The 914995-nt window shown below is 61.6% G+C and carries 860 protein-coding genes, 3 tRNA genes, 3 rRNA genes, 18 pseudogenes, 1 CRISPR repeat array and 1 riboswitch (2 of these 886 cut by a window edge); of the genes and pseudogenes, 472 read left to right on the top strand and 412 right to left on the bottom strand.

Annotated features, from left to right (window positions below; all coding sequences use genetic code 11):
* Positions 1–37: pseudogene (locus P9292_RS15500) on the top strand (type II toxin-antitoxin system ChpB family toxin); it begins 309 nt to the left of the window's first position.
* Positions 38–49: 12 nt separating this feature from the next.
* Here P9292_RS15500 and P9292_RS15495 read toward each other — a convergent pair.
* The 3 genes from P9292_RS15495 to fdnG are packed head-to-tail and all read right to left on the bottom strand — an operon-like array spanning position 50 to position 4707.
* Complete coding sequence (locus P9292_RS15495; RefSeq protein WP_244828692.1) at positions 50–700, bottom strand: formate dehydrogenase subunit gamma; 651 nt, start codon at positions 698–700, stop codon at positions 50–52.
* Entirely contained in the window at positions 687–1619 is a 933-nt protein-coding gene (gene fdxH / locus P9292_RS15490; RefSeq protein ID WP_244828693.1) for a formate dehydrogenase subunit beta, read from the bottom strand. Before fdxH ends, P9292_RS15495 begins: the two co-directional genes overlap by 14 nt.
* Positions 1620–1629: 10 nt before the next feature.
* Positions 1630–4707, bottom strand: coding sequence for a formate dehydrogenase-N subunit alpha (gene fdnG / locus P9292_RS15485; protein ID WP_309959891.1), 3078 nt, complete (start codon positions 4705–4707; stop codon positions 1630–1632).
* 237 nt (positions 4708–4944) lie between these two features.
* On the opposite strand from fdnG, the gene P9292_RS15480 reads away from it, so the two are divergent.
* The 3 genes from P9292_RS15480 to P9292_RS15470 all read left to right on the top strand — a co-directional run bounded on the left by P9292_RS15480 (position 4945) and on the right by P9292_RS15470 (position 9011).
* Entirely contained in the window at positions 4945–6312 is a 1368-nt protein-coding gene (locus P9292_RS15480) for a YihY/virulence factor BrkB family protein (protein WP_309959889.1), read from the top strand.
* Positions 6313–6656: 344 nt separating this feature from the next.
* Positions 6657–7826, top strand: coding sequence for a porin (locus P9292_RS15475; RefSeq protein WP_244828696.1), 1170 nt, complete (start codon positions 6657–6659; stop codon positions 7824–7826).
* A 219-nt stretch (positions 7827–8045) separates the two neighbouring features.
* Positions 8046–9011 (top strand): glycerophosphodiester phosphodiesterase family protein, encoded by a 966-nt coding sequence (locus P9292_RS15470; RefSeq protein WP_309959887.1) that lies wholly within the window; start codon positions 8046–8048, stop codon positions 9009–9011.
* A gap of 15 nt (positions 9012–9026) precedes the next feature.
* Here the strand turns inward: P9292_RS15470 and P9292_RS15465 are convergent, their stop codons facing one another.
* Complete coding sequence (locus P9292_RS15465; RefSeq protein ID WP_244828698.1) at positions 9027–9896, bottom strand: proteasome-type protease; 870 nt, start codon at positions 9894–9896, stop codon at positions 9027–9029.
* 180 nt (positions 9897–10076) lie between these two features.
* Between P9292_RS15465 and P9292_RS15460 the strand changes: the two genes are divergently transcribed.
* Positions 10077–11657: an exonuclease domain-containing protein gene (locus P9292_RS15460; RefSeq protein WP_309959885.1), complete on the top strand. Its 1581-nt coding sequence runs from the start codon at positions 10077–10079 to the stop codon at positions 11655–11657.
* 45 nt (positions 11658–11702) lie between these two features.
* Here P9292_RS15460 and P9292_RS15455 read toward each other — a convergent pair whose 3' ends face one another.
* A complete protein-coding gene (locus tag P9292_RS15455) occupies positions 11703–12446 on the bottom strand; it encodes an SDR family oxidoreductase (protein WP_309959883.1) in 744 nt (247 codons plus the stop codon).
* Between the two features lie 129 nt (positions 12447–12575).
* On the opposite strand from P9292_RS15455, the gene P9292_RS15450 reads away from it, so the two are divergent.
* Positions 12576–13469 carry a LysR family transcriptional regulator gene (locus tag P9292_RS15450; protein ID WP_309959882.1) on the top strand — a complete coding sequence of 298 codons (894 nt, stop codon included), beginning with the start codon at positions 12576–12578 and terminating at the stop codon, positions 13467–13469.
* Positions 13470–13567: 98 nt separating this feature from the next.
* Here the strand turns inward: P9292_RS15450 and P9292_RS15445 are convergent, their stop codons facing one another.
* From P9292_RS15445 to P9292_RS15435, 3 genes are all read right to left on the bottom strand, one after another.
* Positions 13568–14056 carry an HU family DNA-binding protein gene (locus P9292_RS15445; protein WP_244828702.1) on the bottom strand — a complete coding sequence of 163 codons (489 nt, stop codon included), beginning with the start codon at positions 14054–14056 and terminating at the stop codon, positions 13568–13570.
* A 231-nt stretch (positions 14057–14287) separates the two neighbouring features.
* Positions 14288–15040: an endonuclease/exonuclease/phosphatase family protein gene (locus tag P9292_RS15440; protein WP_309959880.1), complete on the bottom strand. Its 753-nt coding sequence runs from the start codon at positions 15038–15040 to the stop codon at positions 14288–14290.
* Positions 15037–17346 (bottom strand): VTT domain-containing protein, encoded by a 2310-nt coding sequence (locus P9292_RS15435; RefSeq protein ID WP_309959878.1) that lies wholly within the window; start codon positions 17344–17346, stop codon positions 15037–15039. The genes P9292_RS15440 and P9292_RS15435 overlap by 4 nt, the downstream gene beginning before the upstream one ends.
* A 192-nt stretch (positions 17347–17538) precedes the next feature.
* On the opposite strand from P9292_RS15435, the gene clcA reads away from it, so the two are divergent.
* The 5 genes from clcA to P9292_RS15410 all read left to right on the top strand — a co-directional run bounded on the left by clcA (position 17539) and on the right by P9292_RS15410 (position 21645).
* Positions 17539–18882, top strand: a complete 1344-nt coding sequence (gene clcA, locus P9292_RS15430) for a H(+)/Cl(-) exchange transporter ClcA (RefSeq protein WP_309959877.1) — start codon at positions 17539–17541, stop codon at positions 18880–18882.
* A gap of 121 nt (positions 18883–19003) precedes the next feature.
* Positions 19004–20032, top strand: coding sequence for an aldo/keto reductase (locus P9292_RS15425; RefSeq protein WP_309959875.1), 1029 nt, complete (start codon positions 19004–19006; stop codon positions 20030–20032).
* A gap of 118 nt (positions 20033–20150) precedes the next feature.
* Complete coding sequence (locus tag P9292_RS15420) at positions 20151–20765, top strand: LysE family translocator (protein WP_250466581.1); 615 nt, start codon at positions 20151–20153, stop codon at positions 20763–20765.
* A 316-nt stretch (positions 20766–21081) separates the two neighbouring features.
* Positions 21082–21252 (top strand): hypothetical protein, encoded by a 171-nt coding sequence (locus tag P9292_RS15415; protein WP_244828708.1) that lies wholly within the window; start codon positions 21082–21084, stop codon positions 21250–21252.
* A gap of 231 nt (positions 21253–21483) precedes the next feature.
* Complete coding sequence (locus tag P9292_RS15410; protein ID WP_035967564.1) at positions 21484–21645, top strand: DUF1328 domain-containing protein; 162 nt, start codon at positions 21484–21486, stop codon at positions 21643–21645.
* Between the two features lie 78 nt (positions 21646–21723).
* Here P9292_RS15410 and P9292_RS15405 read toward each other — a convergent pair whose 3' ends face one another.
* The 8 genes from P9292_RS15405 to P9292_RS15370 form a co-directional block, all read right to left on the bottom strand.
* A complete protein-coding gene (locus P9292_RS15405; protein ID WP_284503312.1) occupies positions 21724–22842 on the bottom strand; it encodes a diguanylate cyclase in 1119 nt (372 codons plus the stop codon).
* Positions 22839–23870: a chemotaxis response regulator protein-glutamate methylesterase gene (locus P9292_RS15400; protein WP_309959873.1), complete on the bottom strand. Its 1032-nt coding sequence runs from the start codon at positions 23868–23870 to the stop codon at positions 22839–22841. The genes P9292_RS15405 and P9292_RS15400 overlap by 4 nt, the downstream gene beginning before the upstream one ends.
* A gap of 16 nt (positions 23871–23886) precedes the next feature.
* The gene (locus P9292_RS15395) at positions 23887–26325 is read right to left on the bottom strand and encodes a hybrid sensor histidine kinase/response regulator (RefSeq protein WP_309959871.1); all 2439 of its coding nucleotides are present in this window, start codon (positions 26323–26325) and stop codon (positions 23887–23889) included.
* Positions 26322–27038: a chemotaxis protein CheW gene (locus P9292_RS15390; protein ID WP_309959869.1), complete on the bottom strand. Its 717-nt coding sequence runs from the start codon at positions 27036–27038 to the stop codon at positions 26322–26324. Before P9292_RS15390 ends, P9292_RS15395 begins: the two co-directional genes overlap by 4 nt.
* The gene (locus P9292_RS15385; protein WP_309959867.1) at positions 27035–28351 is read right to left on the bottom strand and encodes a CheR family methyltransferase; all 1317 of its coding nucleotides are present in this window, start codon (positions 28349–28351) and stop codon (positions 27035–27037) included. Before P9292_RS15385 ends, P9292_RS15390 begins: the two co-directional genes overlap by 4 nt.
* Positions 28348–28815: a chemotaxis protein CheW gene (locus P9292_RS15380; protein ID WP_244828713.1), complete on the bottom strand. Its 468-nt coding sequence runs from the start codon at positions 28813–28815 to the stop codon at positions 28348–28350. Before P9292_RS15380 ends, P9292_RS15385 begins: the two co-directional genes overlap by 4 nt.
* Positions 28816–28828: 13 nt before the next feature.
* A complete protein-coding gene (locus tag P9292_RS15375; protein WP_250466572.1) occupies positions 28829–30469 on the bottom strand; it encodes a methyl-accepting chemotaxis protein in 1641 nt (546 codons plus the stop codon).
* A 138-nt stretch (positions 30470–30607) separates the two neighbouring features.
* The gene (locus P9292_RS15370; protein WP_409015382.1) at positions 30608–31717 is read right to left on the bottom strand and encodes an MBL fold metallo-hydrolase; all 1110 of its coding nucleotides are present in this window, start codon (positions 31715–31717) and stop codon (positions 30608–30610) included.
* Positions 31718–32146: 429 nt separating this feature from the next.
* On the opposite strand from P9292_RS15370, the gene P9292_RS15365 reads away from it, so the two are divergent.
* Positions 32147–32482, top strand: coding sequence for a hypothetical protein (locus P9292_RS15365; RefSeq protein WP_244828716.1), 336 nt, complete (start codon positions 32147–32149; stop codon positions 32480–32482).
* A gap of 58 nt (positions 32483–32540) precedes the next feature.
* Here the strand turns inward: P9292_RS15365 and P9292_RS15360 are convergent, their stop codons facing one another.
* The 11 genes from P9292_RS15360 to P9292_RS15310 all read right to left on the bottom strand — a co-directional run bounded on the left by P9292_RS15360 (position 32541) and on the right by P9292_RS15310 (position 45683).
* The gene (locus tag P9292_RS15360; protein ID WP_309959862.1) at positions 32541–33308 is read right to left on the bottom strand and encodes an SDR family oxidoreductase; all 768 of its coding nucleotides are present in this window, start codon (positions 33306–33308) and stop codon (positions 32541–32543) included.
* Positions 33309–33321: 13 nt separating this feature from the next.
* Positions 33322–35106 carry an IlvD/Edd family dehydratase gene (locus P9292_RS15355; RefSeq protein ID WP_250466567.1) on the bottom strand — a complete coding sequence of 595 codons (1785 nt, stop codon included), beginning with the start codon at positions 35104–35106 and terminating at the stop codon, positions 33322–33324.
* Between the two features lie 90 nt (positions 35107–35196).
* A complete protein-coding gene (locus tag P9292_RS15350; protein WP_309959860.1) occupies positions 35197–36195 on the bottom strand; it encodes a LacI family DNA-binding transcriptional regulator in 999 nt (332 codons plus the stop codon).
* A gap of 53 nt (positions 36196–36248) precedes the next feature.
* Positions 36249–36893 carry a hypothetical protein gene (locus tag P9292_RS15345; protein ID WP_250466566.1) on the bottom strand — a complete coding sequence of 215 codons (645 nt, stop codon included), beginning with the start codon at positions 36891–36893 and terminating at the stop codon, positions 36249–36251.
* 201 nt (positions 36894–37094) lie between these two features.
* Positions 37095–37208: ribosomal RNA gene (rrf, locus tag P9292_RS15340) — 5S ribosomal RNA — on the bottom strand.
* 117 nt (positions 37209–37325) lie between these two features.
* A 23S ribosomal RNA gene (locus tag P9292_RS15335) occupies positions 37326–40206 on the bottom strand.
* 305 nt (positions 40207–40511) lie between these two features.
* Positions 40512–40587, bottom strand: a tRNA-Ala gene (locus P9292_RS15330).
* Between the two features lie 56 nt (positions 40588–40643).
* Positions 40644–40720: transfer RNA gene (locus P9292_RS15325), tRNA-Ile, on the bottom strand.
* A 64-nt stretch (positions 40721–40784) separates the two neighbouring features.
* Positions 40785–42317 (bottom strand): 16S ribosomal RNA (locus P9292_RS15320).
* Together the 16S, 23S and 5S rRNA genes with 2 tRNA genes alongside form the textbook arrangement of a ribosomal RNA operon.
* Before the next feature lie 406 nt (positions 42318–42723).
* Complete coding sequence (locus P9292_RS15315; protein WP_309959858.1) at positions 42724–43104, bottom strand: DUF4148 domain-containing protein; 381 nt, start codon at positions 43102–43104, stop codon at positions 42724–42726.
* 164 nt (positions 43105–43268) lie between these two features.
* Positions 43269–45683 carry a penicillin acylase family protein gene (locus P9292_RS15310; RefSeq protein WP_309959856.1) on the bottom strand — a complete coding sequence of 805 codons (2415 nt, stop codon included), beginning with the start codon at positions 45681–45683 and terminating at the stop codon, positions 43269–43271.
* A 184-nt stretch (positions 45684–45867) separates the two neighbouring features.
* Between P9292_RS15310 and P9292_RS15305 the strand changes: the two genes are divergently transcribed.
* On the top strand, positions 45868–46248 hold the full coding sequence (locus P9292_RS15305) for a nuclear transport factor 2 family protein (RefSeq protein ID WP_309959854.1): 381 nt from the start codon (positions 45868–45870) through the stop codon (positions 46246–46248).
* Between the two features lie 8 nt (positions 46249–46256).
* Here P9292_RS15305 and P9292_RS15300 read toward each other — a convergent pair whose 3' ends face one another.
* From P9292_RS15300 to P9292_RS15265, 8 genes are all read right to left on the bottom strand, one after another.
* A complete protein-coding gene (locus P9292_RS15300) occupies positions 46257–46832 on the bottom strand; it encodes a PqiC family protein (RefSeq protein ID WP_309959852.1) in 576 nt (191 codons plus the stop codon).
* Positions 46829–48481 carry an MlaD family protein gene (locus P9292_RS15295; RefSeq protein ID WP_309959850.1) on the bottom strand — a complete coding sequence of 551 codons (1653 nt, stop codon included), beginning with the start codon at positions 48479–48481 and terminating at the stop codon, positions 46829–46831. Before P9292_RS15295 ends, P9292_RS15300 begins: the two co-directional genes overlap by 4 nt.
* Entirely contained in the window at positions 48474–49739 is a 1266-nt protein-coding gene (locus P9292_RS15290) for a paraquat-inducible protein A (RefSeq protein ID WP_250526980.1), read from the bottom strand. The genes P9292_RS15295 and P9292_RS15290 overlap by 8 nt, the downstream gene beginning before the upstream one ends.
* Positions 49736–51208, bottom strand: a complete 1473-nt coding sequence (locus tag P9292_RS15285; RefSeq protein WP_309964048.1) for an efflux transporter outer membrane subunit — start codon at positions 51206–51208, stop codon at positions 49736–49738. The genes P9292_RS15290 and P9292_RS15285 overlap by 4 nt, the downstream gene beginning before the upstream one ends.
* Positions 51209–51227: 19 nt before the next feature.
* Complete coding sequence (locus P9292_RS15280; RefSeq protein WP_309959846.1) at positions 51228–54431, bottom strand: multidrug efflux RND transporter permease subunit; 3204 nt, start codon at positions 54429–54431, stop codon at positions 51228–51230.
* 12 nt (positions 54432–54443) lie between these two features.
* On the bottom strand, positions 54444–55613 hold the full coding sequence (locus P9292_RS15275) for an efflux RND transporter periplasmic adaptor subunit (RefSeq protein WP_409015380.1): 1170 nt from the start codon (positions 55611–55613) through the stop codon (positions 54444–54446).
* 105 nt (positions 55614–55718) lie between these two features.
* A complete protein-coding gene (locus P9292_RS15270) occupies positions 55719–56225 on the bottom strand; it encodes a glycine zipper domain-containing protein (protein ID WP_250493692.1) in 507 nt (168 codons plus the stop codon).
* A 103-nt stretch (positions 56226–56328) separates the two neighbouring features.
* Complete coding sequence (locus P9292_RS15265; RefSeq protein WP_309964044.1) at positions 56329–56721, bottom strand: response regulator; 393 nt, start codon at positions 56719–56721, stop codon at positions 56329–56331.
* 273 nt (positions 56722–56994) lie between these two features.
* Here P9292_RS15265 and P9292_RS15260 point away from each other — a divergent pair, with 273 nt between their 5' ends.
* Entirely contained in the window at positions 56995–57780 is a 786-nt protein-coding gene (locus tag P9292_RS15260; RefSeq protein WP_309959844.1) for a DUF3658 domain-containing protein, read from the top strand.
* An 18-nt stretch (positions 57781–57798) separates the two neighbouring features.
* Here the strand turns inward: P9292_RS15260 and P9292_RS15255 are convergent, their stop codons facing one another.
* From P9292_RS15255 to P9292_RS15215, 9 genes are read right to left on the bottom strand one after another with little or no spacing between them, the layout of a single operon-like run.
* A complete protein-coding gene (locus P9292_RS15255; protein WP_250467483.1) occupies positions 57799–58701 on the bottom strand; it encodes an SMP-30/gluconolactonase/LRE family protein in 903 nt (300 codons plus the stop codon).
* 28 nt (positions 58702–58729) lie between these two features.
* Positions 58730–59671, bottom strand: a complete 942-nt coding sequence (locus P9292_RS15250) for a 3-hydroxyacyl-CoA dehydrogenase (RefSeq protein ID WP_250510363.1) — start codon at positions 59669–59671, stop codon at positions 58730–58732.
* 35 nt (positions 59672–59706) lie between these two features.
* The gene (locus P9292_RS15245) at positions 59707–61806 is read right to left on the bottom strand and encodes an ABC transporter permease (protein WP_250467485.1); all 2100 of its coding nucleotides are present in this window, start codon (positions 61804–61806) and stop codon (positions 59707–59709) included.
* A gap of 10 nt (positions 61807–61816) precedes the next feature.
* Positions 61817–63331, bottom strand: coding sequence for a sugar ABC transporter ATP-binding protein (locus P9292_RS15240; RefSeq protein ID WP_250467486.1), 1515 nt, complete (start codon positions 63329–63331; stop codon positions 61817–61819).
* Positions 63332–63361: 30 nt separating this feature from the next.
* The gene (locus P9292_RS15235; protein WP_244828735.1) at positions 63362–64495 is read right to left on the bottom strand and encodes a sugar ABC transporter substrate-binding protein; all 1134 of its coding nucleotides are present in this window, start codon (positions 64493–64495) and stop codon (positions 63362–63364) included.
* A gap of 52 nt (positions 64496–64547) precedes the next feature.
* The gene (locus tag P9292_RS15230) at positions 64548–65294 is read right to left on the bottom strand and encodes an N-acyl homoserine lactonase family protein (RefSeq protein ID WP_284503887.1); all 747 of its coding nucleotides are present in this window, start codon (positions 65292–65294) and stop codon (positions 64548–64550) included.
* Between the two features lie 46 nt (positions 65295–65340).
* Positions 65341–66273 carry a 3-keto-5-aminohexanoate cleavage protein gene (locus P9292_RS15225; RefSeq protein WP_250467488.1) on the bottom strand — a complete coding sequence of 311 codons (933 nt, stop codon included), beginning with the start codon at positions 66271–66273 and terminating at the stop codon, positions 65341–65343.
* A gap of 14 nt (positions 66274–66287) precedes the next feature.
* The gene (locus P9292_RS15220; protein ID WP_309964042.1) at positions 66288–67094 is read right to left on the bottom strand and encodes an SDR family oxidoreductase; all 807 of its coding nucleotides are present in this window, start codon (positions 67092–67094) and stop codon (positions 66288–66290) included.
* A 34-nt stretch (positions 67095–67128) separates the two neighbouring features.
* The gene (locus P9292_RS15215; protein ID WP_284503398.1) at positions 67129–67797 is read right to left on the bottom strand and encodes a GntR family transcriptional regulator; all 669 of its coding nucleotides are present in this window, start codon (positions 67795–67797) and stop codon (positions 67129–67131) included.
* Positions 67798–68097: 300 nt separating this feature from the next.
* On the opposite strand from P9292_RS15215, the gene P9292_RS15210 reads away from it, so the two are divergent.
* Entirely contained in the window at positions 68098–68805 is a 708-nt protein-coding gene (locus tag P9292_RS15210; RefSeq protein WP_309959841.1) for a hypothetical protein, read from the top strand.
* Positions 68759–69490, top strand: a complete 732-nt coding sequence (locus tag P9292_RS15205) for a Fic family protein (RefSeq protein ID WP_309959838.1) — start codon at positions 68759–68761, stop codon at positions 69488–69490. Before P9292_RS15210 ends, P9292_RS15205 begins: the two co-directional genes overlap by 47 nt.
* 11 nt (positions 69491–69501) lie before the next feature.
* On the opposite strand, the gene P9292_RS15200 is transcribed toward P9292_RS15205, so the two are convergent.
* The 7 genes from P9292_RS15200 to P9292_RS15170 form a co-directional block, all read right to left on the bottom strand.
* Complete coding sequence (locus P9292_RS15200; RefSeq protein WP_309959836.1) at positions 69502–71415, bottom strand: response regulator; 1914 nt, start codon at positions 71413–71415, stop codon at positions 69502–69504.
* Positions 71412–73166, bottom strand: a complete 1755-nt coding sequence (locus tag P9292_RS15195; RefSeq protein ID WP_309959834.1) for an ATP-binding protein — start codon at positions 73164–73166, stop codon at positions 71412–71414. The genes P9292_RS15200 and P9292_RS15195 overlap by 4 nt, the downstream gene beginning before the upstream one ends.
* On the bottom strand, positions 73163–74206 hold the full coding sequence (locus P9292_RS15190) for an ATP-binding SpoIIE family protein phosphatase (protein WP_250467494.1): 1044 nt from the start codon (positions 74204–74206) through the stop codon (positions 73163–73165). Before P9292_RS15190 ends, P9292_RS15195 begins: the two co-directional genes overlap by 4 nt.
* The gene (locus tag P9292_RS15185) at positions 74191–74631 is read right to left on the bottom strand and encodes an anti-sigma regulatory factor (protein ID WP_309959832.1); all 441 of its coding nucleotides are present in this window, start codon (positions 74629–74631) and stop codon (positions 74191–74193) included. The genes P9292_RS15190 and P9292_RS15185 overlap by 16 nt, the downstream gene beginning before the upstream one ends.
* A gap of 21 nt (positions 74632–74652) precedes the next feature.
* Complete coding sequence (locus P9292_RS15180; RefSeq protein ID WP_244828743.1) at positions 74653–75009, bottom strand: STAS domain-containing protein; 357 nt, start codon at positions 75007–75009, stop codon at positions 74653–74655.
* A gap of 59 nt (positions 75010–75068) precedes the next feature.
* Complete coding sequence (locus P9292_RS15175) at positions 75069–76001, bottom strand: STAS domain-containing protein (protein ID WP_244828744.1); 933 nt, start codon at positions 75999–76001, stop codon at positions 75069–75071.
* A gap of 312 nt (positions 76002–76313) precedes the next feature.
* On the bottom strand, positions 76314–76661 hold the full coding sequence (locus P9292_RS15170; RefSeq protein WP_244828745.1) for a response regulator: 348 nt from the start codon (positions 76659–76661) through the stop codon (positions 76314–76316).
* A 274-nt stretch (positions 76662–76935) separates the two neighbouring features.
* On the opposite strand from P9292_RS15170, the gene P9292_RS15165 reads away from it, so the two are divergent.
* Positions 76936–78294, top strand: coding sequence for a nucleobase:cation symporter-2 family protein (locus P9292_RS15165; protein WP_244828746.1), 1359 nt, complete (start codon positions 76936–76938; stop codon positions 78292–78294).
* Positions 78295–78315: 21 nt separating this feature from the next.
* On the opposite strand, the gene P9292_RS15160 is transcribed toward P9292_RS15165, so the two are convergent.
* From P9292_RS15160 to P9292_RS15120, 9 genes are all read right to left on the bottom strand, one after another.
* Complete coding sequence (locus P9292_RS15160; protein WP_309959827.1) at positions 78316–78912, bottom strand: LysE family transporter; 597 nt, start codon at positions 78910–78912, stop codon at positions 78316–78318.
* Between the two features lie 30 nt (positions 78913–78942).
* Positions 78943–80217, bottom strand: a complete 1275-nt coding sequence (locus P9292_RS15155; protein WP_309959825.1) for an NAD(P)/FAD-dependent oxidoreductase — start codon at positions 80215–80217, stop codon at positions 78943–78945.
* A gap of 62 nt (positions 80218–80279) precedes the next feature.
* Positions 80280–80738: an excinuclease ABC subunit A gene (locus P9292_RS15150; protein ID WP_309964040.1), complete on the bottom strand. Its 459-nt coding sequence runs from the start codon at positions 80736–80738 to the stop codon at positions 80280–80282.
* A gap of 57 nt (positions 80739–80795) precedes the next feature.
* On the bottom strand, positions 80796–82019 hold the full coding sequence (locus tag P9292_RS15145) for a beta-ketoacyl synthase N-terminal-like domain-containing protein (RefSeq protein WP_309959823.1): 1224 nt from the start codon (positions 82017–82019) through the stop codon (positions 80796–80798).
* Positions 82016–83242 carry a beta-ketoacyl-ACP synthase gene (locus tag P9292_RS15140; RefSeq protein ID WP_309959820.1) on the bottom strand — a complete coding sequence of 409 codons (1227 nt, stop codon included), beginning with the start codon at positions 83240–83242 and terminating at the stop codon, positions 82016–82018. The genes P9292_RS15145 and P9292_RS15140 overlap by 4 nt, the downstream gene beginning before the upstream one ends.
* On the bottom strand, positions 83242–83967 hold the full coding sequence (locus P9292_RS15135; protein ID WP_309959818.1) for a 3-ketoacyl-ACP reductase FabG2: 726 nt from the start codon (positions 83965–83967) through the stop codon (positions 83242–83244). Before P9292_RS15135 ends, P9292_RS15140 begins: the two co-directional genes overlap by 1 nt.
* A complete protein-coding gene (locus tag P9292_RS15130; RefSeq protein ID WP_309959815.1) occupies positions 83964–84437 on the bottom strand; it encodes a hotdog family protein in 474 nt (157 codons plus the stop codon). The genes P9292_RS15135 and P9292_RS15130 overlap by 4 nt, the downstream gene beginning before the upstream one ends.
* 25 nt (positions 84438–84462) lie before the next feature.
* Entirely contained in the window at positions 84463–85653 is a 1191-nt protein-coding gene (locus P9292_RS15125) for a beta-ketoacyl-[acyl-carrier-protein] synthase family protein (RefSeq protein ID WP_309959813.1), read from the bottom strand.
* Positions 85650–87374, bottom strand: a complete 1725-nt coding sequence (locus P9292_RS15120; protein ID WP_309959811.1) for an MMPL family transporter — start codon at positions 87372–87374, stop codon at positions 85650–85652. Before P9292_RS15120 ends, P9292_RS15125 begins: the two co-directional genes overlap by 4 nt.
* Positions 87375–87459: 85 nt before the next feature.
* Between P9292_RS15120 and P9292_RS15115 the strand changes: the two genes are divergently transcribed.
* Positions 87460–87663 carry a hypothetical protein gene (locus tag P9292_RS15115; protein WP_309959809.1) on the top strand — a complete coding sequence of 68 codons (204 nt, stop codon included), beginning with the start codon at positions 87460–87462 and terminating at the stop codon, positions 87661–87663.
* Positions 87664–88028: 365 nt separating this feature from the next.
* Here P9292_RS15115 and P9292_RS15110 read toward each other — a convergent pair whose 3' ends face one another.
* From P9292_RS15110 to P9292_RS15070, 9 genes and pseudogenes are all read right to left on the bottom strand, one after another.
* Positions 88029–88688: an outer membrane lipoprotein carrier protein LolA gene (locus P9292_RS15110; RefSeq protein ID WP_309959807.1), complete on the bottom strand. Its 660-nt coding sequence runs from the start codon at positions 88686–88688 to the stop codon at positions 88029–88031.
* Entirely contained in the window at positions 88670–89104 is a 435-nt protein-coding gene (locus tag P9292_RS15105; protein ID WP_309959805.1) for a thioesterase family protein, read from the bottom strand. The genes P9292_RS15110 and P9292_RS15105 overlap by 19 nt, the downstream gene beginning before the upstream one ends.
* Positions 89097–90832 (bottom strand): annotated as a pseudogene (locus P9292_RS15100) (glycosyltransferase family 2 protein). Before P9292_RS15100 ends, P9292_RS15105 begins: the two are co-directional and overlap by 8 nt.
* Entirely contained in the window at positions 90829–92559 is a 1731-nt protein-coding gene (locus tag P9292_RS15095; RefSeq protein WP_309959803.1) for an AMP-binding protein, read from the bottom strand. The pseudogene P9292_RS15100 and the gene P9292_RS15095 overlap by 4 nt, the downstream one beginning before the upstream one ends.
* Positions 92511–93149: a hypothetical protein gene (locus P9292_RS15090; protein ID WP_309959801.1), complete on the bottom strand. Its 639-nt coding sequence runs from the start codon at positions 93147–93149 to the stop codon at positions 92511–92513. Before P9292_RS15090 ends, P9292_RS15095 begins: the two co-directional genes overlap by 49 nt.
* 10 nt (positions 93150–93159) lie before the next feature.
* Entirely contained in the window at positions 93160–93405 is a 246-nt protein-coding gene (locus tag P9292_RS15085) for an acyl carrier protein (protein ID WP_309959799.1), read from the bottom strand.
* Positions 93402–93713 (bottom strand): phosphopantetheine-binding protein, encoded by a 312-nt coding sequence (locus tag P9292_RS15080; RefSeq protein ID WP_309959798.1) that lies wholly within the window; start codon positions 93711–93713, stop codon positions 93402–93404. The genes P9292_RS15085 and P9292_RS15080 overlap by 4 nt, the downstream gene beginning before the upstream one ends.
* On the bottom strand, positions 93688–94500 hold the full coding sequence (locus tag P9292_RS15075) for a 1-acyl-sn-glycerol-3-phosphate acyltransferase (protein ID WP_309964038.1): 813 nt from the start codon (positions 94498–94500) through the stop codon (positions 93688–93690). The genes P9292_RS15080 and P9292_RS15075 overlap by 26 nt, the downstream gene beginning before the upstream one ends.
* 13 nt (positions 94501–94513) lie before the next feature.
* Entirely contained in the window at positions 94514–95242 is a 729-nt protein-coding gene (locus tag P9292_RS15070) for a beta-ketoacyl synthase chain length factor (protein WP_309959796.1), read from the bottom strand.
* A 466-nt stretch (positions 95243–95708) separates the two neighbouring features.
* On the opposite strand from P9292_RS15070, the gene P9292_RS15065 reads away from it, so the two are divergent.
* Positions 95709–96257, top strand: a complete 549-nt coding sequence (locus P9292_RS15065; RefSeq protein WP_250467495.1) for a phasin family protein — start codon at positions 95709–95711, stop codon at positions 96255–96257.
* Between the two features lie 6 nt (positions 96258–96263).
* Here the strand turns inward: P9292_RS15065 and P9292_RS15060 are convergent, their stop codons facing one another.
* Complete coding sequence (locus P9292_RS15060; RefSeq protein ID WP_309959794.1) at positions 96264–97079, bottom strand: exodeoxyribonuclease III; 816 nt, start codon at positions 97077–97079, stop codon at positions 96264–96266.
* Positions 97080–97234: 155 nt separating this feature from the next.
* Between P9292_RS15060 and P9292_RS15055 the strand changes: the two genes are divergently transcribed.
* Together P9292_RS15055 and P9292_RS15050 are read left to right on the top strand one after the other, a co-directional pair.
* Positions 97235–98488 carry an MFS transporter gene (locus P9292_RS15055; RefSeq protein ID WP_250467497.1) on the top strand — a complete coding sequence of 418 codons (1254 nt, stop codon included), beginning with the start codon at positions 97235–97237 and terminating at the stop codon, positions 98486–98488.
* Positions 98489–98546: 58 nt separating this feature from the next.
* Entirely contained in the window at positions 98547–99185 is a 639-nt protein-coding gene (locus tag P9292_RS15050; protein ID WP_309959792.1) for a histidine phosphatase family protein, read from the top strand.
* Between the two features lie 9 nt (positions 99186–99194).
* On the opposite strand, the gene P9292_RS15045 is transcribed toward P9292_RS15050, so the two are convergent.
* Positions 99195–100076, bottom strand: coding sequence for an NmrA family NAD(P)-binding protein (locus P9292_RS15045; RefSeq protein ID WP_309959790.1), 882 nt, complete (start codon positions 100074–100076; stop codon positions 99195–99197).
* A 122-nt stretch (positions 100077–100198) separates the two neighbouring features.
* On the opposite strand from P9292_RS15045, the gene P9292_RS15040 reads away from it, so the two are divergent.
* Together P9292_RS15040 and P9292_RS15035 are read left to right on the top strand one after the other, a co-directional pair.
* Complete coding sequence (locus P9292_RS15040) at positions 100199–101056, top strand: LysR family transcriptional regulator (RefSeq protein ID WP_309959787.1); 858 nt, start codon at positions 100199–100201, stop codon at positions 101054–101056.
* A 225-nt stretch (positions 101057–101281) separates the two neighbouring features.
* A complete protein-coding gene (locus P9292_RS15035) occupies positions 101282–101734 on the top strand; it encodes a DUF3597 domain-containing protein (protein WP_309959785.1) in 453 nt (150 codons plus the stop codon).
* 81 nt (positions 101735–101815) lie between these two features.
* Here P9292_RS15035 and P9292_RS15030 read toward each other — a convergent pair whose 3' ends face one another.
* On the bottom strand, positions 101816–102283 hold the full coding sequence (locus tag P9292_RS15030) for a hypothetical protein (RefSeq protein WP_309959783.1): 468 nt from the start codon (positions 102281–102283) through the stop codon (positions 101816–101818).
* A 440-nt stretch (positions 102284–102723) separates the two neighbouring features.
* Between P9292_RS15030 and P9292_RS15025 the strand changes: the two genes are divergently transcribed.
* A complete protein-coding gene (locus tag P9292_RS15025) occupies positions 102724–103608 on the top strand; it encodes a manganese catalase family protein (RefSeq protein WP_309959781.1) in 885 nt (294 codons plus the stop codon).
* Positions 103609–103722: 114 nt separating this feature from the next.
* A complete protein-coding gene (locus tag P9292_RS15020) occupies positions 103723–103977 on the top strand; it encodes a DUF378 domain-containing protein (protein ID WP_250467503.1) in 255 nt (84 codons plus the stop codon).
* A gap of 60 nt (positions 103978–104037) precedes the next feature.
* On the opposite strand, the gene P9292_RS15015 is transcribed toward P9292_RS15020, so the two are convergent.
* The 7 genes from P9292_RS15015 to P9292_RS14985 form a co-directional block, all read right to left on the bottom strand.
* Positions 104038–104922 carry an ABC transporter permease gene (locus tag P9292_RS15015; protein WP_309959779.1) on the bottom strand — a complete coding sequence of 295 codons (885 nt, stop codon included), beginning with the start codon at positions 104920–104922 and terminating at the stop codon, positions 104038–104040.
* Positions 104919–105743 carry an ABC transporter ATP-binding protein gene (locus tag P9292_RS15010; protein WP_250493710.1) on the bottom strand — a complete coding sequence of 275 codons (825 nt, stop codon included), beginning with the start codon at positions 105741–105743 and terminating at the stop codon, positions 104919–104921. Before P9292_RS15010 ends, P9292_RS15015 begins: the two co-directional genes overlap by 4 nt.
* Before the next feature lie 103 nt (positions 105744–105846).
* On the bottom strand, positions 105847–106866 hold the full coding sequence (locus P9292_RS15005) for an ABC transporter substrate-binding protein (RefSeq protein ID WP_309959777.1): 1020 nt from the start codon (positions 106864–106866) through the stop codon (positions 105847–105849).
* Between the two features lie 26 nt (positions 106867–106892).
* Positions 106893–107750: a TauD/TfdA family dioxygenase gene (locus tag P9292_RS15000; protein ID WP_309964036.1), complete on the bottom strand. Its 858-nt coding sequence runs from the start codon at positions 107748–107750 to the stop codon at positions 106893–106895.
* A 154-nt stretch (positions 107751–107904) separates the two neighbouring features.
* Positions 107905–109071, bottom strand: a complete 1167-nt coding sequence (gene dinB / locus P9292_RS14995) for a DNA polymerase IV (RefSeq protein WP_309959774.1) — start codon at positions 109069–109071, stop codon at positions 107905–107907.
* A gap of 174 nt (positions 109072–109245) precedes the next feature.
* Positions 109246–110421: an ATP-binding protein gene (locus P9292_RS14990; RefSeq protein WP_309959772.1), complete on the bottom strand. Its 1176-nt coding sequence runs from the start codon at positions 110419–110421 to the stop codon at positions 109246–109248.
* Positions 110422–110562: 141 nt separating this feature from the next.
* On the bottom strand, positions 110563–110928 hold the full coding sequence (locus tag P9292_RS14985; RefSeq protein ID WP_250467509.1) for a hypothetical protein: 366 nt from the start codon (positions 110926–110928) through the stop codon (positions 110563–110565).
* A 283-nt stretch (positions 110929–111211) separates the two neighbouring features.
* Here P9292_RS14985 and P9292_RS14980 point away from each other — a divergent pair, with 283 nt between their 5' ends.
* Positions 111212–111397, top strand: coding sequence for a transcriptional regulator (locus tag P9292_RS14980; RefSeq protein ID WP_244828762.1), 186 nt, complete (start codon positions 111212–111214; stop codon positions 111395–111397).
* Positions 111398–111404: 7 nt separating this feature from the next.
* Here P9292_RS14980 and P9292_RS14975 read toward each other — a convergent pair whose 3' ends face one another.
* Together P9292_RS14975 and P9292_RS14970 are read right to left on the bottom strand one after the other, a co-directional pair.
* Positions 111405–112088: a response regulator transcription factor gene (locus P9292_RS14975; RefSeq protein WP_244828763.1), complete on the bottom strand. Its 684-nt coding sequence runs from the start codon at positions 112086–112088 to the stop codon at positions 111405–111407.
* 105 nt (positions 112089–112193) lie between these two features.
* A complete protein-coding gene (locus P9292_RS14970; protein ID WP_244828764.1) occupies positions 112194–113549 on the bottom strand; it encodes a HAMP domain-containing sensor histidine kinase in 1356 nt (451 codons plus the stop codon).
* 446 nt (positions 113550–113995) lie between these two features.
* On the opposite strand from P9292_RS14970, the gene P9292_RS14965 reads away from it, so the two are divergent.
* On the top strand, positions 113996–115480 hold the full coding sequence (locus tag P9292_RS14965) for an MDR family MFS transporter (RefSeq protein ID WP_250467511.1): 1485 nt from the start codon (positions 113996–113998) through the stop codon (positions 115478–115480).
* On the opposite strand, the gene P9292_RS14960 is transcribed toward P9292_RS14965, so the two are convergent.
* On the bottom strand, positions 115461–115667 hold the full coding sequence (locus P9292_RS14960; RefSeq protein ID WP_250467512.1) for a hypothetical protein: 207 nt from the start codon (positions 115665–115667) through the stop codon (positions 115461–115463). The genes P9292_RS14965 and P9292_RS14960 overlap by 20 nt on opposite strands.
* A 315-nt stretch (positions 115668–115982) precedes the next feature.
* Between P9292_RS14960 and P9292_RS14955 the strand changes: the two genes are divergently transcribed.
* On the top strand, positions 115983–117917 hold the full coding sequence (locus tag P9292_RS14955) for a PAS domain S-box protein (RefSeq protein ID WP_250467513.1): 1935 nt from the start codon (positions 115983–115985) through the stop codon (positions 117915–117917).
* 104 nt (positions 117918–118021) lie between these two features.
* Here P9292_RS14955 and P9292_RS14950 read toward each other — a convergent pair whose 3' ends face one another.
* Positions 118022–119116, bottom strand: coding sequence for an FUSC family protein (locus P9292_RS14950; RefSeq protein WP_309959768.1), 1095 nt, complete (start codon positions 119114–119116; stop codon positions 118022–118024).
* An 82-nt stretch (positions 119117–119198) separates the two neighbouring features.
* The gene (locus P9292_RS14945) at positions 119199–120122 is read right to left on the bottom strand and encodes a LysR family transcriptional regulator (protein WP_309959766.1); all 924 of its coding nucleotides are present in this window, start codon (positions 120120–120122) and stop codon (positions 119199–119201) included.
* Positions 120123–120238: 116 nt separating this feature from the next.
* Here P9292_RS14945 and P9292_RS14940 point away from each other — a divergent pair, with 116 nt between their 5' ends.
* A complete protein-coding gene (locus P9292_RS14940) occupies positions 120239–120673 on the top strand; it encodes a VOC family protein (RefSeq protein WP_309848406.1) in 435 nt (144 codons plus the stop codon).
* Positions 120674–120860: 187 nt separating this feature from the next.
* Here the strand turns inward: P9292_RS14940 and P9292_RS14935 are convergent, their stop codons facing one another.
* The 9 genes from P9292_RS14935 to phnG form a co-directional block, all read right to left on the bottom strand.
* On the bottom strand, positions 120861–121130 hold the full coding sequence (locus P9292_RS14935) for a hypothetical protein (protein ID WP_244828771.1): 270 nt from the start codon (positions 121128–121130) through the stop codon (positions 120861–120863).
* A gap of 269 nt (positions 121131–121399) precedes the next feature.
* Entirely contained in the window at positions 121400–122764 is a 1365-nt protein-coding gene (locus P9292_RS14930; RefSeq protein ID WP_244828773.1) for an MFS transporter, read from the bottom strand.
* A 168-nt stretch (positions 122765–122932) separates the two neighbouring features.
* Positions 122933–124066: an alpha-D-ribose 1-methylphosphonate 5-triphosphate diphosphatase gene (locus tag P9292_RS14925; RefSeq protein ID WP_309959764.1), complete on the bottom strand. Its 1134-nt coding sequence runs from the start codon at positions 124064–124066 to the stop codon at positions 122933–122935.
* Complete coding sequence (phnL, locus tag P9292_RS14920; protein WP_309959761.1) at positions 124060–124833, bottom strand: phosphonate C-P lyase system protein PhnL; 774 nt, start codon at positions 124831–124833, stop codon at positions 124060–124062. Before phnL ends, P9292_RS14925 begins: the two co-directional genes overlap by 7 nt.
* Before the next feature lie 10 nt (positions 124834–124843).
* Entirely contained in the window at positions 124844–125614 is a 771-nt protein-coding gene (gene phnK / locus P9292_RS14915) for a phosphonate C-P lyase system protein PhnK (RefSeq protein ID WP_244828775.1), read from the bottom strand.
* Complete coding sequence (locus P9292_RS14910) at positions 125611–126477, bottom strand: alpha-D-ribose 1-methylphosphonate 5-phosphate C-P-lyase PhnJ (RefSeq protein ID WP_244828776.1); 867 nt, start codon at positions 126475–126477, stop codon at positions 125611–125613. The genes phnK and P9292_RS14910 overlap by 4 nt, the downstream gene beginning before the upstream one ends.
* The gene (locus tag P9292_RS14905; RefSeq protein WP_309959758.1) at positions 126474–127565 is read right to left on the bottom strand and encodes a carbon-phosphorus lyase complex subunit PhnI; all 1092 of its coding nucleotides are present in this window, start codon (positions 127563–127565) and stop codon (positions 126474–126476) included. The genes P9292_RS14910 and P9292_RS14905 overlap by 4 nt, the downstream gene beginning before the upstream one ends.
* Positions 127565–128188 carry a phosphonate C-P lyase system protein PhnH gene (gene phnH, locus P9292_RS14900; RefSeq protein WP_309959756.1) on the bottom strand — a complete coding sequence of 208 codons (624 nt, stop codon included), beginning with the start codon at positions 128186–128188 and terminating at the stop codon, positions 127565–127567. The genes P9292_RS14905 and phnH overlap by 1 nt, the downstream gene beginning before the upstream one ends.
* Positions 128185–128664, bottom strand: coding sequence for a phosphonate C-P lyase system protein PhnG (phnG, locus tag P9292_RS14895; protein WP_250510389.1), 480 nt, complete (start codon positions 128662–128664; stop codon positions 128185–128187). The genes phnH and phnG overlap by 4 nt, the downstream gene beginning before the upstream one ends.
* Before the next feature lie 158 nt (positions 128665–128822).
* On the opposite strand from phnG, the gene phnF reads away from it, so the two are divergent.
* From phnF to P9292_RS14875, 4 genes are read left to right on the top strand one after another with little or no spacing between them, the layout of a single operon-like run.
* On the top strand, positions 128823–129581 hold the full coding sequence (phnF, locus tag P9292_RS14890) for a phosphonate metabolism transcriptional regulator PhnF (protein ID WP_250467518.1): 759 nt from the start codon (positions 128823–128825) through the stop codon (positions 129579–129581).
* The gene (locus P9292_RS14885; RefSeq protein ID WP_309959753.1) at positions 129578–130276 is read left to right on the top strand and encodes a DUF1045 domain-containing protein; all 699 of its coding nucleotides are present in this window, start codon (positions 129578–129580) and stop codon (positions 130274–130276) included. The genes phnF and P9292_RS14885 overlap by 4 nt, the downstream gene beginning before the upstream one ends.
* Positions 130273–130839 (top strand): phosphonate metabolism protein/1,5-bisphosphokinase (PRPP-forming) PhnN, encoded by a 567-nt coding sequence (gene phnN, locus P9292_RS14880; protein WP_250527010.1) that lies wholly within the window; start codon positions 130273–130275, stop codon positions 130837–130839. The genes P9292_RS14885 and phnN overlap by 4 nt, the downstream gene beginning before the upstream one ends.
* Before the next feature lie 55 nt (positions 130840–130894).
* A complete protein-coding gene (locus P9292_RS14875; RefSeq protein ID WP_309959750.1) occupies positions 130895–131722 on the top strand; it encodes a CHAD domain-containing protein in 828 nt (275 codons plus the stop codon).
* A gap of 6 nt (positions 131723–131728) precedes the next feature.
* On the opposite strand, the gene phnE is transcribed toward P9292_RS14875, so the two are convergent.
* The 4 genes from phnE to P9292_RS14855 form a co-directional block, all read right to left on the bottom strand.
* The gene (gene phnE, locus P9292_RS14870) at positions 131729–132463 is read right to left on the bottom strand and encodes a phosphonate ABC transporter, permease protein PhnE (RefSeq protein ID WP_409015379.1); all 735 of its coding nucleotides are present in this window, start codon (positions 132461–132463) and stop codon (positions 131729–131731) included.
* A gap of 95 nt (positions 132464–132558) precedes the next feature.
* Positions 132559–133530, bottom strand: a complete 972-nt coding sequence (gene phnD / locus P9292_RS14865) for a phosphonate ABC transporter substrate-binding protein (protein WP_309959746.1) — start codon at positions 133528–133530, stop codon at positions 132559–132561.
* A gap of 29 nt (positions 133531–133559) precedes the next feature.
* Positions 133560–134387, bottom strand: a complete 828-nt coding sequence (phnC, locus tag P9292_RS14860; protein WP_309959744.1) for a phosphonate ABC transporter ATP-binding protein — start codon at positions 134385–134387, stop codon at positions 133560–133562.
* 117 nt (positions 134388–134504) lie between these two features.
* Positions 134505–135398, bottom strand: a complete 894-nt coding sequence (locus P9292_RS14855) for a LysR family transcriptional regulator (protein WP_309959743.1) — start codon at positions 135396–135398, stop codon at positions 134505–134507.
* 143 nt (positions 135399–135541) lie between these two features.
* Between P9292_RS14855 and P9292_RS14850 the strand changes: the two genes are divergently transcribed.
* From P9292_RS14850 to P9292_RS14840, 3 genes and pseudogenes are all read left to right on the top strand, one after another.
* On the top strand, positions 135542–136921 hold the full coding sequence (locus P9292_RS14850) for an SAF domain-containing protein (RefSeq protein WP_309848390.1): 1380 nt from the start codon (positions 135542–135544) through the stop codon (positions 136919–136921).
* Between the two features lie 100 nt (positions 136922–137021).
* Positions 137022–138327 (top strand): annotated as a pseudogene (locus P9292_RS14845) (MFS transporter).
* A gap of 103 nt (positions 138328–138430) precedes the next feature.
* Positions 138431–139183, top strand: a complete 753-nt coding sequence (locus tag P9292_RS14840) for a Pr6Pr family membrane protein (RefSeq protein WP_250467525.1) — start codon at positions 138431–138433, stop codon at positions 139181–139183.
* Here the strand turns inward: P9292_RS14840 and P9292_RS14835 are convergent.
* The 11 genes from P9292_RS14835 to P9292_RS14785 all read right to left on the bottom strand — a co-directional run bounded on the left by P9292_RS14835 (position 139180) and on the right by P9292_RS14785 (position 149423).
* A complete protein-coding gene (locus tag P9292_RS14835; RefSeq protein WP_309959741.1) occupies positions 139180–140385 on the bottom strand; it encodes a YbfB/YjiJ family MFS transporter in 1206 nt (401 codons plus the stop codon). The two genes, P9292_RS14840 and P9292_RS14835, sit on opposite strands and share 4 nt — an antisense overlap.
* Before the next feature lie 37 nt (positions 140386–140422).
* On the bottom strand, positions 140423–141037 hold the full coding sequence (locus P9292_RS14830) for a TetR/AcrR family transcriptional regulator (RefSeq protein WP_250510399.1): 615 nt from the start codon (positions 141035–141037) through the stop codon (positions 140423–140425).
* Positions 141038–141194: 157 nt separating this feature from the next.
* Positions 141195–141503 carry an EthD family reductase gene (locus tag P9292_RS14825; protein WP_244828793.1) on the bottom strand — a complete coding sequence of 103 codons (309 nt, stop codon included), beginning with the start codon at positions 141501–141503 and terminating at the stop codon, positions 141195–141197.
* Positions 141504–141542: 39 nt separating this feature from the next.
* Positions 141543–142460: an MBL fold metallo-hydrolase gene (locus P9292_RS14820; RefSeq protein WP_244828794.1), complete on the bottom strand. Its 918-nt coding sequence runs from the start codon at positions 142458–142460 to the stop codon at positions 141543–141545.
* A gap of 11 nt (positions 142461–142471) precedes the next feature.
* Entirely contained in the window at positions 142472–143335 is an 864-nt protein-coding gene (locus P9292_RS14815) for a quinoprotein dehydrogenase-associated SoxYZ-like carrier (protein ID WP_309959739.1), read from the bottom strand.
* A 34-nt stretch (positions 143336–143369) separates the two neighbouring features.
* Entirely contained in the window at positions 143370–144296 is a 927-nt protein-coding gene (locus P9292_RS14810) for a quinoprotein relay system zinc metallohydrolase 2 (RefSeq protein WP_309959737.1), read from the bottom strand.
* Positions 144293–145267 (bottom strand): LysR family transcriptional regulator, encoded by a 975-nt coding sequence (locus P9292_RS14805; protein ID WP_309959735.1) that lies wholly within the window; start codon positions 145265–145267, stop codon positions 144293–144295. The genes P9292_RS14810 and P9292_RS14805 overlap by 4 nt, the downstream gene beginning before the upstream one ends.
* Before the next feature lie 66 nt (positions 145268–145333).
* Positions 145334–146086: a hypothetical protein gene (locus tag P9292_RS14800; protein WP_409015165.1), complete on the bottom strand. Its 753-nt coding sequence runs from the start codon at positions 146084–146086 to the stop codon at positions 145334–145336.
* Entirely contained in the window at positions 146083–147012 is a 930-nt protein-coding gene (locus P9292_RS14795) for a substrate-binding domain-containing protein (protein WP_250467531.1), read from the bottom strand. Before P9292_RS14795 ends, P9292_RS14800 begins: the two co-directional genes overlap by 4 nt.
* A gap of 57 nt (positions 147013–147069) precedes the next feature.
* On the bottom strand, positions 147070–147483 hold the full coding sequence (locus P9292_RS14790; RefSeq protein ID WP_244828799.1) for a c-type cytochrome: 414 nt from the start codon (positions 147481–147483) through the stop codon (positions 147070–147072).
* Positions 147484–147605: 122 nt separating this feature from the next.
* Positions 147606–149423 (bottom strand): methanol/ethanol family PQQ-dependent dehydrogenase, encoded by a 1818-nt coding sequence (locus P9292_RS14785; RefSeq protein WP_250510404.1) that lies wholly within the window; start codon positions 149421–149423, stop codon positions 147606–147608.
* A gap of 347 nt (positions 149424–149770) precedes the next feature.
* Here P9292_RS14785 and P9292_RS14780 point away from each other — a divergent pair, with 347 nt between their 5' ends.
* The 9 genes from P9292_RS14780 to P9292_RS14740 all read left to right on the top strand — a co-directional run bounded on the left by P9292_RS14780 (position 149771) and on the right by P9292_RS14740 (position 157360).
* Positions 149771–150145: a 4a-hydroxytetrahydrobiopterin dehydratase gene (locus tag P9292_RS14780; RefSeq protein WP_309959733.1), complete on the top strand. Its 375-nt coding sequence runs from the start codon at positions 149771–149773 to the stop codon at positions 150143–150145.
* A gap of 83 nt (positions 150146–150228) precedes the next feature.
* A complete protein-coding gene (locus P9292_RS14775) occupies positions 150229–151278 on the top strand; it encodes a beta-ribofuranosylaminobenzene 5'-phosphate synthase family protein (protein ID WP_309959731.1) in 1050 nt (349 codons plus the stop codon).
* Positions 151279–151320: 42 nt separating this feature from the next.
* Entirely contained in the window at positions 151321–152250 is a 930-nt protein-coding gene (locus P9292_RS14770) for an NAD(P)-dependent methylenetetrahydromethanopterin dehydrogenase (protein ID WP_250493742.1), read from the top strand.
* On the top strand, positions 152247–153419 hold the full coding sequence (locus P9292_RS14765) for an ATP-grasp domain-containing protein (RefSeq protein ID WP_309959728.1): 1173 nt from the start codon (positions 152247–152249) through the stop codon (positions 153417–153419). The genes P9292_RS14770 and P9292_RS14765 overlap by 4 nt, the downstream gene beginning before the upstream one ends.
* A complete protein-coding gene (gene mch / locus P9292_RS14760) occupies positions 153416–154414 on the top strand; it encodes a methenyltetrahydromethanopterin cyclohydrolase (protein ID WP_309959726.1) in 999 nt (332 codons plus the stop codon). The genes P9292_RS14765 and mch overlap by 4 nt, the downstream gene beginning before the upstream one ends.
* Positions 154415–154416: 2 nt before the next feature.
* Positions 154417–155364 (top strand): RimK family alpha-L-glutamate ligase, encoded by a 948-nt coding sequence (locus P9292_RS14755; protein WP_309964033.1) that lies wholly within the window; start codon positions 154417–154419, stop codon positions 155362–155364.
* Complete coding sequence (locus P9292_RS14750; protein ID WP_250510408.1) at positions 155357–156193, top strand: triphosphoribosyl-dephospho-CoA synthase; 837 nt, start codon at positions 155357–155359, stop codon at positions 156191–156193. Before P9292_RS14755 ends, P9292_RS14750 begins: the two co-directional genes overlap by 8 nt.
* A gap of 167 nt (positions 156194–156360) precedes the next feature.
* The gene (gene fae, locus P9292_RS14745; protein WP_244828807.1) at positions 156361–156870 is read left to right on the top strand and encodes a formaldehyde-activating enzyme; all 510 of its coding nucleotides are present in this window, start codon (positions 156361–156363) and stop codon (positions 156868–156870) included.
* Between the two features lie 88 nt (positions 156871–156958).
* Positions 156959–157360 (top strand): hypothetical protein, encoded by a 402-nt coding sequence (locus P9292_RS14740; RefSeq protein ID WP_244828808.1) that lies wholly within the window; start codon positions 156959–156961, stop codon positions 157358–157360.
* 66 nt (positions 157361–157426) lie between these two features.
* Here P9292_RS14740 and P9292_RS14735 read toward each other — a convergent pair whose 3' ends face one another.
* Positions 157427–157912 carry a dihydroneopterin aldolase gene (locus P9292_RS14735; RefSeq protein ID WP_309959723.1) on the bottom strand — a complete coding sequence of 162 codons (486 nt, stop codon included), beginning with the start codon at positions 157910–157912 and terminating at the stop codon, positions 157427–157429.
* A 323-nt stretch (positions 157913–158235) separates the two neighbouring features.
* Between P9292_RS14735 and P9292_RS14730 the strand changes: the two genes are divergently transcribed.
* The 3 genes from P9292_RS14730 to P9292_RS14720 are packed head-to-tail and all read left to right on the top strand — an operon-like array spanning position 158236 to position 162325.
* Positions 158236–160338, top strand: a complete 2103-nt coding sequence (locus P9292_RS14730; RefSeq protein ID WP_309959721.1) for a sigma-54-dependent Fis family transcriptional regulator — start codon at positions 158236–158238, stop codon at positions 160336–160338.
* The gene (locus P9292_RS14725) at positions 160335–160946 is read left to right on the top strand and encodes a flavoprotein (RefSeq protein WP_250493747.1); all 612 of its coding nucleotides are present in this window, start codon (positions 160335–160337) and stop codon (positions 160944–160946) included. Before P9292_RS14730 ends, P9292_RS14725 begins: the two co-directional genes overlap by 4 nt.
* Entirely contained in the window at positions 160925–162325 is a 1401-nt protein-coding gene (locus P9292_RS14720) for a DUF6513 domain-containing protein (protein ID WP_309959719.1), read from the top strand. The genes P9292_RS14725 and P9292_RS14720 overlap by 22 nt, the downstream gene beginning before the upstream one ends.
* A 1-nt stretch (position 162326) precedes the next feature.
* On the opposite strand, the gene P9292_RS14715 is transcribed toward P9292_RS14720, so the two are convergent.
* Entirely contained in the window at positions 162327–162878 is a 552-nt protein-coding gene (locus tag P9292_RS14715) for a thioredoxin family protein (protein ID WP_309959717.1), read from the bottom strand.
* 167 nt (positions 162879–163045) lie between these two features.
* Between P9292_RS14715 and P9292_RS14710 the strand changes: the two genes are divergently transcribed.
* Both P9292_RS14710 and P9292_RS14705 read left to right on the top strand, forming a co-directional pair.
* Positions 163046–163339, top strand: a complete 294-nt coding sequence (locus tag P9292_RS14710; protein ID WP_244828814.1) for a type II toxin-antitoxin system Phd/YefM family antitoxin — start codon at positions 163046–163048, stop codon at positions 163337–163339.
* Complete coding sequence (locus P9292_RS14705) at positions 163339–163716, top strand: type II toxin-antitoxin system VapC family toxin (RefSeq protein ID WP_244828815.1); 378 nt, start codon at positions 163339–163341, stop codon at positions 163714–163716. Before P9292_RS14710 ends, P9292_RS14705 begins: the two co-directional genes overlap by 1 nt.
* 37 nt (positions 163717–163753) lie before the next feature.
* On the opposite strand, the gene fba is transcribed toward P9292_RS14705, so the two are convergent.
* The 7 genes from fba to P9292_RS14670 all read right to left on the bottom strand — a co-directional run bounded on the left by fba (position 163754) and on the right by P9292_RS14670 (position 171874).
* Positions 163754–164791, bottom strand: a complete 1038-nt coding sequence (gene fba / locus P9292_RS14700) for a class II fructose-bisphosphate aldolase (RefSeq protein WP_244828816.1) — start codon at positions 164789–164791, stop codon at positions 163754–163756.
* Positions 164792–164820: 29 nt separating this feature from the next.
* Positions 164821–166872 (bottom strand): transketolase, encoded by a 2052-nt coding sequence (gene tkt, locus P9292_RS14695; protein ID WP_309959713.1) that lies wholly within the window; start codon positions 166870–166872, stop codon positions 164821–164823.
* A 34-nt stretch (positions 166873–166906) separates the two neighbouring features.
* Entirely contained in the window at positions 166907–167779 is an 873-nt protein-coding gene (locus P9292_RS14690; RefSeq protein ID WP_244828818.1) for a phosphoribulokinase, read from the bottom strand.
* 99 nt (positions 167780–167878) lie between these two features.
* Positions 167879–168973: a class 1 fructose-bisphosphatase gene (locus P9292_RS14685; protein WP_244828819.1), complete on the bottom strand. Its 1095-nt coding sequence runs from the start codon at positions 168971–168973 to the stop codon at positions 167879–167881.
* A 12-nt stretch (positions 168974–168985) separates the two neighbouring features.
* Entirely contained in the window at positions 168986–169921 is a 936-nt protein-coding gene (cbbX, locus tag P9292_RS14680) for a CbbX protein (protein WP_250493753.1), read from the bottom strand.
* A gap of 17 nt (positions 169922–169938) precedes the next feature.
* Complete coding sequence (locus P9292_RS14675; RefSeq protein WP_244828821.1) at positions 169939–170355, bottom strand: ribulose bisphosphate carboxylase small subunit; 417 nt, start codon at positions 170353–170355, stop codon at positions 169939–169941.
* Positions 170356–170383: 28 nt separating this feature from the next.
* Complete coding sequence (locus tag P9292_RS14670) at positions 170384–171874, bottom strand: form I ribulose bisphosphate carboxylase large subunit (protein ID WP_309959711.1); 1491 nt, start codon at positions 171872–171874, stop codon at positions 170384–170386.
* A gap of 381 nt (positions 171875–172255) precedes the next feature.
* Between P9292_RS14670 and pqqA the strand changes: the two genes are divergently transcribed.
* The 3 genes from pqqA to P9292_RS14655 all read left to right on the top strand — a co-directional run bounded on the left by pqqA (position 172256) and on the right by P9292_RS14655 (position 173746).
* Positions 172256–172330 (top strand): pyrroloquinoline quinone precursor peptide PqqA, encoded by a 75-nt coding sequence (gene pqqA / locus P9292_RS14665; protein ID WP_008354335.1) that lies wholly within the window; start codon positions 172256–172258, stop codon positions 172328–172330.
* Between the two features lie 96 nt (positions 172331–172426).
* Positions 172427–173011, top strand: coding sequence for a DUF447 domain-containing protein (locus P9292_RS14660; RefSeq protein ID WP_244829730.1), 585 nt, complete (start codon positions 172427–172429; stop codon positions 173009–173011).
* Positions 173012–173044: 33 nt separating this feature from the next.
* Complete coding sequence (locus tag P9292_RS14655) at positions 173045–173746, top strand: (5-formylfuran-3-yl)methyl phosphate synthase (RefSeq protein WP_309959709.1); 702 nt, start codon at positions 173045–173047, stop codon at positions 173744–173746.
* A gap of 48 nt (positions 173747–173794) precedes the next feature.
* Here the strand turns inward: P9292_RS14655 and P9292_RS14650 are convergent, their stop codons facing one another.
* The 3 genes from P9292_RS14650 to P9292_RS14640 all read right to left on the bottom strand — a co-directional run bounded on the left by P9292_RS14650 (position 173795) and on the right by P9292_RS14640 (position 176604).
* Complete coding sequence (locus P9292_RS14650) at positions 173795–174382, bottom strand: aspartate kinase (protein ID WP_244828824.1); 588 nt, start codon at positions 174380–174382, stop codon at positions 173795–173797.
* Positions 174383–174472: 90 nt separating this feature from the next.
* Complete coding sequence (locus tag P9292_RS14645; RefSeq protein WP_309848356.1) at positions 174473–175573, bottom strand: hydantoinase/oxoprolinase family protein; 1101 nt, start codon at positions 175571–175573, stop codon at positions 174473–174475.
* Positions 175573–176604: an ATP-grasp domain-containing protein gene (locus P9292_RS14640; RefSeq protein WP_309959707.1), complete on the bottom strand. Its 1032-nt coding sequence runs from the start codon at positions 176602–176604 to the stop codon at positions 175573–175575. Before P9292_RS14640 ends, P9292_RS14645 begins: the two co-directional genes overlap by 1 nt.
* Before the next feature lie 13 nt (positions 176605–176617).
* On the opposite strand from P9292_RS14640, the gene P9292_RS14635 reads away from it, so the two are divergent.
* The 11 genes and pseudogenes from P9292_RS14635 (at position 176618) to P9292_RS14585 (ending at position 186937) form a co-directional block, all read left to right on the top strand.
* On the top strand, positions 176618–177346 hold the full coding sequence (locus tag P9292_RS14635; RefSeq protein WP_309848354.1) for a HisA/HisF-related TIM barrel protein: 729 nt from the start codon (positions 176618–176620) through the stop codon (positions 177344–177346).
* Between the two features lie 235 nt (positions 177347–177581).
* A complete protein-coding gene (locus tag P9292_RS14630; protein ID WP_309964031.1) occupies positions 177582–178883 on the top strand; it encodes a formylmethanofuran dehydrogenase in 1302 nt (433 codons plus the stop codon).
* Positions 178880–180583 carry a formylmethanofuran dehydrogenase subunit A gene (locus P9292_RS14625; protein WP_309959706.1) on the top strand — a complete coding sequence of 568 codons (1704 nt, stop codon included), beginning with the start codon at positions 178880–178882 and terminating at the stop codon, positions 180581–180583. Before P9292_RS14630 ends, P9292_RS14625 begins: the two co-directional genes overlap by 4 nt.
* A complete protein-coding gene (gene fhcD, locus P9292_RS14620) occupies positions 180584–181534 on the top strand; it encodes a formylmethanofuran--tetrahydromethanopterin N-formyltransferase (protein ID WP_250510420.1) in 951 nt (316 codons plus the stop codon).
* Positions 181531–182350, top strand: a pseudogene (locus P9292_RS14615) (formylmethanofuran dehydrogenase subunit C). The gene fhcD and the pseudogene P9292_RS14615 overlap by 4 nt, the downstream one beginning before the upstream one ends.
* Before the next feature lie 69 nt (positions 182351–182419).
* The gene (locus P9292_RS14610; protein ID WP_250527034.1) at positions 182420–182989 is read left to right on the top strand and encodes a cytochrome b; all 570 of its coding nucleotides are present in this window, start codon (positions 182420–182422) and stop codon (positions 182987–182989) included.
* A 25-nt stretch (positions 182990–183014) separates the two neighbouring features.
* Positions 183015–183944, top strand: coding sequence for a pyrroloquinoline quinone biosynthesis protein PqqB (gene pqqB / locus P9292_RS14605; RefSeq protein ID WP_250467552.1), 930 nt, complete (start codon positions 183015–183017; stop codon positions 183942–183944).
* A 40-nt stretch (positions 183945–183984) separates the two neighbouring features.
* Entirely contained in the window at positions 183985–184719 is a 735-nt protein-coding gene (gene pqqC / locus P9292_RS14600) for a pyrroloquinoline-quinone synthase PqqC (protein ID WP_309964029.1), read from the top strand.
* Positions 184716–185024, top strand: coding sequence for a pyrroloquinoline quinone biosynthesis peptide chaperone PqqD (pqqD, locus tag P9292_RS14595; RefSeq protein ID WP_250467553.1), 309 nt, complete (start codon positions 184716–184718; stop codon positions 185022–185024). The genes pqqC and pqqD overlap by 4 nt, the downstream gene beginning before the upstream one ends.
* A 15-nt stretch (positions 185025–185039) precedes the next feature.
* Entirely contained in the window at positions 185040–186239 is a 1200-nt protein-coding gene (gene pqqE / locus P9292_RS14590; RefSeq protein WP_309959702.1) for a pyrroloquinoline quinone biosynthesis protein PqqE, read from the top strand.
* Positions 186236–186937: a response regulator transcription factor gene (locus tag P9292_RS14585; RefSeq protein WP_250467555.1), complete on the top strand. Its 702-nt coding sequence runs from the start codon at positions 186236–186238 to the stop codon at positions 186935–186937. Before pqqE ends, P9292_RS14585 begins: the two co-directional genes overlap by 4 nt.
* Here P9292_RS14585 and P9292_RS14580 read toward each other — a convergent pair.
* Positions 186865–187902, bottom strand: a complete 1038-nt coding sequence (locus P9292_RS14580; RefSeq protein ID WP_409015378.1) for a sensor histidine kinase — start codon at positions 187900–187902, stop codon at positions 186865–186867. The genes P9292_RS14585 and P9292_RS14580 overlap by 73 nt on opposite strands.
* Before the next feature lie 164 nt (positions 187903–188066).
* Between P9292_RS14580 and P9292_RS14575 the strand changes: the two are divergent.
* Positions 188067–190420 (top strand): annotated as a pseudogene (locus P9292_RS14575) (TonB-dependent receptor).
* Positions 190421–190429: 9 nt separating this feature from the next.
* Here P9292_RS14575 and P9292_RS14570 read toward each other — a convergent pair.
* The 4 genes from P9292_RS14570 to P9292_RS14555 all read right to left on the bottom strand — a co-directional run bounded on the left by P9292_RS14570 (position 190430) and on the right by P9292_RS14555 (position 193837).
* Entirely contained in the window at positions 190430–191413 is a 984-nt protein-coding gene (locus tag P9292_RS14570; protein ID WP_244828838.1) for a glycosyltransferase, read from the bottom strand.
* 104 nt (positions 191414–191517) lie between these two features.
* A complete protein-coding gene (locus P9292_RS14565; RefSeq protein ID WP_244828839.1) occupies positions 191518–191925 on the bottom strand; it encodes a hypothetical protein in 408 nt (135 codons plus the stop codon).
* Positions 191926–192058: 133 nt separating this feature from the next.
* Positions 192059–193123, bottom strand: a complete 1065-nt coding sequence (locus P9292_RS14560) for a beta-propeller fold lactonase family protein (RefSeq protein ID WP_309959699.1) — start codon at positions 193121–193123, stop codon at positions 192059–192061.
* Between the two features lie 168 nt (positions 193124–193291).
* Positions 193292–193837 carry a DUF3280 domain-containing protein gene (locus P9292_RS14555; RefSeq protein WP_244828841.1) on the bottom strand — a complete coding sequence of 182 codons (546 nt, stop codon included), beginning with the start codon at positions 193835–193837 and terminating at the stop codon, positions 193292–193294.
* A gap of 158 nt (positions 193838–193995) precedes the next feature.
* On the opposite strand from P9292_RS14555, the gene P9292_RS14550 reads away from it, so the two are divergent.
* From P9292_RS14550 to P9292_RS14540, 3 genes are all read left to right on the top strand, one after another.
* A complete protein-coding gene (locus P9292_RS14550; protein WP_309959697.1) occupies positions 193996–194310 on the top strand; it encodes a hypothetical protein in 315 nt (104 codons plus the stop codon).
* Position 194311: 1 nt separating this feature from the next.
* Positions 194312–194686, top strand: coding sequence for a VOC family protein (locus tag P9292_RS14545; RefSeq protein WP_309959695.1), 375 nt, complete (start codon positions 194312–194314; stop codon positions 194684–194686).
* A 329-nt stretch (positions 194687–195015) separates the two neighbouring features.
* On the top strand, positions 195016–195264 hold the full coding sequence (locus P9292_RS14540; RefSeq protein WP_250467561.1) for a hypothetical protein: 249 nt from the start codon (positions 195016–195018) through the stop codon (positions 195262–195264).
* Positions 195265–195276: 12 nt separating this feature from the next.
* On the opposite strand, the gene P9292_RS14535 is transcribed toward P9292_RS14540, so the two are convergent.
* Positions 195277–195822 (bottom strand): DnaJ domain-containing protein, encoded by a 546-nt coding sequence (locus tag P9292_RS14535; RefSeq protein ID WP_309959693.1) that lies wholly within the window; start codon positions 195820–195822, stop codon positions 195277–195279.
* Positions 195823–195956: 134 nt separating this feature from the next.
* Between P9292_RS14535 and P9292_RS14530 the strand changes: the two genes are divergently transcribed.
* The 3 genes from P9292_RS14530 (at position 195957) to P9292_RS14520 (ending at position 198712) form a co-directional block, all read left to right on the top strand.
* A complete protein-coding gene (locus tag P9292_RS14530; protein ID WP_309964027.1) occupies positions 195957–196508 on the top strand; it encodes a phosphonate degradation HD-domain oxygenase in 552 nt (183 codons plus the stop codon).
* A gap of 83 nt (positions 196509–196591) precedes the next feature.
* Complete coding sequence (locus P9292_RS14525; protein WP_409015164.1) at positions 196592–198028, top strand: MFS transporter; 1437 nt, start codon at positions 196592–196594, stop codon at positions 198026–198028.
* Positions 198029–198145: 117 nt separating this feature from the next.
* Complete coding sequence (locus P9292_RS14520) at positions 198146–198712, top strand: lytic transglycosylase domain-containing protein (RefSeq protein WP_250492939.1); 567 nt, start codon at positions 198146–198148, stop codon at positions 198710–198712.
* A gap of 112 nt (positions 198713–198824) precedes the next feature.
* Here the strand turns inward: P9292_RS14520 and P9292_RS14515 are convergent, their stop codons facing one another.
* The 3 genes from P9292_RS14515 to rarD all read right to left on the bottom strand — a co-directional run bounded on the left by P9292_RS14515 (position 198825) and on the right by rarD (position 201208).
* Complete coding sequence (locus P9292_RS14515) at positions 198825–199214, bottom strand: hypothetical protein (protein WP_309959690.1); 390 nt, start codon at positions 199212–199214, stop codon at positions 198825–198827.
* 125 nt (positions 199215–199339) lie between these two features.
* On the bottom strand, positions 199340–199666 hold the full coding sequence (locus P9292_RS14510; RefSeq protein ID WP_309959687.1) for a hypothetical protein: 327 nt from the start codon (positions 199664–199666) through the stop codon (positions 199340–199342).
* Positions 199667–200221: 555 nt separating this feature from the next.
* On the bottom strand, positions 200222–201208 hold the full coding sequence (gene rarD / locus P9292_RS14505) for an EamA family transporter RarD (RefSeq protein ID WP_309959684.1): 987 nt from the start codon (positions 201206–201208) through the stop codon (positions 200222–200224).
* A 325-nt stretch (positions 201209–201533) separates the two neighbouring features.
* Here rarD and egtD point away from each other — a divergent pair, with 325 nt between their 5' ends.
* Positions 201534–202502, top strand: a complete 969-nt coding sequence (gene egtD / locus P9292_RS14500; RefSeq protein ID WP_250467568.1) for an L-histidine N(alpha)-methyltransferase — start codon at positions 201534–201536, stop codon at positions 202500–202502.
* Between the two features lies 1 nt (position 202503).
* Here the strand turns inward: egtD and P9292_RS14495 are convergent, their stop codons facing one another.
* From P9292_RS14495 to P9292_RS14475, 5 genes are all read right to left on the bottom strand, one after another.
* Entirely contained in the window at positions 202504–202800 is a 297-nt protein-coding gene (locus P9292_RS14495; protein ID WP_244828851.1) for an acylphosphatase, read from the bottom strand.
* A gap of 82 nt (positions 202801–202882) precedes the next feature.
* On the bottom strand, positions 202883–204022 hold the full coding sequence (locus tag P9292_RS14490) for a hybrid sensor histidine kinase/response regulator (RefSeq protein WP_250467569.1): 1140 nt from the start codon (positions 204020–204022) through the stop codon (positions 202883–202885).
* The gene (locus tag P9292_RS14485) at positions 204023–204715 is read right to left on the bottom strand and encodes a chemotaxis protein CheB (protein WP_309959680.1); all 693 of its coding nucleotides are present in this window, start codon (positions 204713–204715) and stop codon (positions 204023–204025) included.
* A 2-nt stretch (positions 204716–204717) separates the two neighbouring features.
* The gene (locus tag P9292_RS14480; RefSeq protein ID WP_244828854.1) at positions 204718–205554 is read right to left on the bottom strand and encodes a protein-glutamate O-methyltransferase CheR; all 837 of its coding nucleotides are present in this window, start codon (positions 205552–205554) and stop codon (positions 204718–204720) included.
* 30 nt (positions 205555–205584) lie between these two features.
* Positions 205585–208743, bottom strand: coding sequence for a response regulator (locus P9292_RS14475; RefSeq protein WP_309959678.1), 3159 nt, complete (start codon positions 208741–208743; stop codon positions 205585–205587).
* Between the two features lie 173 nt (positions 208744–208916).
* On the opposite strand from P9292_RS14475, the gene hpnA reads away from it, so the two are divergent.
* The 3 genes and pseudogenes from hpnA (at position 208917) to P9292_RS14460 (ending at position 213112) form a co-directional block, all read left to right on the top strand.
* Positions 208917–209927: a hopanoid-associated sugar epimerase gene (gene hpnA / locus P9292_RS14470; protein WP_309848339.1), complete on the top strand. Its 1011-nt coding sequence runs from the start codon at positions 208917–208919 to the stop codon at positions 209925–209927.
* Between the two features lie 222 nt (positions 209928–210149).
* A pseudogene (locus P9292_RS14465) lies at positions 210150–212401 on the top strand (NADP-dependent isocitrate dehydrogenase).
* Positions 212402–212596: 195 nt separating this feature from the next.
* On the top strand, positions 212597–213112 hold the full coding sequence (locus P9292_RS14460) for a hypothetical protein (protein ID WP_250467573.1): 516 nt from the start codon (positions 212597–212599) through the stop codon (positions 213110–213112).
* Between the two features lie 16 nt (positions 213113–213128).
* Here the strand turns inward: P9292_RS14460 and P9292_RS14455 are convergent, their stop codons facing one another.
* Entirely contained in the window at positions 213129–214331 is a 1203-nt protein-coding gene (locus P9292_RS14455; RefSeq protein WP_250467574.1) for a glycosyltransferase, read from the bottom strand.
* 463 nt (positions 214332–214794) lie between these two features.
* Between P9292_RS14455 and ispH the strand changes: the two genes are divergently transcribed.
* Positions 214795–215766: a 4-hydroxy-3-methylbut-2-enyl diphosphate reductase gene (gene ispH / locus P9292_RS14450; protein WP_250510437.1), complete on the top strand. Its 972-nt coding sequence runs from the start codon at positions 214795–214797 to the stop codon at positions 215764–215766.
* 13 nt (positions 215767–215779) lie between these two features.
* The gene (hpnH, locus tag P9292_RS14445; protein WP_244828861.1) at positions 215780–216934 is read left to right on the top strand and encodes an adenosyl-hopene transferase HpnH; all 1155 of its coding nucleotides are present in this window, start codon (positions 215780–215782) and stop codon (positions 216932–216934) included.
* A 62-nt stretch (positions 216935–216996) separates the two neighbouring features.
* On the opposite strand, the gene P9292_RS14440 is transcribed toward hpnH, so the two are convergent.
* The 3 genes from P9292_RS14440 to P9292_RS14430 form a co-directional block, all read right to left on the bottom strand.
* Positions 216997–217392: a type II toxin-antitoxin system VapC family toxin gene (locus P9292_RS14440; RefSeq protein ID WP_309848335.1), complete on the bottom strand. Its 396-nt coding sequence runs from the start codon at positions 217390–217392 to the stop codon at positions 216997–216999.
* Positions 217389–217628 carry a type II toxin-antitoxin system Phd/YefM family antitoxin gene (locus P9292_RS14435; protein WP_409015377.1) on the bottom strand — a complete coding sequence of 80 codons (240 nt, stop codon included), beginning with the start codon at positions 217626–217628 and terminating at the stop codon, positions 217389–217391. Before P9292_RS14435 ends, P9292_RS14440 begins: the two co-directional genes overlap by 4 nt.
* 170 nt (positions 217629–217798) lie before the next feature.
* The gene (locus P9292_RS14430) at positions 217799–218413 is read right to left on the bottom strand and encodes a phospholipid-binding protein MlaC (protein WP_244828862.1); all 615 of its coding nucleotides are present in this window, start codon (positions 218411–218413) and stop codon (positions 217799–217801) included.
* A 254-nt stretch (positions 218414–218667) separates the two neighbouring features.
* Between P9292_RS14430 and P9292_RS14425 the strand changes: the two genes are divergently transcribed.
* Both P9292_RS14425 and P9292_RS14420 read left to right on the top strand, forming a co-directional pair.
* Entirely contained in the window at positions 218668–221328 is a 2661-nt protein-coding gene (locus P9292_RS14425; protein ID WP_250467578.1) for an MMPL family transporter, read from the top strand.
* On the top strand, positions 221325–222275 hold the full coding sequence (locus P9292_RS14420; RefSeq protein WP_244828864.1) for a VacJ family lipoprotein: 951 nt from the start codon (positions 221325–221327) through the stop codon (positions 222273–222275). The genes P9292_RS14425 and P9292_RS14420 overlap by 4 nt, the downstream gene beginning before the upstream one ends.
* A gap of 70 nt (positions 222276–222345) precedes the next feature.
* Here P9292_RS14420 and P9292_RS14415 read toward each other — a convergent pair whose 3' ends face one another.
* The 5 genes and pseudogenes from P9292_RS14415 to hpnD all read right to left on the bottom strand — a co-directional run bounded on the left by P9292_RS14415 (position 222346) and on the right by hpnD (position 227774).
* Positions 222346–222816 carry a hotdog domain-containing protein gene (locus P9292_RS14415; protein WP_309959674.1) on the bottom strand — a complete coding sequence of 157 codons (471 nt, stop codon included), beginning with the start codon at positions 222814–222816 and terminating at the stop codon, positions 222346–222348.
* 121 nt (positions 222817–222937) lie between these two features.
* The gene (locus P9292_RS14410; RefSeq protein ID WP_309964021.1) at positions 222938–223594 is read right to left on the bottom strand and encodes a phosphorylase; all 657 of its coding nucleotides are present in this window, start codon (positions 223592–223594) and stop codon (positions 222938–222940) included.
* A 74-nt stretch (positions 223595–223668) separates the two neighbouring features.
* Positions 223669–225648, bottom strand: a complete 1980-nt coding sequence (gene shc, locus P9292_RS14405; protein ID WP_309959671.1) for a squalene--hopene cyclase — start codon at positions 225646–225648, stop codon at positions 223669–223671.
* Positions 225648–226926 (bottom strand): annotated as a pseudogene (gene hpnE, locus P9292_RS14400) (hydroxysqualene dehydroxylase HpnE). Before hpnE ends, shc begins: the two are co-directional and overlap by 1 nt.
* Entirely contained in the window at positions 226926–227774 is an 849-nt protein-coding gene (gene hpnD / locus P9292_RS14395) for a presqualene diphosphate synthase HpnD (RefSeq protein WP_309959669.1), read from the bottom strand. The pseudogene hpnE and the gene hpnD overlap by 1 nt, the downstream one beginning before the upstream one ends.
* A gap of 482 nt (positions 227775–228256) precedes the next feature.
* Between hpnD and P9292_RS14390 the strand changes: the two genes are divergently transcribed.
* Complete coding sequence (locus P9292_RS14390; RefSeq protein ID WP_309959667.1) at positions 228257–230500, top strand: response regulator; 2244 nt, start codon at positions 228257–228259, stop codon at positions 230498–230500.
* A gap of 169 nt (positions 230501–230669) precedes the next feature.
* Positions 230670–232067 carry a hypothetical protein gene (locus P9292_RS14385; protein WP_309959665.1) on the top strand — a complete coding sequence of 466 codons (1398 nt, stop codon included), beginning with the start codon at positions 230670–230672 and terminating at the stop codon, positions 232065–232067.
* Positions 232068–232137: 70 nt separating this feature from the next.
* On the opposite strand, the gene P9292_RS14380 is transcribed toward P9292_RS14385, so the two are convergent.
* On the bottom strand, positions 232138–232689 hold the full coding sequence (locus P9292_RS14380) for an NADPH-dependent FMN reductase (RefSeq protein ID WP_244828871.1): 552 nt from the start codon (positions 232687–232689) through the stop codon (positions 232138–232140).
* 717 nt (positions 232690–233406) lie between these two features.
* Between P9292_RS14380 and P9292_RS14375 the strand changes: the two genes are divergently transcribed.
* The gene (locus P9292_RS14375; protein WP_309959663.1) at positions 233407–233646 is read left to right on the top strand and encodes a DUF4148 domain-containing protein; all 240 of its coding nucleotides are present in this window, start codon (positions 233407–233409) and stop codon (positions 233644–233646) included.
* A 125-nt stretch (positions 233647–233771) separates the two neighbouring features.
* Here P9292_RS14375 and P9292_RS14370 read toward each other — a convergent pair whose 3' ends face one another.
* The gene (locus P9292_RS14370) at positions 233772–234752 is read right to left on the bottom strand and encodes an AEC family transporter (protein WP_309959661.1); all 981 of its coding nucleotides are present in this window, start codon (positions 234750–234752) and stop codon (positions 233772–233774) included.
* 501 nt (positions 234753–235253) lie between these two features.
* On the opposite strand from P9292_RS14370, the gene P9292_RS14365 reads away from it, so the two are divergent.
* Positions 235254–235823, top strand: a complete 570-nt coding sequence (locus P9292_RS14365; RefSeq protein ID WP_309959659.1) for a lipocalin family protein — start codon at positions 235254–235256, stop codon at positions 235821–235823.
* 6 nt (positions 235824–235829) lie between these two features.
* Here the strand turns inward: P9292_RS14365 and P9292_RS14360 are convergent, their stop codons facing one another.
* The 3 genes from P9292_RS14360 to P9292_RS14350 form a co-directional block, all read right to left on the bottom strand.
* Positions 235830–237053 (bottom strand): serine hydrolase domain-containing protein, encoded by a 1224-nt coding sequence (locus P9292_RS14360; protein ID WP_309959657.1) that lies wholly within the window; start codon positions 237051–237053, stop codon positions 235830–235832.
* A gap of 78 nt (positions 237054–237131) precedes the next feature.
* A complete protein-coding gene (locus P9292_RS14355) occupies positions 237132–237386 on the bottom strand; it encodes a hypothetical protein (RefSeq protein ID WP_244828876.1) in 255 nt (84 codons plus the stop codon).
* Between the two features lie 134 nt (positions 237387–237520).
* Positions 237521–238951, bottom strand: coding sequence for a sigma 54-interacting transcriptional regulator (locus tag P9292_RS14350; protein ID WP_309959655.1), 1431 nt, complete (start codon positions 238949–238951; stop codon positions 237521–237523).
* A 296-nt stretch (positions 238952–239247) separates the two neighbouring features.
* Between P9292_RS14350 and P9292_RS14345 the strand changes: the two genes are divergently transcribed.
* Entirely contained in the window at positions 239248–240648 is a 1401-nt protein-coding gene (locus P9292_RS14345; protein ID WP_250467590.1) for a GntP family permease, read from the top strand.
* A 28-nt stretch (positions 240649–240676) separates the two neighbouring features.
* Here P9292_RS14345 and P9292_RS14340 read toward each other — a convergent pair whose 3' ends face one another.
* Positions 240677–241579, bottom strand: a complete 903-nt coding sequence (locus P9292_RS14340; protein WP_309959653.1) for a LysR family transcriptional regulator — start codon at positions 241577–241579, stop codon at positions 240677–240679.
* A gap of 93 nt (positions 241580–241672) precedes the next feature.
* Here P9292_RS14340 and P9292_RS14335 point away from each other — a divergent pair, with 93 nt between their 5' ends.
* Complete coding sequence (locus P9292_RS14335) at positions 241673–242431, top strand: SDR family NAD(P)-dependent oxidoreductase (RefSeq protein WP_250510449.1); 759 nt, start codon at positions 241673–241675, stop codon at positions 242429–242431.
* Between the two features lie 70 nt (positions 242432–242501).
* Here the strand turns inward: P9292_RS14335 and P9292_RS14330 are convergent, their stop codons facing one another.
* Both P9292_RS14330 and P9292_RS14325 read right to left on the bottom strand, forming a co-directional pair.
* A complete protein-coding gene (locus tag P9292_RS14330; RefSeq protein WP_309959651.1) occupies positions 242502–243062 on the bottom strand; it encodes an H-NS histone family protein in 561 nt (186 codons plus the stop codon).
* Positions 243004–243662: pseudogene (locus tag P9292_RS14325) on the bottom strand (NAD(P)-dependent oxidoreductase). Before P9292_RS14325 ends, P9292_RS14330 begins: the two are co-directional and overlap by 59 nt.
* 101 nt (positions 243663–243763) lie before the next feature.
* On the opposite strand from P9292_RS14325, the gene P9292_RS14320 reads away from it, so the two are divergent.
* From P9292_RS14320 to P9292_RS14300, 5 genes are all read left to right on the top strand, one after another.
* Positions 243764–244711: a LysR family transcriptional regulator gene (locus tag P9292_RS14320; RefSeq protein WP_309959649.1), complete on the top strand. Its 948-nt coding sequence runs from the start codon at positions 243764–243766 to the stop codon at positions 244709–244711.
* A gap of 124 nt (positions 244712–244835) precedes the next feature.
* The gene (locus P9292_RS14315; protein ID WP_250467595.1) at positions 244836–245651 is read left to right on the top strand and encodes an IclR family transcriptional regulator; all 816 of its coding nucleotides are present in this window, start codon (positions 244836–244838) and stop codon (positions 245649–245651) included.
* A 99-nt stretch (positions 245652–245750) separates the two neighbouring features.
* Entirely contained in the window at positions 245751–247115 is a 1365-nt protein-coding gene (locus P9292_RS14310; RefSeq protein WP_244828885.1) for an MFS transporter, read from the top strand.
* Between the two features lie 54 nt (positions 247116–247169).
* Positions 247170–247835: a DUF4286 family protein gene (locus P9292_RS14305; RefSeq protein ID WP_250492971.1), complete on the top strand. Its 666-nt coding sequence runs from the start codon at positions 247170–247172 to the stop codon at positions 247833–247835.
* Between the two features lie 61 nt (positions 247836–247896).
* On the top strand, positions 247897–248325 hold the full coding sequence (locus P9292_RS14300; protein WP_309959645.1) for a PaaI family thioesterase: 429 nt from the start codon (positions 247897–247899) through the stop codon (positions 248323–248325).
* A gap of 72 nt (positions 248326–248397) precedes the next feature.
* On the opposite strand, the gene P9292_RS14295 is transcribed toward P9292_RS14300, so the two are convergent.
* Positions 248398–248682: a hypothetical protein gene (locus P9292_RS14295; RefSeq protein ID WP_244828888.1), complete on the bottom strand. Its 285-nt coding sequence runs from the start codon at positions 248680–248682 to the stop codon at positions 248398–248400.
* A gap of 295 nt (positions 248683–248977) precedes the next feature.
* Between P9292_RS14295 and P9292_RS14290 the strand changes: the two genes are divergently transcribed.
* Complete coding sequence (locus P9292_RS14290; RefSeq protein WP_250467598.1) at positions 248978–249199, top strand: hypothetical protein; 222 nt, start codon at positions 248978–248980, stop codon at positions 249197–249199.
* Positions 249200–249214: 15 nt separating this feature from the next.
* On the opposite strand, the gene catC is transcribed toward P9292_RS14290, so the two are convergent.
* The 3 genes from catC to P9292_RS14275 all read right to left on the bottom strand — a co-directional run bounded on the left by catC (position 249215) and on the right by P9292_RS14275 (position 251720).
* Positions 249215–249493, bottom strand: a complete 279-nt coding sequence (catC, locus tag P9292_RS14285) for a muconolactone Delta-isomerase (RefSeq protein WP_250467599.1) — start codon at positions 249491–249493, stop codon at positions 249215–249217.
* Between the two features lie 71 nt (positions 249494–249564).
* Positions 249565–250692 (bottom strand): muconate/chloromuconate family cycloisomerase, encoded by a 1128-nt coding sequence (locus tag P9292_RS14280; RefSeq protein ID WP_309959643.1) that lies wholly within the window; start codon positions 250690–250692, stop codon positions 249565–249567.
* Between the two features lie 104 nt (positions 250693–250796).
* Positions 250797–251720 (bottom strand): LysR family transcriptional regulator, encoded by a 924-nt coding sequence (locus P9292_RS14275; RefSeq protein WP_244828892.1) that lies wholly within the window; start codon positions 251718–251720, stop codon positions 250797–250799.
* A 175-nt stretch (positions 251721–251895) separates the two neighbouring features.
* On the opposite strand from P9292_RS14275, the gene catA reads away from it, so the two are divergent.
* From catA to benD, 5 genes are all read left to right on the top strand, one after another.
* Complete coding sequence (catA, locus tag P9292_RS14270) at positions 251896–252831, top strand: catechol 1,2-dioxygenase (RefSeq protein WP_309959641.1); 936 nt, start codon at positions 251896–251898, stop codon at positions 252829–252831.
* A 100-nt stretch (positions 252832–252931) separates the two neighbouring features.
* Positions 252932–254290 carry a Rieske 2Fe-2S domain-containing protein gene (locus P9292_RS14265; protein WP_250510457.1) on the top strand — a complete coding sequence of 453 codons (1359 nt, stop codon included), beginning with the start codon at positions 252932–252934 and terminating at the stop codon, positions 254288–254290.
* On the top strand, positions 254287–254775 hold the full coding sequence (benB, locus tag P9292_RS14260) for a benzoate 1,2-dioxygenase small subunit (protein ID WP_244828895.1): 489 nt from the start codon (positions 254287–254289) through the stop codon (positions 254773–254775). Before P9292_RS14265 ends, benB begins: the two co-directional genes overlap by 4 nt.
* A gap of 38 nt (positions 254776–254813) precedes the next feature.
* Entirely contained in the window at positions 254814–255836 is a 1023-nt protein-coding gene (gene benC, locus P9292_RS14255; protein ID WP_250510458.1) for a benzoate 1,2-dioxygenase electron transfer component BenC, read from the top strand.
* Entirely contained in the window at positions 255833–256609 is a 777-nt protein-coding gene (gene benD / locus P9292_RS14250) for a benzoate diol dehydrogenase BenD (RefSeq protein ID WP_250467604.1), read from the top strand. The genes benC and benD overlap by 4 nt, the downstream gene beginning before the upstream one ends.
* 211 nt (positions 256610–256820) lie before the next feature.
* Here benD and P9292_RS14245 read toward each other — a convergent pair.
* From P9292_RS14245 to P9292_RS14210, 8 genes and pseudogenes are all read right to left on the bottom strand, one after another.
* Positions 256821–257663: pseudogene (locus P9292_RS14245) on the bottom strand (endo alpha-1,4 polygalactosaminidase); the annotation flags it as partial.
* Between the two features lie 13 nt (positions 257664–257676).
* Positions 257677–259050 (bottom strand): exopolysaccharide Pel transporter PelG, encoded by a 1374-nt coding sequence (pelG, locus tag P9292_RS14240; protein ID WP_309959638.1) that lies wholly within the window; start codon positions 259048–259050, stop codon positions 257677–257679.
* Complete coding sequence (pelF, locus tag P9292_RS14235) at positions 259050–260687, bottom strand: GT4 family glycosyltransferase PelF (RefSeq protein WP_250467606.1); 1638 nt, start codon at positions 260685–260687, stop codon at positions 259050–259052. The genes pelG and pelF overlap by 1 nt, the downstream gene beginning before the upstream one ends.
* Positions 260684–261694, bottom strand: a complete 1011-nt coding sequence (locus P9292_RS14230; protein ID WP_309959635.1) for a hypothetical protein — start codon at positions 261692–261694, stop codon at positions 260684–260686. Before P9292_RS14230 ends, pelF begins: the two co-directional genes overlap by 4 nt.
* Positions 261687–263075 carry a PelD GGDEF domain-containing protein gene (locus P9292_RS14225; RefSeq protein WP_250492983.1) on the bottom strand — a complete coding sequence of 463 codons (1389 nt, stop codon included), beginning with the start codon at positions 263073–263075 and terminating at the stop codon, positions 261687–261689. Before P9292_RS14225 ends, P9292_RS14230 begins: the two co-directional genes overlap by 8 nt.
* Positions 263076–263162: 87 nt before the next feature.
* Positions 263163–263714 (bottom strand): penicillin-binding protein activator LpoB, encoded by a 552-nt coding sequence (locus tag P9292_RS14220; protein ID WP_309959632.1) that lies wholly within the window; start codon positions 263712–263714, stop codon positions 263163–263165.
* A 32-nt stretch (positions 263715–263746) separates the two neighbouring features.
* Positions 263747–267625: a tetratricopeptide repeat protein gene (locus tag P9292_RS14215; RefSeq protein WP_309959630.1), complete on the bottom strand. Its 3879-nt coding sequence runs from the start codon at positions 267623–267625 to the stop codon at positions 263747–263749.
* On the bottom strand, positions 267615–270362 hold the full coding sequence (locus tag P9292_RS14210; RefSeq protein WP_309959628.1) for a sugar ABC transporter: 2748 nt from the start codon (positions 270360–270362) through the stop codon (positions 267615–267617). Before P9292_RS14210 ends, P9292_RS14215 begins: the two co-directional genes overlap by 11 nt.
* A gap of 382 nt (positions 270363–270744) precedes the next feature.
* Positions 270745–270825: riboswitch (cyclic di-GMP riboswitch) on the top strand.
* Positions 270826–270925: 100 nt separating this feature from the next.
* Here P9292_RS14210 and P9292_RS14205 point away from each other — a divergent pair.
* Positions 270926–271711 carry a spherulation-specific family 4 protein gene (locus P9292_RS14205; RefSeq protein ID WP_309959626.1) on the top strand — a complete coding sequence of 262 codons (786 nt, stop codon included), beginning with the start codon at positions 270926–270928 and terminating at the stop codon, positions 271709–271711.
* A 43-nt stretch (positions 271712–271754) separates the two neighbouring features.
* On the opposite strand, the gene P9292_RS14200 is transcribed toward P9292_RS14205, so the two are convergent.
* From P9292_RS14200 to P9292_RS14190, 3 genes are read right to left on the bottom strand one after another with little or no spacing between them, the layout of a single operon-like run.
* On the bottom strand, positions 271755–272462 hold the full coding sequence (locus tag P9292_RS14200; protein ID WP_309848310.1) for an SDR family oxidoreductase: 708 nt from the start codon (positions 272460–272462) through the stop codon (positions 271755–271757).
* 50 nt (positions 272463–272512) lie between these two features.
* Complete coding sequence (locus P9292_RS14195) at positions 272513–273346, bottom strand: helix-turn-helix transcriptional regulator (RefSeq protein WP_309959624.1); 834 nt, start codon at positions 273344–273346, stop codon at positions 272513–272515.
* 9 nt (positions 273347–273355) lie between these two features.
* A complete protein-coding gene (locus P9292_RS14190) occupies positions 273356–273913 on the bottom strand; it encodes a carboxymuconolactone decarboxylase family protein (protein WP_309959622.1) in 558 nt (185 codons plus the stop codon).
* Between the two features lie 351 nt (positions 273914–274264).
* Here P9292_RS14190 and P9292_RS14185 point away from each other — a divergent pair, with 351 nt between their 5' ends.
* Positions 274265–274546 carry a hypothetical protein gene (locus tag P9292_RS14185; protein ID WP_309959621.1) on the top strand — a complete coding sequence of 94 codons (282 nt, stop codon included), beginning with the start codon at positions 274265–274267 and terminating at the stop codon, positions 274544–274546.
* Between the two features lie 116 nt (positions 274547–274662).
* Here P9292_RS14185 and P9292_RS14180 read toward each other — a convergent pair whose 3' ends face one another.
* The 48 genes from P9292_RS14180 to P9292_RS43165 form a co-directional block, all read right to left on the bottom strand.
* Entirely contained in the window at positions 274663–275283 is a 621-nt protein-coding gene (locus P9292_RS14180) for a glycoside hydrolase family protein (RefSeq protein WP_309959619.1), read from the bottom strand.
* Complete coding sequence (locus tag P9292_RS14175) at positions 275280–275561, bottom strand: hypothetical protein (RefSeq protein ID WP_309959617.1); 282 nt, start codon at positions 275559–275561, stop codon at positions 275280–275282. The genes P9292_RS14180 and P9292_RS14175 overlap by 4 nt, the downstream gene beginning before the upstream one ends.
* Positions 275562–275621: 60 nt before the next feature.
* Positions 275622–276197: a hypothetical protein gene (locus tag P9292_RS14170; protein ID WP_309848304.1), complete on the bottom strand. Its 576-nt coding sequence runs from the start codon at positions 276195–276197 to the stop codon at positions 275622–275624.
* A complete protein-coding gene (locus tag P9292_RS14165; RefSeq protein WP_309848303.1) occupies positions 276194–276601 on the bottom strand; it encodes a hypothetical protein in 408 nt (135 codons plus the stop codon). The genes P9292_RS14170 and P9292_RS14165 overlap by 4 nt, the downstream gene beginning before the upstream one ends.
* A gap of 44 nt (positions 276602–276645) precedes the next feature.
* Positions 276646–276864, bottom strand: coding sequence for a hypothetical protein (locus P9292_RS14160; protein ID WP_309848302.1), 219 nt, complete (start codon positions 276862–276864; stop codon positions 276646–276648).
* Positions 276865–276941: 77 nt separating this feature from the next.
* Complete coding sequence (locus P9292_RS14155) at positions 276942–277250, bottom strand: hypothetical protein (RefSeq protein ID WP_309959615.1); 309 nt, start codon at positions 277248–277250, stop codon at positions 276942–276944.
* Positions 277251–277260: 10 nt separating this feature from the next.
* Complete coding sequence (locus tag P9292_RS14150; RefSeq protein WP_309959613.1) at positions 277261–277962, bottom strand: hypothetical protein; 702 nt, start codon at positions 277960–277962, stop codon at positions 277261–277263.
* A 286-nt stretch (positions 277963–278248) separates the two neighbouring features.
* Positions 278249–281686: a phage tail protein gene (locus P9292_RS14145; RefSeq protein ID WP_309959611.1), complete on the bottom strand. Its 3438-nt coding sequence runs from the start codon at positions 281684–281686 to the stop codon at positions 278249–278251.
* Positions 281667–282263 (bottom strand): tail assembly protein, encoded by a 597-nt coding sequence (locus tag P9292_RS14140; RefSeq protein ID WP_309959609.1) that lies wholly within the window; start codon positions 282261–282263, stop codon positions 281667–281669. The genes P9292_RS14145 and P9292_RS14140 overlap by 20 nt, the downstream gene beginning before the upstream one ends.
* Complete coding sequence (locus P9292_RS14135) at positions 282260–283012, bottom strand: C40 family peptidase (RefSeq protein ID WP_309959606.1); 753 nt, start codon at positions 283010–283012, stop codon at positions 282260–282262. The genes P9292_RS14140 and P9292_RS14135 overlap by 4 nt, the downstream gene beginning before the upstream one ends.
* The gene (locus tag P9292_RS14130; protein WP_309959605.1) at positions 283012–283692 is read right to left on the bottom strand and encodes a phage minor tail protein L; all 681 of its coding nucleotides are present in this window, start codon (positions 283690–283692) and stop codon (positions 283012–283014) included. Before P9292_RS14130 ends, P9292_RS14135 begins: the two co-directional genes overlap by 1 nt.
* Positions 283689–284774 carry a tail fiber domain-containing protein gene (locus P9292_RS14125; protein ID WP_309959604.1) on the bottom strand — a complete coding sequence of 362 codons (1086 nt, stop codon included), beginning with the start codon at positions 284772–284774 and terminating at the stop codon, positions 283689–283691. Before P9292_RS14125 ends, P9292_RS14130 begins: the two co-directional genes overlap by 4 nt.
* Before the next feature lie 6 nt (positions 284775–284780).
* A complete protein-coding gene (locus P9292_RS14120) occupies positions 284781–285122 on the bottom strand; it encodes a phage tail protein (protein WP_309959602.1) in 342 nt (113 codons plus the stop codon).
* On the bottom strand, positions 285122–287974 hold the full coding sequence (locus tag P9292_RS14115; protein WP_309959599.1) for a phage tail tape measure protein: 2853 nt from the start codon (positions 287972–287974) through the stop codon (positions 285122–285124). The genes P9292_RS14120 and P9292_RS14115 overlap by 1 nt, the downstream gene beginning before the upstream one ends.
* A gap of 79 nt (positions 287975–288053) precedes the next feature.
* A complete protein-coding gene (locus tag P9292_RS14110) occupies positions 288054–288455 on the bottom strand; it encodes an HK97-gp10 family putative phage morphogenesis protein (protein WP_309959596.1) in 402 nt (133 codons plus the stop codon).
* Positions 288448–288753 (bottom strand): hypothetical protein, encoded by a 306-nt coding sequence (locus P9292_RS14105; RefSeq protein WP_309959594.1) that lies wholly within the window; start codon positions 288751–288753, stop codon positions 288448–288450. The genes P9292_RS14110 and P9292_RS14105 overlap by 8 nt, the downstream gene beginning before the upstream one ends.
* A gap of 2 nt (positions 288754–288755) precedes the next feature.
* Positions 288756–289142 (bottom strand): hypothetical protein, encoded by a 387-nt coding sequence (locus tag P9292_RS14100; protein ID WP_309959592.1) that lies wholly within the window; start codon positions 289140–289142, stop codon positions 288756–288758.
* 5 nt (positions 289143–289147) lie between these two features.
* Positions 289148–289582 carry a phage tail tube protein gene (locus P9292_RS14095; protein WP_309959589.1) on the bottom strand — a complete coding sequence of 145 codons (435 nt, stop codon included), beginning with the start codon at positions 289580–289582 and terminating at the stop codon, positions 289148–289150.
* A gap of 7 nt (positions 289583–289589) precedes the next feature.
* Entirely contained in the window at positions 289590–289943 is a 354-nt protein-coding gene (locus P9292_RS14090) for a DUF3168 domain-containing protein (protein ID WP_309959588.1), read from the bottom strand.
* Positions 289936–290172 carry a hypothetical protein gene (locus P9292_RS14085; protein ID WP_309848287.1) on the bottom strand — a complete coding sequence of 79 codons (237 nt, stop codon included), beginning with the start codon at positions 290170–290172 and terminating at the stop codon, positions 289936–289938. Before P9292_RS14085 ends, P9292_RS14090 begins: the two co-directional genes overlap by 8 nt.
* Entirely contained in the window at positions 290165–290497 is a 333-nt protein-coding gene (locus P9292_RS14080) for a phage head closure protein (protein WP_309848286.1), read from the bottom strand. Before P9292_RS14080 ends, P9292_RS14085 begins: the two co-directional genes overlap by 8 nt.
* Positions 290494–290850 (bottom strand): head-tail connector protein, encoded by a 357-nt coding sequence (locus P9292_RS14075; RefSeq protein WP_309848285.1) that lies wholly within the window; start codon positions 290848–290850, stop codon positions 290494–290496. The genes P9292_RS14080 and P9292_RS14075 overlap by 4 nt, the downstream gene beginning before the upstream one ends.
* The gene (locus P9292_RS14070; protein ID WP_309848284.1) at positions 290840–291028 is read right to left on the bottom strand and encodes a hypothetical protein; all 189 of its coding nucleotides are present in this window, start codon (positions 291026–291028) and stop codon (positions 290840–290842) included. The genes P9292_RS14075 and P9292_RS14070 overlap by 11 nt, the downstream gene beginning before the upstream one ends.
* A 62-nt stretch (positions 291029–291090) precedes the next feature.
* Positions 291091–292305, bottom strand: a complete 1215-nt coding sequence (locus tag P9292_RS14065; RefSeq protein ID WP_309848283.1) for a phage major capsid protein — start codon at positions 292303–292305, stop codon at positions 291091–291093.
* Positions 292306–292332: 27 nt separating this feature from the next.
* Positions 292333–293190, bottom strand: a complete 858-nt coding sequence (locus tag P9292_RS14060) for a head maturation protease, ClpP-related (protein WP_309959587.1) — start codon at positions 293188–293190, stop codon at positions 292333–292335.
* Between the two features lie 3 nt (positions 293191–293193).
* Entirely contained in the window at positions 293194–294462 is a 1269-nt protein-coding gene (locus P9292_RS14055; protein ID WP_309959585.1) for a phage portal protein, read from the bottom strand.
* Complete coding sequence (locus P9292_RS14050; RefSeq protein ID WP_309959583.1) at positions 294462–296180, bottom strand: terminase large subunit; 1719 nt, start codon at positions 296178–296180, stop codon at positions 294462–294464. The genes P9292_RS14055 and P9292_RS14050 overlap by 1 nt, the downstream gene beginning before the upstream one ends.
* A 7-nt stretch (positions 296181–296187) precedes the next feature.
* Positions 296188–296667 carry a phage terminase small subunit P27 family gene (locus P9292_RS14045; RefSeq protein WP_309959581.1) on the bottom strand — a complete coding sequence of 160 codons (480 nt, stop codon included), beginning with the start codon at positions 296665–296667 and terminating at the stop codon, positions 296188–296190.
* Between the two features lie 152 nt (positions 296668–296819).
* Positions 296820–297026 (bottom strand): HNH endonuclease, encoded by a 207-nt coding sequence (locus tag P9292_RS43170; RefSeq protein WP_409015376.1) that lies wholly within the window; start codon positions 297024–297026, stop codon positions 296820–296822.
* Between the two features lie 277 nt (positions 297027–297303).
* Entirely contained in the window at positions 297304–297774 is a 471-nt protein-coding gene (locus tag P9292_RS14035) for a hypothetical protein (RefSeq protein ID WP_309959577.1), read from the bottom strand.
* Complete coding sequence (locus P9292_RS14030; RefSeq protein ID WP_309959575.1) at positions 297771–298178, bottom strand: hypothetical protein; 408 nt, start codon at positions 298176–298178, stop codon at positions 297771–297773. Before P9292_RS14030 ends, P9292_RS14035 begins: the two co-directional genes overlap by 4 nt.
* A 179-nt stretch (positions 298179–298357) precedes the next feature.
* Positions 298358–298708 (bottom strand): phage protein NinX family protein, encoded by a 351-nt coding sequence (locus P9292_RS14025; protein ID WP_309964019.1) that lies wholly within the window; start codon positions 298706–298708, stop codon positions 298358–298360.
* Positions 298705–299019 carry a hypothetical protein gene (locus P9292_RS14020; protein WP_309959573.1) on the bottom strand — a complete coding sequence of 105 codons (315 nt, stop codon included), beginning with the start codon at positions 299017–299019 and terminating at the stop codon, positions 298705–298707. The genes P9292_RS14025 and P9292_RS14020 overlap by 4 nt, the downstream gene beginning before the upstream one ends.
* Positions 299016–299381: a hypothetical protein gene (locus P9292_RS14015; protein ID WP_309959571.1), complete on the bottom strand. Its 366-nt coding sequence runs from the start codon at positions 299379–299381 to the stop codon at positions 299016–299018. The genes P9292_RS14020 and P9292_RS14015 overlap by 4 nt, the downstream gene beginning before the upstream one ends.
* Positions 299378–299791 (bottom strand): hypothetical protein, encoded by a 414-nt coding sequence (locus P9292_RS14010; protein ID WP_409015163.1) that lies wholly within the window; start codon positions 299789–299791, stop codon positions 299378–299380. Before P9292_RS14010 ends, P9292_RS14015 begins: the two co-directional genes overlap by 4 nt.
* Positions 299788–299991, bottom strand: a complete 204-nt coding sequence (locus P9292_RS14005; protein ID WP_309959569.1) for a hypothetical protein — start codon at positions 299989–299991, stop codon at positions 299788–299790. Before P9292_RS14005 ends, P9292_RS14010 begins: the two co-directional genes overlap by 4 nt.
* Entirely contained in the window at positions 299988–300329 is a 342-nt protein-coding gene (locus P9292_RS14000) for a DUF3310 domain-containing protein (RefSeq protein WP_309959567.1), read from the bottom strand. The genes P9292_RS14005 and P9292_RS14000 overlap by 4 nt, the downstream gene beginning before the upstream one ends.
* Positions 300326–300988, bottom strand: a complete 663-nt coding sequence (locus P9292_RS13995; protein ID WP_309959566.1) for a hypothetical protein — start codon at positions 300986–300988, stop codon at positions 300326–300328. The genes P9292_RS14000 and P9292_RS13995 overlap by 4 nt, the downstream gene beginning before the upstream one ends.
* Positions 300988–301368 (bottom strand): hypothetical protein, encoded by a 381-nt coding sequence (locus tag P9292_RS13990; RefSeq protein ID WP_309959563.1) that lies wholly within the window; start codon positions 301366–301368, stop codon positions 300988–300990. Before P9292_RS13990 ends, P9292_RS13995 begins: the two co-directional genes overlap by 1 nt.
* 89 nt (positions 301369–301457) lie before the next feature.
* Positions 301458–302054, bottom strand: a complete 597-nt coding sequence (locus P9292_RS13985; RefSeq protein ID WP_309959561.1) for a DUF1064 domain-containing protein — start codon at positions 302052–302054, stop codon at positions 301458–301460.
* Entirely contained in the window at positions 302051–302566 is a 516-nt protein-coding gene (locus P9292_RS13980) for a hypothetical protein (protein ID WP_309850483.1), read from the bottom strand. Before P9292_RS13980 ends, P9292_RS13985 begins: the two co-directional genes overlap by 4 nt.
* The gene (locus P9292_RS13975) at positions 302559–303341 is read right to left on the bottom strand and encodes a helix-turn-helix domain-containing protein (RefSeq protein WP_309850480.1); all 783 of its coding nucleotides are present in this window, start codon (positions 303339–303341) and stop codon (positions 302559–302561) included. Before P9292_RS13975 ends, P9292_RS13980 begins: the two co-directional genes overlap by 8 nt.
* 24 nt (positions 303342–303365) lie before the next feature.
* Positions 303366–304238, bottom strand: a complete 873-nt coding sequence (locus tag P9292_RS13970; protein WP_309959559.1) for a hypothetical protein — start codon at positions 304236–304238, stop codon at positions 303366–303368.
* Positions 304235–304888 carry a hypothetical protein gene (locus P9292_RS13965; protein WP_309959556.1) on the bottom strand — a complete coding sequence of 218 codons (654 nt, stop codon included), beginning with the start codon at positions 304886–304888 and terminating at the stop codon, positions 304235–304237. Before P9292_RS13965 ends, P9292_RS13970 begins: the two co-directional genes overlap by 4 nt.
* Positions 304889–304896: 8 nt before the next feature.
* Positions 304897–305088, bottom strand: a complete 192-nt coding sequence (locus P9292_RS13960) for a hypothetical protein (protein WP_309959554.1) — start codon at positions 305086–305088, stop codon at positions 304897–304899.
* Positions 305088–305585: a YmfL family putative regulatory protein gene (locus tag P9292_RS13955; RefSeq protein WP_309959553.1), complete on the bottom strand. Its 498-nt coding sequence runs from the start codon at positions 305583–305585 to the stop codon at positions 305088–305090. Before P9292_RS13955 ends, P9292_RS13960 begins: the two co-directional genes overlap by 1 nt.
* Before the next feature lie 188 nt (positions 305586–305773).
* Positions 305774–305947, bottom strand: coding sequence for a hypothetical protein (locus tag P9292_RS13950; protein WP_309959550.1), 174 nt, complete (start codon positions 305945–305947; stop codon positions 305774–305776).
* Positions 305944–306159, bottom strand: coding sequence for a helix-turn-helix transcriptional regulator (locus P9292_RS43165; RefSeq protein WP_409015162.1), 216 nt, complete (start codon positions 306157–306159; stop codon positions 305944–305946). Before P9292_RS43165 ends, P9292_RS13950 begins: the two co-directional genes overlap by 4 nt.
* A gap of 82 nt (positions 306160–306241) precedes the next feature.
* Between P9292_RS43165 and P9292_RS13945 the strand changes: the two genes are divergently transcribed.
* The 28 genes from P9292_RS13945 (at position 306242) to P9292_RS13810 (ending at position 318850) form a co-directional block, all read left to right on the top strand.
* Positions 306242–307099: a helix-turn-helix domain-containing protein gene (locus tag P9292_RS13945; RefSeq protein ID WP_309959548.1), complete on the top strand. Its 858-nt coding sequence runs from the start codon at positions 306242–306244 to the stop codon at positions 307097–307099.
* A 16-nt stretch (positions 307100–307115) separates the two neighbouring features.
* A complete protein-coding gene (locus P9292_RS13940; RefSeq protein ID WP_309959546.1) occupies positions 307116–307292 on the top strand; it encodes a hypothetical protein in 177 nt (58 codons plus the stop codon).
* Positions 307293–307385: 93 nt separating this feature from the next.
* Positions 307386–308135 carry a hypothetical protein gene (locus P9292_RS13935; RefSeq protein WP_309959544.1) on the top strand — a complete coding sequence of 250 codons (750 nt, stop codon included), beginning with the start codon at positions 307386–307388 and terminating at the stop codon, positions 308133–308135.
* A gap of 289 nt (positions 308136–308424) precedes the next feature.
* Positions 308425–308586, top strand: coding sequence for a hypothetical protein (locus P9292_RS13930; protein ID WP_309850445.1), 162 nt, complete (start codon positions 308425–308427; stop codon positions 308584–308586).
* A complete protein-coding gene (locus P9292_RS13925) occupies positions 308583–308705 on the top strand; it encodes a hypothetical protein (RefSeq protein WP_284509394.1) in 123 nt (40 codons plus the stop codon). The genes P9292_RS13930 and P9292_RS13925 overlap by 4 nt, the downstream gene beginning before the upstream one ends.
* Before the next feature lie 27 nt (positions 308706–308732).
* On the top strand, positions 308733–308876 hold the full coding sequence (locus tag P9292_RS13920; protein WP_309850440.1) for a hypothetical protein: 144 nt from the start codon (positions 308733–308735) through the stop codon (positions 308874–308876).
* Positions 308877–308929: 53 nt separating this feature from the next.
* Positions 308930–309139: a hypothetical protein gene (locus P9292_RS13915; RefSeq protein WP_309850437.1), complete on the top strand. Its 210-nt coding sequence runs from the start codon at positions 308930–308932 to the stop codon at positions 309137–309139.
* Positions 309140–309184: 45 nt separating this feature from the next.
* Entirely contained in the window at positions 309185–309670 is a 486-nt protein-coding gene (locus P9292_RS13910) for a hypothetical protein (protein ID WP_309850435.1), read from the top strand.
* Positions 309671–309734: 64 nt separating this feature from the next.
* Positions 309735–310298, top strand: coding sequence for a hypothetical protein (locus tag P9292_RS13905; protein ID WP_309959542.1), 564 nt, complete (start codon positions 309735–309737; stop codon positions 310296–310298).
* A 12-nt stretch (positions 310299–310310) separates the two neighbouring features.
* Positions 310311–310634: a hypothetical protein gene (locus P9292_RS13900; protein ID WP_309850430.1), complete on the top strand. Its 324-nt coding sequence runs from the start codon at positions 310311–310313 to the stop codon at positions 310632–310634.
* Positions 310631–310993 (top strand): hypothetical protein, encoded by a 363-nt coding sequence (locus tag P9292_RS13895; RefSeq protein ID WP_309959540.1) that lies wholly within the window; start codon positions 310631–310633, stop codon positions 310991–310993. The genes P9292_RS13900 and P9292_RS13895 overlap by 4 nt, the downstream gene beginning before the upstream one ends.
* On the top strand, positions 310990–311475 hold the full coding sequence (locus tag P9292_RS13890) for a hypothetical protein (protein WP_309959538.1): 486 nt from the start codon (positions 310990–310992) through the stop codon (positions 311473–311475). The genes P9292_RS13895 and P9292_RS13890 overlap by 4 nt, the downstream gene beginning before the upstream one ends.
* A gap of 37 nt (positions 311476–311512) precedes the next feature.
* On the top strand, positions 311513–312301 hold the full coding sequence (locus P9292_RS13885) for a DNA cytosine methyltransferase (RefSeq protein WP_309959536.1): 789 nt from the start codon (positions 311513–311515) through the stop codon (positions 312299–312301).
* Positions 312302–312312: 11 nt separating this feature from the next.
* A complete protein-coding gene (locus tag P9292_RS13880) occupies positions 312313–312621 on the top strand; it encodes a hypothetical protein (protein ID WP_309959534.1) in 309 nt (102 codons plus the stop codon).
* Positions 312622–312760: 139 nt separating this feature from the next.
* Positions 312761–313228, top strand: a complete 468-nt coding sequence (locus P9292_RS13875; RefSeq protein ID WP_309850418.1) for a hypothetical protein — start codon at positions 312761–312763, stop codon at positions 313226–313228.
* The gene (locus P9292_RS13870; protein WP_309959532.1) at positions 313225–313425 is read left to right on the top strand and encodes a hypothetical protein; all 201 of its coding nucleotides are present in this window, start codon (positions 313225–313227) and stop codon (positions 313423–313425) included. Before P9292_RS13875 ends, P9292_RS13870 begins: the two co-directional genes overlap by 4 nt.
* Complete coding sequence (locus P9292_RS13865; RefSeq protein ID WP_309959529.1) at positions 313425–313649, top strand: helix-turn-helix transcriptional regulator; 225 nt, start codon at positions 313425–313427, stop codon at positions 313647–313649. The genes P9292_RS13870 and P9292_RS13865 overlap by 1 nt, the downstream gene beginning before the upstream one ends.
* Entirely contained in the window at positions 313646–314299 is a 654-nt protein-coding gene (locus P9292_RS13860) for a hypothetical protein (protein WP_309959527.1), read from the top strand. Before P9292_RS13865 ends, P9292_RS13860 begins: the two co-directional genes overlap by 4 nt.
* A complete protein-coding gene (locus tag P9292_RS13855; protein WP_309959525.1) occupies positions 314296–314520 on the top strand; it encodes a hypothetical protein in 225 nt (74 codons plus the stop codon). Before P9292_RS13860 ends, P9292_RS13855 begins: the two co-directional genes overlap by 4 nt.
* Positions 314517–315164, top strand: coding sequence for a hypothetical protein (locus tag P9292_RS13850; protein WP_309959523.1), 648 nt, complete (start codon positions 314517–314519; stop codon positions 315162–315164). Before P9292_RS13855 ends, P9292_RS13850 begins: the two co-directional genes overlap by 4 nt.
* Before the next feature lie 40 nt (positions 315165–315204).
* The gene (locus tag P9292_RS13845; RefSeq protein ID WP_309959520.1) at positions 315205–315558 is read left to right on the top strand and encodes a hypothetical protein; all 354 of its coding nucleotides are present in this window, start codon (positions 315205–315207) and stop codon (positions 315556–315558) included.
* Positions 315555–315902 (top strand): hypothetical protein, encoded by a 348-nt coding sequence (locus P9292_RS13840; RefSeq protein WP_309959519.1) that lies wholly within the window; start codon positions 315555–315557, stop codon positions 315900–315902. Before P9292_RS13845 ends, P9292_RS13840 begins: the two co-directional genes overlap by 4 nt.
* A complete protein-coding gene (locus P9292_RS13835; protein WP_309959518.1) occupies positions 315899–316351 on the top strand; it encodes a hypothetical protein in 453 nt (150 codons plus the stop codon). Before P9292_RS13840 ends, P9292_RS13835 begins: the two co-directional genes overlap by 4 nt.
* Before the next feature lie 203 nt (positions 316352–316554).
* Entirely contained in the window at positions 316555–316887 is a 333-nt protein-coding gene (locus tag P9292_RS13830; protein WP_309959517.1) for a hypothetical protein, read from the top strand.
* Positions 316880–317113, top strand: coding sequence for a hypothetical protein (locus P9292_RS13825; RefSeq protein ID WP_309959515.1), 234 nt, complete (start codon positions 316880–316882; stop codon positions 317111–317113). Before P9292_RS13830 ends, P9292_RS13825 begins: the two co-directional genes overlap by 8 nt.
* A 40-nt stretch (positions 317114–317153) precedes the next feature.
* Positions 317154–317471 carry a hypothetical protein gene (locus tag P9292_RS13820; RefSeq protein ID WP_309959513.1) on the top strand — a complete coding sequence of 106 codons (318 nt, stop codon included), beginning with the start codon at positions 317154–317156 and terminating at the stop codon, positions 317469–317471.
* A gap of 55 nt (positions 317472–317526) precedes the next feature.
* Positions 317527–317742, top strand: coding sequence for an excisionase (locus P9292_RS13815; protein ID WP_244828932.1), 216 nt, complete (start codon positions 317527–317529; stop codon positions 317740–317742).
* Positions 317723–318850 (top strand): tyrosine-type recombinase/integrase, encoded by a 1128-nt coding sequence (locus tag P9292_RS13810; protein WP_309959511.1) that lies wholly within the window; start codon positions 317723–317725, stop codon positions 318848–318850. Before P9292_RS13815 ends, P9292_RS13810 begins: the two co-directional genes overlap by 20 nt.
* An 89-nt stretch (positions 318851–318939) precedes the next feature.
* Here P9292_RS13810 and P9292_RS13805 read toward each other — a convergent pair whose 3' ends face one another.
* Positions 318940–319317, bottom strand: a complete 378-nt coding sequence (locus P9292_RS13805; protein ID WP_309959509.1) for an ester cyclase — start codon at positions 319315–319317, stop codon at positions 318940–318942.
* A gap of 154 nt (positions 319318–319471) precedes the next feature.
* On the opposite strand from P9292_RS13805, the gene P9292_RS13800 reads away from it, so the two are divergent.
* The 3 genes and pseudogenes from P9292_RS13800 to P9292_RS13790 all read left to right on the top strand — a co-directional run bounded on the left by P9292_RS13800 (position 319472) and on the right by P9292_RS13790 (position 320881).
* Positions 319472–320263 (top strand): 3-hydroxybutyrate dehydrogenase, encoded by a 792-nt coding sequence (locus P9292_RS13800; protein ID WP_309959508.1) that lies wholly within the window; start codon positions 319472–319474, stop codon positions 320261–320263.
* A gap of 43 nt (positions 320264–320306) precedes the next feature.
* A pseudogene (locus tag P9292_RS13795) lies at positions 320307–320579 on the top strand (chemotaxis protein); the annotation flags it as partial.
* 68 nt (positions 320580–320647) lie between these two features.
* On the top strand, positions 320648–320881 hold the full coding sequence (locus P9292_RS13790; RefSeq protein WP_244828936.1) for a hypothetical protein: 234 nt from the start codon (positions 320648–320650) through the stop codon (positions 320879–320881).
* A 14-nt stretch (positions 320882–320895) separates the two neighbouring features.
* Here P9292_RS13790 and P9292_RS13785 read toward each other — a convergent pair whose 3' ends face one another.
* On the bottom strand, positions 320896–322911 hold the full coding sequence (locus tag P9292_RS13785) for an AI-2E family transporter (RefSeq protein ID WP_244828937.1): 2016 nt from the start codon (positions 322909–322911) through the stop codon (positions 320896–320898).
* Positions 322912–323149: 238 nt separating this feature from the next.
* Between P9292_RS13785 and P9292_RS13780 the strand changes: the two genes are divergently transcribed.
* From P9292_RS13780 to zwf, 7 genes are all read left to right on the top strand, one after another.
* Complete coding sequence (locus tag P9292_RS13780) at positions 323150–323332, top strand: DUF1289 domain-containing protein (RefSeq protein WP_244828938.1); 183 nt, start codon at positions 323150–323152, stop codon at positions 323330–323332.
* A gap of 120 nt (positions 323333–323452) precedes the next feature.
* Positions 323453–323755 (top strand): hypothetical protein, encoded by a 303-nt coding sequence (locus tag P9292_RS13775; protein WP_250467680.1) that lies wholly within the window; start codon positions 323453–323455, stop codon positions 323753–323755.
* 211 nt (positions 323756–323966) lie between these two features.
* Positions 323967–324332: a response regulator gene (locus P9292_RS13770; protein WP_244828939.1), complete on the top strand. Its 366-nt coding sequence runs from the start codon at positions 323967–323969 to the stop codon at positions 324330–324332.
* Positions 324333–324856: 524 nt separating this feature from the next.
* Positions 324857–325477 (top strand): glutathione S-transferase, encoded by a 621-nt coding sequence (locus P9292_RS13765; protein ID WP_309959504.1) that lies wholly within the window; start codon positions 324857–324859, stop codon positions 325475–325477.
* Between the two features lie 7 nt (positions 325478–325484).
* Entirely contained in the window at positions 325485–327551 is a 2067-nt protein-coding gene (locus tag P9292_RS13760; protein ID WP_309959503.1) for a pyridoxamine 5'-phosphate oxidase family protein, read from the top strand.
* Positions 327552–327620: 69 nt separating this feature from the next.
* Complete coding sequence (locus tag P9292_RS13755; protein WP_309964015.1) at positions 327621–328526, top strand: LysR family transcriptional regulator; 906 nt, start codon at positions 327621–327623, stop codon at positions 328524–328526.
* Positions 328527–328704: 178 nt separating this feature from the next.
* Positions 328705–330180, top strand: coding sequence for a glucose-6-phosphate dehydrogenase (zwf, locus tag P9292_RS13750; protein ID WP_244828944.1), 1476 nt, complete (start codon positions 328705–328707; stop codon positions 330178–330180).
* Between the two features lie 35 nt (positions 330181–330215).
* Here the strand turns inward: zwf and P9292_RS13745 are convergent, their stop codons facing one another.
* The 3 genes from P9292_RS13745 to P9292_RS13735 all read right to left on the bottom strand — a co-directional run bounded on the left by P9292_RS13745 (position 330216) and on the right by P9292_RS13735 (position 333256).
* Positions 330216–331508, bottom strand: a complete 1293-nt coding sequence (locus tag P9292_RS13745; protein ID WP_250526453.1) for an FUSC family protein — start codon at positions 331506–331508, stop codon at positions 330216–330218.
* 87 nt (positions 331509–331595) lie between these two features.
* Positions 331596–332237, bottom strand: a complete 642-nt coding sequence (locus P9292_RS13740; protein ID WP_309959501.1) for a LysE family translocator — start codon at positions 332235–332237, stop codon at positions 331596–331598.
* 125 nt (positions 332238–332362) lie between these two features.
* A complete protein-coding gene (locus P9292_RS13735; RefSeq protein WP_309959499.1) occupies positions 332363–333256 on the bottom strand; it encodes a LysR family transcriptional regulator in 894 nt (297 codons plus the stop codon).
* A gap of 93 nt (positions 333257–333349) precedes the next feature.
* Here P9292_RS13735 and P9292_RS13730 point away from each other — a divergent pair, with 93 nt between their 5' ends.
* The 3 genes from P9292_RS13730 to P9292_RS13720 all read left to right on the top strand — a co-directional run bounded on the left by P9292_RS13730 (position 333350) and on the right by P9292_RS13720 (position 336146).
* Positions 333350–334324 (top strand): NAD-dependent epimerase/dehydratase family protein, encoded by a 975-nt coding sequence (locus tag P9292_RS13730; RefSeq protein ID WP_309959497.1) that lies wholly within the window; start codon positions 333350–333352, stop codon positions 334322–334324.
* Positions 334325–334597: 273 nt separating this feature from the next.
* Positions 334598–335137 carry a nucleoside deaminase gene (locus P9292_RS13725; RefSeq protein ID WP_309959494.1) on the top strand — a complete coding sequence of 180 codons (540 nt, stop codon included), beginning with the start codon at positions 334598–334600 and terminating at the stop codon, positions 335135–335137.
* Positions 335138–335303: 166 nt separating this feature from the next.
* Positions 335304–336146: a class II aldolase/adducin family protein gene (locus tag P9292_RS13720; protein WP_244828950.1), complete on the top strand. Its 843-nt coding sequence runs from the start codon at positions 335304–335306 to the stop codon at positions 336144–336146.
* Here the strand turns inward: P9292_RS13720 and P9292_RS13715 are convergent, their stop codons facing one another.
* Positions 336147–336920: an IclR family transcriptional regulator C-terminal domain-containing protein gene (locus tag P9292_RS13715; RefSeq protein WP_244828951.1), complete on the bottom strand. Its 774-nt coding sequence runs from the start codon at positions 336918–336920 to the stop codon at positions 336147–336149. It abuts the gene before it with no gap.
* Positions 336921–337202: 282 nt separating this feature from the next.
* Between P9292_RS13715 and P9292_RS13710 the strand changes: the two genes are divergently transcribed.
* The gene (locus P9292_RS13710; RefSeq protein WP_250467689.1) at positions 337203–338609 is read left to right on the top strand and encodes an MFS transporter; all 1407 of its coding nucleotides are present in this window, start codon (positions 337203–337205) and stop codon (positions 338607–338609) included.
* A gap of 73 nt (positions 338610–338682) precedes the next feature.
* Here the strand turns inward: P9292_RS13710 and P9292_RS13705 are convergent, their stop codons facing one another.
* Positions 338683–339456, bottom strand: coding sequence for an SDR family NAD(P)-dependent oxidoreductase (locus P9292_RS13705; protein WP_309959492.1), 774 nt, complete (start codon positions 339454–339456; stop codon positions 338683–338685).
* 100 nt (positions 339457–339556) lie between these two features.
* Between P9292_RS13705 and P9292_RS13700 the strand changes: the two genes are divergently transcribed.
* Entirely contained in the window at positions 339557–340471 is a 915-nt protein-coding gene (locus tag P9292_RS13700) for a LysR family transcriptional regulator (protein ID WP_250492997.1), read from the top strand.
* Between the two features lie 13 nt (positions 340472–340484).
* Here the strand turns inward: P9292_RS13700 and P9292_RS13695 are convergent, their stop codons facing one another.
* Positions 340485–341534 carry a Gfo/Idh/MocA family protein gene (locus P9292_RS13695; protein WP_244828955.1) on the bottom strand — a complete coding sequence of 350 codons (1050 nt, stop codon included), beginning with the start codon at positions 341532–341534 and terminating at the stop codon, positions 340485–340487.
* A gap of 382 nt (positions 341535–341916) precedes the next feature.
* Here P9292_RS13695 and P9292_RS13690 point away from each other — a divergent pair, with 382 nt between their 5' ends.
* Complete coding sequence (locus P9292_RS13690; protein WP_250467693.1) at positions 341917–342270, top strand: Rieske 2Fe-2S domain-containing protein; 354 nt, start codon at positions 341917–341919, stop codon at positions 342268–342270.
* A 10-nt stretch (positions 342271–342280) separates the two neighbouring features.
* Here the strand turns inward: P9292_RS13690 and P9292_RS13685 are convergent, their stop codons facing one another.
* Positions 342281–343537 (bottom strand): MFS transporter, encoded by a 1257-nt coding sequence (locus tag P9292_RS13685; protein ID WP_309959490.1) that lies wholly within the window; start codon positions 343535–343537, stop codon positions 342281–342283.
* 206 nt (positions 343538–343743) lie between these two features.
* On the opposite strand from P9292_RS13685, the gene P9292_RS13680 reads away from it, so the two are divergent.
* From P9292_RS13680 to P9292_RS13655, 6 genes are all read left to right on the top strand, one after another.
* The gene (locus P9292_RS13680) at positions 343744–343920 is read left to right on the top strand and encodes a hypothetical protein (RefSeq protein WP_250510480.1); all 177 of its coding nucleotides are present in this window, start codon (positions 343744–343746) and stop codon (positions 343918–343920) included.
* Between the two features lie 69 nt (positions 343921–343989).
* The gene (locus P9292_RS13675; protein WP_244828959.1) at positions 343990–344289 is read left to right on the top strand and encodes a DUF6723 family protein; all 300 of its coding nucleotides are present in this window, start codon (positions 343990–343992) and stop codon (positions 344287–344289) included.
* Between the two features lie 84 nt (positions 344290–344373).
* The gene (locus P9292_RS13670; RefSeq protein ID WP_250493001.1) at positions 344374–346170 is read left to right on the top strand and encodes a thiamine pyrophosphate-requiring protein; all 1797 of its coding nucleotides are present in this window, start codon (positions 344374–344376) and stop codon (positions 346168–346170) included.
* A 115-nt stretch (positions 346171–346285) separates the two neighbouring features.
* A complete protein-coding gene (locus P9292_RS13665; RefSeq protein WP_244828961.1) occupies positions 346286–346543 on the top strand; it encodes a hypothetical protein in 258 nt (85 codons plus the stop codon).
* 24 nt (positions 346544–346567) lie between these two features.
* The gene (locus P9292_RS13660; RefSeq protein ID WP_250526461.1) at positions 346568–346897 is read left to right on the top strand and encodes a hypothetical protein; all 330 of its coding nucleotides are present in this window, start codon (positions 346568–346570) and stop codon (positions 346895–346897) included.
* A 491-nt stretch (positions 346898–347388) separates the two neighbouring features.
* Positions 347389–349467, top strand: coding sequence for a hypothetical protein (locus tag P9292_RS13655; protein WP_309959487.1), 2079 nt, complete (start codon positions 347389–347391; stop codon positions 349465–349467).
* A 326-nt stretch (positions 349468–349793) separates the two neighbouring features.
* On the opposite strand, the gene P9292_RS13650 is transcribed toward P9292_RS13655, so the two are convergent.
* The 3 genes from P9292_RS13650 to P9292_RS13640 form a co-directional block, all read right to left on the bottom strand.
* Complete coding sequence (locus P9292_RS13650; protein ID WP_309959485.1) at positions 349794–350081, bottom strand: hypothetical protein; 288 nt, start codon at positions 350079–350081, stop codon at positions 349794–349796.
* Between the two features lie 72 nt (positions 350082–350153).
* A complete protein-coding gene (locus P9292_RS13645; protein WP_250509735.1) occupies positions 350154–351497 on the bottom strand; it encodes an MFS transporter in 1344 nt (447 codons plus the stop codon).
* Positions 351498–351529: 32 nt separating this feature from the next.
* On the bottom strand, positions 351530–352804 hold the full coding sequence (locus P9292_RS13640) for a glucarate dehydratase family protein (protein ID WP_244828967.1): 1275 nt from the start codon (positions 352802–352804) through the stop codon (positions 351530–351532).
* A gap of 156 nt (positions 352805–352960) precedes the next feature.
* Here P9292_RS13640 and P9292_RS13635 point away from each other — a divergent pair, with 156 nt between their 5' ends.
* Positions 352961–353671, top strand: a complete 711-nt coding sequence (locus P9292_RS13635; protein WP_250466325.1) for a GntR family transcriptional regulator — start codon at positions 352961–352963, stop codon at positions 353669–353671.
* Positions 353672–353676: 5 nt separating this feature from the next.
* Here P9292_RS13635 and P9292_RS13630 read toward each other — a convergent pair whose 3' ends face one another.
* The gene (locus P9292_RS13630) at positions 353677–354813 is read right to left on the bottom strand and encodes a GGDEF domain-containing protein (RefSeq protein WP_309959483.1); all 1137 of its coding nucleotides are present in this window, start codon (positions 354811–354813) and stop codon (positions 353677–353679) included.
* A 155-nt stretch (positions 354814–354968) separates the two neighbouring features.
* Between P9292_RS13630 and P9292_RS13625 the strand changes: the two genes are divergently transcribed.
* The 6 genes from P9292_RS13625 to P9292_RS13600 all read left to right on the top strand — a co-directional run bounded on the left by P9292_RS13625 (position 354969) and on the right by P9292_RS13600 (position 362121).
* Complete coding sequence (locus tag P9292_RS13625) at positions 354969–355556, top strand: glutathione binding-like protein (protein WP_244828970.1); 588 nt, start codon at positions 354969–354971, stop codon at positions 355554–355556.
* A gap of 291 nt (positions 355557–355847) precedes the next feature.
* Positions 355848–356585 (top strand): SDR family oxidoreductase, encoded by a 738-nt coding sequence (locus P9292_RS13620; protein WP_309959481.1) that lies wholly within the window; start codon positions 355848–355850, stop codon positions 356583–356585.
* Positions 356586–356652: 67 nt separating this feature from the next.
* Entirely contained in the window at positions 356653–358314 is a 1662-nt protein-coding gene (locus P9292_RS13615) for a rhodanese-like domain-containing protein (protein WP_309959479.1), read from the top strand.
* On the top strand, positions 358311–359522 hold the full coding sequence (locus P9292_RS13610; protein WP_309959476.1) for an LLM class flavin-dependent oxidoreductase: 1212 nt from the start codon (positions 358311–358313) through the stop codon (positions 359520–359522). The genes P9292_RS13615 and P9292_RS13610 overlap by 4 nt, the downstream gene beginning before the upstream one ends.
* Complete coding sequence (locus P9292_RS13605) at positions 359519–360850, top strand: LLM class flavin-dependent oxidoreductase (protein ID WP_309959474.1); 1332 nt, start codon at positions 359519–359521, stop codon at positions 360848–360850. The genes P9292_RS13610 and P9292_RS13605 overlap by 4 nt, the downstream gene beginning before the upstream one ends.
* 32 nt (positions 360851–360882) lie before the next feature.
* Positions 360883–362121: an SfnB family sulfur acquisition oxidoreductase gene (locus tag P9292_RS13600; RefSeq protein ID WP_309959472.1), complete on the top strand. Its 1239-nt coding sequence runs from the start codon at positions 360883–360885 to the stop codon at positions 362119–362121.
* Positions 362122–362158: 37 nt separating this feature from the next.
* Here the strand turns inward: P9292_RS13600 and P9292_RS13595 are convergent, their stop codons facing one another.
* The 6 genes from P9292_RS13595 to P9292_RS13570 form a co-directional block, all read right to left on the bottom strand.
* Positions 362159–363157, bottom strand: coding sequence for an ABC transporter substrate-binding protein (locus P9292_RS13595; RefSeq protein ID WP_250509741.1), 999 nt, complete (start codon positions 363155–363157; stop codon positions 362159–362161).
* A gap of 29 nt (positions 363158–363186) precedes the next feature.
* Positions 363187–363966 carry an ABC transporter ATP-binding protein gene (locus tag P9292_RS13590; protein WP_309959470.1) on the bottom strand — a complete coding sequence of 260 codons (780 nt, stop codon included), beginning with the start codon at positions 363964–363966 and terminating at the stop codon, positions 363187–363189.
* Positions 363953–364861, bottom strand: coding sequence for an ABC transporter permease (locus P9292_RS13585; protein ID WP_250466342.1), 909 nt, complete (start codon positions 364859–364861; stop codon positions 363953–363955). The genes P9292_RS13590 and P9292_RS13585 overlap by 14 nt, the downstream gene beginning before the upstream one ends.
* 126 nt (positions 364862–364987) lie before the next feature.
* Positions 364988–366358: an LLM class flavin-dependent oxidoreductase gene (locus P9292_RS13580; RefSeq protein WP_309959468.1), complete on the bottom strand. Its 1371-nt coding sequence runs from the start codon at positions 366356–366358 to the stop codon at positions 364988–364990.
* Between the two features lie 11 nt (positions 366359–366369).
* A complete protein-coding gene (locus P9292_RS13575; protein WP_250493015.1) occupies positions 366370–367317 on the bottom strand; it encodes a TauD/TfdA family dioxygenase in 948 nt (315 codons plus the stop codon).
* A gap of 45 nt (positions 367318–367362) precedes the next feature.
* Positions 367363–368349 (bottom strand): ABC transporter substrate-binding protein, encoded by a 987-nt coding sequence (locus tag P9292_RS13570; protein ID WP_309959466.1) that lies wholly within the window; start codon positions 368347–368349, stop codon positions 367363–367365.
* On the opposite strand from P9292_RS13570, the gene P9292_RS13565 reads away from it, so the two are divergent.
* Together P9292_RS13565 and P9292_RS13560 are read left to right on the top strand one after the other, a co-directional pair.
* Complete coding sequence (locus P9292_RS13565) at positions 368348–368521, top strand: hypothetical protein (protein WP_309959464.1); 174 nt, start codon at positions 368348–368350, stop codon at positions 368519–368521. The two genes, P9292_RS13570 and P9292_RS13565, sit on opposite strands and share 2 nt — an antisense overlap.
* Positions 368522–368639: 118 nt before the next feature.
* On the top strand, positions 368640–369278 hold the full coding sequence (locus P9292_RS13560; protein WP_250493016.1) for an NADPH-dependent FMN reductase: 639 nt from the start codon (positions 368640–368642) through the stop codon (positions 369276–369278).
* An 86-nt stretch (positions 369279–369364) separates the two neighbouring features.
* Here P9292_RS13560 and P9292_RS13555 read toward each other — a convergent pair whose 3' ends face one another.
* Together P9292_RS13555 and P9292_RS13550 are read right to left on the bottom strand one after the other, a co-directional pair.
* Positions 369365–369958 (bottom strand): nitroreductase family protein, encoded by a 594-nt coding sequence (locus P9292_RS13555; RefSeq protein WP_250466351.1) that lies wholly within the window; start codon positions 369956–369958, stop codon positions 369365–369367.
* A gap of 101 nt (positions 369959–370059) precedes the next feature.
* Positions 370060–371289 (bottom strand): multidrug effflux MFS transporter, encoded by a 1230-nt coding sequence (locus P9292_RS13550; protein WP_250466352.1) that lies wholly within the window; start codon positions 371287–371289, stop codon positions 370060–370062.
* Between the two features lie 157 nt (positions 371290–371446).
* Between P9292_RS13550 and P9292_RS13545 the strand changes: the two genes are divergently transcribed.
* Complete coding sequence (locus P9292_RS13545; RefSeq protein WP_244829738.1) at positions 371447–371683, top strand: DUF1272 domain-containing protein; 237 nt, start codon at positions 371447–371449, stop codon at positions 371681–371683.
* A gap of 35 nt (positions 371684–371718) precedes the next feature.
* On the opposite strand, the gene P9292_RS13540 is transcribed toward P9292_RS13545, so the two are convergent.
* Positions 371719–372237: a hypothetical protein gene (locus P9292_RS13540; protein ID WP_309959461.1), complete on the bottom strand. Its 519-nt coding sequence runs from the start codon at positions 372235–372237 to the stop codon at positions 371719–371721.
* 149 nt (positions 372238–372386) lie between these two features.
* Between P9292_RS13540 and P9292_RS13535 the strand changes: the two genes are divergently transcribed.
* Entirely contained in the window at positions 372387–373019 is a 633-nt protein-coding gene (locus P9292_RS13535) for a YceI family protein (protein WP_309959460.1), read from the top strand.
* Positions 373020–373030: 11 nt separating this feature from the next.
* Here P9292_RS13535 and tdh read toward each other — a convergent pair whose 3' ends face one another.
* Positions 373031–374062, bottom strand: a complete 1032-nt coding sequence (gene tdh / locus P9292_RS13530) for an L-threonine 3-dehydrogenase (RefSeq protein ID WP_309964012.1) — start codon at positions 374060–374062, stop codon at positions 373031–373033.
* 115 nt (positions 374063–374177) lie between these two features.
* The gene (locus P9292_RS13525; protein WP_250466358.1) at positions 374178–375380 is read right to left on the bottom strand and encodes a glycine C-acetyltransferase; all 1203 of its coding nucleotides are present in this window, start codon (positions 375378–375380) and stop codon (positions 374178–374180) included.
* Positions 375381–375538: 158 nt separating this feature from the next.
* Between P9292_RS13525 and P9292_RS13520 the strand changes: the two genes are divergently transcribed.
* Both P9292_RS13520 and P9292_RS13515 read left to right on the top strand, forming a co-directional pair.
* On the top strand, positions 375539–376141 hold the full coding sequence (locus tag P9292_RS13520; protein WP_309959457.1) for an XRE family transcriptional regulator: 603 nt from the start codon (positions 375539–375541) through the stop codon (positions 376139–376141).
* Between the two features lie 301 nt (positions 376142–376442).
* On the top strand, positions 376443–376799 hold the full coding sequence (locus P9292_RS13515) for a DUF2471 family protein (RefSeq protein WP_309959454.1): 357 nt from the start codon (positions 376443–376445) through the stop codon (positions 376797–376799).
* 34 nt (positions 376800–376833) lie between these two features.
* Here the strand turns inward: P9292_RS13515 and P9292_RS13510 are convergent, their stop codons facing one another.
* Positions 376834–378276, bottom strand: a complete 1443-nt coding sequence (locus P9292_RS13510) for a DUF2252 domain-containing protein (RefSeq protein ID WP_309959452.1) — start codon at positions 378274–378276, stop codon at positions 376834–376836.
* A gap of 178 nt (positions 378277–378454) precedes the next feature.
* On the opposite strand from P9292_RS13510, the gene P9292_RS13505 reads away from it, so the two are divergent.
* Positions 378455–379483: a tyrosine-type recombinase/integrase gene (locus P9292_RS13505; protein WP_250466365.1), complete on the top strand. Its 1029-nt coding sequence runs from the start codon at positions 378455–378457 to the stop codon at positions 379481–379483.
* A gap of 21 nt (positions 379484–379504) precedes the next feature.
* Here the strand turns inward: P9292_RS13505 and P9292_RS13500 are convergent, their stop codons facing one another.
* Complete coding sequence (locus P9292_RS13500; RefSeq protein ID WP_309959450.1) at positions 379505–380704, bottom strand: DNA-binding protein; 1200 nt, start codon at positions 380702–380704, stop codon at positions 379505–379507.
* Between the two features lie 1712 nt (positions 380705–382416).
* On the opposite strand from P9292_RS13500, the gene P9292_RS13495 reads away from it, so the two are divergent.
* Positions 382417–383781 (top strand): replication initiation protein, encoded by a 1365-nt coding sequence (locus P9292_RS13495; RefSeq protein WP_244828994.1) that lies wholly within the window; start codon positions 382417–382419, stop codon positions 383779–383781.
* A 26-nt stretch (positions 383782–383807) separates the two neighbouring features.
* Here the strand turns inward: P9292_RS13495 and P9292_RS13490 are convergent, their stop codons facing one another.
* Positions 383808–384869 (bottom strand): ParB/RepB/Spo0J family partition protein, encoded by a 1062-nt coding sequence (locus tag P9292_RS13490; RefSeq protein WP_250493024.1) that lies wholly within the window; start codon positions 384867–384869, stop codon positions 383808–383810.
* Positions 384870–384893: 24 nt separating this feature from the next.
* The gene (gene parA / locus P9292_RS13485) at positions 384894–385556 is read right to left on the bottom strand and encodes a ParA family partition ATPase (RefSeq protein ID WP_250466370.1); all 663 of its coding nucleotides are present in this window, start codon (positions 385554–385556) and stop codon (positions 384894–384896) included.
* A gap of 735 nt (positions 385557–386291) precedes the next feature.
* Here parA and P9292_RS13480 point away from each other — a divergent pair.
* Entirely contained in the window at positions 386292–388688 is a 2397-nt protein-coding gene (locus tag P9292_RS13480; RefSeq protein ID WP_309959448.1) for a GNAT family N-acetyltransferase, read from the top strand.
* Between the two features lie 15 nt (positions 388689–388703).
* Here the strand turns inward: P9292_RS13480 and P9292_RS13475 are convergent, their stop codons facing one another.
* Both P9292_RS13475 and P9292_RS13470 read right to left on the bottom strand, forming a co-directional pair.
* Positions 388704–389249: a hypothetical protein gene (locus P9292_RS13475; protein ID WP_250466373.1), complete on the bottom strand. Its 546-nt coding sequence runs from the start codon at positions 389247–389249 to the stop codon at positions 388704–388706.
* A gap of 88 nt (positions 389250–389337) precedes the next feature.
* On the bottom strand, positions 389338–390126 hold the full coding sequence (locus P9292_RS13470) for an IclR family transcriptional regulator (protein WP_310393861.1): 789 nt from the start codon (positions 390124–390126) through the stop codon (positions 389338–389340).
* Between the two features lie 203 nt (positions 390127–390329).
* Here P9292_RS13470 and P9292_RS13465 point away from each other — a divergent pair, with 203 nt between their 5' ends.
* From P9292_RS13465 to P9292_RS13425, 9 genes are all read left to right on the top strand, one after another.
* A complete protein-coding gene (locus tag P9292_RS13465) occupies positions 390330–391361 on the top strand; it encodes a sugar ABC transporter substrate-binding protein (protein WP_244829000.1) in 1032 nt (343 codons plus the stop codon).
* Complete coding sequence (locus P9292_RS13460; RefSeq protein WP_309959443.1) at positions 391358–392863, top strand: sugar ABC transporter ATP-binding protein; 1506 nt, start codon at positions 391358–391360, stop codon at positions 392861–392863. The genes P9292_RS13465 and P9292_RS13460 overlap by 4 nt, the downstream gene beginning before the upstream one ends.
* On the top strand, positions 392853–393875 hold the full coding sequence (locus P9292_RS13455; RefSeq protein WP_309959441.1) for an ABC transporter permease: 1023 nt from the start codon (positions 392853–392855) through the stop codon (positions 393873–393875). The genes P9292_RS13460 and P9292_RS13455 overlap by 11 nt, the downstream gene beginning before the upstream one ends.
* A gap of 143 nt (positions 393876–394018) precedes the next feature.
* A complete protein-coding gene (locus P9292_RS13450; protein WP_309959439.1) occupies positions 394019–394348 on the top strand; it encodes a UxaA family hydrolase in 330 nt (109 codons plus the stop codon).
* A 5-nt stretch (positions 394349–394353) separates the two neighbouring features.
* On the top strand, positions 394354–395646 hold the full coding sequence (locus P9292_RS13445) for a UxaA family hydrolase (RefSeq protein ID WP_309850272.1): 1293 nt from the start codon (positions 394354–394356) through the stop codon (positions 395644–395646).
* Positions 395647–395668: 22 nt separating this feature from the next.
* The gene (locus tag P9292_RS13440) at positions 395669–396718 is read left to right on the top strand and encodes an aldo/keto reductase (RefSeq protein WP_309850270.1); all 1050 of its coding nucleotides are present in this window, start codon (positions 395669–395671) and stop codon (positions 396716–396718) included.
* Positions 396715–397548, top strand: a complete 834-nt coding sequence (locus P9292_RS13435; RefSeq protein WP_309959436.1) for an amidohydrolase family protein — start codon at positions 396715–396717, stop codon at positions 397546–397548. The genes P9292_RS13440 and P9292_RS13435 overlap by 4 nt, the downstream gene beginning before the upstream one ends.
* Before the next feature lie 52 nt (positions 397549–397600).
* The gene (locus P9292_RS13430; RefSeq protein WP_244829007.1) at positions 397601–398344 is read left to right on the top strand and encodes an SDR family oxidoreductase; all 744 of its coding nucleotides are present in this window, start codon (positions 397601–397603) and stop codon (positions 398342–398344) included.
* A 54-nt stretch (positions 398345–398398) separates the two neighbouring features.
* A complete protein-coding gene (locus tag P9292_RS13425) occupies positions 398399–399244 on the top strand; it encodes an ureidoglycolate lyase (RefSeq protein ID WP_309959434.1) in 846 nt (281 codons plus the stop codon).
* A 73-nt stretch (positions 399245–399317) separates the two neighbouring features.
* On the opposite strand, the gene P9292_RS13420 is transcribed toward P9292_RS13425, so the two are convergent.
* Positions 399318–399755: a PaaI family thioesterase gene (locus tag P9292_RS13420; protein ID WP_244829009.1), complete on the bottom strand. Its 438-nt coding sequence runs from the start codon at positions 399753–399755 to the stop codon at positions 399318–399320.
* A 252-nt stretch (positions 399756–400007) separates the two neighbouring features.
* Between P9292_RS13420 and P9292_RS13415 the strand changes: the two genes are divergently transcribed.
* Entirely contained in the window at positions 400008–401549 is a 1542-nt protein-coding gene (locus P9292_RS13415) for a methyl-accepting chemotaxis protein (protein ID WP_309850265.1), read from the top strand.
* A gap of 131 nt (positions 401550–401680) precedes the next feature.
* On the opposite strand, the gene P9292_RS13410 is transcribed toward P9292_RS13415, so the two are convergent.
* A complete protein-coding gene (locus P9292_RS13410) occupies positions 401681–402760 on the bottom strand; it encodes an AGE family epimerase/isomerase (RefSeq protein ID WP_309959432.1) in 1080 nt (359 codons plus the stop codon).
* 122 nt (positions 402761–402882) lie between these two features.
* On the opposite strand from P9292_RS13410, the gene P9292_RS13405 reads away from it, so the two are divergent.
* From P9292_RS13405 to P9292_RS13375, 7 genes are all read left to right on the top strand, one after another.
* Positions 402883–403566 (top strand): MgtC/SapB family protein, encoded by a 684-nt coding sequence (locus P9292_RS13405; protein ID WP_244829012.1) that lies wholly within the window; start codon positions 402883–402885, stop codon positions 403564–403566.
* 146 nt (positions 403567–403712) lie between these two features.
* A complete protein-coding gene (locus P9292_RS13400) occupies positions 403713–404639 on the top strand; it encodes a hypothetical protein (protein WP_309959430.1) in 927 nt (308 codons plus the stop codon).
* Between the two features lie 262 nt (positions 404640–404901).
* Positions 404902–405054 (top strand): hypothetical protein, encoded by a 153-nt coding sequence (locus tag P9292_RS13395; RefSeq protein ID WP_250466395.1) that lies wholly within the window; start codon positions 404902–404904, stop codon positions 405052–405054.
* A 424-nt stretch (positions 405055–405478) separates the two neighbouring features.
* Positions 405479–406657, top strand: coding sequence for a glycine betaine/L-proline ABC transporter ATP-binding protein (locus tag P9292_RS13390; RefSeq protein WP_250466396.1), 1179 nt, complete (start codon positions 405479–405481; stop codon positions 406655–406657).
* Complete coding sequence (gene choW, locus P9292_RS13385) at positions 406650–407552, top strand: choline ABC transporter permease subunit (RefSeq protein ID WP_244829016.1); 903 nt, start codon at positions 406650–406652, stop codon at positions 407550–407552. Before P9292_RS13390 ends, choW begins: the two co-directional genes overlap by 8 nt.
* Before the next feature lie 7 nt (positions 407553–407559).
* Positions 407560–408552: a GlxA family transcriptional regulator gene (locus tag P9292_RS13380; protein ID WP_250509764.1), complete on the top strand. Its 993-nt coding sequence runs from the start codon at positions 407560–407562 to the stop codon at positions 408550–408552.
* 91 nt (positions 408553–408643) lie between these two features.
* On the top strand, positions 408644–409579 hold the full coding sequence (locus P9292_RS13375; protein WP_250509765.1) for a choline ABC transporter substrate-binding protein: 936 nt from the start codon (positions 408644–408646) through the stop codon (positions 409577–409579).
* Positions 409580–409582: 3 nt separating this feature from the next.
* Here the strand turns inward: P9292_RS13375 and P9292_RS13370 are convergent, their stop codons facing one another.
* The 3 genes from P9292_RS13370 to P9292_RS13360 all read right to left on the bottom strand — a co-directional run bounded on the left by P9292_RS13370 (position 409583) and on the right by P9292_RS13360 (position 411912).
* The gene (locus P9292_RS13370; RefSeq protein WP_250466401.1) at positions 409583–410347 is read right to left on the bottom strand and encodes a class II aldolase/adducin family protein; all 765 of its coding nucleotides are present in this window, start codon (positions 410345–410347) and stop codon (positions 409583–409585) included.
* A gap of 48 nt (positions 410348–410395) precedes the next feature.
* Positions 410396–411484: a GlxA family transcriptional regulator gene (locus tag P9292_RS13365; RefSeq protein ID WP_244829020.1), complete on the bottom strand. Its 1089-nt coding sequence runs from the start codon at positions 411482–411484 to the stop codon at positions 410396–410398.
* 113 nt (positions 411485–411597) lie between these two features.
* Positions 411598–411912 carry a hypothetical protein gene (locus P9292_RS13360; protein ID WP_250466403.1) on the bottom strand — a complete coding sequence of 105 codons (315 nt, stop codon included), beginning with the start codon at positions 411910–411912 and terminating at the stop codon, positions 411598–411600.
* Positions 411913–412307: 395 nt separating this feature from the next.
* Between P9292_RS13360 and P9292_RS13355 the strand changes: the two genes are divergently transcribed.
* From P9292_RS13355 to P9292_RS13315, 9 genes are all read left to right on the top strand, one after another.
* Positions 412308–413702: an L-serine ammonia-lyase gene (locus P9292_RS13355; protein ID WP_250493037.1), complete on the top strand. Its 1395-nt coding sequence runs from the start codon at positions 412308–412310 to the stop codon at positions 413700–413702.
* A 31-nt stretch (positions 413703–413733) separates the two neighbouring features.
* Entirely contained in the window at positions 413734–414978 is a 1245-nt protein-coding gene (locus P9292_RS13350; protein ID WP_244829023.1) for a sarcosine oxidase subunit beta family protein, read from the top strand.
* A gap of 23 nt (positions 414979–415001) precedes the next feature.
* Positions 415002–415304, top strand: a complete 303-nt coding sequence (locus tag P9292_RS13345) for a sarcosine oxidase subunit delta (RefSeq protein WP_244829024.1) — start codon at positions 415002–415004, stop codon at positions 415302–415304.
* Positions 415301–418303 carry a sarcosine oxidase subunit alpha family protein gene (locus P9292_RS13340; RefSeq protein ID WP_309959425.1) on the top strand — a complete coding sequence of 1001 codons (3003 nt, stop codon included), beginning with the start codon at positions 415301–415303 and terminating at the stop codon, positions 418301–418303. Before P9292_RS13345 ends, P9292_RS13340 begins: the two co-directional genes overlap by 4 nt.
* Positions 418293–418946: a sarcosine oxidase subunit gamma gene (locus P9292_RS13335; protein ID WP_250466411.1), complete on the top strand. Its 654-nt coding sequence runs from the start codon at positions 418293–418295 to the stop codon at positions 418944–418946. The genes P9292_RS13340 and P9292_RS13335 overlap by 11 nt, the downstream gene beginning before the upstream one ends.
* Entirely contained in the window at positions 418943–419377 is a 435-nt protein-coding gene (locus P9292_RS13330) for a dihydroneopterin aldolase (RefSeq protein ID WP_250466413.1), read from the top strand. Before P9292_RS13335 ends, P9292_RS13330 begins: the two co-directional genes overlap by 4 nt.
* An 11-nt stretch (positions 419378–419388) precedes the next feature.
* Entirely contained in the window at positions 419389–419652 is a 264-nt protein-coding gene (locus P9292_RS13325) for a hypothetical protein (protein WP_244829028.1), read from the top strand.
* Between the two features lie 126 nt (positions 419653–419778).
* Complete coding sequence (locus P9292_RS13320; RefSeq protein WP_244829029.1) at positions 419779–421197, top strand: MFS transporter; 1419 nt, start codon at positions 419779–419781, stop codon at positions 421195–421197.
* 197 nt (positions 421198–421394) lie between these two features.
* Complete coding sequence (locus tag P9292_RS13315; RefSeq protein WP_309959424.1) at positions 421395–422984, top strand: glycerol-3-phosphate dehydrogenase/oxidase; 1590 nt, start codon at positions 421395–421397, stop codon at positions 422982–422984.
* A 16-nt stretch (positions 422985–423000) separates the two neighbouring features.
* Here the strand turns inward: P9292_RS13315 and P9292_RS13310 are convergent, their stop codons facing one another.
* The 5 genes from P9292_RS13310 to betI all read right to left on the bottom strand — a co-directional run bounded on the left by P9292_RS13310 (position 423001) and on the right by betI (position 428466).
* Positions 423001–424188, bottom strand: coding sequence for a porin (locus tag P9292_RS13310; protein WP_309959423.1), 1188 nt, complete (start codon positions 424186–424188; stop codon positions 423001–423003).
* A gap of 33 nt (positions 424189–424221) precedes the next feature.
* A complete protein-coding gene (locus P9292_RS13305) occupies positions 424222–424359 on the bottom strand; it encodes a hypothetical protein (RefSeq protein ID WP_244829032.1) in 138 nt (45 codons plus the stop codon).
* A 278-nt stretch (positions 424360–424637) separates the two neighbouring features.
* Positions 424638–426380, bottom strand: coding sequence for a choline dehydrogenase (gene betA, locus P9292_RS13300; RefSeq protein WP_309959422.1), 1743 nt, complete (start codon positions 426378–426380; stop codon positions 424638–424640).
* Between the two features lie 10 nt (positions 426381–426390).
* Positions 426391–427851 (bottom strand): betaine-aldehyde dehydrogenase, encoded by a 1461-nt coding sequence (betB, locus tag P9292_RS13295; protein ID WP_309959421.1) that lies wholly within the window; start codon positions 427849–427851, stop codon positions 426391–426393.
* Between the two features lie 27 nt (positions 427852–427878).
* Entirely contained in the window at positions 427879–428466 is a 588-nt protein-coding gene (gene betI, locus P9292_RS13290) for a transcriptional regulator BetI (protein WP_309850228.1), read from the bottom strand.
* Positions 428467–428683: 217 nt separating this feature from the next.
* On the opposite strand from betI, the pseudogene fdhA reads away from it, so the two are divergent.
* Positions 428684–429879 (top strand): annotated as a pseudogene (gene fdhA / locus P9292_RS13285) (formaldehyde dehydrogenase, glutathione-independent).
* Between the two features lie 65 nt (positions 429880–429944).
* On the opposite strand, the gene P9292_RS13280 reads toward fdhA, so the two are convergent.
* Entirely contained in the window at positions 429945–430946 is a 1002-nt protein-coding gene (locus P9292_RS13280) for a GlxA family transcriptional regulator (protein WP_309959419.1), read from the bottom strand.
* 447 nt (positions 430947–431393) lie between these two features.
* Between P9292_RS13280 and P9292_RS13275 the strand changes: the two genes are divergently transcribed.
* From P9292_RS13275 to P9292_RS13230, 10 genes are all read left to right on the top strand, one after another.
* Positions 431394–432668: a serine hydroxymethyltransferase gene (locus P9292_RS13275; protein ID WP_244829038.1), complete on the top strand. Its 1275-nt coding sequence runs from the start codon at positions 431394–431396 to the stop codon at positions 432666–432668.
* Positions 432669–432687: 19 nt separating this feature from the next.
* The gene (locus tag P9292_RS13270) at positions 432688–433659 is read left to right on the top strand and encodes a dipeptidase (protein WP_244829039.1); all 972 of its coding nucleotides are present in this window, start codon (positions 432688–432690) and stop codon (positions 433657–433659) included.
* A 25-nt stretch (positions 433660–433684) separates the two neighbouring features.
* Positions 433685–434224: a DUF5943 domain-containing protein gene (locus P9292_RS13265; RefSeq protein WP_250509779.1), complete on the top strand. Its 540-nt coding sequence runs from the start codon at positions 433685–433687 to the stop codon at positions 434222–434224.
* Positions 434225–434260: 36 nt separating this feature from the next.
* The gene (locus tag P9292_RS13260) at positions 434261–436324 is read left to right on the top strand and encodes an NADH:flavin oxidoreductase (RefSeq protein WP_309959409.1); all 2064 of its coding nucleotides are present in this window, start codon (positions 434261–434263) and stop codon (positions 436322–436324) included.
* Between the two features lie 15 nt (positions 436325–436339).
* Positions 436340–438253 (top strand): (Fe-S)-binding protein, encoded by a 1914-nt coding sequence (locus P9292_RS13255; protein ID WP_309959407.1) that lies wholly within the window; start codon positions 436340–436342, stop codon positions 438251–438253.
* A 4-nt stretch (positions 438254–438257) separates the two neighbouring features.
* Entirely contained in the window at positions 438258–439418 is a 1161-nt protein-coding gene (locus tag P9292_RS13250; protein WP_309959405.1) for an electron transfer flavoprotein subunit alpha/FixB family protein, read from the top strand.
* A complete protein-coding gene (locus tag P9292_RS13245) occupies positions 439415–440173 on the top strand; it encodes an electron transfer flavoprotein subunit beta/FixA family protein (RefSeq protein ID WP_309959402.1) in 759 nt (252 codons plus the stop codon). Before P9292_RS13250 ends, P9292_RS13245 begins: the two co-directional genes overlap by 4 nt.
* A gap of 73 nt (positions 440174–440246) precedes the next feature.
* Positions 440247–441542, top strand: coding sequence for an aromatic ring-hydroxylating dioxygenase subunit alpha (locus P9292_RS13240; RefSeq protein WP_309959400.1), 1296 nt, complete (start codon positions 440247–440249; stop codon positions 441540–441542).
* 23 nt (positions 441543–441565) lie between these two features.
* Positions 441566–442765 (top strand): hybrid-cluster NAD(P)-dependent oxidoreductase, encoded by a 1200-nt coding sequence (locus P9292_RS13235; protein WP_244829739.1) that lies wholly within the window; start codon positions 441566–441568, stop codon positions 442763–442765.
* A 107-nt stretch (positions 442766–442872) separates the two neighbouring features.
* Complete coding sequence (locus P9292_RS13230) at positions 442873–443727, top strand: glycine betaine ABC transporter substrate-binding protein (RefSeq protein ID WP_244829046.1); 855 nt, start codon at positions 442873–442875, stop codon at positions 443725–443727.
* A gap of 59 nt (positions 443728–443786) precedes the next feature.
* Here P9292_RS13230 and purU read toward each other — a convergent pair whose 3' ends face one another.
* Positions 443787–444662, bottom strand: coding sequence for a formyltetrahydrofolate deformylase (gene purU, locus P9292_RS13225; RefSeq protein WP_309959398.1), 876 nt, complete (start codon positions 444660–444662; stop codon positions 443787–443789).
* 120 nt (positions 444663–444782) lie between these two features.
* On the bottom strand, positions 444783–445691 hold the full coding sequence (locus tag P9292_RS13220) for a choline sulfate utilization transcriptional regulator (RefSeq protein ID WP_309959396.1): 909 nt from the start codon (positions 445689–445691) through the stop codon (positions 444783–444785).
* Positions 445692–445820: 129 nt separating this feature from the next.
* Between P9292_RS13220 and betC the strand changes: the two genes are divergently transcribed.
* Positions 445821–447356, top strand: a complete 1536-nt coding sequence (gene betC / locus P9292_RS13215) for a choline-sulfatase (RefSeq protein ID WP_309959394.1) — start codon at positions 445821–445823, stop codon at positions 447354–447356.
* Positions 447357–447398: 42 nt separating this feature from the next.
* Entirely contained in the window at positions 447399–448346 is a 948-nt protein-coding gene (locus P9292_RS13210; RefSeq protein WP_309959392.1) for a choline ABC transporter substrate-binding protein, read from the top strand.
* 10 nt (positions 448347–448356) lie between these two features.
* On the opposite strand, the gene P9292_RS13205 is transcribed toward P9292_RS13210, so the two are convergent.
* Positions 448357–449673: a hypothetical protein gene (locus P9292_RS13205; protein WP_250493052.1), complete on the bottom strand. Its 1317-nt coding sequence runs from the start codon at positions 449671–449673 to the stop codon at positions 448357–448359.
* 322 nt (positions 449674–449995) lie between these two features.
* Between P9292_RS13205 and P9292_RS13200 the strand changes: the two genes are divergently transcribed.
* Positions 449996–451180 carry a porin gene (locus P9292_RS13200; protein ID WP_309959390.1) on the top strand — a complete coding sequence of 395 codons (1185 nt, stop codon included), beginning with the start codon at positions 449996–449998 and terminating at the stop codon, positions 451178–451180.
* Positions 451181–451191: 11 nt separating this feature from the next.
* Here the strand turns inward: P9292_RS13200 and P9292_RS13195 are convergent, their stop codons facing one another.
* Positions 451192–452157, bottom strand: coding sequence for a GlxA family transcriptional regulator (locus tag P9292_RS13195; RefSeq protein ID WP_244829053.1), 966 nt, complete (start codon positions 452155–452157; stop codon positions 451192–451194).
* Positions 452158–452379: 222 nt separating this feature from the next.
* Here P9292_RS13195 and P9292_RS13190 point away from each other — a divergent pair, with 222 nt between their 5' ends.
* From P9292_RS13190 to P9292_RS13175, 4 genes are read left to right on the top strand one after another with little or no spacing between them, the layout of a single operon-like run.
* On the top strand, positions 452380–453339 hold the full coding sequence (locus P9292_RS13190; RefSeq protein ID WP_309959388.1) for a choline ABC transporter substrate-binding protein: 960 nt from the start codon (positions 452380–452382) through the stop codon (positions 453337–453339).
* Between the two features lie 23 nt (positions 453340–453362).
* A complete protein-coding gene (locus P9292_RS13185) occupies positions 453363–454292 on the top strand; it encodes a 3-keto-5-aminohexanoate cleavage protein (RefSeq protein ID WP_309850195.1) in 930 nt (309 codons plus the stop codon).
* A gap of 30 nt (positions 454293–454322) precedes the next feature.
* Entirely contained in the window at positions 454323–455270 is a 948-nt protein-coding gene (locus P9292_RS13180) for an L-carnitine dehydrogenase (RefSeq protein WP_250493057.1), read from the top strand.
* A 13-nt stretch (positions 455271–455283) separates the two neighbouring features.
* Positions 455284–455772: a thioesterase family protein gene (locus P9292_RS13175; RefSeq protein ID WP_250509791.1), complete on the top strand. Its 489-nt coding sequence runs from the start codon at positions 455284–455286 to the stop codon at positions 455770–455772.
* On the opposite strand, the gene P9292_RS13170 is transcribed toward P9292_RS13175, so the two are convergent.
* Together P9292_RS13170 and P9292_RS13165 are read right to left on the bottom strand one after the other, a co-directional pair.
* A complete protein-coding gene (locus tag P9292_RS13170; protein ID WP_409015375.1) occupies positions 455712–457886 on the bottom strand; it encodes a heavy metal translocating P-type ATPase in 2175 nt (724 codons plus the stop codon). The two genes, P9292_RS13175 and P9292_RS13170, sit on opposite strands and share 61 nt — an antisense overlap.
* 163 nt (positions 457887–458049) lie before the next feature.
* A complete protein-coding gene (locus tag P9292_RS13165; protein ID WP_309959383.1) occupies positions 458050–458697 on the bottom strand; it encodes an FMN-binding negative transcriptional regulator in 648 nt (215 codons plus the stop codon).
* A gap of 249 nt (positions 458698–458946) precedes the next feature.
* Between P9292_RS13165 and P9292_RS13160 the strand changes: the two genes are divergently transcribed.
* From P9292_RS13160 to P9292_RS13150, 3 genes are all read left to right on the top strand, one after another.
* Complete coding sequence (locus P9292_RS13160) at positions 458947–460410, top strand: DUF1254 domain-containing protein (protein ID WP_250526512.1); 1464 nt, start codon at positions 458947–458949, stop codon at positions 460408–460410.
* A gap of 97 nt (positions 460411–460507) precedes the next feature.
* Positions 460508–464212: a DUF748 domain-containing protein gene (locus tag P9292_RS13155; RefSeq protein ID WP_309959380.1), complete on the top strand. Its 3705-nt coding sequence runs from the start codon at positions 460508–460510 to the stop codon at positions 464210–464212.
* Between the two features lie 116 nt (positions 464213–464328).
* A complete protein-coding gene (locus P9292_RS13150) occupies positions 464329–465252 on the top strand; it encodes a restriction endonuclease (RefSeq protein WP_250493062.1) in 924 nt (307 codons plus the stop codon).
* 40 nt (positions 465253–465292) lie between these two features.
* Here the strand turns inward: P9292_RS13150 and P9292_RS13145 are convergent, their stop codons facing one another.
* From P9292_RS13145 to P9292_RS13135, 3 genes are all read right to left on the bottom strand, one after another.
* A complete protein-coding gene (locus P9292_RS13145) occupies positions 465293–466876 on the bottom strand; it encodes a DHA2 family efflux MFS transporter permease subunit (RefSeq protein WP_244829063.1) in 1584 nt (527 codons plus the stop codon).
* Positions 466877–466982: 106 nt separating this feature from the next.
* Positions 466983–467765, bottom strand: coding sequence for an ABC transporter substrate-binding protein (locus tag P9292_RS13140; protein ID WP_244829064.1), 783 nt, complete (start codon positions 467763–467765; stop codon positions 466983–466985).
* Between the two features lie 21 nt (positions 467766–467786).
* Positions 467787–468941 carry a methionine aminotransferase gene (locus P9292_RS13135; RefSeq protein WP_309959378.1) on the bottom strand — a complete coding sequence of 385 codons (1155 nt, stop codon included), beginning with the start codon at positions 468939–468941 and terminating at the stop codon, positions 467787–467789.
* Positions 468942–469067: 126 nt separating this feature from the next.
* Between P9292_RS13135 and P9292_RS13130 the strand changes: the two genes are divergently transcribed.
* Positions 469068–469997 carry a LysR substrate-binding domain-containing protein gene (locus P9292_RS13130; RefSeq protein ID WP_309959376.1) on the top strand — a complete coding sequence of 310 codons (930 nt, stop codon included), beginning with the start codon at positions 469068–469070 and terminating at the stop codon, positions 469995–469997.
* A 13-nt stretch (positions 469998–470010) separates the two neighbouring features.
* Here the strand turns inward: P9292_RS13130 and P9292_RS13125 are convergent, their stop codons facing one another.
* Positions 470011–471156: a branched-chain amino acid ABC transporter substrate-binding protein gene (locus P9292_RS13125; RefSeq protein WP_244829067.1), complete on the bottom strand. Its 1146-nt coding sequence runs from the start codon at positions 471154–471156 to the stop codon at positions 470011–470013.
* A 350-nt stretch (positions 471157–471506) separates the two neighbouring features.
* Here P9292_RS13125 and P9292_RS13120 point away from each other — a divergent pair, with 350 nt between their 5' ends.
* Positions 471507–471941 carry a MarR family winged helix-turn-helix transcriptional regulator gene (locus P9292_RS13120; protein ID WP_250509799.1) on the top strand — a complete coding sequence of 145 codons (435 nt, stop codon included), beginning with the start codon at positions 471507–471509 and terminating at the stop codon, positions 471939–471941.
* 29 nt (positions 471942–471970) lie between these two features.
* On the opposite strand, the gene P9292_RS13115 is transcribed toward P9292_RS13120, so the two are convergent.
* On the bottom strand, positions 471971–472387 hold the full coding sequence (locus P9292_RS13115; protein ID WP_309959375.1) for a YciI family protein: 417 nt from the start codon (positions 472385–472387) through the stop codon (positions 471971–471973).
* A 186-nt stretch (positions 472388–472573) separates the two neighbouring features.
* Between P9292_RS13115 and P9292_RS13110 the strand changes: the two genes are divergently transcribed.
* The 8 genes from P9292_RS13110 (at position 472574) to P9292_RS13075 (ending at position 481143) form a co-directional block, all read left to right on the top strand.
* Positions 472574–473596 carry a LacI family DNA-binding transcriptional regulator gene (locus P9292_RS13110; RefSeq protein ID WP_244829070.1) on the top strand — a complete coding sequence of 341 codons (1023 nt, stop codon included), beginning with the start codon at positions 472574–472576 and terminating at the stop codon, positions 473594–473596.
* A gap of 2 nt (positions 473597–473598) precedes the next feature.
* Complete coding sequence (locus P9292_RS13105) at positions 473599–475086, top strand: sugar ABC transporter ATP-binding protein (protein WP_309959371.1); 1488 nt, start codon at positions 473599–473601, stop codon at positions 475084–475086.
* Positions 475067–476083, top strand: coding sequence for an ABC transporter permease (locus P9292_RS13100; protein ID WP_244829072.1), 1017 nt, complete (start codon positions 475067–475069; stop codon positions 476081–476083). Before P9292_RS13105 ends, P9292_RS13100 begins: the two co-directional genes overlap by 20 nt.
* Before the next feature lie 28 nt (positions 476084–476111).
* Positions 476112–477074, top strand: a complete 963-nt coding sequence (locus P9292_RS13095; RefSeq protein WP_309959369.1) for a substrate-binding domain-containing protein — start codon at positions 476112–476114, stop codon at positions 477072–477074.
* Positions 477075–477128: 54 nt separating this feature from the next.
* The gene (locus P9292_RS13090) at positions 477129–478190 is read left to right on the top strand and encodes a sugar phosphate isomerase/epimerase (protein WP_309959367.1); all 1062 of its coding nucleotides are present in this window, start codon (positions 477129–477131) and stop codon (positions 478188–478190) included.
* Positions 478187–479311 (top strand): Gfo/Idh/MocA family oxidoreductase, encoded by a 1125-nt coding sequence (locus P9292_RS13085; protein WP_309959365.1) that lies wholly within the window; start codon positions 478187–478189, stop codon positions 479309–479311. The genes P9292_RS13090 and P9292_RS13085 overlap by 4 nt, the downstream gene beginning before the upstream one ends.
* Before the next feature lie 162 nt (positions 479312–479473).
* Positions 479474–480640: an XRE family transcriptional regulator gene (locus P9292_RS13080; RefSeq protein ID WP_309959362.1), complete on the top strand. Its 1167-nt coding sequence runs from the start codon at positions 479474–479476 to the stop codon at positions 480638–480640.
* A 2-nt stretch (positions 480641–480642) separates the two neighbouring features.
* A complete protein-coding gene (locus P9292_RS13075) occupies positions 480643–481143 on the top strand; it encodes a DUF4411 family protein (RefSeq protein WP_309959360.1) in 501 nt (166 codons plus the stop codon).
* A gap of 59 nt (positions 481144–481202) precedes the next feature.
* On the opposite strand, the gene gndA is transcribed toward P9292_RS13075, so the two are convergent.
* Complete coding sequence (gene gndA, locus P9292_RS13070) at positions 481203–482609, bottom strand: NADP-dependent phosphogluconate dehydrogenase (protein WP_244829078.1); 1407 nt, start codon at positions 482607–482609, stop codon at positions 481203–481205.
* Between the two features lie 331 nt (positions 482610–482940).
* On the opposite strand from gndA, the gene P9292_RS13065 reads away from it, so the two are divergent.
* From P9292_RS13065 to P9292_RS13005, 13 genes are all read left to right on the top strand, one after another.
* Positions 482941–483282: a hypothetical protein gene (locus P9292_RS13065; RefSeq protein WP_309959358.1), complete on the top strand. Its 342-nt coding sequence runs from the start codon at positions 482941–482943 to the stop codon at positions 483280–483282.
* 45 nt (positions 483283–483327) lie between these two features.
* On the top strand, positions 483328–484260 hold the full coding sequence (panE, locus tag P9292_RS13060) for a 2-dehydropantoate 2-reductase (protein ID WP_309959356.1): 933 nt from the start codon (positions 483328–483330) through the stop codon (positions 484258–484260).
* Between the two features lie 160 nt (positions 484261–484420).
* The gene (locus P9292_RS13055) at positions 484421–484987 is read left to right on the top strand and encodes a chromate transporter (RefSeq protein ID WP_309959354.1); all 567 of its coding nucleotides are present in this window, start codon (positions 484421–484423) and stop codon (positions 484985–484987) included.
* Positions 484984–485511 carry a chromate transporter gene (locus P9292_RS13050; protein ID WP_309959353.1) on the top strand — a complete coding sequence of 176 codons (528 nt, stop codon included), beginning with the start codon at positions 484984–484986 and terminating at the stop codon, positions 485509–485511. The genes P9292_RS13055 and P9292_RS13050 overlap by 4 nt, the downstream gene beginning before the upstream one ends.
* A 95-nt stretch (positions 485512–485606) precedes the next feature.
* Entirely contained in the window at positions 485607–485945 is a 339-nt protein-coding gene (locus P9292_RS13045) for a thioredoxin family protein (RefSeq protein ID WP_250466457.1), read from the top strand.
* A gap of 91 nt (positions 485946–486036) precedes the next feature.
* Positions 486037–486741 (top strand): FadR/GntR family transcriptional regulator, encoded by a 705-nt coding sequence (locus P9292_RS13040; protein ID WP_309964009.1) that lies wholly within the window; start codon positions 486037–486039, stop codon positions 486739–486741.
* A 28-nt stretch (positions 486742–486769) separates the two neighbouring features.
* Entirely contained in the window at positions 486770–487663 is an 894-nt protein-coding gene (gene ltnD / locus P9292_RS13035) for an L-threonate dehydrogenase (RefSeq protein WP_309959352.1), read from the top strand.
* Complete coding sequence (otnK, locus tag P9292_RS13030; protein WP_250466459.1) at positions 487663–488949, top strand: 3-oxo-tetronate kinase; 1287 nt, start codon at positions 487663–487665, stop codon at positions 488947–488949. The genes ltnD and otnK overlap by 1 nt, the downstream gene beginning before the upstream one ends.
* Positions 488949–489590 (top strand): aldolase, encoded by a 642-nt coding sequence (locus P9292_RS13025; RefSeq protein ID WP_244829741.1) that lies wholly within the window; start codon positions 488949–488951, stop codon positions 489588–489590. The genes otnK and P9292_RS13025 overlap by 1 nt, the downstream gene beginning before the upstream one ends.
* Before the next feature lie 138 nt (positions 489591–489728).
* On the top strand, positions 489729–490517 hold the full coding sequence (gene otnI / locus P9292_RS13020; protein WP_309959351.1) for a 2-oxo-tetronate isomerase: 789 nt from the start codon (positions 489729–489731) through the stop codon (positions 490515–490517).
* Between the two features lie 13 nt (positions 490518–490530).
* The gene (denD, locus tag P9292_RS13015; RefSeq protein WP_309959350.1) at positions 490531–491496 is read left to right on the top strand and encodes a D-erythronate dehydrogenase; all 966 of its coding nucleotides are present in this window, start codon (positions 490531–490533) and stop codon (positions 491494–491496) included.
* A gap of 272 nt (positions 491497–491768) precedes the next feature.
* Entirely contained in the window at positions 491769–492893 is a 1125-nt protein-coding gene (locus P9292_RS13010; protein ID WP_404989448.1) for a DedA family protein/thiosulfate sulfurtransferase GlpE, read from the top strand.
* On the top strand, positions 492890–494692 hold the full coding sequence (locus P9292_RS13005; protein ID WP_309959349.1) for an FAD-dependent oxidoreductase: 1803 nt from the start codon (positions 492890–492892) through the stop codon (positions 494690–494692). The genes P9292_RS13010 and P9292_RS13005 overlap by 4 nt, the downstream gene beginning before the upstream one ends.
* A 54-nt stretch (positions 494693–494746) precedes the next feature.
* On the opposite strand, the pseudogene P9292_RS13000 reads toward P9292_RS13005, so the two are convergent.
* Positions 494747–495040: pseudogene (locus tag P9292_RS13000) on the bottom strand (porin); the annotation flags it as partial.
* Positions 495041–495120: 80 nt separating this feature from the next.
* On the opposite strand from P9292_RS13000, the gene P9292_RS12995 reads away from it, so the two are divergent.
* From P9292_RS12995 to tnpC, 3 genes are read left to right on the top strand one after another with little or no spacing between them, the layout of a single operon-like run.
* A complete protein-coding gene (locus P9292_RS12995; RefSeq protein WP_309957892.1) occupies positions 495121–495516 on the top strand; it encodes a transposase in 396 nt (131 codons plus the stop codon).
* Entirely contained in the window at positions 495513–495848 is a 336-nt protein-coding gene (gene tnpB / locus P9292_RS12990; protein WP_309851376.1) for an IS66 family insertion sequence element accessory protein TnpB, read from the top strand. Before P9292_RS12995 ends, tnpB begins: the two co-directional genes overlap by 4 nt.
* Positions 495849–495905: 57 nt before the next feature.
* Positions 495906–497438, top strand: a complete 1533-nt coding sequence (tnpC, locus tag P9292_RS12985) for an IS66 family transposase (RefSeq protein WP_309851373.1) — start codon at positions 495906–495908, stop codon at positions 497436–497438.
* A gap of 33 nt (positions 497439–497471) precedes the next feature.
* On the opposite strand, the pseudogene P9292_RS12980 reads toward tnpC, so the two are convergent.
* The 3 genes and pseudogenes from P9292_RS12980 to P9292_RS12970 form a co-directional block, all read right to left on the bottom strand.
* Positions 497472–498353 (bottom strand): annotated as a pseudogene (locus tag P9292_RS12980) (porin); the annotation flags it as partial.
* Between the two features lie 222 nt (positions 498354–498575).
* Positions 498576–500015 (bottom strand): heavy metal sensor histidine kinase, encoded by a 1440-nt coding sequence (locus tag P9292_RS12975; protein WP_309959347.1) that lies wholly within the window; start codon positions 500013–500015, stop codon positions 498576–498578.
* Positions 500012–500683 (bottom strand): heavy metal response regulator transcription factor, encoded by a 672-nt coding sequence (locus P9292_RS12970; protein WP_250526525.1) that lies wholly within the window; start codon positions 500681–500683, stop codon positions 500012–500014. The genes P9292_RS12975 and P9292_RS12970 overlap by 4 nt, the downstream gene beginning before the upstream one ends.
* On the opposite strand from P9292_RS12970, the gene P9292_RS12965 reads away from it, so the two are divergent.
* From P9292_RS12965 to P9292_RS12950, 4 genes are all read left to right on the top strand, one after another.
* On the top strand, positions 500682–500822 hold the full coding sequence (locus P9292_RS12965; RefSeq protein WP_244829093.1) for a hypothetical protein: 141 nt from the start codon (positions 500682–500684) through the stop codon (positions 500820–500822). The two genes, P9292_RS12970 and P9292_RS12965, sit on opposite strands and share 2 nt — an antisense overlap.
* Before the next feature lie 88 nt (positions 500823–500910).
* Positions 500911–501432 carry a cytochrome b/b6 domain-containing protein gene (locus P9292_RS12960; RefSeq protein ID WP_309964007.1) on the top strand — a complete coding sequence of 174 codons (522 nt, stop codon included), beginning with the start codon at positions 500911–500913 and terminating at the stop codon, positions 501430–501432.
* A gap of 3 nt (positions 501433–501435) precedes the next feature.
* Positions 501436–502209 carry a molybdopterin-dependent oxidoreductase gene (locus tag P9292_RS12955; RefSeq protein ID WP_309959345.1) on the top strand — a complete coding sequence of 258 codons (774 nt, stop codon included), beginning with the start codon at positions 501436–501438 and terminating at the stop codon, positions 502207–502209.
* Positions 502210–502253: 44 nt separating this feature from the next.
* The gene (locus P9292_RS12950) at positions 502254–502865 is read left to right on the top strand and encodes a hypothetical protein (RefSeq protein WP_244829095.1); all 612 of its coding nucleotides are present in this window, start codon (positions 502254–502256) and stop codon (positions 502863–502865) included.
* Between the two features lie 46 nt (positions 502866–502911).
* Here the strand turns inward: P9292_RS12950 and P9292_RS12945 are convergent, their stop codons facing one another.
* Positions 502912–503328 (bottom strand): MarR family winged helix-turn-helix transcriptional regulator, encoded by a 417-nt coding sequence (locus P9292_RS12945; RefSeq protein WP_244829096.1) that lies wholly within the window; start codon positions 503326–503328, stop codon positions 502912–502914.
* 130 nt (positions 503329–503458) lie between these two features.
* Here P9292_RS12945 and P9292_RS12940 point away from each other — a divergent pair, with 130 nt between their 5' ends.
* Positions 503459–504910, top strand: a complete 1452-nt coding sequence (locus P9292_RS12940; RefSeq protein WP_309959343.1) for an NAD-dependent succinate-semialdehyde dehydrogenase — start codon at positions 503459–503461, stop codon at positions 504908–504910.
* Positions 504911–504961: 51 nt separating this feature from the next.
* Positions 504962–505768, top strand: a complete 807-nt coding sequence (locus P9292_RS12935; protein ID WP_309959341.1) for a DUF1932 domain-containing protein — start codon at positions 504962–504964, stop codon at positions 505766–505768.
* On the opposite strand, the gene P9292_RS12930 is transcribed toward P9292_RS12935, so the two are convergent.
* Positions 505765–507183, bottom strand: a complete 1419-nt coding sequence (locus P9292_RS12930) for a PLP-dependent aminotransferase family protein (protein WP_250493084.1) — start codon at positions 507181–507183, stop codon at positions 505765–505767. The genes P9292_RS12935 and P9292_RS12930 overlap by 4 nt on opposite strands.
* Positions 507184–507501: 318 nt before the next feature.
* On the opposite strand from P9292_RS12930, the gene P9292_RS12925 reads away from it, so the two are divergent.
* Complete coding sequence (locus P9292_RS12925; RefSeq protein WP_250493085.1) at positions 507502–507828, top strand: DUF2917 domain-containing protein; 327 nt, start codon at positions 507502–507504, stop codon at positions 507826–507828.
* Between the two features lie 84 nt (positions 507829–507912).
* Here the strand turns inward: P9292_RS12925 and acnA are convergent, their stop codons facing one another.
* The 6 genes from acnA to P9292_RS12895 all read right to left on the bottom strand — a co-directional run bounded on the left by acnA (position 507913) and on the right by P9292_RS12895 (position 516261).
* Entirely contained in the window at positions 507913–510630 is a 2718-nt protein-coding gene (gene acnA / locus P9292_RS12920) for an aconitate hydratase AcnA (RefSeq protein ID WP_309959339.1), read from the bottom strand.
* A 105-nt stretch (positions 510631–510735) separates the two neighbouring features.
* The gene (locus P9292_RS12915) at positions 510736–512187 is read right to left on the bottom strand and encodes a bifunctional 2-methylcitrate dehydratase/aconitate hydratase (protein WP_309959334.1); all 1452 of its coding nucleotides are present in this window, start codon (positions 512185–512187) and stop codon (positions 510736–510738) included.
* Positions 512188–512216: 29 nt separating this feature from the next.
* A complete protein-coding gene (locus P9292_RS12910; protein WP_244829743.1) occupies positions 512217–512726 on the bottom strand; it encodes a hypothetical protein in 510 nt (169 codons plus the stop codon).
* An 85-nt stretch (positions 512727–512811) separates the two neighbouring features.
* Positions 512812–513987: a 2-methylcitrate synthase gene (gene prpC, locus P9292_RS12905; protein WP_309959332.1), complete on the bottom strand. Its 1176-nt coding sequence runs from the start codon at positions 513985–513987 to the stop codon at positions 512812–512814.
* 94 nt (positions 513988–514081) lie between these two features.
* The gene (locus P9292_RS12900; protein WP_309959330.1) at positions 514082–515092 is read right to left on the bottom strand and encodes an aldolase/citrate lyase family protein; all 1011 of its coding nucleotides are present in this window, start codon (positions 515090–515092) and stop codon (positions 514082–514084) included.
* Between the two features lie 182 nt (positions 515093–515274).
* Complete coding sequence (locus tag P9292_RS12895) at positions 515275–516261, bottom strand: malate dehydrogenase (RefSeq protein WP_250493087.1); 987 nt, start codon at positions 516259–516261, stop codon at positions 515275–515277.
* 613 nt (positions 516262–516874) lie between these two features.
* Here P9292_RS12895 and P9292_RS12890 point away from each other — a divergent pair.
* From P9292_RS12890 to purF, 23 genes and pseudogenes are all read left to right on the top strand, one after another.
* A complete protein-coding gene (locus tag P9292_RS12890) occupies positions 516875–517666 on the top strand; it encodes a GntR family transcriptional regulator (RefSeq protein ID WP_309959328.1) in 792 nt (263 codons plus the stop codon).
* Between the two features lie 179 nt (positions 517667–517845).
* Positions 517846–518256 (top strand): succinate dehydrogenase, cytochrome b556 subunit, encoded by a 411-nt coding sequence (gene sdhC / locus P9292_RS12885; RefSeq protein WP_309959325.1) that lies wholly within the window; start codon positions 517846–517848, stop codon positions 518254–518256.
* 4 nt (positions 518257–518260) lie between these two features.
* A pseudogene (gene sdhD, locus P9292_RS12880) lies at positions 518261–518630 on the top strand (succinate dehydrogenase, hydrophobic membrane anchor protein).
* A gap of 5 nt (positions 518631–518635) precedes the next feature.
* A complete protein-coding gene (gene sdhA / locus P9292_RS12875; RefSeq protein ID WP_244829109.1) occupies positions 518636–520411 on the top strand; it encodes a succinate dehydrogenase flavoprotein subunit in 1776 nt (591 codons plus the stop codon).
* A 19-nt stretch (positions 520412–520430) separates the two neighbouring features.
* Positions 520431–521135 (top strand): succinate dehydrogenase iron-sulfur subunit, encoded by a 705-nt coding sequence (locus P9292_RS12870; RefSeq protein WP_244829110.1) that lies wholly within the window; start codon positions 520431–520433, stop codon positions 521133–521135.
* Positions 521136–521148: 13 nt separating this feature from the next.
* Positions 521149–521445, top strand: coding sequence for a succinate dehydrogenase assembly factor 2 (locus P9292_RS12865; RefSeq protein WP_309850115.1), 297 nt, complete (start codon positions 521149–521151; stop codon positions 521443–521445).
* A gap of 147 nt (positions 521446–521592) precedes the next feature.
* Positions 521593–522894, top strand: coding sequence for a citrate synthase (gltA, locus tag P9292_RS12860; RefSeq protein WP_244829112.1), 1302 nt, complete (start codon positions 521593–521595; stop codon positions 522892–522894).
* 247 nt (positions 522895–523141) lie between these two features.
* The gene (gene leuC / locus P9292_RS12855) at positions 523142–524551 is read left to right on the top strand and encodes a 3-isopropylmalate dehydratase large subunit (RefSeq protein WP_244829113.1); all 1410 of its coding nucleotides are present in this window, start codon (positions 523142–523144) and stop codon (positions 524549–524551) included.
* Between the two features lie 9 nt (positions 524552–524560).
* On the top strand, positions 524561–524698 hold the full coding sequence (locus P9292_RS12850; RefSeq protein WP_309959321.1) for an entericidin A/B family lipoprotein: 138 nt from the start codon (positions 524561–524563) through the stop codon (positions 524696–524698).
* Positions 524699–524769: 71 nt separating this feature from the next.
* Positions 524770–525420 (top strand): 3-isopropylmalate dehydratase small subunit, encoded by a 651-nt coding sequence (leuD, locus tag P9292_RS12845; RefSeq protein WP_244829115.1) that lies wholly within the window; start codon positions 524770–524772, stop codon positions 525418–525420.
* Between the two features lie 141 nt (positions 525421–525561).
* Entirely contained in the window at positions 525562–526629 is a 1068-nt protein-coding gene (leuB, locus tag P9292_RS12840; RefSeq protein WP_309959320.1) for a 3-isopropylmalate dehydrogenase, read from the top strand.
* A gap of 376 nt (positions 526630–527005) precedes the next feature.
* The gene (gene asd, locus P9292_RS12835; RefSeq protein WP_244829118.1) at positions 527006–528127 is read left to right on the top strand and encodes an aspartate-semialdehyde dehydrogenase; all 1122 of its coding nucleotides are present in this window, start codon (positions 527006–527008) and stop codon (positions 528125–528127) included.
* A 183-nt stretch (positions 528128–528310) separates the two neighbouring features.
* The gene (locus tag P9292_RS12830; RefSeq protein WP_309959316.1) at positions 528311–530374 is read left to right on the top strand and encodes a FimV/HubP family polar landmark protein; all 2064 of its coding nucleotides are present in this window, start codon (positions 528311–528313) and stop codon (positions 530372–530374) included.
* 1 nt (position 530375) lies between these two features.
* A complete protein-coding gene (gene truA / locus P9292_RS12825) occupies positions 530376–531179 on the top strand; it encodes a tRNA pseudouridine(38-40) synthase TruA (protein ID WP_250526535.1) in 804 nt (267 codons plus the stop codon).
* Entirely contained in the window at positions 531176–531844 is a 669-nt protein-coding gene (locus tag P9292_RS12820) for a phosphoribosylanthranilate isomerase (RefSeq protein WP_309959311.1), read from the top strand. The genes truA and P9292_RS12820 overlap by 4 nt, the downstream gene beginning before the upstream one ends.
* 51 nt (positions 531845–531895) lie before the next feature.
* Positions 531896–533089 carry a tryptophan synthase subunit beta gene (gene trpB / locus P9292_RS12815; protein WP_250509820.1) on the top strand — a complete coding sequence of 398 codons (1194 nt, stop codon included), beginning with the start codon at positions 531896–531898 and terminating at the stop codon, positions 533087–533089.
* 8 nt (positions 533090–533097) lie between these two features.
* The gene (locus tag P9292_RS12810; RefSeq protein WP_250466483.1) at positions 533098–533952 is read left to right on the top strand and encodes a site-specific DNA-methyltransferase; all 855 of its coding nucleotides are present in this window, start codon (positions 533098–533100) and stop codon (positions 533950–533952) included.
* An 80-nt stretch (positions 533953–534032) separates the two neighbouring features.
* Complete coding sequence (gene trpA / locus P9292_RS12805; RefSeq protein WP_250493108.1) at positions 534033–534836, top strand: tryptophan synthase subunit alpha; 804 nt, start codon at positions 534033–534035, stop codon at positions 534834–534836.
* A gap of 71 nt (positions 534837–534907) precedes the next feature.
* Entirely contained in the window at positions 534908–535780 is an 873-nt protein-coding gene (accD, locus tag P9292_RS12800; protein WP_244829127.1) for an acetyl-CoA carboxylase, carboxyltransferase subunit beta, read from the top strand.
* 76 nt (positions 535781–535856) lie between these two features.
* Positions 535857–537167 (top strand): bifunctional tetrahydrofolate synthase/dihydrofolate synthase, encoded by a 1311-nt coding sequence (gene folC / locus P9292_RS12795; RefSeq protein WP_244829128.1) that lies wholly within the window; start codon positions 535857–535859, stop codon positions 537165–537167.
* Between the two features lie 61 nt (positions 537168–537228).
* Entirely contained in the window at positions 537229–538047 is an 819-nt protein-coding gene (locus tag P9292_RS12790; RefSeq protein ID WP_309959308.1) for an SPOR domain-containing protein, read from the top strand.
* Positions 538048–538064: 17 nt separating this feature from the next.
* Positions 538065–538604 carry a CvpA family protein gene (locus P9292_RS12785; RefSeq protein WP_309959305.1) on the top strand — a complete coding sequence of 180 codons (540 nt, stop codon included), beginning with the start codon at positions 538065–538067 and terminating at the stop codon, positions 538602–538604.
* 117 nt (positions 538605–538721) lie between these two features.
* Positions 538722–540269 carry an amidophosphoribosyltransferase gene (gene purF / locus P9292_RS12780; RefSeq protein WP_244829131.1) on the top strand — a complete coding sequence of 516 codons (1548 nt, stop codon included), beginning with the start codon at positions 538722–538724 and terminating at the stop codon, positions 540267–540269.
* A gap of 66 nt (positions 540270–540335) precedes the next feature.
* Here the strand turns inward: purF and P9292_RS12775 are convergent, their stop codons facing one another.
* From P9292_RS12775 to P9292_RS12730, 10 genes are all read right to left on the bottom strand, one after another.
* Positions 540336–541106 carry an AraC family transcriptional regulator gene (locus P9292_RS12775; protein WP_250509825.1) on the bottom strand — a complete coding sequence of 257 codons (771 nt, stop codon included), beginning with the start codon at positions 541104–541106 and terminating at the stop codon, positions 540336–540338.
* A gap of 11 nt (positions 541107–541117) precedes the next feature.
* A complete protein-coding gene (locus tag P9292_RS12770) occupies positions 541118–541459 on the bottom strand; it encodes an FKBP-type peptidyl-prolyl cis-trans isomerase (RefSeq protein ID WP_244829133.1) in 342 nt (113 codons plus the stop codon).
* A 133-nt stretch (positions 541460–541592) separates the two neighbouring features.
* Positions 541593–543023, bottom strand: coding sequence for a hypothetical protein (locus P9292_RS12765; protein WP_244829134.1), 1431 nt, complete (start codon positions 543021–543023; stop codon positions 541593–541595).
* 76 nt (positions 543024–543099) lie between these two features.
* Positions 543100–545460 (bottom strand): polysaccharide biosynthesis tyrosine autokinase, encoded by a 2361-nt coding sequence (locus tag P9292_RS12760; protein WP_250466488.1) that lies wholly within the window; start codon positions 545458–545460, stop codon positions 543100–543102.
* A gap of 368 nt (positions 545461–545828) precedes the next feature.
* Positions 545829–546941 (bottom strand): glycosyl hydrolase, encoded by a 1113-nt coding sequence (locus tag P9292_RS12755; RefSeq protein ID WP_309959302.1) that lies wholly within the window; start codon positions 546939–546941, stop codon positions 545829–545831.
* 24 nt (positions 546942–546965) lie between these two features.
* Entirely contained in the window at positions 546966–548159 is a 1194-nt protein-coding gene (locus tag P9292_RS12750) for a glycosyltransferase (protein ID WP_309959300.1), read from the bottom strand.
* 22 nt (positions 548160–548181) lie between these two features.
* Positions 548182–549267, bottom strand: coding sequence for a glycosyltransferase family 1 protein (locus P9292_RS12745; protein ID WP_244829138.1), 1086 nt, complete (start codon positions 549265–549267; stop codon positions 548182–548184).
* 12 nt (positions 549268–549279) lie between these two features.
* The gene (locus P9292_RS12740) at positions 549280–550434 is read right to left on the bottom strand and encodes a glycosyltransferase (RefSeq protein WP_244829139.1); all 1155 of its coding nucleotides are present in this window, start codon (positions 550432–550434) and stop codon (positions 549280–549282) included.
* 422 nt (positions 550435–550856) lie between these two features.
* The gene (locus P9292_RS12735) at positions 550857–551033 is read right to left on the bottom strand and encodes a hypothetical protein (protein WP_244829140.1); all 177 of its coding nucleotides are present in this window, start codon (positions 551031–551033) and stop codon (positions 550857–550859) included.
* Positions 551034–551279: 246 nt separating this feature from the next.
* A complete protein-coding gene (locus P9292_RS12730; RefSeq protein ID WP_244829141.1) occupies positions 551280–552545 on the bottom strand; it encodes a flippase in 1266 nt (421 codons plus the stop codon).
* Between the two features lie 204 nt (positions 552546–552749).
* On the opposite strand from P9292_RS12730, the gene P9292_RS12725 reads away from it, so the two are divergent.
* Positions 552750–552893, top strand: a complete 144-nt coding sequence (locus P9292_RS12725; RefSeq protein WP_309959297.1) for a hypothetical protein — start codon at positions 552750–552752, stop codon at positions 552891–552893.
* On the opposite strand, the gene P9292_RS12720 is transcribed toward P9292_RS12725, so the two are convergent.
* Positions 552883–554373 carry a N,N-dimethylformamidase beta subunit family domain-containing protein gene (locus P9292_RS12720; RefSeq protein WP_309959296.1) on the bottom strand — a complete coding sequence of 497 codons (1491 nt, stop codon included), beginning with the start codon at positions 554371–554373 and terminating at the stop codon, positions 552883–552885. The genes P9292_RS12725 and P9292_RS12720 overlap by 11 nt on opposite strands.
* Positions 554374–554395: 22 nt before the next feature.
* A complete protein-coding gene (locus P9292_RS12715; protein WP_244829143.1) occupies positions 554396–555451 on the bottom strand; it encodes a glycosyltransferase family 2 protein in 1056 nt (351 codons plus the stop codon).
* A gap of 620 nt (positions 555452–556071) precedes the next feature.
* On the opposite strand from P9292_RS12715, the gene P9292_RS12710 reads away from it, so the two are divergent.
* Together P9292_RS12710 and P9292_RS12705 are read left to right on the top strand one after the other, a co-directional pair.
* A complete protein-coding gene (locus tag P9292_RS12710; protein WP_309959294.1) occupies positions 556072–557193 on the top strand; it encodes a HAMP domain-containing sensor histidine kinase in 1122 nt (373 codons plus the stop codon).
* Positions 557194–557266: 73 nt separating this feature from the next.
* Positions 557267–558628, top strand: coding sequence for a hemolysin family protein (locus P9292_RS12705; protein WP_250466494.1), 1362 nt, complete (start codon positions 557267–557269; stop codon positions 558626–558628).
* A 70-nt stretch (positions 558629–558698) separates the two neighbouring features.
* Here P9292_RS12705 and treY read toward each other — a convergent pair whose 3' ends face one another.
* The 9 genes and pseudogenes from treY to P9292_RS12660 all read right to left on the bottom strand — a co-directional run bounded on the left by treY (position 558699) and on the right by P9292_RS12660 (position 580329).
* Positions 558699–561611 carry a malto-oligosyltrehalose synthase gene (gene treY, locus P9292_RS12700; RefSeq protein WP_250526543.1) on the bottom strand — a complete coding sequence of 971 codons (2913 nt, stop codon included), beginning with the start codon at positions 561609–561611 and terminating at the stop codon, positions 558699–558701.
* Positions 561608–563788 carry a 4-alpha-glucanotransferase gene (malQ, locus tag P9292_RS12695; RefSeq protein WP_309964005.1) on the bottom strand — a complete coding sequence of 727 codons (2181 nt, stop codon included), beginning with the start codon at positions 563786–563788 and terminating at the stop codon, positions 561608–561610. Before malQ ends, treY begins: the two co-directional genes overlap by 4 nt.
* A gap of 26 nt (positions 563789–563814) precedes the next feature.
* Complete coding sequence (gene treZ, locus P9292_RS12690; protein ID WP_309959292.1) at positions 563815–565683, bottom strand: malto-oligosyltrehalose trehalohydrolase; 1869 nt, start codon at positions 565681–565683, stop codon at positions 563815–563817.
* A gap of 69 nt (positions 565684–565752) precedes the next feature.
* A complete protein-coding gene (gene glgX / locus P9292_RS12685; RefSeq protein WP_244829148.1) occupies positions 565753–567978 on the bottom strand; it encodes a glycogen debranching protein GlgX in 2226 nt (741 codons plus the stop codon).
* A 278-nt stretch (positions 567979–568256) separates the two neighbouring features.
* A pseudogene (gene glgB / locus P9292_RS12680) lies at positions 568257–570495 on the bottom strand (1,4-alpha-glucan branching protein GlgB).
* Positions 570488–573889 carry a maltose alpha-D-glucosyltransferase gene (treS, locus tag P9292_RS12675; protein WP_309959288.1) on the bottom strand — a complete coding sequence of 1134 codons (3402 nt, stop codon included), beginning with the start codon at positions 573887–573889 and terminating at the stop codon, positions 570488–570490. The pseudogene glgB and the gene treS overlap by 8 nt, the downstream one beginning before the upstream one ends.
* Positions 573890–573961: 72 nt before the next feature.
* Positions 573962–577354 (bottom strand): maltotransferase domain-containing protein, encoded by a 3393-nt coding sequence (locus P9292_RS12670; protein WP_309959286.1) that lies wholly within the window; start codon positions 577352–577354, stop codon positions 573962–573964.
* Between the two features lie 363 nt (positions 577355–577717).
* Positions 577718–579349 carry a glycogen synthase GlgA gene (gene glgA / locus P9292_RS12665; protein ID WP_309959283.1) on the bottom strand — a complete coding sequence of 544 codons (1632 nt, stop codon included), beginning with the start codon at positions 579347–579349 and terminating at the stop codon, positions 577718–577720.
* A 326-nt stretch (positions 579350–579675) separates the two neighbouring features.
* The gene (locus tag P9292_RS12660; RefSeq protein WP_244829153.1) at positions 579676–580329 is read right to left on the bottom strand and encodes a DUF1345 domain-containing protein; all 654 of its coding nucleotides are present in this window, start codon (positions 580327–580329) and stop codon (positions 579676–579678) included.
* Positions 580330–580504: 175 nt separating this feature from the next.
* Here P9292_RS12660 and P9292_RS12655 point away from each other — a divergent pair, with 175 nt between their 5' ends.
* Together P9292_RS12655 and P9292_RS12650 are read left to right on the top strand one after the other, a co-directional pair.
* Complete coding sequence (locus tag P9292_RS12655; RefSeq protein ID WP_309959280.1) at positions 580505–581242, top strand: metallophosphoesterase; 738 nt, start codon at positions 580505–580507, stop codon at positions 581240–581242.
* A gap of 72 nt (positions 581243–581314) precedes the next feature.
* Complete coding sequence (locus tag P9292_RS12650; protein WP_309959277.1) at positions 581315–582643, top strand: DNA topoisomerase IB; 1329 nt, start codon at positions 581315–581317, stop codon at positions 582641–582643.
* Between the two features lie 4 nt (positions 582644–582647).
* On the opposite strand, the gene P9292_RS12645 is transcribed toward P9292_RS12650, so the two are convergent.
* From P9292_RS12645 to P9292_RS12635, 3 genes are all read right to left on the bottom strand, one after another.
* Complete coding sequence (locus P9292_RS12645) at positions 582648–583379, bottom strand: RES family NAD+ phosphorylase (RefSeq protein WP_370652224.1); 732 nt, start codon at positions 583377–583379, stop codon at positions 582648–582650.
* Positions 583379–583816 carry an MbcA/ParS/Xre antitoxin family protein gene (locus P9292_RS12640; protein WP_309959275.1) on the bottom strand — a complete coding sequence of 146 codons (438 nt, stop codon included), beginning with the start codon at positions 583814–583816 and terminating at the stop codon, positions 583379–583381. Before P9292_RS12640 ends, P9292_RS12645 begins: the two co-directional genes overlap by 1 nt.
* A 67-nt stretch (positions 583817–583883) precedes the next feature.
* Positions 583884–584153, bottom strand: a complete 270-nt coding sequence (locus P9292_RS12635) for a DUF2866 domain-containing protein (protein WP_309850047.1) — start codon at positions 584151–584153, stop codon at positions 583884–583886.
* Positions 584154–584427: 274 nt separating this feature from the next.
* Here P9292_RS12635 and P9292_RS12630 point away from each other — a divergent pair, with 274 nt between their 5' ends.
* Both P9292_RS12630 and P9292_RS12625 read left to right on the top strand, forming a co-directional pair.
* Positions 584428–584652: a hypothetical protein gene (locus P9292_RS12630; RefSeq protein WP_309959273.1), complete on the top strand. Its 225-nt coding sequence runs from the start codon at positions 584428–584430 to the stop codon at positions 584650–584652.
* Positions 584653–584669: 17 nt separating this feature from the next.
* Complete coding sequence (locus tag P9292_RS12625) at positions 584670–585005, top strand: hypothetical protein (protein WP_250466505.1); 336 nt, start codon at positions 584670–584672, stop codon at positions 585003–585005.
* Between the two features lie 125 nt (positions 585006–585130).
* On the opposite strand, the gene P9292_RS12620 is transcribed toward P9292_RS12625, so the two are convergent.
* Complete coding sequence (locus tag P9292_RS12620; protein ID WP_244829161.1) at positions 585131–585289, bottom strand: DUF3309 family protein; 159 nt, start codon at positions 585287–585289, stop codon at positions 585131–585133.
* Positions 585290–585614: 325 nt separating this feature from the next.
* The gene (locus tag P9292_RS12615) at positions 585615–587201 is read right to left on the bottom strand and encodes an inorganic phosphate transporter (protein WP_309959270.1); all 1587 of its coding nucleotides are present in this window, start codon (positions 587199–587201) and stop codon (positions 585615–585617) included.
* Between the two features lie 194 nt (positions 587202–587395).
* Here P9292_RS12615 and P9292_RS12610 point away from each other — a divergent pair, with 194 nt between their 5' ends.
* Complete coding sequence (locus P9292_RS12610; protein ID WP_309850041.1) at positions 587396–588220, top strand: TOBE domain-containing protein; 825 nt, start codon at positions 587396–587398, stop codon at positions 588218–588220.
* 22 nt (positions 588221–588242) lie between these two features.
* On the opposite strand, the gene P9292_RS12605 is transcribed toward P9292_RS12610, so the two are convergent.
* Complete coding sequence (locus P9292_RS12605) at positions 588243–588944, bottom strand: phosphatase PAP2 family protein (RefSeq protein WP_309959269.1); 702 nt, start codon at positions 588942–588944, stop codon at positions 588243–588245.
* 335 nt (positions 588945–589279) lie between these two features.
* Here P9292_RS12605 and P9292_RS12600 point away from each other — a divergent pair, with 335 nt between their 5' ends.
* A complete protein-coding gene (locus P9292_RS12600; protein WP_309959267.1) occupies positions 589280–590449 on the top strand; it encodes a PHB depolymerase family esterase in 1170 nt (389 codons plus the stop codon).
* A gap of 140 nt (positions 590450–590589) precedes the next feature.
* Positions 590590–590763: a DUF3563 family protein gene (locus tag P9292_RS12595; RefSeq protein ID WP_244829166.1), complete on the top strand. Its 174-nt coding sequence runs from the start codon at positions 590590–590592 to the stop codon at positions 590761–590763.
* A gap of 121 nt (positions 590764–590884) precedes the next feature.
* On the opposite strand, the gene P9292_RS12590 is transcribed toward P9292_RS12595, so the two are convergent.
* The 5 genes from P9292_RS12590 to P9292_RS12570 all read right to left on the bottom strand — a co-directional run bounded on the left by P9292_RS12590 (position 590885) and on the right by P9292_RS12570 (position 594306).
* The gene (locus tag P9292_RS12590; protein ID WP_250466510.1) at positions 590885–591304 is read right to left on the bottom strand and encodes an organic hydroperoxide resistance protein; all 420 of its coding nucleotides are present in this window, start codon (positions 591302–591304) and stop codon (positions 590885–590887) included.
* Positions 591305–591457: 153 nt separating this feature from the next.
* The gene (locus P9292_RS12585) at positions 591458–591910 is read right to left on the bottom strand and encodes a MarR family transcriptional regulator (RefSeq protein WP_309959264.1); all 453 of its coding nucleotides are present in this window, start codon (positions 591908–591910) and stop codon (positions 591458–591460) included.
* Positions 591911–591988: 78 nt separating this feature from the next.
* Positions 591989–592810, bottom strand: coding sequence for a BPSS1780 family membrane protein (locus tag P9292_RS12580; RefSeq protein WP_244829169.1), 822 nt, complete (start codon positions 592808–592810; stop codon positions 591989–591991).
* Positions 592811–592825: 15 nt separating this feature from the next.
* A complete protein-coding gene (locus P9292_RS12575; RefSeq protein WP_250466512.1) occupies positions 592826–593794 on the bottom strand; it encodes a homoserine kinase in 969 nt (322 codons plus the stop codon).
* A 113-nt stretch (positions 593795–593907) separates the two neighbouring features.
* Positions 593908–594306, bottom strand: coding sequence for a hypothetical protein (locus P9292_RS12570; RefSeq protein ID WP_250466513.1), 399 nt, complete (start codon positions 594304–594306; stop codon positions 593908–593910).
* A 219-nt stretch (positions 594307–594525) separates the two neighbouring features.
* Here P9292_RS12570 and P9292_RS12565 point away from each other — a divergent pair, with 219 nt between their 5' ends.
* Positions 594526–596052: an AMP nucleosidase gene (locus P9292_RS12565; protein WP_309959261.1), complete on the top strand. Its 1527-nt coding sequence runs from the start codon at positions 594526–594528 to the stop codon at positions 596050–596052.
* Positions 596053–596301: 249 nt separating this feature from the next.
* Here P9292_RS12565 and P9292_RS12560 read toward each other — a convergent pair whose 3' ends face one another.
* The gene (locus tag P9292_RS12560) at positions 596302–597051 is read right to left on the bottom strand and encodes a TIGR00730 family Rossman fold protein (protein WP_244829174.1); all 750 of its coding nucleotides are present in this window, start codon (positions 597049–597051) and stop codon (positions 596302–596304) included.
* 1 nt (position 597052) lies between these two features.
* Here P9292_RS12560 and polA point away from each other — a divergent pair, with 1 nt between their 5' ends.
* On the top strand, positions 597053–599791 hold the full coding sequence (polA, locus tag P9292_RS12555) for a DNA polymerase I (RefSeq protein ID WP_309964003.1): 2739 nt from the start codon (positions 597053–597055) through the stop codon (positions 599789–599791).
* 180 nt (positions 599792–599971) lie between these two features.
* Positions 599972–601345, top strand: a complete 1374-nt coding sequence (locus tag P9292_RS12550; RefSeq protein ID WP_309959258.1) for an NAD(P)/FAD-dependent oxidoreductase — start codon at positions 599972–599974, stop codon at positions 601343–601345.
* On the opposite strand, the gene P9292_RS12545 is transcribed toward P9292_RS12550, so the two are convergent.
* Positions 601332–601532: a hypothetical protein gene (locus tag P9292_RS12545; RefSeq protein WP_309959256.1), complete on the bottom strand. Its 201-nt coding sequence runs from the start codon at positions 601530–601532 to the stop codon at positions 601332–601334. The two genes, P9292_RS12550 and P9292_RS12545, sit on opposite strands and share 14 nt — an antisense overlap.
* On the opposite strand from P9292_RS12545, the gene P9292_RS12540 reads away from it, so the two are divergent.
* Positions 601531–602406, top strand: coding sequence for a dienelactone hydrolase family protein (locus P9292_RS12540; protein WP_244829177.1), 876 nt, complete (start codon positions 601531–601533; stop codon positions 602404–602406). The two genes, P9292_RS12545 and P9292_RS12540, sit on opposite strands and share 2 nt — an antisense overlap.
* Positions 602407–602422: 16 nt before the next feature.
* On the opposite strand, the gene P9292_RS12535 is transcribed toward P9292_RS12540, so the two are convergent.
* Both P9292_RS12535 and P9292_RS12530 read right to left on the bottom strand, forming a co-directional pair.
* The gene (locus tag P9292_RS12535) at positions 602423–603292 is read right to left on the bottom strand and encodes a sulfurtransferase (protein ID WP_309959253.1); all 870 of its coding nucleotides are present in this window, start codon (positions 603290–603292) and stop codon (positions 602423–602425) included.
* Between the two features lie 179 nt (positions 603293–603471).
* A pseudogene (locus P9292_RS12530) lies at positions 603472–604577 on the bottom strand (aromatic ring-hydroxylating oxygenase subunit alpha).
* A 309-nt stretch (positions 604578–604886) separates the two neighbouring features.
* Here P9292_RS12530 and P9292_RS12525 point away from each other — a divergent pair.
* The 4 genes from P9292_RS12525 to folE2 all read left to right on the top strand — a co-directional run bounded on the left by P9292_RS12525 (position 604887) and on the right by folE2 (position 609053).
* Positions 604887–605222, top strand: a complete 336-nt coding sequence (locus tag P9292_RS12525) for an exodeoxyribonuclease VII small subunit (protein WP_250526557.1) — start codon at positions 604887–604889, stop codon at positions 605220–605222.
* The gene (locus tag P9292_RS12520; protein ID WP_244829181.1) at positions 605219–606106 is read left to right on the top strand and encodes a polyprenyl synthetase family protein; all 888 of its coding nucleotides are present in this window, start codon (positions 605219–605221) and stop codon (positions 606104–606106) included. Before P9292_RS12525 ends, P9292_RS12520 begins: the two co-directional genes overlap by 4 nt.
* A gap of 79 nt (positions 606107–606185) precedes the next feature.
* Positions 606186–608102 (top strand): 1-deoxy-D-xylulose-5-phosphate synthase, encoded by a 1917-nt coding sequence (dxs, locus tag P9292_RS12515; protein ID WP_244829182.1) that lies wholly within the window; start codon positions 606186–606188, stop codon positions 608100–608102.
* A gap of 147 nt (positions 608103–608249) precedes the next feature.
* Positions 608250–609053, top strand: a complete 804-nt coding sequence (gene folE2, locus P9292_RS12510) for a GTP cyclohydrolase FolE2 (RefSeq protein WP_309959250.1) — start codon at positions 608250–608252, stop codon at positions 609051–609053.
* 8 nt (positions 609054–609061) lie between these two features.
* Here the strand turns inward: folE2 and P9292_RS12505 are convergent, their stop codons facing one another.
* Positions 609062–609979: a LysR substrate-binding domain-containing protein gene (locus P9292_RS12505; protein WP_309959247.1), complete on the bottom strand. Its 918-nt coding sequence runs from the start codon at positions 609977–609979 to the stop codon at positions 609062–609064.
* A 106-nt stretch (positions 609980–610085) separates the two neighbouring features.
* Here P9292_RS12505 and P9292_RS12500 point away from each other — a divergent pair, with 106 nt between their 5' ends.
* Both P9292_RS12500 and P9292_RS12495 read left to right on the top strand, forming a co-directional pair.
* Positions 610086–611330, top strand: coding sequence for an MFS transporter (locus tag P9292_RS12500; protein ID WP_309959244.1), 1245 nt, complete (start codon positions 610086–610088; stop codon positions 611328–611330).
* 31 nt (positions 611331–611361) lie between these two features.
* Complete coding sequence (locus P9292_RS12495) at positions 611362–611988, top strand: glutathione S-transferase family protein (protein ID WP_309959242.1); 627 nt, start codon at positions 611362–611364, stop codon at positions 611986–611988.
* A gap of 209 nt (positions 611989–612197) precedes the next feature.
* Here the strand turns inward: P9292_RS12495 and tsaD are convergent, their stop codons facing one another.
* On the bottom strand, positions 612198–613226 hold the full coding sequence (gene tsaD / locus P9292_RS12490) for a tRNA (adenosine(37)-N6)-threonylcarbamoyltransferase complex transferase subunit TsaD (RefSeq protein WP_309959239.1): 1029 nt from the start codon (positions 613224–613226) through the stop codon (positions 612198–612200).
* A gap of 69 nt (positions 613227–613295) precedes the next feature.
* Here tsaD and P9292_RS12485 point away from each other — a divergent pair, with 69 nt between their 5' ends.
* The 16 genes from P9292_RS12485 (at position 613296) to cas6f (ending at position 632670) form a co-directional block, all read left to right on the top strand.
* Complete coding sequence (locus tag P9292_RS12485) at positions 613296–614507, top strand: NAD(P)/FAD-dependent oxidoreductase (RefSeq protein ID WP_309959236.1); 1212 nt, start codon at positions 613296–613298, stop codon at positions 614505–614507.
* A gap of 317 nt (positions 614508–614824) precedes the next feature.
* The gene (locus tag P9292_RS12480) at positions 614825–615271 is read left to right on the top strand and encodes a GatB/YqeY domain-containing protein (RefSeq protein ID WP_244829189.1); all 447 of its coding nucleotides are present in this window, start codon (positions 614825–614827) and stop codon (positions 615269–615271) included.
* Positions 615272–615290: 19 nt separating this feature from the next.
* Entirely contained in the window at positions 615291–617171 is a 1881-nt protein-coding gene (dnaG, locus tag P9292_RS12475; protein WP_309959235.1) for a DNA primase, read from the top strand.
* 425 nt (positions 617172–617596) lie between these two features.
* Positions 617597–619657: an RNA polymerase sigma factor RpoD gene (rpoD, locus tag P9292_RS12470; RefSeq protein WP_244829191.1), complete on the top strand. Its 2061-nt coding sequence runs from the start codon at positions 617597–617599 to the stop codon at positions 619655–619657.
* Between the two features lie 125 nt (positions 619658–619782).
* Positions 619783–619859, top strand: a tRNA-Ile gene (locus P9292_RS12465).
* A gap of 1386 nt (positions 619860–621245) precedes the next feature.
* On the top strand, positions 621246–623615 hold the full coding sequence (gene vgrG / locus P9292_RS12460; protein ID WP_309959233.1) for a type VI secretion system tip protein VgrG: 2370 nt from the start codon (positions 621246–621248) through the stop codon (positions 623613–623615).
* Positions 623616–623690: 75 nt separating this feature from the next.
* The gene (locus P9292_RS12455) at positions 623691–625964 is read left to right on the top strand and encodes a peptidase M23 (RefSeq protein ID WP_309959231.1); all 2274 of its coding nucleotides are present in this window, start codon (positions 623691–623693) and stop codon (positions 625962–625964) included.
* Positions 625965–625980: 16 nt separating this feature from the next.
* Positions 625981–626232, top strand: a complete 252-nt coding sequence (locus tag P9292_RS12450; RefSeq protein ID WP_309959229.1) for a hypothetical protein — start codon at positions 625981–625983, stop codon at positions 626230–626232.
* A gap of 26 nt (positions 626233–626258) precedes the next feature.
* Positions 626259–626645: a hypothetical protein gene (locus P9292_RS12445; RefSeq protein ID WP_309959226.1), complete on the top strand. Its 387-nt coding sequence runs from the start codon at positions 626259–626261 to the stop codon at positions 626643–626645.
* A 346-nt stretch (positions 626646–626991) separates the two neighbouring features.
* Complete coding sequence (locus P9292_RS12440; protein WP_309959221.1) at positions 626992–627681, top strand: hypothetical protein; 690 nt, start codon at positions 626992–626994, stop codon at positions 627679–627681.
* A 54-nt stretch (positions 627682–627735) separates the two neighbouring features.
* Positions 627736–628071, top strand: coding sequence for a hypothetical protein (locus P9292_RS12435; RefSeq protein WP_309959219.1), 336 nt, complete (start codon positions 627736–627738; stop codon positions 628069–628071).
* A complete protein-coding gene (locus tag P9292_RS12430) occupies positions 628025–628501 on the top strand; it encodes a hypothetical protein (protein WP_309959217.1) in 477 nt (158 codons plus the stop codon). The genes P9292_RS12435 and P9292_RS12430 overlap by 47 nt, the downstream gene beginning before the upstream one ends.
* A gap of 9 nt (positions 628502–628510) precedes the next feature.
* Entirely contained in the window at positions 628511–628771 is a 261-nt protein-coding gene (locus tag P9292_RS12425) for a PAAR domain-containing protein (RefSeq protein WP_309959215.1), read from the top strand.
* Between the two features lie 116 nt (positions 628772–628887).
* A complete protein-coding gene (gene csy2 / locus P9292_RS12420; protein ID WP_309959213.1) occupies positions 628888–631014 on the top strand; it encodes a type I-F CRISPR-associated protein Csy2 in 2127 nt (708 codons plus the stop codon).
* Between the two features lie 67 nt (positions 631015–631081).
* Entirely contained in the window at positions 631082–632098 is a 1017-nt protein-coding gene (csy3, locus tag P9292_RS12415) for a type I-F CRISPR-associated protein Csy3 (protein WP_250470189.1), read from the top strand.
* A 5-nt stretch (positions 632099–632103) separates the two neighbouring features.
* Positions 632104–632670 carry a type I-F CRISPR-associated endoribonuclease Cas6/Csy4 gene (gene cas6f, locus P9292_RS12410; RefSeq protein ID WP_309959210.1) on the top strand — a complete coding sequence of 189 codons (567 nt, stop codon included), beginning with the start codon at positions 632104–632106 and terminating at the stop codon, positions 632668–632670.
* A 131-nt stretch (positions 632671–632801) separates the two neighbouring features.
* Positions 632802–637107: direct repeats of the CRISPR family, unit length 28 nt; unit sequence GTTTGCTGCCGCGTAGGCAGCTGAGAAA.
* Positions 637108–637783: 676 nt separating this feature from the next.
* On the opposite strand, the gene P9292_RS12405 is transcribed toward cas6f, so the two are convergent.
* The 3 genes from P9292_RS12405 to P9292_RS12395 all read right to left on the bottom strand — a co-directional run bounded on the left by P9292_RS12405 (position 637784) and on the right by P9292_RS12395 (position 641009).
* Entirely contained in the window at positions 637784–638116 is a 333-nt protein-coding gene (locus tag P9292_RS12405) for a hypothetical protein (RefSeq protein WP_250526905.1), read from the bottom strand.
* A 55-nt stretch (positions 638117–638171) separates the two neighbouring features.
* Positions 638172–638870 carry a M35 family metallo-endopeptidase gene (locus P9292_RS12400; RefSeq protein WP_309959207.1) on the bottom strand — a complete coding sequence of 233 codons (699 nt, stop codon included), beginning with the start codon at positions 638868–638870 and terminating at the stop codon, positions 638172–638174.
* Between the two features lie 867 nt (positions 638871–639737).
* A complete protein-coding gene (locus P9292_RS12395) occupies positions 639738–641009 on the bottom strand; it encodes an IS256 family transposase (protein WP_409015145.1) in 1272 nt (423 codons plus the stop codon).
* A 782-nt stretch (positions 641010–641791) separates the two neighbouring features.
* Between P9292_RS12395 and P9292_RS12390 the strand changes: the two genes are divergently transcribed.
* Complete coding sequence (locus P9292_RS12390) at positions 641792–643243, top strand: aldehyde dehydrogenase family protein (protein WP_244829239.1); 1452 nt, start codon at positions 641792–641794, stop codon at positions 643241–643243.
* A 199-nt stretch (positions 643244–643442) separates the two neighbouring features.
* Here the strand turns inward: P9292_RS12390 and P9292_RS12385 are convergent, their stop codons facing one another.
* The gene (locus P9292_RS12385; protein ID WP_250493641.1) at positions 643443–643787 is read right to left on the bottom strand and encodes a hypothetical protein; all 345 of its coding nucleotides are present in this window, start codon (positions 643785–643787) and stop codon (positions 643443–643445) included.
* Positions 643788–643884: 97 nt separating this feature from the next.
* The gene (locus tag P9292_RS12380) at positions 643885–644829 is read right to left on the bottom strand and encodes a LysR family transcriptional regulator (protein WP_250493684.1); all 945 of its coding nucleotides are present in this window, start codon (positions 644827–644829) and stop codon (positions 643885–643887) included.
* Between the two features lie 438 nt (positions 644830–645267).
* Here P9292_RS12380 and oxlT point away from each other — a divergent pair, with 438 nt between their 5' ends.
* The 5 genes from oxlT (at position 645268) to P9292_RS12355 (ending at position 649930) form a co-directional block, all read left to right on the top strand.
* Complete coding sequence (gene oxlT, locus P9292_RS12375) at positions 645268–646620, top strand: oxalate/formate MFS antiporter (protein ID WP_244829241.1); 1353 nt, start codon at positions 645268–645270, stop codon at positions 646618–646620.
* A gap of 9 nt (positions 646621–646629) precedes the next feature.
* Positions 646630–647571: a LysR substrate-binding domain-containing protein gene (locus P9292_RS12370; RefSeq protein ID WP_309959204.1), complete on the top strand. Its 942-nt coding sequence runs from the start codon at positions 646630–646632 to the stop codon at positions 647569–647571.
* Positions 647572–647862: 291 nt separating this feature from the next.
* On the top strand, positions 647863–648876 hold the full coding sequence (locus tag P9292_RS12365; protein ID WP_309959202.1) for a 2-dehydropantoate 2-reductase: 1014 nt from the start codon (positions 647863–647865) through the stop codon (positions 648874–648876).
* 111 nt (positions 648877–648987) lie between these two features.
* Positions 648988–649209 carry a hypothetical protein gene (locus P9292_RS12360; RefSeq protein WP_244829244.1) on the top strand — a complete coding sequence of 74 codons (222 nt, stop codon included), beginning with the start codon at positions 648988–648990 and terminating at the stop codon, positions 649207–649209.
* Entirely contained in the window at positions 649199–649930 is a 732-nt protein-coding gene (locus P9292_RS12355; protein WP_309959200.1) for a GntR family transcriptional regulator, read from the top strand. The genes P9292_RS12360 and P9292_RS12355 overlap by 11 nt, the downstream gene beginning before the upstream one ends.
* 203 nt (positions 649931–650133) lie before the next feature.
* On the opposite strand, the gene sucD is transcribed toward P9292_RS12355, so the two are convergent.
* Entirely contained in the window at positions 650134–651006 is an 873-nt protein-coding gene (sucD, locus tag P9292_RS12350) for a succinate--CoA ligase subunit alpha (RefSeq protein WP_250467436.1), read from the bottom strand.
* A gap of 14 nt (positions 651007–651020) precedes the next feature.
* On the bottom strand, positions 651021–652220 hold the full coding sequence (gene sucC, locus P9292_RS12345) for an ADP-forming succinate--CoA ligase subunit beta (protein ID WP_309959197.1): 1200 nt from the start codon (positions 652218–652220) through the stop codon (positions 651021–651023).
* A gap of 310 nt (positions 652221–652530) precedes the next feature.
* Between sucC and P9292_RS12340 the strand changes: the two genes are divergently transcribed.
* The 4 genes from P9292_RS12340 to P9292_RS12325 all read left to right on the top strand — a co-directional run bounded on the left by P9292_RS12340 (position 652531) and on the right by P9292_RS12325 (position 658720).
* On the top strand, positions 652531–654297 hold the full coding sequence (locus P9292_RS12340) for a thiamine pyrophosphate-binding protein (RefSeq protein WP_250526900.1): 1767 nt from the start codon (positions 652531–652533) through the stop codon (positions 654295–654297).
* A gap of 38 nt (positions 654298–654335) precedes the next feature.
* Positions 654336–655592: a formyl-CoA transferase gene (gene frc / locus P9292_RS12335; protein WP_244829248.1), complete on the top strand. Its 1257-nt coding sequence runs from the start codon at positions 654336–654338 to the stop codon at positions 655590–655592.
* An 81-nt stretch (positions 655593–655673) separates the two neighbouring features.
* On the top strand, positions 655674–657872 hold the full coding sequence (locus P9292_RS12330; RefSeq protein ID WP_309959193.1) for an acetate--CoA ligase family protein: 2199 nt from the start codon (positions 655674–655676) through the stop codon (positions 657870–657872).
* Positions 657873–657931: 59 nt separating this feature from the next.
* On the top strand, positions 657932–658720 hold the full coding sequence (locus tag P9292_RS12325; RefSeq protein ID WP_309959191.1) for a fumarylacetoacetate hydrolase family protein: 789 nt from the start codon (positions 657932–657934) through the stop codon (positions 658718–658720).
* 112 nt (positions 658721–658832) lie between these two features.
* On the opposite strand, the gene P9292_RS12320 is transcribed toward P9292_RS12325, so the two are convergent.
* The 3 genes from P9292_RS12320 to P9292_RS12310 form a co-directional block, all read right to left on the bottom strand.
* Entirely contained in the window at positions 658833–659087 is a 255-nt protein-coding gene (locus P9292_RS12320) for a CsbD family protein (protein WP_244829251.1), read from the bottom strand.
* 109 nt (positions 659088–659196) lie between these two features.
* Positions 659197–659553 (bottom strand): response regulator, encoded by a 357-nt coding sequence (locus tag P9292_RS12315; RefSeq protein ID WP_244829252.1) that lies wholly within the window; start codon positions 659551–659553, stop codon positions 659197–659199.
* A complete protein-coding gene (locus P9292_RS12310) occupies positions 659550–661061 on the bottom strand; it encodes an ATPase domain-containing protein (protein WP_250510260.1) in 1512 nt (503 codons plus the stop codon). Before P9292_RS12310 ends, P9292_RS12315 begins: the two co-directional genes overlap by 4 nt.
* A gap of 1055 nt (positions 661062–662116) precedes the next feature.
* Here P9292_RS12310 and P9292_RS12305 point away from each other — a divergent pair.
* On the top strand, positions 662117–662848 hold the full coding sequence (locus tag P9292_RS12305; protein WP_309959187.1) for an OmpA family protein: 732 nt from the start codon (positions 662117–662119) through the stop codon (positions 662846–662848).
* A 75-nt stretch (positions 662849–662923) separates the two neighbouring features.
* Here P9292_RS12305 and P9292_RS12300 read toward each other — a convergent pair whose 3' ends face one another.
* Genes P9292_RS12300 through P9292_RS12290 form a run of 3 tightly spaced genes read right to left on the bottom strand, consistent with a single transcriptional unit; the run spans position 662924 to position 664471 of the window.
* Positions 662924–663436, bottom strand: a complete 513-nt coding sequence (locus P9292_RS12300) for a methylated-DNA--[protein]-cysteine S-methyltransferase (RefSeq protein ID WP_309959184.1) — start codon at positions 663434–663436, stop codon at positions 662924–662926.
* 23 nt (positions 663437–663459) lie between these two features.
* On the bottom strand, positions 663460–663720 hold the full coding sequence (locus tag P9292_RS12295; protein WP_309959182.1) for a hypothetical protein: 261 nt from the start codon (positions 663718–663720) through the stop codon (positions 663460–663462).
* Positions 663713–664471 carry a DNA/RNA non-specific endonuclease gene (locus P9292_RS12290; protein ID WP_250493629.1) on the bottom strand — a complete coding sequence of 253 codons (759 nt, stop codon included), beginning with the start codon at positions 664469–664471 and terminating at the stop codon, positions 663713–663715. Before P9292_RS12290 ends, P9292_RS12295 begins: the two co-directional genes overlap by 8 nt.
* Positions 664472–664672: 201 nt before the next feature.
* Between P9292_RS12290 and P9292_RS12285 the strand changes: the two genes are divergently transcribed.
* Entirely contained in the window at positions 664673–665740 is a 1068-nt protein-coding gene (locus P9292_RS12285) for an alpha/beta fold hydrolase (protein WP_409015161.1), read from the top strand.
* Positions 665741–665760: 20 nt separating this feature from the next.
* Here P9292_RS12285 and P9292_RS12280 read toward each other — a convergent pair whose 3' ends face one another.
* Complete coding sequence (locus P9292_RS12280) at positions 665761–667140, bottom strand: MATE family efflux transporter (protein ID WP_309959180.1); 1380 nt, start codon at positions 667138–667140, stop codon at positions 665761–665763.
* A 72-nt stretch (positions 667141–667212) separates the two neighbouring features.
* Here P9292_RS12280 and P9292_RS12275 point away from each other — a divergent pair, with 72 nt between their 5' ends.
* Positions 667213–667533 (top strand): YnfA family protein, encoded by a 321-nt coding sequence (locus P9292_RS12275; RefSeq protein WP_244829259.1) that lies wholly within the window; start codon positions 667213–667215, stop codon positions 667531–667533.
* A gap of 21 nt (positions 667534–667554) precedes the next feature.
* Here the strand turns inward: P9292_RS12275 and P9292_RS12270 are convergent, their stop codons facing one another.
* Both P9292_RS12270 and P9292_RS12265 read right to left on the bottom strand, forming a co-directional pair.
* Positions 667555–668571, bottom strand: coding sequence for a DUF2891 domain-containing protein (locus P9292_RS12270; protein ID WP_309963996.1), 1017 nt, complete (start codon positions 668569–668571; stop codon positions 667555–667557).
* A 2-nt stretch (positions 668572–668573) separates the two neighbouring features.
* Positions 668574–668903, bottom strand: a complete 330-nt coding sequence (locus tag P9292_RS12265; protein WP_250493626.1) for a hypothetical protein — start codon at positions 668901–668903, stop codon at positions 668574–668576.
* Here P9292_RS12265 and P9292_RS12260 point away from each other — a divergent pair.
* Both P9292_RS12260 and P9292_RS12255 read left to right on the top strand, forming a co-directional pair.
* The gene (locus P9292_RS12260) at positions 668902–670197 is read left to right on the top strand and encodes an MFS family transporter (RefSeq protein WP_244829262.1); all 1296 of its coding nucleotides are present in this window, start codon (positions 668902–668904) and stop codon (positions 670195–670197) included. The genes P9292_RS12265 and P9292_RS12260 overlap by 2 nt on opposite strands.
* A 269-nt stretch (positions 670198–670466) precedes the next feature.
* Entirely contained in the window at positions 670467–671144 is a 678-nt protein-coding gene (locus tag P9292_RS12255; RefSeq protein ID WP_250467421.1) for a hypothetical protein, read from the top strand.
* A gap of 3 nt (positions 671145–671147) precedes the next feature.
* On the opposite strand, the gene P9292_RS12250 is transcribed toward P9292_RS12255, so the two are convergent.
* Positions 671148–671297, bottom strand: a complete 150-nt coding sequence (locus P9292_RS12250; RefSeq protein WP_244829264.1) for a hypothetical protein — start codon at positions 671295–671297, stop codon at positions 671148–671150.
* On the bottom strand, positions 671294–672433 hold the full coding sequence (locus tag P9292_RS12245) for an AraC family transcriptional regulator (protein ID WP_409015160.1): 1140 nt from the start codon (positions 672431–672433) through the stop codon (positions 671294–671296). Before P9292_RS12245 ends, P9292_RS12250 begins: the two co-directional genes overlap by 4 nt.
* 157 nt (positions 672434–672590) lie before the next feature.
* On the opposite strand from P9292_RS12245, the gene P9292_RS12240 reads away from it, so the two are divergent.
* The 3 genes from P9292_RS12240 (at position 672591) to P9292_RS12230 (ending at position 676304) form a co-directional block, all read left to right on the top strand.
* Positions 672591–673724 (top strand): acyl-CoA dehydrogenase family protein, encoded by a 1134-nt coding sequence (locus P9292_RS12240; protein WP_305038183.1) that lies wholly within the window; start codon positions 672591–672593, stop codon positions 673722–673724.
* A 55-nt stretch (positions 673725–673779) separates the two neighbouring features.
* Entirely contained in the window at positions 673780–675477 is a 1698-nt protein-coding gene (locus P9292_RS12235; protein WP_250493624.1) for an AMP-binding protein, read from the top strand.
* Positions 675478–675584: 107 nt separating this feature from the next.
* Positions 675585–676304, top strand: coding sequence for a hypothetical protein (locus P9292_RS12230; RefSeq protein WP_370652187.1), 720 nt, complete (start codon positions 675585–675587; stop codon positions 676302–676304).
* 152 nt (positions 676305–676456) lie between these two features.
* Here P9292_RS12230 and P9292_RS12225 read toward each other — a convergent pair whose 3' ends face one another.
* From P9292_RS12225 to P9292_RS12215, 3 genes are all read right to left on the bottom strand, one after another.
* A complete protein-coding gene (locus tag P9292_RS12225; protein ID WP_309848564.1) occupies positions 676457–677086 on the bottom strand; it encodes a DUF6572 domain-containing protein in 630 nt (209 codons plus the stop codon).
* 188 nt (positions 677087–677274) lie between these two features.
* Complete coding sequence (gene ydiK / locus P9292_RS12220; protein ID WP_244829269.1) at positions 677275–678432, bottom strand: AI-2E family transporter YdiK; 1158 nt, start codon at positions 678430–678432, stop codon at positions 677275–677277.
* A 314-nt stretch (positions 678433–678746) separates the two neighbouring features.
* Positions 678747–679664 carry a LysR substrate-binding domain-containing protein gene (locus P9292_RS12215; protein WP_250467415.1) on the bottom strand — a complete coding sequence of 306 codons (918 nt, stop codon included), beginning with the start codon at positions 679662–679664 and terminating at the stop codon, positions 678747–678749.
* A gap of 105 nt (positions 679665–679769) precedes the next feature.
* Between P9292_RS12215 and P9292_RS12210 the strand changes: the two genes are divergently transcribed.
* Positions 679770–680759 carry a glutathione S-transferase family protein gene (locus P9292_RS12210; protein WP_309959174.1) on the top strand — a complete coding sequence of 330 codons (990 nt, stop codon included), beginning with the start codon at positions 679770–679772 and terminating at the stop codon, positions 680757–680759.
* A gap of 8 nt (positions 680760–680767) precedes the next feature.
* On the opposite strand, the gene P9292_RS12205 is transcribed toward P9292_RS12210, so the two are convergent.
* Complete coding sequence (locus P9292_RS12205) at positions 680768–681619, bottom strand: 3-hydroxybutyryl-CoA dehydrogenase (RefSeq protein ID WP_244829272.1); 852 nt, start codon at positions 681617–681619, stop codon at positions 680768–680770.
* A gap of 51 nt (positions 681620–681670) precedes the next feature.
* The gene (locus tag P9292_RS12200; RefSeq protein ID WP_250510247.1) at positions 681671–682150 is read right to left on the bottom strand and encodes a 2,4'-dihydroxyacetophenone dioxygenase family protein; all 480 of its coding nucleotides are present in this window, start codon (positions 682148–682150) and stop codon (positions 681671–681673) included.
* A gap of 127 nt (positions 682151–682277) precedes the next feature.
* On the opposite strand from P9292_RS12200, the gene P9292_RS12195 reads away from it, so the two are divergent.
* The 4 genes from P9292_RS12195 (at position 682278) to P9292_RS12180 (ending at position 685307) form a co-directional block, all read left to right on the top strand.
* Positions 682278–683198: an ABC transporter ATP-binding protein gene (locus tag P9292_RS12195; RefSeq protein ID WP_244829274.1), complete on the top strand. Its 921-nt coding sequence runs from the start codon at positions 682278–682280 to the stop codon at positions 683196–683198.
* Positions 683199–683243: 45 nt separating this feature from the next.
* Positions 683244–684005, top strand: coding sequence for an ABC transporter permease (locus P9292_RS12190; RefSeq protein ID WP_309959172.1), 762 nt, complete (start codon positions 683244–683246; stop codon positions 684003–684005).
* Between the two features lie 46 nt (positions 684006–684051).
* Positions 684052–684552 carry a peptide-methionine (R)-S-oxide reductase MsrB gene (msrB, locus tag P9292_RS12185; protein ID WP_250467410.1) on the top strand — a complete coding sequence of 167 codons (501 nt, stop codon included), beginning with the start codon at positions 684052–684054 and terminating at the stop codon, positions 684550–684552.
* Between the two features lie 230 nt (positions 684553–684782).
* The gene (locus P9292_RS12180; RefSeq protein WP_309959168.1) at positions 684783–685307 is read left to right on the top strand and encodes a hypothetical protein; all 525 of its coding nucleotides are present in this window, start codon (positions 684783–684785) and stop codon (positions 685305–685307) included.
* A 22-nt stretch (positions 685308–685329) separates the two neighbouring features.
* Here P9292_RS12180 and P9292_RS12175 read toward each other — a convergent pair whose 3' ends face one another.
* A complete protein-coding gene (locus tag P9292_RS12175; protein WP_309959164.1) occupies positions 685330–686493 on the bottom strand; it encodes a metallophosphoesterase in 1164 nt (387 codons plus the stop codon).
* A 214-nt stretch (positions 686494–686707) separates the two neighbouring features.
* Here P9292_RS12175 and P9292_RS12170 point away from each other — a divergent pair, with 214 nt between their 5' ends.
* Entirely contained in the window at positions 686708–687316 is a 609-nt protein-coding gene (locus P9292_RS12170) for a hypothetical protein (protein WP_309959162.1), read from the top strand.
* A 55-nt stretch (positions 687317–687371) separates the two neighbouring features.
* Here P9292_RS12170 and P9292_RS12165 read toward each other — a convergent pair whose 3' ends face one another.
* Both P9292_RS12165 and P9292_RS12160 read right to left on the bottom strand, forming a co-directional pair.
* Entirely contained in the window at positions 687372–688832 is a 1461-nt protein-coding gene (locus P9292_RS12165) for an NAD-dependent succinate-semialdehyde dehydrogenase (RefSeq protein WP_309959160.1), read from the bottom strand.
* Positions 688833–688893: 61 nt separating this feature from the next.
* Positions 688894–690219, bottom strand: a complete 1326-nt coding sequence (locus P9292_RS12160) for a 4-aminobutyrate--2-oxoglutarate transaminase (RefSeq protein WP_309959157.1) — start codon at positions 690217–690219, stop codon at positions 688894–688896.
* Positions 690220–690472: 253 nt separating this feature from the next.
* Between P9292_RS12160 and P9292_RS12155 the strand changes: the two genes are divergently transcribed.
* Positions 690473–691657, top strand: coding sequence for a M20 aminoacylase family protein (locus P9292_RS12155; protein WP_309959154.1), 1185 nt, complete (start codon positions 690473–690475; stop codon positions 691655–691657).
* Positions 691658–691881: 224 nt separating this feature from the next.
* Here the strand turns inward: P9292_RS12155 and P9292_RS12150 are convergent, their stop codons facing one another.
* From P9292_RS12150 to P9292_RS12125, 6 genes are all read right to left on the bottom strand, one after another.
* Positions 691882–693423 (bottom strand): methyl-accepting chemotaxis protein, encoded by a 1542-nt coding sequence (locus P9292_RS12150; protein ID WP_250467404.1) that lies wholly within the window; start codon positions 693421–693423, stop codon positions 691882–691884.
* A gap of 125 nt (positions 693424–693548) precedes the next feature.
* A complete protein-coding gene (locus P9292_RS12145; protein ID WP_244829287.1) occupies positions 693549–693710 on the bottom strand; it encodes a hypothetical protein in 162 nt (53 codons plus the stop codon).
* 18 nt (positions 693711–693728) lie between these two features.
* Positions 693729–694304 carry a glycosyltransferase family 9 protein gene (locus P9292_RS12140; protein ID WP_244829288.1) on the bottom strand — a complete coding sequence of 192 codons (576 nt, stop codon included), beginning with the start codon at positions 694302–694304 and terminating at the stop codon, positions 693729–693731.
* Positions 694305–694398: 94 nt separating this feature from the next.
* Complete coding sequence (locus P9292_RS12135) at positions 694399–696687, bottom strand: FdhF/YdeP family oxidoreductase (protein WP_309959149.1); 2289 nt, start codon at positions 696685–696687, stop codon at positions 694399–694401.
* A 162-nt stretch (positions 696688–696849) separates the two neighbouring features.
* Positions 696850–697344, bottom strand: a complete 495-nt coding sequence (locus tag P9292_RS12130) for a hypothetical protein (protein WP_309959146.1) — start codon at positions 697342–697344, stop codon at positions 696850–696852.
* A gap of 164 nt (positions 697345–697508) precedes the next feature.
* Positions 697509–699008 (bottom strand): UdgX family uracil-DNA binding protein, encoded by a 1500-nt coding sequence (locus tag P9292_RS12125; protein ID WP_250467401.1) that lies wholly within the window; start codon positions 699006–699008, stop codon positions 697509–697511.
* A 214-nt stretch (positions 699009–699222) separates the two neighbouring features.
* Here P9292_RS12125 and P9292_RS12120 point away from each other — a divergent pair, with 214 nt between their 5' ends.
* The gene (locus P9292_RS12120) at positions 699223–699945 is read left to right on the top strand and encodes a glycosyltransferase (RefSeq protein WP_309848596.1); all 723 of its coding nucleotides are present in this window, start codon (positions 699223–699225) and stop codon (positions 699943–699945) included.
* 157 nt (positions 699946–700102) lie between these two features.
* Here the strand turns inward: P9292_RS12120 and P9292_RS12115 are convergent, their stop codons facing one another.
* From P9292_RS12115 to P9292_RS12100, 4 genes are all read right to left on the bottom strand, one after another.
* On the bottom strand, positions 700103–700690 hold the full coding sequence (locus tag P9292_RS12115) for an NTP transferase domain-containing protein (protein WP_244829295.1): 588 nt from the start codon (positions 700688–700690) through the stop codon (positions 700103–700105).
* A gap of 129 nt (positions 700691–700819) precedes the next feature.
* The gene (locus tag P9292_RS12110; protein WP_309959143.1) at positions 700820–703042 is read right to left on the bottom strand and encodes a xanthine dehydrogenase family protein molybdopterin-binding subunit; all 2223 of its coding nucleotides are present in this window, start codon (positions 703040–703042) and stop codon (positions 700820–700822) included.
* The gene (locus tag P9292_RS12105) at positions 703039–704028 is read right to left on the bottom strand and encodes a xanthine dehydrogenase family protein subunit M (protein WP_250510234.1); all 990 of its coding nucleotides are present in this window, start codon (positions 704026–704028) and stop codon (positions 703039–703041) included. Before P9292_RS12105 ends, P9292_RS12110 begins: the two co-directional genes overlap by 4 nt.
* A 10-nt stretch (positions 704029–704038) precedes the next feature.
* Entirely contained in the window at positions 704039–704755 is a 717-nt protein-coding gene (locus P9292_RS12100) for a 2Fe-2S iron-sulfur cluster-binding protein (protein ID WP_309959140.1), read from the bottom strand.
* 434 nt (positions 704756–705189) lie between these two features.
* Between P9292_RS12100 and P9292_RS12095 the strand changes: the two genes are divergently transcribed.
* The gene (locus P9292_RS12095; protein WP_309959137.1) at positions 705190–707214 is read left to right on the top strand and encodes a tetratricopeptide repeat protein; all 2025 of its coding nucleotides are present in this window, start codon (positions 705190–705192) and stop codon (positions 707212–707214) included.
* Here P9292_RS12095 and P9292_RS12090 read toward each other — a convergent pair.
* From P9292_RS12090 to P9292_RS12080, 3 genes are all read right to left on the bottom strand, one after another.
* Entirely contained in the window at positions 707199–707471 is a 273-nt protein-coding gene (locus P9292_RS12090) for a DUF4148 domain-containing protein (protein WP_309959135.1), read from the bottom strand. The genes P9292_RS12095 and P9292_RS12090 overlap by 16 nt on opposite strands.
* A gap of 209 nt (positions 707472–707680) precedes the next feature.
* Positions 707681–708466 carry a transporter substrate-binding domain-containing protein gene (locus P9292_RS12085; protein ID WP_244829302.1) on the bottom strand — a complete coding sequence of 262 codons (786 nt, stop codon included), beginning with the start codon at positions 708464–708466 and terminating at the stop codon, positions 707681–707683.
* A 120-nt stretch (positions 708467–708586) separates the two neighbouring features.
* On the bottom strand, positions 708587–709861 hold the full coding sequence (locus tag P9292_RS12080; RefSeq protein WP_244829303.1) for an inositol monophosphatase: 1275 nt from the start codon (positions 709859–709861) through the stop codon (positions 708587–708589).
* A gap of 189 nt (positions 709862–710050) precedes the next feature.
* Here P9292_RS12080 and P9292_RS12075 point away from each other — a divergent pair, with 189 nt between their 5' ends.
* From P9292_RS12075 to P9292_RS12045, 7 genes are all read left to right on the top strand, one after another.
* Positions 710051–710473: a GFA family protein gene (locus P9292_RS12075; RefSeq protein WP_250467394.1), complete on the top strand. Its 423-nt coding sequence runs from the start codon at positions 710051–710053 to the stop codon at positions 710471–710473.
* Positions 710474–710767: 294 nt separating this feature from the next.
* Positions 710768–712351, top strand: a complete 1584-nt coding sequence (locus tag P9292_RS12070; protein ID WP_309959131.1) for a S53 family peptidase — start codon at positions 710768–710770, stop codon at positions 712349–712351.
* A 53-nt stretch (positions 712352–712404) separates the two neighbouring features.
* On the top strand, positions 712405–714096 hold the full coding sequence (locus tag P9292_RS12065) for a S10 family peptidase (RefSeq protein WP_250493606.1): 1692 nt from the start codon (positions 712405–712407) through the stop codon (positions 714094–714096).
* A 123-nt stretch (positions 714097–714219) separates the two neighbouring features.
* Positions 714220–716376: a catalase HPII gene (gene katE, locus P9292_RS12060; RefSeq protein WP_309963993.1), complete on the top strand. Its 2157-nt coding sequence runs from the start codon at positions 714220–714222 to the stop codon at positions 716374–716376.
* 196 nt (positions 716377–716572) lie between these two features.
* Positions 716573–719791 (top strand): ATP-binding protein, encoded by a 3219-nt coding sequence (locus P9292_RS12055; protein WP_309959127.1) that lies wholly within the window; start codon positions 716573–716575, stop codon positions 719789–719791.
* 104 nt (positions 719792–719895) lie between these two features.
* Complete coding sequence (locus P9292_RS12050) at positions 719896–720468, top strand: hypothetical protein (RefSeq protein WP_309959124.1); 573 nt, start codon at positions 719896–719898, stop codon at positions 720466–720468.
* Positions 720469–720851: 383 nt separating this feature from the next.
* A complete protein-coding gene (locus P9292_RS12045) occupies positions 720852–721850 on the top strand; it encodes a L,D-transpeptidase (protein ID WP_409015159.1) in 999 nt (332 codons plus the stop codon).
* A 3-nt stretch (positions 721851–721853) separates the two neighbouring features.
* Here P9292_RS12045 and P9292_RS12040 read toward each other — a convergent pair whose 3' ends face one another.
* Complete coding sequence (locus P9292_RS12040; protein WP_309959118.1) at positions 721854–722729, bottom strand: DMT family transporter; 876 nt, start codon at positions 722727–722729, stop codon at positions 721854–721856.
* A 173-nt stretch (positions 722730–722902) separates the two neighbouring features.
* On the opposite strand from P9292_RS12040, the gene phnS reads away from it, so the two are divergent.
* From phnS to P9292_RS12015, 5 genes are all read left to right on the top strand, one after another.
* Complete coding sequence (phnS, locus tag P9292_RS12035; protein WP_309959116.1) at positions 722903–723973, top strand: 2-aminoethylphosphonate ABC transporter substrate-binding protein; 1071 nt, start codon at positions 722903–722905, stop codon at positions 723971–723973.
* Between the two features lie 16 nt (positions 723974–723989).
* Positions 723990–725054: a 2-aminoethylphosphonate ABC transport system ATP-binding subunit PhnT gene (gene phnT, locus P9292_RS12030; RefSeq protein ID WP_250510300.1), complete on the top strand. Its 1065-nt coding sequence runs from the start codon at positions 723990–723992 to the stop codon at positions 725052–725054.
* Positions 725032–725916: a 2-aminoethylphosphonate ABC transporter permease subunit gene (gene phnU, locus P9292_RS12025; protein WP_250526870.1), complete on the top strand. Its 885-nt coding sequence runs from the start codon at positions 725032–725034 to the stop codon at positions 725914–725916. The genes phnT and phnU overlap by 23 nt, the downstream gene beginning before the upstream one ends.
* 46 nt (positions 725917–725962) lie before the next feature.
* Entirely contained in the window at positions 725963–726742 is a 780-nt protein-coding gene (gene phnV / locus P9292_RS12020; protein WP_309850583.1) for a 2-aminoethylphosphonate ABC transport system, membrane component PhnV, read from the top strand.
* Between the two features lie 599 nt (positions 726743–727341).
* Entirely contained in the window at positions 727342–729795 is a 2454-nt protein-coding gene (locus tag P9292_RS12015; RefSeq protein ID WP_244829319.1) for a glycogen/starch/alpha-glucan phosphorylase, read from the top strand.
* 66 nt (positions 729796–729861) lie between these two features.
* On the opposite strand, the gene P9292_RS12010 is transcribed toward P9292_RS12015, so the two are convergent.
* On the bottom strand, positions 729862–730266 hold the full coding sequence (locus P9292_RS12010) for a DUF6232 family protein (protein WP_309959114.1): 405 nt from the start codon (positions 730264–730266) through the stop codon (positions 729862–729864).
* Between the two features lie 181 nt (positions 730267–730447).
* On the opposite strand from P9292_RS12010, the gene P9292_RS12005 reads away from it, so the two are divergent.
* The 4 genes from P9292_RS12005 to P9292_RS11990 all read left to right on the top strand — a co-directional run bounded on the left by P9292_RS12005 (position 730448) and on the right by P9292_RS11990 (position 735704).
* Positions 730448–730741 carry a helix-turn-helix transcriptional regulator gene (locus P9292_RS12005; protein ID WP_244829321.1) on the top strand — a complete coding sequence of 98 codons (294 nt, stop codon included), beginning with the start codon at positions 730448–730450 and terminating at the stop codon, positions 730739–730741.
* A 59-nt stretch (positions 730742–730800) separates the two neighbouring features.
* Positions 730801–731862 (top strand): alkene reductase, encoded by a 1062-nt coding sequence (locus P9292_RS12000; protein WP_244829322.1) that lies wholly within the window; start codon positions 730801–730803, stop codon positions 731860–731862.
* Between the two features lie 446 nt (positions 731863–732308).
* The gene (aspT, locus tag P9292_RS11995; protein WP_309959112.1) at positions 732309–734000 is read left to right on the top strand and encodes an aspartate-alanine antiporter; all 1692 of its coding nucleotides are present in this window, start codon (positions 732309–732311) and stop codon (positions 733998–734000) included.
* A 63-nt stretch (positions 734001–734063) separates the two neighbouring features.
* Positions 734064–735704 carry a bifunctional aspartate transaminase/aspartate 4-decarboxylase gene (locus P9292_RS11990; RefSeq protein ID WP_244829324.1) on the top strand — a complete coding sequence of 547 codons (1641 nt, stop codon included), beginning with the start codon at positions 734064–734066 and terminating at the stop codon, positions 735702–735704.
* Between the two features lie 81 nt (positions 735705–735785).
* Here the strand turns inward: P9292_RS11990 and P9292_RS11985 are convergent, their stop codons facing one another.
* A complete protein-coding gene (locus P9292_RS11985; protein WP_250526868.1) occupies positions 735786–736964 on the bottom strand; it encodes a porin in 1179 nt (392 codons plus the stop codon).
* 266 nt (positions 736965–737230) lie between these two features.
* Here P9292_RS11985 and P9292_RS11980 point away from each other — a divergent pair, with 266 nt between their 5' ends.
* A complete protein-coding gene (locus P9292_RS11980; protein WP_309959108.1) occupies positions 737231–737599 on the top strand; it encodes a nuclear transport factor 2 family protein in 369 nt (122 codons plus the stop codon).
* A 10-nt stretch (positions 737600–737609) separates the two neighbouring features.
* Here P9292_RS11980 and P9292_RS11975 read toward each other — a convergent pair whose 3' ends face one another.
* The 3 genes from P9292_RS11975 to P9292_RS11965 form a co-directional block, all read right to left on the bottom strand.
* Positions 737610–738725 carry a succinylglutamate desuccinylase/aspartoacylase family protein gene (locus P9292_RS11975; RefSeq protein WP_250467383.1) on the bottom strand — a complete coding sequence of 372 codons (1116 nt, stop codon included), beginning with the start codon at positions 738723–738725 and terminating at the stop codon, positions 737610–737612.
* A 420-nt stretch (positions 738726–739145) separates the two neighbouring features.
* Positions 739146–739937 (bottom strand): ABC transporter substrate-binding protein, encoded by a 792-nt coding sequence (locus tag P9292_RS11970; RefSeq protein ID WP_250467382.1) that lies wholly within the window; start codon positions 739935–739937, stop codon positions 739146–739148.
* Between the two features lie 251 nt (positions 739938–740188).
* Positions 740189–741697, bottom strand: coding sequence for an MDR family MFS transporter (locus P9292_RS11965; protein WP_309848634.1), 1509 nt, complete (start codon positions 741695–741697; stop codon positions 740189–740191).
* A gap of 173 nt (positions 741698–741870) precedes the next feature.
* On the opposite strand from P9292_RS11965, the gene P9292_RS11960 reads away from it, so the two are divergent.
* The 3 genes from P9292_RS11960 to P9292_RS11950 all read left to right on the top strand — a co-directional run bounded on the left by P9292_RS11960 (position 741871) and on the right by P9292_RS11950 (position 745075).
* Positions 741871–742533: a TetR/AcrR family transcriptional regulator gene (locus P9292_RS11960; protein WP_250526865.1), complete on the top strand. Its 663-nt coding sequence runs from the start codon at positions 741871–741873 to the stop codon at positions 742531–742533.
* A gap of 110 nt (positions 742534–742643) precedes the next feature.
* Positions 742644–744095 carry an MFS transporter gene (locus tag P9292_RS11955; protein WP_244829331.1) on the top strand — a complete coding sequence of 484 codons (1452 nt, stop codon included), beginning with the start codon at positions 742644–742646 and terminating at the stop codon, positions 744093–744095.
* A gap of 86 nt (positions 744096–744181) precedes the next feature.
* Positions 744182–745075, top strand: a complete 894-nt coding sequence (locus tag P9292_RS11950) for a ferritin-like domain-containing protein (protein WP_309959104.1) — start codon at positions 744182–744184, stop codon at positions 745073–745075.
* On the opposite strand, the gene P9292_RS11945 is transcribed toward P9292_RS11950, so the two are convergent.
* Complete coding sequence (locus tag P9292_RS11945; RefSeq protein WP_250467377.1) at positions 745068–745802, bottom strand: TetR/AcrR family transcriptional regulator; 735 nt, start codon at positions 745800–745802, stop codon at positions 745068–745070. The genes P9292_RS11950 and P9292_RS11945 overlap by 8 nt on opposite strands.
* Positions 745803–745966: 164 nt before the next feature.
* On the opposite strand from P9292_RS11945, the gene P9292_RS11940 reads away from it, so the two are divergent.
* The 3 genes from P9292_RS11940 (at position 745967) to P9292_RS11930 (ending at position 750822) form a co-directional block, all read left to right on the top strand.
* Positions 745967–747148 (top strand): isovaleryl-CoA dehydrogenase, encoded by a 1182-nt coding sequence (locus tag P9292_RS11940; RefSeq protein ID WP_244829334.1) that lies wholly within the window; start codon positions 745967–745969, stop codon positions 747146–747148.
* Positions 747149–747156: 8 nt separating this feature from the next.
* Entirely contained in the window at positions 747157–748764 is a 1608-nt protein-coding gene (locus P9292_RS11935) for a carboxyl transferase domain-containing protein (RefSeq protein WP_309959101.1), read from the top strand.
* Positions 748765–748833: 69 nt separating this feature from the next.
* Complete coding sequence (locus P9292_RS11930) at positions 748834–750822, top strand: acetyl/propionyl/methylcrotonyl-CoA carboxylase subunit alpha (protein WP_309959098.1); 1989 nt, start codon at positions 748834–748836, stop codon at positions 750820–750822.
* Between the two features lie 17 nt (positions 750823–750839).
* Here the strand turns inward: P9292_RS11930 and P9292_RS11925 are convergent, their stop codons facing one another.
* Positions 750840–751370: an OmpA family protein gene (locus P9292_RS11925; RefSeq protein ID WP_250493590.1), complete on the bottom strand. Its 531-nt coding sequence runs from the start codon at positions 751368–751370 to the stop codon at positions 750840–750842.
* Between the two features lie 247 nt (positions 751371–751617).
* On the opposite strand from P9292_RS11925, the gene P9292_RS11920 reads away from it, so the two are divergent.
* The gene (locus P9292_RS11920) at positions 751618–752721 is read left to right on the top strand and encodes an AI-2E family transporter (protein ID WP_309959094.1); all 1104 of its coding nucleotides are present in this window, start codon (positions 751618–751620) and stop codon (positions 752719–752721) included.
* 35 nt (positions 752722–752756) lie between these two features.
* Here the strand turns inward: P9292_RS11920 and P9292_RS11915 are convergent, their stop codons facing one another.
* From P9292_RS11915 to pcaH, 3 genes are all read right to left on the bottom strand, one after another.
* Entirely contained in the window at positions 752757–753077 is a 321-nt protein-coding gene (locus P9292_RS11915; protein ID WP_244829339.1) for a DUF2288 domain-containing protein, read from the bottom strand.
* An 80-nt stretch (positions 753078–753157) separates the two neighbouring features.
* Entirely contained in the window at positions 753158–753766 is a 609-nt protein-coding gene (gene pcaG, locus P9292_RS11910) for a protocatechuate 3,4-dioxygenase subunit alpha (protein WP_309959091.1), read from the bottom strand.
* Between the two features lie 5 nt (positions 753767–753771).
* Positions 753772–754473: a protocatechuate 3,4-dioxygenase subunit beta gene (gene pcaH / locus P9292_RS11905; protein WP_244829341.1), complete on the bottom strand. Its 702-nt coding sequence runs from the start codon at positions 754471–754473 to the stop codon at positions 753772–753774.
* A 125-nt stretch (positions 754474–754598) separates the two neighbouring features.
* On the opposite strand from pcaH, the gene pcaQ reads away from it, so the two are divergent.
* Positions 754599–755537 (top strand): pca operon transcription factor PcaQ, encoded by a 939-nt coding sequence (gene pcaQ / locus P9292_RS11900; protein ID WP_309959089.1) that lies wholly within the window; start codon positions 754599–754601, stop codon positions 755535–755537.
* Positions 755538–755745: 208 nt separating this feature from the next.
* Positions 755746–756114 carry a response regulator gene (locus P9292_RS11895; RefSeq protein ID WP_244829343.1) on the top strand — a complete coding sequence of 123 codons (369 nt, stop codon included), beginning with the start codon at positions 755746–755748 and terminating at the stop codon, positions 756112–756114.
* A gap of 94 nt (positions 756115–756208) precedes the next feature.
* Here the strand turns inward: P9292_RS11895 and P9292_RS11890 are convergent, their stop codons facing one another.
* Positions 756209–756922 carry a lysophospholipid acyltransferase family protein gene (locus P9292_RS11890; RefSeq protein ID WP_309959087.1) on the bottom strand — a complete coding sequence of 238 codons (714 nt, stop codon included), beginning with the start codon at positions 756920–756922 and terminating at the stop codon, positions 756209–756211.
* 163 nt (positions 756923–757085) lie between these two features.
* Between P9292_RS11890 and P9292_RS11885 the strand changes: the two genes are divergently transcribed.
* Complete coding sequence (locus P9292_RS11885) at positions 757086–758129, top strand: alpha/beta fold hydrolase (RefSeq protein WP_309959084.1); 1044 nt, start codon at positions 757086–757088, stop codon at positions 758127–758129.
* Between the two features lie 3 nt (positions 758130–758132).
* Here P9292_RS11885 and P9292_RS11880 read toward each other — a convergent pair whose 3' ends face one another.
* Positions 758133–759365: an EAL domain-containing protein gene (locus tag P9292_RS11880; RefSeq protein WP_244829346.1), complete on the bottom strand. Its 1233-nt coding sequence runs from the start codon at positions 759363–759365 to the stop codon at positions 758133–758135.
* Between the two features lie 273 nt (positions 759366–759638).
* Here P9292_RS11880 and P9292_RS11875 point away from each other — a divergent pair, with 273 nt between their 5' ends.
* From P9292_RS11875 to P9292_RS11865, 3 genes are all read left to right on the top strand, one after another.
* Positions 759639–760061: a hypothetical protein gene (locus P9292_RS11875; RefSeq protein ID WP_250493585.1), complete on the top strand. Its 423-nt coding sequence runs from the start codon at positions 759639–759641 to the stop codon at positions 760059–760061.
* Positions 760062–760684: 623 nt separating this feature from the next.
* Entirely contained in the window at positions 760685–761359 is a 675-nt protein-coding gene (locus tag P9292_RS11870; RefSeq protein WP_244829348.1) for a hypothetical protein, read from the top strand.
* A gap of 146 nt (positions 761360–761505) precedes the next feature.
* Positions 761506–764475: an EAL domain-containing protein gene (locus tag P9292_RS11865; protein WP_409015158.1), complete on the top strand. Its 2970-nt coding sequence runs from the start codon at positions 761506–761508 to the stop codon at positions 764473–764475.
* A 19-nt stretch (positions 764476–764494) separates the two neighbouring features.
* Here the strand turns inward: P9292_RS11865 and P9292_RS11860 are convergent, their stop codons facing one another.
* A complete protein-coding gene (locus P9292_RS11860; protein WP_244829350.1) occupies positions 764495–764704 on the bottom strand; it encodes a hypothetical protein in 210 nt (69 codons plus the stop codon).
* A gap of 234 nt (positions 764705–764938) precedes the next feature.
* On the opposite strand from P9292_RS11860, the gene P9292_RS11855 reads away from it, so the two are divergent.
* The 3 genes from P9292_RS11855 to hutI all read left to right on the top strand — a co-directional run bounded on the left by P9292_RS11855 (position 764939) and on the right by hutI (position 769239).
* On the top strand, positions 764939–766153 hold the full coding sequence (locus P9292_RS11855) for an ROK family transcriptional regulator (RefSeq protein WP_309959079.1): 1215 nt from the start codon (positions 764939–764941) through the stop codon (positions 766151–766153).
* Positions 766154–766318: 165 nt separating this feature from the next.
* The gene (gene hutU / locus P9292_RS11850) at positions 766319–768007 is read left to right on the top strand and encodes a urocanate hydratase (RefSeq protein ID WP_309959076.1); all 1689 of its coding nucleotides are present in this window, start codon (positions 766319–766321) and stop codon (positions 768005–768007) included.
* Entirely contained in the window at positions 768004–769239 is a 1236-nt protein-coding gene (gene hutI / locus P9292_RS11845) for an imidazolonepropionase (RefSeq protein WP_309959073.1), read from the top strand. Before hutU ends, hutI begins: the two co-directional genes overlap by 4 nt.
* Positions 769240–769292: 53 nt before the next feature.
* Here hutI and P9292_RS11840 read toward each other — a convergent pair whose 3' ends face one another.
* Positions 769293–769547, bottom strand: coding sequence for a GlsB/YeaQ/YmgE family stress response membrane protein (locus P9292_RS11840; protein ID WP_244829354.1), 255 nt, complete (start codon positions 769545–769547; stop codon positions 769293–769295).
* Positions 769548–769763: 216 nt separating this feature from the next.
* Between P9292_RS11840 and P9292_RS11835 the strand changes: the two genes are divergently transcribed.
* Entirely contained in the window at positions 769764–770252 is a 489-nt protein-coding gene (locus tag P9292_RS11835) for a hypothetical protein (protein WP_244829355.1), read from the top strand.
* Positions 770253–770341: 89 nt separating this feature from the next.
* Here P9292_RS11835 and P9292_RS11830 read toward each other — a convergent pair whose 3' ends face one another.
* On the bottom strand, positions 770342–772216 hold the full coding sequence (locus P9292_RS11830; RefSeq protein WP_309959071.1) for an OmpA family protein: 1875 nt from the start codon (positions 772214–772216) through the stop codon (positions 770342–770344).
* Between the two features lie 149 nt (positions 772217–772365).
* Positions 772366–772602, bottom strand: a complete 237-nt coding sequence (locus P9292_RS11825; RefSeq protein ID WP_309959068.1) for a hypothetical protein — start codon at positions 772600–772602, stop codon at positions 772366–772368.
* A gap of 146 nt (positions 772603–772748) precedes the next feature.
* Here P9292_RS11825 and P9292_RS11820 point away from each other — a divergent pair, with 146 nt between their 5' ends.
* Entirely contained in the window at positions 772749–773045 is a 297-nt protein-coding gene (locus P9292_RS11820; RefSeq protein WP_250467363.1) for a YciI-like protein, read from the top strand.
* On the opposite strand, the gene P9292_RS11815 is transcribed toward P9292_RS11820, so the two are convergent.
* Entirely contained in the window at positions 773042–774034 is a 993-nt protein-coding gene (locus tag P9292_RS11815; RefSeq protein ID WP_309848678.1) for a LysR substrate-binding domain-containing protein, read from the bottom strand. The genes P9292_RS11820 and P9292_RS11815 overlap by 4 nt on opposite strands.
* Before the next feature lie 194 nt (positions 774035–774228).
* The gene (locus P9292_RS11810) at positions 774229–775494 is read right to left on the bottom strand and encodes a mechanosensitive ion channel family protein (RefSeq protein WP_244829360.1); all 1266 of its coding nucleotides are present in this window, start codon (positions 775492–775494) and stop codon (positions 774229–774231) included.
* Between the two features lie 192 nt (positions 775495–775686).
* Here P9292_RS11810 and P9292_RS11805 point away from each other — a divergent pair, with 192 nt between their 5' ends.
* The 18 genes from P9292_RS11805 (at position 775687) to P9292_RS11720 (ending at position 792545) form a co-directional block, all read left to right on the top strand.
* Entirely contained in the window at positions 775687–776658 is a 972-nt protein-coding gene (locus P9292_RS11805) for a MurR/RpiR family transcriptional regulator (RefSeq protein ID WP_250526854.1), read from the top strand.
* A complete protein-coding gene (locus P9292_RS11800; RefSeq protein WP_309959066.1) occupies positions 776655–777623 on the top strand; it encodes an isoaspartyl peptidase/L-asparaginase in 969 nt (322 codons plus the stop codon). Before P9292_RS11805 ends, P9292_RS11800 begins: the two co-directional genes overlap by 4 nt.
* Positions 777620–779512, top strand: coding sequence for a dipeptide ABC transporter ATP-binding protein (locus P9292_RS11795; protein ID WP_309959064.1), 1893 nt, complete (start codon positions 777620–777622; stop codon positions 779510–779512). The genes P9292_RS11800 and P9292_RS11795 overlap by 4 nt, the downstream gene beginning before the upstream one ends.
* Positions 779513–779574: 62 nt before the next feature.
* The gene (gene gsiB / locus P9292_RS11790; RefSeq protein ID WP_370652206.1) at positions 779575–781104 is read left to right on the top strand and encodes a glutathione ABC transporter substrate-binding protein GsiB; all 1530 of its coding nucleotides are present in this window, start codon (positions 779575–779577) and stop codon (positions 781102–781104) included.
* Positions 781105–781116: 12 nt separating this feature from the next.
* Positions 781117–782037, top strand: a complete 921-nt coding sequence (gene gsiC / locus P9292_RS11785; protein WP_244829365.1) for a glutathione ABC transporter permease GsiC — start codon at positions 781117–781119, stop codon at positions 782035–782037.
* Positions 782038–782044: 7 nt separating this feature from the next.
* Positions 782045–782944, top strand: a complete 900-nt coding sequence (gene gsiD / locus P9292_RS11780) for a glutathione ABC transporter permease GsiD (protein ID WP_250467359.1) — start codon at positions 782045–782047, stop codon at positions 782942–782944.
* Complete coding sequence (locus P9292_RS11775; protein ID WP_309959061.1) at positions 782941–783951, top strand: P1 family peptidase; 1011 nt, start codon at positions 782941–782943, stop codon at positions 783949–783951. Before gsiD ends, P9292_RS11775 begins: the two co-directional genes overlap by 4 nt.
* A complete protein-coding gene (locus P9292_RS11770) occupies positions 783948–784772 on the top strand; it encodes a M55 family metallopeptidase (RefSeq protein ID WP_244829368.1) in 825 nt (274 codons plus the stop codon). Before P9292_RS11775 ends, P9292_RS11770 begins: the two co-directional genes overlap by 4 nt.
* A gap of 86 nt (positions 784773–784858) precedes the next feature.
* Positions 784859–785077, top strand: coding sequence for a hypothetical protein (locus P9292_RS11765; RefSeq protein WP_309959058.1), 219 nt, complete (start codon positions 784859–784861; stop codon positions 785075–785077).
* 46 nt (positions 785078–785123) lie between these two features.
* Positions 785124–785501, top strand: coding sequence for a fluoride efflux transporter CrcB (gene crcB / locus P9292_RS11760; RefSeq protein ID WP_244829370.1), 378 nt, complete (start codon positions 785124–785126; stop codon positions 785499–785501).
* 129 nt (positions 785502–785630) lie between these two features.
* A complete protein-coding gene (locus P9292_RS11755) occupies positions 785631–786122 on the top strand; it encodes a GNAT family N-acetyltransferase (RefSeq protein ID WP_250493572.1) in 492 nt (163 codons plus the stop codon).
* Positions 786123–786241: 119 nt separating this feature from the next.
* Positions 786242–787783, top strand: a complete 1542-nt coding sequence (gene hutH / locus P9292_RS11750) for a histidine ammonia-lyase (protein ID WP_309959056.1) — start codon at positions 786242–786244, stop codon at positions 787781–787783.
* On the top strand, positions 787780–788475 hold the full coding sequence (hutC, locus tag P9292_RS11745; RefSeq protein WP_244829373.1) for a histidine utilization repressor: 696 nt from the start codon (positions 787780–787782) through the stop codon (positions 788473–788475). Before hutH ends, hutC begins: the two co-directional genes overlap by 4 nt.
* Before the next feature lie 2 nt (positions 788476–788477).
* A complete protein-coding gene (locus P9292_RS11740; RefSeq protein WP_309959052.1) occupies positions 788478–789053 on the top strand; it encodes a HutD family protein in 576 nt (191 codons plus the stop codon).
* Between the two features lie 18 nt (positions 789054–789071).
* Entirely contained in the window at positions 789072–789227 is a 156-nt protein-coding gene (locus P9292_RS11735; protein WP_309959050.1) for a hypothetical protein, read from the top strand.
* A 112-nt stretch (positions 789228–789339) separates the two neighbouring features.
* Positions 789340–790143: an N-formylglutamate deformylase gene (gene hutG / locus P9292_RS11730; protein WP_250493569.1), complete on the top strand. Its 804-nt coding sequence runs from the start codon at positions 789340–789342 to the stop codon at positions 790141–790143.
* 313 nt (positions 790144–790456) lie between these two features.
* Positions 790457–790765 (top strand): DUF4148 domain-containing protein, encoded by a 309-nt coding sequence (locus P9292_RS11725; RefSeq protein ID WP_309963991.1) that lies wholly within the window; start codon positions 790457–790459, stop codon positions 790763–790765.
* Positions 790766–791219: 454 nt separating this feature from the next.
* The gene (locus tag P9292_RS11720; protein WP_250493568.1) at positions 791220–792545 is read left to right on the top strand and encodes a DUF1996 domain-containing protein; all 1326 of its coding nucleotides are present in this window, start codon (positions 791220–791222) and stop codon (positions 792543–792545) included.
* Between the two features lie 21 nt (positions 792546–792566).
* On the opposite strand, the gene P9292_RS11715 is transcribed toward P9292_RS11720, so the two are convergent.
* On the bottom strand, positions 792567–793262 hold the full coding sequence (locus tag P9292_RS11715) for a TetR/AcrR family transcriptional regulator (protein ID WP_250467350.1): 696 nt from the start codon (positions 793260–793262) through the stop codon (positions 792567–792569).
* Positions 793263–793614: 352 nt separating this feature from the next.
* Between P9292_RS11715 and P9292_RS11710 the strand changes: the two genes are divergently transcribed.
* The 8 genes and pseudogenes from P9292_RS11710 to P9292_RS11675 all read left to right on the top strand — a co-directional run bounded on the left by P9292_RS11710 (position 793615) and on the right by P9292_RS11675 (position 802151).
* Positions 793615–794895, top strand: a complete 1281-nt coding sequence (locus tag P9292_RS11710) for a Zn-dependent hydrolase (protein WP_309959047.1) — start codon at positions 793615–793617, stop codon at positions 794893–794895.
* A gap of 93 nt (positions 794896–794988) precedes the next feature.
* Positions 794989–796311, top strand: coding sequence for an NAD(P)-dependent oxidoreductase (locus tag P9292_RS11705; RefSeq protein ID WP_309959045.1), 1323 nt, complete (start codon positions 794989–794991; stop codon positions 796309–796311).
* A gap of 38 nt (positions 796312–796349) precedes the next feature.
* Positions 796350–797636 (top strand): NAD-dependent dihydropyrimidine dehydrogenase subunit PreA, encoded by a 1287-nt coding sequence (gene preA / locus P9292_RS11700; protein WP_309959043.1) that lies wholly within the window; start codon positions 796350–796352, stop codon positions 797634–797636.
* A 32-nt stretch (positions 797637–797668) separates the two neighbouring features.
* Positions 797669–799180 (top strand): NCS1 family nucleobase:cation symporter-1, encoded by a 1512-nt coding sequence (locus P9292_RS11695; RefSeq protein ID WP_309959041.1) that lies wholly within the window; start codon positions 797669–797671, stop codon positions 799178–799180.
* Positions 799181–799226: 46 nt separating this feature from the next.
* Positions 799227–800705, top strand: a complete 1479-nt coding sequence (gene hydA / locus P9292_RS11690) for a dihydropyrimidinase (protein WP_250493564.1) — start codon at positions 799227–799229, stop codon at positions 800703–800705.
* A gap of 127 nt (positions 800706–800832) precedes the next feature.
* Entirely contained in the window at positions 800833–801603 is a 771-nt protein-coding gene (locus P9292_RS11685) for a CDP-diacylglycerol diphosphatase (protein WP_309959039.1), read from the top strand.
* A gap of 13 nt (positions 801604–801616) precedes the next feature.
* Positions 801617–801946 (top strand): annotated as a pseudogene (locus P9292_RS11680) (BrnT family toxin); the annotation flags it as partial.
* Positions 801947–801968: 22 nt separating this feature from the next.
* On the top strand, positions 801969–802151 hold the full coding sequence (locus tag P9292_RS11675; RefSeq protein WP_244829747.1) for a hypothetical protein: 183 nt from the start codon (positions 801969–801971) through the stop codon (positions 802149–802151).
* A 48-nt stretch (positions 802152–802199) separates the two neighbouring features.
* Here P9292_RS11675 and P9292_RS11670 read toward each other — a convergent pair whose 3' ends face one another.
* The 3 genes from P9292_RS11670 to P9292_RS11660 all read right to left on the bottom strand — a co-directional run bounded on the left by P9292_RS11670 (position 802200) and on the right by P9292_RS11660 (position 804341).
* The gene (locus tag P9292_RS11670; protein ID WP_244829384.1) at positions 802200–802514 is read right to left on the bottom strand and encodes a hypothetical protein; all 315 of its coding nucleotides are present in this window, start codon (positions 802512–802514) and stop codon (positions 802200–802202) included.
* Positions 802515–802607: 93 nt separating this feature from the next.
* Positions 802608–803849 carry an aspartate carbamoyltransferase gene (locus P9292_RS11665; RefSeq protein ID WP_244829687.1) on the bottom strand — a complete coding sequence of 414 codons (1242 nt, stop codon included), beginning with the start codon at positions 803847–803849 and terminating at the stop codon, positions 802608–802610.
* A 72-nt stretch (positions 803850–803921) separates the two neighbouring features.
* On the bottom strand, positions 803922–804341 hold the full coding sequence (locus P9292_RS11660) for a secondary thiamine-phosphate synthase enzyme YjbQ (RefSeq protein WP_309959034.1): 420 nt from the start codon (positions 804339–804341) through the stop codon (positions 803922–803924).
* Between the two features lie 88 nt (positions 804342–804429).
* Between P9292_RS11660 and P9292_RS11655 the strand changes: the two genes are divergently transcribed.
* From P9292_RS11655 to P9292_RS11645, 3 genes and pseudogenes are all read left to right on the top strand, one after another.
* Entirely contained in the window at positions 804430–804918 is a 489-nt protein-coding gene (locus tag P9292_RS11655) for a BON domain-containing protein (protein WP_309959033.1), read from the top strand.
* A 108-nt stretch (positions 804919–805026) separates the two neighbouring features.
* A pseudogene (locus tag P9292_RS11650) lies at positions 805027–805512 on the top strand (NfeD family protein); the annotation flags it as partial.
* Between the two features lie 13 nt (positions 805513–805525).
* Positions 805526–806299, top strand: a complete 774-nt coding sequence (locus tag P9292_RS11645) for a slipin family protein (protein WP_244829387.1) — start codon at positions 805526–805528, stop codon at positions 806297–806299.
* Here P9292_RS11645 and P9292_RS11640 read toward each other — a convergent pair.
* Positions 806296–806832 (bottom strand): carboxymuconolactone decarboxylase family protein, encoded by a 537-nt coding sequence (locus tag P9292_RS11640; protein WP_309959030.1) that lies wholly within the window; start codon positions 806830–806832, stop codon positions 806296–806298. The two genes, P9292_RS11645 and P9292_RS11640, sit on opposite strands and share 4 nt — an antisense overlap.
* Positions 806833–806959: 127 nt before the next feature.
* A complete protein-coding gene (locus P9292_RS11635) occupies positions 806960–807544 on the bottom strand; it encodes a DNA-3-methyladenine glycosylase (RefSeq protein ID WP_309959028.1) in 585 nt (194 codons plus the stop codon).
* 47 nt (positions 807545–807591) lie between these two features.
* Between P9292_RS11635 and P9292_RS11630 the strand changes: the two genes are divergently transcribed.
* The 15 genes from P9292_RS11630 (at position 807592) to P9292_RS11560 (ending at position 821246) form a co-directional block, all read left to right on the top strand.
* On the top strand, positions 807592–808029 hold the full coding sequence (locus P9292_RS11630; protein WP_244829390.1) for a low affinity iron permease family protein: 438 nt from the start codon (positions 807592–807594) through the stop codon (positions 808027–808029).
* 497 nt (positions 808030–808526) lie between these two features.
* Complete coding sequence (locus P9292_RS11625; RefSeq protein WP_244829391.1) at positions 808527–808703, top strand: Flp family type IVb pilin; 177 nt, start codon at positions 808527–808529, stop codon at positions 808701–808703.
* Positions 808704–808767: 64 nt separating this feature from the next.
* The gene (locus P9292_RS11620) at positions 808768–809277 is read left to right on the top strand and encodes a prepilin peptidase (RefSeq protein ID WP_250467343.1); all 510 of its coding nucleotides are present in this window, start codon (positions 808768–808770) and stop codon (positions 809275–809277) included.
* 12 nt (positions 809278–809289) lie between these two features.
* Positions 809290–810267: a Flp pilus assembly protein CpaB gene (gene cpaB / locus P9292_RS11615; RefSeq protein ID WP_309959026.1), complete on the top strand. Its 978-nt coding sequence runs from the start codon at positions 809290–809292 to the stop codon at positions 810265–810267.
* A 44-nt stretch (positions 810268–810311) separates the two neighbouring features.
* The gene (locus P9292_RS11610) at positions 810312–811811 is read left to right on the top strand and encodes a type II and III secretion system protein family protein (RefSeq protein ID WP_244829394.1); all 1500 of its coding nucleotides are present in this window, start codon (positions 810312–810314) and stop codon (positions 811809–811811) included.
* Positions 811812–811821: 10 nt separating this feature from the next.
* Complete coding sequence (locus tag P9292_RS11605) at positions 811822–812202, top strand: CpaD family pilus assembly lipoprotein (protein ID WP_244829395.1); 381 nt, start codon at positions 811822–811824, stop codon at positions 812200–812202.
* Positions 812203–812226: 24 nt separating this feature from the next.
* Entirely contained in the window at positions 812227–813447 is a 1221-nt protein-coding gene (locus tag P9292_RS11600) for an AAA family ATPase (protein ID WP_309959018.1), read from the top strand.
* Positions 813447–814856, top strand: a complete 1410-nt coding sequence (locus P9292_RS11595; protein ID WP_250510185.1) for a CpaF family protein — start codon at positions 813447–813449, stop codon at positions 814854–814856. Before P9292_RS11600 ends, P9292_RS11595 begins: the two co-directional genes overlap by 1 nt.
* On the top strand, positions 814853–815827 hold the full coding sequence (locus P9292_RS11590; protein ID WP_244829398.1) for a type II secretion system F family protein: 975 nt from the start codon (positions 814853–814855) through the stop codon (positions 815825–815827). The genes P9292_RS11595 and P9292_RS11590 overlap by 4 nt, the downstream gene beginning before the upstream one ends.
* A complete protein-coding gene (locus tag P9292_RS11585; protein ID WP_309959015.1) occupies positions 815824–816783 on the top strand; it encodes a type II secretion system F family protein in 960 nt (319 codons plus the stop codon). The genes P9292_RS11590 and P9292_RS11585 overlap by 4 nt, the downstream gene beginning before the upstream one ends.
* Positions 816780–817667: a lipopolysaccharide assembly protein LapB gene (locus P9292_RS11580; RefSeq protein WP_250493555.1), complete on the top strand. Its 888-nt coding sequence runs from the start codon at positions 816780–816782 to the stop codon at positions 817665–817667. The genes P9292_RS11585 and P9292_RS11580 overlap by 4 nt, the downstream gene beginning before the upstream one ends.
* Complete coding sequence (locus P9292_RS11575) at positions 817664–818155, top strand: TadE/TadG family type IV pilus assembly protein (protein ID WP_250510183.1); 492 nt, start codon at positions 817664–817666, stop codon at positions 818153–818155. Before P9292_RS11580 ends, P9292_RS11575 begins: the two co-directional genes overlap by 4 nt.
* Complete coding sequence (locus P9292_RS11570) at positions 818152–818829, top strand: TadE/TadG family type IV pilus assembly protein (protein WP_250493554.1); 678 nt, start codon at positions 818152–818154, stop codon at positions 818827–818829. The genes P9292_RS11575 and P9292_RS11570 overlap by 4 nt, the downstream gene beginning before the upstream one ends.
* Positions 818829–820670, top strand: a complete 1842-nt coding sequence (locus P9292_RS11565) for a VWA domain-containing protein (protein ID WP_250467338.1) — start codon at positions 818829–818831, stop codon at positions 820668–820670. Before P9292_RS11570 ends, P9292_RS11565 begins: the two co-directional genes overlap by 1 nt.
* A gap of 72 nt (positions 820671–820742) precedes the next feature.
* The gene (locus P9292_RS11560) at positions 820743–821246 is read left to right on the top strand and encodes a DUF6496 domain-containing protein (RefSeq protein WP_309959010.1); all 504 of its coding nucleotides are present in this window, start codon (positions 820743–820745) and stop codon (positions 821244–821246) included.
* Here the strand turns inward: P9292_RS11560 and P9292_RS11555 are convergent.
* A complete protein-coding gene (locus P9292_RS11555) occupies positions 821231–822148 on the bottom strand; it encodes a LysR substrate-binding domain-containing protein (RefSeq protein ID WP_309959008.1) in 918 nt (305 codons plus the stop codon). The genes P9292_RS11560 and P9292_RS11555 overlap by 16 nt on opposite strands.
* Before the next feature lie 118 nt (positions 822149–822266).
* Between P9292_RS11555 and P9292_RS11550 the strand changes: the two genes are divergently transcribed.
* Both P9292_RS11550 and P9292_RS11545 read left to right on the top strand, forming a co-directional pair.
* The gene (locus P9292_RS11550; protein ID WP_250467336.1) at positions 822267–823031 is read left to right on the top strand and encodes a transporter substrate-binding domain-containing protein; all 765 of its coding nucleotides are present in this window, start codon (positions 822267–822269) and stop codon (positions 823029–823031) included.
* A gap of 27 nt (positions 823032–823058) precedes the next feature.
* The gene (locus tag P9292_RS11545; RefSeq protein WP_309959007.1) at positions 823059–824183 is read left to right on the top strand and encodes a M14 family metallopeptidase; all 1125 of its coding nucleotides are present in this window, start codon (positions 823059–823061) and stop codon (positions 824181–824183) included.
* Between the two features lie 6 nt (positions 824184–824189).
* Here the strand turns inward: P9292_RS11545 and P9292_RS11540 are convergent, their stop codons facing one another.
* The 3 genes from P9292_RS11540 to P9292_RS11530 form a co-directional block, all read right to left on the bottom strand.
* Positions 824190–824507 carry a methyltransferase domain-containing protein gene (locus tag P9292_RS11540; protein ID WP_409015157.1) on the bottom strand — a complete coding sequence of 106 codons (318 nt, stop codon included), beginning with the start codon at positions 824505–824507 and terminating at the stop codon, positions 824190–824192.
* Between the two features lie 97 nt (positions 824508–824604).
* Positions 824605–824964, bottom strand: a complete 360-nt coding sequence (locus P9292_RS11535; RefSeq protein ID WP_309959004.1) for a hypothetical protein — start codon at positions 824962–824964, stop codon at positions 824605–824607.
* Between the two features lie 113 nt (positions 824965–825077).
* Positions 825078–827063, bottom strand: a complete 1986-nt coding sequence (locus P9292_RS11530) for a glycoside hydrolase family 28 protein (protein ID WP_309959002.1) — start codon at positions 827061–827063, stop codon at positions 825078–825080.
* Between the two features lie 478 nt (positions 827064–827541).
* Between P9292_RS11530 and uvrA the strand changes: the two genes are divergently transcribed.
* The 3 genes from uvrA to P9292_RS11515 all read left to right on the top strand — a co-directional run bounded on the left by uvrA (position 827542) and on the right by P9292_RS11515 (position 835150).
* Positions 827542–833364, top strand: a complete 5823-nt coding sequence (gene uvrA, locus P9292_RS11525) for an excinuclease ABC subunit UvrA (RefSeq protein WP_309963986.1) — start codon at positions 827542–827544, stop codon at positions 833362–833364.
* Positions 833365–833425: 61 nt separating this feature from the next.
* Positions 833426–833863, top strand: a complete 438-nt coding sequence (locus tag P9292_RS11520) for an ACT domain-containing protein (protein WP_250467332.1) — start codon at positions 833426–833428, stop codon at positions 833861–833863.
* 6 nt (positions 833864–833869) lie between these two features.
* On the top strand, positions 833870–835150 hold the full coding sequence (locus tag P9292_RS11515) for a DUF445 domain-containing protein (protein WP_250467331.1): 1281 nt from the start codon (positions 833870–833872) through the stop codon (positions 835148–835150).
* Between the two features lie 4 nt (positions 835151–835154).
* On the opposite strand, the gene P9292_RS11510 is transcribed toward P9292_RS11515, so the two are convergent.
* Positions 835155–836534, bottom strand: coding sequence for a hypothetical protein (locus P9292_RS11510; protein WP_309958999.1), 1380 nt, complete (start codon positions 836532–836534; stop codon positions 835155–835157).
* Between the two features lie 409 nt (positions 836535–836943).
* On the opposite strand from P9292_RS11510, the gene P9292_RS11505 reads away from it, so the two are divergent.
* Genes P9292_RS11505 through P9292_RS11495 form a run of 3 tightly spaced genes read left to right on the top strand, consistent with a single transcriptional unit; the run spans position 836944 to position 842138 of the window.
* Complete coding sequence (locus P9292_RS11505; RefSeq protein ID WP_309958997.1) at positions 836944–837420, top strand: nuclear transport factor 2 family protein; 477 nt, start codon at positions 836944–836946, stop codon at positions 837418–837420.
* A complete protein-coding gene (locus tag P9292_RS11500) occupies positions 837417–839351 on the top strand; it encodes an amylo-alpha-1,6-glucosidase (protein WP_309958995.1) in 1935 nt (644 codons plus the stop codon). Before P9292_RS11505 ends, P9292_RS11500 begins: the two co-directional genes overlap by 4 nt.
* A gap of 51 nt (positions 839352–839402) precedes the next feature.
* Positions 839403–842138, top strand: a complete 2736-nt coding sequence (locus tag P9292_RS11495; RefSeq protein WP_309958991.1) for an MGH1-like glycoside hydrolase domain-containing protein — start codon at positions 839403–839405, stop codon at positions 842136–842138.
* Between the two features lie 455 nt (positions 842139–842593).
* On the opposite strand, the gene P9292_RS11490 is transcribed toward P9292_RS11495, so the two are convergent.
* The gene (locus tag P9292_RS11490) at positions 842594–844915 is read right to left on the bottom strand and encodes an FdhF/YdeP family oxidoreductase (RefSeq protein WP_309958989.1); all 2322 of its coding nucleotides are present in this window, start codon (positions 844913–844915) and stop codon (positions 842594–842596) included.
* 142 nt (positions 844916–845057) lie between these two features.
* On the opposite strand from P9292_RS11490, the gene P9292_RS11485 reads away from it, so the two are divergent.
* The 3 genes from P9292_RS11485 to P9292_RS11475 all read left to right on the top strand — a co-directional run bounded on the left by P9292_RS11485 (position 845058) and on the right by P9292_RS11475 (position 848308).
* Positions 845058–846515 carry a PLP-dependent aminotransferase family protein gene (locus tag P9292_RS11485; protein ID WP_309958986.1) on the top strand — a complete coding sequence of 486 codons (1458 nt, stop codon included), beginning with the start codon at positions 845058–845060 and terminating at the stop codon, positions 846513–846515.
* Entirely contained in the window at positions 846516–846779 is a 264-nt protein-coding gene (locus P9292_RS11480) for a helix-turn-helix domain-containing protein (protein WP_244829417.1), read from the top strand.
* Positions 846780–846856: 77 nt separating this feature from the next.
* Positions 846857–848308: a PLP-dependent aminotransferase family protein gene (locus P9292_RS11475; RefSeq protein ID WP_309958983.1), complete on the top strand. Its 1452-nt coding sequence runs from the start codon at positions 846857–846859 to the stop codon at positions 848306–848308.
* 62 nt (positions 848309–848370) lie between these two features.
* Here the strand turns inward: P9292_RS11475 and P9292_RS11470 are convergent, their stop codons facing one another.
* The 3 genes from P9292_RS11470 to P9292_RS11460 all read right to left on the bottom strand — a co-directional run bounded on the left by P9292_RS11470 (position 848371) and on the right by P9292_RS11460 (position 854495).
* Positions 848371–849513 (bottom strand): TAXI family TRAP transporter solute-binding subunit, encoded by a 1143-nt coding sequence (locus P9292_RS11470; RefSeq protein WP_250467323.1) that lies wholly within the window; start codon positions 849511–849513, stop codon positions 848371–848373.
* Positions 849514–850046: 533 nt separating this feature from the next.
* A complete protein-coding gene (locus P9292_RS11465; protein ID WP_309958981.1) occupies positions 850047–852185 on the bottom strand; it encodes a zinc ribbon domain-containing protein in 2139 nt (712 codons plus the stop codon).
* Positions 852186–852911: 726 nt separating this feature from the next.
* Positions 852912–854495 carry an aldehyde dehydrogenase (NADP(+)) gene (locus tag P9292_RS11460; RefSeq protein WP_309958977.1) on the bottom strand — a complete coding sequence of 528 codons (1584 nt, stop codon included), beginning with the start codon at positions 854493–854495 and terminating at the stop codon, positions 852912–852914.
* A gap of 165 nt (positions 854496–854660) precedes the next feature.
* On the opposite strand from P9292_RS11460, the gene P9292_RS11455 reads away from it, so the two are divergent.
* Positions 854661–855596 carry a LysR family transcriptional regulator gene (locus P9292_RS11455; RefSeq protein WP_244829422.1) on the top strand — a complete coding sequence of 312 codons (936 nt, stop codon included), beginning with the start codon at positions 854661–854663 and terminating at the stop codon, positions 855594–855596.
* A gap of 239 nt (positions 855597–855835) precedes the next feature.
* Complete coding sequence (locus tag P9292_RS11450; RefSeq protein WP_250467321.1) at positions 855836–857065, top strand: sensor histidine kinase; 1230 nt, start codon at positions 855836–855838, stop codon at positions 857063–857065.
* A 216-nt stretch (positions 857066–857281) separates the two neighbouring features.
* Here the strand turns inward: P9292_RS11450 and ahpF are convergent, their stop codons facing one another.
* The gene (gene ahpF, locus P9292_RS11445) at positions 857282–858856 is read right to left on the bottom strand and encodes an alkyl hydroperoxide reductase subunit F (protein WP_250510166.1); all 1575 of its coding nucleotides are present in this window, start codon (positions 858854–858856) and stop codon (positions 857282–857284) included.
* Between the two features lie 164 nt (positions 858857–859020).
* Positions 859021–859584, bottom strand: coding sequence for an alkyl hydroperoxide reductase subunit C (gene ahpC, locus P9292_RS11440; RefSeq protein WP_244829425.1), 564 nt, complete (start codon positions 859582–859584; stop codon positions 859021–859023).
* Positions 859585–859762: 178 nt separating this feature from the next.
* Between ahpC and P9292_RS11435 the strand changes: the two genes are divergently transcribed.
* From P9292_RS11435 to P9292_RS11425, 3 genes are all read left to right on the top strand, one after another.
* Positions 859763–860458: an NAD(P)-binding domain-containing protein gene (locus P9292_RS11435; protein WP_309958972.1), complete on the top strand. Its 696-nt coding sequence runs from the start codon at positions 859763–859765 to the stop codon at positions 860456–860458.
* 125 nt (positions 860459–860583) lie between these two features.
* Complete coding sequence (gene ribA, locus P9292_RS11430; protein ID WP_244829427.1) at positions 860584–861252, top strand: GTP cyclohydrolase II; 669 nt, start codon at positions 860584–860586, stop codon at positions 861250–861252.
* Between the two features lie 220 nt (positions 861253–861472).
* Positions 861473–862735 (top strand): integrase family protein, encoded by a 1263-nt coding sequence (locus P9292_RS11425; protein ID WP_309963984.1) that lies wholly within the window; start codon positions 861473–861475, stop codon positions 862733–862735.
* Here the strand turns inward: P9292_RS11425 and P9292_RS11420 are convergent.
* A complete protein-coding gene (locus tag P9292_RS11420) occupies positions 862719–862952 on the bottom strand; it encodes an AlpA family phage regulatory protein (RefSeq protein WP_309958967.1) in 234 nt (77 codons plus the stop codon). The genes P9292_RS11425 and P9292_RS11420 overlap by 17 nt on opposite strands.
* A 64-nt stretch (positions 862953–863016) precedes the next feature.
* Positions 863017–863334 carry a hypothetical protein gene (locus tag P9292_RS11415; protein ID WP_309958964.1) on the bottom strand — a complete coding sequence of 106 codons (318 nt, stop codon included), beginning with the start codon at positions 863332–863334 and terminating at the stop codon, positions 863017–863019.
* A gap of 63 nt (positions 863335–863397) precedes the next feature.
* Here P9292_RS11415 and P9292_RS11410 point away from each other — a divergent pair, with 63 nt between their 5' ends.
* Positions 863398–863586, top strand: coding sequence for a hypothetical protein (locus P9292_RS11410; RefSeq protein WP_309958961.1), 189 nt, complete (start codon positions 863398–863400; stop codon positions 863584–863586).
* Positions 863587–863652: 66 nt separating this feature from the next.
* Here P9292_RS11410 and P9292_RS11405 read toward each other — a convergent pair whose 3' ends face one another.
* A complete protein-coding gene (locus tag P9292_RS11405; protein ID WP_309958957.1) occupies positions 863653–863898 on the bottom strand; it encodes a hypothetical protein in 246 nt (81 codons plus the stop codon).
* Positions 863879–864145: a hypothetical protein gene (locus tag P9292_RS11400; protein ID WP_309958954.1), complete on the bottom strand. Its 267-nt coding sequence runs from the start codon at positions 864143–864145 to the stop codon at positions 863879–863881. The genes P9292_RS11405 and P9292_RS11400 overlap by 20 nt, the downstream gene beginning before the upstream one ends.
* A gap of 159 nt (positions 864146–864304) precedes the next feature.
* On the opposite strand from P9292_RS11400, the gene P9292_RS11395 reads away from it, so the two are divergent.
* The gene (locus tag P9292_RS11395; protein WP_309958951.1) at positions 864305–864553 is read left to right on the top strand and encodes a hypothetical protein; all 249 of its coding nucleotides are present in this window, start codon (positions 864305–864307) and stop codon (positions 864551–864553) included.
* 63 nt (positions 864554–864616) lie between these two features.
* Here P9292_RS11395 and P9292_RS11390 read toward each other — a convergent pair whose 3' ends face one another.
* The 6 genes from P9292_RS11390 to P9292_RS11365 form a co-directional block, all read right to left on the bottom strand.
* The gene (locus P9292_RS11390; protein ID WP_309958949.1) at positions 864617–865006 is read right to left on the bottom strand and encodes a hypothetical protein; all 390 of its coding nucleotides are present in this window, start codon (positions 865004–865006) and stop codon (positions 864617–864619) included.
* Positions 865003–866202, bottom strand: a complete 1200-nt coding sequence (locus P9292_RS11385; protein WP_309958944.1) for a site-specific DNA-methyltransferase — start codon at positions 866200–866202, stop codon at positions 865003–865005. The genes P9292_RS11390 and P9292_RS11385 overlap by 4 nt, the downstream gene beginning before the upstream one ends.
* Positions 866199–866921: a hypothetical protein gene (locus P9292_RS11380; RefSeq protein ID WP_309958942.1), complete on the bottom strand. Its 723-nt coding sequence runs from the start codon at positions 866919–866921 to the stop codon at positions 866199–866201. The genes P9292_RS11385 and P9292_RS11380 overlap by 4 nt, the downstream gene beginning before the upstream one ends.
* Before the next feature lie 430 nt (positions 866922–867351).
* A complete protein-coding gene (locus tag P9292_RS11375; RefSeq protein ID WP_309958940.1) occupies positions 867352–868797 on the bottom strand; it encodes a hypothetical protein in 1446 nt (481 codons plus the stop codon).
* 47 nt (positions 868798–868844) lie between these two features.
* Positions 868845–869699 carry a hypothetical protein gene (locus P9292_RS11370; protein ID WP_309958937.1) on the bottom strand — a complete coding sequence of 285 codons (855 nt, stop codon included), beginning with the start codon at positions 869697–869699 and terminating at the stop codon, positions 868845–868847.
* A 335-nt stretch (positions 869700–870034) separates the two neighbouring features.
* Positions 870035–870796 carry a S24 family peptidase gene (locus tag P9292_RS11365; protein WP_309958935.1) on the bottom strand — a complete coding sequence of 254 codons (762 nt, stop codon included), beginning with the start codon at positions 870794–870796 and terminating at the stop codon, positions 870035–870037.
* Positions 870797–871489: 693 nt separating this feature from the next.
* Here P9292_RS11365 and P9292_RS11355 point away from each other — a divergent pair.
* From P9292_RS11355 to P9292_RS11335, 5 genes are all read left to right on the top strand, one after another.
* Complete coding sequence (locus P9292_RS11355; RefSeq protein ID WP_309958931.1) at positions 871490–871687, top strand: hypothetical protein; 198 nt, start codon at positions 871490–871492, stop codon at positions 871685–871687.
* A gap of 207 nt (positions 871688–871894) precedes the next feature.
* The gene (locus P9292_RS11350; RefSeq protein WP_309958929.1) at positions 871895–872695 is read left to right on the top strand and encodes a ParB N-terminal domain-containing protein; all 801 of its coding nucleotides are present in this window, start codon (positions 871895–871897) and stop codon (positions 872693–872695) included.
* On the top strand, positions 872692–872850 hold the full coding sequence (locus P9292_RS11345) for a hypothetical protein (RefSeq protein ID WP_309958927.1): 159 nt from the start codon (positions 872692–872694) through the stop codon (positions 872848–872850). Before P9292_RS11350 ends, P9292_RS11345 begins: the two co-directional genes overlap by 4 nt.
* A gap of 8 nt (positions 872851–872858) precedes the next feature.
* A complete protein-coding gene (locus P9292_RS11340) occupies positions 872859–873161 on the top strand; it encodes a hypothetical protein (protein WP_309958924.1) in 303 nt (100 codons plus the stop codon).
* Between the two features lie 2 nt (positions 873162–873163).
* Entirely contained in the window at positions 873164–873919 is a 756-nt protein-coding gene (locus P9292_RS11335; protein WP_309963982.1) for a KilA-N domain-containing protein, read from the top strand.
* Here the strand turns inward: P9292_RS11335 and P9292_RS11330 are convergent.
* Entirely contained in the window at positions 873916–874275 is a 360-nt protein-coding gene (locus tag P9292_RS11330) for a toxin-antitoxin system HicB family antitoxin (protein WP_309851305.1), read from the bottom strand. The two genes, P9292_RS11335 and P9292_RS11330, sit on opposite strands and share 4 nt — an antisense overlap.
* Before the next feature lie 3 nt (positions 874276–874278).
* Positions 874279–874506 carry a hypothetical protein gene (locus tag P9292_RS11325; RefSeq protein ID WP_309851303.1) on the bottom strand — a complete coding sequence of 76 codons (228 nt, stop codon included), beginning with the start codon at positions 874504–874506 and terminating at the stop codon, positions 874279–874281.
* A gap of 321 nt (positions 874507–874827) precedes the next feature.
* Between P9292_RS11325 and P9292_RS11320 the strand changes: the two genes are divergently transcribed.
* The 9 genes from P9292_RS11320 to P9292_RS11280 all read left to right on the top strand — a co-directional run bounded on the left by P9292_RS11320 (position 874828) and on the right by P9292_RS11280 (position 880004).
* A complete protein-coding gene (locus P9292_RS11320; RefSeq protein WP_309958922.1) occupies positions 874828–875442 on the top strand; it encodes a Bro-N domain-containing protein in 615 nt (204 codons plus the stop codon).
* Positions 875439–876542, top strand: a complete 1104-nt coding sequence (locus P9292_RS11315) for a helix-turn-helix domain-containing protein (RefSeq protein ID WP_309958920.1) — start codon at positions 875439–875441, stop codon at positions 876540–876542. The genes P9292_RS11320 and P9292_RS11315 overlap by 4 nt, the downstream gene beginning before the upstream one ends.
* Positions 876539–876769, top strand: a complete 231-nt coding sequence (locus P9292_RS11310) for a hypothetical protein (RefSeq protein WP_309958918.1) — start codon at positions 876539–876541, stop codon at positions 876767–876769. The genes P9292_RS11315 and P9292_RS11310 overlap by 4 nt, the downstream gene beginning before the upstream one ends.
* Positions 876766–877095, top strand: a complete 330-nt coding sequence (locus P9292_RS11305; protein ID WP_309854193.1) for a hypothetical protein — start codon at positions 876766–876768, stop codon at positions 877093–877095. Before P9292_RS11310 ends, P9292_RS11305 begins: the two co-directional genes overlap by 4 nt.
* Positions 877096–877100: 5 nt before the next feature.
* Positions 877101–877466 (top strand): hypothetical protein, encoded by a 366-nt coding sequence (locus P9292_RS11300; RefSeq protein ID WP_309958916.1) that lies wholly within the window; start codon positions 877101–877103, stop codon positions 877464–877466.
* Positions 877463–877951 carry a hypothetical protein gene (locus tag P9292_RS11295; RefSeq protein ID WP_309854187.1) on the top strand — a complete coding sequence of 163 codons (489 nt, stop codon included), beginning with the start codon at positions 877463–877465 and terminating at the stop codon, positions 877949–877951. The genes P9292_RS11300 and P9292_RS11295 overlap by 4 nt, the downstream gene beginning before the upstream one ends.
* Positions 877952–878135: 184 nt before the next feature.
* Complete coding sequence (locus tag P9292_RS11290) at positions 878136–879302, top strand: site-specific integrase (protein WP_309958913.1); 1167 nt, start codon at positions 878136–878138, stop codon at positions 879300–879302.
* Positions 879299–879529 (top strand): hypothetical protein, encoded by a 231-nt coding sequence (locus P9292_RS11285; protein ID WP_309958844.1) that lies wholly within the window; start codon positions 879299–879301, stop codon positions 879527–879529. The genes P9292_RS11290 and P9292_RS11285 overlap by 4 nt, the downstream gene beginning before the upstream one ends.
* Positions 879530–879548: 19 nt before the next feature.
* The gene (locus P9292_RS11280) at positions 879549–880004 is read left to right on the top strand and encodes a hypothetical protein (protein WP_309958911.1); all 456 of its coding nucleotides are present in this window, start codon (positions 879549–879551) and stop codon (positions 880002–880004) included.
* Between the two features lie 88 nt (positions 880005–880092).
* On the opposite strand, the gene P9292_RS11275 is transcribed toward P9292_RS11280, so the two are convergent.
* A complete protein-coding gene (locus P9292_RS11275) occupies positions 880093–880326 on the bottom strand; it encodes a hypothetical protein (RefSeq protein ID WP_309958909.1) in 234 nt (77 codons plus the stop codon).
* A gap of 148 nt (positions 880327–880474) precedes the next feature.
* Here P9292_RS11275 and P9292_RS11270 point away from each other — a divergent pair, with 148 nt between their 5' ends.
* From P9292_RS11270 to P9292_RS43160, 26 genes are all read left to right on the top strand, one after another.
* Positions 880475–880681, top strand: coding sequence for an HNH endonuclease signature motif containing protein (locus P9292_RS11270; protein WP_309963979.1), 207 nt, complete (start codon positions 880475–880477; stop codon positions 880679–880681).
* 240 nt (positions 880682–880921) lie between these two features.
* Positions 880922–881401, top strand: a complete 480-nt coding sequence (locus P9292_RS11265) for a terminase small subunit (RefSeq protein WP_309958907.1) — start codon at positions 880922–880924, stop codon at positions 881399–881401.
* Entirely contained in the window at positions 881398–883140 is a 1743-nt protein-coding gene (locus P9292_RS11260; protein ID WP_309958905.1) for a terminase large subunit, read from the top strand. Before P9292_RS11265 ends, P9292_RS11260 begins: the two co-directional genes overlap by 4 nt.
* Positions 883141–883148: 8 nt before the next feature.
* Positions 883149–884480 (top strand): phage portal protein, encoded by a 1332-nt coding sequence (locus P9292_RS11255; RefSeq protein ID WP_309958903.1) that lies wholly within the window; start codon positions 883149–883151, stop codon positions 884478–884480.
* A complete protein-coding gene (locus tag P9292_RS11250; RefSeq protein WP_309958901.1) occupies positions 884458–885309 on the top strand; it encodes a head maturation protease, ClpP-related in 852 nt (283 codons plus the stop codon). The genes P9292_RS11255 and P9292_RS11250 overlap by 23 nt, the downstream gene beginning before the upstream one ends.
* Position 885310: 1 nt before the next feature.
* Positions 885311–886606, top strand: a complete 1296-nt coding sequence (locus P9292_RS11245; protein ID WP_309963977.1) for a phage major capsid protein — start codon at positions 885311–885313, stop codon at positions 886604–886606.
* Positions 886607–886633: 27 nt separating this feature from the next.
* Complete coding sequence (locus tag P9292_RS11240) at positions 886634–886954, top strand: head-tail connector protein (RefSeq protein WP_309958899.1); 321 nt, start codon at positions 886634–886636, stop codon at positions 886952–886954.
* On the top strand, positions 886954–887268 hold the full coding sequence (locus tag P9292_RS11235; RefSeq protein WP_309958828.1) for a phage head closure protein: 315 nt from the start codon (positions 886954–886956) through the stop codon (positions 887266–887268). Before P9292_RS11240 ends, P9292_RS11235 begins: the two co-directional genes overlap by 1 nt.
* Positions 887258–887611, top strand: coding sequence for a DUF3168 domain-containing protein (locus P9292_RS11230; RefSeq protein ID WP_309958897.1), 354 nt, complete (start codon positions 887258–887260; stop codon positions 887609–887611). Before P9292_RS11235 ends, P9292_RS11230 begins: the two co-directional genes overlap by 11 nt.
* Before the next feature lie 62 nt (positions 887612–887673).
* Positions 887674–888168, top strand: coding sequence for a phage tail tube protein (locus P9292_RS11225; RefSeq protein WP_309958895.1), 495 nt, complete (start codon positions 887674–887676; stop codon positions 888166–888168).
* 70 nt (positions 888169–888238) lie between these two features.
* Positions 888239–888574, top strand: a complete 336-nt coding sequence (locus P9292_RS11220) for a hypothetical protein (RefSeq protein ID WP_309851605.1) — start codon at positions 888239–888241, stop codon at positions 888572–888574.
* Between the two features lie 20 nt (positions 888575–888594).
* Positions 888595–888963 carry a hypothetical protein gene (locus P9292_RS11215; RefSeq protein ID WP_309958894.1) on the top strand — a complete coding sequence of 123 codons (369 nt, stop codon included), beginning with the start codon at positions 888595–888597 and terminating at the stop codon, positions 888961–888963.
* The gene (locus tag P9292_RS11210) at positions 888956–889459 is read left to right on the top strand and encodes an HK97-gp10 family putative phage morphogenesis protein (RefSeq protein ID WP_309958893.1); all 504 of its coding nucleotides are present in this window, start codon (positions 888956–888958) and stop codon (positions 889457–889459) included. Before P9292_RS11215 ends, P9292_RS11210 begins: the two co-directional genes overlap by 8 nt.
* Positions 889449–892208 (top strand): phage tail length tape measure family protein, encoded by a 2760-nt coding sequence (locus P9292_RS11205; protein WP_309958891.1) that lies wholly within the window; start codon positions 889449–889451, stop codon positions 892206–892208. Before P9292_RS11210 ends, P9292_RS11205 begins: the two co-directional genes overlap by 11 nt.
* Positions 892205–892564 (top strand): phage tail protein, encoded by a 360-nt coding sequence (locus tag P9292_RS11200; RefSeq protein ID WP_309851381.1) that lies wholly within the window; start codon positions 892205–892207, stop codon positions 892562–892564. The genes P9292_RS11205 and P9292_RS11200 overlap by 4 nt, the downstream gene beginning before the upstream one ends.
* Complete coding sequence (locus P9292_RS11195; protein ID WP_309958889.1) at positions 892561–893259, top strand: phage minor tail protein L; 699 nt, start codon at positions 892561–892563, stop codon at positions 893257–893259. Before P9292_RS11200 ends, P9292_RS11195 begins: the two co-directional genes overlap by 4 nt.
* A gap of 3 nt (positions 893260–893262) precedes the next feature.
* The gene (locus P9292_RS11190; RefSeq protein ID WP_309963975.1) at positions 893263–894027 is read left to right on the top strand and encodes a Mov34/MPN/PAD-1 family protein; all 765 of its coding nucleotides are present in this window, start codon (positions 893263–893265) and stop codon (positions 894025–894027) included.
* Positions 894015–897134, top strand: a complete 3120-nt coding sequence (locus P9292_RS11185) for a phage tail protein (protein WP_309958887.1) — start codon at positions 894015–894017, stop codon at positions 897132–897134. The genes P9292_RS11190 and P9292_RS11185 overlap by 13 nt, the downstream gene beginning before the upstream one ends.
* Positions 897135–897139: 5 nt before the next feature.
* Positions 897140–898120 (top strand): pentapeptide repeat-containing protein, encoded by a 981-nt coding sequence (locus P9292_RS11180; RefSeq protein WP_309958886.1) that lies wholly within the window; start codon positions 897140–897142, stop codon positions 898118–898120.
* Between the two features lie 37 nt (positions 898121–898157).
* Positions 898158–898358: a hypothetical protein gene (locus P9292_RS11175; RefSeq protein ID WP_309958884.1), complete on the top strand. Its 201-nt coding sequence runs from the start codon at positions 898158–898160 to the stop codon at positions 898356–898358.
* Between the two features lie 71 nt (positions 898359–898429).
* Positions 898430–898927 carry a lysozyme gene (locus tag P9292_RS11170; protein WP_309958881.1) on the top strand — a complete coding sequence of 166 codons (498 nt, stop codon included), beginning with the start codon at positions 898430–898432 and terminating at the stop codon, positions 898925–898927.
* The gene (locus tag P9292_RS11165; protein ID WP_309958879.1) at positions 898924–899538 is read left to right on the top strand and encodes a lysis system i-spanin subunit Rz; all 615 of its coding nucleotides are present in this window, start codon (positions 898924–898926) and stop codon (positions 899536–899538) included. The genes P9292_RS11170 and P9292_RS11165 overlap by 4 nt, the downstream gene beginning before the upstream one ends.
* Positions 899539–899797: 259 nt before the next feature.
* Positions 899798–900574 (top strand): phytanoyl-CoA dioxygenase family protein, encoded by a 777-nt coding sequence (locus tag P9292_RS11160; protein ID WP_309958877.1) that lies wholly within the window; start codon positions 899798–899800, stop codon positions 900572–900574.
* A gap of 22 nt (positions 900575–900596) precedes the next feature.
* On the top strand, positions 900597–901007 hold the full coding sequence (locus tag P9292_RS11155; protein WP_309958875.1) for an NUDIX domain-containing protein: 411 nt from the start codon (positions 900597–900599) through the stop codon (positions 901005–901007).
* Positions 901008–901057: 50 nt separating this feature from the next.
* Positions 901058–901930, top strand: coding sequence for a hypothetical protein (locus P9292_RS11150; RefSeq protein WP_309958874.1), 873 nt, complete (start codon positions 901058–901060; stop codon positions 901928–901930).
* 695 nt (positions 901931–902625) lie between these two features.
* Positions 902626–903099 carry a lysis system i-spanin subunit Rz gene (locus P9292_RS43160; RefSeq protein ID WP_409015372.1) on the top strand — a complete coding sequence of 158 codons (474 nt, stop codon included), beginning with the start codon at positions 902626–902628 and terminating at the stop codon, positions 903097–903099.
* 46 nt (positions 903100–903145) lie between these two features.
* Here P9292_RS43160 and P9292_RS11140 read toward each other — a convergent pair whose 3' ends face one another.
* From P9292_RS11140 to P9292_RS11130, 3 genes are all read right to left on the bottom strand, one after another.
* Positions 903146–903868, bottom strand: a complete 723-nt coding sequence (locus P9292_RS11140; protein WP_309958872.1) for a 2OG-Fe(II) oxygenase — start codon at positions 903866–903868, stop codon at positions 903146–903148.
* Between the two features lie 82 nt (positions 903869–903950).
* Positions 903951–904448, bottom strand: coding sequence for a hemerythrin domain-containing protein (locus P9292_RS11135; RefSeq protein WP_250493533.1), 498 nt, complete (start codon positions 904446–904448; stop codon positions 903951–903953).
* A 248-nt stretch (positions 904449–904696) separates the two neighbouring features.
* On the bottom strand, positions 904697–907105 hold the full coding sequence (locus tag P9292_RS11130; protein WP_309958871.1) for an ATP-dependent DNA helicase: 2409 nt from the start codon (positions 907103–907105) through the stop codon (positions 904697–904699).
* A gap of 131 nt (positions 907106–907236) precedes the next feature.
* Between P9292_RS11130 and P9292_RS11125 the strand changes: the two genes are divergently transcribed.
* The gene (locus P9292_RS11125) at positions 907237–907602 is read left to right on the top strand and encodes a DOPA 4,5-dioxygenase family protein (RefSeq protein WP_309963973.1); all 366 of its coding nucleotides are present in this window, start codon (positions 907237–907239) and stop codon (positions 907600–907602) included.
* Positions 907603–907650: 48 nt separating this feature from the next.
* On the opposite strand, the gene phaP is transcribed toward P9292_RS11125, so the two are convergent.
* The gene (gene phaP, locus P9292_RS11120) at positions 907651–908220 is read right to left on the bottom strand and encodes a TIGR01841 family phasin (RefSeq protein WP_250510160.1); all 570 of its coding nucleotides are present in this window, start codon (positions 908218–908220) and stop codon (positions 907651–907653) included.
* A 495-nt stretch (positions 908221–908715) separates the two neighbouring features.
* On the opposite strand from phaP, the gene P9292_RS11115 reads away from it, so the two are divergent.
* Positions 908716–909009, top strand: a complete 294-nt coding sequence (locus P9292_RS11115) for a helix-turn-helix domain-containing protein (protein ID WP_309958870.1) — start codon at positions 908716–908718, stop codon at positions 909007–909009.
* A gap of 4 nt (positions 909010–909013) precedes the next feature.
* Here the strand turns inward: P9292_RS11115 and P9292_RS11110 are convergent, their stop codons facing one another.
* Positions 909014–909952: a DMT family transporter gene (locus P9292_RS11110; RefSeq protein ID WP_309958869.1), complete on the bottom strand. Its 939-nt coding sequence runs from the start codon at positions 909950–909952 to the stop codon at positions 909014–909016.
* Positions 909953–910532: 580 nt separating this feature from the next.
* Here P9292_RS11110 and P9292_RS11105 point away from each other — a divergent pair.
* From P9292_RS11105 to P9292_RS11095, 3 genes are all read left to right on the top strand, one after another.
* On the top strand, positions 910533–911099 hold the full coding sequence (locus tag P9292_RS11105; protein WP_250493527.1) for a fimbrial protein: 567 nt from the start codon (positions 910533–910535) through the stop codon (positions 911097–911099).
* Positions 911100–911219: 120 nt separating this feature from the next.
* Positions 911220–911933 (top strand): molecular chaperone, encoded by a 714-nt coding sequence (locus tag P9292_RS11100; RefSeq protein WP_244829436.1) that lies wholly within the window; start codon positions 911220–911222, stop codon positions 911931–911933.
* A 207-nt stretch (positions 911934–912140) separates the two neighbouring features.
* The gene (locus tag P9292_RS11095; RefSeq protein WP_309958868.1) at positions 912141–913811 is read left to right on the top strand and encodes a fimbria/pilus outer membrane usher protein; all 1671 of its coding nucleotides are present in this window, start codon (positions 912141–912143) and stop codon (positions 913809–913811) included.
* Position 913812: 1 nt separating this feature from the next.
* Here P9292_RS11095 and P9292_RS11090 read toward each other — a convergent pair whose 3' ends face one another.
* Together P9292_RS11090 and P9292_RS11085 are read right to left on the bottom strand one after the other, a co-directional pair.
* Positions 913813–914925: a tyrosine-type recombinase/integrase gene (locus P9292_RS11090; protein ID WP_309958867.1), complete on the bottom strand. Its 1113-nt coding sequence runs from the start codon at positions 914923–914925 to the stop codon at positions 913813–913815.
* Positions 914926–914927: 2 nt separating this feature from the next.
* A protein-coding gene (locus P9292_RS11085; RefSeq protein WP_309958866.1) for a hypothetical protein crosses the window boundary here: on the bottom strand, positions 914928–914995 show its 3' end. 475 nt of this gene lie beyond the right edge of the window; only the last 68 of its 543 coding nucleotides appear in the window; its start codon lies off the right edge, out of view; the stop codon is at positions 914928–914930.

The following is a 914995-nucleotide window of genomic DNA, read 5'->3' as shown; positions in this document are numbered from 1 at the left end:
CGACGCGCTAGCGCGCCGTCACGCCATTCTCGACTGACGCGCATTCGGCCTACTTGCCGATGATCTCCTTGAACCACCGCGGATGGTGCTTCCTGGCCCATCCATAAGTGACCGTGCCGCGTGTCATCGCGCCGACAGAACCCTTGATCCAGATCGCCGCGTAGATATGCACGATGATCCCGACGATCAGCACGAACGCCGCCGCCGCATGCACGACCGCCGCCACGCGAATGATCTCGATGGGAAAGTAGAACGAGAAGTAGCGCCGCCAAATCACGATGCCGCTCAACAGCAGAAGCGGCAGGCAAGCGGCCATCGTGAAGAACAGCAGCTTTTGCCCGGCGTTGTACTTGCCGATCTCCGGCAGCCGGTCTTCGCGATTGGCCAGCACGTCGTCGATCTGCTTCATCCACTGCACGTCGGCCTTGTCCAGATAGTTGTGATGCCAGAAACGCAGCGCAAGAATCATGAACGAGACGAACATGACGCAGCCGACGAACGGATGCAGAATGCGCGTCCACTGGCCGCCGCCGAAGATTGCGTAGAGCCAGGCCATCGACGGATGAAACATCGCGAGACCGGAGAGCGCCAGCAAGACGAACGTGATCGCGGTGATCCAGTGATTGCTGCGCTCGTTCGGCGTGTAACGGACGATCAGGCGGTTGCCCTTCACGTCGCGCAGTTCGCTATCGTGTTTCATTCGAACGCTCCCTTTGCTGAAACGCCTCTTCCGCTTCGTGCTGTGCTTCGGCTTCTTCTTCCGCGCTCACCTCGTTCGGACCGACACGCGTGTAGTGGAAGAACCCGGCGATCGCGGCCAGCGCGATACCCGCCATTGCAAGCGGCTTGGTCACGCCTTTCCAGATCGACACCAGCGGACTGATGTGCGGGTCTTTCGCGAGCCCGTGATAAAGCTGCGGCTGATCCGCGTGATGCAGCACGTACATCACATGCGTGCCGCCCACGCCCGCCGGGTTGTAAAGACCCGCGTTTTCGAAACCGCGCTCCTTCAGGTCTTCGATGCGATCCTCCGCTTGCGTGATCATGTCCACCTTGGTGCCGAACATGATCGCGCCCGTCGGACACGTCTTCACGCACGCCGGCTCCTGCCCGACCGCGACGCGGTCCGAACAGAGCGTGCACTTGTACGCGCGATGATCTTCCTTGGAAATACGCGGAATGTTGAACGGGCAGCCCGTGACGCAGTATCCGCAGCCGATGCAGTTTTCCTCGTGAAAATCCACGATGCCATTGGTGTACTGCACGATCGCGCCCGGCGACGGACACGCCTTGAGACACCCCGGATCCTCGCAATGCATGCAGCCGTCCTTGCGGATCAGCCACTCGAGGTCGCCCTTCGGGTTCTCGTACTCCGTGAAGCGCATCACCGTCCACGAATGTTCGGTGAGATCACGCGGATTGTCGTAGACGCCGGTCGTATGACCGACGTCGTCGCGCAGGTCGTTCCACTCCATGCACGCCGTCTGACATGCCTTGCAGCCGATGCACTTCGATACGTCGATGAGCTTCGCGACCGTCCCCGTCACCGGCTCGCGGACTTGCGGCGGCGGCGTGGTGGTGGCCGAGAGGCGCTTGATGTCGAGCGATTGCAGAGCCATCTCGTCTCCTTTACGCCTTCTCGGCTTTTTCGACCTTCACGAGGAACGACTTGAACTCCGGTGTCTGCGAGTTCCCGTCGCCCACGGAAGGCGTCAGTGTGTTGACGAGATAGCCCGGCTGCGTGAGGCCCTTGAAGCCCCAATGCAGCGGCAGGCCGACGGTATGCACCTTCTTGCCCTCCACGTTCAATGGCTTGATGCGCTTGGTGACGAGCGCCACCGCGACGATATGCCCGCGATTGCTCGATACCTTCACGCGCTCGCCCGCCACGACGCCCACTTCCTTTGCGTGTTCCTCGCCGATTTCCACGAACTGCTGCGGCTGCACGATGGCGTTGAGCCGCGCGTGCTTGGTCCAGTAGTGGAAGTGCTCGGTCAGGCGATAGGTCGTCGCCGTGTCCGGGAACTTGTCGGCGGTGCCGAGCGCCGCGCGGTCATCCGGGAAGATGCGCGCGGCTGGATTGCTCACCACGGCCTTGTTGTCCGGGAAGAACGGGTTATAGCCGAGCGGCGTCTCGAACGGTTCGTAATGCACCGGGAACGGTCCTTCGTTCATGCCGTCGCGCGCGAAGAAACGCGCCACGCCCTCCGGATTCATGATGAACGGATTCATGCCGTTCTCCGGGGGCTCGTCGGCCTTGAAGTCGGGAATGTCCGGTCCGGTCCACGCCTTGCCGTTCCATGCGATCAGCTTGCGCGTCGGGTCGAAAGGCTTGCCGCTCACATCGCATGACGCGCGGTTGTAGAGCACACGGCGATTCGCCGGCCACGCCCACGCCCAGCCGAGCGTCTGACCGATGCCCGTCGGGTCCGAGTTGTCGCGCCGGCCCATCTGATTGCCCGCTTGCGTCCACGATCCGCAGAAGATCCAGCAACCGCTCGCCGTCGAGCCATCGTCACGCAAAAGCGCGAAGCTCGACAACTGCTCGCCCTTCTTCGCCAGCACCTTCGTCTTGTCGGTGGGATCGGCGACATCCGCGAGCGCGCGGCCGTTGAACTCCATCGCGATCTCTTCGGGCGTCGGACTTTCCGGGTCCGCGTAAGGCCAGGTCATGTTGAGGATAGGGTCGGGATACTTGCCGCCCTTCTCCTTATAGGCCTGCCGAATGCGCAGCCACAGCCCCGACATGATCTCCAGGTCGCTCTTCGCTTCGCCCGGAGCGACCGCGCCCTGCCAGTGCCATTGCAGCACGCGGCTCGAACTCACGAGCGAGCCGCGCTCTTCCGCGAAACACGTGGTCGGCAGACGGAAGACTTCAGTCTGAATCTTCGAGGCGTCGACATCGTTGAACTCGCCGTGGTTCTTCCAGAACTCGGAAGTCTCGGTGGCGAGCGGGTCCATGATGACGAGCCACTTCAGCTTCGACAGTCCGAGCCCGATCTTCGCCTTGTTCGGCGCGGCCGCGAGCGGATTGAAACCCTGCGCGATATAGCCGTTCATCTTGCCCTGCGCCATCAGCTCGAACACCTGGAGCATGTCGTAAGACTTGTCGAGCTTCGGCAGATAGTCGAAGCCGAAGTTGTTCTCGGCGGTCGCGTTGTCGCCCCACCATGACTTCATGAAGCTCACATGGAACGCGCGATAGTTCTTCCAGTAGCTCAACTGATTCGGCCGCAAGGGCTGCGTCGCGCGCTTCTTGATGAACTCGTCGAAGTCCTGCTCGCCTTCCATCGGCAAGGTCATATAGCCGGGCAGCAGATTCGACATCAGGCCGAGATCGGTCAGGCCTTGAATGTTCGAGTGCCCGCGCAGCGCGTTCATGCCGCCGCCCGCCATGCCGATGTTGCCAAGCAGAAGTTGCACCATCGCGCCGGTGCGGATCATCTGCGCGCCAACCGAGTGATGCGTCCAGCCGAGCGCATACAGAATGGTTCCCGCGCGATTCGGCGCGGCGGTCGTGGCAAGCATCTCGCAGACCTTGAGGAACTTGTCGGTCGGCGTGCCGCAGACCTTCGTCACCATCTCGGGCGTATAGGTCGAGAAATGCTGCTTGAGCAAGTTGTAGACACAGCGCGGATGCTGCAAGGTCGGATCGACCTTGACGAAGCCATCGTCGCCGCGTTCGTAGTCCCAGCTCGACTTGTCGTAATTGCGCTTCTCGGCGTTATAGCCCGAGAACTCGCCGTCCTTGAATGCGAAGTCCTCGCGCACGATAAAGGACATGTCCGTGTAGTTGCGGACGTACTCGTGCTGAATCTTGTCGTTGGTGAGCAGGTAATTGATGATGCCGCCCAGGAACGCGATGTCGCTTCCCGTGCGAATCGGCGCATAGAAATCCGCCACCGATGCGGTGCGCGTAAAGCGCGGATCGACCACGATGAGACGCGTCTTGCGATGCGCCTTCGCCTCGGTCACCCACTTGAAACCGCACGGATGCGCCTCGGCTGCGTTGCCGCCCATTACCAGAATCACGTCCGCGTTCTTGATGTCGACCCAATGGTTCGTCATCGCTCCACGGCCAAACGTCGGGGCAAGACCTGCCACCGTCGGGCCATGTCAGACACGCGCCTGATTGGCGAATGCGAGCATGCCCAGGCTGCGGGCAGTTTTATGCGTCAGATAGCCGACTTCGTTGCTGCCTGCCGACGCCGCGAGCATGCCCGTGGTCAGCCAGCGATTCACCTTCTTGCCGTCCGCCGTGGTCTCGACGAAATTCGCGTCGCGATCTTCCTTCATCAGTTTGGCGATACGGTCGAGCGCGTCTTCCCACGAGATGCGCTTCCATTCGTCCGATCCCGGCGCGCGATACTCGGGATGCATGAGGCGGCTGGGGCTATGAATGAAGTCGATGAGCGATGCACCCTTCGGGCACAGCGTGCCGCGATTGACGGGATGGTCGGGGTCGCCTTCGATATGGATGATGCTGGCCTTCGCATTCTTGGCGTTGTCGCCGAGGCCGTACATGAGGATGCCGCATCCGACTGAGCAGTACGGGCAGGTATTACGCGTTTCCGTGGTACGCGACAGCTTGTACTGACGAACCTCGGCGAGCGCAGGTGCCGGAGAGAAGCCTAGCGCCGCCAGGCTCGATCCGGCGAGCGTGCTCGCTGAGACCTTCAGGAACTGTCGCCGTGACATTTGCAGCATTTTAGTGCCTCGGCGTTTTGTAATGTGGGTGGCGAAATTATAGGGCGCGCTGTCCTATTTCGCTGGCGAACACGGCACTTTCGACTCGATGCGAAGCCTCGTTGTGGCGTTGCGCCGACGCGTGCTCAAGAGCCAAACGTTGCACCCAGTCACGTCGACTTACGGTTGGACTGGAATAGTTCCTGCTCTCGTTCGTTCGCGTTTGGTCAGTCCGTTCATCGTATCCAGAGGTCCACCATGAGTTCCGTATCCACACAGAAGATCGAAGCCGTCGTCAAAAAGGACGCCTCCTGGGTGCTCGGCGCGCTCAAGAAATTTTCAGAGGATCGCTGCGCCGCGATGGCCGCGAGTATCGCCTTCTATTCTGCGTTTTCGCTTGCGCCGACGCTCGTCATGGTGATCGCCGTGGCCGGTTGGGTGTTTGGCGCCGAAGCCGCGCGCGGTCAGCTCTTTCATCAGGTCAACGGGCTGCTCGGCGATCAGGGCGCGGCGGGCGTGCAGAGTATTGTCGAGAATGCGCATCGCAGCGGCGGGACGGGCATCGCGGCGGTCATCTCGTTCGCGCTGCTCGCGATCGGGGCGTCGGCGACGTTTTCATCCCTCAATACGGCGCTCAATCTTGTATGGCCGCTCACGGGCGATCAGCGCTCGAGCGTCTTTGCGATGGTGCGCGTGCGGCTCATCTCGTTTGGACTCGTGCTCGGCGTGGCGTTTCTCCTGATCGTCTCGCTGGTGTTGGACACCGCGATCCAGGCGGTCGGCATGTGGCTCTGGGGCGACTCGCCGTTCGTGATCATCGGCGATATCGTTCAGTTGGTCGCCGGTCTCGCCATTCTGACCGTCGCGTTCGGCGCGCTGCTCAAATTTCTCCCCGATGCCCCCGTGCAGTGGCGCGACGCGCTCGTCGGCGGGCTCGTCGCGGCGCTGCTGTTCTCGGCGGGCAAGAAACTGTTCGCGCTCTATTTGACGCACGCAGGCACGGCCAGCGCGTTCGGCGCGGCCGGATCGCTCGCGGTTCTGCTCATGTGGCTGTATTTTTCGGCGGCCGTGTTGTTGCTCGGCGCGGAGTTCTCGGCGGCGCGCGCGCGTCTGCACGATCCGCGCGGCGCGTGGGGCCAGCAAAACATGGGACGCGTGCCGCCGGGCAGCCGCGCCAAGATCGGTTCGATGCTCGCGGCTTCCACGCGCACGGGCATGCCCGCGGCGGCATCCGCATCGGCGGCGGCGACGGAGGCATCGAGCACAGCGCCAGTCGTATCGCCCGCCAGCGCTCGGATCGATGCGCCCGTGCCCGCGAGCGCTCGGCGTGCCATCGGCGCGCGCGCTCAACACGCGCAGTTGTTGACGGGACAGGCGCGCAAGAAGGTATCGGCGGTGGCGAAGGCGCTAGAGATATCGCGCAAGATCGCGCGCGTCGAGAGCACCGCGACGCGCGCCACGGCGATGGCCATGCTGGGCGCGGGTCGCAAGGCATCGACCGCCAATGCCGCAGTGAAGCGGCACCCGTGGCGCTCGGTGTTTTTCGCGGCAAGCGCGGGAATGGCAGTCGCGTTGCTCACACGCCGCAGCTCCGAGCATCGGGAAAGCGACGACCTGCAAAGCTGATCCGCATTTCCCTTTTCGCCTTCCACGAACGCCGCGCCTCTAGGGCGCGGCGTTTTTTGTTGCCTCGGTGAAAGGAAAATACCCGCTCGCGGCTGCTGTTTGTTAATCGGATTGATGGTAATCGCGCGCCATTGGAATATCCTAGAATTGAGCGCGGAACTAATTTCAAGATAGCCTGTCACCCGCAACCCGTTCAAAACAAACAGAAATCCCCCTTTTTGAGACCACGTTAGAAACTGTGTCTTTTACGAGACAGTAAATTTTTTTCGTTTCTTAAGATTCGAAACGTTGCGTTATTCTCTGCGCCGGCAACAACGATATTTAACAATCGCGTGGAGAATTCGATGAAACGATTCGCACTGACGTCCCTCTCGCTGGCGCTGCTCGGCGCAGCTGGCGCGGCACAGGCACAAACGAGCGTGACGCTGTATGGCGTGATCGACGCTGGTCTCGGTTATGTGAGCAACGCCAACGCAAATGGCGACCACCTGTACGGCATGATCAACGGCAATCTGTCCGGCGATCGCTGGGGCCTGAAGGGTCAAGAAGATCTGGGCGGCGGTCTGAAGGCGATTTTCCAGTTGGAAAGCGGCTTTGACATCGGCACCGGCCGTCTCGGCCAAGGTGGCCGCGAGTTCGGTCGTCAAGCATTCGTCGGTTTGTCGGGCAATCAGTGGGGTACGGTCACCCTGGGTCGCCAATACGATCCGCTGGTTGACATGGTCCAAGGCATCACGGCCGACAACTACTGGGGCGCAATCTTCGCAACGCCGGGCGACGTCGACAACTACGACAACTCGCTGCGCGTGAGCAACGCCGTTAAGTACGTTTCGCCGAACTACGCGGGCTTCCAGGTCGAAGGCCTGTACGGCTTCTCGGGTCTGGCAGGCGCAACGGGCCAAGGTCAAACCTGGTCGGGCGCTGCAACGTATAACAACGGTCCCCTGGCAGTCGCCGGCGGCTATTTCTACGCTAACAACCCGAACGCCGGCCGCATTCCGCCGACGGGCGCAAGCACGTGGAACAGCACGACGTCGGACGCACTGTTCGACGGCCCGATCAACAACGCATACGCATCGGCGCACGCAATCGGTATCGCTCGCGGCGCTGTTCAGTACACGATCGGCGCGTTCACGGTCGGCGGTTCGTACAGCAATGCACAGTTCAAGGCAGACGGTGGTTCGCGCTTCGGCTCGGAACACTTCAACGTCGGCAACGGTTTCGTGAACTTCCAGGCAACCCCGGCGCTGCTGCTCGGCGTGGGCTACACCTACACGAAGTCGGGCGGCGACACGTCGGCCAAGTACCACCAGGCCAGCCTGGGTGCGGACTACTCGCTGTCGAAGCGCACGGACTTCTACGCGGTTGCGGCTTACCAGCACGCAAGCGGCGATCAGCGCGACGGCACGACGGGCGGCATCAACTCGGCGCAAGCCTCGATCGGTTCCTACGGCTACGACAGCGGCAGCAGCCATCAGGAAATCGTCATCATCGGCGTGCGTCACAAGTTCTAAGAACAAGCGGATGGCCCGGTACGCGAGTACCGCGCCACACGATAGAGCAGCACACCTCGACAGCCACCGGTTTTCCGGTGGCTGTTTTTTCTTGTGCGAAGCCTTTGCCCCACACTCCGAGCCAGCGTGAACCGCAACAAATTGTGCCGACGGGCTTCATCGACGCGCGCGCATAAAGCACAATCGTTCGGATAACCAAGCATCCGGGGAGATTCGTTCATGCTGTCGCGCCAATTCGCCGCTGTCTCGTGTTTCGCTTGGCTTGTCTTGCTCGGCGCCTGCCGTTTCGCGCCTGTGCCAGCCGCATCCCGTAACGCTTTGCCAATGATCGTCGCGCATCGCGGCGGCGCGGCGGACGCGCCTGAAAACACCCTGCTCGCCATTGAGACCGCGCTCGCGAATCACGCGGATGCGATCTGGCTCACCGTGCAACTCACGCGCGATGGCGTCCCGGTGCTCTATCGTCCGGCCGATCTCTCCGCAAACACAAATGGCACGGGCACTGTCGCCAGCCACGAATTCGCCGCGTTGCGAAGCCTGAACGCGGGCTGGAACTTCACGCAGACGGATGCGAACGGCGAGAAGCAGTATCCGTATCGCGCGCGGCCGTTGCCTATTCCCTCGCTCGCCGAGGCATTGCGGGCCATTCCATCGTCCACGACGGTCATACTCGACATGAAAGCGCTGCCCGCCGAAACGCAGGCAAGCGCTGTCGCCCGCGTGCTGAGCGAGGAAAGCGCGTGGCCGCGCGTGCTGATCTATTCGACGGATGCCGCCTACCAGGCGGCGTTTGCGCCTTATCGCGAAGCGCGTCTTTTTGAATCGCGCGATGCGACGCGTGAGCGCCTGGCGCAAGTCGCGCTGGAGCACGAGTGCCGAAAGCCGCCGCCCGAAGGCACATGGACGGCGTTCGAATACAGGAGAAAGATGGATTTGGTCGAGACGTTCACGCTTGGCGAAGCGCGCTCCGCCGTGGATGCGCGACTCTGGACGCCGCAGGCGGTCAGTTGCTTCAAGATGAACGGCAAGGTCCGGATTCTGGCGATCGGGGTCGACCAGGCGGAGGATTATCGCGCCGCCGCGTGTCTTGGAATGGACGCCGTGCTGGCCGATTCGCCGCGCCGGGCATACGCGAGCAAGACAAGCCTCGCCGAGCCGCTGCAGTGCCCTGCAAACGCGCCCTGAAGGATTCTTGAAGGTCTACTGCTGCGGCGCGTTGCCGTTTGAATCCACGTCCTCGGCGAGCGTCTGCGCCGGCGCTTCACCAGAACTTGGCAGATCGCCGATGACGAGCCGCGGCACGATCGTGCGCGACTCGCGCGGACGCAGCGGCACGTTGGCCAGATCGGTCCACGAAGGGTTCGGAATCTCGCCGAAAATCTGCCGCAGGCGCTCGCCCCACGTGCGGTGGATCATCTGGTAATACGCGCTGTCGTTGTCGAGCGAGGCGAAACGCGTCACGCGCAACGCGTCTTTCTCGTAGACCAGCAAGTCGAGCGGCAAGCCCACCGAGAGATTCGAACGCAGCGTCGAATCCATGGAGATAAGCGCGCATTTCGCGACTTCGTCGAGATCCGTGGACGGCGTAATAACGCGGTCGATGATCGGCTTGCCGTATTTCGACTCGCCAATCTGAAAATAAGGCGAAACGCGCGTCGATTCTATGAAGTTACCCGCTGCATAAACCATGAAAAGGCGCGGCGGCTGGCCGTGTATCTGACCGCCGAGAATGAAGCTGCAGTTGAAATCGACGCTGAATTCCGCGAGCGAAAGCGCGTCGCGCCGATGCACTTCGCGCACCGCGTCGCCGACGATGCGCGCGGCTTCCGCCATGGTGGCGACGCTATAAAGCGTGGGCGCGTCCGGGTCCGCGGGTTCGGCGAGCATATGCGTCACCGCTTGCGTGAGCGCGAGGTTACCGGCCGCAAGCAGCACGATCACCCGGTCTCCCGGCTGTTCGAAAACAGTCATTTTGCGGGCGGCGCTTACGTGGTCCACACCGGCATTCGTGCGCGTATCGGAAAGGAACACGAGGCCCTCGTCCACACACATACCCACGCAATAAGTCATGTCGATCAATCCTGAAGCCAAACAAAACGCTATTGTACTGACGCTGCCCGCGCATCGCATTCGCGCTGCGTTTTTTCGCTGAATCGCATAAATGCGGCAGTAAAGGCATTAAACTGATTAACGGCACTTATCCGCGCTGCTTGAGAGCGTCACCAGCGCGCACTTCCAGCACCTATATTCATGCACGATCTCACGGACGACCTCGATGAATTCGCAGCGGACACGCTGCTCGCAGACCTCGCGCGGCCCATCGTGTTCGTCGACCTGGAAACCACCGGCAGCAATCCGACGGTGGATCGCATCACCGAAATCGGCGTCATAGAAGTGAGCAAGGCGGGCATCGAACGCTATAGCGTGCTCGTCGATCCGGGCATGCCGGTGCCCCCGTTCATCTCGCGTCTGACGGGCATCGAGGACAGCATGGTGCGCGGTCAGCCCACTTTCGAATCGCTCGCGCAGGCGCTTGCCGAGCGTCTCCAGGGCAAGCTTTTCGTCGCGCATAACGCGCGCTTCGACTACGGCTTCCTCAAGAACGAGTTCCGTCGCGCGGGCATTGCGTTTCGCGCGGATACGCTGTGCACGGTGCGCTTGTCGCGCTCGCTCTTTCCATCGGTCGAACGTCATGGGCTCGATGCGCTCATCGCGCGCTTCAATCTCGCGCCTGAAGGACGCCACCGCGCGCTCGCCGATGCCGACCTCCTCTGGCAGTTCTGGCAAAAGATTCACGCGCTCTATTCGCAAGAACTCGTCGATGCCGCCGTGAAAGCGCTCGTCAGGCGCGCGAGTCTGCCCGCCGCGTTGCCCGAGGGCGCGCTCGACGCGTTGCCTGCCACGCCCGGCGTCTATCTCTTCCACGGCGCGGACGACATTACGCTCTACGTCGGCAAGAGCGTGAATCTGAAGCAGCGTGTGAGCGCGCATTTCGCGGGGGATCATCGGTTGGCGAAGGATTTGTCGATATCGCAGGCCATCCGCAAAATCGAATACCGCGAGACCGTGGGCGAACTCGGCGCGCTGTTGCTCGAAGCGAAGCTCGTGAAGGACTTGCAGCCGCTGCATAACCGGCTGCTCAAGCGCGCGTCGGCGGCGTGCGCGTGGCAATGGCTGCCGGGCGCGCCTGCGCCCGTGCTGCTGCGCGCGAGCAAGCGCGATCTGTCGCGCGAGGCGCATCTCTTCGGCGTGTTCGAATCGCGCGCGAAGGCGCATGCGTATCTGCGCCATCTCGCCGATGAACATCGACTCTGCCACGCCACGCTCGGCCTGGAAAAAGCGGGACCGGCGCGCGGTTGCTTCGGCTATCAGGTGAAGCGCTGTCTCGGTTCATGCGCGGGCGCGGAGCCGTTCGCGGACCATGCGGCGCGTGCGCTCGAAGCGCTCGGCAATGCGCGCCTCGTGCGCTGGCCGCATGAAGGCGCCATCGCGATCAGCGAGCGCGATGCATCGACGAATCGCGAGGCGTGGCATGTCATCGATCGATGGTGCTATCTCGGCACATGCGCCGCGCGCGAGGAAATTGCATCGTTGCTTGCCAGCGCGCCGGAGATACGTCCGTTCGACCCGGATGTGTACGCGCTGATCGCGAAACGCCTGTCGTCCGGTCAGTTCGAATGGATCGCGTGCGATGCGCGACCTGCGTTCAGTCTCGTCGCGCAGATCGCGCAAATCGTGGCGGCGCCGATGAAGACGCCGGCGCCGACCCAAACGAAGACGAAGCGCATGAAGACGCGTTACGTCGAAGATCAATTCGCATTGAGTTTCTGACGCGAAGACGGCGCCCTAACGACACGGCGCGATCGAGCGCCCAACTCAAGCCAACCCGCCGTTCGCCCGCAATACTTGCGCGTTGACCCATCCCGCGTCCTTGCCGACGAGAAACGCAACCACCGACGCGATATCTTCCGGCTGGCCGAGCCGCTCAAGCGGCGGCATCTTCGAAAAGTTCGCGATCTGTTCGTCGGTCTTGCCATCGAGAAAGAGCGAAGTCGCAACCGGCCCCGGCGCCACCGCATTCACGGTAATGCTTCGTCCGCGCAACTCCTTCGCGAAGACATGCGTGAACGCTTCGACGGCCGCTTTCGTGGCGTTGTAAATGGCGTATCCCGGCATGTTGAGCGCGAGCGTCGTGCTCGAAAAATTGACGATACGCCCGCCTTCGTTCAAACGCTTCGCCGCCTCGCGCAGCGTGTTGAACGTGCCGCGCACATTGATGTTGAAAGTCTGGTCGTAGAGCGCGTCGCTCGTGTCGGCGAGCGGCGTGGCCTTGAGCACGCCTGCGTTGTTGATGAGCGCATCGACGGGGCCGAGTTGCGCTTCGACCGCATCGAACATGCGTCGCACGTCGTCGGCGCTGGCCACGTCCGCCTTTACCGCGAGCGCGCGGCTTCCCGCGGCTTCCAGTTCCGCGACGAGCGCGTCCGCTTCCTTCGCGCTCGATGCATAGTTCACCGCCACCGCAAAGCCTTCCTTCGCGAGACGTCTCGCAATCTGCGCGCCAATTCCGCGCGATGCGCCCGTGACGATGGCAACCTTGTTCGTGTGCGATTGATTCATGGTTTGCTCCTCATGTTCGTTAATCGATGAGCGCCATGATGGATCATTTCGTTTTCGCGATCATCGCTTGCGGATTAGTATCATCGTTCCAGTTGCCTCAACAATCTCAGACCTCGAACTTCAGCCGACATGGACCGCTTTCAGGAAATGCAGGTGTTCGTGCGCATTGCCGAGCGCCACAGCTTCACGCAAGCCGCCGACGACTTGCAGATGCCGCGCGCAACCGTCACCAATCTGATGAAGCGCCTGGAAGAACGGCTCGGTGCGCGCCTGCTCGAACGCACGACACGCACCGTGCGCCTCACGCCCGATGGCGACGCGCATTATCGCCGTTGCGTGCGGCTCATCGCGGACATGGAGGAAGCGGAAGGCTCGTTCAGGCATGCGGAGCCGAAGGGCTTGCTGCGCGTCAACCTGCAAGGAACGCTTGCACGCCATTTCATCGTGCCCGGGTTGCCGGTGTTTCTCGAACGCTATCCGCAGATCGAACTGCATGTAGGCGAAGACGACCGCTTCGTCGATCTCGTGCGTGAAGGCGTGGATTGCGTGTTGCGCGCGGGCACCCTGCAGGACTCGTCGATGATCGCAAAACGCGTCGCCACGCTCGAACAAGTGACGGTGGCGAGTCCCACTTATCTCGCGCGAATGGGCACGCCGGAAAATATCGATTCGCTTGCGGCGCATCGCGCGGTTAATTATGTATCGAGTGCAAGCGGGCGCAATGTTGCCCTTGAATTCGAAATGGCCGACGGCGTGCAAAGCATAGAGCTGCCGGGCGCGATTTCCGTTACCGGCGTCGAGCTATATACGCAAGCTGCGCTCGCGGGACTCGGTATTGTGCAAGTGCCGCGTTATCGCATAGAAAGCGAACTCGCCGATGGCAGGCTGCAATGCGTGTTACCTGATTTGATCGTTCCGCCCATGCCGGTATCGCTGCTTTATCCGCATGCGCGGCAGCTTTCAGCGCGCGTACGGGTTTTCGTGGACTGGTTGAGCGATATCTTTGCGAAAGCCGACGTTTGAAATCAAAGCACGAGAGGCCAACGTCCTCGATTAAAAGGAACGCTGGCCTCTCGATTCCCGATCACCGAAAATCAGGCAATCAGTTCAGGCTTTAAACCTTACGCTGCGGCATCCTTCAGCTTCTTCAACGCGCGCGCCTTGATGCGAACGCTTGCGGGCTTGGCCGGGAACCAGCGCTCCGTGCCCGTGAACGGGTCCTTGCCGAAGCGCTTCTTCTTCGCGGCAACGGTTTGCGCCGTGATCTTCAGAAGACCGGAGAGCGTGAACTCGCCTGCGCCCTTCTTATGGATGGACCCAAGGATGGTGTCTTCCAGCGCGACCAGCACGGCCTTGACCGCCTTCACATCCACGGCTGCACGCTCGGACAGATGCGTTGCAAGCGATGCCTTGGTGAAGGTGTCCTTGATCGGAGCCAGCGCGCCAGTGGTCTTCTTGGCGGCGACTGCCTTCTTGGCAACGACGGCCTTCTTGGCGGGTACTTTCTTCGCGGCAACCTTCGATGCTGCTTTCTTAGCCGGTGCGGCGGTCTTTACCGTGGCCTTTTTGGCCGTGGCTTTCTTGGCAGCGGTTTTTGCGGAAGTCGGCATGTTTCTCCTACCTGTGTTTTTGGTCAGTGATATCGGAATACGTTCGCGGTAATGCGTTCGTATCAGGCCGGATTCTACATACGCCAAGCGAGTTCGTGCGAGTCTTTTGCGTTTTTATATCGCTTTTCTAGGGCTTTTTCGTGGCGTCGCGCTGACATGCGAGTCGACGATCGAGTGATGAGCATCGAATCGATGCTTATGCGTCGAGTTGAAAGGCTCATGAAGAGCCAGTCATGAACGATGCGCGATATGCGCAATGAGCGGATAGTGATCCGATGCAACCCGCGACAAGCGCGTGCGATGCACGTTCACGCTCATCAGACGTTCACCGGGATGCACCCAGATGCGATCGAGCGCGAAGAGCGGATAGCGCGTCGGAAACGTGCGCAGCGCACTCGCGCGATGAAAGTGTGTAACGAGCCGGCGCAAGGTGCGGCCATGAACGAACCATTCGTTCAGGTCGCCGAGAAGGATCACGGGCAAGGCAGGTGTATCGAATTTTTGCAGCACTTGTTCGACCTGCATGCGACGTTCGCTCGATGCAAGCCCGAGATGCGTCGCGACCACGCGCCACACTTCACCGCCACAGTCGATGTCGGCATCGAGCGCGCCACGCGGTTCGCGGCTTCTGAACGAAAGATCGAGCGTGCGCACGGCCTGCACCGGATAGCGCGTGAGGACCGCGTTGCCATAACGGCGCGCGGGTGTATCAAGCGTCGGGCCCGCGACCGCGTGCAGACCCGTCATGCGCTGCAGCACTTCGAGTACATCGGGCGATGCACTGCCGCCGAGCGGCACTTCCTGCAGCGCGAAGATATCGGCATCGATTTCGTTGAGCACTTCACCGATACGCTCCGGCGCGAAACGTCCGTCGATGCCAACCGCACCATGCAGGTTGTAAGTCGCGATGCGCAACTCTCTCGCACGCGCCACGTGCTTCGATTGATCGCCGATATCCATTCCCGCTTCGTGCATCATCGTCATGGGTTGACCTCGTCATGGCGTGTGGGCGCGCCCTTGTTCGCGCCGTTGCTTGCGGCATGGCCGGTTTCGCGCGGCATCGCACCGCTTTCGCGCAGACGGCTCGCGCGTTGCGCCTCGTCGCTGGCGCGCGGTTTGTCGGCATCGCTCGGTGCGCCTTCGTGGACTTTTTCTTCTTCGCCACTTCCGAGGAAGCGTTGCAATAGCAGCGACACGCCGAGTAACGCCGCGCCAATGCCGATCAGCACCGCGAACGAGCCGACCGTCGGATGCCGGAACGACGCCACCAGTTGATGCGCGAACGCCACTGTCAGAACGATGCCCGGTCCCATGCCGAGCGCCGTGCCGATCATGAAGTCGCGCATGCGGATATGCGAGGCGCCCGCCACGAGATTGACGATGGCAAACGGCGCCACCGGCAGCAACCGCAACACGACGACCGCTACGATGCCGCGCTTCGCCACGCGTTCGGATAGCCGGTTCACGCGCGCGCCCGCGACCTTGCGCACGGCATCGCGCCCAAGCCAGTTGCCGAGTGAATAAGTGATCGCCGCCGCTGCCAGCGTGCCGGCAAACGCATAGACGCCGCCCCATAGACCGCCGAACACGATGCCCGTCGTCGCGATCAATAGCGTCACCGGCACCGAGAGCACGGCGGCGGCCACGTAGCACAAAATGATCAACAGCGGCGCGAACGGCAGTGCTTCGATGTGGCGTGTGGCGTTGGTCAACGACTTCAGATTGGCGTAGTCGCCAAGCGGCGTCCAGTGCCAAAGCGCGGCCACGCCGACCACCATCAGCACGAGCACGCCGAGAAGCGCGAAGCGGCCGATCAGCGGACGCGTCCTTTCCTTGGGCAGGAATTGTTCGACGAGCTGATCGGCGGCGATAGGCGTTTCAGGGTCGATCAGCGCATCGGGCGGAATGAGCTGATCCAGTTCCGCCGATACTTCCGGGTCGAGCGCAATCAACGTGCGATGTTCATCGCGATTGCGTTGCAACGCTTCGATCGCGGCATTGAGGCCGCCACGTGCATCGCGCTCGCGCACGACATCCGCGACTTCGCAACCGAGATGTTCCGCGAGCAGCGTATCGCGCATCTTCGCAATCGCGCGGCGAATGCGCTGATCGGCGCCGGCGTCGATGGATACGTTGCATTCGCTGTCGAGCACCATCGAGCGATTGTTCAGATTCGCGGAGCCGACGATCAACAATTCGTCATCGACGATCATCAGTTTGCTGTGAACGTTGACGATCTGCTCGCCGAGATTGGGCACATCCGGGCTCAGCAGACGATATCGCCCATGCCGGTCCGCGCTTTTCAAGAGCGTGTTGAGCCGCGCGCGCAACACACCCATCGTCACCTCCTGCAGCCAGCCGCTCTGATTGCGCGGCACCACGATAGCCACGTCCGGCCCGTCCTCGCGCGCGAGCGTCTCCGAGAGCGCCGCGCCTATGGAACCCGACGTGAAGTACTGGTTCTCGATATAGATCGAGCGGCGCGCCCTCGCGATGGCATCGAGATATTGCGTGCGAATCTGCTGCACGGGCTGACGTCCGCCGTAAGCAGGCTCGGTGAGCGAGATGGCGATCCGCACATCGTCGACATCGACCGCGCGCGCGGGTGGCCACGGATCGCTGTCGGCGGCCGCGCGATGTGCGCGTATCGCAAGCCGTCTGCCGCACGCGCGCGCCCAGCGTTCGCGCGCCAGGATACCCATTTCGCGCGCGGCATCGCCATCGAACATGGTGTGGACATCGTGGAAAGGCTGATACGGCGCACCGTTCGCATCGCGGCGCAGCGCATCGTCGGGTGCATGCGCGGTCGTGTCCCAGCGCGAACGCGTGAGATCGAGACCGCCGACGAACGCGAGCTTATCGTCGATCACGACGACCTTCTGATGTTGCGATCCGCCCATCGGATGCTTGCCGTCCATCTGAAACGCGATACGCCGATGCGTGCGCCAGCCCATCTTGTAGACCGGCAGCCATTCGCGTTCGAACGCATACAGCATGGCGAAATCCCACGCGAGAATGTAGATGCGCAAACGGCGCTTGTTCGCCGCGATCTCATGCAGGAAGTCGCCGAGCGCAGCTGGGAAACCATCGTCCGCACCTTCCGGCGTGAGCTGCATGCGGCTGTCGATATCCCAACCGAGGATGAACACGGTGCGCTCCGCGCGCGTGATCGCTTCGCGCAGCACGCGAAAATAATCCGCACCGTCTATCAGCAGGCTGAAGCGATCCGCATGGCGCACGTTCGCGCAATTGCGGTCCGGCTCGAAGAAAGGGGCATCGACGTGCGTCATGCGTTATGCAGCTTCGTCAGACGTCGTGCGTTCGTGGGTGCGACTCATGCCGGTTTCTCCGTGATGGTTTCGCTCGCCGCGCCAGATTCAAGCGCAGCATTGACATCGAGTCTAAGTTTGCAAGTGCCGTGCCCGCGATGCCGCCGCGTTCGGTGCTACGCTTGGCGCGCATCCTTCAAACGAACGAGCGCCATGACCGACTACAAGCCCGAAGCCGAAGTCGAAGCAGACTCGCCACGCGGACTCATTCCGCTCGCCGTAGCCGCGGTCATCGTCGGGGCGGCGAGTGGCGCACTCGGTGCGTTATTCCGCTTTTCGCTCGAACGCGCCGATGCGCTGCGCTACGCGCTCGTTGCATGGGCGCATTCGGGGCATGGCGCGGCAAGCATTGTCGTGGTACTTGCGGCGGCTTTCGCCGCTGCGTTGGCGGCATGGCTCGTCGCGCGCTTCTCGCCCGAGGCAAGCGGCAGCGGCATTCCCCATGTCGAGGCAGTCTTGCATGGCAAGGCGCCGCCCGCTTCGCTCATCCTCATCCCGGTCAAGTTCGTGGGCGGCGTGCTCGCCATCGGTGCAGGACTCGCGCTCGGACGCGAAGGACCGACGGTGCAAATGGGCGCGAGCATCGCGCATCGCATCGGCACCTTGCTTGGACGCAGCGCAACCGATCGCGGCGTCTTGCTCGCGGCCGGCGCGGGCGCGGGGCTCGCCACCGCCTTCAATGCGCCCATCGCGGGCGCGGTGTTCGTGCTCGAAGAACTGATGCGCCGCTTCGATACGCGCACCGCCGTGGCCGCGCTCGGCGCATCGGCAAGTGCGATTGCCATGGCGCGTCTCATGCACGGCGATCTGCCCGACTTCCATCTGCCCGCCCAGCCGTTTCCAGGCTTCGGCATGACGGCCGCGCATCTCGTGCTCGGCGTGGCGCTCGGCCTGTTGGGCACCGCTTATTCACGCACGATTCTCTGGACACTCGACGCATCCGACTGGCTCACGCGTCATCCGTTGATTGCATCGCCGACGCGCAGAGCCTTCGCGCGCGCGGCTGTCACTGGCGCGGCGGTCGGTTTGCTCGCGTGGTTCGCGCCGGATCTCGCGGGCGGCGGCGATGTCCTCACGCAACGAGCGCTGGTGGGCGCGGGCAGCATCGCGGGTGTCACGGCCATTCTTGCGCTGCGCTTCGTGCTCGGCTCGGTATCGTATGCGGCCGGCACGCCGGGCGGTCTCTTCGCGCCCATGCTCGTGCTCGGCGCGCAGACGGGTTTCGTGTTCGGCCGCATCTGCTTCGACTGGTTCCCCGGCATGTCCGCATCCACCGGCGATATCGGCACCTTCGCGGCGGTCGGCATGGCCGCGTTCTTCGCGGCAGTCGTGCGTTCGCCGATGACGGGTATCGTGCTCGTCACCGAAATGACCGCGAGCTTCACGCTGCTCCTGCCGATGCTTACCGCGTGCTTCACCGCCATGCTCGTGCCCATGCTGCTGCGCTGTCCGCCCATATACGATTCGCTCGGCGAGCGCGCGGCAAAACGGCGTTAGCCTCGCGAATGAGCACGGCGGCAGTCTCAGCGCATACGTGCGCATTGCGGTAGTCTCGACGATCCCCCTTCCGCGATGCATGCGGCAGGACAGACCGACAACCGAATGAGGACACGCAAAAATGGAATATCGACATCTAGGCGCTTCGGGCTTCAAGGTACCCGTGCTGAGTTTCGGCACGGGCACGTTCGGCGGCAAGGGCGAGTTCTTTCAGGCCTGGGGCGAAACCGACGTCAGCGAAGCGCAGCGGCTCGTCGACATTTGCCTCGACGCGGGCGTGACCATGTTCGACACCGCCGACATCTATTCGGGCGGCTCGTCGGAAGCCATCCTCGGCGAAGCGCTCAAGGGCCGGCGCGACAAAGTCATCATCTCGACCAAGGCGACCTTTCGCTTCGATAAAGACGAGCCGAACAACGTGGGCTCGTCGCGCTTCCATCTCATCCAAGCCGTGAACGATGCGTTGAAGCGCTTGCAGACGGACTACATCGACATCTTCCAGTTACATGGTTTCGATGCGAAAACGCCCGTCGAGGAAACGCTCTCCACGCTCGACGATCTCGTGCGCGCGGGCAAGATCCGCTATACCGGCGTGTCGAATTTCTCGGGCTGGCATCTGCAGAAGTCGCTGGATGTCGCGGACCGTTACGGCTATCCGCGCTATGTCGCCAATCAGACTTACTACTCGCTGATCGGGCGCGACTACGAATGGGAACTGATGCCGCTTGGTATCGATCAAGGCGTGGGCGCGGTGGTGTGGAGTCCGCTCGGCTGGGGGCGTCTCACGGGCAAGATCAGGCGCGGTCAGCCGCTGCCCGCGTCGAGCCGTCTGCATAAGACCGCCGACATGGGGCCGCCGGTGCCGGAAGAACATCTGTACCGCGTGATCGACGCGCTCGACGCCATCGCCGAGGAAACCGGCAAGACCATTCCTCAAATCGCGCTGAACTGGCTGCTGCAAAGACCGACGGTGGCGACCGTACTGGTCGGCGCGCGCAATGAAGAACAGTTGCGGCAGAACCTCGGTGCGGTCGGCTGGAACCTCACGGCGGAGCAGGTGAAGAAGCTCGACGTAGCGAGCACGGTGAAGCCGCCGTATCCGTACTGGCATCAGCAAGGATTTGCGGAGCGCAATCCGTTTCCTGTCTGATAGCTCTCTTTGAAGGCGCTCGTACCGTACCGGAAAGCCTCTGACGTTTTGTACCGGTACTGTACTGCCGTCTTTCCCTACACTTGGTGCAATAGATTTTTTGTTTGCGGACTGCACCATGCCAATCGACTTCCTGAACGCCTTGCCCGCCGCTGCCCTCTTCGTGATGGTGACGAGCATCACGCCCGGTCCCAACAACACCATGCTGCTCGCGTCGGGCGTCAACTTCGGCCTGAAGCGCACGGTTCCGCATGTACTCGGCATCAGCGCGGGCGTCGCGCTCCTGATGCTTGCAGTGGGGCTCGGGCTTGCGCAAGCCTTCGAGCGGCTGCCGTGGCTCTATACGGTGCTCGAAACCGCAAGCGTGGTCTATCTGCTGTATCTGGCGTGGAAGATCGGAACGTCGTCGTCCGTGCAGATGCGCGACGGCGAGCGCCGCCCCATGCGCTTTTACGAAGCCGTCGCGTTTCAATGGGTCAATCCCAAAGCGTGGATGATGGTCCTCACCGCCGCGACGACCATCCATCTGCATTCGAGTCTCTCGCTCAATGCCGGGCTGATGGCGCTCCTGTTCGTCGTGATCGGCATGCCGTGCATCGTGGCGTGGGCGGCTTTCGGCATGTCGCTGCGGCGCTTTCTTTCAAGACCGCGCTGGTTGCGCGCGTTCAACATCACCATGGCCGTGCTGCTCGTGTGTTCGTTGTATCCCATCGTCGCGCATTTCTTCGCCTGAGATTTGCTTTTCCAGCGCGGCGCTAAACATCCGATGATCTTTTAATTGCCTCTTTGCCGCGCCGCCGGACCGGTGCATACTGGTCCGACGCGCCGGCCGCGCAATTCTTGCCGTCCCCCTTGCAAGTTTGGGACTGCGTCTTTTACCGGTGGTCGACATCGGTCGACATCGACCCATTGCCGTTTCGAGCGATCGCGCATTCACCCTTAAGCGATTCGTTAAGGCGGCTCTTGCCGGCGTGCACGTGCCTCGACTGGCACCGTTCACTCGCGCCACTTCCCGGCGCGGCTTCGAAATCCGTTCAAGGAGTCATGCCATGTCTGGAGCCAACCGCCCATCCGGTCCCGCCACGCGTAAATCTCTCGACCTGGCCGATCAGATCGAGCGCGACGAAATGGAGAACAACCTGCCGGATGCGCTAAACGAAGTCGACGACGAAGACGATCTCCAAGACGAAGCCGATTCCAATCGCGCGCCAGGCAGCTAGAGCGCATCGACATTTCACATATGGAAGCGCGTTACTCGACGCCGCGAGCAGTGCTCGCGGCGTTGTTGCATTTAAATGCAGACATGGTCTTAGGCACATTGGTTGCTCAGGTCCTCGTGCCGCGTCGAACATTGAACAAAAGCGCGGCATGAACCGATGAGCGATGGCGGCGACGATGTCAGTCCGCATGCGAATCAAAAACCAACCAATCGTGTCCCCGTGGGAGGCTTCATGCTCCGTTACGCTGTCATTTTTTTCATCATTGCGCTCATCGCGGCCTTCTTCGGCTTCGGCGGGATCGCAACGGGCGCGGCGGAAATCGCCAAGATCCTGTTCTTCATCTTTATCGTGATCTTCCTCGCTACGCTCTTGCTCGGCGTGTTCAGGCGATGACGAAAGCGTGAGCCCAAACGAAAACGCGCGGATCTTCGGACCGCGCGTTTTTGTTTCCGGCTTTGCTTTTTGCACCAGTCAACCGATGATCACGCGATTGCGTCCATCGCGCTTTGCACGATAGAGCGCGAGATCGGCCGATTCGACCAGTTGTTTCGAAGCGTTTTCGTCGATCACGTCCTGCGTCGCGCCGCCGACACTCACGGTCACGAAGTCCGTGGCCGATCCCGCATGCGGCACTTGCAACGCCTCGACCGCGATGCGAATCTTCTCGCCGAGCAGCCGCAAACCGGGCGCCGATGTCGATGGCAACACCACCGCGAATTCCTCGCCACCGAAGCGCGCGGCCAGATCGGCCGGACGATTCAGACTGGTTTCGATGGCATGCGCGATAAGCTTCAACACATCGTCGCCGGCGACGTGTCCGTAGGTATCGTTATAAGACTTGAAGTTGTCGACATCGATCATGAGAAAGCCGACCGATGCGCGATCGCGCGCCGCACGACGCCATTCGGCATCGAGATAATCGTCGAGTCTTCGACGATTCGAGAGTCCCGTGAGACCGTCCGAATGCGTGAGGCGCTGCAATTCCAGATTCGTTTCCAGGAGCTTTTGCTGCGACTGTCGCAACGCGCGGTACGCTTCGTCGCGTTGCAGCAAGTTCTGATATGAACGTGAGTGATATCGCACGCGCGCCACCAGTTCGATGGTATCGGGCAGCTTCACGAGATAGTCGTTCGCGCCCGCCGCGAACGCCGCGCTCTTGATACGCGGCTCTTCCTTCGTCGAAAGCACGATGATGGGAATGTCGCGCGTAGCCGGATGTTCGCGGTACTGGCGCACGAGCGTGAGTCCATCGACGCCGGGCATCACGAGATCCTGCAGGATCACCGTCGGCCGCGTTTCGCGCGCGACGGCAAGCGCGCTCGCGGGATCGGCGCAATAGTGCAGATCGACATTCGGTTCGTCGGCGAGCGCGCGGCGCAGTGCCTCGGCGATGATCGCCTGATCGTCCACGAGCAGCACCATCACCGGCAAATCGGCGGCAGGCGGCGCATTGAGCGCCACCGCGAGCAGTTCGGATACGGCGCGTTCATGGGCCAGCGAGCGAGCGCTCGCCTGCTCGATGCTCTGAGCCGCGGCGGCCGTTGCGCGCTTCACGCGTTCGGCGAGCGGATCGGGATGAGGGAGCTTCATAAACGTGTCCTCGGAAATGTCGTTATACGCGCTTCTTTTTCTTTGTCGAAAGCATGCGCGAGTGCGCCCGCAATACGCGGCAGCGGCAGGATCGCGACGGCGGCATCGAGCGCGGCGGCCGCTTTCGGCATGCCGTAGACGGCGGACGTTGCTTCGTCCTGCGCGATCGTGTGATAACCCTTGGCGCGCATCGCCTTGAGACCGATGGCGCCGTCGCGTCCCATGCCTGTCAAGAGTACGCCGACCGCGCGTCCGGTCCAGCGTTCGACTACGCTCTGAAAGAACACATCGACGGATGGCCGGTACGGCAACGCTTCGGGATGCGCGGTGTAGCCGAGATGCGTGGCATCCGTGAAATGCAGATGATCGTTGGTCGCCGCGAGCAGCACGACGCCGGGCGCGGGCACGTCGCCTTCGCGCGCAATACGCACCGGCAGCGCGGATTGACCGCTTAACCAGTCCGCCATGCCTTCGGCGAAGGCGCGGTCCACATGCTGCACGATAACGGTCGCGGCGGAGAAATCTTCAGGCAATGCGCCGAGCAATGTCGCGAGCGCCGCCGGGCCGCCCGCCGATGCGCCGATTGCAAGCAGCCGCGATTGGCTCTTGGGCGTGGCCGTCATGGTCATCGAAGGTGCGATCCGTGCGCCGATCTGATCGATCTTCGCGATGAGCGCCGCTGCACCGCGCCGCGCATCGGCACCGGCGAGCGCGGGGGTATCGACGGCATCGAGCGCGCCCGCGCCCATCGCCTCATACACGCGCCACGTGTTCGCGCCGATATCCACCGTGACGACGAGAATGGCGCACGGCGACTTCGCCATGATGTGACGCGTGGCCGCCACGCCATCCATGTTCGGCATGACGAGATCCATGAGCACGACATCCGGCGTCCGCGAGGCGCACAGGTCCACAGCCTGCCGGCCATCGCTTGCAACCCACAGAATCTCGAAGTCGGGGCGAATGGCAAGCGCGCGCCGCAACGCTTCGACCGCGAGCTGCATGTCGTTGACGATACCGATCTTCATCGCGCGCGCTCCGTGGTCATGGCTTCGCCTCGCCGATGAGATCGCGCACCGCGTCGAGCAGCGCCTGATCGTGAAAACTGCCCTTGGCGAGATAGTAATCCGCGCCCGCATCGAGACCGCGCTGGCGATCTTCCGCCCGGTCCTTGTACGACACGATCATCACGGGCGTGCGCGCAAGTTGCGCGTCGCGTTTGATGAGCGTCACGAGCTCGATGCCGTCGAGACGCGGCATGTCGATATCCGTGATGACGAGATCGAAGTGCTCGCCGCGCACCGCGTTCCAGCCGTCCATGCCATCCACCGCGATGGCGACTTCGTAGCCGCGTGATGCAAGCAGCTTGCGTTCGAGCTCACGCACGGTGAGTGAATCGTCGACCACGAGCACACGTTTCGCGCTTGCTGCCGTCGTGTGTAACGCGCTTCTATCGACACGGCCGAGTTCGCCGCCCGCCACGAGCTTTTCGACGGAGCGCAGCCAGTCGTCGAGATCGGCGATGAGCAGCGGGTCGCCGTTTTCCATCAACGCGCCCGCCGCGATGTTGCGCACCTTGCCGAGCCGTTTGTCGAGCGGTTGCACGACGAGCATGCGTTCGCCGAGAAAGCGGTCCACGACGATGCCGTAACTCGACGCGCCCTGCCCGATCACGACGACATCGAGCGCGTCGTTCGCGGCTTCGAAGCTCGGCGTCTGCAAGATTTGATGTGCCGTCACGAGACCCAGCCGCTTGCCGTCGAAGGCGAAATGCTGCTGACCTTCGAGCGTATCGATAGCGTTCACCGGCAGCACGAGCGTGCGCACGACATGCGCAAGCGGCAAGCCATAGGGCTCGCCCGCGACTTCGACGATCAGGCTGCGAATGACCGACAGCGTGATCGGCAACTGCAGCACGAAGCGTGTGCCGGCGTGGGCGTCCTGCGTCACGCGCAGACTGCCGCGCACTTGCCTTACGACGTCTTGCACGGCGTCGAGCCCGACGCCGCGGCCGGATACATCGGTGACGGCGTCGCGCATGGTGAAGCCTGGCAGAAAGAGGAATTCGAGCAGTTCCGCCTCGGAAAGACGCGCGGCCGTGTCTTCGCTTGCAAGGCGTTTGTGCACGACGGTGCGGCGCAATGCATCGAGGTCGATACCGCCGCCATCGTCGGATACGCTGATGAAAAGCGCGCCCGCGCTATGCCGTGCCTCGAGCGTGATGGTGCCGATTTCCGGCTTGCCGAGCGCGCGTCTCAGCGATGGCGCTTCGATGCCGTGATCGACCGCATTGCGCAGCAAATGGCCGAGCGGCGCGTCGAGCAAATCAAGGATATCGCGGTCCACTTGCGTGGTTTCGCCGGCGATCACGAGGCGTACTTCCTTGCCGAGCGAGCGTGCCACGTCGCGGACCATGCGCGCAAAGCCGCCGGTTGCATCGACGAAAGGACGCATGCGGCAAGCGAGCGCTTCGTCGTAGATCTGTTGCGCGAGATGCGTCGAGCGGCGGTCGTAGTTTTCGAGTTCGGCGAGCCGCTCGCTCAGTTGCCGATGCGCTTCGTTCGTCAGGCGCCGGGCTTCGTCGAGCGCGGCCTGTGCGCGCGCGTCGAGTGGCGCGCTGTCGGCGAAGGTGTCATGCAGGCGTTCGAGCGCGCGGCTCGCGTCGTGCTGAATGCGCTTCACGCGCAGCATCGATTGCGAGAAAGGCTTGAGCCAGCGCGATTCGACGAGCGTCTCGCCGGAGTGACTCAACAGGCGGTCGAGAGTTTCGGCGCGCACGCGAAGCATGCGGGCTTCGGTTGGGCGGGATGCTTCTTGCGACGCTCGTGAACGATGCGTTTCGGCGCTTGCGCGCAGCGTGTAGGCTTCGTCAGAACGCGATGTGAGATTCGATTCATCGCTTGCGTGAAGCGCGTGAGCTTCGTTCGAACGCATTGCGGGATGCGTATGATGCGGTGTGTGCGAACGAGGCTCATCGTTTGCACGATGGCGCGACGAAACATCATAAGTTGCGCCTAGGCGAAGCGTGTCCGTCTCATCCGCCGTGGACGTGGCCAACGCCAACTCGTGTGACCCATCCGAATCACCCACCAAACGCGCATTCAACCCCTCGACAAACGCATTCACCTCGCTTTCCAGCGTCGTCTGCGCGTCGATTTCTTCCGCCTGACCGATCCGCACGATCATATCCACGCCGCACAAGAGCATGTCGATATAGACCGCATCGAGCGTCACGCGCGCTGCCTGCGCCGCGACGAAGCAGTCCTCCATCACATGCGCGAGCGTCACGCCGACCGGCACACCGACGATGCGCGCCGCGCCCTTAAGCGAATGCGCCGCGCGCATGCACGCTTCGAGCGTGACCGGATCGTTCGGCGCGCGTTCCAGCGCGATGAGGCCATCGGAAAGAATCTGCGCCTGCGCACGCGCTTCCTCCTGAAACAGGTCGAGCAGCGAGCGGCGTCCGGGATCGGCACTCGTCATCCGAGACTCCCGTCGAGACTGTCGATGAGACGTTCGGCATCGAGCAAGCCGACGGTCGTATCCTTGAACGGCGCAAGCGCCTGCGTATGCGACGCATGACGTTGCGCGAGCGTCGCGGGCACCGGCTGCAAACGCGCGGCCGAAAAGCGATGCACGCCATCGACGGCATCGACGGGAAAAGCGAGCGGTCCTTCGTCATCCGCGTGCGCGTCATCCCGATGCCGTTGAACGACGAGCAGACGGCCGAGTTCGCGTGCATCGACAACTTGCGATTTCGAAACCGCTTTCGCCACGCTTTCCTCAATGCCGAAGAGACGCGCCAGCGACACGCATACCAGCAAACGTCCACGCACGTTCACGACGCCGAGCACCGCGCGGTTACGCCGATGCGGCAACGTATGCACCGGCCGAAGTTGCGCGACCTGCGCACAACACGCGGTCGGCAAGCCGAGCCATTCGCCGCCGATGCGAAACACGAGATACGAAATGGCATCGGCTGCGTCGCGCGTTCGTTTTGCGTCGCCCTTGAAGCGCTCGACGACCGAAACCGCATCGACACGATCGAGCACGCGCGCCGCCGCCGACTCATGGACAGGGCAATTACGGCAATGCACGTACCGTTCGAGCTTCGGACACGAGCCGTCGCCGCGCACGCCGATGCGGTTCCAGCAGTCGTCGATGACATCGGGAATGAGCGGCGTGCGGGCGTTCATCGCGCGCTCTCGGCGCTGCGTTCGGCGCGAGCCAGCATGATGCGCGCGCGGTCCGTGTCGCCATCGAGTTGAAGCAGCGCGGCAAGATGCGTGAGCGCTTCGCGATGCGTCGGATCGAGATAAAGCGCGCGGCGATAATGCGCGCGCGATTCGTCGTGCGCGTTGCGGGCATCGGCGATCACGCCGAGCAGATAGTACGCATCCGCGCTTGCCGGGTGCTTGTGCAACCACCCGCGCGCGATGGATTCGGCTTCGATCAGCGAACCGGCATCGGCGAGAGCGTGGGCTTGCGCGAGCGTTGACGTTGGCGTTGGCGTCGAGGCCGGCGCCAACGCCGGATTGACGCTCACCGGTGTCGAGGTTCGATGCAACGCCATTGCAGGCGCTGCAAACGCCATCGGCTTCGACACGGATACCTTCGACGAGTCCACACGCGTAGCGCCTCGCGCCCATGCAGGCATGACGAATTCGCCGGATGCCGCGGGCTTTATCGGAGGAGCGGCATTCACGATCTCGCGCTCGGGCCTTCTGAACGCGAAAGCCAGCGGAATGTTCGCGGGACTCATGCCTTCGCGCATCAGGAGACCCGTTTCAGCAGGTCCGATAAAGAGCATGCCGCCGTCGGCCAGCAAGCTGTCGAGCACGCGCAACGCGGCGCTCTGCGTCTCGCGATCGAAGTAGATCAGCACGTTGCGGCACAGAATGAAGTCGAAGCGTTCGAACATGCGCGCATCGAGTTGAAACAGATTGGCTTGCGTGAAGCGCACACAGCGCGCCATGCGCTCGTCGAGCTGCCAGCCGTCTTCGGTCGCGCGAAAATGCCGGTCACGAAAACCCAGCGCGCGGCCACGAAACGCATTGCGTCCATAGTGCGCGCGGCGCGCATGCGACAACGCGCGTTCGCTTACGTCGATAGCCTCGATGACGAAGCGGTCCGCCGCGATGCCTGCATCGCTCAAGGCCATCGCCACCGAATAGGCTTCCTCGCCCGTCGAGCAGGGCAGGCTCAGCACGCGCACGGGGTTCGAAGGGCGCTCCGACAAACGAATGCGCGCAAGCCGCGCGAGCGCCGTATAGACCTCGGGATCGCGAAAGAACCACGTTTCCGGCACGACGACCGCTTCGATCAGTTCCTGCAACAGCGCAGGATCGTTCGATACGGCGTGGTAGTAGTCGTCGAGCGTCACCGCGCGCGATGCATCGAAGCGCTCGCGCACCGCGCGCATCACCGCGTTCGTGCCGATAGACTCGGCGTCGAGCCCGATCGTCCGATGCAGCAGCTCGGTAAAGCGGCGCGTGTTGTCTTCGTTCATGATGTGCTCTCGGCAAAGAGCAACGCCTGCACGTCGAGCGGCAACAAATGTTCCATGCGCACCCATTGCAGCAGGCCTGCTTCATCGCGCGCGACGGGACCGAGATAGCGTGCGTGCGGCGTGTCGATGCCCGCATCGGCAAACGCGGCGGTATCGAGCTTGACGGTTCGGGTTGCCTGTTCGAGCACGAGACCCAGTCGATGCGTCGTCGAATCGTGCGCGCCGTCGCGCTTGTATGCGACGAGCGCGAGCCGCGTCGACAAGCGTTCGCGCGACGCGCGCCCGAGCGCCAGCGCCGCGACATCGATCACGGGCACGGGCGCGTCTTCGTAATCGAACAGGCCCGCAACCCACTCCGGCGCGCCAGGCAGCGCCTTCAACGGCGCGAGCGGCAACATGCGCTCGATCTGCGCGCTGTCGAGCAGATAGCGATCGGAGCCGAGCGTGAACTGGACGAAGAGCATGGCGCGCGCCGCTTTACGCGGCCACCTTGAAGCGCGATACGCCGGTGCGCAGACCGTTGGCGACATGCGTCAGGTCGTCGATGGCCTGAGTCGATTGACGCAACGACTCCGCCGTCTGCTGCGCGGCTTCCGACAATTGCGAGAGCGCCTGCGAAATCTGGTCCGCGCCGGCTGCCTGCGTCTGCATGCCTTCGTTGACCATCGACACGCGCGGCGCAAGCGTCTGCACTTGATGGATGATCTGCGACAGTTGCCCGCCCACTTGCTGCACGTCGAGCATGCCCCGCCGCACTTCCTCCGAGAACTTGTCCATGCCCATCACGCCCGCCGCGACGGAAGACTGAATCTCCTTGACCATTTGTTCGATATCGAAGGTCGCGACCGCGGTTTGATCCGCAAGACGCCGAATCTCGGTGGCCACCACCGCGAAGCCGCGTCCGTACTCGCCGGCTTTTTCCGCTTCTATGGCCGCGTTCAGCGAAAGCAGGTTCGTCTGGTCCGCCACCTTCGTGATGGTCGCGACGACCTGATTGATGTTGCCCGCCTTCTCGTTGAGGATCGCGAGCTTGCCGTTCACCGAACCGGCCGCTTCCATCACGTGCCGCATGGTTTCCTCCATGCGCGTGAGTCCGGCGTGACCCGTGCCCGCGAGCGTCGCCGACTGCTCCGCGACGCCCGACACTTCGTTCATCGTGCGTACGAGATCGCGCGCCGTCGCGAAGATCTCGCGTGACGTCGCGCCGATTTCCGTCGTGGTTGCCGCAGTCTCGCTCGCGGTCGCTTGCTGCTCGCGTGCGGTGGCGGCGATTTCGGAGACCGATGTCGTCACTTGCAGCGCAGACTTCTGCGCCTGCCCGACGAGCCCCGTGAGTTCGTCGGTCATGCGGTTGAAACCCGCTTCGAGCGTGCCGAACTCATCGGCGCGCGCGAGGTCGAGCCGCTGCGTGAAATCGCCCGTACGCATCTTGTCGACGACATCGACGAGACGCAGCATCGGCACGGTCAGCGCGCGCATTAGCAGAAAGCCGAGCACGGCGGCCGTGGCCAACGCCACCAGCATGATGACGACGAGCGTCGTCTCCGACTTGCCCACCGAATGACGGATGCTCTTGACCGAACTCGTGTTGCTCGCCTCGTTGTAGTCGACGAGCGCGCGCGCCGCGTTTTGCCCCGCTTCCCAGACTGGCGTCAGGCGCGTGTTGAACACCGTGGCGCCGGCTTGTTTCGAATCGATGAGACCGCGCAGCGCTTCGTCCTGCAGCGGCGCGTAGAGCGCGCGCTGATGCCTGAATTCGTCGAAGATGCGGCGCTCGTCTTCTTCGTGGACGGTCGGCGCGTAGTTCTCGATGAGCTTGTCGAGCGTCGCGCGCGTTTGCGTCAGACGGTCGCTATCGCGGCGAATGAGTGCCTCGTCGCTATCGGCGAAGACCAGGCGTTGCGTCACGGCGTAGCTTTCGAGCCAGGCCGCGCGCAGATCGTTGGACAGCGAAAGACCGACCATCGAATCTTCTTCGAGGCTTTTCGCCTCGCGGTCGATACCGCCGAGCAGCGTATAGGACAGCGCGGCCATGACCAGCATCAGGAAGAGAATGACGCCGAAACTCGCCAGTATGCGATGCCGGATGGACAGATGCTTCACGCGATGAACCCTCATGTGTAATCGATCGGCGCGGACCGTATGAAACCGCGTCGGAAGGCGTCACGAGCATTGAATCGTTTGCGGCGCGCGCGTTCTGACTGCGCGCGGCGTCCCACGCACCATGCACGGTATATGCCAGTGCAGTTGACTGGGTTAACGGCTGATAGCGGCGGCGCTTGAGGGGGAGGAATCGAGACGGATCATTTCGCCGTGTTTGAGCACGGTGAAGGAATCGGCGGGCAGGCCCGCGCGGCGCACGGCATCGGCGAGCCGGCGCGGCGGCTCGTCGAGCGGCTCGTCGGTGAGTTCGAACGTGCCCCAGTGGATGCCGATCGCCTTCTTCGCCTGCACGTCCTGGAAGATCCGCACGGCTTCTTCGGGGTCGACGTGCTGGCCGTGCATGAACCAGCGCGGGTCGTACGCGCCGATGGGAATGAGCGCAAGGTCGAAGCCGCCGAAGCGCGCGCCGATATCGCGAAAGTCCGGCGAATAGCCCGTGTCGCCCGCGAAGTAAAACGAAAACGGATGCGCCGCGCCCGCCGGCGTTTTCACCACCCAGCCGCCCCACAGCGTTTCCGCGCGATCGAAGGGCGTGCGCGCCGACCAGTGCTGGCTCGGCACGAACCAGATATCGAGGCCGGCAACATGGGTTTCGTCGCTCCAGTCGAGTTCTTCCGCGTTCTGGATGCCGTCGTCGTTCATCCACTTCTTCACGCCGAGCGGCACCAGAAAGCGCGGCGGGCCGCCCGCCTGCCGGTTGAGCGCTTCGACGCTCGCCTTATCCAGATGATCGTAGTGATTATGCGAAATCAGCACGATATCGATGTGCGGCAACTCGTCGAGTGTGAGACCGGGCGGCGTTTTGCGCTTCGGACCCGCGAACGAGAACGGCGACGCGCGTTCGGAGAACACCGGATCGGCGAGGATGTTCACGCCGTTGATTTGCAGCAGCGCGCTCGCGTGGCCGATCCACGTGAGCGTGTTCTCCGTGCGATTGGCCTTGAGCCAGGCGATGTCGGGATGCGCCATCGGAAACCGATATCCGTTCGCGGGCGGCTTGGGCAGACCCTGCCGCAAGCGCTCCCAGCGCCACTTCAGAAGCGACTCGTGCGGCAACTGGCCGTAGTCGTTCTCGAAACCGGACGCGGTGTGCTTTGCGTGATGCAACGGCTGCGGCTGGGTTTGCACATCGGTCTTCGCGGTGCTCGCGCTCGCTGCCTCCTCGCTCTGCGCGACCGTGTTGCCGGAGCAGCCGGCCAGCATGGCGAAGGCACATACGACGGCGCGCGGGCCGTGCTGTCCTGCATTGAACAGACTCGCGAGGATACGGCGCATGAGTTGACCGGTTGAGCGCATCGGGCTTTAAGCCAGGCCATGCGCGGTTGGCGGCTTCTTAGGCTTCGCTATGAATTAAGCACGCCGGGCAATTGATTCTACGGAATGTAGAAAAACTTGTCTTTTCGCTCGGGCAGGTGCTGTGTAGATGAAGCCGCATGTATTCGTCTGCCTTATCCCACAAGGCGGGACAACGAAATCGACAAAGTAGGCCCGCTTCTTGCAATAAACCGCTCCGAACGTCGGCACAGGCGTCACGAACAATCCAAATAGACCATCGGTGGCGCGCGCTCGTTTCTCATTTAGCAGTTCAGGACCGAGCGCGCCGTACACCGCACTTTCGAAACCGGGGGCCCGATGATGGGCAGTAAACAACGCAGTCACGCTGCACGCACGTTCAATCCGCAACTTTTCTCGATGCACGCCATGCTCGTGTCGCGCAGCGCCTCTCACGTGGCGAGCGCACTGCAGGAGCCCGGGCGCGATGCCGCGCTGGCCGAAGGCGTCGCGGATTTCATCGCCCATTGCGGCCATACGGGCCTCGGGCTCTTCCTCGCGGCAGTCTGGCATTGGCTCGATGAACGCGGCTACTACGACGCGGCCGAACGCGTGCAGCATTACATCGAAACCAGCAGCGTGCCGAAGGTGAAGGCGACGCCGCGTGCAATGCGTGGGCGCGACGCGCGGGTGTGAGGTGCCGTGTACGTTACGTTACGGGCAGACGACACATGGAACGTCCTGGCCGTAACGCTCAGGTTCCAAACCATCCCGCATCGACAAAATAATCGCGCCCCGTGCAGCGCGCCGCATCGTCGGATGCCAAAAAGAGCACCATCCGCGCGACGTGTTCCGGATCGATTCGCTCGTGCAGACACTGCTGCGCAAGAAGCGCGGCCTCGCTGTCGGGCGACTGCCACAGCTTCATTTGACGCGGCGTTCGCACGGCGCCCGGAATCACGGTATTCACGCGAATGCCGTGCGCGCCGAGATCGCGCGCCAATCCGCGCGTGAGGCCTTCGATAGCCGCCTTCGCCGTCATGTAGAGCGTGAGTTCCGGCAGCGCGAGATGCCACGAAATCGAACCCATGTTGATGATCGAGCCGCGCCGGTTCGCGCGCATGCTCTTGGCCGCCGCCTGCGCGCAAAAGAACAGATGCCGCAGATTCACGGCCATGCGCTCGTCCCAATACGCGGCGCTCACGTCGTCCCATCGATGGCGGTCGTCGTTGGCGGCGTTGTTGACGAGCGCATCGAGCGGTCCCGCCGCCGCGATCATGTCGTCGAATATGGCTTCGATGGCGGCCGTATCGCGCAGATCGCAACGGTAAAACTTCGGCGCGTGCTTTTCGTTGGCGAGCGCCTGTTCGAGTTCGCGCGCGTCGGTTTCGGCGACATCGATGAACGACACGCGCGCCCCTTGCTTCGCGAACGCCTCGACGATGGATGCGCCAATTCCGCTGCCGCCGCCCGTCACGACGACATGTCGGTCTACGAGGCTCGGATAGATTGCATAGGCCATGAGCGTATCCTCTTCAGTGCGAATGACGCGGATTGCCGCGCGTCTCGATCACCTTCAAATACAAGGTCGCGGGTTCGAGACACCCGCCCGTCGACAACTGCCCCACCGTCTGCCGATACAACTCCTGCCACGGCGTTTGCGCGGGCGGCGTGGCGAACGCGGCATGCGTGCGGCGGCTTTCGAGTTCGCCTTCCTCGATCAGCACGTTCACCGAACGCGCATTCAGGTCCACGCGAATCCGGTCGCCCGTGCGCAAGAGCGCGAGACCGCCGCCGACGGCCGCTTCCGGCGACATGTTGAGAATGGACGGACTCGCCGACGTGCCGCTTTGCCTGCCGTCGCCGAGACAAGGCAGGGAATCGACGCCGCGCTTGATCATTTCTGCAGGCGGCGCCATGTTGACCACTTCCGCGCTGCCCGGATAACCCACCGTGCCGCAGCCGCGAATCACGAGAATGCAATGCTCGTCGATGTTCAACGCGGGATCGTTGATGCGCCGATGGTAATCCTCCGGTCCATCGAAAACGATGGCGCGCGCTTCGAACACGTTCTCTTCGCCCGGCTTGCTGAGATAGGTCTTCGTGAAGGCCTCGCCGACCACGGACATCTTCATGATCGCGCTGTCGAAGAAATTGCCCGACAGGACCATGAAGCCCGCGCCGTGCTTGAGCGGATCGTCGGCCGTGCGGATGACTTCGCGGTCGGCAGCGGGCGCGTCGTCCGCGATTTCGCCGATGCTGCGGCCCGATACCGTCCGACACGCGCGCTCGATGAGACCGGCCGCATCGAGTTGCCTGAGCACGGCCGGCACCCCGCCCGAGCGATGAAAACTCTCGCCGAGATACTCTCCAGCAGGCATGCAGTTCACGATCAGCGGCACGTCTTCGCCATAACGCTGCCAATCCTCCAGACTCAATTCGATACCGATATGACGCGCAATCGCGATCAGATGCGGCGGGCAATTGGTCGATGCACCCAGCGCCGACGCCACGACGATCGCGTTCTCGAAAGCCTCACGCGTCATGATCTGCGATGGCCGCAAGTCCTCGCGCACCATGTCGACGATGCGCTTGCCCGTCGCATACGCCATCTGACCGCGCTCGCGATACGCGGCGGGAATGCTCGCGCAAGTCGGCAGCGACATGCCGAGCGCTTCGGCGAGGCTGTTCATGGAGAGCGCGGTGCCCATGGTGTTGCAATGGCCGATGGACGGCGACGATGCGGTCGTGAGTTGCATGAAGCCTTCGTAATCGATCTCGCCTGCCGCAAGCAGATTGCGTGCATGCCAGATGACCGTGCCCGAGCCGACGCGCTTGCCTTCGTACCAGCCGTCGAGCATCGGCCCGCCTGACAGCACGATGGCCGGCAGATCGACGGTCGCCGCTGCCATCAGACATGCGGGCGTGGTCTTGTCACAGCCGGTCGTGAGAACGACGCCATCGAGCGGGAAGCCGTGCAACACTTCGACGAGACCGAGATAGGCCAGGTTGCGATCGAGCGCGGCAGTCGGACGGCGGCTTTGCTCCGCGAGCGGATGCACGGGGAACTCCATGGGAATGCCGCCCGCATCGCGAATACCGGCTTTCGTGCGCTCGGCAAGCTCGATATGGTGGCGATTGCATGGCGCAAGATCGCTACCCGTCTGAGCGATACCGATGATCGGCCTGCCCGATTGCAGTTCCTCGCGCGTGAGGCCGTAGTTCATGAAGCGCTCGACATAGAGCGCGGTCATGTCGGCGTGCGAGGGATCGTCGAACCATTCCTGGCTACGTAGACGGCGAGTTGGATGCTGGGGCATGGGGTTGTCTCCGTGGTTTTCGATTGCGTTATGTTACCGGTAACACGGGCGGGTTGTTTATCGCAGCGTTCGAGTTACTTCGATATGCGCCTAGGCACTCTCGCGCGCCAATACCGAATAACCGACGCGTACCTTCTTGCCCATGCCCTCGATCACTCCGCGATCGCGCGCTTCGATCGCTTCGAGCAGCGTCGCGCCCGTGCGCGAACCGATGCCGTAAGCATCGACGGAAACGGTTGTGATCGACGGCGTGCAGCACATGGCGACCTCGAAGTTGCCGAAGCCCGCAATGGCGATGTCCTGCGGCACGCGAAGCCCGCGCCTGTGGCATTCCATTATCGCGCCGAACGCGGACATGTCGCTCACGCACATCACGGCTTGCGTATCCGGCCATGCTTCGAGCAGCGCGGCCATCGCAGGGCCGCCGTGGCTCATCGTGATCGGCGAGTCGCCTAGCCGGATGACGCGGGTATCGTCGAGACCGAACGCCTTCATCTGCGAACGAAAGCCCTTGAGCCGGTCGAGGCCGCGCCTGTCCAACTCACTCGCGCCACCGAGAAATCCGATGCGTTGATGGCCGCGTTCCGCGAGATGACGCACCATCGCGCGCGCGGCGCTGACGTTGGAGAAACCGACGGCGGAATCAATTGGCTCGGCGGGCGCATCCCACATTTCCACGACGGGCACGCCTGAGCGGCGCAACAAAACGCGGGCAGCGTCCGTGTGACGCGAGCCGGTCAGAGCGATGGCGCGTGGTTGATGACGCAGCATCGAACGCACGATGCGTTCTTCGCGCTGCAAGTCGTAGTCGGTATCGCCGATCAGCAGTTGCAAGCCATGCGGTTCGAGCGACGCGGACAGACCGCGCACCGTATCGGAGAAGTTGGAGCTTGCGAGCGACGGCACGAGCACGGCAACGAATTCCGACCGCCCGGATGAAAGCGCACCGGCGGCGGCATCCGCTACATAACCGAGTTCTTCGATGGCTTTCTGCACGCGCTCACGAGTCGCCAGGGCGACGCTGTGTCCCGCGAGCACGCGCGATACCGTCATTTTCGACACGCCCGCGAGCGCCGCTACATCGGACATGCGTGGCGGACCCGAGGGCGCGTCGTCGCTCGGCCTGGCTTGCGCGAAGTTCCTCAATCCACGCGCACCCAGCCATCGGTACGCTGTTCGAGCGTGACGTGCAGCTTGGTCTCGCCCGCTTCGCGATCGGCGGCGGTCAGGTCGGGGAAAGCGCGCTTGATGTCGCGGTCGTCGACCCACGACGCGGGATTATCGAGCTTATAGGTGTAGGTGACGTCCGAACGATGCGCGGTGGGATCAGGCTCTGTCCAACTGACGACCTTGTCGAGCTTGACGTGCGCGTAGCACAGCATCCAGACACGGGAATCGCTGGTGGCGTTCGGGTCGCCAGCCGGACGCGTGGTTTCAACCGCGTACTTTTGCCCTTCGCCCGTCAGGCTATATGCAATGCCATTTTGCTTGGCATTGGCATTGGCGGGCGTCGCCGCGGAGCGCGCGATAAGGCCGCTTTTTTCGAGCGCCGCGAGTTGCTCACGCAGCGCGGCGCCGGAATATTCGTTGAGATCGCGACTCGTATAGGCCGATGGAAATGTGTACGGGCCACGTCCACTGCGATTCAGACACAGAAGCCCGCGATCTGTTTTCATATCGGCGGAAATGGCGTCGCCCAGACTGGACTCGCTCGCATCGTTCTTCTTGCCGCAGGCTGCGAATAGCAGCGAGACGCTCACGGCGGCGATCAACAGACTCGTTCTCATATGCGCTCCAGAGGTCAGCCTAATCGTTCGGCATGGACAACCTTGCGTTGCCATTCTACCGACAGAATCACAGCCTTCGAAGCTTATAACGTGCCTGACTCTAATGGATGCGTTGACGTCGTGTTTTCTCGCGCCCAAACGCCGCAAAAACGCAAAAACCCCACCTGGTTTGGGGGTGGGGTTTTTGTTGCTGCATGAGGAGCCTGACGATTACCTACTTTCACACGGGAGATCCGCACTATCATCGGCGTGGAGTCGTTTCACGGTCCTGTTCGGGATGGGAAGGGGTGGTACCAACTCGCTGTGGTCATCAGGCATGACTTGTTGTCGTGCGCCGGGTGGGCACACAACCAATCCGGGAAGAAGCAGTAAATGTTGGGTGGCGATTGTCGCACACGCATAACTCGCCAGTGGTTCAAACACACTGGTTATAGGATCAAGCCTTACGGGCAATTAGTATCAGTTAGCTCAATGCATTACTGCACTTACACACCTGACCTATCAACGTCCTGGTCTAGAACGACCCTTCAAGGGGCTCGAAGCCCCGGGGATATCTCATCTTAAGGCGAGTTTCCCGCTTAGATGCTTTCAGCGGTTATCTCTTCCGAACATAGCTACCCGGCGATGCCACTGGCGTGACAACCGGTACACCAGAGGTTCGTCCACTCCGGTCCTCTCGTACTAGGAGCAGCCCCCTTCAAATATCCAACGCCCACGGCAGATAGGGACCAAACTGTCTCACGACGTTTTAAACCCAGCTCACGTACCTCTTTAAATGGCGAACAGCCATACCCTTGGGACCGGCTACAGCCCCAGGATGAGATGAGCCGACATCGAGGTGCCAAACACCGCCGTCGATATGAACTCTTGGGCGGTATCAGCCTGTTATCCCCAGAGTACCTTTTATCCGTTGAGCGATGGCCCTTCCATACAGAACCACCGGATCACTATGACCTGCTTTCGCACCTGCTCGACTTGTCGGTCTCGCAGTTAAGCACGCTTATGCCATTGCACTATCAGCACGATTTCCGACCGTACCTAGCGTACCTTCGTACTCCTCCGTTACACTTTGGGAGGAGACCGCCCCAGTCAAACTGCCTACCATGCACTGTCCCCGATCCAGATCATGGACCAAGGTTAGAACCTCAAACAAACCAGGGTGGTATTTCAAGGACGGCTCCACCGAAACTAGCGTTCCGGTTTCATAGCCTCCCACCTATCCTACACAGATCGGTTCAAAGTCCAATGCAAAGCTACAGTAAAGGTTCATGGGGTCTTTCCGTCTAGCCGCGGGGAGATTGCATCATCACAAACACTTCAACTTCGCTGAGTCTCGGGAGGAGACAGTGTGGCCATCGTTACGCCATTCGTGCAGGTCGGAACTTACCCGACAAGGAATTTCGCTACCTTAGGACCGTTATAGTTACGGCCGCCGTTTACCGGGACTTCAATCAAGAGCTTGCACCCCATCATTTAATCTTCCGGCACCGGGCAGGCGTCACACCCTATACGTCCACTTTCGTGTTTGCAGAGTGCTGTGTTTTTATTAAACAGTCGCAGCCACCAGTTTATTGCAACCTCTTCACCCTTCCAGCGCAGGCTGGTTAAGCTACAGAGGCGTACCTTATCCCGAAGTTACGGTACCAATTTGCCGAGTTCCTTCTCCCGAGTTCTCTCAAGCGCCTTAGAATACTCATCTCGCCCACCTGTGTCGGTTTGCGGTACGGTCACTATTAGACTGAAGCTTAGAGGCTTTTCTTGGAACCACTTCCAATTGCTTCGCTTCCGAGGAAGCTCGCGCCACACCCTTGAATCCTGTGCCCGGATTTGCCTGAGCACCTTCTCCAATGCAGCGACCGGGACGTCCAACACCCGGACAACCTTCCGCGATCCGTCCCCCCATCGCATCTAACAATGGTGCAGGAATATTGACCTGCTTCCCATCAGCTACGCATTTCTGCCTCGCCTTAGGGGCCGACTCACCCTACGCCGATGAACGTTGCGTAGGAAACCTTGGGCTTACGGCGAGGGGGCTTTTCACCCCCTTTATCGCTACTCATGTCAGCATTCGCACTTCCGATACCTCCAGCACGCTTTTCAACGCACCTTCGCAGGCTTACGGAACGCTCTCCTACCATGCATATAAATATGCATCCGCAGCTTCGGTGACTGGCTTGAGCCCCGTTACATCTTCCGCGCAGGACGACTCGATCAGTGAGCTATTACGCTTTCTTTAAAGGGTGGCTGCTTCTAAGCCAACCTCCTGACTGTTTTTGCCTTCCCACTTCGTTTCCCACTTAGCCAATCTTTGGGACCTTAGCTGGCGGTCTGGGTTGTTTCCCTCTTGACACCGGACGTTAGCACCCGATGTCTGTCTCCCGTGATTGCACTCTTCGGTATTCGGAGTTTGCTATGGCGTAGTAATCCGCAATGGACCCCACAACCATGACAGTGCTCTACCCCCGAAGGTGATACACGAGGCACTACCTAAATAGTTTTCGGAGAGAACCAGCTATTTCCAAGTTTGTTTAGCCTTTCACCCCTATCCACAGCTCATCCCCTAACTTTTCAACGTTAGTGGGTTCGGTCCTCCAGTACGTGTTACCGCACCTTCAACCTGGCCATGGATAGATCACTTGGTTTCGGGTCTACGCCCAGCAACTGATCGCCCTATTCGGACTCGCTTTCGCTACGCCTGCCTTAATCAGTTAAGCTCGCTACTGAACGTAAGTCGCTGACCCATTATACAAAAGGTACGCCGTCACCCCTTGCGAGGCTCCGACTGTTTGTATGCATGCGGTTTCAGGATCTATTTCACTCCCCTCCCGGGGTTCTTTTCGCCTTTCCCTCACGGTACTGGTTCACTATCGGTCGATCACGAGTATTTAGCCTTGGAGGATGGTCCCCCCATCTTCAGACAGGATTTCACGTGTCCCGCCCTACTTGTCGTACCCCTAGTTCTTCCACGCTGTTTTCGCTTACAGGGCTATCACCTGCTATGGCCGCACTTTCCAGAGCGTTCAGCTAACAACACAGATAAAGAGTACAGGCTGATCCCATTTCGCTCGCCACTACTCTGGGAATCTCGGTTGATTTCTTTTCCTGCGGTTACTTAGATGTTTCAGTTCACCGCGTTCGCTTCACTAAGCCTATGGATTCAGCTTAGGATGACCCATTCGGGCCGGGTTTCCCCATTCGGATATCGGTGGATCAAAGCTCGTTTGCCAGCTCCCCACCGCTTTTCGCAGGCTACCGCGTCCTTCATCGCCTGTGATCGCCAAGGCATCCACCACATGCACTTGTTCGCTTGACCCTATAACGAGTGTGTCTGCCAGCATTGCTGCCTTTAAGCCCACCGTCATAGGTTGAGTATTCGCGTTGTGCCGTATTCCAAAGCAATCTTTCGATCACCTTTTCATACTTGATACAATCACAACCCTGATTACCCTACTCACACCCATCTCTAAGTGCTTTCGAATAATCTCTTTACTACTTCTTCCAGATTGTTAAAGAACGACAGCCGATAGCGTGATCAAATTCAATCACCTACCCGTGCTGACTGGCTCAATCGCCAATGCGCAACGTTGAACCCCGCGTTCAGCGCTGTGCATTGAGGATTGGTGGAGGATGACGGGATCGAACCGACGACCCCCTGCTTGCAAAGCAGGTGCTCTCCCAGCTGAGCTAATCCCCCCGTGTGTGCCTGACTCAGTCTGCTCGCTTGGTCGTTTTAAGCACCGCTTGCCCGGGTGGTGGGTCTGGTTGGATTCGAACCAACGACCCCCGCCTTATCAAGACGGTGCTCTAACCGACTGAGCTACAGACCCTTAGCCTGTCTTTCTGACAGCCGATAAGCGTGAACACTTGAGTGGGCGAGCGTTTAAGCTCGAGAAAGGAGGTGATCCAGCCGCACCTTCCGATACGGCTACCTTGTTACGACTTCACCCCAGTCATGAATCCTACCGTGGTGACCGTCCTCCTTGCGGTTAGACTAGCCACTTCTGGTAAAACCCACTCCCATGGTGTGACGGGCGGTGTGTACAAGACCCGGGAACGTATTCACCGCGGCATGCTGATCCGCGATTACTAGCGATTCCAGCTTCACGCAGTCGAGTTGCAGACTGCGATCCGGACTACGATCGGTTTTCTGGGATTGGCTCCACCTCGCGGCTTGGCAACCCTCTGTTCCGACCATTGTATGACGTGTGAAGCCCTACCCATAAGGGCCATGAGGACTTGACGTCATCCCCACCTTCCTCCGGTTTGTCACCGGCAGTCTCCCTAGAGTGCTCTTGCGTAGCAACTAAGGACAAGGGTTGCGCTCGTTGCGGGACTTAACCCAACATCTCACGACACGAGCTGACGACAGCCATGCAGCACCTGTGCGACGATTCTCTTTCGAGCACCCCAAGCTCTCACCCGGGTTTCGTCCATGTCAAGGGTAGGTAAGGTTTTTCGCGTTGCATCGAATTAATCCACATCATCCACCGCTTGTGCGGGTCCCCGTCAATTCCTTTGAGTTTTAATCTTGCGACCGTACTCCCCAGGCGGTCAACTTCACGCGTTAGCTACGTTACTAAGGAAATGAATCCCCAACAACTAGTTGACATCGTTTAGGGCGTGGACTACCAGGGTATCTAATCCTGTTTGCTCCCCACGCTTTCGTGCATGAGCGTCAGTATTGGCCCAGGGGGCTGCCTTCGCCATCGGTATTCCTCCACATCTCTACGCATTTCACTGCTACACGTGGAATTCTACCCCCCTCTGCCATACTCTAGCCTGCCAGTCACCAATGCAGTTCCCAGGTTAAGCCCGGGGATTTCACATCGGTCTTAACAGACCGCCTGCGCACGCTTTACGCCCAGTAATTCCGATTAACGCTCGCACCCTACGTATTACCGCGGCTGCTGGCACGTAGTTAGCCGGTGCTTATTCTTCCGGTACCGTCATCCCCACCCGGTATTAACAGGCAGGTTTTCTTTCCGGACAAAAGTGCTTTACAACCCGAAGGCCTTCTTCACACACGCGGCATTGCTGGATCAGGGTTGCCCCCATTGTCCAAAATTCCCCACTGCTGCCTCCCGTAGGAGTCTGGGCCGTGTCTCAGTCCCAGTGTGGCTGGTCGTCCTCTCAGACCAGCTACAGATCGTCGCCTTGGTAGGCCTTTACCCCACCAACTAGCTAATCTGCCATCGGCCGCCCCTATAGCGCGAGGTCCCGAAGGATCCCCCGCTTTCTTCCGTAGATCGTATGCGGTATTAATCCGGCTTTCGCCGGGCTATCCCCCACTACAGGACACGTTCCGATGTATTACTCACCCGTTCGCCACTCGCCACCAGGGTTGCCCCCGTGCTGCCGTTCGACTTGCATGTGTAAGGCATGCCGCCAGCGTTCAATCTGAGCCAGGATCAAACTCTTCAGTTCAATGCCTGTTACTGTTTTCGGTTGTTTTACCAACCGGTCGCTCACTCAACGTACTGACGATGATCAATCCGTCTTTCGACAGATAAACCTTCCTCTAATACTGTGTGAGACTTGATAACTTTCGCTAAACGTCCCAACCCCGAAAGGTCAGAACCGCTCGCGCCATCAAGTGCCCACACTTATCGGCTGTTAGTTTTTAAAGAGCATTGCGCTTTGATCGCTTCGCTTGTCTGCTTGCTTTCTTGCGCGCCGTCATTCAACGGGAGGCGAATTATGACTGGCGAAAGACAGCATGGCAACCCCCTTTTCGAAAATAATTTTCGGGCAGCCACTAAGCGATGTTTGCAGCCTTTAGCAAGTTATTCGAAAGACAAAAGCAAAGTGCATGGCTAGTCGGCTTCGAAAGCTAACTTCCAAAGAACGGAACGCAAAAGTCCGCAGGGCCGACACAAGCATTCGACGATGACGATGACGACGGCGACGACGACCCAGCCCAACGATGCACAGTCCCTGACGCCGCGCCGCTCTCATGCATGCCGCCGTATGCCTCATTCGTTTCATTGGTGTTCTGCTGCGCGGCGACCTTTGCTTCCGCAGCCTGAATGTCGGCCGGATAGTTCGTACTGTCGCCCGATCCAACTGAATAACCCGCTTGCTCGATCTGCACGAGCTCGGCTTTCACCTGCGAGCGCGTGAGCGGTTCGCTCGACCCTTGAGCAAAGGAAAGCGCAGGCGCAGCGACAACGACAACGACGAGCGACACGACAACCTTGGCGATGATGTTCATGATGCAAGACTCCGGCAAGAATGGGTTTGGCTGGATCGATGACGACCCAGGAACCTCATCGAACACGCTCGACTCTCTTGAATCTTCGAGCGCTGAGGCTTCAATTCGTAAACCCGCCCATGCCGGAATCTATTCCCATCGTCCTGCTAAAAACTCAAGCGCGATCAACGCGTCTCTGGAACAAGGTGCACGCGCTTCTCGGTCGCGGCCTCGACGGCCTTACGCGAATAGAGCAGCGGGAAGTAGTCGCCATCGAGCCACATCTGCGCGAGATCGCGGTAATGCGGGCTATCCGGATCGCCCGATTCGCCCGGCAGATTCACCGCGCGCGATGCATCCCAATTGCCGACATCGACGATCACGCGAAACGATGGTCCATTGGTCTCGCGGAAATCGCTTGCGCGATACGTCGATTGATTCGGCGTATAAGCACTGCCGCCCTTGCCCATGGGCCCGACGTTGAGCTTTGCGCGCGTGTCGGCATCGACGGCATCGGCCAGTGGATGCGCGTTGAGATTGGTTTGAAGCCCGCCCCACTGCCAGCGCGTGGCGTCGTTGCCTTGCAAGCGCGACATCTCCGCATAAGCGTCGCGCAGGCTCGACAGCAACACGGCATCGCGTTTCGCCTCAGCGTTGTCACCGAAACGCGCGGCCGGATGTTCGAGCGAGTCGAGCATCACGGCCGTGTCCGGCGCACCGAATGAAGCCGCCGCGTCCTTCGGCAAGACAGCTTGCTTGAATGCGCGGCCGAGATGTCGCGAGAGCCAGACCTCTTCGAGCGCGGCCTGTGCCGAATCGGCGCGCATATGCGCATCCCAGCCCTTGAGCATGCCGAGTGCCGCGCGCGTGTCGGCATCGTCGCCGGAAAGAGGCTGCAACAACGCGACGAGACGACGTGCGGGTATCGACACATCATCGTTTTGCAAGCGCTCGGAATCTTCGATCGATACCTTGTCTAGCGACTTCAACACTTCGTCGATACGCTGATGCCGCGAGCCGTTGGTCCATTCGAATCCGAGCTTGCGTTCGGCATAGGGATAGCCCGCCGGCAGATTCATTTCATTCGATGTAGTGAAGTAACCTTGCGACGGGTTATAGACCGAAGGCATTGCGTCGCGCGGCCAAAACCCGGACCATTCATAGCGGCCATCGCCGGGAACGGGCATGAGGCCATCCCAGTTCGGACGAACAGGCGCAAGGCCGCTTGGCACCCAAGCAATGTTGCCTTGCGTGTCCGCATAGACCTGATTCACCGTGGGCGCGCCCCAGGTCGCAAGCGACGACTTGAACTGCGCATAGTTCTTCGCGCGCATGTAGCGCATGGAATCGAAGTAAGGCGACATACCCGGCGAGAGCCATGCGGTACGCACGGCGAATGCGCGATGCTTGCTGTCTTCCGTGTAGATGACGGGACCATGACGCGTGAACAGTAGGTCCGCTTTGACGGGCGCCGCGCCGCGTACGTTGATCGTCTCGTGCACGACATGCATCGGCTCCCATTCACCTTTGTAGCGGTACTGCCGCGCATCGGCGGGGTTCAACTCGTAGACGTAGAGATCTTCCTGATCGATGTTGAAGATCGTGAGACCGTACGCAATGGACCCGTTATGACCAATGGATATGCCCGGCGAGGAAGGCTCGCCGCCACCGATGATATCGAGCGTCGGCGTGCTGATCTGCTGGATATAGCGCAGGCTCGGCGCGGCATAAGCGCGATGCGGATCGTTCGCCATGATCGCGCGGCCCGTCGCCGATTTGCCCGGCGCGACCACCCAGTTGTTGCTGCCCTCGGTGATTTCCTCGGGATTGTCGGCAGCGGCCATCATCGAAGTCGATGCATCCGCGCTCTTGAGCGATTCCTTCGTCACGCGCACGCCTTGCGTCGCCAGCGTGAAGACCTTGAGAACATCGTCGGGCAGGCATGGATCGAGACCCGCGGGCATCTGCGGCTTCCACTGTGGCTGCAAACCGAAGCGCACCGCATCGGCATCGAGCGAACTCTTGCATGCGACGCGCGCACGCGCCACTTCGCTCGTCAAATTACGCGTCAGGCCATGACTGCGGATACGCACGACATCGTCCGCGCCCCACTTCGCGGGCCAGTAACCGACTTTGCGAAACTCATAAGGCATGCGGTCCGGATGTGCGGCAAGCCAGTCGATATACGCGTTGACGCCTGCTGCAAAGCGCGTCGCGGCCGGCTTGGCATCGGGTCCATAGCGCTTCCATTCGGTCTCCATGTCGCCGCGATAGAGAAAGAGCCGCGTGGCCTTGTCCTGCTCGACATACGCGGGCCCGAAGACTTCGGCGAGTTCGCCAAGCCCGCGACGACGCCATAGATCGATCTGGAACAGACGATCGCGCGCGGCGTTGAAGCCTTGCACGAAGAACGCGTCGCTGTCGTTGGCCGCGTAGATATGCGGCACGCCCCAGCGATCCACCAGGAGGTCCGAAGGCTCGGAAAGTCCTGCCACGGTGATCGTTTCGGTGGGGGTATCGTCCGCGAGGGCGGATTGAATGGGAAATGAGGCGAGCAATGCAGCGCTGAGCAGCGCGGAAATAAGGCGTCTTGCTGGCATGTAACCGTCTCCTGTCGACAAGAGCCGGCAATACACGCCTCCGACTCAAGTCTCATGCGAAGCTATTGTTGGATTTTGCGCACGACGCGTGACCATGCGTCGATTCCGCGACCGCTCGAACGTCGTATGAGACGTGACGATGAATCGCGCACGCAACCCGAAGCCTATCGCAAAGGAGAAACTCATGCCCGACGAAACTCTCGACCCGGTTGAAGTCGCGCGACGTCTTTATAAAGCGTATGTGAGGAAGGATCGTGCCGCTATCGAAGCGCTCATCGCGAAAGACTTCCATTTCACGAGTCCTCGCGATAACCGTCTCGACCGCGCGACTTACTTCGCGCGTTGCTGGCCGAACGCGAACGCAATCGTCACCTTCGACCTCGTTCATATGAAACAGGACGGCGAACATGTGTTCGTCACGTACGATGCGCGCATGCTCGACGGCAAGGCCTTTCGCAACTCGGAGATTCTCTCGATACGAGCCGGCAAGCTGCACGACGCGCAGGTATTCTTCGGCTGGACGCTGCCGCACGAAGCGCCCGAAGGCGATTCGATTACGGCATGATTCCTCGTTCATTGCCGCATCTCGCCGAGCGCGGCCGCGATCTGCCGGCTCATCTGCGCGAGCGCGCGGCTATGCGCCGCGGCGATGGCGGCGAAACCATCGCCTTTCGTGTTTTCGTGCACGAGCGTGTGCCCGTCGAAATGCGACACACCATCGGGGGCGCGAAGGCTCCAGAGGGCATCGAGCGTGACGGAATCGTCGATGACGGATTCGAAATGCATCACATCGACGCGTAGCTGATAGGTCTTGATATCCGCACTCGGCGGATAAATCGACACATTATCCACGCCAAGCACGCGCGACAAATCCGCCGCCAACGTACGCGCGATATTCTCTTTCAACGGCTCGCCCCAGCGCGCGTACTCGTTCACAGTCACTTCGTTCGGCATGGTTCGCGTGATCATTTGCGGCTTGTCGACAAGGTCGGGAACCGTCACGGACCCCACGGTCACGCGAACGGGCCTGACATTCGCGGCGGGTTGCAGTGTGGCTTCGGGACTTAACGTATAGAACGCGGCCTTGGGCGACGCACCACACGCACCGACCATGACGATGAGCGCTGGAACGAAGAAACGGTATATCACCTTTTATCCTCCGGCTTGCCGCGCAGAATCGCTTCCGGATGCTGTTCGAGATACTCCGCGAGATTGCGGAATGCAGCGGCCGTGCGCGACAACTCACGCATGGTTTCGGCGGTGCTGGTCTGCAACGGCGAGTCGCTCTGCAACGCGCGGCTCGTCGCGCCGAGCGCATCGCGTGCAGCCGCGAGCGTTGCCTTCGCTTGTGGCGCGACGTCGGTGTCGAGCGTTTTGATAAGCACCTGCGCCTGTTTGAGCGTATCGCGCAGGTCATTGCTGATCCCTTCGATCGGAATCTTGTTGAACTTCGCCACGAGTGCCTGCACGGAGTCCTGCAATGACTGCAAGCCGCCCGGCACGGTCGGAATTTCCGGCGGATCGCCGCTTGTGTCCATCTTTTCTTTCGGCGTGTTCGGGAAGAAATCGACCGCGATATAGCGCTGCCCCGTCAGGATGCTACCGGTACGCAATTGCCCGCGAAAGCCGTGCTCGACCATGTATTCCAAGAGCTGATGCCGGTCGGGCACGAGACGTCCCGTCTTGTCGCCTGCCCGTATGCGCATGGTGAAGCGTTCCGGATAGAAGTTCACGCGTACCGGGATGCTGAATTCCCGCCGCACCGGATCGTATTGCGTATTGATCGCCGTCACTTCGCCGAGCACGATACCGCGAAAATCCACTTCCGCGCCGACCGACAGACCGCGCACCGATTCCTTGAAATTGAACACGTAGGTATCGACGATACGATCATGCCGCTTCATTGCTTCGGGGCGTGTTCCGAAGAGCTGGAACACGCTGCTCGCAGGCGCTTCCGCCAGATCCTGATGATTCGAGCTATCGGCGAGCTCTTTCAAGGGCGCCGGCGTTTCGAATGCGAGCCCGCCCACGAGTATCGCGACGAGCGATTCCGTGTCCATCTTCACACCGGTCGAATCGAGCTTGACGTCCACGCCGCTCGCCTGCCAGAAGCGCGTATCGAGCTTGACGTACTTGTCGTAAGGGGCGTTGACGAAAATGTGGATGGTCACGCCCATGCCGTCCGCATCGAGCTCATAGGCGGTCACCTGTCCCACCTGGAGACGCCTGAAGTAGATCGGTGCACCGGCATCGAGCGAACCCATGGTCGGGCTCTTCAACACGAACTCGCGCCCCGGCACGTCCGCCGTGATGACAGGCGGCGATTCGAGCCCGGTATAGTCGTGACGCTTCGCGCTCTTCACGCCCACATCCACGCCGATGAACGCGCCTCCGATCAACGTGCCGAGGCCCGACACCGTGCCGCCTGAAATGCGCGGGCGCACGACCCAGAAGCGTGTGTCGTCGACGAGCATGTGTTCCGCATCCTTCGCCATTTCCGCCGATGCGATCACGCGCTTGTGATCCGGCGCGAGCACCACGCTCTTGACCGTGCCGATATCCACGTTCTTGTACTTGAGCTTGGTCTTGCCCGCTTCGAGCCCCTCGCCCGTGTTGAAAGTAATGGTGATCGTCGGACCTTTCTCGAGGATGGCCTGCACCGCGAGCCATCCGCCGATCAGCACCGCGATGAACGGCACGAGCCAGATCAGCGAAATGCCGAAGCGCGGGCGGCGGGCGGGCAAGGCTTCGGGAAATTCATCCGGAGGCGCTCGCTTGATATCGGGAGGTTCAGCCATGTCCTTGGTCCGCGGCGTCCCAGATGAGACGCGGGTCGAATGCCATTGCCGCGAACATCGTCAGCACGACGACTCCACCGAAAGCAATGGCGGCGGCGCCCGCGCGTATCGTCGCCAGCGCATTGAACTGCACGAGCGCGACGAGCACGGTGATCACGTAAATATCGAGCATCGACCAGCGACCGACGAACTCGACGATGCGATAGATCTTCGTACGCCGCGCGGGCAGCCAGCGCGAGCGCATCTGCGTGCTGACGACGAGCATGAGCAGCGCGAGTATCTTGAGCATGGGCACGGCAATGCTCGCGATGAACACCAGCACCGCGAGTGGCCATGAACCCGAAGTCCACAGATACGCGACACCGCTCATGATGGTGTCCTTCTGCGCGCCGAAGAGCGAACTCGTATCCATCACGGGCAGCACGTTGGCGGGAACGTAGAGCACCATCGCGGCGATCAGCAGCGCCCACGTTCGCTCGATGCTGTCGGGCTTGCGAAAGTGCAGCCGTGCATGACAACGCGGACAGTTTCCGTCGTGTGCATGCGGCGGCGCCTTGGAAACGAGCGCGCAATCGTGACAGACGAAGAAGCCCGCTTGTTTCGCGGTGCGCGCGTGGCCGCGATAAGCAGGGGCATCGGCGAGGCTGCTTTTGTAGATCAATGCCCATGCCTCGCGCGGATCGAACGATGCCGAAGCGCCCGAGATCAGCAGCATGACGCCGCCGAATGCAAAGAGCGCAAGGCCAGGCACGACACTCGCGATATGCGCAAGTTTCACGAGCGCCACGAGAAAGCCGAGGATCAGCACCTCGGTCATGCCCCACGGCCGCACCGTATGCAACGCGCGAAAGGCGGCACGTCCGGCACGCGGCGCGTAGCCCCTGCTCAGTGGAACGAGCAGCCACGCCATGGCGCACATCTCGGCAAGCGGCATGATGAACGTGGTCGCGAGCACGAGCCCCGCGATGGGCCACATGCCATCGGCGTAAAGCACACGCACCGCGCCGAGCAGGGTGGTTTGAACCACCGTGCCGCTCACTTCGAGTCCCACGATAGGAAACGCATTGGCGATGCAGAACATCGTGAGGGCGGCGAGCGTGCAGGCAAGCGCGCGATTCAGTCCATCGGGACGATTGCGATACAGCGGCGCGCCGCAACGTGCACAGCGCGCGACGCCGCCTCTTTGCAGCACGGTTTCATGTTGCAGGAGATCGCATTCGTGACAGGCGATCAAACGCATGTTGGCGCGCGCGTTCATGGCGATGGCTCGTCCTTCGCATCGCGTTTGACCACCGCGCCGCGCGTGTCGTAGACCACTGCCGTGCGTTGCTCGGCTTCCGCGACCCAGCCGCCGCCCATCGCCTTGTAGAGCGAAACCATGGCATTGAGCGCGGCGGCCTGCGTCTGCGTATAGCTCAACTGCGACTGGAAGAGGCTGCGTTCCGCATCAAGCACTTCGATATAGCTCGTGTAGCCACCCTCGTAACGCAGCCGCGCGAGATTGGCATAGGTACGCAAGGCATCGACCTGACGGCCCTGCACATCGCGTGCTTCGCGGCTCTTGGTTAGCGTGATGAGACTGTCGTCGACATCCTGAAACGCCACTTGAATCGCTTTTTCATAGGAGAAAAGCGCTTGTTGCTGCTGCGCCTCCGCCGCCTTTACTTGTCCGCTGATCGCTCCGCCCGTGAAGATGGGCTGCGTCACGGCACCCGCGAACGACCACACGCGCGCCGCTCCCGTGAAGAGTTGCGAGAATTGCGTGCTTGCAGTGCCGAAGAGGCCCGTGAGCGATATCGACGGAAAATACAGCGCCCGCGCCGCGCCAATCTGCGCATTCGCCGCGATCAGGTTCTGCTCCGCCTGACGCAGATCCGGCCGCTGCGTGAGCAACTCCGAGGGCAGACCTTCTGGGACTTGCGGCGTGGCCAGATCGTCGAGTTCGCGGTCGCGTGCGATGCCTTGCGGATTACGGCCCAGCAGAATGGACAACGCGTTTTCTTGCGTGGCGATCTGCTGTTCGAGTTGCGGAATCGTCGCGAGCGCGGCCTGATACTCCGACTGCGACTGCGCCAGTTCCATCTGCGAGACTTCGCCGTATTGAAAGCGCAGGCCGAACACGATCACGGACTCCTGCCGGCTCTTGACCGTGGCTCGCGCAATATCGAGTTGCCGGTCGAGCGAAACGAGCGTGATGTAGGTCGATGCCACCGAAGCCACCAACGACAAAATAGTCGCTCGGCGGCCTTCCTCACTTGCAAGCAGACTAGCGCGTGCGCTTTCCGTCTGACGCCGCAAGCGCCCGAACACGTCTATTTCCCACGAAGCATTCAACGCGAGCTGATACTGATTGATGACCGTGCCTACGCCCGGCGGCAATTGCGCGGACCCGATGGGTAAGCGCTCGCGCTCGGCATTCGCGCCCAATCCCACTTGCGGAAACAGCTGCGAACGCGTGACTTGAAATTGCCCGAGGAATTCATGGACGCGCGCCGCCGCGATCTTCACATCCTTGTTCTCCTGCAACGCAATGGCGATCAACTGATTCAACGCGGGGTCCTGAAATTGCTCCCACCATGCCGTGTTGGCGATCTCGTTCGATTGCTGTGCGGCGAAGCGAAAGCTATCGGGCGTTTCGATGGCGGGACGCTCGTAATTCGGCCCGAGCAGACAACCGCCGAGCATCGACGACACGATCAGCACGATCACACGCGATGACGGTTTCATGGCTATGTTTGAGCGCATGTCATTCGCCTCCATGCGTCGCGGGCCCGTCATGGTCCGCCGCGGGCGATGAACCCGCTTCGCCCTTGCTTTCGCCTTTCTTCTTCGACCCGAACCTGGCGCTCATGGTCTCGATGACGTAATAGAACATCGGGATGAAGAATACGGCGATGAGCGTGGCGCCCAGCATCCCGCCGATCACACCCGTGCCGATGGAATGCCTGCTATTCGCCGATGCCCCCGTCGCAATCGCGAGCGGCACGCAGCCGAGAATGAACGCGAGCGATGTCATCACGATCGGGCGCAGGCGCTCGGATGCGGCGGTCATCGCGGACTCGTAGATGGACTTGCCCGCTTCGCGGTTGAGCACCGCGAACTCGAAGATCAGAATGGCGTTCTTCGCCGCGAGCGCAACGAGCATGGTGAGGCCGATCTGAAAGTACACGTTGTTGTCGAGCCCGCGCAGCAGAATGGCGAGCAGTGCGCCGAACAAGGCGAAGGGCACGGCGAGCAAGACGCCCATCGGCAACGACCACTTCTCGTATTGCGCGGCGAGAATCAGGAACACCATGACGAGGCCGAAGACGAACACCATCGCCGATGAGCTGCCCGAGCTCTGTTCCTCGTATGCCTGACCGCTCCACGCAATACCGTAGTCCTGCGGCAACGTGCTCGTCGCAATGTCCTGCAGCGCGGCCATGGCCTGCCCCGTGCTGTAACCGGGCGCGGCGTTGGCCGTGATCTTCACCGCGGGAAAATTGTTGAAGCGCGTGATCAGATCGGGACCGGTCACGTACTTGTACGTGACCACGGATTTCAACGGCACCATTTCGCCTGAACTGCCGCGCACGAAGATGCGATTCAAGTCCTCGGGCGTGCGACGCTCCGACGATTCCGCCTGCAGGATCACCTGCCACAGACGGCTGTCCTTGTTGAACTGCGAGACGTAGAGCGAACCGAACATGGTCTGCATCGCGCTGTAGACATCCTGCACCGGAACGCCGAGCGTTTCGGATTTGGCACGATCCACTTCGACCTGAAGCTGTTGCGCGTTGGCGTTGAACGTGGATGTCACGCCCTGCAATTCGGGCCGTTGCTTCGCTTTCGCCAGATAATCCTGCACCCTGGCCGATATCTGCGCGCTGCCCGCATCGCCCTTGCTTTGTATCCACATCTCCAAACCGCCCGTCGTGCCAAGGCCCGGAATGGAAGGCGGATTGACGGGCAGCACGATACCCTGACTCACCGTGGACAAATTCTTGTACGCGCCGAGCAGCACGGCGCGCGCATTTTGCGTGCGAATGTTCGCGGACGAGTAGCGCTCATCGAAACTCTTGAAGCCGACGAAGAACGTACCCGCGTTGTTCTTCGTCTGACTGTCGAGCAGGCTGAAGCCATCCACCGTGGTGATACTGTCCACGCCTGGCTGCTTCATGAAGTAATCGGTTACGCGTTCCGAGACTTCTCCGGTGCGGTCGAGGCTCGCGGCATCGGGCATGATCACCGCGCCGAGCAGATACCCCTGGTCCTCGGGCGGCAAGAAGCTCGTGGGTATCGACTTCACCATCCAGATCGAAAGGCCGATCATGCCCGCGAAGATCAGCAACATGAGGACCGAGCGCTTGATGACGAACGCCACCGAGCGCGAATAACCGCGCGTCATCTTCGCGAAGCCGTTGTCGAACCACACGAAAAAGCGCGCCTTTTTGCCATGCTCGGGCTTGAGCAACAGCGCCGCGAGCGCGGGCGACAAGGTCAACGCAACGATCCCGGAGAACACCACGGATATGGCGATCGTGATGGCGAACTGCTTGTACAACTGCCCGGTGATGCCACCGAGAAACGCCACGGGCACGAACACCGCGCACAGCACGAGCACGATAGCGACGACCGGTCCAGAGACTTCGTCCATTGCGCGCTTCGCGGCTTCTTTCGGCGGCAGCTTGAAGACCGTCATGTTGCGCTCGACGTTCTCGATCACGACGATGGCATCGTCCACCACGATCCCTATCGCCAGCACCATCCCGAACAACGTGAGCATGTTGATGGAAAAGCCGAGCAGCGACATGCCCACGAACGTGCCGACGATCGACACCGGCACCGCCAGCACCGGAATGAGCGTCGCGCGTATGCTCTGCAGGAACAGATACACGACGATCACCACGAGCACGAGTGCTTCGAAGAAGGTGTGGATCACATCGGCGATCGAAGCGCGCGTGAACTCGGTGGTATCCATCGAAACGCGATAGTCGATCCCTTCCGGAAATGACTTCTTCATCTGTTCGAGCGTGGCGCGCACTTGCTTCGATACATCGAGCGCGTTCGCGCCCGGCTGCTGATACACGGCGATCACCGTTGCGGGCTTGCCCTGAAAGCGGCTGCGGATCGAGTAATCTTTCTGTCCGAGTTCGACGCGCGCCACGTCTTTCAAGCGCACGATAGCGGCGCCTCCGTTCTGCGCGCGAATGATGATGTTCTCGAACTCGGCAGGCGTGGCGAGCCGTCCCGTGGTGGTGACGGCGAACGACTGCTGCACGGGCGTGCCCGTCGGCGATTGTCCGATACTGCCCACCGCAAACTGCTGGTTCTGATTGGACACCGCGCTCTGCACTTGAGAAGGCGTCACGCCGAGCTGTGCCATGCGTTCGGGCTTGAGCCAGATGCGCATGGCGTAATCCGGAAAGCCGAAGATGCTCGCCTGATTCGCGCCGGGAATGCGCTTCAGTGCATCGAGCACGTAGATGTTCGCGTAGTTGGCGATATATGTCGCGTCGTAGCGGTTGCTCGGCGAATAGATGGCGATCACCATCATGAACGCCGACGACTTCTTCTGTACCTGCACCCCTTGCGCCTGCACCGATTGCGGCAACTGCGGCAGTGCAAGGTTCACGCGATTCTGCACGTCCACTTGCGCGAGTTGCGGGTTGGTGCCGATATCGAAGAACACGTTGAGCGTCATTTGTCCCGTCGATGAGCTCGACGAGTTCATGTAGATCATGTTGTCCGCGCCGTTCACCTGCTGCTCGATCGGCGCGGCCACGTTGTTGGTGACGACATCCGCGCTTGCGCCGGGATACTGAGCCGTCACCGTGACCTGCGCGGGCGTGATGTCCGGATACTGCGCGATCGGCAACGCGAGCATGGCGATGACGCCCGCAAGCGTGATGACGATCGACACGACCATCGCGAAGATAGGCCGGTCGATGAAGAAGTGAGAGAATTTCATGGCGGCCTTCGCTCACTTCGCCTGTTGGGCTGGCTCGACCTTGATGGTCGCTTCGCCTGGCGGCGCAACGGGCGCGGCATCGCCCTTCACGTTGACGGGCGCGCCCGCGGACACGCGTATCGCGCCATCGACGATCACGCGGTCGCCCGCGCGCAGACCATCCGATATGAACCAGTTGTCGCCGAGCCAGTCGCCCACCTCCACCACTTGCTCGCGCGGCGTCTTGCCGTCCTTGTCGAGCAACCATACGTAGTGGCTTTTCGCGCCCTGCAACACGGCGCGTTGCGGCACGAGAATGGCGTTCGGCCGCGTGAGGCCATGCACCAGCGCGCGCACGAACTGGCCGGGGCGCAACTGCCCGGCCTCGTTCGGCAGCACCGCGCGCACGAGGAACGTGCCCGTGTCCGTGTTATACGAAGGCGCGAAGAAATCGACCGGGCCGGTATCCGGATAGCGCGAGCCATCGGCGAGAATGACTTCGACGATATAACGCTTGTCAGCGGGCGCGGTCAGGCGTCCTTTCGCGATCTGATCGCGATAGCTCAAGACCTCGTTTTCCGAAAGGCTGAAGTTGATCCACATGGGATCGAGTTGCGCGACGGAAGTCAGCAGGCTCGAATTGCCTGCCGAAAGATAGCTGCCTTCCTGCATGCGCGCATAGCTCGACAAGCCAGTGAGCGGACTCTTGATGGTGGTGTAGCCCAGATTGAGTTCGGCGTTCTGTACTTCGCCTTGCGCGGCGATCACCGAAGCCTGTGCGGATTTCTCGTTGCCGATGGCGTCGTCGAGATCCTTCTTGCTGACGGCGTTCAGCGCTTCGAGCGGACGCACCCGCGCGAGATTCGCCTTGGTCACGGTGAGCCGCGCCTGCTGTTGCGCGAGCTGGCCGCGCGCGGTTTGCAGCGAAGCCTCGAACGGCTTGCGATCCATCTGGAACATCACCTGCCCTGCTTTCACGAGCGCGCCTTCGGTGTAGAGGCGCTTTTCGAGGAAGCCTTCCACGCGTGCGCGGATCTCCACTTCGCGCGAGCTCTGCGTCTGCGCGACGAATTCGAACGTGACGGGCGTGTCGTGGCCTTCGACGGTCATCACGGTGACTTCGGGCGCGGCGGGCTTGGGCGCGCTCGCTTGCTTCTCGCATGCCGCGATGGCGAACATCAACGAGACGCCGACGAAGCGCATGCCCGCGCGCCGCCAGCGCACGAACGCCGACGAAGCCGGAGCGGGGGCTTTGAAGATCCGCAAAGGTGAAGTCGGCATAAGTGTCTCCGCTCGCGTGGCTCGCGTCTATTGCACGGTGTAGCCGCGTCCCGTCATGCAGGCGGACACGGCCCGGTTGAAGGTCGTCATCTCCTGCGAGACCTGTTGCTGATTGGCCTGCTGCTGCGACGCGGCCGCACGCCGCTGCTGCCGTTGATGCACCCCGCCCATTACTGCACCGCCCGCCGCACCCGCTGCCGCGCCCTTGCCCGCGTCACCGGCTATCGCACCCATCGCGGCGCCCGCTGCCGCCCCGCCCGCCGCGCCACGCACGCGTCCGCCCTGTTGCTGCGTTGGCGGTGGCTGGTTAGCCTGCTGCGCGAGTGCCATCGGATCGATACCGGTGTTCTGCTTCGCCCATTGCTGGCATTGCGATACGTCATTGCCCTGCTGGCTCTGGCTTTGACCGCGCGCCGGGTAATAGATCGCCTGCTGCGCGGCTGCTTCGAGCGTTACCGCGGTCGCAAGCATGAGCGCCAAGCTCGATGACAGGCGCACGCGCCGGCTCCGCGCGGTTTGAAACGTGCTGTTCATTTCGGTACTCCCTCTCAGTGTTTTCGTCGATGCCTGACCGTCTGCGTCACGCAACCGGCCCTCGTTCCATGTGTCGTCGTTTTATGCGGTGCCGGGAAGGACGTCATGGCGCCTCGCGCACGCGTGCAATGGCCGCGCGCACCGCGCCGATGAACACTTCGTCGTCGAATGGTTTATGCAGATAGGCCGCGGCTCCCGCGGCGAGCGCCGTATCGCGCACGGCGGGATCGTCGTGAGCCGTGACGAAGACGATCGGCATGTCGGTGCCCGCCAGACGCCGTTGCACTTCCAGCCCGTTGATGCCTGGCATCTGCACGTCGAGCACGATGCAGTCGGGCCGCCATGCGGCGTCGTTTTCGTCGAGTGCGGCGAGCAACGCGTCGCCCCTGCCGAAGCTCGCCGACGCCATGCCGGCCGCACGCAGCAGCCGCTTGAGTGCCCGGCAGACCGATTCGTCGTCATCGACCACGGCCACGGTTGGCGTCGCATCGCTCATTGGATCAGGCGTGAAGTTCGGCAGCACCACGAGGCGCTGTGTCCACGCCCCGGCTCTTGATTTCTCGCTGGAGAATAGGCGCGCAGCTCTTGAACCGGTATTGGACTTTAGTCCCATGAGCGCGGTGAGGAATAAAGCGGGGACCCGGTCCGGGAAGAAAACCGGGACCGACCGCTAAATTCGAGATACGAATTCCGCTATAGTCTGCGGCTTCACGCGCCGGAGGGGTCGGCGATGTGTCGTTGAAGGTATGTCGTTGAAGAGGAGAATCCGATGAAAACCATCCATCACCTATGTCAGGGCGGCTCGGCCGCGGCCATGTTGCGCACGGCGTTGCGCAATCCCGTCATCGATATCCTCGACGATGGCTCGATCGGCCCGCTCGTCGATGTCGACACCGGCTCGCCCGATGCGCGCGTCGGCTTCATGAAGGCGCTCTACGCGTGCGGCGGCTTCGATCCGCAAGACGAAGCGTCGATGGACTGGTATGGCGAGTTACGCGACATGAACCGGCGCCTCGCCGACCTGACGACTCAGGCGTCCGAGGTAGTGATCTGGGCCGAGGCAGGCGATGTGGAACAAGCGCTGCGTCGACGCGCGCACTGGTGGCTGCGCGACGCGGACGTGCCCGTGAGCGAAATCGATGCGAGCCTGCGCGCCGTGGCTCGCGCGATTCCCAAGGGACAAGCGCTGGCGCTGGATGTCGGCGCGGCCGCCGCGCTCGTCGCGGCACGCAAGCCCGCAAGCGCCGGCCTGCGCGCGCAATTCGCAAACGAATGGGCCGCGCTCAAGGAAGATGGCGAGGCCGTGCGGGTGTGGGAAGACGGCAAGCTCGCTTCGCATCCTATCGATCATTACGACGCGGACTTCATCGCGCTCGCGTCGGGCGCCCCGGCCAAGCTCGCAAGCAGCGAGATGCTTGGCGCGGCTATGCATCGTTCGGGACGCAGCGATCTCTTTTGCAAGTGGCGCTTTGCCCGCCTCATCGAGGCAGGCAAGTTGACGGTAACGGAAGGCGACGCCCACGATCTCGACTCGGTGTGGATCGTAAAGAGTTAAGCGTCGGGCGTTCGAATCTCACCCCGCAAAACGCGGCTCTGGAAGGCCTGTCACGCCGAGTCCCGTCACCGCGAAAAGACCACCCTTGTCGCGCTCTTTCTGCGGAATGCCCCACATCGGGCGGCCCATCGTCGTGACGTAAAGAATGTCGAGATTCGGGCCGCCGAACATCACGCTCGTCAGATTGCGAACCGGAAACGGCACGACACGGTCGAGCGAGCCATCGGGCGCGAAGCGCAGGATGCGCCCGCCGAACACCAGCGCGGACCATACGTAGCCTTCGGAATCGACCGTCGCGCCATCGAATGTGCCGGCCATGTCGCGCGCGGAAGCAAACAGCCGCTTGTTCGATATGGCGCCCGTTTCGATGTCGTAGTCGTACGCGTACATCTCCTTGCTATACGTGTCGGTGAAGTAGAAAGTGCGGTTGTCCGGGCTCCAGCATGGACCGTTCGAACAACTGATGCCGCTGTCCAGATGCGCGATCTTGCCGTCCGTATCGAGCCGATAAAGTCCGCCGCTTTTGGTGGAACGCTGGCCGCGATCCGCAAAGTAGCGATCGAAGTCGTAAGACATGGTGCCCGCAATGAACCGCCCTTGCCGATCCACCTTGCCGTCGTTGAAGCGCGTTTCGGGATCGTCGCTTTCCGGGTCGCCTATGAACTGCACCGTCTGCGAGTCGAAATCGTAGAAATGCAGCCCGTTCGCGAGCGCGACCACCGCGCCGCCTTGTTCGCGCAGCGCCATGGAACCGATATGACGCGGCACGAAGTAGCGTTCGACCTCGCTGCCATCGGCGCGGCAGCTATAGATTTCGGCGGCGGTACTGTCGATCCAGTAGAGCTTCTCCTCCTTCACGTCCCAAAGCGGTCCTTCACCCAGATGATTGTTGGCATCGACCAGCAAGCGGGTTTCGGGCATCGTCGTCTCCTTCCTGGTTGTGGCGTGGCTACGCCTTGTCCTTGTCCGCGAGGCGGTGAGCGATCAACGCCATCAGCCTGCGATCGCGCCAGCTACTGCGGTTTTCGATCTGATCGCGCGGCAGAACGGCGCGGCGTTCGGCGTCGAGCTTAGTCAATATCTCTTCGGGCCAGTCGAAAGGCACGCGCGTCGCCGTGATGTTGCGATACGTGCCGCCATAGCGCGCCGCGTAATCCGCGACGCCGCCTGGCGCGTTCAGATCGATCGTTTCGAACGGACCCATGAACGACCAGCGCATGGCGAGACCATCGCGCATGACCGTATCGAGGTCGGCCGCCGTGGCGTAACCCTGCGCATAGAGACTGAGCGCTTCGTCGAGCACCGCGCCTTGCAGGCGGTTGAGCAGGAAGCCCGAAATTTCACGATTCACGGTCACGGGCTTCTGTCCCGCCGCTTCGTAGATGGCGCGCGCTCGTTCGATCGCTTCGGGCGCGGTCCACGGCGCGCCGCATAGCTCGACGAGCGGCACGAGCGAAGGCGGATTCACCGGATGCGCGACGAGGCAGCGCGCGCCGCCCTTCAAGCCTTGCGTAAAGGTCGATGCAGGCAGGCCCGAGGTCGAACTGGCAAGCAGCGCATCGGGATGAGTCAGGCGGTCGAGTTGCGCGAATAGTTCGCGCTTGGGTTCGACCATCTCCGCGATGTTCTCCTGCACGAGAGCCGCGTCGGACACGGCTTCTTCGAGCGACTCGCAAGTCTTGATGCGCGCGACGATGGCATCGGTCGACTCGTCGGTCAGCTTGAACGACGCGAGGTCGTCCACGCTTTCCCGTATCGAAGCGATCGCGCCGTTCAGCATGTCCTTCGACGCATCATGCAGATTCACGCTGAAGCCCGCGCGCGCAAACACGATGGCCCACGCCCTGCCGATGCGTCCGGTACCGATGATCGCTATTTGCCTTGGGTTCATTTCTTGTGTCTCCTCCGGTTTTTATGAGCGGCTCGTCAACCTCGCTTGTCGCGCAACGTAATCACCGCGGCGAGAACGACGAGGCCATTGATGATGTCGCGGACCGCTGGCGGCACGGTCGTGCCCGCGAGCAAAGTGCCGAGCGCGGTAAGCAGAAGCGCTCCGCCGAACACGCCGAGATAGTGACCGCGTCCGCCCGTGATGAGCGCGCCGCCGACCACGACCACGGCAATGGAAGGCAAGAGATAAGGATCGCCCATGCCGAGAAACGCCTGCGAACTGAAGCCCGCGAGCAGCAAGCCGACGAGCGCGGAACACAGACCCGAAAGACAATACACCGCGATCAACGTGGAGCCGACGCGCACGCCGGAAAGACGCGCGGCAATCGGCGAATTGCCGACCGCATAGACGCGCCTGCCGAACGGCGTCCGATGCAACAACAACAAGGCAATCGCGAGAAACAGGGGCACGCTCCAGGCGGCTAGCGACAGCGGACCGAGACGAGCATTGACGAACTCGCTGATCACGGACGGCGTCCAGCCTTGCGGTGAGCCATTGCAATAGATGAGCGTGAGACCTTGCAGCAGGCCGTTCGCCGCCAGCGTCACGACAATCGGCGGCAAGCCGAGCATGACGACGCCCACGCCGTTGAAGATGCCCACGAGCAGGCCCACGCCGAGCACGACCGGCACCGCCCAGACCGCGGCGCCGTTCAAGCCATGCGTGAGTCCCGTCAACAGTACGCCCGATAGCGTGATGAGCCACGGCATCGACAGATCGAGACCGCCGGTGAGAATGACCGCGCCTTGACCGAGACCGAGGACCGCGAGAAACAAGGTCAGCGTGAGCAGGCTGCTATAGAAGTTCGCGCTGATCAGCACGCCCGGACCATAGACGAAGCCCGTGATGACGACCACGCCGAAGAACAGCAGGTACGCGGGAATCACGTACTTGACCCATTCGCGATTGCGCTCGATCCAGTCCGGGATCGCGCGGCCCTTCAACTCCTTGTTCTCGATGGGACGATAATCGCCGACTTCGAACGCCACGTGCCGCGCATGGCCGTCATCGCGTGCACGCGTGCCCGTTCGCACGGCCTTGAGCCATTGCGAAGCCTGCCGCGCGCACTCGTGCGCCGCCGACTGCTTGCCGATGGAAGAACCGAGCACCGCGAGAATCAGGATCACGGCTTCGGCAATCGTCGTGAAGAACGCCGATACGTTCAAGACGAGCAGAATGTTCACCGTGATCATCAGCGTCATTGCGGCGAACACGCTTCCAACGCAACCGCCACGACCGCCACCAAGCAACGTGCCGCCGAGCACGACCGCCGTGAACATGGAAAGCAGGAGCGGGCGGCCGACGAGCGGATCGGCCGAGCCCGTCTGCGCCGACACGTATAGGCCCGCTGCCGCGTAGAACATGCCTGCGAGCGCATAGGTCGCGATGCGATAACGCGTGACCGGCATGCCGTTGGCATACGCGCCATCGGGGTCGCTGCCAAGCGCATAGAGACCGACGCCAAAGCGCGTGCGCTTGATGAACGACCACACGAGCAAAGCCACGACGAGCAGGACAGCCGACATCGGTATCTTGTCGGGAATCAGGTCGGCCGTGAGAAAGCCGCCGAATTGTTCGCCGATGCTGCCGCCCGGCTTGTTCTGGATGAGCAGCGTGACGCCTTGCACCATGAACATCGTCGCGAGCGTAACGACAATGGATTGCAAGCGGAACCACGCGATCAGCGCGCCGTTGACGAGGCCGATGCCGCCGCCTATGGCGATGATGAGCGCGACGCCCGCCCACTGCTCGACGGGCGAGCCTTGCACGAAGCGCACCGCGAGCACGTTGGCCAGCGACACGACCGCCGACGCCGACAAATCGAACCCGCCCGACAGCACGACGATGGTCTGCCCGATGGCCGCGAGCGCGAGCGTCGTGCTGCTCGATATGACCGAACCGATGTCGTACATGCCGACCGGCGTGGCGGATAGCGCGACCCACGCAATGAGCATGGCGAGCAACGCACCGATCGCGATGATGAGCCCGCGATGATGGTCGATGCGTGCGCCGATTCCCACGCGCGCGCCGGGCCTCACGATCTCGCTTTCTGGCGACGCTATGGCTATTTTCATATGCAACTCCTCAACTGGATAGCATCTTGCGCATCACGTTCTCTTCGGTAAGCGCCTCGCCTTCGAGCTCGCCCGCATTGCGGCCGCGATACATCACCGACACGCAGTCGCACACGTTGACGAGTTCGGGCACGTCCGTCGAATAGAACAGCACGGAGCCGCCCGCCGCCGCGAACGCACGCATCAAAACGAATATCTGATGCTTGGTGCCTACGTCGATACCGCGCGTCGGGTCGAACATGAGCCACACGCGGCTTTGCGTGAGCAGCCATTTGGCCATCGCGATCTTTTGCTGATTGCCGCCCGAGAAAGAAAGACACGGCTTGTAGAGCGCACGCGGATTCACTTCCATCTGCGCAAGCGAGCGGCGTATGGCCGCCTGTTCGCGTTTGCGGTCGATCAAGCCGAAACGCGAGTAGCGTCCGATCACCGGCAGCGATACGTTCTCGCCGCCCGGCAAGCGCAGGAACAAGCCTTCGGTCTTGCGGTCTTCAGGCAGGAAGCTCGTCGCGACGCCGGCCTTGAGCGAATCCGCCGTGGACGTCAACGTAACCGGCTTGCCGTCGATACGAATCTCGCCATCGTCGATGAAGCTCGCGCCGAAGAGCGCCTCGAACATCTCGCGCTGGCCCATGCCCTGCAACGCCGCGATGCCATGCACTTCGCCCACTTTCAGCTTGAGATCGAAGTCGCTCACGACGCCATCGACACGTATGCCGCGTGCTTCAATTGCAGGCGCGCCGTGGTTCTCCGTCAGCACAGGCGGCGTGACCTTCGGCGGATACTTCGCTTCCATCGAGCGGCCGATCACGAGACGAATGACTTCGTCATCGGAGATATCGGCGGTATCGAAAGCACCGACGTCCTTGCCATTCCGATACACCGTGAGGCTGTCGCAGAACTCGCGCACTTCCTGCATCCGGTGCGAGATGAACACGAAGGTCACGCCCTGCGTCTTCATCTCGTCGATACGGCGCGAAAGCCACGCCACGTCGCGGCCCGATAACGCGGAGGTCGGTTCATCGAGCAGCAACACTTGCGGCGCGCGCACGATGGCCTTGGCGATCTCGATCTTCTGCCGCACCGGCAACGACAGGTCGCGTATATAAGCGCCAGGACGCACGTCTGACAGTTCCAGCTTGTCGAGCCATTCGGCCGCCTGGCGTTGCGCCTCGCGCTTCCTGATGCGCCCGAGAAAGCCGGTCGGCTCGTACGACATCAACAGATTCTGCGCGACGGTGAGATCGCGCACGAGTGTCATCTCCTGAAACGCGGTCTGCACGCCCGCCCGATGCGCGTCCTTCGGGCCTTTCATCGCCACGTCCCGACCCATCACGCGAATGCTGCCGGCGTCGGGCTGCATGAGACCCGACAGCAGCTTCACCGTGGTGGACTTGCCCGCGCCGTTCTCGCCGAGCAGCGCATGCACCGCGCCGCGTTTGACGGAGAACGACGCCCCGTCGAGCGCGACAGTGGCGCCGAAGCGCTTCGTCACGTTCGACAGGTCGATCGCAAGGGATGTCATCGCTTGCCTCCCTTAACCTTTAGATGTCGCTCAGTCCTGATTGCCGGTGAGCGCCGCGTTGAAGCCCACTTCCTTCGTGTCTTCCGAATAGATGTCGGCGAACCAGCCCGGCGGCACCTTGTCCGGCATGAAGGCCGTGCAGCCCGCCTTCAGTTCCTCGATACTGCCCGTCTTGCACAGCTTCGAATCCTGCGTGAGCACGAGCGGGAGCTTGAGTGTCACGCGCGGCGGAAAGTCCTTGCCGTCGAGCTTCTGCACGGCCATCTTGAGCGCCATGGCGCCCGAGTACGGCGGCGCGCCATACGAGATCGAGCGATACCCGATCGAGCGATACGTGCCCTCGCCCTTGACCGTTCCCGGCGGCAGCATCTGCACACGATGCCCGTTCGACGATTCGCCCGCGCACGGCTTGATCTTGTCATCGGCGATACCGGCTTCGAGCTGCATCGACGCCGCCGTGAAGCAGCCGACCTGCATCCACAGGCCGTCGATCTTGTCCCAGCTATTCGTCGCGAGAATCTTCGAGAGTTCCGTGCGCGCCGTCGCCTGGCTCCACATGCCGGTGCCTTCGGCGACTATCTTGATGCCGGGGAACTTCGCGAACACGGCCTTTGCCGCTTCGGTGCGCGCGCGGTCCACCGACGTGCCCGGCACGCCGTTGACGACCACGATATTGCCTTTGCCGTTGATGGTCTTCGCGAGCCATTCCGCGGTGACGGTGCCTGCCTGATGCTGATCGATGGTCACGTTATGCGCGCACGGCTCGGTCACTTCGCCGTCGTAGGCCGCGACCACCACGCCCTTGGAACACGCGTTCTTGATCGCGCGATTGAGCGCCGTCGGCGAGATCGGATAGATCACGATGGCTTTCGCGCCTGCCTGCACCATCGAGTTGATCTGCTGAATCTGCTTCTGTGCGTCGGTGCCCGCGACCTGCACTTCGAGATCGACTTTGTCCTTGAGCGCGGGCGTGTTGGCCATTGCCTTCACCATGTTCGCGGCTTCGGTCTGCCAGTCGTTGCCGACATAGCTCATCGACAGAAACACCTTGTACTTGTCCGCCGCTGCGGCCTGCCCTGTCATCGCGATACCGAGCGTCGTCGCGAGCGCCAAACCGAACGCCGTGCGTTTCGCACGACGAATTGTCTGCGTCAATGCTTTCATGTCTTCCTCCGGGTCTTCGTATGGTTTTTACCGCTTCTGCTATTGCGCGCTTTTACTTCGGAACATGCGGCAAGCGAGCACTCGCCGGCAGTGCAATACCCGCGCTGCCGGGCACGACGTTGGGATCGTGTCCGGGTATGACGAAATCCGCGATCTGGCGAATCCGCGAAAGCGAGCTGAACTCCGCCAGCGTTTCATGCACGATGCCAACGGGCACCAGATCCACGATGTTCTCCATGCAGTTCGCACAGTCGCCCGCGATCAGCACGACGCCGTCTTCGGTGTCCACCGCGACGGACTGATGCCCCGGCGTATGTCCCGGCGTCGGCACCACGCGCACGCCCGGCACGATGTCGGCCACGCCATGCACGAACTGCCACCGAAAATACGCCAGCGGCTCGCGGCCGATCAGAAACTCCTGGTAATACGTGGCCTGCGTCGGCAATGGATGCCCCGCGTATTCCCATTCGCTTGCCTGCACGATGAAGCGTGCGTTGCGAAAGAGCGTGTTGCCGCCCGAGTGGTCGTAATGCAGATGCGTGTTGATGACGATATCGACGTCATCCGCGCTCCATCCCACGTACTCCTTGAGCGCGCGTTCGAGCTTCTCTTCGGGCGCCTGCTCGCACGGACACACGAAGTTCGAAACCCAGCCCGGATCATGAATGCCGGTATCGACGACGATCTTCTTGCCGGCCCCGACGATTGCCGTGGACCACACCGGCACCTTGATCTGCTGGCCGAAATAGCGGCCATACACTTGCGACGAGCGATCGACGGTCAGCCAGCCCGTCGGCATGGCGACTACTTTCAGCTTTGCCCTGTCGTTCACGATGTCCTCTGGCTCAGAAGTTGGTTTCGCTTGCGCCCTTCAGCTTCAGCATCTCACGCGCTTCGTCAGGCGTGGCGATGTCGAGCGACAGTCCTTCGATAACCTGGCGAATCTTGCGCACTTGCGCCGCGCTCGATTCGGCGAGCTTGCCCGGTTCTATCCACAGCGAGTCTTCCAGGCCCACGCGCACGTTCGAGCCTTGCGAGAGACCAATGGAGCCGAGTGTGATCTGGTTACGGCCCGCGCCGAGAATCGACCAGACATAGTCCTTGCCGAAGAGACGGTCGGCGGTACGGCGCATGTGCGCGAGGTCTTCCGGATGCGGCCCGATACCGCCGAGCAGACCGAACACGCTTTGCACGAAGAAAGGCGGCTTGGCGAGCCCGCGATCGACGAAATGCGCGAGGTTATAGAGATGCGAGATGTCGTAGCATTCGTATTCGAAGCGCGTGCCGTTCGCACCGCACGACGTGAGGATGTATTCGATATCCGCGAACGTGTTCTTGAACACGAGATCGCGGCTGTTCTCCAGATGCTTGCGCTCCCACTCGTGCTTCAGATCCTTGAAGCGGTCCAGCATCGGGTAGAGACCGAAGTTCATCGAACCCATGTTGAGCGACGCCACTTCGGGCTTGAAGTGATGCGCGGGCTTCAGACGCTCGGCCACCGTCATGTGCGGACTGCCGCCCGTCGTCAGATTGATGACGGCGTTCGTTTCGGCCTTGATGCGCGGCAGAAATTCCTGGAACACGGCGGGGTCTTGCGTGGGATGACCATCGTTCGGATCGCGTGCGTGCAGATGCAGAATCGCGGCGCCTTCCTTGGCGGCGGCGAGCGCCGCATCGCCGATCTCTTGCGGCGTGACCGGAAGATACGGCGACATCGACGGCGTATGAATTGCGCCCGTGGGCGCGCACGTGATGATGACCTTGCGTCTCGTTGCCATGTCGTCTCCTTGGTTTAGAGCACTTCGACGTTGCCGCACACCGAAATGGCCTGCCCCGAGATGCCGCTGCCGCCCGGCGAACACAGGAACAAGGCGGTGGCTGCGACTTCCTCGGGCGTCGTCATGCGGCGCAGCGAAATCTTCGCGAGATATTGCTTCTCCATCTCTTCGTAAGGCAGATTCAGTTGCTTCGCACGCGCCGCGATCACGCGCTCGATACGCGGCCCTTTCACGATGCCCGGCTGAATTGCATTGACGCGAATGTTCGACGGTCCGAGCTCGATGGCAAGACTCTTGGTCATGCCGACCACCGCCCACTTGGTTGCGGCATACGGCGTGCGAAAGGCGTAGCCGAGCCTGCCCGCAACCGACGACAGCGCGATGATCGCGCCGCCATCGCGCGCCTGCTTCAGAAGCGGCACCGCGCGACGCGCGAAATAGAACTGCGCGTTGAGGTTGACATCGACCGTGTCTTCCCAATCCTTCTCGTCGAGCTCGTCGATACCGCCTGTCGGTCCCGCGATTCCCGCGTTATTCAGAAGCACGTCGAGACCGCCGAGCTCGCGTTCGACATCGGCGAAGACGCGCTCCACGGCCGCTTTATCCGACACATCCGCGAGCGTCGAAGTGATCGCGTTGAGTTCCGTGCTGGCTTCGGCTTCGGCGAGTGCGTCGATGGCTTCCTGACTCGCATCGCACACGTGCACGCGCGCGCCGGCATCGACGAAGGCCCGCGCAATCACGAGCCCGATGCCCGATGCGCCGCCTGTCACGAGCACGCGCAAACCCGCGTGCGGTTTCAGCATCTGAAGAACCGTCATCATGTCTCCGTCATTGTTATCGTTCAATACAAACTCAGGCGCTTGCCTTTTGCTCGCCGTTGCCGCTTTCCGAATGAGCGGCCGGAAGCCGTTCCTGTAGATCGGCCGCCGCATCGCCGATATCTTCCTCGATGCCCGCGCGCGCGCCTTCGCCATCCCCGCGCCAAAGCGCATCGACGATATGCCGATGCGCGGCCATCGACTTGCGCATGTGCGGAATGTCCGGCGCGACGAGGTTCAGGAACGGGCCGATGCGCATCCACAAGTTTTGAATGGTCGCGAGCGTGAGATCGCTTGCGCCGTGCGTGTAGATCGCGATATGGAATTCGAAGTTGCTGCGCAGATAAGCGGATGCATCGCCGGCTTCGACGTAGGCATCCATCTCGTCGAACACTTCCTGCAATTGCGTGAGATGCGCGCGGCTCATGCGCGATGCCGCGCGTTTCGCGACCGCGCCTTCCAGCGCGATGCGCACGTCGCGCAATTCCTCGAGCAATTCGAGCGTCATGGGCGGGACCATCAGCGCGCGTCCGGCGCCGTCGATCAGCGCGCCTTCCGCTTGCAGGCGCGTGAGCGCGGCGCGTACCGGCATGGTGGATGACCCGACCGCTTCCGCGACGCTGCGCAGACTCAGCAACTGGCCAGGCGCGAAGCGGCCGGTCATGATTGCCTCGCGCAACTGCGCATAGACGCGCCCGGCCATGGTTTCGCGCGCCACGACTTCGAGCGCGGGAAGGTCTGTCGTCGTGCGAGTCGCCAACACAGCCTCCGGTTTGGTTTCGTATGGTTTGTGTGACCTGTGATCACACTTGCTTGGAGTGAAGTGTGGGACGTGATGGGCGTGGAGTCAACGAGGGATTGATAGGTGAAAACGCGCATCACACGTTAAAGCATCGTGCATATGTTGCTGGTAATCAGGCAATTCATGCGCGTCTAACTTCATGTATCTAAATCGTTTTTATCGTTTTATAATGACTACCTTGTCGACGAACCGAGGTGCTTCATGAACCTGGATAGCAAGCTGTCGATCTCATTGAAGAAACGCGCAGGCAATGTCGTGCTTCGCCGTGACTTGAGTGGTCTTGCGAGTGCCTCCCACCTCAGTACGGCAATACAGCATCAAATCGACGATGGCCGGCTGGTTAGACTAGGATCCGGAATTTTTGCAAAGGCGGTTCCAGATTCGGCGGGCAAAGCGCAACTCGCCGTGCGGCTGGAAATATTGCTTCTCGAAGTGTTCGACAAACTAGGCGTGCATGTCATCGGCTTGACCATTCGACGCGAACGCGATCGCGCTGTTTGCTTGGTCGATATTGGAACCAACCGGACTCAGCGCAAGCTCGGGTGGGACGGCATTCAGGTGCAATACGTGGTCCGTCCGCGCGCCGAGACAGACGTTACCAAAACGCCCGGGCTGCCCGCTAATATCGATGAGCTGCCCACTCAAGGCGTTGCGAGTTTCGTAGAGCGCCTTGCGAAGTCGCATGGCATCGAATACCGGCGCTCCGGGCTCGATGACTTCGCGGAAGCTGTGACACGCGCCGCTGGAGACGACGTCGACTTCGACTTGACAGGGAAGTTGCTCGTGTTGCTGAAGAAGAACGACATTGTCAACGCGCGTCAGTTCGCACGCTTGATGACCAATCATTTGAAAGAGGTGAGGCGTGTTCGACCCGTTCGGGGACTACGAGACGGCAGGCTATCTGCGTAACATTGAACGCATCAAGGATCTCGACGAGCTGAAGTATCAGGAGCACGGCTTCTTCGAAGCAAACCTCGAAAAGGCACTGACATTTTTGCGCTCGGTGCGAGGCGACATTGCTTATGAGCATTTCCTCGAGGTCCACGGAATTCTGTTCGACGAGTTCTATCCCTGGGCGGGAAAAGATCGTTACTCGCTAGGCGTGGCAAGACTCGTCGGCAAGGGGCAACGCATTCAGTTCGAAGCGTCGGAACAATGTCAACGCGCGGTTGAATGGGGTCTTGCCATCGGCAACCATCCGCTGAAGATGCGAGAAGCGCCTGGAACCGTGATGGGCGCATTCGCCTGGGCGCATCCGTTTCTCGACGGAAACGGCCGCACCATGCTGATCGTTCATGCCGAGCTTTGTTACCGGGCCAATTTCGCGATCAACTGGAGCGCATCGCGTAAAGAAGCCTATCTGGAAGCGCTCACAAAGGAAATCGAGAGCCCGGCGGACAAGCATCTCGATAGCTATTTCGCGCCGTTGATTGTCGATGCCGTCTCTCACACCGGTCTGCTTGCGCATCTCACCGCGTTACCCGGTCTCGATGGCCAAATGGAAAGCAGCGGCGAAGACGTTGCATACATGGCGAACGATCCAGTGGCGAATCGGTTATACCTCGAGATGAAACGCGCACGCCGCGAACGCTAGCCGGCAGGCGTTCAAGCCCCAAACCGCCCCGCCACCGCCTTCTGAATTTCCTCGAACGCCACCGGCTTCACGAGATGATGATCGAACCCGGCTTCCTTCGACCGTTGCCGGTCATGCGCCTGTCCATAACCCGTCACCGCGATCAAGAGCGCATCCGCGGTCGCCGGACGCTTGCGCATCTCGCAGGCGAGGCGGAATCCATCCATCCCCGGTAAGCCGATATCCAGCAGCACGATCTGCGGCGCGAATGTCTCGCTGATCTCGAGCGCAGCCGTCGCATCGTGGACGACGCGCACATCGTAGCCATCGGCTTCGAGCAGAAGACCCATGGCGGTTGCCGCGTCCACGCTGTCATCCACGAGCAGCACGCGTCTGCCGCCGCTCGATCCCGGCGCGATCTCGACACGCGGAACCGGCACCGCCTGCGGTCCACACGCAAGCGGCAACCACACGACGAACTCGCTGCCCTGTTGCAGTCCCGCCGAATACGCTTCGATACGTCCGCCCTGCAACTCGACGAGCGTCCTCGCAAGCGGCAAGCCGATGCCGAGCCCGCCTTCCGAACGCTCCAGCGATGTCTCCGACTGCACGAACAAATCGAAGATATGCGGCAGCACGTCGGCGGCAATTCCGATGCCCTTGTCGCGCACGCTGATGCGCGCCTGGTCGCCGACCCGCGCCGTCTCGATCTCGATCTCGCCTTCCTCGACGCTGTACTTCGATGCATTCGACAACAGGTTGCCGAACACCTGCGCAATCCGCACGCTATCGCCCACGATAAATAACGGCAAATCGCCGAGCTTGGTCGTGAGCGTATGGCGTTTTCTCTGCAGCGCGGGCTGCGCGGTTTCGATGGCCGCTTCGATTGCCATTGCCACATCCACCGCTTCCTGACGCAGCGTGATCTTGCCTTGCGTGATGCGCGCGACATCGAGCAGATCGTCGACAAGACGGCTCAAATGCCGCACCTGACGGTCGATGATCGTACGCACCGTTTCAAAGTGCTGCGGCGAAGGCTTGCGCTTCGGATCGAGCAAATCGACGGCGTTTTGTATTGGCGCGAGCGGATTGCGCAACTCGTGCGCGAGCATCGCAAGGAATTCGTCCTTACGGCGATCGGCGTCGCGCAGCAGCATTTCCGCGGCCTTGCGCTCGGAAATATCGTTGACGACGCCCGCAATGCGATCCGGCCGTCCGCCCACGCCGCGTATCGGGAACGCGCGCTCGGCCATCCAGCGCGGACCGCCCTCGGCACCCGTGACGCGAAACTCTTCCTGATAAGGCGTGCCGTGCGCCGCCAGTTCCCGGTACGCCGCGCCCACATGCTCGCGGTCGAGCGGATGCACTTCGTTGGACCAGTGATCCACGCCCGGCGTGGGCAGCGGCGCGCCCTGGCGCGTATCCCACAGGCGCGCGTAAGCGGGGCTCACGTAGAGCAACTGATTGGTCGCGGGATCGAGCATCCAGAAAATGTCGTCGATATTCTCGGCAAGCTGACGAAACCGCTCCTCGCTTTCCCGCAACGCGCTTTCCGCAAGCCGCACGCGCAACAACGCACGCACATGCGCGATCAATTCGGCGGGCTCGACGGGTTCGGTGAGGTAACTGTCCGCGCCGCCTTCCAGACCGCGAATGCGATCGAGGCTATGCACGGCCGCCGCCGATGTCTGCAGCACGAGCGTGCCCGCCGTCTCCGGCGAAGCCTTGATGAGCCTGCACACTTCGAGCCCGTTGATATCGGGCAGTTTCACGTCGAGCAAAACGAGGTCGGGCGATTCGGCGCGCACGCGTTCGAGCGCCGTCGTGCCGGTAGCGGCTTCGATGACATTGAACCCCGCGCGCGACAGAATGCGCGTTTTCGCATAGCGCGCGCCGTCGTTGTCGTCGACGTTGAGGATCAGCACCTCGCTCCAGTCGCTCGTCATGACTCTGTTCCGTAAGCGCGGTGGGCGTCCGTCACCGCCGCGAGCACACTCGCGAGTTCACTGCCCGCCACCGGTTTGCCGATGAACGCCGCCGCGCCCAACGCTTCCGCCTCGCCACGGTCCTCGGCCTCGCCGAGCACGACGATCGGCAGGTTGCGCATGGCCGCCTGCGCGCGCAACGCGGCGAGCCACGTCCACGCTTCGACCGGCGCGGGCCGCACGGTCAACAAAAGCGCGGCGGGCGGTGTGCGAGTAAGCGCGCGGGTCGCTTCGTCGAGCGTCGCGGCCGTCATCGCGCGATACGGCGACTGCCGCAAGGCCGCTTCGCAATCGAGTCGCTCGATCGGATTGCTCGCGACGACGAGCACCATCGGACGAGGGTCGTCGGCGGCGGAATGTTCGGTATGCGCGATGTCGTGTTCGTCGCCGTAATAAGCGGGCATGGTCGCGCTGAAGGTCGAGCCGCGCCCCGGTTCGCTCGTGAGCGACACATCGCCGCCAAGCAGCTTGCAGAGCTTGCGGCACAGCGGCAAACCGAGCCCCGTGCCTTTGACGTATTGCTGCAGCCGGTTCTCGACCTGGCCGAATTCCTCGAATACCACGTGCTGATGTTCGGCCGCGATGCCGATGCCCGTGTCCGCGACCGCGAACGTAATCAGCCGCCGCGCTTCGTCGTAACTCGCGCTTACGCGCACTTCGCCGCGCTCCGTGAACTTGAGCGCGTTCGACACGAAGTTTCGCAGCACTTGCGCGACCTTCGCTTCGTCGGTGCGAATGGGCGGCAGGCCCACGCACGAATCGAAAATCAAGTCGACCGCGCCGCCCGGTGAAAGCGGCCGCAGCATGCCGCGCAGCGCGGAAAAAAGCGTATCGACTTCGAATTCGACGGGACGCACGTCGATCTTGCCCGCTTCGATCTTGGCGAGGTCGAGCAGATCATCGACCGTTTCGGACAAGTCTTCCGCCGCCCGGCGAATGAAGCGCACCTGCTTTTCCTGCTCCTCGGTCAGCTCGCCGTCGATACGTTCGAGCAAGAGCTTGGACAACGCACGGATCGACGAAAGCGGCGTGCGGAACTCGTGACTCATGTTCGACAAAAAGCGCGATTTGGACTCGTCCGCGCGACGCAGATGATCGGCGCGTGCATCCAGTTCGGCATAAAGCGCCACCACGCCGCGATTCGTATCTTCGAGTTCGCGCGTGAGATGCGTGAGTTCTTCCTGACGCTCGCGCAAGTCGGCCAGCGCGCCGATCAATTCGCGGTTCTGACGCTGCAATTCAGCGGTGGAATCGACGTCCGTGGAAGCGGAGAGCGTGTCGGCGACCGAGCGGGCCGACGTTGCATCGAAGGGCGCGTTGTCCGGCAGCGCCTTCGCGAGCGAGATAGACGTGCCGCCGTCGGCTTCCTCGGCGATGGCGCATTCGTCCATCAATCGCTGTGCCGCGAGCAGGCCGAGCGCGGCTTGCGAATCGTCGGTTCTGACCGCGCGCAGACGCTCGCCCGCACCGGCGCTTGCAAAAAAGCGCACGACGAAGCGGGCCGGCCGCGCGTCCGTATCGACGAGAAAATCGGCGCGTGCGGACGTGCCCGCGAGCAGCACCGTGCGCGCCGCTTCCAGCACCGAAGTCGCGATGCGCGTCTGATCCTGCGACGAGAAACCGAGTCCCGCGCTCGCATCGCGCGACTTGCGCCGCGCCGCGACGATATCGTGCTCGCTTTCGAGCCGCATCGAATAGAAGCGCGTCGTCATGGCGCACGCACGCCCATGCGCGCGACAAAAACCGTGACGTCGTCGCGGCCGCGCGTGAAATCGCGATACAAAAGCGCCGCAACTAGCGAAGGATGGCGCAGATTCAAACCCGGATAACGCGCGAGATCCCAGCGCGACGTAAGCCCGTCCGAATGCAGCACGATGAGCGCGTGCGCGGGATAAGGCGTCGCGAATTGCTGCGCACGCCGGGCCGCGTGCCCGACAATGCCGCTGTGCGAGACCAGATGCTTGTGCGTGTCGAGCGACCACACACTCGCCGAAATATTGCCGATGCCCGCAAACGCGACCGCCGCCGAGTCACTGGCAAACGGCACGCGCGCGATGCCCACTGCCGCGCCGCGAGTGGTGCGCAGCGCGCCGTTTGCCAGTTCCATGATGCGTTCGAGCGATGCGTCGCCGTCCGTGCCCAGAATTTTCGCCGCTTCGATTGCCGCGAGATTGGCAAGCGGACCGTGCCCCAGGCCATCGGCGACGAGCACGGTGAAGTCGTTCTCGCCCATGTGGCAGGACCAGGCATCGCCGGAAACGGTTTCGGTTTCGAGCGGCAGATTGACCACGCCATACGTCACGCGCGCCGGTGCCGCATGGTTGGCTTCGCCGCTCCAGAACACCGTGCGCAGCACCGTGCCTTGTCCCGGCTGGCTCCAGATGTCGAGTTCGTCGGACAGACGTTTGATTGCGCCCATGCCGTTGCCCGGGCTGCCGGCGGTCGTGTAACCGTCCTCGAAGCACCGGTAAAGATCCGCGATTCCCGGTCCGCTGTCGATGCACAGTACTTCGATGCCGTAACGCCCGCTATCTTCGAGCGGCCGCACCAGCAACTCGCCGCGCTCGGCATGCTTCAGCAGATTGGTGCTGCATTCGGTCACGACGATCGCCAGTTTTCCCGCGACCGTCTCGTTGAAACCGAGGCCGCGCGCGAGTTCGCCGATAGCGCGCCGGGCAAAGGCGATCTGACTCGCCTCCGCGATTTCGAAGCGCTGCTGCGCGGCCATCGATTCCTTCAAAACGGTTTCCATTTGGTGATCGAAACGTAAGTGCCCTCGCCCGGCGCCGAGCGAATCTCGAACTCGTCGCACAGGCGCTTTGCGCCGCCCAGACCAAGCCCGAGACCATGACCCGAGCTGAAGCCGTCGGACAACGCGCGGGCAATATCCGGAATACCGGGCCCCTGATCGACGAATTCGAGTTTGAGGCCACGGCGCCCATTGCGCTCGACGAGTAAGCAATGCACGTCGCCGCCGCCACCGTAGATGAGCGTGTTGCGTGCCAGCTCGCTTGCGGCCGTCACGAACTTGGTCTGATCGATGAGCGACAAGCCCTGCGCGACGGCTTTTTCGCGCACGAGCTGACGCAAGCGCACGATCTGCTCGTCGGAGCGGATCGGCAGCGTGATGGGCGACGTCGAGGCGGCTTGCGCGGCTGATGAAGTGAAGGTCGTCATGGAAGGCGTCACATGCGGCCGTCAGTAGATGCTCTGATTGAGCAACGCCATGCCCTTCTCGACGTTCAGCGCGGTGCGCACGCCCGGCAGCGCGAGCCCGAGTTCCACGAGCGTGATCGCAACCGATGGCTGCATGCCGACGACCACCGTCTGCGCATCGAGCACGCGCGCCATGGCCGCCGTGTTGCCGATCATGCGGCCGATGAACGAATCGACCACGTCGAGTGAAGAAATGTCGATCAGCACGCCGCGCGCGCCATCTTTCACGATACGGCTCGTCAGATCGTCCTGCAGCGTGAGCGCAAGACGGTCGTGCATGTCCACTTGAATGGTGACGAGCAGCAGCTTGCCCATCGTGAGAATCGGAATGCGTTCCATCGCTGGCCCCGTTCGGTCTTTCTAATCGCGTTGTGCGTGGCGGTTGTCGACGCGCGCCGTCATTCGGCTTGCAGCGCGTCGTACGAACCCGCCGGGCCTGCTGTGCCGGATGCGCCGCTCTTGCCCCCGCGCTGCGTGTTTTCGACGGAGAGCGACTTGCCGGTGCGCTGCAGCGCGACGACGAACGCCGCCGCGAGCGTTGCCTTCGTCGTGACGTTGGATAGGTTTACGCCCAAATGCACGATGGTCTGCGCAATCTGCGGCCGAATCCCGCTGATGATGCAGTCCGCGCCCATCAAACGCGCCGCCGCCACGGTCTTCAGCAGATGCTGCGCGACGAGCGTATCGACGGTCGGCACGCCCGTGATGTCGATGATCGAGATGGCGGCGCCCGTCTCGACGATCTTCTGCAGCAGGTTTTCCATGACCACCTGCGTGCGCGCCGAATCCAGCGTGCCGATGAGCGGCAACGCGAGGATGCCGTCCCACAGTTGCACGACAGGCGTGGACAGTTCGAGCAACTCTTGTTGCTGACGTACGATCACTTGCTCACGGCTCGCCTGGAACACTTCGGTGGTGTAGAGGCCGAGCGCGTCGAAGAGTGTGCTGATGGTCCAGGTGAGATCGGCAAGCGTCGCGGGCTCGCCTTCGAGCGATGCGCGCAGGCGCGCGAACAGCGGCTGCTTCAGCGAGAACACGAACATCGCGGTCTCGACCGGCGAGAAACCCTGACGCGCGCGTTGGCCGGACATATCGGCGAGAAATGCGCGCACTTCCTGCCACGCGCTCGATTCGAAGTCGACCGTGTCGCTTGCGCCGAGCGCGGCCACCATGAGTTCGACGAACTGCCCGAACTGATTGCGCAACTCCGCTTCGCCGACCAGTCCGCGCCGCGATGCGATTGCATGCTGCTGCGTGATCCACTCGGCGAGCAGTCCCGCCTGGTTGCTGTTGAACAATTGGGCTAGCCGAGTTCCGCCGACCATATCCATGCCGAGATTCCTGTGCGAATGTTTTTATGCGCGCGTCCGTAGGATGACTGGCGAGCCGCGCCGGGCGAAAGCGCTTTTGCGCTGCAACGATCGGCCACGCAGAACTGCGAATGACCGAAAGCAACGCAAAGGCGCTCGGAATGTAGCACGTCGTCTCAAAAATCGACAGTCCGCGAAGCCTTTTGGCGCGTGCCTTCCGCGCATTTTCGATAGCTCGATAAAGCGATTCGCAAGCGATCGGCAATTGCTTCCGGTCGTTCGATCCGGGATGGACAGAAGCCGGTCAAAACTATCCCATGCAATCAGACCAAGTCAGCGTGTCAGCAGGAATAGTTCCAGCGCCTGGAGGCTGATGGGCTTGAGGAGATAACCGTCGAATTCCGTTTCGCCGCTTCCATCGACGAAATCGGAGTGACCCGTCATTGCGATGATGCGGGCGTCGCGCGAAAGACCGGCGGCGCGAATCCGGCTGCAGATGTCGCGGCCGTCGGCGTCGGGCAGGGAAATGTCGAGAAAGATGCGGTCGAAACGTGTGTGACTCGTGAGCGCCAGACAACCGGCGCCGTCGTACGCAATGGCAGCGGTGTGCCCGAGACTCGTCGCGATATCGGCGAGAGTCTCGATGCAGGCTTCATTATCGTCGACGAGCAACAGGTTCATCGTGACTGGCTCCGGTACGACCGAAACGATGCGCCAGCGGTACGCAAAAAAATCCAAGCAACCTATGACGCCGCGCGCGAGAAAGAGTGTAGTCCATCCACTCTGGCGCCAGCACATTCGTACCGAAAGCGGCGAAGGTTTGGCCGTTCGCCGCTTGAGTCGGCGCGTCGATGCGCCATTGCATGCCATCTATAGCGGCGCGAATATTTTTCCAGGAGCGTGCCGGTGCAATACTCGCCCGGAGCAGGACAACCATGAAACTTGCGGAGCACACATGGCCCACACGATCCATCCCGTCGATGAAGTGCTGCCCTTGCCCGCCATGCTTGCAGTGGGCATACAGCACGTGCTCGTGATGTATGCGGGCGCGATTGCGGTGCCGCTCATCATTGGCGCGGCGCTCAAGCTGCCGAAGGATCAGGTCGCGTTTCTCATCAGCTCGGACCTCTTCGCGTGCGGGATCGTGACGTTGGTGCAGTGCATCGGCGTATGGAAATTCGGCATTCGCTTGCCGGTCATCATGGGCGTGAGTTTCGCGCCGGTCGGGCCGATGGTCGCCATGGCTTCGTCGGGCGCGGGGCTCACCGCCATCTTCGGCGCGACCATCGCGGCGGGCGTGTTCGCCATACTCATCGCGCCATTTTTCGGGCGGCTGATGCGCTTCTTTCCGCCTATCGTCACGGGCACGATCATCCTGACCATAGGCATGACGCTCTTTCCGGTGGCGATCAACTGGGCGGGCGGCGGGCGCGGCGCGCCTAATTTCGGCGATCCGAAGAACTTGATGATCGCGGGCATCGTGCTGCTGGCGATTCTCGTCATCAACAAGTATCTGCGCGGCTTTCTCGCGAATATCTCCGTGCTGCTCGGCATGGCGATTGGCTTCGCGGTCGCGTTGGCGCTCGGACTCGTCGATGTCTCGGGCACCGCTCAAGCGGCATGGTTTTCTCCGGTGCGGCCGTTCGCTTTCGGCTGGCCGACTTTCGATATCGCGGCGATTGCGTCGCTGTGTCTCGTGATGGTCGTCATCATGGTGGAATCGCTCGGCATGTTTCTCGCGCTGGGCGATCTCGCGGGGCGGCCGGTATCGCGCGGCGACGCAACGCGTGGCTTACGCACCGATGGCCTTGGCACGGTGATCGGCGGCATCTTCAATACGTTTCCGCATAGCTCGTTTTCGCAAAACATCGGACTCGTCGGGATTACGGGCGTGAAGAGCCGCTGGGTAGTCGCGGTATCGGGCGTGATCCTGATATTGCTCGGGCTCTTGCCGAAGCTGTCGAATTTGATCGCATCGATTCCCGTGGTCGTGTTGGGCGGCGCGGGAATCGCGATGTTCGGCATGGTCGCGGCCACGGGCGTGAAGATACTCGGCAAGGTCGATTACGAGAGCAAGAACAACTTGCTGATCATCGCGATCAGTCTGGGCGTGGGCGTGATTCCGCTCGTCGCGCCGACGTTCTTTGCGCACATGCCGGCGTGGGCCGGGCCGTTGACGCACAGCGGCATCACGCTTGCTGCCGTGTTTGCGATCCTGCTCAATGCGTTCTTCAATCGCGGCAGAGCGGCGGCGGATGTCGAGCGCGAGATTGCGGGGGAAATGCCGTTGAGTTTGAGGCAGGGGGAGGAGTGAGCTCCAACTGGCCCCGCGTGGTTAGCGAAACAGGTGGCTAGACAGCACCACGGCGAAGAGACCGAGCATGACCGCGGCGCCACGCTGCACGCGCCTAGCATTGAGCCATGTTGGGCCGCCCGCCCCGAGCGCCGCGCCGAAAGCTATCCATAATAGGCCAATGGGAACGAGCACGACCGTGAAGAGCGACATAGCCTTGGCGTACGAGGCGAGCCCCTCGAACGCCCCGGCGGGAAAGAGTGTAGTCGCGAACAGCATGGCTTTGGGGTTGAGCACGGTTGCGGCGAAGAGCGGCTTCATCGCCACGCGCGCTTGCGGCGAATCAGGCGATGCGCCGGCCGTCCGCCACATCTGTATCGCCAGCACCGCCACATAGACGATGCTCGCGGCGCGCAAGACGAAGGGCAATCCGTTGAGCCAGCCGGCGGCGTGGGCGAAGATACAACCCCACGCCGTGATCGATACTCCATAGCCCGCCGCTTCCGCCAGCACAAGCGGCGCTGCGCGCCGCAAGCCTGAGCACAGCCCCGCAGCGGCGAGCAACGTATTGGTCGGCCCCGGCGTGATCAGAACCAGAATCACGCCCACGAGAAACAGCAGGGAAGATAAATGCGGCATCGGAATAGTACGGCTGCGGTGCCTTTGATCTTAAGAAAGAGATGGATACGAGGCATCCACCGAAGAGGCGCCCGCGCATAGCTCCCACAGCGTGTCGAGACGGCGCGCCGGATTGGCGACGAACGGATTGGTTTCATCCCAAGCGTAGCCGGCCAGGACGGCCGCGATCATGCGACGGATCGAGTCGCTCTGATGCGGATGGAAAATGATGTCCTGCAGGCGCCCCGAGTACCAGCGCTCGACGAACGCGCGAAAGGTATCGATGCCACGGCGCAACGGCTCGTCGAACTCGCTCGCCCAGTCGACCGACGCACCGCCCAGTTGCCGATGCAACGTATGCGCTGCGAGATGCGCCGAGCGTAGTGCAATCGTGACACCCGACGAGAACACGGGATCGAGAAACTCGCCCGCGTTGCCGAGCAGCGCATAGCCCGAGCCGTGCAGACGCTCGACGTTCGCGGAATATCCGCCGATATGACGCGGCGGCATGCAAAACTGCGCATCGCCGATCAGGGCGCCGATGGTCGGCTCGCTCTTCATCATTTTGCGCAGCACGTCAGCGCGCCGCGCTTCGGGCACGTCGAGGAACGCGCTCTCAGCCACGCAGCCCACCGAGGTCCGACCCTTCGCAAGCGGAATCATCCAGAACCACACGTCGCGATGTTCGGGATGCACGGCCACCACGATCTTGTCGCGATCCGTGCTGCCCGCCGGAATGCAGTCGAAAACATGCGTGAAAAGCGCGCTGCGCACCGGAAAACGCGTTGGCGCTTCGAGGCCGAGAAGTCGCGGCAGCACGCGGCCAAAGCCGCTGGCATCGAGCACGAATCGCGCTTCTACGCGATATGGCCGACCTTCGGCGTCCGCTACGTCGAGCATCGGCGCGTCGCCGGTAGTCATCGCACGGACTTCGTGGCCGAAGCGCACGTCGGCGCCCGCGCGCGCGGCGCAATCAATCAGGATCTGGTCGAAGGCCGCGCGTTCCACCTGATACGTCGTTCCCCATCCTGACGAGAATTTATCGCGGAAATCGTATTCCGACGAACGGTCGCCATGCACGAAACGCGCACCGTTCTTGTGCTGGAATCCCGCCTCCACAACCGCCTGAAGCATGCCCGCCTCTTCCAGATAAGCCATGCTTTGCGGCAACAGACTCTCGCCTATCGAAAAACGCGGGAAGGTCTGACGTTCCAGCACCAGCACCGTATGGCCTTGCTGCCGCAGAAGCGCCGCCGCGACCGCGCCCGAAGGCCCCGCGCCAATGATTGCGACGTCGACCGTCGCTTCGTTCAGTACTTTGTTCAACACAGTCATCCTTGGATTCGGCCCGCAGTGCGCTCGACGTCACTGCAGGCACAGCGCCGCAGTTACTTCTTCAGCTTGACGAGTTCGCCCTTCAGCGCGACGCCAGCCAACGCCAGCCCCGCGCCACAGGTGTATTCGGTCGCGCTCGAGCGCACCTCATTCTTGTAGTTGCTGCGAATGTTGACGACAGCGTCTGCGCCGTGTTGCTTTGCCGCTTGCTGCAACTGGATGATTGCGGACAGAAACACATGCTTGCAGTTAGGCTCATCACCGGCCTCCTTAGCCAAGGTCTTCTTATTCGTCGAGACCTCGCCTGACGATGTCGCGACTTCCGGATGCGCCTGATTTCCGAAGTAAAGCGCGATTTCCGGATTGAGCGCCACGGGGTTTTCCGCGTTATCTGCGCTCTTCAGCGCTTCTTCGATCGAATAGAAGTGAACGGTATTGCGCGCCAATGCCTGCGCGCTCACCGCCGCAAGAATCACTGCAAGCAGAGCGGACATCAAAGAATGCTTCTTCATCATTTGCTTCTTTAAGTGGTTGAAAGACTGATTCGATTCGTTCGCCAGACGAGCGCTTCAAACGCTATCCGCCGCCCGAAAGGCAATACATGCCGCCACGCCGCCGAAGCCGAAAGAAACCGACAGCGCCTCGCGAATACGCGCATCGCGCACTTGCTCGACGAGCGGCAGGTTGTGAGCTAACGGAACGCGCGTGGCGAGATTTGGCGTGCCGGCCATGAAGCCACCGCGCATCATCGACAGTGTGGCGATCGCGTCGAGCGCGCCGCTTGCGCCAAGCGCATGGCCGCACAGTCCCTTGATCGACGAAAACGGCGGTGGCGCTCCACCGAATACATCGACGAGTGCGTGCAATTCCTCGATATCGCCAAGTGGTGTCGAAGGCGCGTGCGTATTGACGTAGTCGGGTGCGCCCCCGTTGCCCAGCGCATCGCGAATCGCGGCCGCGATGCTGCCGCGCCCCGGCCCGATCATCTCGCCTCCCTCCGTCACGTGTCCGAAGCCAGTGACTTCCGCATGGATGCGTGCGCCGCGCGCAAGCGCATGGCTTCGCTCCTCCAGGACCAGCACGCCCGCACCCGACGCCATCACGAAGCCATCGCGAGCTTCGTCATAAGGCCTCGATGCGGCGAGCGAGTTTTCGTTCGATGCCGTGGCAAGCACGCCCATCGCGCCGAACATCAGCGCCGTGCCGGTGTGCAATTCCTCGCTGCCGCCCGCGAGCACGATGGTCTGCGCGCCGCTCTGGATTAATTGCATGGCCTGGCCGATTGCAATCGCCGAAGTACAGCACGCGGCCGACGGCGAATAAACGATTCCCTGCATGCCGTGCGCATAAGCGAGCGCCGCCGAACAGGTACTGCTCATCACGCGCGGCACGACATAAGGCCCGACCTTCTCGATACCGCGCGCCGCGACGAGCGCCATGGCTTCGTCATAAGCGCTTACCGCGCCGACGCCCGATCCGACCACGGCGCCGACATCGCGCGCGCGAAGACGAGCGGCGTCGAGACCCGCATCGTCGATCGCTGCTCGCGCCGCATGACAAGCGAAGCGGCCCGTATCGCCGACGAAGCGCAGTAGCTTGCGATCGAGCGAAGGGCTCAGTGCAACACTCGCACGGCCGGCCACCTGGCTCGGCAGCCCGAGCGAGCGCCACGCCTCGATGCGCGAAAGCCCGCTTCGCGACTCGCGCAACGCGGTGGCGAAGCTGACGAGCGTATTGCCCAGGCACGACACCACGCCCATGCCCGTCACGACGACGCGCCTTGCCTCCCTCATGCAGCACGCCTCAAGATCAGCGACGTATTGATACCGCCAAACGCAAAGTTGTTGCTCATCACGTACTCGGTGTCGATGCGCCGCGCGTCGCCAACGATGTAATCGAGCGTCGCGCAAGCCGGATCGACCGTCTCGAGATTGAGCGTGGGCGCGAAGCTCTGGCGCTTCATCATCTCGATCGTCCACCACGCTTCGATCGCCCCACACGCGCCAAGCGTGTGCCCGATGTAGCTTTTCAGCGAACTGATCGGCATGCGCGCGCCAAACACACTCGCCGTCGCATGGCTTTCGGCAATATCGCCGCGCTCTGTCGCCGTGCCGTGCGCGTTGACGTAACCGATTGCACTGGCGGAGAGCCGCGCGTTGTCGAGCGCGGTGCTCATGGCACGGGCCATTGTCACGGCATTGGGCTGCGTCATATGTGCGCCGTCGGCATTGGTCGCGAAGCCGGAAATCTCCGCGTGAATGTTCGCGCCTCGCGCCTTTGCGTGCTCATACTCTTCGAGCACGAAAGTGGCCGCACCCTCGCCCACGACAAGCCCGTCGCGTGCCGCATCGAAGGGGCGTGGTGTGGCGTGCGGCACGTCGTTGCGAGTACTCGTGGCGTAAAGCGTGTCGAACACCGCGACCGCCGGTCCCGACAGTTCCTCCGCGCCGCCTGCGAGCATCATCGTCTGATAGCCGTGGGGGATCGCCTCGAACGCATAGCCGATCGCCTGACTGCCGGAGGTGCAGGCGCTCGACGTCGGAATCACTCGGCCCTTTAGATCCCAGAACAAGCCGACATTGACGGCGGTCGTGTGCGGCATCATCTGCACGTAGGAGTTGGACGTCACGGCGCTCATCGAGCCGCTGCCGAGCATCGAACCGAACGCACGAATCGGCTCGACCGATCCCGACGACGAACCGTATGCCACGCCCATGCGGCCATCGGCAATGGAGGTATCGGCGGCGAGGCCCGCATCCGCGAGCGCCAACTCGCTTGCGCGCACGGCGTAAAGCGAGACCGTGCCCATGGAGCGCGTCTTCTTGCGCGGATAATGCGTGGGCATGTCGAACGCGGGCAACGGGCACGCGAGCCGCGTATGCAGCGCTTCGAAAAAGTCCCATTGCGGCATGCGCCGCACCGCGTTTCGTCCGACGGCAAGATTGCCTGCGATCGTCGCCCAGTCATCTCCGAGCGAGGTCACGCCACCCATTCCGGTCACGACCACTCGTTTCATCACACCATCCCTCCATTGACGCCGATCACTTGTCGCGTGACGTACGACGCGCCATCCGACATGAGGAACGACACCACGGCGGCCACTTCGTCGGGCAGGCCGACGCGATTCATCGGCACGGATTTGAGGATGTGCTCGACAGGCAGGCCGTCCAGCATGTCCGTATCGATGAGCCCCGGCGCGACGCAGTTCACGGTGATGTAGCGGCTCGCGAACTCCACCGCGAGCGCCTTGCTCGCGCCGATCACGCCGGCCTTCGCCGCGCTGTAGTTCACCTGCCCACGATTGCCGGTCACGCCCGACACCGAAGCGATCGTGACGATGCGGCCGCCTGCTTTCGCGCGCACCATCGGCATGGAAAGCGGCTGGACCACATTGAAGAATCCGTCGAGGGCCGTGTCGATCACGGTGTTCCAGTCGTCGTCGGTCAATGCCGGAAACGCGGCGTCGCGCGTGATGCCGGCGCAACATACGGCGCCGTAATAAGGACCGTGCGCCGCGAGGTCCGCATCGAGCGCCGCGCGTGCGGCCGCGCGATCGCATACGTCGAATTGCAGCAGATGCGCAGCGCCGCCCGACGCGATGATCGAATCGACGACCGCTTCCCCTTCCGTGCGGCCCGAACGGCAATGCACGCCAATGGCGAAGCCGTCGCGAGCGAGCCGAGTTGCAATGGCGCGGCCGATGCCGCGGCTTGCGCCGGTGACGAGAACACGCCGTGTCATGACTTCAAACTCCCTTCCATGAATGTCTGGAAATCGCCTGGCTGATAAACCTTGATGACGGCGTGAGCCAGGCGGAGCCCGTCGTCATTTGAAATCGCGCATTCGTATGCGCCCTGACCATCGTCGCTTTGCAGGACGAGTTGCGCGTCGATGAGAAGACACGCATCCACGTCGAACGAGCTCACGTTCGCGTGGTAACGCTGCGTGCCGAGCAGCACGCCCGGGCGGGCAGCGCCGCCTTTCCGCCGGGCGTGCAGACCCACGTGCGCGCCGATCGCCTGTGCCATCAGCTCGATACCGATCCACGCGGGCATCGCGCCATGCGCGTCGGCATACCAGGCGTCGCGGTCCACGCGGGCCAGCACTCGGATGGTCTCTGGTCCGCAATCGAGCACGGAATCGAGCAGCCTCATGGTGCCGCGATGCGGCAGCAGCTCACCAATGGACAGGAATTGTTGTCTTCGATTCATGGTCGACTCAATGGATTGCGGTGCTTCAGCCATGAAGGATCAAGCTCGCGTTGCTGCCGCCGAAGGCGAACGAATTGCTCATGACGTAGGCGTTGCCAGCGAGCGTGCGCGTGTCCTCGATGAGATCGAGCCGGTGCAAGGCCGGATCGGCATCGCCGTCCCACAAGTGCCGAGGCAGCGCAATGCGCGAGCGGCCACGAGACTCGTCGAGTGCAAGCCACGCGAGCCCGAGTTCGGTCGCCGCCGCCGCGCCGAGCGTATGGCCGGTGAACGGCTTCGTGCCGCTCGCGGCCACACCTCGCGGAAATACGCGCTGCATGAGACCCGCTTCCATTTCGTCGTTCTTGCGCGTAGCCGTCGCATGAAGATTGACGTAGCTCACCTGCGTGGCTTCAATGCCCGCGCTCGCGAGCGCCTGCCGCAACGCGATCTCGGCGCCCGTGCCGCTTGGATCGGGTGCGGAGATGTGATAGGCGTCGCTGGATTCACCGACGCCCGCCAGCGAGACCTGCGCTTCCTCGCGGCTCAGCAGGAATACGGCTGCGCCCTCTCCCACATTGATGCCTTGACGATTGCGGCTCATCGGATTCATACGCACGTTGCTGGTCGAATCGAGCGATGCGAAGCCTTGAAGCGTGAGGCTGCATAGCGTGTCGACGCCGCCGGCGATCACGGCATCGCATAGATTGGTCTGCAACAGACGTTGTGCGCTGATGATTGCCTTGGCACTCGATGTGCAAGCAGTCGAGACCGTGTATGCCGGTCCGGTCAGGCGGAGTGCGCTCGCCGCGAAACCTGCGACCGTACCGATCTCCATTTGCCGGTAATCGAAGTGCTCCGGCAGCACGCCATGCACGGCGCGATGACGCAAGGCCGCCTCGCCCGCCGCGATGCCCGACGTGCTAGTGCCAAGCACGATACCGATCCGGTGTGCGCCGAAGCGTTCACGCGCGGCCTGCGTGGCGTCTTCGATCTGCGCAAGCGCGGCCAGGAGCAGGCGGTTATTTCGGCAATCACAAGCATCAAGATGCGCGGGCAAGGTCGTGTCGAGCGGCGCGAGCACGCGGCCGAGATAGCCGCTCAACACGTGATCCGATGCCACAGGTCCAAGGCCTGGCGATTCGACCGCCGAAAGCGACGCCGCGATTTCGTCGAGATCGCTACCAAGCGCGTTGAGCATGCCCACCGCGTGAAGAAAAATGCGGTTCGCGTTCACTGCGCGTCTCCGTCCGTTGCGCGGCGACTTACCGCAAAAAGGTTCAGCGCCATCGGCGACAGACAAGCCGAGCATGCGATGCCGGCCGAAAGCGTTGCTCCGAAGCTTCGCAATGCAGGCATCGACGTGAAAGCGAGCGTGCCGAACGACAGCAGCGCAGTCGCCGCCGATAGCAGCACGCCAGTCCATACCGCGCCGGCTTGCTCGGCGGCAGACGCACGCATCACTCCTTCACGCAGGAATACCGCGTAATTCGAGCCCACGCATAAGACAAGCATGAGCGCAAGCAGATTGAAGAGACTAAGCGGCGAGCCTACATACCCGAACATCGCGAGCGCGGCGCCCACGGCGAGTGCCACGGGCGCAGCCAACACGCAAGCGCCGCGTATGCCGTAACGCCATGCGAACGACACCAAAAGCGCCGCGAAAGCCGCCGCGAGCCACCATGCCGCTTGTGTGCGATAAAGGCCGAATGCGCCCGACACGCTTGCCGCCTTGTCGACGAAGCTCGTGCCGGGCAACGATGACGCGAGCCTCTTTAATGGCGCGAGCGCGTCGGCGCGCGCGCCCATCGGCAAGACGATCGCCGCGAACTGGCCCGTCGACATTTGACCCAGCCACAGATGCCGATAAGGCGCGCTCAATGGCACCGCGAGCCACGCAGCCACGCCAAGCGGGGCCGACGCGGCGTCATGCGCCGCTTCATACCCGCGCGCCACATCGTCGCGTAACCCTGCGGTTCGGAGCACTTCTGGCGACCATGCGTGGTTGTCGAAGAGACGCAGATTCTCCCGTTGCGTGCGCGCCGACGGAACGAACTGCGTCACCGACTGCACGGAACGCACACGGCCATCGTCGATGAACGTATCGAGCCGCGTCGTCAGAAGCTCTGCACGCTGCAGCACGGTTTCCTCGTCGATGCCCTGTATCAAAAAGAATTGAGAGCCGCCTTCGAAACCGGCGAGCGCACGAATCTTTTGTTCCTGCGCGGCAAGCGACGCGTCGCGCCGGACGAGCAGATGAATGTCGTCGTCGCTGGACAAACGAAGCCAGCCCGGCACACAAGCGATGACGATCAGGAGTGCTGCCACGACAGCGCGTCGACCGTGCAAAGCCGCGCGCCAGCACGCGAGAAGGCGGCCCGTGCGTGCAAAGAGCCGATCCGGCGTACGCTTTGCCGCCTGAGGCAACAAGGCCGGCAGCAGCCAGAGCACGGACGCATAGGCGACGCCGATGCCCACGATCGCGAAGCAGCCGACTTGCGCCAGCGCCGGAAACGGCACTGCCGCGAGAATCGCGTAACCAAGAATGCTCGTCCCGAGTGCCATCGTCAGACCCGCGCGCACGCTTCTTACGCCTTTGTACGGGTCCCAGTCGCGGCCCATCGACAGATGCGCGACGAAGTATTGAATCGAGTAGTCGACCGCCTCTCCGATCAGACTCGCGCCGAACACGAGCGTCAGCAAGTGCAGCTTGCCAAAAAGCGCGAGCGTCACGGCGAGCGCGCAAACCACACCGATGGCCGTCGAGAGGAAGCCGAAGGCAACCAGTCGCGCGCTGCGAAAGACCCAGCACATGATGAGCGCGATGCTCAACGCGGATACCGCGCCGATCAGATGCATCTCGCGCTCCGCCTGACGGCGCGCCGCATCCGCGTAAAACACGGCGCCCGCACGCGACAGTTGCACGCTCGGATAGTCGCGCGCTCGCGCGCTCGACACATTCGCGCACCGCGCGTTGGCTCCGGACCTCGTAGGCCGAAGCGGGCAAGCTCGCGGTAATGAGCACGCTTGTGGCCGATCCACGGTGCGCGATCAGGAGATTGTCTTCGACCGTGACGTTGGCGTTGGAGAGGGGAAGCGCCGCGAGGAAGCGTTGCAGCACGCCGAAGGGATCGTCGGCAAGCGCGGTGGAAATTCCCATGTGCATCGGCGTGTTCAGCCGGCGCGCCAGCATGTCGTGCGCGGCGAACTTGTCTTTGGCAAGCAGCGCGCGATCCTCGTCGCCTAATAAACCGAATCGAAACGGAAGATAGAACCGCGCGATTTGGGACAGATCGAAGCTGGGCAACTCCGCGACCACATGGCGCAGCTCGCCGTCTTCGGCAAGCGAGCGTCCGAATGCGCGGGCGGCGGACTTGGCCGCTTTGTCATCGGCGCTTTCCAGCACGAAGAAAACGCGATCGCCCATGGATGCGGCGAGACGGTTCACCGCCTGTTCCGCAACCGGATCGGCTTCCGTTCGCGGCAAAAGCGCCAGCAAGTCCGTCTGCATCGGCGACGAGCCAGCAAAGCGGATTGCGCAATAAACGCACGCCGTGACGGTCACCGCGAGCCAGAGCAGCAGTATCGCGCCACGCGATCGCGAAGCGTGCTTCATCGAACTGCCTCGAACAGCGCGCGCTCGGCTTCGGAAAACCGTGTGAGCGGCGTTACAGCGCCGAACTCGAAGCACGTGGTGTCGCCATTGGGCGATGTAATCAGCACATTGCTGAGAAATGCGCCACCTTCAACTCGCACGTTCGCGATCATCTGCAGCAATTGCGGCTGATTCGGCGTGAGCGACATGGTCCATCGGTCGGGTGTGCCGCTCGCCTGTATGTCGAACTGCGAGTAGAGCGATGAGAGATCGCCCGCGAGAATCGCGCGAACCATCGCGGAGGCCTGCGACGCGCCCGCCGACGCCCGCATGCCGTTCTTGCGTCGTCCCGCGCGCGCACCATTTGCATCGAGTTCGGTGACACCCGTTTCGTCCAGGACGAACGTGGTCTGATAGGGTTCGCGGATGCGCCAGACAATCCCGCTTTCGCGCATCATGAGCAGATCGCCTCGGCTGACGAGCGGCGCTTTCATGGCGGCGAGCGTTCGCGTCTGCGTGAAGCGCGCGCGCAGAGCATCCGTTTTTGCAAGTCGCGTCGCAATCTCGCGCACCAGCGCGTCGCTGCCAGTCGCGGCAAGGGCTTGCACCGACTGCATCGTGAAGACGAGCAACGCCGAGAAGATTGCGCGCCGCCGGCTCAGGCTGAACGTGACCATACGCGCTCCAGATTGTCGAACACAATGGCCGGCGAAACGAACTGCAGCGCGCCGGTGGCCTCCTCAATCGCGACCTGGACCGTGTGGCCCTTGGTGAGCACGACGCCTGTGCTCGCGTCCGTTATCTCGTAGGCGATCTTCAGCCGGTTCTCGTGCTCGATCAACGTTGCAAGAATCTTGAGCGTCTGGCCATAGACAGCGGGACGAACGAACTTGAGCTGGCACTCGACGATAGGCCACGCATAACCCGATACGCGCATCGCCGGATAGTCGTAATCGAACGCGCGCAATAATGCCGCACGGCCAGCCTCGAAATACTTGAGGTAGTTGCCGTGCCAGCAGACCTGCATGGCATCGACATCGTGGAACGGCACTTCGATAAACGCGTCTGCCTGCAACGAACGAAGCTCAGTCATGCATACGTCCTTCTTGCTTGGAGACTTGGCCGGAGACGGGACGCGTCGGGCGCTGCCAGAAATCGAAGAAATTGAACCATTGGTAAGGCGCCTTGCGGCAATAATGCTCCAGCCGTTCGGCATAGCGCTGTGCATGTTGCGCGATGCAAGCTTCGCGTTTTTGGCGAGGCAGCACGATGCGCTCAGCGAACCGTTCGAGATAAAGACGATGCCTTCCACCTTCGCGCACACAGACGAACACATACACGGGGCATCCAAGCAGATGCGCCAGAACGTATGGCCCTTGCGCAAAGAGCGCCGACTCGCCGAGGAACGAGGCTTCGACGGTCCGGCCGTGCTCGCCCACCGGCACCCGATCACCGACGATCACGAGAATCTCTCCCGCATCGATGCGTGACTTGAGCGCGATGGCGGTATCCGGTCCAACGCTGCCGATTTCCAGCATGCGCTCGCGGAACTCGCTGCTCGCATGCGCCAGCATGGCGTTGAAGCGCTGCGCGTGTTCGGTATGGACCACCGCCGTTACCCGCGACCGAGCATCGCGCGCAGCAAGCGCCCGCGTCATTTCGAGGTTGCCCAGGTGCGACCCAAGCACGAGCGCTCCCTTGCCGCTAGTGACGATTTCATCGTAGACCTCGCGGTCCTCGATCTCGATGGCGTTCAACGGCATCTGACCCGACCATCCCGCGAGTTTGTCGAGCCCCGAGCGGGCGAACGACAACACATGACGATAGGCGCTTGCCCATCCGGGATGGGGTGTATCGGCGGACGGCGATGCGTCGGCAAGATGCGTGAAATATCGCGCGGATGCGCGCCGCGCCGCGCTGCTCGTCAGCACGAAATACGCGACAACCGGATGCAGCAGCAACCCGGCGAAGCGCACACCGAGCACGCGGCAGCACCATGCCAACACCGCAATGCCGAGCGCGCTGCCGCGTTCGGGCGCGCTCCACCATGACATTGACTTCGATCTCGTTTTGTCGCTTCGTCCGCGCAGCTTTCTTGCGATGAGGACGGGCGCGCGCGGAATCATCTCCATGACCAGACGCGCGTGCATTGCGCTGATCCGCGCGTTGTCACGCCACACGTGGAAGTGCGAGACGCCATCTCCGGAATAGATGACGCGCGTGGGAATGGTCCTGACGCGGAGTCCTCGCCAGTGCAAACGCACCAGCACTTCGATGTCGAAGTCCATGCGCGGGCCGATTCTCACCGCGTCGATGAGCGCGCATACCGGCGCGAGCGGATACAGACGGAATCCGCACATCGAATCGCGGATGTCGAGCGATAACGTCTCGATCCACACCCAGACATGCGTCACGTAACGGCCGTAGAGCCGAGCTTTCGGCACGGAATCGTCGTAGACCGGACGGCCGAGGATGAGCGTATCGGGCGTGTCATGCATGGCCGCGAGAAAGCGCGGGATATCGCTCGCGTCGTGCTGGCCGTCTGCATCGATCTGCAAGGCATGCGTGTAGCCCAGGGCTTGCGCCGCACGCAGACCCGCCATCACCGCCGCACCTTTGCCGCTGTTTTTTTCGAGCGCAACAGACTTACGCGTGGACCGTATTGCAGGCAGAGCTTGTCCAGTCTTCGCCGCGTGTCTGCTCCACTGCCATCGTCCACGAGAATGATAGGCAAACCGTGCGTCAGCAAAGGCCCGAGCGTCGTGGCCAACGGCTCGCCGTGATCGAAAATGGGAATGACGATGCAAGCCTTCGTGCTCATGCGTCGTCGCTCCGATAGACGATCACCCCAGAAGCGCAACTACGGTCGTTCATCCGATAGTCGAAGCGCACGCGCGAGCGCGCAGCGTCGTGTTCGAGGCGCAAACACAGTAGCGCTCGTGGCCGCACGGGCGCCAGAAACTTGAGCCGTTCGATGGACGCGACTTCGCGCGCATGCCGCACGCGACGCGTGGCAAACCCGATGGCCCAATCGACCTGGACGACACCCGGCAAAATGGGCATACCCGGGAAATGGCCTGAAAAATGAACGAGGTTCGCCGGTATCTGCAGGTCGTATTCGACCGTATCGCCATTGACGATTTCAGCGAACACGTCGGGCGAATATGCGTCGGCAAGGAACTCGCGCGCGAGCACTGCGGCGGGCAGCTTGCCGCGTTCGTCGAAAGGCAGCGATGCGCGAAAGCGCCAGCGACGCGGCACCTCGGCAACATGCTCCGCGAGATGACGACTCAGGAGCAACGACATCGCATGACGGCCCATGCCTTGCCAGGCCCGCGCTCCGGACTTCGACAACTCGACAACGACGCCGAGCCGTTCGCGCGCTCGCATGTCTGTCGCGGCGAGCTTCACAGCGGCCGCTTGCCGGACGAACGGATGCTGCCCGAGGCATGTCTCGATCTCGCTTAGCGACAGACGCTTGCCGTCCAGCTTGACGATTCGGTCGAGCCGTCCGACCAGATGGAAGCGGCCGTCGGCGTCGAAGCGAACGGCGTCGTTGGTGCCGTAATGTCCGTTGGTGTCACAGGCAAATCGCGTTGCGGCGACGAGAAGTTGGCCATCTTCGCCCTGCGACGCCTGAACGTCGGGCAGCGCGTCCCATGCTTCGCTTTCATCCTGGCGACGCCAAGCGAGCGCGCCGGTTTCGGTACTGCCATAAATTTCGATGGGCGACATTCCGCTTGACTGCGCGTAGCGCGCCGCCGCTGACGAAGCGAGCGCGCTTCCCCCGCAGAACACGCACGTGAACGAAAGTGCATCGAAGCTGGCGAGTTCCGGCCATCGTGCGAATTGCGCGGGACTCGCCACGATTGCACAAGCGCCGTGCACATCAATACGGGCCTTCAGTCCGGAAGGTTCGGTGCAGGTCGTGCGATCGAACGGGCGGCCGGCAGCGAGCGGCCACAAGACGCGAAAGACGAGCCCATATAAGTGATGATGCGGCACCGTTCCCAGCACCAACGACTGATCGAGCCGCTCGCCCCATTTCGCTTCAAGCACACGTACTTCGGCATCGACTTCGCCAAGCGACTTGTGCACGGCTTTCGGCGTGCCGCTCGTGCCGGACGTGTACATGACGAAGGAAGCATCGCGCGGCATCGTGAACGTGGCATCGGCGGGACTTTCGGTCGTGCCGGCTTCGAGATGATCGATGACGATATCGAATGTATCGGCGAGAGACAGGCCCGCAAGATGACCGGCACTCGCATTCGCGGGAATAACCGGCAGCTTGCCCGAGACAAGCAGCGCAAACAACGCACACGTGAAGTCGTACGGGTCCGCAAGACAGAGCGCGTAACGCGATTCCTGCATCGTCGAATAATGCGCCGCGAGCGTTGCTACGCGCTGACGAAACTGCCGCATGCGGATCAGGAGTGGACCGTCGGCGCATACCGGCCGGTCCGCCGCTGCATTAAGTAGCGCGTTGAGAGACATCAGGATCATTGCGTTGAGGCTTGTCGAACCGGCTTGATGATCCAATGACGCCATGCGAATTCGCCTACGATCAGCCCACCGATCAGCACATACACCACGAGACCGTTGTAGCGCGCCCATGCATCATGCGAAAAACAGCAGGCCGTATAGGCTGAAAACGCAGCATTCGCGATAAAGAACCCGCACCACATTTTCGTTACACCGCGCGTGTACCTGACGGCAGCCGCCGACAGATTCGGCTCGCGCAGGCGGGCATAACGTTCGATCATCGAAGGCGACCGCACGAGCGTCGCCGCGAACGCGGCAAAGAGCCCTAGATTGACGACCGCGGGATACATGCGCAGCGCAATCACGCTGCCCGATATGGCGATCGACGCCGACACGGCACTCAAGATCAGCATCACGCACCAGTCGAGCGACGACAGTTCTTTGAGCATGGAAGACAGCGCGCCCGCGCCGAGCCATCGCTGTAGCCAGAGGACGGCGAGGAGCGCGAGACCCGCGAAGCGTGGCTCGCCAAGACGCCATGCGCAAAGGATCACGGCCGGATAGCCGAGCTTGAGCAAGAAAGCAATTGCCCGCCTCCAAGGTGCGGGAGCGTCGACTGCCGTCCCTGTCGGTGCAATACGTGCACGGGTTTCCATGTCAGCCGCGCTAGGCCTTCAACAGTGACTCCACCGCCGCGATGACATCCGCGACGGTGCGCACGTTTCTGAACTCTTCAGGCTTGATACGGCGGCCCGTCATCTCCTGAAGCTTGATTGCGAGATCGACCGCATCGATGCTGTCGAGATCGAGTTCTTCGAAGAGATGCGCTTGCGGCGTAACGCGCGACGGTTCGATACCGAAGGTGTCGTGAAAAATCTCGCGCATGCGATTAAGGATTTCGTCATGCGTCATGCCGCGGCTCCCGTAAATGCTGTCTGTGTTTTCGAACTCTCAGCGGCTTCCTTGCGCTGACTTTCCACGAAAGCTGCCAGAGATTCGATGCAGCGAAAGTGCTCGCGCGACTGCGGATCATTGGCTGCCAGCTTGAGCCCGTAGTGCTTTTGCAAAATGATGCCGACCTCGAGCGCATCGATTGAATCAAGTCCAACGCCGTCGGTTGAAAAAAGCGGGGCTTTGTCGTCGATGTCGTCAGGTGTCATGCCTTCGAGATCGAGAGCCTCGATCATCAAGGTCTTAATTTCCAGCTTGAGGGAATTCATGCTTGAGTAGATGTTGAGAGATATGGTTCTGAATACCGCTTGCGAGGACGCGTGCGGCAACGGCAGGAGCCGCATCGGGTGCGGACCACTGGCGCGCATCCAGCGCGCCAGTCAACGAGACGCGAAAGCAGAATGGGCGACGCGGCACGTGATACCAGCGTCGTTCCTTGGTGAACACGGGCGGGTCGCAAGTGAGCACGACAGGAACGATGGATGTCGATGGTGCGTCAGCATGCGCGTGCATGGCGAGCATCATATGTGCAAAGCCACGCGAGAAGGGATGCAAGCCGCCATTCGCGGGGCTGCGCGTGCCCTCGGGAAAGACGATCATGGAGTAGCCTTCGCAAAGGCGTTGCACGCTCTCCTCGATCAGCGTTGCGTGGTCACGATTGCTCACATAACGGGTCGCGCGCACGATTCCAAAAAAGCACGGGTTGCGCCAATGGGCATGCTTGACCACGCAACATGCCGAAGGAATCAACGCGAGCAGAATCATCACGTCGAGGTAAGTGGGATGGTTCGCCACGATGATCGCGCCACGCTTGATATTGCGCACGTTTGCATCGACTTCGAGACGCATCACACCAATCGCTTGCAAGAGCGCCGTCAACGCACGGAAATAAAGATGCACGATTCTGGTCGACACAAACTGCGCCGACGTACGATGCGGCCACGCAAGCGTGAGCGGAAACAGCAAGAGAGAGAACGCCGCGCCGCACATTCCGAACGACAAAAATATGAGGCCCGTCGCGATCCAGCGCCACGCGAAGCTCACACGAGCGCGCAACGGACATGCGCCTTCACTGCGAGCCATCGAGCCACCGCCAGTGCCAGACGTGAGTGATCGATGCGTCGGCCGTGTCGCGGGTATCGACTGCGGACCAGGATGCGGGCTCGCGCGTGGTGAGCGTATGCCGCACTGCAAGCGCGTGGCTGGCAAATCGCTTTCCCTCGGTACGCGTACCCGGCGCGTTCATCGTACATTCGAGGTATGAGCTGGCGTTGGCCTGGATCACGAGCGCGATTGCCTCATGTGCATCTGCGCCTGTTTCGTTGAGGCCGTACATCGGCGGAACGCGTTCGTCGCCATACACGAGCACGACGGGCGAGCCCGGATCAAGGCGATATTGCGTATACGCTTCCAGCAGCGCATAGCCGAGCGACTGCGCGCCAGAGGAGATTGCCGTCGCCGCAGAACGGTCGTTTCGCGCGATACCCGAAACGCCCGTCATTGCGTTTAGCACCGAAAGACTGAACGCTGTCGGCGACACCGGCTCTTGCGTCGCGATCGCTTCGAGAATCTGCGTGGTGCGGCCAAGTTCACCGTGCTGCGACGAGAAAACCAGCCGCGCCGCGCCGCACGCTTGCATGCATCGCTCTGCAACGGCAAGCGTTGCTTTGGAGAGCGAGCTCAGACGCCGGCGTGTCATCGGATCGATTTCCGCGAGCTCGACCGCACTCACCGAACCATATGGCGCGGTGGCCCAGTCTGCGACTGGTAGCTTCCATTGAACGGCAAACTTGCTCATCGAAATACGTGAACGCGCTTGACGCACGTGTTGCAAAGGTCGTTAGTGATCGTGCCTTGGCCTCAAGCTCATCGGTCCTTGGTGACCGATTCATACCTGCTTGCCATACGGGCTGAACTAGGGCGCAAATGTACAAGCGGCCTTTTGCGAAAGCGAACGGAAATGTTGTTGAAATGCGACCGATCATTCAAATTTGAAAGCTTTTTACAATTGCGCGATGAGCTGGCGAGCAAAAAGGCCGCGCCGGTTCCGTCTTGAGAGAAACCGAACGAGCGCGCTTGTCTTTTTTCTGGCGAAGCGGGAACCGGCATTGCCTAGCTTCGTCAGACTGATTCTGACGGCGCGTAACTTGTGTCACGCGGCCTGTGTAGATCGCAAGGCTGTACCGTGATCACACGCGCATGCCGCTGTCGCTGCCAGCGGCGCCACAGTGTCAAGCGATTTCAACTTTCACAAGGAGCGCCAAATGTTCCAATACCCCGGTCAATTCGCCTACCAGATGCCATCGCTTGCTCGCGCCAATCTACAGGCGTTTCTCACTATCAGCGGCCGATTCGCGAGCACCATGCAGGCGCTCGCCGAACTCAACGTGCAGACCGTCAATAAAATGGTCGAGGAAAGCAACGCGCTTCTGAAAGCGGGCGATGAAGCCAGCGCCGGCGATGTCTTCGGCTGGCAGTCGATCATGCTCGCGCAGTTCCCGCAGAAAGCGGCATCGTACGGACAGCATGTGTTGTCGATCATCACGTCGACGGAAGCTGACGTCGTCGGCGAAGTGCGCAGTCAGTATGAGCAAAATGGCATCAAACTGAAGGGTCTCTTCGATACCGCCACGACCGACGCCACCGAAGCCGCGCAGTCCACGGGCGCCGTCATCACCGATCTCGCCGACACCGCGACTACAACCGCGGAGCAAACCAGCGGCGTCATTCTCGATGCGAGCGGCGAGATCACACAGAGCGCGCAGACCGCTGTCACGAAGGCAACACGCGCGGCATCGAAAAGATCGAGCTGACGCGCCTCAAGCGTCCGCCGCCTTCTTCTTCGGGCGCGCGCCTCCGCGCCCTTCCTTCAGCACGATCCACGTTGGCGCATGATCGCTTGCATGCGGCTCGCCACGCACCCACGTGTCGACGCCCGCATCTTTCAGCTTCGGCGCGAGGTCCTTGCTCAGCAAGAGATGATCGATGCGCAAACCCGAGTTCGTCTGCCAATGCTGCCGAAAATAATCCCAGAACGTATAGATACGCTCATTCGGATAATGCTTGCGCAATGCATCGGTCCAACCTTGCGCCAGCAGCTTCTCGTAAGCCGCGCGGCTCTCGGGCTGCAACAGCGCATCCTTTTTCCATGAGCGCGTGTTGTAGATATCCTCGTCGGTGGGAATGACGTTGTAATCGCCCGCGAGCACGACAGGATGGCCACTCTTGAGCAAAGCGGCCGCGTGCGCGTTGAGGCGCTCGAACCAAGCGAGCTTGTAGTCGAACTTCGGGCCGGGCTGCGGGTTGCCGTTCGGAAGATAAAGACATCCGATCAGCAAACCATTGACTGCGGCCTCGATGTAGCGGCTATGTGTGTCGTCTTCGCCACCTGGCAATCCGCGCCGGCTAAGGATCGGTTCCGCGCCCTTGGCAAGAATGGCGACGCCGTTCCACGATGCCTGACCGTGCCACAGCGCGCCGTAGCCCGCTTTCTCGATATCGGCGGCGGGAAACTGCGCATCGGTTGCTTTCAGCTCCTGCAGACAGACGATATCCGGCTCCTCGCGTTCGAGCCACCCGAGCAGGGCGGACAGGCGCGGGCGGATGCCGTTGATGTTGAAACTCGCGATCTTCACTCGGCGTTCTCCATCGGTCGTGGACTCGTGGCGCGTTCATCGTAACGCGCCCAGGGCCGTTGCACGATGCATGCCGCGTCGTCGTGGCCAAGCGCATCGCCATGAAATCTGCGACATTCACGGGAACTCGACTTCACTCTCCTGTCCGCATCCACATGTCCGCTACTGTTCCGCCGCACGCCGATGGCTCGCTGCACTGGCAACGCAATCTCTACGTCTGCGTGTTCGGTTCGTTCACCACCATCATGGCGATGACGCTCCTCCTGCCCTTTTTGCCGCTTTACGTGCAGCAGTTAGGCGCGGCCTCCGTGGAGAGCGCGGTGCAATGGTCGGGCGTCGCGTTCGGCGCGACCTTTCTGGCGGCGGGTCTCGTCGCGCCTTTGTGGGGGCGTCTTGCCGACCGATATGGCCGCAAGCCGATTTTGATCCGCGCGAGTCTCGGCATGGCGATCACCATGTCGCTGCTCGGTGTCGTGCAGACGGTCTGGCAACTGGTGGCGATCCGCTTTCTCGCGGGACTCGTCGGCGGCTATGCGAGCGGCGCCATCGTGATGATCGCGACGCAGACGCCACGGCACCGCACCGCGTGGGCGCTCGGCACGCACGCGTCGGGAATGATGGCGGGCAATCTCGTCGGCCCGCTCGTGGGCGGGCTGCTGCCTGGGCTGATAGGCATCCGTTCGACCTTCTTTCTTGCAGGCGGCCTTATTTTCTGCTCGTTCATCATGACGACGCTCTTCGTGAAGGAAGAGCGCCGTGTGCCCGACGGCGCGAAGGGTTCGCCGGGCCGCGCGCGCAGCAGCGGCTGGCGCGACGTGCCGAAGCTTACGCCCGTCATCGCGATGCTCGCGAGCGCCATGCTGCTGATGTTCGCCAACATGTCGATCGAACCGATCATCACCGTGTACGTGTCGCAACTGGTGCAGGACCAGAAGAACGTGACGCTGGTCGCGGGCCTCGTGATGTCCGCCGCCGCGCTGGGTAGCGTGCTCGCCGCGCCTCGCGTCGGGCGGCTGGCGGACCGTATCGGCGCGACGAAGGTGATCGTCGCGTGTCTCGGGTTATGCGGCGTGCTGCTGATTCCGCAGATCTTCGTCACGACCGGCACGCAGCTCGTCGTGCTGCGCTTTCTAATGGGGCTTGCGCTCGGCGGTCTTTTGCCCGCCATCACTAGCGTGGTGCGTCATAGCGTGCCGGACAGCGCGGCGGGCTATATCCTCGGCTATGCGACTTCGGCGCAATACATCGGACAGGTGACGGGGCCGCTCGCGGGCGGCTTCATCGCGGCGCACGTGGGCATGCATTCGGTGTTCGCGATGACGAGCGTGTTGATGTTCATGGGGGCGGGGTTTAATGCGTGGGTGTTTTTGCGCAGGAACGGCAGCACGAGCTCGGATGCCGCGCCGTGATAGTCATGCGGCACCTTCTTTCGCACCGCCTCTGACAAACGCTCCCATAACCCTTACCATGCAAGCCACGCCGCGCGTGTGCGCGAACCACTCTATCCACATCATGGCCGATTCCAAACCCCACGACAGCATGCATATCTGGCTGATCCGGCATGGCGAAACCGAATGGAGCAAGTCGGGCCAGCACACCGGCTCGACCGATATCCCCTTGACCGACGAAGGCCGCAAGCAGGCATCGGCGCTCGCACCCGTGCTCGCCGCCCAGTCGTTCGATCTCGTGCTCACGAGTCCGATGAGCCGCGCGCGGGAGACCTGCAAGCTCGCGGGTCTCGGCGATCAAGCCGAGGTCGAGCCGTCGCTGCACGAATGGGACTACGGCATCTACGAAGGCAGGAAGACCGTCGATATCCGCCAGGAGATTCCCGACTGGTCGGTCTGGACTTCCCCCATGCCCCAAGGCGAGATTGCCGCCGATATCGGACGCCGCGCGCAATCCGTGATCGACCGGCTGACTGGCTCCGGCAAGACGCATATCGCCATCTTTTCGCACGCGCACTTTCTGCGCGTGCTCGCGGCGCAGTGGGTCACCGGCACGGCCACGTTCGGCGCGCATCTCGTGCTCGATACCGCGTCGATGAGCGTGCTCGGCTTCGAGCGCGACACCCGCGCGATCATCAAGTGGAATCTGCGCGCCTGAACCGTCCGCTCAAGCGTCGAGCCAGCCGCTCGCCGTCTCCCGCGCAAAGTCGCGATACGACCGCGGCGGCCTCTGCAACAGCGCGCTCAGGCGCTCGATCTGCGCGGCCGTTGCCACCGCGCCTTCCCGCTGATAGCGACGCATCATAAGTCGCATGTCGTATGCGAGCCATTCGGGTGCCGCCTTGAGGCTTGCCTGCAAAGGAGCGAGGTCGTCGCCCGCGTAACGGATGGGGCGCTGCAAGGCTTCGGTCCAGATAGCCGCGACGCTCGTCCCAGTGATCGCCTCCGGTCCGACGAGGTCGTACGTTTCGGCGGGCAGCGCGTCGGTTGCGTGTTCGCGTCGGAGCAATTCGCGCGCGGCCGCCTCACCGATATCGCGCACATCGACCATCGAAATCCCTTTATCGCCGATAGGCATGCCGAAGATTCCCGCGTTCAGCAGCGGCTCTTTCTGGCGCACGTCGTTCTGCATGAAATACGCCGGACGCAGCACGGTGACGGGCAGCGCCTCACGCTCGATCATGCGCTCCACGGTGTGCTTGCTCGTGAAGTGCGGCACATCCGCATATTCGTCGCCCTTGAATACCGACAAATAGACGATGCCCTTCACGCCCGCCTCGCGCGCAAGGCTCAAAGCCTGCAGGGCCTGCGTGAGTTCGTCGGCAGCGTTCGGCGCGAGCAGGAACAGCGTGTCGATATCGGCGAGCGCCGCTGCAAACGAAGAGAGGCCGCTCAGATCGCCCTGCACTGGCTTGACGTGCGCCGGAAACTTCGCGTCCGCGGGCTTGCGCGTCAGCGCCCTCACCTCGACGCCGCCATCCAGCCGCGCGAGTTGTTCGATGACCTGCGTGCCGATCACGCCCGTGCTTCCTGTAACGAGAATAGCCATGTTGATTCTCCAGTTTTCGAGTTGATCGGGCCGTCAAGAGGCCCGGTGTTGATACGATAGGCGTTCCGCTTTCGAGTCGGAAGCCCTTAAAACAAGACGCCCCGTCTCACGGATGGAACGCCATGAACCTGATCGCTCTCGCCGATTTCAACGCCGTCGCCCAATATGGCGGTTTCGCGGCCGCCGCGCGCAAGCTCGACCGGCCGAAAGCCACGCTTTCGCGACGCGTCGCCGAACTCGAACGGGAGCTCGGCGTGCGGCTGATCGAGCGCGGCTCGGGCACGTTGCGGCTCACGGAGGACGGTCAGGCGCTGCATCAGGGAACGCACGGACTGCTCGCGGATATCGCCGATCTCGGCGAATCGATCGCCTCACGTGCGCCCGTGCCACGCGGCAAGCTGCGCGTAAGCGGGCCCGTCGTGTTCACACATGCGGTGCTTGCGCGTGTGGCTGCCCGGTTCGCGCTTGCTTATCCCGAAGTCGAACTGGAGCTCGTCGCCGAGGACCGTCTGGTCGATCCCGTGCAAGACGCTTATGACCTCGTGATACGCGTGAATCCGGCGGCCGACGTGCTACTCATGGGCCGTCAGATTGCGACCGACCGGCGCGTGCTGGTTGCTGCGCCTTCGCTATTCGGCAGCGATGAACTTCCCACGTCGCTGCCTGCGATTACGCTTTCCACCGCAAACGACACGCCTTGGCAAATTCGTACCGCCAATGGCACGTCACGCACCATCGAAGCACGGACGGTGCTGCGTATGTCGTCGCTCTTATTGATACGCGAAGCCGTGCTGGATGGTGCGGGCGCCGCGCTTCTGCCTGGGTTGCTCGTTGCGCCGGATGTGGCTGCGGGCAGGCTGGTCGCGTTGGGGGAGGATGCGGGTCCGGCCGTCGCGATCTGGGCGCTATATAGCTCACGTCGTTTGTTGAGTGCGAAGGTGCGGGCTTTTCTGGATGTGCTCGGAAAGCCGGAGTGCTGAACGTAGGCTGTTTGAGCGTCATGTCCGTCGCGTCGACGGCTGCGAGTGGGCGGGCGATCGAGATTAGCATCGACTACTACCCTTCGAGCCTATCTGTCCGATGGTTCGCTCACCATGACGTACGAGTCTGTCGGAAGCAGGCTTGCTTTATGCGTCCTCGTCCGACGGCCGGTGAAGAAATGACAGGCTTCATCGCAAAACACCAATGAAACCAACGGAGGAACCATGAGCATTTTTTCAAGCATCCTGAACAAGATTTTCCCGCACGATCATCCGGCCGGGAGCGCATCCGGCGCCGCTACTCCGCCCGCTTCACCGGGCGCAGCGCCGGCGACACCGACGGCATCGGGCACGCCGACGAGCACGCCCGCAGGCACGGCAAGCGCCGAACCCGCGCGCCCGCCGGTCACGCCGATGCCCGAAGTGGATGTCGAAGCGATCCTCACGCAGAAGCAGCAGCAAAGCGGTGCGACCCTGAACTGGCGCACTTCGATTGTCGACTTGCTTAAGTTGCTCGATCTCGACAGCAGCCTGGATGCGCGCAAGTCGCTAGCCGCCGAGTTGCATTACACCGGCAGCACCGACGATTCCGCGTCCATGAACATCTGGCTTCATAAGCAAGTCATGAAGAAGCTGGCGGAAAACGGAGGCAAGGTGCCGGCGGATTTGCAAGACTGACCATGCTGTAAATCGTCGCGGCGTTGCCTTGGCGTCGCGACGCATTTGGTATGACGCATCACGAACCGCACCTCACATCCTTTAGCGCGATCGCCCCATGCGCGCCAACGCCACCATGGCAAACCCCGCACCCAGTGCCACGTAAGTCGATGCCAAGGCGCGCTTGCTCAAACGCGCTTCGTATCCCGGCGTGAAGCGTTTAGGGACGACATGGTAATCCACGACATAAGCAGTGACTGACGTTGCAATCGCGGCAGCAACGACATCACGCGGACGCGCACGCGAAGTGCACAGCGTTTCGAATAGCACGCCCCAAAAAACCGCGCTGCCCAGATGGATGCCAGAACCGACGGCGGTAAATCGAACGCTGGACGCCTCCTCCTTTGGCGCCTGTTCGGGCCAGATGCAATGCGCGACAGCGTTCATCGCCGAATAAGGACGATGCCCGGATTTCGACGCGCCCGCCGCTGCGACAAGCGCCGACGCCACACCCGCGCTTGCGCCGGAGAACATCGCGCGCGACAAGGTTTCGATTAATCTGGAATGCATACTTTCCTTTGAGCTTTGAGAGTCGTTAGCCAAGAGCAAAGGCTATTCCGCGTGCCGTGAGTTCTGATCACGACGGGGTCGCGGCACACCGATTGCGAACGTCCAGATACTTCTCGAGCGATCGGTGCTTCTCGCTGAACGCTGAAGGAAAAAGCTGCATGACGGATTCAATGGCACGGCGGTTGCTGTAGTACTCACAAGCCGACGCCATGCCAGTCCACGCGGCTGCATGAACTCGGTTCCCCATTCAACGACTCAACTCGGCCCTGTCCCCGGCCGTTCAGCCAGCGCGAACCATGCGCTGAGGCTCGCAGCAAGATGACCGCAAGTGACGCAACAACGTCCTCTCGGTCGCCGCGAGATCGACAACTCATCTAAAACCGAATGCGTGCGCTCGTCCGCTGCAGGACGGCGCTCGCTGTTACAAAGGAGTGGCTGATATGTTCGTTCACAATAAGCGTCTGCAATATACCGTCCGCGTAGCTGCGCCGAATCCTGGTCTTGCCAATCTTTTGCTAGAGCAGTTTGGCGGGCCGCAAGGCGAACTGGCGGCGGCATGCCGTTACTTCACGCAAGCTGTATCGGAAGACGATCCGGGCCGCAAGGACCTGCTGTTCGATATCGCCACCGAAGAACTGAGCCATCTGGAAATCATCGGCTCGATCGTGGCCATGCTCAACAAGGGCGCAAAGGGCCAACTCGCCGAAGCCGTGCAGACCGAAGCCGAGCTGTATCGCTCGATGACCGGTCACGGTAACGACTCGCACACGACCGCTCTGCTCTATGGCGGCGGACCGGCGCTTACGAACTCGGCCGGTGTGCCTTGGACCGCAGCTTATATCGATACGATCGGCGAACCGACTGCCGACCTGCGCTCGAATATCGCGGCGGAAGCACGTGCGAAGATCGTCTATGAACGCCTTATCAACGTGACCGACGATCCGGGCATCAAGGAAGCGCTCGGCTTTTTGATGACGCGTGAAATCGCGCATCAGAAGTCCTTCGAAAAGGCGCTGCATTCCATTCAGCCGAATTTCCCGCAAGGCAAGCTGCCCGGTCAGCCGGAATTCACGAGCGTGTACTTCAATATGTCGAAGGGCGATGACGCGCGCGGTTCGTGGAATGAAGGCGGCGACTGGAAGTTCGTCGAAGATCCGCAACCCGCAGTCGATGGCGGCGATGGCACGGCCACCGTCGGCGTATCGAAGGAAGAAGTGGATGCGTTGCAGGCAATGGCTACGCGTACCGCATCGGACCCGTCGAGCGACCCGACCACCGGCGCCGATCTCGGCTCCGGCATGGCAACGGCCGCAACCCCGAACTAAGCTGCATTAAGTAGTAACCGCCGGTTCTGCGGCTAATGCGGTGCGGAACCGGAACGAAAAGAGCCGCTCGATTGCGGCTCTTTTTTCCCTCGTAATTCATTAGGATCACCAAAAATGTCTACTGTTTCATCGAAAGGAACCGTTCGCGTTCACCGTAGCCCGATCGATTGGGTCGCTGGCGCGCTTGTCATCATCGGTGCGTTGAATTGGGGGCTGGTTGGACTGCTGCAGCTCGATCTCGTGGCGGCGATCTTCGGCGTGGCCTCGCCGCTATCGCGGATCGTCTATGTGCTGGTTGGCATCGCCGGAATTTACATGCTGGTGCGCGCCTTTATGCCGGCACGCGAGCATGGATTGGCCAAGCTTTAAAGACAAATCGGCCCCGCTGGCTGCGCCATGCGGGGCCGACATTCAAATGCACGAATCCGATTAATTCTGCACGCCCCAGCGGCGCACGGTGACACGCTCGACTGTATCGAACACGAGATGCTCGACAGCAAGACCGATCACGATCACCGCTGCAAGTCCCGCGAACACGCGATCCGTGTAAAGCTCGTTGCGGTTCTGAAAGATGTACCATCCAAGGCCGCCCTTTCCTGAACTCGCGCCGAAGACAAGCTCCGCTGCAATCAAGGTCCGCCACGCGAATGCCCAGCCCACTCGCAAGCCGGCAAGAATCGACGGCAACGCGGCAGGCACGAGAATCAGGACCACATGACGCAAGCCCGTCAGCCCGTAATTGCGGCCTGTCATGCGCAAAGTCGAAGGCACCGCCTGAAAACCCGAATAGGTGTTGAGCGCGAGCGGCCACAAGACCGAATGCACCAGCACGAACAACAAGCTGCCCGTGCCAAGGCCGAACCACAACAACGCCAGCGGTAACAGCGCGATGGACGGCAACGGATTGAACATTGCCGTGAGCATCGACAAGATATCCCGGCCAATGCGCGTCGAGACCGCAAGCGACGTCAAGACGAACGCGAGCGCCGCGCCGAGCAAATAACCGCGCAACAGCACCGACATTGAAATGGCAACCTTGTCGATGAGCTCGCCCGAGATGATCCCCTGCACGAACGCAACGGCCGTTGCGCTGAACGTCGGCAGTAAAAGATCGTTATCGACGAAGCGCGCGGCGATTTCCCAAATGCCGATGAGGACCAGCGCAATCAGCGTCTTGCGCAGCCACGACGTGTCCGCTATCCGCCGCGCGAGCGGCAGTTTGACTTCGCTTTGATACTGAATGTCCGCGGGCGCGGCAGGCCCCACTTCATATTCCGGGCGTACCGGCGGTGCGGCGAGATGCGGCGTGCTCATTGCGCGGCCTCCTCTTCGAACAGCAAGCGATGAATGCGCGCGACGCTCTGCTGAAACTCCCCGCGACCCAGACTCTCCTGCGTATATTGATGGCTATTCAGTTCGGCGCGCACGCGTCCCGGATGCGGCGTCAGTAACAAGATGCGATTGCCGACGATCAACGCCTCTTCGATCGAATGCGTGACGAACATGAGTGTGAAGCGCTCATCGCTCCACAGACGCAGCAACTCTTCCTGCATGCGGCGGCGCGTGAGTGCATCGAGTGCGGCGAAGGGCTCGTCCATCAGCAGAATGCGCGGCTGCATGGCAAGCGCGCGTGCAATCGCCACACGTTGCTTCATGCCGCCCGAGAGCGTATGGGGATAGGCATCCGCGAAACGCGCCAAACCTACCTTGTCGAGATAATGGAGCGCGCGTTCGCGTGCCTCGGCGCGACTGAGCTTGCGCGCGACGCGCAGCGGAAACGCGACGTTTTGCAGCACCGTCTTCCACGGCGGCAACTGATCGAATTCCTGGAACACGACGATACGATCCGCGCCCGGCCCCTTCACGCGCTCACCGGCAATTTCGATACTGCCCGACACCGGTTCGATAAAGCCCGCGACGGCCTTCAGCAAGGTGGATTTGCCGCAGCCCGAAGGGCCGAGCAGCACGAAGCGGTCGGCGCCGTAGACGTCGAAGCTGACATCGTGCGTGGCCCGCACGAGCCTTTCGGGCGTGCGGTATTCGAGAGAAACGTTTCTGGCCGACAGCAGCTTGTCGCTCGTCCCGGCTTCGGGCTGGGGTTCGCGCGGATAAATGGCTTGGGGATTCGCCGCCATGATCTTATGCCTGAATGCAATCCTCAAGCATAGTCAGGGCGGCACGTTCGCCTAACCAATCTTTGCGAATATGGAAAGCAGTCAGCGCGATATCAACTCGATATCAACTGCCGCCGCGCGTCACGGGATCGTCGAAAAAGTAGTCTTTCCACGATTTGGGATCGTTCTTGATCGCGCCCACGCGATGCATGAACTGCGCAAGCGGAAAGGTGTTCTGCGGCTGGACCTTGAACTGCACCGCAGGGTCCTTGATGACCTTGAGGAGCAGATCACGGTCGAGCTTCGCGTTGTTCACGCGCAAATAGATGTCGGCCGCCTTCTCGGGATTGGCGGTGACGAAGCGCGCCGCATCGTTGAGGCCATCGACGAAAGCGCGATACGTCTTCGGGTTCTCATTGCGGAACTTCTCCGTTGCATAGAGCACGGTGGCCGAACTCGGCCCACCCAGCACGTCATACGAGTTGAGCACGATATGCGCTTTCGGATTGCCCGCGAGTTCCTGCTGCTGGAACGGCGGATTGCCAAAGTGCGCGTTGATTTCCGTGCCGCCCGCGATGATGGCCGCCGCCGCGTCCGGATGCGGCACCGCTTGCGTGAGCTTGTCGAGGCGATCGTACTGCTTGTCGCCCCATTGCTTGGCCGACGCGAATTGCAGAATGCGCGACTGCACCGAGACGCCCACGGCCGGCACCGCTATTCGATCTTTATCGCTGAAATCGGCGATGGTCTTCACGCGCGGATCGTTCGATACGAGGTAATACGGCAGATTGCCAAGCGACGCCACGCCCTTCACGTTCTGCTTGCCGTGCGTGCGATCCCAGATCGTGAGCAACGGACCGACGCCTGCCGCCGCGATATCCACGGAGCCGGACAACAACGCGTCGTTGATGCTCGCGCCACCCGAGAGCTTGGCCCAATCGACCTTGATATCGACGCCTTGCTTCTTGCCTTCCTGCTCGATGAACTTCTGATCGCGCGCCACGTTGAGCAGCAGATAAACCACGCCGAATTGCTCGGCCACGCGCAACGTGCCTTCCGCCTGCGCGGTCGCCGAACAGCCCAACGAGACGACGAGCGCGGCGGCGAGCGCGCGCAACGAACGCTTCCCGAAACGAGAATGCATGTGAGAAAACCCCGTGAAATAAGCGCTCAGAACGGCGCGTCGCCTTCAATGGTCGTGCGATACAGCTTGCGGCGTTCGTCGTCGGGCGTGCCGGCGGCCAAGTGCATGACCGAGCGGTTGTCCCAGAACACCATGTCGTGATTGCGCCACTCGTGGCGGTAAAGAAACTCCGGCTTCACGCTATGCGCGAAGATTTCGTCGAGGAGCGCGCGGCTCTCGTCTTCCGGCATGTCGATGATGCGCGTGGTGAAGTGCTCGCTCACGAAAAGCGCGCGACGCCCGTTCTCCGGATGCGTCCGCACAATGGGATGCACCACCGGTTTGACCTGCGCGATTTGCTCGGGCGTCAGGTTCGGGCGCCACGGACTGCGTTTCTGCAACTCGGCGTATTTGGCAAGATAGGTATGCTCCGCGCGGCGTCCTTCGACTGCGCGACGCAGATGCTCGGGCAACGTATCCCACGCGAGATGCTGATTCGAAAACAGCGTATCGCCGCCAACTTTCGGCAACTCCTGCGCATGCAGCAGTGAGCCGAGACTCGGCGTTTCCTTGTACGAGAGGTCCGAGTGCCAGAAGTGCCCGGCATCGCCGAGACCGATCGGCTTGCCGTTTTCGAGCACGTTGGAAACGATCAGCACTTCCGGATGCCCGGCGAGCGCGAACTGCTTGAGCACGTGAATTTGCAGCGGCCCGAAGCGCTTGCTGAACGTGACCTGCTGTTCCGGCGTGATGCGCTGGTCGCGAAACACGAGCACGTGATGATCGAGATGCGCGCGGTGAATGCGCGCGAAATCGGGTTGCGATAGCGGCTTGCTCAGATCGAGCCCGATGACCTCGGCGCCGAGCGGCGCGTCGAAGGCGCGAATTTGAATGGATTCGTCGATGGATCGATCGGCGGCTTGGGGCGAACTTTCGAGGGTCGGTGCGAGGGTCGTCACGATGTTCTTGAACGGCGCAAAGACAGCCAATCTACTTCGTCGCAGCCGTGCCGCCAACGAACGATCCGCGATTTGCTTATTCCCTTTGGCGCTTAACGCCTCAGTCGAACGGCAGTTCCACTTGAATCGGTTCGATGAAGCCGCCGTCCTCTCCGCGCACGCTCAACGCGCTCACGCGCACGCCGAGTAACCGCAGCCGTCGATCCAGCGTAATGCGCTTTACGCATTCGGTAGCGGCGCGGCGAATCTCGACGGGGTCGTCGGTGGAAACGGGAATGGTCAGATCGCGCGTGAGCGTGCGGAAGTCGTCGAAACGCAGCTTGATGCCGACCGTCCGGCCTACGTAACCTTTGCGCTGCAGGTCGTCGGCGACTTTCTTGCACAGCCCCGTGAACGCCTCGGAGAGCTTCGCGCGGTCGTTCTTCGGATGCAGATCGCGCTCGAACGTGGTCTCACGGCTCATCGACTTCGGCTGCGAACTCACGACCACGGGCCGATCGTCCTGTCCCTGCGCGATACGCGCGAGCCATGCGGCGTAAGTGCCGCCAAAATGCGTCTGCAGAAATCCCAGGTCGGCGGCGGCAATGTCACCGACCGTTACGATACCGAGCGCCGCCAGCCTTTCGCTCGCCTTGGGCCCGATGCCATTCACCTTGCGCGCCGCGAGCGGCCAGATGCGTGTGGGGAGATCGTCCATCGTCAGGATGGTCAGGCCGTCGGGCTTGTCGAGCTCCGAGCCGATCTTCGCCAGCAGCTTGTTCGGCGCGATGCAGATCGAGCACTCAAGCCCGGTGGCTTCGTGCACCGCGTCCTTCATGCGCCGGCCGATGCTCGCGGAATCGCCCGGCATGTCGGTCACGTCGATATAAATCTCGTCGATGCCGCGATTCTCTATCTGCGACGTGAACGCCGCGACGGCTGTCTTGAAGAGTCGCGAGTAATGGCGATACGACTCGAAATCCGTGGGCAGAAGAATGGCGTCGGGCGCGAGTTGCGCGGCCTTCATCATGCCCATGGCCGAGAACACGCCGAACTTGCGCGCTTCGTAAGTGGAGGTGGTGACGACACCGCGCCCCGCGTAATCACGCAGTTTTCTGAAACGGCGCGTGCCGTCGGCCAGCGTCTCGGGAATGGCATTGCGTCCGCCGCCGACCACCACCGGCTGACCGCGCAGTTCGGGATAGCGCAGCAATTCGACGGAGGCGAAGAACGCATCCATGTCCAGATGCGCGATACGGCGAGGCGTGGGCGTGGCGGGCGTGTCCATTGCCTAGAACGGACGCGTGCCGACAAGGCCGGAAGACGACGACGTGCGAAGGACGTGGCTAAACATGCGCGGGCGCGAAGAACGCGGAAAATGCGCATACTGTACATTCATACAGTGATTCGCGCTAGTCTGCCTTATGTCCCTAGCGGCGCTCGGCGCAAATCCGCAGCCCGGTCAGCCAAGAATGCTTAAATTGCGAATCAGGTAGTCATTGAACATCGGCACGGTGAACGCGATATCACCATGGGACGGACTGTAGATCATGCCTTTGTTGATGATCTGCGCGCGGCGAGGACCGAGACTCTGCGGGGTTTCGCCGAGCGCGTCCGCAACGTCGGACGAACGATAAGGGCCACTGCCTAATTTCGCCATGGCAATGACGTATTCGCGTTCCTTGGGCGTTAGGCGATCGAAGCGAACTTTGAAGAACCCTTCGTCCAGACGCTTGAGCGTTGTCGACTCGGCGCGCCTTGCGTCGCTTACGGTAATCGTGTCGCCGACGGCGAGATTCCAGGACTGATGGCCCCACTCCTGCAGAAAGTAGGGATAGCCTCTCGTCTTGAGGAAAATCTCTTTCAGAGCAGCATCGTCGATACCGGCGCCTTCGTCGTTCACTGGTTGACGGATCGCTGCCTTGGCATCGTCCTCAGGCAGAGCACCGACCTCCGGGTAGTGAAACAGCCGCTCCGCATACGATTTGGCTTGTCCCGACAGGGCCGCGACCTGTGGCAAGCCGGCGCCAAAAAACAGCACGGGCAAGCGCGCCTGGTTGATCTTGTGCAATGACACGATGAGAGCGGCTAGGTCTTTTTCGCTTAGGTACTGGACTTCATCGATCAGGAGCGTCCAGGCTTTACCGGCAGCTTTAGCGGCCTCGCCGATACGCACGAACAGTTCTGGAAGATCATTCTCGAGGTCGCCGCTGTCCGCGACTCCTACTTCGGGATCCACCGCGATCGAGACATCGCCATATTCCAACTTGAATGCGGAGGCAAACGACCTCAACGCTCGCAGCGCGTCGTAAGTCTTCGCCTTGGCATTGGCGGCGACGGACAGTTTTCGAAGCACTTGATGCATGCGTGGCAGCAGTTGCTCACCCAACGATTTGTTCTCGGGCGCCTCGATCATGGAAGTGACGTGGCCACGCTGAATAGCGAGCGCCTCGACTGCGTTGAGCAGCACGGTCTTGCCTACGCCGCGTAAGCCCAGGAACATTTGCGAACGGCTGGGCTTACAGAGCACCGCGCGTTCAATGGCGATACGTGCGTCCTCGATGATTGCTTCGCGCCCAGCGAGTTCGGGCGGCTGGCTACCGGCGCCGGGCGCAAATGGGTTCCGAACCGGATCCATGACTATGACTCTATAACAATATATAGCGAAGTATATCTCAACTACCTTATACTTTCCTATATTTCGCTAGATAGAGCACGTGGCGCTAGTGGCCTGCGGTTGGCGGCGCGACTGCCCTCACGACTCGCCTACGTAAATCGTCTACTCCGGAACCCGCTTCTCCGCCAACGCCCGGCGGCAATCCTCCAAAATGGGCCGCACCACGCCCGAATTGAAGTTGAGGTCTTCGCTGTCCAAAATCTCTTCGACCGCTTCGCGCGCCCAGTCGGATTCGAGGATGGCGCAATGTCGCGCGGCAAGATCGCGTGCAATGGCAGAGAGTTTGGCGATAGCAAGCCAGTCGGCTTCGCGCTGATGCCGGTCGAGCCACTTGCGCGCGGCTTCGACATGGAATGACGGCGCGGGCCAGTCGCCGTTGAGATAGTACGCACCGAGGCTGCCGCACGTCAGCCAGCAAAGCAGTTCGACACGGTCGCGGGCACTGAGAGTACGAGGCACTTCGTTCATGGCGGCGTTCACGAGAGACGTTCGACTGAAAGGGCAAACGCGCTGCTGTACATCCATCCTTGTGTGAAACCTGTGTGAAAGAAGATACCACGCGATGGTGCGACGCGGCAGCCCATTCGCGTGCGCTGGCGTACATGTTTCGCAGGCTCAACTCTGTGCTGGCGACTGCATGTGCGAGCCATCATTCAACGCTAATTCGCGCGCCTTATTCTGGTTTCCATCGACGAGCCATACTGTATTCCGAGCGCAGGCCGTCGCCAACCGTCCGCCTAAGGAGCGCATCATGTTCGAACGTCTTTCCAGATTCTTTTCCGCCACCGACGACCATTCGCACGACGACTACTTTGCCTCGTCGGGCGATCACGCCGAACTCGAGCGCCGCATGCGTCAGGTCGAGGAAAGCGACCACGCGTACAGCATGACCTTCTGCGGATCGATCCCGCGTCGCCCCGACGACCCTTACGCGTGACACGCCCTCACTTCGCTTCGTCGCGTCCCGCCTGTCCCAGCATCACGGTCCAGCCGAGGCCGCGCACGTTGCGGATCACCGCTGCGCCGAACTTTTTGCGCACCGAATGGATGATCACGTCGACAGCGTTGCTTTCGACTTCCTTGCCCCAGCCGTAAAGCCGGTCTTCGAGTTGATCGCGCGAAAAGATGGTGCCGGGCCGCTCCATGAGTGCGTGCATCAGCGCGAATTCCTTCGCCGACAGCACGCCGGATGTCTCGCCGCACGTAAGCGTGCGCTGGTCGAGGTTGAGATTGATCGATTCGTCGCCGAGACGCGAGGTGGCATAACCCGCCTTTCTGCGCAGCACCGCGCGGATGCGGGCCAGCAGTTCGGGCGTGTCGAAGGGCTTGAGGAGGTAGTCGTCCGCGCCGAGGTCGAGCCCTTGCACGCGCGTGTCGAGGTCGTCGCGAGCCGTGAGGATCAGCACCGGCGTCGCGTTGCCCGCCGTGCGCGCACCACGCAACACTTCGAGGCCGGACATGCCGGGCAAGCCGAGATCGAGCAGTACTACCGTGTATTCAGCGGCGTCCATGGCCTCGCGGCCCGCCTGGCCGTCGCGCACCCAGTCCACGGCGTAATCGACGTCCTTGAGGGCGCGCATCAGGCTGGTGCCGATCTGTACGTCGTCTTCGATCAGTAGGATTCGCATGTTGGGTCCGCACACCGCATTGACGCGACCAAGCTGACGCGGTCATCACCCACGCGCAGCACGCGATCCCATTGTAATAGGCACAAAACAGCGCGGCCATTCCTTTTAAGCGGTGGCTGTCGCGGCGTTTGCCTCGGTAGCCACGCCGCTTTCCTCGACCGGAAAGCCAATCGAAGCGACGATGCCCGACCGCCCGTCATCGCGATTCCGAAGTGACACATCGCCACCGTAGCGCTGCGCGATCGCCTTCACGATAGACAAGCCGAGCCCGCTACCCTCGATATCAGGGTTAGCCCTGAAGAAGCGGTCGAATACGCGCGGCAACAGCGTTTCCGCGATGCCCGGCCCCGTATCGACGACATCGACCCATACCATGTCGCGCTCGCGCCGCATGCGCAAGTCGATGGTGCCGCCATCCGGCGTATAGCGCACCGCGTTCGAAACGAGATTCTTCACCGCCATGCCGATATCCGTTTCCACCGCGCGCACGTGGGCCTCGACCATCTCTTCGGCGCCGATATCGAGGCCACGTTGCAGCGCAATCGGCAGGACATCGGCCACGGCGCTCGTTACGACCGTGGCGATATTCACCCGCGTGAGCGGCGTCGCGCCCATCGGGGCATCGGCGCGCGCCATGCGCAGAAGCTGCGTGATGAGGCTGCCCGCGCGTCCAATGCCGCGTCGCAACTCGCGAAAACGCTCCTGATTGCCCGGCGCGATGTGCGGCGCGAGATTATCGGCCTGCAATTGCAGGGCCGTGAGCGGCGTGCGCAGTTCATGCGCGGCATCGGCGATGAACTTGCGTTCCGACTCGATGGATTGCGCGAGGCGCTCGATCATCGTGTTGATCGAATGGATGAAGGGCGCGATTTCGGCGGGCACGCCGGAGGTGGGCAACGGTTCGAGATTGGCGGTATCGATGCCTTGTACTTTCGCGCCAAGGCGTTTGAGCCTGCGCAGCGAGCGGCTCACGACGAGCGCGACCGCGATCCACACGAGCGGCAACAGTACGACGATGGGCCAGAGCGTCTGCGTCGCGGCCTCCCGCGTGAGTTCGCGGCGCACGGCGTTGCGCTGCGCCACTTGAATGGTCATGGTCGGATCCTGACGCGTGAAGACGCGCCACGATTCGTCGTTGACTTGATAGCTGCCGAAGCCCGCGGTTGCATCGCGCGGAAAGCGCAGAGAAGGATCGGTCGTGCGAAACGGCGTGGCTTCGTCCGGCTTCCACACGACGACCACGACATCGCGATCGTCCTGCGTGCCGCGCGCGGGATTCTGCGGAATGCCTTCGGCGAAACCGTCGCGCATGCGGGTCGCCACTTGTTCGAGGCGCATGTCGAGCAGTGCGTCCATGCCGGTCCGGCAAAGATGATACGAGCTGATGCCCTGCAGCAAGCCCACCGCGCTGACGAGCAGCCCGAGCGCGACGACCAGTTGATTTCTCAGCGATTTGATCATGTGAAGACGCATCGAGATGAAAAGACGCGGACCGGCTGGCGTCTCGATTCTACTAGCGGCCTTCGGTGGCTTCGGACTTTTCGATCTTTCGGCGCGGGGTTCTGGCATCGACGTGCTAAAAAAGAAGCGCCGGTCCGGGTCGGAGCCGACGCTCGAAGCTGAGGAGAACGAGGATGTGAACCAACCTTCTGTCCACGAACCCAGCGTATACCCCGATAGTTAGAGAAAAATGAGGACGAAGAGTCGGGCGAAGCGAGCAGGCTTTTTCAGCAGGCGCTACCATTGCAGTCGACCGCTTCATCATCGAGTTCATAGGCGATGCCTCCCCGCCGCACAACGGCTGATGCAGCTTCGCCTTGGCCGTATCGCCTTCTTCGTGTAAGCCCGCCTGTTGCCGCGCGCCGTATCCGCCTCGCGTGGCGGCGCCATTCCTTTCATGGAAACGCATGCCACAAGCCAGACAAACCGTTCGTCCGCTCGTCATTGCCGCCGTGATGGCGTCGATGGCAATGGTCGCGATCGAGGCCACCATCGTCTCCACCGCGATGCCGCAAATCGCCACGCAACTCGGCGGTCTCGATCTCTACAGCTGGGTTTTCTCGTCGTTTCTGCTCACGCAGACTGCGCTTACCGTGGTGTTCGGCAAGCTCGCCGACCTTTATGGACGCAAGCCCGCGGTGCTCGTGGGCATCGCCATCTTCTTGATCGGCTCAGTGCTCGCGGGCTTTGCCTGGTCGATGCCCGCAATGATCGTGTTCCGCTTGCTGCAAGGCGTGGGCGCGGGCGCCATTTTGCCGGTGGTGCTGACTATCGTCGGCGACCTTTACCCGGCGCATGAACGCGGCAAGGTGCAGGGCTATTTGGCAAGCGTGTGGGCGGTATCGGCCGTGCTCGGACCCATGGTCGGTGGTCTGCTCATCCGGCAGTTCTCGTGGGCGTGGATCTTCTGGATCAACGTGCCGATCGGCTTTCTCGCCGCGCTGCTGTTCGTCATGTTCCTGCACGAAGAGAAACGCCACGGCCGCCCGTCAATCGACTTCGCTGGCGCGTTCTTTTTCACCGCCGCCGTCGCCGCGCTGATGATGGCTCTGACCGATGCCGGCCACGCCAGCAACACGCGTGTGGCCGTGGAAGTGGTGGTGCTGATTGCGAGCGCGTGCCTCTTCGTTTGGCAGGAACGCCGCGCCGCCGACCCGATGATCAACTTCGGCCTCTGGGCACATCGCCCGATTGCAGCGGGCAACGCGGCGACCCTGCTCGCCGGCATGGCGATGATGGGCCTCACCACTTTCCTGCCGATGTACGTGCAGGGCGTGATGCATCGCTCACCGGTCGAAGCCGGCTTCACGCTCACCATGATGATGGTCGGCTGGCCAAGCGGCGCCACGTTCACCTCGCGGACGTTCGCGCGCATCGGCCTGAGGCGGCTTTTGATCGGCGGCGCGTTCTTCATTCCGCTTGGCTCGCTGCCGTTCGTGTTCCTCAACCCGGACATGAGCCCGGTGTGGGCGGGAATCGGCTCGGCGGTCGTCGGCTTCGGCATGGGCGTGACGAGCGTCTCGTGCCTCATCCTGATTCAGGAGATCGTGAAGCCGCACGAACGCGGCAGCGCGACGGCATCCAATCTCTTTGCGCGCAATCTCGGCAACACGCTCGGCGCGGCGGTGTTCGGCGCGGTGCAGAACTACGGTCTAACGCATGTGACCGGCATGCCCGCTGTCCACGCGGATCAGTTGAAGCGTTTGTTGACGAGCGTGCCGGGCGACTTTGCAAGCAATAACGAGATCCGCCTTGCACTGCACCATGCGCTGCATCTGACTTTCACCGCGATGTTCTTCGTCGCGCTCGGCGCGGTCGTCTCCATGCTCTTCATGCCCGCCGTGAAGATCAGCCCACGGCGCGAGACCGTGCTCAGTCCTGTGCACGAGTGAGCGGACTGTCCTCCTTGTCCTTGGGCGATGTACCCGCGTTATTGCTGTTGTCCGCGGGTGCGTCGTCCGATGCGATCATCTGCACGGTAACGCATTGCCGCGAAGCCGTGCCAAATCCCCTGGCGAGCGCATAAGAAGCGGCAAGCGTCGCCGCGATGAGAAAGATGATACCGAGTTTGCGAGGCATGTGAGTGCTCCATGAAGGGTTATCGAAATCACTTCACGGGCCTTCTCTCACTGCCTGACGGTCGCGCGGCCTCCTGAAATGTGCCTGCAGTCTAAGCGCGCACGCCCGTGCTGAAATCCCCTCTAAAGCGCGGATAATATTGGGTGGACGAAATCCCGACAAGAAGCGGAAGCAGCACACGAAGGGTTAAACTGCTGGCGCGCACGCGGCGTTTTCATGTGTCGAAAACACCGCTGCATGACGAACGCGGATTTTCGAACACATCGCGGTCGTTGCGTTTGCAACTTCTCAACCTGAGCGCCGCCCATCAGAACCATGACTACCTTGCGCACTGCCAGGCCAGCGGAACCGGCGTCCGACAAGCCGAATGACTCGACTATCGAAGACGAGCGCTATCACACGCTTGTCGATGCCATCGAAGATTGCGCGATCTTCATGCTCGACCTCAATGGCTGCATTACCACCTGGAACACGGGCGCGCGCAAGATCAAGGGCTACGAGGCGCACGAGATCATCGGTCAGCATCTGTCGCGTTTCTATACGGCGGATTCCGTGGCGCGGGGCTGGCCCGAATACGAGCTGAAGGAGGCGTATGCCACTGGCCGTTTCGAGGACGAAGGCTGGCGTGTTCGCAAGGACGGCACGCGTTTCTGGGCCAATGTCGTCATCACGGCGGCGCGCGACACGCGTGGCGAGATCATCGGCTATGCAAAGTACACGCGCGATCTCACCGCGAAGCGCGCCGAGGAAACCAAGCTGCGGCTTTCCGAAGAACGCTTCCGCCTGCTCGTCGAAAGCGTGAGCGACTACGCCATTTGCATGCTGAGCCCGGAAGGCGAGATCGAAAGCTGGAACATGGGCGCGGTGCGTATCAAGGGATATCTGCCGGCGGAGATTCTCGGCAAGCACTTCTCCCTCTTCTATTCGCCCGAGGACATCGCCGCGAACGTGCCCGCATTGCAATTGCAGACCACCATTCGCATGGGGCGCATCGAGACCGAGGGCTGGCGCGTGCGCAAGGACGGGTCGCTGTTTTGGGCGAACGTGGTGATCACGGCGGTGTATGACGAGCACCGGACGCTGCGTGGCTTCTCCCAGGTCACGCGCGACATGAGCGAAAGAAAGCGACTGGAGCAACTCGAAGTATCGTCGCGACGCATCAGCGAGTTTCTCGCCACGCTCGCGCACGAATTGCGCAATCCGCTCGCGCCCGTGCGCAATGCCGTCGGCGTCATGCAGATGGAAGCGGATATCTCGCCGAGACTCGCTTCGTGCCGCGACATCATCGACAGACAGACTTCGCATCTCGGCCGACTGGTCGACGATCTGCTGGACATGGGCCGTATCACCACCGGCAAGATCGAACTGCGCATGGCGCGCGTGGGCGTGACCGAGATCGTCGAACGCAGCATGGAACTCGTGCGCCCTTTCACCGACGACCGCGCGCAGAGCATCACCACCGAATTGCCGCACGAGCCTATCGTCGTCTTGGGCGATGGCACGCGGCTCGTTCAGGTCGTGCAGAATCTGCTCAACAACGCATCGAAGTTTTCGCCGCACGGCAGCAGCATCCACATCTGCGTGGAACGCGAGCGCAACGCCTTGCTGCTGAAAGTGTCCGACCGCGGCCGTGGCATTTCGCAGAAGGGTTTGACGGCTATCTTCGATCTCTTCGTACAGGAAGATCATTACCTGAACCCAGGCGAAGCCGGGCTCGGCATTGGTCTCACGTTGTGCCGTTCCATCGTCGAAATGCACGGCGGCACCATCTCCGCCGCGAGCGATGGCACCGGTCGCGGCAGCACGTTCACCGTGCGATTGCCCTACGCGCCCGCCGACGATGTGCCCATTGCCGGTTTGCTGGCAGCGCCGGCCGCATCGGGGACATTGCGTATCGTCGTGATCGATGACAACGTCGATTCCGCCGACAGTCTCGCCATGCTGCTGCAGATGAAGGGGCACGAGGTGCGCATTGCATATCACGGCACGGAAGGTATCGACGTCATCCGGCATTTTCCGCCCGCGCTGATCCTGCTCGATCTGGCGTTGCCGGATATCGACGGCTTCGCGGTGCTGCGCTCGCTACGCTCGCAACGGCTCGTCGGCCGCGCGATGATCGTCGCGATGACGGGATTCGGTCAGGAAGGCGATAAGGAACGTTCGGCGCAGGCGGGCTTCGACGGGCATCTGGTGAAGCCCGTGGACCTGCAATTGCTCGACGAGGTGGTGGCGAAGGCGAGTAAGCGCTGACGGGTTCATGCTTTGCCTTGCTTGCCGTTTTGCGGTGCTTTACCGCTTTGCGTGCGAGGCCCGTGCCATGCCGCTTCGTCGCTGCGTTCTGCCACAGCGCGTGGTTAGCCGACCTCGCGCAACGGGAAGATCAACTTCGCCGCAATGAGCCCGAGAGCGCCGCCCAGCAACGTCTCCCACGCGCGCGCGGCGAGCAGCGGTATCGAGTGAATGCCGCTCGCGGCCATCGTCACGATGAGCGTAAAGGCGAAAGCGCCGCACGCAATGTCATAGCGCTCGGGCAGCGCCATGGCGTAGACGATCATCGCGAAGGCAGCCATCGCCCAGATGAAGAGCGGCGCGTGTTCCGCAAGCGGCAGGCAAATGAGGCCGACAGGCACGCCCACGAGCGTGCCGTAGATGCGCCGCCGCACGCGCTGTGCCGTGCCGACAGCCGAAGTCGCGACCACGTAGACGCAGGCCGTGATCGCCCACGCCGATTCCGCCATGCCGAACGCCGCGTTCAACAACGCCACGACGAGCGCGCCGCTCGCCGCCTGCAGACCCATGGCAAGCGCGGGAGAAACCTGCTGCCGCCAGTAAGCCGGCTCGGACGCGAGCGCGGGCAACACCACCGGATGCTCCGCCGGCCCGCTCAGCACACGCGGCACGATTGCCGCGATCATGCCAATGACGAGCGCGAGCGTAATAGCCCATGAATCGCCCGGTGTCAGGTTCATCGAGTAAGCGACCAGTTGACCGATGTAGAACTGTGAGCCGACGCCCGCGCCGAGTAGGCCGAAACGCTTGAGATAGCCCGCGAGGAACGCGCCCGTGACGAGCACGAACTCCGCGCCGCCGCGCCCCATTTCGTGCAGCCGCGGCCCGAAGAGCGCGAAGCTGAGTGCGCCAAGTGCGGCCGCGATGCACAACACGGCGAGATCGCGGCTCGAATCGGTCCGTGCGCTGCGCGCTTCTGACACGCTTGCCCAAAGCGCGAAGGCGGCGGCCAGCATGCCGACGGAGACGCTGGCAGGCACGTCGCGCGTCACGTCGTGCAAGCCGCCGAGCGCGGCCGCGAGCCCATACGCGGTTACGAGCCGCAATCCCTTGATTCGCCGATGCGTGCCCGGGTCCACGCGATCCAGCCAGGCAAGCCCCGCGCGCAAGAGGCCGAGGGGTGCGGCGTCAGTGGTGTCAGTGTGTTGCTCGTCGCTCATGGACATCCGCCACGAAAGGACAAAGGAAAAGCGTGCGCGGACAACGAAGGAGACGACTCGAGGGCCGCGCCTGCAACGCATTCTAGGCGCTGTTTTTTACACGCGCGCGCTTGCGCGCCGGAAGCGGCGTTTCCGGCTTGCGACTGGCCGCATCGGCGATGCAATCCGCGAGTTGTGCCGCCGCGTCTTGCCGTCCCTTGCGCGAACGCTCGACCAGCCCGATCTCGCGATGGAACGTGTCGTCGCCCAGACCGAGCGCGACGACGCCGGCAGGCCACGGGCCGATGCCATCGGATACGGGCAAGAGCGCAACGCCCAAGCCGCGCGCGACCATTTGCGCGATGCCTTGCAACTCGTCCACTTCGATGGCGTCGCGCACCGCGATGCGTTGCTTGCGCAAGAACGTTTCCACTTGCCGTCCGCCGAACGAACGCCGGTCGTAGCGGATGAACGGCGCCGTCTCGATTACTTCGCGCCAGGCGGCGCGCTTCATGGCGGCGGGCGCAAGCAACACGAACGGTTCGGCGACGAGCGTGCGCCAGCGCAATTCGGAAGGTATCGCGAACGGCGGACGAATGATGACGGCCATGTCCGTTTCGCCGGCATCGACCTGTGCGAGCAGCGACAGCGACACGCCCGGCACGAGCCGGATGCGCCACGCGGGCAGCACGCGTCTGAACGCGCCGATGGCATCGGGCAACAGCGCCGCATGCGCCGATGCGATCGCGCCGACCGACAACGCGCCGCCACGCCCGTCGACGCCCTCGGGTTCGGCGAGGCGCGTATAGAGCGCCATGAGTTCATCCGCGAGTTCCAGCGTGCGGCGGCCCGCCTTGTTGAGTGTGGCGGAGCGTCCGGTGCGGTCGAACAAGGCGAAGCCCAAATGCGCTTCGAGACGCTGCATCTGCGCGCTCACCGCCGACTGCGTGAGCCCGATGTGCGTGCCCGCGCCGGCAAAGGTGCCGTGGCGCGCGACCGCAATGAAAGTAGTGAGTTCGCGCAGCATATTCATTCATCGATAAATTTGGGGCTGACTCCCGCAATATATCGTTTTTCAGCACTTTTATTTGTGAATAGAATCTGGGTCAAACGCTGTCGAACCCCACAAAAAGGAGTTGCACCATGAGCACGACTCAGGCCGCCATGCCGCCTTTCCATCTTGCTTTCCCCGTTCACAGCCTTGCGTCCGCGCGCGAGTTTTATGGTGATCTACTCGGTTGCCCCGAAGGCCGCAGTTCACCGGACTGGGTCGATTTCGACTTTTACGGACATCAGATCGTCGCGCATTTGGCGCCCGAGGAAGTGGGGCATCGCACGACGAGCGCTGTAGATGGCGATGCCGTGCCGGTGCGTCACTTCGGCGTCGTGCTGTCGATCCCGCAGTGGGAAGCGTTGGCCGAGAAGCTGCGTACGGCGAACACGCGTTTTATCATCGAACCGCATGTCCGTTTCAAGGGCGAAGTGGGCGAGCAGGCGACCATGTTTTTCCTCGACCCGTCGGGCAATGCGGTCGAGATCAAGGCGTTTGCCAATATGGCGTCGTTGTTTGCAAAGTAAGGTACGGCTTTGATTTGCGTGAGCTGAAGCGCGCAACATGATGGCCAGTTTTGCATTGTCATAGCGCGTTCATACGCGCGCTTCTCGATGGCGGATTCTTTTTCGAATTGAATCGCCATGTAAAACGGGACGCCCTTGAGCGTCCCGTTCATGTTTCCAGCGGCTGTTCCGCCGATTATTTCAGACCTCAGTTACCCGAGCCGCTCGCGCTGACCGGTGCGCCTGCGGTGCCGGGCGTGGCCGTGCCGCCAGGCGTGGTCGACGGACCGGGCTTCATCGACGACTGGCTGCTGTGCGTGGCCTTCGAATGAGTCTTGTGCGCGTGCGTCGTGGTCGTTTGGGCGTTGTCGCCTGCTTGCAGGCCCGTATTCGAGCTGGGAGGATTGTCCTGTGCGAATGCGGATGCGCAAACCAGGGCGAGTGCGCCAGCGGCGCATGAAATGGCGATACGCTTCATATCGAAAAACTCCTTTTTGCGGTTGCAAGATGCGATGTCGTGCGGCTTGTGGTGCCTCCTTGCTGCTGCGGTGTTGACACGCAGCGGCAGGTCGCATGTTCTTCATCAGCACACGACATGCCACGGTCTGACGATTGGCAAACAGGAGTGCGATGAGTGAAAGACTGGTGGCCATGGCCTCTTTGCAAAGCCCCACATCCAAAACAATTCGCCCCGCGCGACCAACGTCCACGCAGGGCGATTCGATATCATCCAGGCACAACCCGTCCTCAATGCCCGACCGGCTCCGTAGCCTTCAAATCGCTCGGCAACGCGGCCTGCGGATGCGCGGCCTGCTTGATCAGCAACGCCACCGCCGAGATCAATCCCGCGACGCCGATCACCGCGAAGATGCCGCCGAAGCTGAAGTGCAATCGCGTCAGTTCAGCCACGAGAAACGACCCCGCGATACCGCCGAAGCGCCCGATGCCCAGCATCCACGCCACGCCGGTGCCGCGTCCCTGAGTCGGATAAAACGATGCCGCGAGCGCGGGCATCGACGATTGCGCCGTGTTCATCAACACGCCAGCAAGAAACACGATCAGCACGAGCAGTCCCACGTTGCCCACCGCCTGCCCGATGAAGTACACGCTCACCGCGGTCAACGCATAGCACGCGGCAATGATGCGGTTCGGGTTAAAGCGGTCCATCAACACGCCGCACAAGACAGCGCCCACACCGCCGAGCGGGAACAAAGCGGAGATCAGCGTCGCGCGTTGCGGACTCAGGCCAGATTCCTTGAGGAGAATCGGCATCCAGTTGATCGATGCATAGAAGATCACGAGGCCCATGAAGTATGCGAGCCACAACATGATCGAACCGACGATATACGAGCGCGACAACACCACGCTCACGCCGCCCTGCCCCTGCACCGCGGGCGCCGTCTCCGTCATGAAGAACGATCCTGCGTTGGCCGCCGCCGATGAAATGCGTGCAAGCGTCGCACGAATCTTCTCGGCCGGCTTGTTCTTCGCGACCATGTAGCGCACCGATTCCGGCAGGCTGATGAAGAGCAGCACGACGAGCACGAGCGGCGCCACGCCACCGAGCAGCAGCACGCTGCGCCAGCCGAAATGCGGAATCATCCATGCCGCGAGAAAGCCGCCGAATGCCGCGCCCAGCGGAAAGCCGCAGAACATCAGGTTGATGAGCGTCGCGCGGCGCTTGTCCGGGCAGAACTCGCTCATCATGGTGACGGCATTGGGCATGGCGGCGCCGAGGCCGAGGCCCGTAACGAAGCGCAACGCCGTGAGTTGCGTGAGGCTTGCCGAATACGCCGATGCAAAGCACGCCACGCCGAACAGCAGTACCGAGGACAACAGCATCAGCCGTCGTCCGAGCCGGTCCGACAACGGCCCGGAAAGCAGCGCGCCCGCCGCGAGCCCGAACAACGCAGCGCTCAGAACAGGCGCGAGCGCGGGCCGGCTGATCTGCCATTCGGATACGAGCGATGGCGCGATGAATCCGATGGCCGCCGTATCGAAACCATCCAGCAGCACGATGACGAAGCACATCACGAAGATCAGCCACTGGAAGGGCGAAAACGGGTGCTCGTTGATGAACGTCTGCACGTTCACAGCAGGACTTCGGCTCACTTCATTCCCTCGTCGATGATTGGCAATCGTCGTTCAACTAATGTTCGTCAGGCGAACAGCGATTCACATAGCGAACTAATTCATGCGCGAGAGTACTGAAGTCTGCATGCCTTCGCAACGCGGGCTTACCCGTGTATGTCGGTTGCCTTGCGCGGGGCTGTCGGCGTTTTAAGAAACGCGCTGCCCGTTGCGATAAGTCTCGCGCGGCACAGGCAGACCGTCCGCCAGCGCGACGCGCACGAAGTCGGCGCGCAAGCCCGTCACGATGGCCCCACGGTCGGCGAGTCCGGCCGCGTGCGCGGGTGCCCAAGAAACCGTGGCCACCGCGCGCGGCAAGGTCCATCCCGCCTTCTCGACGAGATCGAACACTGCGATGAGCAGGCTCGAAGGCACGTAATCGGACGAGAGGATGTCGAGCAACCCTTCGCGAGCGAGTTCGAGTGCCGACACGTTGCCCGAGTGCGAGCCGCCACGCACGACGTTCGGTGCGCCCATGATCGTGGCGATGCCATGTTCGCGCGCGGCACGGGCTGCATCGAGCGTGGTCGGGAATTCCGCGAGCGCAATGCCGTCGCGCGCGGCTTCTTTCACATGCTCGATGAGCGTGTCGTCGTGGCTTGCAAGCGAGATGCCCAAGCGCTGACAACGCGCGACGATGTCCGCACGATGCGCCGCCGCGTAACGCGCCTGATGCTCGGCCAGTTGCGCGAGCACGTCATTCGCGTGTTCGTCGCTCCACTTGCCGTGACGTTCCTGATACTTGCGCCACTTTTCATGGTCCTGCCACTGGCGCTGACCCGGCGTATGGTCCATCACCGATGCGAGCCTGAAGAGCGGATGCGCGCTCAGTGAATCGAATACCTCGACCACGTCCGTCGTGCCGACTTCGCAACGCAAGTGCAGGAAGTGATCGGCGCGCAAGAGTCCGCGTTCGACGAACTTGCCGATGGAATGCGCGCAACGCACTTGAAGTTCGCGGCCACGCACGCCGTCTTCGGGACGGGAGCCCACACCGAGCGCATCGAACACGGTCGTAATGCCGGCCGAAGCCACTTGCGCGTCATGCACGATGATCGCCGCTTCGTGATTCCACAGCACGCCGGGACGCGGCGCGAGATGCTTTTCGATGTTGTCCGTATGCAGTTCGACGAAGCCCGGCAGCAGATAGTCGCCGTCCCAGTTCAACGCGTCGCGCGTCGCCGTATTTCCCGGCGATACATCCGCGATACAGCCCTCCTCGATGCGCACCGTGCCCGTGAATTCCTCGTTGCGCGTGACGATGCGCGCATTCGTAATCAGCATGTCTGCAATGCTCCGTCTTCGGATGAGTTGACCACTACCGGTGTTGCAAGGCGCACGATGCGGGTTGCCACGCGCTCACGCGTATCTTCGTCGTGAAAGATACCGACGATGGCCGCGCCCCGCTCGCGCGCCTCGACGATGAGATCGGCCACGACGTCGCGGTTCTGTGCATCGAGCGACGCCGTGGGCTCATCGAGCAATAAGACAGGATGCGCCGCGATCAGCCCGCGCGCAATGTTCACACGCTGTTGCTCGCCGCCGGAAAACGTCGCGGGCGCGAGCGACCATAAGCGTCGCGGTACGTTCAGCCTTGCGAGCAGGACGCACGCGCGCTCACGTGCTTCGTCTGCATCGACGCCGCGCGAGACCAGCGGTTCCGCGACGAGATCGAGCGAAGAGACACGCGGGATGGCGCGGAGAAACTGGCTCACGTAACCGAGCGTGCTTTTGCGCAAGCGGATGATGTCGTGCGGCTCGGCTTCGGTCAGCACGAGATGTCGCGAAGCGCGGCTTTCGTCGCGAATGGCGATACTGCCGCGCGTCGCGAGATAATTGCCGTACATGCAACGCAGAAACGTGCTTTTGCCGGCGCCTGAAGCGCCCGCGAGCACCACGCATTCGCCGCGTTCCACATCGAGCGATACACCCGCGAGCGCTACGATGCGCACACCGCCCTGCTGATGCAGCGTGAAGGTCTTTTCTATGTCGCGTGCGCGCAGCATTAGCTCCGTGCGCGCGGCGAACGCTTCTTCGTCTGTCGTAGTCATCTGTTGCACCTCAAACCGGCAGCACGGACGCCACCAGCGTCTGCGTATAAGGATGTTGCGGATCATCCAATACCTGATCCGTGAGACCGCTCTCCACCACGCGCCCGTCCTTCATCACCATCAACCGATGCGCGAGCAAGCGTGCCACGCCGATATCGTGCGTGACGATTACAGCGGCGAGATGCAGCTGGTTCGTCAAGGTACGCAGCAAGTCGAGCAGACGCGCCTGCACGGATACGTCGAGACCGGCGGTAGGTTCGTCCATGAAGACGAGTCGCGGCCCGGTCACGAGATTGCGCGCGATCTGCAAGCGCTGCTGCATCCCGCCCGAAAAAGCCGAAGGCAATTCGTCGATGCGCGTCGCATCGAGCTCGACACGGCCCATCCAGTCCGAAGCCGTCTCGCGCAAACGGCCATAGTGGCGCGCGCCGATGGCCATCAACGGCTCGCCGATGTTCGCGCCCGCCGACACGTTGCGCCGTAATCCATCGCGTGCATTCTGATGCACGAAGCCCCATTCCGTGCGTGACAAAAGTCGCTTGCGTGGCTCGCTGAGCGTGAGCAGATCCAGCGTTTCGCCTTCACGCGTGGTGTAGTCGAGCGCACCTTCGTCGATGCTGCTTCTGAGCGCAAGCGCGTTCAATAGAGTCGACTTGCCCGAACCCGACTCGCCCACGATGCACAGCACCTCGCCCGGATAGACCGCAAGGTCCACATCGACGCAACCGCCGCGTCCGTCGTAGCGTTTGGTGAGTCCGCGCGCATTCAAGAGCGTCTTCATTGCGCCGCCTCCTTTGCCTCTTGCTCGTCGCGGCGGCTGTGACAATAGTCGCTATCGGAGCATACGAACATGCGCGCACCTTCGTCGTCGACGATCATTTCATCGAGAAAGCTCTCACGCGACCCGCACAGCGCGCACGCATGGTCCCACTTCTGCACGCTGAATGGATGATCTTCGAAATCCAAACTCTTCACCTTCGTATAAGGCGGAATGGCGTAGATGCGCCGCTCGCGTCCCGCGCCGAAGAGTTGCAGCGCCGCGTTCATGTGCATCTTCGGATTGTCGAACTTCGGAATAGGCGAAGGCGCCGCGAGGTAGCGATCGTTCACCAGCACTGGATAATCGTAGGTCGTCGCAATGCTGCCGTGCTGCACGATATCCTCGTAATATTTCACGTTGATGAGACCGTAGTCCGCGAGCGCATGCAGTTTCCTGCACTCCGTCACGCGCGGCTCCAGCCTGTAGAGCGGTTCGGGCATCGGCACCTGGTACACGAGAATCTGCGCTTCCGTGAGCGGCGTTTCAGGAATGCGGTGACGTGTTTGCACGATGGTGGCGTCCGCGGTGCGCGTGGTCGTTGCCACGCCCGCCGTGCGCGCGAAGAAGCGGCGAATGTTGACCGCGTTGGTGGTTTCGTCGGAGCCCTGATCGATCACCTTGAGCGTATCGTCCGCGCCGATGATCGCCGACGTCACCTGCAAACCGCCCGTGCCCCAACCATACGGCAGCGGCATTTCACGCGAGGCGAACGGCACCTGATGCCCCGGCACCGCAACGGCCTTGAGCAAGGCGCGACGAATCATGCGCTTGGTCTGCTCGTCCAGATAAGCGAAGTTATAGCCTTCGGTCAGCGCGTTATTCATGCCGTCTTCTCCTTGCCGTGCGATGCACGAAGTCGCCGCAGCAATTCCAACTCCGACTGAAAGTCGACGTAATGCGGCAGTTTCAAGTGCTGCACGAAGCCCGATGCCTCGACGTTGTCGCTATGCGAGAGCACGAACTCGACATCCTGCGTGGGTGAGCCGATGCTCTCGCCCAACTCTTCCGCTCGCAAGGCACGATCGACGAGCGCCATGGCCATGGCCTTGCGCTCCGAATGCCCAAACGCGAGACCATAGCCTTGCGTGAACTTCGGTGGCACTTCGCCGCTGCCCGAGAACTGGTTGATCATCTGGCATTCGGAGATGTCGATATCGCCGATCTCCACCGCAAAACCGAGCTCATCGATATGCATTTCCACGGCCACTTCACCGTGACGAATCTCGCCTGCGAATGGATGGCTGTGTGCGTAGCCGCGTTGCGTGGCGTATCCCATTGCCAGCAGAAAGCCTTCGTCGCCGCGTGCAAGGTTTTGCAGACGCGTTGCACGATCAGCGGGAAACGCAAGCGGTTCGCGCGAGAGGTCGCCCGGCTCCGGTGAATCTTCCTGCGCGCGTTCCTGCTCGATCAGCCCTTCGTTGTTGAGCATCGACAACACACGCGGCATATCGTTCGTGGCTTCGGCGTGGTCGCTGGAAGTCGTTGCATCGCTAACCACTTCCCCTTCGGCCAGCAAGCTGAAGTCGATCAAACGCTGGGTGTAATCGTAGGTGCCGCCCAGCATCTGCCCGCCCGGAATATCCTTGAACGCAGCGGAGATGCGCCGTTCCACGCACATCGCTGCCGTGTCCACGGGCAAGGTGTAGCCAAAGCGCGGCAACGTCGTGCGATACGCACGCAGCAGAAAAATCGCCTCGACCAGATCGCCTGCCGCCTGCTTGATGGCGAGCGCCGCGAGTTCTTCATCGTAGACCGAGCCTTCGGTCATCACGCGCGCCACCGCGAGACGCAACTGCTCGCGAATCTGCGCGACGCTCAGCTCGGGCACCTGCAAGTCACCGCGCCGATGCTTGGCGAGCACATCCCATGAACGTTCGATGGCTCTTTCGCCACCCTTCACCGCGACGTACATTAGTTCACCTCCACTTGCGTCGTGCGCGGCAAGCCGACGAGCGCGCCGCCCGCCACGAAATAACAATCCATGCCGCATGGAAACTGCGCGGTCAGCGCCGCGCGCTGTTGCCAGAACTCGCGCGTGAGTCCCGCAATGGCGACACTGCGCTTGTCTTCGATCCCCGGACCGCGCCACACGAGCGGCTCGCCTTCGGTCAACGAAGGCACGCGAATGAAAAGCGTCGCCGCATCTTCCGGCGTTTCCGGTTCGCCCGACGAGAAGGCATCGAGCGCGGGCAACGCGGCTGCATCGCCGAGATAGGCGAACGCGGCTTCGCTGTGATTCGGCGTGAGCGGCGCGCTTGCATGAAAGCGCAAGGCATCGCCGAATGCGGCGTTCCCGCCTTCGATGAATACAGGCGTCGAATAATCGGCGAGCGCGAGCAGCGACGCGAAAGCTGCAAGCGGCACGCGGTGTGCAAGCGCATCGCGCATGGCGTGATTGTTCGGCAACGCGGCATCGATCGCGACGATGCTGCCCGGACGCGACAACGCTTCCAGCAAAGCGCGAAAGACGCGTTGGGCATCGTGCACCGGGTCGTTGAAGCCGGGCACAAGAGCGGCCATGTCGATCTGCATCATTCCCCTCTCACCATCGTAAAGAATTCGACCTTGGTCGTAGCCGCTTCCGCTTCCTTGCGGCGCCGTTCGTCGGCGAGACGCGCGGCCAACGGTGCGATCACTTCCGTCTGCAAGCGCTGCGCATGCGCGGGCGTCTGCAGCAGCGCGTCGATCAACGCTGCAAGCTTCGCGCGCTCCTTGTCGCGGCCCATATGCACCGCGACACCGACCGGCGCGCTGCCGTCGTCCATATGCAAACGCAGCGTGGCGCGCGTGACGGTAGTCTCGCCGAGATTGAAGGCATCTCCCGAGCCGCCGATGCGCGCCCGCACCATTGCCAGGCCGATATCCGGCGCGCGCAACCAGTCGAAGCGCGGCACACTCATGCCTTCGAGCGCGGCCTGCAAACTCTCGCGCGGCGTGCGCGCCAGCACCGCCATCCATTCGCGGCGGTCGAACGAACGAGCCTCGTCGCGCGGCTCCTCTCTCTGACTCATGGCTTTCCCTGATGATTTGTACGTTGCGGGCATCTTAAGCTACGCGGCTTTCGTCTGGTCGTCTAGACGTCTGGATAAGTGGGCTTTCATATTTCCATCACCATTTGCGCACTACAATGCCCAACAGCGATATTCAAACCGACGGGAATGACACCTACATGACATCGAACGAAAACGCGGCGCCGGGACACGCCGTCGAACGCGGCGCGGGGGTCGCGGTCTGGCGGCAGATCGAGCAAATACTCTCGGCGGAGATCGCCTCGAAGAGCTTCGGCGAGGAAGGCCGTCTGCCGAGCGAAGCGGAACTGGCGCGGCGCTTCGACGTGAATCGTCATACCGTGCGCCGCGCCATGCTGCGTCTTGCCGCAACGGGTCTCGTAAGCGTCGAACAGGGACGCGGCACCTTCGTGCAGCCTGGAGCGATCGACTATCAAATCGGCAGGCGCACGCGCTTCACGGAAAACATTCGCCGTCAGAAGCAGACGTCCACGGGCGTCGTGCTCTCTTCCGAACGCGTGAAGGCCGACCCTACCGTCGCGAAGGCGCTCGCTCTGCGTGCGGGCACGCTCGTCTATCAGCTCGAAACGCGTCATGACTCCGACGCCGTGCCGCTGACCTACGCACGCAACTGGTATCCCGCCGCGCGTTTTCCCGAGCTTCCCACGGTGATCGAAGCGACAGGCGGCATCACTGCGGCGCTCGCGGAGTTCGGCGTCAAGGACTATATGCGCAAGTGGAGCCGTATCGGCAGCGTGTTGCCTTCGTCGGATGTCGCGCGGCGCTTGCAGATCAACCGGCAGCAGCCGGTGCTGTGGGTCGAGAATGTGGATGTCGATGAACGCGGCGTGCCCGTCAAGTACGGCGTGACTCACTTCGCGGCAGATCGCGTGCAGTTGATGGTCGAGCACGATCTATGAGCGCTGCATGGAGTGACGAAGCGCGCATCGCACTGTATTACGCGCCGCCCGCCGCATCCGCATGGTGGCGTGCTGGTTGCGAATGGCTCGGGCGCGACGCGGAAAGCGGACTCTCGATGGAAACGGCAGCGCACGACATCACACGCGCGCCGCGCCGCTATGGTTGGCATGCGACCATCGTGCCGCCGTTCCATTGCGCGAGCGGCGTGCAACCCGCCGATGTGCTCGCGGCCGCGCGTGCCTGGGCGTCGTCGGTCACGCGCTTTGAGATGCCGGTGCGCGTAGCGGAAATGGGCCGCTTCGTGGCGTTGCGCGCATCGGAGGAAAACGACGACGAACGCTTGCGCGAAATGGCCGCAAGCGCGCTGCAAGCGCTCGCAGCAGTTCGCGCGATGCCATCGGCAGGGGACATCGAGCGGCGCATTGTCGACGGCATGAGCGAGCGGCAAATCGCGCTCGTACGTGAATGGGGCTATCCCTATGTCTTCGATGAATACCGCTTCCACATGACCCTCTGCGATTCGCTCGATGACACCCACGCGCGCGGTTCGGTCGTATCGGCATGGACGCGCAAGATCGACACGCTCGGCGCGCTGCCTGTGCATGGCGCGGCGCTTTTCGTGGAAAGCGCACCGGGCGCGCCGTTCACCTGGTGGCAGCGGCTGCCGTTCAACAACGTACGGGAAGGGGCATGAGCCAGAACGACACACTCGATAGCGCACGACTCATCTATGTCATGGGCCCGTCGGGCGCGGGCAAGGACTCGCTGCTCGGCTTTGCGCGCGAACGCGTCGGCGCACGCGTGATGTTCGCGCATCGGTACATCACGCGTGCGGTCGGCGACGGCGAGAACCACATTGCGTTGACGCATGAAGAATTCAAGGCGCGTCTTTCGTATGGACTTTTCTCGATGCATTGGGAAAGTCACGGCCTGTGCTATGGCATTGGCATCGAAGTGGATGCATGGCTCGAACGCGGCAGACCGGTGGTCGTGAACGGTTCGCGTCAACACGCGGATGCCGCCCTCGCCCGCTATCCGCATGCATGCTTCGTTTATATCGATGCCGCGCCCGCAGTGCTGGCCGCGCGGTTAGCAAGGCGCGGACGTGAAGACGCGCGGCAGATCGAAGCGCGTCTTGCGCGCCGTCCTTCCCTCGAACTGCCCAGGCATGCGCGCGTGGTGAACATCGACAACTCCGGGCTTCTGGCCGACGCGGGCACGCAATTTCTCCGCGCTATAGAAGAGACCGGCTCATAATCGCCGGAACGTTTCTTGCGAACGCCCACGACATTCCTTCGATAAAAGATTACCTATGAAATCCGGACGATCGAAAGACACGTTGTCAGGCGTCACCGCCGAATCGCAGTTTCGCACCTATGCCTCACCGCTCGTTGAAGAAGCGCTGCAGCACGCGCATGAACTGGAACAGAGCGATGATGCCGAAACACTGCACAAGCTCAGGATAGCGCTACGGCGTCTGCGCAGTCTCTTTTGGGCGTATCGGCCGATCCTCGACGATGCCTTCGACGACAAGCAGCGCGCCCTCTTGCGTTATCTCGCGCAGGCAGCCGGCAGCACGCGCGATTGGGACATCCTGATCGAATTGATGAGTGAGCATGAAGACACGGATCTCGCGCAGGCATTGCGCGGCCATCGCGATGCAGCATTGAGGACCAGTAAAGAGACACTCAATAACGCGGATATCAAGGGCGTCTTGCGCGAAGCCGTGGCGGAAGCCAACCGCGAACTCAACACTGCAAAAAAGCGCGTGGCTATCGAGCAATTCGCTTCTGACAGAGTTCGAAACGCGCGAAGGCAGTTGAAGAAACGCATCAAGCGCGCGCGGCAAGTGAAGCGCCCGGAATATGCCGCGCTGCACGAAGTGCGCAAAGCGGGTAAGAAAGTGCGCTATCTGATCGAGTTCTTCATGCCCCTGCTTGCCGAGAAGGAACGCGGTGGATTAAAACAGCTGAAGCGTCTGCAAAAGCATCTGGGCGCATTGAACGATGTCGTTGCAAGCCGCGATCTCCTCGACAAGAGCGACGCCTTGCCCAATGCCGCCGCCGCGAAGCCAGCCTTGCGTACTTTGAAGAAGCAACAAAAGCGCCGCATGAAGCAGGCGCTCAAGTCGCTTCGATAACGCCTTCTAGATCACGCGCTCGCGCACCCATCCCGACGCCAGATCGATCAGCGATACGATCACCACGACGATCAACATGACCGCTGCGGTCTGCGCGTAGTTGAACGAGCGGATGGCCTCGTAAAGCACTACGCCGATACCACCCGCGCCAACCATGCCGACGACCATCGCCGAGCGCACGTTCGACTCGAATCGATACAGCGCGAACGAAATCCACAGCGGCAGCACTTGAGGCAACACGCCATACACGATCTCGTCGAGACTGCTCGCCCCCGTGGCGCGCACGCCCTCGGCGGGACGCGCATCCACCGCTTCGACCGCTTCGGCGAAGAGCTTCGCCAGCACGCCCGTGGTATGCACCCACAGCGCGAGCACGCCTGCAAACGGCCCCAGCCCGACCGCGACGATGAACAGCATCGCGAAGACCATCTCGTTGATCGCGCGGCACGCGTCCATGAGCCGCCGCACTGGTTGCGCGATCCACACCGGCGCGATGTTCTGCGCCGACAGCAAGCCGCAAGGCACCGCGCAAATGAGCGCGAGCGCCGTGCCCCAGACAGCGACGGCAAGCGTCACGATCATCTCGTGCGCGTACATGCGCCATTCCGTGAAGTCGGGCGGAAAGAAGTCGCGCGCGAACTGACTCATGTTGCCGGATGCGCCGAGCAGATCGAGCGGACGCATGTCCGCACTTTGCCACGACGCGCCGAGTACCGCGATAAGCACGATCCAGCCGAGCATCGACACCCAGCTACGCTTGCCGCGCGGCGCTTGCACAGGCGCTTCCTCGGGCTTGCTCACGCCCGCGGCAAAGGTCGAGATATCGAGCGGCTTCATCACTTCGCCGCCGAGCCATCGAGAGCGGACAACTGCTGATCGAGCGATGCGATTTGCGCTTTCTTGTCGGCGTCATCCAGATGAGCGTTGTTCTGCACCTGTTCCTTCTTCTGAAAGAGCGCCATCTGACGAATGGGCACGAGCTGCGCATTGGACGATGCCGCGAAGCCCGAATAGCCGGAGATAGCCGTCATCACGGACTGTTCGCGCGGGTCCTTTTCGCCGTAGTGAACGAAGAAGTTCAGCAGCTTGTCCTTCGTTATCTGCGGCAGATCGCGACGCCACACAAGCGGGTCCGACGCGATGAGCGGCGACTTCCACAGCACACGCACCTTCGGATATAGCTCGGGATGCTGCGTCTTGATGGTGTCGAGCATGTCGGTGTTGTTGGTCGCGACATCGATCTTGTCGTTGACGACCGCGAGCATGTTGGCTTCATGGCTCGAAGGCAACACGCTCTTGAACGAGGTCTTCGCCGAAAGCCCGTTCTTCGCGAAGAGATAATATGAAGGCACCAGCGTGCCGGAAGTGGAGTTCGGATCGCCGAAGCCCAAATTGATATCGTGGCTGTTCTTCAGCACCTGATCGACGCTCTTCCACTTGCTGTTGGCGTTCGTGATGAGCACGGAATAGTAGCCCGCCTCGCCGCTCTTGTACTTGACCTTCGCAAAGACTTCGCCGTTGGAGCGGTCCACCGCTTCGATGGCGGACGCATTGCCGAAGAAGCCGATCTGCACCTTGTTGAAGCGCATTGCTTCGATAATGCCCGCATAGTCCGTGGCGAAATACGCCTTCACATCGAGACCGGTCTGTTTGTTCAGATCGTCGATGAGCGGTTGCCAGCGTTGCTTGAGCGCCGACGAAGAATCCGTCGAGATGATGCCGAAGCTGAGCGTATCGGCAAAGGCCACTGAGCTCATGAAGCATGACGCGAGTGCCGCGCCGGCCAGGAAGGTACGGGCTGATTTCATGGAGATGCGGTCCGTAGTTTGATTGCGATTCAGGATGTGGCGACAGAGGCAAAAGTCGCGGGGGGATGTTCACGCTCGTCGTGATCGGCCAGCAATTCGGCGGCGGCCGCGCCGTACAGTTCGCGCAACAGCATGGGCGTGAGCTTCGCGGATGCGCCGTCGTAGACCACGCGGCCATCGCGCAAGGCAACCGTGCGCGTGCAGTACTTCATCGCTATGTCGATCTGATGCAGCGACACGATCACCGTGAGTCTGTGATCGCGATTTAGCGACTGCATGAGCTCCATCACGCGCCGCGCAGATTCAGGATCTAGCGAGGCAATTGGTTCATCCGCGAGCACGATGCGCGCACGCTGCACGAGTGCACGCGCGAGCGCCGCACGTTGCTGCTGTCCGCCCGACAGGTTGCTCGCGCGTTCGAGCGCATGTTCGCCAATACCCATCGCGGTAAGCGAGTCCATCGCCAGCGCGCGTTCGTCGCGCGGAAAACGCCCTGAGAGACGCCGCCATAGCGACACACGCGTAAGCGCGCCGATGAGTACGTTGGTGATTACCGAAAGACGTCCCACCAGATTGAACTGTTGAAACACGAAGGCCACATCGCGACGAATGGCGCGCACTTCACGCACGATCTTGCCGTTCTGCTGAATCGGCCTGCCGAGCAGCGTCACATGCGAGGGCGCCGCATCCGATGCGATAAAACCCGCGATATGGCGCAAGAGCGTCGATTTGCCCGAGCCCGACGCACCGATGAGCGCGACCATTTCGCCCTCTTCCACGCGCAGATCGACGGCATCAAGCGCCTTGCGGCCATTGCGAAACGTCTTGGTGAGACGCTCGATACGAATTGCGTCCATGGCTTTCCTCGTCTGCCGCTGTAACGTTGGGCAAATTCTAGAAAGGCAACATGACGAGAAAGTGACGCTGATGAGACGTCTAGATGAATACATCACCTGGCACGTGCGGCCGGGCGTTTATTCTTCGAGAAACCACGTGCCTTGGCACTCGGTGCGAATGAAATCCGCAAGCAGTTTGACGCGTGCGACATCGCGCGTTTCGGCAAGCGTCACGAGCCAGTAAGAGCGACTCAGCGCAATTTGATCCGCAAAAAGCCGCACCAGATTCGGTTCCCTGCGCGCCATGAAACACGGCAGCACGCCGAGACCCACGCCGCCCGCGACGGCGGCCGTCTGACTGATCACGTTGGAGATGCGAATGGTCGGCGTGAGCGTGCTCGATACCTGCGGCAGATAGTTCAGTTCAGCGGACCACATCTGGTCCTCGACATAGCCGACCCACGGATGCGTGAGCAGATCGCGACGCGTGACGATTGCCGCATGTGTCGCGAGATATTCGCGCGCGGCATAGACGCCCAACGCATAGTCCGTGAGCTTGTGCGCATAGACGCGCCCTTGCGCCGGCCGCGTCATGCTGACAGCGAGATCGGCTTCGCGCTTCGAAAGACTGAACATGCGCGGATTCGCGATCAATTCGATCTCGAGTTGCGGATGCATGGCCGAGAGCTTGGAAATACGCGGCGCGAGAAAGTAAGTACCGAAGCCTTCCGGCGTGCCGATGCGCACGCTTCCCGTCAGACCAATGGACGCATCTTCGAGACGATGCCGCATGTGCAATGCAAGACTTTCCATGCCTTCCGCATCGCTCAGTACGCGTTCGCCTTCGGGGGTCAGCACAAACCCTAAGGAACTGCGGTTGAACAGTCGCACACCGAGTGCAGTTTCAAGCGCGGCCACACGCCGGCTCAGGGTCGAATGATCCACGCCCATTTGCTGCGCGGCCACGGTGAGTCTGCCCGCGCGCGAAATGGCGAGAAATGCCTGAATGTCGTCCCAGTCGAAACCACGCATGAGGATTTCTGCACAGAGCGATTGCCGATTTGCCCATTCTATTGCAAGAAACACGCTGCTATCTTTTCTTCAACTCTGCGAATGCGGAGCAGACGATGCGGCTCGATCGTCACGACACGAAAGCCTGAATGGAGACAAACAGCATGTCGCTCATTGCGAAACTCAAGGCGCGCGCGCAGGAAGGCAAGCCGGTCAAGGTCGGCCTGATCGGTGCGGGCAAATTCGGTTCGATGTATCTCTCGCAAGCGCCGCGCACGCCCGGCATTCATCTCACCGGCGTGGCCGATCTCTCGCCCGAGCGCGCGCGTGCCGCGCTCAAACGTGTGGGCTGGGAAGAGGCGCGTTATTCGGCGGCATCGTGGAACGAAGCCATCGGCAACGGCTCGACCTATATCACCGACGACGCCGATGCCATGATCGCAAGCGATCATGTCGATATCGTGATCGATGCAACGGGCAGCCCTGCCGCGGGCATTCATCACGCGCTGCTGTGCTGCAAGCATCGCAAGCACATCGTCATGGTGAACGTGGAAGCCGATGTGCTCGCAGGCCCGCTGCTCGCACGCCGCGCACGAGAGGCGGGCATCATCTATTCGATGGCTTCGGGCGATCAGCCCGCGCTCATCGCGGAACTCGTGGACTGGGCACGCACCATCGGCTTCGATGTGATCTGCGCGGGCAAGGGCACGAAGTATCTGCCGATCTACCATCAGTCGACGCCCGATACCGTGTGGGGCCATTACGGGTTCACCGAGGAACAGGTCGGCTCCGGCGACTTCAACGCGCAGATGTTCAACTCGTTTCTCGACGGCACCAAGTCCGCGCTCGAGATGGCCGCTGTTTCCAACGGATGCGATCTGCGTCCGCCCGCCGACGGCCTCGCGTTCCCCGCATGCGGCGTGGACGATCTGCCAAGCGTGCTGCGTCCCGCATCGGAAGGCGGGATCCTGCCGCATCGCGGTAGCGTGGAAGTAGTGTCGTCGCTGGAACGCGATGGGCGCCCCGTGTTCCGCGATCTGCGCTGGGGCGTCTACGTCGTCATCGAAGCCCCCACGGACTACGTGCGCGACTGCTTCTCGCAGTACGGTCTCAAGACCGACAGCACGGGTCGCTTCGCCGCCATGTACAAGCCGTATCACCTGATCGGCCTGGAACTGGGCCAGTCGATCGCGAGCATCGCCGTGCGTGGCGAAGCAACCGGCGCGACAACTGGCTTTCATGGCGATGTCGCCGCCACCGCGAAGCGCGATCTGCGCGCGGGCGAGCGGCTCGACGGCGAAGGCGGCCACACCGTGTACGGCAAACTGATGCCCGCTGCGGACTCGTTGCTGCTGGGTGCGTTGCCTATCGGCCTTGCGCACAACATGGTGCTGCAACGCGCCGTGCCTGCGGGACAACCCGTGCGCTGGAGCGATGTGGCATTCGACGCAAGCAAGGAAGCCGTGCGGGTACGACGCGAGATGGAAGAATTCTTTCGCGCCGAGATGAAGCTTGAACTACCGGCGCAAAAGCTCGCGAGCTAGTTCATCGATGAAGACATTTTGATCCGCGGCACGCCCGGTCCATCTCATGGTCCGGGCGTTCGCCATCTCTAAACGCCCGGCAAAGGGCGACGGAGGAGACATGAGCCAAATCAGCGAAACTCTCGGCGTTACGCAAGCAGGCAGTGCGGACGTCTACCGCAAGATCACGTGGCGCATCATGCCGTTCATCGTGCTCTGCTATCTCTGCAACTATCTGGACCGCGTCAACGTGGGCTTCGCGAAGCTGCAGATGCTTTCCGATCTCGGCTTTTCCGATGCGGTGTATGGCCTCGGTGCCGGTATCTTCTTTATCGGCTACTTCATCTTCGAGGTACCCAGCAATCTCATCCTGCATCGCGTGGGCGCGCGGCGCTGGATTGCGCGCATCATGATCACGTGGGCGATCGTTTCGGCGCTCACGCTCGTGGTCAAGACGCCGTTTCAGTTCTATCTCGTGCGCTTCGTCCTCGGCATCGCGGAAGCGGGTTTCTCACCGGGCATCATGCTGTATCTGACGTACTGGTTCCCGGCGAGAAAACGCGGCTTCGCCTATGGTGTGTACTACATCGCCATTCCGCTTGCCGGCATCGTGGGGGGTCCGTTGTCGGGCTGGATACTGACCGCGTTCAAGCATTCGGCCGTGATGTCGGCGTGGCAATGGCTCTTCCTCATCGAAGCAATTCCAGCGTTTATCGTGGGTTTCGCCGTGCTCTTCATGATGGTCGACAAGCCAAGCAAGGCACGCTGGCTCACCGACGACGAGAAGCGTCTCGTGACGCAAGCAGTCGAGCGCGAGGAAGGCGACAAGACCGCGCACCACGACGCCCGCGCGTTCCTTTCCGACCGCAACATCTGGAAGCTTGCCGGCGTTTTACTTCTGCCAGATCATCGGCCTCTATGGCATCAGCTTCTGGCTGCCGTCGATCATCAAGGACACAGGGCTCAAGAACGTCGAAGTGATCGGCTGGCTCTCGGCGATTCCGTATATCGTCGCGATTCCCGCGATCATTCTCACGGGCATCAGCGCCGACAAGTTCCGCTCCCGGCGCATGCACTTCTCCATTGCGCTCGTGATCGGTGCAATAGGCTTTGCGGCAAGCGGATACGTGGGACAGCAACCCGTGCTTGCGGTCATTGCGTTGAGTGTGGCGGCCGCTGGAATCTTGTCCGCGCTGTCGCTGTTCTGGGGCATTCCGGCTGCGTTTCTTGCGGGAACCTCGGCGGCGGCGGGCATCGCGGGAATCAATTGCGTAGGCAATCTCGCGGGTTTCGTTTCGCCGTATATGGTCGGGTGGCTCAATGTCACGACGCATAACAACAGCATCGGTCTTTATGCGGTTGCGGTGTTCATGGTGATCGGCGCATTCGCGGTGCGTTCGATTTCCGGCAAGCTAGCGGATCATTGAAATCAAGCGACGAACGAGCCGCCTGCCGTTTTCAACGAACACGGCAGGCGGCCGTGCTTTTTGCAACGCTGCAAGGGCCGGCGCGCGTCGATAAAATGGGTGCATGACCGACTCGTCTTCACAATCCTCGAGCACGCCGTCGCGCGCACCCGAACACGACTTGCCGCTGCACACGCCCAGCACCGCATCGCTCGGCGTGGCGGCCGCCATCGCCATGATTGCGTGGCTCGCGCTCGCGGCGCAGACGGATATCACCATCGCGCGCATGGTCGGACGCGGCTTTACCGTGATCGACGGCATTGCGCGTACCACCAGTTATCTCACCAACCTCACGGTGTTCTTGACGGCGTTATGCTTCACCTGCGTGGCCATACGCGCGAACGCGCCCATTGCGCGCTTCTTTCGTCAACCGACGGTGGTAACGGCGGTGGTCGTGTATATCGTGTTCGTGGGCATTGCCTATAACGCGTTGTTGCGATGGCTATGGACGCCCTCGGGTTATCGTGCGCTCGTCAATGAATCGCTGCATACGGTCGTGCCCGCGCTCGCCGCGCTTTACTGGGTGCTCTTCGTGCCGCGCTTTCATCTGTCATTGCGGCGCTGCGCCTTATGGCTCGTCTATCCGCTCTGCTATCTCTTCATTACGTTATGGCGCGGCAGTGCATCCGACTTCTATCCCTACTGGTTCATCAACGTGGCGGAACTCGGTTACGAGCGCGTGTTCTTCAACTCGGCCATGCTAGTCGCCAGCTTTCTGATTCTGATGAGCGTATTCATCGTCATCAATCACAGACGCCAGGACTTGCGCATATCCGACCCCGACATGGAATCGGACGACACGGGCCCATCGCGTTAGTCACGATTCACGAACAGATCGGCGACGAATGCGGCAGTCAACGCCAACGCGCCGCATGCGAAGATCAGCGCGTAGTTGTTATGCGTATGCGAGAAAAGAAACGAGTAGCCATAGCCGCCGACCGCCTGAAAGAGCGCGAATGCCGAAGTCGCGCGACTCCATGAGGCGCGCTGCTCCGCGTGATCGTGCGGCAGCAATTCATGCACGCGACCCAGTGCAAGCGGCACGATACCGGGCGTGAAGAGCCCGAGAATCACGGTCGCAAGGCCGATCACATAGGCATGGCCCGACATCGCGAGCAGCGCGGCTGCAGCCGCCTGCACGATCAACGCATAGCGGTACGCGCGGCCAAAGCCGATTCGGTCGCCCAGATTTCCGCAGATGAGCGGCCCGAAGATAGCCGCCACGCCATACAGCACCCAATAGCTCGCACCGACGCCGGCGCCGCGTCCGATCCCTCGCGCGATATAGTCGACGAGCAGAATCATCGCGGGCACGAGACCCAGTGCGTTCGCCGCGTATTGCGCGTAAAGCAGGCGCAGACGCGTGCCGTCATGACGCGCGCCATGCGCCTCCCTGGTCACGGCAGGCACGGGAGGATTCGTCGATGGCCAGCCGAACCAAGCGACAACCGTCAACACAAGCGGGAACACGCCGAGTCCGATCCACGTCGCCTGCAAGCCGTAATGCAGCAGCCGCGGAATGAGCGTGCCCGATGCCGCGATGCCGAAGCCCAGCCCGAAGAAGATCATGCCGCTTGCAAAGCCGCGCCGTGCGGGCGCGATATGCGGAAGGATCGTGGTTGCGACGAGCACCATGATAGCGCCGCCCGAAAGTCCCGAAAGAAAGCGCCAGCCGAAGAACCAGGCAATCGACAACGGAAACGCGCATGCGAAAAACGCGGCCGTGGCAATGGCCATCAAGAGGCGCAACGCGAGCCGGTTGCCGAGCGTCGATGCCATGGACCTGCCGAACAACGCGCCCGCGAGATAGCCCGCGAAATTGGCTGCGCCCAACGTCACCGCTTGCGACGACGTGAACCAATGCGCTTCGATAAGCGGTGGAATGAGCGGCGTATAAGCGAAGCGCGCGAGACCTATTGCGACGAGACTCGCGCAGAAGCCCGCGAGCATGGCGTAGATGGAACGCATGTCGAGTGAATCCGATTGACCGGCGCGTAAGGCCGACGCTTGATCCTGCATGATGTTGACTCCCGGAGCGAATGGCGTGACGTGTGTTCTAACGCGTGGCGAACTTCGCACGCATTGGCGGAAGTTTCAGCAGCATGAGCGTGGGAGCGACAGCCGCCACGAGCAGCTTCGGCTGAGGATCGATACGCGCCAGCACGCGCACGCCGAGAAGCACGGCGAGCAGACTCGTGGCGGCATCGGTTGCGGACATCATGCGTTCGATCTCGCCGCTTTTGAACGCGGCGGAAAGACAGCGCTCGAAGAAGCCGCGTAACAACTCGACTTCCTTCGCGATGAGTTCGTGAAACGCCTCGTCCTCGAGCGGCGCCGCGAGCGCGGCATTGACCAGCATGCAGCCGCGCCGGTGTTCATCCGATACCGAGCGCTCGACGATCTCGCGAAAGAAGCCCGCAACGGCGTGCGCAGGCGTGCAAGTGGCTTCGAGACGCTCGATACGCTCGCGCAACGTATGTTCGAGATAGTGATCGAGCGCGCGCAAAAAGAGCGCGCGCTTGTCGCCGAACGCGTTGTAAAGGCTCGGTTGCGTGAGACCCGTCAGTTGTACGAGGTCACGTGTGGACGTGCCCTCATAGCCGTGCGTCCAGAATGCTTCGGCTATGGTGTTCAGCACATCGTCTTCGTCGAAATTGCGCGGTCGCGCCATGATGCAGGCTCCATTCCATGGTTGCGTCACGTTTTATATCGGACGCCACAGAACGAATTATATATCGATGGATACAAAACCTGCTTGAACCGTCGTCCAACAAAAAAAAAGCCGGCGAAGCGCCGGCTTTTTCGTATGCGGAAAAACAACCGTGCTGTCAGGCGTCTTTCGTGTCGAACATCAGCAGCTCGACGCCCGCCTGCGCGAAATTCGCCAAGTCGCCGGCGGTCTTCTGGCCTTCAGGCGACCCGAGCGCGGACTCGATCGCTTCGAGCGATTCGAATTCAAGCAGCGCAACCAGGTAATACGGCGACTCGCCTTGCGCGGTAGCAACCGGCCCCGTGCTGATCTGGTAACTCTTTAGGCCCGGCAACGTCTTCGCCAGCGGCGCGTGCGTGGAGGCGTAGTAGTCGTCGAATGCCTTCGTATCGGACGGATTCTTGTAAAGCGCAACGAGCTGGGCCATCGTCTTGTCTCCTGAGTGTTTGTCATGAACAACAATGCGTTACTGCTTCTCCAACTGTAGATAGATACGTTGCACGTTCTGCGGCTGCGCTATGCCATAGAGCTTGTAGCCGCGAAAGGCGGGCAAGTCGACGGTATGCATGGCCTCGGTCAGTCCCATGCCGCTCCGATATGCGCGTCTGACCGCGCTGTCGAGTTCGCGCAGATAAAGGCCTGTCTGCATGATGTCGTCGTTGCTCAACGGCGGTCCGAACGCCGGAACGATAGTCTTCGATTCGAGTCCGCGCAGATTCTCCAGCGCCGCGAGCCAGCCATGAATGTCCTCGTTGCGCAGTTCGGGGATGCGCCCGTTCGAGATCAGACTACCCGCGAACAACACGCCGCTTTGCGTATCGAGCACGGCCAGATCGCCTGGCGTGCTTGCCGGTCCGAAGTGCAGCAATTGCAGCTTGCGATCGCCATTCACGACTTCCGTGGTGCCTTCCACCGTTCGGTCGGGAACCGTGACGCGCGAGCCTGCCATCTCGTCTTCACCGAGGGTCTTTCGCAGGTTCGCGAGACAGATTGGGCAACGTTCCCGGATCAACTGAGCCGTGCGGTAATGCGCGAGAATCGGCACGCCCTGATCGCGGAACGCCGCCGCGCCAAAAACGAACTCCGGTCCTTGATGCGTGATGATCACGAGCGTGACGGGTAGCGGCGTGACTTTTCGAATGGCTTCGATCATCGCGCGTCCGTAGCGGTACGAAGCTCCCGTATCGATTACCGTCACGCCGCTCGGTCCCACGATAAAGCCGTTGTTCGCGACCATGCCGTGATTCGCGGGCGCGACAGCATCGCCGTCACCGATAAACGCATACACGCCCGGCGCTACTGCGACGGGCGCGGGCATGCCGCTCATCGCCGCATGAACGACGGCGCAAAATGCGAGGAACAACGCACCGATGAGCGCACGCAAGCCGCGCCCCATCATTTCATGGCCGAGGTTTGCGTGCCCGATTGCGTCGTGATCGCAACCTCGCCGTCGAACCGCTTGTTCTTCGTGTCTTCAATAGCGACCTTCAATTCTCCGTTTTCCCTCGGCAGAAAATAGAAGCGGAAGTTGGGGTTCTCGCTGATCGAGAAATTCACATTCGCGGTCATCACGGGCTTGCCGCCATAAGTCACGGCAACCTTGCGCACGAAGTACGCGGTCGCATAGTTACGCGTGACCTGATCCATCGCCATGCCGGTGCGATTAGGATGGCGCACCATCAATTGCGCGAGTTCGGGCTTGCCCGCAATAGGGGCGCCTTCCGCCTGCAAACGTACCTGACCCGCCGCGCGTTCGGCCGCGTCTTCGTCCTTGCCCGCAGGCGCGGAGCAACCACCCGATGCCTTGATGAAACGCACCGCGCTATACAGATGTCCGTCGTTCGTTTCGGCGATGGCACGCATGAACGTGTAATCCTCTACCCGCACCCGTGTCTCGATGCTGGCAAGTCCGGAGTCTGGCGTGAACTCGAAAGAACCGGCGTAGGGCTCGGGATTTTCGTCGATGAAGAGATAAATCTTCTTGATGTAATGCGTGCTCGTCTGCGGAAACTGCGCGCTGATCGCAATGGGTACGACGGCGGCATCGGCGGCGCGTTTGGGTGCATCGAACTTGATGACGGCATCGCCTTTCGTGTCGATCGGCCGCCCTTTGAACGCGCCTTCCTTGAAGTCGAGCCAGCGCGCCACCTTGTCTGGATCGTCGTCGGGTTGCGCCGCATGCGAAGCGTAAGGCGCAAACATGGTGAGCGCCGCGACAAACCCTAAGCCTGCGCGTGCGCCAAGCCTGATCGTCTTCATGGTGTCCTCCTTTGCTGCAACGCGGCGTGCGCCGCTACTGCTCCCACTCCAGTTCAGCATAGACAGCGGTGACGTTGCGCGCGTGATAGGCATCGTAGAGCCGCCACTTGTCGCGCTCGCCGAGACCGATGGTATCCACGGCCTGCTGAATCGTTTCGCCGCGCTTGATGGCCGCACGCACATCGCGCGCCAAATTCGCGAGGTACTGTTGCTCGTCGTCGAGCGAGCGCGGATACGGCGCGTCCAGGTCGCCATGACCGGGTACGACATGCCGCGGATTCATCTGCTTAATGCGGGCGATATTGTCAAGCCAACCAGTCACGCTGCCATCCACCACGGGAATGCAATGCACGAAAAGCAGGTCGCCTAGCCACAGCGTGCCGCTCTTCTCATCGTATACCGTCATGTCGTTGTTGGTGTGCGCTGTTTTCCAAGTTTGCAGCGTGAGCGTGCGCCCGCCGAGATCGAGCGTGGACGTGCCGTCTATCGTCATCGTCGGTGCAATGATTTCGCTGCCGGTCGCTTCATCGCCCAGTTCGCGTTTCAGCGCACGCAGGTAGTTCTCCGCGCGCAATGCCTCCGCCTGCGCAAGCTTGGCGCTGCCCACGTATTGCGGATGGTCGTCCTTGAAGGCCGCATTCCCGAAGATATGATCCGGGTGCATGTGCGTATTGATCACGTAGCAGACGGGCAAGGGCGTCACCCTGCGCACCGCCGCGCGCAATGCGCGCCCTTCTGCGAGCGTGCCGCCGGTATCGACCACAGCCACACAACGCTCGCCGACGATGAAGCCGACGTTCGCAATATCGCCGCCGTTCGCAGGCGTGGCAAGCTCGTCAAGTCCGCGATGCACGTAGTTCCCCGGCGCGAGTTCCTTCACCGTAAACGAGGCCTCTGCAAACGCATGTGCCGATGCCGCGCACAGCACCAGGAACGCGGCGAAGCGTAAAGCAGCGCTCATCGGACCTTGTCCGCATCGGCGAGACGTTTTGTTCGGCGCAGGCCGAACTGTTCGTACTCGCGCTCGAGGAAAGGCTCGGCGTGTTCGAGAAGAAAGCGCCGAAACGCAAGGCACGTCGGCGAGAGTTGCTTCGAACGCGAATGCACGAGTTGCCACGTACGTTCGACGGGCGTGCCGTTCACGTCGAGCACGGCGATCTCACCCGTGCGCAATTCGAGCCCCAAGGTATGCAACGAAATGAGGCTCACACCCATGCCCGCCATCACGGCCTGCTTGATGGTCTCGTTGCTGCCGAGCGTGACTTTGCGCGATGGCGTGAAGAGGTTCTGCCTAAACACATGCTCGGCGACGGCACGTGTGCCGGAACCAGGTTCGCGCAGGAGGAAAGTATCGTTGGCAAGCTCCTGCAGATCGAAGCGTCGCGCAGTTCTCAGCGGATGCGAAAGCGGCGCGATGATCACATGCGGATGGTAAGCAAGCGGCTCTGCAGTCGTGCCGAGTTCGGGCGGCGGGCGGCCCATGATGGCAAGGTCGGTCGCGTTGTCCTGCAGGAGCCTTAACAAGGTCTCGCGATTACCGACCGAAAAACGCACATCGACCTTGGGAAACTGCTGCGAATACAGCGCGAGCAACTTGGGCGCGAAGTAAGTCGCGGAACTCACGATACTCACCGCAATCGATCCGCTGTCGGCTTGCGTGAGTGACATCATCGCGTCTTCGGCGTCCTTGATCTCACCGAGAATTCTGCTTGCATGATGCGAGAGGCGTTCGCCCGCTTCCGTCAGCGAGAGACGCCGCGCCACGCGTTCGAAAAGCGGCAAGCCGGCCGCCTCTTCCAGTTGCCTGATCTGCATGGATACCGCGGGCTGCGTCAGATGCAGTTCCTCCGCCGCACGTGCGAAGCTCGGACAGCGCGTCGCTATCACGAATATCTGCAACTGACGCAAGGTGAGGGAGCGGATAAAGTTCACAGCGGCGTATCCGTGAGGCGTTCCTGAACGATTTAGCGGCTTGCCTCGGCGCTCGTGCAATCCACCTCAACGACTGGCCCGTGGCGCGTTGCCGACCTTTCCTCCCGGCGTGGCCATGTTCTTGAGCGCGCCCGAATAAGCGACCGTTTCCTTCTGCAGCGGATGCGCGAAGTCGTTCCCCGCGCCCGGCACTTCGGTGCGAATCAAGACGACATGTCCGGGAACATCATCGGCAACGACGAAGGTGTAGCGCTTGTTCGTGTATTGCTGCAGACGTTCTGCATTGGGATCGTTGAGGAAGGGCTGAATGACGATCTGCTTCGCTTTCACGTTCCTGGCCAGCCCGAGCGCCTCGCCGGAAACAGGCGTAATTGCCGGGTTTGCCGCAAGCGCCAGTCTCACGCGCTGCTGAAAGTAGCGACGCTGCCCGCCCGTCAACTCCTGCATCTCCGTGATGTCATGCTCCAGAAAATAGATGATCACCGGATTGCACGGCAGCCCCCCTGGCACGTCCACATTGCCCGTGCGATCGGACACGCGCGCATCGTTCTTCGTGTTGCCCTTGCTCACCACGAGCACGCGGACCGTGTCCTTGACCTTCGCCGGCGGCCCGGAAAAATCCACCGCATAGTCGAGCTCGGTTTGCTGATCCACGCCATCCAGATGCGGCTCCATGAACAGCAAGCGTTCGGCTGGCGCAATCTCGGTGGCAGGCGCGGAAGCAGGCGGTGTATCCGCCGCGAACGAGGCCGGCGGCATCAGCGAGACGAAGCCGCCAAGCGCGCAGGCGAGGGCAATACCTCGAATGTCGAACCTCATTGCGTGGAGGCCGGCTGCAGCGGCTGCAGCGGCAGCAACGGAACCTGATAGCTCGTCAGTATCTGATCGATCTTCGGCTGGTTCGACGCAATCCAGTTATCCACCTTGTCGCGCCATGCTTTTTCGCCGTAACGCACGCCCATTGAAATTTCATAATCGAAGCGAATGCCGGGTTGCGGTGCGAACGGCACGAGGCGCGCCTTGTTATCCGAGAGCTTCACGAAATAGCCTGCAATCGGGCCCCAGACGAAGGCGGCATCGACATTGCCTTGCGACAGATCATGCTCGATCATCTCGCCGGGAAAGGCGTCGGGATCGCCGCTTTGCCCCTGATACGACACCGCCTGTTCGATCAGATTGTGTTGCAACAGCCAGTCAGTCGCGGGACTCTTCACGAAGATGCCGAGCTTCATCTTCTTCAACTGATCCGGCGGCAGATTCATGAGATCGGCCGGCGACTTGATGCTGGCGTACTCCGGCCGGTTCGGGAACACCATGGCATAGGTCGAGTGCAGATAAGGGCGCGTGGTCGCGGTGAGTTCATAACCTTTGGGCACGCCGATAATCAGATCGCACTTGAACTGATCCGTGCTCGGTGCCTTGTCGCGCAGCGTATTGCGCACGAATCCCATGCGTTGCGGATAAAACGTGTATTCGAGCTTGTAGCCGAAGTCGCTTGCCATCTGGCTTGCGATCTTGTTCTCGAAGCCTTCGCCCTTCTGATTCGACAAAGGCATGTTGTTCGGATCCGCGCACACGCGCAGCACGCCGTCCGCGCCGTCGTTGTTAGGCAAGTTCGGCGGCGGTGTACCCGCGCCCTGCGCGAAGACCGTTTGCGCCGTGAACGCGAGCAACGCCGCGCATACCGTGTTCGATACGGCCGGGAATCGGAACGAAGCGGCGCGGCTTCCATTACGATCTGACATCGATACCTCCGGGTTCAAATGCAACTTCATGCAACATCGGACAAGCAACGAACGCAATCACTTCGCATCGAGCGCTTGTAAATCGCCCGGATTGATCTTGCCGTCTGAGCGTCCCTTCAGATACGCAAAGAGATTCTCCCAGTTTTTCTGCATCATCTGGCTCGCGCTGAAATCGGGCATACCCTTATCCACGCGTCCGCCAAACACGGTGCGATGAAACTCGTTCTTGTCCAACGTCTTGAAAGCATCGACGAGCGACGGGCCGACGAGACCCTCCTGCTTCGCCCCGTGACAACGTTCGCACGCGAGCGCGCGCCAGGTACGCCATCCTTGCAGCGTATCGGCATCGACCTTGTTGCCATCGACGACCTTGTACGCCACGGGCTTCATTTGTCCCGGGCTCGTCTGGGCAAACGAAGCGCTGGACGCCGCGAGCGCAATCGACAGCAGCAAGAGTGATCGGCCTTTCATTCGCTTGTCTCCTTGAATATCTCGTATGTGGGTTGTTCACGCGCGGCGGACTCCCTGACCGCCGCGCGTCATTACGCTTCGAATCGAACTAGTTGCAGGCTAACGAAACGGCTGATACGTAATCAGCCCGCGTTGCCCGGAATGGCAAACACGAAGAGCGTGCCGCCGAGTGCGGTGTACTTTGCAAGCTCGCGATAGCCGCCAACCGCACCCAGGCCTTCCGCCGACTTTTCGAGTCCCGCTGCCATGCCGATGCCGGCCCAGCCGCCGATGCCCGAATACACGCCGATGAACTGCTTGCCTTGGTATTGATAGGTGAACACGTTGCCGATGATCCCGGACGGCGTCTTGAACTTCCACAGCTCCTTGCCGTCCTTGATACGCACGGCCTTGATGTAGCCTTCGAGCGTGCCGTAGAACGCCACGCCGCCTGCGGTTGCGAGCGCGCCGGACCACACCGAGAACTTCTCCGTCTTGGACCATGCGATCTTGCCCTTCGACGCATCCCACGCGATGAAGTTACCCATCGCGCCGTTCTCGTTCGGACCAGGGAACATCGAGAGCGTGGCGCCGACGAACGGCTGACCCGACACGTAGTCGACCTGGAACGGCTCGTAGTCCATGCAGACGTGGTTCGTCGGCACGAGGAACAGGCTCGAATTCGGATCGAATGCGGCGGGTTGCTGGTCTTTCGAGCCCAACGCCGCCGGGCAGATGCCCTTGACGTTGTGATCGGGACCGGCTGCCTGCGTGGAGTAGCTGGCGTTACGAATCGGCAGGCCGCTCTTCAGATCGACGCTATTGGCCCAGTTCACCGCCGGGTCGTACTTCTGCGCCACGAGCAGTTCGCCGCTTTCTCGATTGAGCGTATAGCCGAAACCGTTACGGTCGAAGTGAACGATCGCCGGCGTCTTCTTGCCGTTGATGTTCAGGTCCGACAGGATCATTTCGTTGACGCCGTCATAGTCCCACTCGTCGTGAGGCGTCATTTGATAGACCCACTTCGCCTTGCCGGTATTCAGGTCGCGCGCGAAGATCGACATCGACCATTTGTTGTCGCCGGGTCGTTGCGTCGGGTTCCACGTGCCGGGGTTGCCTGTACCGTAGTAGACAAGGTTGAGCTTCGGGTCCCATGCATACCAGCCCCATGTGGTCCCGCCGCCATACTTCCACTGATCGCCCTGCCAGCTCTTGAGCGACGAGTCCGCACCGATGGGCGCCATCTTGCCGTCGGTCCAGGTCATCGTTTGCTGCGGGTCCATCAGCATCTCATTGTCGGGCCCGGTGCTGTAGGCCTTCCAGACTTCCTTGCCGTCCTTGATGTTGTAGGCAATGAGCCGGCCGCGAACACCGAACTCGCCGCCGGAGATGCCCGTCAACACCTTGTCGCCGAAGACGTGCGGCGCGTTGGTGTTGGTTTCGCCTTTCTTCGCATCGCCGTTTTGCGCGGTCCATACGACGTCGCCGGTCTTGGCGTCGAGCGCGACGAGCTTCGTGTCGGCTTGCTGCAGGAAGATCTTGCCGTCGCCATATGCGAGACCACGGTTGACCGTATCGCAGCACATCACCGAGATGACCTGATTGTCCTGCTTCGGCTGGTATTGCCAGATGAACGTCTGGTCCTTCAGACTGATGGCGATAACCTTGTTGGGAAACGGCGAATGGATATACATCGTGTCGCCGATGACGAGCGGCGAGCCTTCATGGCCTCGCAGCACACCGGTGGACATGGTCCAGGCAACCTGTAGCTTGCCGACGTTGTTCTCGTTGATTTGCTTGAGCGTGCTATAGCGGTGATTGGAATAATCGCCCGCTTGCGCCGCCCAGTTCGAAGGATTCTTGATTGCGGTGTCGAGTTGCGAATCAGCCTGCGCCACGTACGAATTGAGGCCTGCCGTTGCGACCACCGCCAGTCCAAGAACCAGGGTGCGTAAGTTCATGTCTCCTCCAGAATGATGATGCCTCCGACCCGGGAATGACCACGCTACCGTTTGCATCGTGCGCGCCTTCTGAATGCAGGTAACGAGATTCGCTTGTGCCCCGGTACATTGCCGGGATCTTGCGTGACCGGGCATTTGCATATTCCATGCCGGTTTGCGAACGCTTGTTTTGTGGCGTGCGAATGGCGGCGTGCGACACATACTGTGTCAAATACGCGAAAGGCTTCATGTGATGGAACAGCAACGCTTGCTCAGGTGTCACATGACGCGTCGCAGCATTGCGCAGCGCCGCTTCACGATCAACGCACGCGGCGCATACTCGGTGTTTTCCATAAGGAGGCAACGTCATGGCTCAAGCAGAGAAGGTCTACTCGGATGAAGAGGTGCGGGAACGGCTTACGGGTCCGCTCGCGCATTGGTATCTCGAGGACGGATGGCTCAGGCGCAAGTTCAAGACCGAGAGCTGGAAGGGCACGCTCATGGTCGTCAATACGGTCGGGCATCTTGCCGAAGCGGCCTGGCATCATCCCGACCTGACCGTCTCTTATGCGTTCGTCGTGGTCAAGCTCAAGACGCATTCGGCCAAGGGCATTACCGACAAGGACTTCGCGCTCGCCACGCGTATCGAAGACGTGGTGCAGTGGCAGCCAGGCAAGGAAAACGGTCCGCTCGACGGCACGCCATCCGACGATCAACGCTTCCGCTATATCAAGTACGACTAGCCCGGCCACGCGGCGCGTGCAGCCTTGGTATAACTTTTGCCTAACAGGGAAGCCCAAAACCCCCTGAAGGAACACGAGCCGCGATGCCAACCTCACCCCGACGCTTATCGCCTTTACCGGCGATCACGGTCGAAGCACCCGCGCGCCTGCATCTCGGCTTCCTCGATCCGAACGGCTCCTCAGGCCGCGCCTTCGGCAGTCTCGGGCTCGCGATAGAAGGACACGGCACGCGTCTCACCGCGCGCATCGCTCATGGCACGCGGCAGCAGACGGCGCAGATAGAAGGCCATGTCACGGAAGCGCAGAAAGAGCGTATCGCTCATTACCTTCAGCAATTGCAGGCGGCGTTCAATGAACCGCGTGCCGTCGATATAGACGTACACGAAGCACCGCGCGCGCATACGGGCCTCGGCTCTGGCACGCAGCTCGCCCTGACGCTCGGCACCGCCTTCGCACGAGCAACCGGTCACAACGGAACAAACACCACGGACATCGCGCGCATACTCAAACGGGGCGCGCGCTCCGGCATCGGCATTCATGGCTTCGATCACGGCGGCCTCATTCTCGACGGCGGCCGCGACATGCGCCACGCATCCGCGAATACGTTGCCGCCGCTGATCTCGCGCCAGGCCTTCCCCGATGACTGGCGCGTGCTTCTTATCGACGACACCTCGCGCGAAGGTCTGCACGGCGACGAAGAAAGGCGCGGACTCGCCGCACTCGATCCCTTCCCTGAAACACTCGCCGCGCATCTCAGTCATCTCGCGCTGATGCGTATCCTGCCCGCCGCCGCCGAAAGCGACTTCGATACCTTCGCCGACGCCATCAGCGACTTGCAGCAGACCATCGGCGAATACTTCGCGCCCGTGCAAGGCGGCGTGTTCGCAAGCCCCGCCGTGGCGCGCGCGCTCGAAGCCGTCGCCGCCGAGCAGAAGGCCGGCATCGGGCAGACGTCATGGGGACCGGTCGGCTTCGCGTTCGTCGCAAGCGCGCAGGACGCCGAACGCGCACTCGCGACCGCGCAACGCGTGACGCCTCGCGCACCCCTCACCTTTTCCATCGCTACCGGCCGCAATCGCGGCGCGACATGGCGTGCCGCCAACCGCCGCGAGCAAGGCGCGGATGCTGCCTGAACCTGCGTTCATCAATTCCAAATCGACCACGAGTCCATCGACATGTCCGAAGCTTTCGAAAGACCTTATGTGCTCCACATGTTCACGAGCACGCCGCAGATGAGTCCGTTCGATGTCAACATGGCGGCCGATGCCGGCTATCAGATCGTCGTGCCTTACTGCAATGTCGATGAAGATATCGTCGTGCAACTCACGCAGGATGCGATCTTTTCACGCGGACCGAAGGGGGTATCGCGCACGGGCATCTTCATAGGCGGACGCGATGTCATGCTCGCCGCCGACATGCTCGAAAAGGCGCGTCAGGCGATGGTCCCGCCCTTCGAGGTCTCTGTCTTTACCGACCCATCGGGCGCCTACACCACGGCCGCCGCGCTCGTCGCGCTCGCGGAAAAACATCTGAAGGCCGTGCATGGCGTCGATCTCGGCGGCAAGCGCGTCTTGATACTCGGCGGCACGGGCGCGGTGGGACGCGTCGCGGCCGCGATGGCCGCATCGCTCGGTGCGGATGTCGTCGTCGCGAGCCATTCGAGCCAGTCCCGCGCGACCCAGGTGAGCGACGAGATCAACCGGCGCTTCGACATTGCCACGTCCGGCGTTGCGACCGGCACGCCCGAGCAATTGCATCGCGAACTGGCGCGTGCGGAAGTCGTCTTCGCCACCGCAGTTGCAGGCGTGCAGGTGATGAGTGCCGCCGATCTCGCGCATGCCAAGAACCTGCTGATCGCGGCGGACGTCAACGCGGTGCCGCCCGAAGGCATCGCGGGCGTCAACGTGATGGACAACGGCAAGCCGCTCGCGGGCGCGGCGCGCGCGGACGCCATCGGCATCGGCGCGCTCGCCATTGGCAATGTGAAGTATCAGGCGGAGCATCGGCTCTTCTTGCGCATGCGTACCGGCGGCAAGCCCGTGTATCTCGGCTATCCTGAAGCATTCGACGAAGCGCGCGCGGTCGTCGCGGGGCTCGGCTCATGATCCATTCCGTCGCAGCGCGTGCGCCACGCGTCGCCGTGGCGGGGCTTTCAGCCCGGCTGCTCGCGCAATCCGCCGCGCGTGCCGGGCTCAACGTCGTGGCGCTCGATATCTTCGGCGACCGCGACACGCGCGAGAACTCGGGCATGTGGTTCGATATCGGAGGGGATGGCTTGTCGATAGACCGCGCCCGTCTTTTCGATGCGCTCGAATGCGCCGCGCGTCTGCCGCGCATGCTGGGGCTCATCGTGACGAGCGGGCTCGAACCGCTCGCGAGTGAACTGAGCCGCATGCCGCATATGCCGCGCTTCATCGGCAATGGCGTGGAAGCCGCCGCGGTGCGCGACCCGCGCCGCTTCTTCGCGCTGCTCGACGACGCGCAGATCGCGCATCCGGCAGTGCGCTTCGAGAGGCCCGCCGATGCGCGCGGCTGGCTCATGAAGCGTTCGGACGGCTGCGGCGGCACGCATATCGAATGGGCGGAACACGCTGACAACGCTCCCGCCGATGCCTATTTTCAGCGTCTCGCGCAAGGCCGTTCGATGTCCGCGCTCTTCGTCGCGGCGCGTCGCGAAGCGGCGATCATTGGCTTCGCGGAACAGTTGAGTATCGAAACAGGGCGTCTGCCTTTCGTGCACGCGGGTTCGCTCGGGCCGATCGCATTGCCGCCAGGGATAACCGAGCGCATCGTTGCCGCCATCGAAACCATCGTGTGGAAGACCGGCTTGACGGGACTCAACAGCATCGACTTTCTGCTCGATGACGACACGTTTCAAGTCCTCGAAGTGAACACACGCCCCTCCTCGACGATGGCGCTCTACGAAGCCGCATGGCCCGATGAATGGCCGCGCGGATTGATCGGCGCGCATCTCGACGCATGCCTGCACGGCGCGTTGCCGCATTCGGCGCTTGCATCGTCGCGAACGCCGGCGTCGATAGCGGGCCAGCGCGTGGTCTTTGCGCCCGCGTCGTTCACCGTGTCGCGCCTCTTCAGCGATGCGTGTTTCGAAGACCCCGCGTGTCACGACGTGCCGCTCACCGGCGCGCGCATCGAAGCGGGCATGCCGGTCTGCACGGTCACCGCGGCCGGGCCCACGCTCGACGCCTTGCGCAATGCACTGACAAATGAAAGCGCTCGGCTTCTGCAACGCATCGACTCATACTGCCCATGACTTCATCGAATCAACTCAGCGTCAACGCATCGAGCGCGAGGCTCGTGGATCGCCTGATCGACGACGCCGCGCGCTTGCGGGTGGAAGTCACGCGCACGCCGGCTGGCACCGTTATCGTCGATGCTGGCGTGAACGCCGCAGGCAGCGCCGAAGCGGGCCTCTTGATCGCGCGTATCTGCATGGGCGGGCTCGGGCGTGTCGAGTTGCGCAGCGCTTTCGATGCCGCGCCTTCCTGGCCGAGCTATATCGAAGTGCAGACCTCGAACCCCGTGCTCGCCTGTCTCGGCAGTCAGTACGCGGGCTGGAGTCTTTCGGCGACGAAGGAACAAACCGGCGGCAAGAAGTTCTTCTCGCTTGGCTCGGGGCCAGCGCGCGCGCTTGCAGGCAAGGAGCCGCTCTTCGACGAACTCGCGTATCGCGACCATCACGAACGCGGCGCGCTCGTCATGGAAGTGGACCGCTTGCCACCGCAGATCGTCATCGACAAAGTACTCGCGGATTGCGGGCTCGCGGCGGACAAGCTCGTCATCGCGGTCACGCCGACGCAGTCTGTGGCGGGCACGGTGCAAGTCGTTGCACGCGTGGTGGAAGTGGCGCTCCATAAGACGCATGTGCTGGGCGTGGACCTGAGCGAGATCGTGGAAGGCAGCGGCACCGCGCCCTTGCCGCCGCCCTCGCCCGACGCCATTCAGGCGATGGGCCGCACCAACGACGCCATTCTCTACGGAGGCCGCGTGCATCTCACCGTCAAGAGCGATGCCGTGGCGAAGCGCCTTGCCGCCGAGTTGCCTTCGTCGAATGCGCGCGATTACGGGCGTCCCTTCGCGGAAATCTTCACGTCGTTCAACTACGACTTTTATCAGATCGATGGCGCGCTCTTCGCGCCCGCCGAAGCGTGGGTATCGAGCCTAGAAAGCGGCGCGACCTATCGCGGCGGCAAGCTCGATCAGGCGCTGCTCGATGCGCAATGGCGCGGCAAGAAGGACGCGGCATGACGATGGTATCGCGCGTCGCCATCATGACCGACGAAACCGGCTGGCACACGGGCCGGCTGAAGAAGGCGTTCCGCGCGCGCGGCGTGGAGGCGCGTTCCGTCGATCTCGCGGATTGCCGTATCGACACCACCTGGCCACCGTTCGGCCTCGCGATTCCCGGCTTCGGCCACGCCCTGCCCGATGCGGTATTCGTGCGCGGCATCGCGGGCGGAACCTTCGAGCAGGTCACGTTGCGGCTCGGCATTCTGCATGCGCTGCGCGAATGCGGCGTGCCGGTCTATAACGACGCCCGCGCGATCGAGCGCAGCGTGGATAAGTCGATGACGAGCTTTCTGCTCAACCGCTACGGCGTGCCGACCCCGGCCACATGGGCCGGCGAATCCACGGCGCATGCGCAACGCGTGTTGATGCGCGAGGCGGCTGCGGGGCGGCAGGTCGTCATAAAGCCGTTGTTCGGATCGCAAGGCAAGGGCTTGAAGCGGCTCGGCGCGCGCTCGCGCGGGCAGGCGTGCGCGCCGTTGCCATCGCTCAAGCCTTTTAGTCAGGTCGCATATCTTCAGCGTTATGTCGATACCGGCGAGCCCGGTTTCGACTGGCGCGTGCTCGTGATCGGCACGCAGGCCGTGGCCGCGATGAAGCGCGTGGGCGGCGAGGACTGGATTCATAACTTCGCGCGCGGTGCACGCTGCGAGCCCGCCGAACTCACGCCCGCGCTCGCGGAAACGGCGGTACGCGCAACCGCTGCGCTCGGCCTGGATTACGCGGGCGTCGATCTCATCGCGCCGGAAGGCGGCCGGCCGCTCGTCCTCGAAGTGAACGGCGTGGCGGCGTGGCGCGGGCTGCAATCGGTGACATCGCTCGATATCGCCGCGCTGCTCGTCGACGATCTGCTCGACCGCAAGCTCGCGGCATCGAAAGGAAACCTCGCGCGGGCGAGCGGCGATGCCTGAGCTTCATCACATCAAAGCGGCTTTTCTGCGCGCATGCCGGCTCGATGTGGAAACGCGCAAACCGGGCAACGTGAGCACGGCGAGCGCCGGACACGGAATGATCGCGAGCCAGTTCGTCGAAAGCGCTCAAGCGGCTGCAATCGGCTTGTTCGAGCCGAATGCAAGCGTCGGCACGCGCATTCTCGAAGCGGTGCGCCGCAGTTTCGACGTTGCAGGCTGCAATACGAACCTCGGCATCGTGCTCTTGTGCGCGCCGCTGTGCGTGGCTTTCGAAGAAGCCGCTCCACGCGATATCGCCGCTTGGCGCACTGCAACGCAAAGCGCGCTGCATGCGCTCGACATGGAAGACGCGCGCCTCGCTTACCGCGCGATTGCGCTGGCCAATCCGGGCGGCCTCGGCGACGCGCCGGAACAAACCGTCCACGCCGCGCCAACTATCGACCTGCGCGCGGCGATGACGCTTGCCGCCGACCGCGACAGCATCGCGCGGCAATACGCCAACGGCTTCGCCGATATCTTCGATACCGTCCGACTGATCGATGCATCGACGGCACAGGAAGCCATGCTCGACGCGTTCCTCATCTTCCTGCGTTCATGGCCCGATTCGCACATAGTGCGCAAGCTCGGCGCGGCGATGGCGCAAAGTGTCACGCGCGATGCAGCTTTACATCACGACCGATGGCGCGCCGAAGGAAGTTTTCACGACTGCCCCGAATTCGACTCGTGGGACGCCGAACTGAAGGCGCGCGGCATCAACCCCGGCACGAGCGCGGACCTCGCGGTTGCAACCTTGTTCGTGGCGCTCGCGATGGGCGCGTTTGCCGAATGATTTGCACGAAGCGCGCCGGCGCGGACAAAAATTGGCACGGAACATGTTAGGAACTTCGCGTTTATGCAGTCCGCTTTGCGCGGTGCGAACGCCTTGAGACGAGTTTGAGGATCGTGCTTCGGGAGCGAGTCAGACGTCCCTAGAAACAAATCCATTGGAGGAAGAGCATGGCCAAGATCAACCGCGTTCTGGTAGGAGAGTCGCTCGTCGGCGATGGCAACGAAGTCGCTCACATCGACTTGATCATCGGACCGCGAGGTTCCGCTGCCGAGACCGCGTTCTGCAACGCGCTGACCAACAACAAGGACGGCTTCACATCGCTACTCGCCGTGGTCGCACCGAATCTGCTGACCAAGCCGAACACCATTCTCTTCAACAAGGTCACGATCAAGGGCGCGAAGCAAGCCGTGCAGATGTTCGGCCCGGCGCAGCATGCGGTGGCGCTCGCGGTCGCCGACAGCGTGGAGGACGGCACCATTCCCGCCGACGAAGCCGACGACCTTTTCATCTGCGTCGGGGTTTTCATCCACTGGGAAGCGGATGACGACAAGAAGATTCAGGAGTACAACTACAAGGCAACCAAGGAAGCTCTCCAGCGTGCGGTGGCGGGCGAGCCCAAGGCTTCGGAAGTCGTTTCGAAGAAGGGATCGGCGGCGCATCCGTTCGCGGCGAACTGATCGTCTGTCGTGGCCGGTGCGGGGCTTACATCCGCGCCGGCTGCTTTCGAATCAAACATGAATCACGGATGAATACGAGGCTTATCGCATGACCCCACGTTGCTGCGCGTTGACGGTGCTCACTTGCCTCTCGCTCGCTTCGCCGCTTTCGTTCGGCGCGACGGCCGCGGCCAAGGACGGCGCTTCCGCTTCGCGACATGATTATCCGACCGAGGGACGCGTCGAATACGTGCTCGGCTGCATGGACGACAACGGCCACGACTTCGCCAACGTCTACAAGTGCTCCTGCGCCATCGACAAGATCTCCCAGAGCCTTACCTACGACGATTTCGTCGAGCAGATGACGTTCTCCAAGTACGCCTCGCTCGGTGGCGAAGGCGGCGGCGAGTTTCGCGTGGATCGCGCCAAGGCACAGACGAAGAAGTACCGCGAGCTTCAGAAGGACGCATTCAAGGCTTGCGGAATCGTGCAGAAGGCGGCGGCTCGATAAGCCGGTTCAGCCGTTTCATGTAGATGCTGCCGGTGTCGTCAGTGACGCACCGGCAAGACTCGACGCTCATTCCGGCATATAGCCGCGTCCGATCCACGCGAGACTCACGCCGCCACGCGGCGATGCCGTCGCCGTGCTCCGCCGCCTTTCGATGACGACGCCCACCGCTTCGACATCCTCGAACTTGGCCGGCTTTTCGAGCGATACCTTCACCCAATGCGCGCCGAAGTCCGCGATCACGCGCTGCGCGATCTGTTCGGCGAGCGCTTCGAGCAACTGCACATGGTGCGCTGCCAGGAGCCCGAGAATCGCCTCTCGCACCGCAGCATAATTGACGGTATCTTCGATACGATCCGTGACGCACGCGCGCAGCGAGGGCACGCCGATCGCGAGATTCATGCGCACCGGCTGCGGGTCGTGCAGTTCGCTCTTGTCGATGCCGATCACCGTCTGGCCCGTGAGTCCCTCGATATAGACGATATCCATGTGAGCCCCACGGGATGCATCGGCGTCCGCCTGAATGGCGTCGCGAATCGGTTCGAATTTGCCCATATCGTCGTCTCCGGAACGGCATCGAAAAATCCGTAAGCTCCAAGCAAGAAGCGGGCAAGAACGCTTAAACCAATGCGACTACTTATTGAACCAATGCGTCAGAGCATGTAAAGTTTTTGAGAACCGTGCTGGCCGACTGAGGGTGATCGGGCACTACGGCCACGAGGCGCGCGCATGCGGTTATCGGCAAATACAAGTACCAATAGAGTAGCGAGACCCGCAGCGCCAGCGGAAAACACAACAGATTCGACTTTCGACGGCTGTGCCGTACGCGTAAACACGTACGAGCGCAGCCGGAACGGACGTCACGGAGACACGGCCCCATGTCGTTGCTAGCAGACGTAGATACGCATGTCAGGGAAGTGCTGAATATCGTGAACAATCCGCTGGCGTCACGCCGCACCAGCGCTTCGGTCGCGCAATCGTGGACGCGCTGCCTGACGGAGTTCAGGCTCCACCCCGGCCATTTCGTCATGCCACCCGTGCTCACGCAGCGCGAACTCACCGAGCGCCGCGAGGCCGCGAGCGATCTCATCGCGTGCTCGAAGCTGGAGATGACGACGCTTTATCAGCAACTGGCCGATCCCGAACTCGCTGTCGTACTCGTCGATGCGGACGGCGTGATCGTTCATCAGGTGTCCTCGGTGCCGTTCGGCGAGGCCGTCGCCGCCGATGGCCTGCGCGTGGGCGCCGTGTGGAGCGAGCGCGAAGCGGGCACCAACGGCATGGGTACGTGCCTGATCGAACGCGACTGCATTGCCGTGTGCCAGCACGAGCATTTCTATCCGCGCTATACGTCGCTCACGTGTTCGGCCGCGCCGATCTTCGACGATCGCGGCACGGTGGTCGGCGTGCTCGATGTCACGAGCCGCTCGAAGCTCCTGCAACAGCATTCGCTGGTGCTCGTCGGCATGTCGCGGCAGATGATCGAAAATCGTTTGATCGATGCGCGCTACCGTCACGCGAACATGATTCATTTTCATAGCCGGCCGGAATTCGTCGGCACGCTGCACGCGGGCAAGCTCGCTGTCAGCGACGACGGCGTGGTGCTCGCCGCGAGCCGCAGCGCGCTCTTTCAGCTCGACCTGCGTTCGCCTGCGGAGTTGTACGGCAAGCGCATCGAGGAAGCGTTCAACGCATCGCTCGAAGACATGATCGCGCGCAGCATTCGCGGCTCGTTTCATCCGGTGACCGTGTACAGCGCGAAGGCCAACACGCGCTTTTTCCTGACCGCGCAGACGCCGCGCGAAGGCATGCGCGACACGAGCCGCATTCTCCTGAACGATCCCGTCACGCGCGATTCTTCCGCGCCGGGATCGCGCGTAAGAGCGCCCAAACGCGATGCCCAGGACGTCCGCGACGTTCGTGATGGCGCGAGCACCGGCGCGGGCCGCCTCGACAAACTCTCGCATTTGGAATTCGGCGATCCGCGCATGGCTTCGCAGATTCAGCTTGCGGCGCGCGTGATCCAGCGCAAGATTCCGATCATCTTGCGCGGCCAGACCGGCACCGGCAAGGAAGTGTTCGCCAATGCGCTGCACAGCATCAGCCCGAACGGGTCGGGTGCGTTCGTCGCAGTGAACTGTGCATCGTTGCCGGAGAATCTCATCGAGAGCGAGTTGTTCGGGTATCGCGCGGGCGCTTTCACCGGCGCGCAGCGCGAAGGCCGGCGCGGCAAGATCGTGCAGGCCAATGGCGGCACGCTGTTTCTGGATGAAATCGGCGACATGCCGCTCGCTCTGCAAGCGCGTCTCTTGCGTGTGCTGGAAGAGCACGAGGTGACGCCGCTCGGTGCTGAAACCACCGTGAAGGTGGACTTTCAGCTCATCAGCGCGAGCCATAGAAACTTGATCGAACTCGTGCAGACCGGCCTCTTTCGCGAAGACTTGTACTATCGGCTGAACGGGATCGAGATCAATCTGCCGCCGTTGCGCGAACGGGCCGATGCGCTCGCGCTCATCTGCCATATCCTCGAAACGGAAACGTCCGAGCCGCCTTCATTGAGCGTCGAAGCGCGGCAGGCGCTGCTGAGTTATGCGTGGCCCGGCAACATCCGGCAGTTGCGGCATGTGCTGCAAATGGCGATTGCGTTGTGCGACGGTCCCGAGATTCGCTGCGCGCATCTGCCGCCGGAAATCGTCAACGGCGTGTCGGCGCAGACCGCGACGCAAAGCGCGCCGCGCACGCCGAATGTCGCCGCTACGTTCGCGCATCTCACCGAAGACGCCGATACGTCCACGCTCAACGCCATTCAGTTGCGTGAGCGCGAGACCGTGCTGCAATTGCTCGACGAACATCGCTGGAACGTGAGCAACGTGGCGAAGGTGCTCGGCATCAGCCGCAACACGTTGTACCGGAAGATGCATCGTCTGCATATCAGGTTGTCGCACGACTCGCCCAACGCAGCGGATCAAGCCGACGCATGACGGAACGGTCCAGCGAACCCACGCCCGCGCGCCGGCTCGACGAATTCAAAGCCGACGCGCGCTTTGCGTGGTGCGTCACGGGCTCCGGCCATATGCTCGAGGAATCCATCGAGCTTGCGCTGCGCTTGCCGGGCGTCGACATGTTCTTGTCGTCCGCGGGCGAGGAAGTGCTGCCCCTCTACGGCTGGACCCTCGCGAAACTGCGCGAACGCTTTCGCGTGTTTCGCGATAACAGCGCGAGCAGCGTGCCCGTCGGCATGCTATATCAGGGCGACTATCACACCGTCGTGATCGCGCCCGCAACGAGCAACACCGTCGCCAAGTGCGCGTTCGGCATCTCCGATACGCTCCCGACCAATCTCTTCGCGCAGGCCGGTAAGCAGTGTGTGCCGGGCATCGTGTATGCATGCGATACGGAACCGAGCGTCATCACGCATGCGCCGCGTCAATGGGTCGAACTGCGGCCGCGCGCCATCGAATTCGACAACGTCGAACGGCTTGCGCGCTTCGAACTCACGACGGTCGCGCGCACGCTCGACGACTTGCGCCACGCTCTCGATCAACGGCTATCCGAACTGAAGCTCGCATGGAACACATCGTCTTCCTGACCGGACGGCTCGCCGAGCGCAGTCTTCATCAGGTGCTGGAAGGCATCGCACCGACTTCGAATCAGGACTCGCCATTTTCGTGGGAAGTGCGCGAAATCGGCTTGCAGGTCGCGGGGCTGATGACGGCCGACATGATCCGCCGGCGCGTGGTGCCACCGCTCACCGAAGGCACGCACCGCGTGATCGTGCCCGGCCGATGCCGTGGCGACCTCGACATGCTCTCCGCGCATTTCGGCGTGAAGGTCGAGCGCGGTCCCGAGGAAGTCAAGGACTTGCCGCAGTTCTTCGGCCGCGAGGCGCGAAAGGTGGATCTCTCGCGTTACGAGACGGAAATTTTCGCGGAGATCGTCGATGCGCCGCGTCTCGATCTCGATGGCATCGCGGCACGCGCGCTTGACTATCAGGCTCAGGGCGCGAATGTAATCGATATCGGTTGCCTGCCCGCTACGCCGTTTCCGCATCTGGAAGATGCGGTGACGATGCTCAAGGAACGCGGTTTTCGCGTAAGTGTCGATTCCATGCTTACCGATGAACTCGTGCGCGGCGGACACGCGGGCGCCGATTACGTGATGAGCCTGAATGTGGATACGTTGTGGGTCGCCGACGAAGTGGCATCGACGCCGATACTCGTGCCGCGCGAACCGCTCGACGTGACATCGCTCGATGCGGCCATCGACATCATGCAGCAACGCGGTCGTCCGTTTCTCGCCGATCCGATTCTCGATCCGATCCCGTTCGGGCTCGCGGCATCCATTGCGCGCTATGTAGGCCTGCGAGAACGCTACGCCGATGTGCCGATCATGATGGGCGTCGGCAACGTGACCGAGTTGACCGAGGCGGACACGAGCGGCATCAACGCCGTGCTGTTCGGCATGGCGGCGGAGTTGCGCGTCGCGGCCGTGCTGACCACTTCCGTGAGTCTGCATGCCCGCCGCGCCGTGCGTGAAGCCGATGTCGCGCGGCGCGTGATGCATGCGGCGCGTGAGACACAGACCTTGCCGAAGGGCATATCGAGCGACTTGTCGGCGCTGCATTCGAAGCGGCCGTTTCCTTATAACGCCGAGGAGATCGGCGCGCTCGCGGCGGCGGTGCGCGACCCCAACTTTCGCGTGCAGGTTTCCGCCGATGGCATTCACGTCTACAACCGCGACGGGCATCGCCTTGCAATCGATCCGTTCGCGCTTTATCCCGATCTCAAGCTCGAAGCCGACGGCGGACACGCGTTCTACATGGGCGTGCAACTCGCGCGGGCCGAGATCGCGTGGCAACTCGGCAAGCGCTTCGATCAGGATCAGCCGCTCGATTGGGGATGCGAGGTGGATCGGCCCGAAGAGGACTTGAGCGCGTGGCATGCGCCCGGGCCCACCAGAAAACGCTGAGTCACGACGCTTTCCATTTGATCGAGCAGCCGAGCGCGGGGAGTTGCAGAGCCTGTGTGGTGCCATGGACCGCGATGTCGCGCATGGCTTCGTAGAGATCGCGGCGCGCATCGGGCAACGGTTCCTTGCGCGATGCATCGATTCTGCCGCGATAGCGCAGCTTCAGCTCATGGTCGAAACCGAAGCATTCCGGCGTGCAGACGGCGCCATAAGCCTGCGCGACTTGCTGCGTTTCATCGAAGAGATACGGGAACGGCAGGCGTTGATCTTCGGCGAGGCGCACCATGGCGTCGAAATCGTCGTCGGTGTAGACGCTTGCATCGTTCGAGTTGATGCCGACGACGTTCACGCCTGTTTCACGTAGCTGGATGGCGTCGCGGATGAGGCCTGGCAACGCAGATTTCACATACGGGCAGTGATTGCACATGAACACGATGACGAGGCCGCGCTCGCCCTTGAGACTGTCGAGCGTGCGGGTCGTGCCGTCGGTAGCGATGAGCGCGAAAGTCGCGGCATCCGCGCCCGGTTCGCCCGGCGGAGATTCGGTCGGCATGAGGTTGCTCCCAATTGGCTGTTCGGCATATCGACGAGGCGTTTCAAACCGTCTAGCATGTTGAAACGCTAACTTAGTTATCCGGAGCACAACATGATGCATACTGTCAGCATTGAATATGCTAAAGCTAACTTTTCGCAACTTATTGACTAGTCATCGGAGCATTCATGCAAGTCTATAGCGTTGCGGAAGCGCAAATTAATCTGCCTAAAATACTGCAGGCCGTGGCAGACGGCGAAGGCGTTGTCATCGAAGGCACGCACTCCGCCCTTCTGTTGCCGGTCAAGTCCATCAAACGTACTTCGGAACCGCGCCCGCTTTCGAGCATCATTGTCGGAACACCCGAAGAGGGAGAGCCCCAGCCGTACGATGCCCTTTTCGCTCCGCTTCCCGACGACGTCCTCGCCGAGTTTTCCAAACCGCTTCCTGATCACATTCTCGACACGTCAGAGGGCGGCTAATGCGCGTATTGCTCGATACCCATATCTACATCTGGACCGTTCTCAACGACCGGCGACTTCCAGAAAAATTCCGCAGGATGATCGCCGATGCAACGGAAGTCTTTGTGAGCACCGCAAGCATCTGGGAAATGTCGATCAAGGCGGCGCTAGGGAAACTAGGGCCGCGCGAGGAAGCCACCATCGACGCACTTGAGGAGCAACGCATCATCCCGCTTCCTGTTCTGCTTGCTCACGCTCGCGCGGTGAGAGACATGCCACATTTGCATGGCGATCCGTTCGATCGCGTAATCGTCGCGCAAGCTCGCTGCGAACTACTCGAACTGCTTACAGTGGACGCGGAGCTTGCCGCATACTCGGCGAACGCGTTTGAAATCTGAGCGAGATGTTGCTGGTCCGCGTGCGGACCAGCAACGCTCAGTGATACCGCCTCGCCATAGCCTCCAACGCCATCGGCTTGATCCTCGCCGCTTGCCCCGCGCACCCGAACGCCTCGAACCGTTCGATACATAAGTCCCTCGCCGCCGCCGTCGCCGCCTTCAAAGCGTGACGCGGATCGAACTCCGAGCGCGCCGATGCCATCGCGCGACGCATCGCGCCCGTCATCGCAAGGCGAATGTCCGTGTCGATATTGACCTTGCGCACGCCATTCGCAATCCCGCGCCGTATCTCCTCGACCGGCACGCCGAACGTCGAACCAATCTCGCCGCCGTGCTCGCGTATCACCGTCAGCCACTCCTGCGGCACCGAAGACGAGCCATGCATCACGAGATGCGTATCCGGAATGCGCGCGTGTATCTCGGCGATGCGGTCTATCGCGAGAATATCGCCCGTCGGCTGACGGCTGAACTTGTAAGCGCCGTGCGACGTGCCAATGGCAATCGCCAGCGCATCGATGCCCGTCGCTTCGACGAAGGCGCGCGCTTCATCGGGATCGGTGAGCAAGCGGTCGTGACTGAGCGCGCCCTTTGCGCCCACGCCGTCCTCTTCGCCCGCAAGGCCGGTTTCGAGCGAACCCAGGCAGCCCAGTTCCCCTTCCACCGATACGCCGACCGAATGCGCCGCATCCACCACGCGCCGGCTGACCTCGACGTTGTAGTCGTAGTCCGCAGGCGTCTTCTGGTCCGGCATGAGCGAGCCGTCCATCATCACGGACGTGAAGCCGGAACGGATCGCCTGCTGACACACCGAAGGGCTCGCGCCGTGATCCTGGTGCAGCACCACCGGAAGCTCCGGATGCGCCTCGATGGCCGCCAGCACCAGATGCCGCAGATACGTCTCGCCCGCATACTTGCGCGCGCCCGCCGACGCCTGCAGGATCACCGGGCTTTGCGTCGCCTCGGCGGCCTGCATGATCGCGTGCACCTGCTCCATGTTGTTGACGTTGAACGCAGGCACGCCGTAATCGTGCTCGGCCGCGTGGTCGAGCAATTGTCTCAATGCGATAAAAGCCATCGTCATGTCTCCGTTGGCGGGAATAGAAATCAGGCAGCGACGCGCTTCGCTTCATCGACTAGCGCTTCCGTCGTCACACCGAAATGCGCGAACAGTTCGCTCGCAGGTGCGGACTCGCCGAACCGGTCGATGCCGATCACACCGCCCTGCAAACCGACGTACTGCCGCCAGAATCCGGTCACGCCCGCTTCTATTGCCACGCGCGGCACGCCCTCGGGCAGCACGCGCTCGCGCCACACCTGACACTGCCGGTCGAACACGGTGGTGGACGGCATCGACACCACACGCGCCAAGATGCCTTGCGCCTTCAGCGGCTCGACCGCCGCGAGCGCCAGCGACACCTCCGAACCGGTCGCCATCAACACGACGCGGCGCGCATCGCGTTCGCTCGTCGGTGGCCAGTCAACGAGCACATAACCGCCGCGCTCTATACCATCGATCTGCGCTTCATCGCGCGGCACGAAAGGCAGGTTCTGCCGCGACAGCAAGAGACACGAAGGCCGGTCGCGCTCGACCGCGCTGATCCACGCTTGCGCCGTCTCGACCGTATCGCACGGGCGCCAGACATCGAGACCGGGAATCATGCGCAACGTGGCGGCGTGCTCGATAGGCTGATGCGTCGGGCCGTCCTCGCCAAGGCCGATCGAATCGTGCGTAAAGACGAACACCGCGCGCGTCTTCATCAACGCGGCCATGCGCAAGGCGTTACGCGAGTAGTCGGAGAACGTGAGGAACGTGCCGCCGAACGGCAGATAGCCTTTATGCAGCGCCACGCCGTTCAGCACCGCGCTCATGCCGAATTCGCGCACCCCGAAATGGATATAGTTGCCCGCAATGCCATCTTCACCGTTCGATACGACGTCTTTCGCGTCCTTCCATCGCGTGAGATTGGAGCCCGTCAGATCCGCCGATCCGCCGAGCAGTTCAGGCAGCGCGCGCGCGAGTCCTTCGATGGCTATCTGCGATGCCTTGCGCGTCGCGACCGTCTGACCGGCGCGGTCGGCATCGCGTACGAGTGCATGCGCCGAATCGCGCCAATTCGCGGGCAACGCGCCGCGCGCACGGCGTTCAAACTCCGCCGCTTCATCCGGATACACGCGGCGATAAGCCTGCAGACGCGCGTTCCAATTCTCTTGCGCCGCCGCGCCCGCTTCGCGCGCATTCCAGCGTTCGCGTATCGAAGCGGGAATTTCGAATGGCGCATGCGGCCAGTCGAGCGCGCGCCGCGTCGCTTCGACTTCATGCGTGCCGAGCGGCGCGCCGTGGACATCGTGCGTGCCGGACATCGCCGGGGAGCCCTTGCCGATCACGGTCTTGCAACAGATGAGCGTCGGCTTCGTCGATACGCGCGCCTGCTGCAGCGCATGCGAGACCGCATCGGCGTCGTGGCCATCGACTGCGCGCAGCACGTTCCATCCGTAAGCGGCGAAGCGTTGCGGGGTGTCGTCGGTGAACCAGCCCTGCACATGACCGTCGATGGAGATGCCGTTGTCGTCGTACAGCACGACGAGCTTGTTCAGACCCAATGTGCCCGCAAGCGATGCCGCTTCGTGCGAAATGCCTTCCATGAGACAGCCATCGCCCGCGAAAACATACGTGCGATGATTGACGATCTCATGCCCCGGCCGATTGAACTCGCGCGCAAGCAAAGCCTCGGCGAGCGCCATGCCGACCGCATTCGCGAGTCCTTGCCCGAGTGGTCCCGTCGTGGTTTCGACACCGGGCGTCACGCCCACCTCCGGATGTCCCGGCGTCTTGCTGCCCATCTGCCGGAAGCGTTTCAGTTCTTCTATCGGCAAGTCGTAGCCGGTGAGATGCAGGAGCGCATAGAGCAGCATGGAACCATGACCGTTCGATAAAACGAAGCGGTCGCGATCCGGCCAGTCGGGGTCCGCGGGATTGTGCTTCAGATGACGGCCCCACAGCGCGACGGCAATCTCCGCCATGCCCATCGGCATGCCGGGATGTCCCGAGTTCGCTTGCTGGACCGCATCGACCGCGAGCATGCGCAGCGCGTTGGCCATCTGTCGAATGTCGGGTGTGTGACGCGCTTTGGGCAAAGCTTCAGCGACGGCGCTCATGAGCGGCCTCCTTCGATGCAATGGTGGGAAATCTTTAAGCGCGCGCGCGTCGGTCGCGCAGCTGCAAAATCATCGGCGTGAAGATGAGCTGCATGGCGAGTCCCATCTTGCCCCCCGGCACGACGATCACGTTGGGCCGCGACATGAAAGAGTCGTGCAGCATGGTCAGCAGATAAGGGAAGTCGATGCCCTTGGGCCGCGCGAAGCGAATCACGACGAAGCTTTCGTCGGCCTGCGGAATCTCGCGTGCCGTGAACGGATTCGATGTATCCACGGTCGGCACGCGCTGGAAGTTCACGTGCGTATGCGAAAACTGCGGACAAATGTAGTTCACGTAATCGGGCATGCGGCGCAGGATCGTGTCGACCACGGCTTCGTGCGAATAGCCACGCAGGTTCTGATCGCGATGCAGCTTTTGAATCCATTCGAGATTGATGATGGGCACGACGCCCACCAGAAGATCGGCGTGACGCGCGACATCCACCTTGTCGGTCACCACGCCGCCATGCAGCCCTTCGTAGAACATCAGATCGGTATCCGCCGTGACGTCTTCCCAGGGCGTGAAGGTGCCCGCGTCCTGTTTGAAGCGCGCGGCTTCGGCGTCGTCGTGGATGTAGCGGCGAAACTTGCCGCCGCCCGTTTCACCATAGGTCGCGAACAACTGCTGCAGTTCTTCGAGCAGGTTGGCTTCGGGTCCGAAATGACTGAAGTTCTGCAGACCGTCGCGCTCGCTTTGCTTCAAGGCTTCGCGCATGCCGAGGCGATCGTAACGATGAAACGCATCGCCCTCGACGATCTGCGCGTTGATGCGCTCGCGTCTGAAGATATGCGTGAAGCTCTTCATGACGGTGGTCGTGCCGGCGCCGCTCGAACCGGTCACGGCGACGATCGGATGTTTGGTTGACATGCGCTTGCCTCCCTGTTGACCGAAGCGCACATCGAAGCGCCTGCTCCGGTCTTATGTATAGCCGAGCCATCCATGTGTTCTGTGCGCTTGCAACCGTTTTTAAGCGGGCGTCTCCGGCAGGAACAGCGAGCGCTCGTTGAAAAGTGGTGACGAAAACGGCTTGTCTTCGCCCCGGTCGTGCTCGCCGTGGTAGCGATGAATGCGCGCGACTTCATTGCGCGATCCCAGAATGACCGGCACGCGTTGATGCAGCGCGCGCGGCGTGAGATCGAGAATGCGCTCGCGACCCGTGGTCGATAGTCCACCCGCCTGTTCGATCAGAAAACTCATCGGGTTCGCTTCATAGAGCAGACGCAACCGGCCTTCCATTGCAGGCGTCTTGAAGTCGCGCGGATACATGAACACGCCGCCGCGCATGAGAATGCGATGCACCTCCGCGACCATCGACGCAATCCAGCGCATGTTGAAGTCCTGGCCGCGACAGCCCGTTCTGCCGTCCTTGCATTCCTGCACGTAACGGCGCACCGGCGGCTCCCAGAAGCGTTCGTTCGATGCGTTGATCGCGAACTCGCATGAATCCTCGGGAATGCGGATCTCGGAATGCGTGAGCACGAAGTTGCCGACGTCGCGCTCGAGCGTAAAGCCGTGCGTGCCATTGCCGACGGAGATCACGAGCATGGTCGCCGGACCGTAGATCGCGTAGCCTGCCGCAACTTGCTCGCGGCCGGGTTGCAGGAACGCGGCTTCATCGGTGATGACGTTGTCGGCGCTGTTCTTTCTCAACACGGAGAAGATGGAACCGACCACGCCATTGATATCGATGTTCGACGAGCCATCGAGCGGATCGAAGGCCAGCAGATATTCGCCGCGCGGATACGTTTCGGGAATTGCATAGACACCGTCCATTTCCTCCGACACCATACCCGCGAGCAGACCGTCCCATTCGCAATGCTGCAGGAAGATGTCGTTGGTCACGAGGTCGAGCTTCTTCTGCTCTTCGCCATGCAGGTTGATGCTCGACGCCGATCCGTGCTGCCCGCCGAGCGCCCCGCGCGTGAGCGCTGCCGCGATCGTCTTGATGGATGCAGCGACGTCGATCAGCAAGGCCGAGAGCCCGCTTGCGGCATCGGGGCCAGGCTTGCGGTCGAGCGTGTCGATCAGAAACTTCGATAAGGTCGTGCGTCCGTCCTGCATCGCGCTCTCCTTCTAGGGTTGGGATTCGGCAAACACGCGGCTCGCGCGGATATCGCTCGCGTCGAGCTGCATCAATGCGTGAGCGTCGGCGGGACCGCTGCCACGTTCGGCCGCGGCAAACAAGCGATTCGCCTGACGCAGACGCGCGCGGTCGAGCGCATTGCGTACCGAACGCGCGTTGGCGAAATTCGGCAGCGCGATCCGGCGCGAAAGATAGTCTTCGAAGGCGCGGCGCGCGTCGCCGTCGAAGCGGTAATGCATCGACGAAAGCATGTGCTCGGCGATCTGCAACAGCTCGTCGGGCGCATAGTCGGGAAACGCAATGTGATGCGCAATGCGCGAACGAAAGCCGGGATTGCTTTGAAAGAACGTCTCCATGCGCCCTTCGTAACCCGCGAGAATCACGACGAGATCGTCACGCTGGTTCTCCATGGTCTGCAGCAGAATCTCGATCGCTTCCTGCCCGTAATCGCGCTCGTTCTCCGGGCGATAAAGGTAATACGCTTCATCGATGAACAGCACGCCACCCATCGCGCGCTTGAGCACTTCACGCGTCTTCGGCGCGGTATGTCCTATGTATTGACCGACCAGATCGTCGCGCGTCACCGAAACCAGGTGATTGCGGCGGATATAACCGAGTCTGTGCAAGACCTGCGCCATGCGCATGGCAACGGTCGTCTTCCCCGTGCCGGGATTACCCGAGAAGCACATATGCAGCGTGGGCGCACCGGACGCGATGCCTAACGTTTCGCGCGCACGCTCCACCAGCAGATGCGCCGCGATCTCGCGGATGCGCGTCTTCACGGGCGCGAGGCCAATGAGGTCGCGATCCAGCTCCGCCAGCACTTCGCCGATGCGCGATTCGCGATACAGCGCCATGAGGTCGGCGCCGGGCTGCGGCTGCGCTTCGAGGTTCAACGGTTCTTCGAGCGTGGCTTCTGCGCTCATGGTGACTGCCTCCCCGCTCAATAGCGATCGCCCGCGGGTCTGTCGGTGGCATACGTGCGGATCGAATAGCGCTGCACGCGGCCATGCACGTCCTGACGTTCGAGCCGGAAGCCCTTCTCGTCGGATGGCCGGTTGACGATGAACGAAAGCCGCATGGTCTCGAAGCCGCGCACCGAATCGAACGCATTGACCTTGATGTACTGCTGCGGATACGTCTTCCTGCAGGCGTTGACTTCCATCATCACGCCTGCTGCATCGTGCAGGTCGAACATGGGCAAGCCCCACATCTCCCAGTACGTATTGCGCGGATGCGGGTCGTCGGTGTACTCCACCGAACAGGCCCAGCCCTGATCGAGCGCGTAGTTGATCTGCGAGGAGATTTCTTCGTCGGTCAGCGGAGGAAGAAACGAGAACGTTCCCTGAGTCAGTTTCATGGTCTGATTCCCTTGAAGATGAGATGCGTCAAGCAGGCGTCGCCGACACCGCGTAGTCGGGCGTATCGGTGGATGCATAGTTGAAGGTCACGTCGCGCCACGTATCGAGCGCGGCCTTGAGCGGCGTGCACCAGCGCGCGGCGGCTTCGAGAATGTCCATGCCCTCGTTGACGATGTCGCGCCCTTCATTGCGCGCCTTGACCATCGCTTCGAGCGCCACGCGATTCGCCACGGCGCCCGCCTGTATGCCTTGCGGATGCCCGATGGTTCCGCCGCCGAACTGCAGAATGGCGTCGTCGCCGAAGAGGTCGAGCAGCTGATGCATCTGTCCCGCATGAATGCCGCCCGACGCCACCGGCATGACCTTGCGCAAACCCGTCCACGGTTGATCGAAGAAGATGCCGCGCGACAAGTCCACTTCGTTGCGCGACTCGCGCAGCACGTTGTAATAGCCCTGCACGGAGAGCGGATCGCCTTCGAGCTTGCCGACCGCCGTGCCCGCATGCGCATGATCGACGCCCGCCATGCGCAACCATTTCGCGATCACGCGAAACGAGATGCCGTGATTGCGTTGCCGCGTATAAGTGCCATGCCCCGCGCGATGCAGATGCAGAATCATGTCGTTTCTGCGCGCCCATTTCGACATCGACTGAATGGCGGTCCAGCCGATCACGAGATCGATCATCACGATGCACGAGCCGAGTTCCTTGGCGAACTCCGCGCGTTCGTACATGTCTTCCATCGTGCCAGCAGTGACGTTGAGATAGTGGCCCTTCACTTCGCCGGTCTCGGCTTGTGCGCGCGCCACGGCTTCCATTGCGAAGAGGTAGCGGTCGCGCCAGTGCATGAAGGCTTGCGAGTTGATGTTCTCGTCGTCTTTCAGAAAGTCCAGGCCGCCCTTTAGACCTTCATAGACCACGCGTCCATAGTTCTTGCCCGAGAGGCCGAGCTTGGGCTTGACGGTCGCGCCGAGCAACGGGCGTCCGTATTTGTCGAGCCGTTCACGCTCGACGACGATGCCCGTCGGCGGCCCTTGAAACGTCTTTAGATACGCAACCGGAATGCGCATGTCTTCGAGCCGCAGCGCCTTTAAAGGCTTGAAGCCGAAGACGTTGCCGATGATCGATGCCGTGAGATTCGCCACGGACCCCTCCTCGAACAGATCGAGGTCGTAAGCGATATACGCGAAGTATTGCGGATCGTCGGCGCGTGCATTGGGCACGGGCTCCACGCGATACGCCTTTGCGCGGTACATGTCGCAAGCGGTGAGACGGTCGGTCCAGACCACCGTCCACGTCGCCGTCGACGATTCGCCCGCAACGGCTGCCGCGGCTTCTTCAGGATCGACACCCGCTTGCGGTGTGATGCGAAAGAGCGCGATGACATCCGTATCCTTCGGCACGTAATCGGGCTGCCAGTAACCCATCTCGCGATACTTCATGACGCCGGCCGCATAACGCGAGCGCGGATCGGACGGATTGCGCGCTGCCTCGACAGCAGCCTTGTTGAAGTCGTTCATTCCGTTTCCTCGACAGTGGAGATGAGAGGACGTTCGCTCGATGGCGCCCGCCGCGCTGTTGTGTTCGCCTGCTGTGAATGCAGAGTAGGCTCGCGGCTTTCAGAAAGGAATTCACGATTAACTTGCACGAGGCTAAGCAATCCCTTATCTACTGTCCCGTTCGCGAAGCCTCGCCACGCCGATGGAACACTTTGCTGCGTTTTTGTCACAGTGCCGGCTTGCAATGCCTTTTGCCGCCCGGCCGTGCTATTTGCCGGCGTCACGGCACGCATGGCATGACGCTTGCGTGAACCATTCGCGCCGGCGTCTCCCGGCTGTGTGACGAATGCATCCGTCAGACGTGCAAGCGAGGCAACCACCGTCATTACTGGAGGATCGACTATGCAATGGACCACGCCCAGCTTCACCGATATGCGTTTCGGTTTTGAAATCACGATGTATATCGCCACCCGCTAAAGGCGGATGAACCCGCACGGCGCTGCATCGCTCGAAGTTCGAAGAACGATGCGGCTCGCCCGTGCGGCTACGAACAACCGAACGACGCGCGCCGCCATGATCTACGAGACCATCGTCACGACAGCGAATAGCGATGGCCGGCCGCACATCGCGCCCATGGGCGTGCGTTTCGAAGACGGCCTCGCGATCCTTGCGCCTTTCAGGCCGTCCACCACACTCGACAATGTCATCGCCACACGCAGCGCCGTCATCAACTTCACGACGGACGTGCGCGTGTTTGCTGGCTGTGTCACCGGCATCGCGCGCGACTGGCCCACGGTTCCGGCCAATGCGGTGCCGAGCGTGCGGCTTGCCGACACGCTTGCGCATACCGAACTGCGACTCGCCGATATGAGCGAGGACGAGACGCGTCCCGTGCTGCGCATGGAATGCGTCTATCGCGAAACGCATGCGCCGTTCGCGGGTTTCAATCGCGCTCAAGCGGCAGTCGTCGAAGGCGCGGTGCTCGTGAGCCGGCTTTTCATGTTGCCGCCGGAGAAGGTGGATAGCGAGATCGCTTATCTGCGCATTGCCATCGACAAGACCGCGGGCGATGCGGAACGCACGGCATGGAACTGGCTCTTGCAGGCTATCGATGAATATCGCGCCAGGGCGCTCAGCACGTCGGCCCTTGGTTCCTGATTACTCTCTGAAGCACCCCCTTGGAGTCTGACCATGACCGCATTGCTCGCGAGCGTCCGCTCGGCCGATGAAGCATTCGATGCCGCGCAGGCAGGCGCGGAACTGATCGATTTGAAGGAACCGGGCGCGGGCGCGCTGGGCGGTGTGAATGTCGATGAAATCGCGCGCATCGTTGGCGCGTTGCGCGCGCGTTACGCGGTGCGGCCGATTAGCGCCACTATCGGCGACTCGCCCAACGACGCACTCGATGAGATCACCACGCGTGTGCTCGACGTCGCCGCGGCGGGCGTCGATTACGTGAAGGTCGGCGTGAACGCCGGGCCCGGTGCGGTCGAATGTTTGCGTCATCTGGCGGGCTTGCCAGCGGCCGTGGTGCCCGTGCTGCTCTCCGACGAAGGCGTGGACCGTTCGCTTGCGGCGCTTGCCGTGCAACTCGGCTTCGTGGGTATCGTCTTCGATACCGCTCACAAGGACGGACGCACGCTGTTCGATTGTGTCGATGTCACCGTGCTCGCGGAGTGCATGGCCATCATGCGCAGACGCGGCGGCATGACCGCGCTCGCGGGTTCGCTCGGATGGAACGATCTCGAACGCATCCGTTCGTTGAGGCCCGATATCGCGGGCTTTCGCGGCGCGTTATGCGATGAGAACGCCGGCCGCGCGGGACGACTCGATCCGCTGCGCGTGACGCGATGGGTCAATGCGCTGCACGGCGAACGCGCGCTCACGCTTTGACGCATGCATTCCCGGCGCCTGGAATAAAAGCGCCGGGCATTCGAGGCATCAGACAGCGAGATTCAAGAGCCTGTCGCGCATGACGTTCACATCGCCCTTGCTGAAAATCTCCACGACGTAGTTGGCATCGCGCACATAGGCCGGAAAGCGCTTGTCCACGATGCCCTCGTTTGCGAGCGTCTCCAAGGGCGCGTTCGCTTCGACATCGCATGACTTCACGATCATCAACCGCTCCGCATTGAGTCTCGCGGAAAGCCATGCGGCGAGACTGTCGGAAGTCGTGTCCCAGTTGGTCATCGAGTCGGGCGTGGAGCGCATGAGATCGGTTGGCACCCACACCGCCACGCGGCCATCGCGCAATGCGCGCCGGATGCGTTCCTCGTTCGACGCCAGCACGAGTTCGGGCGCCACGCCTTGCATGAGAATGGCGTACTGCGCCATGGCGAGCAGACACATGTTGTGCGCCGCCAGGTCATCGAAATGCCATTCGCTTTGATACTGCCGCACGGCATCGGCAAAATCGCCGCCGCCCGGAACGATCACGACCCGCCCGCCACCCACTTCCCATAGCTGCGTCAGCCACTCGCGCAGCGCAGGGTCGTGACTCAGGCTACCCCCGATCTTCACCACCCACATGGCCGTTATCCTCGTTCGAGATTGACCGCTTTCATGCTGCCGCCGGGCCACGCACCCGGTTCGTCGCCGCTCTTCTTTGTCGCCTGTCCATCACGTCGATGCCATGACGCTGCCCGCCGTCGCACGCTCCGTCGCCGATGCCGCGAGCAAGCCCACGGCCACGCTCGGCGCGCACGTCGAAACCCATTCGGCACGCTCGGTGTCGTTGTCATCCACACCAGCCAGCCGCGCAAAATCGATATAACCGCGCGCCTCCTGACGCGCCAGTGCCGTGGCGAGAAAGCGCCCGCAGCCCGCACCGACGATCGGTGCACGAGCCAGCGCCTCATGCTGCGCACTTACGCGCGCAAGGTTCGTTTCGAGCGTGCGCAACTGTTCGTGGCGCCACGCGTGCGCGAAGCGGCGCCATTCGGCATCGCTCGCGTCGGCTGCATCGCGGCCGATCATCCGCGCAATGCGCGTGCGGCTCGCGGCCTCGGTCTTCGGACCGTTGTCGGCGCTTGCATGCTGATCGTGTTGCGGCCACAGTTCGCCGGTCAGGCGATACACATCGGCGGAAGTCGCGAACCATTCGTTCATCACGCCGGTGGTCTCGCCACGAAATGCGATACGTTGCGCAACGCCGCACAAGGGCGTGCGCACGACACCCTGATAAACGAGCTCGCCGCTCACGAGCCGCTCGGCGTCGTTCGAGCCGCGCGCAACCACGCGTCCCGCCACGATGGGAATGATGTCCGTGGTCGTGCTGCCGATATCGACGAGCACCGCATTCGGCACGCACGACGCGACCCATTGCGCGGTCGCAAGCCAGTTCGCCGATGCCACCTTGCGCCAGCCATCCGCGCAGGCAGAGCGCGCGAGCCAGCCTGCTTCGCCCGCGTAGAACAGCGTGCGCGGGCCGAGCCGCTGCGCAAGGGTGCGCGTGAGCGTGCGCACGCCCTCGGCGCGGTCGCTGAAGAGATCGACCATTTCGCCTGTCATCGTGACCGCGTGACGCGCCGAAGCATGCGCGGCATCGGGCCAGCGTTCGAACACGTGATCGATGGCGCGTTCGAGATGCGTCATGCCCTGCCACAACGGACACGCCCATTGCGCGACATCGGCGAGTCCGTTCTCGCGGGTCGCCATCGACACCTTGACGTGCGCGCCACCCACGTCCCAGCCGAAAACCGGCGCTTGCCGATGCGTCATCAGGACGCTCCCTGACAGACGCGCAACGGACCCGAATCGCGTTCATCCGCAAAGCCCGCGACGTGATGCGCCGCGAGTAGTTCCGCCGCGAGATTGCGCGAGAACGCGTGGCTCAAGCCTGCATAAGCAACCGTCAAACGCGGGTTCACTTCGATGACCACGGGCCCGCGCGCCGGATTCCAGACAACGTCGATGCCCGCGAAGCCACGCAGCCCCGGAAACGCTTCCGCCACACGCAGCGCGAGCCGTTCGAGCGCGCGCCCTTGCGGCCCATGCCGATCGATACGGTCTACATCGACGCCATCGAACTGGACGATGTGTTTGCCAGCCGCATGCGAAAGCCCGATGTTCTGGCGGTTGATCGAGACCACGCGCGCGCCTTCGTCGTCGCAAATCAGCGAGACGCTGAGCGGTTCACCGTCGACCCACGCCTGAAGCACGGGATTGCGGCCTGCTTCCGCGCGCGCTTGGTATTCGGCGCGGGCGGCGTCGAGTTCGCCGTAGACGTAGGTATCGAGGCCGCCTGCGCCGTCATCTGGCTTGACGACCCAGCGGCATGCGTCGTCAGGCGATGCATCGTCGGGATCGAGTGCGGGCGTGACCGCGATGCCGCGCGCCGCGAGACAAGCGGCCGTCGCGCTCTTGCTTGATGCCGCGCGAATCGTTTCCTTCGCGCAGCCAAGCCAGCGCGCGGCGCCCACGGCATCGAAAAGACGCAGCAGCAAACCATCGCATTCCGGCGCGATGATGCACGCGTAGTCGTTGGCGCGCGCCATGCGGGCGACGAAGCGCGTGACGGATTCGCCCGGCTCGGCCTTGCAGTGCGCGTAGGCGGCATCGACATGCTCGAAGCGCGAACTCGCGATGGTCACGTCGATGCCCGGCAACGCGCGCAGATCGGCTGCGATGGCGTCACGCATCACGCGGCCCTCGACGATCAGCGCGCTCAGGTCCGCAAGACTGCCCGCGCCCGCGACATCGGGATCGATGCCGCCGCCAGTGAGATACTCGAACACAAAGATCTTGGTCAAAGGAAAGCCATCCATGCAGGTGATACCCGTTCTCGATCTGCTCGACGGCCACGCGGTGCGCGCGGTGCGCGGCGAACGCTCAGGCTATCGGCCCATCCGGTCCTCGTTGTGCACGACGAGCGCACCCGTCGATGTCGCCACCGCGCTGATCCACGCGACCGGCTCACGCACGCTCTACATCGCGGACCTCGGCGCGATCCTCGAGCGCGGCGATCACGCGCCTGTGCTAGCCGCCATTTGCGATGCTTTGGGCGACGGCGTTTCCATCTGGCTCGATGCAGGCTATACCGGCTTCATGCCGATGCAGGCCTTGTTCGAGCGCATCGCTTCATTCAGGCGCTCGTCCTCCCGTTCTCGTGTCGTCCCTGTGTTCGGCACCGAAAGCCTGCTCGATCCGAACGCCCTCGAAGAAGCCCTTGCCGCAAACCATGACCCGATCCTCTCGCTCGACTATCACGCAGGCCGCGCGCTCGGGTCGACGCCTTCGGGCAGCGACTGGTGGCCGTCGCGCGTCATCGTCATGACGCTCGATCAGGTCGGCGCGCTCGCGGGACCGGACTTGACCACGTTCGCCGCAGTAAAGGCGCTCGCGGGTTCGCGCGAACTCATTGGCGCGGGCGGCATTCGTCATCGTGATGATCTCGTGGTTGCCGAGCACAGCGGCGCTGCGGGCTGGCTCGTTGCTTCGGCGCTTCATGATGCGGCCTTGCTAGCCGGCCAGCACCGTTCGTCGGAAGGTTGACTCAATATCCATGCCAAGCGCGGCACGCGCCGTTATGTCTCATCAAACACGACGCCAGAGCTTTGTAAGCGTGCGGGATGCCACTGTTGCAACCGGGCGCGCATGGGTGACAGTGTGTTTCATTGCGGAACAATGCCGTTGCAGATGTGGGTAATGCAGTATCGGCAGCGCGACCTGTCGACCACGCATGGAGCACCGCGTGAAATCGGCATGGACCTTGCTCTTTTGCAGCCCCATGCACGCATCTCCCACAACATCGAACGCGGCTTCGCAGTCGTCGCCCGAGGACAGAGGGCAACGGAACTGGACCTGCCCGTTCTGCCCATTGCTATGCGACGACATCTCGCTGAAGCTCACCGGCGATCAACAACTCGCGGCGACAAACACCGATTGCCCTCGGCTTGCCTCGTCCCTTGCAGCGCTCGACGCGCCCGGCGTGCCCTGCCCGCCGACGGTAGACGGGCAAGCCACCGATCTCGCGTCGGCGCTCCAGCGTGCCGCGCAAATCCTGTCCGTGGCGAAACGGCCGCTCTTTGGCGGACTGGCAACCGACGTAGCCGGCGCACGCGCGCTCTATGAACTCGCCGCCCAGAGCGGCGCGATACTCGATCACCTGCACGGCGATACCCTCGCCGCCGCGAACCTCGCGTTGCAGGACCGTGGCGCGTTCTTCACGACGCTCTCGGAAGTGCGGTCGCGTGCCGACCTCATCGTGGTTGTCGCGTGCGAACCGGCGCGGCGCTATCCGCGTTTCTACGAGCGCATTGCGGCCAAAGATCGCGGCGTGGATATCGTGTTCGTCGGGTGCGGCGTCGATCCCGCAGCGGGCGCGCGTGTAGAAGCGCTACTGGAAAACGCCGAACCGTTCGACATGCTCGCCATATGGTCCGCGCTGGTGGAAGGCCGAAAGCCCGCGGCGCTGAACGACGACACGGGCGCCGCCAGCGAACTCGCCGCGCTTACCGAACGCATTCTGGCCGCGAAATATACGGCCATCATCCATGAGCCGGCGGCGCTGCCGGGCCCGCACGCGGCGTTGGCCATCGAAGCGTTGAGCCGTATTGTCAAGGCGCTCAACAAGACGACGCGTGCCGGCGCGCTTGCCCTTGGCGGCGACGATGGCGCGCTCACGGTGAATCAGGCCGTCACATGGCTCTCGGGTTTTCCGCTGCGCACGCGCGTGGCCTACGGCTTGCCGCTCGATCACGATTCATGGCGCTATCGCACCGAGACGCTTGCGAGCCGCGGCGAGATCGATGCGCTGTTATGGGTGTCGAGCTTCGTGCCCGAAGCGCTGCCTGCATCGCTTGACGATGATGTGCCTGCCATCGTCCTCGGCCATCGTGCGACGGTTGTCGGCACGCGTCGCGCGCCTACCGTGTTCATCCCCGTGGCCACGCCGGGCATCGACAGTGGCGGGCACTTGTTTCGCGTGGACGGTTCCGTGATCGCGCCGCTTGTTGCCGCGCGCGATGCCGCTTATCCCACCGTTGCGGCAATCGTACGCGAACTGACGCAAGCCGGGAGGCCGTCATGAGCCTCACGCGTCTGCGCGGCGGCGTGGTCTTCGACCCCGTCAACAAAGTCGATGGGCACAAGCGCGACATCTATATCCGCGATGGCCGCATCGTCGCGGATGCAGCGGGCGAATCCATCGCGCCCGAACGCGACTTCGACGCGGGCGGCATGGTGGTGATGGCGGGCGGCATCGATCTGCATTCGCATATCGGCGGCGGCAAGACGAATCTGTCGCGGCTGCTGTTGCCCGAGGATCATCGCAACGATCCGCTCGCAACGCGACGCAACGACGACGAAGGCCGTTATCTGCGCCTGCCTTCATGCGGCACATGCACGCCCGGCACGCTCGCCACCGGCTACCGTTATGCGGAAATGGGCTACACGGCCGCGTTCGAACCCGCGATGATCGCCTCCAACGCGCGCCACGCGCATCTGGAAATGGGCGATACACCGATCATCGATCACGGCGCCTACGTGATGATGGGCAACGACGAACTGTTCCTGCAGATGCTCGCCGCGCGGGAAGAGTTCGAACGTCTGCGAGATTACGTGGGCTGGACCGTCAACGCGAGCAAGGCGCTCGGCGTGAAGGTGGTGAATCCGGGCGGCATCTCGGCATTCAAGTTCAATCAGCGCTCGCTCGATGTCGATGAAAAGCACGTGCATTACGGCATCACGCCACGCGAAGTGCTGCGTACGCTCACGCGCGCGCTAACCGAGTTGCGGGTGCCGCATCCCTTGCATGTGCATGCGAGCAACCTCGGCGTGCCAGGCAATCTCGAATCGACCATCAAGACGATGGAAGCCGCCGAAGGCCTGCCAATCCATCTCACGCATATCCAGTTTCATAGCTACGGCACGGAAGGTCCGCGCAAGTTTTCATCGGGCGCTCGCGCGATTGCCGAAGCGGTCAACGCACGGTCCAACGTGACCATCGACGTCGGGCAGATCATGTTCGGCCAGACCGTCACCGCTTCCGGCGACACGATGATGCAGTTCAAGAACGCGCCGCTCGCGCATCCGCGCAAGTGGGTGCTGGGCGATATCGAATGCGATGCGGGCTGCGGCGTCGTGCCGTTTCGTTATCGCGAAGAGAGCTTCGTGAATGCGCTGCAATGGATCATCGGCCTCGAAATCTTCTTGCTCGTCGACGATCCGTGGCAAGTGTCGATGACCACCGATCATCCGAATGGCGCGCCTTTTACGAGCTATCCGCATCTGATTCGCTTGTTGATGGACAAGTCATTTCGCGACGAACAACTTGCCAAGCTTCACGCCGATGCCAAAACCGCCACCGCGCTTGGAGACATCGAGCGCGAGTTCTCGCTCTACGATATCGCGATCATCACGCGCGCCGGCCCCGCGCGTCTGCTCGGGCTCACGGACCGCGGACATCTCGGCGAAGGCGCGGCGGCGGATATCGCGGTGTATCGCGAAGACGCGGACCGCGAACGCATGTTCACGTCACCCGCCTTCGTGTTCAAGGACGGCGAACTGATCGCGCGCGACGGCACATTGCTCGCCACGCCCACGGGCGGCATTCATTACGTGCAGCCCGAATACGACCGCGCCATCGAAAAGCGCGTGCGCGAATTCGCCGAAGCGAATCTCGCGAGCAAGTTCGAGAAGCTAGCCATCGGCGACGACGAAATCTGCGCGTGCTGCAATGGCGGACGGCTCTTGCCGGTCGCGTGCTTCGACGCAAGCGGGGGTCGATGAATGACCGCGCTTCGCATCAACGACACACAGATAGACGACACCTTCGCCGAAGCCTTTCCGATGAAGGCAACGCGTCTTGTCATCACCGCGCACACGCCGACGTGGGCGCGCCACGCGGCGAATTCGTTGACCGGCTTTGCGACCTCCGTGATCGATTGCGGCTGCGAGGCGGGCATCGAACGCGACATGAACGGCGATGAAACGCCCGACGGCAGGCCCGGCGTCGCGGTGTTGATGTTCGCGATATCGTCGAAGGAACTCGCCAAGCAGATTGCACGGCGCGTCGGTCAGTGCGTGCTCACCTGTCCTACGACGGCGGTTTATGGCGGCATCGATCCCGCGACGAGCCGCGCGCCGCTCTCCGACAACGCGCCACTCGGCGCAGGCTTGCGCTTTTTCGGCGACGGCTATCAGATCTCGAAGATGCTCGACGGCACGCGTTACTGGCGCGTGCCCGTCATGGATGGCGAATTCGTTTGCGAGGAATTCACGGCGACGGTGAAGGCTGTCGGCGGCGGCAATCTGCTGTTGCTCGCGCGCGACCTGAATAGCGCGCTTGCCGCGGCCGAGGCAGCGGTCGCGGCGATGCATCGCTTGCCCAACATCATCACGCCGTTTCCGGGCGGCGTGGTGCGCTCGGGTTCGAAGATCGGCTCGAAGTACGCGGGCGCGTCGGCATCGACCAACGATGCGTTTTGCCCGACGCTCGTCGGCTTGTCGAAGAAGAGCGAGTTGACGAGCGACGTGGCTTGCGTGCTGGAGATAGTCATCGACGGATTGACCGATGCGGACGTGGGCGCCGCGATGACGGCGGGCATGGCAGCCGCAACATCGATCGGCCGCGCGGGCGGCGTGCTGCGCATTTCAGCAGGCAACTATGGCGGCAAGCTCGGACCGTATCACTTCAAGCTGCATGAATTGGCGGCGGGCATCGACGGGAGCCGCGCATGAACGCCATTACATTGCGCGTGAAAGGTGCACCCGGCTTTCGCGTGGATGCATCGACATTACTACCGTCGGCGCTTGCTTCCTTATCCACCGATGAATTGACGCATCTGGAATTGCAGGGCGCGGGTGAACGTTGCGCGCTTGGCGAACTGTTCGACATCGCTAGAGCCGATGCAAACACGCCGTCCCTACTCGTCGAAGGCGATGCGCGCTGGCTCGATCGCATCGGCGCGAAGCTCGCCGAAGGCACGATCGAAGTGCATGGCGATGCCGGCGATCACGCGGGCATGGGCATGACAGGCGGTGCGTTGCACGTTCATGGCAACGCGGGCGCATTCACTGCATGCGAGATGCAAGGCGGTCGCCTCGAAGTGCGCGGCAATACAGGCGATTTCGCGGCAGGCGCTTTCAGCCGGCGACATGGACGGCATGAGCGGCGGCACGCTCGTGATTCACGGCAACGCGGGCGCGCGTCTTGCAGACCGTATGCGACGAGGCACCGTGCTCGTCGCCGGCAATGCAGGCGACTTCGCGGCGTCGCGCATGGTAGCGGGCAGCGTATGCATTGCAGGCAAGACCGGCGCGCATGCAGCCTACGGCATGCGGCGCGGCACGCTCGTGCTATTTCACGAGCCGCGCATAGCGCCGACGTTCACCGAAGGCGGTCACGGCTTCGATGTCTTCTGGGCGCTCTTCACGCGCATGCTGGCCCGCGAGATTGCGCCTTTTGCGACACTCGACTCGCGCGCGTTGCCTCGACGCTACGCGGGCGATCTCGCTGTCGACGGACGCGGGGAATTGCTGATCGCCAAGCGTTGAGCAGACGATAAGAATGGACCCGGTGGACCCGTTACCAAGAGACCGAACCCCTTCCAACGGAGAGACGACATGAGCGCAGCGAAAACGCCCGCTGCCATACGCCCCGGCGTGGAGGCGTCGGACGAGCATTTCGCCCGTCCGCTGATCGCGCTGCACTGGCTGATCGCCATCGCCATCATCGCGATGCTGTGCATCGGCTTCTATATGGTCGGCCTGCCGCGCGGGCTGGCCTTCAAGTCGTCGCTCATCAACTTCCACAAGTCGCTGGGCCTGACCGTTTTCCTGCTGGTGCTGCTTCGAATCGTAGTGCGACTGGTCTACGGCCGGCCGCCTCTACCGCCGATGCAGACGTGGCAACGCGCCGCCGCGAGCATCACGCAGGCTCTTTTATACGTTGGCATGGTGGCAATGCCGCTCACCGGATACCTCGGTTCGTCGTTCAACAAGTTCGGCACGCGCTTCTGGGGGGTGCTTCTGCCACAATGGGGCTGGGACGACAAGGCGTTGCGCGGCCTGTTCTTCGGCATCCACGGCTATCTGGCGTGGATCATGGCCGCGCTGGTCGTCTTGCATTTTCTTGGTGCGTTGAAGCATCAGTTGATCGACCGCGATGGTCTCTTGAGAAGGATGTGGCCATGACGGCACTGGTTTTGAGCGAGGCGTTATGAAGATCCGCGTGCTGGGTTCATCGGCGGGTGGCGGATTTCCGCAATGGAACTGTAATTGCCGCAATTGCGACGGCGTGCGGCGCGGGACCATTGCTGCCCGAGCACGCACGCAGTCGTCGATTGCGGTCAGCGACAACGGCGAAGACTGGTTGCTCGTGAACGCATCGCCGGATATTCTTGCGCAGATCGCGGCGAATCCTGAACTGCAGCCCGCGCGGCGCGTGCGTGACACCGGAATCGCCGCGGTCATCACCATGGACGCGCAGATCGATCACGTCACCGGACTCTTGATGTTGCGCGAGCGCGGCGCACCGCTGCCGCTCTATACGACCGACGCAGTGTGGCAAGACCTTTCGACAGGCTTTCCCATTACGTCGATTCTTTCGCATTACTGCGGCGTGGAGCAGCGGCGTATCGCGCTCGATGGCACTTCGCTCACGGTGCCCGAGTTGCCGCGTATTGCCGTCGATGCGCTGCCGCTATCGAGCAAGGCGCCGCCTTATTCGCCACATCGCGAGGCGCCCGAGCGCGGCGACAACATCGGCCTCATGTTCACGAATACGGCCACGGGCAAGCGTGCTTTCTATGCGCCGGGTTTAGGGACACTCGAACCGCATGTGCTCGATGCCATGCGCGAAGCCGACCTGTTGCTCGTCGATGGCACCGTCTGGACCGACGACGAGATGATCCGCCTCGGCCTCACGAAGAAAACCGGCGCCGACATGGGCCACCTCGCGCAAAGCGGCGCGGGCGGCATGATCGAGGTGCTGGATTCGATCGACCGCGAAAACACGCGCAAGGTGCGCAAAGTGCTCATTCACATCAACAACACCAATCCGATCCTCATCGAGGATGGACCCGAGCGGCGCATACTGTCCGAGCACGGCATAGAAGTCGCGCATGACGGCATGACGTTCGAGCTTTGAATTCCGGAGAAACTGGATGTCCGATTTTCCCGCCACGCCGATGCTCAATCCCACGATCGGCCCGATCTTCACCGCGTTGAAGGAAGCCGGCCCCGCTTGGACGCGCGAACAGTTCGAAGAGCAACTGCGCGCGAAAGGCACGGCGTATCACATCCACCATCCCTTCAACGTGAAGATGAATAGCGGCGGCTGTTCGCCGGAACAGATTCGCGGCTGGGTGGCGAACCGCTTCTACTATCAGATCAACATCCCGCTGAAAGATGCGGCCGTCATGGCGAATTGTCCCGATCGCGAGACGCGCCGCCGCTGGGTGCTGCGCATTCTGGATCACGACGGTTACGAAGATCAGCCTGGCGGCATCGAGGCGTGGGCGCGTCTGGGCGATGCCGTCGGCCTCTCGCGCGACGATCTCTGGGCGCTCAAGTTCGTGACGCCGGGTGTGCGCTTCGCCGTCGATGCCTACGTGAATTTCGCGCGTCGTGCGCCGTGGCAAGAGTCGGTGTGTTCGTCGCTCACGGAGATGTTCGCGCCGCAGATTCACAAGGACCGGCTTGCGACGTGGCCCGAGCACTACAAGTGGATCGAGCCGGACGGGCTTGCGTATTTTCGTTCACGCGTGTCGCTTGCGCAGCGCGATGTCGAACACGGGCTCGAAGTCACGCTCGCGCAATTCAACACGCGCGAGCAGCAACAACGCGCGCTCGACATCCTGCAGTTCAAGCTCGACATCCTCTGGACCATGCTGGATTCGATCGAAAAGGCCTTCCCGCAATGAGCGACGCCAATCCTCCTCAACGAATCACGGAAGCGGTCGAAGCGCCGGACGACGCGTTGCGCCCGCAACTCAAGCGCCTGTTTCGTCTGCAATGGGAACCGGCGCAGGACGCGCATGTGCTGCTTTATCCGGAGGGCATGGTGAAGCTCAATCAGAGCGCGGCGCAGATTCTTTTGCGCTGCGACGGCACGCGCGATATCCCGAAGCTCGTCGCCGATCTCGAAGAAGCGTTCGGCGCGAGCAATCTCGGTGACGACGTGCGGGCTTTCATTGCCGGAGCGCGTGCGCGCGGCTGGCTTGCGTAAGTGCTGGAGTGAAGCATGACTGACTTGTCCGAACCGATTGCCAAGCCGGACCCCGAAGCAGCGGTCATTCCGCCGCCGTTGTGGTTGCTTGCGGAACTGACGTATCGATGCCCGTTGCATTGCGTCTTCTGCTACAACCCGGTGAACTACGCGGATCACACGCGCGAACTCAACACCGATCAATGGCTCGACGTGTTGCGTCAGGCGCGTGCGTTGGGCGCGGCGCAACTGGGCTTTTCCGGCGGCGAGCCGCTCTTACGCGACGACCTCGAAACACTGGTCGGCGAAGCGCGCAAGCTCGGCTTTTATACGAACCTCATCACGTCGGGCATCGGTCTCACCGACAAGCGTCTTACCGCGCTCAAGGACGCGGGGCTCGATCACATTCAACTCTCGTTTCAGGACTCGTCGCAGGAACTCAACGACTTCCTTTCCAGCACGAAGACGTTCGATCTCAAGAAGCGCGTGGCCGGCATGATCAAGGCGCATGACTTTCCGATGGTGCTCAATTGCGTGCTGCATCGCTATAACCTGCCGCATATCGGACGCATTATCGACATGGCGCTCGACATGGGCGCGGAGTATCTCGAACTCGCGAACACGCAGTATTACGGCTGGGCGCACGCGAACCGCGCGCAGCTCATGCCGACGGCCGAGCAACTGCAGGAAGCCGAAGCGGTGGTCGAGCGTTATCGCAAAGAGATTGGCGACCGGTGCAAGATCTACTTCGTCGTGCCCGATTACTACGAGCGTCGTCCGAAGCGCTGCATGAACGGCTGGGGCTCGGTGTTTCTCGGCATTGCGCCCGATGGCGCCGCCTTGCCTTGTCATACGGCGCGCTCGTTGCCTGGCCTTACGTTCCCCAACGTCACGGAGACGCCGCTCAAGGACATCTGGTACGAGAGCGATGCGTTCAATAGATTTCGCGGCTTCGGCTGGATGAAAGAACCCTGCCGCAGTTGCGACGAGAAAGCGATCGATCTCGGCGGCTGCCGCTGCCAGGCGTATTTGCTGACGCAAGATCCCGCGAACGCGGACCCGGTCTGCGACAAGTCCCCGCATCACGAGCGCGTGATCGAAGTGGTGCGGGCCGCCACGATGCGTCAGGAGCCGGAAGAAAAACCGATCATGTTTCGCAACGATGCGAATTCGCGGCGCATTGCCGCCGTATCGCGCGAGAACAATTCGAACAAGAACGGAGAGAGACAACCATGACTGCCGACATCGCCGTGCTGCTGGTGGACGATCATGCCGTAGTGCGCGAAGGCTACAAGCGCTTGCTCGAATTGAGTCCCGACGTGAGCGTCGCGGGCGAGGCGGGCAACGCGGCGGAGGCGTATCAGAAGTTCTGCGCCTTGCAGCCGGATGTCGTGGTGATGGACCTTGCGCTGCCCGGCGCGAGTGGAATAGAAGCCATGCGCCGCATGCTCGCGCGCGAGCCACATGCGCATGTCCTGATCTTCAGCGTGCACGAGGAAGCCATCTTCGTGCGCCGCGCGCTCGATGCGGGCGCGCGTGGCTACGTCACGAAAGCGAGCGCACCCGATGTCCTGGTCGAAGCGGTACGCTCCGTCGCGCGGCGCGTGTGTTACCTAAGCCCTGACATATCACAGGCGCTGGCGTTGCGCGCAACCATTCAGGAAGGACCGCCCGGACGTCAGCTTTCGGCACGCGAATTCGAGGTGCTGCGGCTCTTGGTCCAAGGCTATACATTGCCGAGTATCGCGGAAAAACTCGGCTTGAGTCAGAAGACAGTGGCGAACCATCAATCCGTGATCCGGCAAAAATTTGGCGCTGATAACGGCGTGCAACTCGCGCAAATAGCAAACCGGCTAGGCCTTCATTTCGCCGATTTCACCGACGCGCCGTTCGCTCCTTCGTTCAGTTCGCTAGGCAACGGCAGTCCCGCCTGAGCCGGAACGCGCGCGCAAAACAGGAAGCCCGCACCGGGTTGACTGGCGATATGAAATTCGCCGCCGAGCGCTTCCACGCGTTCGCGCATGCCGATGAGACCCAACCCCATGCGCGGCTTCGCGAGATCGACGCCCGGTCCATCGTCGGTCATCGTCACCACGATCTCGCCTGCCGGCGCACGCGCCAGATAAATTTCGACGCGTGAATCGCGCGCGAATTTCGACACGTTGGTCAGGCCTTCCTGCACGAGACGGTAGAGCGTGATGTTGAGCGCATCGTTGAGATTGTTGAAGTCGCCATCGACGGCTAGCGTAAACACCGCATCGGGCAAGCGCTCGCGCCAGCCGTCCACGCAATGTTCGAGTGCGGTCGGCAAGCCGAATTCATCGAGACCGATCGGACGCAGCTTGCGGATCATTCCGCCGATTTCGCGGTACACATGCGTCGCGCTTTGCATGAGCGCAAGCGAAAGACGATGCACTTCAGGCTCGCGTTCGAGCGATAAATCGCGGATGCGCCCTGCATCGAGCGAAATGGCATTGAGGTACTGACCCAGTTCGTCATGCAGTTCGCGCGCGAGATGCCGGCGCTCGGTTTCCTGCGCGGCAATGGCCTGACTCGCGAGCCTGCGGTTTTCCGCGAGCAGATGCTCCGCCTCTTCCTCCAGCGCCCGGCGCCGCCGAACTTCACGCTGCGCCTGACGGTAGCGCCGCCACGCGAACCACGCGAAGCCGATTGCGAGCACGACGAGCGTGGCGGGCAATTCATCGAGCTGGAAACGCTCGGCGCTGCGCGTCCATCGGTAGGTGAACTCGTTGAAGTCGAACGCCGCGAAAAGCATGCCCGCCAGCACCGTGATAAGAACGACGCAGGCGAGATCGCTCCATACGGTCGAGCGCATGGACCGCGCGGGCGGGCGTTCGGAGAGCGAGGGAAGAGATTCGTTTGGTATCACGGAATGCATTCTACGCACGGCTTCATCCTCGGGCGCGACACCGTTTGTGCGATTGGGAACGCTTCCCTGCTGAATCGGGAAAAGCTCCCGGTGCGCGCGCGGGTTCTTATGCGACGCTTTCAATGAAAGGAACTTACCTCAAGCCGACATTGCAATAACAAGAGGAGACGACGATGAGAAGCATGCCGCGCGAGCGCAAGTCAGCGCATCGGTTCAAACCCCGAGCCGGATTGCGGCTCGTGTTCGGCGGTGCGTTTGCCAGCATCACTGTCGGCGCATGGGCGCAGGCGGCAAGCGCTCCAGAGGTGCCTCCCGCCGTTGTGGCACCGGTCGTCGAAGCGAGTCCGCCGCCGAATACCGACTTGCCCACGGTAGTCGTGGTGGGCACGACACCGCTCATCGGCGTCGGCACGCCGCTCGAAAAGGTGCCCGCGAACGTGCAGACCATCAAGGGCAGCCAGATCGACGCGCAGCATTCCCAGAACATCACCGATTATTTGCAGAAGAACGTCGGCAGCGTCGATATCAACGACGCGCAAGGCAACCCATCGCAGACGGACATTCTCTATCGCGGCTTCACGGCTTCGCCGCTGCTCGGCACGCCACAGGGCCTTTCGGTGTTTCTGGATGGCGTACGCATCAACGAGCCGTTCGGCGATGTCGTGAACTGGGACCTGATTCCGCAGGCCGCCATCAGCACGATGCAGATCATTCCCGGCTCGAACCCGACGTTCGGCTTGAACACGCTGGGTGGCGCAATCGCGGTGACGACGAAGAACGGCCGGGACAACCCTGGCGGCGCGGTGGATGTGAGCTTCGGTTCGTTCGGCCGCAAGGTGGCGCAGTTCGAACAAGGCGGGTTGATCGGCGATCATCTCGACTACTACTTCACGGCCAACATCACGAACGATAACGGCTGGGCGGCGCAGAATTCGAGCCGCTTGCGCCAGGCCTTCGGCAAGCTGCGCTACACCGACGCCGATACGACCATCTCCCTTTCGATGGGCGGTGCGGACAACACGCTAAACGGCTCGCAGACGATCCCGCGCTCGTTCCTCAACAACTTCAAGCAAGCCTATACGTTCCCAGATACCAACGAGAATCAGGTCGGCTATATCACGCTGTCGGCGGATCGTTACATCACGCCGAACATCCAGTTGAGCGGCAATCTGTACTACGTCACTATCGCAACAAGAACGTGAGCAGCAACGTTAACGACGACTTCGGCACCGTAGAAGGCGACGATGACGACGATATCGATCTCACGCAGGCCACCAACGACCAGTCGGTGATCGTCACGGACAGCTACGGCGCAAGCCTGCAACTCACCTTGCTCAACAAGCTCTTCGGCAAGGACAACCAGTTGGTGATCGGTGCGGCGGGCGACTTCGCCAACTCGCATTTTTCGCAATCGTCGCAGGATGCCGAGTTCACGGATAGCCGCGCGACCATCGGCATGGGTCCGTTCGTTCCGCAGACGGACGCCAAGACGCGCAATCAGAACTGGGGCATCTACTTCGAGAACACCTTCTCTTTCACGCAGCAATGGTCCATGACGCTCGCCGGGCGCTATAACTGGTCGAAGGCGGTGATCGGCGACGAGAGCGGCGTGCAGCCATTACTCGATGGCAATCACACGTTCTCGCGCTTCAATCCGGCTATCGGTTTCAACTGGAATCCGACGCGCTCCTTCACCGCCTACGCCACGTATAACGAAGGCATGCGTTCGCCTACGGCTATCGAACTCGCTTGCGCCGACCCGGCCGCACCGTGCTCGCTGCCGAACGATTTCATCGCCGACCCCGACCTCAAGCCGGTGATTTCGCGCACCTTCGAAGTGGGCGCGCGTGGACGCCTTGGCAACGCGACGACATGGAGCGCGGCGGCCTACAGCACGACCCTTTCCGACGATATCCAGTTCGTCAGCAGCCAGGGCGCGGCAAGCACGCTCGGCTACTTTCAGAACGTGGGCAAGACGCGCAGGCAAGGCTTCGAACTCGCGGGCCGCACGCAATGGGGACCGGTCGGCATGGCCGCGAGCTATAGCTACGTGAACGCGACTTATCGTTCGACATGGACCGAGAGCAGCGCCAGCAATTCGAGCGCGGATGACGGCGGCAATATCACCGTTCACTCCGGCGATCGCATTCCGGGCATTCCGGCGAATACGGTCAAGGTGCGACTCGACTACAACGCGCTGCCGCAATGGAATATCGGCAGCAACCTCACGTATCGCAGCAGCATCTTCGCGCGCGGCGACGAGAACAATCAGGACATGAATGGCAGCATTGCCGGCTACTTTCTGATCGATCTCGATACGACCTACAACGTGACCAAGCAGTTGCAGGTCTATGCGACCGTAAAGAATCTGTTGAATAAGCGCTACGCGAACTTCGCCATTCTTGGCGAGAACTTCTTCAACGGACCGAATCACACGTTCAACGGCGCGGATACCACCAACGAGCAATTTCTGGGTGTTGGCGCGCCGCGTGGCGTGTGGGTGGGGATGCGCTATGCGTGGAAGTGAGTATGCCGCTCAAGCATGCTTGAGTTGACTCATTGCTTCCGCAATCGCGCGGTGACAGCGGAACTTGTCCTCTTCGCTACGAGGATAGGTCTGTGCTGACGCCCGCCATTTGCGATCGAGCATATCGACCATTCGATACTCGAGTTCGAGTGCGCTTACACCATAGCGCGTGTCGATCTGCGAAAGGGCGACGCCGCCCGCGCGATACGCGTCGATCAATGTATCGAGTTCGGCTTCCGGCTTGAGTGGCCAATCGTGCAACGTACACAGGCGTTGCACGTCATGTCCGGTGAGACGCGGAAAGAACGTGGGAAAGATACGCATGAAAAGGCGCTTCTTGGCTTCGTAGAGCTTTACGACATCGAGATTCAACGACGTCATCTCTCGATGAATCCGGTATGCCGTCAAAGGCTCTGCAAGGTTGGCGAAGCGCGCGCCATGCAGCATGCAGTCGAACCAGAAGCCGAGATCATCCACAATGTGCAGATTCGGATCGTAGCGAATCTCGAAGCGCTGGATGAACGCGCGCCGGAACATCACGCTCGGATTGGCGAGGTAAGCCGCGCCGATCATGAAACGCGCCTTTATCTCGCCGTCTTCGAGCGGAAAATTGCTGACGGTGGAATCTTCACCGAAGTGGCGGATTTGCGTGCCGAGCACGGTGACATGCGGATGCGCATCGAGATATTCCGCTTGCTTGCGAAGTCTGCCCGGCTCGGCAATGTCATCGTGATCGATGCGCGCAATGTATTCGCCACGGCATAGATTAAAGCCACGGTTTGCGTTGCTCGCGCGCCCCTGATTATGCTCGAGGGAAAAGATGCGAATGCGCGCGTCGTTCAGGCTGCGCACGCGTGCAAGCGTGTCGTCATGGCTCGCGTCATCGAGAATCAGGACTTCGAAATCGGCGTCCTGATTCAGCAACGATTGCAGCGTTTCGACGATGAAGCGCTCTGCGTTGTAAGTCGGGATGACGACGGATATCTTTGGCATGTTGAGCGCAGCGGCTTTTCCGCGGTCGGGTTCGGCTCGACATTATCCGCGCCTTCTTGCTTCGAATTGTCAAAGATGGTTTTATCAGCCATCCGCATTATTTTTCAACGCGGCTTGAAGGGATAAACCTTAGCTGGCCTGCGCTGCTGCAATTCCGCCAGATAGTTTTCGACAAAGCGGCCAAGCGCGTTGGCCTTGAGTTGTTCGAGCATGCGCATGGCGTCGCTTGGCGATTCGGGACCCATGACGAGTGCGCCGACGCCAAGCTCACCCAGATGCACGACGAGCGCGCATGAAGAAAGCGAACCAGCGGAGAAGAGGCGGATTGCTTCGGCGGCATCGTCGTCTATTTCGATGTTAGCAGCGCGCGGGTCGCAACGAAACTCGCCATGCTTGCCGACGTATGCGGGTAGCCAATGACAATTGGCAGTGCCGCCTTGAGCTGCGATCAACAGACGCTTACGTGAGGGCGAATCCAGGAGCTCCTGGAAAGCCTCGGCCAATGTGAACATGGTGCACCTCGCCGTCGAGCCTGTCCCGATACTACCAGCGCTCTCTTGAGCGGCGCGGATTCCTTTACGAAACGATGCAAGGCACAAACCGAAATGGCCGCGCATGGCAACCATCACGTTTCATGCATCAAGCTCAACGCCCTTCGATCGATCCCGCGCTCGGCGGATACGTCACGATGCCCCATGCGAGCGGTAGATCACCGATCTGCTTGACCGTCTGATAGTTCGATGCATCGAGCACATACACGGCGTTGGACCGTCCACATGCAAAGAGAATCTTCGAGCCATCGGGCGTGAAGCTGAAGTGCCAGCAACGTTGACCAATCGGTACATCGCTTAAGTGCTCGAAGCTTTTGCCATCGAAGACTTGCAAGGTCTTGTCGCGCGAAGCGGCAACGAGAAGACGCTTGCCCGAAGGATCGAACGATACGCCATACGGGCCCGTCTTCGTGTCGACGGTCTTGACGATCTTGAGATCGGCCGCATCGAGCACGGTGAACTTGTTCGTGTTCTCGAGCGTCACGACATACTGCTTGCCATCCGGCGATACCTTGATGCCGCGTGGGCGCGAACCTTTCGGCAACGTGACCGTGCGCACGAACTTGCCGCTGCCCACGCGATACACCGACACCGTGTCGTCACCTTCATTGGTCACGAGAATGGACTTGCCATCGGCCGAGAATTCCACGCCTTCCGTTTCGTGCCCGCTCTTGACTGAGCGCAGAACCTTAAGCGTCTTGAGATCGACGATGGCGATCTCGGCGGGCGGCGCATTGGGATCGTCATCGTCCTTTTCGGGTTGACCGGGCTTCGGAGGACCGCCGGATTCGCCCGGCTCGTAGGTCACGTAAGCGAAGCCGCCACGCACGCGCACGAACTCCGGATTCTTGCCGATCTTCACGCGCCGCACGACCTTACCCGTCGATGTATCGATCTCCGAAAGGTCCGCTGTCTCCTTGTTCGCGACGTAAAGGCGTGTTCCTTCCTTGTTGAGACTCAGGCCGCGCGGACCGTCTTTGCCCACATCGAAAGTTTGCTTGAACGAGAGATCGCCCAGATCGATGACGCCGACACCGGCGGACTCGGTCGTCACGTAGGCGGTGGGCGTGGCCGCGTGCGTGGAGCTTGCGGCAAGCGCGAGCGTCGGCGCGAGTACCGACGCGCAGGCAAAGCGCGCCGCCCTGTATCTGGCTTGCATGGTCGTCTCCGGCTTTGATTCGTGTTCGAATCGAATTTGTTTTGACAGGCACCGCGACCGCGTCGAACGGGCGTGCCCGAATGGAACTTAGCCCAACATGCGCCGCTCTGGCAACGCCGGAAGGCGGGAGAAACTCCCGAATTCGTTTCCGTGGGTTCAATCGCCGCGTCAGGGCTTCATCGAAGGATCGTCGGCGAGCAGGACGACGAGCGCCTTGGCGCCACGCTGCCACGAGAGATCCGTGTTGCCGCGTATATCGACGGAACGCTGAAAGAGCGTGGCGCCGCTCTTGGCATCTTCCACACGAAGGTTCATGTTGAGGATTAGATTACTGATCTTCTGCACCCAGCAAATGCCCACGCGCTCCACGCCAAGTTGGCGCGCTACGCGCAGTTCGCAGCCGTTGCAGGCGCTCATGTCTTGCGCCCCTTGAAGCGACGCGATGAGATCCTTGGCGGGCGCGTTATCGGCAATGCGGAACAGGCCACGCTCACGCATGTCGTCGCGCAGCGCGGTGCCGATCATCGCGAGGCGCTGGCTCTGGATGCGGTTGATGTCGGCATCGTTATACGCGGCGTTATCGTCGATAAGCGTGCAGTCGATGAGTGCAAGCGACGGCTTCTCGTTCTGCGCACCGGCGTTGCCTGTAGCAAAGCCTAAGCTTGCGATAACCACGAGAAACAGCGCACGCACTACGCGACGGATGACGGTCATGGTTGAAGTCTCGTCGGGCGAAAGGCCCGTGGCTCAACATAACGTCCAACGCGCTGCGGAGCAAGCGTATCGTTCGTTTCAACGCGCTTAAACATGGATTCATCGCGCCAACAGGAGTAACGTTGAATAGCCCGCGCGAAGATGGAAAGGAGGCGATCATGCCCGACGACCCCACGCCGAAGTGGCACGTTTTCGAATACGAAGGCTTCGAGATTCATGCACTGCCGCAAATCAAGGCAGCGCCTGAATCCGCGTCTAACAGCTACGTTTATATTGCCTATGTATGCAGACCCGGCACGCATGCGCAAAGACCTGGCGACGCCGTGCATTTCCATTCCGATGGCGACGACGCGTTCAAGACTCCCGACGACGCAGCCGACGACGCGCGGCATGTCGGCCGAAGTATCGTCGATGGTACGCATCCGGATTTGAACGTGCTGCCGCTCGTGTCGCATCATCATCACACTGGATGACATGACCGATTCGAATCAAGACGAACCGCGCATTGAAAGTCTCAGCGCCGTTACGCTCGCCACGCACGATATGCCTCGTGCCGTCGCCTTTTACGAAGCGCTCGGTTTTCGTATCGTGCATGGCGGCGCGAACGAGGCATTCACTTCTTTTGCGCTAGGTGCGTCCTTTCTCAACATCACGACCGAAACACATGGTCCCGTTCAATGGTGGGGCCGCTTCATCATTCATGTCTCCGACGTGGATGCTTTTTATCGCCGTGCGCTTGCCTGCGGAACGAAACCGCACTTCGCGCCGCGCGATGCGCCCTGGAACGAGCGCTACTTCCATCTGACCGATCCCGACGGCCACGAACTGAGTTTCGCACGGCCGCTCTAAAAAAATGCCGCGCCGCGGCACGGAACTGGCTCTTACACAAATGACGGATAGCGCACGCATCGGATCATTGATATGACCGTTCGCGTACATACCCGTCCATCGCGTTGAATGACCATTCAATCGACTCGAAGCCGTACTCCGCCAGTTCAAAGTGAGCGTGTTGCTATTTCGCAAACTTGGAGCAGGCGCCTGGTTTTCAGGCGTAGAGTTAAAGTGCTTTGTCAGGTACGTGATGCATTGCGGCATAGTTATTTCAGTGGCGGGGCGTAAAGCCTTGAGCGCATCTGGCCGTTAGCCCGAACATGAATGCCGCGTGTTGGAGACTCGGAATGAAATGCACGAAAGAGCAATCCCTTCGCTATCAGGTCGAAAAATGGCTGGCGCCCGGAAGCACGCCGGTCCATGTCAGGCAATTCAGTCGCACGCGCGCAGACCGGCGCCGCTTCGTTTGTGTGGAAACGCTGCAGGGCGCTGCATCGCGCGCGCTGTTTTTCTTCCGTCACGACGACGGCCACTGGTGTGTGTATCCGCCCGCGCCGCGTCACCGTAACATGCGTGGCGAAAGACTGGCCGCGTAGCACGGCATCGATTTAAAGCTTCAGGTTGTTGAGAAACTGGAACCACATGGAACCAAGCGGATTGATCGTGGGACCCGCCGGTTTCTTTTCAACGACGAGTTCTTCGGCTGGCTCATCGCCAGCCGTCTGTCGCGAATCATGCAGCGCTATCGCGCTATCCGCGATTTGCCGCGCTTGCACTTCATCGCATTGCTGTCCAAGCAGCGCGCCAAAGACGACATCGCGGTTATGCCCTTGCGATGCGAACCGCATGGCGAGCGATACATATTCCGCATAGAGCGCCTCGCGTACTTCACGCTCCTTCGCTTCGCGCTCTGTTTGCGCCTTATGTAGACGCGCGACTTCCTCCGCGAAAATGCGATCGTAGACTTCGCGTTGCGCGGGATCGGAAAGTATGGCGTAGGCTTCCTTGATCTCTTGAAACGTCGCGCGCGCGGCGTCTTCGTTGCCCGCGTTGCGATCCGGATGCGAGCGCATCGCGGCCTTGCGATAAGCGCGCTTGATCTCTTCCTCGGTGGCGTGCTCGCCTACTCCAAGCGTTTTGTATAACGTTGCCATCTGCATTGAATGATTGACGGATCGAAGGGCATCGTAACACGCTAAAAACAGCGGTTTTTCGATAGCGCGCGATGCCATCGGCACGTCATGAAGACTCGCGACAATCACCGTTTCTCCTCGCACTGCACTGGAAGATGGCGCTCTCCTTCAACGACATCCGGCATCTCTTCGACACCTACGGGGCGCTTGCCTATAGCGGCGAGCCCGTCACGCAACTCGAACACGCGCTGCAGACAGCGTATCTCGCGGAGCTGGCGGGCGCGAACCGCGAGTTGATCGTCGCGGCATTGCTGCACGACCTCGGACATCTATTGAACTTGCAGGGAGATACGCCGACTACACGCGGTATCGACGATCTCCACCAGTATTACGCGCTGCCGTTCTTACGCCCGCTGTTCGCGGATGCCGTGCTCGAACCGATCCGCCTTCACGTGGATGCCAAGCGCTGCCTCTGCGCGATCGATGCCTCATATCACGCGCTTCTTTCGCCCGATTCGGTGCGCAGTTTGCAGCTGCAAGGCGGCGTATTCGATGCCGACGAAGCGCGCGATTTTCTGGCGCGCCCGTTCGCCGAAGATGCCATGGCGTTGCGCCGCTGGGATGACGAAGCGAAGGACGCCGCACGCGGCACGCCGCCGCTTGCTCACTATCTGGAATACGCCGAAGACATCGCACTGCGGAATTGAGGGGCGACCCGCGCGCCTCCGCGGGCTTCGCGTAGACTGGCGGGCATGCACTCGTCATCCACTCGAAAAGCCTTGCAGCGCCCATGCAGCGCGCGAGCACGCACTGCATCGTGAACGACGGCAACTTTCGCATCACCGCTGCCGTCGTGGCCTCGGCGCTCTTCATGCAGAACATGGGCGGCACCATCGTCGCGACCGCCATTCCCACGATGGCGCGCGACCTGCATATCGATCCCGTCCATCTGAGCAGCGCCATTACCGCTTATCTAGTTGCGCTCACGGTCTTCATTCCGGCGAGCGGCTTGGTGGCCGACCGCTTCGGCGCGCGGCGCGTTTTCATGTGGGCAATCGCCACGTTCACGCTCGCGTCGATCGCTTGCGCGGCGGCGGCGAATCTTCCGCAACTCATTGGCGCACGCATCGTGCAAGGTCTGGGTGGCGCGATGATGGTGCCCGTCGGCCGCCTGATCCTCTTTCGCGGCGTGAAGCGCGAAGAGCTGCTGCAAGCGACCACGTGGCTCACCATGCCCGCGCTTGTCGGTCCCTTGCTTGGGCCGCCGCTCGGCGGCTTTCTCACCGATGCGCTCTCCTGGCGCAGCATCTTCTGGGTCAACGTGCCAGTGGGCGCGATCGGTCTCGTCCTCACGTGGAAGCTCTTGCCGCCCTCGCCGCCTGAAAGCCGCACACCGCCGGATTTGCGCGGCATGCTGCTTTCAGGGACATCGCTGAGTCTGTTCATGATCGGAATCGAAAGCGCGGGACGCGGCGTGATGCCCGAAGGGCTGCCCTGGGCATGCGTCGCGGTCGGCCTCCTACTGTTCTGGGCAACCGTCGTTCACTGCCGGCGCGTGGAGAATCCTGCCATCGACTTCTCGCTGCTTGCCATTCCGACATTTCACGCGGCCACGGTCGCGGGCAGCCTCTTCCGCGCGGGCGCCGGTGCGCTGCCTTTTCTCGTGCCGCTCACCTTGCAGACCGGCTTCGGTTACAGCGCGTCCGCTAGCGGACTGGTGACTTTTGCAAGCGCGCTCGGCTCTTTTTGTATGCGTCCGATGACCGCGCTCGCACTCCGGCGATTCTCCGTGCGCGCGGTTCTGTGCGCAGGCAGCGTGATCTTTGCGCTGGTTCTGGTCGTGTGCTCGACGATGTCGCAGGCTTGGCCCGCAGCCGCCATCTTCGTGCTGCTCCTCGTCGGCGGATTAGGCCGCTCGCTCAGTTTCGCGACGATGGGCGCGCTCGCTTTCGCCGATGTTCCGAAGCCGCGCCTCGCCGCCGCGACTTCGTTTCAGGGCACCGCGCAGCAGTTGATGAAGGCGCTTGGTGTAACCGTCGCGGCCGGGACGATTCAAGCCACGATGCTGATTTCCGGCAGCGTTCAGACCGAACGCTGGCAACTAGCGAGCGCCTTTTTGGCGACGGCGGCAGTCGTCCTGATGTCTCTTCCAATGTTCGCACGTCTCTCCGATGAAGCCGGCGCCGGCATCTCGGCGCCCACGGCGAAGCGCGCAGAGCGCACCTGATTTACCGGGTAAGCAATACCGAATTGCAAAAATATTCATCATATTTAAGACAAGCCCATGATCCGCAAGACTTTTTTATGAAGCTATAATGCGCTTTCCTCAAGATTACCCAGTCCGATGCGTCGAAATATTCTCTCAATCCTTCTACTGATCAGCCTCGCACAAGCTGCAAGCGCGCAAGAAGCCGTGCAGCCCGGCGGCCAAAACGACACGCAGGCGCCCTCGGGCAACGACGTAAAAACCGAGCAAGTCAGTCACAAGATTTCGGAATTGATCGTTCGCAAGTTCGGCGTCGCACGCGAAAAGGCGCAGACCATCGCATCGGCGGTAATGGCGTCTTCATCGAAATACTCGCTTCCGCCGGCATTGTTGCTTGCGATCATTTCCATAGAATCGCGCTTCAAGGAAACGGCCCACGGCCCGAACGACGCAACCGGTCTCATGCAGGTCGTACCTTCCGCTCACAAGAAGTTGGTTCGCGATGTGGACTTGACAGAGCCGGAAACCAATATCGAAGTGGGTTCAGCTATCCTGCACGGCTATCTGAAGTCCGCACAGGGCGATATCGACGCCGCGCTGAAGAGCTACGGCGGTTCACGCGCTTATGCCGAGAAGGTCAGTTTGCGCGTCAAGACATTCGAGCCGGCAGCGGCGGCAAGTGCAGCGTCCGCGACCGAGCAGTAAAACGTTATTCCCGATTCAATCTTTCGTTCTTCGCGCGCCGCTGCATAGCGGATGCCGCAACCTGCTCCGGCGATCGCACCTGCATGCGCGCTAGCGTACACGTACCACGACATCAGTAGCTCTTTTGTGCACCGTTAGCGTTGCCGGTACTGTCCGGCGTGCTGCGCTGCATGGTTCCCGGGTTCATGTTGTTGTTGACCCCGTTGTTCATGCCACTCTTCGCGCCTGTGCCGGTTCCGCTCGTGCCATCCGACGAGCCGCCGACACCCGTGCCTGTCGCGCCGCTCATGCCAACGCCACCACCTTTGCCAGACGCGCCCATGCCAGCGCCCGCGGCGCCATTGCCGCCCGCACCTGCCGACCCCATCCCCGCGCCGCCGCCACCGCCTGCGCCGCCGCCCGCACCACCACCTGCGCCGCCTCCGCCTCCGGCTTGCGCGTAGACACCGCCCGAAAGACCCAACACCAGTGCCGAGATCACCAGCTTCTTAGTCGCGTTCATAGCAAGTCTCCAAAAGTTTGCGTTTCACGTGTCCATCCATCGTCCGTCCAGGCAGCAGAGACGCTGCAACGCACGTGGACTTATTAGCGCAAACGTCGTGCCGCGTGGCGGCGATGGTCGGGCAATCAATATCCGTAGCCAGCGGGCGCGCACGGCACGTAGGCGCGGCGATAGCCGTCGTAGCAATAGCCAGGAGGAACCGCAGGTTGTGCATACACGGGCTGCGCATAAGCCGGTTGCGCATAAGCCGGCTGTGCGTAGACAGGCTGCGCATTCGCCACCGAGCTCACGATGGCACCCAACAAAGCGCCGCCGATCAACGCGCCGACAATCGCGCCGCCATTGCCGCCACCACCGTGGCCGCCGTAGCCGCCGCCGCGTCCGTGGGCCGACGCCTGTCCTGCCACCGACAGACTTCCGATCATCAACAAGACAAGTGCTGCGCGTTTCATGAGACTCTCCAATTCCCGTGAGCCGGGTTCGTAGAGTCATCTTAAGCAGGCGATGAAGAAATAACTGATGCAGTTGGTAACCGTACATTTCAACGCTTACAAGTTGGTCCTGCGGCAGGCATTCGTTCGGATGTCGAAGTATTTCCACGGCGCTGCTATAAATGCCGACATATGTGTTTGGCCGTAACACTTGGCATGTTGAATCGGTAAAGACTTTCCACGACGCTCGGCGTTTTGACGCGCCGTTTCATTTGCTCGCGACTCGTTACCCTTTGTCACCAGACGGACGTCAACGCGCTACTGAAGCGCGGCGTTTTCATCGGCATCGCGACGAAAAAAACAGCGCATCAAGGTTTAACGGGGCGCAGCGAAGGTGCCGGTGGGGAGCCAAAACGAAGGCCGACAAGTAACAAGTCGCGAAATCCAGCGACGCAAAAAACGGCCGCCGATGCAAACAGTAGACGCAGCAGGCAGTCAGGGAGGCTGCGCGTAGGCGCATCGCGCATCGGTTGCATCGATGCGTTCAGGCAAGGCGAGCTCACGGGCTCGCCTTTTTTATTGCATCGGCTCCACGCGCTCGCTGTGTTCCGCGCCAATCTCATGCTCGATACTCGCGTGATGTTCGCTGACCGGCAAACTCGCCGCCGACATGCGTTCACGCCGTAGCACCCGCGCGCTGTGCACGGCGGTCAGCGCCACGGCAATCCAGATGGGCACATAGGTTCCGAGTTGCGTCGCTGAGAACGGCTCGCCGAGTACGAGCACTGCCACGCCGACCAGCAAGACTGGTTCGACATAGCCCAAAATGCCGAAGAGCGCGAGCGGCAAATAACGGCTCGCGCGCAGGTAAGACGCGAGCGCAACCGTGCTCAACGCGCCGAGTCCGGGAAGCAACAGCATCCACAAGCGCGCGTCGCTTGCAGCCATAGAAAACGAATTCCGTGCGAACAACATGACGATTGCGACCGGCGCGAGCAACATCATCTCTATCGCGAAGGAAACGAGCGGGTCCGCGTTCAGGCGTCGCCGCAAGATGAAATACGGTGGATAGCCGAGCACGACGACGAGCGTCGGCCAAGCGAACGCATGCGACACGACAAGCTCATGCGCCACGCCAAGCGCCGCCGCAATGACGCCCGCCCATTGCAGACGATCGAGCGCTTCGTGATAGTAAAAGCGACCCAGCAGGACCATCCCGAGGGGCAACAAAAAGTAGCCAAGCGACACTTCGAGCGCGCGTCCATGCAACGGCGCCCAAAGAAAAATCCATAATTGCAGGCCAAGCAAGGCGGCGACCGTGGCGAACGCCAAAAGCAGACTCGGGGTTCGAGCAAGCTTTCCAATGAGCGCGCACAATTGCGGCCAGCGATTACGCAAGGCGACGAGCAGCAGCGCGCCGGGCATGGTCCACACGATGCGCCAGGCGAAGATGTCGAGGCCATCGAGCGGCGCGAGCCATTTGGTGTAGCCCGACATGAGCGCGAAGAGCGCCGATGCGACAACGGAAAGCGCGATGCCGCGCCCGAGAACGTGCTGATTCATCAATGAGTGAAAGCTCGAGCGAAGCGGGAACTGCGCATTCTAAACGCTGTGCATCGACGCTATTCAGAGCGTGCTTCAAACTTCGCCTTGAGTCGTGCGCGTTTTTTGCTTCGCTAGTTCGCTTTTCGCGCCGGATGAACTTCACCGAGCACGACGTTGTCTTCAACCCGTCATGCCGATGGGCGACTCTTCATACCTAACCCAACGGCTTCACCTGCCTGATTCGAGCGAAGCCGCTCACGTCATTGCATCAGCAGCATCCAAGCGCCGCGCCGTTGCAACGAAGGACGGCACACGAATAAAACGCCGCATAGATGGAGACGTCATGATTCAACCCGCCCTATCCACCCGCGTCGACAGCGCCTTTGCCGAGGCCGTCCGCGCCGGGTTGTCGAAAGAGCCGCAAAAAGAATTGCCATCCATGTATCTGTATGACGAAGTGGGCTCGGCCCTCTTCGAAGTCATCACTGCGCTGCCCGAATACGGCGTGACGCGCGCCGAAGAGCGCGTGCTCACGGAACATGCCGCCGATATCGTCGCGGCAATGCCGGGCAACGTGAAGGTCGCCGAACTCGGCAGCGGCAGCGGCCGCAAGACGCGCCGCATATTGGAGGCGCTTTGTAAAAAGCAGCCCACCGCCTATTACCCGATTGAAATATCGCGCACCGCTTTGCAGTTGTGCCGCCGGGAACTGGGCGATATCGAGCGCATTTCGATCGTCGGTTATGAGCGCGATTATCTGGCCGGCTTGTCGGAAGTCAGCGCCAAACGGAAGGAAGGCGAAAGGCTGCTCGTGCTGTTTCTCGGCAGCACCATCGGGAATTTTTCGCGGCTCGCGGCGACCAAGTTTCTACAGTCGATACGCAGCATGCTCGCTCCCGGCGATGCCCTTTTACTCGGCACCGACCTTCTCAAACCGCTGCCGACGTTGATCGCCGCGTACGACGATCCCATCGGCGTGACGGCTGCATTCAACCTGAACTTGCTGGCGCGCATCAACCGCGAACTGGGTGGCGATTTTCCGCTCGATGCCTTCGAGCACGTCGCGCGCTTCAATTCCGAAGCACGCAGTATCGAAATGCATCTGCGCGCCAGGCGTGCGCTGACGGCGCATGTGCCAAGTGCGGATCTGCGTGTCGAGTTCCGCGAAGGCGAGACGATCTGGACGGAAAGCAGCCACAAGTACGCCGCCGATGAAGTCGCGCCAATGGCCGCCGACGCGGGCTTCGAATGCTCGCATCAGTGGCGCGACGAGGAATGGCAGTTCGCGGAGAGTTTGTTGGTGGCGCGTTGATTCAGTGCTGCTCGAAGCGCTCGTAGCGCTTTTCTACGTAGCGTTCTTCGCTGAAGAACTCGGTGACGCGGGCATGCGGCGGCCCGCGTCGCAGCCATTCGAGCATCAAGTCGACTTGATTGGCCGCGCCTTGTACGATCGCCTCCACCGAGCCGTCTTCGAGATTCGCGACCCAGCCGCGCACGCCGAGCGCATGCGCGCGCCTCACGGTGTGATGTCGAAAGCCCACGCCCTGCACGACGCCCTTCACGTGCACGTAATAGGTTTCGATTCTCGTATCCAGATCCGGGCCAGGCATCGCACATTCCCCTCGTAAGCGTTGATAGGCCGCATTGTAGACGGCGTATCGAAACGCTTCAGGATCAGCTCGATTTCGCGCTTCAGCTGAGACGGAACGGCTGCGCGGAATCCGTGCGTTCGCCAGGACGCGGACGCGGCGTGCGCGGCAGATGCACTTCGAACACCGTGCCCGCCTGCGCGGACGATTGCACCGTCACGTCGCCGCCATGCATTTCGGTGATTTCGCGCGTGATGTAGAGGCCGAGCCCGAGGCCGCTGGACTCGCTCTGACGCCGCCCCGAGCGATACGGCGCAAAGATGGTCGGCACCACTTCAGGCGGAATCTCGCCCGCGTTCTGCACGACGATGGTCACGTCGTCCTTGCCGCCTTCGAGACGCACTTGAATGGCCGAGCCTTCGAGCCCGTGCTGCAACGCGTTGCCGATGAGATTCGAAAACACTTGCGAAAGCAGATCGCCGTCGCCTTGCAAAAGCGTATCGCCGTGGCGCAGCACGAAGATGCGCCCCTTGCCGACGCGCGCCTCGTATTCCTCGACGATATTCTTCGCGAGCGTCGCGAGTTCCACGGAACGCGGCTGCAAGGTCACGCGGCCGCCGCGCAGACGCGCAAGGTTCAGCAACTGATCGACCATGCGAACCATGCGCATGCCGCTCGACTTGATGCGGTTGCCGATATTCGCGACATTCTCGTCCGGCACGAAGCGCGCGAGATATTCCGCCGAAGCGATCACGGCCGACAGCGGCGTGCGCAGGTCGTGACCGAGCACGGCCATGAGCATCTCGTTTGCATCGAGCAGTTGCTGCACGGTTGCGAGCTGCGTCGCGAGTTGCTGCTTTTGACGCTCCATCTGAATGAAGACATCTACCTTCGAATTGAGGATGCGCGAATCGAACGGCTTATAGAGAAAGTCCACCGCGCCCGCTTCGTAGCCGCGAAACGTGCGGTTGCCGTCCTGCGCGGTCGCGGTCAGAAAGATGATCGGCACATGCGCCGTACGCGGACTGCCGCGCATGAGTTCGGCAAGTTCGAAGCCGTCCATGCCGGGCATGTTGACATCGAGAATGGCGAGCGCGACGTCGTGCTTGAGCAGCAGTTCGAGCGCGGCCGGTCCCGATTCCGCCTTCAGCACCGAGAGATCCGGCCGGGCCAGCGACGCCTCGAGTGCGGTGATGTTGTTGCGGATGTCATCGACGATCAGCACATAAATGGGTTGCGTCATTTAGCGGCTCCCCTTGCCTGCATTGCCTGTTTTGCTTCCTGCGTCGCTTCCAGCTTCATTGCCTGCCTCATTGCCTAACTTATTCTCTGATAAGTACCCGATGCGCGTGGAAAGACGCGTCACCATTTGCTCCAGCGTCAGGACCTCTCGGACCGCGCCGTTTTCGATAGCCGCAAACGGCATCGCGGACGACGAAGCCGTGCGCGGGTCCTGCGCCCAACACGCGCCGCCCGCATCGCGAATCGCCAGCGCGCCGCGCGCGCCATCGTCGTTGGCGCCCGACAGCACGATGCCGAGCAGCCGCTCGCGATACGCGTGCGCCGCCGATTCGAACAACACATCCACCGATGGCCGCGAAAAGCGCACGGGCGGATCGACCGACAGCGCGATGGAAGGCGCCGCGCCATCTTCTGCCTCGACCAGCATGTGATACCCCGGTGGCGCGAAATACACCGTGCCGGGCGCGATCTCGTCCTTGTCGAAGGGTTCGCGCACAGCGATTGCACAGCGTTGCGCGAACAGGTCGGGCAACAGGCTCGGCTGACCCTGCCGCACATGCACCACGACGAGAACCGACGGCGCGAACGCTTTCGGCAGCGCCGGCAACAGCAGATTCAGCGCCTCGACGCCGCCCGCCGACGCGCCGATCACGACGGCATCGAAGACGAGCGGGCGCTGCATCTGTGTGCTCATCGCTATACCTTCTGATAAAGCCGCTCGCGCGGATTGAAGTCGGCGAACTGGTCCGCATGTTTCGAAAAACGCAGGCTCTCCTTGCTGCCGAGTCCGAGAAAGCCGCGCCGCACGAGCGACTCGCTGAAAAGGCCGAGCGCGCGGTCCTGCAACGCGCGGTCGAAATAGATCAGCACGTTGCGGCACGAGACCAGATGCGCTTCTAGAAACACGCTGTCCGTGGCGAGGCTGTGATCCGCGAACACCACACGCGACTTGAGCGTCTGCGAGAATTTCGCCGCGCCATAGGCCGCGTGATAGTAGTCGGAGAGCGAACGCTTGCCACCCGCCGCGAGGTAGTTCTGGCTGAACCCCGCCATGCGATCCAGCGAATAGATGCCGTTTTCCGCTATACGCAAGGCTTCCGCGTTGATGTCGGTCGCGTAGAACACGGTGCGCTCGGCGAGCCGTTCCTCGGCGAACAGCACCGCTAGCGACCACAGTTCCTCGCCGCTGCTGCATCCCGCGACCCATACCTTGATCGAAGGATAAGTCTGCAGAATCGGCACGATCGTCTCGCGAATCGCACGAAAATACTGCGGGTCCCGGAACATCTCGCTCACCTGCACGGTGAGGTACTGGAATAGCCTGCCGAAGAGCGACGGGTCGCGCAGAATGCGCTCCTGCAATTGCGAGAGCGTCGCGCATTCGAGATCGCGCACTGCCTGGCCGAGCCTGCGCCGCAGCGAACTCACCGAATAGTGCCGGAAGTCGTGCTGATACTTGAGGTAGATGGCCTCCAGAATCAGCTTCAGTTCGATATCGAACGTGGCTTCTTCGTCGTGCATGCTTTCGTTCATCAAGTGGGCCGTCTGATCTGACATCTCACGTCAACGCTGCCGCAACCAGACGCGGCACAGCGATACGAGCTTATCGACATCGATGGGTTTGGATATGTAGTCGTCCGCACCCGCCTCGAGACATTTCTGGCGATCGCTCTGCATGGCCTTCGCCGTCAGCGCGATGATCGGCAGGCGCGCGTGCTCATGCTGCTTGCGAATCTCGGTCATGGCGGTGAGGCCGTCCATCTCGGGCATCATCACGTCCATCAGAACGAGGTCGATCTCGTTGGGACGCGCGAGCGCTTCGAGCGCCTCGCGGCCGTTGCGCGCGATCTCCAGCGTGGCGCCGAGCGGCTCGATCACGCGCGACAGCGCGAAGATGTTGCGCACGTCGTCTTCGGCGAGCAGGATCGTGCGGCCTTCGAACACGTCGTCGCGCTGACGCGCCGCGCGCAGCATGCGTTGCTGCTCGGGCGGCAACGCGCTTTCCACGCTATGCAAAAAGAGCGTCACTTCATCGAGCAGACGCTCCGGCGACTTCGCACCCTTGATGATGATCGATTTCGAATAACGGCGCAGGCGCTGCTCTTCCTCTTGCGAGAGCATGCGGCCCGTGTAGACGATCACTGGCGGCGAGCCGTGTCCGCTGCTCGTCGAAACGCGTTCGAGCAGTTCATAGCCGGAACCGTCGGGCAGCGCCAGGTCCATCACGACGCAATCGAACGCGGCGCTTTTCATCTCGTCGAGTGCTTCGGCGATGGAGCCCGCTTCCACGATTCCCACGGTTTCGCTCGCGAGCAACGCATGAATGCTCTGACGTAAAGCCGGATCGTCCTCGACCACGAGCACGCGCCGCATGCCTTGCGACGAGCGCGCTTCGAGCTTGAGGATGGCCTGCGCGAGATCGTCGCGTGCGCTCGGTTTGAGCGTGTAACCGATTGCGCCGAGATGCAGCGCGACATCGGCGTGATCCGTCGCGGAGACGATGTGGATCGGGATATGACGCGTGAGCGGATCGTGTTTCAGCCATTCGAGCACGGTGAGGCCCGACTGGTCCGGCAAGCCGATGTCGAGCAGGATGCCGTTGGGTTGCAGCGAACGCGCCAGTTCCACGCCTTGCGTGGCGCTTGCCGCATGCACGCAATCGAAATCGAGTTCGTGCGCGAGATCGTAGAGGATATGCGCGAAAGGCTGATCGTCCTCGATGACGAGAATCACGCGCCCCGGCCGCTTGCGGTCCGCGCGGTCGTCGGCGATACCTTTTGGCTCGGGCATCGACGCCTGCGGAGGTTGCGGCGCCGGGCGTTCTTGCGGAGCCGGCGAAGGCGCGACCGGCACCAAGGAAGGATCGCGCACGGCGGCGGGCTCGGGCTCGCGCATATGTCCGATGGTGTCGAGCTTCGCGGTGACGGTGCCTTCGCGCGTGGCGATCGGCAGCGTCACCGAGAACACGCTGCCTTTGCCGACTTCGCTCGATACACCGACCGAGCCGCCGAGCAAACGCGAGAATTCGCGCGAGATCGAAAGGCCGAGTCCGCTGCCGCCGTATCGACGGCTCGTGGTGCCGTCCGCCTGCTGGAACGCCTGGAAGATCAGGTCTTGCTTGTCGCGCGCAATGCCGATGCCCGTGTCGCGAACCTCGAACCGCAGCGCCTGTTCGTTCGCGCGTTCCACCGCGATCGTCACGCTGCCGCGCTCGGTGAACTTGAACGCGTTGGACAGCAGATTGCGCAGCACCTGTAAGAGCCGCTGGTTGTCGGTGACGAAATACTCCGGCACGTTCTCGCCATGCACGGTGAAGAACTCGAGCCCCTTGCTGGCCGCGACCGGCGCGAAGGATTGCTTGAGCGCTTGCAGAATCGAATCGACGGAAGCGGGCGCGAACTGCACATCCATCTGGCCCGCCTCGACCTTCGAGAGATCGAGAATGTCGTTGATGAGCGAAAGCAGATCACTGTTCGACGAGTGGATGGTCGCCGCGTAGCGCACCTGCTCGTCGGAGAGATTGCCTTGCTTGTTGTCCTGCAGGAGCTTGGCGAGGATCAGCGAACTATTGAGCGGCGTGCGCAATTCATGCGACATGTTCGCCAGGAACTCCGACTTGTACTGGCTCGCGCGCTCCATCTGCAACGCGTTCGCGGTCAGTTCCTGCTGCGCCTGAAGCAGTTCGGCCTTCTGCCGTTCTAGGTTTTGCGAATGCTCTTCGAGCTGCACATTGGTCTGTTCGAGTTCGGCCTGCTGCTGTTCTAGCCGCGCCTGCGAGTCCTGCAAGGCGCGGCCGCGTTCTTCGAGTTCTTCGTTCGAGACGCGCAGTTCTTCCTGCTGCACCTGCAATTCCTCGCTCTGGCGCTGTGTCTCTTCGAGCAGTTCGACGAGCCTCACGCGATACCGCGCCGAGCGCAACGCCATGCCCATCGCTTCCGATGCCATTTCGAGCAGCTCGCGGCTGTCGTTGAAGCGTCCTTCGTCGCCGACAAAGCCGAGCTCGACCACGCCCATCACTTCGCCATCGGCCATGACGGGCGCGACCACTACGCTCGACGCCGCAACCGTGCCCAGCGCGGAGCCGGCTTTCAGATAGTGCGCGGACGCATCGCGCATTTGCAGGATGCGCTTGTCCTCGACCGCCTGACCCGCAAGCCCGACGCCGCGCGCAATGCGGCGCGGCGCGCTGTCTTCGTCGGGAAGCGCCCAGCCGGCGATGCGCGTGAGCGTATCGGCTTCGAACGTATAAACCACGCCGACTTTTGCGTTGACATACGGAACGAGCGAACGAAGCATGCTGACGCCGATCGAAGCCGGAGACTGTTCGCCGCGCAATTGCAGGCTCATCTGCATGATGCCCTGCTGCAGCCACGTGGTCCGTTGTACCGCGAGCCGCGATTTGATATACAGGTGCGCCACCGCCGACACCACGAGCAACACGAAAATGCCCATCGCGCGATTGAGTTGCAGGACTTCGTGGTTCGCGGTGGGTTCAGCGTTGGAGAAGACGTAGCCGCCGATCATCAGCACCGAAGACGCACCCGCGACGATAATCGGCGCAGGCGGCTTGTCGAGCCACATGCACAGCACGACCGGAAGCACGTAAAACACCCAGATCGCGAGACGCGTGGGCGTGAGCAAGTCGATGGCGAACACGACGGCAAGCGCGATCGCAATGGCAAGGTAAATCCACGAGGCGTGGCTTCGAGTGTCTTGGGGCATCGTTGACCAGGATGTTCATGTTTTGCAAAAGCGCCTACAAAGCAGGCAGGTCCGGACCATAGCACGACCCGCAAGCCCTTGTCATATCTGGCTTTGCGGGTTCTTGACGCATCCATTGTCGCGCGGCACTTGTTACGAAAAAACGGCCGCGCAAATGTAAGGGCGAGGTAAGAATGACTGAATTTTCCGGCTCACGCGTGCTTGTCACGGGAGCCTCGGGTTTCGTGGGTTCGGCGGTTGCGCGGCTCGCGATCGAGCGCGGTTTCAAGGTGCGCGTGCTGGTCCGCGCCACGAGTCCGCGCAAGAACGTCGAAGCGCTCGATGCCGAGATCGTCGTCGGAGACATGCGCGACGAAGCCTCGATGCGCGCCGCGCTGAAGGGCGTGCGCTATCTGTTCCATGTGGCCGCCGACTACCGGATCTGGGCGCCGGACCCGGGCGAAATCGAGCGCGCGAACCTGCAGGGCACCGAGGCGACAATGCGCGCGGCGCTGGCCGAAGGCGTGGAGCGCATCGTCTACACGAGCAGCGTGGCGACGCTCAAGGTCACGAGTTCGGGCGCAATTTCGGATGAGACGAAGCCGTCGGACACGGCGAGCACCATTGGCGCGTACAAGCGCAGCAAGGTGATGGCGGAGCGCGCCGTCGAGCGCATGGTCGCGAACGACGCGTTACCGGCGGTGATCGTGAATCCTTCGACGCCCATCGGTCCGCGCGACGTGCGGCCGACGCCTACCGGGCGCATCATCGTCGAAGCGGCGACAGGGAAGATTCCCGCTTTCGTCGACACGGGCCTGAATCTCGTCCATGTCGATGATGTCGCCAACGGCCACTTTCTTGCGCTCGAACGCGGCAAGATCGGTGAACGTTATATTTTGGGGGGCGAGAATCTGCCATTGCAGCAAATGCTCGCGGACATCGCCGGATTCGTCGGGAGGAAGCCACCGACCATCAAGCTGCCGCGCGGGCCGCTTTATCCGCTCGCCGTCGGCGCGGAGATGTTCGCCAAGTTCAGCGGCAAGGAGCCGTTCGTGACGGTGGACGCGCTGCGCATGTCGAAGAACAAGATGTATTTCACGTCGGCAAAGGCGGAGCGGGAACTAGGCTACAGCGCGCGGCCGTATCGCGAAGGGCTCAAAGACGCGCTCGACTGGTTCCGTGCGAACGGCTATCTGGGCAGTTGAGGGCGCAACGTTCCGCATTGCGAGACTGGCTCAACTCTTCTATAAGACCTAAAAATTTCCAAGTTATTGATTTGAAATAAAAATGCTTTGTTTTACGCCCGCGCGGCGACCAGCTTTCACACGCGCGCCCCTCAAAATCATGCAAAATAGCGGATTCACGGCCGGAAGGGTGAATGCAGCCGGCGCTTTTTTCCAACCTGTTCTGCGAAGTCGAGACAAGCGATGAGTAATCAGCAACCCACTATCATCTACACCCTGACCGACGAAGCTCCGCTGCTCGCAACCAGCGCCTTTCTGCCGATCGTCCGCACTTTCATCGCGCCGGCGGCGTCAATGTCGAAACGAGCGACATCTCGGTCGCCGCGCGTATCCTCGGCGAGTTTCCCGAGTTTCTGAGCGAAGAACAGCGCGTGCCGGACAATCTCGCCGAACTCGGCAAGCTCACGCAGTTCGAAGACACCAACATCATCAAGCTGCCTAACATCAGCGCGTCGCTGCATCAGCTGATCAGCGCGATCAAGGAATTGCAGTCGAAGGGCTACAAACTGCCGGACTATCCCGAAGAGCCGAAGAACGACGAAGAGAAGGCCATTCGTCAGCGCTACTCCAAGTGCCTCGGCTCGGCCGTGAACCCGGTGCTGCGCGAAGGCAACTCGGACCGCCGCGCGCCGCTCGCGGTCAAGAACTTTGCGAAGAAGCATCCGCACAGCATGGGCGAATGGAGCATGGCGTCGCGTACGCACGTCGCGCGCATGAAGCATGGCGACTTCTATCACGGCGAAAAGTCCATCACCAACGACCAGGCTCGTGAAGTGCGCATGGAACTCGTCACGAAGCGCGGCGAAACCATCGTGTTGAAGCCGAAGGTCAAGCTGCAGGAAGGCGAGATCGTCGACAGCATGTTCATGAGCAAGAACGCGCTCGTGGCGTTCTACGAAGACCAGATGGAAGACGCGCACAAGACGGGCGTCATGCTTTCGCTGCACGTGAAGGCGACCATGATGAAGGTTTCGCACCCCATCGTGTTCGGTCATGCGGTCAAGGTGTTCTATAAAGACGCGTTCGCCAAGCACGCGAAGCTCTTCGAGGAACTCGGCGTCAACGTGAACAACGGCTTGGTCGATCTCTACTCGAAAATCGACACGCTGCCGGAATCGCAGCGCGATGAAGTCATCCGCGACCTGCACGCCTGTCATGAACATCGCCCGGCGCTCGCCATGGTCGATTCCGCTAAAGGCATCTCGAACCTGCACGCACCGAACGACGTGATCGTCGACGCGTCCATGCCCGCCATGATCCGCGCGGGCGGCAAGATGTGGGGCGCCGACGGCCGTCCGCAAGACACCAAGTGTCTGATCCCGGAAAGCACGTTCGCGCGCATCTATCAGGAAATCATCAACTTCTGCAAGACCAATGGCGCGTTCGATCCGCGCACCATGGGCACGGTGCCGAACGTCGGCCTGATGGCGCAGAAGGCCGAAGAATACGGCTCGCACGACAAGACTTTCGAGATCAGCGAAGCCGGCACGGCGCGTATCGTCGATAACGCGACCAACGAAGTGCTCGATTCGCTCACGCAGGAAGTCGAGCAAGGCGACATCTGGCGCATGTGTCTCGTGAAAGACGCGCCCATCCGCGACTGGGTCAAGCTCGCCGTCACGCGCGTGAAGAACTCGGGCACACCGGCCGTGTTCTGGCTCGACCCGTACCGTCCGCACGAAAACGAGCTCATCAAGAAGGTCGAGACGTATCTCAAGGACCATGACACCACGGGCCTCGACATCCAGATCATGTCGCAGGTGCGCGCCATGCGTTACACGCTCGAACGCGTGATCCGCGGCATGGACACGATCTCGGTGACGGGCAACATCCTGCGCGACTACCTGACCGACCTGTTCCCGATCATGGAACTCGGCACCAGCGCGAAGATGCTCTCCATCGTTCCGCTGATGGCGGGCGGCGGCCTGTACGAAACCGGCGCGGGCGGCTCGGCGCCGAAGCATGTCAAGCAACTGGTCGAAGAAAACCATTTGCGCTGGGATTCGCTCGGCGAGTTTCTGGCGCTGGCGGTATCGCTGGAAGAACTCGGCATCAAGAACGACAACGCGCGCGCGAAACTCGTCGCGAAGGCGCTGGATGCCGCCACCGGCAAGCTGCTCGACAACAACAAGAGCCCGTCGCCGAAGACCGGTCAGCTTGACAATCGCGGCAGCCAGTTCTATCTGGCCATGTACTGGGCGCAGGAACTCGCGAACCAGTCGGAAGACCGCGCACTCGCCGAACTGTTCGCGCCGCTCGCGAAGCAACTAGGCGACAACGAGCAGAAGATCATCGACGAACTCAACGCCGTGCAGGGCAATGCGGCGGATATCGGCGGGTACTATCAGCCGGACCCGGCCAAGCTCGAAACGGTGATGCGTCCGAGCAAGACGCTCAACGCAGCACTGACCGAAGCACAGGCACGCGCGAAGTAAAGTAGTCGGCGCCGTCTCGAAAGGCGTCTTCCGGAGCAATCCGGAAGACGCCTTTTTCTTGCGGCGGGCAACGGCGAAGCGCTTCATCGGCAGCCGTTTCCAAGCATTTCGTTACAACGTGTGCCCGGTGGCTCCTGACGGAGAAGGTAAAGTCACGGTCTCGCTGCCAGCATCGAAAGACACAGATACCTTCGCATGAATCTACATGACCAGCTCGGCGCGCTGGAGTCGAGCCTCGACACGCTCCTCCAGTCCGCTACTTCTCCAGACGACCAACCCGCTCCGCTGCCCATGCGCGTGACGAGCGCCGAGCCCGTCGCGCCCGCTGCGGAACCTGCGCCGCTCGGCGCCGAAGCCGAGCGCGAACAAGCCGCAAGACCTGCGGAAAAGCCTACGCTGACCGTCTCGCGCCCCGACCGCGATGCAATCGAAATGACGATCGCCGGCCAATCGGTGCTGCTGAGTCCCGAAGGCGTGTCGGAGCTGATCGAGGAATTGGCGAACGTGCGTGCATCGATGACGCCGGATCAGCCTGGCGGCATCGCGCCCGGCTGGCGTTTCGCGGCAACGAAAAACCCGCTGATGGCCGTGCAGAAGCACGCAAACGGGGATCGACTGCTCATCATGCGTCACGGCGGACACGGCTGGGTGCCGTTCACGTTTTCGCCGCACGCCGTCGTCGAGATGTATGCCCTTCTGACGAAGAAGTAACGCGCGTTCAAGTCGGTCAGGAGCCTTCCTGCGTCGGCGCCTGCACGCGCGCCTTCCACTGACCGCCCTTGCCGCTCCAGTAACGCACGGCCGAGCCGATCGTCGCGCTCACGTAGAACAGCGCCACCAGCGGCAGGAACGGCGCCCACAGCAGCGAACGCCGGTAGTAGCGCAGCATCGGCCCATACGCAATGCACATGAGCGCCCACGCCGCGCAGGCGGGCCAGGCACGCGCGCCCATCGTGAGCGCCAACAACGGCGGCGCGAGATAGATCACCACCATGCCCAGCACCGTACCCGCGAGCAGAAGCGGCGAGTAGCGCAACTGCGTGAACGCGGTGCGCGCGATCATGTTCCAGATTTCGCGCCAGTGATCGTACGGACGCAGCGACTCGCTCGATTCGGCCAGATCGAGCCGAATGGGCCGCGCGCCGTTGCGCCCCGCGCGATGCTTGATGCGCGCGGCAAGACTGCAATCGTCGATGAGTTCCTGCCGGATCGACTCGATACCGCCCGCCTCCACCAGCGCCGAACGGCGCACCAGCATGCAGCCGCCGGCCGCACCCGAGGTCGTTTTCCGCACGTCGTTGACCCACGCGAACGGATACAGCTTCGCGAAGAAGAACACGAACGCTGGAATCAGCGCCTTCTCCCACGGCGAGTCGCAGCGCAGCCGCACCATCAGCGAGACGAGATCGCGGTCTTCTAAAATCGTGCGCGCGACGAGTTGCGTGGCGGCATCGGCCGGATGGTAGATGTCGGCATCGGTAAGCAGAAGGAATTCGGCGGGCAGGCCGAGCGAATCGATAGCACCGATGCCCTGCGACTGCGCCCATACCTTGCCCGACCAGCCAGGCGGCAACGGTTGCGCGGTGAGCACGGTCAGACGGTCATCGAGCCCGAGATCGCGGGCGGCGGCGAGTGCGGCGGCGGCGGTGCCGTCGGTGCTGTGATCGTCCACGACGATCACGTGGAACGCGCCCGCGTAGTCTTGCCTGAGTAGCGAGCCGACCGCGCGGCCGATCACGTCGGCCTCGTTACGCGCGGGCACCACGGCCACCAGCGCCGGCCACGCGCCGCGCCGGGCGATTTCGGCTTTGCCGACCGCGTGCACGGTCGTCGCGGAAAGCGCGGGTGCGGGCTGGGCGCGCCAGAAGCCGCCACGGGCGAACAGCAACACGATCCAGATCAGAAATGACAGCCAGGCGATCAGTAGCATGAGATGAAAGTCGAGGGCGGCAGCTCGGACGACCGAGTGCGCTTGCGTTGAATCAGGTCGGATCAGGGATTGCAGCGGGCCGGGGCGTTGCGCCAAAAATACACGAAGGAATAACGCGCGAGGCACGCAAACAAGGCGCAAACGACGCAATCGCACCGTGGCGAGCGAGCGCCCCGCCCGGAGCACCCGACAGTTTAATGGGATATGCCGGTCGCCGTATTGCCGCGTGCCGCAAGGCTCAGCCGGAACGTATGCGACAAGCACCCATAAAGGGAACGAGTTAGAATACGCGGTCATCTTCGGCATGCAGACCGAACCCGGCACGTCGTTTTTTCCGGTCTGCATTCCGGGCTTGTCAAGCCGCCCGTTTGCGGCATGGCCGGCACGATAATGTGGTCCCATGGAACGCGCGAGCATCGCGCCGCCTGATCCGAAACCCGCGCCAGTCGGAGTTCGTTCGAATATGCGTATCATCCTTGCTCAACCCCGCGGCTTTTGTGCGGGCGTGGTTCGCGCGATCGAAATCGTCGATCGGGCGCTGGAACGGCATGGCGCACCGGTGTATGTGCGTCACGAGATCGTTCACAACCGTCATGTCGTAGACAATCTGCGCGGCAAGGGCGCACGTTTCGTCGAGGAGCTCGACGAGGTGCCACACGGCGCGGTCGCCATTTTCAGCGCGCACGGCGTCGCGAAGAAGGTGGAGAAAGACGCGCTGTCACGCGGGCTCGACGTGCTGGACGCCACTTGCCCGCTCGTCACCAAAGTCCACGTGCAGGGCCGGCAGTATGTCTCGCAAGGCCGTACACTCATTCTGATCGGCCACGCGGGGCATCCGGAAGTGGAAGGCACCATCGGGCAGATTCCGGGCAAGGTCGTGCTGGTGCAAAGCGAGGCGGAAGTGGAAACGCTAGCTTTGCCTGTCAATGCCCCGGTCGCCTATGTCACGCAGACCACGCTTTCGGTGGACGACACGCGCGGCATCATCGACGCCTTGCAGCGCCGTTTCACCGATATCGTGGGTCCGGACACGCGCGACATTTGTTATGCCACGCAGAATCGCCAGGCCGCCGTGCGCGAGTTGAGCACTCAGGTCGATGTCTTGCTCGTAGTAGGTGCCACGAACAGTTCCAATTCGAACCGGCTGCGCGAGATCGGCGCGGAAACCGGCGTGCCGAGTTATCTCGTCGCCGATGGTTCGGAAGTCAAGGCCGAATGGTTTGCAAAGGCGCAGACTGTCGGCATCACCGCGGGTGCTTCGGCGCCCGAGGAAATGGTCAAACATGTGATCGATGCCCTGCGCGCGTTCGGCCACGTCGAAGTCACGACGATGGAAGGCCGCGAGGAAAAGGTCGAATTCAAACTCCCCGCGAAGCTGTTGCAACCGCTCGCCGCCCTGGCGACCACGGCAGCGACGGCCACCCGCGAAGAATAAGGAGAGCAAGCAATTGTCTATTCCGCTGCTTCAGAAAGTCCGCGTTGGCGCCTATATCTTTCGCCAGCATTTTTCGCGCAACAAGCGCTACCCGCTTGCACTGATGCTCGAACCGCTGTTCCGCTGCAATCTGGCGTGTAACGGCTGCGGCAAGATCGACTATCCGGATCCCATTCTCAACCAGCGTCTGTCGCTGGAAGAGTGCCTGGGCGCGGTCGACGAGTGCAACGCGCCGGTCGTTTCCATCGCGGGCGGCGAGCCGCTCTTGCACAAGGAGATGCCGCAGGTCGTGAAGGGCATCATCGCGCGCAAGAAGTTCGTGTATCTCTGCACGAACGCGCTGTTGATGGAAAAGAAGATGGACGATTACGAGCCGAGCCCGTACTTCGTCTGGTCCGTTCACCTCGATGGCGACCAGCAGGCGCACGATCACTCGGTATCGCAAGACGGCGTCTACGACAAGGCCGTGAAGGCGATCAAGGAAGCGAAGCGGCGCGGTTTCCGCGTGAACATCAATTGCACGCTGTTCAACGACGCCAATCCCGATCGCGTCGCCAAGTTCTTCGATACGCTCGGTCCGATGGGCGTGGACGGCATCACGGTGTCGCCCGGCTATGCTTATGAACGCGCGCCGGATCAGCAGCACTTCCTGAACCGCGACAAGACCAAGACGTTGTTCCGCGAGATTTTCAAGCGCGGCAACAACGGCAAGAATTGGTCGTTCAGCCAGTCGGCCATGTTCCTGGACTTCCTCGCGGGCAACCAGACGTATCAGTGCACGCCGTGGGGCAACCCGGCGCGCACGGTGTTTGGCTGGCAGCGTCCGTGCTATCTGCTCGGTGAAGGTTACGCGAAGACCTTCAAGGAACTGATGGAAACCACCGAGTGGGAAAAGTACGGCACGGGCAACTACGAGAAGTGCGCGGACTGCATGGTGCATAGCGGCTTCGAAGCCACCGCCGTGATGGATACCGTGGCGCATCCGCTTAAGGCGCTCGGTGTGTCGATGCGCGGCCCGCGTACGGAAGGCGCGTACGCGAAGGATCTGCCAATCGACAAGCAGCGTCCGGCCGAGTACGTGTTCTCGAAGCACGTCGAGATCAAGCTGGAAGAGATCGGGCGGATGTCGAAGGGCAAGGGATCGAAGGCAGCCGCTGCGGCGCATTAATGGCCGAGGGTGGTTGATGGAAGGGCGGATGACTTTGGTTGTCCGCCCTTCTTGTTTTCGGGTTACCAAATGGTCTTGACGTGTTGATAGTCGCGAATTCTCCGGTCCTTCGTGACCAGAGGTGCAGAAAGCGAACGCGCCGTCGCCACGATCATGCGGTCTGCCGGATCTTTGTGGAACTCGCCCGGCAAATCGGCGGATTTGACTGCGATGTTTCGGTCCACGGGGACGAAGCGCACGCCTTCTATTCGACTCACTTTGTCGAGCCAGTCGCCAACGTCCGCGGAGAGGACAACCCGGCCTCGCTTCACCAACATCGCGATTTCCCATGCGGTCATGGTCGAGATCACAATCTCCCCGCCTTCCTCCAATTCTTGCTCGATCGCTGCCCGAGCTTGCTTGCCGAGCGCCGCTCCGCTCACCCACCAAAGCAACGTGTGCGTGTCCAGCACGATCATTCCAGCGTCTCCCAGTCGTCCTCGCCAACGGGCTCCATGGGGTCGTCATAGCGCAACACGCTTCCGCGCAATTCCTCCAGCGGCGTGAGGGATGAGTTGTCGTAGCGCCGCACTTCGAGCACGGGCTTGCCATGGTCTGTCACGATCATATGTTCTCCTGTCGATTCCACGAGACGAAAGTACTCCAACGCTTTCGCCTTGAACTCGGATTTCGAAACTCGCTTGACAGTCATGATAATGCCCCTGGTCACGTAACGATAGTCATTTTAGACTCGGCCAAATGGTATAGGAAAACGGGACAAGCGCGTCATAAACAAAAAAACGCGACGGCTCATCACCGTCGCGTTTCTTATTACATGAGTCTGGCTGGTGCAGGTGGCGTCGCAGGCGCTATTGCGCCTCCATGTCACCCCGCCGAGCGCGAATTGTGCTCCGACAGATACTTGATCAGCCCATCGACACCGTCTTTCTGCAGTTGCCCCGCGAATTGTTGCTGATAGACCTGGATGAGCCACGCGCCCATCATGTCGATGTCGTAGATTTTCCAGCCTTGCGCCGTCTTACCCAATCTGTAACGCACCGGATTGTCGCCGCCAGTCGAAACGACGTGCGATTCGACCACGACGTCGCGCGCGTTCGCATCGGCCTTGGGCGACTCGAAGCTAAACTTGACGTCCTGATCGCGTAATTGCGACAACGAAGCCGCGTAGGTCCGCACAAGCAACGTCTGGAACTGGTCGTAAAGCTGTTTCTGCTGCTCGGGCGTGGCGCTGGCCCATGCCTTGCCCACCGCTATGCGCGTCGTGCGCTGGAAGTCGGTGGCGGGCAAAAAGCGCGTTTGCACGAGTTGTGTGATCTTCGCCATGTCGCCGCCGCGCGCTTGCGGGTCGGCCTTCATCGCGTCGACGGTGCCTTCGACAGCGGCCTTGACGACGGCGTCGGGGCTAGTTTGCGCGAAAGCCTCGCCGGACAGGCCGAGGGCAAGGAGAAATGCGAAGCAAATGGACAGATAGCGTTTCATGGCACCCGTTCTCTGAATGAGTTCTGAGGTTGGAATTGGTATGGGGACGGCGCAATACCCGGTAACGCCGATGCAGCCGGCACGCGTCGAGCCAGTATATCGACACGCGGCGGCATCGACAGTTCAAGACGCATGGCGCGTTCGTGCCCGGCATCGACCGGTATACTGCGCGGCATCGCCGGACGCCGGCGCGCATCATCTCGCCGGCAGCACGCGGCCCGCAAAAATAACAGGACACACCAGGTAGCGTCTTCATGCTGACGTCCAACATTACTCGCTTCGTCACCATCGCCATACGCCGTCCGGCGTGGATTATCGCCATTTCGCTGCTGCTCGGCGTGCTGAGCACGATTTATGTCGTCCATCACTTCAAGATCAGCACCGATGTCAGCCAACTCATCGAGAACGAGCCGGAGTGGGCCGCGCGCAGCAAGGCAATCGACGCCGCGTTTCCGCAGCGCGGCGCCACGCTACTGATCGTCGTCGAAGCCGCGGCCCCCGAATTTGCCGATGCCGCCGCGAACGCACTCGCCGCCGCGCTCAAGCAGGAGCCGGCGCGCTTCAAGTCGGTGTCGCAACCTTCAGGCGGCGATTTCTTCGAGCACAACGGCCTTTTGTACTTACCCACCGCCAAGGTCGACGAAGTCACGAAGCAGCTCGTGCAGGCGCGTCCGCTCATCAACACGCTCGCGCACGACCCGACACTCACCGGCCTCGCGCAGACGCTGAACACCACGCTCAATGTGCCGCTGCTGACAGGCCAGATCAATCTCGGCCAGATGGCCAGCTTGCTCGGCAAGAGCGCGACCGTGCTCGACGGCGTGCTGGCCAATCAGCCGGTTGCCTTCTCTTGGCGCGACGTGGCGGATTCCGCAAAGAGCACCGGACCGGCGCGCGCCTTCGTCACCGTGTTGCCGGAACTCGATTTCAACGCGCTCAAGGCGGCGGCGGGCTCATCGGACGAAATTCGCGCCGTGGCGGCCAGGCTGAACCTCGACAAGAAGTACGGCGCGACGCTGCATCTGACCGGCGCGCAACCCCTCGCCGACGAAGAATTCGCCTCTGTGGCCGATGGCGCCGAGCTCAACGGCATCCTCACGTTCCTGGTCGTACTGGTCATTCTGTGGGTTGCGTTGCGCTCCAAGCGCATGATTCTCGCGGTGTTCATCACGCTCTTCGTCGGGCTCGCGATCACGGCCGCGCTCGGCCTCATGATGGTCCACGCGCTCAACATGATCTCGGTCGCGTTCATGGTGCTGTTCGTGGGTCTGGGCGTGGACTTCGGCATTCAGTTCGGCGTGAAATACCGCGAGGAACGGCACAAGCACAAGCGGCTCGACGTGGCGCTCGCCGAAACCGCGCGGCATGTGGCCGTGCCGCTGACGCTCGCCGCCACCGCGACTGCCGCGAGCTTCTTCTCCTTTCTGCCGACCGCGTATCGCGGCGTGTCGGAACTCGGGTTGATCGCGGGCGTCGGCATGTTCGTCGCGTATATCACCAACATGACCTTGCTGCCCGCGCTCATCAAGGTGTTTGCGCCGCCGGGCGAAGCAAGCGCGCCGGGCTTTCCGGTGCTCGCCCCCGTCGATGAATTCCTCGACCGGCATCGCAAGCCAGTGCTGATCGGCACGCTCGTCGTCGTGATCGGCGCGTTGCCGCTCCTGTTCCATCTGCACTTCGACTTCAACCCGCTGCATCTGAAAGATCCGCATACGGAGTCGATGGCGACGCTCGCCTCGCTCAAGGATTCACCCGAGGGCGCGGTCAACGATGTCGCGGTGCTCGCGCCTTCGCTAGCGGAAGCGGATCGCATCGCGGCGAAGCTCCAGAAGCTGCCGGAAGTGGATCGCGCGACCACGTTGTCGTCGCTGATTCCGGCCGATCAGCCGGCAAAGCTCGCGCTCATCAAGGCTGCCGCCGATCAGTTGCTGCCGGCGCTGAACCAGCCGGTGGCATCGCCCGTGACGGATGAAGTGCGCGTCGCCACGCTCAAGCGTGTCGCGGGTGCGCTGTCGCTCGCGGCCGACGATCACCCCGGCGCGGGCGCGGCCGAAGCGCAGCATCTCTCCGCCACGCTCAAGAAGCTCGCCGCCGCCGATGCCGCCACGCGCGATCGCGCCGACCACGCGATGGCCGAGCCATTGCGCCTCGCGCTCGGACAGTTGCGCGCGCTGTTGCAGCCGGTCGAGATCACGCGCGCCACCTTGCCGCCGCAAATGGTCGAGACGTGGGTTACGCCGAGTGGTCAGGCGCTCGTCGATGTCTCGCCGAAAGTGCCGCCGGGCGCCGATCCGAACGACGACACCCTGCTCGCCCGTTTCGCCGATGCCGTGCGCCACGCCGAGCCGAACGCCATAGGCGGTCCGATCTCCGTGCGCCATTCGGCCGAGACGATCATCAAGGCGTTCCAGCAGGCGGCGATCTACTCGCTGATCGCTATCACCGTGTTGTTGTGGATCGCCTTGCGCCGTTTGGGCGATGTTTTACGAACTTTGGTACCGTTGCTCGTCTCCGCGATCGTCACGCTGGAACTGTGCGTCGTCTTCAGGATGCCGCTCAACTTTGCGAACATCATCGCGTTGCCGCTCATGCTGGGCGTCGGCGTGGCGTTCAAGATCTATTTCGTGATGGCGTGGCGCTCCGGCCAGACGCGCTTGCTGCAATCGAGTCTCACGCATGCCGTGATGTTCAGCGCGGCAACGACCGCAACCGCGTTCGGCAGTCTGTGGTTTTCGCATCACCCCGGCACATCCAGCATGGGGCGGCTGCTCGCGCTGTCGCTTTTGTGCACGCTGATCGGCGCCGTGGTATTTCAGCCGGTATTGATGGGCAAGCCCCGCCGTGTACGCGCAGCCGATCGGGCGAAGCTGCGCGCGAGCCAGCGGCACGACAACCTAAGAGGAATCGAAGAATGAGAACGGCTTTAGCCGCTGGTGCGCATCGCAAGCTGGCCACGAGTGTGGTGATTGCGAGCGCGCTTTTGGTCGCGGGATGCGCGACCGGACCGGACCGCAATCCGCGCGATCCGCTCGAACCGATGAACCGCACGATCTTCAAATTCAACGACACGCTCGATACCTACGTCGCGAAGCCGGTCGCGCAGTTCTACGTGGACTACACGCCGAGCCCGTTCCGCACGGCTGTCAGCAACTTCTTTTCAAATATCGGCGACTTCAGCAACTTCGCCAACAACCTGCTGCAACTGAAGATCACGGACGCCACGCAGGATTTGATGCGGATCGCCATCAACTCGGTGTTCGGTCTTGGCGGTTTGATCGACATTGCATCGCCGGCCGGTTTGCCCAAGCATCATCAGGACTTCGGTTTGACACTCGGACACTACGGCGTGCCGTCCGGTCCGTATCTCGTGATTCCGCTGCTCGGCCCGAGCTCGTTCCGGGACTCGACGACGTGGCTCGTCGACTGGCGCGTGAACCCGATCAGCTACGCGGATAACGAAATCCGCTGGCCGCTGTACGGCATCAATTTCGTGAGCGCGCGGGCCGATCTGATCGGCGCGACGGATCTTCTCTCGCAGGCCGCGCTCGACAAATACGCCTTCGTGCGCGATGCCTACACGCAGCGCCGGCAGTACTTGTTGACGGGCGGCGGGACGGCGACGTTGCCCGATTATGGCGATGAAGGCGCATCCGCTCCCGATGCCGCGAGCGCGCCGGGCGTTCCTGGCGCGACGGGCGGCGGCAGCGCGGCGCAAGGTCTGCCGAATTACGCCGATCCGGGCGCGGCCGCCGCGCCAGCGGGCGGAATGGGCGGCAAGTCGCCAGCGCCGGCGGAAACCACGCCGTCGAGTTCGAGCAAGGATCAAGACGTGCCGCAGTACGAAGATCCGGGCGCGAAGTAAGCCTGTGTTGCCAAGGCTTTTCTCAGCTTCAAAATGAAACGGGCGCTTTGCAGCGCCCGTTTCAATTGCCTCAGTGTGTTTCCGCGGCTTCCTGCATGCCGTAGTCATCGCTCGATGCCTTCGGCGCTTCCACCACGCGCTGGTCGCGTCGATAGGCTTCGAACAACTCGTCCGCATAGCGAATCGCCGTGCGGCCATGCGGCGCCGGGTCGCCTTGCGCGTCGAGGTTCACGAACACCATTTTCTCGACCGTGAGAATGCTCTTGCGCGTGATCTTGTTGCGCACTTCGGCGCGCAGCGTGATCGAGGTGCGGCCGAAATGCGTCGCGGTGATTCCCAGTTCGATGATGTCGCCCTGCCGCGCCGACGTCAGAAAATTAATCTCCGACATGAACTTGGTCACGACGCGCTGATTGCCCAGTTGCGAGATGGCATAGATCGCGGCTTCCTCGTCGATCCAGCGCAGCAGGCTGCCGCCGAACAAGGTGCCGTTCGGATTCAGGTCTTCGGGCTTGACCCATTTGCGAGTGTGAAAATTCATTTGCGCTTCCTTTTCTGCTGACCCCGCGCGCGTGACTGACCGCACGCAGTTTTGTTAGGGTTTTCCCGGATTATACGCAGATGCGGGTTAACCCGCAGAAAGCAAGCGGCACGTTACGCGGTCAATCGAACGTTAGTGCATGCGCGGTTTCAAGCGCGTGACGCGCTTGTACGAGCGATGTTCGCGCGGCGCGGGCATCGGCGGCGAGACGCAGCATGGCGCCAAGTTGCGCGGGCTGACGCGCGAGTTCTCGCAGTATCGGACCGATGGCCGTGGTGCCGTCATCGCGCAAACCAGCCGTGGCCGCGGGCGGCAGCGTGCGCCATGCCGGATCGACAATCGCGCGGCACACGGCGAACGGCAGACCGCGCGCGAGGGCAATCGCCCCGGCGATATGCGATTCCATATCCACCGCGAGCGCGCCCGTCGACGAATGCAACGAGCGTTTCTCCGCTTCGCTCTTGACCGGCGCGGCGACGCCGGCCATGACGCCGCGCCGCGTGAGGCGCTGTAGCGGAGTGCCCGCGAAGGCATCGACGATACGCGCGGACCAGGCGTCGTCGGTACGCAGTTCGCCGAAGGGTCCGCACACGCTGCTGGCCACGATGAGCGCGCCCGGCTCCAGATCGGGCGCGAGTCCGCCCGCTGTTCCGAAGCTGATGACACCCGTGCAGCCGCGCGAAATAGCGTCCGACAACGCGCGCTCCAGCCAGTCCGAGCGCGCCGCGAACACGACTTCCACGCCGCGTCCTCGCACGATCTTCGCCTCGAACGCCATGCCGGTCACGGCAATGACCGGCAAGCCGCCCGCCGCGTGGCGCAATGCGTGGAGCGAGCGCGCGTCGGGCGCGTTCACACGGCCGCCGTCACGCGCGTCAGGCCTTCACGCGTCATGTTGCGATATCGCGCGAGCGCCCACAGCGGAAAAAACTTGCGATAGCCGTGGTAGCGCAGATAAAACACGCGCGGAAAACCCGTCGCGGTGAAGCGCGTCTCGTCCCACAAACCGTGGCTTTGCTGCGTGCGAACGAGATAGTCGATACCGCGCGCCACCGCCGGGTGCTCGATCTGGCCCGCGGCCATCAGCCCGAGCACGGCCCACGCCGTTTGCGATGCCGTACTCGGCGCCTGTTCGTATCCGCGATAGTCGAGCTTGTAGCTTTCGCCGCCCTCGCCCCAGCCGCCGTCCGCGTTCTGAATGCGAATGAGCCATTCCGCGCCGCGCTTAACGCGCGAGTCGGTAGGCGCCGCGCCGGCCGCGTTCAGCGCGCACAACGCCGACCAGGTGCCGTAGATGTAGTTCATGCCCCAGCGGCCATACCAGCTTCCGTCGCGCTCCTGGTCCCTCACGATGTAGTCGTACGCGCGCCGCGCCGGTTCGCTGTTGGCGGGCGTTTCGCCGAGTTGCGCGAGCATGGAAAGGCAGCGCGCGGAGACATCGACGGTAGGTGGATCGAGCAGCGCGCCGTGGTCCGAAAACGGGATGTTGTTCAGATAGAACTGCGTGTTTTCCGGTTCGAACGCGCCCCAGCCGCCGTCGCTGCTTTGCATGCCGACGACCCATTCGCGTCCGCGCGAGATCGCTTCGGCGTAGATGGCCGAGCCGTTTTCGCGGTCCGCGCGTTCCATGGCCATGGCGACGACGGCGGTGTCGTCGACATCGGGGTAATGCGGGTTGGCGAACTGGAACGCCCAGCCGCCGGGCCGCACGTTCGGCCGGCGTGAAACCCAGTCGCCGCGCGTGTCGAGAATCTGCAGCGGCAAGAGCCATTCGAGACCGCGCCCGACCGCCGCGCGCGCCTTTGGCATGCCGGTTTCGAGCAGCGCATGCGCCACGAGCGACGTATCCCAGACGGGCGATAAACACGGTTGGCAGTACGCCTCGCCGTCCTCGGCTTCTTCGATGACGAGCAACTTGTCGAGCGACTTGCGTGCGATCGCGCGATGCGGATGCTCCGGCGGATACCCGAGCACGTCGTACATCATCACGGAATTGGCCATCGCCGGGAAAATGGCGCCCAGGCCGTCTTCGCCGTTCAGGCGTTCATCGACGAAACGCACGGCTTCCTCGATCGCGCGCTGACGGCCCGCTTTCGGGAACGCGTTGTCGGTTGCGCGCAAAACGGTGTCGACCACGCGGAAAAAGCCGAACCAGCCGCGGCTCTGATGCGGTGCGCGGCTCGGCATGCCGGTATTGACCGGCGCATCCAAGAACAGCTCGTCGATACGCACGCCACGCGGATTCTTCGCCACCGGCCGCTTCGCATTCAACACGAGCAGCGGCACGATGACCGTGCGCGCCCAATACGAGACCTTCGACAGATGGAACGGGAACCACATCGGCAGACGCGTGATTTCGACGGGCATCATCGGCACCGCGCGCCACGACACGACGCCGAAAAGCGCCAGCAAAATGCGCGTGAACACGTTGACCTTTTCCGCGCCGCCAGCGGCGAGAATCGCGCTCCGGGCGCGCTGCATATGCTCCGCGTCGGGCGAATCGCCGATCATCTTCAGCGCGAAATACGCCTTGACGGTGGCGCTGACGTCCATCGCGCCGTCGGTGAAGAGCGGCCAGCCGCCGTCCGCGCGCTGGATACGGCGCAGATAGCGGCCGATCTTCGCTTCGAGCGTCGGATTCGCTTCCTCGCCGAGATAGTGGACGAGCAGCACGTATTCAGCCGGGATGGTTGCGTCGGCTTCGAGTTCGTACAGCCAGTAGCCTTCGGGATGTTGCGCCGCGAGTAGCGCATCGGTGGCTTCGGTGACGGCATGGTCCAGCGCGGCTTTCGATACCGGCGCGCCCACGGCCGACAGGGATAAATCGTTCATCAGCGTTCCATCGATGGGTTCATCAGCACGTCCGCCGCCTTCTGGCCGGAGCGAATCGCGCCCTCGATCGTCGCGGGCAGACCGGTCGCCGTCCAGTCGCCCGCGAGCGTGAAGTTGTTCCAGCGCGTGCGCGTCGCGGCCCGCAAACCTTCCTGCGACGGCACGGCGGCAAATGTTGCGTGCGGGTCGGCCACGACCTGCCAGGGCGGCATGGGCACGGCGGACATCCGCACCGCACGCGCCACTTCCTGCCAGACCGTGTGCGCGAGTTCGTCGTGCGGCGTCGCGAGCAAGTGATCCGCAGCAGCGATTGTCGCGCTCAGTCTGCCGTCGTTGGCGAATAGCCAATTAGCCGTGCCGTTGACGAGACAGGTGATCGGCCCGAGATCGGCCGGCGCATCGACCGCGAAATGCACGGTGACGATGGCGCGAAACTCGTCCGGCGCGACGAGATCCGGCACGAGGCGACGCGCGGTTTCGGACGGCGTGGCAAGCACGAGACCATCGCCCGGTGCGAGCACGACCGGCTCGGCGCGATCTTCGAAAGCGATGGAGCTTACCCGTTCCTGCGAATCCGTGCCCGAAAAGGCGATACCCGCCACGCGCGCGCCCAGCCGGATGTCCGCGCCGCCGTACTGCAAAAGCCGCAGCGCGGGTTCGACGAAAGCATGCGCAAGCCCGTTACGCGCGATGAGCGGCAGGGCATGCCTGTCCGCCCGCCGCGACCGTCTCGCGCAACAGATTGGCGGCAAGCGCCGCGCTGGCTTCGGCGGGCTCGGTGTTGAGCATGGCGTGCAAGAGCGGGCGCACGAGCGCGTCCCACACGGGGCCCTTGGCGCGCATCGATTCCCCGACGGTGCGGCCCGGCTTCGCAAAGAAAAGCGGCAACAGCGCGAAGTAGTCGGCGGGCTGAGTGTCTGGCGTGCGGGCGTTGGCGTCGAAAATCCAGCGCGGCAGGCGTCCCGGCGACATGCGAATGGTCCACGCCGCGCCATTGGCAAAATCGAAGAAAGGGTAGTCGGGCTGGCTCGGGCCGATGAGCGTATCGGCGGAACCGATCGCACGCAAAAAGCCCAACGCCGCATGGTTGCCGGACAGCAGCAGATGATTGCCGTTGTCGATGGTCGCGCCGAGTCTCACGTCGAAATAGGAACGGCAGCGGCCGCCCGCATGCGCCGCCGCCTCGTGAAGCACGACGCGCGCGCCGCGCCGTTGCGCCTGAACTGCTGCGGCAAGGCCCGCCAGGCCGGCGCCGACGACGTGTACCAGCCGTGACATCAGAGAAGATTGCGCGCGACGATCCACAGCAGCCGCGCACGCGGCGTGCGCACGCGCGTGCGCGGCAGGTCGAAGCCGCGTTTCAGATTGGCGTCGAGCACGGCGTGATACGCCGCCGACATGATGCGCGGCGCGCGCACTTCGTGGCGCGGCGAAGCGGCCATGATCGTGTCCGACTGCGCGTAATGCCCTTTGGCGCGTTCGGCGATGACGGCGCACACGCGCGGCAGGCGCGCATCGGCGACGATACTCGCCGCGTCGCTCGTCGAGATGCCTTCGCGCGCGAGCAGTTCGCGCGGCAGGTAGACGCGGCCGATGCCCGCGTCTTCGTCGATATCGCGCAGGATGTTCGTCAGCTGCAGCGCGCGGCCAAGATGGTGTGCAAGCCGTCGCCCGGCGTCCTCATGCATCCCGAAGATTCTCACCGATAGCCGGCCCACCGCGCTTGCCACGCGGTCGCAATAGAGGTCGAGCGTGGCTTCGTCGGGCGCGACGATGTCGCATGCGGCGTCCATGGCCATGCCGTCGATGACAGCGTGGAAGTCGTCGCGGGAGAGCTGGAAAGCCTGGATGTGACGCGTGAGCGGTTCGAGCGTTTTTCGCGGCGCACCGGCATAGCACGCGTCGATGTCTTCGCGCCAGCGGTCGAGCGCGATTGCGCGTTCGCGGCGCGGCAAGTTGCCTTCGTCGGCGATATCGTCGACCGCGCGGCAAAAAGCGTAGATCTGATACATCGCGTCCCGCTGGTCGGCGGGCAGGATGCGCATCGCGAGATAAAACGAGCTGCCGGATGACGCCTTCGCGGCATCGGGAGCAGATTCGTCAGCGATGGTGTGGGAAACGGCCAAGACGGACTCCGCGAGTTCTTTCGCTATCGCGCCCCGAGGGCGAATTGTTGGATGACGCCAGCCTCGACGATTCCGGGTGCGCGCGGAACGGCTTGGCGCTGAGTGGATCGAGTCGATGAATGCCGGCGGGCCGGTGGCAAGTACGCCGGAAGCGGCAAAGAGTATAACAATTCTTTGGCGATCGAGCCTGCGCCTTGACCGACGTGGCTTTCAGCGGCGTGGCTTTCAGCGGCGTTACTTGCACGCGTGACTCGAGCGCTTGCATGCGGCGGCATCGTATTTACCTGCATACCCTCCACTCTGGTAATGTCGCTAGTCCTGCGCGCACGCACGTTCTCAACCCAAATCGGCATTCTTCGTGCTTGCCCGAACCGGTTACTCCACAGCCCAATCCGTTCAAGTGCTTTGGAACACTGTGAACGAAGCGTTCAACGCTTCGAACGACACGCGCGCGCGTAAAGTTTTCCACTTCGCTGCCAAATATGACGCTGCAACGTGAGGAGTCCGACGCCGATCCTGCCGCCGAACAGAGGCAGGATGAACCGCCATTCCCGGTGGTTCCCGAGCGCAACTTCGCCGCGCAGCGCCTGACGCTTTATGCGTTGCTCGTCGCCGCCATTCTGCTGCCCTGCATTTACGTGGCAGTCACCGCATACACCGACTATCACGACCGCGAGGCGCTCGCCGCCGAAACCGTCGCCCGCAATGCACGCGTCGCCGAAGAGCACGCGCTCAAGGTCTTCGATCTCAACGTCACGCTGAACGAACGTATCGTCGATCTGCTCGATGGACTCGACGACGAACCGATCCGCCGCGACAGTCGTCTCATCCACGACCGTCTCAAGATGATGAGCAACAACTATCAGCAAGTCGCTGCCGTTTCGGTGTTTGGCGCCGACGGCAAGCTGCTCGTGACGAGCTGCACCTGGCCGACGCCCGATGTGTCCGTCGCGACGCGCGAGGACTTCGGTGGCATGCGCGACGACCGCAGCATCGAACAGATTTCGCGCGTGATGCTCGGGCGCGTGGCGGGCGAACAGGTCTTCAACACGGCGGTCGTGCGACGCACCGACAAGGGCAAGTTCAACGGCATCGTGTCGATTGCGCTGCGTCCTGCTTATTTCAACGCGTTCTATCGCGAACTCCTCGGCGACAGTCCGACCGTTTCGCTCGGCCTTGCACGCAGCGATGGCGAAGTGCTCGCGTGGTATCCGCAACGGCCGCCCGACCGCATGGCGCTCGCGGCCAGTTCGCCCTTGCGCGAGGCATATCGCGCGGGACGGCGCAGCGGCGTCGTGGAGATGATGTCCGGGCTCGACAACGAGCTGAAGATCGTCGCGTTCCGCAGGGTGGGCGGCTATCCGGTCTATGTGTCGAGCGGCTATCCGATCTCCACGTTATGGGCCGAGTGGTATCGGCATTTGAGCGTGCTCGCGTTGTCGATTTTCGCGCCTTGCATCGTGCTGTGGGGCGTCATCGGGCAATCGCTGCGGCGTCTCGCCATCGAGGAAGAAGCGTGGGAACGCTGGCAAGCCGAAGCGTCGATGCGGCGCTCGATCGAATCTGCCTACCGGCAGGCGCGCAAGATGGAAGCGCTCGGCAATCTCGTTGGCAGCGTGGCGCACGACTTCAACAATCTGCTGATGATCGTCTCGACCAACGTGCAGATCGCGCGACGGCGCGGCGCGCCCGGTCTTGAACGTGAACTCTCCGCGATGGAACGCGCGCTCAAGAGCGGACAGTCGCTCACGCGGCAATTGCTCGGCGTGGCGCGCAAGCAGCCATTGCGCAGCGAAACCATTGCCATCGGCAAATGGGTGCCGGCGGGGCGCGAACTGCTGCGCGCGTCGCTTGGCGCGAAGGTCGCGCTCCACGTCGAAGTGACCGCGGATGTCTGGCCCGTGCGCGTCGACCCCGCCGAGCTGGAGCTTGCGCTCATCAACGTCGCGGTCAACGCGCGCGACGCGATGCCAAGCGGCGGCACGTTCACCGTGCGCGCCGACAACGTGCGCTTCCGTCACGAAGACGGCTTTCCGATCACCGGCGATTTCGTTCAGGTCACGCTGGAAGACACGGGCTTCGGCATGAGTTCCGAAGTTTTGGGCCGCGCATTCGAGCCGCTTTTCACGACCAAGCCGAAAGGCATGGGCACCGGTCTCGGCTTGCCGCAGGTGTTTGCGTTTTGCGAGCGCGCGGGCGGACTCGCGACTATCGACAGCGCAATCGGCGCGGGAACGGCGGTGCGTCTTTATCTGCCGCGCGCGGCCGCTGAGGCCGAGGCCAACGCGGCGGTAAAAGACGAACCCGCCGTGGTCAAGGAGACCGAAGGCTTGCGCGTGTTGCTCGTCGAGGACAACGAGGAAGTGGCCGCCGGCACCGAGGCGCTGCTCGCCATGATGGGTCATCACGTGAGCTACGTATTCAACGCCGATACCGCCGTCACCGTGCTCGAAGGCGCGCGCGAAGCGTCCGAATTTCCCTTCGATGTCGTGCTCTCCGACATCCACATGCCGGGCAAGATGAGCGGCATCGACCTCGCGGAAATGCTGCAACGCTTCGAGCCGCGCATCCCCGTGATTCTCGTCACGGGTTACGCGGAAGAACTGGACCGCGCCCGTCACGTCGATGCGCGCGTGCTGTCTAAACCATTCGATATCGCGCTGCTCGACGCCTTGCTGCACGAGATTCGCGAACGTCTCAACGAAGCTCGGGCAATCGGCCGCTGATCTGCTTTTTGTACCAGTTTTGTAAAAGCGCCTTGCGTGATCCATCGCTGCGAGCCTTGCCAGACGCGCCACGGCGCATCCGGCACGCTCGTTGCGTGACGGGCAAACATGCACGGCAACCTCGCAACGTTGCCGATTTCGAAGTTCCGCCCATCCGCAGGAGGCGTATATGCGACACACCGTCATCGGAGTTTTCGACACCTACGCGCAGGCCGAGGACGCACGCTCGGCCCTCGTTACAGCGGGCTTCCCGCGCGCTGATATCGAGTTGCAAGCGAATCCAAAACGCGACGATGCCGCCGAGCCGTCCGTCATGCCCGATGCCCAAACGCACGCCGAACCAGGCGTGCTGGCGAACATCGAGCGCTTCTTCAGCATGCTTTTCGGCGGGCGCGATCACCCGCCAGAAGTCGCGCATTATTCGGAAGCCGTGCGTCGTGGCGCAGTGCTCGTAGCCGTCGATACCCCGAGCGAAGAGCAAGCCGATGTCGCCCGCGCGACGCTTGCGGATCAAGGCGCGATCGATATCGATGAGCGCGCCGCAAGCTGGTCCACGCTCGAACACGGCACCGCGATGCCGCAAGCCGGCGTGGATGACCGCGATCATTCGATACTCGACGAACTGGGACTCGGACGCGGCAGTGCAGTGCCGGGCCGCGAGCCGGTGAACGATGCGCGCATGGACGCAACGCGCGCCCGCGCTTATCCGCGCACCGACGCAGCAAACCCGGCGACGGGCGCCGCCGCCGATCCGCTGCTCGACCCGCTTGCCGATCCGCTCGGCGACCCGTTGACGCGCCGCGATGCCGCCGCACTGGGTGCACGCGACTTCGTGAGCGACCCGGCAGACGATTCGCTGATGCCGCATGCCGGTACGACGCGTCACGAGACGACGCAGTACACGCAAGTCGAGACGCGCACCGCCGCCGATCCGCTGTCGGGCCGCGATCCCGTCACTGGCCGCGATCCGCTCGCCACCACTGGCATGGACCCGCTCGCTGCCCGCGACCCGCTGACCGGCACGCCGGCCGACCCGCTTGCCGCCCGTGACGAACTCTCGGGCGAATCGCTTTCGGAGCGCGACGCTCTTGCCGGTCGCGATCCGCTGCGTTCGGGCAACATGGGCGATCCGCTGCCCGGCGTACGCACCGATAACGCCGCCGACTGGCGTCCGGTCGAACCGCTGAGCCCGCTCGATGAACCCGCGCAGATTCGAAGCGGCACGCTGAGTCAAAGCCAGTCGCAATCGATGGGCGCGATGGGTTCACCGGCTGGAACGGCTGCTGTGCCGAACGAGTACATGGAATATGAGGAAGACTTCCGCGCCGACTACGACACCCGCTACGCTGCAACCGGCGAGCCGTACGAGGATTATCAAGGCGCGTATCGGTACGGCGCCACGCTCGGCAACGACGACCGCTTCCGCAGCCGCGCATGGGACGATCAGATGGAATATGAGATGCGCCGTGAGTGGGAGACGCGCCATCCGGAAGACGGAACCTGGGAGCGCTTCAAGGCTGCCGTGCGTCATGGTTGGGATCGCGTGACGGGACATCATCACGTCTAAGTGCAAAACGCTTCACGCAATAACGAATCGGCTCGCACGCGCGGGCCGATTCGTTTTGGAACACGCCTTCTTATCCGGCGATTTTCTTGACCCACGCGACGTATTTATCAACGAAGGTTTGCAGATACTTGCGCGTGTCGTCGCTGACGATTGCGCCGTTCGCATCGATACGCGAGTCATCGTGCTTGATGTACATCTCGGGCTGACCGAGCATCGCAATGTCGAGATACGCGCACACGCCACGCAGATGCGACTGCGCGATAGCCGTACCGATCGCGCCCACCGAGGTGCCGATCACCGCGCCCGGCTTGCCGCCCCAGGCGCTTTGGCCCCACGGCCGCGAACCCCAATCGATCGCATTCTTGAGCACGCCCGGAATCGAGCGGTTGTATTCCGGCGTGACGAAAAGGAGCGCGTCTGCTTCCGAGATCTTCTGCTTGAATTTCACCGCGACTTCGGGATAGTCGCTGTCGTAGTCCTGGCTGTACAACGGCAGGCTGGCAATATCGAGATGCTCGAACGAGAAATCTTCCGGTGCGAGCGATTCGACTGCGTGCGCAAGCCGCCGGTTGAACGACTCCCGTCGCAGACTTCCGACGACCACCGCAATCTTGTAGGCCATGAGGTTTTGCTCCATGAAGGATGCCAACAAATCCGCGTGCGAAAACACGACGCGGCTTCGAGTCAACATCATAGGCGAGCCGTCTGACCGCCGTCACGAACCAAACAGACTGCCTATTTTTGCGATGATTTGAGCAACCCAGTTCCCCCCGCATTGTTGCGAGGTTTGTGGCCGATTATCCCCACTGTTATCCACAGAAACTGTGGATAACTCGGTGTTTGCCGGAAAGATGGTTCGAAAATGTTACTTTGACGAAACATTCCCGCGATAAGAGCATGATTTCAGTGCGTTCGACCCGCTGCGCCTCGGCAGATCAGTGGCCGAAAAACACGCTGCATTGCGATGCGGGACCTTGGCACGATGTCGGATTCGAATCGGCGGCTTGCGCTGCACCGACTGCCGAAAAAAGGGCCAGCGACGCGAGGACTGCAGAAAGAAGGCGCTTCATTTGACATGAGTGTTTAGCCGACCGTGTTCGATCGATGCCGTGACTCTATCTATGAAGCATCCGCATAAAAAGCCCACAAAGCTCAATTTATTCTTACCAGCATGGTAAGAATCACGCTTGGTAACGCTCGCCAACCTGCGATTCGTGCGCCAGCATTCAACCATTCCCGACAACAATGTGTTGGCTCAATAGGTATTTTTGTCCAATAGGAAAACTCCTAGACTTTTCTCAAGCGTCAACCGGACGCAAGCGAATCCAGGAGTTCTTCCATGAAAAACACACTTATCGGCGGCCTGCTCATCTCGGCGCTTTTTGCAACGGCTCCGGCCTTCGCTCAATCAACTTACGGTGCAAAGTCGCGTGCGGAAGTGAAAGCGGAACTGGCGAGCGCCCGTCGCGCCGGCGATCTCGAAGCGGTCAACGCATTGAGCTATCCGCAACTGCGGCCGTATCAGGAACGTCATGCGCAAGTGCGAGCCAACACTCGCAACGATGGCAGCGCACAGTAATTAAGGACAGGCAGAACAAACCGGCCCTCCTCCACCATCGAACAGAAGGTGGCTTTGCCCGACGCCCGCGCGCCGGGCATTTTTTATCGCGGGCGAGCGACGGGTCGAATGCGGGCGAAGCCGGTTCAAAGCAGCACGGTCAGACAAAACTGCACGGTGACGAGCGAGAGCACCGTGGAAAACAGAATGGCGCTCGAAGTGACGCCGCCATCGCGTCGATAAAACTCCGCGAGCATGAACGGACCGGTGCCGGTTGGCAGCGCGCTCAAAATCACGGCGGTCTTCGACCATAGCGGCGGCATGCTGAAGACATGAAACGCCAGCCAGTAAGTCAGCAAGGGCTGCGCGATCAATTTGAGCGTGACGAGTGCGCCCGTCGTTCGAAGACTGCGCGCCTCGCCTTTCGCGCCGAGAAAGAGTCCGAGCGCAACCAGCGCACAAGGACTCGCCGCGCCGCCCAGCAGCTTTAGAAATGCTTCGGCGCCATCCGGCACGTGCGCGCCCGAACCGCTCAGCAACGTGCCCGCAAGCGGCGCGATCAAAACAGGGTTCTTGCCAAGCGACTTCGCCACGCGCCATAGCGTCCAGAAGATGTGCTTTTCGCTTTGCAAGCCGAGTTCGATCAGCACGATCGCCACCGCGAACAGCACGCACACAGTGATGATCGTTGCGATGACGGCGGGCGCGAGACTTTCCTTGCCGAACGCCAGCAAACAAAGCGGCAAGCCGACGAAACCGGTATTCGCATAAGCAGCGTTGAGTCCGTCGATGCTGGCATCGGCGAGCGGACGCGCACGCACGAGCCGCGCGATAAGCGTTAGCACGAACACCACGGCTGACCCGATGCCGAACACCGCGATGAACGCCGGTTGATCGAGCATGCTCCACGGCGTCCTGGACATCGTGTCGAAGAGCAACGCGGGCAACGCGAGATAGACGACGAAGCGGTTCAGTTCCGATGCGGCGGCGGGACCGAGCTTGTTGAGCTTGCGGCACGCGTAGCCCGCGAAGATGAGTCCGAAGACCGGCAGGATGATGGTGAAAAGCGGCGTGAGAAGCGAAGACAGCGAAGAGAAAGCGAAATGCAGATGATCCGGCGATGGCATGACAAGGCTTCAACAGAAAAGAGCCGAGAGAATACCCGCTGTCAAAAAGGTGAGGCATTTCGGGAGCGGTGTGATGGTGAGCCGCGAGATCCGCCCAAGCTCACGCTTCAAAGTTTATCCGTACCGCGAAACGTTTTAATGTGCTCTAAGTTCTGTCGACAAGCCGTTGTTCTGTAACGTTTTCATCTTGACGTCGAAAAGTGCCAACCAGCACGCCAATTCGACCCTGGAAGACCGCTGATGCGCTCCGTCCGTACAGCCGTTTGCCTGAGGTGAGCGAATACAGGAGCGCGTCAAAACGACTAGTCGAATCGACCTCGGTTTAGATTTCGACGAACGAAAAACGATATGGGACAAGGAGTTGCATTCTATGCTGCAACCTCGGAAGACATGCAAAAGCCTCTTCCGACGCTCGACAGGTGAGGCTTTCCGGGAGTGCAAAAACATCGGAATGAAGTTTGCTCAATGCTAGGTCTTCGCAATCAAAAGCAGACGCGCAACATGAAAATCAGAAGTCCATGGATCTACGGCGCCGCTGCGCTCATCACGCTTGGCGGCGTTGCGGCGCTTGCGGCATGCGCCTCGAACGGCGCACGCAAGAGCGGCAACGAGAATGTGCCCGAGCCTTCGAAGGCTGTCGATCTCGATCGATACCTCGGCCACTGGCATGAGTTCGCCCGCTACGAAAACCGCTTCGAACGCGGCTGCGAGGGCGTGACCGCGAACTATGCGCGTCGCGAAGACGGGCTCGTCTCGGTCATCAACGCATGCCACGAAGGCGGCTTGAGCGGGCCATATAAAACATCGGAAGGACGCGCGAAGATCGTTGCGGGATCGAACGGAACGAAGCTGAAGGTGTCGTTTTTCGGGCCGTTCTATGTCGGCGACTATTGGATTCTCGATCACGCCGACGACTACAGCTGGTCCATCGTCGGCGAACCGACCGGCCGCTATCTGTGGATTCTGACGCGCGACGCGCGGCCATCGCCCGATATGCGGCGCTCGCTGATTGAGCGCACGCGCGCACTCGGCTACGACGTGACGATGCTGCGGGAGACGCAGCAAAGCTGACAACGGTCAGTCGTCGAGAGCCGCATACACGAGCCGCTCGTACTCGCGCGCGAGCGGGAACGGTTCGAGCGCACGCCGCTGAATGAGCATGATGCCGATCATGTCCTCGACGGGATCGGCAAACCAGCTTGTTCCAAGCGCGCCCGGCCAACTGAACGAACCCGTCGAACGATATCCCGCAGGCAATTGAAACGCCGGATTGTCGACAACCGACAGCCCGAGGCCGAAACCCTGCGCGCGCCACAATGGATAGCCGAACGCCGGGATCTCGCGCTGCGCAGGCGTGAGAAAGTTAGAGCGCATCAAGTCGACGGACTTGTGCGACAGAAGCCGCGGACCTGCTGCGCGCTCTTTAGCATCGCCTTGCAGACGGCCGCGTCCAAGCAACACGCGCGCGAAACGCAGATAGTCGTCGGCGGTGGACACGAGCCCGCCGCCACCGCTTTGATAACGCGCGGCGTCGATCCAACGGCTCGACGAAGGATGATCCTCCACCACTGGTTGCGCGCCCGGGGAATCGACGACATAGGACGTCGCAAGCCGCGTCGCCTGTTCGGGCGTCACGGCAAAAGCCGTGTCGTGCATGCCAAGCGGCTCGAAGATGCGCGTGCGGAAGAACTCGCCGAGCGGCATGCCTGACACGCGCTGCACCAGCGCGCCGAGTACATCCGTGGACACGCCGTACTGCCAGCGCTCGCCGGGATGAAACATCAACGGAATTCTGGCGACGTGTTCCAGCCAACTCGCGGGATCGACCATCGCATCGAAGCCGTTGAATACGCTCTCGTACGCGGCGGCGAGTTCGCCCGTCGCGGTGAAGTGATATGCGAAGCCCGCGCGATGAGTGAGCAAGTCGAGCAGCGTGATTTGCGTGCGCGCCGGTTCGGTCTGCGAGAGCGGGCCTTCGGGGTCGAGCATCACCTGCGCGTTCGCCAGTTCGGGCAACCACTTCGCCACCGGCGCTTCGAGCGCAAGACGGCCTTCCTCGACCAGCATGAGCGCGGCGACGCTCGTCACCGGCTTGGTCATCGACGCAATGCGAAACAGCGTGTCGCGCGTCATCGGGGTGCGCGTGCCGGTGTCGCGCCAGCCGAGCGCATCCACTTGTGCAATCTCGCCGCGCCGCCAGGTGAGCGTGACGATGCCCGCGACCTCACCGGAATCGACGAAGCGTTGCATGGCGGCGCGCATTTCGGCAAGGCGCGCGGAATCGAAACCGGCGTTGGACATCGGTGCTCCTTCGAAGAACAGAGAAAGACGCCGCATGCGGCATCACGCTTCGATGAGGAAGCGCGCGACGGGTTCCAGCTAGTTTGCCTTGCAGGCGATCAACAAGCCGTTCTGGTTGTCGGCGCTGGATTGTTCGAGCACGTCGTAGCCGCCCGGGCAGGCGACCTTCGCGTTGTCGGTGCAAAGACGCCAGCCACCGTAGGCCGGGCATTGCACGAGCTGAGTGGGACGGCCATCGGCTGAGAAAAGAGGCGGCGCGCTGCTGCATCCGGCGAGTGCCCATGCACTCGCGGCGAGCATCACGGAAAAGCCGATCGCAGTGCCGAGTTTCATCCCTTACCCCTTGTTTTCAGTCGTTATTTTCGATGTCGATGCCTTCGCGAGTATGCCACGCCGGCCTTTCGCGACGATTGCCGCAAATGTGCGCGCGCTCACGTTTGACACAATCTCACATGCCTTTACATGTCCTATACGTCGATGCCCAACGCGGCGATCTTCTTGTAAAGCGTCGCCCGCCCGATGCCGATGCGTTCCGCCGTTTCCGCCACGCGGCCATTGTTCGCGCGCAGGGCGTCGGACAGGAAGCGACGTTCGAAGTCGGTCATCGCGGCGGCATAGGGCATGGACGCGCTTTCGATTGGCGGCGCGGGCGCGGCCGGTGTCGAATCGATGAAGCCTGCGAGCGCGCGGGCATCGATATGTTCGCTATCGGAAAGCATGAGTGCGCGTTCGAGCGTGTTGCGAAGCTCGCGCACGTTGCCCGGCCAGGCGTAACCGGCTAGCAGCCGCAGCGCGTTTTCATGCAGCACGAACTGGCGGATGCGGCCCGTGCGCGCCTCGCCCGACAGGTCTTCGAGAATGGCATAGGCGAGCGCTTCGATATCGCCCGGACGCTCGCGCAAGGGCGGCGCGTGAATGGTCAGCACGTTCAGGCGATAAAACAGGTCCGCGCGAAAGCGCCCCGCCGCGACGAGCGCGGGCAGATCGGCGGAAGTCGCGGCGATGATGCGAACATCCGCCCGCACGATGCGGTTCGACCCGAGCGGCTCGAACTCCTTGTCCTGCAGCACGCGCAAGAGTTTGCCCTGCAACGGCAGCGGCATGTCGCCGATTTCATCGAGGAACAGCGTGCCGCCATCGGCGAGTTCGAATTTGCCGACGCGTCCCTTGCGCTCCACGCCGGTGTACGCGCCAGGTGCCGCGCCGAAGAACTCGACTTCGAGCAAGGTATCGGGAATCGCGGCCACGTTGACGGTGACGAGCGGCTTCGCGGCGCGTGTCGAGGCACCGTGGATCGCGTGTGCAAGCAGCTCCTTGCCGGTGCCGGTTTCGCCGAGCAGCAAGACCGGCGAGTCGACGAGCGCCGCGCGCCGCGCTTGCCGCTTCACTTCGAGACTCACCGCACTCGTGCCGACGAAGCTCGCGAAGGTGTACTTGGCGCGCCGCGCCTGCGCGAGCGACTGGCGCGTCGCGATGAGTTCCTGCTGCACGCGCGAGTAATGCGCGAAAAGCGGCGTGAGCGCTTTCATCTCGTCGAAGAGCGCGAAGCCGATGGCGCCAACGGTCGCGCCCTGCTCGTCCTTCAGCGGCAAACGCGTGACGACGAGCGGTTCGCGGTCGGTCTCCAGCACGTCGAGCAGAATCGGCTTGCCGGTCGCGACGACTTCGCGCATCAGGCTATTGGGAATGACCGCTTCGCAATCGAGGCCGATCACGTCGGTGGGATCGGGGAAACCGAAGCGCGCCGCGTAGCGCTTGTTGATCCAGACGACGCGGGCGTCCGCATCGACGATGAAGGTGCCTTCGCTCAAATTTTCGAAGGTCTTGAAAAGCGATTCCATCGCGCGGCGCATGACGTCGCTATAGTCCAGGGGAACGTTGATCCAGTCATTGAGCATGCTGCGTTTGTCTCCGATATCTCTTTATCGAGACAGGATATCTCAAACGGGAGACTGCCTGCATTGGGGCAATCTGCTAGGCTTCGAGGCGCTCGACCGACCGTGACGCGCGAGAGTTTGTCTCGGCACAGAGACATTCCGAATGCATTTGCGGCCTTCATGCATGGTCAAACGAGCGCAAAGCCCTGTGACTACGCGGATGGCACGGAAGCTGCATTTGCCCGCGCGGCGCGCGATCAATCGCGTCGAGGGTCTTCAAGAGAGACCCGTGATAACAAAACATCAATGGAGACTCCATGTCGTTCATCATCGTGCTCGCCGCCCTGGCGTTCCTGATGCTGGCCGCTTATCGCGGTTACAGCGTCATTCTTTTCGCGCCGATCGCCGCTCTCGCGGCTGTTCTGCTGACCGATCCGGCAGCCGTCGCGCCCGTGTTTTCGGGCATCTTCATGGAGAAGATGGTTGGCTTCGTCAAGCTGTACTTCCCGGTGTTCCTGCTTGGCGCGGTGTTCGGCAAGGTCATCGAACTGTCGGGATTCTCGGAGTCGATCGTTGCCGCCGCGATTCGCTATATCGGCAAGTCGCGCGTCAATGCGGTGATCGTCGCGGTGTGCGCGCTGCTCACGTACGGCGGCGTGTCACTGTTCGTGGTCGTGTTCGCCGTGTATCCGTTCGCGGCGGAGATGTACAGGCAGAGCAATATTCCCAAGCGCCTGATGCCGGGCGCGATTGCACTCGGCGCGTTCTCGTTCACGATGGATTCGCTGCCGGGCACGCCGCAGATTCAAAACATCATCCCGACGACGTTCTTCAAGACGACTGGCTGGGCCGCGCCGTGGCTCGGCGTGATCGGCTCGGTGTTCATCATCGTGGTGGGACTGACGTTTCTCGAATGGCGCCGCCGCCGCGCGATGGCCACGGGCGAAGGCTACGGCACCTCGCTCGTGAACGAGCCCGAGCGCGTCGAGTCGACCAATCTGCCGAATCCGGCGCTGGCGATTGCGCCGCTGATTCTCGTGGGCGTCGCCAACTTCGCGCTCACGAAGTGGATTCCGACGTGGTACGGCGCGAGCTATACCATCGCGCCGGAAGTGCTGCCCGGCGTGCATGCGCCCGTGACCACGGCCGTCAAGACGGTCGTCGCGATCTGGGCAGTCGAAGGCGCGCTGCTGCTCGGCATCGTGCTCGTGTTGCTGACGGCTTTCTCGCGCGTGAAAGATCGCTTCGCCACGGGCACGCGCGTAGCCGTCGCGGGCGCTTTGCTCGCGGCGATGAACACGGCGTCGGAATATGGCTTCGGTGGCGTGATCGCCGCGTTGCCGGGTTTTCTCGTCGTCTCCGATGCGCTGAAGAGCATTCCGAATCCGCTCGTCAATGCGGCGGTATCGGTGAGTTCGCTCGCGGGCATCACGGGGTCGGCGTCGGGTGGCATGAGTATCGCGCTGGCCGCCATGTCCGATACCTTCATCAAGGGCGCCGAAGCCGCACATATTCCGCTGGAAGTTCTGCACCGCGTCGTGGCCATGGCAAGCGGCGGCATGGACACCTTGCCGCACAACGGCGCCGTCATCACGCTGCTCGCGGTGACGGGTCTGACGCATCGGGAGTCGTATCGCGACATCTTTGCGGTGACGGTCATCAAGACGCTCGCGGTGTTCTTCGTGATCGCGGTGTATTACATGACGGGGCTGGTTTGAGCGTTGGAAGTGCTGTTCGCGTCGCGCTTCAGAACGACGCCGAGCGGATGAAATCCAGAAACGCACGCAGCGGCGTCGGCACGTAGCGGTGACCGGAATAGTACAGAAACGGCCCCGGAAACTGCTGCCACCAAGGTTCGAGCACAGGTTCGAGCGAGCCGTTCTCGAAGAACGGCTTCATCCAGTCGTCGAAGAGTTGCACGATGCCGCAACCCGCCAGCGCGGCATCTATTCCAAGATCGGTTGCGGCGCCCGCTCGAACGATGAGCGGGCCGCTCGGCTCGACGCGAATGTGCTCGCCGTCGCGCTCGAATTCCCATGTGGTCATCGCGCCGCTCGCGAAGCGATAGCGCACACACGCATGCTGCAAGAGTTCGCTCGGATGCTGAGGACGACCGCGACGCTCCAGATAAGCGGGTGACGCACCGAGCGCCATTCGTTGCTCGCGCGGACCGATAGGAACGGCGATCATGTCCTGCTCCAGACGTTCGCCGTAGCGGATGCCTGCGTCGCATCCTTCCGCCATCAGGTCGATGAAGCCATCGTCGGCAATCACCTCCAGTTCGATATCCGGGTAAGCCGCGAGAAACGCCGGCACCAGGCGCGGCAGGATGAGTTTGGCCGCGACCACCGGCACATTCAGCTTCAACTTGCCAACTGGCTTGTCCCGAAAGCCGTTCACCACGTCGAGCGCTGCGTCGAGGCCATCGAGCGCGGGCTTGAGTCGAGCCAAGAGCCGCGCGCCCGCTTCGGTCGTCGTGACGCTGCGTGTCGTGCGATGAAGCAAACGCACGCCGGTGCGGGCTTCGAGACGGCGCACCGCTTCGCTTACGCCGGAAGGGCTGCTGCCGATGGCGCGCGCGGCATCGCGAAAACCGCCCGCTTCGACGACGGCCACGAATGCTTCCAGTTCCTTGAGGTTGGGTCCCATTGTTCGCTCTTTCAGTACACCCCGTGCAGACTCGAGCACGTTATCTTTCGAGGCTTGGTTGGCTATTCTGTTTCCTGTCACAGGAGAGCAAACATGTCCGCGGAAAAGATTGCGATTGTCACCGGCGGCAGCCGGGGCTTAGGCCGAAACACAGTGCTGAATCTCGCCAAGCGAGGCGTCGATATTATCTTTACTTATCACCGGAATCGCGAGGAAGCTGAAAACGTCATCCGATCCGTGTCCGATCTCGGTCGAAAAGCAGTGGCGCTTCAGCTAGACACCGGAAACGTCGGCGCCTTCGATAGCTTTATCGGCAAGGTCCGCGAAACTCTGGCCGAATGGAAAGCAGAACGCTTCGATTTCCTCATCAACAACGCGGGTACATCACATCACAACAGCATCGAGAAAACGACCGAGGAAGAATTGGATGGCCTATATAACGTGCACTTCAAAGGCGTGTTCTTTTTGACGCAGAAACTGCTGCCGCTTATTCGCGACGGCGGGAAGATCGTCAACTTGTCTTCCGGGCTGACGCGAATCATCGTACCGGAAAGCGGCGCTTACGGCTCGCTGAAGGGCGCGGTCGAAGTATTGACGAAATACATGGCGAAGGAACTCGCGCCGCGCCGGATCGCAGTAAACGTGGTCGCGCCCGGTGCGATTCAGACCGATTTCAGCGGCGGAATAGTGCGGGATAATGCCGAGCTGAATAAGCGCATTGCCGACATGACGGCGCTGGGCCGTGCCGGATTGCCCGACGACATTGGCCCGATGATCGCGTCGCTGCTCTCCGAAGATAATCGGTGGATCAACGCTCAGCGTATTGAAGTGTCGGGCGGCATGGCGATTTAACGCCTACGCACAGGAGAATAGATCGCTGCGCCCGTAGTTCGAAGCGGGCGCGGGCGAGCTTTCTTTCGACTTAATGCTTTTCGGGGAATAGCGCGGCTTGAACCATCGCGCGGACATTTTCGCCCTTGTCGACGAGAAACTCGTCGCGGTCTTTCCCGGCAATCCATTGCGGCGCGCGGCCGCGGCCGCTCCAGGTCGCGCCGCTTACCGGGTCGCGATATTTCGCCGGGGCGTCGGCGCGCTGGGCGCCCGACTTCGGGCCAAACAATTCGTTAAGCGAAATACCGTACTGACGCATCTTCTGAACGATTTCCTTCAGTACGAGCTGCGTCTCTTGTTCTTTAGCTTCGTTCAACTGCCGCTCCAGCGCTTGCTGCTGCGCGACGAGGCGGGTAATTTCAGGGTTTTGATAAGCCATGTGCGTAGTATTTGTTCGATGAGCCGTATCGCCATCGACGCGTGGAGTAGAAGCATTATAAGACTTCTCGCGCAAGCCATGGACTCGAAACGAGTCTGCTCGTCCGTTTTGCGTCTTACGTCCACGCATGGAATCTCGCAGCGGCTTCGAATGCTCAAAGTTCGCGCGCAACCGTGAATCTGGTTCTGACGTGTTTTGGATTCTCCAGTTCATCGACCACTGCGACCGCTAAATCGGCGACGGAGATGCCGGCGGCTTGTCGCCATCCATTAAAAGGTTCTCCGAGCCAAGTCGATAAGAACCCGTGCGCTCACCTTCTTCGAGAAAAGCGGGCGGGCTTACGAAAGTCCAATCCAGGACCGTGTTGCCGCGAATTGCATTGAGCGCGTCGCGGGCGGCGGTTGCGCCCGGAATGATGTTCGCCGGCACATGCGAACTGAACTCGTCGGTATCGATGAGTTGCACGCCAGGCGCGACGAACAGGCTCGCGGCGCCGCCAATGACCACATAGCGCCGAACGCCGCTTGCCTCGACGCCGCGAACGATTGCCGAATTGCCGCGAGTGAAGTTCTCGAACAGTTCGGGGTCGTTCCATCCGGGGTTGAACGCGGACACCACGGCATCGTGACCGCGCACGGCGTTCGCCACCGACTCCCACGAATACGCGTCGCCGACAACGACTTTGAGACGCTCGGACGACGCCGCGCTTGCGGCGTTGCGAAGCAATACCGTGACCTCGTGGCCTCGTTGAAGAAGTTCTTTCTTGAGATGCGTTCCAACAAAACCGGTCGAACCAATGAGAGCGACTTTCACGTGACATCCTCTAAAAAAATAGCGATACGAGGATGCTAGCTTCTCAAGCAGCGATTTATAATCCGCCGAAAACGACAATCAAATTTAAGTCACACTTCAAAATGAATGATCTTCGGCCGTTCGTGATCTTTGCGGAGACCGTCTCCCACGGTTCCATGAGCGCTGCCGCTGCGCGTCTAGGGATGAGTGCATCGGCGGTGAGTCAGGCAATCAAGGCGCTTGAACGGGAATCCGGTGTGACCTTGCTTCATCGGTCGACGCGCAAACTGACGCTGACCGAGGACGGCGAGCGCTGTTACGCCCATTGCCTGAGGTTGATCGAGGCGTGGAAAGCAGCGTCCGAATCGCTCGCTCAGGCACGGGACGCGCCAACCGGCGAATTGCGCGTCGCCGCGCCGATTGGCTTCGGGTCGTATATCGCGCCCGCGCTGGCTCCGGTCCTTTCCACGTGGCCAAAGTTGCGACTGCGCCTTTTGGTCAGCGACGAGATGGTCGATCTCATCGATGCGCGCGTCGATATCGCCATTCGCGTTGGCAAGCTCGCGGATTCCGGTTGGGTCGGCCGTCCACTCTGCGAACTCGAAACGATTCTCTGCGCCTCGCCGGCGTACTTGCAGCGTCACGGCACGCCGCAAAGTCCGCAAGAACTGTCGACGCATCATTGGATATCGCTGGAACGCGAACTGGACGAATCCGGCCAGAACGCCAGCACGCCCGACGATGACGCACCTTCGCTCGTCCTCGGTTTGCAAGGAGACAAGCGCGTGAAAGAGACGGTGCGCGCGCCAGTGCGCATTGCAAGCACTACACAACCCACGGTTCAACAGATCTGCGAACAAGGTTTAGGCATTGCGCGCTTGGCATATATCGACGCGCAAAGCTCGATCAAGCGTCGGACGCTCGTTCATGTGCTTCCAGACTGGCGGCTTCCTATGCTACCGGTGACGTTGGTATCGCCGAAGAAGAGCACCGAGCCTGCGAAGGTTCGCGCAGCGGTCGAAGCGTTGAAGGCTTACTTCACCCGTCTTCCGTCGACTCGGGATAGTTGAACACCCCGCGCCCCAAAAACGTCTAAAACATAAAAGTGAAAAGAGTTTGCAATTTGCAAAGACTTTTCACTAAAATGGCACGCATACCCGATCCGACGAACAACAACCGTCCGATGCCCCGACCATGAGCGCCGTCGCTGAACGCATTCTTCGTGTGCTGGAAGAGCTTGCCAACTCGCCGGAGGGCAAGACGCTCTCCGAGTTGTCGACGAGTCTCGACCTGCCCATTACGGCGACGCACCGCTTGCTCGCCGACCTCATGGAGCAGGACTACGTCCGCAAAGACGAACGGCGCGGCGAATTCACGCTGACCATGAAGATGCCGTCGCTTGGACTGCGCTTCTTGAGCGCGGGCGGCGTCGTCGATATTGCGCAGCCCATTCTGGAGCGTCTCGCATCGACATCGGGAGAATTGGTGCGGCTTGCAATCGTCGATGGCGAACAACTGATCTATGTCGCGAAGGCGCAAGGCGCGCGGCAAGGCATTCGCTACGACCCGGAGATGGGACGCCCCGTTACGTTGTCCTGCAGCGCGGCGGGAATGATTTGGCTCGCGGGCAAGAGCGACGAAGAAGTCATGCGGCTCGTATCGAAACAGGGATTCGGCGTGCCGTCGGATTTCGGCCCGAACGCGCCCACGACGTTCAAGGCGCTGATTCCGCATATCGATGCCGCCCGCACCAACGGCTATGCAACCACGCACGACATGTTCTTGCCTGCGATGAGCTCGATGGCGACAACCGTGCATGCCGAGAACGGCGAGGTTCGCGCAATTCTCATCATCGCGGGACCCATGTCGCGATTGACCGACGCAAAGATGAAAGAGCTCGTGCCGTCATTGATGTCGACGTCGAAAGAGCTGTCTGAAGCAAGCGGAGTGTCGCCCATGCTTCGTCAGGCGATGAAAGGCCCTAACTTCGCGGTCAGCATCGCTAGTTGATGCGCGGCGAAACAAAGCGTTGGAAACGCGTCCTCATTAAATCGTATAACTAAATATATAACCCGAAGATCGGTTCTGACACATCAGGAGGAGACACAAATGGGAATGGAAAACGCGGACGGCTCGCAACGCTCCATGGCGAATCGCGCGGTAAGCGCCGCCACGCTCGGAACGGCGCTCGAATGGTTCGACTTCACGCTTTACGGTTCGGTCGCGGCCACGGTGCTTCCCAAACTCTTCTTCCCGAGCATGGAGCCAAACTCCGCGCTGCTGGCGTCGCTCGCGACCTTCAGCGTGGGTCTCGCGGCACGGCCGCTTGGCGCCATCATTTGCGGCCATTTCGGCGACAAGATCGGACGGCGCAACCTCATGCTCGGCACAGTCTCGGTGATGGGCATTACCTCCGTGTTGATGGGCTTGCTTCCGACTTATCTGCAGATCGGCATGCTCGCGCCCATTCTGCTCGTCGTCTTGCGCATCATCCAGGGATTCGCGCTCGGTGGCGAATCCACCGGCGGACAACTGATGGCGCTCGAACACGCGCCCGCGGACCGGCGCGGAAAATACTCCGGCTTGATCGGCATGTGTGCGCCGCTGAGTCAGATCCTCGCGAATGCCGTTCTGTTGATTCTATCCGCGACAATGAGCGCCGATGCCTTCACGAGTTACGGCTGGCGCATTCCCTTCGTCATGAGTTTCCTGCTCGTGATCGTCGGCATCTACATTCGTCTGCGCGTGTCGGAAACGCCCGCGTTCGTGCAGATGAAGCAGTCTGCGGTAGCCAACGTAAGCAGCCCGCTCAAGGACGCGTTTCGTCTTCACTACAAGACCATCATTCGCATGATGCTCTTCTTCTGCGGCCCCACGGCACTGTTCTATCTTGCGGTCGTGTTCACGCTCGGTTATCTGACGAACTCGCTCGGCGTGCCGAAGCAGACTGGGTTCACGCTGCTAATGATCGGCAACGCATGCGCAATCGCCGGTTCCATTCTCGGCGGATTGTTGAGCGACCGCATCGGCCGAAAGCGCGCGTTGCTCATCGCATCCGCAGCGACGTTCGTCATCATGATGTTCTACTTCCCGCTGCTCGCCACGAAGAACTTTGCGACGATGGCCATCGCCATGGGCCTCTTCATGGGCTTCGTTCAGGTTCAGACGGGCATTCAGCCGGTCGCGTTTGCGGAAGCCTTTCCGACGAACGTCCGATACTCGGCATCGGCACTCGCGTTCACCGGCGCAAGCCTCTTCGCAGGCGGCCCGATTCCGGTTGTCGCCACGTGGCTTTTGAATCTCAGTCACGGCTCGCCGTGGACATTGGTCGCACTTGTGGCGTCGTTGAATGCACTGTCCTTTTGCATGATCGCGATCGGACCGGAGACGAAAGGCATCGACATGAATCGGCTCGATTCCACCGACGACGTCATCGGCAAACAGAATTCGAGCGCGCATCAGGCTACTTACTGAGACGCGTGGAATCACGCTTCCATCCACCATTCAATCGATACCGCGAGAAAGCACATGACCGATCGACACACAGGTTTGCTCGCCATTTGGAGCACGATCGAAGCACACAACGAAACCGATTACTTGCACTGGCTCACGCGTGAACATGTCTTCGAGCGGGTAGGCGTGCCGGGATTTCGTTCGGGCCGCGTATTCAAGCGTCGCGCAAGCAAGCCTTCGGAATACCTCATGCTCTACGAGCTCGACACTGCGAACGTGATGTCGAGTACCGGCTATCTTTCGCGTCTCAACGACCCGAGCGAATGGACGCAACGAATCATGCCGAACCTGATGCGCTTCCGGCGTGGCGGGGGTTCAGTGGTGCTGAAGGGGGGTCATGTCGGCGGATATGGAAGTCATATCGCCATCGCACGCTTTGAAGACATCATGCCGGACGAGTTGACCGGTTCGACAGGGCAAGAACTGATCGACGCTTTGGCGCGGCTCGATTGGGTCGTCACCGTTCAAGCGATGACGGTACAAACCGACGGAACGTCCATTGCCACACGCGAAAAGTCGATGCGGCGTAGTCAGGAAGGCGCTTTTTGCGGGCTGCTCGTGATACAAGCGCTCGATCATGCATCGCTCGATAACGCCATTACTCACGCAACTCGCGTGCTTCCGACGACCGAAGGAAAATTCGAGTTGTTCGACGCCATCTTCAGTTGCCATAAGCCTTGAGGCGCACGAGCCTAAGTGCCGTTAGACTAAAGGCATCCCCGGCCTATCCATAACGCGCGACATGAACGATATCGAATCGAGAATTTCATCGAGCTTCTCTGCTCAAGGCTTGATGAAAACGCTTGGCGCCACATTGATGTCGGTATCCGAAGGCGAAGTCCGAATCAGTCTGCCCTTTTCAGCGGCTTTATCGCAGCAGCAAGGCTTCGCTCATGCCGGTGTGATTACGAGCATCGTGGACAATGCTTGTGGCTATGCCGCTTTAACCAAGGCACCGGAAGGGCATGACGTGGTGACGGCGGAATTCAAGGTGAATTTTCTGCGGCCCGCAATAGGAACGTCGTTTCTAGCCGTGGGCAAGGTCGTCAACGCGGGCAGGCTTCTGACCGTTTGTACCGGCGAGGTGTTCGCTATTGGCGATGCTCAATCGGCGCCGAAATTAATAGCGGTGATGCAGGCGACCATTGCAACGGTTTCCTCGAAGGCATGAAGCACCGTTGAAAGCCGGCGGCCCTGGTGAGATCAGGAACCACTGGCAATGTGTCATCGTTCAATTAAAGCTTCAAACGTAGGCTTCGCGCTGCCACGGTCCCCACTCACCGCCCATCGCCTTGGTGCGCGTGTACGTTGCGCTTTGGCCTGTCGGCGTGTCCGAGGCATCGTCGGCCTGCACTGCATCCGTGGTGTGAAGCGCAAAGGCCTGGCGGTCATGCGTATCGACAGTCACGCGTCCAATCGGACCCTTGACGGGTTCCGCATCGCCCTCTTGCGATGATTCAAGCAACGCGAGGTAAGGTGTCAGGCGTCCCCAAAAGTCGGTGAGCTCTTCCTGTACGTAACGCGTCATAAAGTGTCTCCCAAAGCCCTCTAGCTTACCGCACATCGCGCAAACGTCCTTCTTTGTCGGAAGATGAGTCGAGACATTGCGTCGGAGCGTGCGACTTCAAACGCCCGTCGCCATTCCCGTAAGTAGCCTTTCGACGGCCGCGCCGATGTGTGGTGTAGCGAATAGAAACCGCAGGCCTGTGGCGTTACTTTGGTACACGAGAAGCATGGCCCAGGCGTCCGAGGATGCACGCGGAGCCGTGACGTCCCGACAACGTAATGCCATTGAAGCAACAGTTAGAAAAGCAGCCAGAGCCATGCCTACGACCAACAAATACCTCTCTGAGAACTCGCAAGTGCGAATTGGCCTCGTCACGCAAGGCCACATTTCGACTATCGAGTGCATGCTGGAAGGCGGAGCGGCGTGGCCCGACATCGGCCGCGCAATCAACTGGGACCCGGCGGCCGCGGCTCAGGATTATGCAATCTACGCGTTCACGCAGCTTAGGCGCTTGCGTCAGGGGGCTAAAGATCACTAATCGCGTGAGTCGCGGCTAGCGAATAGAAGAAGGATGATGCGCCAGCGCAGTCACCTGCATCGTCATGAACGGAAACAAAGGCAACGCGGACAAGATCGTATGAAGCTCGTCATGCGAGTCCACGTCGAAGACGCTGAAATTCGCGTACTCACCAACCACGCGATGCAACTGCTGCCACTTCCCTTCACGCTGCAATTGCTGCGAATACGCCTTCTCGCGAGCCTTGATGTCTTCAGCTTGCGCTTGCGGCATGTCGTGCGGCAGATGCACGTCCATTCTTACGAGATACAGCATATTTCCTCCTAAGCGGCGACGCTGATTCCGCATGCGGACACAAGCGTCATGTCTCATCCGGCAATGAACCTTCAGGCCTTCGTGTCGCGACGATAAAACACCAGCTTTTCCTCGTCGATTTGCAGCCCCAGCCCCGGACCTGCCGGCATATGTAGATCGAAGTCGCGATACTGCGGACGAGCGGTCACTATGTCGTCCTTGAGCAATAACGGCCCAAAGAGCTCCGTACCCCAAGCGAGTTGCGGAAGCGCGCTAAAGCCATGTGCGGAAGCAACGGAACCGATACTCCCTTCTAGCATCGTCCCGCCGTAAAGCAGCACGCCCGCTGCATCGGCAATCGCAGCCGTGCGCATCATGCCGAAGATGCCGCCGGACTTCGCGATCTTCAGCGCGAATACATCGGCGCATGCGTCGCGCACGAGTTCGAGGGCATCTTCGGGACCGGTCACGCTTTCATCGGCCATGATGGGCACGTTGAATCGCGCGGCGAGCCGGGCAAGCGCGCCGCGATGCTCACGCGGCGTCGGTTGCTCGACGAGATCGACGCCCGCCGCTTCCAGCGCTGCAATGCCGAGCGTGGCATCGACTTCGCTCCATGCCTGATTGACGTCTACCGTTACCTTGGCCCGGTCACCCAAAGCCGACTTTATCTTCGAGACATGGGCCACGTCATCGCGCACGCCGCGGCGGCCGATCTTCAGCTTGAACACATTGTGGCGGCGTTCGGCGAGCAGCATCTCGGCTTCTTCGATATCGCGATTCGTGTCGCCGCTGGCAAGCGTCCACAGCACCGGCAGCGTCTTGCGAACCGCGCCACCGAGCAACGTGGACACCGGCACGCCAAGGCGTTTGCCTTGCGCATCCAGCAGCGCCGTCTCGATCCCGGACTTGGCGAAGCGATTGCCACGCGCGACCTTGTTCAGCTTGAGCATGACCGCGTTGATATTGTTCGCGTCCTGTCCGACGAGCGCCGGAGCCAGGTAAATATCGATGGTCAGCTTGATACCCTCGGGACTTTCCTCGCCGTAAGACAAGCCACCGATAGTCGTGGCTTCGCCGATGCCCTCGATGCCATCGCTCGAACGCAGGCGGATGATGACCATGGTTTGTTGCTGCATCGTCGCCATGGAAAGCTGATGCGCGCGAATGGTCGGTAAATCGACCAGAATCGCCTCGACGGATTCGATGTGAGGGTTCATACCTGGATTGGCGAAGTGGATGGGTTGAACGAAGTATCGAACGGCGAATAACACCTTGTCCAAGACCTTCGACGTCTAATGCCATACTCGCCAGGTATCGAAACTTAGCGCCCCCGGTCGGTGCGGGGCGCGTAAGGCACGTGTTCCTCATCGTAGAGCCGATAAATCAATTCGAGCATCTCGCGAATGTCGCGCGATTCGTCGAGCGCTCGCATGCTCATGATGATGGGCGATACCAGCGTGGGGTCGTCCAGGTCCTTGTAACTCACATCATCACGCTTAAGGCCATACACACTGCTCGGCACGATCGAGATGCCTTCACCCGCCGCCACGAGACCAAGCGCTATCTGCAGCTCGCGCACTTCGTAAATTCGCCGGGGTTCGAGCGCCCGGTCCTTGAAAGCGGCAAGCACCTGGTCCGCGTAACTCGGGCGAGGCGCCTTCGGATAGACGATCAACGTCTCGTTGAGCAAGTCACGCAGCGCGAGCACCGGCTTGAGAACCGAGAGCGCATGCCCCTGCGGAAGCGCCACGATCATCTTTTCTTCCCGCAGAATGACCCGGCGAATATTCGCGTCTTCATTGCGGATTCGACCGAACCCCACGTCGATATGACCGTCCTTGAGCGCGCGAAGCTGGTCCATCGTCGACATCTCATGCAGGCTCAACTCGACGGTAGGATTTTCGTCGCGAAAGCGGCGGATGATCTTGGGCAGCATGCCGTATAGCGTCGAGCCTACGAAACCAACGGACAAGCTGCGTTCGATATTGCCAACGCGCCTTGTCATCGATTCGAGTTCGGACGTCTGCGCAATCAGCTGCGCGGCATGCGAATAAAAGAACTTGCCCGTCTCTGTCAGCTTGAGCGGCCGCGAGTTGCGCTCGAGCAGTTGAACGCCCAGCGTCTCTTCGAGCTGCTGAATCTGACGGCTCAGTGGCGGCTGCGCGATGTTGAGCCGCTGCGCGGCGCGCGTGAAGTTCCGCTCTTCCGCCACGGCCACGAAATAGCGCAGGTGTCGCAATTCGATTTCTATACCTCCTTGGTATAGCCCGATACCAAATCAGTGTTGGACGGCGGTCTGGCGGCTCATTATTCTGCAATCACACTCTGTTTTCGCCGCCGATCATACCTTCCAAACATTATACGGACTGCGGAAAAGCGAGGGTTAACCCCCACCGAAAAAGAGATTCAGGAGCAGACAAATGAGCGTCAAAGTGTTCGATTCGAAGGAAGCGCAGGACCTCTTGAAGGCCGCTGCGAATCTCGGAAGCAAGGACGGTAACGCACGCGCCAAGCAGATCACTCATCGCTTGCTGGGTGACCTCTTCAAGGCCATCGACGACCTCGACATGACACCCGACGAGATCTGGGCCGGCGTGACCTACTTCAACAAGCTCGGACAAGATGGCGAGGCTGCACTCTTGGCCGCTGGTCTCGGTATCGAGAAGTATCTCGACATCCGCATGGATGCGGAAGACCGTGAAGCAGATATCCACGGCGGCACGCCGCGCACCATTGAAGGTCCGTTGTACGTTGCCGGCGCTCCGGTGCGGGATGGTGTCTCCAGAATCGATATCAACGCGGACGAAGACGCGGGTCCGCTCATCATCCGCGGCACGGTGACGAGCCCGGATGGCAAGCCCGTACCGAATGCGGTCGTGGAATGCTGGCACGCAAACTCGAAGGGCTTCTATTCGCACTTCGACCCGACGGGCGCGCAAGACGCCTTCAATCTTCGTGGCGCGGTAAAGACGGGTGCCGATGGCAAATACGAATTCCGCACGCTCATGCCCGTGGGTTACGGCTGCCCGCCGCACGGCGCGACTCAGCAACTGCTCGACCTCATCGCGCGCCACGGCAATCGTCCGGCGCACGTGCATTTCTTCGTGACTAGCGACAAGACTCGCAAGCTCACGACGCAAATCAACATCGAAGGCGACCCGCTCATCTGGGATGATTTTGCCTATGCGACTCGCGAAGAACTCGTGCCGCGCGTGAGCGGGAAGACGGGCGGTGCTGCGCTGGGACTCAAGTCCGACACGTACAAGGAAATCGAGTTCAACATCGAGTTGACTCCGCTGGTTCAAGGTAAGGACAACCAGCTGGTCAATCGCCCTCGCGTATCTGTCACGGCTTGACCGCCCACGCGGCCGCCGCTGTTACGCGGCCAAACCTCTTTCGCAAATTCTTTGAACCGATGCAAGCGCTTCGCACGGAGCCTGCATAGGGAGACGAGTCATGCCCGCAACCATCGATAAAGCACGACAACTGCACGACTTGCTGAACAACGCCGTTCAGGATGACAAGGAAAGCGGTGTGTTCCGCTGCCGCCGCGATATTTTCACGAACGCCGATTTGTATGAACTCGAAATGAAGCACATCTTCGAGAGTAATTGGGTGTATCTCGCGCACGAGAGCCAGATTCCAGACAACAACGATTACTACACCACGTGGATCGGCCGTCAGCCGATCGTCATCACGCGTGACAAGGTCGGCGAATTGCACGCCGTCATCAACGCCTGCGCACACAAGGGTGCGATGCTCTGCCGTCGCAAGCACGGCAACAAGGGCAGCTTCACGTGCCCGTTCCACGGCTGGACGTTTTCCAACGCAGGCAAGCTATTGAAGGTCAAGGACGAGAAGACGACCGAGTACCCGGTGCAGTTCAATAAGCAAGGCTCGCACGACTTGAAGAAGGTTGCGCGCTTTCAGAACTACCGTGGCTTCCTTTTCGGCAGCCTGAGCGAAGACGTCATGCCGCTCGAAGACTATCTCGGCGAGACCAAGGTCATCATCGATCAGATCGTCTCGCAGGCGCCTGAAGGTCTCGAAGTGTTGCGCGGCAATTCCTCGTACATCTACGACGGCAACTGGAAGATGCAGATGGAAAACGGCTGCGACGGCTATCACGTCAGCACCGTGCACTGGAACTACGCCGCAACCATGGGCCGTCGCAAGGTCGAAGGCACGAAGGCCGTCGATGCCAACGGCTGGAGCAAGTCCGTTGCTGGCGTATATGGCTTCGAGCATGGACATATCCTGCTTTGGACCAACACGATGAATCCGGAAGTGCGTCCGGTGTATCAACATCGCGATGAGATCGCAGCACGCGTGGGCGACGAAAAGGCGAAGTACATCGTCAATCAGACGCGCAATCTTTGTGTGTATCCGAACGTGTTCTTGATGGACCAGTTCAGCACGCAGATTCGCGTGATCCGCCCGATCAGCGTCGACAAGACCGAAGTGAACATCTTCTGCTTCGCACCCAAAGGCGAGAGCGCAGAAAGCCGTGCCATCCGCATTCGTCAATACGAAGACTTTTTCAACGTCTCGGGCATGGGCACGAGCGACGACCTCGAAGAATTTCGCGCGTGTCAGGCGGGCTATGCGAGCACGACATCGATGTGGAACGACATGTCGCGCGGCGCGCCGCTATGGGTGCACGGACCCGATGCGAACGCAAAAGGCATGGGACTGAAGCCGCTTATCTCGGGCGAGCGCAGCGAAGACGAAGGGCTCTTCGTGGTGCAACACGAGTACTGGATGCACGTCATGCGCGAAGCTCTACGCAAGGAACAGACGGAGGCGACGGTATGAGCATCGACTATCAAAAGGTCTGTGCCGCGCTCTATCAAGAGGCGCGCTTTCTGGATGACCGTCAGTGGGACGAGTGGCTCGCTTGCTACACCGAAGACGTCGAGTACTGGATGCCCGCCTGGGACGACGATGACAAGCTCACCGACGACCCGCACAGTCAAATCTCCTTGATGTACTACGCCGACCGTGGCGGCCTGGAAGATCGAGTGTTCCGCATCAAGACCGAGCGCAGCGGTGCGTCGATGCCGGAACCGCGCACCAGCCACAACGTGACGAACGTCGAGCTGCTGGCCGAACGCGCGAATGAAGTGGACGTGCGCTACAACTTCACTACGCAGAGCCATCGCTACAAGATGACCGACTATTTCTTCGGCACCATTTTCGTTACATTCCGCAAGGTGGATGACCGTCTCTTGATTGCCAGCAAGAAGATTGCGTTGAAGAACGACTATATCCGCCAGGTACTCGACGTCTATCACGTCTGAAGCGCTTGATGGGAACGAGACACGAAGCAGGAGACAACATGTCTAGCTACAACATCGCATTGAACTTCGAAGACGGCGTGACTCGCTTTGTCGAATGCAAGGCGGGCGAGAAGGTCCTCGATGCCGCATTTCGAGCCCGGATCAACTTGCCGATGGATTGCTCCGACGGCGTATGCGGCACCTGCAAATGCCGCGCGGAAAGCGGCGCGTACGACCTCGGCGACGACTATATCGAAGACGCGCTAAGCGACGACGAAAAGGAAACCGGCCTTGTCCTCACGTGCCAGATGGTGCCGCAAAGCGACTGCGTGATTGCAGTGCCGGCATCGTCAGTAGTGTGCAAGACCGAGCAAAGCAAATTTGCCGCGACCGTCGCGAAGGTCGAACCGCATAACGACGCAGCCGTCGTGCTCGAATTCGATGTCGAAGCTGCCGCGCCTGTGTTCCTCGCCGGTCAATACGTCAATATCGATGTGCCGGGCAGCGGGCAGCATCGCTCCTATTCGTTCTCTTCCGCGCCTGGTGCAAGCAAGGTCAGCTTCCTGATCAAAAAGATTCCAGGCGGCGTGATGAGTACCTGGCTCGAATCCGCGCAGCCGGGCGACAAGACCCAATTGACCGGGCCGCTGGGTAGCTTCTATCTGCGCCCCGTCGAGCGGCCGTTGCTCTTTCTTGCGGGTGGCACTGGTTTAGCGCCCTTCTTGTCGATGCTGGAAGTCTTATACCGGACGAACGCGCAGCAAAGGGTTCATCTCATCTACGGTGTGACGCGAGACCTCGACCTCGTGCAAACCGATGCAATAGCTGCGTATGCCATGAAGCTCCCGCACTTCACTTACAGCACCGTCGTGGCCGATGCCGAATCGGATCATCCACGCAAAGGCTGGGTCACGCAGCACATGTCGGCAGAGTCATTGAATGACGGTGACGTCGATGTCTATCTCTGCGGTCCTCCTCCAATGGTCGATGCCGTGCGCAAGTACTTCGACGATACCGGCGTGAAGCCGAATAGCTTCCACTACGAGAAGTTCACCCCTAACGCCGCGCCGGAGACCGCATGAACACCAACCGATTCGCCGGCAAAGTCATGGTGGTCACAGGCGCGGCGCAAGGGATCGGGCGGGGCGTTGCGCTTCGTGCGATCGCGGAAGGAGCGAAGGTTCTATTCGTCGATCGAGCGGACTTCGTGGCGGAAGTCGCCGCTGAAGCACAAAGCGATGATGCGGCTGCGTTTGTCGCCGATCTCGAAACCTACGACGGTGCGGCATCGACAATGGCTTTTGCAAAGAACAGGTTCGGTCGGATCGACATTCTCATCAACGGCGTGGGCGGCGCCATTCGCATGCGCCCTTTCGCGGAGTTCGAGCCCGCGCATATCGATGCGGAGATTCGGCGTTCGCTTATGCCAACGCTTTACGCGTGTCATGCCGTGCTTCCGTACATGCTCGCGCAGGGTTGCGGCACCATCGTCAACATTTCATCGAATGCGACTCGCGGGATTCGGCGCGTACCGTACTCCGCGGCGAAGGGTGGCGTGAACGCGATGACTCAATCGCTTGCGATGGAGTACGGCGCGTACAACATCCGCGTCGTTGCGGCTGCGCCCGGCGGGACAGAGGCACCTCCGCGACGAGTGCCTCGTAACGCCTCAGGCGATAGCGAGCAAGAGAAAGCATGGATGGGCGAGGCGGTCAAGCAGGTCACCGAGTCGACCTTCCTCAAGCGTTACGGCACGCTCGACGAGCAGATAGCGCCGATTCTCTTTCTTGCCTCGGATGAGGCGGCGTATATCACGGGTGCGGTGCTGGCCGTGGCGGGTGGGGATAATGGGTGAGACCAAGGAACACGCTGCTGCTCAGTGTTCGCAATGCCCCCTCACTCCACCGTGACCGACTTTGCCAGAGTCCGCGGCTTATCCACATCCGTGCAGCCCTTCGATCAATATGGGAACGATATCGCGTTGGGTACGGCGCCGACGATGCCAAACATGGCTTTGCTCTCTCAGATGATGTTGTTCTTCGTTGCGTTCAATTCGCTGGTGGCGCTCCTGTACCTACCGTGGCGAGCGCGCCGTCGGTGACATAGGGCACGATGCCGTCGGCCGCGATGCGTGCGGCCGTCGCGGCCTTGCAATCGGCATCGGCGGGTGCGCAATAGTCGATCGAAAGGACCGGCAGATGGTATCGATCGCGTATGGTCGTGGCCTGCATCAGCAACCAGTCGCGGTCGGCCTGCGGTACTTCCGTATAGCGTTGCTTGCCTGCATCCCAGCCGCGATACAGCGATTCGAACGCGACCATCCAGGCTGATTCATGCACTTGAGGCAGTACTTCAAAGCCGCGATTGAAGATCAGCTTCGCTTCCGGATAACGCGCCTTGATGGCGCGAATGACGCGCACGAGTCCCGCTTCCTGTGCCGCACGCGCGGCATCGGTCGTGGCGATCAGCTGATACGAATCGAGCGTATCGAGAAAGAAGCCGCGATAACCCTTCTTCCACAACGGTGCGATAACCTTGTTCACGACGAACGCCGGCCATTGCGCCGCCGTTTGATCCACCACATGCGACGCCCACGCCTGATTCACGCCAGGCATCCACGCAGACGGAATTGCCTTGAAGTAAGCGCGATGCGGATTCACTTCGCCGATGCTCACGTAAGCAAACCACGCCGTGTGCGCATCCGCATGAGCTTGCGGATCGAAATGTGCATCGGGCTCGACTACGACGACATCGAAACCGGTGAGTTCCTCGACAGGCGGATTTGCGCCGTAATACAGCGCGACCGATGGCGTTTGCGCGTGCGCGGCAGTCACCATCGCCCCGAAGGCGGCGATTCTCGCGAAATGCAGCAATGCGCGCAGGCCAGATCGTCGGACGATTTTGTTCATGTCGTTAAGCCACTCAGCCGCGCAGCATGTAAGTCTCGTATTCGAGAGACAGGAACTTGCGGTCGAGCACCTTCACGGCGGCCACCACGACGACGAGCAACGCCAGTGCGAACCCATAGCCGTAGAAATCCGGTCCGAGCCGCAACGTAATGCCCGTAAAAAGGCCACTCAACAGAACGAACGCGCCGGTGAGCTTCATGACGGTGCGTCGTCCATCGAGATAGAAGAAGACGTTGAGCAGGCCGAGCAGCAGCACTTGCAGACTCGCGGACACGACATCGACGACCAAAAGCGGCATATACAAGGGCGAGATGCCGAGCAAGCCCAGCACGCGCTCACCGAACGCAACGATCAGCAGCAGCACCACCGTCTGCACCTTGATGATTTCATAGAGCCCGGCACGCACGCTGCCCACCATCATGTCGCGCATCTCGCTGATATGGCGCAGCGTCGCGCCGCTGCGCACGGCGTCGTAGAACGCGTCGTAGTATTCGACGAAGTCCGCTTCGATACGCACGAGGAACGTCGCCATGCCCGGCATCACGCATACGTAAGCGATAAAAATGGGGATGTCGTAGATCACCGATGCATTCAGCGGCCCAATGACTCGCGTACCCGTGCCCGGCGCATACCAGAACATGAACTTGTCGAGCCACACGCCGATATTGAACAGCAAGCCGACGAGCGCAAGACTAGGATAGGCATAACGTCCTTCGAACACTTCGAACGACACGAAGCGCTCGCTGCGATAGTTACGGTAAATCAAGCCCGACAAACCCGCCAGCAAGACAATATGGCCGGCCACGAAGCCGCCCAGCAAACCGATGAGTCCATAGCCGTTCAGTGCGAGCGCAAGACAAACGACGCACGCATAACCCACGGCAAACACGTAAAGAATCTGCCGATACTGCTTCACGCTCGACAGAAAGATCACCGCGATCCAGATATTGCTGACCACGACGAAGCCGGTAATCATCAACAGGCGATAGACGATCGGCTCTTCACGAAAGCCCAGCAACATCGCAACGACCGCAACCACGCTCGAAAGAGCCGAAGACACGAGCACGACGCCGTTGTAATTGGACAGCACGAGGTCATCGCGCTTCTCGAACAAGCGGTCGGAAATGAAGCGCGTGAACGAGAGTTGCAACGGTCCTGTCAATATCAGACTAAGCGCGATCAAATATGTTACCGACACCTGAAACTGCACGATCGCAAACTTCGGTATGACTGAAGCCAGGCTGATGAGCCCGATGATCAAAATGCCGAAGATCGACAGAATGAGCGGACCTGAACTGATCAACCCTGCATAGGCATACGCGCGCGCCACGCCCGCGAGCGTGTCGCGGCGCATGATCTTGCGCAATTCGAAACCAATGCCGGCCATCAGCGTGACTCCTGCGATGCAAGCGGCTCTTTCGCGGCGCCTGCCGGTTTGTGATGATGCATCGGGCATTGCGCGGCGCTGGCCGACATGCCGCTGCGCGCGCGATCCGGCAGTGCCGACAGACGGTCATACAGCGCGCGATAACGGTCGATCATCTGCTTCTTCGTGTAATAGCGGCGCACGCGTGCGAGACCGGCTTGTTGTGCGGCTTGCCAGCGCGTTTCATCCGCGAGCAAGGACAGCACGGCCTGCGCGAACGCGGCCGGGTCCGCAAGCTGCACGACGCCGCCCGCCGATCCGAGCGCGCGATCTTCCTCATCCACGCCTTCGATCAATTGGCGGCACGACCCGACATCCGTCGTGATGGCCGGCACGCCCGCTGCGAAACCTTCGAGCACCACGAGCGGCAGCGCTTCGCTGATCGAGGTCAGTGCGATGACATCGACTTGCGGCAGCATGTCGTCAATACGCTGAAAGCCGAGAAACCTGAGATTGCGGCTCAAGCCGAGACTCTCCACCAATGCGCGGCATTCGAGCGCATAAGCGGGATCTTCTTCTTCCGGTCCGATGATCCAGCCTTCCAGGTCCGGCATGCTGCGCGACGCGATGAAGATCGCGCGAATGAAAGTCTTGATGTCCTTGATCGGCACCACGCGTCCGATCAGCGCAACCACGCGATTCGAACGCGGCTTGCGTTGCGCGACGAGCGGCCCGAGCGCATCGACGTCGATGCCGTTGGGGATACACTGCGTGCGCTCGGCACGCGCACCGTCCGTCACCTGACGCTGGCGATTCGCTTCGTAGAGCGCGACGATATCGTCGGCGGCGTCGTAGGCAAGCTTGCCGATCGCTTCGAAGAAACGCACCCACAGTTCGCGGAAGTAACTCACCCGCGAGATGTCGCGTTCGAACACACCGCGGTTGTCGCGAATCCACTGGCTTTGCAGCAAGTCGATCTTGCGTTCCTTCGTATAGATGCCATGCTCGGAGATCAGCAAGGGCCGTCCGGTACGGTAGTGCATCAACGCGCCGAGAAAGCCGCTATATCCCGTCGATACCGTGTGATAAACCTTGGCCGGCAACAACTGCTCCGCCACGCGCGCAAGCTGCCACAGCGGCTTGTGCATGATACGCACGGTCCAGAAGTAATCGGTAAAGGACGGGTCCGTGCAGAACTGCTCGTATTGATCGACGATGGTATGCCACGCCGCGCGACTCGTGAGGAACTGCTCTTCGTTGAGCGCGCCGCTCGTGCCGATCATCGGGATCATGTCGGCGAGCAACGCGCCAGCATCGCGGCCGTTACGCGGGTCGCGCAAGGTGTCGTGCAGCTGCTGCGAGCGCACGAATGCGGCGCTGTCGCCAGCGGCCGCGCGCGGCGTGAAATCCGCCGTGGTCGGCTCGTACAGGTAATGCGTTTCGATATGCACGACGTTGTCGGGCAATGCATAAGCGACGCCCGCATAATCCGACTTCTGGCTGCCTATGAAGACGATCGCGAAGCGTGTGTCGGGGTAAGAGCGGATCATCTCGTTGACCCAGCTCGATACGCCGCCGCGCACGAACGGGAACGTGCCTTCGAGGAGAAGGCAGACATCGGCATCGGCGGCGCGGCGGATCGGGAGTTCTTTCATCATGACCAGTACTTCACAACCGGTTTGAGCGTGGGCAACGAAGCGGCATTGCCGAGCGTCGCCAGAAGGTTCGCCACGCGTGAATATTCGCCGCGCAGAAAGTCCGCTTCGGCAAGCCAGGGAACGAGACGTTCGCGCGGAAAGCCGAGCTCGAGCGCGCGGCCAATGTGTTCATGCGCTTCATCGGGCAAGCCGCTTGCAAGCGCCAGACGTCCGCGAATGAGCCACAGTGCGGCATCCGATGAATCGGTTTCAAGCGCGGCCTGCGCGTAGCGGTCGGCTTGCTGCAGCGTGTGCTTATAGACCGCGCCTTGCACGAGATTCTGGTACACGAGCTCGAAGTAGAGTTCGGCAAGCAGTCGATTCAGCGCGTGACGCTCGGCAGGCTTCTCGGTTGCTTCGAGCGTTTTGCTCGTTCTGAAGATTTTCTGCATGATCTCGTTCTCGGCATGGTCCAACGTGCCGTATGCAATCAGGCGAATATCTTCCAGGGGATCGGCGAGCAAGTCGCGCAGCAAGGTGCCGGTGGTGCGGGTCGGCATGCTCTGAATGGCAACCAGCGCGGACAGTCGATCCGTCGATGCCACCTGCGTGTTCGCAAGACGTGCCTGCAAGCGCGCGCCGCCGCCATGCTGAACGCGCGATACCAGATACGTGACGAACTTGGGACGCGCGACATCGTCGAGTTCGCCGCTTTCCTTGAGCGCGGGAAAGAGCGCTGCCCAGATACAGCTCACGAGCACCACGACGCCACCCAAGAGCGGTACGAACGTGCACGCAAGCCACAACGAGAGCAACGACCAAGCAAGCGGCTCGCGATAGTTCCGCGGCAACCAGGCGCGAAACGCAATGGCTTCGGCCAGACCCGCTGCGGCCTGCCAAGCCAGGAAGCGCATGAGCGGATCGAACGCGCCCGGCGCCTGCATCAGGCTCGCAATCGCAAGGTATTGCACGATTCCCGCGACGATAGCCGCGAGCGCGCCGAGGAGGAGTGAGGACCCTTTAGACATCGAGGCCACTTCGCTTGAGAAGACGCTTGAGCGCCGCGCCAGGTTCCTCGCCTCCGAGATGCAGCGTATGCACGCCAACGCGCGCGCCTTCGAGGTCGGTATTGAACTGCGCTTTCAGACTTGCTTCGATACGCGCGAGATAGCCGTCGATGCCGGTCGTATCCGTTGCGGGCATGAGATTGAGCAGCACGGATTGCCGCGGCGTCTGCAGGGGCCACATGACGTCGAGCGAACGGCGGCGGCGTATGACGTGTTCGAAGAGTTCATCGCCTTCTTCATCGCGCGGAAACACGAGCGCGACCAGCGAGGAAGCCACGCCCGCTTTCTTCTGCAGACGCGTCAGACGGCCGAGATCGAGCGCGAATTCATGCGGACAATCGGGTACCTGATCGACAATGCGCTGCACGAAGGACGCGTGCGCCACGCCATCGGCGTAGTAACCCAACAGCACCAGCAGGAGTTGCAGATTGTCGAAGTTGAGCGACAGGAACGGCATGCGCTTGATGACGAGCAACGCACGCAATTCGCCATCGGCGGATACCAGCGGCGCGCAGACGAGATACTCGCTGACCGGCACGGTCGAATCGACGTTCTTCAGGTGCGCGACGTTTTGCGTGGCGAGCGCATGCATGACGAGTTCATCGTCGAGCTTGAGCGTGAAGGCATCGCCGAGTTGGGCGATCGGCTCCATGCCCAGTTTGCCGCGATGCACCGGAAAAAGCGCGGCCACTTCAATTTGACATGCTTGCGCGATGAACTCGAGCAGGCCATCCGCGCCGCGCATCGATGAATCGTTCTTCGCCGTGTCGCCGGCGACGGAAAGCCGCCGCAACTCGGTGATCGAATCGCGCAACGTCGTCGGACGCGACAGCAGATCCTTCTCAAGCCGCTCATGCGAAAGACGCAGCAAGTAGTGACTGTTGGTCAACGCAACGAGGCGGTCGTTCAGATAATCGTTCAGCGACGATGCACGTTCCGCGCGGCTGCCCCACGTATCGCCGAAATGACCGGCAAGGATCGTCTGACAAAGACCGCCCGCGAAATACAACGCGGGAAACGTGCCGCCCGGCGGATAGAACAACTCCCACACACCGAACATGATGGAGCTGGACAGCAAGCCAAGCAGCGTACCGTAGCGCAACGCGACGAGCAGCGGCACCATCCATAGCCACGGAAAGCCGCCGCGCACGAGTAAGGGATCGTCATGCTGAAGCCAGCGCGCGACAGACAGCATGATAAGCATCAGCGCGACGCTTTCGACGATAGCGAAGGGCCGCGCCACCGCGGGCGCGAGAAAGCGGCGCACGCGGCCCAGATTGCCGAACGGATGCGCGTGGCGCTTGGCGGCGCCCGGGTTGGTTTCGACGGCTGCGGTATTCACGGCCATTTCCTTTTCTTGTCTCGTGCTTATTTCGTATCAACCTGCATCCTGTATCTCGGCGGCAGGCGGGCAAGCTTGATCGGCGACTTACTGGCGCGCTTGCAACGGCGACAGCACATTGCCGATCAAAGTGGTCGCCACACTCGACAATGCCGAGCGGCTCCAGCCCGTACGCGTTCCCGTTGCGCTCCAGACGACCGAGCCGTTCGCGACATCGATCAGTTCGAAGGTCACGCCCACTACCGGTTCGCCATCTACGCCGGTCTTGTAGCGCCATTCCTCGACCGCGCCCGTCAGCACATAGCGCGCGTTTTGCGAGCGTGCCCATTCGAGCGACTTGTCGCCATCGCCGCGTTGCGCGTTATCGAAGAGCGCGTTGCGGTTGGTATCGGCGGGAGCGATACGTACATCACCGACACCGCCTGCGCGCAGCGTATTCGCCGCGATGGATTCTGCGCTCTTGCCCGCATCCGGCGTGTCCGTGTAGTTGGCGATGGACACGACAGCCACCTTGTCGCCATGCGTGAGCGTCGGGCCGGCCGTCTGACGCACCGTTCCGCATGCGCTCATTGCAAGCGCGAGCGCGGTTGCCGCCACACACCATGCGCCTGAACGCGCGAGTCGTTTGATACCGTGCATGTTGCTTCCCCTTCCGTGGATCCAGAATCGTTTCAATAAAACCAGCTATAGCGCGCACCGATTTGCGTGACCGGCGTACCGAGACGCGACACACGCTGATGCGAGAAGTAAAGCGCCGCATGATCGCCGCCGAACACAGTGCCCGCGAGGCCAAGACTGATGGACGGTCCCCAGCCCTGATTCGAGTCGTGCAGCACGCCTGCATCGAAGAATGGCCGCCATGCGCGCGTGTATTGATCGAGCAGATTGTTGCCGAAACCGAAGAACAGGCCGTATTGCGAGTAGCTTTGCGGAATGAAGCTCGCCGCACTCACCGGACCGGCGGTCACCGGAATGAGGCGCGAGATCAGGCCATCGGCGGCGCCACTTGCGCCGTATCCGCCATGCGCGCCCATCAGGCGCAGCGTGTAGTCCGGATAGTTCGTGCGAATGCGATAACCGATCTCGCCCGCCGACAGCACGCCGCTACCGAGATAGTTACGCGCCTGGCTATAGAAGCGATCGGCTTCGACCGTGCCCGTGGCATAGAGGCTTTCCGTCGCGCGATACATCACGGTGCCTGCGACGTTGTCCTTCACACCGCCCACTTGCAACACTTGCGACTCGCGTGCGGTCTGGTTGTAGCCCGCCTTCACGGCGAGCGACAAAGCGGAATTTCGGCCCCATTCGGCACCCGCCGATACGCTGTAAAAACTGTCGAGCGCTTCGCGGCGGCCCACGGTGACCATGAACGCCGTGTCGTAAGTCTGGCGGCGCGCGAAGACTTCCAACGAGCGATCCACCGAAGGGACATCGGTGAGTTGCGATGAATCCGTCGAATGCTGGAAGCGTTGAACGCCCTTTACGCCGATCATGTATTTGTCCGCGATCTTGAGGCTGCCGCCAAGCGTCTGCTCGATGTAATCGAGCGGATGTTCGACATAACTCGTGACGCTTGCATCGAGCGATTGCGGCCACGTCAGTGAGGTCTGCACGAGGCGGCCATGAAGTTCGTCGTCATAGGGCGCATCTTCGAGGCCTTGAAACGCGAGCTTTTGTGCATCGCCCGGACGATCCACCGCGATCGATGCATCGATACGGTCATAGATCGGCAGGCGCGCCTTCTGATCATCGAGAAGACGTTCCATCGCGGGCTTGTCGTTGTCGGCAAGCGCAATGGCGATCAACTGCTCCGAAGGCTGAACCAGCACGTCGGCGTATTGACGCGCGAGCCAGCGCTTCGCCAACGGATTCGCTTCGTGCGACATGGCCCAGGCAAGCGCGACATCGCGTGCAACGGACGAGGTCAGTTGTGTCTCTTTCGGAGATGCATTCGCGTTCGATGCCTCCAATTGCGCAGCGGGAAGACCGGCCGTATCGCCCAACAAGGTGCGGCGTGCGGCGGTGTCGTCGTTGCGCCCGGCATCGGTTGCGAGCAGGTCGATCAGCAATGCCTTCGATACATCCGCGTTCTCGAATATCGATGCCAGCGTCACGCGCCGGCCTTGCAGTTGTTCACGCACTTCACTGCCTTGCGACTGGTGCGTCTGCACGATGTTCTTTCCCACCGCCGTGTTCGCGCGAACGGCCGCTTCCTCGTCCTGCATCTGGCGCCAGACATTGCGGCGAATGGACCATGCGAGGTCGCTGCGTCCCGCCATCTCTTGCGCTTCGGCATAGCTCAACTGCCACAGCGGATCACGCGATGCGGACGCCGCTTGCAGACGCAAGTACTTGAGCGCGGCTTCAGGCTTGTTCAAGCGCATATAGGCAGCAGCGAGCGGGCCCCACAACGCGGGCTCTTGCGCGGGCGTATCGCGCCATGGCTTGAGCGCGTCGTGCAATTGCGCATCCGTGCCGTAGTCGACGAGCGTCCAGAGCAATGCCGCGCGCAAGTCGAGCGCGGCACCCGGCAGCGTGACGGCATGTTGAAGATCGGCGAGCGCATTGAGCGGACGGTTCGTCTGTCGATAGTATTCGGCGCGAATGCGCAGGAACGACGGCGACTCGGACGCAACGGCGAGTTGCTCCGGGCTCAGGCTTTTGAGCAATGCATCGGCGCGATCGTATTGCTCGGCATCGGTGTAATAGTGGACTGCGCTTTCCAGCGAGCGCGGCGAACGATCGCGGCGATACTGCAACTCCGAGGTGCGAGCGGCATCGACTGGATAAGCGTCGTAGAAGTACGTCATGGCGCTCAAGTCTTCGGACGTGGCCTCGCCGCTTGCAAGCAGATGCTTGTACGCGTCGTTGGCGATGTCATCGCGTTGCAGGAGACGCGCCAGTTGCGCCGCGTTGCGCCAAAACAGAATGTCATCGTTCCTGGCGCCTTGGCGTGCAGCGAGCAAGGCATCGAGCGCACCCTTGTAGTCGCCATGACGATACAAAAGGCTCGCGGTGCGCAATGCGTATTGCGTGTTCGCCAGATTGCGCTTGTTCAGCGCGCGATAAGCGGCGAGCGCTTCATCGTCGTGGCCCGAGCGTTCCGCAAGTTGGCCGAGCCGCAAAACGATGGCCTCGTTCGATATCGTGCGCTGACGGGTGCGCAGGAACGCCAGTGCATCGTCCGGACGGCCGAGACGTTCGTATGCCGCGACGACCGAGTCGAGCAGCTTGAGATCGGCGGGTGCGGCATTCGATGCCTGGATCAACGCGGCGAGATACGCGTTGTCGTCGTTGAGCATCGGAGCCAGACGCATGACGTTTTTCCAGCCTTCCGGGTCGTGCGTGGCTTGCGCGTAAGCGAGCCACATCTTGAGCGCGAGCGGCGACGCGTGATTCCATTCGGATACTTGAGCGAGCCGCTTCGTCCACACCGTCGAGCCGGGATTCTTCTCGACCTGTTCGCTCGCGACGCGCTGTGCGTTCTGCAAGTCGTTCGATTCGAGGAACGATTGATACAGGAGACCCGGGACATCGTCCGTGGCGCTCGGAGCCGATGCAGGCGTGGCAACACGAACGACATGCACATCGTGACGGCGTGCATGCATCGGCTGCGAACCATCCATGTACGCATATTCTTTCTGTGATGCGCGCTCGCGAAGATACGCGACCAGCCGTAGCGCGCCGTCTTTATCCGTTGGCTGCGCTTGCGCATACCCTGCGAGCGCCTTTGCATAACGATCCACGAGGTCCGGCCGATGCGCCGCGCGCGCCAGATTCAGCAGCACGACAAGCGTCGCGTGATCGTGCGCGAACGCCGCGCCATGTTCCTTCGCGGCGCCAAGCGCTTCATCGAGCAGATTGCCCGACTGTAGCGCGCGAATGCCGTTGATGAAGCAATCACGCTTCGTATCGAACGTGGGTGCCTTCGCTTGCAAACGGAACCAGCCTTCCGCCGCGCCGCGATAGTCGCCGCCATACATGGCAAAGCGCACCACTTCGCGATTCCAGCGCGTCTGTTGTGCCGGGTCCTGCACGGCAAGCCGCGCATAGAGCTGCCCCGCAAGCTGTTGCGCATTTGCGGATGCAGCCGCTTCGGCCAGCATTTGCAAGTCCGCATTCGACCACGACAGCGCCGCCGCGTTGGTCAGTTGCGTGCGCAGGCGAACCAGCGCGGCCTCGCGGCCCGGATCGTTCGCGGGCAATGCGAAGGTCTCGCGCGTATCCACGGTCAGGCGCAGCAACTGTGCGGCGCGATGAAGCTCGTCACCAGGCGCGGCGGCCATGCGGTCAGCAATGCGACGCGCATCTTCATCGCGCCCGAGACGCACGTATTGCGTGCCGAGCACCGAGAGAATCTCCGTGTTGCCGGGCTGCACGCGCAGCCACGCTTCAAGATAAGCGATGCTGAGATCGCTCGGTGCATCGGTGGATGTCAAGCGGTTGCGCAATCCGCCACGCGGATGCATGAACCATAGCGTGATCAACACGACGCCCGCGAGCAACATCACGAGCCACGTTGGCGCAATACGAGGGCGATTAACGAGCACAGGCGACCTCGACCGGCTTGTAGTTCAAGATAGATCCGACGTCGGCCGACGTGTCGAAGCGCAGGAAATCGCCATCGCGTCGGACAGCAACGCTTTGACCGTTGACGCGAACCTTGCACTGCTGCGCGTTCGCTACCTTGACGAACGGCTGATAGTGGCCGGCAAATTCGAACTGCATGCCTTGCGGCGTGCGGCGAAAGTTGCGCACGAAACCATTTGCCTCTTCGATATACGGCGCGGTCGTTGTACCGCCCATGGCAAAACGCGCACTGCCGTTATCGATATGGATGTAAGTACCGTCAGGCCCCGGCGCGAAACCCGTGACGCCCGAAGCATCATCGACCGATGGCTTTGCCGCTTGCGGCCAGTGCAATTCGCGCACTTCGCCATTGCCGCGCACGAGCCATTGACCGGACTTCGAATCGATGTCTTTTGCCACCGCGAAGGTATGCCAGTCAAGCACCTTGCGGATGTACTCGCTCACATAGACCGGCATCACCGGCTGCTTGAGTGTCGTCGAAAAGATCTGATCCAACGCGCGCAGCGACGCCACCTTGGTGCCGCTATACATGTGGTAATAGATGTCGATCGGCTTGAAGCGCTGCGGACGCTCGGTCATCGCGAACGTTTCCAGCACGCGCGTGAAGCCATAGAATGGACCTTGCCAGTCGTTGGTATAGACGTTCTCGTCTTGATTCGGCGCATAGACCTGATATGCGCCGGGTCCCTTGTCCACACCGACCGGCGCGATATTGGTCCAGCTATTGGCCGACTTCGTGATGACCGTATCGCCGCCATTGAAGTTGTAGACGCCCGCCTCGGCCACCTTGCGCACGACGAAGCCAGGCGGACGGCAGTCACCAGACCATTGCAGGAGCACGGTCTTCTTGCCGGCAGGTGCAAGACGCGAGTTGATATAGTCGATCGAGCCCGTGATCTCACGATCGATATTGAAGCGATATCCCGGGATATTCAACGAGAACGCCGCGTCGCCACCGCCGCGATCCATCTGCGCGCCCTTGCTGTCAACCTGTTCCCACTGAAACGGATGCGAGTACGTATGCGTGCCGATCTCGACATGCGGCAGCGCGAACATCTTGCGCGCGATGGCTTCCAGACGGGGCGAGATATCCGGATGCAGACCGGCAGGACCGACTTCGCCTTCGATGACGGAGAGCGTCATCGGCACTTGATAGCGCGTGAAAATCTGCTGATACAACGCTTCGCCCGAGTAGTCGGGACCGGGGAATTCCGCGCGTGAGGCGAAGCCATCGCCATCCACGTGCGACATGAAAAGGCGTCGGCCGTTTTCCGTCGTCACGCTCGGCGCGGGCATGTCTTGCAGATGCAGCGCCGCCTTCATGAAGGCCATCGGTTGAATGGCCCAGCGTTCCTGTTCGATACTGTCCAACGATACGACTGTGTAAGGACTCAGCGCGTACCCGCCCCACGGCGTGAGCGCGACTTGGTCCACCTCTGCTCCGCTTGCCGAGACGCGCAACAAAGCTTGACTGCGCGGACCCACGCGCACGCCTTGCAGATCGCGCGGTTCCGGTTTCGGGCTGATCTCGAAGCCGATCATCGGATCGCTCTTGACGACCGTGACGGGCCCCGCGAACGTTCCGCCGACCGGTTGCAGATCGAGCGCGGCGCCAGCGGAACCGGCTGCATCGAAACCGAACTGACCGAGAAACGCGACAGGAATGTGATCCGCCATGCGCGCGGCAACCCATCGTTGCCAGACTTGTGCATCGGGCACCGCGCCGCGCTGAATCCATGCGACCACGCCTGCGTAACGGTCGGGTGTGATGTTATCCGGCAAGCGCGACGAAAAGTCGGCGTACTCGACGTCGTAGCCCATGTAATTGAGCGGCGTGGCGAGGTCACGCACCCCCGCGCTTAAATCGAGCGGGTCCTTGGTATCGCGGTCCTGCACGACGAGAATCTTGCGCGGCAGCACTTCTATCTTGCCGATGCCGACCACATCGCGCGCCTTGCTCGTCACGTAAGGCAGCATGCCTGCGGACACGACGCGGCTCGCTGTATCGCGCGCGCACTGCCGGTCGTTGCGATTGCAATACTCGATCGACACGACCGGCACGCCGCTCTGCTGCGTGAATTCGCGCGCCGCCGCCATGCGCCGTGCGCGCAACGCTTCAGGAACTTCCGTGAACTGACCACTTTCGTCTATACCGCGAATCAGCGATTCGCCGACAACCGCGTATAGCGCTCTTGCATAGGGCAGCGCGCTTTGCGCAATGTTCTCGCCGCCAGCGATAAGACGCGCGTCCGGATGCGCCGCATGAATTCGAAGGGCTGCGGCAAGAGCGATTGGCGTATCGAGGAAAAGTCCGCGATAACCACGCTGCCACAGCGCTTCGATTTCAGCGGCATTGCCGCTTTGACTACGCGCGATCCATGTCGTATGCGCGAGCGGATGCATGGACGGATCGAAGCCCGCTACCGGGTCGATGACCACTGCGTCGAATGCCTGCAATTGATCGACAGGCGGATTCGCCGCGTAATAGAAAGCGATATTGGGTTGAGATGCAGCGGACTGTGAAGCGCGCGGCGCATTGGACTGCAGCGCCGCTGCTTGCGCATAAGCGATGAACGGATCAAGGCCCGCCGTGCTCAACAGAACGGCTGCCAATACGCGCATCACGAAACGTTCAGGCGCCCGTTCCGCACGCGCGCAAGAGAACATACCGGCGCGTGCCCGGGTCCACTTCTCCATCGGCAAGATCTTTTCCCCGTTTGATTTTTATACGAGTGCAGCGCGCTTTTCTCAAGGACATCGCCTTGAGGAAATCGTCACCGCAAGCTCATTCGGCCAGCCGCAATCGCGCTACGCAAAGCCCGCGTTGCGCGGGTCGCGAAGCAATATTTTTTTGCTTAAATGCCAAGGGCGCGCACGATAGCACATGACCTTTAGCCGCTCAAGACCGCTTATGCATCGAAAAAACCAGTGCACGTTGCTAGGCATTAACGACCATGTTCAATAGAACTTTAAGGCAAACGTTTGGCGACGCGCTGAGAGATAACGAGTCGTCCAAGCGTCATCAAGCGATGCCAAAGATTCCTTTTATTACGCTAAAGAAATCTCAAAGCCTGCCGTTAGGGGAGAGGGGCAAAACCGGAGTGATCCGGCGACGCAAAACTAAAGGGACTTTCTTGACGAGAAATTGCCAGTTGCCCGCCGTCTGTGCGGCGGGCCAAAAGACAGCGGCTTGAATGACCGCGTCAGGAGGCTTAATGCTGAACGCAGCTTTGAAATGCTTGAACTGTCTGAAGTGGGCAATGCCTCTCGCCGCCTTGTTGGGCACCGCTAGCACGGCCTTCGCGGCCACAACGGTCAATACGGCCAACACGGTCAACACGGTCAACACGGCCACCAGCGTCGTCATCCCCTCGTATTTCAATGCCACGAGCAGCGTCTCGAACTGGAACAGCTTGACCGCCACCGCGCGCAAGGTTCCGACCACGGCCATTCTGAATCCGAACAGCGGTCCCGGTATCAAGGAAGACGTCGCCTATGCCGCCGCCGTAACACGACTTCATGCGGCGGGCGGCAAGGTGATTGGCTATGTATCGACGTCGTATGCAAAGCGCTCGCTTTCGGCGGTCGTGGCGGACATCAACGCGTACGTGACGCTTTATAAGGTCGATGGCTTTTTCATCGACGAGATGACGGCCGATAGCCAGATGTCGCACGTCCAGTTCTATCAGTCCATCTACAACTACATCAAGGGATTGAAGTCGACATACTCGGTCATGGGTAACCCGGGAACGAACGTTCCCGAGCTTTATGCGAGCCTGCCGACCGCCGATCAGTTCGTGGTCTTCGAAAGCACGGTCAAGAGTTACGCGCGCTATCAACCGATGAGCTGGCAAGCCGCGTATCCGAAGAACCGCTTCGTGCATATGGTGTATGGCGCAACGGCCGCGCAGTTGCCGGGCGTCGTTCAGTATGCGAAGACACATGGCGCGGGCGGCGTGTATGTCACGTCGCTTGCCGGTTCGAATCCTTATAAGGCGCTGCCGCCGTATTGGGATCAGGAAACGGCGGACGCCATCGCGCCTTGAGATCACGGCCACACGAAGCGACGCCGGACACAGGGCATCGCATTCAAAGCGCCCGAACGATTCCCCCATCGACGCGGATGTTCTGTCCGGTGATATAGCCCGCGCCGTCCGACAATAGAAACGCCACGGTCTTCGCAATCTCTTCGGTCTTACCGAAGCGCCCTGCCGGAATGCGTGCGACGATCTCCGGCGTTTCCGGCCAGCTATCGATAAACCCCGGCAGCACGGAATTGATGCGAATGTTTTCCGCCGCGTGCCGCTCCGCATAGAGGCGCGTGAATGCGCTCAACGCCGCACGCAACGCCGATGAAACCGGCATCACCGGCTCCGGCGCCACCGCTGCGAAGCTCGAAATATTGACGACGGCGCCGCCGCCCTGCTTCTGAAACACCGGCGTCACGCGGCGCAGCACACGCACCACGTTGAGGATGATGAGGTCGAGGCCTTCGTGCCATTTGGCGTCGTCGAGTGCGAGGAGATCGCCTTTGGGCGGATGCCCCGTGTTGTTCACCACGGCATCGATGCGGCCGTATTTTTCGAGCGTACCTTGCACGAACTTTTCGATATCCGCGTCCTGCGCCACCGAACCCGTCATGCCGAAGCCGTTCAACTGCTCCGCGAGCGTAACGGCGCTGCCCGAAGGCGACATCAGCGCGACTTTGTAGCCGTTGGCCGCGAGTTCCTTCGCGATGGCCGCGCCCATGCCCTTGCCCGCCGCCGTGATCAGTGCAACCTTGTCCGTGGTCGTCATACGTTTCTCCTTCATAGAGTCGAATGAAGCACTCTATGCGCTGCAAGCGCCTATGTCGAGAACGTCGCCAAATGCCGCGCTTCCGTTGCATCGTCGGCGGGAAAGAGACACTCGATGCGCAACTCCTGCGCGGCGATGGTTCGCGGCGTGCCGACCGTCGTCACCATCGAGAAGTAGTCAAGCACCGTACCTTCGAAAACGAAGCCGAGCGGCACGACCGGCAACGCGGAAGCGCCGCGCGATACTTCCCGCGAGCGCCAGTCGCGCGGCACATCGGGATAAGCGAGCAAGGCATCGAAGAGATTACGCGTGCCTTCATCGACAAACTGCCCTACTGCTTCGCGATGCACGCGTTGCAAGAGACTGCGCGCGACGTTATCCCAGTCCGCGATGAACGGGCGCATGCCCAGCGGATCGAACATCAGATGCAGCATGTTGCGCGGCCCCGTGCGCTCGGACATATCGATGAAACGATTGAAGAAGCGCGGCGCGGCAGCGTTGGTCATCAGCACGTTCCAATGCCGGTCCATGACGATGGCGGGATAAGGCTCGTGCTGACGCAACACGCGTTCGAGCGCGCGCACGACGCCCTGCATCTCTTCGGCGTTCCACGGCGCATCGGAGTAGAGCGGCGCGTAGCCTGCTGCAAGCAACAGCGCATTGCGCTCGCGCAGCGGCACGTCGAGCGTCTCGGCAAGATCGAGTACAGTCTGCCGGCCCGGCACGCTGCGGCCGCTTTCGATGAAGCTAATCTGCCGCTGCGATACGCCCGCGTCCAGCGACAAGCCGAGCTGACTCACGCCGCGCACATCGCGCCAGTAACGCAGCAGGTCGCCGATAGCGTTCGACGTTCGACTTTTCTCGGCGTGAGCGGCTGCCGTCATGTGCCTTCCTCAACGTGTCGGCGCTTGCCACGCATACTCGGCGAACTGCGCTTCGAGCGGCGGTTGCGTGACGCTACCGGTGTAGTTCGTAATGGTCGATGCCGCCACGACCGCGATTACATCGAGCATCTGCGCGGCGCTGAAGCCGGCATCGATGAAACGCTCTTCGTCGGCGCGATCGATCCGGCCGCGCTTGTCGATGAGCGTGCGCGCCAGCGCCGAGAGCGCGGCGAGGTTTACATCGGCGGGCAAGCGTGCTTCGCGGATGGCATCGACATCGGCGCGGCTCACGCCCTGTTGCAACGCGAGCGCCGTATGAAACGCGGCGGCCCATTCGCTGCGGTTCGTCACCGCGTTGGTGAGCAGCAGCGTCTGAATCTGCGGCTCGCTGAGCCTGCTCGCGTGCACGCGCTCGAACAAGCCGATGAAGCCATTGATCAGCGTGGGCGATGCAGCCATCGCGCCCGCGATGTTCGGCACGAGGCCGAAGGTTCGTTGCAGGCGTTCGAGCACAGGCTTCGATTGCTCGGGGGCGGTTTGAATCGTATGAACGGTATGGTTCGACATGAGAGGCTCCTTGTTCTCGAACGGTGCAGCCAACATGGCTGCACCGCGATGATGAGAGAGTAGGAGCGCGCGTGAGGCTCGCCAATTACATGGCATGTAATTAGGCGTTTTCGCGCTTTTCTCTTTCCTGTCATCCACTTAGGTTCGTTTTCCGCACGAAATCGCATGCCCTGAAATGCACAACACGGCACTAATAGAATCAAAGACATACAGCGGCATTCTAGACGGCGTTACTTTCGGTCGCCTAACTTCCAGCCGCAGTGCGCGATGCCCATTTTAAGATTCGCCGTCACCTGGTCAAGGAACGGTCGAGACATCGCCCGCACGTCGGCATCGGTTGGCGTCTCGGGCTTGAAATACAAGCAGCTGTTGTCGATCAACCTAAGCGGGCCCGGCACCTCTTTGACCTGTTCCGGGGTTGTCTGCACCGGAGCCGTGGAGCAGCTTGAGAAGCTCATCGCGAGCAGCGTCATCGTCGAGACGCGCCTGATTGTTTTCCACATCGGTTCTCTCCTGCGCGGCGACTGCCGCAGTTTTTGCCGCGTCGGCGTCGGCTTGCACATCCGCCGTCTTGCGAGCGTTGAGGTTGTCTTCGGCTACTTGCTGCTGTGCCTTGGCGGCCGCGACGGCTGATTGCGCCTGCTGCCTCGTATCGGCGACCGTCGCTTTGGCGTTCATGTGCGTGAGAACCGCCCACGCGCCCACTAGGCCAGCGACGATCCATGGCCCAAGTTTCATCACGAGTTCAATCATTTCCCGTCCCTCATCATGTTGGCGAGGCGCAGCGCGCGGCCCGGCTTCGCGGCCGTGCCAATGCCGACGTCTTCGCGCGCCCACTTCGAATCGAGCATCTCAGCGGCGGCCGTCGAATAGTTCGCCGTGCGCGCCGCGGCGAGCGTCTTCGTGAACCCGAGCAGACGTCCGATTCCCATGTTGAAGCACATGTTCGCGATGACCCGCTGCCGGACATCGTCAAGCGCACGCCACCACGACAGGTTGCGGTCCAGGTCGACGTACACGTCGTCTAGGTCGTCCTCAAGCAGCTGATCGACCTGGCTGTCCGAGAGCGGATAGGTCCACCCGGCCGGCAGCGGCTTCGCGTTCAGGTTGTGCCCCACGCCGGTAGTCGGAATACCCTTCGAGTCGAGGTAGCGGGTGTATCGCACGCCCTCGTCGCGGCGCAACTCGTCGACGAGAACCATCTCGTTCTGCGGCGTCATCGTCGGGAGTCGGGACGACAGAGATACGGCGGGCGCGGAAGGCGCGGGCGCAGGTGGCGGAGGAAGCGGCTCAGGCGTCGGCAAGGGCTGGTAACCACCGCCCTGCTGCTTTGGCTTGAACAGCGCGAGAACAGCGGCGAGCCAGCTCATTGCCGCGCCTCGCTATCGGCCGGCACGCGGTGCAGTGACGTGTAGCGGATCGCGATAAAGCTCAGACCGAAGAGCGTGTATGCAATCCACTGCTGGACGTTCTGCGGAATGACGTCGCGCAGCTCGTGCGGCATGCCGGACCACGCCTGAGCGATGAGCGGTCCGGCGCCAGCGAGCGCGGTGAACGCTGCGCCAGCGATGACGGTGCCGCGCTTATGCAACTTCTGCCACCCATCGGCGAGCGTGAGACGAACTTGGGTGAACGGGATCAGAGGCATATGCCCTCCAGAAATGAAAAACCCGGCGCGCGGCCGGGTTGGATGTGAAAGCGTGGTGGTCTAGCGGCGGTTACCCGCCCATGGCGTCGGCGGGACTGCGGCTGTCGGATGCGTTGCGGTGTCGAGTTTTTTCTCGGTGGCCTTCGCAGCTGATGCAGCTTCAGTCGCCTGCTGCTGCACGGCGTCGGTCTTGACGAGGATCTGCTCGGTCTTCTGCGCGGTCACGGCGGCAGCGACGGCCGCCTTCTGTGCCGCAGCGATGGCAGCAGCCTGCGCGCGCTCGCGCTCCGCGGCGCGTCGGTCGTTCTTCGCGTCCATCTTGTCGAGCGCTTCGCCAAACTTCGCAATCGCGTCCGCAAAGTTGTTCACGTCGATGGCGTATTGCGCCGACTGTTTGCCGAGCCGCTGCTCATACTCGAGCTTTTGCGCAGCGAGCTTGTCGTTCAAGTCGCTCAGGTTCTGCTCGTTCTTGCTCGCCTGCATCGTGCTGCCAGCGAATACGCCAGCGACGCCCGTGCAGAGCGCGCCGAAGAGCAGGATCACGCAGACCCACGGCAGATGCTTCGCACGGAGGAAATATGCCTGCTCGATGTGGACGCCGTCATGCGACGCCACAGGTTCGGTCAATTCGGTCATTCGGTCACCGTGATGCGGATGGGCGGATAGACGTTGCTCTCGTCGCGCCCGACCAAGTTGTTTTGGAAGCGCGACACGTTGCGATACTCGTAGTCACCAGGCGGAAGCGTTGCGGGGATCTCGAACGCTGAGCTGCGCACGGCGCACCCCGCCTTCGCCAGCGTGGCGGTGCCGCGCAGCGCGATGTATGCCTTGCGATTCACGTCGTATAGCGACGGCGACTGCTCGGCGTAGATGTCGCGGTCAAGACATACATTGCGCCGCACATACATCCACTCGCCGCGGTGAAACGAAGCGCGCGGCGTGCCGCCTTCATCGAACGCTGCAGCCGGGCCGGCATGATAGGGATTGCCGCCGACAAGCGCGATGTACAGGAACGTTGCGGCGCTAACGATAAGCGTCACGGCGTAGGCACCTCCAATCAAGATCTGGTTCCGGTCTGCAGGACTCATTTCACGATCACCTTTGCGAGCAGGGCTGATAAGACAGCGGTCAAAGTCGTGCCGGCAATCGAATAGACGAGGATCTTCACCACGGTGAACTCGGTCTTCGTGATGAAGGTATCCATCCGCACAGCGATGCCAGCCTTCCATTCACGCAGAGCAGCAAGTTCCTCGCCGTGCTCGGATACTTTGTCCCGCAAGCCCGACAGTTCATCAGCAGGCATTCAACACCCCTCGTAAGCCGGTTTTCCGGGCATAAAAAAAGCCGCCCGAAAGCGGCTCAGTCTCTCTGGCCTGTTGTTCAGTCGGCGATCTGCGCGCCGATGAAGTTCGCGCGCGCCGCGGTCGGCGACGTCTTGTCATCAGCGGCCGCGACAATCTTCTGCTCGGCATACTCGCGCGGATCGACACCTGCCGTCGGCAGTTCCGAGAACTCGATCGACTGGCTGAATACCGGCTGCTTGCCGTCCGTGAAGGTTTGCTGATTCACGAACGATTCCAACTGCGCGGCGCTGCGCCCATTGCGATAATCGATGGTTACCTGCTGGACGACGTGAAAGCTCGCCGTGGCGCCGGTGCCGGGCGTCACGTAGTCGATGATGAGAGACATGGATCAACTCCTAGATGTTTGCGACGTCTAAAACGAGATAGTCATATGCCGTATGGAATTGGCCAGGCGGCACGTTCTGATTGACCGAGTACTGCACGACCGCTGAAGGCATCATGGCAAACGTGATGTTAGTGCCGGAGAAAGTCGGCGCGACCTGTTCGAGCGCACCGAACACAGTGATCGCCGGCGGCTGACCGGTTGCATTGTTCGTCACCCGGAAACGTAGTTGCCCCTGCACGACGGCAGGCAAACCAGAATAAGACCGTGTAAATCCTGCTTCAATGGGATCGCTCAGATTGCCATTGCCGCGAACCGAATCCAGAACCCGCATGTACTTCGAGCGCGAATCAAATACGAGACTGCCGGCGCTGTTGAACACCTGCAAACCGTAGTTTCCCGACCGCGTCGCCTGCACCGGATCATCGAAAATCCAATACTGGACGATCTGGCTATTCCCCTTTACCAGGAACAGATACGTGATGTTGCCGTTGGCGATTGTGGTCTGCCGTAGATAGCACGCCACTGGACAACGAAACGCCATCACTGGACTAACTCCAGCGCTTACGGTCACCGTCGCATAAAACCAGTCGCCCTGCGCCGTTGCGGTCGTTGCGGCGACCGAACCTTTCGCGCGCAGAGCAAGATTCTTGTACGTGCTGTCGATCTGAAGCACGTTCGACTGGTTATAAACTTGCAGCCCAAAATCAGGCATTAGAAGACCCCGTACACGACAGAGACAGACCTCGGATTCAGACCGTTGGCGTCGAACGACCACGAGATGACATTGCCGCTAAGCGACACCTCCGGCGGCGAGCTCGACGCATTCAGCGGATCAGTGTCACGGACGCTGATGAACGGAGAGCCTGTCGAAAACATCGGTACGGTAAGCGAGCCAGCGCCTGTACCGGTGTCAAACTGTCCGCCGTAGCGCGTAATGCGATCCGTGACGGACAGGACCACATTGCCGGACTCGTCATAGCAAGCAACGCCGTATGCCATTACGGTATGTATCCCACTCGGACGCGAAGCGTGCCGGCAGAGTCATAAACCTGCTGGCCGTTTGCGTTCAGGAGGTTTCGCCCGCCGCCGCCGGTGCCGTTGATCTCGAACGATCCCGCCTTGTTGATCTGCCAGCCCTGTTGTCCGGACACGAAGTTGTCGCTCTGAATCGTGCTGCCGATCATCGCGTTCGTGATCCAGCCTGTGCCAATGAGCGCCTGGCTGATGAATACTTGACCGCCTTGAATGACAAAGGGAAGCGTCACGACCGAGCCATTCGGATCGAGCACGGCGAAGCGACTTGCAGCGACCAGCACTTGCGACTCGACTACCCCGCTGCTGTTGTCCACGCCGACGCCGACGCCCGCGATGTACGTCCGCCCATTCGAAGTGATCTGCGTCTTGATGGTGTAGGAAGCCGCGACTCGGCCGTTCAGGTCCGCGTAGGCGTTTGCATTCGTCTGCACCGCTGCCGAAATCGGCGGAATCTGATTCGAAACGCTAGTCACACTGGCCTGAACATTCGTGATTTGCGTCGCTTGCGCGCTATCGGCATCGATGCGCGCCTGCGTTTCGGTCTGGACCGCCGCAATCAGACTCGAGTTGTTCGACGTGATCTGCGCCGTCACCGTCTCGACATTCTTGGCGATTGCGAGATCCGCTTCGGCGCGCGCGCTCTGTTCGGACCAGACGCCTGCATAGACCTGCGTCGAACCAGCGTAGTCGCCAGTCGAGCCGGCCAGCGGCGGCACTAAAACCTGTGCGCTAACGACATCGATGCGGCTGGACAACGCGCTGTCACCTTGAATGCGCGACTGAGTTTCTTGGGTGATGGCCGCGGCGGTCTGGGTGACACTCTGCTGCAAATCTGGGATTTGTTCGATCTCGGATAGCAAATCCTGCGCAAGTTGCGTGGCGGTGATCTGTCCAAGCAGGTACGTCAGGATCGCGTCGGCGTCGTCGCTCGATGCCCCGAGTACGCCCGCGTTCGGGTCCGTCGGATACCACGGCCCGATGTTGCCCGACGTGTCTACGAGCCGGCCCCAGAAGAAAAACTGCTGTCCTGCCGCGAGCCCCATCAGATGCGCTTGCGACTGCGGGTACGCATAATCCGCCTGCTTCACTGCAGTCGACCGGTCGTTCGTGCGGCTGTACCAGATCTCTGAGCGCTGCGTATCGCCGGCCGAGCCATCCGCTGGAAACGTCCAATCGACCTCAATAGCGAAGATCTGCGAGATGGTCGTGAGTGATGTCATGGACGGCGGCGGGCTCGTCTTACCGGTGAGTTGCGTATCTACGCCATACGCCGGCACTGACGTGACACCCATCGCATTCTGCGCCCGCACGCGCGCGAGATACGTGCCCTGATAGATACCCGGCACTTCTGCCTGCAGCCCGCCCGTCGAGCTGACCGTTACCCACTCGCCGTTGTCCTTGCGCCACTCAGGCAGATACGAAACGGCCTTGTCGGCCGCATCCCACGCGATGACCATGGTCGTTTTCGAGATGCCTTGGTCGATCGTCGAATAAGTCGACACGCGCACATTCGTCGGCGGCGGCTGCACCGATGGCGGTATTACCGTGATCGGTCGCACCTGGATTGCGGCGCCGTTATCGATCGCCGCGTACTTGCCAGGCTCGTACTGGGTAGCGTTGACCGTGTACGTGATCTGGCCATCGTCGTCGGACTCCTGCACGCTCACGACGCGGAACAGTTGCGCGGCCAGGTCCAAACTCTCGAGCATCCACACAGCGCCGGCCGCCGGCTGAGTGTCGAAGGCGGCAGTCACCGTGACAGCATCACCGGCCGCACCTTGCACCGTGCGCGCCTGCGCGACGCCCGACGGTAGGATCACCGTGAGCTTGTCGCCAGCGGCGACGGTCGGTGCTTTGTCGAGCGTAATGACGCGCCCGTTGCTCGCGCGAATGCGCCCGCCCGTCCGTCTTCCTGCCTTCGCCGGATCGGCCACGGCAATGACACTGCCCGGCGGGCAGAGCGTACCGTCGAGGCCGACATTGAAAGAGACGGTGTTTGTCTCATAGCGGCTCGTGAGCAGAGTCCACAAACCGAGTCGATGAGCTTGCCCCTGCGACGTCGTGCCAAACGCGGTGATTTCGGCCTTCATCACGCCGTAGCGCGCCATGCCGTCTTCATCCGGCACGTACTCGACGGCCTGCTGATAGCCGTTCGCCGGATCGTTCCAGCTGATCAGTGCCGTCGTGTAGCGCGTCTTGCGCGACGAGCCGACATACTCGAAAGTCCCGTTCACCACGTTCGCGGCGGTGTAGACGTACTCGGGATCTTGCGGCATGTCTGCGTTGGCGACGACCTGCCCTGGACCCCAATATGCGATGCCGCGGAACACGGTCGCCAGGTCTTGCAGAACCTTGTACGCATCGGCGCGCGACTGGATGACAGCGTTGCACGTGAAGCGCGGTTCTTGCCCGCCCTTCCCGTCCGACACCATGACGTCGCAATACTGCGCGATCTGATACAGATTCCACTTGTCGATCATGGACGCGTCGACGAGTTTCCCGAGACCATACCGGTCGTTGATCACTAGGTCATAGAAGATCCACGCCGGATTATCGGTCCAGGCCGTCTTAAATGTGCCGTCCCAAGTGCCTGCGTATGTCCGCGTGTCGACGTCATAGTTCGTCGGAACGCGGATGATCAGGCCTTTTATGTCGTATGCACAGATGGGCACCGAACTGAAGGACTGAGCATCGAAAGACAGGCCGACGAGCGCGCTCATCGGATAGCGCAGCTTCCGATCGATGATCTCAGTGATGGCTTCAATGTTCACCGTGTCGGCGATCAGAGAGCTGTGCGCATTTGCCGTGAGGCGCCGCACGCGCACAAGCCAGCCGGTCGTCGCCGGCGGCAGTTCTATGCGCACGCTGCGCTCATAGAGCGACGTCGTTTTCCCGTCGAAAGCGCCGCTTAGCACCTGCGCATATGCCCCGCCATCAACTGCAACGTCGATCGCATACTCGATTCGGTAGCCGGTGACATCCCCCGTCGATTGGTTCGACTGTTGCAGTTGCGGCACGCCGAAGCGGATGCGCGACGCTGTGAGCTGCACGTTCTGGAGTTGGTGAACCCACGGAGTGTCCGACGTCAACGCAGTGTTGACTGTAATTTCGTTTTCGACAGCCGGAAAACCTGACATGAAGGTCTGGTCTTGCGTGCCTGTCCGCGTGTCGACTGAATAGTTCGTGAAGTTGGTCGAGCCGTCGCTGTTTTGAATCGGCGTGTCGTCAAGATAGATCGACTGCAAGCCGCTAACCAAGCCGACGATCGGGCCTTCAGAGACGATGTCAAGCACCCTCGCCGTCGCGGTCGAGCGCAGGCTATCGGGCGATTCGGTTGCCGTGCTCGACGAGCCGCCGCCCTTGGAACCGTAGAGGCGCATATCAGGCTTGGTCCTCTGCATAGATGCCCGCGCTCGCTCGCTTCGAGCCGACGCGCATGCGGCCGTAGACGATCGGTACGCAGTCGCCCTGCGCGGCGCTATTAACGGCGCCGTTGAAGTAATAGGACGTGCCGTTGTCGCCGCTCGAACTGGCGAGCCCGCTTGTCTGTGGACTCAGCATCTGGATAACGCCACCGAGCGCCATCGATGCGCCGAGTCCAAACACCGCGCCTTGAGTGAGCGCTGCGATGCCGAACGCTCCGCCGCCCGGCACGAAGAACGATGCGGCGATTAGCGCTGCCCCGAGCAAAGTCTGGAACAGGCCGCCACTCTTACTCCCGATAATGATCGGCGCGATCCGAATCTCATCGTCGCCGACAGGCTCAGGAAGTTGGTCCTCACCGAGATTTCGCTTGCCGTTGAAGACTGCGAACGTCAGGCCGTTGTCTTTTGCGTTCAGCATGAACCTCTTGAATCCCGGAACGATGACGCTGAGCGCGCGCACCGCCTCGGCCGTCGACGCCACCGCAAGCCGATGCACGCGGCCGAACTGCGAAAGCGGCCCGTAAAGCCGAATGGTCCGGAGTTTGTCGCTCACGACTGCGTCTCCTTGTATCGAAGCACCGTGCGCAGCGCGTGCGCCCACATGCCACCCCAGACGGTTCGACCCGACAGACGGCCGTGCATGTGATGCAGCATCACGTTGTCGCCAAGATAGATGCCAGCATGGTTGGGCACGTCGTTCTTACTGCGGATCTGCATCAACAGGACATCACCCGGTTGCAGTTCGGCATCTTGGCCGACATCGATGAAGCCGGCCTCAGCGAAGTGCTCCATGTAAAGATTCGACTTGCCGTCTTCCCACCAGAGGTCATCCCGCTCGAAGTCCGGCAGATCGATGCCGCGCTCGAGTTTGTACCAGTCGCGCACGATCGAATAGCAGTCGAGTGTGCCGTGCGACCACTCACGACCGATGAGCGGGGCGATGTAACCGCTCGGGCCAAAATCGCACCAGTCTTCGGCACCGACAGAGCCGTCATGCTGGATGCCGATTGAGATGATCACCCACTTATCGATGCCGCTTTTTTCGGCGATGGCTTTGTCAGCCATGCTCGGGCGCGCCGGCGCTCCGGGATGCGAATGCACGACAGCGAGGATCGGTCCCATGTCTTCCGCGAGCGCGTAGTCTTCCGGCGACATCACGAAGTGCTCGCCCGGCGCGGCAGAGAGATTGCGGCACGGGACATAGCGCTCGACGCCGTCGTGCGCGACGACAAGTCCGCACGACTCGCGCGGGTACTCCGCGAGCGCATGATCTGCGATCGCTTTCTTCGTCTCTTCGTTCATCAGGAAAGGGTGTCGCTGAGAAAGCCGCCGAACGACAGCGGCTGGTTCACGCCAAAGCGGCATTCACAGCCGCTGATTCGTTTGCTGCATCGGTCTAGAGCCGGATCGCTTACCGGCTGATCGTTCGCGTCGAAGTAAGCGCTGCCCGTGTAACCACAGTTCGCATCACGGTATTGCCATTGACAGATGGTCACGATCTGCCGCGCGGGCAGCTGCTGGCCTCCGAAATCGAGCGCGCTCGAAAGCGTGAATTCGACTTGCACGTTCGTCTCGCTGCTCTTCTGCTCGACGTACCAGAGCTCAGTCGCCATCTCTTCAGACGGGTCCGCAGTCTGATTGCCGCCTGGGAAGTTGACGGCGTCGAGATACTTGCTAAGCGTGCGACGGCGACGCACCTTTGCGCCCACGAGATCGGCGAGGAAGACGCACAGCGCCGAGATCGTGCCGCCCGTGTTGCCGACCGTGAGTTTTGGCTCGGGCTGCTGCGCGTCAGACGTGTGTTCGAAGCCAGTCCCTTGAATCGGCCACGGCTTATATTCGTTGCCCTGCCAGAAGATCGAAGCCGTCTGCAGATGGCCTTGGAAGCGCAGCAGGTCTCCGCCGATCGCCGTGCAGTCAACTTCGAACAACTCGACCAATGCACCCGGTTCGAGCTGTTGAATGTCAGCACCGATGCTCATGCGGGCCTCGCCTCCAACGCCTCGACGCGCGCAATCGCGCTCCGTAGGGCGGCGTCTGTCTCGAGTAGCCCCTGCAACAAAGCGCCGACCATATTGGCGTACTTGACGCCGAGCAGTGGTTGGTCGCCGGGACGCGGAGGACCATCGAGATCTTGGGGAAGTTCCTGAACCAGCTCTGGAAATTCAAGTTTCACTTCCTGAGCGATCACGCCGACGCCGCGTTCGCCGTCCATCGTGTAATAGACGCCACGCAAGTTGCGCAGCTTCTGCATCGCGCCCTCGATCGTGCTGACATCGTTTTTCAGCCGCAGATCCGACGTCTGCGACAGTACGCTGCAAGTGATCGGCCCGTAGGCGGCCTGGTTAAAGTTCACGACCTCAAACGCGCTTCCTGTTGCCGAGCAACGAACCACAAGCGACGACGCATTATTGTTGCTATTCAACCCGATTGACCCGTTTCCCGTTAGGCCGCTGACGTACAGTGGCGCGTCGTTAAAGTTGTTCGACGCCGGGATTTTCGATATTACAACCTGCGCCCCGCTGAAGGTCTTTGTGCCGGTTATGGTCTGTGCACCGGCGGCAACAATAGGGCTAACGAGGTTTCCACTGTCCCACGGGGTAAGTCCGCCCCAAATTGGGCGCGCGTTTAGGGTTTCGCTGTCCGAGTTGCTGCGCCCCCGCATCAGTACCGCCCACGCATGTACACCATCCGTGTCCATTAGCACGGATTCACCCGCATTCAGCTTCGAAAGCCCCACCGCATCGCCCGAACCCACCGTAATAGCGAGCGTTACAACAGTTGCTCCGATATTGCGCAGGTGAATCACCTGGTCGGCCGCACACGTGGCCGCAGCCGGCAGATTCACCGTGCCCGCACTCGCGAGATTGATGTTCACACGCTTGCCGACATGCGCGATCGTGAGCGCCTGCGGGGCTGTTATCGTCGCGGGATTGCTCGTCAGCGCTATCTGCGTGTTCAGCACGTCAACGTTCGCGTTGGCCTTCGTGTTTGCACCGCGCGCGGTGTCGCCGTCAACCGCCGTCGGCGGAGTGCCGAGGTTGACCTTCTGGAGTGTGCTCATCGAGGTTTAAGGTGCGTAAGTCTGGTCAAAGGTTGCGGTGATCGTGTAGGTGTTGCCGTCTTTCGTCGGCTCACTCCACGTCTCACAGGTGAACAGCGCCGGGGATGTCCATAGAAGCGGCGTCCACAGAAACGCGGTCGCACCGGCATGCGCGCGCAGGAAAGCGAGAATCGCGCTGATGGTCGCGGCGTCCGCAACGAACTGAAGGCTGAAACTTGACGACGCGTTATTCAGCCCATCAGCGACCCGCTGGGCGTATCCATCGCCAAATTGAGCTTTGCGCGTCTTCAGCGTCGTGCTGCCCGACGAGCTCGCAACGGTCGGCTTCCAGATGAATGTGTCGGCCATTACGCGATTCCGTTCTGCATCTTCCACAAGGCGCCGCCCTGACGCCGCTCATTCACGACAACGGCTCTCACCGCCGCCGTGATCTTCTTCTGCAGATCAGCCGCGCCCGATGCGTTCGCCGCGTCGCTTGATCCGCCCTGCACCGACACCGGCGCCGAGACGTTGATGTCGCCGCCCCGGCCGCTCGACGAACTGGCCGCCGCTCCGACATAGCCGCCGCTAGCGAAGCGCGCCGCGCCGGTCACATGCCGGCCTTCGTTCGCCGCATCGAGAGCGCCGATGCCGATGCGCCGCACGGCGTCCGCGCTCATCACGTATTCGCCGTTCGACAGCCACGCCGCGATCGAGTCGCTCGTGCCTGAGCCCGGCCCGCTGACATGCCCGCCCGAAGCCAGGTGAAAAGGCGTTGCCGTAACCGAACCGGAATAGCTCGCCGATGCAGCGCTCGCGAGAGTGCTATCTCCCGCCAAACCCAGCCCTGCCGACGTCGAGCCCGGCGAAAAGAACGAACTGATTGCGCCTGCCGCGAAATTGAACAGCCCCGAGATTGCGGCACGCGCCTGGATGCGCGCGATGTCAGCAATGACGCTCGTGGCAAGACTCGAAAAGCTGAGCTTGCCGGTCGTGACGAACGTAGCGAACGCGTCTTCCATTCCTCGGAAAGCATCCTGAAACGTCGTTGCCGTCGACGCTGCCACGTTCGCCGCGTCATCCGCGTAGTCCGCGAGCGCGCGCTGCGCGCCCGTCGTCCAATCAGCGTTTGCCGCGCGGATGTCGGCCGACGACTTCTGCGCGATTGCGACTGACTTGAGGTAGTAATCCTGCGTCGCGGCGAGCTCGTCCGCGTACTGCTGAGGATCGATCTTGTTTTCGGTGCGTTGCTTTGCGAGATCTGCAACCTTGCGGTCATAGTCTTGACGGATCGCTATCTGCTTGTCGTAGTCTGCCCGCGCGTTGCTTCCCAAGCTCAAGCCGGTCAGCGTGTTGTCTGCGGCTGACTGCTGCGTGGCAAGTTGCTGCTGCAGCGCGTCGTTGTAGACCTTCAGGTCAGCAATGCGCTTCGCGGCAAGCGTCGCGGTGTCATTGGTGTACTTTCTGTCGTTTTCCGACATCGACTGCCGAACGGCCGTGATGTCGTCGGCATACTTTTTGTAGGCCTCTTTATTCTTTTCGCCCTTCGCGATTTCGAGTTGCTTTTGGTCGTCGACAAGCAACTGCTGATATGCGGTCTGGCGCGCCTGGTGTTCTGCGTCAAGTTGCTGCTGAGCCGTGATCAAGCCCTGCTGACGCTGGCTTTCGATGTCCGAGATCGAGCTCTTCAAGGCATCGCTGATGCGTTTCTTGTCCGCATCGAGCCCGTCGAGTTGCGCCTTTAGCGCCTGCTGCGCGGCGGTCGCCGCCGCCGCTGCCGCCGCCTTGGATCCATTGCGGCTCTGATACTGCTTTTCGATCTCCGCGAGGTTATTGGCGTGCCGCTGCTCTGCGGCAACGTAATCGGTTGCGGTCTTGTCGAGATCCTTCGTTGCCGCCGCGAAGTCCGCATTTTCCTTCTTCAGCGCGAGATTTCGCTGGTCGAGCGGCGTTGCATACTGGGTGCTGCTGAGATACTTGTTCACGGCAACTGCCGCGTCGCCGCCGGCGGCGGTCTTTGCTTGGGAAGCCGCGTTTTTCTGCTGCTGAGCCGCGACATTTTGCAGCGCCGCAAGCTGCTCTTTCGCGGCAATCAGCCCTTTCTGCGCCGCCTGCGCGCCGAGACTGCCCGGGAAGGCAGCCATGCGGTTAACGTTAGCTTGCGCGTCCGCCACCCGTTGCGTCGCATCAGCAAGCTTGTCCGCGTTCGACGTTGCGACGCCGATCTGGCTGATGTGGTTGATCGTGTCGATGACGTCAGCTTTCAGAAGCTGCCACGCTTTCTGAATGACGCCGATGTTCTCCTGGGCATGTTCCTTGAACTGCTCATGCGCCTGATCCATGCCCTGCAGGATCGCCTTATAGGCGGACGCGCTGTCGCCCGTCTTGATGTAGTTCTCGATGACGTCGACTTGCGCCGCTGAGAACGTGTGGTACTGAGATTGCAGTTCCTCAAGTGCTTTCTGCGGATCCTTCGCGAACTGGATCAACGCTTCTGCCGCCTTGTCCGCTGACACGCCGGTGTCTTCTGCGAACTCTGCGGTGACCTTCGTCGCGAGCGCGAGCTGGTCAGCCGCGATTTGCCCGCTCGAAACTAGCGCGGTCATGGCAGCCTGGACAGTCGTGATCTGCGAGCCGGTTCCCGCGATAGCTTTCGCCATCGCGTTGAACTGGTCGTAGGTCAGGCCGAGATAGCCGTTCGTGATCTGCGCTGCATGCGCCAGATCATTCATTGAAGCCGCGCCTTTCACGACCTCGTAAATGAAGCCACCCACGACGGACGCCGCTGCTCCAATAGCGACACCCGCGCCGCTAAAGACGAGAGACAGCGCGTCGGTGCGCTCGGCCAACACGAGCAGCGAGCCGCCGAAGTTCTTCCACGAGCCGGTCGCAGCCTCGTGACCGAGCACGGCAAGCTCGCGCCGTGCCTCGCTGGAATTCAGGCTGAAAGAGTGAGCAGCTTCCCCCGCCTTCGAAGACGCTTGCTCGACTGCCTGAATCTGGGCGATATACGCGGCAGCTGCATCGGAGACGCCCATCTGCGCCGCCTTCAACGCGAGCATCTGCGACGTCGTCTTGCCCGCCGAGTCGGCGGCGCGCGCGAGGCTCGACACGAACGAGTTGATCGATCGAGCGCTTGCCTGGCTGCCATTGGCGGCCGCTTCGGAAATAGCGCGTTGAGCGGTGGCCACGCGCTGCGCAGCCTGATCTTGCGTCTGCATGAAGGCTTGCGCCGACCTGCGGGCAGAATCCAACTCGGACCGATAGCCGCTCGCGTCGGCTGTGACCCGCGTTACGCTCTCATTTGCCACTGGTTTTCGCCTTGATTTCGGTGTCTATGGCATCAGCGACAGCCTGCGCCGCTGCCTTCTTTTTCGCCTCGTACGCGGGACGCTTGAATGGCTTCGCAGCCATCTTCGACGTGCCGTATTCGACGAATCTCAGGTAATACGCATCTTTCAACCACGTCACGATGTACGAGGCGATCTTTCCTGTGACGGAGTTCTCAGCGTCATAGGCGATGACGAGCGAAGCCGCGCCCTTGCCGCTATCACGCGGTATGCGCAGCTTCTCTTCCGCCAAAAATATGTTCGCGCCGGTGAGCGCCGCCTTGCGCAGCGTCGATTCACTCACGGCGACGTCGAGCGAGTCGAGTTGCGCGGTCAGCGCCCCAGGATTCGCAACCTCGAACGCCTTAACCATGCAACGAGCCTCCGAACAGCGTGGCGCGTATCAGATTCGACTGCGCTACCGGATCAGCAAGCAGGACCGGACCTTCTTCCGCGCGCGGCGACAGCCCATCGATCCACGGAATCACGTCAGAGGGGCCAAAAGGTGTTGGCCGCTTCTTCGAATCCCGGTTCACGTTGTATGTCGCGGCCGCGATCACGCCGGCGCGCATGTCGTCCATCTGCGTGCCGAATGGCTCGATCTGGTAGTACGCGAGCCATTCATTGAATTCCGCGCTGTCGACTTCCGTCTGGCAGCGCGCGACCGACATGCCTAGTTCGAGGGCAAGTCGGAACCAGAAGAGCCGCTCAGGGCGGCGTCGGAGTTTTTTTCTGCCGTCTCCGTGGCGACCTGCCCGATGCCGTTCAGCGCCATCGATGCGGCGGCGATGCGCGAGATCACTGCTGCGCTACGCTGCTGCAGAAGCGCGATGTCCTCCGTCGTGAAGAGCGGCTTGCCGTCGTCGCCGACGGCCGTCGCGACGACGAGCGCTGCCTCAAAGTAGCTCGGCGTCTTGCCGCTGTCGGCGGTGGCCTGGCCGAACGCGTCGCGAGCGGCGCCGGTCATCACCTCAATGGCGACTTGGCCGCCCCATTCCGGGACGTCGACCGTTGCCTGCTTCAGGTCGTTGGTCGCGAAGATTTGGTCACGTGTCAGCATAGTGATCAGCTCCCTGCCGGCACGTCCGTCACGTCGCCGGTGATCGTCAGAGCGACCGTCGAGGTGAGAACCGTGTCAGTGCCGCCGGCGATCGGGAACGACTTGACGAACGCGAAGAACGTTTTCGCCGAGCCATCGGGCAGGCCAAGCTTGAATTGCTTCGACGTACCCGCAGCGCGCGCCGCGAGCATGGCGGACTGTCCCGGGTCGGAGTAGTTCACATTCAGGTCGAGCGAGAACGAGCCGTTGTCCTGCAATCCGAGCCGCTTTTCCTTTGCGGTGGAATCCAGATCGGTGACGTCGATTTCGGTCGCCGTGCCGTCGAAGCCGCTATACGACTTGACGTTCGCGACCTTCGTCCACGTCGGTTGCGCGGCGCCGCTCGCGGCGGTATTGACAGAGAACGAACTGCCCTGGGAAGAGATTGCGGTGCTGGTCATATTTTCCTCAGACGGTGAACCAGATGGAGATGTCAAGACGACTGCCATAAAGCTTCGTGTCATCCTCGTACTCGCTTACCGGCGAGCCGATTGGAGTTCCACGAACAGGCGCGGCGGTCAGCGCCTGAAGAACCTGCTGCATGAGTGCCCCCGCTGCGGCGCGCGTTGTCGCCCAGACGTTGACTTGCATTCGTTGGTTTTGCTGCTCATTCAGACCGTCGAAGGTCGTTTCATCGACGCCGCCGACGGCTTGATATGTGATGTACGGCTTCGCCACGCTGGCAGGCGCGACGTCTGGATAAACGCGATCCGCGACGAGGCCACGCGTCGCCGTATAAACGATCGATTCAGCGCTAGCCATCTTGTGCCTGCCCTTGCAGCGGGCACTGCATGTCAACGTCGAACTCCATGATCACGACGCTCATCGTGGTGAACTGGCGTGGATCAACGTTGATTTTCACGTCGGACACGCCCGCGATATGACGTCCATCCGGAAGAATGAGTCGTTTCCCGTCACCGTCTTCTACAAGGCGAAGGCGCACCTTCTCTTTGCTTCCTGCGAACGGCGCGCGCGCAACGATGCTAACCATTGTTGTTCCCTGTGGTGCACGGCAGATCGACGTATTCCCGACCCGCTAGGTCCGGCAGCGGCGCGCCGATGTTGAACACAACGCCATCAACGATCGCGCGCATGCCGTTCGTTATGTCCGTTCGATAGCGGATTCGAATGCTTGCCGACGCGGTGCCGACGTCAGCGTCTGACGTGAGCGTTTCCTTGCCATTCAGCATGAGGACGTTGCACCATACCGTCGCGACTTCCGTCCATCCTTCGATGGGCTGACCAAGATCATCGAAACCGCCGCCGTTGCGCTCGATGCGCACGCGCCGGTCGAGATCGCCCGCGCGCAACGTCATACACCGAGCCCCGCGCGGAATGGCTGAAGCAGCTGCTTCGAGCCGACCGGCAACTGCATGACGCTCGACGACGTACCGACCACTGCATCCTCGCGATAGGCATAAAGCTGGCCGAGGATCAACAGGATCGCTGCGCGGATCGCATCGTTGATCAAGATCGGATCGGCACCGGCCGTGCCGTCAAGCACGGCGGCGGCCATGTCTTCGGCGTTGGCGAACAGTTCTCGATTCAGAAACTCGCTCGCCGTACGGATTGCCGCGCTCAGATACAGCGCAACTAGATCATCGGCAACGCCCGCGTCCTCGCGCAGATGCGCAAGCGCGGTGGCAACCGGAATCAGTTCAGCCGCCATTTCGCGCCTTCGGCTTCGAGACGGGCTTTTCTTCCAGCACCAGCTCTTCGGAAGGCTTCGTCGACGGCTTGTCGATCAGCCCCTTCGTTTCGAGCTCCCGCGCGTGCTGCTCATTCGTCGTGAACTCGGTCTTCACTTCGCCGTTGTGAAACACCGGCCGCTTCGTCTTCACTTTCATAGCAGTCTCCTAACCAGCGGCGCACTCGGCGCCGCTGGCGTTAGCTTGCAAACACCGCAGGCTTAGGTCGCCGGCGTGAACGAGCCGTACACGAACGCTTCAGGACGCTTGACCGCCAGTGCGAGACGCTCTTCGCAACGAACCGTGAGCATGTTCTTTTCGAAGTCGTCGTTGTTCTCGCTGGAGATCACGACGTTCGCATCTTCACGGTCGAAGATTTGTGCGCCAGCCTGGAATGCGCCGGTGAGGAACTTGCCCAGGAAAGCCGGGGTTTCCGTCGGGACGACCGGCAGGCCCCAGAGCGTCGGCGACGCGAGGCGCAGCGGATTCGCAAACAGGTACTGACCCGTCGAATCCTTCGTCAACTCGACCTTCGCCCAGTCGACGAAATGCAGCACGAAGCCGGTCGCGGGATAGCGCGCAAGCTGCGCCTGAAGCATTGCGAGACGCAGATCGTCGATGCCGGTGCCGTTCGCGACTTCGAACGCGGGATTGAATGCCGACGCTTGCGGAACGATGCCGTGCAGATGCGCACCCGTGCCGTCGCCGAACAGAATTTCCTGCTCTTCGACGTAGCTGAGCCCGTAGCGCATCTCGGCATCGACCAGGCTCGACAACTGCGAGAAGTCATCCATGATCTGCTTGGACGCCTTGAACAGGTGAGCGATGGTCGTCACGGGCGTGATCTTCGTCGCGAATGCGATCGTCGATTCCGGCTTCTTCGTGTTTTCCGGCACGACTGCGGCATTGTTCGTGAAGCCCGTCTCCTGCACCCAGAAGATCGCCGGAGCCGTGGTGCGGCCACCCGTGATCAGGTCACGAATGAACAGACGCTGCTTCGGCGCCACGTCGATGTTCGTGTCTCGCTGCGGCTGCACCACGCCATCGGCGACGCCGGGGCTCGTGAGCGCGGCGCGCACCGGGATGCTCAGGCGTGCGCGCTCGTTGCCTGCGATGCGCGCCTTGAACTGGTCCAGGCCTTCGTTCGCGACGACTTGCTGACCGAAACTCTTCGGCATCTCGCGCGCGGCCGGACCGGCGTTGCGCACGGCTTGTTGCTCGACTTCGCCGAGGCGCGACTTGATCTCGTCGGCGGTGCCCTTCAGCGCATTGAAATCGGTGGCCAGCTTGTCGACCGACGCCTTGGTTTCGGACGACAGCGTGCCGGCGTTTTGCGCCTCCTTCAACGCCTTCTCGGCTTGCGTCGAGAATTCGCTCGACACCTTGTTGAGCTTCGCCGTGACGGTGCCCAACAGTTCTTCAAGTTCCTTATCCATTCGATACTCCAGTAGGTCTGTGACGCCTCAAAAAGCCGCAAGCGCGAGCTTCAGTCGGGCGATTACGTCGGCTGCATCGGCCGACACGGTTTCGGTAGCGTCACGCGTACCGGGAGCGACAGCGTTCTGCGTGCCGCTCTTGACTTCCTTGATGAGTTGCCGGCGCTCGGAGCGCGGCACACCCTGCTTTGCGAGCAATGCATCGATGCGATGCGCCGCGATGCTCTCGCGCGCGCTCGCATTCGTATCTTTTTTCGTGGCGTCGGAAGGCAACAGGCCGTCCGCGAAACCCTTGGCGACCGCATCCGATCCACCGATCCACGTCTCGGCGTCGAGCATGCTTTCGATTTCTGCCGTTTTAAGGCCCGTGCGCGCTGCATAGATGTCAGCCATCGCTGCGTCAAACGGCGCAAGCGTCTCAGCCGTCGCGATGAGGTCGTTCCGATTGCCGATCGCAACCACCCAGGCGTTGTGAATCATCAGGAAGCCTGCACGCGCAACTTGCACTTCGTCGCCGGCCATCGCGATGATCGACGCCGCCGAAGCGGCGAGCCCGAGAACGCGCACGGTGACCTGCGCCGGATGCTCGCGCAGCAGGCTATAGATCGCGAGACCTTCGAACATGTCGCCGCCCGGCGAATTGATGTTGACGACCACCGGATTGCTGCCGATCGAGCGCAACGCCGCGCTAATCCGCGCAGCCGTCACGCCGGAGCCGTCCCAGTCTTGCCCGATGACGTCGAAGATGCTGATAGTCGCTGCGTCATCACTCGCCGCCGCGCGAATGCCGTTATCCCAGTTCTCCACGGCACGCGCCGAAAGTTCCGAGCGCGCGCTCGGGCGCACCGCCATGCTCGGAGCGGTGGGAAGTCGTTTCAGGCTCATGTGTTATTTCCCGGTTGGTTCGGGCGTAGGTGCAGGCGCTGCTTTGCCAAGCTGATCCAGCGGAATCATGTTCGACTGGACCGTGAAGACATCGCCGCCCTGGAAAGGCGGCAAGTTTTCTTTCTTCCGGACGTCATTACGGTTTTGCCAACCGTTTTGAAGCGCCGATGTGTAGTACTGCGCGCGGGCAGCGCTGTCGGCACGCAGCAAGCCTTCGACGTTGAACTCCGCGTAAAACTTGTCGCGCTCAAGAGCCGTCAGCAGGGCGCCGCCGATCTCCTGCTCGATGTTTTCGAGCCAGAAGCGCAGCGTGTACGTCAGAAACTGCTGGTTCATCTGTTCCGACGAAGACGCCCACGACGACGACTTATCCGTGTGACCGACCATAGTCGGATGCACGCGGAACCAGCGGCAGATTTCTTCGATGTCGAAGCTCAGCACCTGAAGCATCTGGGCGTCGGCCGGACTCATGCTGATCTGTTCGAACTTCGCGCCCTCTTCAGTGACCATCACCTTGCCGGCATTGGTCGACCCTTGGAACGTGGCGAGGGACTTCTTCAGCGACTCACGCTGCTCCGGCTTCAGCGAGCCAGTAATGGCTAGCACGCCGGACGCCGCCATTCCCTGCGCGAAGGATTTCGCGGCATATTCATTCGCCGCCGTCGCCTGGCCGAGCACTTCGCGTGCACACGCCACCGGCGACAGACCGATCAGCCCATCCGTGCCGAAGCCACGAATATGCATCACCTGCGCCGCGCTCAGCGTGCGCTGCGTCCCGTCGAGGTCGTTATAGACGTATTGAAGCTCGCCGGTCGTCAATTGCTTGACCACCATGCGTTGTGGCAACAGGATTTCGAGCGACACGATCCGCGCGCCGAGGCGCTTGATCTCAACGTACGCATTGCCACGCAACAAAAGACTCGCCATCACCGACAGCCAAAACCGCGCAGCGGTCATTTGGCTGTTCGGTCGCACGCGGAGGAGCGTATAGAGCGGATGATCAACAGCTGGTACGCGCGAGCCGTCGCCAAGGCGCTGGAAGAACCCCATCGGCAGCGTCGACACAGTCTCTGCTAGCAGTCGGACGCATGCCCACACCGCCGAAAGCTGCAGCGCCGCGTCGACGCCGACGACCTTGCCAGCAGCCGATTGGCGGTTATAGAAGTCGTTCCAGAATTCCGTGTTGGTCAGGTCGATCGTGCCGCCGGAAAGCCAGCTGACCAAAGCTGCGCGCACGCGGCCCGGGCCCGCATTTTTCGGCTTTCGTGCCATTAGACGCCCACCATGATCATGTTGTTTATCCATCCACCGCTATCGCTTTGCCCTTCGAGCATCGCGCGACCGATGGCCATAATTAGCGCTACGGCGCCGTCAATCTTGTTGTCGTTGCCCTGTTTGATGGGGCGCACGACATCGTCGTTGCCCGGCAGGTTCTTTCCGACCACGTTGCTTACGCACCAGGTCATGATCGGGTTGCCGTCGTGATGGAACCGGCCCGACGTAATGGCGGCCTCCAATTCCTTCATCGGATCGGACATGTTCGTGTAGTTCTGAATGATGGTGACCGGCGTCAGGCCTTCATCCTCTAGCTGATGCGCGAGGTTCGTCGCACCGTGCGGGTCCATCGGGACGCACTGCACCGGACAACTGTGATTCGACAAGACCGCTTCGTGCTGAATATCGCGATAGTCGATTTCCGCGCCAGCCGTCTCAAACAAATGCCCGGTGTTGACCCACTTCTGATACCGCTCGGCCATGCGGCGATTCTCGGTGTTCTTCACCGTGTCTTCTGGCACCCAGAAGCGCGGCGCCACGCAGTAATAGTGACGGCGGCCGTCGATGTCGCGCCAGAAGAGCCGCGCCATGCTGTTCAAGTCGAGCTTTCGCGCCAGATCGAGCGCGAGAATGCAGTCCTGCCCTTCGAATCGCTCAAGCGTGAGCGTCGAATCCTCGCAGTTCTTCCAATCTTCGAGGTTGAAATAGCCTGCTTTCGCAGACGTCCACACATTCAGATGCTTCGTTTTGAACGTGTTCGTGAACCGCGCCGACTTGATCGCGCGCTGCTGCTGACTCTCCAGATACTCCTGATAGACCGAAATCCCGATGTTGGGGTTGGCTTTCGCCAGCACGCGCGGGTCGGTCCATTCGTCGCCTTCGTCGATGGTCCATATCCAGCCGAACAGCTCGTCGTCGGGCACCGTGCCCTCGAGCATTTCGATCGTCTGCCGCCGCTTGTCGTAGCACGGCCCCTCGATATTCGCGCCCGCCGTCGTGATGATGAACATCAACGGTTGCCGCCGCGCGCCCATGCCGGTCAGCATGGTTTCGTAGAGAGCCGAACTGTCGTGCTCGTGGTACTCGTCGACGATCGCACACGATGGCGAAGCGCCGTCTCCCGGATTGCCGATCAACGGCTCGAAGCGGCTGCCGTCTTCCGGCTTATTCATGTTCGAGGCGTTCACCTCGATGCCCGCGGCCTCGATGAGCAGCGGAGAGCGCTTTACCATCAACCGCGCGGGCCGAAACACCTCCCACGCCTGCTTTTCTGTGGTCGCGCCAGCGTAGACTTCGGCGCCGAACTCATCGTCGAGCACGAACATTCCGATGCCTACGCCCGCCGCGATGACCGATTTCCCGTTCTTTCGCGGCACCTCCCAATAGCTTTCGCGGAACCGCCGCTTGCCCGTTCGCTTATTCAGCCATCCGAACGTGCACATCAGGCCGAATTTCTGCCATGGCTCGAGGGTCACGAGCTGCCGTTTGAACGCCCACTCGCCCTTCGTGTGCGGCATGAGTTCGATCAGCGCCAGCTTCTTCTCAGCCGTCGCCGGGTCAAACTTCCACTTGAATTCTTTCTTCCTGCTCGCCGCGAGATCATCGAGATGTCGCTGACATGCAAGCACTACGAGCCGACCGGCCGCGCGCTTGCCGCGCACGACGTCGCGCGCGAACTGGAGCCCCTGCTCCACGCGCGGATACGTTGTTGCCATCGTTTGTTTAGCTGCCCAGCAGCGCGCCGAAAGGGTTGTCGGACCGTTTATTGCCGCCGCCGACGACGTTCTGACGGCTCGACGGGTCTAACCCGAGTAACGCGCCGAACGTCGCCATCTGCCGCGCGGCTTCGTTTTGAATCGTCGCCGCCGGATTCTTCATCGGCGAGCCTTGCGCGCTCATTACGACAAGGCCGTTTCTGTGCAGATCCTCAGTCGCGAGTCGATGGCGGCCGTAGGCTTCGCAAAACAATTCGAGGTTGTGCAGATCGGTGACCTGCAAGATCTTGTGCGCGCAGAGCGACGGCGCGACCCGCTGCCACATCTCCGCCGCATAACCGGAAATCCAAGCCGGGCAGTCAATATTCGTGACCTGACCGTAGTCGGGTTCGTCTTTATTTAGCGGCCGCTTGCCCGGATTGCCGGCCAGTTCCTTTTTGGCCGTGGGCTTGGCGCGGCGCCCGGAGCGGCCTTTCACGCCGGCCATTTTCTCTCCGTTTTGCAACCATTTTCGGCATTTTGCCGTTGTAACTTTTACTCGCCGCCGAACCTCGAAGCGCGAAAATCAATTTTTATTTTTCGCGGTCGTGAAAATTTGACGGAACGGTCGGTCCCAAGCCGATTTGGCTCAGACTTTGCCTACACCCCTCCGGGGCCGCGCGGCTGCCGCTCACGCGCCGTCTTCGCCTTGTGGCACTCGTGATTGATCGCGCTGAGGTTATCAGCGTCATCCGTGCCGCCCTGCGATTTAGGCCGAACATGATCCACCTCGGTGGCTTCACGCACACGGCCTAGACGCCGACATTCTGCGCATCGACATACGTGACAGTCGCGCGCTAGAACCATCGCACGGAGCTTCTGCCAATACGATCCGTAGCCGCGCGCGTGGCGATTGCCGCGCACCGCATCAGGCTTCCACTTCACTTCTTCGCTTGCGTGCTGCGCGCAGTACGTCTTGCCGCCACGCACGAGAGCGCTGCACCCGCGATGCTTGCACGGGCGCATTGGTCTGGTCGGCATTAGCAGGTTGCAACAGTGAGGTTCATGGACCAGCCTCGAACGAGGCTATCGCGCATCGAAAGCGCCAACGAAAAAGCCCGCGAGGCTTTCACCTAGCGGGCTTTTACTCTGGGCGCAACTCTGGCCACGAGCGTGATTCTGCCTCATCTTCGATTCCTCTGCAATGGCTTTTGTATGCCATGTGCGACGCTCTGTCGTTCCCTTTCCATTGTCCGCCCCACCTATCTTTCTTTTGCTGCCTCGCGATGCGTTCATCGTCAGTCATGCGCTTGCGCGGACCCTTAGCATAGGAGCGGTCTACATCCAGCTGATTGCCAAGGCATGTTGTGAGATAGACATTGTCAGACGCGTACGGGCCGACATCGCCTTGGCGCGCCATGCATAGCTGATTCTTGCCTCGGCCGCGCATGTGGTACCAATCCCGCCAAATCATCCACCACTCATCGAACGACATCTTCCATCCGATGCCGCGCCGGGCTGCACTTGCGCGCTGCTGTCGAAACGCGGTCATCGGACAGGGAAGACTGCGCTCTTTGGCGTAGGCCTTTGCTTCAATTGCCATCAGCGTCTTCATGCGGACCGCCCTCCGCTTGCCAGAAGACCTCTCGCGACAAGCGCCGGGCGCATCACAGCCTTCGCTTCCGCGTAGTCGCGATCCTGCGTCGCCGGGCTGCGCGGATTCTGGAACACCACCGCGCCCGCGACGAAGTTCCGCACCGCAGTCATCACTGCAATGCGATGCGCAAGCGAAAGCTTTTGGATGATCGGATCGACAGCTTTGCCGGTTGCAGCGCGAAGCTGGTTGTCTACCAGATCGCTCAGCTCGGAATGATCCATCCACTGTCGGCTGATCTTGAAGTCGCGGCACGTAGAATCCGCCCGGCCATATCCGAGCGCTGGCTCATAGGCCTGACTCCACTCGTACCATTCCGTCAGCACAGCGTCGATCTCGTCCGCAGCAATGGCGCTCGTCGTCATGTTCGTCCTCTTTCCGTATTGTTCGCAGCGGTGTCCGTGGTTCTTGCCAATGGCGCAGATGGTTTGCATGGAGCCGATGAATTCGAAAGTTCGTTGGTGCGGGCAGCCCTTGCAGGTGCTGCCCTCCTTGTCTATCAGTTGCCGAAGCGGATCGCGGAATGTGCGCGGCGCACGCGGTATCACTCGGCCACCTCGAAGCCAAATTTTTCAGCAACCCTCAATCTGCAGATCGCAACCTTCGGCGACTCGTCGGTGCACATGCCGTGAAAGTCGGGATTGAGATGCGCCTCCGCCAGCCATTCGAGCTTTCCGTCTTCGCGCAGGCGCGGATACGTCAGGTACCGCTGTCGTTCGGCAATCGGCGCGGTGATATGCCAGTTCTCAGACGGCTGGTACTGGAGATAGCCGACGTGTTGCACGTCGATTTGGCACCAGTCCGCGCCGCACGCGTGTTTCACTTCAGCTTGCATGCCTTCGGCTTTCGCGACCCAATAGTCGAGCTGCGCGCCGGTCAATTGATTGACGTTCATGCCCAAGCCCTCATTTCGATGCCGAGCGCCAGCTTGAATGCTTCAGGCAGGTTGACGGCGACGGGCGTTTCATCGTCGAGCGGCACGCCGCTTATAGGGCGAAGGGATTTATCCGGGATGAAGCCCTCCTTCACGCGATGCACTTTGCCGTCTATTTCGCCGATTGCTACCAACTTCGATCGACAGACGATGTTCCAACAGTAGCCTTCGTCTTTGTAGAAGCCGAAGCCGCTTTTTACCTCGACGACCTTTCCGAGGTTTTCTGATGGACCTTCTACGATGTAGGCCAAATCACCAGGTTTGCAGTTCATGCTGCCGCTCCTTTCGATGTCGGCGCGTCCAGCGCCATCCAAACGTGATCAGTGCAATCGCGGAATGCCGCAAGGGACTTCCAGTTCTCCGCATAGAGACAATCGACCCAGGCGTATTCCCGATCGACCCATGCCTTCTTCGGGATCGAGCCGCGATAGCCTTCAGGAATAAATGCCAGCGCCATGCACATGTATTCCGCGCCGCTACGGTCGAGATGCCGGACGCGGCGCAGGCCGTGCACCATCGTGTCTTTCGGCGTCTTCTGCGTCATGTAGGTGTAGCGGCCGCGCATTCCCTGCTCAGTCACAAGACCAACGACGGGTATCCGCACCGTCAACTTCTTGGGCTCCATCGTGTTCATGCTGCTGCTTCCTCCGTCAAACCCATCTTTGCGGCGCGCACTGGTTCCCAGCGTTCGTACGCAGAATCCCAAACGGCAACCTTCGACTCGCGCGCCAGCGGACTTTGATCGAGCTTCGCGTGGCACCACATACAGCCCGGCACCGTGTACTTGTGATCTGCCTTCTTTCCCATGCCCTTGCCGTGCTTTGATTGATTCGAGTGGCATGGCACAACTGTCTCGCTGTCGCCGAAGCATCCGAGAAAGCGCAGATAGCACGGCTCGCCACGGCACGCCTCGAGATATTTCGAGCCTTCGGCGACGGTCGGCTTCTTCACGCGCGCCTTCAGCTTCGAGCGGCGCAGCGCTGTCGCGCGATCGGCGAGCGGCCAGCGCGAGGGCTTCAATGGCTTCTTTCGCGCCCACGTCACTTGCGCCTCCAGATCGTGAACTCCGCGCCGATATGAGCAAGCACCATCAGCAGGGCAATAGGACCCATAAAGCTGCAGAAGACGCTCATCACAAGGTCCTCGCCGGTGACGTGTCCCGATCGAATGGCAAGCCAGATCGGCGATACCGCGCCTACCACGAGCCAAACGACAAGACCGATTAGGAAACATGCGAGCATCATTGCGCCTCCGAATCTTCAATCGGCTTTCCGTTTTCGTCGCAAGGCTGCATCCGCCCGTCCTTGTAGAGCACCCAACCTCCTGGTCCTCCGACCCGCACGCTTTCCGCTTTGATGACGAAAGGCCACTCCTGAATAGGCTCCTCGCGCTTCTGGATCTCACGATCGAGATACCAACGTGCCTTTTTTAGATCCTCGACCGGTGCACCCTTCTCTTCTGCGCGCCACAGGTACTTGATGACGTTTCCGAGATTGAATCCAAAGTGCTCGGTGATCTCGATGCACTCCACGCCGCTCGGATGGCTCGTGTAGTGCTTCGGGTGATTGACTGCGTCGCTCATGCTGCGGCCACCTGTTGAATGAGACTGGAAAACGGGTTTATCGAGCCTTTCCTGATGCGCCGCTTGATTCGATAGACACGAGACAACTCAGCGCGCGGGATACGCGACGGCTTCGGCGCATCGGGGCGATTGCCGAGATCCCATTCCGCGACCGGATACTGCGCAGTGCCCGCCCACTCCGCAACGAAGAAGCGTTCTCGGTTTGCGCGAATCAATGCGTTGATCGTTCGCTGGTTGCCGCCAGTCTTAAGTGCAAGCTCTTTGCTGCTCGCCGGGCCGTCTTGCTGAAGAATTTTTTCCACGGCACGCAGCACCCACGAATAACCCTTGCGCCCAGCGGTTCCAGCGCGATTCTTTCCGGTGATGCCGAGACGCCTCGCCTCCGCCTTCACCGACGCATATGTCCGATGCGGCATCAACTCAGCGATCTGCAACTTGATCGAGCGCGGCGTGCGATAGATCTTTCGCAGGGTCGCAATGTCTTTCGGCGTCCAGTCGTCTACCCCTGCAAGACTGATCTTGTGTTTCGCCGCATACGACTTCACGCCATCGAAGCTTCGACCTGGCAGCAAATCCATGCTGCGCACGAGCGGTTGCCGGCTTGCGCTGATTTCGCGAAGAATCGCAATCTCCTTTTCGGTCCAAAGATCGCTACGCATTACGCTGCCTCCTTGAACGCTTCGCCAGCATCGATACGACGATGGACTTCAGCGAGCGCCGCGAGCACGACGGCTTTCGTCGCTACCCTCATCTGCTCATCATGCAGAGCGATCGCATAGCGCACGTCACTGATCGCATCGCCGTCGAAGCCCCACTTTCCGCACTTGCGCGCGCGGTCGCGAGCACGCACGGCACCGTCGAGAGCAGCCTTGGCGGTCGGCATGAAAGCAGCGCCGTATCCGCGCTCGGTCAGCACGAGAGTGATATTCAGCGCGCAGACCACCGTCGACCAGTGCTCTTCGTTGCCGCGCCCTTTGAGCATCTCGTCAAGTGCCACGTGGTATGCGATGCCGAGGTCGGTCGTCTGGATGGAATCCATGGGCGTGCGACGTTCAAGCACGTCGATGCCGATAGTCCGGTTGATTGCGCGCGGCCGATAGGCCTTGCGCGGTTTCTTGGTCGTGCCCATCAGATTTCCTTCACCGAGATGTTGTGCACCGCGAGCATCTGCTTACGCTTCTGGATGTAGGTGCGGTTCTTCCGCGTCGCGATAGACTTCACGTCTTCGACGACTTCCTTGCCGGCATCGACGTCGAAATAGACGAAGTCGGCGACATACTTCGATGCCCGTTCCCATGAACCGTCGTCGCGCTGCTTGCGAGCGGTGAGGACATACGGGACCTGCAAGCGCAGATCACGGATGCGGCCGGCGGCTTGCAACTGGATCAGGTGGAACCAGCGCGACATCTCTTTCTGACTGTCGAACTTGATGCCGTTGTGCTCGCACTTCGTGTTGCGGTACTTCGGCGGCTTCTTCGACTGCATGTGAAGCATCAGTTCGCGCGACGGCTCGAACCGCGCGGCGCAACTCGCGATCGTTTTGCCAAATGGGTCAAGCGGGTCGTCCAGCGCACTCGACTGCGGCGGATTGCCGGTGCGCTTGTAGATCTCGCGCTGGGCGTGCGTCATCTGAGGTAGAACGCTGTCGTCGCGCACGCGCGCGGTGCCGACGTTTTTCGTTCCTTCAGGCACGTACATCGGCCAGGGTGCGGAGCGCTTCGTCATGCGGCACCCATGCGTTTAGCATCGAGCTGCAGGAGCGTCGCGGCCTCGTCGCCTCCGGCGTGACCGACAGCCTTCGCGATGAGAACGTGCAGACCACGGATGCCGTCTTCGGTCGTGAGGCCGCCTTCGCGTTCGAGTCGAGTCTGTGCGATCGCGCGGCGCGCGCGCTCGATCTGCTCGGTGCGCAGCGCTTCGCTCATCTCGAGGCGCGGCACATCGCTCTTCGAGATCCATTGACGCGGCATGAGCGATTTGCAGATGTCGCGGAATTCCGGAAGCGTCGGCGGGAAGGTCTTGTGCTTTTCGGAGCACTTCGCGAGCGCCTTCAGAACGATCGGCTGCGGGAATTCGCGAAGGCCATTCAGCCACACTTGCCGCGCCGACGACATGCCAACGTCTTCGCCGTTTTCGACCTGCCCGATCCGGTATTTGTCGAGCACCGCGTTTCCATACATGCCATGCAGGAGCATGAAGAGGCGGCGAATCTGCACTTCGTCGATTGCGTCAGACATCGATGTACTCCATCGGGACGTTGCTTGTCGGGAAGATCGCGGCAGCGGCGGCAGTGCGATCGTTTTTGCTCGTGGCGCCGCGTTTGTTCAGCCCAGCCCAATCGGCGCGAATGGCTTCCATGAACGCTTCGTCCCAATCGGCGTACGTGTAGCCCTTGGCTCGACATTTGCCGACGAACGAATCGAAATGCGCTTGCAGGTTGCGATGGCCTTTTTCGGCTGCCCACTGCATGACGCGCTCAGAGATCGCGAATTGAGGCGAGATAGTCGTCTTCGCCGGAGCACGTTTGCGGGTGCGCGCGGGATGCGCAGCATCCTGTACTTGGTTAATTGACGGTTCAAGGACGGTTAAGGACGGATTGGGTGTCACCGTGACACCCCGTTCGCACTCCGCTGACACCCCGTTCGATCGTGGCTGACACCCCGTTGCTTCGTCGGTGACACCCCGTTCATCTTCACGACCTGTCACGCTGACACCCCGTTTTTTGCTCATGACCATGTCGTAGACGACGGGTCGGCGATCACCACGCGAGATGTAGGCGGCAACAATTTTTTGGTTGCCTTTGACGATCAATCCCATCTCTTCGAGCAGATCCAGCTTGCGTCGAATAGTGCTTTCCGACAGCCCTGTGTCATCCGAAAGCGTCGCCGCCGAAGGAAATGCAGCCTTGCCGCTGTTGTCCGCGTAGTTCGCAAGACAAAGCAAAACGTGGCGAGCATGCGCATCCGTCACGTCCTGCTGTTCGATGGCCCATGCCATTGCTTGAATACTCATGCTCGCCCCAATACCTAGTTTCAGTCAGCCAACCGTGCTCATCTGCGCCGACACCGGCGTATAATCGAGCCCAGATTCAGCTACCTTCAGCCCGGCCGACGCCGGGCTTTTTTTTGACTGAACTAGCTCCGACAGCGTGGCGCGAACGTCGGTCAACGTCGCCGACATGTCATTGATTTGTATCTTGGTGACGTTCACCTTCTTGAGGTCGAAAACCTTCAGGCAACGAACGAAAAGATCGAGAGTCCGCGCGCTGGCAATCACGCCATTCCCATGCTGCAAATAGATCGCACGCGAAATCTTGTTCATCGATTCAAAGTCCGAATGGACCAGAGTTCGATAAGACTGCTTCACGAATTCGACGTCTTCGCCGATCAACATGCGGTAGATAGCAGCCGCTTGAACGGATGCAGAACTCCACATACGCACGTTCGTTGGGCAAAACGCCATCAGATCGAGATGGAGAGGTTTGACCAAGTCGACATAAGGCGCGACGACGGCGTCTGTCAGGCCCGCGTTTTGGCTTCCGTTCCTGATTTTTGCGAGAAGACGCGCAACGGCGACGAGCTTCGTCGTCTCACCTAGGGTGTCTGAAGTCGTTCGCACCGCCCCTTTATCGATGACCATGAACGTGGCTTCGTCCATGCCGGTGGTGACATTCATCATCACGACTTCATCGTCTGGCAACTGACTGATGAACGTCAGACGGTGCTGACCATCCAGCAGGCGACCTTCCTTCGAAAATGCGATACCTTGGTGTGTAGTGAGCCATTCGCCACGATCCCAGGCCCCACGCAAGTTCTCGACAACCATCGGACGCAAGCGACGGTTGTCGGTGTTCTTTTCGAGCCACAAGCGAGCTTGTGCAGGAGTTACAGCAAGCAGTTGAGTCTTCATTGATTCGCTACCTTCAAGGTTGAAATCGACGACCGGTCGATTGCGGTTCGCAGGTCATTCATGGCCTGTCGTTCTTCTGGAGAGAAGTCGGTTCTCGCTTCGATCGCCTTCATCGCGAGGCGCGCATACATGCAGATTTGGGATTCGGACTGAAGCTTCTTGAGTTCGGCGCGAATTGCGTCTGCCTTCGGACCGGTTTGCGGACGGCCAGCCGGTTTGTGCTTCTTTGCTTCGCGCAGCATGAATGCGGTGGTCACCTCGCCGGCGGACTGCTTTGCCGTCTCGACGGCCGTTTCGAAGTGAGTGTCAGACATTGACGCCAGCGACTGCCAACGGGACGACTGGTCGCGGGTGATGCCGAGATCGGTGAGCGTCGGCTTAGACGTCGTATCGTTCGACGTCTTGGTTGTATGACGGTTGTCTCCGTTCGCTGCCCGCTCGCCCGAGTCGGCAGACTGACGAAGCATCTCGCCAGCCTTGCGCTCGGCGCGGACCTTGATCTCGGTCGCCATTTGGATCAGGTCCTGATCCTTAGCCTGACGCGCATATGCGGCCATGGCCTCGGCTTTATCGCGAATGTCTTTCACTTCGTCGATGCGCTGGCATTCAGCGAGAGCGTTGCGGGCTTGTTCGTATCGGACGAGTTGCATTGATAGCCTCAGATGCTGTCGTGACCGCAGGGAAGATGGCCGTCATCGCCGCGCGTGGTGCCGCATGCGATGCAGATCTTCTTCGGCTGCTGCGCTCGCTCGCGCTCTTGCCATTCGGCAGTGAGCGGACCGTCGAACATGCGGCCTGTCGTGATGAAGTCGGGGAATGCCATGGGGATGAAGTCAGGGCCGGCGCTCATCACGAAACCTTCTTCACGAGCGCCGCGGCAGCCGATTGCGGCTCGCGACGGTAGATGCGCTTCGTCAGCATGTTGATTTCCTCGACGGCGCGGTGAATCAAACCGCCGATGCGTTCGAGGTCTGCCATTTCCTGATCGTCAACTTCGCCATCAGCGGTGGCTTCGCGGAAGCGCTTGGCGAGCTGTCCGTAATGCACGGTCAGGCTCATGAACTTGTCGACGATCTCTTCGTTGTCGGGCTCTTCGCACGCGTCCGGAAGCTTGACCATGACGGCGTTGCGCTGAGCAAGCCAGGCTTCGAGGATTCGCTCGTCGTCCGTCAGGTCGGTCATCCGGACAGCGTCGGCCAAGTTCAGCACGTTGCGGTTCTCAGGCGTCCGGTTCGTGTTGACCTTGTTGCGCAAGAGAGCGCCAGACATGCCGAGGCGCGGCGCGAGCGCTTCGCATCCGCCCGGATATTCATGTGCTACTGCGTATGCTGCGTCGGCTGTGTTCACGGCAACTCCAAACGAATGTTTCTTCTGAGGGTTCACCCGTATAAAGTGGCGTCATAAGAAAAAACGACACGTTTGACGGGGTAAAACAAAAATGACCACAAAAACTGGCGCGGCTGACCACGACGCCGTTAGCACTACGAAGTACAGACTGGTGAGCTCCACACTCGAACCAGCAATTACGGCGTTGCCTACCTCGTTGCTTTGGCTGGTCCTGCTGACTCCGCTTTCAGTTTGCGGATCTGCAGGACCGCTTTCTTACGCACCTCATCAAGAAACGATTCCGGCAAGTTTTTCGACACAAGATCAAGCAACATCGAACGGACCTCTTTCTGCTCTGCTGCTGTAAGCGGCGCTTCGGTCATGCAGCCTCCGTGTCGCTGGTATAGAGGTCGTCTAGAGTCGTCCTCACACCTTTGCTACGAGCGAAATCTCGAAGGCGTTTCGCAACCTCGACGGACAAGGTTATTTCGCCGCGCTCGCTTTGCGAGATCGTTGACTGAGTGACCCCGATCGCTGCGCCGATTTCGGCTTGCGACATTGCGAGGCGCTTGCGAAGTGTGATTAGTCCGTTCATGTAGTTATATTAGTCCGACTGCTAGGCGTTGTCAACAGTCGTGCTGTTTGATTCTTATTAGCCGTGCTTCTATCTTTGCGCTATGCCCGCGAAACCCCTTACCTCATCTCAGCTCGCCGATGCCGGGCGAATACAGTCGCTTTTCCGTAAGTGGCAGCAGCGTCAAGCAGAATCGGGCTTGCCTCGGTCGCAGGAAGCAGCAGCGGCCGAACTCGGATTCAATCAAAGTGCGCTAAGTCAATACTTGCGCGGAAAGATACCTTTGAATCCGCACACTCTCGTCAAGCTCGCCCGTCTATTCGGAGTCACCCCCGACGAAATAAGCCCTGATCTCTCCGCCGAGCTACGCCAGGCGGGGCTTCTGGCGCTTCCTAACAGTGAAATGGGCTGGGCGATAGTCGCGAATAACGACCAGATCGCGCCTCAAATCGGCTTTTCAGCATCGACCGAAAAGAGCGATACTTTGCATTCGCTGCAAAGAAATGAGACTGCGAACGTCCCGATTCCTCTACAGTATTCGGTAGACGATAGGAACGTCCGGCGCGTCTTCGTGGTGAATTACGCGGACACCGGGATGCCAGAGACACTTTGGACTGACGGGGATCACCCAGTGGGAGTTACAGATCACTACGCCGAATTGGCGACTACGGACCCGCGAGCCTTCCTTTCCCCGATCGTCGGGACGCTAATGTCCCCGCGATTCAACCCGGGAGAGTTCGCCTTGGTCGAGCCGGGCACTGAACCAGAGCTGGAAGACGATGTCCTGGTTCGCATGATGAACGGCGAGACGATGCTTCGAAGGCTCGTCTCGCGCCGGGGCGGCGTTCAGCTCGCGTCGTATGGTGAACCGGGCACGCTGTTGCTAAAAGAGTCGGACATCTCGTGGATGTATTACGTGGCGCATGCGGTGCCCGCGAGAAAGATCCGGCAAAGAATGTAAGAACGAGAGAGGGCAAATGATTCCAGACATTGGGCTGATGGTCGGCCTATACATCATCACGCGCATGATCGCGCTCATAAGCGATAAGGCCCAGCACACGGCGTCGCGCCTGTTCGCGGCGGGGACAATCCTCGTGGCTCTTATCTGCATCGTCGACCTCATGTCAAAGGGCGGCTCCGCGCCACCCCTTTGAATACTGCCGCGCGGAAACAGAATAGAACTGCATGGCCATAGCAGTCGGGTAAAGCTCGCCCGAATAAGCCGAGCTAAAACGAGGGTAGTAAAGATGAAAATGAAGATGATCTCCGCGGCCTTTCTTGCGTCGATGCTTGCCGCATGTGGTGGCGGCGGTGGCGGGAGCAGCAATACGTCGCCTCCTACCTCCCCAAGCGCCGAGGCGAACGGCATCTATCAAGGCACCGACTCGAGCAACGATGCAATCGTCGGCGTGATCTTGGACACAGGGGTTTATTACTTCGTCTACACGAACGCGACAAGCAATACGGTCGGCCTTGTACAAGGTACGTCCTCGTCATCGGGCGGAACGTTCAAGTCCACCGATGCGAAAAACTATTACATCGGCCAGAACACTGTTCTGAACGACACAGTGGCGGCGACGTACACGGTGAAAAGCAATATCAGCGGCACGGTTTCGCCCAACTCAGGAGGTGGCGCCGGCATCACGTTCTCCGGAACGTACAGCCCTGTCTATGACCAGTCGCCCACCCTCACATCGATTGCGGGTACCTACACCGGTGCGGCCGGATCTGTGAAAGGCGGCGAGAGCGTCAGCCTGACGATCAACGCTGATGCCACTTTCACCGGCCAAGGCCCCAGCGGCTGCTCATTCAAGGGCGTCATCGCGGCTCACAATGGTAAGAACGTGTGGGATGCGGCGGTGACGTTTGGCTCGACAGCCTGTACTTACCCCGGCAAGACAATGGTTGGTGTGTTGGCTGTAAGCAACAATGAAATCGTTGCGGCGGCGACCCTCCCGGATCGATCAGATGCGTTCATCCTAGTCGGCAGCAAGTAAGTAGAGACCCGCATCGACAGAAAAGAACCCGCTTCGGCGGGTTTTTTTGTTGTACGGGCACGTCACCCGCCTCTCTCATTCGACTGTTACAAATGGACGTTCGAATTTATTAGTCGCGCTGTTGACATGCGCTAGCAGTCGGACTACTATTACTCCCATGCACTCACCCACCGCTCTAGGGAGACGAACATGGGAAAGCTCGCAGCATTAGTAAGCGCCGGTCTCGTCGTTGGCATCCTCGCGACGGCGGGTGGCCTTTGGCTCTTGACCATCTAACCGGGGATAGACGATGGAACGCGCAATCAACGACAACGCTCTGCTCGACATTGCTCGACTGAGCCGCGTTGATCAGATCTACAAGACGATCGGCATGGGCTCGGCCGTCGCAATCTCGATTGGGATGGTTTGGTTCCTCTGTGTCGCAGTTCCGGCCGGCGCGCTCTGGAAATGAGCCTGCTGAAGATCTGGGGTGTCGTCCTCATCGTCGCGGCCGTGTTCCTGGTCATAGATTCCGAGACGTCTCACCGCAAAGCTGAAATGGAACGCTGCGCGCATACGCGCTGCATCTGATAACGCATCCCGAAAAGGCTCACCCTCATGTCCACTTTGCCGATAGTAGTCCTCACCGTTTGGTCGCTTGCCGCAATTATTGCCCTTCTCTTCAATCGCGGCGCCGCTGCTTTCGAAAAGCAGCAGAAGTGGCTTGACTCGGTGCAGATCCAGCGGCCCATCTCGAACTGAATTCCAACCCCCCGCGTGCCGGCGCGTAATCCGGCCGTATCTAGGAGATCGACATGAGCAAGTGGTTCGAAATGAAGGTCGAGACTTGGCAAGTCGTTCTCGTCGAAGTTGAAGACACCGAGGGAGAAGAAGAAGCGATGACGGCTGCTCATGACGAGTTTATGGGCGGCAAAGACGGCCAGATCACTGACGCCATCGAGATCGCCGACGACAACCTCGCATCCGCAAAGAGAAACGCTGACGAAGTGTTGCCTCTCGATTAAAACGGCCGCACGTCCGCCACGTGCATTACACGAGGAGCACCAGAAATGAAGAAGCAAATCGCATTGGCAGTCGTCGCAGCAGCATTCGCATCGTTGTTCAATGTCGCGCACGCCACCGGCGTCGAGGGTGGCATCGTCGTCGGCGCCGGCGCATCCGCATTCGGCGGCAGCGTGTCGGGCTCGGCTGCAAGCATCAGCAACGGCAACGCAGTGACGGCCGCGCAGGTCGGCGGCACGGGCGCTTCGTATCAGAACGCGTTCAACAACACTGGCGGCACGGCAACGATTGGCGGTGGCGTGAATAGCGTCGGCGCGACGGTCGTCACCAACACGACGCAGTTTTCGAACTCAGGTGTCACGGGATCGGCAGTCGGCAATGCCCCGACGAACGTCGGCAACAGCATCGCGAATGGCGGCGCGGCATACGGCAATACGACGACCGCAGCACAAGGCAGTGGGCAGTTCGCGACCGGCGCTATCGGTGCAGTCGGTGCAATTGGCGGTATCGCAGGAATCAGCTTCATCCACTAAGCGCGGAACATCGGACAACAAGATGCGGGCCGGATGGAACCCGGCCCGCTTCCCGGAGCCACAAATGAAAACGAAATTCATCGCCCTCATCGCGCTCTTCGCGGTTGCACCCGCGATGGCTCAAGTGTCGGGCAACGCAGAGAACACGTCAACCACGTCTTCCGTGGCCGGCGCGACGAATCAAGGCAACGCTCAACAGATCACCTTCAACAGCCCGAACAAGGTCGAGTACAGCGGCAGCTATACGGCGCGCACGACCGGCAATGCGGTCCTCCCTGGCTTCGCAGGCTCGTTCTCTGGTGACTATTGCGGCGGAACGGCTGGCCTTGCCGCTGGCGGACCGGGTTTCGCGGTAAGCGTTGGCGCGCCAAAGATCGACGAGGCGTGCGTGATGCTCCGCACATTCGAACGCGTGCAGCAAGCCGCGGTATCTGATCCCGAAAACGCAAAAGAACTCCGATCGGCAGCGCTGGACATCCTCGCTTCCATCGACCCGAAAGTCCGCTCGATCTTCGTGAAGCACAAGCTGCTGAAGGGCGAGACGGAAACGACAACGACGAACGCCGATGGCCAGCAAGTCTATGCGGTAGCGCAGCCTGAGTCGACGCGCATTGCATCAGGTAACTGAACAGGAGACGCCGTGAGCACGCTTAAGCCCTACTCCGTCGAGATCAGCATCGTGACCGTCGTAATGGCGACTGATTCGACGCACGCCATGCAGGTCGCTGAGGAAACCGCGCGCGAATCGCTCGGCGACGTGAGCCATACCGACTACGACTATGGATTCGGCCGCGAGATCAAAAGCGAATCGCAGCTTTCGTCGATCGGTTGGGACGGTGATTGCCTGCCCTACGGCGGCGATGGTCGCACGCGGCTTTCGATGATCCTCGGAAACCTGCAGGCGGATGCCGAGGCTGAGCGCGACACGAAGACCATCGACATGTTCGAGGAGAAGAAAGCGTGAGCACGAAACACACTCGCGGCCCATGGATGCTGCTGCCCGATGAAGCCGATAAGCCGTATGTGCGCATTCGCGGCAGCATCGCCGGCACGCGGTTCAAGATCGCCAACGTCCTCAAGCCGGCCTATGACGGTGCGCCCGATTGGGAAGCGGAAGAAACGCGCGCGAATGTAGCGTTGATCGCCGCTGCGCCTGACCTTCTTGAATTTGCCGAACTGGTGCTTCGTGGCATCGACTCCGGCCATATCAAGGCCAAGCCGTTTCTCGATATGAACGCCCTTGTAGGCGACAGCATCCCAATGCGGACGATCGGCGACGCCGCGCGCTCTGTTATTGCCAAAGCAACCGGAGAGGCGTCGTGAGCAGAAGCGGATACAGCGACGATTGCGACGGCTGGGCGCTCATTCGTTGGCGTGGCGCAGTGAACTCGGCAATCAAAGGCGAACGCGGTCAAGCGTTCCTGAGCGAGCTCGCGGCAGCGCTCGATGCCATGCCGGAAAAGCGCCTGATCGCCGACGAACTCGAAACGGCTGACGGCGACTTCTGCACGATCGGCGTGCTCGGCGCGGCGCGCGGCATCGACATGTCAAAGCTTGATCCTGATGACCGCGAGGCTGTTGCCGAAGCGTTTAATATCGCGCCGGCCCTCGCCGCCGAGATCGTCTTTGAGAACGACGAAGGGATGTATCCGTGGGATTTCGTAGAAATCGAGATATGCGGCCCGATGCGCCCGTGGGACCGCCGCGTCAAGTCCGTATGCGTGCCTAAGGCGCGTCAGGAAGAAGCGCGCTGGCATCGCATGCGTCAATGGGTCGAAAGCCACATCGTCAAAGCAAAGGCGTGACGCGCGTATCGCACCCGCGCCCATAAAGGAGAAGAACGTGGGCCGAGCCTATTACAACGAAATCGACCCATACGCGGCGCAGTGGATGCGCAATCTTATTGAAGCCGGGCATATCGCGCCGGGCGACGTGGACGAACGGAGCATCGAGGATGTCAGACCTAGCGACTTGCGCGGATACACACAATGTCACTTCTTCGCCGGAATCGGCGTCTGGTCGTATGCCCTTCGGCTCGCTGGATGGCCTGACGACCGACCTGTTTGGACCGGTTCCTGTCCATGCCAACCTTTCAGCGTCGCTGCAGTCGCACACGAGCGAGCTGGATTCAACGACCCCAGACACCTTGCTCCCGCGTGGTTTGGTCTCATCCGCGAGTGCAGACCTGACGTTTGTTTTGGCGAACAAGTTGGAAGCCGTGATGGACTCATGTGGCTCGACGATCTTTTCGACCAGATGGAGTCGCAGAGTTACGCCTGCGCGGCGGCAGTTACCAGTGCAGCTGGTGCAGGCGCTGATCACATCCGAAACAGGCTTTACTTCGTTGCCAACTCCTTGCGCGCGCGACGGAAAGGACATCAGTCGATCGAATGCGTTTCTGTCGCAACGCAAGCGGCATTCGCCGAGTCTGGCAACGCGGCTGCTCGAATTAGGGCTGCCATGGCAGGTGATTACACCGATCTATTGCCTAGCGATGAACCTTCCATTGCTTTGGAACGAGTGCGCGCCAAGGGCTACGGCAACGCGATCAACGCGCGGACCGCTGCTCTCTTCATACAAGCCGCTGACGAAGCAATGAGCTACGCCAAAGAAACTGATACGCGCCCATAAAGGAGAAGAACGTGAATGAAAAGAACACAGGTGGACCGGCGTTTCCGGTGAGCACGAAGATGGACGACATCACTGGCGAATTCGGTCACCAAGACGGAATGTCAACGTGGCAATTCGGCGGCATGACGCTGCGTGATTACTTCGCGGTGCATTCGAATCTCGGCGATGAAATTCCGGTGCGCTTGGCGATGTCACTGATGAATGCTGCGCCGCCCGACTACACCGCTGATCCGGTGGCGAACTCGATGTACTGGGCCGAAGTGCGCGCACGTCTACGGTATATGGATGCCGACGCCATGCTGCGCGCTCGTGACGCCTGATACGCGCAATCATTGCGGAGATGAATAAATGACAGTCGTATTGGATTTTGATGCGGGCGTGATAGTCGGAGCGCTTGGCGTGATCTTTATTGCATTAGTGACGTGGGCTTGCGCTCACTTCTTTAGCTAAGGATTTGAAATGACAAATGCACTTACCTTGTGGCGAGCAATAGCAGAAGAAGCAGAATGCGTTGTTCAGCGCGGCACTAAGTATCTGATGCTGACCGAAGAAATGTGCGTCCGGCTTGGGACTGCACTTGAAGATATGAGCGACAAGCAAGAGGCGGCACAGCCGATAAGCGATGCCATGATGGATTTAGTAGACCGGCTCGGCAGCGAGGCTAAGAACGTCGATCCGCGCGCGTGGGATCACATGCTTGTATATGTCCCGAAAGCGGAAACGAAATCGCCTGACGGCATCAGCTACGAACACCTGTTCGAACTGGCGAACATGTGCGGTCTTATCGGCGCGTACAGCGTAAAGGAAGTGAACGACAAGGTCGTCGGATATGCGCGGGTCGTTCTCAACGACAGCGCCGTACAGGAAGCATTCGTTCGAGCAAACCGACGTGCACTTGTCACATCTCCCGACAAGGATTTGAAATGACTAAAGAGCAGAAATATGCGTTGCGAATGGCAATAGCGGCTTTCCAAATCGCTGATATGCGCAAATACATTCCGCATATCGAGTCCATCCTTGCCGAACCGAGCGACAAGCAAGAGGCTCCTAGACCGATGACGCGGGAGGAATTGGACGAACTTCCTGATTGGGTCAAGCACGGCAAGCCACCGGAGAAGGATTGATGAACCTCTCCGACATGGTTAGGAACCGGCGTGAAGCCCTTGGTATGACGCTTGAGGAAGTCGCCGATGCTGCCGGCAGTTCTAAATCTCATATCTGGTCAATTGAAAATGACCGGACTCAGAACGTCAGTCTGCATATGGCAACGCGGCTATCTGTTGCGTTAGGTCTGAGTATCCATTTAATGGCGGCAGCAACGCTTGAATGCAAGGGAGCGAGCAAATGACTGACGAGCAGAAGAACGCCATCGATCACGCGCAAAAGATTCTTCGCGCCGTGAAACTCTACGATTTAGCGGCTCTCCTTACAGAGAGCGACAAGCAAGAGGTGGTGGCGCGAGGGGTCATCGTTCTACAAAACGCGGTATTAAGCCTTCGTGAGTTCGGAGAATACGTGGATGAGGATGGTGAAGATACCGATGCCCTCGATACGCTCTGCCAAATTCTCGACAAAGGATTTGAAATGAACTATAGCGAAGCTTATGAGCACCTAGAAAACAACATAAAAGCAATTGCTGCTGGTAGCGACAAGCAAGAGGCGGTGTATCAGAGCGAACAGATGCCTGGCGTTTGGATGGACATTAGCAAGGAAGTCTACGATGCAACGCAAGGCAGGACGGGTTGGAACACTCGTAAGCTCTATGCCCACCCCATCGCATCCGCTGATGTGCGCGATGCGGAGACCCCTAAGCAAAGTTGGGTAAGTTGGGCTAGCGATGAATTGATCCGGCATCGAGCCAAAGGAAGTGCGGATGAGTTGCAAGCAAAACGATTCCATATGGCAGTTAAGCTTGGTCTGCTTGAGTTTGAAGATGTGGAGCAAATCGACGCCGCCATCGCAGCTAACCGCGCATCTGAGGAAGGGGAGAAATCGTGAAGAGATACACATTTACCGTCGATGTGACTTCCGTTAGCGGCTATCAAGTTTATTACGTAGACGCGGACAACGAGGATGATGCGCGCACAGAAGTTCAACAAGGCGGCGGTGTTTTTGTATTCGAAGAATTCAGCGTTGAAGACCTTGGAACGTTCGAGCTATCTGACGTTTCAGACATTCCGGAAGACGAGAGCGCATCCGAGGAAGGGGAGAAATCGTGATCGAGGAATGGCTTAAGTCCGGCGCATATCTTCCGGCAATCATGCGCGACTTTCACGACCAGAAAGACTTGTTCAAAGCGATGCATGAAACGATCGACGTGGAGGAGCACGAATACGCCAGGAAAGTCGATTGTGTCACCGGCCACTGCTATGTGATCGACGTGTTTCTCTGGTTCATGGCTCGTCGCGGATACACGTTGCAGCGTAGCCGAGCGAAGTTGGATTTCTACGATCTCGATGCAACGATCGAAATGTGCAATGCAAGGCGCATCCACCGACACGAAGGAGAAGACGTGAAAGACGATGACGAACCGCTTGACACTGGCGCTCCGCGAGTCGAAGCATGCATTGATGCCGTGATGAAGGAATTCCCCGGCACAAGCGCAGCAGCACAAGCGCGCTATTTCGAGGCGGTGCATCAAGAACTTGCGCCGCTCGCGCGGGAGCTTGAGCGAGAAAACATCGCTTTGCGAGCAATGCTGTCGCCCGTTGTTGCGAAAGACTCGAAGCGCGTCCCGCTCGATCCGACGCCCGCAATGCTCGACGTGGCCGTGTCGTTTGCGCTAAACGTGCGGATCAACCGCGAATACAACTGGTCGGCGTACATGGCTGACGTGTACCGGCGAATGATTGCCGCCGCCTGACCTATTGCCGAAACACCTATAGCGAGAGAAGGAGAACAAGATGAACACGAAGACGCAAGACGCATACGTGATTGATGCGCTAATTGCAGCGGGGCACGTCTCTAAAGAGAAGGTCGATGAAGCGTATGCGTTAGCAAAGAAGTACGCCCTAGATGTGAGCGCGGAGCCTGTGGTTTGGCGATATTTCGATGGGGAAGGAAATTATCAGTATTGCGAGGACGCCCCAAGCGATTCGAGCGTTTATCACGCATCGCTCTACGGGCGTAAGTTTGAACCGCTTTTCACGCGACCTATTAAGAATACGTTGAGCAAATCCACGATCAACAGGCTGTGGGAAAAAACGAGAACGGTAGAAGAGTTCGCATTCGCAATCATTGCGGAGATGAATAAATGAACGACCGAGAATTCGAAGAGGTTCGACAACTTCTGTTTAGCGTTGTGCCCATCGGCCAATACCACGATGTGCTTGAGGCGCTAAGCGATATTCGGGAGACGAGCGACAAGCAAGAGGCAATACATCCCGATGCTAAAGCGGTGGACCGTTTCGCGCAAGCCATGAAAGAGAAGATGGCAGCAGCACGCGCTAAAGGTCGCGGCGGATGGGAGCAATGCTCGCCGGATGATTTGTCACGCATGCTCCGTGAGCATGTCGATAAAGGCGACCCGCGTGACGTGGCTAACTTCTGCATGATGCTTTGGAATAACGGTGCCGCTATCGCCAAGGGAGCGAGCAAATGACTGACAACGACAAAACCGCCGAGAAAGCGTTTGATGCCTTTTCGAATCGTTACGACCATGAATCCAACGATTGGCTGGATATGGACGTTCAGACATTCTTTCAGGAGGGATTCAAATCCGCCCTCGAATCCCGCGTATTGGCGCAGAGGAAACCGATTTACCAAGCGCGCACTATTGGTTCTCGCTTTGCTGACACGTGGACCGATCAGAGCAAAGATGGATTCGACCACATGGCGAAGTATCCGGCGTGCTTCGAGCCTCGGGTCGTATTCACCCGCCCCGCGCCGGATGATGCAAAGACATTAAAAGCTCTGATACTCGCAAGGCAGTGCATGGTCGATAACGGGCTGGACCAAACAAAAGTGCCGCGCGTATTCGAGAAGATTGACGCCGCCATCACCCGCGCCATGCAGGACGAGCGCGCATCCGAGGAAGGGGAAAAATCTTGAGCATCGTTCGATTCAATCTTATGACTCGTCCGGGATATAGACCATATTGCGGAAACGAGGACTGTCGCGCTTCTGCACGAGCGCCATTCGACGGAGAACAATTCCAGTGCATTAGCTGCGGCTGGCGCTCTCAGTTCGAACCCGAGTTCATCGAAGTTTACAAGTCTAAGTGGAGCGCATCCACCGACACGAAGGAGAAGTAGATGACTAGCCGGGAAAGGTTTGAGGCGTGGATTGAGTCTCTTGACGGAGACAAACCTGTTCTCTTGCCCAATGGGCAGTACGAATATGGGTATATGACCAACCAGTATGTTGCATGGCAAGCAGCCGAGCGACAGGCGCTGGAGAGAGCGAAGGAACTGTGCTTGGCACGCGAGGCCCGAGTCCAAAAGGAAGCGATTGATGGCAGCCCCTTCATGAGCGGCTTCTTGGAAGGAATTAGAACCGGCGCGCGGCATTGCGCCTGCGAAATCAGCGACGAATTGCGCGCCCTCATGCAACCCGCGCATACCGGACAGGAGAAGAGCGATGAGTGATAACGACCGAGTCACATTGCAGTTCGAGCAAGACCAACCATGCTCGCTTCAGGATTGTCCGCCCGGCTTCTTTCTGTTCAACGGCCTGCTGTGCCTGAAGTCCGAATATGGCGGCGCAAACGTCGAAGCATACGTCGAGTCAGGCGAATACTTCTGGGGCGGCGCTAAGAGCAAAGAGGAGCGCGATGCGTTGATCGTGACACCTGTTTTCCCGGTGCCGTTCTGATGTGCGCCCGCTGCGGAAGCATGGATATTTGGAGGGAGTGATGCGCGGATATATCGCAGAGTTCGGCGGCAAGTATTGCATCTGGAGCGAAGACAAACCGCAGACCGAACTGATGGACGAGCCGGATCTCATCGACTCGCTCCGTGCCGACTTGCAGAGGGACGGTATAGATCTCGACATGGCCTTGCACGACTCGCGCATGGCGCGCGTTCGCCAGTATGGCTGCAGCGGCGGTTTGTACGGCCCGACGAAAGCCGACCTGCTCGAGGACAACCGCGCTGGTCCAGACGGATCGCACGTCGCTACCGAAGAAGAAATGGTGCGGCTTTACACGATGAAGGACAGCAGCACGGAATGATCCGCAACATCGAAGAATTCATGCGCGTGGCGCGCGCGTATCTCGGAGTCGAGAAATGGCGAAGCTAGTCTCCCTTGAGCAGTGGGCAGAACTGCTGTTCGGAAAAGAGAAGCCGCATCGGAACACGCTGCGCAACTGGCGTAAAAATGGCCGTATTGTGCCGCAGCCCATCAAATGCGGCGCCAAGTATTTTGTCGAACCGACCGCCGTTTATTACGACGACGCAGGCGAGATGCAACGGAGATTTGGGAATGGCCGCAAGGCGTCGTGAAGCAAAGCGCCGGCACTGGCCCGCGAACCTGTATCAGAACAGCACGGGCTATTTCTACTGGCGCAATCCTGACACCAAGAAGGATTACGGTATTGGCCGCGATCAGGCGAAGGCGTTTGGCGAAGCGCGCGCCGCCAACGCAGAGCTCGAACAGAGTCGAGGCCATCGATCGATCGTGCAGCGCATGACTGCACCGGATGACAGGACGCTGCGCGCCTGGTCGGCAGAGTACGCTGTGATCTATGCGGAGACTCGCAATCCGACACCGAGCACGATGAAGACTGTTCGCGCCGGCATCCGAGCCGTTTGCACCGCGCCGTTCGTCGACAGGCTCCTGAGAGAGGTGAAAACAAGCGAGGTCGCCGACTTTATTCTGACCGCTACCACGGCACGCGGCGCGCCTATGGCCGCTCTGATACGCAAGACCATGCACGACATGTTTCGCGAGGCTGAGACGAAAGGCTTGATCGAAGGAGGGAAGAATCCTGTTTCCGTCACACGGCGGCCCGACATTGAAGTCGTGAGATCGCGGCTCACCCTGGAGAACTTCCTCGCCATCTATAAGCAAGCGCAGAAGTCGCCTGATTCGTGGATCGCGCGAAGCATGGAGTTGGCACTCATCACTGCGCAGCGCCGGGAGGATGTCTCGAAGATGCAGTTTGCCGAGGCGAAAGATGGATTCTTAGCGGTCGTTCAGACCAAAGGGCGAGGATCTGTGCGGCTGCGCATTCCGCTGTCGCTTCGACTAGGGGCGCTCAAACTGTCGCTTGACGACGTGGTGAAGCGGTGCAGAGACGACGCCGTATCCGCGTACATGCTGCATTACACCGAGACGCGCGGCGGTCAGAGAAGAAGCGCCCGCGTAACAGCTGAAAAACTCACACGAGCATTTGCAGACACCCGCAACTCGACACCGGGTTTAACGTGGGAGGATGGTCGGACACCGGCTTCGTTCCACGAGATTCGGAGTCTTGCGGCACGTCTCTATACCGAGCAGTACGATGCGAAATTCGCTCAGGCGCTCCTCGGTCACAAGTCGGCGGAGATGACGTCTTTGTACCGCGACGTGCGCGGCGCGGAATGGACTGAATTGAAAATTGCCATATAAATACAAATAGACGGATAGTAGACGATTCTAGACGGTGGCCCGCCAGCAAAGGCTTAGCGGGCCTCAACGATTACATGGCATGTAATCATTCACAAGACTTGCGCTTCAATCGCCGCCTTATCGATGACCGACCACACCCGCTCGATACGCTCATCGCGAAATCGATAAAACACGTTCTCGCGAAAGCACACGCGCCGGCCGTGTACGGGCACGCCGAGGAACGTCCCCTTCGGCGAGCAATCGAACAGCAGGCGCGCCGCAACCGTCTGCGCGTCCTCAACGAGCAGTTCGATATTGAAATGCAGATCGGGAATCTGCTCGTAATCTCGCTCCAGCATGCCGATATAACCCGCCAGCGTGCCTGGCACGTCGTTATACGACACCTCGTCGTGAACGAACTGCCCGAGCTTCGTCCAGTCCTTGTCGTTCAGGCAGGCAATGTAGTCGCGGTAAATGAGTGAGAGCATGGGTCGGGCTCCTTGGGGTTGCTGGCAAAGATAACATCGGCTCCTTGCGGCCGTGTTTCGATGCGCGGTGTTTTACGCACTAGGCAAAGTTAGCGACGTTTTGTAAAGTCAGCCGAACGCGCATCTCCCTTCAAACTCATCGAGAAATCTGTCCATGACTCAATTCGCATCGAAATCGCTCGCCGGCAAGACCGCGCTCGTCACCGGCTCGACGAGCGGCATCGGCTTAGGCATTGCCACGGCGCTTGCGCAAGCCGGCGCGAATCTCGTGCTGAACGGCTTCGGCGATGTGAACGGCGCCCTCGCGCAGATCGAAGCCATCGGCGTGAAAGCGGTGCATCACGACGCCGATATGACCAAGCCCGGCGAAATCGAAGCCATGCTCGCCTTCGCCAACGAAACCTTCGGCGCGGTCGATATTCTCGTGAACAACGCGGGCATCCAGCATGTCGCGACCATCGACCAGTTCCCGGTGGAACGCTGGGACGCGATCATCGCCATCAATCTCAGCTCGGCGTTTCACACCATGCGCGTCGCGCTGCCCGGCATGCGCGAGCGCGGCTGGGGACGCGTCATCAACATCGCTTCGGTGCACGGACTCGTCGGGTCGGTCGGCAAGTCCGCTTATGTGGCGGCCAAGCACGGCATCCTCGGACTCACGAAGGTCGCCGCGCTCGAAAACGCGCGCAGCGGCGTGACGGTCAACGCCATCTGCCCCGGCTTCGTGCATACGCCGCTCGTGCAGAAGCAGATCGACGATCTCGCCGCACGCGAATCGCTCTCGCCTGACGACGCCCGCGCGAAGCTACTTGGCGAGAAGCAGCCGTCGGCGCAGTTCGTGACGACGGAGCAGATCGGCGATCTCGCCGTGTTCCTCTGCTCCGACGCCGCGAGCGAAATGCGCGGTTCGGAGTTGAAGATCGACGGCGGCTGGAGCGCGCAATAAAGCGCCCGGCGAAGCGGCACCGATATCGGCACGAAACGCACGCCTCGTCACGCGCACGACGCGCCAGATGCGTGCTATCGACGAAGCAGCGAACCGCGTATGACGATCATCATGGAAGTGGCGAAAGCCAGCAGCGAGCAGGCGGATGGATCGCGCAAGTGAATCAGGCAGTCTCGCATCTCGACGATTCGACCCAGCAGAACGCGGCGCTGGTCGAACAGGCGGCGGTGACGGCCAAGCGCCTGGCGAAGTGGCGGCGGTGCTGAAGGAAGCGGTAAGATTGTTCACGGTCGCCGGCCCAAAAGCGACGGCTTGAGTCGGAGTTGGACCGCGAAGGCTTCCGCGCTTGATAATATCGGGCATTGCCAACAAGGAGTGCCCCACATGACCGCAGAAGCCAACCGGCAAGAAGAAGCGCGCGCGATGGAACGCATCGTCAACGCGACGCGCCAGGTTCAATCCGCCTTTCTTGCCTTGCAGAAGCAGTTCGCGCCCGAGGGCGACGGCCGCCCGACGCAACTCGCGCTGACGGCCTTCGACGCCGCCCTGCAAGAGCTCGAAGAGGCGCAAGCCGCATTCGACACCATGCTCAACGACTTGTTCGACGGCAACCGCTAAGGCGGCGGCAGGCTTCAGCCGTTGCGCAACGCCGGCGCGTCCTCTTCGGGCGCGGACGGTCCTTCGAGCGCGGCTTCGCCATCCGAGGGATCGAGTCCGGTCCATGAGACGCCATCGGTCGATTGACGGCGCGCCGCCGCCACGCATGCCTCGACCAGTTCCTTGAACGACACCGCCGCCGAACTCGTGCGCACCAGCGCTTCGCCCTGCAGCGGACTTTCGGGGAACACGAGTCCCACGATCAGCTCGGCTGCCGGCGCACGCTGATGCAGGCGGCGCAAGAGATTGCGCAGATATGGCGGCGACTCGGCGGCATCGAACGAGACCACGCAGATGATCGACACGCCGTGCAGGTTCACTTCGCCGAAGCGTCCGCGCGAGAAGCGTTCGTAGCCCGCCAGATCGGCGCCCAGCCCGTGCTTCCTAAAGAGTTGCACCGCGATTGTCGCGGCCAGATCGTCCAGTTCACTGCGCCCTGCAATGCACAGCACGGACGCCGTGTGACCTTCCGCTTGCGCATCGAAATGCGGCGGCGGCGCTTCGTAGGCGAGCGGCACCGCTTCGTCCGGCGACTCCAGACTCGCGGGCGGATCTTCGCGATGAGGCGGCGGCAGCACGGCGGTATCGTCGGTTTCCTCCAGCCCTTCGATGATGTCGAGCGCCGACTCGTTGATGCGCCGCAACTGATCCACCGTCACCACGCCGCGCAGCACGTCGTTATGCGCGAGCCGCAAGCCCTCGAGCGCGACTTCGTCGTAGTAAGCGATCAGCGAGCGTTCCGTCAGCAGCGATTCCGCTTGCGCCAGCGCTTCGTCGGGATCGTTGGCAAGCAGGCGCTGATAAAAATTTTCCGCAGGGGTGAGCGCTGGCCGGTCGCCGAACAGCACATCGAGAAATTCGAGGCGATCCACATGGCGCCCGAGAATCACGAGGCACAGCGTGAGCGGCGTCGACAGCACGAGACCTATTGGCCCCCAGATCCAGCTCCAGAAGATTGCCGCGACGATCACCGCGAACGGCGAAAGCCCGGTGCTGTGACCATACAGGAGCGGCTCGACGATCTGTCCCGCCACGATGTCGGTCACGCCGAACAATACGATGGTCCAGATCAGCATGGTCCAGCCGGGGCCAACCGCCGCCGCGAATACCACCGCGACGAGCGCGGCGATCCACGTCCCGACGTACGGCACGAAGCGCAGAAGCGCCGTCATCACGCCGAACAGCAATGCGCCCGGCACGCCGATAACCGCGAGCCCGATCGAAATGATGATGCCCACGCTCACGTTGATGCCGAGCTGCGCCAGAAAATAGCGCGAGAGACGGCGCGCGGCTTCGTCCATCGCGGTAGTTGCCCGATGCAGATCGCGCGAGCCGAATAGGCGTATCAGCCGGTCGCGCAGATCTTCACGCTGCAACAGGATAAACACCGCGACCACCAGCACGATGCCCGTCGTTTCCAGCGGACTGATGACCGGCGAGAGAAAGCGCTGCGCCAGTTCCAGCGGCGACGGCGATGGTTCGTGCACTTCCACCGGCATCGGCTGATCGATCGGCGAGGCGGCGGGATTGTTCTCGGCGGTGCGCTGCTCCTGCTCACGCGCGGGCGAAATGCGTTTGAGCGCACGCGATGCGCGCCCCAGAAATTCATCGGCGCGACCGACTGTCAGGCGCTGCACCGAGTCGATCTTGCGTTCGACCGCGACCTGATACTTCGGCAGATCGCCCGCAAGTTGCGCGACCTGCGCGCCGATCAGCGCGCCGACAGCCGTCAGCACCGACAACGCCAGCAACACCGCGACGATCACCGATGGCACTTGCCCGAAGCGAATGCGCCGCAACATATCGACGAAAGGCGCGAGCAGAAAGCTCAGCAGAATCGCGAGGATGATCGGAATAAGTACCGCGCGCCCGAAGTACAAAGCGCATATGACGATGACACCAGTCACCAGCGACGCCAGCGCGCGCAGGCCAGGCGCGTCGGGCGGCAGTATTTTGGCGGGTGGACGGCGCGAGCCGGGTGCGGGAGGCATTTGAATTATTCGCTCGCTCGTGAGGAGGGAAAAGCGTCATCGGCGCAACGGACGTGTCACGCATTTGTCCGCATGAAGCAAGCGTCATGCCGCAATTCGGGTCAAAGGTGAGGGTTTGCGGGGCACCGCTTGGCGGCGCTATGAGGATCATCGAAACAATCAGTTGGCGACGCGGGCACGCAGCGTGCGAAATTGTTGGCCCACTGTCACGCCCATGCGGCACTTTCACGGATAAATCATGGGAGTCGATTCGCCCTGCATCAGCATCTGCAAGTTCGATGAAAAGACGGGCTTCTGCATTGGTTGCCTGCGCACGAAGGAAGAATGCAAGGAATGGAAGAAGATGAAGGACAAGCATCGCGTGCGGATAATCGATGAGCGCGGCAAGCGCAAAGCCAAACTCAAGAAACACAAGAAATAGCGCGCGCTTGAGACAAACGCTGGACTGGTCGACGGTAGGGAGATCAGCGTTCGTGGCACGGCGCGGGTCTAGACTCAAGCAATGCGGACCGCTTCGCGCCGCCACCTCGGGAGTTTTGTCATGAACGTTCGCCTTTGTGTTTTTACGGGCTTGTTGCTCGCGGCGTCGAGCGCGTTTGCGCAGTTGCATCCGCCGAGTGCGGAAACGGATATGAGCGCGCCTCAGAACAACCCCAAGCTCATGCCGGACGCGCCGCTTGGAAGCCAGTACCCGACGCACGGGAATGCGCAGGCGGGAGAGTTGAATTTGAATCCGAGCGATCCGCGAGCGCAACTAGTCAATGGACTGCCTAACAACGCGAATAGTGGCGGGTATGGGTCGCCGCTGGCGGGGAACAAGGCGAATGTGCCGCCCCAGAATTAAGGTTGCGCGTGGCCCGCGGCGTCTGGTGCGCGTAGCAGTCTCGTCAACAATGAGCGCGCTTGCCCGGTAACTATTCCAAATCGCGGCTGATACGACCGTTCGCTTCGTTGGCTCGGCCACACGGCGCAAGGCGCTGTGTTTATCGCGGGCTGATGGCACTGTCCTTGCATAGGTCGCTAGCAACTCAACCAACGCGCGAACGGGGCGACTTATGCAAATTCTGGTGTTGGACGACGATCGCGATTTCGCGGCAGGCATTGCTTCGCTGATCGGCAAACTGGGGCATCAGGTTCAGCTTGCTCACGATTGCGGCGTCGCACGCGAACTTGCGCATGCACATACCTTCGATGTGATCCTCGCGGATGTCGAGCTGCCCGATGGCGACGGCCGTGAAATGTGCGAGGGCTTGCGGGCCGAAGGCGCTTCTCACGATGCATACATGATCGCGATGACAGGGCGCACGGAATTGGGCGACAACGACTTTCCGTCGTTCGACGGGTATATGCATAAGCCGGTGACGTTTAGTGGTCTCGAACGAGCGCTTGAGGAATGGCAGGCTGCGGCGGGGCTGGATTGAGAGCGATGACGCGATGCTGATGGCCCGTGTTGTTATGCGGGCGAAGTCTAAGAAACGATCGACTTGCCTGCCAGGCACACGCGGTATCGAGCCTTTGATGCCATACATCTCATAAAATCTTATTAATTTCGAGGCCATAGCGAGCTTGTATTCGCGAGACAGAGCCGCGCTTTGCGCGTTCTTCGTATTCGCTCGGGAACGAGGAGTCTCATCGCAGAAAGAAATCCGGGCTTCGTATCCGCTCGGGAACGAAGCGCCTCGCGACGCGCATTTCAAATGCGGTCGCATGCAGTCCAATTAAGCTGGCCTTCCACCGCACGCTTACTCAAGCGTGAATCAAAACCTCCCAAATACTTCACCGTTCTCCAAACAAGAACAGTGATTTGAATCTATCTGGTATTCAACTCAGCAGGGCAAATCCCCATACTTGGTTCGTACACGGAGAGACCCTCCGTAAAGGTCAGCAAAACGCGCCTCCGCGTCAGAAGACTGTCAAGAACCCAACATAAGGACTGAAGCCCGCCATGAAGCTCTATCACCATCCCCTCTCCGGCCACTCCCACCGGGCGCGGCTTTTCTTGCACCTTCTTGCCCTCGATCACGAAGAAGAAGTCGTCGACCTCGCCGCCAACGCGCACAAGTCGCCTCAATTCCTGCGCCTGAATCGCTTCGGCCAAATCCCGGTGCTTACCGACGGCAATCACGTCATCGCCGATTCGAACGCCATCCTTGTCTACCTCGCGAAGAAAAGCGGCGATGCCCGCTGGCTCCCCGAAACGCCCCTCGAAGCGGCCCAGGTGCAACGCTGGCTCTCCGTTGCCGCAGGCCAGATCGCCTACGGCGCATGCGCGGCGCGTCTCGTCACCGTGTTCGGCCGGAAGTTCGATACCGAAGAAGTCATCGGCCGGGCGCACGCCTCGCTCGAAGTCATCGACGAAGAATTGCAGTCGCGCGACTGGATCGCCGATATTGGCAGCTCGCATCCGACCATCGCGGATGTCGCGCTCTACAGCTACATCTCCAGCGCGCCCGAAGGCAACGTCGATTTGTCCGGTTATCGCCATGTGAACGCGTGGCTGGCGCGCGTGGAAGCGCTGCCCGGATTCATCGAGTTCCAAAAGACGGCGGCCGGGCTGCGGGCCTGAGACGATCATGTCCTTCTCCAGTCCCGTCACGATGGACGCGCCGTGGCATCGCGGCGAAATCACGCTGCAGAAAACCGCGGGCGTCTACGAGCGCATGCAGGAACAAGGGCGGCGCGTGGTGCGCAGCTTCATGCCGGAGCAGCATCGGCAATTCTTCGCGCAGCTGCCGTTCATCGTCACGGGCGCGGTCGATCGAAACGGCGACGCCTGGGCCACGCTCCTCGCGGGCCGTCCCGGCTTTCTGCAAACGCCTGACGCGACGACTCTCGCCGTCAGGCATCCGCGCGACAAGAACGATCCCGCCGATGCCGGCATGAGCGATGGCGCATCGGTCGGCATGCTCGGCATCGAACTGCACACGCGGCGGCGTAACCGCATGAACGGCGTGATTCATCGCCATGGCGACCGCGCGTTCGAAGTGGCCGTCGAGCAGAGCTTCGGCAATTGCCCGCAATACATTCAACTGCGCGATTTCGAATTCGTGCGCGAGCCTTCCGAGCCTTCGAGCTCGAAGCCGGTCGAAGAAGATCCGCACTCGCCACGCGCAAGGGCGATGATCGAACGCGCCGACACCTTCTTCGTGGCATCGTATTTCGACCGCGAAGACGGGCATCGTCAAGTGGATGTGTCGCATCGCGGCGGCAAGGCGGGTTTCGTGCGCATCTCCGACGATGGCGTGCTCACCATTCCCGACTTCGCGGGCAACCTCTTCTTCAACACGCTCGGCAATATTCTTGTGAACGGACGCGCCGGTCTGCTCTTCACGGACTTCGAAAGCGGCACGCTGCTGCAACTTACGGGCGACGCCGAAGTGCTCACCGATTCACCCGAAATCGCCGCGTTTCAAGGCGCGGAAAGGCTGTGGCGCTTCACGCCGCGTCGTGTCGTGCTGCGCGAGAATGCGCTGCCCTTGCGCTGGGCGCTGCGCCGCGAAGGCTTTTCGCCCAATGCGCTGATGACGGGCGACTGGGCGGAGGCATCCGAACGCATGAAGGCGGCCGCGCTCGCCAACGCGTGGCGGCCGTTCAGGGTGAGCCGTATCGTCGATGAAAGCGATGTCATCCGCTCTTTCCATCTGCAATCGGCGGATGGCGCGGGCATCGTGGCGCACGCGGCCGGCCAGCATTTGCCGATTCGCGCGCATCTTCCCGGCGAAGCGAAGCCGCTGATCCGCACGTACACGCTGTCGGTGGCGCCATCGGACGGGATGTATCGCATCAGCGTGAAGCGCGAAGGACGCGTGTCCGCGCATCTGCACGACACATTGAAAGTGGGCGATGTCGTCGAGGCGCGCGCGCCGGCGGGCGACTTCACCATCGACGCGCTGGAGCGACGCCCGGCCGTGCTGATCGCGGCGGGCGTCGGCATAACGCCGATGATCGCGATGCTGCGGCACGTCGTCTACGAAGGCCTGCGCAAGCGCCGCATCCGCCCGACGTGGCTGATCGTATCGGCGCGAACGCTCGCCAATCGCGCGTTCGCCGCCGAGATCGATGCACTCGTGCAAAGCGCGGGCGGCGCGGTGCGCGTGATTCGCGTGCTGAGCGACCCGCAAGGCGCGACCTTCAAGGAAGATTACGAGGTCTCGGGGCGGATCGATATCGACTTGTTGACGAGCTTTCTGCCGTTCAACGACTACGACTTCTATCTGTGCGGACCGGGCGCGTTCATGCAATCGCTCTACGATGGCTTGCGCGCGCTCAACGTGGCCGACACGCGCGTCCATGCCGAAGCCTTCGGTCCCGCATCGCTGCTACGCACGGCCGATCGCGGTAGCGAGACGAAGCCGATGCCGCCAGCGGCAACGCAAGCCGTATCGGTGAGCTTCCTCAAGTCGGACAAGCGCGTGCAATGGTCGCCCGAAAGCGGCTCGTTGCTCGATCTGGCCGAAGCAAACGGCATCGACGCGGAGTTCAACTGTCGCGGCGGAACGTGCGGCACGTGCAGGACGCGCATCAGGGAAGGCGCGGTGACCTATGCAAGCGAGCCCGCGTTTCATGTCGGCGACGACGAAGCCTTGGTCTGCTGCGCACTTCCCGCGGAACAAAGCGCGCCGCTGCTACTCGATCTCTAGATTGCGCGGCACGCCAGCATGCCCGAGAATGCACGGCAACTTCCCAGCCCGCAGGCCGTGCGCCCCAACATGGATCGTTTCCAGGCAATGTCGACCTTCGTCACCGTGGTCGAAACCGGAGGCTTCGCGTCCGCCGCGCGCAAGCTCGAAGTGTCGCCATCGGTGGTGAGCCGCGTCGTCACGGAACTCGAAGAACGGCTTGGCGTGCGGCTGCTCACGCGCACCACACGCGTCGTGCGTCTCACCGACGCAGGCCGTGGCTACTTCGAGGACTGCCGCCGCATTCTCGGCGAACTCGACAGCGCCGACCTCGCCGCGACCGGCACTCATTCGTCGCCGCGTGGCGTCCTCGCCATCACCGCGCCAGTCATGTTCGGCCGACTGCATGTCATGCCGGTGATGCTCGACTACCTTTCGCGCTATCGGGAAGCGGACGCCAGTTGCTGGTTTGTCGATCGCGTGGTGAATCTCGTCGACGAAGGTATCGACGTGGCGGTGCGGATCGCGGAACTGCCGGACTCGTCGCTGCAGGCGATTCCCGTGGGTCACGTGCGGCGGGTGCTGTGCGCGTCGCCCGAATATCTCGATGAACACGGCACGCCGCGACATCCCGCCGACCTCGATGACCATACGATCATCACGTCCACCGGCTCCTCGACGCCGCCCGAATGGCGTCTTTACGAGGGCGAGCGGCATATCGTCGTGCGCGCGCGGCCGCGCCTTTCCACCACGACCAACGACTCGGCGATGGAAGCCGCGCTCGCGGGCTTCGGCATTGCGCGGCTGCTTTCTTATCAGATCGCGTCGCATCTGAACGAAGGCTCGCTCGTCACCCTTCTCGCCGATTTCGAACCGCCGCCGCTGCCGGTGCATCTCGTGCATCGCGAAGGGCGCCATGTCGCGCAGAAGGTGCGCGCGTTTCTCGATCTCGCCGTGCCTGCGTTGCGCGCGAATCCATCGCTGAACTGGCGTTAGTTTTTGGTTGCGCGCGGCGGGCAAGACACGCGCGCTTCGAAGCTCGTCCGCTCGAATCGAACGGCCGTTAGCGCGCGCCCCGTGCAAAATGCCGGCAAACCATGCAACATAGCTCTCTCGACCGGATGTCACGGTCGCCGCGCTTCGGCTTTCCTGAACCTTCAACGGCTCACGCACCATGACGAATCAAACATCTTCCTCGAATGAACGCCCGCTCGACATGATCATCTTCGGCGGCGGCGGCGACCTTGCCGCACGCAAGCTGCTGCCCGCGCTCTACATGGCTCATTCGCATTGCAATCTGCCGCCCGACACGCGCATTCTCGCGATCGGCCGCAAGGACTGGACGCGCGAAGACTATCTGAAGAATTTCATGGAGAAGCAGTCGCGCCCGTTCATCGACGAAAAAGGCTTCGATGCGCAGTCGTGGGACAAATTCCTCGCGCTGTTCGACTACGTGCGCGTGGATGTCGAAAACCCGGACGACTTCCGCCGTCTCGCCGAAGCATCGCGCGAGAACGCGCAGCGCGTGTTCTATCTCTCGACCTCGCCGGAACTGTTCACCACCATCTGTGACAATCTCGCGGCAGCGGGTCTCGTGGACGAGCAGTCGCGCGTCGTGCTGGAAAAGCCGCTCGGCCACGATCTCGCCTCGGCGGTCGAGATCAACAACGCCGTCGGCAAGCGCTTCAAGGAAGAGCAGATTTATCGCATCGACCATTATCTCGGCAAGGAGACGGTCCAGAACCTGATGGTGCTGCGCTTTGGCAACGCCATCTTCGGTCCGTTGTGGCAAGCGCCTTATATCAAGAGCGTGCAGATCACGGTGTCGGAAACGGTGGGCGTGGGCAGCCGCGCGGGCTTTTACGATCACACCGGCGCGCTGCGCGACATGGTGCAGAACCACTTGCTGCAACTGCTGTGCATCGTGGCAATGGAACCTCCCGTCTCGCTCGATCCCGACGCCGTGCGCGACGAAAAGCTCAAGGTGCTGAAGTCGCTGCGGCCCATGTCGGTCGCGGATATCGCCCGCGACACCGTGCGCGGTCAGTATGCGGCGGGCGCGGTCGGCGGCGAGGCGGTAAAGGGCTATCTGCAGGAAGACAACGTGCCCGCCGAAAGCCGCGCCGAGACCTTCGTAGCATTGCGCGCGCATATCAACAACTGGCGCTGGGCCAACGTCCCGTTCTTTCTGCGCACCGGCAAGCGCATGCAGAACCGGCGCTCTGAGATCGTCATCGACTTTGCCGACTTGCCGTTCTCGATCATTCCGGCGGGTCCGCGTCATTACGGCAACCGGCTCACCATCACGTTGCAGCCGGAAGAATCAATCCAGTTGCAGATGATGGCGAAGGAACCCGGCAGCGGCATGCAAATGCTGCCCGTCAATCTGAACCTCGATCTGCAGCAGGCGTTCACCGAGCGCCGCGCGGAAGCGTATGAGCGTTTGCTGATCGACGTGATTCGCGGCCGTCTCACGCACTTCATGCGCCGCGACGAACTCGAAGCGGCTTGGGCGTGGGTCGAGCCCATTCTCAACGGCTGGAAGGAACTTGGCGACAAGCCGCGCGGTTATACGGCGGGAACGTTCGGCCCGGCGGCTTCATCGGCACTGATGGCGCGCGAGAATCTCGCGTGGGCCGAGGAAGCGTGATGCGTTGACTTCACGCTGACTTCGCGGCGGGCGCTTTATCGCATCATCGAGCGAGCGCCCTGCCGCGCGGACCACGCCGTGCCGACCGCCATCACCCAGGCGAGCACGACGATCCCGCACAGAATGCCGGACAGCCGCAGCACGGCGGGCATCGGGTCCGACGACCAATGGTGGTCCTGCACGAAGACCATGATGAACGCGATGCTGAACTGCCGCCCGACATAGCTCGCGCCCTGCGAGCCCGTCTGCACGTGACAGCCGAGCCACACGCCCGCGCACAGCGCGAGCATGCAGGCGAACGCGTTGTCGCCCAGCAGTGGCAAAAGCGCTAGGCTCACCGCTCCCGCCAGCAGACAGCCGACGAGCCGCTGCACCATGCGCTGCGTGACGGGTTTTTTCGTCGGCTTGTCCAGTGCGGATGCGGGCAAGATCAGCACGGCAACGGCCGTTACCATCGCCTGCGCGAAGCCGGGCAGATTCCACGCATACGCGAGCGCCGCGAGAATCATGATCGACCACGCGGACTGCCATGCCAGGCGCTTGCGCATGACGTTGGCAACGTGCTGCGCGTGCGCGGCTTCGAGCGCTTGCACGGCTTGCGCGGCATCGGAGGGAACGAGCGTGATGGCATGCGTGACGGCGAGGCTGTTGGCATTCACCCTGTCGGCCGTGGACGACGCCTGCGCACCCGGCACGAGCGCCGCGCCACGCTTTTTCCGATAATGCTGCACGCCCGCGTGAAAGAGCGCCGACACGGCCACGCACGCCACGGTGCCGACGATCACCTCGACCACGCGCAGCACCGCGAACGAAGCCGTCGCCGATGCCGAATCGAGCCGATGCGCCTCGAACGTCACCATCAGCGCGGTCACCGCGCCGAGCACCCAGGCGTAGCCGGCATCCGAAACGAGCGCGCGAAACACCGAGAAGCCTGCGATCAACCCGAGCAGCGGCACGAAGAGCCACGGCACATCGCCGATGAGCGGCCCAGCCACCGCCCCGAGCAACGCGCCCGCCACCGTGCCGAGCACGCGATGCACGCCGCGTTGCGCGCACGCGGAGAACTTGGTCTGCATAACGGCGAAGCCGCTGATGGCGGCCCACCAGATGTGCGTCAAGTGAAACGCGTAGGCCAGCGCGACCGCGAGCGCCACCGAGAACATCGCCTGCGTGGCGAAGAGCGCGCGCTCGGGCGTCGGTTTGATCGCGATGAGTTCGCGGCCCAGCGAGACGAAGGCATCGCGCAGAACGGGCGCGAGCGCGTCCACGCCGCTCAGGGCGTCACGTTCGAGCGGCGGGGCGGCTCGGGTCGAGTTTTCGTTGGGCATTGTCCGGGCGTCTTCGAGGATGCACTTTGCAGCGTAGTCGCGATGCGGCCCGAGCGCAAAGGCAAGACAAAAAGACGGCGGTTTGCGTCAAACCCGCGAAGTCAGCAGTCGAATGCCTGCGACTGCGAAGACGAGCGCGAGCGCGGCGTCGAGACCGCGCTGGATGCGCGTGTAGATGCGGCGCGCCGATGCCATCGAAAAAAGCGCGGCATAGCCGCCGAACACGCATACGCCGATACACAGACAGCCCGCGACGACCGCGAGCATGTGCGCGGTGCCCTCGCCCGCCGATGAGCCGAGCGCCGCCACCGACATCCATACGAGAATGGCCTTCGGATTGGTCAGATGCAGCAGCGCGCCGCGTGCATAGAGCTTGCGCGTGTCTGGTTGCTCAGTCGTTTCCACCGACGATGCCCGGCGCGCCGGCCGCCACGCCGAGCGGCCCGACTTGAACGCGAGCCACAAGAGATACACGCCGCCGCACAGCTTGACCGCGACGAGAAAGCCCGTGCATGCCGTCAACACGGCGGAAAGGCCGAGCGCGGCGAGCATCGCCCAGAAGAAGGAGCCGGAGATCACGCCCGCCGCGAAAGCAAACGCCGCGCGCCGGCCGAAAGTGCTCGCAATCGACATGATCGCGAGATTGCTCGGGCCGGGGCTTGCCGTGCCGACGAAATAAGCGGAATAGGCCAGCAGAAGGTTGGCGCTGACAAATGCGTGAGCAGACATGGAGTGGCTCCGGCGAGTCGAGTATTTGCCGATGAGCGCGACTTTCGCGCCCGCCGATATTCTCGCCGACCGAAGCACCCCCGCACATGCACGATTCCCACGTGAACCGGCAGGCCAGTGCGTGATCAGTCCGCATAGCGCTCGATGCCATCCGCCAGCGCGTCGAACACGGCGCGGCAGCGCGGACTGCCGCGCAGATCTTCGTGCATCGTCACCCAGGTTTCGAGCTGAAACGTGAATATTTTCGGCATCACGCGCACGAGCGACTCGTTGCGCCGGGCAAGCGCTACCTGACACATGCCGAGGCCCGCGCCCGCGCGGATCAGCGCAAGTTGCGCGAGGTCGCTGTCCGAGCGCAGGGCGAACGTATCGCGCGAAAATTCCGGCAGCGACTTGCTCGCTTCGCGTACGAAGGCGTTCGGCTGATCGAAACCGATGATCGCATGCCGATCCAGCGCCGCCACGTTGCGCGGCGTGCCATGCTTCGCGAGATAGTCGCGATGCGCGTGCAAGCCCACTTCGATCCGCCCGACGCGCCGCGCGACGAGTTGCGTCTGCTTCGGCCGCACCATGCGCACGGCGATGTCGGCTTCGCGTCTGAGCAGGTCCTGCACGCGATTGCTGAGGACGAGTTCGATCACGAGACGCGGATGCCGCTCGCGCAACGCCGCGAGAATGGGCGGCAACACTTCCACGCCCACGACTTCGCTCGCCGATATCCGCACGGCGCCCTGCACGCTCGCGCCATCCGCATGACCCGTCGCGGCGCGTTCGAGCGATGCGGCCGTGCTGTGCATCGCCTCGGCATGCGCGCGCAGGTCGAGCGCGACATCGGTCGGTTGCAGGCCGGTTTGCGAGCGCGTGAACAAGCTTACGCGGAGCGCCTTTTCGAGCGCCTCGACATGCCGTCCCGCAGTAGGCTGCGTGATGCCGAGCGAACGCGCCGCGCCCGAAAGCGAACCTTCCTGCAAGACCGCCAAAAAAGTGCGGTACAGCTCCCAGCCAATACTCTCTGCCATACGAATTTGTATATCTGCTCAACGAGGTTAGGCAATTTTATTGTATCGCTGCACGGCACAGAATAGGTCTTCGATCCATAAGAGGCGCAAGACATGACACACGGCGAACAGGCATTGGTGCTCGGGGCGAGCGGCGGAATTGGCAGCGAAGTGGCGCGGCAGCTGCGCGATGCGGGCTGGCGCGTGCGCGGCATGAAGCGGGGCGCACCCGACGCGCGGCCCGACGTGCACGGCATCGAATGGATTCAGGGCGATGCCATGAACCGCGCGGATGTCAAGCGCGCCGCACGGGGCTGCGCGGTCATCGTGCATGCGGTGAATCCGCCGGGCTACAAGCGCTGGGCCGACTTCGTCTTGCCGATGATCGATCACACCATCGCCGCCGCGAAAGCCGAGGGCGCGACCATCGTGCTGCCGGGCACGGTGTACAACTTCGGGCCGGACGCGCTGCCCTTCATCGATGAGCGCGCGCCACAGCGTCCGCTCACGGAAAAAGGCGCGATACGCGTGGAGATGGAAGCGCGACTGGAACGCGCGAGCAAGGACGGCGCGCGCGTGCTGATCGTGCGCGCGGGCGATTTCTTCGGGCCGAAAGCGGGCAACAACTGGTTTTCGCAGGGACTCGTGACGCCGGGCAAACCGGTCAGGAAAATCAGTTGTCCCGGTGCGCGCGGTGTCGGACATGAATGGTCGTATCTACCCGATGTGGCGCGCACGATGATCGAGTTGCTTCGACGCCGCGATACGCTCGCACCCTTCGCGCGCTTTCACATGGGCGGACATTGGGACGAAGACGGCATGCAGTTCGCTCGTGCTATCCAGCGCGTCGCCGCGCGCAACCGGCCGCGCATCGTCGGGTTTCCGTGGTGGTTGCTCGCGCTGGCATCGCCCTTCAATACGACGTTTCGAGAGCTGCGCGAGATGCGCTACTTATGGCGCACGCCGGTGCGCATGAACAACGCCTTGCTCGTCCATACGCTCGGCCACGAACCGCATACGCCGCTCGATAAAGCCGTCGAAGCCACGCTCGTCGGACTCGGCTGTCTCGAACCCGGCGAGCGCGCGTGACCGAAGCGCGGACTACTTCCGGGCGCAATGAAGCTCGGCTTCGTAAGCAGCCGAAAACGACGGCTCCCGAAAGCGCTCACCTTTAGACGCTCGAAAGCCGCCAAATCGATGGAAAAGCCCTTTGTTTTCAAGGCTCCGTGCCAACCGCGAACATGCCTCCCGAATACCCTCACCTTTCGAGCTGATACACGTCATCCGCCTCGCACGCGCTAGCGGCTTTTTGCCTGCGCTATGCTGCCTTTCCTTCCAACGGCGATTGCAGGAGACAAGTCCATGAGCATTACCGCGCCCGCGCCCAAGCAGCAAAGCGACGCTTTTCCGTCGCAAGGTCTCACGCCCACGCGCGAGCAGATCATCCGGCATCTGCGGCATTCGAGCGTTATCGCCGAACGTGCAACCTTGCTCGGTCATCATCCGTTCGGCGCGATCCTCGTCGGTCCTGACCAGGAAACCGTGTTGATGGAGCAAGGCAATGTCGATACCGTGAATCACGCGGAGTCGGTGCTCGCGCGCGTCGCGGCGCTCAACTTCACGCCGGAGTACTTGTGGAGCTGCACGCTCTATACGTCCGTCGAGCCGTGCTGCATGTGCGCGGGAACCGCGTATTGGGCGAACATCGGACGCGTGGTGTATGGACTGACGGAAGCGCGTCTGCTGGAAGCCACCGGCAATCACGAAGAGAATCCGACCATGAGCGTCTCGTCACGCTACGTGTTCGATCACTGCCAGAAGCCCGTCGAACTGATCGGCCCGGTTGCCGAAGTAGAAAACGAGGTGCTACGCGTGCAACGCGAGTTCTGGGCCAAACGCTAGACAAGCCTCTTGCAGTGCAACATGAAGCAAGCAAGATGGATTGGCCGTCATGCGTTGACTGCATACATGAGCCGGGTTCATGCATGGATGAACATCGATCGTTTGTCATCGGATCGCGGCGGGGAGACTATAACGATAACGAGGCAACAAACATTGGAGACCCGCCATGAACGAAGTGCTCGAAAAACCCGCATCGTCGATCGTCAAGGAAGGCAAGGTATCGATCTATCAGCCGGAGCAGGAAGGGCTGATCTTTCCTGAATTGCCGGAATTCAAGAATGCGGCCGAACATCGGCAGTATTTGAAAGAGCGGCTAGTGGGTGCATGTCGCGCGTTCGCGCTGCAAGGCTTCGATTACGGTTTCGCCGGGCATCTCACCGTGCGCGATCCAGAAAACCCCGGCCTGTACTGGACTAATCCGATGGCCATTCACTTTTCGCAAGTGAAGGTGTCGAATCTGATCTGCGCGGATCACAAGGGCACCGTCGTCGAGGGCAATCACGCGATCAATCGCGCCGGCTTCGTGTTGCATGCGGCCGTGCATGAGATGCACCAGGATATCGTCGCCATGTGCCACGCGCACACGCTCTACGGCACCGCGTTCGCGTCGCTCGGCAAAGCGCTCGAACCGATCTCGCAAGACGCGGCTGCTTTCTTCGAAGATCACGTCGTGATCGGCGAGGAAGCGGGCAAGGTTGCAGTGGAAGTGAAAGGTGGCAACAAAGTCGCGCTCGCCTTCAAGGGCGTGAAAGCCGCGATCCACCAGAACCACGGACTGCTCACGGCGAGCCGCCACAGTATCGACTCCGCGGCGTTCTGGTTCATTGCGCTGGAGCGCTGCTGCCATCAGCAACTGATGATCGAGCAAACCGGCATCACGCCTAAGCTCGTCACGCCGGACCGCGCGCGTTACAGCCGCGAACACGTGGGCAGCGACTATATCGGCTGGCTGCACTTCCAGACTATCTGGAACGACCTCGTCGCCACGCAGCCGGACATGTTCGACTGATCAGATCACGTTGAGCATGTTCAACGCCGTCTCCTGAAGCGGCGGCAAGACCCGAGCGAGCGCAGCCTCGCTCGTTTCTTTTCCGATCGGCATATTTGCCGACAAAGCCGCGACCACCTGCCCGTGACGGTTCTTCATCGGCACGGCGATCCCGCGCACGCCCACCTGCAATTGCTGTTCGATTGCAACGTAACCCTCCACGCGCGCCGCGCGAATCTTTTCGTACAACCTTTCCTTGTTGGTAATGGTGAGCGGCGTGAACGGCTTGAACTCCGTGGCGTCGAGCCACTTGCGCACCGCTTCCTCGTCCGGCTTGTGCGCGAGCAGAACGATGCCGCCCGACATCAACGCCGCCGGCACGCGCGCGCCGAGCACGAACCCGGTGGTCATGACGCGCGTCGAGCCGTTTCGCGCGATGATGACGAGATCCCATTCGTCCAGCACACTCACATACACTGACTCGTGGATCAGCGCGCTCAACTGCTGCAGATAAGGCTGCACGATACGCGGCAGCCGCGCCGAGTCGAAGTACGACCAGCCCACGCGCAACACGCGCGGCGTCAGGTTGAAGAGCTTGCCATCGGTTTGCACGTAACCGAGATGTGCCAGCGTCAGCAAATATCGGCGCGCGGCCGTGCGCGTCATGCCGGTGCGCACGGCGGCTTGCGTCGGAGTCATGCGAGCGTGCTGGTCGTCGAAGGCTTCGAGAATGGCTAGACCTTTCTCCAGTCCGGCGATCCAGTCGCGCTTGTCGAGTGTCGATGTTTTCGTCATGTTCGTTGCTCGAATGGGGCAGCCGGCGTGCGCTGACAAAGCCGAAAGGTCAGTGCTAACCCCCAATTCGGTCGATTATCGGACACACGCGTACGATTATCGCGCAAAATGCGTCATAAGTCGTTGCCGCGATCAGCCAGCGCTCTTATGCTCGAAACACTTCTGAGCGAGGCGTATTCCGGTGATCCGAATGCCCTGCCGCTCGGCCACGAGCAGCAGGCCAGAAAGCGGCGGCCTCGGTGGCAAACGGGTTCTACTCATAACCATTGTCGGAGACATTACATGGCTAGCCTTCAGGACGAAGCACACGGCGGCCGCCAGGCGAAGAAAGCGACGGCGAGCGGCTGGATCGGCTCGGCGCTCGAGTACTACGACTTCTTCATCTACGCCCAGGCGGCAGCGCTCATCTTCCCGCAGTTGTTCTTTCCCTCGGGCAATCCGAAGGTGGCTATCGTCGCGTCGCTCGCGACTTACGGCGTGGGTTATGTCGCGCGTCCTATCGGCGCATTCGTGCTTGGCCATCTGGGCGACACCCACGGCCGCAAGAACGTCCTGCTGGTCTGCATGTTCCTGATGGGCTTTTCCACCATGGCCGTGGGCCTGTTGCCGACATATCACAGCGTCGGCATGCTCGCACCGACCTTGCTCGTGATCTTGCGTCTGGTTCAGGGCTTCGCCGTGGCCGGCGAAATCTCCGGCGCAAGCTCGATGATTCTCGAACACGCGCCTTTCGGACGACGCGGCTTCTTCGCGAGCTTCACGTTGCAAGGCGTGCAGGCGGGCCAGATTCTCGCCGCCGCCGTGTTCCTGCCGCTCGCGTACTTCATGCCGGAAGACACGTTCAACTCATGGGGCTGGCGCATTCCGTTCCTGCTGTCGGCGGGCGTGCTGGTCGCGGGTTACATCATCCGTCGCGAGGTTCACGAAACGCCGGCGTTCACGGCAGAAGGCAAGCACGGCGATCTGCCGAAGTCGCCGATCAAGGAAGCGTTCGCCAACAGCACGCCTGACATGCTGCGCGTGATCTGCATGGCGCTCATGAACGTCATTCCCGTGGTCGCCACGATCTTCGGCGCGGCTTACGCGGTGCAGGCTTCCTACGGCATCGGTTTCTCGAAGAGCGTGTATCTGTGGATTCCGGTCGCGGGCAACATCCTCGCCGTGCTGGTGATTCCGTTCGTCGGCAATCTGTCGGACAAGATCGGGCGCCGTCCGCCGATCATCGTCGGCGCTATCCTGTCGGGGCTGCTGTCGTTCGCTTATCTGTGGGCGATCAGCATCCACAACGTGCCGGTTGCCATCGTCATGTCGCTGCTGATGTGGGGTCTCGTGTATCAGGGCTATAACGCGATTTTCCCGAGCTTCTTCCCGGAACTGTTCCCGACGCGCTCCCGCGTTTCGGCCATGGCGATCGCGCAGAACATCGGCACCACCATTACCGCGCTCTTGCCCGCCCTCTTCGCAGCGGTCGCGCCGCCGGGATCGAACAATATTCCGATGACGGTCGGTTGCATCACGCTGGTGGTCACGATCATCGCGGCGCTTGCGGCATGGTCGGCTCGCGAGACCTTCCGCGTTCGCCTGAACGATCTGGGCAAGCCGGACGCCGTGCCGATGACCCAGCAGGAATACGACCGTCAGCGCGCCGACTCCATGGCCGTGGAAAAAACCGCCAAGGCGCACGCCTGATCAGAAAGAACACGCGATGTTGGAGTGATTGCCGGGCTTTTCGAAGCCCGGCTTTTTTTCGTCCGGCACGAACTCATCTGTCGATACGCACGCCCGACAGACGCTCGCAAATGCCGATCAGGCGGTCCTGCATGGCTTCGTCGCGCGCGGCCGGATCGCACGAGCGCTCGCGCAGATGGAAGAAGTAGCGGCCCGATACGCGCGCCTTGTCGTCGTCGCTGGCTGCGAGCCACGCTTGCGTGCGATGCGCCTTGTCCATGTCGTCGGGCGCGGAAGCGCCGCCCATCTTCGTCGGCACCCAGCCGGGTTCTAACGCGTTGGACAGCACATCCGGCCAGTAGCGCGCCACCGCCAGCGCGAGCAGCACGTCCATGAACTTGCTTTCGGCATACGCGAGCGAGCCGTTCCAGCGGCGTTGCGTCCATTCGATGTCGTCGAGATTCGCGGGCGTGCCGTGATGCATGCCGGAACTGAGATACACGAGCCGCGATGGCTTCTCGATCAGCGCCGTCAGCACGTACGGCGCGAGCACGTTGATGGCGAAAACATGCGGCAGGCCATCGACGGTTTCGATACGGCCCGGCTCGCGATACCCCACGCCCGCATTATGAATGACGGCATCGAAGTGTCCCAGCCGGTTGACTTGCTCCGCCACGCCGCGCGTGGCTTCCAGACTCGCGAGATCGCCCGTGACGACGCCTTGCGCTTGCGGCAGGACAGTGCGTGCGTCCTCGGCGCGCGCCGCGTTGCGCGCATGCAGCACCACGGCATGCCCTTGTTCGATCAAAAGACGCGCGGCCATGAGACCGAGCCCGTCGCTCGATCCGGTGATGAAAATTCGTGACATGCAACGCTCCTATGGCGATTGATCCAGAGCCCATTCTGCGCGTGAAGGCGCCGCTTCGCGATAACATGAAAGCCATTTCATCGATGACGCGGAGGCATGAATGGCGGGCTTCAACGAACGCATCCTGAACGGCATCAGCGTGTTCGCGGCTATCGTCGATGCAGGCACGTTCGCCGCCGCGGGCAACCGTCTCGGCATGTCGCAGCCCGGCGTGAGCCGCGCCATCGCCCGCCTGGAAGCGCGTTTGAGAGTGCGGCTATTCGATCGCACGACGCGCAGCGTGTCGCTCACCGACGACGGCCGGCGCTTCTTCGAACAAGTCATGCCGCATCTGAACGGACTGGAAGAAGCGGCGGCCACCGCTTCGGGCGGCGCGACCGCCGTGCGCGGCCGGTTGCGCGTGAATGTCGATCCCATTTTCTCGCGCCTCGTGCTCGGGCCGAAGCTCTACGCGTTCATGGACGCGCACCCGGAGATCGAACTCGAACTGATCACGAGCGACCGCCTTGGCGACATGATCGCGGACGGCTTCGATCTGGCGATCCGTTTTGGCGAGCCGCGCGACTCGAGTCTCGTCGCTCGCAAGCTGCTCGACACGCCGGTGCGCACCGTGGCCGCGCCTTCATACATCGCGCGATGCGGACGGCCCGCGACACCGCAAGCGCTGGAAAGCGACGCGCATACGTGCGTCGAGTTTCGCGATCCTGAAACAGGGCGTCCGTTCGTGTGGGAGTTTCACCGCAAGAAGAAGCGCATGACCGTCGATACGCGCGGCCGCCTCACGCTCAACGATGTCGGCACCATGTTGAGCGCCAGCCTGTCGGGCTATTGCGTCGCGCAGATTCTCGAACTCGGCTCCGAGCATCTGTTCACGGAAGGCAAGTTGATCGACCTTTTTCCCGACTGGCCCGACGAGCGCTTCCCGCTGTACGCGTACTATCCGTCGCGGCATCATCCGCCCGCGAAGACGCGGGCGTTTCTCGATCTCGTGATTTCGCTTGCGCAGACGAAGTGAGGCCGTTCGTCATTCAGGCGAGCGTCACGGACTTTCCAGTGCGAGCGCTTTCGATGATAGCGGCCAGCGTCGCCGCGTTATCGAGACTCGCCTGCGCGTAGAACTCGATGGCGGCCGTATCGTGCGTGGCGACCATGCGCGCGAACGCTTCCGCCGTGAAGAAGAAGCCGCTGCCCGTGTCCGACTGCACTACTTCGAACGGCACCGAATTGGGAATGCCGCGCCGCACGCGCAACTGGCTCGGCAGATAGCCATACGGATGCCCGTGCGTCAGATCGCTCGTATGGTTGAGATACTCGGTATCGATCGTGCCTTCGGAACCGATGATCGTCGCATATCGATGATTCGCGCCATCCATTGCGCAGGAGAGTTGCGCGCGGCGGCCATCGGCATAGATGAGCGTCGCCATGAGGCTGATGTCGACCTTGGTATCGGCCCACGTCGCCACGGCCTGCACGCTTTGCGGTGCGGTTCCGGTCACGAGGCGAATCAGGCTTAGCGGATAGCTGCCTGCATCGAGCAGCGCGCCGCCGCCGAGTTCCGGCTTCATGCGGATGTTCGCGCCCGGGTTCCCGACAGTGAAGCCGAAGTTCGCCTGAATGGCGCGCACCGCGCCGATGGCGCCTTCGCCGATCAGCGACATCATCTGCGCGGTCTGCGGCTGGAAGTACCACGGGAAGGCTTCGAGCAACAGCACGTCGTTGCGCTCGGCGGCCTCGAACATGCTGGCGGCTTCGTCGCGGGACAACGCGAGCGGCTTCTCGCAGAGGACGTGCTTGCCGTGGTTCGCTGCCTTGATGGCCCATTCGGCATGCAGGCTGTTGGGCAAGGGAATGTAGATGGCATCGACATCGGGGCTGGCGAGCAGTGCTTCATAGCTGCCGAACCATGCGCCGATGTCGTTCGCTTCCGCGAATGCTTTTGCGTTGTCGTCGCTGCGGCTCGCCACCGCGACGATGCGCACGTTTTCGCTTGGCTGCACGTCACGCGCGAATTGCCTGGCGATATTGGCGCCGCCGAGAATACCGAGGCGCAAGGGCGATGAGGCTTGAATCGATGACAAGGCAGCTCCTTACTTGAACGAGAGAAATGAGTGGAATCGATCAGGAACCGTATCACAGCTTGACTGCGCGGCGCTTCATGTACGTGTGAAAGGTGAGGGTTTGCGGGATCGTGTGTTTGTGCGCCTCAATTGCCTGGATTTCGCTTCATTGGATGCGCTACTCGAAGCGCGCGGAGCATTGCTGCATAAGGACAAGCGGCATGACGCTTGGTTTGCTCACGCTCCGCGTATGGACGCGCTCTTCGACCAAAGGTGAGCGTTTTCGGGGAGCATGTCTGCAGACAATTAGCGCGATAACCTTAGGCGCCCTTGGGCTTATCGCTTAAGCTCAGGATGAAGCGTAAGGCGCGTTGCCCGTGCAAACACAGAGAGTCGTTGGCGTATGAAGTCGTTGAAACTGCAGGAAATGTCTGGATGGGCTCACGTGTGCACGTCGGAGAACGTGCCGTGCGAAGCGGCGCGCGCCGTTTCGTATGGAGATAGACGACTCGTCGTGTGGCGCGATGGCGAAGGCGGCATCCATGTCTGGGACGATGCTTGCCCGCATCGAGGCAATGAACTGTCGACAGGACGCGTGACGGGCGGGTTGATCACGTGCGCATCGCATGGCTGGCGCTTCGATAGCAACGGTCAGCATGTGCGACCGCTGACGGTTGCATCGTCGTGCCGCGATGACTCTTACGCGAGAACATATGAAGCGCGCGAACACGACGGCACGATTCTCGCGATGCTTTGAGGACCGCGTATCAGCGAAAGAGCGGTGACGAATCCACATCCGCGAGCTTCGACAACTCTTCGCCACGTTCGTCGCATGCCTGCCGGATCTGGCCGCCGTAGCCAATCCATATCGCGAACGATGCCACCGACACGCTGCCGAGCAGCATGAACGCAACCGGATAGCCGAACAGGTGCGCGAGCCATCCGCCAATAAGCGGACTCAGACACGCGCCCGCTGCCTGAACGCCCTGCACCGCGCCCTGCCCCAGATTCACGCGACCGCTGCCATGCAGAAGATGCACGACAAGCGCCGGCACGGCCACGCTTTGCAAACCGGCGCCAATGCCGTCGAGAATCTGCACGGGAAGAATGCCCCATGGCGGCTCTAACCACGCTGCCGTCACCGCGCGCAACGGCAAGGTCAGAAGCGTGACGAGAATGATCCACCAGAAGCCGAAGCGCCGCGTCAGACGGCTCGCGAAAGCCGCCGCCAACAACATGACGACCTGCGCGATCACGATATTCGCCGCCGTGATCTGGCTTGCGCCCGCTTTGTGTGTCGATGCAACCGCGAGACTGTAGAGCGGCAGCATCGCCGAATTGCCGAGGTTGAACGCGGCAAGCGCGATGGCCAGCAGGAGCAAGGGCCGATTGCGCACGAGGATACTCGCGCTGTCGGTTTGTACCGGCGCGTTGTCGTCGTTGTCATCGCGAGCAATACCGCGTGCGTGATGCCTATGCACGGAACGCGCGGGAATCAGGAACGCAGTAAGCATGCAGCCCACGCCGAAAGCCGCGCTCAAGGCAAACACATAGACAATGCCAAGCCACGCGCCAAGCCATCCAGAAAGCAAGGCAGCAGCAATATTGCCCGCATGATTCGCCACCTGATTGCGGCCGAATTGACGGTCGAAGTTTTGTCTTCCGACGATGCCAAGCGTCAGCCCCGCCAGGGCCGGTCCCATGGCGGCGCCCGCCACTGCCGTGGCGATCTGCGAAAGCGTGACAGGCCAGAAGCCTTGGCCCAGCCAGATGATCACCGCCGCCAGCACCGTCAGCGCGCCGCCCGCGGCCACGATGCTGCGGCGGCGCGTGGTGGCGTCGACGAGCGCGCCCGCGGGCGCCGTCACCAACATGCCGACGATGCCCGCGATGGTCAGCACCGTGCCGATCTTTTCCGACGTCCAGCCATTGGCCAGCAGATAGATGCCAAGGAACGGCCCGACGCCGGCTTGTACATCCGCCGCGAAGAAACTGACGGCGATTAAAGGAAAAGTCGGCTTCACGCGATAAACCGCCGCGATGCAGGCAGTTCGAGGTCAGGCGGATAAGCGCAGGTCACTTGCTGATCTCCCGTAGTTGGCGGTCGAGGAGCAAAGTTCGCGCCAGTGATCGGTCGTCGCGCATCTGCCAGACACGTCTCACCCCGCGACGGTACGCCGATTGCTCGAACAATGACGATGCAATCGAACGATCGCGACCAGGTGACGAAATGAAGCGTACTGTCCTGCCGACACTCATCCTCGCCATCGCGATGGTCTCGCTCATAACCGGCTGCAAGCGCGACACGGACACAGCCGCTTCGACCACGCCCACATCCTCCGCGCCCGCAGCGGCAAGCTTTCCTGCGACGGCCGCGAGCGATACGCCGGGCGGCGCCAGCCAGTAAGCCATACGGCTCGAATGCGGCACAACGAATGCTTATCGGATTTTCAAAGTTCATCGACCACCACGAATCATGAAAGAGCCAGTTTCCGGACGAGCCAAGCTCGTGCTGTTCCCGCATAAGAAGGATCGCAATGCGAAGCCGGGTTTGACCGATGACGACTACGCGATTTACGCGTCATATCGGCCGCATGTGGGAGGCGGTTATGTCGGCACGCTGAAAGTCGTGCGCTTGACGGATGCCCGCTTGCTCTTTCCCTTCGAGGGCGCGGAAGATATTGGCCCGTTCGATTCGAAGCAGACGGCAAAAGATGCTGCCGTGCTGCGCGGCCGGGAAATCGTCCAGGCCGATTTGCAGGTTCCCGAGCTCTAAACGCAGCATTCTTTTACCTCTGCTACGTTGCGACATCGCGACGTATGCGTGCGCTTTTTGCTTCGTCATCCGGAGAAAAATTCCATGTCCACTACTGTCGGCGATTTTCTGATCGACCGTCTGCACGCCTGGGGCGTGCGCCGTATTTATGGCTATCCCGGCGACGGAATCAATGGCGTCTTCGGCGCCATGAATCGCGCGAAAGGCAAGATCGAATTCATTCAGGCGCGGCACGAGGAAATGGCCGCGTTCATGGCATCCGCACATGCGAAGTTCACGGGCGAGCTGGGCGTGTGCATCGCGACATCGGGACCGGGCGCGGCGCATCTGATCACCGGCCTTTACGATGCGCGGCTCGATCACATGCCAGTGCTCGCCATCGTCGGCCAGCAGGCGCGCGCCGCGCTTGGCGGTCATTATCAACAGGAAGTCGATCTGAGCGCGTTATTCAAGGATGTCGCGGGCGCGTTCGTGCAACAGGCAAGCGTGCCTTCGCAGATACGGCATCTCGTCGATCGCGCGGTGCGCATCGCCATTGCCGAGAAGCGCGTGACTGCGCTCATCCTGCCGAACGATCTGCAGGACCTCGACTATGAAGCGCCCGGCCGCAAACACGGCACCTTGCATTCGGGCGTGGGCTATCGCGCGCCGAAGACCGTGCCGTATCCCGATGACTTGCAGCAAGCCGCCGATGTGCTCAACGCCGGCAAGAAGGTCGCGATACTCGTCGGCGCGGGCGCGTTGCAGGCAACCGACGAAGTCATCGCCATTGCGGAGAAACTCGGCGCGGGCGTGGCCAAGGCGCTGCTGGGCAAGGCTGCATTGCCGGACGATTTGCCTTTCGTGACCGGTTCCATCGGCTTGCTCGGCACCGAGCCGAGCTACAAGCTCATGACCGGATGCGACACGCTGCTCATGATCGGCTCGGGTTTCCCTTATGCCGAATTCCTGCCGAAGGAAGGCGCGGCGCGCGGCGTGCAGATCGACCTGAAGGCGGACATGCTGAGCATTCGCTACCCGATGGAAGTCAACCTCGTCGGCGATAGCGCTGAAACCTTGCGCGCACTTCTGCCCTTGCTTGAAGAGAAGACGGATCGCGCGTGGCGCAAGGACATAGAAGGATGGATGAGCGACTGGTGGAAGACGCTCGAAAAGCGCGCGCTCGAGCCCGCTACAACCGGCGTGAACCCGCAGCGCACCGTGTGGGAATTGTCGCCGCGCGTGCCGTCGAATGCCATTGTCACGAGCGATTCCGGCTCGTGCGCGAACTGGTATGCGCGCGACCTCAAGGTGAAACGCGGCATGATGTGCTCGCTCTCGGGCGGCCTTGCATCGATGGGCGCGGCCGTGCCCTACGCCATCGCGGCGAAGTTTGCGCATCCCGAGCGGCCGGTGATCGCGCTCGTCGGCGACGGCGCCATGCAGATGAACAACATGGCCGAACTCATCACCGTGGCGAAGTACTGGAAACAATGGTCCGATCCGCGCTGGATCTGTCTCGTGCTCAACAACCAGGACCTGAATCAGGTGACATGGGAGCAGCGCGTGATGGAAGGCGACCCGAAGTTCGAGGCATCGCAGGACATTCCATCGGTGCCGTATCACAAGTTTGCCGAGATGATCGGCCTTAAAGGCCTGTATGTGGACGATGCCGAACGCATGGCCGCCGTGTGGGACGAGGCGTTTGCATCGGACCGGCCTGTCGTGATCGAAGTCAAGGCCGATCCCAATGTGGCGCCGCTGCCGCCGCATATCACGCTGCAGCAAGCGAAGGCGTTCGCGACCACACTCTTGAAGGGCGATCCAAACCAGGGCAACGTGATCGTCGATACGGCGCGGCAAGTCCTGGGCGCTGTGCTGCCGGGGCATCGGGACAAATAGCTTTCGATGCGACGTGATGCATTGCGGCGGCATAACCGTTGCTGCGTTATTCGCGTAACCGTTGCAACTGTGCGGCCGACCTTCGGCGCACTGATCCTCGATCAGGAGCAAAGAAATGAATAGCGAACCTTCGGACCCGGTGGAACGCGCGGACCAGCGCCGCGAAGCGATTGGCGAAGGCGACGTGAAGGAGAAGGCCGACGGCACGATCGAACAGCGTGAACACGGAAACATGGATGCATCGCTGGTCCCGAAGGGCAAGGACCATCCGGAGCAAGGGCCTTACACGCCGGAGAACGATCATATCGATCCCGATGTCGATCCGGACGCCGGGCCCGATCATCCATCGAGCAAGCGCGATTCGGAAGCGTGAGTCTTATCGAAAAGGAGAGATGCCATGAAGATCAGCAAGCAACTCGTTCTATGCGCACTCATGTCGGGATTGTCCGGCGCGGCGGTCGCGCAAAGCGCGCAGACACAGCCGGGTGCGAGTCATGGTCCGGCCAGCCCCGGACAGGTCAATAGCGATATGACTCGTTCGGGCACCGCCGATATCACTACTGGTAAATCGGCAACGGGTGGGTCCTATAACGGCACGAGTGCCGCGGGTCGTGGCACAAATCAGGGCTCGGGCGGCATGCAGCCTCGCGTAACCGGATCGGGCGGCGGTAGTTCGAATGGTGCAACGAGTCCTTCAACCAACGGCGGCGGTGGACAGGGCTTCTGATAACCGATCGCTTGAGCGCAATGCGGCGGTGTTCGATGGTTCGGACACCGCCGCTTTTTTTATTACGCGCTTGAGGAAGTTATGCGGTGTGGACCGCATAACGATTGCCATTGAATCTTTCGATAACCATCGAATTAACTTTCAACTAGCATTCGTTTCGAGTGCTATACCGTGCTCATAAGTGCGTTCGATGTGCTTCCAATTAGTTAGGATGCCGACTATTTTCACGATTTTCCCGTTGCTGATCGATGCATCTCTCCCATTGCGGCAAGGCAAAATTTCCGCTGGTGATCGGCTTCACGTGGTAAGTGCAACCGTGTCTTTTGTGGCTTATGCAAACGTTTTCTGAGAGGTCGCGCACGCCCTGCTACATGGCCGCCCGGCGCTAGGTTGAGTAACGCACAGAACGACATCCTCAGACTGCCATTCTTGCCCCACATCGCGTTAAACGCCTCACCGAAGCGTCGCGATAGCCAAACTACGGGGAAGACATGAGGAACCCAAACAAATATAAATTGAGGACGGCGCTCAAGCTTAGCGTGATCGTTATCGCGGCTGTGGTGTCGAATCTTTCACATGCTCAGACAGCCACGGAGGCTTGCAATAACCTGACATCGGCGGCATGCGCGAATGGTGTCATCGGGGTTGCGCCGGCGGCGGTGTCTGCTGCAACGGACCCGCAAACGCGCGCTCAAGCCGCCGTTTTGCCGGGACGGATGGTTGGACTTCCAGCGGGTAACCGGAGTGGGACATCCGCTGGTGCTGCGGGTACTTCGAGCAGCAATGGCGCGAGCACGGGTAGTGGAACCGCTAGTGCTGGAACGGCGGCTGGTCAGGGATCGACCGGAGGGCAAGGTGCGGGGTCGACTGGTTCGCATGGTGGCTCGAGTTCCGGTAGTACGGGGTCGGGTTCTGGGTCGGGTTCTGGGTCTGGTTCTGGGTCGGGTGGTGTAGGCGCTGGTGGTGGTAGCACGGGCGGTGGCAACACGGGCGGTGGCAACACGGGTGGTGGCAGCACGGGTGGTGGCAGCACGGGCGGTGGCAGCACGGGTGGTGGCAGCACGGGCGGTGGCAGCACGGGCGGTGGAAGCACTGGCGGTGGCAACACGGGTGGTGGGAGCACGGGCGGTGGCAACACGGGCGGTGGCAACACGGGCGGTGGCAGCACGGGCGGTGGCAGCACGGGTGGTGGTAGCACGGGCGGTGGCAGCACGGGCCACGGCGGCGGCAGCTCCGGTCACGGCGATGGCGGTCATGGCGATGGTGGTCACGGCGACGGCGGTCACGGCGACGGCGGTCACGGCGACGGCGGTCACGGCGACGGCGGTCACGGTAACGGTGGCGGCAACGGCAGCAGCGGTGGTCACGGTGACGGCGGCCATGGCGACGGCGGTCACGGCGACGGTGGCGGCAACGGCAGCAGCGGCGGTCACGGTGATGGCGGTCATGGCGACGGCGGACATGGCGATGGTGGCCACGGCGACGGCGGCCACGGTAACGGCGGTGGCAACGGCAGCAGCGGCGGTCACGGTGATGGCGGTCACGGCGACGGCGGTCATGGCAACGGCGGCGGCAACGGCAGCACCGGCGGTCATGGCAATGGCGGCGGCGATGGTGGTGGCCACGGTGATGGCGGCCACGGTAACGGCGGTGGCAACGGCAGCACCGGCGGTCATGGCAATGGCGGCGGCGATGGTGGTGGCCACGGCGACGGCGGTCATGGCAACGGCGGCGGCAACGGCAGCACCGGCGGTCATGGCAATGGCGGTGGCGATGGCGGCGGCCACGGCGACGGCGGTCATGGCAACGGCGGTGGCAACGGCAGCAGCGCTGGTGGTCATGGCGATGGCGGTGGCCACGGCGACGGCGGTCATGGCAACGGCGGCGGCAACGGCAGCACCGGCGGTCATGGCAATGGCGGCAGCGATGGCGGTGGCCATGGCGACGGCGGTCATGGCAACGGCGGCGGCAACGGCAGCACCGGCGGTCATGGCAATGGCGGCGGCGATGGCGGTGGCCACGGCGACGGCGGTCATGGCAACGGCGGCGGCAACGGCAGCACCGGCGGTCATGGCAATGGCGGCGGCGATGGTGGTGGCCACGGCGACGGCGGTCATGGCAACGGCGGTGGCAACGGCAGCAGCGCTGGTGGTCACGGCGATGGCGGCGGCCACGGCGACGGCGGTCATGGCAACGGCGGTGGCAACGGCAGCAGCGCTGGTGGTCATGGCGATGGCGGTGGCCACGGCGACGGCGGTCATGGCAACGGCAGCAGCGCTGGTGGTCATGGCGATGGCGGTGGCCACGGCGACGGCGGTCATGGCAACGGCGGCAGCGCCGGTGGTCACGGCGATGGCGGCGGCCACGGCGATGGCGGTCATGGCAATGGCGGCGGCGCAGGTAGCACCGGCGGCCACGGCAATGGCAGCAGCGGCGGTCACGGCAATGGCGGCGGCGCGGGCAGCAGCGGTGGCCACGGCAACGGCGGCGGTGGTCACGGTGGTGGTGGCGGCGGCGGCGGTGGCGGTGGCGGTGGCGGTGGTGGCGGTGGTGGAGCAGGCGGCCGCTAACTCACCCTTCCCAAACGCGTCGATCGGACCGCAATCCGGTCGACGCGAATCAAAAGCAAAGCCAACACAAAGCGCTAAAGCACCCGATGCTGCCTTTGCAGCATCAAACAGATTCAAACGTCAATCGACAACCGCGGGCCCGATGCAATCCGCCCGCGGCCGCAACAAACTTCCCTCCTCGATCTGCCCCATCGAATGCGCCATCCATCCCCCGCTTCGCGCGATGGAGAACAACGCGAACGCCGCACCCTCCGGTAACTCTCAATGCTCAACGAGCGCAGCCAGCGCGACGTCGATGCGGGCTTCCTACCTGTCAGACGCTCGGCTCAATCGATCAAGGCACGCGCCACATCGGATGCCTCGAAAGCGCATAAAAGATCCGCGCGGGAATCGCCCTGCGGATAAGGCTCGGCGTGACGCGAGGCATGCCAAGCGCGCGCAAGACGCATACGCATCGGACGAGCAGCGAAAGCAAGCTCGACAAAGCTGCTCGCGAGCCGGCCGACGAGTTCGGCGGCGCACACGAACATGCCTGCGAAATCGGCATATCGGTTCGGGTACGGAAGAAATGCGCCAGGCGATGGCCGAACGTAGTCGATGCGCTGGCCAAGCATTCCAACATTGCCAGGCCGCGCGATGAATCGAAACGACGTGCGGCGCGTATCGCCTGACGCCGGACGCCACAATCAGTGCGAACGCCCCGCCTTTGCAATCATCACGCCGCGTCCATCGCGCGGCTTCATGGCCGCGAAGAAGACGAGCGCCGCGGCCACGACCGACATCGCGGCGAGCCCCGTGAGGCCGCCTTCGATCGATCCCGTCTTCTGCTCGAGAAAGCCGAAGGTCGCGGGCGCCACGAAGCCGCCGAGATTGCCGAGCGAATTGATGAGCGCGATGACCGGCGCCGCGATGCGCGCGTCGAGATAGCCTTGCGGAATCGGCCAGAACAGCGACGACGCGGCCTTGAAACCCATCGCCGCAAAACAGATCGCCACGAACGAAAACACCGCGCTGCCCTGCCCCGCCGCATACATGCCGAGCGCGGCGATGATCAACACCACCGCCACCCAAGCCTGCTGAAACTTGAAGCGCGCCGCGAGCATGGCGAAGACGTACATCGCTGCAATGGAGATGATCCACGGAATCGAATTGAAGAGCCCGACCTGGAAGTCGTTGAAGTGCCCCATCTTGCGGATGATGCTCGGCAGCCAGAACGTCGCGCCGTAGATCGTCAGCGACACGGAGAAGTAGATCAGGCAGAAGATGAGAATCTGCGGATCGCGCAACAGGCTCCACGTGGATGGCTTGACGGTATGCGACGCGTCACGTTCCACTTGTTCGCTCTCGATCTCGTCGATGATCGCGTCCTGCTCCGCACGCGTGAGCCACTTCGCATCGCGCGGCTTCGAATCGAGCCAGAACCACACGAAGGCCGCGAGCACCACGGAAGCGGAACCTTCGATCAGGAACATCCACTGCCAGCCATGCAGACCCATGCCGTCTATCAGCATGAGCGCGCCGGAGATCGGCCCGGATAGCACCGAAGCCAACGCGGAGCCGCTCAAGAAAATCGCCATGGCACGGCCACGCTGATTGCTCGGCAGCCAGCGCGTGAAGTAGAACACCACGCCGGGAAAGAAGCCCGCTTCAGCCGCGCCGAGGACCAGGCGCATGATGTAGAACGAAGTCTCGCCGCGCACGAAAGCCATGCCGACCGCCGCCAGTCCCCAAGTAATCATGATGCGCGTGAGCCACGCCTTCGCGCCGAAGCGCTGCAACAGCATGTTCGACGGCACTTCGAACACGGCATAGCTCACGAAGAACAAGCCCGCGCCTAGTCCATAAGCCGCAGCGCCGATCCCAAGATCAGCGCTCAGATGCTGACGCACGAAACCGATGTTCACGCGGTCTATGTAATTGACGATGAACATCACGACGAAGAGCGGCAGGATATGCCACTTGATCTTGCTGACGGCGCTGGTCAGTGGATTCGTCGGTTCATCCGCGCGATCTGGCGTCGAACTGCTCATGGGCTTGTCTCCTCGTTGATCGTGCGTGCCGCTCAGAAGCGCGGATTCTTGCCGGTGAATTCCGGCTGATATTTGCGCATCTGCTTGAGGTCGTCACGATTGCGCACGCCGCACGAGAGATATTGCTCATGCAGTTCCGCGAGCCTGTCGCGGTCCAGTTCGACACCGAGGCCCGGCGTCGTCGGCACGCGCACCGCGCCGTTATCGAACTTCACCCGGCCGCCCTTGATGACTTCCTCTTCCTGCCACGGATAATGCGTGTCGCATGCGTAAGTGAGATTGGGGATACTCGCGGCGACATGCGTCATCGCCATCAGGCTGATGCCCAGGTGCGAGTTCGAGTGCATCGACATGCCAAGCTCCCACAGGGCGCACATGCGTGCAAGCGTCTGCGTCGCGCGCAGGCCGCCCCAGTAGTGGTGATCCGACAGCAGCACCTTCACCGAGCCCATTTCGCAGCCGCGCCGGAAGTCGTCGAAAGTCGTGATGACCATGTTGGTCGCAAGCGGCAACCGCGTGTGCTTGGCGAGTTCCGCCATGCCTGCGAGACCCGGACACGGGTCTTCGTAGTATTCGAGCAGTTCGTCGAGTTCGGGCGCGGCCTCGATGCTCGTTTCGAGCGTCCAGTTGGCGTTCGGATCGAGCCGCAGCGGCGTGCCGGGAAAAGCCTCGGACAGCGCGCGCATGCAGGCAATTTCATGCTTCGGCTCGAATACGCCGCCCTTGAGCTTGATACTTTGAAAGCCGTACAGATCGATCATGCGGCGCGCCTGCGCCACGATCTGTTGCGGGCTGATGCCTTCGCCCCAGGCATCCGGCGCATACGGCTTGTCGATATGTTCCGCATACTTGAAGAAGAGATAGGCGCTGTACGGCACCGCGTCGCGCACCTTGCCGCCGAGCAGATCGACGACAGGCGCGCCGACCATTTGCCCTTGCAGATCGAGCATCGCGACTTCCAGCGTGCTGATCACTTTCGACGCGTTCTTGGCCGTGTGCGAGCCGGGTGCGAGTTCGAATTCCACCGCGCCCGGGCTTGGCTTGATGCTCGCACGCACGCGCTCCTCCATGCGGTTCAACTCAAACGGCGAGAGGCCGATAGCCAGTTCCTTCGCTTGTTCCAGCACGCGCAGCATTGGCTCATCGCCATAAGTTTCGGAGATACCGACGCGCCCGTCGCTCGTTTCCAGTTCGACGATGGCGCGCAACGCCCACGGCTCGTGAATACCGGCCGCGTTCAGGAGCGGACCGTCGCGAAAGGCGATCGGCGTGATGCGGACTTGCGTGATGGTGACGCTGCGGCTCATGGGAATTATCCGGGAGTGGAATCGATATCCGCATCATAAACACTAATATATTAGTGCGTCAGTGGGGAAAGTACCCATCGTCGCTGCCGCGGTATACGGCCGGAAATCATTCTTGCAGGCCTTAAAATCGCGAATATCGCAATCAAACAGTCCGCCATGAAACTCATCGACGCCCCGGCTGCGGCAACTCGACAAGGCCTCGACCGGTCGCGCCACGCCGCGCCGCAAGTGTTCGAGCAGTTGCGCGCGCGCATTCTTTCGCTCGAACTCGCGCCGGGCACGGTGCTGTCGCGCGCAGATCTCGCCGCGCGTTATGGCCTTTCCCAAACGCCCGTGCGTGACGCGTTGATGAAGCTGGGCGAGGAAGGTCTCGTCGATATCTTCCCGCAGCACGCCACCGTGGTTAGCCGCATCAGCGTGACTTCGGCGCTGCAAGCGCATTTCCTGCGCCGCTCGATCGAGCTGGAAGTGGTGCGCACGCTGGCGAACGCGCGCAATGCCGAGTTGGTGGAGCGGCTGCGCACGACCATCGAGAAGCAGATGGAGCTGCGCGACCTCAAGAATTACGAGCAGTTCTCGCTACAAGACCAGGCGTTTCACCGGCAAATGTACGAAGCCGCCGGCGTGCCGCAGTTGTGGGATCTGGTGCGCCGGTTGAGCGGCCATATCGACCGGTTGCGGCGGCTGCATTTGCCCGTCGAGGGCAAGACGCTTGCCGTGGTGCGCGATCACACCGAAATCGTCGATGCCATCGCGAATGGCGACGCCGAAGCCGCCGACGCCGCGTTGCGCAAGCATCTGTCCGGCACGCTGCATCAGATCGATCAGATTCGCACGCGTCATCCGACCTTTCTGGCGGACGACTGAGCGCGCTACCAGCACGCGTCGCCGATAGCGGTCAGCTTGTCGCGTCCGGCGACCTTCGCGCGATACAGCGCCTTGTCCGCGCGTTGCAGCGCATCCTGAAAGCTTTGCTCGCCTTCGCTCACCTGCGCGACGCCGATGCTCATCGTCCATTCCGGCATGCCTTCCGTGAACGAGCGGCACGCGCGATGAATCTGGTTGGCGCACGCCTGTGCATAAGGCGCGCGCCATTCCGGCAGGATCGCGATGAACTCGTCGCCGCCCAGCCGCCCGAACTCGCCGCCGAGCGAGCCGACTTCCGCGCCCGCCAGCCGTGCCAGTTCCATCAGCACGTTATCGCCCGCGAGATGGCCGTGACGGTCGTTGATCTGCTTGAAGTGATCGAGGTCGATGGCGAGGATGGTCGCGCCCGGTGCGATCAATGGCCGCGCGTGTTGCTCAAAGCCCGCGCGATTCCATACGCTCGTCAGCGGATCGCGCAACGCGGCATCGCGCAGACGCTGCTGCGCGCGCTCCGCCGGAATCGCGAGCAGGCCAAGATTGAGCACGGCCAGAAGCAGTTGATCCGAAAGCATTGGAATGACCGCGAGAAAATTCACGCGCGAGTCGCCCCACGCCAATGCCGCGAGCGTGATCGCGTAACCCGGCAGATAACCGAGCATCGCAAGACCGGCGATGCGCCCGCCCCGGCTCTTTAGGCGGCGCGCGTCCAACACGAGCATGGCGCCCGCGATCAGCGCCGATATCGCGATGCCGATGGTATCGCCCGCGCGCGTCCAGGCGAACACGGCCGGCCGTGCGCCGAACGTCAACGTGGGAAGCACGTGGACCAGCACGGAGCCCGCAATAGGCGCGAGCATCCACCAGCGAAAAGGCGGCTTGCCGTCGAATGCGCGCATGCCCGTGATCAGCAGCATGTTGCTCGCCGCCAGCCCGCCCAGCAGCAGGCCATCTAGGAATAAACGGTCTTCCCAGAACTCGAAGCCGACCAGAACCGCCGCATAGAGAAACGCGCTCGCCGACCAGTGCGCGAAGTAGCGTTCCGCGCGCGGTTCGAAGCGCACGAGCGCAAAGACGAGTCCGAACGCGCTGCTCGAAAGCACGCTGCAAAGACGTAGGGTTTCGGTGTCGGGTGTGGGGAACATGACCGGGCGACGCGGCCTGCGCGTGCGAGGGAGAAGGACACCGGTATATCGGCAGCCAAATCGTGAAACTTGAGCCACGGCTCGACGTTTTCGCGCGGCATAACCCTTGCTCGCCTTCAAGACGCCAAATCAACGAAACCAAGGAGGGGCACACGATGAAACTTTATTACGCACCCGGCGCATGCAGTCTCGCGGATCACATTGCCATGCACGAGGCAGGGCTCGATTTCGAACGCGTGAAGGTGGATCTGAAGACCAAGCTGACTGAAGACGGCCGTCCATTCGACGAGATCAACCCGAAAAGCTACGTGCCGGTAGTCGAATTGGACGATGGCCGCCGTCTGACCGAAAACATCGCGATTCTTTCGTGGGTCGCGCGTCAGAAGCCCGCGCTCGCACCATCCGACGATGAAGGCGGCACGCGTCTGCTCGAAACGCTCGCCTTCATCTCGACCGAAATCCACAAGCAGTTCGGCCGCGTGTTCCGCCCGACATCGGATGCGGAAGCGTCGGCGGCGCGCGAGAAGATCGGCCAGCGTTTTACGCTCATCGACAAGATGATGAAGGGCGACTATCTCTTCGGGGAATCCGCAAGCGTCGCGGATGCTTACCTTTTCACGATGCTGACATGGGCCAACAAGATGAGCATCGAAGTGCCGGCAAAGCTCAAAGCGTTCTACGAGCGCATGCGCGAGCGGCCCGCTGTCAAGCTCGCGCTCGAACACGAAGGCATTTCGCTTTGAACCTGACCATCTAACCAAATACGAAATCAGGTAAGAAGCATCGTTGAAATGATCGGTTTGCGATGACCGCAAGCAAGGCGAAGATGGGCGACTCCGCTCTCGAAACACTTCGTCCATGCTCCTTTCCGCCATCGCCACCAACACACCGGGGCGGCGCGCATGAACGCGTTGCCCCGGCGCCTGCCCGCCTCGTTCCCTGACGTTTTCCGCGAATCTTCGGCCGGTCGCCTCGACAACCGGCTGTGTGGGCGCGCGCGCCGCGTACTTTCCAACCATTCATCGGAGTAAGCCATGAGCAGCACATTCAAGGACCAGGTTGTCTGGGTGACGGGCGCTTCCGGCGCGCTGGGCGCGGCCACCGCGCGCACGCTCGCCGATGCGGGCGCGACGGTCGTCGCATCGTCACGCAGCGTCGATGAGCGATTGTTCGCAGCGTCGCCGAACGTGGTCCCGCTCAAGGTCGACGTCACCGATGACAAAAGCGTGAAGGCGGCGTTTGCGCAGATCGAAGAGCGCTTTGGGCGCCTCGATGGCCTCGTCACCAGCACCAACGTCTCCACTTTCGGCGACTTCCTCGAACTCACCGACGACGACTGGCAAAGCGTGATCGATGCCAAGCTGCTCGGCTCGGTGCGCCCGATTCGCGCCGCCTTGCCGCTCTTCATCAAGCAAGGGCGCGGCGCGATCGTGGCGATCTCGGGACGCGGCGGCATTGCGCCGCCGCCGAATCATTTCCCCGGTTCGAGCGTAAACGCGGCTATCGATCTGCTCGTGCAAGGTCTCGGCCGCCGCTACGGTCCGCAAGGCGTGCGCGTGAATGCCGTCGCGCCCGGTCCGATCCGCTCGCCGCGCTTCGATGCGCTCGCCGCCGCGCAAAGTCAGAACGAGCCCACGCGCCTGACCGCGCTCGAAGGCCCCGGCACGCCGGAAGACGTCGCGGCCGCGGTCGCGTATCTGCTTTCGGACGATGCCCGTTTCGTCACCGGTTCGCGTCTCTATGTCGATGGCGGCGGGCCGCCCTACGCGTAACGCGTAACTCGTAACGCGTAACGCCCGATTCGCCGCGTCAACCGAAACCCATCCAAGGACCTTCTTCATGTCACGCTTCGTTTCTCCCGCGCAATTGCGCACCCTGATCGCTCAACACAATGAACTCGCGGTGCTCGACGTGCGCGAAGAAGGCGTGTCGTCGAAAAAACGCCTGTTCTATTCGTCGGTCGCGCCGGTCGGACGCCTGGGTCTCGTGATCGATCGGCTCACTCCACGTCGCGGCACGCCCGTCGTTCTCGTCGATGCCGAAGGCGCCGAGGACGGCTATGCGCAACGCGCCGCCGCATTGCTGGCGCGCTGGGGCTACACGGACGTGTCGATTCTGGATGGCGGCGTGGAAGGCTGGGCACGCGCCGGCTTCGAAATTTTCAGCGGCACCAACGTGCCGGGCAAGGCGTTCGGCGAACTGATCGAGCATCGGCTGCATACGCCCAACATCGACGCCGAAACGCTTAAGGCGCGTCAGGATGCGGGCGACGATCTGGTCGTGCTCGACTCGCGCCCCTTCGGCGAATTCAACAACTTCAATATTCCCGGCGGCATCGACTGCGCGGGCGCGGAGTTGGTGTATCGCGCGCTCGCGGCGGCGCCTTCGCCGGATACGCTGATCGTCGTCAATTGCGCCGGGCGCACGCGCAGTATTCTCGGCGCGCAATCGCTCATCAATGCGGGCGTGCCGAATCCGGTCGCCGCACTCACGGGCGGCTCGATGGCTTGGCTGCTCTCGGGCCTCGAACTCGAACACGGCGAGATTCGCACCGCACCGCGTCCCGAAGGCGCGAGCCTCGCGACCGCGCGCGAACTTGCGGCGGCCGCCGCGCGCAAGGCGAACGTGCCCGTGATCAACGGCGAAACGCTCGCGGCGCTCGAACGCGAAAGCGGCGAGCGCACGCTGTATCGCTTCGATGTGCGCGATCCGCTCGAATACGCGGCGGGGCATCCGGCAGGCTGGCGTTCGGCGCCGGGCGGTCAACTGGTGCAGGCGACCGACGAGTACATCGCCACGCTGCATGCACGCGTGGTACTGCGCGACGACGATGGCGTGCGCGCCCGCATGACCGCGTCGTGGCTCAAGCAACTCGGCTATCTCGATGTCCGCGTGCTCGACGATGCCGCCAGCGCCGCCCTCACCCACGACGCGCTCGAAGCCGGTCCCGAGCCGTTGCGCGTGCGTCCGCATGGCGCGCGCACGCGCTGGATCGAGCCGGATCATCTGCAACGCGCGCTCGATGCCGGTCGCGCGCAAGTGATCGATATCGACGCGAGCATTGCGTATCGCAAAGGCCATGTGCCGGGCGCACGTTTCGTGGCGGCAAGCGCAGTGGAAGACCACCTGCGCTCGGGCGTTTTCAAGCGCGATGCGCCCGTCGTGCTGACTTCGGAAGATGGCTTGCTCGCCGGACTCGTCGCCGCCGAACTCGCGCCGCGCTGGCCGGAGATCGCCGCGCTCGTGGGCGGCACGGCGCGCTGGAGCGCGATTGGCTTGCCGCTCGAAACCGGCGACGCGCACAACCTGACTGGCGACGACGACGCGTGGTATAGCCCGTATCACGTCGAGAAGGAACGCGTGGCCGAGCAAATGAATGCGTACCTCGCGTGGGAGCTGCAACTGGTCGAACAGGTGGAGCGCGACGCCATTGCATCGATCGATGTGCTGGACTTCAAGACGGCCACGGACAAGCGCAGCCGCGAACGCCTGGCATCATGACTTCACCGACGATACGCCCTGTCTTCGACGGTTCGACGAGTCCCGCCGACATTCCCGGCAGCGCGCTTCACGGCGCGTTTCAGCAACCGTTGATGCTCGGCCTCTTCTTGCCGATTCAGAACGGCGGCTGGTCCATCTCGACCTTGCCGCGCTCGACCGACTGGCGCTTCGACTACAACGCGCGGCTCACGAAGACAGCGGAAGCGCTCGGCTTCGATCTGGTCTTCGGCCTCGCGCAATGGCTTGGCAAGAACGGGCATGGCGGCGCGCTCAAGTATCGTGAGCAATCGCTCGACGCGTTCATCGCGACGAGCGCGCTTGCCGCCGTCACCGAGCGCATCCTGCTGATCTCGACGGTGCATGCGCTCTATGGTCCGTGGCATCCGCTGCATCTCGCCAAGTTCGGCGCGACGCTCGACCATATCTCGGGCGGACGCTGGGGCATCAACCTGGTGACGGGTCACGTCAAAAGCGAATGGGCGATGTTCGGCCAGCCGATGATCGAGCACGACACGCGCTATGAACGCGCGGCCGAATTCGTCGCCGTGCTCGATTCGTTGTGGCGCAGCGATGCGAATCAGAACATCGATTCGCCGCACTGGCAGTTGCAGGACGCATTCGTGAGTCCGCGACCGCGCTTTCATCGGCCGGTGCTCGTGAATGCGACCGGGTCGCCCGCGGGGATTGCGTACGCGGTGCGTCACTCGGACCTGATCTTCATCACGAGCCCCGCAGGCGCGGATTTCAACGACGCCATCGGCGCTCTGCCTGCGCATACCGCGACCATTCGCGAAGAGGCCGAGCGGGTGAAACGCAACGTGCGCACGCTCATCAATCCGACCATCGTATGCCGGCCGACCGAACGCGAGGCGCACGAGTATCGCGATGCCATCGTCGCTCACGCCGATGAAGGCGCGCTCGACGGCTTCGTCGGCCAGCACGGCCGCAGCGACGCGAAGGCATGGGCGAATCACAAGCGCGAGCAGCGCATTCTCGGCGGCAATCTGCATCTGATCGGCTCGCCCGAGCAGATCGTCGATCAGTTGCTTGAATTGAAGCGCGCCGGTTGCGATGGCGTGCAACTCACCTTCTTCGACTTCGAACCGGACCTCGCGTATTTCGGCGAGGCCGTGTTGCCGCTTCTCGTCGATGCGGGCTTGCGACTGCCCGTGCCCGCAGCGAACTCCTTACCTCGGACGACGTCATGACCAAACATCGCCAATTGCATCTGAACACCAACATCACGGGCGTCGGGCGGCATCCCGCAGGATGGCGCACATTGGACAACCCGCGCGCGATCATCGACTTCACGTTCTTTAGGGAGATTGCAACGACAGCGGAGCGCGGCAAGCTCGACGCCGTGTTTCTCTCGGATGCGCTCGCCCTGCGCAATCACGCCGAAGGTCCGCAGCAATCGTTCGAACCCACGGTGCTCCTCACCGCGCTCGCGGGCGCGACCGAGCATGTCGGTCTCATCGGCACGGCATCGACCACGTTCAACGATCCGTTCAATCTCGCGCGGCGCTTCGCATCGGTCGATCACCTGAGCGGCGGGCGCGTCGCGTTCAATGCCGTGACGACCTACGACGCAGCCGCCGCCGCGAATTTCAGCTTCAACACGCCGCTTTCCACGGAAGAGCGCTATGCACGCGCGCAAGAATTCGTGGATGTGGTGACGAAGCTCTGGGATAGCTGGGAAGACGACGCGCTCGTCGCCGATCAGGCCACGGGACGTTATGCGGACCCGTCGCGCGTGCACTCCATCGAGCATCGCGGTCAGTACTTTTCGGTGCGCGGCCCGCTCAATGTGCCGCGTAGTCCACAAGGAAGGCCCGTGCTCGTGCAGGCGGGATCGTCCGAAGGCGGACGCGCGCTTGCCGCCCGTTTCGCCGATGCGGTCTTCACCGCGCAAACCACCTTGCCGAGCGCGCAGGCGTTCTACAAGGAGATGAAGGAACGCGTGGCGCGGCATGGGCGCAACCCCGATCACTTTCTGCTGTTGCCGGGCCTGTATCCGGTGGTCGGCGGAACCGAACAGGAAGCGCGCGCGCATAAAGCCGAACTCGATGCGCTGCTCGACACCGACCGGGAAGTCGCGCGCCTGGCCGGCGCGCTCGGGCTCTCGCCGGACGATCTGCATATCGACAAGCCGCTGCCTTATGAGCGCATCGAAAAGGTCGTGCGCTCGGACTTGCCGCGCGGCTTCATCGACTCGACGGTTGCGCTTGCCAAGGCCGAAAACCTGACCGTACGCGAGTTGCTCGATCGCAATCCGGGCGCGCATCGAATCATTGTCGGTACGCCCGAGCAGATTGCCAACGACATCGCGCAGTGGTTCGAGGAGCGTGGCGCGGATGGCTTCAATCTCAACGCGGATGTGTTTCCGAGCGGCCTTGCGGCGTTCGTCGATCACGTCGTGCCGCTCTTGCAGCGCAAAGGCATTTTCCGCACCGATTACGAAGGCACGACCTTGCGCGAACATTATGGTTTGCCGCGTCCCGACAGCCAGTATGCAAAGAGGCGCGAGGCCGCCTGATCTTTTATCGTCCGAGCCTCTAAGGGAGTTTCATGTCTTCTACTCTGGATCAACCGACTCGCGCGCAAGAAGCGCATCGCATTCGTACCGATGCAGAAGCGCTGGAAACGGCACAACGTCTCGAACATGCGTTCGCGCAGGAAGCGTCGGAGCGAGATCGCGAGCGGCGCTTGCCGCGTAAAGAACTCGAAGCGTTCAGCGCATCGGGACTGTGGGGCATCTCGGTTCCCAAGGCATTCGGCGGCGCGGATGTTTCCGTATGGACCATCGCGCAGGTCTTCGAACATATCTCGGCAGGCGATTCATCGCTCGGCCAGATTCCGCAGAATCACTTCGCCAATCTGGAACGCCTGCGGCACGACGGCACGCCTTCGCAGCAGGCGTTTTTCTTCGAACGCGCGCTTGCAGGCGAGCGACTCGGCAATGCGACGGCCGAACCCGGCGATCGCTTGCCGGGCTCGCATGAAACACGCGTGCGGCGCACGACGCGCGGGCTCGTCGTATCGGGCAAAAAGGTGTACTCCACAGGCGCGCTCTTCGCGCACTGGATACCCGTCGCCGCGCGGGACGATGATGGCTCGCCCGTGTTCGTCTACGTGCCGCGTCATGCGCGCGGCGTCGAAGTGATCGACGACTGGTCGGGCTTCGGGCAACGCACGACTGCAAGCGGTCGGGTGCATATCGACAATGTCGAAGTGGACGCGGTGCAAGTGGTGCGTCGCGAGCCAGGCGGCGAGATCGATACGGGCAACGCGGTTTCGCAGCTGATTCATGCGGCGATCGACCTGGGTATCGGCCGTGCCGCGCTCGATGAGACGAAGCGCTTCTTGCGCACGCTTGCGCATCCGGCACGAGGAAGTGGCGCCGCACATGCCACGGACGATCCGTTCACGTTGCGCGATATCGGCAAGCTGACCGTGGACCTGCACGCTGCGCGCGCGTTGACCGAGCGCGCAGCGGTGTTGATCGAAGCGGCGCGTGTGCCCGGTTCAGCGCGTGACAAAGTGAGCGCGGCCATCGTCGCGACGGCGGAAGCCAAGATTCTCACGACCCACCTCGCGCTCGATGCATCGAACAAACTCTTCGAGCTTGCAGGCACGCAATCGACACGCGAAGAGCATAACCTCGACCGCCACTGGCGCAATGCGCGCACGCATACGTTGCATGACAGCGTGCGCTGGAAGTATCACGCGGTGGGGCAGTATGCGCTGAACGACTTGCTGTGCGATCCCTTCAGCTACGCGCATCCTTATACGGCGGTGAAGGAATGAACAAGCGGGCGTGTTCTGCGCACGCCCGCTTCAGGCATCAACGCGCGGCGACTGCTTGCGAATCGAATACCGGATTGAACTCGATATCCACCTTGATGTTGTTCTTGATATCGCCGGACTTGTAGAGCGTGTCCGCAATCTTCTGCTCGCGCGCGACGAGCGTCTTGTCGAGCGGATAAAACACGGAGCGTCCATTTTCCGCCGAGAACTTCGCTCGTGCCGGCGACTGTTTCATTTTCTCCGCATAGATCTTTTCGACGGCCGGCACGTTCTGCGCCCACCACGTCCACGAGCTCTTGAGACGTCCGAGGAAGTCACCGATGGCCTTGCTCTTCGCGGGATCGCGCAAGACATCGGTGCGGGCCGCGAACACCGAGAGCGCGGGGATATCCAGTTCGTCGCTCTTGACGATCACGCGTGCATCGCCCTTGTCGACCGCTTCCTTCACCGGACCAAAGCCGCCCGAATAAACCGACACCTGTCCCGCGTTGAAAGCGGAAGCCGACACGTTGCCATCGCCGAACTTGACCGCTTGGAAGTCCTTCGGCTTGAGATCGGCCTTCACATACGACAGCACGTATTGCAGATAATTGAAGCCGCCGAAGTTGTAGCCCCAGGTCTTGCCGCGCAGGTCCGCGAGCGTCTTCACGTTGGCTTCCTTTCGAACCACGGTGACGATAGGCGGATACGCGTTATCCGGGTTGCGCCATCCCGCGATGATCTGCAAGGGCGCGGTCTCCGGCGTCCATGTCTGACGCGCATTCCCCTGTTCGATGATGAGCGAGGTATCGCCCATCAGACCCACGTCGAGCACTTTCGAATAGAGCGCGGACAGTTGCGCGGCGGGTCCCGTGAGCACGGCCCACTTGACCTTGTACGGCGCGCCATCCAGCACGTGCGATGCCTCGACGATCAATGGCCACGCGGCATCCTGCGTGCCGATCTGAATGGTGAGCGGCTCTTCCGCGAACGCCGAAGTCGATAAAGCAAGGAAGCCCGTAACGAAGAGTGCGGTTAAGCTTTTCTTGATGCGCATGAAGTGAGTGGTCGGTTAAGGAAGGAATGTCAGGCCGCGTTTGCCGTCGCGGCTCGTTGTGGTTCTTCTGTCGTCACGCCGAGCGCTTCGAGCAGTTGTGTTCTGAGTGCTATGGCGTTGCCGTCCGCACGCGAGCGCGGCCGCGGAAAGTCCACGGTGACGTCCGCGCTTATCTCGCCTTGCGACAACACGACAATGCGGTCCGACAAGAGAATGGCTTCGTCGATGTCATGCGTCACCAGCACGACCGCCGGCGTATGCGCGCGCCACAAGCGTGCGACGAGGTCGTACATGCGGATGCGGGTCAATGCATCGAGTGCGGCGAAGGGTTCATCGAGAAGCAAGAGACGCGGCTCGCGCACGAGCGCTCGGGCCAATGCGACGCGTTGCGCTTCGCCGCCCGAAAGCGTCTTTGGCCAGCCTTCCGCGTGACTTGCAAGACCCACTTCGTCGAGCGCGGCGAGTGCGTCGTTTTTTGCGGCGCCCAACCTGTCATGGCCGATGACGACGTTCTCCCACACGCGCCGCGCCGGCACGAGACGCGGTTCCTGAAACACGACGGAGCGCGCATTCGCCACGCGCACGCGTCCTTCATCGGCCTTGTCGAGGCCCGCGAGAATACGCAGTAAAGTGGTCTTGCCGGCGCCCGATGCGCCGAGCATCGATACGAATTGGCCGCGCCTTATGTTCAGCGATACGTCCTTGAGTACTGCACGTCCGCCGAAGCGACGGCTCACGCCTTGCAATTCGAGTGCGATTTCACGATGATCGCGTACGTTCTTCAAGGCATCGATATCAGGCGAGTTCAAAGCGCGGCCTCCACGGAAGCGCGACATGTTCGAGACCGCGCATGATGAGATCGGTGAGAATGCCGAGCGCCGCATAAACCAGAATGCCCGCGATGATGATGTCCGCGCGCTGGTTCTGGTTCGCATTGACGAGGATGTAGCCAATGCCGTTCTGCGCGTTGATCTGCTCCGCGACGACGAGCGCAAGCAGCGCCACGGCGGACGCATAGCGCAAGCCGACGAGTATGGAAGGCAGCGCGGTCGGCAGAATGATGCGCAACGCTACTTGCCGGCTCGATAGCCCGAACACGGTGGCCGCTTCGAGCAGCTTGGGATCGACACCGCGCACGCCCGCGTAGGTGTTGAGGTACATCGGGAAGATGGTCGCGGCGAGAATGACCGCGATCTTCGCGCCCTCGCCGATACCGAACCACGTGATGAAGAGCGGAATGAGCGCGATGAATGGAATCGTGCGCAGCATCTGCAAGGGCGCATCGACGACTTCTTCGCCTACGCGCCATAGTCCCGCGAACAAGCCCGCAATCAGGCCGATACCGCCGCCAATGGCAAGGCCGGTCGCCGCACGCGCCAGCGATACGCCGATAGCGCTCTGCAATTCGCCATCCGCGACGAGTTCCTTCAATGCAGCAAGGATGACGGTCGGCGGCGGCAGCGTTTCGGGCGCGATGAGTTGCAGCGACGACACGAGTTGCCACAGCACGACAATCGCAATGGGCACGCCCACGCGCAAACTGCGCGAGCGGATGAGCTTCCAGTTCAGTGTCGTGGTACGGGCACGTTCGCGTGTGGGCAGTTCGACCAGCGTCTGTGCGCCGGATGCGCGTGGCGCGGGCTGTTCGAGCGGCGTGCCCGGATCGAGCTCGAGTGTCGCCGAGGAAAAGCGAGGGGCATTCATGGGCATTCTTCGAGTGAGAAAGAGAACACCCGATACTACGTTCGTGTTTGCCCCACGCAAACCAACGGTTTGCCAGATGCTATCCAAGGATCGCGCAATATCGTTTTGCGCGCCGCTGGCTCACATTCAGACGAGATCCGTGCTGGTTTCCTCTTGCGTCACGGCATAGCGAGAACGCGGTCTTTCGAGACCAAGATGATCGCGCAACGTGCGCCCTTCATAGCCGTATCGGAAGAGCCCGCGCCGGCGCAATTCAGGCAGCACCAGTTCAATGAAATCATTCAGCGAATCGGGCAGCAACGCGGCCATGACGTTGAAACCATCCGCCCCGTAATTGACAAAGCGCTCTTCCAGCGCATCCGCAACCTGCACCGGCGTGCCGACGATTTGCCAATGACCGCGCGCGCCCGCAATGCGCAAATAGAGCTGACGTATGGTCAGATTCTCGCGGCGCGCCAGGTCGATCATCAAGCCCTGGCGGCTCTTGCTGGCATTCGTTTCCGGCAAATCGGGAATGGGTCCGTCCAGCGGATAGCCCGAGAGATCGAAGCCGCCCGTGAGCGTCGAGACCATCGCTAGGCCGACCACGGGATCGATCAATGCCTGCAGTGCATCGAACTTTTCGCGTGCTTCTTCTTCCGTGCGTCCGACTATGGGCATGACGCCCGGCATGATCTTGAGCGATTCGGGATCACGTCCATATTGCGCCATGCGTCCCTTTACATCGGCATAGAACGCAACGGCATCTTCGAGCGTCTGCTGCGCGGTGAAGATCACTTCGGCGGTGCGCGCGGCAAGCGCCCTGCCCGCTTCAGACGATCCCGCCTGCACCACGACTGGATGACCCTGCGGCGCACGCGAAACGTTCAGCGGACCATGCACCTTGAAAAACTCGCCGCGATGGTCGAGCACGTGCCGCTTGTCGGGATCGAAATACCTGCCCGATGTTTTGTCGCGCACGAAGGCGTCGTCGTCCCAGCTATCCCACAGGCCCGTCACCACTTCGGCGAATTCCTCCGCGCGTTCGTAACGGTGTGCATGCGCGAGATGCTGATCGAGATTGAAGTTGCGCGCTTCATGCTCGCTCGACGAAGTGACGAGGTTCCAGCCCGCGCGGCCGCCGCTGATGTGATCCAGCGACGCGAACTTGCGCGCGATGTGATAAGGCTCGTTGAACGATGTCGATGCCGTACCGACCAACCCGATGCGCTCGGTCACGGCCGCGAGCGCGGACAACAGCGTAAGCGGCTCGAACTGCGCGACATAGCTGTGCGCGGTGCGGCTCAGGAACGCGGCATCGTCGCCGCGCGTGCCGGAGCCATCGGCGAGAAAGACGAGATCGAAGCTCGCCGCTTCCGCTGCCTGCGCGAGCGCTGTGTAATGCTTGAAGTTGACGCCGGCATCCGCGACGGCATGCGGATGACGCCACGCGGCAATGTGATGTCCCGTCGGATAAAGAAACGCGCCCAGGCGCAGTTGTCCGCTTCGTTTTGCCATGGCGTCGTCGATCAGTTGAGTGCGACAGCGGCCGCGGCACCCACCGGCGAGCCTTCGATTGCCACCGATGATTGACCGTCCGGTCCCACTGGAATATCGCCGACAAGCGTCGTGCGATATAGCTGTCGATCGAAATCCAGATCGAAGATATCGGTCGGCGCGAGATGCGCGGTCGTGCGGTTATCCCAGAACGCGATGCTGCCCGGCTCCCACTTGAAGCGCACGGTGAATTCCGGCCGCGTCACGTGTTCCCACAGCAGTTCGAGCAACGCCTGACTCTCGCGCGGCGCAAGACCCGCGATGTGCTTGAGAAAGCTCGGGCTTACATACAGCGCGCGTTCGCCGGTTTCAGGGTGCACACGCACGAGCGGATGCTCGCTCACGAGCGTGTGCTGGTCGACCGCTTTCGCGAAAGCATCGGTGCCGGCGGCGCCTTGCGGCGGCGCGAAGCGATGCACGCCACGCAGGCCATCGACGAATGCGCGCAGCGGCGCCGAGAGCTTTTGGTACGCGGCCACGAGGTTGGTCCATTGCGTATCGCCGCCATACGGCGGAATGGTCACGCCGCGCAAGATGGATGCATACGGCGGATTCACGGCAGCGGTGACGTCCGTATGCCAACCGGTCCACGGACGCAATACCGACTGCCCTTCGAAGCGCGTGGCCTTGCGGAACTTGGAGATCGAATAAATCTCGGGATGCCCGTCCACGTGACCGAAGACAGGGTGGCCCACCGTCAATTGGCCGAACTGCGCGGAAAACGCGACATGCTGTTCATGACTCAGGAATTGCTCGCGAAAGAACACCACGCGCCACTTCAGAAGCGCGTCGCGAATGGCCTTGACCTCGTCCTTCGACAAGGGCCGCGTAAGGTCGACACCGCTGATCTCCGCACCGATATGCGCGGACAACGGCTTCACTTCGACACGCGCTGCGTGTTCGATGACGGCTGCGTTCATATGCCTGTCTCCTGATTGATGTTGATGCCGGCGCGGATGCTCGCGTCAACTGCCTTGCGCATTTGCATCGTCCACGAAAAAGTAGTCGCGCCAGGACTTCGGTTCATGATGAATCACGCCTACGCGATAAAGAAAAGCGCCTAATTGCAGCGTGTTTTGCGGTGTCGTCGTGAAGCTCACGTCTTTGTCGCCGAGAATGCGTGCGACGAAAGCGGGCGTGAGTTTCGACTCGTCCTGACGAAGATAGATGGCTGCGGCCTGTTGCTTGTCGCTCGTAACGAGCTTTGCGGCATCGACAAGTGCGGCGCGTACGGCTGCATAGGTCTTCGGATTGTCCTTACGCCATTTCTCCGATGTCACGACCACGCTGCCCGTCGATGGACCGCCGAGAATGTCGGTCGAGCTGATGACCTTGTGGATCTTCGGATCGTCGAGCTCCTGATACTGATACGGCGCGTTCGAGAAATGCAGGTTGATGACCGAGTTGCCCGAGAGCATCGCGGTGGTTGCATCGGCATGCGGCATGTTCACTTCGAAGCGGTCGAGTTGCGCGTAGTTCGCATCGCCGTATGCCTTGGCCGATGCCATCTGCAACAGCCTGCCCTGCTGCGAGACCGCGACGGAAACCACCGCGATGCGGTCCTTTTCGCCGATATCCTTGATGCTGCGAATGCGGGGGTCGTTCGAAACGAGCACGACCGGAACCGAGCTTTGCGCCGCGATTGCACGGAAATTCTGGTGACCTTGCGTGCGGTCCCAGATCGTCATGAGCGGTCCGATGCCGAGCGTGGCGATATCCGCCGCACGCGAAAGCAGCGCTTCGTTCACGGCCGCGCCGCCGGAGAGCGTGTGCCATTCCACGTCGATCTTGATTCCGGCGCGCTCGCCTTCCTTCTCGATGAGCTTCTGGTCCTTCACGACCTTCAGCAGCAGCGAGCCGATGCCGTATTGATCGGCGACTTTCACTTCGCCTTCAGCATGCGCGCATTCGAAGGGAAGCGCGATCGATGCGATCAGCGCGAGCGCGGCCATGCTGCGATTGCTTGAGCCTTTGATCGTCATGCGGGGATTTTTGCCGTGGATTCGTCGCGCCAAGACGATGAAATGTACAAGCCGTCTCGTCACGCGCGAACCAAGAAAACGCCATACGGTTATCTTCGTGCGAGATAAGGTGCGCGGCACGGCACTTGCACATGCTTACTGAATATCCTTAGCGCAAATCATGCGTTCCGATACGCACGTTCGCTGGCTATCATGTTTAGTCTGTCGGCTCGCCGTAAAACGAACGCGCGCGCTGCTTTACCTTTCATGGAGCGTTCACCTTGACTCGAAACACCTCATCGCGTCAGCCGCTGGTTGTCGGTATCGGCGGAACGACGCGGCCGGCATCGTCGACCGAGCGTGCGCTGGCTTTTTCGCTGCGCGGCGCACAGGAATCCGGCGCGCGCGTGCAGTTGTTCGGCGGCGCGTTCCTGCATAGCCTGCCGCACTACGCGCCTGAGCATCGCAATCTGACCGACGAGCAGCACGAACTCATCGAGGCGGTGCGTATCGCCGACGCAGTGATCATCGCGACGCCGGGCTATCACGGCGGCATCTCGGGGCTGGTCAAGAACGCGCTGGATACGCTGGAAGAGCTGCGTGAGGACGAACGCCCTTATCTGGATGGGCGCGCAGTCGGCAGCATCGTGACCGCTTACGGATGGCAGGCAGCAGGCACCGTGCTGACGTCGCTGCGTTCGATCGTGCACGCGTTGCGCGGCTGGCCGACGCCTTTCGGTGCGACCGTCAACACGCTTGAAACGCGTTTCGAAACCGCCGATACGTGCTCCGACCCGAAGGTCGTCGAGCAGCTGCGCACCGTGGGCCGTCAAGCATCGAGTTTTGCGCTCGCATTCGCTGCACACGATAGCGACGCTTATCACGATGTCGAACGACGCGTGGCCGTCGCGCAGAGTTAAACGACCTCGCTTTAACGAAAAAGCCTTCGCCATGAGTGGCGAAGGCTTTTTTCATGGGCGCTACGGCTTGTTCGCGATCACTATCACTAAGCCGATTCGGGCCATCCACCGAACTTGGCGATCTCGTCCAGCGCAAGGCGCGCACGTGGCGCCTGCTCACGTTCGGCAAGCGCTTCGGGCAACGCCTCTGCCTCGCCATGATGCGCGATGGAGATCATGCTCAAAGCCTGATAGCGCTCGGGAATGGCGAAGGTATCGCGCAATTTCGCTGCATCGAAGCCGCCCATCGCATGCGCGGCGAGGCCGAGTGCATGCGCCTGCAACAATACGGCAAGACCCGCGGCGCCCGCGTCGTAACTCGCGCTTGGATTGATGGTGCCTTTAGCCGTGAGCGTGTCGGCAAGGACGGCGATGAGCACCTGCGCATGCGCGTTCCACGACTGATTGAACGGCACGAGCGTGGCGAATGCGCGCTCGAACGCCGCTGCATCTTGCCCCTTCTCGAACACCATGAAACGCCACGGTTGAACGTTATAAGCGGACGGCGCCCAGCGTGCGGCTTCCAGAACCGCGACTACCTGTTCATGCGCTACGGGCTGCTCTGCATACGCGCGCGGACTCCAGCGCCCTGCAAGCAGCGGATGAATGTCGATATCGGTTGGAGCGGGACGATGTGTCATGCGTTTATCTTCGATGGATATGACCATGCTTCATATGCGAAGCTTGGCAGTCAAGGGAATGCATCAAGTGTCGCCGATGCGCGCGGCATGGACAAGTCGCTTCAGGCGTTCATCTGTTCAAGATGCGCGAGCAACTTCGTCACCATCCACACGACGGTAAGTCCAAGCAACACGAAGAACGCTGCAAGGGGCGCCAGGATGTGAACCGATACGAAGCCCGCGAGTCCCATCATCACCGCCGATACGAGCAGCAATGCGCAACCGAGTATCGCGCTCGTCAGTCCAGCAATGTGGGGAAACAGCGAGTTGCCCTTGGCCATCAATGTCGGATACATGGCCCCTGCGCAGAAGCCCATTACGAGGACCGGTAGCGCAAGCGTCCACACATGCAGACCTATCGTCAACGAAAGCAATAGCATCACGATGGATGCGCCCGCCATGATCCGCGAGCCATACTTGAGCCGTTGTTCTGCTGTCGGCAGACGCAGGCTATGAATACGGTTGGACAGGCCGCCGAGAAAGTACATCAAGCCGATGCCAAGCGCGAGGTAACCGAAGTAAGTCGGCGGCTTATGCAACGTGTTCTGCACCATGAAAGGCCCGACGATGTTGAACACGAGCAGAATGCTGTAGCACAGTCCTTGCGCAAGAAAGCAGCTCTGAAAAACCGGGCTCGACAAGACCTTGCCCGTGTTCGCGACGAGCGTACGCAATTCGAGTCGAACAGGCTTGGGTAATGTCTCGCGATAACGCCACACGAGCACCCACATGACGATCGAATACACGAGCAGAAACACGAGACAGGCCTTCCAGCCGAACCACTCCTGCAAGTGCGCACCGATCACGGGCGCAATGATCGGCGCGAGTCCCCAAGCAATCGACATGTAAGTGAATGCGTGCAGCAGCGCCTGGCCTTTGAATGAATCGGTGATGATCGCCTTGGCGAGCAGATTGGTGGCCGCAATGCCGAAGCCCTGCAGACAGCGCGCCAACAGGAATGTTTCGAGGCTCGGCGCGACGAGTGACAGCAGACAGCCGACCGTATAGACGACGAGTCCGAAGGCCAGCACTGGCTTGCGGCCGTATGCATCCGCTATCGGACCAAATACGAGTTGGCCTAGCGCATAAGCGGCCATGTAACTGGATACGCTCGACTGGATCGCTTGCGGCGAGGTATCGAAGAAGCGCGCCATGGCGGGCAGCGCAGGAACGTAGATGTCGATTGCGAGCTGCCCTGCCGAAGCGAACAGGCATACGAGAAACAACAGATAGCGCGGCGAATTAGATACGCGCGCGACGGTACTGGTGCGGCTGGGAATGTCAGATGGCATGGAGGCGTCGGGAAGCGGGTGGCGATGTGCGATGGCATCGCAACGTATTGTGCCTGCATGAGCGGGATTTGGCGTAAATGTCCACTGCACGCGCGGGGATTGGTACGATCTCAGGTTCGAGACCATGAATGCAGCACTGAGGAGAAAGGAGCAAAAAATGCTTGAATTAAGGCCCGGTTGCGAATGTTGCGACAAGGACTTGTCGCCCGCTTCATCGGAGGCATTCATCTGCTCGTTCGAATGCACATTTTGCAGCGACTGTACCGAGCAAGTGCTAAAGGGCACGTGTCCGAACTGCGGCGGTGAACTGGTGAAGCGTCCGCGACGGCCGGCGGAGAAACTGGAGAAGAACCCGGCATCGACGAAACGAGTCTTTAATCCAGCGTGCCGTTGATTAGTTCGGATGCCGTATAAAATCGAGTTTGACGGTCAAAACTTGACCTTGATCTGAAAGCCGAGCGTGAACGGCAAGTCGCTCGAAGGAATGGGCGGAATGAGGATGATGTTCGCGCCCACGCGCTTATAGTCCACCATGATGAGCGGCGCGGCGACGGGGCCAAGCGTGTGATTGTGGCCAATACCCCAGCGGCCGTAGTCATAACCGGAGATCAAGCCACCCATGGCTGCGAGCCGCACGAAGCCCCAGTGAAGGAACTCGGGCGCCCAGACGCCGCCGCCGTAAAACGAAGGCTTCGAGAGCGAGTTGCGGAAATAGCCGCCGGTCACTGCCCATTGCGGCGAGACCCAGCATTCCACGCCAATGCCGGGATTGAACTGCTCGAAGTGCTTATCGGGATGAACGTGATGCGAGCCGATCATCGCATCGATCCAAACGCCGTCAGAGCACAGCGCGGCGTGCGCCGACGGCGTCCAAGATACCGTGATGGCAGCGAGCACCGCCGCACACGCGGCGCGAGGGAATCGGAAACAGAGTGGCCATGAGCGCATGATTTAGGCGTCTTATTTTCGAGATGAAGGTCGTCGCGAACTCTACCTGATCGTGCCATTTTCGTGTGATGAACTGACACGCACGTGACGAATGCGCACTTTTCTGTTTCGGAGGAAACTCGTTTTTCGCGTCGAGGAGATACAGATCGATGAAAGTTTGGAAAAGCTTGCAATGCGTCGCGCTATTCGCGTTGATCGCAACGAGTGGATGCACGCCGCTTGCCGTCGTCACGCACAGTGTGTCCGCGAATGAATCGAGCGTGCCGCCCGGGATGTATCAGTTAGATGCGCATCACTGGAATGTGAGCTTCGACGTCGATCATCTTCATTATTCGCGCTTTGTCATGCGTTTCGACAAGACGGCCGGACAGCTCGACTGGAGCGCGGATGGCATGACGGGGAGCACGGTGCATGTGACTATCGACGCCGCGAGCGTCAATACGAATGAGCCGTTGCTCGACCGGATGGTAAAGGGCCCCGACATGTTCGATGTCACGCATTATCCGAACATCGAATTCGTCAGCACCGGCTTCACGCGTACGGGCAACGACAAGGGCACACTGGCAGGCAATCTCACGATTCGCGGAACGACACGACCCGTCACTCTGGATGTCACGTTCAACGGGCATTCGGTCGATCCACTGACCAAGCTGGAAACGTTAGGCTTCTCGGCCGACGGTCATTTCAGCCGCGCGCAGTTCGGACTGACGACGTGGTATCCGGCAGTCGGCGACGATGTTCACGTCGCCATTCAGGCCGAGTTCGCAAAAGAGAAGCAGTGAAGCGCTGACACTTATGCCGCGGTCCAGTCGAGCACGACCTTGCCGCTGTTGCCCGAAAGCATGGTGTCGAACGCGCGCTGGTAGTCGTCGACGGGGAATGTGTGCGTGAGGATCGGCGAAAGATCGAGGCCACTTTGCAGCATAGCGACCATCTTGTACCAAGTCTCGAACATTTCACGCCCGTAAATGCCTTTGATCTCAAGACCCTTGAAGATAACCTGATTCCAGTCGATCGCAGTTTGTGCGGGTGGAATGCCGAGCAGAGCGACTTTGCCGCCGTGGTTCATCGCTTCCAGCATGGCGGTGAAAGCGCTCGGTACGCCGGACATTTCCAGGCCGACGTCAAACCCCTCGGTCATGCCGAGTTCTTGCATGACATTGCGCAGATTTTTTTTGGAAACGTTGACCGCTCGCGTTGCACCCATCTTGCGGGCAAGTTCGAGACGATATTCGTTGACGTCCGTAATGACGACATTGCGTGCTCCGACGTGCCGCGCAATGGCGGCGGCCATTACACCGATGGGTCCGGCGCCGGTAATCAGCACGTCTTCGCCGACAAGGTTGAACGAAAGGGCAGTGTGCGTCGCATTGCCGAAGGGGTCGAAGATCGCGGCGAGGTCGTCGGAGATATCAGGCGGAATCTTGAACGCGTTGAAGGCAGGGATCACGAGGTATTCGGCAAACGCGCCTTCGCGATTCACGCCGACGCCAACGGTGTTGCGACACAAGTGACGTCGACCTGCGCGGCAATTGCGGCAGAATCCGCATGTGATGTGACCTTCGCCGGAAACGCGATCGCCGATGGCAAAGCCGCGGACTTCCTGTCCCATCTCGACGATCTCACCGACATATTCATGGCCGACGTGCATCGGCACCGGTATCGTCTTCTGCGCCCAGTCATCCCACTTCCAGATGTGGATATCAGTACCGCAAATTGCAGTCTTGCGGATGCGGATGAGGACATCGTTATGTCCGACCTCCGGCCGCTTGACGTGAGTCAAGGTAAGACCGGGGGCGCGTTCGAGTTTGGCGAGTGCTTTCATTGTTGGTGTTCCGGGCGGTTGTGTCGCGGCGCTGCTTGTGACCGCGCCGTGCATCTAAAGGTCGGGGGACGTGTCCTGACTTTATGCGCATAAAGGACCCTGCGAAGCGTGAGTCCTAACGGATCACACCAAGCGAGCGGCCCACGCGCGCGAATGCATCGACTGCGCGGTCGATGTGTTCGGCGGTGTGGGCGGCGCTCATCTGCGTGCGGATGCGCGCGCGGCCCTTTGGCACGACAGGGTATGAAAATCCGATCACATAAACGCCCTCGTCGAGAAGCGCGTCGGCCATCTTCGAAGCAAGTTGGGCATCGCCAAGCATGACGGGAATGATCGGATGCTCGCCGGGCACTAGATCGAAACCTAAAGCGGTCATCGCTTGCCGAAACCGCGCGCCGTTTTCGCGAACGCGTCGCCGGAGCGCGGCGCCTTCATCACTATCCAGCAACTCAAGCACTTTCAGCGACGCAGCCGCAATGCTCGGCGCAAGCGTGTTCGAGAACAGATACGGCCGGCTGCGCTGCCGCAACAAGTCAATAATCTCCTGATGCGCAGCCACATATCCGCCTGACGCACCACCGAGCGCCTTGCCGAGCGTACCCGTGATGATGTCGATTCGATCGAGCACGCCGCAATACTCGGGCGTCCCGCGTCCGTTCTCCCCGATGAATCCAACGGCATGCGAGTCGTCGACCATCACCAGCGCGCCATAGCGCTCAGCCAGATCGCAGATGCCAGCAAGATTGGCGAAGATGCCGTCCATCGAGAACACGCCGTCAGTTGCGATCAATTTGAAGCGGGCGCCGGCTGCATCGGCTTCCTTCAAGCGCGCTTCGAGGTCTGCAAGATCGTTGTTCTTGTAGCGCAAGCGCTTTGCCTTGGAAAGACGCACGCCATCGATGATGCTCGCGTGGTTCAACTCATCGCTGATGATTGCATCATCCTCGGTCAGCAACGTCTCGAAGAGCCCGCCGTTCGCGTCAAAACAGCTTGAGTAAAGAATGGCGTCGTCGGAGTGGAGGAACTTCGCGACTTGTTGTTCCAGCGCTTTGTGTACCGTTTGTGTTCCGCAAATAAAGCGAACGGATGCCATGCCAAAGCCATCTGCTTCAAGTCCGGCTTTTGCGGCATCGACCAAGCGAGCGTCGTTCGCAAGACCGAGATAATTGTTCGCGCAAAAATTGAGGACGGTGCTCCCGTTGGCAAGGCGGATCTCCGAGGACTGCGGGCTAGCGATGACCCGCTCGCTTTTGTAAAACCCGGCGGCGCGAATCTCGTTAAGCGTAGTTTGCAAATGGGAGAGGTATCGGTCTTTCATCGGCATCTTTCCAGTATCCGGCTGTTCGAGAGTAGATGCAGACCAGCCAAGCTCGGCCACACCTTTAGCCCTGTTATAGTTCATTCATTGCATTGGACAGGTTCGGTATTTCGAACAAATTTCCAATATATCGAACACTCTAAAGGAATGCAGCGTTCATGACAAGTTCTGTCACAAGCGGCAAGGCCGGTGATTCCTCAGCCAGCGGAACTGCGCCACCACGCGTTGGCGAGCAGATTCAGCGTCTACGCAATGAAAGGAAATTGACACTCGATGACTTATCCAGGGCCGCTGGCGTTTCGAAATCGATGCTATCGGAGATCGAGCGGGACAAGGCCAATCCAACTATTGCCGTGGCGTGGCGGCTAACGAACGCACTGGGCATTAGCCTCAATCAGCTATTCGCGCAGCAAAAGGCCGGTGACGTAATACGCGTTGCAGGTCCGCATGAGATTCCGACATTGAATGGTAATAACGGCGGCTATCAGCTTCGCGTGTGGGGACCAGTTGAGTTGGCTGGGAAATTCGAATGGTACGAGCTCACGTTGCACGCGGGTGCGGCGCTGATCTCAGACGCGCATGAGCCAGGCACGCGGGAGCATTTGACCGTGTTAAATGGCGCAATCGAAATCGAAGCATCAGGTGCTGCGAAGCGACTGAAGGCGGGGGAAACCGCACGTTACGCTGCCGACGACGGTCATGTCATTAGGAATGTCGGGCGAGGCGAAGCAAAGGCTTTGCTCGTGGTTATACATGGGTAATGGCCCGACTCGCGAGTCTGCGGTTTTCCGCGAGCAGGTGCTCCGCCTCTTCCTCCAGCGCACAGCAACGGTGGCATGGCACTTCTTTATGCGCATAAATTTCTGGCGCGTCCTGCGAAGACGTAGCATCCGTCTGCGTCGCGCGGCCGCCTTTCGTTAGTCGCTGCGCACTCCCACGCAGGACTGAACCGCCCATAAGCGAAACCGCACATACATGCAAGGCGACTGGCGAGACCCTACTTTCATAGCGGCAAGTACTGTATATTTATACAGTACAAAGACCAGTCGGAAGGGGCGAATCATGGAGTCGAACGGCGAGCATCTCAGCAGAAAGCAGTTTGCACGTGCGGTACAAGATCTGGAACGCATTACGCGGCAGATTGCGGGCCGATACATCGATCTGGGCGTCCCGTTGACCTGGCGTTTGCTGCACGCCATCGAAGCGGAAGCCGTGGCGGACTTGGGCTTCGCTGGCCGGCACGAGGCTGCGTTGCGCGAACTTTTTGCCCGCCCCGACGACTTCCATTTCCCCGAAACCGACGACGTGGTCGATGTCGCCTCTTCCGACGCTTTGCCGGCAGTATTCGCATTCACCGTCGACGCCTACGAATGCGCTGCACGACAAGGCCGACCGCAACTGGCCATCGCCGCACACTGACATGGGAACGATGAACGCTGCACATCGCTAGTCATCAGGCGGCAAAGTCCGCCGCCATGTCCGCATCCGTGCGCGCCATAAGTCTGCCGTTGCGGCAGGCCAAGCGGAACGCGTCGTAATCTTTTTCGACTTGATCTGCATAGGAGCTCGCGTATCGGACGAGCACTTCCGCCATGCGATCACCCGAACCCAGATAGCCGGAAATCTCAAGCGCGCAGCCGCTTGCCTTGGCATGCGCGCGCGCGAGCGCCCAGCCGCATAGCGACGCGTATCCGCGAAAGGCCTCGCCGCTGAATGTTTCGAGGTCGGCGGATATTTTCATGTCGCGCAGTTGGCGAACATAAAGCGGGCGTCCAACCGGGCCCGACGCCCAGCCCAGAAAAGGATCGCTCGCCGCCTGCATCAAACGTTGCCCGTAAACGATGCGATGCCCGTCGTGCGTATGTTTCGTCGCGCCGACGTAGCGCGCCACCACGGACGTCGATGCCTCTTTCAACTGCAGGAAGAGCGCCTTACCAAGATGATCGGTAAGCAACAACACGAAGCATCGCGTTCCGACACTTCCCACTCCGACCACTTTGAAAGCGATGTCCTGAAGCGCGAATTGCGACAAAAGCGCGGCGCGCTCGGATGTCAGCGTCGAAACGTAATCGCGTATGAGCGGAGTCAGGATCGTGTGCGAATCGCCTTCGAGCTTCATCCACTCGTCGTCCTCGTCGACGAGCGTGCTTGCGCCGCGAATATGAAAGATCGCGGGCGGCGCGTCGCGAATTCGCCAGGCATCGCCCGATCGATCGGCGAGCTTCGGCAGCAGCTTTTCATGCGTGCGCCGGCTCGCGCGTTCGCTACCGCGCTTGATCCGACGTTTCACGTCTTCGTTTTGCACATCGTCGTACATCCTGTCGAACGTAATTCGTTCGTACCAAAGATCCAGCACGCCCATCTCGGCATACTCGCGCATGTGCTGCTGATAGCTCTGGGCCGCTTCGAAGCAGAGTGCTTCAGAGCCCGCGCGCCCGTGGCCCAGATGCCTGCCCGCGACCGCCACGCTCGCGACGAGTCGCTTGACGTCCCATTCCCATGGACCTTGTGCGGTTTCGTCGAAATCGTTCAGATCGAATACGAGCGCACGCTCGGGCGTCGCGAACCCGCCGAAGTTTGACAGGTGGCAGTCACCGCAGATTTGAACGGTCAATCCACTCGAAGGTGTACTAGCCAGATCGTGCGCCTGAACAATCGCGCTGCCACGAAAAAAAGCAAAGGGCGATGCCAACATGCGGCCGTATCGCAGCGGAATCAGCGCAGGGACGCGACCCATGCTGCTTATTCGCAGCAACTCGATGGGATCGCGATCGACGTCGCCGACAGCCTCTTGCGTGCCTCGTGGTGTTCGCTGACGCGCGGCACGTCCGCTAGCCCGGCGTTCCTGCCGCGTCAACGTCGATTGCCCCGAGTCTGATGCAAAGCCTTCGCCCATGGATCACCTCTCGTTATTATTCGAAGTACGTCACATCGAAAACAGTAGTCGACGATTGCAAACACCGCTACAAGACACTTCACCACACTTATCCTGAAGAGTGCCCTTGACGGAATCAGTCCGAAGTCCGACGCTGTTCGCAACGCAACATGACGCTTAGAAGCGCACTTTGAACACCATGCCGAACACTACCGATCTCTTCGACCAACAGCGCGCTGACTGGCAAGCGGACCCGCATGCTGCTTTCGATGCATGGCTCGCGCAACAGCAGTTCCGGGCATCGTCGGCTGATGTCTATCGGGCGCAATGGGGCAACTTTCTTGAATGGCTCGCGGCCAGGCGCACAACGCTTCATACGGTGCAGCGACCGGTCATCGAGCAGTTCGTCTCTCAACTCGAGATTCGGCGGCCACAGCGCATGCGCTATCTACGCTTGATCGAACGCGTGCTGGATCACGTGCGCGAGATCGAATCGGCGTCGACGAATCCGGCTCGATTCATCGCGCAGGACGGCGAGGCGGCGTGGCGCAAGGCACGCGACAACGAGCCGACCGGCTTTCTCACGCATGACGAACGCGGCTTGCTGATCGCGCGACTCGATGCGCCGCTTGGCGCTTTGTCGAGTGTGCAGCGGTGGCGCGAGCTTCGCGATCGAGCGCTCGTCGCGGTGTTTCTAGGCGCAGGGGTGAAGACCGGTGAGGCGGCGCAACTCACGATCGATTGCTATGCGCGCGGCGCGCCCTATGTCACCGTCGACGCCTCGAATCCCATGCTGATCCGGCAGGCCCGGCTCGCGCCTTTTGCCGTCGATGTGCTGGATCGGTGGATCGACGAACGCAAGGTCGCCGGACTCTCGGGCGCGCTGCTCTTCCCGGCCGCGCCCGCCGGTCGGCCGATGCACAAAGCGACCATGCTGCGCGCCATCGATGCGGTGGTCGCAGCGGCGGGAATCGCCGAGTCACGCGCCGCGCGCGCGAGCCCGCAAACGCTGCGCAATACCTATGCGGCTGAACTTTTCGAGAACGGCACAGACCCTGAACGCGTTGGACAATGGCTCGGATTCCAGCAGATGATCTCGGTTCATCGCCTGCATCGGGCGTGGCAGGACTGGATGGGTGAGCAAATACGGGAGCGCGATATGGCCGAGGCTTGCGGGCAAGACGGGATGGAAGATCGGTTCATCGATCCCGAAAACTCTCACCTTTGACCTTCGATACCCGCGTGCGGGCTAATCAGCCTTCAATCGCGGGGCTTCGATGAAACCTTCGATTGCGGCCAGCTTCGACGCGGCTGCGCCCGAAGTGCGCTCGCAATTTGGACACGAGAGTTCGAACTCGTCTTCGTGACGCTGCAGTTCTGGCTCGCCGATTTCGCAGGCCGGGCACGCGGTGGGGGTCACGAAATACGCATCGACCTGGGTGCCGAGCGCCGCCAACTCTTCGGGGTTCAGTCGGCCGTCCTGGGCCATCGACGCCAGCAGTTTGCCAATCTCGGCACTCATGCCCGCTCTGACGCGATGCGCGTCTCGCTCGCGAACCAAGGCATCGATCTCGTCCGACTGCGTGCGTACCTGCGATTCCAGCCGATCCGCGCGGCCCCTCGCGGCGCTAAGTTGTTGAATGAATTCGAATTCTTTCTGACCTGCTTCTCGCGTGCCGGCCTGATACGTCGCCGCCATGCCGCGTAACGCATCCAGTTCGACGAGCATGGGCTTGACCCGGCGCTCCGCTTCCTTGACTGCATCCTTTATCTGCTGCGCGTAATGCTCGCTATTTCGACGCGATTCGTCCTGAAGCGCATCGATGCGTTCGCGCAGCCGCGCGCCATGCGCTTGCTCTTGCGAAAGACGATCGGAAAGGGACCCGTTTTCCTTTTCCAATCGCGCGATGACTTCACGCAGGCCTGTCTGCGCATCGATCTGCTGCTCACGGGCCACTCTCAAGTCGGCTTCAAGATTTGCGATTTGCGCCATCGCCGTGTCGAGATGCGCTTTTGCTTGCTGATGCGCTAGCTCGATCGCTTCCCTCCGGATTTCGGCCTCGCGCGCTTGCATTTGAGCCGCGCTGACAGTGGCATCGACTTGCGTGCGCTCGGCATTCAGCTTCGAGCGGGCTTCTTCTTGCGCATGTACGAATAGTTCCGTGAGCAGCTCGCCAGCGCGCTCCTGTAAGGCTGCAGGCAGCCCGCCGGCATCGATTCGTACGCGCATCGACGAGCGCACGGTGGACCAGAACGCTTCAATGTCTTTGGGAATGTCGCCAGCGCTACCCGTCTGCGTGAACTCTCGGACCGTCGTAACTGACGGACGAACGCCAAGGTCGAAAAACAGGCGCTTACACGCGTGCATGGACAAGTCCTGCCTGCGTGCGCCTGACGCCCTCATCTGTTCTATTTCTTCGCGCAAGGACTCGCGAGTCGCCATTTTCATATCAATTTCCAGCGCATTTGTATCGAACGGTACGTTTTACGTTTTGAGCGTTATACGGCAGCAGATCCACTCGAGTCAAGAGTTGTCGATGTGCGATGGCACCGACTGAGTACTGCAAATCTTAGTGCTTTGAACATCAGAGCGTGAAACATCCTTAGCTTTTCCATCTATCATGTTGATATTCTTGAATAATTTCTGCTGCGACTGGCTTTTGCGAGGTTTCACGTCGTACAGAGCCGGGACGGATCGTTTTGTTTAGAGCCAGATGCTCGCGGGGCTCGTTTGAGAGTAATAAAAGTAAACACCTTTGAAACCTTGTTAACCCTGTTAACGCCTTGGCAAAGCCTTACTGCATAAGGCTTTCCAGGCCGTCGGGTGAGATGTTTCAGGATAGAAGGTGAAGCTATTCGGGACACTCTGGTGATGTCCTTCAGGGTCGTACGTGAGGACTCGCGGGAGGCTTGGTGAGCGGATTCAGGGAGCCCGTTTTTGATGTAGGTGAGATTTTCCGGGGGCTTAGTGCCTCAGTTCTCCCGCCATGGTTGGATTGTGGTCGAAATCCTCGATCAACCGAGGTGAGGCTTATCGGGATTGGCCGATTTGTGTCCGTCACCGGATAAAACGGGTCGATTTTACCGATAGGTGAGGTATTTCAGGCGCCAAAGTGTTCGTGCGGTGAGACTTTGCAGGACCAACAGCCATAAAACGAGCGAAATCGGACCCCGAAGCCTTGGAGGTGAGGTTTTACGGGGAGAGGTGAGGCCAGAGAGACCGCCACGTTTTGTGCAATGCTTCCCTTGAAGCGGGCCAAAATAGGAGAGGTGAGCTTTTACGGGGGCCTACTCGTGGCAAATCTAGCCTCATTCCCGCATTGGCTTGCTCGACGGAAAACACTTCCTTTGTCCTACTCCGAAATAGCGTGACATCGCTGAACTCGGTTGAAACACCTCATCTTCAGAATACCTTCTTTAAACAATGAGTTAGCACAAGCGCATGGGTTATGCCGGCGTTAGGGTGAGAGTATTCGGGACCTCGTCGCGATAAGGCAGCGCTCAAGGAATATCTTCTAGGGTGAGAATATTCAGGATCGGGCATTCGTCACGTAAGCCTTTCCAGCCGTCTTCGGAGCCTTATAGAGCGAGTCTTCAGCAGACGTAGACAGCGAAGGTGAGCTTTCTCAGGAGCTTCAAGTGAGCCTTTGCAGGACCCAAACGGGTCTCGAATTTTCCTTCAAGGTGAGCCCTTTCGGGATGCCAACACGCATGAACCAAGACGGCGTCTGGAGACGGCTTTGCTCAGGTCTGTCCTCTATTCCGCTTAAGGTGAGGTATTACAGGAGCGTTTTGAAGTTCGTCGACTTAAGGAGATCCACATATGCCCTTTTTCTGTTGCTTTTGGCGACGATCGTCATCCCAAATGAACGCGTCGTGCGTGTGCGACACGCCATTTTTGGGGAAAATTTTTTTCGGTGAGATTTTTCGGGACCTGTGCCGCGATGCCGTGATGCCCCCTGGCGCTCGCCGCTCCCGTTTACCCGCGTGGCTTCTAGGGATGGCGCCTGACGCTCAAAGGTGAGTGGTGAGAGTTTACGGGGCCGCACCGCAGTGAGCTTCTGTTCGTTCTCGCACTTCACCCCAAACGGTGAAGGCCACCCTGTAGACGTTGATCACCGCACTCGGTATGCTGCTGGCAATCCCGATACTGTCCGACGCATGGCAACCAAACGCGCAAAGAAAACCGATGTTGTCAGCCCGAGCTCGGCTGAGTTGCGCAAGGCGGTCGAAGCCATCGCGATTCAACCGAAGAGCGGCAAGATCACGCTGCTTACTCGCAAGCTCTTCAACGTTCTGCTCGCCGTGGCGCAGCAGGCGGACGAATCTGGCGACACCTACCGCGCGTTGCTGTCCGACATTGTCGCGAATTCCGCATTCGATTCAAACGATACAGCGCTGGTCAAGGAGCATCTGCGTCGCATGGTGTCGGTGCAGGTCGAGTGGAGCACGGGCACGTCGAGCCAGAAGCCCGGCCGCAAGTGGGGCATCTCGACGCTCATCGCCGACGCGGAAATTCTCGAGGACCCGACGACGCGCCGCGTATGGGTCGAATTTTCCTTCGCTCCAAAAATCAAAAAGAAGCTGCTCGATCCGGTGCAGTATGCGCGTCTGAGCCTGCAGTTCCAAAGCCAGTTGCGCAGCAGCGCGGGTCTTGCGCTTTATGAAATATGCGTGCGTTATCTGACCAACCCCAGCCATCTGACGATGCGCGAAACGTGGGAGTGGTGGCGGCCGATTCTATCCGGCACGCCAGATACCGAGGCTGGAGACGAGGCCAAGCGAGAGTACAAGTATTTCAAGCGCGACTATCTTCGTCCCGCAATCGCGGAAGTCAACGCCGTCACTAACATTTTCGTTGAACTCGTGGAACATCGAGAGGGTCGGCGCGTCGCCGAGATTCAGTTCCGCGTCACGGAGCGCAAGCAGCCGATGCTGGCGCTCGACGAACATCCGAACGTCTTCGACAGCACGCTGGTCGACAGGATGGTAAAGATCGGCATTCCGTTGAAAGAGGCGCAGACGCTGTACGCCGACAGCGAGGAAAATCGCATTCGGGCGGCGTTGCAGATGACCGAGCAACGGTTGCGCAGCACGACGCTTCCGCCTATCAGAAGCGCGGCAGCGCTGTTCAAGGACGCGCTCAAGAAGGGCTACGCGCCGCCGCTCGAAGCGCTACCGCCGGCAACGGCCAACGGCGCGCCGCGGTCGACAGCGGGATCGGCATCCGGCGCCGATGATCTCAAGGCACGCCTGCTTGGCGAGTTCTCGGCATATAGAAGGAAGGAAGCGCGTGCGCTCTACGACGAGCAAGGTGAGCGGGAACGGGAGCTGGCGCGGCAGAGTTTCGAAGACGACGTATTGCCGGAACTCGGCACGCATATGCGCGACGATTGGCGTAAGCGCGGCCTCGATTCGAAGCTGGCGGAAACGTCATTTTTCGACTGGCTGGCTAGGAAGACGTGGGGCGAGCCGACCGATGGGGATTTGCTCGCCTTCACACTTAGCCAGACACGCGCTAACTGAACGCGTCTGGCAGAGGGCGGACGCTGTTATTTCTTCTCTTCGTTGAACTGAAGCATGGTTTCGATCTGACGCAGCAGTTCATCTCGTCGATCCCGCGACAAACCGCGCAACCGCAACTCAAGGCGATCCTCGCCATATGACTTGAGATCGCCGACTGCGACGCCGTCCAGTTTAATCTCCATTCGTTGGGCATAGCGTTGCCGGCCGGGTGGCTTGGGCACTTCTTGTCCGCTTGCGCGTCCCTTCACGATATCCGCAACTTGTCGCGTGCTCAGATCATCCGACGTGATCTTGTTGATGAGGCGCAGCGTGGCATCGCTGCCACGCGCCGAGTGGTAGCGCGTGATTTGATAGGCCATGTTCGACCCGAATCGATCAGGCCGAGCGACCATTTCCTGCATGACGTTTTCAGGAAGCTTCGCAACCGATAGCGCGACTGCGATAGTAGATTCGTCTAGCCCAAGATGGTCGGCCAATTCTCGTTGGCTCTGGAAATGTTGCTCGTCCAGAAAGCGTCGCCAGACGACGGCATTATCGAAGACGGTTTGCGAATCCCGCTGAACGTTTAGATCGTAGCCAAGCTTGTAGCTTTGAATTCCAATAGGCAGGTCGACGACGATCGCTTTGACGGTTTCCTTGTTGGCTTCCTTGAGCGCACGGACGCGACGGCCACCGTCGCTTACGAAGAAGGTCCCAGCGTTATCGTAGTCGGGGATGACGTGGATGGCCTGCTGCTGTCCCTGCCTTGCAAGGTTGACGGCTAGCTCCGCGATTGATGCTTTCAGATAGAAATGGCGCGGATTAAACGGGCTTGCTTTGATCGCCTTTAGCGGCAACTCGATGACCTGCCCAGCCGTGTAGCGGTTCGCCCGTCGCCACGCGCGAAACTGCTCGGATTCGGTGCTGACCTCTGCGTCGGGCTGCTCGTCGGATACGAAGGCGCTTGCGCGTCCATTCGCGGCCTGTCCGACGCTTTGTATATCGACGATTCCATCGATGGCGTTCAGGCGATCTAGAGCGGTTCGCTTCTCGCTGCTTGTCGTGTCGGGGCGGGCCTTGAAGCCTTTTGCCAGTTGGGACGGTTTCATTCAGGGTCCTTTATGCGCATAAAGTCAGGAGAGCATGCCGAGGATTTCATCGGCGCACGCGCGAATCTCGGCAGCAGCGAGGCGCGAGCCGCGGTCGGACATTTGCAAAACGGTTTGTCCTAGCGCCATGGCCTGCTTGTAGCACTCTCGGGTTGGGATCTGCGTTTTTAGTAGCGGAAAGCCCAGTTCTTCAAGAGCGACCTTCAGCTCGCGCGTGAGCATCCGCTTCTCTTCCGTCTTGTTCAGCAGAAACACCGCGCGCAGATCTTCGTTCATCACCTGCGCTTGCTGAACCAGTTTGACGAGGCCGACGCTCGACCAATAATCGGCTGGCGATGATGAAGTCGGAATCACTGCCACGCTCGCGGCTAGCAGAACGACGCCTGACACCTTCTCTGTAATTGACGGCGGGCAATCCACCACGATGATGTCGTAGTCATTCACGAACTTCCTGATTTCACGATGGATTTGTCCGCCCGCTTCCGAAAGATTCACGACAGGAAAGGGGATGCCGCTCGCTTCGTCTGACGCAGCGCTCGACCAGTGGATTAACGTGTTTTGACCGTCTGCATCGACGACGAGCACGCGCTTCTTCTTTTCGTGAAAAGCTGCGCCCAGGTGCATTGCAATCGTGCTCTTGCCAACGCCGCCCTTCTGCTGCGTGATCGCTATGATTTCCGCCGCCACTTTAATGCTCCAGTTTTTGCAGGCGGTTGAATTTTACATTGAGGTTTAGTAATTTCAACTTTAATTCGACATTAAATGTGTCGTTAGCCATTTGGCATAGGGGTGAGCTTTAGTTGGTATTGTGAAAGCGCGGACGTGGGCCTGATGGATGCAGTTTTAAATCAAACATGATGCTCGACAGCAAGAAGCTAAGACGCGAGACCAATATCTCCCCGTCACGGCTTTAGGCGTCTTGGAAATTGTTAAGCGGTGCCGCGCGGCCGGACCAGCTTTATGCGCATAAAGTCACGGCATCCCCGAAGCCCGAAGCCCGAAGCCCGAAGCCCGAAGCCCGAAGCCCGAAGCCCGAAGCCCGAAGCCCGAAGCCCGAAGCCCGAAGCCCGAAGCCCGAAGCCCGAAGCCCGAAGCCCGAAGCCCACAGCCCACAGCCCACAGCCCACAGCCCACAGCCCACAGCCCACAGCCCACAGCCCACAGCCCACAGCCCACAGCCCACAGCCCACAGCCCACAGCCCACAGCCCACAGCCCGAAGCCCACAGCCCGAAGCCCACAGCCCGAAGCCCACAGCCCGAAGCCCACAGCCCGAAGCCCACAGCCCGAAGCCCACAGCCCGAAGCCCACAGCCCGAAGCGCACAGCCCGCAACGACACCGCACCCCCCACCCCCCACCCCCAAAATCGCCTATCCTAACCCTGCCTCAACCGCCAATCGCCGACCGAGTCCGGAGCTCCGTAATGACCGTTCGCAACCTGGACATCCTGTTCGCGCCGAAGTCAATTGCAGTGATCGGCGCATCGACGCGGCCGGGCAGCATCGGCGAAATGGTATGGGTCCGCGCCAACAGCGCTGGATTCAAAGGCCCGATCTGGCCAGTAAATCCAAAGCACCAAACCATAGGCGAACAGCCGAGCTTCGCCGACATAGCTCACCTCCCTGAAGCGCCGAGCGTTGCGGTGCTATGCACGCCCCCTAAAACTTGGCCTCAACTAGTTGAACAACTCGGAGACTGTGGGACCAAAGCTGTCGTCGTTATTGGAGAGGCAGCGAGACACCCCGCGAGAGCCGAATTCATCTCCAATGCAGAGTCCCACGAATGGACTGCCCGTACCCTTGCCGCCGCGCGTCCCTTCCTGCTGCGCGTGGTAGGACCGGCAAGTCTCGGCGTAGTGTCTCCCGCCGTCGGCGCATGCCTCGGGGCGCCAGCGTGCAGTGTCAAATCGGGCGGCGTCGCTTGGGTATCAGGCTCGAATGCGCTAACCAATGGCGTGCTCGGCTGGGCCCGCGCGCGGGGCCTCGGCTTCTCACGCATCGTCGCGTTGGGCGATGAAGCCGACGTCGATTCCGGCGATATCCTCGACTTCCTCGCTACCGACGCATCGACCAAAGCGATTCTTCTTGCGATCGAAACGGTCCGCGCCGCACGCAAATTTATTTCCGCCGCGCGCGCCGCCGCGAGGAATAAGCCGGTACTCGTTCTACGAACCGGACACGACGATCCATTCGATCGCCTATACGGTGCCGCCTTCCGCCGTGCCGGACTTGTACGCGTGGATTCGCTTGACGATCTGCTCGACGAAATCGAAACCCTGGGCGTGGGAAGCGTCGCAGCCGGCGACGTGGCAACCGTCATCACCAGCGATCGCGGCGTCGCCACTTTGGCAAGAGATGCGTTCAGCAAAGCCGGCGATGATCTGGCGCAATGGCCACTCGCCGCACGCGACGCCGTCTCGCTCGCGTTACCCCGAGCCGAATCCGGTAATCCCCTCTTGCTCGGCGACGATGCGTCGCCCGCCGATTTCGGCATCGCGGTGAAAACGCTGGCTCCGCATCGCGACACCGGCACCATCTTCGTCGTACACGCGCCGACGCATAGCGCGCCCGTCGCGGACGTCGCTCGCACATTGATCGCCGCGCGCCGCCATGCTCATCGCGGATTGCTCGCGTGTTTCTTCGGTTGCGTGGATGCCGCCACCCGCGACGCACTCCACGCAAATGGCATCCCGGTTCACACCACCCCGCAGCGTCTCGCGCGTGGCTTTGCACGCCTCGTCGATTTTCGTCAGGGACGCGAATTGTTGATGCAAACACCCGACGGACTTCCAACGGAAATTCCAGAAGAAATCGATATCGCGCAAAACGAAATTCGAATCGCGTTGGAAAACGGCATTGCGGAATTGAATGGTGAACGTGCGGCGCGCATCCTCGCCCGCTTCGGCATCACGGTGAAGCCGGGACCGGCCGATTCCTTTTCCGCCGATGCAGTCGAGATACAGACGCGCCTGCTCAACCATCGCGTCTTTGGACCGGTGTTCGAATTCAAGGCCGAAGGCGCGCTCGGACTTGCCGATGCGCTTCATGAATTTGCGCTGCCTCCGCTCAACCCTGTCCTTGCGCGCGATCTCGTCATGCGTTCGCCGCGCTCGCGCGAGTTGCCCACCGACATGCTGTTGAACGCGCTGACCGCGCTGTCGCAAATGGTTTGTTATATAGAGGAGATCGTCGCACTGCGCCTGACGTTGCGTGTCACGCGCGATTCGGTTGCGGTGCACGAGCCGCAATTGACCTTAGGCGCGCATCGCAAGCAACTAGCAATCGTGCCGTATCCGCGATGCATGGATGAGACGCTCGACTGGCGCGGTATGCGTATCACCGTGCGGCCCATTCGTCCCGAGGATGAAGATGCGCATCGCGCGTTCGTATCGGCGAACACGGCCGAAGATTTGCGCTTGCGATTTTTCGGTGCCGTGCGCAGTTTCGATCATTCGCAACTCGCGCGGATGACCCAGATCGACTACGACCGCGAAATGGCGTTGATCGTGACGCGGAGTATTGCGGAGGGCGCCGCGGAAACGCTGGGCGTCGCACGCGCCATCTCCGATCCGGACAACGAGACTGCGGAGTTTGCCGTCGCCGCGCGCTCGGACATGAAAGGGAAGGGCTTGGGCTCGCTGCTGCTCACGCGAATCATCGACTATGCGCGAGAGCGTGGAACACGCTGGCTGGTGGGCGAGGCTTTGCGCGAGAACACGGGGATGATCGCGCTCGCGCGCAAAGCCGGTTTCGAATTGATCAGAACCGAAGATCCGAGCGTCGTTGGTTTTCGGATGCGACTCGGTGAAAAACCGACCTAGCCGGCCGTTCGCGATTCAGCCGGCCAGTCGCCCGGACGCCTCGTCGATCTGCGCTCTCGTTATCGCCAACTCTTCGAGCAAAGCATCGGGATACGAACTTCCCGTTTCCTTTTCGAGTCTCGCGATCGTCAGCGCCGAGCGCGCCGAGTCTTTCGGCGTCGCGATGAACGACTTCACGGAATGTCCCGCCGAGAATGCTTCGAAGAGCGGTACACGAATCTCTTCCGGCAGCGCACGCGAAGTCCATTGATAAGGCTTGCCGTTATGCGTCAGTTGCGGCGGCAGTGTGCGTTCCTTCTTCGCGGCCGGAATAAGGCCGAAATTGCGCGCCGCTTCCGCGATCTGCTCGGCGGAAAAAAGCTCGTCCGGCGTGATGTCGAACTGCGCGATATGCGCTTCGAGCGCTTGCATTGCAGCGGCGCGATCGTCGCGCTTCTTCTGTGCGCGCGCGACGATATCGCGCAATTCGTCGGCCTCGTCAGGCGTGATCGTAAAGCTCGCCTGTTTCTGTTGAAGTTCGGAAAAACGCTGGAATTCTGAATCGGAAAGGAGTTTTGCCATGAACCGTGAAGATAGAGCGCGGCGTGCGCGTGAACCGGCTGCCGCTTTTTAGGAGGGCCGCCATTCTAACGCGTGTATCAGCCTTGATTCAGTCCCGCGTCATCGAAAGCTCGCTCGCGGCGCCGCGCAAAAGCGCCGTTACTTCTTCGATGGAAGGCGCGACATATTCGTCGATACGCCGCATGAAAGGGCAGGTCAGCGCCGCGATGGCTTGGCCCGATGGCCCAAGCAACGGAAAAGTCACATCGGTGACGCCGAAGGTCTGCTGGCTGTCCTTTTGTGAATAGCCGAGCTCGCCGATCTTTTCGTAGTCGGCATCGAGTACTGCGCGATCGAGCGCCAGTTCGCCTTTCACCTTTGTATGTTCCGCCAGCATGTGCTCGCGCTGCTCCTCGGTTTGAAACGCGAGCACCACGCGACCGGAGCCGGTGTCGATAAGGCCGACGCGTGACCCCAGCCGGACCGAAATTCCCCACGTGCCGGGACCGTCCACTTGCGCGATCACCAGCAGGTTGCCGCGATCGTAGACGACCAGGTGAATTGACTGCTCGGCGGTATCTGCGAAACGTTGCATCACGGGCAGAGCCTCGGCAATCAGCCGGTTCATCGGCGGATGCCGGTGCGCAAGCGCGTACAACTTCAGGCTCAGCGAATAACGGTCGCCCTCGGGCGAGCGCACGACGTATTGTCGCGCGACCAGCCGTTCCAGCATCCGATACATCTCGCTTGCATTGCGCCCGAGCATCTTCGTGATCTCGGCGCGCGTCAGTCCCGATTTCTGTTCCGAGAGTAATTCGAGAATGTCCAGTCCCTTGTCGAGCGCGGGCGCGCGATAGCGATCCGCGTCGCCATCGGTGTCGGTTACTTCAACGTCCATGTTGGGTATGCGTCGATTCATGAATTGGCGCCGAGTTTAAGCCTTTCGTCAGCAATAGCGTTGCCCGCGCTAGGGAAAGCACCAACTGACTTCTGATTGTCCGTATATGAATAATACGTTCACTGATGAATATGCGTATCGACAGTTTCCCGTAGTCACCCACACGACCGTAGTCGCAAAAAACACAAGATCAGGAGACAAGCATGACGTCCTCAACTTCCTTTCGCCGCCTGGCCGTAAAAGCCGGCGTGGCGCTCGCCGTACTTTCGACCACCGGTGCAGTTGGCCTCGCGCAAGCCGCCGATGCCGGCAAGGTCGGCCTTGGTCTCCCGCTTCTGACTTCGCCGTTCTGGCAGTCGTACAATAACTATCTGCCGAAGTACGCGAAGGACATGGGCATAGACATCCTTGCGCCCGTCAACTCGAACGGCGATCCCGCGCAGCAGATCACCGACATGAACAACCTGCTGAACCTGGGCGCGAAGGGCATCGTCGTCGGCCCGCTGGATTCAGCCGCAATCAGCCGCGCGCTCGACGCCTCGGCGGCGAAGAACGTGCCGGTCGTCGCCGTCGATGTCGCGCCGACGCAAGGCAAGGTCGCGATGGTCGTGCGCGCCGACAACCGCGCGTATGGTTCGAAGTCGTGCGAGTACATTGGCGAGCACGTGAAGTCGGGCAAGGTCGTGCAGATCATGGGCGATCTGGCATCGGTCAATGGCCGCGATCGTTCGGAAGCGTTTCGCGAGTGCCTGAAGAAATTCCCGTCGCTGAGCCTGCTCGAGATTCCCGCCGCATGGAAGGGCGAGGCCGCCGCGACCGCGCTCGACAGCCTGCTCACCGCGAACCCCGACGTGAAGGCGATCTATATGCAGGCGGGCGGCGTCTATCTGTCGCCGACGTTGCAGACCTTGCGCCGCAAGCAGTTGCTGGTGAAGGCGGGCGATCCGAAGCACATCGTGATCGTGAGCAATGACGGCATTCCGCAGGAATATGATGCGATCCGCCGTGGCGATATCGACGCGACCATCTCGCAACCCGCCGATCTCTACGCAAAGTATGGCCTCTTCTATATCAAGGCGGCTCTGGCGGGACAAACCTTCAAACCGGGCCCGACGGATCACGGCAGCACGATCGTTCAGCGCGGTCCAGGCATTCTCGAAGATCAACTGCCCGCGCCGCTCGTGACGAAAGCCAATGTCGATGACAAAACACTTTGGGGCAACACCGTCAAATGAGCGCGCCCGTCGTTGAGACAGTTGGCCTGACGAAGCGCTATGGCTCGACGCCCGCACTCGCAGATGTAAGCATGCGCGTGCTGCCCGGCGAGTCGCATGCGCTCGTCGGACGCAACGGCGCGGGCAAATCGACGCTCGTGTCGATGATCACCGGCCTGAAGAAGCCGGACGCTGGCGAGATCCGCTTCAACGACGAACCCGCGCCGCCGCTCGCCGACCGCGATGCATGGCGCGAGCGTGTCGCCTGCGTCTATCAGCATTCGACGATCATCCGCGAGTTGTCGGTGGCCGAAAATCTGTACATCAATCGGCAGCATCAGAAGGGCGGCGTGATCGACTGGCGCGCCATGCGCCGTGATGCCCGCGCGCTGCTCGACCACTGGAAGATCGACGTGCGCGAAGACGCACGCGCGGGCGATCTGACAGTGGAAGCGCGGCAGTTGGTGGAGATTGCGCGGGCGCTGTCGTACGGTGCGCGCTTCATCATTCTCGATGAACCGACTGCACAGTTGGACGGCGAGGAGATCAAGCGTCTCTTCAAGCGTATTGAAGAGTTACAGCGCGAAGGCGTCACTTTCCTGTTCATTTCGCATCACTTGCAAGAGGTGTACGAAATCTGTCAGGCAGTGACAGTTCTGCGCGACGCTCGGCATATCGTCAGCGCGCCGGTTTCGGCATTGCCGCGCGACCGGCTCATCGAAGCGATGACAGGCGAGCAGGGGGGCCTTGCCGTCGCGGATGCCGCCGCGCGCGCGCCCCTGCCCGCTGATGCGCCGCAAGCGCTGCGTGTCGAAGCGTTATGCGGCGACGACTACGAGAACGTCACGTTGAGCGTTCGCAAGGGCGAAGTGATCGGCCTGACCGGCGCGACGACGAGCGGCCGGACGAGCGTCGCCGAAGCCATCGCCGGATTGAAGGCGCAACGCGCGGGCACGATCAGCGTCGATGGTCACGAGCTGCCGCCGGGCGACGTGCCGGCCGCGCTGGCGCATGGTGTCGGCTGCGTGCCGAAAGACCGGCATCGCGAAGGCTTGGTGCTGTCGCAATCCGTCGCGGAAAACGCGTCCATGACGATCGCGCGATTGCTCGGCCGCTTCGGTATTGCGACGCCCGCGAAAAAGAACGCCTTCGGACGCCGCATGATTGCCGCGCTCGGCATCAAGACGCAGGGCCCGGAACATATCGTGTCGGGCTTGTCGGGCGGCAATCAGCAAAAAGTGGTGATGGCGCGCGCGCTCGCCACTGATCCGGACGTGCTCGTTCTGATCGATCCCACCGCTGGCGTCGATGTGAAGTCGAAGGAAGCGTTGCTCGGCGTCGTCGAGCGCGTGCGCGAGGAAGGGAAGGCGGTGCTCGTCGTATCGGGCGAGCTGGACGACTTGCGCACGTGCGACCGCGTCCTGGTGATGTTTCGCGGCGCCATCGTCGCCGAATTCCCTGCCGGATGGCAGGACCATGAACTCATCGCATCCGTCGAAGGGGTGAATCTCCATGAAGCATGACGTACCCAACCCGGCGATGAACGGCGCGAGCATGGCCGTGGCGCGCCCGCGCATCGAACTGGCGCGTTTTCGCGACCTCGCATTGCTGCCCGCGCTGGCGCTCTTGCTTGCCATCGGCGCGTTCGTCAGCCCGAGCTTTCTCACGCAGGCGAATCTCATCAGCATCCTTGGGGCATCGGCGGCGCTTGCGCTTGTCGTGCTGGCCGAATCGCTGATCGTTCTAACAGGCAAATTCGATTTATCGCTCGAATCGACGGTCGGCATTGCGCCCGCTGTCGGCGCGATGCTCGTGATGCCGGCGGCGTCGGCGGGCTTCGGCTTCGAGTGGCCGGCGGCAGCGGGACTTGCGGCGATCGTCGTGGTCGGCGCGCTGATCGGCTTCTTCAACGGCTTTCTGGTCGTGCGGCTGCGGTTGAACGCGTTCATCGTCACGCTCGCGATGCTGATCGTGTTGCGCGGCATGCTCGTCGGCGCGACCAAGGGCGGCACGTTATTCGACATGCCGCCTTCGTTCTTCACGCTGGCCACGACACTCGTGCTCGGTCTGCCGATCTCGGTATGGCTCGCGGCGGCCGCTTTCGCCGTTGCCGCGTTCTTGCTGCGTTACCACCGCCTCGGCCGCGCGCTTTACGCGATCGGCGGCAATCCCGAAGCGGCACGCGCGGCAGGCATTCGCGTGGAGCGCATCACGTGGGGCGTGTTCGTGCTCGGCAGCGTACTGGCGTCGATTGGCGGTTTGATCGTCACAGGCTACGTCGGCGCGATCAACGCGAACCAGGGCAATGGAATGATCTTCACGGTGTTCGCGGCGGCAGTGATCGGCGGCATTTCGTTGGATGGCGGCAAGGGCACGATGCTCGGCGCGTTATCGGGCGTGTTGCTGCTGGGCGTCGTGCAGAACTTGCTGACCTTGGCGCAGGTGCCATCGTTCTGGATTCAGGCGATTTACGGCGCGATCATCCTGGGTTCGCTGATGGTGGCGAGACTGGCGGGTGGAGATGCGCAGAACTGAGGCGGGGAGCGCAGCCGCACGCGTGTCGCGAGATCGGCTGACGCGTCCAGCGCCCGGACGACGAACGTCAGCAGGCGGCTGCTGAAGATGCCGCGAGCATACGGCTCAATTTCGACGACGATACGGATTTCAGAAGGAACGAGATGCCCGACACAGAGACAAAAACCACCGACCCCCGCCTGATCCTCTTGAGCAAAGAAGACAACTGTCTGATAGCAGCAGCCCGCCTAATCGCAGGCGAAACGCTTCAGATAGAAGGCGAGCCAGTCAAGCTGGAAACGACGATAGAACTGGCTCACAAAATAGCCCGCCGCGCGTTGAAGAAGGACGACAAAGTCCTGCGCTACGGCGCGATCATCGGCCACGTGAGCACAGACGTTCCCTGCGGCGCGCATCTCCACACTCACAATCTGGAGAGCGACTACATCCCCACCTACACGCACGACGCCGGCCACGCCTACGTGCAGCATTGAGAGCCATGAACACATCAACATTGCTGGGCTTCCCAAGATCCGATGGCCGCAAGGGCATCCGCAACATCGTCGCGGTGGCGTACATGGTCGAGTGCGCGCATCACGTCGCCCGCGAGATCGTCACGCACTTCCGCCCATCGTTCGACGCATTCGACGCCGCGCAAAACGAAGCGCCGCCCGTGCACCTGATCGGCTTCCCCGGCTGCTATCCGAATAGCTACGCCGAAAAGATGCTGGAGCGCATCTGCACGCATCCGAACGTGGGCGCGGTGCTGTTCGTGTCGCTTGGCTGCGAAAGCATGAACAAGCACTATCTCGCCGATGTCGTGCGCGCGAGCGGCCGCCCCGCCGCCGTCGTGACGATCCAGGAAAACGGCGGCACGCGCAGCACGATTCAGCACGGTCTCGACTGGGTACGCGAAGCGCGCGCGACGCTCGCCGCGCAAGAGAAAGTGCCGATGGCGCTCGATGAACTCGTCATCGGCACGATCTGCGGCGGCTCGGACGGCACGAGCGGCATCACGGCGAACCCGGCCGTGGGCCGCGCCTTCGACACCTTCATCGACGAAGGCGCGGCGTGCATCTTCGAGGAAACCGGCGAACTCGTCGGCTGCGAATTTCATATGAAGACACGCGCGGCGCGTCCCGAACTCGGCGATGAAATCGTCGCGTGCGTGGAAAAAGCCGCGCGCTATTACACGACGATGGGCCACGGTTCCTTCGCGGTCGGCAACGCGGACGGCGGGCTCACGACGCAGGAAGAGAAGTCGCTCGGCGCGTATGCGAAGAGCGGCGCGTCGCCTATCGTCGGCATCATCAAGCCGGGCGATGTCCCGCCGACCGGCGGCCTTTATCTGCTCGATGTCGTGCCCGACGGCGAGCCGCGCTTCGGCTTTCCGAACATCAGCGACAACGCGGAAATCGGCGAACTCATCGCGTGCGGCTCACACGTAATCCTCTTTACGACGGGGCGCGGCTCGGTGGTCGGCTCGGCGATATCGCCCGTCATCAAGGTCTGCGCAAATCCGGCGACGTATCGCAACCTGTCCGGCGACATGGACGTGGATGCCGGCCGCATCCTGGAAGGCCGGGCGACGCTCGACGAAGTAGGGCGCGAAGTGTTCGATGTCACCGTGGCGGTGGCGGCGGGCGCTGCGTCGAAATCGGAGTCGCTGGGGCATCAGGAATTCATCCTGACTTACAAAACCTTCGAGCCCGTCGGCCCCGCGTGTTTGCCTGGCGGCGCGCAACGCGTTAGTGTTGCGTCTCGCGGCACCGCAGAAGTCGTTTCGAACTGAACAATCGACTGAGGGTTGCACAATGAACGGAGACACGCAGGAGGCCGTCACGCGCCGACGCAAGATCGGGCGGACGGATCTGGAGGTGACGGCACTTTCGCTCGGCACGGCGCCGCTAGGCGGGCTTTATCACGAACTGACGGAAGACGAGGCGCGCGCTACAGTCGATGCGGCGTGGCAAGCGGGCATCCGTTTCTTCGATACCGCACCGCATTACGGACACACGAAGGCAGAACACCGTCTCGGCGATGCCCTGCGACGCCACGCGCGAAGTGACTACGTGCTCTCGACCAAAGTGGGCCGCCGCTTCGTGCCGCGCACCGCGCCCGACGACGGCAGCGAAGGCTGGGCCGCGCCGCTACCGTTCCAGGCCATCTACGACTACACCTACGACGGCATCTTGCGCTCGTTCGAAGACAGCCAGCAGCGGCTCGGCATGATCGACATCGATATCGTGCTGATACACGACATCGGCCGTGTCACGCACGGCGAAAAAAACGCGCATTACTGGCGTCAGCTCACCAGCGAAGGCGGTTTTCGTGCGCTCGATGAACTCAAGCAGTCGCGCGGCGTGAAAGCAGTCGGCCTCGGCGTGAACGAAGGCGCGGCGGTGCGCGAGGCAATGGCCGAATACGACATCGACTGCGCGTTGCTCGCTGGCCGCTACACGCTGCTCGAACAGAACACGCTCGACGATCTCTTGCCCGAGTGCGAACAGCGCGGTGTGAGCATCCTGCTTGGCGGCGCGTTCAATTCGGGCATTCTCGCGCGCGGTCTCGATGCCGACGCGCAAGGCGATCTCAAATTCAACTACGGCGATGCGCCCAAAGAGATCGTCGATCGTGTGGCGAGGCTGGAACGCATCTGTCGCGAGTATGGCGTCGCGCTGTCGACGGCCGCCCTGCAGTTTCCTTATGCGCATAAAGTCGTCGCCACGGTGTTGATGGGCGCGCGCAAGCCCGAGGAAGTGCGTGAGAATGCGGCGTCATTCGCCACGCCGGTTCCTTCGGCGTTGTGGGACGCTTTGCGTGCGGCTGGCTTGCTGCATGAGAAGGCGCCGACACCGCAATGAACATCGACGCTCATCAACATTATTGGGACCCGGCGCGTGGCGATTACGGTTGGCTCACGCCCGATCTCAAGCCGCTCTATCGCGTCTTCGGTTCCGATGATCTGGCGCCGCTCCGCAAGATCACGAATGTCAAGCAAACGGTCGTCGTGCAAGCGGCGGCGACCGTCGATGAAACGCGTTATCTGCTCGATCTAGCGCGCGATGACGAATCCATTGCGGGTGTCGTCGGCTGGGTTCCGCTCGATTCCGTCGACGCGGTAAAAATCATCGACGAATTTGCGCGCGACAAAAAATTCAAAGCCGTGCGGCCGATGCTGCAAGACCTGCCCGACGATACGTGGATAGACCACGCGCCGCGCCCGGAAGCCATCCAGCGTCTGATCGAGCTCGATCTTGCTTTCGACGCCCTCATCTTCGCGCGCCACGTGCCATCGCTCGTCGAATTCGCCGGGCGTTATCCGGCGTTGCGTATCGTCGTGGATCACGGCGCGAAGCCGCCCATCCGCGATGGCGAAGCGGGCTGGCAACCGTGGGCCGGTGGCATCGCGCAACTCGCTGCCTTGCCGCAGCGCCTCTATTGCAAGCTATCGGGGCTCGCGACAGAAGCGTCGCCTAGCTGGACCGCCGACACGCTCGCGCCTTACGTCGCGCATCTCATCGACCAATTCGGACACGAGCGCCTCATGTGGGGCAGCGATTGGCCGGTACTGAACTTAAACGGTTGCTACACTGATTGGCACGCCGCCGCGAGGCGCTTGGTCTCGCATCTCGAAAAAGCCGAGGAAGACGCGATTTTCGGCGGAAACGCCCGTGCGTTCTATCGCCTCTGAAGCCGCTGATATACCCGGCATGTCTTAAAATCAACTTCCACTGGAGCAGTAGATGGTACAAAGACTGGCAGGCAAGACGGCGCTGATCACCGCGGCGGGACAAGGAATCGGGCTCGCGACGGCCGAGCTTTTCGCGGCGGAAGGCGCGCGCGTGATCGCAACCGACATTCGTATCGAAGGGCTCGAAGGCAAGCCGGTCGAAGCTCACAAGCTCGACGTGCTCGACCCCCAAGCCATCGAGGCGCTCGCGAAGGAAGTCGGCGCCATCGACGTGCTCTTCAACTGCGCGGGCTATGTGCATCCCGGTTCGATTCTCGAAGCGAGCGAAGCGGACTGGGACCTCGCCTTCAATCTGAACGCGAAGGCCATGTATCGGACGATCCGCGCGTTCCTGCCGAAGATGCTGGAAAAGGGCGGCGGCTCGATCGTCAATATGTCGTCGGCGGCGTCGAGCGTGAAGGGCGTGCCGAACCGCTTCGTGTATGGTGCGTCGAAGGCGGCGGTCATCGGGCTCACGAAATCCGTCGCGGCGGATTTCGTCACGCGCGGCATCCGCTGCAACGCAATTTGTCCGGGCACGGTGGAGTCGCCGTCGCTGAAGGACCGCATCGCCGAGCAAGCCAAGGCGCAGGGCGCGACGATCGACCAGATTCAGGCGGCTTTCGTTTCGCGTCAACCAATGGGCCGCGTCGGCCGCACGGAAGAAATCGCGGCGCTCGCGCTGTATCTCGCCTCGGACGAGTCGTCGTTCACGACGGGTCAGGCTCACGTCATCGATGGCGGCTGGTCCAACTAAGACCGGCCGCTGCGTTTTCAACCTTTGCATTTCGAAACACGAGGATCTATTCAGATGAAGCTGCTTCGTTACGGCCCCAAGGGTCAGGAAAAACCGGGTTTGCTGGATGCCGAAGGCAAGATTCGCGATCTGTCGAAGGTCGTGGACGACATCTCCGGCGCTACGCTGACCGATGCGGGCCTGGCCAAGCTGCGCGCGACCGACTCGGCGTCGCTGCCGGTGGTGGATGGCAATCCGCGTATCGGGCCGTGTGTCGGACGTGTGGGCAAGTTCGTGTGTATTGGCCTCAACTACGCGGATCACGCTGCCGAATCGAATCTGCCCGTGCCGACCGAGCCGGTCATTTTCGGCAAGTGGACGAGTGCCATTTGCGGCCCGAACGACGACGTGGAAATTCCGCGCAATTCGAAGAAAACCGACTGGGAAGTCGAACTCGGCGTGGTGATCGGCAAGGAAGCCAAGTATGTCGATGAAGCCAACGCGCTCGACTACGTGGCCGGTTACTGCGTGATCAACGACGTCTCCGAGCGCGAATGGCAGCTCGAACACGGCACGCAATGGGACAAGGGCAAGGGCTTCGACACGTTCGGCCCGCTCGGCCCGTGGCTCGTGACGAAGGACGAAGTCGCCGATCCGCAGAAGCTCGATCTCTGGCTCGAAGTGGACGGTCATCGTTACCAGAACGGCAACACGAAGACCATGGTCTTCACCGTCGCGCAACTGGTCGCGTATCTGTCGAAGACGATGAGCCTGCAGCCCGGCGATGTAATCTCGACCGGCACGCCTCCGGGCGTCGGCATGGGCGTGAAGCCCAGCGCCGTGTACCTGAAGTCCGGGCAGACCATTCGCCTTGGTATCGAAGGTCTCGGCGAGCAGCAGCAGAAGACGGTCGACGCGTAATTCCTTCGCGCCGTGAAAGCAAAAAAACCTCGCTGCGGCGAGGTTTTTCGTCTTCAGGACGGAAGGTTGAAATTCAGGCGTTATAGAGCGCTTCGGCCGCGCTTTCGCTGATGCGCGTGATCGTGCCTTGCGCCACCGCGACGAGCGTCTCGGCATTGCCGTCGGTGACGAAGACATCGCACTGGCAGGTTGCCTGCGTCATGCCGGCATGCACCACGCGCGCCCGCGCCATCAGCGTGCCGGAAACCGCCGGGCGCAGATAGTTGATCTTGTATTCGCCGGTGACGACCTTCGGACCGAGCCTCAGTGCGCCCGCGAACGTCAGCGCGTTGTCCACAAGATAACTCACCACCCCGCCGTGCACGAAACCGTGTTGTTGCCTCAGCTCATCGCGGATCGGCAGACACAGCGTGAGACTCGCTGCATCGACCTGCATCAGTTTCGTTCCGAGCAAGGCGCTAAACGGTTGCGCATTCAACGCACCGCGCGCGATATCGACTAATTCGGCCATTCGGACACTCCTTGGGGTGGGTTCGGCGCCGTCCTGCAAAGACAATAGGTAGGGTTTCTTCGCACTGCAAGGACGTTCGACAAAAATCGTGCGAACGCAGCATGCGCGCGCCCGCCGTTTCGGCAAGCGCGCCGGTCATCCCGCTCGCGCAAAGCGGCATCGACGCCAAACAATTCAAGCTGGCGCGCTTCATTGCCGTAAACCCGGACTTCCGCCGTAGTCATACGGCTCATTCGTTCGGGTTCTTGAGAAATGTTTGCAAAGATCAAGGTTTCATCCGGTTTGCTCGCCGTGCTGGTGGTGTTTTGCCTATTCCAACTGGTCACCGAAGGGCTTGGCTTCTGGTCGCTTTCGCGCACGCATGACGATGTGGGCAACCTGTCCGATATCGCGCTCAAGCAAGTCAACGCGGTCAACAAGACCACGCAGCATCTGATGGATGCGCGCATCAACCTGTCTCGCGCCGGCACGCGCATGGTGCGCGGCGGCACGGAGCCGGTCGAGATCGTGCAGCACGCGCGTGAGCAGATCGCGCAGGCGGACAAGTCGTTCGCGGCCTTCCTCGACGCGCCGAAGACCGGCGATGAGAACAAGGAGCGCATGGCCGCGCTTCAGGCCAAATACGCGGAGTATTCGAAGGCGCTCGGCGAGCTCGTCCAGTATCTGGATGCGGGCAACATTCAGGCGTTCCTCGATCAGCCGACACAGGGCTTTCAGGATCGCTATCTCGCCGAACAGCAGAACTTCGTCAACTTCGGCAATGCGGCGAGCAGTGCGTATCTCGAATCGATCGATACGCGCTACGCCTGGTTCCGCGCGGTCGGCATCGCCATTTTCGTGGCGCTGGTCGCGGGTGTCGCGGCGGTGCATTTTGCGCTGCGCCGTGGCGTGATCGCGCCGCTGGAAGAAGCGGGACGCCATTTCGAGCGCATTGCGCAAGGCCGCCTCGACGAACGTATCGCGGATCGCGGCAGCAATGAAATCGGCAGGCTCTTCGCGGGACTCGCGACGATGCAAGCAAGCGTCGCCACGACGGTAAAGACGGTGCGCGAGACGTCCGATTCGATCAACTTGGGCGCCGATGAAATCGCGAGCGGCAACGCCGATCTGTCCGCGCGCACGGAGAATCAGGCGGCATCGCTCGAGGAAACGGCGTCGAGCATGGAAGAATTGACGGCGACGGTGCGTCAGAACGCCGAGCACGCGCGCGAGGCCAACACGCTGGCGGGCGTGGCGCTCGAAGCGACTTCACGCGGTTCCGGCGTGGTGGATGACGTCGTGGAGAAGATGCGCGGCATCGCGAAGAGCTCGGACAAGATCGCGGAAATCATCTCGGTCATCGACGGCATCGCGTTTCAGACCAACATCCTCGCGCTGAACGCGGCCGTCGAAGCGGCGCGTGCCGGTGAGCAAGGGCGCGGGTTTGCAGTCGTCGCGGGCGAAGTGCGCGGCCTCGCGCAACGCTCGGCGCAATCGGCGAAGGAAATCAAGGAACTGATCGGCGAATCGGTCGCGCAGGTCAGCGACGGCTCGACGCTGGTCGAACGCGCGGGCACGGCGATGCGCGAGGTATCGACCTCGATTTCACGCGTCACGCAGATGATGGCGGAGATCAGCGCGTCGTCGCTGGAGCAGAGCGTGGGAATCGAGCAGGTGAACCAGGCCGTGACGCAAATGGACGAGATGACTCAGCAGAACGCCGCGCTCGTGGAGCAGGCCGCGGCTGCCGCGCAGTCGCTCCATGAACAGACGCGGCAGTTGAAGGATGCGGTTTCGGTGTTTCAGGTGGCTTGACGAGTGGATGACTTCGGCGTCTGTCGGGCGCCTGAATTTTCACGGCCCTGACGCTTTCGCTCGTCGAATGCGCAGGGCGGCTATCGATTGCAGCCGTAAGCAATGGCGTGATGCGATGGCGATCCAACCGCTCAATCCGGCAACGCCGCGTATGCCGTCGCCAAATGATACGGCGTGGTCGAAGGCATCTCCGACCTTGTGATCGCGCCGTCAGCCGAGCGGCACTCGATCCACCCGCGCGCATGTAGGAACCGTGCGCCGAAGCGTTCGATCTGTTCGCCGACGGCTTCGCCGCGCGTTGCCAGCGCGCGTAGATATTCGGTTTGCGCCCAGATGCGCTGCGTGCCATCGATCACGCGTCCCGCTTCGTCCAGCGCGGCGCTCACGCCGCCAGTCGACTTGTCGACGCCATGTTTCCGCGCGAAGTCGAACGCCTGTTCGAGCCGCGCGTTCAGTCCCGCCGCCTCGAATGCGGGATGGCCGCTGCCGATTGCCAGGAAATACCACTCGAATTGATGTCCCGGCTCTAGGCGATTGCCCGGCGCGCCAATCGGCAATTCGGCGATACTGCCGGTCGCCTCGTGCACGAACGTGCGCGCGACCGATTGCGCCAGCACGGCGAGCCGCTCGTCGAAAGCGATGTTGCCCGTGGCATCGCGCGCGGCGAGCCACGCTTCGCTCAAATGCATGAGCGGATTTTGCAGCGGACCTTCGAGCATCGCGCCGAAGTCTTCGCTGTACGCGGCGTTCAGCAAGCCGCCATCGCTACCCGCGAACTTCGTTTCGATAAGCCGCGCGGTTTCATCGAGCAAGCCGAATGCGTCCGCCGATCCGCTCTTTTGCGCGAAATGCGCGCACGCATAAACCACGAACGCGTGCGTATAAAGGTCCTTCTGGCGCTCGTGGGGCGCGCCGTTTGCATCGACGCTATAGAACCATCCGCCGTTTTGCTTGTCCTGAAAATAGTGTCGCAACGATTCGAACAGCACCGACGCGTGCGCGAGATCGCCTGCATCCGTGAAAGCGAACAACTGACGGGCGCATGCCATCGCGCGATAACGCTTGGGTGGCAACGGCGCGTGATCGTCGGGCGTAACGGCTTCGAATGGCAGGTGAAGCGCTGTGTTGAAGCCGGGACCGCGCCAAATGGGCAGCACGATGCTCGTGTAGTGTTCGCGCAATGAAGTGCCGTTTGAGTGCTGTTGCTGCATAAGACAAGTTCCAGCCTGATGGTTCGGAAGAGATGAGCCCTTTGAAAACGGCTCGGCACAGCCGGATAAGCATAGCAAAAGCGCTCCGGCAGGAGACCGGCCACGACGACAGGAGGTCAAAGATGTTGGGCAACGTAGAACTCGTTTCACGACTCATCATGGCTGCGGCGCTCGGCAGCGTGATCGGTTTCGAGCGCGAACGGCTTTCATGGGCGGCGGGCTTGCGCACGCACATGCTGGTGTGCGTTGGCTCCGCGCTCATCATGATCGTGTCTGCCTACGGTTTCGAAGAGGCGCTCAAGGCCGATCACGTCGTGCTCGATCCATCGCGGATCGCGGCGCAGGTCGTGTCCGGCATCGGCTTTCTCGGCGCGGGATCCATTCTGCTGCGCGGCGAGATCGTGCGCGGGCTGACCACCGCCGCGAGCTTGTGGTCGGTTGCGGCGATCGGGCTGGCGGTAGGCGGCGGGCTGTACACGGCATCGATCGCGGCGACGGCCATCATCCTCGTCATTCTGGCGGGACTCAAACCGCTGGAGCGGCGCTTCATCAGCGTCAAGCAGCAGCGGCAATTGACGATGCTGGTCGATCGCGGCTCGCTGTCCTTTCACGGCCTGCACGAAGCGCTCGGGCCAGGCAGCGTGCGCGTGAAGCAGTTCGTCGTGCAGCAAAGCGACGAATCGCCGGAACTCGATGAAGTGCAGGTCGTGCTTTCGCGGCTTTCGACGCAGGAATATCGGTCGATTTGCGAGCGGCTCAAGCATCTGAGCGTGGTGCGGGAATTCCACGAAGAGGATGGAAGCTGACGGCATCGCCCGCGCGGCGCAAGACATGCACGAACACGATGTGGGATAAGCCGCCGCGCCGTGCGACAATGCCGCCTCTCGAAAATCATTGCCGAACCGCATGTGCGCGTTTCGCGCCGGTTGTCCCGGTCACCGCCTTTCGACCTATGCCAGATCCTGCTGTTAAGCGTCACCGCCATACCTTCGATACACCCGCCGACGCCGTCGCTCCTCTCACGCGACCGCGCCGTGGCCGCACCGCCGAGGCGTCATCGGACGACAGCGCCGACACCGAAAAGAAACTCGCGCGCGCCGTGCGTTCGGCGCAGCGTCTTGCCCAGTTGAGCGCGACGCAGCGCTGCGCGGGCGAGACGCTCGATCTCTTCGCCGAAGACGCCGAGCGCGCCAACCTTCAGGCGCTGAACACCGACATTCGCCAGGGCACGTTCGAAGGCTTCGAACTGCCGGACGTGTTTTTGGCGGCGGTGCAATCGAATGGCGCATTGGCCGTGAACAAGCGGATGGCGCCGCGTTCGGAAGCCGCGCCGCATCCGGCATCGGTTCAGGACGAGTTGCTCGTCGTGGCCGAAGGCGATGAAATCGACGCTGCGCCGCCAACTCATGCGCCAGGCGAACTTGCTGCATCGATCGACTCGCATTCCGCGGATATCGTCGCAGGCTCATTGAGCGCCGCGCTCGTTGATGCACGCATTGCGCATGAGGACGCGTCCTTCGACCCGGTGCTGGATCGCGCACGCGTGACGGCGTTCACCGACACCATCGACGCGTTACGCGCCGTGATCTCGGAGCAGCGCGGATCGACTGCCGCGCACGCCCGCCGCATGAAGACGCTGCTGACGATAATCGTGTGCGTCACGCTGCTGACGGTGGCGACCGGCGTCGTGCAAACGGTCGTGCTGATGCGTATGGGTCGCGACACCACGTTGCAGCAGGAGCGCATGGAGCAACTCATGCTCAATCAGCAGACGACACTTGCTTCTCTCTTCGACGCGGATTCCGAAACCGCCGCCATTAACGGCGCTGCGAATCGAGAGACGGCGCGTGCGCTCCACTCGCAACGTCACACGCGCTGATTTCCGCCAAAAACTGTTACTTTGACGCGACATTCTGTCTCAAGACGGACTGTCGCGTAATTTTTTCCGCCACTCTCTGCGTGCTTGCTGGAAGGCCGTCTCCGAGCTGTCCCTGTTTTTCTGCAAAACGGTCATCCGGTTAAATGTAGAAAAACTACCAAATTGCTCGGCTGTAAATGTTGCATTGCACTAGGAATGGCTAAGTGCAAACCCTATAATCGGTCCTAAGGGAAAACCCTCTTATCACCAACCGGAGTTTGACATGAGCTACCTCTTCGCCTTGCTGCAAAAATTCGCTTCGCTGTTCGAATCGCCGCATCTGCCGATGGACAGCGACTACTCGTATCAAGCGCGTTTCCGTGAATCTGAGCGTCAACGCAAGTCACGCGGTACCGCTTTCGGCGTTCGTCTGTAATGCGTAACTAATGGCGGTGCGGGACAACCACAAATAGCAATGCGAGACGGCCTGACGCCGTAGACCCCGCCCGCCGATTAGTCTTAAGTTTGTAGTTTTTCTAGCGGATTCTCGCTGACTTTCCGCCTTTAAGATCGCCCCGACCGAGCAATTTGGCCGCACGATCATCCTTCTTCCCCGCATCTGCATTGCAAACGCGCGAACACTTGTTCTTGCGCGACACGCGCAATTCGCCGAATCTTGGCCATTCGACGCCAAAAAATCCTTGCGTCACAAGGGCTTACCCGCGCCCGTCCAGAATCCTCCTTATTCCATTGTCGTATTTCGACATGCAGTTGTCGCAAATAGTCGGCTAGCGATACTTTTTTCTGGCAACTATGTATGCACAGCGCGGACGCACGTCCGCCACGCTATGGAGATTTCGATGAATTCCCCAAAGGTAGTAGTCGAAGGGCTATGCAAGGTGTTCGGCAACAGCCCCAAGCAGGCGATCGACATGCTCGCCGGCGGCGCGACGAAAGAAGAAGTCTTTGCGCGCACCGGGCAGATCGTCGGCGTACATAACGTTTCCTTCGACGTCAAGGAAGGCGAGATCTTCGTGCTCATGGGCCTTTCCGGTTCCGGCAAATCGACGCTGATCCGTTTGATCAACCGTCTCGTCGATCCCACCGCCGGCAAGGTGCTGATCGATGGCCGCGACGTGGCTGCCGTGCCGCGCTCGGAACTCACGGCGCTGCGCCGCAAGGACATGAGCATGGTGTTTCAGTCCTTCGCGCTGATGCCGCAGCGCACCGTGCTTTCGAACGCCGCGTTCGGTCTGGAAGTCGCGGGCGTCGGCAAGAAGGAACGCGAGAAGCGCGCGATGACCGTGCTCGAACAAGTCGGCCTTGCATCGTTCGCGCAGAAGTTGCCAGCGCAACTATCGGGCGGGATGCAGCAGCGCGTGGGGCTTGCGCGGGCGCTGGCGGTGAATCCCTCGCTGATGATCATGGACGAAGCGTTCTCCGCGCTCGATCCGCTCAAACGCAAGGAAATGCAGAACGTCCTGCTCGACTTGCAACGCGAGCAGCAGCGCACGATTCTCTTCGTCTCGCACGATCTCGAAGAAGCCATGCGTATCGGCACGCGCATCGCGATCATGGAAGGCGGCCGCGTGGTGCAGATCGGCACGCCGCAGGAAATCATCCAGAACCCCGCCGACGACTACGTGCAAGCGTTCTTCGACGGCATCGATACCAGCCGCTATCTGACCGCCGGCGACCTCATGCAGACCGATGTCGTGCCGCTCATGAAGCACTCGCCGCAGATCGACGCATCGAGCGTGGCGGAGACGCTCAACGGCAGCGCGGACTATGCGTTCGTGCTTGACGGCGAGCGGCGCATTCGCGGTTTCGTCGGCCGCGATTCGAACGGCAATCCAGTGCCGCAGATCAATCACATCGAGTGTATCGAGCGCAACATGACGCTCGATGACGTCGTGCACCGCGTGGTCGCGAGTCCCGCGCCGCTGCCGGTGGTCGACGCCGAGGGTTTCTATTGCGGTTCGGTCAACAAGTCGAACGTCCTGAAGGTCTTAACCCGCCATCGAGGTTCCCATGTCTGAAATCATTCCGCTCGGTAGCTGGGTCGATCACGGCGTCCATTACCTGCTCGACCACGACGCCAAGACGTTCGATTCAATCGGCAAGGTCATCGAGAGCTTCGCCGCTTTCATCGAACACAGCCTGCAGGCCGTCCCGATGTGGGCGCTCATGGCCATCTTCGTCGGCATCGGCTTGTGGCGCGTGGGCTGGCGCTTTGCCGCCTTCACGTTGCTCTCGCTGTTGCTGATCTACGCGACCGGCTTCTGGGATCAGATGGTCATCACGCTCGGTCTCACGCTCTCGTCGACCTTCATCAGCCTGTTGCTCGGGATACCGCTCGGTATCTGGACGGCGAAGAGCAAGGTCGTGGAGATGGCCGTTCGTCCCGTGCTCGACTTGATGCAGACGATGCCCGCCTTCGTGTATCTCATTCCCGCCGCGATGCTGTTCGGCCTCGGCCGCGTGCCCGGCATTCTTTCGACCGTGATCTTCGCGATGCCGCCCGCCGTGCGTCTTACGTCGCTCGGTATCAAGCACGTGAACCGCGAGATCGTGGAAGCGGGTCAGGCGTTCGGCTGCACGCCGTGGCAACTGCTCTACAAGGTGCAGATTCCCAACGCGCTGCCTTCGATCATGACCGGCGTGAACCAGACGATCATGATGGCGCTGTCGATGGTCATCATCGCGTCGATGGTGGGTGCGGGCGGTCTTGGCAACGACGTGCTCGCGAGCATTCAGCGTCTGGATATCGGCCTCGGCTTCGAGAGCGGCTTGTCCGTCGTGTTGCTGGCGATCATTCTGGACCGTATCACCGAGAGCTTCGGCCGTTCGCCCGGCATGGCGCGCGCCCCGCTTCTTTCGGGCATTCGCAGCGTCATGAAGGTGCGCCGCGCACCGGCCGCGCAACAAGGCTGATGCGCTCATGAAACGCGACGCGCTCGTTCCGGCTGCCTCGGAATCGCCGTTGTCCAACCTCGCGCACTTCGGCTTCCTCACGCTGCCGAATTTCTCGATGATCGCGTTCACGAGCGCGGTCGAAGTGCTGCGCATGGCCAACTACGTCGGCCGCGCGCAGCACTACACGTGGTCGGTCATCACACCGGATGGCGAGCCTGCTCGAGCAAGCAATGGCATCACCGTGAAGCCGACCACGACGCTCGACGAAGCCGGCATGCCCGATGTGCTCATCGTCTGCGCGGGCTGGCACGTGACGGATCACGTGGACGATACGATCATCGAGCTATTGCAGCGCGTGCACGAAGCGGGCGTTCCGCTCGGCGGTATTTGCACCGGGCCTTATGCGTTGCTCGCGGCCAAGCTGCTCGACGGCTATCGCTGCACCGTGCACTGGGAAGACATGTCGCCGCTCAACAAGCGCTTCCCGCATGTGCGTTTTGCCGATGAGCTCTTCGTGATCGACCGCGACCGCATGACTTGCACGGGTGGCACGGCGCCGCTCGATCTCATGCTCAATCTCGTGAGCTTGCGGCTTGGCCAGGCGCATGCGGCGCAAGTGTCGGAGCAGTTCATCGTCGAACGCATTCGCTCTTCGACGGACTATCAGCACATTCCCGTCGATGCGCGCGTCGGCTTTTCGCGTGCCGAACTCGTCGAAGTGGTGCGCCTGATGGAAGCGAATATCGAAGAGCCGCTTTCGCTCGAAGAACTCGCGCGGCTCGTGCATCTGTCGCAACGACACTTGCAACGCATGTTCAAGATGTTCCTCAATGTATCGCCGACGCATTACTACTTGACGCTTCGCTTGCGGCGCGCACGCGAGTTGTTGCGCAACACGGATGCATCGATTGCACGCGTCACCAGCATCTGCGGATTCCATTCGCCTTGTCATTTCAGCAAGGCGTATCGCGCGCAATTCGGGCACGCGCCGAGTGTGGAGCGGCGTCTGTCTGCTTGACCTAATCGACATCGTTCTGGCTTCGCGCGTTCTTCATGGACCGCGCGTGAGCCTCTCATCGTCAATTGAAAACAGCAACGGGAGATAAGGCATGAATCGTTCGTGGATCGCATCGTTTGCTTTCGCGGTAACTTGCGCTGCGAATGCGGCAGAACCCGCTGCATGTAAGAACGTGCGTTTCGCCGATGTCGGATGGACCGACATTGCCGCGACCACCGGGCTTGCATCGACGGTCCTGCAGGGACTTGGTTATAGCCCGACGAAAACGATCGCATCGGTGCCGATCACCTTCGCTGGCGTGAAGAGCAAGCAGATCGACGTGTTCCTCGGCTACTGGTCGCCGACCATGGATCCGATGATCGATTCGTTCAAGAAAGCGAATCAGGTGAAGGTGCTGCCGACGCCGAATCTCATCGGTGCAAAGTACACGCTCGCGGTGCCGGAATACGCGTACAACGGCGGCATCAAGACGTTCAGCGATATCGCGAAGAACTACGACAAGCTCGACGGCAAGATCTATGGTATCGAGCCGGGCAACGACGGTAACGCGCTCATCAAGAAGATGATCGACAGCAATCAGTACGGGCTCGGAAAGTTCAAGCTGGTTGAATCGAGCGAGGCGGGGATGCTTGTCGAAGTGAATCGCGCCATTCGCGACAAGAAGCCGATTGTGTTTCTGGGCTGGGAACCGCATCCCATGAACGTGCAGATGAAGATCGATTATCTCTCGGGCGGCGACGATGTCTTCGGCCCCAACTACGGCGAAGCGCGCGTGCTGACCGTGACGCCGACCGATTACGACACACGTTGCCCGAATGTCGCGAAGCTCGTATCGAATCTGCGGTTCACGACGGACATTGAGAATCACGTCATGCTGCCGATCGTGAACAAAACCGACGCCAACAAGGCCGCGCGCGAGTGGTTGAAGCAGAATCCCGCGGTGCTCGATAAATGGCTCGCAGGTGTCAAAACGTTCGATGGCAAGGACGGGTTGCCGGCGGTGAAGGCTTATGTCGCCGGCAACTGAAGGTCAGGTGCGATAGTCCGTCTTGCCGCCCTCGATCATGCGCAAGGCGGCTTGCCATTGCAGCGCGATGATCCCTTCCGACTCGTCCCTGCGATACTGCGCGGCAGTCGTTTCGCAAACCTTCTGCGAAGGCAGATTCAGCTCGCCGCCGCCCGCGAGCGCACGCAATTGAATCTCGCAGGCGCGTTCGAGGAAATACATCTCCTGAAACGCCGAGGGAATCGACGGGCCGCAAGTGAGCAGCCCGTGATTGCGCAAGATCATCGCGTTATGCAGGCCGAGATCGTTGACGAGCCGGTCACGTTCCGCGAGATCGAGCGCAATGCCTTCATAGTCATGGTAAGCAATGTGCCCGTAGTACTTGAGCGCATGCTGGCTGATCGGCAAAAGCCCTTGTTTCTGCGCCGATACCGCCGCGCCCGCCGCCGTATGCGTATGCACGACGCACACGACATCGTGACGCGCCATATGAATGGCCGAGTGAATGGTGAAGCCCGCCGGATTGACGAGAAACCGCTCCGGATAATCCCGCGCCGCCGGATCCACCGCGCGTCCTTCGCTATCGATCAAAACAAGGTCCGACGCGCGCATCTCGTCGAAGAGCACGCCGTATTTGTTGATGAGGAAGTGATGCTCCGGCCCCGGCACGCGCGCACTGATGTGCGTGAAGATCATGTCGGTCCAGCGAAAATGCGCAATCACGCGGTAGAGCGCCGCCAGATCGCAACGCAGCGCCCATTCTTCCTTCGAATAACCGTGGTTCTCCATGCCGTTCCTCCTTGGGTTGTAAGCCGCGGATAACGTGGATAGATCGTGTTAGATCGCCTGTGCGCGGCCCGGGAAAGTCTCGTCGTAGTCCAGCGTCTGATTCTCTTCTTCGGCGTTGCCAGAGCCGCCTTGTTCACGATACATCATCGGCGGAAGACCGTATTGCTTGCGGAATTCGCGGCCGAGATGCGAGGCATCGGAAAAGCCGCAACTCGATGCAATATCCGCTACCGTCTTGTCCGAACTCGTGAGCAGCCACGCCGCCGTGCGCAAACGCACTTGCTTTGCGTAGGCTTGCGGCGCCTTGCCGGTTTCCGCCTTGAACAGACGTTCAAGCTGACGCGTTGAAAGGTCAAGCTTGTGCGCGAGTTCGTCGAGCGTGAGCGAGCGTCCCACGTGCTGTTCCATCAGCAGAATGGCGCGCTTGACCTTGGGATGCGTCGCCGGCGCAAGTCCCGGCGGATGCGGCTGAGGCGCGTTGCCCTTCTGCATGTCGTCGACGAGGAGAATGCGCAATGCCTTTTGCACCGTCGCGGTCTCGAAGTGACGCAGCAGGATGGCCGCCGCGACATCGATGGATGCGCGTCCGCCCGAACACGTAATGCGCCGCCTGTCGATCACGAAGAGCCGGTCCGCCACGAGCGCCTGCTCATCCACGTGCGGAAAGCGTTCGACGAAGTCCCAGTAGTGAAACCAGCTCACGCAGATTCGATGCCCTTCCAGCACGCCCGCACGCATCAGCGAGAACACGCCCGTGCACATGCCGACGATGGTTGCATCGAGCGCGGCGGCGCGGCGGATGAACTGCAAGGTGGCATCGCTTGCGGAGGGCCCCGAGTGCAAGAGACCGCCGACCACGACGACGTAATCGAAGTGCTCGGCCTGATCGAAAGTCTCCCACGGCGTGATCTGGATGCCGCAGCTTGCGCGCACGGGTGCGAGCGTCTCGCCAATCACGCTCCACGAACAGCGCACGGGGCGGCTGAAATCGCCTTCATCGGCGGAAAGGCGCAAGAGATCGACGAAACCGGAGAACGCGGTCAGCGTGAAGTTCGGCAACAGCACGATGCCGAAGCGAATACGCGATTTGGATTGACCGTCGATGGAAAGCGGCGGAAGCGATTCTGCGGGGTTCATGCGCGTGAAGTGCGGCGGCCTGGAAGTATGCCGCGAGCATATCACTCGTGCGTGGAGCACGGGCGCATGGTCAGAAATGAGAAGGGCCGCGATACGGCGGCCCTGAAGGAAGACTAGTTGCCCAGCACGGCGATGGCCCAGGCGAACGCCGAGCCGACGAGTGCGCCGGTGGTTCGACCGAGCAGGCTTGCGACGGTGTAGTCGGCCCAGCGCTGTTCGACTTCGGCCTTCAATACGCCGAAGTAACGCAAGGCGGGATCGACGCAACACGCGATCATCAACGCGGCCCAGGTGGGCGCTTCGCGCGTGAGAACGTGTTCGGGAGAAATGATGTCGATGGCCTGAAGCAAGCCGACCACCGCGGCGCCGACAATGAAAGCAAGAGTCCAGGATTTGAAGAACTGATCGGGAAGAGCAGAGCTTTGCATGGATACAGAAGACGAAGGAACAACAGAGAAACGAGCGACGCGTCAAGCCTTGAAGGGTGGCCGCTCACGGACTTAGGGAATATACCGAGACGTCCTCTTTTGGCCCGTAGGATCAGTCTCAAAAATCCCGCGATCTGCAACGAAGCTGCGCAAAAACGCGCCAACCTCGAAATGCTCTGCTACCGCGCGCGTTCGCGTGGCGGACTCATGCGGCGACTTTCGATCAAACGTCATGAACCTTGGTAAATCCGTCATTGGGGCGAGCGTTCCCGCGCGCTGACGCCGCCATCCCATTTCGATGCCGCTTTTGTTCTATCGGACGGATTTGCGGTTTGGTGCAATGAGCACAGTCGCGAAAGGTGGGCAAGCGGCCCATGATCCAACCAGGAATGCACATGAACGTCAGCGTTTTCGATCTGTTCAAGATCGGCATCGGTCCTTCCAGCTCGCATACCGTCGGGCCGATGATCGCGGCGTGCCGCTTCGCCTCGCACATCGAGGACGCGAATCTGCTTGGCTTCGTCACGCGGGTGCGCGCTGAACTGTTCGGCTCGCTCGGCGCCACCGGCAAGGGCCACGGCACCGACAAGGCCGTGCTGCTCGGCCTGGAAGGCAATCTGCCCGATCTGATCGATCCCGACCTGATCGCGCCGCGCCTCAAAGAAATTCGCGAGACGAAGCGCCTGATGTTGCTCGGCAAGCATGCGGTCGCGTTCGAAGAGCGCGAACACATCGGCTTTTATCGCAAGCTGATGCCGGGTGCGCCGGGATCGAGCATCGTGCATCCGAACGGCATGCGCTTTCAGGCGTTCGACGAGAACGGCCAGCTGCTCGTCGAGAAAGAATACTTCTCGGTCGGCGGCGGTTTCGTCGTGAATCGCGAAGGCGATCGCGTCAACGGACTGCGCGCGGGCGGCAGCGTGCCGTATCCGTTTCGCACCGGCGACGATCTCATGCGCGTGTGCAAGGAGACAGGTCTGTCTATCGCCGATATCACGTTGCAAAACGAATGCGCGAATCGCAGCGAACAGGAAGTGCGCGAGGGCATGCTCGCCGTGTGGCGCGTGATGGCGGCATGCGTCGAGCGCGGCTGCAAGGAACGCGGCGAGTTGCCGGGACCGATGCACGTCAAGCGTCGCGCGGCGGATCTTTCGTCGCAACTGCGCTTTCGTTCCGAAGAGTCGTTGCGCGATCCGCTTTCGATGCTCGACTGGGTCAACCTCTATGCAATGGCCGTCAACGAAGAGAACGCGGCGGGCGGCCGCGTCGTCACCGCGCCGACCAATGGCGCAGCGGGCGTGATCCCCGCCGTGCTGCACTACTACGTGAAGTTCATGCACGGCTCGAACGACGATGGCATCGTGCGCTTCCTTCTTACGGCAGCGGCCATCGGCATCATCTACAAGGAAACGGCTTCGATCTCGGGTGCCGAAGTGGGCTGCCAGGGCGAAGTGGGCGTGGCCTGCTCGATGGCCGCCGCCGCGCTGGCATCGGTCATGGGTGGCACGCCCGCGCAAGTCGAAAACGCCGCCGAAATCGGCATGGAACATAACCTTGGCATGACCTGCGACCCGGTGGGCGGCCTCGTGCAGATTCCCTGCATCGAGCGCAACGCCATGGGCGCGATCAAGGCCATCAATGCCGCGCGCATGGCGATGAAGGGCGACGGCCAGCATTACGTCTCGCTCGATTCGGTCATCAAGACCATGCGCGAAACCGGCGCCGATATGAAAACGAAATACAAGGAGACGTCGCGCGGCGGACTGGCCGTCAACGTCATCGAATGCTGAATTCAGTACGTCACGAAGGAAAGGAAACACCATGACCCGCTATTCGATCTTCAGCCTCTTGCGCAACGGCATGTCGTATCACGAGAACTGGGAGCGCCAGTGGCGAAGCCCCGAGCCCAAGCGCGAATACGACGTGGTGATCGTCGGCGGCGGCGGGCATGGTCTTGCGACGGCGTATTACCTGGCGAAGGAACACGGCATCACGAATGTCGCGATTCTGGAGAAGGGATGGATAGGCGGCGGCAATACCGCGCGCAACACGACGATCGTGCGCTCGAACTATCTGTGGGACGAATCTGCGGCTTTATACGAAAAGGCAATGAAGCTGTGGGAAGGCCTTTCGCAAGACCTCAACTACAACGTCATGTTCAGCCAGCGCGGCGTCATGAATCTCGCGCATACGCTGCAGGACGTGCGCGATACCGAACGCCGCGTGAACGCCAACCGTCTCAATGGCGTCGATGCCGAGTTCCTCACGCCCGCGCAGATCAAGGAAATCGAGCCGACTATCAATCTCAATAGCCGCTATCCGGTGTTGGGTGCGTCGATTCAACGGCGCGGCGGCGTCGCGCGTCACGATGCCGTGGCGTGGGGGTTCGCGCGCGGCGCGGATCAGGCGGGCGTGGACATCATCCAGAACTGTCAGGTCACGGGAATTCGGCGCGACGGCAGTCAAGTCACGGGCGTCGATACCACCAAGGGTTTCATCAAGGCGAAGAAGGTCGCGGTGGTCGCGGCGGGCAATACGACATCGCTTGCGGATATGGCCGGCGTGCGTCTGCCGCTCGAAAGCCATCCGCTGCAGGCGCTCGTGTCCGAGCCCATCAAGCCGGTGGTCAACACGGTCGTCATGTCGAACGCGGTGCACGCTTACATCAGCCAGTCCGACAAGGGCGATCTCGTGATCGGCGCGGGCGTCGATCAATACACGGGCTTCGGGCAGCGCGGCAGTTTTCAGATTATCGAAGGCACGCTGGAGGCTATCGTCGAAATGTTCCCGGTGTTCTCGCGCGTGCGCATGAATCGCCAGTGGGGCGGCATTGTCGATGTCTCGCCGGATGCTTGCCCGATCATCAGCAAGACGGATGTAAAGGGCCTCTATTTCAATTGCGGCTGGGGCACGGGCGGCTTCAAGGCGACGCCGGGCTCGGGCTGGGCGTACGCGCACACCATCGCGAAAGACGAGCCGCATGCGCTGAATGCGCCGTTCTCGCTGGAGCGCTTCTATACGGGTCATCTGATCGACGAACACGGCGCGGCTGCCGTGGCGCACTAATCGCACTTTTGGGAGTTAGGAACATGTTGCTGATCGAATGCCCCTGGTGCGGCCCGCGCGCCGAAAGCGAATTTTCCTGCGGCGGCGAAGCGGATATCGCGCGCCCGCTCGAAACGGACAAGCTCACCGACAAGGAATGGGGCGATTACCTCTTCATGCGCAAGAACTCGCGCGGCAAGCATCGCGAACAATGGATGCATGCGCAAGGCTGCCGTCGCTGGTTCAAGGCGCAGCGCGATACGGTTTCATACGAGATTCAGGGCTACGAGACGTTCGACCGTCCGCTTGCCGTGATGGACACGAATAACGGAGGCACGTCGAAATGAGCCAGAAAGACCGACTCGGCGCGGGTGGACGCATCAACCGCGCGATTGCGTTGACGTTCACCTTCAACGGCAAGACGTATCAAGGTTTTCAAGGCGATACGCTCGCCTCCGCGCTGCTCGCCAACGGCCAGCATTTCGTTGCGCGTAGCTGGAAGTATCACCGGCCCCGCGGCATCGTCACGGCAGGTGTGGAAGAGCCGAATGCCGTCGTGCAGTTGGAAACCGGCGCGTACACGGTGCCCAATGCGCGTGCCACCGAAATCGAGCTGTATCAGGGACTCGTCGCGACGAGTGTGAATGCGAAGCCGAGCATCGAGAACGATCGCATGGCGGTGAATCAGAAGATCGCGCGCTTCATTCCAGCGGGCTTCTACTACAAGACCTTCATGTGGCCGCGCAAATTCTGGCCGAAGTACGAAGAAGTGATTCGCGATGCAGCGGGTCTTGGCAAGGCGCCCGAGCAACGCGACGCGGATCGTTACGACAAGTGCTTCGCGCATTGCGACGTGCTCGTGGTCGGCGGCGGTCCTTCGGGACTCGCGGCGGCGCATGCGGCGGGTTTGTCGGGCGCGCGCGTGATTCTCGTCGACGATCAAAGCGAACTCGGCGGCTCGTTGCTCTCGTGCCGCGCGGAGATCGATGGCAAGCCCGCGCTGCAATGGGTGCAGAAGATCGAAGCCGAACTGCGCAAAATGCCCGACGTGAAGGTACTTTCGCGCAGCACGGCGTTCGGCTATCAGGATCACAACCTCGTGACCATCACGCAGCGTCTGACCGAGCATCTGCCGGTGTCGTTGCGCAAGGGCACGCGTGAACTGCTGTGGAAGGTGCGCGCCAAGCGCGTGATTCTCGCGACGGGCGCGCACGAGCGGCCTATCGTGTTCGGCAACAACGATTTGCCGGGCGTGATGATGGCCTCCGCCATATCGACGTATCTGCATCGCTATGCGGTGTTGCCGGGACGTCGCGCGGTCGTGTTCACCAACAACGATGACGCGTATCAGTGCGCGCTCGATCTGAAGGCGGCCGGCGCGGACGTCACGGTCGTCGATCCGCGGCCGGCGGAAACGAAAGGCGCGTTGCCTGCTGCCGCGCGTCGCTATGGCGTGCGCGTCATCAACGATGCGGTCATCACGGCGGCGCACGGCAAGCTGCGCGTGTCGTCAGTGGAAGTCGCGGCTTATGCGAAGGGGCAAGTCGGCGCGAAGCAGTCCGACCTGCAATGCGACCTCGTGGCGATGTCGGGCGGCTGGAGTCCCGTGTTGCATCTCTTCGCGCAATCGGGCGGCAAGGCGCACTGGCACGAGGATAAAGCCTGCTTCGTCCCCGGCAAGGCCATGCAACTGGAAAGCAGCGTGGGCGCGTGCGCGGGCGAGTTCTCGCTGGCGCGCGGCATCCGCTTCGCACTCGATGCGGGCGCCGACGCAGCGCGCGCGGCAGGGCTTATCGTCGCGCGGCCGAATCCGGTGCAAGTGGCCGAGATCACGGAAGCGCCGTTGTTGCCGTTGTGGCTCGTCGGTGGACGCGAACTCGCGACGCGCGGCCCCAAGCAGTTCATCGACTTCCAGAACGACGTCTCTGCTGCCGACATCTTTCTCGCGGCGCGTGAAGGCTTCGAATCGGTCGAGCACGTGAAGCGTTATACGGCGATGGGCTTCGGCACCGATCAAGGCAAGCTCGGCAACATCAACGGCATGGCGATTCTCGCGCAAGCTCTGAACAAGACGATTCCCGAGACCGGCACGACGACCTTCCGCCCGAACTACACGCCGGTTTCATTCGGCACGTTCGCGGGCCGCGAACTGGGCGAGTTTCTCGATCCGGTGCGCAAGACGGCGGTTCACGAATGGCACGTTCAGAACGGCGCCGCGTTCGAGGATGTCGGCAACTGGAAGCGTCCCTGGTACTACCCGAAGGCGGGCGAGGACATGCACGCGGCAGTCGCGCGCGAATCGCTCGCAGTGCGCGAAAGCGTCGGCATTCTCGATGCATCGACGCTCGGCAAGATCGACATTCAAGGCCCGGATGCGGCTCAGTTGCTGAACTGGGTCTATACGAATCCGTGGAGCAAGCTCGAAGTCGGCAAGTGCCGCTACGGTCTCATGCTCGACGAAAACGGCATGATTTTCGACGACGGCGTGACCGTGCGCCTGGCCGACCAGCATTACATGATGACGACCACTACGGGCGGCGCGGCGCGCGTACTCACGTGGCTCGAACGCTGGCTGCAAACCGAATGGCCCGACATGCGCGTGCGGCTTGCCTCCGTGACGGATCACTGGGCCACGTTCGCGGTCGTGGGACCGAACAGCCGCAAGGTGCTGCAGAAGGTGTGTCACGACATCGACTTCGCGAACGCCGCGTTCCCGTTCATGAGCTATCGCGAGGGCACGGTGGCGGGTGCATCGGCGCGCGTGATGCGCATCAGCTTCTCGGGCGAACTCGCGTATGAAGTGAACGTGCCGGCCAATGTCGGACGCGCGGTGTGGGAAGCCATCATGGAAGCGGGCGCGGAATTCGACATCACGCCCTACGGCACCGAAACCATGCACGTGTTGCGCGCGGAGAAGGGCTACATCATCGTGGGCCAGGATACGGACGGCTCGATGACGCCTTACGACCTCGGCATGGGCGGGCTAGTCGCGAAGTCGAAGGACTTCATCGGCAAGCGTTCGCTCACGCGTTCGGACACCGCCAAGCCGGGACGCAAGCAGTTCGTCGGTCTGCTCTCGGACGATCCTTCGTTTGTCATTCCGGAAGGCTCGCAGATCGTCGCGGGTCCGTTCCAGGGCGACTCGGCGCCAATGCTCGGTCATGTCACATCGAGCTATTTCAGCCCTATTTTGAAGCGCTCGATTGCGCTTGCCGTGGTGAAGGGCGGTCTCGACAAGATCGGCGAGGCGGTCACCATTCCGCTTTCGAGCGGCAAGCAGATCAACGCAAAAATCACCAGTTCGGTGTTCTACGACAGCGAAGGAGCACGTCAGCATGTGGAATGAAACCAGAGGTTCCTCGACGGTCGTCGACCGCGTCACGGTTGGACAAGGCGTGTGGCAGGAGTCACCGCTCGTCGGCGCGGATGCGTTGCTGAAGGCGCATCAGGCGGGCTCGCCGAAAGCGTTTCGTCTTTCCGAGCGGCCGTTTCTCCAACTCGTCAACGTGCGTGGCGATACGCGCGATGCGGCCTTCGTGCAGGCCGTGCAAAGCGTGATTGGCTGCGCGCCGCCCGACAAACCGAACACCACCGCGCGCGGCAATGGCTACGACATGCTGTGGCTCGGCCCCGATGAATGGCTCGTGCGCTCACTGACCGCGCACGATGCCGCACGCCCCGCGCCGCTCGAAGCGAAGTTGCGCGACGCGTTCAAGGGCGCGTTCGCGGCAGCGGTGGATATCGGCAGCGGCTATACGGTGCTCGAAATCGATGGGCCGCGCACGCGCGATGTCCTTTCACGCGGATGCCCGCTCGACCTGCATCCGAAAGTATTCGGCGAAGGCCAGTGCGCGCAGAGTCATTACTTCAAGGCTTCGCTCACGCTCGTGCCGTTGGGCGGTGACCGCTTCGAACTGATCATCCGCCGCAGCTTCGCGGACTACTTCGTGAAGATCATGCTCGATGCCGCCGAGCCCTTGCTCGCATGAAGCCGTTCGAACCGCTTGCCATGGGCGGACAGGGCTGGCGCGTCGTCGTCGATGAACTGATGGTGACGACGCGCGTCGGCTTGTACGAACATGAGCATCGTGCGCCGCAGCCGGTTGCTATCGATGCAAGCCTGCGCTATCGAAGCACGCCGCATGAATCGACGGATGGTCTTATCGATTACGAAGCGTGGTGCGATCGCGTGAGTGCGTTTCTCGAAACGAAGCCGCATACGCGTTTGCTCGAAACGCTCGCGATGGAAATCGCCGCGTTCTCCTTCGATGAATGGCCCGCGCTCGACGGTCTCACGCTCGCGTTGCATAAGCCCAAGATTCGTGAAGGCACGCGCCGTCTTGCGTTGGAACTTGACTGGCGTCGTGCCGATTTCGACGCGTGGCGCGCACAGAACGCAGCCGCGCTTCAAGCTTCCTGACCTTCACGACGATGACTTCATCGCGCGACACGGCGGCGTTGCTCTCCGAGCGCGCGGTCAAGGAGCGCGATGCGAACGCGGCGCTCGCGCTTCTCGAACGCAGCATTGCGTTGAAGCATCGGCGGATTGCGTTGATTCGCTATCTGCATGCGCAGTATCTCGACGCGCCGCTCGATGCGCGTCACCACGAGTACGTGAAGGCCATCGCTGCAAGGCTCAGCGTGGATGCGCTCATGCGTATTGCCGCGGCGGCGCGCGCACGCTATGACGCATGACGCGTACGTTCCATCCCGATGACGCGAATCTTCTATGTTGCGGATTTATGTCGGCGTCTACTGAAAACGCTTTGACTTCCGTACGCCACGTCCACGCGGTTAGCGCCGCATCGAGAGAGGGATGACATGTCCACCGCCACGCAATCGCGCGCGAGCGCTGCTGCACGGCTAGAACGCCTGCCGTTCTCCGGGTATCACCGCACCATTTTCATCATCATTGCCGTTGCGTTTTTCTTCGATTCGGTGGACCTCGGCACGATGACCTTCGTGCTCGGTTCGATCAAGACGGAGTTCGGTTTGTCGACCGCGACCGCGGGCCTCGTTGCAAGCGCAAGCTTCTTCGGCATGGTGCTCGGCGCGGCCGTCGCGGGCTTGCTTGCGGACCGCTTCGGACGCCGGCCCGTGTTCCAGTGGAGCATGGTGCTGTGGGGACTGGCGTCGTACCTGTGCTCGACGGCGCATTCCGTCGATGCGTTGATCTTCTATCGCGTGCTGCTTGGTATCGGCATGGGAATGGAGTTTCCTATCGCGCAGACGTTGCTCTCCGAGTTCGTGCCGACGGCTTCACGCGGCAGACTGATTGCGTTGATGGATGGCTTCTGGCCGCTGGGATTCATCGCGTCGGGCGTGGTGTCGTACTTCGTGTTGCCGCAGTTTGGCTGGCGCACCGAGTTTGCGTTGCTTGCGATACCCGCGGTGTTCGTGCTGATCGTGCGGCGCGTGGTGCCCGAGTCGCCGCGATGGCTCGAACATCACGGACGTATCGAAGAAGCGGATCGCGTGCTCGATGAAGTCGAGGCGAAGGTCATGAGGGCTAGCGGCTTGCGTGCGTTGCCTGCGCCTTCGATGCTGGCGGAACCGCCTGTCAGGAAGGGATCTGGAGCGTTTCGTGAGATCTGGAGTGCGGCATACAGGCGTCGCACGATCATGGTTTGGGCGCTTTGGTTCTTTGCGTTGCTTGGCTTCTATGGATTGACGTCGTGGCTCGGCGCGTTGATGCAACAGGCCGGTTTTGCCGTCACGAAGTCCGTGCTTTATACGGTGCTGATCTCGCTTGGCGGCGTGCCGGGTTTCTTGTGTGCGGCGTGGCTCGTGGAACGGTGGGGACGCAAGCCGACTTGCATTGCATCACTTTTGGGTAGCGGGTTGATGGCGTACTTGTATGGCCAGACCGCGTTGCATGCCGAAACGCCGACGCTCCTGATCTGCGCGGGACTTGCCATGCAGTTCTTCCTCTTCGCGATGTGGGCCGTGCTTTATACCTATACGCCAGAGTTGTATGGGACCGGCGCGCGCGCGACGGGGTCGGGGTTTGCATCGGCGATCGGGCGTGTCGGGTCGTTGATCGGGCCTTATGTCGTTGGCGTCGTGTTGCCGGTCTTCGGACAGGGCGGAGTCTTTTCGCTGGGCGCCGCCTGTTTTGTGGTGGCGGCGTCGGCGGTTTGGATTCTTGGGATCGAGACGCGCGGGCTCGCGCTGGAGACGCTGGTTTCGGAGGCGGAGGTGGTGGAAGGGAGCGGGGTGCTGGTTTCGGCTCGGGAGTGAGGGATCGCGGCGTGGCCCACACCGATGATCCCGAAGGCCGATGGTACGATGTAAAAAACGAACATCTCACTTCAAAGCGAAAATCGGCGAGAGACGGGACAAAGCCAGCGTATGACACGTTTATTCTTGCCCGGACCCAAGCGGCACCCAGTCCCGCGCCATGTTGTTCGATCGACCTCGCGCGCGGGATTTCCCCGATGAACAAGCATCCCGCGCAGCCTGACATGCAGGCAATCACGCCGCCCGATCGCGCGACGCTCCTTCGCGAAATCGACCGGACCGCGTGCTGGGATATCGTGGTGATCGGCGGCGGCGCGAGCGGTCTAGGCACGGCTGTCGATGCCGCGTCGCGCGGCTATCGCACCTTGCTGCTCGAAGCGCGGGACTTCGCGAAGGGCACGTCGAGTAAGGCGACCAAGCTCGTGCACGGCGGCGTGCGTTATCTCGCGCAAGGCAACATCCCGCTCGTGCGCGAGGCTTTGCATGAACGAGGGCTGCTTGCACGCAATGCGCCGCATCTGGTGAACGCGCTGGGTTTCGTCGTGCCCGCTTACCGCTTAACCGACAAGCTGTTCTACGGCGCCGGCTTGAAGGTCTACGACTGGCTTGCGGGCGCATTGAATCTCGCGCCGAGTCGTGGTCTCGGTCTGCGCGAAACGCACGACAAGGCGCCCATGCTCGCCGGCAATCTGCAGGGCCGCGCGCTCCGTGGCGGCACGCTCTACTATGACGGCCAGTTCGACGACGCGCGCCTCGCCATTGCACTCGCGCGCACGGTTTTCGATCTCGGCGGCATCGCGCTCAACAATGCGGCAGTGCGCGGTATCGAGGTGGATCGCGCGGACAGGACGCATCGGATTGCCTTCGAAGACACCGAAACGGGCGATGCCTTCTCAGTGCGCGCCCGCTGCGTGGTCAACGCAACCGGCGTCTGGGTGGATGCCATTCGCGCAATGGACGATCCCCGCGCGCGTCCCATCGTGGCGCCGAGTCAGGGCGTGCATCTCACGTTGCCCGGCCGCTTCCTCAAAAGCGATAACGCCATTCTCGTGCCGAAGACGAAAGACGGCCGTGTGCTGTTCGTGGTGCCGTGGCATGGGCAGACTATCGTCGGCACGACGGATACACCGCAGAGCGACGTGCCGCTCGAACCGCGTGCAAGCGACGCGGAGATCGACTTCATCCTGAGTTCGGCGGCAGATTATCTCTCGCTCAAACCGACGCGCGACGATGTCTTGAGCGTGTGGGCCGGCCTGCGTCCGCTCGTGAAGGGCGATAGCGGCGCGTCGACGGCGGCGCTGTCGCGCGAGCATACGATCGAATCGAGTTCCACCGGAATGATCACGGTGACGGGCGGCAAGTGGACGACGTATCGACTGATGGCGGAACAAGTGGTCGATCTGGCCATTGCAAACGGTCTGTTGGCGGCTGCGCCATGCCGCACGCGCTCGTTGCCCTTGCATGGCGCAACGGGCGTGCAAAGCGGGTACTACGGTTCGGATGCGGGGATCATTGAACGATTGCCGGGCGCGGACACGTTGCTCGTCGAAGCAGGCGGCCTGACCGAAGCGCAAACGCGTTTCGCGGTGCGCGCGGAGCTGGCGCGTTCGGTCGAAGACGTGCTTGCGCGCCGTAATCGCGCGCTCTTTCTGGATGCCACCGCAGCACGTGCGGCGGCGCCCGAAGTGGCGCGCATCATGGCTCAGGAACTCGGCCGCGACGCTGCCTGGGAGTCCGCGCAAGTCGCCAGTTTCGAAGCCTTCGCCCGAAACTGGACCTTGCGTTGATGCGCTGAAGTAAGCGTCAGAACGCGTGCCGCATGCCGATCATCGCGATGAACTGCGACGGCCCGGACGACGGCGTGGTGTTCTGCGAATCGCCGACCACCGCGACTGCATCCGAAATTCTCACACGGCCCGCGCCATTTGCGATCAAAGACTGACCGCTCGCGTGCTGATAAGCCTGCAACGCGTAGAACGTGGTGCGCGCGGACAAAGCATACGTCTGCTCCAGCGAAATCTGTTGATAACGCGCCGGGTCATTCACGCCGTTCGACTTGCTGGCCCGTGTGTAGCTGTAGCCCGCCGCTGCGGCGAAAGCAGGCGTGAAACGATACGACGCAATCGCGCCGTACGAGTTGAACACGGCTTCGTCCGAGAACAATGAGTGCGCGCCCGGTGCGTATTGCACGTTCGAATAGTTCAGACCCACCATCAGGTCCTTGAGCGTGTAGCGCGCGGCAGCGGCGATCATCTGCACGCCGCCCGACGTGGCGTAGCCGTTGTTGATCGGCGAATTGTTGGCGAAGCTGCCGATGGCGCTGCTCGTCGCGACGTCTTTGAGGTGCACATAACCCGCCGCGATCGAGACGGGCTTGAAGTCGTAGCGCAACGCCGCGCTGAGGTTGGAGCCGCTCGCAATGCTGCCGGCTTCGCCGCCGAGCCCGGCTTGTGCGGCGAGCGTCAGACCCGCGACGTTCGGCGAGACATACGAGACCGAGTTATTGAAGCGCAGTGTGGTGTCGAGCGCATCGACATCGCCGGGATGTGCGCCGGTCGCGCCCGTGAGCGCGCTGGTCGGACCGAGCGCACCGACGAGATTGAAGTAGGGCGTGTATTGCCGCCCGAGCGTCAGCGTGCCGTAACGGTCGTTGGAGAGACCGGCATAGGCTTGTCGATTGAACATGCCCGCGGAGCTTGCCGCTGCGCCGTTCAGGGAATTGAAGCCGCTCTCCAGACGAAACACGGCTTTTGTGCCGCCGCCGAGATCTTCCGCGCCCAGCAGGCCAAACTTGCTCGCCTGCAAACTGCCTTGCGACATATACACGTTCGACGAGCCGCGCTGATTGCTGGCATAGGCGAAGGCATTATCGACTACGCCGTACAACGTGACGCTGCTCTGCGCTGCCGCCGATGCGGACACGACCGCCGCTGCGAGCGGCAGACACGCGATGGCAAGCGCGCGCGTGGGTTGAAGCTTTGAGACTTGCATTGCTACTTCGGTCCTTCAGTTTAAAAGTGTTGATCAAATGTTGATGTTCAAGGTCAGATGTAGCCAACCCTGTTCGGTGCGCTCACTGATCACCGTGCCATTCGTGCATGAAGCACGGCGCGCGTCGGAAGCGGGCACGCTGATGCGCACTTCGTTCTGCGAGCGCGGCATGTTACCTGCTCGTTCGACGGCGATTCGCAACGTTTCGTGGTCGCTGTGTATTCGCACGCGCCAGCGGCCTTGTTCGCCGCGACGCCATGCTTCGCTTTCGCCGTCACATTTATTTCCATTCGGTACGGCGACGGGAACGCTTCGGAATACGAATGGGCTGCGATCGTAATAATTGAGATGAAGACGAGGCACTAGGGAAAACCATGCGTCGGATGCAAAGGTCGCCGCCGGTTATCGAGCCGAAGAGTTCGGCTCGGAGGAGGTTTCTCTGGAAATGCTCAGATGCGCGAGGTGGCGGAGTCGCTCGTCACGTCACTTTTGGCACGCTCGACCAGTTCCTTCTGCAACCAGCCGCTGTCGCGCGCGCGCTTGCCGTTCGCCACGAAGTACGGCGTCTCGACGCGTGGCAAGGCATCGCGCCCGCGAATGCGATCCGCGATCTTTTCCGCGAGCATGATGGTCGGCGCGTTGAGATTGCCCGTCGTGATCTGCGGCATGATCGACGCATCCACTACGCGCAAGCCTTCCATGCCGTGCACGCGTCCTTCGGCATCGACCACGGCCATATCGTCGTAACCCATCTTGCACGAGCACGACGGGTGATATGCGGTCTCCGCTTTCGCGCGGATGAAGGCATCCAGATCCCGGTCGCTCATGCGCTTTGCGCCGGGATTCAACTCGCGTCCGCGATACTTGCTGAGCGCCGGCTGCTGCATGATTTCGCGCGTGATGCGAAGCGCATCGCGGAACTCGCGCCAGTCGAGCGGATCGGCCATGTAGTTGAAGAGGATGCCCGGATGCGCGTGCGGGTCGCGTGACGTGAGCTTGACGCGTCCACGGCTGGGCGATCGCATCGACCCGACATGCGCCTGAAACCCATGCATCTCGATGGCGTTCGAACCGTTGTAATTGATCGCCACCGGCAGAAAGTGATACTGGATGTTCGGCCACGGATCGTCATCGCGCGTGCGGATGAAACCGCCCGCCTCGAACTGATTGCTCGCGCCTATGCCCGTGCCTTTCAGAAGCCATTCGAGCCCGATAGCAGGCTGATTGCGCAGTTGCAGCGCGGGATAAAGCGAGACCGGCTCCTTGCATTCGTATTGCATGTACATCTCGAGGTGATCCTGCAGATTCTCACCGACTCCCGGCAGATCGTGCACCACGGGAATCTCGAGTTCCCTGAGCCAGCTCGAACGTCCGACACCGGAACGCTGCAGCAATTGCGGCGAAGCAATGGCGCCGCTGCATATGAGCACTTCACGCCGCGCATGCGCGCGCACGCGTTGCGCGCCATGAATATAAGCCACGCCAGTCGCGCGCTTGCCCGAGAACAACACACGGTCAGTAGTTGCATGGGTAACTATCGTGAGATTGCCGCGATGCTTCGCGTGATCCAGATAACCACGCGCCGTGCTCGCGCGCCTTCCGTTCGGCGTGACGGTACGATCCATCGGTCCAAAGCCTTCTTGCCGATAGCCGTTGAGATCGTCCGTACGCGGATAACCCGCTTGCACGCCTGCTTCGACCATCGCCGCGAAGAGTGGATTGTTGCCGGGTTTGCTGGTCGTGACATGAACGGGACCGTCGCCACCGTGATAATCGTTCACACCGATATCGCGTGTCTCCGCTTTGCGGAAATACGGCAGACAGTCGAGATAGCTCCAGTTTGCAAGACCCGGCCGCGTGGCCCAGTTGTCGTAGTCGAGCGCATTGCCGCGTATGTAGCACATGCCGTTGATGAGCGACGATCCGCCGAGTCCCTTGCCGCGTCCGCATTCCATGCGACGATCGTTCATATGCGGTTCGGGCTCGGTTTCATACGCCCAGTTGTAGCGCCGCCCTTGCAGCGGATAAGCAAGCGCCGCCGGCATCTGCGTGCGAAAGTCGAAGCGATAATCCGGGCCGCCCGCTTCGAGCAGCAGCACCGTCACGTCCTCGTCTTCGGTGAGACGCGAGGCAAGCACGTTGCCCGCCGATCCCGCGCCCACGATGATGTAGTCGTATTCCATCGCGCTCATCGAAAGCTCCTTAAAACACGGGCTGATAAGGCCCGAGCTCGACCTGCACGGACTTGATGCGCGTGTAGGCATTGAGCGTCACGATGCCGTTTTCGCGCCCCACGCCCGATTGCTTGTAGCCGCCCACGGGCATTTCCGCGGGCGATTCGCCCCATGTGTTGATCCAGCAGATACCCGCTTGCAACCGATGAATCACGCGATGCGCACGCGATATGTTCTCCGTGACCACGCCCGCCGCAAGTCCGTATTCGGTATCGTTTGCGCGCGCGATGACTTCGTCTTCGTCGTCGAAGGCAAGAATGCTCATCACCGGTCCGAAGATTTCCTCGCGCACGATACGCATGTCGTCGCGGCAATCGGCAAACACGGTCGGTGCGACATACTGGCCGCGCGCGAATGCACCATCGCTCATGCGCGCGCCGCCGGCGATGAGTCGCGCGCCTTCGCGCTTGCCGCTTTCGATAAAGCCGAGCACTTTATGCAGTTGCGCCGCGCTTGCAAGCGGGCCGAAGTTGGTGCGCGGATCATCCGGCGCGCCAATGCGTATACGCTTTACGCGCTCCAGCACCAGCGCTTCGAAGCTTTCGATCACGCCGCGCTCGACGAACACGCGCGTGCCGTTCGTGCATACCTGTCCCGAGCTAAAGAAGTTCGCGCTCATGGCAATGTCGGCGGCGCGTTCGAGATTGGCGTCGTGAAATACGATGAGCGGCGACTTGCCACCCAGTTCCATCGTCACTTCCTTGAGCGTCGAGCCGCCCGCATGCGCCATGACCTTCTTGCCGGTTTGCACCCCGCCCGTGAACGATATCTTCTCGATACCCGCATGTTCCGCGAGCATGGCGCCCACGCGGCCATCGCCTTGAACCACATTGAAGACGCCGGCGGGCACGCCCGCTTCGGTATAAATCTCCGCGAGCTTCAGCGCGGTGAGTGGCGTGATCTCGCTTGGCTTGAAGATCATCGCGTTGCCGGCCGCGAGCGCGGGCGCAGACTTCCAGCAAGCTATCTGGATCGGATAATTCCATGCGCCGATGCCCGCGCACACGCCAAGCGGCTCGCGTCGCGTATAGACGAACGACGATTCGCGCAGCGGTATCTGCGTGCCTTCGATGGCCGTCGCGAGTCCCGCGTAATACTCGATCACATCCGCGCCGGTGACGATATCCACGGCGCGCGTCTCCGCAATCGGCTTGCCGGTGTCGCGCGTTTCGAGCGCGGCGAGTTCGTCGTTGCGCGCGCGTAGCAGGTCGACGGTGCGTCGCAAGATGCGGGAGCGCTGCATCGCGGTCATGGCGGCCCATTCGCGTTGCCCTTCGTGTGCTGCGTGCACGGCGCGATCGACATCCGCTTGCGACGCCTGCTGCACATGCGCGATGGATTCACCGGTGGCGGGATCGAGCGTGACGAAGGTTTCGCCGCTCGTGGCATCGACGTATGCGCCGCCGATGTAAAGGCGTTGCTCTTCCATGTCGTGCTCCTTTGAGGATGGAAAGTTTTAGCCGCGCGCTTCGAGCACCAGGTCGATGTAGTCGTAAGCGAGGCGCAACGCCGACTTCGTATCGAACGGTTCGCCTGCAAGCGCGCCGCGCAGCCAGAGACCGTCGATAAGCGCGGCAAGACCGCTGGCCGCACGGCGCGCGGCAGGCTTCGTCAAGGCGCGCGAGAAGTCCGCGCATAGATTCGAATAGAGTCGCCGCGTGTTGACACGCTGCAAACGCCGCAACTCGGGCTTGTGCATGCTTTCGGACCAGAACGCGAGCCATGTCTTCATGGCGGGGCCGTTCACCTGTTCGACATCGAAATTCGCGGCGACCACTGCGCGCAACTTCGCACGCGGCTCGGCTTTCGCGGCCTTGCGGCGACGCGACGTGGCCTGCCAGAGATTGCGCAGCACATGACGCATGGTGGCTTCAAGCAGCCCGTCCTTGTCGCCGAAATAGTGACTGACGATTCCCGTCGATGTACTCGCGCGCTGCGCCACCGAGGTGAGCGTCGCACCGCCGAGGCCCGCTTCGTCGATGGTCTGCAAGGTCGCGTCGATGAGTTGCGCGCGACGAATCTCGCGCATTCCGAGTTTGGGCATTGGTCGCTTCTGCTGTCAGTTCGATTCGATGTTAGGCGTTTTTATATTGAACGGTCAATCAATAAAAACCGCCGAGGAACGTCATGTCGGTTTGAGTCAAACCCGCGTCGCATTGGAGATCGGTCGTGTGCGACTAGCGGCGCTACGCTCGACGAACGGGCGCGATGAACCGTGACGGTGCATCGCGCGAGCCGTCCACGAGACATGGAGACGATCAATGAGCAGCAATCGCGGCGTCGTATATCTGGGGCAGGGCAAGGTGGAAGTGCAGTCCATCGACTATCCGAAGATGGTCGATCCACGCGGGCGCGACATCGGCCACGGCGTCATTCTTCGCGTAGTCAGTACCAACATTTGCGGCTCGGATCAGCATATGGTGCGCGGCCGCACGACGGCGGAAGTCGGCCTCGTGCTCGGGCACGAGATCACGGGCGAAGTGATCGAAATCGGCCGCGATGTGGAGACGCTTGCCCTTGGCGATCTCGTTTCGGTGCCGTTCAACGTGGCATGCGGGCGCTGCCCGACCTGCAAGGCGCAACATACGGGCGTATGTTTGAACGTGAACCCGTCGCGTGCTGGCGGCGCGTATGGTTATGTCGATATGGGCGGCTGGATAGGCGGCCAGGCGGAATTGGTGATGGTTCCGTATGCCGATTTCAATCTGCTGAAGTTTCCAGACAAGGCACAGGCCATGTCGAAGATACGCGACCTCACGTGTCTCTCCGACATCTTGCCGACGGGTTATCACGGCGCGGTGATGGCGGGCGTGAAACCGGGCGCGACTGTCTATATCGCGGGCGCGGGACCGGTTGGAATGGCGGCGGCGGCATCGGCGCGCATCTTGGGCGCAGCGTGCACCATCGTCGGCGACATGAACGAAGAGCGCCTGGCGCACGCGCGCAAGATGGTTTCGAGACCATCGATCTCTCGAAGGACGCGACGCTCGGCGAGCAGATCGAGCAGATTCTCGGCAAGCCGGAAGTGGATTGCGCGGTCGATTGCGTGGGCTTCGAGGCACACGGTCACGGCAGCGGCAGCGGCGAGGAAGCACCGGCCACCGTGCTCAATTCGCTGATGGAGATCACGAAGGCAGCGGGCGCGATCGGCATTCCCGGCCTCTATGTCACCGATGACCCCGGCGCCGCCGATGCCGCCGCGCGCAAGGGCAGTCTCAGCATTCGCTTCGGCCTTGGCTGGGCGAAGTCGCATTCGTTCCACACGGGACAGACGCCCGTGATGAAGTACAACCGCAATCTAATGCAGGCCATCTTGTGGGATCGTTTGCCGATTGCGGATATCGTCAACGTGTCCGTGATTTCGCTCGATGAAGCGCCCGAAGGCTACAGAAAGTTCGATGGCGGCGCGCCGAGGAAGTTCGTGCTCGATCCGCACGGATTGTTGAAAGCGGCGTAATCGGCCTGGAATGAAGAGAGCCGTTGGCTGTTGCAAGCCAACGGCTCTTTTTGTTCGAACCGGTATCAGGCAACCAGCGCCGAAGGTGCAACCGCCGCAAGCGAAGGCCCTTGCTTGCGGCGTTCGCGCGTGGGTGCGGTTCCGAAGGCATCGCGATAACTCTTCGAGAAGTGGCACGCCGACTGGAAGCCGCAAGCCATGGTGATATGCATGATCGACATATCGGTTTGCAGCAGCAGTTCGCGCGCGCGCCGCAGACGCAGCGTGAGATAGTAGTGCGTCGGCGTCATGCCGAGATGCTCGCGAAAGAGCCGCTGCAATTGCCGTTGCGACATGCCTGCAAGGCGCGCCAGTTCCTCGCGCGACAGCGGCTCCTCGATGTTGTTCTCCATGAGCGAGATCACTTCGAAGAGCGACTTGTTGGCCGATCCGAGTCGTGCCACGAGCGGCATGCGCTGCTGCGCGCTCGTATCGCGTACATGTTCGACGATGAATTGCTCGGCGATCTGTGTCACGCGCGCCGTACCCACGCGGGATGCGATGAGATTGAGCATCATGTCGAGCGGCGCGACGCCGCCGGTACACGTGACGCGATCGCGGTCGATCACGAACAGTTCCTTCAGGAAGCGCGTGTCGGGAAACTCTTCCTTGAGCGCCGACATGTTCTCCCAGTGGATCGCGCACGCATAGCCCGCGAGTAAGCCCGCACGAGCCAGTGCATAAGTGCCGGTGCAGAGGCTGCCGAGCACGCTGCCCGTGCGGGCGAAGCGGCGCAGCGCGGCGAGATGTGCGGGCGTGGTCGCGCGCTGCACATCGATGCCGCCGACCACGAACACGATATCGGGTTGTCCCACGCATTCCACCGGACCTGTGTCGACGGACAAGCCGTTGCTCGCGGTGACGGGACCGCCATCGGGACTCACGATCGACCAGCGATACAACGGCTGCCCCGTCAGATAGTTCGCCATGCGCAGGACTTCGATCGCGTTGGTGAAAGCGATCATGGTGAAGTTGGGAAGCGGCATGAAAGCGAAGTGCGACAGCGACGCCGTGCGATCGGGGGACATGTGAGGGATGATTCCTTCGAATCTATTGTTTGACGCCGTCAGATGCGGCGCTTTGCCACTTTTTGCATTTTGGTTTCGTTTGCAACTACCATGCCATCAGGCTAAACCCTGAGCCTCACGAGGCATCGTGCATGCTTCATATAGACGCGATTTCCTCGCCGACCCTCCACGAGCAAGGGCGCGCACCTTCGAAGCGCACGGGCGTTCCGCGACAGTGCAGCGGCGCACCGAATAAATCGCTACACCGAAATCCATCGCGCCACTTGTCGAAAAAAGACGCGCATGTCGGAAAAGGCCAAGAACACGTCTAAATTCGTAAGTTGACCGGCAGGACGAAAGTCAAGAATAGATGCAACGATTACGGCCGCGACGGCAAACGGAAAAGCATCCGAAGAGCCACCCGCACCGCCGTCGAACGACCGTCACACTTGACCCACGGACCTGCCAATGTCGAACTCGAATCCCTTCTTCGAAGCCCCGCTTGCATCCAGCGACGCTTCGGTGCGCGGCGCGATCCTGAAAGAATTGGAGCGCCAGCAATCGCAAATCGAACTGATCGCGTCGGAAAACATCGTGTCGCGCGCCGTACTGGAAGCGCAAGGCTCGGTGCTCACGAACAAGTACGCGGAAGGGTATCCGGGCAAGCGCTATTACGGCGGCTGTGAATTCGTGGATGAAGTCGAGGCGCTCGCCATCGATCGCATCAAGCAGCTCTTCAACGCGAAGTTCGCCAACGTGCAGCCGCATTCGGGCGCGCAGGCCAACGGCGCCGTGATGCTTGCGCTCGCCAAACCCGGCGACACCATTCTCGGCATGTCGCTCGATGCGGGCGGTCACCTCACGCATGGCGCGAAGCCCGCGCTTTCGGGCAAGTGGTTCAACGCGGTGCAATACGGTGTGAACCGCGACACCATGCTGATCGATTACGAGCAGATTGAGGAACTCGCGAAGCAACACAAGCCGTCATTGCTGATCGCGGGATTCTCGGCGTATCCGCGCAAGCTGGACTTCGCGCGTCTGCGCAAGATCGCCGATAGCGTCGATGCGAAGCTCATGGTCGATATGGCGCATATCGCGGGCATCATCGCGGCGGGGCGTCACGATAACCCCGTGGATCATGCGCACGTGGTCACGTCCACCACGCACAAGACCTTGCGCGGTCCGCGCGGCGGTTTCATCCTCACGAACGACGAAGACATCGCCAAGAAGATCAACTCGGCCGTGTTCCCCGGCCTGCAAGGCGGCCCGCTGATGCATGTGATAGCAGGCAAGGCGGTGGCCTTCGGCGAAGCGCTGCGGCCGGACTTCAAGACGTATATCGACAACGTGCTCGCAAATGCGCAAGCGCTCGGCGAAGTGCTCAAGGAAGGTGGCGTCGATCTCGTCACCGGCGGCACGGACAACCATCTGCTGCTCGTCGATCTGCGCCCGAAAGGCCTCAAGGGCAATCAGGTCGAGCATGCGCTGGAACGCGCGGGCATCACCTGCAACAAGAACGGCATTCCCTTCGATACCGAAAAGCCGACCGTCACCTCGGGCATTCGCTTAGGCACGCCGGCAGGCACGACGCGCGGCTTCGGCGTCAACGAGTTCCGCGAAACCGGCCGCCTGATTCTCGAAGTCTTCGAATCGCTGCGCGAGCATCCGGAAGGCGATCCGCAAACCGAACAACGCGTGCGCCGCGAGATCTTCGCGCTGTGCGAACGCTTCCCCATCTACTAAGCACACGGAGTTATCAACGATGAGCACTCTGCACGACAACAGCATCATCATCGACGGCCTGAACATCTCCAAGTTCGAGCGCTCCGTGTTCGAGGACATGCGCAAAGGTAACGTAACCGCGGTGAACTGCACGGTTTCGGTCTGGGAAGACTTCCAGAAGACGATCGACAACATCGCCGAGATGAAGCAACAGATTCGCGAGTACAGCGAGATTCTCACGCTCGTGCGCACGACCGACGACATCCTGCGCGCGAAGAAGGAAAACAAGACAGGCATCATCTTCGGCTTCCAGAACTCGTATGCGTTCGAGGACAACCTCGGCTATATCGAAGTGTTCAAGGAGCTCGGCGTGAACGTGGTGCAACTCTGCTACAACACGCAGAACCTGGTCGGCACGGGCTGCTATGAACCGGACGGCGGACTCTCGGGTTATGGCAAGGAAGTGATCCACGAGATGAATCGCGTCGGCATCATGGTCGATCTTTCCCACGTGGGCGCGAAGACTTCTTCCGATGCCATCGCCTGCTCGAAGAAGCCTGTCACGTACTCGCACTGCTGTCCCTCAGGACTCAAGGACCATCCGCGCAACAAGACCGACGATCAGCTGAGAGAGATCGCGGACGCCAACGGCTTCGTCGGCGTGACCATGTTCTCGCCGTTCCTGAAGAAAGGCCCGGACGCGACCGTCGACGATTATCTCGAAGCCATCGACTACGTGATCAACGTGATCGGCGAAGACAAGGTGGGCATCGGCACGGACTTCACGCAAGGCTACAGCACCGAGTTCTTCGACTGGATCACGCACGACAAGGGCCGTTATCGCCGTCTGACGAACTTCGGCAAGGTCGTGAATCCGGAAGGCATTCGCACGATCGGCGAGTTCCCGAACCTCACGGCCGCGATGGAAAAAGCGGGCTGGGGCGAGACGCGTATCAAGAAGGTGATGGGCGAGAACTGGATGCGCTTCTTCGGCGAAGTCTGGAACGTCTGACTCCAACAAGAACAGGGAACCCGCGATGCAACCGCAACTGCCTATCGACGTCGATCAAGAAACGGGCGTCTGGACTACCGACGCGCTGCCCATGCTGTATGTGCCGCGCCACTTCTTCACCAACAACCACGTGGCCGTGGAAGAAGCGCTCGGCCGCGAAGCTTACGCCGCGATTCTCTACAAGGCGGGCTACAAGTCCGCTTATCACTGGTGCGACAAGGAGGCGGACAAGCACGGCATAGCGGGCATGGCGGTGTTCGAGCATTACCTGAAGCGCCTGTCGCAACGCGGCTGGGGTCTCTTCGATATCGTCGAATCCGACCCGCAGAGCGCCATGGCGCGCGTGCATCTGCGTCACTCGTCCTTCGTGCTCGCGCAACCGGGCAAGCACGGCAAGCTCTGCTACATGTTCGCCGGATGGTTCGCCGGCGCGCTGGACTGGGTCAACGACACCGCACCCGACAGCACGAAGAAGGGGCCGCGTTCGCACTCGGTCGAAACGCAATGCGCCGCGGAAGGCTGCGAGCATTGTGTGTTCGAAGTGTCGCCGCTCGCATCGAAATAAAGGCTTCAAAGCAAAACCTTTCCGAGGTCGCCCGCAATGCGTTACCCGAACCTTTTCAAGCCACTCACGCTGAACAAGCTGACCTTGCGTAACCGTATCGTCAGTACCGCGCATGCCGAGGTCTATGCCGAGCCCGGCGGTCTGCCCGGCGACCGGTATATCCGCTATTACGAAGAGAAGGCGAAGGGCGGCGTGGCGCTAGCCGTTTGCGGAGGTTCGAGCCCGGTGTCGATCGACAGCCCGCAAGGCTGGTGGAAGTCGGTGAACCTGTCGACCGACAAGGTCATCGACCCGCTCTCGCAGCTGGCCGAAGCGATGCATCGGCATGGCGCGAAGATCATGATCCAGGCAACGCACATGGGCCGGCGTTCGGCGTGGCACGGCGAGAGCTGGCCGCATCTGATGTCGCCTTCGGGCGTGCGGGAGCCAGTGCATCGCGGCAACGCGAAGATCATCGAAGTGGAAGAGATCAAGCGCATCATTCAGGATTTCGCGGCGGCCGCGAAGCGCGTGAAGGATGCGGGCATGGATGGCGTCGAGATCTCGGCGGCGCATCAGCATTTGATCGATCAGTTCTGGAGTCCGCGCACTAACTTTCGTACGGACGAATGGGGCGGTTCGCTCGAAAACCGTCTGCGCTTCGGTAAGGAAGTGCTGCAGGCCGTGCGCGAAGCCGTGGGCGCCGACTTCGCAATTGGCTTGCGCATGTGCGGCGACGAATTCCATGAAGACGGTCTCGATCACGAACAATTGAAAGAGATCGCTCAAGCGATGGCTGAAACGGGCCTCATCGATTACGTCGGCGTGATCGGTTCGGGCGCGGATACGCATAACACGCTCGCCAACTGCATGCCGCCGATGGCGCTGCCACCCGAGCCTTTCGTGCATCTCGCGGCGGGCATCAAGTCGGTCGTGAAGCTGCCGATCATGCATGCGCAAAGCATTCGCGATGCGGGTCAGGCGGAACGTCTGCTCGCCAACGGCATGGTCGATCTGGTCGGCATGACGCGTGCGCAGATTGCGGACCCGCATATGGTGATCAAGATTCGCGATGGCCGCGAGGACGAGATCAAGCAGTGCGTCGGCGCGAACTACTGCATCGACCGGCAGTACAACGGACTCGATGTGTTGTGCGTGCAGAACGCGGCGACATCGCGTGAAGCGACCATGCCGCATGTCATCGAAAAGACGCGCGGGCCGAAGCGCAAAGTCGTGGTGGTCGGCGCAGGGCCCGCGGGACTCGAAGCGGCGCGCGTGGCGAAGTCGCGCGGTCACGATGTCGTGCTGTTCGAGAAGAACGATTACGTCGGCGGTCAGATCATGCTTGCCGCGAAGGCACCGCAGCGCGAGCAGATGGCGGGCATCGTGCGCTGGTTCGACATGGAAACGAAGCGGCTCGGCGTGGATCGTCGTCTCGGTGTCGCCGCCGACGACAAGGCCATCATGGCCGAGAAGCCGGACATCGTCGTGCTCGCGACGGGCGGCTCGTCGTTCACGGATCAAGTGCCTGCATGGGGCGTCGAACGAGGTCTCGCGGTGAGCGCCTGGGACATTCTCTCGGGCCAGGTCGAGCCGGGCAAGAACGTGCTCGTTTATGACGGCGTGAGCACGCATGCGGGCGCGGGCGTCGCGGACTTCATCTCGAGCCGTGGCGGCAATGTCGAGATCGTGACGCCGGACGTGAAGGTCGCCGATGACGTCGGCGGCACCACGTTCCCCATCTTTTATAGAAGGCTCTACGCGCAAGGCGTGATCCATACGCCGAACTACTGGCTCGACAAGGTGTACGAGGAAGACGGGAAGAAGATTGCCGTGATCCGCAACGAGTACACGGAAGAACAGGAAGAGCGCGCGGTGGATCAGGTCGTGATCGAGAACGGCAGCACGCCCAACGATTCCCTGTACTGGAAGCTGAAGCCCGAATCGCTCAATCGCGGGCAGGTGGATGTGCACAAGCTCTTTGCATCGGAAGCGCAGCCGTGTCTTTCGGAAGAGCTTGGAAACGGGCGTTTTCTCTTGTTCCGCGTCGGCGACTGCATCTCCATGCACAACATCCACGGCGCGATCTACGACGCGCTGCGTCTTTGCAAAGACTTCTGACGAGGGCTTTAGACGATGAACCCCGTGTTTGTCATCACCGTCTTGCTGTGGGTATCGGTGGCGGGTCTCGCCTTCGCCGTGGTGAAGCGCGCGGCCTATTGGCGAGAAGGACGCGCCACTACTGCCGGTGCTTATGGCTGGGCTAACCTGCTGACCATCCCGAAGCGTTACTTCGTGGACTTGCATCATGTGGTCGCGCGTGATCCGTATATCGCAAAGACGCACGTTGCAACCGCTGGCGGCGCCATTCTCGCGATGGCGCTCGTATTCCTCAACTACGGCCTCGCCATTTATTCGCCGTGGCTCGACAAGCTGATCTTCCTCGCGGCTATCGTCATGCTGGTGGGCGCGGTGTTCGTGTACCGTCGCAGACACGGCGCGAAGGAAGTGCCCGCGCGTTTGTCACGCGGACCGTGGGACAGCCTGCCTTTGCTGCTCGGTTCATTCGCGCTTGGTCTTGCATTGTTCATGCTGTTGCCGGCTTCGTGGATGTCGGGTGCACTCGCGATCATCGTTGCATTGCTGATCGCGGCGGGCGCATACACGATGACCTTCGGCGCAGCGCAAGGCGGCCCGATGAAGCATGCGATGGCGGGCTTGCTGCATCTCGCGTTTCATCCGCGTCAGGAGCGCTTTGCAGCGAAGAACGAGCATGATGTCGTGCCGCCCACCGCGCTCAAAGTGCCCGTACTCGATGCGCAGGAATATGGCGTGAGCAAGCCCATCGAGTTTCGCTGGAACCAGTTGCTGAGTTTCGATGCCTGCGTGCAATGCGGCAAATGTGAAGCGGCGTGCCCCGCGTTCGCATCGGGACAACCGCTCAATCCGAAGAAGCTGATTCAGGATCTCGTCGTCGGCATGGTCGGCGGTTCGGATGCGCTCTACGCCGGCAGCCCGACCCCCGGCATTCCGGTCGGCAGGCATTCGGGCGCACCGGGCAAGCCGCTCATCTCCACGATGATCGAAGCCGATACCATCTGGTCCTGCACCACGTGCCGCGCCTGCGTGCAGGAATGCCCGATGCTGATCGAACACGTCGATGCCATCGTCGATATGCGCCGCAATCAGACGCTCGTGGAAGGCAACGTCCCGGGGAAGGGTCCGATCACGCTTGCGAATCTGCGTGAAACGGGCAGCGCGAACGGGTTTGACATCGGCGCGCGTTACGACTGGTCGGTGGATCTGCAAGTGCAGGTCGCGCAACCGGGTCGTCCCGTCGATGTCTTGTTGATCGCGGGCGAAGGCGCGTTCGACATGCGTTATCAACGCACGCTGCGTGCGTTGGCAAAGGTGCTGAACAAGGCAGGCTTGGATTACGCGGTGCTCGGCGGCGTTGAAACGGACACCGGCGATACGGCGCGTCGTCTCGGCGACGAAGCCACCTTTCAGGCATGTGCGAAGAAGCTCATAGGCACACTTTCGCAGTATTCGTTCCGGCGCATCGTGACGGCGGACCCGCATGTGCTGCATAGCTTGCGCAACGAGTATCGCGCGCTTGGCGGCTTCTATGAAGTGCAGCATCACACGGCGTTGATGGCTGAACTCGTCGCGAACGGCAAGCTCTCGCCGAAGGCCGCGACCGTGCTCGCCGACAAGAAGATCACGTATCACGATCCGTGCTATCTCGGCCGCTATAACGGCGAAACCGAAGCGCCGCGCAAGCTGCTGAAGTCCATCGGCATCAAGGTGGTGGAGATGGAGCGTAACGGCATGCGCGGACGGTGCTGCGGCGGTGGCGGCGGCGCGCCCCTGACCGACATTCCCGGCAAGCAGCGCATTCCCGATATCCGCATTGCCGATGCCCGCACGATAGGCGCGGAAGTGGTCGCCGTGGGTTGCCCGAATTGCACCGCGATGCTCGAAGGCGTGGTCGGCGTGCGTCCCGAAGTGCTCGACGTGGCGGAGCTGGTCGCCGCGGCGCTGGAGTAACACGATGAACGACAACATCAAACGAATCGATCCGCGCAGGCCGTTTATCTTCACGAGCGCGGGGCTCAAGCGCATCACGCTCGGCGAGATCGGCAGCGGCGCGCTGCTTGACTTCGTCGCAACACACCATGATGCAGCGAAGCCGCGCCGCACGTCGAAAGCGTCGCGTCGCGCGGTGCTGGTGGCGGCGCATACGGATCGCGGCGCGCTCGACGATCACGGCCGTCAGGCACTGGCCGCCGCCGCCTTGCTCGCGGACGATGAAACCGAAGTCGTGTTGATCGCGTTCGGCGCGTTCAGTGACGATGCGGCGTCGCTCGGCGCGGATCGTTATATCGAGCTGCCCGGCTTCGATCGCCGCCATTTCGCACCGGATGAAGAACTGCGCGCGCTCGCTGCCTGCGTCGCGGCCTTCACGCCCGTGCATGTCTTCATGCCCGACAACGCAACCGGCGACGGCGATCTCGGCCGGCGTTACGCGGCGCGCGCCGGTGCGAGTATCGCCACACACGTGGTGGAACTCGACCTTCAGCACGTCGCTGCGTATGCGCATGCTGGCCGCGCGGTGGCATTGCGTGCGCTACCCGATGTGATCTTGCTCGCACCGAATGCGGTCGATGCCAAGCTGCCTTACGTCGGCGCAGGCGCGCGCGTGAATAGCGAAGACGTCGTGCCCGCGACGATGCCGAGCGCGTATGTCGATCTCGGCATCGAGGAAATGGACGCGGCCCAAGTCGCGCTCGAAGAAGCGGACTTCATCATCTCGGCGGGCAACGGCGTGACGGACGTGCCCGCATTCGAAGCGTTGGCAAGCACCTTGGGCGCGGCTATCGGCGCGAGCCGGGTGGCCGTCGACGACGGCAAGTTCTCGCGCGACAAGCAGATCGGCGCCACGGGCAAGACGGTGGAAGCTAGCGTGTATATCGCGTTCGGCATCTCGGGCGCGGTGCAGCACCTGCAAGGCATCAAGGATTGCCGGCATGTCATCGCGGTCAATCTCGATGCGAGCGCGCCCATTGCCAAGCGTGCGAATTTGACCATCGTCGCGGATACGCAAGAGACCATCAAGGCGCTGACGGACGCGGCGTCGGCCGCGCGTGCATCGCGTACCAATGGCAGCCCGATCCTGCAGACGGCGACGCTTGCCGAAGGAGCGTACGCATGAAAATAGCCGTTCTCGTTTCTACTGGCCAGCATCCTATCAGCGGCACGGCGCGTTATAGCCGCAACGACGCGGCCGCGCTCGCCCTCGGTATCGACATTGCAAAGGAACACGGCGCGCAACTCGATGTGCTGCATGCAGGCGACCCCGCCAATCCCGCGCTTGCCGAATATCTCGCACTGGGCGCGCCGCGCGTCGAAGTGCTCAACACACCGGGCGATGCCTGCGCGGCACTCGCGCAACGTCTCGCGGGTTATCGACTCGTCTTGACCGGCACGCGTGCCGAAGGCGCGTTCGATAGCGGCACGTTGCCGTATCGGCTTGCCGATGCGTTGAACGTCGCGCTAGTCGGCTCGGCTGTCGATATCGACGTGACGAACGAAGGCGTCGAAGTGCGCCAGTTCATGCCGAAGGGCTTGCGTCGCCGTGTGCGCGTGCAGTTGCCCGCGCTCATCGCCGTGCATCCGCTCGCCAACGCGACACCGCGCTACGCGTATGCGCGTATGCGCGAAGGACGCGTCGCACCGGTTGCAGCGGCCGCGCCTGTCGATCCGGAAGCGAGCGCATGGAGCGTCGGCCCCGTGAGCGCGAAGCCCAAGCGCCTCGCCGCGCCCGAAAAGCGCACCGGCCATGCCCGCATGCTTTCCGCGACCACGACCGAAAGCCGTGGCGGAAGCGTCGTAATTGAAGGGAGTTCCGTCGAAAAAGCACAAGTGATCCTGGCGTATTTGCGCGAGCATCAACTGGTGGATTATTAAGTTCAAAGCGCAGCAAGCCCGCATTTCAGGGGTGTTGGCGGGGCACCAGACGTGACGCACAACGGAGCACACGATGAAAGTTTCGGCAGACGTTCGCGCAATGATCGAACGCCGCAAAAAGGGCCACACGCTCGAAGCGCCGTTCTACACGAGCGACGAGATTCACGCGCTCGACCTGGACGCGATCTTCCGGCAGCACTGGATACAGGTTGCGATCGAGCCGGACGTGCCGGAGCCGGGCGACTATACGACCGTCGATATCGGCCACGATTCGATCCTGATCGTGCGCGACGACGACATGCAGATTCGCGCGTTCCACAACGTCTGCCGTCATCGCGGCGCGCGTCTTTGCAATCAGGAGAAAGGCTCGCTCGGCAATATCGTGTGCCCGTATCACAGCTGGACCTATAACCTCAACGGCGACCTCATGTTCGCCGAACACATGGGCGAACAGTTCGACCGCTGCAAACATAGCCTCAAGAAGGTTCATGTGCAGAACCTCGCGGGCCTGATCTTCATCTGTCTCGCCGATGAACCGCCCGCCGATTTCTCCGTGCTGCGCGAGTCGATGGAGCCGTATCTTTTGCCGCACGGTCTCGCCGATTGCAAGATCGCGGCGAACATCGACATCGTGGAAAAGGGCAACTGGAAGCTCACGATGGAGAACAACCGCGAGTGCTATCACTGCGTGGCAAACCATCCCGAGTTGACCATTTCGCTCTATGAATACGGCTTCGGTTATCAACGCACCCCTGCGAACGAGGACGGCATGGCCGCGTTCGAACGCACGGTGAGCGAACGCACGAAGCAATGGGAAGCAATGAACCTGCCTTCCGCCGAGATCGAACGTCTGGCGGATCTCGTCACCGGTTTTCGCACGCAACGTCTGCCACTCGACCGCGATGGCGAATCGCAGACGCTCGACGCGAAGGTGGCATCGAAGAAGCTGCTTGGCGGCTTCGAGCGCGCGGACCTGGGCGGCTTGTCGTTCTGGACGCAACCGAATTCGTGGCATCACTTCATGAGCGATCACATCGTCACGTTCAGCGTGATTCCGCTGTCCGCGGGCGAAACGCTCGTGCGCACCAAGTGGCTCGTGCATAAGGACGCGCGCGAAGGTATCGATTACGACGTCGACAATCTCACCGCCGTGTGGCGCGCAACGAACGAACAGGACCGCACGTTGGTCGAGTATTCGCAGCTGGGTGCAACGAGCAGCGCTTACGAGCCGGGCCCGTATTCGCCGTTCACCGAAGGGCTCGTGGAAAAGTTCTGCGAGTGGTATATCGGCCGCCTCGACAACTATGCGAACACGCCCGACAAGGACGTGGTCACGCATGGCGAGAAAGTCGTTTCCTTCATGCGCTAAGCGCGTTCGAGAGGCAAAACATGATGCGCGATCAGGCCACGTTCGAGCCGACTGCAAGCCGTGTCACCCAGCCGCGCTTCTGGGGGACGCTGCCCGCGCGCTGGAATAGCGATACCGACGACACACTCGTCTGCTGTCACGTCCGGCAGGAAACGCACGACGTGAAGAGTTTTTTCTTCAAGGCGCCGAGCGAACGCAGCTTCGTGTTCGAACCGGGGCAGTTCATTACACTGGAACTCGATATCGACGGCGAGCAGATCAATCGCTGCTATACGATTTCCTCTTCGCCCACGCGGCCGCACACCATTTCGATCACGGTCAAGCGTGTACCGGGCGGAAAAGTTTCGAACTGGCTGCATGACAACGTGATTGCGGGATCGCGCGTGCGTGTGCTCGGGCCTTCGGGCGAGTTCACCTGTGCGCGGCATCCGGCGCGCAAGTTCCTGTTTCTTTCGGCGGGGTCGGGTATCACGCCGCTCATGTCGATGAGCCGCGCGCATCACGAACTCGGCGAGGACGCGGATATCGTCTTCGTGCACAGCGCGCGCACGCCCGACGACATCATCTTCTCGCGCGAGCTGGATCTCATTGCATCGAATCAGACGAACTTTCGCACGGCCTTCGTTTGCGAGCGCGTGGGCACGCGCACGAACTGGGCCGGTGTGACGGGCTTTCTCAGCTTGCCGCTTCTGAAGCTGATTGCACCGGACTATCTAGAACGCGAGATCTTCACGTGCGGTCCCGCGCCTTATATGAAGGCGGTCCGCGATCTTCTCGACGAAGGCGGTTTCGATCGCAAGCATTATCACGAAGAGAGCTTCTCGTTCGAGACCATTGCGGAGGTCGCATCGCAGTTGACGACCGCGCACGTGGCCGACGCCATCGCCACACAGACCGATTTCGTCGAAGCGCGTGAAGAGGCAGTCGGCTTTGCGCCTCGACCAGCGGCGCCTGTCGATACGACATACAAAGTCAGCTTCGCCAAGATCCGGCGCGACATCGAATGCGGTAGCAACGAGAACGTGCTCGATGCCGCGAAGAAAGCCGGGGTGCGTTTACCCTCATCGTGCACGCAAGGCATGTGCGGCACATGCAAGGTCAAGCTCGTATCGGGCGAAGTGAGCATGAAGCACGCAGGCGGCATTCGTCAGCGCGAAATCGATCAGGGCATGGTGCTGTTGTGCTGCAGCAAGCCTTTGAGCGACCTCGTGGTGGACAAATAAAACTCGGCGTCGCTTCTGGACAACTGAGTGTCGGAAAAGTGCGTTACTGGCCAATTCTGGCTGGTGATTCTGGACGCTACGGCGTGGGGCCGCAAAGGGGAAATCAAATGAAAGCGATGAGAAGACTGTTCGTGCTGAGCGCCATGGCTGCGGCACTGGCCACGAGCATGGGCGCAAACGCCGAAGATAAACCGACCATCAAGATTGGCTACGTCGAAGGCTGGGACGACAGCGTGGCGACGTCGAACGTGGCGGCGCGCATCATCGAAAAGAAGCTGGGCTATCAGGTGCAACTCGTGCCGGTGGCGGCAGGCGTGATGTGGCAGGGCGTGGCGCGCGGCGATCTGGATGCGACGCTGTCCGCGTGGCTGCCGGTGACGCACGGTGCGTATTGGAACAACTTCAAGACGAAGGTCGTCGACCTCGGACCCAACTTCAATGATGCGAAGATTGGTCTGATCGTTCCTGAAAACGTCGATGCCAACAGCCTGACCGACCTCGAAGCGAAGAAGGCCGAATTCGATTCGCGCATCGTCGGTATCGATGCGGGCGCGGGCGTGATGCAAAAGACGAGCGAAGCCATCAAGGCTTATAACCTCGACTACAGGCTGATGCCGAGTTCGGGCAGCGCGATGACCGCTGAACTTGCGCGTTCGGAAGCGGCGAAGAAGCCGATCATCGTGACCGGCTGGAAGCCGCACTGGATGTTCGCGAAGTACAAGCTGAAATTCCTGGAAGATCCGAAGAAGGTCTTCGGCGAAGCGGAACACGTCGATAGCGTGGTGAATCCGGAACTCGAAAAGAAGGCCCCGCCGGTCGTGGCCTTCCTGAAGAAATTCCAGTGGAAACCGGGTGAAATCGACAGCGTGATGCTCGCGACGCAAAACGGTGAGAAGCCGCAAGCCGCCGCCGATGCATGGATCGGCGCGCATGGCGATCGCGTGGACAGCTGGGTGAAGTAAGGTCTCAGCGCCTGGATCAAGAAGGGGTGCCGCGAATCCGCGGCACCCCTTTTTTGTGCTTACCTTAGAACGACAGTGCGCTCGCCGTTGATGAACACGCGCCGTTCCGTGAACGCCTTGATGGCGCGCGCAAGCGTGATGCATTCGACATCGCGTCCCGTTGCAAGCAGGCGCTCGGGGCTATAGGAGTGATCCACGCGCTCCACTTCCTGTTCGATGATCGGGCCTTCGTCGAGATCGTCGGTGACGAAGTGCGCAGTGGCGCCAATCAGCTTTACGCCGCGCGTATGCGCCTGGTGATAGGGCTTTGCGCCCTTGAAGCCAGGCAAGAACGAATGATGGATGTTGATCGCGCGGCCTTTGAGTTTGCGGCTCGTATCGCCGGAAAGAATCTGCATGTAGCGCGCGAGAATCATCAGTTCCGCACCGGATGTCTCGAAGAGATCGAGCAGACGCGCTTCCTGCTGCGCCTTGGTATCGGCCGTGATCGGCAGATGATGAAAGCGCAGACCGTGTTGTTCTGCAAGCGGCGCCAGGTCCGGATGATTCGACGCAATGCCGACGATATCCATCTTCAGTTCGCCCATGCGCCAGCGGAACAGCAGGTCCGCGAGGCAGTGTTCGAGCTTCGACACCATGATGAGCACCTTGGACCGCGCGTTGAGATCGTGCATCGACCAGTTCATCGAGAAGCGTTGGGCGATGGGTTCGAACTCGCGCTGCAGCATCGGCAGATCGAGCGTGTCGTCTCGGCTTGCGCCATGAAACACGCAGCGCACGAAGAAGCGTTCGCTCAGGTCGTCGTCGAACACGGTGAGTTCGTCGATATAACCATGATGGCGTTCGAGAAAGCCGACGATGGCGGCTACTTGCCCCGCCGCGCTCGGACACGCAACGGTCAGCACCAGTTGATTGGGACGGGTTTCAGCGGACATGCACGCTCCACATTCGATAAAGGTCGCCACGCCGCTCGTGCGGCGAACGTTATCGCTAGTAGAGCAAATGCACGGGCACGACGGATAGAAGCGAAGCGCCGTCGCGCTGGTATGCAAGCGTCAGGCGATCACGTCGCATTCATCGAGCAGCCAGTTGCTGAACGCGCGCACGACGGCAGACGGCTCGCGTTGCGTGACGAGCACGTAGCCGCGATCGGTGACGAGCGGAGTATCGTCTAGCGCGATGAGGTGGCCTTTGGCGATGAGGTCATCGACGAGCGGCGCCCAGCCAAGCGCGACGCCCTGGCCCATCACGGCCGCATGCGTGACGAGCGCGTAACTGTTGAAGGTGAAGCCGCCTTGCGCTGGCGGCGCGCTCAACCCATGCGCCTCGAACCAGCCGGCCCATGAAAGCCAGCGTTCGGGCAAGGTAGCCTGCAGATGCAAGAGCGGCAAGTCGAGGAGATCGGCGGCACTCGACGGCTTGTTGCGTGCCACGAGCGCCGGGCTGCATACCGGCACGACGCTTTCAGGAAAGAGCCGGATGGCGTGCGGCGAACTCCACTGCGCGCGCGAGCTGCCGAATGCGATCACCACGTCCGCCGGTTCGCCGTCGGCATCCGATACATTTTGCGAGGTGACGATCTTCACATCGACATCGGGCATCAGCGCCTTGAATTGCGGCAGGCGCGGCATGAGCCAGTAAGTCGCGAAGCCGAGATCGGTCAACAGCGTGAGCGTGCGCTGAGCGTTACGCGCGCGAATCTCGCCGGTAGCCGTGCGGATGATATCGAGGCCTTGACGGACCGCTTCGAAGAGACGCGCGCCGTCTTCAGTCAAGGTGACGCCCCGGTGCCCGCGCTCGAAAAGCGGCACGCCGAGCGCTTCTTCGAGTTGCACCACGCGCTGGCTCACGGCGGGCTGTGTCGAGCCGAGTTCACGCGCGGCGGCAGTGAAGCTCGCGAGACGCGCGGCGGACTCGAACATCGAGAGCGCCTGCATGGGCGGTAGACGGTCCTGGCGCGGCATAAATCCCCCTTATGGGCGCATAACGATTTGCTCTCTTCACAGCGGCCATTTGAACGGCAATAGTCACATGAAGCGAACCCGCATCGCCATGCGCGTGTCCGCTGTCGATTCTATTCGAGGTATGCATTCATGCTTGAGACAAAACAAAATATCCTTATTCTCATGGCCGATCAGCTCACGCCGTTCGCGCTTGCGGCATACGGCAACGGAGTGACGAAGACGCCGTGCATCGACGCGCTCGCGCGTGAAGGCGTGGTGTTCGAATCGGCCTACTGCGCGAGTCCGCTCTGCGCGCCGTCACGCTTTTCGTTGCTCGCGGGTAAGCTGCCTTCGCAAATCGGCGCTTATGACAACGCGGCCGAGTTCCCTTCGGAGACGCTCACGTTCGCGCACTACTTGCGTGCCGAGGGATATCGCACGATTCTTTCCGGCAAGATGCATTTCTGCGGCGCGGACCAGTTGCACGGCTTCGAGGAGCGGCTGACGACCGACATCTATCCCGCCGATTTCGGCTGGACGCCCGACTGGGAGAATTTCGAGGCGCGTCCCTCGTGGTATCACAACATGAGTTCCGTGATCGACGCAGGTCCGTGCGTGCGCACGAATCAACTCGACTTCGACGACGAAGTGACCTTCACCACGCGTCAGAAGCTGTTCGATATCGCGCGCGAGCGCAATGCGGGCAAAGACGTACGACCGTTCATGATGGTCGCGTCGCTGACGCATCCGCATGACCCGTATGCCATTCCGAAAAAATACTGGGACCTGTATGGCGATGACGACATCGACATGCCTTCGTATCGCGATTCGCTCGAAGCCAGCGATCCGCATTCGCAGCGCCTTCGTCATGTCTGCGAGACGGATCGCACGCCGCCAACCGAGAGACAGATTCGCAATGCTCGCCGTGCGTATTACGGCGCGGTGTCGTACGTGGACGATCAATTCGCATCGATACTCGAAGCGCTGGAACAGGCGGGTCTCGCAAATGACACAACCATCGTCGTGACGTCGGATCACGGCGAGATGCTCGGCGAGCGCGGCCTCTGGTACAAGATGACGTTTTTCGAGGGCGGCTGCCGTGTGCCCTTGATCGTGCATGCGCCGAAGCGTTTCGATGCGCATCGCGTGAGCGCTTCGGTATCGCATCTCGATGTGTTGCCCACGCTCGTCGAACTTGCGCGCGGCGATGCGCCTTCAGCGTGGCCGGATAACATCGACGGGCAAAGCCTCGTGCCGCATCTCGCGGGCGCGGACGGCCATGACGAAGCCATCGGCGAGTTCCTCGCGGAAGGTGCAATCGCGCCTATCGTGATGATCCGGCGGGGGCGCTACAAGTTCATCCATACAAGTGTCGATCCCGATCAACTCTACGATGTCGCCGCCGATCCCCTCGAACGCAATAACCTCGCGAGCGATGCGCGGCACGCGTCGCAGGTCACCGCGTTCCGCGATGAGATCGCGCGACGCTGGGACCTGGAAGCGCTGCATCGCGATGTGCTCAAGAGTCAGCGCCGCCGCCATTTCCATTTCGCCGCGACCACGCAAGGTGCGATCCAGTCGTGGGACTGGCAGCCGCATGTCGATGCGAGCCAGCGCTACATGCGCAATCACATCGACCTCGATACGCTCGAAGCCATGGCGCGCTTTCCTGCGGTCGAGCGCTAGTCCCGCGCTAGTCACCCGCAACTCCAACGACAGGAACGCCCCATGAAAAAGCCCTTGTTTCATGCGCTCATTGTTGCCGCGCTCGTCGCCGTGGTCTCGCCCACATTCGCCGCCGATCCCTCGACCTGCACGCAGGTGCGCATGGCAGGTCCGGGATGGACAGACATCGACGCCACCAATGCGATGAGCGGCGTCATTCTGAAAGCGCTCGGCTACAGGCAGAACGTGGCGAACCTGTCTGTGCCGATCACGTATCAAGGCCTCAAAAAAGGCCAGATCGACGTGTTTCTTGGCAACTGGATGCCGGCGCAGGCGCCGCTCGTGAAGCCGTTCATCGACGACAAGTCGGTGCAGGTGGTGCGCGCCAATCTATCCAACGCGAAGTTCACGCTGGCCGTGCCCGACTATGTCGCCGCAGCCGGCGTGCATTCATTCGCCGATCTCGCGAAGAACGCCGACAAGTTCGATGACCGCGTCTACGGTATCGAGCCGGGCGCGCCCGCGAATCAGAACATCAAACGCATGATCGACGACAAAGCCTTTGGGCTGGGCGGATGGAAGCTCGTGGAATCGAGCGAGACGGGCATGCTCACGCAAGTGGATCGCGCGGTGCGGGACAAGAAGTGGATCGTGTTTCTGGGCTGGGAGCCGCATCTCATGAACACCAAGTTCAAGCTCGCCTACCTCGATGGCGGGGATCGATACTTCGGCCCGAACTTCGGCGGCGCGACGGTCAACACGGTGGCTCGTAACGGCTACGAGCAGCAATGCCCGAACGTCGGCCGCCTGTTCAAGCAGATGGCGTTCAACGTAGATCTGGAAAACGGCGTGATAACCGACGTGCTGGAGAAGAAGACGCGCGTCGATACAGCCGCCACGGACGCATTGAAACGGCATCCGGAACTGCTGAAGACGTGGCTCGATGGTGTGACGACTGCGAGCGGCGGGAACGGCCTGGAAGCCGTTCAGACCGCGCTCGGGGTGAAGTGATCGAAAACGATCAGTTGAGTTGCAAGCTGACGCGTTCCTGCTGCGACATCAGCATGGCGCGCATGGGCGACTGGATGGCGAGGAAGTGGACCATCAGGCTGGAAGGCTGCTGAAAATACCACGGCGTATTGATGCCGATGCAGTCCAGTCCGTCCTCGAGCGCCCAGTCGAGACGTTCGCGCAAAAGGTTTGCAATGATCGTCTGATCGCCGCCGTTCGCATACGTGCTCGACTTGTCGGGCGCGGCGCTCACGGCGCGATAGATCTCTTCGACGAACTCGACATTATGGTCCGTGCGTTTGAAACCGAGCACGCCTGCATTGATGATCCAAGGACCGATGTCGTGCGCGGCGAGAAGATCGCGATTCGCGAAGAGCGGTTCGAGCGGCTTGGATTGATCGACGAAAAGAATGTCGGCATCGACCCACATGACCCATTCGTGATGCGGCAGATATTTGCGCAGGAACCATGGCTTGAGCCAAGTGCCCGTCGTGCCTGGTTCCACCTCGGCGGGCGTATCGCGATAGACGTAGAGCGTGTAGCCGTGACGCTCGCAATAACGCTTGAAGTTCAATTCGGCGATTGCGCCGTACTCGCGCACGTTAGCCGTGTAGTAGGTCACGAGCGCGATGGGCTGGCCGGGGTTGTAGACGCTGAAGGGTTCGGCGGGCACATTCGCATGGGCTGAAAAATCGAGCAGGCGCGCGCCTTTTTGCTGGCAATCGTTGATGTGCTCGGCGAGCGCGTTGCGAAAGCTCGGATGAATGTAGCCGTACATCTTCTCTTCGTCCATCACGATGGTCCACAGATTCGGATACGTAGCCCAGACAGGCGTGAAGCGTGGATTGCAGAACATGGCGCACGTGACACCACCGCGCTCGCCCATCGGTTCGATGACGTCGAGCGGGGCGAGCAAGGTTTCTTCGTCATCGGTTGCGCCGCCGATCTTGCATTCGCCGATGCAACGAACGATGAAGTTGCGAATGTCCTTCGTGTTACGCCAGACCTGCACGGCGGCCTGATGACTGCCCGTGTTGCCGTTGAGCGAAGGAAGCAGATGTTGCCTTCCTTCGGCCATGGGTTCGACGGGATACATGTTCAGCACGAGGCAGTCTTCGCTGAAGCAGACGAGCAAAGCCATTTCAGGCATCTGCCGCAAGTGATGCAGCACGAGTTCGTACTTGAGAAGCGTTCGTTGGGCTTTGCCCTGCATACCCGCCATGGAAACAGCGGTGTGCTCATAGCCCATGCGAGAGCTGTAGTGCTTGTGATTGGCAAGAACGTGAGGGGCGTCGACGTGGAAGATGCTCAGGCAGCGAGTGGTCATGTTCGATCAGTGGTTGATGCAGATGTTGCGATGTAGCGCTTTTTTACAGATTCGGAAGTATGGGTAGGAGCAGAGGAATCCGATATCGGGCATGTCCGAAATAGAAGGGCTGCAAATGAGCGCGAGTCGCAACTGGGCATGTTTGCGTCGCACCGGGTCGAGCCGTGGCTTATATGTGGCCTTACTTTTACGACGTTGGCGCACGCACGCCGATGCATCGAAATGCAGCGTTTCAGCGGCAGTCTTTAGCACTTTCAGCAGGACACGACGAACGATCAGCAACCTTCAACGACACGACAATCCACAAGAAGAGGAGCAGCAGATGAGAAGAGGACATGCCGCACGAAGCGTTTCGAGACTCGCCCGCAGCCGTCGTGCCAGTCTTGCGGGACTCGCGCTCGCGGCGAGCGCGGCAGGCGCGCCGGCCCTATCGCACGCGCAGAGCAGCGTGACGCTCTACGGCATTCTCGATGCAGGCATCACCTATGTGAACAACACCGGTGGCTCGCATGTCGTGAAGTTCGACGATGGCGTGTCCTACGGCAACCGCATCGGCTTTCGTGGCGTGGAAGATTTGGGCGGCGGACTGCAGGCGATCTTCGCGCTGGAATCGGGCTTCCGCCTCGGGACCGGGCGCTATGCATTCGGCGGCGCGGAGTTTGGACGGCAAGCCTATGTGGGCCTCAAGAACCCGTGGGGGCAAATCTCGTTCGGTAATCAGCTCGATATGACCGAGGAGATGGTCTACCTCTACAACATCTCGGCATGGGGAAGCGGCTATGCCATCCACCAGGGCGACTTCGACCGGATGAACGGCGACCGCTTGCCGAACTCGGTCAAGTTCCTCTCGAACAATATCGCGGGCTTCACCTTCGGCGGCATGTATTCGTTCGGCAATAACGCGGGCGACTTTCATCGCAACAGCGCGTGGAGCGTGGGCGCGCACTATGCGGCCAACACCTTTAACGTGGGCGCGGCCTATACGCAACTGAACAACCCGTTCGGCATTTACGCGTTCGATCCCTACGCGATGATCGGCGCGCGCACGTTCTTGGGCCAGCCGACGGTATCGGTCGATCCGGCCACGGGCGCAGTCACGGACCTCTACAGCACGAATTCGTTTCCCGTCGATAAACAAGGCGCCTTTGCAGTCGGCGGCGCGTGGACGCTCGGCGACCTGATGCTCTCGGGCAACTTCACGTACACGACCATCAAGGGCCTCGGCGTGACCTCGCATATGCAAGTCTACGAAGGCGGCGCGTCGTATTCGTTCAGGCCGGATCTCGCGCTTTACGGCGGTTATCAGCACACGCGCTTCGAAGGCAATCACTGGAACCAGGGTTCGCTCGGACTGCACTATCTGCTTTCGAAGCGTACCGACGTCTATGTATTCGGCGATTATCTGCGTGCGTCGGGTCCGATCGATGCCGTCATCGGTTATAGCTTCACGCCGTCGACTTCGAATACGCAGTCGGATGTGCGCATCGGCATGCGGCACTCGTTCTAGCGAGACGAAGATCATGCGGCGGCAGGCACGGCGCGCAACGCGCTGCGGTCCTGCCGCGGACTTGCATTGAAGCGCGCGCGATACGTCCGCGAAAAGTGCGACGGCGATTCGAACCCGCACGCGACACACACGGCAAGTATCGACATATCGGTTTGCTGCAGTAGTTCGCGTGCGCGCGTGAGACGCAGCCCGAGATAAAAATGCGTCGGCGTGTCCTTTAGCGCGGTGCAGAACAGGCGTTCGAGCTGACGTCGCGTGACGCTGATGGATTGCGCGAGCTCATCGGGCGAGAGCGGCTCTTCCATATGCTGCTCCATCACGCCGATCACCTGGATCAGCTTGCGATTGTGAATGCCATAGCGCGCCGCGATCTTCATGCGCTGATGGTCCGAGCGCTGCCGGATGCGCCCCAGCACGAACTGCTCCGACACTTGCGCCGCGAGTTCCGCGCCATGATCGCGCGCGATCAGATCCAGCATGAGGTCGATGGACGCAGTGCCGCCCGCGCACGTAATGCGCCGCGTATCGATCTCGAACAACTCCTGGCTCGTTTCTATCGCGGGATAGCGCTCGGCGAAGGCCGCCGCCGCTTCCCAGTGCAACGTCGCGCGCTTGTCCGCGAGCAGGCCGGCTTCGGCGAGAATGAAGCTGCCCGTATCGATGCCGCCAAGCGTCGCGCCCGCGCGATCCAGCCGCTTCAACCACTCGCCGATGCCGCGTGTATAGCGCGCGAGCGGCTCGAATCCCGATACGACGAACACGGTATCCGCGTGCGTCACGCTGTCGAACGCGCTTTCCGCATTCAGCGAGATGCCGTTGCTCGCGGCCACCGGCCCGCCATCGGGCGACAGGATATGCCAGCGATACAACTCGCCGCTGAAGCGATTCGCAACCCGCAAGGGCTCGATCGCCGACATGAAGCCAATGGACGAGAATTCGGGCAGCAGCAGGAAGTGGAAGTCTTGGGGAACGGGCATCGAATGGCGTGTGGCGCTTTGGACGTACGCTCCACGCTAGCAAGCACAAAAAGCCCGCGCAATCCGGCGTGGCCCGTATTCGCAGGCCTTTCTTCTAGCACGTCGCATGCGGTCAAGTCGCGGTCGCAAGCGGTCGTTCGTTCGCCTTTATGCGGCGTTACTTTTGATGCACGCCGGCACGACGAACCGGCATCCAATGAACCCTCACCGGAACAGCACGCCATGAGACATCGCCTGGTTTCGAAACTGCTCCTGACCGGCGCCTGTGCCGCGACCGCACTGACTCACGGCGCCTTCGCGCTTGCCGCCGATGATGCGAGCTGCCGCAACGTGCGCTTCGTGGATATCGGCTGGACCGACATCACGTCGACGACCGCGCTCGCTTCCGTCGTCTTCGAAGGGCTCGGTTATGCGCCGAAGACCACGGTCGCCTCCGTGCCCATTTCGCTCGCGGGTCTGAAGAGCAAGCAGATCGACGTGTCGCTCGGCTACTGGTGGCCGGTGCAGGAAAAGGCGGTCGAGCCGTTCCTCGAATCGAAGAGCATTCAGAAGCTCGATCCGCCGAATCTCTCTGGCGCGAAGGCCACGCTTGCCGTGCCGAGCTATGCGTATGACGCGGGCATCAAGTCGTTCGCGGATATCGCCAAGCATCGCGATGAGCTCGACGGCAAGATCTACGGCATCGAACCGGGCAGCAGCGCAAACGCCAAGATTCAGAAGATGATCGACACGAATCAGTTCGGGCTCGGCGGATTCAAGCTCGTGCAATCGAGCGAGGCGGGCATGCTGGTGACGGTGGAACGCGCCATTCGCGACAAGAAGCCGGTCGTGTTTCTTGGCTGGGAGCCTCATCCCATGAACATTCAGATGAAGATCAACTATCTCGCTGGCGGCGATGAAGTCTTCGGCCCCAACTATGGCGAAGCGCGCGTCTACACGCTCACGAATACCGACTTCCTCACACGCTGCCCGAACGCCGGCAAGTTCGTATCGAACCTCAAGTTCAATACCGATCTCGAAAACCGTCTCATGGAACCGGTGATGAACAAGGAACGCCCCGCCGAAGCGGCAAAGGCGTATCTCAAGAAGAATCCGCAGGTGCTCGATTCATGGCTTGCGGGCGTGAAGACCGTCGATGGCAAGGATGGTCTGCCAGCGGTGAAGCAATACCTCGGACTTTGAACTGAATAAGGACAAGCGCCACCATGAACCATGACGTGATCGTGACCTGCGCGGTAACGGGAGCAGGCGACACAACGGCCAGACATCCGGCAATACCCGTCACGCCCAGGCAGATTGCCGAAGCGGCTATCGAGGCCGCGCGTGCGGGCGCGACCGTGGCGCATTGCCATGTGCGCGATCCGCAAACCGGGCGCGGCAGCCGCGACCCGGCGCTGTATCGCGAAGTAGTGGATCGCATTCGTTCATCGGATGTCGATGTCATCATCAACTTGACGGCGGGCATGGGCGGCGATCTGGAAATCGGCGCGGGCGAAGAGCCGATGCGCTTCGGCAAGGGCACCGATCTCGTCGGCGGTCTCACGCGTCTTGCGCATGTCGAGGAACTGCTTCCGGAAATCTGCACGCTCGATTGCGGCACCCTCAATTTCGGCGATGGCGACTACATCTACGTCTCGACGCCCGCGCAACTCCGAGCCGGGGCAAAGCGCATCCAGCAGCTTGGCGTGAAGCCGGAACTCGAGATTTTCGATACCGGTCATCTCTGGTTCGCGAATCAGTTGCTGAAGGAAGGCCTGCTCGATGCGCCGCCGCTTTTTCAGCTTTGCATGGGCATTCCTTGGGGCGCGCCGCCCGACACGGGCACCATGAAGGCCATGGTCGATAACCTGCCGCCTGGCGCGCATTGGGCGGCCTTCGGCATCGGCCGCATGCAGATGCCGATGGTCGCGCAAGCCATGCTACTCGGCGGTCATGTGCGCGTGGGTCTCGAAGACAATCTGTGGCTCGATCGCGGCGTGCATGCGAGCAACGGTTCGCTCGTGCAGCGCGCGGTGGAGATCATCGAACGTCTTGGCGGACGCGCGCTCACGCCGGCGGAAGGGCGTCGCAAGCTCGGTTTGCCGGCGCGCGGCGAACGCTTGCTGGAGCGTCGCGCGCTCGGGCAGTTGGCATAGGATCAGGATCACTACATTCGGATGGACGATATGCAAGTCAGGCAATTCGCCGCGCTCGGCGCGGGTGTGATCGGCAGCGGCTGGGTGGCGCGCGCGCTTGCGCATGGGCTAGATGTCACCGCGTGGGACCCGGCGCCTGGCGCTCAAGCGCAGTTACGCGCGAACGTCGCCAATGCGTGGCCGGCGCTGGAACGCGTGGGACTGGCGAAAGGCGCGTCGCAGGATCGCCTGCGCGTGGTGGAAACTGTCGAGGAGTGCGTCGCCGATGCGGATTTCATTCAGGAGAGCGCGCCCGAACGCGAGGAACTGAAGCTCGCGCTGCACGAACGCGTGAGCCGCGCGGCGAAGGCCGATGCGATTATCGCGTCATCCACTTCGGGCCTTCTGCCCAGCGATTTTTACGCACGCGCCGTACATCCCGAGCGCTGCGTGGTCGGGCATCCGTTCAATCCGGTTTATCTTTTGCCGCTCGTCGAAGTGCTTGGCGGCGAGTTGACTTCCGGCGACGCGATCGATACCGCGATGAGCTTCTACGCATCCATCGGCATGAGGCCGCTTCGCGTGCAGAAGGAAGTGCCGGGCTTTATCGCGGACAGATTGCTCGAAGCGTTGTGGCGCGAGGCGTTGCATCTGGTGAACGAAGGCGTGGCGACGACCGGCGAGATCGACGATGCAATTCGGTACGGCGCGGGCATTCGCTGGTCGTTCATGGGCACGTTCCTGACCTATACGTTGGCGGGCGGCGAGGCGGGCATGCGACACTTCATGCAGCAATTCGGCCCCGCGCTCGAATTGCCGTGGACGAAGCTCGTCGCGCCGACGCTCACCGATGAACTCATCGACCGCGTGGTGGACGGCACGTCGCGGCAGACGAACGGACGCGGCATCAAGGAACTGGAGCGGTATCGCGACGACTGCATCACGAGCGTGATCGAGGCGATTGCGCAGGCGAAGGCACGGCACGGTATCGAAGACTAACGGGGCGAGATTCATGAGCACGATTTATCGCGACACCGTGAAGGCCGAATGGGTCGATTACAACGGCCATCTGCGTGACGCGTACTACATGCTGATCTTTAGCCTCGCGACCGATGCGTTCATGGACGGCATCGGTCTGGACGACGCGGGCAGACGCGCGCGGCAGCGCACGCTCTACACGCTCGAAGCCCATGTGAGCTATCTGCGCGAGATCAAGGAAGGCGCGGCGGTGCGAGTGGACGCGTGGGTTGTCGCGCGCGACAAGAAGCGCGTGCATCTTTATCTAGAGATGTTCGAAGCGGACGAGGCGGCGCCGGTATCGGCATGCGAGCAGATGATGATGCACATCGATTCGAGCGGCGCGCCGAAGTCGGCTTCGTTCGATGAAGACGTGGCGCGAAGTATCGATATGCACGCGGTGATTGCCCCGTGCGATGCGCGTTATGCGGGGCGGGTGATTGGTTTGCCCGCGCGTTCCGCTGGCACCTCGGTTCCCGCCTGAGCACGCCAGCGCCGCAACAACAACGCGTTCGCCACCACGCTCACGCTCGAAAACGCCATCGCCGCGCCGGCGAACATCGGGTCGAGCATGCCGAATGCGGCAAGCGGAATGCCGATCAGGTTGTACACAAACGCCCAGAAAAGATTCTGCTGAATCTTGCGATACGTCCGGCGCGAAATATCGATGGCATCCGCCACGAGCGCCGGGTCGCCACGCATGAGCGTAATGCCCGCCGCTTCGATCGCCACGTCCGTGCCGCTGCCCATCGCGATGCCGACGTCGGCGGCGGCAAGCGCGGGTGCGTCGTTGATGCCGTCGCCCGCCATCGCCACGATGCCGTGGTTCGATGCCTTCAATTCCGCGATCACGCGCGCCTTGTCCGCGGGCAAGGTCTGCGAGAAAACCAGCGCCGACGGAATGCCCAGCGCGCGCGCAACCGCCTGCGCGCTACCCGCGTTATCGCCCGTAACGAGCGCGGCCTTCACGCCCAGTTGCGCGAGTCTTTCGATGGCGGCCCGCGCCGTCGGCTTGATCGTGTCGCCGAACGCGAGCAGGGCGAGGACGGTCGCCTTGCCGTCAGCGCGGTCCAGCAGCCATGACACTGTGTTGCCCTGCGCTTCGAGATTGCGCGCCTCGACGGCAAGCGCTTCGGGCACGGCCGCATGCATTTCCTCGACCCAGCGCGCACTGCCTATCGCCACGTTGCGCGCGCCGATGAAAGCCTCCGCGCCGCGTCCGGCAATTGCTTTCGCCGACGTCGCCTCGTATCGCGCAATGTCCGGCGTGCTATCGGCGAAACCGACTACCGCTTTCGCCAATGGATGCTCGCTCATTCTTTGCACCGCCGCCGCCAGCGCGAGTGCTTCCGCGCGCTCGAATCCCGGCGCGGCTTCGAACGCGACGAGACTCGGTTGGCCGGCCGTCAGCGTGCCGGTCTTATCGAACGCGACGACGCTAATGGCATGCGCCTGTTCCAACGCCTCCGCGTCCTTGATCAGGATGCCGTGACGCGCCGCGACGCCAGTGCCGGCCATGATGGCGGTCGGCGTGGCGAGGCCGAGCGCGCACGGGCAGGCGATCACGAGCACGGCGACGGCGTTGAGCCAGGCGGTCTCGGCATCCGCGCCATGCAGAAGCCAGCCCGCCAGCGTGATGAGCGCGATAACCAGAATTGCCGGTACGAAAACGGCGGACACGCGATCGACCAGGCGCTGGATCGGCGCTTTTTCCGCTTGCGCCGATTCGACCAGCCGGATGATCCGCGCGAGCGTCGTTTCCGCGCCAATGGCCGTCGTTTCGATCGCGATCACGCCTTCGCCGTTGATCGATCCGCCCGTCGCGCGCGCGCCCGGCGCTTTCGCAACCGGCAGACTCTCGCCCGTGATCAGCGATTCGTCGACATGCGTGCGTCCCTCGCGCACGATGCCATCCACCGGCACGCGCTCGCCCGGCCGCACGATGGCGATGTCGCCCACGCGCACATCGGCGAGCGCAATCTCGCTTTCATGCGAAGGATCGGCGCGATCGCGCACGCGCGCCGTGATCGGACGCAGCGCGTTCAGGGCGCGGATGGCGTCGGTGGTCTGGCGTTTGGCGCGCGTCTCCAGCCATTTGCCAAAGCGCACCAGCGTGATGACGACCGCCGATGCCTCGAAGAACAGATGCATCGGCATGCCGCCGTGCGCGAACATCTGATAGACACTCAGCGCCCACGCCGCCGATGTCCCCAGCGCCACGAGCAAATCCATGTTGCCCGCGAACGCCCGCAGCGCGCGATAACCGCCGACGTAGAAACGCGCGCCGAAGCGAAGCTGGACGATGCTCGCGAGCGCCAGTTGCAGCCACGGCGAGAGCGCTGCGCCGAACATCGGCGCAAGCAAGGGCAGCGTGACGAGCGCGCTCGCGACCACCGCGACGAGTTCGGCATCGAGCGCTTGCGGCGTTTTCGCATCGACAGGCGGCGCGTCCGGCTCGACCTTCGCCGCTTCATAACCGGCTTTCGTAATGGCCGCGACCAGTTGTTGGTCGGTGACGGCATCGTTCGTATGGACGGTGGCTTTTTCGGTCGCGAGATTCACGGCGACCGATTCCACGCCCGGCACGCGTCCGAGCATTTTCTCGACGCGCGCGACGCACGACGCGCACGTCATGCCGCTCACGGCGAATACCGCGGTTCTGGTTTGATTGACTGGTGCCGATGACATGATGAAACGCTCCTTCTGGCCACGCATGAAGCCAGTATCGACCTTCCAACGATTGGAAGGTCAAGAGCGCATTTCAGTCGCGAGGCGGTTCGATCGAGCCGAACATGGCGTCGGCGAGCGCGCCGGCTTCCTCGCCGCCGCGCTGACGCAAGCCCTCGACCGCGCCGATGCGGTCTGCTTCAGCCTTGTTCTGCGAAAGCTTTGCCTTGCCGACCAGCCGCGTCACCTCGATTTCGATGCCGACGATCGCGCCCAGCAATTGATCGATGAAATCGCGCGGAGCGTCGCCGATTTTCCACGGCATTGCTTCGCCCGCTTCCATCTTGCGCGTGAGTTTCGCGACGACGCCGCGCACGTAGGCTTCGTCGTCACGCACGGTGATTCGGCCATGCGCATGCACGACGAGGTAATTCCACGTCGGCACTTGACGGTGGGTTTCCTGCTTGCTCGGATAGAAAGTCGGCGAGATATAGCCTTCCGCGCCTTGAAAGATCACCAGCACGTCCTCGCGCGCCCCGACTTCGCGCCATACGGGATTTGCACGCGCCACGTGCGCGCGCAAGGTGCCGTGTTCGCCGATGGCGGGATCGAGTTCGAAAGGAATGTGATTGGCGTCGAGCCCATTCGGGCCATGCGTGACCAATGCGCCAAAAGGATGCGCGGCGATCAGCGCGCGCAGGGCTTCCGGGCGGTTTTCCTCGAAATGGGCGGGAATATACATGCGTCGGACTCGTTCGAAAGGTTCCAAAACATTCATGTTACGCGATGCCGTGAAGCGAGTCTCGACGAGTGGTCAGACGTATTTGCGCGACGAGTAGCGCCTTTTATGCGTGTTGTCTTGCCTATCATCAGCGGATACGTTAAAACCCCAATTTCGAGATCAAATTTTCGGCGCGCTACCTCGGGGATCAGGACGGCGGCGGGCTGCTCGTCTGCGAACCCATCGAAATAAAACCGGATTTCCATTCGAATGAACAAGCACCGACGCTGGACGCTTCCGCTCAACGCCGCTTTATGGGTCAGCACGAGCCTTTCTGCCGCGGCCTTGCTCGCCGGCTGCGCGGGAACCGCGACGCCCGAGGCGGCAAATACGGGCGGCTGGGTGAAAAACCAGGTCGTCGATGCCTACACGTTCGGCTTTCCGCTCGTCGCGTCGGACATCGCGCGGGAACGTGCAAGCGGGGCGGCGCGGCCGGGTCAGGCGCCGCTCAACACGTTCCGCCACGCCATCGCGTTGCCGCCCGCGGGCGCGACCGGCTGGCCGAGCGTCGATACGCTCGATTCCTCCGCATGGCTCGATGTCTCCGCCGATCCCGTGATCGTGACCGTGCCCGCCGCGCCGCGCGCACGCTATCTCGATACCCGCGCGTTCGATGCATGGAGCAACGCGCTGTATTCGAGCGCCGACACGACGCCGTTTCCGAAGGCGCAGCTCATCGCCTTCGTGCCCGCCGGCTTTACGGGCACGCTGCCCGCCGGTGCAACGCGCGTCGAAACGCGCACGCGCTACGTCTGGCTTTCGGTGCGCGTGCGGGTAAACGGCATGCGCGACGTGCGCGAAGTCAGAAAGCTGCAGACGTCGATGCGCATCGATACGCTTACGCCCACCAAGGGCTCGCTCGCCGATCCTACTTCGACCGTGACGGGCGCGTGGCCGGGCAATGCCACGGGCCAGACGCCTAGCGTGCCGCCTTTGCCGAGCGCGGCGCCGACGGCATCGCCCGGCGCGCAGGCCGAAGCGCTCGATGCCAACGCGTTTTTCGCGCGCCTTGCCCGCTCGCTCGACGACAATCCGCCCGCCGCCGACGATGCGCCCGCGATGTCCCGCCTCGCCGATCTCGGCGTGAAGCCGGGCGAACCGGTGCAGTTCAAGAAGGCCGATGCGCCGCTTCTGGCGTCCGGTGTCGCGGATGGCCGCGCGCATCTCGCGACGGCGCCATCGAACGCGATCACGAAGAACGGCTGGACGTGGTTCGGCGACGATGTCGGCAACTACGGCACGGATTACATTCTGCGGGCTTATCTCGCGCGCCATCAGCCGTTTTCGGGGACGAAGGCGGGCGAAGCGAAGCCGGTTGCGCGCGTGGACAGCGACGGCCATCCGCTCAACGGCGCGAACACCTACGTGCTGCACTTCGCGCCGAACCAGTTGCCGCCGGTGCGCGGTTTCTGGACGCTCGCGGCCTACACGAAGGATGGCGCGTTCGCCAACGGCAAGCTGCCGCGTCTGTCGCTAAGCGACCGCGACCGCCTCAAGAAAAACCGCGACGGTTCGGTCGATGTCACCGTATCGGCCGAAGCACCGCCGCGTGCGCGCGCATCGAACTGGCTGCCCGCGCCCGACGGCGACTTTCAGCTGACGATGCGCCTCTACGCGCCCAAACCGCAGGCAAGCGACGGCACGTGGACGCCGCCGGCCGTCGAACGGCAGTGAAGCATTTGATGAACGTTTGCGCGATGCCTCGTCGTATACTTGAAGCATCCTCTATCTGACAGGGCGATGCGCCGCCGCGCGTCGCAGCGCGCATCGAATGGCAAGCGTCACCAAGTCTTCACTGGCCTCGGCCGGGCAAACCCTGCGCGGCGTCGTGCATGCACGGCGTACGCGGCGAATCGCAATTGGCCTGATCGTCTTCATGGTGGTCATCGGCCTTCTCGGCTTCTTCGTCGCGCCGCCGGTCATTCGTCATATCGCCGAGCAGCAGCTTGGCAAGCAACTCGACCGGCCGGTGACCATCCGGCGCATTTGGCTCAATCTCTATTCGCTCGATTTCGAAGCTGATGACGTGCATATCGGCGAAGCGCCCGCGAATCTCGCGAAAGCGCCCGGCGCGGCGGCCGGTTTCGTCGATGTGTCGCGGCTCGTCGTGCGCACGTCGTGGTCGTCCATCTTCCGGCTCGCGCCCGTCGTCAATGAATTGAAGATCGATTCGCCGCGCATCAGCATCGTGCGTTTCGACGGCGAGCATTTCAATTTCTCCGATCTGATCGAGAAATTCTCGAAGCCTTCGTCGCCGCCATCGGACAAGCCGGCGCGCTTCTCCGTGTCGAACATTCGCGTGGAGAACGGCCGGATCGTGTTCGACGACCGGCTCCTGAAGGCGAAGCACACCATCGACCAGTTCGCGCTCGGTATCCCCTTCATCGCGACGCTGCCGTCGGCCACCGATATTTTCGTGACGCCGTTATTACAGGCGCACATCGACGGCTCGCCGCTCGTCGTGAAGGGCCGCACGAAGCCGTTTTCGGAGTCGCGCGAGTCGGAGATCGCGCTCACGCTCGACGGGCTCGACGTGCCGCAGATGGCGTCTTACGCGCCGGCTTCCGTGCCCGTCGCGGTGAAGAGCGGCAAGCTCACGACCGACCTCAACGTGCGCTTTGCCATTGCCGGCGATGCACCGACCATTCGTATCGACGGCACTGCGGATCTGGCCGATCTCGCCGTCACCGATAAAGCGAACGCACCGCTCGTCGCCGCGCGCGCGTTGCATGTGAAGATTGCCAACGCCGAGCCGTTGCGCGATATCTATCATCTCGACGAAGTGACGCTTGCGGGTCCGGATGTACGGCTCGCGCGCGATCCGTCCGGCACGCTCAACGTGCAGAAACTCGCGCCGCCGCCCGCGAAGGCCGAGGTGAAGAAGCCCGAAGCGAAGGACGCGCCGCCGCTCGATCTGGCTATCAAGCACGTTGCCATCGACGACGGCAAGATCGCGTTCGATGACCAGTTGATGAAGCAGCGCGTGCAGGAAACGCTGACAGGTCTTGCCGTCACGCTCGATGGTTTTTCGACGCTCGACAAGACGCCCGCGCGCTACACGCTCAAGACGGCGTTCGGTCACGGCGGTTCGCTCGGCGCTTCCGGCAACGTCGCGCTGGCCGCCAAGACCGCCGACGTCAAGTTGGCGCTCGAAGCATTGGCTCTGCCGCCGTTGCAGCCTTATATCGCGAATTCGCTGGCGGCGCGCGTGACGAGCGGCACGCTTGGCGCGAATCTGCCGGTGTCGGTCGATTGGTCGAAGCCGGATGCCAACGTGCAGGTCGGCGCGGGCGATGTGAAACTCGACGCGCTCACGCTCGTGCCGAATGCATCGAATGGCGCGGATTCCGCCGCGCCCATCAAGCTCGATGCCGCGCTCGCGAAGATCGTCAAGGTGGATGTGCCCGCGCGTCAGGTTGCGCTCGACAGCGTGCAGTTGAAGGGACTTTCGCTCGATGCCACGCGCCGCAAGGACGGCAGTATCGACCTGGCCGCGCTCGCTGGAGCGCATGAGGTTGCGCCGGAGCCGAGCGCCACGCGCAAGATTCAGAAGGCGCACGAAGCGGGACCGGCGTGGCGCTATCAAATTGGCCAGATCGCGCTCGATAACGCCTCGGCTAATGTCACCGACTTGACGCCCACGACGCCCGTGAAGCTGCGCATTGCGCCGATGTCGGTTGCCGTGAAGCAGTTCAGCGACGATCTCTCGAAACCGCTCGATGTTACCGGCAAGCTCACGCTCAACGGGCGTGGCGCGCTCGACATAAATGGCACGGTCACGGTCACACCGCTCAAGCTCGCGCTGCATGTGAAGGGCGATCAGGTCGATGCCGCCGCCTTCGAACCGTATTTCGGCGACAAACTCAACGTCGATATCGCAAGCGCGTTCCTCAACGCCAATGGCGATGTCGGCTTGTCGGGCAGTGGCAAGACGCTCGCGGCTTCCTACAAGGGCGATGTTTCGCTGACAGACGTGCGCATGCAGGACAAAGCGACGTCCGACCGTTTCGCCGGCTGGAAACTGCTCGGCCTCACTAACGTAAAGGTGAACTATGGCGAGCGCGGCACGGACGTTGACGCGGCGCGCGTGACCTTCGCGAACTTCTACGGCCGCGTGTTGCTCGACGCGCAAGGCAAGCTGAACCTGAAAAGCGTCGTGGCAAGCGACAACGGCCCGCGGCAATCGGTGACGCGCGATCAGTCGAAGCCCGAGGCATCGGCGGCGGCATCCGCGGCGGTCGCGGCGAGTGCGCCGGTCAAGACGGCGGCGGCCTCCGGTCCTCCGGTGAACATGCGCTTCGGCCAGCTCGTATTGCAGAACGGCCGTGTGACCTACACCGACAACTTCATCAAGCCCAACTTCACGGCGAATCTCGTGTCGATCAACGGGACCATCGGCGCGTTCGGCACGCATTCGACGACGCCCGCGCCCGTCGATGTCGCCGCCAAGCTCGCCGCGAACGGACCGGTTTCGATCAAGGGGCAGGTGAATCCGCTCATCGAAAAGCCCGCGCTCGACTTGACCGCGAGCGCGCACGACGTAGAGCTCACCAACCTCACGCCGTATTCGTCGAAGTATGCGGGCTATCCGATCACGAAGGGCAAGCTCAACGTCGATCTGCATTACATGCTCGGCGACGACAAGCTCACGGCGAACAACCACCTGTTCATCGACCAGTTGACGTTCGGCGATCACGTCGACAATTCGACGGCGACGAAGCTGCCGGTGCGGCTCGCCGTGTCGTTGTTGAAGAATTCGCGCGGCGAGATCGACGTGAACATTCCCATTTCGGGATCGCTTTCGAATCCGGAGTTTTCTATTGGCGGGCTCGTCTGGCAAGCCATATTGAATCTGGTGCAAAAGGCGGTGACCGCGCCGTTCTCGCTGCTCGCGCATGCGTTCGGCGGCAGTGGCGAGGAGCTGAATTACGTCGAATTCGACGCAGGCTCGGCGACGCTCAACGATGCCGCGCAGAAGAAGCTGGAGACGATTTCGAAGGCGCTCGCGGACAAAACGTCGATCAGGCTGGATGTGACGGGGCGCGTCGATCCGAACGTCGATGAACCCGCGTTACGCAGCGCTTGGCTGGATGGCCAAATCAAACGCGCGAAGGTCCGCGACATGTCGGATGGCGGAGAGAATGTGGACTGGCAGTCGGTGAAGGTATCGGATGCGGATTACGACAAGTATTTGACGAAGGTTTATAAGTCGGCGGATTTCAAGAAGCCGAAGAACTTCATCGGCTTGACGAAGTCGGTGCCGGACGCGGACATGAAGAGCGCGCTGACTGAAAACGCACCGGTCGATGAAGGCGCGTTGCGCGATCTGGCGCAGCGCCGCGCGCAGGCGGTGAAGGAGTACTTCGACGGGAAGATCGACAGCAGCCGGATTTTTGTCGTCGCGCCCAAGCTGAACGCGGACGGGATCAAGGATAAGGGCGCGGGGGAGCGGGTGGAGTTGGGGTTGAAGGGTTGAAGTGAGCGTGCTTTAGAATCGGCGTGCCTCGCGTAATGAATTTCAACAGTCGTGTCTCGACACAGGTAGACAATTGCAGGTTTGCACCGGTGTGTGTGCGCTACTCAGAAATTGCAATGGCCGAAACATCACGACAGCGCATGGGCGAACTGTTAAGGAAACTGTTTGAGATTCTGAAGGCGCAACCGGAGGGCTTAGGCGCAGCCCAAGCACTCAAGACGCTCGCTTCTAGCGTGACTCTTTCTCCATATGAAGCGAGCTTCTATGAGAACTCCGGCGCAAGACGCTTCGAGAAGACGGTGCGCTTTGCGACTATCGCCTGCGTAAAAGCTGGGTGGCTCACTAAGCACAAAGGCATTTGGTCTATCACTGACGAGGGCTTGTCCGCGTATGACCGTATTAAAGAGCCCGCTGCGTTTCGTCGCGAATCGGATCGACTCTACGCCCAATGGAAAGCGGCTCAACTGCGTGATCCGAGCGGGTTGAGTTATGCATCGGCCAAACTCAGCGAGCAGTCCGACTTGACGTTTGATGTTGACGCCGAAACTGCGAGCATGACTTACGAGCAGGCAGAGGAGCAGGCTTGGGGCGAGATTGAGCAGCATCTTCTGAAAATGCCGCCTTACGATTTTCAAGATCTTGTTTCAGACCTGCTGCGAGCAATGAGCTATCACATCGGCTGGGTATCGCCACCGGGCAAAGATGATGGTGTTGACATCATCGCAAACAATGACCCTCTTGGCACTCGGCCACCACGCATTAAGGTGCAAGTGAAGCGCGTCGCACATCGGGTAGATACGGACGGCCTCAAATCCTTTATTGCGATTATCAACGAGGACGACGTCGGCTTATTCATCTCCACCGGCGGCTTTACTCGCGACGCCCAATCTTTTGCACGAAATCAAGAGCGCCGCAAGATTACGTTGATCGACTCCGAACGATTGATCGAATTATGGATTCAGTTTTACAGCAAGCTTGATGATAAGGCGCGCGCCCGTATGCCGCTGACGCCCATTTACTTTTTGACGCCGCAAAGTTGAGTACCGCGTGCCGTCCATTAGTAACGGCACGCGAAAAATCTCAATGCGCCCCCGCCGCCGCCCCACCGCCGCCACCCTTCGCCACCTTCGTAATCCAAATCAGCGGAATGATCAGAATGAAGATGACCGCTGAAATGAGGAAGATATCGTTGAGCCCCATCATCGCGGCTTGAGTGTTGACGGTGAAGTTGAACATCCCACGCGCCTGGGCTTCACCGATATTCAGCGTCGATTGCGACATGCCGAGCGACTGCAAGAACGCCGGGTTATAAATATTCGCCTGCTCCGTCAGCCGCTCGTGATGCAGCGCGATCCGATGATCCCACTCGTTGCCCGCAAGCGATGTCCCCACCGCGCCGCAAAACACCCGCGCGAAATTCGACAAGCCTGCCGCCGCCGGTATTTTCGATGGCGGCAAGCCCGACAGCACGATGGCCGTGAGCGGCACGAAGAACATCGCCATTGGAATGCCTTGCAGGAGCGTCGGCAGCACGAGATGCCAGGTATCGATCTCGATCACATACTTCGAGCGCAGCCAGAATACGAACGCGAAGCCCACGAACGCCATGGTCGCGATCACGCGTGCGTCGCTGCGCGGCAGCACCTTGCCCATTACCGGCGCAAGAATCACGGCGAAGATGCCGAGCGGCGCGGTGACGAGACCCGCGTCGACGGAACGGTAGTTCAAATACTGCTGCATCCATTGCGGCAACAACACGAGATTGCCGAAAAACACGCCGTAAGCGACCGAAATGGCCACCGTGCCGCCGAAGAAATTGCGTCCCGCGAAGAGCCGCAAATCGACGACCGGATTCTCCGCCGTCAGCTCCCACACGACGAAAAACGCGAATGAAATGGCTGCCGTTATCGCGAGAATGACGATGACCGGCGACTGGAACCAGTCCAGATCGCGTCCCTTGTCGAGCATGATCTGCAAGGACGCGACCCACGCGATTAGCAGCCCGAGCCCGACGATATCGATAGGCGCCTTGCGGCTCGGCGACTCGCGGTTGCGGTAGATGATCCACGTCACGCCCGCCGCGAAAATGCCGACCGGGATGTTGATATAGAAGATCCACGACCAAGAATAACTATCCGTGATCCAGCCGCCGAGCGCGGGACCGGCGATCGGGCCGACGGTCGCGGTCATCGCCCAGAGCGAGAGTGCCATCGACGATTTCTCTTTCGGATACGAGCCGAGCAGAATGGCCTGCGAGAGCGGAATCAGCGGCCCAGCCACCGCGCCCTGCAAGACGCGCGCAAAAAGCAGCACGGGCAAATTGGGCGCAAGACCGCACAACCATGAGGAGAGCACGAACATGAGGATCGCGCCGACAAACAGATGAATTTGCCCGAGTCGCTGCGTGAGCCAGCCGGTCAGCGGAATGGAAACCGCGTTCGACGCGGCGAACACCGTAATGACCCAGGTGCCTTCGTTGACCGAGACGCCGAGATTGCCGGAGATGGTCGGAATCGCGACGTTGGCGATCGACGAATCCAACACGTTCATGAAGGTAGCGAGCGCCACCGCGAAAGTGGCGAGCACCAGTTGCCCGCCTTGCAGTGGTGCGGGCGCGGCCGGTTGTCCAGGGGCGGCGGGGTTCGTTCGAGGCGGCGTGCTCAATGCTTTTCCTGTGAGGGCGCCGCGGCGCTTCGACGCGCCGCGTGTGGTGAATCAAGCCGCCAGTGTGCCTGTGCCGTGGGAAAGTTGCTGAACGCCCGCTCATCCCTCACTTCGCCGAAATATCGATTTCCCCCAAATACTTCTTCGCGAACTTGTCGATCGTGCCGTCGGCCTTCACCTTCGCGATGGCCGCGTTGAGTTTGCTCTTCAGCGCATCGTCGCCCTTGCGCACGCCGTACGCAATGCCGCTGCCGAGAATCTTGTCGTCCCGCACCGGCGCGCCGACGAACGCAAAGCCGTTGCCGTCGGGCTTCGACAGAAAGCCGGTTTGTCCCGCAGGCGCGAGCACCAGCGTGGCATCGAGGCGGCCGGACTTGAGGTCCGTGTAGACCTGGTTCTGATCCTGATACGGCACGACCTTCACGCCTTCGTTTTCCCAATGCGCCTTGGCAAAGGTCTCCTGGATCGAACCCTGCAACACGCCCACGCTCTTGCCCTTTAGCGACGCGGGCGTCGGTTCGAGTCCACTGCCCGTTTTCGCGATGAGTTGCGTCGGCACGCGATACACCACCGTCGTGAAGTCGATGGCCTGACGGCGCTGGTCGGTCGCGTTCATCGCCGAATTGATGGCGTCGAACTTGCGGCCCTGCAGCGCGGGAATCAACCCGTCGAAAGAGGTCTCGACCCACTTGCAGCTCATCTGCGCCGCCACGCACACGGCGTTGCCGACATCGATATCGAGTCCTTGCAGTTCGCCCGTCGACGCCTTCGACTCGAACGGCGGGTACTGCGCTTCGAGCCCGAAACGCAAGGTATCGGCGGCGAACGCCGCGCCGCTCGCGAACGAGCAGGCAAGGAATAGGGCGGTGGCGGCGTATTTGATCTTCATCGTGTCGTGTCTCGAATGTTTTTAGATGGAGCAAAGGCGGCGCGCGCCTTCGATCAGCGTGTGGTCGTCCTTCGCGAACGAAAGCCGGATCACGCGGTTGTCGGTGCCGTCGGTATAAAACGCGGACAACGGAATGGTCGCCACGCGCGCCTCGCGAATGAGGCGCAGCACGAAGTCGCTGTCGCTTTCACCCGAAATCGCGCTGTAGCGTGCGAGCATGAAGAAACTGCCCGCGCTCGGCAGCAATTCGAAGCGCGATCCCGCGAGCGATGTCGCCAGCAAATCGCGCTTGTGCTGATAGAACGGTCCGAGGTTGAGATAGCTCGATTCGTCGGCGAGCGCTTCGGCGAAAGCCATTTGCATCGGCGTATCGGCGGAAAACGTCATGAACTGGTGAATCTTGCGGATCTCGGCAGTCAACGCGGCGGGCGCGAGACAGTAGCCGACGCGCCAGCCCGTCACGTGATACGACTTGCCGAACGACGACACGATCACGCTGCGCTCGGCCAGTTCCGGGTAGCGCGCCATGCCATGATGCGGCGCGCCGTCGAACACTACGTGCTCGTAGACTTCGTCCGACAGCACGATGATCTTCGTGTCGCGCGTGAGCGCCGTGAGACGCGCGATGTCTTCATCGGCGAAGGCGCTGCCGGTCGGATTGTGCGGCGTGTTGACGAGGATCATGCGCGTTTTCGGCGTGATGGCCGCCGCGACTTCGTCCCAGTCGATCTGAAAATTCTCCGCCGATAGCTGGATGGCGATAGGCATCGCACCCTGAAGCTGCACGATCGGCGCGTAACTGTCGAACGACGGCTCGAAGTAAATTACCTCGTCGCCGGGATGCACGAGCGCGCTGATGGTCGCGTAAAGCCCCTCGCTCGCGCTCGCCACGACCGTCACTTCCGTGCCCGGATCGTACTGCGCGCCATACAGCTTGTGCGTCTTGTCGGCGATGGCTTCACGCAGCGCCAGCACGCCCGACATCGGCGAATACTGGTTATGTCCTGCTCGCATGGCTCGCTCGACGCCTTCGATCAGGCGCGGATCGCACGCGAAGTTCGGCGCGCCTTGAGAAAGATTGAGCGCGTGATGTTCGTCGGCAAGCTGGCCGATCACGGTGAAAATAGTCGTGCCGACGCTTGGCAGCTTCGACTCGGGGATGCAGGCGCTTTGCACGGCAAATGTCTCCGGTATTGCAGTTCGTCGATTGAACCGCGGCAATAAAGCCGGAACAATCGAAACTTTGTCATACTAGCCATGCTTCGAATTCATGGCTACGTAGATAAACCCGCGAACGACCACATGAAACCCTTGCCATCCCTGGACGTGCTGAAGACCTTCCTCGTGGTCGCGCGCAAGCTCAATTTCACGCGAGCCGCCGATGTGTTGAACGTGACGCAAGGCGCGGTGAGCCGCCAGATTGCCGGACTGGAGGCGCATCTCGGCTATGCGCTCTTCGTGCGGCAGGCGCGCGGCCTCGCGCTCACGCATCATGGCGCGTTGCTCATTGCGCCGTTGCAGCAGGCTTTCGAACAGATCGCCGATGCGCTCGCGAAAGGTGGCGCACAGTACGGAACACTGCGTCTGAAGTGTCCGACCTGCGCCATGCGCTGGGTCTTGCCGCGTGTCATTCGTCTGCAGAACGAGCGTCCGGAGCTGGTGATCGAAGTGACAGCAGCCGTGTCGCACAGTGTCGAGTTCAACGCCGAACAGTTCGATGCAGCCATCGTGTTTGGCGCGCCGGCGCCAGCGCAGAAGGGTGTTAGCTCGCACCATCTGTTCGATGAAGTGTTGACTCCCGTCTGTGCGCCCGAGCAGTTCAAGGTTCGGCGGGACCGCGCGCCGACGCCCGACGATCTGGCCGGCAAGACGCTTTTGCATCCCACACGCGACCGGCGCGACTGGCTCTTGTGGCTCGGCGCTTATGGTTACGCCGGCCTGCCTTCGATGAAGGCGCAGCATTTCGACACGCTCGATCTCGCCATCACATCGGCGATGCAGGGTCTGGGCGTAACCATCGGCGACTTGTCGCTGATCGAGGACGACTTGCGCGCGAAACGCGTGATCGCGCCGTTTTCGCTGTGTGTGCCGAGCGGCGCGGCGTACTACCTCGTCTACCCCGAGCGGCCCGCGCCGTCGCCGACCTTGCAGCAGTTCGCGAAATGGCTGGAAGGGGAGGCGGCACGGACGCGTGAGACGCTCCAGGCTTACACGAACGCCGTGCAAGCCTGAGCACGTGCAACGCTTACATGCCGTGCTTTGTCACCACGGTGTCCCACTGGCCGTTCTTCACCTGATAGAGCGTCGATGACGCGTTCTTCAAGGCGCCGTTATCATCGAATGCGATCGGGCCGGTGATGCCATCGAAGGAAATCTTCTTTAGCGCCGGCCGATACACCTTGGGATCGGCGGAACCGGCCTTCTCCATTGCGTTGATCGCGGCCCACGCGGCGTCGTAGCCGAACGGCGCATACGAGAGAATCGCCACCCCGAAGCGTTTCTGGAACTTGTCGCTGAACGCCTTGCCTTGCGGCAGCTTGTCGAGCGGGCTGCCGTATTCCCACGCCTGCGCGCCTTCGGCCGCATCGCCGGCGAGCTTGAGGAAGTCGGCATCCATCACGCCGCCGCCGCCCACGAACTGCGCGGTCATGCCGAGCTGCTTCATGCGCTTGACCACGGCTGCCGCTTGCCGATCCAGTCCGCCGAAGAAAATCAGATCGGCGTTGGCCGCCTTCAGACGCGTGAGCTGCGCGCTGAAGTCGACCGTCTGGTTGTCGCTGAATTCGCGCGCGACGATCGTGCCGCCTTTCGCTTTCACCGCTTTCTCGAACTCGTCGGCTTCGCCCTGACCGAAGGCCGTGCGGTCGTCGATGATGCCGATCTTCTTCGCCTTCGTCGTCGTCACCGCGTAGGCGCCGGCGTTGCCCGCGTTCTGCGCATCGCTCGAAATGACCGTGAAGACGTTTTCCAGGCCACGCGTGGTAATGGTCGGGTTAGTCGCCGCGGGGTCGATCAGCGGAATGCCGGCGGTGTTGTAGATCGGCGATGCAGGCAGCGTCGTGCCCGAGTTGAAGTGTCCGACGACCACGGCCACGCCGTCATCCACGAGCTTCTGCGCGGCCTGCACGCCGATGCGCGGGTCGGCCTGATCGTCTTCCGCCGCGATTTCGAACTTCGCCGTCTTGCCGCCGATGCTGATCTTTTTGGCGTTCGCTTCATCGAGCGCGAGTTGCACGCCGTTCTGGAGATCTTTGCCGTAGCCCGCGTTTGCGCCGGTGAGCGGCGCGGCAAAGCCGACTTTCACCGTCATGTCCTCGGCGGCCGCGGCGAACGGCAGCGCGGCAAGCGCGACGGCGGCGCAGACTAGCTTGAGGCTCGTGTGGATACGCATGGTTTCCTCTCCTTGTTGGTCTGACTGACTGTTTCGACTATCGAATGGGACATCGCCACAAGTGCGCCGGCAAGAAGGGCTTTCCCCTCGCGCGCATCCGGCGCACGGTGAACGAGGCGGGACATGCGCAATTTAGGGAGCCAAATTCGCCGCGTCTTGTTGTTAAGTCGCGTGACGGATGCGGATTTCGGCATAGCGTCGGCGGACCGAATACCCAAGCGGGATGCGGCACTGCGGGATTTGAAGCAAGTCGCGCCACGACGATTCGCGCCGCGTCCCGAGAGCCTCCTGTCGCGTCGATGAAAACGCGGCCCTTGACAAAGTGCATATGCACAAATATGCTAAACGGCATGGCTACGAATCCGAACTCTTCTCTCTTCGATTGCAACTGCTTCGCAATCCGTCAGGCCGCGCGCTATGTCTCGCAGTTGTACGAGCGGCATCTGAACGTGGCCGGCATCACGGCCGCGCAATACACGCTCATGTTGGCTATCGCGCGCCGGCCCGATGTGTCGATGGCGGATCTCGCCGACGCCATGGTCATGGACCGCACCACGCTCGTTCGCGCGCTCAAGCCTTTGCAACGCGATGGCATCGTCGAAGCGGAGCAGCAGGCGGCGAGTTCGCGTGCAGTCGGGCTGCGGCTGACGTCGCAAGGCAAGGAGACGCTCAAGAAAGCGGTCGAGCAATGGCGCATCGCGCAGGCCGAGTTCGAAGCGAAGTTCGGAGAGAAGCGCGCGAAGGCCTTGCGTCAATCGCTATTCGAACTGACCGCGTCGGCTTGAGGCGAAAGCACGAATGCTCCGCGTCTGGCTTAAGAGCGCGGCTTGTTGTGCGCTTCATCGAAGCCCGCCGCCGCTTCCTGCACGTCGGGCGGAAAGTCGCCGAACTCCATGACTTGCCGCACTTCGATCACCTCGTTGTCCGAAGCGGGACAACGCTTCGCCCATTCGATGGCCTCTTCGCGCGATTTGACCTGCAGCATCCAGTAACCGCCTAGCACTTCCTTGGCTTCGGCGAAAGGGCCGTCGACGACGCGCGGCTTGCCGCCTTCGAACGAAACGCGCGCGCCCATCGAAGGGGGATGCAGTCCGTCGAGCGCGAGCAACACGCCTGCCTTCTGCAGTTCTTCGTCGTACTTCATCATTGAGGCGACGGCTTCGGCGGAGGGCAGCGTGCCCGGTTGCGCGCTTTCGTAGCCGCGCGGGATCATCAGCATCATGAAACGCATGGAATGCTCCTCGATAAGTTGCAAGCGTGGCCTTTCCCCGCTCACACCCTACGACGAGCCAGCCGCAAGCAAATCGACAGACGCGCGCTTTAAGCGTTTATCCCTAGCCGATTCCGGTTGCTTTAAGCGCGTCTCGCGCCAAATAATGTAATCCATTACATCTCGTTCGCCGCGGTGGCGCGCAGCATGTCGGATACGGTTCGTACACGCGAGGAAGTATCGATAGCGGATGTCGCCGAGCGCGCGGGCGTGTCGGTCGCGACGGTATCGCGCGTGCTCAACGGCCATGCGAACGTGCGCGAGACGACGCGCGAAAAAGTGCGCGTGGCGGTCGCTGCGAGCGGTTACCGCATCAACGAACTTGCGCGCAATCTCCGCACGGCGGAAAGCCGTCTGCTGCTCACCATGGTGCCGGACTTCGGCAATCCGTTTTATGCGGCTATCGTACGTGGCATCGACAGCGTGGCGCGACAAAACGGCTATTTCATGCTGATGTGCGATACCGGCGCCGACCCCTTGCGCGAGCGCAGTTACTTCGACCTGTTACGCGGACGCCGCGCGGATGGCGCAATCTGTCTCGACCCCGCCGCCGTGCAAAAGGCGCTTGCCGAAGAGGCCTCGACCTTGCCGTGGGTAGCGTGCTGCGAATTCGATCCGGGCGCGGGCGTGCCTTACGTGGGCATCGACAATCATCTTGCAGCGGGCGATGTCGTGCGGTATCTGCTTGGCAAGGGACACGAACGCATCGCGCTCATCAACTCGGGACACGGCTATCTGTACGGACGCCAGCGGCTGGCCGGTTATCGCGATGCGCTTCGGGACGCGGGTATCGAAGCCAATCCGGCGTGGCAGGTCGAACTCGAAAGCCTCGATTACGACGCCGGCGAACGCGCGGCCACGCAGCTTGCCTCGCTTGGCGAGCGCACAAGACCGACCGCGATCTTCGCCGTTTCTGACACGCTCGCCATCGGCGTGATGAACGGTTTGCGCGGCGTCGGCTTGCGCGTACCGGAAGATGTCGCGGTAGTGGGCTTCGACGATATCGCGGTGGCCGCACATGTCTATCCGCCGCTTACCACTGTCTCGCAGCCCATGCAGGCGCTCGGTGAAACGGCGGCGGAACTGCTGCTCAAGCGCCTGCGCGATCCACGCGCGGACGTGCCGGGCGTGCTGCTGCCGCATCGACTCATTCAACGAAGGAGCGCGTGAAAATGAGCCTCGCCGTGCGCTTCGAGGGAATCGAAAAACAGTTCGGGCCGGTGCGCGTGCTGCACGGCGTGAGCTTCGATCTGAAGCCGGGACGCATCCACGGCTTGCTTGGCGAAAACGGCGCGGGCAAGTCCACGCTCATGAAAATCCTCGCTGGCTACGAGCGCGCCAACGCAGGCGAGATGGTGATCGACGGAAGACGAGCCGACTTCAGAAGTTCGCGTGAAGCGGAACATGCCGGCATCGTGCTGATCCACCAGGAACTGAACCTCGCGGATCATCTCAGCATCACGCAGAACATGTTTCTCGGGCACGAGTTGCGGCGCGGCTTCTTTCTCGATGAACCGGCCATGCGCGATGCCGCCCGCGACGCGCTCACCGAAGTCGGCCTGCACAAGAACCCGGACACGCGCGTGCGCGACTTGATCGTCGCGGAAAAGCAGTTGGTCGAGATTGCCAAGGCGATGCTGCGCAATGCGCGCCTGCTCATCATGGACGAGCCCACCGCGACGCTCACGCCTTCGGAAACGCAGCGTCTTTTTGCGCTGATGGCACGGCTGAAGGAAGCGGGCGTGACCATCGTCTATATCTCGCACAAGCTCGACGAAGTGGAGCGCGTGACCGACGAAGTGATCGTCATGCGCGATGGCCGCTTCGTCGCGCGCTCGCCGACCGATGAAATCACGCGTCATCAAATGGCGAACCTGATGGTCGGCCGCGAAGTCTCCGACATGTTCCCGGACAAGCCGCCGCTCGCCGCCGATGCGCCCGTCGCCTTCAAGGTCGATCAAGCGTCGGTGCCGGGCTGGGCGGAAGGCGTGAGCTTCTCGGTGCGCGCGGGCGAAGTGTTCGGCTTCGCGGGTCTCGTCGGCGCGGGACGCACGGAACTCTTCGAAGCGCTCGTGGGTTTGCGGCCGCTGAGCGCGGGAACCATCGCGATTGAAAATGGCACCGTGAAGCTCAAAAGCCCGCGCGACGCCATGCGTCACGGCATCACTTACTTGAGCGAAGACCGCAAGGGACGCGGCCTGCATGTCGACATGGCGTTGAAAGACAATCTCACGATGATGACGCTGGAACGCTACGCGCATCCGCTCGTCGACATGCACGCGGAACGCGTGGCGCTCGAAGTCGCCGTGAAGGACTTCGGCATACGCACGGGCAACGCGAAGAGCCGCGCGCGCATGCTCTCGGGCGGCAATCAGCAGAAGCTCGCGCTCGCCAAGTTCCTGCATCCCGATCCGCGCGTGATCGTGCTCGACGAACCGACGCGCGGCGTCGATGTCGGCGCCAAACGCGACATCTATTTCCTGATTCATCGCCTGGCCGCCGAAGGCCGCGCGGTGATCGTGATCTCTTCCGAGCTGATCGAACTCATCGGGCTTTGTCATCGCGTCGCGGTGATGCGCGCGGGCGAGCTCGTCGCGACGCTCGGCATGGAACTCCTGACCGAAGAGAGGTTGATCGCGCATGCGACCGGCACACACTGAAGACACCGCGCAGGAAAGCCGCCTCGCCGCCTACTCACGCATACTGTTCGGCGTCGGGCCGCTGATCGGACTGATCGCGCTTTGCGTCGGCGGAACCATGCTCAACGGCGACTTCGCCACTTTCGACAACGCCATGAACGTGCTCACGCGCACATCGTTCATCGGCATCATCGCGGTGGGGATGACCTTCGTCATCATCTCGGGCGGGATCGATCTGTCGGTCGGGTCAATGGCCGCGCTCATCGCGGGCAGCATGATCTACATGATGAACGGGCTGCTGCAGGGCGTGCGCGGACATGCCGTGCCGCCGCTCGCGATTCTCGCGCTCGGCATCGTGCTGGCGCTCGTGCTCGGTGCGTTGTTCGGGCTCGCGCATGGCTTGCTCGTGACCAAGGGGCGCATCGAGCCGTTCATCGTCACGCTGGGAACGCTCGGCGTGTTTCGCGCGCTTCTGACATGGCTCGCGGATGGCGGCGCGCTCACGCTCGACAATTCGCTCGTCGATCTCTACGGCCCGGTCTATTACGCGAGTCTCTTCGGCGTGCCCGTGCCGATCTGGGTGTTCCTGATCGTCGCGGCGGGCGGCGCTATCGTGCTCAATCGCACGGTGTTCGGGCGTCACGTGCAGGCTATCGGCTCGAACGAACAGGTTGCGCGTTATGCGGCCATTCGCGTGGATCAGGTGAAGATCGCGACCTACGTGCTGCTTGGACTGTGCGTCGCGGTCGCGACCGTGCTCTACGTGCCGCGGCTCGGTTCGGCCACGCCGACCACCGGCCTCTTGTGGGAGCTCGAAGCCATTGCGGCCGTGGTGGTGGGCGGCACCGCGCTCAGAGGCGGCGAAGGGCGCGTGATCGGCACGGTCATCGGCGCGATTCTGCTTTCGGTCATCAACAACATCTTGAACCTGACGAGCATCATCAGCGTGTATCTGAATGCGGCGGTGCAGGGCGCCGTGATCATCTTCGTGGCCTTCCTGCAGCGTGGACGTCGATAGAAGTATCTAAAACACAGGAGACATCGTCATGAAACTCGTGCTTCGCGCGCTCGCCGCGCTTACCTTGACGGCGAGCGCGTTCGCCGTTTCCACGTCCGTATCCGCCGCCGATAAAGTCGTGCTCGGCGTCGCCATTCCGACCGCGACGCACGGCTTCACGGGCGGTATCGTCTGGTGGGCCAACGAAGCGAAGAAGGAACTGGAGAAGGCGCATCCCGACCTCAAGGTGATCGTGAAGACGGCGGCCGGCGCGCCCGAACAGGCCAACCAGTTGCAGGATCTCGTGACGGTCAACAAGATCAATGCGCTCGTGATTTTCCCGTTCGAATCGGCGTCGCTCACGCAGCCGGTCGCGCAGGTGAAGAAGAAAGGCGTGTACGTGACGGTCGTGGATCGCGGCTTGACCGACACCAGCGCGCAGGACGCGTACGTCGCCGGCGACAACACCGCGTTCGGCAAGCTACCTGCCGAGTATCTCGCGAAGACGCTGGACAACAAGGGCGATATCGTCGCGTTGCGCGGCATTCCGACGACCCTCGACAACGAACGCTGGGCCGCGTTCGAAGGCGTGATCAAGCAGCATCCGGACATGAAGATTCTCGATGCGAAATACGCCAACTGGAATCGCGACGACGCCTTCAAGACCATGCAGGACTATCTCACGCGCTTCAAGCACATCGACGCCGTGTGGGCCGCCGACGACGACATGATGATCGGCGTACTGAAGGCGATCGAGCAGGCAAAGCGCACCGATATCAACGAAGTGTTCGGCGGCGCGGGATCGAAGGAAGCGGTCAAGCGCATCATGGATGGCGACAAGCTCGTAAAGGCCGACGTCTCGTACTCGCCGAAGTTCATCTACGACGCGATCAAGCTCACCGCCGAAGCGCGCCTGAAGGGCGACAAGCTGCCGCCGACCACGATCATTCCCTCGGTGCTCATCACGAAGGAGAACGCCAAGCAGTTCTATTACCCGAACTCGCCGTTCTGAGTGGCGGGCCGGTTTCGACCGGCCCTTCGCGTTGTTCAAATATCGAGGCGAAAGATGAAGACCATCAAGGGCCCCGCGATCTTTCTCGCGCAATTCATGGGCGACGACGTGCCGTTCGACTCGCTCGCGCATCTCGCGTCGTGGGCGAAAGGACTCGGCTACGCGGGCATTCAGGTGCCGGCGGACCCGCGTCTCATCGATCTGGAGAAGGCCGCATCCAGCGATGCGTATTGCGACGACATTCGCCGCACCGTCGAGGATGCGGGCGTCGCGATCACCGAATTGTCTACGCATCTGCAAGGGCAACTGGTCGCGGTGCATCCGGCCTACGACACCTTGTTCGATGGCTTCGCCGCGCCCCATGTGCGAGGCAATCCGGCCGCGCGCACCGAATGGGCGACCGGGCAATTGAAGTACGCGGCGGCGGCATCGAAACGGCTCGGGCTCGCCGCGCATGTGACCTTTTCGGGCGCGCTCGCGTGGCCGTATTTCTATCCGTGGCCGCAGCGTCCGGCGGGTCTCGTCGAAGCCGCATTCGAGGAACTTACCGCGCGCTGGCGACCGATTCTCGATGAGTTCGAGCACGCGGGCGTCGACGTGTGTTACGAACTGCACCCCGGCGAAGACCTGCACGATGGCGTGACCTTCGAGCGCTTTCTCGCGGCGGTGGATGACCATCCGCGCGCGAATATCCTGTTCGATCCGAGTCACTTCGTTTTGCAGCAACTCGATTATCTGGCGTTCATCGACATCTATCACGCGCGCATCAAGGCGTTTCATGTGAAGGACGCGGAGTTCCGGCCGAATGGCCGCCAAGGCGTGTACGGCGGATATTCGGGATGGGTCGAGCGCGCCGGGCGCTTTCGCTCGTTAGGCGACGGGCAGATCGACTTCAAGGCGATCTTCTCGAAGATGGCGCAATACGATTTCCCAGGCTGGGCCGTGCTCGAATGGGAATGCGCGTTGAAGCATCCGGAAGACGGCGCGCGCGAAGGCGCGGTGTTTATCCGCGATCACATCATCCGCGTGGCCGAACGCGCCTTCGACGACTTCGCGGGCAGCGGCGCGAATCGCGAGCAGTTGCGCGGCGTGCTCGGCATGGGAGAAACGCGATGAAGCGCGTGCGGCTGGGCATGGTCGGCGGCGGCGAGGGCGCGTTTATCGGCGCGGTGCATCGGATCGCGGCGCGGCTCGACGACCGTTATGAGCTGGTGGCGGGCGCGTTGTCATCGGACCCACGGCGCGCGGCGGCGAGCGCATCGGCAATCGGTTTGCCGCGCAGCTATGGCGATTATCGCGAAATGGCGCGCGTCGAGGCGGGGCGTTCGGACGGCGTGGAAGCGGTGGCTATCGTCACGCCGAATCATCTGCATGCGCCCATTGCCACGGCGTTTCTCGAAGCCGGCATCCACGTGATCTGCGACAAGCCGCTCGCGGTATCGCTGGCCGAAGGCGAGGCGCTGCAAAAGCTCGCGCGCGACAAGGGGCTGGTGTTCGCGGTGACATACACGTACACGGGCTATCCGCTCGTGCGGCATGCGCGCGGCATGGTGCGGCAGGGATTGCTGGGTGATATCCGCGTGGTGCAGGTCGAGTATGCGCAGGACTGGCTCTCGTTGCCGGTGGAAACGCAGGCGAACCGTCAGGCCGTGTGGCGCACCGATCCCGCGCTCGCGGGGCCGGCGGGATGCCTCGGCGATATCGGCACGCACGCGTATCAGCTTGCCGACTATGTGACGGGGATGCGGCCGTCGGAGTTGGCGGCGGAAGTGACGACGTTCGTGCCGGGGCGGCGTATCGACGATCACGTGCAAGCGATGCTGCGCTACGCGAACGGCGCGCGCGGCATGTTGTGGGCGAGCCAGGTCGCGGCGGGCGAAGAGAACGCGTTGCGCCTGCGCGTTTATGGCACGAAGGCCGGTTTGATGTTCGATCAGCAGGAGCCGAACGAATTGTGGTTCACGCCGGTGGGCGGCGCGTCGCAGCGAATCACGCGCGGACGCGTGCAAAGCGCCGAGGCGCTGCACGCGACGCGGGTTCCGGCGGGGCATCCGGAAGGCTATCTGGAGGCTTTCGCGCAGCTTTATACGGATGCGGCGGCGTGTATCGCTAGCGGGACGACGCAGGGGGATGACTGGCTGACCACGGTCGAGGATGGCGTCGCGGGGTTGAGGTTCGTGGAGGCGGTGTTGAGGAGTAGTGGGAGGGATGGGGCTTGGGTGGGGGTATCTGACTGAAGCGGTGTGCCTGCTTCAAGTCAACGACACAGTGCTATTTCCAATGGTAGGCTCTTGTCATTCATTTCCCGAATGACGATCAAGGCGTTTCCTTAGCGGCCGGACCTTGAGCATCGTTTGACGCAATCGAGGTGGCAGCAGGTGGCAGCGACACTCCCTGTAATGACCGAGGCACGAATCAATCCCGCGATACTTTCCTGGGCGCTCGAGCGTTCGGGTATCGACGCGCCAGCACTGGCCGACAAGCTGGGAACACCGGCTGCACGCGTCTCTTCGTGGGAAGCCGGCGTGCGAATGCCTACCTTCAGGCAGGCCAAGCGGATTGCGGAGCTTACGCATATACCCTTTGGCTACCTCTATCTTGCCGAGCCGCCTGAAGAACCCCTGCCCATTGCAGATTTCCGGACTGTCGGCGATGGTCCGGTCAAGCCGCTCAGCACGAATTTCCGCGAGTTGCTAAACGACGTCTTGAGGAAGCAAGCGTGGTTCAGGGAACACCGGCAGCAGCAGGGCGAGCCATCGCTAGATTTTCCCGGACGGCTCGACATGCACAGCGCCGCCACCACCGTCGCGGCCAATATGAAACGTGCGCTCAAGATAACCGCGCAGGATCGCGCCGAAAGCGGCAACTGGGAAGACTATTTGCGCTTGTTGATCGGGCGCATCGAGGCGGCGGGCGTTCTCGTCATGCGTTCGGGAATCGTCGGGAACAATACGCATCGTCCGCTTTCGGTCGATGAGTTTCGTGGCTTCGCCATTGCCGATGAACTTGCGCCCGTCATCTTCCTGAATGCGAGGGACGCAAAGGCCGCCCAGATCTTCACGGTGATACACGAACTGGCTCATATCTGGCTCGGGGCGAGCGGTATATCCAACGAGCGGCTCGGGGACGTCAAGGCGCGCGATAGCGACATCGAACGTCAATGCAACGCTGCCGCGGCCGAATTCCTCGTTCCCGCCGAGGAGCTTCGCGGCCGCTGGACGCCGCGTCAGGACTTCGCAGCGCAAGTGCGCGAGCTCGCGCGAATGTTCAAGGTAAGCGGAATCGTGATCGGTCGTCGCGCGGTCGAACTGCGCTTCGCGACGTGGGACGAATTCAGTCGCTTCTATGAATCCGAACGTCGAGACTGGGCCGCGGCCGGAGCGCGCAGGACTCGCGGCGGCAATGCCTACAAGACGCTGGCGGTCAGAAACAGCAAGTTACTCACGAAGGCGGTACTGGAATCGGCTCTCGAAGGCCGCATGCTGCTGCGCGACGCAGGCAGCATGCTTGGAATCAGTCCTGCAAAGCTCAGACAACTCGCGGACAGTGTGTACGGGGAAAAGTAAGCATGTATCTGTTGGACAGCAACATTTTTATCGAGGCGCAGAATCGGTATTATGCAAGCGATATTTGCCCTGGCTTCTGGGATTGGCTGGACGACGCGAATGCGAAAGGGCTGATTGCGAGCATCGGCGAAGTCTACGACGAACTCGCGGGCAAGGGAGACGGTCTTGCGGAGTGGATCGAGGCGCGGCGCGGAACCGGTTGGTTCGTGGATGTGACAGACGAAGAAACCCAATCTTCTTTTATCGAAATCGTTCAGCATATCGAATCAATTGACCGATACACCCGGCCGAGCAGAGATCAGTTCCTTGGCGGCGCGGACCCGTGGCTTATTGCGAAAGCCCGAACGATGGGTTGCGGCGTTGCGACCCACGAACGTTTCCACGAGCACACGACCAAAGTAAAGATTCCGAATGTCTGCGTCAATTTCGGCGTGCCGATTCGCGACACGTTCGACATCTTGCGCGAGCTTCGAATTTCTTTTGGCTGGGCGCGTGCGGCCTGAACCATCAAAAAAAAAGCGGCTCCAAAAGAGCCGCCCCGCTTCAACTCAAACCAGCACCCTCAAGCCCAGTTAGCGTGAAAGCTTCCCGGCTTATCCGTGCGCTCGAACGTATGCGCACCGAAAAAGTCCCGCTGCGCCTGCACGAGATTCGCCGGCAGTGTTTCCGACCGGTAGCTGTCGAAATACGCCACCGCCGATGAAAACGCCGGCACCGGCACGCCCGCCTTCACCGCCGCCACGACGACATCGCGCAATGCGTCCTGGTACTTCGCGGCGATATCGCTGAAATACGGATCGAGCAGCAAATTGGCTAGCCCCGCGTCCTTCTCATATGCGTCCGTGATCTTTTGCAGGAAGCGCGCGCGGATAATGCAACCCGCCCGGAAAATCTTGGCGATGGTGCCGTACTGCAAGTTCCAGTCGTATTCGTCCGATGCCGCGCGCAACTGCGCAAAGCCCTGCGCGTAGGAAACGATCTTGCTCAGATACAGCGCACGCCGCACCGATTCGATAAATGCCTCACGGTCGCCGTCGAACTTCGGCGACGGACCGGTGAGTACCTTGCTCGCCTTCACGCGCTGATCCTTCAGCGACGACAAAACACGCGCGAACACCGCTTCGGTAATCAGCGGCAACGGTGCGCCGAGATCGAGCGCGTTCTGGCTCGTCCACTTGCCCGTGCCTTTCTGCGCCGCGCGATCCAGAATGACATCGACGAGATCCTTGCCGGTTTCGTCGTCTTTCTTCGAGAAAATCTTCGACGTGATTTCGATCAGGTAGCTGTCCAGCTCGCCCTGATTCCACTCGACGTACACCTTGCCGAGTTCTTCGTTCGACAGACCCGCCACGCGCTTCAGCACGTCGTAGCTTTCGGCGATCAATTGCATGTCGCCATACTCGATGCCGTTGTGCACCATCTTCACGAAGTGACCCGCGCCGTCCGGGCCCATGTACGCGACGCACGGTTCGCCGTCAGGCGCCTTCGCGGCGATCTCGGTGAGGATCGGTGCGACGAGTTCGTAGGCTTCTTTCTGGCCGCCCGGCATGATCGACGGGCCCTTGAGCGCGCCTTCCTCACCGCCCGACACGCCCGTGCCGATGAAATGCAGCCCCGACTTCGCGAGGTCCTGATTGCGGCGGATGGTATCGGTGAAATGCGTATTGCCGCCGTCGATGAGAATGTCGCCCTTGTCCAGCAGCGGACGCAGCGCGTCGATGGTGGCATCCGTGCCGGCACCGGCCTTGACCATCAACAGAATGCGGCGCGGAGTTTCGAGCGACTGCACGAACTCTTCGAGCGTGTACGCGGGCACGAGCTTCTTGTCGGGATGTTCGGCAATCAGTTCATCGGTTTTTTCGCGGCTGCGGTTGTAGACCGAAACGGCGTGGCCGCGGCTCTCGATATTCAAGGCCAGGTTGCGGCCCATGACGGCGAGGCCCACTACGCCGATAGCTTGCTTGCTCATTGCTTGATCTCCGGATGGCCGAAGCCCGCGGCTCGTGGCGCAAGGCTTCGGGGATGAAACGTATCGATAAATGCGGCGTTCGCAGGATGAAGAGATCGTCTTCACGCGCGGTTCGCGCCGGGGCCGGCTGAAGGCCCGGTGCGACGCGCTGCGGCGCGGCCGGAATTCTACCGGCGGCGCGGCCGCTGACGCGAACGCAGACCGACCCGAATTTACCACTTTGAGCGCCATCCGGCAGGGAAAGCGCGCTCTCGGCAGGGCGTTCGGGCAGCGCACGCGGCGCCGTCATAGAATGACCAGCCCAACGAGCAAGCCGCGAGGCAATTCATTCATGGCGCAGGCCCGGCGCGCGCGAGCGCATCATTATTCGGTCTACGTCGTCGAGCTGGCGGACGCAGTCTGGGACGAGGCGCGCTTTCGTCGTGCGAATCCGGATTACGTGTTGGGCAAGCCGTTCGTCTATGTCGGCATGACGGGAATCGATCCCGACGTGCGCTTCGACAAGCACAAGGCGGGCATTCAGTCGAACCGCTTCGTGCGCGATTTCGGCTTGCGGCTCTTGCCGCATCTGTATGAGATGTACAACCCGATGCCCTACGAGGGCGCACGCGACATGGAAGTGGAACTTGCAATCGGCTTGCGCGAAGCGGGTTATGGCGTCTGGCAGGCGTGAAGACCGATCACGAACACGAGCACCATCAACGACACGGAGCGTGACATGCGGATTCTGGTAGTGGGCGCGGGCGCCATCGGCGGATACTTCGGCGCGCGGTTACTCGAAGCAGGCAGGGACGTGACCTTTCTGGTGCGCGAACGCCGCGCGCAGAAGCTGCACGAGAGTGGCCTCGTGGTGAAAAGTCCGGCCGGCGATCTCCATTTCGACGCGCCGCCGCTCGTGCTGGCAAGGGACATCGATAAGCCGTTCGATCTCGTCATGCTGAGCTGCAAGGCTTATGACCTGGCCAACGCCATCGATTCGTTCGCGCCCGCGGTCGGACCGGACACCGCGATCCTGCCGCTTCTGAACGGCATGGGCCATCTCGACGTGCTCGATGCGCGCTTCGGCACGGCAAAAGTGCTCGGCGGGCAGTGCGTGATCGGCGCGACGCTCGGCGCTGAAGGCGAAGTGCTCCATCTGAACGAGATGCAGTCGATGACCATCGGCGAGCGCGCGGGCGGGCGTTCGGCGCGCATCGACACAATCGCCGCGCAATTGAGCGACGCGCGGTTCGATCTGCAGGTGAGCGAGGACATTCTGCAGGCGATGTGGGAGAAGTGGGTCTTCCTGGCGACGCTCGCCACGGGAACGTGCCTGATGCGCGCGCCCGTTGGCGACATCGTGAGCGCGCCGGGTGGCGATGATGTGTTGCGTCGTCTCTTCGACGAATGCAGCGGGATCGCGGCCGATAACGGTCATTCGCCGGGCGAGGCGCTCGTCACGCGTGCACGCGGTTACTTCACGGACCGCGGTTCGCTGATGACGGCTTCGATGCTGCGCGATCTGGAAAACGGCGCGCGGATCGAAGCGGATCATATCGTCGGCGACTTGCTGGCGCGGCGCAAGACGTCGGTGGATGGCGCTTCCGTGCTGGCAATCGCGTTTGCGAATCTGAAGGCTTACGAAGCGCGGCGGGCGCGGCTGGCTGGCTGAGGACGGCGATGCCGCCGCGTTCGCCTTCGCCTTCGGAGCGGCGAACCGCCATGCGTACCGCATCGCTTTCAATCAACCTACAACGATAACACCTCTTCTGGCGCACATCGGGACGCTGTACCCTTTCGGCTTTCCCGATGAACGTTCACGCCCGCGCCTCATGTCATCCGATCCCGCTCTCACCGGGCACACCGCCGCGCCGCCCACCGTCTCGCAGATCTTCACTGGCTTTCTCACGCTCGGCCTCACCGCGTTCGGCGGCGCGTTGCCACTCGCGCGGCGCGAGATCGTCGAACGCCGCAAATGGCTGACTGCCGACGAGTTCACCGATCTCCTCGGCCTCTGCCAGTTCCTGCCGGGCGGCAACGTGATCAACCTGTCGGTGGCTATCGGCATGCGCTTTCGTGGCCTGGCCGGCGCGTTCGCGGGCCTGCTCGGGCTGATCGGCGGGCCGTCGCTGATCGTGATCGCGCTGGGCGTGATCTATCAGCGCACGCATCAGGACCCTCGTATCGCGCATCTGTTCGCGGGGCTTGCGGCGGCGGCGGCCGGGCTGCTGATCGCGATGGCCATCAAGATCATGTGGCCGCTGCGCAAGAAGCCCGAGGCGGCAGTCATCGCGCTCGTCATGCTCGCGGCCATCGCGTTCCTGCGCACGCCCTTGCTTCCGTCGATGCTCGTGCTCACGCCGATCTCGGTCCTCATTGCGTGGAAGGTGCGCCGATGATCGCGAATCTGCTTTCGCTCGCCGCCATCTTCAGCCAGCTCTCGCTGCTCGCGTTCGGCGGCGGCAACACCATTCTTCCCGAGATGCAGCGGCAGGTCGTGCAAGTACACGACTGGATGACGAAGGCCGACTTTTCCGCGCTCTTTGCACTGGCGCAGGCGGCGCCCGGGCCGAACATGATGATCGTCACGCTGATCGGCTGGCATGTCGCGGGCTGGCCGGGCGTGCTGGTCACGTCGATCGCGAAGTTCGGGCCGTCATCGCTCGTGACGATTGCCGCGCTGCACGCGTGGGAGCGCTTCAAGGACCGGCCGTGGCGGCGCTATGTGCAACTCGGTCTCGTGCCGATCACGGCGGGCCTCGTGGCGGCGAGCGCGCTGCTGATTGCCGAGGCATCCGATCAGACGTGGATGCTGGTCGCGATCACCGCTGTCGTGGCGGTCGTGTCGTACAAGACGAAACTGCATCCGCTGTGGTTGCTGGCGGGCGGAGCGCTGATCGGGCTGACGGGAATCGGGCAGTGAACCGGGCTAGAAGTGCGGTTCCGCAAAGGCCGGCTCAAGCACGCGGGCGCACTTTCTGCTGAAATCGAACCGGACAAGACAGCCAGGACGAAGCCATGACCATGACCACCGAATACGCGAAAACCGCGCCCGAGCGCGCTGAACTCGATGCATCGACGGCGCCCGTCGTCATCGAATTCGGCACCGACTGGTGCGGCTTCTGCCGCGCCGCGCAGCCGCTGATCGCACAGGCGTTCCAGGATCATCGCGATATCCGTCACATGAAGATCGAGGACGGCAGCGGCCGACCGCTCGGCCGCTCGTTTCGCGTCAAGCTTTGGCCGACGCTCATTTTCATGACAGGCGGCAAGGAAGTCGCGCGGCTGGTCCGTCCCGGCGACGCGTCCGAAATACGCGATGCGCTGGCGCTGATCGACGATCCTTTGGAGCAGTAGCCGCTTTCCGGCTAGGGGTTAAAGCTGATACGATCTCGGCCACGCAAACTTGTATGATGACCCGATGACCGTACAAGAGCCGTCCATCCGCATGTTCGAAAAGATTCCGTCCCGCGCACTGAGCGATACGGTCGCGCAGCAATTGCAAAAGCTGATCGAGAAGGGAAGTTTCACCGCCACCGGCAAGCTGCCGACCGAAGCCGTGCTCGCGCAGGAGTTCGGCGTGAGCCGCACGGTGATTCGCGAGGCCATTTCGCGGCTGAAGAACGAAGGCATGGTCGAACCTCGGCAAGGCAGTGGCGTCTTCATCGTCGAGCGCGCGGGCATTCGGCCGTTGCGGATCGACTACGCACAGGCCGTCGAGCCGGGCTCCGTGCTGCATATCCTCGCGCTGCGCCGGGCGATCGAAGCCGAAGTCGCGTCCGAAGCCGCGATGCGCCGCACCGACGAGCAAATGGCCGCCATCGACGCCGCGCTCGCTCGTATTGACGAAGCCGTGCGCGCCGGCCAGAACGGCGTGGCGGAAGACGTGGCGTTCCATCGCGAGATCGCGACCGCCACGGGCAATCCTTATTTCCTCAAGACGCTCGCTTTCCTGAGCCAGTACCTCGAAGCCGGAACCATCGTCACGCGCGGCAACGAAGCGCTGCGCGAAGACTTCTCGCGACAAGTGCGCGAGGAACACGCCGCCATCGCCGAAGCCATTCGCGCCGGCGACCCCATGGCCGCGCGCAACGCCGCTCAGACACATCTCTACAACGCCGCGCGCCGACTGGCGGAAGCGGGCCTTTGCTAACCGCTTCATCGAAAATCAAGAGAACGCTATGTCAAGAAACGTGGGAGTCATCGGGCTGGGCGCAATGGGTCTGGGCGTCGCGCGCTCGCTATTGCGCGCGGGCTTCGCCGTGCATGCATGCGATGTCCGCCAGCAAGCGCTCGATTCGTTCGCGGCCGAAGGCGGCATTGCATGCGCGTCGCCGGCCGAAATGGGCGGCAAGTGTGAGGTCGTCGTCACGCTGGTCGTGAACGCCGCGCAAACCGAAGCCGTTCTGTTCGGCGATAACGGCGCGGTCCCGGCGATGAAACCGGGCAGCGTCGTGCTCGCCTGCGCGACGGTCGCGCCGGGTTTCGCGGTGGAGCTCGGCAAGCGCGTCGTGGCAACCGGCGTGCTGATGCTGGACTCGCCGGTATCGGGCGGCGCCGCCAAGGCCGCATCCGGCGAAATGACGATGATGACCTCCGGCCCCGCCGATGCCTACGCCGCCTGCGAAGACGTGCTCGATGCCATCGCGGGCAAGGTGTATCGGCTGTCGGAGGAGCACGGCGCGGGCTCGAAGGTAAAGATCATCAACCAGTTGCTGGCGGGCGTGCATATCGCCGCCGCCGCCGAAGCCATGGCGCTCGGCCTGCGCGAAGGCGTGGACCCGGACGCGCTCTACGACGTCATCACGCACAGCGCGGGCAATTCGTGGATGTTCGAGAACCGCGTGCCGCACATTCTCTCGGGCGACTACACGCCGCTATCCGCCGTCGATATCTTCGTGAAGGACTTGGGCCTCGTGCTCGATACGGCCCGCACGTCGAAGTTTCCGCTGCCGCTTTCGGCGGCCGCGCATCAGATGTTCATGATGGCCTCGACTGCCGGACACGGCGGCGAGGACGATTCCGCAGTCATCAAAATTTTTCCGGGCATCGAAGTCCCGAAGGGAGCGAAATAATGGCGCAGGCCTTGCTTGGCTGCATCGCAGACGATTTCACCGGCGCGACCGATCTCGCCAACATGCTCGTGCGCGGCGGCATGCGCACGGTGCAAAGCATCGGCGTTCCGGCAGCCGGGACGAAGATCGAAGCCGACGCGTTGATCGTCGCGCTGAAATCGCGCACGATTCCCGCCGAGGACGCCGTGCGTCAGTCGCTCGAAGCGCTCGAATGGCTGCGCGCGCAAGGCTGCCGCCAGTTCATCTTCAAGTATTGCTCGACCTTCGATTCCACCGACAAGGGCAATATCGGCCCGGTCGCGGACGCCTTGCTCGAAGCGCTGAACGACGACTTCACCATTGCCTGCCCCGCGTTTCCCGAGAACGGCCGCACGATCTTTCGCGGCAACCTCTTCGTCGGCGACGTGCTGCTGAATGAATCGGGCATGGAGAACCATCCGCTCACGCCAATGACCGATCCCAACCTCGTGCGCGTGCTGCAACGGCAAACGAAGTCGAAGGTCGGCCTGATTCGCTACGACACGGTCATGAAGGGCGCGGATGCGGTACGCGCGCGCATCGCCGAACTGAAGAAGGATGGCGTGCGCCTGGCTATCGCGGATGCCATTTCCGACGCCGATCTCTTCGTACTCGGCGACGCCCTCGGTGACCTCAAGCTCATCACGGGCGGCTCGGGTATCGCGCTTGGACTGCCGGAAAATTATCGCGCGGCGAATCTGCTTGCTCATGCGGAAGATGCGGGCGAGCTGCCGAAGATCGAAGGCAGGTCGGTGGTGCTCGCGGGCAGCGCGTCGAAGGCCACGAATGCGCAGGTCGCGGAGTGGCGCGCGTCGAAGCCGAGTTTTCGCGTCGATCCGCTGGCGCTGTCGCGCGGCGAAGCGGTCGTCGATCAGGCGCTGGAATTCGCGCGCAGTCATGGCGATGAAACCGTGCTCATCTACGCAACGTCTTCGCCGGATGACGTAAAGGCCGTGCAGAAGGAACTGGGCGTGGAGAAGGCGGGACAGCTGGTTGAAGACGCGCTCGCCGCGATTGCGCGGCAACTGCGCGACGCAGGCGTGCGCAAGTTCGTGGTCGCGGGCGGCGAGACATCGGGCGCGGTCGTGCAGGCGCTCGACGTGCGTTCGTTGCGTATCGGACCGCAGATCGATCCGGGTGTGCCCGCGACGCAATCCATCGGCGCCAATGCAGACGATGCGCCGCTCGCGCTTGCGCTCAAGTCGGGCAACTTCGGCACGACGGATTTCTTTGCGAAGGCCTTGAAGGCGCTGGACGGGGTGGCGTGATGTCGTCGAACGAAAACCGTATCCGCGAGGAAATCTGCGTGACGGGCGCGAGCCTGTACGAACGTCGCTATACCGTGGGCAGCGCGGGCAATATCAGCGCGCGTCTCGACGATGGCTGGCTCATCACGCCGACCGACGCGTGCCTCGGCCGGCTCGATCCGGCGGATATCGCGAAGGTGGATCTGGAAGGCAAGCATGTGTCGGGCGGACGTCCATCCAAGACGCTGGCGCTGCATCGGCGCATCTACGAGAACAATGCGGATGCGCACGGCGTCGTGCATACGCATTCGACGCATCTCGTCGCGCTGACGCTCGCGGGCGTCTGGAAAAACGAGGACGTGTTGCCGCCGATCACGCCGTACTACGTCATGAAAGTCGGCCATGTGCCGCTGATTCGCTATCGACGTCCGGGCGATCCGGCCGTGGCGGAAGAAGTGGCGGCGCTGGCATCGACGGTGCGCGCGGTCTTGCTTGAGCGGCTCGGACCGGTGGTGTGGGAAAAGTCGGTGGCGCATGCGTCGTATGCGCTGGAGGAACTGGAGGAGACGGCGCAGCTTTACTTATCGACGATGCCGAGGCCTGCGCCGTTGCCCGACAGCGCGCTCGAGGATTTGCGCACGACGTTCGGTGCGCGTTGGTGAGAGCCGTGCGAGGTTGCGAAGGCCGCGCGCGGTAACGACGCCGCAGCGGCACTCGGCGACCGCAACCAAGAGCAATTAACGCGCTGACTTTAGTGGTCAAGACCCGGAATCGAACGCATTGAAAAGGAGACAACCGCAATGCCCCGCTTTGCAGCCAACCTCACGATGATGTACCCGGAACACGAGTTCCTCGACCGCTTCGGCGCAGCCGCGAAAGACGGCTTCAAGGCGGTCGAATTCCTGTTTCCCTATGACTTTTCGGCATCGGACATCAAAACCCGATTGCAGGACAACAACCTCACGCAAGCGCTTTTCAACGCGCCGCCGGGCGACTGGGCCGCGGGCGAACGCGGCATCGCGTCCTTGCCGGGCCGCGAGGACGAATTCAAGAAGAGCGTGGACAAGGCGCTCGAATACACCGCCGCGCTCGGCAACAAGAAACTGCACTTCATGGCGGGACTCATCAAGCCCGGCGAGTCGCGCGAGGAGCGCAAGGCGATCTACCTGAAAAATCTCGCGTATGCGGCGAAGCAGGCGGAATCGGCGAACGTGGATGTCGTGATCGAGCCGATCAACACGCGCGACATTCCCGGCTTCTTCCTCAATCGTCAGGACGAAGCACAGGCTATCTGCGATGAAATCGGCGCGCCGAATCTGCAAGTGCAATTCGACATCTATCACTGTCAGATCGTGGAAGGCGATGTCGCGGTCAAACTCAAGCGCGACATGAAACGCGGGAACGCGGGCATCGGCCATATTCAGATTGCGGGCGTGCCGGATCGACACGAGCCGGATCTGGGCGAACTCAACTACCCGTATCTGTTCGATCTCATCGATTCGCTGGGCTACGAAGGCTACATTGGCTGCGAGTATCGCCCGAAAGCGGGTACGTCCGCGGGCCTCGGCTGGCTCAAGCCTTACCTATAAAAAAGGAGACGACATGAAGGTTCTGATCACGGGAGGCGCAGGCTTCCTCGGGCAAAAGCTCGCCAAACGTCTGCTGGAAAAAGGCGAACTCGACGGCAAGCCGGTCACCGAGCTCGTATTGCTCGATGTCGCGCGCCCGAGCGATGCCGCGCTTCTCGACGACAAGCGCGTCAAAGCCGAAACCGGCGACATCTCGGACAAGGCCACGCTCGAGCGCTACATCGATACGAAGACGGAGGCGATTTTTCATCTCGCGGCCATCGTGAGCGGCCAGGCGGAAGCCGACTTCGACCTCGGCATGAAGATCAATCTCGATGCCTCGCGCGCGCTGCTCGAAGTGTGCCGCGCGCGGGGCCACGTGCCGCGCGTCGTGTTCACGAGTTCGGTCGCGGTGTATGGCGGAACGCTGCCGGAAGTCGTGCAGGACGACACCGCGCTCAACCCGCAATCGTCGTATGGAACGCAGAAGGCCATCGCGGAATTGCTGCTGTCCGATTTCTCACGGCGCGGCTTCGTCGATGGCCGCGTGCTGCGCCTGCCGACCATCAGCGTGCGGCCGGGCAAGCCGAACGCGGCGGCGTCGTCGTTTGCGAGCGGCATCATCCGCGAGCCGCTCAATGGCGAGCGCTCGGTATGTCCCGTCGATGGCGACACGCGCGTCTGGCTGCTCTCGCCGAAAAGCGCGGTGGATGCGCTCATCGCCGGATGCGAGATCGAGCGCGCGAAGCTGGGTCTTCGGCCGGTGATCAATCTGCCGGGGCTTTCGGTGAGCGTGAACGAGATGGTCGCGGCGCTGCGTGAAGTCGCGGGCGATGAAGTCGTGGCGCGCATCGACTTCGAGCCGGAGCCGCGCATCGAAAAGATCGTGGGAAGCTGGCCGGGCGCGTGGAATCCAGCGCGTGCTGAAGAACTCGGGCTCACGGGCGACAAGTCTTTTGCCGATGTGATTCGCGCGTATATCGCCGATCAGCGCGGTTAAATGAGGCAGGACGCCGTGTTTCACGGCGTCCGCGCGAGCCAACCCGCAGCGCACCCGGCAACCGCCTCAAAGGTTGCACGATGCAAGCTTGTATCCCCTTTCCGCGCTACACTCCTCCCTTAAATGTGACGAACGCCGGTCCGGCGCCGCGTGCACCGCAGTGAACCACGAGCGGTAGCCTGCTCGTTTCTCATTCCAGCGCCGATCCGCGCTGCCGCCACGCGCAAAACCCGTCGTCTCGTCAGGCTGCCCCTTGCGCGGAGAATCCCATGTTGCTCCACCAGCTCGTCGATCGATTCGGCCCGTTGATCGTATTCGTCAATGTGATGGGCGCGGCGCTCGGGCTGCCCGTGCCCGCCATGCCAACGATGATCGTCGTCGGCGCGTCCATCGCGCTGATGGCGGTGAATGGCGCGGCGTTCTGGCCACCGCTCATCGGTGTTCTGTGCGTGGCGGTCGCGGGCGGCGTGATCGGCGATCTCGTCTGGTTCCAAGGCGGCCGCAAATACGGCGACCGCACGCTCAAGACCATCTGCAAGCTCTCGCTGTCGCGCGATACCTGCGTCAAGAAAACCGAGCGCTTCTTCGGCCGGTGGGGCGTGCGCATTCTGCTCGTGGCGAAGTTCATTCCCGGTTTGTCGCTCGTGTCCGTGCCGCTCGCGGGCGCCATGGGCGTGAAGCTGCGCAGCTTCATTACCTGGGACGGTCTTGGCATTGCGTTGTGGGGCACAGTTGGCCTTACGGTCGGCGTGCTGTTCGCAGCCGAACTGGAAATGGTCTTCGCCATGATTTCGCAGCTCGGCCGGCAGGCCATCATGGTCGTCGCGGTGCTGCTCGCGGTGTATGTGGCGTATCGCTGGTGGCGTCGCCGCGCGCTCATGGCGACGCTGGAAAAAGCGCGCATCAGCGTGGACACGCTTTACACGATGATGCGCGACGAACCCGTGCCGGTGATCTTCGATATCCGCTCGCCGGAAAAGCGCATGCTCGATCCGTTCACGATTCCCGGCTCCGTGTTCGCCGATGAACGCGAACTGGCGAAGATCATTGAAAACTACGACAAGTCGCGCAAGATCGTCATCTACTGTTCGTGCCCGAATGAAGTGTCCGCTGCGTGGATGGCGAAGACCATGCGCAACGCGGGCTTCAACGATGTCGTGCCGCTCACGGGCGGGCTCGATGCCTGGCGTCTCGCCGGCTTCGATGTCGCGAAGCTGACCGAGTTCGGCCAGATCGTCGCGGCCACGCCGGAAGAAGTCGCCGAGATGGCGGCAATGTGCCCGTGGCCCGTGAAACAGGCGTCGGGCGCATCGGCTGCGGCGTCTTCCGCGACGGCGGCATCCACGGGCTCCGCATCCTTGCATGAAGCTGGTTTTCCACACGGAGATCGCGCATGAGTACAACCCCGAACAACGAGCACGGCGCGGATATGCCCAATGTCGTGGCATGGAGCGCGCGCGTGCCGTCGTCGGAAGATCCGAACGTCGTTCCGTCGACGACCGTCGTCGAGCCTGCGGCAGCGGATGAAAACGCGCCATATTCGCCGCTGAATTCGCGCATGCATCAGATGTTCCCCATCCTCACGGCGAACGAGATCGAACGCATGAGCCGCTTCGGCAGCGCGGCGCGCTGGCGCAAGGGCGAGTGGCTCTTTCGCACGGGCGATCTCGGGCGCGGCATGGTGATCGTGCTGAGCGGTTCGGTGCGCGTGACGCGGCGCGATGCGCTCGACCGCGTGCATCTGGTTGTCGAGCATGGTCCGGGCAATTTTCTGGCGGAAGTGGCGCAGCTTTCGGGCAAGCCATGTCTCGTCGATGGCATGGCCGCCGAGGATGTCGAAGGCGTGGTGATCCCGCCCGAGCGTCTGCGCGCGCTGCTCGTCGCAGAAGCGGAACTGGGCGAGCGCATCATGCGGGCGCTGATTCTGCGGCGCGTCGGCTTGATCGAAAAAGGCAGCGGACCGGTGCTGCTCGGCCAGTCCGACGATGGGCGTCTGGTTTCGCTGCAAGGTTTCTTGCGGCGCAACGGCCATCCGCACACGGTAATCGACGCGTGTACCGATCCCGATGCCATCGCGCTGCTCGAACGCATCTCGGCTTCTAAAGCCGACTTTCCGCTGGTGATCTGTCCGGACGGCACCGTATTGCGCGCGCCGACCGAGAACCAGGTGGCGACGCAACTCGGCTGGCTGCCGGAATTCGATCCGAGTCATGTCTACGATGTCGCGATCGTCGGCGCGGGACCGGCCGGGCTCGCCACGGCGGTGTATGCGGCGTCGGAGGGATTATCGGTTGCCGTGTTCGACTGTCGCGCGCCGGGCGGACAAGCGGGCGCGAGTTCGCGTATCGAAAACTATCTCGGTTTTCCGACCGGTATTTCAGGGCAAGCGCTTGCCGGACGCGCGTTCGTGCAGGCGCAGAAGTTCGGCGCGCATATCGCCATTCCCACGCGCATCAAGGCGCTGCATTGCGGTGCGACGCCCATTCGGATCGAACTCGAGAACGGCACGTGCGTGGCGACGCAGACGGTGGTGATTGCATCGGGCGCGGCATATCGGCGGCCGGCCATCGCCGGGCTCGAAAAGTACGAAGGGCATGGCACGTATTACTGGGCGTCGCCGGTCGAGGCCAAGTTGTGCAAGAACTCGGAAGTGGTGCTGGTCGGCGGCGGTAACTCGGCGGGACAGGCGGCCGTGTATCTCGCTTCGCACGCAAAGCACGTGGATGTGCTGATTCGCGGCGCGGGGCTCGCGGCCAGCATGTCGCATTATCTGATCGAGCGCATTGCGTCCTTGCCGAACGTGACGGTGCGCACGCATACGGAGATTACCTCGCTCGAAGGCGACGATCGCATGTTGAGCGCCGTCGTCTGCAAGACGCCGGAGGGGCCGTTGCGGCTCGAATCGCGGCATCTGTTTCTCTTCACGGGCGCGGACCCGAACACGGACTGGCTGACCAATTGCAACGTCAACACGGACGAAAAGGGTTTCGTGCTGACCGGGCCGGAAGCGCACGAGGGCCGCACGCAAGGCGTGATGATGCTGGAGACGAGCGTGCAGGGCGTGTTCGCCATCGGCGATGTCCGCTCGAGTTCGACCAAGCGCGTGGCGGCCGCGGTCGGCGAGGGTGCGGCGGTCGTCGCGCAGATACACGGCTTGCTCGCACGGCGACAGGCGGTGCCTGCACCGGTTGCTTGATGAAAAAGCCCCGCATTCGCGGGGCTTTTCGTTTGAGGCAGGCTCGAAAGCCGGTCAGAACCGATGCCGCAAGCCGACGCGCGTGACGAACTGCGTGTTCGCTCCGGCACTCTGGCCGATAAAGGCCGTCGACGAGCCGATTTCCGCTTGCACCGGCACATTGCGGCCGGCAACCGTGTTGCTGCCCGACGCCTTCTGATAGATGCCGAGCAAATACACATCGGTGCGCTTGGACAACGCGTAATCCACCGCGCCGTTGATCTGATGCCATTTGCCTTCGAAGTTGTCGTCGAGCTTCGAGAACGTATAGCCGAGACCCGCGCTGAACGCCGGCGTGATGTTGTACTTGCGTAAGCACGCGGCGATCACATCTGGTTTTCGATTGCTTGGCGTAAGAGCATACGTTTCCACGATCAGGAAGCGGACACGTGCACACTATTTCCCAAGACATATCGGCGGGCCGCACACGGCGGACCTATAGCGCCTCGTTCAAGTCTGAGCTTATCAACCAATGTCGGCAGGTCGGCGTCTCATGTTCAGCCGTGGCGATCTCCCATGGCCTGAATCCCAATGTGCTGCGACGCTGGATTAAAGCGGCCGCCGACCCCAGCGACGCTACGCCGCCTGAGCCCAACTCGCTTGATATCGACGTCAAGCGGGCTTTCATCGCGCTGCCAATGACTGTGCCGACACCACAAGCGCCCGATGCGGCGCAAGTGAACGTGCGTATCGACATTCAGCGCAACGGCACAACGGTGTCAGTGCTGTGGCCGCAGCTTTGCTTGAGTGAGAGTGCGGCTTGGGTTCGGGAGGTGTTGCGATGATCCGCATCGACGCCATTTGGCTTGCGACCGAACCTCTTGATATGCGAGCCGGCGCCGATACCATCCTTGCACGCGTGGTGAAGGTTTTTGGGTCCGCACGGCCACACCACGCATATTTATTTGCCAATCAGCGCTCGACGCGCATGAAGGTCCTGGTCTACGACGGATTTGGTGTCTGGCTTGCTGCGCGACGCTTGAACAAGGGTCATTTCGTTTGGGCCAGTGATCATGGCGATGTCGCTGAGACATTAAATCTCGAGCAACTGCACGCACTTGTGATCGGGCTGCCCTGGCAGACGTTGGCGCACGATCACGTCATCGCGGTGGTATAGCAAAGACGTATACAGTTTCGATTCCCCCGGCTTGCAGGTGCTGGCAAACTTGAGGACATGGAATCCCCCACTGATCTCGACGCTCTGAACCCCGATCAACTGCGCGCGCTTGCGCGTCAATTGATGACCCAGGTCGACGAGAAGACGCGCGAATCGCACTACCGCCAAACGCGCATTGACCAACTCACGCATGAGCTCTCGGTCATCAAACGTCTGCAATTCGGCAGGCGTAGCGAGCAGCTCACCACCGAGCAATTGAGCCTGCTGGACGAGGCAATCGATGAGGATTTGGCCGCGTTGGAAGCTGAGCTCGATGAGCTGCGCTCGGATGTGCCGCAGGAGAAGCCCCGCAAGTGTGCCAAACGCTTGCCGTTGCCGCCCCAGTTACCCCGTACCGATATCCACCACGAGCCGACGGAGTTGAGTTGCTCCTGTGGCTGCCAGCGGGTGCGTATTGGCGAGGATATCAGCGAGAAGCTCGACTACACGCCGGGCGTGTTCACTGTTGAGCGCCATATCCGCGGGAAATGGGCCTGTAAAGCGTGCGAGACATTGGTCCAGGCGCCCGTGCCGCCACATGTGATCGACAAAGGAATTCCGACTAATGGATTGCTTGCACAGGTGTTAGTCGCCAAATACGGCGACCACCTTCCTCTGTACCGGCAGGAACGCATCTTCGCCCGCGCGGGTGTTGCAATTCCACAGTCGACGCTCGGCGGCTGGGTGGGCATATGCGGTGTGCGTTTGCAGCCCCTGGTCGAGGCGCTTCGCGAGGAATTACTGCGCCACACCGTCGTACATGCAGATGAAACGCCGGTGCAGATGTTGAGCCCCGGCAAAGGGAAGACACATTGCGCCTATCTATGGGCGTACACGTCGACCCAATTCGCAGACGTGCGCGCGGTCGTGTACGAGTTTGCAGACGGTAGATCTGGCGAACATGCTCGCGCCTTCCTGGGCGACTGGCGTGGCAAGCTGGTCGTCGACGATTACAGCGGCTATAAAGCCGGATTCAAGCTGGGCATCACGGAAATTGGCTGTATGGCACACGCACGGAGAAAATTCTTCGATCTGTACGAGAGCAAAAAAAGCCAGATCGCCGAACAAGCACTGAAATTCTTCGTGGCGCTCTACGACGTCGAGCGCGAAGCAGCTAACTTGGACCCTGAACAACGACGAGCGATTCGCGAGGAGCGAGGCCGCCCGATTGCACAAGCATTGCACGTCTGGATGCTCGCACAGCGCAAACTCGTCGTCGCGGGTTCGCCGATCGCCAAAGCACTGGACTACAATCTCAAGCGCTGGCAGGCGCTTACGCGCTATCTTGACGATCCTCAGGTGCCCATTGATAACAATCGAATCGAGAATCTGATTCGGCCCTGGGCAATCGGAAGGGCGAATTGGCTATTCGCGGGTTCTTTACGCGCTGGACAACGAGCTGCAGCTATCATGAGTCTCGTGCGTTCCGCCCAGCTTAATGGGCACGACCCGTACGCATACCTAAAGGATATTCTCACGCGGCTGCCGACGCAGAGGGCCGATAAGATCACTGAATTGCTTCCGCATAATTGGGTACCAGCCGCCTCCTGATTAAGCGCACCCGTGACTTTGCCGGGCGCTTACGTACTTGCCGCCGATTTCGTAGTTGTTCAACTTCGACGATGCCGCGACCAGCGGTTCGAACGTCGTATGCGTCCAGTTCGCCCAGACCGTGGCCGCGGAGAACGTGTAGCGCGCGCCGACGCCATAGGTTTCGAGATCGCGCAGGCCGCCCGTGGCGATGTTCGCGATGTTCGTGCTGAATGCAGGCGTCGCGCCATTCGGGAAGCGGATGTTGGTGTACGCCGCGCCGATGCCGAACGGTCCCTGGTTGTAGTTCAAACCGAAGCTGTACGTGCTCGACGAACCTTGCGTCGCGCCCGCGCCCGTGGTGGTCGGCGTGCCCGCGAATTGCGTCGAATTGGAAAAGCCGTACATGGCGCCGAAGGTTACGCCATAGAAGCTCGCGCTGTTGAACTTCACCGAGTTGTTGATACGGCTCGAAGTCAACTGATCCAGATCGTTCATGTGGTACGCGTAGTTGCCGGCGGGCGTTTGGCTGCCCATCGTGTAATTGCCGCCGATGACATCGGTGGAGAACGAATACTGGCGACCGAAGGTCAGCGCGCCGACATCGTTCTTCGACAGACCGACGAAGGCTTGCCGGCCGAATTCCGCGCCGCCTTGGCCGAGCGTGCCATCGCCGCTATTGAAGCCGCTTTCCAGGACGAAGATGGCCTTGAGCCCGCCGCCCAGATCTTCCTGTCCGCGCAAACCCCAGCGGCTGCCTGATGCAACGCCGTCGCCGTACTTCACGAGGCTGTCGTGGCTATTCGGTCCGGTCGAAACCTTGTTCGCATAGGTGATACCGGCGTCGATCAGGCCGTAAAGCGTGACGCTGCTTTGCGCATGCGCGGCCATGCCGAAGGTCCCAAGGATGGCGAGCGCCAGGATTTTCTGCTTCATCGATCTTTCCTTGTTATTTGCTGTTCGCTAGTGACGATTTGCCACGCGAAGCGGCGCCGCTTGTGCGGCTGTTGTGTTCACGCCGAAGGGTTTCGTCGGACATACCGTTGCGCGATGAACGTCATCGTTATGTCGCGTGGAATATAGCGAAATGTCAGCTAGCGGTAAACGCTTCGAGGGGAAGCTGTAGCCTTTCTTCCACAATACTTGCTATAAGAATTTTTATAGCTTGAGCAAGGATGAGGCAGGAAAGCGCAGTTCGAATTCGATCCAGCCGTCCTGCGTGCAACGCGCCGACGCGCTGCCGCCATGCATGCGCATGATTGCCTGGACGATGGAAAGGCCGAGCCCGCTGGACTCCGTGAACTCGCTACGAGCCGCATCGCCACGATAGAAGCGGTCGAAGAGACGCGTCAGTTCGGCGTCTTCTATACGCGCGCCGCGATTGCCCACGACGATGCATGCGCCGTCCGCATCCGCGTGACCTGACAGGCGCACGACCGTGCCTGCGCTCGCGTAACGCACCGCATTGACGACCACATTGCCGATCGCGCGGCGGCACATGATTGCGTTTGCAACTATCTGGCCGCTTGCCTCGATATCGAAGCTGATGTGCCGTTCTTCCGCGATGCCTTCGAAGTAAGCGGCGAGGTTGTCGAGTTCGTCGCGGATATCGAGCTTCTCGCATTCGATGCGTTGCGTTTCGTGATCCGCTTGCGCCAGAAACAGAATGTTCTGCGCAATGCGCGCAATTCGCTCCAGTTCCTCCAGATGCGATTCAAGCACGGTGCGATACTCCGCCACGCTGCGTTCATGCGCGAGCGTTACCTGCGTCTCGCCGATCAACACGCCAATCGGCGTACGCAGTTCGTGCGCGAGATCGGCGGAAAACTGCACGAGGCGCGCATAGCCGTGTTCGAGCCGGTCGAGCATGGCGTTGAACGAAGCCGCGAGGCTTTGGAGTTCCTGCGGCGCGTGCGCGACGTCGAGTCTCGCCGACATGCTGTCCGGCGCGATCTCGGCGGCTTTGTCCGCCATGAGCCTGAGCGGCATCAGGCCGCGGCTCGTGACCCAGTAAGCGAGCAGCATCGTAACGAGCACGGCGGCGATCATGGTGATCCACACGCGCACGAGATACGCCGACAACACGTGCGCTTCCTGCGTCATCACGTGCGCGGCCATGATCTCAACCACTTCACCGCTTTCGCCGATACGCGCCTGCGCACCGAGCCAGCGCATGCGCACGCCATCGGCGCGCGTGCCTTCGTAAAGATCGTCGAGCGCGACTGCGCGTGTCACGGGCACGGTCTGCAGCGGCGGCAGCGGCATGTTCTCGGGATTGACGGCGATGAACGGCGCCGCGCCCGCACGCCGGAAGATGATCACGTCCTGCCGGTCGCCGAGCATGGTTTCGAAAAGCCGCGGCCGCGCTTCGATTTCCTTGATCGTGTAGAGGTCGTGCAGCAGCGCGCGATAGTGTTCGACACGGGCGATCAACTGATAATCCGCACGCGTGGAGAGGGCGGAGTTGGTCGCGTGATAGAGCGATGCGCCGACCATGCCGACCACCACGCACACGATCAGCACGAACGACACGGCAATACGCACGGCAAGCGAGCGCGACGGCTGCGGCGGCAGCCAGCGCAAGACGGCGTCGTTCAAGGCTCTTCCCCAAACGAATAGCCGATACTGCGCACCGTATGAATCAGCTTCGGTTCGAACAGATTGTCGATCTTCGCGCGCAGACGCTTGATGGCGACATCGACCACGTTGGTGTCGCTATCGAAATTCATGTCCCACACTTCCGAGGCAATCTGCGTGCGGGACAACGCCTCGCCCTGATGCTTGCAAAAGAGATGCAGCAGCGCGAATTCCTTGTTCGTCAACGCGATATCCATGCCCTTGCGCGTCACCTTGCGGCGCAGCACATCGACGTGGAGATCGGCAATCTGGAACATGTCCGATTCGCGCATCACGCCGCGACGCAAGAGCGTGCGAATACGCAGCACGAGTTCGGTGAAGGAAAAGGGCTTGACGAGATAGTCGTCCGCGCCGAGTTCGAGACCGTGGATACGGTCCGTGACGTGGTCACGGGCCGTGAGAAAGATGACAGGCAAGTCACGTTTCGCGCGCAACGCCGACATGACCTGCCATCCGTCGATGCCGGGCAGCATCACGTCGAGCACGATCAGCTCGTAAGAGTTCGCCAGCGCCTGATGCAGACCGTCGGTGCCGTTGCGCACGAGATCGACCTGATACCCGGACTCGATCAGCCCTTTTTTCAGGTAGTCTCCGGTCTTGCGATCGTCTTCTATAACGAGGATGGTCATGCGCGGCATTCTTGCTTTGTATTGCCGTCATTTTGCCAGTGCGCTTGAACGGTCCGTCGAAAATGACAAAAAAGTCATCGATGCGTCATGGATCGATCAGAGCGGGCTGGCTACCATCGGTCCTGTGTTTGCTCCGTGAGAAAGACGTGCAGAACAATTCGCGACATTCCGTGCAGCCGCTTTGGCTTCGCATCACACATTGGGTCAATGCCTTCGCCATACTCATCATGGTGACGAGCGGCTGGCAAATCTACAACGCATCGCCGATCTTCAAAGCGTTCACGTTTTATCCGGCCATCACGCTCGGCGGCTGGCTCGGCGGTGCGCTGCAATGGCATTTCGCGGCCATGTGGCTGCTCGTGGCGAACTTCATCGTCTATGTCGGGATGAACGTTGCGACGGGCCGTCTGCGCGAGCGCATGTTTCCGCTCAGCATCAAAAGCATCATTGCCGATGGCATTGCCGCCGTGCGCGGCAAGCTCGGTCACGACGATCTCACGCGCTACAACGCCGTGCAAAAGTTCGCGTATCTGGCGGTCATAGTGGATTTCGTCGTCATCATTCTGTCGGGCCTCGTCGTGTGGAAGTCGGTGCAGTTCCCGCTTTTACGCGCGCTGATGGGCGGCTACGACAACGCACGCGTCGTGCATTTCCTCGGCATGAGCTTCCTCGTGGCGTTCTTCGTCGTGCATGTCGCCATGGTCGCGCTCGTGCCGCGTTCGCTCGTGTTGATGATCAAGGGACGTTGATTCATGTCGCTCAAGCTTTTTAAAACACGAACGGACGCCGAACTCATCGTTAAAGATGCGGCGAAGGAATTAAAAGCCCCCGCGCGCCGTTTATTCGGCAAGCGCATTCTTTCGCTCGGCGGCCTTGCGATGCTGTCCGGCTGCAACATCACCGACGACAAATCCGTCAACGCGATGCTGCGCAAGATCTCGTCCTTCAACGACGACATGCAGGCGTTGCTCTTCGATCCCAAGCAACTCGCGCCGACTTATCCCGATTCGATGATTACGCGTCCGTTTCCCTTCAACGCGTTCTACGACATCGACGAAGTGCCCGAAGTGGACGCTTCGAGCTACAAGCTGCAGGTCGGCGGCCTGGTCAAAGGCAAGCGTATCTGGACGCTCGATGAGCTTCATGCCATGCCGCAAGAGAGCCAGGTGACACGGCACATTTGCATTGAAGGATGGAGCGCCATAGGCAAGTGGGGTGGCGTGCGCTTCGCGAATTTTCTGCTGCATGCAGGCGCGGATACGACCGCGAAATACGTGGGCTTTCACTGTGCGGACAATTACTCGACGAGCATCGACATGCCGACCGCGCTGCATGCACAAACCTTGCTCACGCTCAGCTACGACGGTCAGACCTTGCCGCCCAAATACGGTTTTCCGATGAAGCTGCGCATGCCGACCAAGCTCGGCTACAAGAATCCGAAGCATATCGTCGCGATCACCGTGACCAACAATTACCCCGGCGGCTACTGGGAGAACCAGGGCTATAACTGGTTCGGCGGTTCCTGAAGAAGTCTCTTCGCTTGACCCTTATCGATACCAAAGGAGAATCCATGTCGATTCGCATGAAACTCGGCGTCAGCATCGCGGCGCTCGCACTCACGAGCGCGGCCTTCGCGCAGACGCCCGCTGCCAAACCCACGCGTATTCGCGGCGATATCGTGTCCCTGTCCGGCGACACGATGACGGTGCATCGGCGTAGCGGCGACACGGTCAAGGTCGCGGTGAAGGCCGACACGCCAGTCACGGCGCTCAAGAACATCAAGCTCGAAGACATCAAGCCGGGGCAGTTCGTCGGCACGGCCGCGACCACGGGCACCGACGGCAAGATGACCGCAACCGAGGTGCTGGTGTTTCCGGAAGCGGCACGCGGCACGGGTGAGGGCCACTACGCGTGGGACCTCGGCCCGCAAAGCTCGATGACCAACGCGAACGTCGATCAGGTCGTGCAAGGCACGAGCGGACGCGATCTCAAGCTGTCGTACAAGGGCGGCTCGAACGCTGTCACCGTGCCGCCGAACGTGCCGGTCGTGACCTTCGCGCCCGCTTCGCATGACGATCTGAAGCCTGGCAAGAAGGTGTTCGTCGTGGCGAGTCCGGCAGGTGGCGACTTTGCCGCGCAGCGTATCGTGGTGGAAAAGGACGGCGTCGCTCCGCCGATGTAAGCTTCGATGTAACGTAAGACCCGCGCCCGCTTCAAAGCGGGCGTTTTCATTCCAGACTCGCGCGCACGTCTCTCACGTTCGACACCGTCTCGTCGAAGTGCGCAGACCCGAGTTTGCGCCTCATGCGCTTCGTGACCTCCGAGCTCATCGAGCCAATGCGCTTCATCAGCGCAGGCGCCGCGGCTGTCGGATGAATCGATGCCTCGCGTCCATCCCTGTCGGTCGACCAGCGTTCGACCAAGCCGAGCTTTTGTAAGCCGTCCAGCGTGCGCGTGGCCGTGGGTCGCGAAATGGCGAGCGCATCGGCAAGCTCGCCCTGCAGCAAGCCGGGATGCTCGACGATCGCGCGCAGCATGAAGCCTTGTGACGGCGTAAGGCCGAACGGCTTGAACGCTTTCGTCCACTCGCGCTCCAATGTGCGTGCAAGCGCCGTGGTGTTGAAGTAAAGGCATTGGTCGAACATGCGGCTTTCCTTTGAATCGAATTGATTTGCTCTGCAACTATCCGCGTGTCGTCGACGGACGGGTCAGCAGATTTTACGGGCTCGGGTTAACATCGTCGTTTGCCGCGAACCACTCGTCAGGAGAACATGCATGAGCAATACGCGTTCCGACCTTCCGTCATATCCGAACACACAACTTTTTATTGATGGCGAATGGCGCGCCGGCTCGCGCGACACCGCCGTGATCAATCCCGCGAGCGAAGCGGAAATCGGCCGTCTGGCGCTCGCGGGCATCGACGAACTCTCGCTTGCCGCCGATGCCGCCGCGCGTGGCTTCAAGGAATGGCGCAAGGTTTCGCCGTACGAGCGCAGCAAGCTGATGCGTCGCGCCGCGCAGAACATCCGCGACCGCGCGGAGCAGATCGCCGCCATCATGTCGATGGAGCAGGGCAAGCCGCTCGGGGAAGCTCGCATCGAGACGCTGTCGGCTGCGGACATCATCGAATGGTTTGCCGAAGAAGGGCGCCGCACGTATGGCCGCGTGATTCCGTCGCGTTCGGACGCGGTGCGCCAGATCGTGACGCGCGAGCCCGTCGGTCCCGTGGCCGCTTTCACACCGTGGAACTTCCCGATCAATCAGGCGGTGCGCAAGGTGTCGGCGGCGCTGGCCTCGGGCTGCTCGGTCGTGTTGAAGGGACCGGAGGAAACGCCCGCGAGTTGCGCGGCGCTCGTGCAGGCTTATGCCGATGCGGGTTTGCCCAAGGGCGTGCTGAATCTCGTGTTCGGCGTGCCGGCGGATGTATCGAAATATTTGATCGCGCATCCGGCCATCCGCAAGATTTCGTTCACGGGTTCCACGCCGGTGGGCAAGCTGCTCGCATCGCTGGCGGGCGAGCATATGAAGCGCGTGACCATGGAGCTCGGCGGACATGCGCCCGCTATCGTCTTCAAGGACGCGGACGTGCCGCGCGCGGCGAAGATGCTGGCATCGGCCAAGTTCCGCAACGCCGGTCAGGTGTGTATTTCGCCTACGCGCTTTCTCGTCGAAAAAGCGGCGTATGAAGAGTTTGTGCATCACTTCGTCGCGACGGCGAGCGCGGTGAAGGTCGGCAACGGTCTCGACGACGGCGTGCAAATGGGCCCGCTCGCCAACGGCCGCCGTCTCGAAGCCATGGAACGCCTCGTCGCCGATGCCCGCGAGCACGGCGCAAAGGTGCTGACGGGTGGCGAACGCGTGGGCCGCGAAGGTTACTTCTTCGCGCCGACCGTGCTGGTGGACGTGCCCATGAACGCGCGCATCATGACCGAAGAGCCGTTCGGCCCGATTGCGCCTATCGCGTCGTTCAAGTCGTACGACGAAGTCATCGCCGAAGCGAATCGCTTGCCCTACGGTCTCGCCGCTTATGCGTACACGAGTTCGGCGGCGACCGCGGCGGCGGTATCGGACGATATCGAAAGCGGCATGCTGTCGATCAACCATCACGGGCTTGCCTTGCCTGAAACGCCGTTCGGCGGTGTGAAGGATTCGGGCTACGGTTCGGAAGGCGGCAGCGAGGCGATGGAAGCGTATCTCGTCACCAAGTTCGTGACCGAGCATCGTTGATGGAAACGCGCGGGCGTTATCACGACGCTCGCGCATCGACAGGAGAAGCAGGTGACGCGAACGGTCGTGGGTTTGCTCGGCGCGGGCAGCATGGGCGCGGCTGTCGGCCACAGGCTGACGCAGAAGGGCGCGCGTGTCTTGACGACGCTCGAAGGGCGCAGCGAGGCCAGCATCGCTCGCGCGCGCGAGGCGGGGATCGAAGACGCAAGTCCCGACCGCTTCGCCGAGTGCGATTTCATTCTATCGATCGTGCCGCCCGCGGTGGCGGTCGAATCGGCGCACCGTCTGGCGCCCGTGCTTGCGCGGGCCGCCCGTAAGCCTCTCTACGTCGATTGCAACGCGGTCAGTCCGGCGACGGTCAAGCGCGTGGCAGAAGCGCTCGACGTTCCGTTCGTCGATGGCGCGATCATCGGTTTGCCATCCGCGCCAAAGTTCTATGTGTCGGGACCGCAAGCGCACCGTACGCTCGCACTCGCCGATGCGGGCCTCGACGTACACGTGCTCGATGGTCCTGTCGGCGCGGCTTCGGCGCTCAAGATGTCGTATGCGGGAATCACGAAGGGATTGACCGCGATCGGCGCGGCCATGTCGCTCGCCGCGCTTCGCAATGGCGCGGGCGATGCGCTCTTCGACGAGTTATCGGCGAGTCAGCCCGAGCTGGCCAAATGGCTTGCGAATAGCGTGCCGCGCATGCCGCCCAAGGCATATCGATGGGTCGCGGAGATGGAAGAGATCGCGGGCTTTATCGGCGACGGACACGCCGAGCATCGCATCTATGAAGGCGCGGCCGGTCTCTACGAACGCCTGGCCCAGGACAAGGACGCCACCGACGCGCTCAAGCAGTTCTTCGAGCGTTAAGCCCTGGCCGTCTGCGTCATGTGTTCGAAAAAGCGTGCGGCGCGCCGGTCGCCTGCGTATGCCGAATTGATGCGCACCCACGCGCACGCCTCGCCGTTCGGCCGATAGTAATTCCCCGGCGCCAGCGTCACGCCGAACTTCAGCGCTTCACTCACGAGCTTCGTCGAGTCTTCGATACCCGGCACCTTCGCCCAGACGAAATTGCCGCCGCTCGGTTGATCGAATACGTCCCAGCCGTAGCTCTCCAACTGCTGCACCGCGCTCGAAAGCGAATCGCGCACGCGCTTGCGCAGCCGTTCGAGATACTTCCTGTACGTGCCGCGTTCCAGCAGACTTGCCGCAACGCTCTCGGCGAAGCGCGTGCCGCCGAGGCTCGTCAGCACTTTCACATCGACGAGATTCTTCACGAGCTCGCGATTGGCCGCGAGATAGCCGATTCTCAGCGACGACGACAGCGTCTTCGACAAGCCGCCCACATAAATCACGCGGTCGAACTGATCGAGCGATGCGAGCCGTTGCGTCGGCACGGTCTGAAAATCCGCATAAATGTCGTCTTCCACGATAGTGAAACCGTGCTGCGTCGCAAGTTGCAGCAGCCTGAAAGCGACTTGCGGCGCGATGTTGGTCGCCGTCGGGTTCTGGAACACCGTATTCACGAAGAACAGTTTGGGCGTGTGCTGCTTCAGAAGCGCTTCGGCCATCTCGACATCCGGCCCGTTGGCCAGACGCGGCACGCCGACGAGCCGCACGCCTTGCAGCTTCAGCAAGCCAAACAGATTGTAATAGCCGGGATCTTCGACGAATACCGTATCGCCGGGCTTGAGCATGTAGCGCACGACGAGATCGAGCGCCTGACTCGCGCCGCTCGTGATCATCACATTGGGCAAATCCGCGTTGATGCCGAGCGTGTTGAGGCGCATCTGGATCTGCTGGCGCAGGTTCGTGTCGCCGTGCGGAATGGCGTAATCGATCACGCTTGCGATGTCCGCGCGCGACGCCTGTCGCACCGCCTGCGTGAGGCCATCGACATCGCGCCATGCCTCGGGAATGAAGCCGCTCGACAGCTTGAGCGTCTCGCCGGGATAGTTGAACTGCGCGAGGATCTGGCTCGACTCCTCTTCCGCGAGACGCGGGTCGCAATTGCCAGCGTCGCGCGCGTGTTCGTCCACATGATTCGCCACGTAAAAGCCCGAACCGTGACGCGGCTGAATCAGCCCGCGCGACGCAAGACGGTCGTACGCTTCGATCACCGGAAAGCGGCTGATGCTCTGTTCGGTCGCAAGTTGCCGGATCGACGGCAGTTTCGCGCCCGCCAGCACGCGGCGCGAGCGGATCATGGTTTCGATCTGGCTGACGATCTGCTCGGTCAGCGGCACGCCCGTGGCGCCATCGATATTTAGCGGAAGTGCGTTCATCGTTTTAAGTGTTCGGTCGAACAGAGTGAACAGTTGCGATCAAGTGTTTGCGGAGTGATTTGAAGTATTCGAACGCATCCGAAAATCGCCGTCAACTAGGCCAAACGGCCATCCACACTGTTTTGAGCGAATACCGACAAAATTATTCACTTAGAAGTGTTCGGTATTTCTGGCTATACAGTTTCTGTGTAACTGTACGCAAGTGTTCATTCTAGATGTTCGGCACTGGCCGAATAATACGCTTAACGGCTGCGACACGCTTTTACATTCGCAGCATCCATCAAGCGATCAGGCGATCGAGCGACAGGGAGCGGCATCATGCGTGAAATCAGGACTTTTGAACTCGACGGGCGCGATGCGCCGACTAGCTGGTTTATCGACCGGCCGCAAACGCTGCGCGCTACGCGTGGCCAGATCTGGCTGACCATCGAAGGCGACGCCGGCGATTTCTGGCTCGATGCGGGCGAGTGCGTCGAACTTCAGCCGTTCTCGACGATCTGGGTAAGCGGCGCGCGGGACGAAAGCGCTTTTTCGTTGGCGTCGGTTTCCACGCCGACGACCACATCGAGGCGCTTGATCGACGCAGCCCGCGCGTGGCTCGCGCGCCGCACGGCGCCTTCCGGTGCGGCGATCTCGAAGGCATAGGCGAAAAAAAACCCGGCCGAGGCCGGGTCCAATGTTCCCGCGCTCTTTCGAGCGCGGTCACCTGCAAAGCTACAGACTACTCGCTTACGCCGCCAGCAGCGAGCGCAACACGAACGGCAAAATGCCGCCGTGCTTGTAGTAGTCGACTTCGATCGGCGTGTCGATACGCAGCAGCACCTGCACGCGATCTTCCTTGCCGTCCTTCCGATGGATCACGAGCGTCACTTCTTGCTGCGGCTTGAAGTCGTCGCCCAGACCTTCGATATCGTACGTCTCTTCGCCCGTGATGCCGAGCGTCTGCACGCTGTCCGTACCCTTGAACTGCAGCGGCAACACGCCCATGCCGACCAGGTTCGAACGATGGATACGCTCGAAGCTGCGCGCCACCACGGCTTTCACGCCGAGCAGTTGCGTGCCTTTCGCCGCCCAGTCGCGCGACGAACCCGTGCCGTATTCCTCGCCCGCGAAGATCACGGTCTGCGTGTTGTCGCCGATGTACTTCATCGCGGCGTCGTAGATGGACAACTGTTCGCCGCTCGGTTGATGGATCGTCAGGCCACCTTCCACGCGCGTGCCATCTTCCTTCAGCGGAATCATCAGGTTCTTGATACGCACATTGGCGAAAGTGCCGCGCATCATCACGTCGTGGTTGCCGCGACGCGAGCCGTAGCTGTTGAAGTCGGCCTTCTGCACGCCGTTCGCCTTCAACCACACGCCCGCCGGCGACGTTTCCTTGATTGAACCTGCCGGGCTGATGTGGTCGGTCGTGACCGAGTCGCCGAAGATGCCGAGCGCGCGTGCGCCCTTCACGGCGGGAATCGAGTCGGCCGGGGTCATCGAGAAGTCGTGGCCGAAGAACGGCGGCTCCGCGATATACGTCGACTTCGGCCAGTCATAGACCTGACCGGTTTCGCCCGCGATCTTGCTCCACAGGTCGCCATCCTTCGTAAGCTGCGAGTAGTTCTCGCGGAAGGCTTCGGCGTTGAGCGCGTACTTGAGCAGCGAATGCACTTCCTCGCTCGTCGGCCAGATGTCGCCGAGATACACGTCGTGCCCGTCCTTGCCCTTGCCGACCGGCTCGGTCATGAGGTCGCGCGTGATGTTGCCCGCGATGGCATAAGCGACCACCAGCGGCGGCGAAGCCAGGAAGTTGGCGCGGATGTTCGGGTGAATACGCGCTTCGAAGTTGCGGTTGCCCGACAGGACGGCGGCCGCAACGATATCGTTCTTCACGATGGCGTCGTTCAGCTCCGGCGTCAGGTCGCCCGCATTGCCGATACACGTCGTGCAACCGTAAGCGGCGAGCGTAAAGCCGAGCTTGTCGAGATACTGCAGGAGATCGGTCTTCGTCAGATATTCGGTGACGATACGCGATCCCGGTGCCAGCGACGTCTTGATATGCGGCGCCACCGTCAGACCGGCCTCGACCGCTTTCTTGGCCAGCAGACCGGCGGCCAGCAGCACGCTCGGGTTCGACGTGTTCGTGCACGACGTGATCGCGGCGATCAGCACGTCGCCGTTCTTCACGTCGACGCCATCGGCGGTCTTGTAGTCGGCGGTCAGATCGGCGGGCTTCTTGGCAAAGCCGTTTTCGCCGACCGGCTTCGAGAAGAGGTCGGTAAACGTGCTCTTCACATTGCCGATTTCGATACGGTCTTGCGGGCGCTTCGGACCCGCCAGCGACGGCGCGACGGTGGACAAATCCAGCGTCAGCGTTTTCGTGAAGTCGATGTCGCCGGCCTTCGGCACGCCCCACAGCTTCTGCGCCTTGAAGTAGTTTTCGAAGGCGGAGATTTCGGCGTCGGTACGGCCCGTGCCCTTGAAGTAGTCGATGGTTTTTTCATCGACCGGGAAAAAGCCCATGGTGGCGCCGTATTCCGGCGCCATGTTGCCGATGGTCGCGCGGTCCGGCACCGCGATGGAAGCCGTGCCTTCGCCGAAGAACTCGACGAATTTGCCGACGACCTTCTCCTTGCGCAGCATTTCCGTGATGGTCAAGACGAGGTCGGTTGCCGTGCAGCCTTCGCGCAGCTTGCCCTTCAACTCGACGCCGACGACATCCGGCGTGAGGAAATACACCGGCTGGCCGAGCATGCCCGCTTCCGCTTCGATGCCGCCCACGCCCCAGCCCACCACGCCGATGCCGTTGATCATCGTCGTGTGGCTGTCGGTGCCGACGAGCGTGTCCGGGTAGTAGACCGTGTCGTTGCCTTCGGTCTTCTTGTGCACGCCGCGTGCGAGATACTCCAGATTCACCTGGTGGACGATACCCACGCCCGGCGGCACGACCTTGAACGTGTCGAACGCCTGCATGCCCCACTTCATGAACTGGTAGCGCTCGTTATTGCGCTGAAACTCCAGCTTCATGTTCAGGTCGAGCGCGTTCGGCTCGCGGAAGTGATCGATCTGCACCGAGTGATCGACGACGAGATCCACCGGCACGAGCGGCTCGATTGCCTTCGGGTCCTTGCCCGCGCGTTCGGCCACACCGCGCATGGCGGCGATGTCGGCGAGCAGGGGCACGCCGGTGAAATCCTGCAGCACGACGCGCGCGACGACGAACGGGATTTCATCGACGCGGGCTGCAGTCGGTTTCCAGTTCACCAGTTGCTCGATGTGCTCTTCGGAAATCTTCTTGCCGTCGTAATTGCGCAGCACGGATTCGAGCACCAGCCGGATCGACACCGGCAGACGTTCGATCTTGACCTTCAGGGCTTCGCCGAGTTGCGGCAGCGAGTAGAACTTGCCTTTGCCGGAACCACTGTCGAATTCCTTGAGCGTATTGTGAAGATTGTGGGCCATGGTTATTTTCCTTGGGCTGATCTGGGTTTGATGCAACGTTTCCTGAATCTGAAACCGGGTCGTGCCTGGTTTGACGCGCCGGCACGCGCGCACCGGCTCCAGGCGCTAGATCACATACAAATCGACGTATTCATTGACCGGCATGGCTTCGAGCTTTGCCTGATCGAGCGATACCGCGAGGATCGCCTGTTGCTGTTTTTGCGGGAACCGGCGCGCGAGATTGGTCTTGAACTTCTCGACGAGCAGCGGAATGCCGTCCTCGCGGCGGCGCTTGTGACCGATCGGATATTCCACCGCGATTTCATCGAGCTTCGAACCGTCCGTGAACTCGACGGTGAGCGCGTTCGCAATCGAGCGCTTCTCAGGATCGTGGTAATCGGTCGTGTATTGCGGGTCTTCCACGCATTCCATCTTCGCGCGCAAGGTGTCGATGCGCGGGTCCTGCGCGATCGAATCTTCGTAATCGGCGGCGGTGAGACGGCCGTGGATGAGCGGCACGGCGATCATGTACTGAATGCAGTGATCGCGGTCGGCCGGATTGTTGAGCGGTCCCTTCTTGTCGATGATGCGGATAGCCGCTTCGTGCGTGCGAATGGTGATCTTCGCGATATCTTCGACACTCTTGCCCGCTTCCTTCAGCTTGCCGTGCAGCGTCATGGCGGCTTCGACGGCGGTTTGCGAATGGAATTCGGCCGGGAACGAAATCTTAAAGAGCACGTTCTCCATGACATACGAGCCGTACGGGCGCTGGAACTTGAAGTCGTTGCCCTTGAAGAGCACGTCGTAGAAGCCCCAGGTCTTCGTGGTCAAGACCGACGGATAGCCCATTTCGCCGGTCTTCGCGATCAGCGCGAGACGCACGGCGCGCGAGGTCGCGTCGCCCGCGGCCCACGACTTGCGCGAACCCGTGTTCGGCGCGTGGCGATATGTACGCAGCGAATGACCATCGACGAAAGCGAGCGACACCGCGTTGATGAGTTCGTCGCGCGAGAGGCCGATCAACTGACCGACGACCGCCGTGGACGCGAGCTTGACCAGCAGCACGTGATCGAGCCCGACCTTGTTGAACGAGTTTTCCAGCGCGATACAGCCTTGAATTTCGTGCGCCTTGACCATGGCGATCAGCACGTCTTTCATGGCGACCGGCTTCTTGCCGGTGGCGATTGCGTTACGTGACAGCCAGTCGGCGGTGGCGAGAATGCCGCCCAGGTTGTCCGACGGATGGCCCCATTCGGCGGCGAGCCATGTGTCGTTGAAGTCGAGCCAGCGGATCATGGCGCCGATGTTGAAGGCGGCCTGAACCGGGTCGAGCTGAAACTGGGTGCCAGGCACCTTCGCGCCGTTGGGGACGATCGTGCCGGGCACGATCGGTCCCATCAGCTTGGTGCAGGCAGGGTACGAGAGGGCTTCGAGTCCGCAGCCGAGGGTGTCGATCAGGCAGTTGCGCGCGGTTTCCAGCGCAAGCGTGCTCTCGACGCGATAGTTGAGAACGTAGTCGACTATGTCGACGAGTACCTGATCCGGCTCTGGCCGGACGTTCGAGATCGGTGCGGACATCGAGGATTCCTGTTTGATTGCAGACTTTGTTATTCGGCCTTCTTGAACAACGCTTCCGACTGCGTGGGAGCGGTTGCGCCCGCAGCCATTTCGGCGGTCATGCACTCGTCGGCCAGGCGCGACGAATCTTTGTCGGAGAACAGCATTGCCTTCGACGGGATCACGACGAGATCCATGCCCGTTGCCGCATCGTGGAAACGATCGGCGCCGGTCGTGGTGTCCTGACGGGGCAGCTTGTAGTCCTTCTTGGCCCAATTCACGGTGACGATGGTGTCACGCTTCATGTCGCCTTTCAGATAGAAAGACGCGCCTTCCTTACAGGTCCACTTGACGGCGCCTTCGGGAATCGGGTCGGTCTTCGCTGCCGCGGCCGCTTCGGCCTTGGGTGAGCGCTTGATGAGTCGACGTGCCGGAGCCGGGCGTTTGGCCTTTGCCGCCTTCGAGTCCGTGGTGGTCGTCGCGGCGAAGGCGTCGGCACTGACGAACACGCTGGTGGTAGCCAGTGTGCCGACGATTGCAGCGATCAGGAGTTTATTCATCGAAAAACCTTTCAAAACATGGAGGTTGGTAACGGTTGCCGCGCGGAGTGAATTTCGTCCTCGCGAAATTCGATCGCGCAGTCCGCTATTTTCGCTTATTTAGTGGCGTGAACTTCAAATTATTGGGGCCCGTGTAGTTCGCACTCGGCCGGATGATTTTGTTGTCAATGCGTTGCTCGATGATGTGCGCGCTCCATCCCGCCGTGCGCGAGATGACGAAGAGCGGCGTGAACATGGCCGTGGGCACGCCCATCATGTGATACGAAACCGCGCTGAACCAGTCGAGGTTGGGGAACATTTTCTTTGCGTCGGCCATCACGGATTCGAGCCGTTCGGCGATGCTGAAGAGCTTGTTGTCGCCCGCTTCCTTCGAGAGCTTCTTCGCGACTTCCTTGATGACCTTGTTACGCGGATCGGAGATGGTATAGACCGGATGACCGAAGCCGATCACCACTTCCTTCTTCTCGACGCGTGCGCGAATATCGGACTCGGCTTCGTCGGGCGTCTGATAGCGCGATTGAATTTCGAACGCGACTTCATTGGCGCCGCCATGTTTCGGGCCGCGCAATGCGCCAATGCCACCCACGATCGCCGAAAACATGTCCGAGCCCGTGCCCGCGATCACGCGAGTCGTGAACGTGGATGCGTTGAACTCATGTTCAGCGTAAAGATTGAGCGATACGTGCATGGCTTCGACCCACGATTTCGAGGGCTCCACGCCATGCAGCAAATGCAGAAAGTGTCCGCCGATGGAGTCGTCGTCAGTTTCGACTTCGATGCGCTTGCCGTTGTGCGAGTAGTGATACCAGTAGAGCAGCATCGAACCGAGCGAGGCCATCAGCTTGTCGGCGATATCCTTCGCGCCGGGAACGTTGTGATCGTCTTTTTCGGGCAGGATGGTGCCGAGCATGGATACGCCGGTGCGCATGACGTCCATGGGGTGCGCGGACGCCGGAATCCATTCGAGCGCGGCCTTGAGGTTTGCGGGCAAGCCGCGCAAAGCCTTGAGTTTTGTCTTGTACGCCTTCAACTCGGCGACGTTCGGCAGCTTGCCATGCACGAGCAGATACGCGATCTCCTCGAACTCGCTGGTGGTCGCGACATCGAGAATGTCGTAGCCGCGATAGTGCAGGTCGTTGCCGGTCTTGCCGACTGTGCACAACGCGGTGTTGCCCGCGGTCACGCCCGAAAGCGCGACGGATTTCTTTGGCTTGAATGCGCCCGCTGCGGCGGGTGCGTCGGTCGATACGGTATCGCTCATTGCTTCAAGTCTCCTTTCAACGCTCAGGGCGTGCGTTACTTCTTCTTGAAACGCGCGCTGCGTAACCGCTCGCGCGCGTGCTGCAAATGCTCTGTCATGCGTTGCCGCCTTGCGCCGGCGTGGCGAAGAGCGACGCGCAATCGCTTGGCATTGCCTGGCCGGTGGCCTCGGCGCGCCGCAGCACCGACCAGTAATAGCGATAGCTCGCGCGATCGTGCAAGGTATCGCGGTGACGCGTTGGGCCCCACTGCGCGCGTTGTGCGCCAAGCAGTATCTCGGCGGCGAGCGCGATTTCATCGGCACGTGGCGAGAAGGCTTCGACGACAGGCCGTATTTGCTCCGGATGAATGCTCCACATGCGCGTATAGCCGAACTCGTTGCGCGCGCGCCCGGCGTCGTTCGCCACGATGCCCATGTCGCGCACTTCCGTCGATACGTTGTGGGAAGGCACCTTGCCGTGTGCGTGACACGCCGCCGCGATTTCCAGCTTCGCGCGCCGCACGAGCGGATGTTCGAACTGGCCGGGCGAGCGCATGGCGGTATCTGGAATGGCGCCGTTGTGCGCCGAAACGAAGTCCATCAGGCCGAAGCTCAGCGATTCGACGCCGGGCAGCGCCGCGAGCTCGAAGGCTTCGCGAAGCGCGCCATGTGTTTCGATCAGCAGATGACAAGGCACCGGTTTCTCGATGCCGAACTCGCAACGCGATGCCTCGACGAAAGCCACCATCTCGGCGGCGTCGAAGACGCTGCGGATTTTCGGCAGCATGACGAAGGCAGGCGCTTTCCTCGCGTGACGCAGGATGATGCGCACGTCGTCGCGCCACGCGCGGTGATTGAAGTCGTGAATGCGCACGCCCACGCGCCCGAAGCGGTCTTCCTCGCCGCCGACGAACGACGCGACGAGTTCCGCATGCTCCGCCTCGCGGCCTACTTCCGCACCGTCCTCGCAATCGAGCGTGATGTCGAAGACCGGCCCGAGTTGCGCCTGCAACGCGAGCGACTTCTTCATCAGCTTTTCGCTGCCCGCGTAGTGATCGCAGGGCGGCAGGACAGCAGGCTGCGGTTCGCCGTCAAACAGCACTTCGGCGGGGGTGAGAGCGCGCATCGTCGGCGTCGGGTCCAATTGGGGGAAAAGGATGTCGATCTTGCTCAATGCTTCTGATTCGGCCGCGCTCGGGCTGCTTCCGTGAAAGCACGGCAAGCTCCAAACGCGTTCGAATCAGGCGCGATGCATCGGATGCATTCGCGCCAGCGGGAAGCCTCCCGGCTTCCCCGCGATACTTAAAATTACTTGCCCAGCAAATGCGCCACGCCGTCGCGCTCTTCTAGCAGTTCGTTCAGCGTGCCGTCCATTTTTTCGCGCGAGAACGCGTCGATTTCCAGACCTTCGACGCGTTTGTACTCGCCGTTTTCGCACGTGACCGGCACGCCGTAGATGATGTCTTCCGGAATGCCGTACGAGCCGTCCGACGGAATGCCCATGGTGACCCACTTGCCATTGGTGCCGAGCACCCAGTCGCGCACGTGGTCGATTGCAGCGTTAGCCGCCGATGCCGCCGACGACAGCCCGCGCGCTTCGATGATCGCCGCACCGCGCTTGCCGACGGTCGGGATGAACGTGTTGCGGTTCCATTCGTCGTCGTTGATGAGCTTCGTCAGATCGTCGCCCGCCGCGGTGGCGAAGCGGAAGTCGGGGTACATGGTCGGCGAGTGGTTGCCCCACACAGCCAGTTTTTCAATCGATGCGACCGGCTTGCCCGACTTGGCCGCCAGCTGCGACAGCGCGCGGTTGTGGTCCAGGCGCAGCATGGCGGTGAAGTTCTTCTTCGGCAGATCCGGCGCCGACTTCATCGCGATATAGGCGTTCGTATTGGCCGGGTTGCCGACCACGAGAACCTTGACGTCGCGGCTTGCGACTTCGTTGAGCGCCTTGCCCTGAACCGTGAAGATTTCGGCGTTGGCCGACAAGAGGTCCTTACGCTCCATGCCCTTCGAGCGCGGACGCGCACCGACCAGCAGCGCGACGTCGGCGTCCTTGAACGCGACTTTGGGGTCGTCCGTGACCACCACGCCTGCGAGCAGCGGGAACGCGCAGTCTTCCAGTTCCATCACGACGCCCTTGACTGCGCCTTGCGCTTGCGGCAAATCGAGCAACTGAAGAATCACGGGCTGGTCTTTGCCGAGCAGATCGCCATTGGCGATACGGAACAGCAGCGAGTAGCCGATTTGACCTGCGGCGCCGGTGACGGCAACGCGCTTTGCGGACTTAGCCATTGATAACTCTCCTGGACGGTGCGTGGAACGCTAGGGAAAGCGCCATTTTATGCGCGTTACGCAAAGCGTTGATGAAAGACATGCCTGCCATGCCGCCTGCGAAGCGTGGGAACGCCCGGCCAATGTCCTGCCGATGCGGCTTCGCGCCTGTATTGGCGCCAAGGCGAGCGGCGCACCGACGGGCGCGGCGTGACTGTCATGCCATGAATCTCTCGTTCGAGCGAGTTGCTTGCGGGAGGTTTCTTGAAGGACGCGAAATTCGCTTGGGTCCAACGGCAACGCGCCCATACGAGACGGCGCTTGACGTTGCGAGGCGATAGGCAGGCAGCGGCGCGCGAATCGAGTGGTCGATCGGCGTAAGGCGAAAGCGAAAGGGCGTGCCTGGCGGTATGTCGCGCGGCCGAAGAACTGACGGCATCTGGCGAAAACCGCCAGGACAAACGCGCCGGTCAGCTCGGTTTCCGGTGTTACGACAACCCGCAAACCCTTGCTCGACAAGGAGTGTAGGGTTCGTCACAAGCAAAGTCAACACTATCTTATGTCTTATATAAGACATAGGATTCTCAGGGAAAGCTCTGGACGCACGGCGCGGCTTTGTGTTGAAATGCGCGGCATGAATTCGAACCCGGCGAGCACGACGAACCCGAACGGCAGCGCGAGCGCGGCTGAGGCTGCCGCGAGTACGTCGTCGCCTACGTTCAGTCCGCTATATCAGCAAATCAAATCGCTCATCACGCAGAGCCTCGAAACGGGTGAATGGAAGCCCGGCGAAATCATCCCGAGCGAGGTCGAACTCGCCGCGCGCTACAAAGTCAGCCAGGGCACCGTCCGCAAGGCCATCGACGAACTCGCCGCCGACAATCTGCTCGTGCGCCGCCAAGGCAAGGGCACGTTTGTTGCGACGCACAATGAAGACCGCGTCCAGTTCCGCTTCCTGCGCTTGTTGCCCGACGACGGCGACGCTCATCCCCACGTCAGCCGCCTGCTCGAATGCAAGCGTCTGCGCGCGCCCGCTGAAATCGCGCGTCAACTCGATCTGAAACCGGCCGACCCTGTCGTTCTTATCAAGCGCCTGTTGCAGTTTGATGGCGTGACGACCGTTTTTGATGAAATCTGGCTGCCCGGCGCGGTCTTTCGCGGCCTGACCGCCGAGCGTCTCGCCGATTACAAGGGTCCGCTCTACGCAATGTTCGAGACGGAGTTCGGTACGCGCATGATTCGTGCGACAGAGAAGATCCGCGCCGTCGCCGCTGACCCAGCGGTCGCGCGCCTGCTCGATGTGAAACCGGACTTTCCGCTGCTGTCGGTCGAACGCGTCTCCTATACGTATGGCGACCGGCCGGTCGAAGTGCGGCGCGGCTGGTATGTCACGACCGGGTATTACTATCAGAACGACTTGAGTTGAGCGCCGAAAGCAGGCGGGAAATGCAGGGTGGCAAGCAGTGCGTAAGTTTCGCGCAAGCACGTAAGGGATACTCTTTTCTTACACGCCTTAGAAGAGTGTTTTAGGCCGGTTTTCGCTGCAGCGCGGAATAAAAAGGCGCTAAAATCGCGGATTGGTGTAATAACAAGTTGGGGTCTAGCATGGCTGAAGCCGTAAAAAAACCAAGGCCCGAGTTCCGGAACATCGGGCTTGGTCAACTCGCGAAGTATCGCTTGCCGCTCGCGGGGAAGGTGTCCATCCTGCATCGCATCAGCGGCTTGCTGCTTTTCGTGTCGCTGCCGTTCATTCTCCATCTGCTCGATCAGAGCCTGACCTCGGAACTCAGTTTCGACGCGTTCAAGGGCTTTCTGGCCAACCCCATCGTCAAGATCATCACGCTCGTGCTGTCGTGGGCGTATCTGCATCACTTCTGCGCGGGCATTCGCTTTCTGCTGCTCGACACGCACGTTGGCGTGAACAAGGAAGGCGGCAAGCAAAGCGCGTTGATCGTGCTCGTCGTCTCGCTGCTTCTCACGGCTGTGATGGCCCTTAAAATTTTCGGAGCCTTCTAAGACCATGGCAACCCAAAACAGAGTTGGCCCGAAGCGCCTGGTCGTGGGCGCGCATTACGGCCTGCGCGACTGGCTCGCGCAACGCATTACCGCCGTCGTGATGGCGGCGTACACCGTCGTTTTGCTGTTCTGGTTCTTCGCCGCACACAGCTTCTCCTATGAAGGCTGGGCGTCCATCTTCGCCATGCAGTGGATGAAGCTTGCCACGTTCGTGACTCTGCTTTGCCTGTTCTATCACGCGTGGGTCGGCATTCGCGATATCTGGATGGATTACGTGAAGCCCATGGCCGTGCGCCTGTTTCTTCAGGTGCTGACCATCCTCTGGCTCGTCGGATGCGCCGGCTGACGCTGCACAGATTCTCTGGAGAGTTTAAAGAACATGGCTGCAATCAAGACTTCCCTGCCGCGTCGCCGTTTCGACGTGGTCATCGTGGGCGCGGGCGGCTCGGGCATGCGCGCATCGCTGCAGCTCGCGCGTGCGGGCCTGTCGGTCGCTGTTTTGTCGAAGGTGTTTCCCACGCGCTCGCATACGGTCGCCGCGCAAGGCGGCATCGGTGCCTCGCTTGGCAACATGAGCGAGGACAACTGGCACTATCACTTCTACGACACCATCAAGGGCTCCGACTGGCTCGGCGACCAGGATGCAATCGAATTCATGTGCCGTGAAGCGCCCAACGCCGTGTATGAGCTCGAACACATGGGCATGCCGTTCGACCGCAATCCGGATGGCACGATCTATCAGCGTCCGTTCGGCGGACACACGGCCAACTACGGCGAAAAGCCCGTGCAACGCGCCTGCGCCGCGGCCGACCGTACCGGCCACGCGTTGTTGCACACGCTGTATCAGCAGAACGTCGCGGCTAAAACGCATTTCTTCGTCGAATGGATGGCGCTGGACCTGATCCGCGACGCCGAAGGCGATGTGCTCGGCGTCACCGCGCTGGAGATGGAAACGGGCGACGTGTATATCCTCGAAGGCAAGACCACGCTGTTCGCCACGGGCGGCGCGGGACGTATCTTCGCGGCATCGACGAATGCGTTCATCAACACGGGCGATGGTTTGGGCATGGCCGCGCGCTCGGGCATCGCGTTGCAGGACATGGAGTTCTGGCAATTCCACCCGACCGGTGTCGCGGGCGCGGGCGTGCTGATTACCGAAGGCGTGCGCGGCGAAGGCGGCATCTTGCGCAATTCGAACGGCGACCGCTTCATGGAGCGCTACGCACCGACGCTGAAAGACCTCGCGCCGCGCGACTTCGTTTCGCGTTCGATGGATCAGGAAATCAAGGAAGGCCGCGGCGTGGGTCCGAACAAGGACCACGTGTTGCTGGATCTGTCGCACATCGGCGCCGAGACGATCATGAAGCGCTTGCCGTCGATTCGCGAGATCGCGCTCAAGTTCGCCAACGTCGATTGCATCAAGGAGCCCATTCCCGTGGTGCCGACCATCCACTATCAAATGGGTGGCATACCGACGAACATGCACGGGCAGGTCGTGGGTACGTCCAATGGTTATAACGAGCCGGTCAACGGGTTCTACGCGGTGGGCGAATGCTCGTGCGTCTCGGTGCACGGCGCGAACCGTCTGGGCACGAACTCGCTGCTCGACCTGGTGGTGTTCGGCCGCGCGGCGGGCAATCACATCATCAAGCACGCGAAGGAGTTGAAAGAGCACAAGCCGCTGCCGGCCGATGCCGCCGACTTCGCGCTCGAACGCCTCGCGGTGCTGGAGAAGTCGACGTCGGGCGAATACACGCAGAACATCGCCAACGACATTCGTTCGACCATGCAGGCGCATGCGGGCGTGTTCCGCACATCGAAGCTGCTCGAAGAGGGCGTGAGCAAGATCGACGAACTCACCGCGCGCGTGAAGCACGTGCATCTGAAGGACAAATCGAAGGTGTTCAACACGGCGAAGGTCGAGGCGCTGGAGTTGGCGAACCTGATCGAAGTCGCGCGCGCGACCATGGTGTCGGCCGAAGCGCGCAAGGAAAGCCGTGGCGCGCACGCGCACAGCGACTTCGAGCATCGCGACGATGAGAACTGGATGCGCCATACGCTGTGGTTCAGCGAAGGCGATCGCCTCGACTACAAGCCGGTGCAGATGAAGCCGCTGACGGTCGAATCGGTGCCGCCGAAGGCACGGACCTTCTAAGGCACAAGGGAAAATCGAAATGGCAAAGAGAATCTTCGAAGTCTATCGCTACGATCCGGACAAGGACGCAGCCCCGCGCATGCAGACCTACGAGCTGGAGATCGACTCGCACGAACGCATGCTGCTCGATGCACTGCTCAAGCTGAAGTCGGTCGACGAGACGCTGTCGTTTCGCCGTTCGTGCCGCGAAGGCGTGTGCGGCTCGGACGCGATGAACATCAACGGCAAGAACGGTCTTGCGTGTTTGCAGAACATGAACGATCTGCCGCAGCGCATTGTGCTGCGTCCGCTGCCGGGCTTGCCGGTGGTGCGCGATCTGATTTGCGACTTCACGCAATTTTTTAATCAGTATCATTCGATCAAGCCGTATCTGATCAACGACACGCCGCCGCCGGAAAAAGAGCGTCTGCAGTCGCCGGTCGAACGCGACGAGCTCGACGGGCTGTACGAGTGCATTCTGTGCGCGAGTTGCTCGACGTCGTGCCCGAGCTTCTGGTGGAATCCGGACAAGTTCGTCGGACCGGCGGGCTTGCTGCAGGCGTATCGCTTCATTGCGGATAGCCGGGATGAAGCGACCGGCGAGCGTCTGGACAACCTGGAAGATCCGTATCGTCTGTTCCGTTGCCACACGATCATGAATTGCGTCGACGTGTGCCCGAAGGGGCTCAACCCGACCAAGGCGATCGGCAAGATCAAGGAATTGATGGTGCGCCGCGCTGTCTGAGATGGGCTAAGAGATGGTCGACAATTCAAGCATTACTGCGGACGACGGTCCGCATCAGTCCGACCCCCTTCGTCGCGCGCGTCTTCGCTGGCGTGCGCGGCGCGGCCTGCTGGAAAACGATCTGATCTTCGAGCGTTTTTTCAGCCGATATGAGCATGACCTCAGTGACGCCGACGTGTTCGCGTTGACCCGTCTGCTGGAGTTGAGCGACAACGAACTGATGGATTTGTTACTGGCGCGCACCGAGCCCGAAGGCGAGCTTGCGACGCCCGATGTAATCCGTCTGCTAGGCATGCTGCGTACCGTGTGATTTCAGCAGGAATCCACGGAGTTCTGCACAATAAGCCGAAATAAACGAATTAAGGCCGCAAAAGGCCCACAGTACAGTTTGTGCCGCGCAGCTTCCGTCGTGCAAATTATCGAGAACCTGTATCCATACTTCGATTGAGGATGTGCTATGACCCCGTCAGATGTTAAAGCCACGCTATCGTTCAGCGACAACTCGCCGAGCGTCGAAATGCCGATCTACAAGGGCACCATGGGCCCGGACGTGATCGACATTCGCAAGTTGTACGGTCAGACCGGCAAGTTCACGTATGACCCGGGCTTCATGTCGACGGCAGCGTGCAATTCCGCGATTACGTATATCGACGGCGACAAGGGCGAACTGCTCTATCGCGGATATCCGATCGAAGAACTGGCGGTGAACGCCGACTTCCTCGAAACCTGCTATCTGCTGCTGAAGGGCGAACTGCCGACCGCCGCGCAGAACCAGGAATTCGTGGATACGGTCACGCGCCACACGATGGTGCATGAGCAAATGCACTTCTTCTTCCGCGGTTTTCGTCGCGACGCGCACCCCATGGCCGTCCTCGTCGCCGCAGTCGGCGCGCTGTCGGCGTTCTATCACGACTCGCTGAATATCAACGACCCGCGTCATCGCGAAGTGTCGGCCATCCGCATGATCGCCAAGCTGCCGACGCTGGTGGCCATGGCGTACAAATTCAGCATCGGTCAACCGTTCGTTTATCCGAAGAACGATCTGTCGTATAGCGCGAACTTCATGTACATGATGTTCTCGAACCCGTGCGAAGAGTACAAAGTCAACGACGTGCTGGTGCGCGCGCTCGACCGTATCCTCATCCTGCACGCGGACCACGAGCAAAACGCGTCGACCTCGACGGTGCGTCTCGCGGGTTCGTCGGGCGCCAATCCGTTTGCGTGTATTGCAGCGGGTATCGCGTGTCTGTGGGGCCCGGCGCACGGCGGCGCGAACGAAGCCGCGCTGAACATGCTGGAAGAAATCGGCTCGGTCGACAACATCGCCGAGTTCATCAAGCAGGTGAAGGACAAGAACTCGGGCGTGAAGCTGATGGGCTTCGGCCACCGCGTCTACAAGAATTACGATCCCCGCGCGAAGCTCATGCGCGAAACCTGCCACGAAGTGCTGAACGAGCTCGGTCTGCATGACGACCCGCTCTTCAAGCTCGCGATGGAACTGGAAAAGATCGCGCTGGAAGACGAATACTTCGTGTCGCGCAAGCTGTACCCGAACGTAGACTTTTACTCGGGTATCGTGCAGCGCGCGCTGGGCATTCCGACGTCCATGTTCACGTGTATTTTCGCAATGGCTCGTACGGTTGGCTGGATCGCGCAGTGGAACGAGATGATCGCTGATCCGGAACAAAAGATTGGCCGTCCGCGTCAGTTGTTCATTGGTCAAACGCCGCGTGATGCAAAGGCGCTGGACAAGCGTTAAGCGCACGCAGGTAAGGTTGGATGAAAGCCCCGGCGAGTGATTGCCGGGGCTTTTTGCTTTTGGCTTCTTCCTCGTCCGTCTTCCTATCCGGGTATCGCTGATCCAGGTACCGAACCCACCACCCAACCCACTGTTTTTAATGCATTTTTCCGTAGCCTAGTACTATCCACGCGCTCCGTGAGAGTGGCATAATCGACTCACAAGTCGTCAAACTGAAAACCCCGCAGTCACACTCCAAAGCGCTCACATGGCACAGACTCTCTACGACAAACTGTGGAACACACACGTGATCCACACGGAAGAGGACGGCACGTCGATCCTCTACATCGACCGTCACCTGCTGCACGAAGTGACGAGCCCGCAGGCCTTCGAAGGCCTGAAGCTGGCCGAGCGCCCGGTGTGGCGCATCAGCGCAAACCTGGCCGTGTCCGACCACAACGTGCCGACCACCGACCGTTCGCACGGCATTGCTGATCCTGTGTCGAAGCTGCAAGTCGATACGCTCGACTCCAATTGCGATAGCTTCGGCATCACTCAGTTCAAGATGAACGATCTGCGTCAGGGCATCGTGCACATCATCGGGCCGGAACAGGGCGCGACGCTGCCGGGCATGACCATCGTCTGCGGCGACTCGCACACCTCCACGCACGGCGCGTTCGGTGCGCTCGCGCACGGCATCGGCACCTCGGAAGTGGAGCACGTGCTCGCCACGCAAACGCTCTTGCAGAAGAAGAGCAAGAACCTGCTCATCAAGGTCGAAGGCCAATTGCCGCGCGGCTGCACCGCGAAGGACATCGTGCTCGCGATCATTGGCAAGATCGGCACGGCCGGCGGCACGGGTTACGCCATGGAATTCGGCGGCTCGACCATCCGCGCGCTCACCATGGAAGGCCGCATGACGGTCTGCAACATGGCGATCGAAGCGGGCGCGCGCGCCGGCATGGTGGCCGTCGACGACACCACGATCAACTATCTCAAGGATCGTCCGTACTCGCCGCAGGGCGTCGAGTGGAATCAGGCGGTCGAGTACTGGCGTCAGTTCAAGTCGGACCCAGACGCGCAGTTCGACCGCGTGGTCGAACTCAATGCGGCCGAAATCGTGCCGCAAGTCACGTGGGGCACGTCGCCGGAAATGGTCACGTCGGTCGATGGCCGCGTGCCCGATCCCGAGCGCGAAAAAGATCCGGTCAAGCGCGACGCCATGGAACGCGCGCTGCACTACATGGCGCTGCAACCGAACACGCCAATCGAGGCCATCAAGCCGGACAAAATCTTCATCGGCTCGTGCACGAATGCGCGTATTGAAGACCTGCGCGCCGCCGCGTATGTGGTGAAGACGCTCGGCCGCCGCGTGGCATCGAACATTCGTCTGGCGATGGTCGTGCCGGGCTCCGGTCTCGTGAAAGCGCAGGCCGAGCGGGAAGGGCTCGACAAGATTTTCACCAACGCGGGCTTCGAATGGCGCGAGCCGGGATGCTCCATGTGCCTTGCCATGAACGCGGACCGGCTCGATCCGGGCGAGCGCTGCGCATCGACGTCGAACCGCAATTTCGAAGGCCGTCAAGGCGCGGGCGGACGCACGCATCTGGTGAGCCCGGCAATGGCGGCCGCCGCTGCAATCGAAGGTCACTTCGTCGACGTTCGCAAGCTCGCCTGACTCGGTGCGATGAAGCGAAATCTACTCTCGCTCGTGGTTGCCGCCGGTTGTCTGCTCACACTGACACTCGCGGGCTGCAACACGATGCACGGTTTCGGCGAAGATTTGCAGCATCTGGGCAATTCGATCGGCAACGCGGCTAAGTAGGCGAGCCGCATTCATCCGGCAAGGCGCGCCAAGCATTGCCGGATCTGCAACAGACAAAGGGCTCAAGCGTCATGGAAAAATTCATTGTGCATAGCGGCCTCGTGGCGCCGCTGGATCGCGAAAACGTCGACACGGACGCGATCATTCCGAAGCAGTTCCTGAAGTCGATCAAGCGCACCGGCTTCGGTCCCAACGCGTTCGACGAATGGCGTTATCTCGATGTCGGCCAGCCGGGACAGGACAACAGCAAGCGCCCGCTGAACCCGGATTTCGTGCTGAATCAGCAGCGTTACCAGGGCGCGTCGATTCTGCTCACGCGCAAGAACTTCGGCTGCGGCAGCTCGCGGGAACACGCGCCGTGGGCGCTGGATCAATACGGCTTTCGCGCGATCATCGCGCCGAGCTTCGCGGACATTTTCTATAACAACTGCTTCAAGAACGGGCTGCTGCCGGTGGCGCTGACGGAGCAGCAAGTGGACAAGCTGTTCAACGAGACCAACGCGTTCGTGGGTTATACGCTGACCGTCGATCTCGAAGCGCAAGTCGTGCGTACGGGCGACGGCACCGAGTATTCTTTCGAAGTCCCGGGCTTTCGCAAGTACTGTTTGCTGAACGGCTTCGACGATATCGCGCTGACTCTGCGCCACGCGGACAAGATTCGTCAGTACGAGACGGAACGGCTGACGAAACAGCCGTGGCTGAACAATCGGCTGGTTGGATAAGAGCCTGTATTCGGCCTGCGCTCAGATGCAGGCGCGCTTTTAGTGACGTTGTTCGTGTCCGGGAAACCCGACACGACGGCGCGAACCAAACCGGGAAGCTCCGCAAGCGCGGAGCGCGTCCTGTGAATAAGGAATCGAGACATGAAGATTGCAGTCCTCCCCGGCGACGGTATCGGTCCGGAAATCACCGCCGAGGCGGTCAAGGTGCTGAACGCGCTTGGTGAGAAGTTCGAACTCGAAGAAGCGCCCGTTGGCGGCGCGGGTTACGAGGCGAAGGGCCATCCGCTGCCGGATGCGACGCTGCAACTCGCCAAGGACGCCGACGCGATCCTTTTCGGCGCCGTCGGCGACTGGAAGTATGACAAGCTCGAACGCGCGTTGCGCCCGGAGCAAGCCATTCTCGGTCTGCGCAAGCATCTGCAACTGTTCGCGAACTTCCGTCCGGCCATTTGCTATCCGCAATTGACGGGTGCTTCGTCGCTGAAGGCCGAGATCGTGTCGGGGCTCGATATCCTGATCGTGCGTGAACTGAACGGTGACATCTACTTTGGTCAGCCACGCGGCGTGCGTGCTGCGCCGGACGGCTTGTTCGAAGGCGCGCAGGAAGGCTTCGACACCATGCGTTACGCGGAACCGGAAGTGCGGCGCATTGCGCATGTCGCGTTTCAGGCTGCGCGAAAGCGTCAGAAGAAGTTGACGAGCGTGGACAAGGCGAATGTGCTCGAAACATCGCAATTCTGGCGCGACATCATGATCGATGTGTCCAAGGAATATCCGGACGTCGAGCTGTCGCACATGTATGTCGATAACGCGGCGATGCAGCTGGTCAAGGCGCCCAAGGCTTTCGACGTGGTCGTGACGGGCAACATGTTCGGCGACATTCTCTCCGACGAAGCCGCGATGCTCACCGGTTCAATCGGCATGTTGCCTTCGGCGTCGCTCGACAAGAACAACAAGGGCTTGTACGAGCCGTCGCATGGTTCGGCGCCGGATATCGCGGGCAAGGGCGTGGCCAATCCGCTTGCGACCATCCTCTCGGCCGCAATGATGCTGCGCTACTCGCTCGGCAAGACGGAGCAAGCCGACCGTATCGAAAGCGCGGTGAAGAAGGTGCTGGAGCAGGGCTACCGCACCGGCGATATCTCGACGCCCGACGGCAAAGTCGTCGGCACGAAGGAAATGGGTGACGCGGTGCTCAAGGCGCTCTAAAAAAACTCGCGATCGGCTGTTGCGACAAATGCAGCCGATCGTGACGTTTATCCTATTTTTACCCGTTTTACGGCACGATTCGCGGCGATTCGGTTCGAGATTCACGAAATAGCCCGGTTATCGTGTAGACTGTTTTGCTATGGCGAAGAACTCTCAATTCTCTTTGGAATCCATCGGACGCGGCTCAAAAGTCAGCGCGACGGGTCTCGCCATCAGCACGCGCGGTCACGCCATCGTTGGCGTCGCCAAAACGCGCATTACGAAAACCTCCATCAAAGCGATCACGATTCGCTGATCGTCCCTCGTGTCCGAGCGTCTTCCCCGCGCGGCCACGCCGGGTAAGGATGCGGGGAAGCTACCACTGGAAGGGTGAGTCATGAACGTAGGTCTCGTTGGTTGGCGCGGCATGGTCGGCAGCGTCCTGATGCAGCGCATGCAGCAGGAAGGCGACTTCGACCTGATCGAACCGGTGTTTTTCAGCACCAGCAATGCGGGCGGCAACGCGCCGTCGTTCGCCAAGAACGAGACTAAGCTCAAAGACGCGACGAGCATCGACGACCTGAAGAAGTGCGACGCCATCATTACGTGTCAGGGCGGCGACTACACCAACGAGGTGTATCCGAAGCTGCGCGCGGCGGGCTGGAAAGGTTACTGGATCGACGCGGCCTCGGCGCTGCGCATGAAGGACGACGCGGTCATCATTCTCGATCCGGTCAACCTGAACGTCATCAAGGACTCGCTCGTCAAGGGCGGGCGCGATTTCATCGGCGGCAATTGCACGGTCAGCCTCATGCTGATGGCGCTCGGCGGCCTGTTCCGCGAAAACCTCGTCGAATGGACGACGGCCATGACGTATCAGGCCGCATCCGGCGCGGGTGCGCAGAACATGCGCGAACTGCTGCAGCAAATGGGTGTGCTTTACGGCGCGGCCAAGGAAGACCTGGCCGACCCGTCTTCCGCCATCCTCGATATCGACCGCCGCGTGCTGGCTGCAATGAACGGCGAACGCATGCCCGTCGACAATTTCGGCGTGCCGCTCGCAGGCTCGCTGATCCCGTGGATCGACAAGGATCTCGGCGACGGCATGTCGAAGGAAGAGTGGAAGGGCGGCGCGGAAACCAACAAGATTCTCGGCAAGCCCGCAATGGGTCAGCCGGGCTCGGTTCCCGTGGATGGGCTTTGCGTGCGGATCGGCGCCATGCGCTGCCATTCGCAAGCGCTGACCATCAAGCTCGCGAAGGACGTGCCGCTCGACGAAGTGCACGGCATCCTGGCATCGGCGAACGACTGGGTGAAGGTCGTGCCGAACGAGCGCGAAGCATCCATCCGCGATCTGTCGCCTGCAGTCGTCACGGGCACGCTTACGGTGCCGGTTGGCCGTCTGCGCAAGCTCGCCATGGGCGGTGAATATCTATCCGCGTTCACGGTCGGCGACCAGCTCTTGTGGGGTGCTGCCGAGCCGCTGCGCCGCATGCTGCGCATTCTGTTGGACAAGTAAAGTAAACTACGCGCTTATGAGCGCGGCTTGACGAGAAGCGTCGCGTTTATCGCGGCGCTTTTTCGTTTGTGCAGCCGGTTTTGTCATGGAACGTGTCCGCGTGACCGTTCGACGAAAAATTAACCCGCGCGCGTTTGTCATGGCAGTGTTTCGATTCAACCTTCGCCGTTCCCTGGAGTTTCAATGATTCATCGACCTGGCCGGTCTTTCAACACGCCATCGCGCGCGGCGTTCGCTGCGGCTGGCATTGTCGCGTCCGCGGTGCTCGCCGCGCATCCGGGCGCGGCTTTCGCGCAGGCGAGCGAGGTTGCAGCAGGCGCTACGCAGCAGTACGCGGTGAAGCCCGGTCAGTCGCTGAGCGATATTGCCGGCGAACTCACCGGTTCCAAGGAACGGGCCGTCAAGGAGAAGATGGCGCGCGCCCTGTTCGAAGCCAATCCGAACGCGTTCGCCGGGCACGACATCAACCGGTTGAAGCTCGGTTCGGTGTTGAACGTGCCGGCAACGGATGCGGGCGGAGCGTCCGCGCCGGTCTCGGCGTCCGCATCGACGCCAGCGCCGGTCCCGCAGGAAAACGCGACGGCGGGCGCATCTGCGACTGGCGTTGCACCGGCGTCAGCGACTCAAGGCGCCGCGAGCGAGCCCGCGCCGCCCGAGGCAGCCTCGAATCCCGCGCTTGTTGCGAGCGCGCCGAATGCCGTTGCGCCGGCGTCCGAGGCAAGTACCACGCTGGCGCCAGCGAAGCCCGAGGTCGCCACTTCCGCTGCGGCGCCCGCGACCGGGTCGCCGCTTTCGGACCCCAGGATTTTCCTCGGTGGGCTGGTTGGGCTGAGTGTCATATTCGGCCAGTGGTATATCAGAAGGCGTAATCGCGCCAAACTCGAAGCGGCGAGAGCGGCAGCGGACCCGCGCGCGCCGCGAACCTTTTCCTCGATGGAAGAAGCGGAAGCAGACGCCGCCGCGCGTAACGAAAAGCTGCGTCAGCAACGCGAGCGCGAGCGTTTGGCTGCTATCGCCGTGGCGAGCGTAGATGGCAAGGCGGTTCAGCGCGACGATCAGTCGGAACTGAACGCGGTGGCGGCGAGCATCGAGGATTACGATGCGGCGCAAGTTTTCCCCACGCCGTCCGATGACGACGCGGTCGCGCGCATGACGCCGCCGGCCAGGAATCCGGCGTCGCAAGCCGAGCCGTTCGTTCCCGCGACGCCCGCCGCTTTGCACGCGGAATTCGTGCCATCCGCGCGCGAAGAATCATCGAACGACGCCGACGCGCACGAAACGCATGCCCGTGAAATCGCTGCACGCCAGGCCGCCGCGCTCGAAGCGCGCAAATGGGAAGAACAGGAGCGCGAAGCCGCCGCGCGTCAGGCTGCGCATCAGGAAGCCGAGGAACGGGAGACGCGCGCACGTGAGCTCGCGGCCCGCGAGGCGCTCGCCCGCGATCTGTCCGCCCGCGAGACGCAATTGCGCGAAGCCGAAGCGCGCGATGCCGCCGAGCACGCGGAACAGGCCCGCGAGGCGGCGGCGCGCGAGATCATCGCTCGCGAAGCCGAACTGCGCGAAGCTCAGGCGCGTGCGGCCGCCGAGGAAGCGGCCGAGCAGCGCGCGGCAGAACAGCGCGAGATCGAGCACGCAGCGCTCGACGTGCCGCCCGAGCCGGAACTCGACGACGATCCATCGCCCGGTCATCGTTTCCCGATGCCTAAGTTTCCAAAAGAAGCAATTCAGGCGCTCGACTCGCTCGAACTCGGTTTGCCGCCGCGTCTCGAACTGACGCTGAACGCGCCTCATGATTTGGCGAGTTCGCCGCCGCAGGCGCTTGAAGGCGCGCCCCGTGAGTCCGCTGACGCGGCGCCGTTGCCGTTCATCCCGCAGCCGGTGGCCCACGCGCAGACGGCTCACGAGGACTTGCCGCCCGTGCCGCGAGGGGATTCCGTCGTCGCTCAGATCGAAGCCGGCACTGCAGGCGCCGCGGCGGTGGCCGGCCTCGGAGCCACCCAGTACGGCCCGCTGAGCCTCGACTTCGACCTGAATCTGCCGGCGAGCCAGACTGCACCGTTGCCGGCGCTGACGCCTTCCCAACTCGCGACGATCGCGCGAAACAAGCTCGAACTAGCGACCGAATACATCGAACTGGGCGATTTGTCGGGCGCGCGTACGTTGCTTCAGGAAGTGCTCGCCTCGAACGATTCAGCCACGCGTCCGCAAGCCGCCGCGTTGCTTTCGACGCTCGCGCCGCATTCCTGAAATGCGCATTGCATTAGGCGTTCAGTACGACGGCTCGGCGTTTTCCGGCTGGCAATCTCAGCCGCACGGCAACACGGTGCAGGACGAACTCGAGCGCGCACTCGGAGAGTTTGCGCAGACTCGTTTGCAGACGGTGGTCGCCGGACGGACAGATACCGGGGTTCACGGCCTGGGCCAAGTTGTGCACTTCGACACGGAACTCGACCGTACCGAGTTTTCCTGGGTGCGCGGCACGAATGCGTTTTTGCCGGAAACGATCGCGGTGCAGTGGGCGAAGCCGATGCCCGACGACTTCCACGCCCGCTTCAGCGCATTCGAACGCACGTACTATTACGCGTTGTACATCAATGCGGTCCGTTCACCCATGCTCGCGAAACGCGCTGGCTGGGTGCACACGCCGCTGGATGTCGGCGCGATGCGTGAATCGGTGGCGTGTCTTATCGGCGAGCACGACTTTTCGTCGTTCCGCGCGGCGGATTGCCAGTCGAAAACGCCGGTCAAGCATGTGTATCGGATCGATGTACGCGAGCAGGGCAACTTCGTGCACTTCCGGTTTCGCGCCAACGCGTTTTTGCATCACATGGTACGCAACCTAATGGGATGCTTCGTTGCCATTGGCCGGGGAAAACATCCGGTTTCGTGGATGACCGACGTACTCGCCGCGCGCGACCGTCGTATCGCCGCGCCGACCTTCATGCCGGACGGCCTATATCTGGCGGAAGTCGGTTATCCGGCGCAATTCGCGGTGCCGCCTGCGCATATCGAAAGCATGCCGTGGAGCGCCGTCTGGGCGAACGAGAAATGAGCGAACGGGATCTTCATCGAACGAGAATCAAGCTGTGCGGACTTTCCCGCGCCGAAGACGTGCGCCACGCCGTGACGCTCGGCGCGGACGCCGTGGGCTTCGTTTTCTATCCACCGAGTCCGCGTTCGGTGAGCGTTGCGCAAGCCGTCGAACTGGCTCGGCATGTGCCGCCCCTCGTGTCGGCAGTCGGTTTGTTCGTCAACGCGACGCCGGAATGGGTGAGAGAAGTCACGTCGAACGTTCCTCTGTCCATTTTGCAGTTTCACGGCGACGAGACACCCGAACAATGCGCCGAGTTGGCCGCAATTGCGGGTTTGCCCTATTGGCGCGCATTGCGAATCGGGCCTGATGCTGCAACGAGCGATTTGATAGAATCGTCTCTTAAATTTGCAGATGCTGGCGGCATTCTTCTCGACGCATTCGTCGAGGGCTTTGGCGGCGGCGGGAAGATATTCGATTGGTCACTTATCCCAACAGATCTCGGGCATCGGGCCGTTTTGAGTGGTGGGTTGAACACGCAAAACGTCAGTGAAGCCATCCGGCGCGTGCGCCCGTTCGCGGTCGATGTCTCAAGCGGCATCGAAACGCCGGGCGCCAAGGGCGTGAAAGATCCCGCCCGGATGGTGGCATTCGTGCGCGCGGTGCGCGAAGCGGATGCCAACTGAATAAAAACGTGAATTCGCCGCAATGGCACTTCACCACCGAAGAGTGACGTAATGTACAACTTACCAGACGAAAGAGGCCATTTCGGCCAATATGGCGGCATTTTCGTGTCTGAAACGCTCATCCACGCACTCGATGAATTGCGTGTCGCGTATGAAGCCGCTCAGCAAGATCCCGAGTTCCAGGCGGAGTATCACTACGAACTGAAGCATTATGTGGGTCGCCCTTCTCCGATTTATCACGCAAAGCGCTGGAGCGAAATGCTTGGCGGCGCGCAGCTTTATTTGAAGCGCGAGGACCTGAATCACACCGGCGCGCACAAGGTCAACAATGTGATCGGCCAGGCGCTGCTTGCGCGCCAGATGGGCAAGAAGCGTGTGATCGCCGAGACGGGCGCAGGTCAGCACGGTGTTGCAACCGCCACCATTGCCGCGCGCTTCGGCATGGAATGCGTGGTGTACATGGGCGTCGAGGACGTGCGGCGTCAGGCTGCGAACGTGTATCGGATGAAGCTGCTGGGCGCGACGGTCGTACCGGTCGAATCGGGCTCGAAGACGCTGAAAGACGCGCTCAACGAAGCCATGCGCGACTGGGTGACGAACGTCGAGAGCACGTTCTACATTATTGGCACGGTGGCGGGCCCGCATCCTTATCCAATGATGGTGCGCGACTTCCAGCGTGTGATCGGCGACGAATGCAAGGTGCAAATGCCCGAAATGGCCGGTCGTCAGCCGGACGCGGTGATAGCGTGCGTAGGCGGTGGATCGAACGCGATGGGCATCTTTTATCCCTATATCGATGACCAGGGCGTGCGTCTGATTGGCGTCGAGGCAGCTGGCGACGGAATGGACACCGGCCGTCACGCAGCCTCGCTCATGGGCGGTAGTCCCGGCGTTTTGCACGGCAATCGCACCTATCTTCTGCAAGACGACAACGGCCAGATCATCGAGACGCATTCGGTTTCGGCGGGTCTCGACTATCCAGGCGTCGGTCCCGAGCACGCATGGCTGAAGGACGCGGGACGGGCCGAGTATGTCGGCATCACGGATGAGGAAGCGCTCAAGGCCTTCCACGACTGCTGCCGCATCGAAGGCATCATCCCGGCGCTCGAATCGAGTCACGCGCTGGCGTATGGCGCGAAGCTCGCGAAGACGCTGCCGCGCGACAAGGTGCTGCTCGTCAACCTGTCGGGCCGGGGCGACAAGGACATGCACACGGTCGCCGAGCGATCGGGCATTCAGTTCTGAGCGGCCGGATGCGCACTGTCATCGACGAACCGTTGTCCGTCGGCGCGCTCACGGGCGCCGACATCGATATCCGCAATCGCGATTTCCTGGCCGATGCCGCAACCATTCCCGACGCGTCGATCGACTTGATCGTCGCGGACCCGCCCTATGGTTTGGGCAAGGACTACGGGAACGACTCGGACATGCGGTCCGGAGACGCCTTCCTTGAATGGACGTACGGCTGGCTTGAACTGGCCCTGCCCAAGCTCAAGCGAAGCGGTTCGATGTATATCTTTTGCACCTGGCAGTATTCGCCAGAGCTGTTCGTGTTTCTCAAGCGCCGCCTGATGATGGTCAACGAAATCGTCTGGGACCGGCGCGTACCGAGCATGGGCGGAACGACGCGAAAATTCTCGTCGGTGCATGACAACATCGGCTATTTCGCGGTATCGAAGGACTATTACTTCGATCTCGATCCAGTGCGCATTCCTTACGACGCAGTGACGAAGAAGGCGCGCTCGCGCAAGATTTTCGAAGGCAGCAAGTGGCTGGAGATGGGCTACAACCCGAAAGACGTGTGGTCGGTGTCGCGTTTGCACCGGCAGCATGCGGAACGGGTCGATCATCCGACACAAAAGCCGCTGGAGATCATCGAACGGATGGTGCTTGCCAGTTGCCCGCCGGGCGGCCGCGTGCTTGATCCATTCATGGGCAGCGGCACCACGGGCGTTGCCTGCGCGCGTCACGGACGGCTCTTCACCGGATACGAGATAAACGCGGACTACTGTGCGATCGCTGAACAGCGCACGGCGCAGGGACGCGAGGATCGATTGCAGGTTTTGCGCGCACCTAGCGTCAGTCTCGTACCGGAAGCTGCCCGATAGCGCCATTTTCGTCGCTGAAACGCGTCAGATGCTGAGACAACGACGTCTGACGCCCACGAATACGACTGCGAGAATTTCTCATGTCACGCATCAAAACTACATTTGCGGCACTCGCCGCCGAAGGCAAGAAGGGGCTGATTCCGTTCATTACGGCGGGCGACCCGAACCCTGAACAGACCGTCGAGTTCATGCACGCGCTGGCGAAAGGCGGCGCGGACGTCATCGAACTGGGCGTGCCATTTTCGGACCCGATGGCCGACGGTCCCGTCATTCAGCGCTCGTCGGAACGCGCACTGGCGCGCGGCGTGACGCTCAAGCGCGTGCTTGCCGATGTCGCGCGTTTTCGCCAGACCAACGACAAAACGCCGGTCGTCCTGATGGGCTACGCCAATCCGATCGAACGCATGGGCGCGGACACTTTCGCGGCGGCCGCGAACGAAGCGGGCGTCGACGGCGTGCTGGTCGTCGATTACCCGCCCGAGGAAGCCGAGGAATTCGGCACGAAAATGCGCGCGGCCGGCATCGATCCCATCTTCCTGCTGGCGCCGACTTCGACCGACGAACGTATCGCGGCGGTCGGGAAGATTGCGAGCGGCTATGTCTATTACGTCTCGCTGAAAGGCGTGACCGGCGCGGCAAATCTGGACGTTTCCAGCATCGCGAGTAAAATCCCGGCCATCAAGTCGCATGTGCCGCTGCCGGTGGGCGTGGGTTTCGGCATCCGCGACGCGCAAACTGCCCGCGCGGTGGCTGAGATCGCGGATGCCGTGGTCATCGGCAGCCGGCTCGTGCAGTTGCTCGAAGAGGCGCCGCCGGATATTGCCGCGGCGTCGCTTACGACATTCATCGCGGAAATCAGAGCGGCGCTCGACGCCGCCAAGTAAAAACGCAGTCGCGGCCGCGCCGGATTCCCTCGGCGCGGCGCCGCGACCGTCTGAACACTGAAGGAAATTCGATGAGCTGGCTCGACAAATTGTTGCCGCCCAAGATCAAACAGACCGATCCCAAAAGCCGCAAGGGCATTCCCGAAGGCCTATGGGTGAAGTGTCCGGCGTGCGAGGCGGTGCTGTACCGCAACGACGTGGAGGCGAATCTGCATGTGTGCCCGAAGTGCAGCCACCACATGCGAATCGGCGCGCGCGAGCGGCTCGATCGTCTGCTCGATCCGGAAGGCCGCTATGAAATTGGCCAGGAAGTCTTGCCGGTCGACGCCCTCAAGTTCAAGGACAGCCGCAAGTATCCGGACCGCCTGAAAGAGGCGATGGAAGACACCGACGAAACCGACGCCATGGTCGTCATGGGCGGCGCAATCCACACCATACCGTGCGTCGTGGCGTGCTTCGAGTTCTCGTTCATGGGCGGCTCGATGGGTTCGGTGGTCGGCGAACGTTTCGTGCGCGGCGCGCGCAATGCGCTCGAACAGAACGTACCGTTCATCTGCTTCACGGCTTCGGGCGGCGCGCGCATGCAGGAAAGCCTGCTTTCGCTCATGCAGATGGCCAAAACCACTGCGCTCCTTACGAAATTGGCCGAGGCGAAACTGCCGTTCATCTCGGTGCTGACCGACCCGACCATGGGCGGGGTGTCCGCAAGCTTCGCGTTTCTGGGCGATGTGGTGATTGCCGAGCCGAAAGCGCTCATCGGCTTCGCGGGTCCGCGCGTGATCGAGCAGACGGTGCGTGAAAAGCTGCCGGAAGGCTTCCAGCGCGCCGAGTTCCTGATGACGAAGGGCGCCGTCGACATGATCGTGGATCGCCGCAAGATGCGCGAGGAAATTGCCCAGTTGATGGCATTGATGACCCGACAGCCCGCCGACGCCGTCGCCTGACGGCTTCGAATGCAGCGCCGCGCCGCGCGTGAACCCGCGAGGTTCCGCGCGGCGCTTTTGTTTCCCGATCTCGAAAATGAACACTTTCCCCACCCTCGACGCCTGGCTCGCTCATCTCGAAGCGGCGCATCCGGTCGGTATCGACATGGGTCTCGCGCGCATCGGTCGCGTGAAGGAAGCGCTCGGGCTTTCCTTCGCCTGCCCGGTCATCACCGTCGGCGGCACGAATGGCAAGGGCTCGACGTGCGCGATCATCGAAACCATTTTGCTGCGCGCGGGTTATCGCGTGGGCTGTCACACGTCGCCGCATCTGCTTTCGTTCAACGAGCGGGCGCGCGTCGATGGCGTCGAGGCAAGTGACGCCGAGTTGCTGCAGCATTTCGAGGCCGTGGAAAAAGCGCGCGCGAGTCTCGCCGAGCCGGTCTCGCTGACTTATTTCGAATTCACGACGCTCGCGATCCTGCATCTCTTCGCCTCGCGCACACTAGACGCCGTGGTGCTCGAAGTCGGGCTCGGCGGGCGGCTGGACGCGGTCAATATCGTCGATACGGACTGCGCGGTGATCACGAGTATCGACATCGATCACACGGACTATCTCGGCGATACGCGCGAGAAAATCGGCTTCGAGAAGGCGGGCATTTTCCGCTCGGGCAAGCCCGCGATTTGCGGCGACCCGACGCCGCCGCAAAGCCTGATCGATCATGCCGAGGCGATCGGCGCGGATTTGTGGCTCGTGGGCCGCGATTTTCGCTACGAAGCGCAGCCGGGCAACGAGCGCCAGCAGTGGAGCTACATCGGACGCGCACAACGGCGTTCCGCGCTGGCTTACCCGGCGTTGAGGGGCGCGAATCAGCTCATCAATACGTCGGCCGCGCTGGCGGCGCTCGAAGCGCTGCGCGACCGTCTGGCCGTGTCTGCGCAGGATATCCGGCTGGGCCTGGCGAACGTCGAGTTGCCGGGGCGGTTCCAGGTGCTGCCGGGCAAACCGCAGATCATTTTGGATGTCGCGCACAATCCGCACGCCGCCGCCGTGCTCGGTCAGAATCTCGGCAACATGGGCTACTTTCCGTACACCTACGCGGTGTTCGGCGCAATGGGCGACAAAGACATCGAAGGCATCGTCAATCAGCTCAAGGGCGAGGTCGATCACTGGAACGTGAGCGCGTTGCCTACTCCGCGCGCCGCGTCGACCGACCGCCTGGCCAAGGTTTTGCGCGATGCCGGTGTCAACGAAGGCCCCGACAGCAGCGTTTCACAATTCGACACACCGGCCGAAGCATTTCGAGATGCGTTAAGTCGTGCGTCCGAAAATGATAGAATTTTGGTTTTTGGTAGTTTCTACACGGTTGCCGGCGTCATGGCATACCGGAAATCGCAGCATCACTGAGACGGTTGGCGGTCAGCCGCAAGGCAAACCCCCGCACCAAGCTTCTCGCACCAAGCCATACATGGGACTTTTCTCGTTCGGCAAGAAAGACGACTCCGGTCGCGACGCATATTCCGACTCACCGCGCGGCACGCGTCATACCGTCCGCACGGAACGCAGCACGCGCCGCCCCGAGCGCACCAACGCCGACGCGATGATGCTCGACCCCACGCTGCCCGAAAAGCAGCGTGCCCGGCGCAGGCTGGTCGGCGCAATCGCGCTCGTGCTGGCCGCGGTCATCGTTCTGCCCATGGTGCTGGACTCACGCCCGAAGCCCGTCACCGACGATATCTCCATCGATATTCCAAGCCGCCCCGCGCCTGCCGTGAAGCAATCGCGCGAAGCCACCGATGCCGACACGCAAGCCGGCGTCGCGCATGACGGCCCCGCGGCGACATCGAACGGCGTGGCGGCGGGCGTAGCGCAGCCCGACGCGCAAGCGCCGGCGCCAGTTCAGCAACAGGCGCAGGTCAAACCGGAAGCAAAGTCCCCGGCACCCGCGAGCCAACCCGCAAAAACTCAGGCGGCCAAGCCGCAGCCGGTCGCGCCCGCTGAAGAAGCCAATACCGCCGCCAACGCACCGAGCTCGCCTTCGTCACCGGCCGGTAGCCGCTTCGTGCTGCAAATCGGCACCTTCGACGACGAAACCGCCGCGCAAAACTGGGTCAACAAGTTGAAAGCGGCCGGTGTGCCCGCATATCTCGAACATCGCAAGCAAACGGACGGCTCCACGCGCGCTCTGTTGCGCGCAGGACCGTTTGCGGATCGCACGGCGGCATCGGCGGCGCTTCAGAAGGTGCGGCAAGCCGGACTTGCCGGTGGCAAGCGGCCAGCGAACTGAGGCGAACCAGAAGCTCGATGTTCACCAGTTTCGACTATGCCGTGCTCGTCGTGATCGGTCTGTCAGCCTTGCGCGGCATGTGGCGCGGCTTTCTGGCCGAAGCGTTCGGTCTCGTCGGCTGGGTGGCGGCTATCTTGATTGCAGGGCGCTTCGTCAGCGTCGTCGTGCCGTACATACCGTCCACGTGGCCGGGCGGTGCATTGACGCAATGGCTCGTGGCGTTCCTGCTGGTGGTGGCGGCCGTGCTGCTTCTGTCGAGCGTACTGTCCGCGCTCCTGACGCGCATCACCGAAGTCACCGGCCTGCGCGGTGTCGACCGCTCGCTGGGTTTGCTGTTCGGCCTCGCCAGAGGGGCTATATTGGTAGTCATCCTGGTCGCCCTGGCGGGCTTGACCGAACTGCCGCAGAAAGATTTTTGGCGCAATGCGCTGCTCGCGCCCATGGCCGAGCAAGGCGTGCGTGAACTGAAACCGCTGCTCCCCGCTACGCTTGCCGCGTATGTGCGTGTCGCCCCGGCCCCCGATGCCGGCGACGCGGCGCGAAACGTCGCACAATAGACGAACGGCTGGCTACATGAGGGACGCGATACGGCGCCCGCCTGCGAACAGGCGGTGCGGACCGGCACCGCCTATCGACCCCGTCGACCCCGTTTCGACTCTTTGAAGGACCATGCCATGTGCGGCATCGTAGGTGTAGTTTCCCAAAGTCCCGTCAATCAGCTGATCTATGACAGCTTGCTGCTTCTGCAGCATCGCGGCCAGGACGCAGCGGGCATCGCCACGGCGAACGGCAACAACTTCCACATGCACAAAGCCAATGGCATGGTGCGCGACGTGTTCCGCACGCGCAACATGCGCAGCCTGCCGGGTACGGTCGGCATCGGGCAAGTGCGTTATCCGACGGCGGGTTCCGCATCGAGCGAGGAAGAAGCGCAACCGTTCTACGTGAACGCGCCGTTCGGGATCATCCTCGCGCACAACGGCAATCTGACCAACTGGACGCAGTTGAAGGACGAGATGTTCCGCATCGATCGCCGGCACATCAACACGGCGTCGGACACGGAAGTCCTTCTCAACGTCTTCGCGCATGAACTGCAGCTCGCGAGTTCGGGCTTGCAACTCGACGCCGCCGCGCTCTGGAAGGCGGTTGCGGGCGTGCATCGGCGGGTGAAGGGTTCTTACGCGATCGTCTCGCTGATCGCGGGTTACGGGCTCGTCGCGTTCCGCGATCCGTTCGGCATTCGTCCGCTCGTGCTCGGCAAGCTGGAAACCGCGACGGGCGTGGAATGGATGGTGGCGTCGGAATCGGTGGCGGTGGAAGGCGTGGGCTTCGAGTTCGTGCGCGATGTCGAGCCGGGCGAAGCCATCTTCATCGACGCGGAAGGCAACCTCCACAGTCATCAATGCGCCGAAAAACCGACGCTCAACCCCTGCATCTTCGAACTCGTGTATCTCGCGCGTCCGGATTCGTGCCTCGACGGCGTGCCCGTCTACAACGCGCGTCTGCGCATGGGCGACTATCTTGCCGAGAAGATCAAGCGCGTGCTGCCGGACGTGCCTATCGACGTGGTCATGCCCATTCCCGATTCCTCGCGTCCCGCCGCCATGCAAGTGGCCGCGAAGCTCGGCGTTGAGTATCGCGAAGGCTTCTTCAAGAATCGCTACGTGGGCCGCACCTTCATCATGCCGGGCCAGGCGGTGCGTAAGAAGTCGGTGCGCCAGAAACTCAATGCCATGGCCATCGAGTTCAAAGGCAAGAACGTGCTGATCGTCGACGACTCAATCGTGCGCGGCACGACCTCGCATGAAATCGTGCAGATGGCGCGTGACGCCGGCGCAAACAAGGTGATCTTCGCGTCCGCCGCGCCGCCGGTTAAATTCCCTAACGTGTATGGCATCGACATGCCCACGCGCGGTGAACTCGTGGCGCACGGCCGCAGCGACGAAGAAGTCGCGCGCATGATCGGCGCGGATTATCTCGTCTATCAGGACGTGGCCGACCTTAAAAGCGCGATCCGTGACATCAACCCTGAGTTGCAGGAGTTCGAGGCTTCGTGCTTCGACGGCAACTACATCACCGGCGACATCACGACCGAGTATCTCGACCGGATCGAATCGGCGCGTCTTGCGCCGCAATCGCAGTCGGATCGCGACAATGCAAGCGACGTGCAAGAGGGCGACGTCGCGCGCTCGCAATTGCATCTGCAACTGTCGGTGGAATGATTCGTTAGCTGGTTGAGGCATGAAGAAAGCCCGCCTGGTCGATGACCGGCGGGCTTTTTTACGTCTTCAATGCTGACGCGGGTCAGGCGCTCTCAGGCCATTGCGCCAGAGACCAGGCGCTATGCCGAAGCGCTTCGAGAACGCATGCGTGAACGCGCTTTGATCGGCGAAACCGACATCGAGCGCAATGTCCGACAACGCGGCGCGCGGATCGGCAAGCAACGCAAGCGCGGTATCGAGCCGCAAGCGATGCAGATAGCGATGCGGCGTCTCGCCAAACGCCTCGCTGAATAGCTGATGAAAGCGCCGCATGCCGAAGCCGCAGTGTGCGGCGAGATCGGCAATGCGCAGCGGCTCCGACAAATGCAGCCGCAGCCATCGGTCGATGCGCGCGAAGTCGAGGCCACGCGCTTCGGCCACGACGGATGCGCCCGCGTCGGCCATCAACGCGCCGCACAGATGCGCGGCGGCTTGCCAGGCGAAGCGGCCATCGTGAATGCCTGCATTCAGCGCGATATCGGCGACGAGCTGCGTCATCGCGGAATCGAGATCGACGGTGCGCGCGCGTTCGAAAAAGCGCTCGGGCACCGCTACCGACGTCGCCGGAAGATCGAGCACGAGTTGGCGATTCACGCCCTCGGCCCAGTATTCATGCCGCGCGTGAGCCGGAATGATCCACGCGCGATGCCGGTCGATATGTGACTCGCGCCCGTCCACCGCCATGCCCATTGCGCCGTCGAAGCCGAGCACGATCTGATGGAAGTCGTGCTCGTCCGTCGCCTGCACCGCTTCATAGCGGCGCAGCGAAATGCCTGGACGATGGACTGGCGCGTTCATGGCGTCGACGCTCAGACGTCGAGCAGTTCCACTTCGAACACGAGCGTGGCGTTCGGCGGAATGACGCCGCCCGCGCCACGCGCGCCGTAGCCGAGTTGCGGCGGAATGGTGAGACGGCGCGTGCCGCCCACTTTCATGCCTTGCACGCCTTCGTCCCAGCCCTTGATAACCATGCCGCCGCCCAGCACGAAGGCGAACGGGTCGTTGCGGTCCTTGCTCGAATCGAACTTCTGTCCGTCGGTCAGCCAGCCCGTGTAGTGCACGCTCACCGTCTTGCCCGCGACGGCTTCGGCGCCTTCGCCAACAGCGATGTCTTCGTATTTGAGGCCGGAATCGGTCGTGACTTGCGCCATGTTGTGCTCCCTGGTTGCCCGGCCATGCGCACGTTCGTCATGTCATGGTCCGGTGGTCGAAACCACCATTGTAGAACGTCGCAGGCAAGCGGGAGGGCAGTGCGCGCACTGCCCGAAGGGTCACCGAGGCGCTTCAGGGATGACGTCCGCGCGGATTCATGCGGCTGCCGATAGCGGGACGCGGTCCCACGGGCGAGCCGACACGCGGACCCGAATGCGGTTTAGCGTTCGTACCGAAGTCGGTGCCGATAGGCGTCTGATCGATGACGACGGCGGCGTCGCGGTCATGCGACTGCTGCCTGGCCTGCTTGAGCGCGCGCACTCGCACGTAAGCCATCGCGACGAAAGTCCACGGTGCGAGATAGGCGAACTCGGGCACGGAGACCATCATCATCAGCCAGGTGCCCACGCAGCATTGACGCAGCGCCATGCCGCGCGCGTCCCAGTCGAGCTTGAACGCGGGATACAGCATGAGCGCGCTGATGCCGACGAGACCGACCACGCCCGTGTTCACGAGCAACGTGGAGAACAAATCGGTCGAGCGTATGTAGCCGAAGCCGATGCCGAACAACTGATTCATCGGCGTCGCGCCAAGCCACATCTGCACGGAATTCAGGACCAGCATCGAACGGTCCGAGCCCGATTCGTTCTTGCCTTCGAGCTTGTCCATCACCATCTGCTGGAACAGATCGGCGATATAGTCCTGCGCGAGATAGGCGATCACGCACACCACCGCGAGCGCGATCAACGCCTTGATCGGGTTGATGCCGAGCTTGCGCATGCGAATCAGCGCATAAACCGCATAGCCGATCAGCACCGTCGACGACGTACTCATGATGAGCGAAATGCCGATGACCCACACCGGCCAGCGTACGCGCGAGGTCGCGTTGAAATACACCCAGAAAGGGAAGATGGACATTGCGTACATGGAAGGCTCGCCGGTCAGCGCCTTCAGCCGCTGAATGGGGAAGCCCTTGATGTCGATCTGCTGGAACGAACTGCCGTTCACGGTGCCGTCCGAACGCACGATACCCTTGCCGAACTGATCGCCAAATGCACGGTTCGAGATGAAGTCGCCCGGCTGTCCAGTCGCGACGAAGTAGACCACTTCGTACATGCCGTAGAGCGCGAAGAGCGTCACGGCCACGAGAATCCACTGGTCCCATGTCGGCTTGTAGAAGTAGTAGACGTAGGATGCGTAGAGCACCACCGCCGCGACGTAGATCGACTGCGTGAACATGCTCTTGCGCAGGATGAACGTGACGAGGTCGGTGTCGTCGACCATCGCGACCTTGCTGAAGTCGGGATCGAAAGGCGCCATGACGTCCGCGAGCTGCGAGGTGCAGAACATCAAAAGCCATACGACCACGGCCGCGATCAGGAAGTGCATCCAGTTCTTGCGCGCCTTGCCGCCGAAGAGCAGCACGAGCGGCACCGAAAGAAAGCACATCAGATAGCCGATCGTCGTGCCCTGGATGCTCGGCATCACGAGGAACGACGTCACGGGCATCGCGAAGGCCCATATCTGGTAGAAGCGGTCTGTCAGCGCGAGTTTTTCTTTCATCGGTCGAGGGCTCTTCAACGCGCAACGCCGCGTGAGACACGCGGCGTTGCGTAATCGCTCTTTTAGTGGGCCAAGCTTAATTCACCGGCTTGAACGAACTGGTGTATGCCGCGGCATAGCCATAACTGCGACGATTGCTGCGCCGGCGCGGAATTGCGTTGAAGACCGAACCCACTAGTCTGCCGCCCGCGCGCTGCACCTTCTTCACGGTCTCCTCGATCTCTTCCTCGGTCTGAATGCCCGAGCGCAACACCAGCACCGTGGATCCCGCGTCGCTTGCGACGATCGCGGCGTCCGTGACGGCGAGGAACGGCGGGGTATCGACGAGCACGAGGTCGAACTGGTCGCTCATGCGCGCGAGCATGTCGCGGAAACGCGGCATCATCAGCAATTCGGACGGATTCTGCGGATAGCCGCCGCACGACATGAACGACAGGCCGGGTACGCCGACGTAACGCAGCGCATCCGTGATGCCGATATCGCCCTTCAGCACTTCCGCGAGGCCGCCAGGGTTCGACTGCTTGAAGAACGACGCGATATGGCCACGGCGCATGTCGGCGTCGATCAGCAACACTTTCAGGCCGATTTCCGCGAGCAGCACGGCGAGGTTGGCCGCGACGAAGCTCTTGCCTGCCGACGGAATCGGGCCGGTCAACATGACGATGTTGTTCGGCGCATTGACGAGATCGCGATACAACTCGGTACGCACGGCGCGCAGCGCTTCGACAGCCGGATCGTGCGGGAAGCGCGAGGCAAGCACGCGAGCGTCTTCGTCGCGTTCGTCCACATGCGGCATGGTCATGGCATCGTGTTGCGCCTGGTCGTAGTGCGGCAGGGCCTTGGGCGCGGCGCCGTTTTGCTGCGTGCCCGAGAAGCCGAGCGCGCGTCCGACCGGCGACACCGCGATCTCGTGATCGAGCACGAGTTGCTGGCGGCTGAACAGTACCTCGCCCAGCACCGGCACCGACAGACGGCGTTCGACGAACATCGGGTCGGTCACGCCGATCATGGCGTGACGGCGCAGGAAGATGAAGAACGTGCCGACGAAGAAGCCAAGACCCGTACCCGCGAGAATCACGAGCATCTTGTTCGGCTTCACCGGGCGATGCGGACGCAGCGCGTTGTCGAGAATATGCGCGCCGCCGCTCGTGCTCGCACGACGCACCGACAGCTCCTCGGCCTTGTTCATCATGCCGAGGTAGATGGTTTCGGCCACGCGTGCATCGCGCGTGAGTTCGGCGCTTTGACGCTCCGACGCGGGCATGCTGTCGAAGCGCGACTGGATCTGCTTGTTGGTCGCTTCGAATTGGGCGATCTGCTGATCCAGGTTCTTCACTTGCGGGCTGTCGGGCTGGAAGCGCTGCAAGGCCTGCGTGCGTTGCAGTTGCAGCATGGCGAGCTGTTGCATCGACGTGATGCTGCCTTGCAAATACGCTTGCGCCTCGTTGACCGGCTGCACCGACTGCGACTTCGAACGGAACGCGCTGAGATTGCCTTCGGCCGTCTTCAGGTCGGCTTCGAGACGCGGCAACTCGCCGCGAATGAACTCGAGCGTCTTGGTGTCGTTGGCCTGACGGCTCGCGACTGCCGCCGACATGTACGCCTGACCGAGCGCGTTCGCGACATTGGCCGTGAGTTCGGGGTCGTCCGCATTGAACGAAATCTGCACGATGCCCGTGTCTTTCGCTGACTCGGTCACCTTCATCGTCTTGAGCATGAGCGCGATGGCGTCGAGCGTGTTGTAGCGGATCACGTCGAAGTGCACGCCGGGATGGCCCACCACGCTGTCCACGAGCATCGACACGCCATTCGCGGCTGCCGGACGGCCAACGGTGCCACGCACGAGCACGTCGCCGTCTTCGTCGCGCAGTTCGTACTGGTTCTTGTCGAGCAGCACGAAATCGAGCTTCGAATCTTCGAGCGATGCAGGCACGTCGAGCCGGCCGATGTTCAGTTCCTCGCCGCCCCAGCCATACGAATCGAGGCCGAGCCATGCGGGCGAAAGTTGACCGCGCTTGGCGAACAGGTCGGCGATCTGCCCGAGGACCGGCAGCGTACGCGGCTTCGCTTTGATGTCGAAGTGAAATTGCTTAACGACCGGTTCCAGCACGGAACGGCTTTGCATCACCGAGATCTCGGCGGGCGCGATCTGATTGACGGTCTGCGCCTGCTGCTGCATCTGCTGCTGATTCTGCGGCGTGATGCCGAGCGCGTTTGGATCTGGCGGATCGACGCGGATGATGACGTCGGCGGAGTAGATCGGCTTGGCGAGAAACGCATAAGCCGTGGCGAGCAAGGCCGCGCCCGCGATGAACAGCATCAGCATGCCGATATGGTCGCGAAGCAGTTTGAGCATATCGCTCGCGGTGAATTCACCGTCGTCCTTGCCTGAGCGCGAAGATCCGGAGTTGACATAGAGCGTGTTCAAAGGCGCCATCCTCAATTCGATAGTTAGAACGTAGTTGTCAGGGCGTTGGAAAAAACAAATGCCCCGGCGGCTAAAGCCGCGGTACGTCTCTTTGCTTTATTTAATCCGGCGGTACGGCCGGTGAGTCGCAGCAACATGAATGCTTGGGGCTTGCGGCGTCGGTCAGCGCGGGCCTTGACAGCCCCGTCGCATCTTGCAAACCCCTACGATACTTGCAGATAAATAGAAAAAAATTATCCTAAGGGGCATCTTCCGGCCCTGAGTTATCTGCGTCTGTTAAGTACCGAACGTTGTAATGCTCGAAAGGTCAGGCATGCCGCTTGCGCGATGGCGGATTTGGGCGATAATGCGCGGTTTGCCTGAGCCCGGGCACGCACTCACGGCATAGGGTTGGCTTTGATGAATTCGCGGACCACGTCGAAGCGTGGTTTTTTTGTTTTACCGTCGTCGTGAATCACGCCGTAGTTGCCGTCGCCACCAAAGCGCTGGTCGTCGTAAAGCTCGTAGAGCGTCACGTTCTGAATGCCATAGGTCTTCGCTATCGAGACGAAACCACCCAGCGCGTTCTTTCCCACGAGATATCCCGAAGGGTCCGGATGATCCGGACGTACACCGTATTCCGTGATCCAGATCGGCTTGCCGTAACTGTCGCGCAAACGCTCCAGCACGTTGGTCTTTTGCGATCCCGCTGACGTGATCGAACCCATATCGGAATACCAATGCCACACGGTGATGTCCCACTGCGGCACGGGATGCCCTTTGGTTCCGTCCGGCTGCGTGCCGGAAAAGAGCATGTCCGGGAAGGCGAAATGCAGCCAGCTGAATGACGTGAGCAGAATCTTGGCGTCAGGGTTGGATTCGCGAATGCCCTTGATGAGACCGAGGATCGAGCCGCGCGCCTTCATGTACATCGCGTTGTCGTAATCCGACGGATGTTCGCCGCTGCGGTCATCGCCGCGTATGGTCCAGTTGTCGTACTCGTTGCCCACCTGATAGTAGGTCACCACGCCCTTTAGAATGCGTCCGGAGAGCTTGCCGAGTTCGTAGCCGCGCGCGAAGGCTTCCGCTTCGTTGGCGCGCTTCTGCACTTCGAACGGTGTCACGAGGGCAAGCACGCCGATGCACTGCCTGGACGCCTGACGCGCGAAGTCCGCGACCATGTGCGCGCTTTCTTCGTTCGAGACGTCCTGGGCGTACATGGTGACGCCAAGTTCGCGCAGCTGCGAAATCTGCAAACCATAGTCGCTCGTGCGATACGCACCGCGATGTTCGATATGGCCAGCAATGCCGTAGAACACGCCGGCCGACTCATTGCCGCATTTCATCTTGGGTGCGGCGAATGATGGGGTGTCGGCATTGGCATCGGCCTTGGCGCCGCCGGTGCGGCTTGCGTGATACGCATCGGGACTGCCGCTGCGCGCGAAGAGCAGAACGGAGCCGCAAAGCATTGCGCCGAAGAAGGCGACTACGATCAGAATCGTTCGCTTCAATATCTGGACCTCGGGAAGGCGAAACTATTTGGCCAGCATGTCCGAATGCTCGCGCGTGGCGGGATTGGCCGCGCCGCGCGAGCTCGATGCGCTCGTCAGGATGCTTTGCGCTTGCGCGTCGAAAACTTCACGCGAGAAGCGGCGGCGGAAGTCGCGCGTGAGCGCGGCCATCGAGTAGGTGCTCGCCGAGAAGACGCGCTTTACGAAAGACGCGGAGTCGTCGACGGGAAACAGCAGCGCATCGGGCAGATAAGACTCGAGACCCGACACCCGTGACACGACAACTGGACGTTCCGCGAGCACCGCTTCGATCATCACGAGCGGCACGCCTTCATACGCTGAAGGCAACACGAGCGTGTCGCTTGCGACGATATACGGCAGCACGTCCTTCTGCGGCCCGACAATACGCACGCATGCGGCAAGCGCGGGACTCTTCTCGACGATTGCTTCGAGACGCTCCGCATCCGGTCCTTCGCCGACGATCAGCACCAGCGTTCGCGCGAACGCTTCCTTGTGACTTTCGATAGCCTGCATCAGAAAGTCCTGACGCTTCTGCTGGAAATTCAGTCTGCCGATATGCGCGATGATCGTGGTGCCGTCATCCGGCAGACCCAGCGATGCGCGTGCTTGCGAACGCGTGAGCGTTGAACGGCTGAAGCGGTCATCGACATAGTTTTCGAGGATCGTGGTCCGCGCACGCGGCGCAAGTGCGCGCAATTTGCCACGCAAGTGCTCGTTGAGCGTGACGAATTCATCTGGCATGCGATACAACACGCGCTTGATGAGCCACTTGATCTTCTCGGCGGCGCCCGCGTTTTCCGGCGCATCATCCACGAGAGGAAGATAGCTCACGGCGGTGACACGCGCCTGGCGCGCGGCGAAAAGACCTGCGAGACCGGAAGCGATGGTGCCTTGCGCGATCAACAATTTTTCGAGTTCGAGACTACGCAGGATGGCGGCCGTGGAGCGCACCATGCGGACGAGTTCGATCATGTTTCCGCGCAGCGATTCGGCCGTATAGGTAAGACCGATGACCTTCACTTTCTTATGCTTGAGCGATAGTTCGCTTACATAACGAAAAAGCGGTTCATTAGCGGTCGGCACGAGAATGCTAAGCGTCTCGATACCTGTGCTTGCGACGAGCGCAAGCATCAGGCGCTTGAGCATTTCCTCGTGCCCGCCATTGATGCCCGAATCGCAGTAAATACCTAACTTCACCGGCCTTCCCCCAGAAACGCGTTCAACGCGATGGCTTGTCGATGAACTGCATGAGCATGCGCGCGCTTTCCGTCCAGCGATACTTCTCCGCGTGTGCAATGCCGCGCTGCTTGAGATCCTCGCTTAGTGCCGGCGAGTCGAGCAATTCGCGCAGCTTAGCCGAAATATCCTCGACGGAGTACGGATCACAATAGATTGATGCGTCGCCGCACGTTTCCGGCAGCGCCGCTGCGCGTCCGACAAGCGTCGGACAGCCGTTGCGCATGGCTTCCAGCGGCGGAATGCCGAATCCTTCGTAAATCGAAGGATAAAGAAAGCAAGCTGCATCCTGATATAAAGCTTTGAGCTTTTCATCGCTCACGTAGCCCGCTTGCTTGATGTTAGGCGCACTAGAGAGATCATGCGCGCGGCCAAAAATAGTGGCGTTCTTCATGCCGACAATAACGAGGTCGATAGACGGATCGTTCAGTCGAATGAACGCGTCGACAAGACGTTGAAAGTTCTTTGTCGGGTTCATGCTGCTCACTGCAAGCACGTACCGGTTCGGCGTGAGATCGAGATCCTTGATGACGGACCGGTCCGGCACGACGTGATCGAGATGGTCCGCTGCGAGCGGCACGACGCCGATACGTTTGGCATCCACACCGACATGATGCGCGAGGCGGTCGCGCGAGAACTCCGAATTCGTCATCACGCAACTCGACGTGCGCGCGAGTATCCAGAACATCACGCGATACCACATGCGGAACTTCCACGAGAAGTGCGCGGGCGTGTCGAACACCGCGGCATCGTGCATGTAGATGACCTGGTTCGCGCGAAAGATCGAACCCGAGTTACTCAGATTGACAATGCGCGAGCGGCCCGCAAAGAGTGGCAGGACGAATTGTTCCCACAGCACGCCTTTACCGAAGCCGAGCTTCACGGTTTCGACGCCGGCCACGGGTTCGAGCCCGTCTTGCGGCGGCACGGCAAGCGTCACATGCGAGCCTTGCGGCAGCTTGACGAGCGCGGCTACGAGCTCGCGCGCAACGCGTTGTACGCCGGTGGTCTTCTGACTCGTGAACCTGCCGTTGTAGACGAGCTTGTTCGGGGCAATTGATGTGTCCATGTCTCGGGCGGGTCAGTACTGTGATTCGGAAGTGGGTTCGTACGATTCGAATTCGTTCGATTCGACGGGCTCTTTCAAGTACCTGTCCGAACCGAATTCGTACACCGAGAGCCACTTGCGGAAGATGGCTTCCATCGAGAAGCGCCGGCTAGCCGTTCTTTTCGCGGTTTCGCCCATGCGCGCACGCAGGATAGGGTCGTCGCGCAACATGGCGATGTACTTTTGCATGTCTTCGTGCGTCGTGGCGACGAAGCCAGTCTGCCCGTGCAAGACGACATCGCGATTGCCGACCACGTCTGTCACGACAGCGGGAATGCCCGCGACCTGCGCTTCGATCAACGCGATCGGCATGCCTTCCCAGCGCGAGGTCTGCACATAGATGTCGAGGCCGGAGGTCAGGGCGAGCGCGCGTTCACGCGTGACCCAGCCGCTGCATACGACTGAATCACTCGCAGTCTGACCGGGCAATTCATCGAGGTTTCCGCCGATCCACAAGAATTGCGTCGTGGAGTTGCGCAGATCGGTGGCGAGCTGCACGAAGGCTTCGTGATTCTTCTGGAACGATGCGCGTCCGCTCATGCCGACCACGACTTCACGGCCGTCTTTCTCAAGACGCGAAGGAATCTCCAGCACGTTGACGCCGTTCTCGATCATCTCCGTGTTGCGCGTGCGCATCTGCGTTTCTATCTCGTGCTGTTCGCTCTTGGAGCACGCGACAATGGTGCCGCCCATGCGTGCTGCAATGCGCTCGAAGCTGAGATAAGCAAACTGCTTTGCCGCCGATACATCGCGACGCAGAAACGCAAGGCCATGCGGCGAATAGAACACGCGGGCACGCGGCGCGGCAATGCGGGCGGCGGCCCGTCCCAGCACACCCGCCTTGGACGAATGCAAATGCACGACCGACGGATTGCATTCCTTGAGCTTGCGCACCAGCTCCCACATGCTCGTCCAGTCTTTCTTCACACTGACTTCGCGAAACATGCTCACGTAGACGAGCTTCACGGCCGGATGAAAGAGGCTCGCGAAGTTGTTCGGCGTTTCGGGCCGGATGGAGTGGAGGATCGTGACGCCGACGCCTGCAGCCGCAGCACGGTTCGAGAGCTGAGTGAGCATGGAGAGGACTCCCCCTCCAAAGGCTTCGGTTATATGTACGATCTCTTTCATATAGAACTCTGCAATGAGCAAAAGCCGAGCGCCCGCGGCATTCGCAATTGAGAAGGCACGGCGGTCTTGTGTTTATAGGTGGAGTGGTGAGCTCCGCTTGCCAACGCGCCTCGCTGGGTCCGTTATCGGTTCCGTCGAAGGAGGCATCTATGACGGCCTGGAATGCAGTATCACTAATCGACCTGAGTTTTTCTGTTCGATTAATACATATGCAACCTAACCGGTGCGCCTCGATCTCTCAGAACCGGGCGGCAACGCACACGGACTTGCTGATTCCCCTGCTAATCGGCTTTGCAAAGCCCGCGTTAGCGAATCTGGCATAAGGAAAATCAAAACTGCGAACTGGTCTAAAGAATTCTTAGGCCAACGTCGACAGTTTGTTCACGCAGTTAAAGACGAATGCAAGCGAGCAAGGCAGCGGGTTAATCGACTTCCGATTCGGCCTTAAGCCAAGCGTATTTCTGTTCGAGCGCTTGGTCGCAAAGTTGCACAAGGGCTTTGAGTTCCTTGAGCGGAATCGCGACGGACTGCATACGCAGCCTGTCTGCACGATCAGCGAGTTCTCGCACACGTTCGAGCGTCGGGTCGTTTGAGTTCATTCCGGTCCTCACCCTGCCTACCTGATGTTGTTACTAATACGATATCGGCTCAAACAATTGGCGTCCGTGCGTTTCGACACATACAAAAACGCAACTTTTGCAGTAACGGTGCGTCGTCGAACGGAAACGTGGGAGCTTGAATCGTCTGGACATTAGATAGGAGTGGCTAACCATGCACCGCATGACGGAGCCGTTTAAGGCTCGTCATGCCGATGCAAACGTGCCTTGTGCACGATTCAAGCCTGGTCAGGAACCGGCGCTTTCCGGCATGGCGCGCCGGAGCAGGGGTACGCCCTGGAAGTGCAGGGTGCAGAACATTGCGGTGGCAATCGACGTCTCGACGATCAGCACGGTGGCTGCCGCGCCTTGCTCGCCGAAGAGCCTGGCAAGCACGGCGAGAAGACCGAAGTTCAGAACCGCCGAAGCGATGAGTACACGGCTGAATTGCGCCTTCATGCCGAGTGGAAGCATGGTCTGAACGCCGAAGAGATCGGAGAGGCCGGCCATCAACGGGACGAACGCCATCCAGCGCAGCACGTCGACGGTCGGCGCGAACTGGGGACCATAAAGCAGTTTCACGGCAAGCGGCGCGCCGAAGAAAATACATACGGAGATGAGCGAGACGATCGACCCTTGCAGCACGAACATCTTGCGCAGAAAGGCGAAGGCGTCGTCGCGCGCATGATGCATGAGGAAGCTCACGCGCGGATAAGCGGCCGTCTTGAGCGGCTGAAGCATGTTCAACGCCGCGCGAATCAGCTTGTCGCCGGCCGCGAAGTAGCCGCCCGCCACATTGCCCGCAATGAAGGTGAGCAAGACGATATTGCTCGATGCATAGATATCGACGAGCGAAGTGGCCATGAACACGCTCCATCCTTCCTTGAGGCGCGTGAAGATGGTCGGCAGGGATACCGGCACGAAGTCGAGTTCGCGTCGAAAGTACAAATACGTGCAAATTGCGATGCCCGAGCACAACGGCACGAGCGTGTTGACGGCCATGGCGATATCGACATCGCCGCGATGACGCACGAAGAGGTACATCGCCGGAATGCTCAAGGCGCGTCCGATAAATACGAATACGCTGATCATGCCGAGGTCTTCCACGCCCTGGAAATACCACGTGGGAATGAGCATGGAGCCAACCGCCATGCCGAAGCCCAAGAGCAGCAAGTCGCGGTTTTCCGCAAGATACGGCACGATGAACGTCACCGCGAGCAGGATGATGAAGCCTGCAAGCGCAAGCACGCTTTGCGTGAGGATGGTTTCCCAGAAGACCTGCGAGCGCATGGCGCGGTCATCGCGATTGATCGAGACTCTTGGTGTCGCCGTCAACGAGAAACTGTAATTCGTAAGCGTGATGAAATAAGCGGAGAAGGCGAGTGCGAACGAAAGGCGTCCATATTCGCTGGGGCCGAGTACGCGCGCAAGCCACGGCAGCGTGAGAAGCGGTGCGAGGTATGTGGATACCTGCAACGTCATCAGAATGGTGAAGTTCTTTCGAAAAGATGCCATGTAACGATAGGTTCCGGCTTGAGCGCTGACTGATCGCGGTAACGCAGTTTGCGGCCTTGTCGCATGTTCGCCCGTTTGAAAGGGCATTGCATGACAACGCGTGTAACGAATCGTTTCGTCAGGCGCATGCGCCACTTCGAGCGCAGCAAGACCAATGGGGTTAGACACATCCTCGCCTTGGCCTCAGGGCAAAGGAGCGCAAGTATGAACGACATGAACCGCTCTCGAGCGGTAAGCCCACGCGAAGCGGTTCATGTTGTCGTGCCGAACGTATTTAACAATAAAAAAATTTATTCGTCAGTGGGTTTGCACACGCACACTGCCGGCTACCACTTGACTATTGGGTGAGCATCGCGCTAGCAATCTCGCTCTCGTTGTTCACTGTCTGGTCCAGAAGCGTGTCGTGTCGCTCGATCACGAGCGGCGGCAAGCCGATGAACCGTCGCACGACGTTACGCGTGATCTGATCGACGACGACATGGCTCTGCGCGCTCGTGTTCATGAGAACGCGCGCCCAGTCCGTGGTGCCGCCATTGAACACTTCGCCTTGTTTTGGCGAGCCATTCGCATCGGGCTTGAAGACGCCCATTGCGCCCGCGCCGCCGACATCCCAGCCCGCGAGCTTGACGGTATCCGCAAGCGTCACGAAGCCATTCGCGACAGGCGGAACGCCATCCACTTCATAGCCTACGAGACGATCTTCCGCGCCGAACGTCTGACCTTCTCGCAAGCCGGTGCCTGCAAAGACCCAGTGATTCGCCTGACGCACCGTAAATCCGATCGCTTCGCGCTCGCGTCTGATCCATCCGCCGCGCAAGCGTTTCCATTCGCCGTATTTTCCGCCGCCGTAACCATAGCTCAGGCCGATGAGATTCGATTCATCGTGATCGGGCCATTTCTCGGCAAGCCGGTTCATGATCTTGGGATCGCCTTCGATAGGCGCATCGCCGAAATCGACCGGACGGAAGCACGTATTGCCGCTGAAGACCGCGAGGTTGCCGCCTTGCGCGATGAAGCCCGCCACGCGCTCGCGCATCTCCGTGGTCCAGTATTCGTGATGCCCCACGCTCAACATGCAGCGGTAGTTCGCGAGCTTGAGATCCGTGCCGCGATGCAGATCGTGGTCGGTGTAGAAGTCGCAAGCAATTCCTTCCGCCTTGAGCCAGCGAATGAACTTCGCATCCCAATGCGTGAATTGCTGACGCGGCGAGCGCGAATCATAGGGATCGTTCGGCTCGCCGAGTTGCGCGCCAAGACCGCCGCCTGGCCGACGAAGACTCACACGTGTCGCGGGCTTCGTGCGATGAATCGGGTCGCCGTAGTAACAGCCGCCGCCGATGGAGTTGTATGCGTGGTACGTGTTGATCGGCACGATGTACGCGATATCGGCGGAAGGCTTGCGCGGCCGCGCGATGACGAGTGCCATGCTGTCGCTGTCGGGCGGTCCCGCGAAGATCGGCTTGTGCGTGGCGGCGCGTCGACCGAGCTCGGTCAGGGGCTCGCCCTTGCCGCCGACTTCATACGCGATCACCACATACGCGCCCGTTTCGAGCGACGCCGTGTTCGGCTTGATGGTGATGGTCGGCCAGCCCCAGTCTTCGTCGAAGCGCACGGGCGTCATGCGGCCCGGCGACTGGAACACGTACTTGCCGTGCTTGAGTTCCGCCGTAACGGCGCCGCCTGCCTGAACGGCCACGCCGCCCACGCTCGTCAGATTCTCGTCATGCCCTTGCCGATAGATGGCGATGGAAAACCGCGATCCCGGTTGCACGGCGATTTCGAACGGTTCGCCAGCGGTGAAGCCGGGCTTGATCGGATAGATCTGCATCAGTGCGCCTTTATACGCGGAGTCATCGGTTGCCTGCGGGCATCGCGCGCGGCGCGGCGGCGGGCGCGCGAAGTTCCATGCCCAGCACGCGTTTGATCAGGCGCTTGGCGAGAAACAGGCGGCGGTCCGCGGCAATCTTCTTGTGGAAACGCAATTCCTTCGATTCTTCGCCGCGCTGCGTCGCGAACACGCGATATCGCTCCGCCGTGGCTTCGATCGCGCGGATCGCATCGTCATAGGCGCGGGCATCCACACGCGCGGCCTGGTGGCACGCATAGCCGAAAATCTTGTGGAACATGGCGAGCCAGAAGGCGTCGTACGGACCGCCATCGCAGCGTTGCAGCGTTTCTTCCGCGCAGATCGTGAGGCTCGTGACCGTATAGGTCGTGGCCTTGGTCGTGATGCTGCCCGCGCGGCGGCGGTAAGAATACAGTTCGTCGGCCAGACGATGCAGCGTGCGGGCGCGCGCGTAGACGAGCGGAATGGCGGCGGCGTCTTCGTACACGCGGCCTGCCGGAAACTCGATGCCGTCCCACAATTCGCGCTTGTAGACACGCGCGGCCGGGAACACCTGATACACGTGCGCGAAGTCGAGCAGCGCGTCGAGATCGCACGTGCGCGAGCCGATGGTCGAGCGGTCGATCAGCTTCACGTTGTCGATGACCTTGCCGCCAGAATTGATGATGCCCACGTTGAACTCGATTATGTCCGCGGCTTGCGCGTCGAGGAGCGGCATGATCTTGGCGGTGAAATCCGCGGACCAGACATCGTCGGAATCGAGAAAGCCGATATAGGGCGATTTCGCTTCTGCAATCGCGCGATTGCGTGCGGCGGAAACACCGCGGTTTTCCTGGTGAATCACGTGAATCTGCTTGCCATGCGCGCGCTTCTGCACTTCGAGAATGCGGGCGAGTGTCTGGTCGGTGGAACCATCGTCGATAACGATAAGTTCGATCTCGTCGGAGCGCGGCTGCGAAAGCGCGGATTCCAACGATGCGGCTATAAAGTGCTCGACGTTATAGGCGGGAATGATCACCGACAGCAAGGTTCTGGGGGTGTCGCTCTCGACGCGTGTCATAGGCTCGTGTCACCGGATTAAGTTTTAGATGAAGCCACCGTGGCCGCGGCCGGCGTTCGAGGGCCGACAATAAAGGTCGACCAGCCGTCCATACGTAGTCTCCTGACAAATGCTATAGGCAGTTGTAAGCTTGGAATGTTCGCCGACGCACGCATGAAATTTCCGCTTCTTCGCAAACGATTTCCGTATCTTCAAGCGCGATTTCGTGCATCGCTCTGCAAAACCCGCTGAATCCTTGTCAGGCGTGGATAATCAGCTTAGAGCGAGTAAAAGACACGCGTGTTTCAATTGCTTCTCGCAAATGGCGGGTATAGCGGATGAGAGCGTTGGTTATCCGCGGATATCGGCCATTTGAATTGCACTGACTGTATATCGGCGCGGTTTCGCAATGGTTGAATCCGGGACGCATGACGCCCTCGTTTTCTTCGCACGTCCGTGCACGCCAATTGCTGGAATTGCCCCGTAGTTCGTGAGCAAACAGAGCCGTTCGTGCGGCAGGCGCTCACCTATAATGGCCTCTCGGAAGACCCGCAGACTTGGCCTCGCGCGACGCGCTCCTGGTGACCGGAACGCCGCTCGCGACAGAACCTCAACACCGATCCACGCAAGGACCCAAAACCGTGACCACGTCATTTTCCAGTACGGTCGAGCCCGGAGACACTCAGTCCTTCGATACGGCCGTCGCCGGAAACGATGGCTTGCTGGTGCTCGATGCGGCCCAACGCTGCCTCAGTGCCGACGCCGTCTTCTCCCATCTCTTCGATGTCGATTCCACCGCGCTGCGCGGACGCGCACTCGCCGATGTCCCGCTGCCCGCTCCGTTGATCGCGTCGCTTTCGCTTGCAGCCGATGCCGCGCTCGCGGGCAACGGCGCCCGGCGCGCGCAGGTCAGCATCGAGGAGGACGATTCCACGCGAGTCTTCAACATACTTGCGCTGCCCGTCGCCGAATCCGTGACGCTGATCGTCTCGACCTGCGCGAACGCGACGGGTGCTAGCGACAACGCAGCGCGCATCGCGCATCTGCGAGCCGAAGCCGCGCTGTTCATGCGCGATCACGTGCTCTCGGTCGTATCGCACGACTTGCGCGGTCCGCTCAACGCCATTCATAGCTGGGGCTATGTGCTCGAGCGCAAGGTCGATGCAAACGACCCCGCCGCCCAGCGCGCGCTCACGGGCATTCGCTCGGGCGTCGAACAGCAGGTCAAGCTGATCGAACAGTCGATCGATACGACGCGTGCCGAAACCAAGGCCGTCGCGCTTGCCGTCGCGCCTGCCGCCGCGCGCGCTCTTCTCGAGCGTGGCGTCGCGCTCGCACGCGAGGCTATCGGCGAGCGACGCGGCGTGAGCATCACGCTCGACTCGCCGCTCGTGGAAGAACAAGTGGAAGGCGACGCCGATCGGCTCACCAACGCGCTCTGGCTCATGGCGGCATTCGCCACCGAAGCAAGCGCGCGCGACACGACGGTGCAGGTATCGAGCAGCATCGAAGGCAGCACGTGGCGCACCGACGTGCGCTTCACGGTTGCGGCGTCCGCATTGACCGATGCATCGGCCGCGCATGTACTCGAGGCATTCGCGCGCAGACAGGCGCTGGAGCCGCGCGAAGCCGGCCGCATCGCGTGGGGCCTTGCGCTTTGCAAGCGCATTTCAGAGGCGCATGGCGGCGCGTTCGAGCACACGGATATCGTCAATGGTGCAGCCGTCACGGCCACCATGCGTATTCCGGTGGCGGGAATGTAATTGAGGACGTAAATTGACTTTCGTTTGCCTGTCGCCCATATACTGACGCTTTCCACTTTCGAAGAGAGTTGCTTTGGCTCAGGTTGTCGCGCTGGTCGGCGCATTGTTGCTCGTTGCCCTGAATGGTTTTTTCGTCGGGGCGGAATTCGGGCTCGTCAAGTTACGGGCGACGCGCGTGCAGGCCATCGCGCGGACCAACGGCCTGCCGGGGCGTCTGCTCGCGAAGGTGCATAGCCAGCTGGACGCCTATTTGTCCGCGTGTCAGCTGGGCATCACGCTCGCGTCGCTCGGGCTTGGGTGGATAGGCGAACCCGCGTTCGCTTCGCTGCTGCATCCGCTGTTTGCGCTCATCGGCGTTCAGTCGGAAAAGCTGGTCGAGTCCGTGTCGCTCTTCTTCGCGTTCTCGGTCATCTCGTTTCTGCATATCGTGGTCGGCGAACTCGCGCCCAAGTCGTGGGCCATTCGCCGTCCCGAGCAGGTCGGCCTGTGGCTCGCCACGCCGCTCTATGGCTTTTACTGGGCCATGTACCCGTTCATCTGGGTGCTCAACTCGAGCGCGAATCTCGTGTTGCGGCTTTTCGGCATGTCGGCGGAACACGGTCACGACGCCCACTATTCCACCGACGAACTCAAGCTCATTCTGCGCGGGCGTCGTCTTGGCGGGGCGTCTTCGTATAACGCGGACGAGTGGAACACCATCGCGCATTCGCTCGACTTCAGCCGCATGACGGTGTCGGACCTGATGCGTCCCGCGCACGAACTCGTCGGCCTGCGCAACGACTTGCCCATGCGCGATAACTTGGCCGTGATCTCGCGGCATCGCTTCAGCCGTTATCCGTTGTTCGCGGATGCTTCCGGCGAACGCGTGCTCGGCATGATCCATCTGAAGGATTTGTTCCTCGCGGGCGACGGCGAAGCGCGCGGCTTCAACTTCAGCTTTTCGAAGGATGCCGAAAAGATCGAGAAGCTCGCGCGCCATGTCCGTCCCGTGCAATACGTCGCGCCCAATCTGTCGGCGCTGGAACTGTTCCGGCGCTTTCGCAAGGGCGCGCCGCATTTCGCCATCGTGGGACGCAAGGGCGCGAAGCCCATCGGCTTTATCACGCTCGACAATCTGCTGGGCGCGCTCGTCGGTCAGATTCACGACGAATTCCGTCAGGGCGATGCCGACTGGTCGCGCATGGACGACGGCACTTTGATGGGCAAGGGCAGCTTGCCGGTGGTTTCACTGGAACGCGCGCTTGGCATCGATATCGACGAAGGCCGCGCGGAGTCCGTCGGCGGGCTCGTCATCAATGCGCTCGGGGACTTGCCGCAGGAAGGGCAGCGCGTCGAGTTCGACGCCTTCGACATCGTCGTCAAGAAGATGAACGGGCCGCGTATCGTGCTGGTGCGGGTGTATCCGCGCGAGGAAGAGGTCGAGCACGCCGAGTAGAAGTACAGGCTAGGGCGGGGCGCGTGGCGAGAAGCGCGCCCGCCTCATGTCTCACTAACTCATGCCTTGATCATGCGCAAGGCACGCCTTCTTCAACGAGCAAGGCCACGGGCATCGAAGCCAGCGCATCGCGCAGGAACAGTTTTTCGCCGTCCGCCTTCGGCGCATTCGGGCTCAGCCAGTCGAAGAGCGCACGGGAACGCAACGCTTCCGGAAGAATGACCGCCGTATCGCCCCAGCTTTCCGCCTTGACGAGCGGCACATCGCTGCCAGCAGGCAGCAATGGCGCGGCGAGCCGCGTGGCGATCACGATTGCGTAAGCGCTACCGGCATGGCGCGCGTAAGCGATCACGCGGTCAGCATGTTCGCCCTCGATGGCGAGCGGCACATACTCACCTTGCGCAAAGAGCGACTCGCAGTGCTTGCGCAACGCGAGCGCACGCTGCACCACCGCCAACTTGATGCGCCCATCGCGCCAGTTGGCGAGTTGCTCCGAAGGCGGACCTTTCTGGTCCACTTCCGCAAGCCACTTGCGACGCAATTCGAAATCGACCGGGCGGCGATTATCAGGGTCCACGAGACTGAAGTCCCAAAGCTCCGTGCCCTGATAAAGGTCCGGCACGCCCGGCGATGTCAGTCGCAACAACGTCTGCTGCAGACTGTCGATCACGCCCAGCGGCCCGAGCCGCGCCACGAACGCCGACAACTCCTGCAAAAAGCCATTGCGCCGCTGCGGCGAGACGATATCGAAAAGGAACTCGCGGCAGGCATTTTCATACGCCTCGTCCGGTGCGAACCAGCTCGTGCGCAACTTGGCTTCGCGCAACGCCTTCAACTGCCATTGCGCGACGCGTTCGGCCAGCTCCTGAACGCCGGCTTCGTCATCCGGCGAGAGCGTGAGCGGCCAGCATCCGACGAGCGTCTGGTACAGCATCGCTTCGGCGCCGGGGCCGGGCGCCCAGTCGTGGCCGGCATCGGCACCACGACGCAACGGCGTGTTCAGCGTCGACCATTGCTTGAGCGTGGTCGCCCATTCTTCCGGAATCTCGCTCAATGCCGCGATGCGCGCGCGCACGTCTTCGCCGCGCTTGTGATCGTGCGTCGCGGTGCAAAGCATGGCGTGCGGGAACGCGGCAAAGCGTTCCTTGTTGCCCGCGTGGAAATCCTCGACGGACAAAGAAAACTCGCCGGGGTCCGCGCCCACTTCGTTACGCGAGATGAGCCTTCCATAGCGATAACACGCCGTGTCTTCGACCGCCTTTGCCGCAACCGGCGATGTGAGCTGCGAAAAAAGCGTCTGCGCCGCGCGCCGCTGCGATCCGCTCGACGGCTGCGCGTTTTGCCCAGCCGTCGCCTGACTCTGGTTCCGGTCGCGTCCACGTTCGGCGGCGCGCTCACGCGGGCGTTCCGCGCGCTCGGCCGGTGGCGTGCTGACCGGCGCTTCGTCGGGCAGCTTGCCGCCAAGCCACTGCGCCACCTGATCGAGCACGACATGATCCGCACTCGAAAGCGATGCGCGCGCGGCATTCAGCGCTTGCGAGAAGTACTTCTCATCCTCGGCGCTGCGCACGCTGCTCACGGGATAGATGCGATACACCGGATACTGAATCACCAGTTCCGCGACCACGCGACGGATCGACGTGAACGTGAAGTCGCGCGTGTTGTGCGAGTCGCGTGCAATGCGATGCAGCGCGCGCGTCACGCGATCCAGTTCCGCCGATAAGTTTTCCGCGAGAATCTTGCGGCGCGCGGCGAGCGCTTCGTCGGCGAAGCTCGCGCTTCGGCCGGTGATATCGGCCCACAACGCGGCGAGCGGCTCGGCGCCTGCCGGGTCGTGCAGCAGCGCGCCGACATCGTTCATGAAGTCGTAGCCCGTGGTGCCATCCACTTGCCAGTCGCGGCGCAGCGGTTCGCCGCGCGCGAGAATCTTTTCGACGACGAAATACGTATGGCCGTTGCCATGCCGTAAAGCCTCAGGCCGTTGCGCGGACAACTCTTCGAGCCGCGCGCGCAGGCGCTGGCAGTACTCGCGCGGTTCGGCAAGACCATCGACGTGATCGATCCGCACGCCGTCGATCAACCCTTCGGTAAAGAGCCTGAAGATGAGCGCGTGCGATGCCTCGAACACTTCAGGCCGCTCGACGCGCACGCCGCCGAGCGTGCTCACGTCGAAGAAACGCCGCCAGTTCACTTCGTCGGCGGCCGTGCGCCACCATGCGAGGCGATAATGCTGCCGTTCGAGCAGACGATGCAGCCGCTCGCGTCCAACCGGTGTGTCCGGCGAATGCGCGGCGAGAATCGCTTCGATCGCGGCCTTGCCGCCTTCCGTTTGAGCAATGGTCGCGAGCGCATTGCGCGCTTCGGCCGCGCGCGGCTGATCGGCAGGCTGCGTCGTCAAGCCGGAGAAACGGTGCGCGAGTTCCGGCGCTTCTTGCAGCACGACCGGGTAATCGACAGGACAGATCGGGAACACATGCGCGTAGTACTCCACCACGAAGCGTCCTTCATCCGGCCGATACGCGAGCTTGATCTTGCCGCCCTGCAACTCGTCGCCATAGGAAGCGCCAAGAAACGGCGCGAGCACCTTGCCGCGCAATGCAGGATCGGGCGAATGCCAGTCCACGTCGAAGAAGCGCGCATGCGCCGCGTGACGTCCCCATTCGAGGATGTCCTGCCACCATGCGTTTTCCGAACCGCCCACGCCCATGTGATTCGGCACGACATCGACGATCAGTCCCATGTCGTGCGCGCGCAGCTTCTCGACGAAGCGCCGCAGGGCTTCCTCGCCGCCCAGCTCCGGATTGACCTTCGTGTAGTCGACGGTGTCGTAGCCGTGCGTGGAGCCGCTCGTCGCGGTCGTGATCGGCGACGCATACGCATGACTGACGCCGAGCGAAGCGAAATAATCCACTTGCGCCGCGGCGTCGTCGAAAGTGAAGTCCTTATGAAGCTGGAGCCTGAGCGTGGAACGCGGAACGGTCATGGTGAGTCGGCTGGTTTGGGTGAATCAACATTGTCGGATTGCGTCGAACGCTTGCGCGCGGCATCCACCGCGAGCAGTCGTTCGGAAAATGCGTCGTCGAGAAACAGTTCCTCGACAGGCGCGGCAAGACGGCGCCGCCAGTTCGGATGCTCGTCGATCGAGCCGGGCAGATTCGGCTGTTCAGCAAGCCCAAGCAGATCTTCGAGCGGATACGTGACGAGCGGCGCGGGCGTCGCGGCCACGAAAGCGAGCGCTTCATCCACGGGCGCTTCCTCGACCGGAGGCGCATCGATATCGGACGGAGCAATACCCGCTTCCTGGAAAGCGCGCCATAGTAAGCCACGATCGGCGCCACGCTCTTCCTGCGCTACTTCCACCGCATCGCGGCCGTCTTCGCGCGCCGCCGTCTGGCCTATCTTCGAGCGCCACACGATATCCTCGCCGCGCCACCATCCGGTGACGGTCGGCAGGTCGTGCGTGGTCGTGGTAGCGGTCACGCCGCTGTCCCACTCGCGCGGCGGCTTGAAGCCGGGGCCATCCACTTCGCGTTCGAACCACAGCACTCGTATGCCAAGCAAGCCGTGCTCCTGCAAGCGTTCGGTGAAGCCCGGCGGCACGGTTCCGAGGTCTTCGCCGACGACAATCGCGCGATGCCGCCACGATTCCAGCGCAATCAGCCGCAAGAGGTCTTCGAGCGGGTAGCGCAGATAGGCGCCGTCTTTCGCGCTTTCGCCTTCGGGCACGAGCCACAGCCGCCTCAGCCCGAGAATGTGATCGATACGAATGCCGCCCGCGCGCGCGAACGCGCAACGCAACATGTCGATGAACGCCGAGAAGCCTTGCGTGCGCATGGCGCGGGGCGAGAAGGTGGTGAGTCCCCACGACTGCCCGGCCTGATTGAAGAGATCGGGCGGCGCGCCGACCGACACGCCTGTCAGCATTTCGTCGCGATACGACCATGCATGACTGCCCGCGCTGTCGCATCCGACGGCAAGGTCCGCGACGAGTCCCACGGCCATGCCCGCGTCGCGCGCCGCGCGTTGCGCGTGCAGCAGGCCTTTCGATGCGAGCCATTGCGTGAAGAGAAAGAACTGGACTTCATGGCGATTGGCTTCGGCGAATGCGGCGACCGCATCGCTGCGCGGATCGCGCAGTTCGTCTGGCCAGTTGCGCCAGTGGCCTTCGCCGTTTTCCGCAAGCTGCGCTGCCTGCAGCGCTTCGAAGCGTGCATGATCTTCGAGCGCACGCCCGCCTTCCTCGACGAACGAAGCGAAGTCTTGCGCCAAAGGCGATGCGCTGTCGGCCGAGAACGTCTCGAAGAGCGCGCGCAGAATGGCCAGGCGCGCTTTCATGGCGCGCGGCCAGTCGATGAGCGGCAGCGCTTCGAGTTCGGCGAATTCATCCGCCACACCGGCATGTTCGATCGCGGCGCGCGCGGCGGCCGCGCCGAACACGGCGGCGGGATCGACGTGCGCGATGTTCAGAAAGAGCCGCGACGAAGGCGAATAAGGACTGAACTTGTTCGGCTCGGCGCTGAACATGGCGTGCATCGGACTAATGGCGAGCGCATGAGCGCCGCGCTTCGCGCTCTGCGTCGCGAGCGTGGCCAGCGCCGTGAAGTCGCCGACGCCGCCATCGCCCAGACGGCGCAAACCATAGACTTGCGCGGCGACGCCCCAAAGCGGCGGCGCGGTTTCAGCGGCGGCTTGGTCGGTTGCGTCGTCGAGCGCGCGCCACGCATCGTCGATGGTGTAGCAGCGCGCGGGCGCTACCGCCAGCGTCGTGCGATGGTCGTTGATGACGAGCGTGTGATAGCCCGGCTCCGATATCGGCGAGAGCAATGCGGTCTCGCCTTTAGGCGCGGTAAAACGCCCGTCGATAACCTCGCCGCTTTCCAGTTCGATGCGATAGCGCACGCCCGACTTCGCCGCCGACACCGGCAACGCAATGCCGCGATCCACTTCCGCCGTGATGAGCGGCGGCAACTTGCGGCCGCTCATTTCGGCATCGACGGCGGCCATGCTCTGCTTGATCTGCGAGGCGTTGCCACACGGCAGGCCGAGCTTTTCGAGCAGAATGCGCAGCGTCGTTTCCGGCACGCGCTGCATCGCCTTGTGCGCGTTCTGCCATTCGACTTCGAAGCCCGCGCGTGCGGCGAGCGTTTCGATGGGCGACATTTCGCCCGTGGTGCTTGCAGTGGCGCTCACGTGCGGGTTCCTTGTGCATGGGCAAAGCCGTTTACATCGCCGCTGAGCCACGCGATAAAGCTGCGTCCACCGATTTCGCCCGCGCTCGCGCCATCCTGCGCGCGCGCCGGCGTCTCGAAGATGACCTTGCCCTTCGGCGCTTCTTCAAGCGTGGCCGGCGCTTGCCCGAGATTGAGCGCGATGGTGAGCGTTTCGCCATCACCGAGCTTCCAGCTTGCGAGAACGGCCTTGTCGCCAAGCACTTGAGCGCCGAGCGACTTCGAGCCCTTCAGACGCGGCGCGATGAGTTTCGCACGCACGGCCAGCGCCGACTTGTAGAAGTGCAGCCAGTCGAGGCGGTCGAGTTCGTCCGCTTTGCCTTCGACGTTCGGCGACGACATCGCGAACGTGCGCTTGTCGTTCGGGTCGGGAATCTGCGCGCGGCGCTTTTCGTCGGTGAATGCGGAGAACTTCGCGAATTCCTTGCGGCGGCCTTCGCGCACGGCATCGGCGAGTTCGTCGTGATAGTCCGTGAAAAAGAGGAACGGCTGCTTCGAACCGTATTGCTCTTCCATGAACAGAAGCGGAATCTGCGGCGACAGCAGCAAAAGTCCGGTCGCCGCGTAGAGCGAGGCGTCGTCGGTGAGCGAGCGCAGGCGTTCGCCCATCGCGCGGTTGCCGACCTGATCGTGATTCTGCAGGAACATCACGAACGCCGTGGGCGGAAGATGCGAACTCTTCTCGCCGCGTGGCTTGCCGTCGTGAATCGGCGATGGATCGCCCTGATACACGAAGCCTTCGCTCAAGACGCGTGCGAGCTTATCCGTGGGCTTGTCGACATACGCGCCGTAGTAGCTCTCGTCCTCGCCGGTCAGAAGCACGTGCAGCGTGTTGTGCGCGTCGTCGTTCCATTGCGCGTTGAAGTGCGACTCCAGCAGATTGGCCGTATTGTGTTCGTTCTCGAGCACGAGGTGAACATGACGGCCCGTTTCCACGGAACTGCGCACGCGGTCCGCGAATTCGCGCAGCCATTCGTCGTCGTTGATGGCGTGCACGGCGTCCAAACGCAAGCCATCGAAGCGATATTCGTTGAGCCAGTACAGCGCGTTATCGAAGAAGAAGTCGCGCACTTGCGGACGCTCGAAATCGATCGCGGGACCCCAGGGCGTATCCACGCCTTCGCGGAAGAAGGTTTTCGCATATGCATGCAGATAGTTGCCGTCCGGGCCGAAGTGGTTATACACCACGTCGAGGAACACCATGAGGCCGAGACCGTGCGCAATGTCGATGAGCTTCTTCAGTTCATCGGGATGACCGTAGGCCGAATCCGGGGCGTAGGGGAGCACGCCGTCGTAACCCCAGTTGCGCGTGCCGGAGAAGTCGTTCAGCGGCATGAGTTCGATGGCCGTGACGCCGAGCTGCGCCAACTCGTCCAGACGCGCGATAACGCCCGCATAGCCGCCCATCGCGCCGACGTGCACTTCATACAGCACGGTTTCTTCCCACGGCCGGCCATGCCAGTCCGTATTGGTCCAGCGATACGCGCGCGGATCGACCACCGCGCTCGGGCCGTTCACGTCTTCCGGCTGATAGCGCGATGCCGGGTCGGGCACCGCGAGATCGGCATCCAGACGATAGCGATACAGCGTGCCCGCGCCGCCATCGGCTTCGACTTCGAACCAGCCGTCACCGGCCGGCTGCATGTCGATGAGCGCGGGCGCGGCATCGCCTTCGCGCTGCAACTCCAGTTGCACGCGGTCGCGCGACGGCGCCCAGAAACGGTAACGCGTGCGCGGTGCTTCGCGCGCCGCGCCGGTCAGATGCGCGCCGAAGGGAAGGCAATGCGCGTGGTGATGCTTGTGCGGATCAATCGGACGTTCGGACATGATTTCGAGCCTGGTGTACTGCGGGATATGCCACTTTTCTGTGCGCCGCGCGAGCCGTGGTGAATCGCCTCATTGAGCCGAATCGATGCCCGGCGGTCGATTTGCCGGTATGGTGCCCGGATCGGGAGGCAGCGCGGTCAGAAGACGCGGACCCTGATGTGCGCCCGCCATCCAGACCGCCTGCCAGTCGGCGTCGCCGGTCGGTTGCGCGAGCAGCACGACGATACTGTGCGCCGCGACCTCCAGTTCGCTGCCGACGAGCGGCCGCTGGATGGCGTCGGGCTCAGCGCTATCCAGGAGCACGTTCCATTCCAAGTGAGGCGGAGGCGGCGTGAAGACGAGGTTCTGCCCCGAGCCATTGATGAGGAGCAGGATCACGTCGATCTCGCCGTCGAGTCCCGGCCCCGCCCGGCGCAAGGTCAGCGCGCGGCCCTCAGGGTCCTGCCATGCCTCGATGGCGAGCGCGACGCCGCGTTCGTCGAACCAGCTCACATCGTAAAGACCGGGCAGCACTTCGCGGTCGCCGTAGAGAAAGCGAGTTTCCCGCAGAACCGGGTACTTTTTGCGCAGCGCGACGACGCTTGCGACGAACTCCGTCATCTCGCGGCCTTCGGGACTATGCGCCGCGGCCCAGTCGGTCCAGGAAATGTCGTTGTCCTGGCAATAAGCGTTGTTGTTGCCGTTCTGCGTGCGCAGGAATTCGTCGCCGCCCAGCAGCATCGGCGTGCCGAGCGACAGAAGCGTGGTCGCGATCATCGAGCGCGCGAGGCGATTGCGAACGGTGCGGATCGCGGGATCGTCGCTCGGGCCTTCCACGCCCCAGTTCGCGCTGCAGTTTTCATTGTGCCCGTCGCGGTTTCCCTCCTGATTCATCTCGTTGTGCTTTTCCGAATAAGCGGTGACGTCGGCGAGCGTGAAGCCATCGTGCGATGCCACGAAATTCACCGAAGCCCACGGCTTCCGGAAGCGCCGGTTGAAAAGCTCGGCCGAGCCGGTGAGCCGCGCGGCGAGGTCGGGGCGCATGCCCGAATCGCCGCGCCAGAAGCGCCGCACGCCGTCGCGGTACTTGTCGTTCCACTCCGCGAAACCGGGCGGATGATTGCCGACCTGGTAGCCGTCCGGCCCAATGTCCCACGGCTCGGAAATGAGCTTGCGCGTCGAGAGAATCGGGTCCTGGCGAATGGCGTCGAAGAAGCCCGAGCCGGGATCAAAACCGTGCCCTTCGCGGCCCAGCGTCACGCCGAGATCGAAACGGAAGCCGTCGATATTGAACGCCGTGCACCAGTAGCGCAGCGAGTCCATGACCATTTGCAGCACACGCGGATGCGACAGGTTCACGGTATTGCCGCAACCGGTTTCGTTGATGTAATGCCGCTCGTCGCCGGGAATCAGACGGTAGTAGCTTGCATTGTCAAGCCCGCGCCATGACACCGTGGGCCCCAGTTCGCTGCCTTCGCAGGTGTGGTTGTAGACCACGTCGAGAATCACTTCGATGCCCGCCGCATGCAGTTGCCGCACGGCGATACGCATTTCGTTCAGCCGATGCGTCGACAGATACGAAGGCTCGGGCGCGAAAAACGCCGCCGTGTTGTAACCCCAGTAGTTCTTGAGACCGCGTTCGACGAGAAAGCGGTCGTTGAGAAACGCGTGCACGGGCAGGAATTCGACGGCGGTGATGCCGAGCTTTTGCAGATGCTCGATGAACCACGGCGACGAGAGCGCGGCGAATGAACCGCGTTCGTGCTGACGGATATCGTCGCGCAGCATCGAGGCGCCGCGCACGTGCGTTTCATAGATGATGGTTTCGCCCCACGGCGTGTTCGGGCGATTGTCGCGCGACCAGTCGAAGGCGTCGTCGGTGACGATGCATTTGGGCATTGCCGGAGCGGAGTCGCGGCGATCCATCGACATGTCGAGGCGATTGGAATGCACGCGATAGCCGAAGAGCGCGTCGGACCATCGCCACGGGCCGACGAGTTTCTTCGCGTAGGGATCGAGCAACAGCTTGTGCGGATTGAAGCGATGACCATGTTGCGGCTGATAGGGGCCATGAGCGCGAAAGCCGTACACCGTGCCCGGATGCGCGCCGGGCAGATAGCCGTGCCACACTTCGTCGGTGCATTCCGGCAGATCGAAGCGCATCAGTTCCTTGCGGCCCGTGCTGTCGAAGAGACACACCTCGATGCGGTGCGCATTCGATGAGAACACCGCGAAGTTGACGCCCAAGCCGTCCCAGTTTGCTCCCAGCGGGTAGGATGCGCCGGGGAGAAGTTTTTCGGGGAGTGCGTTTGCCATTTGGTCGGGGTTTTTGCCCTTGCCGGGCTGGTGGGTTCTGGTTCTCTGAAGGGTTGTTTCTTGCCCGTGCTGATGAGTCGTTGAAATTGAGCCGTTAGCTTGCAGCGTTCTCAGTAGCCGCCGGGGAGACGGTTACCGAACAAAAACGCAAGCCAGCGGCTCGACTTTCCCGAACGCTCAAGAAAAAAGAAACCGCCAGCAAGGCCCCATAAACGCCTAGGCGGAAGAAGACACGAACAAACCAGCGCGCCTCCTTCCGCAACGCCCGGAAAGAACCCTCAATCGGCCCGCAAAACAATGGTAGCCAAAGGTGGCAACGTCAACGCGGCTGACTGCTCCTTTCCGTGCGAAGGGTAATCATCCGCATGAATGACCCCGCCATTGCCCATATTGGACCCGCCATAAATCCCGGCGTCGGAATTGAGCACCTCGCTCCATCGCCCGCCACGCGGCAAGCCGATGCGATACCCCTGGCGCGGCACGGGCGTCATATTGCAGACGACCACGAGTTCGCGCCCTTCGGCATCCGTCCGCCGATAAGCAAACACGCTATTGCCGCTGTCGTCGCCGACGATCCACTCGAAGCCGCGCGGATCGCAATCCAGCTTATGCAACGCCGCTTCGCCGACATACAGCAGGTTCAAATCGCGCACGAGCTTCTGCACGCCGCCGTGATAGGGATCGTCGAGCAAGTGCCAATGCGGCGTCGCGTCGTGGTTGAACTCGGCAAACTGCCCGAACTCGCCGCCCATGAACAGCAGCTTCTTGCCCGGGTGCGTCCACATGAAGCCGAAGTAAGCGCGCAAATTCGCGAACTTCTGCCAGAGATCGCCCGGCATCTTGCCGATGAGCGACCCCTTGCCATGCACCACTTCATCGTGCGAAAGAGGCAGCACGAAGCGCTCGGAGTACGCATAGACCATCCCGAACGTATAGAGGTGATGGTGATACTGCCGATACACCGGATCTTCCTCCATGTAGTGCAGGGAGTCGTGCATCCAGCCCATGTTCCACTTGAAGTCGAACCCGAGACCGCCGCTCTCGACGCTCGCCGTCACGCCCGGCCAAGCCGTCGATTCCTCGGCGATCGTGATCGCGCCCGGCGTGTTCGGGATATACCGCACTTCATGGTTCAGACGCTTCAAGAACTGGATCGATTCGAGATTCTCGCGCCCGCCGTACATGTTCGGCACCCATTCGCCCGCCTTGCGCGAATAGTCGCGATACAGCATCGACGCCACGGCATCGACCCGCAAGCCATCGACGTGATAGCGCTTCAACCACGCAAGCCCCGACGCGAGCAGGAACGCGCTCACCTCGTTGCGGCCGAGGTTGTAGATCATCGTGTTCCAGTCTTGGTGATAGCCCTCGCGCGGATCGGCGTGCTCGTAAAGCGGCGTGCCGTCGAACTGCACGAGGCCGTGCGCGTCGTTCGGAAAATGCGCCGGCACCCAGTCGATGATCACGCCCAGCCCCGCCTCGTGCGCGCGATTCACAAACTCCGCGAACTGCTCCGGCGTGCCGAAGCGCGCGGACGGCGCAAACTGGCCAAGCGGCTGATAACCCCACGATCCGCCGAACGGATGCTCGGCAATCGGCATGAATTCGAGGTGCGTGAAGCCCATGCCCTTCGCGTACGGAATCAGGCGCTCGGCAAGCTCGTGCCAGTTCATGCCGCGATTCGCATCTTCGGGCACGCGCAGCCACGACTCGGCGTGCGCTTCGTAAATGGTGATCGGCGATTGCGCCGTCTGACGGCTCCCGCGAGTCTCCATCCATTCGGCGTCGGTCCATGCGTAATGGTCGATGGCATCGGCGTCCGCCACCACCGATGCCGTCGATGGCGGCTTCTCGCTCTGCATCGCGCACGGGTCGGCTTTCAGCGGCAGCGTATGGCCGTCGCGCGTGACGATCTCGTACTTGTAGCGCGTGCCCGCGCCGATGCCCGGCACGAACAGTTCCCACACACCCGCGTTGTGACGCAGGCGCATTGGATGACGGCGGCCGTCCCACGTGTTGAAGTCGCCGACCACCGAGACACGCCGCGCATTCGGCGCCCAGACCGCGAAGCGCGCGCCCGCCACGCCGCCATGCGTGACCGGACGCGAGCCCATGCATTCGAGCACCGCGTAAGGGTCGGCGGCCGAAAGGCGGTTGAGCCAGTCTTCGGAGAGAACGGGGCCGAAGGAATACGTATCGTGCGTTTCCTGCGGCGTGCCATGCCAGTCGATTTGCAGACGATACGCCGCCGGCCTGCTCCACGAAGCCCGCGAACAGACCTGAATCGTGAATGCGCGCGAGATGGCCGAGCACTTCGCCGCTCGCGGCATCGACGACATTTGCGCCCGCCGCGTTCGGCAGGAACACACGCACCACATGCCCGAGGTCGGTCTGATGCATGCCGAGGACCGAGAACGAATCGGGATGGCGCGCCTCGACGATGGCGTCGATGTCGAGCGGACTGAGGCCGTGCGCCGGGTTTCGGGTATCCGCTCCTGGATCGCTACGATTATTCATGGTGGGTTCCATCCGGATTGTCCTTGGTGGCGTTGAACACGGGTCGCGTGCCGGGCGCGGGCGGAACGCCCGTGTCGCCAAGCAGGCGGCTCGCGAGCGACGCGAGGCCCCGCAACGGAAGGCCGATCCAGGTCGGCCGGTTCGCTGCTTCGTAGCGGATTTCGTAGGCGGCCTTTTCGATCAGGAAGAGATCGAGCAGGGCCGGGAAGACGCTTTCGCCGGCGATCGGCTCGGGCGATTCCGCAATTGCTGCCACGTACTCGCGCAAGAAGCTTTCCTCGGCGAACGCGCGCAGTCGCTCGAACAGCGCGCGCTTGCGGTCGGCGGTTTGCGCGGGCGCATTTTCCGTCGTCGGTTGCGCGGCGGCGCTCGCATACGAAAGCGAGCGCAAGAGACCGGCGACATCGCGCAGCGGGCTCGTCTTGTTGCGGCGTTCCTCGAGCGGACGCGCGGGCTCGCCTTCGAAGTCGATGAGATACGCATCGCCCTGAGCCATCAGCACCTGACCCAGATGGAAGTCACCGTGAATGCGGATGCACAACGCATCGGCATTGTCCGAGACGAGCTTCTTCACTGCATCCACCAGCATGTCACGGCGATCGAGCAGACTCTGCGCGAGGAAGCGGTCGTGCTCGCTGAAATCGCCGATCTTTTGCGCGAGGATATCGAGCGCCGTTTCCAGCAGTTGCAACGTGCCTTTCAGCCAGCCCTGAACGTCTTCCGGCGTGGCGCGGCGTGGTGCGAACGCTTCGTCGTCGGTTGGCGAGGCAAGCGCCACATGCAGTTCGCCGAGCCGCTTGCCGATGATGCCCGCAATGTTGCCGTAGCCGATAAAGCCTTGCTCCTGCGCGTCGCGCTCGGGCGTGTGCTCTTCGGAGTCGAACGTGACTGCGAGTTCATCCACCGTGCGGCGCAGATAGTCGAGCGCATAGTTCCACGCATCGCCCTGATTGTCGATGAAGCCTTGCAGAATGACGAGCGTGTGCGGCACGCCTTGCGGATCGACACGCACCACTTCGCCATACAGCGGGCCGGTGTTCGCGTAGCCGAGCTTGGTCAGATAACGGCTCATCTCCGCTTCCGGGTGAATGCCGCCAACCACGCGCCGCACCAGCTTCAGCACCACCGTGTCGCCGATCACGAGCGAGCTATTGCTCTGCTCGGCGGCGAGCCAGCGGATTTCCGGCGGCTCGACCGGATTGAAGTCGAGTGCATCGAGCCGTTCGGTCGGAAGGAAGCGGATCTCGCTTTTCTGCACCGTCGGCACGACCGCGCGTTCCTTCAATTTGCGCAATATGCCGTAGGTGAAGTTCGGCACGGCGAAGGCATCGGTGATATGTCCGATCACGCGATTGCGCCGCGCTCGCGCCAGCGCGAGTTGCATATAAAGCGGCGAGGTCGTTTCCGTGCCCCACGCAATGGAAAGCGGCAGCACGTAGCGCTCGGTGTGATCGCCGACATCGGCTTCGATTTCCGTGAACGCAAAGCCCGCGCCTTCGATCGTCGTGAGCGCGGCGAGACGAACCGCATGCAGCTTCTGATCCTTCGACGCAAACCAGCGGCGCTTGCTCAAATACGAAGGCAGCACTTCCGATTCGAGCAGACGCACATTTTCCGGCGTCGGACCGGTTTGACCGGCGCGAATCACCATCGTGACGAATTCGGGCAGTTGCTCCGAAGGCGCTTGCGACCAGGCCGGACGCATGTTGCCCGGGCAAAGCTGGAACCACAGGAAGCCGTAGGGCGGGAAAGTCAGCAGATACGTCAACTGACCGATGGCCGGGAACGGCGAATCCGCCGTCATTTCCAGCGGCACGGAGCCGGCGAACTCCGACAGATCGAGTTCCACCGCTTGCGGCGCGCGCGACAGGTTGGCCACACAGAGAATCGGCGGCTCGCCTTCGAGCTCGCGCAGATACGCCAGGATCTTGCGATTATTCGGCCGCAGAAAGCGGATCGTGCCGCGGCCGAACGCGTGCTTCGAGCGGCGCACGGCCAGCATCTTGCGCGTCCAGTTCAAAAGCGAATGCGGATCGCGGCTTTGCGATTCCACGTTCACCGCGTCGTAGCCATACAGCGAACCCATCACTGGCGGCAGCACGAGTTGTTCTGGATCGGCGCGCGAGAACCCGCCGTTGCGGTCGGATGACCACTGCATCGGCGTACGCACGCCATCGCGGTCGCCGAGGTGGATGTTGTCGCCCATGCCGAGTTCGTCGCCGTAATAGATCACGGGTGTGCCCGGCATCGACAACAGCAACGAATTAATCAGCTCGATACGGCGGCGGTCGCGCTCCATCAGCGGCGCGAGCCGGCGTCGAATGCCGAGGTTCAGACGCGCGCGGCGGTCGCTTGCATACGTGTTCCACAAGTAGTCGCGCTCGGAGTCCGTGACCATTTCGAGCGTGAGTTCGTCGTGGTTGCGCAGAAAGATCGCCCACTGATTCGTCACGCCCAGGTCCGGCGTCTGCCGCATGATGTCGGTGATCGGGAAGCGGTCTTCGCTCGCAATCGACATATAGATGCGCGGCATCAGAGGGAAGTGGAACGCCATGTGGCATTCGTCTTCATCGCCGAAGTATTCCTTCACGTCTTCCGGCCACTGGTTCGCTTCCGCGAGCAGCATGCGGTTCGGGTACTCCGCGTCGATGGTCGCGCGAATCTTCTTCAGGATCTGATGCGTCTCGGGCAGATTCTCGTTGTTGGTGCCCTCGCGCTCGACGAGATACGGCACCGCGTCCAGCCGCAACCCGTCGATGCCCATGTCCAACCAGAAGCGCATCACGCTCAGCACTTCCTTGATGACCGCCGGGTTGTCGAAGTTCAGATCGGGCTGGTGCGAATAGAAGCGGTGCCAGTAGTACTGACCCGCGACCGGATCGTGCGTCCAGTTGGACGGCTCCGAGTCGATGAAGATGATGCGCGTCTCTTCGTACTTCTTGTCCGTATCGGACCAGACGTAGTAGTTTCGATGGTTCGATCCCGGCTTCGCACGACGCGCGCGCTGAAACCACGGATGCTGGTCCGACGTGTGATTGATGACGAGTTCGGTGATCACGCGAATGCCGCGCGCGTGCGCTTCCTGAATGAAGCGGCGGACATCGCCGAGCGTGCCGTAGTCCGGATGCACGTTGCGATAGTCGGCAATGTCATAGCCATCGTCGCGGCGTGGCGACGGATAGAACGGCAGCAGCCAGATCGCATCGACGCCAAGTTCCGCGATGTAATCGAGCTTCGCGAGCAGGCCGGGAAAATCGCCGATGCCGTCGTTGTTCGCATCGAAGAACGACTTGATGTGAACCTGATAAATGATCGCGTCCTTGTACCAGAGCGGATCGTCGCTGACTTGCGAAGTCTTGTTGCGCTTCACCCTTGTATCCACGGTTTGCTCCATGCGCTTTGCGGGCTTGCTGCCGCCCTTGTTTTTGGTTCGCGGCGTCTCGTAGGTCGCCGGATGAGTGCATCTTTATTCGTTCGGTTGCGGCTTGGGCAGTCCCCAGGTCGGCGAAATACGCCAGATCGCGAACGGCAGCGAATGCGGATTGAGCCGCACATGCTGGCGCCGTCCGCGCCATTCGAACCGATCGCCCGTGACTTGATCCTCCACGGCGATCGCATCCCATTCGTTGACGCCCCAGCGTTCGAGCGTCTGCCACGGCAGTTCGATATCCGCGCCCTGTTCGTTGAACGGATCGAGGTTGATCGCGACGAGCACCACGTTGTCGCGCGACTCGTTCGCCTTTTCGAAGAACAGGATCTTGTCGTTATGCGCGGGCAGAAAGTTCACGCCGAGATGCGTCTGCAACGCTGGATTCGCGCGGCGGATGCGATTAAGCGCCGTCACTTCGGTGACGATATTGCCGGGCCGGTTCCAGTCCCACGCGCGCAGCTGATACTTCTCGGAGTCGAGATATTCCTCGCTGTTCGGCAGCGCGGCTGCCTCGCACAGTTCGAAGCCGCTATATACGCCCCAGAGCCCGGAGAGCGTTGCCGCCAGCGCCGCGCGGATCACGAAGCCCGGACGTCCCGAGCTCTGCAAGAAGCGTGGGTTGATGTCCGGCGTGTTGACGAAGAAATTCGGCCGGAAAAAATCCTTTGCATCGGTCTGCGTGAGATCGTGCATGTACTCGATGAAATCGCGCTTCGACTCGCGCCACGTGAAGTACGTGTACGACTGCGAGAAGCCGAGTTTCGCCAGACGGTTCATCACGCGCGGACGCGTGAAGGCTTCGGCGAGGAAGATCACGTCGGGGTGACGCGCACGCACGTCGCCGATCACCCATTCCCAGAATGGGAACGGCTTGGTATGCGGGTTATCGATCCGGAAAATGCGCACGCCCGCCGCAATCCAGTGCAGGAACACGTCGCGCAGGCCAAGCCACAGATCGGGCTTGGCGTCCTGCGCATAGAAGTCCGGATTCACGATGTCCTGATACTTCTTAGGCGGATTCTCCGCATAACGCAGCGTGCCGTCCGGACGCCATGCGAACCACGTCGGATGCTCCTTCAGCCACGGGTGATCCGGCGAGCATTGCACGGCGAAGTCAAGTGCGATCTCGAGGCCGTGTTCATGCGCGGCGTCGAGCATGCGCTTGAAGTCGTCGAGATTGCCCAGTTCCGGATGCACCGCCGTGTGTCCGCCTTCCTTGCCGCCGATAGCGTAAGGGCTGCCGACATCGCCCGGCTCGGCCGTCAGCGAATTGTTCTTGCCCTTGCGGTTGGCAATGCCGATAGGATGAATCGGCGGAAAATAGAGCACGTCGAAACCCATCTCGCGGATGCGCGGCATCTTGCCGATCACGTCGATGAACGTGCCGTGACGATTCACGTCGTCGCTCATCGAACGCGGGAAGATCTCGTACCAGCTTGCGAAGCGGGCCGCCGCGCGCTCCGAGTCGATGCGATACACCACCGGGTCGCGCGACAGGAACGGCCGGTGGCGCGCCGCCGCGATGGCCTTGGCGGTTGCGGGCGCGAGCGCGAGTTCGAGCTTGCGCGCGGCATCGGCCTTGGCGAATTCCTTGACGATCTTTTCCAGCGGCGCGCTATCCGACTCCTCGACCGTCTTCACTTCGGCGAGGATCAGCGCGAACAGATGCCGCACTTCCTCTAGTTCGAGTTCGACGGTTTGCCCGGCCTTCAGCTTCTTCGACATGTGGTCGGTGAGCGAGGCGAAATCGTCGCGCCATGCCATCACGACGAATTCGTGACGGCCCACGCGTTCGAGCGGAATGCGCGTGGTCCACAAGTCGTTGCCAAGCGGGAGCACGGCGGTCATCGGCGCTTCGTGCCATTCGGTTTCGTCGGCGGCACGCCATTGCACGGCGGCGGCGATCTTGTCGTGACCTTCGGCGAAGATCGCGGCCTGAATCTGCACGGCTTCGCCCACGATATGCTTTGCCGGAAAGCGCCCGTTATCGACCGAAGGCGTGACGCTTTCGATAGACACCCGCGGCGCGGAGATCGCTTCGGCCACCGACTTTTTATCGGCGCTCTTCGCGCCTCGCTTGACCTGCGGCTGCGCGAGCAGGATGAAAGGCTCGGCTTCGGCGCGGAACAAGCGTACATCGCCCGCTTTCAGGGTGAACGGCAAGAGACGTTCGGGCTTCGCCTTGGCGTCGTCGAGCGGCGCGAAACGCGTGTAATTGCCCGGCACCGATTCGAGCAGATGCAGGGTATCGACATGCACCGGCGCGACGAGATCGGGATTGAAGATCGCGAGAATCGCCGAATCGCTGCGGCGCAAGTCCGCGCTGTCGGAGCGAATCAACGCGGCGTAGGGCGTGCCCGCGCCGGTCAGCGCGCGCAATTCGCCGACGCTTTCGAGCGTGCCGGTATCGCGCTGCAATGCGTTCGCGCGCTTGACCTGACTCGACAGGTCGAAGCGCGCTTCGCTTTTCGCGCGCTGATATTCCGCCGCGACGCCGTATTGCGGCGACATCGGCAAGGGCACACCGTATTCGAAGCCCATCGGCACGAGCAGACCGGTACCGAGCGCGGTTGCGGTAAAGAGCGAGCGGTTATAGGCGCGTTCGACGAGCGCGGTATCGCTGGTATCGCTCAATTCGCTGATGAGACGCGCGCCGTACGGCTCTTCCGGAAACGTGATCGGCGATGCAATGCGCGCGAGCGCCGCGTGTTCGTCCGTGAGCCACGCGCTGCGATAGTCCCACCAGCGCGTGGAGGCGAAGACCGCGTCGAAGCCGGCGTCGCTCAGTCCATGCAGATCGTGACGCGTGAGGCCGACCGTCCATGCGAGCCAACGGGTTTGCGGATGTTTCTCGCGCACTGCCGCGCCCAGACGCCGCCACACGTGCGCGGGCACCGCATGCGGCGAGTCGAAGCGAAAGCCGCCAACGCCCGCGTCCGCGAGCAGACACAATTCCTTCGCCCACCACTCGGTCAGATGATGCGCCGCCTCGCCATCGCCGAACCTTGCCTGCGCGACATCGCGCTGACTGGGCGCGCGACGCGGATCGAGCCGCGCATCCGCGCTCTCGAACGGCTCGAACCAATGCTTGTTGTCCTGATAAAGACCGCCTTCGGCACTGACGCGGTCGATCACGATATCGACGAGCAAGGTCAGCTTGTGCTTCGTGGCGATATCGGCGAGCTGGCGCAGACCGTCCGCCGCGCTCGCGTCGGATTCAAAAACAGCGTGAAGTTGATGATGATCGGCAACTGCCTCGCGATGCCCGTTGCTTCCGGGCGCGAACGGCGAGCCGATCAGGACGTGATCGAAGCCCAGCGCCGCTGCGTGCTCGAACTGAGCTGGCCAGTTCGGCAAGGGGCCGACGAGAAGGGGATCGATGAAGTAGATACGAGGCGCATACGCATGATGAGCTTGATGGTTTTCCATCGTTCGTCTTTTCCAGAGTCGTCCTGCGGTGGCGGGGATGCGGGCTTTGAATCGCGATCACGCTCACGGGCCAAACTGGCAACGCGTCGGTCCATATATCACGAGGCGTGTCGTTTGTGCACGCGTCACGGGCCAAGACGTATCGACACATGGATAACACAGTACCGCCGGTATCGACACTGGCCCGCGTCGCGTATCGCGAGGCACCGGCGCGAGAGTGCATCTCGCCGGTGGGCGCCACGGCCCCCCAAGAGTTTCCTTCGGGGCTTCGCATGGGGGGTTGGAGCACGTAGCGTGCCGCGCCCCGAATGCCATTGCGTCTGACGTGACGACGCTGCCGTGCAATAGCTTCGAGGCTTGGGCTCAGGCAGTGCGCGCGACGAGGCGCTCGGCTGTCTCGAGAATGGCCGGATGCGCGGCTTGCGAAGCGGCATCGGCAATACGGCGGGTACGCAAGGCGGTCTTGCTCGGCTTGAGGCCGCTGAGATCGACATAGAGTGCAACCATCTTCGCCACGGCTTCGCGCCAGCCGAAGTCGCACGACATGGCGTTGCGCTGAAGTTCGCGCCAGGTCTGCGGGCGCATGTAGGCGTCGATGGCGCGGCTCGCGGCCTGCACGACATCGTCCGCGGATTCGCCTTCGAAGAGGAAGCCCGTTGGCGCCGCCGACGTTTCCTCGATGGCGATCGGCGTTTCGTATGTGCCGTCGCGCAGATAGACGGTTTCGCGCACGGCGGCTTCGGCGGCGTCGACGATGGTATCCGCCAGACCGCCCACGCGCGACGCGACGGGCAGGGTGCCATAGCGCATCGCGTAAAGTTGCGTGAGGCCGCAAGGCTCGAAGCGGCTGCCATGCAGGAGAATGTCCGCGCCCGCGTGCAGTGCATGCGCGCGCCGCTCGTCATAGCCGATCCGCACGCCCACGCGATCGGGAAACTCTTGCGCAAGCCGCCTGAAACCTTTCTCGATGTGCGATTCGCCCTTGCCGATCACCGCGAGTTGCAGACGCGGATGCTTTTCGAGCAGACGCGGCAGTGCGTCGAGTACGACATCGGCGAGCTTTTGACCGGTCATGCGGCTGCCGATTGCCATCAGCGGCGCGAACGGATCGACCGGCAGGCCGAACATGCGCTGCAAGGTCCGCTTGCAAGCGTGCTTGCCGCGCATATCGTCGAAGGAATAGTTGCGCTCGATCAGCGGATCGCTAGCCGGATTCCACGTCTCTTCGTCGATGCCGTTCACCACGCCCGACAGCTTGTCCTTACAGCTTTGCAGCACGCCTTCCATCAGATGGCCGAAGCGCGGCGTCAGAATTTCGCGCGCGTAGGTTTCGCTGACGGTCGTCACTTTGTCGCTATGGACGATGCCGGCTTTCATCAGACTGAGCGCGCCATAGAACTCGATGCTTTGCGGATCGGTCAACGCATTTGCCAGCCACTTTTGCGGCACGCCGAGCGACGCACCAAGCGAGAGCGCGTAATTGCCCTGGAATGCCAGATTGTGGATCGTGAATACGCTTTTCGCGTGCACGCCCGCATCTTTCATCAAGAGCGGCGTGAGGCCGGTGTGCCAGTCGTGCGCATGGACGATATCGGGCTTTTTCACGCCCTTGATACCCTGCGCGATACGCACGGCGGCGGCCGAAAGCGTCGCGAAGCGTACGGCGTTGTCAGGATAATCGCGGCCTTGCGCGTCCTGATACAGACCCGTGCGGGCGTAGAGCGCGTCGCAGCGCAGCATTAAAACCGGCACGCCGGTGTCGGGCATGCGGCCACGTATGAGCGTCGCGTCGCCACCAGGCAAGCCTGTGAGCACCGCGACGCGGACGAGATCGGTCGCCTGGGCGATAGCGTTGGGATATGCGGGCAGGAGAATGGTGGCATCGACGCCGGCTTCACGCAGCGCGGCGGCGTAAGCGCTGACCATGTCGCCGAGACCGCCGGTTTTGGCGAGTGGCACGGCCTCGGAGGCGACCAGCAGAACGTTCAAGGGCAAAGTGGGCTCCAGTGCGGAAGTCGCGTGGCGATGGCCTCGCGCTCTTCGATGCCAGAGCGGGATACCGGGCCGCGCATTCGCGGTGCTGATCAGGGTTTCTATCTAATTCACTGGCGCAGTGCAGCAATCGCCGTGCCATGCGCGCACGAAACGTGTGCGTATCGCCACGATCATTTCCGCCTTTGTCGCGAATGAGCAGACTTAAAGGTGCCCGAAGCCCTGGATTTCGAGCCGTGTAAAAGTGACAGCGCCGCGCGCCGCGTTTTTACATGCGGCGTACGGTCAGCTTATTTGGAAGGTGTGACAGTCGCGTTGCGCGGATGCGTTCAGCCGCCGACCATGCTCGCCGCGATATTGACCGAAAGGCCGAGCACCGCGAGATTGAAGAAGAACGAAAGCACCGATTGCGCGAGCGCCGTCTTGCGCGCGCTCTTCGAGCAGACGACGACATCGGAAGTCTGCGATGCCACCGCAATGGTGAAGGAGAAGTACAGCAAGTCCCAGTAGTCCGGCTTCAGATGCCGGTCGGGAAATCGGAGCGCGGGTTCGCCTTCGGTCGAGCGATAGTAGTGGCGTGCATAGTGCAGCGTGAACATCGTCGGGATGAGAAACCACGCGCCGAGCATGGTCGCGCCCGTCAGCAAATACTTCGGCAGCCCGTGCGAGCCCATGCTTTTCGCCGCCGATAATTCCACGACGATGGCGACCAGACTCGCCAGCGCCGCGACGCTCACGATCATCAGCACGGCGGCCGCGTTTTCATCTTCGCGCTCGGCGAGTTGCTGCACGTTACTCTGGTCCGCGGTCGCCATCTGTATCCAGATGAGCAGCAGATAAAGCCACACGGCCGTGTCCCAGCCAATCAGGACGCGCACGGTCGGCGTGACGTCGAGGGGAATCAGCGCGCTGACCGATATGCCGACCAGAAGGCCGATCAGGGCGCGCGGGCGGTTGCGCAAAACGGTTGGGAGAATGATCATTGTCTTTTTGCGTTGGCGTGAGCGCGGGCGACTTTCGCAGCGATTATTGCCGATGCGCCTTTCAGCCAGCCTTGAGTGACGCAGATTCCGGGAACCGGTATTCCAACCGTCATTTGCGTGATGAAAGCGACCCACGCCGCACACGCCCCGTTTAACTGACGCTAAGATTGCTCGAATGAATGGTCCTACTTTACCTGCCGTTTGCCGGCACCCAGCCAACGAGACTGGCCGCGATTTCGTGGTCGGCGACCTGCACGGCTGCGTGGACGCGCTGCGCTATCTCCTGCGCGAGATAGGCTTCGACGGCGCCCGCGACCGGCTGTTCTCGGTCGGCGATCTGATCGATCGCGGCACGGATTCGCTCGCCGCCATCGACCTGATCGACAAGCCGTGGTTCTATCCGGTGATGGGCAATCACGAGGAATCGCTGATCGCGGTCGCGACCGGCACCATGCGCCGCGAGGCGTGGTATGCCATTGGCGGGGCGTGGGCGCAGACGCTCGGGCACGATCAGCTCGAAGCGCTCGCGATTCGTTTGGCGAGGCTGCCGCTCGTGCGAATAGTCGGCAGCGGGGCGCGGCGCTTCAACGTGCTGCACGCGGAATTTTTCGGTAGCGACGCCGATCTCGACACCGCCGATTTCTCCGACCAGGCGCGTAACGACATGCTTTGGGGCCGCGGTCTGGCGCTCGGCAGCGTGGACCCGGCGCGCCAGCGCGGACTTTCGCCCACGTACTGCGGACACACGCCGCAGCGCGTGGTCAAGCAAGTCGGCGCGCAGATCTTTATCGATACCGGCGCGTTCGCATCGGAAGGGCGGTTGACCATCGTCCAGCCGGGCACTGATGAACGCTGGTCGGTCAAAGAGCGCTGGGCCGCCTCCGAAGGCGCGCGGGAGCTGGCGCTGCCCTGATCGCGCACGTGCCCGAGGCACGCACGTTGCTCGATAGCCTGCCATCGACATGAGCAGACAAGCGAGGCAGACGTGGCGCGGATTGCGAAAAGTAATGAAGCAGGCGGCGGCGCGAGCGTCGCCGAAGTGCTTACGGGCAGCGGCGCGCAAGGCTGTCCCGAAGATCTGCCGCCCGGACTTCGGTATGTGGACGATTCGCGTCGCGGCTACACGCGCGAATGGATCGACGGGAAATTCGCCTTCTTCAACACGCAGGGCAAGCGTATCGACGATGAAGCGGAGATCCGCCGCATCAACGCACTGGCCATTCCGCCCGCTTATATCGATGTCTGGATCTGTCCGGACGCGCACGGCCACTTGCAAGCCACCGGCCGCGATGCGCGCGGTCGCAAGCAATATCGCTATCACCCGCAATGGCGCGAAACGCGCGATGCCACCAAATACGAGCGCATGCTCGCGTTCAGCGCGGTGCTGCCTAAGCTGCGCGCCCGCGTCACGCGCGATCTTGCCCTCGACGGCATGCCGCGCGACAAGGTGCTCGCGACGGTGGTGCGCTTGCTCGATACGACGCTCGTGCGCGTTGGCAGCGAGGAATATGCGCGGGAAAACCAGTCGTATGGACTGACAACGCTGCTCAAGCGCCATTTGAAGGTGTCGTCGGGGACGCTGCGCTTCCGGTTTCGCGGCAAGAGCGGGATCGAGCACGACGTTTCCGTCAGCGATGCGCGCGTGGCCAAGATCGTGAAGCGCTGCATGGATTTGCCGGGGCAAGACCTTTTCCAATATCTCGATGCCGATGGCGAGCGCCACGCGGTGAGTTCATCCGATATCAATGATTATCTGCGCGAGATCACCGGCGCGGATTTCACGGCGAAGGACTATCGCACGTGGGCCGGCAGCGTGTTCGCGCTCGCGGCGCTGCGGCGGCTGCAATGGGAAACGGTGACGGAGGCGCGCAAGCACATCGTCGGGACCATCAAGGAAGTGTCGCAACTGCTGCGCAATACGCCGGCGGTGTGCCGCAAGTGCTATGTGCATCCGGCGGTGATCGAGGCGTTCGAAGCGGGCGAACTGGCGGAATCGATGCCGGCATCGCGTCGCCATGGCCTCAAGACCGACGAAGCTGCGCTTGCCATCTTCCTCGAAAAGGATGCGAAGCGTCGCGCCCGCGAAGCCGCGCGCAAAAACCGCAAGGGTACCGTTCCGAACGATGCGCGGCTGACCAACCTTCTCGCCGAATCGAGCAAAACGGCGCGTGCGGGCGGCTTGAAGGCGAGCGGCAAGAGCGCGGCGGCGCAAGCGGTATCTACCGTGGCGCGCAAGACTCGGCCGAAAGCGGCGCGGCCGGCCGCGAAGAAGCTCGCGCGTACGCGGTCGCCGGCCGCCGTGGCGATGAGTTGATTCGCTAGCCCACTTGATTCAACTCGAACACATAGTCGACTGTCTCGCCGTTCCAGTTGTATTCCAGGTACGCCGCGTGATGACAGTCGCGCAGCATCGTGGTGTGCAGCGCGGCGAGACATTCGCCCTGCGTATCCCGCACGGACGGATACGCAATGCCCGGCACGCCCGCCGCCCGGATAGCGCGTCCGAGCGCCTTGCCGGGCGCATAGTCGTCGGGATCGAGGATGCGCGCGTCGAGTCCCGCTTCCGCGATGCGATTCCCACGCAGATCGACTACTTCGCCATGCGCGATCACCGTGTACAGGCGCATCTGCTGACGAAGCGGCGCTTCCTTGGTTGCTGCGAGAAATAGCCCCGAGTGATAGCGCGTCTCCGCGATAGCCGTTTGCCGTTCGCGTCCGCAATAGAACACGCCGTAGCTGCCGTCGGAAAAACGGCTGCCATTTGGGTTCAGATGCGTGAACGCGGCCATGATCGGCCCGCAGCCCGGCCCGAAGCAGCGCTCGTCGGGCGGAACGAGATCGAGATCGCCGACTTCGGTACGCAGGCGGTCGTTGGTCATCGCTTCCAGCGCGTAGAGCGCTTCGAAGTCTTCCGGACGCGCGACGCGATCGAACAGATTGACGGCGGGAAACCGCGTGGGAATTACCCGATACGCCGGCGACCAGTCCAATTGGCCGTGCGGCCAGCGTGTACGCCAGTCCGCGGCTTGAATCACATCCTTGTTTTCGATCACGCCCATCCGCCTCGCATCGCATCCAGATATTGCCGAACCGCCAGAAGGTCGCTGATATTGCCCGCCAGCATGCGAGCAAGCGCAGGTCTGCCGCCGAACGGCGGCGCGGTATTGGGGCGTTTGATCCAGGTATCGGCGGCGGCCGGCGCAGGAAGCAGAATCTGCAGCGCCTTGTAGATGCCGAGAATCAGCGAAAGGCGTTCGAGTGTGTCGCGCGTGAGCCGCGCCGAGTCGGGCGCATTCTTCCATTTGAAGAAGGTCGAGCGGCCCGGCGAGCCGAGCAAAACGATCTGCTCTTCGATGGATAGCGACCAGTCCCGCGCGATGTTCAAAAAAGCGCGCAGACCGGCAGCGGATAGCTCGCCCAAGCCGGGAGCCAGACGCGGCGGCGGAAGCCCACTCTCCGGCGAGGCGATGCGTGCAGCAGATGGCATTATCTTTGAGTCTCTAAAGGAACTTGAGACTCATAATAGTCCATTTATGGATTAGTACAAGGCGCTTTTAGTCTTCGTCCGATGGACCGTAGCACCGGCCGGGCACGTGCGACCGTAGTGTTTCAGCCAATTCGGAGGCGGTGCAGTCGGCCGGAACCACCCGTCGCTGCACGCGCGGATCGCTTTTCAGCGACCATTCGATCGTCCGATACGCCGTTCCCCACGGCGGTTCGACCGGCTCCGACAGGCGGCATTCCTGAAGCTTGAGCGCGGACTGCTTGCGCATCGTCGATGCAATGTTGGCAAATAACTGACGCGCGGCGGTATTGGCGGGCATGGCACATTCCTCATCTGATCGGCTCGTCGCCTAACGGTTGAAGGCGGCGCTGGGTCGGGCGCGATTGGAGTTTGTGCGTCAAAAATTAAGCGCGGCTTAACGCGAATGCTTGTCGACATGCACGCGGCGAAATGCCGCCTTCAAACGTGAGAAACGGCGGTCGCGCGGCGGTCAAGCGATGTTTGGCATTTTTGCCACGCCGTGTGCGGAGTGTTTTGCATCCCGCCGCGTTACTGTATATTCGTACAGCTTGTCCGCAACAAGGAGTTTGCCGATGAACCCACGCAACGAGTCGCTCGAAGCCGCCGCGCTCGAACGTTTCATGCGCGCGACACGCGCCGTCAACGCGGCTTTCGACGCCACGCGCGTCGAACCGGACGACCAACAAGACGGCCAGTTCGCCGCCCGCACGCTCGACCGACTGGACGCCGCGCTGCTGGAACTGGACACTTCCGAGCGGTCGCTCGACGCCATCCTCTCGCGCAGAGCGGATCACTAATTCACGGAGCGGACCTCTTGAAGCTCGCATTGCTTACCATCGCTGTCTTGCTCGGTTCATCCACGGCTATTGCTGCCGAGCGTTACACGGAAGTCTGGAATCCGCCCGAGGTCCAGACCACGAAGTCCAAAAACAAGGCGCGTGTGCCGACGCAGAACACCGCGCAGAGCACGGCGAAGAAGAAACGCAAAGGCGCCACGGCCGTCAAGCAGGTGGCGGATAAAGGCACGGTCGAATCGGCGGGCGCTGCGGCGGTACCAAGCAGGCCGTCGGCGTCATCGTCATCGCGCAAGCCGGCAGAACCGGTGATTCCGCGCAAGATCGAACCAAACGGACAGGTCATGCGGGTTTGAAGCGCGGGTTTGAGTCGCGGGTTTAAATCGATTCGCTACAAAACAAAAGGGGCGCGCAACATTGGTTGAGCGCCCCTTTTGTTTTGCGGTCTGTCTCGAACGTTGTTTGCAAACCGTTCAGGCGGTTATATGCGACCCATGAGCAACAGCACGATGACCACGATCAGCACGATGCCCAAGATACCGCTCGGCCCGTAACCCCAGCTACGGCTATGCGGCCACGACGGGATTGCGCCCACCAGCAGCAAGATCAGGATAATCAGCAGTATGGTTCCGATCGTCATTTTGTCTTCTCCTTATCGAAAGATCGCCTTGAACCGGCCCCGCCATGGTCTCCCACGCAGCGACACGTCGAGTGGCGGCTTTCGGCCGCCAGCCGGTCGGGTTGCGATCGACGAGTGGTGTTTAGCAATAGCTGTGCCGCAGCGGCTCAGGCTTATGGATAAAGGCTAGACGCGCAATCGAACGGTTGCGCGGTTAAAGCGGATTGTCGAAAAGGGAGTCGATGCAGATGGGGGTGGGCAAAACTTGCACGGCGCGGATCGGACTCTGCGCCGTGCAATTGCGTAGGATGCGGAAGGGATGCGAAACGGATGCGAAAACAAACGCTTAGAAGATACCGCGAAAGGCCCAGAAAAGTCCGCCCGCGAGGATGATCGACACCGGCAAGGTCAGCACCCAAGCCAGCGCGAGACTACGCACGGTGCGCCATTGAAGACCGGAGCCGTTCGCGGCCATCGTGCCCGCGACGCCCGACGACAGCACGTGTGTCGTGCTCACCGGCAAGCCGTAAACGTCGGCGGCGCCGATGGTCAGCATCGCGACCAGTTCCGCCGAAGCGCCTTGTCCATATGTCAGATGCGTCTTGCCGATACGCTCGCCCACCGTCACCACGATGCGCTTCCAGCCGACCATCGTGCCAAGCCCGAGCGCGACGGCCACCGCTACCTTCACCCAGGTCGGGATGAACTTGGTGGCGTGATCGATCTGCGCCTTGTAGTTGGCGAGCACGGCGGAATCGTCCTTCGTGAAGGCCGGCGCTTTTTGTTTTTCCATCAGACGCAGCGCTTCCGATGCCACGTACATGTCGTTACGCACGTTGCGCACCGTTCCCTGCGGCAAATTTGCGATGGTTTCGCTCGGACGCACTTTCGCATCGATGGAATCGATCAGATTTTTCAGCGACGGAACCGTGTCTGGCGCAAGCGTCTTCGTCTGCACGTAATGCTCGACGGCGCCGCGTGAATCCGTGGCGGCAGGCTTGCCATCGGCGTAACGCTGCAGCACTTCGGATGCGTTGTGGCTAACCGAGAGGAAGGTCTGCGTTTCCTCGGCCGTGACGGCCTTGTTGAGCGCGTAGGCGGTCGGCACCGTGCCGATCAGAATCAGCATGATGAGGCCCATGCCTTTCTGGCCGTCGTTGGAGCCGTGCGCGAACGAAACGCCCGTGCAAGTGAGAATCAGCAGGCAGCGAATCCAGAAGGGCGGCGGCGTGTTCTTTTCCGGTTCCTTGTAGAGCGCGGGCACGCGCACGACCAGTTTCATCACGTAGAGCAAAAAGCCCGCGGCGATAAAGCCGACCAGCGGCGAAAGCAGCAGCGACTTGCCGACCGAGGTCGCTTGCGCCCAATCGACGCCGGACGTTCCGTTCGCGCCGTGCAGCATCTGGTTCATCAGCCCGACGCCGATCACGGAGCCGATCAGCGTATGCGAACTGGAAGACGGCAAGCCGAGCGCCCACGTGCCGAGGTTCCAGATGATCGCCGCGATCAGGAGCGCAAAGACCATCGCGAAGCCCTGCGAGCTCCCCACGCCGATGATCAATTCCACCGGCAGCAGTTGCAGGATACCGAAGGCCACCGCGCCGCTCGAGACCAGCACGCCGACGAGGTTCCACGCGCCGGACCAGACGACAGCCAGATTCGGCGTCAGCGAGTGCGTGTAGATGACGGTGGCGACGGCGTTCGCGGTATCGTGAAAGCCATTGACGAACTCAAAGCCGAGCGCGATCAAAAGCGCAATGCCAAGCAAGATGTACGGAAACGCTGACGATTCGCGCACGGGCGAGAGGTCTTCGAAAAGATGCGTGACGCAATAAACGGCGCCTGCCGCGATGGCGATCAGAAAGAGCAGCAGGGCGAGCCGTTGCCCGGTGGTGCGGCCCTGACGGCCAGTAGAAAGAGCAAAGTCGTTCATGTCGCGTCCTTGGCTTGAGCGGGGCTTGCGCGAATCGGTGAAAGCGCAATGCGCCATGTTTCACTCGCCGTGTGTCGATTTCGTGACTGCGAGAATGATTGGCATTCGTATGAATTGAAACGGCTTTCTGACCTATCGGCCGTGGCCGTGTATGCGCGCCGATATAATGCGCAACGCGATGCGGGAGGCAATCGATGAACGAAACAGCACCCTCCGCCACGGCCGATTCATTGGCAGTTGGTGGCGCTGTCTGGCTGCAAAGCGGCGACGCGACTCTTGGCGGCGCGGCGCGTATTGCGCTGCTCGCGGCGATTCGCGATAACGGATCGATCACGGCGGCGGCAAAGGCCGTCGGCATGAGCTACAAGGCGGCCTGGGATGCGGTCGACACCATGAACAATCTCGCTGGCGAGCCACTCGTGATTACCGCGAGCGGTGGGCGGGGCGGAGGCGGAACCACATTGACATCGGCGGCGCGGCGTCTCATCGACACCTACCAAGCGGTTGAACGCGAACATCGCAAGTTTCTTCAACAAGCGGGCATGGCTATGGAAGGCTTCGCCCGCGACTGGCAACTCATAGGGAGACTAGGAATGAAAACGAGTGCACGCAATCAACTGGCGGGGAAAGTCACCAAAGTCACGCGCGGTGCGGTGAACGACGAAATCGAACTGGGCTTGCCGGGTGGACAGACGATCGTTGCCGTGGTTACGCACGAAAGCACCGAATCGCTCGGTCTCAAGGAAGGCAGCGAAGCGTTCGCGCTCATCAAGGCGTCGTGGGTCATGCTGATGGAAGACGCGCCCGCGAAGATTTCGGCACGCAATCAGTTGCGTGGCACGGTGGCGAGTGTGACGAAGGGCGCCGTGAACGCCGAAGTGACATTGACGCTGGACGACGCAACCACGGTGACCGCGATCATCACGAACCGCAGCGCCGATACACTTGGCCTCGCAGAAGGTCAGAAAGCCGTTGCAGTGATCAAGGCTTCCAGCGTGATCATTGGTGTGAGCGACTGAGGCTTACAGAGAGTGCGGCTGCTCAGGCGGCCGCTCTAGCAACCGCGAACGGCACCGCCAGCGCCTCGGTCCGACGCGCTGGAATTCGATAATTTTGCACTTTCCAGCGCGCCCGGATATACGGCCGCTCGTGGCCGGACAGTTCCAGCGCGATCTGCGTGATCCACTGCTGAGTAGGCACCGGCACGCCATGCAACGCGATCACGACCGCAGCCAGGCTCGCCGCGACCGGTCCCGGTGATAGCGTTTTCGCCGCTTGCGCCCGCCACGCGATGCACGCGAAAGCAACGGCCACCACTGCGCCAAGCAAACCTCCCGCGACCACTTCCGAGATCGAATGCGCGTTCAGCACGACCCGCGACACGCCCACCATTACACCGATAACAAGTCCCAGCACGATCGCTGTGACGCGCAACGACGCGCGCATCGACAACGCGGCGACGAATAGCGCAACCGGCAGTACAGCCGTCGACATCAACGCATGACCGCTGATGCCGGTGAAATCCAGATCGCGCGCGCCGATTCCCCAACCGATAAACGCGATCTTGCTCAACGCCACGAGTCCGCTGGCAACACCGAGCAACCCGAGCCACGCGCACGCGTATTTCCATCGGTAGCCGACGGCGAGCCACGCCGCAACCACCACCGCCAACGGCGCCATGACGCCGACGCTGCCGAAAGCGGTAACGAAAAACCAGGTTGAGGCTGATGGAACAAGGTTCATTGCAGAGCTTGGGAATAGAGGTTGCTGCAGTGCGACATGGAGCGTGCATCTCGCACTGGCTGTCACAACTGCGTGGAGAAGACCTAGGAGTATACCTGCTGGGACAATCCCTAATTATGCGACTCGGCCGAAAAGATGATGTCAGTTACGTCGTGTAACTTCGGTTAAAAATTCTCTTTCGCCTTGATTGCCTTGCAATTCGTCCCGATATATGAGTTTTCGAGTCGCTCGAAACCATCTTTTTGATGTTATTGTGCGACGCACAACCGGGCACGTCTTTTCATCATGAGAACAGAGTGCCTTCTGATTCGCTTATTTGTAGAGGACCCAGCCAAATGTCGAAAAGCCTTACCAAGCTCTGGTTGCGTGGCTTGAGACGCCTGGTCGCCAGTCAAGTCGAACCCTTGCGTGTGCCGAAGTCGCGTCCCTCAACAAAGCCAGCCCGACCGAAAAGCGTCAAGACAAAACTCAAGTCGGGTGCTGCTACCAGGGCAGCCACTGTGCGCAGTGGCTCAGGCGTTGGTGCGCAGCCGACGGCGCGGGAGTCGCGAGTTCGTCCGCGCGCGTCCGCTTGGGCTTTGGGAAAGTGGATGCGTTCCTATCATTCCGCGCCGCCGACGGGTGGACGCTTCGTCAACCATGTTTCGTACGCGCTGTACACGCCGCCGCAAGCCGAACTCGAACGCGCGCCGCTCGTCGTCATGTTGCATGGCTGTCAGCAGAATGCCGATGATTTTGCGCAAGGAACGCGCCTCAATCTTCTCGCCGACAAGTTTGGTTTCGCCGTGCTGTATCCCGAACAGTCTAAGCATGATCATGCGCATCGTTGCTGGCGCTGGTACGACGCGTCCGGCAATGGAGGCGGCGGCGAGGCGGCGTCGATCGTATCGCTGGTCAAGGCGGTCGTCGCCGAGCATGGTTTCGACGCCGAGCGCGTCTATCTCGCCGGCATGTCGGCGGGGGCTGGCATGTCCGCCTTGTTGGCGGTGCGATATCCGCAACTGTTCGCCGCTGTCGGCTTGCACTCTGGGGTAGTGTTCGGCGAGGCTAGTTCAGCAATCGGCGCGATGGATGTCATGCGTCGCGGCAGTCGCAACGACCCCGTCACGCTCGTCGATGCTGCCGTCGACACGCGCGAATATCCCGGAATGCCGGCGATCATCGTTCACGGCGAACTGGATTCAGTCGTGTCGCCGTCCAACGCCGAACAATTGACGCAACAATTTTTGCGTCTCAACGGTTTCGTCGATGCCGCCGGTGCTCCGCGCGCAGGCGAATTGCGTGAAGAGAAGCAAGCGGATGGCGTCGTGCGCGACTACTTCAAGAATGGCCGACGCGTCGTCAAGAGCGTGGTCGTTCGCGGGTTGGGCCACGCGTGGGCGGGCGGCGACGATACCGTGGCTTTCCATTCAGCCAAGGGTCCGAACTCGTCAGCCGTGATGTGGGAGTTCTTCAAACATCAACGCCGTTCCAGCGAGTCCGCGCGCGCGGCTTTCGTTGCTTAGAGCAGTCCGCGCGACAATTTCAAGTGTTGCAAATTAGTCTTTTGTATCAGGAATCTAGCCGATAAGACTTGCGTCGGATCAGGGATTACCCTATAGTTACATCCATAGGTAGTTACCCCAGTATCCAAGCGAGGCCCACCATGTTCCTGCTCAGCCGCATTTTCCTGTTTCTGACGAAATCCGCCGACCAACGCGATCGCGAACGCGACGACGCATATTTGGCCGAAGCCACCGACATTTACGATCTCGAATATCGCATGAAGCGCCTGGATCAGCGTGCTGGCACGCGTCATCCGACGTGGATGGCGAACTAAGCAGTATGCTTTCAGAGCGTTAATAAAAAGCCGCAGGAATTGTCCAGCGGCTTTTTTCATTTGCAACGCCCAAGAAAATGCCGGCTTCGCCAGCCTGGCATTTTCTTTTTGTTCGATTCGCTCAGACGAGCTTCACGCGCACATCGACGTTGTTGCGCGTCGCGTTCGAATACGGGCAAACTTTGTGAGCCGCATCGACAAGCGCTTGTGCTTCCGCTTGGTCAAGTCCCGGCAGCGCGATGCGCAATTCGATATCCAGCGCAAAGCCGCCCGCATCATTCGGGCCGACGCCCACGTCGGCGGTGACGGTCGTATCCGCCGGAACCGTACGCTTTTGCTGGCCGGCGACAAATTTCATCGCGGAAAGAAAGCACGCCGAGTAGCCCGCCGCGAACAATTGTTCCGGATTCGTTCCTTCCGCGCCCGTGCCGCCCAAGGCCTTCGGTGCGCTCAACTTCACGTTCAGTTGTTCGTCGGAAGACACCGCGCGTCCGTCGCGTCCACCGGTGCTCGTCGCGGTTGCCTTGTACAGGATGCTCATCGCTTTTCTCCTTGAATTCGTCGCCTTGTTCGGCGCGGAAGGGTTGGACTTGACTGTCGGGTCATCGTTGCGTCGACCACGGATAGAAATATATCGCGCTAATCATTAGCGTGCAAATTAAATTTTGGTCAAGATGCGATTAGGGAATGGCTATCAGCGTTCTAGATACCCGTTGAGCGATGCCCGGAGCCTGACGAGATCGCTGCGAAGGCGAACTAATTCGTCGACATCCGATCCAGCCGCGCAAAAGATCTCAGGCGGAATGGCACGCGCGGATTGCCGCAGCGACCGGCCTTGCGCCGTCAAGCGCACGTGCACCTGCCGTTCATCCTCGACGCCGCGTATGCGCACAACGTACCCCTGCGCCTCCAGGCGCTTGAGTAGCGGCGTGAGCGTGGCGGAATCGAGCGACAGGCGCGCGGCGATTTCCTTTACGGTGAGATTGTCGCTTTCCCACAGCACCAGCATCGCCAGATACTGCGGATAGGTGAGGCCGAGTTTGTCGAGCATCGGCTTGTAGGTTTTCGTCATCGCGAGCGATGTCGAATAGAGCGCGAAGCAGATTTGCTGATCGAGTTCGAGCGGGAAGTCGTCGGGCGAGGTCATGGCGAAGCGCCGCAAAAGGCCGTATCGGCCAATGACGTTAGTGTACGGAAAACGCTTCGCGCGCGAGGATTCGGGGCATCAGATGCCCGGTGTATCCGATGCATTAGGCATATCCGGCGTGTCCGGCGACTGCACGCCGAAGCAGCCGCGATAGGTCGCATAGAACGAGCAGTAGAGCGCGGTCGTGACGAGAATCGACGCGGGCATGAGCACCGCCAACGCCATCTCCTGACTCACGCCAAGCGCCTGCATCAGCGCGGTCAGGCCGAACGATACGGCAAGCGCCACGGCAATCCACAACACGCCGTAAAGCACGAAGGCGCCGCGATTGCGCCAGCACGACACGAGGCTGAAGAACAGCGCCTTCGCGGGCGTCACGTCGTGCCATGCAACGAGAATGGGCGCGAACCAGAACAGCATGGCCACTGGAATGTAGCAGGCCATCGCCACCAGCACGGCGAGCGGGCTGAAGCTCGCGGCCACGGTTTCGGGGTCGCCGGCGGGGCCGTCGCCCATCATCAGGCCGAGCAGCGTGCCGCCGTCGACCAGTGCCGATGCCGCGAAGATCACCGCCATCGCCACGACGTAGATCGCGCCGAGCGCGAGCAGACGGCGCGCGACCACGGTGCCGTAGGAGCGGAAGCCATCGACGAGAACGGTCGGCCAAACGGGCTTGCCCGCGATGGTGTCGCGGCAGGCGGCCATGAAACCCACCGCGATGCCCGGAATGAACAGCAACGGCAGCAACGGTCCAATGAGCGGCACGCGCGAAATCAGCGTCATCACGAACAGATAAGCGAAGAACACGGTGAGGAACGCAAACGGATTGCGGCGGAACAGCCAGATGCCCTGGCGGAACCATACATAGCCGGTCTTGGCGGGAACTTCGATCAGTCGCATGAGCAGAGTGGAAGGTTACTGATTGAGGCTGGCAGCGGCTTTGACGCGCTCGCGCAGAATGCGTTCGAAATGGCCGGGATCGTGCGGTTTCAACATCTGCGCTTCGCGCGGACGGTAAAAATCGTACAGGCGCGAGACCCAGAAGCGCATGGCGCCGGCGCGCAGCATGTCGTTCCAGTGGCGTTCCTCGGCGGGCGTGAAGGGGCGCACGGTTTGATAAGCGCGCAACATCGCGTCGACACGCGCGGGGTCGAGCGCGCCGCTTTCGAGATCGACGCACCAGTCGTTCACGGTCACGGCGACGTCGAAGAGCCACTTGTCGACGCCCGCGAAGTAGAAGTCGAAGAACCCGCCGAGCCGTGCGTGATCGCGGCCCGGCGCGAACAGCACATTGTCGCGAAACAGATCGCAGTGGCACGGCCCGTCCGGCAGCGCGGCGTAGTCCGCCGACGTGAAAAACGCGGCCTGATGCACAAGCTCGGATTCGATCAGTTCGCGCTGCGGCGCGCTCAGGAAGTCAACGATGGCCGGCAAGTTCTCCTGCCACCACGCGAGGCTGCGCAAGTTCGGCTGATGCCGCGGAAAATCGCGCCCGGCGAGATGCATGCGCGCGAGCATCTGACCGACTTCGATGCAATGCGCGGGCGTCGGCTTGAGTTCCGGCGCGCCTTCGAGTTTCGTGACGATGGCAGCGGGCTTGCCGTGCAGCATGCCGAAGAGCGAGCCGTCGCTGCGCGGCATGGGATCGGGAACCGGCACGCGATGCGCCGCCAGATGGCGCATCAGATCGAGATAGAACGGCAGTTGCGTCGCCGTGAGATTCTCGAAGATCGTGAGCACGTATTCGCCGCGCGTGGTCGTGAGAAAAAAGTTGCTGTTCTCGATGCCCGACTGGATGCCGCGCAATTCGACGACATCGCCGAGATCGTAGTGTTGCAGCCAGTCGCCGAGTTCGGCGTCAGAGACGGGGGTGAATACGGCCATGCAGAAACTTGGGTCAGGTTGAGAAGCCCGTGGCGGGCCGGTGAACGGCGCAGTCGCGTGAGCACTGCGTGAAGATGCCCGCTCAGACGAGCGGGCGCAAATCGACCCGAGGATCAGTAGCGCACGCTCACCGATGGCAGGCGCGTGCTTGCCTTGCCGTTATCGCGGACTTGCGGCGAGGTGTCGTAAGGCGAACTCATCTGATAGCGCGTGCCGAAGTTCGAATGCACGTTGATCTCGACGGGCTTGCCCTTGTCGCGATACTCGGTGATCTCGGTGCCGTTGGTGCTGAGTTCGTGGAAGCTCGGCATGCGCGGCGGCGAAATTTCGACCTTCGAACTCGCGTTCGCGGGCGGGCGGTTGATGGCCTTCAGATCAGGCAGGCCAGCGGCTTCTTCCTGCGACATTTGTGGCTGTGCGCCCGCCTGCTCGGCCTGGAGGGTTTGCGCCGTGGCGCCTACACTTGCGACGGCAAGGACGGCCGCGGCGGCGGCGAAATAGAGCGGCTTCATGTCAGTTCTCCAGGCGATGGCCGGATTCTAGCAAAACGCGAACCCCATGCCGGCGCAACGCCTTATTTTGCGCTGCTTCGCGGATTTCGGCCGGAACGTTCAAAAAGCTGTTGCGCGCCGTGTTCGCACGCACTTGCGCGGCGCGGGGGCTTCATGGTTCTTGCATGCTTCCGTGTTAATGTCGATGACTACGAGGGCATCAGACACGCATACAAGATCATGACAAACGACCGGACTCAGACCACTCAGGGAACGCCTGCAAACGACTTCCCAACCGAATCATTCGACGACCCCGCAGCCGCCGTCTCGCGGGTCTCCGCCATCTACGAAGCCAACACCGCTTTCCTGCGCGACGCGTTCGCGCGGTATCGGCGCAACGGGCAGTTCACGCATCGCGTGCGCGCGTGCTATCCGTTCGTGCGCGTGCGTACCGAGCTCAACACGCAGATCGACTCGCGGCGCTCGTATGGTTTCGTCGCCGGGCCTGGCATCTTCGAAACTACGCTCACGCGTCCGGATCTCTTTGGCGATTATTATCGCGAGCAGTTGCGGCTCTTGACGAAGAACCATCATGTGGGCATTGAAGTGGGCGTGTCGGCGCAACCCATTCCTATTCACTTCGCGTTCGCCGAAGGCATCCATCTCGAAGGCGATCTCGACCGTGATCGCCTGCTCGCCATGCGCAATGTCTTCGATACCCCGGACCTCGCGCTGCTCGACGATCGCATCGTGAACGGCACGTATCAGCCCGCCGCGGGCGAGCCTCATCCGCTTGCGCTCTTCACGGCGGCGCGGGTGGATTTTTCGCTGCATCGGCTGCGGCACTACACGGCGACTTCCCCCACGCATTTTCAGAACTACGTGCTTTATACGAATTACCAGTTCTATATCGACGAGTTCGTGAAGCTCGGCCGCACGCTGATGTCGCGCGCGGATGACGAGGAAACGCGCGCGTATCGCTGCGAGTATTCGTCGTTCGTCGAACCGGGCGATGTCGTCACCTACAACGCCAATCTCGGCGAGCAACCGGAGGAAGGCGCGCCAATCGCGCGTCTGCCGCAGATGCCGGCGTATCACCTGAAGCGCGCGGATGGCAGCGGCATCACGATGGTGAACATCGGCGTGGGGCCGTCGAACGCAAAGACCATCACGGATCACATCGCGGTGCTGCGTCCGCACGCGTGGGTCATGCTTGGGCATTGCGCGGGCTTGCGGAACACGCAGCGTCTGGGCGATTACGTGCTGGCGCACGGCTATGTACGCGAGGATCACGTACTGGATGACGACCTGCCGCTGTGGGTGCCGATTCCCGCGCTGGCGGAAGTGCAGGTCGCGCTCGAGAAGGCCGTGGCGCAGGTGACACAGCTCGAAGGCGTGGAACTGAAGCGCGTGATGCGCACGGGCACCGTCGCGAGTGTGGACAACCGGAATTGGGAATTGCGCGATCATCGCGAGCCGGTGCAGCGGCTGTCGCAAAGCCGCGCGATCGCGCTCGATATGGAAAGCGCGACCATCGCCGCGAACGGCTTCCGGTTCCGCGTGCCTTATGGGACGTTGCTATGCGTGTCGGACAAACCGCTGCATGGCGAACTCAAGCTGCCGGGCATGGCCGATCAATTTTATCGTGCGCAAGTGGATCAGCATTTGCAGATCGGCGTGAAGGCAATGGAACTGCTGCGCATGAATGGCCTGTCGCGGTTGCACAGCCGGAAGTTGCGCAGCTTTGCGGAGGTGGCGTTTCAGTGAGACGTCGAAACGCGAAGAAGCGAAGCGGGCGGTCTTCTTCAAGGCGGCTGGTGCATGGTTGAGGATTGCGATGCGCCATGCAGCGGCTCGACAGCGAACGCCTATGCGGGAGCCGGCAAACTCCAGTATTCGATTCGGAAGACTACGCTTTATGGGCGTGTGTCAGAGAGATGCTGCTCGTGAATGAGGCGAGAGAGGGGAAAGGGCGAGAGGGAAGATAGCGATTCCGCTCGCCCGACAGCCTTCGAATCACAAATAAAACATCCGGTCCTCATCCGACTTACCTTCCGCCGGTTGCTCTGCCGCGCCTTCGCGATCTTCATAGAAGCGCAGCACCGCATCGAGCACTTGATCGGGGTCGTCGATCACTTGCATGAGTCCAAGATCTTTTTCGCCGATGACGCCATTGGTCAACAGCGTGTTCTTGAACCAGTCGAGCAAGCCGGCCCAAAATTCGGCGCCCACCAGCACGATAGGCACGTGGCGCGACTTCTTGGTCTGAATGAGCGTGAGCACTTCGGCCAGTTCGTCAAGCGTGCCGAAGCCGCCCGGCATCACGACGACCGCATCCGAATTCTTGACGAACGTGACCTTCCGCGTGAAGAAGTGACGGAAGCGCAGCGAGATGTCCTGCCATTGATTGCCCGACTGCTCGTGCGGCAATTCGATGTTGAGACCCACCGACGGCGACTTGCCCGCATGCGCGCCTTTATTGGCTGCTTCCATGATGCCGGGACCGCCGCCGGAGATCACGGCGAAGCCTGCATCGGAGAATTTTTGCGCGATTTCAATGGTCCGCTGATAGTACGGCGACTCGGGTTTAAGACGCGCGGAACCATAGATGCTGATGGCAGGACGGATCTCCGAGAGGTACTCGGTAGCCTCGATAAACTCTGCCATAATCGTGAACATCTGCCACGATGCGCGAGCCTTTTTGGCCGTCGCGCGCTCTTGATCTGCGAGCGATCGCAGACTCGGAATCACTTTTCTCTTGTTCATAATGCCTGAAGAACGAAGTCTTGAAGGTAAGACCCTGCTATTGGTCGACGGTTCTAGCTACTTGTACCGGGCTTACCATGCCATGCCTGACCTGCGCGGCCCCGACGGCGGGCCGACCGGCGCACTGTATGGAATGATCAACATGCTGCGACGCCTTAGGCGTGAAACCAATGCAGAGTATAGCGCGTGCGTCTTCGACGCCAAAGGCAAGACGTTTCGCGACGACTGGTACGCCGACTACAAGGCCAACCGGCCTTCCATGCCCGAAGACCTTTCGAAGCAGATCGAGCCTATTCACGTCGCCGTGCGTGCGCTCGGCTGGCCGCTCGTGATGATCGAAGGCGTCGAAGCCGACGACGTCATCGGCACGCTCGCGGCTCAGGCCGAAAAGCGCGGCATGAAAGTGATCGTCTCGACGGGCGACAAGGATCTGGCTCAACTCGTGACGGATCATGTCACCCTCATCAATACGATGACCAACGAAACGCTCGATCGCGCCGGCGTCATCGCCAAGTTCGGCGTGCCGCCGGAACGTATCGTCGATTATCTTTCGCTCATCGGCGATACGGTCGATAACGTGCCGGGCGTCGAAAAGTGCGGTCCCAAGACTGCGCTCAAGTGGCTCACGCAATACGACTCCCTTGATGGCATCGTAGAACATGCGGGCGAGATCAAAGGTGCGGTAGGAGACAATCTGCGCAAGGCTCTGGACTTCCTGCCCATGGCTCGCAAGCTCGTTACCGTACACACGGAATGCGACCTGGCGTCGCAGATCGCGTCGATCGACGAAACGCTCGAAAGCCGTCCCGAGTCGCGCGACGAGTTGCGCGACGTGTTCCTGCGTCACGGCTTCAAGACTTGGCTGCGCGAAGTCGAAATCGCGGATGCCGTCGAAGGCCCGACCGACACGCCGCCCGCCGAAGTCACGGAGATCGTCCACCACTACGAGACGGTGCAGACGTGGGAACAGTTCGGCGCGTGGCTCGAACGTATCGATGCCGCCGAGATCACTTCGTTCGATACCGAAACCACCGCGCTCGACCCGATGACCGCGCAAATCGTCGGCTTGTCCATCTCGGTCGAACCGGGTCATGCCGCATATGTTCCGCTCGCGCATCGCGGGCCGGACGCACCCGTGCAACTGCCGCGCGATGAAGTGCTCGCGAAGCTCAAGCCGTGGCTCGAAGACGAATCGAAGAAGAAGGTCGGCCAGCATCTGAAATACGATGAGCAGGTGCTCGCCAATTACGGCATCGTCATGCGCGGCGTCGAGCATGACACGTTGTTGCAGTCGTACGTGCTGGAGTCGCATCGGCCGCATGACATGGACAACCTCGCGCTGCGGCACTTGGGCGTGAAGACCATCAAATACGAGGACGTCGCGGGCAAGGGCGCGTCGCAAATCGGTTTCGACGAAGTCGCGCTCGACAAGGCGGCCGAGTATGCCGCCGAAGATGCGGACATCACCTTGCGTCTGCATCAGGCGCTTTACCCGCAAGTCGTGCAGGAAGAGGGCTTGTTGAAGGTGTATCGCGAGATCGAATTGCCGACTTCGCGCGTGTTGCGCAAGATGGAGCGCAACGGCGTGCTGATCGATCGCGCGAAGCTCGACACGCAGAGCAACGAGATCGCCAAACGGCTGATCGACTTGCAAACGGAAGCCTATGAACTGGCGGGCGGCGAATTCAATCTCGGGTCGCCCAAGCAGATCGGACAGATCTTCTTCGAGAAACTCGAATTGCCGGTGGTGAAGAAGACGCCGAGCGGCGCGCCTTCCACCGACGAAGAAGTGCTGCAAAAACTCGCCGAGGATTATCCGCTGCCGAAGGTGCTGCTCGAACATCGCGGGCTGTCGAAGCTCAAGTCCACTTATACGGACAAGCTGCCGCGCATGGTGAATGCATCGACGGGACGCGTGCATACGAACTATGCGCAGGCTGTCGCGGTGACAGGGCGCTTGTCGTCGAACGAGCCGAACTTGCAGAACATCCCGGTGCGAACGGGCGAAGGCCGGCGCATCCGCGAGGCGTTCATCGCGCCGCCGGATTGCAAGATCGTATCGGCGGATTACTCGCAGATCGAGCTGCGCATCATGGCGCATATTTCGGGTGACGAATCGTTGTTGCGCGCGTTCAAGGAAGGCGAGGACGTGCACCGCGCGACCGCGTCGGAAGTGTTCGGCGTGACGCCGATCGAAGTGTCGAACGACCAGCGGCGTATCGCCAAGGTGATCAATTTCGGCTTGATCTATGGCATGAGTTCGTTCGGGCTCGCGTCGAATCTCGGCATCACGCGCGACGCGGCGAAGCTTTATATCGACCGCTATTTCGCGCGTTATCCGGGCGTTGACGACTACATGGAGCGCACACGCGTGACCGCGAAGATGAACGGCTACGTGGAGACCGTGTTCGGCCGGCGTCTGTGGCTGCCGGAGATCAACGGCGGCAGTGGTCCGCGTCGTCAGGCGGCCGAACGCGCGGCCATCAACGCGCCCATGCAGGGAACGGCGGCCGACCTCATCAAGTTGTCGATGATCGCGGTGCAGGACTGGATCGAGGCTACGAAAATCCACGCGAAGATGATCATGCAGGTACACGATGAACTGGTGCTCGAAGTTCCCGAAGAGGAACTGCCCGAAGTCAGGAAGCGCTTACCCGAATTGATGTGTGGCGTCGCCAAGCTGAACGTGCCGCTCGTGGCTGAGGTGGGCGTCGGCAATAACTGGGAAGAAGCACACTGAGCAAAAAGAGCGCGCTGAATGCCGGACATGCGAGGCCGGCCATTGCAAGTGCGCCGCGCGTTCAAGCAGAATGGTTTTTGGAAGGTGAGACATCGGGCCGACATGTCGTCGAACGTACGTGCGGTCCGAGGCTCGGTAAGTTGATTACTCCGCGTGCGGAGAAAAATTCGGGAGAGCTTTATGCATCGATTCATCATCGTCGGCGGAGGGGCCGGCGGTCTCGAATTGGCGACTCGTCTCGGCGACCGTTTCGGTACGACGGACAGTAAAACGGCACCGCGTGCGCAAATCACGCTCGTGGACCGTAATCCCACGCATATCTGGAAGCCGCTTCTGCATGAAGTGGCCGCAGGCAGCATGGACCCGTTCACGCAGGAACTCGAATACGCCGCGCAGGCCATGTGGCACGGCTTCGAGTTTCAGCAGGGCGAGTTGATCGCGCTGGACCGCGCGACAAAACGCATTACCATCAGCGCGTTGCGCGACGACGAAGCGGGCGAGGTCTTGCCGCAGCGCGAGCTGGAATACGACACGCTCGTCATTGCCATCGGCAGCACGACGCATTTCTTCGGCGTCGAAGGCGCGCAGCAACATTCCATCGCGCTCGATACAGTTGGCCAGGCCGAGCTCTTTCGCAAGCGGCTCATCGCGGCATGCATGCGCGCCGAGCACTTTGCGCCGGAACCGGTGGCGGCGGGCATCGACGATTCCGAAGGGCCGCCCGTGCCGCTCGGTTCGCTGAACGCGCCGCGCATTCAGGTGGCGATCGTCGGCGCGGGTGCGACGGGCGTGGAATTGTCGGCGGAACTGCGCAACACGGCGCACGTGCTTTCCGCGTACGGTTTGCACAAGCTGGATCCGAAGCACGACATCGGTATCGTGCTGATCGAAGCGGGGCCGCGCATTCTGCCCGCGCTGCGCGACACCGTATCGACCGCGACGGCCGAGCTATTGACGAAGCTGGGCGTGTCCTTGATGACGGGCGAAACCGTCGCGGAAGTCTCGCGCGATTCCATTCGCACGGCGAGCGGCAAGACCATTCGCGTGGACCTCACGGTGTGGGCGGCGGGCATCAAGGCGCCGGCCATTCTCTCGCAGCTCGACGGCTTGCCGACCAATCGTCTCGGCCAGCTCATCGTGCGTCGAACGCTGCAAACGGAAGCCGACGACAACATATTCGCCCTGGGCGATTGCGCCGCGTGTCCGTGGCCCGGCAACGAGCGCGGTGTGCCGCCGCGCGCGCAGGCGGCGCATCAGCAGGCGAGCTTTCTCTTCAAGGCTTTCGAGCGCCGCATGAACGGCAAATCGCTGCCGGAATACACGTACCGCGATTTCGGTTCGCTCGTGTCGCTCGGTCGCTATAGCGCGGTCGGCAGCCTGATGGGCGGGCTCATCGGCGGCAACATGATGATCGAAGGCCTCTTTGCGCGCTTCATGTACATGTCGCTGTATCGGCTGCATATCGCCGCGCTCCACGGCTACGCGCGCATGGTGCTCGACACCATCGCGCACTGGCTGCGCCGGTCCACCGCGCCGCGCGTCAAGCTGCACTGAGCTGCATCGACGCTGCAAAGCTGTTTAGAATGAGCGGCGCGCCTTGTGATATGTCGGGCGCGTTCGCTTGGGAGTCGTACAGCGCCGCGCGTCGTGGAGCCTTGAACACGCTCGCGCGGTTCCAGAATCCATGCCGCCGGCCTGCGCGAATCGACGCCTGCCGGCGCTCGCCGCGGGAGCTTTGCATGCTTACCCCTGAAGTCGACAGCCTCATTCCCCACGTTCCGTTCGACCGTCGCAACTTCATCAAGGCAGCTTTCGGCACAGGCTTCGCAGCGTGCGTGCTGCCCGTGTCGGCACAAACCATTCATACCGACGACGCCGGTCTCGAAGCCGGCGCCGTGGGCGTGCGCGGCGCGGATGGCGTGCTCGTGCCGGCGTATCGCGCGCAGCCGAAGGGCAAGACGCATCTGCCGGTCGTCATCGTGATCCACGAGATTTTTGGGGTGCACGAGCATATCGCCGATGTCTGCCGGCGCTTCGCCAAGCAAGGCTATCTCGCCATCGCGCCGGATCTCTACACGCGTCAGGGCGATGCCTCGGCGTACAAGTCCATGCAGCTTCTCAACGAGCAGCTCGTCTCGAAGGTGCCTGACTCGCAAGTGATCTCGGACATCGACGAAACCGTCAAGTGGGCGGGCGAGCACGGCGGCGATCTGAAGCGGCTAGGTATCACCGGGTTCTGCTGGGGCGGGCGCATTACGTGGCTTTATGCGGAGCACAATCCGCACGTGAAGGCGGCGGTTGCATGGTACGGGCGCGTCACGGGGAACAAGACGGCGAACACGCCGAGCAACCCGATCGACAACGCGGCCGAGCTCAATGTGCCTGTGCTCGGGCTATACGGCCGGCAGGATCAGAGCATTCCGCAGGACACGCTCGAACAGATGAAGCAGGCCGTGGCGAATGGCCAGCCGAAGGCGCGGGAGTCGCAGATCGTCGTGTATGACGACGCGCCGCACGCGTTCTTCGCGGATTATCGGCCGAGCTATCGCAAGGAAGACGCGGAGGATGGCTGGAAGCGCGCGCTCGCGTGGTTCCGCGAGCACGGCGTCAAGTGACGGCGCTTTACGCGCTTCAAGGCTTCGCACCGGTCGCAACGGGCCTGCCCGGATCGGCGCTCCATTCGCTCCACGATCCCGGATACAACGCCGCGCCGTGCAGACCGGCAATCTCCATGGCGAGCGCGTTATGACACGCCGTCACGCCCGAGCCGCATTGCAGCACGATGCGGTCGGTGGGCGTGGCGCCGATCAGCGAGCCGAACGCATCGCGTAATTCGTGCGCGGTCTTGAAGCGGCCTTCCGGCGTCAAATTGTCCTTGAAGAAGCGATTCAGCGCGCCGGGAATGTGACCGCCGACGGGATCGAGCGTCTCGTTCTCGCCACGATAACGGTCCGCGGCGCGCGCATCGATTAGCAGATGGTCGCGCGTGCCGATGCTGCGTTCGATCGCCGGGGCATCGATGGTGACGGCAAGCGGCGCGGCGGCCTTGAACGTGCCGTCTGTCTTTTGCGGCGCGGCGGTATCGAGTGGCTGACCTGCTGCCTCCCACGCGGGCAAACCGCCGTCGATCAGCGCGACGGAATCGTGACCGAGCCAACGCAGGAGCCACCACAAACGTGACGCGTACATGCCGCCTTGCGCGTCGTAGGCGACGACTTGCTGGCCTTCGTTTAGCCCGAAGCTCGCGAGTTTTTCGACGAGCGCGCCGCGTTCGGGCAACGGATGACGTCCGTTCGACCCCGTCTTGACGCCGGACAAGTCGCGGTCGAGATGAAGATAGTGCGCGCCCGGAATATGACCTTGGGAATAAGCCGCTGCGCCGGATTCAGGCGCGGCGAGGTCGAATCGGCAATCGAACACGAGCACGCTGCCGGGCGCGGCGGCGAGCCGTTCGGCAAGATTCGTCGCCGAGATGAGCGTGGTGTAGTGGGTGTGCGGCATGACGGCTCCTGTGTCGGACAGAGTGTGCGCTTTGGCGCGCGACCCCGATCCCTTGCAAAGCGTCCGCGCCCGGTCGTGTCAATCGCCGCGCGCGTGAAGTGGGATACAGCTAGTCTAAACAAAAAGGCGGACTCGAAAGCCCGCCTTTTCATGATTCCCGCGCGATAGCCGAACGGCGTTCAGATAGCCCCGAGCTGATGCCGCAGAAACTCGTGGAAATGCTGCATGCCGGATTCCATCGGACTCTGATACGGCCCGACCTGATTCTCGCCACGCGACATGAGCGCGCGCCGGCCGCGTCCATGCGTTCGGCGATTTCATCGTCCTCACGCGCGGTTTCCATATAGGCCGCACGTTCCGCCTCGATGAACTCGCGCTCGAAAAGCGCAATCTCCTCGGGATAGTAGAACTCGACGATGTTGGTCGTCTTCTGCGTGCCCTGCGGGATCAGCCACGAGACCACCAGCACGTGCGGATACCACTCGATCATGAGACCGGGGTAATACACCATCCAGATGGCGCCGAATTCGGGCGGCGTACCGTTACGGAAGCGCAGGACTTCGTCGTGCCACTTGCGATACGTCGGGCTGCCCGGCTTCTCCAGATTTTTGTGCACGCCGACGGTCTGGACGCTGTACCAGTCGCCGAATTCCCACTCGAGGTTGTCGCACGACACGAAGCTGCCGAGTCCCGGATGGAACGGCGCGACGTGATAGTCCTCCAGATAAACCTCGATGAAGGACTTCCAGTTGTAGTTGCACTCGTGCACTTCGACGTGATCGAACATATAGCCCGAAAAGTCGAAATGACGCGCCGTGCCGAGTTTCGCGAGATCGGCCGCGACATTGCGACCCGCGGCCTCGAAGAGAAGGCCTTGCCAGTTTTGCAGCGGCGTGGCGCCGAGATTCAAGCAGGGCTTGTCGGCGAAATGCGGCGCGCCGAGCAACTGGCCGTTCAGATCGTACGTCCAGCGATGCAGCGTGCAGACGATGTTTTCCGCGCTGCCGCGACCGTTGAGCATGATTGCCTGGCGATGGCGGCACACGTTCGACAGCAATTCGATATTCGACTGCTGATTGCGCACGAGCACGCGCCCTTCGCCCTCGCCAGGAAGCGCGAAATAGTTTCCCGCTTCGGGAACCATGAGTTCGTGCCCGACGTAGCGTGGACCAAGCTTGAAAAGTGTTTCGATTTCGCGCGTAAGAAGCGCTTCGTCAAAGTAAGCCGTGACTGGCAACTGACTGTGAATGGCATTCAGTTGCAATGCATTGCTCAGATTGGACATTCCCACTCCCGTTAAGACGTGAAAGCAGTGAACAACCCAACCATCGAAGATTCGATTTAGGGAGCCCGCGATTATACCGAAATCCGCCACACTCGGGCGTATAAGGTCTTGATTTGGGTATAAATTGTTGCAGGAGTTCCGTTCAAAGCCGGCGCGAGGGCGTCGCGTCCATTCGCCGGGCGGCTGTGGCGCAAGCTCAAGGATTAGCCGTCTCCACGCTTTGCGACGGACGTGTTTCGGGTCGAAAAACTGGCTTTTGCCGTAGAATGTGCGACTTGGTTCCAAAATACATTTGCACATCCACGATTCATGGCGAAGACCGCTGTCCCCGATACACGCGAAGAAACCGGTGCAGGCGCGCTTGCCAACGACGCCGCGCCGCTTCCGGAAAACTACGAAACAGCGCTCGCGGAACTCGAATCACTCGTCGGCCGCATGGAAGCGGGCGCGCTGAGTCTCGAGGAGTCGCTCGCGGCATACCGGCGCGGCGCCGCGCTTGTGGGCTTTTGCCAACAACAGCTCGAAAAAGTCGAGCAGCAGGTGCGCGTGCTCGATGGCGAGACGCTCAAGCCGCTGCCCGCCGAGGTACAGCGCGCGACCCAGGGTGCAGGAGCCACCAACGACCGAGGGGACGACGACCTATGAGCTTCGAACAATGGATGCGTGCCACGCTCGATCGCGTCGAGACCGCGCTGGAGCACTATCTGCCGGGCACGGACATCGCGCCGGCGCGTCTGCACGAAGCCATGCGGTACGCGGTGCTGGGCGGCGGCAAGCGTGTGCGGCCGCTTCTCGTGCACGCTGCGGGCGAACTGACCCACGCGAGCGCGCCGGCCGTCGAAGCGGCAAGCGCGGCGCTCGAAATGATTCACGTCTATTCGCTCGTGCATGACGATATGCCCGCAATGGACGACGACGCGTTGCGTCGCGGCAAGCCCACGGTACACGTGCAATATGACGAAGCGACGGCACTGCTCGTCGGCGACGCGTTGCAGTCGCAGGCGTTCGTCGCGCTGACATCCGAGGGCAATGGTCTGAGCGATACCCAGCAGGCCGCGCTCGTGCGCGAACTGGCTCTCGCAAGCGGCTCGCTCGGCATGGCGGGCGGTCAGGCCATCGATCTCGAAAGCGTCGGGCGCAAGCTGTCGCGGCCGGAGCTCGAAACCATGCATCGCAAGAAGACGGGCGCGTTGCTGCGCGCCTCGGTGCGCATGGGTGCGCTCGCGGGCGAACGTCCGGACGCCAAGGCGCTCGCGGCGCTCGATCATTACGCCGCCGCGGTCGGCCTCGCGTTTCAGGTGGTGGACGATATCCTCGATGTCACGGCGGACTCCGCCACGCTTGGCAAGACCGCGGGCAAGGATGCGCAGCACGACAAGCCCACGTATGTTTCGATCATCGGGCTGGATGCGTCGCGCGAACTCGCCGCGCAACTCGGCCGCGATGCGCACGCTGCAATAGAGCCGTTCGGCGCGCGCGGTCAGCGCCTGGCCGAACTTGCCAACCTGGTTGTGAACCGGGTGCACTGAACGTTGAATGCGTGACGAACCCCACGGCGCAATGACCGCGTTGAACGAATCACGCCAGTTTTCCTAAAATGGGACGACGATGTACGACTTGCTGAAAACCATCGACGATCCGGCCGACCTTCGCGCCCTTGATCGACGCCAACTGCAGCCGCTTGCCGACGAACTGCGGGCCTACGTGCTCGACAGCGTGTCGCAGACGGGCGGCCATCTCTCGTCCAATCTCGGCACGGTAGAGCTGACCATCGCGCTACATTACGTATTCGATACGCCGAATGACCGTATCGTTTGGGACGTCGGCCATCAGACCTATCCGCACAAGATCCTGACAGGCCGGCGCGACCAGATGCACTCGTTGCGTCAGTTGAACGGCATCTCGGGCTTCCCGCGCCGCAGCGAGTCGGAGTACGACACGTTCGGCACGGCGCATTCGAGCACGTCGATATCGGCGGCGCTCGGCATGGCGATCGCCAACAAGCTGCAGGGCGACAACCGCTATTCCATCGCCGTGATCGGCGACGGCGCGATGACCGCGGGCATGGCCTTCGAGGCAATGAACAACGCCGGCGTCGCCGACGACGTGCCCTTGCTCGTGATCCTCAACGACAACGACATGTCGATCTCGCCGCCCGTGGGCGCGTTGAATCGTCATCTCGCCCGTCTGATGTCGGGCCGCTTCTACGCCGCCGCGCGCGCCGGTGTCGAACGCGTGCTGCGCGTCGCGCCGCCCATGCTCGATCTCGCCCGCAAGCTCGAAGAGCACGCGAAGGGCATGATCGTGCCAGCTACGCTCTTCGAAGAGTTCGGCTTCAACTACATTGGGCCAATCGACGGTCACGATCTCGATTCGCTCATTCCGACGCTGCAGAACATCAAGGAACTGCGTGGTCCGCAATTCCTGCACGTCGTGACCAAGAAAGGCCAAGGCTACAAGCTCGCCGAAGCCGATCCGGTGCTCTACCACGGTCCCGGCAAATTCAATCCGGCCGAAGGCATCAAGCCGTCGACGGCGCCCTCGAAGAAAACCTACACGCAGGTGTTCGGCGAATGGCTGTGCGACGCTGCCGCGCAAGACTCGCGCGTGGTTGCCATCACGCCTGCCATGCGCGAAGGCTCGGGCATGGTCGAATTTGAAAAGCGCTTTCCGGATCGTTATTACGATGTCGGCATCGCCGAGCAACATGCGGTGACATTTGCGGGCGGCTTGGCTGCAGACGGCATGAAGCCCGTCGTCGCCATCTACTCGACTTTCCTGCAGCGCGCGTACGACCAGTTGATCCACGACGTCGCGCTGCAGAATCTCCCGGTGGTGTTCGCCATCGACCGCGCGGGTCTCGTCGGCGCGGACGGTGCAACGCACGCGGGCAATTACGACCTCGCGTTCCTGCGCTGCATCCCGAACATGACGGTGATGGCCGCATCCGACGAAAACGAATGCCGTCAGATGCTCTACACCGCGCTTCAGCAGCCGAACCCGACAGCCGTGCGGTATCCGCGTGGCGCGGGCACGGGCGTGGCAACCGTCAAACAAATGACCGCCATTCCGCTTGGCAAGGGCGAGGTGCGCCGCGAGTCGTCGCAGAAACTCGGCTCGGGCAAGCGCATCGCCGTTCTCGCGTTCGGCACCATGGTCGCGCCGTCGCTCGTTGCCGCCGAAGAGTTGGATCTGACGGTGGCCAACATGCGCTTCGTGAAGCCTGTCGACGCCGACTTGCTGCGCGAACTCGCCGCCACTCACGACGCGCTCGTGACCATCGAGGAAGGCGCGATCATGGGCGGTGCGGGTTCGGCATGCGTCGAAGCGCTGCTGGCCAGTTCGGTCGTGAAGCCCGTGCTTCAGCTTGGTTTGCCGGACGTCTTCATCGATCACGGCGATCCCGCTAAGCTGCTTGCAAGCGTCGGTCTGGACGGCGCAGGTATCGCGAAATCCATTCGCGAGCGCTTTCTCAACGCGGTCGTGAGCGCCCAGCCGGGCAAGCTGGAAAAGCGCGTTGCCTGACGTTTCAGCCTGACGCGGCGCGCTCGGGGCGCGCCGTGCTTTGCACTTAGTCTCTACACGGCGCGGGCCGCAATCCGCGCCGTTTTCGCTTACGAGTTATGAAGCGCGCTTTCAGGAAAGACCGCGCGAGCCCAAGGACAAGAATCAATGAACCAGATGAATCCCGCCTTCGTGATGCCCGACGTTCAAAGCACGCCTGATACGCGTCAGATCGCCATTGCGCGTGTCGGCGTGAAGGGAGTGCGGCATCCGTTGTCGGTGCGGTCGGCAAACGGCGTGCAGCCGAGCGTTGGCGTATGGAATCTCGACGTGCATCTGCCCGCCGAGCAAAAGGGCACGCATATGTCGCGTTTCGTCGCGCTGCTCGAGGAAAATCGCGAGCCGCTCGATCAAACTTCCCTGCGTGCGCTGCTCGTCTCGATGCTCACGAAACTGGAGGCGCATTCCGGCCGTATCGAAGTGACTCTGCCTTACTTCGTCATGAAGACCGCGCCGGTGTCGGGCGTGCAGAGTCTCCTGGATTACGACGTGAGCTTTATCGCCGAAAAGCGCGACGGCGAAACGCGCATGACCATGAAAGTGCTCGTCCCCGTTACGAGCCTTTGTCCTTGCTCGAAGAAGATTTCGCAGTACGGCGCGCATAATCAGCGCTCGCACGTGACCATCACGGCGGAGTTGGCGGGCGAAGTCGCGGTGGAAGAACTGGTGCGAATCGCCGAGGAAGAGGCGTCGTGTGAATTGTGGGGCTTGCTCAAGCGGCCCGACGAAAAGTTCGTGACCGAGCGTGCGTATGAAAATCCGAAGTTCGTCGAGGACCTCGTGCGCGACGTGGCCACGCGGCTGAATGCCGATACGCGGATCGTCGCTTATGTGCTCGAAGCCGAAAACTTCGAGTCGATCCACAATCACAGCGCGTATGCGGTGATCGAGCGCGACAAGCGCCTCGGTTGAGCGAAGGCTCAAGCCGCCACGGTTTGAGTCGATGCGTGCATTTCGCGCACCGAATCCATCACGAGTGACGCGAGCCGGTCGACCACGGGCGATCCCGCGCCCGCTCCGCGATGCAGCGCGAGCGGAATCGACGGCAGCGGCGGCAAGCCGCTCTCATCGCATTCGAGGGCGCGCACCGTGGTTGGCACGCCATAGGCCGTGCGCACCGTCACGCCGAGACCTGCGGCGGCGGCCGCCCACAATCCCGACAGGCTCGGACTCGTGAACGCGATGCGCCACTTGATGCCCGCGCGATCCAGCGCTGCGGCCGCCGCGCTGTGAAAGAGACACGGGCGGTCGAACGCGATCAACGGTAGCGGCTCGTCCGGATCGAAATGCCACGGTACTGTCGATGACACGATCCAGCGCATCGGCGGCGCGGCGATCGGTTGAGGGAGGCTGGTCGCGTTGCCAACGTCGGTTGCGCTGCCTGCGCCCCAGACGAGCGCGAGATCGAGCTGACCCGCCTCGATGCGCTCCAGCAATTCGGTGTTGCGCGCCACCCGCGCTTCGATTCGCACTTTCGGATGCGCCCGCGCAAAGCGGCCCAGCACTTCCGGCAGCAAAACTTCGCCGAAGTCTTCCTGCAGACCGAGCCGTATCCAGCCTTCGAGATCGACGCCGCGCACCGCGACCGCCGCTTCATCGTTCAATTCGACGAGACGGCGCGCATAGGCGAGCATCACCGCGCCCGCGTCGGTGAGCGCGAGCCCACGTCCCGATTTACGAAAAAGCGGCGTGCCCGCCTGCTCTTCCAGCTTGCGGATCTGCGCGCTGACGGCGGAAGTCGAGCGACCGACGCGGTCCGCGGCCTTGGCGAAACTTCCTAAGTCCATGCCCGCGACGAAGCTGCGAAGAACCGCGAGGTCGAACGTGGTTTGAGTCATGGCAACAATCCTGTTTTATCGAACGATCGATGCAAAACTTTGCTATTTTCAGGATGATCGTATGCCGTCACACTGGGTTCAGTCAAATTGAGAACAGGGCGGCGACATGGCAACTCCTTTAACTTTGAACGCAGCGTCGCGTTCGAGCGCGCATCGATGGAAAGTGCTCGGCGTGGGCGTGGCCGCCAACGCGAGTTTTTCGGCGGCAATCGGCGGCATTCCGACGACGGCCGTCTGGATGCGCAGCGGCTATCACTTCGGCAACGGCGAAGTCGGACTCGTGCTCGGCGCGCTCGGGCTGGGGCTTGCGGTATCGGAACTTCCTTGGGGATTGCTCACCGACCGCTGGGGCGACCGGCCCGTCTTGCTGACGGGACTGTTCGCGACGGCTGCCGTGCTGCTCGGCATGAGCGTCTTCGCGGTGCCGTCGGGCTTCGGCGCGGCGCCCGCGCTCGGCTGGCTCGTCTTCGCGATGTTCCTGCTCGGCACGCTCGGCGGAAGCGTCAACGGATCGAGCGGGCGCGCGGTCATGGCGTGGTTTGGCGAAGGCGAGCGCGGTCTCGCGATGAGCATCCGCCAAACCGCCGTGCCGATGGGTGGCGGTCTGGGCGCGGCGTTGCTGCCGTGGCTCGCTTCATCGCACGGTTTTGGCGCGGTGTTCGGCACGCTCGCCGCAATGTGCGCGATCTCCGGCGCATTCACCTGGCGCTGGCTGCATGAGCCCCCGGAAAGGTCGCATCGCGCGGACGCGGGGGTATCGCAGGCAACGACGGTTGCGCCGTTGAGAGATGCGCGGATCTGGCGCGTGGTGCTCGGTATCGGCGTGCTGTGCGTGCCGCAATTCGCGGTGCTGACCTTCGCGACGGTTTTCATGCACGACGCGGGACACTTCGGCGTCGCGGCGATCAGCGCGACGATGGGCGCGCTGCAACTCGGCGCCATGATCATGCGCGTCTGGAGCGGCCGTCATACGGATCGTCGCGGCAACCGGCGCGCGTATTTGCGGGGATCGGTGGTGGTCGCGTCGGTGTCGTTCGTGGCGTTGGCGGCGGCGACCGCGCTGGGCGTCGCGCAGCTTCCGTACTTGCTCGCGGCGATGCTGGTCTTCGCGGGCATTTGCGTATCGGCATGGCATGGGGTGGCGTACACCGAACTCGCCACGCTCGCCGGCATGCAGCGCGCCGGCACGGCGCTCGGCATGACCAACACGGCCGTCTACGTGGGCTTGTTCGTGACGCCGCTCGTCATTCCGCATGTGCTGGCGGCGACTTCGTGGCCGGGCGTGTGGCTGCTGGCGGGCGTGTGCGCGCTGCTCGCGTGGCCATTGTTTCCGAAGCCCGCGCGCGCTTAAACTGTTCGACCCGAACTTTGCGGAGTGCGTCGTGATTCTCATCGGCCAATACGATTCCCCGTTTGTCAGACGCGTGGCCATTGCGCTGAATCTTTATGGCATTGGCTACGAGCATTGGCCGTGGTCGACTTTCGGCGATGCCGGCAAGATCGCGCCGTTCAATCCGCTCTCGCGCGTGCCGACACTCGTGCTGGAGTCGGGCGACACGGTGATCGAGAGCGCGACGATCCTCGACTATCTCGATGAATTCGTCGGCGACGACCGCGCGATGATTGCGCAAAGCGGCGCGCAGCGTCGTGCGGCGCTGAAGGTGTGTGCGCTCGCGACGGGTCTCGCGGACAAGGCTGTGGCGCTGGTCTACGAGCGCGTGATGCACGCGGAAAAGTCGCAGGCTTGGGTCGAGCGCTGCACGGGGCAGATCGAACGCGTGCTCGACGTGCTGGAAGCGGATCGCGCGGCGCGACCGACGCCTTTCTGGTTCGGCGATGCAATCGGTCACGCGGATATCGCCGTTGCGTGTGCGCTGCGGTTCGTGCGCGAAGCGCATGGGGCGTTGGTCAGCGGGAATCGCTGGCCGGCGTTGATCGCGCATGGCGATCGGTGTGAGGCGCTGCCGGCGTTCGGGGCGGTTGTGCAGGCGTTCAATCCGCCGAAATGAACGTTGGAGCGACGCCCTTTTCCTCATTTGGCGATGCAGTGGCCGCGCGAATATTGCCGTGCGTGCGTGCCGCGCTTCGCGCGCAAGGCACATGCGTCGCTCGTTGGCCGGCGTTGGTCGCGTGTTGCGATCCGTGTGGGCCTTGGCTGTGTCGAGATTGTCGTGCGGTTCATTCAGCAAACCAGACTTCGCACGAAGCCACGCAAAGATCAAACTCGCGCCAGCGAACTCAAATCCCATCTGGGCTTCACCGTAAATGCATAATCCCGCCCGGCCTGCTCCGGCCAGCGGGCAAGCCGCAACGCGCCCGCCAGCGCGATCATCGCGCCGTTATCGGTGCAAAGCGCCAAGTCGGGGTAATGCACGTCGAAGCGCCGCTTCCTTGCCGCAGCCGACAACGCCTCGCGCAACTGCCGGTTCGCGCCGACGCCGCCCGCCACGACCAGCCGCTTCAGCCCGGTTTTCTTGAGCGCCGCGAGCGACTTGGCGACGAGCACGTCGACGGCTGCATCGACGAAACCTCGCGCCAGATCCGCCTTTGCCTGCTCGCAGACATTCGCGCCGAGCTTGCGGCTTTGAGTCAGCACGGCGGTCTTCAAGCCGCTGAAGCTGAAGTCGAGATCGCCTGAATGCAGCATCGGACGCGGCAGCGTGACCGCGCCCGGCGTGCCGAATTCCGCCAGCCGCGACACTTCCGGCCCGCCCGGATAACCCAGCCCGAGCAGCTTTGCGGTCTTGTCGAAGGCTTCGCCCGCCGCGTCGTCGAGCGTTTCGCCGAGCGTCTCGTAGACGCCGATACCGGTGACGCGCATTAGTTGCGTATGGCCGCCCGATACGAGCAGCGCGACGAACGGAAACGGCGGCGGGGCATCGACGAGTAGCGGCGACAACAGGTGTCCTTCGAGATGATGAATGCCGACAGTCGGTTTGTCCCATGCCATCGCCAGCGCATTGGCGATGCTCGCGCCCACCAGCAGCGCGCCCGCGAGCCCCGGACCTTGCGTGAACGCGATGGCATCGATGTCGGCGCGCGCGGCGTGGGCCTCGGCCATGACTTGTTCGAGGAGCGGCAGCGCCCGGCGGATGTGATCCCGCGAAGCCAGTTCGGGCACCACGCCGCCGTACTCGCGATGCATCGCGATCTGCGAATGCAGGGCGTGCGAAAGGAGGCCGCGCTCCGTGTCGTAGAGGGCGAGGCCGGTTTCGTCGCAGGAGCTTTCTATGCCGAGAACTAGCATGGGTTGAGCGCTTGAAGGGAACAGAAAAGTATAGCAGTGTAACGACGCCCCCCAGTTACAATGCGCGCCATGGAATCCTTCGATATCGCCGTGATCGGCGCGGGCGCGGCCGGCATGATGTGCGCGGCAGTCGCCGCCCAGTCGGGGCGTCGCGTCGTGCTGATCGACCACGCCGAGCGTCTCGCCGAAAAAATCCGTATCTCGGGCGGCGGCCGCTGCAACTTCACCAATCTCAACGCGCAGCCAGCAAACTTCTTGTCGGCGAATCCGCATTTTTGCCGCTCCGCGCTCGCGCGCTACACGCCGCGCGACTTTCTCGCGCTCTTGAAGCAGTACCGCGTGAAATGGCATCAAAAGCACAAAGGCCAGCTTTTTTGCGACGATTCGAGCGAAACCATCATCGACGTGCTCAAAAGCGAATGCGATGCCGGCAGCGTCGCGTGGCGGCGCCCGGTGAGCGTCCACGAGATCCGGCACGACGGCGCGCGCTTCACGCTCGACACCTCGGCGGGCGCAATCGACGCGGCCGCGCTCGTCATCGCGACGGGCGGCTTGTCCATTCCGAAGATCGGAGCGACGGATTTCGCGTATCGCGTGGCGAAACAGTTCGGCCACAAGCTAGTCGAAACGCTTCCCGCGCTCGTGCCGCTCACTTTCACGTCAGCCGACTGGGCGCCGTTCGCTGCGTTGTCGGGGCTGTCGCTGCCGGTTCGCATCGGCACGGGCAAGGGCAAGACGCGAGGTGAATTCGACGAGGACTTGCTGCTGACGCATCGCGGGCTGTCCGGTCCGGGCGTGCTCCAGATTTCGAGTTTCTGGAATACGTCGGAGCCGATCCACGTCGATCTCCTGCCCGACGCCGACGCCACAGAGCTCCTGCTCGAAGCCAAGGCGGGATCGAAGAAACAAATAGGCAACTTTCTCGCGGACCACGTTCCCGCACGGCTCGCGCACGCGTGGCTCGAAGCGCAGCATGTTTCCGTCGATGCCCGCCTCGCCGATCTCCCCGACCGCACGCTCAAGGGCCTTGGCGCGTCGTTGTCGGACTGGACGATCACGCCGAGCGGCACCGAAGGTTATCGCAAGGCCGAAGTCACGCGCGGCGGCGTCGATACCCGCGAACTCTCGTCCACGACGATGATGAGCGAGCGCGTCGCGGGCTTGTATTTCATCGGCGAGGCTGTCGATGTGACGGGCTGGCTCGGCGGCTACAACTTCCAATGGGCGTGGGCTTCCGGCGTCGCGGCGGGCAAGGCCGCGGCGGAGTTCGCGCACGCCTGAGACGGGTCGTTACGGCCGCCGTGGCGCGGTCTCGAAACGCCATCGCGCCTGCTATACTCGAACGGTTATCGGAGGATTCCGTAGTTGTTCGAAGGCGCCTCGAAACGCGCGTTCGGGCACGGATTCTTTCGCTCCGGCTGACGTCACGATGGCCTCAAGCTTTGCCGCGGTTTCAACGGCCTCGCTCAAAGTCCCGCTTGAGGAAGCATTCCCAAGCGGGTTTTTGCTTTAGCGGAAAGGGTCGGGAGCCGCACGGGCACGCGTCGCGCCAGCCGGGTTTTCAATATCGCGAATTTCGCAATTGCACCGGGTGAACGATGAGCCTCAAGGATCAGATCAACGACGACATGAAAAATGCCATGCGCGCGCGCGAAACCGAGCGCCTCGGCACCATTCGCCTGCTGCTCGCAGCCATCAAGCAGCGAGAAGTCGATGAGCGCATCACGCTCGACGACACGGCCGTCGTCGCCGTCGTCGACAAGATGATCAAGCAGCGCAAGGACTCCATCAGCCAGTTTCAAGCGGCCAGCCGCGACGATCTCGTGGCGAAGGAAAACGCCGAACTCGCCGTGCTCGCGGCGTACATGCCCGAACAGCTTTCCGCCGATGCCATCGCCGCTGAAGTCGAGGCCGCCATCGCCGCAACGGGCGCAGCCGGCCCGCAAGACATGGGCAAGGTCATGGGCGCGCTGAAACCGAAGCTCGCGGGCAAGGCGGATATGACGGCCGTTTCCGCGCAGGTCAAGTCCGCGCTCGCCAAGTAATCAGCGGCGTTCGCCTACGTTGATACCGCACGCATTCCTGCAGGACCTGCTCAACCGCGTCGATATCGTCGACGTGGTGGGCCGTTACGTCCAATTGAAGAAGGGTGGCGCGAACTTCATGGGTTTGTGTCCGTTCCATAACGAAAAGAGCCCGTCGTTCACGGTCAGTCCGACCAAGCAGTTCTATCACTGCTTCGGCTGCGGCGCGCATGGCACGGCCATCGGTTTTTTGATGGAGCATACGGGGCTGACGTTTCCAGAGGCCGTGAAGGACCTCGCGCAGTCGGCCGGTCTGACCGTGCCGCAGGAGCCGTCGTTTCGCGGCGGCGCGGGTGGCGCGGGCGGTGACGCCTATGCCAACGCGCCGAGCAAGGCCGTCAGCGTCGCGCTCACCGAAGTCATGCAGACCGCCTGCGACTTCTATCGCAAACAGTTGCGCGGCGCGCCTAACGCCATCGGTTATCTAAAAAAACGCGGCTTGACTGGCGAGATCGCGGCGCGCTTTGGCTTGGGCTACGCGCCCGACGGCTGGCAGAATCTCGAAAGCGCGTTTCCCGATTATCGCCATGAAAATCTGGTGGAAGCAGGGCTCGTAATCGTCAGCGAAAAAACCGACGCGCAAGGACAAGCGCGCCGCTACGACCGCTTCCGCGAACGTGTGATGTTCCCTATTCGAAATGTGAAGGGCAACGTCATTGGCTTCGGCGGACGCGTGCTGGACAGCGGCGAACCGAAGTATCTGAATTCGCCGGAAACGCCTTTATTCAGCAAAGGCAGCGAGCTTTACGGCCTTTTCGAGGCGCGTCTTGCCATTCGTGAACTGGGTTATGCGCTCGTCGTCGAAGGCTATATGGACGTGGTCGCGCTTGCGCAGCTAGGTTTCGCGAACGCCGTCGCCACGCTCGGCACGGCTTGCACGCCGGTCCATGTACAGAAGCTTTTTCGACAGACGGAAACGGTGGTCTTCAGCTTCGACGGCGACTCCGCCGGCCGACGCGCCGCGCGCCGCGCACTCGAAGCCGCGCTGCCGCACGCAGCGGACAACCGCACGATCAAATTTCTGTTTCTACCGAAAGAGCACGATCCGGACAGCTATGTGCGCGAATTCGGCGCCGACGGTTTTGGTGAGCAAGTCGACCGCGCAATGCCGCTGTCGCAATTTCTGCTCAACGAGGTGCTGAACGACAAGGAACTCGACCAGCCCGAAGGCCGCGCGAAGGCCCTGTTCGACGCGAAGCCGCTGTTGCAGGCGCTGCCCGCCAACGCGTTGCGCGTGCAGATTCTGCATATGCTGGCCGACCGCCTCGCTACGCCGTTCACGGAAATCGCCGCGCTTTGCGACATCGACTCGCGTGCAGCCGCTGTCGCCCGCGCGATGGTGCCGAGGAGCGAACGCCGGCGTGTCACGGGTCAGGAACAGCGCGCGCTACGCAATCTGGTGATGTATCCGGGCATCGCGGCATCGCTCGATCGAATCAGCGAACGCACGCTCGTCACCATGACCGAGCATGGCGAACTGTTCAGCGAAGTCATCGCGCATGCGCGCGAACTGGGCGCGAGCGCAGAATTCCAGATGCTTTCAGACATCTTGAGAAACGCAGCAAACGCGCCCACCTACGAGGATATCTTCCAGGAAATTCTCGCCTATGATGAAAACGTGCGGGATTTACTGATGCGCGATTCGTCCGACGAGGACGCCGCGCAGCGTGTGGAAGAGCAGAAACGCCTGCTCGCCGAAGAGTTGCAGGCTACGGTACTGAAATTGCAACACGACAGTTATCGCGCGCGGCTGGATTTGCTGGCGCGGCAGCCGGGACTTTCGCCGGAAGAGGTGGCGGAGTTCTCGGAGCTTTCAGCGAAGATCGCGCAGATCAAGGCGGGACGGGCGGCTAGCCCTTAAGCCGGATAGCGAGATGCTATAATAAAATGTTAAAAAGTAGTTGCTTTTTGTCAATTCCTCTCCGGTTTCGAAGGGTGAAATCCCTTCATTGGTGCGGGGAATAGTTAGCGAAGGAAGCAGGGAAGTTGCAGCAAGGCGCTGGCCGAATCGGCTGTGGGAGTCATGTAAAAGCGGTGCGCAGCACGCGTTTGAGCATTGTTCCGACACGAAACGGACAGGAAAGCACGCCGACGTACAGACGGGCGCAAGGGAAGCGGCTGCTATCGTGGTGAAGGGCGTATGACGAATTCGCCGTGATGAACCGCGACGGATTCAACCGCGATGGCGCCCCGGGCAGGGCACGCAGGACGATGCAGCGTGCGCATTTGGTATTTACGGTTCCATCGGCTGTTGTCCAGCAGCCGCGAGTCGAGACTAAAGCCTGTATGGCGAACTCCATGACGAAAAAGCTGAACGATGTACCCGTCGAAGACGACGCAACGCAAACTGCGGAGCCCACTGCCGCGCCTGCGGCGAAGGTCGAAAAGGCCAAGGCTCGCGACCGCCGTGCGAAGGAAAAGGCGCTTCTGAAGGACGCGTTCGCGTCGAGCGCGCCCGGCACTGTCGAGGAGATCGAGGAGCGCCGCTCGAAGCTTCGCGCGCTCATCAAACTCGGCAAGGAGCGCGGTTTCCTCACGTATGCCGAAATCAACGATCACCTGCCCGATAACTTCACGGAAACCGAGGCGATCGAAGGCATCATCAGCACGTTCAATGACATGGGCGTGGCGGTGTACGAGCAGGCGCCGGATGCCGAAACGCTCCTTCTGAACGACAACGCGCCGAACGCTTCTTCCGACGATGAAGTCGAGGAAGAAGCCGAAGTCGCGCTCTCCACCGTCGACTCCGAATTCGGCCGAACGACCGACCCGGTGCGCATGTACATGCGCGAAATGGGCACGGTCGAGTTGCTGACACGCGAGGGCGAAATCGAGATCGCGAAGCGTATCGAAGACGGCCTCAAGCACATGGTCATGGCGATCTCCGCATGCCCGACGACCATTGCCGACATTCTCGCGATGGCCGAGCGTGTGCAGAACGAGGAGACGCGCGTCGACGAACTGGTGGATGGCCTCATCGACCCGAACGCGGAAGACACCGACGGTTTTTCCGAACAGGAAGCCGAAGCGATAGAGACCGAGGACGTAGAGCAGCAATCGGACGAGGAAAGCGACGAGGAAGAGGACGACGACGATGGCGCGGCGCAAGCCAGCGCGAACGCCGCCCAACTCGAAGCGCTCAAGCGTCAATCGCTCGAAAAGTTCTCGCTCATCAGCGAATGGTTCGACAAGATGCGGCGCGCCTACGAGAAGGAAGGCTACAAGTCGAAGGCCTATCTGAAGGCGCAGGAAGCCATTCAGACCGAACTCATGAGCATCCGCTTCACCGCGCGTACCGTCGAGCGCCTGTGCGACACGCTGCGCGCGCAAGTGGACGAAGTGCGCCAGGTCGAGCGGCAGATTCTGCACACGGTCGTCGACAAGTGCGGCATGCCGCGCGCGGAGTTCATCACGCGCTTTCCGGGCAGCGAGACGGATCTGGAGTGGGGCGACAAAGTAGTGGCCGAAGGGCACGACTATAGCGCCGTGCTCGAGCGCAATATCCCCGCGATTCGCGAGCAGCAGCAGCGTCTTTTGGATCTTCAGGCGCGCGTCGTATTACCGCTCAAGGACTTGAAGGAGACCAACCGTCAGATGGCGGCGGGCGAACTGAAGGCGCGCCAGGCGAAGCGCGAGATGACCGAGGCGAATCTGCGTCTCGTGATTTCGATTGCGAAGAAGTACACGAACCGCGGCTTGCAGTTCCTCGACCTGATTCAGGAAGGCAATATCGGACTGATGAAGGCGGTGGACAAGTTCGAATATCGGCGCGGCTACAAGTTTTCGACGTACGCGACATGGTGGATTCGCCAGGCCATCACGCGCTCGATTGCGGACCAGGCGCGCACCATCCGCATTCCGGTTCATATGATCGAAACGATCAACAAGATGAATCGCATCTCGCGGCAGATTCTGCAGGAAACCGGGCTGGAACCGGACCCGGCGACGCTGGCCGAGAAGATGGAGATGCCGGAGGACAAGATCCGCAAGATCATGAAGATCGCGAAGGAGCCGATCTCCATGGAAACGCCGATCGGCGACGACGACGATTCGCATCTTGGCGACTTCATCGAAGATACGAACACGGTGGCTCCCTCCGATGCCGCGCTGCATGCCAGCATGCGCGATGTCGTGAAGGACGTGCTCGATTCGTTGACGCCGCGCGAGGCGAAAGTGTTGCGGATGCGCTTTGGCATAGAGATGAGCACGGACCACACGCTGGAAGAAGTCGGCAAGCAATTCGACGTCACGCGTGAGCGGATTCGGCAAATCGAGGCGAAGGCGTTGCGCAAGCTGCGGCATCCTAGCCGTTCGGACAAGCTCAAGTCATTCCTGGAAGGAAACTGATCGGATCAATGGGCTTGTAATGGAAGGCGTTGTGAGGCAAACTCGCAAACCTTCAGTTGTCGCGCAACGTTTGTATTAGAGAAAGCGCCGCCATGGCGCTTTCTTTTTGCCCTCTGCTTTCAAAAGGGCCGGAAGCTTAACTGGTATAAGCTGTCGACTCATAATCGACCGATAGTGGGTTCGAGCCCCACCCGGCCCACCAGCTTTTCAACTCAAGTCATCAAGCCGTTGGCGGTGTTGCGTCAATGGTGAGGGGCTTTCGGGGACAGTTGCGGGGACTATGCGGGTCACAATGCCCATAAGGCCCCTTGGACGCTCGACTCATTCAGCGTACCTCTGCGCCGCTTTGCCGTGCATCCCTTCCTATGCGCTCGACGCCTTGTGGACGAACACCTTGTTATCCCACGAGCAAACCTGCCGACAACGGAAAGTTGGGCCGCCGAATAATGACATCTCCGCCAACGAATGGTGTCAGGGATTGCGTTCCGCAAGGTTTCGCCCCCTGTGATGATTCCGCGGATCGACCGAGATCATTCACGAAACTAAAGTCTGGGCCGCTTGCTGCAATTTCTGCAATTGCATCATCTGGTTCAACACCGGGTGCCGATTCCAAAACGGCCACGTCATAGGTCCGTTGTCGACCCATCGCGGCCAATGGGAAGGTTTGATTTGCTATGACGGCTCAACGGTGAGAAGCAGTCGAACGGCTGCCATGGCTACTTCGCCAAGCATACGAACGTCGGTGGCTTTCCCGCAAGCGCCGTGCTGTTGCGTGCGGATGGAGAAGGCTTCTGAGTTAACCGTGCTAACAACAATACGACCAATCCTGATGCCACCGACGGCAGCGCGCGAAACTGGCTCTCGTTGAACGCAAACGGAACGCCAGCAGTCGTCCGACGGCCATTCTGAACAAACCGGCTCTGCAACCCCCGCTTGGCAGATGATCTTCTCGGTGTGTGTGGGGTACGGCTACCCGGACGTCTACAGCAATCGGTTCGACGCTTTCTCGATCCGCCGCAGGGCACCCAAACGAAGAACGGAACGCTGGGCTTGATCGTCGCCGGACCGATACCCATTCCGCAGGCGACAACGTGTGGGCAGGCTTTTCGAAAGTGCTTGGCGCGACCACGCAAACACCGCTCCAAATCCACGGACGCCTGTCGCTGACAAAGGTCGCGTAAAGCGCCTTCCTGATGAATCGGTTCAAGCAAGCTTGCGTGGACGGCTCGACCGACCAAGACGATAGACGTCGTGCGTCGATCGCCTTGGTGCGTGGGACGTTCGTCGCTATCTCCCTTCTCATGTTGCCTGCCTGCACGCTCGTCTATGTGAAGGGAAACGCTAACAGTGTTGCTGACAGTGGGAATCACAGCGGCTCGCTGAGCCTGCCGGGGTATCAGCGCTCGCAGGGGCGCCGTGACCAAGGGAACCGTCGCGAAATCCCCAAGCGGGTAGCTGACCAATTAAGACGATTCCGAATTGTCGGTCATCTAATTGACGATTTTACGTTGCAACCCTAAATTCTTCTGCAGTAAAAGCTCCGAACGTGACGACCGCGCATCGTTGCGTTCAACTGAACAGGATGCGAATGAATGCTGTAACGAAAAAACTGACGGACGCGCTGCAGCATCCAAGCGCGCGACTCACCCAGCGTTTGAGCATATGGGTCGGTACGCTCGAGCTCGAGCTCGACGTGCTCAAGTTCAAGGTCAAAGCAGGATTATGCGATGACTACAAGGCGGAGGTCACCGTTACCTCGCCGCGTCTCGATATCGATGGCAAGCTCTGCGTGGGTCGGCGCGCGGGCTTGCAGATCGACGAGCGAGTAGCCGTCCCGTCGGTGAATTATGTCGCGCCTGTCGATCACGAGGCGGCCACTTTCAATGGCATCGTCACGCGCTTCGAACGCATCAAAGCGAGCCGCGACGAGGCGACCTACAAACTCCGGATCGAACCTCGGTTCGCCGCGCTCTGCAAGCGCGTGCATGGCTCGGATGTATTCAAAGACATCACCTTTCAGGAGATGGTGACGCGACTGCTCGTCGACCGGAAGAACATCGATGCCTTCGATATCGAGTTCCATCTGGATGGCGCGCAAGAGAAGATGGAGCAGGTTGTGATGTACGAGGAGTCCGTGTGGGCCTTCGTGACACGTCATGCAAAACGTCGAGGCATATGCTGGTTTTACAAGCAGGGTCGAGGCAAGGATGGTCAACTGGACACGCTCGTGTTCACGGACAATCCGCGCGGGTACGTGCGCTCGATCGACGTACCCCTGCTCTCTGACTCGGGCATGAACAGCAACTGGCATGAGGCTGCACTCTCCGTCAGCGAGACGCGTACGCTGGTGCCGGCCGCCATCGAGTTGTGGGAGCGCAATTACCGCACGCCGGAAGATCCGCTGCGGGCAAGCGCGAGCGTTTCTAATGAGGCCAATGACCAATCGGTCTTCGGGCGAATCAGCGGCAGCGCGGAATTTCATCTGACGCCTCAGCAGGGTGAGTCCCGAGCACAGATGCGGCGCGACGAGCAGATTGCAAAGCAGGTGAAGCTTTCGGGCAAGAGCAACGCGAAGGGCATGGCGCCAGGCGTGGTGGTCAAGCTGACCAATACGAAGCTGGCGAGCGCTCCGTATGGATTCGTGGTCGAGTCGATGACGATGAAGGGCAGCCGATCGAAACCGGCGCATGTCCGCTTCAAGGCGATGCCCGCGCATCTGGCCTACCGTCCCGACTTCGTTTATGAACGCGACTGGAGATTTCTGAAGGGACCGGTCGTTGGCAACGTCACGACGTTTGACTCGTCGCCTTATGGCTGCATGGACGAGCATGGCCGATATCCTGTGTTGCCGAAGTTCCTGCAGGGAACGGCTAACACTGACAAGCAGTTGCTGAAGCTGCGGCTGCTTCGTCCGTCTTCGTCGTATCAAGGTGGCTTCCATTCGCCTTTGCTGCCGTCCACGGAGGTTTTGCTTGGTGCGGCGCATGCCGATGTAGATCGCATGCATATCGTGGGAGCGCTCCATGACTACTCGCATCCGGACGTGGTGCACGGCGCCGATGCGATGTTCACTTACGCAATCTGGCGCGCGCCGCTGCTCGGCGCCGAGGTCGTCTTCAATGATCTGCGAGGCAAGGAAAGCGCGCGTATCGCCACGGTCTACAGCCAGACGGCGTTCAATCAGGGCTATCTGCTCAACAGTAAAAAGCTCGCGCGAGGCGAGGGCTTTGAAGCGACCACCCAGGCGTGGGGGACCGTGCGCGCAGCGAAAGGACTGTTCTTTTCGGCCGATGCAGCGGCTGGCGCTGATACGCCGCACTTGGAGATGCCCGCTGCCGTCGCGCAACTGAAGGCCGCGCTACAGCGCGTAACGGACCTTGCGGCGGCGACGACACAGGCCGGTGCCGATCCTGCCGACCGGGCTAAGCAGGCGGCGCTCCAGGACAGCCTGAACCAGCTTCGCGACGCGGGGCTGCTCGCGAGCGCCCCTGGCGGCATGGCATTCGTGACGCCGAAGTCAATACAGCACTCGGCGGGCGAGAACCTGATCGCGACGGCCCGAGACATGGACGTCAGCATTGCGAAACGTCTGCGCATGGCGGCGGGCGAGCTGATTTCGCTATGCGCGCATAAGCTCGGTATCAATCTGTTGGCTGCAAAAGGGAAACTGACTGCCGCAGCACTGACGGACGGCATGGACCTCTTCGCGCAGAAGCAGCTCCGCGTTGCGAGCGAGAGCGCGGACGTCCAGGTGGCCGCGAAGTCGAAAATCACGCTTAACAGCGGCGGGGCCTCGCTCGTGATCGAGAACGGCAACATGACATTCCACTGTCCTGGCGCGTTCACCATTAAGGCGGGCTCGTTCATGTTCGTTGGCCCCGACAACATGCCCGCAGTGCTGCCAGTCCTGCCAAAAAGCAACCTGACGCTCAATGAGCGGTACTCCCATACGAACTGACGCGCCATGATTATCAGCCCTCCGTTTTTGCCTGAATCCGGCCTTACGTCTAGCGACCAATCGAAGCCGGACCCCATGATGGACGCCGTCGACAAGTTCGAACTTGCACACGGCATTTATCCAATTGCGGTTGACCGGCGCTGGCATTGCGGCGCCCATCTCGCCCCCGACACGCATGGCCCTGTCTATGCAATCGCCGATGGCGAGGTGGTCGCCTACCGGGTCTGCCAGCATGCGATGGACTCGGGCAATGGCAACGCGGGCTTCGTCCTGCTGAAACACTCGACCGAAACGGGCGAAGGTCGCACGCTGACGTTCTATTCGCTCTACATGCACTTGCTGCCGCTCGCCGAGTACCAGTCTTTCGGGCACGACGCAAAACGATTGCCAGAGTTCCTTCGCAAACCTACCGGCCAAGTCGCCCAAGGCGCGGTGGAGCCGGCGGTGGCTAGCGGAGGCAACAAGGTGCGGCGCAAGGACGTTATCGGTTTTCTCGGGCGGTATGAAGGCGTGGTTTATATGCACTTCGAAATCTTCATGATGCCAAGGGATTTCGATAGCTACTTTAGCCATACGGCGCTTGGCATTGCCGGGCCAGACACGTCGACGACGTCGGATTGCTGGGGGCATACCTGGTACACGATTCCCGGCGGACGGCAGTTCTATGCCCTGCCGCCAGGAACGGATGCACACAACAAACTGCATGGCATCAATTTTGATGCAGGCCAAACCGGCACAAACCCATTACCGCTCATCGTTGAGACTTACTTTAGCAAAGGGGGCAAGTACACCAACGTCTGGAGCGTCGCGACGGATGGATCGCGCACGCTGCTAACCGCGCAGCCAGTAGCTGAAGCCGATTACGAATACGATCTTTATCGTCGTGCGACGGCGCTCTACAGCGCCTGCCCGAGCGACGGGTACGAGATGCTGCGCTTCGGGCGCATCCTCTCGACGCCGGCGACGCTGTCCGGGAGAGACTGTGCGACATGGGTGAAAGTGACCTACGCCCCGGGAGCGCAGGGTTACATTGATATCAACAACACCTCGGTTAAGAAGTTGTCTGACGCGGATTTTCCGTCGTTTGTGGGCTGGCAGAAAATTAGCGATGGCGCTACGCCCTATGGCAGCGATGGGCTGTGCGATATCGACGCACTCAAGAAAATCGTCAAGGATGCTGAACCATCAGGCACGGCGCCAACGACCGAAGCGCAGAAGGCGGACGCGCTTTCAAGCTATGTAAAAAGCCATGATGGCGTACGCCAGGCGTTGCGCGGATTCATTTGCAACGCCCCAAGCGAATGGGATAGCACAAACAACGAAACGCGCTACGCAAAACTGCTCGATGAAGGCGGCTTTTATCACGGCAACAATCAGGGTTACAACGACTTTCTTAAGTATCTTAAGGAAATACAGTTTTGGGGCGTGACGGGTCTTCCCGCAGGGCAGAAGTTGTGGTTCTTCCATCCGCTTGCGTTTATCCGGCATTTTAGGAAGTGCGGATGGCTTAGTTTGGACGAACTTACGCAGCTTCTTCCCCGTCGGTATGGTTTAAATCATGCTGGAGCAACGTTGAGCTGGCAGACGGCTCGCGGCCGAGTGAGTGACGGCACTATTGCTTATGCTGAGCTCTGCAAGGCATTTCGAAAATATGGAATTACGACGCCAGAAAGACAGACGGCATTCTTGTCGCAGACCTATATTGAAACTGGATTGCTGAGAACGGCGATCGAGGACGGCCAAGGAAATGCGACCACCGGAAATGCGCAATATTACCAAGCGTTCTATGGTCGTGGGCTAATGCAGCTTACTTGGCCGACGCTATATGACGACTATGGCAAATTTCGTGGGTTTGCCGGAAATGCATCTGGACACTATGTTGACTCACGAATTACAACTGTTTCGACGCATTATTGGTCTGGACCGCCCGCTGTAGATTCTCACGGGCATACGCACAGTGACAGAAGGCAATGGTATCCGCGCTACGATCCTGACATCGTTGCCTCAAATCGTTCAAATGCTTGCGATAGCGCCGGATTTTTTTGGGTTTGGAAGCATTTCATGGGGGCCTCGAATATCTCACGCGTAGCCGATAACGGTATTGATACTGAGACGATTGGCCGGGTATCCGTGTTGGTCAACGGAGGCGGGAATGGATACGATGATAGGCAGCAGTATGCCGCCTTTATCCTTCGTTATCGCGGGGACACGACGGAGGCGGTGGTGAGTAAGACATTGACCTATGCGAGACAGAGAATCGTCCCGGTTCCCAATCGCTCGCCAACGTGGGGCGCGTCGACAGCGCTCTCGCAGGTCTTTGTTGACTTTACCGCTCAAGGCCCGTTATGAACGGAGGGTATCACTCATGAAAATTTTCGTCGCCATAATGCTACTCGCTTTGTTGTCCACATTATATGCCAGTGCCAATTCTAGTACGGTGGCACTTGGGCCGATTCCGGCGATTTCAGACGTTTCGCCAAAGTTGAAAAAAACTTTTGACGCGCTGAGGACGCAGATTGAATCCGATGCTAAAGATTGCGACGAAGCGGCAAAAGCAATGAATTCAAATGGGCGATATAGTTCTTCCATAAAAAAATTATTGACACGGGTAAGGTAGTTGCTTTTCGGGTTTCTGGAGTCGTGATGTGTGATGGAGTGCATTCTTCGTCGTTTCAATATGGAATTACTTTCGAAAAAGCAAGTGGGAAACGGCTTGATTTGAATCGAATATACAACATTGCTATCCGACAAGATGGGCGCCTATTTGTTCGACCTGATCTCATCGATTCGGTTAAGGCTAGCTATAGGGCAGCTAACAAAAATAAGCCGTCCTGTCTTTCTGCAACGGAATTGGAAGATGAACTGGCTAATTTTCCAATCACGTTTTCTCCACTTCCAGATGGATCTATTGCTCTTTACTATGCGGCGCCGGATGTATCTGCCGCTTGCTTTCCCGCTTTGCGGCTACAGCCGAATGAGTTTTCGAAGTTTAAAGATCCGAAACAGGCGACGCAATACGCATTGCCGTAGCCTCTCCATTAAGTGGTCAATTTGGGTTTGCCGTATGGTATGTGGATTACGGGATGGGAACGTACTCGATTTATAGAGTTTTTACATTTTCTCCATCGACTAAAAAATTTGTAGACCGGGGTCCGGCGCCGTTGTATGGGGGATGAATTTATCGACTTGAAAGTCGACAAGAAAAGACATCGTCTGTTTAGTACGTATTGGGATAAAAACGTCCCAAGAATATGCCTCACTCGGCTGCCGCCTATCAAGTAATAAGGTTCACATCCGCAATAGCAAAAATTGGCTTTCGAATTGAAAACTCTCATCTACAATGGCGATAAGATTGAAAATGGCGGCGAAGTTCTTGATGAATAACGTGACTATTGAAAAGCTTGTCGCCATAATGCTATTCGTCTCGTTCGCTACATTTAATATGAGCGCCAATTCCAGCGCCTTGGCAGTCGGGCCAATACCGGCTATTTCGAATATTTCGCCGGGCTTGAAAAAAGCCATTGATGCGCTAAAGGCGCGCGTTAAGTCAGATGCTAAAGGTTGCGCTGAAACAGCAAAAGGAATGAGGTCAACTGCACAATATAGTTCTTTCATCAGGAAAGTGCTAGACACGGATAGAGTAGTCGCCCTTCATGTGTCGGGGGACATGATTTGCGATGGTGTGCATCCTTCGTCGTTTCAATATGGAGTTGCATTCGAAAAGGCAAGTGGGAAACGGCTTGATTTGAATCGAGTGTATAACATTGCTATCCGACAGGATGGCCGTCTATTTGTTCGACCTGATCTCATCGATTCGGTGAAAACTAGCTATATGTCAGCTAACAAGAATAACCCGTTCTGTCTTTCCGCAACGGAATTGGAAGACGAGCTGGCTAATTTTCCAATCACGTTTTCTCCACTTCCAGATGGATCTATTGCTCTTTACTATGCGGCACCGGATGTATCTGCCGTTTGCTTTCCCGCTTTGCGGTTGGAGCCAAATGAGTTTTCAAAGTTTAGAGATGTGAAACAGGCGCCGGAAATACGCATTGCCGTAGGCAATTAATCGTGGTTATGTCGATTTGGGACGGCAACTTGATTCACTCGATCTTCGAAGGAAGTGCTGCCGCAAAAGATGTTGCGTAACGGGGTCAAGAAAAGGGATGGCGGGCATTTCAAGGATGGTCCAAAAGTGGATAATCATGAGATTCTTGGAAATGACGCCTATTCCCGCGTAGATGCCGCAGGTTTTTTATGCGTGAATACTTTGCTTGAAAAGTTCGCGGATCGAGGAATTCCTAAGAGTTCGTCTCGCGCGGCGACCAAGATAGGTCACCCGTATGATGTAAAAAGTCCGCCATTGCGTTGCAACAAGACGAAAAAAGCATTCCAAGTATTGGGGATCAGTTATGAAAAAGTACTTGCTTCTGACTCTGATGGCCATGTTCATTGGTGATGTACATGCGACAATTGTCAGTTCTTGCGATGGAGGTTATTCAGCAAAAAATCATGGTCGCGGCCGACTGATAGTGGAGCATGGTGAGAAAAAAATTGGTTCGGCACATATTGATCATGCTATCGATGGTGGCACGTTTAGCCTAGATGACTCTATTTTGGTCTTGTTCGGGTTGCCGAAGAAACTTGACACGCACTACCCTCAAGTAACACATCTTTCAGTGTATCTTGTAAAGCCAGAAATCCATCTTATCGAAAGTGCTGTGTATGGTGGGGGGGTATATGACGCTACCTTTAGCGAAGAACAGAAATTTATCGTTGTACGTAATCAATTTGGGGTTGATGTGATAAATCTTAAGGAGCCGAAAGCTCAGTCGTTTGAAGCGACTTACGTCCCTCCGTTCAAGACACAGCAATGCGCCAAAAAGTAACTGTATAAAATGAGATCCCCCAACCGCAAAGGCGACAAACTAGAAAACGGCGGCGAAGTAACCGGCGGTTCCGAATGGTTCATATTCATGGGTCGCCCGCTCGCCCGCAAGGGCGACGAAGCCCTTTGCAATGAGCACGGCCCGACCGTCATCGACGAGGGCTACACAAAGTTCCCCGACCGCGACGGCAAGCCGGTTGCCTTTCACCACTACCGTTGCGCGTGCGGCTGCCGCGTGATCTCGTCCCTTCAAAACGTCAATATCGAGTAATGCCGGTCGATCTGTCTTTGGCCGGACGCCCTAGTGCCTATCCGCGCCGACCACGGCTTTGGCCGTGGTGGTTCTGCATCTGGCTTGCCTTCAACGTTTTAGGCGTTGCCGTTGCCATGCTGCTCTGGCCGAAGGGACAGCCCGTGAGTGGCGCGCCGGTCTGGTTCTGGTTCGTTGGGGTACCCAACGGCGTATTCCTGATCCTGTTTGCCATTGAGCGCGCTGGCTACGAGGGTCTCTGGTATCGGGCGTACTGGCGCAACTATCATCGTAGCCGTTGGCTGGCGGAGCGGTTGCGCAGGGCACAAAAGCCCCTCGAGGTACTCGGTGTCGGCTACTGCCTGCCGCTTGGCGAACAGACGCTTGCCGGTGCGATTGCTGCCAGGGAACGCATGCCTGCAGCGCAGTTGCCCCGTGCAGGTGCTGAACTCGTCTTTCACGCTCGTTTCGAGGACGCGGACTGGATGGTCGACGAACCTGATGCGGTCGGTCTTGATGTGGACGAAGAAAGCATTCAGGCGGGCCGTGTGCCGAAGAAAATCGAGTTGCTGACGCTCAAGATTGCCGATGCGCTTAAGCCGCTTGAGACGAGCCTACGCGCCCTGACGTGCTACGAGCGGCAATGGTGGCCGCAGATTCGCGTACTGAGCGCAACGGGAAGCGAGCAGCGGGACATTGCGCGGGTCATTGACGCACTGCGTATTGCGGGCCTGCCGCCGCTCGCGGTGCAAGCGGTAGCGGCTACGGATGGCCTAATGGTTGCCGATGCGTGGCTCGACGCAAAGGACGCGCGTCCACTGCTCGTCGTTGCGACCGCATGGCACGAGGCTGGACCGCCCGAAGGCAGCACCGAGGGGTGCGTCGCCGTACTCCTGACGGCGGAATACTTCCGGCTGCCGGACACGGTCAAGGTCAAGGTCGCCGCGCTGCTTCACAGGCCCGTTACCGCGCTCGCGGGCGAAGTCGAACACGGCTTCGCCAATGCTGCGGTATGGGGTAAGGCTGACTTCGCTTCAATCGTTCGCGCATGGATAACGCGTCCTATAGATGGAGGCGACAGAGCGTTACGCGCGGCCAATATGGATTCCGTTTCAAAAGACGAGGCGCAGCGACGCTCCGACCGCATCGCCGGCGACCTCGGCGACGCAAACGGCTGGCTGTCCATCATAGCGGCGATCGAATCAGGCGCGGCAGATGGTCCGCAACTCATCATAGACGGCTTACCTCATCTGCAGGTACAAAATGCCAACGCCATTTCTGGCGCATTCACGCACGGCTTTCCGTCCATCACTGCATTCACCGGACTGATGTGGGCTTTGCAACGCAAGCTCACCGCTGACGGCATTCCGCTGAGACTGCAACAGGTTGGCGTGATCTGTCATCGATACGACGAGCTGGTGACGGATGACTACATCAAGAAGTTCCGTCTAACGCGGAATCCCGTGAAGAGTGATGGCAAGCCGCGCGCGATCGTCGAGGAAGGACGAATGCACCTGGACATCACATTGGTGTTTCAGGTTTCAATCGACGACGCTATCGCTTCATCGATACTGGACCATGAAAAGCAATATGCGGAATGGGCCGATAAAGTTGGAGACATCGTGTCGCGCATGCGTGTCGCTGGCGGAACGTTGCTGCCGGTCGGTCTCATGCCCGGACCGCGTACCAAACCCTGGATGGCCGAGCTCGCGGATAGCCACGACAAACGGTCGCGCGATTTCGCCCGATGGCGCCGTCAGTGGCTTCCGGGCTACGCGCTTATCGGCCGCGACGATATTTTGAAGAACCGCCACGACGCGTTGCGCGAAAAGCACCCTGACGCCAGCTTGATCGATGCCTGGCTGCATGCTGCTCGATTCAATTATCAGCCCATGCCGGAAAAAGAAGCGGCCGATGACGCTGCATCGTCCACCGCACCCAAGCGCGTGCGTTGGGCCGATCCCGACAGACAAAAGGGCGAAGGCTGGACCGTGCCAATACCCGTGGGCTACGCCGCGCTCACTAAACCGTATCCGGCGGGCAGCGTCGAAAACGTGCGCGATCCGTCCATTCCCTGCGTATTCGTAGAGACGGTGTACTCAATCGGTCAGTGGATCAGCCCGCATCGGCTGAATAGTCTGGATGATTTGCTATGGCGAGCGGAAGCCAATACGGAGATCGGCTTGTATCGCTGTCGTAGCGGTTACGTACACGATCGCTCCGATACCGAGTTGGACGATGACGACGAATACGAATTTGATTGACCGCAGCGACCTTTCGCGTCCGTCGTGGTGTCTTTTGTTTTTATCTTGATTAGGAATATATAAAAAGATGTCTGAGAAAATTGCTACTGCTTCTGTCCTCGCTTTTGAACGTAAGCTGGATCCTTCCGATGCGGTCTTCCACTCTGGCCGTTGGGATGAGCGCGACAACGGATCGAAATGGTCGCCGGTTCGTATCCGCGTGAAATCGGTTCGTGGGACGATCTCGAATCGGCTCAAGGCAAAGGGCGGTGATGCGGCCAAATTGGATGCAGCCGTCAATCATGCAAATCTGCAGACCGTGGACGTTGCCACGCTGCCGGCCGATGCCGACACGCTCCGAGTCACTTTCTCGTTGCGCGTTCTGTCGGGCACGGGCATGCCTTCGGCTTGTAATAACGCAGCGTATCGAGTGCGGCTTCAAAACGTGGTGAATGATTATGTCGCCAAGCATGACTTTACTGAGCTGGCTAATCGCTACGCCGCGAATCTGGCAAACGGACGCTTCCTTTGGCGTAACCGTATAGGTGCGGAAAGCGTGGCGGTCGAAGTATCGCGTCAAAAGAACGGCGAGTGCGTACAGAAGCTCACGTTCGATGCGTTGTCGCTTGGCTTGCGCACGATGGATCAATTCGATTCGAATGTGACGGCGCTAGGCGGACTTATTGCCGACGGGCTTGCGGGCAGAACCCATGTGCTTCTGCGCGTGACCGCGTATGTGCGTCTTGGCTTTGGTCAGGAAGTATTCCCGTCTCAAGAGCTGATTCTGGAGAAGACGGAAAAGAGCAAGACGCTTTATCACGTGGAGAACGTCGCGGCTATTCACTCGCAAAAAATCGGCAATGCCTTGCGAACGATTGATACTTGGTATGAGAACGCGCTGGAATCTGGCCCGATTGCGGTCGAGCCTTATGGGTCGGTCACGACTCAGGGCACGGCGTATCGCCATCCGAAGCTGAAGCCGACGCAAGACTTCTACAACCTCCTCGATGACTGGTTGCTCAAGGACAAGATGCCGGCGGTCGAGCAGCAGCACTTCGTCATGGCCGTTCTGATTCGCGGCGGTGTTTTTGGCGATGCGAACTGACGGCCATGACGAGTCACTATATCGACATCACGTTACGGCCCGATCCGGAGTTTAGCCGTGTCCATCTGCTTGGCGCTTTGGTGGCGAAACTGCATCGCGCGTTGGTGGAGTTTCGTGCGGACGACATCGGGATTAGCTTTCCGCAATACAGTTTGAGCCCGCGTTTTCTGGGCGACGTGTTGCGCCTGCATGGCGACGAATCGCGATTGCAGGAGCTGATGGCACGCGGTTGGATGCAGGGTATGCGGGATCATGTGAAGCTGACGGACGTTATGCGCGTTCCGTCGGGGGCGATGCATCGCGTCATACAACGGCGTCAGTTTAAAACCAATGTCGAGCGGATGCGTCGGCGTCGAATGCGACGTAAGGGCGAGACCGAAGCGCAGGGCGCTGCGGCGATTCCGGATACGGTCGAGCGTCGGCCTGATTTGCCTTACGTGCATTTACGTAGCGCGAGTACAGGGCAGCCGTTTTGTTTGTTTGTCGATCAAAAGGGCGAGGTGGCTGCGAGCGTGCCGGGGACGTTTAATAGTTATGGGTTGAGTTGCGGAGCAACTGTGCCGTGGTTCTAAACCCTTTTTCTGGAGCGCTGGTTTGTTGATTGGGAAATCAATGAGTTAGCGATATAGGGAGAATTTGGGTTGGTTTGGCGAGAACGGTGTCTTTTGTTGAGTAATCAAGGGGATGGCGTTTGAGTCGGCTAGTTTGCTGCCGTGTAGGCAGCTGAGAAATGTATGCGCAATCATTGCGGAGATGAATAAATGTTTGCTGCCGCGTAGGCAGCTGAGAAAATATTCGTTACCGGTTCATCGGTGGACATGCCGTTTGCTGCCGCGTAGGCAGCTGAGAAAAGACGATGACGGCTCCGCCGCAGGCAGCGACGAGTTTGCTGCCGCGTAGGCAGCTGAGAAAAAGTCGCAAGCCGGCGGGCTTTGCTTCTTGCTGTTTGCTGCCGCGTAGGCAGCTGAGAAATTCGTCATGCCGAAGGGTTGCCGAGATACCATGTTTGCTGCCGCGTAGGCAGCTGAGAAATCAATGACGCGCGGTGGGAAAGCTTCGGCGAGTTTGCTGCCGCGTAGGCAGCTGAGAAATGTTGGCTCTCATTCAAAGCGCGGATGGCGTCGTTTGCTGCCGCGTAGGCAGCTGAGAAAATCGCGCTCAATCCAGCTTCGCGGCACTCTCACGTTTGCTGCCGCGTAGGCAGCTGAGAAACTCAGTGACGCGAGGTGGGAAAAGCTCAAGCGCGTTTGCTGCCGCGTAGGCAGCTGAGAAAGTTCGCGCGTCGCGCGATCGATGAGCGATTTGGTTTGCTGCCGCGTAGGCAGCTGAGAAAGACGAAAAAAAGGCGCGTCGCGAAATCCAGCTGTTTGCTGCCGCGTAGGCAGCTGAGAAACTACATGATCTCGCGGATCGACTCGGCATACGAGTTTGCTGCCGCGTAGGCAGCTGAGAAATCGATGCGCGGCCGCCGGCGCTGGCCGGCCCAGTTTGCTGCCGTGTAGGCAGCTGAGAAAGGCTTCATCGAGCTTTGACTTGATCCAGCCCAGTTTGCTGCCGTGTAGGCAGCTGAGAAAAAGACGATTTCGGACGCGTAGGAGGGATTGTCGTTTGCTGCCGTGTAGGCAGCTGAGAAATTCTTGCGAAGCGGCTCGGCGAGCTTGCAAGAGTTTGCTGCCGTGTAGGCAGCTGAGAAAGGCGCGGTTGCCGACTATTCGGGTTTGGAATTGTTTGCTGCCGTGTAGGCAGCTGAGAAACTCAAGCGGGTCAGCGGTGCGCGCAACCGGCGCGTTTGCTGCCGTGTAGGCAGCTGAGAAAGACTCGATGCCGCGAACTTCGGCGATGGTGAAGTTTGCTGCCGTGTAGGCAGCTGAGAAAAATGGGCGAACGGTGTTCCTAGCTGGACACGTGTTTGCTGCCGTGTAGGCAGCTGAGAAAGCATGTCAGCGATGTACGGTGCGCGCTTCGCTGTTTGCTGCCGCGTAGGCAGCTGAGAAAGTTGGACGTGCCGCGACTGCGACTGCGTCGTGAGTTTGCTGCCGCGTAGGCAGCTGAGAAATTCGATGGTTTAGCGTTCTCGGGTTGCGCATCGTTTGCTGCCGCGTAGGCAGCTGAGAAAATAAAGGAGAAGAACGTGAGTGAACAGGCTGTGTTTGCTGCCGCGTAGGCAGCTGAGAAAGTCTCAGTTGATAGGCTCTTAGGGATTCGCTTGTTTGCTGCCGCGTAGGCAGCTGAGAAAATACGGGGGAAACTGCACGACGCCGATGTACTGTTTGCTGCCGCGTAGGCAGCTGAGAAAGACGACGCACCGCTGGGTCAAACATCCGCCGATGTTTGCTGCCGCGTAGGCAGCTGAGAAAATCAACAAGATTGCGCTGGCACTGAAGACGAAGTTTGCTGCCGCGTAGGCAGCTGAGAAAAACCGACGGCTTCGATTTGCGTGAGCAGAGCGGTTTGCTGCCGCGTCGGCAGCTGAGAAAACGTTGCGAGCAACGAGAACGAACGCAAGGAAGTTTGCTGCCGCGTAGGCAGCTGAGAAAGCTTTGGGGCCGATCGATATGGGTCGCGCAAATGTTTGCTGCCGCGTTGGCAGCTGAGAAAATCTCCTCGATAGCTCGCTGCGTGATCGGCTGGTTTGCTGCCGCGTAGGCAGCTGAGAAACACCCGTCGAGCAAAATCCGGTCGCACCAACTCGTTTGCTGCCGCGTAGGCAGCTGAGAAATGGTTCTCGGGCCTCGGTGCGAAATTCGCCGAGTTTGCTGCCGCGTAGGCAGCTGAGAAACGTGTTCGGGGTCTGCAACATGCAGCGCGAGGTCGTGTGCTGCCGCGTAGGCAGCTGAGAAAGCTGCAGCCACTGCCACAGCGATCTGTCTTTCGTGTGCTGCCGCGTAGGCAGCTGAGAAATTTTCTTTGCTGTCACCAACAGCGCGCGCTCGGTGTGCTGCCGCGTAGGCAGCTGAGAAATCGCCGTCGAAGTGCGCGAGCTCGATGGAGAAGTGTGCTGCCGCGTAGGCAGCTGAGAAAGCAAACGGGCAATATACGGGCATGCAAGCGCTGTGTGCTGCCGCGTAGGCAGCTGAGAAAATCAAGGTCGAAGTCTGTTCCGAGTCCGCCACGTGTGCTGCCGCGTAGGCAGCTGAGAAAAGCGTAAGTGATGAGAGAGAGCGCCCGTGCTGCGTGTGCTGCCGCGTAGACAGCTGAGAAGAAAGCGGCTGCGGCTGCCGTCATCGAGCAGGCGTGTGCTGCCGCGTAGGCAGCTGAGAAAGACCGTTCGAGTGGCGTGACTGCCGGACGCATGTGTGCTGCCGTGTAGGCAGCTGAGAAAAACGGCTCACCGGAGGCCATGCCGATCCTCCAGTGTGCTGCCGCGTAGGCAGCTGAGAAATTTCCCTCCCCCAAGTAAGAGTTCGCCTAATGGTGTGCTGCCGCGTAGGCAGCTGAGAAAGCACAGATGACGTCAGGAAACACGAAACTGCTGTTTCTGCCGCGTAGGCAGCTGAGAAACGCCGCAGCTCATGGGCATTGTGCCGAGCAACGTTTTCTGCCGCGTAGGCAGCTGAGAAATACAACGTTGCACCGGAGGATGTGGCGGCAGCGTTTGCTGCCGCGTAGGCAGCTGAGAAACGGCAGGAACCGCCCTCCGTCCGAGTCGTACGGTTTGCTGCCGCGTAGGCAGCTGAGAAAAGTCCGGCAAAACGGAAGTCGCGCAAAACTGGTGTTTGCTGCCGCGTAGGCAGCTGAGAAAGGAACTTCGGCAACGGCGGCGCTGGCTCGACGGTTTGCTGCCGCGTAGGCAACTGAGAAAAGACTGCCGCCGAGCGGGACGAAGCAGTCAGAGTTTGCTGCCGCGTAGGCAGCTGAGAAACGCCATTGAATTGGCAATGCAGCCGGCTTCCCCGTTTGCTGCCGCGTAGGCAACTGAGAAATCGCAGCGCTGCAGCCGGGCCATGCCGAGCTACGTTTGCTGCCGCGTAGGCAGCTGAGAAACACGACGTTCAACAGCATCCCGATCCTCGCTGGTTTGCTGCCGCGTAGGCAGATGAGAAAAATCATCTGTTCATCAGTATCGAATCCGATGAGTTTGCTGCCGCGTAGGCAGCTGAGAAAAGGTACTGTGCGCCAGTGAATCGTTGCATGGTGTTTGCTGCCGCGTAGGCAGCTGAGAAAACTGAATAGCGCGAGTGTCTGCGATCTCGCGTGTTTGCTGCCGCGTAGGCAGCTGAGAAACGGCTGAATGCGCCACGCCTCGGAGCGGCCATAGTTTGCTGCCGCGTAGGCAGCTGAGAAATCATGCCGCCCTTGTCGGCAATAAAAAAAGCCGTTTGCTGCCGTGTAGGCAGCTGAGAAACACGATGGGGTTTCGAAGAGGGAGCGGCTCGCTGTTTGCTGCCGTGTAGGCAGCTAAGAAACGCGAGCACCTCGGTCGGCGCAGACTTCATATTGTTTGCTGCCGTGTAGGCAGCTGAGAAACAGAAATGACGAAGCGCGGGGTGACTGAAATAGTTTGCTGCCGTGTAGGCAGCTGAGAAATTCACGATGACATACACGATGGAGCTCGATGACGTTTGCTGCCGCGTAGGCAGCTGAGAAATCATGATCGAGCCAGTCCTTCTGTGCCTCTGTTGTTTGCTGCCGCGTAGGCAGCTGAGAAAAGTATGCTTGTCTCGGGGGCGCTCACGTTTGTGTTTGCTGCCGTGTACGCAGCTGAGAAAATTCACTACCGCAAGTATCAGCGAAACGCGGCGTTTGCTGCCGTGTAGGCAGCTGAGAAATGCAGTGTCGCCCGGCAACGTACTAACGGTGAGCTTGCTGCCGTGTAGGCAGCTAAGAAATCGTAAACGGACGCCGCGCCCGCCCCGCTTCTCTTTGCTGCCGTGTAGGCAGCTGAGAAAAGTCTCGGCGCCGAACACCTTCGCTTCGTGGGGTTTGCTGCCGCGTAGGCAGCTGAGAAACGACACGCGCGCAGTCACGGGGTCGATCCGCGGTTTGCTGCCGCGTAGGCAGCTGAGAAAGCGTAGAGGAAGCGATGGCCGATTTTGCCGCCGTTTGCTTACACGCGATCTTTCTCAGCTGCCTACGCGGCAGCAAACACGGCAATTACCGGCAGCCCGACTTTCACGTCTTTCTCGGCTGCCTACGCGGCATGTCCGCATTTTTAATCGCCTTATTAGGTTGGCCTTCCTCGTGCGAACACGGTTCCTCGTTTGCTGCCGCATAGGCAGCTGAGAAAGCATAAATTGGGAATGGTTCGGTTCCCACGTACATAACGCGGGGTGTTAAACATACTCTCCATCGAGCGTTACCATGGTGTCCACAAATGCGTTGCTTCGTGAATGATCGTAGATACTCTAGAGTCGCCATAAGCGCTCCAATCCCGCATTACGCAGAACGCCTTACTTACGGCAAAAGTGCGCGTTCTAGTATCCGGCGCGCAAACGTGCGCTGCCTTGCCGCGCGATGTCTATCGCCGCCTGACAAATAAAACAAAAACGCCCCGCAAGCAGCGTTGAACGATACGATCTTGCCATCGGGACATTGAGATCATCGAAACCGAAACGGAGGGCATCGTTGAACTCCGCAACTAGACCAACGGGCGGGCCTGAAAGAAGACGAAGCAGGATGGCAATAGAGAAGCCCGCTCGAAAGCGGGCTTGAGTGGACCTGGGCTTCTACACCGCTGGCGAAAGTTTAACCGCAAGGGTTTTCGCCAGGCAGGAACTCGATGAGCAATCGATCGCGCTCTGAAGAAGGAACTGTCGCTTCTCCCTTCAACTGCTCAACATCTCTGTTTAGCCTTGCGTCCGATACACCTAGTTGCCGTAGATATGCGATTGCAGAGTCTACTCGCATGTTCGCAATTGCACGTGCGCTTGGCCGATCAGCCTCGATGAAGCCATAGACAACAACGGCTCCATTTCTAGCAGCACTGTTCTTTGCGTCGATGAAGAGCTTCGCTATTTCCACGCGATCAAGATTGGAGATAGTCGCGTCGTTCGGTTCAATCTTGGCGGCATATTGCATCGAGAAACTGCAAGCGTCTGCGTTCTCAGTGTGCAAAAGCAAGCCAAGCATAATGCTACTCGTCAGCGCTGCAAACGTACCACGCAATATTATCCGCATTTTTCATCGCCATGTTTGGTTCTTCAATTGCGAGTCTTTGTGCCATGAATTGACCATAGTAGATGGATTTATAATCAACAGTTGCAAAGGTATCTTCGAAATGCGAGCATTCGTGTACGAGAGTAAGCTGCATCGAGTCTCTTCTGCTTTTTGTTACCTGTGGCAGCGTGCAAAATTTCTCGTGAATGGCAATGGTATGCGTAGCCGTGTCGGGTGAGCAAACATGCGCTACTACCCCGTCAGGGGCATTGATATTTGGCACGCAACCCAACACCTTTTCGGCTTCCGGGTCGGGACGAATAAAATTTTTTGGCCGCAATCCATTCATAACCCCGCTTAAGGCGTTTGATTTTTTGACTAGTTCTTGCCGCATCGCCTCGTCCGTGCTGCCGAAGTAGGCCTTGACTCGAGCTTGCTCTTTGGCCCAAAGCGTAGATAAGGCCAGCACTCGAAGATTGATAAGTTTGAGCGCGTCATCCCGCAATCTCATCATCAATTGCCGAAATTCGGCGTTCGTCATGTTAGGGCAGATGGGCGTCGTATTGACAAAAACATCAACCGTCGAACCTTCTGCCGTGTTTGTCATCGCTTCGCCGACCGTGAACCATTCTGGATGATTCCCTCCACCCGGTGGCATGCCGTAAGTACTTTCCATTCCTTCTATCCTTTTTTTCAACTCGCGACGCTTTTGCATTGCTTTTTTAATGCCGACGGTTTGCCTTGTGCGTCCTTGGTCCCGTCCGGCGTCAAACCCGAAGCCGTATGTCGGCGATATCGCACGCCGCACAACGGTTGAATAGCTTCGTCACGTTGAACGACCTGCTGGTCGTAGATGACTGACGGCCTGGACAGACCGTCATGTTGCTTGTTGCTGAATGTCCTGCCGCACTGCCTCTGCTGTCTTCAATAAGAATGCCGGCATTACTTCCCGCATCACGCTATCTATGTCGCACGGGCACCGCACGCGGTTCCCGTTCAGCACGCTTGCGCGCACGTTCAACGTGAGAGTGTCACCGCTACCGTGTATGTTGAACCGGCGTTCGAATATCCCACACGTAGCCTCTCTAAATGAAGGGCTACTCGTTTCCCTTCATCGAAAGTTGTCGAGATAATGGCGAGTACCATGTCGCCCGTGGTAGTCCTATCAGCATGTCGTACGGCAAATTTCGTCATAGCTGTACGTCGAGTTGGATTGAGCCGGGTTTGCTTGTCTTGATGCGTTGAGTTCGCCCAGCTGTGTCCGTGGTTCCCTCAAAGAAGGCCCCGGAACCGGTACGCACGCGATAGCGTACATTCGCGAGGGGTTCGCCTGTCGCATGGTCGCGCAACGTGAATGTTTCGTCATAGTTTAAGGCGGCGGACGACTTCGCGAAGCCGCTTGACACAGCGACCTCGGCCGACGCGGGGCGCGCTTCGCTGTCGTCAATGATCCTGTGCCGACGGCCGTAGACCGAAAAGATAGTAGGCATGGTTGCGCATTTAGAACCTGTCCGCATTTTTGTGTGCGAGGCGGTTAGCGGAGTCACCCGCGTGCGTTGGTAAAACGCTCTCCAAACAGGATGGCAAACTGGTTCATCGCGGACGACCAGTCGAACGCCGCGCGTACTGACTTTGCCAGCACGTTGCGCAATGCCAGCCACAGCAGCTTGATGGCGGCCTCGTCATTGGGGAAGTGGCCGCGTGTCTTGATGATCTTGCGTAGTTGCATGTTCAGACTCTCAATGGCGTTTGTGGTGTAGACAACACGGCGTATGTCCGGCGGAAACACGAAGAACGGTGTGACGTTCTCCCACGCCCGTCGCCACGACTGCACGATAGTCGGGTACTTCGCACCCCACGGGCCTTCGGCAAAGGCCTCCAGGGCCTGCTGAGCGGCCTGTTCACTCGCGGCGGCATAGACCGGGCGCAGCGCTGCGGCCACGCTCTTGCGGTCCTTGTAGCTGACGTACTCCAGACTGTTGCGGATCAGATGCACGATGCAGGTCTGCACGGCCGTGCGCGGGTACGCCGTGCCAATCGCCTCAGCCAGTCCCTTCAGGCCGTCGACCACCGCGATCAGGATGTCCTGGCAGCCCCGGGTCTTCAGTTCGTTGAACACTTTCAGCCAGAACTTCGCCCCTTCGGTCTGTTCGATCCACAGGCCGAGCACATCGCGCTGGCCGTCGGCCTGAATGCCCAGCGCCAGATACACCGCCTTGTTGCTCACCACGCCGTCGCCACGGATCTTCACACGCAGCGCGTCGAAGAACACCACCGGGTACATCGGCTCAAGCGGACGGCTTTGCCAGGCGAGCGCTTCAGCCATGACTTCGTCGGTGACCGAGCTGATGAAATCGGGCGAAACCTCGGTGCCATAGGCTTCGGCCAGAAACGCCTGGATCTCGCGCACACTCATGCCGCGCGCGTACATGGCGATGATGCGCTCGTCGAAACCGGTAAAACGGCGCTCGTGTTTCGGAATCAGGATGGGTTCAAAACTGCCGTCACGATCACGCGGCAGATCGACCCTGAGCGGGCCATAATCGGTGATGAGCGTCTTGCCGCTGGCGCCGTTACGTTCGTTGTCCTGGCCGTCGGGTTTCGGCTGCCCCGCCAGGTAGCCCAGATGCATCTTCATCTCGGCGCCCATCGCGCGCTCGATGAGTGCCTTGTTGAACGCCAGCATCAGGTCCTGGACCTCGATGGGCGTCATCGGGCCTTTGACCAGGTCATCCAGCAGACCTTCCGGAAGGGCAGGCAGCGGCCCTCGGGCCGCTGCCTGAGAAGCGACGGTGCGTTTCTTCTTCATCGGCATATCCATGACTTTTACCTCTCATAATATGCCTCGCCCACAGAATTACGGATAGGTCCCGCATTTACACGCTACATGATCGCCGTCTACAGCCTGAAGTCTGCCGAGAATGTTCGTGCGTCGATGCCGCCTAAGCCGTGCGCCTTCGACAATCGTTCCCTCCGTGCCGCATGCGGCACAGAAAGCAAAGTCGCCGATACGTGCCGCAGTTCGGAGTCGGCCGCTTTGATCCGCGATCCTGAAAGGGGCGGCCCCTCGAATGACATAACTGTCTTTGTGACTGCTAAGTGGATCGCCTTCTACCGCAGCGTAATAAATAGTCATGCCGTGCTCTCAGGTCGTCAGCGCGCACAGATACTTAGTTTTGCCGTCTTGTGTGCTCACGTTTTATCTCCGTCCAAGGTTAAATGTCCTATGACGGTATCGCGAAATAGTTCGATGGAGCATTGAAATTTGTAAAATCAATCTTGCAATGAGAGCGTTGCTAAGAGGCAGCGAGTGCGCAGCGCGACCGAGAAAACTTAAGTCGCCGACGCTTAGGCTTAGAAGTCGACCGGGAGCTGCAGCCTAGTGCAGAAGTTGTCTGCCGCCGCGTAACCAACCGCCAAATAAGCCCGACTGAAAAGCCATCACCCAAACCCCTCCGCCCGCTCGCCCAAGCCGCCAAAGAAACCCGAAACCACCCACCCATACACCCCACCCTATACAAACGATAAGAATGTTTTTCTATCGACAACGCCGTAAGTGCCCCACCATGACACGATTCGATAAAAGCGGAGACGATCATGGCAAGCACCACGGATTTGAAGCGCTACGAACTGCTGATCGGCGGCGAGTTCGTCCGGCCCGGCGGCGCGGAATACTCGACGAATCTCGATCCCGCCACTGAAGAGCCGATCGCCTACGTCGCGCAAGGCACCGCCGCCGATGTCGATCGCGCCGTGATCGCCGCCCGCGCAGCGCTCAAGCCGTGGAACGCCATTCGCGCGGCGGATCGCGGGCGCATTCTGATGAAGCTCGCCGACCTCCTGCGCCAAAATCAGGACGAACTCGCCGCGCTCGAAAGTCTCGACGGCGGCAAACCGATCGCCGCCGTGCATCGGCAAGACGTGCCCGCCGCCATCGACACGCTGACCTACTACGCCGGCTGGTGCGACAAAATCAACGGCCAGGTCGTCCCCGCGCGACCCGACGCGCTCACCTACACCGTGCGCGAGCCGGTCGGCGTCGTCGCGGCCATCGTGCCGTGGAATTTTCCGCTGATGATCGGCATGTGGAAGATCGCGCCCGCGCTTGCCTGCGGCTGCACGCTGATCGTCAAGCCCGCCGAAATCACGCCGCTCTCCGCGCTGATGATCGGGCGGCTCGCGCTCGAAGCCGGCGTGCCGCCCGGCGTGCTCAATATCGTGACGGGCAAGGGTTCGGTCGTCGGCGATGCGCTCGTCGCGCATCCAGGCATCGACAAAGTGACGTTCACGGGATCGCCATCGGTGGGACGCGGCATCCTGCAAGGCGCGGCAGGCAACTTCAAACGCGTCACGCTAGAATTGGGCGGCAAATCCGCCAACGTTATTTTCGGGGATGCCAACATCGACGGCGCCGTGCGCGCGGCCGCCTCGGGCATCTTCTTCAACGCAGGGCAGGTGTGTTCGGCGGGCTCGCGCATCCTGGCGCAACGCACGGTCTACGACGAAGTGGTCGAGCGCCTCGCCGAGCGCGCGCGCACCATCAAGCTCGGCGATCCGTCGAAGCGGGAAACCAACATGGGCCCCGTGATCTCCGCCAAGCAGATGCAGAGCGTGCTGAATTACGTGGACATCGGCAAGGAGGAGGGCGCGTCGCTCGTGACGGGCGGACGGCGCGTCGGCGAGCGCGGTTACTTCGTCGAGCCGACCGTATTCGCGAACGTCGAACACGAGATGCGCATCTCGCAGGAAGAAATCTTCGGACCGGTCGCAAGCGTGATTCCCTTCGATGACGAAGCCGACGCGCTACGCATCGCGAACGGCACGCTGTATAGCCTCGCGGCGGGCGTGTGGAGCGCGGATATCGGACGCGTGCATCGCATGGCGGCGGGGCTCAAGGCGGGCACGGTGTGGATCAACACTTACGGCTATACAGATGTGCGCTTGCCCTGGGGCGGCTCCGGCGATTCCGGCTTCGGCCGTGAACACGGCGATGTCGCCATCGAAAACTTTACGGAGCCCAAGGCGGTTTGGGTTTCATTGACGCCTTGATAGGGGCTTTGCAAACAGCGGCAGCTTTGAACTTTGAATAAAGGCTGCTGCTTGTTTCTGTAGAAAGCGCGTTCGTCGGCGTTCGGATTGCGGCACCTGCACAACCCAATGCCGGAAGGCGGCCCGCACTAATGCCGGTCCGCCTTTCGAAAATCATGAAAGCGCGTTCAACGTTCCATACGAATACCGAAGCCGAGAATCAAGCTCGCACCTCTTTTCCTTCGTCATCCCGCGCACGCCAAAGCCGCGCGCGCTGCGTGCTGTCTTCATACTGCACGGTGTTTTGGCGGCACGCTTCGATTGTCGAATTCTTCCGCTCGACAATCGCGCCGCAAAGAAACTCCGCGCTGTAAGCCTTCAAAAGATGCGGCGAATGCGTCGCGATATATTGGGCGATCTTTCCGTAATCGCTTTCGGTCGAAGCGAGCGCGCGGTAGGTATCGGCATCCCAACGGAACATCAGGTCGAGCTCTTCGAATGCAGTATTGAAAGCGCACACTTGCGCCTGAACTTCGCGGTCGTCGCTTAAGGTCGCATGACTCATTTTCGTCTCCTGTATGGCCGTGGGGCTTCCATGCAGGATAGGGAACTCGATCCATTTACGAAAATTAAACTTTCTTCGCGTTTATATTTCGGATGACTTATACATCGGGTTTACCGGTACTCGCGACAATATGCGTAATCGCTTCGATCTGAGCCGCGCCTTCATCGACGAGAAATTGCTTGAATGCCAAGGCGACCGGAGGCAAACGCTTGTTGTTTCGATGAACGACGAACCAGTTGAGCATGACGGGAAAACCCTTGATATCCAACACCGCGAGTTTGCCAACTTGCAATTCCATGCTAATGGTGTGAGCAGACAAAAAGCTCACGCCCATGCCCGCAATGACAGCCTGCTTGATGGTTTCCGTGCTGGTTATCTCCATTGCCACGTTCAGATTGGAGAGACGGCCGGCAAAGCCTTCTTCCATCGAATTCCATGTGTCGGAGCCGCGCTCGCGAACGATAAACGGTTCATCCGCAAGCGCTTCTAGCGGCACGTCCTTGAGCCCGACCAGTGGATGATCTGGCGGCGCAACGATCACATACGGATGCGGCGCGAAGGAGATATTCACCGTGTCCATATCGCGTGGCGGCCGAACCATGACGGCCAGGTCGGTGAGATTATCAGTCAGTTGATGCAGCAGTTCCTCGCGATTATGAACCGCAAGATTGAGGCGGACATCCGTATTACGTTTGGTAAATGCCGCAAGCAAGCGCGGAAAGAAGTAGTCGCCCGCGCTAATGACCGCCACGTTGAGCGTACCGCCCGAAACCCCTTTGAGCCGCGCCATGGCGTCATCGGCTTCGCGGAATTGTTCGAGGATCGCGCGGCTGTGATGAAGCATCTCGTTGCCTGCGGTCGTCAGATAAATCTTTTTGCCGAGTTGCTCGAAAAGCGGCATGCCCGCATGTTCTTCGAGCTGTTTGACCTGAGTGGAAACAGCCGGCTGAGTGAGATAAAGCTCTTCGGCCGCGCGGGAAAAGCTCAACCGGCGTGCAACCGTTTCGAAGATTTTGAGTTGACGCAGGGTAGCATTACGCAGCACGGCGGGCCCTCATCCATTCACGATACTGAATTTATACAATAATTTTTTCTAACTTTCCTTAATCGTTTATATCCCCCACGATGCTTTCACGTCCTGCTAGTCTGTAAGACTTTCAAGGGCGAAGCGCACGGCCCCCACGGCGCGGCATCTTTAGCACCCAGCCAAAAAACGAAGCCTGCAAAGGCCGCATCAACCATCCAGCTCTATTGGGAATCGCTCGAAATGATTCTTCGATCGCCTGACGCGGATGCTTGCCGGATGTTCTCATCCATCGCCTTGTTCGATACGCGTTGCCACGCCCACGCCCGCGTCGCGTTACCCGAGCACTTTCCCTGACCGACCGCCACGCCGCCGACGCGCATAACGATGCACTCGCGCCGGCATCTCGCTGTAAATCAAGCGCCGCACGAGCGCGAATGAATAACGGAGACAGACATGGCAAGCGCAGACACGGTTGTGTCCGGGCAACCGCACGGGCGTCATCACAACAGGTGGGTTCAGTTGACGATCGGTATCCTGTGCATGGGACTCGTCGCCAACCTTCAATATGCATGGACGCTGTTCGTCGTACCGATGGATGCCAAGCACCATTGGGGCCAAGCGGCGATCCAGACCGCCTTCACCATCTTCATCGTCACCGAAACCTGGCTCGTGCCCGTCGAAGGCTGGCTCGTCGATAAGTTCGGGCCCCGGCCCGTCGTCATAGGCGGCTCGATCTGCGCGGCCATCGGCTGGTGCATCGATGCGCATGCGACCAGCCTCATGCATCTCTACATCGCGGCCGTGGTGGCGGGCGTGGGCGCGGGCTGCGTGTACGGCACGTGCGTGGGCACGGCGCTCAAGTGGTTCCCGGACAAGCGCGGCCTTGCGGCGGGTTTGACGGCCGCTGGTTTCGGCGCGGGCGCGGCGGTCACGGTCATCCCCATCTCCAACATGATTCAGAGTGCGGGCTACGAGCACGCGTTCATGTTCTTCGGCATCTTCCAGGGCGTGTGCATCTTCCTGCTCGCGCTCATGCTGATTCGTCCGAAGCCGCCCTTGAACGTGGTTCCGGCCAAGCGCGTGGTGTCCACGAAAATCGACTACACCACCGGGCAGATGGTGCGTGCGCCGCTCTTCTGGGTGCTGTACCTGATGTTCGTGTTCGTCGCGGCGGGCGGCGTGATCGCCACGGCGCAGTTCGGCCCGATTGCCAAGGAATACGGCTTCGCGAAGATGCCCGTGAATATCCTCGGCGTGACCTTGCCGCTGCTTGCGATGACACTGTCCATCGACAACCTGTGCAACGGTTTCACACGGCCTTTGTGCGGCTTCATTTCGGACAAGATCGGCCGCGAGAACACCATGTTCATCATCTTTCTGGGCGAAGGCGTGGCGCTGCTCGGGTTGATGCAGTTCGGCCACAACCCTTACATGTTCATGTTGTTCGCCGCGCTTACGTTCCTGTGCTGGGGTGAGATATTCTCGATTTTTCCCGCCACTTGCGCGGATACTTTCGGCAGCAAGTACGCGGCGGCCAACGCGGGCACGCTTTACACGGCAAAAGGCACGGCGTCGATGCTGGTGCCGCTTGCCTCGGTGCTCGCGTCGATCGGTTCGTGGAACGCGGTCTTCATCACGGCGGCGATTACGTCGATTGCAGCGGGCCTGTGCGCTAAGTTCGTGCTCGCGCCGATGCGCAAACGCTGGATCGAAAACACGGTCGCCGAAACGGCCGCGGATTCGTCGATCAACGCGTCGTTTCAGGCGGGCTGGAGCGACGCGCCGCGCAAACCGTCGGTGCAGTGAGCGAGCGGCATGCGCGATCGTCGAGATGAAATCGCGCCGCCGCTTTGCGTATCGCTGCATCAGTTGCGGTTGTTCGTCACGCTCGCGCGGCATCGCAGTTTCACCCGCGCGGGCGATGAATTCGGTATCACGCAGTCGGCGGTCAGCCGCAGCATCCGCGAACTCGAGGATGAACTCGCGCTGCGGCTTTTCGACCGCACGACGCGTCAGGTCGCGCTCACCGATACCGGGCGTACGCTGCTCGGGCGCATCGCGCCGCTCGTCGAGGAACTCGAAGCGACGCTGCGGCCGCGCACCGCGAACGAAGCCGAACCGGGCGTCGTCAATCTTGCCAGCAGTTGCAGTCTGACCGCGAGCGTGTTGCCTGCGTTGCTCGGCTCGTGTCATGAGCGGCATCCGGGAATTGCGGTCATGGTGATGGACCGGCCGCAGAACGCCGTGCTGCAACTGGTGCGTTCGGGCGAAGCGGACATGGGGCTCGTGATCGCGCCCGGGAGTCTCGACGAACTCGTTGCGGAACCGCTTTTCGACGACGACCTCGCTGCTGTCGTCAACGTGTCGAGCCCGCTTGGCGATGCGGACTATATCGACTGGACGCAACTGCGCGCTTCGCCACTTCTCCTCCTCGATGACGACACCGGCAGCCTCGATGCCATAGAAGACGCGCTTGCGCGTCACGCGGTGACGGGCGCCTTGCGTCAGCGTCTCGCGCAGCCGGTTGCCGTCGCGCGAATGGCGCAGGCGGGACTTGGCATCGGCGTCTTGCCGATGCATGCGCGGATGGCTTGCGAGACTATCGGCGTGCGGTTCGTGCCGCTTGCGCCGCGGGCCGTGCGAACGGTGATGCTCGTGCGGCGGCGCGGGCATGCGTTGCGGGCGAATGCGGCGCATGTGTGGTCGCATGTTGCGGCGTCTTCGTCGCGGAGTTCGATGGCGTTTCAGGCTGCGTGAATCCGCGCGGACGCCGCGCAGGCGTAGTCATACGTCGAGTGCTATGCATCGTCACCCGGCGGTGCGCAGAACCTTAGTCGTCGCTATCGAACTGTTTCTGTTTGACGCTCACGCGGCGCGCGCGCTTAATTCCCTTAGCAGGCTCTCCCTAAACGACACGACACAAACGCGCTCCTTGTGCGGGTTTCCGCTCGCCCGAAACCGCGCGATTCGCCTTGTCGCTCCCCATCACGGAATGTAGTATCTTGTATATCAGAAGGTGATCCGCATACAACCTCAGGAGACGAAATCATGAAAATCTGCGTGTATGGCGCCGGTGCGATCGGTGCATATATGGGCGCGCAACTCGCGCGGGCTGGAGCGGACGTCAGCTTCGTGGCGCGCGGGCCGCATCTCGCGGCGATGCAAGCGAACGGCGTGAAGCTTCAGATCGATGGCGAGGAACACGTCGTCAAAGTCCGCTGCACGAACAATCCCGCCGAACTCGGCCCGCAAGATTTCGTGATCATCGCGCTGAAGGCGCATTCGGTGCCGGGCGTCGTCGATCTCATTCCGCCGCTCCTTGGACCCGATACGGCGATCATCACCGCCGTCAATGGCCTGCCTTACTGGTACTTCTACGAGCATGGCGGCGAACTCGCCGGAACGACGCTGCAAAGCATCGACCCAGGCGGGCGGCAGTGGAGCGTGTTCGGACCTGAGCGCGCAATCGGCTGCGTGCTGCTGCCGGCGGCGGAGATCGCGGAGCCGGGCGTAATCAAGCATGTGTACGGCAAGAAGTTTCCCATCGGCGAACCGAGCGGCGAGATCACCCCGCGCCTGCAGGCGCTACACGACATCATGGCCGCCGCCGACATGGAAGCGCCGATGCGCGACAACATCCGCGATGAAATCTGGCTCAAGCTCTGGGGCAACCTGTGTTTCAACCCGATCAGCGCGCTCACGCATGCGACGCTCGACGTGCTGACGAGCGACCCCGGCACGCGCGCGCTTTCCAAAGCGATGATGCTGGAAGCAAAAGCAATCGGCGACAGGATCGGCGTTAACTTCCGCGTCGATGTGGAGCGGCGCATCAATGGCGCGGGCGCGGTGGGCGCGCACAAGACATCGATGCTCATGGACTGCGAAGCCGGCCGCCCGATGGAGATCGATCCGCTCATCACCGTCGTGCAGGAAATCGGGCGCCTCGTGAAAGTCGAGACACCGATGATCGATGCCGTTCTCGCATTGATCAAGCTGCGCGAAGGCGTAAACCAAGGCACGGCCAAGGCTTTACCGCCCCCGCAAACGCAGAAAGCCGCCTAAACTGCATCCAGGAAGCCGGCGTTGTTTCTGATATACAAGATGCAAAATATGTTGAAATGTATTGCAACGCAACATATACTGAGGGCTCTTGAAGATTATCCGGAGCCTGAAATGAGCATCGCCTTGTTGGTTGTCATCGGATTCGCGCTGGTTGCCGTGGGTGTGGGCGTTACGTTTATGATTGCGTCGGCGGTGCCGCAGGACATGCTGCAGCGCGCACAGGATCACGGTCGGTTTGCCGGTCTCGCGGCGGACGACCAGAACGGCGGTTCGGGCAAGCGTGTCGATGCTTCCCGCCCGCACATGGGAACTCAAGTCATCAATGCCATCTGATACTCAATCCGTAGACCGGCCGGACGTTCGCCCAAGCGGCCTTACGCTGTCGCTCGAGCCGATCAATGCCACGGTTTCGCTGCGCGATCAGGCGTACGCGAAGCTGCGGCAGGCAATAGCGGAAGCGGACATCTACCGTTCGCGGGAAGAGATCCGTCTCGACGAAAAAGAACTGACCGAAGCACTGGGCGTAAGCCGCACGCCCATTCGCGAAGCCATGACGCTGCTGGAGCAGGAAGGCTTTCTGCGAACCGTGCCGCGTCGCGGCGTGTACATCTTGCGCAAGACCAAGCGCGAGATCGTCGAGATGATCCACATGTGGGCGGCGCTGGAAAGCATGGCGGCGCGCCTTGCCACGCAGCGCGCGACGGACGAGGAAATCGCGCAGTTGCGCCACATGTTCGACAACTTCCGCGACGCCACGCCGGCGGAGCACATCGGCGAATATTCGGAAGCGAATATCGCGTTTCATCAGGCTATCGTGCGGCTGTCGAAGTCGCAGATCATCTTCGACACGATCAAGAACATCTTCGTGCACGTGCGCGCCATTCGCAAGATGACGATCTCGCAGAGCGACCGCGCGTCGCGCTCGATCGTCGATCACATGCGGATTATCGAGGCGCTCGAGAAGCGCGACACGGAACTGGTCGAGCGGCTGGTGAAGCAGCATTCGCTGGATCTCGCCGCGTTCGTCGAGGCAAATTGCGACTTTCTCGATTGAGTCCGAACTGAAAGCTGGCAGGCAGATTGACAAAGGCCGCGTGACGATTAACGTCACGCGGCCTTTTTTTATCCTGCACAGCCGAGACTGCGTTACCCGCTGCCGGTGGCTCGCGCGCGTCTGCACGCTGACAAGTTTGACGACGGCTGTCCGACTATCTTGCCGCGCCGAGGGAGCCACTCAATTCCTCATGGCGCCCTTGCTCACCGCATCGCGTGAAGCATCGTTTCGCCGAGCGCGGCGGGGGAATCGGCGACATGAATGCCCGCTGACTTCATTGCGTCGATCTTCGCGCTTGCCGTGCCCGAACCGCCCGAAATAATCGCGCCCGCGTGCCCCATGCGGCGTCCCGGCGGCGCGCTCGTGCCGGCGATAAACCCGACCACCGGCTTCTTCGTGTTCGCGTCCTTCAGAAACTGCGCGGCTTCTTCCTCCGCCGATCCACCGATCTCGCCGATCATGATGATGCCTTCAGTCGCGTCGTCTTCGAGAAAGAGCGCTAGGCAATCGATGAAATTCGTTCCATTCACCGGATCGCCGCCAATGCCGATGCAGGTCGTCTGCCCGAGCCCCGCAGCGGTGGTCTGCGCGACGGCTTCATAAGTGAGCGTGCCCGAGCGCGACACCACGCCTATTTTCCCCGGCCGATGGATATGCCCCGGCATGATGCCGATCTTGCATTGCCCAGGCGTGATGACGCCTGGACAATTCGGCCCGACGAGCCGGCTGCGCGAGCCGGTGAGCGCGCGCTTCACGCGCAACATGTCGAGCACCGGAATGCCTTCGGTGATACAGACGATGAACGGCACCTCCGCGTCGATGGCTTCGAGGATGGCATCGGCGGCGAAGGGCGGCGGTACGTAGATGACGGATGCATCCGCGCCGGTTTTCGCGACCGCGTCGGCGACGGTATCGAATACGGGCAGGTCGAGATGCGTCGTGCCGCCCTTGCCCGGCGTCACGCCGCCAACCATGCGCGTGCCGTACGCAATCGCCTGCTCGGAATGGAACGTGCCCTGCGCGCCGGTGAAGCCCTGGCAGATGACCCTGGTATTGCTATCGATCAGAACGCTCATTGTCGGCTTCCTCGTCAGTGATGGGCAGCGGCGACGGCGCCGACGATCTTGTCGGCGGCATCGGCGAGATTTTCAGCGGGGATGATGGTGAGGCCGGAGTTGCGCAGAATCTCGCGGCCCGCGTCGACGTTCGTGCCGGCAAGGCGCACGACGAGCGGCACGCGCAGGTCGATCTCGCGCGCGGCCGCGACCACGCCTTCCGCGATCACGTCGCAGCGCATGATGCCGCCGAAGATGTTGACGAGAATGCCTTGCACTTTGGGGTCGCGCAGAATCAGCTTGAACGCGGTCGCGACACGTTCCTGGGTCGCGCCGCCGCCCACGTCGAGGAAGTTGGCGGGCTCGCCGCCGTAGAGCTTGATGATGTCCATGGTCGCCATGGCGAGGCCCGCGCCGTTCACCATGCAGCCGATGTTGCCGTCGAGCTTCACGTAATTGAGGCCGTGTTTCGCGGCTTCGATTTCGGCGGCATCTTCCTCGTCTTCGTCGCGCAATGCTTCGATATCGGGATGCCGATACAAAGCGTTGTCGTCGAAATTGAGCTTGGCATCGAGCGCGATGACATCGCCGGAACCGGTGACGACGAGCGGATTCACTTCCACGATGGAGGCATCCAGATCGACGAACGCCTGATAAAGCGCCGCGATGAACTTCGATGCCGCCGCCACTTGCTTGCCGCTCAAGCCTAGCCCGAACGCGACTTCGCGCGTGTGAAACGGCTGGAGACCCGTCGCCGGATCGATCGACACCTTGAGAATTTTCTCCGGCGTGCGATGCGCCACGTCCTCGATCTCCATTCCGCCTTCGGTCGACGCCATGATCGTGATGCGCGACGTGGCGCGATCCACCAGCATGCCGAGATAGAGCTCGCGTGCGATGTCGCAGCCTTCCTCGATATAAAGCCGTTTCACTTCCTTACCCGCAGCGCCGGTTTGCTTGGTCACGAGCACCGACGCGAGCATCTGCTGCGCGTTTTCTTGCACCTCGTCGACAGATTTGACGACGCGCACGCCGCCTTTGCCGTCGGGATCGTTGGCGAAGCGGCCCGCGCCGCGTCCGCCCGCATGAATCTGCGATTTCACGACCCAGACCGGGCCGCCGAGGGCGCGCGCCGCGTTGGCCGCGTCGATCGCGGAGAAGGCAACCTGGCCTTGCGGTACGGCGACGCCGTACTTCCGCAGCAGCGCCTTCGCCTGATATTCGTGGATATTCATCGTGTCTCCCTAGTCGTCGGTTCTCTGAGCGCAACCGGGCTTCAGCGACTGCGACGGTGCGCTGAAATATGATATATCACATATCAAGACAACATTTCACGCTGTTTTGTTGATGCTCTGCAGCACGAAATGTGCGCTTAAGATGCTGCGAAAGCGCTAATAAGCGATGACGCATCGCATCACAGGGTTTTCGCCATCGCTCGACACTTGACTAATACTGTGTGTGGAATATTGTATATCACAGCAACCGGACGGCAGCGCGACGTCACGGAAGCCTTGAACACAACCCCCTTCGAGGAGGAGACAAACAATGTCCGAAGTCGTCAGCAGCCGTCCGGAAGTCGCTCCCGCCACCACCACCGCGGATGACACGCTCAAACAAAAAACACGCGGCGCGGGTGTCGTCTCGGGCGGCCATTTGGTCGCCCGAGCGCTCAAGAACGAAGGCGTCGATACCATCTTCACGCTGTGCGGCGGTCATATCATCGATATCTACGATGGCTGCGTCGATGAAGGCATTCGCATCATCGATGTCCGTCACGAACAGGTCGCCGCCCACGCCGCCGATGGCTACGCGCGTCAGACCGGCAAGCTCGGTTGCGTCGTCACCACGGCCGGCCCCGGCTGTACCAACGCGGTGACGGGTGTCGCCACGGCGTTTCGCTCGGAAAGCCCGATCATCCATATCGGCGGGCAGGGCGCGTTGACGCAGCACAAGATGGGCTCGCTGCAAGACCTGCCGCACGTCGACATGATGGCGCCGATCACCAAGTTCGCCGCCACCGTGCCGAGCACCGAACGCGTCGCCGACATGATCTCGATGGCCGCGCGCGAAGCCTTCAACGGCGCGCCCGGCCCGGCGTACCTGGAGATTCCGCGCGATGTGCTCGACCGCGAAATCGATGTCTCCAAGGCCGTGATTCCGCAGCCGGGACGGTATCGCGCATCGACGAAATCGGTGGGCGATCCGCTCGATATCGAGAGGCTGGCCGATCTGCTGGTCGACGCCGAGCGTCCCGCGATTCTCTACGGCCAGCAAGTGTGGACCGCGCGCGGTCACGAAGAAGCCATCGCGCTGTTGCGCGGCCTCGACGTTCCCGGCTACTTTAACGGGGCGAGCCGCGGCCTCTTGCCGCCGGGCGACCCGCATCACTTCGACCGCACGCGTTCGCAAGCCTTCGCGAAGGCCGATGTGATCGTGATCGTCGGCACGCCCTTCGACTTCCGCATGGGTTACGGCAAGCGCATCAGCCGCGATCTGAAGCTCGTGCAGATCGACATGGATTACCGCACGGTCGGCAAGAACCGCGATATCGATCTCGGGCTCGTAGGCGACCCGGGCGCGATCCTTGGTGCGGTGCTGCAAGCGGCGAGCGGACGCATCAAGAACGACAAGCGCCAGAGCCGTCAGGCGTGGATGCGCGAACTCGCGGCGGCGGAAGAAACCGCGACGGCCAAGCTGATGCCGCTCTTCACGTCGGACGCGAGCCCGATTCATCCGTACCGCGTCGCGCACGAGATCAACCAGTTTCTATCGGACGACACGATCTATATCGGCGATGGCGGCGACGTCGTGACCATTTCCGCGCAGGCCGTGCGTCCGCGCCGTCCGGGTCAGTGGATGGACCCCGGCGCGCTTGGTTCGCTCGGCGTCGGCACGGGCTTCGCCATCGCGGCGGGTCTTGCGAACCCCGAAAAGGAAGTACTCTGCTATTACGGCGACGGCGCTTTCTCCATGACTTCGTTCGACATGGAAACCGCGAATCGCTTCGGCGTGCCGTATCTCGCCGTCATCGGCAATAACTCGGCGATGAACCAGATCCGCTACGGCCAGCTCGCCAAGTACGGTCAGGAGCGCGGCAACGTCGGCAATCTGCTCTCGGACGTGCCGTATGGCCGCTTCGCCGAAATGCTCGGCGGCTATGGCGAGGAAGTGTACGAGGCCTCGAAGATCGCGGGCGCGTTGCAGCGTGCGCGGGAATCGATCGCCAAGACGGGCAAGAGCGCGGTCGTCAACATCTGGGTCGATCCGACCGTATACGCCCCCGGCACGATGGCTCAAACGATGTACAAATAAAGCCACTGACAAGCCACTGAAGACATTGGGAAACAACCATGAATAATTCGGGCAAGGCACTGGATGGCGTGCGCATCCTCGATTTCACGCACGTTCAGTCTGGGCCGACCTGCACGCAGTTGCTCGCGTGGTTCGGCGCGGACGTGATCAAGGTGGAGCGCGCGGGCGCCGGAGACATCACGCGCGAGCAGTTGCGCGATATCCCCGACGCCGACAGCCTCTACTTCACGATGCTCAACCACAACAAGCGTTCGATCACCATCGATACGAAGAATCCCGAAGGCAAGAAGGTGCTCGAAACGCTCGTCAAGAAGTGCGACGTGCTGGTCGAGAACTTCGCACCGGGCGCGCTCGATCGCATGGGTTTTACGTGGGAGCGCATTCAGGAGCTGAACCCGAAGATGATCGTGGCGTCGGTCAAGGGCTTTGGGCCCGGACCGTACGAAGACTGCAAGGTGTACGAGAATGTGGCGCAATGCGCGGGCGGCGCGGCATCGACGACGGGTTTCGACGATGGCCCGCCGGTCGTCACCGGCGCGCAGATTGGCGACTCGGGCACGGGCTTGCACCTCGCGCTCGGGATCGTCACGGCGCTGTATCAGCGCAATGCAACCGGGCGCGGCCAGCGCGTGCTCGCGGCGATGCAGGACGGCGTGCTGAACCTGTGCCGCGTGAAACTGCGCGATCAACAACGGCTCGAACGTACCGGCACGATGAAGGAATATCCGCAGTATCCGAACGGCACATTCGGTGAGGCGGTGCCGCGCGCGGGCAACGCCTCGGGCGGCGGTCAGCCGGGCTGGATTCTCAAGTGCAAGGGTTGGGAGACGGACCCGAACGCGTATATCTACTTCATCACGCAGGCGCCGGTCTGGGGCGAAATCTGCAAGGTGATCGGCAAGGAAGAGTGGATCGACCATCCTGATTACAAGACGGCCAACGCGCGCCTGCCGCATCTGAAGGACATCTTCGCGGAGATCGAGCGCTGGACCATGTCGAAGACCAAGTTCCAGGCCATGGAAATTCTCAATAAACACGACATTCCGTGCGGCCCGATTCTCTCGATGAAGGAAATCGCCGAAGAGCCGTCGCTCAGAAAAACCGGCACCGTCGTCGAAGTGGATCATCCGGTGCGCGGCAAGTATCTGACGGTTGGCAATCCGATCAAGCTGTCGGATAGTCCGACCGAAGTCGTGCGCTCGCCGCTGCTTGGCGAACACACCGACGAAGTCATGGCCGAACTCGGCTACTCGCCCGATCAGATCGCGACGCTGAGAAGCCTCGGCGCAATCTAAACGCCTCATTCGATGCCTGTCGCGCCGCCTCCTCGTGAGGCGGCGTGGAGTGGCACGTCCATACGAACGGAGACAAGTCAGATGAACAGCACCGTTGTGCAGGAACGCAATGACTCTTCGACGCAAGTCGCGAACGCTATCCCGCTGCATGCAGCCGATGCGAAACGCCGCGTGGCGGAAGTGTTCGATCGCGTGAAGGCGGAAGGGCGCACGTCGCTCACGGCGCCGGAAGGCAAGCTCGTCTGCGATGCATACGGCATCGCCGTGCCGCGGGAAGGCGTCGCGACGAGCGCGGACGATGCGGCGAAACTCGCGTCGTTCATCGGCTTTCCGGTGGTGCTGAAAATCGTCTCACCGGAGATTCTGCACAAGACGGAAGCGGGCGGCGTGCTCGTCGGCGTGAAGAACGAAGCCGATGTCAAAGCCGGCTTCGCGACGATCATCGAGAACGCGAAGAACTACGACGCGAACGCGACGGTCCTCGGCGTGCAAGTTCAGCAGATGGTCGGCGCGGGACAGGAGGTGATCATCGGCGCGGTGACCGATCCTTCGTTCGGCAAGCTGATCGCGTTCGGGCTAGGCGGCGTGCTCGTCGAAGTGCTGAAGGACGTGACCTTCCGGCTCGCGCCCGTCACGCGCGACGAAGCCGCCTCCATGCTCGACGGCATTCAGGCGGCTGAAGTGCTGCGCGGCGTGCGGGGCGCGGAGCCGGTGCATCGCGAGAGTCTCGTCACGCTGATCGAGCGCGTGTCGCGCCTCATCGACGACTTCCCGCAAATCTCGGAGATGGACCTGAACCCGGTTTTCGCGAGCCCGAGCGGCGCCGTGGCGGCGGACGTGCGCATCGTGGTGGACTTCGAGCCTGCCGCGCCGCGTTACCGGCCGACGCAGGAGCAGATTGTCGCGCAGATGAACCGCATCATGAAGCCAGACGCACTCGCCGTGATTGGCGCGTCGAACGAGGACGGCAAGATCGGCAATTCGGTGATGAAGAACCTCATCAACGGCGGCTACCAGGGCGCGATCTATCCGATCCATCCGAAAGCCGACGAGATCATGGGCCACAAGGCGTACAAGAGCGTGAAGGACGTGCCCGGCGTGATCGATGTCGCGGTGTTCGCCATTCCCGCGAAGTTCGTCGCGCAGGCGCTCGTCGAAGTCGGCGAGAAGCAGATTCCCGGCGCGGTGCTGATTCCTTCGGGCTTCGCGGAGACGGGCAATCACGAAGGCCAGGAAGAACTCGTGCGGATTGCGCGTCAATACGACATTCGCATGATGGGCCCGAACATCTACGGTTTCTACTACACGCCCAAGAATCTCTGCGCGACCTTCTGCACGCCGTATGACGTGAAGGGCAAGGCGGCGCTGTCGTCGCAATCCGGCGGCATTGGCATGGCGATCATCGGCTTTTCGCGTTCGGCGAAGATGGGCGTCTCGGCAATCGTCGGGCTCGGCAACAAGTCGGACATCGATGAAGACGACCTGCTTACGTTCTTCGAGCAGGACGACAACACCGAGATCATCGCGCAACACTGCGAGGACTTGAAAGATGGCCGCGCGTTTGCCGAAGCCGCGAAGCGCGTATCGAAGAAAAAGCCGGTCGTGGTGCTGAAGGCCGGACGCACGAGTCTCGGCGCGCGTGCGGCCAGTTCGCACACCGGCGCGCTCGCGGGCAACGACAAGATCTACGAAGACGTGTTTCAGCAATGCGGCGTGATCCGTGCGCGGTCGCTGCGCGATTTACTGGAGTTCGCGCGCGGCATTCCCAAATTGCCGACGCCCAAGGGCGAGAACACGGTCATCATCACGGGCGCGGGCGGCTCGGGCGTGTTGCTCTCGGACGCGTGCGTGGACAACGGCCTGTCGCTCATGACCATGCCCGAGGATCTCGACGCCGCATTCCGCAAGTTCATCCCGCCGTTCGGCGCGGCGGGCAATCCGGTGGACATCACGGGCGGCGAGCCGCCGACGACCTATAAGAACACGATCAAGCTGGGTCTCGAAGACGAACGCGTCCATTCGATCATCCTCGGCTACTGGCATACGATCATCACGCCGCCGATGGTCTTCGCGAAGCTCGTGATCGAAGTGAAGGAGGAGATGAAGGCGCGCGGTATCGAAAAGCCGATCGTGGCGTCGCTCGCGGGCGACGTGCAAGTGGAGGAGGCGGCGGAGTATCTATACGCGCATGGCGTGCCGGCCTATGCGTATTCGACCGAATTGCCAGTGGCGGTGCTCGGGGCGAAATATAAGTGGGCGCGCGGCGCGGGATTGATCTGAGCAAAGCGGGGCGCTTAGCCGCCCCGCGGCGCCCCTTCCTAATCACACGGACCTTCATAGTGACCACCTGGATTCGTTTTCGCGATGCCGACGGCCGTATTGGCTTCGGCACGCTCGATCCGCACTCCGGCCGCGTCGTGCAGCACGACGGCGCATTGTTCGGGCAAGCACGTCCGACCGACATTTCCTTCGCCGCCGACGACCTCACCCTGCTCGCGCCTTGCGAACCGAGCAAGGTCATCGCGTTGTGGAACAACTACTACGCGCTGTCGCAGAAGCTCGACAAGGCGCCACCTGCGCATCCGCTCTTTCTGATCAAGCCGCCAATGTCCGTGATCGGGCCGAACGAGTCGATCAAGCGGCCGAAAAGTTATCACGGCAAGATTGCGTACGAGGGTGAACTGGGAATCGTGATCGGCAAGACGCTTTCGGGCGCGTCGGTGGAAGAGGCCGAGGCGGCCATTTTCGGCTATACGTGCGTGAACGATGTCACCGCCATCGAACTCTTGCAGGAAGATCCCAACTTCGCGCAATGGTGCCGCTCGAAGGGCTTCGATACCTTCACGTGTCTCGGGCCCGCCATCGTCACGCCAGGCAACGGCTTCGACTGGCGCGCGGCCCACGTGGTCACGACGCTGGACGGCGTCGAGCGCCAAAATTATCCGCTCGACGACATGATCTTTTCGCCCGCCGAGCAGGTTAGCCTGCTGTCGCACGACATGACGCTCGTTCCCGGCGATGTCATCGCGTGCGGTACGTCGATCGGCGTGGGATCGATCAAGGACGGCGCGCGCGTGGAAGTGACGATTCGCGGAATCGGTACTCTGGCGAACACGCTCGCGGCCTGAAGCGGTGTGAGCGGTGTGAGCATCGTGCAATGAAAAACGGCAAAGCCGACTTGCGGACTTTGCCGTTTTTTCACGCCTGGCGCCATGCGAGATGGCGCCGCGCGTCGATGTCTCAACGATCGCGATTCCAAAGCGCGCCGAGCACGAAGCCCACGGTCGCCGCGATCAGCAAACCGTTGATCGGCTGACTCGCCACCGCCACGCGCAATTGATCCACGGTCTCACCGTAGCTCTGCTGCAGCGAGCCGAGCGCCTGCCGCGTCTTGCCGGCCACTTGCGTTTCCGAGTCGCCCGTAAGCGCGCCAACCGCATCCTGCACCTTGCCCACGACCTGTTGCGCCGCGCCTTCCACTTGATCCTGCACCATGGTGCCTCCCTTCTCGTCTGTAGCGGTTATGGTCAATGTTGCAGCGGGCTGATCTTGCGGCATCCCGGCAACGTCCGAGTGAAACAAGGAGCACGCTTCGTGCCCAAGGTCAGGCTTCGCCGAGTTTATGTTTAACCAGATCGAGCAAATCGTCGATGGAAAGCGGTTTGCGGCGAAACTGCGCGTTGGCGTGTTCCAGCGTGGGCGCATGCGCCGCCGCGCTCATGAGAATCACGGGAACCTGTGCAAGCGAGTCGTTCGCCGCCAGTTCGCGGATGAAGGCAACGCCGTCCATGTGCGGCATCATCCAGTCGGTGATGACGAGGTCGGGCGGATTCGCGCGCGCGGATTCGAGCGCCACGCGCCCGTTCGACGCGGTCGTCACTTCGTAGCCTTCCATTTCGAGAATGAGGCGCCAGGTTGTGAGGATGTCGAATTCGTCGTCGACGACGAGGATTTTTTTCATGCTCGCTGGCCGGGGTCCGACACAGAAAGCGCAGGCGCCAACGACGGATGTCCGGACAGCAGACCCGTCGAGCCGATGAACCCTTCGCTGATATGCAATCCGCGCGAATCGATCGTGAGACGGCGGATCGCCGTATCGTGCGAACCTTCGCGCTGTTTGACCACCGACACCATGCGATACAGCGACGAGTTCGCCTCGACATAGCGCAGGAGCACGATGTTTTCGGTCATCGCGGACGCCCGCAAGGTGGTGGGCGTCGTCGAATCGCCGTAGAGCGGCAACTCTTCCGTCACGAGCGTGGTGACGCCGGCTTCGCGCAGACGGTGCGTGAGCGCGTTCAAGAATAGCCCGAGGCGCTCGGTGCGGTTGGCCGACTGAAAGAAGCCGTCGACGCCATCCACCACGAGCCGCGACGCCTTCGAGCGCTGGATCGACGCAATCAGTTCCGAGGCAAGTTCGTCGATGGCGAGTTCCACGGCTGGATGCCATTCCAGTAGCAAATGGCCGCTATCGACAGCGTCTTTCAGGTCGATGCCGACCGACGCCGCCTTCGCGATCAGCCGCTCCGGCGACTCGTAAAGCCCGAAGTAGACGCACTGCTCGCCGCGCGCCACGCCCGCCTGCAAAAACTTGAGCGCGAGCAGCGTCTTGCCGACGCCCGAGGGCCCGATAAAGGTGGTGGTCGAACCGCGCACCACGCCGCCGCCGAGCATCTGATCGAAATCGGGGAAACCGAAGGCAAGACGGCTTTCGAAGTCCGGCACGTCCTGCGCATTCGCCGACGACGCTTCGAGTCGCGGGAAGGTCACGAGTCCGTCCGCCGTGATCTTGAAGAAATGCTTGCCGAGCAGATGATCGCGCGCGCGCAGCTTATGCACTTCGATTTCCCGTGCGCGGCGCATTCCGGTGTTGTAGCGATTTAGCTCGATCAAGCCATCGACCAATGTGTGTTCGGGATGCGGCTCGTTGCCGGACAGCGGCGCGAGAATGAGCGTCGTGCAGCGCGCGGCGCTCACGAAGGCCGACAACTCGTGGATGAATTGCGAGAGTTCGAGTTCGGTCGAACTGAATTCGCGGGCGCTGCGAAAGCCGTCGATGACCATGAAACGCGGGCGGCTCGTGCGGATGGTCGCCGCGATGAGCGAGAGGAAGCCGGACAGGCCGTCGCGTATCAGTTCGTGGTAACCGCTCACGAACAGCATGCGTTCGGAGATGGCGTCGGCGTCGTAGAACGACATTGCCCGAAGGTGCGACAGCAGCTTCGTGTGCGATTCGGCGATCAGCGTGATGTATAGCACCATGTCGCCCTGGCCCACGCGATGAAAACCGATCTGCGACGAAAGGATTGTCTTTCCCGCGCCAGCCATGCCTTCGATCATGTACAAACCACCTTCGGCGAGACCGCCGCCCAGAATCTCGTCCAGACCTGCCACGCCAGTCGTGACGTTGCCGTCGTTGGGTATGGTCTGTCGGGGCGAAACGGTGGGGAGCTTGTCGTCTTGGGTCATGGAGTGTTCGTTTTACTTGGCGATCCGTTTGAGCGAACGCGAATTATGGCTGACTCCGAGCAACAATGGGATCTTCCGTCTATCGTGAAAGCCCATCCGCCTTGGCGCTGGATGGCAACCCATCGATGGGCAGAGGCGCGCGTTGGATTCCCGTTCCTGCAAAAAGGGTGGCGCTAAAGGTTTGAACTCTACTCGTCCGCATTTTTCACGCCCGCTCGTCTTCTCGGGAGCGCATCCCAAAAATAGGACGAAATTGAGAACCTTCTCATGGGCGATGACGCTTGGCCCTGTTGAAATGGCATCCATGCATTAACGAGGGCCGAGATGGATCGAGGCCTTTTCTGTTCCAGGCGTTACGCGCCGTTTCATTTCAGGTCAGCCATGTCCCGTCCGAACTCGCTTTCAAGCATCGTCACGCTCGCGCTTTGTCTCGTTTCTTCGTTTCCGATTTCAGTTTCATGCGCGAATGCCGGCGAACGGTTGCCCGATTCGCGCATTCTTTCGGCAGCTCCGTTCAATTTTCACGCGGACAAGGAAATCTTCTCGCGCCTGCCGGCAAAACCCGTGGATTCGCGTATCTTTTCGCCTAATAAACCCGAACGCTACAACGGCGATTCGCGAGTGGCACAAACGCGATTCGATCACGCGCAAATGATTTGATTTGGAAGAGTAGAGCGCGCAGGTTGTTCTGGAATTAATTGGATTCTCTGACCATAATCAGATACGCATTAAGCTGGATGCGTAATCCGAATTGAGCAACTTGCCGGCGAAATGTCGCCGAATTGCATGACGTCGATGGTCGCAACAGTCGTTCAGATGGCGCACGCTTCGGTGAATAATGAGATGCGAAGCGGGATGTCGATTTTTGGGAATTGTCCCTGCGGTAAGTTCTTAAGCCGTTGCTAGAATCGCGGCGGCTTTCGGTCGTTTCAAGATCGCGATACCGAACTTCATCTATTTCTCAAAACGGGCTTATTCGCGCTTTCGCAATTCAGGCGCTGAAATAAGCGGAAATCCCGTCAATTGCCAACAGGCGCTCTGCTTACTCATTCAATATGTTCAACAAGACCATTGCCACTATTCTCGCGAGCGTCGCCATTCTTGCCGCTTGCTCGTCCACGTCCAGTCCTGCGACCAGTCTTGCGTCCAGTCCCACGTTCAATCTCAGCGAAATTCAGACGTCGAACGGCCAAAAGGCTTTCCGCGCCGAATGCTACGGCTTGTTCGAAGGCGGCAGCCAATGCATGGCCGCCGCGCAGAAGGCATGCGGCAACCAGCCGGTGAACCCGCTCCAGAAGGTCGCGGGAACGAAGACACCGGACAATGTCTCCGAGCTGATTTTTGTCTGCGGTGCACCGGCACAGCCCGTGCAGCCGGCGGCTGCGGAACCCGCGCCGCCAGCGGTGGTGGATACGGCGACCGTCGCGCCGGTCGCGCCGGCCGCACGCAAGATTTCCCTCGACGAAAAGACGAACTTCGACTTCAACAGCGCCCAGTTGACGCCGAAGGCCAAAGCCTCGCTCGATCAGATCATCTCGGAAGGACGCGGCACGACGTTTTCGTCTGTCAGCATCGAAGGACATACGGACTCTGTTGGCTCCGCGCCGTATAACCTGGCGTTGTCCCAGCGTCGCGCGGAGTCGGTGCTCGAATACCTCAAGAGCCACGGTCTGAAGGCGAACGAGTTCTCCATGAAGGGCTTCGGCAAGTCTGTTCCAGTGGCATCGAACGCGACGAGTCAGGGTCGCGCCGAGAATCGCCGTGTGGAAGTGACGCTCAATCCGTAAGCTGGACGCTGTCGAAGAAAAAGCTTGCGAGCCGAAAGGATCGCGAGCTTTTTTACGTCGATACGCGCCGGAGGATCAGAACAACAGCAGTTGCTCGCGCCCGCGTCCGCCTTCCAGCGTCAGCAGGTGACGCTTGCGCGCAACGCCGCCCGCGTAACCTGTGAGTTCGCCATCGCCGCCGATCACGCGATGACACGGCACGATGATCGACACCGGATTGCGCCCATTCGCGCCGCCGACCGCGCGCGATGCGCCTGCGGGCAAGCCAAGACGGCGCGCGAGATCGCCGTAAGTCCAGGCTTCGCCGAAAGGAATCTGACGCAGCGTGTCCCAGACTTGTTTTTGGAACGCGGTACCGTCGAGCCGCAGCGCCACCGAAAACACCTCGCGCGCGCCACCGAAATATTCGTCGACTTGCTCGCGCGCCTCGGCGATCACGCGCGGCACGCGCGCCGATGCGCATGGCTCGTGCGATAAACCGTCCGGGCAATACTTCTGCCCGACAAAGAAAAGCCCGGTCAGGCAATCGCCTTCCGCGCGAAACAAAATGGGCCCGAGCGGGCTCGGGCTAACGTGGCTTTCGATCACGTCGCGTCTTCTCGCGTCCCGTTTCAGATGAACGGATTATCCGCCGTGCCGCCGGGCGCGGTCGGCTCGTCGGCAAGCTTCGCGGGCAGCGCCTTGTCCTTTTGAAGAACATCGACGATAGCCCCGAGCGCCTTGTACAACGCCTGCGCGGCGGCGAGCCCCGCCTGATCGCGTGCAATGGTGAGCTCGCCGCTCACCGACACACGCGTCGTGCCGTTCTGGATGTTGATCGCGTCGCCCGCGATGTTCATCACGTCGGTATCGTTGGCAAATGGTTTAAACACCGCTCAGTCCTCCAATTCGTTTGTCTTTCAGTGCATCGGGGATGCCGGGAAACGCAAGACCGCTCATGGCTTCCAGTTCGCGCACGGTTTTCATCGTATAGGTATTGGTCGGCACATTATCGACGACGACCACGAACGCGATTTGCCGCTTCGGCAAATAGACCACCTTGTACAACTGCGTCGGCACGAACACGCGCGACTCGCCGATGGTCTGCAACTGCCGCCCTGAAAAGAGCGGGCCGGTCACGACATAGGCATCGCCGGATTCTTCGGTCAGCCTGCGTACCGCTTGCTCGATGCGCGACCAGATGCGCCGGTTGTTCGACGGATCCTGCGGCACGATGTTCGCAAGCGAGAACGATTCGGCCATGCCTTGCTTGCTGGCTCGATCGCCCGCCGGGCTCATGTGGCCGCGATCGTAGCCGCTCCTTTTGTAGTCGTCGAGTTGCGCGCTGTCGCCGGCCGGCAGCCGCTTGTCGACGAAAAAGCGATTGGTGCGCGTGTTGTTCTTCGCGTCATCGACGCTCTGCGCGGTCAAATGCTCCGCCGACCAGAGCGGCCCGTGCGTGACGCCGGAATGCAGCAGAGCGAAATCGGTATAGCAGATTTCCTGCGTGGACGCGCGCATCTTCTGATTGACGACGACGGGCGCGCGGCCGCCTGGACTGAACTGCGGACAGTCGCTCGCGACCGCCGCGACCGACGCGGCGCCTAGAAGCGCGACGACGAATGCCTTGATGCGTACTTGCATGCTGAGTATGAAGATCCGTGCTGATGCGTGAGAACTCGCCGCCTGATGGTCAGCCGTTCGGCTTAAGCCGGGCGAATCGAGGCCGCAGAGTATAAGGCAGTGCAGTGCACATGGAACGGAAGAAATTCATCCACGCTAGAATGCGTCGGCTCGGGCCGCGCCGTAGGCGAAGGCCGCATCGAAACGAATGGAAGGAAGCCAATGAACGCCAAGCGCCGCAAGCTCGATATCGCGCGAAACCTGCTGCTGTCGCTCGTCTCGTGTTGCACGATGCTCACCGCGAGCCAGGCTCACGCGCAAGACGCGCCCGCCAACGATGGCCCAGCATACGGACCTGAACTGCAAGGCTTCGACTATCCTTATCCGGTCGCGCGGTTCTCCATTTCGTCGCAACGGCAGGTCGTCCAGATGGCCTATATGGATGTGCATCCCGCGCATCCCAATGGCCGCACGGCCGTGCTTCTGCATGGCAAGAACTTCTGCGCGGCGACGTGGAAAAAGACCATCGATACCTTGAGCGAAGCCGGGTATCGCGTGGTGGCGCCGGACCAGATCGGCTTTTGCAAGTCCACCAAACCGGCGCGTTATCAGTACAGCTTCCAGCAGCTCGCGCGCAATACGCATGCGCTGCTTGCGGCGCTTGGCGTCACGCATCCCACGTTGATCGCGCATTCGACGGGCGGCATGATCGCGGTGCGTTATGCGCTGATGTACCCGCGCGAGACCGAGCAACTCGTGCTCGTGAATCCCATTGGTCTGGAAGACTGGAAGGCGAAGGGCGTGCCGTCCATTTCCATCGACGACTGGTATGCGCGCGAGCTCAAGACCACGGCCGACAGCATCCGCAGCTACGAGACCAGCACGTATTACGCGGGGCATTGGAGCGCGGACTACGAACCGTGGGTGCAGATGCTTGCGGGAATGTATCGCGGACCGGGGAAAGATGCGGTCGCGTGGAACTCGGCGTTGCTGTACGACATGATCTATACGCAGCCTGTCGTCTATGAGTTCGATCAGTTACGAACCCCGACGCTGCTGATGATCGGCGATAAGGACACGACGGCCATCGGCAAGGATCTGGCGCCGCCGGAGATTCGCCCGACGCTGGGCCGTTATCCTGAGCTGGCGAAGCTTGCACAGCAGCGGATCGAGGGCGCGAAGCTCGTCGAGTTTGCCGAGCTCGGTCATGCGCCGCAGATGCAGGACCCGGTGGCGTTTCACAAGGCGTTGTTGGAAGGTATGGCGGCGTTGAAGGCGAAGGCGGATTGAGTCAGGCCATCCACTCCGCGTCAATCCACGCACGATCTCCGCTCGATCGCGGGCAACTGCACCAGCAACGTAACGGCGCGCGCGATCATCAAGATGGCGAGCGCGAGCCACAATCCGTGGTTGCCGAACCAGCCGTTCAGCAACCACGCGGCAAATAGAAAGATGCCAAGCGATACAGCCGTCGACACCATCAGCTCCCGCGTGCGCGTCGCGCCGATAAACACGCCATCGAGCTGAAAGCTGATGACCGATGCAAGCGGCATCACCACGGCCCAAGGCAAGAAGCGCAGCGCGGCGGCACGCACGTCCCGCTGATCCGTGAGGTGGCCGATGATCCACTCGCCCGCGAGCCAATAAACGAGCGAAAAGCCCGCCGCGCCGATCACCGACCACAGCATCGTCACCTTCACGGCCTGGCGAAACGCGTGGCGGTCGCGCGCGCCCGTGGCCGCGCCGACCAGCGCTTCGGCGGCGTGCGCGAAGCCATCGAGTCCGAAGGCCATGAAGGTCTGGAAGTTGAGCAGGACGGCGTTGGCCGCGAGGATCGCATCGCCCTGACGCGCGCCCATGTGGGCGAACCATCCATACGATCCGAGCAGGCACAGCGTGCGAATGAAGATGTCGCGATTGAGCGCGACGAGGCGCTTCATCGCGCGCGCGTCCAGCAGCGTGCGCAGCGCGAGCGCCGGAAGTCCATGTGGACGCAAACGCCAGAGAATCGCAAGACCGAGCGCGAAGCCGCAAAAATCCGCAGCCGCCGTGGCCGCGCCGATGCCCGAAATACCCCAGCCGAAGCGATACACGAATAGCAGGACCGCCACGATATTCACCACGTTGATGAACACTTGCGTGACGAGCGCGAGCCGCACGCGCTGGCAGCCGAGCAACATCCCGAGCACGACGTAGTTGCCAAGCGCGAAGGGCGCGGCCCAGATGCGCGCATGGCAGTAGGCGCTGGCCGTGCTCTGGACAGCCGCGCTACCGCCGAGCGCGGCGAGCGCATAACGGATGATCGGCACCTGTAACGCCAGCACCGCCATGCCGATGAAGAGCGCGAGCAGCATCGCCCGCAATACGCTTGCGCGCAGGGCAAGCGCATCGTTCGCACCGAACGCCTGCGCGACGAGGCCCGTCGTGCCCATGCGCAAAAAGCCGAAGCTCCAGAACACGAAGCTGAAAACGAGTCCCCCGAGAGCGACGCCGCCAATATATTGCGGTCCGTCGAGATGACCGGCGACGGCGGTATCGACCGCGCCTAGAATCGGCTGCGTAAGATTTGCGAGGACGATGGGAAACGCGAGCGTCAGCACGCGCTTGTGCCAGTGCACCGGCACGGCGGCCGGATGCTCGATATTGTTGGGAGCGTTCAATTGCAGGGCGAGGTGAGCAAGAGGCGTCATTGTGCCGTGTCAGGGCGACGCTTGCTGCCGAAGCAGCCGATAATGCGCGTCGAACCCGCTGCCCGACTGTTCATGAAAACTCTTCTGCTTTATGTCGTGACGGCCATCGCGGAGATCGCCGGTTGCTACTTTCCGTATCGATGGCTGAAGCTCGATGGCTCGCCCTGGCTGGTCGTGCCCGGCGCGCTTTCGCTTGCGTTGTTCGCGTGGCTCCTCACGCTGCACGATGCGGCTGCAGGGCGTGTCTATGCGGCGTATGGCGGCGTGTATATCGGTGTGGCGATCGCATGGCTGTGGGCCGTGGATCGCATCCGGCCGACGATGTGGGACGTGACGGGCGCGGTCATCGCGCTGGCGGGAATGGCGGTCATCGCGTTCCAGCCGCGCGTCTGATTCAGCGTGGCGCTCGGCGCGTCACGCTTCCAGCGCCAGCAACGCAAACGTGGCGAGCCAATGTTCGCCCATGTAGTCGCCCGCCACGTGCGCGATGCCCGCCGCCAGATGCTCGTCGGCGCTCGCGTCGAGCACGCCGATGCGCGCATCGCCCGCAGGCAGCGCCCGCGCGATGGTCCGCTGGCACCACGCGCGGCTCAGGTTCAGGCCGTCGAGATGCGCGAGCTTGCCGTCGCTGCGATCGGTGACGGTGGCCGGCACGAAGAGCGTCGCGGGTTCGCGCACGGCAAGACGCGGCAAGAAGCGTTCGAGCCAGCCGGTGAACGATGCATCGGGCAACACGTGGCGCATCAGCACGGCTTCCATCAGCGACGGCGAGAGGAATTCGTCACCGGCCGGTTCCCACGCCTGACAGGCTTCGTCATTGGCGAACCAGCGCGTGGCCGTATCGACGAGAAGGCGCTCGAAATCGCCATCACGAACCACACGTGCATAACCGAGCGCCAGCGTCAGCGCGAACGCCATGTTGAAATGCGTGCCGACGCGCAGCGGATACGTCGACTTCGGCAGGAATTCGACGAAGCGCGCGACGAAGGCATCCGCGAGCGGTTGCAGCGTACGGGCCCAGCGCGCGCCTTCCTCGGTGTGCATCGAGCGCAATTGGCCCGCGAGCGCGAGCAGCCACGCCCAGCCGTAGGGCCGTTCGAAACCGCGCGCCGCCGGGCGTTCGAGGTAGGCGACTTCGGCGGCGACGTTGGCATCGGTGAAATGTTCGTCGATGACCGAGCGAATGCGCGCGGCTTCGGGTAGCGCGGGAAAGCGGTCGACGAGACGCGCAAGCAGCCAATAGCCATGCACGCACGAATGCCAGTCGAAGCTGCCATAGAAGACGGGATGCAGCGCGCGCGGGCTTTGCACGTCCGCTGCGCTCGCCATGACGTGATCGAGCTTGTTGGGATACTCGCGCGTGAGATGACCCAGCGCGACTTGCGCGAATTTCGACGCCAACGCGTCGTCCAGCACGATATGGCACGGCATGTTCATACGAAACTCCAATGATGGACGAGCGAGACTTTATCGATAAATCCGCGGCGCCGTGTTCGATAAGGGAAATTCCCTAACCCGTGGCCACGCCGGGAAACATGCAAATGGCGTAAGCCGCGCGAAGGCTTTGGCGACAAGCCGCGTCGGCTGAAAGCATAAAGATGGATGCCGCCTTTGTCGCGCGCCGCATTGGGGAAATCACAATCATCTTTGCGCGCTTTTCCGCGAATCGTCGTATAAACTTGCGCCCGAACGCCGCAGAGCGATTCGCCCCGGCAGTGTCGTGCCGGCCGATCAAACGCCGAGACCAGGAACAGACTACCCATGAACGACATTCCCGCCTACACCGCTGAAGATACCCGTCGCCGCGTATTCGCGATCGTCGGGGCATCGTCGGGCAATCTCGTCGAATGGTTCGACTTCTATATCTATTCGTTCCTTGCGCTGTATTTCTCGGCGGCCTTCTTCCCGAGCGGCAATCCGACCACGCAATTGTTGAATACCGCGGGCGTGTTCGCGGCGGGCTTTCTCATGCGCCCGATCGGCGGGTGGCTCTTCGGCCGTATCGCCGACAAACACGGCCGCCGCAACGCAATGATGATTTCCGTGCTAATGATGTGCGGCGGCTCGCTCGTCATCACCTTTCTGCCGACGTATTCGAGCATCGGCGCGTGGGCGCCGTTCTTTCTGCTGATCGCGCGGCTCTTCCAGGGCTTGTCCGTCGGCGGCGAGTACGGCACGAGCGCAACCTATATGAGCGAGGTGGCGCTGCGCGGCCGTCGCGGTTTCTTCGCATCGTTTCAATATGTGACGCTGATCGGCGGACAGCTCGCCGCGCTACTCGTGCTGGTCATCCTTCAGATGTTTCTCTCGACAGAAGAGCTCAAGGCGTGGGGCTGGCGCGTGCCGTTTTTCGTCGGCGCTTGCGCGGCGCTGATCTCGCTTTTTCTGCGTCGTTCGCTCGAAGAAACCACGACCGCCGAATCGCGGCAACGCAAGGAAGCGGGCACTTTGCGCGGCCTGATGCAGCACAAGGGCGCGTTCATGACCGTGGTCGGCTTCACGGCAGGCGGATCCCTGATCTTCTACACGTTCACCACGTACATGCAGAAATATCTGGTCAATACGGCGGGCATGCACGCCAAGACGGCCAGTAACGTGATGACGGGCGCATTGTTCGTCTACATGATCATGCAGCCGCTTTTCGGCGCGCTGTCGGACCGCATCGGGCGTCGTCAGTCGATGCTTTGGTTCGGCGCGCTCGCCACGCTCTGCACGGTGCCGCTGCTGCACGCGTTGCGCGACGTGACGAGCCCGTTCATGGCGTTCGTTCTGGTCGTGGCCGCGCTTGCCATTGTCAGCTTTTATACGTCGATCAGCGGTCTCATCAAGGCGGAGATGTTTCCGCCCGAAGTGCGCGCGCTGGGCGTCGGGCTGTCGTACGCCGTCGCTAATGCGGTGTTCGGCGGATCGGCGGAATATGTGGCGTTGTGGCTGAAGTCGGCGGGCAGCGAATCGGCGTTCTATTGGTATGTCACCGCCATGTGCGCCATCTCGCTTGTCGTGACCTGGCGCATGCTCGATCCGAGCAAGGTGGGCTATTTGCGCAACGAGCCTTAATATAGTGGCCGCGACGGGTTGGCAAGCGCTCTTTGCGTGGCCTGTCGTGTTCCAGTCGTAATCACCGGCGCCATTAGCGCGGACCCTTATGTCCGCCGGGCTTGCCGATCAAGGTAGTATGGTGTTTGATGCGGTATGAATCTGCAGGTGAAGCGCGCCCCACGGCGCACGGACGCAAAAAGCGCAAGCCGGAAGCGCTGGCGCGCGACTCGAACGCGCGCATTGTCGACATGCGCCTTTGGGTGCATCGGTCAGCCGGGAGCCCTTTCATGGAAGATTTCGATGAAACGCTATTCGTCGTCTGGCGAGCCAACCTGAATGTTCTGGTGGGTTCGCCGGGCGGCGCTGCGCGACTCGCGCGGATGATGAGCTTCTCGCCTTCGCTGATGAAGCTCATCGTCGCGGGTCAGCGCGACTTCAACGAGGAATTCGTGCGCGGTATCGAGCTCGTGACGGGCTTGCCGCCGCACTGGATGGACGAGCGCCGCAACCCCGCCGAAGTGCCTTCCGGCGTGCAACGCGCGCTCGACGAAGAAGCGCCCGTCGCGGTGTTCCGCGGCACGGCGCATCCCGCGCCCAAGCGTTCCGTGTTGCGCGGTCCCGACCCGCTGCTGTCGCAAACGGAAGCAACGCGCCGCGTGGCCGATCTCGCGCAGCAGCAGGCGGAAGCCAATCGTCGCGATCTTTTGTTTCGCAAAAATCGCGAACTGCTGTCGCAGGATTTGCGTCGGCTGGAACGCCAGCTAGGTTTGCTGCAAGTCGAGCCAATGCTGCCCAAGGCCGATGAACTCATCGCCTCCGACCGCATGAGCGAAGCGGCGAAGGCGGACCTTTCCGGCCGTCTCGAACAGATCGACAAGCATGTGAAGTTGCTGCATCAGCACGTCGACAAACTGGTGACGCTCCTTTCGACTCCGGATGAACCGGGTCCGAACGATCCCCTCTGAGTCTTACTTAGCCCGCTTGCGTTCCTCGTTGTCTTCCGGCTCGGCGTCCACGGCAATCGGATCGCTCGCCGGGAACGTCTCATCCAGCGCTTCGTCGAGCAACTCCTCTTCGTGGGTGTGCGTCGCGGGTTCGTCGGGCCGTGCTTTCGTCATGATGCGCTCCGTGGGCAATTCTTCGACGCCTCAATATAGCAGCGTCGATATCCGCGCGCTCTCAGCGTGCGCGGCGATAATCCGCCTGGCCGCACGCCCGTCCACTTTCTGAAGGCGCGCCTGAAAGCGCTCGGTTCCGCAAAGCCGAGCGCGCTCGCAATCTGAGCGATGGTTTCGTCGGTATCCGCAAGACGCGAGAGCGCCAGATCGCGGCGTAGCGCGTCCCTGATGGTTCGATACGTCAGCCCTTCCTGCGCGAGACGCCGACGCAAGGTGGCCTGCGCGATATTCAATTCCGCCGCCATGCGGTCCGCCTCGGGCCAGTCGGCCGGCGCGGTCTGCCGCAAGCGCCGCCGAATGCGCGCCGCGAGCGATTCCGAATTCCGATACTTGACGATGAAGTTCGCGGGCGCGTCGCGCAGAAAGCGCCTGATCGTGGCGGTTGTCTGCACGACGGGCAGCGCGGCGCATTCGGGCGATAAATCGACGAATGAACGCGGTGCGTCGAAACGAAGGGTGTCGCAGAACATCAGCCGGTATTCGTCGCTATCCGCTGGTTCCTCGCAACGAAAATCGGCCGCAAGCACCGGAATGCGTCGCCCGACGAGCCAGCACAACAATCCATAGACGAGGATGAAGCCGGTCGCGCAGGCGAACATGCTCTTGGGCTCGCGTTCGCCGTGGCCGTCGTTCATCCAGAGGCGCACGCGCGTCGCGCCGATATCCGGCTCGAACGATAACTCGTCCAGCACGAGCCGCATGAATCCGGCGATGCGCCCGAGCGCCTGTGCGCCGTCGCGCGCGCTCAACGCGGCGTGCGACATCAGCACGAAGCTGCCGCGCCGCATCGGGTGCGCGTCCTGGCCGAGGAACTCGTCGTCGAGCGCGTCGGCGATGGCGTGCCACAGGCGGCCGTACTGCGCGGGCGTGACGCGCGCATGCGGCGTGTCGAGCAGCGCGGGCGCGATCTGCGCGGCGTCGAGCAGTATCGCGCGATCGACGCCGCGTGCTTGTGCGCAGCGCAAGGCTGCGTCGACGAGACTCGCGGCGATCGAATCCCGTTCGATGTCCTTCGTGGATGTTGGGGTTGTCACTAGGTGGCCAAAGCGCTCAGTTAGCGTGATCGTTTCAGGCATCGGCTAATGTCCGGCGATTGCCTAGACTCGTGCACACGCCACGCGCGCCGCGCATGATCGAGGCATGACTTGCAACGCGCCGCAGCGCCGTTTCCGAAAGACGCGGCGAGCAAGTTTATCCGATCGCTTCAGGCACCTTCTACGGGCTCCAACCATGATCGACAGTTTTCTTACCGAAGAGCAGCGCATGATTCGCGACGCCGCGCGTCAGTTCGCGACCGAAGTGCTTGCGCCGAACGCGGGTCAGTGGGACCGGGACGGCGCGTTGCCCGACGCCGTCGTGCGGCAACTCGGCGAACTGGGTTTGCTCGGCATGATCGTGCCTGCGGAACTCGGCGGCACGTTCAGCGACTACACCGCCTATGCGCTCGCGATGGAGGAAATCGCGGCGGGCTGCGCGTCCTGCGCCACGTTGATGAGTGTGCACAACTCGGTCGGCTGCGGCCCGATCCTCGCTTTCGGCACCGACGCGCAGAAGACCGAATGGCTGCCGAAGCTCGCGAGCGGCGAAGTGATCGGCGCGTTCTGCCTCACCGAACCGCAGGCGGGTTCGGAAGCGAACAATCTGCGCGTGCGCGCAACCGAGCGCGACGGCAAATGGGTGCTTTCGGGCAGCAAGCAGTTCGTGACCAACGGCAAGCGCGCGGGCGTGGCTATCGTCTTCGCCGTGACCGATCCCGAACTCGGCAAGCGCGGCATCTCGGCGTTCATCGTGCCGACCGGCACGCCTGGCTTCAATGTCGGGCCGCCAGAGCACAAGCTCGGCATTCGCGCATCGGATACCTGCGCCATCACCTTCGACGATTGCGCGATTCCCGCTGCGAACCTGCTCGGCAAGCGCGGCGAAGGACTCAAGATCGCGTTGTCGAATCTGGAAGGCGGGCGCATTGGCATTGCGGCGCAGGCGCTCGGCATCGCGCGCGCGGCCTTCGACGCGGCGCGCGCCTACGCCCACGATCGCAGCCAGTTCGGCAAGCCGATTCTCGAGCATCAGTCGGTCGCGAACATGCTCGCCGACATGCACACGCAACTGAACGCCGCGCGCCTGCTCGTGCTGCACGCGGCGCGCATGCGCACCGAGGGCATTGCGTGTTTGTCGGAGGCTTCGCAGGCGAAGCTCTACGCGTCCGAGATGGCGGAGCGCGTCTGTTCGCATGCCATCCAGATTCACGGCGGCTATGGCTATCTGCAAGACTATCCGGTGGAGCGGCATTATCGCGATGCACGCATCACGCAGATTTACGAAGGAACCAGCGAAGTGCAGCGCATGGTGATCGCGCGTCAGCTCTGAAACCGGCTTTCAAGCGCGCGCCGCACGGGGCAATCAAAACAATCACGGAGACGAAATGAACCCGGCAGAGCCTTTCATCGAAGCACGCGACTTTTTGCTGCGACATCGCACCGATTACGACACCGCGTATCGCGAGTTTCAGTGGCCGGCGCTTAGTCGTTTCAACTGGGCGCTCGATTATTTCGATCCGATGGCGCGCGGCAACCATGCGGCCGCGTTGCATATCGTCAACGAAGGTGGCGGCGAGACGCGTCTTTCATTCGCGCAGATGAGCGAGCGTTCGGCGCGCGTCGCCAACCATTTGCGCGCGCTGAACGTCACGCGCGGCGAGCGTATCTTGTTGATGCTGCCGAACCGAGTCGAGTTGTGGGAGACCATGCTCGGCGCGATGAAGCTCGGCGCTATCGTGCTGCCCGCGACCACGCAACTCGCGCCTGCCGACTTGCGCGAGCGCATCGCGCTTGGACGCGTGCAACACGTGATCGTCGATGCGGGCGAGACGCACAAGTTCGAAGGCATCGACGTGACGGGACTGCGTATCGCCGTGGGCGAGCCGCGCGATGGCTGGCTTGCCTACGACGCGGCCTACGAAGCGTCGCCGGACTTTGCCGCAGATGGCGAAACGAACGCCAGCGATCCCTATTTGCTGTACTTCACTTCGGGCACGACGTCGAAGCCCAAGCTCGTCGCGCATACGCACGAGAGCTATCCGGTCGGGCATCTTTCGACGATGTACTGGATCGGCCTGCAACCCGGCGACGTGCACTGGAACATCAGCTCGCCGGGCTGGGCAAAGCACGCGTGGAGCTGCTTTTTCGCGCCGTGGAATGCACAGGCTTGCGTCTTCATCTACAACTTCAGCCGCTTCGATGCGGCGCGCACGCTCGATGCGCTCGTGCAATACGACATCACCACGTTATGCGCGCCGCCGACCGTGTGGCGCATGCTGGTGCAAGAGCCGCTGGCGTCCTACGCGGTGAAGCTGCGGGAGATCGTCGGGGCGGGCGAGCCGCTCAATCCCGAGGTCGTCGAGCGCGTGCACACGGCGTGGGGCGTGCCTATCCGCGATGGCTACGGCCAGACTGAAACCACCGCGCAGATCGCCAATACGCCGGGTCAGCGGGTTGCGCCGGGGTCGATGGGACGTCCGCTGCCCGGTTACCGCGTGGCGCTGCTCGATCCAGATGGCGCGCTCGCCGACGAAGGCGAGATCGCGCTGGTGCTGAATCCGCCGCCGCTCGGCCTGATGACCGGTTACGCCGATAACCCGACCGCCACCGAAAACGCGATGCGCGGCGGCTTCTATCGCACCTCGGACGTCGCCTCGCGCGGCGCGGATGGCTACTTCGTCTACGTCGGCCGCGCGGACGACGTGTTCAAATCTTCGGACTATCGGCTGAGTCCGTTCGAGCTGGAGAGCGTGTTGATCGAACACGAGGCGATCGCGGAAGCTGCTGTCGTGCCGAGTCCGGACCCGTTACGGCTCTCCGTGCCGAAGGCGTTCGTTACCCTGCGACACGGCTTCGCAGTCGGACCGGAACTGGCGCGAAGCGTGTTCGCGTTTTCGCGCGAGCGGCTCTCGCCATATAAACGCATTCGAAGAATCGAATTCGCCGAGTTGCCGAAAACCATCTCGGGCAAGATTCGGCGCGTCGATCTTCGTCGACAGGAAGCCGCTCGCACCAACACTGCCGTGCGCGGCGAGTTCGAATTCTGGGAAGAGGATTTTCCGGAGCTTCGCCAGACAAAATGATTTCGCCGAATATTTCTCCTGACATAATCGCAAGCAAATGTAAACAGCGCGAACCGTCAATTTGTCTGAAGGTCGAACCGAGCCTGTTCGATCATCGGACGAGTCAAATGGAGGAACGCAACATGGTGAAGCGCTCGTTGAGGTTTGCGCTACTGGCGGCTGGTTTGACGGGAGCGCTTGTCGCGCCGGTCGCATCCAACGCGCAAATCAACCTGCAACAGTTCGGATTCGGCAGCGGCAAGTCGGATGTGTCGGGCAGCGCGGGCACGCAGTCGTCGGGATTGGGTTCGCTAGTGCAAAGCTATCTCGGCGCGAATCAACAGGTGTTGAGCGGACAATCGAATCTTGCTTCGGCCATGGGAATGTCCGGCGTCGCGAGTCAGGCGCAGTCGGCGGCGGGACTGCTGTCGAGCGCGTCGGGAAGCGGCGGTGTGCCGAGCAGCAGTGCGCTGTCGCAGCTTGGCGGTACGCAGCAAAGCGTGTCGCAATCGCTGATTCAGGCTTTTTCCAGTGGATCGACCACGCCGCCGACGGCCGCGAGCAAGCAAACTTTCACGGATGGGCTAGCTTCGCTGGGTCAGGGCGTCAAGCAATACGCGGGGCTGCAATCGAATCTGAGTTCGGTCAAGAATTCGATGAACATGTCCTCGCTCATGCAGGCCGGCTCGAATCCTGGCACGGCGCAGGCGGCAACGTATATCGCGCAATCGGCGCCGGGGCAGTTGCAATCGCTGATGCAGACGCTTACGCAGGCTGTGCAGTACGCGAAGACCAATAATATTGCCGTGCCGTCCATCGCAACGTCGGCGTTGAGTCTGGTGCAGTAACTTCGGAAGTGCCCAAGAAAAAGCGGCGAGGCTTTCAGGCCTCGCCGCTTTATTTGCTTCCCGAATTGGCTCACCGGTGTATCCCGTGAGAGCTCACCCGTGTTTCCGAAGCGCGCTCGTCGCGCACCGAACGGCTCCGAGTACAACGAAATTCAGTTCATTGCCGCGCGCCGCAACGACAGGCGGGTAAGAACCGCCGGGAGAGTCTGCGCCTGTTGCGCCCTGGAAGGCATCAACGGCGGCAGATAAGAGATGTCGGTCACGTCGGCGAGGCGACTGCGCGGGTCCGCATCGAGCACTTCGATAGCCGCGGGTTCGACCAACTCGGCCTCGACCTTGGCGACGTCGTCGACCTTGATGCCGAGCGAGCGCCGAACGTCCACGGCGCGCACACGTACATCGAAACCCGCCGCGTGGATGACGCGCTCACGCGTTTTCCAATACTGCAGCGCGCTGGGCGTCATTTTGTGCATCGACACGTATTCAAATACGATCTGATATCCGCGAACGTGCGGATAATTCATAAGTAACTGACCCGAGCGAATATAACGGTTATAGCCGTCTATTTTCCGCGTCAGCAAATCCTCATGCATTTTTTCATCGTGCCAGTCGCATTCATCGAATATCCCGACATACACGCGCTTGAGCAAGGAATTCACTCCGATGTAGTCGATGACGTCCACGTCGCGCAGAGACATGGTCATTCCCCTACGCCCTGAGAGGGCAAGTATCAAAGAAGTGCATTGTAGCGGAATATGTCTCTTTAATTCACAGCGAAACATTGTGTGTTTGCTTGCGATTTCTCAAATTAATCAGAGTCCTAAGCCATTGCTTAAGCGATTTCTTATTTTGGGATGATTCAAAATATAAAGCTGGATTTGGATCGCGTTAGATACGCTTTAGGTGTTTTCCTAATTTTGCGCCCAGTGCCGGTTCAGCAGATATAAGCGTAATGCTTTGCGCCGTCCGCTCATACGTCGCTTATGCCTCGCGCGGCCGTCGATCCGGTCAGCTCTTCCTTACTCATGGCGTCTACTTGCGGCAATGAGGGCTGTTCGTTGATCCACGCGTTCAATATTGCCGAGGTGACCGCGAGAATGACCGGGCCAATAAACAATCCGACAATTCCGAATGCGAACATGCCGCCAAGCACGCCGGAAAGAATCAGCAGCATCGACAAATTGATACCGCGGCGGATGAGTATGGGACGTAAAAAATTGTCGAGCATGGCAATCATGATCGACCAGATCAGCAACAGAATCGCGGCGACGTGCGACCCGTGCCAGAAAAGCCAGGCGACGCCCCCAAGCAGTGGCAAGAGCGGCCCGATTTGCGCGAGGCACAACATCAGCATGACGGCGGTGATGATGCCCGCGGCCGGCACGCCCGCGATCCACAAGCCGATTCCTCCGAGCGCCGATTGCGTCACGGCCGTCACGACAATGCCGAGCGCCACCGCGCGAATGGCGAGGCCGGCGAGCTTGATGGCTTCGGCGCCACGCTGCGCGGCAACCCGCGTTGCGAACCGCACGATGAAGCGGCCCGCTGCCTCGCCCTGCATGTAAAGGATGCCGGAGATGATGATCGTGATCACCATGTGCATCACGAACACCCCGACGACGGCCGCGTGCGAGAGCATCCAGCGCGCTGCGATCGTCACATACGGTTCGATGCGGGCGAGCAGGCCGCCGGGGCCGGCGTCGGAAAGCGTCTGCCATTCGGCCGAGACGCGCTGACCGGCGAGCGGCACGTCGTGTACCCAACTCGGCGGCGGGGGAAGTGCATACGTGGGCAGGCTCTTGATGGCCGACATGATCTCGGCGCCGTGCAATGCGAGCGTGGAGATAGCCTGATACAACGGCAGCACGATGACGATCAGCAGCACGAGCAGCATGACAGTCGTCGCGGCCCAGCGGCGATTGCCGCAGCGGCGTTGCACCGCGACCATCAACGGCCAGGTGGCGACGACGATCGTCGTGGCCCAGATCAGCCCCGGCAGAAACGGCCGCAGGATATAAAGGCTGCCAACAGTCAGCGCAGTCAGAATGGCAATGACGAGCAGAATGCGCGCGATATCGACTGGCTGGCGCGGGTTCAAATTCGGCGGCCCGTTCGGAGTGGTGGACATGGTGCCTTGAATGAAGAGAAATCAGTGAGACGGGGCGTTTTAGCGCCGGCATCATAGCGGTAAGTTCGGCGGCATCCAATCCATACTACTAAAAATTGCCGATGGCGCACGGTATTCGGGCGCGCTGGCAATGTGCGGTGGCTTCGCATACGCTTAACGAAACGATCACTCGACGAGATGGCAATCATGCTCATGCAAGCACGTGAAGACGACGGCCGGCGGCGCAGGCGGCTGCGAGGCCTCTTCGTATATTCGCTGTGGCTTTTATGCTGTCTGGTCTTTTCGTTGCCTTCGGTAGTCAAGCTGCCGTAATTTCAGGCGAACGCGTCGATGCCATCGACAAGACGCCTGGCCAAACGCGCCTGACGAAACTGCTCAATCCACCATTGCAACGCGCGGCCTTCGTGATCGCCGCGCCATGCCACGTACAGAACGTTAGGCTCGCGCGGATCGCCGGTTTGCTTTGCGATCAGTTCGCCACGCGCCAGCAATGAAGCCACTCGATGCTTCGGCACCCAACCGCAGCCAAGTCCTTGCCGTTGAGCAAGAATCTTCGCGCGCATGCCCGGCACGGCGAGCGCCGCTTGTCCGCCGAGCACGCCGTAAGCGCGTCCCGCCGATCCATGCGATGAATCCGCGACCGCCACCGCGCGATGCGCCGCGATCTGCTCGCGCCCGAGCGGTTCTGCCGCCTTCGCCAGCGGATGGCGCGGCGCCACGGCGAACACCCATTCCATCACGCCGAGTTCGAACCAGCGCAGGCCGGGAATCGCGGGCGGTTCGTTCGTCGCCCCGACGATGAGATCGGCGCGGCCATCGCGCAGTGCTTCCCACGTGCCGCCCAGCACTTCATGCGTCATGCGCAGGGTCACGCCGGACGCGAGCGCGTCGAACGCCTGCACGACCGGCAGCAAGGTCTCGAACTCGAGTATCTCGTCGCAGACTATCCACAACCGGTCTTCCCAGCCGCTCGCGATCTGCTTCACGCGCTGCGTCAGACGCGACACGTCGATCATCAGACGCGCGGCTTCATCGGCGAGAAGATGGCCCGCTGGCGTCAGTTGCAGGCGGTAACGACGGCGGTCGAACAGCAGCGCGTCGAAGCGCGTTTCCAGTTGCCGCGCGGCATGCGAGATCGTCGAGGGCGCGCGGCCGAGTCGCGCCGCCGCGCGGGAAAGGCTGCCGGTCGAGCGGATTGCATCGAGCAGGGCGAGTTCTTCCTCGGATAACATGTTCGACTCCATCGAACGTTCATCGGCGCGATGGTACGGCAAGAGCGGCGGCGCGGTCCACCACGTGCTTGGAGATGACGCAAACAACGATCAAGGAGCATGCAGATGGGACTTCTCGTCGACGGGCAATGGCAGGACAAGTGGTACGACACGAAATCGACTGGCGGGCGCTTCGTGCGCAAGGACGCGGCGTTTCGCAACTGGGTCACGGCCGATGGCGCGCCCGGTCCGAGTGGCGAGGGCGGCTTCAAGGCGGAAGCGGGCCGTTATCACTTGTACGTGAGCCTGGCGTGTCCGTGGGCACATCGCACGCTTATCGTGCGCGCGCTCAAGGGGCTGCAAGAAATGATCGGCATCTCGGTCGTTCACTGGCTCATGCTCGAAAACGGCTGGACCTTCGCGGATGGTCCGGGCGTCGTGCCCGACGCCATCAACGGCGCGCGCTTTCTGCATCAGGTCTACACGGCGGCGGACGCGAGCTACACCGGCCGCGTGACCGTGCCGATTCTCTGGGACAAGGCGCGCGGCACGATAGTCAGCAACGAGTCGTCCGAGATTATTCGCATGCTGAATGCCGCGTTCGACGGCCAGGGCGCCAAAGCGGGCAATTACTATCCGCCCGAGTTGCGCGCGGAGATCGACACGCTCAACGCGCGCATCTACGACAGCGTGAACAACGGCGTCTACAAAGCGGGCTTCGCGACCACCCAGGCCGCGTACGAGGAAGCCGTGCAGCCGCTCTTCGATACCCTCGACTTCCTCGATGCGCGCCTTGCCTCGCACCGTTATCTCGCGGGCGAGCGCTTCACCGAAGCCGACATCCGACTGTTCACGACGCTCGTGCGCTTCGACGCCGTGTACGCCGGCCACTTCAAATGCAATCTGCGGCGCATAGCGGATTATCCGAATCTCTCCAACTACACGCGCGAGATTTACCGGATGCCGGGAGTCGCGGACACGGTGAACTTCGAGCACATCAAGCGGCATTACTACGAGAGTCATCGCTCGATCAACCCGACCGGGATCGTGCCGGCCGGTCCCGTGCTTGACTTCGCCGCGCCGCACGACCGAGAGCGTCTGCCGAAAAGCGCGTAAGCCTGAGCTCAGTCGTACCGATAAACGCCGCGCTTCGTCTTGCGGCCGAGATAACCCGCGGACACGAGTTCGCGCAACAGCGGGCACGCTCGATATTTCGAATCGCCGAAATCCTTCAGAAACACGTCCATGACCGAGAGACAGACATCGAGGCCGATGAGATCGGCAAGCGCGAGCGGACCGATAGGATGGTTTGCGCCGAGCTTCATGCCCGCGTCGATTTCCTCGGCGCTCGCCACGCCTTCATAGAGCACGAAGAAGGCTTCGTTGATCATGGGCACGAGAATGCGGTTGACCACGAAGCCAGGCGAGTTCTTCACGCCGATGGGCGACTTGTCCAGCTTCTCGGTGAGCGCGCGCACGGCGTTCGCGGTGTCGTCGCTCGTCTGTACGCCGCGAATCACTTCGACGAGTTGCAGCAGCGGCACCGGATTGAAGAAGTGCATGCCGATGAACCGCTCGGGCCGCGCAAGCGTTGCGCCAAGCGCGGTGATCGAAATAGACGATGTGTTCGACGCGATGATCGCCTCGGGCCGCGCCGCTGCTTCGATCTGCTTCAGAATGCGGTGTTTGAGCTCGACGTTCTCCGTGGCCGCCTCGATGACGATATCCGCGTCCTTGAGCCGCCCGTAATCCGTGGATGTCTGGATGCGCGCAATCGCGGCATCGCGCACCGACGCTTGCAGCTTGTCTTTCGACACCAGCCGTTCCAGGCTGTTCGTCAGCGTGGCCACGCCCTTGGCGAGCGCGGCGTCCGTCACGTCGATCAGCACGATGTCGAATCCCGCCACGGCCGCGACCTGCGCGATGCCGTTGCCCATGGTTCCCGCTCCGACGATACCCACCGTCTGTATGCTCATGCGCGCTTCCTCCAATGGATGTTTGTGCGATGCACGATTCTAACCACGCCTTCAGCCGAACGCCGTCAAGTCGCGTGTTTTTAATCCATGCGCGCGGCAATAGGCAGCGTAGCGCTCCCAGCCGCTGCGCCAGTCTTCGGCGGCAAGTATTTGCCCGTTTTCGTTTACGAAGAGCAGCTCGCCCTGAATGATGTTGAGCGTGACGATCTGATCGCTGCCGTCCACCACTGGAACGGCTTCCGGCGTGTGACTGGAACCTGCGGTCTCGTACACGATGCTGCCTTTGTCCGCGATCCACGCATGTTCGCGATACTTCCAGCGCCCTTCGACCGTGTAGACGATTACCGTGCCCGTATGCCGATGCCGCGGCATTTGTCCGCGCGCCGGCGCCTTCAAAAGGGCGATGGTTTCGCCGCGAACCGGATCGAGCTTGAAGTATTTGACGAGCACGTGCTCGCTGTATGGCGTGAAGGGCACCCACGGCACGTCCGCGTCGTTGATGCAAGCGGTTTGAATCTGTTCGAACAGCATGTCGGCTCCCTTGATCAGACGCCCATTGTATGCAGCGCGGCACGCGCCGTGCATCGGCCAAACGGACGACCCCTGAAAGCCCCGTTCGATCCAGCCGGATCGCGCCTTATCTGCTATCGTCCGTGCCATGCCAACCATCATTACCATTTCAAACCTCTCCAAGACCTACGAGTCGGGGTTCAGCGCGCTCCGGGACGTGAATCTGGAAATCCGGCGCGGCGAGATTTTCGCGTTGCTCGGTCCGAACGGGGCGGGCAAGACCACGCTCATCAGCACGGTTTGCGGCATCGTGAATCCCAGCTCGGGCACGGTCACCGTGAACGGACACGACATCGTCACGGACTATCGCGCCGCGCGCGCGATGATCGGGCTCGTGCCGCAGGAACTCACCACCGACGCCTTCGAAACCGTGTGGGCGACCGTATCGTTCAGCCGGGGCTTGTTCGGCCGGCCGAAAAACCCGGCGCATGTCGAGAAGGTGCTGAAGTCGCTGTCGCTCTGGAGCAAAAAGGACAACAAGATCATGACGCTTTCGGGCGGCATGAAGCGGCGCGTCCTGATCGCCAAGGCGCTCGCGCACGAGCCGCAGATTCTCTTTCTGGACGAGCCGACGGCCGGCGTCGATGTCGAACTGCGCCGCGACATGTGGAACCTCGTGCGCGAACTGCAAGCGAACGGCGTGACCATCATCCTCACGACGCATTACATCGAGGAAGCGGAAGAGATGGCGGATCGCGTAGGCGTGATCAATCGCGGCGAGATCGTGCTGGTCGAAGAGAAGGCCGAACTCATGCGCAAGCTCGGGCAGAAGAAGCTCGCGCTGCAATTGGATCACGCGCTGGCTGCCGTGCCCGCGTCGCTCGCGCCCTACGGCCTGCAATTGTCCGCCGACGGCAACGAACTGACTTACACCTACGACGCCCATGACGAGCCGGGTCGAATCATCGCGCTATTGCGCCATGTCGATGAAGCCGGCGTGCGCTTCAAGGATCTGCAAACGACGCAGAGCTCGCTCGAAGACATCTTCGTGAGCCTCGTGCGCAACTAGTCGTATCGGACCGGGAGCATCGATTCCGGTCGACAGGGAGACCACATGAATCTTCACGCAGTACGCGCGATCTATCGCTTCGAAATGGCGCGCGCCGGACGCACGCTCATGCAGAGCATCGTGTCGCCCGTCATTTCCACTTCGCTCTATTTCGTGGTGTTCGGCGCGGCCATCGGCTCGCGCATTCCGCAAGTGGACGGCATCAGCTACGGCGCGTTCATTGTGCCGGGACTCGTCATGCTGTCGCTGCTCACGCAGAGCATCGCGAACGCTTCGTTCGGCATTTACTTTCCGAAGTTCACGGGCACCATCTACGAGCTCTTGTCCGCGCCCGTGTCGTATTTCGAGCTCGTTCTGAGTTACGTCGGCGCGGCGGCGACCAAGTCGATCATTCTCGGGTTGATCATTCTCGCGACTGCGCGGCTCTTCGTGCCGCTGCGGATCGACCATCCATTTTGGATGATCGTGTTTTTGCTGCTGACATCGCTGACATTCAGCCTGCTCGGATTCATTATTGGCATTTGGGCAGACGGTTTCGAGAAACTTCAGATCATTCCGCTTTTGATTGTCACGCCGCTCACGTTCCTCGGCGGCAGCTTTTATTCGATCAACATCCTGCCGCCGTTTTGGAAAACGGTCGCGCTTTTTAATCCGGTCGTGTATCTCATCAGCGGCTTTCGCTGGAGTTTTTACGGTCTCGTGGATGTTTCCGTAGGCGTAAGCCTTTCGATGACGTTAGTATTTCTGGGCGTGTTCATCGCTATCACGGCGTGGATCTTCAAGACCGGCTATCGCATCAAATCGTAGCGGTTGGCGCCGGCGGGCGTCGTCACCATCAAGAGGCGTTCATCGAATGAAAATCATGAAACGCACTAAACGCACTTTCTTCGGCGCGGTCACGGCCACTTTCACGGGCGGCTCCATTGCCTCGCGCGGCGCGGACACGGCGCTTGCCGACCCGTACGAGATGAACCTGAGCGATGCCGGATGGCGCCGCCGCCTTTCCGCTGAACAATATCGCGTGCTCAGGCGCGGCGCGACCGAGCCGCCGAACGCCAGCCCGTTGATCAACGAGCGTCGCAACGGCTCGTTTTTTTGCGCGGGATGCGGATCGCCGCTCTTTGCCTCGTCGGCGAAGTTCGATAGCGGCACCGGATGGCCGAGTTTCTCCATGCCAATCGACGGCGCCGTCGCCACCCGCGCCGATGCAACGCCCGGCTCCCTTCGTCACGAAGTGCTTTGCCGGCGTTGCGGCGGCCATCTCGGGCATGTCTTCGACGACGGCCCGAATCCCACTGGTCTGCGTTACTGCCTGAACGGCGCTGCGCTGCTTTTTCGCCAGACCGAAAGCTGACCTGGCCAAAGCGCGTAGAACGGATACGGTCGCCGGCGCACGCGCCGAACGCTTTGAATTCGCCTTGAAGCAAGGCGAGCCTTTCGCGCATCAAAACGATCGGTGACAAAATTTCGCACTCCGTCTCAATCATCTCGAAGGGTTGACAGGGCAGAATCGAAACAACATCCTCGTCAGGATGTATGCGAGAGAAAGCCTGGCTGGCCTCGCTGACATTGAGAGACTGAGCCATGAAAATCAAAATAATCTACTTCTGCACAGCATTGCTGGTCGGCTCGCTGACTGGCCTATTGAATGGCGGCAATGCGTTTGCTCAACGTCAACCAAGCGCAAAGGTTGCTGCGCTGTCCATCGAAGGCAAGATGCTCGTGCAGATCATCGGCGAGGTAAAAGCTGTCGATCCCGACGCGCATCGCGTCACCGTGGTCAATGCGCAAGGGCAGGAGACGCAGTTGAACGTCGGGCAGGAGATGCAGGATCTGAACAAGTTGCCTATTGGCACACGAGTGAATAGCACGGCGCTTCGCGCGGTTACGCTCACGCTTGTCAAAGCGCAGCCTTTGCAGGAAATGCTGCCGGGGCAAACGCAGTTCGTCGGGCAGGTTACGGGCGCCGACAGTGCAACCGGCGTCGTCATGCTGAAGGACGCCAACAGCTTGCCAATCGAGATACGTACAACCCATCCCGGCGACGCCGCCGCGCTCGCATCCGGCGCGACCGTGAAAGTGGTCTGGAAAAGCGTTCCGAAGCGTTGACTCCATGCAGGCCAAGCTCGGTTCAAGCTGCAGGCGCCGCGACCAGCCTCACGCGCGTGATTTCGGAAGGCGCGCCGAGGCGCTTGGGCGGTCCCCAATAGCCCGTTCCTCGACTCGTGTACACCCACAGTCCGTTGAATTTCACGAGACCCGACACGAACGGCTGCTGCAGCTTGACGAAGAAGTTCCACGGAAAGAACTGTCCGCCATGCGTATGCCCCGACAGTTGCAGCGTAAAACCCGCATCGGCGGCGGCGGTCGCGCTGCGTGGCTGATGGGCAAGGAGCACGCGCACGGTGGCATCGGCGGGAGCGCCTTCCATCGCTTTAGCCGGGTCGCTCCGGTGCGCGGGATCGAAGCTGCCCGCGCCGTAATCGGTGACACCGGCGATCACGGCTTGCGCGCCGTCGTGGTTCAGCACCACATGCTGATTGAGCAGCACATTCATGCCGAGCCGCCGGAATTCGACGATCCACTTGTCCGCGCCCGAGTAATACTCGTGATTACCCGTGACGAGGAACGCGCCGTGCCGCGCGCTCAATTCCGCGAGCGGGCGTGTATGAGCAGCGAGGTGCGGCACACTGCCATCGACCACGTCGCCCGTCACCGCGATCAGATCCGGCTGCAACGCATTGACGGCCGCGACGATTCGCTCGACATAGTGCCGCTTGATAGTCGGGCCGACGTGGATATCGCTGATCTGCACAATAGTGAAGCCTTCGAGCGCCGCCGGCAAATTGTCGATGGGCACGTCCACGCTCTTTACCGGCGCGCGCTTTCGCGCGTTGTAAAAGCCGGCGACGGACGAGAGCAACGCGAGCAACGGCACGGCCAGCGCACTCTCGGCAACGAAGCGGGGCGAGCCTATGGGCGTGCCGCGCAGCCAGTCGAACACATGCACGGACAGCAGCACGAGATCGCGCGCGAAGGTCAGCAGCAGGAGCGACGAGAAGAAGCCGAGCGCGGTCAGTCCGAACCAGGCGAGCCGATCCGCAAGCGGTTGCTTTTCGATCGATCGCGCGGACATGCCGAGCGGAATCAAAATTAGCGAGGCGACGAGCAGCGCGATGGCAAGCGCCTTGAGCGCCGGGCCGACGGGCGCATCGGGAATGAGCCGCACGCCAACGTAGATATGAAAGAGAACACCAATGCCAATGAAGCGGATAAAAAATGCCGAACGTCGCATAACGCCCCTAAAAGGTCAAAAATGCGGCGGGCAAGAATACGCGTGACGCGTCGGCGCGTCGAATATACGCGTCGTTGCCCTTAGCCGGTCCTGTCGATCGATTCTACCGGTTCGGGGCCATATCCGCCGTGGGCGTGCGTCTGGGCGTAGTCGTCTGCATGATATCGTCGAGCGAATTTGTTTGGACTACCGATGTGCAACGAGGAGTGATCAAATGAAATCAGGCTTTCGCGCGCTTTCTCTCTTTCCAATGACGGCAATCGTCATGGCGTCCGGCACCGCTTTCGCTCAGACCAACGACGCATTGACGAACCAGGCGCGGCAGGTCATCGGCGCGGCGCAGCCTATCCACGTTCAAGCCGTCATCACGGGCATAGACCCGTCGACGCGCACGCTCATCGTGCATGGTCCGCGTGGCGATTCGACAGTGCTCGTCAACAAGGAAGTGACGGATTTCGATCAGCTTCATGTTGGCGACAAGGTCGATGTCCAGTACAAGAACGCTTTGCTTTCGAACGTGGAAAAGGTAACGGGCAAGGATCAGGGCCTGCGCAAGCGCGTGGACACGCAAACCTATTCGCCCGCTTCGGGCGCGAATGGCGCAAGCGGCTTCGATTCATCGCGTCAGGTCGAGATTCTCGCCACGGTCGTGAGGGTCGACAAGAAGCATCACACCGTCACACTGCGCGGACCGTGGCGCACCGAGACCATGGACCTTCCGCCCGATGTCGCAGCCGACAACCTCAAGAAGGGCGACACCGTGCATGCGGTGTTCGTTTCCGCGGCCGCGGTGAAAGTGACGCCCGTCGCGGCATCGAAATGAGCGAAGGCCCCGGCGTTAAACACGCGCGGGGCCTTCGCTCGGTGCATCGGCTAAATCAGACCTGCAGGCACAGATACTTGATGACGACGTAATCGTCGATACCATAGTGCGAGCCTTCACGGCCCAGTCCCGATTGCTTGACGCCGCCGAACGGCGCGACTTCGTTCGAGATCAAGCCGGTGTTGATTCCGACCATGCCGTATTCGAGCGCTTCCGCCACGCGCCACACGCGTGCAATGTCGCGGCTGTAGAAGTATGCGGCGAGTCCGAATTCGGTGTCGTTGGCCAGGCGAATGGCTTCGTCGTCGGAAGAGAATTTGAAAATCGGCGCGAGCGGGCCGAACGTCTCTTCTTTTGCCACTTGCATGGCCGGCGTGACGCCGGTAAGCACGGTCGGCTGGAAAAAACCGTGGCCGAGCGCATGCCGCTTGCCGCCGGCCGTCAGCGTCGCGCCTTTGGCCAGCGCATCCTCGATATGCGCTTCCACCTTCTTCACCGCCGCCTCGTTGATGAGCGGGCCAAGCAACACGCCGTCATCCGTGCCGCGTCCAACCTTCAGGTCGCCTACAGCCGTCGCCAGTTTCGCGGCGAACTCGTCGTAGACGCGCTCGTGCACATAGAAGCGATTCGTGCACACGCACGTCTGACCGCTATTGCGATACTTCGATGCAATCGCGCCTTGCACTGCCGCGTCGATATCGGCGTCTTCGAACACGAGGAAGGGCGCATTGCCACCGAGTTCCAGCGTGACTTTCTTGACCGTGGGCGCGCTTTGCGCCATCAGGAGACGGCCTACCGCCGTCGAGCCTGTGAACGAGAGCTTGCGCACGGTCGGGTTGCCCGTCATTTCGCCGCCGATGGCTTTCGGGTCGCCGGTCAGCACGCTCAACACGCCCTTCGGCACGCCCGCGCGCTCCGCGAGCACGGCCAGCGCGAACGCGGAGAAGGGCGTGGCTTCGGCCGGCTTCACGACGATAGGACAGCCCGCCGCCAGCGCCGGACCGACCTTGCGCGTGATCATTGCTGCCGGGAAGTTCCACGGCGTGATCGCCGCGCACACGCCGATTGGTTCCTTCGTCACGACAATGCGCTTGTCCGCGGCGGGCGTGGCGAGCGTGTCGCCCGCCACGCGCTTGCCTTCTTCGGCGAACCATTCGATGAACGACGCCGCGTAGACGATCTCGCCCTTCGCTTCGGCGAGCGGTTTGCCTTGTTCGGTCGTGAGGATGAGCGCAAGGTCGTCGGCGTTGGCGATCATCAGGTCGTACCAGCGGCGCATGATGACCGCGCGTTCCTTCGCGGTTTTCTTGCGCCATTCGGGCCACGCGGCGTTGGCGGCCGCGATGGCGCGGCGTGTTTCGCTCGCGCCCATTTGCGGAACGGCGCCGAGCGATTCGCCGTTTGACGGATCGAGTACGTCGAAGGTGGCGCCGTCATCGGCTTGCTGCCATTCACCAGCGATATACGACGCGTGACGAAGCAGTGCCGGGTCCTTGAGTTCGTCTTTGAGGCTCATTTGCTTGCGATTCCTTCTTGAGATTTCTGCATTCAGCATACGACGAAGGGGCGAACCGTGCTCAAGCCGCGGCGGCGATGGTTTCGCTCAACACTTCTTCGAGGATGCCGAGGGCTTCGTCGAATACAGGCTCCTGGATCGTGAGGGGAAACAGGAAGCGCACGACGTTGCCATACACGCCGCACACGAGCAGTAACAAACCGCGTTCCAGCGCGCGCGCCTGCACGCGCCTGGCGAAATCGGCATCGGGTTCGTGCGTGCCGGGCTTGCAGAACTCGGCGGCGATCATGGCGCCCGGACCGCGCACATCGGCGATCTGCGGCACGTCCCGACGAATCGCTTCGAGCTTCGCTTTGAGCTTGTCGCCGAGCGTGTTGGCGCGTTCGCAGAGTTGCTCTTCGTCGATGATATCGAGCACCGCGTGCGCCGCCGCCACCGCGAGCGGATTGCCCGCGTAAGTGCCGCCGAGACCGCCTGGCGCCGCGCTGTCCATGATGTCCGCGCGGCCCACGACGCCCGATAGCGGCATGCCGCCCGCAAGACTCTTCGCGATCGTCATGAGATCGGGAACCACGTCGTAATGCTCCATCGCGAAGAGTTTGCCGGTGCGCGCGAATCCCGTCTGCACTTCGTCGGCGATCAGCAGAATGCCGTGCTCGTCGCAGATCCGGCGCAGGCCGCGCACGAAGTCCGCGGGCGCCGGATTGAAGCCGCCTTCGCCTTGCACGGGTTCGAAGATGATCGCCGCGACGCGCTTGGCTTCGATATCCGCCTTGAACAGATGCTCGATGGCGCGCAGCGAGTCCGCCACCGATACGCCGTGCAGCGCGTTGGGAAACGGCGCGTGATAGACGTCGGCGGGGAACGGCCCGAAACCGATCTTGTACGGCGCGACCTTGCCGGTGAGCGCCATGCCCATCATCGTGCGGCCGTGAAAGCCGCCCGTGAAGGCGATCACGCCGGGCCGCCCGGTTGCCGCGCGCGCGATTTTCACGGCGTTTTCGACGGCCTCCGCGCCGGTCGTGAAGAACGCGGTCTTCTTCGGCGCTTGACCGGGCGCACGGGCGCTAATTTTTTCCGCGAGGGAAACGTAAGATTCATAAGGCACGATCTGATAGGCCGTATGTGTGAAGCAGTCGAGTTGCGCGCGCATGGCCTCGACGATCTTAGGATGCCGATGCCCCGTGTTGCACACCGCGATGCCCGCCGCGAAGTCGATGAAGCGGCGGCCTTCGACGTCCCAGAGTTCCGCGTTCTCGGCGCGCGCCGCGTAGAAGTCGCACATTACGCCGACGCCGCGCGGCGTGGCGGCATTCTTGCGGGCCTGAAGGTCCGCGTTGGTGGCCCGAGTGACGTTGGCGGGCGAGGTTTGAGGAAGTTTGGACACGGCGAAGTTCTCCTTGGGGCGCGGCGCGCGGTTGCATCAGTCGGATTCAGAGCCGACTATAGTTAAATTTGGCTCTCCTGGTCAGAGCCATTCCGATGCATCCAATGGAGCCAATTCCACTTGGTTCGCCGCGATCCTAGCGATCGAAATTGGCAAAAAATCGCGCGGAACTGGCACGCGACGCGCGACTGGAGGATCATGTGCGCCGTTCGTGTTTCCGTTTTCCGTTTCGATTCAGCCAAGGTTCCTGCAAATGACCCGACTCTTCACCGAACTCGCCGATCTTTCCGACGATGCGCCCGCGTTGCGCGAGATCCGTCACTACATCCACCGCCATCCCGAACTCTCGTTCGAGGAGACGCGCACCTCGGCGCTCGTCGCGCAGAAGCTCGAAGAGTGGGGCTGGGAAGTGAGCCGGGGCATCGCCGGAACGGGTGTCGTCGGCACGCTGACGGCGGGCGATGGCACGAAGCGCATCGGCCTGCGCGCCGACATGGACGCGCTGCCGATTCACGAGCAGACCGGCAAGCCGTACGCGAGCGAGTCGCCGGGCAAGATGCACGCGTGCGGCCACGACGGCCATACGACCATGCTGCTCGGTGCGGCACGGCATCTAGCGCGCACGCGGCGTTTCAATGGCACGGTGCATCTGTATTTTCAGCCGGCGGAAGAGCACGGTTTGCCGAGCGGCGCGCAACGCATGATCGCGGAGGGGCTCTTCGAGCGCTTTCCTTGCGATGCCGTATTCGGCGTGCACAACCATCCGGGCGTCGCGCCCGGCACGTTCCTGTTTCGCAAGGGGCCGTTCATGGCGGCGTGCGATCAGGTGTCGATCGAGATCGAAGGCGTGGGCGGGCATGCGGCGCGTCCGCATTTGAGCGTCGATCCGGTGGTGGTGACGGCGAGCATCGTGATGGCTTTGCAGACTATCGTCGCGCGCAATGTCGATCCCGCGCAACCGGCCGTCGTCACGGTCGGCTCGATGCACGCTGGCACGGTCAACAACGTGATTCCGAATCGCGCGACGCTCGAACTGTCGGTGCGCTCGTTCAGCAAGCCGGTGCGTGAGTTGCTCAAGCGCCGTATCTGCGAACTCGTGGATGCGCAGGCGGCGAGCTACGGCGCAAAGGCGACGATCAAGTATCTGGAAGGCTATCCGGTGGTCGTCAATTCGGATGCCGAAACGGAATTCGCGGCGCAGGTGGCGCGCGAGTTGGTGGGTGCCGAGCACGTGGTCGACCACACGGATTTGCTGATGGGCAGCGAGGACTTCGCGTTCATGCTGCAGGCGCGGCCGGGGACGTTTTTGCGCATCGGCAACGGCGCGGGCGAGGACGGTTGCATGGTTCACAACCCGCACTACGATTTCAACGACAGGAATCTGCCGGTCGGGGCGGCTTATTGGGCGCGATTGGTGGAGCGGTTTTTGGAGCAATGAGCAGCCGACGATCCAGAACCGCACCACGATTTCGGTGACGAGAATCTGCTGGTCGGAACGGCTTATCGGGCGCGGTTCGTGGAGCAGTTTTAGAAGAGTAAGCGGCCGATAATTCAGCCTTGGAGCGATCGCCGTCACTATGCAAGCGACGGCGAGACTCGCTTCGGCCATTCAAGAAGCAGCGCGCGCGACCCACACCTTCACCACCCGCGCCGATCCACTCCTCAAGCCGGCAAATGAAAACTGCCGATTGCCTCCCGCAACCCATCCACCTGATCCTTCAACGAATGCGCCGCAGCCGCTGCTTCTTCCACTAGCGCCGCGTTCTGCTGCGTGACCTGATCCATCTCGACGACTGCGCGATTCACCTGCTCGATGCCCGCGCTCTGCTCGCGCGATGCATTGCTTATTTCATCGAGAATCTCGTTCACACGACGCACCGACGACACGATCTCGCCCATCGTCGAACCGGCGTTCGTCACGAGCGACGCGCCTTCCTGCACCGTATGCGTCGACGTCTCGATCAGCGCCTTGATCTCCTTGGCCGCCGTCGCCGAACGTTGCGCGAGGCTGCGCACTTCCGCCGCCACGACCGCAAAGCCGCGTCCTTGTTCGCCCGCGCGCGCCGCTTCGACCGCCGCGTTCAACGCCAGGATGTTGGTCTGGAACGCAATGCCATCGATCACGCCGATAATGTCGCCAATCTGTTGCGAGCTTGCCGTGATACGCGTCATCGTGTTGATGACTTCGTCCACCACGCCGCTGCCGCGCGTCGCGACATCGGCGGCTTGACCCGCAAGGCGCGCGGCCTGCGCGGCGCTCTCGGCGTTGTTCTTCACGTTGGCCGTCATCTGGTCCATGCTCGATGCGGTCTCGACCAGCGCGGCCGCTTGCTCCTCGGTGCGCTGCGACAGATCGGTGTTGCCCGCCGCGATTTCCGACGCGCCCACGTTGATGTTTTCCGTGCCGTTACGCACACGCGACACCGTCTCGACAAGGCCGAGCTGCATCACCGAAAGCGCGTGCAGGAGGCTCGATGTATCGCCGGCACGCACCGGCACGGCGGCCGTCAGATCGCCACGCGCAATGCGATGCGCCGCATCCACCGCGAGTTCCAGTTCGCCGCCCAGATTGCGCTTGATGCTGCGCAGAACGACGAGCATCGCGGCCGTCGCGATGGCGCCGAGCAGCATCGTGATGGCGAGCCAGCGCAGTGCGCTTGCATAGAATGCGCTCTGCACGTCGTCCATATACATGCCGGTGACGACATACCAGTCCCACTGGCCGAAACGCTGCGCATACGAGAGCTTCGCCACGGGCTTGTCGCTGCCTGGCTTCGACCACAGATAGCTGATGAAACCGCCGTCCGGCTGATCGCCCGCCTTGACGATATCGACGAACAAGTGATTGCCCGCCGGGTCGGTGTATCCCGAAAGATCCTGCCCGTTCATGGCGGGCTTGATCGGGTGCATGACCATTTTCGGCTTCGAATCGTTGATGGAAAGATAGCCATCCTTGCCGTAGCGGATCGCGCCGATGACATCCAGCGCGCGCTTCTTGGCTTCTTCTTCGGTGAGGGTCTTGTTGGCGGCGAGCGCCGCGAAGTGCGTGACGACGGCATGTGCCTCGCCGACCAGCGTCTTCAACTGTTCCTTACGATCCTCGATCATCGAAGTGCGGTTCTGCCATGCTCCGATAATGCCGATCGCAATCAAACCTATCCACAGCACGGCGATCATCGAGCCGAGCTTTTTGTTCAACGTCATTCCATTCATTTGTGCGCCCCGCAGTCTTTTTACGTTGTCCTAGACGGTGCGGCGACGCGCGCGCCGCCGCATGCCCCTCTTACGGCATACGGCGCGGCAAATGTAGGGTGGGGGTTTCCCCGGTGTCAGAAACGCCGGATCGGGTCCTTGTCCGGCGGGGCATCGGGATGCTGCGGCTCGTCCGGGCGATGCCCCGGCGACGGCGGCGTGAGCGGATCGGCTTCCGGATCGCGGTTCGGATCGGCGATAGGATCGGGAACGGGACTGGTTTGCAGATCGAATTTCATGGGAATTCCCGAATGGCGTCAGGCCGCGTCGTGTTCGACCGGCATGTGCAGTGTGAAGGGCGTGCCGGGGTGCGCGCGCCGCGTATCCGACAGTTCGGCGCGTGCCCGTTCAATGATGGCCTCGCTGTCCGTGCCGCGCGGATGCTCGTCGAGCACGATATGCGGCGTGCCGAGCGCACGTGCGGCGGCGGCGGGCGAAGGCGCGATGGCATCGTCGGAAAGGAGCAGGCGGGCGTCGGCGATCAGGCGCGGCAACGTGCGCGGCGCCACGGCGCCGGCCAGAAAAAGCGCGGCGGTTTGCATCGCGCCCAGGACGCCGGCCGTGCGCTCCGGATCGGGCGCGTCGCCGATGATCGCGATCTGCCAGCCGTCGGCGGTCAACTGATCGGCAACGTCGGCGTATTGCTGCGCGGACCACGCGGGCGTCGCCTTGTGGCTGCCTGGATGAATCAGCACCAGACGCTCGCGCTCGATGCCATGAAACGCCACGAGTTCGTCATATTGGGCGTCGGACAACGGCGAAGCGGCAGGCGAGTCCGCAATCAGCGAAGGCGCCAGGTCGTCGATCAGGGGAGAAAACGGGTTGGCTCGCATCTGCGCTCCTGCAAGGCCGTGGCCTCGATGGAAAAATCGTGAAGTCGGCCAAGCGCGAGCACGGGACATGCCCGGCCGCGCCTCACGCCGGGATTTACGTCGCGCGCACGCGCACCGGAACTGCCTTCGCCGCAGGCACCTTGCTGCGTTTCGCGTGGTGCGCAAGCGGAATCAGCGGATTGCATTCCGGGTAATAGCCCATCGCGCAGCCGGCCGGGATATCGAATGCATGGGCCCGCAATCCGTCGATACTGCGCGTCACGTCATCGCTGGATACCGTTGTCACGGTGATCGTCTGATCTTCCGCGATGTTCAGCCGCGCCATGTCGTCACGGTTCATCAACAGCACGTCTCGGGTATTGAAGACGCCGCGAAAGCGATCGTCAAGCCCGTACACGGTCGTATTGAACTGGCTGTCGCCGCGCGTGGTCATGAGCCGCAAGGTGCGCTCGCCTTCGAAAGACATGTCCGGATCTTCGCCCATGCCCTCCGGCGTGATGAAATTCGCCTTGCCGTTCTTCGTCTTCCACTCGCGTTTGGCCGCCGGAATCGGCCGATGAAACCCGCCCGGCTGCGACATGCGCGCGTTGAATTTCTTGAACTGATCGGGATAAGTCTTCTCGATCGCCTCGCGCACCAGCGAATAATCGGCCGTCCAGGCGTCCCAGTCGACCTTGCCGCGACGTCCTTGCAGCGTGGCCTTGGCCAGTCCCGCGACGATCGCGGGCTCCGACAGCAACGTCTTGCTCGCGGGTTCCGCGAAGCCTTTCGACGCATGGACGCACGCGGTGCTGTCCTCGACCGTGACGATCTGCGGGCCGCTCGCCTGCTGATCCACCTCGATACGCCCGATGCAAGGCAGCAGATATGCCGCACGCCCGTGCAGCAGATGGCTGCGGTTCAGGTGCGTGGCAATTTGCACCGTCAGCGGCACGTTTTGCCACGCCGGTTCCAGCACGTGATGATCGGGCGTCGCGCGCGCGAAATTGCCGCCGAGGCTGATGAATGCATCGAGTTCGCCGTCGCGCAGCGCCGCGCAGGCATCGACGGTGGACATGCCTTCGTCGCGCGGCGGCTCGAACGCGTACATTTCCGCGAGCTTGTCGAGCGGCACGAGCGCCGGCTTCTCCGTGATCCCGACCGTGCGCTGACCCTGCACGTTGGAATGGCCTCGAATCGGGCAGATACCCGCGCCCGGCTTGCCGATGTTCCCGCCTAGCAGCATCAGATTCGTCAGCATCTGCACGGCGAGCACGCCTTCGCGATGCTGCGTGATGCCCATGCCGTAGAGAATCATCACGGCTTTGGCCCGCGCATATTCGGTGGCGGCGGCTTCGAGCGCGGCGCGCGTCAGGCCCGATTGCGTTTCGATGTCGCTCCAGTCGGCGGCGCGCATCGCGTCGGCGAAGGTATCGAAACCGTGCGTGTGTTCGGCGATAAAGGCGGCGTCCAGCACGCGCGGCGTCTGGTTTTCTTGCGCCAGGTCGTCCGCTTCGATCAGCGCCTTGCACAAGCCCGTGACCGCGGCAATGTCGCCGCCAATCTTCAGTTGCAGATATTGCGTGCTGATGGCGGTCTGGATCGGCGACAGCATTTCCACCGGCGACTGCGGATTCGCGAAGCTCACGAGCCCGCGTTCCTTGATCGGGTTGAAGGTGATGATGCGCGCGCCGCGCTTTCTCGCTTCCTGCAAGGGATGCAGCATGCGCGGCGCATTCGTGCCGGTGTTGTGCCCGAAGAAGAAAAAGCAGTCGGTGTGCTCGAAGTCGTCGAGCGTCACGGTGCCGACCGGCGCGCCGATGGTCTCCGGCAGCGCCACCGACGTGCTCTCGTGGCACATGTTCGAACTGTCCGGCAGATTGTTCGTGCCGTAAAGCCGCGCGAACAACTGGAACATGTACGACGTTTCGAGCGATGCGCGCCCCGACGTGTAGAAGACGCTGCGCTTCGGCCTGGCGTCGCGCAGCATCGCGCCGATTTCGTCGAAAGCCTGTTGCCACGGAACCGGCACGTAACGGTCGGTGGCGGCGTCGTAACGCATCGGCTCGGTCAGGCGGCCTTGCGATTCGAGCTCGAAATCGGTCCACGCCGTCAATCCCGCGAGCGTGTGATGCGCAAAAAAATCCTGATCGATCCGCTTCTTCGTCAATTCCCACGCGGTTGCCCGCGCGCCGTTCTCGCAAAATTCGAAGAGATGCGGATCGGCCGGCTTCGCCCACGAACAGCTCACGCACGCAAAGCCGTCCGGCTTGTTCTGATGCAGAAGAATGCGCGCGCCGTTGAGCGCGACGTGTTCGTTGACGAGTGCCGAGGTAACTGCCTTGACCGATCCCCAGCCGCCCGCCGGGTGATCGTACTTTTCGATATGCGGCAGTTTGCTCATGCTTGGCCTCTCCCGTGAATGGTCCGTTCGCTTCACATTCAGCAAGAAACAGGCACAGCGGCGCGCTTTTAATGAAAAGAAAGCCGCCGCCCTGCATGGGCAAGGCGGCGGCTTTTCGGTTCACTTTTTGTCCTGGCGCGGGTGCCGGGACTTATCTTCCGGTCAGGTTTCCGGATTACCGTCGTCTGCCGGTAGCGTCTTCGGAATGAAGGCTTCGGCGCGGCGGCGAATGTCGTCCACCTCGCCGGTCACGAAAGTGCGGTTGTCGGCGGCGAGCGCTTGCTGATACTGCGCGCCTTCCGGCACGCGATGCAAAAGCGCGCGCAATTCGCCCTGCGTGGTTTGTTCGACCGGCTCGAAGCTGTAAAGCCCGAGCATGAGTTCGGCGCGCTCGTGCAGCAGAAAGAGGCACGAGGCAAAAACGCCGACCGCGATCACTTCCTGCACGCCAAAGCGGAATTCCTGCTGCACCGACGAAAACGGCAGCCACGCGACGACCAACAAGCCCAGAAGCGCCAGCACGATGGTCGCGTTCAGGAACATGCCGGCGCGGGCAATGACGCGCTCGCGCTCGGTTTGCAACTGCCCGGCAGATTTTGGCACGAGCGCGGTGATGGATTGTTGTTGGCGGAGTGCTTCGAGGGGAAGAGCGGCCATGGATGTGTCGTCGGAACGATTCGTGAGTGAGCGCCAACAGGCAAAGAGCGGCGCGACACGGGTATAACGCATGGCTTACAGGAAGGTTGACGGCGCTTTCGTCTTGTTGCGTCCTGTTTCTTCTCGTTGCAATTGGGGTTTGTGATACGCGGCTTGCACCGATGCTAGCGCGTCCGATCCTTCACCGGCGTGCGGATGGTCGCGGTGCCTTCGGCGATCTGCCGCGCGAACACGAGCGCCTCGACGATGGTGCCGAACACTTCGCCGCGAATCTTTTCATCGGTCAGCCGCAGCAAATACGACGGATGATAGGTCGGCACCACGATGCGCCCCTTGTGCTCGATGGTCTTGCCGAGATACTCGGACAGCGCCGTGCGATGCCCCGTCAGCGCCTTGAGCGCGGTGGCGCCAAGCGCCACGACCACTTTCGGCGCGATCCGCGTCAGTTCCTCCTCCAGCCAGAACCGGCAGGCCTCGCGTTCGCGCTGTCCGGGCGCAACGTGCTGCCGCTCATCGCCATGCGGGTCGAATTTGAAGTGCTTCACCGCGTTGGTCAGATAAAGCGTTTCGCGCGCGAGTTGCGCCTCGCCGATGGCCTCGTCCAGCAGCTTGCCCGCCGGACCGACGAACGGCTTGCCTTCGCGGTCTTCGTTATCGCCAGGCTGCTCGCCGACCAGCATGACGCGCGCGTTCGCCGGACCGATTCCGGGCACGGCCTGCGTCGCGTTGCGCCAGAGCGAACAGCGCTTGCACGCGTCGAGCGAGGGCGGCTCCTTCAGCGACGTGCCCTGAAGCGGCTCCAGATCCGTGTTGAGGGCCACTTCCATGTCCGCGGGAACGTTGCGCGGATGCCGGTCGCGCCGCGAATAAGGATCGGCGCGCGAGATCAGCGTGGGATCGGCGCGCTGGTTTTCCGGGCTCTTCCAGTAGCGCACCGGCATGTGCGATGCCACTTCGGCGGCATTTTCCACCGCCGACGTAAAGGTGCTTTCGTAATAAGCGAGCCACAGCGCTTCGATGGCGTCTCCGCTCACGGCCTCGCCGCTCATCGCGGTATCGCCGAAATCCATTGGTTTTTCTTCCGGGTCGCTCGTGCGATCCACCCGCAGCAGCGCGCCGTCCCAGAAGGCCGCGCCGTGCGGCGTCGCGATCATCCACGTGGCGCTGCCCATGCGTGTGGCGAAGTGCATGGCGGCGTGCTCCAACAGGTCATGCACGGGCTCGCACCAGCTGATGAATTCGGGCGGTCCGAGCGACGAATCGCGATGCCTGAAGCGCAGCACGCGACGCATCTCGTTTTCCTCGGCCTCCACGGCTTCGATCATGTGTTGCAGGCGCTGCCCGTCGGGATCGTCCGGCGATACGACCGCGCGATCGCCCTGGGTCCAGCGCCACAACACCTTGTAGAGAAACATCCAGCGGGCCGGCGTGCGATAGCAGGCGGCCGTTGCCAGCATCGCGAGGAATTCGCGGGCGATTTTCACGGGCTTGGGCGCGTCGGGGTTCTCGGGGCCGGGCGGCGGTCCGTCGATGCTGCCGAACACGGTTGCCGAGGAATCCGATTCCAGCCATACGACGTCTTCCGGCCGCGCGCCTTCCATGAGGAGCGTGCGCGCGGCGGAGCGCCAGGCGGCGAAGGACGGATCGAAGACGACGCTTTTCATCGCAGAAAGGAAGCCGGAAGGAACGAACAGTACTGTATATCCATACAGTGAATTCTATCGGCGCTTCGGTTTTTGGGGCAACTTTTTTGGGATGGTCGTGCCCTTAAGAGCGGTTGCGACCCTTGCCGCGTGCGCATGGGTACACCCATTGCTGTACCTCGAAACAATCGCGGCTTTGACTGCCGATGAACCACAAAATCAAAACGGAGTCGACATGCTTGCCATAGTCATCCCTGCTCATAACGAAGCCGCGCATATCGGCGCGTGCGTGACTGCCGCCCGGCGCGCGGCGGACCATCATCAATTGCTGGGAGAAGAAGTGCGCGTGATCGTCGTGCTCGACAGTTGCAGCGACGAGACGGGCGACATCGCCTCCGCACTCGGCGCGCACGTCACGAGTATCGATGCGCGCAACGTCGGCATCGCGCGGGCGCATGGCGCAGAGCGGGCGCTTGCGCTCGGCGCGCGCTGGCTCGCCTTCACCGACGCCGACACGACCGTCGCCGACGACTGGCTCTCGCGCCAGCTCGACTGCTGCGCGGATGCGGTGTGCGGCGTGATCGGCGTGCATGACTGGTCGCCGCATCTCGGCGCGGTGCAGGAGCATTTCGGCCGCACTTATACGGATGCGGACGGGCATCGCCATATCCACGGCGCGAATCTCGGCGTCTCGGCACGGGCTTATTTGCAGGCAGGCGGTTTTCCGCCGCTCGAATCCAGCGAGGATGTCGCGCTCGTCGAAGCGTTGATCGAAACGGGCGCGCACATCGAGTGGAGCGCGGCGCCGCGCGTGGTGACGAGCGCGCGTACCGATTTCAAGGCGAAGAAGGGCTTCGGCGCGACGCTGGTGGAAGTGAGCCGGCGTTATCTGAGCGCGAACGTCAATGCCAACGCGGACGTGGCAGGCCCGGCGGATGTGACGGCGATTGCCGCGTAGGCGTTATTGCGAGATCGACGGCGCGGGGCAAGCGCCGTCATTCGGATGCGGTGCATCGGAGAGCATGACGGCGATTGCCGCAGAAATATCGACGACGGCCGAGGCATGTCCATGCCCGCGCGCGTTGTGCATGATTCCACGCAACAAAGCGACTGCTTCAACCGTCCGATAAATCGCCAGGCAAGTCCACATCACGCAGCACGTTCCGGTCATTCACTTCGATGACCGTCGGCTTTTCCATGGCGAAGATGCCGCGCGCGCCTGCGTCGCCATCGAGCGTGGCGAGCGCCGCGCCGTACTCGATGCCAAACCCCACCGGATGTCCCCGCGTGCCGCGATAAAACGGCGCGACGAGCCGCGCGCCTGCGTCGAGCGGACGCGCGACGGCTTCGATGGTCGCGGGCTCGATCCACGGCATGTCGCCGAGCGCGACAAGCCAGCCTTCCGCGTCGGCGGTGGCGCGTACGGCCACGGCGAGCGTCGCGCCCATGCCGCGCTCGGCATCGATGCTGAAAATGACCTTGCAGCCGGCTTCGTTCAGCACTTCCGCCAACTTTTCCGCGCCCGGCCGAACCACCGCGATCACGCTCGAAGCAACCGAAAGCAGCCTGCGCGCCGACTGAAACACGACCGGCGTGCCGTTCGGCAAGGGCGCCAGCAGCTTGTTGTGAAGGCCGGAAGGATCGAAGCGGGTGCCGAGCCCTGCTGCCAGCAGGATGCCGGTCGCGCTTGACGAATAGGTCATCGGTGCGGCTCGCGTGGGGAAGAGGATCGATTGTGCAGCGCGTCGATAGTCGCCGCAAGCGTCAAAAAAATCCGCGCGGCGCAATGTGCATTCGTGCCATTGAGCGCCGCGCGTACCGTTCCTTCCGCACTACACCATCGTCTTCGGCATGACTTTATCGAGCGTGATCGGCAAGTCGCGCACGCGCACGCCGGTCGCGTGATACACCGCGCTGCCGAGCGCGCCCGCCACGCCCGTAATGCCGATTTCCCCGATGCCGCGCGCACCGTCCGGATTGATATGCGGATCGGGCTGACCGACAAAGGAAATATCCAGCAAGCCGATATCCGCGTTCACCGGCACGTGATACTCCGCGAGATTGGCGTTGGTGTAGCGGCCGTAGCGGCCGTCGAGTTCGCCTTTCTCGAAGAGCGCCGAGCCCACGCCCCAAACGATGCCGCCCATCAACTGACTGTGCGCCGTCTTCTCGTTGAGCAAGGTGCCGACGTCATAGACCCCGACGACACGCGGCACGCGGATGATGCCCAGGTCCGCATCGACATGCACTTCCACGAATACCGCGCCGAACGAGTGAAACGAGTACTGCTTTTTCTCGTCGCCGGGGCGCACCGTGGCCGTCGCTTCGATAGCCTTGCCGCCGTTTCGCGCGATGATCGCCGCCGCGGGATCGCGCTTGTCCGGCGTCGAAATGCTCACGACCCAGCCATTGCTCACCGTGACGTCCTCGCGCGACAAGCCGGCGACGGGCGATCCGCGATCCGCGAGCGCCATCGCGATCAACTGATCGCGCGCCTGCGCAGCCGCCGCACGCACCGCTGGCGACACGCTCGCCGCCGACTGCGAGCCGCCCGATACCGGCGCCTTCGGCAAGGATGAATCGCCAAGCGCGAAACGCACGAAGTCGGGCGGAAAACCGAGCGCGTCGGCGGCGACCTGCGTCATCACGGTGTAGGTGCCGGTGCCGAGATCCTGCGTGCCGGAAGCTACCATCGCCGTGCCGTCGGGCAGAATGCGCGCGATCGCCGATGCCTCGCTGCGGTTCGCCGGATACGTCGCCGTCGCCATGCCCCAGCCGATCAGCGTGTTGCCGTTGCGCATCGAACGCGGCGCCGGGTTGCGACGCGCCCAGCCGAACTTTTCCGCGCCGCGCTGATAGCACTCCATCAGCGACTTGCTGGACCACGGCTTTTTCTCTTGCGGCTCCATGTTCGCGTAGTTTTTCATGCGCAGCGCGAGCGGGTCCATGTGCAACTGATACGCGAGTTCGTCCATCGCGGTTTCGAGCGCGAACGAACCGCTCGTCTCGCCGGGCGCACGCATGAATGTCGGCGTGCCGATGTCGAGCTTCACGAGTTTGTGCGAGGTCGATTGATTCGGCACCGCGTACAACATGCGCGTGAGAATGGCCGAACTCTCGGTCCAGTCCTCGAAGGTCGAGGTGGTCGAGATGACGTCGTGCTTCATGCCGGTCATCGTGCCGTCGCCGTGCGCGCTCACCTGAATGCGTTGTTCGGTGAACGGCCGGTTGCCGACCATGCCGAACATCTGCGGACGTTCGAGCACGAGCTTCACGGGACGTCCGGTCTGTTTCGATGCCATTGCCGCCAGCACGACATGCGACCACACCGAGCCCTTGCACCCGAAGCCGCCGCCGACAAACGGGCAGATCACGCGCACATTCGTTTCCGGAATGCCGAAAAATTTCGATACCGCGCCGCGCGCGCCGGAAACACCTTGCGTCGCATCGTAGAGCGTGAGATTGGGGCCGTCCCAGCGCGCGAGCGTCGCGTGCGGCTCCATCGGATTGTGATGCTCGTAGGGCGTCGTATAGACGGCGTCGAGGCGCGTCTGACCTTGGCGCAGACCGGCATCGACATCGCCGCGGCTCGTGGTGATCGGGCGGCCCATCATCTTTTCGGGTTGATACGCCGTGCCGCGCGCATGCACGTATTCCGCGTTTGGCATGGCGCCCTCGTAGCGGACGATCACGTGGCGCGCCGCGCCTTGCGCATGTTCCAGCGTGTCCGCGACGACCACCGCCACCGGCTCGTTGCTGTAGCGCACTTCGTCGGTTTGCAGGAGCGTAAGCTTGCGCACGGCGGGCGGTTGCGCGTCGGGCACGCCGCCGTTGGGCAGACGCATTGCGTTCTTGTGCGTCAGGACGAGCAGCACGCCGGGCATCGTGTCGGCACCGCTGGTATCGATAGAGGCGATGCGGCCCTTGGCGATCGTGCTCGTGATCAGCACCGCATGCGCGAGCTTGGCGTCGGTGTTGTCGGCCGAATAGCGCGCCTGGCCCGTGACCTTGAGCACGCCGTCGGTGCGATCGAATGGTTTGCCGATGATGCTCATGCCGTGCCTCCCGCTTGTTCCACTGCCCGAACGATCGCCCGCTGGGCGAGCGCCACCTTAAAGCCGTTCTCGCGCAGCGGCCTGGCATCGCGCACGGCAAGCGCGGCCGCGTTTTGCAGCGACGCGCGATCGAGTGGTTTGCCGATGAGCGCGCTTTCCGTCGCGTTCGCGCGCCACGGTTTGTGCGCGACGCCGCCCAACGCGATGCGCGCGGCCTTCACGGTGTTGCCGTCCATCTGCAAGGCGGCGGCAACGGAGACGAGCGCGAACGCATAGCTCGCGCGGTCGCGCACTTTCAGATACTTCGAATGTCCCGCGAAAAGCGGCGGCGGCAGATCGACCGCCGTGATGAGTTCGCCGGGCTTGAGCGTGGTATCGAGATCGGGCCGGTCACCCGGCAGCCGATGGAACTCCGCGAACGGAATGGTCCGCTCGCCTTGCGGGCCGGTCACGCGCACGACGGCATCGAGTGCGGCGAGCGCGACGCTCATATCGGAGGGATTGGTCGCGACACATTGACTGCTCGCGCCGAGGATCGCGTGAATGCGGTTGTTGCCTTCGAGCGCGGCGCAACCGCTGCCGGGCGCGCGCTTGTTGCATTGAGGAAAGCCCGTGTCGTAAAAGTAATAGCAGCGCGTGCGCTGCATCAGGTTGCCGCCGACGGTCGCCATGTTGCGCAATTGCGCCGATGCGCCCGCAAGCAATGCCTGCGACAAGAGCGGATAGCGCTCGCGCACCCACGCGTGATTCGCGGCGTCGCTATTCCGCACCAGCGCGCCGATGCGCAGCCCGCCATCGGGCAAGGTCGTGACGCCGTTCAGGGCGTCGATGTGGGTGATATCGACGAGACGAGTGGGCCGCGCCACGCCGCCTTTCATGAGATCGAGCAGATTCGTGCCGCCGCCGATGAACATCGTGCCGGGCTGGCTGGCCGCCTGTAGCGCCGCACCGATGTCGGCGGCGCGCTGATAAGAGATCGCGTCCATGTGCTCTCCCTTAACCTTGCGACGAAGCGACGAACTTCACCGCCGCCACGATATTCGGATACGCGCCGCAGCGACAGATATTGCCGCTCATACGCTCGCGGATTTCATCGTCGGAGAGTTGCGCGGGTCGGAAGCGCACGTCGGCGGTGGCGGCGCTGGCATCGCCTGCACGGTATTCGTCGATGAGCGCGGTCGCCGAGCATAACTGCCCGGGCGTACAGTAGCCGCACTGAAACGCATCCTTTTCTATGAACGCGCGTTGCAACGGGCTGAGCGCATCGCCGCCGGGAGCCAAGCCTTCGACGGTCGTGATGCTCTCGCCTTCGTGCATCACGGCAAGCGTCAAACACGAGTTGATGCGTCGCCCGCCCGCGATTACCGTGCACGCGCCGCACTGGCCACGGTCGCAGCCTTTTTTCGTGCCGGTGAGGTCGGCGTATTCGCGCAGGGCGTCGAGCAAGGTCGTGCGCGCTTCGACCTGAAGCTCGTACGGATGACCGTTGATGGTCAGCTTGACCGGCATCGTCGGCGCGGAGGTGACGGGTGGCGCGACGGCGGGCGTTGCAGCTTGCTGTTGCGCGCGCGCGGTCGACGCAAGCGGCGCGGCGGCTACGGCCGCGCTCGCTGCCGCCGATTGCAGGAAGCGCCGACGCGACGGCTTCTGGGCCGCGTCGTCGGTATCGCGTGTATCGGGTGAAAGGGGTGAAAGCGTTTTGACTGGGGACATGGCGATTGAATGCTCCTCGCTCGTTCGGTTGGGCGCGCCACGCCGTGCAGGTCTCGATGAACCACGTCCCTGAGGTCTTGAGGATGGCGCGTGATACGCGAGTCGCCTTCGTCCGATCGCTGTAAGACGACCGAACGTTCGACCATTCGCGCAAGCCAAGAGTGACAGCAAGTCCAATGCCATCGCCGGCAGACGCTGGTGCGCCCGACTACTCGCTCGTCTGAACACGGACCATGCAAGTAAATACTGCATGGCTGCGTAAATAAGCTGCGAAGACGCGTCGGCAAAGATGACGCGAACATGGCTGTTTCGCCCGGCGAGCGCCATATGGCGCACTTTGTGACGCTTCGATCATCGAGCGCGCCTCAAAATATTCGCTCGACGTCAGCCGCCATTCGCCGTGGCTCGACATGTTTGAAACACCTATCCAACCCATGTCATCCGATACGAATCGCTATCACGAAGCGGCTGCGTTCTATTCGAACGGACGCTACGCCGAAGCGCTGGAGACGCTCGCGCCCTTGGTCCTCGACGCCGACGCGCTCAATCTCGCCGCTGTCTGCGCCTATCGACTCGAACGCCACGACGAAGCGGAGCGCTACTGGCTGCGCGCAATCGATGCGCGTCCCGACGACGCCGGGATGCGCAACAACCTGGCCAATCTGTTCAACGAGTTGCAGCGTTATCGTGAAGCGGAAACGCTTTATCGGAACGCGCTCGCACTTCTTCCGGACTATCCGGTCGCGCATTACAACCTTGCGAACGCGCTTGATCGGCAAGGGCGCGCGGATGAAGCCGAGGAGGGTTATCGTCGCGCGCTCGCGCTCAAACCCGATTTCGCCGAGGCTCATGCGAATCTTGCCGCGTTGCTCGCGCGCACGAACCGGTTGCCGGAGGCCGAGGCTGAGTATCGCCACGCGATCGATGCACAGCCTGCCTTTGCCGAAGCACGGAATAACCTTGGCAACGTGCTTCGGACTTTGGGTAAGCTCGGCGAGGCGCGCGCACAGTTCGAGCACGTGCTTGCCGCACGGCCCGACTGGGCGGACGCGCATCTGAACTTCGGCAACGTCTTGAAAGATGCCGGGCTCGTTGTCGATGCCGAGCATGCGTATCGGCGGGCTGTCGGCTTGCGGCCGGACTACGCGGCGGCGTACACCAATTTGGGCATCGTGCTTGGGGAACAAGGGCGGCTCGCCGAGGCGGAAGTCGCGTATCGTCATGTCGTCGACCTTGCGCCGCGAGACGCCGATGCGCATTTCAATCTCGCCGATGCGATCTACGACATAAGCGCTCACGGCCGTTTCGACCGCCTGCACGAAGCGCAAGCCGCGTATGAAAAAGCCTTGGCCATACGGCCGGATTTCATCGCGGCGCATTTGCATCTGGGCAACGTGTATCGTGAGGACGAAACACGTCTCGCCGAAGCGGAAGCAACCTTCCGGCACGTGCTGTCGATCGATCCGGAGTGCGTCGATGCGCAGATGAATCTGGCCACCTTGCTGCTCGGCACGGGCCGTTATGAACAAGGATGGCCGCTCTTCGAGGCTCGCTGCGACGAGCGCTTCGCGCAGCGCGGCGCGCTTCCGCCAGCGTTGCCGGGTCCGCGCTGGCAGGGCGAAGCGTTGACGGGCAAGACACTCATCGTGATGGCCGAGCAAGGCTTCGGCGACACCATTCAGTTCAGCCGTTACCTTCCTGAACTCAAGGTGCGTGGGCTAGATCGTCTGACGGTGGTCTGCCCGCCGGCCTTGGTCGCGTTGATCGGCGCGATGGATTGCGTGGACGCATGCATCGCGCCGGCCGATCTGCACGCGCTACCGGCCCACGACTACAGTTGCTTCCTGATGAGCCTGCCTTTCCTCATGGGGACGACCCTCGCGACTATTCCATCGACCGTTCCTTATCTGCGAGCACCGCGCGAAAAGGTCGAGTTCTGGCGCGCTCGCTTGCCCGCGGGCACGTTGAAAGCAGGCATTGCCTGGACAGGCGAGCCGCGTCCGGGACTGCGCGACGCCTTTGCCGCTTTTAGCCGCCGCTGGCTCGCCGCGCGTCAATGCGAGCGCTTGCTGACCTTGCCCGGCGTGCACTTCGTCAGTCTTCAGAAGGGCGCGACGGCGCGCGCGGAATGTGCCGCGCTGCCCGACGCCTGGCGTTTGTCCGACCCGATGAACGAAGTCGCCGATTTCGCCGATACCGCCGCGCTCATCGAATCGCTGGATCTCGTCATCAGCGTGGATACATCCGTGGCGCATCTCGCGGGCGCGCTTGGCAAGCCGCTGTGGATGCCGCTGTGCTCGAACGCTTGCTGGCGCTGGCTCGCCGGACGCGACGACTCCCCGTGGTATCCGACCGCGCGGCTTTTCAGACAGCAAGCGCCCGGAGATTGGGACGATGTGATCGAGCGCGTCGCCGATGCGCTGACCGTCTGGCAACGCGACACTCAGCTACGCGGATAACTGCCCGGTGCGCCGCGCGCCGAACGCGCCGGCCCGTATGGATCGGGATTGCCGTAGCGCGGGATGGTGCCATCGGCGCGAGCGCGTGCAAGGTCCGCGCGGACTTCGGCGCGCGAAAGCGGCGTGTTGGCCGCCATCGTCATGGGCGTAGGCATCGGCATGGCTTGCGGTGCGGCGGCCGGGTCCATTGTCTGCGCCGATGACGCAGCGCTCATGGCGAATGCTGCAAGGGCGGCCAAGCGGATCGCTGGTTTCATCGTCGTTCTCCTGAGCGGTGCGAAGCGGTGAGCGAATGCCTATCTATACGCGCTTCGGCGACAAACGGATGAATATGGATGAATAAGCGCGACGGCAACTAACCGTCTTTCGTGCTAGCGCCTGCAAAGACGGGCTTTGCGTTGCAAGGGCGCAAAAGAAAAAGCCGGCAGCGCCGGCTTCCCATGCAAGCCATGCCGTTGGCAAGTGCTCACAGATCCGCCGGATACGGCGCCTTCAGCCACTTCGTCGAAAGCGTGTTGAGCGTGCCGTCTTTTTTCGCTTGAACGATCGCCGCATCGACTTCCTTCAAAAGTCGGGGCTCGTCCTTGTTCAATCCGACATGATCCGGCGAACTGAACAACTGAAACTTCTGCTCGGGCTGTACGGGCGGATTACGCGCGATGATCGTTGCGCCAACATCGTTGCCGACTACCAGCAATTGCGCTTGTCCGGCCAGAAACGCGGAGATCGCGCCGTTCGGGTCTTCGAAACGCTTGATATCGGCCGTGGGCGGTGCGACCTTGCTCACGCTCAAGTCTTCGAGCGTGCCGCGCGCCACCGCTACCGACTTGCCCGCGAGATCGGCGGTCGTCTTCACCGCCAGCGACTTCGGTCCGAACACCGCCAGATAGTACGGCGCATAAGGCCGCGAGAAATCGATCACCTTTTCGCGCTCGGGCGTCTGACCGACCGAGAGCAGCAAGTCGGCCTTGTGCGTGGCGAGATAAGCCATGCGGTTTTCGCCGGTAATCGGCACAAACTCGACTTTCGCCTTGAGCGCGCGCGCCAGGTATTCGCCCATCTCGATGTCGTAGCCTTGCGGCTTCATGTCCGGGCCGATAGAGCCGAACGGCGGATAGTCCATGAATACGCCGATGCGCACCACGCCGTTTTTCTGGATGGTGTCGAGCGTGTCCGCATGGGCGAACGAGACGGCGAGGGCGAACGAAGCGGCGAGCAGGCCGCGCAGAAACCGCGAGAGGCGAAGCGTCATGGTGGGGACCGAAAGGTGAGGGGATCGACGCACTCTAGGCACGCCAAAATCCCCTCACAATCGAAATCTGCGCATGCCAGCCATGTCGCGTGCGCATGGCTGGCTTGTAGAGCGACTTCCTCAGGCTTCGCTTTCCATGATCCGGTCGATCAGCCGCGCGTTCTCTCCCGCCGAACCGATGCCCGCGTGCCGCGCCATTGGCACGAAGAAATGCGTGGCGATAGGCAGCTTCGAGCGCGACAGCCAGTTGCTCAGATGAGTCGCGAGCCTGCGCGCCGGTGTCTTCAGTTCCTCGCGCAGCACGGCGGGCAGCTTGTCGAAGTGACGCATGTCGGTCTGATACGGCTCGGGCGCGACGCATAACGCGTTCGGGCGGCCATCGACATCGGCGGGCAGGCGTTCCAGCGCCTCGTGCAACAGCGCGACGCCGAGACCCTCGCCGCGCCACGGCTTGCGCACTTCCCACAGGCTGATATAGATCACGCGATGCGCATTGAACACTTCGCACAGCCGTTCGGGACCGAGCGCCTCGGTGGCCGCGAGCGCGAGCGACAGCATTTCGCCGGAATAGGTGTCGAGCGTATAGACGAGATCGGCGCTGCTGTGAAGCGGCGGCACCTTGACGAGTTGAAGCTTGACCGCGGCCGCGACGATATCGCTGCCCGCCTCGTGGAACACGGCAAAGGCGGTGCCAAGCCGTTCGTCGTCGACTTGCGGATACTCGTGGCGATACGTCATCGTGAAGAGAAACGGCCCGATCTTTTCGCGATACGCGAGCGGCCGGTCGACATCGTAATCGGCGGCGCCTTCGAGGCCGTAGGGATCGTAATCGCGCTTTTCACGCCGTTCCGCCGAGGCGAGCACGGCGAGCGGTCGGCGCGATTCCGGCACGAGATCTTCTGGCAACCCTTCCCAGTTGAGCCGCAAAAATTCGCGGCTGCCGCGATAGTGCGTCTCGAAGAGAGAGAGAATCTGTTCGCTCGCCACCGGGTCGAGAATGCGCTGCGCGCATTCCACCGCGCGGTCGAGGAGTTGATCGGCCTCGGCGGGATCGGGCGCGAGGGCCGGTTCGTGCGCCTGCGGCATGGCCGGCAAGCCGCGCGCGATGCGGTCCCGATGCGCCAGTTCGAGCCATTCGTCGGCGGCGCGTTCGGCGATATGACCCGCCGCGATACGATAGCCTGTCAGCACGATCGACTGACCGGTCTGGCCGAGCGGGAAGACGTACTCGTCGGACATCGCTTCCTCGACTGTCACGTCGCGAAAGGTTTCGCGCAGGGCGGGCGCGTTGGCTGCCGAGTTGAAGCGATCGTGCGAGAGCACATGCGCGACGAGATCGGACGCGGCTGGGCCGGATTCGGATGCCACGCCGGGCAGTAGCTTAAGGAGTGACAAGGTGGGAGTCGTGCTCGATGTGCTCATGGGTGCCGCCCGTGCCTGATGGTTGCTGTGGGTTGCTGTCGGTCGCTGTCGATTGCCGCAGGTCGCAGGTCGCAGTCGCGAAGGGCTATCGTAACAAACACGGGGGCGGATCGGTGCCGACGGTGCAGTGCGGCAAGACGGAACATTCAAGGGAGTCGCTCGATGAATCAGCAAACTGAAGCAATCGATGAAACCGTGACGCACGAAGGCGGCTGCGCGTGCGGCGCATTCCGGTTCCGCGCGATGGGCCGGCCGTTGCGCGTCGGCATGTGCCATTGCATGACGTGCCGGCGCGTGCACGGCTCGGCGTTCGGCTCCTACGTCATCTATCACCGCGGCAACGTGGAGTTTTCCGGCCGCACATCGACGTGGCGCAGTTCCGACGAAGGCAGGCGTCATTTCTGTCCCGAATGCGGCTCCGTGGCGTACATGGAGTACGTGACGCGCGACGAAGTCGATGTGCCGCTCGGCGCGTTCGATCTGACCGGCGTTTTCGAGCCTGCCTACGAACTCTGGTGCGAGCATCGCGAGCCCTGGCTGCCTCAAGGCGTGCGCAAGGAGTACGCGCAAGAGCGAACGGGTTAGCCGTTGCCGCGACCCATTCTTGCGGGTCGGCGCGCGCGGCATCATCGTTGCCGACCGAGACAAAAAGCAGCCCGAAGGCAAATAACTAACTTCGATATCGAGACACGCTTTGTCCTGCCGGAACTGCATCCTTCAATCAACGGTCCGAGCAATTGCAATCGATTGCGGAAAATAAGACGATATGCGGCGCGCACGTTTTTCAGAGCGAAAGCATCGAAAGAAACGACATGCGCCGGATGCGCCAAGCAGCAGGATCGGGCCTAAAACGAATTGCCAACGAGGAGCATCGACACCATGGCAAAGCAACCGGTAAGCGGCAGCGGCAAGAGCAACCCCGAAGACGCACAGTGCGTCGGCGCGTGCGATCCTGGCGAGCAGATCGAAGTCATCGTCATGCTGCGCCGCAAGGACGAAGCAGCGTTTGATCAGATGATGAAGCACATCGAAGCCGGCGACGCCCCGGCGCAGTCCGTGACCCGCGCGGACTTCGGAAAGCGCTTCGGCGCGTCGCAGGAAGACGTCGACAAGGTCAAGAAGTTCGCCGAGCAATACGGCCTCACGGTGGTGCGCGCCGAAGCGGAAACGCGCAGTGTCGTGCTCAAGGGCACCATCGAGCAGTTTCAGAAGGCGTTCGACGTGAAGCTCGAACGTTTCCAGCATCACAACATGGGCGAGTATCGCGGCCAGGCGGGACCCGTTCATGTTCCCGACGAAGTGCACGACGCCGTCACCGCCGTGCTCGGCCTCGACAGCAAGCCGCAAGCGCGTCCGCATTTCCGTTTCCGGCCGCCGTTCAAACCGGCGCGCGGCCTTACGGCATCGTCGTTTTCGCCGCTCGATCTCGCGCAACTCTATGACTTCCCGGAAGGCGACGGCGCGGGGCAATGCATCGCGATCATCGAACTCGGCGGCGGTTACAAGACTAGCGACCTGACGGCGTACTTCTCGAAGCTCGGCGTGAAACCGCCGAAAGTGGTGTCGGTCGGCGTGGACGACGCGAAGAACGCGCCCACGGGCAATCCGAATGGTCCGGACGGCGAAGTGACGCTCGACATCGAAATCGCCGGAGCGGTCGCGCCGGGCGCGCGCATCGCGGTGTATTTCGCGCCGAATAGCGACGCAGGCTTCGTCGATGCCGTCAATCGCGCCATTCACGACGACACCAACCAGCCGTCTGTGGTGTCCATCAGTTGGGGCGGACCGGAATCGAACTGGTCGGCGCAATCCATCGGCGCGTTCAACGACGTGCTGCAAAGCGCGGCGGCGCTCGGCGTCACGGTATGCGTGGCATCGGGCGACAGCGGTTCCACCGACGGCGTCGGCGACGGCGCGGATCACGTCGATTTCCCGGCGTCCAGTCCCTACGTGCTCGGCTGCGGCGGCACGAGCGTCGCGGCATCCGCGCAGAAGATCACGAAGGAAGTCGTGTGGAACGACGGCGATCAGGGCGGATCGGGTGGCGGCGGTGTGAGCGGCGTGTTCGCGCTGCCTTCGTGGCAGAAAGGGCTGAGCGTCGCGCATGCCGGCGGCAAGACGACGGCGCTCGCCAAGCGCGGCGTGCCGGATGTATCGGGCGACGCCTCGCCGCAAAGCGGCTACGAAGTGCTGATCGACGGCGAGCAGACGGTCGTCGGCGGCACGAGCGCGGTCGCGCCTTTGTGGGCCGCGCTGATCGCTCGCATCAATGCGATCAACGGTTCCCCCGCGGGCTTCATCAATCCGAAGCTGTACAAGGCGAAGGGCGCGTTCCACGACATCACGCAAGGCGATAACGGCAGTTTCGCGGCAGCGGCGGGATGGGATGCCTGCACGGGGCTTGGCAGCCCGGACGGCGCGAAGATCGCGGCGGCGCTCAAACCCGCGAAGAGCACGAGTTGAGACGGGCAGTGACAGTGAACAACAACCACGATGACGATTCTGGAGCGTTCAAGATGAACTCCGATCCACTGGCAGCAGCAGGCGCAGACAAACCCGAAGAACCGGCGCACGGCAACGCGCACGCAGCGGCGAAGAAAACGCCGAAGAGCAAGGATCAGCCGTACTTCGATCCCGTCGCCTACGGCAACGGTCCCGACGATTCCGTCGAGGCGACCGAAGCCGACGAAAACGCCGCGATCACGCACCATAGCGTGACCGTGGGCGGCGAGAAGATCGCTTACACGGCCACGGTCGGCCACCTCGTGACAGTGGACCCGAGCAGCAGCAAGCCGGATGCGAAGATGTTCTATGTCGCCTTCACGAAGGACGGCGCAAAGGAAGAACAACGGCCGCTCACGTTCTTTTATAACGGCGGGCCGGGCTCGTCCTCGGTGTTCGTGCTGCTCGGTTCGTTCGCGCCGCGCCGCATCAAGACCGCCATGCCGAGCTTCACGCCGCCCGCGCCCTACGAGATGGAGGACAACGCGGACAGTCTTATCGACAAGAGCGATCTGATTTTCATCAATCCCGTGGGAACGGGATATTCCGCCGCCATCTCGCCGAACAAGAACCGCGACTTCTGGGGCGTGGATCAGGATGCGGATTCGATCAAGCAGTTCATCAAGCGCTATCTGACGAAGAACAACCGCTGGAACTCGCCCAAGTTCTTGTTTGGCGAATCGTATGGCACGGCGCGCAGCTGCGTCCTGGCGTACCGGCTGCATGAAGATGGCGTCGATCTGAACGGCATCACCCTGCAATCGTCGATTCTCGATTACCGCCAGGCGGGCAACCCCGTCGGCGCGCTGCCTACCGCCGCTGCGGATGCGTGGTATCACAAGAAGCTCGGCGTGCATCCCACGCCGACCAACCTCTTGAACTTTGCCGAGGAAGTCGCGGAGTTTTCGCGCTCGGACTATCTCAACGCGTTGCGCAAGTTTCCGCAGACCGACGATGAAGTGGTCGAGAAGCTCTCCGAATACACGGGCATCGACAAGGTGACGCTGCTTGCGTGGAGTCTGGATATCGCGGCTTACGACAGCCGTGGCAATTCGCTCTTTCTGACGACGCTCCTGAAGTCGAAGGGCGAATCGCTCGGCTCGTACGACGGGCGCGTGACGGCTATTTCGACGGGCATCGCGGGCAAGATCGATCCGAACTCGGGCGGCAACGATCCGACCATGACAGCGGTGAGCGGCGTCTACACGACCATGTGGAACAGCTATCTCAACGAGCAGTTGAAATTCACGTCCACTTCGTCATTCACGGACCTTAACGACCAGGCTTTCCTCAACTGGGACTTCAAGCATACGGACCCGACCGGCGAACAGAAGGGACTGGATTCGAAAGGCAACGTCGTGCTCTATACAGCGGGCGATCTGGCCGCCGTGATGGCGCTCAACGTGGATCTCAAAGTCTTGTCCGCGAACGGCCTATATGACTTCGTGACGCCGTTTTATCAGACCATCATCGACCTTCAGCAGATGCCGTTGATCAACAGCGTCGTCAGGCAGAATCTTTCCGCGGCGTTTTATCCATCGGGACATATGGTTTATCTCGACGGAGCATCGCGCACGCAACTGAAGGCGGATCTCGCGAAGATGTACAACGAGGCCACGTCGAACCATGCGGCCATGACGCGCATCATCTCCTTGCAGAAGGTAACGGCGGAGAAGGCATTGTCGCCAGCGAGTACCGGTGTCTGATAGTCACAAGCGGGCGAGGCTTCGGCTTCGCCCGCCGCGCGCCCCGCCGGGCGTCCCGCTGCAAGCGGAAACCCTATCTCCTTCGGGAACAAGGCTTGCGAATGGCCCGAAAGGCTAAAAGCAATCTTCCCCAAGGAGTCCCCTCAAATGGCAACAAAGAAGCAACCCACGAATAGCACCGCGCGTCCGCCTTCGCAGAGCCCGAACGCCGCGACCAACAAGAAGATCGAATCGCTCGAAGCCTTCCGCAGCGATGCAACGAATCAAGCCCTGACCACGAACCAGGGTGTAAAAGTCTCCGATAACCAGAACACGCTGCGCGTTGGAGCGCGCGGTCCGTCGCTGCTCGAAGACTTCATCATGCGTGAAAAAATCACGCACTTCGACCACGAGCGTATTCCGGAGCGCATTGTTCATGCGCGCGGTTCGGCGGCGCATGGCGTGTTCAAGGTCTACGAGTCGCAAGCCGAATTGACCAAGGCCGGTTTCCTGCAGGACCCGTCGAGAGAGACGCCGGTCTACGTGCGCTTCTCCACCGTGCAAGGCTCGCGCGGTTCCGCCGATACCGTGCGCGACGTGCGCGGCTTCGCGGTCAAGTTCTACACCGACGAAGGCAACTTCGATATGGTCGGCAACAACATGCCCGTGTTCTTCATCCAGGACGCGATCAAGTTTCCCGACTTCGTGCACGCCGTCAAACCGGAGCCGCATAACGAGATTCCGCAAGGCGCGTCGGCGCATGACACCTTCTGGGATTTCGTCTCGCTCGTGCCCGAGTCGGCGCATATGGTGATGTGGGCGATGTCCGACCGCGCCATTCCCAAGAGTCTGCGCACCATGGAAGGCTTCGGCATTCACACGTTCCGTTTCGTGAACGCGGAAGGCAAGGGGCGCTTCGTCAAGTTCCACTGGCGGCCGACCATCGGTTCGGCTTCGCTCCTGTGGGACGAAGCGCAGAAGATCGCGGGTAAGGATGCCGATTACCATCGCCGCGATTTGTGGGAAGCCATCGACAAGGGCAACTATCCCGAGTGGGAACTGGGCGTGCAGATTGTCGAGGAAGAAGACGAGCACAAGTTCGACTTCGATCTGCTCGATCCGACCAAGATCATTCCCGAGGAACTCGTGCCGCTCAAGATGATCGGCAAGATGACGCTCAACCGCAATCCCGACAACTTCTTCGCGGAAACCGAGCAGGTCGCGTTCTGTCCGGGACATATCGTGCCGGGCATCGACTTCACGAACGACCCGCTCCTGCAAGGACGTCTTTTCTCCTATACCGATACGCAAATCAGCCGTCTGGGCGGCCCGAACTTCCACGAGTTGCCGATCAACCGCCCGATCGCGCCGCTGCATAACGGTCAACGCGACGCGATGCATCGCCAGACCATCGACAAGGGTCAGGCTTCCTACGAGCCGAATTCGATCGATGGCGGCTGGCCGAAGGAAACGGCGCCGGCAGCATCGGGCGGCGGCTTCGAAACCTACACGGAACGCGTGGACGGCGAGAAGATTCGCGTGCGCAGCCCGTCGTTTGCCGACCATTTCTCGCAAGCAACGCTCTTCTGGAACAGCCAGACGCAGCCGGAGAAGGATCACATCGTCGGCGCGTATTCGTTCGAGTTGAGCAAGGTAGAGCGCAAGTTCATTCGCGAACGCGAACTTGCTCTGCTCGCGAACATCGACGAGGTATTGGCCGCGCGCGTCGCGGAAAATCTCGGCATGCCCGCGCCCAAGAAAAACGCGAGCCCGGAGCAACTCGGCAAGTCGTCGGTGACGGAATCGCCGGCGCTGTCGATCATCGCCAAGGCCGTGCCGTCGATCAAGACGCGCAAGGTCGCGATTCTCGCCGCGAAGGGCGCGGATGCCGCGAGCATCAAGGCCGTCAAGGAAGCACTCGCGGCGGGCGGCGCGCAAGCGCTCGTCATCTCGCCGACGCTCGGGTTCCCTGCCGAAGGTATTGAAGCGGACGCCACCATCCTCGGCATGCCGTCCATCATGTTCGACGGAATGATCATCGCGGACGGCAAGGCAAGCGCCAAGACGCTGTCCGAATCCGGCGACGCGCGCCACTTCGTGCTCGAATCGTTCAAGCATCTGAAGGCGATCGGCGCGATTGGCGACGGCGAGGATGTGCTTGCCGCATCGCATCTGCCTGGCGGCGATGAAGGCGTGGTCGTCGGCAGCGACGCGAAGACCGTGCTCAAGACGTTCATCGAAGCGCTGGGCAAGCATCGCGTGTGGTCGCGCGCGCAGAAGGCGGAGTCGGTGCCCGCGTAATCGTCCGGCAGCACGCGTTTCGCGCCGTGCAACGCAGGGCGTGTGCGTGGGCGCGCCGGCGATAGGCGCGCCGGCGCGTTTTTGAGACACTGGCCGCACCGCTCGATTTCGGGGGTGCGGCTTGTTTCATTCTGCGATTCGTCGAGCTGACGGAACACGGCGACAGCGTTCGCGCCGTTTGCTGTGGACGCTTTGTGTGCTGCTCGGTTGGTGGCTCGGCGATGCCTTCGCGGCACCGCCGCTGATCGTCGGCGCGGTGCCGGGCATGGTGCCGCCGCTCGAACTGGCCGTGTCCGGCGCGCCATCCGATTCTTCGGCGTTGCGCGGCATTTCGGTCGATGTTCTGAACGCCATTTCCGAGCCGCTCGGCATGACGCCGCAATGGCGCCTGTATCCGGATCGTCCCGCGATGCTGGCCGCGCTCGAACGCGGCGAGATCGACATGGCGACGAGTTCGGCGGGCTTCGATGCCGGTGCGCCGCTCGAACTGAGCCATTCGTATTTTCCGGTCAAGCCGGTGTATTTCGCGCCGCTCGCGGCACATGCGCCGACGCATCGGCTTGCTTATGTCGACACGCAGATGGACCCCGCGCGGTTGCATGCGGCGTATCCGTCCTTGCAGCCGGAGGCGTATCCGGATGTGCTCGCCGCCGCGCTGGCCGTCTCGCTCGGCCGTGCCGACGGCTTCGTCGGCGACGTGACGACCGCCGTGTATGTCATCAGTCATCTGGACTTGCCGAACATCGGCGCGCGCGGTTTCACTCCGTTCGATGCAGACGGCTATCGCTTTGCTTTCGCAGCCAACCGGCCGGCCGCGCGCGCATTGCGTGAGCGTGTCGATGCCGCGCTGGCGCAATTGCCGCCGAATTTCCTGCTGACGATGAACGCGCGCTGGTACGTTTCGATGACCGCGGTGACGCTGGATCGTCCGCTCGACTTGACACCCGAGCAGCGCGCGTGGATCAAGGCGCATCCAGTCGTGCATTACTCGATGCTTTCGCAAATTCCGCCGCTCATGTTCCGCAATTCGCACGGCGAACCTGCGGGTCTCGCCGCCGACCTGCTCGATGTGATCTCGCGGGGAACGGGCTTGCGCTTCGAGGCGCGTATGCGCGGTTCTTTGTCTCAGATTGCCGCCGACCTGACGAGCGGTAAGTCCATGTTCACGCCCTACGGCGTTTCCCCCGCATGGCAACCGGTGCCGCTCACGGCGTCCGTGCCGTTCGGCGAGAGCCTGGTCGGCATCGTCACGCGTGCGGGTCAGGCGCCCCTGCGCGATGAGACCGCGCTCGCGAACAAGCGGGTGGCGCTCCCGGCCGGGATTTCGGCCCTAGCGTTGAAGCGCGAATTCGTGCGGCATCTGCGCATCGTCGAGATGCCGTCATTCGACGAGCAGTTTAGCGCGGTGATGAACGGCGATGCCGACGCGGCTTTGGTCGATCTGACGCTCGCGAATTACGCGGTCGCCAATCCTTACCGCGGCAAGCTCGTGGTGAGCGGCGTGCTTTCCGGCAAACCGCTCGAGCAAGGCTTTCTCGTCTTGCGCAATGAGCCGATCTTGCTCGGCATTATCAACGACGCGATTGGCCATCTTCGCGCTTATCAACTCGAAGCGCTGCGCGGGCGCTGGCGGCTTGGCGATCATCCTGAGACGTTATGGGAGCGCCGCCGTCCGCAAGTCGAGGTAGGCGCGCTGCTTGGCGGTGCGCTTGTTTTCGCGCTGATCGGCTGGGCGGTGTCACTACGAACACAGATCGTGCGCCGGATTGCCGCCGAGCAGGCAATGCGCGCGGCGAAGGAGGAAGCCGAAACGGCGAGCCGCGCCAAGTCGACGTTCCTCGCCACCATGAGCCACGAAATCCGCACGCCGATGAACGCGGTGCTCGGCCTCATCGAACTTGAACTGCGCGCGCCCGGCGAACGCGCCGCGACCGAACGCGCGCTCGGCACGGCGCATCGCGCGGCGGCGGATTTGCTCGGCATGATCGACGATCTGCTCGATGTCGCGAAAATCGAAGCCGAGCGGCTGGTGCTCACGCCCGCGCCGCTCGAACTCGAAACGTGGATGACGAGCGTGGCCGCGATATACGAGCCCGCCGCGCGCGCCAAGGGCATCGCGTTGATCGTGCGCCGCGCGGATTCGGGCGAAGTCTGGTTGCTTGCCGACGGGCAGCGTTTGCGGCAAGTCGTCGGCAATCTGCTATCGAACGCGATCAAGTTCACGGATATCGGGGCGGTGACGCTCGACTACCGTGTAGACGCGCCACAGGGCGGCACGCGGGCGCTGACATTCGCGGTCGCGGACACGGGCGTGGGCATCGCGCCCGAGCGGCAAGGCGCGCTTTTCACGCCGTTCGTGCAGGCACACGATGGCGGCGCGCGCCGCTATTCGGGCACGGGCCTTGGCCTCACCATCTGCAAGCGGCTCGTCACGATGATGGGCGGCGAGATCACGCTCGAAAGCGAGCCGGGACGCGGCACACGCTTTACGGTCTGCGTGAGCTTGCCGGAGGCGTCGTCGTCCGAAGCGGGACGCGCGCCGGAGCACGCATCGGTGACTCCGACCGGCGCGACGCTCGCGGGCTTGCGGGTACTCGTCGTCGACGATCATCCGGCGAACCGGATCGTGCTCGAAGGGCAGATCAGGCTGCTCGGCGGCGCGCCGCAATTGGCCGTCGATGGCCGCAGCGCGCTCGTCCGCTATCGCGGCGATCCATCCGCGTTCGATGTGATCCTCACCGATTGCTCGATGCCCGAAATGAGCGGCGAGGAACTCGCGCAGGCGATCCGCGGGGACGAAAGCGCGCGCGTGCAAAAGGCGCGGCCGTTGCCTGTCGTCGGCCTCACGGCGAACGCGCAACCGGAGGCGGCGCAACGCGCGGTCGCGGCAGGCATGACGATGTGTCTCGTGAAGCCCATCTCGCTCGACGGCCTGCGCGATGCGCTCGTCGCGGCGACCGAAGGTGTAGCGCGGCGAAGCGGGCCGGTGCGGGAGAAAGCGGCAGAAGTCTTCGACAGCGCGCTTGTCGCGAGTTACGGCGATCAGGCCGCGACGCTCGCCGGCACCCTCAAATCCGCGCATGCGCAAGACCTGATCGACGCCGAGACCGCGTTCGATGCTTGCGACCACGCGCTCTTGCGCGACATCGCGCATCGCATGAAAGGGGCGGCGTCGCTGGTCGGCGCCGTGCGCTTCACCGATGCATGCGTCGCCTTGCAGCACGTATGCGATCGCGCCATCGACGAAGACCGCAACGGCGAGGACGACGCCAGCATCGCGGTCGCTTACGGCTCCTTTCATGCCGAGGCGCTTGCGCTCAGCCGCGCGCTCGACGCCGCGCTTGCGTCTTCGAGTGCGGCGAGTGCGGCGCAGACCTTGCCGCACGCATCCACGGATCGGCTCGCGGACTTTTGAGCCACAGCGCGATGCACGCCTTTGGTGTGTTCTAATGCGATTGTTCAATATCTCAAAAATAAGCGGCGTCGCATTGGCCGCATGATGATTTGCACTTCCGAGGCATGGATCGAAGGGATATACCCATCTTCAAGCGACGCTTCGCGCGTCACGCTTATGCGACCGCTGCCGCTCGTCCCGCGCGCGCGGCGTTTGGCGCGCTCCTGATCACGCTCAATGGCGCGCTCATGGTGTGGCCTGCAAGCTCGCGGGCGCAGCGTCCCGATTGGCTCGATCCGCATGTTACGCAGTCGACCATCGTCGAGACGATCTGCGTGCCGGGTTATGTCGATCGCGTGCTGCCGTCGTTCGAGACGCAGATGCGCCAGAAAGAAAAACTGCTCAAGCAACGTGGCATCGATGCTTCGTTCGCATCCGAATATGCGCTGGATCATCGCATGCCCGTATTGCTCGGCGGCTTGCCCAATGCGCCCGCGAATCTCGATCTGCGGCGCTGGGAAGGCCGTGCCGGACAGCGCCGCAAGGAGCGGCTCGCGGTCTATCTCAAACGCTGTGTTTGCACCGGCGACATGACGCTGAAGGATGCGCAATCGACCATGTCCGGCGACTGGCCGAACCGCTATCCGAATTTGTCCAGCATGACGTGCGGCGCGTTCTCGGGCTCATCGACGGAATGAACTTTGCTGCGCCAGATGCAACGAACGAAGCCGGTGCGCGTCTTTGCGTGCATCGGTTCTTGAATGTTCGGGGCTGGGCGATCGATATGGATCGCCAGGCTTGAGTCTGGTCAGGCAAGGCGGATCAATCAATGCATCTGGCAGGGAATAGAGAAACAGCATTTGGCGCGAGAGCAATCGTCGTTGGAGTGGCTGCCGCGTTTGTGGCGTATGCGGGGGCGGTGGGCGCGCAGCAGGCGCGTCTTGCGTCAGAGTCCGCTTCGGCATCTTCTTCGAATGGAAGTGCGCCGTCGGGTTTGCAGCGAAGCACATCGCCTGCGAACGTGCTCCAGGGGCACGTTACGTCGACGCCCGCATCGCCGCCGTTGATTCCAGGCGCAAGCGTGCCATTGAGTACAAGCGCGCCCGAACGCGCATTGCCCGGCATGCCGGTGCCGATGAAGCCGCAAGTTGCTTCGGGAGCTTCGGAGGCGTCGACGGCCTCTGCTGCATCGGCTGCATCGACCGTGGAACCGGCATCGGCCGCGAGTGCCGCATCGGAGGCCGAGGCGCCCGAAGTCCCGCTGCCGGCCGAACCGCCCGAGCCCAACTTGGCGCAACGCCATGGCCTGCCGCCCGCCGGAGCCTTCGCCATGCGGCAGACTTTCGCGAAAGAGGTGGACCGGCGTCTCAGCGTTTCCCAAGCGGATCAGCAGGCCTACGGTCGCGTGTTGCAGCATGCGCTCGATGAAAGCGGACATGGCGATCTCGCCAATGAGTTCGTCGTGCTGGTCGATCGCAGCGCGAACGTGCAGGCGCTCATGCTTTTCTTCCGCGCGAAGCCGGCCGATGCCTGGTCGCTGATCGGCGCATCGCCGGTATCGACGGGACGGCCGGGCACTTACGATCACTTCGTCACGCCGCTCGGCGTGTTTCAGCACGTGCCGGGCAACATGGATTTTCGCGCGGAAGGCACGCTCAACGAGTTCAAGATTCGCGGATACGGCGCGCGCGACATGCGCATCTACGACTTCGGCTGGGCCGATGGCGAGCGCGGCTGGGGCAAGGGCGGCATCTCGCCGATGCGCTTCCAGATGCACGCCACCGATCCGCAGAAACTCGAACCGCTTCTCGGCATGCGCCATTCGAAAGGCTGCGTGCGCATACCGTCGACGCTCAATACTTTCTTCGATCATCGCGGCATCCTCGACGCGCAATACGAAGCCCGTGCCGCCGAAGGTCAGTCGATGTGGATACTCAAGTCCACGCGCAACGCGACGCCCTGGGCGGGTCACTTTCTGGTCGTCGTCGATACGGCGGGAAAGGCGCGTCCGGCATGGTCGCCGGGTCCGGGGAAGGCGGTGCGTGCGAATATCCCGGCGGGCGCCGATACGGCCGATTGACGGCTATTTCGCCCGCGCCAGCAACACGCCCACGAGCGCCGCCCCGAACCCCGCGATCTGCGCCGGCCCGAGCGTTTCGCCAAACGCCAGATAGCCTTCGATCGCGGCAAGCAGCGGTGCGAGAAACAGCAGCGCGGTGGCACGCGAGGCATCGCCACGGCGGACCATCCACACGAAAAGCGTGGTCGCGGCACCCGAGAGCATCACGATGCCCCATCCAAGCGAAACCCAAGTCGTCGCCGAAGCAATGAAGCGATGTTCCCCAAGCGCGAAAATCAGCAGTAACGCGACGAGCGCGGCGCCCGCATTCTGCAGCGCGCTCGCGCTGCGGATATCGGCGCGTGCCAGCGAGCTCTTCTGATACAGCGTGCCCGCGGTAATCGCCAGGACGGCGAGCAGCGCCGCCATGACGACGAGCCACGAAGGCGCGGCTCCGTGTGTCGGTGACGCATGACCCGTCATCACCTTCGGCGCAAGCACGAGCGCCACGCCAGTGAGCCCCAGCACGAGGCCGTTCCATGCGCGCGGCGACAGACGTTCGCCGAAGAAGCGCGCGGCAAACGCAGCGGTCAGAAGCGGTTGCAACGCGCCGAGCAGCGCCATGATGCCCGCAGTCAGCCCCTGTGCGACGGCCCAATAACCCGCGCCCAGATAAACGCCTTGCAGCAGCGCGCCTGCAAGCAGATGCCGTAGAACATCGGCGCCTTTCGGCCAGCTTGCCCGGCTTGCGAGCGCCACGACGACAAACAGCAACGCCGTGCCGCAGAAGCGCGCGAACAGGTACACGTTCGGATCGACGTATGGGGTAATCGCGCGCGCGACGATAAAGCCTGTCGACCAGAGTAGGACGAAGACCGGCGCGGCCAGCAAGGAGAGCATCGTCAATCAGGCGTTTGGCGGAAAGGCCGAAGTATGCGGATGTGCATGCACCGAGTCTTGTCCAATCCTGCACCGCTTACGGCATTCACGTGTCTGTCACACGGCTCTGCAATGCTTTGACACCAGCGCAGCACCCGAGCCGCGTCACCTTATCTCATCGGATCAATCACGAAATGACTCGCGACCTTCGCCTCGCACGCACGATGCTGCCGGCCATCGCCGCCTTGATGGCGTTTGCAACCTCGCCGGCACACGCAGCCGATGCCGTCGTCCTCTACACGGCGGACGGCCTCGAAAATCTCTACAAGGACGTGCTCCCGGCTTTCGAGAAGAAGGAAGGCGTCAAGGTCAATATCGTCACGGCGGGCAGTGGCGAAGTGGTGAACCGCGCGAGCGTCGAGAAAGATTCGCCCAAGGCGGACGTGCTCGTGACCTTGCCGCCGTTCATCCAGCAAGCATCGCAGAGCGGCTTGCTGCAGCCATATCAAAGTTTGAACTACAAGAACGTGCCGGCTATCGCCAAGGCGAACGACGGCGCGTGGGCCACCTTCGTCAACAACTACTTTTCTTTCGCCATCAATCCGGAAGTCACGAAGAGCGCGCCGAAGACCTTCGCCGATCTCTTGCATCCGAACTACTCGGGCAAGATCGCATATTCGAATCCGGCGACGGCGGGCGACGGCATGGCGGTCATCATCCTGACGTCGGCCCTGATGGGCGAAGACAAAGCGTTCGATTATCTGAAGTCACTCGAACGAAGCGCGAAGTTCCATACCAAGGGCACGGGTTATCTCGATGTGCTGCTCTCGCGTAACGAGATCGCCTTCGACAATGGCGACCTGCAAATGGATCTCGACGATGCCGCGAACGGCGGTCTGTCCATCAAGCCGCTTTTCCTGTCGCATCAAAACGGCGACGCGCCCACCACGTTCCAGTTGCCCTACGCAATCGGTCTCATCAAGAGCGGGCCGAATCAGGCAGCGGGCAAGAAGCTGATCGACTATCTGATGTCCGCGGAAGTGCAGTCGAAAGTGCCGGACATCTACGGCATTCCGGCGCGCACCGATGTCGCGCTCGGCGGCAAGAACGGCGAAGCGGTGAAGCAGGCAATTGCCGGCGTGAAGCTGATTCCGGTGGACTGGAACGAAGTCATGCAGAAGAAGGCTGGCTGGACCGAGCGCTGGAAGAACGAAGTGATCGGCCAGTCGGGCAAGGAGACCGAGGTCGTGAAGCCGAAGTCCTGACGTGAATACGTTTGCTCTGAGCTCGTCCGGAAATGCGCTCGCTCATGAACACGAAGCGCGATCCGGCGTGCATATCGAAGGACTCACGGTGCGCTTCGGCGCGCGCACCGTGCTCGATCAACTATCGCTGCACATCGAACGTGGCGAGTTCCTGACGGTACTCGGCAGAAGCGGCTGCGGCAAGACCACGCTGTTGCGCTTTATCGCCGGATTCATTCAGCCCGATGCCTTCGCGGGCGCGCTTTTTATCGCGGGCCGCGAACTCACGCATGTGCCGCCGCATCAACGTAATCTCGGCTTGCTGTTCCAGAGCTATGCGCTCTTTCCGCATCTTTCCGTATTCGATAACGTCGCCTTCGGCCTGCGCGCGCGCAAGCTGAAGACGGGCGAGATCGCGCGCCGCGTCGCCGATGCGCTCAAACTCGTGCAACTCGCCGATGCCGGCCACGTCATGCCCGCGCAACTCTCGGGCGGTATGCAGCAGCGTGTGGCGCTTGCCCGCGCGCTCGTCATCGAGCCGGATGTGCTCTTGCTCGACGAACCGCTTTCGGCGCTCGATGCCAACCTCCGCGCGTCCGTGCGCAGCGAGCTGAAGGCGTTGCACGAGCGCTTGCCGAATCTGACTATCGTTTGTGTGACGCACGATCAGGACGATGCGCTCGTGCTGTCCGACCGCACGCTTCTTATGCGCGATGGCCGTATCGCGCAACTCGGTTCGCCGCGCGAGTTGTACGACGCGCCGAACGACGGCTTCGTCGCGCGCTATCTCGGTGCCGCGAATCTGCTGCCGCCGCGCGTGGTGTATCCCGTCGGCGACGCGCGCCACGACGAACGCGAGCGGCTTGCGTGCATTCGGCCGGAGCGCTTCTCCATCGTGCCGCTCGGCGATGGGCCGTTGCACGGCACGATTGCATCGGTCGAATGGTATGGCGCGTCGCTCTCGATTTCCGTCGCGCTCGATGCGTGGCCCAACGAGCCCGTACTGGTTTCGACGCAGCGCGGCCACACGCGCATGCCGGAAAAGGGCGCGCGCGTTTCCCTGACCTTCGAGGCTGACGATGTCGTCCTTGTCCATCCCTGAAGAGGCCGCCGGGCGAGCGCAGGACGGCCAGGCGACAATCGCCGCGCGGCGCGGCAAGAAGGGGCAATGGCAGTTGTGGTTCATCCTCGTGTTCGTGCTGGGGCCGCTCGTCGTCTATCCGCTCTCGCGCCTTGCCATGTTGAGCGTGACCGGGCCGCACGGCTTCACGCTACACGCCTACACCGCGTTCTTCGGCAATCCGGAGACGCGCGGCGTGATCGGCACGACGCTCGGCATCCTCTTCGCAAGCGCAAGTCTCGCGTCATTGCTTGGCGTCGCGCTCGCGTCGATGCTGTTCTTCCGGCCGTTTCCCGGCGCGAAGCTCGTCACGCGTTTCCTCGAGTTGTTCGTGGCGTTCCCTTCGTTCCTCGTGGCATTCACGCTGATTTTTCTTTATGGCTCGCAGGGGTCGGTGAGCATCGGCTTGCAACGGCTTTTTTCGCTCGATACCCCGCCGCTCGATTTCCTCTTCGGCATCGGCGGCGTAATTCTCGCGGAGGTCGTGTTCTATGCGCCGTTCGTGGTGCGCCCGACGCTCGCTTCATACGCCATGCTCGACATGCGTCTCGTCGAGGCCGCGAAAAGTCTCGGCGCGGGCGGCTGGATGGTCGCGACCAAGGTCGTGTTGCCGCTTGCGTGGCCGGGAATCGCGGCGGGCACTATCTTGTGCTTCCTCCTGACGCTCAACGAGTTCGGCATTCTGCTCGTTTTGGGCAGCGCACATCTCATCACCTTGCCAATTGCCATTTACAGCGCGGCGACCGTCGATCTCGACTTGCCGACCGCAGCGGCGGGATCGGTCGTGATGTTGCTGATGTCGCTCTCGCTCTATGCGCTTTATCGACGCTTGCAAAGACGCTGACATGCAACTTTCGACCTCGTTCAAACCTGGAAAGCCAGTCTCGCTGATGCGCGCGCTCGTTGCGTTCCTGGCGGCGCTCGTGTGCTTCTGGCTCTTCGTGTTGCCGGTGGTCGTGGTGGCGTTGTCGAGCGTCGCGTCGCACTGGTCGGGCACGATCTTCCCCGATGGCTTCAGCACGCGCTGGTTCGGGCGCCTCGGCTCCAGCGATTTCGACGCGCTGACGACAAGCCTTTGTGTCGGCTTCGGCGTCGCGATCCTCGGCACCGCGCTGGGATTGTGGCTTGCGTTGGCGCTGGAGGGCCGTGACCGGCGCGGCCTGGGCGCATTCGTCGATGCCATTGCAATGATGCCGAACGGCGTACCGAGCGTGGTATTGGGCCTTGCGGTACTGATTGCGTATCACAAGCGTCCGCTGGACCTGTCCGGCTCGGCGGCGATCGTCGTCATGGTGCAACTCGCGCTGGTCTTGCCATTTTGTTACCGCTGCGCGGCGGCTGCATTGCGACCGGAATTGACGACCTTGCGCGAGGCCGCCGCGAGCCTTGGCGCGCCGCCGCGCATGGTGTTGTGGCGCGTGGTGTTACCGCAACTCGTCCCGGCGATAAGAGCGAGCCTGGCGTTGGGATTCGCGCTATCGCTCGGCGAATTGGGCGCGACATTGACGGTGTATCCGCCGGGCTTCGCGACCGTGCCGATAGTCGTGGTGGGGCAAGTGAATCGAGGGTATTACTTGCCGGCATCGGCGCTATCGCTGATATTGCTGGCGGCGTCGCTGGCGGCGCTGTTGTTGATAGCGGTCCGCGCACCAAGACGAATTGATAAATGAAAACGCTACGGAAGCCGAAGCAAAGCCCAATGAAGAACTTGCCGAGCGCATCCAACGGCCGCGCGTCGCACTAAGCCGGAAGCACCAAGCGTTACACCAGTCAGACAATCTGCGAGACCAGCGAGTCCCATGAGCGCCAGGAACGGCGATTGAGCAAGGCCGACACTTAGGCGCGTGCCGGCGTAGAACTCAGTCCTGACCACGCGCCCGATCAGCGGGCAGGATGAAGGCTGCTTTCCTCGGTGACTTTCATTGCAGCAATAGAGGAAGCTACACCCCCGCCGGGGAGGCGGCTACTGAACCAGACTGCAAGAGGAGATAGCAAATTCCCCGTCGCAGGGACGGCGGCGACTGATGGAAACCGCAAGCCAAGAAAGCAAAATTCCCCGAACCGGCAAGATCAACCGCCCACGGAAAATCAGGCGTCAGCGACCCACCGCATGTCATACCAAAAAAAATAAAACTGGCGTAACCTGCACCTTCAGGCCACGACCGCAACCCGCGCGAACAGGGAGCCAGGCAAGCCGCAGGCCAAAAAGCACTGAACTCCCACCACGCTTTCGCTGTCGTTGCATATGTTGCAAATACCGGAGGTTTCGATGACATCCGTCGATCTGGAATTCGACCAGCTCAACAGCAGTGTCGATGCGCTACGGCGCTCCATCTCGAATCGCCTGATGTACGGCGTCGGCAAGGACGCGGTTACCGCGCAGCCGCGCGACTGGCTCAATGCCGTGGAGCTCGCCGTGCGCGACCGCCTCGTCGCACGCTGGATGCGCACCACACGGCAACAATACGAACAGGACGTGAAGCGCGTCTATTACTTGTCGATGGAATTTCTCATCGGCAGAACCTTCACCAACGCGCTGCTTGCCCTCGGCATTCATGACGAAGTCCGCGAAGCGTTATCGGGCCTCGGCATCGATCTCGCCTCGCTCGAAGACCTCGAACCGGATGCCGCGCTTGGCAACGGCGGCCTTGGCCGGCTCGCAGCCTGTTTCCTCGATTCGATGGCGACGGTCGGCGTGCCCGGTTTCGGCTACGGCATTCGCTACGAGTACGGGATGTTCCGGCAGACCATCGTCGATGGCAATCAGGTCGAAATGCCCGATTACTGGCTGCGCGCGGGCAACCCGTGGGAGTTTCCGCGCCCCGAGGTGACGTACACGGTGCACTTCGGCGGGCGCACGGTGCAGCACGACGATCGTACCGACTGGATCGATACCGAGCACGTCAACGCGATGGCCTACGACACGGTCATTCCCGGCTACGCCACCACCGCGACGAATACGCTGCGCCTGTGGTCGGCGCGCGCCACCGACGAGTTCGATCTCTCCGCGTTCAATCAGGGCGACTACCGGCGCGCGGTCGAAGCGAAGAACACGTCGGAGCACGTCTCGCGCTTGCTGTACCCGGATGACTCGACGCAAGCCGGCCGCGAATTGCGTCTGCGTCAGGAATATTTCTTCGTCTCCGCGACGATGCAGGATCTGATCCGCCGCTATCAGCGCACGCATACGCATTTCGGGCGTCTCGCGGAAAAGGTCGCGGTGCATCTGAACGACACGCACCCCGTGCTCGCCATCCCCGAACTCATGCGCCTGCTCGTGGATCGTCACGGCGTGCCGTGGGACAAGGCGTGGAAGCTGATTCAGCAGATGTTCTCCTACACGAATCACACGTTGATGCCCGAAGCGCTCGAAACGTGGGATGTCGAAATGTTGTCGCGTCTGTTGCCGCGGCATCTGGAGATCATCTTCGAGATCAACGCGCAGTTCCTGAAGCAAGTGACCGAGAAGTTCGGCCGCGACGTGGAACTGATCCGCCGCATTTCGCTCGTCGATGAATACGGCCAGCGGCGCGTGCGGATGGCGCATCTGGCGATCGTCGCGAGTCACAAGGTGAATGGCGTCTCGAAGCTGCATTCGCAACTGATGACGCAGAACATTTTCGCCGACTTCGCGCGCATGTACCCGGAGCGCTTCACCAATGTGACGAACGGCATTACGCCGCGTCGCTGGCTCGCGCAAGCGAGTCCGTCGCTGTCATCGCTCATCGACAAGCGGCTTGGACCGCGCTGGCGCAGCGACTTGTTCGAACTCGGCCGGCTGCGCGAATGGCGCGACGACCCCGAGTTCCAGAAGGCGTTTCAGGACGCGAAGTTCGCCAACAAGCTGCGCCTCGTCGAGCGCGCCAAACGCGAAGCCAACGCGATCATCAATCCCGAAGCGCTGTTCGACTTGCAGGTGAAGCGCATCCACGAATACAAGCGGCAGTTGCTCAACATCTTGTATACGATCGTGCGCTACAACCGTATTCGCGAGAATCCCGAGCAGGACTGGACGCCGCGTGTGGTCATGTTCGCGGGCAAGGCGGCTTCGGCCTACAAGATGGCGAAGAGCATCATCAAGCTCATCAACGATGTCGCGAAGAAGATCAACGCGGACCCGCTCGTCGGCGACAGGCTCAAGGTAGGCTTCGTCCCGAACTACGGCGTGAGCGTGGCGGAGCTCATCATTCCCGCCGCGAACTTATCGCAGCAGATTTCGATGGCTGGCACCGAGGCATCGGGCACCGGCAACATGAAGCTTGCGTTGAACGGCGCGCTGACCATCGGCACGCTGGATGGCGCGAACATCGAAATTTGCGACGCGGTGGGCCGCGAAAACATCTTCATCTTCGGCAACACGACCGACGAGATCGAAACGCTGCGGGCGGCGGGCTACAGGCCACGGCAAATCTACGAGGACAATCCGGAGCTCAAGGTGGCGCTGGACCAGATTCGCCTCGGACACTTCTCGCCGGAAGAGCCGCACCGTTTCTACGACATCTTTCATACGCTCGTGGATTGGGGCGATCACTACATGGTGCTCGCGGACTTCGACAGCTTCGACAAGACGCAAACCGAGGTCGATCTCAAGTACCGAGACAAGGAAGCGTGGACGAAGAGCGCGATCGAGAACGTCGCCGGAATGGGGATATTCTCATCAGACCGGACCATCGCGGAATATGCCCGCGATATCTGGCACGTCGAGCCGCTGAATCTGACTTGACGATGGCTTGAACTGAAGTAAGTGCCGCGCGCGGGTACGTCCCGCGCGTGTTCTTTAGTAGCGGCGTCAGGCTTGCGGCTTTGCGGCCGCTGTCTGCGCATGTTTCGCGACCGCGTCGCCGACCAGCGCGGCCACGCGATCCGCAAATTCCTCGTCTTTCGTGATGATGACTTCGCGCTCGCCTTCGGGCGTTGCAACCATCAATTGATAGATCACGTCCTGCGTGATCCACGACAGATAGCCGACCACGGCCACCATGATGCCGAGTACGAGCGCCGGCCCCGAACCCGTTGCGATGCCCGCGCCGATTCCCGCGAGCCCGATCAGCGCAAGGATGATCGGCAGCGGCTTCTTGCGCGATATCTTCACGACCCGCGCGGCGCGCAGATCGCGCAGCGGAATCAACTGGCCCGAGGCCGACAGGCCGACGCGCGAGAGCGTGACGCCGCGTTCGTTGAACGGTGTATCCATATGCAATTAGATCGAAAATTGACGGCAGCTAAACCGGGCAGATTACCAGACGGCGCGCCACGATGACACGCATCGCATTGACGAAACGCATGTGGACGCTTGCGTATCGGACATTTCCGATATATGATTCGTTTTAAGGCGATGCGGCGAAGCTTCCGCCGTCGGACGAACGAGCAACGAAATGGACATCGACGCAATTCACAAGGCCCTTGCCAACCCGCTTCGCCGCGAGATTCTCGAGTGGCTGAAGACGCCGGAGCTGCACTTTCCCGAACAGGAATTGCCGCACCTGCATGGCGTGTGCGCGGGGCAAATCGATGGGCGCTGCGGCATGTCGCAGTCCACCGTTTCGGCGCATCTCTCGACCTTGCAAAAAGCCGGGCTCGTCACCACGAAGCGCGTGGGGCAATGGGTGTTCTTCAAGCGCGACGAAACGGTCATACAGGCGTTTCGCGATTCCATCGGGAATCTCTGAGCGCGGCAGCCCTTTCCACGGCGAACCTTCTTTACATTTATTCAGGATACCTTACATCTATGCCGACTCTTTTCGATCCGCTCAAAGTAGGCGCGTTGACGCTCAAGAACCGCATCATCATGGCGCCGCTCACGCGGCAACGTGCAGGCGTGGAACGCGTGCCTAACGCGTTGATGGCGCAGTATTACGCCGACCGCGCATCGGCTGGTCTCATATTGAGCGAAGCCACCTCGGTCACGCCGCAAGGCTTGGGCTACGCGGATACCCCCGGCATCTGGTCGGACGAACAAGTCGAAGGCTGGAAGCTCGTGACGCACGCCGTGCACGAAGCGGGCGGCAAGATCTTCCTGCAACTGTGGCACGTCGGCCGTATTTCGGACCCTATCTTCCTGAACGGCGAACTGCCGGTTGCACCGAGCGCGATTGCAGCAAGCGGACACGTGAGCCTCGTGCGCCCGCAGCGTCCGTTCGTGACGCCGCGCGCACTGGAACTCGATGAAATCGAAGGCGTGGTCGCGGCTTATCGCAAGGGCGCGGAAAACGCGAAGCGCGCGGGCTTCGACGGCGTGGAAGTGCATGGCGCGAACGGCTATCTGCTCGACCAGTTCCTGCAGGACAGCACCAACAAGCGTACCGACGAATACGGCGGCGCAATCGAAAACCGCGCGCGTCTCATGCTCGAAGTGGTCGATCAATGTATCGACGTATGGGGCGCGGATCGCGTGGGCGTGCATCTGGCGCCGCGTGCCGATTCCCACAGCATGGGCGACAGCGACCGCGCCGCGACTTTCGGTTACGTCGCACGCGAACTCGGCAAGCGCAACGTGGCGTTCATCGCCGCGCGCGAGTCGGAAGGCGCCGACAGTCTCGGGCCGCAATTGAAGAAAGCGTTTGGCGGCGTGTATATCGCCAACGAAGGCTTCACCAAGCAAAGCGCGGAAGCGGCAATCGAGCGCGGCGACGCCGATGCGGTCGCGTGGGGCAAGCCGTTCATCGCGAATGCGGATCTCGTGCGACGCTTCGAACTCGACGCGCCGCTCAACGCGCCGGACACCTCGACGTTCTATTCAGCAGGCGCGACGGGCTATACGGATTATCCGTTGCTCGAAACCACCGAGTAAGTTGCAACGCGTCGGACAGAACGCAGCAAGCATTTCGGTTCCATGGAAACAGCGGCTTCGGCCGCTGTTTTTTTTCGTCCGCACGATCGGCCGGGGACGGTTCGAATCGACTCGTGCAACGCCCGCAACGAGCAGGAGGGGCCTCCGAAACTATCGTTTTTTAGTTCAACTGCGTGGCGAAAATAGTGTATTGCTAGGCATCAGACAGCCGTGTTGAAGCCTCTTTTTTCGCCGTGACGCATGCGCCAATTCTCTGTGCGTCATCCGTTTGCAGATCGCGATTCGTGCCCATGAACCGTTCGATGCAACTCGATTTTCTCTCGCAAGCACTCGCCCGTATTGCGGCAACGGGGAGCGCATCGTTGCAGGTCATTCGTTTTCCTTCATTCCTTCCTTGCCCAAGAAGCATGTAACGGTCGCGGGGCTGATCCCCGAGAGGAGTGCACATGTCCTGGTTCACAGCAACGCTGCACAGCTATCCCGAGATAGCCATCTTTCTTTCGCTGGGTATCGGTTATTGGTTCGGCGGCAAGAGCTTCAAGGGCTTCAGCCTCGGCGCGGTAACGTCTACCTTGCTGGCCGCCATCGCGATCGGGCAGCTCGGCATCACCATTTCGCCGAACGTCAAATCCGTCTTCTTCCTGATGTTCCTGTTCGCGGTCGGTTACGGCGTGGGTCCGCAGTTCGTGCGCGGCATCGCCAAGGACGGCTTGCCGCAGGCCATCTTCTCCGTCATTCAGTCCGTGCTGTGCCTCGCCTTTCCGTATCTTGCGGCGAAACTGGCCGGATACGACGTCGGTTCGGCGGCGGGACTTTTCGCGGGATCGCAGACCATCTCCGCTTCGATGGGACTCGCCACCGACGCCATCAACCGGCTCGGCCTGGCGCCGAACGACGCTAAGGTATTGCTCGACGCGATGCCGACCGCCTACGCCGTCACGTACATCTACGGCACGATCGGTTCGGCGATGATCCTTGCGCTGCTCGGGCCGAAGCTGCTCAACATCGACCTCGTGGCAGCCTGCCAGCAGTACGAGAAAGAGATGGGCGGCAGCGGCGAACTGGGCGGCGCGGGCAGCGGCTGGCATCAGTTCGCGCTTCGCGCGTATCGCATTGGCGAAGAGGGGCGTGTGGTCGGCATGAAGGTCGGCGAAGCGGAGGCGCTCGAACCTGCAGGCGTGCGGCTTTTCATCGAACGAATCCGGCGTGGCGGGACGATTCAAGAAGCCAAGGTCGACGACGTCCTGCTAGCGGGCGATGTCGTCGCCGTCGTCGGACGACGCGAGCATCTCGTGAATCTGCTGGGCGGCGTGGCGACCGAAGTGGACGATGCCGAACTGCTCGCCGTGCCGGTGGAAGGCGTCGATGTCTACGTAACGAGCAAGGCCGTCGACGGCAAGACGCTGGAGGAACTCTCGCAGCTGCCCGGCGCGCGCGGCGTGTTCCTGCGCAAGATCAAGCGCGGCGCGACCGAAACGGCCATCCCCGTGTTGCCGAGCACCAAGCTGCATCGCGGCGACACCATCACGCTCGTCGGCCGCACGCAGGATACGTCGGCCGTGGCGAAAGCGGTCGGCGTGATCGACCGTCCGACAGATGCCGCCGACATGGCCTTCGTCGGGCTCGCGATCACGCTGGGCGCGCTGATCGGCGCAGTCGTGATCCGCTTCGGCGCGATTCCCATCACGTTGTCCACGGCGGGCGGCGCGCTGATCGCGGGCATCGTGTTCGGCTGGCTGCGCGCGATCCATCCGACCTTCGGCCGCATTCCGGGGCCCACCATCTGGTTCATGAATTCGGTCGGGCTGAATGTGTTCATCGCGGTGGTCGGCATCTCGGCGGGACCGGGCTTCGTCGCGGGTCTGCAGAAGCTCGGCGTGAGCCTCTTTCTGTGGGGCATCTTCGCGTCGTCGGTGCCGCTCATCCTCGGCATGTATATCGCCAAGTACGTGTTCAAGTTTCACCCGGCGCTGTTGCTCGGCATCTGCGCGGGCGCGCGCACGACCACGGCGGCGCTCGGCATGCTTTGCGATGCCGCGAAGAGCCAGGTGCCGGGTCTCGGTTATACGGTGACTTATGCCGTCGGCAATACGCTGCTCACGATCTGGGGCATGGTGATCGTGATGTTGCTGACATGACGCCCGAGCCTTTCGTGCTTCCGTTGTTCAACTCTACGTATCTTTTGTTAGTGGGGGTGTCGGATGTCCAAATCCTCTAAGTCGGGTTCCGACGATCAGGCCGCAATGGCGGCGCTCAGTCCGTTCGAACTAAAGGACGAACTCATCAAGGCGGCCGGCGGCGGCGCGGTCGAGCGTCCCGCCAATTTGTCGATGCTCAACGCGGGTCGCGGCAATCCGAACTTTCTCGCGACGATTCCGCGTCACGGTTTCTGGCAACTGGGCCTCTTCGCCATGCGCGAATCCGAGCGCTCGTTCGCCTATATGCCCGAAGGCGTGGGCGGCTTTCCGAAGCACGAAGGCCTTGAAGAACGCTTCGAGATCTTCGCGCGCGACCACAAGGGAACGCCCGGCATCAGCTTTCTGGTGGGCGCGGTGTCTTACGTGCGCGACCAGCTCGGACTGAACGCAGCCGACTTTCTCTACGAGATGTGCGAAGGCATTCTCGCTTCGAACTATCCCGTGCCCGACCGCATGCTGAAACTGTCGGAGGTCATCGTCGGGCAGTATCTGCGGCGCGAGATGATCGGCAAGCACCCGTTCGTCGGCGACTTCGACATCTTCGCGGTCGAAGGCGGCACGGCGGCGATGACGTATATCTTCAACACGATGCGCGAAAACTTCCTGATCAAGGAAGGCGACACGATCGCGCTCGGCACGCCAATCTTCACGCCGTACATCGAGATCCCGCGCCTGAACGATTACAAGCTCAACGTCGTGAATCTCGAGGCCACGGTTGAAAACGGCTGGCAATATTCGAAGCAGGAACTCGACAAGCTGCGCGACCCGAAGGTGAAGGCGTTCTTCCTCGTCAATCCGAGCAATCCGCCATCGGTAAAGATGGATGCCGAGAGTCTCGAATATATCGCGGAGATCGTTAAGGAACGGCCGGACCTGATTCTCCTGACCGACGATGTCTACGGCACCTTTGCGGACGACTTCGTCTCCCTCTTTGCGCTGTGTCCGAAGAACACGATCCTCGTATATTCCTATTCGAAATATTTTGGCGCGACGGGTTGGCGGCTCGGGACCATCGCGACGCATCGGCATAATATTTTCGACGATCAGCTCGCCGCGCTGCCGAAAGACCAGCGAGCCATCCTGCATGAACGCTACGAATCCATCACGACGGAGCCGGACAAGCTGAAGTTCATCGACCGGCTGGTGGCCGACAGCCGCACGGTCGCGCTGAATCACACGGCGGGGCTCTCCACGCCGCAGCAAGTGCAGATGGTGCTGTTCTCGCTCTTCTCGCTGATGGACACGCCCGACGCCTACAAGAGCGCGCTCAAACGGTTGATTCGCAATCGCAAACGCGCGTTGTATCGGGAAATCGGCATCGCGCTCGAAGACGAGGACGAAAATCAGGTCGATTACTACGCGATCCTCGACCTCGAATACATGGGCGAGAAGTCGCACGGCCGCGAATTCGTCGACTGGGTGCTCAAGAACACCAAGCCTTCGGACTTGCTCTTCCAGCTGGCGAGGGAAGCGCGCGTCGTGTTGCTGCCAGGACGCGGCTTCGGCACGCAGCATCCTTCGGGACGCGTGTCGCTTGCGAATCTCAACGAGAGCGACTACATGCAGATTGGCCGCGCCATCCGCAAGCTGATGGACTCGTATGTCGAGCGCTTCAACAAGGAGACGGGCAAGAAGAGCAAGTAGGCGCACGCATGATGCGACAAGGGCCGCTCGTTCGACCGAGCGGCCCTTTTTTGCGCCTTGTTTTACCGTAACGGGCAGCGCTTAGAACTTGTGACGCACGCCCAGGCGGAACGCGAGCTGGTTGTTCGAACCCGTGCCCGACGTACCGAAGTAGCTCGTCGACGAACCGATCTGCGCCTGATTCTCGACGCCGCGATTCGAACCCGAAGCACGCTGATAGATGCCGAGCGCGTACACGTCCGTGCGCTTGCTCAACGCGTAGTCGAAGCTCGCATCGATCTGATGCCAGTGACCTTCCACGCCATCGGTCACGTCCATGTAGGTGTAGCCGAGCGCCGCCGTGATCGCGGACGTGAAGGCGTACTTGCCGCCGATGTCGAACGCATTGAGCTTCGAACTCGCGCCGGTGATCGGTTCGAAGCGCGTGTTGGTCCAGAGGCCGAACACGGTCGCGGCGCCGAATGCATAGTTCGCGCCGATGCCGAACGTGCGCAGGTCCTTCGTGCCGCCAGTCGCGAGGTTCGCGAGCGCCGTGCTGAACGCGGGCGTCGCCGCGCCCGGATAGTGGATGTCGGTATAAGCCGCGCCCACGCCGACTGGACCGGCCTTGTAATTCACACCGAAGCTGTAGGCACGCGACGAACCGGCGGTGGTCACGCCGCCCGCGGTCGTCGTCGGTGTGCCCGCAAAGGCGCCTGCCTGATTCGAGAAGCCGTACATCGCGCCGAACGTCACGCCATAAAAGCTCGCGCTGCTGAACTTAACCGAGTTGTTGATGCGGCTCGACGTGAGTTGATCGACGTCGTTGATGTGATAGCCATAGTTGCCCGCGACGGTCTGGCCGCCGATGGAGTAGGCCGAGCCGAGGTAATCGGTCGAGAACGTGTACTGACGGCCGAGCGTGACCGAGCCAATGTCGTTCTTCGCGAGACCGACATACGCCTGGCGGCCGAATTCCGCGCCGCCCTGGCCGAGCGCGCCGGTGCCGCTGTTGAAGCCGTTTTCCAACGTGAAGATGGCCTTCAGGCCGCCGCCGAGGTCTTCGGCGCCTTTCAGGCCCCATCGGCTGCCCTGGGCCACGCCGTCGTCGTACTTGAAGTTGTGATCGCTGCCGCCAGTGACGGCGCTGTGGTTCACGTAGCTGACGCCTGCGTCGATGATGCCGTACAGCGTGACGCTGCTCTGCGCATGAGCGGAAGTGGCGAAGGCGAAGGCGGCGAGGGCGGCGAGGGCGGCGGTTGCCAGAAGGTTCTTCTTCAAAACGTGCTCCGGGATGAGTTCGCGGGTGTGGTGTGTGATCGTGCGTGTTCGTCGATGTCGCGCTGCGTTCTGCTGACGCTCGGTGCAACGGGCGCAAATGTAGCGGCCGCTGACTAAAGAAATATGACAGCGCTTTCGGATGGCTTGCGGTGTGTCGCGGCTGCAACAGCGCTAGCGCGGCGACGGCGTTTCATGCGTGCGTCCGCTTGCGCGAGACCCGCGGTATCCTCACGACTCCGCCCCATGACGGACAAGCGAGAAACAAAATGGACGAACACGGAATCCGCGAACTGGAAGAACGCCTGAAGCAGGCGATGATGGCGTCGGACGTGACTGCGCTTGACGCGCTCCTGGCCGACGACCTGACTTTCGTCGATGCCACCGGAAAGTTATGGAGCAAGGCCGATGACCTGAACGGGCATCGCCATGGCATGCAGCGCATCGACAAGCTGGAGGTGGTGGAGCAAAGCGTGCGCGTGTACGGCGCGTTTGCCGTGACCGTCACGCGCGTCGCGCTTGCCGGGACATTCGGCGGCGCGCCGTTCGCGGGCAGCTTGCGCTACACGCGAACGTGGGGCGAGACCGCGAGCGGCTGGCGCATCGTCGCGGCGCAGTGCGGGCTCATTCCGTTCTGACGTTCAAGACTCAGGCGGACAACAGCGACCCCGTGCGATAAGCCTTCGCTCCCGCGATGCGCGCCACTTCCAACCCGGCGGTCGCAAAGCGCGTGATATGCCGCGCGTACAAAACGCCGGAGGTCGTGCACTTGAGCGTGGTGATGGTATCGGCGAGCGGGTCGATCACATCGGCGATGGCCGAGCCCGCCTCGATGAACGCGCCCACTTGCGCACGGAACACGAGAATGCCGCTCGCAGGCGCGACGATCGGCTCCGCGCCCGCGAGCGGCGTGGCCGGATACGCGAGCGGCGGCAGCGGCACTTGCGGCGCATCGATCACGCCGCGATGAATCAGATAATTGACGATGCCCTGCGCGTCCTTATCGCCGAGTTCATGCGAGACGTCGTGCTGGCTGCGCAACTCGACCGTCACCGAGATGCCGCCGTTCGGAATAGGAAAACGCTCGCCGAAACGCGTACGCAAGTCGGACCAGCAGAAGCTGTGGATTTCGTCGAACGGGTTGCCGACCGAATTCAGCGCGAGCAGGGACGCCTTTGCATCGAGATAGCGCGCGAGCGGTTCGACATCGGCCCAGATATCCGGGTTCGTGTAGAGATGCAGCGCGGCGTCGAGATCGCAGTGCAGGTCGAGCACGACATCGGCGTCGTACGAGAGCTTTTGCAGCGCTAGACGTTGCGATTCGAGTTCGGTGTGCGCCGTTTGCTCGTCGAGCGCTTCCTTCATCGCGGCGCGCACGGCGAGCAGGTTCGCCTGACTGTCGCCGGAAAGGCGCGCTTCGATGCGCGGCGCGATCAACGCGGCCAGATCGTGAAAATTGCGGTTGAAGTTGTGGCCGCTATTGGCTTCGAAACGGCCGAGTAGTTGGCCGTGCAAGATCTGATTCAGCCCGATGGGATTCGGCACCGGCACGATCACCACTTCGCCTTTGAGCTTGCCGTCGGCTTCGAAAGCGGCGAGCAGGCGGCGCAATTTCCACGCGGCGAGCATGCCGGGCAATTCGTCCGCGTGCAGCGAGGACTGAATGTAGATTTTCTGACCGCCGCCCGAGCCGTAGTGATAACTCGTGATGGTGCGGGAAGTGCCGAGCGTCGGCGAAATAAGTTGATGAGTCTTGGTTTGCATGATGTGCGCGCGCATGCGAGTGCGCGGTCTTGTCTCGAATGATGTTTATGGCGGGCCAGCGTGCACGGGCGAGATTGCCGCGTGCCATGGCGATGGCGTCTCCTGTCGACCGGAATGAGCGCTGATGGTGCTTGCCGCGCCCGGTTCCGGTTCCATGCGAGATTGCTGCCGTCGGCTTTGCCTCGGACGTTCGATCTTAGCCGAAATCCGCGCGGCGGCGCGTCGGGACGTTTGCGGAGTTGCGCGGAAGGCCAAAGCGGGCACGGAAGAGCGCACCGTTGCTGCGACAAAAGCAGACTCAGCAAAAGCGACCTGCCAGGCGCCAAAAACAAAGCGGGCTCCGCAAAAAAGCGCGGAGCCCGCTTCGTAGCCCACTCGAGCGAAGGCCGGTGTGACCGGCGCTTCGCCCGAAGGCATGACTTAGCTGCCGTACACGTCGAAGTCGAAGTACTTCTTCTCGATCTTCTTGTACGTGCCGTCCTTGATGATGTCGGCAATTGCCTTGTCGACTTGCGTCTTGAGGTCGGTGTCTTCCTTGCGCATGCCGATGCCCGCGCCTTCGCCCAGCACCTTCTTGTCGACGATATCCTTGCCCGCGAAGTCATAGCCAGCACCGCGCGGCGTCTTCAGGAAGCCGATTTCCGCCTGCACGGCGTCTTGCAGGGCGGCGTCCAGACGGCCCGAAGTCAGATCGGCGTAGACCTGATCCTGGTTCTGGTACGGCGTCACCGTCACGCCCTTCGGCGCCCAGTAGGTCTTGGCGTAGGTTTCCTGGATCGTGCCTTGTTCCACACCCACGGTCTTGCCCTTCAGGCTTTCGGCCGTCGGCAGGATGTTGCTGCCCTTCTTCGCGACGAGACGCGTCGGCGTGTTGAACAGCTTGCTCGAAAAGGCGATCTGCTCGGCGCGTTGCGGCGTCATGGACATCGACGAGAGCACGCCGTCGAACTTCTTCGCCTTGAGGGCGGGGATCATGCCGTCGAAATCGTTCTCCACCCATACGCACTTGGCCTTCAGGCGCGCGCAGATCTCGTTGCCGAGATCGATATCGAAACCGGTCAGCTTGCCATCCGAACCCTTGGATTCGAACGGGGGATAGCTTGCGTCGACGCCAAAGCGAATCGTCGAATAGTCCTTGGCGTGCGCGGTGACGGCGGTGAGCGACGTGGCGGCAAGGAGGGACATCGTCAGGGCCGCGATCAGTTTCTTCACTGTTATTACTCCAGATGGTGGTCGGTTCATCCCGGCAGGTCTCGTATCCGGGCATCCGGCGCCGTAATTGGCGACGCCGGACCTTTGGGTCTTCCGCGGATCGTGTCCGGGCAGAATCGGCAGAAGGGTACCAAGCCAAAATTGTCAGGCATCTAGTGAAAGCACCGATAGCGGCGATTTAGAACTTTCCTTCACATGATTTCGCAAGTGGTTTTGTCTGAATTCTACCGACTTCCTTGCCGATTTCTTTCTCAATGCTTGCGAAGCGGATGGTCCTTGAGAAACCACGACAGCGCAAAAGCGAAGCACGCAATACAAGCCGCGACCAAATAAACCGTGTGCATGGAGCCGGCGAACGCGCTCAGATAATCGTCATGCAACGCGGCCGGCAGATTCGCCACCGCGAGCGGCCCGAGCGAACGCGGCATCTCCGTGCCGGCCGGAATCAGCGTTTCGAGCCGGCCGCGCAGGCTTCCCGAGAAAATCGCGCCGAACGCCGCCACGCCGACCGAGCCGCCGATCGAGCGAAAGAGCGTCGCGCTGGAGGTCGCCACGCCGATCATCCGGAATTCGACCACGTTCTGCACCGCCAGCACGAGCACCTGCATCACCATGCCGAGCCCGAGGCCGAGCAGCAGCATGTAGCCGTACATGACCGGCAGCGGCGTGTCGAGGCGCAGCGTGGACAGCAGCACCATGGCGAGCGTGACGAGCCCCGTGCCCGCGATCGGGAAAAACCGGTACTTCCCGATCTTGCTGATGACCCGGCCGCTCACGATGGAAGAAAGCAGCACGCCGGCCATCATCGGCGTGATCTGCAGACCGGCCTGCGACGGCGTGGAGCCCTTTACCACTTGCAAATAGAGCGGCAGGAACGTGACCGCGCCGAACAGCGCGCAGCCGACAATGAAACCGATCAGCCCGGCCAGCACGAAGGTGGGTTCCTTGAAGAGCGAGAGCGGCATGATGGGCTCGGCGGCGAGCCGTTCCTCGTAGACGAATCCGCCGATGCAGATCAGCCCGAGCGCGAGCGTGCACCACAGTTGCGGTGAACTCCACGGCAAGAGCGCGCCGCCTTCGCTGGTGAACAGGATGATGCAGGTGAGCGCGGCGGCTAGAAAGCCCGCGCCCATATAGTCCACGCGATGGTTCACGTGCGCCGTATGCGGCTTGAATACGGTCTGGATGACGGCGAGCGCGATCACGCCGAGCGGCACGTTGATGTAGAAAATCCAGCGCCACGACAGATGCTCGACCAGAAAGCCGCCAAGCAGCGGCCCGACGACCGTGGCAAGGCCATACACACCGCCGAAAAGCCCCTGGAAGCGACCGCGTTCGGCGGGTGGGATGACATCGGCGATGGCGGCCATGGTGACCACCATCAGCCCGCCGCCGCCGAGCCCCTGCAACGCGCGCAGCGCGATCAATTGCGTCATGTTCTGCGCGACGCCGCAGAGGATAGACCCGGCAAGGAATATCAGGATGGATGCCTGAAGCACGACCTTGCGTCCGAACTGATCGCCGAATTTGCCGTAAAGCGGCACGACGATGGTCGAACTGAGCAGATAGGACGTGACGACCCACGATAAGTTTTCGAGTCCACCGAGTTCGCCGACGATGGTCGGGAGCGCTGTCGACACGATGGTTTGATCGAGCGCGCCGAGCAGCATGACGAGCAAAAGCGCCGTGAAGAGCAGGCCGAGCGGCGGTTTTGCGGCTTCGTCGACGCCTGCAGGGGCGGTTCGGTGTAAAGATGTCATATCGACCTGTACTTGCGTAGGGACGCCTTTGGCGTCGTGAAAAGCGCTTCAATCCGGTTCTCAGCGCTGCCCGCCGAAAACGGATTGAATTTAATTAACATGAAAGTTAATATAAACGATCATCGAAGGCTCGTCAAACCATCTCTATGTCAAACGATGTAATCGGAGCCGAGTTGCCCGGCGAATCAGGCGAAGTTCAACTGAAGAAAGCGGGGCGGCGGCCGGGCCGTCCGAGCGGCGGTCACAGCGCCGAGGCGCGGGCGCACTTGCTGGATACGGCGCTGATGTTGTTTGCGCGGCAGGGCATCGGCGAAACGACGCTCGGGGCGATTGCCCGCGAGGCCGGCGTAACGCCCGCAATGGTCCATTACTATTTCAAGACGCGCGAGCAGCTACTCGACGTGTTGATCGACGAACGCTTCGCGCCGTTGCGCTCGGAACTGGGACGCGTATTCAACGATCCCTCGGCCGAGCCCGCCGACACCTTGCGCGCCTTCGTGGAGGCGCTGGTCGCAACGGTGGACAAGCATCCGTGGTTCGCGGCGCTGTGGGTACGCGAAGTGATCAGCGAAGGTGGCGTGCTGCGTCAGCGCATGGCAGAACGCTTCGGCGACGAGCGCAAGGATTTGGCGATCGAGCGCATCGCCGGATGGCAGAAAGCGGGCAAGGTAAATCCGGCGCTGGAGCCATCGCTCGTGTTCGTATCGTTGTTCGGACTTGCGGTGTTTCCGCTTGCGACATCACGCTGGCGCGGACAGGGCGCAGGCGCGATCAGCAAGGAGCAGATCGCGCGGCATGCGGTGGCGTTGTTGATGGATGGGATTCGGGCTGACTGATCCGCCCCTCGCAGCTAAAATGCGGCCCTCGTCCCGCGCGCCGAAGACCACCCCCTCGCGCGGGACGCCACATCCGCAAAAGAACCGTCCGGTCCACAGGAGACATATCAATGGCAACTTCCCCCGCGGCGGGCGCACAGCGCGCATCGGCCGCTGCGTCCGCGTCCGCGCCACCCGAAATCACCGCCGGGCTCATTTCCGCGCGTCTCGACCGGCTGCCGGCCACGCGCACCATCTGGACTTTCATCGCGCTCCTGAGTCTCGGCTTCTTCTTCGAGCTCTACGACTTGCTGTACTCCGGTTACGTCGCGCCAGGGCTGGTAAAGAGCGGCATCCTCACGCCAACGACAGCGAGTTTCTTCGGTTTCACAGGCGTGGCGAGCTTTATTGCGTCGCTGTTCGCGGGGCTGTTCATCGGCACGGTGGCGTGCGGTTTTCTCGCCGACCGTTTCGGCCGCCGCGCGATCTTCACGTATTCGCTGCTCTGGTACACCGTCGCGAATCTCATCATGGCGTTTCAGGACACCGCGACCGGCCTCAACTTCTGGCGCTTCATCGCCGGCGTGGGAATCGGCGTGGAACTGGTGACGATCGGCACGTATATCTCCGAACTCGCGCCGAAGCACATCCGTGGGCGCGCTTTTGCCTGCGAGCAGGCAGTCGGTTTCATGGCGGTGCCGGTGGTCGCGTTCCTCGCTTATCTGCTGGTGCCGCGCGCGCCGTTCGGCTTCGACGGATGGCGCTGGGTCGTCGTGATCGGTGCGCATGGCGCGCTCTTCGTCTGGTGGATTCGCCGCACGCTGCCCGAAAGTCCGCGCTGGCTCGCGCAAAAGGGACGCCTCGCCGAAGCGGATCGCGTAATGTCGGCGCTCGAAGCCAAGGTGGAACGCGAATACGGCCGGCCGTTGCCGCCGCCCGCCGCGCCCGAGCCGGTGCTCGACGCCGCGCAGGGCGCAGGCTCGTTCGCCGATATGTGGAAGCCGCCCTACGGCCGCCGCGCCACGATGATGATCATCTTCAACGTGTTCCAGACGGTCGGTTTCTACGGCTTCGCCAACTGGGTGCCGGCCTTGCTCGTGAAGCAGGGCGTCACGGTCACGTCGAGCCTCATGTATTCGAGCATCATCGCGATCGCGGCGCCCATCGGGCCGATCATCGGGCTTTTGATTGCCGACCGCATCGAGCGCAAGACGGCCATCGTCGCCATGGCGGGCGCGAATATCGTCTGCGGGCTGCTGTTCAGCCAGTCGTCGAACGCCATGTTCCTGATCGCGATGGGCGTCGGGCTCACGCTGTCGTCGAACATCATGTCGTACAGCTTCCACGCGTATCAGACCGAGCTGTTCCCGACCAGCATCCGCGCGCGCGCCGTCGGCTTCGTCTATTCGTGGAGCCGGTTTTCGGCGATTTTCACGTCATTCATCATCGCGGCCGTACTCAAGGGTTTCGGGACGACCGGCGTGTTCGTGTTCATCGCGGGCGCCATGCTCGTCGTGATGGCGGCGATCGGCCTGATGGGACCGCGTACGCGCGACATGGCGCTCGAAAAAATCTCGCATTGACGTGAATTGAGCAGCGATTGCTGCGGATTGTCGGCCGGTATGCCAAAATCCGCAGAACGTACCCGATCGTCGCTCAATTTTCGAATATGTCCGACACGCTCACTCCGGTAGAAGCAGATCATGCGATGCGTAATTGGACGTATCGATCGTCAGGAAAGATTCGGATTGGCTCGGATCAGCATCTGCGGATGTTCTGCGAGATGTTGCTGACGACGCACAATCCGTACAAACCGGCCGTGATCGAGTGGCCGAAGCTGGACCCGGCGGCGCACAAGCGCGTGACGTCGCTGCCCATCTGGGACATCGCGGTGCAGACGGAAGGGCGCGCCTCCATTCGCGTGGCGACTTACGCGGCGGCGGTTCACGACCCGCATTTGCGCGAAGCCTTGCGCATGAACGGCGGGGAAGAAGCGCGCCACAAGCTCGTACTCTCGAAACTCGTCGAAGCCTATGGCATCGAGCTCGCGCCCGAGCCGCCGTATCCCGCACCGGACGACGCATTGCGCGCGTGGATGCTCACGGGCTACAGCGAGTGCATCGACAGTTTCTTTGCGTTCGGCTTGTTCGAGGCGGCGCGCCAGTCAGGCTATTTTCCCGAAGCGCTCGTCGAAACCTTCGAGCCGGTGATTCAGGAAGAAGCGCGTCACATTCTGTTTTTTGCCAACTGGGTGGCGTGGTATCGGCGCAGTCTGCCGTGGTATCGCAAGCCTGGTTTCCTGCTCAAAACCGCGAGCGTCTGGATTTCGCTGATTCGCGACCGCATTTCGCTCGCGCGAGGTTTCGACACGAGCGGCGCGGCGCAAGATGCCAACTTCCCGGCCAACGTCGGCGATTCCGTGGCGGGCAATGTTTCCGTCGCTTCCTTGATCGACCTGTGTCTCGCGGAAAACGCGCGTCGCATGAGCGGTTACGACGCGCGGCTCTTGCGCCCGACCACCGTGCCGATGCTCGCGCGTCTCGCGCGCCGCTTCGTCAAGTAAGCGGCTTCTCTTCGCTCGATGCCGCTTCGTAGCGGCGCGACGCGTCTTCGACATCCTGTCGAAACTGCGCCAGCGCCGCCGTTTTCGCATCGGCGGGTTGCAGCGCGGCCCACAGCACTTCCACCAGTTCATTCGCCGTCGTCTCGATCTGAGTCTGACTCAGGCGGCGTTTTGCAAGCGTGGCGTCCCACAACACGTGTTCCATCGGCCCGAAAACGAGCGAGCGCAAAAGACGCAGCGGAACGTCGCCGCGGACGTGGCCGAGCGTCTGTCCGCGCGCGAGCACGTCCATGAGCGGCGCGGTGTAGCGGCGCTGCAATTCGGTGAGCGTGTCCGACAGATCGTGCTGGCGCGTGCGGCCTTCCGAGAGCACGAGCGCGCACAGACCGGTGCCGTTCATCAGCATCAACCGCAAATGCGTTCTCACGATGAACGCGAACTGCTGGCGCACCGAGCCGTCACGCGGCATGCCGGTCTCGAAGGCATCGATGATTTCGTCGTACCAGTCCGCGATCACGCGGGCGCACAATTCCCGCTTGCCGCTGAAATAGCTGAACACCGTGGCTTCCGAAATGCCGGCGCGCTGCGCGATTTCCGCGCTGGTGGCGCCGTCGTAGCCTTTCTCGGCGAAGACCTCGCGGCCGGCCTGGAGGATCTCGCGCACGCGTTGTTGCGATTTGACGCCCGACGGCGTGCGGCGGTTGGAAGCGGTGCTTTGCGTGGACATGGCGGTAGCGGAAGAGCGTGCGCAAGAAATGTGAGCGTAGCTCAAAAACCTATTGACGGAAAGACGAATAGAGGATGAAATTGGCCCATTCTGCGGCGCTCCATCTGCTGTGAGTGAAACTCAAACGCGACGCGCCGAAACATTGCATCTGGAGGAGACACCCCATGAGCACCGTGCCGGGCCTGAACTTCGCGCTGGGCGAAGACATCGATATGTTGCGCGACACGCTTCAGCATTTCGCGTCGAAGGAAATCGCGCCGCGCGCCGCCGAAATCGACCGCACCGACCAGTTCCCAATGGACCTCTGGAAGAAATTCGGCGACATGGGCGTGCTCGGCATGACGGTATCCGAGGAATACGGCGGCGCGAATCTCGGCTACACCGCGCACATGGTCGCGATGGAAGAAATCTCGCGGGCGTCGGCATCGGTCGGGCTGTCGTACGGCGCGCATTCGAACCTGTGCGTGAACCAGATTCATCGCAACGGCACGGAAGAACAGAAGCGCAAGTATCTGCCGAAGCTCGTTTCCGGCGAACACGTCGGCGCGCTTGCCATGAGCGAGCCGAACGCCGGATCGGATGTCGTCAGCATGAAGCTGCGCGCGGACGAGAAGGGCGACCATTACGTGCTCAACGGCACCAAGATGTGGATCACCAACGGCCCGGATTGCGACACGCTCGTCGTCTACGCGAAGACGGATATCGAAGCGGGCGCGCGGGGCATCACGGCTTTTATCGTCGAGAAGGGCATGAAGGGCTTCTCGGTCGCTCAGAAACTGGACAAGCTCGGCATGCGCGGCTCGCATACGGGCGAACTCGTGTTCGAGAACGTGGAAGTGCCGAAGGAAAACATTCTCGGCGCATTGAACGGCGGCACGAAGGTGCTGATGAGCGGTCTCGACTACGAGCGCGCCGTGCTCGCGGGCGGGCCGACCGGCATCATGCTCGCCTGCATGGATGCGGTCGTGCCGTATATCCATGACCGCAAGCAGTTCGGGCAAGCCATCGGCGAATTCCAGCTGATTCAAGGCAAGGTCGCGGATCTCTATACGACGCTGCAAGCGTGCCGTGCGTATCTCTTCGCGGTGGGCCGCCAGCTCGATACGCTCGGCTCGGGCCACGTGCGCCAGGTGCGCAAGGACTGCGCGGGCGTGATTCTCTACACGGCCGAGAAAGCCACGTGGATGGCCGGCGAAGCCATCCAGATTCTTGGCGGCAACGGCTACATCAACGAGTATCCGGTTGGACGCCTGTGGCGCGATGCCAAGCTCTATGAAATCGGTGCGGGCACGAGCGAGATTCGCCGCATGCTGATCGGTCGCGAACTGTTCGCCGAGACGGCTTGAGGCGCGTCATGGCGATCATCGAATCGAAACTGAACCCGCGCAGCGAAGATTTTCGGACCAACGCCGCCGCGCTCGAAGCGCTCGTCGCGGATCTCAAGGCAAAAGTCGCGAAGCTCGCGGAAGGCGGCGGTCAAGCCGCGCGTGACCGGCACGTGTCGCGCAACAAGCTCTTGCCGCGCGACCGCATTGCGCAACTGCTCGATCCGGGCACGCCGTTTCTCGAATTCTCGCAGCTCGCGGCCTACGGCATGTACAACGACGACGCGCCGGGCGCGGGCATCATCACGGGCATCGGGCGCATTGCGGGACAGGAGTGCGTGATCGTCTGCAACGACGCAACCGTGAAAGGCGGCACGTACTATCCGGTGACGGTGAAGAAGCATCTGCGCGCGCAGGAAATTGCCGAACAGAACCGCCTGCCGTGCGTCTATCTCGTCGATTCGGGCGGCGCGAACCTGCCGAATCAGGACGACGTGTTCCCCGACCGCGATCACTTCGGCCGCATCTTCTACAATCAGGCGAACATGTCGGCGGCGGGTATCGCGCAAATCGCGGTGGTCATGGGCTCGTGCACGGCGGGCGGCGCTTATGTTCCGGCGATGAGCGACGAGTCGATCATCGTGAAGGATCAGGGCACGATTTTTCTGGGTGGCCCGCCGCTCGTCAAGGCCGCGACCGGCGAGGAAGTCAGCGCCGAGGATCTCGGCGGCGGCGACGTGCACACGCGTCTTTCCGGCGTCGTCGACCATCTCGCGCAGAACGACGCGCATGCGCTCGGCATCGCGCGCAGTATCGTCGGCAATCTCAATCGCGTGAAGACGCCGCCGCTCGCGCTCAAGGAACCGCTGCCGCCGCGCCATGAAGCGGAGAGCCTTTACGGCGTGATTCCGGTCGATACCCGCAAGCCTTTCGACGTGCGCGAAGTGATCGCGCGCATCGTCGACGATTCCGCTTTCGACGAATTCAAGGCGCGCTACGGCACGACGCTCGTCACCGGCTTCGCGCATATCTGGGGGCATCCGGTCGGCATCGTCGCGAACAACGGCATTCTGTTTTCCGAGTCGGCGTTGAAGGGCGCCCACTTCATCGAACTATGCTGCCAGCGCAAGATTCCACTCGTGTTCCTGCAGAACATCACGGGCTTCATGGTCGGGCGCAAGTACGAAAACGAAGGCATCGCGCGTAACGGCGCGAAGATGGTGACGGCCGTGGCCACGGCAAAGGTGCCGAAGTTCACGGTGATCATCGGCGGTTCGTTCGGCGCGGGCAATTACGGCATGTGCGGCCGCGCCTACTCGCCGCGTTTTCTGTGGATGTGGCCGAACGCGCGCATCTCGGTCATGGGCGGCGAACAGGCCGCGTCCGTGCTCGCAACCGTCAAGCGCGACGGCATCGAGAAGAAGGGCGGCGCGTGGTCGAAGGACGAAGAGGAAGCGTTCAAGGCGCCGATTCGCGATCAATACGAGGCGCAGGGTCATCCGTACTATGCAAGCGCGCGTCTTTGGGATGACGGCGTGATCGATCCGGCGCAAACGCGCGACGTGCTGGGCTTGGGCCTTGCCGCGACGATGAACGCGCCGATCGAAGACACGCGCTTCGGCGTATTCCGCATGTGACGCCAGACGTCGGGACCCAGGCGCCCGACTCGCGTCTCGCACCTCAAGCTGATCCACGGATGTGAAGCCATGTTCAACAAGATTCTGATTGCAAATCGCGGCGAGATCGCCTGCCGTGTCGCGGCGACGGCGAAGCGCATGAATATCGGCAGCGTCGCCGTTTATTCGGACGCGGATGCCCAAGCGAAACACGTCGATGTCTGCGATCAAGCCGTGCACGTGGGCGGCGCGGCGGCATCCGAAAGCTATCTGCGCATGGAGCGCATCGTCGAGGCAGCGCTTTCGAGCGGCGCGCAAGCCGTGCATCCAGGCTACGGCTTTCTTTCCGAGAACGAAGACTTCGCCAATGCATGCGAGAAAGCGGGCATCGTCTTCATCGGGCCGCCGATCGAAGCCATTCGCGCGATGGGTTCCAAGGCTGCGGCCAAGGCGCTCATGCAATCCGCGTCGGTGCCGCTCGTGCCCGGCTATCACGGCGACGATCAGGACGCCGCGCTCCTGCAACGCGAGGCGGATCGCATCGGCTATCCGGTGCTGCTGAAGGCAAGCGCGGGCGGCGGCGGCAAGGGCATGCGAGTCGTCGAAAAGAGCGAGGACTTCGCGGCCGCGCTCGCTTCATGCAAGCGCGAAGCGGCGTCGAGCTTCGGCAACGATCGCGTGCTGATCGAAAAATATTTGCTGCGCCCGCGTCATGTCGAAGTGCAAGTATTCGCCGATACGCACGGCAACGCGGTCTATCTGTTCGATCGCGATTGCTCGGTGCAGCGTCGGCATCAGAAGGTGCTCGAAGAAGCGCCCGCGCCCGGTCTTTCCGATGCCACCCGACGCGCAATGGGCGAAGCCGCCGTGGCGGCGGCACGCGCGGTAAACTACGTCGGCGCGGGCACGGTCGAGTTCATCATGACGCAGGACGGCCAGTTCTACTTCATGGAGATGAATACGCGCTTGCAGGTCGAGCATCCGGTGACCGAGATGGTGACCGGGCTCGATCTGGTCGAATGGCAACTGCGCGTGGCGGCGGGCGAGCCTTTGCCCCTGTTGCAAGACGCGCTGAAGGTGCACGGTCATGCCATCGAAGCGCGCATCTATGCGGAGAACCCGGCGCGCGGCTTTTTGCCATCGACAGGCACGCTCAAGCATCTCGCATCGCCGCAGGCGGTGAGTTTTTCGATCGACGGCGACGTGCGTATCGACAGCGGCGTGCGCGAAGGCGACGCCATCACGCCGTTTTACGACCCGATGATCGCGAAGCTGATCGTGCATGGCCGCGACCGTCGCGATGCGCTCGCCCGCATGGCACGGGCGCTGGCCGAATGCGAGATCGTCGGGCTGCATACGAACGTCGAATTCCTGCAACGTATCGTGAAAAGCGAGCCGTTTTCGCAAGGCGAGCTCGACACCGGTTTGATCGAGCGTCATCGCGACACCTTGTTCGCGCCGCCAACCGTACCGCGCAACAAGGCGCTCGCGCTTGCCTGCGCCGCGCTGCTTACGCGCGAAGGCGGCGAGGCGCACGGTCACTCGCCGTGGGACGCGCTCTCGCAGTGGCGCATGGCGGGCGGTTATAGCCAGGACCTGAACTGGCGCGAGGTCGATCACGACGAGATGTTCAAGGTCGTCTACACGAAAGACGGCGAGAAGCGGCTCGCGCTCGATGGCAAGAGCGCGCGCTTCGACTGGGCGCATGGCGGCGCGACCGATTACACCGTGCAATTGGACGATAACCTGCTAAAAGGCACCGTCTTCACCGAAGGCGACATCTTCCACGTCTTTCTCGAAGGCGCGGAATTCCAGTTCGAATGGCAAAACCTGATGGCTCATGCGGGCGATGCCGAACACGAAGGCCGTCTCACCGCGCCGATGCCCGGCAAGGTCATCGCGGTATTGGTGGAGGCAGGCGCGATGGTGGCGAAGGGCGCGCCGCTCATCGTCATGGAAGCCATGAAGATGGAGCATACGATCGTCGCGCCCACGGCGGGAAAAATCGGCGAGATTCTCTTCGATGTCGGCGATCAGGTCGCCGACGGTTCGCAGTTGCTGGTGCTCGAAACGAGTTGAAGGAAGCTAGAAGCGCGTTACTTCCTGGGCCTGCCGAGTAACGTGTCCTGGCTCTCGGTGCGCACCAGAATCTCGACGCGCCGGTTTAGCGCGCGGCCCTGCGGCGTGTCGTTATTGGCGATGGGCCGCAGGTAAGCCATGCCCTTGGTCGTAATGCGCTCGGCCGGCACGCCGCGCGCGATCAACGCATTCGCAACGGCATTCGCGCGCGCCAGCGACAGTTCGCGATTGTAGGCGAGCGAGCCTTCGTCGTCGGTATGGCCTTCGATCAGAACAGGCCGCATGCTGCGTTTGAGCACATCCGCGACGCGGTCCAGCACGGCGATGTTCTGCGCGCGGATGCGCGCTTCGTCCCTATCGAAGAGCGGCGCGTCGGGCAGGCGCATCTCCACGCCGCCTTTGACCTGCAGCATGGTAATGCCGTACTGCGCGTTCAGCTTGTCTTCTTTCGTGCGGCTGAGGCCGCTCGAACAGCCTGAGAATAAACTCGCCAGCATCGCAAGCGACGCGCATGTTCCAACGGCCGACTGTAATGCTCTACCTGCCATCCGTGCTTTCCCTTCTCTTTAGAGAGGCTTTGATTATACGGAGCCCGAATCTTGCCGTTGTAAATAACATTTGCTGCTTGCCCGCAACTATGCCGAACGCTTTGTGCGAATCGAGCGCCAACCTAGACCCAACTGGGCGTCAACAGGGCGCCAACTTCGTCCGAACGTTCGACGCGCTTACAATGCGTGCGACCATTCAGGTTATCGATTCGAATTTCCGTCTTTCTTCCTGCGAGCTTTCACCGTCATGTCTACACCGCGATATCCGCGTAATCCAGAGCGCAGCAATGAGCATGATACGGACCCGGGCGCACGCATCAACAAGGTACAGCGGGCGGCGTCGGCGGCGCTTTACACGGTGCTCGTGCTGATTGCGCTCTACACGGCGCGCACGTTCATACCGGCGGTGGTGTGGGCTATCGTGATCGCCATTTCATTATGGCCGGCGCTGCACTGGCTGGAGCAGCGTCCGCTGTTTAGGCGGCACAATATCTTGCTCGCGGCGTTTCTTGCCACAGCGGTCGGACTGCTCTTCGTGGTGCCGTTCGCCATCGTTGCCGCGCAGACCGCCAACGAAGCGAGCGACATGCTCCGCTGGTTCCACGACGTCTTGCGCACCGGTATTCCGATGCCCGCTTTCGTCGAGCATCTACCAATGGGTTCGCAACAGGTCTCGCACTGGTGGCAGGAGAATCTGGCGACACCGCTCGAATCGTCGCCTGCCGTGAAGCGTCTGCATAGCGCGACGGTCGTCGCGATGACGCGCCATTTCGGCGGACGCGTGGTGCATGCGCTTGTCATTTTCGGCTTCATGCTGATGACGCTGTTCTTCATGTTCCAGGCGGGCGCACGGCTCGGCGAGCAACTGATCGCGGGATCGCGGCGCGCGTTTGGCGCGGACGGTGCGGCGCTCATCCGGCGCATGGCGGACTCGGTGCGCAGCACGGTGATCGGTCTCGTGGTGGTCGGCTTGGGCGAGGGCGCTTTGCTCGGTATCGCCTATGGCATCACGGGCGTGCCGCACGCCACCTTGCTCGGCATGCTGACCGCGGTCGCCGCCATGCTGCCGTTCTGCGCGCCGATCGTCTTCCTCGGCTCGGCGCTATGGCTGCTCGCGCAAGGCTCCGTGATTTCGGCTGCCAGCGTGGCGATCTTCGGGCTGATCGTGGTCTTCATCTCCGAGCATTTCGTGCGGCCAGTGCTGATCGGCGGCTCCACGCGCCTGCCGTTTCTGCTCGTCTTGTTCGGCATTCTGGGCGGCGCGGAAACGTTCGGGCTGATCGGGCTTTTCATCGGCCCGGCATTGATGACGATTCTCGTCGTGCTATGGACGGACTGGGTGCGCGATTGAAGACGAAGTCGATGAAGCGCCGTGCGTGACGTATTTCAGATGCCCGCGCCGCGTTCCTGCACGCAGACCCAGGGCGATACCACCACGGCCCACAACTCGGGATCGCGCGCGGCGATATCGACGGCGGTCTGCGCCTGCAAGCGCTCGATGAGTCCGGCCGAGAGCCATTGCGTGACCTGCTGCGTGTCGTCGTTGGCGACAGCCTCGGCGACGCTCACTAGATCCAGGTCGCCCTTCACCCAAATCAGCGCGCCCTTTGCGAAGAAGCGTTCGAGTTCGGACCAGCCGATCTGCGCCGTTTCGGCAAGCAGCTTGGTGTAGAGCGGGCTGGGGCTTTGGTTGGAAGCGTCGGTCATAACGGAAGCAATGGAAACGAAAAGGCGTCCGACACTATAGCGCAGTGCCGGACGCCTTCGTTTTGCCTTGAAGCGGACGTTCAGAGGTCGAAGAACACGGTCTCGTTCGGGCCGCGAAGATGAATGTCGAAGCGATAGATCGTGCCCGACACACCCGGCTTGCCCGTCGGTCTTGCTTCGCGCTTGGCGATCAGCGTATGGCGGCGCTCGGCCGGCACGGCGGCGAGCACGGCGTCGTTCGCGTTGGCTTCGGTTTCATCGTCGAAATAGATGCGCGTGTAGCTGTGCAGCAGCATGCCGCGCATCAGCACGATGACATCGAGATGCGGCGCGGCATCGTCGGCGGTCTTGCCGGGCTTCACCGTATCGACGATAAAACGCAGCTTCGGGTCCGTGCCCGTGCCGACGCGCGCGAATCCGCGAAAGCCCGACTCGCGCGCGGCTTCGGCGCTTTCCACGTAACGGCCGTTCGCGTCAGCCTGCGCGATTTCGATGAGCGCGTCGCCAATGGGCTTGCCTTCCGCGTCGTACACGTTGCCGACCACGGCGATATGCTCGCCCGGCACTTCACGATCCGCGGCCGATGCCGTGAACAGGCTCTTCAGATCGAAGTTGTATTGCTCGGGAACGAGGCCGTAGGCGAAGTACGGTCCGACGGTCTGCGATGGGGTTTGTTTGAGCGTGGTCATGTCGTTCACTCCGTCGGCGTCTGGTCCGGGCCGCGCAGCACGATATCGAATTCGTAGCCGAGCGCGTAGTTTTCCTGAGTCGTGTCGATCGAGAAGCGCGACACGAGGCGCTTTCTCGCCTGCTCGGGAATGCCTTGATAGATCGGATCGAGGTCGAGCAGCGGGTCGCCCGGGAAATACATCTGCGTGACGAGACGCGAGCCGAAGTAGTCGCCGAAGAGCGAGAAGTGAATGTGATTCGGGCGCCACGCGTTGGTGTGATTGCCCCACGGATACGCGCCCGGCTTGATCGTCATGAAGCGGTAGCGGCCTTCGTCGTCGGTCAGGCAGCGGCCCGCGCCGAGGAAGTTCGGGTCGAGCGGCGCGTCATGCTGATCGGCCTTGTGGACATAGCGTCCGGCGGCATTGGCCTGCCACACTTCCACGAGCGTGTTGCGCACCGGGCGGCCGTTGTCGTCCAGCACGCGGCCCGTCACGATGATGCGCTCGCCGAGCGGCTCGCCGTTCTTGGCGGCATTGCGCGTGAGGTCGTTATCGAGCGTGCCCAGGTCGTCCGCGCCATAGACGGGAACGCGGCGGTTGCGCAGATTTTCCTTCAGCGGGATGAGCGGCAGCGAAGGGCTGCGCAGCACGGATGACCGGTAGCCCGGCGACAGATACGGCGGGTGGGAATCCCAGTCGCGAGGCGTGAGAATAGGCGAGGTCATGACGACGTGTCTCCTGTTTTGTAGGGTGTCCGGGTTTTTCAATCGGATATTTCTGGCAACTACTTTATCGAATGCAGTGAGTTATGGAAAATGATGTTTCGTGCCTGCTTGCATAACGACTCGTCATGGATATCGACTTCACCAACACTCGCGTCAAGTTCCGCCACCTTCAGTGTTTCCTTGCCGTGACGCAGCTCGGCAGCGTGCAGCGCGCGGCAGACAGCCTGTCGATTACGCAGCCGGCCGTGTCGAAGACCATAGGGGAACTCGAATCCATTCTAGGCGTGCGCTTGTTCGAGCGTGGCAGGCGCGGCGCGGTTCCCACGCGCGAGGGCCGGCTCTTCGCGCCGCATGCGAGCGCGTGCGTGGCGTCGCTGCGCGAAGGCGTGGACATGCTGCTGCGCGAGCGTGGCGATGTGCCGGGGACCATTTCCATCGGCGTATTGCCGACTGTCGCCACGGCCTTGCTGCCGCCCGCGCTCGCTGCTTTCCGGCAGCAATGGCCGGCCATTTCGCTTGCCGTTCGCACGGATTCGAACGCGCAACTGCTCGAACGGCTGAAGGCGGGCGACGTCGATCTGGTCGTCGGCCGGCTCTCTGAGCCAGAAGCCATGCACGAGCTTTCCTTCGAGCAGATTTATCGTGAACCGCTAGCGGTGATTGTCCGACGCGAGCATCCGCTGACGTTCGAGGCGCCGCTCACGCCCGCGTTGCTTGCGCGTTTCGCGATCGTCGTGCCGCCATTCGGGACGTTGATTCGTCAGTCGGCTGAAAGCGTTGTGACAGCGTTCGGCGCGCATGCGCTCACCGCGTTGATCGAAACGCTGTCGGTTTCGCTTGGCCGCGCGCTCGCGTTGCACAATGACGCCGTGTGGTTCGTTCCGGCGGGCGCGGTCGCGCAGGACATCGCGCTCGGCTTGCTCGTTGCCTTGCCCATGCCCTTCGCCGGCACCGATGAGCCGATCGGCTTGATACGTCGCAACGACTCCGCGCGCACGCCCGTGGAAGATAGTCTGGTCGATGCCTTGCGCGAAGCGGGCCGTGCGCGCGCCGGGAACAAGTGACCGGTCGTGCGCTGCGGCGCGCACCTTGCTAGAGCAGCATTTACCGCGCAGATTTCGCGCGAAACAAATACTATGACGTAAGCCCGCCGGGACAGCGAATCGGTTGCAACGAACGCTCGTGGCGCCGGTCTTATCGACGCGTGCCGCTTCGGCGCATCGACGTCATTTCCCGCACTTGGTGCCGCATTGCTGTCAACTCGTTCGCTCCATGAAGACCGTTCTGCTCGTCGATGACGACCCCGCCACCATCGAAGCCTGGACCCTCTGCATGCAAGGGGAGGATTGCCGCGTGCTCTACGCCGTCGACGGCAACGGCGCTCTGTCGATACTCGGCGCGCAGACGGTCGACATCGTCGTGTCCGACTGGATGATGCCGGGACTCGGCGGTGCGCTTCTCTGTCAAACGATGAAGAACGACGCCGCGCTCGCGCACATCCCTTTCCTGATGATTTCAGGGCATCCGAATCCGCCAGCTTTCGTGAGCTACGACGGGTATCTGCGCAAGCCGGTCGAGATGGAGACGCTGGTTGCGGCCGTGAACCGTCTGTGTGCCGCAAAGAAGCGGCCGCTTTATTGAACGGCTGCTGCTTGCGCTTCGACGAGAATCTCGGAACGCGACGACCAAGGCCTCAAGTCCGCATCCACGGGGCAAAGGCTTGCGGCTTAACCAATCAGCGCAACTCCGCCAGCGCCGCATCCATCTGCGCTTGAGCGAGCCGGTTCAATTCCTGCGGGATTTCGCATTCGAGCGGCAAGGCGGGCGTGACGATCACGCGGATATGTCCACCATGATCCGGCCAACCCTTCGCCGGCCAGACCTTGCCCGCGTCGTGGACAACGGGCACGACCGGAACCTTGGTCGCGCACGCGAGCCGCACGCCGCCCGAAGCGAGCTTGAGCGGCGCATCGTGCGCCACGCGCGTGCCTTCCGGAAAGATCACCACGACGTCGCCTTTCTTCAGCCGCGCGGCGCATTCACGCGTGACAGCCTGGTGCGCCTGACGGATCGAGCCGCGGTCGAGGCTCACCATGTCCAGACCGCGCAGCACCCAGCCGAAGAAAGGAATCTGCATGAGTTCGTGCTTGAACACGAAGCTGATGCGGCGCGGAAAGAGCGCCATGAACGCGAGCGTCTCCCAGGTCGATTCATGGCGGCTCAACACGATGCACGGCCCGTGCGGCAAGTGTTTGAGTCCTTCGACCGAGACGCCCACACCGGTGATGACGCGCATCATCGTGACCATCGCGCGGCACCATTGCCTGGCTAACCAATAGCGTCCGTTTCTGCCGACGAACGGGAAAAGCGGCAGGATCAGGATCGACCAGATCGTGCCGCTGCCGAGCAGATAGGTGGCGAAGAGCCACTTGACGAGGGTGCTGCGCATTGAAATCGTGCGATCGACGGAGGAAAGCCCAGAAGCATAACGGTATCGAGCCGTGAACGCACGAGGCAAAAACCGCCGCTTCGCTCATGCGTCTTCGGGCGCGCGATGCAACAATGGCGCGTGCAGGTCATCGACCGCTTATATCAACATCGCAAGGGAACACATGGATCAGGAGCCGGTGAGTTTCGACGAAGGCATGCTCAACGTGGGCGACGGCCATTCCATCTACTGGCGCGCGCAAGGTCCGCGCGAGGCGCCCGTCATGCTCGTCGTGCACGGCGGCCCCGGCGGCGCCATGAATCTCAAATGGGCCGAGGTGCTGGAAGCGGACAAGTGGCGCGTCGTGTTCTTCGACCAACGTGGCTGCGGCAAGTCGAAGCCTTTCGGCAAGCTGGAGGCGAACGGCATCGATGCGCTCGTCGGCGACATGGAGAAGCTGCGAGTCGCGTTGAACATCGAGCGCTGGGCGCTGTTCGGCGGCTCGTGGGGCACGACGCTCGGGCTTGCTTACGGCGTCACGCATCCCGAACGCTGCACGGGCTTCTTGCTGCGCGGCGTGTTTCTCGCGCGGCGCGCGGACATCGACTGGTTCCTGTGGGACGTGCGGCGCGTGTTTCCGGAGGCGCATCGCGCGTTTCTGGACGCCATCGAAGCCGCGAGCGGGAAGCGTCCGACAAGCGGCGAGGAGATCCTGCAACTGACGGAAGCGCCGCTCGCGCGTTTCGATGAAGCCGGCACGCGGCTCGCGCGCGCGTGGACGCTGTATGAGACCACCTTGTCGGTGGTCAACAAGCCGCCGAAGGAGGCGAAGGAAGCGGACGAGGCGAAAGTATCGGGTGAAGCGCAAGCATCGAGCGAAGCGAAGGAATCGAGCGACCCGAAGCAGGACGACAAGCGCCCGAGCGCCGAGGCCAACTCCGCCGCCGTTTCCATGGCGCTGCTCGAACGTCACTACATGGCACACGAACTGCCGCCCGAACCGCTGCTGCCGCGCGTCGCGCGCATTGCGCATCTGCCGTGCAGTATCGTCCACGGACGTTTCGACATGGTGTGTCCCGCGGATCAGGCGTTCGACCTTGCCGCGCTTTGGCCGGGCGCGCAACTCGCCATCGTGGATGTCGCCGGGCACTGGACCTTCGAGCCCAACAACGTGACGGCATTGCGCAAAGGCGCGGTGGCCCTGGCTCAAGCCATCGCGGCAAGCTGACGCTTACAGGATCGACGGCGCCGCTTCGGTCAGGCGTCGCCAGTCGAGATCCGCGCCCGCGACGATCAGCCGTCCGTTGCGCTGCGTCGCGATGGTGAGCGTGACGCACAGCGACGTCCCCGTTACCGACAGATACGGCGCGCTCGTGATGACCTGCTGCGGCCGCGTGTGGGCATCGACGAAGTAGGGGCGCGTGTCCCAGCGGCCGGTCGAGGCGTCCGCGATGGGCGCGAAGCGGTCGGCTGAGCGCCGCTCACACGCGCCGGCGAGCGTCGGCAGGCATTCGCGACCCGCGTGGTCGAGAAAGAAGCAACTGATCGTACAAGGCAGCGCGAGCAACGCGGCGCAAGCATGCTCGGCGGATGCGCCGCCCGCGAGGCGCGTCGCGGCCTGCGCCAGATTCGAGCGATACGGCATCAGCAGCAAGTCGCTCGCGAGGCGCTCGGTGCGGCGCGTCTGCGCGAGCGAATCGAATACGTTTTCGAAGAGCGGCGTGGCCGCGCCGCGTTCGGCGAGTTGCGCGGCTGGTTGACCGAACAGATAGCCCTGCACGAAGTCCACGTTGGAGCGCGCCGCGAGCATCAGGTCGTCGCTGGTTTCGATTCCTTCGGCCACCACGAACATACCGGATTCATGCAGCAGATCGACGAGCTTCGGCATCAGCGCATCGCGCATCGGCGTGCGTCGCTTGCCGCTCTGCGCGCGCACCAGGCTGCGGTCGAGCTTGACGATATCCGGCCGCATCGTGAGCAGACGATCGATATTGGAATGCCCGGCGCCGAAGTCGTCGACGGCGACGAGGAAGCCCTGCGCGCGAAACGAGCGCGTCGCGCGCGCGATTTCCGCGACATCCGAACCGCCCGATTCGAGCACTTCGATCACGATCCGCTCCGGCGCGAGCCCGGCCGCGTGCGTGAGCGCGGCGAACTGTTTCGCATAGCCAGGGTCCGTGAAAGTCGCAGGGTTCATGTTGACGAACAGCCAATGCGCGCTCGGCAGCACCGGCGCGGCATGACGGAGGTGCGCCAGATGACTCATGCGGTCGAGCGCGGTGAGCTCGCCCGAGACGATCGCGCGGCCAAACAGATCGAACGGGCCGATCAGCGCGCCATCGCCCGCATCGCCGCGCAACAGCGCCTCGTAACCGACTTCGCGCTGATGCGGAAGGCTGTAGATCGGCTGCAGATGCGTGCGAAGCGTGATGCCGTCGACGACTCCGGTGTGCGCCGTCAACACGTCGGACCACGCCGGCCGAGGCCTGACGGCTGCATGCGGACACAGCGTCGGGGAGAATGCACATACGAGTCGATGAACGGCACGGCAATGGCACGCGGCGAGATGGGGATACAAGGCAGTATCGGCCGAGCGTGCGAAAACTTGAGTGGCGGCGTCGTGTTTGCCCGCGCCCGCGCCGCGACCTATCTTTGAAGAGGCGGTGATACGATCCCGCTGCAACTTAAGCGGCGCAAGGCTCGTCGAAGCTTGCACCAAAACCTTTGAGAGACATCGATGGCGCAACAGAAAACCAATCCAAAACTCGAGCAGGCGCTCACGCGCGGCGATCTCGCCATCCGTCAGGCCAATTCGGCTCGCGCCACGGCGGTGTTGCGCGCACTCGGCAAGATGATCGTGGAGGCGTCGGCGACCATCGGCGTCGAAGCGCACGTGGTCGTTCACGACGGCGACAAGATCTACGATCCCGCCGACGGCGCGTGGCCGCAGCAGTTGCTCGTTTCGCTCGACGGCCCTGTCGAGGAGAACGATCCGGACGAAATTCGCACGATCACCTTGCTCGCCGACACGCCGGCCACCATCTTCCGCTGCGAATGGCAGCGTGCCGACGGCAATCTCGGCCGTCAGGAGGGACGCCCGCTTGCCATGGTTGCCTTCATTACCGACGTCGACATTCCTTGGCTCGACGAAGAAGACTGATTACCCCGTCTTTGATTTGTTCAACATGTTGTGAGATTCGCGGATGCCAAAAGTCGAGGCATCCGCGTTTTTGTGTCCGCTCATTTCCCCAACGATCCCATTTGTTGCCGTTTTCTGTTTTCGAGTGTTGCGTGAAGCGCAAACGTTACCGTGTCCCCTTTTTTTAGTCTTTTGACGTGATTACGCGATATTTCGTATTGCTTGACAGACGGCTATTCTCCTGAATACCTCTCACGGCATTTGGTGGCTGTTGGCCCTCGTTTCTTTTCACTCTTCTTGTGCATGCATATTCGAATACCGGCTATGCATATTTATTTTTGCAGCAGTTGCCCGGCGATTAGTTCGGCAATTAGAATAAAAGTTCTAATTGTTTAGCCTGAATTTTGCTGAGAAACAGTGGCAAGCGCGCACCCCGTTATTTGACTTCGTGAGAGGCTCGATTCGCCGTGTGAGGGCACAACCTTAAAACGCCCATATCACGCGGCAATTTCCTAATCGCCAAGAAAAATGGGGTTTACAAAATGGAACGTCTGAACCTTGCCACGAATGCCGCCGCTAACCAATCTGAAACGGCGCTTCGTCCGACACTCACGGTAGTGCCCGCACTTCAGAAAACGGAACGCATGCCGTTTACTATCCGTATCGTCCAGGACGACGACGGGCTCCAGAAAGCCGTAAGCATCAGGCGTTCTGCGTATGGTCGGCATTTGCCCGAATTCGCCGAGAAAATGACGATCGAGCATTCCGATCGCGATAGCGGCACCGCGGTTTTGCTCGCGGAATCGAAACTCGATGGCGCGCCGTTGGGCACCATGCGCATTCAGACCAATGCGTATGCGCCGCTCGCGGTCGAGCAATCGATCAAGCTGCCGGGTCATCTCGCCGAAAGCCGTCTCGCGGAAGCGACGCGCCTTGGCGTGGCGGGCGGCATGGTGGGAAGAGTCGTGAAGGTGGCGTTGTGCAAGGCGTTGTGGATGTTCTGCGAACTGCATGAGATCGACTGGATGGTGATTACCGCGCGTGCGCCGCTCGACCGGGAATACGAAGCCATGCTGTTCAAGGACGTGTTCGGCGTAAACGAGTATCTGCCGATGGCGCACGTGGGCGGCATGCCGCATCGCGTGCTGGCCAAGGAAGTGGCTGTCGCGCGGCAGCGTTGGGAAGAGGCGCGTCACCCATTGTTCAACTACATGGTGAATACGCATCATCCGGACATCGATTTGCAATCTGTAGATTTATCTTTTGACTGGGAACCGGTACGATGCCCTGAGGCTCCGCTGATGGCTTACGGCCGGTAGAAGAAGGGCTGCGGTAACGAAAGCAAGAGCAAAAAAGCCGGGCCCGAAGTGGTCCGGTTGGCCAAAGAGTGCGGTGGCGGGGGCAAGCTCGGCTCCGCCGCGCCTCTCGCCGGCAAGATCGGCGCAAACGGGGGGCTTATTCAGGTATGGCGTCGGTTATTCCAGCTTCCTTATCGAGATTCAGACGCTCGGGCTCGTGGATCGACGGCGCGTTGTACGCGGTCGCCGTCTACGCGGTCCCGTTTCTGATCGCACTCGGTACGCTAGCGACGCTCTTCTTTTTACCCCGCCAGTACGAAACGCGGGGCGCGGTCCCGCTCGAACTTCACGTTCTCGCCGATCATGGCGACTCGCTCGGTCCCGAAGCCGCGCGCGAAGCGCTGCGCGCCGCACCGGCCACCACGCGCTACAACACGCATCTCTCCGAAAAACCCGTCTGGTTTTCCATCACGGCGCCCGTCATGAGCACGGAGTCGTCGACTGCAATCGAACTGCCTTCGCGCCACGCGCAGTCGCTTTCATGCTGGAACGCCACTAACCTCCAGCCGCTCGGCACCGCCGATCGCGAAAGCGTGAGCGGCGAGATGCATCCGGTCAAGGCCGGTTTCTTCGTGCAGGTGGGGCGCATCAAGGCACCGTTGTCCGTCATTTGCCGCGGCGTTTATTCGGGCCCGGCGCAGATCAACGCGTTTGCGTGGGAATGGCAAGGTCTCCGAAGCTCGGCGCTCGACTTCCAGGAAAGCTCCGGGCTGATCGCGGGCGGTTTGCTCACGCTCGCGGTATTCGTTTTCGTCACCGCGTTGATCAATCACGAATGGACGTACGTGATTTTCGCGGTGTGGCTCGTCGGCAATCTGCGCTTGTGCGCCAACGCCATGGGCTGGGACATGCAGTGGCTCGGCCGCGTGCTGCCAGCCGACTTCATGACGCCGCTGAGGCAAATCACGTTCGCCGCGTACTACTTGCTGACCGCCGCGCTATTCCAGCAGCTGTTCCGCCGCGAATTGCGCGTGGTCGGTTATCGGTGGCTTTTGCGCGTCATTCAGTACGTCGGCATCGTGCTCCTTGGGGCAGCCGTGGCGTTGCCGTATTCGCTGTTCATTCCGACGCTGTGGGTCATTGCCGGCTTCGGTATCTGCGTGCTGCTGTTCTTCCTCGTGCGGCTCGTGTGGATGGCCCGTTCGCGCACGGTCATGTGGTATGTGGCGTCGCTCGCCATCGTACTGTTTTCCACGTTCTCCGAAGTACTTGGCGCGGCGTTCGGCCTCAAGGTGCTAGTCGGCGGCGTGAACACGGTAATGGCCGCGCTGTCGTCGAGCATGATGGCGGCGTTTGCCATCGCCGAGCAGATGCGCGCCGAGCGCGACTTCCGCCGTCAGGCGCAGATGGAATTACGCAACACTTACGAAGTCACGCCAATCGGTCTCTTCACGCTCGATACCGACGGCCGCTTCGTGCGCGCCAATCCGGCGCTGCGCTCGATGCTCGACCTGCAGAAAGCGGAATACAAAGTCCGCCACTGGAATGATTACTTCGAGCCCGGCGCGTGGGGCGCGCTGCAGGCGCTGGCATCGAAAGGCAGTGACGGTGAGCTCGAAATGGGCGGTTCCGCCGCGCGCGGCACGGGCGAGCGGCGCTATCTGTTGAAGGCTATCCGCTCGAACGGTTGGATCGAAGGCTCGCTGCAGGACACGACCGAACGTTCGCGCGCCGTCGAGCGTCTGCGCTTCCTCGCGGAGCATGATCCGCTGACGGGCTCGCTGAACCGGCGCGGTATCGAGAAAGCTATTTCCGCCCAAAGCGATGAAACGTTGCCGTGGGCGCTTGCCTATGTCGACCTCGACCGCTTCAAGCTCGTGAACGACCTCTTCGGCCACCGCAGTGGCGACGAAGTGTTGCGACAGGTCGCGGCACGCACGCGGGCGCACTTCGCGCGCAATTACGCAGTGGGGCGAATCGGTGGCGACGAGTTCGTCTGCGTCATGCACGACACGTCGATTGAAGACGCCATCGCGCAATGCCGCGAACTCATTTCCATTCTTTCTGACGCGCCTTATCAGGTCGGCAATCGCGCGTTTCAGGTGAAGGCTTCGATCGGTCTCGTCGAATGCTCGCAGGGCGTGCGCGTGCAGGACGCGCTGTCGCATGCGGATCGCGCGTGCCGCGAAGCGAAGAAGGTCGCGCATACTCACCTCGTCACGTACCGCAAGGGCGCGGCGGCGTTCGAGGAGCGCGCGGAAGAATTGAAACTCGTCGAGACGCTCGGCCGCAATCGTCTGCCGCCGGGCCTTTTTCTCGTGATGCAGCCGATCATGTCGTTATCGGCGCCAACGGAATCGCTTAATTTCGAAGTACTTCTGCGCATGCGCGCGCCGGACGGCACGACGCTGCCCGCGGGCAAGGTGATCGTCGCGGCGGAAGAGTCCGGCAATATTGCTGCAATCGACCGCTGGGTCATTACCACGTTGCTCGAATGGATCGAGGCGCATCGCCATGAATTGAAGAACACGCAATTCATTTGCGTCAACCTTTCAGGCGGTTCGCTCAACGACGAGCAATTCATGGAGGATATCTTCGCGTTGTTCGCGCGGCATCAATCAGTGGTGCATTACCTTTGCCTTGAAATCACTGAAAGCGTGGCGCTGCACGATTTGGAGAACACGCAGCGCTTCATCGCGCGCGTCCATGACATGGGCGGCAAAATCGCGCTCGACGACTTTGGCGCGGGTTATTCCTCGTTCAAATATTTGAAGGCACTTTCCGCCGATGCGCTGAAAATCGACGGCGAATTCGTGCGCTCCATGTGTGCGCATCCGGCGGATATCGCCATTGTCGAAGCCATCGTCGCGCTTGCGCGCAATCTCGGCATGCGCAGCGTGGCGGAATGGGTCGAAGACATCGATACCCTGCGCGCATTGCAGGAAATCGGCGTCGATTATGTGCAGGGTTTTTTAGTCGCGAAACCGCAAGACAGCGTCGCCATTCTTTCGGCGACTTCCGCTGCGAGTTTCGTAAAAGATCCGGAAGTGGTGAGTTTTGTCGAGTGCCTATCCGCGCCGGCGCAGGCGCTCGCATTCGACTATGAATGGCGCGCCCGCGCCGCGGGCACCCATTAATTTCTATTTTCGAACCCGTTCAGGCGGGTTTCGATTCACTCAAAATCTTGTTCGCCGCGATGGGAATGCGCGTGTCGTCCCATTGCGCGAGCCATTGAATCTCCTTTTGCGTGAAATAGCCGGGATGATTGCGCAGCGCGAACTGCAGGGAATCGACGATGTGATCGCGAATGATCTGCGGGGCGTTGTCGTCGTTGACAATCGCGTGAAGGGCTTCGAGTGTGCTCATGTTGCGTGGCCTGGCCGGTGAATAGGGAACGTCGGCATCACCATAACCCGATAAAAATCGCGAAACATATTGCAGCGCGAAACTTTCCACGCGGCCGTTTCCTTACAGGAGCTTGCTAGAATCGGCGCGAATGCCTCAACTCGATCAACGCGCCGGACTTGAAGCGGGAGCCGCTTATGAACGACCTGGAGCGCGCTTCGCATGGCGCGTGTTTGCGCTGCGAAGAGGGCGCGCATGCCTGATCGATCCTCGCGCCAAGCGTCTGTTCATTCGGTCGGCTCGAATCAGCTCGGCATGCGCCAATTCAACGAGCGCATCGTGCTGCAGGCCATTCGTCTGCACGGCGCGCTGCCGAAGGCGGACATCGCGCGCCTCACGCGCCTTTCCATGCAAACGGCGTCGATGATCGTCGATCACCTTATCGACGACGGCCTGCTCGTGAAGGAAGCGCGAACGCGTGTGCCGGGGCGCCTCGGGCAGCCATCGGTGCCGATTGCGCTGCGAGCGGACGGCGCGTTTTCCATCGGCGTGAAAGTGGGGCGACGCAGCCTCGACGTGCTGTCGATGGACTTCACCGGCGCCATTCGCACGCGCGACACGCTCGACTATCCCTATCCCGATCCCGCCACGCTTTTCACGGAACTTGCCGCACGGCTCACGCGCGCCATCGACGCGCTCGGCGACGACGCGCGCAAGATCGCGGGCATCGGCGTGGCGGCGCCGTTGTGGCTCGGCGGCTGGCGCGATTTCTTCGATACGCCGCCCGACGTGCTCGCCGCATGGAACGAGATCGATATCCGCAGGCGCATTCAGGCGCTCACGGCGTTGCCTGTCGAGTTTGCAAAGGACACCACGGCCGCCTGCGCCGCCGAACTCGTGATGGGGCAGGGGCGCGGGTTGCGCAACTTTCTGTACGTGTTCATCGGGACGTTCATCGGCGGCGGGCTGGTCATCGACGGCCGCTTGCACGCGGGGCCGGGCGGCAACGCGGGAGCAATCGGCTCGCTGCCGCTGCAAAAGCGCGACGGTGCGGCGCAGTTGCTCAACACCGCGTCGGTCTATGTGCTCGAAAAGGCGTTCGCGGCGGCCGGCGCGCCCGCCGCCGCCGCTCACGACGAACGCGCATGGTCGGCTTCGCTGCGGCCGCTGTCCGAGGCGTGGCTCGACGACGCGTGCCCGGCGATCGCGTTGAGCATCGCGTCGTCGGCGGCTTTGCTGGATCTCGAGGCGGTCGTGATCGACGGCGAAATCGATCGCGGCTTGCTGCGCGAGATCATCCGGCGTACGGATGAAGCGCTCAGCCATTTCGACTGGCAAGGCATGACGCGTCCACGTTTGGTGGAAGGACAGATCGGCACCGATGCACGCGCGATGGGCGGCGCCATTCTGCCGCTTTACGCGCACTTCGCGCCGAAGCATGAATTGTTCTTGAAGCCGCTGGAGACTTGAGGCGGATTGCATTGTCTATACAAGGCGCTGCCAAACACGAGAAATTGGCGTCGGGAAATCCCTAGTACAACGAAAGTTGTATATACAAGAACATGAACTCGAATTCGGGCCTGCGAGAAATCCGCGTCCGTTCGCTCAATCTTCCGACGCGCAGGAGCCTGCCTCGTGACCTCATCTTCTCGTTATCGCGACACTGAAATTCGCGCCCCGCGCGGCGCACGACTCAATGCCAAAAGCTGGCTGACCGAGGCACCGCTGCGCATGCTGATGAACAATCTCGACCCGGAAGTCGCCGAGAATCCGCGCGAACTGGTGGTCTATGGAGGAATTGGCCGCGCGGCGCGTGACTGGCCGAGCTTCGACAAGATCGTCGAAACGCTCAAGCGGCTCGAAGCGGATGAAACCCTGCTGATTCAATCGGGCAAGCCGGTTGGCGTCTTCAAGACGCATGAGAACGCGCCGCGCGTGCTCATCGCCAATTCGAATCTCGTGCCGCACTGGGCGAACTGGGAGCATTTCAACGAACTGGACGCCAAGGGTCTCGCCATGTACGGGCAGATGACGGCGGGAAGCTGGATCTACATTGGCAGCCAGGGAATCGTGCAGGGCACGTATGAAACCTTCGTCGAAGCCGGTCGGCAGCATTACGGCGGCGATCTCAAGGGACGTTGGGTGCTGACCGCCGGACTTGGCGGCATGGGTGGCGCGCAGCCGCTCGCCGCGACGCTCGCGGGCGCGTGTTCGCTCAATATCGAATGCCAGCAGAGCCGGATCGATTTCCGTCTGAAGACACGTTATGTCGATGAGCAAGCCACCGATCTCGACGATGCCCTTGCCCGCATGCAGCAATACACGTCCGAAGGACGCGCGGTGTCAGTCGCACTCTGCGGGAACGCCGCCGATGTTCTGCCCGAACTCGTGCGCCGTGGCGTGCGCCCGGACCTCGTAACCGATCAGACGAGCGCGCACGATCCGCTCAACGGCTATCTGCCGAACGGCTGGACGTGGGCGCAGTATCGCGACCGTGCGCAAAGCGATCCGCAGGGCACGGTGAAGGCGGCGAAGCAATCGATGGCCGAACACGTGCGGGCAATGCTCGCCTTCCGCGAACAAGGCGTGCCGGTGTTCGATTACGGCAACAACATCCGCCAGATGGCCAAGGACGAAGGCGTCACGAATGCGTTCGATTTCCCCGGCTTCGTGCCCGCTTATATCCGGCCGCTGTTTTGCCGGGGCGTCGGACCGTTCCGTTGGGCCGCGCTTTCCGGCGATCCGCAGGACATCTACAAGACCGACGCGAAGGTGAAGGAGCTGATCGCGGACGACGCGCATCTGCATCGCTGGCTCGACATGGCGCGCGAACGCATCAGCTTCCAGGGCTTGCCGGCGCGCATCTGCTGGGTCGGCCTCGGGCAACGCGCGAAGCTCGGCCTCGCGTTCAACGAGATGGTGCGCAACGGCGAGCTGTCCGCACCGGTGGTGATCGGCCGCGATCATCTCGATTCCGGTTCAGTCGCGAGCCCCAACCGCGAGACCGAGTCGATGCGGGACGGCTCGGACGCCGTCTCCGACTGGCCGCTTCTCAACGCGCTGCTAAACACGGCGAGCGGCGCAACGTGGGTATCGATCCATCACGGCGGCGGCGTCGGCATGGGCTTTTCGCAGCACGCGGGCGTCGTCATCGTCTGCGATGGCAGCGTCGAAGCCGACGCGCGTATCGCCCGCGTGCTGCATAACGATCCGGCCACCGGCGTCATGCGTCATGCCGATGCGGGCTACGACATCGCCGTCGACTGCGCGCGCGAGCAAGGCCTCGACTTGCCGATGATCGACGGAGCGAACGGCAAGCGATGAACAAGCTCTGGCAGCATTGCCACGTCGCAACCATGACGGGCGGCAAGTATTCGATCATCGAAGATGCCGCGATCCTGACGCATGGCGGGCGTATCGAATGGATCGGGCCGCGCGTCGCCGCGCCGGAGCGCGATTGCGAGCGTATCGATCTCGAAGGCGCGTGGGTTACGCCGGGTCTAATCGATTGCCATACGCATCTCGTCTTCGGCGGCGACCGCAGCGGCGAATTCGAGGCCCGTCTGGAAGGCGCGAGCTACGCGGAGATCGCGGCGCGCGGCGGCGGTATCGCAAGCACGGTACGCGCGACGCGTGAAGCCAGCGAGGACGCGCTGTTCGAAAGCGCCCGCGCGCGCGCCGTCGGCCTGCTGCGCGATGGCGTGACCGTGCTTGAAGTCAAATCCGGCTACGGGCTCGATCTCGCGAACGAACGCAAGATGCTGAGAGTCGCGCGGCGCCTTGGCGAAACGCTGCCCTTGACCGTGCGCGCGACCTGTCTCGCAGCTCACGCACTGCCGCCCGAGTATGCGAATCGCGCGGACGATTACATCGCATTCGTCTGCGATGAAATGTTGCCGGCGCTCATCGATGAAGGCCTGGTCGATGCCGTCGATGCCTTTTGCGAGCATCTCGCGTTTTCGCCGCAACAAGTCGAGCGAGTGTTTCTCGCCGCGCAAAAACACGGCGTGCCGGTGAAGCTGCACGCCGAACAGTTGTCGTCGCTGCATGGTTCGACCCTCGCGGCGCGCTATCAGGCGCTTTCCGCCGATCATCTCGAATACATGACGGACGATGATGCCGCGGCGATGGCAAGCGCGGGCACCGTCGCCGTGCTGCTGCCTGGCGCGTTCTACATGCTGCGCGAAACGCAACTACCGCCCGTCGATGCCTTGCGACGCCACGGCGTTCCAGTTGCACTCGCCAGCGATCTGAATCCCGGCACATCGCCCGCGCTTTCGTTGCGGATGATGCTCAACCTCGGCTGCACGCTCTTTCGTCTGACGCCCGAAGAAGCGCTCGCTGGCGTGACCCTTCATGCGGCGCGCGCACTTGGCCTGCACGGCTCGCATGGATCGCTGGAAGCGGGAAAGGCGGCGGACTTCGTCGCGTGGAAAATCGGTCGGCCGGCCGAGCTGGCTTATTGGTTGGGCGGTTCATTGCCCAATTGCGTGGTGCGAAACGGCGAAGTAGTGACGACTTCTGTCTGGCAATACGGCCTTACGGCGTTAAGGTAATAAAAAAACGCCTCGTCCAAAAGCACGAGGCGTTTTTCGACAACCGATAAGAATCACACGCTGCGCTTGCGGATCATGCCCCACACGACGAGCAAGATGATTGCGCCGATCACGGAGGCGATCCATCCGGCGGGCTGCCCGGGCTGATACCAGCCGAGCGCGCGTCCCACATAGCCCGCCACCAGCGAACCGACGACCCCCAGCACGATGGTCATGATCCAGCCCATGCTGTCATCGCCTGGTTTGACGGCGCGCGCAATGAGCCCGATAACCAGTCCGACGATCAAAGTCCCGATGAATGCAAACATGCGGTAGCTCCTTCTGAATTGCTGCTCGTTGGCTGAGATTGCTCCGGACGCATTCCGGCACGTCCAAAGTAGCACGCGACAATGCGTTTGGATATGACACGCCGCGCGACTTGGCCGGGATTGGCCATTCGGCCAGTCTCCTTAGCACGTGGGATGCCACGTCATCTCACGCGGTAAAATCCGTGTTCTGCATCACTTTGCCTGCACGGCGCCGCCATGACCGATTCCGATTTCCCCGCAACCGACGACCCGATTCACGAAGACCGCCTCTGGCGCGACGACGGCTGGACCGCTCGCGTCATGAAGAACGAAGACGACGATGGCTGGGCCGTCGCGATGATCCAGGCGGGCGAGGCCGAGCCCGCGCTCGTCGGCCCGTGGACCATGGGCCGCGACAAGAAGAACCCGAAGCCGCTGGACGCGAACGCTTTTCGCACGCTGGTCAAGACGGCGTCGGAGGTATTGCGCCGTCACGAGCAGCAGCGGCATGCCATGCTGCACAAGAACGTTTCCATCGACGTACGTGGCGAAGACGTTACCGTCACGCTTGAAATCGTCCCCGACGATGACGACCCCTACGCCAACCTGAAGGCCTTCGATGCATTTGGCACGCAGCTCGCGCACGTGCGCGTGTCGCCTGCGTTCAAGCTGAGCAAGACAAGCGCCGAACGCTGGGCCGAGAACGACTACGCGGCGCCGCATTGAGCGGCGCTCGAAAAGCGCCAGCGCAATAAAAAAGCCGTCGCATTTGCGACGGCTTGCAGACAACGAGCAGCGAGTCACCGACCCGCAGCTTATTTCACGACGAACTCGATACGACGGTTGGCGAAACGACCGCTTGCGGTGGCGTTATCGGCGATAGGGTTTGCGTCGCCGTAGCCGTTCGACGTGAGGGAATTCGAAGGCACGCCGGCTTTCATCAAATAGCCGCGCACGGCTTGAGCGCGTTCCCTCGACATTTCCAGTTTGGCTGACGGAACACCTGTTGCGTCCGAGTATCCCGCGACTTCGAGTTTGACCATCGAACCCTTGGCCGCGCAGTCTTTCAGCAACGCGGCAGTCTGATCCAGCGTGGCATACGCGTCTTGCGGCACGGTTGCGCTGGAGCGTCCGAAGTTGACCACCTGCAGATCGAGCACCTTCGAGAGCTTGTCGCCGGAACAGGAATCTTCTGCGGCGAGCAGTGTCTTCATGGCGCTGCGGAACGATTGCGTGGCATTGGCGACCGCGCTGTCCACGTTGAACGAGGTGACCTGAAACATGTCGCCGAAGGTGGTTTTCAAGCGATCCATCCAGCCGAATTTCGCTTCGGCGGCCGTGCCGCTCAGTTCAACCTTCGAACCCGCGATTTTCGCTTCCGCGCCCGGCACGGCCATTAGCGGCAAGAGATCCGTCACGTGCGAAAGCCACGTGGCGGGACGCGCTTGTGCATCGACGGAAACGTTGGCGCTGTAGTTCTTGCCAAAGTGCTGTTCGAGTGCATCGATCAGACGTTGCTTCTCGGCGTCCGTGGCAACGGTTGCCTCGATCGAAGGAACGCCCGCAGAACTCACGTGAAACAGCAAGCTGGCGTCTTTAGACTTCGCCGGTGCTGCATCGGGTACGGAAGCCGCCGCGATGCCGCTTGCGGCATCGACCGAGGAAGCTATCGCCGTTGCGGATGCCGTGTCCGTGCGCAGCGTGTCTGAACCATTGACTTGTGTATCGACCGAAGATGCAGCCGGTGTGACCTGCGTGACGGGTGATGCAGCGGTCGACGCTCTTAGGTCGAACTTGTCGCCGTTCGTAAAGCCACGATAGTACACCGCCGCGAGAATCGCGGCGAGCATGGCAAACAGGAGCCAAATCCATTTGTGCGACTTTTTCGGCGCGGGCTTGCGCACGGGTGCTCGCATTTGGGTCGTTGCGGCCGCGAAAGCGGGGGCGGGAGTGGAAGCAGGCGCAGGCGTGGGCGTGGGTGCGGGCGCGGGTGCGGGTGCGATAGGCGCAATGGCTCGCGGCGCCGGTGGCGTTGCCGTCGCAATGGCCGCCGTTGCTGGAATGGTTGCAATAGCGGGCTCAAGTGCCGGTTCCAGCGTCGCACCGACGGCATCCAGACGGCCCGCGATATTGCTGGCAAAACCTTCCGTGTTGCCAAGACCAATGGCGGCCGCGATTCCGTTCGAAAGCGTTGCGCGGATTTCGGCTACCTGATCGCGCAACAGCGCGGGCAACGCATGCACCGAAACCTGCGAGAGCAGGAAGTAATGCTTCAGCACACCGAACAACACGGCGGACAGCATGCCCGAGAGGGCCGATGTCGCTTGTGCCGGCACGCCGGTCTCAATGGAAGCCGCATCTGTCAGAGCGTCGATGCGTTGTCCCGTCGCGCGCGCGGCCATCAAATGTCCGCTTGCTTCGAGGTGTTTGAGGCCGCTCGTCGTGGTTATCACGTTGCTCAACTGATCCGCGATAAAAGCGTTCGCGTCCGGCGACATGACGACCGTGTACAGCGCGTTCGCGCCATCAGCAAAAGCCGAACGTTCCATGAGAGATGCAACGAGACCAGGCACTGCGCGTGCGGTCAGCTGCTGAACGATTTGCGCAGGGATACCGAATTTCTGCGATAGCTGTTCCGCGATTTGGTCCGTAATCGCGGACCTGACTGCCTGGACCAGATTGATGCTCATCGACTGTCTATCCTATATGCTGTAGCGCCAGATGAAGGCGCATTGACGCGACGCATTTTATATGCGCAGCTATCCTAAAATATTTTCGAGATAACTTATTTACAGAAACCGTTACGTTCGTGTCACGGTTGAGCGGGCATGAGCTCGAATCAGCGTGCCCGAAGGGAAGAATCCGAGAAAAAGCGGGCCACGCGTTTGGCGGCGATTCCGAGCCATGATGCTTCGGATGGCATGGGTTCGTGCTGATGCACGTTCGATGCGAGGATGGCGTAGACCGGGTTCGAATGGACGAACGCGCGATACGACGCATCGAGAGGCGAGGTCCACACGCAAGCACGGCATTCGTGCTTCGAGCAGCTACTGCAGGGAGGTTGATCGCGCTTCATGACGGGTCCTTGACTTAACCTGTCGATGATGTTTGATCCTTGCGGGGAACGCGATCGGACGCTTCTGATTGGAGTCTTAAAATAACTCCGAAAGCATGCAAAATAGGATACTTCGCACGTTCGCAATCACATCAAGGAGACAGACGATGCATTACCTGATGATCTACGAACTCAGCGCCGACTATCTCGAGCGGCGCGCGGAATTTCGCGATGCGCATCTGAAGCTCGCCTGGCAGGCAGCCGAGCGCGGCGAGATCGTGCTGGCTGGTGCGCTCGATGCGCCCGCCGATCGCGCCATATTGCTGTTTCAGGGCGACTCGCCCGCGGCCGCCGAGGCGTTCGCACGTAACGATCCTTACGTGGTGAACGGTCTCGTCGAACGCTGGCAAGTGCGCAAGTGGAACACCGTGGTGGGCGAGGACGCGGCCACGCCCGTTCGTTAGACGTCGGCGGTTTCTTCCGAAGGCCGGTCGCGGCGTGCGGGCGCGTCGCGGCGCGCGGCGCGATAAAGGCTCGTGAGCGTATCGTCCATTTGCTGGGTGCGCTCGAAGAGGTCCGCGAGCCAGTCGACGAATACCGAGACGCGCGGCGTCGCCTGCCGGCTCTTCAAGAACGCCACCGAGACCCGCAGCGGCGGCGACTTCCATCGCGGCAGCACTTCCACCAGTTGCCCCGAGCGCAGATACGGCTGCGCGGCGATCCGCAACGGCTGTATCAGTCCGAGCCCTTCTATGCCGCACGCGAGATACGCGTGTTCATCGGCGACCTGGACGAAGCCGCGCATCTTCATGGTGACGGCTTCACCGTCCACGTCGAAATCGAAATCGGCGGGGCGGCCATTCTTGCTCGACACGCAGTTCACCGCGACGTGCTGCGCGAGTGAATCGACCGATGCGGGCATGCCGTGCTTTTCCAGATACGCGGGACTCGCGCAAGTCACTTGTTCGAGCACGCCAAGCCGCCGCGCGATGAGCCCCGAGTCAGGCAATTCGCCAAGCTGCACGCTGCAATCGACGCCTTCGCCGACCAGATCGACATTACGCATGCCGATGCCGATCGACAGTTCGATCTGCGGATAACGCGCATGAAACTCCGGCAACGCGGGCACGACGATGGACGTCGCGACGGTGTCCGGCATCTCCACGCGCAACCGTCCGCGCAGACGTTCCTCGCCCGCGCCGAAGCCGGATTCGAGTTCGTCGATATCCGCGAGAATCTGCGCGCAACGTTCGTAATAAGCGGCGCCGTCGACCGTGAGGTTCAGGCGGCGCGTGGTGCGGGCGAGCAATTGCACGCCGATCAATGCTTCGAGTTGTTGCACAGTCGTCGAGACGCTTGCACGCGGCATGCCGAGCGATTCGGCAGCGCGCGTGAAGCTGTTCGTATCGACGACACGCGTAAAGACACGCATGGCATGGACGCGATCGATCACGTTGAGTTTTCCTTATTCCGACGATGGAAAGGCGATGCGCGCCACTACACACCGCCGCTTGACCGGGCAGGCGAAGCGGCGGGAAACAAGGCACATCGGCGATGATCACATCGTAAGGATTCGAAACCCTTGCGTGAATACACAAAACTGGACGATTCTTGCCCGATTCTTCCCGCGCCCGTGTGAAGGCGTAATCAAAGCGTCGGCATTTCGCCGCGCAGACGGCCCGAGAGTCCCGACATATCCGCGCCCGACGGCGCTTGGTAGAGCCGCAATCCCATCTCCGGAAGAATGGACAGCAGATGGTCGAAGACATCGCCCTGAATGCGCTCGTACTGCGTCCAGGCGGTCGTCGCGGTGAAGCAGTAGACCTCCACCGGAATGCCCTGCGATTCGGGCTCCATCATGCGCACCATGATCGTCATGTCCTGCCGGATCTCGGGATGCCGCTGCAAGTAAGCCAGCGCGTAGGCGCGAAACGTGCCGATGTTCGTGAGCCTGCGCCGGTTCGCGGGTTCGTTGGCGAGTTCGCCGAGATTGCGGTTGGCCTGTTCGACTTCCGTTTGTTTTTGCTGCAGATAATCGTGCAGCAGGCGAAAGCGCATGAGACGGTCGGTTTCGTCGTCGCTTAGAAAGCGCACGCATTGCGCGTCGATACGCATGGTCCGCTTGATGCGCCGCCCGCCCGATTCGAACATGTGCCGATAATTGCGATAGCTCTCCGAAAAGAGCTTGTAGGTCGGCACCGTGGTGACCGTGTTGTCCCAGTTCTGCACCTTGACCGTATGCAACGCGATGTCCTTCACGAAGCCATCGGCGGATGCTTGCGGCATCTCGATCCAGTCGCCTATGCGCAGCATGTCGTTCGACGTGAGCTGAGTGCTCGCGACGAGCGACAGCAGCGTGTCCTTGAACACGAGCAGCAGCACGGCGGACAACGCGCCGAGACCCGAGAGCATCCAGAGCGGCGAACGGTCGATGAGAATGGACAGCACGAGCACGCTGCACACCAGCGCGAGCGCGAGCTTGCCGATCTGGACATAGCCCTTGATGGAGCGCGTCTGCGCTTCCTTGCTCGACGCATAAACGTCCTGCCACGCCGATAACGCGCTGCCCGTCGCGAGGAACACGCACACCCACGCGCCGCTGTGCGCCACGCGCTCGATGACCGTCGCCCAGCGGCCGATATGCGGCACGTCGTCGATACCGAGCGCAATGGTCGCAAACGGCACCGCGTACCACAACCGGTGATAGGCGCGCCGGCGGATGAACGCCTGATCCCACGCGGTGTGTCCGGCCAGCACGAGCAGCCGGTGCGCGATCACGAGCACGATGCGCGCGACCACCCACTGCACGAAGAGCGCGACGAGCGCCAGCATGACGATGCCGAAGACCAGTTGCGCCCACGGATGCGTGGGCAAATGCTGTTGCAACTGGTCGGGCAGAAAATCGAGATTCATGGCTTCCACGAAAGGGCGAATGCAAGGCGCCCCGTATTGTGCATGAACGCGCACCATTTCCGCGCGCACGGTTTGCTCGATGACCGTCTTATCGAAAACCCGCGTTCGATGAAAATGAATTTTTTTCGGCGATTGTTTTGGGTAAATATACTTTCATTGCATTTGCTTACAGCGGGAGTTGTTCCAGCGCCCATGTCACGCTTACCAGCGGTCCATCCGTCGACGGATGCCGACGATCTGATCTCCGCGCGCATCGCGGCGGCCATGCCGGGCCTGACGCCGATCCATCAGCGCATGGGCGCGTTCGTGCTCGCCAACCTGTTTCGCTCGGCCACCATGCGGATCGACGAACTGGCGGAAGCGGTCGGGGCATCGGTTGCCACGGCGAACCGCTTTGCGCGCGCGCTCGGTTTTTCCGGCTATCCCGCGTTTCGCGAGGCGCTGGTGCGCGGCTTCGAAGCGACCATCGCGCCGGTCGAACGATTGCGCTCCGCGCTGGAATCGCCCGCGAGCGGCGCGGACGTCTTCGATGCCTCGCTCGCGCAGGCGTCGGCGAACCTGCGTCTTGCCCAGACTTCCGTCGATGCCGCGAAGGCCGTCGCCGTCGTCGAAGCCATTCTCGCGGCGCGCCAGGTCTTCGTGCTCGGTTACGGCGCGAGCGCGTTCCTCGCCGGTCTCATGGAGCATGGCCTCACGCCTTATTGCGCGAACGTGCAGTCGCTCGCGCTGACGGGCGGGCCATCGCATGCGGCGCGGCGTCTGTTCACGGCATCGCGCGAGGATTTGCTCGTTGCCATCGCCTTCCCGCGCTATGTCGACGACACCATCACGCTTGCGCGGCAAGCGCGCGACCATGGCGTGCGCGTGGTTGCGCTCACCGACAGCATCGCGTCGCCGCTCGCGCGTATCGCGGATCTCGTGCTGACCATCGGCGCGGAACGGCGGCTCGCCGCCAATTGCGACACCGCCGTGCTTGCCGTCATCGAAGCCTTGTGCGACGCCGTTGCGCATCGCGCGAAGCGTTCGGTCGAGGCGGCATCCGGATTGACCGAATTCGTGCTGCCGTGGCTCGTCGCACCTTCTATCCTCAAGAGTGCGTCCGGCGTGCAAACACCGCGCCGCCGGCAGACTCGACATCCCCACACGGAGCCGCGCGAATCATGAACGCCATTCCGGTCATTGCCATTCACGGCGGCGCCGGCACGATCGTACGCGCCGCGCTCAAGAGCGACGCCGAAGCGCGCTATCACGCGGCGCTCGCGGAGATTCTGCGCGCGGTTGAACGCCTGCTCGCCGATGGCGGCAGCGCACTCGACGCCGTCACCGAAGCCGTGCGTCTGCTCGAAAATTGTCCGCTCTTCAATGCAGGTCACGGTGCGGTCTTCACGTCCGCGGGCACGCACGAACTCGATGCATCCATCATGGACGGCGCGACGCTCGAAGCAGGCGCCGTCTCGTGCGTGACGCGCTTGAAGAACCCGGTGCTCGCCGCGCGCCGCGTGCTCGACGTGAGCGAACACGTGATGTTTACGGCGGCCGGCGCAGAAGCGTTCGCGGCGGCGCAAGGACTCGAATTCGTCGAGCCGTCGTACTTTCATACCGATGCGCGCTACGAGCAATGGCAGAAGGCGCGTGGCGCATCCGGCACGATGCTCGATCACGACGCCGCGACGCTCGCCGCGGGCGAAGACGATCCGCTCGATCCCGCGAAGAAGTTCGGCACGGTCGGCGCGGTGGCGCTCGACGCGCACGGTCATCTCGCGGCCGCGACATCGACGGGCGGCATGACCAACAAGCAGATCGGCCGCGTCGGCGATGCTCCGTTGATCGGCGCGGGCTGCTACGCGAACGATGCGACCTGTGCGGTCTCGACCACGGGCACGGGCGAGATGTTCATGCGCATGCTGGCTGCCTACGACGTGGCGGCGCAGATGGAATATCGCGGGCTGCCGCTCGAAGTCGCCGCGCGCGAGGTCGTGATGAACAAGCTGCCGCGTATCGATGGACGCGGCGGACTCATCGCCGTCGATGCAAAGGGCAATGTCACGCTGCCGTTCAATACCGAAGGGATGTATCGCGGATTCGCGCGCGTGGGCGAGCAACCCTTCACGGCGATCTACCGCACATGACGACGTTACCCGACGCACGCGTCATCGACGTACGCGATCTCTCCGTCACTTTCCGCTCGCGCTCGCGCACGGTCGAAGCGGTGCGCAACATGTCTTTTGCCGTCGATCGTGGCGAGACGCTCGCCATTGTCGGCGAATCGGGATCGGGCAAGTCGGTGACGTCGCTTGCGCTCATGCGTCTCGTCGAACACGGCGGCGGCGCGGTGACGGCAGGCAGCATGGCGTTCCGGCGACGCAGCGGGCAAGTGCTCGATCTGGCGCAAGCCTCGTCCGCCACGATGCGCGGCGTGCGCGGCGCCGATATCGCGATGATCTTCCAGGAGCCGATGACCTCGCTCAATCCGGTGTTCACGGTGGGCGATCAAATCGCGGAAGCCATCGCGCTGCATCAGGGCAAGAACCGCGCGGAGGCGAAGAACGAAGTGCTGCGTCTGCTCGATCTCGTGCGCATTCCCGAGGCGCGCCGCGTGTTCGGGCGCTATCCGCATCAGTTGTCGGGCGGTATGCGGCAGCGCGTGATGATCGCCATGGCGCTTTCGTGCCGGCCCGCGCTGCTCATTGCCGACGAACCGACCACCGCGCTCGACGTGACCATTCAGGCGCAGATCCTGCAACTCGTGCGCGGCCTGCAGGACGAGATGAACATGGCCGTGATCTTCATCACGCACGACATGGGCGTGGTCGCGGAAGTGGCGGATCGCGTGCTGGTGATGTATCGCGGCGAGAAGGTGGAGGAAGCCGAATCCGACGCGCTGTTCGCGCGTCCGCGGCATCCGTACACGAAGGCGCTGCTCGCCGCCGTGCCGACGCTCGGCGCGATGCAGGGCACCGATCGCCCCGCCAAGTTTCCGATTCTCGAAGTGGAGCCTGCCGAACTCGCCCCCGACGATGCCAGCGCGCTGCGGCCATCCGCGGCGGTCGAAAGAGAGACGCAGCCCGCCATCGACGAAACCGCGCGGCCAATTTTGCGCGTGCGCGATCTGGTCACGCGCTTTCCGGTGAAGACCGGCATCTTCGGACGCACGACGGCGGCGGTGCATGCGGTCGAGCGCGTGAGTTTCGATCTGCGTCCGGGCGAGACGCTTGCGCTCGTCGGCGAATCGGGCTGCGGCAAGTCGACCACGGGGCGCTCGCTCTTGCGGCTCGTCGAAAGCCAGAGCGGTTCCATCGAATTCGACGGACGCGACATCAGCGCGCTGAAAGGCCCCGAACTTCAGGCGCTGCGCCGCAATATCCAGTTCATCTTTCAAGACCCGTTCGCCTCGCTGAATCCACGTTTGACCGTGGGCTTTTCCGTGATGGAACCGCTCCTCGTCCACAACGTCGCAAGCGGACGGGAAGCGCAACAACGCGTGGATTGGCTGCTCGAAAAAGTCGGCTTGCCGTCCGAAGCCGCGCAGCGTTATCCGCATGAATTCTCGGGCGGGCAACGTCAACGGATCGCCATTGCGCGTGCGCTTGCATTGAACCCGAAAGTCGTGATCGCCGATGAATCCGTCTCCGCGCTCGATGTCTCCGTGCGCGCGCAGATCGTCAATCTCATGCTCGATCTGCAGCGCGAACTCGGCGTCGCGTATCTCTTCATCTCGCACGACATGGCGGTGGTCGAGCGCGTGAGTCATCGCGTGGCGGTGATGTATCTCGGGCAGATCGTCGAGATCGGGCCGCGCGCGGCGGTGTTCGAAGCGCCGCGTCATCCGTACACGAGAAAGCTGATGAGCGCGGTGCCGGTGGCCGATCCCGCGCGCCGTCACGCCAAACGCATGCTCGCCGCCGACGAAATACCGAGCCCAATCCGCAAACTCGGCGACGAACCCGTGGTGGCGAAACTCGTTGCGGTCGGCCCGGACCATTATGTCGCCGAGCATCATGTCGGCGGCGCTTATTAAGCGCTAGTCAAGATCAGTCAAGTCAAAGGAGTCTAACGATGCCGTCAACGAAATCCAGCTCCATGCGCGCGCTTTTAGCCGCGAGCGCATGCGTATTCAGCGCGCTTGCCGCCGCGCCCGCGTTCGCCCAGAGCACCGCCGTGATGGCGGTGGCCTCGACCTTCACGACGATGAACCCCTACGATGCCAACGACACGCTCTCGCAAGCGGTCGCCAAGTCGTTCTATCAAGGGCTCTTCGGCTTCGACAAGGACATGAAGATTCAGCCCGTGCTCGCGACGAGCTACGAAGCGAGTCCGGACGCGAAGGTCTACACGGTCAAGCTGCGGCAGGGCGTGAAGTTTCAGGACGGCACCGACTTCAACGCCGAAGCCGTGAAGACGACCTTCGATTGGGTCACGGACCCGAACAACAAGCTCAAGCGCTACGGTCTTTTCAACAAGATAGAGAAGACCGAAGTGATCGATCCGTACACGGTGAAGATCACGCTCAAGATGCCGTTTTCCGCGTTCATCAACGTGCTCGCGCATCCGGCGGGCGTGATGATTTCGCCGACCGCGTTGAAGCAATACGGCAAGGACATCGCGTTTCATCCGGTCGGCACGGGACCGTTCGAGTTTGTCGAATGGAAGCAGACCGACGACCTGAAGGTGAAGAAGTTCGCGGGCTACTGGAAGAAGGGCTATCCGAAGATCGACATGATCGACTGGAAGCCGGTGGTCGATAACAACACGCGCGCCGCGCTCATGCAAACGGGCGAAGCGGACTTCGCGTTTTCGATTCCGTTCGAGCAGGCCGCGACGCTCAAGGCGAGCCCGAAGGTCGATCTGATCGCGGCGCCTTCCATCATTCAGCGCTACGTGAGCATGAACACGTCGCAGAAGCCTTTCGATAATCCGAAGGTGCGTCAGGCGCTCAACTATGCGATCAACAAGGACGCGCTCGTGAAGGTCGCGTTTGCCGGTTACGCGGTGCCGTCCGAAGGCGTGGCGCCGCCGGGCGTGGACTTCTCCACCAAGCTCGGGCCGTGGAAATACGATCCGGCCAAGGCGCGCGAGCTGCTGAAGGAAGCGGGTTATCCGAACGGTTTCGAGACCGTGTTGTGGTCGGGCTATAACCACACGACGGCGCAGAAGATCATCCAGTTCGTGCAGCAGCAGCTGGCGCAAGTGGGCGTGAAGACCACGATCGAAGCGCTCGAAGCCGGCCAGCGCGTGCAGCGCGTGGAAAGCGCGCCGGAGCCGGCCACCGCGCCGGTGCGCATGTACTACGTCGGCTGGTCGTCGTCGACGGGCGAAGCGGACTGGGCCATCTCGCCCTTGCTCGCGAGTTCGTCGTTTCCGCCGAAGCTCTTCAACACGGCCTATTACAAGAACGATACCGTCGATTCCGATCTGCAAAAGGCGCTCACCACGACCGACCGCAAGGAGAAGACGCAGCTTTACGCCGACGCGCAAAAGCGCATCTGGGACGACGCCCCGTGGATCTTCCTCGTCACGGAGAAAGTGGTGTATGCGCGCAGCAAGCGTCTGACGGGCGCTTACGTCATGCCCGACGGCTCGTTCAATTTCGACGACATCGCGATCAAGTAAAGCGCCTCGACGATGCTTACCTTCCTCGCCAAACGCCTCTTCGGGCTCTTGCCGACGCTCTTCATCGTCGCGGTGCTGGTGTTTCTGTTCGTGCACATGTTGCCGGGCGATCCCGCGCGTTTGGCCGCCGGACCCGAAGCGGATCAGGCGACGGTTGCGCTCGTGCGGGCCGATCTCGGTCTCGACAAGCCCTTGCCGCAGCAATTCGCGAGCTTCTTCGGCAAGATCGTGCACTTCGACTTCGGCATGTCCACGCGCAGCAAGCGGCCGGTGAGTACGGAGATCGGCGAGCGCTTCATGCCGACGCTCTGGCTCACGCTCGCGAGCATGGCGTGGGCCGTGGCGTTCGGCATGGCGATAGGCATCGTCTCGGCGGTCTGGCGCAACCAGTGGCCGGACCGGCTCGGCATGACCATCGCGGTATCGGGCATCTCGTTTCCCGCCTTCGCGCTCGGCATGTTGCTGATGGAAATCTTTTCGGTGAAGCTCGGCTGGCTGCCTATCGTCGGCGATGGCTCGTGGCAGAGCTACGTGCTGCCGTCGCTCACGCTCGGCGCGGCCGTGGCCGCCGTGATGGCGCGCTTCACGCGCGCGTCGTTCGTCGAAGTGCTCGGCGAGGACTTCGTGCGCACCGCGCGCGCGAAGGGCGTGCACGAGCCGATGGTTATCGTCAAACACTGCCTGCGTAACGCGATGATCCCCGTCGTCACCATGATGGGCCTGCAGTTCGGCTTCCTGCTGGGCGGCTCGATCGTGGTCGAGAAAGTGTTCAACTGGCCGGGGCTCGGGCGCCTGCTCGTCGATGCCGTCGAGATGCGCGACTATCCCGTGATCCAGGCCGAAGTGCTGCTGTTTTCGCTGGAATTCATCGTCATCAATCTGGTGGTCGATGTCCTCTACGCGGTCATCAACCCGACCATTCGTTTCAAGTGAGGACCGCATGAGTGTGACAGCCACAGAGGCCAAGGTCGCGGTCGCGCCGCAACAGGACATCCGCACGCCGTGGACGGAGTTCTGGCGCAAGCTCAAGCGTCAGCCCGTGGCGCTCGCGGCGGCCGTGTTCGTCGTGCTTCTGATCCTGATCGCGGTGATCGCGCCGTATATCGCGCCTTACGACGCGGAAAATTACTTCGATTACGACGCGCTCAACGCGGGGCCTTCGGCAGCGCACTGGTTCGGTGTCGACTCGCTCGGCCGCGACATTTTGAGCCGCATTCTCGTCGGCAGCCGCATTTCGCTCTCGGCGGGCTTGCTGTCGGTCGTGATCGGCGCGGTGATCGGCACGTTCTTCGGGCTGCTCGCGGGCTACTACGAAGGCTGGTGGGACCGCATCGTCATGCGTATTTCGGACGTGCTGTTCGCGTTCCCCGGCATTCTGCTCGCCATCGGCGTGGTGGCCATTCTCGGTAACGGCATGATCAACGTGATCTGCGCGGTGGCTATCTTCAGCATTCCCGCGTTCGCGCGGCTCGTGCGCGGCAACACGCTCGCGCTCAAGCACCTGACGTATATCGAGGCGGCGCGCAGCATAGGCGCGTCGGACTGGACCATCATCATGCGGCACATTCTGCCGGGGACCATTTCCTCGGTCGTCGTGTATTTCACCATGCGTATCGGCACGTCGATCATCACGGCGGCGAGTCTCTCGTTTCTCGGCCTTGGCGCGCAGCCGCCGACGCCCGAGTGGGGTGCGATGCTCAACGAAGCCCGCGCCGACATGGCGATGGCACCGCATGTCGCCATCTTCCCGAGCCTCGCCATCTTTCTGACGGTGCTTGCGTTCAATTTGCTCGGCGACGGTCTGCGCGACGCGCTCGATCCCAAGCTCGACCGGCCGTGAAGCCGCCGCATATCGGCGTGCTCGACGCGGGCGCGCGCAACAGCATCGCGGACGTGCGGGGCGTGAGCGTTGGCCATTACACCCTCGCCGATGGCGCGATTCAAACCGGCGTGACGGTGGTGCGCGCGCATGACGGCGATGCGTATCGCAACAAGACGCCAGCGGCGGCATGCGTCATCAACGGCTTCGGCAAGAGCGTCGGGCTCGTGCAGATCGATGAACTCGGCGTGATCGAAACGCCTGTCGCGCTCACCAACACCTTCGCGGCGGGCACGGTGGCGAACGCGCAGATACGCGCGGCGCTCGAAGGCAATCCGCGCATTGGCCGCGACTGGCCGAGCGTGAATCCGCTAGTGCTCGAATGCAACGACGGCTTTCTGAACGACATGCAGGCGTTCGCCGTCGAAGAAGCGCATTACCGGCATGCGCTCGCTTCGTGTTCGCCGGACTTCGCGCGCGGCGCCGTGGGCGCGGGACGCGGCATGTCGTGCTTCGACTTGAAGGGCGGGATTGGCACGGCCTCGCGTGTCGTCGATATCGGCGATGAACGCTACACCACGGGCGCGCTCGTGCTCGCCAACTTCGGACGCTTTCCGCAACTCACAATTGCCGGCGATGCCATTGGACGCACGCTGCAAGCGCAGGCGCCACAACGCGAGCAAGGTTCGATCATCATGCTGATCGCCACCGATGCACCGCTCGATGCGCGGCAGCTTCGCCGTCTCGCCATGCGCGCCGCAGCCGGGCTCGCGCGCACCGGTTCGGTCTTCGGTCATGGTAGCGGCGACATTGCGCTGGCGTTTTCGACGGCGTACACCGTGCCTCACGACGCCGAGTTCATCGACTTGCCGCGCTTGCTGCCGGACGCGCGTCTCGACTCGCTGTTTCAATGCGTCGCGGACGCCACCGAACAGGCCATTCTCGACGCGCTCTTCAGCGCCGAAAGCGTCACGGGCCGCGACGGGCATCGTCGCGCGTCGCTCAACGAAGTGTGGAAAAGCCAATGAAAGTGTTGATCTCGGTGGATATCGAAGGCGTCGCGGGCGTGTTTCATCCGGAGCAAACGCGCGCGGGCAACGGCGAATACGAACAGGCGCGCCGCTTCATGACGAACGAAGCGAACGCCGCCGTGCTCGGTGCCTTCGATGGCGGCGCGACCGAAGTCTGGGTCAACGATTCTCACGGCGGCTTTCGTAATCTATTGCCGAACGCGTTCGATCCGCGCGCGCGTCTCGTGCTCGGCAAGCCGCGCACGCTCGGCATGATGGCGGGACTGGAAGCATCGCCGGAACTGGTGTTCATGGTCGGCTATCACGCGCGGGCGCAGAGTCGCGGAATTCTCGCGCATACCATCAACAGCGCTGCATTTGCGCGCGTGATGCTCGACGGAGAAGAGGTTGGCGAGGCCGCGCTCTATGGGCAGCTTGCCGAGGCGCGCGGCGCACGCGTCGCGCTCATCACGGGCGACGACGTGTTCGGCGCGGAGACCTTGCCCGTGTTCCCGGACGCGAACTTCGTTTGCGTGAAGACGGCGCACGGCTATTCGAGCGGCGTTACGGATACGCCAGAAGCCGCGTGCGCATCGATCAGGCGCGCGGCGAAGGAGACTGTCGAGGCCTCGCGTCATTCAAGTTCACGCGCACACCATGCACCGGACTCACGCCGTTGCGAACTGCGCACGCAAAGCTCCGCTTATGCCGATCTCTTCTGTCAGTGGCCGACGCTCGAACGGCTCGATGCCGTCACGCTCGCCTTCGATGCGCCCGGCATCGAACAGGTCGTACGCACACTCAATTGCCTTTCGGCAATGTCCTTCATGTTACGGTGAACGGAGGAACTATCGTTAGAATGGAGGTCTTGGCTGATCGGTCATCGGCACGGTACTTTCTTCAACGATTTTTTGCAGGCGCTTTCATGCACGACGTGAAGCTCGAACACAACGACGATGTGACGCTCGATCCCGCCGCTCCGCAACTCGTCATGCGCGGCTCGCTTTTCATCGACGGCCACGAAGCCGGTTGCTGGGAAGAGCGGCGCAATGGCACATGGGCGGCGCGGCTGCCGCACGCCGAGCAGTGGATCGTCGAGACGAGCCGCGCGGCGCTGATCGAGCGGCTTGCCACTGACGCCTGAGCGCATCCCGAGTGCGGACAACCTTTCAATCACATCGATTTTATTTATGTATTTGTCGATCATCGCGGTGGGAATAGGCGGCGGGCTGGGATCGCTGCTTCGTTGGGCGCTCGGTTTGCGCCTCAATGGAATCTTTCCAAACCTGCCGCTCGGCACCTTTGCATCGAATGTGATTGCCGGATACATCATCGGCGTGGCGGTCGCGACCTTTGCGCGCTTGCCGGACATCTCCGTTGAATGGCGTCTCTTCGTCACGACCGGTCTGATGGGCGGCTTGTCCACGTTCTCCACGTTCTCGGCCGAAGTGGTCGCGCATCTTCAGCAAGGGCGGCCCGGCTGGGCGCTCGCGGAGATCGCGCTGCACGTCGGCGCGTCGCTCGCAATGACCGCGCTCGGTATTGCGACGGTGGCCTGGGTCAGCTGATCCACGCACGTTGCCGCAGCGCCGCGTTCCGCATGAACTCCTACTTTTTTCCCGCGTGTCTTCACGCTCTTTCGCCGCTGCTTCGCGCACGCGGCTTGTTTCTTTTGACTGCAATACGAAGGTGATGAGATGGTCGAGTTCGAGTTCGAGTCCCAGTTCCCGAGAGTTGACATCAGACCGTACCAGGCGAGTGACCTCGACGGCGTGATCGATCTGTTCGTGCGCGCCGTTCGTGAAAGCGCGTCCGAGTACTACAGCCCGGCACAAATCGATGCCTGGGCGCAAACCGACCGCGAGGAGTGGCATGCCGCCCGCCTCAGCCGGCCAACCTGGGTGGCATTCACGGACGACGAGCTCGCCGGTTTCGCCGATGTCCACGAAAACGGGCTCATCGACATGATGTTCGTCGAGCCGAGGCATCAGCGCAAAGGCGTGGCCACCGCGCTGCTCGCGTCCATCGAGGAGCATGCCGAGAAAAACGGCATGCGCGTGCTGCACACGTATGCGAGCTTGGGCTCGCAGCCGTTCTTCGAGTATTGCGGCTTCACCATGCTGCTTGCGCGGGCTGTCGAGGTGCGGGGGCAGCGCTTCGCGCAACTCGTGATGGAGAAAGTGCTGTAGCTGTATAGACAAGTCAAGCGCTATGTTCGGGATTGCCTCGGTGTAATCCCGGATATCCCCTTGTTTCGTCCTTTCTGCCCGTTTAGACTTGTGCCTAACTTGTATAGACAGGAAGAAACATGATTACGCTCACGCCTGGCAAGCTCACGCTGCCGCAATTACGCCGCATCGCGCGCGGATCGGATTCGCTGAATCTCGATCCCGCGAGCTTCGCCGCCATCGACGCGAGCGCGCGCGCCGTTGCCGCGATCGCCGCCAAGGGTGATCCGGCCTACGGCATCAATACGGGCTTTGGGCGGCTCGCCAACACTCACATTCCCGCCGATCAGCTCGAACTTCTGCAGCGCAACCTGGTGCTGTCGCATGCGGTCGGCGTCGGCGAACCGATGTCGCGACCGGTCGTGCGTCTTTTGATGGCCCTCAAGCTGTCGAGTCTCGGGCGCGGCCATTCGGGCATTCGCCGCGAAGTGATCGACGCCCTCGTCACGCTTTTCAACGCCGATGTATTGCCCGTCATCCCCGTGAAAGGCTCGGTCGGCGCGTCGGGCGATCTCGCGCCGCTCGCGCATATGTCGACGGTGCTGCTCGGTATCGGCGAAGTCATGGTGCGCGGCGAACGCGCAAGCGCACTCGATGGCCTCAAGCTCGCCGGGCTCGAACCGCTCATGTTGCAGGCGAAGGAAGGGCTCGCGCTGTTGAACGGCACGCAGGCATCGGCGGCGCTCGCGCTTTACAACCTCTTTGCCATCGAGGACCTGTTCCGCACCGGCCTCGTTGCGGGCGCGCTGTCCGTCGACGCGGCCGCGGGCTCCGTCGTGCCGTTCGATGCACGTATCCATGAGTTGCGCGGACATCGCGGGCAGATCGATTCGGCGGCGGCGTATCGCACGTTGCTGGCGGGCTCGGGCATCAACCTGTCGCACGCCGATTGCGAGAAGGTTCAGGACCCATACAGCCTGCGCTGTCAGCCGCAAGTGATGGGCGCGTGTCTGGATCAGATGCGTCATGCGGCCGACGTGCTCTTGATCGAATCGAATGCGGTTTCCGACAATCCGCTGATTTTCCCGGACACGGGCGAAGTGCTCTCAGGCGGCAACTTTCACGCGGAACCCGTTGCCTTCGCCGCCGATAACCTCGCACTCGCCGCCGCCGAAATCGGCGCGCTGGCCGAGCGCCGCATCGCGCTTCTGATCGACTCGACGCTTTCCGGCTTGCCGCCGTTTCTCGTACGCGATGGCGGCGTGAACTCCGGCTTCATGATCGCGCATGTGACGGCGGCGGCGCTCGCGTCCGAGAACAAGACGCTCGCGCATCCTGCTTCCGTGGATTCCTTGCCGACCTCGGCGAATCAGGAAGATCACGTGTCCATGGCGACCTTTGCCGCGCGCAAGCTCGGCGATATCGCGAGCAACACGGCCAATATTCTCGCCATCGAACTGCTTGCGGCAGCGCAAGGCGTCGATCTGCGCGCGCCGCATCGCACGAGCGCGCCGCTTATCGACGTGATGCAGACCATCCGCGCGCAAGTCGCGCATTACGACCTCGATCATTACTTCGCGCCCGATATCGCCGCCATTGCGACGCTCGTGCAGGCGGGCGAAATTGCAAAGCACAGTCCGTTTTCCTTTGCCTCGGAACAGAGCGCGGATCAAAGCGCATGAGCACGCCCGCGTATCAGGAGATCAAGGACTACATCCTCGAGCGCATTCACGGCGGCGAATGGAAGGAGGGCGATCAGGTGCCCTCCGAGAACGAGCTCGCGCGCGAGTTCAAAGTGGCGCGCATGACGGTGAATCGCGCGGTGCGTGAACTGACGGCCGAACAGGTGCTCACGCGTGTGCAGGGCGCGGGCACGTTCGTGGCGCAGCCGAAATACGCTTCGACACTGGTCGAGATTCGCAGTATCTCCGATGAAATCGTCGCGCGCGGGCATGCGTATCGCGCGGCGGTGCTGCATCTGGGTGCCTCTATCGTGGATGAAGCGCTAGCGGCCGAAATGCAGCTTGCGCTCGGCAGTCCCGTGTTTCATTCGCGTGTGCTGCACTTCGAGAACGACGAGCCCGTGCAACTCGAAGAGCGCTACGTGAACCCGGCCATTGCGCCGGAGTACGCGCGTCAGGACTTCACGAAGATCACGCCGAATCAATATCTGATGGTTGCCGCGCCCTTGCAGCGGGTTGAATATCGGATCGAGGCGTCGTTGCCATCGCCGGAGATTCGCCATGCGCTCGCGATGAAAGATCACGAGCCGTGTCTGCTGCTGCATCGGCGAACATGGTCGCGCGACACGGTGGCGTCGGTCGCGAATCTGTGGCATCCCGGCGACCGCTATCAGTTCACCGGCCACTTTTGATCATGGCAACCGTCCTGCGCGCATCATCGCTCGCGGCCGTGCCGTGGAAGAACGGCGGCGGCATTACGCGCGAACTCGCGGCGGAACCGGAAGGCGCGTCGACGGATACGTTCGCGTGGCGGCTTTCCATCGCGGATGTGTCGGCGGATGGCGCGTTTTCGAGCTTCGCGGGCGTGGATCGCGTGCTGATCCTGCTCGATGGCGCGGGCATGATGCTCGCCGAACCCGACTATGTACATACGTTGAACGAGCCGCTCGCGATGGCGCGCTTTGCCGGCGAAACGCCCATCCACGCGGCGCTCGTGCAAGGTCCGACGCGCGACTTCAACGTGATGACGCGTCGCGGTCGCGCGCATGCTTCGGTGACGAGCCGCTTCGAGTCGCATGAATGGACGCCGGACCACGACGTCACGTTTCTGCATTGCGCGCGCGGCATGTTGAACGTCATGCTGACCCATGGAGAACGCATCGCGCTCGCAGCGGGCGACAGCTTGCGTATCGAAAGCGCGGACGGACGCGTCGCGTGTGAAGCGTCGCAAGATGCGTCGTGGTTGCAGATAGGCATCCATACGCCGTGAACGCGTGGATCGCGCCAGATGCCCGATGGCTGGCAACGCAACATGATGCTCGAATGGATGGAAGACGGCCAACGCGTGCGGCGTCGCGCCAACTGTCTGTTCGATGCCGCGCTCGACGAAGGAACGCGGCTCCGAAAGCTGGCTTTCCGATACGGTTTTCTGCGAGCATGGTGAATCGCCGAAACGCGACGTCTTCGTCGGCGGATGCAAGATCCTCGACGCAAGTTGTCAGGCGGACGAAGACGCATTGCGTTCACTCATCGACTAATAAAACGCGAGGCATCACATGGACGATTGTGCGATCTACACGCTCGAGCGCGGCACGGCGCCGTTGCTCATCTCGATCCCGCACCGCGGCACGCGTATACCCGACGGGCTCGCGCAAGAAATGACGCTGGTCGCGCGGAAAGTGGATGACTGCGACTGGCATCTCGACCGGCTTTATGACTTTGCGCGCGAGATGGGCGCGTCGATTCTGCTGCCGCAATTCGCGCGCTATGTCATCGATTTGAATCGTCCGCCCGATGACGCCAATCTTTATCCGGGCCGCGATACGACTGGCCTCTGTCCCGTCGATACGTTCGAGAAAGAGCCGCTTTATCTCGAAGGTCATGAGCCTTCACGCGAACAGATCGAGGCGCGCCGCGCGCTCTACTGGCAGCCTTATCACGATGCGCTCGCTTCCGAACTCGCCGCCTTGCGCGAGGAACATGGGCACGCGTTGCTGTGGGAGGCGCACTCCATTCGCTCAGTCGTGCCGCGCTTCTTCAATGGCCGGCTCACGGATTTCAACTTCGGCACGGCGGATGGAGCATCGGCGGCGCCTGAACTGGCCGAGCGGCTCGCGCAGGTCGTGGAGTCGGACGGACGTTACACAACGGTGGCTAACGGGCGCTTCAAGGGCGGTTACATAACGCGTCGCTACGGTCAGCCGGCCAACGGGATTCACGCAGTGCAACTGGAGCTCACGCAGGCCACTTACATGAACGAGGCACCGCCTTATTCCTACGATGAGGCGCGCGCGAGCGACGTTCAGCCCTTGTTGCGGGAGTTGGTCGCCGCGGCGTTGGAGCATGTGAAAGCGCCCTGAATTTAGCTGACGCCAGGATGACTATTGTCTGACGCCGCTGTAATGATATTTTTCGGCGGCACTGGTTGTACTGCCATCATCTGGCGCGGAAGTATCAATATAAACAATGACTTAAAGGCTGTCGAACTGCCGAGGCCATGCAGTTGCGCATCCGCCATTGTTGCGACCTCGACAAATATGTTTCCTGCAAATTGGGGTTTCCCCTAAGTCGCGTCCCTCCTACACTGTTTTCAAGCGAAACGAAGTCAGAAACTGTTTAAAGCTTCCGGCTTCGTCTTCGATTTCAAAACAAGATTCCAGGAGGTTCATCATGATCAAGTCTTTCGTTCCGGCTCTCGTTATTGCTTCGGCTCTGGCCGCTCCGACTTTCGCCTTTGCACAAAGCAACGGCCCTGTGACCCGCGCAGAAGTTCGCGCCGAGCTGGTCCAGTTGGAAAAGGCTGGCTATAACCCGTCGACGGACCACGCGTTCTACCCGCAAAACATCCAGGCAGCCGAAGCGCGCGTGGATGCACAGCAAGGTACGTCGTCGTACGGCGCATCGACTGCGGGTTCGTCGCAAGCGGGCGCACGTCCGTCAGCGTCGATGTCGGATCGTAAGTCGGTCTACTTCGGTCATTAATAGATCGAATAACGGCAAGTTGCAGTGGTAGTGGCAGTAGCAGTGGCAGTTGAAGGTGAGGTAGATGGCAGAAAGCGTAGTAACTTGCGAGAAGTGTAGTAGAGCAGTTCTGCAGTAAGCAGCACCAGGAACGCCGACCGCGATTTTTGCGGCCGGCGTTTTTTATTTCGACGCGTTGTTTAATGAGGCGATCGTTCGATTTAATCGGAGCGAAAAAAGAAACGCAGATCGGTTTTGTTCACTTTCGAAATGAGTCGGCTTATGTGCACGAGTTAAATATCGCGCGTACTTGCAAAGGAGCGTCAATAAAATAATAAAACGAGGCTTTCTCGATGTCCCGGTATCCTAGAATTCATGTGGCAGAACGACGGCCAATAAATTCAACGGTCGATATTCAACGTGAATCAATGCTTGCGGCGAGCATTTCACTTTATCGAGAGAGCTGAGAATAGTCATGAAAAAAGCCACCTCCTTGCTGCGACTTCTATTGCTAATCCTCCTAGCAGCTACGACAACCGGCGTTTATGCCGGTCAGTTCAGCGTACAGTGCGCGTATTCTCACACGAAGCCCGACGATTCCATTGTTCGTTACGGATTACCCGGACTCGCCATGCAGCACGATTTTTTCGGCAACCGGTCGACCGATGCCTTTAGCGACCTCGCAAAGCTGAATGTGAATAAGGCCACGACGTGCAACATTACGGCCGATGCGTCCGCTTATTGGGTGCCGCAATTGAAGCGCGCCGCCGGAATAGTGGTCCCCGACTTCCAGAAGACCTACTACCAAAAGAACACCGAGCTCCCGGTCGTCACCGCTATCCCGCAAGGTCTGGAGATGCTCGCCGGCGACCACCACGGAACCGCGGCAAATCCGGCCATTGCATATTTTTGCCAGAATGTAGGCTACATGGCGAATCCGCCGACGAGTTGTCCCGTTGTGAACGGCAACGCGCAGTTTGACATCGTGATCTATTTTCCGGACTGTTGGGACGGCGAGCACATTAAACCGGATTTCTCCTCGGGCGTTCAGAACATGGCTTACCACAATAACAAGGATGGTTCATGTCCCGAAGCGTATCCGATCAAGATTCAGCAACTGCAATTAAACTTGCAATACACACTTGGCAATAACGGCGATCTGAACGGCGCGCAGTTGTCGATGGACCCGATCATGGTGAACGGCGTGCTGACGCCGCAATGGGGCAGTTTATATACCGCTCACGCCGACTTTATCAATGCATGGAAGCCGGATAGCCTTCAATACGCGACCGACAATTGTTCCAATAATGGAAACACCGCGTGCAGCAGCGATATTCCAACCTACTATGTAAAGTCCAGCTCGGATACGTGGCTTGACTCCGGCGGCACTCCGCACAATGCAGACGAGAAACTGCGCGTAGGTCCGGGCGACATTATTTTCATGAAGTTTCCGACGCCTGTGATCACGGACTATACCTATCAAACCGCGTTCATACAGACTCAGGGCGGCGACGTCACCGACTCCACGGCGGTCTACTTGTACCTATTTGCCGCCGCAACCAATTGGGACGATCAAAACAAGCCACCTACCGGAAGTGCCTGCACGCCGCAGTCCGTTGGCGCTATCTATCTCGACAACGTTAATAAGCTACGGATAAATTCCATCGACGCATACGTCAAGCAGCAGATCGCCGCGAAGGCGCCTGAAATTGCGATCTGCATTAAAAACAACACGAGCAAGGTCGTCGAATTCAACTCACGGGAAGTGAAAAACGGCGTACCTGCACTGTTTTTGAAATAACGCTGGCCGCCACCTAGGCGGCTATCGGATTTCGTTGCCCGGCGAACGCGCGCCACACGCGCGAAGCACCAGCCGCACGACTTCCTCGGTCTCCTCGTCGAACGCCTTTCGAGTCAGCGCGCGCTTGCCCTTCAGCGCGCGAATTTGCGCGTCGAAATCGGCGTAATGCTGAGTGATCGCCCATATCAGAAACATGAAGGTCTGCGGTTCGACAGGCGCAAGCAGTCCACGCGCGATCCATCCTTCGATTACCGTGACGCGCGTATCGAGCCACGGTTTTACGCGTTCGTTCAACACGTCTTGCATGTGATGCGCGCCGTGAATGATCTCGCTTGCCCAGACTTTCGATCCGAGCGGCCGGCGCCGCGACAACTCCATCTTTGCGCGCACATAGCCGCCGATCGCTTCGGCAGGATCGTCGCTGCATTCGAACGTATCCGCCGCGCGATGCCAGTCTTCGAAGAGGTCTTCGAGCACGCGTCGATAGAGCGCGAGCTTGGTCGGAAAGTAGTAATGCAGATTGGCTTTCGGCAGGCCGGCGCGCTCGGCGATCATCGCGGTGCTCGCGCCTTCGAGTCCTTTCTCGGCGAAAACGGCTTCGGCGCAAGCTAAAAGGTGAGCCTCGTTGGTCTCGCGAATTTGTGCCTTGCGCCGCCGCAAAGGCGGAACGGCGTTACTGCTTTCTTCGATGCCGGGCGACGCTTCGTCGTGTCTCATTGTTCCTTCCGTAGGCCTCGTGTGCCGCATCGTGCCTGATTTGCGGCGTTCGTGCATGCCGCGCTGTTCTCAATTCTGCATGCCTCAGCAAGTTCGACCAAGTGATGCTGCAGCGCAATGGCACGCTTCTCGCTCTGTTCGCTTCAACACGAAAGACGTTGATTTGCTTATTTTAATCGGCTACAACCTGTCCAGTCGGACAGGATTTGAAGCGAAACCGAATGGCTCGAATGCAGCATCGATCGTACAAGTAAAAGCATGCACCGCGTGCGTGCAAGTCTGCACCCGCCGCGCGCCGGATGCACGAAAAGCAGTCCCCGACATACGAAGTTCATCGTAAGGAGCGAGGCGCATGAACGCGGTTACGGATGCAATGAGAGAGGCTGGTCTCGACACGTCCATCAAGGTCAACGGTCAACGTCTGTGGGATAGCCTGATGTCGATGGCGAAGATCGGCGCAACGCCCAAAGGCGGTGTCTGCCGGCTCGCGCTGACCGATCTGGACAAGCAAGGGCGCGATCTCATCGTGAGTTGGGCGAAAGAAGCGGGTTGCACGGTGAGCGTCGACCAGATGGGCAACGTGTTCATGCGCCGCGCGGGCTGTCATCCCGACGCGCTGCCCGTCATGACGGGCTCTCACGCCGATTCGCAGCCGACGGGCGGCCGCTTCGACGGCATCTACGGCGTGCTCGGCGGCCTCGAAGTCATCCGCACGCTCAACGATCACGGGATCGAGACGGAGCATCCCGTCGAGGTCGTCATCTGGACCAACGAAGAAGGCTCCCGCTTCGCGCCGGCGATGGTCGCATCGGGCGTATTCGCAGGCGTGTTCTCGCTCGATTACGGGTTGTCGCGCAAGGACGTCGATGGCAAGACCATCGGCGAAGAACTCGAACGTATTGGTTATGCAGGCGACGTTCCGTGCGGCGGCCGCAAGCTGCACGCGGCGTTCGAATTGCATATCGAGCAGGGCCCGATTCTCGAAGCCGAGGACAAGACCATCGGCGTCGTCACCGATGCGCAGGGCCAGCGCTGGTACGAGATCACACTGACGGGTCAGGAAGCGCATGCGGGCCCGACGCCCATGCCGCGCCGCAAAGACGCGTTGCTCGGCGCATCGCGCGTGGTGGATCTCGTCAACCGCATCGGACTGGATCACGCGCCGCTCGCCTGCGCCACGGTCGGCATGATGCAGGTCTATCCGAACTCTCGCAACGTGATTCCGGGCCGCGTGTTCTTCACCGTGGACTTCCGTCATCCCGACGACGCCGTGCTCGCGAAAATGGACGCCGCGCTGCGCGAAGGCGTCGAGCACATTGCGGGCGGCATCGGCCTCACAACCGAACTCGAGCAGATCTTCTACTACGAACCCGTCAAGTTCGATGCCGCGTGCGTCGACTCCGTGCGCGCGGCAGCCAAACGCTTCGGCTATTCGCATCGCGACATGGTGTCGGGCGCGGGCCACGACGCGTGCTACCTCTCGCAAGTCGCGCCGACATCGATGGTATTCGTGCCTTGCGTCGACGGCATCAGCCATAACGAAGTAGAAGACGCCTCGCAGGAATGGATCGAAGCGGGCGCGAACGTGCTTTTGCACGCCATGCTCGAGCGCGCGTCGGAACCCGTCTCTTAACGGCTATTCGTCGATATTTTCCAAAGCACCGTTCGCGTCGTCCCGCGCGAACGGCGGGAATCGCTACGTCCTCATATCGAAGAAGGAACGCGTATGACCATGAAGATTGCGGGCCACAGGCTCACGCAGGAACAACTGGCATGCGAGTTTTCGGATGTCGCGCCCTTGCTCGATGCGACTGCCGCCGCCGCCGCGGCAAGCCGCTGTCATTACTGTTATGACGCGCCATGCGTGCAGGCTTGTCCGACGCAGATCGATATTCCGAGCTTCATCCGCAAGATCAGTCACGGCAATCTCAAAGGCGCGGCCGTCGATATTCTCTCGGCCAATCCGCTCGGCGGCATGTGCTCGCGGGTGTGTCCGACCGAGATACTGTGCGAAGGTAGTTGCGTTCGAAACCATCCGGGTGACGAGCCGGTGCGAATCGGCGCTCTGCAGCGCCATGCAACCGATTCGGCGATGGCGCGCGGCGAACCCTTATTCAAGCGCGCGCCGGAAACGGGACGACGAATCGCGATCGTCGGCGCGGGACCGGCGGGACTTGCGTGTGCGTATCGGCTCGCGCTGGCCGGCCATCAGGCGATCATTTTCGATGCGCGCGCCAAACCCGGCGGTCTCAACGAATACGGCATCGCGGCGTACAAGACGGTGGAAGACTTCGCGCAACGCGAGATCGAATGGCTGCATTCGATCGGCGGTATCGAAATCAAAACGGGCGTGGCGCTCGGCCGCGATGTGACGCTCGACGAACTGCGCAAGCAATACGACGCGGTGTTCATCGGCTTCGGTCTGGCGGGTGTGCGTGAGCTGGCGCTGGAAGGCGAGTCGCTCGAAGGCGTGATGAACGCGGTGGATTTCATCGAGCAAGTGCGTCAGGCCGATGACCTCGCGAGCGTGCCGGTCGGGCGGCGTGTGGTGGTGATCGGCGGCGGCAATACGGCTGTCGATGCCGCCGTGCAAAGCCGCAAGCTCGGCGCGACCTCGGTGACCATGGCGTACCGGCGCGGCGTCGAGAACATGGGCGCGACCTGGGCGGAACAGGAGTTCGCGCAGAACAACAACGTGACCATCGTGACGCATGCGAACCCCGTGCGTCTGATCGGCGCGGACGGACACGTCACGGGCGTGGAGTTCGACCGCGCGGGCGAGCGCGTGATCATCGAAGCGGACATGGTGCTGAAGGCCATCGGGCAGACGCTCGTGCCGGTGGGTATCGACCGGGAATTGTTGAGTCTCGACGGCGGGCGCATCGTCACCGACGAGAACCGTCAGACAACGCTCGCCAAAGTCTGGGCCGGCGGCGACTGCGCGATCCACGAAGGACTCGATCTCACCGTGCAGGCCGTGCAGGACGGCAAGCTCGCGGCGGCGTCCATTGGCGCGTCTTTCGAACTCACGGCGATCAAGGCCGCGTAAAAACCCCGCAACGCATTCGATACGGAGCCGATAAAAACATGGCCGATCTTCGCTGCACTATCGCTGGCATTACATCGCCGAATCCGTTCTGGCTTGCATCGGCGCCGCCGACCGACAAAGCGTATAACGTCAACCGCGCGTTCGAAGCGGGCTGGGGCGGCGTCGTATGGAAGACGCTCGGACTCGACCCGCATGTGGTCAACGTCAGTTCGCGTTATGGCGCCGTGCAATGGAACGGGCAACGCATGGCGGGGCTGAACAACATCGAGCTGATCACCGACCGCCCGCTCGACATCAACCTGAAAGAGATCGCGCAAGTGAAGCGCGACTGGCCGGACCGCGCGCTGATCGTCTCGTTGATGGTGCCGTGCAACGAGAAAGACTGGAAGTGGATTCTCACGCAGGTGGAAGACACCGGCGCGGATGCGGTCGAACTCAACTTCGGCTGTCCGCATGGCATGAGCGAGCGCGGCATGGGCGCGGCGGTCGGGCAAGTGCCGGAGTATGTCGAGATGGTCACGCGCTGGGTGAAGGAAGGCACGCAGTTTCCGTGTCTCGTGAAGCTCACGCCGAATATCAGCGACATTCGCATGGGGTCGCGCGCGGCGTTCAAGGGCGGCGCGGATGGCGTGTCGCTCATCAACACCATCAATTCGATCGTCTCCGTCGACCTCGACCAGATGGCGCCGATGCCCACCGTCGACGGCAAAGGCACGCACGGCGGCTACTGCGGCCCGGCCGTGAAGCCGATTGCGCTCAACATGGTCGCCGAGATCGCGCGCGACCCCGAAACGCCCGATTTGCCGATCTCGGGCATCGGCGGAATCTCCACCTGGCGCGACGCCGCCGAATTCATGGTGCTCGGCGCGGGCAGCGTGCAGGTGTGCACGGCGGCGATGCACTACGGGTTTCGCATCGTCTCCGATCTTGCTGACGGCCTCTCGAACTGGATGGACGAAAAAGGCTACGCCACGCTCGACGACATTCGCGGGCGCGCGGTGCAGAACGTGACGGACTGGAAGTACCTCAATCTCAAGTACGACATCAAGGCGCGCATCGATCAGGACAAGTGCATCAAGTGCGGGCTGTGCCATATTGCGTGCGAGGACACGTCGCATCAGGCCATTCTCAGGGAGAAGGACGGCAAGCGTCACTTCGAAGTCGTCGATGCCGAGTGCGTCGGCTGCAATCTGTGCATGCACGTATGCCCGGTCGAGCAATGCATCACGATGGAACGCGTCGATGCCGGCGAGTACGCGAACTGGACCACGCATCCGAACAATCCGGCGCGTGTCGATGCGGAAGAAGCCGCCAAAGCCGCCTGAAGTCATTGCAACGATCAACAGGAGTTCGTCCGATGAAGCAGACAGCGCAATCTGTCGATCCGAATTTCGCGGCCAACTTGCAGGCGAGCAGCCTGTATAACGACGACCTCGCGCCAACGGGTCCCGCGCAGCGCACGTGGAAGTGGTATCACTTCGCGGCGCTGTGGGTTGGCATGGTGATGAACATCGCGTCCTACATGCTCGCGGCGGGGCTCACCGAGCAGGGCATGTCGCCGTGGCAGGCGGTGGTGACGGTGTTGCTCGGCAACCTGATCGTGCTCGTGCCGATGCTCCTGATAGGTCACGCGGGGGCGAAGCACGGCATTCCTTACGCGGTGCTGGTGCGCTCGTCGTTCGGCACGCAGGGCGCGAAGTTACCGGCGCTGTTGCGGGCCGTCGTCGCATGCGGCTGGTATGGCATCCAGACGTGGCTTGGCGGCAGCGCGATCTACACGCTGCTCAACATTCTCACGGGCAACGCGCTGCACGGCGCGGCGCTGCCGCTTCTCGACATCTCTGCCGGACAGCTTGCGTGCTTCCTCGTGTTCTGGGCGCTGCAGATTTACTTCATCGTGCATGGTACCGATTCGATCCGCTGGCTCGAAAGCTGGTCCGCGCCGATCAAGGTGCTGATGTGCATCGCGCTCGTCTGGTGGGCGACGAGCAAGGCGGGCGGCATCGGCAACATGTTGTCGGCGCCGTCGCAGTTCGTCGCGGGTGGCAAGAAGGAAGGACTCTTCTGGGCGACGTTCTGGCCGGGTCTCACCGCGATGGTCGGCTTCTGGGCGACGCTCGCGCTGAACATTCCCGACTTCACGCGCTTCGCCCGCTCGCAGCGCGATCAGGTGATCGGGCAGTCCATCGGTCTGCCTGCGCCGATGGCCTTGTTGTCCGTGATTTCGGTGGTGGTGACATCGGCGACCGTCGTGATCTACGGCAAGGCGATCTGGGACCCGATCGACCTGACGAGCCGCATGACGGGCATCGGCGTTGGCGTTGCGCTCGTCATCCTCACGCTCGACACCATGTGCTGCAATCTCGCGGCCAATCTCGTCGGTCCGGCTTACGATTTTTCGAGTCTCTGGCCAAAGGGCATTTCGTATCGCGCGGGCGGCATGATCACGGCGACGATCGCCATCGTCATGATGCCGTGGAAAATTCTCGCCACCACGCAGGGTTATATCTTTACCTGGCTCGTCGGTTACTCGGCGTTGCTCGGGCCCGTCGCGGGCATTTTGATGGTCGATTACTTCCTGATTCGCGGCACCCGGCTCGATCACCACGAACTCTTCGATGAACACGGCGAATATTCGTATAGCGGCGGCTGGAATATCGCGGCGGTCGTGGCGCTGCTCGTCGGCGTGCTGCCCAATCTGCCGGGCTTCCTGCATACGGCGTTCCCCGCGTCGTTCCCTAACGTGCCGGCGTTCTTCAACATGCTTTATACGTATGCCTGGTTCGTCGGGCTCGTGCTGGCCGCGCTCGTGTATGGTTCGTGGATGAAGCTGCGCGGCAGCCCGCAGGCCGGGGTTCTGAGCGCATGAGCGTCCGAAGGAATTTTCGAAGCCCAAGATTCGCAAGGAGAAGACAATGCCAACCCTGATTCGCGGCGGCACCATCATCGATCCGGAACGCAGCTATCGCGCAGATGTCTTGTGCGCCGACGCCGCGTCCGGCGGCACGATCCTGGCGATCGGGCCGGATCTCGAAGTACCGGCGGGCACGAAGATCGTCGACGCGGGCGGACAGTACGTGATGCCCGGCGGGATCGATCCGCACACGCACATGGAACTGCCTTTCATGGGCACGACCGCCAGCGACGACTTCTATACCGGCACGGCGGCGGGCTTGTCGGGCGGCACGACGAGCATCATCGATTTCGTGATTCCGAGCCCGAAGCAACCGCTCATGGCAGCGTTCAAGGAGTGGCGCGGCTGGGCCGAGAAGGCATCGGCGGATTATGGCTTTCACGTCGCGGTGACGTGGTGGGACGAATCGGTGCATCGCGACATGGGCCTGCTCGTGCATGAGCACGGCGTCTCCAGCTTCAAGCATTTCATGGCCTACAAGAACGCGATCATGGCCGATGACGAAGTGCTCGTGAACAGCTTCACGCGCTCGCTCGAACTCGGCGCGCTGCCGACCGTGCATGCGGAAAACGGCGAGCTCGTGTTCCAGTTGCAGAAGCAACTGCTTGCGAAGGGCTTCACGGGACCGGAGGCGCATCCGCTTTCGCGCCCGCCTGAAGTGGAGGGCGAGGCGGCCAATCGCGCCATTCGCATCGCGCAGGTGCTCGGCGTGCCTATCTATATCGTGCATGTATCGGCGAAAGATGCCGTCGATGTCATTGCGCGTGCTCGCAACGACGGCCTGCGTGTGTTCGGCGAAGTGCTGCCGGGGCATCTCGTGATCGACGAATCGGTGTATCGCGATCCCGACTGGACGCGTGCCGCCGCGCACGTGATGAGCCCGCCGTTTCGCACGAGCGAGCATCGCGAGGCGCTGTGGCGCGGGCTGCAGTCCGGGCAGCTTCACACGACGGCGACGGATCATTGCGTGTTCTGTGCATCGCAAAAGGCCATGGGGCGAGAGGACTTCACGAAGATTCCAAACGGCTGCGGCGGCGTGGAAGACCGGATGTCGGTGTTGTGGCATCACGGCGTGAACATGGGGCGTCTCACGCCGAACGAGTTCGTGCGCGTGACATCGACCAACGCGGCGCAGATCTTCAATCTGTATCCGAGGAAGGGCGCGGTGCAGGTGGGTTCGGATGCGGACCTCGTCGTGTGGGACCCGGCGGCGACGCGGACCATCTCCGTAAAGACGCATCATCAGAAGGTGGACTTCAATGTGTTCGAGGGCATGACGGTGCAAGGCGTGGCCACGCATACGCTCACGCGCGGCGAACTCGCCTGGACCGATGGCGATTTGCGCGCGGTACGCGGCGCGGGTCAATACCTGAAGCGTCCGCCAAATTCGTCGTACTTCGAGGCGGCGCGCGTGCAGAACAAGCTGAAGGAGCAGCATCCGGTGGAGCGCGCGGGGGATAAGGCGATGAAGGCCGCCTGAGTGGTTCGAATCGGCCTCGTGTGGCTCGACGCTGCACGGGGCTTGGTCACATCCGAAGCATGTTCACACGCTTGCAAGCATAATCCGGCACGCTGTCCTCTTATCCAGCGCTGCCCGAATCATGCCGATGCGAAACCTCCACAAGCTTTGCCTTCTCGCCGTCACGACGGCCTTCTGCACGACGCTTTCCACCGCGCGCGCGGCGAATCCGAACGCGCTGTGGGAAATCGTCCACGACTATTGCGAGCCCGCCGCCGAGGGCGCGCCGGTCAAGCAGAAATGCGCCGACGTAAACCTCGCGGGCGGCTACGCGGTGTTGAAGGATATCGTGGGCGTCGCGCAATATCTGTTGATTCCGACGGCGCGTGTGAGCGGCATCGAAAGTCCCTTGATACTGGAGCCGCAGACGCCGAATTATTGGCGCGACGCATGGCAAGCGCGCCGTTATGTCGATGACAAACTTCGCCGCTCCTTGCCACGCGATCAAGTGTCGCTTGCAATCAACTCGGCAAGCGGGCGCACGCAGAACCAGTTGCATATTCATATCGACTGCCTCGCGTCCGACGTCGCGCAGACGTTGCGCGAAGTCGGGCCGGGCATCGGCCGCGAATGGGCGCCGTTGCCGGTGCGCTTGCGCGGGCATCGGTACGACGCCATGCGGATCGACGACGCGGATCTTACGCATACCGATCCTTTTGCGCTGCTCGCGCCTTACGCGGCGCGTCGCGGACAAACGATGGGCGACCAGACGCTGTTGCTGGCCGGCGCATGGTTGCCCGATGGCAAGCCCGGATTCTTTCTTCTCAACGATCATGTGCAACCGGGTGACTGGGCTTCGTCGGAAGAACTGCAGGATCACACGTGCGCGTTAGCCGATCGGTCTATAGAGAAACCGTGACGAAAGAGCAAGAATGACGGCAGGCTGTTTCATTCGGATCACGAAGAAAAATTTTGTGACGCCGCTTGAACGCCTCTTGTCAAACTTCTTTCATGTAGTCACGATAATGCACATCGACATCTTGTTCGATCCGCAGAAGGACGCGGCGAACGTCAATCGTCATGGCATGTCGCTGGAACGTACGCGGGAAATCGCGTGGCGAGAGGTGATGTGTCACGCAGACGCTCGTCGCGACTACGGCGAGGTACGCGAGGTCGGCTTCGTGCCGATAGAAGGGAAAGTACATTGCGTGGTGTTCACGCAGCGAGGCGGCGCATTGCGAATCATCAGCTTGCGTCGCGCCAATAACCGGGAGAATGAGAGATATGAGCGAAGCATCGTACAGGTTTTACCGCAATACGCCGGAAGAGGAGGCGGAGATCGAACGGGGCATTCAGATGGACCCCGACACCTTCGTCCCTTCAGACGAGTGGTTCGCACAGATGAAACCGTGGGCGGATCGTCTGCCGAGTGAGTCACCCGCCGAGCAGATTGCGCCGCCGCGTTGACGTCCTGCGTATGCGACTGACTTCCCCAGTCAGTCGCGCAGCAACGGGTCAATGCGCTTCACGGCTTATCACTCGATGCGCGAACACTCGCGGACCGACGCCTTCGACCCGCGCTTCCGGCATGACCCGTCGCAAAGTGCGTAATGTGAACGCAAGGTCTTCGCTCGCTACATCGAATTCGAGCCTTAGCGCGCATCCTTCGCGCTGCGCCTGACTGACATATACGCCGAGAGGCGAGTGAAACAACTGGCGGATGCGCTCGCAAGATGCATCGTCGTTCGCCATGCGGGCGCGCGCCATGATCCGTAACCGCTGACAAGCGCCGCCGTGATGGCCGGCAAACTGCGCAAGTGTCATATCCATGATCGGGCTCCATCGCGTCTTTTCTTGATATAAGCATACGCGGGGCCTTGTCAACGCCGTATCAGGAAACAGATGCGGCGCGTAAAAATCTCATTAATCGAAGCCCTGAAAAACCGCGTCGTCCGGGCCGATGGAGGCCGGCGATTTCCACGTCGCGTCGCGCATGGAATGCCGCACCTGATGCTCAACGCCCAGCAGAACGGCAAAGATCGCCATGCGGACTGCAATGCCGTTGTCGGTTTGCCGGAAGATGGCAAGACGCGGATCGTGATTCAGGTCGGTGGCGAGATCGTTCGCGCCGGGACGGCTGTCGCGCGGCAGCGGATGCATGATGAGCGTGTCGCGTCCGCAGGCTTCGTTCACGAGCGCCTGGTTGATCTGGAAGTCCGGCGTATAGCCTTCGATGGACTCGTCCGCGAAACGCTCTTTCTGAATGCGCGTGGCATAGACGACATCCGCGCCCGCAAGACCCGCGCGCAGATCGCTCGTCTGTTCGATGACATGATCGCCTCGCGCGATTCGCTCGATGATATGCGCCGGCATTTCCAGCGAACCCGGCGAAATCAGCGTGAACTTGAGGCCCTTGTAAAGCGAGAGCAGCTTGGCAAGCGAATGGACGGTGCGGCCATATTTGAGGTCGCCGACCATCGCGATATGCGCGCCATCGACTATTTTCCCGAGCCGCGAAAACTCGCGCTGGATCGTGTAGAGGTCGAGCAGCGCTTGGCTCGGATGCTCGCCGGGGCCGTCGCCAGCGTTGATCACGGGAATGTTGGTCGCACGCGCGAATTCCGCGACGGAGCCTTGCTCGGGATGGCGCACGACGATAGCGTCCGCATAGCCGCTGATCACGCGGCTCGTGTCGTAGATGGATTCGCCCTTCGCCATCGACGAGAACGTGAAGCCGGTCGTGTCGACCACCGAGCCACCGAGCCGACAGAACGCCGAGCCGAAACTCACACGGGTACGTGTGCTCGCCTCGAAGAACAGGTTCGCCAGCACCGCGCCCTCCAGCACGCGCGTGATTTTGCGGCGCCGCGCGATGGGCTGCATCATGTCCGCTGTGCGAAAGAGCGCTTCGGCCGATTCACGCGAGAACTGATCGATGGAGACGAGCTGCGGGCGGCCTTCGTATGCAATCGATGGATATACGCTTTGCGTAGATGTTCCACCCTCGGGCATGCCGTCCAGAATCTCGCCGACATAGCGCGCGGCGATCTCCGGCATGGCGCGCGATTCCGGCGACTCGTCAGGCAGAAGCCATGTGTCCAGCGCACGCCGCGACACGCCGATGCGGGCCGCGAAGGCATCGCGGGTCATGTTCAGACGCCGCATGGCGTCGCGAAGCACGGTCTGTTGCTGGCTCACGGTCGTCGCTCCTTGAATGTACGCGGAGCGTATATTAGGTCACTCGCCGATCAGATGCAACACCAGTTCGCGATCATGCGATGCCGTGCGGTGCTCGAATACGTATATGCCTTGCCACGTGCCGAGCACCATGCGGCCCGCTTCGACCGGAATCGAGAGCTGGACGGTGGTGAGCGCGGTGCGCAGATGCGCGGGCATGTCGTCGGGACCTTCGGCGTCGTGGACATAGCGGCCCGGCGCTTCGGGCGCGACGGTTTCGAAATAGCGTTCGAGGTCCGTGCGCACGTCGGGATCAGCGTTCTCCTGAATCAAGAGCGACGCGGACGTGTGTCTGCAGAAGATGGTCAGCAAGCCGGTGCGCATATCCTGATGATCGACCCAGCGGTCGATGGCGCGCGTGACTTCGTGCAAACCGCGCGAGCCGGTTGCAACCGTCAGATGTTGAAGTGCCTGTTTCATGTCGGTCCCGTTCGAAAAGATACGAAAGATGCGGGAAGATGCTTCTGTCAGTCTACCGGCTATGCTTTGGGCAAGGGAGCAAAGAGCGATGACATCGAAAGTCCCGCCCGGATGGCGCTATCTGACCGCGTTGGCTTGCCTGCTGCCCATCACGCTTGCGGCACTCGCCGACGACGCACGCATCAATCGCGGTGACGACCCGTTCATGCAAGTATCGAAAGCAATCGCGAATTGCCCGACCCCGCGCGGTCCCGTCGAAACCGAACAGGAATGGCTCGACGAAGCGCATTACCGCATCGAGCGCGGCAATAGCTGCTGGATCGCGGGACGCTGCCGCCTCTCGAACAGCTACGCGTACGACCGGGAAATCGCCGAGAGCACGACGCGCCGCCTCAACGCGCTCAACGCGTCGCTGCAGTGGCGCGAGCACACTAGCCTGTGGCTCACGATCCAGCGCCGCTTCATCTATCTCGACGGCTGCGTCACGCGCGATTTCGACAAAGCGCGCTTCGTATCGGAATTAGGCGAGACCGCCGATGTCGAAAAGATCATCGACCGGACGACAACGCAGCCCTGAGCGCGCAATTCGCGCGTAAGCTGAAAGCAGCATCGTCCCCGGCGGTCGTCGCCCATGAAAACCCATCTTTGCGAGTGGCTCAGTCATATGTCGCTGATGGCCACGTTCTTGCCACTCGACTTCGCCGGTCTGGGTCTCGTCGTGCTGGGGCTCGGCTTACTCGTCGCGGAAATGTTCCTGCCGACCTTCGGCGCGCTCGGCATCGGCGGAATCATTGTGTTTTCGACCGGCGCGCTCATGCTCGTCAATAGCGGAGTGCCTGGCTTCGGCATTCCCTTGAGCCTCGTGACGGGGTTCGCTATCGTGGCCGCGCTGTTCGTGTTCGGCGTGTCGAGCGTCGCCTTGAAGGCGCGCAAGCGGCCCGTGGTGAGCGGCAGCGAAGCGATGCCAGGCAGTATCGGCGTGATGCTCGATGCAACCGGCGCCGCGCCCGCAAGTGGCTGGGCGCGTGTGCACGGTGAACGCTGGCGCGTGCAGACGGCTTCATCGCGAGAACTTCCAGGCGAGGGCGCGCTCGTGCGTGTGCTGTCGCGGCAGGGACTGACGCTCATGGTCGAAGCGCTGGAGCGCGACCGGCAATCGCATCAACACTAACGAGGCATTAAAAATGGGGCTTACTTTTGGGTTTGGCGGCATTGTCATTGCGCTCGTCATCATTCTCGTGCTTTCGTCGGTGCGCATTTTTCGCGAGTACGAACGCGGCGTCGTGTTCACGCTCGGCCGCTTCTGGAAAGTGAAGGGGCCGGGGCTTGTGCTGATCATTCCGGCGGTGCAGCAAGTAGTGCGGATGGACCTGCGCACCGTCGTCTTCGACGTGCCGCCGCAGGATGTCATCACGCGCGACAACATCTCGGTGAAGGTGAATGCGGTGGTGTACTTTCGCGTCGTCGACCCGGAGAAAGCGGTGATTCAGGTCGCGCGTTTTCTGGAAGCCACGAGTCAGCTCGCGCAGACCACCTTGCGCGCGATACTCGGCAAGCATGAACTCGACGATCTGCTTTCGGAACGCGAGCGCCTGAACAGCGACATTCAGCGCGTGCTCGATGCCCAGACCGATGCCTGGGGCATCAAGGTATCGAATGTCGAGATCAAGGACGTGGATATCGCCGAGACGATGATCCGCGCCATCGCGCGCCAGGCCGAAGCCGAGCGCGAGCGCCGCGCGAAGATCATTCATGCGGAAGGGGAGTTGCAGGCATCCGAGAAACTTCTGCAAGCGGCTCAGATGCTGGCGCAGGCGCCGCAAGCCATGCAACTGCGCTACTTGCAGACGTTGACGACGATCGCCAGCGACAAGAGCACCACGATCGTCTTCCCCATACCGATCGATATCGTGAGCGCGGTGCTCGACAAGATCGGCAAGGGTGGCCGCGAGAGTTAAACCAGCGCTGGGAAGTCCAGCGTGGTGTCGTTCACGCGATTGAAGAGATTCGTGAAGTTGATGACGCTCGCGGCGAAGAGCGCGTCGATCACTTGCGCGTCGCTGTAACCTGCCGCGCGCACGGCATCGAGCACTTCGGCTTTCACCGTGCCGCGTGAACCGGTGGCTTCGCGCACGAAGCGCACGAGCGCATCGCGTTTATCGTTGCCAGTGGCGATACCCGCGCGAATCTGCTTCGTTTCTTCCTGCGTGAGACCGGCCAGCTTGCCGACGACCGTGTGCGCGGCTTCACAATAATCACAACCTGCCTGTCCGCTAACGGCGAGCTTCACGGCTTCGATATCGGCTTTGCTCAAACTGCTTTTAGCGAGCGTCGCGTCATTGGCGAGCGATGCCGCGAGCGCGCCGGGACTATGCGTGCCGACGGTTGCATACGCATTGGGTACGCGGCCTGCGGCCTTCTTGATCTTGGCGAAGAGTTCGGCGGCGTCGCCCGTGGCTTCGTTGACATCGACTTTGGAAATGCGGGACATGGTGTGCTCCTTTTGGTTGATTGCCATGTGTCGTGGCATGGATGCACTGTATGTCTTTGCCGGAATCGCGTGAATGCTCTCCAGGCTCGGAAAGATGCTCGCGCGTCTCAATCGAGTGGATGATGTTTCAAGAAGAGGATGGGAAGGGTTTGCTCACGAACCTCGACCGGGCGAGGCCGAAGCGCCAGGGCACGTCCATTGCCTTGGAAATGCCGATGCGCGGCCCGCTCACGATATCGACTGCATCGTCCGGTGCTTCGACGCAGAACGGCGCTTCGAGCAGCGACATGCCGTTCTGCTTATGCGTGATGCCCAGGGCTTGCGCTAGGCGGCCCGGACCGGAACAAAGCAGCTTGATGGGTTCGAGCCCGCGTCGTTCGCGCATGAGATCGAGTCCGACGAGCGGCTCGATGGCGCGAATCAGCACGCCGGCGCCATGACCTTCTTCGCGGCAAACGAAGTTCAGACACCAGTGGATGCCATAGGATCGATAGACATAAGCATGAGCGGACGGTCCGAACATGACCGCGTTGCGCGGCGTGAGACCCGAGAAAGTATGCGAAGCGGGATCTTCGCGGTCGTATGCTTCGGTTTCGACGATACGTCCACCGACGCCATCGAAAGTGACGATGGCGCCGATCAGCCGCCGCGCCACGATGTCCGACGCGGCATTGAAGTCGATAGCAGAATGGAGTGTGGGCTTGGCTTTCACAGAAGGTATTCTAACCGCGCACAAGATAACGACGGAGAGATGCTCACATGAAGTCTTCCTGGTTCCTCAAATTCTCGAATGGTCTCTCGCGCGTGGCGGGACATGCGTCGACGTTCATCATTGCGGTCGTGCTGGTGATCGTGTGGGCCGTCTCCGGGCCGATCTTTCACTTCAGCGACACATGGCAGCTTGTCATCAACACGTCGACTACCATCGTCACGTTTCTCATGGTGTTCCTCATCCAGAACACCCAGAACCGCGATACGGCCGCCATGCAGATCAAGCTCGATGAATTGATCCGTGCAGTGGACAACGCGCATAACGCTTTACTCGACCTCGAAGAACTCGACGAGAAAGACCTGGCCATTTTTCGTAAGCGCTATGCAAAACTGGCGGAGGAAGCGCGTGACGACTTGCGCTCGGCGAGCAAGGATATCGACATGCCGATTTTCCCGAACGATGCTAGACGCAAGGAAAAGAAATAGTGGGATATTGCGCACGATGACAGTCGCGCTCAAGGTTAAACAAAAAGTTTGCAGAACGTGCTAAAGCGCGTGACAAGCAGGTATTAATGGTTGTAGCATTAATCTTACAGCGCGATATCCGGTTTTAGCGATGCTTGAATATTAAGCAGCATCGGTCGGAGCGACGGCCTCGAACGCCGTCGAAGCCCTGCATGTAAAGGCGGAGCCCGTACGCTTGGCAAACGTTTTCTGAAAAAAATACAAAGACACGAAGAGTCGCGCGCTCGCTGTCAAGACACGCTTCAAACCCGCTAAAAGAAAAATTTCTCTCTATAAAGTTCTAGCGTCGTTTGCCGACAGCGGTCTAGTTCATTCATTTTAAAACGTCGAATTAAGGCCATTTCCGGCCTCTAAATGGCGAAGTAATTCCTTGTGGCTCTAGCTAGGATTGCTGTACCCGGTACCCCTAATGCCGGGCCGCACCTACCTACTCAATGCAAAAACAAGGAATGACCAAAATGACCAAGTTTTTCAAGAAATTCATCCGCGACGAACGTGGCGTCAGCGCGATGGAATACGCGATTCTGGCCGGGATCGTCGGCGTGGCGCTCGTCGCCGTGGCAGGCACGTTCAGCACCAGCGTTTCGGGCTGGTTCACGTACCTCAACACCAAAGTCACCGCCGCCCAGAAGTAACGACGTATTCGAGATCCGCGTCTCGCGGATCTCCCCCTTTCTTTCACTCGGTATCCGGTCCATCGTGCTGCTCGCATCCCTTGCCATCCGTCTCATCGTGCTGTGCGCGCTCTTGGTGCTCGCCGTCATCGATGTCCGTGCGCGTCGCCTGCCGACCGGGATCGTGCTTGCGATCGGTTCGCTCTTCTTTGTCGATGCGTTGCTGCGAAAGCTGTCGCTCGACGAGATCATCGCGCATCTGATACTCGCGTGTGTCGTGTTCGCGGTCTGCGCCGCGCTTTTCGCCGCAAAGATGCTCGGCGGAGGCGATGCGAAACTCGCGGCCGTCATCTTTCTCTGGGCTGGCGTCAGTCTGTCGCTGCCGGCTCTCACGCTCATCTCGCTGATCGGGACCGTGGTGTCCCTCGTCAGTCTCGCCACCCGCAACATGAAGGCCGATCAGACATCGTCGCCCATGCGCGCGCTGGCGATGTTCTCCGGCGCGCGCGGCGTGCCTTACGGCGTGGCGCTGGCGCTCGGCGGCGGTCTTGTGATCGTGCTGCCGGCCGCGCTTCCCTTGTTAATGACGCATTAGGCCGGCACTCACATGTCCAACTTCATCAAGTTCGCCGTTCTTCTCGTCGGCGCCCTGCTCATCGCTCTGGTCGTGCGTGTGGTGGTGGCAAGCGCGAGCAAGCCGTCCGCGCCCACCGTCAACACGGAGAAGGTGCTGGTCAGTGCAGCCGCCTTGCCGCAGGGCTTGCTTCTGCGTGACGAGGACATCACCTGGAAACCGATGCCGGCCAACGAAGTGCCGGTCAGTGCCGTCGTGTCGGGCGCGCAGAACGCGCCGGAACTCAAGGGTGCGCTGTTGCGCCATCCGGTCGAAAGCGGCGCGGTACTCGTCGCCGACGACGTGATTCTGCCGAACGCGCCGGGCTTTCTCGCCGCGACGCTCAAGCCCGAGATGCGCGCCGTCTCCGTAGCCGTCGACGATGTCTCCGGCAATGCCGGCCTGATCCAGCCGGGCGACTACATCGACCTGATCCTCACGCAGCAGATGGACCGCCGCACCGATTCGCCGGACCTCGCGGTGTCGAGCGAAACGGTGGTCGAACATGTGCGCGTGCTGGCCGTCGGTTCAGAAATCAAGCGCCCGAAAGCCAGCAGCGACGTACCCGATATGAGCGCGCGAGCGCGCACCGTCACGCTCGAAGTGACGCCGCGCATGGGCGAAGTCGTGGCGGTTGCCGCGCGCCTCGGCAGTCTCTCGCTCGCCTTGCGCTCGTTTGCTACTGCCAGTCGCGATCCGGCCGCCGCCGCCGCGGCAGCCAGCGCGACGTCGACCGAACGTCCGCCAATCTGGGCCGGCGACATCTCGCGCGCCGTTCGCTCGTTGCCGCACGCAAGCCGCGCGCCGCAGAGCGCGCCTGGCGTGGCCGCCGCGCCGCCCATGCCGCGCACCGTGATGGTTTATCGGGGCTCGGAAAAGTCGGATGGTCAGAACGTCGCCCAGGCGGCAGGCGGGGCGCCCGAGAACGCGCCACCGTTGCCCGGCGTTCCGTCGCTTCCCGTCCAGCGCTAATGCCCCAAGCCGGCGGTGATCCGGCGACCAAGGAAAAGATAGTCATGAAAACGCAGTTCAGTTCGAGATCGACGCCGATGCTGCCCACCGCGGCGAGCCTGCTCGCGCTCGTGTGCGCGGCATTCGGCCTGACGCCGCTCGCGCATGCCGCCGGCGCTCAGGTGATCAACGTCGCGGCTCGTCCGGGCGCGGGCGCCGTGCCGTCTAAAGGTGCCGTTACCGCCGAGGCAAGCCAGGGCGTACTCGCACTCGATGCAGGCAAAGGCTCGATGCTTCATCTGCCCGAGGACGCCGTTTCGGTGTTCGTGGCCGACCCGAGCGTCGCGGATGTGCAGGTGCCGTCGCCGCGCGCGGTCTTCGTGCTCGGCAAGAAGGCCGGTTCCACCACGGTCTACGCGCTCGGCGCGAACAACAAGCCGATCTTTCAAAAGACCGTTGTCGTGACGCGCGACATGGTCGCGTTGCGCGCCATGCTGAAGGCGCGCTTTCCCAACACGAATATCGATGTGAACGGCATACAGGGCTCGCTCATTCTGACGGGCCAGGCGCAGAATCCCGCCGAGGCGGATACGGTCGTGCAGGCCATCACGCCGATGCTCGCGGACAAGGAAGTGCTCGTCAATCGCATGACCATCGACAAGCCCTTGCAGATTCAACTGCGGGTGCGGATCACGGAAGTGGACCGCAACGTGACGCAGCAGTGGGGCATCAACTGGCAGGCTATCGGCAGCGCGGCCGGCAACTGGTATAGCGGCATCTTCAGCGGCCGTCAGATCTACAACTACAACCAGCCCATCACGACTTCGTCGGGCTCGGTGACCTATCCGCTCAATCTCGCGACCAACAACGCTTACTCGCTGTTCGGCGGGTTCCGGACGGCCAACACCGATATCCGCGCGCTTGTCGATGCGCTGAATCAGGAAGGCCTGCTCACGGTGCTCGCCGAGCCCAATCTCGTCGCGCTTTCGGGCCAGACGGCGAGCTTCCTCGCGGGCGGCGAGTTTCCGATTCCGGTGTCGCAGATCAACGGCGCGATCACGGTCGAATTCAAGCAGTTCGGCGTCAAGCTCGACTTCACGCCGACCGTGCTCAACGACCGCCGCATCAGCCTGAAAGTGCGGCCGGAAGTCAGCCAGATCGACACGACGGCAAGCGTGACGACCAACGGCGTGACCGTGCCGGGCCTTTCGGTGCGCCGCGCGGATACCACCGTCGAACTGGCGAGCGGTCAGAGCTTCGCCATTGGCGGGCTGCTCCAGAGCAATACGACCGACCTCGTATCGCAAGTACCCGGCATCGGCTCGATCCCTGTGCTCGGCAAGCTGTTTTCCTCGTCGAACTACCAGAACAACAAGACCGAGCTCGTGATCATGGTGACGCCGTATATCGTCGAGCCGACCGATCCGGCCAAGCTGCGCACACCGATCGAGTCGCTGGTGTCGCCGAGCGGCGACATCGAATATGGTTTCGCCCGAATGTTTGGGGGCACCGAATCGGCACCGGGAAACCCTCGTCTCGTCGGCGCGGCCGGCTACGTCTATTGAGCCTGATGCCATGAACCACGCACGTTTCATTTCGCTCTTCACCGCCTGCTCGCTCGCTTTGCCGCTTGCTGGCTGCTTCATCAAGCCGCCCGTGAGCATGCCCGATTCACGCGTCATTGGTTACGACGGCAACGCTGCCGTGCCGCCCGACTGCGAGAAGCTCACGCGCGCCTCGCTGTTGTTCGATTCCGGCGTGCGACGCCCGTCGATGCAATGGGGCTGTGCCACCTACACCAATCTCGCGGCGCAGGTCGCGAACCCGCAAGACCTCGTGAATCCGCAGACGCTCGGCCCCGCCGATGCCGCGGTCGCCGCGAGCGCCGTGCATCGCTATGAGACGGGTCAAGTGATTCCGCTCGACACCACGACGACTACGCGCAACGGCAAGTAAGCGCGCCTTCGAGACACCGACGCCATGAGCACCACTGAATTCTCGTTGATCAAAGGCAAGTCCGTCGTGCGGGCCGCGGACTTCATCGCCTTCGTCGCCGACCGCCAGACCGAGCAGGTTCTGAAAGCCTTCGTGCTGGAGCAGGCGTTGCCGCACGCGCATATCGCGGTGGGCAGTATCGACGAAGCCATCTCGCATGTCACCAAGCTCGAGCGTTCGCCGCAGTTTCTGCTGGTTGATTTGCACGACTCGGCGATGCCTCTGTCCGACCTCGGCCGGCTTGCCGAAGTGTGCGAGCCTTCGGTACAGGTGATCGGCATTGGCGAGCGCAACGACGTCGGCCTGTTTCGCAGCCTGCTCAAGATCGGCGTGCACGACTATCTCGTCAAGCCGCTGACGGTGGAGTTGCTCAAGCGCACCGTCAACACCGCCGACGGCAAGGTAACGCCGGTGACGCTCACGCGCACGGGCAAGACCATTGCGTTCGCGGGCACGCGCGGCGGCGTCGGCGTGACGACGCTCGCGCTCAATCTTGCGCGACATCTGGCAGACACCACGCATCGGCGGGTCGCGTATGTCGATCTGAACCTGACCGGCGGCGCCGCCAACTGCATGCTCGGCACGCAGAGCAACAATGGTCTTTCGGACGTGCTGGAAAACGCGCATCGTCTCGATCCGCAATACGTCGAGCGCACGCTGATGGCGAACGGCAGCCGTCTGTTCATGCTCACCGCGGATATCGACTACGGCGCCGAGCCGCCGTACAAGCCCGGTGCGCTCGCCCGCGTGATCGAACTGCTGTGCGACAGCTTTCACTATGTGATCATCGATATCGGCAATCCGAGCGCGCCGTTGTCGCAGGAAGCGTTAAACCATGCGTCCCGCGCGTATCTCGTGACCGACCGTTCCGTGCATTCGACGCGCGAGTCGATCCGCCTTTTGCGTTACATCGAGAATCGCGACAACAATCCGCCGACCTCGATCCTGCTCAATAACCCGAGTGCGGTGAGCGCGGGCAAGGTGCAGCCGAACGACTTCATGTCGGCGGTGGGCCGCTCCGTTCTGCATGAGATCCAATTCGAAGCCAAGGCGCTCGCCACCGCCGAAAACCTTGGCGAAGCGCCCAAAGATAAGACGCCGAACGGGTTCAATCAGGCTATTACGCGTATTGCGAGCGATCTCACCGGCCAGCAAGCTGCCACCGGGCGCTCTTTGCTGCGCAAGTTCAGTCTGAGGAGAGGCTGATGTTCGGGCAGAAGCAGGCATCCCGGGCGACGCATTCTGCATTTGCACTGGCTCAAGAAGGAGCATCCGACCAGGCGAGTATTGCCGAGCCGGCCATTCCGGTGGCGGACGCGCCCGCGCGCTTGCACGTGGCGGAGAGCAGCGAATCGCTGGTGCGCTCGGATCTGTTCAAGGTGATTCGCGCAGGCGTGTTCGGTTCGATGAACGCATCGGTGGTGGTCGGCAAGACGCGCGAGCAGATGAAGCCGGGCATCGAGCAGCTCGTGATGGAGATAGCCGAGCGCGAAGGTTTGAACGTCACGATGTCCGAGCAGCAGCAGATCGTGGGCGAACTGCTCAACGACATGTACGGCCTCGGGCCGATCGAGCCGCTGCTCGCCGACGAAAGCATCACCGACGTGCTGGTGAACGGTCCCGATCAGGTTTATGTGGAACGCCACGGCCGTCTCGAACTCACGAACTGCAAGTTCCGCGACAACGCGCACGTGACCAACGTCGCGCAGCGGATTGCGGCGGGCGTGGGGCGGCGCGTCGACGAAAGCAGCCCGATGGTCGATGCGCGTCTCGCGGACGGCAGCCGGGTCAACGTCGTGCTCCCGCCGCTCGCGATTCATGGCGCGTCGATTTCCATTCGGAAGTTTTCGAAGCGCAACATCACGCTGCACCGCATGGCGCAGCAGGGCAACATGTCCCTCGCGATGGCAACCGTGCTCAAACTCGCGAGCACGTGCCGGCTCAATGTCATCGTGTCGGGTGGTACGGGTTCGGGCAAGACGACGCTGCTCAACGCGTTGTCGCACTTCATCGGTCACGGCGAACGCACGGTGACGATCGAGGACGCGGCGGAACTGCAACTGGTGCAGCCGCACGTCGTGAGCCTGGAAACGCGCCCCGAGAATGCCGAAGGTCTCGGCGCCGTGACGCAGCGCGACCTCGTGCGCAATGCGCTGCGGATGCGCCCGGACCGCATCATTCTCGGCGAAACGCGCGGCTCCGAAGCGTTCGACGTATTGCAGGCCATGAACACCGGCCACGACGGCTCGATGACCACCATCCACGCGAACACGCCGCGCGACGGCATCACGCGTCTGGAGAGTATGGTGATGATGGCAAACGGCAATCTGCCGCTCCTGTCCATTCGCCGCCAGATCGCGAGCGCGGTGCACCTGATCGTGCAGATCGAGCGGATGCGTGACGGCATGCGCCGCGTCACGCGCATCACCGAACTGGTGGGCATGGAAGGCGACGTGATCATCACGCAGGACTTGTTCACGTTCCGCTACGACGCAACCGCCTACAGCGAGGAAGTGAAGGGCGCGTACGAATCGGCGGCGGTGCGCCCGGCGTTCTCGCAGCGCGCACAGTACTACGGTCTCGAAGATGCATTGCTTGAGGCGATGCAGCCATGAACACGATCAACCTCGTCACGATCTGCGCGTTCGTCATTGCAATTCTCGGCGGCATGATGTTTTTCATCGTGCAGGACATGCGAAATAACCAGCCGCATGCGCGCATTCGCACGCGCATGCGCGAATCGTTCGAGATGCACGGTTCGCCCGAAAAGAACGCCAGCAAGAACGAGATCAATCTGTTCAAGGTCAAGAAGCAGGAGAGCGTGTACTCGCGCTTTCTCGGGCCCAAGGTTTCGCGCCTGAAAACGGTGGCGGGGAAGAACGGCATGCGAATCGTGATCGTCGCGGCGATTCTCGGCGAGCTGCTCGCCATCGGCATGGTGGACATCATGCCGCTGCCGAGTTTCGTCCAGCCGCTTCTGATCGTCTTCCTGCCGGTCTTCACGCTGGTCAAGGCGTACAACTTTCTCGTGGAGCGCTTTCGCCGCCGTTTTCTCAACGGCTTCCCGGAACTGATCGATCTGATCGTGCGCGCGGTGCGTGCGGGCGTGCCGGTCACGCACGTCATCACCACGGCAGCCGACGAATGCGCCGAGCCGCTCAGGAGCGAGTTCAGGATCATGAGCGATTCCCTGCAAGTGGGTCTAGACCTCGAGGAAGTGCTGACGGTGGCGGTCAAGCGGATCGAGATCGCGGACTTCTCGTTTTTCTGCGTGTGTTTGCTCCTGCAGCGGGAAACCGGCGGTCAGCTCGGCGAGACGCTCGAAAACCTGGCGAATATCGTGCGCACGCGCCGCGAGATTCGCGTCAAGACCAAAGCGCTCACAGGCGAGGCGCGCATCACCACCAAGATTCTGGCGGCGGTGCCGGCTTGCATTATCGGCAGCCTGTACTTCCTCAACCGCGACTACATGAAGGTGCTCACCAACACCGACAGCGGCAGCAAGCTCCTGACCTTCGCCGTGATCTCGATCGTCATGGGACTCATGGTCATCAACAAGATTTCGAAGCTGGATACCTCGCGATGAACCCGGAACAGATCCAGACGCTCATTAACCTGCTGATGCTGATTGCGCTCTTTGCCGGGCTCGCGGGTTGGTGGCTGACGCGCCATGGCGGCCAGCGCGGCCGCATTGCGGAGCGCACGCGGCTCGCGGCGCATGCCGAGCGTATCGACCTCGCTACCGGCAACGACGACGAACTCAACTTTCGCGCGCGCGTGATGCGCCGTCTCGCGCGCATTGGCGACAAGCTGCCGCTCTTCGACGCCAAGTATCGCCTGAAGTTGCGCAAGGAGCTGATCAGAAGCGGTTATCGCAGCAATCTCGCCGTCTCGGTTCTGCTGGCGTCGAAATTCTGCGTGGGGCTCATCTGTGCGACGCTCACGGTCATGATGGGCTCGCATATTCCGATGATCGGCGCGTATCCCGCGGTGCGCGGCGCGGCGATGCTGATGGTGTTCATCGTCGGCATGATCGTTCCGGAATATCTGCTGAATTTCGTGGGCGCCCGCCGCCGCAGGGCGATGGCCGCCTCGCTGCCCGACGCGCTCGACTTGCTCGTGATCTGCACCAACGCGGGCAATAGTCTCGGCGTGTCGATCCGTCGCGTGGCCGACGAACTCGCAAGCATCTGCCCGCCGCTTTCCGACGAATTTTCCCTTACCGCCGACGAACTGAAGCTTTCTGGCGACAGCACGCGCGCGTTGAACGGGCTCGCGGAGCGCATCGATCTGCCTTCGATCCGCGCGCTCATTTCCACCCTCACTCAGTCGATGCGCTACGGCACGCCGATCACGCAGGCGCTGCGCACGTTGTCGCGTACCGAGCGTCTGCAGCACATCGTCTCGCTGGAAGAAAAGGCCGCAAAGCTCGCCCCCAAGATGGTCGTGCCGATGATGCTGTTCATTCTCCCGGCCATTGTCGTGATTGCCGCGGGGCCGGCCGTGCTCCAACTACTGGACGTTATCGCCAAAACCAAATGAAGACCGACTTCTATCTTCGCCGCCTTCCCGTGCTTGCCGGCGCGGTGCTCATCGCGCTCGTCGCGAGCGGCTGCACGACCACTGCCACGACCTCGCATCAGGTGTCCGGCATGCGCTCCGTTTCGCAAGACGGCGCTCCCGGTGCGATGAGCGAATTGCGTATCGCCGAATCCGCGCTCGAATCCGGCAACATGGACATGGCGACCACGATCTACGAAAAGATCCTGCGGGCGAATCCGCGTTCGGTCGAAGCCATGACCGGCCTTGGCAACACGCTCTACTCGGTGGGCGACTTTACGCGCGCCGGCGTCTATTACAGCAAGGCGGCAGCCATCGACGGAAACGCCCCCGCGCCGCTCATCGGCATGGCGCGCGTGGCGATTCATCAGCGCCGTTTCGACGACGCCATCGCGACGTATCGGCATGTGCTCGCCGAAAGCCCGGACGATCCGCTTGCGGCCGCCGGTCTCGGCGCCGCGTACGACATGAAGGGCGACCACGCGACGGCGCAAGCCGTGCTGCGCGATGCGCTCAAGCGCAATCCCGGCGATACCTCGCTTTCCGTGAACCTGGGCACGTCGCTCATCATGGCGGGCAAGCCGCGCGATGGCGCGAACGTGCTGCTCGACGTGACGCGCTTTCCCGCCGCGCCGCCGCAAGCCCGCCAGGATCTCGCGCTTGCTTACGGTCTGCTCGGCAACGATGACGCCGCCGCCGAAATCCTGAGCCGCGATTTGCCGAAGGCGTCGGTGCAGGACAACCTGCGCTTCTACGAACTGCAGCGCCAGCGTATCGGCACTTCGGGCGCGTCGGACACAAGTGGCTCGAACGCAAGCGTGGCGCCCGTTGCTGCGCCGGCGGTGGCCGCCGTGAGCCTTAGATGAGCGCCGTGCTTCATGCCCGGGCACACCGCAACGTGTCGCGCTTCTTGCGCGATGACGGCGGCAGCTCGCTGATCGAGTTCGCGATACTCGCGCCGCTCTCGTTCATCCTCATTCTGGCGACGATCGAATTCGGTCTCGACATGATGGTGGACGCCACCGTGCAGATCGCCGCGCAGCAAGCGTCGCGCGCCGGGCTCACGACCAGCGCGCCGGCGAGCGGAACGCGCGATCAGCAGGCGCAGAACCTCATCAACAACATGCTCGGCGGCTGGACCAACATCGGCGCGACGATAACGATCAATACGCTGACCTACGGGACTTACAGCAACGTGGGCACGAGCAACTACCAGAGCAGCATGGGCAATTTCGGCGATGTCGTGTCCTACAACATCACCTTGACCATGCCGCCCATCACCGGCATTCCCCGTATCTTCGGCGTCAACCAGTTGACGTTCCAGCGCAATTACATCGTGCAGAACGAAAAATGACCCACGCTCGCTCATCCGCTTCCGGGGCCGCCAGCGCGTCGCGCCGCCGCGGCTTTCTCTCCCGCCTGTGGCGCTCGAAGCGCGGCAGCGTCACGATCGAGTTCGTGATCATCTTCCCGTTGATGGCGCTGATCCTGACCGGCTTCGTAGAAGCGTACATGTATCTGCGCGCGGTGAGCGTGCTGGAACATGCGACCTTCACACTCGCCGATTCGCTCGGTCAGATGCCGCGCGTCATCAACGACAATTCCACCAGCAACGCCAATAACCTCGGTTCGCTGTGGTCGGCGGCCACGCTGCTCGCCGCACCCAATACGATCAACGGGCAGGGCGCGGTCATCATCACCTCGGTGTGCGACACCAATGCCACGACCTGCGTCTTGCCGCCGGGCAAGCCGGGGACGGATCCCGGCAAGGCTGTCGTTCACTGGCGCGCATCGGCGCCGTGGAACTTGTCGGGCCTGACGACCAAGGTGTCGAGCACCGCGCCGTTGCCGTCGACCTGGCCGTTTCGCGCGGGCGACTCGGCGATCATCGTCGAGATCTACTACCAGTTCAACCCGTTTGCCATGACCTCCGCATTCTGGAAGAACTCGGTCGGCACGCAGACGCTTTATCAACGCATCTACGTGCGCTCGCGAACCGGCCAGCCGCTCGACCTGGCGAGCTCCTGATGAAACGCCGACTCTTTCCGATGCGCCGCGGCGCTTCCTCCTGCGCGACGCCCGCGCTGCGCGCGCCGTTCTTCGCCAACTTCGGTGGTCCCGCCGCACCCCGCACGCTCGCTCAACTCGTGCGTGGCGACGAGGGCGCGCTGACCGTGCTGTTCGCCGTGACCGCGAGCATGATGATCGGCACGCTGTGCACGGCGATCGACACCATCGACTATGCGCAGACGCAGGGCCGCATGCAGATGGCGCTCGACGTGGCGACGCTTTCGGCTGGTGCCGACCTCTCGCACTATGCAATGACAACGAGCGCGGACCTCGCTGCATGGCAGGCCGACGCGCGCGCCTATTACAACGCGAACATGCCGACGGGCTACATGTCGCTCACCATGCCCGACCAGAATTTCGCGGCGTCGGTGAGCGGGACGCCAGCCACCGGGCAGGTCATCAAGCTGTCGGCATCGGGTTCGGTGCCGCTCTACGCGCCGACCTTCCTCAACACCAAGTCGACATCGTCGAGTGGATCGGGTTCGGGCTCCGGAAGTTCGGGCAGCACCTTGCCCAGCACGCAAACTATCTCGGCGAGCAATACGGCGTTGCGCGTGCCCAAGAGCACGCTCGAACTCGCGTTGATTCTCGACAACACGGGCTCGATGGCTTCCGCCGCCGCCAAGGGCGGCAAGACGAGCAAGCTGAGCGGCCTGCAGGATGCCGCCAACTCGCTCGTGGCGAATATCCTTGGCGTGCAGGGCAACGACTCGTATATCGGGCTCGTGCCGTTCACGACGATGGTGAACGTCGGCTCGGCACTCAGTTCGAGCGGAACCTGGATGACGCAGACCACGAGCAAGCAGTTCGCCTACAACCCCACCAACATGTCGATGTCGAAGTGGGGTGGATGCGCGGTCGAGCCACGCGACACGGCCGGCAACGTCTATCCGAAGGCTTACGCGCCGAAGGATTCGCCGGGCTTCACGCCCTGGTATTTCAACGTGCCGTCTACCGGCTTCACGGTCCAGACTTACGACAACAACTGTAATCTGCAGAAGAACGGCACGACGGTCGTGAAGGGCGTGCCGCTCAGCTACGCGTATTACTACGCATCGCCGGGGCTTTGCCAGTCGAAGACGCCGACCACGGTGCCGACCAACTTCATGGCGCAGTATCCGTATTCGGGTACGGTCACTTATGACCAGAATGGCAGCGACTACGACAGCCGGCCATGCTCCATCCAGCCTGCCGTGTTCCTGACGCAAGACCAGAACGCGCTGACGACGGCCATCAACAACATGGTGGCCAATGGCTCGACTCTGATTCCGACAGGTCTGCTGTGGGGCTGGCGCATGCTTTCATCGGATTGGTCCAAGTCGGTGGCGGGCAGCAACAACGGCTGGATTTCGAACGACGGCACGCTGCCGCGTCCGGAAACGACGCAAGGGTTGCAGCGTGTCGCTATCGTTCTGACCGACGGCGAGAACGATCCCGGCGATCCGTCGGGGACCATGCCGCAGCCGTTCTTCAATCAGCTCGCGCTCGGCAATCAGACGCTCAAGTCGCCGACGGTGTACGACTCCACGGGTAACGCGCTGAACGGTTTGGTGTCCAGCCCGGACGACGTCAATACGTTCCAGCTCGGTATCTGTCAGGCAATGAAGAACAGCGGCATCATCATCTACGCGATCACTTTCGGCACTTACGGGACGGACTCGGCGAGCGTGGCTGCGCAAAACACGATGCAATCCTGCGCGACGAGCGGCAACTACTATCACGCACCCGACAACGCAACGCTCAATCAGATCTTCCAGCAGATCGCGGGCAACCTGGGTGTATTGCGTCTTACTCAGTAAGGGAAAGCGGCAGGCGGGCACGTGCGTTGCTCGCCTTCCCCGGTGCAAGTCAACTTCCCAAGGAGTACCGACATGCCCGAAAAGAAAACCGTCGAAAACGCCACCAAGGCGAAGCGCGCAGGCAAGTCCGCCAGCACCCAGGCGGGCAATTTCGTGAAAGAACAGATCGATCACATCCGCGAGGGCAAGCATGGCGCGAAGTCCGCGAAGCAGGCCATCGCCATCGGTCTATCCGAAGCCCGCCGCTCCGGCGTAAAGGTCAAGACGCCGAAGAAGGCCACCACGTCTGAGGCCACGCGCAAGAAAGCCGCACAAGACACGAAAGCCGCGCATCGCACGAGAAAGAGTCCGAGCACGGAGTCGAAGGCAAAGCGTTCCGCGACGTCCACGCGCGTGCTGAAGCGCGAAAGCACGAAAGCGGCATCGCACAATTCGCTGTCGCGGCAGGCGCATGCAAGCGCAAGCCGGCGCTCGGTGGCGGATCGCTCGGCTGCCGCGAAGAAGGGCTGGGCAACGCGGCGCAAGAACGCCAGCGCTGCATCGAAGGGTTCATCTGCGCGTCACTCGGCACGTTGATCCGCCGCGCGCGGGAGCATTCGCGCGAACGATACGGCCATCATCGCGAGTTCTTGCGCCGCGGGCGTGAGCGGCACGCCCGCTCTTCGAAGCAGGCAGACGGGCGTCGGCGCGGCGCGTTCGGCAATCGGGATCACGGTGATGTGTTCCCGAAAAAACGGATGCGCCACGAGGCTCGCCGGTTCGAGCGCAAGGTAGTCGCTTGCGGCGATGCAATGAAGCGTGTCGAAGACCGCTTCGGTGGTTACCGCGACTTTGGGCGGCGGAAGCCGGGCCGTATCGAATAGCGCGGACAGCTTGTTGCCCGCGTGACGCGTGCTTACCCACTCGGCATTGCAGAGACTCGAAAGCTTGCGCGCGCGTGCAAGCGGATGCCCCTTCCGCGCGATCACCGCGACATTGGAATCGAACAGCCGTGTCGTCTCCATATCATGGATGTCCGCGTCGGGCGCAATGAGTGCGAGGGCAAAATCGAGCCGTCCCTCGCGCACCCATGACGTCAGCACGCGCGACGTCGCGCTCGTCAAATGCACATCGATACGCGGACAGCGCTCTCTGAAGCTCGCGAGCAGCGCGGGAAACAGCCGCATGGTCGCATCGGCTGCCAGACCAAGCGCAACGCTGCCGGTCAATTCGCCGCGCATCTGACGCATCTCTTCTTCGGTCTTCGCACATTCGCCGAGTATTAGATCGGCGCGCACACGCAGGCGTTCGCCGGAGCTCGTCAGCCGCACGCCACGTACATCGCGTTCGAAAAGCGGCCCGCCCGCTAGCGCTTCCAGCTTGCGTAACTGCTGAGTGATGCCGCTCTGCGCAATCGTCAGACGCCGTGCGGCCGCGCGCAGGCTGCCCGCCTCTGCAACGGCCACGAAGATTCGCAATTGGGTCAGCGTCAATTCCATCGGCGATCTCGAAAAGTGATCATGATAATTAAAATGCCTCTTTTTTAGGGCGCTTTGTCCGCTTAGCATGAGCGCTCCAATCCCGAAAATATCCCGCCGACCCATGTTCAAAACGTTCATGCTCAGCAGCGCTCTTGCCGCCACGCTTGCGATGTCTCCGTTCGTTGCAAGCGCGAAGGACGCCGATACCTTGCGCCTGGGCATCGACCCTGGTTATCCGCCGATGGATGTGAAGACGCCCGACGGCCATGTCGCGGGCTTCGACGTCGATCTCGGCGATGAAATCTGCCGCCGCATCGCGATGCGCTGCCAGTGGGTCGAGCTGGAATTCTCCGGCATGATTCCGGCGCTGCAAGCGCGCAAGATCGACGGGATCATGTCGTCGATGGCGATCACCGACAAGCGCATGAAGCAGATTGCGTTTTCGACGAAGCTGTTCCAGTTCCGCTCTCGTCTGATCGCAAGGAGCGGAGCGTCGCTCGCGCCGAGCGCGCAGGGTCTCGCCGGCAAGCGCGTCGGCGTGCAAAGCGGCAGTCAGTTCGAGACCTACGCCATGAAGAACTGGCAGCCGGGCGGCGTGGAAATCGTTGCGTATCAGAGTCAGGAGGGTGTGTTCAACGATCTCGTCGCGGGCCGGCTCGATGCCGCGTTGCTCGGCTCCGTCGAAGCGGAGCACGGCTTCCTGAAGACCGCGCGCGGCGCGGGCTTCGCGTTCGTCGGCGCGCCGCTTTCCATGGGCGATCACGGCGTGGGCATGGGCATGCGCCAGGACGATGCCGCGCTGAAGACGAAGGTCGACAAGGCCGTGACCGACATGCGCGCGGACGGCACGTATCAGAAGATCGCGCACAAGTACTTCGACTTCGACGTCTACGGCGACTGAGCCCATCTTTCACGGACTTTTTCATTGATGCAAACACGACACACGCCGCTCGTTTCCACGACGCTCGGTACGGCGCGCGAACTCGTCAGCTTTCATTTCGGTGCAGAACGAAGCGGCGAGAAGGTCTACATCCAGGCCTCGCTGCATGCCGACGAAACCCCCGCGATGCTCACGGCGTGGCAGCTGAAGAAGCGTCTGCTGCAACTCGAAGGGGAAGGGCGCTTGCGTGGCGAGATCGTCCTCGTGCCGGTGGCGAATCCTGTCGGCTTGTCGCAGCATGTGCTCGGGCAATTCCTTGGCCGCTTCGATGCGAATAGCGGCCACAACTTCAACCGCGGTTTTCCGATGCCGCCCGCGCAGGCGTTGATCGAACGTATCGGCATGGCGTGGTCGAGCAGCGACGCCGCATACAACGCGCGCCTCTTGCGTCGCGCCGTGCGGGACATGCTCGGCGAAATGCGCGCGAAGAACGAGTTCGAGTCGCTGCGGCTGACGCTGCTGACGCTCGCATCCGATGCCGACATCGTGCTCGATCTGCATTGTTCGCTCGAAGCCACGATGCATCTCTACACGAGCCCGGCAAGCTGGCCCGCGCTGGAACCGCTTGCACATTATCTCGGCGCGAACGGCGTGCTGCTCGCAACGGATTCGGGCGGGCAGTCGTTCGACGAAATCCACGCGCTCTTGTGGAACGAAGTCCGTGCGTTGCTCGGCGGCGACGTGCCGCTCGGTGCGCCGAACATCGCGGCGACGGTGGAGCATCGCGGGCAGCGCGACGTGAGCTACGAGACGGCGCAACACGATGCGGATGCCATCGTTGACTTTCTGATCGCGCGCGGCGTGATCGAAGGCGAGGCGCGCGCGTTGCCGCCGCTCGTACTCGGCGCGACGCCGCTTGCGGGCAGCGAGCAATTGATTGCGCCGGTGAGCGGCATCGTCGTGTATCGCGCGTCGGTCGGGGCGAGGTTGAAGGCTGGCGACGCGGTGTTCGATATCGTCGATCCACTGACGGATGCCGTGACCACGGTCGCGACGAAAAACGATGGCGTGTTTTATATGCGGCGTGCGATCCGTTTCGCGCAGGCCGGTGCACCGATGGGGCGGGTGACGGGGCAGACGGCGTTCAGGACGGGGTCGTTGATCGGGGCGTGATGTGGGTTAGTGCAAGAGCGTGTGGTTGACGTGCCTCGCCCAATCCGGAAATTCGCGGCGATAAAGAAGATGCAGGCCTTCGCTGAATGTCGCGGCTTCGAGACCGTTCACCAATGCCAGTAGCGACAGTGCAGACGCCGTATAAAACGACACATGGCCGTTGCGAGGCATGCAATCCCACCACTGCCCGATATCATCGCGCAAATTGCTTTGAGGAACGAACAGCGTACTGATGAGCATTGCGCCGTTGCCGTCGATAAGGCTTGCCAGTGTATCGACGAGTCGACGCGGCTCGACGTGATGCTCGACTTCGAATGCAAGCACGACGCCGTATCGGTCGATCAGCGACGTATGGTCGGACGCTTCGCCAAAGGGATCGTACGAGCGTATTCGTTCGAACCCGCGAAGCCAAGTTGCTGTTCTAGAATCCCTGATCCGGCGCCGTATCGAGAAGCTTTTCTTGCGTGAGGCCGGGAAAAAACTCGGCGATCATCTGTGCGTTGGCATTTGGCCGCGCGAAGGTGTAGTCAAGATCTTGCCGTTCGTAAGCCGCGTTATAGATGTGTTCGCTGAAGTCGTTTGGCGTCCAGTCGTCGAAGGCGGGCGCGTGGATAAATCCGCATTGCTCGCAACGATAGTAGTAGATCGATGTGCCGAAATACGGATCGACTTTACATCCAGCCAGATGATCCGCGCCACCGCGCGAGAAGTCGGCGAGTCCACACAGGGCGCTCGGTTTCGCGCAGCCTTTGCATGTTGAATAAGGCGCAGCCTTATTCATGCCGTCGAACAGCATCGTCGTACCAGATGAAAGCGGGCGCGCATTTCAACATGCCGCGAATGGGCACATAACGGCAAGCGGCTGCGGACTCGAAGCCCGCAGCCCAAAGCTTCTTACCGCGCGTCACTCACCGTCTGATTCAACGTCTGCCCCGCGATCACCGTGTTCTTCAACACGATGTCATGCACGTTGTACGCATAGATCGGCCCGGGCGTTGCCGCCGTCGCCGGTCCGGCCGCAACGGGCGTGCCGAAATCGCAATCGGTGATGGTCACCCCGGTGATGGCCGGAATGGCCGGCACCGGCGCGGGGCCGTTGTAATCGAACGCGACCGGTCCTTGCGCGACGATCGCCTGAAAACACGATCCCGTCGCGCCGTTCGCCGTGACGTTGCTCGCCTTCACGTTGGAAATGTTCACGTTCTGCACGAGGGCGGGACGCGTGCGGATGGCGTCTTTCGACGGCTGATAATCGCAATCGAAGGTGATGATGCCGCCCTGCGCCGCCGATGGATTCGCCGCGCTGGCCGTCGCCACGCCGAGCGGCACGGTCGCGTTGATCGGACTGCCCGCGAGCAGGCTGCTGCCGTAACCGGACGGCGTGAGGCTGACGCCGTTGGGCAAGGTCACGTTATCGACGTAGAAGTCCTTCACGAAGCCGCCGCGATTCATGTTCGTCTTCACGCGAATCGCAATGTTCAGCGAGTTGGTCGCCCAGAACTTGTTGAGCATCTGCAGATTGCGCGCATAGATTTTCTGCACGCCGCCGCCCATTTCGCTGCCTAGCGTGACGCCGCCGTGGCCGCTGTTCATCGTGCAGTTTTGAATGACGTGGTTTTGCGCCGGGCCGTATTGCGTGTCGAGATCCTTGCCCGACTTGATGGCGATGCAGTCGTCGCCCGTGTTGAACACGACGCTTTCGCACAGGACCATGTCGCAGGCGTCGGGGTCGAAGCCATCGTTGTTCGGACCGATGCTGTCCACCGTCACGCTGCGCATCACCACGTTCTTGCAGTCGGTCGGATGATGCTGCCAGAACGGCGTATTGATGGTGCGGTAGCTCTCCATCAACACGTTCGTGCAACCGATGAATTCCACCATGCAAGGCCGCAGATAATGCCCGAGACCGAAGATGCGCTTCTCGATGGCGACACCCGCCTCGGACAGCGCGGGCAGATAGTTCTGGTCCTGCTGCCACGGCGTGGCGGGGTTGGTGAGTTCGGCGTAGAGCGCATCGGAGATACCGGGCGCGGCCGTTTTGAGATCGACGTTCTTCGAGTTGCTCGACGCTTGTGACGGCGTCGACGAATTGACGCAGCCATACACGCCGTTATTGCCCTTCCACGTCCACCAGCTCGTCGCGGTGTTACCGCTGCCGGCAAAGGGCGTCATTGCCTGGCCATTGAGCACGGACGTATCGCCTTCGCCCGTGAGCGCGACGTTGGTCTGATTGCGCGCATAGACGGGCGGGCCGTAGTTGAGGCAATCGTTTGCCTGCCAGCGGCTGTAAAACAACTTGCCGTTCGGGCCGCAGTCGATCGGGCCGTCTTTCGCGTAATCGGCCGGGTTCGGGCTGAAGAAAATTTCGCAGTTCGCGCTCAGATGAAAGTCGACGTTCGATTGCAGCACGATCGGCCCCGCGCAATACCAGTTGCCCGCTGGCACGACGACGCGTCCGCCGCCCGCCGCGCTGCACGCCGCGATGGCCGCGAAAAAGGCGGGACGCGAATCGAACGAGCCGGGCGCTTGCGTCTGATCGGCGCCGCTGCTCAGGGGCGACTTCGTGGCATCGGTATAAGGATTCGCCGCCGCCACGACAGCGCATGGCTTCGCGCCGTAATCGGTGACGAGGAAATGACGGCTCGGCACCATCGACGTCGATACGCCCTTGAGCGCATTGACGATTTGCGTGGCGGAGCCGGACGGGCCCCAGATCGCGTCTTGCACGGTGGCGGGCGCTGAATCGTCATGACCGCCGCAGGCGCTAAGGAGGCTCATTGCGCTGATTCCGCCGAAAAGTGGGGCGCTTACCGAGACGCCCGCGAGTTTGACGAAAGAACGTCGTGATAGCGAACCTGCTGACGGTTTTGGGGATTTCATTTGTTGTCTCCTGGATCCGGTCGGGGCCGGTTTTGTGGATTTGGTGAAGTCTTCGTACAACGGTTAACCGGATGCTTGCGCTGCAGCAAATGGATCGAGACGAAGCTTCGGGAAATCGTTTTCCTGACTTACGATATCGAAGTTGTCAGGCATTGGTCAAGTAAAGTCAGGCAGCGTCGGGTTGGGACTTTCCCGCATAGTGCGCAACCCACCCCGGCGCCGACGACGTTCGCCAATGACACTAAGATGTTTGCTCGCAGGCCGAACGCAACCGAACAGCGGCCGCTCTCTCCGCCGATCGCCGGGCGAGAACTTTGCGACACTACCCAACACCCCGGCTGACACTTCCGCGACGTTTGGCAGCGAATACTGTATGCGTGTACAGTACTGTTCGCTGCAAGAGGCGCGTTTCGAGCAATCGACGCGCCGCTGCAAGCGGCTCGTGACAGCCGTCCAACTCATTGAACCGGTTGAAAAATTGGCATCGAACAACGCAATCCGCATCCGCGGCGCTCGGCAACACAATCTCAAGAATCTCGATCTCGACCTGCACACCGGCCAGATGACGGTTGTCACCGGCCCTTCCGGTTCGGGTAAATCGAGTCTCGTGTTCGACACGCTTTATGCCGAAGGCCAGCGGCGCTATGTCGAAACCTTCAGCGCCTACGCCCGGCAGTTTCTCGACCGCATGGACCGGCCGCAGGTGGATCGCGTGGATGGAGTGCCGCCCGCCATCGCCATCGACCAGACGAACCCGGTGCGCAGCTCGCGCTCGACCGTCGGCACGATGACCGAACTGAACGATCACCTGAAACTGTTCTACGCCCGCGCCGCAGAACTGTTCGACAAGAAGTCCGCGCTGCGCGTGCGTCATGACACGCCGGAAACCATTTACGCCGAACTGCTCGAGCGCACGCGCACGGACGACCCGCGTCTCGCGATCACGTTCCCGGTCGAATTGCCGGACAGCGCAAGCGATGACGAAGTTGCTCAATGGCTTTCCGCGAGCGGCTATACGCGCGTTCAGGCGAAACGTCACATCGAAACCGAAAGCGGCAAGCGCCAGTTGCTCGACGTCGTCGCGGACCGTTTTCGCCTGCACAACACCGAACGCTCGCGCGCGCTCGAAGCGATCGAAAGCGCGCTCTTGCGCGGCACCGGTCGCGTGAATGTGTACATGCTGAAGGACGAAGGCGAGCCGGAAATCTGGCGCTTCTCGACCGGTCTGCATAGCCCCGAAAGCGATCTGCGTTACGCGGACCCGCAGCCCGCGCTGTTCTCGTTCAATTCGGCCTACGGCGCGTGCGAAGCGTGCCGTGGTTTCGGCCGCGTGATCGGCGTGGATTTCGGCCTCGTCATTCCCGATGAAAAGAAGACGCTGCGCGAGGGCGCGGTCAAGACGCTGCAAACGCCCGCGTGGAAAGAAAATCAGGACGATCTCGTGCGCTACGGCGCGAAGGCGGGCATTCGTCTCGGCGTGCCATGGAACGAACTCACGCAGAAGGAACGCGACTGGGTCATCCACGGATCGCCCGACTGGACCGGCAAGTGGCAGAACCAGTGGTACGGCGTGCAGCGCTTCTTCGACTATCTAGAGTCGAAGGCGTACAAGATGCATATCCGCGTGCTGCTCTCGAAGTACCGCAGCTATACGACGTGCCCGACATGCGACGGCGCGCGTCTGAAGACCGAATCCATGCTGTGGCGTCTCGGCACGAAGGAGCAGGCCGATGCCGTGCTCGCGCCGGCCAGTCGCTTCATGCCGAAGGGCGTCGACTGGACACGCGAGCAGCTCGAAGCGCTGCCCGGTCTCACCGTGCACGATCTCATGCTGATGCCGATAGAGCGCATCCGCCGCTTCTTCGATTCGCTCACGCTGCCCTCGACCTTGCTCGATGAAGCACTCAAGCTCTTGCACGCCGAGGTGCGCACGCGTCTGAAGTATCTCTGCGATGTCGGGCTCGGCTATCTCACGCTGGACCGGCAGAGCCGCACGCTGTCGGGCGGCGAAGTGCAGCGTATCAATCTGACGACCGCGCTCGGCACTTCGCTCGTCAATACGCTTTTCGTGCTGGATGAACCGAGCATCGGGCTGCATCCGCGCGATTTGAACCGCATCGTCGAGGCCATGCATCGTCTGCGCGATGCGGGCAATACGCTCGTCGTCGTGGAGCACGATCCATCGGTGATGCTTGCGGCGGATCGTCTCATCGACATGGGTCCGGGGCCGGGTGAACGCGGCGGGCAGATCGTCTATGACGGCACGCCGGGCGATATCGAGTCGAGCGACACGCTCACCGGCGCCTATCTCGGCGGCCGCAAGCAAGTGGCGCACGCGTCGAACTGGAATCGTCGCGCGACCGACGCGAAGACGCCGCGTCTCGTGCTCGAAGGCGCGAGCGATCACAACCTGCAAGACGTCACGGTCGAGATTCCGTTGCAACGTCTCGTCTGCGTGACAGGCGTATCGGGTTCGGGCAAATCGACCTTGATTCAGGACGTGCTCGCGCCCGCGCTCATGCGTCACTTCGGCAAGGCGACCGAGACGCCGGGCGCGTTTCGCGCGTTGAAGGGCGCGGAGCAACTGAGCGATGTGGTCTTCGTCGATCAATCGCCTATCGGCCGCACGGCGCGCTCGAATCCGGCGAGTTACGTCGGCGCGTTCGACGAGTTGCGCAAGCTCTTTGCGAAAGCGCCGCTTGCCGCACAGCGCGGCTATAGCGCAAGCATGTTCAGCTTCAATTCCGGCGATGGCCGCTGCCCGACTTGCGGCGGCTCGGGCTTCGAACACGTCGAGATGCAGTTTCTGAGCGACGTCTATCTGCGGTGTCCCGATTGCGACGGCAGGCGTTATCGCGCGGAAATCCTCGATGTGAAGATCGAGCGCGGCGGCCGGCATCTGAGCGTGGCGGACGTGCTCGAACTCACGGTGAGCGAAGCCGTCGAGCTGTTTGCGAATGATGCGGAAGTATTGCGCGTGTTGCAGCCTATCGTCGATGTCGGCCTCGAATACGTGAAGCTCGGTCAGCCGGTGCCCACGCTTTCGGGCGGCGAAGCGCAGCGCCTGAAACTCGCGGGTTTTCTGGCGGAAACCGCGTCGCCCGCGAGCAAGAGCGAAGCGAAGCACGGCCGCCTCTTCATGTTCGACGAGCCCACCACGGGCCTGCATTTCGACGACATCGCCAAGCTCATGCGTGCGCTCGGCCGTTTGCTCGAACGCGGGCATTCCTTGATCGTCATCGAACACAATCTCGACGTGATTCGCGCGGCCGACTGGATCATCGATCTCGGTCCGGAAGGTGGCGACGGCGGCGGTCAGGTGGTATGTGTCGGCACGCCGGATGAAGTGGCCGCGTGCGAGCATTCGCACACGGGTCGCGCGCTCGTCGATTATGAAGAAGCGATGGCGCCCGGCGCCGCCGACAAGCGCGCGGGCGTGCCGCTGCAACTGGCCGCGGAAGTGGCGAGCGCGCGCCGTGCTCTGCAGGGCGAGGACGTGGTGCGTATCGTGAATGCGCGCGAACACAACCTGAAGTCGCTCGATGTCGATATCCCGCACAACAAATTCAACGTGGTCACGGGCGTGTCGGGCTCGGGCAAATCGACGCTCGCCTTCGACATTCTTTTCCACGAAGGTCAGCGCCGTTACCTCGAATCGCTCAATGCGTATGCGCGTTCCATCGTGCAGCCCGCTGGCCGGCCGGAAGTCGATGCGGTCTATGGCATTCCGCCGACCGTGGCAATCGAACAGCGTCTTTCGCGCGGCGGCCGCAAGAGCACCGTCGCGACCACGTCGGAAGTGTGGCACTTCCTTCGGCTGCTCTATGTGAAGCTCGGCATACAGCACTGCGTCAACGACGGCACGCCGGTGCAGGCGCAAAGTTCGGAGTCGATAGCCGCGCAGATTTTGCGTGACTACAAAGGTCAGCACGTCGGCCTGCTCGCGCCGCTCGTCGTGAATCGCAAGGGCGTCTACACCGATCTCGCGAAATGGGCAAAGGCGCGCGGCAACTCGCATCTGCGTGTGGATGGCGAATTCCTCTCCGTCGATCCGTGGCCGAAGCTCGATCGTTTCCGCGAACATACGATCGAACTGCCCGTGGCGGACCTCGTGGTATCGGCGGATAACGAAGCGGAACTGCGCCGCCTGCTGGACGATGCGCTCGAACTCGGCAAGGGCGTGATGCATTTGTGCGCGCCGCTCGACGATCTGCACGGCGCGTTGTCCAATGGCAAGAAGCGCGGCAAGGAAGAGACCATCGTGTTCTCGACCAAGCGCGCATGTCCCACTTGCGGCACGAGTTACCCCGAACTCGATCCGCGTATGTTTTCGTACAACAGCAAGCACGGTTGGTGCAACACATGCGTGGGCACGGGCGTGAAACTCACGCGCGAACAGCGCGCCGCATTCGACGATACGGTCTTCGCGCAGGACGATCGCGGCCGCGAACAGAGCATCGGTTCGGTGGATCAGGAACCGGACGATATCGTCGATCAACCGTGTCCCGAGTGCGAAGGCACGCGTCTGAACGACGTGGCGCGCGCCGTCACGTTCGGCAATTATCCGATCACGGAGGTCGGTCGCTGGACCGTGACCGACACGCGCGAATGGATCGCGGCGCTCAAGCTGCAAGGCCGCGATGCGGACATCGCGCGCGATGTCATCAGCGAGATCGAAGGGCGTCTGCAATTTCTCGAGGAAGTGGGCCTCGGTTATCTGAGTCTGGATCGCGCCGCGCCCACGCTGTCGGGCGGCGAAGCGCAGCGCATCCGGCTCGCGGCGCAGCTCGGCAGCAACCTGCAAGGCGTGTGTTACGTGCTCGATGAACCGACCATCGGACTGCATCCGCGTGACAATCTGATCCTGCTGTCCGCGCTCAAGAAGCTCAACGACAAGGGCAATACGCTCGTCGTCGTCGAGCACGACGAGGACACCATTCGCCGCGCGGATCACATCATCGATATCGGGCCGGGCGCGGGCAAGCGTGGCGGCACGGTGGTCGCGCAGGGCACGGTGTCGGACCTCGCCGCGCACAAGGACTCGCTCACGGGTCAGATGCTCGCGAACCCGATCGTGCATCCGTTGCAGCCGCGTCGCGAAGTGCGCGCGGCCGCGGGCAAGCGGCCCGCCGTGCCCGAGCAATGGCTCACGGTCGAAAAGGCGACGCTGCACAATCTGCGCAACGTGACGGCGAGCGTGCCGCTCAATCGTCTGGTCGCCATCACGGGCGTTTCCGGTTCGGGCAAGTCCACGCTCGCACGCGACGTGCTGATGACCAACCTGCTCGATGCCGTCGGCCGCTCGGTGCTTTCGTCGCCCGCCGTGCGACGCGCGCGCCGCGCCGTGCAGACCGATGCGCCCGCGAAGTCGCGCGCTTCCGTGCTCGCGCGCGAAGCGCCGCGCCCCAAGTTCGATGTCGTGCACGCGTGGCAAGGCTGCGCGGGCGTGACCGGCTTCGAGTCGATCGATCGCGTGCTGGAAGTGGATCAGACGCCCATCGGCAAGACGCCGCGTTCTTGTCCGGCTACGTATATCGGCATGTGGGACACCATCCGCAAGCTTTTCGCCGATACGCTCGAAGCCCGCGCGCGCGGCTACACGCCATCGCGTTTCTCGTTCAACACCGGCGACGGACGCTGCCCGGCGTGCGAAGGCCAGGGCGTGCGCACTATCGCCATGAGCTTCTTGCCGGACGTGAAGGTGCCGTGCGATGTTTGCCACGGCCAGCGCTTCAATCCGGAGACGCTTGCGGTGACTTGGCGCGGCAAGAATATCGGCGAAGTGCTGACCATGGAGATCGACGAAGCCGTGGAGTTCTTCGCGTCGATGAACAGCATCGCGCATCCGTTGCAGTTGATGAAGGACGTGGGCCTCGGTTATCTCACGCTCGGCCAGCCGTCGCCGACGCTCTCGGGCGGCGAGGCGCAGCGCATCAAACTCGTCACCGAGTTGTCGAAGGTGCGCGACGACGTCACGCGGCGTGGCCAGAAGCCGCCGCACACGCTCTACGTGCTCGACGAACCGACGGTCGGTCTGCACATGGCCGATGTCGCCAAGCTGATTCGCGTGCTGCATCGGCTGGTGGATGGCGGGCATAGCGTGATCGTCATCGAGCACGATCTCGATGTGATCGCCGAAGCGGACTGGGTGCTCGATCTCGGACCCGAAGGCGGCGTGAACGGCGGCACGATCGTCGCGGCGGCGGACCCGGAAACGCTGGCGAGCCATCCGCGCAGTCACACCGGAACGGCGCTGCGGCCCGTGCTCGGTCGAACGCGCGCGACGGAAGACGCGGCCTGAAAATCGCGATCTGGCGCGGGCTTGCAGTCAAGCCCGCGCCGTCGCATTGGGTGGAGCAATCATGTCTCAAGCCATTTCGGATCTGAACACGCTGCTCGCTTCGATGCGTCCCGAGCTTCAGCCCGGCGTCTATGTGTTCGCGTCCCTGCCGCACGATGCGGTGGTGAGCGGCGCGGGCATCGTCGCCACGTTCCGTGAACGCGAAGGCATGACCGTCGTGATGGAGGAAGCGGCGGCGCAAGCGGCCAACATCGCGCCGTTGTTTCGCGCCGCGTGGATCACGCTCACGGTGCATTCGGACCTCGCCGCGGTCGGGCTGACGGCTGCGTTCGCGCGTGCGCTCGGCGACGCGGGCATCAGTTGCAATGTGCTTGCGGCGGCTTATCACGATCACATCTTCGTGCCGGTGGACCATGCCGGGCGCGCAATCGACACCCTCTTAGCCTTGCAGCGAAGTGCTGATAAGCTTGCGCCCTCGTCAAACCCGCCAACTCGATAGCACAGCATGGATACGCAGGATAAAGCCGTCGCGCTCAAGCGCATGAAGTGGTTCGCAGCCGCGCTGCTCGTCGCGGCGGGCGCGCTTTTCGCGCTCGCCAAAAGTCAGCACGATGCCGGCGCGTGGGCGTGGGTCTCGTCGTTCGCGGAAGCCGCGATGGTCGGCGCGCTCGCGGACTGGTTCGCGGTCGTCGCGCTGTTCCGGCATCCGCTCGGCGTACCGATTCCGCATACCGCCATCCTTCCCGCGAACAAGGCGCGGGTGGCGGACAACCTCGCCGCATTCGTGCGCGACCGCTTTCTCGGCACCGATGCGCTCGTCGCGCGCGTCAACGCCTTCGACCCGGCAAGCCGCCTGTCGCTCTGGCTCGCCGAGCCCAAGAACGCCGCGTTGCTCGGCAACAAGGCAGTGACGGCGGTCGGTCAGTTGCTGTCCCTGATCGACGACGAGCGTGTCAAGTCGATGCTTCACGAAGCCATCCGCCGCCGCGCCGAGCAATTCGATCTCGCGGGCGCGGCGGGCGAAGTACTGTCGACGCTGACGGAGGATCGCCGTCATCAGTTGCTGCTCGACGAAGGCCTGAAGCAGATGGCCGCGTGGCTCGACAAGCCCGAAGTGCAGGAGATGCTGGCGGCGCGCATCGTCGGCGTGGCGGGCGAGGAGTATCCGAAGCTCATCGGCATGCTGGGTTTCGTCGGACTGAACGCGGAGGAACTCGGCGCGAAGTTCGCGGCAGGTCTCGTGCGCGGCGCGAATCAATGGCTGCACGATGTCAGCGAGGACCCGGAACACGAGCGTCGCAAGGCTTTCGACGAAGCGGTCGCGCGCTTCATCGAGCGTCTGAGGAGCGATCCGGCGTTCAAGTCGCGTATCGACGACCACAAACGCGAGTGGCTCGCGCGGCCGGAGTTGCGCGGCTACGTGAGCGGTCTTTGGGACGAGTTCATCGGCTGGCTCGACGCCGATCTCAAGCGCCCGGACTCGACGCTGCACGGGCGCGTCGTGGCGGTGGCCGGCAGCTTTGCGCAGGCGCTGGGCGGCGATCCGGCCTTGCGCGATTCGATCAACGAACACATGCGCGACGCGCTGAAAGCGCTTGCGCCGGAGTTGCGCGAGGGGATCGCGAAACACATTGCCGCGACCGTCAAGCAATGGGACGACGCCACGCTCGTGCGCGATGTCGAGCTGAATATCGGCCGCGATCTGCAGTTCATTCGCGTGAACGGCACGCTCGTGGGCGGCGCGGTCGGGCTGCTGATTCATGCGGTAACGGTTCTTACGGCCTGACGCTTTATCGCCGCTCCACGCTCAGACGCCCGGCGGAGCGCCTGCCGCCGGCGTCATCGATGGTCACGGACAAGCCGGAAGTGAGCGCTATTTCCAGCAACGCGTTGCGGTTCGCGTCGGCGTTCGCGGCGGTCCGCACGCGCCACTCCATGCCGTCGGGTGTCTGGAGCACGTAGCTCGGCTGGTCGCCGGCGCAGTTGGCATCGATCAAGCGCGTGACATTGCCCGTTTTCGTGCCGGCATGACGTTCGTCACCACAATGAAAACTGGGACTGCCCGCGCGCGGCAGGCCGACCGCGACGCCGGTTACGACGGAATTGACGTCTGCGGTGATACTGACCGGCAACCCCCACGCCAGCGCGCGGACCAACATGTGGTGGCGGTGAGGGCAGATCTTCGCGTTCATTTGCACGCAATATTGGCGGCCGTCCCACGCGCGCAAAAGGTAATTGACTCGATCGAGCGTGTCGTAATCGATTATGCGAGTGAGAAAGCCGGTACGCGTTTCGGTCAGCCTGAGACTGAAACAGATCAGCGGCGGCGTTTCTTCGGCGAGATAAGTGCCGATTGAAAGGCCGGTGATATAATGATATTCATTGCCATATACGGTAAGTGGCAGGCCGGCACCCACTGCCATTATCATTAACCCGAGTTTTTCAGCGTCCGGTCGCCGTTCCAGACGAGCGTGATAACGCGCGCCATCCACGCTTTTTAGAACGATCCCGAGCGTGTCGCAGGTTTCGGTATCGATTATCTCTTCGATGAAACCTGTACGCGGAGTATTGCCGAGCGGCTCGGCCGTGCACTCGATATTCGGACCGAAGCGCCGTGAGCCGATCGAAACGCCCGTGACGTAATAATCCGCGCTGGCGCGAATAGTCACCGGCAAGCCCGATCTGAATGCCATGAGCATCAGCATATGGCGATTGCGGTTATCATCCGGCGTCATTTGCGCGCAATAATGCGAACCGTCGGGGCAGCGCAGAATATAGCCGAAGGTTCCGAGGCTGTCGGCATCGTCTATCTGCACGATGAGTCCGGTCCTGACGTCGTTCAGCAGGTTCCATTTGAAGAGCGAGGTCTCGGATAACCGCGTGTGTTTCAGGCCTACGGAAACAACGTCAATAAATCGTTGGCAATTAGCATTGATCGATACCGGCAAGCCAAGCGCCATTGAAAGCTGCAGTAATGCGTTTCGGTAGGGGTGATCGAGTTTATTCAATAACGCGCAATAATGTGTGTTCTCGCGGGTGTTAAGCACGTAGGTAACGCAATCAGAATCCGCATTATCGATCGACCGGATAATCGAGCCGCTTCGGGTATCCATGAGAAAGGACTCGGCCTGCCCATTGACCAGCGCATTTCTTGGTTTTCGGAATCGCATGACTGCCTCGAGAGCGGGCGGTTGTGAAATGATCGGCTTTTGGAAGCGCAAATGGGAAACTAAACCAAATAAGCGTGTAGACGCTTCACCGCAATTTCATTGCGATGCTGTATCGGCTAGAACGAAGGTTTCTAAAGAGAGTAGGAAGTGACACGAATTTAGATAAACAATTTTTCGGCGTCAATTATGGTTTCGCCTTTTTTCGGGGGGTGTGCATGGGTGGGTAGTCATTTGCAGATGCATTTGAAGACAAGTTGAATATCACTCGACTGAAATCCTGCTTTTTCGCATCTATCGCGTTTAAAAGACGCCGGACAAAGCACGCAGTCGCGAACAATTAGCGCTGCAGCATTGCGCGAGCCGGGAGAGAATGCGAACTTGCACGCGCCAGCGGCCCTTCCGGAAGCTCATGCCCAATTCAAACACCGAACTCATCGAGCGGTTCTACCGCGCCTTTCAGGAGCGCGACGCCGAGGGGATGGCCGCGTGTTACGCGCCCGACATCCGCTTTCAGGACCCCGCGTTCGGCCTGCTGCACGGCCGTGAGGTCGGCGACATGTGGCGCATGTTGCTCGGCCGCGCGGCGGATTTCTCGCTGACCGTGGATGAAATCCGCTCGATCGGGCAGACCGCGAGCGCCGTCGCCATCGCGCGTTATACCTATTCGGCCACGGGCTGGCCGGTCGTCAATCGTATCGAGTCGCGCTTTGCTATCCGCGATGGCTTCATCGTCGAACACATCGACACCTTCGATCTCTGGCGCTGGAGCCGTCAGGCGCTCGGCGCGAGCGGTTTGCTGCTCGGCTGGACACCGCGAATGCGCGCGACGATCCAGAAGAAGGCGCGGCGCGCGCTCAGCGATTATCGGAACAAGGCGGCGACATGACGCGTATCGAAGCGAATCGGGACGCGCCTTTCGACACCGCGCATCTGGAAGACGAATGGCTCGAACCGGATGCCTTCGGCGGCTTCGCGTCGGGCACCGTCGGCACGTTGCGCACGCGGCGCTATCAGGCGTTGCTGCTCGCCGCCACCGCGCCGCCCGCCGGGCGCGTCGTGCTGGTGAATGGCGTCGAGGCATGGCTCGATGTAAACGGAAAGCGCCACGCGCTCACGATGCAACGCTACGCGCCCGACGTGCTGTACCCGGACATCTCCGCGAGCCTCCTCTCCTTCGATACTTCGCTGTGGCCCACGTGGCGCTTTCGCATTGGCGACGAAACGGTGGCGAGCGCGGAAGTGTTCGTCGTGAAGGACAGCGGCGAGACGGTGCTGCGCTGGCGGCTCGAAACGCCCGTGCCGAAAGCCACGCTCGAAGTGCGGCCGCTTCTTTCGGGCCGCGACTATCACGCGCTGCATCACGAGAACGGCGCGTTTTCCTTCGATGCAACCGTCGACGTGGAGCGTGTGCATTGGCGTCCGTACGCCGATCTGCCGGCTATCGGCGCGACGTCGAACGGGGCTTATCGGCACGCGCCGGACTGGTATCGCAACTTTAGCTATGCGCGTGAGCGCGACCGCGGTCTCGATTTCACCGAAGACCTCGCCGCACCCGGCGTCTTCAGCTTCGATCTCGTACGCGGCGATGCGGTGCTGATCTTTCATGCCGACACCGGCCGCGAACAGGCGCACGAGGGCAATGCGGTAGCGCTTGCCACCCGACTCGCCACGCGAGAGAGCCAAAGGCGCGCCGCGTTCGGCTCGCGGCTCGCGCGTTCCGCCGACGCCTATATCGTGGATCGCAACGTTGGCAAGACGGTCATCGCGGGCTATCCGTGGTTCACCGACTGGGGCCGCGACACCTTCATCTCGATGCGCGGTCTTCTGCTCGCGGCGGGCCGTTTCGCCGATGCCGAATCGATTCTGCTCGAATGGGCCGATACGCTCTCGGACGGCATGCTGCCCAACCGCTTCCCGGACGGCGGCGGCATGCCCGAATACAACTCGGTCGATGCCTCGCTGTGGTTCGCCGTGGCGGTGCACGATTACCTGGCGACGGGCCACGCCAGCGCCGCGACCGCGAGCCGCCTGCAACACGCGGTCGATTCCATTCTCGAAGGCTATACGCGCGGCACGCGCTTTGGCATCGCGGCGGACGCGGACGGTCTGTTGCGCGCGGGCGTCCCGGGCGTTCAGCTCACGTGGATGGACGCGAAGGCGGGCGACTGGGTGGTGACGCCGCGCATTGGCAAACCGGTGGAAGTCGAGGCGCTGTGGTTCAACGCGCTGTCGATAGCAAGCGCGTGGAATGCGCGCTGGACCGCGCCGCGCGACGCTGCGCGCGCGGCTTTCCTCGCGCGCTTCGTCGATCCCGACACACGCGCGCTGTACGATGTCGTCGATGCCGATCACGAAGCCGGCAAGCTCGATCGTTCGATCCGCCCGAATCAGATCTTTGCGCTGGGCGGTCTGCCTTTCGCGCTCGTCGATGGCGACATCGCTCAAGCCGTGCTCGCGCAAGTGGAAACCCAACTGCTGACACCACTCGGCTTGCGCACGCTCGCGCCGGCCGACCCGGCGTATCGTCCGCGTTATGCGGGTGGCGTGTTGGAACGCGACGGCGCCTATCATCAGGGAACCGTGTGGCCCTGGCTGATCGGGCCGTTCATCGAGGCGTGGATTCGCGTGCATGGCGCTGCGGGCGCGCGCGAGCGCTTCATCGCGCCGCTCGAAGCGCATCTGGACCGGTACGGTCTCGATCATCTGTCAGAAGTCGCCGACGGCGATGCACCCCATACGCCTGGCGGCACACCTTTCCAGGCGTGGTCGCTCGGCGAATTGCTGCGCATAGAAAAGCTTCTGACCGAAACACGCTAAATTACGAGTCTTGCCCGCGGCATCGAACGCCGCTCATCAGGAGAAATATCCATGCCGAAATCGCGCGCCGTCAATCAGATCGACACCGTCGAAGGCTCGCGTCTGCATTCGAGCGATTGCCCGCGCTGGCAACGCTGGGGACCGTATCTGAGCGAACGGCAATGGGGCACGGTGCGCGAGGATTACAGCGATAACGGCACCGCGTGGGATTACTTTCCGCACGATCACGCGCGCAGCCGGGCGTATCGCTGGGGCGAGGACGGCATCGCCGGATTCGGCGACGACAAGCTCAACTGGTGCGTCTCGCTCGCCTTGTGGAACGGCGCCGATCCGATCATCAAGGAACGGCTTTTCGGGCTCACCAACGAGCAGGGCAATCATGGCGAGGATGTGAAGGAGCTGTACTTTTACATCGACGGCACGCCGACGCACTCGTACATGCGCATGCTCTACAAGTATCCGCATGCGGCGTTTCCTTATTCCGATCTCATCGAGGAAAACGCGCGGCGCGGCGCGGACAAGCCCGAATACGAAGTGCTCGATACCGGCGTGTTCGACGATGGCCGCTACTTCGACGTGCAGGTGGAATACGCGAAGCACACGGCGGACGACATCGTCATGCGCGTGAAAGTGGAGAATCGCGCGGACTGCGCCGCTACCATCGACGTAATGCCGCAGATGTGGGCGCGCAATACGTGGTCGTGGAAGAAGGTGTCCGATAAACCCTCGCTGAAACTTCAGACGGTGAACGGCGTGACCTATGTCGCGGCGGAACACGGCGCACACGAACAGATGGTACTCACGGCATGGTCGCCGGATACGCCCGATGTCGAATGGCTCTTCTGCGAGAACGACACCAACGTCAAGCGTCTTTTCAACATGGAGGGTCCGGGTCCGTTCAAGGATGGCGTGAACGACTACATCGTCCACGAGGACGAACACGCGATTCGCCGCGACACCGGCACGCGCGCGACGGCTCGCGCGCATCTCGAGATCGCGCCATCCGGGACGGCGACAGTGTTCATGCGCTGGCGTCCCGAATCCGCGCCCGACACCGTGCCGCTCGATGCCGACGCGCTCTTCGCGCGCCGTATCGCGGAAGCCGACGAGTTCTACGGCGCGTTGCAGCACGACATCACCGACGCCGATCAGCGGCTCGTGCAACGTCAGGCGCTCGCTGGCATGCTGTGGTCGAAGCAGTATTACCAATTCGACGTTACGCGCTGGCTCGACGGCGATCCGCTGCAACCTACGCCGCCGCAATCGCGCCGTCGCGGGCGCAATGCGGAGTGGCGGCATCTGTGCAACGCGGACATCGTGTCGATGCCGGACAAGTGGGAATATCCGTGGTACGCGTCGTGGGATCTCGCGTTCCACGCGGCCGCCTTCGCATTGATCGATCCGGAGTTCGCCAAACGCCAGATGCTGTTGCTCGTGAAGGACCGTTATCAGCATCCGAATGGCCAGTTGCCCGCCTACGAATGGGCTTTCGGCGACGCCAATCCGCCCGTGCACGCGTGGGCGACGTGGCGCGTCTACGAGATCGACCGCGCGATCACCGGCAAGGGCGACCGCGACTTCCTGGAACTCGTGTTCCACAAGCTGCTGCTCAACTTCTCGTGGTGGGTCAACCGCAAGGACGCCGACGACCGCAACATCTTCCAGGGCGGCTTCCTCGGGCTGGATAACGTCGGCATCTTCGATCGCTCGTCGCCCCTGCCGACAGGCGGTCATATCGATCAGGCCGATGGCACCGCATGGATGGCCGCGTACGCGCTCGACCTCATGCGTATCGCGCTCGAACTGGCCTACGCGAACAAGGTGTTCGTGGATATCGCGGTGAAGTTCTTCGAGCACTTCCTGTATATCGCGGAAGCCGTGAGCTGCGAGGACGACTGCGACACGGGTTTGTGGGACGGCGAGGACGAGTTCTTCTACGACAAGCTGCGTCTGCCGGACGGCTCGAATGTACCGATGCGCGTGCGGTCCATCGTCGGGCTCATTCCCATGTTCGCCGTGCACGTGCTCGAACCGAACGTGCACAAGGCGCTGCCGGGACTGCGCGACCGGCTGCACTGGTTCCTCGAACATCGGCCGGATCTCGCGCGGCTCGTGTCGCGCTGGAATATCGCGGGGCAGGGCAATAGCGTGCTGCTGTCGCTGTTGCGCGGGCATCGCATGAAGGCGCTGCTCAGACGCATGCTCGACGAAAGCGAGTTTCTTTCCGACCACGGCGTGCGCGCGCTGTCGCGGGTGCATCGCGACAATCCGTTCGTGTTCTATCACAACGGTGACAGCTTCTCGGTGCAGTATCTGCCGGCCGAGTCGAACTCGCGCGTGTTTGGCGGCAACTCGAACTGGCGCGGGCCGATCTGGATGCCGGTGAACTATCTGCTGATTGCGTCGCTGCACGAATTTCATCGCTATTACGGCGATGATTTCCGCGTGGAATACCCGACCGGCTCGGGACAAAAGTTTTCGCTGAAACAGATCGCCGACGAACTCGCGCGCCGTCTGACCACGCTCTTCTTGCTCGACAAGAACGGCGAACGTCCGGTGATGGCGGCGTATCCGCAACTCCAGGCGGACTCGCGTTCGCGCGATCTCGTGTTGTTCCACGAATACTTTCACGGCGACAACGGACGCGGCGTGGGCGCATCGCATCAGACCGGCTGGAGCGGGCTCGTCGCGTTGCTGTTGCAGCCCTTGGCGATGGGACCGTCAGGCGTCGTGCCGCTCGCCGGCGAAACCGATGCCGAGGTGCAGGAGTTTGCCGGCGCCAAGTAACGGTCCGTCATCGTCGCTAAAAGTCAACCTCTGCCATCCGGCTGATAGTTAGGAAAAGTCGTATATCGCTTGCGTCTCCATCTGCGTAAGTTTGCGAAAACGCAAACTTGAGGACGGTTTGGAGATAAAAATGAAACAAACTACGCAAGGATATTCTGTCAGCGGCTACCAGACCGAATGGGGCGCCGCAACCCGCCAACGGACCGAGAATCAGGACAGTCCGCCCTACAAAATGGTCGTGGTGGTGTTCGCGGCGGCCATGCTGGGCGGCGCTTATGTGTCGGCCACGCTGCAAAGCATCGCGCTCGGCTGGATGGCGGGCGTCGGCATTCTGGGCGCGCTCGGCGCCGTCATTCACCGCTGGTGCACGGGTCCCGATGCGCTGGAGCGCCGCCTGAACGCACGCGCCCGCGCGCGTCACAACGCGGTGGCCCGGTGCGGCATCAACTTCGATCTCAAGCAGCAGCGCTCTGGCGGATTTCGTTCGCGGAACTCAGCAACACGGGAATGGACTTCGAAGTCGGCGTCCCGGCACCATCAGCAGTGGACGACAACGGCACTAGCGGGTTGGTCTCAGGATAGTATGCGCCCAGGCATCCACGAGGAATGTCGTACGCAACGAGGGTGAAGCCGTCCACCTGGCGCACGACATCGTCATCCCAGACACTCGTGATATCCACGAGGTCGCCCGGTTCGAAGCCGAGCATGTCGATATCCTCGCGGTTCGCAAAGAGCACACGCCGCTGTCCGTACACGCCACGATAGCGGTCGTCGAGTCCGTAGATCGTCGTGTTGTACTGATCGTGCGAGCGCGTGGTCATGAGCGTCATCAGGCGCTCGCCGTGCAGGGCGCGGGCGCGGTGAATCGGCGTATCGACGGCAATGGGGTGCACGATGAACTGCGCCTTGCCGCTCGGCGTCTTCCAGACGCGCTCGCGTGAAGCCACGCCCAGATGAAAGCCGCCGGGTTGCTTCAACCGCTCGTTATAGCGCTCGAAGCCCTCGACCACTTTTTCTATGCCGTCGCGAATCAGCGCGTAGTCGTTCGCGTGCGCGAGCCAGTCCACCTTGCCCGAACCGAGCGTCGCATGCGCCATGCGCGCGACGATCGCCACCTCGGAAAGCAGATTCGGCGAAGCGGGCTTGTTCATGCCATACGAGATGTGGACCATGCTCATCGAGTCTTCCACGCTCACGCCTTGCGCCACGCCGTTCTGCATGTCGATCTCGGTACGGCCGAGCGTCGGCAGAATGAGCGCGTCGCGGCCATGCACGAGATGGCTGCGATTCAGCTTGGTCGTGATATGCACGGTGAGGTCGCACGAACGCATTGCTTCCCAGGTGCGCGGCGTGTCGGGCGTGGCGATCGAAAAATTGCCACCCAGGCCGATGAACACCTTCACGCGGCCTTCGAGCATCGCGTGAATGGATTCGACCACGTCGTAACCGTGCTCGCGCGGCGGCTCGAAGTCGTATGCCGCGCCGAGTTTGTCGAGAAACGCCTGCGTCGGCTTTTCCTCGATACCCACCGTGCGATCTCCCTGCACGTTCGAATGGCCGCGCACCGGGCAAAGCCCCGCGCCGCGCCGGCCGATATTGCCGCGCATCATCATCAGGTTGGACAGCAACTGCACGATCGGCACTGAATTCTTGTGCTGCGTGAGGCCCATGCCCCATGTCGAGATGACGGCGCGGCCTTGCGCGTAGATATCGGCGAGCTTCAAGATTTCGTCGATGGCCACGCCCGATTCCGCGACGATCATCTCCCAGTTCTCGGCGCGCAAGTCGGCGGCGAAGCTGTCGAAGCCAACCGTGTGTTGCGCGATGAAATCGACATCGAGCACGCGGGCCTGGCCATTGACGAGCGCGGCATCGTCGAGTTCGATCACGCGTTTCGCCACGCCCTTGATGAGCGCGAAGTCGCCACCCACTTTCGGGCGGATGAATACGGAGCTGATCTTCACGCCCTTGGGCGAAAGCATGTCGAGTGTGTGCTGCGGGCTCGCGAACCGTTCGAGGCCGCGTTCTTTCAGCGGATTGATCGACACGATGGTCGCGCCACGTTTCGCGCAGTCGCGCAACTCGCCGAGCATGCGCGGATGATTGGTCGCCGGATTCTGACCGAAGAGCAGCAGCGTGTCGGCGTGTTCGAAGTCGTCGAGCGTCACCGTGCCCTTGCCGACGCCCACGGTATGCGGCAGGCCACGGCTCGTTGCCTCGTGGCACATGTTCGAGCAGTCGGGGAAATTGTTCGTGCCGACCATCCGCACGAAGAGCTGGTAAAGGAAAGCGGCTTCGTTGCTTGCGCGGCCGGACGTATAGAACGCGGCCTTGTCCGGATGGTCCAGCTTGTTGATGTGCGATGCGATCAACTCGAACGCCGCGTCCCATTCTATCGGCACATAACGGTCGCGCTTGGCGTCGTAGACAAGCGGGTCGGTTAGGCGGCCATGCTGTTCGAGTTCGTAGTCCGACTGCGCCATCAGCGAAGTCACCGTGTGCTCCTCGAAGAACGCGGGCGTGACGCGCTTCGCCGTGGCTTCGGCGGCAACCGCCTTGACGCCGTTTTCGCAGAATTCAAATGTCGATGCATGCGCCCGGTCCGGCCACGCGCACCCGGGGCAGTCGAAGCCATCCGGCTGATTCTGCTTGAAGAGCGTCCGGTAATTGCCGCCCGCGACCTTCTCCTTGACGAGATTGATAGCCACCTGTTTGAGCGCGCCCCAGCCTGCGGCGGGGTGCGAGTACGGTTCGATGCGAGCTTCGGGCTTCTTCATGGTGTGGCGTGTCGACGCACAGGACGATTCGGTACGTCGATCCTACTGTTTCCCAAATGGCGCGCGGCGCACAGAAAACGTGAAATAGGAGGGATACAGTTGGTAGACTGAACGCCCTCCTTGTTTCGACACGACCGCCGCCGTGACCCTCTACGAAAAGCTCGCCGATGAGATCGAAGCCGCCGTGCGCCGTGGCGTGTTCGCGCCGGGCGAGCGCATTGCGTCGGTGCGGCAGGCGAGCCAGCAGCACGGCGTGAGCATCAAGACCGTGCTGCATGCCTATGCGTTGCTCGAAGGCCGCGGCGTGCTGGAAACGCGTCCGCAATCCGGCTATTTCGTGCGCGCCAGACCCAAGGCCGAAACGCCGCGTGACGAGACGAAGCGCCGCGCGCGTCCCGTGGCGGTGGCTTCCGAAGTGGACGTGAGCCGGCTCGTGCTTGCCACGCTGCGCAGCATCCGCGCGCACGACGCCGTGCCGTTCGGCTCGCCGTATCCCGATCCCGAGCCGTTCCCCTGGCGGCGCATCAACCAGTACGCGAACGCCATCGCGCGGCGGCACACGAGCTGGAATCTCATCGACGATCTGCCGCCCGGCAACCCCGAGCTCATCCGCCAGATCGCGCGGCGCTACGCGGAGAACGGCGTGAGCGTGGACCCGGCCGAAATCGTGATTACGGTCGGCGCGACCGAAGCGATCAATCTGAGTTTGCAGGCGGTCGCGAAGCCGGGCGATACCGTGGCCGTCGAGTCGCCAACGTATTACGCGATGCTGCACGCCATCGAGCGGCTCGGCATGCGCGCAATCGAGGTGCCGACGCATGCCGTCGATGGCATCGACATCGAGGCGCTGGCGCAGATCATCGGCAAAAGAAAGATTGCTGCTTGCATGGTGATGCCGAATTTTCAGAACCCGCTCGGCTTTCTGATGCCGGATTCGCGCAAGCGGCAACTCGTCGAATTGCTGAGCGAGCACGAGATACCGGTGATCGAAAACGACGTGTATCACGAGCTCTATTTTGGCGATGCGCGGCCTACGACACTCAAAAGTTTCGATACCAAGGGGCTCGTGCTTCACTGCGCGTCGTTTTCGAAGAGTCTCACGGCGTCGTATCGAATCGGCTGGGCGATGCCGGGACGTTTTCGCGCGCAAGTCGAGAAGCTCAAGTTCCTCAACACGCTGACCACGCCTTCGGTGCCGCAAGTCGCCGTCGCCGATTATCTTCGTCAGGACGGTTACGACCGGCATCTGCGCGGCGTGCGCAAGCTCTATCAGCAACAGGCGCGCATCATGCGTGCGATGGTCGAGCGCTTCTTTCCGGCGGGCACGCGCACGTCCGCGCCACAGGGCGGTTATGTGCTTTGGGTCGAATTGCCGGAGCGCGTCGATTCGATGCAGCTTTATCGCGCGGCGCTCGAATGCGGTATTACGGTCGGGCCGGGCTATATGTTCTCGACGCGCAATGCCTTCAGCCACTTCATTCGCCTGAACTACAGCTATCCGTGGACCGCGCAGAGCGAGGCGGCGTTGCAGCGTTTGGGCGAACTCGTCGGCGAAATCGATCGGCGCGCGGCACGAGACGACATAGAAAAGGAGACATAGATGAGCGATGACATCGATCCCATACTCGTCGCCGTTCTGGCGCAACTCTGGCGCGCGCGTCGGGAGAGCCCGGAGAAACCGTGGTCGCTTGCGAAGTTGGCGAAGCAGTCCGATTTGCCGATGAGCGCGTTGCGGCGGCAGCTTACCGGGCTCGCGGATGCGGGGCTGATCGAGATGACGATCACGGAAGAGGGCGCGGGAAGTGCGTGGTTGAGCGCCGAAGGGGTGACGTTGTGTGCGGCCGTGTTTGGGGCGGAAGGGTGAGGCGAACGCGGCGCTGGTCTTGTGAAAGCATCGAAATCCATTCATCCTAGGTAGCCACGCTCAATCGGTGCTTCACCTTGGACATCCACATCACCCTGCACGGCCGTCACGACCTCACGGGCCAGATCTACGGCCAGTTGCGCGCGGGCATCATCGAGGGGCGGCTTGCCGCTCATGCGCGCCTGCCGTCCACGCGCGATCTCGCCGCGCAGCTCGGCGTGTCTCGCAAGACGACGCTCGATGTATTCGATCGCCTGATCGCCGAAGGTTTTCTTCGCACTCGCGCCGGCGATGGCACCTTCGTCGCCGATGGCCTCACGCGTCTGCCCGCCGCCCGCGCCGAGCCGACCTCGGCGCGCGCCCGCGCCACCGGCATCTGGCGCAAGATGCCCGAACGCATGTCGATGCCCATGCCGCCCGCCGACATCACGCTCGACTGCGATTTCAAGGGCGGCGTGACCGACAAGACGCTTTTCCCCTTCGATGCCTGGCGCCGCTGCATCAATCAGGCGCTGCGCACGCAGGCGCGCACGGGCGGCGGCGTGGCGTCGTATCGCGATCCGGCCGGCGAACAGGAGCTACGGCTCGGCATTGCGCGCTATCTGGCGTTCAGCCGCGCGGTGGTGTGCAACTGGCAGGACGTCCTCGTGACGCAAGGCGCGCAGCAGGCGCTCGATCTGCTCGCGCGCGTGGTGGTCCAGCCGGGCGATGTCGTCGCGATGGAAGAGCCGGGTTATCCGCCTGCGCGCGCCATCTTCTCGGCGCTGCACGCGCGCATTGCGCACGTTCCCGTCGATGAGCACGGGATCGTCGTGGACAAGTTGCCGCGCAATACACGGCTCGTCTACGTGACGCCGTCGCATCAGTTTCCGCTCGGCATGCCGATGAGCCTCGCGCGCCGGATCGAACTGCTCGAATGGGCAGCCAAACGCGGCGCGGTGATCGTCGAGGATGACTACGACGGCGAGTTTCGCTTCGAAGGGCGGCCGGTCGAGTCGCTGAAGAGCCTGGATCATGCAGGGTTGGTCGCGTATGTCGGCACGTTCTCGAAGACGCTTTTTCCGGATTTGCGGATTGGCTACGTGGTGCCGCCCGCGACGCTTTCCGAGCCGCTCTGGAACGCGCGGCAAGTTTGCGATCTGCACGGCTGCATGCTCACGCAGACAGCGCTCGGCGCCTTCATGCTGGATGGCGAATATGCGAAACATTTGCGCCGCATGCACAAGGCGTATGCGCAACGCCGTGCCGCGTTGATCGCGCATCTGACGGGCGCTCTTGCGCACTGGTTCGAGCCGATGCCATCGACGGCCGGCATCCATCTGGTCACGCGGCTTTTAGAGCCGTGGCAGGAAGCGCGCGTGGTCGCGGCGGCGCGCGAGGCGCAAGTGGGGTTGTACGGCATCGCGCCGTTTTATGCGGGCAAGCCGCTCTTGCAAGGCGTGTTGCTTGGATATGGCGGGACGAGCGTCCCGGCTATCGAGCGTGGGTTGAAGCGGCTGGCGGGGGTTATGGCGGCGATGGGGGCGTAGGCGCTTGTTTGCGTATCGCGCAACGCGCTGTCGTCATGCAGACAACAGCGCGTGCGTTCACGTCATTGATCGCACAGCAACAACACCTTCTCCTGCGCGGTGCAACTTGCTTTCTTCATTTTTGGCGCGGCGCCATCCGTCGAACGCGCCGATACCGTCTGCGCGCCGCCTTGCGATTGCTGCGCGAGCGCCGCGCGCTTGGCGATGCACGACCGCAAATGCTTTTCAACCGGCGGATAGTATTTCCAGCCCTTCGTCAGCGGCGGCAGTTCGAGATGCACCTGTTTCCACTTCGGATGCCCGCTCGCCTGCAGCGTGTCGAAGTTCGTGCAGAGCGAATCGGCGAATTTCGACATCGCGCCGACGGTGCCGCGCAGACCGTAGTCATACGTCACGAGGAACGCCTTGACGGTGAGCGTTGGCGTGTCCTCCTGAATCCAGTTCGGATAGCTCGATGTGCGGATCGTCGCCGGGAAATACGTTTGCTTGGCGCGCGCGGTTTCAGGCGCGGCCGGGTCCAGACGCAACAGCTTGATCTGCTGCAGCAGTTCCGGGTTCATGTCCTGAAAGAGCTTGGCAGGCTGTCCCGCGACGATCACCGCGACGTCGATCTTGCGCACGATCAGCTTCGCGAGCGCGTCCTCGTTGCTATAGTGCTGCGCGTTCTGGTCGGCGATAGGTTCACCGAACATCAGCCGATACAGCGTCGCCGACGACTGCGCCGTGCCGCTTCCGAGCAGCCCGACGCTAATGTTCTTGTCCTTGATTTCCTGGATGTACTTGAGCGGCGAATCCGAACGCACGACGAAGTAAATTTCTTCGTCGTAAAGCGGCATGATGAGGCGCAGCGGCTTGATGATATTGCCGGCATCGGCGTTACCGGACGCGGCCATATCGACGTAAGCCTGATACACGTCCGACTGAACGAGTGCGAATTTCACGCCGGGTTCATAGCGCATGCGCTGCACGTTTTCCGCCGATCCTTTGGAAGAAAGCACTTCCAGTTCCATGCCGGCTGGGTCGGCCACGTACTTGGACAGGTCCTGACCGATCTGAATATACGTGCCGCGATCCGGCCCGGTAGTGATTTTGTAGGGCACGGCGTCGGCGGCGAAGCTCGTCCCCGTGACGCTTGCGAGACCGATTACGGCAAGGAGGGCGAGCGCACCTCGCGCGGCGTTCCGCATGATTTTCGTGGAGAACATGATTGACCCTCGATTCTTGAGTTGGACGGGTGCTGTGGAACACGCGCGATGCGAGAGTGTCGCATCGTGCGAAATCGGTTATGCGTTTCTGCGCGCGGGCTAGTTTTAGCCGATGCAGTTTGTTCTGGCGACTCTTTCCGTTCGCGAGATGCCGGGTTCTTTCCGGGCACGCTGTGCCAAAAAAGCTTTGTCTCCGTGAATGCTTTTTTCCTGATTTGCTTCGTTCTTTGGATGCTTGTTTCTTGCTCGCACACCCGCCGACGTGCGTCGTCTCTTCCGTCGAGTCTCGTCTCCCAAGACATCGCCGCTTTGGAAGCGATTTGATATTCGAGACCGCAGTCCTTTAAAGATGCTTCGTTTCCCGAGTCGGGCTTCTTTAGATTCGCGTCGTTACCGAGACTTTTCTATTTCTGAAGCGCTCTCTTCGGAGCCGCTTCGATTTCGCAAGGCGCCTTGCTTGCGTGGTTGCCTTTCACCCACAGAGCGCCGAATCTTCATTCAATGCGCTCTTCCATGTTTCTATCTCCCCATCTTCACGGCGCCGACTTCGAAGCCGCGCCGCTCGTCCAACCGTATTGCTTGATGGCGCGTTCCAGTTCTTCGGTCTTGTCCGCGTCCATATGCGCCGATACGTTCGATGCGCCAAACGACGCGGCAGCGCGCGGGCTTGCTGCGGGCGGGGTGATCGCGGGCGCGGCGGCGAGTTGAGCTTGCGGCGTGGTATTGCGCACGGCGACAGGCGTCGCGCCAGTCGCCGTCGATGATGTCGATGCATGCGGTGTGGCACCCGACGCCGACGGCGCCACATACATCCCGTTGGACGTGCCGCCGCGATTGGACGTCGCATCGTACATGCCGTTATTCGATGCGCCGCCGCCCGTCGCGGTCGCTCCGCGATTCTGCGGCGCGACGTACATCTCATCGCTCGCGTTGGCGTGATTGGCGGAAGAGGCATCGAACAGGCCGGTCGACGCGGTGTTGCGCGTCGCGCCGGTTTGAGGCGCGGGCCGCGTGTTGGCTGCCACGGCGGCGGGCGCGGTGCGACTCGTCGCGGGAGGCGGCGCAGCGTTGGCGGGCGCCGTGCGCGTCGCCGTGGTCGTCACGGGCGCGGGCGTCAGCACAGCAACCGAAGGAGCGGCCGTCGCTGCGACAGTGGAAGGCGCTGGCGTCGTGGAAGGCACGGCAGGCGCTGCCGTCGCTGCCGTTGTCCTTGCGGCAGGCAAGGTATTGCCGGAAGTCGCCGGTGCCACCGTCGCCGTCGTAGCGGACGGTGCGAACATCTTCGCGGCAGGCAATTCAACGGCCGAAGTCGCAGGCGCATTGGCCGGGGCAACATTAGCCGTAGCAACAGGCCCAACCGTCGCCGCGGTAATGGCATTCGTAGCCGCCTGAGCCCGCGCGATCTTCTCCGCGCGCGAATCAGTCGATGCATCCCGCGCTTCGTCGATCGCATCCCGCCGTGCCGCCGCTGCCGTTCCGCGCTGCGCGGCGTGCCGCTCAACCACGTTCTTCGGCGCGATGGTCACGGTCTTGACTGGCGGCGTCGCAACTTCGACGTTCGCAGTGGTCGCAGGCTTGCCGACGTTGGCGGCAACCACGCTGGCAGGCGCGGCGGGCGCCGGGGCAGCAGCCGTCACCGCCGATGGCAGCGGCTTCTTCGCGCCCGCAGGCGTCGCGACCATCCAGCCCGCGTGCGAGATGACGCGTTCGAGCATCGCTTGCGACTCGCCGTTGCCGCCATCGATAGCGAGCGCTTCGCCCGCGTTCTGCTGCACACATGACCATGCCGAAGTCCGCTCGCAGGCCCGCGCCAGTTGCAGCGCGGCGTCGCGTTGCAACTCGCGCTTCGCGAGTTCTTCTTTCATCGAATCGTAGTCGGGGCGCGTCTGCAATGACGCGGGAACGGTCTTGAGGCGCGCGCGCGCCAGCGTCAGGTCGTGCTGATCCAGCGCAAGGCGCACGCTGCGCAGCGTATCGCCGGAAACGGACGCACGGGCATCGGCCGAGGCATTGCCCGCGCCTATCGCCACATTGGGGTTCACGTTCGGCGCGGTACCCGGCACGAGCGAGCTGAATCTGGAATCGATCGCGCCGGAGACACTGTGATCGGCGGACGGCGAGGCGTCGTCATCGTTCGAATCGCCGTATTGCAGATAAGCGGCCGCGCCGAGCGCGAGCACGACCGAACAAACGCCCGCGATGACCGTCTTGCGCTTCGACCAGGATTCGGAGCCGGGCAGCGCGTCGGGATCGCGGCCGGTGTTCGCATAAGCGCTGCGCGCGGATTCCTCCAGGCGCTTCGCCCGATGCTCCGCCGCCTTTTGCGCGATACGTTCGCTCGCGCGTTTCGGGTCCCAACCCGCGGGCCAGCCGCGTTCGGTTGCGGGCTCCTCCGGCAGCGCGCCGGAAGCGGAGGCGCCGGCGCCAACCGATGCGGCGGCGGAAGCCGTTGCCGAGGTCGACATCGACGGAAGCGGTTTGGAAAGCGTCTGCTCGAACATATTGACGCGCGGCCGTTCTTGCGGTGCGGCGGCCTGGCGCGGTTGAGCGGACGCGGCGTTACGATCCGCGCCGCAGTTTGGACAACTGTCGGCGTTTTTGCGCATCGTGCTGCCGCAACGCTGGCAGACGACGGAGAACATGGATGCAGGAAACGTCAGACGCGTGGTCATGCTTTTAAGCCCTCGAAGGACATGTGCGATAACGTGGCCGCTTGAGTGCCTATACTGGCTTCGGACCGCCCGCAATCGCGCGCGCGAAGTCCTGCGGCAACAATCCTTCGTTTCGTTTGTCGGGCGCGAATGTATGTCGAATGAACATCGACTGCGTGCGTCCGAAAAACGAAAGTCCGAATATCGTTGAAGCGAGTTCGGACGTCAATCGCGTTTCGCACCTACCTCGGGCCGCCTGAATTTAAGCGACTACATCATCGCGCCGGCGGCACGCGAAACTCCGTGCTCCCAGCGCGCCTCGTAACCGCGCCTTTTGATGGCGCTGGCCCTCGTGTCGATACGAAAACGCGGCCGGGACTGGTGCGCCCGCGTCGCCGTTTCAGGGCTTCGCGGCCAAACGCCACGCATCGCTCTCTCACAATGTTTTTGACATTCTGGGCGCGCGGCGGCGGTTTCGTGACGCCAATCCTTAGCCAATAACCGACAAGGGCGAACGACCGCGCGATAACCCACTGATGCAAAAGCGGTTAGGGCCCGAAATGAAACCCGTTCGCACGTTGCATGGCGGATACGAACTGCCTCGCGCGCCGGCGCGAACGTTTGCGCCGTGCGTGGCGAAAGTGCGGACAATTTAGCCATCCGAAGCAATTCGCGATAAGTGGAAGGCCGCGACGCGAACCCGGAAGTTCAGCGCCGCGGCCTCGATTTGCAGCTTATGCGACCGGCTTATTCAGCCAGTTGCAACTTGCCGTCGATACGGCGATTCAGACCCAGCGGATTCTCGGTCTTCAGCGCGTCGGGCAGAAGCGCATCCGGCAGGTCCTGATAGCTCACCGGACGCAGGAAGCGGTTGATCGCGAGGCTGCCGACCGAGGTCGAACGGCCATCCGCCGTGGACGGATACGGGCCGCCGTGAACCATCGCGTGGCCCACTTCGACGCCCGTGCCAAAACCGTTCACCAGAATGCGGCCCGTGCGGCGTTCGAGCGCCGGGAGGAAGTCGCGCGCTTCGGCGTAATCGGCTTCGTCGATATGCAGCGCCGACGTCAACTGGCCTTCGAGCGATTCGATCAGGTCCAGCATCGTCTTCTGATCCGGGCAGCGCACCACCAGCGACGACGCGCCGAAAATCTCTTCCTGCAGCGCGTGGTTCTTGAGGAAGTTCGCAGCCGTGGTCGAGAACAGCGCCGACTGGCCTTGATTGTCGCTCTTCGCTTCGACGCCGCGCGCGAGCGTCTTCACGTCCGCCTGGCTCGAAGCCTTGTCGATCGCGCCTTCGTACGCCTTGTGGATGCCCGGCGTGAGCATGGTCTGCGCAGCCGTCTCCGTCAGCGCCGCCGATGCCGCCGCGATGAACTTGTCCAGGTTAGGACTATCGACGGCGAGGATCAGGCCGGGGTTTGTGCAGAACTGGCCCGCGCCGAGCACGAGCGATTGCACGAATGCCTTCGCGATGGCTTCGCCACGGTTCTTGAGCGCGGCCGGGAACAACACGACCGGGTTGATGCTGCTCATTTCCGCATAGACGGGAATGGGTTCCTTACGCTCGGCGGCGAGCTTCATCAGCGCCGTGCCGCCTCCGCGCGAGCCCGTGAAGCCTGCTGCCTTGATGCGGTTGTCCTTGACGAGGCCCTGGCCGATGTCACGACCGCTGTCGAACAGCAGCGAGAACGTGCCTTCGGGCATGCCGCAGTCCTTCACGGCCTTTTGCACCGCGAGGCCGACGAGTTCCGCCGTGCCCGGATGCGCCGAGTGCGCCTTGACGATCACCGGGCAGCCGGCGGCGAGCGCGGAAGCTGTATCGCCGCCCGCGACCGAGAACGCCAGCGGGAAGTTGCTCGCGCCGAACACGGCGACCGGGCCGACGCCGATGTGACGCAGACGCAGATCCACGCGCGGCAGCGGCTTGCGTTCGGGTTGCGCCGGGTCGATGCGCACGCCGAGATAGTCGCCGTTACGCACCACTTCCGCGAACATACGCAGTTGACCGACCGTGCGGCCGCGTTCGCCTTCGATCCGTCCGCGTGGCAATCCGCTTTCGATGATGCAGCGTTCGACCAGATCGTCGCCGATGTCGAGGATATTTTGCGCGATGGTTTCGAGGAATTTCGCGCGCGCTTCGGGCGCGGTTTCGCGATATACGTCGAACGCGGCCCAGGCGAGGGCGGCTGCGCGGTCGAGATCGGCGAGCGTGGCGCCGCCGAATGCCGGTTCGATGGCCGCGCCCGTCGACGCGTTGACGGCCTTGATCGAGCCGTTGCTGCCGAAAATGGATTGCTGGCCGATGAGCAGATTGCCTGTGAGTTGCATGGTGTCTCGTCCTTGACTTGAGTGAGTCGTAGCGACCGCGGCGGATGCGAGCGTCGCGCTGCGCCGACTATACGGCGCGAGAGGCGCCGCTGTATAGTGAATCCTTTCCATCGAGTGATCGCTTTCTGGAATCACCCCGCCTTTTTCTTCCGCATCGTTTGTCGCATGAAAAACACCCTGGATGTCCTGATGTCGCGGCTGCGCATGAAGCAATTGCAGTTGCTGATCGCGCTCGACGACCATAAATCGCTGCATAAAGCATCGAGCGCCATGGCGATGACCCAGTCCGCCGCTTCCAAGGCGCTCGCCGAACTCGAATCGATGCTGGAAGCGCCCTTGTTCGAGCGCGCCAAGAGCGGGGTGATTCCCAACCCGTTCGGCCGCGCCGTGGTGCGCTATGCGCGTCTGTTGGCCGCCGATCTGAGCGCGCTTTGCCAGGAAGTCGCGCAGATACGCGCGGGCACGGGCGGGCGGCTGACGGTCGGCACGATCATGGGCGCGGTGCCGGGCGTGGTCGCACCCATCGTCGGCGAGATGCACGCGAAGCATCCGGACCTTGCCATCGAAATTGTCGAGGACACCAGCGCGCGCATGCTCGGCATGCTGGACGACGGCCATGTCGATCTCGTGATCGGCCGCGCAAGCGTGTCGGACCAGCCGACAAAGTACCACTATCAGCCGCTCGCCGACGAACCGCTTGCCATTGTCGTGGGACAGGACCATCCGCGCGCGGCGGGACGCGAAGTCGGGCTCGCGGAACTGGCGGGTCATCGCTGGGTGACGTACCCGAGTTATCTGCCGATGAGCGCGCTGCTCGAACGCGAACTCGACCTCGCCGGCTTGCCGATGCCGGCGAACCCCATCTCCACCGCGTCGCCGCTCGTGACGGTCACGCTTTTGCAGCAGAGCGCGGATATGGTGGCGATATTGCCGGCGAGCGTCGCGAAACTTTTCGAGCGCTACGGCATGTTGCGCATCTTGCCGATCCGCATGAAGTCGAAGTCGCAGACGTATGGCATCGTGACGAGAAAGGGAGGCGCGCTGTCGCCGGCCGCGCGCCAGTTCGTGCAGATGCTGCGTGAAAAAGGTCGCCCGCATTGAGGCGTGCGTCGCGCCCGTCCACCTTGTCAATTAGCGAATGCGTTAGCAATTTTGCCCGTTTACGATAGTCGGGTACTCGAACTTTTTGCCTGAAGCTGGGCCTATACTGGCGTGGCATCGCGGCCTTCGAGCTTCGCGCTCCACGGCGGTTTCACCCCAGCACTTCCTTACCAGCACTTCCATACGAGCACCACGCGCCGCACGAGCGGCAACTGGGCGTTGCAATCGAGGAATCGCAGATGGCCGAAACGGCAGCCAACGGCTTGGACGGTCTCGTGGCTTCGTTGCGCGAGCAGCGGACCGCGCTGACTGAAAAATGGATGAAGCTCGTGTTCGGGGATCAGGAAGTCGAACACTCGGATCAGCTCACGTACCGGCAACTGGCGGACCACTTGCCGGAAGTCTTCGAGGAAATCTGCGTCGTGCTCGAATCGCGTAATTTGCGCGATCAGGAAGGCGTCATCGAACAAAACGCGCGCCAGCACGGGCAATGGCGTTGGCAGCAGGGGTATCGCATCGACGAACTGGTGCGTGAGCTCGACCTGTTCCGCCAGATTCTGCTTCAGGCGATTGGCGATTACGCCGCCGCGCACACGGATCTCTCGCGCACGGACGAAGAACACGCACGGCTCATGACAGATGAAGTGGTGAGCTTCGTCACGCTGGCCTCGATTCGTGAAGCGGTGGGCGAGCGCGATCGCAAGATCGACGAATACACCGGCATGCTGGAGCGCGCGAATTACGAGCTCACGCTGCGTCAGAAGCTGATCAGCGAACTTTACGAAACGCGCATGCAGGTGACGCGCCGCGTCGCGCACGATCTGCGCAATTTCCTCAACGTATTCTCGACGGCGTTGCAACTGCTCGGCCGCTCGCCCGCGAAACGCGAGACGGCGCTCGGGCTCGCAAACCGGCAAGTGTCCGACATGGCGAGTCTCGTCGATGAAATGGTCGAATATTCGAAGGTCCTCGGCGACGATTCGCTGTTGACAGTCGAAGCGTTCGACCTCGTCGGTCTCTTCGACGAACTAATGCAGTTGAACCGCGTTGGCACCGAAGCAAAGGGCCTGAAGCTCGTCGGGCATCTGGAACCGACGCTCGGCACGGTGACATCGAACCGGCTGAAGGTAAAGCAGGTCGCGATCAACTTGCTTTCGAACGCGATTAAATACACGTCGGCGGGCGAAATCGTGTTGACGATCGACGCCGTGGCGGACGACCGCTGGCGCTTGCGCGTGACGGACACAGGTTCGGGCATCGGTACGGCGGATCAGGAGCGCGTGTTCGAGGAATTCGAGCGCGCGGCCGAGGACGATATTCCCGGCACGGGGCTTGGGCTTGCCATCGTGAAGGAACTGTCGCGTGCGCTCGAAGGCGAGTTGCGTTTCCAGTCGGTGAAAGGACATGGAAGCGTGTTCGAAGTGATCTTTCCGCTGGTGCTCGAGCCGAAAGCGAAGTCGGCAAGCTAACGGTGGGGCGGTGTTTTCGGCGTGAGCGGGTTTTTGCTCATCGGCGTCATCGCCAACTTCGCCCACTCATTGCCACAGCCGTCTATTTCGGCAGCGCGCTGGAAAAGCGAGCCGAATTGACGCGCGCTTCAAGCGCCAATTCCACCGCAAGCGCAATACAAAAAAAGGCGAACGAGCAGCGCTCGTTCGCCTTTCCCCTTCGCCGCAAGGCAAGCTTTACGCGGCCACCGTCTCTTCTTCCTCGACCGACGCGCGAATCAGATGATCGAACGCGCCAAGCGATGCCTTCGCACCTTCGCCGACCGCGATCACGATCTGCTTGAACGGCACCGTCGTCACGTCGCCGGCAGCGAATACGCCGGGGATCGACGTCGCGCCCTTCGCATCGACGATGATCTCGCCATGCTTCGACAGCTCGATCGTGCCCTTCAGCCATTCGGTGTTCGGCACGAGACCGATCTGCACGAACACGCCTTCGAGTTCCACGCGGTGCGAGACGCCCGTCGCCCGGTCCGTGTAGTTCAGGCCGTCGACCTTCTTGCCGTCGCCGGTGATTTCCGTGGTCTGCGCGCTCGTGACGATGGTCACGTTCGACAGGCTGCGCAGCTTCTTTTGCAACACGGCATCGGCGCGCAACTCGTTGCCGAATTCGATCAGCGTCACCGCCGCAACGACACCCGCGAGGTCGATGGCCGCTTCGACGCCGGAATTGCCGCCGCCGATGACCGCCACGCGCTTGCCCTTGAAGAGCGGGCCGTCGCAGTGCGGGCAGTAGGCCACGCCGCGTCCGCGATATTCACGCTCGCCCGGCACGTTGATTTCGCGCCAGCGCGCGCCCGTCGCCAGAATGATGGTCTTTGCCTTCAGCACCGCGCCGCTTGCCAGATGCACTTCGTTGATGCGGCCCGGGATCAGCTTGTCGGCGCGCTGTACGTCCATCACGTCGACTTCGTAGCTCTTGACGTGCTGTTCGAGCGCCGTCGCGAACTTCGGTCCTTCCGTTTCCTGCACGGAGATGAAGTTTTCGATAGCCATCGTGTCCAGCACCTGGCCGCCGAAGCGCTCGGCGACCACGCCGGTCGCAATGCCCTTGCGCGCCGCGTAGATCGCCGCTGCCGCGCCTGCAGGACCGCCGCCGACGATCAGCACGTCGAATACCGGCTTGGTTTCCAGTTGCTTCGCGGCACGCGCGGCTGAGCCCGTATCCAGCTTGGCGAGAATTTCCTTCACGCTGCTGCGGCCCTGGCCGAAGCTGTCGCCGTTCAGGAACATCGTCGGCACGGCCATGATCTGCCGGTCTTCGACTTCCTTCTGGAACAGCGCGCCGTCGATCGCCACGTGCTTGATACGCGGATTGATGATCGCCATCACGTTCAGCGCCTGCACGACTTCCGGGCAGTTCTGGCACGACAGCGAGAAATACGTTTCGAACCGGTAATCGCCGTCGAGCGCGCGAATCTGCTCGATGGTTTCGTCGTCGAGTTTGATCGGATGGCCGCCGGTTTGCAGCAGCGCCAGCACGAGCGACGTGAATTCGTGACCCATCGGGATGCCGGCGAAGTGAATGCCCGCCGCCTTGCCCGGCTCGCCGATGGTGAACGACGGACGGCGTGCCGCAACGTCCTCTTTCTCGACGACGCTGATCCGCGGGGACAGCGTAGCGATTTCGTCGAGCAGGCCTTTCAGCTCACGCGATTTGTCGCTGTCGTCGAGAAAGGCGACGAGCTCGATGGGCCGCGTGACTTTTTCCAGATAGGCTTTCAACTGAGTCTTGAGATTGGCGTCCAGCATGGCGTGTGTCGTTCCCTGACGAGAGTTTTTGGAATCTTTGGACGCACTCCGTCCAAGCGCCGCCATAAAGCGGCGCCGAAACGGAATGCGTGGGTACAAACTGGGGGTGCAAGGCGCGCAGCGGGCCTGCCGCGCGCCTCGTCAGTCTCTGGAGAACCCGAGACTCAGATCTTGCCGATGAGGTCGAGCGACGGGCTCAGCGTTTCAGCGCCCGGCGTCCACTTGGCGGGGCAAACTTCGCCCGGATGCGATGCGACGTATTGCGCGGCTTGCACCTTGCGCAGCAGTTCGCCGGCGTCACGGCCGATGCCGTTGTCGTGCACTTCGCACAGCTTGATCTCGCCTTCCGGGTTGACCACGAACGTGCCACGCAGCGCTAGGCCTTCTTCTTCGATCAGCACGTCGAAGTTGCGCGAGATGGCGAGCGTCGGATCGGCGATCATCGGATACTTGATCTTTTGGATCGTGTCCGACGTGTCGTGCCATGCCTTGTGCGTGAAGTGCGTGTCGGTCGAAACGCTGTAGATTTCAACGCCCAGCTTCTTGAATTCTTCGTAGCGGTCAGCCAGATCGCCGAGTTCCGTCGGGCACACAAAGGTGAAGTCGGCCGGGTAGAACACGAACACGGACCACTTGCCCTTCAGGCTTTCTTCGGTAACGGTGACGAAATCACCCTTGTGATAGGCGGTTGCTTTGAACGGCTTGACTTGGGTGTTGATGATCGGCATTGATCGGTTCCCTTTAAGTGTGTGTTGAAGAAGTGAACGAAGTATGAACTAAAACTATCAAACCTTGGAAGTGGATTGATTTTATCATTGTAATTGATCTGGACTATGACGTCGATTCGTTGCATCGGGTGCGGGGTTTGCGATGCCGCCAAGATCGATCACGAACCCAGGAGGCACCATGAAAATCGGCATCATTGGGGCGGGAAATATCGGGCAAGTTCTGGCGTTGCGCTTCGGCGAACGCGGCCACGAGGTGCGCATCGCCAATTCGCGCGGGCCGGACACGCTCGGCGAAGTCGAACGCGCGACTGGCGCGCAAGCCGTCGAGGCGCGCGAGGCCGTGCAGGGCGCGGATCTCGTCGTCGTGACCATTCCAGAGTCGAAGGTGCCGCTTCTTCCGAAGGATTTGTTCGCGGGAGCACCGGCAAGTCTCATCGTGATAGATACCGGCAATTACTATCCGCGGCAGCGCGACGGTCGAATCGACGGAATCGAAAACGGTCTGCCGGAAAGCCGCTGGGTGGAAGAGAAGATCGGTCGGCCGGTCATCAAGGCGTTCAACAATATCTACGCGGCGCATCTTCGCAACCACGGCAAGCCGGCGGGAACGGCGGGGCGCATTGCGCTGCCCGTGGCGGGCGACGACCACAAGGCGAAGGAAGTCGTCATGCAACTGGTCGATGAAATCGGCTTCGATCCCGTCGATGCCGGCGAAATCGACGATTCCTGGCGTCAGCAACCCGCCACGCCCGTCTACACGGCGGACCTCGACGCGGCGGGCGTTCGCCACGCGCTGCACGAGGCCCTCCCGCTGCGCAAACCCGAGTGGCGCGCGACAGATGAAAGCCCGGGAGACTTCGACAATCCGCGCTAACGGCCGAACACGCGCGCCATGCGACAATCTGCAAACTTTCACGATGCGCTTTAACATGACATGCCGGGCTCCCGCGCTCGACTCCGACAGCGCGAACGCCCGCATCAAGACTTGCAGATTGCCCTATGAAAACCGCATCTCCCGCGTTTGACCAGTTGAAACCTCGCCCCGGCTTTGGCGAATGCCCCGAATGCGACGACGTCGAACTGGCCGCCACGGCCACCATTCCGACACGCTACGGCACGTTCGCGTCGTATGTGTATCGCGTGAAGGAAACGGATGTCGAGCACATTGCTTTCGTCATGGGCGACGTGAGCAACGGCGAATCCGTGCTCACGCGGCTGCATTCCGAATGCGTGACGGGCGACGTCTTCGGCTCGTACCGGTGCGATTGCGGCGAGCAGCTCGATCTCGCGCTGCGCTATATCGCCGCCGAGAATCGCGGAATTCTGCTGTACTTGCGCGGGCACGAGGGACGCGGCATTGGGCTCGCCAACAAGATCCGCGCTTACGCGTTGCAGGAGCAGGGTCTCGATACGGTCGATGCCAACCTGCATCTCGGCCTGCCCGACGACGCCCGCGAGTACGATTCCGCCGCCGCCATCCTGCGCTCGATGGACGTCAAATCGGTGCGCCTGATGAGCAACAATCCGTCGAAGTTCGACACGCTGCTCAGGCACGACATCCCCGTGAAGGAACGCGTCGCGCTCGCCATCCCCATGCGCGAAGAAAACGAACGCTACATCAAGACGAAGCAGGCGCGCTTCGGACATTACTTCGACGAGAACGAATAATCGCATTGAGCATGTGGCTACGACTCATATGTAGCAAGGCTAAGTGTTCGCAGAGCCGCTCCAGCTGAGCGATTCCGCTGAACTCATGAAAATGTCGTTTCGCTCATGCGGGTTCACATCGGATAGGTCTAGATCGGCATCCGGCGTAGGTTTATAGAGTAAGATGTCGCAAACCTACGCCGCCTGGTTGAATAAAGGCGGAGAATTACGCCAAAATGTCATGCGGTTCGACGCCCGTCAAGCTAAGCAAATCCCTCCAGGTGAGCACATCACGATCGACGGTTTCCCCGGCTTGCGCCTGCAAGCAACGGAGACGCGCCGGTCTTGGACCTATCGCTATAAGTCCCCGGTCGATGAGCGTATGCGTCAGATCAAGCTCGGCGAATGGCCTGCGATGTCGTACGCCGCAGCCATTGCTGAATGGGAAAAGCTACGCTCGGCGCGCGATGCTGGCGCCGATCCGGCTGCTGCGAAACGCGCAGGAAAAGATGCGGCAGCCACGCCGTCTCAATACACCGTCCGCAAACTTTGCGACGATTTTCTGGCCGGTCACGTCGAGCGACACCGAAAGGCGAAGGGCGCAGACATTATCCGCCGAATCTTCGCCAATAAGCTGACGACGATCGCGCATCTGCCCGCTGAATCGATCACTCGCAAACAAGCCTTCGACCTGCTGGAGAGCTGCGCCGCGACGCCGGCGCTCGCGGGAACCTTGCGGTCGGCGCTCGGCGGCGCTTGGGAATACGCGCTTGACGCTGGCCGACTTCCCGACACAAGCCCAAACTGGTGGCGACTCATCATGCGCGGTCGGTTGCGCAGCAAGGGCAGAAAAGTCGAAGGCGCACGAGTCGTCACAAAACGCGTGCTGTCTGATACGGAGACGGGCGAATTGATTCGATGGATGCCGAATTTCAGTCAGACGCTGAATGACGTGCTAACGCTCTATCTCTGGACGGGCACGCGCGGCTCCGAGATCGTTAGCATGGAGGTGCAGGAGTTCACCGAGGAACAGGACGGGCTTTGGTGGACTGTGCCGAAAGCCAAAACGAAAAACGTTAACCGAGCGAGTGCGACCGATTTGCGCGTGCCCATTATCGGGCGAGCAGAGCAGATTGTGCGCCGGCGGATGCAGATTGCGAAGAAGGGTTTCCTCTTTCCGTCGACGGCCGCTGCCGGCCACAAGGATCAGAAGCTGATTCAGCAGTCGGTCTATTATCGGCAGCCTTACTGCAAAAATGCGCCGAAAGAGCAACGCACTCGACTGCCAGTTAGCCATTGGGCTCCGCACGACCTGCGTCGGACAGTTCGAACGATGTTGGCGTCGATGGAGTGCCCGCACGATGTCGCGGAGTCCATCCTCGGACACGTGCTCCCGGGCGTGGCCGGCGTCTATAACCGGCACACGTATGACAAGGAGCGCCGCGTGTGGCTCACGCGGATCGCTGAAAAGATGGAGCAGCTCGCCATCACGCGGCCCGAGTGACGCCTTTACGGTTTCCGGTATTCGGCGGCGGCAAGTTGTCGGATACCGGGCATGATTGCGCCCATGCTTCGACCTCTACTGTCAGCCATGCGACGCGCCGATCGGACAGCAGCCGCGGTTTCGGGAATTTCTTTTCGCGGACCAAACGCTTTACGCTCGCTTCCGATAGCGAAACAGCGTCGGCCACGGCCTGCAGGTCTAAGTAAATCGGTTTCATGCTTGCTGCCATATCAACTCCAGAAACGCGCGCGCCATGCGTATGAATTCTTCGATGTTGCTGGTCATTCGTTGCTGCTGTCCTTTCTCGTGTAAAGCCGCACCATTTCTTCTTCAGTAGCGACGTGCGATCCGTCTGGGCCGGCGCGGTTGTCCGCGAGCAGGCTGGCCTTCGTCGGGCCGTACAATCCGCCGCTGCAGCCATACAGGTGCACGCGCGCCATGCGCGACCGATGCAGCAGCAGATCCATCTCAATCGGCTTCATGTCGTCCTGCAGGAACGATAGAAGCCGGTCTTCATCCATCAGGCACGTGAGCGGCTTTTGCTTGGCGTCGCTCCACATCAGGTATTTGCCGCCGAACTCTGCGATATATCCGCGCATCACTCTCTCCAAATTTGCTTCTTGTTAGTCGTGTTAGGATTCCGCCGTATAAAGGGGATACCAATGGACTTTTTTAGAAACTTCACCATTAACCTTACTGCTGCCGGACCTGCTTCTGTCCTGATCGCATGGATTATCGGTTTCGTCGTGCTCGCGATTTTTGGCAGCGGCCCGACAGGTAGTTATGCGCAAGGCGTCATGTCAGTAGTCGGCATACTGCTTATCCGAGCGCTCGGCTCAAATGTCCGCTAATTGGTACTCCCTCAAAGTATTTCCGCAGTGGCAGCAGACAAATCCAGCCGCCTCCTTCCGTTAGATTCATGCTTCCGCAGCGGGCGCACATGGCTTGTTCTTGGCTTCGTTGATGAATGCCTGTGCGGCTTCGCGTGACTTGAACCGCTTGAGGCCGCGGCTCTTCGTGTATATCGCTAGCCACACCTTGAAGTCAGGATGACGCGTTTCCACGGAATACACAGGCTCGAGAGTTTTGATGTTTAGCCAAGGTCGAACCCGCATAGGCCATTGAGGATTGAGCGTCTTTGATTCAACTCCTGGAATCTTCATCGCTCTTCTCCTGTCCGGTCTGCGCGTCATCCAATACCAACTCGCGAATATCTCGCGCAGTACAGACGAGCGCTAACCCAGCGATTGCAGTCGATGGGACGCTTTCGAGCGTGGCTGCATTGTCGTCGCACATCTGCGCCGCACGCTCAAGTGCCTGCTTTTCAGCGATGATCCACGCTGCCCATGCGATCGGGTGTGTCTCGATCACGCCAAACTCTTTTTCGAACCGCTCTTGGCTGTCGTTCATTTTCAAAGCTCCTTCGTGATGGCGGCGTCTCTCCGCACGCCACGTGTGCGGCGTAGCGGAATGTTGATTTGGCGGGCAGCGCCCACAGCTTGTAATGCATCAGGCGAATACTGTCCTTGCGGCATACTGTCGGTCCTACTCTTTGTTCTAGGTGATGCGATGACCGCTGTTGCAAAGGCGTGGTTGGACAACGAGAAAACGACAGGCGACTGGGTTCGGCTCAAGTACGAAAAAGGCGGCAAGATAAAGGACGCAAGAATCAGCAAATCCGCGCTTCTTGAGCTGATGATTCCACCACCGACTGAGGAAGAAATGAACCATCTCTTGATCAAGCTTGTTGCAGTTCAACTCATGCTATACCCTGAAGAGTCTGACTTCCTGATCACCACGCCGTTGAGATTTGACTGAAATCGTTTCACGTCGTTGAGTTCGAGGGTGGCTTCGACCATAGCCGCCTAAATTGTGGCGAGATCACGCGATCTTAGCCTTGCCGCTCCCGATGCAGGCGTGACAGTCCTCTTTCCATTTGTTCTCGAGATCGCGGTTCGTGAACCAGCCGCGTCCTTTGCAAGCGAGGCATGCGCTCGGAGCCGTCAGCGGATCAAGTCCTTTCTGAGCACGCCATTCATTCACTGAGCCATCGCCGTCGAGCACAACACGAGCGCACATGACGGCAGTCTGAATCGCTTCCTTGCGCACGTTGGCGGCAGACTCGTCGAGTACGGCCTTGCATAGTTCACCAAACTCCTCGGCAAGTGCGATCGTCATGATTCGGTCGCCCGGAAACTTTGCTCGTGCTCTCAGCAATTCGGCCCGGACTTCATCGAGGAATTTTTCGACGGCTTCGTTTTGTTCGCTCATTTCTCTCTCGCAATAGGTGTGTCGCCAATCCAGCAGGCGTGTTCAAGCAGAAGCCCAGGCTGACGCAGGCGATCGCGCTGAAGCTGCTCGTACTCCGGATTCAGTTCGCATCCGATGAAGCGGCGGCCGAGGCGCCGCGCAACCTGTCCGGTCGTGCCGCTGCCGAAGAACGGATCGAACACGATGTCGCCGACGCGGGATCCCGCAAGCACGCATGGCTCTACAAGGCCTTCGGGAAACGTCGCGAAGTGCGCGCCGCTATATGACTGAGTCGGAATTGTCCACACACTGCGACGGTTCCGTTCGGTCGGCATGATCGCCATAGCTTCATCGAAACTCGCGTTGTTCTTCACGCGACCCTTCGGCATAGCGTCGAATCCGTGGCCAAACCCGACGCCATTGCCCGGATAGACCTTGCGCTTTGCCGTGTAGCGGCCCTCAGTCTCATCGTGCTTCCGTTCGGTTCCGGTTGCCCATCCGGCTGGCGTGCGACCGACGGCTTTCATGTTGCCGTTGGTTTTTCCGCCGCCGTTTGCTCGAACGCTGCCGACTTGCGCTTGCACGTTTTGTGATAGTCGCGCATGCGTGTTCTGGCTGACAGGTTCGAGTGCTGCCTCTTGATCGAAGTAGTACTTCTCCGACTTCGACAGCAGGAACAGGTATTCGTGGGCTTTTGTGCAGCGATCGCGAACGCTCTCAGGCATTGGGTTCGGTTTGTGCCAGATGATGTCCTGGCGCAGATACCAGCCTGCGTCCTGCAGCGCGAAGGCGAGCCTCCACGGCTGCCCCATCAAATCCTTAGGTTTGAGTTCCGTGCGCCAACGCGCTCCGGTACCGCTTTCGCGTCGCATCGCGGCCGCTATCTGTCGGGCGCTGGCTACAGACCGGCTTGCCATCTCTGCGTGACCATTACGACCCTGCGCGCCCCACGATCCGGCGTATGCATCGCCCATATTCACCCATGCGGTGCCATCATCAGCGAGCAGCTCGCGGCACAGTTCGAACACATCAACGAGCGTGTCGATGAACTCGCGCAACGTCGGCTCGTGACCGATCTGACCATCGACGCCATAGTCGCGCAAGCCCCAGTACGGCGGGCTCGTGACGATCGTCTGCACCTTGACGTCGTCGGCGATCATCGCGCGCATCGTGTCTCGGCAGTCGCCGAAGTGGCACTGGTTCACCCGGGCGTTCATGCTTTCTCTCCGGTTGCCTCGATACGCTTGAACTCGACGACCCAGACCCAAGGATTTGCATCCCATGCACCGTCACCATTGATTCGATCCCAAAGATCAGCGAAGACGACGCGCGCATCGCGATCCGCACCGCCGAAGTACTGCTCGCCTTTCTGGACGACGTATCTGCCTGAAGCGGGCAGACAGTACAGTCCTTTGTTCGCCGCATCGGCCTCGCTTATGTCGTTCAATCGCTCGACGCGCACGCCTGTGACTTTGAGCATGATGCGAGACGCCCAACGCGGCATACAAGTAGATGACTGCCACCGGCAGACGAGCTCGTCGTCCACGTTGATGAACGCAGGCGGCGAGCCGCCATCAGCAGCATAGTGGCAGTACTTCGGGTCTTTGAAGTCGTCGGGGCATTCGAGATACGCCTCCCAGTTTTCCGAATCGAACAAGGGGCCTTGCCACGTCTCGCGCACCCACAGCCGGTCGCCAGGCTGACCGTAGGGGCACACGAGGGTGTCGGCTGTGCGCGTATGCCAAATTGCCCCTTGTTCGGGGATAGCCTGACCGTCCTTCGTGCAGCCACCATTCCGGCCGCCGATGGTTGTCGGCTCCCACTGTCCGAGCGAGTTGGCATGCGGCAACTTCACGACGCGCCGCGTCTGCGTCTTGCGTCCATCAAGGATGGCGCGCACCATCGGCGCGCTGAATGCGAGCGGGCGTTCTTTCATCGTTCTCACTAGATCACCAAGCGTCGTTATTCGTTAAGGCTGTGCATCGACCAATTCAACATGCCTGCGGAGTTCATTGAGCGAGCATCGAAGTCTGTCGACAGATATCCGTGGACGCTGGGCGGCGGACGTAGCCGCATCCAAAGCCTCCTTCCAACAGCGAACTGTATTCACCCCCCCTGAGCGATATGAGCCGGGATTTGGCTTGCCAAAAAAGTGAATTTCGGCCCGAGCCTCGCACTTCAGGGCTTCGCGCTTCGCTTTCAGGGCTTCAGCTTTTGCTGCCTTTTTTGCAGTGCGTTGCTCACTTGTCATCGCCTTGCGCGGCATGATCGCATCCTCGGCTTCCTAATAAGTACAACTACATGCGAAGAGGCCAACGCGACGTAAAAGGAATAAAGCGGCGGCCCTACCAAACCGTGATGTGTGATTACACCTTGATGAAGCGGTGATTATCGTCGAGGGTGTACAGCGTGTTCGGTTCCAGACCCTCTTCGCCGATATAACCAACTTTCGTGCGCACTCGATTTTCCTGATCCTCGTAACGAATTAGAATTGCTCCGTGATTGCCTGCACTCGCAGCGCCCCCGACACCAACTGAGGCGGTGCCATTGTCGCCAACTGAGGCTATCCCACCAGTGACGGTAACCGCCAAGCCGTTCGCGCCAGCCTCCGCCTTGCCGGATCGCGTTAGGGCGGTTCCGAAGGCACCGACCATGCATCGTCCGCCACCGGTTATAGCAATACCTTTGGTACCTGACCTCGCTTCGGTGTCCGCAATCGCGATACCGCTGTTTCCTGCCGTCGCACTATGGCCTGCAATTGCAATGCCTTGTTCGCCCACATTGGCTTTGCCTCCGTCGCGAGTTATGGCGATCGATCGATCACCAGCATTTGCTAGGCCGTCACTTCCAGCTATTGCGGTCGAAGAAGCACCCGCAAAAGCTTGTCCAGATTCCCGGGCGGTCGCTATGCCGTCCATACCTGTGGTCGCCGTACCATCGTGACCACTGACGGCCGTCCCGCCATGGCCAGCCATAGCAATTCCCTTATCGCCGGCTATAGCGGTTCCGCCCACGCCCGCTTTAGACCTTCCATAAGAACCCGTTGTCGCGGTACCTTGCTCTCCCACGCTAGCCTTACCTGAGCTGCCAGCCACCGCCGTACCTGCATTGCCTGCATTGACAGTGCTGTTGTTACCGGCAATAGCTAAACCGAGTTCACCTGCCGTAGCCACTCCGTCATAGCGCACAGACGCCATGCCCGCTCTTCCGGCGAACGCCTTTCCACGACCGCCTGCGGCCGCCGTGCCGAAATCTCCCGTCTTAGCCTCGCCACGCTCTCCGGCTGTCGCAGATCCTTCTCGACCGGCCGATGCAATTCCATCGGCGCCCGCGATAGAGACGCCGTAATCACCCGAGGTAGCCTCGCCGCGGATGCCCGCGACGGCTACGCCTAGTGCGCCAACTTTGGCATCGCCCTCATCACCCTTTACAAGCTGCGCGCCAATTACCGCATCGTTACTCGCCCTGGGCTCGCGAAGGATAAGGTAATCCGTTGCGTCCCCTTTGCTGCCCACGAAACACACCATGCCGCGCGGGAATTTGCACTTTCCGTTTAGATCGACGATTTGGTTTGTTTCAACTTCGACAACAACCCACTTCGCGCTTGGAGCGAGTGGTCGGTACTCTGCATGATCGATTTCATAATTGCCGTGACCATAAAGCCAGCCATGCAACCCCCCGCCGCAGCGTGGATTAGGATCCCAATCCGGAGCTTGCGCCACCTCGTACAAACCAGGCCATACAAAACCTTTACTCGAAGACATGTCCTCATGGCAGGTCCTCAATACGAAAGATGTTTTACGCGTCGACATAACTTGATTCCAAAGTTAAATTTTTGAGAAAAAACGATACGCTTCGCTTACTGCGTCGGCACTTTGACGAAGCGCAGCAGATCGTCGAGCGTATAAAGCGTGAATGGCTCCAAACCCTCCCCGCCGATGTAACCAACCTTCATTCGGTATCGCATCTCATAGAAGTCCCAGTACCAGATGCTGATCTGTCCTTTCTCGCCAGCGCTTGCCTTTCCGCTGAATCCCACCATAGCCGTCCCATGATTGCCGGCTCGTGCAGTTCCGCCATCACCCGCAATGGCTGTCCCGCGAACACCTGCGGTGGATTCACCGCGAAAACCTGTCGTCGCCATTCCGCCAAATCCCACAGTTGCAACTCCTCGATATCCCGCCATGGCTGTGCCGCAGTTTCCCGCTATAGCGAAGCCCAAAGCGCCAACAAATACAGCACGGTGATCGCCGACCGCGCGATCGGCGCCGATTACAGGAAGATCACGGGCGCATGGATCATTAGCAAGCAGATAGTCAGCGGCGCTCTTGCTCGTGCCGACGAAAACGACTTTGCCGCGTGGAAACTTGCAGAAGCCATCTAACTCGATAATGTCGTCCGTAGCCACCTCGATGACGAGCCAATTTGCTGTCGGTTCGATGTAGCCGCCGATCGCATGATCTCCGTGGCCATGAAGCCATCCGTGCAGACCTGAGCCACAACGATGCGTCGGTTGCCAATCGGGCGCTTCAACCATCGCGCCTGCCCACGGCCATTTGAAGCCATTTCCGGATGACATGTCTTCTCGGCAGGCGCGGAGAACCAGCGACTTGCCCTTGGGGCGTTCCTGCGGCGGGACCGGTCTGAATGCAAGTCCGACGCGGGCGCTGGGTCGCTTCAAAAACTGCGGCGCAGGGACGAGTGTTTCGATCATTAATTGCTCCGATTAGGACAACGTAATTCGAAGTTTGATGCGTTCGAGAGGTTATTCACGCCTCGACCTCAAGAGTGCTCCAGCGGCCGCAGCCACGCGGAGATGCCAGACGAACCTGCATTCCGACGCGTGCGTGCCAGCGCCGTAAAAGTTTTTGCGTACAAAGGAAAGCTAACACGACCGGAGGATACCTCAAGGGAAATGGTTGGCGCAATACCCTAGGGTAAATTTTCGTTTGTGTATGGTCTATCGTATCGCGCGGTAAGGAGCAGGCGCGGGATCCGAAGGTGTGCGGCGAGTACGAAGGGGGGCAATGCTCCGCTGCGGGCGCTTTCTCAGTAACGGACCACTTTTGACTTCACGACGCCACAGATTGTGGCGTTGTTATGCACTTCGATAATCCGCGTTGGCCAGTCAGGATTAAGTGCTCTGAGGTATTGCTTGCCGCCCTCAAGCACAAGCTGCTTAAAGGTTGCCTCCGATTCATCATCAAGGCGTACAACAACCAATGACCCGGAGTGGGCGCAGCATTGCGGCTCAACAAGGATCAGATCGTTTTCGTTGAAGGAGGGCTCGCCTGTGGGGTTGAACATGCTTAACCCTTTGACACGAAGGAAATAAGCATTCTTGGAGGTGGCGATCGGCGAGAGCAACCAATCTTCCGCGTCGCCAACAGCTAAATCATCCACAAACGACTCCCAAGCACCAGCCTGGACCCAAGAGATCAATGGCACCTTGCCCCGGATGTCTGGACCCGCCTCAACGTTACGCTCGACGAGCTTACTATCTTTCGCAAACGTTTGGCTACCCCACTCCAGCCTCGCCGTTTCACGTCGATCATCTTTTGAAGCGGCACCAGTGCCACCGGGCAGTTGCTCCGAATCAAACGTGCCTCGCTTCCAACCAAACGCTTCTTCTATCTGGTCGACCATCGCCTCACCAATGCGTTTTCGGCCTTTTCGGTCCTCTGGCCACAGCATTCTCGTAACGTAGGAATCAGATTTTCCGAGTTTCTTCGCGAGTCCAGTTGCAGTGCCACCGCAAAAACGGTCGCGAATCTCGATAAGGCGGAGTCGCCTTCGCTCAAATTTGTTCATTGGATCATTTCAGCCTAATGTTACTCTCAGGTAAAGTCCCCTTAGGTATTGACGAGATTCTTACCCAAGGGTATGGTTTCGGTCATGGAAGCCCTGCGCGCATATCTCAACTCTAAGTCTCCCCAGGAGCAGGCGGAGTTCGCTCGACGCTGCAACACAACCATTGGATATCTGCGTAAAGCGATCAGCGCCAAGGCCGAGTTCGACGTTCAGCTGTGCATCAACATCGAAGAACAGAGCAATGGTGTGGTGCGGTGTGAAGATCTGCGGCCCACGGTTCGCTGGTCATTTCTACGGAATTCAAGCCGATGTCGGCCGCTCGAGTCGCCTGCTTACAGGGACTGCAGTGTCACGGAGAAGTGGGGCTAACGCTTTGGCTTTTCGATGCAAGTCCCTTGACACGTTCGAAAAACCGCATGAAAACCGAATGAAAATCGCTCGAAAACCGGAACCGTAATCATTGAAGCCTCCCGCAGCGGTCGCTCATCCAAGGGCCGCGTCGTCGTCGACGGTCAGCTCATTCCTGGCGTCAAACCCGTCAAAACTTTGTTGATACCCAAGCATAAACAGGGAATGACGTCATATTTTCGTTCGATCGAGTCACAGCGTCTCCGGCTCAACAGCCGTGTCAAGTTGCGAAAGCGCGATTTTGCCAGAGGCTTGAGATCCCACCTTAGCAAGAGGAAACCAAGAATGCACATCGAGCGGCACCAGCAAATGCTTAAAAATGCAATCCGCGAAACACTCGGAGCGGTTATCACGCAGATGAAGCAGGAACGTCCCGAGGCCTTCCAGATTGAAACCGGCGCGAACGAAACGCTGTCGCAACGGCGCTTTGCCTATGAAGCCGGCGACGCCACTGCCGACGGCAGGTTTCAACGTGACACGTAAAGACGCAGCAGAGGCAATACAGGAGAGTATGCGGAAAGCGTCGGAGCGGTTGATTAAACGGTAGGGTGAATGGAGTCTAGTTGCCGAACACTTCTTGGTGGGTTAGTACAGCTATTCAATGTTTGCCGAGGATCGCTGTTGATCTTCACGGCAACAAATCATGCGTTCGTGACTTCTTTAGGGGCGGGAATCTGATGGATATGACCGATGGCAAAGAACTCAGTTGACGCTTACGGCGCGTCGGGGAAGACAAACCTGCTGTTCTTCGACCCCGACAAGCTGGTGCTGGTGACGGATACGGCTTCGCCGCTGTATGACCCACGCGTTGATCTACCCGTGAATGAGGATCTCGCTCGGAACATCGATTTCCAAGGCGTGCTTCAGCCGATCTCGGTGATGAAGAACACCGAGACGGGCGAAACGGAAGTTGCGGTTGGGCGACAGCGCGTCAAGGCGGCTCGCTTGGCGAATGAATGGCGGCGCGCGCGCGGCGGAACGTTGCTCCAGGTCCCCGGGCAAGTCCATCGAGGCGAGAGGCGCACGGCGCTAACCGCGATTATCAGCGAGAACGAGCTCCGGGAGGCAGACACCCCTCTTGGCCGCGCAGAGAAGATGCGCCGCGTGATGGCCTTCGGCTATAGCGAGACAGAGCTCGCGACGATCTTTGGCTGTTCGGCGGCCACGGTGCGGGCAACGCTCGCGCTGCTCGAATGCTGCGCTGATGTGCGCAAAGCGATCGAAAGTGCGCGCATCAACGTCACTCACGCCCGTCACCTTTCGAAACTCCCACCGGCGCAGCAGCGCGAGAAGGTCCGGGAGCTAGTTGCTGCCGGCGCGAACGTCGCTGGTCATGCGCGCGCCCGAGCGCAGCGCGAGGCGCTTGGCGAACGCACGCCCAGGATGCGAAGCCGTAAGGAAATTTTGAAGGAGTTGGGCGCGTCGTCGGGTGAACGTGCTGAGGCGTTGCACTGGGTGTTACAGACTGCAAAGCAGGAGGATGGTGAATGACGACATTGACAAACGAAGCCGATTTCAACGTGCCGGCGGAGGCCAAGGATCGAGACGAAGCGGGGGCCTTGGAATCTCGAAACATCTGTCTCAGTTGCGGAGCAAAGCAGAGCGACGACGGCACTCTGCCGTGCGGTCACGACAACGGTCTGTAAGGTAATCAATGAGCAACGCCATAAAACACAGCACTAAATGGACGAAGGATCTCGTTGCGCGTCGCGCGTTCGAGCTTGTCTCGTTCCGTGACGCGGTGCGTCGAGCGCGGTGGGATTATCACGACGCTTGCCGCGAATTCCGCTCTCAAGCGAGGGTCAGCGGCTATATCGACAAGAGCGATCCGAAATTTCATCTGGCCACGCGCAAGCAGTATCGCGTGCTGCACAAGGCACGGGCTGCGCTTTACAACGCACAGCGGCGCCTCGAAGCGGCGGTGCGCCATTGCGTCGAGCGGCGCGAGGTGACTTGATCATGAATCTCGTTATTACCGACATTTCAGTTCGCGAGGCTGACGGCTTGTTTTGCTTGAATGATCTCCATCGTGCATCGGGAGGCGCGAACAAAGATCGGCCAAGTTTGTGGCTGGAAAATCAGCAAGCCCAGAAGCTGGTTGCTGAAATTGAGAAAGCAGGAATTCCTGCTATCCAATCAAAACAAGGACTTGGAACGTTCGTCTGCGAAGACCTGGTCTATGCATATGCGATGTGGATCAGTGCGGCGTTCCATCTCAAAGTCATTCGCGCGTATCGAGAGCGCCATTCGGTTCCTGCCCTTCCGAATTTCGCGGATCCCGTGTCCGCGGCGCGAGCCTGGGCGGACGCGACGGAGCGTGAGCATAAGGCGCGCGTGCTCGCGCAACAACAGGCTAGCGAACTCGAAGCGCAGAAGCCTGCGGTCGAATTTGTGGAGCGCTATACGAGCGCCTCGAAGCACGATTGTCTGAATTTCCGTGATGCCGCGAAGGCGCTCCACGCCAGCGAGCCGGAATTCAAGCAATTCCTCATGGACTTGGGCGTGGTCTTCCTCGCCGGTAAGCGGCAGCGTATGGAGCCCTATAAGACGTACATCGAGACGGGCCGCGTCGAAGTTGGCGTTGGCGTGACGGAAGACGAGCGGCAATACGCATTCAAGTACTGGAAATTCACCACGAAAGGCTTCGAATGGATTGCCGGCAAATGGATGGCGCGACAGCTCGCTGAGCGTGACGCGCGGTGCGCGGAGGCTTAGTGCGCATGCTCTCGACGTCCCAATCCTTCCGCTATAAAGGTCAGAACCAGCATGTTGAGCGAAACGCCCTCAACCCTGGCGCGCATTGCGAGTTCGGCGTGGACCGTTTTAGGCACGCGTGCGACAAATTTTCCGGACGCAACGCCGCCGCTGTTTGGCGCGGGTACGAGGAAGCCCTTGGCTTCAAGCGCTTCGATCGTTGCGGCCAATGCCTCATGACCGTGCACCATCGCTTCTTCAATGGTGTCGCCGTCGGCGATGCATTCCGAGAAATCCGGGTAGGAAATCAAAAATCCACCTCCTTCTTCAGCGGAAAGTGGACGCACTTCGAAGGGGTAGTTATCAAGTTTGTCCATGGATTAGGCTCCTTTGACGAAGGCAACGAACTTCTTTATGTAGACAGGTTTAATTGGCCGATGTGCGGGCACGGGAAGGGTGCTGCCGTCATTACGCACAAAAACGCAGTGGCTGCCTCCATCGTGCCGCCAGTCGATTCCGTGCTGTCGGGCAACCGACTGAAGTTGTCCGATCTGCCAATCGAGCGGATTGCGAGACATCGCTTCGAGCAATTTTGTGGCGGTGTTCATGAGCGGAATGATACTGCCAGTAATACTATCTTGCAAGGCGCGCGTACGTTGACCGCTAGTTGTTCAACGGCTTATACTTCGACCATCGCTGAGACAACAGCGGTCGGGTTTGACAGCCTGGGAAAAGCACGGCGGACATCCGCCTACTGGCGGATTTTTTACGTCCGACTGCCTCTGCACGCCTCCAATGGGCGGGCCGTGGCGGGGGAGCCTTCGGGCTCGCCGGTTTCCGTCTTTTCCGGTCTGTCAACCCTGCCATGTGCCCGCCCACCCCATTTGACAGTGGGGCGCGGGTTCTCGAACCCAAAGACGGAGCCCGCTGTGCGTGCTATCACCCTCGCTCGTCCTGAGCAAACGCAATCCCTTTCCTTTCAGAACTACCGCTTCGACGTTATCGACCGTGAGGGTCTGCGTTGGCTAAGGCTACCCCAGATTGGGGTAGCCTTGGGTTACGCCAATCCTCATAAGGTGCAGCAGGTATTCGAGCGCAACGCTGCCGAATTCACCGACAGCATGACCACCGTGGTGACGCTGCCCACAACGGGTGGAGATCAGCAGGTACGCATCTTCTCGCTCCGCGGCGCGCACTTGCTGGGCATGCTCGCTCGCACCTCGAAAGCCGCTGCATTTCGCCGGTGGGTATTGGATCTTCTTGAGCATGAAGCTCAAACCGCTGAGTCGCCCGAAACTCGACTGCTCGACAGTCGCTGGCTGATGTACTTCGGCCACGACGGATGTCGGCGGATGCAGCCCGTGGCACCGGACGCGGTAGTGATCGCGCCTAACGCGCTCGCGAAGCTTATTGGTGAGCCGGGCGTGGTGTCGGTGCGCCTTCTTCCCGAAATCATCGCCTCTGCCGCGAGCCGGTTGCAGGAGATCGAGCGCGTCAGTCAGTCAGACGACTGTGCTCGTCATCATGGGAGGGCACAGCAATGAGTGGCTACGCATATCAATGGGCTAAGCGCCAGCACGTCGGCGATTCAGCGGCCAAGACACTCTTGAAGACATATGCGCATTGGGCGGCCGAAGACTACACCACGTGGGTCACGAACGACGAGCTCGTGCTCGACACTGAGCTCGACGTCAAGACCATTCGGAAAGCGCGCGAGAAGCTCGTGTCGCTTGGTTTCCTGACTGAGACACCGCGTCGCATGGGCGGCACGAAAAGCATTGTCGTTTATCAGATGCTCGCTCCATCTGGCTCTGTTGTCGTTCAAGCGGTCGATCAGCGCACGGGGGATGCTATCTCGTTGAGTCCGCCGTCTGTGGAGGAGTTAGATGCTAAGCCCCTCCATAAACGGAGCCCCTCCAAATTTGGTACTGCTAAGGGGGACCAGAAACGGAGCCCCTCCAAATGTGGAGCCCCTCCAAATCCGGACGGAAGCCCCTCCACATTTCCCTTGAAGCCCCTCCACATTTCCCTCGAAGGGGTACCAAATGTGGAGGGCAAGAAGGGTTTAGAAGAGAAAGAGAAGAACCTAGATGAGCAAACTGCGCGACGTGCGTCGCGAGTTGCGTTGCATGAGCAGATCCGAAATCTCGAACTGCCGAACGAGATCACGCCGGACGTCTGGGCGATGTGGTGCGAGCACCGAGAGGCCAAGCACAAGGACGCACCGTGGACGCGAGGCGCTGCTGCCGTCTCGGTCAAACGTTTGCTTGCGCTCGCGGCCGGCGGCCAGTCGCCCGAGGTGACGGTCGAGGAGGCAGTGCTTCGTGGCTGGACGGGGATCTTCCCCGTGCGAGCCGAGACGCTCACGCAGGCATCGCCAGGCGGCGCGAGGACGATTGCTGCGGACTGGTGGCGCACGTCGAGCGGCATCAAGGCGCGTGCCGAGCAGCTTGGCGTGAAACAGGGCGATGGCGAAGCGTTCATGCGCTTCAAAGCTCGCGTGTTCAAAGCGGCCGGCCCAGGCGAATGGATGGAGGACATGCTGCGCACGGTCGGCCGCGAGAGCGAGGAGCACTACGAGGCGCTGTACGCCTACTTCAACGACATTCCTCGCGATCGACACGGCAACACGGAGGCGGCATGAGCAAGCACAGCTCGAAGCGCACCGCCTCGAATCAGCAAGGCGACCTGCTCGGTACAGAACTCGGTGCGAAGGACTGCCAAACCTGCCGATACGCGGTCAAGACGCCGGGCCTTGAGCCCATGCATCGCCTTGGCTTTGCGAATTGCGCACTGCTGCCCGACTGGCAATACGTGTCCAGCGTATCGACCTGTCGTTTCAACCCTGTTCGTTGGAGTCAAAATTCATGAACGCTCAAAAGCTCGCCCGCGCCGTCCTGTTCGACGTGTTACTCGTCATCTGCCTATACCTGTGGGTCGAGGGCGGTCACGCGCTCGCACGGGATGTCGCCATCGCCTACCTCTGTGTCATCGCCGAAATCATGTGGATTGCGGCCTTACTCGTGTCCGCGAAGGATTACGAGCACGGCTATCCCGTGAATGCCTTCTACGATTTCGTGAGCACGATGGCGATCCTCGGCGTTCTGGTGTGGCAACGCGAATCCATCGTTGCGGCGCTGCTGGGCATCCCGTACTTCCTCACCTTGGCAAAGCGGGAGGTGGCGCAAGCATGGTGAAAACGATGCAGCCAATAGTGCTAACCGTGCGCGTCCCTGTTGTCGGTCTCGTGACAGATCGCGGCATGCGCGGCCGCTACACGATCATGACGCAGAAAGCGCCGATCACAACGATGGTTCATGGCTTGCGCCGCGTGCGGCATCGCAATCCGAGCGGCCGAGGCGACGAGCAATACAAGGTCAACGCGCTGGCATTCATCCCAGTGGGATACCGCGGCTCGATCCCAAGGTCAGATTGGGTCGATCACGAATACGCGTGGGTCGATTGCCTGTATGCCGATAACCGGAAATCACTTACCGCGTTTCGCGATAGCGGCGATCACACATGGATGGCGCCGGATGCGCCGATATCGGAAGGAAGCAAGGTATGACACCAGCAAGATTTCAAGCGGCGCTGAGCGGGCAATCTGCGATTGCGAAGAAAGTGCTGGAGATGGTGCCGAAGCAAGACGCATGGTCGCGCAACGAGATCGCGATGCATCTGCGGCGAGTGACGAAGAGCTCGCCTGATGTCGCGGTGCTCGATGGGTGCTTGCTTCGGTTGCAGGACGCTGGTTTGGTCCGCGAGAAGTTCAAGGGGCGCTTTCAGCGCGTGGAAGTAAGAGAAAAGGAGAGCATGGTGACCGTAGCAGCGAAACAAATCGAATCCAGCTCAGGGGGTAGCGTGCCGAGCCATTCGGTGCTCGACATTCTGTCCGCGCTTTCCGGTCGCGCGCGCAAGCTCGCCGGGGATCTGACGGAGCTAGCCTCTGACGTGGAGACCGCGGCGCTGACGATCGAACAGCAGCAAGCACAAGACAGCGCCGACCTGGAGAAGCTGCGTCAGTTTCACGCGCTTTTCAAAAGTCTCGCCTAGGAGCCGTCATGAAGACGCCGCATACATGCTGCGCACGGGGGGCCCGGGTTCGCATAGTACTTCGTAACGGAGAGGTGATCGTCGATCGCTTTGTCGAACGCACAGGCAAATTCATCGTGCTTGCCAAAAACCGGCTTCGCGGAGGTGAATTGAAGTCGTTCGGGATCTATAAAGAGGCGAGGCGGTGAGCTATCAGTTATTTCGTGTTGGAAAACGCTGGCACTACCGGTTCCAGGTGAACGGCGCGCGGGTGCAACGCAGCACACGCGAGAGCGTCAAGCACAAGGCCGAAGCCGTGGCGGCGCGCGCCTACCACGACGCCAAACTATGGTCGAGAGGACGCGAGCCGGTGCCGACGCTGCGGGAATTGTTCGTCAAATGGATTGCGGCCAACGAGCCGATTGTGAGCGGCGCGCACATTAAGTCGATGCGAACGGTCGCCCGTTTGCATTTGTACGGGCTCGGCGATGTTTCGGTCGATCAGTTGACGAACGGGGCCATTGAGCAGGCGCGTCTTGAGCATTTGCAGACGCACAGCCGGGCGAGCGCCAATCATTGGCTCAAGTCGATCAAGGTCGTGTGCAACTGGGCAGTTCGGCGCAACATCCTGCCGATGGTGCCGTGGTCGGTGAAGTTGATCAAGTTGCAGAAAAGGCCACGCACGACGTTGCCGGCGTCGATGGCTTCGAAGTGGTTGATCGAAGTGGATGCGGCGGCCGCTCGGCAGCCGGGCGTGTCGATCGCCGTGCGGTTGATGCTCGGATTGGGGCTGCGCGAAATGGAGACCATCACGGCGCGCTGGGAGTGGCTCGATTGGGAGCGCGGCACCTATACGCCAGGCCGGACCAAAGGGCGCGAGGCGGACCCCGTACCCGTGCCTCAGTGGTTGCTCGACTATCTGCAACCCACGCGCCAGGCGTGCGGACTGATCGTCACGCGCACGAACGGCGAGGCGTGCAAAGCGGGTTTCACGCGTCGGGCAATGTTCGCCGCGAACACTGCATGCGAAGTAGTCGGCCTCACGCCGCACCGGTTACGCGGGACGTTTGCCACGCTGCTGAGCGAACAAGGTGTTCCCATCCAAACGATCAGGCGCGTGATGCGTCACAAAGATCCCCGCACCACGATGGTGTATCTGGAAGCAGACCTCGGTTCGGTAGTCGATGCCCAGGCACGTTTGAGCGAGAAGATGGGATTGGCCGATGCGCCAAAACGCAAAGTAAGTGGCGAAGAAGTGGCGAAGGACACCGTTCAAACCCGCGCCGTTACTGAGTTTGCAGATTCCTGTGTGTCATCCGCTCAAGGTGCAGAAAGTGGGGCTCGGGTCATCACGAAGCCATCGACATCATGAGCGCGTACACCTACATTGAGATGTCTTCTGTCCCGCGCCCGCTCTTGCAGATGGCCGTGCGGCAAGTAGAAGGATTGCAGAGTTGGATCTCGTTTCCCGGCTGCCCATTCGCTGGAATCGAAGAAGAAGGTCAGATCCAGTTTCCGTATCCGCGCAACCGGGAACTGCGCAAGCAGTTGCTTGCCTGGCTAGATCACTGGAACATTTCTTACGGCGTTGAGCAATAGCAAGATCAGTGGAGAGGCTATGAGTGAACAATGCTTGAATGAAGGTGCGCGAAACGCTGCTGACGACAAGACCCATCGGTGGGTCGCTTGGTGCCTGACGCGACGCATTTTCGCGCCGTATGTGAAGTCCAACGTGCTTGCACGTCTTCAACCTACGCGGCGGGCAGTGGCGCAGGAACCGGACTCGTTCTTGGATCCCGAGATGCCGTTCTTCAATATGGCGATTCATGCACTATGCGAACAAGGCGATTGCGCGCGCGACGCTGAGTGCTTCCTTGGAATCTATTGGTACAACGCGAACATTAAGGCATTGGCCTACGAGCAAAATTGCGCTCGCGGCACGATCTATAACCGCGCCCGTCGGTTTGCGGCACGCGCCGAATCGCTCAGCAAATCAATCCGCCGGGCAAGTGAAAGCTTCATGTCCGAAAAGTGTTCAAGAATTATTGAACAAAATAGTTCTACTGCTGATTGAACACTTTCATATAAAATCGGCTCTTAATCGATAGGCTGCATCACTGTCTTCAAAGCCCGCATGGCTCAAAACCATGCGGGCTTTTCTATTAGTGGCTGTTGTCTACGGCCAGGCGAATGTAGTGCAATGCCTCGTCAGTTAGGTGGAAAACTGGCAGGCGCTGGGAGGTTGAGGCGGACTCTTCGGCGGCTTGCAGGATTTCGAAAGCTCTTTCCTTGCCTTGTGTCTCAACCAGGATGTGTCCTATTGCAGTCCACGTCCCAAGAAGGCTTTGCTGAAGCCCTTCGAATTCTTCTCGCGTTACGGCTTTTTCGTTGTTCATTTTTACTCTCTGGTTGGGTGAAGGGGAATCAGTGTCTCGTGTCAGACTTCAAACTATCAAGTCTCGGCTGTCGAGCTTGGATTTTAGTCGAGTGCGAGTGCTGGATACGAAAGCGGGATCTACGTCGCGTGTACGCGGCCGCAGATGGATGACGACGCGCGTGCGCATCGCTGTGCGTGACGGGTGTTGCTGCGCGCAGTGCGGCCGATTGTGGAACGAGCATCTCGATCACGTCGATCATCGTGTGCCACTTGAAGCCGGTGGCAGCAACGACGACGCCAATCTGCAGTTGCTCTGCGTTGACTGCCATGCGCGCAAGACGGCGGCGGAGGCTGCGGGGCGGTTTGGACGTTGAGAAAGTGCTTGGGGGAGGGGGTGTCGAAAGTCTGGAGGGTTTGAGGCGCGGACACCGAGCGTTCTCTCACGCGCAGATTTTTTTCCCTTTTTGAGGAAAATGTTAAAGCGTTTTAACAATGCTTGAGCGACCCGCAAGCGTTGTCTGGTAAGGACTTTGGCCTCAAGAGGCGATGTTAAAGCGGTGTTAAAGATGTTAAAGCGATGTTGAAGCGGGCCTGACAAGAAAAGGAGGTGATTTGTGGCGCTGACCAGCAAGAAGCGACTGTTCGCCGACGCTGTGTTGGCGGGCAAGTCAAACAAGGAAGCGGCGGTTGTCGCCGGTTACAGCGTGAAGACGGCTTCGGCCGCCGGGGCGAGACTTGCCAAGGACAAGGACGTGGTCCTGTATCTCGTGGCGGCCCGCGTCAATGGCGAGTCGAAGGCGCCACAGGGAGATGCCTCGCGAGGTGCTCATAAGCCCGGGGTCGCATTCGACCTGGCAGCGCTGACAAATTTCCGCGACCCGAAGGCGTTCTTGATGGCGGCGATGAACGATGGAGCAATGGAGGACAGGCTGCGTCTCGACGCGGCCAAGGCTCTGTTGCCATACACGCATCACCGAAAGGGCGAGGGTGGCAAGAAGGATGCGCAGCAAGAGGCGGCAAAGAGAGCCGCATCTAAATTTGGAGCGCCCCCGCCAGCACCGCGCCTTGCGGCGAGTGGGGGTAAAAAGCTGTGACGTCCGACCAACAGGAGATCGTTCTCGATTGGGTCACGTCATGTAAGGATTGGGGCGAACGGCTCAAGGATGGCCGCACGATCATCCCGCCGCCGATCTTCGCCGAGGAGGCCGAGTATGCGCTGTCGATCTTCAAGGAACTAAAGATCGTTGACGCGCCCGGTTCGCCTTCGTTTGGCGAGGCGTCGGCGCAGTGGGTATTTGATCTGGTGGCGTCGATATTTGGCGCAAACGACCGGGCGAACAATCGGCGGCTGATTATCGAATGGTTTGTCTGCCTGCCCAAAAAGAACAGTAAGTCGACGCTTGCGGCGGGCATCATGATGACCGCGATGCTGGTCAATCAGCGCCAGTCGGCGGAATTCGCCATTCTCGCGCCCACCATTGAAGTCGCGAACAACAGCTTCGCGCCATCGCGTGACATGGTCAAGCACGAACCCGAGCTCGACCCGATCTTTCAGGTTCAGGTGCACGTGAAGACAATCACGCACCGCATAACGGGCGCGACGCTCAAGGTTGTGGCGGCTGATGCCAATACGGTATCGGGCAAGAAGTCGGTCGGCACGCTTGTTGACGAGTTATGGCTGTTCGGGAAGATGGCGAATGCAGAGGACATGCTGCGCGAGGCCATCGGCGGTCTTGCGGCTCGCCCTGAAGGCTTCGTTATCTACCTGACCACGCAGTCGAACGAGCCGCCCGCAGGTGTGTTCGCCAAGAAGTTGCAGTATGCGCGCGACGTTCGCGACGGCAAGATTATCGACAAGCAGTTCGTGCCGGTCATTTATGAGCATCCACCGGAAATGGTGCGCTCGAAGGAACATCTAAAGGTCGAAAGCTTGGCGATGGTCAATCCGAACTTCGGATTCTCTGTTGATCAGGCGTTTTTGGAGCGCGAGTTCCGCAAGTCGCGCGAAGAGGGCGAAGAGTCATTCCGGGGTTTCCTCGCGAAGCACGCTAACGTAGAGATCGGCCTTGCATTGCGCTCAGATCGCTGGGCGGGCGCGGAATTCTGGGAGGCGGCGGCACTTGCATCGGGTCTTACGCTTGAGGCGCTGATGGCTCGTTCAGAGGTAATCGACGTGGGAATCGATGGCGGTGGTCTGGACGATTTGCTCGGTCTCGCGGTAGTGGGTCGCGAGAAAGACACCCGTAACTGGCTTGCCTGGACGCACGCGTGGGCGCATCCGTCTGTGCTCGATCGTCGAAAGGAGATTGCGCCGCGATTGCGCGATTTCGAAGATGATGGCGACTTAACGATGGTGGCGCAGATTGGCGATGACGTGCGCGATGTCGCGGAGATCGTTTCGACGATCTTTCAGGCGGGCCTGCTCGATAAGGTGGGGGCCGACCCAGCAGGCATCGGCAGCGTGCTCGATGCGCTGGCCGAAGTAGGCATACCCGAAGACAAGGTAGTTGGAATCTCGCAAGGCTGGAAGCTCTCAGGCGCGATCAAGACTGCCGAGCGTCGTCTCGCGACTGCGGGTAGTGGTCACAGCGCAGACGATGAAGGCGCGCCCGATGGCGTGCTCATGCACGGTGGTCAGCCGCTCATGGCGTGGTGCGTTGGGAATGCACGCGTGGTCCCGGTTGGCAATGCGGTGAACATCACGAAACAGGCCAGTGGGACGGGCAAAATCGATCCGTTGATGGCGCTATTTAACGCCGTGACGTTAATGGCGCTCAATCCCGCCGCGGCGCGTCGCTCGGTGTATGAAACGCGTGGATTGTTGTTTATCTGAGGAACGGATTGGGATTGCTCAACATTTTTCGGCGCGGCGATGCATCGGCGCACTCGCCGCACGCGATGAGTGCTGTCGATCGTAGTGAGGCGATTGCGCGCGTAGAACCCACGATGACCCGCGCCCATGCCTCGGTGGGACTGAGCGCGGCAGGCGTGACGTTCGACGGGCTCAACGATCCTCGTCTGCTGGACTATATCCGCGAGGGTCAGTCGGGTGGCGGCATGTGGGGCAGATCGTGCAGCTTGCGCAATATGGCGGTGCTGCGATGCGTGACACTGATTTCCGAGGCGATCGGAACGCTGCCTTTGAATCTGATTGGCAGCGATGATCGCAAACAGGTGCAGCGAGACCACCCGGCGCACCGGCTCTTGAAATACAAGCCCAACGATTGGCAAACGCCATACGAGTTTAAAAGCCTGCTTCAGCTGCATACGCTGTTGGACGGTCAGGGCTTTGCGCGCGTTATATGGTCGCGTGATCGGCCGGTGCGGCTCGTGCCGATGCCACGAGGCTCGACCAAGCCTCGTCAGACGGATACGTGGGAGATGAAATATGACTTCACGAGCGCCTCAGGCGAAAGCATCACGCTGGGCGCGCGCGACGTATTCCATTTGCGTGACTTGTCACTGGATGGGGTCAATGGGCTGTCTCGGGTGACGCTTGCGAGCGAGGTCTTGGAGCTGGCCTCGGCCGCGCAGCGCGCCGCATCGCGCACATTCCGCACAGGTGTCATGGCCGGAGGGGCGCTTAAGTTCAAGGAGGGTCTGTCCGAGCAGACCTATGCTCGCATGCGCGAGCAGCTCGATGCGTTCGGTGGCCCGGAAAGCGCGGGCCGATGGCTGATTGCCGAGGAAGGTGCGGAGCCGGTGAAGTTCGCTAACACGGCGTCCGACGCGCAGCAGGTCGAGAACCGTAATCACCAGATCGAAGAGGTAGCGCGCATGTATGGCGTGCCGCGCCCACTGTTGATGATGGATGACACGAGCTGGGGCAGCGGGATCGAGCAATTGGCCATCTTCTTTGTGCAATACGCGCTGTCGCACTGGTTCACGGCGTGGGAGCAGGCCGCTGCGCGCGTGTTATTGCCTGAGGAGGCACTTGACGAAATGCAGTTCAAATTCAATGAGGGTGCGCTGCTGCGCGGCACGCTCAACGACCAGGCGAATTTTTTTGCCAAGGCGCTTGGCGCGGGCGGCCACGCGCCGTGGATGTCGCAGAACGAAGTGCGCGATCTGTCGAACCTGCCGAAGTCTCGCGATGCGCAGGCCGATCTGTTGCGTAATCCCATGACACAGAAACGTAAAGGAAGGGGCGATGAGTCTACTCAGCCTGCCTGAGATTCGAGCGGATGGACGGCTTGCTGCCGCCCAGTTCGAACTGCGTCCGGATGCGCTGGAGCGCTGGGAGCCTGAGATTCGCGCGGCGACGGGCGACGATGCGGCAACGATTTCGATCTACGATGCGATTGGTGAGAACTGGGAAGGTAGCGGCGCGACGGCCAAGCGAATCAGTAGCGCGCTTCGTAATATCGGGGCGCGCGATTTGACGGTCAATATCAATTCGCCGGGCGGTGACTTCTTCGAGGGCGTAGCGATCTATAACCTGCTGCGCGAGCACAAGGCGAAGGTGGTCGTCAACGTGATGGGGTTGGCCGCGTCCGCGGCGTCAGTGATTGCGATGGCGGGCGACGAAATTCGCATGGGTGATGGTGCGTTTCTCATGATCCACAACGCGTGGGGGGTGGCGGTGGGCAATCGTCACGACATGATCAATGCCGCCGCTGTGCTTGAGCCATTTGATGGGGCGATGGCAAAACTTTACGCGCAGCGCACGGGCATGACCGAATCCGAGGCTGCGGCGTTGATGGACAAGGAGACATGGATTGGTGCGAGCCAGGCGCTCGCCGATGGCTTTGCCACGGGCAGACTCGAGCAGGCGCAGCAATCTAGGAGCACGCAGATGAGCGCGAGCCGAAAGGCGCTTGCGCTCATCGAAGCATGGATGGCGCGCGCGGGATATACGCGTGCGCAACGCCGCGAGGCGATCAAGGCTTTATACGACGGCCGCGACGGCAAGCCGGGCGCTGCCGGTTATCCCGCCACGCCGGGCGCTGGCGATGCCGTTGCAGCTTCGCTGCGCAATCTTCTTAACACTATCGAAGGCTAATATGAATACGTCTAGCTTCATTGCTGCGCTCGCCGCGGCGTTGAGTCCGCGCGCCGGTTTCGTGCCGCGCGGCCTAATGTTTGTGCGCGCTGACAGCGCAATGCCCGAGGTCAAGGCGTTGGTCGAGACGCTGCAAAAGGCATTTCACGACTTCAAGGCCGAGCATACGAAGCAGCTTGAGATCGTGAAAGCGGGTTTGCCCGCAAGCGACATCGCAGCCAAGGTGACGAAGATCGACGCCCACGTCGAGGAGCTACAGAAGGCCATCGACGATGCGAACATCAAGATTGCGGCCACACAGATGAATGCGGGCGGCAAGCAGCTTCGCGACGCGCAATACACGGAAGCGTTTAATGCGCATGTGAAGCGTGGCGACGTGAATGCGGCGCTCAATAAAGGCGCCGATGAGCAGGGTGGCTATTTGACGCCAGTCGAGTGGGACCGCACGATTACGGACAAGCTGGTGCTGATCTCACCGATGCGGCAGATATGTCGTGTGCAATCGGTCTCGAAGGCGGGTTTCTCGAAGCTGTTCAACATGGGGGGCACCGCAAGCGGCTGGGTGGGCGAAACGGAGGAGCGCAAGCAGACCGGCACCGCGCAATTCAAGCCATTGACGTTTGGTTCGGGCGAGATCTATGCCAACCCGGCGGCCACCCAACAAATTCTTGACGACAGCGAGATCGACCTCCAAACCTGGCTCGCTGATGAAGTGCAGACCGAATTTGCCAAGCAAGAGGGTCAAGCGTTCGTCAACGGCGACGGCGCGAACAAACCCTGCGGCATTCTGAGATACGTAAAGGGCGGTGTGGCTGAAAAAAAACACCCATTCGGCGAGATCGGTATCGTAAGCTCGGGCACAGCGGGCGCAATCTCGTCAGACGCAATCATCGATCTTATCTACGATCTGCCATCGGCCTTCACCGGCAACGCGTGCTTTGCAATGAATCGCAACACGCAGCGCGCGGTGCGTAAGCTTAAAGATGGGCAGGGTAATTATTTGTGGCAACCGTCGTTCGTGGTGGGTCAGCCCCCGACCCTGGCAGGTTATCCGGTGACGGAAATGCCCGACATGCCGGACGTTGCGGCCGCTGCGACGCCGATCCTGTTTGGCGATTTCAAGCAGTCGTACCTCATCATCGATCGCATCAGCACTCGCTTATTGCGCGATCCCTACACGACCAAGCCGTATGTGATGTTTTACACGACTAAGCGTGTTGGCGGCGGCTTGCTCAATCCCGAACCGATGCGTGCGCTCAAGATCGACGGTGCAGCCTCGAAGAAGAGCGAGGTCTAATTCATCGTGGCGCTTGTGGATTTGCAGGTGGCGCTCGACTACCTGCGGGTCGATCCAGGCGTGGAAGATGGCGTGGTTGAGGTGCTCGTGGAAGGGGCGAGTCAGTATGTGGCGGATTACCTGAACCGGCAGGTGTTCGCCACAGAAGCCGAGCTTAAGGAGGCGCTTGCCAAGAACGAGGCGGGCACTCAGCCGATGGTCATCAATCCAGCGGTTCGCATGGCCATACTCAAAGTGGCCGCCGATCTTTATTCGAACCGCGAAAACAGTGCGCAAGGCTCGCTTTCCGAGGTGCCGCTGAGTGTTCGCAAGCTGTTGGCGGCTTATCGTCGCCGCCCGGGGCTGTAATGAGCATCGGCAGCTTCAATCGGCGCGTGCGCATCGAGCAGCAAGACACGCAAAGTCCGCATGCCGATGGCATCCAATGGGTGCTCGTGGACACCGTATGGGCTGACGTGTTCATGGATAGTGGCCGGACGGTGATCGCCTCCGATGCACTCATCAGCGAGGTCCGGGCGAGTGTGCGCATTCGCTATCGACGGGACATTCGTGCAGGCATGCGCGTGGTGGTGGATGGGCAAGGGATGCGGGTGGAGGCGGTGCGGCCCGATTTGCGTCGGCGCCGACACGTCATCCTCATTTGCGTGAGTGATGAGCGCTGAAGACATTGTTCGCGATGCTTTGGCTAACCTGGCGCACGGCCACGTTTTTGCTGATGTCGCCAAGCAAGGCGTGGCTCCGCCCTGGATCGTGTATCAGGTGGCGGGGGGTGAAATTGGCGTCGACCTGAGCGGCAAAGCGTTCGATAAGTATCGCGCGCGGGTACAGATCGCGGTGTGGCATGCGACGCCGGAGGGTCGTTCCTCGCTGATGCAACAAGTCATGCGCGCGGTGATTCGCCCTGAGGTTGGGGCTGTGCCGCTAGGCGCGCCTTCGAATGTCTTTGAGCGCGAGACGCGGCTATTCGGTAGCCGTGTTGATGTGAACGTTTGTGGTGACCTGTAGCGAGACGCGCAGATCTATTGAATTGCAAGATAGCTTTTGTTGCTTCAAGAGGAGATACAGATATGGAAGAAATGCGAGCATCGCCAGACGGTAGCAACAGCGCCGATGTCTCAAGCGCCGTACCGTCTATCGGTACGCAACTGGATTACAAAAAAAATGGTGAAGGCGATGACAAGTTTGCCGCAGTCGCCAATTTTACGGACATCTCAAGTTTCACGGGTTCGGCGAATCTTGTTGATGTGACGCGCCTAAACAGCAAGGGGCGAGAGAAGAGGCGCGGCATGCCAGATTGGGGGCAGGTAACGGTTGCCTTGCACATCAATATGACAGAGCGGTCGCATCAAGACTTGTTCAATGCGAGAAAAGACGGAACGCTTCTTAACTTCAGGCTCACGTTGCCTGATGAAAAAAACGATTCGAAGGATAAAGTGCGAACGTCGATTCACTTTAACGCCTACGTGAAAGATTTCCCGATTTCCGCGAAAGTCGACCAGATGCTATCGAGCTCGGTCAACCTTGAGGTGACGGGCGACATCGAGATCAACTTCCGTAAGTAAGTATCGATTGAGTCTCCCCGCACGTCCCTTCGGTGTACCACATGAACAGCGAGAGCTGAAAAGGATATCAATGAAAAGAGAACAAATGCTGGCGGCATTGGAGCCGCTGATTGTCGAGGAACCAGTTAAGGCGCTGAGTGGCAGTTTGATACGGTTTCGCGAGCTTTCGGGCGCAGCGCGCGACGCACTGTACGACAGTGTAAAGAACAGTGGTGGCAACAGCGGCTTCGAAGCGGCACTGATTGCGGCCACCGTTGTTGACGAGAACGGGGTTCCGGTCTTTCGCGAAGACGATATCGACACGCTGCAAGCAGCGCGCACGCCGCTGTTGGAGGAGCTATCGCAGATCGCGATGCGCCTGAATGGTTTGGGTCAGCACGCGCAGGAGGAAGCCTCAAAAAACTGAAGGCCGACCCGCGGAAATTGATGTGGATGCGCATCGCCATGAAGCTGGGCATGTCAGTGCGGCGCGCCAAGCTCGAGGTGTCCAGCGCTGAATTCGCGGACTGGGTTGCGCTGTATGAGCGCGAGCCTTGGGGTGAGCACATTGAGGATCTGCGGGTGGGCGCCTTGATGAGCCTGCTGTACAACATGAGTCGTGCTCAAGACGCGCCGGTGGCGAGCGCCGCGCAGTTCACGCCTTGGTCGGGATGGAGCCGAGATTCGCTCAAGCCGCGCAAGCGCAGCGCACATGAGATCGTAGCGAGCATGTTGGGTGTCGATCTGGAGGCGGCCGCGCGCTCTGGCATGAAGCGCGTGATCGTGCGCAACGGTGAGGTGATCGAAGGTGAGTAAAAACTTTCGTGTCGACAATCTGGAGGCGTTGACGGGGATGTTGCGCTCGCTTGACGAGGCGGTGAGCGAAAGCACGCTTCGCCAGGCGGCGGTCGCCGGCGCTCGCGTCATTCATGACGAGATCAAACAGCGTGCGCCGGTGGGTGACCGAGAGGGGATGCGTCGAGGTCAGCCGCATGCCCCCGGTTTCCTGCGGGACCATATGCTGATTGCCTATGATAGGGAAGAGTCGGTGCCGGGCAAGTATGCCTCCTACCTCATCACCTGGAGCAAGGATGCCTTTTACGGGCGCTTCGTCGAACTGGGCAAGCGCAACGCGGTAAAGCTCACGGAGCGCACGCTTGCGCGCGCGATTCGAGAGATCGAGTTCGGCAGTTCGCGCACGCCTGCGCAACCCTTCATTCGCCCTGCCTTCGATGCCAAGAAGTGTGAAGCAGCTCGGAAAATAGCTGAAGTGGTCGAGCGGGAGTTAAAGGAGGCCGGCTGTGACAAATGAAGTCGTCACGCGTGTCAGTGTCGATGCGAGTGGTTTCGAAGCAGGCATGGAGCGCACCAAGCGGGCCGCGAGCGGGTTCGTGGCGCGTCAGCAAGCGAGCGCGAGCAAGTATGAGGCGTCTCAGCAGCAGATGGCAGCAAGCAGCACCATCACGGCCCGCGCGCTTGAAGAAGCTGCGAGGTCCGGCAGTGCCGCGACGGCACGGCAGGTAAGCGCTGCGGTGAGGGGATTCGAGAAGGTTGCGGATACAGCAGGTAAGACGCGCTTTGATCTGATGCGATTGAGAGCGGCAAATCTTGGCATTGCCGAGTCTGCGGAGCCTTTGATTGCAAAAGCCGAGGCGGCCTCCAAAGCGATGCATCACTTAGGTGCAGGCTCGGTAGCGGCTCGACGCGAGCTCTTTGTGCTGGGTCACGAGGCGATGCAGGGCAGCTGGAAAAACTTCATGGGCTCGCTCATGGTGCTGGCCGAGCGCATCGATGTGTTGCCGATGTTATGCGGGCCGGCGGGCGTAGCGCTCGGCGCGCTGGGCGCAAGCGCCTATGCTGCCTATCACGCGATTCATTCGTTGACCGAGCAGCAGGAAAAGCTTGATCGCGCAATGCTGCTCACGGGCAACTATGCAGCGCTCACGCAGGGCAAGTTGCAGGCGTATTCCGACATTATCTCTCGTCGCGTGGGCGTCTCGGTCAGCGAGGCGCGCGATGCGCTGATGGCGCTGGCCAGTTCGGGGCATGTGGCCGGAGCGGATATGCAGCACGCGGGTGAGAGCGTTGCGGCCTACGCAAAAGTTTCGGGCCAGGCAGTCGAAGAGGTCGCTCGCCAGTTCCTGCAATCGTACGGTCATGCAGCGGAGGCTGCGCGCAAGTGGCGCGAGGACCATCACGATCTTGGACAAGCGCAGATCGACCATATTCGCCTCCTTGAGTTGTCGGGCGACAAGGCAGGAGCTTGGGCGGCGTTCGTGCAGGCGGCAAGCGCGAGGGCACGCCAGGCAGTGGCGTCCGACAACCGCGAGATGGCGCAAAGCTACGAAACGCTCGGCCAGAAATGGGAGCGTTTCTGGCGAGGCATAACGGGCAAAGGCGACGCTCTGCAAAAGGCGCAAGACGAGCTGGCAGCGGCGCGCTCGGCGCTGCTCGATCCCGAGTTAAATCCCGGCGGGATGAACACGGAGGCGTTCGACAAGAAGATCAAAGCGCTTGAGCAGTTGCAGCAGACATTGCTTAACGCGAGTGAAAAAAACGATCCGCATCAAAAGAGCGTTGAGACGTTCAAGGCGATGATGGATCATCATGCCGAGTACATGAAATCGGCGCGCTCGCGGCAGGAGCAGCTTGCCGACGCGAACAAGGAGACCAACGCGTATTTCGATACGCTGAAAAGAGCGGGCGAGGCAGCGGGCAAGACTCGCGAAGAGCTCAAGGCGCTCGATGCAGAGCGCCAAAAAATGCTTGCGCATAATGAAGACCGGTACCGGCCACACGACCGAAAGCTGCATGTGTCTCAAGTCGATGCCGCGGCACAGTATCTGGAGCGTATCCGAGAGCAGGGCGCTGTGCTCGAGGCGCAATCGCGTACAACGGACAAACTTACGAACGCGCAGAAGGAACTCGCGCAGTTCAACGAGAGGGTGGCTGCTGCCAAGCAGCATGTTGCGAGCGCTGACGATAGAAGCCTGCTTCATTCGGAGAAGCAAATCCGGTTTGCGCTTGAGCACAACGTGGCGCTGGAGAAGGCAAACAGGCTGCGGGAGGCACAGGCGAAGCTCGCGCAGCGCGCAGATCGGACGCACGCGAATTTGATTGAATATCAGCAGGGCCAAAAGGAACGCTATGCGCGCGTGCTCGATGAGCGCGCGGGCGGCGGACAGGTCGACCCTTTGGGTCGGCAAGAGCGGGCGGATATGGCCGAAATCGTGCGCCACTATCAGCATGCGCTCGATGCGCTCAAGCAGACCACGCCTACGGAGTTGCTCGGCAGCGGCGAATACCGCAAGGCGGTAGAGCAAATCAAGTTGAATCTGGATCGATCGAGCGCGATGCACACCGAACACTTTGCGACGCTCAAGCGCCTGCGTGACGATTGGGCGGCGGGCTTAGGCAATGGCGTCGCTGATTTTTATAAAGACACGCTTGACAAGGCTGAGACGGCGAGACAGGCGATGGTCAACGTCATGAGCCGGATGGAAGACGCGGTGGCGAAGTTCGTGACGACGGGCAAGCTTGGTGTGAGAGAGTTTGTCGCCAGCGCGCTCGCCGATCTCTCGAAGCTTGCATTGCACCAGGCAATGGGTGGCGTGATTGCAAGTCTCATGGATCGGTCACCGACCACCGGGGTGATTGCGCAGCTTCTAAAGCTGCTGCCCCATCACGCGCAGGGCGGATCCATTTCCGGGCCAGGCACGGGCACGAGCGACAGCATTCCTGCGATGTTGTCCAACGGCGAGTACGTGGTGAACGCCGCTTCGGCGCGCCAGCATCATGCGCTGCTTGACGCGATCAATTCGAACCACGCTACGCATTTCGCTTCCAGCGGCGTCGTGGGCGCAACGGCTGCAGCGGCCCCACGATCAGCGGGCGCGCAAGTTCATCTGGAGGTCCACCATCACGCAGGTGCGGGCTTGGGCGAACAGGACGCACGTGAGTTGCAGGAGATGGTGCGCGCATTTGTGGATCAGAGAATCGCCCGCAAGATGGGCGGGCAGGGCGGCGTCGGTTATTTGATGTCGCAGGGGTTGCTCGCGTGAGCATATCAGCTACGCATCGCACCTTTACCTGGTCACCTTCTGTTGATGCGGAGGGAACCACGCACTATCGAGTGCGTGCGGTGCAGTTTGGCGACGGCTATAGCCAGGTCGTGGCGGACGGCGCGCGCAACGTTACCGAGTCGTGGCCGTTACGGTTTGTGGCATGCGGCCAGGAAATCGGCGCAATCCGCGCGTTTCTCGATGCCACGCGCGGTACCGAAGCCTTTTACTGGACACCGCCATTACGCACGCGCGGCCTGTTCAGGCTTGACGCTCAGCAGGGCGTGCAAACGCGCGCGCTCGGCGGCGATCTTTACGCATTAAGCGTGACATTCAAGGAGGTCTTTGACGCATGAGTGAAGTGATCAATGCGGCACGTGCGGATGTGCAGCGACTGGAGCCGGGTGTGCTGATCAATTTATTCGAGCTCGATCTGACAAGCCGAGGCGGTGAAGTTCTGCGGTTTCATGCGCATCAGCACGGTGGCCTAATCAAATGGCAAGGGCAGCAGTATCACGCATTTCCCGTGCAAATTATGGGCTTCGGACGAACGGGGGACGCCGCACAACCCACGCCTACGCTGAGCGTCGCCAATCTCGACGGCGCGATTTCCAGACTATGCGAGCGATTCGCCGATCTCGTGGGCGCGCCCGTGCGACGGCGCAGAACGCTTGCGCAGTATCTTGACGATAGCGCGCAAGCCGATCCGCACGCCGAGATGCCCGTCGAGGTGTGGCTAATTGAGCAAAAGACGCTTGAAACGGCGGCGGTGGTCGAATTCTCTTTGAGTTCACCCTTGGATCTGTCGGGGCGCAAACTGCCTGCACGCCAGATTATCAGTGCGGTGTGCCAATGGGAGTACCGTGGTGCTGAATGCGGTTATCGCGGAACGGATTACTTCACGCGCAACAACATCAAGACGAAGAAACCGGAAGAGGATATGTGCGGTGGGCGATTGTCGTGCTGCCGAAAGCGCTTTAAGGACGTGCCGCTGCCTTTTGGCGGCTTTCCCGCTGCGGGCGCGGATGGCGCGCTCACGCGAGGCGGATAAGTGATGCTTGCCGGGCGCACGCGTGCGGCAATTCAATCGCACGCGCTTGCGAGTTATCCGAACGAATCGTGCGGGCTAATCGTGAACGGCGCTTATCTGCCGTGCGCCAACGCTTCTCATCACCCATCCGAGCACTTTTCCATTTCAGCGGCCGAGTACGCTTGCGCAGAAGACTTGGGATGCGTGCAGGCCATCGTTCATTCGCATCCTGATGCGAGTGCTCTGCCAAGCCTTGATGACCTGTTTGCATGTGGGACGTCAGGCGTTCCGGTGTGGCTCATCCAAAGCGTTGAACGCGGCGAGGGCGGCGCCGCTCAGGCAGGCCGCCTTCACCAATTTACGGCGCAAGCTTTCGCGCAAGCGACTGCCTCTGCGCCGCTCATCGGTGCGCGCTTCGTACACGGCACACATGATTGTTATGGAGTCGTGCGACGTTATTACCGCGCAGCGCTCGATCTTGATCTGCAGGACTTCGAACGCTCTGGCAAGTGGTGGAACGATCCCGCCTGCTCGCTGTACCTCGACAACTACGAAGTGGCGGGCTTCGTAAATCTAGAGCTCAACGTGAGTTTGCAAACGGGCGACGTCCTGCTTATGGCGATCGCGAGCCGATATGGCGTGCCCAACCACGCCGCGGTCTATCTCGGGCATGACGAGATATTGCACCACCTTTGGGGTCAGCTCTCGCGACGCGAGTTGCTGCCACGCTACCGCAAACACGTGACGCACGTGCTGCGTCACCGGGAGACGATTAATTGGAAGATGTAGTCCGCTCGATCAGACTGTACGGAAGTCTGGGGAGCAAGTTCGGCCGCGAGCACGCCTATGTTGTCCGTTCTCCTCGCGATGCCTTGCGAGCGCTCAGCACGATGATTCCCGGATTCTGGCAGGAGCTCGTCAGAAGCGGCCAGCGGGGCGTGCGTTATGCGGTATTCGTGGGCCAACGCAATGTCGATAAGACGCAGCTCGATTGGCCCTCGGGCGGCGAGCCGATCCGCATCGCTCCGGTGATTGCGGGCAGTAAGGCCGGCGGGATATTCCAGACGATCGCAGGCGTGGCGCTTGCCGCCGCCGGGGCCGCCTCGATGTGGCTCATCCCGGGCAATAAATTTGGCATCGACATGATGCTCATGGGCGGCTCCTTGGCGCTGGGGGGAATTGCGCAGATGCTCTCGCCGCAGACGCCGACTCCGAGCCCGGTAAGTCAACACGGGATGCCAGGCATCCAGAACGTCGTCGCTCAAGGTGGTCCGGTGCCTTTGCTATACGGGCGCATGCGCGTTGGATCAACAGTGATCAGTGCGGACATCCAGGCCATCGATGCTCCGGCGCGTGCGGCCGAGCAGGACATTGCGCCGGTCGCGACGCAGACGTCAGGCGGCATTGAAGGGCAAGAGAAGACGGTTATCAACAGTCGCCTTTGCTGCACCATTGTCGATCTTATTTCGGAAGGAGAGATAGAGGGATTGGCCAACAACGTTGGACCATTTCCCGCTAAAGCTGTTCAGCGTCGCTCTGTGTATCTGGACGGCGTTCGAGTCGAAAATGACGACGGGACCTTGAATTTCGAAGTTGAAAAATTTGATTTTGTCGAGGGGAAGGCTCAGCAGGACGCCATCAAGTGGGTCACGGCGGCCTCAAGTGAGGTGCAAGTGGGCGTCGAGCTTCAACGTCGTCTGGCCGACGCTTTTAAGGACGGAAAGAAAATCAAGGTCACGCAATTCACGCCCTGTAAGATCGAGGTCGCAGAGCCGGACGTGGATGAGGTGGATGTTACTGTCCAGGTGAATGATCTGTGGTGGGATTCGAATAAGGGGCACACCAACGCGACGATCAAACTTCAGTTTGCACCATCGTACGAACCGGCGAGCGAGAACGTTCCTGCGCCCGAACCAGAGATTAGAGAGATTACTGGCATCTGCCAGAGCTATAGCAGGACATTTACGTTTCCAGTAAAGCTGGTCGGAGGTGCGCGCTTTGTGCTGGCGATCTCGCGTGCGGACGAGATCGATCAAGATAAAAATGTCGGCAAGAAGCACGGTACGGCACATGTAGTGAGCTACACAAAAAGGCGAACCGGCAAGTTCAAATATCCCGCCAGCGCAGTGGCGGCGATGCGCATCACCTCCGATAAATTCGACCGAATTCCAGCCCGCTCATACGACGTGAAGGGGTTGCTGGTTGAAGTACCGGACAACTACGATCCGGCCGGTCGCAAGTACGAGGGCATGTGGACCGGGAAATTCAAGCGAGCTTGGACCAACAATCCGGCCTGGATTTTTAGGGATCTTCTGCTCAATCGGCGGTACGGCGCCGGGGCCTGGGTGAACGAGTCGTACGTAGACCGGTATGCGTTGTATGCCATCGCAAAATACTGCGACGAGAAGGTTCCAAGTAGTGGCGGCGGCACAGAGCCGCGGTTCACCTGCAATTGCTACATCACGACACGTTCGCACGCGTTCGCCTTGTTGCAACAGCTTGCGAGCGTATTTCGCGGCATTGCCTACTGGAGCGCGGGCAGTGTGCTGACGTCGGCCGACATGCCGTGCGATCCGGCATATATTTACAACCCGAGCAATGTCGTGGAAGGGGTGTTCAAGTACACCGGGAGCGCGCTGAAGTCACGTTACACGGCGGTGATGGTCACATGGTGTGACCCGAACAACGGATTTCAGCGGGCCGTTGAAAGCGTCGAAGACCTTGATGGCATCGCTCTATACGGTTACAACACGGCAGAAATCACAGCGTTTGGCTGTACCAGCCGATCGCAGGCGCAACGGGCTGGGCATTGGCTTCTTGAGACCTCGCGCTTGGAGACCGACACCGTGACATTCGGTGTCGGTCTGGATGGAGCGCTTGCGCTTCCAGGACAGGTGATCGAGATTGCCGATCCGTTGCGCTCGCAGCGTTCGATAGGTGGGCGAATTAAGGCTGTGACGGATACAGGCCGTGTGATCCTGGACCGGGAGGTCGAGGCCCTTCCTGGGAGTTACCTTACGTTGATGATGCCGGATGCGAGCATTCATCGCGTGGGGATTGAGAGCGTACACGGTACCGAGGTAATGCCTAGCGGGCCGCTTCCAAAGACGCCTGTTCGAGGTGCGGCTTGGACGATTCAGCCGGCAGCCGAGGTACGGCAGTTGTATCGCGTGGTCGGTGTATCCGAATCGCATGACGGAACGTCTTTCACGATCACGGCGACGCGGCATGCGTCAGAAAAGTTCGCGCTCGTCGACAATGCGGCGGCGACTGACAAGACCGATCAAGCTTATGTGCCGATTGCCGCGCCAAGCGCCCTACGCCTTGAAGCACTCGCGGACTACGGTGCCAGAATGTCGGCCAAGATATCGTGGGGCGCGGTGGCCAGCGCCAAGCAGTATCTGATTGAATGGCATGAGTCGGGTCACGAAGTAAAGAAAGAGCGGCTTGCAAACACGAAGTGCGAGTGGGTCGTGCACGACTTAAAGCCCAGCAACTACACAGCGCGCGTTCAGGCCGAGGTGTGGGACGGTCGCTTGTCGGAGGTGGCTGAGGTGAGCCGGACGCTCAATGGATTGGTCTCAATCAAGGACCTGCGCCTGGGCCGTGATCGTAGAGCGTTGATAATCGACTGCGAGCTCGAAGGCGCAACCAACACACTGCAATGGCGTGTTGAGGTTCGCCTAGGTGAGACGGACAAGTTCGCTGACGCCAGGGGCAACCTATACGGCGAAATTGGCTCCGCACGGATGCGGGTAGCCGAGCGCCGTTCAGGATATTGCTGGGTCCGGACGATCTATGCGATCCCCTCTCCATCTGGCGACTTCAAAAGCCCTCATTCAAGCGCCTGGTTTCCGAGTGAAGCCGGGCCTGGCATGCGATACGAAATGGATTGACGCGGATGCAAGCGAACAAGACCAGGTGGGGACTTCTACCTTGGAACAAAGGTTTCGACTATAAGAATCGCCGAACGGGCAAACTGATCCTCACGCAAACCGACGATAAATTCCGAGATTCGCTGCGTGAGGCTGTTTCCAAAAAGCGTGATCTCAGCCATATCGACCTGGGTAAAACAACAATATTTAGTGGCGCTCCGCTATCAGATTCGCAGTTGCGCGCAGCGCGCCTGGCCGACGCAAATCTGGTGGGGGCGAATCTGGAACGAGCTACGATTGAACAAGCCGATATGCGCAGTGCCGATCTAGAGGAGGCAGTGCTCGTTGGCGCGCAATTGAGCGGTGCCGTTCTGTGCGGCGCTAATTTGGTCAATGCCAAGATGGCTGGGGCTGTATTGCGTGGCGCGGATTTGACGGGTGCCAACCTGTATGGAGCGGACTTGAGAGGGGCTGATTTGCGAGACTGCAACCTGAGCGGCGCGATGCTTGAGGGCGCGAACCTCGACGGCGCAATTCGCAGCGACACGTCTTGGAAGCGTGGCACTGAGATCAAAAACCGTCATACCGGCGCGGTGATTCTAACCACGCAGAGCGACAACCTTGCTGACGATCTCAGTCAAGCCGCGAACAGGAATTTAAGTCACGCAGATCTTGGCGGCGAGCATCGGGGCAGTGCGCCGCTCGTGAATGTGAAACTCGCGAACGCCTCACTTTGCGATGTCGACTTCACTGCAGCAAAGCTCACATGTGCAGACCTGCGTGGCGCTGATTTGCGAGGCGCGATTCTCGTGCGAGCGGCGCTTGAAGGTGCGAATCTGAGCGGAGCATGTCTGCGCAGCGCGGACCTGTCCGAAGCTGACTTGCGCGGAGCTGACCTAAGCGGCGCGGACCTGGATGGCGCGCGTCTGGAAAAAGCGAAGCTTCGCGGCGCGGACCTGGCAGGGGCGAATCTGCGCAATGCGTACATACAAGGCGTTGAGCAATAGCGATCAACGTTTCACAAATCTCTTTAGCGGGAAATCAATGAAAGACGAGTGGGGCGCCAGCGCGGCGAAGGCTGTGCCCGTGGCGGGCGGAAACTTTTGGTTGTGGCTGAGCAGTCACGACATCAACTGGTGGGTCGCGGTGGCGACGCTTGCCTATATTGGCGCGAGTTTCGTGTTCGCCTGGAGAAAAGACCGGCGCGATCAACGCGCGCGCGAACGCGAGTCGTCTCACGCCTGATTCGCTTAAATATGAACGAGGCCCCGCTTGCCATCGGCAGCCGGGGCTTTGTTGTTTCTGGAGACCATTGAATGGCCAATCTCGGAAAAGCAGCGCTTGCGGGCATAGTCGGCACCGTAGCTGCAACCACGCTGTATTGCATCGTGCCTCGCTTTGAAGGGGTTGTGCATCGCGGTTACCTCGATCCTATGGGCATCGCGACAAAATGCAGCGGCGACACGCGCAACGTCGTCGTCGGCCAGGCATACAGTCCAGGCAAGTGCTGGGAGTCGTTGAACCGCCAACTCATGACGCATGCCGATGATGTGCTTCGATGTACGCCGGGTCTTAAGGACCATCCAAATCAACTCGCGGCCGCGGTGAGCTTTGCCTACAACATAGGCAGTCGCAACTATTGCGCGAGCGCGACCGCAAAGCGATTCAATGAGCACGATTGGAGGGGCGCTTGCCGGGCGATGAACGAATCGGACGATGGTCGCGCGCAGTGGGTGAGCTCGCGAGGGAAAGTGCTTCCCGGCCTCGTGAAGCGTCGCGCCGAAGAGCGTTCGCTTTGCGAGCTGGGCTTGTGAAATACGCACCGTACCTCATCGTATGCGTGGCTGGCATTGCAATCAGCGGTGCTGCGCTTCATATCTTCGATAGCAGCCAACTTGCCAAGGAGCAGGCGGCTCACGCGCGCGACAACGAAGCGAACGTACGAAATATCGCGACCCTCTCGGAGCGTGCCGCGAAGGCAGCGAGCGACGCGATCGCGGCTCACAACACGGCAGCCGCCCGTATCGCAGCGCTCGACGAACAGTTCCACCGTGAGAGGATTTCCCATGAAGCTGACAACGCCAAAAATCGCGCCGCTATTGCTGACGGCACTCGTCGGCTGCGCATCGCAATCGCCGACGCGGGCTCCACAGACCACAGCGGTGCCGCAAATCCAAGCTCCGCCGCCGGCGGCGTGGGCGATGGAGCCCGTCGCTACGCCGAGCTGCCACCAGAGATTGGAAGAGGTCTTTTTGCAATAGTTGACGATGCCGATGGCGACGCCCGCGCGAAAGCCGAGTACCTCCAGCAATACATCTGCGCTCTACACGAGCAGGGCGTGATCGCGGGCTCATGTTCTGAATGTGCTTTTGCTCGATGCACTGATGATCTTTTCCAAGGTGTCGTATCGACTGAACATCGATGAACGAACATGTTTGTCAGCCGCTATGTATATAGGTGCCAAGAGTCCGCAGGTTCAGCGATAATCGGGGATTCTTAAGGCAATCTTAAATTTGACCGTCTTAGAACTTTAATACTTCCATACGATGCACTTGGACTGTTGAAGTAATCTTAGGAAGAGCCGCCGCGCAGGATGGCACTCGGTGACAGGGCGTCAATAATCGCGTCGGATTGTTCGACCAAAGTTGATACATCAGGGTCGCAGGCTTCCTAAGGGAGAGGACATGAGGTTCTTGCAAGAGAAAGTTTTCGAGTTCGACGTAAATGGCTTCACGATCATTCGCTCTGCTATTGATCGTCCTGTGCTGAAAAAGTTAAATAGCTTTTGGGACGAGCACTTGCTCGATCGTTACTTGCATGATGTGGATCTGATGTGGTCACAGGAATGGCGGGGTCTCATAGATTGCGATGCCGTTTTTCCATTGTTTGATAAACTATTTTCGTCGAATTTCCGGTTGGACCACATGTTTTGCGTCGACGAGCGCTTTGTCAGCAGTGGTGGGAAAATGCATCACCGCTCTGATATGTTCGAAGAATGCGTATTTTATCACGTTAGCAATGGAAAGATATTCAACGGTTTGACTGGCGTTATGTACGCTCTCAGTGATATGGATTCGTTGACCTCCCACTTTTGTTGTATTCCAGCGTCTCACAAAGCTAATTTCGATGTCCCGGCCGAATACAGGGAGCCGCGATCAAGTCCATTGCTCCGCCATGTTTATTTGGAAAAAGGCGATGCACTTGTGTTTTCCGAGGCTTTGGTTCACGGGACTTATGTAGTCGAAAACAGCAAGCAGCGAAGGGCCGTTTTTTCACGCTACACAAATTCATACTCTTACTATCGAAAACCACCCGAACACGAAGAACTCTCGTTTCTACCTTCTACGCCAAACTATTCAGATAACCTCCCTAAGCGCTTTGAAAAGTGCTTATTAACCGCACGCCAGCAGCGTTTAGTTAAACTTCCGGCGTTTGCGAGAGGGCGTGAGAGGATTCAATAAGATAGATCAGAGGCTAATATCTATGCTTAAGGTGCGGACGTATCCCGTTAGCGTAAAGGCAATTATCTGGAGGGGCAGCGCTGTCCTATTTTTAAAAAATCTTCGTGGGGAATGGGAATTGCCGGGCGGGAGGCCCGAAGCCGGCGAGACAGAAATTGCCGCGCTCGCAAGGGAGATTGAAGAAGAGTGTAAGCTTCAGCTTACAAAAGCAGAATTTTATCGACGGGAATTGTATGAAGTAATCAAAGGCAGGTGGGTTGAAATTTCGGCTTACCGGTGCGAATGCATCAATGATCAACGCCTCATATTGAGTGATGAACATAGCAACGCCGGTTGGCTAGTAATGACCGGTGAAAGGCCACATGATTTGCCTGAATTTTACTGGTCACTGTGTCGAAGATCGAATCTTCTGCAAGGTACCATTGATTTTTAATTAAGACGTCGTACATGGCGCTTTGCGTGCTTACGCGAAGCTATGTCGCCGTGCGTAAAACACAAGGTAAAATCATGATAAGAATCACCGGTTGGGCGGAGGATGCGTGCTCAAGTATCCCAAGCGAGGATGTGCTAGGAAGCGCGCTTCATGAGAACAAGCTCACAGTTTGGGCGATTGACGGTGGCTCAACGCTCACCGAAGCAGCATTCACTACTTTTCCCGACAAAACCGACTCTCGATGGTTTGCAGACGAGCTGTCTAGGCGAATTTCGATGATGGCGGCGGAGGGGTCATTCGCCCTTCCTTTACTCGCAGATGCCATAGCAGATATTCGACATGCTTACTTAACGTTAGTAGATAAGTCGGGGCGCTGGTTTCACCCAGTGGCTGCTTGCGTGATTGCAGAAATGAGAGAGATTGATGACCGGCTTGAGATTTCTCTGCATTCGTTCGCCGACTGTTTTTTTATGTGGGGGACGACTCAACTAAAACACAACCACACACGCACGCAGCTTAGCTCCCGTAGCCGATCAGCGTGGAAAGCCTGTTCTGGATTTAGAGGAAAGCGACTAGAACAACTCCGTAAGCGGCGGGAAGAGCAGCAGCGCAATGAGAAGACTTCAGCGTTGAGCTTAAATCCGAAAAGCGCGTTTAACTGTGTAGAAACAAATTTAAATTTTGATCGACCAACGACTTTATTGTTAGGGACCGACGGCCTTGCAAGAGCTTGGCAACGGTATGCTCTCCTACCGGAATGCGAAGTTATAGATTTTGTAGCACACTACGGAATTTCTGAATTGATTGACCGTATCCGGGAATACGAGGCTGACCATCTTGGCGAAGACGATTTTACTGAAAAGCGAGCTGACGACGCCGCCGGTATGCGGATCTGTTTTGTTCCCCACGGAAAGTCTACCTAATGGAGGATTAGGCGCAAACAGCGAGCAAAGCTTAGCGGAAGCGACGGCAGGTTCATGCCGTCCAAGGCGTGGCATCCGACAAGCATGCGGGTCAAGCTGTAGTGTGTATTTTTTTGGGGGATGGTGATCGGATAGACGCTTTATTATCCTCCGCTGGTGGTTACGCCCGCACGGATTGATTCCGCGCTGATGGATCGAGATATGTAGAGAGTTAGCCTAGTTGAAATCCGCAGCGCGAAATTATTGATTTTTTTATTTCTTGTGGAGGTGGTATGACGGTACATTGCGAAGGAAGTCTTGCCATTGCGCAACGAGCCATAGATATGCCAAAGGTGCAGGCACTCATCAGGGAACTAGCAAAATATAAGCTGGGTGTGCATATCCCGCATATGCACAATGACGCTGGCCACCTGATTTCGCTCCCGGAGACAGTCGTTCAGATTGAGAGTGAGCTTAAAGTGTCGTTCGTGCCCGTTGAGCAAGTCGCTGACGCTGAACGGCACGAGTTCAGGCCGGTTGCTTGGCGATGGTCGCACGAGAAAAATGCGTTGAGCATAACGAGCTATTGTCGAAACTGGTGTTCGAGAAGCTGATCCGAAAGCTCGCACAGACATCTTCGATAGCAGCCAGCCTGCCAAGGAGCAGGCTGCTCACGCGCTCGACAACGAGGAGAACGCACACGAAGACTCGCGACCATCTCGGAGGGTGTAGCGAAGGCAGCAAGCGATACGATCGCGGCTCACAACACGGCATCCGCCCGTATCGCAGCGCTCGACGAACGGTTCCACCGTGAGAGAAATCCCCATGAAGCTGACAACGCCAAAAATCGCGCCGCTATTGCTGACGGCACTCGTCGGCTGCGCATCGCAATCGCCAAAACAACCAGCGGTGGCACTGCCCCAGCTACAGGCACCGCCGCCGGCGGCATGGGCGATGGAGCCGGTCGCTACGCCGAGCTATCACCAGCGGTTGGAGCAGCTCTTTTTGAAATAGTTGACGATGCTGATGGCGACGCCCGAATGAAAGCAACTTACTTGCAGCACTACATGCTCATGCTGCAACGGCGAGGTGACCATGCCTCGATTTCCCACACAGCACTTTTTCATAAAGCACAAATTGGCGGCGTAGCTTTCAGCGTAGGCTTTTCATCGAAGGGCTGCCCATATTGACTTAGATGTGTCTTCGACGAGAACGAATAAGCGCGTCTTCCGCGATCTAGCTTGCGTCGTGGAAGATCACGCCTAGCATGTGGCGCCGCCCGGAGCGTAGGCGGCTCACGCCATGCCGCATGTTCACGCGATACGGCCCGCGCGATCCCTGCACCGGCCGCTGGTGTACAGCGAAGAACGCCGCGTCGCCTTGCGCGAGCGGTACGACTTCGGCGCGCGATTGCATGCGCGGACGCTGTTCCGTCATCACGAATTCGCCGCCGGTGAAGTCTTGTTCGGGCGCAGAAAGTAGAACTGCCATCTGGATCGGAAAAACGTGTTCGCCGTACAGATCCTGATGCAGACAGTTGTAGTCGCCGGGAACGTAGCGTAGGAGAAGCGGCGTCGGCCGCGTCTGTCCGGCGTAATGACAACGCTCGATGAATTCTCCATGCACCGGTGGAAAGCGCGTTTCGATCCCCATTACCTCGTGCCATTTATTCGCAATGGGCGCGAGATGCGGATACACCGTGCTGCGCACCGTTTGCAGCGTCTCGGGCAACGGATACGCGAAGTATTTGTATTCGCCGCGCCCGAACGAGTAACGTTCCATCACGATACGGCTGCGAAAGATCGCGTCGTCGTCGTACAGCGCGGCGAGCGTCACGCACTCTTCACGCGAAAAAAGGCCCGGCGCAATGGCCGAGCCTTGGGAATCGAGTTGATGCTCGATATCCGTCCAGTCGAGTGCATCGACGCGCGCGCCGATGTCTCTCTCAAGCACCTTCATCTGCAGTTCTCCGGATTGGCGTGATTGCCGCACAGTGTGCGTCCTGAACCGCGCTCACGCACTCCGGGAATTGCTGCGCAATTCAATGCGCGGTCGCGACTTCGGTGATGCGGTTCTGCAAGGCTTCCTTACGCGCTTCGATCTTCTTGCCGAGCGCGATGAGATCGACACTCTTCGTCTTGCGGATTTCCGGAAACAGCTCGGTTTCTTCTTCTTCCACGTGATGCTTGACGTTCTCCGACAGTACCTTGAACGTCGCGTCGAAACCCTCATCGCCGGCCTTGATCTGCGAAAACTTTTCGATCAGCGTCTTGACCAGAAAGTGTTCGACGTAGGCTTCGTCGACATCGATTTTCTCGTCCGTGCCGAGTGCGGTGCGGGCGGCGGGATAAAGCAACTCTTCCTCGACGATCGAATGGATCGACAACAACTCGCACGCGCGCTGAACCAGTGTGGTCTTGCGTTCGAGATCGTCTTTTTCGGCGCGTTCGAATGCGTCGAATAGCTGCTCGACAGCGCGATGGTCGGCTTCGAGAATAGCAAGTGCGTCTTGCGGATGCTGTGCTTGCGCGGCGGTCATATCGTTTCTCCTGTGGGGACGGGGCGAAACCTTTGGGGCGTCTGTTGCGCCTTGGGGGTGCCTTCGGGTCGCTTTTAGTTGCCTCTGGGCAGGTTGTCTAGAGCAAACCCGGTGCCCGCGCTTGGATCGGGCAAAGATAAGGTTGGCATGGCTTTAAGCGGATAGGAGCGCGTCATGCCGGCTCGCGTGTTGCGCGAACAAAACCGGAGCGCGGAGCGACTTGAATGAACGTCCGCTTCAACGCCGCATCATGCCGACGACGAAAGCGCCGGCAGGTCCCGCTCGCGCATGACATTGACCCGCCACCACGCCGGCAACAGACGCCGAACTTCCGAGCGCGCGAAGCGGTCGTCGATAAGGTAGAGCACGCCACGGTCTTGTGGCCCGCGAATTACGCGTCCGGCCGCCTGCACGACCTTCTGCAAGCCCGGAAAAAGATAAGCGTAGTCATAGCCGGCGCCGAAAGCGTCCTGCATCCGCACTTTCATCTGCTCATTGACAGGATTGAGTTGCGGCAGACCGAGCGTCGCGACGAAGGCGCCAATGAGCCGCGTGCCCGGCAGATCGATCGCCTCGCCAAATGCGCCTCCCAGCACCGCGAAACCGACGCCGCGTCCATCCGGAACGAAGCGCGCGAGAAAGTCGTGCTGCGCGGCTTCGCTCATCGCGCGTGACTGCTGCCAACTCGGAATTCCGGGATGACGTACCGCGAATTCCGCCGCGACTTGCGCCAGATATTCGAAGCTGCTGAAAAAGCTCAGATAGTTGCCTTCCGCGCGACCGTACTGCGCCGCGATCATGTCGGCGATGCGCGCAACGGATTGCAGGCGGTCGCGATAGCGCGTCGAGACATCGGCGATGGCGCGCACATCGAGTTGATCCGCTGAGAACGGCGACTCCACGTCGATGAACGCGCTCGTTTCCGGCAAGCCGAGCGTGTCGGCGTAGAAGTGCGTGGGCGTGAGCGTCGCGGAAAACAACGCGACGCTGTGGGCGCTCGCGAAACGCCCGGCGAGATGCGGCGCGGGAATCACGTTGCGCAGGCACAGCACGACATTGCGCTTCTTCGCCGACACGTGGCCAGCAAGCGAGATATCGAAGATCGAATGCGAACCGAAGCGCTCCGCGATGCGCGTGAAGTGCACGGCATCGAAATAAAAGCGCATGGTGTCGGGCGAGAAGAGGTCGGCTTGCTCGCCGAGCATTTCCGTCATCAGCGAAACCGCCTGGCCGAGCGCGGTCAGCAACTGGGCGGGCGGTTCGGCGAGCGGTGCGTAGTCGATGCCCGCGGTTTCCTGTTCGCGGCTCGTGTCGCTGAAGGCTCGGGCGACGCGCGCAAGCGTTTTTTTCAGAAGCGGCGGCGCGGCGCGGCGCATTGCATCGAACGAGGCGCGATCGAGCGATGCAGAATACATGCCGCGCGCCCGATCGATCAGGTTGTGCGCTTCATCCACAAGGACCGACACGCGCCAGCGGTTCGTTTCAGCTAGGGCGAAAAGCATTGCGCTGGTGTCGAAGTAATAGTTGTAGTCACCGACGATGACATCGGCCCAGCGCGAGAGCTCCTGGCTCAGATAGTACGGACAGACTTCGTGGTGTCGCGCGACTTCGGCTGTCGACGCGCGGTCCAGGCGTGCACGCGCGAGGGCATCGGCGCGCGCGGCGGGAAGGCGGTCGTAGAAGCCGCGCGCGAGCGGACATGAATCGCCGTGACACGCGCGGTCGGGATATTCGCAGGCTTTGTCGCGGGCGACGAGTTCGATTACACGTAAGGGAAAGGGCGCGGCGATCGCTTTGGCTTTTGCCGTTGCCGCGTCCGCTGGCGCCGCTGTTTTTTCCGCCGCCCCGACGATCGTTCCGAGCGCATCGAGCGCAAGTTGCCGCCCCGCGCTTTTCGCCGTGAGAAAGTAGATCTTGTCCAACTGCTGCTTCGGCCAAGCCTTGAGCAGCGGAAACAACGTGCCGACCGTCTTGCCGATACCCGTCGGCGCCTGCGCGAGCAAACATCGGCTCGATGCGGCCGCGCGATAGACCGCCTCGGCAAGGGCCCGCTGCCCAGGCCGAAACTCCGTGTGCGGAAACACCAGCGCGGTAAGCGACGCCTCGCGCGCCGCACGGTGCCGCATCTCCTGTTCGGCCCAGGCGATAAACCGCGTGCATTGATCCTCGAAATGCGCCTTTAGCGCCAGCGCGGTTTGCGTCTCCACGAGCACGCTTTCAGTCTGTTCGACGATATCGAAATAAACGAGCGCGACTTCGATCTCATCGAGACCAAGCTTCTTGCACATGAAATGCGCATACACGCGCGCCTGCGCCCAATGCAGATGTCGATGATTCTGCGGCATCGATTCCAGCTTGCCGCGATACGTTTTGACTTCTTCCAGCCGATTGCGCACCGGATCGAAACCATCCGCGCGGCCGCGCACGCGCAACGGACCGAAGTCTTCGGCGAGCGAAATTTCCTTGAGATAACCAGCGGGCCGCCGGCTTGCGACCGTCACATGTCCCGCGATGCCTTCCTGCGCGCTTGGCGCTGGCGTGAAGCGCAAATCGAGATCGCCCTGTTTCGCCGTGAATTCGCAAAGCGCGCGCACAGCGACGGTGTAAGCAGGATCGCCGCACTCCGGATTGGCGGCCGAGTCGGAGGCTGTATGCATGTACAGTAGTCTAGCATCGCCGTCATTCGCCGCAACAAATGCGTTGATGCCTTTAACGCATGTAATGTCGTGGCGATTGGCGTTTCGCTAGAATGAACGACATCTCAATATTGCCGCGCGCGACCGAAACAATGCATGCAATCGACACATCCGCAATCAAAGGCTGGCACGCGCATATTTATTTCGATGCCGCGAGCCGCGACGCGGCCTGGGCAATTCGGGAGGTCATCTCGACGCACTTTGCGGCGGAACTTGAAACCGGCAAGCTTATGTTGGGACGCTTTCATGAACGTCCGGTTGGACCGCACCCGATGTGGTCGTTTCAACTCGGCTTCGGTCGCGAAGATCTCGTGCCGATTTTCGAATGGCTCACCTTGAATCACGGCGCGCTCGATGTTTTCATGCATCCGAATACCGAGGACGAATTGCGCGATCATCGCGATTCCGCGGTGTGGATTGGCCGATCGCATGAATTGCGGCTGGAAGGCTGGAAATAAATGAAAAAAGGGCGGAGTGGTCCGCCCTTTCTCGTTGCTTGAAAACGCTCAAGTCTTTTTGACGCTCGTTCCCTTCGACGACACAACCCGCACTGCGCCCTGCGTCGCCACGCTCGCATCGGTTTCTGCCGCTTCCACCACCTGACGCGCGGACTTTCTCGCCGCTTCGTAAGCCGAATTTGCAGATTCCGTCGCGGCGTCAATAGCCGACTTCCACGCATTCACCACCGCTTCGCTGCCGGCTGGCGCGCTGCTCGCAAGCGTGCTGACAAGCGCCTGCGCGTTGCGCTGCGACTTCTCCAACTGGTCCTGCGCCGCTTCCACATAAACGCCGCGCACGCCTGCCGCGATTTCGTGGAAGCTCTGCCAGTAAGCCGCGACGCGTTGAGCGCTGGCCTGCGATTGCTGGCTTTGCAAAGCAAAGAACTCTTTCGGATCGCGTACGGAAAACACACGAGCAACGAAGTTCTGATGTTCATCCAGCGCCGTCTTGAACGTGCGCGTGTTCAGGTCGATTAGTTTCTCGAAACCTTCCACGGCTCGTGTAGCGAGACCGAAGCTGGCGTCGAATCCTGCTTTCTGTGACGCGATGAGGTTTTCAGGCGCAAGACTGCTCATGCTGGACTCCATTGGACATTGCGTTTTGAAAGACGATCGATTTGTGCGGTGCAGCGAACGCTCTATTGTAGGGATAGCGCGAGGCGTGTCAATTGACTTTTTTTATTAACCGATGGCGATTTGAATTCGTATCCGAAGAAAGTCAAGTTTCAATCGCGTCTGATTATCTCGCCGATTTTGAACTAGGCGGATAATACGAACGAACCAGTTAATCGCGGGAAAACAAGAAACGAACGGGCGTGCTTAAGATATCTCCCGTATGCCTGCTCAAGGTAAACCACGAGTAACAACCCGCGCATAACGTTGTTTCCCCTACTTGACGCTCTGAGGCTATCTTGAAAAAATCTCGCACTGCAACAAACGGCGTCCGCGCGTGAACATCGAAAGGACTTTTTCCTGTCACCGTCGCGTCACCGTGATTATCTAGCATGCGAACTTGCGCTAAAGAGCCGGCGCTGAACGGCAGTAGTTATAAATCGAGAGAACGGACAGAAAATGGGGCGACATTCCCAAACCATCGGACACCTTGAACGTAGTCACGAAGATAACGCTCTGCGCCGCGCCATTGCCGCGCGGCTCGACCGGGCGATGCAGAAAGCCAACGTCAGTTCCGCCAAGGCCGCGGACTGGCTCGACGTAACCGAGCACGACGTGCATTTCTGGCGGCGCGGCATCACGGTGCCGCCGCTGCATGCGTTCAACCGTATTGCCAGGCAACTGGACATCGACGTGCACTGGCTTTGCACAGGCCAGGCGCAGCAAACACAGCAAGCGCAAGTCGCGGGCTAAGCGTTTAGGGCGTCGAATCCGGCAACACTGCCGGTTTGCGCCCATGCATGAGCACGGTTCCAATACCGCTCGCGGCGATCACGCACATGCCGATAGCCATCCATCGGTCAGGCACCTGACCGAATAACACCCAGCTGAAAAAGGCCGCGAAAGCAAGTTGGGAATAGGAAAAGGGCGTCAGCACCGACAGTGCCGCGCGCCTGAGCGCCTGCAACATCAAAAGCTGGCCGATGGTCGCCATCGTTGCCATGAGCGCCACGAGCAGCCAGCTTTTCCATTCCACGAGCGCCAGTTCCGGCAGCATTTGCGACTGATCCATCCACATCAACGTGCACAGCACGATGGTTGCGACGAGCGCCGTCAGAAAGTTGGTGGTGACGGCGTCATCGACGCGCGACAGATGGCTCGATACCACCTGAAAGCACGCAAACGTCGTGGCCGCACCGATCGGAAAGACAACGGTCCACGTGAATTGGCTGCCACCCGGCCGCACCACCAGCAACATGCCGATGAACCCGAGCACGACCATCGCCCATTTGCTGCGCGGGACATGGTCCTTGAGCACGAGTGCGGCGAGCAGGGTGGAGATAAGCGGCGCGAGCATCGCAAGGGATGTCGTCACGGGAAGCGGGAGATGCCGCAAGCCAGCGAAAATACACGCCGAGTTGGTGAGCAGCAGTAAAGCGCGAACGACCTGCAGCTTCAGGCTGTCGGTGCGAAAGAGCTTGAGCGTGCCGAGCCGCGCTTGCCACACGCCGAGCACGACCATCTGGAATAGATAGCGCACCCAAAGAAGCGCCAGTATGGGAACCGCCGTGCCGATGACCTTGACGGTGGAATCGCTCGCGGCGAAGGTAGCGGTCGTCAAGACCATGATCGCGATGCCTGCTACCGTGTTATCGGTATCAATGCGGAAACGCGCTTTGCCCTCAATGGTTGCCATGGGTGTCCGTTGTTCGCCTGATCGCGGCGCGCCTCGAAAAAGGCTGCGCTTCGTCGAGCGGTCTCTTATGGATGACGGCGTTTTAAGCCGTTGCTTCCATTTTGCGGACGTCGACCGCTCGTGGCAAGCCGACAGTAATCTTCTTTTCCGTCGTGTTGTGCTCAGGTCACGGCGCGTCGACAAATGAACTAGACGGTTCGAACAAAGCACGCGCGCACTTTTTCGGGACGCGAAGGCGCTCGGTGCGCGTCGCCATCGTTTCTCAAAAGTCTCGCCGATATGTCTCGAAATCGAATCTGGTCCGTCTATAAACCCATCCAGCAAAGTTCAAGAAAGCGAACCGCTGAATTTCGGCAATCTCGAATTGTCCGGTCGCCGCGTCTCTTATTCTGAGGGTGAAGCTTTATTGAGTTAGCTCCGAAAAAAATGGATGGCGTTTTTGAGAATTAGATTAGATCAATCCTAGCTCTGCCTGCTTATTATTCTCTCAACGCCACGCACCTTGAACGACGCAAGCAGCAACTTGTCAATGGCCGCGTCAAGCGTCAGACATTCATTATTCGTTTCCCGGAGTTTCTTCATGCAGAAAGCTATTTCCCTCAGCGCCGCACTCTTCTCGATGATGGTCGCCCTTGCGTCGATGAACGCCAACGCCGCCGACGGCACGATCACCATCAACGGCGCGGTGTCGGATACGACCTGCTCGATCAATGGCACGGCTGCCGGTTCGTCGGCAAACGTGACGGCTACGTTGCCGACCGTTTCCGCAAGCGCGCTTGCGTCGGCTGGCGCCACGGCGGGCGTTTCCAAGCTCGGCGACATCCAGTTGCAATTGACCGGCTGCACGGGCTCGGCTACCAAGGCAGTGGCGCACTTCGAGAACGGTTCCACCGTTGACCAAAGCAGCGGCAATCTGATCAATCAGGCGCTGACGCAGCCGGCGACCAACGTGCAAGTGCGTCTCTTGAACTCGCAAATGCAGCCGATCAACATCCTCACCAACGCCAATAACGATGTCGCGGTCAACGGCGCATCGATCTCGGCCGGCGCGGGCAATCTCAACTACTTCGCGCAGTACTATGCGACGGGTCAGGCTCAGCCGGGCGCGGTCAACACGATGGTCCAGTACTCCATTCAGTATCAGTAAAGCCATCGATGCAGGGTCCGGGCGCGCGCCACGTTTTGATTCGGCAAGCGTCCGGTTGCAGTGAATGACATCAACCGTCGAGTGATGGCCGCAATGAAATCGATGAAACGATCGCTCGCCATGGCAGGTCTCCTTGCCGCGATGGTCGCGGGCTCCGCGCACGCCAGTGTGACAATCGGCGCGACGCGCGTGGTGTATCCGCTCGATCAGCGTGAAGTCACCGTGAAGCTGAACAACGACAGCTCGCACCCGGCGCTCGTGCAGGTCTGGATGGATAGCGGCAACGCCGACACCAAGCCCGCCGACAGCAAGACGCCCTTCGTGATCACGCCACCCATCTTTCGGATGGATGCGGGCAAGTCGCAGACATTGCGCGTCATGTATGGCGGCGAAGCGTTGCCGCAGGATCGCGAGTCGGTGTTCTGGCTCAACGTGCTCGACGTGCCGCCCAAGGCGGAGGTGAAAGCCGATGTCAACACGCTGCAACTGGCGTATCGCACGCGCATCAAGATGTTCGTGCGCCCGGCGAAGCTGTCCGGCAAGCCCGAGGATTCACCGCGCATGCTCAAGTGGAAAGTGGTGCCCGCGCGGCAAGGCGGTGGCGACGCGCTCTCCATTACGAATCCGAGCGCATATCACGTTTCGTTCAGCGAGATCGGCGTGACGTCGAACGGACGCACCTTCAAGAACGAAACCGGCGGCATGGTTCCGCCGCGTGGCGATGCAGTCATCCCCGTGCCGAAGATGAGCGACGTGCATGGCGGCAAGGTCCATTACATCGCCATCAGCGATTACGGCGGCGCCATCGAAGGCGATGCCGAACTCGCGCCTTGATCGGAAGCCCATTCGGGCAGACCTCCAGCGACCTATCGCAACGTCTCGAAATTAACAGCGCGCATCTTGTTCGATGCGCGCTTTTTTTTTGTTTACATGGTGTTTCGCGTCTCAAAAATAGAACTCGTCCTAGCTACTTTCATCTCGTTAATTCGTAGCATCGGTGGATCGGCAAATGTCTCGCGCCTCATGCACCAGGCTATCTCCATGCAATCGTCGCAATCATGTCAGCAGCGGATTTCCAACGGCTTTACAGCATCTTCGTTCGTGCTGCGACCGGTTGCGGCGATCGTGTTATGCGCCTTTGGCATGGCCGCCTGGATGCATCCGGTAAGCGCTCTCGCGAACGAACCGAAGAAGGCAGCCGAATTCGATACGACCTTCCTGCAAATGGATTCGACAAGCGGCGTCGACGTCGCGCGTTTCTCGCGCGGTAACGTGGTATCGCCGGGCGCGTATGCAGTCGACATCGTGGTCAACGGCAACCGTGTCGCGCGCGAGGACGTGCGCTTCAATGCCTCGCATGTTGGCGAAAACGCGACGCCCTGCCTCACGCGCAAGATGCTCGAAGTCTATGGTCTGGACTTCACAAAGCTCGCAGCCGATCATGCCGCCGACACTGCATCGGCCGATGCGAATGCATGCGTCGAGCTGACCTCGCTCGTACCCGATGCCTCCGTCAGCTTCGACTTCGCCGAGCAGACGCTGACGTTGTCGATCCCGCAAAAGTATCTGCGCAACGCGGCTCGCGGCTATGTGTCGCCCGAGTTGTGGGACAACGGCGTGAACGCCGGCTTCCTCAGCTACAACGCCAATGCGTACCGCAGCGACAGCGGCGGCATGCACGCCACGCAGGAATATCTCGGCCTCAACGCGGGCGTGAACATCGGCGGATGGCACTTTCGGCATCAATCGTCGATCACGTCCGGCACAGGCCAGGCGACCCAGTTCGACGACATCGCGACCTATGTCCAGCACGACGTGCCGAAGTTCAAGGCGCAAGCGACGCTCGGCGACGCGCAGACCACCGGCGAGGTGTTCGACAGCATCGCGTTTCGCGGCGCGCAGATCGCCACCGACGACCGCATGTTGCCTGAATCGCTGCGCGGCTATGCGCCTGTGGTGCGCGGCACGGCGGAATCGAATGCACGCGTGACGGTGCGTCAGAACGGCCAGGTGATCTATGAGACGAGCGTGTCGCCGGGACCGTTCGAGATTCGCGATCTGTACGCCACCGGTTATGGCGGCAATCTGGACGTCACCGTTACCGAGGCCGATGGCCGCGCGAAACATTTCGAAGTGCCGTACGCATCGGTGGCACAGTCGCTGCGCGCGGGCACGACGCGCTTCGCCGTCACGGCCGGCCAGTTGCGCGATGAGTCGTTGCACACGAAACCGGGCTTTGCGCAATTCACGTTGCAACGCGGGCTGACCAATCAGGTCACGCTGTACGGCGGCGCGATTGCATCGGAAGGCTATGTCGCGGCTAATTTCGGCGCCGCGCTCAACACGAAGTTCGGCGCTTTCGCGACCGACATCACTTCCGCGCGCACGCAAGTCCCGGGCGCTTCCATGCAGAAAGGGCGCAGTCTGCACGTGGGCTACAACAAGTTTATCGATCCGACCGGCACCAACTTCACTTTTGGCGCGTATCGCTACTCGGACTCGGGCTATCTCAATCTGAGCGATGCCGCCCGCGTCCGCGACGAAGCCATGTTCGGCGGCACGCCCACCGATCGGAACCGCGGCCGCCTGCAGGTGAGCATCAATCAGTGGATGGGCGATTTCAAGGAAGACATTACCATTTATAAACAACGAATTGGGCAGTGTTTATGTCTTCCTCCTGTTCCGCAAATATGCGCCTGTTCCGCAATTTGACTTATCGGGTAGGCGTCACCAGCTTGCCTTTGCGGTGACGGACATACCGCCGCGTCATCTGTTCGTCGGCATGTCCGAGCTGATCCTTCGCCGCTGCCATGCCCGCGTGTTCTTCCTTATCCGTGCCCGCCTTGGCCCGCAAATCCCTGAACTGGAAGGCCGCGATGGAGGTCGCCAGCTCGTATTGCTCTTGGTCGCGCGCCTTCTTCGCTGCGGTCTTGCGCGCCTGAGTGAACCGATCGTTGAGCGCTGCTACGCTTAGGGCCTCTCCTCGCTCGCTGCATACCAGCGCCAGCGATTGTACTTTGCCGCCCGCCGTGCGGCTGTCCTTCAAACGGTTAATCAGATCCGCAAGCTGACCCTGCACTGCGATACGCAGGCGCTGACCGGTCTTGTTCTGTTCGAGCCAGATTGCGCCGTCATGCACATCCGCACGCGTGAGCTTGAGCACGTCGGCGGGACGCTGACCGCTCAGATAGGCGAGCTCCATTGCATTTCGGGTCGGGTCGTCTGCCTCATTCCATACCGCCTGATAGGTCTGGTCATCGACGTAGGTATCCCGTCCTGCTTCGCGGTACCCGCGCACGCCCGCGCACGGATTTGCCTTGGCGGTCAGGCCACGCTCCCGTGCAAAATTCCATATGTGCGAGAACAACGCTTTCTCTCGGTTCGCAGCCACTTGCCCCTCCTTGCCAGTTACCGGCAGCCCTTTTGCTTTCTGCCGGCGAACGGCATCCTGCACGCGCCAGTCAAGATACTGGCGGACGTGGATGGGTTCAATGTTATCGAGCGGCGCGGGCGGCTTATCGAAGAATTCGTAAAGTTTCGCCAGTTCCTTTAGGTTGTTGCATTGGGTGCCTCGTGCTTTATGCGGCAGCACTTCGCGCTGGTAATGCTCGGCGGCGTAGCGAAACGTGATGAGTTCGGCGTGCCGTGGGCGAGCATTGACCGTTAGCTCGGCCCACTTTTTCACGGCCAACACATAGTCGGAACCTAGCGGGATTTCGCGGCGCGGTTTGCCGCCCATGTCGAGGTAGTAATAGGTCCCCGATGGGCGGTGGCGCGCCCGCATGCCAGCGGGCAAATTAGTATTGCGGCTCGGTTTGCGTCCCATACTTACACGTGTGCTTTGTTAATCACACCGCGCATGCTTTGCGGCGACGTTTTCGCGTGATCCGGCATCA

The organism is Caballeronia sp. LZ001, from assembly GCF_031450875.1.
Lineage (GTDB): Bacteria > Pseudomonadota > Gammaproteobacteria > Burkholderiales > Burkholderiaceae > Caballeronia.
This window is presented reverse-complemented; position numbering and strand designations above follow the sequence as displayed.

What these genes read in the sequence shown, in the direction of transcription:
- P9292_RS15495 (WP_244828692.1), bottom strand. Translation starts at nt 700, where the DNA reads ATGAAACACGATAGCGAACTGCGCGACGTGAAGGGCAACCGCCTGATC.
- fdxH (WP_244828693.1), bottom strand. Translation starts at nt 1,619, where the DNA reads ATGGCTCTGCAATCGCTCGACATCAAGCGCCTCTCGGCCACCACCACG.
- P9292_RS15480 (WP_309959889.1), top strand. Translation starts at nt 4,945, where the DNA reads ATGAGTTCCGTATCCACACAGAAGATCGAAGCCGTCGTCAAAAAGGAC.
- P9292_RS15475 (WP_244828696.1), top strand. Translation starts at nt 6,657, where the DNA reads ATGAAACGATTCGCACTGACGTCCCTCTCGCTGGCGCTGCTCGGCGCA.
- P9292_RS15470 (WP_309959887.1), top strand. Translation starts at nt 8,046, where the DNA reads ATGCTGTCGCGCCAATTCGCCGCTGTCTCGTGTTTCGCTTGGCTTGTC.
- P9292_RS15465 (WP_244828698.1), bottom strand. Translation starts at nt 9,896, where the DNA reads ATGACTTATTGCGTGGGTATGTGTGTGGACGAGGGCCTCGTGTTCCTT.
- P9292_RS15460 (WP_309959885.1), top strand. Translation starts at nt 10,077, where the DNA reads ATGCACGATCTCACGGACGACCTCGATGAATTCGCAGCGGACACGCTG.
- P9292_RS15455 (WP_309959883.1), bottom strand. Translation starts at nt 12,446, where the DNA reads ATGAATCAATCGCACACGAACAAGGTTGCCATCGTCACGGGCGCATCG.
- P9292_RS15450 (WP_309959882.1), top strand. Translation starts at nt 12,576, where the DNA reads ATGGACCGCTTTCAGGAAATGCAGGTGTTCGTGCGCATTGCCGAGCGC.
- P9292_RS15445 (WP_244828702.1), bottom strand. Translation starts at nt 14,056, where the DNA reads ATGCCGACTTCCGCAAAAACCGCTGCCAAGAAAGCCACGGCCAAAAAG.
- P9292_RS15440 (WP_309959880.1), bottom strand. Translation starts at nt 15,040, where the DNA reads ATGACGATGATGCACGAAGCGGGAATGGATATCGGCGATCAATCGAAG.
- P9292_RS15435 (WP_309959878.1), bottom strand. Translation starts at nt 17,346, where the DNA reads ATGACGCACGTCGATGCCCCTTTCTTCGAGCCGGACCGCAATTGCGCG.
- clcA (WP_309959877.1), top strand. Translation starts at nt 17,539, where the DNA reads ATGACCGACTACAAGCCCGAAGCCGAAGTCGAAGCAGACTCGCCACGC.
- P9292_RS15425 (WP_309959875.1), top strand. Translation starts at nt 19,004, where the DNA reads ATGGAATATCGACATCTAGGCGCTTCGGGCTTCAAGGTACCCGTGCTG.
- P9292_RS15420 (WP_250466581.1), top strand. Translation starts at nt 20,151, where the DNA reads ATGCCAATCGACTTCCTGAACGCCTTGCCCGCCGCTGCCCTCTTCGTG.
- P9292_RS15415 (WP_244828708.1), top strand. Translation starts at nt 21,082, where the DNA reads ATGTCTGGAGCCAACCGCCCATCCGGTCCCGCCACGCGTAAATCTCTC.
- P9292_RS15410 (WP_035967564.1), top strand. Translation starts at nt 21,484, where the DNA reads ATGCTCCGTTACGCTGTCATTTTTTTCATCATTGCGCTCATCGCGGCC.
- P9292_RS15405 (WP_284503312.1), bottom strand. Translation starts at nt 22,842, where the DNA reads ATGAAGCTCCCTCATCCCGATCCGCTCGCCGAACGCGTGAAGCGCGCA.
- P9292_RS15400 (WP_309959873.1), bottom strand. Translation starts at nt 23,870, where the DNA reads ATGAAGATCGGTATCGTCAACGACATGCAGCTCGCGGTCGAAGCGTTG.
- P9292_RS15395 (WP_309959871.1), bottom strand. Translation starts at nt 26,325, where the DNA reads ATGACGAGTGCCGATCCCGGACGCCGCTCGCTGCTCGACCTGTTTCAG.
- P9292_RS15390 (WP_309959869.1), bottom strand. Translation starts at nt 27,038, where the DNA reads ATGAACGCCCGCACGCCGCTCATTCCCGATGTCATCGACGACTGCTGG.
- P9292_RS15385 (WP_309959867.1), bottom strand. Translation starts at nt 28,351, where the DNA reads ATGAACGAAGACAACACGCGCCGCTTTACCGAGCTGCTGCATCGGACG.
- P9292_RS15380 (WP_244828713.1), bottom strand. Translation starts at nt 28,815, where the DNA reads ATGCTCTTCGTCCAGTTCACGCTCGGCTCCGATCGCTATCTGCTCGAC.
- P9292_RS15375 (WP_250466572.1), bottom strand. Translation starts at nt 30,469, where the DNA reads ATGAGGGTTCATCGCGTGAAGCATCTGTCCATCCGGCATCGCATACTG.
- P9292_RS15370 (WP_409015382.1), bottom strand. Translation starts at nt 31,717, where the DNA reads ATGCTGGCCGGCTGCTCCGGCAACACGGTCGCGCAGAGCGAGGAGGCA.
- P9292_RS15365 (WP_244828716.1), top strand. Translation starts at nt 32,147, where the DNA reads ATGATGGGCAGTAAACAACGCAGTCACGCTGCACGCACGTTCAATCCG.
- P9292_RS15360 (WP_309959862.1), bottom strand. Translation starts at nt 33,308, where the DNA reads ATGGCCTATGCAATCTATCCGAGCCTCGTAGACCGACATGTCGTCGTG.
- P9292_RS15355 (WP_250466567.1), bottom strand. Translation starts at nt 35,106, where the DNA reads ATGCCCCAGCATCCAACTCGCCGTCTACGTAGCCAGGAATGGTTCGAC.
- P9292_RS15350 (WP_309959860.1), bottom strand. Translation starts at nt 36,195, where the DNA reads ATGTCCGATGTAGCGGCGCTCGCGGGCGTGTCGAAAATGACGGTATCG.
- P9292_RS15345 (WP_250466566.1), bottom strand. Translation starts at nt 36,893, where the DNA reads ATGAGAACGAGTCTGTTGATCGCCGCCGTGAGCGTCTCGCTGCTATTC.
- P9292_RS15315 (WP_309959858.1), bottom strand. Translation starts at nt 43,104, where the DNA reads ATGAACATCATCGCCAAGGTTGTCGTGTCGCTCGTCGTTGTCGTTGTC.
- P9292_RS15310 (WP_309959856.1), bottom strand. Translation starts at nt 45,683, where the DNA reads ATGCCAGCAAGACGCCTTATTTCCGCGCTGCTCAGCGCTGCATTGCTC.
- P9292_RS15305 (WP_309959854.1), top strand. Translation starts at nt 45,868, where the DNA reads ATGCCCGACGAAACTCTCGACCCGGTTGAAGTCGCGCGACGTCTTTAT.
- P9292_RS15295 (WP_309959850.1), bottom strand. Translation starts at nt 48,481, where the DNA reads ATGGCTGAACCTCCCGATATCAAGCGAGCGCCTCCGGATGAATTTCCC.
- P9292_RS15290 (WP_250526980.1), bottom strand. Translation starts at nt 49,739, where the DNA reads ATGAACGCGCGCGCCAACATGCGTTTGATCGCCTGTCACGAATGCGAT.
- P9292_RS15285 (WP_309964048.1), bottom strand. Translation starts at nt 51,208, where the DNA reads ATGAAACCGTCATCGCGTGTGATCGTGCTGATCGTGTCGTCGATGCTC.
- P9292_RS15280 (WP_309959846.1), bottom strand. Translation starts at nt 54,431, where the DNA reads ATGAAATTCTCTCACTTCTTCATCGACCGGCCTATCTTCGCGATGGTC.
- P9292_RS15275 (WP_409015380.1), bottom strand. Translation starts at nt 55,613, where the DNA reads ATGCGCTTCGTCGGCGTCTCGTTGATGTTCGCCATCGCGGCATGCGAG.
- P9292_RS15270 (WP_250493692.1), bottom strand. Translation starts at nt 56,225, where the DNA reads ATGAACAGCACGTTTCAAACCGCGCGGAGCCGGCGCGTGCGCCTGTCA.
- P9292_RS15265 (WP_309964044.1), bottom strand. Translation starts at nt 56,721, where the DNA reads ATGAGCGATGCGACGCCAACCGTGGCCGTGGTCGATGACGACGAATCG.
- P9292_RS15260 (WP_309959844.1), top strand. Translation starts at nt 56,995, where the DNA reads ATGAAAACCATCCATCACCTATGTCAGGGCGGCTCGGCCGCGGCCATG.
- P9292_RS15255 (WP_250467483.1), bottom strand. Translation starts at nt 58,701, where the DNA reads ATGCCCGAAACCCGCTTGCTGGTCGATGCCAACAATCATCTGGGTGAA.
- P9292_RS15250 (WP_250510363.1), bottom strand. Translation starts at nt 59,671, where the DNA reads ATGAACCCAAGGCAAATAGCGATCATCGGTACCGGACGCATCGGCAGG.
- P9292_RS15245 (WP_250467485.1), bottom strand. Translation starts at nt 61,806, where the DNA reads ATGAAAATAGCCATAGCGTCGCCAGAAAGCGAGATCGTGAGGCCCGGC.
- P9292_RS15240 (WP_250467486.1), bottom strand. Translation starts at nt 63,331, where the DNA reads ATGACATCCCTTGCGATCGACCTGTCGAACGTGACGAAGCGCTTCGGC.
- P9292_RS15235 (WP_244828735.1), bottom strand. Translation starts at nt 64,495, where the DNA reads ATGAAAGCATTGACGCAGACAATTCGTCGTGCGAAACGCACGGCGTTC.
- P9292_RS15230 (WP_284503887.1), bottom strand. Translation starts at nt 65,294, where the DNA reads ATGCCGACGGGCTGGCTGACCGTCGATCGCTCGTCGCAAGTGTATGGC.
- P9292_RS15225 (WP_250467488.1), bottom strand. Translation starts at nt 66,273, where the DNA reads ATGGCAACGAGACGCAAGGTCATCATCACGTGCGCGCCCACGGGCGCA.
- P9292_RS15220 (WP_309964042.1), bottom strand. Translation starts at nt 67,094, where the DNA reads ATGACGGTTCTTCAGATGCTGAAACCGCACGCGGGTTTGCGCGTGCTC.
- P9292_RS15215 (WP_284503398.1), bottom strand. Translation starts at nt 67,797, where the DNA reads ATGGCCGGGCGCGTCTATGCGCAGTTGCGCGAGGCAATCATGACCGGC.
- P9292_RS15210 (WP_309959841.1), top strand. Translation starts at nt 68,098, where the DNA reads ATGAACCTGGATAGCAAGCTGTCGATCTCATTGAAGAAACGCGCAGGC.
- P9292_RS15200 (WP_309959836.1), bottom strand. Translation starts at nt 71,415, where the DNA reads ATGACGAGCGACTGGAGCGAGGTGCTGATCCTCAACGTCGACGACAAC.
- P9292_RS15195 (WP_309959834.1), bottom strand. Translation starts at nt 73,166, where the DNA reads ATGACGACGCGCTTCTATTCGATGCGGCTCGAAAGCGAGCACGATATC.
- P9292_RS15190 (WP_250467494.1), bottom strand. Translation starts at nt 74,206, where the DNA reads ATGGAAACCGTTTTGAAGGAATCGATGGCCGCGCAGCAGCGCTTCGAA.
- P9292_RS15185 (WP_309959832.1), bottom strand. Translation starts at nt 74,631, where the DNA reads ATGACGACCTTCACTTCATCAGCCGCGCAAGCCGCCTCGACGTCGCCC.
- P9292_RS15180 (WP_244828743.1), bottom strand. Translation starts at nt 75,009, where the DNA reads ATGGAACGCATTCCGATTCTCACGATGGGCAAGCTGCTGCTCGTCACC.
- P9292_RS15175 (WP_244828744.1), bottom strand. Translation starts at nt 76,001, where the DNA reads ATGGATATGGTCGGCGGAACTCGGCTAGCCCAATTGTTCAACAGCAAC.
- P9292_RS15170 (WP_244828745.1), bottom strand. Translation starts at nt 76,661, where the DNA reads ATGAACCTGTTGCTCGTCGACGATAATGAAGCCTGCATCGAGACTCTC.
- P9292_RS15165 (WP_244828746.1), top strand. Translation starts at nt 76,936, where the DNA reads ATGGCCCACACGATCCATCCCGTCGATGAAGTGCTGCCCTTGCCCGCC.
- P9292_RS15160 (WP_309959827.1), bottom strand. Translation starts at nt 78,912, where the DNA reads ATGCCGCATTTATCTTCCCTGCTGTTTCTCGTGGGCGTGATTCTGGTT.
- P9292_RS15150 (WP_309964040.1), bottom strand. Translation starts at nt 80,738, where the DNA reads ATGAAGAAGCATTCTTTGATGTCCGCTCTGCTTGCAGTGATTCTTGCG.
- P9292_RS15145 (WP_309959823.1), bottom strand. Translation starts at nt 82,019, where the DNA reads ATGAGGGAGGCAAGGCGCGTCGTCGTGACGGGCATGGGCGTGGTGTCG.
- P9292_RS15140 (WP_309959820.1), bottom strand. Translation starts at nt 83,242, where the DNA reads ATGAAACGAGTGGTCGTGACCGGAATGGGTGGCGTGACCTCGCTCGGA.
- P9292_RS15135 (WP_309959818.1), bottom strand. Translation starts at nt 83,967, where the DNA reads ATGACACGGCGTGTTCTCGTCACCGGCGCAAGCCGCGGCATCGGCCGC.
- P9292_RS15130 (WP_309959815.1), bottom strand. Translation starts at nt 84,437, where the DNA reads ATGAATCGAAGACAACAATTCCTGTCCATTGGTGAGCTGCTGCCGCAT.
- P9292_RS15110 (WP_309959807.1), bottom strand. Translation starts at nt 88,688, where the DNA reads ATGGTCACGTTCAGCCTGAGCCGGCGGCGCGCAATCTTCTCGGCGTTG.
- P9292_RS15105 (WP_309959805.1), bottom strand. Translation starts at nt 89,104, where the DNA reads ATGACTGAGCTTCGTTCGTTGCAGGCAGACGCGTTTATCGAAGTGCCG.
- P9292_RS15095 (WP_309959803.1), bottom strand. Translation starts at nt 92,559, where the DNA reads ATGGCGTCATTGGATCATCAAGCCGGTTCGACAAGCCTCAACGCAATG.
- P9292_RS15090 (WP_309959801.1), bottom strand. Translation starts at nt 93,149, where the DNA reads ATGGAAACCCGTGCACGTATTGCACCGACAGGGACGGCAGTCGACGCT.
- P9292_RS15085 (WP_309959799.1), bottom strand. Translation starts at nt 93,405, where the DNA reads ATGACGCATGACGAAATCCTTAATCGCATGCGCGAGATTTTTCACGAC.
- P9292_RS15080 (WP_309959798.1), bottom strand. Translation starts at nt 93,713, where the DNA reads ATGAATTCCCTCAAGCTGGAAATTAAGACCTTGATGATCGAGGCTCTC.
- P9292_RS15070 (WP_309959796.1), bottom strand. Translation starts at nt 95,242, where the DNA reads ATGAGCAAGTTTGCCGTTCAATGGAAGCTACCAGTCGCAGACTGGGCC.
- P9292_RS15065 (WP_250467495.1), top strand. Translation starts at nt 95,709, where the DNA reads ATGTTCCAATACCCCGGTCAATTCGCCTACCAGATGCCATCGCTTGCT.
- P9292_RS15055 (WP_250467497.1), top strand. Translation starts at nt 97,235, where the DNA reads ATGTCCGCTACTGTTCCGCCGCACGCCGATGGCTCGCTGCACTGGCAA.
- P9292_RS15050 (WP_309959792.1), top strand. Translation starts at nt 98,547, where the DNA reads ATGCAAGCCACGCCGCGCGTGTGCGCGAACCACTCTATCCACATCATG.
- P9292_RS15045 (WP_309959790.1), bottom strand. Translation starts at nt 100,076, where the DNA reads ATGGCTATTCTCGTTACAGGAAGCACGGGCGTGATCGGCACGCAGGTC.
- P9292_RS15040 (WP_309959787.1), top strand. Translation starts at nt 100,199, where the DNA reads ATGAACCTGATCGCTCTCGCCGATTTCAACGCCGTCGCCCAATATGGC.
- P9292_RS15035 (WP_309959785.1), top strand. Translation starts at nt 101,282, where the DNA reads ATGAGCATTTTTTCAAGCATCCTGAACAAGATTTTCCCGCACGATCAT.
- P9292_RS15030 (WP_309959783.1), bottom strand. Translation starts at nt 102,283, where the DNA reads ATGCATTCCAGATTAATCGAAACCTTGTCGCGCGCGATGTTCTCCGGC.
- P9292_RS15025 (WP_309959781.1), top strand. Translation starts at nt 102,724, where the DNA reads ATGTTCGTTCACAATAAGCGTCTGCAATATACCGTCCGCGTAGCTGCG.
- P9292_RS15020 (WP_250467503.1), top strand. Translation starts at nt 103,723, where the DNA reads ATGTCTACTGTTTCATCGAAAGGAACCGTTCGCGTTCACCGTAGCCCG.
- P9292_RS15015 (WP_309959779.1), bottom strand. Translation starts at nt 104,922, where the DNA reads ATGAGCACGCCGCATCTCGCCGCACCGCCGGTACGCCCGGAATATGAA.
- P9292_RS15010 (WP_250493710.1), bottom strand. Translation starts at nt 105,743, where the DNA reads ATGGCGGCGAATCCCCAAGCCATTTATCCGCGCGAACCCCAGCCCGAA.
- P9292_RS15005 (WP_309959777.1), bottom strand. Translation starts at nt 106,866, where the DNA reads ATGCATTCTCGTTTCGGGAAGCGTTCGTTGCGCGCGCTCGCCGCCGCG.
- dinB (WP_309959774.1), bottom strand. Translation starts at nt 109,071, where the DNA reads ATGGACACGCCCGCCACGCCCACGCCTCGCCGTATCGCGCATCTGGAC.
- P9292_RS14990 (WP_309959772.1), bottom strand. Translation starts at nt 110,421, where the DNA reads ATGGATCCGGTTCGGAACCCATTTGCGCCCGGCGCCGGTAGCCAGCCG.
- P9292_RS14985 (WP_250467509.1), bottom strand. Translation starts at nt 110,928, where the DNA reads ATGAACGAAGTGCCTCGTACTCTCAGTGCCCGCGACCGTGTCGAACTG.
- P9292_RS14980 (WP_244828762.1), top strand. Translation starts at nt 111,212, where the DNA reads ATGTTCGAACGTCTTTCCAGATTCTTTTCCGCCACCGACGACCATTCG.
- P9292_RS14975 (WP_244828763.1), bottom strand. Translation starts at nt 112,088, where the DNA reads ATGCGAATCCTACTGATCGAAGACGACGTACAGATCGGCACCAGCCTG.
- P9292_RS14970 (WP_244828764.1), bottom strand. Translation starts at nt 113,549, where the DNA reads ATGATCAAATCGCTGAGAAATCAACTGGTCGTCGCGCTCGGGCTGCTC.
- P9292_RS14965 (WP_250467511.1), top strand. Translation starts at nt 113,996, where the DNA reads ATGCCACAAGCCAGACAAACCGTTCGTCCGCTCGTCATTGCCGCCGTG.
- P9292_RS14960 (WP_250467512.1), bottom strand. Translation starts at nt 115,667, where the DNA reads ATGCCTCGCAAACTCGGTATCATCTTTCTCATCGCGGCGACGCTTGCC.
- P9292_RS14955 (WP_250467513.1), top strand. Translation starts at nt 115,983, where the DNA reads ATGACTACCTTGCGCACTGCCAGGCCAGCGGAACCGGCGTCCGACAAG.
- P9292_RS14950 (WP_309959768.1), bottom strand. Translation starts at nt 119,116, where the DNA reads ATGAGCGACGAGCAACACACTGACACCACTGACGCCGCACCCCTCGGC.
- P9292_RS14945 (WP_309959766.1), bottom strand. Translation starts at nt 120,122, where the DNA reads ATGCTGCGCGAACTCACTACTTTCATTGCGGTCGCGCGCCACGGCACC.
- P9292_RS14940 (WP_309848406.1), top strand. Translation starts at nt 120,239, where the DNA reads ATGAGCACGACTCAGGCCGCCATGCCGCCTTTCCATCTTGCTTTCCCC.
- P9292_RS14935 (WP_244828771.1), bottom strand. Translation starts at nt 121,130, where the DNA reads ATGAAGCGTATCGCCATTTCATGCGCCGCTGGCGCACTCGCCCTGGTT.
- P9292_RS14925 (WP_309959764.1), bottom strand. Translation starts at nt 124,066, where the DNA reads ATGCTGATTACGAATGCGCGCATCGTCACGCGCAACGAGGAATTCACG.
- phnL (WP_309959761.1), bottom strand. Translation starts at nt 124,833, where the DNA reads ATGACTACGACAGACGAAGAAGCGTTCGCCGCGCGCACGGAGCTAATG.
- phnK (WP_244828775.1), bottom strand. Translation starts at nt 125,614, where the DNA reads ATGAAGACGCTCTTGAATGCGCGCGGACTCACCAAACGCTACGACGGA.
- P9292_RS14910 (WP_244828776.1), bottom strand. Translation starts at nt 126,477, where the DNA reads ATGAATAACGCGCTGACCGAAGGCTATAACTTCGCTTATCTGGACGAG.
- P9292_RS14905 (WP_309959758.1), bottom strand. Translation starts at nt 127,565, where the DNA reads ATGTACGTCGCGGTGAAGGGTGGCGAAAGAGCCATCGAACGTTCATGG.
- phnH (WP_309959756.1), bottom strand. Translation starts at nt 128,188, where the DNA reads ATGATGCAGATCGACATGGCCGCTCTTGTGCCCGGCTTCAACGACCCG.
- phnG (WP_250510389.1), bottom strand. Translation starts at nt 128,664, where the DNA reads ATGAGTCAGAGAGAGGAGCCGCGCGACGAGGCTCGTTCGTTCGACCGC.
- phnF (WP_250467518.1), top strand. Translation starts at nt 128,823, where the DNA reads ATGACATCGAACGAAAACGCGGCGCCGGGACACGCCGTCGAACGCGGC.
- P9292_RS14885 (WP_309959753.1), top strand. Translation starts at nt 129,578, where the DNA reads ATGAGCGCTGCATGGAGTGACGAAGCGCGCATCGCACTGTATTACGCG.
- phnN (WP_250527010.1), top strand. Translation starts at nt 130,273, where the DNA reads ATGAGCCAGAACGACACACTCGATAGCGCACGACTCATCTATGTCATG.
- P9292_RS14875 (WP_309959750.1), top strand. Translation starts at nt 130,895, where the DNA reads ATGAAATCCGGACGATCGAAAGACACGTTGTCAGGCGTCACCGCCGAA.
- phnE (WP_409015379.1), bottom strand. Translation starts at nt 132,463, where the DNA reads ATGCTCGGCTGGATCGTGCTTATCGCGGTACTCGGCGCGTCGTGGCAA.
- phnD (WP_309959746.1), bottom strand. Translation starts at nt 133,530, where the DNA reads ATGAAATCAGCCCGTACCTTCCTGGCCGGCGCGGCACTCGCGTCATGC.
- phnC (WP_309959744.1), bottom strand. Translation starts at nt 134,387, where the DNA reads ATGGACGCAATTCGTATCGAGCGTCTCACCAAGACGTTTCGCAATGGC.
- P9292_RS14855 (WP_309959743.1), bottom strand. Translation starts at nt 135,398, where the DNA reads ATGCGTGGTTTCGACTGGGACGACATTCAGGCATTTCTCGCCATTTCG.
- P9292_RS14850 (WP_309848390.1), top strand. Translation starts at nt 135,542, where the DNA reads ATGTCGCTCATTGCGAAACTCAAGGCGCGCGCGCAGGAAGGCAAGCCG.
- P9292_RS14840 (WP_250467525.1), top strand. Translation starts at nt 138,431, where the DNA reads ATGACCGACTCGTCTTCACAATCCTCGAGCACGCCGTCGCGCGCACCC.
- P9292_RS14835 (WP_309959741.1), bottom strand. Translation starts at nt 140,385, where the DNA reads ATGCAGGATCAAGCGTCGGCCTTACGCGCCGGTCAATCGGATTCACTC.
- P9292_RS14830 (WP_250510399.1), bottom strand. Translation starts at nt 141,037, where the DNA reads ATGGCGCGACCGCGCAATTTCGACGAAGACGATGTGCTGAACACCATA.
- P9292_RS14825 (WP_244828793.1), bottom strand. Translation starts at nt 141,503, where the DNA reads ATGGCCCAGCTCGTTGCGCTTTACAAGAATCCGTCCGATACGAAGGCA.
- P9292_RS14815 (WP_309959739.1), bottom strand. Translation starts at nt 143,335, where the DNA reads ATGAAGACGATCAGGCTTGGCGCACGCGCAGGCTTAGGGTTTGTCGCG.
- P9292_RS14810 (WP_309959737.1), bottom strand. Translation starts at nt 144,296, where the DNA reads ATGAGCGCTGCTTTACGCTTCGCCGCGTTCCTGGTGCTGTGCGCGGCA.
- P9292_RS14800 (WP_409015165.1), bottom strand. Translation starts at nt 146,086, where the DNA reads ATGAGGTTCGACATTCGAGGTATTGCCCTCGCCTGCGCGCTTGGCGGC.
- P9292_RS14795 (WP_250467531.1), bottom strand. Translation starts at nt 147,012, where the DNA reads ATGTCAGATCGTAATGGAAGCCGCGCCGCTTCGTTCCGATTCCCGGCC.
- P9292_RS14790 (WP_244828799.1), bottom strand. Translation starts at nt 147,483, where the DNA reads ATGAAAGGCCGATCACTCTTGCTGCTGTCGATTGCGCTCGCGGCGTCC.
- P9292_RS14785 (WP_250510404.1), bottom strand. Translation starts at nt 149,423, where the DNA reads ATGAACTTACGCACCCTGGTTCTTGGACTGGCGGTGGTCGCAACGGCA.
- P9292_RS14780 (WP_309959733.1), top strand. Translation starts at nt 149,771, where the DNA reads ATGGCTCAAGCAGAGAAGGTCTACTCGGATGAAGAGGTGCGGGAACGG.
- P9292_RS14775 (WP_309959731.1), top strand. Translation starts at nt 150,229, where the DNA reads ATGCCAACCTCACCCCGACGCTTATCGCCTTTACCGGCGATCACGGTC.
- P9292_RS14770 (WP_250493742.1), top strand. Translation starts at nt 151,321, where the DNA reads ATGTCCGAAGCTTTCGAAAGACCTTATGTGCTCCACATGTTCACGAGC.
- P9292_RS14765 (WP_309959728.1), top strand. Translation starts at nt 152,247, where the DNA reads ATGATCCATTCCGTCGCAGCGCGTGCGCCACGCGTCGCCGTGGCGGGG.
- mch (WP_309959726.1), top strand. Translation starts at nt 153,416, where the DNA reads ATGACTTCATCGAATCAACTCAGCGTCAACGCATCGAGCGCGAGGCTC.
- P9292_RS14755 (WP_309964033.1), top strand. Translation starts at nt 154,417, where the DNA reads ATGGTATCGCGCGTCGCCATCATGACCGACGAAACCGGCTGGCACACG.
- P9292_RS14750 (WP_250510408.1), top strand. Translation starts at nt 155,357, where the DNA reads ATGCCTGAGCTTCATCACATCAAAGCGGCTTTTCTGCGCGCATGCCGG.
- fae (WP_244828807.1), top strand. Translation starts at nt 156,361, where the DNA reads ATGGCCAAGATCAACCGCGTTCTGGTAGGAGAGTCGCTCGTCGGCGAT.
- P9292_RS14740 (WP_244828808.1), top strand. Translation starts at nt 156,959, where the DNA reads ATGACCCCACGTTGCTGCGCGTTGACGGTGCTCACTTGCCTCTCGCTC.
- P9292_RS14735 (WP_309959723.1), bottom strand. Translation starts at nt 157,912, where the DNA reads ATGGGCAAATTCGAACCGATTCGCGACGCCATTCAGGCGGACGCCGAT.
- P9292_RS14730 (WP_309959721.1), top strand. Translation starts at nt 158,236, where the DNA reads ATGTCGTTGCTAGCAGACGTAGATACGCATGTCAGGGAAGTGCTGAAT.
- P9292_RS14725 (WP_250493747.1), top strand. Translation starts at nt 160,335, where the DNA reads ATGACGGAACGGTCCAGCGAACCCACGCCCGCGCGCCGGCTCGACGAA.
- P9292_RS14720 (WP_309959719.1), top strand. Translation starts at nt 160,925, where the DNA reads ATGGAACACATCGTCTTCCTGACCGGACGGCTCGCCGAGCGCAGTCTT.
- P9292_RS14715 (WP_309959717.1), bottom strand. Translation starts at nt 162,878, where the DNA reads ATGCCGACCGAATCTCCGCCGGGCGAACCGGGCGCGGATGCCGCGACT.
- P9292_RS14710 (WP_244828814.1), top strand. Translation starts at nt 163,046, where the DNA reads ATGCAAGTCTATAGCGTTGCGGAAGCGCAAATTAATCTGCCTAAAATA.
- P9292_RS14705 (WP_244828815.1), top strand. Translation starts at nt 163,339, where the DNA reads ATGCGCGTATTGCTCGATACCCATATCTACATCTGGACCGTTCTCAAC.
- fba (WP_244828816.1), bottom strand. Translation starts at nt 164,791, where the DNA reads ATGGCTTTTATCGCATTGAGACAATTGCTCGACCACGCGGCCGAGCAC.
- tkt (WP_309959713.1), bottom strand. Translation starts at nt 166,872, where the DNA reads ATGAGCGCCGTCGCTGAAGCTTTGCCCAAAGCGCGTCACACACCCGAC.
- P9292_RS14690 (WP_244828818.1), bottom strand. Translation starts at nt 167,779, where the DNA reads ATGTCAACCAAACATCCGATCGTCGCCGTGACCGGTTCGAGCGGCGCC.
- P9292_RS14685 (WP_244828819.1), bottom strand. Translation starts at nt 168,973, where the DNA reads ATGCAGGACGGACGCACGACCTTATCGAAGTTTCTGATCGACACGCTC.
- cbbX (WP_250493753.1), bottom strand. Translation starts at nt 169,921, where the DNA reads ATGAGCGCAGAAGCCACGCTCGAAGAACCGTTGAACCTCGAAGCGCAG.
- P9292_RS14675 (WP_244828821.1), bottom strand. Translation starts at nt 170,355, where the DNA reads ATGAAACTGACTCAGGGAACGTTCTCGTTTCTTCCTCCGCTGACCGAC.
- P9292_RS14670 (WP_309959711.1), bottom strand. Translation starts at nt 171,874, where the DNA reads ATGAACGACTTCAACAAGGCTGCTGTCGAGGCAGCGCGCAATCCGTCC.
- P9292_RS14660 (WP_244829730.1), top strand. Translation starts at nt 172,427, where the DNA reads ATGATCTACGAGACCATCGTCACGACAGCGAATAGCGATGGCCGGCCG.
- P9292_RS14655 (WP_309959709.1), top strand. Translation starts at nt 173,045, where the DNA reads ATGACCGCATTGCTCGCGAGCGTCCGCTCGGCCGATGAAGCATTCGAT.
- P9292_RS14650 (WP_244828824.1), bottom strand. Translation starts at nt 174,382, where the DNA reads ATGTGGGTGGTGAAGATCGGGGGTAGCCTGAGTCACGACCCTGCGCTG.
- P9292_RS14645 (WP_309848356.1), bottom strand. Translation starts at nt 175,573, where the DNA reads ATGACGCATCGGCAAGCGCCGGTTTTCGGCTGGGACGTGGGTGGCGCG.
- P9292_RS14635 (WP_309848354.1), top strand. Translation starts at nt 176,618, where the DNA reads ATGCAGGTGATACCCGTTCTCGATCTGCTCGACGGCCACGCGGTGCGC.
- P9292_RS14630 (WP_309964031.1), top strand. Translation starts at nt 177,582, where the DNA reads ATGCACGCATCTCCCACAACATCGAACGCGGCTTCGCAGTCGTCGCCC.
- P9292_RS14625 (WP_309959706.1), top strand. Translation starts at nt 178,880, where the DNA reads ATGAGCCTCACGCGTCTGCGCGGCGGCGTGGTCTTCGACCCCGTCAAC.
- fhcD (WP_250510420.1), top strand. Translation starts at nt 180,584, where the DNA reads ATGACCGCGCTTCGCATCAACGACACACAGATAGACGACACCTTCGCC.
- P9292_RS14610 (WP_250527034.1), top strand. Translation starts at nt 182,420, where the DNA reads ATGAGCGCAGCGAAAACGCCCGCTGCCATACGCCCCGGCGTGGAGGCG.
- pqqB (WP_250467552.1), top strand. Translation starts at nt 183,015, where the DNA reads ATGAAGATCCGCGTGCTGGGTTCATCGGCGGGTGGCGGATTTCCGCAA.
- pqqC (WP_309964029.1), top strand. Translation starts at nt 183,985, where the DNA reads ATGCTCAATCCCACGATCGGCCCGATCTTCACCGCGTTGAAGGAAGCC.
- pqqD (WP_250467553.1), top strand. Translation starts at nt 184,716, where the DNA reads ATGAGCGACGCCAATCCTCCTCAACGAATCACGGAAGCGGTCGAAGCG.
- pqqE (WP_309959702.1), top strand. Translation starts at nt 185,040, where the DNA reads ATGACTGACTTGTCCGAACCGATTGCCAAGCCGGACCCCGAAGCAGCG.
- P9292_RS14585 (WP_250467555.1), top strand. Translation starts at nt 186,236, where the DNA reads ATGACTGCCGACATCGCCGTGCTGCTGGTGGACGATCATGCCGTAGTG.
- P9292_RS14580 (WP_409015378.1), bottom strand. Translation starts at nt 187,902, where the DNA reads ATGCATTCCGTGATACCAAACGAATCTCTTCCCTCGCTCTCCGAACGC.
- P9292_RS14570 (WP_244828838.1), bottom strand. Translation starts at nt 191,413, where the DNA reads ATGCCAAAGATATCCGTCGTCATCCCGACTTACAACGCAGAGCGCTTC.
- P9292_RS14565 (WP_244828839.1), bottom strand. Translation starts at nt 191,925, where the DNA reads ATGTTCACATTGGCCGAGGCTTTCCAGGAGCTCCTGGATTCGCCCTCA.
- P9292_RS14560 (WP_309959699.1), bottom strand. Translation starts at nt 193,123, where the DNA reads ATGCAAGCCAGATACAGGGCGGCGCGCTTTGCCTGCGCGTCGGTACTC.
- P9292_RS14555 (WP_244828841.1), bottom strand. Translation starts at nt 193,837, where the DNA reads ATGACCGTCATCCGTCGCGTAGTGCGTGCGCTGTTTCTCGTGGTTATC.
- P9292_RS14550 (WP_309959697.1), top strand. Translation starts at nt 193,996, where the DNA reads ATGCCCGACGACCCCACGCCGAAGTGGCACGTTTTCGAATACGAAGGC.
- P9292_RS14545 (WP_309959695.1), top strand. Translation starts at nt 194,312, where the DNA reads ATGACCGATTCGAATCAAGACGAACCGCGCATTGAAAGTCTCAGCGCC.
- P9292_RS14540 (WP_250467561.1), top strand. Translation starts at nt 195,016, where the DNA reads ATGAAATGCACGAAAGAGCAATCCCTTCGCTATCAGGTCGAAAAATGG.
- P9292_RS14535 (WP_309959693.1), bottom strand. Translation starts at nt 195,822, where the DNA reads ATGGCAACGTTATACAAAACGCTTGGAGTAGGCGAGCACGCCACCGAG.
- P9292_RS14530 (WP_309964027.1), top strand. Translation starts at nt 195,957, where the DNA reads ATGGCGCTCTCCTTCAACGACATCCGGCATCTCTTCGACACCTACGGG.
- P9292_RS14525 (WP_409015164.1), top strand. Translation starts at nt 196,592, where the DNA reads ATGCAGCGCGCGAGCACGCACTGCATCGTGAACGACGGCAACTTTCGC.
- P9292_RS14520 (WP_250492939.1), top strand. Translation starts at nt 198,146, where the DNA reads ATGCGTCGAAATATTCTCTCAATCCTTCTACTGATCAGCCTCGCACAA.
- P9292_RS14515 (WP_309959690.1), bottom strand. Translation starts at nt 199,214, where the DNA reads ATGAACGCGACTAAGAAGCTGGTGATCTCGGCACTGGTGTTGGGTCTT.
- P9292_RS14510 (WP_309959687.1), bottom strand. Translation starts at nt 199,666, where the DNA reads ATGAAACGCGCAGCACTTGTCTTGTTGATGATCGGAAGTCTGTCGGTG.
- rarD (WP_309959684.1), bottom strand. Translation starts at nt 201,208, where the DNA reads ATGAATCAGCACGTTCTCGGGCGCGGCATCGCGCTTTCCGTTGTCGCA.
- egtD (WP_250467568.1), top strand. Translation starts at nt 201,534, where the DNA reads ATGATTCAACCCGCCCTATCCACCCGCGTCGACAGCGCCTTTGCCGAG.
- P9292_RS14495 (WP_244828851.1), bottom strand. Translation starts at nt 202,800, where the DNA reads ATGCCTGGCCCGGATCTGGATACGAGAATCGAAACCTATTACGTGCAC.
- P9292_RS14490 (WP_250467569.1), bottom strand. Translation starts at nt 204,022, where the DNA reads ATGACGCAACCCATTTATGTGCTGATCGTCGATGACATCCGCAACAAC.
- P9292_RS14485 (WP_309959680.1), bottom strand. Translation starts at nt 204,715, where the DNA reads ATGAGCACACAGATGCAGCGCCCGCTCGTCTTCGATGCCGTCGTGATC.
- P9292_RS14480 (WP_244828854.1), bottom strand. Translation starts at nt 205,554, where the DNA reads ATGAACGAAAGCATGCACGACGAAGAAGCCACGTTCGATATCGAACTG.
- P9292_RS14475 (WP_309959678.1), bottom strand. Translation starts at nt 208,743, where the DNA reads ATGCCCCAAGACACTCGAAGCCACGCCTCGTGGATTTACCTTGCCATT.
- hpnA (WP_309848339.1), top strand. Translation starts at nt 208,917, where the DNA reads ATGACTGAATTTTCCGGCTCACGCGTGCTTGTCACGGGAGCCTCGGGT.
- P9292_RS14460 (WP_250467573.1), top strand. Translation starts at nt 212,597, where the DNA reads ATGAATCTACATGACCAGCTCGGCGCGCTGGAGTCGAGCCTCGACACG.
- P9292_RS14455 (WP_250467574.1), bottom strand. Translation starts at nt 214,331, where the DNA reads ATGCTACTGATCGCCTGGCTGTCATTTCTGATCTGGATCGTGTTGCTG.
- ispH (WP_250510437.1), top strand. Translation starts at nt 214,795, where the DNA reads ATGCGTATCATCCTTGCTCAACCCCGCGGCTTTTGTGCGGGCGTGGTT.
- P9292_RS14440 (WP_309848335.1), bottom strand. Translation starts at nt 217,392, where the DNA reads ATGATCGTGCTGGACACGCACACGTTGCTTTGGTGGGTGAGCGGAGCG.
- P9292_RS14430 (WP_244828862.1), bottom strand. Translation starts at nt 218,413, where the DNA reads ATGAAACGCTATCTGTCCATTTGCTTCGCATTTCTCCTTGCCCTCGGC.
- P9292_RS14425 (WP_250467578.1), top strand. Translation starts at nt 218,668, where the DNA reads ATGCTGACGTCCAACATTACTCGCTTCGTCACCATCGCCATACGCCGT.
- P9292_RS14420 (WP_244828864.1), top strand. Translation starts at nt 221,325, where the DNA reads ATGAGAACGGCTTTAGCCGCTGGTGCGCATCGCAAGCTGGCCACGAGT.
- P9292_RS14415 (WP_309959674.1), bottom strand. Translation starts at nt 222,816, where the DNA reads ATGAATTTTCACACTCGCAAATGGGTCAAGCCCGAAGACCTGAATCCG.
- P9292_RS14410 (WP_309964021.1), bottom strand. Translation starts at nt 223,594, where the DNA reads ATGGCGTTCGAGGCGAAGATCGTGCGAGGACGCGGCGTGGAAGTCGTG.
- shc (WP_309959671.1), bottom strand. Translation starts at nt 225,648, where the DNA reads ATGAACGATTTATCCCTGTCGGCCGTGGGCGCGCCGGTATCGAAAGCC.
- P9292_RS14390 (WP_309959667.1), top strand. Translation starts at nt 228,257, where the DNA reads ATGACGCTGCAACGTGAGGAGTCCGACGCCGATCCTGCCGCCGAACAG.
- P9292_RS14385 (WP_309959665.1), top strand. Translation starts at nt 230,670, where the DNA reads ATGCGACACACCGTCATCGGAGTTTTCGACACCTACGCGCAGGCCGAG.
- P9292_RS14380 (WP_244828871.1), bottom strand. Translation starts at nt 232,689, where the DNA reads ATGGCCTACAAGATTGCGGTGGTCGTCGGAAGTCTGCGACGGGAGTCG.
- P9292_RS14375 (WP_309959663.1), top strand. Translation starts at nt 233,407, where the DNA reads ATGAAAAACACACTTATCGGCGGCCTGCTCATCTCGGCGCTTTTTGCA.
- P9292_RS14370 (WP_309959661.1), bottom strand. Translation starts at nt 234,752, where the DNA reads ATGCCATCGCCGGATCATCTGCATTTCGCTTTCTCTTCGCTGTCTTCG.
- P9292_RS14365 (WP_309959659.1), top strand. Translation starts at nt 235,254, where the DNA reads ATGAAAATCAGAAGTCCATGGATCTACGGCGCCGCTGCGCTCATCACG.
- P9292_RS14360 (WP_309959657.1), bottom strand. Translation starts at nt 237,053, where the DNA reads ATGTCCAACGCCGGTTTCGATTCCGCGCGCCTTGCCGAAATGCGCGCC.
- P9292_RS14355 (WP_244828876.1), bottom strand. Translation starts at nt 237,386, where the DNA reads ATGAAACTCGGCACTGCGATCGGCTTTTCCGTGATGCTCGCCGCGAGT.
- P9292_RS14350 (WP_309959655.1), bottom strand. Translation starts at nt 238,951, where the DNA reads ATGCTCAATGACTGGATCAACGTTCCCCTGGACTATAGCGACGTCATG.
- P9292_RS14345 (WP_250467590.1), top strand. Translation starts at nt 239,248, where the DNA reads ATGTCGTTCATCATCGTGCTCGCCGCCCTGGCGTTCCTGATGCTGGCC.
- P9292_RS14340 (WP_309959653.1), bottom strand. Translation starts at nt 241,579, where the DNA reads ATGGGACCCAACCTCAAGGAACTGGAAGCATTCGTGGCCGTCGTCGAA.
- P9292_RS14335 (WP_250510449.1), top strand. Translation starts at nt 241,673, where the DNA reads ATGTCCGCGGAAAAGATTGCGATTGTCACCGGCGGCAGCCGGGGCTTA.
- P9292_RS14330 (WP_309959651.1), bottom strand. Translation starts at nt 243,062, where the DNA reads ATGAACTGGAGAATCCAAAACACGTCAGAACCAGATTCACGGTTGCGC.
- P9292_RS14320 (WP_309959649.1), top strand. Translation starts at nt 243,764, where the DNA reads ATGAATGATCTTCGGCCGTTCGTGATCTTTGCGGAGACCGTCTCCCAC.
- P9292_RS14315 (WP_250467595.1), top strand. Translation starts at nt 244,836, where the DNA reads ATGAGCGCCGTCGCTGAACGCATTCTTCGTGTGCTGGAAGAGCTTGCC.
- P9292_RS14310 (WP_244828885.1), top strand. Translation starts at nt 245,751, where the DNA reads ATGGGAATGGAAAACGCGGACGGCTCGCAACGCTCCATGGCGAATCGC.
- P9292_RS14305 (WP_250492971.1), top strand. Translation starts at nt 247,170, where the DNA reads ATGACCGATCGACACACAGGTTTGCTCGCCATTTGGAGCACGATCGAA.
- P9292_RS14300 (WP_309959645.1), top strand. Translation starts at nt 247,897, where the DNA reads ATGAACGATATCGAATCGAGAATTTCATCGAGCTTCTCTGCTCAAGGC.
- P9292_RS14295 (WP_244828888.1), bottom strand. Translation starts at nt 248,682, where the DNA reads ATGACGCGTTACGTACAGGAAGAGCTCACCGACTTTTGGGGACGCCTG.
- P9292_RS14290 (WP_250467598.1), top strand. Translation starts at nt 248,978, where the DNA reads ATGCCTACGACCAACAAATACCTCTCTGAGAACTCGCAAGTGCGAATT.
- catC (WP_250467599.1), bottom strand. Translation starts at nt 249,493, where the DNA reads ATGCTGTATCTCGTAAGAATGGACGTGCATCTGCCGCACGACATGCCG.
- P9292_RS14280 (WP_309959643.1), bottom strand. Translation starts at nt 250,692, where the DNA reads ATGAACCCTCACATCGAATCCGTCGAGGCGATTCTGGTCGATTTACCG.
- catA (WP_309959641.1), top strand. Translation starts at nt 251,896, where the DNA reads ATGAGCGTCAAAGTGTTCGATTCGAAGGAAGCGCAGGACCTCTTGAAG.
- P9292_RS14265 (WP_250510457.1), top strand. Translation starts at nt 252,932, where the DNA reads ATGCCCGCAACCATCGATAAAGCACGACAACTGCACGACTTGCTGAAC.
- benB (WP_244828895.1), top strand. Translation starts at nt 254,287, where the DNA reads ATGAGCATCGACTATCAAAAGGTCTGTGCCGCGCTCTATCAAGAGGCG.
- benC (WP_250510458.1), top strand. Translation starts at nt 254,814, where the DNA reads ATGTCTAGCTACAACATCGCATTGAACTTCGAAGACGGCGTGACTCGC.
- benD (WP_250467604.1), top strand. Translation starts at nt 255,833, where the DNA reads ATGAACACCAACCGATTCGCCGGCAAAGTCATGGTGGTCACAGGCGCG.
- pelG (WP_309959638.1), bottom strand. Translation starts at nt 259,050, where the DNA reads ATGGCCGGCATTGGTTTCGAATTGCGCAAGATCATGCGCCGCGACACG.
- pelF (WP_250467606.1), bottom strand. Translation starts at nt 260,687, where the DNA reads ATGATGAAAGAACTCCCGATCCGCCGCGCCGCCGATGCCGATGTCTGC.
- P9292_RS14230 (WP_309959635.1), bottom strand. Translation starts at nt 261,694, where the DNA reads ATGTCTAAAGGGTCCTCACTCCTCCTCGGCGCGCTCGCGGCTATCGTC.
- P9292_RS14220 (WP_309959632.1), bottom strand. Translation starts at nt 263,714, where the DNA reads ATGCACGGTATCAAACGACTCGCGCGTTCAGGCGCATGGTGTGTGGCG.
- P9292_RS14210 (WP_309959628.1), bottom strand. Translation starts at nt 270,362, where the DNA reads ATGGAGAAGTGGACCCGGGCACGCGCCGGTATGTTCTCTTGCGCGCGT.
- P9292_RS14205 (WP_309959626.1), top strand. Translation starts at nt 270,926, where the DNA reads ATGCCTCTCGCCGCCTTGTTGGGCACCGCTAGCACGGCCTTCGCGGCC.
- P9292_RS14200 (WP_309848310.1), bottom strand. Translation starts at nt 272,462, where the DNA reads ATGACGACCACGGACAAGGTTGCACTGATCACGGCGGCGGGCAAGGGC.
- P9292_RS14195 (WP_309959624.1), bottom strand. Translation starts at nt 273,346, where the DNA reads ATGACGGCAGCCGCTCACGCCGAGAAAAGTCGAACGTCGAACGCTATC.
- P9292_RS14190 (WP_309959622.1), bottom strand. Translation starts at nt 273,913, where the DNA reads ATGTCGAACCATACCGTTCATACGATTCAAACCGCCCCCGAGCAATCG.
- P9292_RS14180 (WP_309959619.1), bottom strand. Translation starts at nt 275,283, where the DNA reads ATGAGCTGGCTCGCCGCTGTTCTCGCGCTGTTCAAGCCAAAGCAGCAG.
- P9292_RS14175 (WP_309959617.1), bottom strand. Translation starts at nt 275,561, where the DNA reads ATGCCTCTGATCCCGTTCACCCAAGTTCGTCTCACGCTCGCCGATGGG.
- P9292_RS14170 (WP_309848304.1), bottom strand. Translation starts at nt 276,197, where the DNA reads ATGACCGAATTGACCGAACCTGTGGCGTCGCATGACGGCGTCCACATC.
- P9292_RS14160 (WP_309848302.1), bottom strand. Translation starts at nt 276,864, where the DNA reads ATGCCTGCTGATGAACTGTCGGGCTTGCGGGACAAAGTATCCGAGCAC.
- P9292_RS14155 (WP_309959615.1), bottom strand. Translation starts at nt 277,250, where the DNA reads ATGTCTCTCATCATCGACTACGTGACGCCCGGCACCGGCGCCACGGCG.
- P9292_RS14150 (WP_309959613.1), bottom strand. Translation starts at nt 277,962, where the DNA reads ATGCCTGATTTTGGGCTGCAAGTTTATAACCAGTCGAACGTGCTTCAG.
- P9292_RS14145 (WP_309959611.1), bottom strand. Translation starts at nt 281,686, where the DNA reads ATGCAGAGGACCAAGCCTGATATGCGCCTCTACGGTTCCAAGGGCGGC.
- P9292_RS14135 (WP_309959606.1), bottom strand. Translation starts at nt 283,012, where the DNA reads ATGAACGAAGAGACGAAGAAAGCGATCGCAGATCATGCGCTCGCGGAG.
- P9292_RS14130 (WP_309959605.1), bottom strand. Translation starts at nt 283,692, where the DNA reads ATGAGCATCGGTGCTGACATTCAACAGCTCGAACCGGGTGCATTGGTC.
- P9292_RS14125 (WP_309959604.1), bottom strand. Translation starts at nt 284,774, where the DNA reads ATGAGCACACTCCAGAAGGTCAACCTCGGCACTCCGCCGACGGCGGTT.
- P9292_RS14120 (WP_309959602.1), bottom strand. Translation starts at nt 285,122, where the DNA reads ATGGCCGACACATTCATCTGGAAGCCGACCGTTGCGAGCTCGTCGGGC.
- P9292_RS14115 (WP_309959599.1), bottom strand. Translation starts at nt 287,974, where the DNA reads ATGCAGACGCAAGATCAGGCTGCGCAGCGCGTGGCCACCGCTCAACGC.
- P9292_RS14110 (WP_309959596.1), bottom strand. Translation starts at nt 288,455, where the DNA reads ATGGTTAAGGCGTTCGAGGTTGCGAATCCTGGGGCGCTGACCGCGCAA.
- P9292_RS14105 (WP_309959594.1), bottom strand. Translation starts at nt 288,753, where the DNA reads ATGTCGGTCGCGCGCTGCCAGACGGAAGTCGACAGCGCGGAATTCAAT.
- P9292_RS14100 (WP_309959592.1), bottom strand. Translation starts at nt 289,142, where the DNA reads ATGCTGACACGTGACCAAATCTTCGCGACCAACGACCTGAAGCAGGCA.
- P9292_RS14095 (WP_309959589.1), bottom strand. Translation starts at nt 289,582, where the DNA reads ATGACCAGCACCGCAATCTCTTCCCAGGGCAGTTCGTTCTCTGTCAAT.
- P9292_RS14090 (WP_309959588.1), bottom strand. Translation starts at nt 289,943, where the DNA reads ATGGCTAGCGCTGAATCGATCGTTTATACGGCGACGCGTGGCCTCGTC.
- P9292_RS14085 (WP_309848287.1), bottom strand. Translation starts at nt 290,172, where the DNA reads ATGGTTAGCATCGTTGCGCGCGCGCCGTTCGCAGGAAGCAAAGAGAAG.
- P9292_RS14080 (WP_309848286.1), bottom strand. Translation starts at nt 290,497, where the DNA reads ATGACGTTGCGCGCGGGCGATCTCGACCGGCGCGTGCGCATCGAGCGC.
- P9292_RS14075 (WP_309848285.1), bottom strand. Translation starts at nt 290,850, where the DNA reads ATGGCGGCTGAACTGATTCCGGTTGCCACCGCGCTTGCGCATCTGCGC.
- P9292_RS14070 (WP_309848284.1), bottom strand. Translation starts at nt 291,028, where the DNA reads ATGAAAGTGAAGACGAAGCGGCCGGTGTTTCACAACGGCGAAGTGAAG.
- P9292_RS14065 (WP_309848283.1), bottom strand. Translation starts at nt 292,305, where the DNA reads ATGGATAAGGAACTTGAAGAACTGTTGGGCACCGTCACGGCGAAGCTC.
- P9292_RS14060 (WP_309959587.1), bottom strand. Translation starts at nt 293,190, where the DNA reads ATGAGCCTGAAACGACTTCCCACCGCTCCGAGCATGGCGGTGCGCCCG.
- P9292_RS14055 (WP_309959585.1), bottom strand. Translation starts at nt 294,462, where the DNA reads ATGGCACGAAAGCCGAAAAATGCGGGCCCGGGCCGCGTGCGCGCAGCT.
- P9292_RS14050 (WP_309959583.1), bottom strand. Translation starts at nt 296,180, where the DNA reads ATGGCAACAACGTATCCGCGCGTGGAGCAGGGGCTCCAGTTCGCGCGC.
- P9292_RS14045 (WP_309959581.1), bottom strand. Translation starts at nt 296,667, where the DNA reads ATGGCCGGCGTGAAAGGCCGCTCCGGGCGCCGCGCCAAGCCCACGGCC.
- P9292_RS43170 (WP_409015376.1), bottom strand. Translation starts at nt 297,026, where the DNA reads ATGGTTCTAGCGCGCGACTGTCACGTATGTCGATGCGCAGAATGTCGG.
- P9292_RS14035 (WP_309959577.1), bottom strand. Translation starts at nt 297,774, where the DNA reads ATGAAGACGCTGATGGCAATTGAAGCAAAGGCCTACGCCAAAGAGCGC.
- P9292_RS14030 (WP_309959575.1), bottom strand. Translation starts at nt 298,178, where the DNA reads ATGACGACGAGCGCCATTGCTGCGGACGAGATCGACGCTGTGCTGACG.
- P9292_RS14025 (WP_309964019.1), bottom strand. Translation starts at nt 298,708, where the DNA reads ATGAACGTCAATCAATTGACCGGCGCGCAGCTCGACTATTGGGTCGCG.
- P9292_RS14020 (WP_309959573.1), bottom strand. Translation starts at nt 299,019, where the DNA reads ATGAACTGCAAACCTGGTGATTTGGCCTACATCGTAGAAGGTCCATCA.
- P9292_RS14015 (WP_309959571.1), bottom strand. Translation starts at nt 299,381, where the DNA reads ATGAACACGATGGAGCCCAAGAAGTTGACGGTGCGGATACCCGTCGTT.
- P9292_RS14005 (WP_309959569.1), bottom strand. Translation starts at nt 299,991, where the DNA reads ATGATGCTCGCATGTTTCCTAATCGGTCTTGTCGTTTGGCTCGTGGTA.
- P9292_RS14000 (WP_309959567.1), bottom strand. Translation starts at nt 300,329, where the DNA reads ATGAGCGACGCAGTCAATCACCCGAAGCACTACACGAGCCATCCGAGC.
- P9292_RS13995 (WP_309959566.1), bottom strand. Translation starts at nt 300,988, where the DNA reads ATGCGTAGCGATCTTTGGACCGAAAAGGAGATTGCGATTCTTCGCGAA.
- P9292_RS13990 (WP_309959563.1), bottom strand. Translation starts at nt 301,368, where the DNA reads ATGGATTCCATCCAGACGACCGACCTCGGCATCGCATACCACGTGGCA.
- P9292_RS13985 (WP_309959561.1), bottom strand. Translation starts at nt 302,054, where the DNA reads ATGACGAAGCGCTCCGCACCCTGGCCGATGTACGTGCCTGAAGGAACG.
- P9292_RS13980 (WP_309850483.1), bottom strand. Translation starts at nt 302,566, where the DNA reads ATGTCTGACGCAATCGACGAAGTGCAGATTCGCCGCCTCTTCATGCTC.
- P9292_RS13975 (WP_309850480.1), bottom strand. Translation starts at nt 303,341, where the DNA reads ATGAGTATTCAAGCAATGGCATGGGCCATCGAACAGCAGGACGTGACG.
- P9292_RS13970 (WP_309959559.1), bottom strand. Translation starts at nt 304,238, where the DNA reads ATGAAGACTCAACTGCTTGCTGTAACTCCTGCACAAGCTCGCTTGTGG.
- P9292_RS13965 (WP_309959556.1), bottom strand. Translation starts at nt 304,888, where the DNA reads ATGCAACTCGTCCGATACGAACAAGCCCGCAACGCTCTCGCTGAATGC.
- P9292_RS13960 (WP_309959554.1), bottom strand. Translation starts at nt 305,088, where the DNA reads ATGAGCGCCGGCCCTGACTTCATCCCCATGGCATTCCCCGACTTCATC.
- P9292_RS13950 (WP_309959550.1), bottom strand. Translation starts at nt 305,947, where the DNA reads ATGACCGAAGCGCCGCTTACAGCAGCAGAGCAGAAAGAGGTCCGTTCG.
- P9292_RS43165 (WP_409015162.1), bottom strand. Translation starts at nt 306,159, where the DNA reads ATGAACGGACTAATCACACTTCGCAAGCGCCTCGCAATGTCGCAAGCC.
- P9292_RS13945 (WP_309959548.1), top strand. Translation starts at nt 306,242, where the DNA reads ATGCCCGCGAAACCCCTTACCTCATCTCAGCTCGCCGATGCCGGGCGA.
- P9292_RS13940 (WP_309959546.1), top strand. Translation starts at nt 307,116, where the DNA reads ATGATTCCAGACATTGGGCTGATGGTCGGCCTATACATCATCACGCGC.
- P9292_RS13935 (WP_309959544.1), top strand. Translation starts at nt 307,386, where the DNA reads ATGAAAATGAAGATGATCTCCGCGGCCTTTCTTGCGTCGATGCTTGCC.
- P9292_RS13930 (WP_309850445.1), top strand. Translation starts at nt 308,425, where the DNA reads ATGGAACGCGCAATCAACGACAACGCTCTGCTCGACATTGCTCGACTG.
- P9292_RS13925 (WP_284509394.1), top strand. Translation starts at nt 308,583, where the DNA reads ATGAGCCTGCTGAAGATCTGGGGTGTCGTCCTCATCGTCGCGGCCGTG.
- P9292_RS13920 (WP_309850440.1), top strand. Translation starts at nt 308,733, where the DNA reads ATGTCCACTTTGCCGATAGTAGTCCTCACCGTTTGGTCGCTTGCCGCA.
- P9292_RS13915 (WP_309850437.1), top strand. Translation starts at nt 308,930, where the DNA reads ATGAGCAAGTGGTTCGAAATGAAGGTCGAGACTTGGCAAGTCGTTCTC.
- P9292_RS13910 (WP_309850435.1), top strand. Translation starts at nt 309,185, where the DNA reads ATGAAGAAGCAAATCGCATTGGCAGTCGTCGCAGCAGCATTCGCATCG.
- P9292_RS13905 (WP_309959542.1), top strand. Translation starts at nt 309,735, where the DNA reads ATGAAAACGAAATTCATCGCCCTCATCGCGCTCTTCGCGGTTGCACCC.
- P9292_RS13875 (WP_309850418.1), top strand. Translation starts at nt 312,761, where the DNA reads ATGACAAATGCACTTACCTTGTGGCGAGCAATAGCAGAAGAAGCAGAA.
- P9292_RS13870 (WP_309959532.1), top strand. Translation starts at nt 313,225, where the DNA reads ATGACTAAAGAGCAGAAATATGCGTTGCGAATGGCAATAGCGGCTTTC.
- P9292_RS13865 (WP_309959529.1), top strand. Translation starts at nt 313,425, where the DNA reads ATGAACCTCTCCGACATGGTTAGGAACCGGCGTGAAGCCCTTGGTATG.
- P9292_RS13860 (WP_309959527.1), top strand. Translation starts at nt 313,646, where the DNA reads ATGACTGACGAGCAGAAGAACGCCATCGATCACGCGCAAAAGATTCTT.
- P9292_RS13845 (WP_309959520.1), top strand. Translation starts at nt 315,205, where the DNA reads ATGAACACGAAGACGCAAGACGCATACGTGATTGATGCGCTAATTGCA.
- P9292_RS13840 (WP_309959519.1), top strand. Translation starts at nt 315,555, where the DNA reads ATGAACGACCGAGAATTCGAAGAGGTTCGACAACTTCTGTTTAGCGTT.
- P9292_RS13835 (WP_309959518.1), top strand. Translation starts at nt 315,899, where the DNA reads ATGACTGACAACGACAAAACCGCCGAGAAAGCGTTTGATGCCTTTTCG.
- P9292_RS13830 (WP_309959517.1), top strand. Translation starts at nt 316,555, where the DNA reads ATGACTAGCCGGGAAAGGTTTGAGGCGTGGATTGAGTCTCTTGACGGA.
- P9292_RS13825 (WP_309959515.1), top strand. Translation starts at nt 316,880, where the DNA reads ATGAGTGATAACGACCGAGTCACATTGCAGTTCGAGCAAGACCAACCA.
- P9292_RS13820 (WP_309959513.1), top strand. Translation starts at nt 317,154, where the DNA reads ATGCGCGGATATATCGCAGAGTTCGGCGGCAAGTATTGCATCTGGAGC.
- P9292_RS13815 (WP_244828932.1), top strand. Translation starts at nt 317,527, where the DNA reads ATGGCGAAGCTAGTCTCCCTTGAGCAGTGGGCAGAACTGCTGTTCGGA.
- P9292_RS13810 (WP_309959511.1), top strand. Translation starts at nt 317,723, where the DNA reads ATGGCCGCAAGGCGTCGTGAAGCAAAGCGCCGGCACTGGCCCGCGAAC.
- P9292_RS13805 (WP_309959509.1), bottom strand. Translation starts at nt 319,317, where the DNA reads ATGCTCTCACTCATTTACCGCGACTACATTGCCTGCCTGAACGACAAG.
- P9292_RS13800 (WP_309959508.1), top strand. Translation starts at nt 319,472, where the DNA reads ATGACTCAATTCGCATCGAAATCGCTCGCCGGCAAGACCGCGCTCGTC.
- P9292_RS13790 (WP_244828936.1), top strand. Translation starts at nt 320,648, where the DNA reads ATGACCGCAGAAGCCAACCGGCAAGAAGAAGCGCGCGCGATGGAACGC.
- P9292_RS13785 (WP_244828937.1), bottom strand. Translation starts at nt 322,911, where the DNA reads ATGCCTCCCGCACCCGGCTCGCGCCGTCCACCCGCCAAAATACTGCCG.
- P9292_RS13780 (WP_244828938.1), top strand. Translation starts at nt 323,150, where the DNA reads ATGGGAGTCGATTCGCCCTGCATCAGCATCTGCAAGTTCGATGAAAAG.
- P9292_RS13775 (WP_250467680.1), top strand. Translation starts at nt 323,453, where the DNA reads ATGAACGTTCGCCTTTGTGTTTTTACGGGCTTGTTGCTCGCGGCGTCG.
- P9292_RS13770 (WP_244828939.1), top strand. Translation starts at nt 323,967, where the DNA reads ATGCAAATTCTGGTGTTGGACGACGATCGCGATTTCGCGGCAGGCATT.
- P9292_RS13765 (WP_309959504.1), top strand. Translation starts at nt 324,857, where the DNA reads ATGAAGCTCTATCACCATCCCCTCTCCGGCCACTCCCACCGGGCGCGG.
- P9292_RS13760 (WP_309959503.1), top strand. Translation starts at nt 325,485, where the DNA reads ATGTCCTTCTCCAGTCCCGTCACGATGGACGCGCCGTGGCATCGCGGC.
- P9292_RS13755 (WP_309964015.1), top strand. Translation starts at nt 327,621, where the DNA reads ATGGATCGTTTCCAGGCAATGTCGACCTTCGTCACCGTGGTCGAAACC.
- zwf (WP_244828944.1), top strand. Translation starts at nt 328,705, where the DNA reads ATGACGAATCAAACATCTTCCTCGAATGAACGCCCGCTCGACATGATC.
- P9292_RS13745 (WP_250526453.1), bottom strand. Translation starts at nt 331,508, where the DNA reads ATGCCCAACGAAAACTCGACCCGAGCCGCCCCGCCGCTCGAACGTGAC.
- P9292_RS13740 (WP_309959501.1), bottom strand. Translation starts at nt 332,237, where the DNA reads ATGTCTGCTCACGCATTTGTCAGCGCCAACCTTCTGCTGGCCTATTCC.
- P9292_RS13735 (WP_309959499.1), bottom strand. Translation starts at nt 333,256, where the DNA reads ATGGCAGAGAGTATTGGCTGGGAGCTGTACCGCACTTTTTTGGCGGTC.
- P9292_RS13730 (WP_309959497.1), top strand. Translation starts at nt 333,350, where the DNA reads ATGACACACGGCGAACAGGCATTGGTGCTCGGGGCGAGCGGCGGAATT.
- P9292_RS13725 (WP_309959494.1), top strand. Translation starts at nt 334,598, where the DNA reads ATGAGCATTACCGCGCCCGCGCCCAAGCAGCAAAGCGACGCTTTTCCG.
- P9292_RS13720 (WP_244828950.1), top strand. Translation starts at nt 335,304, where the DNA reads ATGAACGAAGTGCTCGAAAAACCCGCATCGTCGATCGTCAAGGAAGGC.
- P9292_RS13715 (WP_244828951.1), bottom strand. Translation starts at nt 336,920, where the DNA reads ATGACGAAAACATCGACACTCGACAAGCGCGACTGGATCGCCGGACTG.
- P9292_RS13710 (WP_250467689.1), top strand. Translation starts at nt 337,203, where the DNA reads ATGGCTAGCCTTCAGGACGAAGCACACGGCGGCCGCCAGGCGAAGAAA.
- P9292_RS13705 (WP_309959492.1), bottom strand. Translation starts at nt 339,456, where the DNA reads ATGTCACGAATTTTCATCACCGGATCGAGCGACGGGCTCGGTCTCATG.
- P9292_RS13700 (WP_250492997.1), top strand. Translation starts at nt 339,557, where the DNA reads ATGGCGGGCTTCAACGAACGCATCCTGAACGGCATCAGCGTGTTCGCG.
- P9292_RS13690 (WP_250467693.1), top strand. Translation starts at nt 341,917, where the DNA reads ATGAAGTCGTTGAAACTGCAGGAAATGTCTGGATGGGCTCACGTGTGC.
- P9292_RS13680 (WP_250510480.1), top strand. Translation starts at nt 343,744, where the DNA reads ATGAAGCGTACTGTCCTGCCGACACTCATCCTCGCCATCGCGATGGTC.
- P9292_RS13675 (WP_244828959.1), top strand. Translation starts at nt 343,990, where the DNA reads ATGAAAGAGCCAGTTTCCGGACGAGCCAAGCTCGTGCTGTTCCCGCAT.
- P9292_RS13670 (WP_250493001.1), top strand. Translation starts at nt 344,374, where the DNA reads ATGTCCACTACTGTCGGCGATTTTCTGATCGACCGTCTGCACGCCTGG.
- P9292_RS13665 (WP_244828961.1), top strand. Translation starts at nt 346,286, where the DNA reads ATGAATAGCGAACCTTCGGACCCGGTGGAACGCGCGGACCAGCGCCGC.
- P9292_RS13660 (WP_250526461.1), top strand. Translation starts at nt 346,568, where the DNA reads ATGAAGATCAGCAAGCAACTCGTTCTATGCGCACTCATGTCGGGATTG.
- P9292_RS13655 (WP_309959487.1), top strand. Translation starts at nt 347,389, where the DNA reads ATGAGGAACCCAAACAAATATAAATTGAGGACGGCGCTCAAGCTTAGC.
- P9292_RS13650 (WP_309959485.1), bottom strand. Translation starts at nt 350,081, where the DNA reads ATGCTTGGCCAGCGCATCGACTACGTTCGGCCATCGCCTGGCGCATTT.
- P9292_RS13645 (WP_250509735.1), bottom strand. Translation starts at nt 351,497, where the DNA reads ATGAGCAGTTCGACGCCAGATCGCGCGGATGAACCGACGAATCCACTG.
- P9292_RS13640 (WP_244828967.1), bottom strand. Translation starts at nt 352,804, where the DNA reads ATGAGCCGCAGCGTCACCATCACGCAAGTCCGCATCACGCCGATCGCC.
- P9292_RS13635 (WP_250466325.1), top strand. Translation starts at nt 352,961, where the DNA reads ATGAAACTCATCGACGCCCCGGCTGCGGCAACTCGACAAGGCCTCGAC.
- P9292_RS13630 (WP_309959483.1), bottom strand. Translation starts at nt 354,813, where the DNA reads ATGTTCCCCACACCCGACACCGAAACCCTACGTCTTTGCAGCGTGCTT.
- P9292_RS13625 (WP_244828970.1), top strand. Translation starts at nt 354,969, where the DNA reads ATGAAACTTTATTACGCACCCGGCGCATGCAGTCTCGCGGATCACATT.
- P9292_RS13620 (WP_309959481.1), top strand. Translation starts at nt 355,848, where the DNA reads ATGAGCAGCACATTCAAGGACCAGGTTGTCTGGGTGACGGGCGCTTCC.
- P9292_RS13615 (WP_309959479.1), top strand. Translation starts at nt 356,653, where the DNA reads ATGTCACGCTTCGTTTCTCCCGCGCAATTGCGCACCCTGATCGCTCAA.
- P9292_RS13610 (WP_309959476.1), top strand. Translation starts at nt 358,311, where the DNA reads ATGACTTCACCGACGATACGCCCTGTCTTCGACGGTTCGACGAGTCCC.
- P9292_RS13605 (WP_309959474.1), top strand. Translation starts at nt 359,519, where the DNA reads ATGACCAAACATCGCCAATTGCATCTGAACACCAACATCACGGGCGTC.
- P9292_RS13600 (WP_309959472.1), top strand. Translation starts at nt 360,883, where the DNA reads ATGTCTTCTACTCTGGATCAACCGACTCGCGCGCAAGAAGCGCATCGC.
- P9292_RS13595 (WP_250509741.1), bottom strand. Translation starts at nt 363,157, where the DNA reads ATGCGCATCAAGAAAAGCTTAACCGCACTCTTCGTTACGGGCTTCCTT.
- P9292_RS13585 (WP_250466342.1), bottom strand. Translation starts at nt 364,861, where the DNA reads ATGAATGCCCCTCGCTTTTCCTCGGCGACACTCGAGCTCGATCCGGGC.
- P9292_RS13580 (WP_309959468.1), bottom strand. Translation starts at nt 366,358, where the DNA reads ATGGCAAAACGAAGCGGACAACTGCGCCTGGGCGCGTTTCTTTATCCG.
- P9292_RS13575 (WP_250493015.1), bottom strand. Translation starts at nt 367,317, where the DNA reads ATGAACGCAGCCGTCATCGAACACGCAGCGCGTGTCGAAGTGAAGCCG.
- P9292_RS13565 (WP_309959464.1), top strand. Translation starts at nt 368,348, where the DNA reads ATGCTGCGATTGCTTGAGCCTTTGATCGTCATGCGGGGATTTTTGCCG.
- P9292_RS13570 (WP_309959466.1), bottom strand. Translation starts at nt 368,349, where the DNA reads ATGGCCGCGCTCGCGCTGATCGCATCGATCGCGCTTCCCTTCGAATGC.
- P9292_RS13555 (WP_250466351.1), bottom strand. Translation starts at nt 369,958, where the DNA reads ATGACACATCGTCCCGCTCCAACCGATATCGACATTCATCCGCTGCTT.
- P9292_RS13550 (WP_250466352.1), bottom strand. Translation starts at nt 371,289, where the DNA reads ATGCCATCTGACATTCCCAGCCGCACCAGTACCGTCGCGCGCGTATCT.
- P9292_RS13545 (WP_244829738.1), top strand. Translation starts at nt 371,447, where the DNA reads ATGCTTGAATTAAGGCCCGGTTGCGAATGTTGCGACAAGGACTTGTCG.
- P9292_RS13540 (WP_309959461.1), bottom strand. Translation starts at nt 372,237, where the DNA reads ATGCGCTCATGGCCACTCTGTTTCCGATTCCCTCGCGCCGCGTGTGCG.
- P9292_RS13535 (WP_309959460.1), top strand. Translation starts at nt 372,387, where the DNA reads ATGAAAGTTTGGAAAAGCTTGCAATGCGTCGCGCTATTCGCGTTGATC.
- tdh (WP_309964012.1), bottom strand. Translation starts at nt 374,062, where the DNA reads ATGAAAGCACTCGCCAAACTCGAACGCGCCCCCGGTCTTACCTTGACT.
- P9292_RS13525 (WP_250466358.1), bottom strand. Translation starts at nt 375,380, where the DNA reads ATGAAAGACCGATACCTCTCCCATTTGCAAACTACGCTTAACGAGATT.
- P9292_RS13520 (WP_309959457.1), top strand. Translation starts at nt 375,539, where the DNA reads ATGACAAGTTCTGTCACAAGCGGCAAGGCCGGTGATTCCTCAGCCAGC.
- P9292_RS13515 (WP_309959454.1), top strand. Translation starts at nt 376,443, where the DNA reads ATGGAGTCGAACGGCGAGCATCTCAGCAGAAAGCAGTTTGCACGTGCG.
- P9292_RS13510 (WP_309959452.1), bottom strand. Translation starts at nt 378,276, where the DNA reads ATGGGCGAAGGCTTTGCATCAGACTCGGGGCAATCGACGTTGACGCGG.
- P9292_RS13505 (WP_250466365.1), top strand. Translation starts at nt 378,455, where the DNA reads ATGCCGAACACTACCGATCTCTTCGACCAACAGCGCGCTGACTGGCAA.
- P9292_RS13500 (WP_309959450.1), bottom strand. Translation starts at nt 380,704, where the DNA reads ATGAAAATGGCGACTCGCGAGTCCTTGCGCGAAGAAATAGAACAGATG.
- P9292_RS13495 (WP_244828994.1), top strand. Translation starts at nt 382,417, where the DNA reads ATGGCAACCAAACGCGCAAAGAAAACCGATGTTGTCAGCCCGAGCTCG.
- P9292_RS13490 (WP_250493024.1), bottom strand. Translation starts at nt 384,869, where the DNA reads ATGAAACCGTCCCAACTGGCAAAAGGCTTCAAGGCCCGCCCCGACACG.
- P9292_RS13480 (WP_309959448.1), top strand. Translation starts at nt 386,292, where the DNA reads ATGACCGTTCGCAACCTGGACATCCTGTTCGCGCCGAAGTCAATTGCA.
- P9292_RS13475 (WP_250466373.1), bottom strand. Translation starts at nt 389,249, where the DNA reads ATGGCAAAACTCCTTTCCGATTCAGAATTCCAGCGTTTTTCCGAACTT.
- P9292_RS13470 (WP_310393861.1), bottom strand. Translation starts at nt 390,126, where the DNA reads ATGGACGTTGAAGTAACCGACACCGATGGCGACGCGGATCGCTATCGC.
- P9292_RS13465 (WP_244829000.1), top strand. Translation starts at nt 390,330, where the DNA reads ATGACGTCCTCAACTTCCTTTCGCCGCCTGGCCGTAAAAGCCGGCGTG.
- P9292_RS13460 (WP_309959443.1), top strand. Translation starts at nt 391,358, where the DNA reads ATGAGCGCGCCCGTCGTTGAGACAGTTGGCCTGACGAAGCGCTATGGC.
- P9292_RS13455 (WP_309959441.1), top strand. Translation starts at nt 392,853, where the DNA reads ATGAAGCATGACGTACCCAACCCGGCGATGAACGGCGCGAGCATGGCC.
- P9292_RS13450 (WP_309959439.1), top strand. Translation starts at nt 394,019, where the DNA reads ATGCCCGACACAGAGACAAAAACCACCGACCCCCGCCTGATCCTCTTG.
- P9292_RS13445 (WP_309850272.1), top strand. Translation starts at nt 394,354, where the DNA reads ATGAACACATCAACATTGCTGGGCTTCCCAAGATCCGATGGCCGCAAG.
- P9292_RS13440 (WP_309850270.1), top strand. Translation starts at nt 395,669, where the DNA reads ATGAACGGAGACACGCAGGAGGCCGTCACGCGCCGACGCAAGATCGGG.
- P9292_RS13435 (WP_309959436.1), top strand. Translation starts at nt 396,715, where the DNA reads ATGAACATCGACGCTCATCAACATTATTGGGACCCGGCGCGTGGCGAT.
- P9292_RS13430 (WP_244829007.1), top strand. Translation starts at nt 397,601, where the DNA reads ATGGTACAAAGACTGGCAGGCAAGACGGCGCTGATCACCGCGGCGGGA.
- P9292_RS13425 (WP_309959434.1), top strand. Translation starts at nt 398,399, where the DNA reads ATGAAGCTGCTTCGTTACGGCCCCAAGGGTCAGGAAAAACCGGGTTTG.
- P9292_RS13420 (WP_244829009.1), bottom strand. Translation starts at nt 399,755, where the DNA reads ATGGCCGAATTAGTCGATATCGCGCGCGGTGCGTTGAATGCGCAACCG.
- P9292_RS13415 (WP_309850265.1), top strand. Translation starts at nt 400,008, where the DNA reads ATGTTTGCAAAGATCAAGGTTTCATCCGGTTTGCTCGCCGTGCTGGTG.
- P9292_RS13410 (WP_309959432.1), bottom strand. Translation starts at nt 402,760, where the DNA reads ATGCAGCAACAGCACTCAAACGGCACTTCATTGCGCGAACACTACACG.
- P9292_RS13405 (WP_244829012.1), top strand. Translation starts at nt 402,883, where the DNA reads ATGTTGGGCAACGTAGAACTCGTTTCACGACTCATCATGGCTGCGGCG.
- P9292_RS13400 (WP_309959430.1), top strand. Translation starts at nt 403,713, where the DNA reads ATGCCAGATCCTGCTGTTAAGCGTCACCGCCATACCTTCGATACACCC.
- P9292_RS13395 (WP_250466395.1), top strand. Translation starts at nt 404,902, where the DNA reads ATGAGCTACCTCTTCGCCTTGCTGCAAAAATTCGCTTCGCTGTTCGAA.
- P9292_RS13390 (WP_250466396.1), top strand. Translation starts at nt 405,479, where the DNA reads ATGAATTCCCCAAAGGTAGTAGTCGAAGGGCTATGCAAGGTGTTCGGC.
- choW (WP_244829016.1), top strand. Translation starts at nt 406,650, where the DNA reads ATGTCTGAAATCATTCCGCTCGGTAGCTGGGTCGATCACGGCGTCCAT.
- P9292_RS13380 (WP_250509764.1), top strand. Translation starts at nt 407,560, where the DNA reads ATGAAACGCGACGCGCTCGTTCCGGCTGCCTCGGAATCGCCGTTGTCC.
- P9292_RS13375 (WP_250509765.1), top strand. Translation starts at nt 408,644, where the DNA reads ATGAATCGTTCGTGGATCGCATCGTTTGCTTTCGCGGTAACTTGCGCT.
- P9292_RS13370 (WP_250466401.1), bottom strand. Translation starts at nt 410,347, where the DNA reads ATGGAGAACCACGGTTATTCGAAGGAAGAATGGGCGCTGCGTTGCGAT.
- P9292_RS13365 (WP_244829020.1), bottom strand. Translation starts at nt 411,484, where the DNA reads ATGAACCCCGCAGAATCGCTTCCGCCGCTTTCCATCGACGGTCAATCC.
- P9292_RS13360 (WP_250466403.1), bottom strand. Translation starts at nt 411,912, where the DNA reads ATGCAAAGCTCTGCTCTTCCCGATCAGTTCTTCAAATCCTGGACTCTT.
- P9292_RS13355 (WP_250493037.1), top strand. Translation starts at nt 412,308, where the DNA reads ATGAACGTCAGCGTTTTCGATCTGTTCAAGATCGGCATCGGTCCTTCC.
- P9292_RS13350 (WP_244829023.1), top strand. Translation starts at nt 413,734, where the DNA reads ATGACCCGCTATTCGATCTTCAGCCTCTTGCGCAACGGCATGTCGTAT.
- P9292_RS13345 (WP_244829024.1), top strand. Translation starts at nt 415,002, where the DNA reads ATGTTGCTGATCGAATGCCCCTGGTGCGGCCCGCGCGCCGAAAGCGAA.
- P9292_RS13340 (WP_309959425.1), top strand. Translation starts at nt 415,301, where the DNA reads ATGAGCCAGAAAGACCGACTCGGCGCGGGTGGACGCATCAACCGCGCG.
- P9292_RS13335 (WP_250466411.1), top strand. Translation starts at nt 418,293, where the DNA reads ATGTGGAATGAAACCAGAGGTTCCTCGACGGTCGTCGACCGCGTCACG.
- P9292_RS13330 (WP_250466413.1), top strand. Translation starts at nt 418,943, where the DNA reads ATGAAGCCGTTCGAACCGCTTGCCATGGGCGGACAGGGCTGGCGCGTC.
- P9292_RS13325 (WP_244829028.1), top strand. Translation starts at nt 419,389, where the DNA reads ATGACTTCATCGCGCGACACGGCGGCGTTGCTCTCCGAGCGCGCGGTC.
- P9292_RS13320 (WP_244829029.1), top strand. Translation starts at nt 419,779, where the DNA reads ATGTCCACCGCCACGCAATCGCGCGCGAGCGCTGCTGCACGGCTAGAA.
- P9292_RS13315 (WP_309959424.1), top strand. Translation starts at nt 421,395, where the DNA reads ATGAACAAGCATCCCGCGCAGCCTGACATGCAGGCAATCACGCCGCCC.
- P9292_RS13310 (WP_309959423.1), bottom strand. Translation starts at nt 424,188, where the DNA reads ATGCAAGTCTCAAAGCTTCAACCCACGCGCGCGCTTGCCATCGCGTGT.
- P9292_RS13305 (WP_244829032.1), bottom strand. Translation starts at nt 424,359, where the DNA reads ATGCCGCGCTCGCAGAACGAAGTGCGCATCAGCGTGCCCGCTTCCGAC.
- betA (WP_309959422.1), bottom strand. Translation starts at nt 426,380, where the DNA reads ATGAGCGCGATGGAATACGACTACATCATCGTGGGCGCGGGATCGGCG.
- betB (WP_309959421.1), bottom strand. Translation starts at nt 427,851, where the DNA reads ATGGAAGAGCAACGCCTTTACATCGGCGGCGCATACGTCGATGCCACG.
- betI (WP_309850228.1), bottom strand. Translation starts at nt 428,466, where the DNA reads ATGCCCAAACTCGGAATGCGCGAGATTCGTCGCGCGCAACTCATCGAC.
- P9292_RS13280 (WP_309959419.1), bottom strand. Translation starts at nt 430,946, where the DNA reads ATGTCCCCCGATCGCACGGCGTCGCTGTCGCACTTCGCTTTCATGCCG.
- P9292_RS13275 (WP_244829038.1), top strand. Translation starts at nt 431,394, where the DNA reads ATGTCGAACTCGAATCCCTTCTTCGAAGCCCCGCTTGCATCCAGCGAC.
- P9292_RS13270 (WP_244829039.1), top strand. Translation starts at nt 432,688, where the DNA reads ATGAGCACTCTGCACGACAACAGCATCATCATCGACGGCCTGAACATC.
- P9292_RS13265 (WP_250509779.1), top strand. Translation starts at nt 433,685, where the DNA reads ATGCAACCGCAACTGCCTATCGACGTCGATCAAGAAACGGGCGTCTGG.
- P9292_RS13260 (WP_309959409.1), top strand. Translation starts at nt 434,261, where the DNA reads ATGCGTTACCCGAACCTTTTCAAGCCACTCACGCTGAACAAGCTGACC.
- P9292_RS13255 (WP_309959407.1), top strand. Translation starts at nt 436,340, where the DNA reads ATGAACCCCGTGTTTGTCATCACCGTCTTGCTGTGGGTATCGGTGGCG.
- P9292_RS13250 (WP_309959405.1), top strand. Translation starts at nt 438,258, where the DNA reads ATGAACGACAACATCAAACGAATCGATCCGCGCAGGCCGTTTATCTTC.
- P9292_RS13245 (WP_309959402.1), top strand. Translation starts at nt 439,415, where the DNA reads ATGAAAATAGCCGTTCTCGTTTCTACTGGCCAGCATCCTATCAGCGGC.
- P9292_RS13240 (WP_309959400.1), top strand. Translation starts at nt 440,247, where the DNA reads ATGAAAGTTTCGGCAGACGTTCGCGCAATGATCGAACGCCGCAAAAAG.
- P9292_RS13235 (WP_244829739.1), top strand. Translation starts at nt 441,566, where the DNA reads ATGCGCGATCAGGCCACGTTCGAGCCGACTGCAAGCCGTGTCACCCAG.
- P9292_RS13230 (WP_244829046.1), top strand. Translation starts at nt 442,873, where the DNA reads ATGAAAGCGATGAGAAGACTGTTCGTGCTGAGCGCCATGGCTGCGGCA.
- purU (WP_309959398.1), bottom strand. Translation starts at nt 444,662, where the DNA reads ATGTCCGCTGAAACCCGTCCCAATCAACTGGTGCTGACCGTTGCGTGT.
- P9292_RS13220 (WP_309959396.1), bottom strand. Translation starts at nt 445,691, where the DNA reads ATGCCGCGCCAGGACCGTCTACCGCCCATGCAGGCGCTCTCGATGTTC.
- betC (WP_309959394.1), top strand. Translation starts at nt 445,821, where the DNA reads ATGCTTGAGACAAAACAAAATATCCTTATTCTCATGGCCGATCAGCTC.
- P9292_RS13210 (WP_309959392.1), top strand. Translation starts at nt 447,399, where the DNA reads ATGAAAAAGCCCTTGTTTCATGCGCTCATTGTTGCCGCGCTCGTCGCC.
- P9292_RS13205 (WP_250493052.1), bottom strand. Translation starts at nt 449,673, where the DNA reads ATGACCACTCGCTGCCTGAGCATCTTCCACGTCGACGCCCCTCACGTT.
- P9292_RS13200 (WP_309959390.1), top strand. Translation starts at nt 449,996, where the DNA reads ATGAGAAGAGGACATGCCGCACGAAGCGTTTCGAGACTCGCCCGCAGC.
- P9292_RS13195 (WP_244829053.1), bottom strand. Translation starts at nt 452,157, where the DNA reads ATGCCCGTTCCCCAAGACTTCCACTTCCTGCTGCTGCCCGAATTCTCG.
- P9292_RS13190 (WP_309959388.1), top strand. Translation starts at nt 452,380, where the DNA reads ATGAGACATCGCCTGGTTTCGAAACTGCTCCTGACCGGCGCCTGTGCC.
- P9292_RS13185 (WP_309850195.1), top strand. Translation starts at nt 453,363, where the DNA reads ATGAACCATGACGTGATCGTGACCTGCGCGGTAACGGGAGCAGGCGAC.
- P9292_RS13180 (WP_250493057.1), top strand. Translation starts at nt 454,323, where the DNA reads ATGCAAGTCAGGCAATTCGCCGCGCTCGGCGCGGGTGTGATCGGCAGC.
- P9292_RS13175 (WP_250509791.1), top strand. Translation starts at nt 455,284, where the DNA reads ATGAGCACGATTTATCGCGACACCGTGAAGGCCGAATGGGTCGATTAC.
- P9292_RS13170 (WP_409015375.1), bottom strand. Translation starts at nt 457,886, where the DNA reads ATGCTCGGACGCGTGCCGGGCGTGGAATCGGTCGCCGTGAATCTCGCG.
- P9292_RS13165 (WP_309959383.1), bottom strand. Translation starts at nt 458,697, where the DNA reads ATGTATATTCCCGCCCATTTCGAGGAAAACCGCCCGGAAGCCCTGCGC.
- P9292_RS13160 (WP_250526512.1), top strand. Translation starts at nt 458,947, where the DNA reads ATGAACAAGCACCGACGCTGGACGCTTCCGCTCAACGCCGCTTTATGG.
- P9292_RS13155 (WP_309959380.1), top strand. Translation starts at nt 460,508, where the DNA reads ATGGCAAGCGTCACCAAGTCTTCACTGGCCTCGGCCGGGCAAACCCTG.
- P9292_RS13150 (WP_250493062.1), top strand. Translation starts at nt 464,329, where the DNA reads ATGGCCGAAACATCACGACAGCGCATGGGCGAACTGTTAAGGAAACTG.
- P9292_RS13140 (WP_244829064.1), bottom strand. Translation starts at nt 467,765, where the DNA reads ATGAAGATCAAATACGCCGCCACCGCCCTATTCCTTGCCTGCTCGTTC.
- P9292_RS13130 (WP_309959376.1), top strand. Translation starts at nt 469,068, where the DNA reads ATGAAACCCTTGCCATCCCTGGACGTGCTGAAGACCTTCCTCGTGGTC.
- P9292_RS13125 (WP_244829067.1), bottom strand. Translation starts at nt 471,156, where the DNA reads ATGCGTATCCACACGAGCCTCAAGCTAGTCTGCGCCGCCGTCGCGCTT.
- P9292_RS13120 (WP_250509799.1), top strand. Translation starts at nt 471,507, where the DNA reads ATGGCTACGAATCCGAACTCTTCTCTCTTCGATTGCAACTGCTTCGCA.
- P9292_RS13115 (WP_309959375.1), bottom strand. Translation starts at nt 472,387, where the DNA reads ATGCGTTTCATGATGCTGATGATCCCGCGCGGCTACGAAAGCGCGCAA.
- P9292_RS13110 (WP_244829070.1), top strand. Translation starts at nt 472,574, where the DNA reads ATGTCGGATACGGTTCGTACACGCGAGGAAGTATCGATAGCGGATGTC.
- P9292_RS13105 (WP_309959371.1), top strand. Translation starts at nt 473,599, where the DNA reads ATGAGCCTCGCCGTGCGCTTCGAGGGAATCGAAAAACAGTTCGGGCCG.
- P9292_RS13100 (WP_244829072.1), top strand. Translation starts at nt 475,067, where the DNA reads ATGCGACCGGCACACACTGAAGACACCGCGCAGGAAAGCCGCCTCGCC.
- P9292_RS13095 (WP_309959369.1), top strand. Translation starts at nt 476,112, where the DNA reads ATGAAACTCGTGCTTCGCGCGCTCGCCGCGCTTACCTTGACGGCGAGC.
- P9292_RS13090 (WP_309959367.1), top strand. Translation starts at nt 477,129, where the DNA reads ATGAAGACCATCAAGGGCCCCGCGATCTTTCTCGCGCAATTCATGGGC.
- P9292_RS13085 (WP_309959365.1), top strand. Translation starts at nt 478,187, where the DNA reads ATGAAGCGCGTGCGGCTGGGCATGGTCGGCGGCGGCGAGGGCGCGTTT.
- P9292_RS13080 (WP_309959362.1), top strand. Translation starts at nt 479,474, where the DNA reads ATGACCGAGGCACGAATCAATCCCGCGATACTTTCCTGGGCGCTCGAG.
- P9292_RS13075 (WP_309959360.1), top strand. Translation starts at nt 480,643, where the DNA reads ATGTATCTGTTGGACAGCAACATTTTTATCGAGGCGCAGAATCGGTAT.
- gndA (WP_244829078.1), bottom strand. Translation starts at nt 482,609, where the DNA reads ATGAGCAAGCAAGCTATCGGCGTAGTGGGCCTCGCCGTCATGGGCCGC.
- P9292_RS13065 (WP_309959358.1), top strand. Translation starts at nt 482,941, where the DNA reads ATGGCGCAGGCCCGGCGCGCGCGAGCGCATCATTATTCGGTCTACGTC.
- panE (WP_309959356.1), top strand. Translation starts at nt 483,328, where the DNA reads ATGCGGATTCTGGTAGTGGGCGCGGGCGCCATCGGCGGATACTTCGGC.
- P9292_RS13055 (WP_309959354.1), top strand. Translation starts at nt 484,421, where the DNA reads ATGTCATCCGATCCCGCTCTCACCGGGCACACCGCCGCGCCGCCCACC.
- P9292_RS13050 (WP_309959353.1), top strand. Translation starts at nt 484,984, where the DNA reads ATGATCGCGAATCTGCTTTCGCTCGCCGCCATCTTCAGCCAGCTCTCG.
- P9292_RS13045 (WP_250466457.1), top strand. Translation starts at nt 485,607, where the DNA reads ATGACCATGACCACCGAATACGCGAAAACCGCGCCCGAGCGCGCTGAA.
- P9292_RS13040 (WP_309964009.1), top strand. Translation starts at nt 486,037, where the DNA reads ATGTTCGAAAAGATTCCGTCCCGCGCACTGAGCGATACGGTCGCGCAG.
- ltnD (WP_309959352.1), top strand. Translation starts at nt 486,770, where the DNA reads ATGTCAAGAAACGTGGGAGTCATCGGGCTGGGCGCAATGGGTCTGGGC.
- otnK (WP_250466459.1), top strand. Translation starts at nt 487,663, where the DNA reads ATGGCGCAGGCCTTGCTTGGCTGCATCGCAGACGATTTCACCGGCGCG.
- P9292_RS13025 (WP_244829741.1), top strand. Translation starts at nt 488,949, where the DNA reads ATGTCGTCGAACGAAAACCGTATCCGCGAGGAAATCTGCGTGACGGGC.
- otnI (WP_309959351.1), top strand. Translation starts at nt 489,729, where the DNA reads ATGCCCCGCTTTGCAGCCAACCTCACGATGATGTACCCGGAACACGAG.
- denD (WP_309959350.1), top strand. Translation starts at nt 490,531, where the DNA reads ATGAAGGTTCTGATCACGGGAGGCGCAGGCTTCCTCGGGCAAAAGCTC.
- P9292_RS13005 (WP_309959349.1), top strand. Translation starts at nt 492,890, where the DNA reads ATGAGTACAACCCCGAACAACGAGCACGGCGCGGATATGCCCAATGTC.
- tnpB (WP_309851376.1), top strand. Translation starts at nt 495,513, where the DNA reads ATGATCCGCATCGACGCCATTTGGCTTGCGACCGAACCTCTTGATATG.
- tnpC (WP_309851373.1), top strand. Translation starts at nt 495,906, where the DNA reads ATGGAATCCCCCACTGATCTCGACGCTCTGAACCCCGATCAACTGCGC.
- P9292_RS12965 (WP_244829093.1), top strand. Translation starts at nt 500,682, where the DNA reads ATGCGCGGCATTCTTGCTTTGTATTGCCGTCATTTTGCCAGTGCGCTT.
- P9292_RS12970 (WP_250526525.1), bottom strand. Translation starts at nt 500,683, where the DNA reads ATGACCATCCTCGTTATAGAAGACGATCGCAAGACCGGAGACTACCTG.
- P9292_RS12960 (WP_309964007.1), top strand. Translation starts at nt 500,911, where the DNA reads ATGGTGACGAGCGGCTGGCAAATCTACAACGCATCGCCGATCTTCAAA.
- P9292_RS12955 (WP_309959345.1), top strand. Translation starts at nt 501,436, where the DNA reads ATGTCGCTCAAGCTTTTTAAAACACGAACGGACGCCGAACTCATCGTT.
- P9292_RS12950 (WP_244829095.1), top strand. Translation starts at nt 502,254, where the DNA reads ATGTCGATTCGCATGAAACTCGGCGTCAGCATCGCGGCGCTCGCACTC.
- P9292_RS12945 (WP_244829096.1), bottom strand. Translation starts at nt 503,328, where the DNA reads ATGTTCGACCAATGCCTTTACTTCAACACCACGGCGCTTGCACGCACA.
- P9292_RS12940 (WP_309959343.1), top strand. Translation starts at nt 503,459, where the DNA reads ATGAGCAATACGCGTTCCGACCTTCCGTCATATCCGAACACACAACTT.
- P9292_RS12930 (WP_250493084.1), bottom strand. Translation starts at nt 507,183, where the DNA reads ATGAACGCACTTCCGCTAAATATCGATGGCGCCACGGGCGTGCCGCTG.
- P9292_RS12925 (WP_250493085.1), top strand. Translation starts at nt 507,502, where the DNA reads ATGCGTGAAATCAGGACTTTTGAACTCGACGGGCGCGATGCGCCGACT.
- acnA (WP_309959339.1), bottom strand. Translation starts at nt 510,630, where the DNA reads ATGGCCCACAATCTTCACAATACGCTCAAGGAATTCGACAGTGGTTCC.
- P9292_RS12915 (WP_309959334.1), bottom strand. Translation starts at nt 512,187, where the DNA reads ATGTCCGCACCGATCTCGAACGTCCGGCCAGAGCCGGATCAGGTACTC.
- P9292_RS12910 (WP_244829743.1), bottom strand. Translation starts at nt 512,726, where the DNA reads ATGAATAAACTCCTGATCGCTGCAATCGTCGGCACACTGGCTACCACC.
- prpC (WP_309959332.1), bottom strand. Translation starts at nt 513,987, where the DNA reads ATGAGCGATACCGTATCGACCGACGCACCCGCCGCAGCGGGCGCATTC.
- P9292_RS12900 (WP_309959330.1), bottom strand. Translation starts at nt 515,092, where the DNA reads ATGCGCGCTCTCACCCCCGCCGAAGTGCTGTTTGACGGCGAACCGCAG.
- P9292_RS12895 (WP_250493087.1), bottom strand. Translation starts at nt 516,261, where the DNA reads ATGGCTAAGTCCGCAAAGCGCGTTGCCGTCACCGGCGCCGCAGGTCAA.
- P9292_RS12890 (WP_309959328.1), top strand. Translation starts at nt 516,875, where the DNA reads ATGAATTCGAACCCGGCGAGCACGACGAACCCGAACGGCAGCGCGAGC.
- sdhC (WP_309959325.1), top strand. Translation starts at nt 517,846, where the DNA reads ATGGCTGAAGCCGTAAAAAAACCAAGGCCCGAGTTCCGGAACATCGGG.
- sdhA (WP_244829109.1), top strand. Translation starts at nt 518,636, where the DNA reads ATGGCTGCAATCAAGACTTCCCTGCCGCGTCGCCGTTTCGACGTGGTC.
- P9292_RS12870 (WP_244829110.1), top strand. Translation starts at nt 520,431, where the DNA reads ATGGCAAAGAGAATCTTCGAAGTCTATCGCTACGATCCGGACAAGGAC.
- P9292_RS12865 (WP_309850115.1), top strand. Translation starts at nt 521,149, where the DNA reads ATGGTCGACAATTCAAGCATTACTGCGGACGACGGTCCGCATCAGTCC.
- gltA (WP_244829112.1), top strand. Translation starts at nt 521,593, where the DNA reads ATGACCCCGTCAGATGTTAAAGCCACGCTATCGTTCAGCGACAACTCG.
- leuC (WP_244829113.1), top strand. Translation starts at nt 523,142, where the DNA reads ATGGCACAGACTCTCTACGACAAACTGTGGAACACACACGTGATCCAC.
- P9292_RS12850 (WP_309959321.1), top strand. Translation starts at nt 524,561, where the DNA reads ATGAAGCGAAATCTACTCTCGCTCGTGGTTGCCGCCGGTTGTCTGCTC.
- leuD (WP_244829115.1), top strand. Translation starts at nt 524,770, where the DNA reads ATGGAAAAATTCATTGTGCATAGCGGCCTCGTGGCGCCGCTGGATCGC.
- leuB (WP_309959320.1), top strand. Translation starts at nt 525,562, where the DNA reads ATGAAGATTGCAGTCCTCCCCGGCGACGGTATCGGTCCGGAAATCACC.
- asd (WP_244829118.1), top strand. Translation starts at nt 527,006, where the DNA reads ATGAACGTAGGTCTCGTTGGTTGGCGCGGCATGGTCGGCAGCGTCCTG.
- P9292_RS12830 (WP_309959316.1), top strand. Translation starts at nt 528,311, where the DNA reads ATGATTCATCGACCTGGCCGGTCTTTCAACACGCCATCGCGCGCGGCG.
- truA (WP_250526535.1), top strand. Translation starts at nt 530,376, where the DNA reads ATGCGCATTGCATTAGGCGTTCAGTACGACGGCTCGGCGTTTTCCGGC.
- P9292_RS12820 (WP_309959311.1), top strand. Translation starts at nt 531,176, where the DNA reads ATGAGCGAACGGGATCTTCATCGAACGAGAATCAAGCTGTGCGGACTT.
- trpB (WP_250509820.1), top strand. Translation starts at nt 531,896, where the DNA reads ATGTACAACTTACCAGACGAAAGAGGCCATTTCGGCCAATATGGCGGC.
- P9292_RS12810 (WP_250466483.1), top strand. Translation starts at nt 533,098, where the DNA reads ATGCGCACTGTCATCGACGAACCGTTGTCCGTCGGCGCGCTCACGGGC.
- trpA (WP_250493108.1), top strand. Translation starts at nt 534,033, where the DNA reads ATGTCACGCATCAAAACTACATTTGCGGCACTCGCCGCCGAAGGCAAG.
- accD (WP_244829127.1), top strand. Translation starts at nt 534,908, where the DNA reads ATGAGCTGGCTCGACAAATTGTTGCCGCCCAAGATCAAACAGACCGAT.
- folC (WP_244829128.1), top strand. Translation starts at nt 535,857, where the DNA reads ATGAACACTTTCCCCACCCTCGACGCCTGGCTCGCTCATCTCGAAGCG.
- P9292_RS12790 (WP_309959308.1), top strand. Translation starts at nt 537,229, where the DNA reads ATGGGACTTTTCTCGTTCGGCAAGAAAGACGACTCCGGTCGCGACGCA.
- P9292_RS12785 (WP_309959305.1), top strand. Translation starts at nt 538,065, where the DNA reads ATGTTCACCAGTTTCGACTATGCCGTGCTCGTCGTGATCGGTCTGTCA.
- purF (WP_244829131.1), top strand. Translation starts at nt 538,722, where the DNA reads ATGTGCGGCATCGTAGGTGTAGTTTCCCAAAGTCCCGTCAATCAGCTG.
- P9292_RS12775 (WP_250509825.1), bottom strand. Translation starts at nt 541,106, where the DNA reads ATGAACGCGCCAGTCCATCGTCCAGGCATTTCGCTGCGCCGCTATGAA.
- P9292_RS12770 (WP_244829133.1), bottom strand. Translation starts at nt 541,459, where the DNA reads ATGGCGCAAGTCACGACCGATTCCGGCCTCAAATACGAAGACATCGCT.
- P9292_RS12765 (WP_244829134.1), bottom strand. Translation starts at nt 543,023, where the DNA reads ATGAAAGAAAAACTCGCGCTGACAGACCGCTTCTACCAGATATGGGCC.
- P9292_RS12760 (WP_250466488.1), bottom strand. Translation starts at nt 545,460, where the DNA reads ATGGCGCCTTTGAACACGCTCTATGTCAACTCCGGATCTTCGCGCTCA.
- P9292_RS12745 (WP_244829138.1), bottom strand. Translation starts at nt 549,267, where the DNA reads ATGGACACATCAATTGCCCCGAACAAGCTCGTCTACAACGGCAGGTTC.
- P9292_RS12740 (WP_244829139.1), bottom strand. Translation starts at nt 550,434, where the DNA reads ATGAAAGAGATCGTACATATAACCGAAGCCTTTGGAGGGGGAGTCCTC.
- P9292_RS12735 (WP_244829140.1), bottom strand. Translation starts at nt 551,033, where the DNA reads ATGAACTCAAACGACCCGACGCTCGAACGTGTGCGAGAACTCGCTGAT.
- P9292_RS12730 (WP_244829141.1), bottom strand. Translation starts at nt 552,545, where the DNA reads ATGGCATCTTTTCGAAAGAACTTCACCATTCTGATGACGTTGCAGGTA.
- P9292_RS12725 (WP_309959297.1), top strand. Translation starts at nt 552,750, where the DNA reads ATGAACGACATGAACCGCTCTCGAGCGGTAAGCCCACGCGAAGCGGTT.
- P9292_RS12720 (WP_309959296.1), bottom strand. Translation starts at nt 554,373, where the DNA reads ATGCAGATCTATCCGATCAAGCCCGGCTTCACCGCTGGCGAACCGTTC.
- P9292_RS12715 (WP_244829143.1), bottom strand. Translation starts at nt 555,451, where the DNA reads ATGACACGCGTCGAGAGCGACACCCCCAGAACCTTGCTGTCGGTGATC.
- treY (WP_250526543.1), bottom strand. Translation starts at nt 561,611, where the DNA reads ATGACCGTTCCGCGTTCCACGCTCAGGCTCCAGCTTCATAAGGACTTC.
- malQ (WP_309964005.1), bottom strand. Translation starts at nt 563,788, where the DNA reads ATGTCGCCCATCGAAACGCTCGCCGCACGCGCGGGCTTCGAAGTCGAA.
- treZ (WP_309959292.1), bottom strand. Translation starts at nt 565,683, where the DNA reads ATGTCCGAACGTCCGATTGATCCGCACAAGCATCACCACGCGCATTGC.
- glgX (WP_244829148.1), bottom strand. Translation starts at nt 567,978, where the DNA reads ATGGCAAACGCACTCCCCGAAAAACTTCTCCCCGGCGCATCCTACCCG.
- treS (WP_309959288.1), bottom strand. Translation starts at nt 573,889, where the DNA reads ATGGAGCAAACCGTGGATACAAGGGTGAAGCGCAACAAGACTTCGCAA.
- P9292_RS12670 (WP_309959286.1), bottom strand. Translation starts at nt 577,354, where the DNA reads ATGGAAAACCATCAAGCTCATCATGCGTATGCGCCTCGTATCTACTTC.
- P9292_RS12660 (WP_244829153.1), bottom strand. Translation starts at nt 580,329, where the DNA reads ATGATCATTCTCCCAACCGTTTTGCGCAACCGCCCGCGCGCCCTGATC.
- P9292_RS12655 (WP_309959280.1), top strand. Translation starts at nt 580,505, where the DNA reads ATGAATGGTCCTACTTTACCTGCCGTTTGCCGGCACCCAGCCAACGAG.
- P9292_RS12640 (WP_309959275.1), bottom strand. Translation starts at nt 583,816, where the DNA reads ATGCCATCTGCTGCACGCATCGCCTCGCCGGAGAGTGGGCTTCCGCCG.
- P9292_RS12635 (WP_309850047.1), bottom strand. Translation starts at nt 584,153, where the DNA reads ATGCCCGCCAATACCGCCGCGCGTCAGTTATTTGCCAACATTGCATCG.
- P9292_RS12630 (WP_309959273.1), top strand. Translation starts at nt 584,428, where the DNA reads ATGAACCCACGCAACGAGTCGCTCGAAGCCGCCGCGCTCGAACGTTTC.
- P9292_RS12620 (WP_244829161.1), bottom strand. Translation starts at nt 585,289, where the DNA reads ATGACGATCGGAACCATACTGCTGATTATCCTGATCTTGCTGCTGGTG.
- P9292_RS12615 (WP_309959270.1), bottom strand. Translation starts at nt 587,201, where the DNA reads ATGAACGACTTTGCTCTTTCTACTGGCCGTCAGGGCCGCACCACCGGG.
- P9292_RS12610 (WP_309850041.1), top strand. Translation starts at nt 587,396, where the DNA reads ATGAACGAAACAGCACCCTCCGCCACGGCCGATTCATTGGCAGTTGGT.
- P9292_RS12605 (WP_309959269.1), bottom strand. Translation starts at nt 588,944, where the DNA reads ATGAACCTTGTTCCATCAGCCTCAACCTGGTTTTTCGTTACCGCTTTC.
- P9292_RS12600 (WP_309959267.1), top strand. Translation starts at nt 589,280, where the DNA reads ATGTCGAAAAGCCTTACCAAGCTCTGGTTGCGTGGCTTGAGACGCCTG.
- P9292_RS12595 (WP_244829166.1), top strand. Translation starts at nt 590,590, where the DNA reads ATGTTCCTGCTCAGCCGCATTTTCCTGTTTCTGACGAAATCCGCCGAC.
- P9292_RS12590 (WP_250466510.1), bottom strand. Translation starts at nt 591,304, where the DNA reads ATGAGCATCCTGTACAAGGCAACCGCGACGAGCACCGGTGGACGCGAC.
- P9292_RS12585 (WP_309959264.1), bottom strand. Translation starts at nt 591,910, where the DNA reads ATGACCTCGCCCGACGACTTCCCGCTCGAACTCGATCAGCAAATCTGC.
- P9292_RS12580 (WP_244829169.1), bottom strand. Translation starts at nt 592,810, where the DNA reads ATGCGACTGATCGAAGTTCCCGCCAAGACCGGCTATGTATGGTTCCGC.
- P9292_RS12575 (WP_250466512.1), bottom strand. Translation starts at nt 593,794, where the DNA reads ATGGCCGTATTCACCCCCGTCTCTGACGCCGAACTCGGCGACTGGCTG.
- P9292_RS12570 (WP_250466513.1), bottom strand. Translation starts at nt 594,306, where the DNA reads ATGAAGCCGCTCTATTTCGCCGCCGCCGCGGCCGTCCTTGCCGTCGCA.
- P9292_RS12565 (WP_309959261.1), top strand. Translation starts at nt 594,526, where the DNA reads ATGACAAACGACCGGACTCAGACCACTCAGGGAACGCCTGCAAACGAC.
- P9292_RS12560 (WP_244829174.1), bottom strand. Translation starts at nt 597,051, where the DNA reads ATGAACAAGAGAAAAGTGATTCCGAGTCTGCGATCGCTCGCAGATCAA.
- polA (WP_309964003.1), top strand. Translation starts at nt 597,053, where the DNA reads ATGCCTGAAGAACGAAGTCTTGAAGGTAAGACCCTGCTATTGGTCGAC.
- P9292_RS12550 (WP_309959258.1), top strand. Translation starts at nt 599,972, where the DNA reads ATGCATCGATTCATCATCGTCGGCGGAGGGGCCGGCGGTCTCGAATTG.
- P9292_RS12540 (WP_244829177.1), top strand. Translation starts at nt 601,531, where the DNA reads ATGCTTACCCCTGAAGTCGACAGCCTCATTCCCCACGTTCCGTTCGAC.
- P9292_RS12545 (WP_309959256.1), bottom strand. Translation starts at nt 601,532, where the DNA reads ATGCAAAGCTCCCGCGGCGAGCGCCGGCAGGCGTCGATTCGCGCAGGC.
- P9292_RS12535 (WP_309959253.1), bottom strand. Translation starts at nt 603,292, where the DNA reads ATGCCGCACACCCACTACACCACGCTCATCTCGGCGACGAATCTTGCC.
- P9292_RS12525 (WP_250526557.1), top strand. Translation starts at nt 604,887, where the DNA reads ATGGCGAAGACCGCTGTCCCCGATACACGCGAAGAAACCGGTGCAGGC.
- P9292_RS12520 (WP_244829181.1), top strand. Translation starts at nt 605,219, where the DNA reads ATGAGCTTCGAACAATGGATGCGTGCCACGCTCGATCGCGTCGAGACC.
- dxs (WP_244829182.1), top strand. Translation starts at nt 606,186, where the DNA reads ATGTACGACTTGCTGAAAACCATCGACGATCCGGCCGACCTTCGCGCC.
- folE2 (WP_309959250.1), top strand. Translation starts at nt 608,250, where the DNA reads ATGAACCAGATGAATCCCGCCTTCGTGATGCCCGACGTTCAAAGCACG.
- P9292_RS12505 (WP_309959247.1), bottom strand. Translation starts at nt 609,979, where the DNA reads ATGACTCAAACCACGTTCGACCTCGCGGTTCTTCGCAGCTTCGTCGCG.
- P9292_RS12500 (WP_309959244.1), top strand. Translation starts at nt 610,086, where the DNA reads ATGGCAACTCCTTTAACTTTGAACGCAGCGTCGCGTTCGAGCGCGCAT.
- tsaD (WP_309959239.1), bottom strand. Translation starts at nt 613,226, where the DNA reads ATGCTAGTTCTCGGCATAGAAAGCTCCTGCGACGAAACCGGCCTCGCC.
- P9292_RS12485 (WP_309959236.1), top strand. Translation starts at nt 613,296, where the DNA reads ATGGAATCCTTCGATATCGCCGTGATCGGCGCGGGCGCGGCCGGCATG.
- P9292_RS12480 (WP_244829189.1), top strand. Translation starts at nt 614,825, where the DNA reads ATGAGCCTCAAGGATCAGATCAACGACGACATGAAAAATGCCATGCGC.
- rpoD (WP_244829191.1), top strand. Translation starts at nt 617,597, where the DNA reads ATGGCGAACTCCATGACGAAAAAGCTGAACGATGTACCCGTCGAAGAC.
- vgrG (WP_309959233.1), top strand. Translation starts at nt 621,246, where the DNA reads ATGAATGCTGTAACGAAAAAACTGACGGACGCGCTGCAGCATCCAAGC.
- P9292_RS12455 (WP_309959231.1), top strand. Translation starts at nt 623,691, where the DNA reads ATGATGGACGCCGTCGACAAGTTCGAACTTGCACACGGCATTTATCCA.
- P9292_RS12450 (WP_309959229.1), top strand. Translation starts at nt 625,981, where the DNA reads ATGAAAATTTTCGTCGCCATAATGCTACTCGCTTTGTTGTCCACATTA.
- P9292_RS12445 (WP_309959226.1), top strand. Translation starts at nt 626,259, where the DNA reads ATGTGTGATGGAGTGCATTCTTCGTCGTTTCAATATGGAATTACTTTC.
- P9292_RS12440 (WP_309959221.1), top strand. Translation starts at nt 626,992, where the DNA reads ATGAATAACGTGACTATTGAAAAGCTTGTCGCCATAATGCTATTCGTC.
- P9292_RS12430 (WP_309959217.1), top strand. Translation starts at nt 628,025, where the DNA reads ATGAAAAAGTACTTGCTTCTGACTCTGATGGCCATGTTCATTGGTGAT.
- P9292_RS12425 (WP_309959215.1), top strand. Translation starts at nt 628,511, where the DNA reads ATGAGATCCCCCAACCGCAAAGGCGACAAACTAGAAAACGGCGGCGAA.
- csy2 (WP_309959213.1), top strand. Translation starts at nt 628,888, where the DNA reads ATGCTGCTCTGGCCGAAGGGACAGCCCGTGAGTGGCGCGCCGGTCTGG.
- csy3 (WP_250470189.1), top strand. Translation starts at nt 631,082, where the DNA reads ATGTCTGAGAAAATTGCTACTGCTTCTGTCCTCGCTTTTGAACGTAAG.
- cas6f (WP_309959210.1), top strand. Translation starts at nt 632,104, where the DNA reads ATGACGAGTCACTATATCGACATCACGTTACGGCCCGATCCGGAGTTT.
- P9292_RS12405 (WP_250526905.1), bottom strand. Translation starts at nt 638,116, where the DNA reads ATGCAATATGCCGCCAAGATTGAACCGAACGACGCGACTATCTCCAAT.
- P9292_RS12400 (WP_309959207.1), bottom strand. Translation starts at nt 638,870, where the DNA reads ATGGAAAGTACTTACGGCATGCCACCGGGTGGAGGGAATCATCCAGAA.
- P9292_RS12395 (WP_409015145.1), bottom strand. Translation starts at nt 641,009, where the DNA reads ATGCCGATGAAGAAGAAACGCACCGTCGCTTCTCAGGCAGCGGCCCGA.
- P9292_RS12390 (WP_244829239.1), top strand. Translation starts at nt 641,792, where the DNA reads ATGGCAAGCACCACGGATTTGAAGCGCTACGAACTGCTGATCGGCGGC.
- P9292_RS12385 (WP_250493641.1), bottom strand. Translation starts at nt 643,787, where the DNA reads ATGAGTCATGCGACCTTAAGCGACGACCGCGAAGTTCAGGCGCAAGTG.
- oxlT (WP_244829241.1), top strand. Translation starts at nt 645,268, where the DNA reads ATGGCAAGCGCAGACACGGTTGTGTCCGGGCAACCGCACGGGCGTCAT.
- P9292_RS12370 (WP_309959204.1), top strand. Translation starts at nt 646,630, where the DNA reads ATGCGCGATCGTCGAGATGAAATCGCGCCGCCGCTTTGCGTATCGCTG.
- P9292_RS12365 (WP_309959202.1), top strand. Translation starts at nt 647,863, where the DNA reads ATGAAAATCTGCGTGTATGGCGCCGGTGCGATCGGTGCATATATGGGC.
- P9292_RS12360 (WP_244829244.1), top strand. Translation starts at nt 648,988, where the DNA reads ATGAGCATCGCCTTGTTGGTTGTCATCGGATTCGCGCTGGTTGCCGTG.
- P9292_RS12355 (WP_309959200.1), top strand. Translation starts at nt 649,199, where the DNA reads ATGCCATCTGATACTCAATCCGTAGACCGGCCGGACGTTCGCCCAAGC.
- sucD (WP_250467436.1), bottom strand. Translation starts at nt 651,006, where the DNA reads ATGAGCGTTCTGATCGATAGCAATACCAGGGTCATCTGCCAGGGCTTC.
- sucC (WP_309959197.1), bottom strand. Translation starts at nt 652,220, where the DNA reads ATGAATATCCACGAATATCAGGCGAAGGCGCTGCTGCGGAAGTACGGC.
- P9292_RS12340 (WP_250526900.1), top strand. Translation starts at nt 652,531, where the DNA reads ATGTCCGAAGTCGTCAGCAGCCGTCCGGAAGTCGCTCCCGCCACCACC.
- frc (WP_244829248.1), top strand. Translation starts at nt 654,336, where the DNA reads ATGAATAATTCGGGCAAGGCACTGGATGGCGTGCGCATCCTCGATTTC.
- P9292_RS12330 (WP_309959193.1), top strand. Translation starts at nt 655,674, where the DNA reads ATGAACAGCACCGTTGTGCAGGAACGCAATGACTCTTCGACGCAAGTC.
- P9292_RS12320 (WP_244829251.1), bottom strand. Translation starts at nt 659,087, where the DNA reads ATGGTGCAGGATCAAGTGGAAGGCGCGGCGCAACAGGTCGTGGGCAAG.
- P9292_RS12315 (WP_244829252.1), bottom strand. Translation starts at nt 659,553, where the DNA reads ATGAAAAAAATCCTCGTCGTCGACGACGAATTCGACATCCTCACAACC.
- P9292_RS12310 (WP_250510260.1), bottom strand. Translation starts at nt 661,061, where the DNA reads ATGACCCAAGACGACAAGCTCCCCACCGTTTCGCCCCGACAGACCATA.
- P9292_RS12305 (WP_309959187.1), top strand. Translation starts at nt 662,117, where the DNA reads ATGTTCAACAAGACCATTGCCACTATTCTCGCGAGCGTCGCCATTCTT.
- P9292_RS12290 (WP_250493629.1), bottom strand. Translation starts at nt 664,471, where the DNA reads ATGCAAGTACGCATCAAGGCATTCGTCGTCGCGCTTCTAGGCGCCGCG.
- P9292_RS12285 (WP_409015161.1), top strand. Translation starts at nt 664,673, where the DNA reads ATGAACGCCAAGCGCCGCAAGCTCGATATCGCGCGAAACCTGCTGCTG.
- P9292_RS12280 (WP_309959180.1), bottom strand. Translation starts at nt 667,140, where the DNA reads ATGACGCCTCTTGCTCACCTCGCCCTGCAATTGAACGCTCCCAACAAT.
- P9292_RS12275 (WP_244829259.1), top strand. Translation starts at nt 667,213, where the DNA reads ATGAAAACTCTTCTGCTTTATGTCGTGACGGCCATCGCGGAGATCGCC.
- P9292_RS12270 (WP_309963996.1), bottom strand. Translation starts at nt 668,571, where the DNA reads ATGCCGTGCCATATCGTGCTGGACGACGCGTTGGCGTCGAAATTCGCG.
- P9292_RS12260 (WP_244829262.1), top strand. Translation starts at nt 668,902, where the DNA reads ATGAACGACATTCCCGCCTACACCGCTGAAGATACCCGTCGCCGCGTA.
- P9292_RS12265 (WP_250493626.1), bottom strand. Translation starts at nt 668,903, where the DNA reads ATGGGTAGTCTGTTCCTGGTCTCGGCGTTTGATCGGCCGGCACGACAC.
- P9292_RS12255 (WP_250467421.1), top strand. Translation starts at nt 670,467, where the DNA reads ATGGAAGATTTCGATGAAACGCTATTCGTCGTCTGGCGAGCCAACCTG.
- P9292_RS12250 (WP_244829264.1), bottom strand. Translation starts at nt 671,297, where the DNA reads ATGACGAAAGCACGGCCCGACGAACCCGCGACGCACACCCACGAAGAG.
- P9292_RS12245 (WP_409015160.1), bottom strand. Translation starts at nt 672,433, where the DNA reads ATGCCTGAAACGATCACGCTAACTGAGCGCTTTGGCCACCTAGTGACA.
- P9292_RS12235 (WP_250493624.1), top strand. Translation starts at nt 673,780, where the DNA reads ATGAACCCGGCAGAGCCTTTCATCGAAGCACGCGACTTTTTGCTGCGA.
- P9292_RS12230 (WP_370652187.1), top strand. Translation starts at nt 675,585, where the DNA reads ATGGAGGAACGCAACATGGTGAAGCGCTCGTTGAGGTTTGCGCTACTG.
- P9292_RS12225 (WP_309848564.1), bottom strand. Translation starts at nt 677,086, where the DNA reads ATGTTTCGCTGTGAATTAAAGAGACATATTCCGCTACAATGCACTTCT.
- ydiK (WP_244829269.1), bottom strand. Translation starts at nt 678,432, where the DNA reads ATGTCCACCACTCCGAACGGGCCGCCGAATTTGAACCCGCGCCAGCCA.
- P9292_RS12215 (WP_250467415.1), bottom strand. Translation starts at nt 679,664, where the DNA reads ATGTTATCCGAGGAAGAACTCGCCCTGCTCGATGCAATCCGCTCGACC.
- P9292_RS12210 (WP_309959174.1), top strand. Translation starts at nt 679,770, where the DNA reads ATGGGACTTCTCGTCGACGGGCAATGGCAGGACAAGTGGTACGACACG.
- P9292_RS12205 (WP_244829272.1), bottom strand. Translation starts at nt 681,619, where the DNA reads ATGAGCATACAGACGGTGGGTATCGTCGGAGCGGGAACCATGGGCAAC.
- P9292_RS12200 (WP_250510247.1), bottom strand. Translation starts at nt 682,150, where the DNA reads ATGCTGTTCGAACAGATTCAAACCGCTTGCATCAACGACGCGGACGTG.
- P9292_RS12195 (WP_244829274.1), top strand. Translation starts at nt 682,278, where the DNA reads ATGCCAACCATCATTACCATTTCAAACCTCTCCAAGACCTACGAGTCG.
- P9292_RS12190 (WP_309959172.1), top strand. Translation starts at nt 683,244, where the DNA reads ATGAATCTTCACGCAGTACGCGCGATCTATCGCTTCGAAATGGCGCGC.
- msrB (WP_250467410.1), top strand. Translation starts at nt 684,052, where the DNA reads ATGAAAATCATGAAACGCACTAAACGCACTTTCTTCGGCGCGGTCACG.
- P9292_RS12180 (WP_309959168.1), top strand. Translation starts at nt 684,783, where the DNA reads ATGAAAATCAAAATAATCTACTTCTGCACAGCATTGCTGGTCGGCTCG.
- P9292_RS12175 (WP_309959164.1), bottom strand. Translation starts at nt 686,493, where the DNA reads ATGCGACGTTCGGCATTTTTTATCCGCTTCATTGGCATTGGTGTTCTC.
- P9292_RS12170 (WP_309959162.1), top strand. Translation starts at nt 686,708, where the DNA reads ATGAAATCAGGCTTTCGCGCGCTTTCTCTCTTTCCAATGACGGCAATC.
- P9292_RS12165 (WP_309959160.1), bottom strand. Translation starts at nt 688,832, where the DNA reads ATGAGCCTCAAAGACGAACTCAAGGACCCGGCACTGCTTCGTCACGCG.
- P9292_RS12155 (WP_309959154.1), top strand. Translation starts at nt 690,473, where the DNA reads ATGACCCGACTCTTCACCGAACTCGCCGATCTTTCCGACGATGCGCCC.
- P9292_RS12150 (WP_250467404.1), bottom strand. Translation starts at nt 693,423, where the DNA reads ATGACGTTGAACAAAAAGCTCGGCTCGATGATCGCCGTGCTGTGGATA.
- P9292_RS12145 (WP_244829287.1), bottom strand. Translation starts at nt 693,710, where the DNA reads ATGAAATTCGATCTGCAAACCAGTCCCGTTCCCGATCCTATCGCCGAT.
- P9292_RS12140 (WP_244829288.1), bottom strand. Translation starts at nt 694,304, where the DNA reads ATGCGAGCCAACCCGTTTTCTCCCCTGATCGACGACCTGGCGCCTTCG.
- P9292_RS12135 (WP_309959149.1), bottom strand. Translation starts at nt 696,687, where the DNA reads ATGAGCAAACTGCCGCATATCGAAAAGTACGATCACCCGGCGGGCGGC.
- P9292_RS12130 (WP_309959146.1), bottom strand. Translation starts at nt 697,344, where the DNA reads ATGGCCGCTCTTCCCCTCGAAGCACTCCGCCAACAACAATCCATCACC.
- P9292_RS12125 (WP_250467401.1), bottom strand. Translation starts at nt 699,008, where the DNA reads ATGAAAAGCGTCGTCTTCGATCCGTCCTTCGCCGCCTGGCGCTCCGCC.
- P9292_RS12120 (WP_309848596.1), top strand. Translation starts at nt 699,223, where the DNA reads ATGCTTGCCATAGTCATCCCTGCTCATAACGAAGCCGCGCATATCGGC.
- P9292_RS12115 (WP_244829295.1), bottom strand. Translation starts at nt 700,690, where the DNA reads ATGACCTATTCGTCAAGCGCGACCGGCATCCTGCTGGCAGCAGGGCTC.
- P9292_RS12110 (WP_309959143.1), bottom strand. Translation starts at nt 703,042, where the DNA reads ATGAGCATCATCGGCAAACCATTCGATCGCACCGACGGCGTGCTCAAG.
- P9292_RS12105 (WP_250510234.1), bottom strand. Translation starts at nt 704,028, where the DNA reads ATGGACGCGATCTCTTATCAGCGCGCCGCCGACATCGGTGCGGCGCTA.
- P9292_RS12100 (WP_309959140.1), bottom strand. Translation starts at nt 704,755, where the DNA reads ATGTCCCCAGTCAAAACGCTTTCACCCCTTTCACCCGATACACGCGAT.
- P9292_RS12095 (WP_309959137.1), top strand. Translation starts at nt 705,190, where the DNA reads ATGTCATCCGATACGAATCGCTATCACGAAGCGGCTGCGTTCTATTCG.
- P9292_RS12090 (WP_309959135.1), bottom strand. Translation starts at nt 707,471, where the DNA reads ATGAAACCAGCGATCCGCTTGGCCGCCCTTGCAGCATTCGCCATGAGC.
- P9292_RS12085 (WP_244829302.1), bottom strand. Translation starts at nt 708,466, where the DNA reads ATGACGCTTCGCCTCTCGCGGTTTCTGCGCGGCCTGCTCGCCGCTTCG.
- P9292_RS12075 (WP_250467394.1), top strand. Translation starts at nt 710,051, where the DNA reads ATGAATCAGCAAACTGAAGCAATCGATGAAACCGTGACGCACGAAGGC.
- P9292_RS12070 (WP_309959131.1), top strand. Translation starts at nt 710,768, where the DNA reads ATGGCAAAGCAACCGGTAAGCGGCAGCGGCAAGAGCAACCCCGAAGAC.
- P9292_RS12065 (WP_250493606.1), top strand. Translation starts at nt 712,405, where the DNA reads ATGAACTCCGATCCACTGGCAGCAGCAGGCGCAGACAAACCCGAAGAA.
- P9292_RS12050 (WP_309959124.1), top strand. Translation starts at nt 719,896, where the DNA reads ATGGATCGAAGGGATATACCCATCTTCAAGCGACGCTTCGCGCGTCAC.
- P9292_RS12040 (WP_309959118.1), bottom strand. Translation starts at nt 722,729, where the DNA reads ATGCTCTCCTTGCTGGCCGCGCCGGTCTTCGTCCTACTCTGGTCGACA.
- phnS (WP_309959116.1), top strand. Translation starts at nt 722,903, where the DNA reads ATGACTCGCGACCTTCGCCTCGCACGCACGATGCTGCCGGCCATCGCC.
- phnU (WP_250526870.1), top strand. Translation starts at nt 725,032, where the DNA reads ATGTCGTCCTTGTCCATCCCTGAAGAGGCCGCCGGGCGAGCGCAGGAC.
- phnV (WP_309850583.1), top strand. Translation starts at nt 725,963, where the DNA reads ATGCGCGCGCTCGTTGCGTTCCTGGCGGCGCTCGTGTGCTTCTGGCTC.
- P9292_RS12015 (WP_244829319.1), top strand. Translation starts at nt 727,342, where the DNA reads ATGACATCCGTCGATCTGGAATTCGACCAGCTCAACAGCAGTGTCGAT.
- P9292_RS12010 (WP_309959114.1), bottom strand. Translation starts at nt 730,266, where the DNA reads ATGGATACACCGTTCAACGAACGCGGCGTCACGCTCTCGCGCGTCGGC.
- P9292_RS12005 (WP_244829321.1), top strand. Translation starts at nt 730,448, where the DNA reads ATGGACATCGACGCAATTCACAAGGCCCTTGCCAACCCGCTTCGCCGC.
- P9292_RS12000 (WP_244829322.1), top strand. Translation starts at nt 730,801, where the DNA reads ATGCCGACTCTTTTCGATCCGCTCAAAGTAGGCGCGTTGACGCTCAAG.
- aspT (WP_309959112.1), top strand. Translation starts at nt 732,309, where the DNA reads ATGTCCTGGTTCACAGCAACGCTGCACAGCTATCCCGAGATAGCCATC.
- P9292_RS11990 (WP_244829324.1), top strand. Translation starts at nt 734,064, where the DNA reads ATGTCCAAATCCTCTAAGTCGGGTTCCGACGATCAGGCCGCAATGGCG.
- P9292_RS11980 (WP_309959108.1), top strand. Translation starts at nt 737,231, where the DNA reads ATGGACGAACACGGAATCCGCGAACTGGAAGAACGCCTGAAGCAGGCG.
- P9292_RS11975 (WP_250467383.1), bottom strand. Translation starts at nt 738,725, where the DNA reads ATGCAAACCAAGACTCATCAACTTATTTCGCCGACGCTCGGCACTTCC.
- P9292_RS11965 (WP_309848634.1), bottom strand. Translation starts at nt 741,697, where the DNA reads ATGACATCTTTACACCGAACCGCCCCTGCAGGCGTCGACGAAGCCGCA.
- P9292_RS11955 (WP_244829331.1), top strand. Translation starts at nt 742,644, where the DNA reads ATGGCAACTTCCCCCGCGGCGGGCGCACAGCGCGCATCGGCCGCTGCG.
- P9292_RS11950 (WP_309959104.1), top strand. Translation starts at nt 744,182, where the DNA reads ATGTCCGACACGCTCACTCCGGTAGAAGCAGATCATGCGATGCGTAAT.
- P9292_RS11945 (WP_250467377.1), bottom strand. Translation starts at nt 745,802, where the DNA reads ATGTCCACGCAAAGCACCGCTTCCAACCGCCGCACGCCGTCGGGCGTC.
- P9292_RS11940 (WP_244829334.1), top strand. Translation starts at nt 745,967, where the DNA reads ATGAGCACCGTGCCGGGCCTGAACTTCGCGCTGGGCGAAGACATCGAT.
- P9292_RS11935 (WP_309959101.1), top strand. Translation starts at nt 747,157, where the DNA reads ATGGCGATCATCGAATCGAAACTGAACCCGCGCAGCGAAGATTTTCGG.
- P9292_RS11930 (WP_309959098.1), top strand. Translation starts at nt 748,834, where the DNA reads ATGTTCAACAAGATTCTGATTGCAAATCGCGGCGAGATCGCCTGCCGT.
- P9292_RS11925 (WP_250493590.1), bottom strand. Translation starts at nt 751,370, where the DNA reads ATGGCAGGTAGAGCATTACAGTCGGCCGTTGGAACATGCGCGTCGCTT.
- P9292_RS11920 (WP_309959094.1), top strand. Translation starts at nt 751,618, where the DNA reads ATGTCTACACCGCGATATCCGCGTAATCCAGAGCGCAGCAATGAGCAT.
- P9292_RS11915 (WP_244829339.1), bottom strand. Translation starts at nt 753,077, where the DNA reads ATGACCGACGCTTCCAACCAAAGCCCCAGCCCGCTCTACACCAAGCTG.
- pcaG (WP_309959091.1), bottom strand. Translation starts at nt 753,766, where the DNA reads ATGACCACGCTCAAACAAACCCCATCGCAGACCGTCGGACCGTACTTC.
- pcaH (WP_244829341.1), bottom strand. Translation starts at nt 754,473, where the DNA reads ATGACCTCGCCTATTCTCACGCCTCGCGACTGGGATTCCCACCCGCCG.
- pcaQ (WP_309959089.1), top strand. Translation starts at nt 754,599, where the DNA reads ATGGATATCGACTTCACCAACACTCGCGTCAAGTTCCGCCACCTTCAG.
- P9292_RS11895 (WP_244829343.1), top strand. Translation starts at nt 755,746, where the DNA reads ATGAAGACCGTTCTGCTCGTCGATGACGACCCCGCCACCATCGAAGCC.
- P9292_RS11890 (WP_309959087.1), bottom strand. Translation starts at nt 756,922, where the DNA reads ATGCGCAGCACCCTCGTCAAGTGGCTCTTCGCCACCTATCTGCTCGGC.
- P9292_RS11885 (WP_309959084.1), top strand. Translation starts at nt 757,086, where the DNA reads ATGGATCAGGAGCCGGTGAGTTTCGACGAAGGCATGCTCAACGTGGGC.
- P9292_RS11875 (WP_250493585.1), top strand. Translation starts at nt 759,639, where the DNA reads ATGGCGCAACAGAAAACCAATCCAAAACTCGAGCAGGCGCTCACGCGC.
- P9292_RS11870 (WP_244829348.1), top strand. Translation starts at nt 760,685, where the DNA reads ATGCCGTTTACTATCCGTATCGTCCAGGACGACGACGGGCTCCAGAAA.
- P9292_RS11865 (WP_409015158.1), top strand. Translation starts at nt 761,506, where the DNA reads ATGGCGTCGGTTATTCCAGCTTCCTTATCGAGATTCAGACGCTCGGGC.
- P9292_RS11860 (WP_244829350.1), bottom strand. Translation starts at nt 764,704, where the DNA reads ATGAGCACACTCGAAGCCCTTCACGCGATTGTCAACGACGACAACGCC.
- P9292_RS11855 (WP_309959079.1), top strand. Translation starts at nt 764,939, where the DNA reads ATGCCTGATCGATCCTCGCGCCAAGCGTCTGTTCATTCGGTCGGCTCG.
- hutI (WP_309959073.1), top strand. Translation starts at nt 768,004, where the DNA reads ATGAACAAGCTCTGGCAGCATTGCCACGTCGCAACCATGACGGGCGGC.
- P9292_RS11840 (WP_244829354.1), bottom strand. Translation starts at nt 769,547, where the DNA reads ATGTTTGCATTCATCGGGACTTTGATCGTCGGACTGGTTATCGGGCTC.
- P9292_RS11835 (WP_244829355.1), top strand. Translation starts at nt 769,764, where the DNA reads ATGACCGATTCCGATTTCCCCGCAACCGACGACCCGATTCACGAAGAC.
- P9292_RS11830 (WP_309959071.1), bottom strand. Translation starts at nt 772,216, where the DNA reads ATGAGCATCAATCTGGTCCAGGCAGTCAGGTCCGCGATTACGGACCAA.
- P9292_RS11825 (WP_309959068.1), bottom strand. Translation starts at nt 772,602, where the DNA reads ATGAAGCGCGATCAACCTCCCTGCAGTAGCTGCTCGAAGCACGAATGC.
- P9292_RS11820 (WP_250467363.1), top strand. Translation starts at nt 772,749, where the DNA reads ATGCATTACCTGATGATCTACGAACTCAGCGCCGACTATCTCGAGCGG.
- P9292_RS11810 (WP_244829360.1), bottom strand. Translation starts at nt 775,494, where the DNA reads ATGAATCTCGATTTTCTGCCCGACCAGTTGCAACAGCATTTGCCCACG.
- P9292_RS11805 (WP_250526854.1), top strand. Translation starts at nt 775,687, where the DNA reads ATGTCACGCTTACCAGCGGTCCATCCGTCGACGGATGCCGACGATCTG.
- P9292_RS11800 (WP_309959066.1), top strand. Translation starts at nt 776,655, where the DNA reads ATGAACGCCATTCCGGTCATTGCCATTCACGGCGGCGCCGGCACGATC.
- P9292_RS11795 (WP_309959064.1), top strand. Translation starts at nt 777,620, where the DNA reads ATGACGACGTTACCCGACGCACGCGTCATCGACGTACGCGATCTCTCC.
- gsiB (WP_370652206.1), top strand. Translation starts at nt 779,575, where the DNA reads ATGCGCGCGCTTTTAGCCGCGAGCGCATGCGTATTCAGCGCGCTTGCC.
- gsiC (WP_244829365.1), top strand. Translation starts at nt 781,117, where the DNA reads ATGCTTACCTTCCTCGCCAAACGCCTCTTCGGGCTCTTGCCGACGCTC.
- gsiD (WP_250467359.1), top strand. Translation starts at nt 782,045, where the DNA reads ATGAGTGTGACAGCCACAGAGGCCAAGGTCGCGGTCGCGCCGCAACAG.
- P9292_RS11770 (WP_244829368.1), top strand. Translation starts at nt 783,948, where the DNA reads ATGAAAGTGTTGATCTCGGTGGATATCGAAGGCGTCGCGGGCGTGTTT.
- P9292_RS11765 (WP_309959058.1), top strand. Translation starts at nt 784,859, where the DNA reads ATGCACGACGTGAAGCTCGAACACAACGACGATGTGACGCTCGATCCC.
- crcB (WP_244829370.1), top strand. Translation starts at nt 785,124, where the DNA reads ATGTATTTGTCGATCATCGCGGTGGGAATAGGCGGCGGGCTGGGATCG.
- P9292_RS11755 (WP_250493572.1), top strand. Translation starts at nt 785,631, where the DNA reads ATGGTCGAGTTCGAGTTCGAGTCCCAGTTCCCGAGAGTTGACATCAGA.
- hutH (WP_309959056.1), top strand. Translation starts at nt 786,242, where the DNA reads ATGATTACGCTCACGCCTGGCAAGCTCACGCTGCCGCAATTACGCCGC.
- hutC (WP_244829373.1), top strand. Translation starts at nt 787,780, where the DNA reads ATGAGCACGCCCGCGTATCAGGAGATCAAGGACTACATCCTCGAGCGC.
- P9292_RS11740 (WP_309959052.1), top strand. Translation starts at nt 788,478, where the DNA reads ATGGCAACCGTCCTGCGCGCATCATCGCTCGCGGCCGTGCCGTGGAAG.
- P9292_RS11735 (WP_309959050.1), top strand. Translation starts at nt 789,072, where the DNA reads ATGCCCGATGGCTGGCAACGCAACATGATGCTCGAATGGATGGAAGAC.
- hutG (WP_250493569.1), top strand. Translation starts at nt 789,340, where the DNA reads ATGGACGATTGTGCGATCTACACGCTCGAGCGCGGCACGGCGCCGTTG.
- P9292_RS11720 (WP_250493568.1), top strand. Translation starts at nt 791,220, where the DNA reads ATGAAAAAAGCCACCTCCTTGCTGCGACTTCTATTGCTAATCCTCCTA.
- P9292_RS11715 (WP_250467350.1), bottom strand. Translation starts at nt 793,262, where the DNA reads ATGAGACACGACGAAGCGTCGCCCGGCATCGAAGAAAGCAGTAACGCC.
- P9292_RS11710 (WP_309959047.1), top strand. Translation starts at nt 793,615, where the DNA reads ATGAACGCGGTTACGGATGCAATGAGAGAGGCTGGTCTCGACACGTCC.
- P9292_RS11705 (WP_309959045.1), top strand. Translation starts at nt 794,989, where the DNA reads ATGACCATGAAGATTGCGGGCCACAGGCTCACGCAGGAACAACTGGCA.
- preA (WP_309959043.1), top strand. Translation starts at nt 796,350, where the DNA reads ATGGCCGATCTTCGCTGCACTATCGCTGGCATTACATCGCCGAATCCG.
- P9292_RS11695 (WP_309959041.1), top strand. Translation starts at nt 797,669, where the DNA reads ATGAAGCAGACAGCGCAATCTGTCGATCCGAATTTCGCGGCCAACTTG.
- hydA (WP_250493564.1), top strand. Translation starts at nt 799,227, where the DNA reads ATGCCAACCCTGATTCGCGGCGGCACCATCATCGATCCGGAACGCAGC.
- P9292_RS11685 (WP_309959039.1), top strand. Translation starts at nt 800,833, where the DNA reads ATGCGAAACCTCCACAAGCTTTGCCTTCTCGCCGTCACGACGGCCTTC.
- P9292_RS11675 (WP_244829747.1), top strand. Translation starts at nt 801,969, where the DNA reads ATGAGCGAAGCATCGTACAGGTTTTACCGCAATACGCCGGAAGAGGAG.
- P9292_RS11670 (WP_244829384.1), bottom strand. Translation starts at nt 802,514, where the DNA reads ATGGATATGACACTTGCGCAGTTTGCCGGCCATCACGGCGGCGCTTGT.
- P9292_RS11665 (WP_244829687.1), bottom strand. Translation starts at nt 803,849, where the DNA reads ATGCGGCGTCTGAACATGACCCGCGATGCCTTCGCGGCCCGCATCGGC.
- P9292_RS11660 (WP_309959034.1), bottom strand. Translation starts at nt 804,341, where the DNA reads ATGAAACAGGCACTTCAACATCTGACGGTTGCAACCGGCTCGCGCGGT.
- P9292_RS11655 (WP_309959033.1), top strand. Translation starts at nt 804,430, where the DNA reads ATGACATCGAAAGTCCCGCCCGGATGGCGCTATCTGACCGCGTTGGCT.
- P9292_RS11645 (WP_244829387.1), top strand. Translation starts at nt 805,526, where the DNA reads ATGGGGCTTACTTTTGGGTTTGGCGGCATTGTCATTGCGCTCGTCATC.
- P9292_RS11640 (WP_309959030.1), bottom strand. Translation starts at nt 806,832, where the DNA reads ATGTCCCGCATTTCCAAAGTCGATGTCAACGAAGCCACGGGCGACGCC.
- P9292_RS11630 (WP_244829390.1), top strand. Translation starts at nt 807,592, where the DNA reads ATGAAGTCTTCCTGGTTCCTCAAATTCTCGAATGGTCTCTCGCGCGTG.
- P9292_RS11625 (WP_244829391.1), top strand. Translation starts at nt 808,527, where the DNA reads ATGACCAAGTTTTTCAAGAAATTCATCCGCGACGAACGTGGCGTCAGC.
- cpaB (WP_309959026.1), top strand. Translation starts at nt 809,290, where the DNA reads ATGTCCAACTTCATCAAGTTCGCCGTTCTTCTCGTCGGCGCCCTGCTC.
- P9292_RS11610 (WP_244829394.1), top strand. Translation starts at nt 810,312, where the DNA reads ATGAAAACGCAGTTCAGTTCGAGATCGACGCCGATGCTGCCCACCGCG.
- P9292_RS11605 (WP_244829395.1), top strand. Translation starts at nt 811,822, where the DNA reads ATGAACCACGCACGTTTCATTTCGCTCTTCACCGCCTGCTCGCTCGCT.
- P9292_RS11600 (WP_309959018.1), top strand. Translation starts at nt 812,227, where the DNA reads ATGAGCACCACTGAATTCTCGTTGATCAAAGGCAAGTCCGTCGTGCGG.
- P9292_RS11595 (WP_250510185.1), top strand. Translation starts at nt 813,447, where the DNA reads ATGTTCGGGCAGAAGCAGGCATCCCGGGCGACGCATTCTGCATTTGCA.
- P9292_RS11590 (WP_244829398.1), top strand. Translation starts at nt 814,853, where the DNA reads ATGAACACGATCAACCTCGTCACGATCTGCGCGTTCGTCATTGCAATT.
- P9292_RS11585 (WP_309959015.1), top strand. Translation starts at nt 815,824, where the DNA reads ATGAACCCGGAACAGATCCAGACGCTCATTAACCTGCTGATGCTGATT.
- P9292_RS11580 (WP_250493555.1), top strand. Translation starts at nt 816,780, where the DNA reads ATGAAGACCGACTTCTATCTTCGCCGCCTTCCCGTGCTTGCCGGCGCG.
- P9292_RS11575 (WP_250510183.1), top strand. Translation starts at nt 817,664, where the DNA reads ATGAGCGCCGTGCTTCATGCCCGGGCACACCGCAACGTGTCGCGCTTC.
- P9292_RS11570 (WP_250493554.1), top strand. Translation starts at nt 818,152, where the DNA reads ATGACCCACGCTCGCTCATCCGCTTCCGGGGCCGCCAGCGCGTCGCGC.
- P9292_RS11565 (WP_250467338.1), top strand. Translation starts at nt 818,829, where the DNA reads ATGAAACGCCGACTCTTTCCGATGCGCCGCGGCGCTTCCTCCTGCGCG.
- P9292_RS11560 (WP_309959010.1), top strand. Translation starts at nt 820,743, where the DNA reads ATGCCCGAAAAGAAAACCGTCGAAAACGCCACCAAGGCGAAGCGCGCA.
- P9292_RS11555 (WP_309959008.1), bottom strand. Translation starts at nt 822,148, where the DNA reads ATGGAATTGACGCTGACCCAATTGCGAATCTTCGTGGCCGTTGCAGAG.
- P9292_RS11550 (WP_250467336.1), top strand. Translation starts at nt 822,267, where the DNA reads ATGCTCAGCAGCGCTCTTGCCGCCACGCTTGCGATGTCTCCGTTCGTT.
- P9292_RS11545 (WP_309959007.1), top strand. Translation starts at nt 823,059, where the DNA reads ATGCAAACACGACACACGCCGCTCGTTTCCACGACGCTCGGTACGGCG.
- P9292_RS11535 (WP_309959004.1), bottom strand. Translation starts at nt 824,964, where the DNA reads ATGAATAAGGCTGCGCCTTATTCAACATGCAAAGGCTGCGCGAAACCG.
- P9292_RS11530 (WP_309959002.1), bottom strand. Translation starts at nt 827,063, where the DNA reads ATGAAATCCCCAAAACCGTCAGCAGGTTCGCTATCACGACGTTCTTTC.
- P9292_RS11520 (WP_250467332.1), top strand. Translation starts at nt 833,426, where the DNA reads ATGTCTCAAGCCATTTCGGATCTGAACACGCTGCTCGCTTCGATGCGT.
- P9292_RS11515 (WP_250467331.1), top strand. Translation starts at nt 833,870, where the DNA reads ATGGATACGCAGGATAAAGCCGTCGCGCTCAAGCGCATGAAGTGGTTC.
- P9292_RS11510 (WP_309958999.1), bottom strand. Translation starts at nt 836,534, where the DNA reads ATGCGATTCCGAAAACCAAGAAATGCGCTGGTCAATGGGCAGGCCGAG.
- P9292_RS11505 (WP_309958997.1), top strand. Translation starts at nt 836,944, where the DNA reads ATGCCCAATTCAAACACCGAACTCATCGAGCGGTTCTACCGCGCCTTT.
- P9292_RS11500 (WP_309958995.1), top strand. Translation starts at nt 837,417, where the DNA reads ATGACGCGTATCGAAGCGAATCGGGACGCGCCTTTCGACACCGCGCAT.
- P9292_RS11495 (WP_309958991.1), top strand. Translation starts at nt 839,403, where the DNA reads ATGCCGAAATCGCGCGCCGTCAATCAGATCGACACCGTCGAAGGCTCG.
- P9292_RS11490 (WP_309958989.1), bottom strand. Translation starts at nt 844,915, where the DNA reads ATGAAGAAGCCCGAAGCTCGCATCGAACCGTACTCGCACCCCGCCGCA.
- P9292_RS11480 (WP_244829417.1), top strand. Translation starts at nt 846,516, where the DNA reads ATGAGCGATGACATCGATCCCATACTCGTCGCCGTTCTGGCGCAACTC.
- P9292_RS11470 (WP_250467323.1), bottom strand. Translation starts at nt 849,513, where the DNA reads ATGTTCTCCACGAAAATCATGCGGAACGCCGCGCGAGGTGCGCTCGCC.
- P9292_RS11465 (WP_309958981.1), bottom strand. Translation starts at nt 852,185, where the DNA reads ATGACCACGCGTCTGACGTTTCCTGCATCCATGTTCTCCGTCGTCTGC.
- P9292_RS11460 (WP_309958977.1), bottom strand. Translation starts at nt 854,495, where the DNA reads ATGCAACTCACAGGCAATCTGCTCATCGGCCAGCAATCCATTTTCGGC.
- P9292_RS11455 (WP_244829422.1), top strand. Translation starts at nt 854,661, where the DNA reads ATGAAAAACACCCTGGATGTCCTGATGTCGCGGCTGCGCATGAAGCAA.
- P9292_RS11450 (WP_250467321.1), top strand. Translation starts at nt 855,836, where the DNA reads ATGGCCGAAACGGCAGCCAACGGCTTGGACGGTCTCGTGGCTTCGTTG.
- ahpF (WP_250510166.1), bottom strand. Translation starts at nt 858,856, where the DNA reads ATGCTGGACGCCAATCTCAAGACTCAGTTGAAAGCCTATCTGGAAAAA.
- ahpC (WP_244829425.1), bottom strand. Translation starts at nt 859,584, where the DNA reads ATGCCGATCATCAACACCCAAGTCAAGCCGTTCAAAGCAACCGCCTAT.
- P9292_RS11435 (WP_309958972.1), top strand. Translation starts at nt 859,763, where the DNA reads ATGAAAATCGGCATCATTGGGGCGGGAAATATCGGGCAAGTTCTGGCG.
- ribA (WP_244829427.1), top strand. Translation starts at nt 860,584, where the DNA reads ATGAAAACCGCATCTCCCGCGTTTGACCAGTTGAAACCTCGCCCCGGC.
- P9292_RS11425 (WP_309963984.1), top strand. Translation starts at nt 861,473, where the DNA reads ATGCGGTTCGACGCCCGTCAAGCTAAGCAAATCCCTCCAGGTGAGCAC.
- P9292_RS11420 (WP_309958967.1), bottom strand. Translation starts at nt 862,952, where the DNA reads ATGAAACCGATTTACTTAGACCTGCAGGCCGTGGCCGACGCTGTTTCG.
- P9292_RS11415 (WP_309958964.1), bottom strand. Translation starts at nt 863,334, where the DNA reads ATGCGCGGATATATCGCAGAGTTCGGCGGCAAATACCTGATGTGGAGC.
- P9292_RS11410 (WP_309958961.1), top strand. Translation starts at nt 863,398, where the DNA reads ATGGACTTTTTTAGAAACTTCACCATTAACCTTACTGCTGCCGGACCT.
- P9292_RS11405 (WP_309958957.1), bottom strand. Translation starts at nt 863,898, where the DNA reads ATGAAGATTCCAGGAGTTGAATCAAAGACGCTCAATCCTCAATGGCCT.
- P9292_RS11400 (WP_309958954.1), bottom strand. Translation starts at nt 864,145, where the DNA reads ATGAACGACAGCCAAGAGCGGTTCGAAAAAGAGTTTGGCGTGATCGAG.
- P9292_RS11395 (WP_309958951.1), top strand. Translation starts at nt 864,305, where the DNA reads ATGACCGCTGTTGCAAAGGCGTGGTTGGACAACGAGAAAACGACAGGC.
- P9292_RS11390 (WP_309958949.1), bottom strand. Translation starts at nt 865,006, where the DNA reads ATGAGCGAACAAAACGAAGCCGTCGAAAAATTCCTCGATGAAGTCCGG.
- P9292_RS11385 (WP_309958944.1), bottom strand. Translation starts at nt 866,202, where the DNA reads ATGAACGCCCGGGTGAACCAGTGCCACTTCGGCGACTGCCGAGACACG.
- P9292_RS11380 (WP_309958942.1), bottom strand. Translation starts at nt 866,921, where the DNA reads ATGAAAGAACGCCCGCTCGCATTCAGCGCGCCGATGGTGCGCGCCATC.
- P9292_RS11375 (WP_309958940.1), bottom strand. Translation starts at nt 868,797, where the DNA reads ATGTCGACGCGTAAAACATCTTTCGTATTGAGGACCTGCCATGAGGAC.
- P9292_RS11370 (WP_309958937.1), bottom strand. Translation starts at nt 869,699, where the DNA reads ATGATCGAAACACTCGTCCCTGCGCCGCAGTTTTTGAAGCGACCCAGC.
- P9292_RS11365 (WP_309958935.1), bottom strand. Translation starts at nt 870,796, where the DNA reads ATGAACAAATTTGAGCGAAGGCGACTCCGCCTTATCGAGATTCGCGAC.
- P9292_RS11355 (WP_309958931.1), top strand. Translation starts at nt 871,490, where the DNA reads ATGCACATCGAGCGGCACCAGCAAATGCTTAAAAATGCAATCCGCGAA.
- P9292_RS11350 (WP_309958929.1), top strand. Translation starts at nt 871,895, where the DNA reads ATGGCAAAGAACTCAGTTGACGCTTACGGCGCGTCGGGGAAGACAAAC.
- P9292_RS11345 (WP_309958927.1), top strand. Translation starts at nt 872,692, where the DNA reads ATGACGACATTGACAAACGAAGCCGATTTCAACGTGCCGGCGGAGGCC.
- P9292_RS11340 (WP_309958924.1), top strand. Translation starts at nt 872,859, where the DNA reads ATGAGCAACGCCATAAAACACAGCACTAAATGGACGAAGGATCTCGTT.
- P9292_RS11335 (WP_309963982.1), top strand. Translation starts at nt 873,164, where the DNA reads ATGAATCTCGTTATTACCGACATTTCAGTTCGCGAGGCTGACGGCTTG.
- P9292_RS11330 (WP_309851305.1), bottom strand. Translation starts at nt 874,275, where the DNA reads ATGGACAAACTTGATAACTACCCCTTCGAAGTGCGTCCACTTTCCGCT.
- P9292_RS11325 (WP_309851303.1), bottom strand. Translation starts at nt 874,506, where the DNA reads ATGAACACCGCCACAAAATTGCTCGAAGCGATGTCTCGCAATCCGCTC.
- P9292_RS11315 (WP_309958920.1), top strand. Translation starts at nt 875,439, where the DNA reads ATGAGTGGCTACGCATATCAATGGGCTAAGCGCCAGCACGTCGGCGAT.
- P9292_RS11310 (WP_309958918.1), top strand. Translation starts at nt 876,539, where the DNA reads ATGAGCAAGCACAGCTCGAAGCGCACCGCCTCGAATCAGCAAGGCGAC.
- P9292_RS11305 (WP_309854193.1), top strand. Translation starts at nt 876,766, where the DNA reads ATGAACGCTCAAAAGCTCGCCCGCGCCGTCCTGTTCGACGTGTTACTC.
- P9292_RS11300 (WP_309958916.1), top strand. Translation starts at nt 877,101, where the DNA reads ATGCAGCCAATAGTGCTAACCGTGCGCGTCCCTGTTGTCGGTCTCGTG.
- P9292_RS11295 (WP_309854187.1), top strand. Translation starts at nt 877,463, where the DNA reads ATGACACCAGCAAGATTTCAAGCGGCGCTGAGCGGGCAATCTGCGATT.
- P9292_RS11285 (WP_309958844.1), top strand. Translation starts at nt 879,299, where the DNA reads ATGAGCGCGTACACCTACATTGAGATGTCTTCTGTCCCGCGCCCGCTC.
- P9292_RS11280 (WP_309958911.1), top strand. Translation starts at nt 879,549, where the DNA reads ATGAGTGAACAATGCTTGAATGAAGGTGCGCGAAACGCTGCTGACGAC.
- P9292_RS11275 (WP_309958909.1), bottom strand. Translation starts at nt 880,326, where the DNA reads ATGAACAACGAAAAAGCCGTAACGCGAGAAGAATTCGAAGGGCTTCAG.
- P9292_RS11270 (WP_309963979.1), top strand. Translation starts at nt 880,475, where the DNA reads ATGACGACGCGCGTGCGCATCGCTGTGCGTGACGGGTGTTGCTGCGCG.
- P9292_RS11250 (WP_309958901.1), top strand. Translation starts at nt 884,458, where the DNA reads ATGAGTCTACTCAGCCTGCCTGAGATTCGAGCGGATGGACGGCTTGCT.
- P9292_RS11245 (WP_309963977.1), top strand. Translation starts at nt 885,311, where the DNA reads ATGAATACGTCTAGCTTCATTGCTGCGCTCGCCGCGGCGTTGAGTCCG.
- P9292_RS11235 (WP_309958828.1), top strand. Translation starts at nt 886,954, where the DNA reads ATGAGCATCGGCAGCTTCAATCGGCGCGTGCGCATCGAGCAGCAAGAC.
- P9292_RS11230 (WP_309958897.1), top strand. Translation starts at nt 887,258, where the DNA reads ATGAGCGCTGAAGACATTGTTCGCGATGCTTTGGCTAACCTGGCGCAC.
- P9292_RS11225 (WP_309958895.1), top strand. Translation starts at nt 887,674, where the DNA reads ATGGAAGAAATGCGAGCATCGCCAGACGGTAGCAACAGCGCCGATGTC.
- P9292_RS11220 (WP_309851605.1), top strand. Translation starts at nt 888,239, where the DNA reads ATGAAAAGAGAACAAATGCTGGCGGCATTGGAGCCGCTGATTGTCGAG.
- P9292_RS11215 (WP_309958894.1), top strand. Translation starts at nt 888,595, where the DNA reads ATGTGGATGCGCATCGCCATGAAGCTGGGCATGTCAGTGCGGCGCGCC.
- P9292_RS11195 (WP_309958889.1), top strand. Translation starts at nt 892,561, where the DNA reads ATGAGTGAAGTGATCAATGCGGCACGTGCGGATGTGCAGCGACTGGAG.
- P9292_RS11190 (WP_309963975.1), top strand. Translation starts at nt 893,263, where the DNA reads ATGCTTGCCGGGCGCACGCGTGCGGCAATTCAATCGCACGCGCTTGCG.
- P9292_RS11180 (WP_309958886.1), top strand. Translation starts at nt 897,140, where the DNA reads ATGCAAGCGAACAAGACCAGGTGGGGACTTCTACCTTGGAACAAAGGT.
- P9292_RS11175 (WP_309958884.1), top strand. Translation starts at nt 898,158, where the DNA reads ATGAAAGACGAGTGGGGCGCCAGCGCGGCGAAGGCTGTGCCCGTGGCG.
- P9292_RS11170 (WP_309958881.1), top strand. Translation starts at nt 898,430, where the DNA reads ATGGCCAATCTCGGAAAAGCAGCGCTTGCGGGCATAGTCGGCACCGTA.
- P9292_RS11160 (WP_309958877.1), top strand. Translation starts at nt 899,798, where the DNA reads ATGAGGTTCTTGCAAGAGAAAGTTTTCGAGTTCGACGTAAATGGCTTC.
- P9292_RS11155 (WP_309958875.1), top strand. Translation starts at nt 900,597, where the DNA reads ATGCTTAAGGTGCGGACGTATCCCGTTAGCGTAAAGGCAATTATCTGG.
- P9292_RS11140 (WP_309958872.1), bottom strand. Translation starts at nt 903,868, where the DNA reads ATGAAGGTGCTTGAGAGAGACATCGGCGCGCGCGTCGATGCACTCGAC.
- P9292_RS11135 (WP_250493533.1), bottom strand. Translation starts at nt 904,448, where the DNA reads ATGACCGCCGCGCAAGCACAGCATCCGCAAGACGCACTTGCTATTCTC.
- P9292_RS11130 (WP_309958871.1), bottom strand. Translation starts at nt 907,105, where the DNA reads ATGCATACAGCCTCCGACTCGGCCGCCAATCCGGAGTGCGGCGATCCT.
- P9292_RS11125 (WP_309963973.1), top strand. Translation starts at nt 907,237, where the DNA reads ATGCATGCAATCGACACATCCGCAATCAAAGGCTGGCACGCGCATATT.
- phaP (WP_250510160.1), bottom strand. Translation starts at nt 908,220, where the DNA reads ATGAGCAGTCTTGCGCCTGAAAACCTCATCGCGTCACAGAAAGCAGGA.
- P9292_RS11115 (WP_309958870.1), top strand. Translation starts at nt 908,716, where the DNA reads ATGGGGCGACATTCCCAAACCATCGGACACCTTGAACGTAGTCACGAA.
- P9292_RS11110 (WP_309958869.1), bottom strand. Translation starts at nt 909,952, where the DNA reads ATGGCAACCATTGAGGGCAAAGCGCGTTTCCGCATTGATACCGATAAC.
- P9292_RS11105 (WP_250493527.1), top strand. Translation starts at nt 910,533, where the DNA reads ATGCAGAAAGCTATTTCCCTCAGCGCCGCACTCTTCTCGATGATGGTC.
- P9292_RS11100 (WP_244829436.1), top strand. Translation starts at nt 911,220, where the DNA reads ATGGCAGGTCTCCTTGCCGCGATGGTCGCGGGCTCCGCGCACGCCAGT.
- P9292_RS11095 (WP_309958868.1), top strand. Translation starts at nt 912,141, where the DNA reads ATGCAATCGTCGCAATCATGTCAGCAGCGGATTTCCAACGGCTTTACA.
- P9292_RS11090 (WP_309958867.1), bottom strand. Translation starts at nt 914,925, where the DNA reads ATGGGACGCAAACCGAGCCGCAATACTAATTTGCCCGCTGGCATGCGG.